This is a genomic window from Pseudomonas sp. Lz4W, assembly GCF_000346225.2.
In the GTDB taxonomy this organism is placed as follows: Bacteria; Pseudomonadota; Gammaproteobacteria; order Pseudomonadales; family Pseudomonadaceae; genus Aquipseudomonas; species Aquipseudomonas paraversuta.
Window position 1 is genome coordinate 4,140,466 of sequence record NZ_CP017432.1, and the last position, 878,355, is coordinate 5,018,820.

The 878,355-nt window shown below is 58.6% G+C and carries 734 protein-coding genes, 7 tRNA genes, 10 rRNA genes, 2 other RNA genes, 6 pseudogenes and 1 riboswitch (1 of these 760 only partly in view); of the genes and pseudogenes, 333 read left to right on the top strand and 426 right to left on the bottom strand.

Features of this window, described 5'->3' with window-relative positions:
• The 4 genes in view from B195_RS19015 to B195_RS19030 are tightly spaced (at most 19 nt apart) and all read left to right on the top strand, a layout consistent with a single transcriptional unit that may run on beyond the window.
• Positions 1-2,352, top strand: the 3' portion of a protein-coding gene (locus B195_RS19015; protein WP_003439762.1) for a fimbria/pilus outer membrane usher protein. 279 nt of this gene lie to the left of the window's left edge; 2,352 of the gene's 2,631 nt are visible here — the last part of the coding sequence; its start codon lies beyond the left edge, outside the window; the stop codon is at positions 2,350-2,352.
• A complete protein-coding gene (locus tag B195_RS19020; RefSeq protein ID WP_003439761.1) occupies positions 2,345-3,286 on the top strand; it encodes a fimbrial protein in 942 nt (313 codons plus the stop codon). Before B195_RS19015 ends, B195_RS19020 begins: the two co-directional genes overlap by 8 nt.
• A 19-nt stretch (positions 3,287-3,305) precedes the next feature.
• A complete protein-coding gene (locus B195_RS19025) occupies positions 3,306-3,794 on the top strand; it encodes a fimbrial protein (protein WP_003439760.1) in 489 nt (162 codons plus the stop codon).
• Position 3,795: 1 nt separating this feature from the next.
• Positions 3,796-4,320: a fimbrial protein gene (locus B195_RS19030; protein WP_003439758.1), complete on the top strand. Its 525-nt coding sequence runs from the start codon at positions 3,796-3,798 to the stop codon at positions 4,318-4,320.
• Positions 4,321-4,330: 10 nt separating this feature from the next.
• Here B195_RS19030 and B195_RS19035 read toward each other — a convergent pair whose 3' ends face one another.
• From B195_RS19035 to B195_RS19055, 5 genes are all read right to left on the bottom strand, one after another.
• Positions 4,331-4,975 carry a response regulator gene (locus B195_RS19035; RefSeq protein ID WP_003439756.1) on the bottom strand — a complete coding sequence of 215 codons (645 nt, stop codon included), beginning with the start codon at positions 4,973-4,975 and terminating at the stop codon, positions 4,331-4,333.
• A 101-nt stretch (positions 4,976-5,076) separates the two neighbouring features.
• Positions 5,077-5,727, bottom strand: a complete 651-nt coding sequence (locus B195_RS19040) for a response regulator (RefSeq protein WP_003439755.1) — start codon at positions 5,725-5,727, stop codon at positions 5,077-5,079.
• A 51-nt stretch (positions 5,728-5,778) separates the two neighbouring features.
• Positions 5,779-6,975, bottom strand: coding sequence for an EAL domain-containing protein (locus tag B195_RS19045; RefSeq protein WP_003439754.1), 1,197 nt, complete (start codon positions 6,973-6,975; stop codon positions 5,779-5,781).
• Positions 6,926-9,757 carry an ATP-binding protein gene (locus tag B195_RS19050; protein WP_003439753.1) on the bottom strand — a complete coding sequence of 944 codons (2,832 nt, stop codon included), beginning with the start codon at positions 9,755-9,757 and terminating at the stop codon, positions 6,926-6,928. The genes B195_RS19045 and B195_RS19050 overlap by 50 nt, the downstream gene beginning before the upstream one ends.
• Positions 9,758-9,882: 125 nt before the next feature.
• Positions 9,883-10,767, bottom strand: coding sequence for a Dyp-type peroxidase (locus B195_RS19055; RefSeq protein WP_003439752.1), 885 nt, complete (start codon positions 10,765-10,767; stop codon positions 9,883-9,885).
• Positions 10,768-10,982: 215 nt separating this feature from the next.
• On the opposite strand from B195_RS19055, the gene B195_RS19060 reads away from it, so the two are divergent.
• Entirely contained in the window at positions 10,983-11,207 is a 225-nt protein-coding gene (locus B195_RS19060; RefSeq protein ID WP_003439751.1) for a DUF6555 family protein, read from the top strand.
• 55 nt (positions 11,208-11,262) lie between these two features.
• Here the strand turns inward: B195_RS19060 and B195_RS19065 are convergent, their stop codons facing one another.
• Positions 11,263-11,427 carry a metallothionein gene (locus tag B195_RS19065; RefSeq protein ID WP_081481326.1) on the bottom strand — a complete coding sequence of 55 codons (165 nt, stop codon included), beginning with the start codon at positions 11,425-11,427 and terminating at the stop codon, positions 11,263-11,265.
• 181 nt (positions 11,428-11,608) lie between these two features.
• On the opposite strand from B195_RS19065, the gene B195_RS19070 reads away from it, so the two are divergent.
• Complete coding sequence (locus B195_RS19070) at positions 11,609-13,027, top strand: short-chain fatty acid transporter (RefSeq protein ID WP_003439750.1); 1,419 nt, start codon at positions 11,609-11,611, stop codon at positions 13,025-13,027.
• A gap of 86 nt (positions 13,028-13,113) precedes the next feature.
• On the opposite strand, the gene can is transcribed toward B195_RS19070, so the two are convergent.
• Positions 13,114-13,758 carry a carbonate dehydratase gene (can, locus tag B195_RS19075; protein WP_003439749.1) on the bottom strand — a complete coding sequence of 215 codons (645 nt, stop codon included), beginning with the start codon at positions 13,756-13,758 and terminating at the stop codon, positions 13,114-13,116.
• Positions 13,759-13,878: 120 nt separating this feature from the next.
• Between can and B195_RS19080 the strand changes: the two genes are divergently transcribed.
• Positions 13,879-14,295: a hypothetical protein gene (locus B195_RS19080; protein WP_003439748.1), complete on the top strand. Its 417-nt coding sequence runs from the start codon at positions 13,879-13,881 to the stop codon at positions 14,293-14,295.
• 146 nt (positions 14,296-14,441) lie between these two features.
• Here B195_RS19080 and rimI read toward each other — a convergent pair whose 3' ends face one another.
• Positions 14,442-14,894 carry a ribosomal protein S18-alanine N-acetyltransferase gene (rimI, locus tag B195_RS19085; RefSeq protein ID WP_003439747.1) on the bottom strand — a complete coding sequence of 151 codons (453 nt, stop codon included), beginning with the start codon at positions 14,892-14,894 and terminating at the stop codon, positions 14,442-14,444.
• A complete protein-coding gene (locus B195_RS19090; protein WP_003439745.1) occupies positions 14,887-15,663 on the bottom strand; it encodes a hypothetical protein in 777 nt (258 codons plus the stop codon). Before B195_RS19090 ends, rimI begins: the two co-directional genes overlap by 8 nt.
• 177 nt (positions 15,664-15,840) lie before the next feature.
• Between B195_RS19090 and mksB the strand changes: the two genes are divergently transcribed.
• Genes mksB through mksF form a run of 3 tightly spaced genes read left to right on the top strand, consistent with a single transcriptional unit; the run spans position 15,841 to position 20,607 of the window.
• On the top strand, positions 15,841-17,118 hold the full coding sequence (mksB, locus tag B195_RS19095) for an Mks condensin complex protein MksB (protein ID WP_003439744.1): 1,278 nt from the start codon (positions 15,841-15,843) through the stop codon (positions 17,116-17,118).
• Positions 17,108-17,770, top strand: a complete 663-nt coding sequence (gene mksE / locus B195_RS19100; RefSeq protein ID WP_003439743.1) for an Mks condensin complex protein MksE — start codon at positions 17,108-17,110, stop codon at positions 17,768-17,770. The genes mksB and mksE overlap by 11 nt, the downstream gene beginning before the upstream one ends.
• The gene (mksF, locus tag B195_RS19105) at positions 17,767-20,607 is read left to right on the top strand and encodes an Mks condensin complex protein MksF (protein WP_003439742.1); all 2,841 of its coding nucleotides are present in this window, start codon (positions 17,767-17,769) and stop codon (positions 20,605-20,607) included. The genes mksE and mksF overlap by 4 nt, the downstream gene beginning before the upstream one ends.
• 75 nt (positions 20,608-20,682) lie before the next feature.
• On the opposite strand, the gene B195_RS19110 is transcribed toward mksF, so the two are convergent.
• From B195_RS19110 to mrcB, 15 genes are all read right to left on the bottom strand, one after another.
• Positions 20,683-22,986 carry a PqiB family protein gene (locus B195_RS19110; protein WP_003439740.1) on the bottom strand — a complete coding sequence of 768 codons (2,304 nt, stop codon included), beginning with the start codon at positions 22,984-22,986 and terminating at the stop codon, positions 20,683-20,685.
• The gene (locus tag B195_RS19115) at positions 22,979-23,602 is read right to left on the bottom strand and encodes a paraquat-inducible protein A (RefSeq protein WP_003439738.1); all 624 of its coding nucleotides are present in this window, start codon (positions 23,600-23,602) and stop codon (positions 22,979-22,981) included. The genes B195_RS19110 and B195_RS19115 overlap by 8 nt, the downstream gene beginning before the upstream one ends.
• Entirely contained in the window at positions 23,589-24,248 is a 660-nt protein-coding gene (locus tag B195_RS19120; protein WP_003439736.1) for a paraquat-inducible protein A, read from the bottom strand. The genes B195_RS19115 and B195_RS19120 overlap by 14 nt, the downstream gene beginning before the upstream one ends.
• 210 nt (positions 24,249-24,458) lie before the next feature.
• Positions 24,459-24,574 (bottom strand): 5S ribosomal RNA (gene rrf, locus B195_RS19125).
• A 155-nt stretch (positions 24,575-24,729) separates the two neighbouring features.
• A 23S ribosomal RNA gene (locus tag B195_RS19130) occupies positions 24,730-27,628 on the bottom strand.
• A gap of 324 nt (positions 27,629-27,952) precedes the next feature.
• Positions 27,953-29,489: ribosomal RNA gene (locus B195_RS19135) — 16S ribosomal RNA — on the bottom strand.
• The 16S, 23S and 5S rRNA genes sit together here, the layout of an rRNA operon.
• Positions 29,490-29,804: 315 nt before the next feature.
• On the bottom strand, positions 29,805-30,419 hold the full coding sequence (gene msrQ / locus B195_RS19145; protein ID WP_003439721.1) for a protein-methionine-sulfoxide reductase heme-binding subunit MsrQ: 615 nt from the start codon (positions 30,417-30,419) through the stop codon (positions 29,805-29,807).
• Complete coding sequence (gene msrP, locus B195_RS19150; protein ID WP_003439717.1) at positions 30,419-31,432, bottom strand: protein-methionine-sulfoxide reductase catalytic subunit MsrP; 1,014 nt, start codon at positions 31,430-31,432, stop codon at positions 30,419-30,421. Before msrP ends, msrQ begins: the two co-directional genes overlap by 1 nt.
• Positions 31,433-31,495: 63 nt before the next feature.
• Positions 31,496-32,353: a CDP-diacylglycerol--serine O-phosphatidyltransferase gene (pssA, locus tag B195_RS19155; RefSeq protein ID WP_003439714.1), complete on the bottom strand. Its 858-nt coding sequence runs from the start codon at positions 32,351-32,353 to the stop codon at positions 31,496-31,498.
• 145 nt (positions 32,354-32,498) lie between these two features.
• Complete coding sequence (gene ilvC / locus B195_RS19160; RefSeq protein ID WP_003439711.1) at positions 32,499-33,515, bottom strand: ketol-acid reductoisomerase; 1,017 nt, start codon at positions 33,513-33,515, stop codon at positions 32,499-32,501.
• Positions 33,516-33,565: 50 nt separating this feature from the next.
• Positions 33,566-34,057: an acetolactate synthase small subunit gene (gene ilvN, locus B195_RS19165; RefSeq protein WP_003439709.1), complete on the bottom strand. Its 492-nt coding sequence runs from the start codon at positions 34,055-34,057 to the stop codon at positions 33,566-33,568.
• 2 nt (positions 34,058-34,059) lie between these two features.
• Entirely contained in the window at positions 34,060-35,781 is a 1,722-nt protein-coding gene (locus tag B195_RS19170; protein WP_003439708.1) for an acetolactate synthase 3 large subunit, read from the bottom strand.
• A 432-nt stretch (positions 35,782-36,213) separates the two neighbouring features.
• Positions 36,214-36,543, bottom strand: a complete 330-nt coding sequence (locus B195_RS19175; protein WP_003439706.1) for a YqcC family protein — start codon at positions 36,541-36,543, stop codon at positions 36,214-36,216.
• Positions 36,543-37,292, bottom strand: a complete 750-nt coding sequence (locus B195_RS19180; protein WP_003439704.1) for a M48 family metallopeptidase — start codon at positions 37,290-37,292, stop codon at positions 36,543-36,545. The genes B195_RS19175 and B195_RS19180 overlap by 1 nt, the downstream gene beginning before the upstream one ends.
• 16 nt (positions 37,293-37,308) lie before the next feature.
• Entirely contained in the window at positions 37,309-39,633 is a 2,325-nt protein-coding gene (gene mrcB / locus B195_RS19185; protein WP_003439701.1) for a penicillin-binding protein 1B, read from the bottom strand.
• A gap of 117 nt (positions 39,634-39,750) precedes the next feature.
• Here mrcB and B195_RS19190 point away from each other — a divergent pair, with 117 nt between their 5' ends.
• From B195_RS19190 to B195_RS19200, 3 genes are all read left to right on the top strand, one after another.
• Entirely contained in the window at positions 39,751-41,307 is a 1,557-nt protein-coding gene (locus B195_RS19190) for a bifunctional aminoglycoside phosphotransferase/ATP-binding protein (protein WP_003439699.1), read from the top strand.
• A 90-nt stretch (positions 41,308-41,397) separates the two neighbouring features.
• Entirely contained in the window at positions 41,398-41,739 is a 342-nt protein-coding gene (locus tag B195_RS19195; protein ID WP_003439697.1) for a pentapeptide repeat-containing protein, read from the top strand.
• Between the two features lie 247 nt (positions 41,740-41,986).
• Positions 41,987-42,259 (top strand): TfoX/Sxy family protein, encoded by a 273-nt coding sequence (locus tag B195_RS19200; protein WP_003439695.1) that lies wholly within the window; start codon positions 41,987-41,989, stop codon positions 42,257-42,259.
• A 233-nt stretch (positions 42,260-42,492) separates the two neighbouring features.
• Here B195_RS19200 and B195_RS19205 read toward each other — a convergent pair whose 3' ends face one another.
• The 3 genes from B195_RS19205 to B195_RS19215 are packed head-to-tail and all read right to left on the bottom strand — an operon-like array spanning position 42,493 to position 45,169.
• Positions 42,493-43,260, bottom strand: a complete 768-nt coding sequence (locus tag B195_RS19205; RefSeq protein WP_003439692.1) for a heme ABC transporter ATP-binding protein — start codon at positions 43,258-43,260, stop codon at positions 42,493-42,495.
• Positions 43,260-44,243 carry an iron ABC transporter permease gene (locus B195_RS19210; protein ID WP_165439510.1) on the bottom strand — a complete coding sequence of 328 codons (984 nt, stop codon included), beginning with the start codon at positions 44,241-44,243 and terminating at the stop codon, positions 43,260-43,262. Before B195_RS19210 ends, B195_RS19205 begins: the two co-directional genes overlap by 1 nt.
• A gap of 50 nt (positions 44,244-44,293) precedes the next feature.
• Complete coding sequence (locus tag B195_RS19215; RefSeq protein ID WP_003439686.1) at positions 44,294-45,169, bottom strand: hemin ABC transporter substrate-binding protein; 876 nt, start codon at positions 45,167-45,169, stop codon at positions 44,294-44,296.
• A 175-nt stretch (positions 45,170-45,344) separates the two neighbouring features.
• Here B195_RS19215 and B195_RS19220 point away from each other — a divergent pair, with 175 nt between their 5' ends.
• Complete coding sequence (locus B195_RS19220; RefSeq protein ID WP_003439680.1) at positions 45,345-45,683, top strand: Rieske (2Fe-2S) protein; 339 nt, start codon at positions 45,345-45,347, stop codon at positions 45,681-45,683.
• On the opposite strand, the gene sfsA is transcribed toward B195_RS19220, so the two are convergent.
• Together sfsA and B195_RS19230 are read right to left on the bottom strand one after the other, a co-directional pair.
• Positions 45,666-46,373 carry a DNA/RNA nuclease SfsA gene (sfsA, locus tag B195_RS19225; protein WP_003439677.1) on the bottom strand — a complete coding sequence of 236 codons (708 nt, stop codon included), beginning with the start codon at positions 46,371-46,373 and terminating at the stop codon, positions 45,666-45,668. The two genes, B195_RS19220 and sfsA, sit on opposite strands and share 18 nt — an antisense overlap.
• A complete protein-coding gene (locus B195_RS19230; RefSeq protein ID WP_003439674.1) occupies positions 46,373-47,545 on the bottom strand; it encodes a pyridoxal phosphate-dependent aminotransferase in 1,173 nt (390 codons plus the stop codon). The genes sfsA and B195_RS19230 overlap by 1 nt, the downstream gene beginning before the upstream one ends.
• A gap of 322 nt (positions 47,546-47,867) precedes the next feature.
• On the opposite strand from B195_RS19230, the gene dksA reads away from it, so the two are divergent.
• The 14 genes from dksA (at position 47,868) to B195_RS19305 (ending at position 66,889) form a co-directional block, all read left to right on the top strand.
• Positions 47,868-48,308: an RNA polymerase-binding protein DksA gene (gene dksA, locus B195_RS19235; RefSeq protein WP_003439669.1), complete on the top strand. Its 441-nt coding sequence runs from the start codon at positions 47,868-47,870 to the stop codon at positions 48,306-48,308.
• Positions 48,309-48,482: 174 nt separating this feature from the next.
• Positions 48,483-49,379 carry a tRNA glutamyl-Q(34) synthetase GluQRS gene (gene gluQRS, locus B195_RS19240; protein ID WP_003439666.1) on the top strand — a complete coding sequence of 299 codons (897 nt, stop codon included), beginning with the start codon at positions 48,483-48,485 and terminating at the stop codon, positions 49,377-49,379.
• Positions 49,380-49,457: 78 nt separating this feature from the next.
• On the top strand, positions 49,458-49,634 hold the full coding sequence (locus tag B195_RS19245) for a hypothetical protein (RefSeq protein WP_003176118.1): 177 nt from the start codon (positions 49,458-49,460) through the stop codon (positions 49,632-49,634).
• Entirely contained in the window at positions 49,618-52,572 is a 2,955-nt protein-coding gene (locus B195_RS19250) for a sensor histidine kinase (protein WP_191985159.1), read from the top strand. Before B195_RS19245 ends, B195_RS19250 begins: the two co-directional genes overlap by 17 nt.
• 22 nt (positions 52,573-52,594) lie before the next feature.
• Positions 52,595-54,028 carry a sigma-54 dependent transcriptional regulator gene (locus tag B195_RS19255; protein ID WP_003439663.1) on the top strand — a complete coding sequence of 478 codons (1,434 nt, stop codon included), beginning with the start codon at positions 52,595-52,597 and terminating at the stop codon, positions 54,026-54,028.
• 735 nt (positions 54,029-54,763) lie between these two features.
• Complete coding sequence (locus B195_RS19265; RefSeq protein WP_003439661.1) at positions 54,764-56,158, top strand: polynucleotide adenylyltransferase PcnB; 1,395 nt, start codon at positions 54,764-54,766, stop codon at positions 56,156-56,158.
• A 3-nt stretch (positions 56,159-56,161) separates the two neighbouring features.
• Positions 56,162-56,671 carry a 2-amino-4-hydroxy-6-hydroxymethyldihydropteridine diphosphokinase gene (gene folK, locus B195_RS19270; protein ID WP_037001329.1) on the top strand — a complete coding sequence of 170 codons (510 nt, stop codon included), beginning with the start codon at positions 56,162-56,164 and terminating at the stop codon, positions 56,669-56,671.
• Between the two features lie 196 nt (positions 56,672-56,867).
• Positions 56,868-57,668: a 3-methyl-2-oxobutanoate hydroxymethyltransferase gene (panB, locus tag B195_RS19275; protein WP_003439657.1), complete on the top strand. Its 801-nt coding sequence runs from the start codon at positions 56,868-56,870 to the stop codon at positions 57,666-57,668.
• Positions 57,665-58,525, top strand: coding sequence for a pantoate--beta-alanine ligase (gene panC, locus B195_RS19280; RefSeq protein WP_003439655.1), 861 nt, complete (start codon positions 57,665-57,667; stop codon positions 58,523-58,525). Before panB ends, panC begins: the two co-directional genes overlap by 4 nt.
• A gap of 243 nt (positions 58,526-58,768) precedes the next feature.
• Positions 58,769-60,433 carry a glucose-6-phosphate isomerase gene (gene pgi / locus B195_RS19285; protein WP_003439653.1) on the top strand — a complete coding sequence of 555 codons (1,665 nt, stop codon included), beginning with the start codon at positions 58,769-58,771 and terminating at the stop codon, positions 60,431-60,433.
• 88 nt (positions 60,434-60,521) lie between these two features.
• Positions 60,522-61,391: an oxygenase MpaB family protein gene (locus B195_RS19290; protein ID WP_003439651.1), complete on the top strand. Its 870-nt coding sequence runs from the start codon at positions 60,522-60,524 to the stop codon at positions 61,389-61,391.
• 137 nt (positions 61,392-61,528) lie between these two features.
• Positions 61,529-62,710 carry an acetyl-CoA C-acetyltransferase gene (locus B195_RS19295; protein WP_003439649.1) on the top strand — a complete coding sequence of 394 codons (1,182 nt, stop codon included), beginning with the start codon at positions 61,529-61,531 and terminating at the stop codon, positions 62,708-62,710.
• A 133-nt stretch (positions 62,711-62,843) separates the two neighbouring features.
• Positions 62,844-63,857 carry a class I SAM-dependent rRNA methyltransferase gene (locus B195_RS19300; protein WP_003439647.1) on the top strand — a complete coding sequence of 338 codons (1,014 nt, stop codon included), beginning with the start codon at positions 62,844-62,846 and terminating at the stop codon, positions 63,855-63,857.
• Positions 63,858-63,964: 107 nt separating this feature from the next.
• A complete protein-coding gene (locus B195_RS19305) occupies positions 63,965-66,889 on the top strand; it encodes a DUF748 domain-containing protein (RefSeq protein WP_003439645.1) in 2,925 nt (974 codons plus the stop codon).
• Between the two features lie 256 nt (positions 66,890-67,145).
• Here the strand turns inward: B195_RS19305 and B195_RS19310 are convergent, their stop codons facing one another.
• From B195_RS19310 to rlmE, 16 genes are all read right to left on the bottom strand, one after another.
• The gene (locus B195_RS19310) at positions 67,146-67,499 is read right to left on the bottom strand and encodes a BON domain-containing protein (RefSeq protein ID WP_003439643.1); all 354 of its coding nucleotides are present in this window, start codon (positions 67,497-67,499) and stop codon (positions 67,146-67,148) included.
• Positions 67,500-67,789: 290 nt separating this feature from the next.
• The gene (gene pnp / locus B195_RS19315; RefSeq protein ID WP_003439642.1) at positions 67,790-69,895 is read right to left on the bottom strand and encodes a polyribonucleotide nucleotidyltransferase; all 2,106 of its coding nucleotides are present in this window, start codon (positions 69,893-69,895) and stop codon (positions 67,790-67,792) included.
• 223 nt (positions 69,896-70,118) lie between these two features.
• Positions 70,119-70,388 (bottom strand): 30S ribosomal protein S15, encoded by a 270-nt coding sequence (gene rpsO / locus B195_RS19320; RefSeq protein ID WP_003439639.1) that lies wholly within the window; start codon positions 70,386-70,388, stop codon positions 70,119-70,121.
• Between the two features lie 162 nt (positions 70,389-70,550).
• Positions 70,551-71,468 (bottom strand): tRNA pseudouridine(55) synthase TruB, encoded by a 918-nt coding sequence (gene truB / locus B195_RS19325; protein WP_003439625.1) that lies wholly within the window; start codon positions 71,466-71,468, stop codon positions 70,551-70,553.
• Positions 71,469-71,471: 3 nt separating this feature from the next.
• Positions 71,472-71,873, bottom strand: a complete 402-nt coding sequence (rbfA, locus tag B195_RS19330) for a 30S ribosome-binding factor RbfA (RefSeq protein ID WP_003439623.1) — start codon at positions 71,871-71,873, stop codon at positions 71,472-71,474.
• 158 nt (positions 71,874-72,031) lie between these two features.
• Positions 72,032-74,539 carry a translation initiation factor IF-2 gene (gene infB / locus B195_RS19335; RefSeq protein WP_003439621.1) on the bottom strand — a complete coding sequence of 836 codons (2,508 nt, stop codon included), beginning with the start codon at positions 74,537-74,539 and terminating at the stop codon, positions 72,032-72,034.
• 27 nt (positions 74,540-74,566) lie between these two features.
• Positions 74,567-76,048 (bottom strand): transcription termination factor NusA, encoded by a 1,482-nt coding sequence (gene nusA, locus B195_RS19340; protein ID WP_003439619.1) that lies wholly within the window; start codon positions 76,046-76,048, stop codon positions 74,567-74,569.
• A 47-nt stretch (positions 76,049-76,095) separates the two neighbouring features.
• Positions 76,096-76,554 (bottom strand): ribosome maturation factor RimP, encoded by a 459-nt coding sequence (gene rimP, locus B195_RS19345; RefSeq protein WP_003439616.1) that lies wholly within the window; start codon positions 76,552-76,554, stop codon positions 76,096-76,098.
• A gap of 141 nt (positions 76,555-76,695) precedes the next feature.
• A tRNA-Met gene (locus B195_RS19350) sits at positions 76,696-76,772 on the bottom strand.
• A 96-nt stretch (positions 76,773-76,868) separates the two neighbouring features.
• Positions 76,869-76,954: transfer RNA gene (locus tag B195_RS19355), tRNA-Leu, on the bottom strand.
• Positions 76,955-76,983: 29 nt separating this feature from the next.
• Positions 76,984-77,367 carry a preprotein translocase subunit SecG gene (gene secG, locus B195_RS19360; protein ID WP_003439612.1) on the bottom strand — a complete coding sequence of 128 codons (384 nt, stop codon included), beginning with the start codon at positions 77,365-77,367 and terminating at the stop codon, positions 76,984-76,986.
• Between the two features lie 2 nt (positions 77,368-77,369).
• Positions 77,370-78,125: a triose-phosphate isomerase gene (tpiA, locus tag B195_RS19365; protein WP_003439609.1), complete on the bottom strand. Its 756-nt coding sequence runs from the start codon at positions 78,123-78,125 to the stop codon at positions 77,370-77,372.
• Between the two features lie 66 nt (positions 78,126-78,191).
• Positions 78,192-79,529, bottom strand: a complete 1,338-nt coding sequence (gene glmM / locus B195_RS19370; protein WP_003439606.1) for a phosphoglucosamine mutase — start codon at positions 79,527-79,529, stop codon at positions 78,192-78,194.
• 16 nt (positions 79,530-79,545) lie between these two features.
• Positions 79,546-80,397 carry a dihydropteroate synthase gene (gene folP / locus B195_RS19375; RefSeq protein ID WP_003439604.1) on the bottom strand — a complete coding sequence of 284 codons (852 nt, stop codon included), beginning with the start codon at positions 80,395-80,397 and terminating at the stop codon, positions 79,546-79,548.
• An 8-nt stretch (positions 80,398-80,405) separates the two neighbouring features.
• Positions 80,406-82,313 (bottom strand): ATP-dependent zinc metalloprotease FtsH, encoded by a 1,908-nt coding sequence (ftsH, locus tag B195_RS19380; protein WP_003439601.1) that lies wholly within the window; start codon positions 82,311-82,313, stop codon positions 80,406-80,408.
• Between the two features lie 191 nt (positions 82,314-82,504).
• Complete coding sequence (gene rlmE / locus B195_RS19385; protein WP_003439598.1) at positions 82,505-83,155, bottom strand: 23S rRNA (uridine(2552)-2'-O)-methyltransferase RlmE; 651 nt, start codon at positions 83,153-83,155, stop codon at positions 82,505-82,507.
• A gap of 106 nt (positions 83,156-83,261) precedes the next feature.
• Between rlmE and yhbY the strand changes: the two genes are divergently transcribed.
• Positions 83,262-83,570 carry a ribosome assembly RNA-binding protein YhbY gene (gene yhbY, locus B195_RS19390; protein WP_003439595.1) on the top strand — a complete coding sequence of 103 codons (309 nt, stop codon included), beginning with the start codon at positions 83,262-83,264 and terminating at the stop codon, positions 83,568-83,570.
• Positions 83,571-83,875: 305 nt separating this feature from the next.
• Here the strand turns inward: yhbY and greA are convergent, their stop codons facing one another.
• The 7 genes from greA to grpE form a co-directional block, all read right to left on the bottom strand.
• Positions 83,876-84,352, bottom strand: a complete 477-nt coding sequence (gene greA / locus B195_RS19395) for a transcription elongation factor GreA (protein ID WP_003439592.1) — start codon at positions 84,350-84,352, stop codon at positions 83,876-83,878.
• Entirely contained in the window at positions 84,349-87,570 is a 3,222-nt protein-coding gene (carB, locus tag B195_RS19400) for a carbamoyl-phosphate synthase large subunit (RefSeq protein ID WP_003439590.1), read from the bottom strand. Before carB ends, greA begins: the two co-directional genes overlap by 4 nt.
• 114 nt (positions 87,571-87,684) lie before the next feature.
• Complete coding sequence (gene carA, locus B195_RS19405; protein WP_003439586.1) at positions 87,685-88,821, bottom strand: glutamine-hydrolyzing carbamoyl-phosphate synthase small subunit; 1,137 nt, start codon at positions 88,819-88,821, stop codon at positions 87,685-87,687.
• A gap of 259 nt (positions 88,822-89,080) precedes the next feature.
• Entirely contained in the window at positions 89,081-89,887 is an 807-nt protein-coding gene (gene dapB / locus B195_RS19410) for a 4-hydroxy-tetrahydrodipicolinate reductase (RefSeq protein WP_003439585.1), read from the bottom strand.
• A gap of 10 nt (positions 89,888-89,897) precedes the next feature.
• Positions 89,898-91,022 carry a molecular chaperone DnaJ gene (gene dnaJ, locus B195_RS19415; RefSeq protein ID WP_003439584.1) on the bottom strand — a complete coding sequence of 375 codons (1,125 nt, stop codon included), beginning with the start codon at positions 91,020-91,022 and terminating at the stop codon, positions 89,898-89,900.
• A 321-nt stretch (positions 91,023-91,343) separates the two neighbouring features.
• Positions 91,344-93,257 carry a molecular chaperone DnaK gene (gene dnaK, locus B195_RS19420; protein WP_003439583.1) on the bottom strand — a complete coding sequence of 638 codons (1,914 nt, stop codon included), beginning with the start codon at positions 93,255-93,257 and terminating at the stop codon, positions 91,344-91,346.
• Between the two features lie 100 nt (positions 93,258-93,357).
• The gene (gene grpE / locus B195_RS19425; protein WP_003439582.1) at positions 93,358-93,924 is read right to left on the bottom strand and encodes a nucleotide exchange factor GrpE; all 567 of its coding nucleotides are present in this window, start codon (positions 93,922-93,924) and stop codon (positions 93,358-93,360) included.
• A gap of 253 nt (positions 93,925-94,177) precedes the next feature.
• Here grpE and recN point away from each other — a divergent pair, with 253 nt between their 5' ends.
• A complete protein-coding gene (gene recN, locus B195_RS19430; RefSeq protein ID WP_003439581.1) occupies positions 94,178-95,860 on the top strand; it encodes a DNA repair protein RecN in 1,683 nt (560 codons plus the stop codon).
• 96 nt (positions 95,861-95,956) lie between these two features.
• On the opposite strand, the gene fur is transcribed toward recN, so the two are convergent.
• Positions 95,957-96,370 (bottom strand): ferric iron uptake transcriptional regulator, encoded by a 414-nt coding sequence (fur, locus tag B195_RS19435; protein WP_003439580.1) that lies wholly within the window; start codon positions 96,368-96,370, stop codon positions 95,957-95,959.
• A gap of 97 nt (positions 96,371-96,467) precedes the next feature.
• Here fur and B195_RS19440 point away from each other — a divergent pair, with 97 nt between their 5' ends.
• Complete coding sequence (locus B195_RS19440; RefSeq protein WP_003439579.1) at positions 96,468-97,001, top strand: outer membrane protein assembly factor BamE; 534 nt, start codon at positions 96,468-96,470, stop codon at positions 96,999-97,001.
• A gap of 56 nt (positions 97,002-97,057) precedes the next feature.
• On the opposite strand, the gene B195_RS19445 is transcribed toward B195_RS19440, so the two are convergent.
• The 3 genes from B195_RS19445 to B195_RS19455 are packed head-to-tail and all read right to left on the bottom strand — an operon-like array spanning position 97,058 to position 99,214.
• Complete coding sequence (locus B195_RS19445) at positions 97,058-97,363, bottom strand: RnfH family protein (protein ID WP_003439578.1); 306 nt, start codon at positions 97,361-97,363, stop codon at positions 97,058-97,060.
• A gap of 5 nt (positions 97,364-97,368) precedes the next feature.
• Positions 97,369-97,803 (bottom strand): type II toxin-antitoxin system RatA family toxin, encoded by a 435-nt coding sequence (locus tag B195_RS19450; protein WP_003439577.1) that lies wholly within the window; start codon positions 97,801-97,803, stop codon positions 97,369-97,371.
• Between the two features lie 7 nt (positions 97,804-97,810).
• Positions 97,811-99,214 (bottom strand): sodium-dependent transporter, encoded by a 1,404-nt coding sequence (locus B195_RS19455; RefSeq protein WP_003439573.1) that lies wholly within the window; start codon positions 99,212-99,214, stop codon positions 97,811-97,813.
• Between the two features lie 140 nt (positions 99,215-99,354).
• On the opposite strand from B195_RS19455, the gene smpB reads away from it, so the two are divergent.
• Entirely contained in the window at positions 99,355-99,837 is a 483-nt protein-coding gene (smpB, locus tag B195_RS19460; protein ID WP_003439570.1) for an SsrA-binding protein SmpB, read from the top strand.
• Positions 99,838-99,897: 60 nt separating this feature from the next.
• On the opposite strand, the gene B195_RS19465 is transcribed toward smpB, so the two are convergent.
• A complete protein-coding gene (locus tag B195_RS19465; RefSeq protein ID WP_003439567.1) occupies positions 99,898-100,665 on the bottom strand; it encodes a GntR family transcriptional regulator in 768 nt (255 codons plus the stop codon).
• A gap of 252 nt (positions 100,666-100,917) precedes the next feature.
• On the opposite strand from B195_RS19465, the gene B195_RS19470 reads away from it, so the two are divergent.
• The 22 genes from B195_RS19470 to B195_RS19575 all read left to right on the top strand — a co-directional run bounded on the left by B195_RS19470 (position 100,918) and on the right by B195_RS19575 (position 132,691).
• Complete coding sequence (locus tag B195_RS19470) at positions 100,918-102,612, top strand: lactate permease LctP family transporter (RefSeq protein WP_003439564.1); 1,695 nt, start codon at positions 100,918-100,920, stop codon at positions 102,610-102,612.
• Positions 102,613-102,751: 139 nt separating this feature from the next.
• Positions 102,752-103,576 (top strand): (Fe-S)-binding protein, encoded by an 825-nt coding sequence (locus B195_RS19475; RefSeq protein ID WP_003439562.1) that lies wholly within the window; start codon positions 102,752-102,754, stop codon positions 103,574-103,576.
• Positions 103,573-105,033: a LutB/LldF family L-lactate oxidation iron-sulfur protein gene (locus B195_RS19480; protein ID WP_003439560.1), complete on the top strand. Its 1,461-nt coding sequence runs from the start codon at positions 103,573-103,575 to the stop codon at positions 105,031-105,033. Before B195_RS19475 ends, B195_RS19480 begins: the two co-directional genes overlap by 4 nt.
• The gene (locus B195_RS19485) at positions 105,030-105,701 is read left to right on the top strand and encodes a lactate utilization protein (RefSeq protein ID WP_003439559.1); all 672 of its coding nucleotides are present in this window, start codon (positions 105,030-105,032) and stop codon (positions 105,699-105,701) included. The genes B195_RS19480 and B195_RS19485 overlap by 4 nt, the downstream gene beginning before the upstream one ends.
• The gene (locus B195_RS19490; protein ID WP_003439558.1) at positions 105,698-108,502 is read left to right on the top strand and encodes an FAD-binding and (Fe-S)-binding domain-containing protein; all 2,805 of its coding nucleotides are present in this window, start codon (positions 105,698-105,700) and stop codon (positions 108,500-108,502) included. The genes B195_RS19485 and B195_RS19490 overlap by 4 nt, the downstream gene beginning before the upstream one ends.
• A 230-nt stretch (positions 108,503-108,732) precedes the next feature.
• The gene (locus B195_RS19495) at positions 108,733-109,032 is read left to right on the top strand and encodes a hypothetical protein (protein ID WP_003439557.1); all 300 of its coding nucleotides are present in this window, start codon (positions 108,733-108,735) and stop codon (positions 109,030-109,032) included.
• 76 nt (positions 109,033-109,108) lie between these two features.
• Positions 109,109-109,500, top strand: a transfer-messenger RNA (tmRNA) gene (ssrA, locus tag B195_RS19500).
• Between the two features lie 166 nt (positions 109,501-109,666).
• Complete coding sequence (locus B195_RS19505) at positions 109,667-110,905, top strand: tyrosine-type recombinase/integrase (protein WP_003439556.1); 1,239 nt, start codon at positions 109,667-109,669, stop codon at positions 110,903-110,905.
• 57 nt (positions 110,906-110,962) lie between these two features.
• Positions 110,963-111,691, top strand: coding sequence for a hypothetical protein (locus tag B195_RS19510; protein WP_003439549.1), 729 nt, complete (start codon positions 110,963-110,965; stop codon positions 111,689-111,691).
• A gap of 89 nt (positions 111,692-111,780) precedes the next feature.
• Complete coding sequence (locus tag B195_RS19515) at positions 111,781-111,996, top strand: AlpA family transcriptional regulator (RefSeq protein ID WP_003439546.1); 216 nt, start codon at positions 111,781-111,783, stop codon at positions 111,994-111,996.
• 1 nt (position 111,997) lies between these two features.
• Positions 111,998-112,894 (top strand): plasmid replication initiator TrfA, encoded by an 897-nt coding sequence (gene trfA, locus B195_RS19520; protein WP_003439544.1) that lies wholly within the window; start codon positions 111,998-112,000, stop codon positions 112,892-112,894.
• A 250-nt stretch (positions 112,895-113,144) separates the two neighbouring features.
• Positions 113,145-114,014, top strand: a complete 870-nt coding sequence (locus B195_RS19525) for a YafY family protein (RefSeq protein ID WP_003439542.1) — start codon at positions 113,145-113,147, stop codon at positions 114,012-114,014.
• A 2-nt stretch (positions 114,015-114,016) separates the two neighbouring features.
• A complete protein-coding gene (locus B195_RS19530; protein WP_222933619.1) occupies positions 114,017-114,625 on the top strand; it encodes a DUF1819 family protein in 609 nt (202 codons plus the stop codon).
• Between the two features lie 24 nt (positions 114,626-114,649).
• The gene (locus B195_RS19535) at positions 114,650-115,225 is read left to right on the top strand and encodes a DUF1788 domain-containing protein (protein ID WP_003439535.1); all 576 of its coding nucleotides are present in this window, start codon (positions 114,650-114,652) and stop codon (positions 115,223-115,225) included.
• Between the two features lie 12 nt (positions 115,226-115,237).
• Positions 115,238-118,915, top strand: a complete 3,678-nt coding sequence (brxC, locus tag B195_RS19540) for a BREX system P-loop protein BrxC (RefSeq protein ID WP_003439533.1) — start codon at positions 115,238-115,240, stop codon at positions 118,913-118,915.
• A 108-nt stretch (positions 118,916-119,023) separates the two neighbouring features.
• Positions 119,024-120,502, top strand: coding sequence for a Fic family protein (locus tag B195_RS19545; RefSeq protein ID WP_003439531.1), 1,479 nt, complete (start codon positions 119,024-119,026; stop codon positions 120,500-120,502).
• Positions 120,503-120,647: 145 nt separating this feature from the next.
• Positions 120,648-124,238, top strand: a complete 3,591-nt coding sequence (gene pglX / locus B195_RS19550; RefSeq protein ID WP_003439530.1) for a BREX-1 system adenine-specific DNA-methyltransferase PglX — start codon at positions 120,648-120,650, stop codon at positions 124,236-124,238.
• Between the two features lie 65 nt (positions 124,239-124,303).
• On the top strand, positions 124,304-125,368 hold the full coding sequence (locus tag B195_RS19555) for a hypothetical protein (protein ID WP_003439528.1): 1,065 nt from the start codon (positions 124,304-124,306) through the stop codon (positions 125,366-125,368).
• Positions 125,369-125,371: 3 nt separating this feature from the next.
• On the top strand, positions 125,372-126,574 hold the full coding sequence (locus B195_RS19560) for a hypothetical protein (RefSeq protein ID WP_003439526.1): 1,203 nt from the start codon (positions 125,372-125,374) through the stop codon (positions 126,572-126,574).
• A complete protein-coding gene (locus B195_RS19565) occupies positions 126,559-128,343 on the top strand; it encodes an Hsp70 family protein (RefSeq protein ID WP_060765746.1) in 1,785 nt (594 codons plus the stop codon). Before B195_RS19560 ends, B195_RS19565 begins: the two co-directional genes overlap by 16 nt.
• Positions 128,344-128,531: 188 nt before the next feature.
• A complete protein-coding gene (locus B195_RS19570) occupies positions 128,532-131,297 on the top strand; it encodes an NERD domain-containing protein (RefSeq protein WP_003439519.1) in 2,766 nt (921 codons plus the stop codon).
• Positions 131,294-132,691, top strand: a complete 1,398-nt coding sequence (locus B195_RS19575; protein WP_003439515.1) for a lipopolysaccharide assembly protein LapB — start codon at positions 131,294-131,296, stop codon at positions 132,689-132,691. The genes B195_RS19570 and B195_RS19575 overlap by 4 nt, the downstream gene beginning before the upstream one ends.
• Positions 132,692-132,943: 252 nt before the next feature.
• Here the strand turns inward: B195_RS19575 and B195_RS22895 are convergent, their stop codons facing one another.
• Positions 132,944-133,288, bottom strand: coding sequence for a hypothetical protein (locus B195_RS22895; RefSeq protein WP_148666183.1), 345 nt, complete (start codon positions 133,286-133,288; stop codon positions 132,944-132,946).
• A 345-nt stretch (positions 133,289-133,633) separates the two neighbouring features.
• Between B195_RS22895 and pglZ the strand changes: the two genes are divergently transcribed.
• The 3 genes from pglZ to mobI all read left to right on the top strand — a co-directional run bounded on the left by pglZ (position 133,634) and on the right by mobI (position 139,317).
• Positions 133,634-136,261, top strand: a complete 2,628-nt coding sequence (gene pglZ / locus B195_RS19580; RefSeq protein ID WP_003439510.1) for a BREX-1 system phosphatase PglZ type A — start codon at positions 133,634-133,636, stop codon at positions 136,259-136,261.
• Between the two features lie 12 nt (positions 136,262-136,273).
• Positions 136,274-138,313, top strand: coding sequence for a protease Lon-related BREX system protein BrxL (gene brxL / locus B195_RS19585; RefSeq protein ID WP_003439508.1), 2,040 nt, complete (start codon positions 136,274-136,276; stop codon positions 138,311-138,313).
• Positions 138,314-138,858: 545 nt separating this feature from the next.
• Complete coding sequence (gene mobI / locus B195_RS19590; protein WP_003439507.1) at positions 138,859-139,317, top strand: conjugative transfer protein MobI(A/C); 459 nt, start codon at positions 138,859-138,861, stop codon at positions 139,315-139,317.
• Positions 139,318-140,998: 1,681 nt separating this feature from the next.
• Here mobI and B195_RS19600 read toward each other — a convergent pair.
• A complete protein-coding gene (locus B195_RS19600; RefSeq protein ID WP_003439496.1) occupies positions 140,999-141,772 on the bottom strand; it encodes an AraC family transcriptional regulator in 774 nt (257 codons plus the stop codon).
• Between the two features lie 373 nt (positions 141,773-142,145).
• Here B195_RS19600 and B195_RS19605 point away from each other — a divergent pair, with 373 nt between their 5' ends.
• The 5 genes from B195_RS19605 to B195_RS19625 all read left to right on the top strand — a co-directional run bounded on the left by B195_RS19605 (position 142,146) and on the right by B195_RS19625 (position 148,764).
• Positions 142,146-143,783 carry an APC family permease gene (locus B195_RS19605; RefSeq protein WP_003439493.1) on the top strand — a complete coding sequence of 546 codons (1,638 nt, stop codon included), beginning with the start codon at positions 142,146-142,148 and terminating at the stop codon, positions 143,781-143,783.
• 43 nt (positions 143,784-143,826) lie between these two features.
• The gene (locus B195_RS19610; RefSeq protein ID WP_003439482.1) at positions 143,827-144,753 is read left to right on the top strand and encodes a 4-hydroxyproline epimerase; all 927 of its coding nucleotides are present in this window, start codon (positions 143,827-143,829) and stop codon (positions 144,751-144,753) included.
• A gap of 77 nt (positions 144,754-144,830) precedes the next feature.
• Entirely contained in the window at positions 144,831-145,778 is a 948-nt protein-coding gene (locus B195_RS19615; protein ID WP_003439474.1) for a dihydrodipicolinate synthase family protein, read from the top strand.
• 118 nt (positions 145,779-145,896) lie between these two features.
• On the top strand, positions 145,897-147,474 hold the full coding sequence (locus B195_RS19620) for an aldehyde dehydrogenase (NADP(+)) (RefSeq protein WP_003439471.1): 1,578 nt from the start codon (positions 145,897-145,899) through the stop codon (positions 147,472-147,474).
• 3 nt (positions 147,475-147,477) lie between these two features.
• Positions 147,478-148,764 (top strand): FAD-binding oxidoreductase, encoded by a 1,287-nt coding sequence (locus B195_RS19625; RefSeq protein ID WP_003439468.1) that lies wholly within the window; start codon positions 147,478-147,480, stop codon positions 148,762-148,764.
• 189 nt (positions 148,765-148,953) lie between these two features.
• Here the strand turns inward: B195_RS19625 and B195_RS19630 are convergent, their stop codons facing one another.
• The 3 genes from B195_RS19630 to B195_RS19640 form a co-directional block, all read right to left on the bottom strand.
• Complete coding sequence (locus B195_RS19630) at positions 148,954-150,261, bottom strand: OprD family porin (RefSeq protein ID WP_003439465.1); 1,308 nt, start codon at positions 150,259-150,261, stop codon at positions 148,954-148,956.
• Positions 150,262-150,509: 248 nt separating this feature from the next.
• Positions 150,510-151,916: a YfcC family protein gene (locus B195_RS19635; RefSeq protein WP_010656946.1), complete on the bottom strand. Its 1,407-nt coding sequence runs from the start codon at positions 151,914-151,916 to the stop codon at positions 150,510-150,512.
• Positions 151,917-151,944: 28 nt separating this feature from the next.
• Positions 151,945-153,069: a M20 family metallopeptidase gene (locus B195_RS19640; protein WP_003439459.1), complete on the bottom strand. Its 1,125-nt coding sequence runs from the start codon at positions 153,067-153,069 to the stop codon at positions 151,945-151,947.
• A gap of 123 nt (positions 153,070-153,192) precedes the next feature.
• Here B195_RS19640 and B195_RS19645 point away from each other — a divergent pair, with 123 nt between their 5' ends.
• The gene (locus B195_RS19645) at positions 153,193-154,116 is read left to right on the top strand and encodes a LysR family transcriptional regulator (RefSeq protein ID WP_003439457.1); all 924 of its coding nucleotides are present in this window, start codon (positions 153,193-153,195) and stop codon (positions 154,114-154,116) included.
• Positions 154,117-154,295: 179 nt separating this feature from the next.
• On the opposite strand, the gene garD is transcribed toward B195_RS19645, so the two are convergent.
• The 11 genes from garD to B195_RS19700 all read right to left on the bottom strand — a co-directional run bounded on the left by garD (position 154,296) and on the right by B195_RS19700 (position 168,083).
• Complete coding sequence (gene garD / locus B195_RS19650) at positions 154,296-155,849, bottom strand: galactarate dehydratase (RefSeq protein ID WP_003439455.1); 1,554 nt, start codon at positions 155,847-155,849, stop codon at positions 154,296-154,298.
• Positions 155,850-155,860: 11 nt separating this feature from the next.
• The gene (locus B195_RS19655) at positions 155,861-157,225 is read right to left on the bottom strand and encodes an MFS transporter (RefSeq protein WP_003439453.1); all 1,365 of its coding nucleotides are present in this window, start codon (positions 157,223-157,225) and stop codon (positions 155,861-155,863) included.
• A gap of 155 nt (positions 157,226-157,380) precedes the next feature.
• The gene (gene kdgD, locus B195_RS19660; protein ID WP_003439451.1) at positions 157,381-158,292 is read right to left on the bottom strand and encodes a 5-dehydro-4-deoxyglucarate dehydratase; all 912 of its coding nucleotides are present in this window, start codon (positions 158,290-158,292) and stop codon (positions 157,381-157,383) included.
• A gap of 374 nt (positions 158,293-158,666) precedes the next feature.
• Positions 158,667-159,413 carry a FadR/GntR family transcriptional regulator gene (locus B195_RS19665; protein ID WP_003439449.1) on the bottom strand — a complete coding sequence of 249 codons (747 nt, stop codon included), beginning with the start codon at positions 159,411-159,413 and terminating at the stop codon, positions 158,667-158,669.
• A gap of 112 nt (positions 159,414-159,525) precedes the next feature.
• A complete protein-coding gene (locus B195_RS19670) occupies positions 159,526-160,302 on the bottom strand; it encodes a TorF family putative porin (RefSeq protein WP_003439448.1) in 777 nt (258 codons plus the stop codon).
• A gap of 94 nt (positions 160,303-160,396) precedes the next feature.
• Complete coding sequence (locus B195_RS19675; RefSeq protein WP_003439446.1) at positions 160,397-162,139, bottom strand: amidohydrolase; 1,743 nt, start codon at positions 162,137-162,139, stop codon at positions 160,397-160,399.
• 77 nt (positions 162,140-162,216) lie between these two features.
• A complete protein-coding gene (locus B195_RS19680) occupies positions 162,217-163,515 on the bottom strand; it encodes an FAD-binding oxidoreductase (RefSeq protein ID WP_003439444.1) in 1,299 nt (432 codons plus the stop codon).
• 51 nt (positions 163,516-163,566) lie between these two features.
• Positions 163,567-164,655 carry a polyamine ABC transporter substrate-binding protein gene (locus B195_RS19685; RefSeq protein ID WP_003439441.1) on the bottom strand — a complete coding sequence of 363 codons (1,089 nt, stop codon included), beginning with the start codon at positions 164,653-164,655 and terminating at the stop codon, positions 163,567-163,569.
• A 53-nt stretch (positions 164,656-164,708) separates the two neighbouring features.
• Entirely contained in the window at positions 164,709-166,067 is a 1,359-nt protein-coding gene (locus tag B195_RS19690) for a glutamine synthetase family protein (protein ID WP_003439439.1), read from the bottom strand.
• A gap of 150 nt (positions 166,068-166,217) precedes the next feature.
• Positions 166,218-167,096 (bottom strand): helix-turn-helix domain-containing protein, encoded by an 879-nt coding sequence (locus B195_RS19695; protein ID WP_003439437.1) that lies wholly within the window; start codon positions 167,094-167,096, stop codon positions 166,218-166,220.
• A gap of 504 nt (positions 167,097-167,600) precedes the next feature.
• Complete coding sequence (locus tag B195_RS19700; protein WP_003439435.1) at positions 167,601-168,083, bottom strand: Lrp/AsnC family transcriptional regulator; 483 nt, start codon at positions 168,081-168,083, stop codon at positions 167,601-167,603.
• A gap of 136 nt (positions 168,084-168,219) precedes the next feature.
• On the opposite strand from B195_RS19700, the gene B195_RS19705 reads away from it, so the two are divergent.
• On the top strand, positions 168,220-168,846 hold the full coding sequence (locus tag B195_RS19705; protein ID WP_003439433.1) for a LysE family translocator: 627 nt from the start codon (positions 168,220-168,222) through the stop codon (positions 168,844-168,846).
• 22 nt (positions 168,847-168,868) lie between these two features.
• On the opposite strand, the gene B195_RS19710 is transcribed toward B195_RS19705, so the two are convergent.
• From B195_RS19710 to B195_RS19770, 13 genes are all read right to left on the bottom strand, one after another.
• Positions 168,869-173,557 (bottom strand): AAA domain-containing protein, encoded by a 4,689-nt coding sequence (locus B195_RS19710; RefSeq protein WP_003439431.1) that lies wholly within the window; start codon positions 173,555-173,557, stop codon positions 168,869-168,871.
• 242 nt (positions 173,558-173,799) lie between these two features.
• Positions 173,800-174,378: a TerD family protein gene (locus B195_RS19715; RefSeq protein ID WP_003439429.1), complete on the bottom strand. Its 579-nt coding sequence runs from the start codon at positions 174,376-174,378 to the stop codon at positions 173,800-173,802.
• Between the two features lie 37 nt (positions 174,379-174,415).
• Positions 174,416-174,991, bottom strand: a complete 576-nt coding sequence (locus B195_RS19720) for a TerD family protein (RefSeq protein WP_003439428.1) — start codon at positions 174,989-174,991, stop codon at positions 174,416-174,418.
• Between the two features lie 26 nt (positions 174,992-175,017).
• Positions 175,018-176,061, bottom strand: coding sequence for a TerC/Alx family metal homeostasis membrane protein (locus B195_RS19725; RefSeq protein WP_003439426.1), 1,044 nt, complete (start codon positions 176,059-176,061; stop codon positions 175,018-175,020).
• Positions 176,062-176,068: 7 nt separating this feature from the next.
• Positions 176,069-176,518, bottom strand: coding sequence for a tellurite resistance TerB family protein (locus tag B195_RS19730; RefSeq protein WP_003439424.1), 450 nt, complete (start codon positions 176,516-176,518; stop codon positions 176,069-176,071).
• Between the two features lie 66 nt (positions 176,519-176,584).
• Positions 176,585-177,793, bottom strand: coding sequence for a TerD family protein (locus B195_RS19735; protein WP_003439422.1), 1,209 nt, complete (start codon positions 177,791-177,793; stop codon positions 176,585-176,587).
• Positions 177,790-178,380, bottom strand: coding sequence for a TerD family protein (locus tag B195_RS19740; RefSeq protein WP_003439420.1), 591 nt, complete (start codon positions 178,378-178,380; stop codon positions 177,790-177,792). Before B195_RS19740 ends, B195_RS19735 begins: the two co-directional genes overlap by 4 nt.
• Before the next feature lie 73 nt (positions 178,381-178,453).
• Positions 178,454-179,128 (bottom strand): HAD-IB family hydrolase, encoded by a 675-nt coding sequence (locus tag B195_RS19745; RefSeq protein ID WP_003439418.1) that lies wholly within the window; start codon positions 179,126-179,128, stop codon positions 178,454-178,456.
• Positions 179,125-180,084: an HpcH/HpaI aldolase/citrate lyase family protein gene (locus tag B195_RS19750; RefSeq protein ID WP_003439417.1), complete on the bottom strand. Its 960-nt coding sequence runs from the start codon at positions 180,082-180,084 to the stop codon at positions 179,125-179,127. The genes B195_RS19745 and B195_RS19750 overlap by 4 nt, the downstream gene beginning before the upstream one ends.
• The gene (locus tag B195_RS19755) at positions 180,084-181,178 is read right to left on the bottom strand and encodes a cysteine protease StiP domain-containing protein (RefSeq protein ID WP_003439415.1); all 1,095 of its coding nucleotides are present in this window, start codon (positions 181,176-181,178) and stop codon (positions 180,084-180,086) included. Before B195_RS19755 ends, B195_RS19750 begins: the two co-directional genes overlap by 1 nt.
• Complete coding sequence (locus B195_RS19760; RefSeq protein WP_003439414.1) at positions 181,171-181,929, bottom strand: hypothetical protein; 759 nt, start codon at positions 181,927-181,929, stop codon at positions 181,171-181,173. Before B195_RS19760 ends, B195_RS19755 begins: the two co-directional genes overlap by 8 nt.
• On the bottom strand, positions 181,919-183,055 hold the full coding sequence (locus B195_RS19765; RefSeq protein ID WP_003439412.1) for a phosphoribosyltransferase domain-containing protein: 1,137 nt from the start codon (positions 183,053-183,055) through the stop codon (positions 181,919-181,921). Before B195_RS19765 ends, B195_RS19760 begins: the two co-directional genes overlap by 11 nt.
• Positions 183,056-183,152: 97 nt before the next feature.
• Complete coding sequence (locus tag B195_RS19770; RefSeq protein ID WP_003439410.1) at positions 183,153-184,175, bottom strand: ATP-grasp domain-containing protein; 1,023 nt, start codon at positions 184,173-184,175, stop codon at positions 183,153-183,155.
• Between the two features lie 244 nt (positions 184,176-184,419).
• Between B195_RS19770 and B195_RS19775 the strand changes: the two genes are divergently transcribed.
• Together B195_RS19775 and B195_RS19780 are read left to right on the top strand one after the other, a co-directional pair.
• Positions 184,420-185,886: a glycosyltransferase family 39 protein gene (locus B195_RS19775; protein ID WP_003439407.1), complete on the top strand. Its 1,467-nt coding sequence runs from the start codon at positions 184,420-184,422 to the stop codon at positions 185,884-185,886.
• A 91-nt stretch (positions 185,887-185,977) separates the two neighbouring features.
• A complete protein-coding gene (locus B195_RS19780) occupies positions 185,978-186,484 on the top strand; it encodes a hypothetical protein (protein WP_003439405.1) in 507 nt (168 codons plus the stop codon).
• Between the two features lie 119 nt (positions 186,485-186,603).
• Here B195_RS19780 and B195_RS19785 read toward each other — a convergent pair whose 3' ends face one another.
• Positions 186,604-187,281 carry a histidine phosphatase family protein gene (locus B195_RS19785; protein WP_003439403.1) on the bottom strand — a complete coding sequence of 226 codons (678 nt, stop codon included), beginning with the start codon at positions 187,279-187,281 and terminating at the stop codon, positions 186,604-186,606.
• A gap of 543 nt (positions 187,282-187,824) precedes the next feature.
• On the opposite strand from B195_RS19785, the pseudogene B195_RS23265 reads away from it, so the two are divergent.
• Positions 187,825-188,757, top strand: a pseudogene (locus B195_RS23265) (methyl-accepting chemotaxis protein); the annotation flags it as partial.
• Positions 188,758-188,898: 141 nt separating this feature from the next.
• Positions 188,899-189,612, top strand: a complete 714-nt coding sequence (locus tag B195_RS23270; protein WP_369826392.1) for a methyl-accepting chemotaxis protein — start codon at positions 188,899-188,901, stop codon at positions 189,610-189,612.
• A 57-nt stretch (positions 189,613-189,669) separates the two neighbouring features.
• On the opposite strand, the gene B195_RS19795 is transcribed toward B195_RS23270, so the two are convergent.
• From B195_RS19795 to B195_RS19835, 9 genes are all read right to left on the bottom strand, one after another.
• A complete protein-coding gene (locus B195_RS19795; protein WP_037001333.1) occupies positions 189,670-191,100 on the bottom strand; it encodes an amidohydrolase family protein in 1,431 nt (476 codons plus the stop codon).
• 1 nt (position 191,101) lies between these two features.
• A complete protein-coding gene (locus B195_RS19800; protein WP_003439399.1) occupies positions 191,102-191,962 on the bottom strand; it encodes a MurR/RpiR family transcriptional regulator in 861 nt (286 codons plus the stop codon).
• A complete protein-coding gene (locus B195_RS19805) occupies positions 191,963-193,312 on the bottom strand; it encodes a gluconate:H+ symporter (protein ID WP_003439398.1) in 1,350 nt (449 codons plus the stop codon).
• Positions 193,313-193,523: 211 nt separating this feature from the next.
• Positions 193,524-194,969 carry a SulP family inorganic anion transporter gene (locus B195_RS19810; protein ID WP_003439397.1) on the bottom strand — a complete coding sequence of 482 codons (1,446 nt, stop codon included), beginning with the start codon at positions 194,967-194,969 and terminating at the stop codon, positions 193,524-193,526.
• 162 nt (positions 194,970-195,131) lie between these two features.
• Entirely contained in the window at positions 195,132-196,799 is a 1,668-nt protein-coding gene (gene ggt / locus B195_RS19815; protein WP_003439396.1) for a gamma-glutamyltransferase, read from the bottom strand.
• Between the two features lie 176 nt (positions 196,800-196,975).
• Entirely contained in the window at positions 196,976-197,869 is an 894-nt protein-coding gene (locus B195_RS19820) for an NAD-dependent epimerase/dehydratase family protein (protein WP_003439395.1), read from the bottom strand.
• 114 nt (positions 197,870-197,983) lie between these two features.
• Positions 197,984-198,895: a LysR family transcriptional regulator gene (locus tag B195_RS19825; protein ID WP_003439394.1), complete on the bottom strand. Its 912-nt coding sequence runs from the start codon at positions 198,893-198,895 to the stop codon at positions 197,984-197,986.
• Between the two features lie 159 nt (positions 198,896-199,054).
• Positions 199,055-199,639 carry an NAD(P)H-dependent oxidoreductase gene (locus B195_RS19830; RefSeq protein ID WP_003439393.1) on the bottom strand — a complete coding sequence of 195 codons (585 nt, stop codon included), beginning with the start codon at positions 199,637-199,639 and terminating at the stop codon, positions 199,055-199,057.
• A 167-nt stretch (positions 199,640-199,806) separates the two neighbouring features.
• Complete coding sequence (locus B195_RS19835) at positions 199,807-200,571, bottom strand: sulfite exporter TauE/SafE family protein (RefSeq protein WP_003439392.1); 765 nt, start codon at positions 200,569-200,571, stop codon at positions 199,807-199,809.
• Positions 200,572-200,677: 106 nt separating this feature from the next.
• Here B195_RS19835 and B195_RS19840 point away from each other — a divergent pair, with 106 nt between their 5' ends.
• The 3 genes from B195_RS19840 to B195_RS19850 all read left to right on the top strand — a co-directional run bounded on the left by B195_RS19840 (position 200,678) and on the right by B195_RS19850 (position 203,622).
• Entirely contained in the window at positions 200,678-201,571 is an 894-nt protein-coding gene (locus B195_RS19840; RefSeq protein WP_003439391.1) for a LysR substrate-binding domain-containing protein, read from the top strand.
• Between the two features lie 137 nt (positions 201,572-201,708).
• Positions 201,709-203,112, top strand: a complete 1,404-nt coding sequence (locus B195_RS19845) for an amino acid permease (RefSeq protein WP_003439390.1) — start codon at positions 201,709-201,711, stop codon at positions 203,110-203,112.
• Positions 203,113-203,277: 165 nt separating this feature from the next.
• On the top strand, positions 203,278-203,622 hold the full coding sequence (locus B195_RS19850) for a cupin domain-containing protein (RefSeq protein WP_003439389.1): 345 nt from the start codon (positions 203,278-203,280) through the stop codon (positions 203,620-203,622).
• Positions 203,623-203,676: 54 nt separating this feature from the next.
• Here the strand turns inward: B195_RS19850 and mmsB are convergent, their stop codons facing one another.
• Both mmsB and B195_RS19860 read right to left on the bottom strand, forming a co-directional pair.
• Positions 203,677-204,564: a 3-hydroxyisobutyrate dehydrogenase gene (gene mmsB, locus B195_RS19855; protein WP_003439387.1), complete on the bottom strand. Its 888-nt coding sequence runs from the start codon at positions 204,562-204,564 to the stop codon at positions 203,677-203,679.
• A gap of 11 nt (positions 204,565-204,575) precedes the next feature.
• Positions 204,576-206,090, bottom strand: a complete 1,515-nt coding sequence (locus B195_RS19860; protein ID WP_003439386.1) for a CoA-acylating methylmalonate-semialdehyde dehydrogenase — start codon at positions 206,088-206,090, stop codon at positions 204,576-204,578.
• Between the two features lie 182 nt (positions 206,091-206,272).
• On the opposite strand from B195_RS19860, the gene B195_RS19865 reads away from it, so the two are divergent.
• From B195_RS19865 to B195_RS19875, 3 genes are all read left to right on the top strand, one after another.
• Positions 206,273-207,220 (top strand): LysR family transcriptional regulator, encoded by a 948-nt coding sequence (locus tag B195_RS19865; RefSeq protein ID WP_003439384.1) that lies wholly within the window; start codon positions 206,273-206,275, stop codon positions 207,218-207,220.
• Positions 207,221-207,430: 210 nt separating this feature from the next.
• Positions 207,431-208,180: a carbonic anhydrase gene (locus tag B195_RS19870; protein ID WP_003439381.1), complete on the top strand. Its 750-nt coding sequence runs from the start codon at positions 207,431-207,433 to the stop codon at positions 208,178-208,180.
• A gap of 161 nt (positions 208,181-208,341) precedes the next feature.
• Positions 208,342-209,517 carry a cellulase family glycosylhydrolase gene (locus B195_RS19875; RefSeq protein ID WP_202820842.1) on the top strand — a complete coding sequence of 392 codons (1,176 nt, stop codon included), beginning with the start codon at positions 208,342-208,344 and terminating at the stop codon, positions 209,515-209,517.
• A 77-nt stretch (positions 209,518-209,594) separates the two neighbouring features.
• Here B195_RS19875 and B195_RS19880 read toward each other — a convergent pair whose 3' ends face one another.
• The 11 genes from B195_RS19880 to B195_RS19935 form a co-directional block, all read right to left on the bottom strand.
• The gene (locus tag B195_RS19880) at positions 209,595-210,098 is read right to left on the bottom strand and encodes an OmpA family protein (protein ID WP_003439378.1); all 504 of its coding nucleotides are present in this window, start codon (positions 210,096-210,098) and stop codon (positions 209,595-209,597) included.
• A 21-nt stretch (positions 210,099-210,119) separates the two neighbouring features.
• Positions 210,120-211,376 carry a diguanylate cyclase domain-containing protein gene (locus B195_RS19885; RefSeq protein WP_003439376.1) on the bottom strand — a complete coding sequence of 419 codons (1,257 nt, stop codon included), beginning with the start codon at positions 211,374-211,376 and terminating at the stop codon, positions 210,120-210,122.
• On the bottom strand, positions 211,373-211,948 hold the full coding sequence (locus B195_RS19890) for a YfiR family protein (protein WP_003439374.1): 576 nt from the start codon (positions 211,946-211,948) through the stop codon (positions 211,373-211,375). The genes B195_RS19885 and B195_RS19890 overlap by 4 nt, the downstream gene beginning before the upstream one ends.
• A gap of 182 nt (positions 211,949-212,130) precedes the next feature.
• Positions 212,131-214,215 carry an exodeoxyribonuclease V subunit alpha gene (gene recD, locus B195_RS19895; protein ID WP_003439372.1) on the bottom strand — a complete coding sequence of 695 codons (2,085 nt, stop codon included), beginning with the start codon at positions 214,213-214,215 and terminating at the stop codon, positions 212,131-212,133.
• Positions 214,212-217,901: an exodeoxyribonuclease V subunit beta gene (gene recB / locus B195_RS19900; protein ID WP_003439370.1), complete on the bottom strand. Its 3,690-nt coding sequence runs from the start codon at positions 217,899-217,901 to the stop codon at positions 214,212-214,214. Before recB ends, recD begins: the two co-directional genes overlap by 4 nt.
• Entirely contained in the window at positions 217,901-221,350 is a 3,450-nt protein-coding gene (gene recC / locus B195_RS19905; RefSeq protein WP_003439368.1) for an exodeoxyribonuclease V subunit gamma, read from the bottom strand. The genes recB and recC overlap by 1 nt, the downstream gene beginning before the upstream one ends.
• 273 nt (positions 221,351-221,623) lie before the next feature.
• A 5S ribosomal RNA gene (gene rrf, locus B195_RS19910) occupies positions 221,624-221,739 on the bottom strand.
• 155 nt (positions 221,740-221,894) lie between these two features.
• Positions 221,895-224,792 (bottom strand): 23S ribosomal RNA (locus B195_RS19915).
• Between the two features lie 324 nt (positions 224,793-225,116).
• Positions 225,117-226,653, bottom strand: a 16S ribosomal RNA gene (locus B195_RS19920).
• Positions 226,654-227,220: 567 nt separating this feature from the next.
• The gene (locus tag B195_RS19930; protein WP_003439341.1) at positions 227,221-228,714 is read right to left on the bottom strand and encodes a CoA-acylating methylmalonate-semialdehyde dehydrogenase; all 1,494 of its coding nucleotides are present in this window, start codon (positions 228,712-228,714) and stop codon (positions 227,221-227,223) included.
• A gap of 84 nt (positions 228,715-228,798) precedes the next feature.
• A complete protein-coding gene (locus tag B195_RS19935; RefSeq protein ID WP_003439338.1) occupies positions 228,799-230,148 on the bottom strand; it encodes an aspartate aminotransferase family protein in 1,350 nt (449 codons plus the stop codon).
• Positions 230,149-230,271: 123 nt separating this feature from the next.
• Here B195_RS19935 and B195_RS19940 point away from each other — a divergent pair, with 123 nt between their 5' ends.
• From B195_RS19940 to B195_RS19955, 4 genes are all read left to right on the top strand, one after another.
• The gene (locus tag B195_RS19940; RefSeq protein WP_003439335.1) at positions 230,272-231,192 is read left to right on the top strand and encodes a LysR family transcriptional regulator; all 921 of its coding nucleotides are present in this window, start codon (positions 230,272-230,274) and stop codon (positions 231,190-231,192) included.
• Between the two features lie 47 nt (positions 231,193-231,239).
• Complete coding sequence (locus B195_RS19945) at positions 231,240-231,890, top strand: TetR/AcrR family transcriptional regulator (protein WP_003439332.1); 651 nt, start codon at positions 231,240-231,242, stop codon at positions 231,888-231,890.
• Between the two features lie 13 nt (positions 231,891-231,903).
• Positions 231,904-232,506 (top strand): YigZ family protein, encoded by a 603-nt coding sequence (locus tag B195_RS19950; RefSeq protein WP_003439329.1) that lies wholly within the window; start codon positions 231,904-231,906, stop codon positions 232,504-232,506.
• Between the two features lie 481 nt (positions 232,507-232,987).
• Positions 232,988-233,674: an SDR family oxidoreductase gene (locus tag B195_RS19955; protein ID WP_003439327.1), complete on the top strand. Its 687-nt coding sequence runs from the start codon at positions 232,988-232,990 to the stop codon at positions 233,672-233,674.
• A 43-nt stretch (positions 233,675-233,717) separates the two neighbouring features.
• Here the strand turns inward: B195_RS19955 and B195_RS19960 are convergent, their stop codons facing one another.
• On the bottom strand, positions 233,718-234,803 hold the full coding sequence (locus B195_RS19960; RefSeq protein ID WP_003439324.1) for a calcium:proton antiporter: 1,086 nt from the start codon (positions 234,801-234,803) through the stop codon (positions 233,718-233,720).
• A gap of 221 nt (positions 234,804-235,024) precedes the next feature.
• Between B195_RS19960 and B195_RS19965 the strand changes: the two genes are divergently transcribed.
• The gene (locus B195_RS19965) at positions 235,025-235,978 is read left to right on the top strand and encodes an adenosine deaminase (RefSeq protein WP_003439321.1); all 954 of its coding nucleotides are present in this window, start codon (positions 235,025-235,027) and stop codon (positions 235,976-235,978) included.
• 34 nt (positions 235,979-236,012) lie between these two features.
• On the opposite strand, the gene B195_RS19970 is transcribed toward B195_RS19965, so the two are convergent.
• Entirely contained in the window at positions 236,013-236,930 is a 918-nt protein-coding gene (locus B195_RS19970) for a LysR family transcriptional regulator (RefSeq protein WP_003439319.1), read from the bottom strand.
• A gap of 123 nt (positions 236,931-237,053) precedes the next feature.
• On the opposite strand from B195_RS19970, the gene B195_RS19975 reads away from it, so the two are divergent.
• On the top strand, positions 237,054-238,067 hold the full coding sequence (locus tag B195_RS19975; protein WP_003439317.1) for a zinc-binding alcohol dehydrogenase family protein: 1,014 nt from the start codon (positions 237,054-237,056) through the stop codon (positions 238,065-238,067).
• 123 nt (positions 238,068-238,190) lie between these two features.
• A complete protein-coding gene (locus B195_RS23015) occupies positions 238,191-238,361 on the top strand; it encodes a hypothetical protein (RefSeq protein ID WP_003439315.1) in 171 nt (56 codons plus the stop codon).
• Position 238,362: 1 nt separating this feature from the next.
• Here the strand turns inward: B195_RS23015 and B195_RS19980 are convergent, their stop codons facing one another.
• Together B195_RS19980 and B195_RS19985 are read right to left on the bottom strand one after the other, a co-directional pair.
• Positions 238,363-239,559, bottom strand: a complete 1,197-nt coding sequence (locus B195_RS19980) for a multidrug effflux MFS transporter (RefSeq protein ID WP_003439313.1) — start codon at positions 239,557-239,559, stop codon at positions 238,363-238,365.
• A gap of 145 nt (positions 239,560-239,704) precedes the next feature.
• Positions 239,705-239,905, bottom strand: coding sequence for a heavy-metal-associated domain-containing protein (locus B195_RS19985; protein ID WP_003439311.1), 201 nt, complete (start codon positions 239,903-239,905; stop codon positions 239,705-239,707).
• 145 nt (positions 239,906-240,050) lie between these two features.
• Here B195_RS19985 and B195_RS19990 point away from each other — a divergent pair, with 145 nt between their 5' ends.
• Together B195_RS19990 and cueR are read left to right on the top strand one after the other, a co-directional pair.
• Positions 240,051-240,431: a hypothetical protein gene (locus B195_RS19990; protein WP_003439309.1), complete on the top strand. Its 381-nt coding sequence runs from the start codon at positions 240,051-240,053 to the stop codon at positions 240,429-240,431.
• Between the two features lie 43 nt (positions 240,432-240,474).
• Entirely contained in the window at positions 240,475-240,879 is a 405-nt protein-coding gene (gene cueR / locus B195_RS19995) for a Cu(I)-responsive transcriptional regulator (protein WP_003439306.1), read from the top strand.
• Between the two features lie 55 nt (positions 240,880-240,934).
• On the opposite strand, the gene B195_RS20000 is transcribed toward cueR, so the two are convergent.
• Genes B195_RS20000 through B195_RS20010 form a run of 3 tightly spaced genes read right to left on the bottom strand, consistent with a single transcriptional unit; the run spans position 240,935 to position 243,693 of the window.
• Positions 240,935-241,738: a sulfite exporter TauE/SafE family protein gene (locus tag B195_RS20000; protein WP_003439305.1), complete on the bottom strand. Its 804-nt coding sequence runs from the start codon at positions 241,736-241,738 to the stop codon at positions 240,935-240,937.
• 8 nt (positions 241,739-241,746) lie between these two features.
• Positions 241,747-243,312, bottom strand: coding sequence for a bifunctional protein tyrosine phosphatase family protein/NAD(P)/FAD-dependent oxidoreductase (locus B195_RS20005; protein ID WP_003439304.1), 1,566 nt, complete (start codon positions 243,310-243,312; stop codon positions 241,747-241,749).
• 51 nt (positions 243,313-243,363) lie between these two features.
• Positions 243,364-243,693, bottom strand: a complete 330-nt coding sequence (locus B195_RS20010) for a metalloregulator ArsR/SmtB family transcription factor (protein WP_003439303.1) — start codon at positions 243,691-243,693, stop codon at positions 243,364-243,366.
• A gap of 92 nt (positions 243,694-243,785) precedes the next feature.
• On the opposite strand from B195_RS20010, the gene B195_RS20015 reads away from it, so the two are divergent.
• The gene (locus B195_RS20015; RefSeq protein WP_003439302.1) at positions 243,786-244,649 is read left to right on the top strand and encodes an MBL fold metallo-hydrolase; all 864 of its coding nucleotides are present in this window, start codon (positions 243,786-243,788) and stop codon (positions 244,647-244,649) included.
• A gap of 86 nt (positions 244,650-244,735) precedes the next feature.
• On the opposite strand, the gene B195_RS20020 is transcribed toward B195_RS20015, so the two are convergent.
• Positions 244,736-245,629, bottom strand: coding sequence for a PA4780 family RIO1-like protein kinase (locus tag B195_RS20020; RefSeq protein ID WP_003439301.1), 894 nt, complete (start codon positions 245,627-245,629; stop codon positions 244,736-244,738).
• A 270-nt stretch (positions 245,630-245,899) separates the two neighbouring features.
• Entirely contained in the window at positions 245,900-246,691 is a 792-nt protein-coding gene (locus tag B195_RS20025; RefSeq protein WP_003439300.1) for a helix-turn-helix domain-containing protein, read from the bottom strand.
• 82 nt (positions 246,692-246,773) lie between these two features.
• On the opposite strand from B195_RS20025, the gene B195_RS20030 reads away from it, so the two are divergent.
• On the top strand, positions 246,774-247,802 hold the full coding sequence (locus tag B195_RS20030; RefSeq protein WP_003439298.1) for a bile acid:sodium symporter family protein: 1,029 nt from the start codon (positions 246,774-246,776) through the stop codon (positions 247,800-247,802).
• A gap of 48 nt (positions 247,803-247,850) precedes the next feature.
• Here the strand turns inward: B195_RS20030 and B195_RS20035 are convergent, their stop codons facing one another.
• Entirely contained in the window at positions 247,851-249,125 is a 1,275-nt protein-coding gene (locus B195_RS20035) for an acetyl-CoA C-acetyltransferase (RefSeq protein ID WP_003439295.1), read from the bottom strand.
• A gap of 122 nt (positions 249,126-249,247) precedes the next feature.
• Between B195_RS20035 and B195_RS20040 the strand changes: the two genes are divergently transcribed.
• From B195_RS20040 to B195_RS20070, 7 genes are all read left to right on the top strand, one after another.
• Positions 249,248-250,600 carry a 3-oxoacyl-ACP reductase gene (locus B195_RS20040; protein ID WP_003439294.1) on the top strand — a complete coding sequence of 451 codons (1,353 nt, stop codon included), beginning with the start codon at positions 249,248-249,250 and terminating at the stop codon, positions 250,598-250,600.
• 3 nt (positions 250,601-250,603) lie between these two features.
• Positions 250,604-251,458: a MaoC/PaaZ C-terminal domain-containing protein gene (locus B195_RS20045; RefSeq protein ID WP_003439291.1), complete on the top strand. Its 855-nt coding sequence runs from the start codon at positions 250,604-250,606 to the stop codon at positions 251,456-251,458.
• 96 nt (positions 251,459-251,554) lie between these two features.
• Complete coding sequence (locus B195_RS20050) at positions 251,555-251,860, top strand: MazG-like family protein (RefSeq protein ID WP_003439290.1); 306 nt, start codon at positions 251,555-251,557, stop codon at positions 251,858-251,860.
• Positions 251,857-252,606, top strand: coding sequence for a methyltransferase domain-containing protein (locus B195_RS20055; protein WP_003439288.1), 750 nt, complete (start codon positions 251,857-251,859; stop codon positions 252,604-252,606). Before B195_RS20050 ends, B195_RS20055 begins: the two co-directional genes overlap by 4 nt.
• 22 nt (positions 252,607-252,628) lie before the next feature.
• Positions 252,629-253,243 (top strand): DUF4136 domain-containing protein, encoded by a 615-nt coding sequence (locus B195_RS20060; protein ID WP_003439287.1) that lies wholly within the window; start codon positions 252,629-252,631, stop codon positions 253,241-253,243.
• Positions 253,244-253,271: 28 nt separating this feature from the next.
• Entirely contained in the window at positions 253,272-253,856 is a 585-nt protein-coding gene (locus tag B195_RS20065; RefSeq protein ID WP_003439285.1) for a DUF4136 domain-containing protein, read from the top strand.
• Positions 253,857-254,097: 241 nt separating this feature from the next.
• On the top strand, positions 254,098-256,083 hold the full coding sequence (locus B195_RS20070; protein ID WP_003439282.1) for a pilus assembly protein TadG-related protein: 1,986 nt from the start codon (positions 254,098-254,100) through the stop codon (positions 256,081-256,083).
• A 94-nt stretch (positions 256,084-256,177) separates the two neighbouring features.
• Here B195_RS20070 and B195_RS20075 read toward each other — a convergent pair whose 3' ends face one another.
• Positions 256,178-258,934, bottom strand: a complete 2,757-nt coding sequence (locus B195_RS20075) for an ATP-binding protein (protein WP_003439281.1) — start codon at positions 258,932-258,934, stop codon at positions 256,178-256,180.
• Positions 258,931-259,374, bottom strand: coding sequence for a TadE family protein (locus B195_RS20080; protein ID WP_003439278.1), 444 nt, complete (start codon positions 259,372-259,374; stop codon positions 258,931-258,933). Before B195_RS20080 ends, B195_RS20075 begins: the two co-directional genes overlap by 4 nt.
• Before the next feature lie 70 nt (positions 259,375-259,444).
• Between B195_RS20080 and B195_RS20085 the strand changes: the two genes are divergently transcribed.
• The gene (locus B195_RS20085) at positions 259,445-259,927 is read left to right on the top strand and encodes a prepilin peptidase (protein ID WP_003439276.1); all 483 of its coding nucleotides are present in this window, start codon (positions 259,445-259,447) and stop codon (positions 259,925-259,927) included.
• A gap of 108 nt (positions 259,928-260,035) precedes the next feature.
• Positions 260,036-260,824: a response regulator transcription factor gene (locus B195_RS20090; protein WP_003439273.1), complete on the top strand. Its 789-nt coding sequence runs from the start codon at positions 260,036-260,038 to the stop codon at positions 260,822-260,824.
• Between the two features lie 64 nt (positions 260,825-260,888).
• Here the strand turns inward: B195_RS20090 and B195_RS20095 are convergent, their stop codons facing one another.
• The 8 genes from B195_RS20095 to cpaB are packed head-to-tail and all read right to left on the bottom strand — an operon-like array spanning position 260,889 to position 268,316.
• On the bottom strand, positions 260,889-261,155 hold the full coding sequence (locus B195_RS20095) for a DUF3613 domain-containing protein (RefSeq protein ID WP_003439272.1): 267 nt from the start codon (positions 261,153-261,155) through the stop codon (positions 260,889-260,891).
• Between the two features lie 17 nt (positions 261,156-261,172).
• Positions 261,173-261,865, bottom strand: coding sequence for a tetratricopeptide repeat protein (locus B195_RS20100; protein WP_003439264.1), 693 nt, complete (start codon positions 261,863-261,865; stop codon positions 261,173-261,175).
• A gap of 14 nt (positions 261,866-261,879) precedes the next feature.
• A complete protein-coding gene (locus B195_RS20105) occupies positions 261,880-262,764 on the bottom strand; it encodes a type II secretion system F family protein (RefSeq protein ID WP_003439262.1) in 885 nt (294 codons plus the stop codon).
• A 1-nt stretch (position 262,765) separates the two neighbouring features.
• The gene (locus B195_RS20110; RefSeq protein WP_003439260.1) at positions 262,766-263,650 is read right to left on the bottom strand and encodes a type II secretion system F family protein; all 885 of its coding nucleotides are present in this window, start codon (positions 263,648-263,650) and stop codon (positions 262,766-262,768) included.
• Between the two features lie 9 nt (positions 263,651-263,659).
• Positions 263,660-264,934: a CpaF family protein gene (locus B195_RS20115; RefSeq protein ID WP_003439258.1), complete on the bottom strand. Its 1,275-nt coding sequence runs from the start codon at positions 264,932-264,934 to the stop codon at positions 263,660-263,662.
• Positions 264,931-266,130 (bottom strand): pilus assembly protein CpaE, encoded by a 1,200-nt coding sequence (locus B195_RS20120; protein ID WP_003439255.1) that lies wholly within the window; start codon positions 266,128-266,130, stop codon positions 264,931-264,933. The genes B195_RS20115 and B195_RS20120 overlap by 4 nt, the downstream gene beginning before the upstream one ends.
• Positions 266,127-267,353, bottom strand: a complete 1,227-nt coding sequence (locus B195_RS20125) for a type II and III secretion system protein family protein (RefSeq protein WP_003439253.1) — start codon at positions 267,351-267,353, stop codon at positions 266,127-266,129. Before B195_RS20125 ends, B195_RS20120 begins: the two co-directional genes overlap by 4 nt.
• A 27-nt stretch (positions 267,354-267,380) precedes the next feature.
• Complete coding sequence (gene cpaB, locus B195_RS20130; RefSeq protein WP_003439251.1) at positions 267,381-268,316, bottom strand: Flp pilus assembly protein CpaB; 936 nt, start codon at positions 268,314-268,316, stop codon at positions 267,381-267,383.
• A gap of 334 nt (positions 268,317-268,650) precedes the next feature.
• Here cpaB and B195_RS20135 point away from each other — a divergent pair, with 334 nt between their 5' ends.
• Together B195_RS20135 and B195_RS20140 are read left to right on the top strand one after the other, a co-directional pair.
• Complete coding sequence (locus B195_RS20135) at positions 268,651-268,875, top strand: Flp family type IVb pilin (RefSeq protein WP_003439249.1); 225 nt, start codon at positions 268,651-268,653, stop codon at positions 268,873-268,875.
• Between the two features lie 5 nt (positions 268,876-268,880).
• A complete protein-coding gene (locus B195_RS20140) occupies positions 268,881-269,270 on the top strand; it encodes a response regulator (protein ID WP_191985160.1) in 390 nt (129 codons plus the stop codon).
• 497 nt (positions 269,271-269,767) lie between these two features.
• Here B195_RS20140 and pbpC read toward each other — a convergent pair whose 3' ends face one another.
• Positions 269,768-272,083 (bottom strand): peptidoglycan glycosyltransferase PbpC, encoded by a 2,316-nt coding sequence (gene pbpC / locus B195_RS20145; RefSeq protein ID WP_369826393.1) that lies wholly within the window; start codon positions 272,081-272,083, stop codon positions 269,768-269,770.
• A 113-nt stretch (positions 272,084-272,196) separates the two neighbouring features.
• On the opposite strand from pbpC, the gene B195_RS20150 reads away from it, so the two are divergent.
• Positions 272,197-272,490 (top strand): hypothetical protein, encoded by a 294-nt coding sequence (locus B195_RS20150; protein ID WP_003439243.1) that lies wholly within the window; start codon positions 272,197-272,199, stop codon positions 272,488-272,490.
• A gap of 123 nt (positions 272,491-272,613) precedes the next feature.
• Here B195_RS20150 and B195_RS20155 read toward each other — a convergent pair whose 3' ends face one another.
• Positions 272,614-277,497, bottom strand: coding sequence for an alpha-2-macroglobulin (locus B195_RS20155; protein ID WP_003439241.1), 4,884 nt, complete (start codon positions 277,495-277,497; stop codon positions 272,614-272,616).
• A gap of 287 nt (positions 277,498-277,784) precedes the next feature.
• On the opposite strand from B195_RS20155, the gene B195_RS20160 reads away from it, so the two are divergent.
• Positions 277,785-279,131, top strand: coding sequence for an MATE family efflux transporter (locus B195_RS20160; RefSeq protein WP_003439240.1), 1,347 nt, complete (start codon positions 277,785-277,787; stop codon positions 279,129-279,131).
• Positions 279,132-279,137: 6 nt separating this feature from the next.
• On the opposite strand, the gene B195_RS20165 is transcribed toward B195_RS20160, so the two are convergent.
• The 5 genes from B195_RS20165 to B195_RS20185 all read right to left on the bottom strand — a co-directional run bounded on the left by B195_RS20165 (position 279,138) and on the right by B195_RS20185 (position 284,449).
• Positions 279,138-280,004, bottom strand: a complete 867-nt coding sequence (locus B195_RS20165) for an alpha/beta hydrolase (RefSeq protein WP_003439238.1) — start codon at positions 280,002-280,004, stop codon at positions 279,138-279,140.
• An 89-nt stretch (positions 280,005-280,093) separates the two neighbouring features.
• Positions 280,094-282,010: an arginine decarboxylase gene (gene speA / locus B195_RS20170; RefSeq protein WP_003439236.1), complete on the bottom strand. Its 1,917-nt coding sequence runs from the start codon at positions 282,008-282,010 to the stop codon at positions 280,094-280,096.
• 195 nt (positions 282,011-282,205) lie between these two features.
• A complete protein-coding gene (locus tag B195_RS20175; protein WP_003439233.1) occupies positions 282,206-282,577 on the bottom strand; it encodes a translation initiation factor Sui1 in 372 nt (123 codons plus the stop codon).
• A 258-nt stretch (positions 282,578-282,835) separates the two neighbouring features.
• Positions 282,836-283,375: an NUDIX hydrolase gene (locus B195_RS20180; protein ID WP_003439230.1), complete on the bottom strand. Its 540-nt coding sequence runs from the start codon at positions 283,373-283,375 to the stop codon at positions 282,836-282,838.
• Positions 283,376-283,378: 3 nt separating this feature from the next.
• Positions 283,379-284,449, bottom strand: coding sequence for a DUF2333 family protein (locus tag B195_RS20185; protein ID WP_003439227.1), 1,071 nt, complete (start codon positions 284,447-284,449; stop codon positions 283,379-283,381).
• A gap of 1,285 nt (positions 284,450-285,734) precedes the next feature.
• On the opposite strand from B195_RS20185, the gene B195_RS23275 reads away from it, so the two are divergent.
• From B195_RS23275 to B195_RS20250, 13 genes are all read left to right on the top strand, one after another.
• Positions 285,735-286,778: a methyl-accepting chemotaxis protein gene (locus B195_RS23275; RefSeq protein ID WP_369826394.1), complete on the top strand. Its 1,044-nt coding sequence runs from the start codon at positions 285,735-285,737 to the stop codon at positions 286,776-286,778.
• Positions 286,779-286,870: 92 nt separating this feature from the next.
• On the top strand, positions 286,871-288,649 hold the full coding sequence (locus B195_RS20195) for a protein-disulfide reductase DsbD (protein ID WP_003439223.1): 1,779 nt from the start codon (positions 286,871-286,873) through the stop codon (positions 288,647-288,649).
• Positions 288,650-288,779: 130 nt separating this feature from the next.
• Positions 288,780-289,235, top strand: coding sequence for a type II 3-dehydroquinate dehydratase (aroQ, locus tag B195_RS20200; protein ID WP_003439222.1), 456 nt, complete (start codon positions 288,780-288,782; stop codon positions 289,233-289,235).
• A 25-nt stretch (positions 289,236-289,260) separates the two neighbouring features.
• Positions 289,261-289,719: an acetyl-CoA carboxylase biotin carboxyl carrier protein gene (gene accB, locus B195_RS20205; RefSeq protein WP_003439221.1), complete on the top strand. Its 459-nt coding sequence runs from the start codon at positions 289,261-289,263 to the stop codon at positions 289,717-289,719.
• Positions 289,720-289,736: 17 nt separating this feature from the next.
• Complete coding sequence (gene accC, locus B195_RS20210; protein WP_003439219.1) at positions 289,737-291,095, top strand: acetyl-CoA carboxylase biotin carboxylase subunit; 1,359 nt, start codon at positions 289,737-289,739, stop codon at positions 291,093-291,095.
• Positions 291,096-291,346: 251 nt separating this feature from the next.
• The gene (gene prmA / locus B195_RS20215) at positions 291,347-292,225 is read left to right on the top strand and encodes a 50S ribosomal protein L11 methyltransferase (protein WP_003439217.1); all 879 of its coding nucleotides are present in this window, start codon (positions 291,347-291,349) and stop codon (positions 292,223-292,225) included.
• Positions 292,226-292,317: 92 nt separating this feature from the next.
• Entirely contained in the window at positions 292,318-293,562 is a 1,245-nt protein-coding gene (locus tag B195_RS20220) for a DUF3426 domain-containing protein (RefSeq protein WP_003439214.1), read from the top strand.
• Positions 293,563-293,772: 210 nt separating this feature from the next.
• Positions 293,773-294,786: a tRNA dihydrouridine synthase DusB gene (gene dusB / locus B195_RS20225; protein WP_003439212.1), complete on the top strand. Its 1,014-nt coding sequence runs from the start codon at positions 293,773-293,775 to the stop codon at positions 294,784-294,786.
• The gene (fis, locus tag B195_RS20230; RefSeq protein ID WP_003439210.1) at positions 294,783-295,103 is read left to right on the top strand and encodes a DNA-binding transcriptional regulator Fis; all 321 of its coding nucleotides are present in this window, start codon (positions 294,783-294,785) and stop codon (positions 295,101-295,103) included. Before dusB ends, fis begins: the two co-directional genes overlap by 4 nt.
• Before the next feature lie 81 nt (positions 295,104-295,184).
• Entirely contained in the window at positions 295,185-296,792 is a 1,608-nt protein-coding gene (gene purH / locus B195_RS20235; protein WP_003439208.1) for a bifunctional phosphoribosylaminoimidazolecarboxamide formyltransferase/IMP cyclohydrolase, read from the top strand.
• Between the two features lie 121 nt (positions 296,793-296,913).
• Positions 296,914-298,212, top strand: coding sequence for a phosphoribosylamine--glycine ligase (gene purD, locus B195_RS20240; protein ID WP_003439206.1), 1,299 nt, complete (start codon positions 296,914-296,916; stop codon positions 298,210-298,212).
• A 98-nt stretch (positions 298,213-298,310) separates the two neighbouring features.
• Positions 298,311-301,088: a hybrid sensor histidine kinase/response regulator gene (locus B195_RS20245; protein WP_003439203.1), complete on the top strand. Its 2,778-nt coding sequence runs from the start codon at positions 298,311-298,313 to the stop codon at positions 301,086-301,088.
• A 74-nt stretch (positions 301,089-301,162) separates the two neighbouring features.
• Positions 301,163-301,759 carry a MarC family protein gene (locus B195_RS20250; RefSeq protein ID WP_003439201.1) on the top strand — a complete coding sequence of 199 codons (597 nt, stop codon included), beginning with the start codon at positions 301,163-301,165 and terminating at the stop codon, positions 301,757-301,759.
• A gap of 59 nt (positions 301,760-301,818) precedes the next feature.
• On the opposite strand, the gene cobJ is transcribed toward B195_RS20250, so the two are convergent.
• The 4 genes from cobJ to cobG are packed head-to-tail and all read right to left on the bottom strand — an operon-like array spanning position 301,819 to position 306,137.
• Positions 301,819-303,486 (bottom strand): precorrin-3B C(17)-methyltransferase, encoded by a 1,668-nt coding sequence (gene cobJ, locus B195_RS20255; RefSeq protein ID WP_003439200.1) that lies wholly within the window; start codon positions 303,484-303,486, stop codon positions 301,819-301,821.
• Positions 303,483-304,217 carry a precorrin-2 C(20)-methyltransferase gene (locus tag B195_RS20260; protein WP_029612514.1) on the bottom strand — a complete coding sequence of 245 codons (735 nt, stop codon included), beginning with the start codon at positions 304,215-304,217 and terminating at the stop codon, positions 303,483-303,485. Before B195_RS20260 ends, cobJ begins: the two co-directional genes overlap by 4 nt.
• Positions 304,214-304,840 carry a precorrin-8X methylmutase gene (locus B195_RS20265; protein WP_003439197.1) on the bottom strand — a complete coding sequence of 209 codons (627 nt, stop codon included), beginning with the start codon at positions 304,838-304,840 and terminating at the stop codon, positions 304,214-304,216. The genes B195_RS20260 and B195_RS20265 overlap by 4 nt, the downstream gene beginning before the upstream one ends.
• Entirely contained in the window at positions 304,833-306,137 is a 1,305-nt protein-coding gene (gene cobG / locus B195_RS20270) for a precorrin-3B synthase (RefSeq protein WP_304528848.1), read from the bottom strand. Before cobG ends, B195_RS20265 begins: the two co-directional genes overlap by 8 nt.
• Before the next feature lie 280 nt (positions 306,138-306,417).
• Here cobG and B195_RS20275 point away from each other — a divergent pair, with 280 nt between their 5' ends.
• The 24 genes from B195_RS20275 to B195_RS20390 all read left to right on the top strand — a co-directional run bounded on the left by B195_RS20275 (position 306,418) and on the right by B195_RS20390 (position 331,321).
• A complete protein-coding gene (locus B195_RS20275; protein WP_003439193.1) occupies positions 306,418-307,629 on the top strand; it encodes a bifunctional cobalt-precorrin-7 (C(5))-methyltransferase/cobalt-precorrin-6B (C(15))-methyltransferase in 1,212 nt (403 codons plus the stop codon).
• A complete protein-coding gene (locus B195_RS20280) occupies positions 307,622-308,719 on the top strand; it encodes a cobalt-precorrin-5B (C(1))-methyltransferase (protein ID WP_003439190.1) in 1,098 nt (365 codons plus the stop codon). Before B195_RS20275 ends, B195_RS20280 begins: the two co-directional genes overlap by 8 nt.
• A complete protein-coding gene (locus tag B195_RS20285) occupies positions 308,716-309,444 on the top strand; it encodes a cobalt-precorrin-6A reductase (protein WP_003439187.1) in 729 nt (242 codons plus the stop codon). The genes B195_RS20280 and B195_RS20285 overlap by 4 nt, the downstream gene beginning before the upstream one ends.
• Positions 309,445-309,737: 293 nt before the next feature.
• Complete coding sequence (locus B195_RS20290) at positions 309,738-310,136, top strand: DUF2946 domain-containing protein (protein WP_003439179.1); 399 nt, start codon at positions 309,738-309,740, stop codon at positions 310,134-310,136.
• 47 nt (positions 310,137-310,183) lie between these two features.
• A complete protein-coding gene (locus B195_RS20295) occupies positions 310,184-310,678 on the top strand; it encodes a copper chaperone PCu(A)C (RefSeq protein ID WP_003439177.1) in 495 nt (164 codons plus the stop codon).
• A 42-nt stretch (positions 310,679-310,720) separates the two neighbouring features.
• The gene (locus tag B195_RS20300) at positions 310,721-311,092 is read left to right on the top strand and encodes a DUF2946 domain-containing protein (protein ID WP_003439174.1); all 372 of its coding nucleotides are present in this window, start codon (positions 310,721-310,723) and stop codon (positions 311,090-311,092) included.
• Positions 311,093-311,190: 98 nt separating this feature from the next.
• Complete coding sequence (locus tag B195_RS20305) at positions 311,191-313,269, top strand: TonB-dependent copper receptor (RefSeq protein WP_037001308.1); 2,079 nt, start codon at positions 311,191-311,193, stop codon at positions 313,267-313,269.
• Between the two features lie 82 nt (positions 313,270-313,351).
• Complete coding sequence (locus B195_RS20310; protein WP_003439168.1) at positions 313,352-314,728, top strand: PepSY domain-containing protein; 1,377 nt, start codon at positions 313,352-313,354, stop codon at positions 314,726-314,728.
• Positions 314,729-314,893: 165 nt separating this feature from the next.
• Positions 314,894-317,011, top strand: coding sequence for a TonB-dependent siderophore receptor (locus tag B195_RS20315; protein ID WP_003439166.1), 2,118 nt, complete (start codon positions 314,894-314,896; stop codon positions 317,009-317,011).
• 95 nt (positions 317,012-317,106) lie between these two features.
• A complete protein-coding gene (locus B195_RS20320) occupies positions 317,107-317,895 on the top strand; it encodes an ABC transporter ATP-binding protein (protein WP_003439163.1) in 789 nt (262 codons plus the stop codon).
• Positions 317,892-318,842, top strand: a complete 951-nt coding sequence (locus B195_RS20325) for an ABC transporter substrate-binding protein (RefSeq protein WP_003439161.1) — start codon at positions 317,892-317,894, stop codon at positions 318,840-318,842. The genes B195_RS20320 and B195_RS20325 overlap by 4 nt, the downstream gene beginning before the upstream one ends.
• A complete protein-coding gene (locus B195_RS20330; protein WP_003439158.1) occupies positions 318,839-319,849 on the top strand; it encodes an iron ABC transporter permease in 1,011 nt (336 codons plus the stop codon). Before B195_RS20325 ends, B195_RS20330 begins: the two co-directional genes overlap by 4 nt.
• A gap of 201 nt (positions 319,850-320,050) precedes the next feature.
• Entirely contained in the window at positions 320,051-321,316 is a 1,266-nt protein-coding gene (gene urtA, locus B195_RS20335; RefSeq protein ID WP_003439155.1) for an urea ABC transporter substrate-binding protein, read from the top strand.
• Between the two features lie 75 nt (positions 321,317-321,391).
• Positions 321,392-322,894: an urea ABC transporter permease subunit UrtB gene (gene urtB / locus B195_RS20340; RefSeq protein WP_003439152.1), complete on the top strand. Its 1,503-nt coding sequence runs from the start codon at positions 321,392-321,394 to the stop codon at positions 322,892-322,894.
• Positions 322,894-323,973: an urea ABC transporter permease subunit UrtC gene (gene urtC / locus B195_RS20345; protein WP_003439149.1), complete on the top strand. Its 1,080-nt coding sequence runs from the start codon at positions 322,894-322,896 to the stop codon at positions 323,971-323,973. Before urtB ends, urtC begins: the two co-directional genes overlap by 1 nt.
• Positions 323,970-324,830: an urea ABC transporter ATP-binding protein UrtD gene (gene urtD, locus B195_RS20350; RefSeq protein WP_003439146.1), complete on the top strand. Its 861-nt coding sequence runs from the start codon at positions 323,970-323,972 to the stop codon at positions 324,828-324,830. Before urtC ends, urtD begins: the two co-directional genes overlap by 4 nt.
• 55 nt (positions 324,831-324,885) lie before the next feature.
• On the top strand, positions 324,886-325,584 hold the full coding sequence (gene urtE, locus B195_RS20355) for an urea ABC transporter ATP-binding subunit UrtE (RefSeq protein ID WP_003439143.1): 699 nt from the start codon (positions 324,886-324,888) through the stop codon (positions 325,582-325,584).
• Positions 325,585-325,616: 32 nt separating this feature from the next.
• Positions 325,617-326,456, top strand: a complete 840-nt coding sequence (locus tag B195_RS20360) for an urease accessory protein UreD (RefSeq protein ID WP_003439139.1) — start codon at positions 325,617-325,619, stop codon at positions 326,454-326,456.
• 98 nt (positions 326,457-326,554) lie between these two features.
• On the top strand, positions 326,555-326,857 hold the full coding sequence (ureA, locus tag B195_RS20365) for an urease subunit gamma (RefSeq protein WP_003439136.1): 303 nt from the start codon (positions 326,555-326,557) through the stop codon (positions 326,855-326,857).
• 9 nt (positions 326,858-326,866) lie between these two features.
• Positions 326,867-327,400, top strand: a complete 534-nt coding sequence (locus B195_RS20370; RefSeq protein WP_003439134.1) for a GNAT family N-acetyltransferase — start codon at positions 326,867-326,869, stop codon at positions 327,398-327,400.
• Complete coding sequence (locus tag B195_RS20375) at positions 327,397-327,930, top strand: GNAT family N-acetyltransferase (protein ID WP_003439132.1); 534 nt, start codon at positions 327,397-327,399, stop codon at positions 327,928-327,930. Before B195_RS20370 ends, B195_RS20375 begins: the two co-directional genes overlap by 4 nt.
• On the top strand, positions 327,927-328,235 hold the full coding sequence (locus B195_RS20380; RefSeq protein WP_003439131.1) for an urease subunit beta: 309 nt from the start codon (positions 327,927-327,929) through the stop codon (positions 328,233-328,235). Before B195_RS20375 ends, B195_RS20380 begins: the two co-directional genes overlap by 4 nt.
• Before the next feature lie 128 nt (positions 328,236-328,363).
• A complete protein-coding gene (ureC, locus tag B195_RS20385) occupies positions 328,364-330,064 on the top strand; it encodes an urease subunit alpha (RefSeq protein WP_003439130.1) in 1,701 nt (566 codons plus the stop codon).
• A 123-nt stretch (positions 330,065-330,187) separates the two neighbouring features.
• Complete coding sequence (locus tag B195_RS20390; RefSeq protein WP_003439128.1) at positions 330,188-331,321, top strand: sensor histidine kinase KdpD; 1,134 nt, start codon at positions 330,188-330,190, stop codon at positions 331,319-331,321.
• Positions 331,322-331,442: 121 nt separating this feature from the next.
• Here the strand turns inward: B195_RS20390 and B195_RS20395 are convergent, their stop codons facing one another.
• Positions 331,443-331,751 carry a chaperone modulator CbpM gene (locus B195_RS20395; RefSeq protein ID WP_003439125.1) on the bottom strand — a complete coding sequence of 103 codons (309 nt, stop codon included), beginning with the start codon at positions 331,749-331,751 and terminating at the stop codon, positions 331,443-331,445.
• 2 nt (positions 331,752-331,753) lie between these two features.
• Positions 331,754-332,665, bottom strand: coding sequence for a curved DNA-binding protein (cbpA, locus tag B195_RS20400; protein ID WP_003439123.1), 912 nt, complete (start codon positions 332,663-332,665; stop codon positions 331,754-331,756).
• A gap of 281 nt (positions 332,666-332,946) precedes the next feature.
• Between cbpA and B195_RS20405 the strand changes: the two genes are divergently transcribed.
• Entirely contained in the window at positions 332,947-334,212 is a 1,266-nt protein-coding gene (locus tag B195_RS20405) for an Hsp70 family protein (protein WP_003439118.1), read from the top strand.
• A 52-nt stretch (positions 334,213-334,264) separates the two neighbouring features.
• On the opposite strand, the gene B195_RS20410 is transcribed toward B195_RS20405, so the two are convergent.
• From B195_RS20410 to B195_RS20420, 3 genes are all read right to left on the bottom strand, one after another.
• The gene (locus tag B195_RS20410; RefSeq protein WP_003439115.1) at positions 334,265-335,275 is read right to left on the bottom strand and encodes an AI-2E family transporter; all 1,011 of its coding nucleotides are present in this window, start codon (positions 335,273-335,275) and stop codon (positions 334,265-334,267) included.
• Between the two features lie 160 nt (positions 335,276-335,435).
• Positions 335,436-335,726, bottom strand: a complete 291-nt coding sequence (locus tag B195_RS20415; protein WP_003439112.1) for a PsiF family protein — start codon at positions 335,724-335,726, stop codon at positions 335,436-335,438.
• Between the two features lie 64 nt (positions 335,727-335,790).
• A complete protein-coding gene (locus tag B195_RS20420; RefSeq protein ID WP_003439109.1) occupies positions 335,791-336,579 on the bottom strand; it encodes a helix-turn-helix transcriptional regulator in 789 nt (262 codons plus the stop codon).
• 97 nt (positions 336,580-336,676) lie between these two features.
• On the opposite strand from B195_RS20420, the gene B195_RS20425 reads away from it, so the two are divergent.
• The gene (locus tag B195_RS20425) at positions 336,677-337,564 is read left to right on the top strand and encodes a DMT family transporter (RefSeq protein WP_003439107.1); all 888 of its coding nucleotides are present in this window, start codon (positions 336,677-336,679) and stop codon (positions 337,562-337,564) included.
• An 86-nt stretch (positions 337,565-337,650) separates the two neighbouring features.
• Entirely contained in the window at positions 337,651-338,181 is a 531-nt protein-coding gene (locus tag B195_RS20430; RefSeq protein WP_003439105.1) for a bacterioferritin, read from the top strand.
• Between the two features lie 147 nt (positions 338,182-338,328).
• Here the strand turns inward: B195_RS20430 and B195_RS20435 are convergent, their stop codons facing one another.
• Positions 338,329-340,395: an AsmA family protein gene (locus tag B195_RS20435; RefSeq protein ID WP_003439103.1), complete on the bottom strand. Its 2,067-nt coding sequence runs from the start codon at positions 340,393-340,395 to the stop codon at positions 338,329-338,331.
• 275 nt (positions 340,396-340,670) lie between these two features.
• Here B195_RS20435 and B195_RS20440 point away from each other — a divergent pair, with 275 nt between their 5' ends.
• The 6 genes from B195_RS20440 (at position 340,671) to B195_RS20465 (ending at position 345,013) form a co-directional block, all read left to right on the top strand.
• Positions 340,671-341,036, top strand: coding sequence for a hypothetical protein (locus B195_RS20440; RefSeq protein ID WP_003439095.1), 366 nt, complete (start codon positions 340,671-340,673; stop codon positions 341,034-341,036).
• A 154-nt stretch (positions 341,037-341,190) separates the two neighbouring features.
• Positions 341,191-341,823, top strand: coding sequence for a TetR family transcriptional regulator (locus tag B195_RS20445; protein WP_003439093.1), 633 nt, complete (start codon positions 341,191-341,193; stop codon positions 341,821-341,823).
• A 160-nt stretch (positions 341,824-341,983) separates the two neighbouring features.
• Complete coding sequence (gene ureE, locus B195_RS20450) at positions 341,984-342,484, top strand: urease accessory protein UreE (RefSeq protein ID WP_003439091.1); 501 nt, start codon at positions 341,984-341,986, stop codon at positions 342,482-342,484.
• On the top strand, positions 342,481-343,155 hold the full coding sequence (locus B195_RS20455) for an urease accessory protein UreF (RefSeq protein WP_003439089.1): 675 nt from the start codon (positions 342,481-342,483) through the stop codon (positions 343,153-343,155). Before ureE ends, B195_RS20455 begins: the two co-directional genes overlap by 4 nt.
• A gap of 9 nt (positions 343,156-343,164) precedes the next feature.
• Complete coding sequence (gene ureG, locus B195_RS20460) at positions 343,165-343,776, top strand: urease accessory protein UreG (RefSeq protein ID WP_003439087.1); 612 nt, start codon at positions 343,165-343,167, stop codon at positions 343,774-343,776.
• A gap of 106 nt (positions 343,777-343,882) precedes the next feature.
• Positions 343,883-345,013, top strand: coding sequence for an AGE family epimerase/isomerase (locus tag B195_RS20465; protein ID WP_003439085.1), 1,131 nt, complete (start codon positions 343,883-343,885; stop codon positions 345,011-345,013).
• A 65-nt stretch (positions 345,014-345,078) separates the two neighbouring features.
• Here the strand turns inward: B195_RS20465 and B195_RS20470 are convergent, their stop codons facing one another.
• The 9 genes from B195_RS20470 to B195_RS20515 form a co-directional block, all read right to left on the bottom strand.
• Positions 345,079-345,984 (bottom strand): cation diffusion facilitator family transporter, encoded by a 906-nt coding sequence (locus B195_RS20470; protein WP_003439083.1) that lies wholly within the window; start codon positions 345,982-345,984, stop codon positions 345,079-345,081.
• Positions 345,985-346,054: 70 nt separating this feature from the next.
• Positions 346,055-346,822: an SDR family oxidoreductase gene (locus B195_RS20475; RefSeq protein ID WP_003439076.1), complete on the bottom strand. Its 768-nt coding sequence runs from the start codon at positions 346,820-346,822 to the stop codon at positions 346,055-346,057.
• Between the two features lie 774 nt (positions 346,823-347,596).
• The gene (locus tag B195_RS20485) at positions 347,597-348,313 is read right to left on the bottom strand and encodes an ABC transporter ATP-binding protein (RefSeq protein WP_003439073.1); all 717 of its coding nucleotides are present in this window, start codon (positions 348,311-348,313) and stop codon (positions 347,597-347,599) included.
• A complete protein-coding gene (locus B195_RS20490) occupies positions 348,310-349,200 on the bottom strand; it encodes an ABC transporter ATP-binding protein (protein ID WP_003439071.1) in 891 nt (296 codons plus the stop codon). Before B195_RS20490 ends, B195_RS20485 begins: the two co-directional genes overlap by 4 nt.
• Positions 349,197-350,480: a high-affinity branched-chain amino acid ABC transporter permease LivM gene (gene livM / locus B195_RS20495; protein ID WP_003439068.1), complete on the bottom strand. Its 1,284-nt coding sequence runs from the start codon at positions 350,478-350,480 to the stop codon at positions 349,197-349,199. The genes B195_RS20490 and livM overlap by 4 nt, the downstream gene beginning before the upstream one ends.
• Positions 350,481-350,482: 2 nt before the next feature.
• Positions 350,483-351,397 (bottom strand): branched-chain amino acid ABC transporter permease, encoded by a 915-nt coding sequence (locus B195_RS20500; protein ID WP_003439067.1) that lies wholly within the window; start codon positions 351,395-351,397, stop codon positions 350,483-350,485.
• A gap of 189 nt (positions 351,398-351,586) precedes the next feature.
• Positions 351,587-352,723 (bottom strand): branched-chain amino acid ABC transporter substrate-binding protein, encoded by a 1,137-nt coding sequence (locus tag B195_RS20505; protein WP_003439065.1) that lies wholly within the window; start codon positions 352,721-352,723, stop codon positions 351,587-351,589.
• Positions 352,724-353,086: 363 nt separating this feature from the next.
• Complete coding sequence (locus B195_RS20510; RefSeq protein ID WP_003439063.1) at positions 353,087-354,370, bottom strand: FAD-binding oxidoreductase; 1,284 nt, start codon at positions 354,368-354,370, stop codon at positions 353,087-353,089.
• Between the two features lie 113 nt (positions 354,371-354,483).
• The gene (locus tag B195_RS20515; RefSeq protein ID WP_003439062.1) at positions 354,484-355,974 is read right to left on the bottom strand and encodes an aldehyde dehydrogenase family protein; all 1,491 of its coding nucleotides are present in this window, start codon (positions 355,972-355,974) and stop codon (positions 354,484-354,486) included.
• 165 nt (positions 355,975-356,139) lie between these two features.
• On the opposite strand from B195_RS20515, the gene B195_RS20520 reads away from it, so the two are divergent.
• The 4 genes from B195_RS20520 to B195_RS20535 all read left to right on the top strand — a co-directional run bounded on the left by B195_RS20520 (position 356,140) and on the right by B195_RS20535 (position 360,442).
• Positions 356,140-357,036 (top strand): LysR family transcriptional regulator, encoded by an 897-nt coding sequence (locus B195_RS20520; RefSeq protein WP_003439059.1) that lies wholly within the window; start codon positions 356,140-356,142, stop codon positions 357,034-357,036.
• A 175-nt stretch (positions 357,037-357,211) separates the two neighbouring features.
• Positions 357,212-358,426: a nicotinate phosphoribosyltransferase gene (pncB, locus tag B195_RS20525; protein WP_003439057.1), complete on the top strand. Its 1,215-nt coding sequence runs from the start codon at positions 357,212-357,214 to the stop codon at positions 358,424-358,426.
• Between the two features lie 3 nt (positions 358,427-358,429).
• On the top strand, positions 358,430-359,257 hold the full coding sequence (gene nadE, locus B195_RS20530) for an ammonia-dependent NAD(+) synthetase (RefSeq protein ID WP_003439055.1): 828 nt from the start codon (positions 358,430-358,432) through the stop codon (positions 359,255-359,257).
• Between the two features lie 162 nt (positions 359,258-359,419).
• Complete coding sequence (locus tag B195_RS20535) at positions 359,420-360,442, top strand: DUF1338 domain-containing protein (protein WP_003439053.1); 1,023 nt, start codon at positions 359,420-359,422, stop codon at positions 360,440-360,442.
• A 58-nt stretch (positions 360,443-360,500) separates the two neighbouring features.
• On the opposite strand, the gene azu is transcribed toward B195_RS20535, so the two are convergent.
• Positions 360,501-360,947 (bottom strand): azurin, encoded by a 447-nt coding sequence (azu, locus tag B195_RS20540; RefSeq protein ID WP_003439051.1) that lies wholly within the window; start codon positions 360,945-360,947, stop codon positions 360,501-360,503.
• A 367-nt stretch (positions 360,948-361,314) separates the two neighbouring features.
• Between azu and B195_RS20545 the strand changes: the two genes are divergently transcribed.
• On the top strand, positions 361,315-361,521 hold the full coding sequence (locus B195_RS20545) for a hypothetical protein (protein WP_003439050.1): 207 nt from the start codon (positions 361,315-361,317) through the stop codon (positions 361,519-361,521).
• Positions 361,522-361,789: 268 nt separating this feature from the next.
• Here the strand turns inward: B195_RS20545 and B195_RS20550 are convergent, their stop codons facing one another.
• The 8 genes from B195_RS20550 to rnr all read right to left on the bottom strand — a co-directional run bounded on the left by B195_RS20550 (position 361,790) and on the right by rnr (position 371,638).
• Complete coding sequence (locus B195_RS20550) at positions 361,790-364,096, bottom strand: YgiQ family radical SAM protein (RefSeq protein WP_003439049.1); 2,307 nt, start codon at positions 364,094-364,096, stop codon at positions 361,790-361,792.
• Between the two features lie 200 nt (positions 364,097-364,296).
• A complete protein-coding gene (gene dnaB / locus B195_RS20555) occupies positions 364,297-365,691 on the bottom strand; it encodes a replicative DNA helicase (RefSeq protein WP_003439048.1) in 1,395 nt (464 codons plus the stop codon).
• Between the two features lie 135 nt (positions 365,692-365,826).
• On the bottom strand, positions 365,827-366,273 hold the full coding sequence (gene rplI / locus B195_RS20560; RefSeq protein ID WP_003439047.1) for a 50S ribosomal protein L9: 447 nt from the start codon (positions 366,271-366,273) through the stop codon (positions 365,827-365,829).
• Positions 366,274-366,292: 19 nt separating this feature from the next.
• Positions 366,293-367,189 (bottom strand): hypothetical protein, encoded by an 897-nt coding sequence (locus B195_RS20565; protein ID WP_003439046.1) that lies wholly within the window; start codon positions 367,187-367,189, stop codon positions 366,293-366,295.
• A 36-nt stretch (positions 367,190-367,225) separates the two neighbouring features.
• A complete protein-coding gene (rpsR, locus tag B195_RS20570) occupies positions 367,226-367,456 on the bottom strand; it encodes a 30S ribosomal protein S18 (protein WP_003171373.1) in 231 nt (76 codons plus the stop codon).
• 28 nt (positions 367,457-367,484) lie between these two features.
• A complete protein-coding gene (gene rpsF / locus B195_RS20575) occupies positions 367,485-367,910 on the bottom strand; it encodes a 30S ribosomal protein S6 (RefSeq protein WP_003439045.1) in 426 nt (141 codons plus the stop codon).
• 306 nt (positions 367,911-368,216) lie between these two features.
• Positions 368,217-368,984, bottom strand: coding sequence for a 23S rRNA (guanosine(2251)-2'-O)-methyltransferase RlmB (gene rlmB, locus B195_RS20580; RefSeq protein WP_003439044.1), 768 nt, complete (start codon positions 368,982-368,984; stop codon positions 368,217-368,219).
• Positions 368,981-371,638, bottom strand: a complete 2,658-nt coding sequence (gene rnr / locus B195_RS20585) for a ribonuclease R (RefSeq protein ID WP_003439043.1) — start codon at positions 371,636-371,638, stop codon at positions 368,981-368,983. Before rnr ends, rlmB begins: the two co-directional genes overlap by 4 nt.
• 227 nt (positions 371,639-371,865) lie before the next feature.
• On the opposite strand from rnr, the gene B195_RS20590 reads away from it, so the two are divergent.
• The 4 genes from B195_RS20590 (at position 371,866) to B195_RS20605 (ending at position 374,999) form a co-directional block, all read left to right on the top strand.
• Positions 371,866-371,952 (top strand) — tRNA-Leu (locus B195_RS20590).
• A 169-nt stretch (positions 371,953-372,121) separates the two neighbouring features.
• Positions 372,122-372,208: transfer RNA gene (locus B195_RS20595), tRNA-Leu, on the top strand.
• A 212-nt stretch (positions 372,209-372,420) separates the two neighbouring features.
• On the top strand, positions 372,421-373,446 hold the full coding sequence (locus B195_RS20600) for an iron ABC transporter substrate-binding protein (protein WP_003439042.1): 1,026 nt from the start codon (positions 372,421-372,423) through the stop codon (positions 373,444-373,446).
• Complete coding sequence (locus B195_RS20605; protein ID WP_003439041.1) at positions 373,446-374,999, top strand: iron ABC transporter permease; 1,554 nt, start codon at positions 373,446-373,448, stop codon at positions 374,997-374,999. Before B195_RS20600 ends, B195_RS20605 begins: the two co-directional genes overlap by 1 nt.
• Before the next feature lie 40 nt (positions 375,000-375,039).
• Here the strand turns inward: B195_RS20605 and B195_RS23280 are convergent.
• The 13 genes and pseudogenes from B195_RS23280 to B195_RS20665 all read right to left on the bottom strand — a co-directional run.
• Positions 375,040-375,534, bottom strand: a pseudogene (locus B195_RS23280) (methyl-accepting chemotaxis protein); the annotation flags it as partial.
• A gap of 411 nt (positions 375,535-375,945) precedes the next feature.
• Positions 375,946-376,689: pseudogene (locus tag B195_RS23285) on the bottom strand (methyl-accepting chemotaxis protein); the annotation flags it as partial.
• Positions 376,690-377,107: 418 nt separating this feature from the next.
• Positions 377,108-378,403 carry an adenylosuccinate synthase gene (locus B195_RS20615; RefSeq protein WP_003439037.1) on the bottom strand — a complete coding sequence of 432 codons (1,296 nt, stop codon included), beginning with the start codon at positions 378,401-378,403 and terminating at the stop codon, positions 377,108-377,110.
• A gap of 53 nt (positions 378,404-378,456) precedes the next feature.
• Complete coding sequence (locus B195_RS20620; protein WP_003439034.1) at positions 378,457-379,644, bottom strand: ATP phosphoribosyltransferase regulatory subunit; 1,188 nt, start codon at positions 379,642-379,644, stop codon at positions 378,457-378,459.
• A 331-nt stretch (positions 379,645-379,975) separates the two neighbouring features.
• Positions 379,976-380,854, bottom strand: coding sequence for a protease modulator HflC (hflC, locus tag B195_RS20625; RefSeq protein ID WP_003439032.1), 879 nt, complete (start codon positions 380,852-380,854; stop codon positions 379,976-379,978).
• Entirely contained in the window at positions 380,854-382,029 is a 1,176-nt protein-coding gene (gene hflK, locus B195_RS20630; protein ID WP_003439030.1) for an FtsH protease activity modulator HflK, read from the bottom strand. The genes hflC (B195_RS20625) and hflK (B195_RS20630) overlap by 1 nt, the downstream gene beginning before the upstream one ends.
• A 96-nt stretch (positions 382,030-382,125) precedes the next feature.
• A complete protein-coding gene (gene hflX / locus B195_RS20635; RefSeq protein ID WP_003439028.1) occupies positions 382,126-383,427 on the bottom strand; it encodes a ribosome rescue GTPase HflX in 1,302 nt (433 codons plus the stop codon).
• A 12-nt stretch (positions 383,428-383,439) separates the two neighbouring features.
• Complete coding sequence (hfq, locus tag B195_RS20640; RefSeq protein ID WP_003439025.1) at positions 383,440-383,700, bottom strand: RNA chaperone Hfq; 261 nt, start codon at positions 383,698-383,700, stop codon at positions 383,440-383,442.
• Positions 383,701-383,790: 90 nt separating this feature from the next.
• Positions 383,791-384,771 carry a tRNA (adenosine(37)-N6)-dimethylallyltransferase MiaA gene (miaA, locus tag B195_RS20645; RefSeq protein WP_003439024.1) on the bottom strand — a complete coding sequence of 327 codons (981 nt, stop codon included), beginning with the start codon at positions 384,769-384,771 and terminating at the stop codon, positions 383,791-383,793.
• Positions 384,771-386,684 (bottom strand): DNA mismatch repair endonuclease MutL, encoded by a 1,914-nt coding sequence (gene mutL / locus B195_RS20650; RefSeq protein ID WP_037001294.1) that lies wholly within the window; start codon positions 386,682-386,684, stop codon positions 384,771-384,773. The genes miaA and mutL overlap by 1 nt, the downstream gene beginning before the upstream one ends.
• Positions 386,681-388,105, bottom strand: a complete 1,425-nt coding sequence (locus B195_RS20655; RefSeq protein ID WP_198285235.1) for an N-acetylmuramoyl-L-alanine amidase — start codon at positions 388,103-388,105, stop codon at positions 386,681-386,683. Before B195_RS20655 ends, mutL begins: the two co-directional genes overlap by 4 nt.
• Before the next feature lie 2 nt (positions 388,106-388,107).
• Positions 388,108-388,578, bottom strand: a complete 471-nt coding sequence (gene tsaE / locus B195_RS20660) for a tRNA (adenosine(37)-N6)-threonylcarbamoyltransferase complex ATPase subunit type 1 TsaE (RefSeq protein ID WP_003439021.1) — start codon at positions 388,576-388,578, stop codon at positions 388,108-388,110.
• Positions 388,566-389,426, bottom strand: coding sequence for an NAD(P)H-hydrate dehydratase (locus B195_RS20665; RefSeq protein ID WP_003439020.1), 861 nt, complete (start codon positions 389,424-389,426; stop codon positions 388,566-388,568). Before B195_RS20665 ends, tsaE begins: the two co-directional genes overlap by 13 nt.
• 62 nt (positions 389,427-389,488) lie before the next feature.
• Between B195_RS20665 and queG the strand changes: the two genes are divergently transcribed.
• Entirely contained in the window at positions 389,489-390,556 is a 1,068-nt protein-coding gene (gene queG / locus B195_RS20670) for a tRNA epoxyqueuosine(34) reductase QueG (protein ID WP_003439019.1), read from the top strand.
• Between the two features lie 23 nt (positions 390,557-390,579).
• Here the strand turns inward: queG and B195_RS20675 are convergent, their stop codons facing one another.
• Entirely contained in the window at positions 390,580-391,191 is a 612-nt protein-coding gene (locus tag B195_RS20675) for a trimeric intracellular cation channel family protein (RefSeq protein WP_003439018.1), read from the bottom strand.
• An 88-nt stretch (positions 391,192-391,279) separates the two neighbouring features.
• Positions 391,280-391,822 (bottom strand): oligoribonuclease, encoded by a 543-nt coding sequence (orn, locus tag B195_RS20680; RefSeq protein WP_003439017.1) that lies wholly within the window; start codon positions 391,820-391,822, stop codon positions 391,280-391,282.
• A gap of 106 nt (positions 391,823-391,928) precedes the next feature.
• Between orn and rsgA the strand changes: the two genes are divergently transcribed.
• Positions 391,929-392,960 carry a small ribosomal subunit biogenesis GTPase RsgA gene (gene rsgA / locus B195_RS20685; RefSeq protein WP_003439013.1) on the top strand — a complete coding sequence of 344 codons (1,032 nt, stop codon included), beginning with the start codon at positions 391,929-391,931 and terminating at the stop codon, positions 392,958-392,960.
• 45 nt (positions 392,961-393,005) lie between these two features.
• Here the strand turns inward: rsgA and motB are convergent, their stop codons facing one another.
• The gene (motB, locus tag B195_RS20690) at positions 393,006-394,001 is read right to left on the bottom strand and encodes a flagellar motor protein MotB (protein WP_003439010.1); all 996 of its coding nucleotides are present in this window, start codon (positions 393,999-394,001) and stop codon (positions 393,006-393,008) included.
• A 3-nt stretch (positions 394,002-394,004) separates the two neighbouring features.
• Positions 394,005-394,856, bottom strand: a complete 852-nt coding sequence (gene motA, locus B195_RS20695) for a flagellar motor stator protein MotA (RefSeq protein WP_003438996.1) — start codon at positions 394,854-394,856, stop codon at positions 394,005-394,007.
• A gap of 164 nt (positions 394,857-395,020) precedes the next feature.
• Here motA and B195_RS20700 point away from each other — a divergent pair, with 164 nt between their 5' ends.
• From B195_RS20700 to asd, 3 genes are read left to right on the top strand one after another with little or no spacing between them, the layout of a single operon-like run.
• Positions 395,021-396,556 carry an HDOD domain-containing protein gene (locus B195_RS20700; RefSeq protein WP_003438989.1) on the top strand — a complete coding sequence of 512 codons (1,536 nt, stop codon included), beginning with the start codon at positions 395,021-395,023 and terminating at the stop codon, positions 396,554-396,556.
• Positions 396,557-396,600: 44 nt separating this feature from the next.
• On the top strand, positions 396,601-397,428 hold the full coding sequence (locus B195_RS20705; protein ID WP_003438986.1) for a rhodanese-like domain-containing protein: 828 nt from the start codon (positions 396,601-396,603) through the stop codon (positions 397,426-397,428).
• Positions 397,429-397,437: 9 nt separating this feature from the next.
• Entirely contained in the window at positions 397,438-398,304 is an 867-nt protein-coding gene (gene asd, locus B195_RS20710) for an archaetidylserine decarboxylase (RefSeq protein ID WP_003438984.1), read from the top strand.
• 66 nt (positions 398,305-398,370) lie between these two features.
• Here asd and serB read toward each other — a convergent pair whose 3' ends face one another.
• Positions 398,371-399,585 (bottom strand): phosphoserine phosphatase SerB, encoded by a 1,215-nt coding sequence (gene serB / locus B195_RS20715; RefSeq protein ID WP_003438982.1) that lies wholly within the window; start codon positions 399,583-399,585, stop codon positions 398,371-398,373.
• Between the two features lie 132 nt (positions 399,586-399,717).
• Between serB and B195_RS20720 the strand changes: the two genes are divergently transcribed.
• Entirely contained in the window at positions 399,718-401,256 is a 1,539-nt protein-coding gene (locus tag B195_RS20720) for an AhpA/YtjB family protein (RefSeq protein WP_003438981.1), read from the top strand.
• Between the two features lie 133 nt (positions 401,257-401,389).
• On the opposite strand, the gene B195_RS20725 is transcribed toward B195_RS20720, so the two are convergent.
• The 9 genes from B195_RS20725 to B195_RS20765 form a co-directional block, all read right to left on the bottom strand.
• A complete protein-coding gene (locus tag B195_RS20725; protein WP_003438979.1) occupies positions 401,390-402,094 on the bottom strand; it encodes a membrane integrity-associated transporter subunit PqiC in 705 nt (234 codons plus the stop codon).
• A 173-nt stretch (positions 402,095-402,267) separates the two neighbouring features.
• Complete coding sequence (gene parC / locus B195_RS20730) at positions 402,268-404,532, bottom strand: DNA topoisomerase IV subunit A (protein ID WP_003438977.1); 2,265 nt, start codon at positions 404,530-404,532, stop codon at positions 402,268-402,270.
• Between the two features lie 11 nt (positions 404,533-404,543).
• Positions 404,544-405,065, bottom strand: a complete 522-nt coding sequence (locus B195_RS20735) for a TIGR02281 family clan AA aspartic protease (protein ID WP_003438976.1) — start codon at positions 405,063-405,065, stop codon at positions 404,544-404,546.
• Positions 405,062-406,042, bottom strand: coding sequence for an esterase-like activity of phytase family protein (locus B195_RS20740; RefSeq protein WP_003438975.1), 981 nt, complete (start codon positions 406,040-406,042; stop codon positions 405,062-405,064). Before B195_RS20740 ends, B195_RS20735 begins: the two co-directional genes overlap by 4 nt.
• On the bottom strand, positions 406,042-407,946 hold the full coding sequence (gene parE, locus B195_RS20745) for a DNA topoisomerase IV subunit B (RefSeq protein ID WP_003438974.1): 1,905 nt from the start codon (positions 407,944-407,946) through the stop codon (positions 406,042-406,044). Before parE ends, B195_RS20740 begins: the two co-directional genes overlap by 1 nt.
• Before the next feature lie 52 nt (positions 407,947-407,998).
• Positions 407,999-408,607: a YqiA/YcfP family alpha/beta fold hydrolase gene (locus B195_RS20750; protein WP_003438973.1), complete on the bottom strand. Its 609-nt coding sequence runs from the start codon at positions 408,605-408,607 to the stop codon at positions 407,999-408,001.
• Between the two features lie 77 nt (positions 408,608-408,684).
• Positions 408,685-409,500: a 3',5'-cyclic-AMP phosphodiesterase gene (cpdA, locus tag B195_RS20755; RefSeq protein WP_003438971.1), complete on the bottom strand. Its 816-nt coding sequence runs from the start codon at positions 409,498-409,500 to the stop codon at positions 408,685-408,687.
• A 104-nt stretch (positions 409,501-409,604) separates the two neighbouring features.
• Positions 409,605-410,057 carry a DUF1249 domain-containing protein gene (locus tag B195_RS20760; protein ID WP_003438969.1) on the bottom strand — a complete coding sequence of 151 codons (453 nt, stop codon included), beginning with the start codon at positions 410,055-410,057 and terminating at the stop codon, positions 409,605-409,607.
• The gene (locus B195_RS20765) at positions 410,048-410,665 is read right to left on the bottom strand and encodes an NUDIX domain-containing protein (protein WP_003438967.1); all 618 of its coding nucleotides are present in this window, start codon (positions 410,663-410,665) and stop codon (positions 410,048-410,050) included. Before B195_RS20765 ends, B195_RS20760 begins: the two co-directional genes overlap by 10 nt.
• A 220-nt stretch (positions 410,666-410,885) precedes the next feature.
• Here B195_RS20765 and B195_RS20770 point away from each other — a divergent pair, with 220 nt between their 5' ends.
• Complete coding sequence (locus tag B195_RS20770; RefSeq protein WP_003438965.1) at positions 410,886-411,632, top strand: RsiV family protein; 747 nt, start codon at positions 410,886-410,888, stop codon at positions 411,630-411,632.
• 65 nt (positions 411,633-411,697) lie between these two features.
• Here B195_RS20770 and cytX read toward each other — a convergent pair whose 3' ends face one another.
• Positions 411,698-412,963 carry a putative hydroxymethylpyrimidine transporter CytX gene (cytX, locus tag B195_RS20775; RefSeq protein ID WP_037001306.1) on the bottom strand — a complete coding sequence of 422 codons (1,266 nt, stop codon included), beginning with the start codon at positions 412,961-412,963 and terminating at the stop codon, positions 411,698-411,700.
• Between the two features lie 116 nt (positions 412,964-413,079).
• Positions 413,080-414,969 (bottom strand): phosphomethylpyrimidine synthase ThiC, encoded by a 1,890-nt coding sequence (gene thiC, locus B195_RS20780; protein ID WP_003438961.1) that lies wholly within the window; start codon positions 414,967-414,969, stop codon positions 413,080-413,082.
• A 154-nt stretch (positions 414,970-415,123) separates the two neighbouring features.
• Positions 415,124-415,229: riboswitch (TPP riboswitch) on the bottom strand.
• A 180-nt stretch (positions 415,230-415,409) separates the two neighbouring features.
• Here thiC and B195_RS20785 point away from each other — a divergent pair.
• Positions 415,410-416,846: a TolC family outer membrane protein gene (locus tag B195_RS20785; protein WP_003438959.1), complete on the top strand. Its 1,437-nt coding sequence runs from the start codon at positions 415,410-415,412 to the stop codon at positions 416,844-416,846.
• Between the two features lie 40 nt (positions 416,847-416,886).
• Here the strand turns inward: B195_RS20785 and waaA are convergent, their stop codons facing one another.
• Positions 416,887-418,164 carry a lipid IV(A) 3-deoxy-D-manno-octulosonic acid transferase gene (gene waaA, locus B195_RS20790; protein ID WP_003438958.1) on the bottom strand — a complete coding sequence of 426 codons (1,278 nt, stop codon included), beginning with the start codon at positions 418,162-418,164 and terminating at the stop codon, positions 416,887-416,889.
• Between the two features lie 164 nt (positions 418,165-418,328).
• On the opposite strand from waaA, the gene B195_RS20795 reads away from it, so the two are divergent.
• From B195_RS20795 to B195_RS20810, 4 genes are all read left to right on the top strand, one after another.
• Complete coding sequence (locus tag B195_RS20795; protein WP_003438955.1) at positions 418,329-418,661, top strand: multidrug efflux SMR transporter; 333 nt, start codon at positions 418,329-418,331, stop codon at positions 418,659-418,661.
• A 129-nt stretch (positions 418,662-418,790) separates the two neighbouring features.
• Positions 418,791-419,966, top strand: a complete 1,176-nt coding sequence (locus B195_RS20800; RefSeq protein ID WP_003438952.1) for an FAD-binding oxidoreductase — start codon at positions 418,791-418,793, stop codon at positions 419,964-419,966.
• Entirely contained in the window at positions 419,963-420,775 is an 813-nt protein-coding gene (locus tag B195_RS20805; RefSeq protein WP_003438950.1) for an aldo/keto reductase, read from the top strand. Before B195_RS20800 ends, B195_RS20805 begins: the two co-directional genes overlap by 4 nt.
• A gap of 41 nt (positions 420,776-420,816) precedes the next feature.
• Positions 420,817-421,776: a hypothetical protein gene (locus tag B195_RS20810; protein ID WP_003438949.1), complete on the top strand. Its 960-nt coding sequence runs from the start codon at positions 420,817-420,819 to the stop codon at positions 421,774-421,776.
• A gap of 69 nt (positions 421,777-421,845) precedes the next feature.
• Here the strand turns inward: B195_RS20810 and hldE are convergent, their stop codons facing one another.
• Complete coding sequence (hldE, locus tag B195_RS20815; RefSeq protein ID WP_003438946.1) at positions 421,846-423,267, bottom strand: bifunctional D-glycero-beta-D-manno-heptose-7-phosphate kinase/D-glycero-beta-D-manno-heptose 1-phosphate adenylyltransferase HldE; 1,422 nt, start codon at positions 423,265-423,267, stop codon at positions 421,846-421,848.
• Between the two features lie 171 nt (positions 423,268-423,438).
• Complete coding sequence (msbA, locus tag B195_RS20820; RefSeq protein ID WP_003438945.1) at positions 423,439-425,247, bottom strand: lipid A export permease/ATP-binding protein MsbA; 1,809 nt, start codon at positions 425,245-425,247, stop codon at positions 423,439-423,441.
• Between the two features lie 157 nt (positions 425,248-425,404).
• On the opposite strand from msbA, the gene B195_RS20825 reads away from it, so the two are divergent.
• Positions 425,405-427,267, top strand: a complete 1,863-nt coding sequence (locus tag B195_RS20825; RefSeq protein WP_191985190.1) for a bifunctional O-antigen ligase/aminoglycoside phosphotransferase family protein — start codon at positions 425,405-425,407, stop codon at positions 427,265-427,267.
• Positions 427,264-428,469, top strand: a complete 1,206-nt coding sequence (locus B195_RS20830; protein ID WP_003438943.1) for an acyltransferase — start codon at positions 427,264-427,266, stop codon at positions 428,467-428,469. Before B195_RS20825 ends, B195_RS20830 begins: the two co-directional genes overlap by 4 nt.
• Before the next feature lie 75 nt (positions 428,470-428,544).
• Here B195_RS20830 and B195_RS20835 read toward each other — a convergent pair whose 3' ends face one another.
• The 7 genes from B195_RS20835 to B195_RS20865 form a co-directional block, all read right to left on the bottom strand.
• Positions 428,545-429,429, bottom strand: coding sequence for a glycosyltransferase (locus B195_RS20835; protein ID WP_003438942.1), 885 nt, complete (start codon positions 429,427-429,429; stop codon positions 428,545-428,547).
• The gene (locus B195_RS20840) at positions 429,426-430,577 is read right to left on the bottom strand and encodes a glycosyltransferase (RefSeq protein WP_003438941.1); all 1,152 of its coding nucleotides are present in this window, start codon (positions 430,575-430,577) and stop codon (positions 429,426-429,428) included. The genes B195_RS20835 and B195_RS20840 overlap by 4 nt, the downstream gene beginning before the upstream one ends.
• Complete coding sequence (locus B195_RS20845) at positions 430,574-431,458, bottom strand: DUF6625 family protein (protein WP_029612535.1); 885 nt, start codon at positions 431,456-431,458, stop codon at positions 430,574-430,576. Before B195_RS20845 ends, B195_RS20840 begins: the two co-directional genes overlap by 4 nt.
• 63 nt (positions 431,459-431,521) lie before the next feature.
• Positions 431,522-432,928, bottom strand: coding sequence for a PIG-L deacetylase family protein (locus B195_RS20850; RefSeq protein ID WP_003438936.1), 1,407 nt, complete (start codon positions 432,926-432,928; stop codon positions 431,522-431,524).
• 103 nt (positions 432,929-433,031) lie between these two features.
• Positions 433,032-433,928, bottom strand: a complete 897-nt coding sequence (locus B195_RS20855) for an antimicrobial resistance protein Mig-14 (protein WP_003438932.1) — start codon at positions 433,926-433,928, stop codon at positions 433,032-433,034.
• The gene (locus tag B195_RS20860; RefSeq protein ID WP_003438931.1) at positions 433,928-435,058 is read right to left on the bottom strand and encodes a glycosyltransferase; all 1,131 of its coding nucleotides are present in this window, start codon (positions 435,056-435,058) and stop codon (positions 433,928-433,930) included. The genes B195_RS20855 and B195_RS20860 overlap by 1 nt, the downstream gene beginning before the upstream one ends.
• Positions 435,042-436,799, bottom strand: a complete 1,758-nt coding sequence (locus B195_RS20865) for a carbamoyltransferase (RefSeq protein WP_003438928.1) — start codon at positions 436,797-436,799, stop codon at positions 435,042-435,044. Before B195_RS20865 ends, B195_RS20860 begins: the two co-directional genes overlap by 17 nt.
• A gap of 312 nt (positions 436,800-437,111) precedes the next feature.
• On the opposite strand from B195_RS20865, the gene B195_RS20870 reads away from it, so the two are divergent.
• Positions 437,112-439,163 (top strand): TonB-dependent receptor, encoded by a 2,052-nt coding sequence (locus B195_RS20870; protein WP_003438926.1) that lies wholly within the window; start codon positions 437,112-437,114, stop codon positions 439,161-439,163.
• A 508-nt stretch (positions 439,164-439,671) separates the two neighbouring features.
• Here the strand turns inward: B195_RS20870 and B195_RS20875 are convergent.
• The 9 genes from B195_RS20875 to glnE all read right to left on the bottom strand — a co-directional run bounded on the left by B195_RS20875 (position 439,672) and on the right by glnE (position 450,804).
• Positions 439,672-441,111, bottom strand: coding sequence for a lipopolysaccharide kinase InaA family protein (locus B195_RS20875; RefSeq protein WP_003438924.1), 1,440 nt, complete (start codon positions 441,109-441,111; stop codon positions 439,672-439,674).
• Positions 441,111-441,863, bottom strand: a complete 753-nt coding sequence (locus tag B195_RS20880) for a lipopolysaccharide kinase InaA family protein (RefSeq protein ID WP_003438921.1) — start codon at positions 441,861-441,863, stop codon at positions 441,111-441,113. Before B195_RS20880 ends, B195_RS20875 begins: the two co-directional genes overlap by 1 nt.
• The gene (locus tag B195_RS20885; RefSeq protein WP_003438919.1) at positions 441,860-442,594 is read right to left on the bottom strand and encodes a lipopolysaccharide kinase InaA family protein; all 735 of its coding nucleotides are present in this window, start codon (positions 442,592-442,594) and stop codon (positions 441,860-441,862) included. Before B195_RS20885 ends, B195_RS20880 begins: the two co-directional genes overlap by 4 nt.
• Complete coding sequence (rfaP, locus tag B195_RS20890; RefSeq protein ID WP_003438916.1) at positions 442,594-443,400, bottom strand: lipopolysaccharide core heptose(I) kinase RfaP; 807 nt, start codon at positions 443,398-443,400, stop codon at positions 442,594-442,596. The genes B195_RS20885 and rfaP overlap by 1 nt, the downstream gene beginning before the upstream one ends.
• Positions 443,397-444,521: a glycosyltransferase family 4 protein gene (locus tag B195_RS20895; RefSeq protein WP_003438913.1), complete on the bottom strand. Its 1,125-nt coding sequence runs from the start codon at positions 444,519-444,521 to the stop codon at positions 443,397-443,399. The genes rfaP and B195_RS20895 overlap by 4 nt, the downstream gene beginning before the upstream one ends.
• Positions 444,521-445,582 (bottom strand): lipopolysaccharide heptosyltransferase I, encoded by a 1,062-nt coding sequence (gene waaC / locus B195_RS20900; protein WP_003438909.1) that lies wholly within the window; start codon positions 445,580-445,582, stop codon positions 444,521-444,523. Before waaC ends, B195_RS20895 begins: the two co-directional genes overlap by 1 nt.
• Positions 445,583-446,617 (bottom strand): lipopolysaccharide heptosyltransferase II, encoded by a 1,035-nt coding sequence (gene waaF / locus B195_RS20905; RefSeq protein WP_003438906.1) that lies wholly within the window; start codon positions 446,615-446,617, stop codon positions 445,583-445,585.
• 235 nt (positions 446,618-446,852) lie between these two features.
• Positions 446,853-447,776: a branched-chain amino acid transaminase gene (locus B195_RS20910; protein WP_003438904.1), complete on the bottom strand. Its 924-nt coding sequence runs from the start codon at positions 447,774-447,776 to the stop codon at positions 446,853-446,855.
• A gap of 85 nt (positions 447,777-447,861) precedes the next feature.
• Positions 447,862-450,804 carry a bifunctional [glutamate--ammonia ligase]-adenylyl-L-tyrosine phosphorylase/[glutamate--ammonia-ligase] adenylyltransferase gene (gene glnE / locus B195_RS20915; protein WP_003438902.1) on the bottom strand — a complete coding sequence of 981 codons (2,943 nt, stop codon included), beginning with the start codon at positions 450,802-450,804 and terminating at the stop codon, positions 447,862-447,864.
• A 384-nt stretch (positions 450,805-451,188) separates the two neighbouring features.
• Between glnE and aceE the strand changes: the two genes are divergently transcribed.
• The 4 genes from aceE (at position 451,189) to msrA (ending at position 459,281) form a co-directional block, all read left to right on the top strand.
• Positions 451,189-453,834 carry a pyruvate dehydrogenase (acetyl-transferring), homodimeric type gene (gene aceE, locus B195_RS20920; protein WP_003438900.1) on the top strand — a complete coding sequence of 882 codons (2,646 nt, stop codon included), beginning with the start codon at positions 451,189-451,191 and terminating at the stop codon, positions 453,832-453,834.
• 11 nt (positions 453,835-453,845) lie between these two features.
• Entirely contained in the window at positions 453,846-455,489 is a 1,644-nt protein-coding gene (gene aceF / locus B195_RS20925; protein WP_003438897.1) for a dihydrolipoyllysine-residue acetyltransferase, read from the top strand.
• Positions 455,490-455,866: 377 nt separating this feature from the next.
• On the top strand, positions 455,867-458,563 hold the full coding sequence (locus tag B195_RS20930; RefSeq protein WP_003438895.1) for a GGDEF and EAL domain-containing protein: 2,697 nt from the start codon (positions 455,867-455,869) through the stop codon (positions 458,561-458,563).
• A gap of 67 nt (positions 458,564-458,630) precedes the next feature.
• A complete protein-coding gene (msrA, locus tag B195_RS20935; protein WP_003438892.1) occupies positions 458,631-459,281 on the top strand; it encodes a peptide-methionine (S)-S-oxide reductase MsrA in 651 nt (216 codons plus the stop codon).
• A 97-nt stretch (positions 459,282-459,378) separates the two neighbouring features.
• On the opposite strand, the gene B195_RS20940 is transcribed toward msrA, so the two are convergent.
• Positions 459,379-460,215, bottom strand: a complete 837-nt coding sequence (locus B195_RS20940; RefSeq protein ID WP_003438881.1) for a 23S rRNA (adenine(2030)-N(6))-methyltransferase RlmJ — start codon at positions 460,213-460,215, stop codon at positions 459,379-459,381.
• A gap of 188 nt (positions 460,216-460,403) precedes the next feature.
• A complete protein-coding gene (gene putP / locus B195_RS20945; RefSeq protein WP_003438880.1) occupies positions 460,404-461,891 on the bottom strand; it encodes a sodium/proline symporter PutP in 1,488 nt (495 codons plus the stop codon).
• A 510-nt stretch (positions 461,892-462,401) separates the two neighbouring features.
• On the opposite strand from putP, the gene putA reads away from it, so the two are divergent.
• The gene (gene putA / locus B195_RS20950) at positions 462,402-466,355 is read left to right on the top strand and encodes a trifunctional transcriptional regulator/proline dehydrogenase/L-glutamate gamma-semialdehyde dehydrogenase (RefSeq protein WP_003438879.1); all 3,954 of its coding nucleotides are present in this window, start codon (positions 462,402-462,404) and stop codon (positions 466,353-466,355) included.
• Between the two features lie 80 nt (positions 466,356-466,435).
• Here the strand turns inward: putA and B195_RS20955 are convergent, their stop codons facing one another.
• The gene (locus tag B195_RS20955; RefSeq protein ID WP_003438878.1) at positions 466,436-467,017 is read right to left on the bottom strand and encodes a hypothetical protein; all 582 of its coding nucleotides are present in this window, start codon (positions 467,015-467,017) and stop codon (positions 466,436-466,438) included.
• Between the two features lie 266 nt (positions 467,018-467,283).
• Between B195_RS20955 and B195_RS20960 the strand changes: the two genes are divergently transcribed.
• The 4 genes from B195_RS20960 to trxC all read left to right on the top strand — a co-directional run bounded on the left by B195_RS20960 (position 467,284) and on the right by trxC (position 474,576).
• The gene (locus tag B195_RS20960) at positions 467,284-469,026 is read left to right on the top strand and encodes a potassium/proton antiporter (RefSeq protein WP_003438877.1); all 1,743 of its coding nucleotides are present in this window, start codon (positions 467,284-467,286) and stop codon (positions 469,024-469,026) included.
• Between the two features lie 35 nt (positions 469,027-469,061).
• On the top strand, positions 469,062-472,403 hold the full coding sequence (gene mscK, locus B195_RS20965; protein WP_029612537.1) for a mechanosensitive channel MscK: 3,342 nt from the start codon (positions 469,062-469,064) through the stop codon (positions 472,401-472,403).
• A gap of 94 nt (positions 472,404-472,497) precedes the next feature.
• A complete protein-coding gene (gene selO, locus B195_RS20970; protein WP_003438875.1) occupies positions 472,498-473,961 on the top strand; it encodes a protein adenylyltransferase SelO in 1,464 nt (487 codons plus the stop codon).
• Between the two features lie 174 nt (positions 473,962-474,135).
• Positions 474,136-474,576 carry a thioredoxin TrxC gene (gene trxC / locus B195_RS20975; protein ID WP_003438874.1) on the top strand — a complete coding sequence of 147 codons (441 nt, stop codon included), beginning with the start codon at positions 474,136-474,138 and terminating at the stop codon, positions 474,574-474,576.
• Here trxC and B195_RS20980 read toward each other — a convergent pair.
• On the bottom strand, positions 474,573-475,346 hold the full coding sequence (locus tag B195_RS20980) for a ParA family protein (protein WP_003438872.1): 774 nt from the start codon (positions 475,344-475,346) through the stop codon (positions 474,573-474,575). The genes trxC and B195_RS20980 overlap by 4 nt on opposite strands.
• A 314-nt stretch (positions 475,347-475,660) precedes the next feature.
• Between B195_RS20980 and B195_RS20985 the strand changes: the two genes are divergently transcribed.
• The 21 genes from B195_RS20985 to B195_RS21085 are packed head-to-tail and all read left to right on the top strand — an operon-like array spanning position 475,661 to position 494,180.
• Positions 475,661-476,380 carry a beta-ketoacyl synthase chain length factor gene (locus B195_RS20985; RefSeq protein ID WP_003438871.1) on the top strand — a complete coding sequence of 240 codons (720 nt, stop codon included), beginning with the start codon at positions 475,661-475,663 and terminating at the stop codon, positions 476,378-476,380.
• Positions 476,356-477,162 (top strand): 1-acyl-sn-glycerol-3-phosphate acyltransferase, encoded by an 807-nt coding sequence (locus B195_RS20990; protein ID WP_037001304.1) that lies wholly within the window; start codon positions 476,356-476,358, stop codon positions 477,160-477,162. Before B195_RS20985 ends, B195_RS20990 begins: the two co-directional genes overlap by 25 nt.
• Positions 477,143-477,403: a phosphopantetheine-binding protein gene (locus B195_RS20995; RefSeq protein ID WP_003438866.1), complete on the top strand. Its 261-nt coding sequence runs from the start codon at positions 477,143-477,145 to the stop codon at positions 477,401-477,403. The genes B195_RS20990 and B195_RS20995 overlap by 20 nt, the downstream gene beginning before the upstream one ends.
• Positions 477,404-477,412: 9 nt before the next feature.
• Positions 477,413-477,667 carry an acyl carrier protein gene (locus tag B195_RS21000; protein WP_003438863.1) on the top strand — a complete coding sequence of 85 codons (255 nt, stop codon included), beginning with the start codon at positions 477,413-477,415 and terminating at the stop codon, positions 477,665-477,667.
• Entirely contained in the window at positions 477,664-478,209 is a 546-nt protein-coding gene (locus B195_RS21005; protein WP_003438860.1) for a hypothetical protein, read from the top strand. Before B195_RS21000 ends, B195_RS21005 begins: the two co-directional genes overlap by 4 nt.
• Positions 478,206-479,915 carry an AMP-binding protein gene (locus B195_RS21010; RefSeq protein ID WP_003438857.1) on the top strand — a complete coding sequence of 570 codons (1,710 nt, stop codon included), beginning with the start codon at positions 478,206-478,208 and terminating at the stop codon, positions 479,913-479,915. Before B195_RS21005 ends, B195_RS21010 begins: the two co-directional genes overlap by 4 nt.
• A complete protein-coding gene (locus B195_RS21015) occupies positions 479,908-480,642 on the top strand; it encodes a glycosyltransferase family 2 protein (RefSeq protein ID WP_003438855.1) in 735 nt (244 codons plus the stop codon). Before B195_RS21010 ends, B195_RS21015 begins: the two co-directional genes overlap by 8 nt.
• Positions 480,639-481,577, top strand: a complete 939-nt coding sequence (locus tag B195_RS21020) for a lipid A biosynthesis (KDO)2-(lauroyl)-lipid IVA acyltransferase (protein WP_003438853.1) — start codon at positions 480,639-480,641, stop codon at positions 481,575-481,577. The genes B195_RS21015 and B195_RS21020 overlap by 4 nt, the downstream gene beginning before the upstream one ends.
• Positions 481,558-483,102: a histidine ammonia-lyase gene (hutH, locus tag B195_RS21025; protein ID WP_003438851.1), complete on the top strand. Its 1,545-nt coding sequence runs from the start codon at positions 481,558-481,560 to the stop codon at positions 483,100-483,102. The genes B195_RS21020 and hutH (B195_RS21025) overlap by 20 nt, the downstream gene beginning before the upstream one ends.
• The gene (locus tag B195_RS21030; protein ID WP_003438849.1) at positions 483,095-483,520 is read left to right on the top strand and encodes a thioesterase family protein; all 426 of its coding nucleotides are present in this window, start codon (positions 483,095-483,097) and stop codon (positions 483,518-483,520) included. The genes hutH (B195_RS21025) and B195_RS21030 overlap by 8 nt, the downstream gene beginning before the upstream one ends.
• A gap of 35 nt (positions 483,521-483,555) precedes the next feature.
• Positions 483,556-484,176: an outer membrane lipoprotein carrier protein LolA gene (locus B195_RS21035; protein WP_369826395.1), complete on the top strand. Its 621-nt coding sequence runs from the start codon at positions 483,556-483,558 to the stop codon at positions 484,174-484,176.
• Positions 484,166-486,481: an MMPL family transporter gene (locus tag B195_RS21040; RefSeq protein ID WP_003438845.1), complete on the top strand. Its 2,316-nt coding sequence runs from the start codon at positions 484,166-484,168 to the stop codon at positions 486,479-486,481. Before B195_RS21035 ends, B195_RS21040 begins: the two co-directional genes overlap by 11 nt.
• Positions 486,475-487,635: a hypothetical protein gene (locus B195_RS21045; protein WP_003438843.1), complete on the top strand. Its 1,161-nt coding sequence runs from the start codon at positions 486,475-486,477 to the stop codon at positions 487,633-487,635. The genes B195_RS21040 and B195_RS21045 overlap by 7 nt, the downstream gene beginning before the upstream one ends.
• A gap of 5 nt (positions 487,636-487,640) precedes the next feature.
• Complete coding sequence (locus tag B195_RS21050) at positions 487,641-488,873, top strand: NAD(P)/FAD-dependent oxidoreductase (protein ID WP_369826396.1); 1,233 nt, start codon at positions 487,641-487,643, stop codon at positions 488,871-488,873.
• Complete coding sequence (locus tag B195_RS21055) at positions 488,870-489,595, top strand: class I SAM-dependent methyltransferase (RefSeq protein ID WP_003438837.1); 726 nt, start codon at positions 488,870-488,872, stop codon at positions 489,593-489,595. The genes B195_RS21050 and B195_RS21055 overlap by 4 nt, the downstream gene beginning before the upstream one ends.
• On the top strand, positions 489,592-490,134 hold the full coding sequence (locus B195_RS21060) for a DUF3261 domain-containing protein (protein WP_003438836.1): 543 nt from the start codon (positions 489,592-489,594) through the stop codon (positions 490,132-490,134). Before B195_RS21055 ends, B195_RS21060 begins: the two co-directional genes overlap by 4 nt.
• Entirely contained in the window at positions 490,131-491,318 is a 1,188-nt protein-coding gene (locus tag B195_RS21065; protein WP_003438833.1) for a beta-ketoacyl-[acyl-carrier-protein] synthase family protein, read from the top strand. Before B195_RS21060 ends, B195_RS21065 begins: the two co-directional genes overlap by 4 nt.
• Positions 491,315-491,782, top strand: coding sequence for a hotdog family protein (locus B195_RS21070; RefSeq protein WP_003438831.1), 468 nt, complete (start codon positions 491,315-491,317; stop codon positions 491,780-491,782). Before B195_RS21065 ends, B195_RS21070 begins: the two co-directional genes overlap by 4 nt.
• Positions 491,775-492,503 carry a 3-oxoacyl-ACP reductase FabG gene (gene fabG, locus B195_RS21075; protein WP_003438827.1) on the top strand — a complete coding sequence of 243 codons (729 nt, stop codon included), beginning with the start codon at positions 491,775-491,777 and terminating at the stop codon, positions 492,501-492,503. The genes B195_RS21070 and fabG overlap by 8 nt, the downstream gene beginning before the upstream one ends.
• Positions 492,503-493,729 carry a beta-ketoacyl-ACP synthase gene (locus B195_RS21080; protein ID WP_003438826.1) on the top strand — a complete coding sequence of 409 codons (1,227 nt, stop codon included), beginning with the start codon at positions 492,503-492,505 and terminating at the stop codon, positions 493,727-493,729. Before fabG ends, B195_RS21080 begins: the two co-directional genes overlap by 1 nt.
• A 19-nt stretch (positions 493,730-493,748) precedes the next feature.
• On the top strand, positions 493,749-494,180 hold the full coding sequence (locus B195_RS21085; protein WP_003438824.1) for a hypothetical protein: 432 nt from the start codon (positions 493,749-493,751) through the stop codon (positions 494,178-494,180).
• A 26-nt stretch (positions 494,181-494,206) separates the two neighbouring features.
• Here B195_RS21085 and B195_RS21090 read toward each other — a convergent pair whose 3' ends face one another.
• On the bottom strand, positions 494,207-495,109 hold the full coding sequence (locus tag B195_RS21090; RefSeq protein WP_003438822.1) for a LysR family transcriptional regulator: 903 nt from the start codon (positions 495,107-495,109) through the stop codon (positions 494,207-494,209).
• A 176-nt stretch (positions 495,110-495,285) separates the two neighbouring features.
• On the opposite strand from B195_RS21090, the gene B195_RS21095 reads away from it, so the two are divergent.
• Complete coding sequence (locus B195_RS21095) at positions 495,286-496,509, top strand: MFS transporter (RefSeq protein WP_003438820.1); 1,224 nt, start codon at positions 495,286-495,288, stop codon at positions 496,507-496,509.
• Between the two features lie 64 nt (positions 496,510-496,573).
• Here B195_RS21095 and hemE read toward each other — a convergent pair whose 3' ends face one another.
• The 11 genes and pseudogenes from hemE to pilM form a co-directional block, all read right to left on the bottom strand.
• Entirely contained in the window at positions 496,574-497,641 is a 1,068-nt protein-coding gene (gene hemE / locus B195_RS21100) for a uroporphyrinogen decarboxylase (RefSeq protein WP_003438818.1), read from the bottom strand.
• Between the two features lie 266 nt (positions 497,642-497,907).
• Positions 497,908-499,326 (bottom strand): FAD-dependent oxidoreductase, encoded by a 1,419-nt coding sequence (locus tag B195_RS21105; RefSeq protein ID WP_003438817.1) that lies wholly within the window; start codon positions 499,324-499,326, stop codon positions 497,908-497,910.
• Positions 499,327-499,447: 121 nt separating this feature from the next.
• On the bottom strand, positions 499,448-503,896 hold the full coding sequence (gene gltB, locus B195_RS21110) for a glutamate synthase large subunit (RefSeq protein WP_003438814.1): 4,449 nt from the start codon (positions 503,894-503,896) through the stop codon (positions 499,448-499,450).
• A gap of 330 nt (positions 503,897-504,226) precedes the next feature.
• Positions 504,227-505,804, bottom strand: a complete 1,578-nt coding sequence (locus B195_RS21120) for an AAA family ATPase (RefSeq protein ID WP_003438812.1) — start codon at positions 505,802-505,804, stop codon at positions 504,227-504,229.
• Between the two features lie 10 nt (positions 505,805-505,814).
• The gene (aroB, locus tag B195_RS21125) at positions 505,815-506,915 is read right to left on the bottom strand and encodes a 3-dehydroquinate synthase (protein WP_003438810.1); all 1,101 of its coding nucleotides are present in this window, start codon (positions 506,913-506,915) and stop codon (positions 505,815-505,817) included.
• A 341-nt stretch (positions 506,916-507,256) separates the two neighbouring features.
• The gene (gene aroK, locus B195_RS21130; RefSeq protein ID WP_003438807.1) at positions 507,257-507,775 is read right to left on the bottom strand and encodes a shikimate kinase AroK; all 519 of its coding nucleotides are present in this window, start codon (positions 507,773-507,775) and stop codon (positions 507,257-507,259) included.
• 4 nt (positions 507,776-507,779) lie between these two features.
• Positions 507,780-509,018 (bottom strand): annotated as a pseudogene (locus tag B195_RS21135) (type IV pilus secretin PilQ); the annotation flags it as partial.
• A 135-nt stretch (positions 509,019-509,153) separates the two neighbouring features.
• Complete coding sequence (locus B195_RS21140) at positions 509,154-509,684, bottom strand: pilus assembly protein PilP (RefSeq protein WP_003438802.1); 531 nt, start codon at positions 509,682-509,684, stop codon at positions 509,154-509,156.
• Positions 509,681-510,301 (bottom strand): type 4a pilus biogenesis protein PilO, encoded by a 621-nt coding sequence (locus B195_RS21145; RefSeq protein WP_003438800.1) that lies wholly within the window; start codon positions 510,299-510,301, stop codon positions 509,681-509,683. Before B195_RS21145 ends, B195_RS21140 begins: the two co-directional genes overlap by 4 nt.
• The gene (locus B195_RS21150; RefSeq protein WP_003438796.1) at positions 510,301-510,864 is read right to left on the bottom strand and encodes a PilN domain-containing protein; all 564 of its coding nucleotides are present in this window, start codon (positions 510,862-510,864) and stop codon (positions 510,301-510,303) included. Before B195_RS21150 ends, B195_RS21145 begins: the two co-directional genes overlap by 1 nt.
• On the bottom strand, positions 510,864-511,835 hold the full coding sequence (gene pilM / locus B195_RS21155) for a type IV pilus biogenesis protein PilM (protein ID WP_003438794.1): 972 nt from the start codon (positions 511,833-511,835) through the stop codon (positions 510,864-510,866). The genes B195_RS21150 and pilM overlap by 1 nt, the downstream gene beginning before the upstream one ends.
• A 207-nt stretch (positions 511,836-512,042) precedes the next feature.
• Between pilM and B195_RS21160 the strand changes: the two genes are divergently transcribed.
• Positions 512,043-514,466 carry a penicillin-binding protein 1A gene (locus B195_RS21160; RefSeq protein WP_369826397.1) on the top strand — a complete coding sequence of 808 codons (2,424 nt, stop codon included), beginning with the start codon at positions 512,043-512,045 and terminating at the stop codon, positions 514,464-514,466.
• Positions 514,467-514,744: 278 nt separating this feature from the next.
• Here B195_RS21160 and B195_RS21165 read toward each other — a convergent pair whose 3' ends face one another.
• The 3 genes from B195_RS21165 to rpmE all read right to left on the bottom strand — a co-directional run bounded on the left by B195_RS21165 (position 514,745) and on the right by rpmE (position 517,276).
• Entirely contained in the window at positions 514,745-516,013 is a 1,269-nt protein-coding gene (locus B195_RS21165; protein WP_003438767.1) for a malic enzyme-like NAD(P)-binding protein, read from the bottom strand.
• Between the two features lie 181 nt (positions 516,014-516,194).
• Complete coding sequence (locus tag B195_RS21170; protein WP_003438764.1) at positions 516,195-517,022, bottom strand: thermonuclease family protein; 828 nt, start codon at positions 517,020-517,022, stop codon at positions 516,195-516,197.
• 5 nt (positions 517,023-517,027) lie between these two features.
• Positions 517,028-517,276, bottom strand: coding sequence for a 50S ribosomal protein L31 (rpmE, locus tag B195_RS21175; protein ID WP_003438761.1), 249 nt, complete (start codon positions 517,274-517,276; stop codon positions 517,028-517,030).
• Positions 517,277-517,495: 219 nt separating this feature from the next.
• Between rpmE and B195_RS21180 the strand changes: the two genes are divergently transcribed.
• The 6 genes from B195_RS21180 to B195_RS21205 all read left to right on the top strand — a co-directional run bounded on the left by B195_RS21180 (position 517,496) and on the right by B195_RS21205 (position 524,934).
• Complete coding sequence (locus B195_RS21180; protein WP_003438759.1) at positions 517,496-519,715, top strand: primosomal protein N'; 2,220 nt, start codon at positions 517,496-517,498, stop codon at positions 519,713-519,715.
• A 134-nt stretch (positions 519,716-519,849) separates the two neighbouring features.
• A complete protein-coding gene (gene argS / locus B195_RS21185) occupies positions 519,850-521,586 on the top strand; it encodes an arginine--tRNA ligase (RefSeq protein ID WP_003438757.1) in 1,737 nt (578 codons plus the stop codon).
• Position 521,587: 1 nt separating this feature from the next.
• Positions 521,588-522,280, top strand: a complete 693-nt coding sequence (locus B195_RS21190; RefSeq protein WP_003438755.1) for an SPOR domain-containing protein — start codon at positions 521,588-521,590, stop codon at positions 522,278-522,280.
• A 224-nt stretch (positions 522,281-522,504) separates the two neighbouring features.
• On the top strand, positions 522,505-523,035 hold the full coding sequence (hslV, locus tag B195_RS21195; RefSeq protein WP_003438754.1) for an ATP-dependent protease subunit HslV: 531 nt from the start codon (positions 522,505-522,507) through the stop codon (positions 523,033-523,035).
• Positions 523,036-523,098: 63 nt separating this feature from the next.
• The gene (hslU, locus tag B195_RS21200) at positions 523,099-524,433 is read left to right on the top strand and encodes an ATP-dependent protease ATPase subunit HslU (RefSeq protein ID WP_003438752.1); all 1,335 of its coding nucleotides are present in this window, start codon (positions 523,099-523,101) and stop codon (positions 524,431-524,433) included.
• A gap of 111 nt (positions 524,434-524,544) precedes the next feature.
• On the top strand, positions 524,545-524,934 hold the full coding sequence (locus B195_RS21205; protein WP_003438750.1) for a gamma-butyrobetaine hydroxylase-like domain-containing protein: 390 nt from the start codon (positions 524,545-524,547) through the stop codon (positions 524,932-524,934).
• Positions 524,935-525,010: 76 nt separating this feature from the next.
• Here the strand turns inward: B195_RS21205 and B195_RS21210 are convergent, their stop codons facing one another.
• Both B195_RS21210 and B195_RS21215 read right to left on the bottom strand, forming a co-directional pair.
• The gene (locus B195_RS21210) at positions 525,011-525,754 is read right to left on the bottom strand and encodes a phasin family protein (RefSeq protein WP_003438748.1); all 744 of its coding nucleotides are present in this window, start codon (positions 525,752-525,754) and stop codon (positions 525,011-525,013) included.
• Between the two features lie 149 nt (positions 525,755-525,903).
• A complete protein-coding gene (locus B195_RS21215; protein WP_003438745.1) occupies positions 525,904-526,179 on the bottom strand; it encodes a polyhydroxyalkanoic acid system family protein in 276 nt (91 codons plus the stop codon).
• Positions 526,180-526,289: 110 nt separating this feature from the next.
• On the opposite strand from B195_RS21215, the gene ubiE reads away from it, so the two are divergent.
• The 10 genes from ubiE to B195_RS21265 all read left to right on the top strand — a co-directional run bounded on the left by ubiE (position 526,290) and on the right by B195_RS21265 (position 534,500).
• Positions 526,290-527,060, top strand: a complete 771-nt coding sequence (gene ubiE, locus B195_RS21220) for a bifunctional demethylmenaquinone methyltransferase/2-methoxy-6-polyprenyl-1,4-benzoquinol methylase UbiE (protein WP_003438744.1) — start codon at positions 526,290-526,292, stop codon at positions 527,058-527,060.
• Positions 527,060-527,683 carry an SCP2 domain-containing protein gene (locus B195_RS21225; protein ID WP_003438742.1) on the top strand — a complete coding sequence of 208 codons (624 nt, stop codon included), beginning with the start codon at positions 527,060-527,062 and terminating at the stop codon, positions 527,681-527,683. Before ubiE ends, B195_RS21225 begins: the two co-directional genes overlap by 1 nt.
• The gene (gene ubiB, locus B195_RS21230) at positions 527,680-529,284 is read left to right on the top strand and encodes a ubiquinone biosynthesis regulatory protein kinase UbiB (RefSeq protein ID WP_003438740.1); all 1,605 of its coding nucleotides are present in this window, start codon (positions 527,680-527,682) and stop codon (positions 529,282-529,284) included. Before B195_RS21225 ends, ubiB begins: the two co-directional genes overlap by 4 nt.
• 89 nt (positions 529,285-529,373) lie before the next feature.
• Positions 529,374-529,775 carry a phosphoribosyl-AMP cyclohydrolase gene (gene hisI, locus B195_RS21235; protein ID WP_003438738.1) on the top strand — a complete coding sequence of 134 codons (402 nt, stop codon included), beginning with the start codon at positions 529,374-529,376 and terminating at the stop codon, positions 529,773-529,775.
• The gene (locus tag B195_RS21240) at positions 529,768-530,100 is read left to right on the top strand and encodes a phosphoribosyl-ATP diphosphatase (protein ID WP_003438737.1); all 333 of its coding nucleotides are present in this window, start codon (positions 529,768-529,770) and stop codon (positions 530,098-530,100) included. Before hisI ends, B195_RS21240 begins: the two co-directional genes overlap by 8 nt.
• 22 nt (positions 530,101-530,122) lie before the next feature.
• On the top strand, positions 530,123-530,401 hold the full coding sequence (locus B195_RS21245) for a twin-arginine translocase TatA/TatE family subunit (RefSeq protein ID WP_003438734.1): 279 nt from the start codon (positions 530,123-530,125) through the stop codon (positions 530,399-530,401).
• A gap of 10 nt (positions 530,402-530,411) precedes the next feature.
• Positions 530,412-530,828: a Sec-independent protein translocase protein TatB gene (tatB, locus tag B195_RS21250; RefSeq protein ID WP_003438732.1), complete on the top strand. Its 417-nt coding sequence runs from the start codon at positions 530,412-530,414 to the stop codon at positions 530,826-530,828.
• A 4-nt stretch (positions 530,829-530,832) separates the two neighbouring features.
• The gene (gene tatC / locus B195_RS21255; protein WP_003438731.1) at positions 530,833-531,633 is read left to right on the top strand and encodes a twin-arginine translocase subunit TatC; all 801 of its coding nucleotides are present in this window, start codon (positions 530,833-530,835) and stop codon (positions 531,631-531,633) included.
• Positions 531,630-532,340: a 16S rRNA (uracil(1498)-N(3))-methyltransferase gene (locus B195_RS21260; RefSeq protein WP_003438729.1), complete on the top strand. Its 711-nt coding sequence runs from the start codon at positions 531,630-531,632 to the stop codon at positions 532,338-532,340. Before tatC ends, B195_RS21260 begins: the two co-directional genes overlap by 4 nt.
• A 243-nt stretch (positions 532,341-532,583) precedes the next feature.
• Positions 532,584-534,500, top strand: a complete 1,917-nt coding sequence (locus tag B195_RS21265) for a methyl-accepting chemotaxis protein (protein WP_003438725.1) — start codon at positions 532,584-532,586, stop codon at positions 534,498-534,500.
• 44 nt (positions 534,501-534,544) lie between these two features.
• Here B195_RS21265 and B195_RS21270 read toward each other — a convergent pair whose 3' ends face one another.
• The 15 genes from B195_RS21270 to hutC all read right to left on the bottom strand — a co-directional run bounded on the left by B195_RS21270 (position 534,545) and on the right by hutC (position 553,532).
• Positions 534,545-535,279, bottom strand: coding sequence for an amino acid ABC transporter ATP-binding protein (locus B195_RS21270; RefSeq protein WP_003438721.1), 735 nt, complete (start codon positions 535,277-535,279; stop codon positions 534,545-534,547).
• Positions 535,272-536,231 (bottom strand): amino acid ABC transporter permease, encoded by a 960-nt coding sequence (locus B195_RS21275; protein ID WP_369826398.1) that lies wholly within the window; start codon positions 536,229-536,231, stop codon positions 535,272-535,274. Before B195_RS21275 ends, B195_RS21270 begins: the two co-directional genes overlap by 8 nt.
• Before the next feature lie 103 nt (positions 536,232-536,334).
• The gene (locus B195_RS21280; RefSeq protein ID WP_003438717.1) at positions 536,335-537,132 is read right to left on the bottom strand and encodes a transporter substrate-binding domain-containing protein; all 798 of its coding nucleotides are present in this window, start codon (positions 537,130-537,132) and stop codon (positions 536,335-536,337) included.
• Between the two features lie 275 nt (positions 537,133-537,407).
• Positions 537,408-539,960, bottom strand: coding sequence for a glucans biosynthesis glucosyltransferase MdoH (gene mdoH / locus B195_RS21285; protein WP_003438715.1), 2,553 nt, complete (start codon positions 539,958-539,960; stop codon positions 537,408-537,410).
• Positions 539,953-541,674: a glucan biosynthesis protein G gene (locus B195_RS21290; RefSeq protein WP_003438712.1), complete on the bottom strand. Its 1,722-nt coding sequence runs from the start codon at positions 541,672-541,674 to the stop codon at positions 539,953-539,955. Before B195_RS21290 ends, mdoH begins: the two co-directional genes overlap by 8 nt.
• Positions 541,675-541,905: 231 nt before the next feature.
• Positions 541,906-542,343 carry a D-aminoacyl-tRNA deacylase gene (gene dtd, locus B195_RS21295; RefSeq protein WP_003438709.1) on the bottom strand — a complete coding sequence of 146 codons (438 nt, stop codon included), beginning with the start codon at positions 542,341-542,343 and terminating at the stop codon, positions 541,906-541,908.
• Positions 542,340-543,311 carry a prolyl aminopeptidase gene (pip, locus tag B195_RS21300; protein WP_003438707.1) on the bottom strand — a complete coding sequence of 324 codons (972 nt, stop codon included), beginning with the start codon at positions 543,309-543,311 and terminating at the stop codon, positions 542,340-542,342. The genes dtd and pip overlap by 4 nt, the downstream gene beginning before the upstream one ends.
• 148 nt (positions 543,312-543,459) lie before the next feature.
• Entirely contained in the window at positions 543,460-544,260 is an 801-nt protein-coding gene (gene hutG, locus B195_RS21305; RefSeq protein WP_003438705.1) for an N-formylglutamate deformylase, read from the bottom strand.
• Positions 544,261-544,271: 11 nt separating this feature from the next.
• Positions 544,272-545,477, bottom strand: a complete 1,206-nt coding sequence (hutI, locus tag B195_RS21310; protein ID WP_003438703.1) for an imidazolonepropionase — start codon at positions 545,475-545,477, stop codon at positions 544,272-544,274.
• 27 nt (positions 545,478-545,504) lie between these two features.
• Positions 545,505-546,905 carry an amino acid permease gene (locus tag B195_RS21315; RefSeq protein ID WP_003438700.1) on the bottom strand — a complete coding sequence of 467 codons (1,401 nt, stop codon included), beginning with the start codon at positions 546,903-546,905 and terminating at the stop codon, positions 545,505-545,507.
• Positions 546,906-546,979: 74 nt separating this feature from the next.
• Positions 546,980-548,512: a histidine ammonia-lyase gene (hutH, locus tag B195_RS21320; RefSeq protein ID WP_003438698.1), complete on the bottom strand. Its 1,533-nt coding sequence runs from the start codon at positions 548,510-548,512 to the stop codon at positions 546,980-546,982.
• A gap of 69 nt (positions 548,513-548,581) precedes the next feature.
• Complete coding sequence (locus tag B195_RS21325; protein ID WP_003438696.1) at positions 548,582-550,051, bottom strand: cytosine permease; 1,470 nt, start codon at positions 550,049-550,051, stop codon at positions 548,582-548,584.
• 140 nt (positions 550,052-550,191) lie between these two features.
• Positions 550,192-551,889 (bottom strand): urocanate hydratase, encoded by a 1,698-nt coding sequence (gene hutU / locus B195_RS21330; RefSeq protein WP_003438693.1) that lies wholly within the window; start codon positions 551,887-551,889, stop codon positions 550,192-550,194.
• A 357-nt stretch (positions 551,890-552,246) separates the two neighbouring features.
• Positions 552,247-552,825, bottom strand: a complete 579-nt coding sequence (locus B195_RS21335) for a HutD family protein (RefSeq protein WP_003438691.1) — start codon at positions 552,823-552,825, stop codon at positions 552,247-552,249.
• Positions 552,822-553,532 (bottom strand): histidine utilization repressor, encoded by a 711-nt coding sequence (hutC, locus tag B195_RS21340; RefSeq protein ID WP_165439545.1) that lies wholly within the window; start codon positions 553,530-553,532, stop codon positions 552,822-552,824. Before hutC ends, B195_RS21335 begins: the two co-directional genes overlap by 4 nt.
• 145 nt (positions 553,533-553,677) lie before the next feature.
• Here hutC and B195_RS21345 point away from each other — a divergent pair, with 145 nt between their 5' ends.
• On the top strand, positions 553,678-555,042 hold the full coding sequence (locus B195_RS21345; protein WP_003438687.1) for a formimidoylglutamate deiminase: 1,365 nt from the start codon (positions 553,678-553,680) through the stop codon (positions 555,040-555,042).
• Between the two features lie 65 nt (positions 555,043-555,107).
• Here B195_RS21345 and B195_RS21350 read toward each other — a convergent pair whose 3' ends face one another.
• A complete protein-coding gene (locus tag B195_RS21350; protein WP_003438686.1) occupies positions 555,108-557,051 on the bottom strand; it encodes an ATP-dependent DNA helicase RecQ in 1,944 nt (647 codons plus the stop codon).
• Positions 557,052-557,311: 260 nt separating this feature from the next.
• On the opposite strand from B195_RS21350, the gene B195_RS21355 reads away from it, so the two are divergent.
• Together B195_RS21355 and B195_RS21360 are read left to right on the top strand one after the other, a co-directional pair.
• Positions 557,312-558,349 carry a S8 family peptidase gene (locus tag B195_RS21355; RefSeq protein ID WP_003438685.1) on the top strand — a complete coding sequence of 346 codons (1,038 nt, stop codon included), beginning with the start codon at positions 557,312-557,314 and terminating at the stop codon, positions 558,347-558,349.
• A gap of 114 nt (positions 558,350-558,463) precedes the next feature.
• On the top strand, positions 558,464-558,814 hold the full coding sequence (locus tag B195_RS21360; protein WP_003438683.1) for a DUF1493 family protein: 351 nt from the start codon (positions 558,464-558,466) through the stop codon (positions 558,812-558,814).
• A 66-nt stretch (positions 558,815-558,880) separates the two neighbouring features.
• On the opposite strand, the gene B195_RS21365 is transcribed toward B195_RS21360, so the two are convergent.
• The 3 genes from B195_RS21365 to B195_RS21380 all read right to left on the bottom strand — a co-directional run bounded on the left by B195_RS21365 (position 558,881) and on the right by B195_RS21380 (position 562,120).
• Entirely contained in the window at positions 558,881-560,422 is a 1,542-nt protein-coding gene (locus B195_RS21365) for a phosphoenolpyruvate carboxykinase (protein ID WP_003438681.1), read from the bottom strand.
• 179 nt (positions 560,423-560,601) lie between these two features.
• Positions 560,602-561,504, bottom strand: coding sequence for an Hsp33 family molecular chaperone HslO (gene hslO / locus B195_RS21375; protein WP_003438680.1), 903 nt, complete (start codon positions 561,502-561,504; stop codon positions 560,602-560,604).
• A 208-nt stretch (positions 561,505-561,712) separates the two neighbouring features.
• Entirely contained in the window at positions 561,713-562,120 is a 408-nt protein-coding gene (locus tag B195_RS21380; RefSeq protein ID WP_003438678.1) for an RNA-binding S4 domain-containing protein, read from the bottom strand.
• Between the two features lie 256 nt (positions 562,121-562,376).
• On the opposite strand from B195_RS21380, the gene B195_RS21385 reads away from it, so the two are divergent.
• Both B195_RS21385 and rimK read left to right on the top strand, forming a co-directional pair.
• Complete coding sequence (locus tag B195_RS21385; protein WP_003438674.1) at positions 562,377-562,859, top strand: ATP-dependent zinc protease; 483 nt, start codon at positions 562,377-562,379, stop codon at positions 562,857-562,859.
• Positions 562,856-563,761 (top strand): 30S ribosomal protein S6--L-glutamate ligase, encoded by a 906-nt coding sequence (gene rimK / locus B195_RS21390; protein ID WP_003438671.1) that lies wholly within the window; start codon positions 562,856-562,858, stop codon positions 563,759-563,761. The genes B195_RS21385 and rimK overlap by 4 nt, the downstream gene beginning before the upstream one ends.
• A gap of 95 nt (positions 563,762-563,856) precedes the next feature.
• On the opposite strand, the gene B195_RS21395 is transcribed toward rimK, so the two are convergent.
• Together B195_RS21395 and ompR are read right to left on the bottom strand one after the other, a co-directional pair.
• On the bottom strand, positions 563,857-565,170 hold the full coding sequence (locus B195_RS21395; RefSeq protein WP_003438670.1) for an ATP-binding protein: 1,314 nt from the start codon (positions 565,168-565,170) through the stop codon (positions 563,857-563,859).
• A gap of 111 nt (positions 565,171-565,281) precedes the next feature.
• A complete protein-coding gene (ompR, locus tag B195_RS21400) occupies positions 565,282-566,022 on the bottom strand; it encodes a two-component system response regulator OmpR (protein WP_003438667.1) in 741 nt (246 codons plus the stop codon).
• Between the two features lie 357 nt (positions 566,023-566,379).
• On the opposite strand from ompR, the gene B195_RS21405 reads away from it, so the two are divergent.
• From B195_RS21405 to gshA, 3 genes are all read left to right on the top strand, one after another.
• Complete coding sequence (locus tag B195_RS21405) at positions 566,380-568,704, top strand: Tex family protein (RefSeq protein ID WP_003438664.1); 2,325 nt, start codon at positions 566,380-566,382, stop codon at positions 568,702-568,704.
• On the top strand, positions 568,701-569,084 hold the full coding sequence (locus tag B195_RS21410; protein WP_003438660.1) for a PaaI family thioesterase: 384 nt from the start codon (positions 568,701-568,703) through the stop codon (positions 569,082-569,084). Before B195_RS21405 ends, B195_RS21410 begins: the two co-directional genes overlap by 4 nt.
• 206 nt (positions 569,085-569,290) lie before the next feature.
• Positions 569,291-570,874, top strand: a complete 1,584-nt coding sequence (gshA, locus tag B195_RS21415) for a glutamate--cysteine ligase (protein ID WP_003438657.1) — start codon at positions 569,291-569,293, stop codon at positions 570,872-570,874.
• Between the two features lie 54 nt (positions 570,875-570,928).
• On the opposite strand, the gene argA is transcribed toward gshA, so the two are convergent.
• Positions 570,929-572,227 carry an amino-acid N-acetyltransferase gene (argA, locus tag B195_RS21420; protein ID WP_003438654.1) on the bottom strand — a complete coding sequence of 433 codons (1,299 nt, stop codon included), beginning with the start codon at positions 572,225-572,227 and terminating at the stop codon, positions 570,929-570,931.
• Between the two features lie 156 nt (positions 572,228-572,383).
• On the bottom strand, positions 572,384-573,526 hold the full coding sequence (gene argE, locus B195_RS21425; protein ID WP_003438651.1) for an acetylornithine deacetylase: 1,143 nt from the start codon (positions 573,524-573,526) through the stop codon (positions 572,384-572,386).
• 156 nt (positions 573,527-573,682) lie between these two features.
• On the opposite strand from argE, the gene B195_RS21430 reads away from it, so the two are divergent.
• Entirely contained in the window at positions 573,683-575,071 is a 1,389-nt protein-coding gene (locus B195_RS21430; RefSeq protein WP_003438648.1) for an inorganic triphosphatase, read from the top strand.
• Between the two features lie 49 nt (positions 575,072-575,120).
• Here B195_RS21430 and B195_RS21435 read toward each other — a convergent pair whose 3' ends face one another.
• From B195_RS21435 to B195_RS21450, 4 genes are all read right to left on the bottom strand, one after another.
• Positions 575,121-575,690: a lipocalin family protein gene (locus B195_RS21435; protein WP_003438640.1), complete on the bottom strand. Its 570-nt coding sequence runs from the start codon at positions 575,688-575,690 to the stop codon at positions 575,121-575,123.
• Positions 575,691-575,709: 19 nt separating this feature from the next.
• On the bottom strand, positions 575,710-575,964 hold the full coding sequence (gene bamE / locus B195_RS21440; RefSeq protein ID WP_003438636.1) for an outer membrane protein assembly factor BamE: 255 nt from the start codon (positions 575,962-575,964) through the stop codon (positions 575,710-575,712).
• Between the two features lie 191 nt (positions 575,965-576,155).
• Complete coding sequence (locus B195_RS21445; protein ID WP_003438633.1) at positions 576,156-577,166, bottom strand: class 1 fructose-bisphosphatase; 1,011 nt, start codon at positions 577,164-577,166, stop codon at positions 576,156-576,158.
• A 234-nt stretch (positions 577,167-577,400) separates the two neighbouring features.
• A complete protein-coding gene (locus B195_RS21450; RefSeq protein WP_003438630.1) occupies positions 577,401-579,848 on the bottom strand; it encodes a glycogen/starch/alpha-glucan phosphorylase in 2,448 nt (815 codons plus the stop codon).
• Between the two features lie 265 nt (positions 579,849-580,113).
• Here B195_RS21450 and B195_RS21455 point away from each other — a divergent pair, with 265 nt between their 5' ends.
• Complete coding sequence (locus B195_RS21455; RefSeq protein ID WP_029612548.1) at positions 580,114-580,551, top strand: YkgJ family cysteine cluster protein; 438 nt, start codon at positions 580,114-580,116, stop codon at positions 580,549-580,551.
• Positions 580,552-581,313: 762 nt separating this feature from the next.
• Here B195_RS21455 and typA read toward each other — a convergent pair.
• Both typA and thiI read right to left on the bottom strand, forming a co-directional pair.
• Positions 581,314-583,134 (bottom strand): translational GTPase TypA, encoded by a 1,821-nt coding sequence (gene typA / locus B195_RS21460; RefSeq protein ID WP_003438614.1) that lies wholly within the window; start codon positions 583,132-583,134, stop codon positions 581,314-581,316.
• A gap of 139 nt (positions 583,135-583,273) precedes the next feature.
• A complete protein-coding gene (gene thiI / locus B195_RS21465; protein ID WP_029612550.1) occupies positions 583,274-584,728 on the bottom strand; it encodes a tRNA uracil 4-sulfurtransferase ThiI in 1,455 nt (484 codons plus the stop codon).
• Positions 584,729-585,061: 333 nt separating this feature from the next.
• Between thiI and glnA the strand changes: the two genes are divergently transcribed.
• The 4 genes from glnA to ntrC all read left to right on the top strand — a co-directional run bounded on the left by glnA (position 585,062) and on the right by ntrC (position 589,714).
• Complete coding sequence (glnA, locus tag B195_RS21475) at positions 585,062-586,468, top strand: glutamate--ammonia ligase (protein ID WP_003438610.1); 1,407 nt, start codon at positions 585,062-585,064, stop codon at positions 586,466-586,468.
• Positions 586,469-586,686: 218 nt separating this feature from the next.
• Positions 586,687-586,974: a hypothetical protein gene (locus B195_RS21480; protein WP_003438607.1), complete on the top strand. Its 288-nt coding sequence runs from the start codon at positions 586,687-586,689 to the stop codon at positions 586,972-586,974.
• A gap of 224 nt (positions 586,975-587,198) precedes the next feature.
• Positions 587,199-588,284 (top strand): nitrogen regulation protein NR(II), encoded by a 1,086-nt coding sequence (gene glnL, locus B195_RS21485; protein ID WP_003438604.1) that lies wholly within the window; start codon positions 587,199-587,201, stop codon positions 588,282-588,284.
• Positions 588,281-589,714, top strand: coding sequence for a nitrogen regulation protein NR(I) (gene ntrC, locus B195_RS21490; RefSeq protein ID WP_003438601.1), 1,434 nt, complete (start codon positions 588,281-588,283; stop codon positions 589,712-589,714). Before glnL ends, ntrC begins: the two co-directional genes overlap by 4 nt.
• A gap of 407 nt (positions 589,715-590,121) precedes the next feature.
• Here the strand turns inward: ntrC and B195_RS21495 are convergent, their stop codons facing one another.
• The gene (locus tag B195_RS21495; RefSeq protein ID WP_003438598.1) at positions 590,122-590,559 is read right to left on the bottom strand and encodes a hypothetical protein; all 438 of its coding nucleotides are present in this window, start codon (positions 590,557-590,559) and stop codon (positions 590,122-590,124) included.
• Here B195_RS21495 and B195_RS21500 point away from each other — a divergent pair.
• Positions 590,558-591,013, top strand: coding sequence for a tRNA (cytidine(34)-2'-O)-methyltransferase (locus tag B195_RS21500; RefSeq protein WP_003438595.1), 456 nt, complete (start codon positions 590,558-590,560; stop codon positions 591,011-591,013). The two genes, B195_RS21495 and B195_RS21500, sit on opposite strands and share 2 nt — an antisense overlap.
• A gap of 148 nt (positions 591,014-591,161) precedes the next feature.
• Here B195_RS21500 and secB read toward each other — a convergent pair whose 3' ends face one another.
• Genes secB through B195_RS21515 form a run of 3 tightly spaced genes read right to left on the bottom strand, consistent with a single transcriptional unit; the run spans position 591,162 to position 592,359 of the window.
• Positions 591,162-591,647, bottom strand: a complete 486-nt coding sequence (secB, locus tag B195_RS21505; protein ID WP_003438592.1) for a protein-export chaperone SecB — start codon at positions 591,645-591,647, stop codon at positions 591,162-591,164.
• Positions 591,648-591,688: 41 nt separating this feature from the next.
• Positions 591,689-591,943 (bottom strand): glutaredoxin 3, encoded by a 255-nt coding sequence (gene grxC / locus B195_RS21510; protein WP_003438589.1) that lies wholly within the window; start codon positions 591,941-591,943, stop codon positions 591,689-591,691.
• Between the two features lie 2 nt (positions 591,944-591,945).
• Positions 591,946-592,359 (bottom strand): rhodanese-like domain-containing protein, encoded by a 414-nt coding sequence (locus tag B195_RS21515; RefSeq protein WP_003438586.1) that lies wholly within the window; start codon positions 592,357-592,359, stop codon positions 591,946-591,948.
• Positions 592,360-592,507: 148 nt separating this feature from the next.
• Between B195_RS21515 and gpmI the strand changes: the two genes are divergently transcribed.
• From gpmI to B195_RS21535, 4 genes are all read left to right on the top strand, one after another.
• Positions 592,508-594,043 (top strand): 2,3-bisphosphoglycerate-independent phosphoglycerate mutase, encoded by a 1,536-nt coding sequence (gene gpmI / locus B195_RS21520; RefSeq protein WP_003438583.1) that lies wholly within the window; start codon positions 592,508-592,510, stop codon positions 594,041-594,043.
• Between the two features lie 165 nt (positions 594,044-594,208).
• Complete coding sequence (locus B195_RS21525) at positions 594,209-595,495, top strand: murein hydrolase activator EnvC (RefSeq protein ID WP_003438581.1); 1,287 nt, start codon at positions 594,209-594,211, stop codon at positions 595,493-595,495.
• A 35-nt stretch (positions 595,496-595,530) separates the two neighbouring features.
• Positions 595,531-596,844, top strand: coding sequence for a S41 family peptidase (locus B195_RS21530; protein ID WP_003438574.1), 1,314 nt, complete (start codon positions 595,531-595,533; stop codon positions 596,842-596,844).
• A gap of 1 nt (position 596,845) precedes the next feature.
• Positions 596,846-597,628, top strand: a complete 783-nt coding sequence (locus B195_RS21535) for a divergent polysaccharide deacetylase family protein (protein ID WP_003438572.1) — start codon at positions 596,846-596,848, stop codon at positions 597,626-597,628.
• A gap of 149 nt (positions 597,629-597,777) precedes the next feature.
• Here B195_RS21535 and B195_RS21540 read toward each other — a convergent pair whose 3' ends face one another.
• The 7 genes from B195_RS21540 to B195_RS21570 all read right to left on the bottom strand — a co-directional run bounded on the left by B195_RS21540 (position 597,778) and on the right by B195_RS21570 (position 603,554).
• Positions 597,778-598,533, bottom strand: a complete 756-nt coding sequence (locus tag B195_RS21540; RefSeq protein ID WP_003438570.1) for an ABC transporter substrate-binding protein — start codon at positions 598,531-598,533, stop codon at positions 597,778-597,780.
• A 63-nt stretch (positions 598,534-598,596) separates the two neighbouring features.
• Entirely contained in the window at positions 598,597-599,367 is a 771-nt protein-coding gene (hisF, locus tag B195_RS21545) for an imidazole glycerol phosphate synthase subunit HisF (RefSeq protein ID WP_003438568.1), read from the bottom strand.
• 10 nt (positions 599,368-599,377) lie between these two features.
• Positions 599,378-600,115 (bottom strand): 1-(5-phosphoribosyl)-5-[(5-phosphoribosylamino)methylideneamino]imidazole-4-carboxamide isomerase, encoded by a 738-nt coding sequence (hisA, locus tag B195_RS21550; RefSeq protein WP_003438566.1) that lies wholly within the window; start codon positions 600,113-600,115, stop codon positions 599,378-599,380.
• Between the two features lie 111 nt (positions 600,116-600,226).
• Positions 600,227-600,484 (bottom strand): DUF2164 domain-containing protein, encoded by a 258-nt coding sequence (locus B195_RS21555; protein WP_003438564.1) that lies wholly within the window; start codon positions 600,482-600,484, stop codon positions 600,227-600,229.
• Positions 600,484-601,122, bottom strand: a complete 639-nt coding sequence (gene hisH, locus B195_RS21560; protein WP_003438562.1) for an imidazole glycerol phosphate synthase subunit HisH — start codon at positions 601,120-601,122, stop codon at positions 600,484-600,486. The genes B195_RS21555 and hisH overlap by 1 nt, the downstream gene beginning before the upstream one ends.
• A complete protein-coding gene (hisB, locus tag B195_RS21565) occupies positions 601,122-601,715 on the bottom strand; it encodes an imidazoleglycerol-phosphate dehydratase HisB (RefSeq protein ID WP_003438561.1) in 594 nt (197 codons plus the stop codon). Before hisB ends, hisH begins: the two co-directional genes overlap by 1 nt.
• Positions 601,716-601,892: 177 nt before the next feature.
• Positions 601,893-603,554 carry an OFA family MFS transporter gene (locus tag B195_RS21570; RefSeq protein WP_003438560.1) on the bottom strand — a complete coding sequence of 554 codons (1,662 nt, stop codon included), beginning with the start codon at positions 603,552-603,554 and terminating at the stop codon, positions 601,893-601,895.
• A gap of 294 nt (positions 603,555-603,848) precedes the next feature.
• Between B195_RS21570 and B195_RS21575 the strand changes: the two genes are divergently transcribed.
• From B195_RS21575 to B195_RS21600, 6 genes are all read left to right on the top strand, one after another.
• Positions 603,849-606,062 carry an AsmA family protein gene (locus B195_RS21575; protein WP_003438559.1) on the top strand — a complete coding sequence of 738 codons (2,214 nt, stop codon included), beginning with the start codon at positions 603,849-603,851 and terminating at the stop codon, positions 606,060-606,062.
• The gene (mutY, locus tag B195_RS21580) at positions 606,059-607,126 is read left to right on the top strand and encodes an A/G-specific adenine glycosylase (RefSeq protein ID WP_003438558.1); all 1,068 of its coding nucleotides are present in this window, start codon (positions 606,059-606,061) and stop codon (positions 607,124-607,126) included. Before B195_RS21575 ends, mutY begins: the two co-directional genes overlap by 4 nt.
• The gene (locus B195_RS21585) at positions 607,123-607,395 is read left to right on the top strand and encodes an oxidative damage protection protein (RefSeq protein WP_003438557.1); all 273 of its coding nucleotides are present in this window, start codon (positions 607,123-607,125) and stop codon (positions 607,393-607,395) included. Before mutY ends, B195_RS21585 begins: the two co-directional genes overlap by 4 nt.
• 104 nt (positions 607,396-607,499) lie before the next feature.
• Positions 607,500-607,575 (top strand) — tRNA-Phe (locus B195_RS21590).
• Positions 607,576-607,740: 165 nt separating this feature from the next.
• Complete coding sequence (locus tag B195_RS21595; RefSeq protein ID WP_003438556.1) at positions 607,741-608,211, top strand: hypothetical protein; 471 nt, start codon at positions 607,741-607,743, stop codon at positions 608,209-608,211.
• A 59-nt stretch (positions 608,212-608,270) separates the two neighbouring features.
• Positions 608,271-609,146 carry an alpha/beta fold hydrolase gene (locus tag B195_RS21600; RefSeq protein ID WP_003438555.1) on the top strand — a complete coding sequence of 292 codons (876 nt, stop codon included), beginning with the start codon at positions 608,271-608,273 and terminating at the stop codon, positions 609,144-609,146.
• Positions 609,147-610,151: 1,005 nt separating this feature from the next.
• On the opposite strand, the gene B195_RS21605 is transcribed toward B195_RS21600, so the two are convergent.
• The 3 genes from B195_RS21605 to B195_RS21615 all read right to left on the bottom strand — a co-directional run bounded on the left by B195_RS21605 (position 610,152) and on the right by B195_RS21615 (position 612,142).
• Complete coding sequence (locus B195_RS21605) at positions 610,152-611,444, bottom strand: arsenic transporter (protein WP_003438542.1); 1,293 nt, start codon at positions 611,442-611,444, stop codon at positions 610,152-610,154.
• 19 nt (positions 611,445-611,463) lie between these two features.
• Positions 611,464-611,817, bottom strand: a complete 354-nt coding sequence (locus B195_RS21610) for a metalloregulator ArsR/SmtB family transcription factor (RefSeq protein ID WP_003438539.1) — start codon at positions 611,815-611,817, stop codon at positions 611,464-611,466.
• Between the two features lie 76 nt (positions 611,818-611,893).
• Complete coding sequence (locus B195_RS21615; RefSeq protein WP_003438536.1) at positions 611,894-612,142, bottom strand: DUF1272 domain-containing protein; 249 nt, start codon at positions 612,140-612,142, stop codon at positions 611,894-611,896.
• Between the two features lie 207 nt (positions 612,143-612,349).
• Between B195_RS21615 and B195_RS21620 the strand changes: the two genes are divergently transcribed.
• The gene (locus B195_RS21620) at positions 612,350-612,955 is read left to right on the top strand and encodes a biliverdin-producing heme oxygenase (RefSeq protein WP_003438533.1); all 606 of its coding nucleotides are present in this window, start codon (positions 612,350-612,352) and stop codon (positions 612,953-612,955) included.
• Positions 612,952-615,225 carry an ATP-binding protein gene (locus B195_RS21625; RefSeq protein WP_003438530.1) on the top strand — a complete coding sequence of 758 codons (2,274 nt, stop codon included), beginning with the start codon at positions 612,952-612,954 and terminating at the stop codon, positions 615,223-615,225. Before B195_RS21620 ends, B195_RS21625 begins: the two co-directional genes overlap by 4 nt.
• A 12-nt stretch (positions 615,226-615,237) precedes the next feature.
• Here the strand turns inward: B195_RS21625 and gltS are convergent, their stop codons facing one another.
• From gltS to gabP, 4 genes are all read right to left on the bottom strand, one after another.
• A complete protein-coding gene (gene gltS / locus B195_RS21630) occupies positions 615,238-616,446 on the bottom strand; it encodes a sodium/glutamate symporter (protein ID WP_003438528.1) in 1,209 nt (402 codons plus the stop codon).
• Positions 616,447-616,504: 58 nt separating this feature from the next.
• Complete coding sequence (gene hutG / locus B195_RS21635; protein ID WP_003438526.1) at positions 616,505-617,443, bottom strand: formimidoylglutamase; 939 nt, start codon at positions 617,441-617,443, stop codon at positions 616,505-616,507.
• A 20-nt stretch (positions 617,444-617,463) separates the two neighbouring features.
• Positions 617,464-618,189, bottom strand: a complete 726-nt coding sequence (locus B195_RS21640; RefSeq protein WP_003438523.1) for an IclR family transcriptional regulator — start codon at positions 618,187-618,189, stop codon at positions 617,464-617,466.
• A gap of 190 nt (positions 618,190-618,379) precedes the next feature.
• Complete coding sequence (gene gabP, locus B195_RS21645; RefSeq protein ID WP_003438522.1) at positions 618,380-619,771, bottom strand: GABA permease; 1,392 nt, start codon at positions 619,769-619,771, stop codon at positions 618,380-618,382.
• A gap of 535 nt (positions 619,772-620,306) precedes the next feature.
• On the opposite strand from gabP, the gene B195_RS21650 reads away from it, so the two are divergent.
• Genes B195_RS21650 through B195_RS21670 form a run of 5 tightly spaced genes read left to right on the top strand, consistent with a single transcriptional unit; the run spans position 620,307 to position 624,490 of the window.
• Positions 620,307-621,080 (top strand): ABC transporter ATP-binding protein, encoded by a 774-nt coding sequence (locus B195_RS21650; RefSeq protein WP_003438521.1) that lies wholly within the window; start codon positions 620,307-620,309, stop codon positions 621,078-621,080.
• Positions 621,081-621,093: 13 nt separating this feature from the next.
• Entirely contained in the window at positions 621,094-621,846 is a 753-nt protein-coding gene (locus tag B195_RS21655) for a transporter substrate-binding domain-containing protein (protein WP_003438520.1), read from the top strand.
• 58 nt (positions 621,847-621,904) lie between these two features.
• Entirely contained in the window at positions 621,905-622,597 is a 693-nt protein-coding gene (locus B195_RS21660) for an ABC transporter permease (protein ID WP_003438519.1), read from the top strand.
• Entirely contained in the window at positions 622,597-623,286 is a 690-nt protein-coding gene (locus B195_RS21665) for an ABC transporter permease (protein ID WP_003438518.1), read from the top strand. Before B195_RS21660 ends, B195_RS21665 begins: the two co-directional genes overlap by 1 nt.
• Entirely contained in the window at positions 623,267-624,490 is a 1,224-nt protein-coding gene (locus tag B195_RS21670; protein WP_003438511.1) for a methyltransferase, read from the top strand. Before B195_RS21665 ends, B195_RS21670 begins: the two co-directional genes overlap by 20 nt.
• A 37-nt stretch (positions 624,491-624,527) precedes the next feature.
• On the opposite strand, the gene uraH is transcribed toward B195_RS21670, so the two are convergent.
• Together uraH and B195_RS21680 are read right to left on the bottom strand one after the other, a co-directional pair.
• A complete protein-coding gene (gene uraH, locus B195_RS21675) occupies positions 624,528-624,938 on the bottom strand; it encodes a hydroxyisourate hydrolase (RefSeq protein ID WP_003438508.1) in 411 nt (136 codons plus the stop codon).
• A gap of 32 nt (positions 624,939-624,970) precedes the next feature.
• Positions 624,971-625,450 (bottom strand): heme-binding protein, encoded by a 480-nt coding sequence (locus B195_RS21680; protein ID WP_003438506.1) that lies wholly within the window; start codon positions 625,448-625,450, stop codon positions 624,971-624,973.
• 135 nt (positions 625,451-625,585) lie between these two features.
• Here B195_RS21680 and B195_RS21685 point away from each other — a divergent pair, with 135 nt between their 5' ends.
• Positions 625,586-626,260 carry a heavy metal response regulator transcription factor gene (locus B195_RS21685; RefSeq protein ID WP_003438502.1) on the top strand — a complete coding sequence of 225 codons (675 nt, stop codon included), beginning with the start codon at positions 625,586-625,588 and terminating at the stop codon, positions 626,258-626,260.
• Positions 626,253-627,632, top strand: a complete 1,380-nt coding sequence (locus B195_RS21690) for a heavy metal sensor histidine kinase (RefSeq protein WP_003438498.1) — start codon at positions 626,253-626,255, stop codon at positions 627,630-627,632. Before B195_RS21685 ends, B195_RS21690 begins: the two co-directional genes overlap by 8 nt.
• On the opposite strand, the gene B195_RS21695 is transcribed toward B195_RS21690, so the two are convergent.
• Both B195_RS21695 and B195_RS21700 read right to left on the bottom strand, forming a co-directional pair.
• Complete coding sequence (locus B195_RS21695; protein ID WP_238143947.1) at positions 627,581-628,333, bottom strand: DUF72 domain-containing protein; 753 nt, start codon at positions 628,331-628,333, stop codon at positions 627,581-627,583. The two genes, B195_RS21690 and B195_RS21695, sit on opposite strands and share 52 nt — an antisense overlap.
• A complete protein-coding gene (locus B195_RS21700) occupies positions 628,330-628,761 on the bottom strand; it encodes a hypothetical protein (protein WP_003438488.1) in 432 nt (143 codons plus the stop codon). The genes B195_RS21695 and B195_RS21700 overlap by 4 nt, the downstream gene beginning before the upstream one ends.
• Positions 628,762-628,908: 147 nt before the next feature.
• On the opposite strand from B195_RS21700, the gene B195_RS21705 reads away from it, so the two are divergent.
• Positions 628,909-628,984, top strand: a tRNA-Thr gene (locus B195_RS21705).
• A gap of 164 nt (positions 628,985-629,148) precedes the next feature.
• The gene (locus tag B195_RS21710) at positions 629,149-629,460 is read left to right on the top strand and encodes a superinfection immunity protein (RefSeq protein ID WP_003438485.1); all 312 of its coding nucleotides are present in this window, start codon (positions 629,149-629,151) and stop codon (positions 629,458-629,460) included.
• 410 nt (positions 629,461-629,870) lie between these two features.
• On the opposite strand, the gene B195_RS21720 is transcribed toward B195_RS21710, so the two are convergent.
• From B195_RS21720 to B195_RS21780, 12 genes are all read right to left on the bottom strand, one after another.
• A complete protein-coding gene (locus B195_RS21720; RefSeq protein ID WP_003438478.1) occupies positions 629,871-630,404 on the bottom strand; it encodes a hypothetical protein in 534 nt (177 codons plus the stop codon).
• Positions 630,405-630,562: 158 nt separating this feature from the next.
• On the bottom strand, positions 630,563-630,769 hold the full coding sequence (locus B195_RS21725; protein ID WP_003438462.1) for a hypothetical protein: 207 nt from the start codon (positions 630,767-630,769) through the stop codon (positions 630,563-630,565).
• 622 nt (positions 630,770-631,391) lie between these two features.
• Positions 631,392-631,577, bottom strand: a complete 186-nt coding sequence (locus B195_RS21735; RefSeq protein WP_003438460.1) for a hypothetical protein — start codon at positions 631,575-631,577, stop codon at positions 631,392-631,394.
• Positions 631,578-631,965: 388 nt separating this feature from the next.
• The gene (locus B195_RS21740; RefSeq protein WP_003438459.1) at positions 631,966-634,119 is read right to left on the bottom strand and encodes an AAA family ATPase; all 2,154 of its coding nucleotides are present in this window, start codon (positions 634,117-634,119) and stop codon (positions 631,966-631,968) included.
• Positions 634,116-634,502 (bottom strand): hypothetical protein, encoded by a 387-nt coding sequence (locus B195_RS21745; RefSeq protein WP_003438458.1) that lies wholly within the window; start codon positions 634,500-634,502, stop codon positions 634,116-634,118. The genes B195_RS21740 and B195_RS21745 overlap by 4 nt, the downstream gene beginning before the upstream one ends.
• A gap of 113 nt (positions 634,503-634,615) precedes the next feature.
• Complete coding sequence (locus tag B195_RS23290) at positions 634,616-634,822, bottom strand: helix-turn-helix transcriptional regulator (protein WP_369826297.1); 207 nt, start codon at positions 634,820-634,822, stop codon at positions 634,616-634,618.
• Between the two features lie 246 nt (positions 634,823-635,068).
• Complete coding sequence (locus tag B195_RS21755) at positions 635,069-636,457, bottom strand: tyrosine-type recombinase/integrase (RefSeq protein ID WP_003438456.1); 1,389 nt, start codon at positions 636,455-636,457, stop codon at positions 635,069-635,071.
• Positions 636,458-636,793: 336 nt separating this feature from the next.
• Positions 636,794-637,561, bottom strand: coding sequence for an amino acid ABC transporter ATP-binding protein (locus B195_RS21760; RefSeq protein ID WP_003438455.1), 768 nt, complete (start codon positions 637,559-637,561; stop codon positions 636,794-636,796).
• Positions 637,558-638,217, bottom strand: a complete 660-nt coding sequence (locus B195_RS21765) for an amino acid ABC transporter permease (protein WP_010656847.1) — start codon at positions 638,215-638,217, stop codon at positions 637,558-637,560. Before B195_RS21765 ends, B195_RS21760 begins: the two co-directional genes overlap by 4 nt.
• A gap of 10 nt (positions 638,218-638,227) precedes the next feature.
• Positions 638,228-638,875, bottom strand: coding sequence for an amino acid ABC transporter permease (locus tag B195_RS21770; RefSeq protein WP_003438446.1), 648 nt, complete (start codon positions 638,873-638,875; stop codon positions 638,228-638,230).
• A gap of 62 nt (positions 638,876-638,937) precedes the next feature.
• Entirely contained in the window at positions 638,938-639,726 is a 789-nt protein-coding gene (locus tag B195_RS21775; RefSeq protein ID WP_003438442.1) for an ABC transporter substrate-binding protein, read from the bottom strand.
• 156 nt (positions 639,727-639,882) lie between these two features.
• Positions 639,883-642,930 (bottom strand): aminotransferase class III-fold pyridoxal phosphate-dependent enzyme, encoded by a 3,048-nt coding sequence (locus tag B195_RS21780; RefSeq protein WP_003438438.1) that lies wholly within the window; start codon positions 642,928-642,930, stop codon positions 639,883-639,885.
• 139 nt (positions 642,931-643,069) lie between these two features.
• Here B195_RS21780 and B195_RS21785 point away from each other — a divergent pair, with 139 nt between their 5' ends.
• The 8 genes from B195_RS21785 to B195_RS21820 all read left to right on the top strand — a co-directional run bounded on the left by B195_RS21785 (position 643,070) and on the right by B195_RS21820 (position 655,072).
• Positions 643,070-643,507 carry an Lrp/AsnC family transcriptional regulator gene (locus B195_RS21785; RefSeq protein ID WP_003438435.1) on the top strand — a complete coding sequence of 146 codons (438 nt, stop codon included), beginning with the start codon at positions 643,070-643,072 and terminating at the stop codon, positions 643,505-643,507.
• Between the two features lie 174 nt (positions 643,508-643,681).
• Positions 643,682-645,022, top strand: coding sequence for a gluconate:H+ symporter (locus B195_RS21790; RefSeq protein WP_003438434.1), 1,341 nt, complete (start codon positions 643,682-643,684; stop codon positions 645,020-645,022).
• A 44-nt stretch (positions 645,023-645,066) separates the two neighbouring features.
• Positions 645,067-646,419 carry a D-serine ammonia-lyase gene (dsdA, locus tag B195_RS21795; RefSeq protein ID WP_003438432.1) on the top strand — a complete coding sequence of 451 codons (1,353 nt, stop codon included), beginning with the start codon at positions 645,067-645,069 and terminating at the stop codon, positions 646,417-646,419.
• A 100-nt stretch (positions 646,420-646,519) separates the two neighbouring features.
• On the top strand, positions 646,520-647,470 hold the full coding sequence (gene dsdC, locus B195_RS21800) for a DNA-binding transcriptional regulator DsdC (RefSeq protein WP_003438430.1): 951 nt from the start codon (positions 646,520-646,522) through the stop codon (positions 647,468-647,470).
• 176 nt (positions 647,471-647,646) lie between these two features.
• Entirely contained in the window at positions 647,647-648,147 is a 501-nt protein-coding gene (locus tag B195_RS21805) for a sigma-70 family RNA polymerase sigma factor (RefSeq protein ID WP_003438428.1), read from the top strand.
• A complete protein-coding gene (locus B195_RS21810; RefSeq protein ID WP_003438427.1) occupies positions 648,147-649,094 on the top strand; it encodes a FecR domain-containing protein in 948 nt (315 codons plus the stop codon). Before B195_RS21805 ends, B195_RS21810 begins: the two co-directional genes overlap by 1 nt.
• Before the next feature lie 112 nt (positions 649,095-649,206).
• Positions 649,207-651,645, top strand: coding sequence for a TonB-dependent siderophore receptor (locus B195_RS21815; RefSeq protein ID WP_003438425.1), 2,439 nt, complete (start codon positions 649,207-649,209; stop codon positions 651,643-651,645).
• Between the two features lie 487 nt (positions 651,646-652,132).
• The gene (locus B195_RS21820) at positions 652,133-655,072 is read left to right on the top strand and encodes a M66 family metalloprotease (protein ID WP_003438423.1); all 2,940 of its coding nucleotides are present in this window, start codon (positions 652,133-652,135) and stop codon (positions 655,070-655,072) included.
• A gap of 182 nt (positions 655,073-655,254) precedes the next feature.
• On the opposite strand, the gene B195_RS21825 is transcribed toward B195_RS21820, so the two are convergent.
• Positions 655,255-656,538: an OprD family porin gene (locus B195_RS21825; RefSeq protein ID WP_003438421.1), complete on the bottom strand. Its 1,284-nt coding sequence runs from the start codon at positions 656,536-656,538 to the stop codon at positions 655,255-655,257.
• Positions 656,539-656,786: 248 nt separating this feature from the next.
• A complete protein-coding gene (locus tag B195_RS21830; protein WP_003438416.1) occupies positions 656,787-657,485 on the bottom strand; it encodes a DsbA family protein in 699 nt (232 codons plus the stop codon).
• Between the two features lie 259 nt (positions 657,486-657,744).
• Here B195_RS21830 and B195_RS21835 point away from each other — a divergent pair, with 259 nt between their 5' ends.
• Positions 657,745-659,817 (top strand): TonB-dependent siderophore receptor, encoded by a 2,073-nt coding sequence (locus tag B195_RS21835; RefSeq protein ID WP_003438412.1) that lies wholly within the window; start codon positions 657,745-657,747, stop codon positions 659,815-659,817.
• A gap of 60 nt (positions 659,818-659,877) precedes the next feature.
• Here B195_RS21835 and aguA read toward each other — a convergent pair whose 3' ends face one another.
• Entirely contained in the window at positions 659,878-660,984 is a 1,107-nt protein-coding gene (aguA, locus tag B195_RS21840; RefSeq protein WP_003438411.1) for an agmatine deiminase, read from the bottom strand.
• A gap of 129 nt (positions 660,985-661,113) precedes the next feature.
• Positions 661,114-661,314 (bottom strand): hypothetical protein, encoded by a 201-nt coding sequence (locus B195_RS21845; RefSeq protein WP_177412917.1) that lies wholly within the window; start codon positions 661,312-661,314, stop codon positions 661,114-661,116.
• A gap of 129 nt (positions 661,315-661,443) precedes the next feature.
• Between B195_RS21845 and rfbB the strand changes: the two genes are divergently transcribed.
• From rfbB to B195_RS21870, 5 genes are all read left to right on the top strand, one after another.
• The gene (rfbB, locus tag B195_RS21850) at positions 661,444-662,526 is read left to right on the top strand and encodes a dTDP-glucose 4,6-dehydratase (protein ID WP_003438409.1); all 1,083 of its coding nucleotides are present in this window, start codon (positions 661,444-661,446) and stop codon (positions 662,524-662,526) included.
• Between the two features lie 17 nt (positions 662,527-662,543).
• Positions 662,544-663,413 (top strand): dTDP-4-dehydrorhamnose reductase, encoded by an 870-nt coding sequence (rfbD, locus tag B195_RS21855; RefSeq protein WP_003438405.1) that lies wholly within the window; start codon positions 662,544-662,546, stop codon positions 663,411-663,413.
• A gap of 234 nt (positions 663,414-663,647) precedes the next feature.
• A complete protein-coding gene (locus tag B195_RS21860) occupies positions 663,648-665,462 on the top strand; it encodes a sensor histidine kinase (protein ID WP_003438402.1) in 1,815 nt (604 codons plus the stop codon).
• On the top strand, positions 665,459-666,853 hold the full coding sequence (locus tag B195_RS21865) for a sigma-54 dependent transcriptional regulator (RefSeq protein ID WP_003438400.1): 1,395 nt from the start codon (positions 665,459-665,461) through the stop codon (positions 666,851-666,853). Before B195_RS21860 ends, B195_RS21865 begins: the two co-directional genes overlap by 4 nt.
• A 12-nt stretch (positions 666,854-666,865) precedes the next feature.
• Positions 666,866-667,321: a YiiD C-terminal domain-containing protein gene (locus B195_RS21870; protein WP_003438397.1), complete on the top strand. Its 456-nt coding sequence runs from the start codon at positions 666,866-666,868 to the stop codon at positions 667,319-667,321.
• Positions 667,322-667,385: 64 nt separating this feature from the next.
• On the opposite strand, the gene cysQ is transcribed toward B195_RS21870, so the two are convergent.
• Together cysQ and nudE are read right to left on the bottom strand one after the other, a co-directional pair.
• Entirely contained in the window at positions 667,386-668,219 is an 834-nt protein-coding gene (gene cysQ, locus B195_RS21875) for a 3'(2'),5'-bisphosphate nucleotidase CysQ (RefSeq protein WP_003438395.1), read from the bottom strand.
• A complete protein-coding gene (nudE, locus tag B195_RS21880) occupies positions 668,216-668,782 on the bottom strand; it encodes an ADP compounds hydrolase NudE (RefSeq protein ID WP_003438392.1) in 567 nt (188 codons plus the stop codon). Before nudE ends, cysQ begins: the two co-directional genes overlap by 4 nt.
• Before the next feature lie 88 nt (positions 668,783-668,870).
• Here nudE and yrfG point away from each other — a divergent pair, with 88 nt between their 5' ends.
• Positions 668,871-669,533: a GMP/IMP nucleotidase gene (yrfG, locus tag B195_RS21885; RefSeq protein ID WP_003438390.1), complete on the top strand. Its 663-nt coding sequence runs from the start codon at positions 668,871-668,873 to the stop codon at positions 669,531-669,533.
• Positions 669,534-669,611: 78 nt separating this feature from the next.
• Here yrfG and lysM read toward each other — a convergent pair whose 3' ends face one another.
• Positions 669,612-670,052 (bottom strand): peptidoglycan-binding protein LysM, encoded by a 441-nt coding sequence (gene lysM, locus B195_RS21890; protein WP_003438388.1) that lies wholly within the window; start codon positions 670,050-670,052, stop codon positions 669,612-669,614.
• Between the two features lie 115 nt (positions 670,053-670,167).
• On the opposite strand from lysM, the gene B195_RS21895 reads away from it, so the two are divergent.
• The 5 genes from B195_RS21895 (at position 670,168) to B195_RS21915 (ending at position 676,239) form a co-directional block, all read left to right on the top strand.
• The gene (locus B195_RS21895; protein ID WP_003438386.1) at positions 670,168-671,055 is read left to right on the top strand and encodes a LysR family transcriptional regulator; all 888 of its coding nucleotides are present in this window, start codon (positions 670,168-670,170) and stop codon (positions 671,053-671,055) included.
• A 93-nt stretch (positions 671,056-671,148) separates the two neighbouring features.
• A complete protein-coding gene (gene fdhD, locus B195_RS21900; RefSeq protein ID WP_003438382.1) occupies positions 671,149-671,982 on the top strand; it encodes a formate dehydrogenase accessory sulfurtransferase FdhD in 834 nt (277 codons plus the stop codon).
• Entirely contained in the window at positions 671,979-674,327 is a 2,349-nt protein-coding gene (locus tag B195_RS21905) for an FdhF/YdeP family oxidoreductase (RefSeq protein ID WP_003438379.1), read from the top strand. Before fdhD ends, B195_RS21905 begins: the two co-directional genes overlap by 4 nt.
• A gap of 252 nt (positions 674,328-674,579) precedes the next feature.
• Positions 674,580-675,056 carry a glycine zipper domain-containing protein gene (locus B195_RS21910; protein WP_003438376.1) on the top strand — a complete coding sequence of 159 codons (477 nt, stop codon included), beginning with the start codon at positions 674,580-674,582 and terminating at the stop codon, positions 675,054-675,056.
• Between the two features lie 250 nt (positions 675,057-675,306).
• On the top strand, positions 675,307-676,239 hold the full coding sequence (locus B195_RS21915) for a hypothetical protein (RefSeq protein ID WP_003438373.1): 933 nt from the start codon (positions 675,307-675,309) through the stop codon (positions 676,237-676,239).
• 151 nt (positions 676,240-676,390) lie between these two features.
• On the opposite strand, the gene B195_RS21920 is transcribed toward B195_RS21915, so the two are convergent.
• Complete coding sequence (locus tag B195_RS21920; protein WP_003438371.1) at positions 676,391-676,855, bottom strand: Lrp/AsnC family transcriptional regulator; 465 nt, start codon at positions 676,853-676,855, stop codon at positions 676,391-676,393.
• Positions 676,856-676,982: 127 nt separating this feature from the next.
• Between B195_RS21920 and B195_RS21925 the strand changes: the two genes are divergently transcribed.
• The 6 genes from B195_RS21925 to B195_RS21950 all read left to right on the top strand — a co-directional run bounded on the left by B195_RS21925 (position 676,983) and on the right by B195_RS21950 (position 682,429).
• Positions 676,983-677,339 carry a hypothetical protein gene (locus tag B195_RS21925; RefSeq protein WP_003438368.1) on the top strand — a complete coding sequence of 119 codons (357 nt, stop codon included), beginning with the start codon at positions 676,983-676,985 and terminating at the stop codon, positions 677,337-677,339.
• A 111-nt stretch (positions 677,340-677,450) separates the two neighbouring features.
• The gene (locus B195_RS21930) at positions 677,451-679,214 is read left to right on the top strand and encodes a GspE/PulE family protein (protein ID WP_003438365.1); all 1,764 of its coding nucleotides are present in this window, start codon (positions 677,451-677,453) and stop codon (positions 679,212-679,214) included.
• 128 nt (positions 679,215-679,342) lie between these two features.
• On the top strand, positions 679,343-680,263 hold the full coding sequence (locus B195_RS21935) for an SPFH domain-containing protein (protein ID WP_003438363.1): 921 nt from the start codon (positions 679,343-679,345) through the stop codon (positions 680,261-680,263).
• A 3-nt stretch (positions 680,264-680,266) separates the two neighbouring features.
• Entirely contained in the window at positions 680,267-680,716 is a 450-nt protein-coding gene (locus B195_RS21940) for an NfeD family protein (RefSeq protein WP_003438361.1), read from the top strand.
• Between the two features lie 66 nt (positions 680,717-680,782).
• Positions 680,783-681,097, top strand: a complete 315-nt coding sequence (locus tag B195_RS21945; RefSeq protein WP_003438359.1) for a DUF2388 domain-containing protein — start codon at positions 680,783-680,785, stop codon at positions 681,095-681,097.
• 189 nt (positions 681,098-681,286) lie between these two features.
• Positions 681,287-682,429, top strand: a complete 1,143-nt coding sequence (locus B195_RS21950) for a DegT/DnrJ/EryC1/StrS aminotransferase family protein (protein ID WP_003438356.1) — start codon at positions 681,287-681,289, stop codon at positions 682,427-682,429.
• Between the two features lie 95 nt (positions 682,430-682,524).
• Here the strand turns inward: B195_RS21950 and gcvH are convergent, their stop codons facing one another.
• The 8 genes from gcvH to B195_RS21990 all read right to left on the bottom strand — a co-directional run bounded on the left by gcvH (position 682,525) and on the right by B195_RS21990 (position 691,509).
• Entirely contained in the window at positions 682,525-682,908 is a 384-nt protein-coding gene (gene gcvH, locus B195_RS21955) for a glycine cleavage system protein GcvH (RefSeq protein ID WP_003438354.1), read from the bottom strand.
• A 62-nt stretch (positions 682,909-682,970) separates the two neighbouring features.
• Positions 682,971-684,053 (bottom strand): glycine cleavage system aminomethyltransferase GcvT, encoded by a 1,083-nt coding sequence (gene gcvT / locus B195_RS21960; RefSeq protein ID WP_003438351.1) that lies wholly within the window; start codon positions 684,051-684,053, stop codon positions 682,971-682,973.
• Between the two features lie 156 nt (positions 684,054-684,209).
• A complete protein-coding gene (locus B195_RS21965) occupies positions 684,210-685,826 on the bottom strand; it encodes an iron ABC transporter permease (protein ID WP_003438348.1) in 1,617 nt (538 codons plus the stop codon).
• Between the two features lie 147 nt (positions 685,827-685,973).
• Positions 685,974-686,975: an extracellular solute-binding protein gene (locus B195_RS21970; protein WP_003438345.1), complete on the bottom strand. Its 1,002-nt coding sequence runs from the start codon at positions 686,973-686,975 to the stop codon at positions 685,974-685,976.
• A gap of 120 nt (positions 686,976-687,095) precedes the next feature.
• Positions 687,096-688,313, bottom strand: a complete 1,218-nt coding sequence (locus B195_RS21975) for a 2-octaprenyl-3-methyl-6-methoxy-1,4-benzoquinol hydroxylase (RefSeq protein WP_191985192.1) — start codon at positions 688,311-688,313, stop codon at positions 687,096-687,098.
• A gap of 84 nt (positions 688,314-688,397) precedes the next feature.
• Complete coding sequence (gene ubiH, locus B195_RS21980; RefSeq protein ID WP_003438339.1) at positions 688,398-689,585, bottom strand: 2-octaprenyl-6-methoxyphenyl hydroxylase; 1,188 nt, start codon at positions 689,583-689,585, stop codon at positions 688,398-688,400.
• The gene (pepP, locus tag B195_RS21985) at positions 689,582-690,916 is read right to left on the bottom strand and encodes a Xaa-Pro aminopeptidase (RefSeq protein ID WP_003438337.1); all 1,335 of its coding nucleotides are present in this window, start codon (positions 690,914-690,916) and stop codon (positions 689,582-689,584) included. Before pepP ends, ubiH begins: the two co-directional genes overlap by 4 nt.
• 29 nt (positions 690,917-690,945) lie before the next feature.
• Positions 690,946-691,509, bottom strand: a complete 564-nt coding sequence (locus B195_RS21990) for a YecA family protein (protein ID WP_003438334.1) — start codon at positions 691,507-691,509, stop codon at positions 690,946-690,948.
• 134 nt (positions 691,510-691,643) lie between these two features.
• Here B195_RS21990 and B195_RS21995 point away from each other — a divergent pair, with 134 nt between their 5' ends.
• The 4 genes from B195_RS21995 (at position 691,644) to B195_RS22010 (ending at position 693,058) form a co-directional block, all read left to right on the top strand.
• Positions 691,644-691,853, top strand: a complete 210-nt coding sequence (locus B195_RS21995; RefSeq protein WP_003438332.1) for a TIGR02449 family protein — start codon at positions 691,644-691,646, stop codon at positions 691,851-691,853.
• A complete protein-coding gene (locus tag B195_RS22000; protein WP_003438329.1) occupies positions 691,850-692,167 on the top strand; it encodes a cell division protein ZapA in 318 nt (105 codons plus the stop codon). Before B195_RS21995 ends, B195_RS22000 begins: the two co-directional genes overlap by 4 nt.
• A gap of 31 nt (positions 692,168-692,198) precedes the next feature.
• Positions 692,199-692,376: non-coding RNA, 6S RNA (gene ssrS / locus B195_RS22005), on the top strand.
• 82 nt (positions 692,377-692,458) lie between these two features.
• Complete coding sequence (locus B195_RS22010; protein WP_003438326.1) at positions 692,459-693,058, top strand: 5-formyltetrahydrofolate cyclo-ligase; 600 nt, start codon at positions 692,459-692,461, stop codon at positions 693,056-693,058.
• Between the two features lie 36 nt (positions 693,059-693,094).
• Here B195_RS22010 and B195_RS22015 read toward each other — a convergent pair whose 3' ends face one another.
• Positions 693,095-693,244 (bottom strand): hypothetical protein, encoded by a 150-nt coding sequence (locus B195_RS22015; protein WP_003438323.1) that lies wholly within the window; start codon positions 693,242-693,244, stop codon positions 693,095-693,097.
• Between the two features lie 196 nt (positions 693,245-693,440).
• Here B195_RS22015 and B195_RS22020 point away from each other — a divergent pair, with 196 nt between their 5' ends.
• The 4 genes from B195_RS22020 (at position 693,441) to B195_RS22035 (ending at position 698,849) form a co-directional block, all read left to right on the top strand.
• Positions 693,441-693,890 carry an EVE domain-containing protein gene (locus B195_RS22020; RefSeq protein ID WP_003438320.1) on the top strand — a complete coding sequence of 150 codons (450 nt, stop codon included), beginning with the start codon at positions 693,441-693,443 and terminating at the stop codon, positions 693,888-693,890.
• Positions 693,891-694,036: 146 nt separating this feature from the next.
• Complete coding sequence (locus tag B195_RS22025) at positions 694,037-695,002, top strand: HlyD family secretion protein (RefSeq protein WP_003438317.1); 966 nt, start codon at positions 694,037-694,039, stop codon at positions 695,000-695,002.
• Positions 694,999-697,731, top strand: coding sequence for a ribosome-associated ATPase/putative transporter RbbA (gene rbbA, locus B195_RS22030; protein ID WP_003438315.1), 2,733 nt, complete (start codon positions 694,999-695,001; stop codon positions 697,729-697,731). Before B195_RS22025 ends, rbbA begins: the two co-directional genes overlap by 4 nt.
• On the top strand, positions 697,731-698,849 hold the full coding sequence (locus tag B195_RS22035) for an ABC transporter permease (RefSeq protein WP_003438312.1): 1,119 nt from the start codon (positions 697,731-697,733) through the stop codon (positions 698,847-698,849). Before rbbA ends, B195_RS22035 begins: the two co-directional genes overlap by 1 nt.
• 43 nt (positions 698,850-698,892) lie before the next feature.
• Here the strand turns inward: B195_RS22035 and B195_RS22040 are convergent, their stop codons facing one another.
• A complete protein-coding gene (locus tag B195_RS22040; RefSeq protein ID WP_003438309.1) occupies positions 698,893-699,297 on the bottom strand; it encodes a flagellar basal body-associated protein FliL in 405 nt (134 codons plus the stop codon).
• Positions 699,298-699,659: 362 nt separating this feature from the next.
• On the opposite strand from B195_RS22040, the gene glpT reads away from it, so the two are divergent.
• Positions 699,660-701,009: a glycerol-3-phosphate transporter gene (gene glpT, locus B195_RS22045; RefSeq protein ID WP_003438307.1), complete on the top strand. Its 1,350-nt coding sequence runs from the start codon at positions 699,660-699,662 to the stop codon at positions 701,007-701,009.
• Here the strand turns inward: glpT and B195_RS22050 are convergent.
• A complete protein-coding gene (locus tag B195_RS22050) occupies positions 701,006-701,650 on the bottom strand; it encodes a gamma-glutamylcyclotransferase (protein WP_003438305.1) in 645 nt (214 codons plus the stop codon). The genes glpT and B195_RS22050 overlap by 4 nt on opposite strands.
• A 248-nt stretch (positions 701,651-701,898) precedes the next feature.
• Between B195_RS22050 and B195_RS22055 the strand changes: the two genes are divergently transcribed.
• Positions 701,899-702,348 (top strand): hypothetical protein, encoded by a 450-nt coding sequence (locus B195_RS22055; protein ID WP_003438304.1) that lies wholly within the window; start codon positions 701,899-701,901, stop codon positions 702,346-702,348.
• Between the two features lie 52 nt (positions 702,349-702,400).
• On the opposite strand, the gene B195_RS22060 is transcribed toward B195_RS22055, so the two are convergent.
• The 5 genes from B195_RS22060 to trxA all read right to left on the bottom strand — a co-directional run bounded on the left by B195_RS22060 (position 702,401) and on the right by trxA (position 708,853).
• The gene (locus B195_RS22060) at positions 702,401-703,369 is read right to left on the bottom strand and encodes a CDP-6-deoxy-delta-3,4-glucoseen reductase (RefSeq protein ID WP_003438302.1); all 969 of its coding nucleotides are present in this window, start codon (positions 703,367-703,369) and stop codon (positions 702,401-702,403) included.
• On the bottom strand, positions 703,369-704,835 hold the full coding sequence (gene ubiD / locus B195_RS22065) for a 4-hydroxy-3-polyprenylbenzoate decarboxylase (RefSeq protein ID WP_003438295.1): 1,467 nt from the start codon (positions 704,833-704,835) through the stop codon (positions 703,369-703,371). The genes B195_RS22060 and ubiD overlap by 1 nt, the downstream gene beginning before the upstream one ends.
• A 69-nt stretch (positions 704,836-704,904) precedes the next feature.
• Positions 704,905-706,914, bottom strand: coding sequence for an acyltransferase family protein (locus tag B195_RS22070; protein ID WP_003438293.1), 2,010 nt, complete (start codon positions 706,912-706,914; stop codon positions 704,905-704,907).
• A 116-nt stretch (positions 706,915-707,030) separates the two neighbouring features.
• Entirely contained in the window at positions 707,031-708,290 is a 1,260-nt protein-coding gene (rho, locus tag B195_RS22075) for a transcription termination factor Rho (protein WP_003438291.1), read from the bottom strand.
• Between the two features lie 233 nt (positions 708,291-708,523).
• On the bottom strand, positions 708,524-708,853 hold the full coding sequence (gene trxA, locus B195_RS22080) for a thioredoxin TrxA (protein WP_003438289.1): 330 nt from the start codon (positions 708,851-708,853) through the stop codon (positions 708,524-708,526).
• Between the two features lie 473 nt (positions 708,854-709,326).
• Between trxA and ppx the strand changes: the two genes are divergently transcribed.
• Positions 709,327-710,829 carry an exopolyphosphatase gene (gene ppx, locus B195_RS22085; RefSeq protein ID WP_003438287.1) on the top strand — a complete coding sequence of 501 codons (1,503 nt, stop codon included), beginning with the start codon at positions 709,327-709,329 and terminating at the stop codon, positions 710,827-710,829.
• A gap of 114 nt (positions 710,830-710,943) precedes the next feature.
• Here the strand turns inward: ppx and ppk1 are convergent, their stop codons facing one another.
• Positions 710,944-713,178 (bottom strand): polyphosphate kinase 1, encoded by a 2,235-nt coding sequence (ppk1, locus tag B195_RS22090; protein WP_003438285.1) that lies wholly within the window; start codon positions 713,176-713,178, stop codon positions 710,944-710,946.
• Positions 713,179-713,613: 435 nt separating this feature from the next.
• Between ppk1 and B195_RS22095 the strand changes: the two genes are divergently transcribed.
• Complete coding sequence (locus tag B195_RS22095; protein WP_003438283.1) at positions 713,614-714,234, top strand: DedA family protein; 621 nt, start codon at positions 713,614-713,616, stop codon at positions 714,232-714,234.
• Here B195_RS22095 and B195_RS22100 read toward each other — a convergent pair.
• The gene (locus tag B195_RS22100; protein ID WP_003438282.1) at positions 714,212-715,450 is read right to left on the bottom strand and encodes a sterol desaturase family protein; all 1,239 of its coding nucleotides are present in this window, start codon (positions 715,448-715,450) and stop codon (positions 714,212-714,214) included. The genes B195_RS22095 and B195_RS22100 overlap by 23 nt on opposite strands.
• A gap of 109 nt (positions 715,451-715,559) precedes the next feature.
• Between B195_RS22100 and elbB the strand changes: the two genes are divergently transcribed.
• Positions 715,560-716,225: an isoprenoid biosynthesis glyoxalase ElbB gene (gene elbB / locus B195_RS22105; protein ID WP_003438276.1), complete on the top strand. Its 666-nt coding sequence runs from the start codon at positions 715,560-715,562 to the stop codon at positions 716,223-716,225.
• Here the strand turns inward: elbB and B195_RS22110 are convergent, their stop codons facing one another.
• From B195_RS22110 to B195_RS22130, 5 genes are all read right to left on the bottom strand, one after another.
• On the bottom strand, positions 716,226-716,678 hold the full coding sequence (locus B195_RS22110; protein ID WP_003438273.1) for a YaiI/YqxD family protein: 453 nt from the start codon (positions 716,676-716,678) through the stop codon (positions 716,226-716,228).
• Between the two features lie 73 nt (positions 716,679-716,751).
• A complete protein-coding gene (locus tag B195_RS22115) occupies positions 716,752-718,650 on the bottom strand; it encodes a cytochrome c/FTR1 family iron permease (RefSeq protein WP_003438271.1) in 1,899 nt (632 codons plus the stop codon).
• Between the two features lie 66 nt (positions 718,651-718,716).
• Positions 718,717-719,349 (bottom strand): LysE family transporter, encoded by a 633-nt coding sequence (locus B195_RS22120; protein WP_003438269.1) that lies wholly within the window; start codon positions 719,347-719,349, stop codon positions 718,717-718,719.
• A gap of 184 nt (positions 719,350-719,533) precedes the next feature.
• The gene (locus B195_RS22125; protein ID WP_003438267.1) at positions 719,534-720,091 is read right to left on the bottom strand and encodes a mechanosensitive ion channel family protein; all 558 of its coding nucleotides are present in this window, start codon (positions 720,089-720,091) and stop codon (positions 719,534-719,536) included.
• On the bottom strand, positions 720,091-722,001 hold the full coding sequence (locus B195_RS22130) for an ATP-binding cassette domain-containing protein (RefSeq protein WP_003438265.1): 1,911 nt from the start codon (positions 721,999-722,001) through the stop codon (positions 720,091-720,093). The genes B195_RS22125 and B195_RS22130 overlap by 1 nt, the downstream gene beginning before the upstream one ends.
• A gap of 50 nt (positions 722,002-722,051) precedes the next feature.
• On the opposite strand from B195_RS22130, the gene B195_RS22135 reads away from it, so the two are divergent.
• Entirely contained in the window at positions 722,052-722,516 is a 465-nt protein-coding gene (locus B195_RS22135; RefSeq protein WP_003438262.1) for a TIGR02444 family protein, read from the top strand.
• On the opposite strand, the gene B195_RS22140 is transcribed toward B195_RS22135, so the two are convergent.
• Positions 722,513-723,502 (bottom strand): AlgP family protein, encoded by a 990-nt coding sequence (locus tag B195_RS22140; protein ID WP_003438258.1) that lies wholly within the window; start codon positions 723,500-723,502, stop codon positions 722,513-722,515. The two genes, B195_RS22135 and B195_RS22140, sit on opposite strands and share 4 nt — an antisense overlap.
• Positions 723,503-723,748: 246 nt before the next feature.
• Between B195_RS22140 and B195_RS22145 the strand changes: the two genes are divergently transcribed.
• The gene (locus B195_RS22145) at positions 723,749-724,414 is read left to right on the top strand and encodes an FKBP-type peptidyl-prolyl cis-trans isomerase (protein WP_003438256.1); all 666 of its coding nucleotides are present in this window, start codon (positions 723,749-723,751) and stop codon (positions 724,412-724,414) included.
• 55 nt (positions 724,415-724,469) lie between these two features.
• Here B195_RS22145 and B195_RS22150 read toward each other — a convergent pair whose 3' ends face one another.
• From B195_RS22150 to B195_RS22185, 8 genes and pseudogenes are all read right to left on the bottom strand, one after another.
• A complete protein-coding gene (locus tag B195_RS22150; RefSeq protein WP_003438254.1) occupies positions 724,470-724,955 on the bottom strand; it encodes an Rsd/AlgQ family anti-sigma factor in 486 nt (161 codons plus the stop codon).
• A gap of 177 nt (positions 724,956-725,132) precedes the next feature.
• Complete coding sequence (locus B195_RS22155; RefSeq protein ID WP_003438252.1) at positions 725,133-725,672, bottom strand: disulfide bond formation protein B; 540 nt, start codon at positions 725,670-725,672, stop codon at positions 725,133-725,135.
• Between the two features lie 215 nt (positions 725,673-725,887).
• Positions 725,888-727,129 carry a heme biosynthesis protein HemY gene (locus B195_RS22160; RefSeq protein ID WP_003438249.1) on the bottom strand — a complete coding sequence of 414 codons (1,242 nt, stop codon included), beginning with the start codon at positions 727,127-727,129 and terminating at the stop codon, positions 725,888-725,890.
• Positions 727,126-728,259, bottom strand: coding sequence for a uroporphyrinogen-III C-methyltransferase (locus tag B195_RS22165; RefSeq protein WP_003438247.1), 1,134 nt, complete (start codon positions 728,257-728,259; stop codon positions 727,126-727,128). The genes B195_RS22160 and B195_RS22165 overlap by 4 nt, the downstream gene beginning before the upstream one ends.
• Before the next feature lie 16 nt (positions 728,260-728,275).
• Entirely contained in the window at positions 728,276-729,043 is a 768-nt protein-coding gene (locus B195_RS22170) for a uroporphyrinogen-III synthase (protein ID WP_003438244.1), read from the bottom strand.
• Positions 729,040-729,981 (bottom strand): hydroxymethylbilane synthase, encoded by a 942-nt coding sequence (gene hemC, locus B195_RS22175; protein WP_003438240.1) that lies wholly within the window; start codon positions 729,979-729,981, stop codon positions 729,040-729,042. The genes B195_RS22170 and hemC overlap by 4 nt, the downstream gene beginning before the upstream one ends.
• A 122-nt stretch (positions 729,982-730,103) precedes the next feature.
• Positions 730,104-730,850, bottom strand: coding sequence for a LytTR family DNA-binding domain-containing protein (locus B195_RS22180; RefSeq protein WP_003438237.1), 747 nt, complete (start codon positions 730,848-730,850; stop codon positions 730,104-730,106).
• Positions 730,847-730,969, bottom strand: a pseudogene (locus tag B195_RS22185) (sensor histidine kinase); the annotation flags it as partial. The gene B195_RS22180 and the pseudogene B195_RS22185, both read right to left, overlap by 4 nt.
• Before the next feature lie 265 nt (positions 730,970-731,234).
• Between B195_RS22185 and argH the strand changes: the two are divergent.
• Positions 731,235-732,629 carry an argininosuccinate lyase gene (gene argH / locus B195_RS22190; RefSeq protein WP_003438234.1) on the top strand — a complete coding sequence of 465 codons (1,395 nt, stop codon included), beginning with the start codon at positions 731,235-731,237 and terminating at the stop codon, positions 732,627-732,629.
• Between the two features lie 105 nt (positions 732,630-732,734).
• On the opposite strand, the gene B195_RS22195 is transcribed toward argH, so the two are convergent.
• Positions 732,735-733,394, bottom strand: coding sequence for a glutathione S-transferase family protein (locus B195_RS22195; RefSeq protein ID WP_003438231.1), 660 nt, complete (start codon positions 733,392-733,394; stop codon positions 732,735-732,737).
• A 125-nt stretch (positions 733,395-733,519) separates the two neighbouring features.
• Here B195_RS22195 and B195_RS22200 point away from each other — a divergent pair, with 125 nt between their 5' ends.
• The gene (locus tag B195_RS22200) at positions 733,520-733,804 is read left to right on the top strand and encodes a hypothetical protein (protein ID WP_003438228.1); all 285 of its coding nucleotides are present in this window, start codon (positions 733,520-733,522) and stop codon (positions 733,802-733,804) included.
• 8 nt (positions 733,805-733,812) lie between these two features.
• Here the strand turns inward: B195_RS22200 and dibA are convergent, their stop codons facing one another.
• On the bottom strand, positions 733,813-735,735 hold the full coding sequence (gene dibA / locus B195_RS22205) for a phosphodiesterase DibA (protein ID WP_003438225.1): 1,923 nt from the start codon (positions 735,733-735,735) through the stop codon (positions 733,813-733,815).
• Positions 735,736-735,884: 149 nt separating this feature from the next.
• Here dibA and desA point away from each other — a divergent pair, with 149 nt between their 5' ends.
• Positions 735,885-737,069 (top strand): delta-9 fatty acid desaturase DesA, encoded by a 1,185-nt coding sequence (desA, locus tag B195_RS22210; protein WP_003438223.1) that lies wholly within the window; start codon positions 735,885-735,887, stop codon positions 737,067-737,069.
• A 68-nt stretch (positions 737,070-737,137) separates the two neighbouring features.
• On the opposite strand, the gene B195_RS22215 is transcribed toward desA, so the two are convergent.
• The 3 genes from B195_RS22215 to gabD form a co-directional block, all read right to left on the bottom strand.
• A complete protein-coding gene (locus B195_RS22215) occupies positions 737,138-738,364 on the bottom strand; it encodes an HDOD domain-containing protein (protein WP_003438219.1) in 1,227 nt (408 codons plus the stop codon).
• A gap of 136 nt (positions 738,365-738,500) precedes the next feature.
• Positions 738,501-739,784, bottom strand: coding sequence for a 4-aminobutyrate--2-oxoglutarate transaminase (gene gabT / locus B195_RS22220; protein ID WP_003438216.1), 1,284 nt, complete (start codon positions 739,782-739,784; stop codon positions 738,501-738,503).
• Between the two features lie 175 nt (positions 739,785-739,959).
• Complete coding sequence (gene gabD, locus B195_RS22225; RefSeq protein ID WP_003438213.1) at positions 739,960-741,402, bottom strand: NADP-dependent succinate-semialdehyde dehydrogenase; 1,443 nt, start codon at positions 741,400-741,402, stop codon at positions 739,960-739,962.
• 348 nt (positions 741,403-741,750) lie between these two features.
• Between gabD and B195_RS22230 the strand changes: the two genes are divergently transcribed.
• Positions 741,751-741,827: transfer RNA gene (locus tag B195_RS22230), tRNA-Arg, on the top strand.
• Between the two features lie 257 nt (positions 741,828-742,084).
• On the opposite strand, the gene B195_RS22950 is transcribed toward B195_RS22230, so the two are convergent.
• Together B195_RS22950 and B195_RS22240 are read right to left on the bottom strand one after the other, a co-directional pair.
• On the bottom strand, positions 742,085-742,243 hold the full coding sequence (locus tag B195_RS22950; protein WP_158525128.1) for a hypothetical protein: 159 nt from the start codon (positions 742,241-742,243) through the stop codon (positions 742,085-742,087).
• A gap of 359 nt (positions 742,244-742,602) precedes the next feature.
• Positions 742,603-743,472 carry a LysR family transcriptional regulator gene (locus B195_RS22240; protein WP_003438210.1) on the bottom strand — a complete coding sequence of 290 codons (870 nt, stop codon included), beginning with the start codon at positions 743,470-743,472 and terminating at the stop codon, positions 742,603-742,605.
• A 97-nt stretch (positions 743,473-743,569) separates the two neighbouring features.
• Here B195_RS22240 and B195_RS23020 point away from each other — a divergent pair, with 97 nt between their 5' ends.
• The 4 genes from B195_RS23020 (at position 743,570) to B195_RS22260 (ending at position 746,260) form a co-directional block, all read left to right on the top strand.
• The gene (locus tag B195_RS23020) at positions 743,570-743,860 is read left to right on the top strand and encodes a hypothetical protein (RefSeq protein WP_191985162.1); all 291 of its coding nucleotides are present in this window, start codon (positions 743,570-743,572) and stop codon (positions 743,858-743,860) included.
• A 333-nt stretch (positions 743,861-744,193) separates the two neighbouring features.
• The gene (locus tag B195_RS22250) at positions 744,194-744,961 is read left to right on the top strand and encodes a TSUP family transporter (RefSeq protein ID WP_003438205.1); all 768 of its coding nucleotides are present in this window, start codon (positions 744,194-744,196) and stop codon (positions 744,959-744,961) included.
• 264 nt (positions 744,962-745,225) lie between these two features.
• Positions 745,226-745,825 carry a GDP-mannose pyrophosphatase NudK gene (nudK, locus tag B195_RS22255; protein WP_003438202.1) on the top strand — a complete coding sequence of 200 codons (600 nt, stop codon included), beginning with the start codon at positions 745,226-745,228 and terminating at the stop codon, positions 745,823-745,825.
• A gap of 24 nt (positions 745,826-745,849) precedes the next feature.
• On the top strand, positions 745,850-746,260 hold the full coding sequence (locus tag B195_RS22260; protein WP_003438199.1) for a VOC family protein: 411 nt from the start codon (positions 745,850-745,852) through the stop codon (positions 746,258-746,260).
• A gap of 74 nt (positions 746,261-746,334) precedes the next feature.
• Here the strand turns inward: B195_RS22260 and B195_RS22265 are convergent, their stop codons facing one another.
• The 9 genes from B195_RS22265 to B195_RS22305 form a co-directional block, all read right to left on the bottom strand.
• Positions 746,335-747,819, bottom strand: a complete 1,485-nt coding sequence (locus B195_RS22265) for a YdgA family protein (RefSeq protein ID WP_003438196.1) — start codon at positions 747,817-747,819, stop codon at positions 746,335-746,337.
• A 138-nt stretch (positions 747,820-747,957) separates the two neighbouring features.
• On the bottom strand, positions 747,958-748,593 hold the full coding sequence (locus tag B195_RS22270; RefSeq protein WP_003438193.1) for a hypothetical protein: 636 nt from the start codon (positions 748,591-748,593) through the stop codon (positions 747,958-747,960).
• 107 nt (positions 748,594-748,700) lie between these two features.
• Positions 748,701-750,146 (bottom strand): efflux transporter outer membrane subunit, encoded by a 1,446-nt coding sequence (locus tag B195_RS22275; RefSeq protein WP_003438190.1) that lies wholly within the window; start codon positions 750,144-750,146, stop codon positions 748,701-748,703.
• Positions 750,143-751,045, bottom strand: a complete 903-nt coding sequence (locus B195_RS22280; protein ID WP_003438189.1) for an efflux RND transporter periplasmic adaptor subunit — start codon at positions 751,043-751,045, stop codon at positions 750,143-750,145. The genes B195_RS22275 and B195_RS22280 overlap by 4 nt, the downstream gene beginning before the upstream one ends.
• Positions 751,042-751,251: a DUF1656 domain-containing protein gene (locus tag B195_RS22285; protein ID WP_003438187.1), complete on the bottom strand. Its 210-nt coding sequence runs from the start codon at positions 751,249-751,251 to the stop codon at positions 751,042-751,044. Before B195_RS22285 ends, B195_RS22280 begins: the two co-directional genes overlap by 4 nt.
• Positions 751,248-753,338 (bottom strand): FUSC family protein, encoded by a 2,091-nt coding sequence (locus B195_RS22290; RefSeq protein ID WP_003438184.1) that lies wholly within the window; start codon positions 753,336-753,338, stop codon positions 751,248-751,250. The genes B195_RS22285 and B195_RS22290 overlap by 4 nt, the downstream gene beginning before the upstream one ends.
• On the bottom strand, positions 753,335-753,766 hold the full coding sequence (locus tag B195_RS22295; RefSeq protein ID WP_003438183.1) for a MarR family winged helix-turn-helix transcriptional regulator: 432 nt from the start codon (positions 753,764-753,766) through the stop codon (positions 753,335-753,337). Before B195_RS22295 ends, B195_RS22290 begins: the two co-directional genes overlap by 4 nt.
• A 100-nt stretch (positions 753,767-753,866) precedes the next feature.
• The gene (locus B195_RS22300) at positions 753,867-754,124 is read right to left on the bottom strand and encodes a DUF2789 domain-containing protein (RefSeq protein ID WP_003438182.1); all 258 of its coding nucleotides are present in this window, start codon (positions 754,122-754,124) and stop codon (positions 753,867-753,869) included.
• The gene (locus B195_RS22305; protein WP_003438180.1) at positions 754,105-755,718 is read right to left on the bottom strand and encodes a glycosyltransferase family 39 protein; all 1,614 of its coding nucleotides are present in this window, start codon (positions 755,716-755,718) and stop codon (positions 754,105-754,107) included. The genes B195_RS22300 and B195_RS22305 overlap by 20 nt, the downstream gene beginning before the upstream one ends.
• A gap of 236 nt (positions 755,719-755,954) precedes the next feature.
• Between B195_RS22305 and B195_RS22310 the strand changes: the two genes are divergently transcribed.
• On the top strand, positions 755,955-756,653 hold the full coding sequence (locus tag B195_RS22310; RefSeq protein WP_003438179.1) for a GntR family transcriptional regulator: 699 nt from the start codon (positions 755,955-755,957) through the stop codon (positions 756,651-756,653).
• A 74-nt stretch (positions 756,654-756,727) separates the two neighbouring features.
• Here B195_RS22310 and B195_RS23295 read toward each other — a convergent pair whose 3' ends face one another.
• The 8 genes and pseudogenes from B195_RS23295 to B195_RS22350 all read right to left on the bottom strand — a co-directional run bounded on the left by B195_RS23295 (position 756,728) and on the right by B195_RS22350 (position 766,969).
• Entirely contained in the window at positions 756,728-757,513 is a 786-nt protein-coding gene (locus tag B195_RS23295) for a methyl-accepting chemotaxis protein (RefSeq protein WP_369826399.1), read from the bottom strand.
• Positions 757,514-757,582: 69 nt separating this feature from the next.
• Positions 757,583-758,608 (bottom strand): annotated as a pseudogene (locus B195_RS23300) (cache domain-containing protein); the annotation flags it as partial.
• A 304-nt stretch (positions 758,609-758,912) separates the two neighbouring features.
• Positions 758,913-759,028: ribosomal RNA gene (gene rrf / locus B195_RS22320) — 5S ribosomal RNA — on the bottom strand.
• Positions 759,029-759,133: 105 nt separating this feature from the next.
• Positions 759,134-759,249, bottom strand: a 5S ribosomal RNA gene (rrf, locus tag B195_RS22325).
• A 155-nt stretch (positions 759,250-759,404) separates the two neighbouring features.
• Positions 759,405-762,302 (bottom strand): 23S ribosomal RNA (locus B195_RS22330).
• 324 nt (positions 762,303-762,626) lie between these two features.
• Positions 762,627-764,163, bottom strand: a 16S ribosomal RNA gene (locus tag B195_RS22335).
• A 389-nt stretch (positions 764,164-764,552) separates the two neighbouring features.
• Positions 764,553-765,773, bottom strand: coding sequence for a CaiB/BaiF CoA-transferase family protein (locus B195_RS22345; protein ID WP_003438165.1), 1,221 nt, complete (start codon positions 765,771-765,773; stop codon positions 764,553-764,555).
• Positions 765,774-765,787: 14 nt separating this feature from the next.
• Positions 765,788-766,969, bottom strand: coding sequence for an acyl-CoA dehydrogenase (locus B195_RS22350; RefSeq protein ID WP_003438163.1), 1,182 nt, complete (start codon positions 766,967-766,969; stop codon positions 765,788-765,790).
• 157 nt (positions 766,970-767,126) lie between these two features.
• Here B195_RS22350 and B195_RS22355 point away from each other — a divergent pair, with 157 nt between their 5' ends.
• The 10 genes from B195_RS22355 (at position 767,127) to B195_RS22400 (ending at position 776,915) form a co-directional block, all read left to right on the top strand.
• Entirely contained in the window at positions 767,127-768,023 is an 897-nt protein-coding gene (locus B195_RS22355; RefSeq protein ID WP_003438161.1) for a LysR family transcriptional regulator, read from the top strand.
• A 436-nt stretch (positions 768,024-768,459) separates the two neighbouring features.
• A complete protein-coding gene (locus B195_RS22360) occupies positions 768,460-769,581 on the top strand; it encodes a Re/Si-specific NAD(P)(+) transhydrogenase subunit alpha (protein ID WP_003438159.1) in 1,122 nt (373 codons plus the stop codon).
• Positions 769,582-769,591: 10 nt separating this feature from the next.
• Positions 769,592-769,915, top strand: coding sequence for an NAD(P) transhydrogenase subunit alpha (locus B195_RS22365; protein WP_003438157.1), 324 nt, complete (start codon positions 769,592-769,594; stop codon positions 769,913-769,915).
• On the top strand, positions 769,912-771,348 hold the full coding sequence (locus tag B195_RS22370; protein ID WP_003438156.1) for an NAD(P)(+) transhydrogenase (Re/Si-specific) subunit beta: 1,437 nt from the start codon (positions 769,912-769,914) through the stop codon (positions 771,346-771,348). Before B195_RS22365 ends, B195_RS22370 begins: the two co-directional genes overlap by 4 nt.
• A gap of 180 nt (positions 771,349-771,528) precedes the next feature.
• Positions 771,529-773,019, top strand: a complete 1,491-nt coding sequence (locus B195_RS22375; protein ID WP_003438154.1) for an acetyl-CoA hydrolase/transferase family protein — start codon at positions 771,529-771,531, stop codon at positions 773,017-773,019.
• Positions 773,020-773,336: 317 nt separating this feature from the next.
• Positions 773,337-773,552: a DUF1127 domain-containing protein gene (locus tag B195_RS22380; RefSeq protein WP_003438153.1), complete on the top strand. Its 216-nt coding sequence runs from the start codon at positions 773,337-773,339 to the stop codon at positions 773,550-773,552.
• 301 nt (positions 773,553-773,853) lie between these two features.
• Positions 773,854-774,171 carry a DUF2388 domain-containing protein gene (locus tag B195_RS22385; RefSeq protein ID WP_003438151.1) on the top strand — a complete coding sequence of 106 codons (318 nt, stop codon included), beginning with the start codon at positions 773,854-773,856 and terminating at the stop codon, positions 774,169-774,171.
• Between the two features lie 148 nt (positions 774,172-774,319).
• Complete coding sequence (locus tag B195_RS22390; protein WP_003438149.1) at positions 774,320-774,613, top strand: DUF2388 domain-containing protein; 294 nt, start codon at positions 774,320-774,322, stop codon at positions 774,611-774,613.
• 26 nt (positions 774,614-774,639) lie between these two features.
• Positions 774,640-774,960 (top strand): DUF2388 domain-containing protein, encoded by a 321-nt coding sequence (locus tag B195_RS22395; protein ID WP_003438147.1) that lies wholly within the window; start codon positions 774,640-774,642, stop codon positions 774,958-774,960.
• The gene (locus tag B195_RS22400; protein WP_003438146.1) at positions 774,957-776,915 is read left to right on the top strand and encodes a DUF4105 domain-containing protein; all 1,959 of its coding nucleotides are present in this window, start codon (positions 774,957-774,959) and stop codon (positions 776,913-776,915) included. The genes B195_RS22395 and B195_RS22400 overlap by 4 nt, the downstream gene beginning before the upstream one ends.
• Positions 776,916-776,996: 81 nt before the next feature.
• Here the strand turns inward: B195_RS22400 and B195_RS22405 are convergent, their stop codons facing one another.
• From B195_RS22405 to B195_RS22435, 7 genes are all read right to left on the bottom strand, one after another.
• Positions 776,997-777,881, bottom strand: a complete 885-nt coding sequence (locus B195_RS22405) for a response regulator (protein WP_003438143.1) — start codon at positions 777,879-777,881, stop codon at positions 776,997-776,999.
• A gap of 162 nt (positions 777,882-778,043) precedes the next feature.
• Positions 778,044-778,805: a phosphate signaling complex protein PhoU gene (phoU, locus tag B195_RS22410; protein ID WP_003438141.1), complete on the bottom strand. Its 762-nt coding sequence runs from the start codon at positions 778,803-778,805 to the stop codon at positions 778,044-778,046.
• A 110-nt stretch (positions 778,806-778,915) separates the two neighbouring features.
• On the bottom strand, positions 778,916-779,749 hold the full coding sequence (gene pstB, locus B195_RS22415) for a phosphate ABC transporter ATP-binding protein PstB (RefSeq protein ID WP_003438139.1): 834 nt from the start codon (positions 779,747-779,749) through the stop codon (positions 778,916-778,918).
• 169 nt (positions 779,750-779,918) lie between these two features.
• Positions 779,919-781,589, bottom strand: coding sequence for a phosphate ABC transporter permease PstA (pstA, locus tag B195_RS22420; RefSeq protein ID WP_003438137.1), 1,671 nt, complete (start codon positions 781,587-781,589; stop codon positions 779,919-779,921).
• 15 nt (positions 781,590-781,604) lie between these two features.
• Positions 781,605-783,890 (bottom strand): ABC transporter permease subunit, encoded by a 2,286-nt coding sequence (locus B195_RS22425; protein WP_003438135.1) that lies wholly within the window; start codon positions 783,888-783,890, stop codon positions 781,605-781,607.
• A 215-nt stretch (positions 783,891-784,105) separates the two neighbouring features.
• Complete coding sequence (locus B195_RS22430; protein ID WP_003438133.1) at positions 784,106-785,092, bottom strand: phosphate ABC transporter substrate-binding protein PstS; 987 nt, start codon at positions 785,090-785,092, stop codon at positions 784,106-784,108.
• A 165-nt stretch (positions 785,093-785,257) separates the two neighbouring features.
• Complete coding sequence (locus B195_RS22435; RefSeq protein WP_003438131.1) at positions 785,258-786,547, bottom strand: MFS transporter; 1,290 nt, start codon at positions 786,545-786,547, stop codon at positions 785,258-785,260.
• A 376-nt stretch (positions 786,548-786,923) separates the two neighbouring features.
• On the opposite strand from B195_RS22435, the gene B195_RS22440 reads away from it, so the two are divergent.
• Positions 786,924-787,325, top strand: a complete 402-nt coding sequence (locus B195_RS22440; RefSeq protein WP_003438129.1) for an acyl-CoA thioesterase — start codon at positions 786,924-786,926, stop codon at positions 787,323-787,325.
• 58 nt (positions 787,326-787,383) lie between these two features.
• Complete coding sequence (locus tag B195_RS22445; RefSeq protein WP_003438128.1) at positions 787,384-788,283, top strand: D-hexose-6-phosphate mutarotase; 900 nt, start codon at positions 787,384-787,386, stop codon at positions 788,281-788,283.
• A gap of 83 nt (positions 788,284-788,366) precedes the next feature.
• On the opposite strand, the gene B195_RS22450 is transcribed toward B195_RS22445, so the two are convergent.
• The 5 genes from B195_RS22450 to B195_RS22470 all read right to left on the bottom strand — a co-directional run bounded on the left by B195_RS22450 (position 788,367) and on the right by B195_RS22470 (position 792,086).
• The gene (locus B195_RS22450) at positions 788,367-788,903 is read right to left on the bottom strand and encodes a DUF3299 domain-containing protein (protein WP_003438126.1); all 537 of its coding nucleotides are present in this window, start codon (positions 788,901-788,903) and stop codon (positions 788,367-788,369) included.
• 83 nt (positions 788,904-788,986) lie between these two features.
• On the bottom strand, positions 788,987-789,235 hold the full coding sequence (locus tag B195_RS22455) for a GlsB/YeaQ/YmgE family stress response membrane protein (RefSeq protein WP_003438124.1): 249 nt from the start codon (positions 789,233-789,235) through the stop codon (positions 788,987-788,989).
• A 105-nt stretch (positions 789,236-789,340) separates the two neighbouring features.
• Positions 789,341-790,426: a 5-(carboxyamino)imidazole ribonucleotide synthase gene (locus B195_RS22460; RefSeq protein ID WP_003438122.1), complete on the bottom strand. Its 1,086-nt coding sequence runs from the start codon at positions 790,424-790,426 to the stop codon at positions 789,341-789,343.
• 11 nt (positions 790,427-790,437) lie between these two features.
• On the bottom strand, positions 790,438-790,929 hold the full coding sequence (gene purE, locus B195_RS22465) for a 5-(carboxyamino)imidazole ribonucleotide mutase (RefSeq protein WP_003438120.1): 492 nt from the start codon (positions 790,927-790,929) through the stop codon (positions 790,438-790,440).
• 239 nt (positions 790,930-791,168) lie between these two features.
• Positions 791,169-792,086 carry a LysR substrate-binding domain-containing protein gene (locus B195_RS22470; protein WP_003438119.1) on the bottom strand — a complete coding sequence of 306 codons (918 nt, stop codon included), beginning with the start codon at positions 792,084-792,086 and terminating at the stop codon, positions 791,169-791,171.
• Positions 792,087-792,266: 180 nt separating this feature from the next.
• Here B195_RS22470 and aspA point away from each other — a divergent pair, with 180 nt between their 5' ends.
• From aspA to B195_RS22495, 5 genes are all read left to right on the top strand, one after another.
• Complete coding sequence (gene aspA, locus B195_RS22475) at positions 792,267-793,691, top strand: aspartate ammonia-lyase (protein ID WP_003438118.1); 1,425 nt, start codon at positions 792,267-792,269, stop codon at positions 793,689-793,691.
• Positions 793,692-794,184: 493 nt separating this feature from the next.
• Positions 794,185-795,606 carry a sodium:alanine symporter family protein gene (locus B195_RS22480; protein WP_003438116.1) on the top strand — a complete coding sequence of 474 codons (1,422 nt, stop codon included), beginning with the start codon at positions 794,185-794,187 and terminating at the stop codon, positions 795,604-795,606.
• A gap of 57 nt (positions 795,607-795,663) precedes the next feature.
• The gene (locus B195_RS22485; protein ID WP_003438114.1) at positions 795,664-796,668 is read left to right on the top strand and encodes an asparaginase; all 1,005 of its coding nucleotides are present in this window, start codon (positions 795,664-795,666) and stop codon (positions 796,666-796,668) included.
• A 173-nt stretch (positions 796,669-796,841) separates the two neighbouring features.
• Positions 796,842-797,834: an AraC family transcriptional regulator gene (locus B195_RS22490; protein ID WP_003438112.1), complete on the top strand. Its 993-nt coding sequence runs from the start codon at positions 796,842-796,844 to the stop codon at positions 797,832-797,834.
• A 205-nt stretch (positions 797,835-798,039) separates the two neighbouring features.
• Positions 798,040-799,071 carry a histone deacetylase family protein gene (locus B195_RS22495; RefSeq protein ID WP_003438110.1) on the top strand — a complete coding sequence of 344 codons (1,032 nt, stop codon included), beginning with the start codon at positions 798,040-798,042 and terminating at the stop codon, positions 799,069-799,071.
• Between the two features lie 53 nt (positions 799,072-799,124).
• Here B195_RS22495 and B195_RS22500 read toward each other — a convergent pair whose 3' ends face one another.
• A complete protein-coding gene (locus tag B195_RS22500; protein ID WP_003438108.1) occupies positions 799,125-800,672 on the bottom strand; it encodes a PLP-dependent aminotransferase family protein in 1,548 nt (515 codons plus the stop codon).
• 89 nt (positions 800,673-800,761) lie between these two features.
• Here B195_RS22500 and B195_RS22505 point away from each other — a divergent pair, with 89 nt between their 5' ends.
• From B195_RS22505 to B195_RS22515, 3 genes are read left to right on the top strand one after another with little or no spacing between them, the layout of a single operon-like run.
• Positions 800,762-801,391 (top strand): FMN-binding negative transcriptional regulator, encoded by a 630-nt coding sequence (locus tag B195_RS22505; protein ID WP_003438106.1) that lies wholly within the window; start codon positions 800,762-800,764, stop codon positions 801,389-801,391.
• 4 nt (positions 801,392-801,395) lie between these two features.
• Positions 801,396-801,848, top strand: a complete 453-nt coding sequence (locus tag B195_RS22510; RefSeq protein ID WP_003438104.1) for a GNAT family N-acetyltransferase — start codon at positions 801,396-801,398, stop codon at positions 801,846-801,848.
• A 12-nt stretch (positions 801,849-801,860) separates the two neighbouring features.
• Positions 801,861-802,541, top strand: coding sequence for a GNAT family N-acetyltransferase (locus tag B195_RS22515; protein WP_003438102.1), 681 nt, complete (start codon positions 801,861-801,863; stop codon positions 802,539-802,541).
• Positions 802,542-802,781: 240 nt separating this feature from the next.
• Here the strand turns inward: B195_RS22515 and oadA are convergent, their stop codons facing one another.
• Both oadA and B195_RS22525 read right to left on the bottom strand, forming a co-directional pair.
• Positions 802,782-804,590, bottom strand: a complete 1,809-nt coding sequence (oadA, locus tag B195_RS22520) for a sodium-extruding oxaloacetate decarboxylase subunit alpha (protein WP_003438100.1) — start codon at positions 804,588-804,590, stop codon at positions 802,782-802,784.
• An 11-nt stretch (positions 804,591-804,601) separates the two neighbouring features.
• Positions 804,602-806,017 carry an acetyl-CoA carboxylase biotin carboxylase subunit gene (locus tag B195_RS22525; protein WP_003438098.1) on the bottom strand — a complete coding sequence of 472 codons (1,416 nt, stop codon included), beginning with the start codon at positions 806,015-806,017 and terminating at the stop codon, positions 804,602-804,604.
• A gap of 190 nt (positions 806,018-806,207) precedes the next feature.
• On the opposite strand from B195_RS22525, the gene B195_RS22530 reads away from it, so the two are divergent.
• Positions 806,208-807,155 (top strand): LysR family transcriptional regulator, encoded by a 948-nt coding sequence (locus tag B195_RS22530; protein WP_003438097.1) that lies wholly within the window; start codon positions 806,208-806,210, stop codon positions 807,153-807,155.
• On the opposite strand, the gene B195_RS22535 is transcribed toward B195_RS22530, so the two are convergent.
• The 3 genes from B195_RS22535 to B195_RS22545 form a co-directional block, all read right to left on the bottom strand.
• Positions 807,112-807,324 (bottom strand): PA3496 family putative envelope integrity protein, encoded by a 213-nt coding sequence (locus B195_RS22535; protein ID WP_003438094.1) that lies wholly within the window; start codon positions 807,322-807,324, stop codon positions 807,112-807,114. The genes B195_RS22530 and B195_RS22535 overlap by 44 nt on opposite strands.
• A 175-nt stretch (positions 807,325-807,499) precedes the next feature.
• Complete coding sequence (gene hexR, locus B195_RS22540) at positions 807,500-808,366, bottom strand: transcriptional regulator HexR (protein WP_003438091.1); 867 nt, start codon at positions 808,364-808,366, stop codon at positions 807,500-807,502.
• Positions 808,367-808,501: 135 nt separating this feature from the next.
• Positions 808,502-810,376, bottom strand: a complete 1,875-nt coding sequence (locus tag B195_RS22545; protein ID WP_003438089.1) for a bifunctional diguanylate cyclase/phosphodiesterase — start codon at positions 810,374-810,376, stop codon at positions 808,502-808,504.
• Positions 810,377-810,582: 206 nt separating this feature from the next.
• Here B195_RS22545 and uvrD point away from each other — a divergent pair, with 206 nt between their 5' ends.
• The 3 genes from uvrD (at position 810,583) to B195_RS22560 (ending at position 814,438) form a co-directional block, all read left to right on the top strand.
• Positions 810,583-812,766 carry a DNA helicase II gene (gene uvrD / locus B195_RS22550; protein ID WP_003438087.1) on the top strand — a complete coding sequence of 728 codons (2,184 nt, stop codon included), beginning with the start codon at positions 810,583-810,585 and terminating at the stop codon, positions 812,764-812,766.
• A gap of 275 nt (positions 812,767-813,041) precedes the next feature.
• Positions 813,042-813,896, top strand: a complete 855-nt coding sequence (locus B195_RS22555) for a Tim44 domain-containing protein (RefSeq protein ID WP_003438085.1) — start codon at positions 813,042-813,044, stop codon at positions 813,894-813,896.
• Positions 813,897-814,030: 134 nt separating this feature from the next.
• Positions 814,031-814,438: an SMI1/KNR4 family protein gene (locus B195_RS22560; protein WP_003438083.1), complete on the top strand. Its 408-nt coding sequence runs from the start codon at positions 814,031-814,033 to the stop codon at positions 814,436-814,438.
• 116 nt (positions 814,439-814,554) lie between these two features.
• Here B195_RS22560 and B195_RS22565 read toward each other — a convergent pair whose 3' ends face one another.
• Positions 814,555-816,315 carry a cation:proton antiporter gene (locus tag B195_RS22565; protein WP_003438081.1) on the bottom strand — a complete coding sequence of 587 codons (1,761 nt, stop codon included), beginning with the start codon at positions 816,313-816,315 and terminating at the stop codon, positions 814,555-814,557.
• 286 nt (positions 816,316-816,601) lie between these two features.
• On the opposite strand from B195_RS22565, the gene B195_RS22570 reads away from it, so the two are divergent.
• The gene (locus B195_RS22570) at positions 816,602-817,087 is read left to right on the top strand and encodes an acyl-CoA thioesterase (protein WP_003438079.1); all 486 of its coding nucleotides are present in this window, start codon (positions 816,602-816,604) and stop codon (positions 817,085-817,087) included.
• Positions 817,088-817,147: 60 nt separating this feature from the next.
• On the opposite strand, the gene pdxY is transcribed toward B195_RS22570, so the two are convergent.
• Complete coding sequence (gene pdxY, locus B195_RS22575) at positions 817,148-818,020, bottom strand: pyridoxal kinase PdxY (protein ID WP_003438078.1); 873 nt, start codon at positions 818,018-818,020, stop codon at positions 817,148-817,150.
• A 113-nt stretch (positions 818,021-818,133) separates the two neighbouring features.
• Here pdxY and B195_RS22580 point away from each other — a divergent pair, with 113 nt between their 5' ends.
• Positions 818,134-818,535: a DUF3301 domain-containing protein gene (locus tag B195_RS22580; protein WP_003438076.1), complete on the top strand. Its 402-nt coding sequence runs from the start codon at positions 818,134-818,136 to the stop codon at positions 818,533-818,535.
• Positions 818,536-818,800: 265 nt separating this feature from the next.
• Here B195_RS22580 and B195_RS22585 read toward each other — a convergent pair whose 3' ends face one another.
• The 3 genes from B195_RS22585 to zigA are packed head-to-tail and all read right to left on the bottom strand — an operon-like array spanning position 818,801 to position 821,662.
• Positions 818,801-819,763 carry a GTP-binding protein gene (locus B195_RS22585; RefSeq protein ID WP_003438075.1) on the bottom strand — a complete coding sequence of 321 codons (963 nt, stop codon included), beginning with the start codon at positions 819,761-819,763 and terminating at the stop codon, positions 818,801-818,803.
• A gap of 40 nt (positions 819,764-819,803) precedes the next feature.
• A complete protein-coding gene (locus tag B195_RS22590; RefSeq protein ID WP_003438073.1) occupies positions 819,804-820,457 on the bottom strand; it encodes a DUF1826 domain-containing protein in 654 nt (217 codons plus the stop codon).
• A complete protein-coding gene (gene zigA / locus B195_RS22595) occupies positions 820,454-821,662 on the bottom strand; it encodes a zinc metallochaperone GTPase ZigA (protein ID WP_003438071.1) in 1,209 nt (402 codons plus the stop codon). The genes B195_RS22590 and zigA overlap by 4 nt, the downstream gene beginning before the upstream one ends.
• Positions 821,663-821,807: 145 nt before the next feature.
• Here zigA and folE2 point away from each other — a divergent pair, with 145 nt between their 5' ends.
• Together folE2 and B195_RS22605 are read left to right on the top strand one after the other, a co-directional pair.
• Positions 821,808-822,701: a GTP cyclohydrolase FolE2 gene (folE2, locus tag B195_RS22600; RefSeq protein WP_003438069.1), complete on the top strand. Its 894-nt coding sequence runs from the start codon at positions 821,808-821,810 to the stop codon at positions 822,699-822,701.
• Entirely contained in the window at positions 822,701-823,261 is a 561-nt protein-coding gene (locus B195_RS22605; protein ID WP_003438067.1) for a DapH/DapD/GlmU-related protein, read from the top strand. The genes folE2 and B195_RS22605 overlap by 1 nt, the downstream gene beginning before the upstream one ends.
• On the opposite strand, the gene B195_RS22610 is transcribed toward B195_RS22605, so the two are convergent.
• A complete protein-coding gene (locus tag B195_RS22610; protein ID WP_003438065.1) occupies positions 823,258-823,782 on the bottom strand; it encodes a DUF3617 domain-containing protein in 525 nt (174 codons plus the stop codon). The two genes, B195_RS22605 and B195_RS22610, sit on opposite strands and share 4 nt — an antisense overlap.
• Before the next feature lie 138 nt (positions 823,783-823,920).
• Between B195_RS22610 and cls the strand changes: the two genes are divergently transcribed.
• The gene (gene cls, locus B195_RS22615) at positions 823,921-825,360 is read left to right on the top strand and encodes a cardiolipin synthase (RefSeq protein WP_003438063.1); all 1,440 of its coding nucleotides are present in this window, start codon (positions 823,921-823,923) and stop codon (positions 825,358-825,360) included.
• A 51-nt stretch (positions 825,361-825,411) separates the two neighbouring features.
• On the opposite strand, the gene cfaB is transcribed toward cls, so the two are convergent.
• The 11 genes from cfaB to B195_RS22670 all read right to left on the bottom strand — a co-directional run bounded on the left by cfaB (position 825,412) and on the right by B195_RS22670 (position 837,818).
• Positions 825,412-826,593 carry a C17 cyclopropane fatty acid synthase CfaB gene (gene cfaB, locus B195_RS22620; protein WP_003438061.1) on the bottom strand — a complete coding sequence of 394 codons (1,182 nt, stop codon included), beginning with the start codon at positions 826,591-826,593 and terminating at the stop codon, positions 825,412-825,414.
• Between the two features lie 85 nt (positions 826,594-826,678).
• Positions 826,679-827,464: a DNA-binding domain-containing protein gene (locus tag B195_RS22625; protein WP_003438058.1), complete on the bottom strand. Its 786-nt coding sequence runs from the start codon at positions 827,462-827,464 to the stop codon at positions 826,679-826,681.
• The gene (locus B195_RS22630) at positions 827,455-828,300 is read right to left on the bottom strand and encodes a DUF692 domain-containing protein (RefSeq protein ID WP_003438057.1); all 846 of its coding nucleotides are present in this window, start codon (positions 828,298-828,300) and stop codon (positions 827,455-827,457) included. The genes B195_RS22625 and B195_RS22630 overlap by 10 nt, the downstream gene beginning before the upstream one ends.
• 65 nt (positions 828,301-828,365) lie before the next feature.
• A complete protein-coding gene (locus B195_RS22635) occupies positions 828,366-828,617 on the bottom strand; it encodes a hypothetical protein (protein WP_003438056.1) in 252 nt (83 codons plus the stop codon).
• A 110-nt stretch (positions 828,618-828,727) separates the two neighbouring features.
• Positions 828,728-830,641 carry a cation-translocating P-type ATPase gene (locus tag B195_RS22640; RefSeq protein WP_003438054.1) on the bottom strand — a complete coding sequence of 638 codons (1,914 nt, stop codon included), beginning with the start codon at positions 830,639-830,641 and terminating at the stop codon, positions 828,728-828,730.
• Entirely contained in the window at positions 830,638-831,696 is a 1,059-nt protein-coding gene (gene hflK, locus B195_RS22645; protein ID WP_003438052.1) for a protease modulator HflK, read from the bottom strand. Before hflK (B195_RS22645) ends, B195_RS22640 begins: the two co-directional genes overlap by 4 nt.
• Complete coding sequence (hflC, locus tag B195_RS22650; RefSeq protein WP_003438050.1) at positions 831,693-832,718, bottom strand: protease modulator HflC; 1,026 nt, start codon at positions 832,716-832,718, stop codon at positions 831,693-831,695. Before hflC (B195_RS22650) ends, hflK (B195_RS22645) begins: the two co-directional genes overlap by 4 nt.
• Positions 832,719-832,729: 11 nt before the next feature.
• Positions 832,730-834,667, bottom strand: coding sequence for a protease modulator HflK (gene hflK, locus B195_RS22655; RefSeq protein WP_003438049.1), 1,938 nt, complete (start codon positions 834,665-834,667; stop codon positions 832,730-832,732).
• Positions 834,668-834,771: 104 nt separating this feature from the next.
• A complete protein-coding gene (locus B195_RS22660; RefSeq protein ID WP_003438042.1) occupies positions 834,772-836,106 on the bottom strand; it encodes a serine hydrolase in 1,335 nt (444 codons plus the stop codon).
• 162 nt (positions 836,107-836,268) lie between these two features.
• Complete coding sequence (locus tag B195_RS22665) at positions 836,269-837,183, bottom strand: LysR family transcriptional regulator (RefSeq protein WP_003438040.1); 915 nt, start codon at positions 837,181-837,183, stop codon at positions 836,269-836,271.
• Between the two features lie 389 nt (positions 837,184-837,572).
• Positions 837,573-837,818, bottom strand: coding sequence for a hypothetical protein (locus B195_RS22670; protein WP_003438038.1), 246 nt, complete (start codon positions 837,816-837,818; stop codon positions 837,573-837,575).
• 470 nt (positions 837,819-838,288) lie between these two features.
• Between B195_RS22670 and B195_RS23155 the strand changes: the two genes are divergently transcribed.
• Both B195_RS23155 and murF read left to right on the top strand, forming a co-directional pair.
• The gene (locus B195_RS23155) at positions 838,289-838,489 is read left to right on the top strand and encodes a ribbon-helix-helix protein, CopG family (RefSeq protein ID WP_029612854.1); all 201 of its coding nucleotides are present in this window, start codon (positions 838,289-838,291) and stop codon (positions 838,487-838,489) included.
• 209 nt (positions 838,490-838,698) lie between these two features.
• The gene (murF, locus tag B195_RS22680) at positions 838,699-841,833 is read left to right on the top strand and encodes a UDP-N-acetylmuramoyl-tripeptide--D-alanyl-D-alanine ligase (protein WP_003438034.1); all 3,135 of its coding nucleotides are present in this window, start codon (positions 838,699-838,701) and stop codon (positions 841,831-841,833) included.
• 58 nt (positions 841,834-841,891) lie between these two features.
• Here murF and B195_RS22685 read toward each other — a convergent pair whose 3' ends face one another.
• The 31 genes from B195_RS22685 to rpmH form a co-directional block, all read right to left on the bottom strand.
• On the bottom strand, positions 841,892-842,824 hold the full coding sequence (locus B195_RS22685) for a S9 family peptidase (RefSeq protein WP_003438033.1): 933 nt from the start codon (positions 842,822-842,824) through the stop codon (positions 841,892-841,894).
• 13 nt (positions 842,825-842,837) lie between these two features.
• Positions 842,838-844,028 (bottom strand): HlyD family efflux transporter periplasmic adaptor subunit, encoded by a 1,191-nt coding sequence (locus B195_RS22690; RefSeq protein ID WP_003438031.1) that lies wholly within the window; start codon positions 844,026-844,028, stop codon positions 842,838-842,840.
• 94 nt (positions 844,029-844,122) lie between these two features.
• Positions 844,123-846,306, bottom strand: a complete 2,184-nt coding sequence (locus B195_RS22695; RefSeq protein ID WP_003438029.1) for a type I secretion system permease/ATPase — start codon at positions 846,304-846,306, stop codon at positions 844,123-844,125.
• Positions 846,303-847,721, bottom strand: a complete 1,419-nt coding sequence (locus B195_RS22700; RefSeq protein WP_003438027.1) for a TolC family outer membrane protein — start codon at positions 847,719-847,721, stop codon at positions 846,303-846,305. The genes B195_RS22695 and B195_RS22700 overlap by 4 nt, the downstream gene beginning before the upstream one ends.
• A 247-nt stretch (positions 847,722-847,968) precedes the next feature.
• Positions 847,969-849,930, bottom strand: a complete 1,962-nt coding sequence (locus tag B195_RS22705; protein WP_083912775.1) for a BapA/Bap/LapF family large adhesin — start codon at positions 849,928-849,930, stop codon at positions 847,969-847,971.
• 38 nt (positions 849,931-849,968) lie between these two features.
• Positions 849,969-850,685, bottom strand: coding sequence for a hypothetical protein (locus tag B195_RS22955; protein ID WP_158525129.1), 717 nt, complete (start codon positions 850,683-850,685; stop codon positions 849,969-849,971).
• Positions 850,685-851,776 (bottom strand): hypothetical protein, encoded by a 1,092-nt coding sequence (locus B195_RS22715; RefSeq protein ID WP_202820840.1) that lies wholly within the window; start codon positions 851,774-851,776, stop codon positions 850,685-850,687. Before B195_RS22715 ends, B195_RS22955 begins: the two co-directional genes overlap by 1 nt.
• A gap of 140 nt (positions 851,777-851,916) precedes the next feature.
• Positions 851,917-852,405, bottom strand: a complete 489-nt coding sequence (locus B195_RS23030) for a hypothetical protein (RefSeq protein WP_202820841.1) — start codon at positions 852,403-852,405, stop codon at positions 851,917-851,919.
• Positions 852,375-854,540 carry an Ig-like domain-containing protein gene (locus tag B195_RS22905; RefSeq protein WP_191985164.1) on the bottom strand — a complete coding sequence of 722 codons (2,166 nt, stop codon included), beginning with the start codon at positions 854,538-854,540 and terminating at the stop codon, positions 852,375-852,377. The genes B195_RS23030 and B195_RS22905 overlap by 31 nt, the downstream gene beginning before the upstream one ends.
• Positions 854,541-856,266: 1,726 nt before the next feature.
• Positions 856,267-858,102: a glutamine--fructose-6-phosphate transaminase (isomerizing) gene (glmS, locus tag B195_RS22725; RefSeq protein ID WP_003438011.1), complete on the bottom strand. Its 1,836-nt coding sequence runs from the start codon at positions 858,100-858,102 to the stop codon at positions 856,267-856,269.
• Positions 858,103-858,111: 9 nt separating this feature from the next.
• Positions 858,112-858,879, bottom strand: coding sequence for a DeoR/GlpR family DNA-binding transcription regulator (locus B195_RS22730; protein WP_003438010.1), 768 nt, complete (start codon positions 858,877-858,879; stop codon positions 858,112-858,114).
• Positions 858,880-859,146: 267 nt separating this feature from the next.
• Positions 859,147-860,514 (bottom strand): bifunctional UDP-N-acetylglucosamine diphosphorylase/glucosamine-1-phosphate N-acetyltransferase GlmU, encoded by a 1,368-nt coding sequence (glmU, locus tag B195_RS22735; protein WP_003438009.1) that lies wholly within the window; start codon positions 860,512-860,514, stop codon positions 859,147-859,149.
• A gap of 114 nt (positions 860,515-860,628) precedes the next feature.
• Complete coding sequence (locus tag B195_RS22740) at positions 860,629-861,048, bottom strand: F0F1 ATP synthase subunit epsilon (RefSeq protein WP_003438007.1); 420 nt, start codon at positions 861,046-861,048, stop codon at positions 860,629-860,631.
• 56 nt (positions 861,049-861,104) lie between these two features.
• Positions 861,105-862,484, bottom strand: a complete 1,380-nt coding sequence (atpD, locus tag B195_RS22745; protein WP_003438005.1) for a F0F1 ATP synthase subunit beta — start codon at positions 862,482-862,484, stop codon at positions 861,105-861,107.
• 27 nt (positions 862,485-862,511) lie between these two features.
• Entirely contained in the window at positions 862,512-863,372 is an 861-nt protein-coding gene (atpG, locus tag B195_RS22750) for a F0F1 ATP synthase subunit gamma (protein ID WP_003438003.1), read from the bottom strand.
• A gap of 50 nt (positions 863,373-863,422) precedes the next feature.
• Positions 863,423-864,967 (bottom strand): F0F1 ATP synthase subunit alpha, encoded by a 1,545-nt coding sequence (gene atpA, locus B195_RS22755; RefSeq protein ID WP_003438001.1) that lies wholly within the window; start codon positions 864,965-864,967, stop codon positions 863,423-863,425.
• A 21-nt stretch (positions 864,968-864,988) separates the two neighbouring features.
• Positions 864,989-865,525 carry a F0F1 ATP synthase subunit delta gene (locus B195_RS22760; RefSeq protein ID WP_003437999.1) on the bottom strand — a complete coding sequence of 179 codons (537 nt, stop codon included), beginning with the start codon at positions 865,523-865,525 and terminating at the stop codon, positions 864,989-864,991.
• Positions 865,526-865,537: 12 nt separating this feature from the next.
• Positions 865,538-866,008, bottom strand: coding sequence for a F0F1 ATP synthase subunit B (locus B195_RS22765; protein WP_003437998.1), 471 nt, complete (start codon positions 866,006-866,008; stop codon positions 865,538-865,540).
• A gap of 57 nt (positions 866,009-866,065) precedes the next feature.
• Positions 866,066-866,323: a F0F1 ATP synthase subunit C gene (gene atpE, locus B195_RS22770; protein WP_002555987.1), complete on the bottom strand. Its 258-nt coding sequence runs from the start codon at positions 866,321-866,323 to the stop codon at positions 866,066-866,068.
• A gap of 119 nt (positions 866,324-866,442) precedes the next feature.
• On the bottom strand, positions 866,443-867,312 hold the full coding sequence (atpB, locus tag B195_RS22775; protein ID WP_003437996.1) for a F0F1 ATP synthase subunit A: 870 nt from the start codon (positions 867,310-867,312) through the stop codon (positions 866,443-866,445).
• A gap of 16 nt (positions 867,313-867,328) precedes the next feature.
• Entirely contained in the window at positions 867,329-867,736 is a 408-nt protein-coding gene (locus tag B195_RS22780) for a F0F1 ATP synthase subunit I (RefSeq protein ID WP_003437994.1), read from the bottom strand.
• A gap of 148 nt (positions 867,737-867,884) precedes the next feature.
• Positions 867,885-868,757: a ParB/RepB/Spo0J family partition protein gene (locus tag B195_RS22785; RefSeq protein WP_003437992.1), complete on the bottom strand. Its 873-nt coding sequence runs from the start codon at positions 868,755-868,757 to the stop codon at positions 867,885-867,887.
• Between the two features lie 9 nt (positions 868,758-868,766).
• Positions 868,767-869,558, bottom strand: coding sequence for a ParA family protein (locus B195_RS22790; protein ID WP_003437990.1), 792 nt, complete (start codon positions 869,556-869,558; stop codon positions 868,767-868,769).
• Positions 869,559-869,576: 18 nt separating this feature from the next.
• Complete coding sequence (gene rsmG, locus B195_RS22795; protein ID WP_003437989.1) at positions 869,577-870,221, bottom strand: 16S rRNA (guanine(527)-N(7))-methyltransferase RsmG; 645 nt, start codon at positions 870,219-870,221, stop codon at positions 869,577-869,579.
• Positions 870,218-872,110 carry a tRNA uridine-5-carboxymethylaminomethyl(34) synthesis enzyme MnmG gene (gene mnmG, locus B195_RS22800; RefSeq protein ID WP_003437986.1) on the bottom strand — a complete coding sequence of 631 codons (1,893 nt, stop codon included), beginning with the start codon at positions 872,108-872,110 and terminating at the stop codon, positions 870,218-870,220. Before mnmG ends, rsmG begins: the two co-directional genes overlap by 4 nt.
• 502 nt (positions 872,111-872,612) lie before the next feature.
• On the bottom strand, positions 872,613-874,229 hold the full coding sequence (locus tag B195_RS22805) for an ABC-F family ATP-binding cassette domain-containing protein (RefSeq protein ID WP_003437984.1): 1,617 nt from the start codon (positions 874,227-874,229) through the stop codon (positions 872,613-872,615).
• A 190-nt stretch (positions 874,230-874,419) separates the two neighbouring features.
• A complete protein-coding gene (gene mnmE / locus B195_RS22810) occupies positions 874,420-875,796 on the bottom strand; it encodes a tRNA uridine-5-carboxymethylaminomethyl(34) synthesis GTPase MnmE (RefSeq protein ID WP_003437982.1) in 1,377 nt (458 codons plus the stop codon).
• A gap of 80 nt (positions 875,797-875,876) precedes the next feature.
• Positions 875,877-877,562 (bottom strand): membrane protein insertase YidC, encoded by a 1,686-nt coding sequence (yidC, locus tag B195_RS22815; protein WP_003437981.1) that lies wholly within the window; start codon positions 877,560-877,562, stop codon positions 875,877-875,879.
• Positions 877,563-877,564: 2 nt separating this feature from the next.
• Positions 877,565-877,810 carry a membrane protein insertion efficiency factor YidD gene (yidD, locus tag B195_RS22820; RefSeq protein ID WP_003437980.1) on the bottom strand — a complete coding sequence of 82 codons (246 nt, stop codon included), beginning with the start codon at positions 877,808-877,810 and terminating at the stop codon, positions 877,565-877,567.
• Positions 877,803-878,204 (bottom strand): ribonuclease P protein component, encoded by a 402-nt coding sequence (gene rnpA / locus B195_RS22825; RefSeq protein ID WP_029612709.1) that lies wholly within the window; start codon positions 878,202-878,204, stop codon positions 877,803-877,805. Before rnpA ends, yidD begins: the two co-directional genes overlap by 8 nt.
• Before the next feature lie 16 nt (positions 878,205-878,220).
• A complete protein-coding gene (gene rpmH, locus B195_RS22830; RefSeq protein ID WP_003213577.1) occupies positions 878,221-878,355 on the bottom strand; it encodes a 50S ribosomal protein L34 in 135 nt (44 codons plus the stop codon).

Here is an 878,355-nt window from a genome sequence, read left to right on the forward strand (position 1 = left end):
CAGACATCGACCCCTTCAGGCTTGTTTCCCTGCTTCAGCCTTCAGGCCCTGACTGATTTTGGCGTTGACCCCGAGCGCCTGAAAAACACTGAGATCAGTGCTGACAACTGTGTGTACTTCCAGGGCGACCTGACCGGTATCACCTATGACTACGACTTCAATAAACAGCAGCTTGACCTGCAAGTGCCCCAGGCTTATATCGGCAGCATTCCATTCGCTACCCGCCGTAAAAGCTGGAGCGATGGCGAGCAAGTCGCTTTTGCCAACTATAACTTTTCAGGCAGCCACTACGAGAGCCAGTACGGCAATCGTCAGTCCCAGTTCGGCAGTGTGCACAGCGGTTTCAATAGCGGGGCCTGGCGCTTTCGCAACTTCTCGACCTGGCAGAAGAGTACCAACGTCGATGGCAACTGGAAGTCCGTGGACACCTATGTGCAGCGGGACCTGGGCAACCTGATGGCGATTGCCACGGTCGGTGAAAGCTCAACCGACAGCGATCTGTTTGACACGATTTCCTACCGCGGTGTGGGCATTGCTTCTGATCTGGACATGCTGCCGGATGACTCGCGCAACTTCGCGCCTGTAGTTCGTGGCGTGGCCAATGGCCGCTCGCTGGTGACGTTGCGCCAGCGCGGCTATGTGATCAGCGAACAGTGGGTGCCGTCCGGCCCGTTTGCGCTCAAGGATCTGTACTCGACCTCGGGCAACGGTGATATCGAAGTCACGGTTGAAGGCTCCAATGGCGAGCGTCAGGTGTATGTCCAGTCGTTCTCGTCCGTGCCCTACATGTTGCGCGAAGGTCAACAAAGCTACGCCGTGACCGCCGGCCAGTATCGCCCTGCAGACGGTGCATTGAACCCGCAAAAGCCGGGCTTTGTACAAGGCACCTACCGCCGGGGTCTGACTGACGGTACCACCCTGTTCGGTGGCACCATCGTCAGTGAACAGTACCACTCCGTGCTGGCGGGCTTTGCCCACGACTTTTCGGGTTTCGGCGCCATTTCGCTGGACGTGACCCATGCCATCAGCGACGACATGGGCCCGGACTCCAAGACCCTGTCGGGGCAGTCTTTTCGTTTTCGTTATTCCAAGTCCATCGATCTGACCGACACCAGCTTCAGCCTGATTGGCTACCGCTACTCCACCAGCGGTTATTACAGCTTTAACGAAGCGATCAATGCGCGCGCCAACAACTCCCTCGAACCCTATGTGGACGAGACACTGACCGAAAGTGCGATGTATACCCCGTACTTGAGCGGCCATATGAAAAGCAGCTTTACCGCCAACGTATCGCAGCAATTCGGCTCCTATGGCGGCATGTACGCCAACCTGACCAAAACCGATTACTGGAACCTGGCCAAGAGCAATACCTCGGTGCAACTGGGCTACAGCTTCAGTGTCGGGCGCGCGTCCTACAACCTGGGCCTGGCGCAGAACAGCGGCGTCGGTGATGACATTCGCAGCGTATCGTTGAGCGTGAGCATTCCCTTGGGCGATCCGGGCAGCAGCAGCCGTCTGGGCCTGAGCAACAGCCAGGATTCGGGCGGCAATGCCAGCCGCAACGCCACCTTCAGCGGCTCGTATTTCCCCAACGACACCCTGTCTTACAACCTGGGCATCAATCAGCAAGTCAGTGACGACGAGCGCTTGCTCGGCGGTTCGGTTGCCGCCCGTTACAACGCGGCCAATGCCATCTGGCACGGGTCTTACAACAAGGACCAGAACACCCGCCAGACGGACTATGGCGTGGAGGGTGCGATCGTCGCCACCGGTGACACCCTGATGTTCACCCAGCCTTTGGGCGAGACCAACATCATCGTGGCCACGCCCGGTGCCGGGGACGTCGGTGTGCTGACCAAAAGCGGGGTCAAAACCAACAGCAGCGGTTACACGATTATTTCTTCTGCCCAGCCCTACCGCAAAAACAAGGTAGCGCTCGATACCGACTCGTTATCGGACAACACCGACGTCGAGCAACTGGTGCAGGAAGTGACCCCCAATCGTGGCGCTTTTGTACTGGCCAACTTCGAGACCCGCAATGGTCGCCGCCTGTTGATCAGCCTCAGCGCCAAAGATGGCAAGCCGGCACCCTTTGCTGCCGAGGCTCAGGTTTATGGACTGGACGGCACCTTATTGAGCAACGCCATGGTGGCAGACAAGGGTCGGGTATTTCTGACTGGCGTACCCGAAAAGTCGCGACTGGTGATCAATGTCAGCGGCCGGCAGTGGTGCGCCACAGATCTGGACCTGAACAATTACACGCTGTCAGACACGGGCATCGGCCAACTGCAGATCAGTTGCGATACCCCGTCGGCCGCCCATGCAGACACTCAAGGTACTCCCGATGCATAACTCAACAAACCTGCTGCCCGGCTCGCGCCGGATTAAACGCTGCTTGCTGCTGCTTGGCTTGCTGTTGGGCCTTGGTTGCCAACAGGCCTTTGCACTGATTGAAAACAACCTGGCCTGTACCCCGACAGGCACCACAGGTGTGGTGAATCTGGGCGACCTGGCCCCGGGGCAGTATTTCGAAACAAGAATGACCGGCAGTTGCCGAGTGACGCGCAATTTCCCTTATGGCTCATCGTTGCAACACACCCAGGTCTGGACCGGCACAATAGACACCGGTTGGCCCATCTATGCGTGGTCGGATGCTGGAGGAGTAGTACCCGAACAGCCTTGGGGCGTCGCATCAACCACTTGCATGTCCCCCAACGGCAATGTCTGCCAGAGGTTGCCCGTCGGCACCATCGTTCCCTATAGCGTGCTGTATTACATGCCCTACGGTGTAAAGAACCCTGGTAACTACTCGATTACCTTTAACCTGACGAGTACCTCAATCAAAGGCTATGAAGGTTATGTCGACAAGATTCAAACCCTGACCCTTAAATTCAGGATTATCAATCCAGCCTGCACCATGAGTTCAAACAGTGCGCTGAACTTGCCGTTTGGTACTTTGAATTCAAATGACTTCGCGACTTCGCAGCAACTGGCAAATGTCACGCTGAACTGCACCCGCGGCACCCAGGCAACCGCCACGCTGGTGCCCACGCAAAGCGCTGTGAGTGGCAGCCCCGGGGTTTCGGCGACCACCCTGGCCGGCCTGTCGATGGCCGCCACCTGGGCCGATAACAACTCTGCCGTGACCTTCAACAGTCCGCGTACGCTCAACCTGACTACAGGCGCCAATACCATTCGCCTAGGTTTCCGGCCGCGCCTGAATACCAGTGTTTCACCCACTGGAAGTTTCACCAGCCAATACACCCTCAACATCAACTATCTCTGAATGACCACAGGAACCGATCATGAACTTGCGCTTATCAATGGCTGCAGCCCTTCTCACTGGTCTGGCGTGCACCTCTTCGTATGCAGACGACACCGTCACCATCAACGTCAGTGGCACCCTGACCAAAGCGCCCTGCTCCCTGACCAGCAGCAAAACCTTGACTGCCAACTTTGGCAGCATTCGCACCGACCAGATAAGCAGCGCCAGCAGCGTGGATATTCCGGTCACTCTGAACTGCCCGGCCAACTCGGCACTGAACGTCAGCATCAAGGCTTCGGGCGTCTATTCAGGCTCCACCACTTATGCGACTACCAGCAAGACCAACCTTGTGTATATGTTGTCGTGGAAAAGTGACAACTCCGTGGCCAATGTCACCGGCACCAAACGCAACCTGACCAATCAAAGCGGCACCGTAAACCTTGGTTTGACCGCCAAGCTGATTGCGATCGCCGCACAGACCGAGGGTAGTTTCACCGGTTCGTCGGTCATTACCCTCGAGTACCTGTGAGATGTTCATACAGGCCAGAGGCAGCCTGATTGCAGCACTGCTGGCGAGCGTAACGCTGTGCTGCGGCACAGCGTATGGCGATGAGGAGGCCAGCCGGCTCGATATTACCGGCACCCTGATAAAACCGCCCTGCACGGCCAGTTTCCCGACGTCGCAGAGTGTCGATATCCCCAAGGCGAGCCTGAGCGTGCTGAGCGCAGACAGTTCTGAATGGACTGATGTGGACTTGAACTTTCAATGCCTCAAAGGCAGCCAGGTGCTGCTGCGCTTTAGCGCGGGCAATGGTTCGTTTGACAGCAACACGCTGCGCACCACCCTTGACCGAGTGGGGTTGAAAACCCGCCTGAGTGATGTCAGCAGCAGCGTCAACACGGTGGATTTGACCCTGGGTGAACAGCATGCCTTCGCAGTTGAAGACACACTGTTAAAGCTCAAGCTCTCGGTGCGGCCAGTCAGGATCGGCAATCAAATGCCCGCAGTCGGCAGCTACAGTTCAACGCTGTTGATGGAAATGATCTACCAGTAAACCCGCTCGGTCAGGTGAACAGATTGGCTTTGAGGCACAGGATCAGCAACGCCTGATCATTGTCGACATCAAGCTTGCGCATTGCCGAGATCTTCAGGGTGCTGATCGTTTTAATACTGCGGTTCAGGCTCTGCGCAACTTCCCCGACCGCCATGCCAGAAGCAAACAGTCGCAGGACCTCGAATTCCTTGACGGTTAATTGACTGAGCCTTTGCGCAACATCATCCAGCTCCTCACTCGACGTACCCTCAGGCATGTCTTGCTGGTAATGCCCCTCCCGATAGAACGCATCCAGTGCGACCAGAATCTGCTCCAGCCCCGAGCTCTTGGATATGACCCCGCTGATGCCCAAGTCATACAACCAGGTCAAAACCTGCGGATTGGAAATCACTGTCAGCACTATGATCCGCGGCTCGGGAAAGTGCCGGCGCAGGTATTCCACCAGACGCGAGCCATCGCCGTAATGTTCATCACCCGGCATGTTGTAGTCCGTGATAATCACGTCAGGACGCAGTAGCGAAATCTTTTCGATTAATCCGGACGGACTCAGCGCCTCGCCCACCACTTTGAAACGCGGGTCGCGCTCGATGATTTCACGCACCCCCATCAACACAATCGGGTGATCATCGGCCAACAAGACTTTCATTTGCGCCATGGCTTACCTAACTCCAACTTTCTGTGTAGTCGCATGCCCCTATGGGACTGTGATCTGTCGGGTTCTTTCGTGCCATTCGCAGCCCCGTGCCCGGGCAACGACTACAGGTTCCACGGGTCAGCCTTTATGCAGTAAGTGAGTAAAGCATGGTCATTCAGCACTTCCAGCTTATGCATCGCAGACACTTTATGTGTACTGACTGTTTTGACACTTCGATTTAACTGACGGGCGATGTCCCCCACGCTGTTGCCGGCCACAAACAGCTGCAACACTTCAACTTCGCGGGGTGACAGTGTGGAGAAACGCTCATCAATGACCTTGAGGTTGGTGATTACCGACGTGGCCGGAGCCGCCGCCCCGGCATAGGGCCGACCCTTGGCCAGAGCATTCAGCGCTTTACCTATTTCTTGATGGATATGATTTTTTGCAATCACTCCCGCCACGCCCATTTCCAGCAAGCGAGAAATAATCAGCGGATTACTCTCCATGGTCAGCACCAGGATTTTCACCCCCGGAAAATGTTCAATCAGGTACTCGATCAGCTGCAGTCCATCACCAAAGGTCTCATCACCGGGCATGTTGAAGTCGGTAATCAACAAGGCAGGTTGATGCACTACCAGCTGCTCTACCAGTTGCGACGAATTCAGGGCTTCGCCGACAAGATTGAAACACTTGTCCCGTTGAATCACTTCCCGAAGCCCCACCAGGACCACCGGGTGATCGTCGGCAATCACAACCTTTAACTCGCGCATTGCCTGACTCCATATTGATGACGCAACTAAAGCGGGAATGCCCTGCAGGGGCTAGTTGCAGGTTGGCCAGGAGCTGTCTTCGAGCAACAGGGTTTCGAAATCTGTGCATGAGACGGCGCCGCAGATCAGGAATCCCTGGGCCTGATCACACTCAATGCTACGCAAGAATGCAAGTTCTGCCTGTGTCTCGACCCCTTCAGCAACCACCGTCAGTCCCAGCTTTCGGCTCAGCTCCACGAGACTGCGCAGGGCCGAGGCCAGATTTTCATTTTCAACACAGCCATGCACAAGCGAACGGTCGATCTTGAGTTCGCTGAAGGGGGTTGAGACCAGGTTGAAATAGGAACTGAAACCCTTGCCGAAGTCATCCTGGGCCAGGCCAAAACCCATCATGCGCAAGCGACAGGCGCCAGCATAGTAGTTACTGAGCTCTTCTGTGGTTGAGCTTTCCATCAGCTCAAACACGATGCTGCGCGGCTCGCCGCCATCGGCCATCACATAATCGCGCAAGCGGTCGGCCAGATCGTGGTTGTCCAGCAAGTGAGTAGGCAAATTGATCGAAACCGGGATATCCCATCCCTGCTCGCGCCACTTTCTTTGTGCCTGCAATGTTTGCTCGAGCATCAGCCACAGCAGTCGCTCCTCCAGCCCCTGGTTGATCAAGAGCGCAAGAAAGTCCTTGGGCAATAACAGCCCGACTTCGGGGTGAGCCCAACGGACCAGCGCTTCAGCGCTGAGAATATTGCCGTCGCGCAGAGACTTCTTGGGCTGGAACCACGCCTGGATCTGGCCGTTGCCCATGGCCGTTTCGATACTTTGCGGATCGACCTGTATACCCTGCGCAGGGTCCATGGCGCCGTTGAGCCGGAAGATCGCCATACGCTCTTTCAAACGCATGACGGCATTGATTTCCACCGGCTTGGAAATCAGGCCGACCACTGTAATACCCAGGTTTTTCGCCGCCAGGCCCGCACTGATCAACATTCGCCGCGACGAGGCACTCATCAGCGCCAGCGCCGGTGTTTTTTTCAGGGCCGCAATCCTCTGGATCAATTGCACGCCATCCATGCCCGGCATCAGCAAATCGCTGAGCAGCAGGTCATAGTCATTACGGGCCAGGCATTGCAGGGCACCCGCGCCGTCCCAAACGGTGTCAACTGCAAAGCCCCCCACTTCGCTGAATACATTCAGTAAATACTCATGCTGAAAGGGATGATCCTCGACGACCAGTACACGATAGGGCTTCACTGGATCCTCCTTTAAAGTGCTGAAGACAGTTGTATAGGGTGTGCAACGTGAAAGGCTTGATCAGGCAGTGATTCATCCCGGCGTTCAGGCAACGCTCGGAGTCGTCGGGCATGGCCTTGGCCGTTGCTCCGATGATTGGCTCAGTAATATTCATGGCCCGTAACCGGGTGGCCAGCTCATAACCGTTCATTCTTGGCATGTTGACGTCGGTCAAAATCAGATCGAATGTCCCGTGCTGCCAGAGCTCGAGCGCCTCCAGACCATCACTGGCCAATGTCACTGTGCAGCCCAGCTCCTGGAGCTGGTCACGCAAAATCAGCTGATTGATGACGTTGTCTTCCGCAACCAGGATTCGTAATCCGAGATTGAGCTCTGCCCTGGCGGCTCCCGTTTTTAAATGACTGTCTGTGCGCATGCCCTGCGCCTCGCACAGGGCGCGGTATACGTCCTGCAAGCTGTTGAGGTCGGCGTGCCAGCAAGGATTGGCAGTCGAGAGTGGCTGCGAACTGTGACTGGCGGCCACCACCAGCGGCCCCGTCCAGTCGGGCTCCAACAATTGCCGGGCACAGCCCGGGTGCAGTTCCAGCAACACCCCATCGTCACAGGCATCGCCCTGCTTCGGGGCTCCCAGATGAGCCCGTGCGCCCCAGCGTCGTAACCAGGCGCAATAACATTCAGCCAGCTCGCGCAGGGGCGATACCACATACACAACACTGGAAGACAATTTGCCCAAGGGGCTCAGGCGCGAAGGGGCCTTGACCTGTACCAAGGGCAAATGCAGGGTAAAGCTGCTGCCCAGGCCCGGCTCGCTGACCAACCGCATGGTGCCGTTCATCAAGTGCATGAGACGCTTGCAGATAGAAAGCCCAAGCCCCGTACCCGCGACCACGTGCTTGGCAGACTCCACTTGATAAAAGGGCTCGAACAAGTGGGCCTGTTCTTCATGGGCGATCCCTTTACCGGTATCCGAAACCTGCCAGTGCAACATGACCCGCTCATCATCGCGGCTGTCCATTTTCAGGCGCAGCACGACTTTTCCGTAGTCGGTGAATTTCAGGGCGTTGTTGAGCAGGTTGTTGAGGATCTGGCGGATACGGGTGACATCCCCGCTGAGCCACTCGGGCACCGTCGAATCAATCAGGGCAAACAGCTGCAGGCCCTTGGCCTGAGCAGCACCGCTGTATCCCTGAATCACCTCCTCTATCAATTCCATCGGGCTGAAGGTGTTGAGCTCAAGCTGTAGTTGGCCCGCCTCGATACGCGACACATCCAGTACGTCGCAAATCAGCTGCAACAGATTGCCGGAAGAGCGTTCGATGGCTTTTAAATAGTTGTTTTGCTGATCGTTGAGATCGGTGCGCGCCAGCAATTCAAGGGTGCCTAAAACACCATACAAAGGCGTACGGATTTCATGGCTCATGGTCGCCAGAAACAAGGTTTTGGCCTCATTGGCCCGATCCGCCAGCTGCCGGGCACGCTCCAGCGTCACTTCTATCTGTTTGCGCGCACTTATGTCGCTGAACGCACAAATCAGCACGTCTTCACTCTTGTAACGGGTCGGTGCAAACGCGAGGTAAAGAAGACGACCATCTTCCATCTCGACTTCATCGCTGTTGCTCAGGTCGGACTCGTCGAAAGCGCGATGAATCCAGCCATGGCACAACTTGCCACGCTCACTGCTAAGGCCCAGCCACTGTTGCGAAAGCGAGTTTTCCAGCACCACCGTGCCGTCCGTGCGGCGAATGACGCACAAGGCGACCGGCGCGACCTGCAAGGCAGCTCGACTGAAGGCCTCACTTTCAACCAGCGCCTGGATACGGTTTTCACCCGGAGTAATCAGGCGCCGGTCGATGCGCACGATCAAAAAGCGCAGCCCGATACAGACGGCAATGAACAGCAGCACACAAACCGCCAAAGGCCAGCCCAATACTGGCAGCAACGATTTAATGTCCACGGCATAGACGATTTGCCAGCCTGAATAACCCAGTTTTTTGCGGATCGCCAGGCTGTCGGGCAACCACCCTGAACCAATAAAGCCAAACGAGTTTCTGGCTTCCAGGGCGTGTAATGAATCCACCAGGGTGGACTGCGCGGCATTGGTGAAAATGATCTGCCCCTGACCGTCCAGCAACATGAAATCGCCAGCGCTATCACTGCGTAAAGCCTCGATCAGGTCCGGGACCTCAACTTCAATGCCCAACCAGCCGGAAGACAGGTTGCGGCTATCAAGGCGTGCGAATAAATAGAACGGGGAGTCCAGGACCTTGTTGTCGGTCAGCCAGAGGTCATCATCAAAGGAATACGCCCTGTCGCCCTCCTCGGCCAGACGTTGCAGGACCACCCGGGGCAAGAGGGGGTCCAGACCGGGGGATGCGTCAAACAGACGTACCACCTCGGGTTGATCGGCTGGCGGGACGTACAGCAGATTGACTTTGCTCTCGTACAGATAGTCCATCATGCGTCGGGTCAGCCACAGGCTCCAATGGCCCGCTTCACTGCCCAGACTGATTTTTATCTCTTCCAGCGGATCGACACTGTCAGGCGTTTGAGACAGTGCGGTGTCCGGCACCGTTGCCAGGACCAGACTTTTGAGCAAGGTCTGGCGGCTGACGAAAAAATCCTGAGCGTTGAACACTGCCTCGTTCATGACGCTGCGGCGCTGGGACACTTCTTCGTTAAAGACTGCCCGCAGGTAAACGAACGAGCTCGCGAAAACCGCAACTAACAGGCCGCAGGCAAAAAGATGGAGAAGTTTTCGGGCGGCTTGGGGAGTGGATTTCATGCCCCTAGCCTGAGGCCGGGGCATGATAAAAATAATCAGACAATTCCTGAAAGCACTCCCCCCCGTAGCAGCTGACGAGGAACCAGGCTGCGTCCGGCGGCGCCTACAAGAAATGCGCTACAGGGTTAAGCCGGGCGAACCGCGCTCAAATCCATACGCCCGTCTTTCAGCGGTGGGCACCAGTAATAACCGCCGCTCAATGGCCGGCTATAACGGTAGAGGCCGTCAACGATGCCGTCTTCAAGACCGCTCATCCGACGCAACTGAACTTCGAAGGCATTCAGGGTGCGACTGAAGGAGACAAACATCAGCCCGGACTTGCCGTTTTCAGTCCACGGCATGGAACGGCGCACGGTAAAGGCTTCAGGCGAGAAGCTCTCCTGGGCGGTGCGTTTGACGTGGGCCGAAGCCGGTGCCTCTTCAAGCTCTTCGTTGTCGCTCAGGCGACGGCCGATGATGTTGTCCTGCTCGGCCTGGGGCAGCGCGGCAAAACCGTTCAGATCATGCTGCCACTGCTGCACCGCGACAAAACAGCCACCGTCCAGGCCCGGGCCGGCATTGGCCACGATGGCCGCTTCTACCGCCGCTTCGTCCACCGGGTTCTCGGTACCGTCTTCATAACCGGTCAGGTCACGGTCGGAGCCGTAGCGGAAGCCTTCGGTTACTTGCAGCACGTTGAACGCAGACGCCAGCGCGGTCTCGATCTTCTGACTGCGATGCAGCAGTTCGCCGCGGTCATCACCCAGCAACCACAGCCACAGTGCGTGCTGGGTCGACGGGTTTTCAACCATGGCATTGAGTGCCGGGAACACCCGCAAACCTTGAACTTTCGCGCCCAGGGCCATTACCAGAGGCGACCCGAAGCCTGCCACTACACTTTTGCCATCCACCCACTGCGACAGAACGTCGAGCGCTGCCGGCAGTGCTTCTACGGACTTGAGGGCAAAAAACATGTAGCGCCCCTGGGAGGGTACGGGTTTGGCGAGGATGCCAGGCTGGTAAAGACTCATAGAAACTCCTTCAGGAAAGCCGGGAGTTTACCCCTGCAGCAGCGCCTTTTCGCAGATCGGGGGGTTATTTTTGTTAAGGGCTACCCTAGGTGTGCATAGCAATGCTGCTCGCTGGCGATACCCGGGTCGAAGAACACCTCGCCCTTTGTCATTTAAACGGAATTTTTTGATGACCAGAGACTCACTTAGAAACCACAGGGAGGTTTTTTTGAATCATGAATTCGGCAAAGCTTTACGTTATTGAATACACACTGCACGGGGCCCCTAAATCTTTCATCATCCGCCTGGCGCGCATGGATAACGCCGTTGCGTGGCATTGGGCCGGGTGTGATGCGGGGGTGGTACGTATCGGCCGGCCAGGTCGTGAAAACGAGAACAAATCCAGCCGTCTGGAAGTGGAAAAACACGGTGTTGCGGATGTGAAGTGGCGAGCCACTTGAGTCGGCTCTTCGCCAGAGGACTCGCGCAGTGCAGAACTGCGCGAGGTTTGGCTGATTACCCCTTGTCACCACAATGGCAGCCGCTGGAGGTGGCGCACGCCTGGCCTTTGGGGTGATGGTCAGCACAGGCCTGGCAGCAGTAGTGCTTGCCATCGCGCTCAATGCCATTGGCGCCTACCTTGCAATTACAGTTCGGACAGTCACATGTGTGCTCTTTCATCTTGAACTCCAAGTTGTCTGGTCGTCACAAAGCGACAGGCTTGCCGCTTATAGTCAGTGACTGTAGACCCCGAGCGTTGGTTCACCCTTTATCCCATCGGAAATACCTGCGAATTGATTTATTGTGCACGCCAGGCTGAAACCGGCCCTTCAATAATCATAAGAACACTGAGGTATTTTCCATGGCCGCTGAGATTGCAGACAGCCGCTCTGCCCGCTTTGCCCTGCGCTGCTCGAACTGGGCCGAGCGCTGGTTCCCCGACTCCTGGGTATTTGCCGCCGTTGCCGTGATCACGGTGGCGCTGGCCACAATGGCGATGGGTGCCAAACCCACCGACGCCGCCGTGGCATTCGGCGACGGGTTCTGGAGCCTGATCCCGTTCACCATGCAAATGGCCTTCGTCGTGATTGGCGGCTATGTGGTCGCCAGTTCACCGCCCGCCGTGAAACTCATCGACAAGCTGGCAAAGGTCCCGAAAAACGGGCGCCAGGCAGTGTGCTGGGTGGCCCTGATTTCAATGGTTGCATCCTTGCTCAACTGGGGCCTGTCGCTGGTGTTTGGCGGGCTGCTGGTACGTGCACTGGCCCGGCGTACCAACTTGCGCATGGATTATCGCGCCGCCGGTGCCGCCGCCTACCTGGGGCTGGGTGCAGTCTGGGCTTTGGGCCTGTCGTCATCTGCCGCACAACTACAGGCCAACCCGGCCAGTCTGCCGCCGTCGATCCTGTCGATTACCGGGGTCATCCCGTTCACTGAAACCATCTTTTTGTGGCAGTCCGGCGTATTGCTGGCGGCGCTGGTGGTGGTCTCGCTGATCGTTGCCTACGCAACGGCTCCGGGCCCGGACTCGGCACGTGATGCCGCCGCCTGCGGAATTGACCCGACCTTCAGCACACCCAAATTGCCCCCGCGTACCCGGCCCGGCGAATGGCTGGAGTACAGCCCGCTGCTGACCATTTTGCTGGTACTGCTGGCTGGCGGCTGGCTGTTTCATGAGTTTTCGACCAAACCGGCGATTAGCGCCATTTCGGGGCTCAACACCTATAACTTCCTGTTCCTGATGCTCGGCGCGCTGCTGCACTGGCGCCCCCGCAGCTTTCTCGATGCGGTAGCCCGCGCGGTGCCCACCACCACTGGCGTGATGATCCAGTTCCCGCTGTATGGTTCGATTGCCGCGTTGATGACGGTGGTCAAAGGCACTGACGGACAAACCCTGGCCCATCACATTTCGTCCTTCTTCGTGCAGATCGCCTCCCATGACACCTATGCCCTGTTGATGGGGGTGTATTCGGCGATATTGGGCTTTTTCATTCCGTCAGGCGGCGGTAAATGGATTATCGAAGCGCCCTATGTGATGCAGGTGGCCAATGATCTGGGATACCACCTGGGCTGGGCCGTACAGATTTACAACGCGGCCGAAGCCTTGCCGAACCTGATCAACCCGTTCTATATGCTGCCGCTACTGGGCGTGCTGGGATTGAAGGCACGGGACCTGATTGGCTTTTCATTCGTGCAACTGCTGGTGCATACGCCCCTGGTGCTGTTTCTGCTGTGGGCGTTGGGGACCACGCTGACCTACGTGCCGCCAGTGATGCCGTAACAGCGAAACACTTGCTCGCGATGGCAACCCCGGCGTTCAGGGCTGCCATCGCGAGCAAGCTCGCGGCTACAGGTGGCGGGGGCGTTTCACACCGCCCCTGCCGGGCGCAAGCGGTATTGCGGCGGCAACTGGTCCAACCCGCTGATGGTGGTGTTCAGGCTTTTCCAGCGGCCGTCCTTGATGCCGTAAATGCAGCCGTGGACCGAGAGCTTCTGCCCGCGATGCCAGGCGTTCTGCACAATGTTGGTGTGCCCCACGTTGGCCACTTGCTGGATCACATTGAGCTCGCACAAACGGTCGACGCGCTCTTCCTCGGTCGGCAACAGCGCCAGCATTTCGCGGTTCTCGTAATACAGGTCGCGTATCGAACGCAGCCAGCCGTCGATCAGACCCAGCTGCTGGTCCTTCATCGAAGCCCGCACCCCGCCACAGCCATAGTGGCCGGTGACCAGAATGTGTTTGACCTTCAATACATCCACTGCGTACTGGATGACCGACAGACAATTGAGGTCGGTGTGCAGCACCACATTGGCCACATTGCGGTGTACGAACAAGTCGCCAGGCAGCATGCCGACGATTTCGTTGGCCGGTACCCGCGCATCCGAACAACCAATCCAAAGGTATTCCGGCGTTTGCTGGCGGGCCAGTTTGGCAAAGAATTCGGGATCTTCCTGCTTGATCGCATCTGCCCAGCGTTCGTTGTTATCAATCAGGTCTTGTAGTTCGTTCATGCTGTGAAGCCTCAAGAGTTGATGCGCTGCTTTGACAGCCAACCGCTGGTCGGGGTCACGTGGAATCTTCAGGATCGTCTAGAGTCCACCGTAACAGGACTCACATTATGAGGAATTACCATGACTGATTCACGTCGTCCGTTTGGAGCAGAAGAACCCGAGGACATCGACGATATGGAAGACCGCATGGGCTCGGTTGAACCGCTGGACTTTGACGACCCCCAGGATACCCGCGAGTCGCTGGATGATCTGGTGACCGATGAAGAGTACAAGCGCCATATTGGTGACAATCGCCCGCGCAACCGGGAAATCAGCGGAGCGGCACTGCCGGGCAATGGCTCGGACCCGGATGATCTGGATGCGCAGATGCTGATACCCGAGGACGGTGCACGGGATGCCTACGAGGCAATGGAAGAACGGGGTGGCGCAGCAGACTGGGATCTGAGCGTGGTCAAGGAAAGTGAAATTGGCGCAGGCCACGGCCTGGACGAAGCGGAGCTGGCAGATATAGATCCGGTGGGGCGCAAACCTGAATGACTTGATCGCTGGCAAGCCAGCTCCCACCCCACCTGCAGGAGCGAGCTGTATGTTGTTAAAAGCTCGCTGGCAAGCCAGCTCCTACCAAGCCGGCTCCTACCAAACCAGATCCTGCCAAGCCAGCTCCTGCAGGGTGGCGGTGCGGGTCAGTCGACCAGGGTGCAGGCCATCACGACTGCATCTTCACGTCCGCCAACCGCCGGATAGTAGTCACGGCGGCGGCCGATTTCGTTAAAGCCATAACGCTCATACAACTTGAACGCAGCCGTGTTGCTGTCGCGCAGCTCCAGGAAACACTCCCGGGCCTTGTTGGCATAGGCAATGGACATCAGGTGCTCGAGCAATTTGAGTCCCAGGCCACGGCCCTGGCTTTCCGGCTTGACGGTGATGTTCAGCAAATGTGCTTCATCGAGGATGATTTGCACCACCCCGTGGCCCACTTGCTGCTCGCCTTCAAACATCAGCCAGATCTGGTATTTCCCCAGACCGTCGAGAAAAATACCGCGGGTCCAGGGGTGGCTGAAGGCGGCGTATTCAATTTTCAATACGGCTTCAAGGTCCGCCTCGGTCATCGGACGAAAGGTTACAGCGTCACTCATCGTTTTGTTTCCAGCGCGCCATCAGCCGGCGCATGGCTTGCCACACATGCGCTTTGCGTTGTGGCTCATCCATTAAGAGTTCCAGACCCGGCAGCGCCCATGCGCAGCCCAGCCCTTCAATTGCAAGTTCAGTGTTAAACGCTTGCGCGTCTGCCTCACCGGCAAAACGCACCGCTGGCAGCCCCACCAGCCACAAGCAGGCACACTCGGCCTCTTCGAGACGGGCCATGACAAAGCCCTGCACGAATTCCCGCGCGGCTTCCGGCCCCTGGTCGACATTGCCCCGGCGCAACAACGGCCAGCGTACGGGCTCGCCAATGATTTGCGGGCTGTCGGGCAGACCGGCAGCGCGCAACATGTCCTTTAACAATAAATACGCCGGATCACGGCTCTGGAACGCGCTGCCTGTGGGTAACTCCACCAGCACCAGACAACGCCCGGCCCGCAGCAACTGCAAGGCAAAGCGCGGCGGCGGCAGTTGCACCACCTTGGGCGTGACTGGTACCGGTTCGGCTTCAACCACGGGCTTGCTGGCCGCACGCACAGAGATCGAAGGCCGGGGCACTTCGATCTTTGGCCGCTCTGCAGGCGCGCTCGCAGCCGCCACTGCCTTGACCGCAGGCCGCGTAATCACGGGCTCTGCGGGCGGCTCGGGGAGCACCAGCAGCTCGGGCCGCGAAGGCGCGGCAAATGGCAATTCGGTGCGCGGTAACCAGCTGACCACCTGCATGGCAGTCATATACGCGCGGCGGCGGGACTCGTTCAACAAGGGGCGGCCATCTGTGGATAACTAAAGATGGGCAATTCTACCGCCCTTCTGCCCTTCCCGCCCCCCGTTGATGAAAAACGGATGCTCGGCAGGTTGCGCCTCTGATCGTCAAGTGATGACTCGACGGCACGTTGCAGTACAATCGAGAACTTTCATTGCCAATTGACCGGCCCTCCCATGATCGAACCCAAGCGCGTATTACGTGCCCTTGCCGAGCACTGGGCACTCCTTGAGCCTTTGTGTGAACACTTCGACCAAGGCACGTTGAGCCTCAGCGAACTACGTCTGCAATTGGCTATCCATCAAGTGGATAGCACGCCACAGGACATCACCAACGTCCTCGACAGCTGGATCCGGCTGGATATTCTGGTGCCGGTCGCCAAAAGCCCGAACCGCTTTGAGTTAAATGCACAGATCCTCGATTTTCTGGCCTACCTGAGGCGCGAGCACCGCCTTGGCCTGTGCCTGGAGATCGAAGCCTATCTGCGTCATCTGGAGCGTCTGGCGGGGTACATCCAGGATGCGTTCGACATCCGTGACGGTCATGATCTGGCGCGCCAGCTGCGCTTGCTCGATATGCGCGTTCGCGATGTGCTGAAAAAACTCGCCAATGACGAACAGGCCCTGGTCGCGGTAGCCGAGCGGGCCAAGACCAGCGACCGGCAGATCCCGCTGCGCCAGCGTTATGCCGAGGTTCTGGCAACGTGGGACGAATACGTCGAGCCCATGATCCAGCTGGTCAACGCCGACGGTGCTTTCGAGCAAGGCGTGCGCAAGGTTGAAAACGTATTGCTGCGCATGCTCAGCGAGCAACAGCGACTCGGCCATCTGGTGGACGACGACATGTTGCTGCGCACCCATGCGCGGATCCTTGAGATGCAAACCAGCGCCCAGCTGACTTTGCGCCATGCCCGCGAGCTGTTGCTGCCGCTGCGTGAAGAAGCGCGCCGGCACAATGCCGTGACCCGTGGCGCCGCACTGGCGCTGGCAGCCATCCGCCGCAAAGGGCTGGACGCCGTGCCGCAAGCCTCGATGCCGATGTTCACGCGCCCGCAAAGTACCTTTTTGGGCAGCGCCAGTCAGGTGGAGGCCTACGTGTATGCGCTGGCCCGCTTCGAAGCAAAACCGGCACGTTTCCCCAAGGCGCATAAAGCCCACCGGGGCGAAACACCCAAAGCGCCGCGTACGGTCAAGGAAATGCTCGATCGTTGCAGCGACGCGCTGCCAATGCCGGACTTGATGAACTGGCTGCTGGCACAGGAGCCAGACGGTGACACCGACGAGTTGCTGTACTGGTTCTCCCGCCTGTCACGGGAAAAACGCTTCGTGCGCGAACGCCTGGAGCGCCGCGATTATCACACCCACGAACATCTGGTCAGCCTGCGTTCCTTCGCCCTGCTTTCTCGCAACGAAGACGCAACCGAGACTACAGCGAGCCCTCTCCATGCATCTTGATCTGTCAGAACTGTCCCAACTTGCGCCGATCTTTCGCGAGTTGTTCAAGGGTTACCACGTCAGCCGTCGTGACCCGGAGCTGTACGCGCAACTGTCAAACTTTCAGGATCAATACCGCGCCCTGTTCAAGGCACTGGGCTTTGAGCTGGTGTGTGATACCCGCGGCTTTTATTACTTCGTGCCCGACACCGCCACCGCGCAAGTGAACAAGACCGCACAACGCCTGGCACTGTTCACCTTTATCATCGTCGAGCATCTGGCCGATCAGGGTCGCGACCCGATTGCCGTGCTCGATGGTGGCAGCCTGGGCCGCGATGAGCTGCCTGCGCTGCTGGATAAATACCGTGATCTGTTTGTACAGGCGGAGGTCACTTCCCACGAAGAGCTGGAAGAAAAGATCATGCGCCGCATGACCCAGCTCGGATTCGCCAGCGAAGAGCCCGGGATCTACCGTTTTCTGCCGCCGATGCACCGCTTCCTGGATGTTTGCCTGTCGGTTCAGCAAGACCGCGATCTGGCCGCCAGCCTGCACAGCATTCTGCCGCTGCCCACGCCGGTGTTGATCGACGATGACGCTGAGCCCGAGGAAGAGGACGAAGAAGCCGCATTGGCACGCGCCATTGCCGCCGAGCAACAGGAGATGGATGCATGAGCCAGGAACGCTACGGAATACGCCGTTTTGCCTTGTTGAATACCGCCGGTTACAGCCTGGGCCTTTTCCCGCTTGAGCACCCACTGTCGGTGTACGGTGCCAACAACCTCGGCAAATCAGCTTCGATCAATGCCTTGCAGTTCCCGATTCTGGCGCGCATGTCAGACATGAGCTTCGGCAAGTACAGCCTTGAACAGTCGCGCCGCTTCTACTTTGCGTCCGACACCAGCTACATCCTCGTCGAAGTCTCACTGCCCCATGGCCCCCATGTGATCGGCGTGGTCGGCCGTGGCCCGGGTGGCGGCTTCGGTCACCAGTTCTTTGCCTACGCAGGCAAACTGGACCTGGCCCATTATCAGAAAGACGACACCTGCCTGCGGCAGAAGGAGCTGTTCACCAACCTTGAGCGCAATGGTCTCAAGGCCTATGAGCTCAAGCCCGACGAACTGCGCCGTCTGCTGGTGGGCGGGCACACCTCGATTCCGCTGGACCTGACGCTGATCCCGCTGCGTTCCACCAGCGAGCAGAGCATGAAGACGTTCCGCGCCCTGTTTATCAACCTGCTGCACATGCGCGAAATCACTGCGGCCAAGCTCAAGCAACTGTTCCTCGATGCCTTTGAGCACAGCCTGCGTTCGGGCAGCGTCGATTACATTGCCGCCTGTGAAGAAGCCTTCCGCGACGTACGCCGCATGGAGCAGGACTACAACGCGCTGGTGGGCGCCGGGCCTCTGGTGGAAGCGCTGGCCGCCGGTGTTCGCCAGCGTGATCTGCTGCGCGGCAAGCTGCATCGCCTGTCGCCGCTCCTGGATTCTCTGCTCGGCACCTGGCAAGACTACGCCGGGGCACGCAAGGAAGAGTTGCTGATTCAATCCGAGCATTACCGCAACGAACAGGATTCGCTGCAAAACGATCAACGCAGCAGCACCCAGGAACTGATGCGCCTGGAGCGGGAAATCAGCGGTATACAGCGCTGGCTTGGTGAGCTGTCAGTGCTCAAGCACCGCTTTGCCCTGGTTGACGATGTGAAAGTGCTGGAGCAGCAGCTGCTGGCCGCCAAGGATGCCCATGATGAGTTGGCCGGGGCCCTGTCCCAGTCGCGTCAATTCAGCGCCGAGGATCTGGATGAGCGCCTGCGGGATCTGGAAAAACGCCTGAAGTCGGTCAAGCAGCAGCTCGACCACGCCGACAACAACAGCTACGCCCGTCTGCGCGAAGAGTTTTCGCAACAGGATGTAGAGCGCCTGATGCGCCTGTTCAACAGCGCCCTGTTCAGCCTGCCGCTGGGTGAGCACGGCATTGCCCTCGATGACAGCGATGCCTGGGTCAAATCCCTGGAACTGATCCTCGCCGGCTTCAAAGGTGAGCGCTTTGAGGCGCCAGGGCTTAGCATCGATCTTGGCCATATCGAGCCGCCGGCCCTGCAGGCACTGGCGGACCGCGCGGCATTGCGCGAGCACAAAGAGCGTCTGGAAAAAGAACTCAAACAACTGAAAACCCAGCAGGCCGTGACCTCTGACCGGGCGGCGAGCAAGAGCGAAGCCGAGTCACTGTATCAACAGGTGCTGGACGCACAAAAGGCGCTGGAAGACTTCCGCCGCAGTCAGACGTTGAGTGCCGAGGAAGGCGAAAAACTTGAGCAACTGGCCCAGGCCGAAGGTGCGCAAGACGAATTGAAACGCTCCAGCGATGCGTTCACCGAACGGGTGCAACAACTGTCGGCCAAGCTGCAGCTGGTGGGCCGCCAGATCGGTGACATGGAAGCCAAGCAGCGCACCCTGGATGACAGCCTGCGCCGTCGTCAGTTACTGCCTGCCAACCTGCCGTTCGGCACGCCGTTCATGGACCCGGTCGACGACTCGATGGACAACCTGTTGCCGCTGCTCAATGACTATCAGGACAGCTGGCAAAGTCTGCTGCGCAGCGACGGGCAGATCGAAGCCTTATATGCCCAGGTGCGGTTGAAGGGAGTGGCCAAGTTCGACAGCGAAGACGACATGGAGCGCCGCCTGCAACTGCTGATCAACGCTTATGCCCACCGCACCGAAGAAGCCCAGACCCTGGGCAAGGCCCGTCGTGCAGCCGTGACTGACATCGCCCGCACCCTGCGCAATATTCGCAGTGACTACGACAGCCTTGAACACCAGCTGGCGTTGTTCAACCGCGAGATCAACAAGCGTCAGGTCTCCAACCTGCAAAGCTTCCGTATCGTACTGGCACCGAACAAGGAGGCGCTCAAGCATATCGATCAGATTATCCACAGCGCCGGTCAGTACGAAGAAGGCGAAACCCTGTCGGTGTTCGACCTCAGCCAGAGCGCCGAGCAGGACAACAAGAACGAAGAGGCCAAGGAGTATCTGGCGCGACTGGTAGCGGCAAACCATAACCAGTTGGGGCTCAAGGATTTGTTTGAGCTGGCGTTCGAGATCACCAAGGTCAATGGCCAGCCGGTGATCCATACCGATATCGACGGTGCTGCGTCCAACGGTACGACCATGACCATCAAGGCGCTGACCAACATGTATCTGTTGCTGCACTTGATGGACCGCGATCAGGCCGGGCGCATTCGACTGCCGTACTACCTCGACGAAGCGGCCGACATCGACGAGAAGAACCAGACCGCGCTGCTGGAAACCAGTCTGCAGCTGGGGTTTGTGCCTATCCTGGCCAGTGTCAAGCCGCAGGTCTGTGCCCACGTAGCCATCGACCTTGAAGGCGGCAGCGGCCCGAACGGGATTTACATCGACGAGGATGACTGGAAGTACATTCGTCGCCATGACGAAGTGCAACCGGTCGCTGGCGTACCGGTTCAACAGCCGGAGCTGGATGAGGTCTGAGACCTGAAATGCGCTGCAAACCAAAAGACCGCGATCATTGATCGCGGTCTTTTGCTAAGCGGGTGCAGCTGAAGGCTATTTAGCCAACGGGATTTTCGGTGCCCATTGCAGCCACTCTTCCTCGAACTTGTCGAACAAGGGGAAGGTTTGCTCCGGGCGGGCCTGATTACCCATCTTGCCGTCATCCGGGGTAGCGAATGCGATACCGCCCTGGACCAGGGTCTCCAGGGACTCGGTACGGATTGTGGCGCCTTTGAACAGACCAAAATCGACACCAAAGCCGCTGCTGTTCCAGAAGCGGCTGCCAGTGCGAACCAATGGCGCGTAACGCGGCTCGATCAGGATATGCACCAGTACACGGTCAGCGGTATTGCCCAGCTCGTATCCAGTGACCTTGCCCACCGTAACTTCACGGTAGGTCACGGGTACCCCTTCCTTGAGCGAACCACGGCGTGCCGCACTCAACACCAGGCTTAACCCGGCTTGCGAGACGGCAGCCTCCGGGGCTTGATCCAGAGCGACAAAGCTGGTCTGCGGCCCCAGTTGCCGGGCAGCAGGCTGCACTTCTATGTACTGACCGGTGACCAGGGTTTCCAGGTTGGCGGTTTTCATCAATCCAAGCTCGGGTTTGACGACCCAGAATTGACTGCCCACCCGTGCTATCCGCCCCGGCACTTCGGTGATACGGGCCTGGAGCATGACCGACTGCAGGTCGTCACTGAGGTCGATGCTTTCGATCTTGCCTACATCCAGACCTTTGAAACGAATCGGCGTACCGCTGCGCAGCCCGTCGGCACGTGCCACTTTGATTGTTACAGCGACACCTTGCTGCATCGCCGCGTCGCGGTCGGTATACAGGCGGAAACGAGGGATGCGTTTTTGCAGGGGCGCCGTGGCTTCCGGTGTTTCGAATGCAATCCCGCCGGCCATCAGGCTTTGCAGGGACTCACTCTTGACCTGAATCCCCCCGGTCAATCCGCCAGTGAGCGTGATGCCGCTGGCATTCCAGAAACGGGTCGAGGCGTTCACCAGGTTTTCGTATTCTTTCTCGATGTGGACACCAATGACCAACTGCTTCTTGGTGCGGGAGAACTGATAGCTCTGGACCGATCCAACCTTGACCTGCTTGTAGAGAATCGGGCTACCGACATCCAGTGATCCCAGATTATCGGTGAAGAGCACCATGTGCAGACCCGGTGAGCGCAGATCCAGCGGTGGTGCTTTGGGCCGCGCAATGAATTCGCGTTCCGGTGTGCTGCCTTTGTCTCCCGGGCGAATGGCGATGTAGTTGCCTTTCACCAGAGCTTCCAGCCCCGTAATCCCGGCCAGCGAAATAGAAGGTTTTACCACCCAGAACTGGGTGCCCTGCACCAGGTAATCTTCCGCCAGCGGATCAAGGGCCAGCTCGGCACTGGCACTGGTGAGGTCCGGGTCAACTTTCAAGGCCTTGAGGCTACCGACCTGAATACCTTTGTACATGACCGGTGTACGGCCTGCCTGCAGGCCTTCGAAGTCACTGAGTTTGACTTTGACCTTGATCCCCGCCTGCGCGGCATCAAAGTCCTCATACAGCCGGAACGGCAGATTTGTGTCTGTTGGCGGGCTGTCTTTACGGTTCTCCGGCGTCGCGAAGGCTATGCCTCCGGCAACAATGCTGGCCAGAGACTCACTGCGCACTTTCACCCCTGAAAGGTTGGCGTCGATGCTGATGCCGCTGGCGTTCCAGAAACGTGTGTGTTTGCGCACCAGGTTGGCGTAAGTCGGCTCGATAAAGACTTTGATCTCGACCGTACTTTGATCTTCAGAGAGCACGTAGCTTTTGATCTGACCAACCTGAATCTGTTTGTAAAACACCGGACTGCCCCGGTTCAACGAGCCCAGGCGGTCTGCCTTGAGCGTCAGGTGCAGTCCTGGCTTGGCGTCAGACAGAGGCGGCTCTTGTGACAAGGCCTTGAATTTGCGCGTTGACTCGCCATCTGCCGGGCTGACGGCGATGTAATTGCCGGATACCAGTGTTTCCAGGCCGGTAATACCCGCCAGAGAGACGCTGGGTTTGACCAGCCAGAATCGGGTGTTGGTTCTCAGGTACTGCTCGACGTCTTTATCCATCTCGACGGTGGCAATGACCCCGTTGCTCGGGCCAGCTTCGTCCAGAGCCAGGGTTTTGACCTTGCCCACGGGCATGCCTTTGTAGACCACTTCAGTCTTGTTGGCGACGATGCCTTCGCCACTTTCGAAGCGCACCTGAATGTCGATTCCGGTCTGGGTATAGGCACGCCATCCCAGCCAGCCACCGATGATCAGGGCAATGAGCGGGAGAATCCAGATCGCCGACCAGTTGGAAGCCGGGCGGGTTTTAGCGGTAGGCAAGTCACTCATGGTCGTCGTCCGACTCCGTGTTATCCCAAATCAGTCGGGGATCAAAAGTTACAGCGGCTAGCATTGTTAATACCACCACACTGGCAAAAGCCACCGCACCAAGATTGGCCTCGATGCTGGCTATCCGTCCAAAATTCACCACCGCCACCAGAATGGCGATGACAAAAATATCCAGCATTGACCAGCGGCCAATGAATTCGATAAAGCGGTACATGATGATCCGTTGCCGGGCTGACAGCGGCTGACGGCGTTGCACTGAAAACAACAGCAAGGCGATGCCGACGAGCTTGAAGGTTGGCACCAGAATACTGGCCACAAATACCACGGCCGCAATCGGGATCATGCCGTGCTGCACCAGCTCAATGACACCCGCCATGATGGTACTCGGGGAACCCTGGCCCAAAGAGTTGACGGTCATGATGGGCAGCAGGTTGGCCGGAATGTAGAGAATGGCCGAGGTTAACAGCAATGCCCAGGTACGCATAAGGCTGTCGGGACGACGCGCATGTACCAGAGCGCCACATCGGGTACAGCTTTGCTCGTCGGTCTCGGGGTCTTGTCTGTTCAGCTCGTGACACTCGCCACAGATCAAGATACCTGCATCAATCGCCCGCATGGACATCCTCCCCGGATAATGCCTGCCAGATCTGGTGCGGCGACATCACAACTTCCAGCCAGACCTGTACCAGCAATAAGCTGACAAAACAGGTTAAACCAAGACCGAGGCTCAACTCTGCAAGGTCGGACAATTTCACAATCGCCACCAGTACTCCCATCAGGTACACCTCAAGCATGCCCCAATCACGTAAGTGGTGATAAATACGGTAAATGAGCAGCCCGTAGCTACGGCCTATGTTCCAGCGAATGCTGAGTAACACGACGAGCTGGCATAGCAGCTTGAGCAGCGGAATTCCCATGCTGCACAGGAAGACTACAACGGCGATCCCTTGCATGCCGGTATTGAACAGGCCAAGCACACCGCTCCAGACCGTGTCTTGCGACGCCTGGCCCAATAGATTGAGTTGCATGATGGGCAAAAAGTTCGCGGGCACGTAGAGCAGCAAAGCGGCGATCACCAGCGCGAGGCTGCGTTCGACGACTTTGTGCCGATGAGCATAGAGCTCATACCCACAGCGCGGACATTGGGCTTTTTCGCCGAGAGCGAGATGTGGCCTGCGCATCAACAGATCGCACTCGTGGCAGGCCACTAACTCGTCCAGCGGTAGATCTGACACCCTTTGGGGGTCAACCGGATCTGGCATATAGGGAGTCTCGGGCTCAGAAAATGACTGCGCCTATTCTAGTGCGCGGACTACAAAATAACTGTGCATATTTGTAGGACTTGAGCTGCAGGTGAATCTGGGCACGCAGTGCCCGAGTTGCAGCTTGTTGCGGCCAGGCATGTTGCAACTTTTCTCGGCACAAAAACAAACCCCCTGTCTGCGTGAGCAGACAGGGGGTTTGGAATTTAATCTTGACGATGACCTACTCTCACATGGGGAAACCCCACACTACCATCGGCGATGCATCGTTTCACTTCTGAGTTCGGGATGGGATCAGGTGGTTCCAATGCTCTATGGTCGTCAAGAAATTCGGTAGCCAGCGCGTTTTACCTTGCGGTCAACGTTCCAGCGAATGGGTATGTAATAGATTTGTGTGTTGTGCAAACTTTCGGTTTGTATCGTCTTCACACACCGCAACTTGTCTGTTCTTGCAACCAAGAACGCAAATTGCTTGGGTGTTATGGTCAAGCCTCACGGGCAATTAGTATTGGTTAGCTCAACGCCTCACAGCGCTTACACACCCAACCTATCAACGTCGTAGTCTTCGACGGCCCTTTAGGGAACTCAAGGTTCCAGTGAGATCTCATCTTGAGGCAAGTTTCCCGCTTAGATGCTTTCAGCGGTTATCTTTCCCGAACATAGCTACCCGGCAATGCCACTGGCGTGACAACCGGAACACCAGAGGTTCGTCCACTCCGGTCCTCTCGTACTAGGAGCAGCCCCTCTCAAATCTCAAACGTCCACGGCAGATAGGGACCGAACTGTCTCACGACGTTCTAAACCCAGCTCGCGTACCACTTTAAATGGCGAACAGCCATACCCTTGGGACCGGCTTCAGCCCCAGGATGTGATGAGCCGACATCGAGGTGCCAAACACCGCCGTCGATATGAACTCTTGGGCGGTATCAGCCTGTTATCCCCGGAGTACCTTTTATCCGTTGAGCGATGGCCCTTCCATACAGAACCACCGGATCACTAAGACCTACTTTCGTACCTGCTCGACGTGTCTGTCTCGCAGTCAAGCGCGCTTTTGCCTTTATACTCTACGACCGATTTCCGACCGGGTCTGAGCGCACCTTCGTACTCCTCCGTTACTCTTTAGGAGGAGACCGCCCCAGTCAAACTACCCACCATACACTGTCCTCGATCCGGATAACGGACCTGAGTTAGAACCTCAAAGTTGCCAGGGTGGTATTTCAAGGTTGGCTCCATGCAGACTGGCGTCCACACTTCAAAGCCTCCCACCTATCCTACACAAGCAAATTCAAAGTCCAGTGCAAAGCTATAGTAAAGGTTCACGGGGTCTTTCCGTCTAGCCGCGGATACACTGCATCTTCACAGCGATTTCAATTTCACTGAGTCTCGGGTGGAGACAGCGCCGCCATCGTTACGCCATTCGTGCAGGTCGGAACTTACCCGACAAGGAATTTCGCTACCTTAGGACCGTTATAGTTACGGCCGCCGTTTACCGGGGCTTCGATCAAGAGCTTCGCGTTAGCTAACCCCATCAATTAACCTTCCGGCACCGGGCAGGCGTCACACCCTATACGTCCACTTTCGTGTTTGCAGAGTGCTGTGTTTTTAATAAACAGTCGCAGCGGCCTGGTATCTTCGACCGGCGTGGGCTTACGCAGTAAATGCTTCACCCTCACCGGCGCACCTTCTCCCGAAGTTACGGTGCCATTTTGCCTAGTTCCTTCACCCGAGTTCTCTCAAGCGCCTTGGTATTCTCTACCCAACCACCTGTGTCGGTTTGGGGTACGGTTCCTGGTTACCTGAAGCTTAGAAGCTTTTCTTGGAAGCATGGCATCAACCACTTCGTTAACTAAAAGTTAACTCGTCATCAGCTCTCGGCCTTAGAATCCCGGATTTACCTAAGATTCCAGCCTACCACCTTAAACTTGGACAACCAACGCCAAGCTGGCCTAGCCTTCTCCGTCCCTCCATCGCAATAACCAGAAGTACAGGAATATTAACCTGTTTTCCATCGACTACGCTTTTCAGCCTCGCCTTAGGGACCGACTAACCCTGCGTCGATTAACGTTGCGCAGGAAACCTTGGTCTTTCGGCGTGGGTGTTTTTCACACCCATTATCGTTACTCATGTCAGCATTCGCACTTCTGATACCTCCAGCAAGCTTCTCAACTCACCTTCACAGGCTTACAGAACGCTCCTCTACCGCATCATCCTAAGATGATACCCGTAGCTTCGGTGTATGGTTTGAGCCCCGTTAAATCTTCCGCGCAGGCCGACTCGACTAGTGAGCTATTACGCTTTCTTTAAAGGGTGGCTGCTTCTAAGCCAACCTCCTAGCTGTCTAAGCCTTCCCACATCGTTTCCCACTTAACCATAACTTTGGGACCTTAGCTGACGGTCTGGGTTGTTTCCCTTTTCACGACGGACGTTAGCACCCGCCGTGTGTCTCCCATGCTCGGCACTTGTAGGTATTCGGAGTTTGCATCGGTTTGGTAAGCCGGGATGGCCCCCTAGCCGAAACAGTGCTCTACCCCCTACAGTGATACATGAGGCGCTACCTAAATAGCTTTCGAGGAGAACCAGCTATCTCCGAGCTTGATTAGCCTTTCACTCCGATCCACAGGTCATCCGCTAACTTTTCAACGGTAGTCGGTTCGGTCCTCCAGTTAGTGTTACCCAACCTTCAACCTGCCCATGGATAGATCGCCCGGTTTCGGGTCTATTCCCAGCGACTAGACGCCCTATTAAGACTCGCTCGCTACGCTACGCCTCCCCTATTCGGTTAAGCTTGCCACTGAAAATAAGTCGCTGACCCATTATACAAAAGGTACGCAGTCACCCAACAAAGTGGGCTCCCACTGCTTGTACGCATACGGTTTCAGGATCTATTTCACTCCCCTCTCCGGGGTTCTTTTCGCCTTTCCCTCACGGTACTAGTTCACTATCGGTCAGTCAGTAGTATTTAGCCCTGGGAGGATGGTCCCCCCATATTCAGACAAAGTTTCTCGTGCTCCGTCCTACTCGATTTCACTGCAAAGATGTTTTCGCGTACAGGGCTATCACCCACTATGGCCGCACTTTCCAGAGCGTTCCGCTAACATCAATACAGCTTAAGGGCTGGTCCCCGTTCGCTCGCCACTACTAAGGGAATCTCGGTTGATTTCTTTTCCTCAGGGTACTTAGATGTTTCAGTTCCCCTGGTTCGCTTCTTAAGCCTATGTATTCAGCTTAAGATACCTAACTTATGTTAGGTGGGTTCCCCCATTCAGACATCTCCGGATCAAAGTCTGTTTGCCGACTCCCCGAAGCTTTTCGCAGGCTACCACGTCTTTCATCGCCTCTGACTGCCAAGGCATCCACCGTATGCGCTTCTTCACTTGACCATATAACCCCAAGCAATCTGGTTATACTATGAAGACGACATTCGCCGAAAATTCGCATGTTCAATTAAGAACGTTCACAAATTTTACCTTAGCCTGAATAAACACCAGTGAAAGTGTTATCCAGTCTAACTTTCTATTACATACCCAAATTTTTAAAGAACGATCTAATCAAAAGATCAGAAATCAACATTCACCATCATTTGATGGAATGCTCATTTCTAAGCTTTACGATAGAGAAGCCACGATTTAACGTTGCTTCTACCGTCTTCTTCAATGAATCAAGCAATTCGTGTGGGAACTTATGGAGCAGCTGATGTCGTCGATTAAGGAGGTGATCCAGCCGCAGGTTCCCCTACGGCTACCTTGTTACGACTTCACCCCAGTCATGAATCACACCGTGGTAACCGTCCTCCCGAAGGTTAGACTAGCTACTTCTGGTGCAACCCACTCCCATGGTGTGACGGGCGGTGTGTACAAGGCCCGGGAACGTATTCACCGTGACATTCTGATTCACGATTACTAGCGATTCCGACTTCACGCAGTCGAGTTGCAGACTGCGATCCGGACTACGATCGGTTTTATGGGATTAGCTCCACCTCGCGGCTTGGCAACCCTTTGTACCGACCATTGTAGCACGTGTGTAGCCCAGGCCGTAAGGGCCATGATGACTTGACGTCATCCCCACCTTCCTCCGGTTTGTCACCGGCAGTCTCCTTAGAGTGCCCACCATTACGTGCTGGTAACTAAGGACAAGGGTTGCGCTCGTTACGGGACTTAACCCAACATCTCACGACACGAGCTGACGACAGCCATGCAGCACCTGTCTCAATGTTCCCGAAGGCACCAATCTATCTCTAGAAAGTTCATTGGATGTCAAGGCCTGGTAAGGTTCTTCGCGTTGCTTCGAATTAAACCACATGCTCCACCGCTTGTGCGGGCCCCCGTCAATTCATTTGAGTTTTAACCTTGCGGCCGTACTCCCCAGGCGGTCAACTTAATGCGTTAGCTGCGCCACTAAGAGTTCAAGACTCCCAACGGCTAGTTGACATCGTTTACGGCGTGGACTACCAGGGTATCTAATCCTGTTTGCTCCCCACGCTTTCGCACCTCAGTGTCAGTATCAGTCCAGGTAGTCGCCTTCGCCACTGGTGTTCCTTCCTATATCTACGCATTTCACCGCTACACAGGAAATTCCACTACCCTCTACCATACTCTAGCTTGCCAGTTTTGGATGCAGTTCCCAGGTTGAGCCCGGGGATTTCACATTCAACTTAACAAACCACCTACGCGCGCTTTACGCCCAGTAATTCCGATTAACGCTTGCACCCTCTGTATTACCGCGGCTGCTGGCACAGAGTTAGCCGGTGCTTATTCTGTCGGTAACGTCAAAGCACTAACGTATTAGGTTAATGCCCTTCCTCCCAACTTAAAGTGCTTTACAATCCGAAGACCTTCTTCACACACGCGGCATGGCTGGATCAGGCTTTCGCCCATTGTCCAATATTCCCCACTGCTGCCTCCCGTAGGAGTCTGGACCGTGTCTCAGTTCCAGTGTGACTGATCATCCTCTCAGACCAGTTACGGATCGTAGCCTTGGTGAGCCATTACCTCACCAACTAGCTAATCCGACCTAGGCTCATCTGATAGCGCAAGGCCCGAAGGTCCCCTGCTTTCTCCCGTAGGACGTATGCGGTATTAGCGTCCGTTTCCGAACGTTATCCCCCACTACCAGGCAGATTCCTAGGTATTACTCACCCGTCCGCCGCTCTCAAGAGGTGCAAGCACCTCTCTACCGCTCGACTTGCATGTGTTAGGCCTGCCGCCAGCGTTCAATCTGAGCCATGATCAAACTCTTCAGTTCAAACATCTTTGGGTTTTTTAGAAACCCTAAACTTGGCTCAGCAATCGGTTGTTACATCTTTGATTTCTCGCGGAGTAACTTGTGATGCTGATAATCTTGTTGACTATCAGTCTGACTCCACAAGCACCCACACGAATTGCTTGATTCAGTTGTTAAAGAGCGGTTGGTTAAGCTTTCGCTCAACCGAGGCGCGCATTCTACAGCAGCCTCTGTTGCTGTCAAGTGGTTATTTTCAGATGCTTTCAAAGTTTCGACTGCGCCGGAAGTGGGCGAATTATAGGCCGTTGGAATTCTGAGTCAAGGACTAATTCAGATTCAGGCCACCGATACCGGTTTCTTCTTATATAGACGAGGAATTCGACGCATCACTGCAGGTATGCGCAGCAGCAGCAGACATATACCTATAGAGGCATAGATCGACCATTCCTTGAGGTCAGCCCGCACAATCCAGAGCATATGCAGCAAACCAAGCCCCAAAACTACATAGACCAGACGATGGAGCTTCTTCCAGCGCACACCCAAACGCCTCTGGCTGTAGCGATTTGAAGTCACCGCCAATACCAGCAAACACAGAAACCCCAGACTCCCGACAATAATGTAAGGCCGCTTGCGCAATTCCACGCCCAGCTGCGACCAGTCGAACCCCAACACGAAGGTCAAATAGGCACACAGGTGCAAGACTACATACGCAAAACACCACAAACCCAATTGACGGCGCACTGCAATCCAGCCTGCCCAGCCCGTGAGCTTCTGCATCGGCGTCATGCATAGCGTCACCAACAGCAGAATCAGCGTCCCCAATCCAAGCCGATCGACCAGCACCTTCCCCGGATCAGGCCCCAAAGCCAAACTCCAGGCTTCATACAGCCAAAACAGGGGCCAGACAGCAGCAGCAATAAAGACACTTACACGCCACAGACCTAGTCGCATCAATAGTTCTTCCTGAGGTCGAGACCTGTATATAAAGAAGCAACTTCATCGGCATACCCGTTGAACATCCGGGTATCACGCACATTCGGACTAAACAGGCTGCTCGGCAAACGCCGCTCACGCGCCTGAGTCCAGCGCGGATGATCGACTTGCGGATTCACATTGGCATAGAAACCGTATTCATCAGCAGCAATGCTTTGCCATGTGGTCTTTGGCTGCTCTTCGACCAGACTGATCCGCACAATCGACTTAACGCTTTTGAAGCCATACTTCCAGGGCACCACCAAACGCAGCGGTGCGCCATTTTGATTGGGCAACTCGCGCCCATACATGCCCACCGCCAGTATCGCCAAGGGATTCATCGCCTCATCCAGCCGCAAGCCTTCAACATAGGGCCAGTCAATCAACGCAAATCCCGAGCGCTGCCCCGGCATGACCTTTGGATCCTGCAAGGTTTCAAAACGTATGTATCTGGCTTTGGAGGTCGGCTCCACTTGCTTGAGCAATGCAGAGATTGGAAAACCGATCCACGGGATCACCATTGACCACGCTTCAACGCAGCGTAATCGGTAAATCCGCTCCTCCAACTGATAAGGCTTCATAAAGTCTTCAAGGGCGTATCGCCCAGGCTTGCCCACCTCGCCATCCACCACCACCGTCCAGGGCTCTGTTTTCAAAGCACCCGCGTTCTGAGCAGGATCTCCCTTGTCAGTGCCGAACTCGTAAAAGTTGTTGTAGTGCGTTGCATCCTTGAATGGCGTGATCGCCTCGTCCTTGACCGTGATTGCCTGCCACTTGGTCTGCGGCAGCTTCTCGGCAAACCAGCCCGGCGCCTTGCCCGGTTCTACACCGGCATAGCGGCCTGCATCATCTGCATTCGCCCAGCGCGGAATTGCACCCACAGCCAATCCGGCAAGGGAGCTACCCAGTAGTGCACGACGGGACAAATAGAAGGGTTCAGGCGTAACGTCCGACTCTTTGCAGTCGGACGCTTTAGGCAGCTTGATGAGCATGACAACTCCGTAGTATTGGAGGACTGATGCACCAATAGACTACGGAGTTCGGGAGAAATTACATCACTCTGCTGCTTTGTTACGGCGCAGACGCAACAAATACTGGATCGGCCCCGAGGCCGCATAGGCCAGGAAAGCCAGCAACAAGATGCGCGGCGGATCGCTGAACACAACAGCGAATACCAGAACCACAGCCAGGATCGCCACAAAAGGAACGCGCCCTTTCAAATCCAGCTCTTTAAAGCTGTTGTACTTGATATTACTGACCATCAGCATGCCCGCGGCAGCTACCAGCAAGGCCACCAGGAACGACATTTTCGAACCCTGGATTCCGTAATCGCTGAACGCCCAGACAATACCCGCGACCACACCCGCCGCAGCCGGACTTGCCAGACCAATGAAGTAACGCTTGTCAGCCGTTCCAACCTGCGTGTTGAAACGCGCCAGACGCAACGCGGCGCCAGCTACATAGATGAAGGCGACCATCCAGCCGACCTTGCCCATATCCCCCAGCGCCCAACCAAAAGCCAGCAAGGCAGGAGCAACACCAAAGGCAACCATGTCGGACAAGGAGTCGTATTCGGCCCCAAACGCACTTTCGGTATTCGTCATACGGGCCACACGGCCATCAAGACCATCCAGCACCATCGCTACAAAAATCGCGATAGCGGCAAAAGCAAAATACTTGCTGGCACCAGCAGCATCACCTGCACTCATTGCGCTTTGAGCGCTCATGGAGTTGATGATGGAATAAAAGCCGGCGAAAAGGTTCGCCGTAGTGAACAGGTTCGGCAGCAGATAGATACCACGATGCCGGACTTTGCGACCTTCAGCGTCATGCCCTTCTTCGACATGCTCATCGATAGGCAGCAGGCTATCGGCGTCAGAAGCCTGTTTTGGCTCTTCGGGACGTTCGCTCATGGACATTACCTTGCAACGATATGGAAAGTTTCAGTAGAGGCTTGCAGACCGAGACCGACCCGCAAACGATCCTGCTTTATACCAGAAGCCGCCGCTTAAACGAAAAAACGCGGCCTAGGCCGCGTTTTCTCTATAGGTTTTTTGCTTAGTTCTTGTCTTTGTCGACGATTTTGTTCGCGCCGATCCAAGGCATCATCGAGCGCAATTGGCCACCGATGACTTCGATACCATGGGCCGCGTTGTTACGACGCTTGGCGGTCATCGACGGGTAGCCAGTAGCACCCTCGCTGATGAACATCTTGGCATATTCACCATCCTGAATGCGCTTCAGAGCGTTGCGCATTGCCTGACGGGATTCAGCGTTGATGATTTCCGGGCCAGTGACGTACTCGCCGTACTCGGCGTTGTTGGAGATCGAGTAGTTCATGTTGGCGATACCGCCTTCGTACATGAGGTCAACGATCAACTTCAACTCGTGCAAGCACTCGAAGTAAGCCATTTCCGGGGCATAGCCCGCTTCAACCAGGGTTTCAAAGCCGGCTTTGACCAGCTCGACAGTACCGCCACACAGAACCGCCTGCTCACCGAACAGGTCAGTTTCAGTCTCGTCCTTGAAGGTCGTTTCGATGATGCCGGTACGACCGCCACCCACGCCCGCGGCGTAAGACAGTGCAACGTTTTTGGCGTTGCCGGATGCGTCCTGGTAGATCGCGATCAGGTCGGGAATACCGCCGCCCTTGACGAACTCGGAGCGCACAGTATGGCCCGGTGCTTTTGGCGCAATCATGATCACGTCAAGGTCAGCACGCGGAACAACCTGGTTGTAGTGGATCGCGAAGCCGTGGGAGAAGGCCAGTGTTGCGCCCTTCTTGATGTTCGGCTCGATTTCGTCCTTGTACAGCGCCGACTGGAACTCGTCCGGGGTCAGGATCATGACCAGGTCGGCAGCAGCAACAGCGCTGGCAACGTCAGTAACTTTCAGGCCATGAGCTTCGGCCTTGGCCACAGTGGCCGAACCTTTACGCAGACCAACAGTAACGTCTACGCCGGAGTCTTTCAGGTTGCACGCCTGGGCGTGACCCTGGGAGCCGTAACCGATAATGGCTACTTTCTTGCCCTGGATGATCGAAAGGTCGCAGTCTTTGTCGTAATAAACTTTCATGATTTTCCCTTATATCCAGGCCATTCAGGCCATTTACTAATTGTTAGTTATTAGATGCTGAGTACTTTGTCGCCGCGAGCGATGCCCGTGACGCCACTACGAACCGTTTCCAGGATCGACGCGGTACCAATCGACTGAATGAAGCTGTCGAGCTTGTCACTTGTACCGGTCAATTGCACGGTATACACACTGGCGCTGACATCAACGATCTGGCCACGGAAAATATCCGTAGTACGTTTAATCTCTGCGCGCTGTGCACCGGTAGCCTTGATCTTGACCAGCATCAACTCACGCTCGATGTGAGCGCTCTCCGACAGATCGACCAGCTTGACCACTTCGATCAGCTTGTTCAGGTTTTTGGTGATTTGTTCGATGACTTCATCGTGACCGACAGTGGTCAGCGTCAGACGCGACAAGGTCGGGTCTTCAGTCGGCGCCACGGTCAGGCTTTCGATGTTGTAGTTACGTTGCGAGAACAGACCGACAACGCGAGACAGGGCACCGGGTTCGTTTTCAAGAAGCAGGGAAATAATGTGCCGCATGATTAAGTACGCTCCGTCTTGCTCAGCCACATGTCGCGCATGGAGCCGTCTTTGATCTGCATCGGGTAAACGTGCTCACTGGTATCGACCTGGATATCCAGGAACACCAGGCGATCTTTCATGGCGAAGGCTTCTTCCATCTTCGGCTTCAGATCTTTCAGATCAGTGATGCGGATCCCCACATGCCCATACGCTTCAGCCAGCTTGACGAAGTCAGGCAGCGATTCCATATAGGAGTGCGAGTGGCGACTGCCGTAGTTCATGTCCTGCCACTGACGAACCATGCCAAGAACGCCATTGTTCAGGCTGATGATTTTTACTGGCAGGTCATACTGCAGGCAAGTCGACAATTCCTGAATGTTCATCTGAATACTGCCCTCGCCTGTCACGCAAGCAACGTCAGCGTCAGGAAAACTCAGTTTCACACCCATGGCTGCCGGGAAGCCGAACCCCATCGTGCCCAGGCCGCCGGAGTTGATCCAGCGATTAGGCTTGTTGAAGCGGTAATACTGAGCAGCGAACATCTGGTGCTGACCCACATCGGACGTTACATAAGCGTCGCCCTTGGTGACTTCGCAGAGCATTTCGATCACAGCTTGTGGCTTGATCTTGCTGCCGTCGCCCTTGTCATAAGGGAACAAACCTTTATCACCGCGCCACTCGTCGATCTGTTTCCACCAGCTGTTAACCGCTTCAGCATCCGGCTTCTCGCCAATCTCCTTGAGGATCGCGACCATTTCGCTCATCACGCTCTCCACCGGACCTACAATCGGCACGTCTGCCTTGATGGTCTTGGAGATGGATGCCGGATCGATATCCACATGGATGATCTTGGCGTTCGGGCAGAACTTGGAAGGGCCGTTGATGACACGGTCGTCAAAGCGCGCACCCACTGCCAGAATCACGTCAGCGTTATGCATCGCCATGTTGGCCGTGTAGCTGCCATGCATACCGAGCATGCCGACGAACTGACGATCAGTGCCAGGGTATGCACCCAGGCCCATCAGCGTGTTGGTCACCGGCACGTTGAGCATTTTGGCCAGTTCGGTCAAAGGTGCTGAACCGCCGCCCAGGATAACGCCGCCTGCGTACAGAATCGGACGCTTGGCCGCCAGAAGCATCTCGGCTGCCTTGCGGATTTGCCCCGAGTGCCCGCGCACTGCCGGGCTGTAAGAACGCAATTTGGCTTTTTTCGGGAAAACGTATTCAAACTTTTCAGCCGGGTTGGTCATATCTTTAGGGATATCGACCACGACCGGGCCAGGACGGCCGGATTGTGCGAGGTAGAACGCCTTTTTCATGACCTCCGGGATTTCCGAAGCATGCTTGATCATAAAGCTGTGCTTCACGATGGGCCGGGAGATACCGATCATGTCGGTTTCCTGGAAGGCATCGGTTCCGACCATGGTGCTGGGCACCTGACCGGAAATGATCACCATCGGGATGGAGTCCATGTAGGCGGTTGCAATACCGGTAATGGCGTTGGTCGCACCCGGCCCGGAAGTCACCAGTACTACACCGGCTTTACCGGTAGCACGGGCATAGCCGTCAGCCATATGGGTTGCCGCCTGTTCGTGGCGAACCAGGATGTGGGTAACGTCCGGCTCTTTGAACAGCGCGTCGTATACGTGAAGGAGAGCACCGCCCGGGTACCCGTAGATATATTTGACACCTTCGTCGCGCAAAAAGCGGACGAGCATCTCACCGCCAGATAAAAGCTCCACGTTGTTCACCTCTAAAACGCCAGAATACCGTCCACAAAAATGCGAACGGGTCTTAATAGGTTTACTTTTCAGCAGAGCATGAGCGACGGTGGTCGCCGACTACGTCAGCACTGACTGAGCAAGTATTGGGAGCGCCCCAAATGTTGCGGGGTTTTCCCACCCAGCGCGAGGTAACGCGTTGCGGGTGTAACAAGTCGGCGCGGGTGTGCGCCTCATGATCTGCTGAGAGAGCCTGCTTCTGGCAGTCCCTCTACAGCGGACTTTCGATTCTTCTGTTTCAGCCCCCCCAAGTCAAGCAGTAATTGCGCTTTTTTCCATCAAAGCGCATGAGAACGTAGAAGAATCTGGCTTGAGGAGGGATAAAACTCGCCTGAATGGCGCAAAGTGGTAGAAATATGCGCAAGACTGCCGAAAAAGTCGGCAGTCAGGCAATTAACCAGCGCTGACAATCAGTTGGTCGAACTTTTTCAGCGCTGAGCGCAGACCCAGACTCTCTTGCGGCCTGTCGGCATAAACCATCTCGGCCATCTCCAGAATCCCCGACACCTTTGGCAGTGGCAGATCCTGCTCCAGGATTTGTTTCATCCTTGCCAGGAAAATCCACTGCAACCACTGATGAAAGTCCAGGGTATCAACGGAAAATGGCTCAACGCTGCTCAAGGCTTCGGAGCCGGGGGACACTTCATCCCACCAGCCCTGCAAGCGCAATTCACGTTCAATAAGCAGCAACTGCTCGGCAATCGACGCGAAACGTGGATCCATCAGAGACTCACCTTGGCTTTTTGACGGGCCAGTGCCGCGCCAGCCGCGTCGCCCTGCTTCTCACGGGCCTGGGCAATCAAGCCCCACAGGCTTGCCTGCAAGTCCGGACGTCCATTGGCAAAGGTCAGACCACGACGGGCAAACTGCTCTGCCTGAGCGGCATCGCCCTGGGCCATACGGACCTGGGCCAGACGATAAAGCACCTGCGGTTCACGCGGCGCCACACGTTGCGCCCGCTCCAGACTCGACGAAGCGCCATTGAGGTCACCACTGGCCTGCTGCTGCTGAGCAGTGGTCAGCAGCGCCAATACCGGGCCATCCAGCTGCTCATCGGCAGCCAGGGCGCCACTGCTGGACGGAATGCCGGAAGGAACGCCGCTCGGGATGATCGGTGCCGGGGCACTGTACGCAGTGTTTGGCGTATAGCTGCCAGTACTGATGGGCGCGGCAGCCGGGCCCGGGGTAATAGGCCCCGGAGTAAAGGGCTGGCTGCTGATCGGTGTCGAGACACTAGCCCCGCCACCCGGGATCATTACCACCACGCCCGAATCCTCGGTAATCGTCCGCGGTTGCGCAGCCCGTTGCGCAGTAGCCTGTGGATAATTATTCGCCGTACGCTGGGACGAAACACGCTCACTGTTCGATACCGGCACACCGGAGTCGACCACAGGGATCGAACCCTGTGGCACGCTGGCGCAACCATTGAGCAAAGCCAGGGCTGAAACAGCCGGAATCCACCACTTATTCACGTCAAACCCTCTTTGCTTAATTCAACCAGCCTTTGACCCAATCCATCACGGCATCGCCCGTCGCAGGCGCCTGGGCGCCACAACTGGCCCCCGCAGGTGGCTCACTGCCGCGAATATACGGCATCTGCACCGCGCCCGGGCAGCTGGCATCAGAGCCCTGCCCCGTATGCGGATCGATCCAGGCCTGAACAATGTTATCGGGCTGCGGCATGTCCAGCGGCAACGGATCGGCTTTATTCATAAAGCTGGTCCATACCTGCAAGGCGCCAGTGGCTCCGGTGAACGGCGTCTTGCCATTGTCATCGCGCCCCAGCCAGACCACTGCCAGCAAATCCTGGCTAAAGCCTGCAAACCAGCTGTCACGGGAATCGTTACTGGTACCGGTCTTGCCCGCCAGCGCCAGGCTTCGAGGCAGCACGTTATAAACCGAGCGCCCCGTACCTTCGCGCATGACATGTTGCATTGCATTCTGGATCAGGTAGATCGAACCGGGATCGAAGCGCTGCTGGATCTGAAACGGATAGCGTTTGAGCGGCTCACCTTCTGCCGTCAGGACACTGCGGATCCCGCGCATAGGCGTGTTGAAGCCGCCGTTGGCCAGCGTCTGATACATCGTCGCCACTTCCATCGGACTCAGCGCGCCAGCCCCCAGCAACATGGACGGGAAAGCCGGAAACTCGCGTTCGACGCCAAGTCGCGCCAGGGTCTTGAGCACATTAGGCACGCCAACTTCCTGACCCAACCGGACTGTGCCCAGGTTGTAGGAGTTCATCATCGACTGATACAGAAAAACCGTCCCGTGAGAGCGACGGTCATAGTTCTGCGGCTTCCATACCTGCCCATCCGCCCCCTTGATCGACAGCGGGTCATCCGACAGCCAACTGGTCAGGGTGTACTGGCTAGGCCGCTCAAGGGCAGTGAGGTATACCGCCGGCTTGATTAGCGAGCCAATGGGACGCACAGCATCCAGCGCGCGGTTAAAGCCCGCGTAGCCAGGTACGCGACTGCCAATAAGTGCCTGAACTTCGCCGGTTTCCGGGTTGGTCACCACCATCGCCGCTTCGACTTCATCCGAGCCTTTACGCCCGGTAAGGCGTTTGAAGGTCTCACCGACGGCAGCTTCCGACTTCATTTGCAGGATCGGGTCGAAGCTGGTGAAAATGCGCAGCCCCTCTTCGGTCAAGTCTTCGTCGCGATAATCCTCGCGCAGCTGACGCTTGACCAAATCCAGGAAGCCCGGGAATGAACTGTCTGCAAGGCTGCCGCGCTTGGTCACGCCCAGTGGCATTTTCTTGGCTGCTGCCACCTGTTCAGCTGTCGCCACGCCCTGCTGTTCCAGCAAGTCGAGCACCAGATTGCGCCGCTCCAGCGCACGCTCAGGGTAACGACGCGGGTTATAGGCTGAAGGCCCTTTGACCATCCCCACCAACAAGGCCACTTGATGCAACTTGAGCTCGGCCAGCGGCTGGCTGAAGAAGAACTGACTGGCCAGACCAAAGCCGTGCACTGCGCGCTGTCCGTCCTGACCGACGAATACTTCGTTCAGATACGCTTCCAGAATCTCACGCTTGTCGTAGTGCAACTCCAGCAGCAGCGCCATCATGGCTTCGGTCAGTTTACGACTCAGGCTGCGCTCGTTGGTCAGGTAGAAGTTTTTGACCAGCTGTTGGGTCAGGGTACTGCCGCCCTGACGCATTTGACCGGATGACGTGTTCACCCACATCGCACGGGCGATCGATTTCGGCGACACACCAAAGTGATGATAGAAGTCCCGATCTTCCACGGTTACCAGCGTATCGAGCAGGAACGGTGGCACTTGATCAATATTGATCAGGATACGATCTTCAAGATTCTTCGGATAAAGGCCGCCAATCAGCAATGGTTCAAGGCGCACCACAGGCAACTTGGAACCGTTGGTCGCCGAAAGCCCGGCAACGTAGTCGCCAGAGAACCGCACCCGAACCTGTTGGGCTTGCTCGGTTCCTTCATAAAACTGGAACCCGCGCGTGTTGAGATCAACCGTATTGCCGTTAACCGCAGCAATACCGGGGCCACTGACCGCGCTTTCGCGGCGATAGCCCAGTGCATCGAGCTCTGTGAGGAAGTCGGTCTTGCTCAGCTTCTGGCCGACGAACAGCTCCAGCGGGCGGGCATAAACCTTGGCCGGAATGGTCCAGCGCTTGCCGGAGAACTTCTCCTGCACGACAGCATCGAGGTACATGGCAAAACCTGCCAGCACCACCAGGCCAACCAGACTGAGCTTGAGAGCCCAGCCCAGCCAAGGGCGCAGGCCGCCAGAAGGACGTTTTTTACGGGAACGAGGAGATCGGGTACGAGTCATGGCGCGAGATTATACGCACTTTGTTCATGTTCAACATGCGCAGCCCGGCGGTTTGCACTACCGCTGTCAGCAGCCATAATGGCGACCATTAATTTTCTAAACCTTGAAGGATCAACCGTGAGCCAGAACCTGATTGCCGCCCTGAAGAACCCGGACCTCTACCCGCATGAAGTCGATGGATTTCAGGTTATCGAGACGCACATCTCCTGGGTCATCCTCACCGGACCTTATGCCTACAAGATGAAAAAACCGGTCAATTTCGGCTTTCTTGATTTCACCGAGCTCAGCGCCCGCGAGCACTTCTGTAATGAAGAGCTGCGTCTTAACCAGCGCCTGACTGAAGGCCTGTACCTCGACGTACTGCCGATTACCGGTACCCCTGAAGCCCCCGTCCTGGGAGGCGAAGGTCCGGCGCTGGAATACGTGCTGAAAATGCGCCAGTTCCCGCAAAGCCAGTTGCTCAGCACATTGCAAGCCAATAGCGAACTGACTGCTGCCCATATCGACGAAATGGCCCAACAGATCGCCCGCTTCCACAGCCAGGCACCTCTGGTTCCCCAGGAACACTACCAGGGCACGCCAGAAGCAGTGATGGATCCGGTTCGCCAGAATTTCGAGCAGATTCGTCCATTCCTTTCAGACAAAGCTGACTTGCTGCAGCTGGACGCGCTACAAGCCTGGGCAGAGGCAAGTTTCACCCGCCTGAAACCGCTCATCGAACAGCGCAAGACCGAAGGCTTTATCCGTGAATGCCACGGTGATATTCACCTGGGCAACGCCACCATCATTGATGGCAAGGTCGTGATCTTCGACTGCATTGAATTCAATGAGCCCTTCCGCTTTACCGATGTGTATGCCGATACCGCTTTTTTGGCGATGGACCTTGAGGACCGTGGCCTGAAGTCCCTGGCTCGACGTTTTGTCAGCCAGTATCTGGAATTGACCGGCGACTACCAGGGGCTTGAGCTGCTGAACTTCTACAAAGCCTACCGCGCACTGGTTCGTGCCAAAGTCAGCCTGTTCAGCATGCCTGCCGAAGCCAGCCCGGTTCAACGCAAAGCCACGCTGCAGCAATATCGCAAGTACGCCAACCTGGCGGAAAGCTACAGCACGATTCCTTCTCGCTTCCTGACTATTACCCACGGCGTATCCGCTGTAGGCAAAAGCTCTGTGGCCATGCGTCTGGTCGAGTCCCTGGGGGCTATTCGTTTACGTTCTGACGTTGTGCGCAAGCAACTGTTCGGCCAGCAAACCGCCGAAAATGCGGTAGGCGACGGTATTTACAACGCAGACGCCAGCGTTGCGACCTACAACAAACTCCACGAGCTGGCCGGGACCGTGCTGCGGGCAGGTTTCCCCGTGGTCATTGACGCCACCTATCTCAAGCGCGAGCAGCGCGATGCCGCCGCCAAAGTGGCAGAGGCCACCGGCGTGCCATGCCTGATCCTCGATTGCACCGCGCCGGACGCAGTGATCGAAGGCTGGCTGGCACATCGTAAAAGCATTGGTACCGACCCCTCCGACGCGACCCTGGAAGTGGTCAAGGCACAACAAGCCAGCCGCGAGGCGTTGAGCGCTGATGAAATTCTGCGCAGCAAGCGGGTTGAAACCCACAACAGCAAAAGCCTCGACACTCTGATTGCTGACATCCGTCAGCGCCTGCCAGGCCTGTAACTGCTCGGGCGTGCCGTGCATCCATAAAGGTTTCACGGCACGCCAGTAGTGGCACTATAGTGTCACTCAATTCCTGCAGGAGGCACCCTGATGAGCCGCCCTACATTGCTGAGTTCGGCGCTCTATGCGCTGCTCCACGAAGACGACATCGACGGCTTCAACCAGCAGCGACCTGCCGGTCCTGTCGACATGCGCGGCGGAGACTTTCGCGGACTGGATTTACGCGAGCTGAATGCCGATGCCGTGGATTTTACCGATGGCTACTTCCGTTCAGCCGACCTGCGCGGCCTGGATTTGCGTAACGCCTGTATTGAAGGGGCCAGCCTGGCGCACGCACAAATTTCGGGTGCGTACTTTCCGGTAGAACTGACGGCAGATGAGATTCTGATGTCAGTTAAACTCGGCACCCGCCTGCGCTATCGCACCAGGTAAAGCAAATACGACACCTGCCTCTGGCCCTATCACAGCTGTCGACCGGGCAAGTCCATTCGATTCAAACGCTCTGCCCTCTGCCTCCCAAGTCGATGCAGACATTCCTTTAGCGCAATCCGTACGCCTCGTCTCTGGCTGCTAGTTCCAAAAACGACTATAGAACGGCGATTTTTCCGCCTAGCGCTACACTCTGTAGGAATCGTTTCGTCCCGTAAACGCTGAGCTCACGCCGTCGCAAGGAGGGCTGATGAACGATGAACTCCAGCATTTGAAAAATCTTGGAAAAACGTCGTCGCAATGGCTACACGCAGTGGGCATTCACAACGCTTCGGATTTGAAGCGTTTGGGTGCTGCCAATGCTTATCGGGCGGTCAAGGCCCGGGGCTTCAGAGCCTCAAAAGTGCTGCTGTACGCAATAGAAGGGGCATTACAGGATGTTCACTGGAACGATATTCCCGCAGAACGCAAAGAGGCGCTGAATCGGCAGGTGGAGCTTTTATCGGCTGGCAACAAAGGCTGAAACGACCATTTACAAAGACTTCCAGAAAAGCCAATAAACAGTTGTTGACATGGAAATGAGAATTGTTATGATTACGCCATCTGGTCGCGAGACCAGTCGATCTTCTGAAAGGCCCTTGGTTCGGACTCTCAGAAAATCTCCTCATCAGGCTAATCACGGTTATTTGACCCGGCTCTTGCCGGGTCTTTTTTTGCCTGTAAAAAAGCGCCTGGCCAGGCTCCTGACGCCCTCTTTCAACGGGCAATAATGACCGGGTGCCCAAGCTCGGGGTGTGGCTGCACAAGCACTTCCAGACCGAATACGGCCTTGAGCAACTCGGGCTGCAACACCACCTGCGGGCAATCCAGCGCACGCGGCCGCCCCTGTTCGAGCAAAAGCAGACGGTCGCAATAACGCGCAGCCAGATTCAAGTCATGCAGGATGATCAACACTGCCGCGCCGCGATCGGCAAAGGCACGAATCGCCTTCAGCGTCGTGTGTTGATGCAAGGGGTCGAGCATTGAGGTCGGCTCATCGAGCAACAGCGTCTGGCCGCTTTGCCCCGGCCATAATTGCGCCAGCACCCGTGCCAGATGTACCCGCTGGCGCTCCCCTCCCGATAACGCCAGATAACTGCGCCCCGTCAAATGCTCAACATCCGCGGCGTGCAAGGCGGCCAGAATAATCTCGGTGTCACGAACGCGCCCGGTCTGATGCGGCAATCGGCCCATGCCCACCACCTCCTCGACACGAAAAGCAAAATCCAGGGTCGAGGTTTGCGGTAACACAGCAAGGCGCTGTGCCCGCTCTGCGCCCTTCCATTGACTCAAGTGCTGCCGGTCCAGCCAGACCTGCCCGGCGGTTGGCGCCAGCTCACCACACAACGCCGCCAGCAATGTGCTTTTACCTGCACCATTGGGCCCTAGCACCCCCAGCACTTCGCCCGGACGCACATCAAGGGTGACATCAGTCAGGACAACTTTTTGAGCGCGATGAATCTGCAAACCTTCTGTGCGCAGCATCAGTGGCGGCCCCGCAGCAGTAGATAAAGAAAGAAAGGAGCCCCGAGAAACGCAGTCACAATCCCGATTGGCAGCTCTGCGGGGGCCATGGCCAGCCGGGCGATCAGGTCGGCGAATAACAGCAGTGTCGCTCCCGCCAGCACGGACGCGGGCAATAGAACCCGATGATCGGGGCCGGCCAGCAATCGCACCAGATGCGGCACCACCAACCCGATAAAGCCGATCATGCCTGCCGCGGCGACCGCAGCACCGACCCCCAGGGCCGTGCAAAACACCAATTCGCGCTTCAGGCCTTCAACATTGATCCCCAAATGACTGGCTTCAGACTCGCCAAGCAACAATGCATTGAGCGCACTGGCCCGGCGCGGCAGCCACAAGGCAACACCCAGGGTGACAAACAACAATGGCCATAGCCGCGTGTAACTGGCGCCATTGAGGCTGCCCAGATTCCAGAATGTCAGCGTACGCAACGTCGCATCATCGGCCAGATAGGTGAACAGCCCTACCGCAGAGCCCGCCAGCGCCGTCAGCGCGATACCCGCCAGCAACATGACCGCAACATTGGTCTGACCGTTGCGCCGTCCCAGCCGGTACACCAGCGCCGTAACCCCCAGACCTCCCAGAAACGCGCACAGCGACAACAGATACGGCGCAAAAAATTCCGGCAGACCGCCAAAAGCAGCACCACCGACAATCGCGATCGCCGCCCCCAGCGCCGCCCCACTGGAAACACCGACCAAACCGGGATCAGCCAGCGGGTTACGAAACAGCCCCTGCATGGCCACACCCGACAGCGCCAGCACTCCGCCAACCGCCAGCCCCAATAACGTCCGGGGTAGACGGATCTGCCCCAGAATCAACTCGGCCTGCTCCAGCCCCTCGCCTTGAACCGGTAGGCCGACCAATCGCAGTGCGGCCCGTAAAGTGTCAAATAACGGCAGGCTCACAGGCCCCAGCGCCAGCGATAACCAGATCGCCAACAAACACAACGCACTCAGGCCAATGAACAAGGTGCGAGGCTTGACCAGTGTCCTCATGGATTAACTGCACCTTCAGGGTAAAACTCAGCCGTCAGCTGCTTCAAACTGGCCGGCAGACGCGGCCCAAGGCCGCCCACCAGCAGCGTCGGGTCCAACTCGTAGACCCGACCGTTTTTGGCTGCTCGGATCGAAGCCAGAATCGGGTTTTCTTTCATCAGTGCTTTGCGGGCCTGTTCGCCGGTCAGGCTACGGTCTGCGAATACCAGGACCTGGGGGTTCAACCCGGCCAGCGCCTCGACCGAAAACGGCTTGTAGCCCGTGTGGGTGGCAAGGTTATGTCCGCCCGCCTGAGTCAGCAGCCAGTCCGCGGCCGTATCCTTGCCGGCGATCAAAGGCTTGCCGCCCGCATTCCCCAACAGCAACAGCACTCCGGGTGCCTCGTGAAGCGCTTTGATCCGGGTGACTTGCTGCTGATGCGCCTGCAGTTGCTGCTGGTAATCCTTGAACAGGTGTGCGGCTTGCGCCTCGTCACCCAACAGGCGCCCCAAGTGCTTGAGCGTAGCCTCCAGGCTTGCCAGGTCGGCCTGCGCCGAGAACATCTCAACCGGCACACCGGCACTGCGTATCTGCGCCAGAACGGGTGGCGGGCCCATTTCGTCGGTGCCTATCAACACATCCGGTTTCAAACTCAGAATCCCTTCTGCCGAGAGCTGACGTTGATAGCCGATGCTGGGGAGCGATTTAAGTGATTCAGGATGTTGGCTGGTGGTATCGACCCCAACCAATTTAGACTCAGCGCCCAATGCACTGACCCACTCAGAGAGTGCACCGCCAGCACTGACCCAGCGTTGTGGCAACTCGCCAGCCATGCCGGCATGACTGATCATCAGGCCTGCACAAAGCGTAATCAGGCGGGTACTCAAGCGCATACAGTGAGGTTCCTTGCTAAAGAGGGCTTAGGGCGGCAACACAATTGCCACACCGTGGAAACAGTAGATCGCAGAGCAAAGGGCTATTTGATAATTGTTTGCATTTGCACGTCAACCTCTAACCCGCTCTAACCCGCGCCATCGACCAATGGTTTAGGTGCGATTAAGGATAGTCATGAAGTTTTTATGCCCCTCGCAGACGCTGACTGAAGGTAGCAGCCGCGGCTTCGAGCACAATGGCACGCGCCTGTTCGCAATTCGCCGCGACGGCCAGGTATATGCCTACAAAAACCGTTGCCCCCATCGCGGTGTGCCTCTGGAATGGCAACCGGACCAATTCCTCGATGCCAGCGCCAGTCTGATCCAGTGCGCCACCCACGCCGCACTGTTTTTGATAGAAACGGGTGAATGCGTTGCCGGGCCTTGCGCCGGGCAATCCTTGACTGCCATTGACTGCCACGAGGACAGTCAGGGCATCTGGATCACCCTGCAGGCCTCAGAGGATGACCTCTAGGCGACGATCAACCATCACGGCATCGGACGTCAGGCTCACACCATAAGCCAGCACCTGTACCCCGGCAGCGACTGCCTCGCGCAATGCGGCTGCGTAGCCCGGGTCGATTTCTTCAGCCGGGCGTACCGCGTCGATTCCCGTGAGATTGACGCAATACAACTGCACCGCACGTACGCCCTGGCGGGCCAGAGTCGCCAGCTCACGTAAATGCTTGGCGCCACGTTGCGTTACGGCATCCGGAAAAGCCGCTACCGGCGAGTCGTCAAATCCCAGGGTGACACTTTTAACTTCGACAAAGGCATAGCCGTCGGGGTACTCCAGCCGAAAATCAATCCGGCTGTTTTCCTGCCCGTAAGCCACTTCACGCTTGAGCGCCGTGAAGCCATTGAGCTCTGTAATCACCCCCGCCAGCAGTGCTTCCTCGATCAAGCGATTGGCGCGCCCGGTGTTCACGCACGCCAAGCGTCCTTGCGGGGTTTGACTGATTTCCCAGGTCCCGGGAAGCTTGCGCTTGGGATCGTTGGAGCGACTGAACCAGACTTGCCCGCCCTCGACCATGCAATTGAGCATCGAACCGGTATTCGGACAATGGATGGTGATCAACTCGCCCGCAGCCGTTTCGATATCGGCCAGAAAGCGCTTGTATCGCTTGAGCAAACGCCCTTCTTCCAGCGCCGGAGAAAAGCGCATCAGCCTTTCCAGCTCTGCAGGCCACGAGCCAGCCGCTCAACGGCTTCCTGCAAGCGCGGCAGGCTTTGGGTGTAGGCAAAACGGACGTGGTGACCTGACTGGAAACGACCAAAATCCAGGCCCGGAGTAATGGCCACGTGCTCCGTTTCAAGGAAGTGCCGGCAAAATGCGAAGGCATCCCCACCAAACGCGCTGATATCGGCATACAGGTAAAACGCACCTTCCGGCTCTACGGCGATACCGAACCCCAGCTCTCGCAGCGCCGGCAGCAAAAAGTCGCGACGACGCCCGAATTCTGCCCGGCGCTCTTCCAGAATAGCCAGCGTTTGCGGCTCAAAGCAGGCCAGCGCAGCATACTGGGCCATGCTCGGAGCACTGATGTAGAGGTTCTGCGCCAGCTTTTCCAGGTCAGCCACAGCTTCCGGCGGCGCGACCAGCCACCCCAGCCGCCAGCCGGTCATACCGAAATACTTGGAGAAACTGTTGAGCACAAACGCACTGTCATCAACTTCCAGCACGCTGGCCGCATCACAGCCATAGGTCAGGCCGTGATAGATCTCATCCACCACCAAATGCCCGTTACGCGCCTTGATTGCTGCCGATAACGAGGCCAGCTCATCACGGCTCAAAATCGTGCCGGTGGGGTTCGCCGGGGAAGCCACCAGCGCCCCGACACTGTCCTGGTCCCAATAGCGCTCAACCAAATCGGCTGTCAGTTGATAACGCACCTCCGGACCGACAGGTACGAGTTGCGCCGCCCCTTCAACCAGACGCAGGAAATGTCGGTTACACGGATAGCCCGGGTCGGCAAGCAGCCAGTGCTTGCCCGGATCCACCAGCAGGCTGCTGGCCAAAAGCAAGGCTCCGGAACCACCAGGGGTAATCAAAATGCGTGAAGAGTCGATGTCCAGACCGTAACGCTGCTGGTAAAACCCGGAAATGGCTTCGCGCAGTTCCGGCAAGCCGCGGGCCGCGGTGTAACGGGTTTTACCCGCGGCCAGCGCCGCCTGGCCGGCAGCAATGATCGGCTCAGCAGTGGTGAAGTCCGGCTCACCAATTTCCAGGTGAATCACATCGTGCCCCGCCGCCTGCAACTCGTTGGCACGCGCCAGCAATGCCATTACGTGAAACGGTTCGATCGCGCGACTGCGCGCACTGTAAGACTGAGCCATGAGCCTGCCTTCCTGGGTAAGCAAAAGCCCGATTCTACCCAAGCGCCGCCGCAAGGGAGAGTTAAATAGGCTCTTAGATTGCCAGTCAGTAGAACCAATCAGCGCAAGCATCGGTCATAGCTCGGCTAAAATTAATATTCAGCCACTAATCTCAAGCATCACAGGCTCTGCACATGGCCACTGGCAACGGGCTAGACAACCGGGAGTAGCGCGGCCCGATTTGATCTGGTAAGTTCGCCCGCTTGCAGCCGCAGGGCCGGCAGGTGTCGGTGATGTTGCAATCCTGCGCAATGGATTAGAAGAATGAGAGGCGGTCCATTTCATGCCCACACAAGCTAAGCAACAGAATAGTCAACTCAGCGGTTTCGAACCGTACGTTGAAAAGAAGGGCGAAGAGTACATGGGCGAACCCATGCGCAAACACTTCACCAAGATTCTGCAAAAGTGGAAACAGGACTTGATGCAGGAAGTTGACCGCACCGTTGATCATATGAAAGACGAAGCGGCAAACTTTCCTGACCCGGCCGACCGCGCTAGCCAGGAAGAAGAATTCAGCCTGGAACTGCGTGCCCGCGATCGCGAGCGCAAGCTGATCAAGAAAATCGACAAGACGTTGCAGTTGATCGAAGACGAAGAATACGGCTGGTGCGAATCCTGCGGCGTCGAAATCGGCATTCGTCGACTTGAAGCCCGTCCTACTGCCGACATGTGCGTAGACTGCAAGACCTTGGCTGAAATCAAGGAAAAACAAGTCGGCAAGTAATCGCCGGCCTGACCAGATGGGGCGTGCGAACGCCCCATTTTTGTTTCTGTAATTTGCGACTCCATCGCGGGAGCTGGCGCGCCAGCGGTGCGGACGGTTCTGCCTGTCTGCCCCCCCGGTGATACCTTCGCAGGCAAGCCCGCTCCCACAGAGGGTGCGCCCAGGATCCAAGTCATGACTGCCTCCTCGAACCCCTCCTACATCGGGCGCTTCGCCCCGACGCCCAGTGGCCATCTGCATTTTGGCTCACTGGTTGCCGCCCTCGCCTCCTATCTGGATGCCCGTTCTGTGGGCGGACGTTGGCTGCTGCGCATGGAAGACCTCGACCCGCCACGGGAAATGCCCGGCGCCCAGGCGGCGATTCTCGACGCCCTGGAGCGCTACGGCTTTGAGTGGGATGGCGAACTGGTGCGCCAGAGCGAACGTCACGACGCCTACGCCCAGGTGCTTGATCGACTATTCAGTCAAGGCCTGGCATATGCCTGCACCTGCTCGCGCAAACAACTCGAAGGCTACAACGGGGTTTACCCGGGGTTGTGCCGCAATGCCGGGCACTCCATGGAAAACGCAGCAATACGCTTGCGCGTCCCCGAGTTGGTGTATGGATTTGAAGACCGGGTGCAGGGCTCCTTCGGCCAGCACTTGGGCCGTGAAGTCGGCGATTTTGTCATTCGCCGCCGCGACGGGCTTTATGCTTACCAATTGGCGGTGGTGCTCGATGATGCCTGGCAGGGCGTGACTGACATCGTGCGCGGGGCCGACTTGCTGGACTCCACACCGCGCCAGCTCTACTTGCAGGAACTGTTGGGCTTGTCGCAGCCGCGTTACCTGCATGTGCCGCTGATCGTGCAACCTGATGGCCACAAACTCGGCAAGTCGTATCGCTCGCCGCCCCTGACGGCCAGCCAGGCCACACCGCTGCTGCTTCGCGCATTACGTACCTTGGGCCAGGCCACCGATGATCGCCTCTGCCATGCCAGCCCCCGTGAAGTCCTCGACTGGGCTGTCACCCACTGGAATGCCAGCCTGATCCCGCGCACGCTCACCCTGGCCGAAGCGCAATTACGCTGACAGCCCTTGCAGGTTGCCAGCCATCCGTTACCATCGCCGCACGTTTTTGGGCATGCGGCCTGTAAAAGTGAGGGCGGGATGTATATCTATCGATTGGTCCTGTTGCTGGTTGTCGGGATCTACCTGTTTTCTCCCGCCATCATGGATTGGTGGATCGACGCCACGGGCGCCTGGTACAGGCCTTATCTGCTTTGGCTGATTCTGATCGTTGTGACCTTTATTTTGCAGAGCCAAAAAGATGCCGATGAGCTTTAGCCTGACCCAGATGATCCTCATCAGCGCCGCCTACCTGACGGTACTGTTTGGCGTTGCCTGGATCAGCGAACGCGGCATGATCCCGCGTGCAATCATTCGTCACCCGCTGACCTACACCTTGTCCCTCGGCGTCTACGCCAGCGCATGGGCGTTCTACGGCACCGTCGGGCTGGCTTACGAGTACGGCTACGGCTTTTTATCCAGCTACCTGGGGGTCTCCGGGGCATTTCTGCTGGCGCCGGTGCTGCTTTACCCCATCCTCAAGATTACCCGCACCTACCAACTCTCATCGCTCGCCGACCTGTTTGCGTTCCGCTTCCGCAGCACCTGGGCCGGCGCCCTGACCACGATTTTCATGCTGATCGGCGTGTTACCGCTGCTGGCCCTGCAAATTCAAGCCGTGGCCGACACCATCAGCATCCTCACCCGCGAACCGGTGCAGCACCGCGTGGCCCTGAGTTTCTGTGCGCTGATCACCCTCTTCACGATTTTCTTCGGCTCACGCCACATTGCGACCCGGGAAAAACATGAAGGTCTGGTGTTCGCCATTGCCTTCGAGTCGGTAGTAAAACTGATCGCCATCGGTGGCGTGGGCCTTTACGCGCTGTATGGCGTGTTCGATGGGCCGCAACAACTGGAAGTGTGGCTGCTGCAGAACCAGACGGCCCTCGCAGCCCTGCATACACCGCTGCAGGAAGGCCCGTGGCGCACCCTGCTGCTGGTGTTTTTTGCCTCTGCGATCGTGATGCCGCACATGTATCACATGACCTTCACCGAAAATCTCAACCCTCGCGGACTGGTCAGCGCCAGCTGGGGGCTGCCACTGTTCCTGTTGCTGATGAGCCTGGTTGTACCGCTGATCCTGTGGGCCGGCCTGAAACTGGGGGCTACCACCAACCCCGAATACTTCACCCTCGGCATCGGCATCGCCGCCAACAGCAAACCCCTGGCGTTACTGGCCTATGTGGGAGGGCTGTCAGCCTCAAGCGGTCTGATCATCGTCACCACCCTGGCACTCTCGGGCATGGCCTTGAACCATCTGGTCCTGCCGCTCTACCAGCCGCCCGCCGAAGGCAATATCTATCGCTGGCTGAAATGGACCCGCCGGGCGCTGATCGTGGCCATCATCATGGCCGGTTATGGCTTCTACCTGCTGCTGGGGGCCGAACAGGATCTGGCCAACCTCGGCATCGTGGCCTTTGTTGCCACCTTGCAGTTCCTGCCCGGGGTGCTCTCGGTACTGTATTGGCCGACGGCCAACCGACGCGGATTTATTGCCGGCTTGCTGGCGGGGATTCTGGTGTGGATGGCCAGTATGCTGTTCCCGCTGATCGGCGATTTCCAGGGGTTCTACATCCCGTGGCTGAACATGATCTATGTTCTGGATGACACCAGCTGGCATATGGCAGCCATTGCCTCGCTGGCGGCCAACGTTCTGATGTTTACCCTGATTTCCCTGTTTACCAATGCCAGCCCGGAAGAAGCCAGTGCCGCCGAAGCCTGTGCCGTCGATAACGTGCGACGCCCGCAACGGCGTGAACTGCATGCAGCCTCGCCCCAGGAATTTGCCACTCAACTGGCCAAGCCGCTGGGGGCAAAGGCGGCGCAAAAAGAAGTCGAGCAAGCGCTGCGCGACCTGTTCCTGCCCTTCGATGAACGCCGCCCTTATGCCCTGCGCCGCCTGCGCGACCGGATCGAAGCCAACCTCTCGGGCCTGATGGGTCCCAGCGTGGCCCAGGATATGGTCGAAACCTTCTTGCCCTACAAGTCCGGCGGCGAAAACTATGTCACTGAAGACATTCACTTCATCGAAAGCCGGCTTGAGGATTACCATTCCCGTCTGACCGGCCTGGCCGCCGAGCTTGACGCCCTGCGCCGCTACCACCGACAGACATTGCAAGAGCTGCCGATGGGAGTGTGCTCACTGGCCAAGGACCAGGAAATCCTGATGTGGAACAAGGCCATGGAAGAGCTGACCGGTATCCCGGCACAGCGCGTGGTCGGTTCACGCATGAGTACCCTGGGCGATCCATGGCGCGAGCTGCTGCAAGGGTTCATCAACTTGCCCGACGAGCACTTGCACAAGCAGCATCTGGCCCTCGACGGCCAGACCCGCTGGCTGAATCTGCACAAGGCGGCCATTGATGAACCGCTGGCCCCGGGCAATAGCGGCCTGGTGCTGCTGGTCGAAGACCTGACCGAAACCCAGATGCTCGAAGACAAACTGGTGCACTCCGAGCGGCTGGCCAGCATCGGCCGACTGGCTGCGGGCGTTGCCCACGAAATCGGCAACCCGGTCACGGGTATCGCTTGCCTGGCGCAAAACCTGCGCGAAGAACGCGAGGACGACAGCGAGCTGACCGAGATCAGCAGCCAGATCCTCGAGCAGACCAAGCGCATCTCGCGCATCGTCCAGTCCCTGATGAGCTTTGCCCACGCCGGCAGTCACCAGCACAACGATGAGCCGGTCTGCCTGGCCGAGGTTGCCCAGGATGCAATTGGATTGCTGGCCTTGAACCGGCGTAATTTCGAAGTGCAGTTTTACAACCTGTGCGACCCCGATCACTGGGTCGATGGCGATCCTCAACGGTTGGCCCAAGTGTTGATCAACCTGCTGTCAAACGCCCGTGACGCCTCGCCCGCCGGCAGTGCCGTGCGAGTCAAAAGCGAAGCCAGCGAGCACACGGTCGACCTGATCGTGGAAGACGAAGGCACCGGCATTCCGAAGAACATCATCGATCGATTGTTCGAACCTTTTTTCACCACCAAGGACCCGGGTGAAGGCACAGGTCTGGGCCTTGCACTGGTCTATTCCATCGTTGAAGAGCATTATGGACAAATCACCATCGACAGCCCGGCTGACATTCAAAGCCAACGCGGAACCCGTATCCGGGTGACACTTCCGCGTCATGTCGAAGCGACGTCCGCTGTGAACTGAGACCGTCGAGAGAACCGAATCAATGCCGCATATTTTGATCGTCGAAGATGAAACCATCATCCGTTCCGCATTGCGCCGTTTACTGGAGCGTAACCAGTACCAGGTCAGCGAAGCCGGCTCGGTACAGGAAGCGCAGGAGCGCTTCAGCATTCCCTCGTTCGACTTGATTGTCAGCGACCTGCGCCTGCCAGGCGCTCCGGGCACCGAGTTGATAAAACTCGGGCAAGGCAAGCCGGTGCTCATCATGACCAGCTATGCGAGCCTGCGCTCGGCTGTGGATTCGATGAAAATGGGTGCCGTCGACTATATCGCCAAACCCTTTGATCACGATGAAATGCTGCAAGCTGTTGCGCGCATCCTGCGGGATCGCCAAAACCTCCAGAGCACGTCTGCCGAACGTCCTGCCAAGGCCGGCAGCACGGACAAAGGCACTGTGGATAACAGCAACGGCGAGATTGGCATCATCGGGTCCTGCCCGCCGATGCTGGACATGTACAGCAAGATCCGCAAAGTGGCGCCTACCGACTCCAATGTATTGATTCAGGGTGAGTCCGGTACCGGCAAAGAGCTGGTCGCCCGCGCCCTGCACAACCTGTCCAGGCGAGCCAAGGCACCGATGATTTCGGTGAACTGCGCAGCCATTCCCGAGTCATTGATCGAGTCCGAACTGTTCGGCCACGAAAAAGGCGCCTTCACCGGCGCCAGTGCGGGCCGCGCCGGGCTGGTAGAAGCTGCCGATGGCGGGACACTGTTCCTCGATGAAATCGGCGAGTTGCCCCTCGAAGCCCAGGCCCGCCTGCTGCGGGTACTGCAGGAAGGCGAGATCCGTCGTGTGGGCTCGGTGCAATCGCAAAAAGTGGATGTACGCCTTATCGCCGCGACCCACCGCGACCTCAAGAGCCTGGCCAAAGTCGGCCAGTTTCGCGAAGACCTCTACTACCGCCTGCACGTAATCGCTCTCAAGCTCCCGGCTTTGCGCGAGCGCGGGGCTGACGTCAACGAAATCGCCCACGCGTTTCTCGCCCGCCAAAGCGCTCGCGTCGGCCGCACCGACCTGAAGTTTGCCCCGGATGCCGAACGCGCCATCAGCCATTACTCATGGCCAGGTAACGTTCGCGAACTGGAGAACGCTGTAGAGCGGGCCGTCATTCTGTGCGAAAGCCCGGAAATCTCTGCCGAACTACTGGGTATCGATATTGAACTGAGCGATTTGCATGACGATGACTTCATCGGCCTGGGCCCGCAGCAGAGCATCAGCAGCGGTAACACCAGCCTTGATCCGACCGAAGATCTGTCACTGGAAGACTACTTTCAGCACTTCGTGCTTGAGCACCAGGATCACATGACCGAGACCGAACTGGCGCGCAAGCTGGGCGTCAGTCGCAAATGCCTGTGGGAACGGCGCCAGCGGCTGGGCATCCCGCGCAGGAAAACCGGCGTCGCCAGTGAGGGGTAACAGGGTCAAAGGTGAAAAAACTGTTACCGCAGTTTAATCACGTAACAAAAGCCGGGTCTTACGGTAACGAAGACCCGGCTTTTTTTTGCCCTGAAAAAAGCAAAAACCCCGAAAACCCCTTATTTTTCTGGCCCGTACAAAAGTTGGCACGACACCTGCTATATGTATCCGTACAAGAACAATAAGAATCACAGCAGCACACAATAAAAATAAGACGTATCGGCTCACGCATAACAAAAACAACACGGCGGAGGCGCAGCTAACTGATTCTTTTGGAGAGGTGTTGTGATTGGGGCTTGCCCCATGGCTAGGCAGAGAACAACAAAAACTGCACTTAAAAAGCAGAGCCTGAACTAGTCGGATCACGGATCACATCAACACAGCGACCAAAGCAATCCGTTTGCTCTTATCTCCCGATTGGGAGGGTTACACAGGCAAGACCTTTGTAACCGGGGCGATCAACAAAAACAAAAAGCCCGCAATCAATAATAAAAATAGAGCACGCAACTACTTCTGGGGGAGCTTCGGCTCCCCTTGTAGTTTCTGCAATTCAGAAAAAACTTCCTCACAGGCTCTACTTCAGGCCTCTTGCAGCTATTTTCACTTGCTGCTTGCAGCTTCCCTCGCAAGAGCGGCTCAGCTTCCTACACCATCCCCTGACTAAATGCTAGAATCCCCGCCCATCATGCGGTCATTCTTCGTTTTGGCCGAACATTCCTTCAAACAGTGCATCCCATGCTGAAGAAGCTGTTCCAGTCACTCCGTTCCCCCAAGCGTCGCACGCAACAACTGCGCAGCACCCCTGAAGTGCTCAACAGCAGCCAGCACTCGCTGCAACGTGCCCAGTTCAGCCGGTACGCGGTCAATATCGTCGAACGCCTGCAGAACGCCGGTTATCAGGCCTATCTGGTCGGCGGTTGCGTACGCGACATGCTGCTCAACATCACGCCAAAAGACTTCGACGTCGCCACCAGCGCGACGCCCGAACAAGTGCGGGCCGAATTTCGCAATGCGCGAATCATCGGTCGCCGCTTTAAATTGGTGCATATCCACTTTGGTCGCGAAATCATCGAGGTCGCCACCTTCCGTGCCAATCACCCGCAAAACGACGAAGAGGAAGACAGCAACCAGTCCTCGCGTAATGAAAGCGGGCGCATTTTGCGCGACAACGTATACGGCACCCTTGAAGAAGACGCCCAGCGTCGTGACTTCACGATCAATGCCCTGTACTACGACCCGGTCAGCGAACGCATTCTCGATTACGCCAACGGCGTACACGATATTCGCAATCGCTTGCTGCGCCTGATTGGCGACCCGCAACAGCGTTACCAGGAAGACCCTGTACGCATGCTGCGAGCCGTGCGGTTTGCCGCAAAGCTCAACTTTGGTATCGAAAAGCATACCGCGGCGCCAATTCGCGAACTGGCACCCATGCTGCGCGAGATCCCGTCGGCACGCCTGTTTGAGGAAGTGCTCAAGCTGTTCCTCTCGGGTAACGCTTGCGACACCTTCGAAATGCTGGTCGACCTTCAGCTGTTCGATCCTTTGTTCCCGGCCAGCGCCGAGGCACTGGAACATAGCCCGACTTACACCCATACCCTGATCAGCGAAGCCCTGCGCAACACTGACCTGCGCATCAAGCAAGGCAAGCCGGTTACCCCGGCATTCCTGTTTGCAGCCCTGCTCTGGCCTGCCCTGCCGGCTCGCGTGGAGTACTTGCAGGAACGTGGCATGCCGCCTATCCCTGCCATGCAGGAAGCCGCACACGAACTGATCGCCGAGCAATGCCAGCGCATCGCCATTCCCAAGCGCTTCACGATCCCGATTCGTGAAATCTGGGACATGCAGGAGCGTCTCCCGCGCCGCAGTGGCAAACGCGCCGACATGCTGCTCGACAACCCGCGCTTCCGTGCGGGCTATGATTTCTTGCTCTTGCGCGAAGTCGCGGGCGAAGAGACCCATGGCCTGGGCGAATGGTGGACCGAGTATCAGGACGCCAATGACAGTGGCCGTCGTGACATGATCCGCGACCTGAGCAACGCCAAGGAAGACGGCACCGGGCCCGCCCCGCGCAAGCGCCGCCGCACCAGCGCAACCAAGCGCAAACGCAGCGGCGCCGCGGACGAGTAAGCGATGGAACGGATCTATATCGGAATGGGCAGCAATCTGGCTGACCCGGCTGAGCAATTGCGCAGCGCCATACAAGCGCTGGCGCAATTGCCTGACTCCCGGTTCGCCGGAGTCTCAGCGTTCTATCAAAGCGACTCGTTGTTACCCGGTCAGCCGCGCTACACCAATGCGGTGGCAGCTATCGACTCTGAACTGGAACCCCTGGAGTTACTCGATGCGCTACAAGCCATCGAGATCGACCAGGGCCGCGAGCGTCACGAACGCTGGGGCCCGCGCACACTGGACCTGGATATCCTGCTGTTCGGCGACCGACTGATCGACACCCCCCGCCTGAAAGTCCCGCACTACCATATGCAGGCCCGTCCTTTCGTGCTCTACCCGCTGGCCGAACTGGCACCCGCCACGCTCACCCTCGCCGATGGCCGTAGCCTCGCCCAACTATTGGCTGAGTGCCCTTTTGTCGGTCTGGAGCGCCTTCCCCCCATCGCTGAATCGAATCAACCGGCGCGGTAACACTCCGCCAGTAACACCCGGAATTGACTTCCCGTGTGCTCGTCACGACTATAGGCATCCCGCTGCCGTCCACTGGACGGCGCAATGTGAAAAGCAGGCTTAACAAGCACCCTCCATAAAGGTGTACCTGCCTATAACGATGAATCACGCGCGTTACTCGCAGTGGTTATCACACTGCCTGACGAGGATCCTTTTCATGCCAGCTATCACCCTGACCACCCTGCAAAGCCTTAAGCAAAAAGGTGAGAAAATCACCATGCTGACGTGCTATGACGCCACCTTCTCCCACGCCTGCAATCAGGCAGGTGTTGAAGTGTTACTGGTAGGCGATTCCCTGGGCATGGTTCTGCAAGGGCATGACAGCACTCTGCCAGTCACCACGGGCGAAATGGTCTACCACGTGGCTTGCGTCAAGCGCGGCAACCAGGACGCACTGATACTCGCGGACATGCCTTTCATGGCGAACGCGACGCTCGAGCAATCCTTGAACAACAGTGCCCTGCTGATGAAAGCAGGCGCACATATGGTCAAGGTAGAAGGCGCTTTGTGGCTCGCCGAATCGATTCGCGTGATGACCGAGCGCGGGATTCCGGTATGCGCGCACATGGGCCTGACCCCGCAGACAGTGAACGTACTGGGCGGCTACAAGGTCCAGGGCCGCAACGAAAACCAGGCGCGGCAGATGCGGGCCGATGCCATCGCCCTGGAACAGGCAGGAGCGGCCATGCTGCTGCTCGAATGCGTACCCAGCGAGCTGGCAAAAGAAATCACCCTCGCCGTAAAAATCCCGGTGATCGGCATTGGTGCAGGCAGCGACACCGACGGCCAGGTGCTGGTACTGCACGACATGCTGGGCCTGTCCCTGACCGGACGCGTCCCCAAGTTCGTAAAAAACTTCATGACCGGCCAACCCGATATCCAGTCAGCACTTGGCGCTTACGTGACTGAAGTCAAAGCCGTCAGCTTCCCTGGCACCGAGCACGGATTCTCTGCATGAACACTGTTAAAACTGTTCGCGAATTGCGCGCGGCTGTTGCCCGCGCGCGCCGCGAAGGCAAGCAAATCGGCCTGGTTCCAACCATGGGCAACCTGCACAGCGGCCACGCTGCGTTAGTCACCACCGCCGCTCAACAGGCGGACTTTGTAGTGGCGAGCATTTTCGTCAACCCGCTGCAATTCGGTGCCAACGAAGACCTGGATACTTATCCGCGCACCCTGGCCGCCGATCAGGAAAAACTCCTGCAGGCGGGCTGCCATTTGCTGTTTGCCCCAACCGTTGAAGAAATGTACCCCCATGGCATGACCGGGCTGACCCGTGTTACCGCGGCACAGCTGAGCAATGAACTGTGTGGCAGCCGCCGCCCGGGGCATTTCGACGGTGTGACCACAGTGGTCAGCAAGCTGTTCAACATGGTACAGCCCGACCTGGCTATCTTCGGGCAGAAGGACTACCAGCAGCTGGCGGTTATTCGGGCCATGGTCCATGACCTGAACATGCCGCTCCAGATCATTGGCGAGCCCACCGTACGGGCCGACGACGGCCTGGCCCTGTCTTCGCGCAACGGATACCTGAGCCCGGAGCAGCGTGCCATAGCGCCTGAGTTGTATCGCCACCTCAAAGCAATGAGCAAAGCCATCAACGCAGGCGAACGCGACTTTGCAAAGCTGACCGCCCTGCATCGGGAACAAATCGAAGCTGCTGGCTTTCGCATGGACTACCTGGAAGTGCGCCATGGACAAACCTTGCTCCCGGCTCTGGCGACTGACCGCGACCTGGTGATTTTGGTGGCCGCGTTCCTGGGCACCACGCGCCTGATCGACAACGTGCATCTCAATCTCGACAGCGGGCTTTAACGGCACCGATTGTGTGGCCACCACACCACCACTGAAACGTTTCATCTTGTATAACAGAGCGGTGACAAAAGTTACGGCCTGTTGTCAGACAAAACCGAGACAGAAGCGGGCGCTAGGTTTACTGTTATCGCCCGACTTCTGACATAGATGCAGAAACAGACTGACCGAGCACCTCGACATTAACGAAGGTCTCGGTGTTCTCAGTGTCCAAAAGGCAGTTCAAGCAAAAGGATATTCGCAGCGATGGCGTACTACCGCACTCCTCAAGACGTTACCGCTCTGCCTGCCTGGCAAGCGTTGAAACTTCACCGTGCCGACATGCAAAATTTCAGCATGCGCGATGCATTCAATAGCAACCCGAAGCGCTTCGAGGATTTCACCCTCAGCAGCTGCGGTTTGTTTCTGGACTACTCGAAAAACCTGATCACCGATGAAACCCGCGACTTGCTGGTTAACCTGGCCAATGAGGTTGATCTCAAAGGCGCGATCAAGTCGTTGTTTGAAGGCGAAATCGTCAACGCCTCCGAAAACCGGCCTGCCCTGCATACCGCGTTGCGCCGCCCAGTGGCCGACAAACTGTCGGTAAGTGGCGTAAACATCATGCCCCAGGTGCATAAAGTTCTGAATCAAATGACCGAACTGGTCGGCCGGATTCACGATGGCCTATGGCGCGGTTACACCGAAAAGCCGATCACTGATGTGGTGAACATCGGTATCGGAGGCTCGTTCCTCGGCCCGGAACTGGTGTCCGAAGCGCTGCTGTCCTACGCCCAAAAAGGCGTACGCTGCCATTATCTGGCGAATATCGACGGCAGCGAGTTCCATGAACTGACTGCAAAGCTGCGTGCAGAAACCACCCTGTTCATCGTTTCGTCTAAATCCTTCAACACTCTCGAAACCCTGAAGAATGCCCAGGCCGCCCGTGCCTGGTACCTGGCGCAAGGTGGTTCGGAAGCCGAGCTGCACCGTCACTTTATCGCGGTGTCGAGCAACAATGCGGCAGCGGTAGCATTTGGTATTCGTGAAGAAAACATCTTCCCGATGTGGGACTGGGTTGGCGGTCGTTACTCGCTGTGGTCGGCCATTGGTTTGCCGATTGCCCTGGCCATCGGCATGTCCAACTTCAAAGAGCTGCTGTCCGGCGCCTACAGCATGGACCAACACTTCCAGAACGCACCGTTCGAGCAAAACATGCCCGTGCTGATGGCGGCGCTGGGTGTCTGGTATGGCAATTTCTGGGGAGCGCAAAGCCACGCCATCCTTCCCTATGACCATTACCTGCGAAACATCACCAAGCATTTGCAGCAACTGGATATGGAATCCAACGGCAAGAGCGTGCGCCAGGACGGCACTCCCGTGTCGACCGACACCGGCCCGGTAATCTGGGGCGGCGTTGGCTGTAATGGCCAGCATGCCTACCACCAGTTGCTCCACCAAGGCACCTTGTTGATTCCGGCCGACTTTATCGTGCCGATCGTCAGCTTCAATCCGGTTTCCGATCACCATCAGTGGCTGTACGCAAACTGTCTGTCGCAAAGCCAGGCGCTGATGCTGGGTAAAACCCGCGAAGAAGCCGAAGCGGAGTTGCGCGACAAGGGCCTGTCCGAAGAAGAGGTGCAAAAACTCGCACCGCACAAGGTGATCCCGGGCAATCGTCCGAGCAACACCATTGTGGTTGAGCGCATCAGCCCTCGTCGTCTGGGCGCACTGGTTGCGCTGTACGAGCACAAAGTCTTCGTACAGAGCGTGATCTGGGGCATCAACGCCTTCGACCAGTGGGGCGTGGAGCTGGGCAAAGAGCTCGGCAAAGGCGTCTACAACCGCCTGACCGGCAGCCTTGAAGAGCCTGCTGACGATGCATCGACCCAAGGTCTGATCAACTACTTCCGCGGTCGTCACCGCGGTTGATTGATAGCCAGTCTCCCCGACTGGCCAGGGGCTGTTGACACATAGCTATCACGGCGACGTCAACGGCCCCTGGCACCCTCGAGGTATCATGGAATTTATCCGCCGCCCTATCGAACGCCAAATCATGAGCCTGACCGGGCTTTCACTTGGCCAGCTCGACCTCGAAACACCCCCGGGCGACCCCGGTCTGTTTGGCCCCGCTTCCATCAGTTGGCAAGTACATGGTGACTTCACCAGCATGCTGATTGGCGGTATCAGTGCCCTGATGCTTCAAGCCTTGCACCCGCTGGCATTGGCCGGGGTGTGGGACCACTCCAATTTTCGCCAGGACATGCTGGGACGGCTGCGGCGCACCGGACAGTTTATTTCTGGCACCACGTTTGGCTCCACCAGGGACGCCAACTGGCTGATCGAAAAAGTACGCACCATTCACCTGCAAGTCACAGGCACCGGGCTCGATGGCCGGCCATATGCCGCCAGTGATCCGGAGTTACTGACCTGGGTGCATGTGGCCGAAGTCAGTAACTTCCTTGCGGCCCATATCCGTTACCGCAATCCGCATTTATCCGCCGCGGATCAAGACCAGTACTACGACGAGATTGCCCTGGTTGCCGAACGCCTGGGGGCGACCAACGTCCCGCGCTCCCGCCAGCAAATTGCCGACTATCTGGAGCGCGTGCGGCCACAGTTGCTGTGCGATGAACGCAGTCACGAGGTGATGCGCCTGCTGCTCAACGCGCCAGCCCCCAGCCTGCTTGCAAAACCCTTTGGTGCACTGATGATGCAAGCAGGGATTGATTTGCTCCCGGACTGGGCCAGTGATCAACTGGGCCTGCAGCAACAGCCCCTGACGCGAAAGCTGGTACGGGCAGGGGTTAGCAGTACTGCGCCGATTCTGCGCTGGGCCGTGCGTAATGGCTCGGTCCAGCGGGCGCGACGGCGTATGGGCCTAGGTTGAATACCATGCAGATCCTGTCTGCTGGCAAACCAGCTCCCACTGGCTGGCTACCGATCTTGTGGGAGCTGGCTTGCCAGCGATAACCAAACCCGCCTGTCTCCAGGCCTGACATTCCAATAATAATGAGGACTCCCGCAATGCAAGACGTCGTAATCGTTGCCGCTACCCGCACTGCCGTCGGCAGCTTCCAGGGCTCGCTGGCCCACGTACCCGCTGTTGATCTGGGCGCCGCAGTGATTCGTCGGCTGCTGGAAAAAACCGGCCTCGACGGCGCCCAGGTCGACGAAGTGATCATGGGCCAGGTACTGACCGCCGGTGCCGGACAAAACCCCGCACGTCAGGCCGCGATCAAGGCCGGACTGCCGTTCGCCGTACCTGCAATGACCCTCAACAAGGTCTGCGGCTCGGGCCTCAAAGCTTTGCATCTGGCGGCGCAGGCCATTCGTTGCGGCGATGCCGAGGTGATCATTGCCGGAGGCCAGGAGAACATGAGCCTGTCCAACTACATCATGCCCGGCGCACGTACCGGTCTGCGCATGGGCCACAGCCAGATCATCGACACCATGATCAGTGACGGCCTGTGGGATGCGTTCAACGATTACCACATGGGCATCACGGCCGAGAACCTTGTGGATAAGTACGGCATCAGCCGTGAAGAGCAGGATGGGTTTGCCGCCCGCTCTCAGCAGAAAGCCGTAGAGGCCATCGAAACCGGGCGTTTTGTGGATGAAATCACGCCGATTCTGATCCCACAGCGCAAGGGTGATCCGATTGCCTTCGCCACCGATGAACAGCCACGCGCCGGCACCACCGCCGAGTCGCTGGCCAAGCTCAAGCCGGCCTTCAAAAAAGACGGCTCGGTCACCGCGGGCAACGCCTCCTCCCTCAATGACGGCGCTGCAGCAGTGTTGCTGATGAGCGCAACCAAAGCCAAAGCCCTGGGTTTGCCTGTGCTGGCCAAAATCGCCGCCTACGCCAACGCGGGTGTTGACCCGGCAATCATGGGCATCGGCCCGGTGAGCGCCACTCAACGTTGCCTGAGCAAAGCCGGCTGGAGTCTTGAGCAGCTGGACCTGATCGAAGCCAACGAAGCATTCGCGGCACAGGCACTGTCAGTCGGCAAAGAGCTGAACTGGGATGCAGACAAGGTCAACGTTAACGGTGGCGCAATTGCCATTGGCCACCCGATTGGCGCGTCAGGCTGCCGCATTCTGGTCACCCTGCTCCACGAAATGCTCAAGCGTGACGCTAAAAAAGGGCTAGCTACGCTGTGCATCGGTGGCGGCCAGGGTGTAGCCCTGGCAATCGAACGCGAATAACCAACAGCCTGAATGGGCTCGCGGTGAGCGTTGCCAAGGGTTGCGGTGCAACCCTTGGCTGCCTGCGGCAGCGACTACAAATGCCCGTTCTGTTAAACTGCCGCGCCTTATCTATCCCCCCAAGGCGCTTCGCATGTCTTCCTTGAATCAGGCGCTGCGCGCCGCCCTCGATAACCGTCAGGACTTATTGGCCGAGCTGCATGCTCAGGGCACTGATTGCTATCGCCTGTTCCACGGCAGTCAGGAAGGCGCCGGCGGCTTGACTATTGACCGCTACGGCCCGCAGCTACTGGTGCAAAGCTTCCACCAGAGTCTTGAGCGCGATGATTTGCTGCAACTGCACGGGGCAATCAACCAGCACCTGGGGCTGGAGTTGCTGCTGGTTTACAACGACCGTTCCCGGGGCAACTCGCGCATCGATCGCGAAGATACCCTGTACCGCGCCGAAGAAGCCGCCCTTGCAGATCTGGTGGGCCATGAATGGGGCCTGAACTACCGAGTGCGTGGCCGCCATGCCGGCCAGGACCCGCTGCTGTTTCTCGACCTGCGCAATGCCCGCGGCTGGGTCAAACAACATAGCGCCGGCAAAAGCGTGCTCAACCTGTTCGCCTACACCTGTGGCGTGGGTCTGAGCGCCGCAGCCGGCGGTGCCAGTGAGGTCTGCAATCTGGATTTTGCCGAAGGCAACCTGGCGGTGGGTCGTGAAAATGGCCTGCTGAACCCTGAACTGAAAAAGATGAAGTTCGTCCAGTCCGACTACTTTGCCGCCATCCGCCAACTGGCCGGGTTGCCGATCATTCAGCGTCGTCACAAGCTGCCGTCCTACCCGCGTCTGGATCAGCGGGAATACGACCTGGTGCTACTGGACCCACCAGCCTGGGCCAAGAGCGCTTTCGGTACAGTCGATCTGTTGCGTGACTACCAGAGCCTTCTAAAACCCGCCGTACTGGCCACTGCGCCAGATGGCGTGCTGATCTGCTGCAACAATCTGGCAAAAGTCAGCATGGACGACTGGCGCGAGCAGGTATTGCGCTGTGCCGAAAAAGCCGGCCGCCCGGTACGCGACTGGCAAGTACTGAGCCCGGCCAGCGACTTCCCGTCACTGGACCAGCAGCCGCCGCTCAAAACCCTGATTTTGCAGTTTTAACCAGAACCCAAAAAGCCAGACCCCGCTTAAAATATGGTGCTTGTCTCGGAACCAGAAACGCGTGCCATACTCCAAGGCACCTTGGCCACCAATAGACGAAGCCCCACATGACCAAAGGATTGATCCGCGCCATTGGCGCAGTGCTGGTAGCGATTGCACTCTATAGCCTGCTGGGCTTCCTGATTTTACCCGGTATCGGTCTGCGTATCGTCAACCAGCAACTGGCCAACTACGCCACAGTACCGGCCAGACTCGACCGTCTGGAGTTCAATCCATTTACCCTTGAGCTCACACTGTGGGGGTTGCAAGTCGGCGAGCCGGGCAAGCAGCAAGCCGGGTTTGACCGACTCTATGTCAATCTGCAATCAGACAGCGTGTGGACCAAAGCCTTGCACCTGGCCGACGTGCAGCTGGACAAGCCCAAAACCGAGGTGCTGTTCAACAAGGACGGCACGCTCAATCTGAGCCAGCTGTTCAAATTGCCTGCCAGCGAGCCCAAGCCCGACGAGCCGCAAAGCAAACCCTTCCCGCTGCGCATCGACAATATAAAACTGGCTGACGGCTATCTGCACTTCGTCGATATGCGTCCCAGTGAGCCCATAGAGTTTCTCTACGACTCAATGAACTTTGAGTTGAAAAACCTCAGCACCCTACCCGACGACAACGCTGAAATGACGCTGGTGGCTGCCGGCCCCGAGGGCGGCAGAGTCGACTGGAGCGGCAAGCTGAGCCTGGTGCCGATTACGTCCCAGGGCAAACTCAAAGTCACCGACGCCAAAATGAAAGCCTGGTGGCCCTATGTCCGCGATTCGGTGCCGCTGGTACTCGAAGACGGCATTCTGAATTTCAGCACCGACTACACCCTGGATCTGGCCAAAGATACCGAGATGGTGTTGAGCAATGCCTCGGCCAGCATCGCGCCGTTCAGGATCAATGCCCCGGATGGCCGCCCGCTGGCGCGTCTGGAGCGACTTGATGTGAGCGACACCACGGTGGACCTGGCTAAACAGAAAGTGGTTGTCGGCAAGATCCAGAGCAAGAACCTGGAAACCTGGGCCGCTCGCGAGAAGGATGGTCAGCTTGACTGGCAAAAACTGTTTGCCGAGCAACCCGCAAAAACCGCACCCAAAACCAGTGACCCTGTCACTGTTGAAGCCCCCAAACCAGGCCCGGCTGCGCCGAGCAAACCATGGCAGGTGCTGCTCAAGGATGTTGAACTGCGCGACTATCGGGTGCACCTGGCCGACAAGCAGCCAAGTACCCCGGTAGCACTGGATATCGGCCCCCTGAACCTGGACCTGAAAAACTTCGACAGCCTGAACCGGTCGCCGTTTAACCTCAGGCTCGACACCGGCGTTGGCAAACAAGGCCAGCTCACTGCCATCGGTGATGTGAACCTGAATCCGGTCAGCGCCGCACTCAAAGTCACCACCAAAGACATCGATCTGCGGGTGGCCCAGGCCTATATCGACCCGTTCATGCGCCTTGAACTGCGTAGCGGCATGCTCGGCAGCGACCTGGCAGTCAACCTCAAGAGCACAGAACCGCTGGCCTTCACCGTTGAGGGCCGTGCCCAGGTCGATCAACTGCACACTCTGGACACCCTGAAAAACCGGGACTTCCTCAAGTGGCAGCGGCTGGTGCTGGAAGATGTCAAATACCGGCACGGCGACAGCCTGTCGATCAGCAAGGTCAATCTGACACAGCCCTATGTGCGCTTCATGATCAACGATGATCGCACCACCAACGTGGACGACCTGTTGATCCCGCAACCGGCCAGCAGTGGCGCGAAAGGCGCTGCCGGGCCCGCGGCGAAACAGGATAAGCCGCTGGGCATCTATGTCGGCGGTATCGCGATCAATGATGGTTCGGCCAATTTCGCCGACTTCAGTCTGACCCCCAACTTCGCCACGGCCATTCAGCAACTCAACGGCCAGATCGGCACCATTGACAGCCGTGATGCCAAACCTGCCAGGGTTGATATCTCGGGCAAGGTTGACCGCTATGCACCGGTTACGATCAAGGGCAGTGTCAATCCATTCGATCCAATGGCCAGCCTGGACATTGCCACCAGCTTCAAACGCGTCGAGCTGACTACGCTGACCCCCTACTCCGGCAAGTTTGCCGGTTACCGTATCCGCAAGGGCCGCCTCAATCTTGATCTGCATTACCTGATCACCAAGGGTCAGCTCAAGGCTGAAAACAAGGTTGTCATCGAGCAATTGCAGCTGGGGGAGAAAGTCGACAGCCCGGATGCGGTGAACCTGCCCCTGAAACTGGCGATTGCCTTGCTCAAGGATTCAGACGGCACCATCTCCATCGAGTTGCCGGTGACCGGAGACCTGAACAACCCGCAATTCAGCGTAATGCCTATAGTCTGGCAAACCTTGCGCAACCTTGTGGTCCGAGCCGCTACAGCGCCCTTCAAGTTCATTGGCGGGCTGGTCAGCGGCGGTGGCGCCGAAGACCTGGGCACGGTGTCATTCGCGCCAGGATCAAGCGAGCTGAGCCCTGAAGCGCAAAAAGCCCTGGACACCCTGGCCCAGGCGCTGAAAAAACGTCCGGGCCTGCGCCTGGAAATTGAAGGCACCGCCGCGCAAAGCAGTGACGGTCCGCATATTGCCCAGGATCGTCTTGAGCGCGAATACCAGTACACCTACTACAAGATTCTCCAGCGCAAGGGAGAAAAGGTGCCGGCTCAGGCTTCGCAGCTCAAGGTCCCGGATGATGAAAAAGGTCCATTACTGGAAGGGATTTACCGGGCCCGCCTGAAACAGCAGCCGCCTGCCGAGTGGGCTGATCTGAGTCGTGATGAACGTGCGGCCAAGATGAGTGCAGCGCTGGTGGACTTCTGGAGCAAAAGTGAAGTTCTGCTCCGCCAACTGGGGCAGGATCGTGCCAGTACCATCAAGGACTATCTGGTGGACCATGGCCAACTGGCGGATGACCGCGTGTACTTTATCGATGCCACCCTGGGTCAGGCAGAGAGCGATGGCCGGGTAATCACCCCGCTGCATCTGGACAGCGAGTAAAGCCCTCACCTGGCTTGCTCGCGATGGCGGCTCTGCGGCCTGGATGAGGTACCGCACAGGCCGGATCGCGGGCAAGCTCGCTCCTACTAGGTTTGCGCACTATTCCTTCGCCCAAATAGAACAGCCCCCGACGCAAGCGCCGAGGGCTGTAATGACCACATCCGTGTGGTCGTCGCATGAACCTGTATTCAAAGCCAGCAGGTGATCTTTCAATCACCTGCTCCGGCTTTCCCCCGGTTCCACGAATTGGGGTGTCTTACTCAGCTTTCAGGCCATCGGCCGAAACTGCCTGAACACCTTTAACTTTCTTGGCAATCGCAACTGCCATCTCTTTCTGTGCGTCGGTTACCGCTACAGTCGAGGATAGCGAAACCACGCCTTTATTGGTTTCTACTTTGATGTCAGTACCTGGAATGCCTTTTTCAGTCAGCAGGTCAGATTTAACTTTGGTTGTGATCCAGGTGTCAGAAGTAGCTTCTTTGGCTTTAGTCATTTCGCCAGCAGCGACAACCATAGGGGTCTGTGCAGTCGATTGAGCAGCAAATGCGGCGTTGGCCATGGTCAGGGTCAGAGCGGTAGCAGTTGCAGCAGCGATAGCAAACTTCTTCATACGAGTAACTCCTGTCTTCTTTAAAATCTGCGCCATCTCATGGCAGCAGGGTTACCTATACTGTTGCAGGGCTTATGCCAACTTTCTGAAATTAAAAAAGCCTTATAAATCAATAACTTATAATCAATCAAAAATCCAAAGGTCGTGCAGTTTGCATGACTGCCCGTCAATCTGCATGCAAGTTGCGGCTTTTTGCTTAATGGCAGTTGGCCTTGAATCTGCCAGCTTTCTTGCAGGCATAAAAAAAGGATCCCGAAGGATCCTTTTTTCAACGCCGGTTTCGGGGGCTATTAAGCTTCCGAAGCCTTGGCAGCTGCTACGTCCTTGATGGAGAGCTTGATACGGCCGCGGTTGTCCACGTCCAGTACCAGTACTTCCACTTCCTGACCTTCTTTCAGAATGTCAGTCACTTTCTCGACACGAGCATCGCTCAGCATGGAGATGTGCACCAGGCCGTCTTTGCCTGGCAGGATGTTTACGAATGCGCCGAAGTCGACGATGCGCTCAACCTTGCCGGTGTAGATCTTGCCGATTTCGGCTTCTGCGGTGATGCCCAGAACGCGCTGACGCGCCGCTTCTGCTGCTTCCTTGGTTTCGCCGAAGATCTTGATCGAACCGTCGTCTTCGATATCGATCGAAGCCTTGGTTTCTTCGCAGATTGCACGGATGGTCGCGCCGCCTTTACCGATGACATCACGGATTTTGTCGGTGTCGATCTTCATCGCAATCATGGTCGGAGCGTTGGCCGACAATTCGTTGCGCGATACGGCAATGATCTGGTTCATCTGACCCAAGATGTTCAGGCGAGCGTCCAGGGCCTGGCCCAGTGCGATCTCCATGATTTCTTCGGTGATGCCTTTGATCTTGATGTCCATCTGCAGCGCGGTAACACCTTTAGCGGTACCTGCTACTTTGAAGTCCATGTCGCCGAGGTGATCTTCGTCACCCAGGATGTCGGTCAGAACTGCGAATTTCTCGCCTTCTTTAACCAGACCCATGGCGATACCGGCAACCGGTGCTTTCATCGGCACACCAGCGTCCATCAGTGCCAGGGAAGCGCCGCAGACCGAAGCCATGGAGCTGGAACCGTTGGACTCGGTGATTTCCGATACAACACGGATGGTGTACGGGAATACGTCAGCAGCAGGCAGCATGGCCTGAACCGAACGACGGGCCAGACGGCCGTGACCGATTTCGCGACGACCGGCTCCACCCATGCGACCACACTCACCTACCGAGAACGGCGGGAAGTTGTAGTGCAGCATGAACGGGTCTTTCTTCTCGCCTTCCAGGGTGTCCAGCAGTTGTGCATCACGGGCAGTACCCAGAGTTGCAACGACCAGAGCCTGAGTTTCACCACGGGTGAACAGAGCCGAACCGTGGGTCTTTGGCAGAACGCCAACTTCGATGTTCAAAGGGCGAACGGTTTTGGTGTCACGGCCATCGATACGCGGCTTGCCGTTAACGATGTTTTCGCGAACGGTGCGGTATTCGATTTCGCCGAATGCAGCTTTGACTTCAGCAGAAGTCGGCTGGCCTTCTTCACCGGACAGCTTGGCAACAACCTGGTCTTTCAGTTCGCCCAGACGTGCATAACGCTCGTGCTTGACGGTCAGGGTGTAAGCCTGGGAGATCGCTTCGCCGAACTCGGCGCGGATAGCGGCCAGCAGAGCGGTGGCTTCTGGAGCAGGAGCCCAGTCCCAAGTCGGTTTTGCAGCTTCGGCAGCCAGCTCTTTAACAGCCTGGATCACTACCTGGAATTCGTCGTGGGCGAACAGTACCGCGCCCAGCATCTGGTCTTCGGTCAGCTCTTTGGCTTCCGATTCAACCATCAATACAGCTTCCGAAGTACCGGCAACAACCATGTCCAGGCTGGAAGCGGCCAGTTGCTCGTAAGTCGGGTTCAGCAGGTAGCCAGTGCTTTCGTGGTAAGCAACGCGGGCGGCGCCGATCGGACCATCAAAAGGAATACCGGAGATTGCCAGAGCAGCCGAGGTACCGATCATCGCAGCGACGTCCGGATCGGTTTTCTTGCTGGTGGACAGAACGGTGCAGACAACCTGCACTTCGTTCATGAAGCCTTCTGGGAACAGCGGACGGATCGGACGGTCGATCAGACGCGAAGTCAGGGTTTCTTTCTCGGAAGGGCGACCTTCACGCTTGAAGAAACCGCCCGGGATTTTACCCGCGGCGTAGGTTTTTTCTTGGTAGTGAACAGACAGAGGGAAGAAGCCCTTGCCTGGATCAGCTTGCTTGGAGCCGACAACAGTCACCAACACGCTGACGTCGTCGTCAACGGTGACCAATACTGCGCCGGAGGCCTGACGGGCGATACGGCCAGTCTCGAGGGTGACGGTCGACTGACCGAACTGGAATTTTTTGATAACCGGGTTCACGGTGTCCTACCTTCTTTGTGGCTCTTGGGGAACGGGTTTCTTGCGAAATACTGACGCAATGTCGGGTATTGACCCGACTCAGATGCTTACGAAAGCGGACGGCACGGTGAGCTTTCGTAAGAATCCGGCTGGTCCAGATAAAACTTGAGGCTGGAAGCCTGCCGTACACCTGCGGGAAACCCGCAGATACACGACAAACGACCAGCCTCTAGCAACATCGCTATTAGCGACGCAGACCCAGGCGAGCGATCAGCGTTTTGTAACGCTCAACGTTCTTGCCTTTGAGGTAGTCCAGCAGCTTGCGACGCTGGTTTACCATGCGGATCAGACCACGACGGGAGTGGTGGTCTTTTTTGTTTTCTTTGAAGTGACCTTGCAGCGTGTTGATGTTAAAGGTCAGCAGTGCAACCTGCACTTCTGGAGAACCTGTATCACCTGGAGCTTGCTGGTAGTCAGCTACGATTTCTGCTTTATGTTCGATTGTCAGTGCCATGGGGCATTTCCTTTCATTAGGGTTCTGCTTGCGAACAAGACAGATCCAATAGGCCGAGGACAAATCCTCGTATTTATAAGTGAGGAGTGACCGTGCCTAATAACAGCCACCCTCGTTCCAGTCTGGCCAAAGAGTATTACATCTCGAGCCAGCCTGTTCCGGTCATTCTGACCGAATCAGTCGACGCGGCGCGATGCGCCCGTCTTCGCTCACTTCACCGATACCGATAAAGCGACCGTTGTGATCTTGTACCCGCACCATGCCGAACTTCGGAGCATCCGGAGCGCGTACCGGTTGGCCATTAAGCCAATAGAATGCGCTGTGTTCCGAGAAGTGCAGCAAAGGCCAGTCCAGCAAACCGCTGTCCGATGGCATCAGGAAGCGGTCAACCGCTTCGTTTCCGCCTTCGGCATGCACAGCTTCCAACTCTTCCAGAGTGACCGTTTGGGCCAGGCTGAAAGGTCCGGCGTGTGTACGACGCAGCTCTGCAACGTATGCACCGCAACCCAGTTGCTCACCAATATCTTCCACCAGGGTACGGATATAGGTGCCTTTGGTGCAGTCGACGGACAAGCGCGCAGTGTCGCCTTCGCTGGCCAGTAATTCGAGGCGGGTAATAGTAACAGAACGCGGTTCGCGCTCCACCACTTCGCCTGCACGAGCCAACTTGTAAAGCGGCTGGCCGTCACGCTTGAGTGCAGAGTACATCGGCGGTATCTGACTGATTTGCCCACGGAATTTGGGTAAAACAGCTTCAATATCGGCGCGACCAACGGTCACCGGACGCGTCAGCAAAACATCGCCTTCGGCATCCGCTGTGGTCGTGGTCTTGCCCAATTGCATCAGGGTTTCATAACCCTTGTCGGAATCGAGCAGGTATTGCGAAAACTTGGTGGCTTCGCCAAAGCACAGCGGCAATACGCCACTGGCCAATGGATCGAGGCTACCGGTGTGCCCTGCCTTCTCGGCATTGAGCAGCCAGCGGACTTTCTGCAGGGCCGCGTTGGAGGTGAATCCAAGCGGCTTGTCGAGCAGGATGATACCGCTGACGTTACGACGGATACGCTTGACCTGAGCCACCGGTTACTCCTTGGTGTCTTCGGGAGCGGTGCCTTCAGGATGCTGATTGTCTTCAGCCACTGCACGCTCAATCAAGGCGGACAGGTGCGCACCACGCACGACACTTTCATCGTAGTGGAAGTGCAGTTGCGGAACGCTGCGCAGTTTCATTTCACGCGCCAGTTGCATGCGCAGGAAACCCGCTGCCGAGTTCAGCACCTTGACGGTCTGGGCGATGTCTTCAGCGTTGTCCTGGCCCATCACGGTGATGAAGATCTTGGCGTGACCGACGTCACGGCTGACTTCAACAGCGGTAATTGTAACCAGACCCACGCGTGGATCTTTGACTTCACGACGGATCAGCTGTGCCAGCTCGCGCTGCATCTGATCGCCAATTCGTTGGGTACGGCTATATTCTTTTGCCATGTCTTGTTACCTGTTACTCACCCATGGGAAACCCATGCGGTCTGAAAGCGGCAAACGCCCGGCCAGACAGAAGCCGGACCGGGCGTTGCGTTTAGAGTCCAGGCCGGGCACAAGGCATTTGCATGCCCTGGCTCGTCCTCGCTCTTGAGGCTCGCGATTTAGAGGCTGCGAGCAACCTGGACCTTCTCGAACACTTCGATCTTGTCACCGACTTTAACGTCGTTGTAGCTCTTGACGCCGATACCGCATTCCATGCCGGCACGTACTTCGGCAGCGTCATCCTTGAAGCGGCGCAGGGATTCCAGCTCGCCTTCGAAGATAACGATGTCATCACGCAGTACGCGGATTGGACGGTTACGGTGAACAACACCTTCCAGCACCATACAACCTGCGATAGCACCGAACTTAGGCGAACGGAATACGTCACGCACTTCAGCGATACCCAGGATGTTCTCGCGAACGTCGCTGCCAAGCATGCCGGTAAGGGCTTTCTTGACGTCTTCGATGATGTCGTAGATGACGTTGTAGTAACGCATGTCCAGGCCTTCTTGCTCGACAATCTTGCGCGCGCCAGCATCAGCACGAACGTTAAAGCCGAACAGTACAGCGTTGGATGCCAGTGCCAGGTTAGCGTCGCTCTCGGTGATACCACCGACACCGCCGCCCACTACGCGCACTTGCACTTCGTCGTTACCCAGGCCGCTCAGAGCGCCCTGCAGAGCTTCCAACGAACCACGGACGTCAGATTTGAGGACGATGTTAAGCGTCTTCTTCTCTTCCTGGCCCATGTTCTCGAAGATGTTTTCCAGCTTGCCTGCGTGAGCACGAGCCAGTTTCACTTCGCGGAACTTGCCTTGACGGAACAGGGCAACTTCACGCGCCTTCTTCTCGTCAGTCATTACGCTCATCTCGTCGCCAGCATCTGGCGTACCGTCCAGGCCGAGAATCTCGACAGGGATGGATGGACCGGCTTCCTTGATGGATTTGCCGTTCTCGTCGAGCATGGCGCGGATGCGGCCGTAGTTGGAACCGACCAGAACCATGTCGCCTTGGCGCAGGGTACCGTCTTGAACCAGAACAGTCGCAACCGGACCGCGGCCTTTGTCCAGACGGGACTCAACTACTACGCCACGGCCAGGAGCCGATGGAGTTGCCTTGAGTTCCAGGACTTCAGCTTGCAGCAATACGGCTTCGAGCAAGTCGTCAACGCCGGTACCCATTTTCGCCGAAACCGAAACAAACGGAGTGTCGCCACCCCATTCTTCCGACGTTACGCCGTGAACGGACAACTCGCTGCGGATGCGATCGAGATCAGCGCCCGGCTTGTCGATTTTGTTCACTGCAACAACCAGCGGCACGCCAGCAGCTTTCGCATGCTGAACAGCTTCGATGGTCTGCGGCATTACGCCGTCATCTGCAGCAACAACCAGAATCACGATGTCAGTCGCCTTGGCACCACGAGCACGCATTGCGGTAAACGCAGCGTGACCCGGGGTATCGAGGAACGTGACCATGCCGCGTTCGGTTTCAACGTGGTATGCACCGATGTGCTGAGTAATACCACCGGCTTCGCCAGCAGCTACCTTGGCACGACGGATGTAGTCGAGCAGGGACGTTTTACCGTGGTCAACGTGACCCATTACGGTCACAACCGGAGCACGGGAGAACGACTCGCCTTCGAACTTCAGGGACTCGGCCAGGGAATCTTCCAGGGCGTTGTCACTTACCAGAGTCACTTTGTGGCCCAGTTCTTCAGCAACCAGTTGAGCAGTTTCCTGATCAAGTACCTGGTTGATGGTTGCCGGAGTACCCAGCTTGAACATGAACTTGATGACTTCAGCAGCCTTGACCGACATCTGTGCAGCCAAATCGCCGACAGTGATGGTCTCGCCAATCTGTACGTCACGAACTACAGGGCCGGTTGGGCTCTGGAAACCGTGAGCGTTACGCTTCTTCAGCTTGCCCTTGCCACGACCACCGCGACGGAAGCTATCGCTTTCTTCATCGGAAGAGCGCGGAGCAACACGTGGAGTCGGTGCTTTTTCTTTAACCGATGCGCGATGCGGTGCGTTCTTGCGATCGCCGTCACCACTGCCGCGACGATTGTTATCGTCTGCGCGTGGTTTGTCCGGGCGACGCTGTTCGTCACGTTTACGTGCATCAGCGGCTGGCGCAGGTGCTGCAGCCGGTGCAGCCTGCACAGGTGCAGGAGCAGCGACAGCCGGAGCTGCTGCAGGAGCAGAGGTAGATGCAGGCTGACGGCGCGCGTCTTCTTCGGCGCGACGCTTGGATTCTTCTTCAGCCTTCTGACGTGCGGCATTTTCTACTGCACGACGCTCATCCATCTCACGCTTGCGCTCGGCTTCGATTTCTTCCGGGCTGCGTTGTACGAAAACTTTCTTCTTGCGTACTTCAACACTAATGCTTTTGCTGCCAGCTACACGCAGGGTACTGGTGGTTTTACGCTGCAAAGTGATCTTGCGCGGTTCTTCCACTTTAGCCTTGTGGCTGCTTTTCAGGTGAGTCAGCAGAGCCTGCTTCTCACTGTCGGTCACATTCTGCTCGGCGGCGTTGTGCGGCAGACCTGCCTCACGCATCTGCTGCAACAGGCGCTCAACCGGTGTTTTGACCTCATCGGCCAGTTGTTTCACCGTGACTTGCGTCATGCATTTCTCTCCTCAGGCCGCGCCTAATTACTCGAACCAATGGGCTCGGGCGGCCATGATCAACTTGCCGGCACGATCAGAGTCAATGCCGTCGATGTCGAGCAGGTCGTCAATAGACTGCTCGGCCAGGTCTTCGCGGGTAATTACGCCGCGCACCGCCAGTTCCATCGCCAAATCCTTGTCCATACCCTCAAGCGAGAGCAGGTCTTCGGCCGGATGGGCGTCTGCCAGCTTTTCCTCAGTAGCGATGGCTTTAGTCAACAAACGATCCTTGGCTCGAGCGCGAAGCTCGTTGACGGTATCTTCGTCAAAGCCATCGATGTTGAGCATTTCCTCCACCGGTACGTAGGCAATCTCTTCCAGGCTAGTAAAGCCTTCATCTACCAGTACCTGCGCCAGGTCTTCATCAACTTCAAGCTCTTCGATGAAGTTGCGCAGGATGTCGCCGGTTTCTGCTTGCTGCTTAGCCTGGATGTCCGATTCGGTCATCACGTTCAGGGTCCAGCCGGTCAACTGGCTGGCCAAACGTACGTTCTGACCGCCGCGACCAATCGCCTGGGCCAGATTGTCTGCGCCAACGGCGATGTCCATGGCATGGGCATCTTCGTCGACGATAATCGCCGCTACTTCTGCTGGCGACATTGCGTTGATCACGAACTGCGCCGGGTTGTCATCCCAAAGGACGATATCCACTCGCTCTCCGCCCAATTCGCCGGACACTGCCTGGACGCGCGAACCGCGCATACCGATGCAGGCACCTTGCGGATCAATGCGTTTGTCTTTGGAGCGAACGGCTATTTTAGCGCGAGATCCAGGATCGCGGGAGGCCGCCATCACTTCGATCAGGCCTTCGGAGATTTCTGGAACTTCAATACGGAACAGCTCGATCAACATCTCCGGCGCGGTTCGCGACAGGATCAGTTGAGGACCGCGGTTCTCGGTACGAATTTCTTTCAGCAGTGCGCGAAGGCGTACGCCAACACGGAAAGTTTCACGCGAGATGATGTCTTCACGAGCCAGCAACGCTTCTGCGTTGTTACCCAGATCGACGATCACATTGTCACGTGTCACCTTTTTAACGGTACCCGAAATAATTTCGCCCAGACGCTCACGATAGGCATCGACTACTTGAGCACGCTCGGCTTCGCGGACTTTCTGCACGATTACCTGTTTGGCAGTCTGTGCAGCAATCCGACCGAATTCGATAGAATCGATTTTTTCTTCGATAATATCGCCGGCTACAGCGCCTGGCTGTTTCGCCTGGGCCTGGTCTACCGCCAACTCGATTGCTGGATCATCCAGATCTTCGTCTTCGACCACAGTCCAGCGACGGAAAGTCTCATAATTACCGGTGTGGCGATTGATTTCCACACGCAGATCGACTTCGTCTTCAAAACGCTTTTTAGTAGCGGTGGCCAGAGCCAGCTCCAGCGCTTCAAAAATAACGTTTGCCGGTACGCCCTTTTCATTGGACACCGACTCAACAACCAGCAGTACTTCTTTGCTCATCGTACGCCTCGCCTTTCGCAAGCCATTGGATCCGCGGGATCCGCGTCTCAGTCAAAACTGGGAATAATGTTGGCCTTGTCGATCATATCGATCGGCAACAGGAATTCATGGTCTTCAACTTGCACCACGATGTCCTGCTCCTCTACGCCGCGCAGAAGGCCCTGAAAGTTACGTCGCCCTTCAAAAGGCGAGCGCAGCTTGATCTTCACTTGCTCACCGACATATTTCGCGAACTGTTCAAGAGTGAACAGCGGGCGTTCCATGCCAGGAGAAGAGACTTCAAGGGTGTATTCAACAGCGATAGGATCTTCGACATCCAGAACACCGCTGATCTGACGACTGACAATTGCACAGTCATCCACCAATACGCCGCCTTCCTTGTCGATATACACACGCAACATTGAATGGCGGCCTTGAGCCGAAAATTCAATACCCCAGCATTCATAGCCAAGGGCCACGATCACCGGGGCCAGCAAGGCCTGCAACTCTTCTAGCTTGCTCGACACTTGAACCCCCTAGTGCATGTTTGTGCATGCTGTGCAAAATGAAAAAATGGGCGAAGCGCCCATCTCTGAAACGTCGTTGAATACCGACGCTATAAAGTGTCCAGTTAACAAAAAGCCCCTAATAAGGGGCTCCGCTAAAACTGGTTGCGGGAGCCGGATTTGAACCGACGACCTTCGGGTTATGAGCCCGACGAGCTACCAGACTGCTCCATCCCGCGACAAAGCTGGAGCGGAAGTATACGGTTGATCCTTTTCAGGGTCAATCCAACCTTCCACATACAAGAAAGCCCGCTACTGCGGGCATTCTTGATAATTGGTACCGAGAAGGGGACTCGAACCCCTACACCCTATGGGCACAACCACCTCAAGGTTGCGTGTCTACCAATTCCACCACCTCGGCAATACTACAGTTACATCATGAAACCCGTTTTACTTTTGCTCTTGAGCTGGAGGTACGTCAGTCGCAGGAGTTGCCGACTTTTGCTCTTGAAGCACCGGAACATCATCTGAAGCCGGCTTTTGCACTGGAACTTCCAAAACCGCTGGATTTGGCAAACCTACTTGAGTCAGCTGTTCAGCTTTCTCTTTAGCAAAGTAACCTAACCCCAAGCTGGTTATGAAAAAACCTGCGGCAAGTATAGCAGTAAACTTACTAAGAAAGGTAGAGGAACCTTGGCTTCCGAACACAGTATTTGATGCACCTGCGCCAAAAGAAGCTCCAGCATCCGCTCCCTTACCCTGTTGCAGCAAAACCAGGGCAATTACACCCAAAGCTGTCAGCAGATGAAAAACAGTTACGACGTTATCCAGCATTTTCAGTTTCCTGCGGCACGAATAATCGCACCGAACTCATCTGCATTCAGGGAAGCCCCGCCAATGAGTCCCCCATCGATATCCGGCATGCTGAACAGTTCGACCGCATTGGCCGCCTTCACGCTGCCGCCGTATAGAAGCCGCACACCTTGCGCGACTTCAGAATTCTTTTGCGCCAACTGTGCGCGAATGGCCGCATGCACATCTTGCGCTTGCTGCGGTGATGCAGTCAGCCCGGTACCAATGGCCCAGACCGGCTCATATGCAATCACTGCATTTACAAAAGCCTCAATACCAAATGCGTCAATCACGACATCCAGTTGACGCCCTACCACTTCAAGGGTTTGCCCGGCTTCGCGCTGCTCCAGGGTTTCCCCTATACACAACACCGGCGTCAGACCAGAAGCCTGAACTGCTGCAAACTTGCGATTGAGGGTCTCATCCGACTCACCCAGAATCAGGCGACGCTCAGAGTGACCTACAAGCACCAATGCGCAACCCGCATCCTGCAACTGACTCGAAGAAATCTCCCCGGTCAGAGCGCCCTGCTTTGCTTCAACCGCAGCATTCTGAGCACCAACCGAAATTGGCGCGCCTTGTAAGCCTTTGATCACACGATCAATGAACAGGTCAGGCGGGAATACTGCAACATCAACACTGCCAGGCAAGGACAGATCACGCAGACCAACGATCAGCTCAGCGACGCTGGCGCAGGTACCGTGCATCTTCCAGTTACCAGCTACCATCATGCGACGCATGCTTTACCTCGTCGGTCAAAGTGGGCGCAGATGTTACCCAACCACATCCGCGCTGGCAAGTCGAATTCAGGCACAAACTTCACTTACTAGTTTTGCCAGCTCATCGGCATAGCCGCGAACCATATTTTCATCATCACCTTCGACCATTACGCGCACCAGAGGCTCGGTACCCGACTTGCGCAGCAATACACGCCCACGCCCTTTCATGGCTTCAGTGACCCGTGCGCAGGCCTCTTTGACGGCCGGGTGCTCGACCGGGTCAACACCACCACCAAACCGCACATTTACCAGCACCTGCGGACATTTACGCAACGCCTGACGCGCCTGGGCCAGACTGTCGCCACGGCGACGCAACGCCAGCAGCACCTGCAGGGCAGCGATAATCGCATCACCGGTGGTCGTATGCTGGAAGCACACGATATGCCCCGAGTTCTCACCGCCCACCTGCCAGTCGCGCTCTTGCAGGCCTGCAATCACATAGCGATCCCCGACATTGGCCCGAACGAAGGGAATGCCCAGGTCATCCAGCGCCAACTCAAGCCCGAGATTACTCATCAGCGTGCCGACGACACCACCTTGCAATTTGCCACGCTCATGCAAGTCGCGGGCAATGATGAACAGCAACTCATCACCATCAACAATCGCGCCCGTGTGATCAACCATCAGCACCCGGTCACCGTCGCCATCAAACGCGATACCCAGGTCCGCGCCCTCAGCCAGGACCGCAGCCTGCAACTGCCCCATATGGGTCGAGCCGCAATCATGGTTGATGTTCAAACCATTGGGCTGAGCCGACAACACAGTGACTTGTGCACCCAGCTCCTTGAAAACACTTGGCGCAACCTTGTAGGTCGCACCATGGGCGCAATCAATAACGATCTTCAGATCGCTGAAGTTGGTACTGCTCGGCACACTGCTCTTGCAGAATTCGATATAGCGACCCGGCGCATCATTGATACGCGACACCTTACCCAGCTTGTCGGAGTCAACGACGGTCATCGGAGTGTCCAGCAACTCCTCAATCATCAACTCGACGTCATCAGGCAACTTGGTGCCATCCCCCGAGAAGAACTTGATACCGTTATCGTCGTGGGGATTGTGCGAAGCACTGATCACAATGCCCGCTTCCGCATGGAAGGTGCGCGTCAGATAAGCAATGGCCGGAGTAGGCATTGGCCCCAACAGCATCACATCGGCACCGGCCGCGGACAGACCGGCCTCTAGCGCGGACTCGAACATATAACCGGAAATGCGCGTGTCCTTGCCTACCAGGATGCGACATGCACCCTTGCTGCGGAACGCCATACCCGCCGCCCAACCCAGCTTGAGCATGAAGTCAGGGGTAATTGGATAAACGCCGACCCGACCACGAATACCGTCGGTGCCAAAATATTTCTTCGTCATAAGTGCTCCATCATTCTTAGTCGGCGGACTCTACCGCTGCGATCATCCGTACCACATCAACTGTTTCGGCAACGTCATGGACACGCAATATTCGCGCACCCTTGGTCACGGCCAGCGCTGCCAGAGCCAAACTGCCATACAGTCGCTCTGTAACCGGCCGATTCAGCGCCTGCCCAATCATGCTTTTACGCGAAACACCTACCAGCAATGGTCGACCCAGTGCATGCAGGGCCTCCATGTGCTTAAACAAACTCAGGTTGTGCTGCAACGTCTTGGCGAAACCAAATCCCGGATCCAGCACTATGCGCTCAGACGCAATCCCGGCAGCGGCGCATTGCGCCATGCGTTCAGCAAGAAATGCCGACACCTCACCGACCAGATCAGTGTAATGCGGGTTGTCCTGCATATCCCCGGGCTCGCCGAGCATATGCATCAGGCATACCGGAAGACCTGTGGCTGCAGCAGCCTGCAAGGCACCTTCGCGGCGCAATGAGCGCACATCATTAATCAGGCCGGCGCCAAGGCGCGCAACCTCAGTCATGACGATGGGCGCGGAGGTATCGACCGAAATGATGACATCAAGTTCACGACTGATGCGCTCGACAACAGGCGCCACCCGATCAAGCTCTTCCTGTGGCGAAACCACCGGAGCACCGGGGCGAGTTGACTCACCGCCGACATCAATCAGGGTTGCCCCCGCAAGAACCATTGCCTGCGCATGGCGCATTGCCGCATCCACCGCAGCGAAGCGACCGCCATCAGAAAAGGAATCAGGGGTGACATTGAGAATGCCCATCACGTGCGGATGGGCCAAATCAAGAACCCGGTTGCCGCAAGGCAACCGGGTTGAGGGCTGAACAAAAGTCATTTCAAGCCTTATTGATCAGCAGCTGGGCCGCCGATAGGTGTTTCCGGGCGCTCGGTCTTGTCCAGGGTTGGAGCAGTCGGGGTACCCGAGCCACCACCTTCCCAGTCACGCGGCTCCCGTGGCGGGCGCCCCGCCATGATGTCGTCGATCTGATCGGCATCGATCGTTTCGTACTTCATCAAGGCATCAGCCATGGCTTCCAGCTTGTCACGATTGTCGGTCAGGATCTGCTTGGCAGTGCCATAGCACTGATCAATGATGCTGCGCACTTCGGAGTCGATCAGCTTGGCTGTCTCGCCCGAAACGCTCGAGCTCTGACCACCGCCACGCCCCAGATACGACTCTTCGTCTTCGGCATACATCAGCGGGCCCAATTTCTCGGACAGGCCCCATTTGGTGACCATGTTCCGGGCAATCTGGCTCGCACGCATGATGTCGTTGGACGCACCGGTAGTCACACCGTCAAAGCCCAGGGTCATCTCTTCAGCAATACGGCCGCCATAGAGCGAGCAGATCTGGCTGATCAGAGCACGCTTGGACAGGCTATAACGATCCTCTTCCGGCAGGAACATGGTGACGCCCAGGGCGCGACCACGAGGAATGATCGAAACCTTGTAAACCGGATCGTGCTCAGGCACAACGCGACCAACAATGGCATGACCCGCTTCGTGATAAGCCGTGTTGCGCTTTTCTTTGTCCGACATGACCATCGATTTGCGCTCTGCGCCCATCATGATCTTGTCTTTAGCCAGCTCGAATTCTTTCATTTCCACAACACGCTTACCGGTGCGCGCTGCAAACAGGGAAGCTTCGTTCACCAGGTTGGCCAGGTCAGCACCCGAGAAGCCCGGAGTACCACGCGCAATCACGCCTGGCTGGACATCATCGCCCATCGGAACTTTGCGCATGTGCACCTTGAGAATCTGCTCACGGCCACGAATGTCCGGCAAGCCAACCACGACCTGGCGGTCAAAGCGGCCTGGACGCAACAGCGCAGGGTCGAGCACGTCCGGACGGTTGGTGGCGGCAATCACAATGATACCGTCATTCATCTCAAAGCCGTCCATCTCAACCAGCAACTGGTTAAGGGTTTGCTCACGCTCATCATGACCGCCGCCCATACCGTTACCACGGTGACGGCCGACAGCATCGATTTCATCGATAAAGATGATGCAAGGTGCGTGCTTTTTCGCCTGTTCGAACATGTCACGAACACGGCTGGCACCAACACCCACGAACATTTCAACGAAGTCCGAACCGGAAATCGTGAAGAACGGCACCTTGGCTTCGCCAGCAATCGCCTTGGCGATCAAGGTTTTACCGGTACCCGGCGGGCCAACCATCAGCACACCACGGGGAATTCGACCGCCCAGACGCTGGAACTTGCCCGGATCGCGAAGGAATTCGACCAGCTCGCCTACTTCTTCTTTCGCTTCGTCACAACCGGCTACGTCAGCCAGGGTCGTTTTGACCTGGTCTTCCGATAGCAGCCGCGCCTTGCTCTTGCCAAAGCTCATCGGTCCGCCTTTACCGCCGGCACCGCCCTGCATCTGACGCATGAAGAACATGAAGACAGCGATGATCACCAGAATCGGGAAGCTCGCAACGAGCAATTGAGTCCAGATGCTTTGCTGCTCAGGCAGCTTGCCCTCAACGGTCACATGGTTATCAACCAGATCACCGATCAAACCGTTGTCCTGAATAGCCGGACGGATGGTTTTGAAGGAATCGCCATCGCTGCGTTTGCCGGTAATCACGTAGCCGTCCACGGCAACGCGTTCGACCTTGCCATCCTTAACTTGCTGGATGAAGTCGGAATAGTTGAGGGTTTGTGGCTCGTTTGGACTGGAGAAGTTGTTCATCACTGTCACCAGGACAGCTGCGATGATCAACCACAGGATCAGATTCTTTGCCATATCGTTCAATTAGCTACCCTCTGAAGCAAGCCCCGCTACTGAAGCGTGCTTCGCATGATATTCACCGGCATAACTTACTACATTGCCTACAACCCTTGCAGGCTCCGTCTGTAACCCTTTGTGAAACTTTGACTACACAATATTCTTTATGTGGGATCTGTAAAGCGATACAAAAAAACCTATCACCCTATTCAGAGACGCTCATCACTGGCAGATCCGGCGATTCCACGAAAGCCGCGGCCCAGCAAATATTGCTCACGGGACCTGTCTCGCGAAGAAGACGGCTTGCGCATCTGCACCTTATCAAACAGCTTGCGAATATCTTTGTGGTATTCGTCGAAGCCTTCACCCTGGAAGACCTTGATCAAAAAATCACCACCGGGCCGCAAGACACGTCCGGCAAGATCCAGTGCCAATTCGCACAAGAACATCGCCCGAGGCATGTCAACAGCTGCCAATCCACTCATATTGGGGGCCATATCCGAAATCACAAGGTCTACCTGCGTATTTCCGACAGCTTCAAGAATCTGGGCAAGTACGTGATCTTCGGTAAAGTCACCCTGGATAAAGGTCACATCAGGAATGCTGTCCATCTCCAGGATGTCCGAAGCGATCAGTCGCCCCTGACCGCCGATCAGACGGCTGGTGACCTGCGACCAGCCACCCGGGGCGGCCCCCAGGTCAATAACAGTCATGCCAGGGCGAATAATGCGGTCACGTTCCTGGATCTCCAGCAACTTGTAGCTGGCACGCGAACGATACCCGTCTTTTTGCGCCATTTTGACGTATGGGTCGTTGAAATGCTCTTTCAGCCAGTTAAGGCTAGTCTTGGAACGGGCCACGGGCCACCTCAAAAAAATAAACGGGTCGTGATTAACTGGGCGGTCCCGGACTCCCTCGGGTAAACTGGCCGCCGCTTTTTACAAGATCAGACACAGGGGTCAGATTATGCCGCTCACTCAAGAGCAGAAGAAACAGTACAAATCCATTGGCCACCATCTGAAACCAGTATTGACTGTGGCTGATAATGGTTTGACTGAGGGTGTTTTAGCCGAACTCGAACGCGCATTGGGCGATCACGAGTTGATTAAAATCAAAGTCAACATCCTGGATCGCGAATCCCGCCTGGAGGCCATTGCAGAACTGTGCAAGGCAGGCAAAGCGGAATTGGTGCAGGTTATCGGCAAAATGGCGCTTCTTTACCGCAAGAACGTCAATGTTAACAAGCAACTGTCGAACATCCATCGTTTCAAGTGATGCCGACAAGGGTCAAGGGTGCGCTTTGCGCGCCCTGACACTCTTGCCTGGCCAATAGCAAAAACTGCCCGCGCAACGCATCAGGCAGCCAGAACCAGCCATCGCAACACATCCCGCCAGCAGACTGCATCAAATAGTGCTCGCCGCTTATCGGCCACACTACGCGATACATTGATCAACAGCGACACCACAGCATACAGCCCGGCACCGCCAAAAAATTCTGTGTGCAACAAGCATCAGCCGCCAACCCGGATATCCGGGCCGGCCGCCAAAGCAGTGCGCCCGCACGAAACGGGCGCCTTTTCTCAGATGTGACGTACTTCGACAATCTCGTACTCAATGACGCCGCCCGGTGTTTTCACCGCAACCACATCACCTTCTTCCTTGGCAATCAAGGCACGAGCAAGTGGCGAACCTACGGAGATTTTTCCGAGTTTGAAGTCAGCCTCATCCTCACCAACGATCTGATAAGTCACGCGCTCGTCAGTTTCAACGTTCGCGATCTCGACCGTCGTGCCGAAAATCACCTTGCCGGTATGAGGAATCGCCGCCACATCAATAACCACTGCGTTCTGCAGACGGCCCTCGATATCACGGATACGCGCCTCAGACATACCCTGCAGCTCACGAGCGGCATGGTACTCAGCATTTTCCTTGAGGTCGCCCAGTTCGCGCGCCGTACCGATTTCCTTGCTCAGCTTTGGCCGAACAACCTTGGTCAGGTGTGCAAGCTCTTCTTCCAGGGCTTTATGGCCCTGGACCGTCATTGGGTATTTGATCATGCCTTCAATCCTGCGTGTAGATCCTGCAAGCTGCGTACGGTTTTTTCAGGACCGAATTTAAGCGCTTCGCAGATCGCTTCGCCAGCAGCAATAGTCGTGGTGCAGTAGATTTTGTGCTGCAGAGCGTTGCGGCGAATGGAGTAAGAGTCAGCAATCGACTGACGACCTTCGGTCGTATTGATGATCAGGCTGACTTCGTCATTTTTGATCATATCGACAACGTGCGGACGACCTTCGGTCACCTTGTTCACCCGGCGTACTTTCAGACCCGCCGCCTCGATGAACTTGGCAGTGCCAACGGTCGAAACAATCTCGAAGCCCAGGCTGATCAGATCACGTGCAACACCCGCCACCAAAGGCTTGTCGTCGTCACGTACGCTGATGAACGCAGTACCACCGGTAGGCAGAACCTCGCTGGCACCCATTTGAGCCTTGGCAAAAGCTTCACCGAAGGTATCGCCCACGCCCATCACTTCACCGGTGGACTTCATCTCAGGGCCGAGAATCGGGTCAACACCAGGGAATTTGGCGAACGGGAAGACCGCCTCTTTCACGCTGTAGAAGTTTGGAATGATTTCTTTAGTGAAACCGATTTCCTTCAGAGTTTTACCAGCCATCACCCGAGCCGCGATCATCGCCAGGGAAACACCGATGCACTTGGATACGAAAGGAACTGTACGCGAAGCACGCGGGTTCACTTCGATCACGTAGATATCTTCGCCCTGCAGAGCAAGCTGCACGTTCATCAGGCCGACAACGCCCAACTCCAGAGCCATTTTCTTGACCTGTTCACGCATCTCGTCCTGGATATGCAACGGCAGCGAGTACGGTGGCAGCGAGCATGCGGAGTCACCGGAGTGAACACCTGCCTGCTCAATGTGCTGCATGATCGCGCCGATCACTACGTCAGTTCCGTCGCAGACGGCATCAACGTCCATTTCGATTGCACAGTTCAGGAAGTGATCCAGCAGCACCGGGCTGTCGTTGGACACTTTCACCGCATCGCGCAGGTAACGCTTGAGCTCGTCTTCTTCGTAAACGATTTCCATCGCCCGGCCGCCCAACACGTAGGAAGGACGAACCACCAGCGGGTAACCGATTTTGGAGGCAGCACGAATGGCTTCGTCTTCGCTGCGCACAGTGGCGTTTGGCGGCTGACGCAGGTTCAGACGCTCAACCATTTGCTGGAAGCGCTCACGGTCTTCTGCACGGTCGATTGCATCAGGGCTGGTACCAATGATCGGCACGCCTGCTTCTTCCAGCGCACGGGCCAGTTTCAACGGGGTCTGGCCGCCGTACTGGACGATCACGCCCTTCGGCTTCTCGACACGTACGATTTCCAGCACGTCTTCCAGGGTCACGGATTCGAAGTACAGACGATCCGAGGTGTCGTAGTCAGTGGAAACAGTTTCCGGGTTGCAGTTGACCATGATGGTTTCGTAACCATCGGCACGCAACGCCAGAGCCGCGTGAACGCAGCAGTAGTCGAACTCGATACCCTGACCGATACGGTTCGGACCACCACCCAGAATCATGATCTTGTCACGATCCGAAGGGTTGGCCTCGCACTCTTCCTCATAGGTCGAGTACATGTAAGCCGTGTCGGTCGCAAACTCGGCTGCGCAGGTGTCAACGCGCTTGTAAACCGGGAACACTTCCAGCTTGTGTCGATGGCGACGCAGGTTCTTCTCGGTCACACCCAGCAGTACAGCCAGACGTGCGTCGGAGAAGCCTTTGCGCTTGAGGCGATACATGGCATCGCGATCAATCGAAGACAGCGCCATGGTCTTGATCTTCTCTTCGTCCTTGATCAGATCTTCGATCTGCACCAGGAACCAAGGGTCAATCATGTTCATGCCGAAGATGTCTTCTACGGTCATGCCCGCACGGAATGCGTCAGCCACGTACCAGATACGCTCGGCACCCGGCACAGTCAGCTCGCGCTTGAGCACTGCCATGCTTTCCGGGTTGCTCAGGTCCAGCTTTGGATCAAGACCGCTGACACCCACTTCCAGACCGCGAAGGGCTTTCTGCAAGGATTCCTGGAAAGTCCGGCCAATGGCCATGACTTCACCAACCGACTTCATCTGAGTTGTCAGGCGCGCATCGGCTTTAGGGAATTTTTCGAAAGCAAAGCGCGGCAGCTTGGTCACGACGTAGTCGATGGACGGCTCGAAGGACGCCGGAGTAGCGCCACCGGTGATTTCGTTCTGCAACTCGTCCAGGGTGTAACCGATCGCCAGCTTGGCAGCGATACGCGCAATCGGGAAACCGGTGGCTTTCGAAGCCAGCGCCGAAGAACGCGAAACACGCGGGTTCATCTCGATCACAACCATACGGCCAGTGTCCGGGCAAATGCCGAACTGCACGTTGGAACCACCGGTCTCAACGCCGATCTCACGCAGTACCGCCAGCGAGGCGTTACGCATGATCTGGTATTCCTTGTCCGTCAGGGTCTGTGCCGGAGCAACAGTGATCGAGTCACCGGTGTGCACGCCCATCGGGTCAAAGTTTTCGATCGAGCAAACGATGATGCAGTTGTCCTTTTTGTCGCGGACAACCTCCATTTCGTACTCTTTCCAGCCGATCAGGGATTCGTCGATCAGCAGCTCTTTGGTCGGCGACAGGTCCAGACCACGAGCGCAGATTTCTTCGAACTCTTCACGGTTGTAAGCGATACCGCCACCGGTGCCGCCCATGGTGAACGATGGACGGATGATGCACGGGAAGCCCAGCTTTTCGAGGACCGCATTGGCCTCTTCCATGCTGTGGGCGATACCGGAGCGCGGGCAATCCAGACCGATGGACTTCATCGCCTTGTCAAAACGCGAACGGTCTTCAGCCTTGTCGATGGTGTCGGCATTGGCGCCGATCATTTCTACGCCGAACTTCTCCAGAACGCCTTCACGCTCCAGGTCCAGTGCGCAGTTCAGAGCAGTCTGGCCGCCCATGGTCGGCAACAGAGCGTCCGGACGCTCTTTTTCGATGATCTTGGCAACAGTCTGCCACTTGATCGGCTCGATGTACGTTGCGTCGGCCATGTCCGGGTCGGTCATGATGGTGGCCGGGTTGGAGTTCACCAGGATGACGCGATAGCCTTCCTCGCGCAGAGCTTTACAAGCCTGGGCGCCGGAGTAGTCGAATTCACAGGCCTGGCCGATAACGATCGGGCCAGCGCCGAGAATCAGGATGCTTTTAATGTCTGTACGTTTTGGCATGGGTTTGTCACTCAAATCCGCAGGTCAGTCGGCAAGCCGTCGATCAAGTCTGTGAAGCACCCAAGGGGCCGCCGGAGTCCGGGGCCGGCACTGGGTACTAGCACAAGGGTATGATCAGCGGCGCTTGGCCATCTCATTGATGAAACGATCGAACAGCGGCGCTACGTCGTTCGGGCCAGGGCTGGCTTCAGGGTGACCCTGGAAGCTGAAAGCGCTCTTGTCGGTCAGCTCGATACCTTGCAAGGTGCCGTCAAACAGCGACTTGTGGATTGCGCGCACGTTGGCCGGCAAAGTCGCTTCATCAACCGCAAAACCGTGGTTCTGACTGGTGATCATCACAACGCCCGTGTCCAGATCCTGAACCGGGTGGTTCGCACCGTGGTGGCCGTGACCCATTTTCACCGTCTTGGCGCCGGACGCCAGAGCCAGCAACTGGTGTCCCAGGCAGATACCGAACACCGGAATTTCGGTTTTCAGCACTTCCTGAATAGCCGTGATTGCGTAGTCGCATGGCTCCGGATCACCCGGGCCGTTGGACAGGAACACACCATCCGGATTCAGTGCCAGTACGTCGCTGGCCGGAGTTTGTGCCGGCACAACAGTGACGCGGCAGCCACGCTCAACCAGCATGCGCAGGATGTTCCACTTTACGCCGTAGTCGTAGGCAACTACGTGATAAGGCAGCTCGGACGCTTCAATTGTCGGATGGCTATCGGTGGCCAGGTTCCAGACACTGGAGCGCCACTCGTAAGCCTTCTCGGTGCTGACAACTTTCGCCAGATCCATGCCTTTCAGGCCCGGGAAGCCGCGCGCAGCAGCAATGGCAGCTTCGTCAGAAATGTTGTCGCCGGCCATGATGCAGCCGTTCTGTGCACCTTTCTCACGCAAAATGCGGGTCAGGCGACGGGTATCGATACCTGCGATAGCGACAACATTGTTGGCTTTCAGGTAATCGGAAAGCGACATCGTGTTGCGCCAGTTGCTGGCAACCAGTGGCAGATCACGAATAACCAGACCTGCGGACCAGACACGATCAGACTCGGCATCTTCCGGCGTAGTACCGGTATTGCCAACATGCGGGTAAGTCAGGGTAACGATTTGCTGAGCGTAGGATGGATCCGTCAAGATCTCCTGGTAGCCAGTCATTGCGGTGTTAAACACCACCTCTCCAACGGTCTGACCGTCGGCTCCAATGGCTTCGCCGCGAAAAATGCTGCCATCAGCGAGGGCGAGTATGGCTTGCTTAGTCAAGAAGACCTCCCGTAAATAAAGCCTGAAAGGGCGATCGCAGGTTGTAAAAAAGCGGAGTGACGTATGGACACGTCACCCCGCTTCTTCATCGAATTATCTGCGCGCTTTTAGTGGACACACTAAAGCTGTAGCTTACAGAAAAAGGCTTTTTTGGTCTACCGCTAAAGAGCCTAAAAGGCAGAGGAATGCGACAGAACATCGCTTAGCGGTTAAAAGTCAGGCTGCCGGCGCGCCAACAGCCTGATTTTACAGAGACAACTCAACGCAGGTCGAGCACATCCTGCATGTCATACAGCCCGGGCTCACGCCCGTCGAGCCACAGCGCAGCACGAACGGCACCCTTGGCGAAGGTCATGCGGCTGGATGCCTTGTGGGTGATCTCAAGACGCTCGCCCTCGGTCGCAAACAGAACCGTATGATCCCCCACCACATCACCGCCCCGAACTGTCGCAAAACCGATGGTTTCGCGCTCGCGGGCGCCGGTGTGACCTTCGCGACCATAGACCGCCACCTGCTGCAGGTCACGCCCCAATGCACTGGCAATGACCTCACCCATGCGCATCGCGGTTCCCGAAGGCGCGTCGACCTTGTGCCGGTGATGAGCTTCGATGATTTCGATATCAGCATCTTCACCCATCACCCGTGCCGCCATATCCAGCAGCTTGAACGACAGGTTGACGCCCACACTGAAGTTGGAGGCAAAAACAATCGCAATATCCTGGCCGGCTTCAACCAGCAACTGCTTTTGTTCGGCATTCAACCCCGTAGTACCGATCACCATGGCCTTGCCCAACTGGCGACACACGGCCAGGTTGGCCAGCATTACCTCAGGCAGGGTGAAATCGATCAGTACGTCGAAATCAGCCGCGACCGCTTGCAGGTTTTCCGACAACGGCACACCGATACGCCCGATAGAGGCCAGCTCACCGGCATCCGCCCCCACCAGGGAGCTGCCCGGGCGCACGATGGCCGCTGTCAGCCCGCACACTGGTGAGCGCTGCTGCACCGCATCGACCAAGGTCTTACCCATGCGCCCAGCAGCGCCCATCACAGCCATACGTCGCATGTCCCGCTCCTTACAAATCGCCGAAGAAGCGCTTCACGCCTTCGAACCAGCCGGTTGCGTTCGGCGAATGACTACTATCGCCTTCGAGTGTCGAACGGAACTCTTCCATCAACTCACGCTGACGACGGCTCAGTTTCACCGGCGTCTCGATCACCACACGGCACATCAAGTCACCAGCGCCGCCGCCACGTACCGGAGCAACACCCTTGCCACGCAGACGGAACTGCTTGCCGGTTTGCGTGCCTTCCGGAATCTTCAGCTTGACCCGGCCATCCAGGGTCGGCACTTCAATCTCGGCACCCAGCGAAGCATCGGCAAAGTTGATCGGTACTTCACAGAACAGATGCTTGCCGTCGCGCTGGAAGATCGCGTGCTCACGCACCTCGATCACCACGTACAGATCGCCGGTCGGCCCGCCCTGCACACCCGCCTCGCCTTCGCCCGAAAGACGAATCCGGTCGCCCGTATCTACGCCCGCAGGCACTTTTACGGAAAGGGTTTTGTATTCTTCTACGCGGCCTTCGCCACGGCAGCTGTCGCACGGATCAGAAATGATCTTGCCCTGACCGTGGCAACGCGGACAGGTCTGCTGCACAGCAAAAAAGCCCTGCTGCATGCGCACCTGGCCAATACCGCCACAGGTCGTACAGGTAACCGGCGAAGAACCTTTCTTGGCACCCGAACCATCGCATGGTTTGCAGTTGACCAGCGTCGGCACACGAATATTGACCGTGGTACCGCGTACGGCCTCTTCCAGATCCAGCTCCAGCGTGTAGCGCAAATCGCTGCCCCGCTGAGCGCCGCCCCGGGAGCCACCGCGACCACCGCCGAAGAAATCACTGAACACATCGCCGAAAATATCGGAGAAGTTCTGCCCGCCAAAACCGGCACCGCCGCCACCCATTTGCGGATCAACACCGGCATGGCCGTATTGATCATAGGCGGCACGCTTACTGGAGTCCGACAGAACTTCGTAAGCCTCGTTGGCTTCCTTGAACAACTCTTCGGAAGCCTTGTCATCCGGATTGCGATCCGGGTGATGCTTCATTGCGAGGCGACGATATGCCTTCTTCAACTCCACTTCAGTGGTAGTACGTTCAACACCCAATATTTCGTAATAATCGCGCTTTGCCATAATTCTTTGCACTCTCAAGGACGTTCGGCAAAACCCTCCCGAGCCTCACCAAACCCGCCGGACCCCAGTAAAGACCAAGCCCGACTCACGTCTTTTTCAACGATATTGGTTTCTGATTAACAGCCAATGCATCGGCCAACAGGAGCGGTTACAGCCAAGCGGAAACAAAAAAGATCCGGACCCAACCGCAAGCATTCGACCATGTCGCATGCTGTAAAAATTCCTCTACTCCAGACACGCCAACGCGGGAGCAAGCTCCCGCGCGGCGACATCCTACCAGTCACCGCTAATGCACGGTCAACCGGCCGACCAACAAGCTAATTACTTGTTGTCTTTTACTTCTTCGAACTCAGCGTCGACAACGTCGTCAGCCTTGGCTTCTTCAGCAGGCTTGGCCGCTGCGTCTGCCGGGTTCGCTTGCTCGGCGTACATTTTCTGTGCGACCGGAGCAGACACCTTGGACAGCTCTTCAACCTTGGCTTCGATAGCAGCCTTGTCATCGCCTTTAACAGCGGCTTCAAGTGCAACTACTGCAGCTTCGATTGCAACTTTCTCTTCTGCGGTCACTTTATCGCCAGCATCAGCGATCATTTTACGAGTCGAGTGAACCAGTGCGTCGCCCTGGTTACGTGCAGCTGCCAGCTCTTCGAACTTGCGGTCTTCTTCAGCGTTGACTTCAGCGTCACGAACCATCTGAGCAATTTCTTCCTCGGACAGACCCGAGTTAGCCTTGATCACGATGGACTGAGACTTGCCAGTCGCCTTGTCTTTTGCACTTACGTGCAGGATGCCGTTGGCATCGATGTCGAAGGTTACTTCGATCTGAGGCACGCCACGTGGAGCTGGTGGAATGTCAGCCAGGTCGAACTTGCCCAACGACTTGTTCTGAGCGGCTTGCTTGCGCTCGCCTTGCAGCACGTGAATGGTCACTGCGCCCTGGTTATCGTCAGCAGTCGAGAACACTTGCGATTTCTTGGTAGGAATCGTGGTGTTTTTCTCGATCAGGGCAGTCATTACGCCACCCATGGTTTCGATACCCAAAGTCAGCGGGCTCACGTCCAGCAACAGAACGTCTTTCACATCACCGGCCAATACTGCGCCCTGGATAGCAGCACCCATTGCAACAGCTTCGTCCGGGTTCACGTCTTTACGTGCTTCCTTGCCGAAGAACTCGGTTACCAGCTTCTGTACCAGCGGCATGCGAGTCTGACCACCGACCAGGATCACGTCGTTGATCGCGCCAACGTCGATACCGGCGTCTTTCAGTGCAGTGCGGCAAGGCTCGATGGTGCGCTGAACCAGGTCTTCAACCAGCGATTCCAGCTTGGCGCGGGAAATCTTCACGTTCAAGTGCTTAGGACCGGTGGCATCTGCAGTGATGTACGGCAGATTCACGTCGGTCGACTGGCTCGAAGACAGTTCGATCTTGGCTTTTTCAGCAGCTTCTTTCAGACGCTGCATCGCCAGCGGGTCACCTTTGAGGTTCATGCCGCTTTCTTTCTTGAACTCGTCAACCAGGTAGTCGATCAGACGGATGTCAAAGTCTTCACCACCCAGGAACGTGTCACCGTTGGTCGCCAGCACTTCAAACTGGTGCTCGCCATCCACTTCGGCAATTTCAATTACCGACACGTCGAAAGTACCGCCACCCAGGTCATAAACGATGACAGTGTGGTCGCCTTTCGCTTTGTCCATACCGTAAGCCAGAGCAGCAGCGGTTGGTTCGTTGATGATGCGTTTTACGTCCAGACCCGCGATACGGCCGGCGTCTTTGGTCGCCTGACGCTGGCTGTCGTTGAAGTAGGCCGGAACGGTGATAACCGCTTCAGTCACTGGCTCGCCGAGGTAGTCTTCGGCGGTTTTCTTCATTTTCTTCAGAATTTCAGCCGAGATTTGTGGCGGAGCCATTTTCTGGCCGTTCACTTCAACCCAAGCGTCGCCGTTGTCAGCCTTGGCGATCTTGTACGGAACCATCTGAATGTCTTTCTGCACAACTTCTTCGTCAAAACGACGACCGATCAGACGCTTCACCGCGTACAGGGTGTTATGCGGATTGGTCACTGCCTGACGCTTGGCCGACTGGCCAACCAGAATTTCGCCATCGTTGGCATACGCAACGATCGACGGCGTGGTACGCGCGCCTTCAGCGTTTTCGATAACTTTTGCTTTACCGTTTTCCAGAACCGAAACACACGAGTTGGTGGTCCCGAGGTCAATACCGATAATTCTGCCCATGTTAACTCTCCCTAAATTTGAATTTTTTTGCCGCAGCAGTAATGACCAACTGCGGCATTACTTAACGCTTGACTTCTAAATGGGGGCCTTGCGGCCGATTTCAAGCCTGCTCGTCAATCGATGGCGAAACCGGCGCTGGAGCCTTGCTGACTACGACCATAGCCGGGCGCAGCAAGCGACCATTGAGCTGATAACCTTTTTGAAACACCTTGAGCACACTGTTTGGCTCCAGGTCAGCGCTTTCCTGCATTGCCATCGCCTGGTGATGCTCGGCATTGAAGGGCTCGCCGTGTGGATCGATAGCTTCCAGGTGATAACGCTTCAGGGTGTCCTGGAACATTTTCAGGGTCAGCTCGATCCCTTCACGCATTGGACGAATGCTTTCGTCGTCCGGGTTCGACAGCTCAAGGCCGCGTTCCAGACTGTCGATTACCGGCAACAGGTCGCCAGCAAATTTTTCCAGTGCAAATTTGTGTGCTTTTTCAACGTCCTGTTCTGCACGGCGGCGAACGTTCTGTAGATCGGCAGCTACGCGCAAAGCCTGATCATTAGCGGCCGCCAGCTGCTCTTCAAGCACTTGCACGCGGGATACCAGATCTTCGCTTCCTGCATCAGCAGCCTGATTAGCGTCTTGATTCTGCGTATCCATAGTCTGTTCGTCTGCCATAGATTTCTCCTTTCAAACTTTGTCCGCGAGCTCGACTCGCGCTTCTGCCAAGGTATATGGGGTCGCAATTTTCAGGTTCAAGAGCCAAAAAGCAGTAAGTGTGGTCTTTCCCCTCGAGCAAAAGCCCCGGCTGGACAATCGAAACGACCTAAAAAAGCAAAACGACCAAGCAAATCGAACTAAACGAAGGCATTGTCAGCACGAAACAAAACACTGTATAAATAACCAGACATTACGTTTTGGAGCAGCTCCTATGCTGGTGCACCTGTCCGTACATAACTACGCCATCGTTGAACATCTCGATCTTGAACTGGATCGCGGGATGAGTGTAATCACTGGCGAGACCGGTGCCGGTAAATCGATCATGCTCGATGCGCTCGGCCTTACCCTGGGTGACCGCGCCGACAGTGGCGTAGTTCGCCCCGGGGCCGAAAAGGCCGACATCCTGGCCACCTTCGACCTGCAGGATATCCCCGAAGCCCGGGCATGGCTTGCCGCACGCGATCTCGAGGCTGAAGGCCCGTGCATCCTGCGCCGAGTGATCACGGCCGAAGGACGCTCACGCGGCTACATCAATGGCACACCCTGCCCTCAAGGCGACCTGAAAGCCCTGGGCGAGTTGTTGATCGATATCCACAGCCAGCACGAACACCAGTCGCTGCTCAAACCCGACACCCATCGCCGCTTGCTGGACGAGTATGCGGGTGCCACCGATCTGGCCCGCCAGGTCCATCTGGCAGCACAACGCTGGCGCCAGACCCGCCAGGAACTCGAGCACCTGTCCAACTCGGGTGACGAGCAGCGCGCACGCCACCAACTGCTGAGCTACCAGCTCGAAGAACTCGAAACCCTCTCGCTGGGCGAAAACGAACTGGAAGAGCTGGAGCAGGAACACAAGAACCTGACCAACGCCGAAACCCTGCTGACTATCTGCCGTCAGGTGGTTGAACAGTGCAGCGAAAACGATTCCGGCAACGTACTCAACGCGCTGACCGTGAGCCTGAATCGCCTGTCGAGCATCAACAACAACTCCGGCTCGCTGAGCGAAGCAACCGACCTGCTGGCCAGCGCACAAATTCAAGTCGAAGAGGCCGTGGGCGAACTTAACCGTTTCCTCGATCATTTTGATGCTGACCCGGGCCGCCTGCAGTACCTCGAAGAGCGACTGGACACCATCTACACCCTGGCACGCAAACACCGCGTCCAGCCAAATGACGTTGCCGCCCTGCAGCAACGGCTACTGGAAGAGATCGAAACCCTCAACGCCAACGATGAGTCCATTGAACGCCTGAACAATGAACTGACCGCGTACACCCGCCACTATCAGGAGTGCGCACGCGAACTCAGCGGTTTGCGTGCCCATGCGGCAACACAGCTGAGCAGTGCAGTAGAAGAAGAAATCCAGCGCCTGGGCATGCCAGGCGGCCGCTTCGTCATCGAGTTGCGCCCACAAAACAGCACCGACCCGATGCCCCACGGTCTGGAGCAAGTTGAACTGCTGGTCAGCGCCAACCCCGGCCAGCCTCTTAAAGCCCTGGCCAAGGTGGCCTCTGGCGGCGAACTGTCACGCATCAGCCTGGCCATCCAGGTCATCACCGCACAAACCTCACGCGTACCCACCCTGGTATTCGACGAAGTCGACGTGGGCATCGGCGGCCCAACTGCTGAAATCGTTGGCCAGTTGCTGCGCAGGCTTGGCGAGCGCGGCCAGGTGCTGACGGTCACCCACCTGCCGCAAGTGGCAGCCCAATGCCACCAACACCTTTTCGTACACAAGGTTCGCGAGAGCGAAACCACACGCACCGCTGTGTCAAAACTCAGTCAAAAAGAGCGAGTAGAAGAAGTCGCGCGCATGCTCGGCGGCATCGACCTGACCAAAGAATCATTGGCTCATGCCAAGAAAATGGTGGTCACAGCAAAAAACCTGGCAGCTTAACGACGAACGGTCAACAAACACCAAGATTCAGACAGCACGAAGGCGACCCTGGGGTCGCCTTCGTTGGTTTCGCGAACCGGGGTTCGCGCGACATGCTTATTTAGTTTTCTTGCGTACGTACAGCACCAGATTGTGATCTACCAGCTCGACGCCATGTTTGGCGGCGATGGCATGTTGCAGTTTTTCGATGTCTTCGTCGAAAAACTCGATCACTTCACCACTGTCCACGTTGACCATGTGGTCGTGGTGTCCGCCGTCGGCATCGGCCAATTCAAAGACCGCATGACCGCCATCAAAATTATGGCGAATCACCAGCCCTGCGGACTCAAACTGCGTCAGTACACGGTAGACCGTGGCCAGACCGACGTCTTCGCCAGCTTGCATCAATGCCTTGTAAACATCCTCGGCACTCATGTGACGCTGCTCGGCAGAGTCAAGCATTTGTAGAATCTTGACTCGTGGCAGAGTCACCTTAAGTCCGGCCTTACGTAGTTCGCTATTTTCAACCATGGTTAGCTTTCTCGCGGAAGCGCTTCGCAGCTTCTCTTAATACGGGTATGATCGGCGTTTACGTTGTCCCAGCCAAGATAGTGGAAGTCGCCCACCGATGCAAAACACCAAGCTCTTGCTAACCAGTTTCACCTTTGTGGGACTGCTCGCACTCGCCGGTTGTTCATTCCCCGGGGTTTACAAAATCGACATCCAGCAGGGCAATGTCGTCACGCAGGACATGATAAACCAGTTACGCCCGGGAATGACCCGCCGGCAAGTGCGGTTTATCATGGGCAACGCCCTGCTGACCGATACATTCCATCCGGATCGTTGGGATTATTTGTATAGCCTGCAACCCGGTGGCGGTGAACGCCAACAAGAACGCGTGAGCGTGTTCTTCAACGAAAACGACCAGCTCATCAGCTTGTCAGGCGATTTCAAGCCTGGCGTGAGCCGCGACGAGGCAATTCTCGGCAAAGACACTGCCCCGGGTGAAACCGCCCCGCCAGTGCCTGAGACTGCGCCGAGCGAGAATAGCGATGAGCCACCTAAACCTGGCTCGCTGCTCGATCAGATCCAGAAAGACGTCGATGGAGTCAAAGCGGTACCTGTACCGACTCCAGCGCCTCTGGATACAACCGAACAATAAAGGTTCGGCACAAAAAAGCCCGGCATGCCGGGCTTTTTGTTGTCTGTCTAAAGTGCTTACAGCTGGCTCAGGCGCTTGGCTTCAGCCGCTTTGGCTGCACGCTGGCGCCGGATTTCTTTAGGGTCGGCCAGCAAAGGACGATAAATTTCAACCCGATCACCGGCCTGCAATACATGGCTGTCTGGCGCTGCGACCTGCTTGCCGAAAATCCCCACAGGGCAATTCAGCAGATCCAGCTCCGCAAACTCGCTATCCATACCCGACGCCAGCACCGCCGCCCGTACAGTAGTGCCTTGCGGCACCGCCAAAACCAGCAAGCGCTGACGATCGACAGCCGCGTAGACAACCTCAACATCAATCATCAGAGTCAGCCATACAACTGCTTGGCGCGCTGGCAAAACGCATCTACCAGCGTATTGGCGGCCTGATTGAACAACGGCCCCAAGGTCGCCTTCACAATCGCCCCTGCGTAATCAAACGTCATATCCAGACTGATCTTGCAGGCTTTCTCGCCCAATGGCTTGAACACCCAGAGGCCGTGCAACTTGGTGAATGGCCCCTCTTCCAGATTCATCTCAATGGATTGCCCCGGCACCAGCGTGTTACGCGTCACAAAGTGCTGGCTCAAACCGCCCTTGGCCACACCCAGGCTGGCGCGCATCAGCACCTCGGTGCTTTCAAGAATTTCGGCCGATGAACACCACGGCAAGAACTCCGGATAACTCGCAACATCGTTAACCAGGTCATAAAGAGCCTGCGCCGGATAAGGCAGCAAGGCGGAGCGTTGGATATGGGTAGTCATGTCAGCGTTACTTCCACAGCTGGGCGGCAAACACAATCAGAATGCCGAGTGGCGCCACATAGCGCATCAAGAAAAGAGTCAGGGTGAACATCGCCGGGCTGCGCATCGACAACTCGTCGCGTACCGCGCCACGCCCCATGATCCAGCCTGCAAAGACCACAAAGCACAGCCCGCCTAAAGGCAGCATGATACGCGAGGTGAAGAAATCAACGACACCAAAGAAGTCCAGACCGCTGGCAGCCCCCCATTGGTACAGGTGAAAACCTGATTCTTCGCTCACGAAAAACTTGGCCTGCTTCCAGATATTGAACGAAAACACCGTACCCAGACCGACGAACCAGCAGGTAAAGGCCAGCCAGAACGTGACCCAAAGGCGCCTGACCCGGGTCCGCTCAACGAGGTAAGCCACCATCGGCTCCAGCAGCGAGATAGCCGAACTCCAGGCTGCCACGGCCACCAGAACAAAGAACACCACCCCCATCAACTGACCGAACGCTACGTTGCCAAAGGCAAACGGCAAGGTCACAAACATCAGCCCTGGGCCTTCGCTCGGGTTCAAACCCGAAGCGAATACAATTGGAAACAATGCCAGTCCGGCCAGCAATGAGACAAAGGTATCGATCAGCGCCACACCGACAACCGTCCCGGAAATCGATGCGTTTTTCGGCATATATGCACCGTAGATCATGATAGAACCCACGCCAACACTGAGCGAAAAGAACGCATGCCCCATTGCCGCCAGCAAGCCGTCGAGCACCCGGTCGGGGTTGAAGTCGAACATGAAATGCACGCCCTCCATGAAGTGCCCCGTGGTCATGCTGTAACCCAGCAGCACCAGCAACAGTACAAACAGAATAGGCATCATGATCCGCAAACTGCGCTCAAGACCCGCTACCACGCCCCTGGCGATCACAAACGCTGACAGAAGCATGAACGCTGTATGCCAGAACGTAAGGCGCCATGGGTCGGCTATCACGCCACCGAAGTAAGCACCCACCTGATCAGCTGTCGCGCCCTGAAAGTCGCCCTTGCCCATATTGATGATGTAATCCAGCGACCAGCCGCCGACCACACTATAAAAAGACAGGATCAGCAGTGCCGTGATCATCCCGGCAAAAGCACCCCAGGACCAACGCCCGGAATGCCCGGCCTCCACCGCCAATACCTTCAAGGCATTTGCCGGACTCAGTCGCGCCCGCCGACCGATCAGGGTTTCAGCCAGCATCACCGGCACACCAATCAGCGCGATACAGGCCAGAAACACCAATACAAAAGCACCGCCACCGTAGACGCCCACCATGTAAGGGAATTTCCAGATACTGCCCAGACCCACGGCAGAACCGGTCGCGGCGAAAATAAAGACCCAACGGCTTGCCCAACTGCCGTGGACAGAAACCTTGTCTGTCGACATCGTTACTACGCCCAACCACTAAAAAAAGAGGGCGCATTGTCCGGGAATCACCCTACGCGCTCAAGCACGCAGTCCTGCACGCACAAACTCGCAGGTTGGCCGTAGCCGACACGCTAGCAACTGCCTATAATGCCGGCCCTATGGCTAAACAGAAGAAACACCCCACAGGGACCATCGCGCAGAATAAAAAAGCGCGACACGATTACTTCATCGAACATCGGTTCGAGGCTGGTCTGGTCCTGGCCGGCTGGGAAGTAAAAAGTCTGCGTGCAGGCAAGGCACAGCTGGTCGACAGCTATGTGCTACTCAAGGACGGTGAAGCCTGGCTGCTTGGCAGCCATATTGCCCCCCTGACGACAGCCAGCACCCACGTTATTGCCGACCCGACGCGCAGCCGCAAACTGCTGCTTAACCAGCGCGAGCTGGAAAAGCTGTTTGCCGCGGTGCAGCAGAAGGGTTACGCCTGCGTCTGCCTCTCGCTTTACTGGAGCAAGCACTTGATCAAGTGCGAAATTGCCCTGGGTAAAGGCAAGAAGGAATACGACAAGCGTCATACCGAGCGTGAGCGCGACTCCGATCGCGAGCTGCAGCGTGCAGTGCGCAACAAGGGCAAGGAAGACTAAACCTCCCTGCCCCTATCATCTGCAGGAGCGAGCTTGCCTCGCTCCTGCAGGTTTGGCCCCTTACAACCCGTTACGCCGCTCAGCCCGCGCCATGCGCTGAACTTCCTGACGCACTTCTTCCAGAACTTCCTGTACGTACACCAGGTGCCGGCTCGCCACTTCCCGGGCATCCTCTGCACGCCCCTCGATAATCGCCAGATACAACTCGCGATGCTGACTGATCAGCATGTCGCGCGTTTCACTGCGCTGCTTGTACATACCCCCGATGTTGGTCACCACGTTGCGCTTGAGCAGGTCGAACAAGCCCCGAATGGTGTGCAGCAATACTGCGTTATGACTGGCTTCGGCGATAGCCAGATGGAAGTTGGCATCCGCCTCGCCCTCCTCGGCGCGGCTCACCTCATCGACCCGTGCATAACAATCCTGCAACTGCTCAAAGGCCAGGCGCAGACGCTCGCGATCCATCTCGGTGGCGCGCGATGCCGCGTAAAAGGCACATGAGGCCTCAAGGGTATGGCGAAACTCCAGTAAATCTCGCTGCGCTTCGGGATTGCTCTCCAGCAATTGCAACAACGGATCACTAAAGGTCGAACCCAGTGCAGTCGCCACATAATTGCCGCCGCCCTGGCGACTGACCAGCAAACCTTTGGCCGACAGCTTTTGAATGGCCTCGCGCAACGACGGGCGCGACACACCAAACTGCTCCGCCAGCGCACGCTCAGCCGGCAAGCGCTCGCCTGACTTCAACGTTCCCTCAAGGATCATGCCCTCAAGCTGCTCGACAATATCGTCCGACAAACGGCGCTGACGAATTTGATCAAACCCCATAACTGCTCTCCACCCTCCCGACCGAGCGCCGGGGGCCGCTATTCTCGCCGATTGGCGCAATCCGCACACTCATCAGAAGCGCCGCTCCGGCCCCCATCAGATGCACTGAACACGAACATCCCGACAAAAGATTTAAGAGCGGCAAATTGACACATACCGCATAAGGCTTTTACCCTAGCCGGTAGCGGTTGTAAATTGGTAATACCAATTATCCAAGCACGCTCGACCAATAACAATTAGGGGCCACCCCATATGCAAACCTGGCAACAGCTCTATAGCCCGCTCGGCAGCCTCGGCCTGTCCGCTCTCGCGGCTGTCATTCCGATCGTGTTTTTCTTCCTGGCTCTGGCCGTGTTCCGTCTCAAAGGACACGTCGCCGGGAGCATTACCCTTGCCCTGTCCATTGTGGTGGCCATCTTTGCCTTCCAGATGCCTGTCGACATGGCCTTCGCAGCTGCCGGCTATGGATTTGCCTATGGCCTCTGGCCAATTGCCTGGATCATCGTTGCCGCGGTGTTCCTCTACAAACTGACGGTTAAAAGTGGTCAGTTCGAAATCATCCGCAGTTCGGTACTGTCGATCACCGATGACCAGCGCCTGCAAGTGCTGCTGATTGGCTTCTGCTTCGGTGCCTTCCTCGAAGGTGCAGCCGGTTTCGGCGCGCCGGTAGCCATTACTGCCGCACTGCTCGTAGGCCTGGGCTTCAACCCGCTGTACGCGGCGGGCCTGTGCCTGATTGCCAACACCGCCCCCGTAGCGTTCGGCGCACTGGGCATTCCGATCATCGTGGCGGGCCAGGTGACGGGCATCGACTCGTTCAAGATCGGCGCCATGGCTGGCCGTCAGTTGCCATTGCTGTCGCTGTTCGTACCCTTCTGGCTGGTATTCATGATGGACGGCCTGCGCGGCGTGCGTGAAACCTGGCCGGCAGCCCTGGTGGCCGGCTTGAGCTTCGCCGTCACCCAGTACTTCACCTCGAACTTCATTGGCCCTGAGCTGCCGGACATTACCTCGGCCCTCGCCAGCCTGGTCAGTCTGACCTTGTTCCTGAAAGTCTGGCAGCCAAAACGGACTGCAGGCGCACAGATCGCAGGCGTCTCCTCTGATGTAATCGTGACCGCCAGCGCAGGAGGTTTCGGCAAACCGAGCAACCTCATGGCTTCGCCTTACAGCCTGATGCAGATTCTCAAAGCCTGGTCGCCGTTCCTGATCCTCACCGTTCTGGTCACCATCTGGACCCTCAAACCGTTCAAGGCCCTGTTCTCCCCGGGCGGCGAGATGTATGGCTGGGTGTTCAACTTCGCCATTCCGCACCTTGATCAACTAGTGATCAAAACCGCACCCATCGTAAACACACCGACCGCCATTGCTGCCGTGTTCAAACTGGACCCGATTTCAGCAACCGGCACAGCGATTTTCTTCTCTGCATTGATCTCGATGCTGATCCTGAAAATTGACATAAAGACTGGTCTTACCACTTTCAAAGAGACCCTCTACGAACTGCGCTGGCCGATCCTGTCCATCGGCATGGTGCTGGCCTTTGCCTTCGTCACCAACTACTCGGGCATGTCTTCCACCATGGCTCTGGTGCTGGCGGGGACTGGCGCGGCGTTCCCGTTCTTCTCGCCGTTCCTCGGCTGGCTGGGCGTATTCCTGACCGGTTCCGACACCTCCTCGAACGCGCTGTTCAGCTCGCTGCAAGCCACCACCGCGCACCAGATCGGCGTCAGCGACGTGTTGATGGTTGCGGCCAATACCAGCGGCGGCGTGACCGGCAAAATGATTTCCCCGCAATCAATCGCCGTAGCCTGTGCGGCCACCGGCCTGGTGGGCAAAGAGTCCGACCTGTTCCGCTTCACCCTCAAGCACAGCCTGTTCTTCGCCACCATCGTTGGCCTGATCACACTGGCGCAGGCCTACTGGTTCACCGGCATGCTGGTGCACTAATAAGGCTATGGTTACTGCACGATAAAAGGCGCCGGCCTGCATGCCGGCGTCATTCATTCCAAACCCGGTCTGCCTGGCGGCTGAAGACGGTTTCAGCTGCTGACGCGGACACATAACCGGGACCACCCGGAGACGCCTGATGAGCGAGCTTTTTTACAACGCCGTGCCGAATGCGACCCGCGTCGCCCCGCCCCTCCCGACACCTCGCCAATACCCCTCGCACAAGCCACGCAAGGTCTATCTGTTTGGCACCTGCGTAGTGGACCTGTTCTTCCCCGAAGCCGGAATGGACGCCATTCACCTGATCGAACGCGAAGGTATCGCAGTCGACTACCCCCAGGGCCAAAGCTGCTGCGGACAACCGGCCTATACCTCCGGCTACACCGATCAGGCCCGCGAAGTCGCACGATCGCAGTTGGCATTGTTCGCCGAAGACTATCCCGTGGTCGTGCCGTCCGGCTCTTGCGCCGGGATGCTGCGCGAGCACTACGAAGACCTGTTCAAGGACGAACCCGAAACCCTGCTCAAGGTCCACGCCCTGGCCGAACGCACCTTCGAACTCACCGAATTCCTGCTGTTTGTGTGCAAGGTGCAATTCAAGGACAGCGGTGCTCCGGTCAAAGTAGCGCTGCACACCTCATGCTCCGCACGGCGCGAAATGAACACCCACCTGCATGGCCGCGAAATGCTCGCGCAACTGAGTAATGTCGAACGTATCGACCACAGCCACGAAAGTGAATGCTGCGGTTTTGGTGGGACATTCAGCGTACGCATGCCGGATATTTCCGGGGCCATGGTCGCCGACAAGACCCGCTCCTTGATTGAAACCGGCGCCCATCAGGTACTGACTGCCGACTGCGGCTGCCTGATGAATATCAATGGCTCGCTGGAAAAGCAGAAACAGGCCCTGCGCGGCCAGCATCTTGCCAGCTTCTTGTGGCAACGCACCGGAGGCCAGCAATGAGCGCCAGCACACTGATCCCCACCGTCGCGATTGAAGAAGACTTTCGCGAGCGCGCCCACGAAGCCTTGGCCGACACGCAACTGCGAAACAACTTTCGCAGTGCCATGGACTCTTTGATGACCAAACGTGCGGCGTCCTTCAGCGACGCCCATGAACGCGAACACTTGCGAGCCCTGGGCAATGCAGTGCGCGCACGCGCCTTGTCCAAACTGCCCGACCTGCTGCAACAACTGGAAGCCAACCTGACTCGCAACGGCGTGCAGGTGCATTGGGCCGAAACCGTCGACCAGGCCAATGAAATCGTGATGTCCATTGCTCGCCGGCGCTCAGCCAGGCAAGTGATCAAAGGCAAGTCCATGGTCAGCGAAGAGATGGAGATGAACCACGTGCTCGGCGCCCAGGGCATTGAATGCCTTGAGTCCGACATGGGCGAGTACATCGTTCAACTCGACAACGAGAAGCCGTCCCACATCATCATGCCGGCGATCCACAAGAATGCCGGGCAAGTGGCTGACTTGTTCCACGAAAAACTCGGTGTGGACTACACCAAAGACGTCGACCAGTTGATCCAGATCGGCCGACGCGTGCTGCGCCAGAAATTCTTTGAAGCTGACATCGGCGTGTCCGGCGTCAACTTCGCAGTCGCCGAAACCGGCACCCTGTTGCTGGTGGAAAACGAAGGCAATGGCCGCATGTCCACCACAGTGCCACCGGTGCATATCGCCGTCACCGGTATCGAAAAAGTCGTCGAAAACCTGCGCGATGTGGTGCCACTGCTGTCACTGCTGACCCGCTCGGCCCTCGGCCAGCCGATCACCACCTACGTCAATATGATCTCCGGCCCGCGCAAACCCGGCGAACTGGATGGCCCCGAAGAAGTGCATCTGGTACTGCTCGACAATGGCCGCAGCCAGGCATTTGCCGACAGCGAGTTACGCCAGACTCTTAACTGCATCCGCTGTGGTGCCTGCATGAACCACTGCCCGGTATACACGCGCATCGGCGGCCATGCCTACGGCGAGGTTTACCCGGGGCCGATTGGTGCAATCATCACGCCGCACATGGTGGGCCTGGCCAAAGTTCCGGATCACCCCAGCGCGTCGTCGCTGTGCGGTGCCTGCGGCGAAGTATGCCCGGTAAAAATTCCGATCCCGGCCCTGCTGCGCCGCCTGCGCGAAGAGAACGTCAAAGCGCCGGATGCTTCGCCCCGAATCATGCGCGGCCAGGGCAGCAAGTACTCGCGCAAAGAGCGCCTGGTCTGGAACATGTGGGCCAGACTCAATAGCTCTCCCACCCTCTACCGCGTGTTCCTCAAGGCTGCCACCCGCCTGCGCGGGCTCACGCCGAGCAATGTCGGGCCGTGGACGCAAAACCACAGTGCCCCCAAACCCGCAGCCCGCTCCCTGCACGATATGGCACGCGAGCATCTGGCGAAAAAATCGGGAGACCCGCGATGAGCGCTAGACAAAACATCCTCAACAAACTGCGTAACAGTCTGACAGGGACCACACCGGTGCCTGACAACTTCGACGAAGTGCTGGTGACACAACCCTGGACTTATACCCCGGAACAACGCATCCCTCAGCTGCGCAAACTGATGGAAGCGGTGCACACCGAAATCCACCTCAGCACCGAACAGAACTGGCCCGCACTGTTGGCGCAATTGGTCACCGACCGTCAACTGCCGAGCCTGCTGATTGCCCCGACCACGGCCCACGGGCAAAAAGTGACGGCGCACTGGGAGCAAAATCCCGGGTTGGCGCCGCTCAAGGCCTACAACCGCCCGGTGGAAGAATGGAAAGCCGAACTGTTCAATGACACCCCGGCCAGCCTGACCACGACCCTGGGCGCAATTGCCGCCACCGGCAGTCTGATCATGTGGCCAACCCCTGAAGAACCGCGCCTGATGAGCCTGGTACCGCCGGTGCATTTCGCCCTGCTCAAGGCCAGCGAAATCCGCGACAACTTCTATCAGGTGCAGCAAGAGATGAACTGGGCCGCCGGGATGCCAACCAACGCATTACTGGTATCCGGCCCGTCGAAAACCGCCGATATCGAGCAAGTGCTGGCCTACGGCGCCCACGGCCCGAAAGACCTGGTGGTGTTGATCCTGGAGGATGCATGAGCCTGCCCGCTGCCTTTGTGCGTGATGTCGAACAACTGATCGCGCAGGACCGCCGTTTCAGCGACCCGCTGTCCACCCTGGCCTTTGGCACTGACGCCAGCTTCTATCGGCTGATCCCCAAGCTGGTGATCCGCGTCGAGTCCGAAGACGAAGTGGTCGAACTGCTGCGCCTCGCCCGTCGCGATCAGGTGCCGGTGACTTTTCGCGCCGCCGGCACCAGCCTGTCGGGGCAGGCCATCAGCGACTCGGTGCTGATCGTGCTTGGGGATAACTGGAACGCCAAGGAAATACGCGGCCAGGGCACACAAATCCGCCTGCAACCCGGGGTTATCGGCGCCCAGGCCAACGCCTGGCTGGCACCGTTCGGGCGCAAGATCGGCCCCGACCCGGCCTCGATCAACGCCTGCAAAATCGGCGGCATCGTCGCCAACAATGCCAGCGGCATGTGTTGCGGCACCGCGCAAAACACCTACCACACCCTGGCTGGCCTGCGCGTGGTGCTGGCCGACGGTACCCGGGTCGATACCGAAGACGCGAACAACGTCGCCGCCTTCCGCCAAAGCCATGCTCCATTGCTCGAACAGCTGGCTACTTTGGCCCGCAAGACCCGCGCCAATCCCGAACTGGCTGCCAAAATTCGCCATAAATACCGTCTGAAAAATACCACAGGCCTGTCGCTCAACGCCCTGGTGGATTTCGATGACCCGCTGGATATCCTCAGCCACTTGCTGGTGGGCAGCGAAGGCACACTGGGCTTCATCAGCTCGGTGACCTACGACACGGTAATCGACCATCCGAACAAAGCCTCGGCGCTGATCGTGTTCCCCGACGTTGAAACCTGTTGCAACGCAGTCACCGTACTGAAAAGCCAACCTGTGTCCGCCGTGGAGCTACTGGATCGTCGCAGCCTGCGCTCGGTACAGGACAAGCCCGGCATGCCGGCTTTCGTACAACAGCTGTCGGCCAATGCCTGCGCCCTGTTGATCGAGTCCCGTGCCGCAACCTCGACCTTACTGCACGAACAACTGGCGCAAATCATGGCGTCGATGGCGGCGTTCCCGGTCGAGAAACAAGTCGACTTCACCGAGGACCCGGTGGAAAACGCAAAACTGTGGGCGATCCGCAAAGACACCTTCCCTGCAGTCGGCGCCGTGCGCAAAACCGGGACCACGGTCATCATCGAAGACGTGACCTTCCCGGTCGAACAACTGGCCATCGGCGTCAATCGCCTGATCGAGCTGTTCGACAAACACCACTACGACGAAGCGATCCTGTTTGGCCATGCCCTGGAGGGCAACCTGCACTTCGTCTTCACCCAGGGTTTCAACAACCCCGAAGAAGTGGCGCGTTACCAGGCATTTATGGATGACGTGGCGCAACTGGTGGCCGTGGAATTTGGTGGCTCGCTCAAAGCCGAGCACGGCACCGGGCGCAACATGGCGCCTTTCGTAGAACTGGAATGGGGCAGCGATGCCTACCAGTTGATGTGGCAGCTCAAGCGTTTGCTGGACCCCCAGGGCATTCTCAACCCGGACGTGGTCCTCAGCGAAGACCCGCACATCCATCTAAAGCATCTGAAACCGATGCCCGCCGCTGACGAGATTGTGGATAAGTGCATCGAGTGCGGCTTCTGCGAGCCGGTATGCCCATCAAAAGGCCTGACCCTCAGCCCGCGCCAGCGGATTGTGATCTGGCGCGACATTCAGGCCAAAAAGCGCGCAGGTATCGACACCCTAGAACTGGAAAAAGCCTACGCCTACCAGGGCATCGACACCTGCGCCGCTACCGGTTTATGCGCACAGCGTTGCCCGGTGGGTATCAACACCGGCGAGCTGGTGAAAAAACTCCGGGCACGCAGCGCACACAGCGTGAAAACCGCCGACTGGCTGGGAAATCACTTTACAACCACGCTGCAAGGCGCCCGCTTCATGCTGCACGCCGCCAATGGCGCACGCATGCTGCTGGGTGCGCCGCGGCTGGGCAAAATCTCGGCCGCGCTGACCAGGGCAAGCAAAGGCCGGGTACCCTTGTGGACCAACGCCATGCCGCAACCCGAACGGCCGATTCGTTTCAGCCCGCCGGTCAATGATGCACGGCCGCGAGTGGTGTATCTGGCCGCGTGCGTTTCACGAGTGATGGGGCCGGCGGCAGGCGACAGCGAGCAAATGTCGCTTCTGGATAAAACCCGCGGCCTGCTGGAAAAAGCCGGTTACCAGGTAGTGTTCCCCGACAACATGGACAGCCTGTGTTGCGGCCAGCCGTTTGCCTCCAAAGGCTATGCCGAACAGGCCGAACACAAACGCCAGGAACTCATCGGCGCCCTGCTGCATGCCAGCCGTGGCGGGCTTGATCCGATCTACTGCGACACCAGCCCTTGTACCTTGCGCCTGGTGCAGGACCTGAACCAGTCGCGCCTGGACCTGTATGACCCGGTGCGTTTTATCCGCACCCACCTTGTGCACAAGTTGAACTTCACCCCGCAGACCGCGCCGATTGCCGTGCATGTCACTTGCAGCACCCAGCACCTTGGCGAAAGCCAGGCGCTGATCGACATTGCACGGCTGTGCAGCACCCAGGTAGTGATTCCCGAAGGGATTCATTGCTGCGGATTTGCCGGCGACAAAGGCTTCACCACACCGGAGTTGAACGCCCACTCGCTGCGCACCCTGAAAGACGCCGTGCAGCATTGCAGTGAAGGGATATCCACCAGTCGCACCTGCGAAATCGGCCTGAGCCAACATGGCGGAATCGATTACCACGGGCTGGTGTATCTGGTGGACCGGGTGACCACCACCCTCTAGGAGCGAGCTTTTTACGTCGACGGCATGCAGGCTGGCTCGCCCCGGACGCCCTGCCGAACACTCAAAAAAACGCCCCACTTTTGGGCATAAAAAAACTCATTCCATGGCGGCCAAATACAGGCAGAACTCCTGAGCACAGCTATAGTCAATTGGCTTAAGGCCCCAATGTTTGGGGCATATAACCGAGTCCGGAGACACCGGGCCTACCCTGTACACAAGGAGTTTTCCCCATGAAGCGTACCGCTCTTGCTGGTCTGTTTATTTCCGCTGTGATGTTGGCCTCTCCGGTGTTTGCGGCTGAAACCGTTCCTGCAAAGGATGATTTGTGCGCCATCAACCTGCAAAGCATTGAAAACGCCATGGCTACTTCTGGCCAGACAAGTGAAAACACCGCCGACGACATCAAGGCTGGTTACGAAAAGGCCAAGAAAGAACAGGCCAGCGGCGATGACAAAGCCTGCATTTCAACCACCACTCAATTGCTCCAGCGTATCCAGGATAACAACAAAGGTGGTGATGACGGCAAGTAAGCCCTTGATGGGGTTGGCCTTCTGCGCCGCAAAGGCGTACACTCCGCTAGCTTGCTGGTAATACACAGCAAGCATCGGGGCCGTTTAGGATTCGACGCCGGTTGCGAAACTCTAGGTGCATGCCGAGTTGGTAACAGAACTCGTAAATCCACTGTTGCAACTACTTATAGTTGCCAATGACGAAACCTACGAGGGTCAAGCTCTCGCAGCGTAAGCTGCCTTAGCCATCCTCCTGGTACCTTCGGGTCCAGCAATCACTAGGGGATGCCTGTAAACCTGAAGTGATTGTCATATAGAACAGGATCGCCGTGCAGTACGTTGTGGACGAATCGGCTAAAACTTACACAACTCGCCCAAAGCACCCTGCCCTTCGGGTCGCTGAGGGTTAACTTAATAGATACGGCTAAGCATGTAGTACCGACAGCGGAGTACTGGCGGACGGGGGTTCAAATCCCCCCGGCTCCACCAAATGCAAGTTTCCACATGTTCCAACATGACCGGAAACACCCCTGAAAAGCCCGCCCCGTGCGGGCTTTCTTGTATCTGCACATCCCCACATGCGCCCCCATACAATTGCCCGCCGTGTATCCCGCCGTGTATCCTTTGATAAAAAGTGAACCGAGGGGATACACAAGTGAAGCGCAGTCAGATCAAGCGCCGCCCACTGGCCGACACCGTACTTTCCAGCCTGGAGCCAGAGCCTAAGGAATATCGAGAGCTAGACGGTGACGGCCTGTACTTCCGGGTCAAACCAGACGGATCAAAATCCTGGCAGCTGCGCTACAAAAAGGCGGATGGCAAGTGGTCATGGCTAGGTCTCGGCGGTTATGGCGCTGGTGACCACCAACTGACCGGCGAACAGGCGCGCCGCAAAGTTCGCCAACTGCGCGACCACACCGCAAAAGGCGGTAGCGTTCTCGCAACCAAGCAAGCCCAGAAGGCAGCCGAGCTAGAGGCAGCCAACAACACCTTCGAGCGCCTGGCGCGCGAGTGGTACAGCGCCAAATGCAAGACCTGGACAGAAGGGACTGCTGTCCGAACCATCGGAGCACTGGAAAAGCACGTTTTCCCCGTGTTCGGTAAACGGCCGTTCACCAGCATTCTGCCGATGGAATGGATGAACTTCCTGCGAGCCATGGAAGAGACAGGCATCGTCGAGCAAACAAGTCGCGTTCGCGGCATGTGCAGAGAAGTCTACGATCTCGCCAGGGTTACCGGACGCGCCACTCACAACCCGCTCGAAGGCCTGCATAAGTTCCTTCTGACCAAGCCTGTCGAAAATTTCGCCCATGTATCCCTTGATGAGCTTCCCGCACTGCTGAGGGCCATCCGCTCCTACCCTCACGCAACAGACGTGCGCCTTGGCTTGCAGCTACTCACGATGCTTGCCTGCCGCCCATCGGAGCTACGCGAAGCACGCTGGCAGGAGTTCGATCTCGATGCCGGGTTATGGCTGATTCCTGCTGAACGCATGAAGCGGCGCCGCGAACACCTCATACCTTTGCCCAGCCAAGCTATTGCACTGCTTCGAGAACTACACAACATCACAGGCAACTACCAGCTTCTTTTCCCCGGCCGCAGCGACATGACCAAGCCACGTAGCAACACCGTTTTTTTGATGGCCTTGCGTCGCCTGGGTTACGAAGGCCGGCAGACAGGCCATGGCTTCCGCCATCTGGCCAGTACCATTCTCAACGAGAATGGCTTCGACTCACAGCACGTTGAGGCTCAGCTCTCGCATGTAAAAGAAGGCGTCCGGGGCGTCTATGACAAAAGCACTTACCTGGAGCAACGCAAAATCATGATGCAGTGGTATGCCGACCATCTTGACAGACTGGCTGCTGGCAACGTGGTGCAAATCAAGCGCGCGTAGATACAAATGCCGGCCTACTCATCGAAGCACACCGACCCAGAGAGTGAGCGATACTGCATGCCAGTGATGAAATTCTATGCACCTTATGAAGCAGCCTTTCTTCCGCTTGAAGTTACGGCCTACATGCTGCACCCCGCAGACGAAAAACTGAGAAACGCATATCTCAGACGAAAAATGGCCGAATACACGCTTTTCTGTGCGAGCGGGGATGGGCTTGAATCAGTTCCCGTCGAGGTGCTCAAGGATCTGCTCGAAAGCCCTGCCACTGCAGGAGCGGATGCTATGGAAAGTCTCGCCATACGGGGGGCAGTTGCCGGCGAGATACTTCTGAATTTGATCAAGCTGAATGCCAGTGGCGAAGACGCCAGCGTCAACAAGGCAATCCACTTAGGAGCCCAGTATTTCCAGGAGGCCCGAAACTCGTTAGGAGGCAAGATATCCCCCGGAGAGAGATCTATTCGGCGAGCATGGTCAGCCTTCATGCCCGTAGCCCATTTCTGGGCGGCCCTCCAAATCCATGTCCAGTCGACCGCAAATCTTGCCACGCCCATCAGTTCGGATTCGTATCTGCAGCAACTGAGCCTGGGAAACGAACTCGGCAAACTTGCACCAAAGCTGACTAGCAAGAATGCAAGAGAGCCGATCTGCACCCCAAATGCGCTCTGGACACTGCCCTGCTCCGTTGAGCTGCCAAGCTGCACATTCAGGTGCCACGGTCTAGACGAACAAGAACGGGACTGGCTGCGCAACTACAGAGCCCCATCCATCAGCAAATTCGACAGCTAGAAACAACTACTGCCATGCGCCCCGACAGCAGTGTGCGGGCACATCGAGATGCATAACTTAGCGAGCGTCATCACCCAGGAGACGCCCGTATGCATCTGGACACACAGAAAACCCTAATCCGCCAAACCAGCCTGATTGAGCATCTGGACCTATCTAGGTCGGGTCTGGACAAGCTGCGCAAAAAAGACGCCACCTTCCCTAAGCCCATCAAAGACGGCCCCCACAGGCAGGCGACGAACTTCTACGTTGTCGCCGAGGTTGAAGCCTGGATACGAGCTCAGATTGAGAAGCGGGACAACGGTTGAAATGGGCCCGCTGACCAAGGTCAGGGAACTGGAGGCCAGGGCAAGCGCTACGACATCCGCCCTCCGCCCCGCTGATGCTCCAGCACCTCGCCTACAGAACTGGCGAGAACTCTATCGCGCACTGCCCAACGCAGTCTTGCGCTCGGCTTTGTTTGCAGTGATAGGCAAGGGCCAACGAGCCAGACTGGATGGAACTACGATCACCTCGCAGGCTGGTATTGCACTGACCTACAGCGGAGAACAGCTCGACCAGAGCGACCTAGACCTCTGGGCTACGCTGCTACACCTGCTGCGCAATCATCCCCTGGATCAGGAGTTCCACACGAGCATATACGCTCTGTTAAAAGGCCTGGGCATCACGGACACGGGCCCTAGCAGAACCAGCCTGAAACACAGACTGCTGCGCCTCAGCAGCTGCGAGCTGTCGATTCGTACAGCCTCGTTTGTATATGAGGGCAACCTGATTAAGGCGGATTACCTCGAAGGTAATAAACCGCTTGTCCTGGGCCTCAACCCCAGCATCATCGGGCTGTTCGCCAGCGATCAGTTCACGCTAGTTCACTGGGGCGTCAGATGCATGCTGAGCGGGAGCCCCCTGGCGCAGTGGCTGCACGGATATTATTCGACACATGCAGCCCCCTACCCGGTCCGCATCGACACATTGCACAAACTTTCGGGCAGCAAAACTGTTAGCCCGAGCAAATTTCTCCAGTTACTACGTAGAGCTCTGGACAGGCTGGCCCTAGCCAGCGCCGAACATGGCCAAAAATTTACGTATCAGATCGATGGTGAGTTGGTCAGCGTCAATAAGCGCCCAAGCCCCTCTCAGGAGCGCCACATCTCAAAACGCCAAAACCGTACCGTTACAGCGGGTAAACCTTACCGTCATAGCGGGTAATGATACCGTTATGACGGGTTTTCGAAGCCGTTTCTACAGGTAGCACATACCGTTGTCGCAGGTATTTTTAACAATACCTAGAACCAGCATCTACAAAGCTTAAGGCCAAAAAACCGATACCCGCTAATCGCTTTTAAATCGTTATTTAATCTGTGCACCAGCCAATCCATGCAAAAAACTTTACAGTAACTATTTACACCTGCGCTGCTGCCATCCAGAATCCGGCTACGCAAATGCTCAGGCCGGACCCATGCCCCCTCTCAAGCACCAGACGCTTCTTCGCTATCGCGCTATTGAGCTGATTGCTCTCTGGGAAGGCCGCCTGATTACAGCTCAACTGATGGAACGGTTCGGTATCACTCGGCAGCAAGCCTCGGCCGACATCAACCGCTATAACAACGAACTCAACCCGCAAGCCCTGCTGCATAGTCCCTCCATCAAGGGCTACATCCCAGCCAATGGATTCAAGCCCGTGCTTTGTTCGGGGCATATCAACGAGTACCTTGAGCTGCTGACAAGTAATGGTTCTCAGCCGATAAATCTGGTACTGGAATCCCAACCAGGGGTAGCGGCAGTCCAACTGCCTGAGCGAGCCGTCAGGCCCGATGTTGTACGTGAATTGGTAAAGGCCTGTCGCAACAGAGCCAGTCTCAAAGTCGCCTACAGCTCAATGCGCAATCCCGAGCAACATGAACGGGTCATTTCACCGCACACCCTTATCTACTCAGGTTTTCGTTGGCACACTCGCGCCTTTTGCCACAAATCCCAGAGCTACCGGGACTTTCTAATCTCGCGCATTAGCGGCACGCCTCAGCCTAGTGATGAACATGCTCCGCCCAGCGAGCCTGACAACGCCTGGAATGAGCAGACCACCCTGCACATCATCCCCAACCGGCACCTAAGCGAAGCACAGCAAGCCATGGTCGCTCGCGACTACTCCATGACAGATGGGCAACTCCCCATCACCGTCAGAAAAGCTCTTACCCACTACATGCTGCAGCGTTACCAGGCCGCAATCACTGACGAGCAGTGTTCTCGGGTCGCAGAACATCCAGTACAGCTGTCCCCCGAAGATCGTGAGCTGCTTTTGCCTTACCTGTTCGGAGGGGAAGTCGCTTGATCATGCAGACTTTCAGCTATGACTCCGATCTTATCGGCGGCTCACTGCAAGTACGGGAATGCCGAGTCATCGCAGATCTACTGCTGCAACAGGCTTCCCCAGAGCAGTGGGCAGAAGAAATCCAGCAACACAATCGCCTGCAGAAGCGCTCACCAGCCTCGGCCAGACGAGTTGCTCAAGCGCTGCGTAAACGCCTGGAGCGCCTGGATCAACCTTTCTGGCGAGCCCTACGTGATGGTGACGACGAACTCGCCACCCAAGTCGCCTTCTGCGCGGCGCTTGAGCGCAACCTGCTGCTGGTGGAATTCATCGAAACCGTCCTGCGTGATGCCTACCTGACCAAGGCAGAACATCTCGAGCCCTGGCATTGGCATGACTTCCTAGAGGAGCGCAGCCATCGCGACCCTGCCATCGAGACCTGGACGGAATCCAGCCGTAAGAAAATGGGCCAAGTCGTCTATCGCATGCTGGCCGAGGCCAAGCTGCTCAAAAGTACGCGCAGCATGCAGTTGCAGACCTTGCTGGTCCGCCCTGAGGTTCGCACCCTGCTGGACGACAGTTACCGCCATCGCATCAAAGCCTGCCTGGAAGTGTCCAGCAGCACCCTCTGACAGGCAGTACCAAGGAATGAACGCATGAACCAGCAGCTACAGGATCGGCTGAACCAGATCCCAGAAAAAATCCTCACCGAGGAGTTTCTCAAAAGCCAAGGGCTGGGCAACGAAATCGGCTTCTGGATCTTCGACTACGCCCCCGAGGATGAGCTGCAGGTGCGCCAATACCTCGACTTCCTCAAAAGTTTTCTAGATAAAAAACACAGTCAGATGAAGGTTGTGAACATCAATCTGCTGCACGCCATGAAGGACTATCTGGATCAGCGCAACTTCACTGATAAGGCCATCCAGATGCAGACCACCAAGGGCGACTTGGCACTGCTCAAAGCGCTTGCCGGCCCGCTGCACATGGACAAGTTCGCGCCCTACCTGATGGAGCATTACCGCGCCACGGAACACGATGTTGTGCTCATTACAGGCGTGGGCTCTGTATGGCCTGTGCTTCGCGCCCATAACCTGCTCAACAAACTGCATGCCCTGCTCGGCCACAAGCCGCTAGTACTGTTTTACCCGGGGCACTACTCTGGCCAGTCGCTGGCCCTGTTCAACCGTATTACCAGCAACAACTATTACCGCGCATTCAAGCTGGTGCCCTGATCAATAAGGATGATGGCCGTGAGCATTAAAGAAATCTTCTTCAAGGAACTCGACCGCCCGATTAACGGTGTGGTCAAGGCGGATCAGGCTGATGACGCCACCGTGCACCAGGAGCTCGACGAATACGTCGTCACCAATGAGCTGGAAAAACACTTCCGTAGCTTCTTCGAGTCCTACAGTACCGACCTCAGTGATCCCTCCATCGCCAACCGAGTGGGCGTATGGATCAGCGGCTTCTTTGGCTCAGGTAAGTCGCACTTCCTGAAAACGCTGTCTTACCTGCTGGCCAACATCGAAGCCCATGATGCCCGAGGCAACAGCAAGCGCGCCGTTGCCTTCTTCGACCAGAACAAAGTGCGCGACGCCATGATCCGCGCCGACATCGACAAGGCGGTAGCCAACAGCGCCGATGTCATTCTGTTCAACATCGACAGCAAAGCTAGCTCCAACGACGCAGGTAACCCGATCCTCAACGTCTTCCTGCGCGTGTTCAACGAACACCAGGGTTTCAGCGGCGACCATCCGCACATCGCCCATATGGAACGCCACCTCACTCAGCGCGGTGTGTATGAGCAGTTCAAGCAAGCCTTCAACACAGCCACAGGCCTGGAGTGGGTCGATGAGCGTGACGGCTATCAGTTCTACCAGGACGACATCGAAAAGGCGCTTGCCAGTGCGCTAGGTCTCTCTGCCGAAGCCGCTCACAAGTGGTTCGAAGCCTCAGAGCAAACCTTCAGCGTGTCGGTGGAGAACTTCTGCAACTGGGTGAAGGAATACCTCGACACCCAGCCCGCCAAGCACCGCGTACTGTTCCTGGTCGACGAAGTGGGTCAGTTCATCGGCAGCGATACCCGACTGATGCTTACCCTGCAGACCATCACCGAAAATCTCGGCACCATCTGTAAAGGCCGCGCCTGGATCATCGTCACCTCCCAGGCTGATATGGATGCTGTGCTCGGCGAGTTGTCCTCCACCAAAGCCAATGACTTCTCCAAGATCGCCGGGCGTTTCAAAACCCGCCTCTCGCTTTCCAGCTCCAACACCGACGAAGTCATCCAGAAACGCCTTCTACGCAAGACAGAAGCTGCCGAGGCGGAACTGCGCGCGCTCTGGGAGCAGAAGGGCGACATCCTGCGCAACCAGATTACCTTCGATCGCTCGGGCCCAACGCTGAAGAATTACGACGGCCCGGACAGCTTCGTCGCCAACTACCCGTTCGCGCCTTACCACTTCCAACTGGTGCAAAAAGTCTTCGAGGAAATTCGCAAGGTCGGTGCCACCGGTGCTCACCTGGCCTATGGCGAACGCTCCATGCTCGATGCCTTCCAAATGGCCGCCCTGTCACTCAAGGACAAACCCTTGGGCGCATTGGTGCCCATGTACAGTTTTTACCGTGCGGTGGAAGGCTTCCTCGACACCGCCGTCAAGCGCACCATCGACCAGGCCAGTGAAAGTGAAGTGCTCGATGACTTCGACGTACAGATCCTGCGCACCCTGTTCATGATTCGCTATGTCGACTTGATCAAAGGCACGCTCGATAACCTGGTCACTCTGTCCATCGAAGAGGTCGACACCGACAAGCTTGCCCTGCGTCGCCGTCTTGAAGGCACCCTGCAGCGCCTGGAAAAGGAAAACCTGGTCATCCGCAATGGAGACGAGTTCGTCTTCCTCACCAACGAAGAGCGCGACATCACCCGTAAGATCAAGGCCACTGAAATCGCCTCCTCGGACGAGAACAAGGCGCTTGCCGAGCTCATCTACAAGGACCTACTCAAGGACAAGAACAAGTTCCGCTACAACCTGACCAAAACCGACTACAGCATCGGTCGTTTCCTCGATGGTCACAGCCTTGAAGGCCGCTACGAGCAGGATCTGCGCGTCGAGGTTATCTCCCCGCTAGACCCTGACTACGCCCTTTATGGCGAAGCCAGTTGCCTCAACAAGAGCAACGAAGCGCCAGCAGGCCTCGCACTGTTCAAACTCCCCGACAGCAGTGAGCTGTTCGGCGAGCTGCGCATTTGGCTCAAAACCAACAAATTTATTCGCCTCAACAACGATGACAACCAGCCCGATCTCAGCCGCATCCTGTCCGACCGTGGCCGTGAAAACCAAGAACGTAAAAAACGCCTGCGTCTGATGCTCGAAGCGCTGCTGGAGCGTGCTGAAATTTACGCCCTCGGCCAGCACCTCAAACTCAGCGGCAACAACATCCAGACCCGTTTCGACGAAGCCTGCCAATACCTGCTGGAGAACACTTACAACAAGCTTGGCTACCTGCGCGTCTTGCAACAGGAGCCCGAGCGCGAGCTGCATGCCGTACTGCACAGTGATGATATTGCCCAGCTTGGCCTCACCCTGGATGGGGAAGACGGCAACGCCCAGGCCATCAAGGAAGTCGAGCAATTCATAACCCTGCGCGCCTCCGGTAATGACCGCCTGCTGGTTGCCGACATCATCGAGCGCTTCAACAAGCGCCCCTTCGGCTGGCCCGATGGCGAAATCCTCCTGCTGATCGGCCGCCTCGCCGCCGCTGGGCGTATCTCCTTCCACGTTGCAGGCCCAAGCCTCGCGCTGCCGGATGCTTTCGAGTACCTGACCAACAGCCGCAAGCGGCGAGAAATCTCGGTGCAGAAGAAGCGCCAGACCGATGAGGTATTGCTCAAGAAAGTCCGCAATCTCAGTCAGGATCTATTCAACGCCATAGGCCCGGCCGGTGAGAAAGAGCTCTATGCCTTCTACCGCAGCCGCCTGGAAACCTGGCTCTCCGAACTCAAGAGCTACAAGAGCAAGGTTGATGTCGGTCGCTTCCCAGGCAAAAGCACAATCGAGAAGTCTCTACTGACCCTGCAGCGTCTGCTGGGCAACAGCGATAGCGTCGATTTCTTCAAGGAGGTGGTCGACAACTCGAACGATTACCTCGACCTCGAAGAGGACTACCGTGACCTCAACGAGTTCTTCACCAACCAGTTGCACAGCTGGCAGCAGCTGCAACAGGCATTGCGCCGCTTTGATAAAAACCGCAATGCCCTGGAGAAAAACGACAGCGCCCGCAAGGCTCTGGCCGAACTGCAGGCCATCGAAAGCCACGCCAGTCCCTACAACCAGCTACACAAGGTCTCTGGCCTGGTGGAAACCGTTGAGGCTGTCAACGTCAGCATTCTCACGGAACAGCGCGAGCAGGCGCTGGTAGCGATTGACCAGAAGATCGCCCTGCTGCAGGCCGAAATCGCCAAGAGCGGCATCGAAAGCCCTGAGCTAAGCAATCGCCTGCTGCGTCCGCTCCAGCTGCTTAAAGCCGAAGCCGAGACTGAAACCAGCCTGGCCCACATCTACCAACTGGAAAGCCAAACCGCCGAAGAACGCCTGCAAGACGGCATCTTCGAGCTGGAGCGCGCCATTCAATCCGAGGTGGATCGCCAGCAAAAGCTGCAGCAGCAAGCTGACAAAGCAGCACAGCAAGCTGCCCAGGGCAGCAACCAGATTAAGGAAGAGCGCACACCACCTCTCGTTCCGGTCAAGCCGGTCGCCCCACCCAAGCCAGTAGTCGAAATCGCGGCTACCAGTGTTTTCAACAAGCTGGGTAATGGCGTTTACCTAGAAAGTCAGAGCGATGTGGAGCGCTTCGTCGAGGCGCTAAAGGCTGAGCTTGTAGCAGCCATCCAGCAGGAGAAACGTATCAGGATTCGTTAAACCGGCAACTGCACAAAAAAAATGCTAATAATGCCAATCTGCGCAATAAAAACAGGATTCGCACAAATTTTCCTTAGCGCAACACGGTATTCAAGAAGGAACTGAGCCATGCAACCGGTCGGGTACAACCGCCTGCTTCAGGAGTCGACAGTCAAGACGCTGCCACCGGCGCGCCTGGCGGAAGTCCGTGCGGTCACCCGCAAGGAAGTCATCGGCCAAACCTTGGCAGTACCCGCCAGCATGGCACCGGCCGCCGACGATCTGCTCGGCCATATCCTCTTCGCCCTCAAGCACGAGGGCGTTGAGCTGGCCATCCTGGCCCAGTGCCTGCCGCTGATTACTGAACCAGAGCTACGCGCCGCTATCGAGGCCAGCCCCACCAGCCAGTACCTGCGTAAAGCGGCGTACTTGTGGGAGCACTTCACCGGTCAGTGCATCCAGCATCAGGCAGGCAACCTGCGCACCGCCTACGTGCCGCTGTTTGACCCTGCTCAGTACATCACAGTTGCAGGGGCGAAGAACAACCGTTGGCGCGTGCTGTTCAACGGCATCGGCAACCTCGACTACTGCATCACCCTACGCCGTACCGATGCGCTGCAGACGCTGCTGGATCGCAACCTGCTGCAACAGGCCACCGCGTTCAGTGAATCGCTACCGCGTGACATCCTCAACCGCGCCCTGGCGTGGGCCTACCTGCACGAAACCCGCGACTCCTACGCCATTGAGAACGAAACCCCCAGCCAAGACAAAGCCGGCCGTTTCGTTGACTTGCTCAAGCAGGCCCACCAGCCTCGCCAGCTGGATGAAGACTATTTCGTCGAGCTGCAAAACGCCGTCATCAGTAACCCCTATGCCCAGGCGGCTGCATTTCGTCATCAGCAGAACTACCTCAGCAACGGCCTGCGCGGCGCACTCGGCGTTACCTATCTACCGCCACCGCCCGAACTCGGCCGTGAGCTGATGGAGCAGCTGATTCAGCTGGCCAACCAGCCGCCCCAAGACCTCGACCCGCTGCTGTTGGCCAGCATTGTCTCCTTTGGTTTTGTGTTTATTCACCCCTTTATGGATGGCAACGGCCGCCTGTCACGCTTTCTCTTCCATCAGGTGCTCTGCCAGCGCGGGGCACTGAAGCACGGCCTGCTGCTGCCGGTATCCGTAGCCCTGCGTCAGAACGAGGCCGACTACCTGGCTACCCTGCAGGCGTTCTCCGAACCCGCGCGGCGTTTCTGGGACGTGACCTTTATCGACGAGGGCCAGTTCGCCTTCGACTTCACCGGCCACGAAGCGCTTTACCGTTACTGGGATGGCACCGCCTGCGCCGAATTTATGCTGCGCGCCACCGAGCAGGCGCTCGAACGACACCTCAAGGAAGAAACCCAGTTTCTCAATCGCTACGACGCCATCTACCGCCGTATTGATCAGCAATTTGACATCCCCAGCAGCACCCTCGCGCGGCTGGTGATGTTCTGCCTCGACCAAAACGGCACGCTCTCGCAAAACCGCCGTAAGCAATACCTGCATCAGGTGCCGGAAGCCGTCTTCGACGCCCTGGAATCCGCCTGGCGTGAGGTCATCAACAATGGCTAACACCGCACAGCATCTGCGTGCCAATCAGGCAATTGGCCGCGACCGAATCAGGCAATCAGCCGCCAGCCGCCAGCCGGCCACTCGAACAGCGGCCCGCCCAAACACCATTCAGCGCACTGCATAGCAGCCCTATTCAGGACACCCCATGAACACCAGCCACATCAAAAGCTACGCCCCCAAGGCCCGTACCGCCTTTATCGCCGCCATGACCAAGCGCGCGGCGCTGTTTGGCATTCGCGAATCCAGCATCCCCGCCATGGGCATTGCGCCCGTGGAGCAAAAGGGCGATCTGGTCCTGATCGGCGACCGCGCCTTGCCGGCCAGCGTCATTCGCCCGCGCGCCGCATTGGTGAAAAAGGTCGAGCAACTGGGCTTTGCCCAGGCCATGGAACAGGCCGCCTACAGCTGGTTCAACCGCCTGTGCGCCATCCGTTATATGGAGCTGCAGGACTACCTCGACCACGGCCGCCGCGTGCTCAGCGCCGCCGATGGCAGCGCGGGCACCCCGCAAATTCTGGAAGACTGTTTAGAGATCGACCTGCCGGGCCTCGATAAACAGCTGATTACCGAGCTCAAGCTCGACGGCAACAAAGACGAAGAACTCTACCGCGAACTGCTGCTGGCCCAGTGTCACGCCCTGCACCAGGCCATGCCGTTTCTCTTCGAGGCGGTGGATGACGCCACCGAGCTGCTGCTGCCCGACAACCTGACCAAAACCGACTCGCTGATCCGCGAGCTGGTCAGCGCCATTCCAGAAGAAGACTGGGCCAATATCGAGATCATCGGCTGGCTCTACCAGTTCTACATCTCCGAGAAGAAGGACCAGGTCATCGGCAAGGTGGTAAAAAGCGAGGACATTCCCGCCGCCACCCAGCTGTTCACGCCCAACTGGATCGTCAAGTACATGGTGCAGAACTCCCTGGGCGCGCAGTGGCTGGCGACCTACCCGGACTCGCCGCTCAAAGCGCAGATGGAGTACTACATCGAGCCCGCCGAGCAGACCGCCGAGGTCAACGCCCAGCTCGCCGCCATCACCCCGGAAAGCCTCAACCCAGAAGCACTGACCCTGATCGACCCGGCCAGCGGCTCCGGGCACATCCTGGTGGAAGGCTATGACCTATTCAAAGCCATTTACCTGGAGCGCGGCTACCGGCAGCGCGACGTGGCTCAGCTGATCCTGGAGAAGAACCTGTTTGGCCTCGACATCGACGGCCGCGCCACACAGCTGACTGGCTTTGCCCTCATGATGAAAGGCAGAGCGGATGACCGCCGCCTCTTCGAGCGCGGGATAAAGCTCAATGTCATGGCGCTGGTGGACAGTGCAGGGTTCGATCCTGAGGTATTGGCTAACGGTTTAAAGCTGGCGGATTACGGGTTGCAGCTGGGCGATCTAAACGAGCTGAAGCGTTTGTTTGAGCACGCCACGACCTTTGGGTCGTTGATTCAGGTGCCAGAGGGGCTAGCGAAGAAGCTACTAGGGCTGAAGCAGCTTTGCGAAGCAACCAGTCTCGATCTGTTTGTGACGGAATCGTTCAAGCGCCTAGGACCGTTGGTTCATCAGGCAGAGCTGCTCGCAGCGCAGTACGACGCGGTAGTGATGAATCCGCCGTACATGGGCAGTAGTGGGATGAACAGCCCCCTGAAAAAGTACGCCAAGGACAAATTCCCCGAAGCGAAGGAAAACCTGTTCGCTTGTTTCATTGAGCGATGCTGCCTGCTGGCAAAAGATACCGGACAGAGCGCTTTGGTGACGATGCACAACTGGATGTTCCTATCTTCATTCCAGAAGATGCGCGAGCGCTTGCTGAGGATGAAAACGATCACAACGATGGCTCATCTCGGGGCAGGCGCCTTTGGGAGCATCTCGGGGGAGGTCGTTCAGGCAGCAACCTTTGTGTTGAAGAACGCTCCACCGCGGGGCTATCGGCCAGTCTTCTTCCGGTTACTGGATGGCGGCGAGGAAAGAAAACGAACAGCTCTTCGTCTTGGCGAGAACCGCTTCGCCGAGGCAGCGCAGAGCGAGTTCGAAAAGATCCCCGGAAGCCCGATTGCCTACTGGGTGACTGCGAAAGTACGAGAGTCTTTCGTGGAATTCCCTGCTGCTTCAGCGTCACTTGATCCAAGGGAAGGGCTGGCCACCGGCAACAACGACCGATACGTCCGCTGCTGGCCAGAAGTGTCTATTGAAGAAATCGGGCTTGGTTGTGAAGACCGCACTGCAGCAAAGGAAACAGGCAGGCGCTGGTTTCCATATAACAAGGGGGGGGAGCTTCGGAAGTGGGCTGGCAACATTTGGTTCTTGGTGGACTGGTTAGACGATGGCGAAGAGCTCCAAACGAAGCTACATCCATCGGGAGCCCGGGTCTGGGCCCATAACTTCAATCTAGATTTCATCTTCCGTCCGTTCCTAACCTGGTCTGACATAACGTCGAAGGGGCTTTCAGTTCGCCTCTACCCTGCAGGCTTCCTATTTGACGCCACGGGCCTATCCGCGTTTGCTAAGGACGGCGCGTTTGGGGGCGCGATTGAGCGAGCGACCGCTTTGGGAAACTCACATCTTGGTACGATGTTCGCCCAGATTCTTAATCCAACCCTGCACTTCAAATCTGGCAACTTCGGTGTTCTCCCTGTCAACGAGACGCTGGATTTGTCAGCATCGGTTCGGCAAGCAGTTGCTGTCGCGACTAAGGACTGGGATGCATATGAACGCTCCTGGGACTTCAAATCTCTCCCGCTCCTGTCGGCCACCTTCGACTCCACGCGTAACCTTGAAGGCAGCTACACCGCATGGATCACCCAAAACCGCGCCACCATCGCCGAGATGCAGCGGCTCGAAGAGGAGAACAACCGACTCTTTATCGACGCCTATGGCCTAGCGGATGAGCTCACCCCAGACGTGCCCATCGAGCAGATCACTCTCACAGTCAACCCGGCCTACCGCTACGGCGGCAAGCTGAGTGAAGCCGAGCTGTGGACGCGTTTTCGCGAGGACAGCATGCAGGAACTGGTGTCCTACGCCATCGGCTGCATGCTCGGTCGCTACAGCCTCGATGAGCCCGGCCTGATCTACGCCCATAGCGGCAACCAGGGCTTCGACCCCAGCCGCTACACCCGCTTCCCGGCCGATGCCGACGGCATCCTGCCGCTCACCGATAAAGAGTGGTTTGCCGACGATGCGGCCAACCGCCTGATCGAGTTTATTTCAGTGGCTTGGGATAAGGCCCACCTCGAAGCCAACCTGCGCTTTCTCGCCGATAGCCTTTCGCCGAAAAAGACCGAGTCCAGCCGCGACACCCTGCGCCGCTACCTCTGCGACAACTTTTTCAAAGACCACCTGCAAACCTACAAAAAACGCCCGATCTACTGGCTATTCAGCAGCGGCAAACAAAAAGCCTTCCAGTGCCTGGTCTACCTGCACCGCTACAACGAAGGCACCCTGGCACGCATGCGCACCGAATACGTCATCCCCCTCAGCGCCAAACTGAGCAGCTACGCCGCCAAACTGGAAAAAGACATCGAAGCCAGCAACAGCACCGCCGAAAAGAAAGCCCTGGAAAAGCAGCTTTCAACCCTGCACAACCAACAAGCCGAACTCGCCACCTTCGACGAAAAACTCCGCCACCACGCCGACCAACGCATCAGCCTGGATCTGGATGACGGAGTGAAGGTCAACTACGGCAAGTTTGGCGACTTGTTGGCCGAGGTGAAGGCAGTGACGGGTGATAAGGCTGAGTGATATGGAATTTCGCGGGACCCTTTAGAAAAGGGTTCCGTTCACATGGATGAAGTGGGGAAACAACGATGCCAACTATTGGCTGGATAGAAGAAACCGGATTGGATCGGTACTGGGAAACTGGGAGCCCACTTGACTATTCATCCGTGCCCGACAGCTACCCATGCCGCCACTGCGAATTGATCTTTGATTCCATTGCTCAGCGCGAGAGGCACGAGGTCGTGCATCCGATACAGAACCCTACCCTGTATTTTCAGGATCGGGATATTGCCGGCAAGCAACTGCGGATCATCGCGCCACTCAAGCCCGGTGACCTAGGTGCGCGCAATGTTGATGCACTGACCATCAACGGTGCTGAAAACCAGTCGGTTGACGATCTATTTGAGTGCATACAGGCGGTGCAGAAGGGCTACATCGATGTGAGTTATGGCAGCTCGGCTTTGCAGAAAAACTTGAAAATCGAGGTATGCATTGCCGACAAGCAGGAACTGCATAAGGTCGACCAGGCATTCGCACTGCATTTCTCCAAGGACGACTTCACCAGTAGTGATATTGCTGCATTTATCGACAATGTGAAGCAGTACAGCACGGTGATCGAGTACACCAACGGACTGGTGCGCTACCTGCACGGTGTGATGGCCAAGGATCGACGTTCGGATAGCATGCCATTTGAAGACTTTGATACTCGCTTCAACCAGGCTGTGCAGTCGCTGCAGGATTACCGTACAGGCCTTTGCATGGGTGTAAGGGCCGTGATTCGCTTTAATCGGAATGACTTCAGTAGCCTGCAAGGCTGCGGCTTGCCGGAAATAGAAGCTGCCATGCAGTTCTTCAGGGGCGAGCCCTATACGGTACCAGTGCATGTCGGCAGTAGCGTCAGAATGCCGGTGGACTTCTCAACAGAGTTCATTCTCAAGGAGCTACTGGATAGCTTTCAGCAAGCTTCGCTGCAGGATATGGAGCAGCAGATTGCGGCGCTATCGGCGAACAATCTGTCGCTGCAGGATAGAAGCAAGTTCGACTACATCTGTTACAGAAAGGCAGTTGCGCAAGATGATGTTTCTGCGATCGATAAATACCGGAAAAAACTCAAAATTGACGATGTGTTTCATACGCTTATTGGGGAGCAATGACAGATGACTGGCATTGAGCATGAAATCGCCGAACCCAAATCGGGCGATGCTAAAAAGCCCAAGCAGAGCAAGGCCGAGCCAAAATCTGTTGAGCAAATACTCACAGAGGCTTTTGCAATAACCATGGACAAAGATAAGAACATCAAGCCGGCAAGTATCACCAAGGCCGACCTGAAGTCGTTGATGACCTATCCGCAGGATACGCGCCTGAGCAGTGAACTTGCCGAGAGCATTACTGCTGCTGCCTGCAAGACGGATCCGGAGCTCAAAGTTCTTTCACTCATCACGCTGGCAGCCTTCAAGTGTCAGCGTGATGGGCTACGCCATCAGCTGATGGCCTTCTGTGTGCGCCTGGCCAGTTCACTTTGGATTCAGCGTCATCGCGGGTCATTAGACCTATACCGGGACATCATGGAGGCCGACAAGGGTCTGGACAGCAGTCCGCTGACCTTCCTGAGTAACGCCATCACAGAGCAATACCGAAAGCGGATTGACTCGGTTGGACGACAGGCCAGTGAAGCGCCAAGCCCGAGCACAAGTAATGCCGAGGCAAATGAATCTACCGCATTGGATGTATTGTCCAAGAAAGAGCTGGCGGCACAGAGAAACAATATTCTGCTCATTGGCGCTCTGTGGCTGATGGCCCAAGGTAAGACGGATCTCAACGCCGCTATCGAGTTCTTCTCGGGCCTGCTGAATGAGCAAACCTCGCCCACCCAGAGCCCGCGTGCGGTTGCAGTTTTTCTTGCGGAGCAATATGCCAATCAGGACAGCCTGCTGGCCGACACCATCGATTACTTCAAGAAACAGTTCACGGAGCTGGCAGGCCAGCAAAAATTCTTGCAGTCGAAACATAACGCGCAAGAGGTTGAGCTTAAGGCTTTGCAAACCAAGGTCATGACGCAGATCACTGCGATCGCTGACAAGGATCAGCAAATTGCTCGACTAATGGCTGAAGTCGAGCAGCTGAAGCTGGCACAGCATGAGCAGCAGCTGGATGAGCGGGCTACACGAACACATCTGCGTGACAACGCTGGGCAGGCCAAGGCCAAGGCATTCAATCTTCTTACTGAGGATGTGCTTGAGCCGCTGAAGCTCTCCCTGGCAGCCTTGCAGCGTGAAAAACCCAAAACAGAAGTTGCCGTGCATCAAATCGAATTGGCAGTGGAAAGTATTGAAAGGGATATCAAATGGTTCAGCGAGTAGGCATTGACTTCGGCACCACAAATAGTCTCATTTCAGTAATTACCCGAGCGGGTCTAGCAAAGTGTTTCGACGATACCGGGCGTCCACATCCTTCAGTTGTGCGCTATGAAGGCGAAAAGGTTATCTGCGGGAAAAAGGCACGGGACAAGCTTGAGAAGCTGGTTATTGGTGTGCTGGGTAACACGGTGCGCGGCCCGAAAAAGCTGCTGGGTAGCGAGCATATCAACGTTGATGGCCGGATCATGACGCCGGTCGAGGTCATTGCCGATTACATCAAATACCTAGTGGCTGATGCTGACGATAGCGATATTGATCAGATTGCAGATCTGACACGTGCCGTAGTGACCATTCCGGTGGCTCTGGACGGACGGGGCAGGCAAACATTGCGCGAAGCAATGCTCAATGCCGGCGTATACGTTGAAACCTTCGTGCACGAGCCATTGGCAGCGCTTTATGGCTATTTCAAAGACCAGCCGAATACTCGAGACGTTCTTGCGTACTACGACGGCAAGATGGTTTTGGTTTTTGATTGGGGTGGCGGCACGCTGGACCTTACGCTATGCAAGATAGTCAATGGCTCCATCGTTCAGGTGCTCAACCGCGGCAACAATCTGGTCGGTGGTGATTATCTGGATGACGCCATTCTCAGTCATGTGACTGACGAGCATGCGCGCAAGTTTGGCTTGAGCGCTGAAAGCAAGCTAACGACCAATCCCGGCATGCGCGCGAAGCTGATCACTCAGTGCGAGCAGGCAAAAATCACGCTATCAACCCGCGACAAGACCAATATATTTCTACCCAATTATTTTCAGGGTACTGATGAAGAATCTGAAATTGATATCTGGTTGACCAGAGAGACTCTGGAAAGTATTTGCAACCGTCTGATCAATCAGGGCATCGACGAAATCGACAGTCTGCTGGACAAGGCCGATGTAGACCCACAGACGCTTGCGCTATGCCTTGCGACCGGCGGCATGGTCAATATGCCGGTGATAAAAAACAAGCTAACTGAAAAATTTGGTGTTTCCGCACTGCATATTTCCGAGAAGGGTGACCGGATTATTTCCGAAGGTGCAGCCTGGATCGCGCACGACAATCTTGAGCTGGCCCTGGCAAAACCGTTTGAACTGGCTGAAGCGAGAAACTCGTTGCTCACAGTGATTCATGAGGGCACCCGCTTGCCACAGAGGGGCGAGTCAATCCAAAAACAGCAATCCATGTATTGCTCTGATCCTCGCGATGGCAAAGCCATTTTCACCTTCAAGCGCCCACAGATGGTTCAGAAGTCAGCTGCGGCTGATCCGCGCACCAACTATGGCAGCCTGGTGGTTGAAGTGAATCCAGACTTCCCCCCACTTGAGGAGCGGATTGAGCTTACGATAACCATCGATGACAACCTGATTTTGCATGCCCGGGCGATGGCCGAAGACTTCAGGGAACCTGCAGTAGAGGAATACTACGATCTGGAATTTTCGTTAGTGGTTAAAAAGGCGGCGGATGACTCAATCGAAAAAAAAAACCGCTTAAGGCAGGCAGTTAAAAAAAGCGGACCGGCACAATTATTCGTGCGGGCCAACGTCACGAACGATAAGGATCGCTGGGACACCGTGCCGGGTGAGTTACTCAAAGAATACAACGCCAAATATGTCTATCTGCAGAAGCCTATGACCAGAGTGCAAAACGAAGAGGACGTCCGCTATCAGCCTTGTTCTGGATGTGGTGCGAAATGGAGGAAAAACTGTTGCACTGCTGGATCTTTTACGGGATAGAAAAACTCCTAATAGGACGGGCCTCGCACTCCGCCAGAAAGCTGAGCCAGCCATCTTCGACTCTTGCCCGGGATTAGAGCGTGAAGGTGACATGGCTAGTTTGGCGAGCGGCTGGCTGAAGTGAAGGCTGTAACCGGTGACAAGTCGAGCGACTGAAGCGCTCAACCATCGCATAGGGAGTATCAACGGTGGCATTAAAAGCATTCCGTGGCAGGCCTTTCGACCATACCCACGAGAACCGGGCCTTCAACGACCTGTTTGACGCGCTGCAACAGCATTGCATAGCCACTGAGCAGGACTGGTACCTGCTCGGTAACTTCTTTGTGGGCAGCCGCGAACTGGATGCGATGGTGATCAAGCCCAACGCGCTGATCATCATCGACTTCAAAGAATTCAGCGGAGCCCTGCATTTTTCCGAAGAAGGTCCATGGCTGATCAGTAGCGCCGAAACGGGCGACAGCGTGACGGTTAAGGGTGGCGCGAGTATCAATCCGCTGCGCCAGCTACGCCTCAACAAAAGTGCCATGCTCGACTTCCTGAGCCGCAACCTGGCGGAGCTGAACCCGGTATGCAACTGGCGGCACACGGCCGCACTGGTAGCCTTTCAGGGTAAGGTCGAGTTCGATCGGCAACAGCTGCCGGGGTCTATCAAGCCCTGGTTCCATATCAGCGATACGCGATCCGTCGTCAGGGATCTTGACGCTATTGTCAGCAGGGAAATCAGGCTCTCGCCCGAAAATATTGAAGATATCGTCGGCAAACTTGGGCTTGAGGTTTTTGTACCTTCCGGCATACCCACAACTAGAGAGCTGGGACATCCGCCAATACGTGAAAATGCCGTCTGCCGATTGACCACTCGGCAAGACGAGGCACTGCATGACTTTCGCAGCTGGCTGCAGAACGGCACTGGGGTATTTCGCGTCACAGGCATGGCTTCGACCGGAAAGCGCTTCCTGTTTCCTCGTCTGGTGGAGGCAATCGATGAAGCCGGACGGGAACTGTTGCTGCTGACGCCTAGTGTGCGGATCTCCTCGACTTACCAGCATCCTCTGGCGCAGCCGACCTCTATCTATAGTTGGTTGTATACCCATCAGCCCAAGCGCTTCGAGAAGCAGGACGACCGCCAGATCGGCATTCACGAGATCAGGGACGAGCTGTTTTTAGAGGGTAGGATTCCGGTTCTGGTGGATGCTCATCTGTTGAGCGATGAAGAGTTTGAGGTCGGTGACAGGCGCTATGGGTCTGGCCGACTGCTGCATGATTTTCTTTCAGTCATCGCCAAAACCAAGACGCCCTTTGTGATCATCGGTGACCCATATCAGATGCCCAGAGGCTCCCTGCAACGCAGCCTAGTCAGTGGCACCATGCTGGAGAAGTTGGGACTGGCAGTTGATCACTGCGCGCTGACCGAGCAGATCGTCATGGATGAAGACGATGCACTCAAACACATGCAGGCGCACCTAGCCGACAGCCTGAACAAGAACTGCTTTAACAGGCTGCCACACCTCTCGGGTAAGCGCCTTGAAATTCTCGATGCCGGAAATTCCAGGAGCTGGACGCCAGATGTCAGCAATGTCCGAGCCGAGTCCATTCTGATCTGCGCCACCCATGAGCAGAACAGCAAGCTCAATGCGGCGGTAAAAAGCAGGGTTCTGGGGCACGCCAGCCCAACACGACTGGCTGCTGGTGACCGAATCGACTTCTACAACCGCACACCCATCCTTGCATCGACTGAGGGATCTTTGAGCCTTGAGGCGCTGCGCTGGGTTAGCTCCGGCGAGATTGCGCTGGTCGATTCGGTTGACGATACTGTTGAAACCCACTTTGTCGAGCTGCGTGGCCGTAAGGAAGCCATCCGCTTGTGCTTCCAGTGCGCCAGTTGCCGTCTACCTGGCTTGGGTGAAGTAGGCTTCCGCTATCTGGTGGACTACTTCGAGGCCGATCGTCCGGAGCTGGCCAGCGAGCAATACCTGGCATTGCAGGTATTGGCCCGGCAGCTGGCCAGACCATTACTGCAGCCGCTGAAAGCCAGGCTTCCGGATAAGCAAAGTACGGACTACAAGGAGGCAAGAACCGAGTACGACCGGCTCGAATATCAGATCCTGCAGAGTCAAGGCTATCTATCCGCCGCACTCATTCGCCCTGCACATGCGATGACGCTGCATCGTGCTCAGGGCAGACGCTGGCCCAGTGTCTGGGTCAACGCGGCGCGCAGTGCCTCGAGTACAACGGCCAATAACGCTGACTATTTCCGTTGGTTGTACACAGCAACCGTGCTGGCAGATGAGCAATGCGTCATTCGTCAGATGCCTGCTCTCACTCCGCTGAGTAACGCCTGTATAAGCCGCGCCCATGACTTGAAAATAGCCCCCCTTCCACTTAGGCAGGGCCTGTTCTACGACACAACCAGGCAGCCTACGGAGCAGGAAGCCTTGCTGAGCACCCCGTCAGGGTTCTCCAACATGGCGCTACTTCCTCTCTTCCTGACATTGCATGAGCGGCTTTCAGACTCCAACTGGAGCATTGCGGACTGGAGCGAGCATAGCTACCAGGTCGTTATGGGGCTTACCGACCGGCAATCGATGGCCAGCGTGCGGCTTAGGTTGCATTACGACAAGAAGTTTGCCGTCAGCAATCTGGTTTTTGCCGATGGCAGCCAGCCTGAGCAGGATGCAATCAGCACTCTGTTGTGCCAGCCATTCAGGCCGCAGAGTGAAACCCTGGCGCAAGCACTCGAAGCCTTTAAGGAGCAGATCAGCACGCTGGGCTTTAGCCTGGTGGAGGCCAAGGAGTCGAACTATCGACTGCAACTGACGCTGGCCATTGACGATGAAGCCGTCGAGACTCAGGTAGATTGCGACAAGGAAGGGATGATCAGCTCGGTGCGTATTCTGAAAGCATCTTCCGAGGAAGTAATTAATCGTCTGGAAGAGGCTTTGGTGTTCTCGGCATGAGTGTTTTTGATGAAATTCGAGAACATAAATCACGCCATGACTTGGAAGGTGCCTGGCAGGCCGGCTTTAAAGTCCTGGAAGTTGAGCCCAACAATGAGTTCCTGAAAACCTCACTGTTCTGGGTGAATTACGCAGCGCTCAAACCTTTGCTCGAGCCCATCAAATCCCGTGAAAACAAGGCTCCTTTACCTCACGAGCAGGCGAAGATCGACCTGTGGGCCTCACGCATCGCCACTCTTCAGCTAGCGCTTCCCAGTGAAAACATCGATTTCAGGCTATGGAATCTGTTTGGCGAAACTGGGAAGTTCTGCGAGCCACTCTGCACATTTATCTTGCACAGTGGCAGCAAGCTTTTTACGCCAGGTGATCACCAGCCATTCGTTTCGGAGAAAGGTGAGTCCCCCAGCGTGGTCATGAAGCTGGCCCGTATGGTCGCCGCCGGCTTTCTCGTAAATGGTGCTAGCAGCCTACTGCCTGCAAATCGAGTCACTGGGTTTCTGAAGTATGCAGAGGCCCATACGGAGGATTCGTCAGAGCGCAAAGTGTGGCTTGAGTGGGACAAGGCACGAATATATTTCACAGTAGGTGAATTCTCCCGCGCCAGAGACTCCTACCTGGCCGTGCTGAAAAAGAAGCGTCGAGAGCCGTGGGCTTGGTTCGGCCTGGCCAAGACCTACGCGGCCGAGCCGGAAAAGGCGATCTGCCTGATCGCCTCCGGCCTGACCTATGCCCATGATCCAAAGTTCAGCATTCCGGGGCTGGTCGAACTTGCCGAGCGCCTCGCGGAAACAGGGGCTTACGAGAACGCCTCAAAAGCCCTAGTCAAACTGGTGGCAATCTATAGTCAGAACAGTTGGACGCCCAAGGACAATATCGTAAAGCTGACATCCTACTCATGGTTTGACGCTGCGATTGATATCAGTGATTTTGATGCCGTGGTGAAGAGGCTCGCGGAGAACGCCAGCCTCTATACCATCTCCAGGCCGGGCTACTTCCAGGGCGTACTGCAGTCCGTGCACGCTTCCAACAAAGGGGCGAACATTTACATCGCGAGAGATCTTGTCATCTCTGCGCGCAAGGCCGTTTTCCCGGGACGGCAAATACCACCACTGGGAACCTTCGTGAAGGTTCTCTGCGATATGGACGCAGAGGAAAAGGAGGTTATTGCCGCAGAAATCGTTCAGGAATTCAGCTGCGACGACATCCGCGCCTTCAGTGGCCCGCTGACAGTTAGTGAAAAAGGCTTCGGATTTGTAAACAGAGAGATCTTTCTTCCGGCAGCACTGATATCTGGTATTCAGCCTGATGCTCAAGTGGCAGGAATGGCAGTCATGTCATTCGACAAGGTCAAAAATAAATATAGCTGGAAGGCAGTTACCGCGACATGTCCATAACCCCCTTTCAACTTGACGTCCAGCTAGGCTCTGTCTGTGTGCACATACTACGGAACAGGCCTGGCGGCTTGCTGCAGCGGAAGAGCGGTCACACTCACTGCGCCTGCGTCGCATCAACCGCGATCGCATTGATCTCTGATTGCTAGCGACTGAGGGCCACACTTATCCAGGATTTTATCCCCACTCAGGGGTAACCGGGCTGGAAAGGTCCGGGGGAAACCGGTACCGAACTGGAGTCCACGACTGTTCCGATCAGCTATCCTCGTCAATAAACCAAGCATAGAAGCGATAGCCCGCCCAGATCGCAACAGCATTGGTCAGTAGTGTTAGCCATGGATATATGCCTTCGATACCGGCCAGCCATTGCAGCTTGAACAGCAGCGCCCCCACCATGACGCATGCAAGGACTCCCAGGCCGAACCCTATGAGCCAGAAAACTCGCTCATGAAAGCTTGGATTGCCACCGTGCCAGTTATCACTCAGACAGAACGGGCAATGACTGCTGGTGGGCGAGTACCCTAACAAACTTCGACTATAAGTCGTACGTGGCACCATGATTTTTCCGCAACAATGACAGGCAACAGTCGAGTGACGCATAACATCTCCTGGTAGGGATTGGACTATGCGATTCAAGATTGCAAAGGCTCAGATAAACCCAAGCGATACCAAAAACCCACCAAAGCTCTGTGCAAATGCCGACTTCCCCGGCAGGTAGAACGGGCTACATCGCAAGGAAATGCAATGAATAATTTGGCGGTTTTGCCTACCCCCAGCAATGTGTTTTGGGCATTGCTAACCGCTACCGGTTATCGCCCATTGCTGGAGGGCAAAGGATTGGGTCGCTGATCACGCATTCGCACCGGCCATGCTATGCAACTCTTCCGGTAAACTGCTGCCAGCCCCTATGGGGAATCTTTATTCGCGCGCCCAAGGAATTCCTGGATGGACTCAAAGCAGCTGACCCAAGGCCTGCACCAGGCTTTTTTCGCTGAAAACCATCGAATCGTCTTCTGGTATGACCCCGAGCAAAACTTTGCCGATGCACTGAACGAGCTCGACTTGCCTGATGTGCAGGTGCTGAACATGCAGGGCAAGTCGACCTTTGGCACTAAGTTGCAGCTGGAGCTTGCAGATACCCAGGGTAAATACCTGCTCTATTTCCCCTGTGCCGAGCCTGACGCGGAAGATGACTGGCTGCTTGATATAAAACTGTTCTCACGTAGCTTTTATGCAGACCGGGTGTCGATGATTTTTAACGAGTTGGGTTTGCAGCAAGTGAGCCTGCGTGAGCATCTATCTCGTAGAGAAAGCTTCCTCAAAAGTACCGCGCGGGTTTCTGCGCTCAAGCGCCTTATCCAATCAAATGCGACTGCCGAAGAGTTGGACCAGGCCATGATTGCGGTGCTTCTGGGGTCTGCGGCGTGCGATATCACCACCTTGCTTTGCACGTTGGCGGATCAGGTCGTTCGGGATGATCTCGGTCTTGAGAGCAATCCAGGAGTTATCGACGAGTTGTATCAGCATGAGCTGATGCCAGCGTTACTGCAGGCACTACGTGACGAGGTGGGTTACCCGGCCAGTGCTGAAGAAATAAGTGGTGAGAAGCCATTCAGCTTTGGGCATTTTCTGATTCGCCTTTTGGCAACCGGCTTCTGTGAAAGCATTTCTGAGATCCCTGACTGGGCTTCTGCAATCGCAATCCCGTCAGCCAGCGCCCGGGCCACATCTCGCGCCCTGCTATCGCGCTGGCGAGACAGCTCTCGATTTTACAAAAGCTATGACGTTGTATCTTCCTGGGTGGGAGAGGCATTGCGCATCTCCGACAAGCTTGGCGAGTTCTCGCTGGAAACCCTGGCCAATATCGCCACCTTCGAGGCAGTCGAGCGTCAGATCATTATCGATCTGACCCAAGCTATCCCTAGCGCCGCTCCAAGCGACCTTCAGGTGTTTTCTCGAATCATCGGCGAGCGCCTGGACAACTACTGGGCATCCCGACACAAGGACGACGATATACGTCGTAAGTATCGACTGCTCTACAGTGCCCTTGCCGCAGCCATCGAGTTATTCGGTCTACGCCTGCAGTTTGGTGCCGGCTTTCATTACGCCGGCACGGAGGCTCTCTACAAGGCTTACGAGGGTGAGTTGTACCGCTTTGATAGCGCATATAGACGCTATGTGGCGGCGTCGCAACGTGCTCGTGTGGAACTGTTGAAAAAGCTCGATGAAGCCGTTGAGCACTGCTACGCCTACTGGTACCTGGATCAATTAGGCCGCAACTGGGGTGACTGCGTAGAAGCCGAACAACGCCTGGCACATTGGAATATTGCCGGTGTGCCCAGCCAGCAGAATTTCTACGAGCGTTGGGTACAACCGCAGTTCGAGAAGCACCGAAGTAAGCGTGTAGTCGTGATCATCAGTGATGCTTTCCGCTACGAGGCCGCAGTCGAGCTACGCGAGCGCATCAATGAAAAACGCTACAGCGAGGCAACCCTGTCCAGCCAATTGGGCGTTCTACCCAGCTATACGACCCTGGGTATGGCCTCCCTCCTCCCACACCAGAAACTTGAATACCGAGAGAGTGCCGCCGATACAGTTTTTGTCGATGGCCAGTCCACCGCCGGCACCGTACAGCGAGACAAGATCCTCGCTCAGTACCAGGGTATCGCCGTAACAGCTGATGAGGTTAAGGCCTGGTCGCGCGACGAAGGTCGCGAAAGGCTCAAGGATAAACAGTTGGTTTACGTCTACCACAATGTGATCGACGACCGCAGTGACAGCGGTGGTCCGTCAGAGTCAGATACCTTCCAGCATGTGGAAGTGGCCATCGAAGAGCTGACCGAGCTGACCCGCAAGATTCTCATGCACTTCAACACCAGCACGGTGGTCGTCACTGCAGACCACGGTTTTCTCTTCCAGCAAAGCAAGCTGGAGGCGGCTAACCGCACTGCGCTGGTCGACAAGCCAGATAGCGCTTTCAAGAGTAAAAAGCGTTATGTCCTTGGCCATACGCTGCCAGAGGCCAAGGATGCCTGGCAGGGGTCAACAAAGCAGACGGCGGGCACCGAATCGGATACACGCTTCTGGATACCTAAGGGAGCCAATCGCTTTCATTTCGTCGGCGGCGCGCGTTTCGTTCATGGCGGTGCGATGCCTCAGGAGATCGTTGTACCAGTGCTGACAGTCAATCAGCTGCGAGGTGAGAAAGCCGGAAAGCGCACGCGCCGTAAAGTAGGGGTGATTTCGCCCAAGTCCGTTCTCAAGATGGTTAACAGCATTCAGCGCTTCGACCTGATGCAGACTGAAGCGGTCAGGGAGCAGGTACTCCCGGTGACGGTAGCGGTTGCTATTTTCGAAGGCGGACAGATGATTTCCAGTGAAGAAGTGGTCACTTTCGACTGCACGACTGACTCCATGAATGACCGCTTGAAACAGGTACGACTATCGCTGGCAGGCAGTGACTTTGATCGCAAGAGAGATTATTTCCTGGTCATCCGCGACAAGGATCTGAATACCGAGTTGGAGCGCTACCGGGTCACGATAGACCTGGCCTTCACTGATGATTTCCTTTAAGAGCAGGCACGCATGGACATCGAACTCAATAAAGACCTCGATCATCTGCTGAACGAGCACTTTGCCGGGCGTGTTGTACGCAAGGATCTGACCAAGCTCATCAAGGAAGGGGCAAATGTACCCGTCTACGTGCTTGAGTACCTGCTGGGCATGTACTGTGCCTCGGATGATGCAGAAGTCATCGCGCAGGGTTTGAAGAACGTCAAAACGGTGCTGGCTGAAAACTATGTCCGCCCTGATGAAGCCGAGAAGGTTAAATCGCTGGTACGTGAGCGCGGCACCTACAAGGTCATCGACCGTGTAACCGTACGCCTTAATGAAAGAAAAGACCGCTACGAGGCATCCTTCAGCAACTTGGGCATCAAGGACGCCGAAATCTCCGCTGGCATCGTCAAAGAGTACGAAAAACTTCTGGTCGGCGGCATCTGGGTTATCGCGACCCTGAGTTATTACCACGAGGAGGGTCAGTCAGGATCGCCCTTCGGTGTAACTCTGCTGAAACCCATTCAGATGCCTAACATGAACATGCAGGAGCTGTTCACCGGTCGCTCGGCGCTGACCACCCTGCAGTGGCGCGAGACGTTGATCCGTTCAATCGGCATGGAACCTTCGACCCTGGATGAGTCAGTTCAGTGGCACCTTCTTGCGCGCATGGTTCCCTTTGTCGAGAACAACTACAACGTCTGCGAACTGGGGCCACGAGGTACAGGCAAGAGTCATATCTACAAGGAGTGCTCACCCAACAGCATGCTGGTATCAGGTGGCCAGACCACAGTAGCCAACCTGTTCTACAACATGAGCAGCCGGCGCATCGGCTTGGTTGGTCTCTGGGATGTCGTCGCATTCGACGAAGTCGCGGGAATCAACTTCAAGGATAACGATGGCGTACAGATCATGAAGGATTACATGGCCTCGGGCTCCTTCGGTCGCGGCCGTGAGCAGATGGAAGCCTCAGCTTCGATGGTCTTCGTCGGCAATATCAACCAGAGCGTTGAGTCACTGGTGAAAACCAGCCATCTGCTAGCTCCTTTCCCGGAGCAAATGATCGACTCAGCCTTCTTCGACCGTTTCCACGCCTATATCCCTGGCTGGGAAATTCCAAAGATGCGTCCGGAGTTCTTCACAAACAAATACGGCCTGATCGTCGACTATCTGGCCGAGTTTTTCCGCGAAATGCGCAAGCGCAGCTTTGCCGATGCCATCGACAAACACTTCAAGCTGGGCAACAACCTCAACCAGCGTGATGTGATCGCGGTGCGCAAAACAGTGTCTGGCTTGCTCAAGTTGCTTTATCCGCATGATGTTTTCAGCAAAGAAGATGTGCGCCAGTGCCTGGAGTACGCCCTACAGGTACGCCGTAGGGTGAAGGAACAGCTGAAGAAGATCGGAGGTATGGAGTTCTACGATGTGCACTTCAGCTACATCGACAATGAGAGCCTCGAAGAGCACTTTGTCACCGTAAAGGAGCAAGGCGGCGGCGGCTTAATCCCCGAAGGCCCCGGCAAGCCCGGCTTCATCCATACCATCGGCTTGAGCAGCAAGGGCATGCCAGGCTTGTACCGGATCGAGCTACAGGTCACCAAGGGCAGTGGCAAGCTGGTCACCTCTGGCCTCTGGAATTCAACTCAGGCCAAGGAGCAGGTGAAGATCGCCTTCGACTACTTCAAAGCCAACGCCTCGCGAATTAGCGCTTCGGCCAAGGTACTGGAGCACGACTTCCATCTGCATGTGGTTGAACTGCAGAACACCGGCCCGCTGACACACATGGCTCTCGCCAGCCTGGTGGCCTTTGCCTCCGGCCTGATGGGTCGTCCCGCACAAGGGCAGATGGTGGTACTCGGCGATATGAGCCTGGGCGGCAGCATCACTCCGGTGGAAAGCATAGCGGAGTGCCTACAGGTAGCCTTCGACGCTGGCGGTAAGCGCGTTTGCCTACCAATGAGCAGCGCCATGGACATTCCGACCATTCCGGCAGAGCTGTTTACCAAGTTCCAAACCAGCTTCTATGGTGAGCCCGTGGAAGCTGTTTTCAAGGCGCTGGGGGTGGACTAAGCCCGCTAGTTTCGTGCCCAGCAAATCATACAGTTTGGCACGGCGAGGCCGGCCTCAGGCCGCAGTCAAAAACCGCTGAGTCAAGGCAGCTGCAAAGTGCGCGGGGCAGTTGTACGAGCATCGGCGCGCATGACATCCGTTTCGATTCAGCGCTGCAGCAGAGTTGCGCCAACTTCAGAGCTAGCCCTCGCAAGTGACTGCAGATAAGCCCTGATCCTTGGGGCGCTTTTCTTGAACATGCTGCGGCGAACACCAGGTTTTGGCCCTGTGTTTGTGAGGTGATTTTCGGTTGTTGTGACAACACATGGACGTTAAATGACGATGTGACACCTTGTCTTTCATTGATCTCGCAAACGAGGTAACAGGCGGACGTCAAATGACGACGATGTCTTCGTCTGTCATTTATTTTTTACCGTGTACCAGTGCTACTGCTTTTCTAAAATATTTGATGTGGGTAATTTCCGACGATAAAAGCGTCTAAAATCAAGCTTTTGACATGTTTGAAATAACCATGATGGGGCTCTCAGCCTGAAGAGCCAATAGTCATGAATGAGTCAACAAAAATTGTCGCCCTACTGGATCAGCAATACGAGCAGCTGTTGGTGGAAGCGAGACGCCTGGTAGCCAACTATGTGGATGCGTCCATGAAGCTGTACAAGAAGACCGGGGTCAAATCTGTTGTGGCTGCCGTGTCAATCAAGCAGACAAGTCCGAATGCGTATTCGATCTACTGGTGCAAACTGGTGCCGCTGCAAGGACAAAAAAACAAATTCGCGCCCCTGACTATTGCCAAGGGAAATGGCAAACATAAATATCCGACTTCCTCGTTTGAGTTTGTTGAATATCCATACCGTCACCTCGTTCTGCAAGTTGAGGAGCAGCTTGCAGAGATTCGCCGCGTTGCGAGCGAGAATCGTCAGCTACGTCGGACGTTGGTCGCTTATGAGAAGAAGCTGTCTAGATACCAAGCGCTTAATCATGGCGTCCTCTATTCGGCAGAGTAGCGGCTGAGTACCTATAAGCAGTGCCGAACAGATTTGACCCGATTGTAAATCCCGAAAGCCCCGTGCAGCTTGGTCTGGCGGGGCTTTCTCTTATCAGCAGTGAACTCCGGCGAGATATATTGCTGCGCTTGATCAGGGAAGGCGACGGGTTCGGGCTATAAGCAGTGTAGGGCGCTAAATCTACTCGCTGTCAGCCAGCAGGCCCATGCAGGCGGGGGCGGAGGCCGTATTTGCTATTAGCAGTGACGCTTAAGACCAAGTCAGCCGGCCAGCTTTGATCTGTATTAGTAGTGAAAGGCTTCACTTTCATAAAATAAACATTGGTAGGTGCCGTTCCAGCAGGTACCTGTGTCGCGCAGCGGGTGGTGACGGTAACGCGCTACCCCTCTCTGCCTCGCTGCTGTTCGAATGCAATGCGGTTCATTACGCAGATGGGGATGGGGTAGCCCTGGATGTGGGTCGTGAGAGCCTCGTTGCCTGCGATCACCATGATGCAGGATAGGCCTCTGCGGAAGCGCATCCCTCGTCTCGAGTAGTTGCGCGGGATGATCTCCCATGATTCGTCGTCGTAGTAACAACCAACGATTTCTGACCAGTGTAATTGGATGCCCGCGCCCATGATGCCTACTGGGGCCAGGCAGAAAATTTCTACCTGGGTTTCCTGCCCAAGAGGTACAGCGTAAACCCGACCGTTTGGTGTAATAGGTGGGAAGTACTGCCCGTTACCGAGGTAACGAAATTCCATAGTGGCGCTCTCGGTGGATGAGGTCTCTAGACACTCTCCGGTAGTTCTAAGAAAACCCAAGGTCAGACGATGCATGCGAGGTAGCGCAAGTGCTTTAGCCGTTCTGGGCGAGCGACTCACCAGATTTAGAAGTAAGCATGCCGTAGATTTATGAGATTCGGTGCCTGAGGCATTTCCGCATTGACCTGCAGCAGGCTACATATCCAAGGTAATCACCGGCCTAATGGGCAGGGTGGCAAATACAGCCGCAGGGTTCGGGTAGGCACCCGCTGCCGGTGAAAAGGCAGCGGACACCCTCTTGATACGCAGCGGGTCATACCACTGATGATGACTCAGTCGTCGCCACGCCTCTTATCCAGATATGCCGCGACCATGTAGCCAACAGCACCTGATATGGTCAACGCACTGATAACGGCAACTACCGCATATACCAACAATTCAAAACGATCCACGCTCTGGCTCCTCTCGGGGTGAGCTGATCTTAAATAAACCTACGCCAATGCCAAATTTTAGGAGCTGGGAATACCAATGCTCTAGTGGCTGGTAACGGCGGTTTATGCTTCAAGCAGTGTTGATCTGAAGCCAAGATACGCATCGGCTTTACCAGATCCGTACACCTAGGCTACTCAGGGCTAGGAAAGGATGATTTGAATCCCAGAAGAGGACCTGAATCGGCTAGTGTCGTCGGTTGCCTACTTCAGATTTTCGTGTATCCCCATCTGTATCCCTACGCTTTTAAAAAAGATAAAAATCTTTGTAAAACAAACACTTTAAATACTAGTTCAAACGACCCCGGCTCCACCAACTCAACAAAAAAAGACGTCCTCGGACGTCTTTTTTTGTGCCTGGAATTCAGGGCTTTCAGCGCTGCTGACGGGGTGTGACCCATGACATGGCGCTGGAAAACGCCTCAGGTGCTGCCTGTCACCTCGGCCCTCAATGCCCGGTAGCCTGCCGATACTGACGCGGGGTAAAGCCGGTCAATGCCTTGAACTGTCGGGTGAAAGCGCTGTGGTCGGTATAGCCGCACTGCAGTGCCACTTCGGTGATGGGCATGTCGGTATGCAGCAGACGATGGGCGTGCTCCAGGCGAACCTTCTGGATCATCTGCCGCGGCGTCAGGTGGAACACTCGCTTGCAGTATCTTTCCAGCTGCGCCACGGAAATGCCGGCGATTCGCGTCAGCTCGCCCAAGGTGACGCGGCGATTGAAATGCGCGCGTATGTATTCGTCGACCGCGGCCAGGCGCTGGTAAGCCGGGTGCGTGTCGGCGGCCGATTGCAGGTCAACCGAAATCCCCGCCAGGCCGATGATTTCTCCGTTGCGGTTATATAGCGGCCGTTTGTGGGTCAGGCACCAGCCGGGCTCCCGGCTGCCGTATAAATGCAGCTCCAGTTGGTCTTCCAGGACCAGGCCCTGTTCCAGAACCCGGCGGTCCTGTTCGGTGTAACCGGGGCCCAGTTGCGCGGGGAATACTTCGGCACTGGTTTTGCCAAGCAAGGGTTGCAACTGTTTCAACCCGCAGCGCTGAACCAGGGTGCGGTTGGCCATCACGTAGCGCGCGTGGATATCTTTGATAAAGATCGCGGCATTCGGAATCACATCCAGCAGCGGTAACAGCAACGCCACCCCCGCCAGTAGTTCATCGAGGCTGTCAGGGCGGCTCCGGTCGCTGCCCTGCCCCAGGATCGCAAACGCGCTTAGCGGCATGACTCTCACTCTCTCAGGGTTCGGACAGGCAAAAGTCTACCCGTGCCGCACCTCGTCGGCAATTTGGAATTGTGCTGATTTCGTCATCGACCCAAGTGAAAAACATCAATCGAGCAACCGCTGAAAAGTCCACTCTAGAGCCATTGCATGCCCCTTGAAAAACTCTGACGGATCGGCAAGCAAGCGTCAGCCCGCATCCAGGAAGGTATAGGCGATTACACGGCACGACCTATGGAAGTGAAGGATTCCTGAACCCGGTTTTTATAAGTGCGCGGTTGTTAGCAGCCGCAACGTTATCTACGGCGATCCCGAGCATAACGTTTTCAAATGACATCACTCCTGCCTATCCAATAACTCACAAGAAGGCACCGCCATGTCAGGCAAAGGTAAGTTCAAAAAGCAACTTTCATTGATAGACCTTACGTTTATCGGGCTGGGAGCCATCTTCGGTTCTGGCTGGCTGTTTGCCGCCAGCCACGTTTCCGCCATTGCGGGCCCCGCAGGCATCTTTTCCTGGCTGCTGGGCGGGTTTGCCGTGCTGCTGCTGGGCATCGTTTACTGTGAACTGGGGGCAGCACTGCCGCGGGCCGGCGGTGTGGTTCGCTACCCGGTGTACTCCCACGGCCCGTTGCTCGGCTACTTGATGGGCTTTATCACCCTGATCGCCTTCTCCAGCCTGGTGGCAATCGAGGTGGTTGCCTCTCGCCAGTATGCTGCCGCCTGGTTCCCCGGGCTGACCCAGGCCGGCTCCAACTCCCCTACGGTGATTGGCTGGCTGATGCAGTTCGGCCTGCTCTGCCTGTTCTTCATGCTCAACTATCGCAGTGTGAAGACCTTCGCCAAGTTCAATAACCTGGTCAGCGTATTCAAGTTCATCGTTCCGCTGCTGGTGATCGGGGTGCTGTTCACCTTCTTCAAACCGGCAAACTTCGAGGTCCATGGCTTCGCGCCATTCGGCATGGCAGGCATCGAGATGGCCGTTTCCGCTGGCGGCGTGATCTTCGCTTTCCTGGGGCTGACCCCCATCATCTCGGTGGCCAGCGAAGTACAGAATCCGCAACGCACCATTCCGATTGCACTGATCCTGTCGGTGCTGCTGTCCACCGCCATTTATGTGCTGTTGCAGACGGCCTTTCTCGGCGGCGTGCCCACCGAGATGCTGGTCAACGGCTGGGCGAGTGTGTCCAAGGAACTGGCGCTGCCTTATCGCGACATCGCCCTGGCCCTGGGTGTGGGCTGGCTGGCCTACCTGGTGGTGGCTGATGCGGTGATCTCGCCCAGCGGTTGCGGCAACATCTATATGAACGCTACCCCGCGGGTGGTCTACGGCTGGGCAAAGACCGGTACCTTCTTCAAGATCTTCACCCGCATTGACGAAAAGTCCGGCATCCCGCGCCCTGCGCTGTGGCTGACCTTCGCCCTGTCAGTGTTCTGGACCATGCCCTTCCCTTCCTGGGAAGCCCTGATCAACGTCGTCTCCGCAGCACTGGTGCTCAGCTACGCCGTGGCTCCGGTGTCCGTGGCCGCACTGCGCCGCAACGCCCCCGACATGCCGCGCCCGTTCCGGGTCAAGTGGATGGCGGTACTGGGCCCGCTGTCATTCGTCATCGCGGCACTGATTGTCTACTGGTCAGGCTGGAACACCGTGTCCTGGTTGCTTGGCCTGCAGATCGCGATGTTCGTGGTGTACCTGATGTGTGGTCGCTTTGTACCCACCTGGCACCTGAATCTGGCCCAGCAAGTTCGCTCTTCCATGTGGTTGATCGGCTTCTACGCCGTGACCATCGTGCTCTCCAAGCTCGGCAGTTTCGGTGGCATGGGCGTGCTCACTCACCCCTTCGACAACCTGGTGGTGGCGACCTGCGCCCTGGGCATCTACTACTGGGGCGCGGCCACCGGTGTACCGGCGCATCTGGTGCGCCTGGAAGATGAGGACGAAGACGATGAACAGGTAGTCCATCAGGCAGCAGCCCACTCTGCGCATCCCGCCGGGGCATACGCCGGGGCTTGATCCCGGGATTCCAGGCCTCTTTGCGCGTCTAAAGGACAGGTATATGAAACAAGTACATATCATTGATTCCCACACCGGCGGCGAACCCACGCGCCTGGTCATGAAAGGCTTTCCGCAACTGGCCGGCAACACCATGGCCGAGAAGCTCAATGCCCTGCGCGACCAGCATGACCAATGGCGTCGTGCCTGCCTGCTGGAGCCCCGCGGCAACGATGTGCTGGTAGGCGCCCTGTACTGCGAGCCGGTCTCGCCGGATGCCACCTGTGGCGTGATTTTCTTCAACAATGCCGGCTACCTCGGCATGTGTGGTCACGGCACCATCGGCCTGGTGGCCTCGTTGCATCATCTGGGACACATCAGCCCGGGCGTGCACAAAATCGATACGCCAGTGGGCCCGGTCAGCGCCACGCTGCATGAAGATGGCGCTGTGACCCTGCGCAACGTACCCGCCTACCGCTACCGCAAACAGGTGCCGGTGGACGTCCCCGGCCACGGCCTTGTGTACGGCGATATCGCCTGGGGTGGCAACTGGTTCTTCCTGGTTTCCGATCACGGCAAAGCATTGCAACTCGACAACGTCGAAGCCCTCACCGAGTACACCTGGGCGATGCTCAAAGCTCTGGAAGCCCAAGGCATCCACGGCGAAGACGGCGCCCTGATCGACCATGTCGAGCTGTTTGCCGAGGACCCCCAGGCCAACAGCCGCAACTTCGTCATGTGCCCGGGCAAAGCCTACGACCGCTCACCCTGCGGCACCGGCACCTGCGCCAAGCTGGCTTGCCTGGCAGCCGATGAAAAACTGGCCGCAGGCGAGCGCTGGGTCCAGGCCAGCATCACTGGCAGCCAGTTCATCGGCAGCTACGAATGGGAAGGCGAGCGTATCCGCCCTTCCATTACTGGCCGCGCCTACATGACCGCCGACAGCACGCTGCTGATCGACGAACAGGATCCCTTCGCGTGGGGCATTTGAGCCACCCCGCCGGATGCCGTTCAGACGGCCCCTTATAGCTTCAATAGACAACAATAAATTTTCCAGGAGTTACAGCAATGACCGATAACATTTTCACTGGCTGCATGCCGGCCCTGATGACCCCTTGCACCGCTGACCGCCAGCCGGATTTTGACGCGCTGGTGGCCAAGGGCCAGGAACTGATCGATATCGGCATGAGCGCCGTGGTGTACTGCGGCTCCATGGGCGACTGGCCACTGCTGACCGAAGCCCAGCGCCAGGAAGGCGTCGCGCGCCTGGTGGCCGCAGGCATTCCGACCATCGTCGGTACCGGTGCGGTCAACAGCCGTGAAGCGGTTTCCCACGCAGCCCATGCAGCCAAAGTTGGCGCCCAGGGCCTGATGGTTATCCCGCGCGTAATGTCCCGTGGCGCCTCTGCCGCCGCGCAAAAAGCTCACTTCGCCGCGATCCTGGAAGCCGCTCCGGGTTTGCCGGCAGTCATCTACAACAGCCCTTACTACGGCTTTGCCACCCGCGCCGACCTGTTCTTCGAACTGCGTCGCGAGTACCCGAACCTGATCGGCTTCAAGGAGTTCGGTGGTGCTGCAGACATGCGCTACGCCGCCGAGAACATCACCTCCAAGGACGATGACGTTACCCTGATGGTCGGTGTCGACACCCAGGTGGTGCATGGCTTCGTCAACTGCAACGCCACCGGCGCCATCACCGGCATCGGCAACGCCCTGCCGCGCGAAGTGCTGCAACTGGTAGCCCTGAGCAAAAAAGCCGCCAAAGGCGACGCCAAGGCTCGCCGCCTGGCCCGCGAACTGGAAGCTGCTCTGGCCGTGCTCTCGTCCTTCGACGAAGGCTGCGACCTGGTGCTGTACTACAAGCACCTGATGGTGCTCAACGGTGACAAGGAATACACCCTGCACTTCAACGAGACTGATGTGCTCAGCGATGCCCAGCGCAATTACGCCGAGAACCAGTACACGTTGTTCCGCCAGTGGTACGCCAACTGGTCGGCAGAGCAGAACGTCGCCTGACGTTTCGCCCACCACCTGCCTGCACGGCGGCGCCCCGATGCGCGCCGCCCTCTATTTATGCCCGGCTGCCAAGCCCCGTGTTTGGCAGCAGGGCTCCCCTACTGCTCCAGGAACCGCCATGACTCTGACAGGCCAAATGCTGATCGGCACCCACGCCATTACCGGCAGCCGCGAAGCGATCCGGGCGATCAATCCCGCCACCGACCAACCGCTCGAACCGGCCTATCCCGGCGGTACCGCTGAGCATGTAGAACAGGCCTGCGCCCTGGCATGGGCAGCCCTGGACCGCTATCGCGAGACATCACTGGCGGCACGCGCCGAATTCCTCGAAACCATTGCCGATGAAATCGAAGCCCTTGGCGATGAACTGATCGACCGTGCCACGGCCGAGAGCGGCCTGCCACGCCCGCGTATCCAGGGTGAACGTGGCCGCACCTGCCACCAGCTGCGCACCTTTGCCCGCACTGTACGTGCCGGCGAATGGCTGGATGTACGGGTCGACCCGGCACTACCGGAACGTCAACCCCTGCCCCGCTCTGACCTGCGCCAACGTCAGGTGCCGCTGGGTCCGGTGGCCGTGTTCGGCGCCAGCAATTTCCCCCTGGCCTTCTCCGTTGCCGGCGGCGATACCGCCTCGGCCCTGGCTGCCGGTTGCCCGGTCGTCGTCAAGGCCCACAGCGCGCACCCGGGCACCAGCGAACTGGTAGGCCGCGCAATTGGCCGCGCCGTGGAAAAATGCGCTCTGCCTGAAGGCGTGTTCTCGCTGTTGTTCGGCTCGGGTCGCGAAGTGGGGATCGCCCTGGTCAGCGACTGGCGGATCAAGGCCGTCGGCTTCACCGGCTCGCGCAGTGGCGGCATGGCCTTGTGCAAGGCGGCCCAGGCACGCCCGGAGCCGATCCCGGTGTATGCGGAAATGAGCTCGATCAACCCGGTACTGCTTTTCCCGGCGGCACTGCACAATCGTGGCGAAGCGCTGGCACAAGGCTTTGTCGCTTCCCTGACCCAGGGCGCCGGCCAGTTTTGCACCAACCCGGGCCTGGTAATTGCCCGTCAAGGCCCGGCCCTGGACAGTTTCATCCGCGTGGCAGCGGACTTCGTCCAGCGCAGCCCGGCGCAGACCATGCTTACCCCCGGCATCTTCAGCGCCTATCAAGCCGGTGTCGGCGCTCTGGCCGAAAACCCCCACGCCCGGGCAGCGGCTGCCGGCCTGCAGGGCGAAACTCCTAACCAGTGCCAGGCCCGACTGTTCGTCACCCGGGCAGAAGATTTCCTCGCCGACCCGTCCCTGCAAGGCGAAGTGTTCGGTGCCGCGTCGCTGATCGTGCAATGTGCCAATGACGACGAAATCCGCCAGGTCACCGAGCATCTGGAAGGCCAGCTAACCATCACCCTGCACCTGGATGACGCCGACCTGGAAAGCGCCAGGGCGCTGCTGCCGATCCTGGAGCGCAAGGCCGGTCGCCTGCTGGTCAACGGCTGGCCAACCGGTGTTGAAGTGTGCGATGCCATGGTCCATGGCGGTCCTTTCCCGGCCACCTCCGACACGCGCACAACCTCGGTCGGCACCGCCGCCATCCTGCGTTTCCTGCGGCCGGTCTGCTACCAGGACTTCCCCGATACCTTGTTGCCAGCCGCGCTCAAGCACAGCAACCCGCTGCTGCTGCGCCGCCTGTTCGACGGCCAGAGAGAAGCCTAGGAAATGTCGAACCCCTTCAATTCCAGCAACCCTGACGACAGCGTTGACATTGCCGTGGTCGGCGCCGGGATCATCGGCGTTGCCTGTGCCCTGCAACTGGCACGCCAGGGCCAGCGCGTAGTGGTTATCGACCAGCAGGACCCCGGCCACGGCGCCTCATTCGGCAACGCCGGGCATCTGGCGACCGAGCAGGTGTTTCCCATCGCCGATGTGTCGATCCTCAAGCGCTTGCCCGCCATGCTCATGGACCCCATGGGCCCGCTGCGCCTGGACTGGAAATACCTGCCCCGTGCCATGCCCTGGTTCACGCGCTTGTTGTTGAACCTGCGACCGGCGCCTTACCAGCGCACCGTGGCCGGCATACGTGCGCTCAACGAAAGCAGCCTGGGTGCCTGGCACCGGCTGCTGGAGTCGATCGAACGGCCGAACCTGATGAAGGAAGACGGCTCGTTGCTGGTGTTCGAACGCGCCGAGTCGCGCCAGGCGATCGAAGCGCTACAGGCACGCATGCGTCAACAAGCAGTACCGGTCGATATGTGGCAGGCCCAGGCCATCCGCGACGTCGCCCCGCAATTGAGCGAGCAGATCCAGGGCGGGTTGTTCTTCCCCAGCACAGGGCATTTTCTGGACCCCTACCAGGTGGTCTGCGAACTGGTCGAGGCCGCCAAGGCCTGCGGTGTGCGCTTCATCAAGCAACGGGTGCAGGACGGACACCTGCATCAGAACGGCGTTTCGCTGCACACCGACCAGGGCAGTTTGACTGCCCGTCAGGTACTGATCGCCTGTGGCGCCCACTCAGCCAGGCTCACCGCAAAGCTGACGGGCAAGAAGGTCCCCCTGGATACCGAGCGCGGTTATCACCTGATGCTGCCCCATGAACACGAGCGGCTGCCTTTCGCGGTCACCTCGCTGGAACGCAAGTTCATCATGACCCCCATGACCGATGGGCTACGGTTGGCCGGCACTGTCGAGTTCGCCGGCCTGGAGCGCCCCCCGACCATGGAGCGCGCCTGGCAGTTGCACCGGTTGAGCAAAGGTCTGTTCCGCCAGGACTTGAGCGCCGAGGGTGCCACGCCCTGGATGGGTTTCCGCCCGTCCTTGCCGGACTCTCTGCCGATCATCGACCGGGTATGCAACGGCAAGGTACTGCTTGCCTTCGGCCACCAGCACCTGGGCCTGACACAGGCCGCAGTCACTGCCGAGCTGATTGCGCGGATGGTTGCACCGGCGACCGCGACCCCGTCTCATCCGTTGCCGGGGCTCGAACCGTACCGGCTGGATCGCTTCTGAGGCAATCGCGGGAAATGGCTGGCTGCGGGCCCGACGCCGGCAGGCCATGCCCCTGCGGGAGCAACGATTCACAATAGAAGCTTCAGGCAAAAAAACGGGCTGCCAGGTATCACCTGGCAGCCCGCTGGCCTTGGGAGAAAAGGCTCGATGCGCCTGTTCAGCGCACTTGAGGGCTAGTGCCCAGCGGCCTTAGAAAAGCGCAATGCTGTAGCTCAGAAACACCCGGTTCTGATCTTGATTGCGGGCTGCCTGGCTATGGGACTTACCATTGCGCCAACCCAGCCCCACACCTTTAAGCGCTCCGGATTGCACGACGTAATCCAGGCTGAAATCCCGCTCCCATTCCTTCAGCCTGTCGCCGCTGACAGTCTTGATATTGTCCCCCCGCAGGTACATCACCGAGGCTTTCAGGCCCGGCACGCCGAGGGCAGTAAAGTCATAGGCATACTGGCCAAATGCTGTGCGCTCCCCGGCCCGGGTGAAACTTTGGGTCAGGCGGTCGGTGTACAGGTACAAGCTCGCGCCGCCAGCACCTTTGCCTTCCAGCCCGCCCTGATTGAGCTGAGTGAAATTACTGCCGTCGGAAACACTTTGATAGCCGGCGGTGACCCCATGGCTGCCAATGCTGTAAATAAATGCAGCACTCCAGGTACGGTTGTCGATCTCGCCATCGCCCTCTTTGGTGTAACCACTGATGCGGTAGCCCGCAGCTCCCGAACTGTTTTTACCCGAAGATTCAGTTCGGAAATAACGCAGGTCGGTTTTTAAAGACTGGTCATTCGAAAACTCAAGGGTGTGAACCAATCCAAAAAACTGCTGGCTGTAATAGTCTTCAAGGTGACCGTAGTAATACTGTGCGAGCAGGTCCCTGGAAACTCTCCAGTCAGCCCCGGCAAAATTGAACTGGTTGCTTTCGCGCTGACCACCCACAGCGGCCAGACCGGTCCGGTCAGTAGATCCACGGCCAGTTGCATGCTCAATCCGCCCACCATTGAAGGTCACATTAGCCAACTCCCGTGAGACTACCTGGCCCCCCTCGAAGGTTTGGGGAAGCAGCCGTCCATCGTTGGCAACCAGCACCGGAAGTCTGGGCAGAAGTGTTCCGTAGCGAAGTTCGGTCCTGGAAACTTTGACTTTCCCCGTCAGCCCCAGGCGCCCCCACTGACTGACGGGCCTGTCGTCACTGCCGACTGGAATCATGGTGCTACCCACAGACCGCCCCTTGCCGCCATCCAGGGTCACACCCAGCAACCCCAGGGCATCGACCCCAAAGCCGAAAACGCCGTCGGTATAGCCCGACTTGTAATCCAGCATAAAGCCCTGCGCCCACTCTTCGGTTTTTGAAGGCTTCGCGGCGCCCTCACGACTGTCATTGTTGAAGTAGAAGTTCTTCAACCCCAGCGTGGCTTTACCGTCACGCAGAAAATCAGCCTGTGCCTGAGTACTCAGGGCAATACCGCCCAGAAGAAAAGTTGCAGCTATATTGTTTACGGTCACTTACAGCGCTCCGATTTATTATTTTAATTTGCTCAATCCACAGGCAAACCCGCCCGCTGCCCCAAGGCTGTTTACTTGAACCATTGCTATCGCAACTGCAGGCACGAGCTTGTCTCGCGATGACTTAGAGAGCGCCGTGTTTAAACTGTAATCACGGGTTATCGCTAACAAACATCCCAAGACAAGTTCGCGCCTGCTACATCAGGGTTTAATGACTTGATCACTACAGCCAGGGCGGGATGAGAACTTCAAAACGGGCCCCACTTCATTTCTACGCCAACAATCAGTACAACCACACAAATCACCATCCATACGGCAATCAGCGGCGCTACAAACTTCACCCACTTGCCGAAAGGAATACCGGCCACGGCAAGAACGCCCATCAAGACACCGGAGGTCGGGTTAATACAGTTAACGATACCTTCGCCAAACAATACGGCATGCACCACTACTTGCCGTGTCAGCCCGATCATGTCGCCGATAGGCACATAGATGGGTATCAGCAATGCCGATTCACCGGAACCGGAAGAAATAGCAAAGTGCATCAGCGCTGCACTCACGTACATACCGATGGCGGCCATGGCGGGATGCAGCGGCGCCAGCAAGTCAGCCAGATGCCCGACAATCGGATCAAGGATATGACCGTTATCCAGAACGATTGATATTGCCCGGGCCATGCCGACAATCAGTGCCCCGGAGACAATCCGGGAACAACCACCCAGAAAACTGTTGGCAATTTCAGACGCCGACAGTTTGCCAATCATGCCTGCGACTATCGCCATGAACACAAACATGGCGGTCATCTCGAGCTCTCCCCACTTCATGGTCATGGCGCCATAAATGAAGGTCACCAGAGTGCCGGAAGCGAACGCCAGAATCAGCCAGTGGCGGGTTGTTGCCTTTTCGTCTGCCGCGATGGAATCAGTCAGTTCAGGACGTTTTTCACCATTTTTGCGGCATTTGCGCATGTAAATCATCAAAAAAGCGATACAGGCCAATATGAACAGTGCTGAGGTAATGCCGCGCAACCCGAAGCCGGAAAATAATGGCAGTTGGGCCAGTCTCTGAGTAAGCCCGGTAGTCACCGGGTTAGTGAGCGCCACATTGAAACCGGACGCGCACGTCAAATACACCAGCGAGACCCCGAAGAAAGGGTTCAACCCCAGAGACCTGGCAACCAGCAAACCAATCGGAACGAAAGCAACAACCGCATTGACCACAACGCCCGTGGTTCCAAGCACTCCAAAGATCAGTCCAAAGATTGCCACGACCACGTAATCATTAAGCTTTGTACTGCGTGCAATGCCATTGAGTGCCTGGTGAATGGCTCCGGTACTTTCCAGTACCGCCAAAGCGCCGCCGGTAAAGAGGATCAGAAAGATGATAGGTGCAGAACTCTGCAACCCGGAAGCAATCGCCGTAAAAACCCCTAGCGGATGCACGCCATTTTGCGGAACGGCATGAAGACTGCCATTCACGACAAATGAGATGCCATCGCGCATTTCACGATCAAACACACCCGCGGGAATAATCCATGTAGCGGCCGCCGCAATCAGCAAGATAATAAAAAGAAAAACATAGGGACTTTTGATTTCTTGCTTTGAAGATTTAGAGGCCGTACTTACGCCCTCAGAAGCCGATTTTATATTTATCATAGCTTTTACCTCAGGTTTCTCAGCCGGTTTAAAGTCTCTGGATCAGTTCAGCCAGAAGTGCGGCCCGTACTGGTAAATCCGAGATAATGATGTGTTCATGGGTAGAGTGCGGCCCTACCCCCGTAGCCCCAAGTCCGTCCAGGGTCGGGATACCGATGGCAGAGGTGAAGTTGCCGTCACTTCCTCCTCCCACCGAGGCACCTTTGATTTGAATGCCCAGTGCCTCTGCAGCCTCCTGGGCTACGGCAAAAAGTTTCTGGTTTAACGGGGTGTATTCAAGGGGAGGACGCACCAGACCACCGCTGACAGCGATCTGCGCGCCAGCCAGGCATGGTTTCATGTCTTTGACGATGGATTCAATCCGCCGGGCCTCTGCCAAACTGCTGACACGCAGGTCAACACTCAACTCTGCACTGTCGGCGATCACATTGGTACGCTGGCCGCCGTTGGCAATCCCGACATTAATGGTTGTGCCCAATTCAGGCGCATTCAGTCCATGGAGGAAAAGAATCTGCTCAGCCATTTCATGTACTGCGCTGATTCCGTCTTCGGGGTTGTTACCTGCGTGAGCTGCCCGACCTTTGATCTTGATATCGAAACGGCCTGTGCCTTTGCGCTCGATCTTCAGTTCATTGCTATGCGAGGTGGCCGGCTCAACCACCAGCACTTGTTCGCACAGACGCGCTTCACTTTCAATCCACTCACGAGAACTCGGGCTGCCGATTTCTTCATCACTGGAACATAAAAAGCGGATTTGCCGATCCCCCAGCAAGCCAAGGTCAATCAGGGCCTTGGTAGCCCAAATGGCCTGAATGAGCCCACCCTTCATATCCAGAATGCCCGGGCCGTAAAGTTTGCCTTCTTCGACCCGCAGTGAAAGACGGCCGATGTCCCAAACGGTATCAAAATGCCCGAGCACAGCCGTGCGCTTTGGCCCTTTACCCACCGTGAACATCAGATGATTTCCGTACTCCTCGCGCGCGACAACCTCCACGGTAGCGCCGATGCGCTGCGCCATGATGTCTTGCAGCACTTCACCACAGGCATCAACAGCCCGCTTGTCTGTAGAGGGGGACTCGGCAAGTACCAGTCGCTTTAAATCGGCGAGCAGAACATCGGAGTGCAGGCGAAGGTATTCTTGTACGGCGCTCATATTTTGGGCCTGTCCTGGAGGAGTAGGCCCCGAGTATGGAATGCTCTTGTGGGTTGAAAAATACGAGGGTGAACACTAGATTGTTGCCCACAGAGCAACAGTTGACGACCAGAAGGCTAAGAGATGGAGAACAGTTTCCAGGAAAAGCGCCTTGGCTACCTGCACGAAGTCGGGTTTCAAGGTGGCATTCGCAAAGCAGCCGACGTACTTGACGTAAACCCCTCCGTCATCAGCCGACAGATCGCCCTCCTCGAGCGCAGCCTGCATTTACCCTTGCTTGAACGTCGCGGACGCAATGTAGTGCTGACTGAAGCAGGCAAACTCCTGTCTGATCATTTCAGTGAAACGCAAAAACGTCGGGAAGTCCTGAGCAAACAATTGAATGACCTGCGATATATGCGCGGCGGAACCGTCTCCCTGAGAATCGGACCCGGGATGGTTGCCGACTTTGTCGCCAACGAATTGCGTGAATTCTCCAAAGTCTATCCCGACGTTTTTGTGGACATCAGTTCCGGGGATATGAGCGCCACACTGATGATGCTGGTACGCGGAGAGGTCGATATGGCGCTGTCATTCGGCCCTATCGACAACGTATCGCTGCAGCGTCGCAGTTTCACCAGAGGCCCTATTTGCGCAATTGTTCCTGAAGATCATCCCTTAAAAGAATTCACTGTCATTGCTGTCAGTGAACTGGCCAACCACAGGTTGATTGGCCTGTCTAACGCCTATGGCGTACAGCGCTATATCAATAAAATATTCGAGTCTGAAAATCAGGTATTCACCCCCGCCTATCGCTGCAACCAACAGTCTGTGGCGATCACCCTGTGCCAGGCAGGACTTGGCGTAGCGTTCATGACCGCTCAGTCTCTGGGGCAACAGGGCAAAGATTCAAAACTGCTGGCCATCCCCCTGGATCACCCCATAGCAAGGGCCTCGCAGTGTCATATTCTGCGCAGCTCCGATCGACGACTACACCCGGCGTCAGAGCATTTATGGTGGCTGCTGGTGAATTACCTGGAAAGAACCCAGACCGAAGAAACCCTGTAAAGCCCGGACAGCGCAGGACAATTTATTGATTCAGCACCTCTGCGGCGCACTGCCCCGAGATGTGCGTGCAGGGATCAGCAAACTGTCACTGCTTACCGCGAACTGGCCGATGCCGGCCTTCGGCGGGCTGCCCAATGGACTTAACTCTTGAGACATGCACCTGGATTGAACAGGGAACCTCAGGTAATGGGCGCCGGGTTGAACAAGGTAATGTCGTTGTGCAATTTGTGCTGTTCGGCCCAGGTGTGTTTTTTGCCGCTGGCCACATCCAGGTAGTAGTGGAACAGCTCCCAGCCCAGCTCTTCTATGGTCGCGCGGCCGGTGGCAATGCGCCCGGCGTCGATGTCGATCAGGTCCGGCCAGCGCTGCGCCAGCTCGGTACGGGTCGAGACCTTGACCACCGGTGCCATGGCCAGACCATAAGGGGTGCCGCGCCCCGTGGTGAACACGTGCAGGTTCATACCCGCGGCCAGTTGCAAGGTGCCGCAGACAAAATCGCTGGCCGGCGTTGCACAGAAAATCAGCCCTTTGCCCGTGAAACGCTCACCAGGGCCGAGCACAGCATTGATCGCGCTGCTGCCGGACTTGACGATGGAACCCAGGGATTTTTCGACGATGTTCGACAGCCCGCCTTTCTTGTTGCCCGGTGTGGTATTGGCGCTGCGATCCGCTTCGCCTTTGGCCAGATAGCGGTCGTACCAGTCCATTTCCCGCACCAGTTCCTGGGCGACGCTGCGGCTTTCGGCACGGGAGGTCAGCAGGTAGATGGCATCGCGCACTTCAGTGACTTCAGAAAACATCACCGTCGCTCCGGCCCTGAGCAGCAAGTCCGAGGCATAGCCCAGCGCCGGGTTGGCGGTGATCCCGGAAAACGCATCGCTGCCGCCACACTGCATGCCCAGAATCAGCTCGGACGCGGGCACGGTTTCACGGCGGCGCAGATCGAGTTTCTTCAGACGGGTCTCTGCCAGCGCCATGATCTGTTCGACCATTTCGCCGAAGCCGTGGCTGGAATCCTGCAAGCGGTACAACCACGGTTCGCTGAGGTCCACCGAACTGTCGTTGTCGAGCATCACCTGGCCGGCCTGAAGTTTTTCACAGCCCAGGCTGATGACCAGCGCTTCGCCGCCCAGGTTGGGGTTGCGTGCCAGATTACGCACCGTGCGGATCGGGATGTAGGCATCGGTGGCGCTGATGGCCACGCCGCAGCCGTAGCTGTGGGTTAACGCGACCACATCATCGACATGGGGGTATCGGGGCAACAGTTCATCACGGATACGCTTGACCGCGTGGTTCAACACCCCGGTCACGCACTGCACAGTGGTGGTAATCCCCAGAATGTTACGCGTGCCGACGGTGCCGTCGGCATTGCGATAACCCTCGAAGGTGAAGCCTTCAAGAGGCGCCTGGGCCACCGGCACCTCGGTGGCCAGCGGCAGGCTGTCCAGGGGTGGCGCAGTGGGCATGCGCAGTTGGTCTTCATTGACCCAGCTGCCGCGGGCGATGGCCTGCAAGGCGTAGCCGATGGTCTGGCCGTATCGAATGACTGCGCCGCCCCGGGCAATGTCCACCAGCGTGACCTTGTGGCTCTGCGGCACAAAATCCAGGGTCACCAGGCCATCGGCAAGCTCGGTCCCGGCCGGTACGCCCTGGTCGTTGACCACCACCGCGACGTTGTCCAGTGCATGCAGACGGATAGTGCGCGGCGAGTCGGAGTGTTCAATCAAAGTCATGGCGCCGCCCTTCAAGGATGTGCTGAAACAAGTTTGGTCAGTTGTGGCCCGCTTACCGGTGGCTCTTTGAGCACCACCCGTTTGATCGGGCCAACGATAACCAGATAGCTGAACACCGCCACCAGCGCATTGCAGCCGACAAACACCAGTGCCCACTTGAACGAGCCAGTGGTGCTGATGATGTAGCCGATGACGATCGGCGTGGTGATCGAGGCAATGTTGCCGAACATGTTGAACAGACCGCCACTCAGACCGGCGATTTGTTTCGGCGAGGTGTCAGACACCACCGCCCAACCCAGAGCGCCAACGCCTTTGCCGAAGAAGGCCAGGGCCATGAAGCCCACCACCATCCATTCAATATCGACATAGTTGCAGGCCACGATGCTGGTGGACAGCAACAGGCCGCCAATGATCGGGGCCTTGCGGGCGAAGGTCAGGGAGTGGCCTTTACGCAGCAGGTAATCGGAAATCACACCGCCCAGCACACCCCCGATAAAGCCGCAGATCGCCGGAAGCGAGGCAATGAAGCCGGCTTTGAGAATGGTCATGCCGCGCTCCTGGACCAGATACACCGGGAACCAGGTCAGGAAGAAATAGGTAATGCCGTTGATGCAGTACTGGCCCAGGTACACGCCGAGCATCATGCGGTTGGTCAACAACTGGCGGATGTAATCCCACTTCGGACCGTCGACTTTTTTACCTGTGCCCTTGTCCTGATCCATGTCCACCAGCCCGCCGTTGTCGGCGATATGCCTGAACTCGGCCTCGTTGATCATTGGATGCTGGCGCGGGCTGTGGATAACTTTGAGCCAGATCAGCGAGAACACAATGCCGATGCCGCCCATCACGATAAACACGTGCTGCCAGCCGAAGGTGTAAACGATCCAGCCCATCAGCGGAGCAAAAATCACCGTGGCGAAGTACTGCGCCGAATTGAAGATCGCAGACGCGGTGCCGCGTTCGGCGGTGGGAAACCACGCGGCGACAATACGGGCATTACCGGGAAAGGAAGGCGCTTCCGCCAGGCCCACCAGAAAACGCAGCATAAACAGCGCCACCACGGCGGTGGAGATGCCGAATTCCCCGACATAGCCTTGCAGCACGGTGAACAGCGACCAGGTGAAGATGCTCAGGGCATAGACTTTTTTCGAGCCGAAACGGTCGAGCAGCCAGCCGCCGGGGATTTGTCCGGCCACGTAGGCCCAGCCAAAGGCAGAAAAAATGAAACCCAGGGTAACGGCGTCGATACCGAGGTCTTTTTGCAGGCTTGAACCTGCGATAGCGATGGTGGCGCGGTCGGCATAATTGATCGTGGTCACCACAAACAGCATGAGCAGAATCAAATAACGGACATGCGTCGGCTTGGTCGCTGGCATGTAGATGTACTCCCACTGATTATTTTTATGCGCGGGTAACTATTTTTCATCCTGCAGGCGCGAGCTTTTAAACCCGGACAACTCGCTCCTACAGGGTGGATCGGTGTGTCTACAACGCAAAAGGCCGCTGATTTCTCAGCGGCCTTGATTATGGGTTACTGCGGACCTTGCTTGTCGATCAAGGCGGCCAGTGCTTCGTATTCTTCCGGCAACAAATCGGTCAGTGGCGTACGCACCGGACCTGCGGTGTAACCGGAAATGGTGGCGCCGGCCTTGACGATGCTCACTGCGTAACCGGCCTTGCGGTTACGGATATCCAGGTACGGCAAGAAGAAGTCATCAATGATCTTGCCCACGGTGGTGTGATCTTCACGGGCGATGGCGTGGTAGAAATCCATCGCGGTCTTGGGAATGAAGTTGAACACTGCCGAGGAGTAAACCGGCACGCCCAGCGCCTTGTAGGCGGCGGCATAGACTTCTGCGGTTGGCAGGCCACCGAGGTAGCTGAAGCGATCGCCCAGACGGCGGCGGATCGAAACCATCAACTCGATATCACCCAAGCCATCTTTGTAACCGATCAGGTTCGGGCAGCGCTCGGCCAGACGCTCCAGCAGCGGCGCGGTCAGGCGGCAGACGTTACGGTTATAAACGATCACCCCGATCTTGACCGACTTGCACACGGCTTCAACGTGGGCGGCAACCCCGTCCTGGCTGGCTTCAGTCAGGTAGTGCGGCAGCAGCAGCAAACCTTTGGCCCCCAGACGCTCGGCTTCTTGTGCGTATTCGATGGCCTGACGGGTCGAGCCGCCGACACCGGCGAGAATCGGCACGCTGTTGGCACAGGTATCGACTGCGGTTTTGATCACTTGCGAATATTCGCTGGCCGCCAGGGAGAAGAACTCACCGGTGCCGCCTGCGGCGAACAAAGCAGAAGCGCCATACGGGGCCAGCCATTCCAGACGCTTGATGTAGCCCTCACGGTGGAAATCACCCTGGGCATTGAAATCGGTAATCGGGAAAGACAGCAGACCGGAAGAGAGGATGGACTTCAGTTCTTGTGGATTCATTATTCGAACACCCTGGGAGCTTGTAGTAATGATAAAAACGGCAGCGCTTTCGCCGTGTCGTACGTCATCGTACAACTATAAATATAATCGTCAATCCAAATTCTTCAAATTGCCTGCACAGGGGTTCCGTTGCCGAGCCACAAACCAGAGCAAAGGCCCGTGGCACAAGGGTTTCTGAAGGTTGGCGGATGGATGAAAATTAATTCAAGGACGGATGCAGGTTGTACGAGAAGACGCCACAACCGCAACCGTAGTGCTGACGAGGCACCAGGCTGCGAGCTTTTCGAGGGAAGCCCTGCTTCCAGGCTACGACTGCTTCGCAGCCGATCGCAGCCCCGTGCCTCGTCAGCGACTAGGGGTTCGCGGGGGTTCGATCAACCCCTTGCTTCGGCTTCTTCGTGGGCATGGCGCAGTCGTTCGCGACTGTTGGTCAGGTGCAGGCGCATGGCGGCCCGGGCGGCGTCCGAGTCCTGGCGGGCAATGGCGGTGTAGATTTCTTCGTGCTCCCGGCTCAGGCGATGCATGTACTGCTGCTGGTCATCATGGGCCAGGTGCGCAGAGTTGAGCCGGGTACGGGGAATGATGCTGGTACCCAGGTGGGTCATGATATCGGTGAAGTAGCGGTTGCCCGTCGACAACGCAATCTGTAGATGAAACTGGAAATCCGAAGCCACCGCATCACCGTCACGGGCGGTATTTTCGTTCAACGCATCCAGTGCCGCCCGCATCGCGGCCAGTTGCTCGTCGCTGCGCCGCTGGGCGGCCAGCCCGGCAGACTCGACTTCGAGGCTGATACGCAGTTCAAGAATCGCCAACACATCACGCAAAGTGACCACGGTGGCCGGGTCGATGCGAAAACCGCTCGGGCTCGGTGTGTCCAGCACAAAAGTGCCGATGCCATGCCGGGTCTCGACCTGGCCTGCTGCCTGCAAACGAGAAATCGCCTCACGTACCACCGTGCGGCTGACCCCGTGCGCTTCCATGATCGCGGACTCGGTGGGTAGTTTGTCACCTCGTTTGAGCAAGCCGTCACGAATCTGTTCGGACAGCACCGTCACCAACTCCTGCGCGAGGCTGCGGCGTTTGCGCGGAAGGCGGGGGACGTCGTTTGGGTTTTCCATGGTGAAAATCTTTCTCGGATTCAAGGGCATCGGGGCAAAACATCCACGCATGATAGCTCAAGCGGGTTGTACGATCACATGCTGAGCTTGCCGACACCCTTGCAACCCCGGTTTAGAAGGTTTTGCTGGCGCTGGCCAGCAGGGTCGCACCACACACATCGTCATAACCGGTGTAGCTCTGGCACTCGGCTTTCGACAGGCTGGTGTCGATGTAACTCAAGCCCCAGCTGACGCCGACAAAGTCGCGAGTAAGCTTGATTTCCCAATCGGTGTAGTCCGCCCGCCCCTTGCCGCTGTCGCTGAAAAAAACCTTGTCCTTGTAGTCCACATATTCATAACGCAGCTCTAAACCGAACTCTGCAGGCAACAGCGTGCGGTAGCCGACAAAAAACGTCGACAAGTCCTCGTCTTTTTTACCTTCATGAAATTCGCCGTTCTCGTCCTCGTATTCCGGACCCTGCATGTTGGTGACATATTTGCCCCCCAGTAATACACCGTACACATCCAGCACGGTCTGCACGTCGCTCTGGTTGTAGCCGCTTTCACGGGGATATTCATAACGGGTGTAGAAAGTATCCAGGCTGATGTTGTCGCTGATTTGCCAGGCATAGCCGGCGTAGTACTCGATTTCCTGGCGCGCTTTTGAGCCATAGCCGAAATTGACATTGGAGGTCCAGATACCGGCGTACAAACCACTGGCGTGGCTGAGTGTGACGGCCAGTTGCGCGGCAGGATCGCCCTTGGTTTGTGAAAGCCCATTGGCTCGGTAATCACTGACCAGCGTGGGGGTGATCAGCAGGGAAAACTGGTCATTGAGTTCCACCGCCTGGGCGCTGAGCAATGGCGACAGGGCGAGACCGGCAAGCATGAAGACTGAGGCTGCGTTCATAGGGTTTCTCTTGTTTTTATAGAGCTGCATGGAAACTCACCCACGGCTGCGCCGGACGCCACGGGGTCGTGGCGCCAGAGGCAGGTTTTTTCAATCAGGCTTCGGGGGCGTTTACCGGCTTACCGGCGAAGTAGGTTTTCAGCACTTTGGTATCGTACAACTCGTGGTCGCCGACGTTGAACACATCACGATCGAGGATGATCAGGTCAGCCTGCTTGCCCGGTGCCAGGGAACCGATCTGTTCAGCCAGCCCCAGGGTTTTGGCAGCGTTGATGGTGTAGGCGTAAAACATGGTCTGGCGATCGACTCGTTCTTTGGCATTGAGCACGCCCATGGGGCCATCGCGAGTGACGGCCTGGCCGATGGCGTTCCACGGGTTAGGGCTCGATACCGGCCAGTCACTGGCACCCGAAATCATCGCACCCGCGTCCTGCAGGGATTTGGCCGGGTACTGATAGCCATAAGCGAAGGCACTGATATAAGGCTTGACCAGGTCAATGGTGTAGCTCTCCTCGATGGCCCACAGCAGTTGCATCGAGGCAATCACACCGAGCTGGGCAAAGCGTGGAAACTCTTTGGGATTGACCAGTTGCAGGTGGCTGATGCTATGGGCCACCGGGGTCGGATTGAGCTTGCGCGCATACTCAAAACCGTTGAGTGACTCACGTACCGCGCGGTCACCGACTGCGTGCATGTGCACGATCCAGCCGCGCTTTTCTGCCGCGACCACCAGCTCACCGAAGTGCGCCGGGTCGATCAACAGCTCGCCATTTTTGTTGCTGTTTTTATACGGCACGATCACCGCTGCGGTTTGCCCCGGGTACTCCAGAATGCCGTCGGCAAACACCTTGATCCCGGGGAATGTGAGGTTGGGCACGCCTTCGAACTGCTTCATGACCCGGGCCAGCACTTCAAGATCGGCAGGCTTGCTTTGGGAGTTGGTGAGCATCAGCGCCGCGACGTGGGCGGTGAGCTCGCCATTTTCTGCAAGCTGACGATAAAGCGGCAGCACCCCCAGGGTTTGCTCGGTAGCCGTGAAATCAAACAGCGCGTCACCGGGGCCAGCGTTGGAGGCCGCGTCCATCCAGGCCGTCACCCCGTATTGATTATTGACCTTTACCGCTTCGCGGGCAGCTTTGAGCATGACCTCAGGACTTGCCGGAGGAATCTGGCCCCGGACCTGGTCCCAGCGCGACTCGGCAAAAAAACCGGTTGGAGTGAAGTCTGCTTCGTGGCCCACATAGCCCTGCTCGTTGGCTGGCAGGCTTTTGACCAGGGCGGCATCAATTTTCGCACGCTTGAGCATCGCGTTATTGGCCCAGCCGGTGTGCCCGTCGATGCCGCTCAATACCAGCGGCTGATCGGCCCAGCGGCCCTGATTGAAAATTTTCCCCAGCTCCCGCGCCTGCTCCCAATAAGCAGAACTGACCCCGGCAATATTGATCACGTCGCCCGACCGCGCGGTGCCCGCCTTGTCCTGCTCGATGATCCATTGCTCAAGTTCGGGCAGCGGTTTTTCTTCGTCGAGCAAATTCGCCCCCAGACTGTTCAGACCGGCGCTCACCGGATGACTGTGGGTATCAATCATCCCGGGCATCAGCACCTTGCCTGCCAGGTCGACACGCTGGGTGCCGCTGTCGGCCAGTGCCTGGATTTCGGCATCACTGCCCACCTTGCTGATTTTGCCGTTTTCCACCGCCACGGCGCTGACCAAGGGCTGACCCGGCACGCCGGTGAATACCTTGCCATTGATGAACACCAGGTCGGCAGCGGCCAGAGCTGGCAAAGACGGCAACGCGAACAGCGCGGCCAGCACACAGGGGGTAAATCGCTTCATGTGAAGGTCCTTTGAGGATTTTCTTGTTGTTGTCAGACACACCCTTCGGGAGCTGGCAACCAGCTCCCGAAGGGTGATTAATGCCCTGCTATTTCCTTGAGCCGGTACCACAACATGCCCAGCGCCAGCAGCGGTGAACGCAGGTGCTTGCCCCCCGGGAATGTCATGTGTGGCACGCGGCTGAACAGTTCGAAACCATTGCTCTGTTCAAGGCTGATCGCTTGCGCGACCAGGCGCGCCGCCATATGCGTGGTGTTGATCCCGTGCCCGGCATACGCCTGGGCATAAAACACGTTGGGATGGGCCTGCAACCGGCCGATCTGCGGCAGCCGGTTGGCACCGATGCCGATCATGCCGCTCCACTGGAAGTCGATGCGCTTGCCCGCCAGCTGCGGGAAGACCTCCAGCATTTTCGGGCGCATGTAACCGGCGATGTCCTGCAAGGTGCGCCCCGAGTAATGGCACGCGCCCCCGAACAACAGTCGTCGGTCAGCCGACAACCGATAGTAATCAAGCCCTACCCGCTGATCGCACAAAGCGCGATTGTCCGGAATCAGCGCACTGGCCAGCTCCTCGCTCAAGGGTTCGGTGGCGATGACATAGCTGGCGGCGGCCAGCACCTTGCCACTGAGTGCCGGCTCCAGCTCGCCCAGATGGGCATTGCCGGCGAGTACCAGGGTTTTGGCCCTGACCACGCCGCTGGCGGTATGGACCCGGATCTGCGGGCCATATTCGATACGGGTGGCGGCACTGTTCTGGTACAACCTGACGCCCAGTTGCTGAGCTACCCGGGCTTCGCCCAGTGCCAGATTGAGCGGATGCAAGTGCCCCGAGCCTTCATCAGTCAGCCCGCCGAGGTAGCGATCGGAACCCACCACCCGGTGCATGTCAGCGCGCCCGATCAGCTCGACCTTGTGCCTGTAGCCCAGCCTGTGCAGCGACTCTTGCTCGGCGATCAGGTTTTCAACATGGCGCGGGGTATTGGCCAGCTCGCAGAACCCCCAGCGCAAGTCGCAGTCGATGGCATGTTTTTCGATGCGCTGACGCACCAGATCCACTGCGTCCAGGCCCAAATGTTCCAGCACTCTGACGCCTTCACGGCCGATGGTTTTTTCGTGCGCATCCAGATCGTGACCCACCCCGCGAATCAACTGCCCGCCGTTACGGCCACTGGCACCCCAGGCGACTTGATGCGCCTCGAGCACGATCACCGAATGGCCGCGCTCCGCCAGTTCAATCGCGGTATTCAACCCGGTAAAACCCGCGCCGATGATGCACACGTCCGCCTCGGCCTGCCCCTCAAGTACCGGGCAAGTGAGCTGCTGATTGCGGGTGGCGCTGTAATAGGTATGCGGTAAAGACAGCATGGACGTCATAAAGAATTTGCCTGCTCAGTGACCGGGCACCCCTGGGTGCCCGGCACAGGATTAACGACCGGACTTGAACTTGTTCCACGAGCGCGTCATCCAGCGCATAAGGTCAGGTGGCAGCTCCGATGACACATAGAGCTTGGCCTGCACCGACTCGGGCGGGTAGATCGACGGGTTGTGGGTAATTTCATCACTCATCAGGGCCGTGGCCTGGGTGTTGGCATTGGCATACCCCACGTACTCGCTGATTTTGGCAATCACCTCGGGTTGCAGCAGGTAATTGATAAACGCGTGGGCCTGCTTGGGGTTCTTGGCATCGGCCGGGATGGTCAGCATGTCGAACCACAGGTTGCCCCCCTCTTTGGGCACCACGTAGGCAATGTTCACCCCGTTGCCCGCCTCTTGCGCACGATGGATGGCCTGGTACACGTCGCCGGAATAACCGAAGGCGATACAAATGTCACCGTTGGCCAGGTCGGTCACGTATTTGGAGGAATGGAAGTAGCTGATGTAAGGCCGCAGTGGCTGCAGTTTTTTCTCGGCGACCTTGTAGTCCTCAGGCTTCAGGCTGCGGGCGTCGAGCCCCAGATAGTTGAGCATCGACGGCATCACTTCGTCGGCGGAGTCCATAAAGGCAACACCGCAGCTTTTGAGTTTCTTCAGGTTTTCAGGCTCGAACAGCACGCTCCAGGAGTCTATTTTGTCGATGCCAAGCACCTGCTTGACCTTGTCGACGTTGTAGCCAATGCCATTGGTGCCCCACAGATAAGGCACCGCGTACTCATTGCCCGGGTCGTTGGCTTCCAGGCGCGCCAGCAACACCGGGTCAAGATTCTTCCAGTTGGGAATCTGGGACTTGTCGAGTTTCTGGAACACCCCGGCCTTGATCTGACGCCCCAGGAAGTGGTTGCTCGGCACGACCACGTCGTAGCCGGTGCGCCCGGCCAGCAACTTGCCTTCCAGGGTTTCGTTGGAGTCAAACACGTCATAAACCGGCTTGATCCCGGTCTGATGCTCAAAGTTCACCAACGTGTCTTCGGCAATGTAGTCCGTCCAGTTATAGATATTGACCACGTCTTGCGCCGACGCCTGGCCAGCAAGGCCGCAAAGTGCCGCGAGCGTCAGTTTCAGGGCGATACGTTTCATCCACATGTCCTTTCTCTGAGTACATTTTGCAATGCTTTGGCCGCAGGTACGGCCTACACGCTGAACAGCAGGAACTCGCGTTCCCAGGAACTGATGACCTGTTTGTAGTTCTCGTGCTCGACGCGCTTGACCGCGACAAAGCCCTTGGTGAAACGCTCACCCAGATATTTTTTCGCCATGTCCGACTGCTCCATGCATTCCAGCGCAGCTTCCAGGGTCAGCGGCAGGCGCAGGTTGCGCCGTTCATAGCCGCGGCCGACCACCGGCGCGCTCGGTTCGATAGCCTCGACCATACCTGCATAACCGCAGAGCAGACTGGCGGCCAGGGCCAGATAGGGGTTGGCATCGGCACCGGCCAGGCGGTTTTCCACGCGGCGGTTCTGCGGATCGGAGTCCGGCACGCGCAGGCCGACGGTACGGTTTTCTTCGCCCCATTCCACGTTCACCGGGGCCGAGGTATCGGGCAGGAAGCGGCGGAACGAGTTCACGTTGGGGGCGAACAGCGGCAGGGTTTCAGGGATGTATTTTTGCAGGCCGCCAATGTGATGCATGAACAGCTCGCTCATGCTGCCATCGGGATTGGAGAACACCGAAACTCCGGTCTCCAGATCGACCACGCTCTGGTGGACATGCATGGCGCTGCCCGGTTCACCGGTCATCGGCTTGGCCATGAAGGTGGCGCTGACGTCATGTTTGAGCGCCGCTTCACGCATGGTTCTTTTGAAAATAATGATCTGGTCGGCCAGGGACAGCGCGCCACCGTGACGGAAGTTGATTTCCATCTGGGCAGTGCCTTCCTCGTGAATCAGGGTGTCCAGATCCAGCCCCTGGGCCTCGCTCCAGTCATACATGTCTTCAAACAGCGGATCGAATTCGTTGGTAGCCTCGATTGAATATGACTGGCGCCCGGTCTCCTGGCGCCCCGAACGGCCGACCGGGGGTTTCAACGGATAGTCCGGGTCAGGGCTGCGCTGGGTCAGGTAGAACTCCATTTCCGGCGCCACGATCGGCTTCCAGCCACGGGCGGTATAGAGGCTCAGGACTTTTTTCAGCAGGTTGCGCGGCGACAGCTCGATGGCGTTGCCCTGCTTGTCATAGGTGTCGTGAATCACCTGGGCGGTGGGCTCGGAGGCCCAGGGCACGATAAACACGGCGTCCTGATCCGGACGGCAATGCATGTCGATATCTGCGGCATCCAGCAACTCGTAGTAAATATCGTCTTCGACGTAATCCCCGGTAACGGTCTGCAACAGAACGCTCTCCGGCAGGCGCATGCCCTGCTCGTTGAGGAACTTGTTGGTCGGCGATATTTTGCCCCGTGCGATGCCGCTTAAATCAGAGATGAGGCACTCAACTTCGGTGATTTTGTTTTCTTTTAGCCAATGGCTGAGTCGATCCAGATTGCCTTTCATAACGCCTCTTACAGGAATTTGACTGGGCGCCACATGACGACCCGGTTCCATGCTGCAAGGCGATAGTGCAATCGTGGGCAGGAGGGCTTCTATCCGATTTGCGCTTTTATTAACGCCCCATTTTGGGGCGTTAGATGGACTCAGGCGGCGTCAGCGAGGGCGCAGCAAGGTCTGGCTGGGCAGTTCGCCAAACAGGCTGCGGTAGGTCTGGGAGAAACGCCCCAGGTGCCAGAATGACCAGCGCATGGCGATTTCCGCCACCCGGGTATCGCCAGGGGTGCAGCGCAGCAAATCCCGGCGGGCGAAATTCAACCGCCGCAAGCGCTGCCACTGGCTCGGCGAAACCCCGGCGAAAGAAGTGAAGCTGTGCTGCAACTGGCGAACGGAAACGCCGACCCCCTTGGCCAGGTGCAATACATCCAGGTGTTCCTGGGGGCTGGCCATGACCAGATCAAATACTCGCTGTATCAGCCGCCGATCATGGGCAAGGTGTTTCTGGCTGGTGCGGTCCGGCGCCTGGCTGGGGCAGTCGAGGATATACAGGCAATCGTCGACCAGTTGCTGCGCCAGGCTTTCCTCGATCAGGGGCGAGTGCTGGGTGGCCAGCTGCTGCAATGTACGGCTCAACCAGCGGCCAAAAACCTGGCTTTGCTGAGACACCAGCTGCGTCAGGAACAGGCCGTCCATGTGGCTCAGGTTATCGAGCCGGCTTAAATAGCGAGGGCCGATCACGACTCCGACTTCCTGATAGTTCTCGGGGGTGATCCAGGTGTTTTGCGTGTCTTCATTGAGCAGATACAGGGAGCCGTTACGCGTATCGAAACTGAAGACCAGTGAGTCTGCCGGCGCTTGAAAATGCTGCTCGATGCGCGTGTTCATGCGTTCTTCATAGGCTTCAATGCCATTGAGCTGCATGTGCACCACTGCACCGTGGAAACAGCCCGCGGACATTTGCTGGTAATGCTCATGCCAGCCCGCGATGACTAATTGCTGATCCACATCCGCCGTGTCATGGGATTGAATCTGCATACGGCTGCCCTTCCTTGTGCCCGGGTCCAAGCCAACGGGACACTGCCAGTAATAATTATTATTGGCGCACCTTAGCCTAATGCCCACCAGTAAAGAAACACCCAAAAGGGTCATGGGCGGGTCTGGCTTGCCCGGGATTGGCTGTGCGGGGCCAAGAGTAAAACCGCGTCGCCTGCATCGCTGGCAAGCCAGCTCCCACAGAGGGGCTTGTGAAGCTGAGAGCTTTTTGTGGGAGCTGGCTTGCCAGGGATTGGCTGTGTGGCCATGCCTTCTCCCACAGGGGACTTGTGAAGCTGAAAGCTTCTTGAGGGAGCTGGCTTGCCAGCGATTGGCTGTGCGGGCATGCCTTCTCCCACAGGGGGCTTGTGAGGCTGAAAGCATCTTGTGGGAGCTGGCTTGCCAGCGATTGGCTGTGTGGGCATGCCTTCTCCCACAGGGGACTTGTGAAGCTGAAAGCTTCTTGTGGGAGCTGGCTTGCCAGCGATTGGCTCGCCGGCATTGCGGTCACGCTTTTGGGCCTTTGACCGGCCAGGCTACGAACGGCTTGATTTCCTTGAGTACAAACATGCTCTGCATCTCTTTGATCCCTGTCAGGCGCCGGATCACCGACATGGCAAAGTCGGCAAAGGTGTCCAGGTCCCGCGAGACCACTTGCAACAGAAAGTCCGCGTCGCCACCAATGCTGTAGCAAGCCACCACGTCTTCGAGGGCCATGACTTCCTGCTCGAACTTGCGGGCTTCGACTTCGCTGTGACGATCAATGGTGACCCGCACAAACACCAGCACCCCCAGCCCGATCTTGCGGCGGTCCAGTACCGCGCGATAACCCTGAATCACTTTGTGCTCTTCAAGCTGACGCACCCGGCGCCAGCAAGGCGAGGCCGACATGCCGATGCCATCGGCCAGAGTCTGGTTGGTCGTGCGCCCATCCTGCTGCAAGGCCGCGAGAATTCTGGCGTCGATTGCGCTTAAAGTCTGCTCGGTCATAAATACCTTCCCATGGTTTGTTCAGGGTAAATCTGACCCAAAATCCAGCAGCCGACAACTTGAATAGACCAATTTATCCTGGGTCCGGGAGATATGCTTATTTGCACAAACTCTCTCCCAAGGATGCCTTCGAATCATGCTGGAATTTTCTCAGGTACTCACGTACACCGCCGCCCTCGCTGTTGCCGCGGCTATCCCCGGGCCCGGCATGGCGGCACTGGTGGCCCGCAGCGTGAGCGGCGGTGCCTTGCCCGGCTTCAGTTTGCTGCTTGGCTTGATTCTGGGGGATTTGATTTATTTATCGTTCGCAGTATTTGGCCTGAGCCTGGTCGCCCAACACTTCGATACCTTGTTTGTACTGGTACGAATATGTGCTGCGCTGTATCTGACTTATCTGGCCTGGCAGTTCTGGAGGGCGCAACCCCAGCCCGTCAACGTGGGCAAGCCGCTGAACAGACAAGAGCTGTTCAGCGCCTGGCTCTCAGGCCTGACCATCACCCTGGGCAACCCGAAAACCATTGCCTTCTATCTGGCGCTACTGCCGCTGGTGATCAACCTGGAGTCGGTGTCCCTGCAAGTCTGGGGCGTCATGCTGGTGCCGCTGACCATTGCTGTTTTATTTATGGTCGGCGGCCTGTTTGTGCTGGGCGCGGTGCGCATCCGCCATGTGCTCGCCAGCCCCCGGGCCCAACGGGGGCTGTTCAGGGGGGCGGCGATCATCATGCTCGGCGCCGCAGCGGCCATGCTGGTTCAGGCCGCCTGACGCCGGGCGCGCACCGCTTCGCTCAGGCCATCTGCGGGGCAGACAAGTCCGGTTGGGGATCACTGGTTGCCGGGCCATCCGGCACCCAGAACAGGAACGGATCTTTGGCCGGACGATGGTCGTAAGGGCGCACTGCACCCTCCCCGCCGGCGCGCTTGAATCCATACACCTGACGCCGCTCGACATGAATGCTCGGGGCCGCGCCTTCACCACTGCACGGTTCGATATTCATGGCCTTCAAGGTGCTTAGCAGGTCGTCAATAATCAGCTGCCGATTGAGGGTGAAGGCCGATGCAAAACAGCGCCAGAAACGCCACCCGGCACGTTCCAGAATGCGCTGGCGGCGCATGTCGCTGTCCCAGCGGTCGGGGCCGTGGAAGCGGTCGCCGTCACACTCGATTGCCAGGCGACTGTCGTTGTCGCCTTCGACCACCATGTCTATGCGGTAAGCGCCCACGCCGACCTGCGGAATCACCCGGTAGCCGCGCCGGGTCAGTTCATCGTACATGTCACGTTCAAAACCGGACTCGCACAACTCGCGCAAATCGCTGACCTGTTCGGCATCCTGAGTAAAGGGGGTTTCGAAGTGCTCAATCAGACCACGGCGCAAAGTATCGACTGCGCTGAGGTCGGTGAGCTCGACACTGCGCACCAGGTACATGCGGTCCCGCGCCCGGGACGCCGCCACGTTGAAGCGCTGGGCAATCGAGTCGCGGCTGTTGGCAAAGCAGTCGCCGGGGGACGCGACCAGCGAAAGGAACATCACGTCGCGCTCCTTGCCCTGGAAAGTGCGTGCATCGCCACAGCTGATCTGGAACCGGGTGATGACTTCTTCGCCCAGTTCCCGGGTCAGGATTTGCATGATGGTTTGCGCTTGTTCGGCCCCCAGTAGCGAGACCACGCCGATGCTGCGCCCGGCGATCTGCGGCAGTGCGATCAAACGGCGGATCTCCTCGACAATCACATTGGCTTCACCGAGGTTCAACTTGCCCTTTTTCACCCCGTCCATGACCAGCAGATCAATGAGCGGCGGGTCCAGACGCTCGGTCATCAGCGGCAGGCGCAGAGGTTTGAGTTCGTGGTTATAGAACTCGCGCTTGGAGTACTCGATGATCGGCGCCACGCAGCGAAAGTGCTCGCGCAACATGGTGCCGCTCTTGGCAAACACCACTTTGAACAGGTCGTACAATGAGCGCTCGGGTGACATCAACGGTCGGTAGAGCCCGACTTGATTGCCCAGAAAGCGCGTCATCATGTTCTGCACCCGCTCCTCTTCCATGCCGATACCGTCGGGGGAAACCTGCTTGTCGTCGCCCACCACCAGCACTTTCCTGGCCCGCAACAAGGCCGGTAGCGCGCTCAGGTCGGATTGCGAGGCTTCGTCGATAATCACCAGGTCGAACGCGCCGTACTGCGCTGGCAGGCTCTCGCAGATCCGGTAGTGCGGCATGATCCAGCACGGAATCGCCGAAATCGCCACATCGGCAGCCAGTCGCGCATCCTGTCGATAACGTCCGGCCCGGACGCCGGTGCCCTTGCCAATTTTGCGAATTGCCGTGCGGTACAGCTCCAGCGCGGCCCGGACACTCGGGGTAGCGTTTTCTGACAGTCGCAGCCAGGTCCGCTTGACCACCGCATCCTGATACAGCCGCGACAGGCTCAGCTCCAGCTCTGCGCGCAATTTAAACAGCCGCTTGAGATCTTCGCGCCCGTCGATGCTGTCCAGGTAACTGGCCAGCCGGCTCAGGCGCCATATCTCCAGGCAGTTGTCCGGGAGCAAGGCATCCACCGGCCCGGTGCACGGCTCTTCTCGTAACCGGGCCGCCCAGATCAGGCCGCCGCTTTGGGCAATAACCGTGGTCACCTGCTGCACCGTATCGAGGGCGTCCGTGAGCGCCAGGACGCCGCGCAACTGGTCCATCAATTCCGACCACTGCACCTGTATCTCAGCCACCTGTACGTCCGGCTGGCCGAGGCTCAGGTCCAGGAACCCTTGCAAGCGTTCGCTCACGGCACCGCCACAACCGGCCAGTGCCTTGTTAAAGGTTTCCTTGATTACCCAGGTGGCTGCCAGCCGCTGGCGCATCAGGTGATGACGCAAAATGCTTTCACCCTGACCCAGTACCGCCTCGTCAGTGCGCAGGTTGTTCACCTGTGGCCACTCCGGGAGCAGCTGGCGCAGTTCGGTCTGAGCACGGGTCTCCCAACGTTCGGCGCGCACAATATCGTCAAACTGCTCAATCGCCCGGGCAGCCGCCGGCAGTTGCTCGGCATCGGCCTCGAACAGCGGAAGCGGCATTTCGGCGGCCAGCGCATTCCAGCGCAGCAGCAAGGTGCGACTGTGCTGCTGAAAGTGCACGAACCCTTGCACATGGGCCCAGTCCTGATCGCTTTGCGGCTTGCTGCCGAGCACCACAATGGTGTCCAGCAACTGCTTTTGGCTGCCCTTGCCGATCAGGCCGGACAACCCGAACGGACGGCGCCCCTGGGCCAGGTTATCGATGGCGGCCAGTACCTCGGGCTGCGTGTGCAGCTCGAACGGCAGGCTCACCGGCCGTGCCACAAATGCTTTGCGCCCCGCGAGGGTGTCCTCGATTTCGACCTTCAGGCTGTCGAAAAGCGCCAGCACATCATTGTTGGCGTTGCGCATCAACCAGGCCTGCATGGTTGGCACCCAGCCCTGTTGCGCAGCCGTGATAGTGGTGCGCAAGGCCTGCAAGTGGCCGATGTGTTCGAGCAAGGCCTGCGCCTGCTCCAGGGTCGGCCCACTGCTGTCCAGCAGTCGCGGCACTTCGCCGATGCTTTCCTTGTGTTGCAGCTGGCTTTCCTGCGCCAGATCCTGATGGACCTGAATCAATGTCTGCGCATCCGGGAAATCGGCCAGTTGCGGCACCTTGTGCCCCAGATAAGACAGCCCGTCCTTGAGCTCAAGCCGCGCCTCGCGCACGGCGATGATGTCTTGCAGGGTGAACAGCGCACGATGTTCTGCGCCAATGCCGAGCCGGTCAGCAAAGCTGTTTATTTGGTCCTGGGCAGCGGCCACCTGTAACGCGGCGTGGGTGGGGCTCAGCCGTTCACCGTCGATTTCCAGCTCTGAAAGATTACGCTCGGCCCACTGGGTGATCTCACGATCAACCGCGGATATCTGACCGTGGAGCGTGTTGATTTCATCATCAATCTGGCCGATTTCGCGCTTGTACAGCGCGCGGTCAATTCGTTGCACCTCGGCCGAAATCTTCTGGATCGCGAACTCGAACTGCTTCATGCCGTCCGCTTCGCTGCTCAGCAAGCTGATTGCCAGCGGACGAATGTCTTCGGGGAGTTTCTCCTGCAACACGGCCAGCGCCGGATCCTTCATGGACGTCACCAGTACCCGCTTGCCATTGGCCAGGTAATGACTGATGACGTTGGCGATGGTGTGGGTCTTGCCGGTGCCGGGCGGCCCTTGCACCACAACCCCGTCGTGCACCTCCAGCAACTGGATGATTTGCACTTGCTCGTCGTTGTAAGGCTTGGGGAAGTACAGCTCGTGCACTTTTGACGCGCCAGCGTCCGCACCCTGGGTGCCGCTGACATAGGACAAGCCGCGAAACGGCGGCAGAACCACATCCTCAAGCACGTTTGAAGGCTCGGTCAAAATCGCCTGCAATGCCGGCGGCAAATGCTCCAGGTCCTCGATCCCGGCGTCAAAGCGGCCCAGGTCCTCAATAAACATATTGCTGTCGCGGGCGCGGGCAAACAGGGTCCAGGTATCAGTGACGCACAAGTGCTCGGCAGCCTTGGGCACAGAACGGTCCCCGTCGGCAATCGTCACCGGCAGGAACTGCCCCTGGGCATCGAGCAATGACGATGCCGAACGTATCACCGGGTCGTAGCTGGAAGGATTGAACGGGCTGATTCCCGCCTGATCCTTCTTGAAGAAATCCTTGGCCAGCTTGTCCAGGGCACCAACACCGGCGATATCCGCGGCCACATAGGCGTCCACTTCCAGACGCGGCTCGGCGACCCGCGGCCGCACTTCGAGGGCCATGCTGTCCGGGTTGATATCGATCTCGACCAGTTGACTGATCAGCGGGTAGTGGATGACGCCGATCTCGGGATGCTCCCACGTCGAAACGCCCATACCCCACACCAGTTCCAGCTGTGCGTCTCCCAGGTTGCCCTGCATCTGCTGCACCAGCAAAAACAGCTCGGCGTAGAGCTCGATACTTTTGCGCCGCTGCTTTTCCTCTTGCGCCCACAGTCGCCAGGCAGTCTGGCTGTAGGACTTGAGCTGAGCCTTGATTTCACCGGCATCCAGGCAGTCTTCCAGATTGACCCATTCATCCTCGGCGGACTCTTCACTGCCGGGGGTGGCGGTGAGCGATGCTGGTTCTGTTAGGACGCCACTGGCGCGCAACGCCTCGCGTGCTACCCGCTGCTTGAGCCCGGGCTCGATTTGCGGCGTGCCCTTGAGCTCGATCCACTGCCCCAGCAACGGGCTGAGCGGCACAGGTGGCCGGGTCTCGTGCAAACGCTCGAGCCGAAGCCAGATTTCATCTTCATCGCCCACGTGAACATCCAGGCTGACACCCGGTAGTGAGCGCAGTTTTTCTTCGCTGGCACTGAATGTGTTGTGCTGGCTGACGGTTAACGCGGGGCGCTTTTGCATGAGCGCGGTCTGTTTGACGAACTCAATCAGACTGGCGAGACGTGCACGTACTGTATCCATGTCGGGGCTGAACCACTTCGATAAGAGGGCGCGGTAGTGACTGAAAAAACCTGAAGGCGCCGAAAAAGGTGAAAAACTTACAAGTGCCGACACGATACAGAGGTTCAGGTTGTATTCAGATACATCATTTTGTAAAAACCGGCAGGAGCGAGCTTTGTTAACCAGCTCGCTCCTGCAGGATCAGGCAGGCATAAAAAAGGCCCTCCCCGTTACCGGGGAGGGCCTTTTGTGTAACGCCGGGCTTAGCCCAGGTTAACCCCAAAGTTCGATGCCAACGGTGCCAGACCGCCTGCAAAGCCCTGGCCGATTGCCTTGAACTTCCACTCTTCGCCATTGCGATACAGCTCGCCGAAGACCATGGCGGTCTCGGTGGATGCGTCTTCGCTCAGGTCAAAACGTGCCAGCTCTTTGTTATCCGCTTTGTTCAGTACGCGGATGTAAGCGTTCGACACCTGGCCGAAGTTCTGCTTGCGGCCATCAGCGTCGTGGATGGTCACGGCGAAAGCCAGTTTCTTGGCTTCTTGTGCCAGACCAGCCAGGTTGACGTTGATTTGCTCATCGTCGCCTTCGCCAGCGCCCGAACGGTTGTCGCCCTGGTGCACGACGTTGCCGTCCGGTGAGGTTTTATTGTTGTAGAACACAAAGCTGCCGTCGTTCAGCACTTTGCCGCTCTCGCCAACAATAAATACCGAGGCGTCCAGGTCGAACTCGGTGCCGTCGGTGACACGTGGATCCCAACCCAGGCCAACAATTACTTCTGTCAGGCCAGGTGCTTCTTTGGTCAGGGAGACGTTGCCGCCCTTGCTCAGACTTACTGCCATGTTCGTGAACCCTTATATAGAAAGATGGATGGGTCGATTAAAACTTCAGACCGAAGCTTTCAGCCAATGGCTTGAGGCCACCGTTGAAGCCCTGGCCTACAGCGCGGAATTTCCATTCGGCGCCATTGCGATACAGCTCGGCAAAGATCATTGCGGTTTCGGTGCTGGCATCTTCCGCGAGGTCATAGCGAACAACTTCGTTGTTGTTGTCCTGGTTGACCAGACGGATGAAGGCATTGCGCACCTGACCGAAGTTCTGCTTGCGGGCGTCAGCTTCGTGGATGGTCACAGTGATCGCGATCTTGTCGATCTCGGCAGGGACTTTGGACAGGTCGATCTTGATCGCCTCGTCGTCGCCGTCGCCTTCACCGGTACGGTTATCGCCGGTGTGCTCAACCGAGCCGTCGGTGCTTTTGAGCTGGTTGTAAAAAATGAAATCGGAGTCAGCGCGTACTTTGCCGTCAGCCTTGAGCAAGAAAGCGCTCGCATCCAGGTCGAAGTCTTGACCATCGGTGGAACGAGCGTCCCAGCCCAGGCCCACGAGGACTTTAGTCATCCCCGGAGCTTCTTTGGACAGGGACAGGTTGCCGCCTTTGGAAAGGGAAAGTGCCATGTGTAATTCTCCTTAGTAATGTGCGATCAAGCGTTCGTATCGTTTTTAACGTCGGACTGCTCTTCTTTACCGGGAAACATGATGCTGGCCACAACACCGATGGCCAGTACCACCAACACCACGATCAGGCTGGTGTTTGGATCAATTTCATAACCATGGCCAAACAGGTGATCGGTTGCGTTCAAGGCCAGCTTGCCGGCGATAAAGAACAACAGCGCGATAACCGATTTCTCCAGGTGAACCAGGTAGCGCTTCAGCGCTTCGAGGACAAAGTACATGGTCCGCAGGCCAAGAATGGCGAACATCATGGCCGAGTACACGATCAACGGTTCACGGCTCACTGCGATGACTGCAGGTACGGAGTCGAAGGCGAACAAAATGTCCGAAACCTCGACCACTACCACACACAGAAACAGCGGTGTCGCGAACAAGGTGCCTTTGGCAGCCAGGGTCATTCCCTTGTTCTGCGGCTTCGTGATCTCTTTTTCAAGCTCTTTGCGCGAAACAAAGAAATTATGTCCGTGCAGCTTCGGCCAGACCGGGAACAGTTTTTGCGCAAAGCGGTAGGCCATGTGCTTGGAGTAATCCTCCTCCTCATCCTCTTCCTTGCTGCGCAGCATCATGATTGCGGTCCAGGCCACAACCACCGCGAACAGCACTTCGACCCAGGGACCGAACGCCAGCAGGCCGGTACCGATTGCCACAAAGATCAGGCGGAAGACGATGGCACCGATGATGCCCCAGTACAGAACGCGGTGACGCAGCGCGTCAGGCACCTTGAACCAGGCAAAGATGGCCATGAACACGAACAGGTTGTCGACGCTGAGCACTTTTTCCAGCGCATAACCGGTAACGAACAGACTGGCCACGCTCGGACCGTGGGCGTAGTACAGGTAGCCCGCGAACGCGAGCGAGATCAGCACCCAGAACACCGACCAGACGGCGGCGTTGGTCAGCGTGACCGGTTTATCGCTTTTGTGGGTAAACAGGTCGACTGCCAGAGCAATGACCGCTAGCGCCACAAATACAGCGATGGTAGTTGGCGGAAAGCCAATTGCCGTGTTTTCCATGATGTCCTCAGAGATCAAAATCGCCAGGGTTCAACCCCAGCTCATTGCAGATAGTGCGGCAAGCAGCCCGCTCACTTTCATCGAAGTTGCCGTCGGCGCTACCGATTGCGCAGCAAACACGCACCAGCAGACGGGCAGCATCTTCTTTTTTTCGTAACTGACCGATCGACTTCAGGGCTTCTGCGCGACCGATCTGCTGATCGAATTCAAACTTGTCGCAGACCTCGTTGAAGGACTTGATCACGTCTTTAACGTCAAAGGCCTTCAATTCGTTTGAGTTCTGGATGAACCCGACCATCTTCTGCTTTTCGTCGCTGCTGATGTTGCCATCAGCTGCCGCCACCAGTGCGCATCCGGAAACCACGGCTTCCATGAACTCACGGTTTTTAAATTTGCTGACTTCCGCCGAAAGCTTGTCACGGGCGGCGGTTGCGTTGGTTTTCAGCCATTCAAGCATTGGGGTCACCTTGTCAGAAATTGAGTGAATGCCGCCAGCCTCGGCTGGCGGCCAATTACATAACGCTCATTTGGAGCCGGCAGCCCAGCGCATGCCCCAGCCAAATGCTTTGTCCATGTCCGAGTGCCCTTTGAAGAACTCGACCCTGCGGTTGACCTTGACGCTGCCACCGACGTTTTCGAGCAAGGCAATGGCGCACATGCCTTTGGTGCCGCCCTCTTCACTCAGACGCACTTCAATTGGGGGCTCGCCCGGAATATACAAGGTAATCACGCCATCGGTGGCCTGCCAGTTCGGGGCGCCTTCGTAGATGAATGCGTACACCAGTACGCGACGCATCTTGCGCCACTCCTTGCCGTTGATGCGCAGCCACTCGCCGTCGCTCACGGAGCCGGTGCGGTCGTCACCCATCAATTGAATGAACGGCTCGTCACGGAAATCGCCAAACGCGTTGCCCAGGGCCTGAACGGCACCCTTGCGGCCGTTTTCCATTTCGTACAGGCAGCCGACATCAAGGTCGATACCGCCCGACTTGCCGCGCAGCGAGGCAAAGAAACCACCGCCGCCGCTCGGCGTGGCGCGGTTCCAGTTGAGGTTGATTTTGATCTCGCCAAAATCACCGTCCTTTTTGTCCAGGCTGATCGAGGGACGCTGCTTGTCGAGGGTGATTTTCGACAGGTTGACCTTCGATGCCGGGGCTGGTGCAGCCGCCGGAGCAACAACTGGCGCAGGCGCTGCTGGCGGTGCTGCCGGGATCGGTGCAGGTGCAGGTGCCGCAATATCAACCCCGAAGTGCTGGGCCAAAGGCGCCAGACCACCGGCAAAACCCTGGGCCACGCAACGGAACTTCCACGCGCCCTGGCGGCGGTAAAACTCGCCGAGGATCAATGCGGTTTCCTGCATGCCCACGGTCGGAATCGGCGCTTCAATACCGCCGCTCACAGACACATTGAGCTGCGGGAACGCGTCGAATCTGGCCTTGTTCTCATAAATGGTCGCGGTCAGTGCGACTTTATCGATAGCCGCGTCTATGGCGTCCAGATTGAGGCTGAACACGCTGCGACCGGGCGCAGATTCCGCCAGCTTTACCGCGCCATTGTTGACGCTTTGCTGGCCGAAGAAACACATGTCGTTGTCACCGCGAACCTTGCCCGACTCATTGAGCAGGAAGGCCGACACGTCTAGATCAGCCCCCGGCACAGGGCTGTAGCTGATGGTGACACTGAGGGTGCCGGTGGTCACCGCAGTGTTGGCGCCGGGAGTCAGAGTACTCATGGGCGCACCGCCTTGGCGGCCTCGCTGCTCAGGTCCTGTGCCGTACGGCCATTGGCAACGGTACCCACTGCGGTCAAGTCCCAACCCGCCGCAGTACGGCTCAGGTAGGCCATTACTACACCGGTGTGGCGGCCCTTGTCGGACAGGTTGAAGCGCGCCAGTTCCTTACCGCTCAGTTCATCGACGATACGGCAGTAGGCATTCTCTACCGCTTCAAAGTTTTGCCCGGTGAACGAGTTAACGGTAAACACCAGGTGTTTCACGCTGGCGGGCAGTTGCTCAAGATTGACCTGTATTGACTCATCGTCTCCATCGCCTTCACCCGTACGGTTGTCGCCGGAGTGAACGATGGAACCGTCAGTGGATTTGAGCTGGCGGAACCACACCAGATCCTGGGGTTGGCCGGCACTGTCGAGCAGGATGCATGAAGCATCCAGATCGATGGCGGTATCACTGTTGAGCAATTTGGCAAAAAAACCGCTCGGCTTGACCGGGTCCCATCCCAGGCCCATGCGAATTTTCTTAAGACCGGTTCCGGCTTCTTTCTCGAGAGAAATGGTTTGGTTCTTGGATAGCGAAATGGCCATGAAGCGTCTCCTTGTCTGCACTGAAGCACGATAGGTTGGTGCTGATTATTGACGTGCTTTGCTTACGCCTTGCTTACAACTCTTCGCGCAAGCACACATCAAGTGGCCGCTTGCGGCGCCACAGCGCGTGAAATTCGCGCCAATGTGGCTCCTCGGCGGCTCCGAGCATTTGTTCATCACCCCGGGTGTCACCCCAGGCGCGCAATGTGTAGCGGTCCAGAGGCCCATACTTGGCCTCTAACCGGATGACTTTTTGTTCACAGCGACAGTTGGTACCGTCGATCTCTCCCGTCAGTACGCCGTCGACTGATGCCAGCCGGGTACCGATCAGGCCGATACCAAGCTTTTTGGCGAAAGGCGTGAGCACCAGTTCGGGGGACGCCGAGCAAATGGTGACCGTGGCGCCCTGCTCCAGCTGGTTGGCGACAGATGTTAAGCCCAAAGGGCGCATTAGGCGCTGCCACGAAACGTCACAAAATGCTTCTGCACGTTCCTTGACCCAGGCTTCTTTGGCACCTGTCAGATAGACCGTGATCAGCTTTTCCTTCAAATCATTACGCGATATCTGACCCAGCAGGTAACAAACTGTTGATGGAATCATCCGCATCAAGCGCATGGCGAACAGCCGGTTGCCAAAAGCAAAGCGCAAAAACGGCACAAAGGTATCGTGATAGGTCAGCGTGCCATCGAAATCAAATGCTGACAGAACCTGCTTGCCTTTAACTGGTGTATTCAAAACGTCGTTCAACCCACTAATTCAGCCAATCGCAGGCTGCCTCCAAAAGTGTCCGACGAGCCGCCGGTTTCAGGGCGAACCCCCTGCCAGTGCGCTCGCTCAATAATTGTTTGCGCCCATTTGTAATGGGTCGCAGGCTCGCACATGGCGTCGTTGAACTTGAACACCGCAGGCGCCGCCTCACTCAGTATGTGGCGTGCGCTATTGAGATCTTCAAGGCTGACTTGCAACGCCCTGTGGATAACTGCAATTTGCGACGGATGGATAGCGGTTTTACCCACCAGCCCGTGGGCCATGTCCAGCGCCAGTTCCTGCTCCAGCAACTGCGGGCTATTGAGCTGTTCAAACACCGGGGCCGTAAGGGCGAAACCGGCAGAGCCCATCACGCCGCACAGCATCGGAATAACATAGCTCATGGGCGTGCTGTACAGGGTCATCGCCGGGCTGCGACGCAAGCCCAGGCAACCCATCAAATCGTTGCCGCCGATGCGCAAGGCGATAATCCGCCCCGGCAGTTGCTCGAGCATCGCACTGCGCAATTCAACCATGGCCCCCGGGTCATACACCTCGGGAGTTTCCAGGGTCGGCATCAGCATCAATTCGTTGCGGGTCACCGCCTGCTGCCACTCGCGGATATTGCCCAGACGCAGTTTGGGCACCACAAAACCGTCGACGTGACGCATCAACGACCACTCATTAAGCACCGCTGCCATTGCCGCATCCCGGGGCCGAACAAACAGGATCGGCCCGCCGGACGGTCGACCGCCGCGCGCCTCGATGCCCAGCAACAGATTTTTCAGGTTGCTGAGCCCCTGCTGCACGTCCGTCTCGGCCACTGCGTCTTCAAGGCACACCACCAGCGAACGCAGGCCCTGGATTTTCTCGCCCATGACCACGTCCATAATGTCGGGACGGGTGGCCGGCATATAAAGAGTGGCGCCCAAGGCAAAGGCGGAATGCTTGATCATCAGCGAACACTCCTGATTACAGTCACGGCGCGATACGGCCCCAACTCTTCACCGACTTCTTCGACCTCGATATTCGCCTGCCGGGTAAGGTGCAGCAGCAATTGAACATCCTGATCGTCGCGGTTGCGCACCAGCACGTGGTCCGGCACCCGGCGCATGACTGCGCGCGTGGCCTCGGCGATGCCCGGTTTGACGCGGTTCGGGTTGCTCACTGCAAACCGTGTCGAGATACGTTCGACCGCAGCCACGGCTGAGCGTTGCAATATTTGCGCCTGCTCCGCAGTCCAGGGTTGGGCGGCTGCCTGGGGCGCCAATTGCGCGCGCTCGGCTTCGATACTGCGGATAAAGTCTTGTGTCACGTCGTGCCCGGCCAGATGCGAATACACCACGCAACCATGCAGGCCGGGGTCTTGCGGCCAGATCGAACGGGAAACAAGGCCAGACACTGTCGCCCCCAGGATGCCCGAAGGAATCAGCCAGTCTTCTGCCGAAGCCGCCAGCCAGGCCCTTCCGCAGGGGTCGGCCAGCACCACCAGGCGCGGGTCGGCCGGGAAACGCGAATCGCCGGCCAGGCTGTCGCGGATCTGCCCGCTGATTGCACCTTTGCCGGTCCAGCCATCCACAAACACGATGTTCTCGGCGCCGTGGGTCTTGATGATAGCTTCGAGTGCGACGTTGTCGATTCCACGATCACGAATAATGCTGATCCCGTAATGCCGGGCGTCACGCCCCGATTCGACCAGCGCACGACGCAACAACACACCCAGCGGCAACCCGGCACGCACGAACGACACCAGCGCAATGGTCGGGCCGTTGTAACGCTGGTCCAGGGCCCGGGCCAGCGCCTGTACATCTGCGGCCATGCGCGCGCCGTTCTGCGCCAGCGCCAGGCGGTACAGGCTTTTATGGGTGTCGGACGGCGGATGCTCCTGGCTGATCATCTCCGAGTAGTGACGCTGACGGGTCTGGATCAGGCGCTCTTTTTCCTGCACATCGGTGACTTCAATCTGCATGGTGCGCAGCAAAAAATGCACATCATCGGTGGCATAACTGCCACTGCCGACGGTTTGCAGGCCTTCGAAAGCATTACTCATGGCTGACGCTCGCCAGCACATGACTGGCCAGCTGACCACGCTTGGGCGTCCCCCACCAATCGCACTCGGTCATGAAGCCCATGTCCGAGACACTGTCGCCAAAGCCCAGCAACGGTCGTTTACCGTTGATCGCCTGATCGCGACGTACCCATTCGCGCACTGCGGCGCGCTTTTGCAGGGCCACCGGCAGGAACGCCAGGTTGTTGCCGTTGCCGTGCACGTACAACCCGTCCAGCAAACCGCGCGCCTTGACCACGGCCAGCACGGTGAGCAGTGCATCGTCAGTTTCGTTGTTGTGCTTGGTGACCACGTAATTGGCCAGGCCTTGCTCTTCAACCACCCAGCCACGCAGGGAGAAACCCAGCTCGGCGCCAATGGCCAGGGTTTGCTCACTCAACTGATGCAGGCGGGTTTGCTCCAGCGCCAGCTCAGTACCCATGTGCGCATGCCAGACCGGGTCCAGCGAACCGTCAGGATTGAGGATCACCCCGCCATGGGCGCACACAGCGCCATGCACAAAAGGCAGTTGCACCCGTTGATAGGCCTCGATGCTGCGGGCGGTCACCGGGACCACATCGGCAGTGGCCAGCAGCCATTCGACGAAGCTTTTCTGCGTCGCGCTCATAAAGCCGTTGGGCTGACCGTCCACATCCAGGGTCGCCGGGAAGCGCGGCTCATCCCCCATTTTGCGGGCGGTCTGAAACAGGGTGTCGTCCAGATCAACGAACACCAGTGGACGATTAACGCTCATCAACGATCACCTGTGCATTCAATGCGCTGACCAGCGCCGGATCCACCGCCGCTGCCGGGGTTTCAGTACAGATCAGCACCCGGTCGAACTGGCCGGGAGCGACGTTGTACAAGAAGTTGGGAATACCCAGACCGTAGTTGTCGCAGAACGACAGCGCATGATCGATGGCATGCCCCAGCGCAATCGGCGAACGGCTGGTGGAGCTGAAGTGCACATCGGCACCGGCTCGCTCAAGGCGCTCGGCCAGCAGGAACGGGCGCCATACATACTCGCTGGTACCAATGACCAACACCCGCTCCCCTGGCAAAACCTGCAAGCCGGGCGCCAGGGTATCGAGGTGTTCACGCACCCCCATACGGGCCCAGTCGCGATTCGGGTCCAGGGGCCAGTCGCCCCGGGCCACACTGCCGACTTCAGGCATGTCGGGCAGTTCTGCGGCGGGGTCTTCGGTGAAGGTGTAGCGACCGTCGAGCAACGACACGCTGCTGACGTGATCGCCCATGGCCTTGCGCACCGCGTCCCCGGACCAGTCGGTCAGGGTTGCCGTGACTATCCGTTGAATGGAATCCAGCCCGGCTTCGGCAAGCGCCTTGCTCAGGTTGATGAAGGTATTGCCGGTCGAGGCTTCGTCGTCCACCAGAACCAGCGAACGGGCAGTCAGCATCATCTCCCGGGTACTGGCATCTTGCGGCAGGTGCAGCAAATGCGAGCTGGCGTGGCTGTGTTCTTCTTCAAAACGGGTGAACAGTTCGCCGCCGGTGGGGTGGCGACTGCTGCACAGGTACAGGCTGTCATCACGGGTCCGGCTCAGGGCGCGATGCACACCTGCGCCCAGGCCCACGGCGGTTTCTGCCATGCCGATCACCAGCACCGGGCCAGGCAGGTCGGCAGGGATTTTCGCCGCCAGCGCGTTAAAACTTGCGGCCATCAGCGACGGACGAGCCGGGATATGCCGGCCGAGCACACGGGAAACAAACAAAAAAGCGCGCTTGGGATTGCGGCGCTCGGCAAAACTGAAAAGTGCCTGGGGATCAAAGGTCGATGCATTGACCTCAACATCCAGTCGACCGCGCTTAAGGTTTGCGTGCAAAGCCTTGGATCCGGTCATGGGGTTACCGCTGTTCATCAATGTTTTACTACCTGGAAAGACTTAAAAAGTGAGGGACGATCTGGGAGCCCGGGTTTTAGGACAAGTTAAAAATGGTTACCAAAGATGGCCAAAATCAATTCTGCCGATCCAAAAGCGCTTCGCCGCAAACCGGAACCACGACAGTGATCGCCTTTACCTGAACATTCTCGCGCCAGACACTGGCCGGCGCGGGCATTCCCAGGCGACGGGCGGCGAAAATACCGGGCAGATTAACCCCCGCTTCCCGGGTATAGCCGATACCACCGGAGTAACGCAGATTGATCTCCAGCAGATGCGGATTGCCTTCGGCATCATCACGGGTTTGCACGTTGACGATGCCGTCGCAGCAAAAATGCCGCGCGGCCCTGAGTGCCAGTTCGACGGCGGCACCGTCGCATTCGAATGACTGCATCAGCCCCTGTTTGCGCCGCCCGACATATGCCACCGCGTTGCCCGCTTCGCACACCATGTCCACCGACACCTCGCTACCGGGCATGTACGGCATGACCAGCAACGGTTTGGGCTCAATGGACTGGCCGTAGGCCCGGGCAAATACCTCGGCGTTCACCTCATGGGCATCGGCATTGGCAAAGCTGCGAAACGGATCGACATCATCCCCCAGGCGCCAGAAGCCCTGACCATAAATGCCGCGGGTCGGTTTCACACACACCTGCCCTTCACGGGACAGCCGCGCGTAGGCCTCTTGCAGCTCGGCCTGGTTGTGCACGGTCACCGCCGGAATGCAGGCAAGCCCTGCGGCCAGCGCCTGACGGGTGAATACCGACTTGTCGTCGACCCGCTCAAAGGTGTTCAGGTCCAGGGCGCCCGTGACCAGTTGCAAGCCTGCGGCCTCGAATTGGCCACGATGGGCTTCATAGACCTGCCCCACACGACCGGCCAGCACCAGCTTGATCTGATGGCTCAAGGCCTGCTCAATGACCCAGGCAATACGCTCTTGATTGTCCAGCGGCTCGCGCCAGGCGACATCCGCCAGTCCGGTTATTTCAGGGCGATTTTGACGGTGCGAGGCGAAAATCCGAACTGCATCGGGCAGCGCCGCGCGCGCGCCGGCAATCACATCGCGCTGGCTGGATTGCCCTTCAAGAAACCAGATCATGAACATCCTTTGCTGCAGAGGGAGGAGACACACGTTGAGCGCGGGAGTCTAGCGGATGGGGCCGGCAGATGCCCCAGTGATTGACCGGTGTGCCTGCCGGAGCTGGCAGGCCGGCGCCCGGATGAGTACCTCCCGCAGCCCGCACACCCTTTGCAGCCCGGAGGTCTCAGGTTTCACATTTTGTTAAGAATTGCCCTCCTATACTCCAGCGCACCATTACTTCCGACTCTGCCCTGGTAGCCAAATGCGCCTGACCCGCCCTGCTCTGCTGTTATTGCTGCTCGGTTGTCTGCTGTTCTTTTTTGCCCTGGGCAACCACCAACTGCAAGGCTCGACCGAGTCCCGGGTGGCGGGCATCGCCATGCAGATGCACCTGAGCAACGATTGGGTGACGCCGTCCCTGCTCAACCAGCCCTTCCTCGAAAAACCGCCGCTAAGCCTGTGGCTGGATACGGGCGCCATTCGCCTGTTCGGGGGTGAACTGTTCGCCGTGCGCCTGGCATCAGCCTTCGCCGGATTATTTTGCGTCATGTTGCTATACGCCATGCTGCGCAAACTTGGACGCCCCACGGCACTGGCCTGGACGGCTGCCGCCATGCTGGCGACCATGGGCAGTTTTTGGGGCAATACCCGTCAAGTGGGGGAAGATGCCCTGCTGACATTGGGCGTGAGCATGGCGCTGCTGGCGTTTTTTCACGCCAGCCGCCAGCCGGGCTTTGCACGGGGCAGCTGGCTGCTGTTTGCTGCCGGGATCGCCATTGCAACCCTGAGCAAAGGAGTATTGGGGCTGGCGCTGCCAGGGGTGGTGATCTTTGCATTTCTGCTGTGCGAAAGCCTGATGGAGAAGCGCTTTATCCTGAGACACTGGCTACGACCGGCACTGTTGACCCTGCTGGGACTGATTCCGCTGATGATCTGGTTGTGGGTGCTGTATCAGCGCGGCGGGCTCCAGGCTGTGGGCGAAGTGCTGTGGACCAACAGCGTCGGACGTTTCAGCGGCTCCTTTGTTGATGCAGGGCATTACGAACCGTTTTACTACTACCTGAGGAAGCTGCCCGAAGCCTTCCTGCCGTGGAACCTGCTGACCTATCTGGGGCTCTGGCACTTTCGCCGGCAACTGCGAAGCAACCCGTATCTGCTGTTCTTCTGTGTCTGGCTACTGGCGCAGTTTCTGCTGCTGAACCTGGCCTCAAGCAAACGTGCGGTGTACCTCATGTCACTGACCCCGGCCGCTGCTGTCATTGCCGCCGAATATGCCCGGGTGGTGCTGGACTGGCTGTACAAGAAAAGCCGGACCTCGACCCTGGCCAGATTCCTGAGCGAGCATCATCGTGCCCTGGGGGGAGTGGTTTTAGCCTGCATCGTGGCCAGCTACCTGCTGGCGGCGCTGTGGGCGCCACGGGCCGACAAGGAGGAGTCATTCCAACCGGTAGCGGCCCATGCACTCAACCTGCAAGCCGCCGGCAAACACATCGCGTTGATGCAACCGGATGAACGCCTGGGCGCATTGGTGTTCTACAGCCAGCAACTGCAGCAGACGCTGGACTCCACAGCCGAACTGCAGGCCTTTCTCCGCGCCTCGCCCGATAACGTCGCCATCGTCGAACAACCGGTTATACCCGGGTTAGCCTTGAACATAGTGGACAAGGTCAGCGTCGGACGTCACCACTATTACTTCATCAGCCTGGCAACGCCCGGGCCCCGGACTTGATCCCGGGCAATACAAAGCCGGTTAGCGTGGCCGATTACCCTGCATTGACTACGCTCCCTGTGCTGGACGATTCCCAGCCAAGGAGCCTGTCATGACCATCAACATCACCAGCAAGACCCTGAGCGACTATGACGCTCATCTGGCGTTCAATACGGCCACCGCGTTTCTGCGCAAGTCCGATCTTGCCAACTATTTGATTGATCAGCTTGAACAGCAAGACGTAAAACTCAGCATTGACGTCAGCAGCGACCCGGCGCTGGCGCAAAAGGATGCTTCAAACAACGGGGTGATTTTATGGAACCTGCACACCGCGACCTCGCCAAGCCCGCAACTGGCCGACGTGGCGGCCCTGCTCAGTCGTATCCCGGCCGGGCAGAAGCAATACATCACCAGCCAGTGGGTGCTGATGCATTTACTCGCACTTGCCTGCCATCAATTAAACGATCAGCTGAATTTTCGCGATGCGGATGCGACGTGGCCATGGCTGGACGAAAAAGTCCTGAGCGCCGGCGATATCGAAAATGTTGTGGCCCGTGAACTCAGCGACCTGCCGTTGCCCGAAGAGCAAAACTGGAACCGCCTGCTTAATCGGGCTTGAGCTGCACACAGGCCTGGAGAGGTTGTCAGTCAGGGCAAACCCTGTGCAAGCATGGCTTGCCCGCGCTAGCACCGGCTTGTCTGCACTGCAGACAAGCCGGCACCTGCAGTGGAATTGGCTCAGAATTGCGAGGCTTCGAACACGTGATGCTCTGGTGCTGCCTCCGGCAGGATGGCCGACCAGTCGTTGGTCTCGACATACCCCAGCATCTGCGGGTCATGGGTGCCATCGTCCTGGATGAACAATGAAGCCCCGTAGCCGAACGTTGTATCCGTTGGCACATGCATGTCCGCTTCCAGCGCGTCCATGCATTCGCTGTGGGTCACCAGCACCAGGTTGCGCCCCGGCACCTTGTGCTTGAGGGCATCACGCAACATCGTGCCGCGGCAGTTGAATAACCAGTCCTGCGCCGGCACCGGGCGAATGAACATGGCATCGGCGGTTTGCCGCGCCCGGGTCAACTCACTGCTGTAAATATCGACGTTCTTCAGCCCCAACTGCCTGAAATTGGCGCCCAGCCCCTGAACCACCTCTTCGCCATGCACCGTGATCCCGTCAGGCAGGCCCAGGCATGGGGTCGACGAGCGATCGCAGCGCTCGCCATGGCGCACCAGTGCAATCACATCACCTCTGGCCCAGCTCTGGGTCAGGGTCAGTACCTGTCCGGCATGTTTTGACTGCGCCAGATTGGGCGCCGGCACTGGCGCCAGAAGGTTCCACGTGACCGCACCGGTGAGCAGGCTTGCGGCGACTATCACCAATGCATTTCTGTAACGCGCCAGCACACCGCGCAGCATGGCACGTGTGGCTCCAGCCAGACGAAGACTCAAAATCACGGAAGAAATACCCTCTATGGCAGTCAGTGGACGACACTGGCCGTTACCCTAAAACGCGAATATGACAATGGGTCGATGCGCGCCTCTTTTTGTAAGAGCAAAGATTGCACACGACGGATATCGGTTAGCTGAACCAGATTCTAAAAACCCCCACGTCAGGGACAGGTGAAACGAATGTGAAAAAAAACGTAAAGCCGCCCTTGCCCACATGCTTGCAAGGGCTTTTCGCCGAATATTCATTGTTATCAAGAAAACATTTCAGCTCTGAGAACTGCCGCCGATACACCCCAACACAAGCATTCTGCTGGGCCAATAACTAAAACCCTCCAGCGAAATTCGATCCTGCGTGCACCGTTCCTGGAGAACTTTATGAACAGCTGGCTGAGCAACATCAGCGTCAACCTGAAACTGACCCTTGGCTTTGGCCTGGTACTGCTCCTCACTTGCGTAATGGCGATCTTTGACTGGCTCAGCCTGGACAAAATGGTTGATCGCAGTAACTGGATGAGCGATATCACCCGGCTCAATACCGCGTTTACCAACCTGCGGGTGACACGCTTGCAGTACATGCTGACTGACGGCGACGAGACCGCCGCGCAAGCAGTGCAAGGCAGTATTGACGCCTTTCAGGAACAGCAGAAAAAGCTGATCGACACCTTCAAGAGCCAGGAAAACCTCGTACTGCTCAAGGAGCAGCAAGCCATCATCGGCGACTACGAGCGCGCACTGGTGACCATGCGCAAGGCTTATGTCGAGTCTGCCGAAGCGCGGGCCGCCATGGACCGCAATGCCAAACTGGCCCAGGACGCCATCGCCACGCTGCTGGCCAGCACCCTGCAACTGCCTGCCGCTGAAGAGTCCCGTTTCGCGATGTACCAGACCGTGTCTGAAGTCCGCGAACAATTCCTGCTCTCGCGTTATCAGGTCCGTGCCTATATTGCTGCGCCAACGCCGGCGACCGAAAAGGCCGCCAGCCAGCAACTGGAAAAGACCGTCGACAGTCTTGAAAAGCTCAATCCTTATTTCGCGACGAGCGCCGCAGAGACCCTGCGTACCCTGACCCGGACCATGGAGCAGTACCAACAGGCGCTGCAGGTGTACAGCAGCACCGACAACACCATCATCGACGTGCGCAAGAAGATGACCGAGTACGGCGCCAGCGTTCTGAGCCGCAGCGATGAGCTGTACAAACTCCAGTTGCAGCGCCGCGACATCGAAAGTGCCACCGCCAACAGCATGCAAGCGATCACCACCCTGCTGGTGCTGCTGTTCGGCATCGCTGCTGCGGTGATCATCACCCGCCAGATTACCCGCCCGTTGCGTGAAACCCTGGATGTGGTCGAGCGCATTGCCAGTGGCGACCTGAGCCACAACCTGCAGGTGACCCGTCGCGATGAACTGGGTGTATTGCAGCAAGGTATTGCGCGCATGGGCACCACCCTGCGCGACCTGATCGGCGGTATTCGCGACGGGGTTACGCAAATCGCCAGCGCCGCCGAAGAGCTGTCAGCGGTCACCGAGCAAACCAGTGCCGGGGTCAACAGCCAGAAGATCGAGACCGATCAGGTGGCCACTGCCATGCATGAAATGACGGCGACCGTGCAGGAAGTTGCACGCAATGCCGAGCAGGCTTCGCAAGCCGCCGCAGCCGCAGACGGCGAAGCCCGTGAGGGCGACAAGGTGGTCAATGAAGCCATTGACCAGATCGAGCGTCTGGCAGTTGAAGTCGGTCGCTCGACCGAAGCCATGGCCGTGTTGCAACAGGAAAGCGACAAGATCGGCAGCGTCATGGACGTGATCAAGGCCGTCGCCGAGCAAACCAATTTGCTGGCCCTTAACGCCGCCATCGAAGCCGCCCGTGCCGGTGACGCCGGACGCGGTTTTGCCGTGGTGGCCGACGAAGTGCGTGGCCTGGCCCAGCGTACGCAAAAATCCACCGAAGAGATCCAGACCCTGGTTGCAGCCTTGCAAAGCGGTACCCAGCACGTGGCCAACGTGATGAACAACAGTCGCTCCCTGACTGACAGCAGCGTGACCCTGACCCGCCAGGCGGGCACCTCGCTGCAGGGCATTACCCGTACCGTGTCGAACATTCAGTCAATGAACCAGCAGATTGCCGCCGCCGCCGAACAGCAAAGTGCAGTGGCTGAAGAGATCAGCCGCAGCATCGTCAATGTGCGCGACGTTTCCGAGCAAACCGCAGCCGCCAGCGACGAGACGGCCAAGTCCAGCGTTGAACTGGCGCGTCTGGGCAATCAGCTACAAGAGATGGTGAGCCACTTTAAAGTCTGACCCTCACTGCAGGAGCGAGCCTGCTCGCTCCTGCACCGGGACCATTGAGTCTCCGCCCTATCGGGGCAGAAACACACCGGCGCGGTTACCGTTGGCCACGCCGTTTTCATAACTCAACACCCCGTTGACCCACACCCCGTCAATCCCTTGTGCCGCTTGTTGCGGGGAGTTGAAGTCGGCGACATCACGTACTTTCGCGGCATCGAACAGCACCAGATCCGCCCAGTTGCCTTCGCGTATTTCTCCCCGCCCCTCAAGACCAAAACGAGCCGCCGACAACCCGCTCATTTTGTGCACCGCGGTGTGCAGCGGGAACAACCCCAGGTCACGACTGAAATGCCCCAGCACCCGTGGAAAAGCCCCCCACAAGCGTGGATGCGGAAACGGGTCGTCAGGCAGGCCGTCGGAGCCGATCATTGACAGCGGGTGCGCCAGAATCCTGCGAACGTCGCTTTCGTCCATCCCGTAATACACCGCGCCCGCCGGTTGCAGGCGCTGCGCTGCATCCATCAGCGATACGCCCCAAAGCCTTGCAATGTCCTGCAAGTCACGCCCGCCCATTTCAGGATGCGGGGTCGACCAGGTAATGGTGATCCGGAACGCGTCAGTCACTTGCTTGAGGTCCAGAGTCGAAGAACTGGCGGCGTAGGGATAACAGTCGCACCCCACAGGATGGGTTTTCGCTGCCTGCTCCAGAGCTGCCAGCAAGTGCGGACTGCGCCCCCAGTTACCCGCCCCGGCACATTTGAGATGGGAAATAATCACCGGCACCCGGGCCTGGCGACCGATCAAAAACGCTTCATCCATGGCCTCCAGCACCGGCTCGAATTCGCTGCGCAAATGCGTGGTGTAGAGCGCGCCGAACGCGGTCAGTTCTGCGGCCAGCTGCAGCACCTCGTCGGTCTCGGCATTAAACGCACTGGCATACGCCAGCCCTGTGGATAACCCCAGCGCCCCCGCTTCCAGGCTTTCCCGCAGCTGCTGACGCATGCCGCGAATTTCGCCGGGGGTGGCGGTGCGCTGCAGATCGTCCATGTGATTGCTGCGCAACGCCGTATGACCGATCAGCGCACCAACGTTCAACGCGGGACCGGCCGCCGCAACGGCAGCGCGGTAGTCGCTGAAACGCGGGTAGGCAAACGCGGCCTTGTCGCCCAGCAGGTTCATCGGGTCCGGTGGCTCATCGCGCAAGGTCACCGGCGACGCGCTGATCCCGCAGTTGCCGACAATCACTGTGGTCACGCCCTGACTGAGTTTGGGCAGCATCTGCGGCTGGCGGATCACCACCGTGTCGTCGTGGGTGTGCACGTCAATAAAACCCGGCGCCAGCACCCGGCCCACCGCGTCTATTTCCCATGTGCCGCGCACATCACCGAGGTTGCCAATACGCTCGATACGCCCTGCGCGTACCGCCACGTCAGCGCTATAGGCCGGCGCGTTGCTGCCATCTATAACCCGGGCATTGCGGATCACTGTGTCGTAGTTCATTTCAATCCCCCAATGGCAGGCAATCATCACCGCCGCGATAGTCATCCAGTGCCAGTTTGATCCGGCGCAAGCGCTCCTGGTTGGCTTCAGGCATCGACAGCGCCAGCTCGGTGGCAAGCACGTCAATGGCCAGCAGCATCCCGTAGCGGGCCGCCGTTGGTTTGTAGATAAAGCTGGTTTCCACCCCTTGCAGCGCCAGCACCACATCGGCCAGTTGCGCCAGCGGCGTAGCGGGCCGGGTGATGGCAATCACTTTGGCGCCATAGTTATGCGCCAGCTTTACCACCTCGATCAGCTCGGGGGTCAGGCCGGTCAGCGAGCACACAATAACGGCATGCTCCGGTCCCAGGGTCGCCGCCGTGACCCGCATCATCACGACGTCGCGACAGGCCGCGACCGGGTACCCCAGGCGCACCAGACGCACCTGCAATTCATCGCTGTAGACACTGGAACAGCCGCCCATCCCGAACGCATGAATCATCTTCGCTTCGCCCAGCAGCTTGACCGCATCGGCGAAATGCACGCCATTGAAGCCGGCCAGATGCTCGTGCAGCGTCGATTCAATATCACTCACAATCTGACGGAAAAAAGCCGACTGCTCAGGCATGCTGCCGGTATCGAGAAAACGACTGCCCACCCCGCTGGCCTGGGCCAGTTGCAGGCGCAAGTCACGCAAATCACGGCAGCCGACACTGCGCGCAAAGCGCGACAGCGTGGCGCTGCTGACCTCGGCCCGCAGCGCCAGCTCATCGAGGCTGGCACTGGCGGCAAAACCGGTATCGCTGAGTATCAACCGGGCAATGCGGGCCTCGGCAGCGCTGAAGGTGTCCTGGCGAACCCGGATTTGATACAGGATGTCCATTTAAATCAGCTCTGAAAGGATCAGGGTAAAACCGAACGCCACGACTGAAATCAAGGTTTCCAGCACGGTCCAGGTTTTGAAGGTTTGGGCGACAGTCATATTGAAGTATTCCTTCACCAGCCAGAAGCCGCCGTCGTTGACGTGGGAAAAAATCACCGAGCCCGCGCCCGTGGCCAGCACCAGTAATTCCGGGTGCGGATACCCCAGGCCCAGCGCCACTGGCGCCACAATCCCCGAAGCCGTGGTCATGGCGACGGTGGCCGAGCCCGTGGCGATGCGCATCAAGGCCGCAAATACCCAGCCCATGAACAGCGGTGACAGCTGAAAGTCCTGGGCCAGACCGACAATTTCGGTGGTCACCCCCGAGTCGATCAGAATCCGGTTCAGGCCGCCCCCGGCCCCCACCAGCAGTGTGATGCTGGCCGTAGGCGCGAGACATTCGTTGGTGAATTTGAGGATAGATTCACGGTTGAAGCCCTGGGCCAGCCCCAGGGTCCAGAAGCTGACAACCGTCGCAATCAGCAAAGCCATTACCGAGTTGCCGATAAATTGCAGAAACTGATTAAACCCGCTGCCGGGGGTAGAGATCAGGTCGGCCCAGCCGCCTATCAGCATCAGCACGACCGGCAACAGAATCGTCGCCAGAGTGATGCTGCAACTGGGTAACCGGGCCCGCGGTTCACGATTGATGAACTGCTGTTCCAGCGGGTTGATATCGGGCAACTGAATACGCGGCACGATGAATTTGGCAAAAACCGGACCGGCGATGATCGCAGTGGGGATGCCGATCAGAATCGCGTACATCAGAGTTTGCCCGACCGACGCCTGGTAGGCCTGTACTGCCAGCATCGCTGCCGGGTGCGGTGGCACCAGTGCATGCACCACCGACAGCCCGGCCACCATCGGCAAGCCCACCATCAGTACCGACACCCCGACCCGCCGGGCAACGGTAAAGGCGATCGGTACCAGCAGTACAAAACCGACCTCGAAAAACAGCGGCAAGCCAACCAGGAAGGCGATACAGACCATGGCCCAATGCGCGTTGCGCTCACCGAAGCGATCGATCATCGTCCGTGCTACCTGCTCCGCGCCCCCCGACTCGGCCATCATCTTGCCAAGCATGGTGCCCAATGCCACCACCAGCGCAATATGCCCCAGGGTTTTACCGACACCGCCCTCGTACGCCCCGATCACACTGCCCGCAGGCATGCCCGCCATCAGGCCCAGACCGATGGCCACCAGGGTAATGACGATAAACGGATTGATCTTGTAGCGCGCAATCAAAACGATCAGCGCAATGATGGCAATGGCCGCATACAACAGCAGCCCATAGCCCGAAGATGGCGTCATGCGATGTTCCCCCGGCAATATTTTTTGAGTTCTTCTGAAACTTAAAAAGCATTACCCGGGTGAATTAACAATCTTTATGAAAGTAATTTTCGCGCAGCGATATGTGTTGTCGCGATCAGGCATGGACGACAGGCCGAAATGAAAATCACAGGGGTGTATTTTCATCGATCGGGGCTGGGGCTGGGGCTCGCTCCTACAAATAGGCGGGGGGTTACTCGTGGTGGACGCGGGCGCGCTTGAGCAGTTTTTTGCTGCGCTCGGACAAATGCAGGACCCGCAGGTGCTTGCCCGCTTTTGTGTAACGCTCGCGCAGGGTGTCCAGCGCGGCAATGGCCGAGTAGTCGACAAAGCTCAGATGGCTGCAATCCAGGGTCACTCTGGCCGGGTCGCCAGCAGGATCGAACTGTTTGAGAAAGGCCGCCGTCGAGGCAAAAAACAAGGTGCCGTGGACCCGGTAAAGCTTGCTGCCATCAGTTTCCAGATAGGTGTCGGCGTACAGCTGGCGCGCCTGCTGCCAGGCAAAATTGAGGGCCGCGATGATGACCCCGCACAACACCGCAACGGCCAGATCGGTGAACACGGTGATCACCGTTACCGCGACAATCACCAGAACATCGTTCAACGGCACCTTGTTCAGCACCCGCAATGAGGCCCAGGCAAAGGTTTGTTGCGCGACCACAAACATCACGCCCACCAGCGCCGCCAATGGAATGCGCTCGATAAACGGCGACAGAAACAATACGAACAGCAAGATCATGATCCCGGCCGTTACCCCGGACAGGCGACCGCGTCCGCCAGAGCTGAGGTTGACCACGGTCTGGCCGATCATGGCGCAGCCACCCATGCCGCCAAACACGCCCGATACCATGTTCGCGGCGCCCAGCGCCACGCACTCGCGGTCCGGATAACCACGGCTTTCGGTGATTTCATCGGTCAGGTTCAGGGTCAGCAGGGTTTCCAGCAGGCCCACCAGCGCCATGACGATGGCGTAGGGCGCAATGATGCCCAGGCTTTCCAGGTTCCACGGGATATCGGGCAGGCTGAACGTCGGCAAGCCGCCGGCAATATGCGCCATGTCACCCAGGGTGCGGGTCGGCAAACCCAGCAGATAAACCGCCAGCCCGACCCCGAGGATTGCCACCAGGGCCGGCGGCGCGGCCCGGGTCACCCGGGGCAGTAAATAAACGATGGCCATGGTCAGCGCCACCAGCCCGATCATCAGGTACAACGGCGCGCCGCTCAGCCAGGTTGCACCATCCTTGAAATGATCCAGCTGGGCCATGGCAATGATGATCGCCAGGCCGTTGACGAAGCCCAGCATCACCGGGTGCGGCACCATGCGCACCAGCTTGCCGAGCCTGAGCAGCCCGAACGCCAGCATGATCAGACCGCCCAGCAGCACAGTGGCCAGCAGGTATTGCACGCCGTGTTGCACCACCAGCGCGACAATCACCACGGCCATGGAGCCGGCAGCACCGGAGACCATGCCCGGCCGGCCGCCGAAGAGCGCGGTAAGGGTGCAAATGATGAACGCGCCATACAGCCCCATCAACGGATTGAGGTGGGCTACCAGCGCGAAAGCGATGCACTCGGGCAGCAGGGCAAACGACGTCGTGAGTCCGGCCAGGGCATCAGCGCGCAGACGTGTGAGTTTCATGGCGTACCTAAAATTCGGGGCGGGAAAAGCGGAGGGGGTATCGAAAAAAGAATGGTAACAAATTGCGAAGATGCGGGATAACCGTAGGAGCGAGCTTGCTCGCGAGCTTTTCAGCGCAGAGCTCGCGAGCAAGCTCGCTCCTACAGGTTTTTCAGGGTGTTCTTACTTCACAACCTTGCCAACCCCGCGACCACGGGGGTCAGAGGCGGTTTCCAGCTGGGTGCCGTTAACCCGGATCGCCTGTATATCACCCATGTTCCAGCCCTGATCCTCCAGGGTGTAGCCCATGGCTTTGAGCTCATCGGCAACTTTGCCGGTGAGCGGCGCGTAGGCGTCGTAGTAGATCGTGTCTTTAGGCAGCAACTGGTGATGTACCCGCTGGGCGGCCACGGCTTTTTCCAGCGGCAGGTTGTAGTCGTAGATATTGTTCAGCACCTGGAAGATCGAGGTGAAGATCCGCGAACCGCCCGGCGTACCGAGCACCAGGGTGACCTGACCATCACGGGTCACCAGGCTCGGGCTCATCGACGACAACATGCGCTTGCCCGGCTCGATGGCGTTGGCATTGCCCCCCACCACACCAAAGGCGTTGGCCACGCCCGGCTTGGAGCTGAAGTCGTCCATTTCATCGTTGAGCAGGAAGCCCGCGCCTTTGACCACGACGCCACTGCCGTAATCCCAATTCAGGGTGTAGGTGTTGCTGACGGCGTTGCCGTCTTTATCGACAATGGAGAAGTGCGTGGTCTGATGCGGCTCAAGTCCGGGCTTGATATTGGCCGTCGGCGAAATCGCTTTCGGGTTCACTTCTTTTGCCCGCTTGGCGATGTAGGCCGGGTCGGTCAACTCGGCCACCGGCATCTTGCCGAAGTCCGGATCACCGAGGTAATCGGCACGGTCGGCAAACACGCGCTTTTCAATTTCGGACAACAGGTGAATGTAAGGTGCCGAGTTCAGTTCAACACCTTTGAAGTCCGCGGCGCGGTCTTCCTTGATGCCGATCAGTTGCGCCAGTGCGATACCGCCAGAACTTGGCAGCGGTGCTGTGTACAAGCTGTTGCCGCGGAAATCGACCCGCATCGGCTCACGCCAGTTGACCTTGTAGTCATTCAGATCTTCTTTGGTGATCAGGCCCTTGTCCTGCTGCATCTGGGCAATCAGCAGGTCGGCGGTCTGGCCGTGGTAGAACTCTTTGGCGCCCTGGTCGGCAATACGTTCCAGGGTGGCGGCCAGTTCAGGCTGCTTGAAGGTTTCGCCAGGTTTCATGCTGCCGAAATAGTCGCTGAAATTGGTGGTGCCCTTGAACAGCGCCAACGCATCTTCGCGGTACTGGTATTGCTGATCGGCCACCTTGAAGCCGTTTTTCGCGTAGCCCACGGCGGGGGTCAACAACTCGCTCCATGGCAATTTGCCGAAGCGCTGATGGACTTCCCACAGGCCCATCACCGTACCCGGCACGCCAGCGGCGCGCGAGCCGACCAGGCTCAGGTTCTCGATGATTTCGCCTTTGTCATTGAGGTACATATCGCGGCTGGCAGCCTTGGGCGCCGTTTCGCGATAGTCGAGGAAGTAGGGTTTGCCATCGATAAACAGGGTCATGAAACCACCGCCACCAATGTTACCGGCTTCGGGGTAAGTCACGGCCAGGGTGAAGGCGGTTGCGACTGCGGCATCGACTGCGTTGCCGCCTTTTTTGAGAATTTGCGCCGCGACTTCAGCGCCGTACTGATCCGGGGCGGCGACTGCCCCGCCTTCCAGCGTAACGGCATAGGCTGAACAGCTGGCTGCGATGGCAGCCGTCAAGGCCAGGGTTTTGAACCATACAACACGCATTGGAACTTCCTTTTATTTTTGTATAACGATGCCGAACATTGTCTGATTTCAGAAACGTTTACAAACAACAAAAGTAAAAATGCGGGCCTGTGCACAAACCGAAAAGCTATCCAAGAACAGCAGGAGCGAGCTTGGGCGCAAAAGAGCTCGCTCCTGCGGGGGGCAGAGATCAGGGGTTACAGCATTTGGTTTTTGATCCACTCCACCACGCTGCTGCGTTGCGGCGTCCAGCCCAGCAGTTCGCGGGCGTTTTTGCCGCGTACCCGGCTGTTGGAACCCAGGCCGTAGTTGGCCATTTCATAGCCCCATTCAGCTTCAGCATCGGCCAGCGGCCAGTCGTGGGCTTCACCCAGCCCCAGCACCCGGGCGATGGCGTTGCTCATGTCGGCAAACGCCGCTTCGCCACTTTCAACAAAGTAGAAAGTCCCGGCCGGGGTGTTTTCCAGTGCCAGCAGGTACAGGGCCACGACGTCGTCGATATGCACGTTGGACCAGATGTTTTGCCCGCTGCCGACATGACGCACGACTCCGCTCTTGCGGGCCTGTTTGAGCAGGCGCGGCAGTTGCACGCTGTCGCGTTTTACCCCAAGGCTGTGGCCGTAAATCAGGGTGTTGCAGATGACCGCTGAACGTACATTGTCGTTGGCCGCCGCCAGTACCAGATTGTCGATGGCAACCCGCGCCGCCTTGTCGACGCTCGGCTCGGGCAACTGACCTTCGTAGTAGACAACGTCGCTGGCCTTGCCACCCGAGGCGTCGCCAACAATGCTCGAACCGCTGGTGTGCAAAAACACTTTGCCGCTGCCGCGCAGGGCCTTGAGCAAGGCTTCGACGGCGCCCCGATGGTCGCTGCTGGCCGCGTTGATCACCGCATCCGCCTGGCTGGCCTGCTTGGCGAGCAAGTCGCTGTCATCCAGGGCGCCCAGCACCGGCGTGATGCCAAGGGCGAGCATTTCCTGTTGCTGATCCGTGTTGCGCACCAGACCCGTGACCTGATGCCCGGCCTTGACCAAAGCGCTGGCAATTGAACCGCCGATAAATCCTGCTGCGCCGGTAACGAAAACCTTCATGGAGTGACTCCCGCGTGAAATAAGTGATGCCGCCAGTATCGAAGAGTGAGGGCAGTGGAAAAACCCGCCGCGGGCCAATTCAGTCTTGCGTACAGATCACTAATGCGCGGGGATTTACCCTTTGAAGTACGGCACCGCATAGCTGGCGAGCTTGTCCTGGATGAAGTCCAGAAAGCACTGAATGCGTAGCGCCAGCTGCGAGTTGCGGTAGTACACCGCGTGGATCGGCTGGCGGTAGCCGCTGTTGAATTCGCCCAGCAGCACTTGCAGGCGCCCGGTCTTGACGTCTTCATGGGTCATGAAATGCGACAGGCAGGCGATGCCCTGCCCTTGCAGCGCCAGATGGCGGACCGTCTCGCCACTGGAAGCACTGATGTGCGGCTCGATGGCCCAGCGATCGCCTTGTGCATAACGCAACGGCCATTGGTTCAAACCGTCATTTTGGGTAAAACCGATCAGGGTGTGACTGGCCAGATCGGCGACGCTGCCGGGGGCGCCGTGGCGGGCGATGTAGTCGGGGCTGGCGAGGATGCTCAAGGGGCTGCAGCCCAATGAGCGGGCGTGCAAGGTGGAATCGGCCAGGGTACCGATGCGGATCGCGATGTCAGTGCTTTGCTCCAGCAAGTCGATGATCAGATCATTACTGTTGAGCTCCAGCTGGATCTCGGGGTAGAGCTCACGGAACTCGCTGATATACGGCACGATGGCATGCAGCATGAACGGCGAGGCGGCATTGATCCGCAGACGCCCGGAAGGCGTGCGCTGGTGGGAAATCAAACGGTCTTCAAGCTCATCCATTTGCTCCAGGATCAGCTTGGCCCGCTCGAAGAAAAACTTGCCCTCCTCGGTCAGGTCCATGCGCCGCGTGGTGCGGTTGATCAAGGTGGTTTCGAGCTTGGCCTCCAGCCGTGACAAGGTACGGCTGACCGCCGAAGGAGTTTGTCCGGCCTGTTCGGCAGCCGCGGAAATGGAGCCGCACTCAATCACTGAAACAAAGATTTGCAGCTCATCGGATCTGGCTTTCACACGTGCCCCTCATTGGTAACTGCCTGCAGCGTAGTCGCTGACTCGCGAAGCGAGGCTGCGATCAGGGTAGCAATTTCACACTGATCGCAGTCCCGCGGTGCGCAATCAAACGGCTCGCAGCCGCGCTCCGCGAGTCAGCGACTACCGCAATTGCAGGCGTTAGATGGCGAACACTTGTTTCAGGTGTTGCTCATAACGGGCGGCATCGTCCTGGGGTTGTGGACGTTTCATCACGTCGACACACAGGAAGGTCGGCAAGGCGCTCATGCCAAGGAACTCATTGGCCTTGTGGAACGGGAAGTACACCGCGTCCACGCCTTTGCCTTCGAAGAAGTCAGCCGGATCATCAAAGGCTTGCTGCGGTGCGTTCCAGGTCAGCGACAGCATGTACTTTTTGCCGTGAATCAAACCACCGCTGCCATAGCGCTGCGAAGCGTCGGAACGGGTACGGCCGTCACTGGCGTAGAGCTTGCCGTGACCTTCGGTGAAGACTTCGTCGATGTACTTTTTAACGATCCAGGGGGCGCCCATCCACCAGCCCGGCATTTGATAAATGATCACGTCGGCCCACAGGAATTTCTCGACTTCCTCGGCCACGTCATAGCCTTCATCGATGTGGGTGACTTTGACTTCGAAGCCCTGGCGATCGAAAAAAGCCAGCGCAGTGTCGTGCATGGTCAGGTTGTAGCGACCATCGGAGTGGGCAAATTTTTTGGCACCGTTAAGCAAGAGTATTTTTTTCATCATCAGCCTCATTCGGGATTAACCCTCAGCGCTGTTGAGCGGCCTTCGGGTGTTAAAGATTTAATACCTGGCAGGGTATCGATCACTGCCCTCGGGAAAAACCCGCATCGGAGCAAATCACCTTTGCTTATCAAGCACGAATAGCTGCCATATTGTTGCCAAAACCTTTAACCAGCGATTAGCAGATGCATACCCAATAGCGCCATACCGATAAAAAATACGGATTTGAATAATGCGCCGCTGATGCGCTGACGCAGCCATTGACCCAGCCACATGCCGAGCATGGCGGGCAGCAGCGCCAGCAATGACCCATTGAGCTCGCCGCCACCCAGATTTCCGCGCCAGTAAAGCCCGGCAGCCAGGGCCAAGGTGGAGACGCTGAAGGACAATCCCAAGGCCTGTACCAGCTGATTTTTGCTTAAGCCCAGGGCCTGCAGATACGGCACGGCAGGGATTACAAACACACCGGTGGCCGAGGTAATGATCCCGGTGATCAACCCGCAGGTTGGCCCCAGCCAGTTCTCCATCCGTGGCGCGACCCGCAGCACGGGCAGAAACAGCCCGCTCAAGGCATACAGCAACAACGCCATGCCCAAAGCCCGTACCACCCAGCTGCCGCCATCACTGCTGAGCCACAGCATGCCAAGGCCGGTGCCCAGCAAAATCCCCAGTTGCATCGGCCACAGCCGCTTTATCAGCCCGCGTAGCCGGCCGCCCGCAGCCAGTTGCCAGGTATTGGTGACGATGGACGGGATGATCAGCAATGCCGCTGCCTGTGCCGGGGCAATAGCCAGACCCAGCAAGCCCATGGCTACCGTCGGCAAGCCGAGGCCAATCACCCCCTTGACCGTTCCGGCCACCAGAAAAGTCAGCAGCACCAGCAGTGACAGGGACCAGCCAAGGTTTTGGTAGAACTCGAAGAGTGTTTTCATGGCCCTATGCTGGGCCACGGTGCCGGGGTTGGAAATGCGTCATATACTGAGCCAGCCTCTTGCATGACAAGAGGCTTATTTACCAAGGCAGGTGACATGGAGGCTTATGCACTTCGATCTGGTGGATTTACGGCTGTATCTCAATTGCCTGCAGACCGGCAGCATCACCGCGGGCGCCGGTCTCAGCCATTTGTCCCTGGCCGCCGCCAGTGCGCGCATCAGGGCGATGGAAGCGGCGCTGGGGGTGGCATTCTTGCAACGCAGCCGGCGGGGCATCAGCCCGACACCTGCGGGCCAGGCGCTGGCGCAACATGCCCGGCTGCTGCTGCGACAGGTGGAACGCATGAATCACGATCTGGCCGAATACGCCCAGGGCTTTAAAGGCCAGGTACGGTTGCTGTGCAATACCGCAGCCCTTACCGAATATCTGCCCGAGTTGCTGGCCGATTTTGTACGCCAGCATCCCCATATCAGTGTCGACCAGCACGAATTGACCAGCCTGCGTATCACCCATGCCCTGCGCCAGGACGCCGCCGATATCGGGATAGTTTCCAATGCAGTCGATACCCGGGATCTGCAAACCCGGCCCTTTCGCGATGATCCGCTGGTGCTGGTGCTACCCCAGGAGCATCCACTCTCCAGTCTGCCGCAGCTCAGGTTCAGCGACACCTTGAGCCATGACTATGTTGGACTGTCAGCCAGCAGTGCACTGGCCGTGTATCTGGAAGAGCAGGCGCTGCACAGCGGTTGCCGCATGCAGGTGCGCATCCGGGCCGAGGGCTTTGATGGGGTCTTGCGCATGGTTGCCCGGGGCGCCGGGCTGGGCATAGTGCCCAAGGCCACCATCGAACGCTGGCAGGCACCGCGCACCTTCAAGGCAGTGCCCCTGAATGAGCCCTGGGCAGACCGCAAACTGCTGCTGTGCGCCCGCTCCTTCGAACAATTACCGGCCTGTGCGCAAACCCTGCTTGGGGTGCTATCGACCCCGGATAACCGATAAGAAACTTCCTAGAGTGCTGTTCGCCTGTATGCCTGAATTTTTACCAAGAGTAATATCCGGGGCTTGCTGACCCAACGCGGCGCCTGTCGTCCCGTTGATTTCATCATCATTGAGAATAACCACCCACAAGGCACCCGATGGCTGACGCTAACTCCCCCCCGGTCACACTCAAACGCGGTTTGAAAAATCGTCATATCCAGCTGATTGCCCTGGGCGGCGCTATCGGTACCGGGCTGTTTCTGGGCTCGGCGGGCGTGCTCAAGTCCGCAGGGCCGTCGATGATTCTCGGTTATGCGATTGCCGGCTTTATCGCGTTTCTGATCATGCGCCAGCTCGGCGAGATGATCGTCGAAGAACCCGTGGCCGGCTCGTTCAGCCACTTTGCCCATAAGTACTGGGGCGGCTATGCGGGCTTTCTGTCGGGCTGGAACTATTGGGTGCTGTACGTGCTGGTGGGCATGGCCGAACTGACTGCGGTCGGCAAATACATCCAGTTCTGGTGGCCCGAGGTTCCGACCTGGGTCAGTGCCGTGGTGTTCTTTGTGCTGGTCAACCTGATCAATACCCTGAACGTGAAGGTCTTCGGCGAGATGGAGTTCTGGTTCGCGATCATCAAGGTGGTGGCGATTGTCGGCATGATAGTGCTGGGTTGCTATCTGCTGATCAGCGGCACCGGCGGCTCCCAAGCCTCATTCAGTAACCTGTGGAGCCATGGCGGATTCTTCCCCAATGGCGGCACCGGTTTGCTGATGGCCATGGCCTTTATCATGTTCTCCTTCGGTGGCCTGGAGCTGGTGGGTATCACCGCCGCCGAAGCCAGCGAACCGAAAAAAGTGATCCCCAAAGCCATCAACCAGGTGGTGTACCGGATTCTGATTTTCTACGTCGGCGCCCTGACTGTTCTGTTGGCGCTGTACCCCTGGGACCAGTTGCTGGTGACCCTTGGCGCCGGCGGGGATGCATACGGCAGCAGCCCGTTCGTGCAGATTTTTGCCTTGATCGGCAGCAATACCGCCGCCCAGATCCTCAACTTTGTGGTGCTGACAGCCGCCCTGTCGGTCTATAACAGTGGCGTTTACTGCAACAGCCGCATGCTCTTCGGTCTGGCCGAACAGGGCGATGCGCCCAAGGCGCTGATGAAGCTGACCAAAAATGGTGTGCCATTGCGGGCACTGGGGGTGTCGGCGCTGGTGACCTTGCTGTGTGTAGTGGTCAACTACCTGGCGCCGCACAAGGCACTGGAGTTGCTGTTCGCGCTGGTGGTGGCTTCGTTGATGATCAACTGGGCGCTGATCAGCCTGACCCATATCAAGTTCCGCAAGGCCATGGCGGTACAGGGCGTGAAGCCTTCGTTCAAAGCGTTCTGGTTCCCGTTCAGCAACATCCTGTGCCTGGTGTTCATGGCCACCATCGTCTCGGTGATCTGGATGATCCCCGATGTACGTGCGTCGGTGTATGCGATCCCGGTGTGGCTGCTGATCCTTTACGGGTTCTATCAAGTACGCCTGCGTACGGGCAAAGCATTGGCAAACCCGCGCTGATCCTTGCCTGACACAACAAAGCCCCGGTCCTTGTATCAAGGATCGGGGCTTTTTCGTATCCGCAGGCTGCGTATTCGGGTCACTGGGGGTCGGAACCAGACATCTGCCGGACACCGCCGCCGGTTAGGCTGAAATCCGTGTCTTGATCCATCTACCGGAGTCCTTATGTCTGCGCCAATTACCGTACTTCGCGACACCCACCCCCTGCCCGTGCTTGATGCCTGCAAATGGGAAAAGCTCGAAGGCGATCCGCACACCGTGAACCTCAATGCCTACACCAGCGATGATGGCAGCAAAATCATGGGCACCTGGATTTGCACGCCCGGCAAGTGGTACGTGGAATACGTGAAGTGGGAGTACTGCGATTTCCGCGAGGGCTACTGCATCATCACCCCCGAGGGCAAACAACCGATTCATCTGCGGGCCGGGGATATCTTTATCGTGGAGCCGGGGATGAAAGGCACATGGGAAGTGGTTGAAACAGTGCGCAAGTATTTTGTCTTTGCCTGATTGGCACCACGCAAAAAACCGGGAGTCCGCCCGACGCGGACTCCCGTAAATGCCCTATTCGGGCTTGCGATAGCTATTGATGATGGCCGAGAAGTCCTTACCGCCCTCTCCGCGCAAACTCATTGCCTGGTACAACTGTTGCGCCACTGCGCCCATGACCACGGGCTGATGCGCCTGACGTGCAGCTTCGGTGGCCAGCCCCAGATCCTTGAGCATCAGCTCGGCACCAAAACCGCCGGTGTAGCCGCGCGAAGCGGGTGCCGTTGGCACAATGCCCGGCCACGGGTTGTAGATTTCGGAACTCCAGCAGCGTCCGGTGGAACTGTTGATCACCCCGGCCAGCACTTCGCTGTCGATACCCAATGCCGCCCCCAGAGCCATGGCTTCACTGACCCCGACCATGGAGATACCCAGCAGCAGGTTGTTGCAGATTTTAGCCACCTGGCCGGTGCCCACATCCCCACAATGGACTATGTTGCGGCCCATTTGCGAAAGGACCGGGTGCAGCGTATCGAACAGGGCCTGGCTGGCACCGACCATAAAGGTCAGGGTGCCTGCCTGCGCCCCGCCGGTGCCGCCGGACACCGGGGCATCGGCCATTTGCACCCCTTGTTTGGCCGCCGCGCCCGCTACATCGCGAGCGGTCTGCGGGTCAATGGTGCTGCAATCCACCGCCGGGACACCTTCGCCGATGCCGGCCAGCACCCCGTCTTCACCCAGCCATACGCTGCGCACATGGGCGGCAGCCGGCAGCATGGTGATCACCAGTTCAGTACCTTTGGCCGCCTCACGGGGCGAAGCGCTGACATGGCCGCCCAGGGCCGCCAGTTCAGCCAGAATGTCCTTGTTCAGATCAAACAGGTTCAACGAGTGCCCGGCCTTGAGCAGGTTGCGCGCCATGGGTGCGCCCATGTTGCCCAAGCCGATAAATGCAATGTTCATGGTCTGTGCCCTCAACGAAGATTGATGGTGGTGTTGACGCCATCATTCACGCTGTCATCGTCGAACCAGCGACTGGTGACGGTCTTGGTCTGAGTATAGAACTGCACCACTTGCTTGCCGTACGGCCCCAGATCGCCCAGCTTGGAACCACGGGAACCGGTGAAGCTGAAGAACGGGACCGGCACCGGAATCGGGATGTTGATGCCGACCTGGCCCACGTCGATTTCGTTCTGGAATTTACGCGCCGCCGCACCGCTTTGGGTGAACAGGCCGGTGCCATTGCCGAACGGGTTGGCGTTGACCAGCGCAATGGCCTGGTCAAGGGTATCGACTTCAATCACCACCAGGACCGGGCCGAAGATTTCCTGGGTGTAGATCTGCATGTCGGTGGTGACACCCGAGAACAGGGTTGGCCCCACAAAGTTGCCGTGCTCGAAGCCCGGGACCTTGATATCGCGGCCATCCAGCTCCAGTACCGCGCCTTCCTTGATCCCGCTTTCAATCAGCCCCAGCACGCGCTCTTTCGCACGCTTGGAAATCACCGGGCCGACATCGGTACCCGCCTCGCTGCCGGCATTGACCTTGAGCTTTTGTGCCAGCGCTTTGAGGTCCGGCAACCATTGTTTGGCCGCGCCCACCAGCACCACCACCGAGGTGGCCATGCAGCGTTGCCCGGCAGCACCGAAACCGGCACCGACCAGAGCATTCAGGGTTTGCTGGCGATTGGCATCGGGCAGTACCACGGCGTGGTTTTTGGCGCCCATCATCGATTGCACGCGCTTGCCGTGGCGGCCTGCCAGGTCATACACGTGGGTGCCCACGGCGGTTGAACCGACGAACGATACAGCCTTGATATCGGCGTGGGTGCACAGAGCATCCACCACGTCCTTGCCGCCATGGACCACGTTAAGCACGCCTGGTGGAACCCCGGCTTCAAGAGCCAGTTCCACCAGCATCAGGGTCGACAGCGGGTCTTGTTCTGACGGTTTGAGGACGAAGGTGTTGCCGCAGGCGATGGCCATCGGGAACATCCACAGCGGAATCATTGCAGGGAAGTTGAAAGGCGTGATGCCTGCACAAACGCCGATAGGTTGACGCAAGGTGTAGGTATCCACCCCGCTCGCAACGTTTTCTGCGAACTCACCCATCTGCAGGGTACCGATAGAGCACGCGTGCTCCACGACTTCCAGGCCGCGAAAAATATCGCCCTCGGCGTCGGCAATGGTTTTGCCCTGCTCGGCACTGAGCACCGTGGCGATACGCTTGGAGTGTTCACGAATCAGCGCCTGCAACTTGAGCATGATGCGCATCCGCGCGCCGATCGGCGTCAGCTTCCAGGTCTGGAAGGCGCGTTGCGCTGCGGCGATAGCGGCGTTGACTTCATCGGGGGTAGCGAAAGGGACTTTGGCCAGTACTTGCTGAGTCGCCGGGTTGACGATGTCGTGCCACTCGGTGGTCTGGGACTCGACCCACTCGCCATCGATCAGCAGTCGGGCATTTTGGTACGGGGTAGTAGAAACGTTCATGGAAGTCTCCGAAATTATTGTTATGTCCGGTCACGCCAATCTGTAGGAGCGAGCTTGCTCGCAAGCAAGCTCGCTCCTACAGATTAAGTCGTGCACCGGTGCGCCCGGATTGGTCGCAGGACTGTTTTTGGAGTATAGGTGTGCGTTCTTCTAATAAGAACGCACATAAAAGCCGGTCTAACATGCAAAAAAACATCACATCGTTAAGCGCACTGAACTGGGACGACCTGAAGTTTTTTCTCGAGGTGGCCCGCACCCGCAAGGCCAGCAGCGCCGCCAAGCGCCTGGCGGTGGACTACACCACCGTGTCACGGCGTATCAGTTCGCTGGAAGCCGCGCTGGGTACCTTGCTGTTCGAAAAATCCCGTACCAATGGCTTCACCCTGACCCCTGAAGGCCAGCGTCTACTGGGCTATGCCGAGTCAATCGAGAGCACGCTGCACATGGCCTGCGAGCAGGTTTCGGGTTCGGGCGTGGCGCTGTCGGGGCATGTGCGAATGGGCTGCACCGAGGGCTTCGGAAGTTTTTTTATCACCCCGCAGTTGAGCCACTTCGTGGATGCCTACCCGGCCATTTCCGTGGACATCTTGCCGTTACCGCACTTCATCAGCCTGTCCAAGCGCGAAGCCGACATCGTGATTGCCCTCGAGCGCCCGGAACACGGGCCGTATGTGTGCTGCAAGCTGTGTGACTACCAGTTGCAGTTATTTGCTACCCAGGAATACCTGGACCAGCACCCGCCGATTCGCCGGGCGGCCGACCTGGTGGATCACCCGTTTATCAGTTACGTCGACGATCTGGCGTTCAGTTCCGAGTTGCTGTACCTGGCCAATGTGCTGCCCGGCGCCAGCGCCAACCTGCGCAGCACCAGCGTGATCGCGCAGTTCGTGGCGGCGCAGCAGGGTCGCTCGCTGGCAATCCTGCCGTGCTTTCTGGCGGCACAGGACCCGCGTTTGCTGCCGGTACTGCCGGACGAGATCAACCTCACACGCCAGTTCTGGATGTACTGCCGGGAGGATTTGAGGAAGCTCAAGCGGATCACCCTGTTGTGGGATTACATCCGCGAAGTGACGGAGCTGAATGCACCGTTGTTGCTGGGGGAAAGTCGCGAGATGCGTTTCGCCGATTAACAGTCCTAAACGCGCAGCCGACACAGGAGAGCCGCACCTGCGTACTGCGCTGCGCGCCGCCGGCCTTAAGAAATTTAGGACAAATCCCATAGGCGCCAATTTTCACCACTCTTACTCTGCGGCTCCGGGCTCCGACTGTCAGCCCCCGACCTCCGATTAGCCGAGGTGCCATGGCTTCCATGCCCTCATCCATCAAGAGTGTTCCCTCCCATGTGCATTTCCTGCGAACCGTCACCTGCACCCACCATCAATCATCGCCGTAATTTCCTCCGCCTGGCGGGGGGCGCTGCCGGCGCTTTGATGCTGGCCGGCGCGCTGCCCGCGCAACTGGCCCAAGCCGCCAGCGACGGCCCGGTCCCCAAACCGCAAAACCGGCTTGACCCGCAACAGGCTTTGACGCGGTTGATGGCAGGCAATGCCCGTTACGCCCAGGGCGTGACCCGGCGCCATGACTTCCTGACCGAGCGTGAGGCCCTGGTCAACGGGCAAAACCCCTATGCCGCCGTGCTGGGTTGCGCCGACTCGAGAATCGCCCCGGAGTATGCATTCGATACCGCGCGCGGCGACCTGTTTGCGGTGCGGGTGGCGGGTAATTTCGTGACGTCCGACGGCCTGGCAAGCCTGGAATATGCCGTGGCCGTACTGGAAACACCTTTGATCATGGTGCTCGGCCACGACAGTTGTGGTGCGGTCTCGGCCGGGGTCAAGGCGCAGAAAGACGGCGCGAAGTTTCCCGGGCAGATTCAGGGGCTGGCGGATGCGATCAAGCCCTCGGTGGCCAAGGTGTTAACCCGGCCCGGAAACCTGCTGGACAACGCCATCGCGCAAAACGTCAAAGACACAGTGGCCCGCCTCAAAAGTGAATCAAGCCTGTTGTCGGATGCGCTGGCCAAGGGAAAGCTGAACATCGTGGGTGGCATCTATAAACTCGACAGTGGCAAAGTCGAGTTGATCGCCTAGAACCCTGAACATGTCCCCGGGCTGCAGCCTTTGCGTGCTTTATGCAGGGGACTGGCGCCCGGAACATGCACCCCGCTGTTAAAAGCCCTGCTTGCTGCTGATGAACAATCCGCTTCCCGTCCCTCAGCATCCGAGGAAAAACCGCCATGAAACTCAGGACGATGCCCGCCCTTTGGTTACTGGGTGTACTGTCTGGCGCAGCTGGTGCCGCAGACATGATTGCCTTCTGGGACAAGCCTGAACGTGGAGGAAACAGTTTCAATCGACTGCCTCCCGATCAAGCCTATTTCGATGCTCTGCAGGACTATGGCGCGAGCTGGGTGCGCCTGTCCTATGACAAGTGGCAGCCGGCAGAACGGGACTACCTGATTGGCAATGCAGACCAGTACCAGGGACTGGTTGCCAAGGATCTGCAACAGCTGAAAACCACCCTGGACCGGGCACATGCCGCAGGGCTCAAAGTAGTGATCACGCCCCTTTCGCTGCCGGGTATGCGCTGGGCGCAAAACAATGGCGACCGCTTCGATGACCGCTTGTGGCAAGACAAGCAATTCTGGACCCAAAGTGCTGCCTTCTGGCGTGATCTCGCCGCAGTGCTCAAAGAGCACCCCGCGGTTGCCGCTTACAACTTGATCAACGAGCCGGCACCGGAAAAACAGGCGGGGCTGGCCGAGCACGCCGATGCTGCAAAGATGCGGGACTGGTACGAAAAACAGGTCGGCAGCGCACGGGATTTACCCGGGTTTTACCAAACCCTCATCAGCGCCATCCGCGAAGTTGATTCACTCACACCGATCATGGTGGACGCCGGCTGGTACGGTGCGGCCGATGCATTCTCATACTGGCCAGCCCCGTTGGCCGACAGCCGCGTGCTGTACAGCTTTCACATGTACGAGCCCTATGCGGCAACCAGTGCCCCCAATTTGCAACGGGCCAGACCCTATACCTACCCGGGCCTGGTGCCATTTGCTGCGGGCATGCAGAAGTGGGACCCGAACCGGGTTCGTAGCTATCTTCAGCTGCCCCTCGACTGGGCCGCACAGCACGCCATACCGGCCAACCGGATGGTCGCGGGAGAGTTCGGATGCATGCGTAAATTGCCCGGTTGTCAGCAGTATCTGGAGGATGTGCTCAGCGCACTGGAAGCAGCCAGGGTGCACTGGGCGTTTTACAGCTTTCGCGAGGACAGCTGGGACGGTATGGATTACGAGCTGGGAAGCGCCAACGTTCCCTGGGCTTACTGGAAAGCGGCTGAGGACGGGCAGCCGGACCCGGTCAAACGATCTGCCACAGCTGAATTCGAACCCATCAGCAAGCGGCTGAAGAAGAGTGAATAACAGCCCCGGCCCCTCCTGACACTCGCACACTGATCTGATAGCGATGCCAGGAGAGGCCGTAGCCATAACGCGGGCCTTTATTCGGCAATCACCACAATCGCCACCCGCCGATTTTCAGTACGTCCGGAGCGGGTGCTGTTGGACGCTACCGGCACCCGGCTACCCAGCCCGCGGACCTCAACATTTTCAGGCTGCATGCCGACTTTGGTCAGCACTTTGACCACGCTGTTGGCACGCCGTACGGACAGCTGCTCGTTGTAAGCGTTGCTACCGGACGAGTCGGTATGGCCGTCAACCCGTACGCGCTGGATGTCGGCGGCAAGCAATGCTTTACCGATGCGTTCCACGATTTCCTGGCTCTGGGGGTTGAGCACTTCCAGGTCGCTGCCGAACAGCACTTTGCCTGACAAGCCAAATGCCCAGCCTTCATCGGTCAGTTCAAACCCCTGTTGCTTGAGTACGGCAATCTGCGCCGGCGTCAGCCCTTTGGGCGGGGCGGTCTGACAGCCGGTCAATGACAACATGGCCAACAACAAGACAGCACTAAAAAATTGCAGGTAACGCTGGGTCAATACACGCATGGGGGGACAAGCTCCTGATTATCACTGGGCTGCGGGGTACTCCAACTCCGCAACCTGTTGCCCGCCTCGGGCGAGGCGTTTGGCCTGGTACATCGCCGAATCCGCTGCACAGAGCAGCGTATCCGGGGTTGCACCATGTTCGGGGTAAACGGCGATTCCAATACTGAGCGACGTCACGACATGGCTGTCATCCGGTAACCGGATCGGCTCAAGCATGCTGGCGATGATTTTGTCTGCAATACGCTGGGCATCTTCGATGCGGTGCAGCGGGGTCAGGGATATGGCGAATTCGTCGCCGCCCAGACGCGCCACCACATCGTTTTCGCGCAACTGGGCGCGGATCCGCGTTGCCACTGCGACCAGCACCGCGTCTCCTGCGGCATGGCCATGGGTATCGTTGATGTCTTTAAAGCGGTCACTGTCGAGAAACAGCACGGCAACCTTATCTCCGGGCTTGTTCAGCGTGCGCAAGGTCAGCGCCAGCCGCGCGGCAAAATAGGCTCGGTTGGGCAGATTGGTCAGCGAGTCGTGGCTGGCCTGGTGCGCCAGACTCTGATTTTCATTTTGCAAGTGGCTTTGCCATGACTCCAGCTCATCAAGCAAGGCATTGAAGTCGTTGCCCAGGCTGTCCAGCTCGGCGATATGGGCAGGCGGCACGCGACGGTCAAACGCCCGATCGATGCGCGCGGCGTGGGCAACTTCGGCCAACTGCTGCAAGGGGCCGGTGATGCCGCCAAGCAGACGCCGCGACAGGTACAACGCGCTCCAGGCGCTGAGCGCCGTACACAGAAGCACGCCAAGCAAGCCGCTGAGTAAAAAGCGCAACATGTTGGCGCCGTGCCCGCTGACCACCACCACCCCGACTTCCCGCCCCTGATGCTCAATCGGGACCTTGATCGGCTGTTGCAGCAAACTGTCGGCCAGCAGCATTTCGACCTTCGACAGCAAGCCGGTTTCCGGGCGCCGCCAATGGGCGAGCAATTCACCATTGGCGGTGTAGACCTCTGCCTCGGCGACGGCTTCGGTGGAAGCGATCATGTCCAGCGCTTCGGTTGCCGCCACCTGATCATCAAACACCACGGCAGCTTCCACGGTGTAGTTGATGGAGCGGGCGATCAAGTGCAGGTTGTGGTCCGCATAAACCTTGAGCGCCAGCACGCCCAGCAGGGTCATGGACGCGCTGGCCAGGATCACTGCTACCAGCGCTACTCCCAGATGCCCGCGCCGCAGCACAGAGCGCAGGCTGCGCCGCTGTTCAGGAGCTTTGAACAGGCTCATGGTTGAACCGCCCGACGCCGTGACAGTTGCAACACGCTGGGGTGAATACGCACACCGCTGCGGGCAACAGAGTCGAGGTTGACCTCAAATGTCACTTGCTCATCGGTCACCCGCAGGCAGAACAGACTGCCGACGGTGCATTGATCACCGTATTCGCTGATGCTCAGGACGGCTTGTCCGCTCAGGGAACTGAACAGGCTGCTGCGCTCTGCGGTGCTTAGCTTGCCCAGATACACCGCGTTGCACTCGCGGGCTATGGCCGGGTTACTCACCAGCATGCGCCGCACTTGCACCTGCCGACCACTGGACTGGGTAGCACCTTGAAGCAAGTCATCGGTGTATTCAGTGGGGCCCACCACGCACAACTGCATTTGAGCCGGCTCGATGGGCCAGCGTGCATAGCTGAGGATGCCCAGGACCACTTGGGTCACAGCCTTCGCTCGCTGATCTGCCAGGTTGCTGGACGCTTCAGGCTGGGCCAGGCAGGGAGTGCTCAACAGTAACAGGCAAAGTGATAGCCGCCGTAGCCGCCATCCAGCCCCTTGTCCTGTCGGTGGGACAGCCACGTCCATGCCTGAAATCTCTGTATTCATTAGGTGAGTGATGTCGCAACGATAGCACGGCGCGCATCAAAACGTGATGCGCGTCACATTATGCCCGGCCCGCAACGGTTTGCGCAGGACTCATGCCCCGAGGTTCTGCCGCAAGTTGCGGCCAGGGCCATAAGCAGGGGGCAAATCCTCTTTGACCACGGCTACTTCAGCCCCAGCATCAAGCCGCTCAAGCGCTTAACCTTGCGCTGTACCGCTTCTTCGAAGACACCGGCACGCGGTTCGACCAGGCTGAACCAGTGTTTGGCCCGGGTGATACCAGTGTAAATCAGCTCCTTGGTCAATACCGGGTTCAGCGCTTCCGGCAGCACCAGCGCGGTGTGGGAGAACTCCGAGCCCTGGGATTTGTGCACGGTCATGGCGTACACCGTTTCCACATCATTGAGGCGGCTTGGCAGCACAAAGCGAATGCCGCCCTGCCCGTCGTTGCGAGCGAAAGCCACGCGCAACACGTACTTTGGTGTCAGTCCGTCACGCTCAGGGAGTTTGAGAGCAATGCCGATATCGCCGTTCATCAACCCCAGGCCGTAATCATTGCGGGTCATCAGCACCGGGCGACCTTCGTACCAGTGCTGATCGCTGTCAATCAGCTTGTGGCCGAACAGGGCACGGGTGATGCGTTCATTCAGACCTTCGACACCCCAGGGGCCTTTGCGCACCGCACACAGTACTTGAAACGCTTCGAACGCCTCCAGCACCTTGCCGGCCCACGCGCCCCAGCAGGGATCTTCGAGCCCCGCCTCGGCTGCCGGGCGCTGCTCGCGCAACACCTCAAGATAGTGTCGATAGCCTTTGGCCTGCGCCCCTCGCCCTTCCAGCGCCAAGCGCTCAAAGGCACGGTCCTGTTCACCCTTGAGGGACAGGGCAAAAAGGTCGGCATGGCTGCCGGCCGCCAATAGCGCCCGCGCAGCATCGGATTGCTGACGATTGACCAGGCGCGAGAGCTGGCCGATGCCGCTGCCTTCGCCAAAGCGCCGCGAATGGCGGAGCATGACCACTTGCTGGGCTAACGGATGAGAACCGTCGAGGTCTTGCTGCAATTCACTGGCGGCCAGGCTTTCGCCGCTGACGTGCTCCAGCCACTCCCGGGTTTGCGGGGTGTACCAACCCGCTTCGGCATCGCGACACAAATCCCCCAGCACGGCACCGGCTTCAACCGACGCCAGCTGGTCCTTGTCCCCCAGCAGCACCAGCCGGGCATGGGCGGGCAGTGCATCGAGCAGGTTGGCCATCATTTCCAGGTCGATCATCGAGGCCTCGTCAACCACCAGCACGTCCAGCGGCAAACGGTTGCCCGCGTGATGGCGGAAGTGCCGGGTGCCGGGGCGACTGCCAAGCAGGCGGTGAACGGTGGTGACATCACTGGGGATTTTTTGCCGGACCTTGTCGTCCACTTCCAGTGACTTGACTTGCAGACTGATGGACTCGGTCAAGCGTGCCGCTGCCTTGCCGGTCGGCGCGGCAAGACGGATCCGCAACGGGGTCCCCGCTTCAACGGCCGGGGCTTGAAGCAGTGCCAGCAAACGTACCACCGTGGTGGTTTTACCCGTACCGGGACCGCCGGTGACAATGCTGAACGCGCCCCGGGTGGCCAGGGCGCAGGCCAGCTTCTGCCAGTCAATCGGCGCATTCGCGGCGGGGCTGCCGAACAGGCTGTCGAGGCGCGCAGGCAAATCCGCAGAGGTCACTTGAGTGGCTGCCAGCCGTTGGCGCAATGCGCTGTCGATGCGCCGCTCATACGCCCAGTAACGACGCAGATACAGACGCCGGTCACTCAGCACCAATGGCCGGCTGGCGGCATCGGCCAGCGACTGGCCGGCATGCTCTACCAGCGGGCTGGCTTGCAAAGCCTTGCACCAGGCGTCGCCATCCAGCGCTTCGAGTAATTGTGAGGGCAGCAACATGGCACCGGTCTGCACATCCCCCTCAGGCGGCAGGGACAGCGCGAAATCGGGCTCTTTCAGGGTTTCAAACAGGTCCAGGCAGACGTGCCCGTGCCCCAGCTGGTGGCTGGTCAACGCCGCCGCCAGCAGCACCAATGGATCGCCATGGGCGTCGCGCTCATGCAGAAATGCGACAAAGGCTTTATCCAGAGCGCGCAGCCAGCCGCGCTCCACCCAGCGCTCCAGCAATAGCAGTAAATCTTCGGCCCGGTGCAAGGGTTGCAGCCGGGCCAGGCTCTCGGCCGTCAGCGGGGTAGGCAACAGCTCGGCAAATGAACGACTCATAACAACACTCCCTGTTCCCACGCCGGCTCTGCCTGTTGTGCCGCAGGTTTGCCCTGGAACATCAGGTCCAGGCTTTCGATCAATAGTCTGGGCGGACGGGTGAAGAACACGCCCTGCCCCTGGGACCGGGTACCGCGCAAGAACAGGTAGAGCGCGCCGCCCATATGCCGGTCATAGTTGTAATCGGCCAACCTGGCCTTTAGCTGGCGATGCAGGGCCAGCAGGTACAACACGTATTGCAGGTCGTAGCGGTTATCCAGTATGGAGGCCGTCATCGCTTGCTCGGTGTAGGCCGAGTCGTCGGCACCCAGCCAGTTGGATTTGTAGTCCGCCACGTAGTAACGCCCCTGGTGTTCAAACGTCAGGTCAATAAAGCCTTTGAACATGCCATTGAGCAGGCTCGGTTCCGCTGCCGCACGTGCGGCACCGCCATGGGTGTGCTGGCGTACCAGCCTGTCCAGTTGCAGGACATCAACCTTGTGGCTGGCAAACCAGAATTCCATTTCGATCTGATACTGGCTCAGCTCGCTGAGGACCACCGCCGGCTGACCGTTATTGAGGCGCAGCGGCTCATCTTGCAGATGCTGCAACCAGTCGCTCAGGGTCTCGATCCAGCCTTGCCAGCCGCGACGGTTGCAACGCCGGGCCACGGCATCCTGGATGGCCTGCGGGTCTGCCTTGAAGCCTTCGCCGCCCGCCCATTCGAGCAGACCATGGAGGAAGGTTCCGGGATTGGGCCCGCGGGGAAACCGGTGAATGTCGCCGCCACTGAGCAGCACTTCACGCGGCGCATCCGGATCAAGCCGCTCATCGTCCGAGAGTTTTTGCGCCAGGGCGCTTTCAGGGGCTTCGGCGGGGCTGAGGCTGTCACCAATACGCAAGGCACTGTAGGACGCGATCCACCAGTTTTCCGCTGCCCGACGTGCCGGTAGCAGCGGCTTGAGCAGGGTCGCCTGATTGAGCGGTGGATAAAATTTCGCCTCGCTGGCCGTCGGCACGGGCAAGTAGCGGATCGCCGCGCAGTCTTGTTGCAAGTCAGTCAGCCAACCCTGCAATCCTGCGGACTCGGCCAGCAGCGCACCACCTCCGAGCAAATAGCCCAGTGCTGAAAGGTGCAGCACCGAACGATTGTTGTTACCGCGCTTGAGGTCGGCCACCCCCAGCCAGCAAGCATGCTGGGCCCGGGTCAGGGCCACATAGAGCAGGCGCAGGTCTTCGGCCAGACGCTCGTCATCGGCCTGGGTTATCAGCTCTGGCGTGGCCTTTAAACTCACCCGCGGGTTGCCCGCATCATCGTGATAATGCAGCGGCAAACGGCTGCCATCCACAGGTTTGGTGGAGCAAATAAACGGCAGGAATACCAAGGGGTATTCCAGGCCTTTGGACTTGTGAATGGTCACCACTTTGACCAGTTGCTCGTCACTTTCAAGGCGCAGGATTTGTTCTTCCCCGGCCTGCCCGGATAGCGCCAGGTGCTCGGCCAGATGCCGGATCAGCGCCTGTTCGCCATCCAGCTCGGTGGCGGCCTGCTGCAGCAGTTCGGACAGGTGCAGGACGTTGGTCAATATCCGTTCGCCATCGACACGGGCAATCAGCGCCTGAGGCAATTGGAAGTCATGCAGCAGTCGGCGCAACATGGCCAGCACACCCTGCTTGCGCCAGATCTCGCGGTAGCCCCGGAATTGCATGACCCGGGATTCCCAGGCCAATTCGTCCTGATTCAGACGTTCGAGTTCAATCAGCGGCAGGTCGAGGGTGATGCAGGCCAGGGCGGCCCGCAGCGGGCGTTCAACGTCCGGCTCGGCACAGGCTTTGAGCCAGGCCAGTACATCGTGGGCTTCCTGGGCGGCGTAGACCGAATCCTTATCAGACAGGTAAACGCTGCGTACGCCCCGTGTCGACAATTCACGCCTGACCGCCTGAGCTTCCTTACCGTCACGTACCAGAATGGCAATGTCTGCCGGCAATACACCGCGCAGGGCTTTGCCCGCCTGGGCAAAACCGCACCGACCTTGCTGACCGCCATTGAGCAACTCAACAATTTGGCTGGCACAGGCCGCTGCCAGTTGCTGACGATAAATGACACCTGACAGCGGCTGCTCGGAGGGCAGTTGCCAAAGGGTCAACGCAGTGGCGGGCTGGCCATCCAGTTGCAGGACTTCTTTACGGCCCTGGGATTTGACCGACACAAAGGGCACCGGATTCTCCGGACCTTCGCGGAACAAAAATGCCCCCCGCCCGCTGTCCCGCTGCTCGGCCCGGGCAAATACGTGGTTCACCGCTTCGACCATTACATGGCTGGAGCGGAAGTTGGTATCAAGGGTATGCAGTCGGCCACTGGTGGCGTGACGGGCACGCAAATAGGTGTAGATGTCGGCGCCGCGAAAGGCATAGATCGCCTGTTTCGGGTCGCCGATCAGGAACAGGCCGGTATCGGGACTGTTGTCTTCGATACGGTAGATGGTCTCGAAGATGCGGTACTGCACCGGGTCGGTGTCCTGGAACTCGTCAATCAGGGCCACCGGAAACTGCTCGCGAATCAGGGTTGCCAGACGCTCGCCGCCGTCGGCCTGCAACGCCGCGTCGAGCCGCAGCAGCATGTCGTCAAAGCCCATCTCGGCACGCCGACGCTTTTCCTCTTCAAAACGTTTGCTCACCCAATAAGCGGCGTGTTCAAGAACTGCGGCATCCGGCGTCGGCAAGGCATCAAGCGCGGCTTTTAGGCCGTGCATGGCGTCCAGCGCCGGATGCTGCGGGGGCTCGCCTTTCCAGGCTTCTGCGAAGCCATCGGGGGTCAGGCGGGTGAAACCTGTGCCCAGATCCAGCTGCTCCAGAGATTCGTCAGCCGCCCAGGCACTGAGTTTTTCAAACCAGGGTTCAAAATAACGGGCCTGCATTTTCCTGCCGTCCACCGCTTTGGCGGCCACGGCCTGCAGGCAGATTTCACGCAGCTGCTGGGCCCATTGCAACCAGGGGGTTTTCAGCTGTGCAAGGGCCTGGCGACGTTCCAGCAAACAGGCTTCGATCATCGAGGCCGGTGTTTGCTCCACATTTTCAGGCGCCCTTGAGCTGCCGAACAAGGCGCGAACCCGCGGTAACAAGGCGGCCGGGCCACTCCAGTTGGCGCGCACCCAGTTCAAGGCATCGCCATGCATGGGGTAACAAAACAGTCGCCAGTAATCGCGCAGTACTTCGCCAAGCAAATCGCTGTGGTCGGTTTCCAGGGTCTGGGTAAACAGGCTGCCACTGTCGAAGGCATGTTCACGCAGCATCCGCTGGCACCAACTGTGGATGGTCGAAACGGCAGCTTCGTCCATCCACTGTGCTGCGATATCGAGGCGCCCGGCACAGGCGGCCCATTGCCCGGGCGCGAACTGGTCCCGCAGTTGTGCAACCAGGGCGTCCGGGGCTTCGATCTCGTCACGGAAGAACCGCGCGGCTTCAGCGAGCCGGGTGCGGATACGGTCACGCAGCTCTTTGGTCGCGGCATCGGTGAAGGTCACCACCAGGATTTGCGGGGGTAGCAACTCGCGGCCGAAGCCCGACTCCCCGGCGCCATGCCCCAGAATCAAACGCAAATAGAGTGCCGAGATGGTGAAGGTTTTGCCGGTGCCCGCGCTGGCCTCGATCAGTTGACTGCCGCGCAGGGGAAAGGCCAGGGCCAGAGGTGTTTTTTGCTCGTTCATTAGCGGGACGCCTCGCTGTTCAATGAACGCCATGGCGCATCAAAGAGTGGTCGATAGAGGGCATCGCACCACTCTGCAAATTCTTCACTGGCCATCAGGGCCGGGTAATCAGGGAACTGGCGTGCGAGTGCGGCACTTTCGCGACGCTCGCCATCGCTGGTCTGGCCGTCACCTTCGTAGGCTTTTTGCGCCGCGGCATCGGCTTTGGCCGGATCGGTCTGGGCCAGCCAGGCGAAGGCTGTTTTGACCGCAATGGGTAACGGGCGGCCCATGCCGACTTTCCAGGCCATCAGCAAGTTGCCAAGAATTTCACTGGCGTGCTTGGCCTCCAGAGGCGCGAGCAGCAAGGTGTCATCGCTGGCTACCAACGCAGTGGACATGTCCAGGCCACTGGCGCAAGCGACCAGATGGTTGACCCAGGGCCGGGTCAAGCGATGCCATTTACGGGTTTTGATCGCGCCAATACTGTTAGGAATAGTCGTGACGGACAGTAGGCCCTTGTCACTGCGTTGATGCAGATTGCTCAGCCAGCCTTCCAGAGTCAGGCCGTTTGACTCAAAGCTGACGGGAAGCGCGCTATTGAGCGGCGTAGGCCAAAGGGCAAGTAATTGCTGATAGCGCTGTAGTACATCTGGAAGTGGCTCTATCAGTTCTTGCTGCAGACTCTCGCCAAAACCGGCCATGGGCAGCAGACCGCTGCCCTGTAAACGCAGGGCCCGGGTATGCAAGGCCTGTTCAGGCTGGTCTGGCTGCGCCAATGCGGCTTCGAGCAAGCTGTCGCTCAGGGTGTAGCGCTGTAACGCGTCGAGTACGAAGGGTTCCTCATCTGCCAGAGGCACTTCGGCCGCCTCAAAGAACACTTTCAAACGTTGGCTAAAGAAGTGCCGTACAGGATTACGCAAGAAGTCCTGCAGTTGGGTCAGGTTCAAAGGTTCTTCTTGTTCGTGCGCGGTCAGGATGCCCGGCGCAACAGGTGCCGGTTGGGGCTCGTGCAAACGCTGCCATTCCCGGGCATAGCTGAACAGGTTGGAATTACCTTCATGGAAATAGCGGGTACTGAAGGGTTGAAGCGGATGTTCCTGGGTCATGGCTTGCAGCAAGTCACCCCCGCCCGCCAGTTGCCAGCCGCTGGCCAGGTGGTCGCGCAGTTGCCCGATCAATACGCAGGCAGGACGCTCGCTGTTGTCGCGAATACTGCGCCCGACCCAGCTGATATAGAGCTGATCCCGTGCAGAAAGCAGCGCTTCGAGCAGCAGGTAGCGGTCATCTTCCCGGCGGGATCTGTCACCCGGGCGGTAGTCACTGCCCATCAGGTCGAAATCAAGCGGTGGTTGCGCACGCGGGTAGTCGCCATCGTTCATGCCCAACAGGCATACCAGCTTGAACGGAATGGCCCGCATCGGCATCAGGGTGCAAAAATTCACCGCCCCGGCCAAAAAGCGCTGCGACAGCTTGCCTTGATCAAGCCCGGCCAACCAGGCTTCACGTACTACGGTTAGCGGTAACTCGTCTTGCAGACCGACCAGCTCACAGGTCTCGAGCCAGGTTTCGCGAAGCTCTTCGAGCTGGGCCAGCAGGTAATCGTCATGTTCGGTTTCTGCCTGGAAAAACAGTTGCACCAATGCCTGCAGGCGCTCGCCCCATTGCCCCGGCAAAGCCGGTCGGGACAGCTCCTGGTGGGCAATTTCCAGTGCGTCCAGCAATGCCACGAGGGGGCCGATCAGTACCGCATCGAGACCGCCAATTTCATCATAAGGCTCAATGCCATCGCAGGCTTCGGCGCTGCCGACGGCATAACCGAGCAACATGCGGCGCAGGCCAAAGCGCCAACTGTTTTGTTCCAGATGAGCCGGCAAACCGAGGCCGGCCCGTTGCTCAGCATTCAGTCCCCAACGAATCCCCGCACCCTCAATCCAGCGATGCAGGGTCGGCAAGTCGCGCTCTTGTACGTTGAAGCGTGCGCGCAGGGCAGGAACATCCAGCAAGTCGAGAATTTCACTGACGGGAAAACGGCTGTCCGGCAGCTTGAGCAGATGCTCGATGGCGATCAGCAGCGGATCACGGCCACGCTGGCCCTGGTCTGCCAGGGTGTAGGGGATGAGCCGGCGGTCGTCTCGCTCGATCTGGCCAAATACCGCACGGATATGGGGCGCGTAGCTGTCGATATCCGGCACCATCACGATCACATCCCGCGGCTGCAACTGAGGATATTTTGCGAAACGGGCGAGCAATTGGTCGTGAAGGATCTCGACTTCGCGCTGCGCACTGTGGGCAACCTGGAAGCGGATTGATTGATCCTGATCCAAATCGACGGCGGGCCATAACTCGCGGGTTTCGCTTAGGGGGCGCAGTTCGAGGATGTCATCCTGCAACTGGTTCAGCTGGTTCAGCGGTTGCACCTCACTGAACAGGTCGATACGGCCATCACGAAAAGCAGCGCGATAACTATTGGGGTCATCGTAGCTGTCGAGCAGATTGATGTAGTCACGCCCTTGTTTGCCCCAGGCTGCAAGCAACGGGTGGGCGTGTTGATGCAGGATATCCAGGTCCAGGGCTGCAGGCATTCCCGCTTTGCGCGCCTGACGTTTGTACTGGTGACGCAGCAGGTCTTTATCCGCAACGATGTCTGACCAGTGATGGCGACAAGGGTTGTGTACGCACAGCAGCACCTGGCTGAAACGGGAAAGTCCGGCCAGGGCTTCGAGCGCCTGGGCGGGCAGTGAAGAAATCCCGAATACAATCACCCTGGCCGGTAGACCGGGCGGCGCTTGCTCAAGGCTGTTGATCTTATCCATGAAGCGCTGGTGAACACCGGCCCGACTCTGGGACATGCCCTCCTCACCCACATCGAGCAATAACGCACGCCAGAGTTCGGCCTGCCAGCAGTTAGCCGGGCTCAGGGCCGGACTTTCACCCCGGGCGTTGCGCAATTGATGGCGGCCTGCGGCCCAATCTTCCAGCCAGTCGGCCCGGTAAACCTGATATTGGTCGAACAGGTCAGCCAGCCGCTCTGACAGCTGATAGCGTTTGCGCAGATCGCTGTCATGGGTAAGGAAGCGCTGCAAGGGTTCGAAGTGCGGCTGATCGATAAGCGCCGGGAGCAAGCGCATCAGGCGCCAGGTCAGCGGGGCCTTATCGAGCAGGGACGTTGCAGGGATTTGTTCACTGCCCAGGACGACTCTATAAAGTTGCCACATGAAACTGCCGGGCAACTGCACGTCTACCGCGGCGGCAATACCACAGCCGCCAAGGTCATCGTCCCGGGCATCTTCCGCCAGAGCCAGCTTCAGCCATTGGGCGATACCGTTGCTCTGCACCAAAGCAATTTCGTTCTCCAAAGGAGCCAGAGGGTAGCGGCGCATCCAGCTCACAACCAGGCTGCGCAACTCATCAAGGCGGTTACCGTGAACCACCATAAAACCCGCATTGAGGGACGTAGCAACCGGCATGACGGCATCCTTAGGAGAGAGCAAATCCAAAGGCGAACCTTATCATTGCCCGGGAGCATTGGTGGAGTATTGCAAGACCGGTCCGGCCCTGTAGTCGCTACCGAAGGCTGCGATAGACAGTAAGTCTTGGGCAAGAGAAGCCCTGTGCCACCTGCTGCCTTGCGCATTCAGCGACAGCGGAAGAGTTGTTGCAGCGTATCGCGGGCTGCAACTTTTCTCGGCACAAAAACAAACCCCCTGTCTGCGTGAGCAGACAGGGGGTTTGGAATTTAATCTTGACGATGACCTACTCTCACATGGGGAAACCCCACACTACCATCGGCGATGCATCGTTTCACTTCTGAGTTCGGGATGGGATCAGGTGGTTCCAATGCTCTATGGTCGTCAAGAAATTCGGTAGCCAGCGCGTTTTACCTTGCGGTCAACGTTCCAGCGAATGGGTATGTAATAGATTTGTGTGTTGTGCAAACTTTCGGTTTGTATCGTCTTCACACACCGCAACTTGTCTGTTCTTGCAACCAAGAACGCAAATTGCTTGGGTGTTATGGTCAAGCCTCACGGGCAATTAGTATTGGTTAGCTCAACGCCTCACAGCGCTTACACACCCAACCTATCAACGTCGTAGTCTTCGACGGCCCTTTAGGGAACTCAAGGTTCCAGTGAGATCTCATCTTGAGGCAAGTTTCCCGCTTAGATGCTTTCAGCGGTTATCTTTCCCGAACATAGCTACCCGGCAATGCCACTGGCGTGACAACCGGAACACCAGAGGTTCGTCCACTCCGGTCCTCTCGTACTAGGAGCAGCCCCTCTCAAATCTCAAACGTCCACGGCAGATAGGGACCGAACTGTCTCACGACGTTCTAAACCCAGCTCGCGTACCACTTTAAATGGCGAACAGCCATACCCTTGGGACCGGCTTCAGCCCCAGGATGTGATGAGCCGACATCGAGGTGCCAAACACCGCCGTCGATATGAACTCTTGGGCGGTATCAGCCTGTTATCCCCGGAGTACCTTTTATCCGTTGAGCGATGGCCCTTCCATACAGAACCACCGGATCACTAAGACCTACTTTCGTACCTGCTCGACGTGTCTGTCTCGCAGTCAAGCGCGCTTTTGCCTTTATACTCTACGACCGATTTCCGACCGGTCTGAGCGCACCTTCGTACTCCTCCGTTACTCTTTAGGAGGAGACCGCCCCAGTCAAACTACCCACCATACACTGTCCTCGATCCGGATAACGGACCTGAGTTAGAACCTCAAAGTTGCCAGGGTGGTATTTCAAGGTTGGCTCCATGCAGACTGGCGTCCACACTTCAAAGCCTCCCACCTATCCTACACAAGCAAATTCAAAGTCCAGTGCAAAGCTATAGTAAAGGTTCACGGGGTCTTTCCGTCTAGCCGCGGATACACTGCATCTTCACAGCGATTTCAATTTCACTGAGTCTCGGGTGGAGACAGCGCCGCCATCGTTACGCCATTCGTGCAGGTCGGAACTTACCCGACAAGGAATTTCGCTACCTTAGGACCGTTATAGTTACGGCCGCCGTTTACCGGGGCTTCGATCAAGAGCTTCGCGTTAGCTAACCCCATCAATTAACCTTCCGGCACCGGGCAGGCGTCACACCCTATACGTCCACTTTCGTGTTTGCAGAGTGCTGTGTTTTTAATAAACAGTCGCAGCGGCCTGGTATCTTCGACCGGCGTGGGCTTACGCAGTAAATGCTTCACCCTCACCGGCGCACCTTCTCCCGAAGTTACGGTGCCATTTTGCCTAGTTCCTTCACCCGAGTTCTCTCAAGCGCCTTGGTATTCTCTACCCAACCACCTGTGTCGGTTTGGGGTACGGTTCCTGGTTACCTGAAGCTTAGAAGCTTTTCTTGGAAGCATGGCATCAACCACTTCGTTAACTAAAAGTTAACTCGTCATCAGCTCTCGGCCTTAGAATCCCGGATTTACCTAAGATTCCAGCCTACCACCTTAAACTTGGACAACCAACGCCAAGCTGGCCTAGCCTTCTCCGTCCCTCCATCGCAATAACCAGAAGTACAGGAATATTAACCTGTTTTCCATCGACTACGCTTTTCAGCCTCGCCTTAGGGACCGACTAACCCTGCGTCGATTAACGTTGCGCAGGAAACCTTGGTCTTTCGGCGTGGGTGTTTTTCACACCCATTATCGTTACTCATGTCAGCATTCGCACTTCTGATACCTCCAGCAAGCTTCTCAACTCACCTTCACAGGCTTACAGAACGCTCCTCTACCGCATCATCCTAAGATGATACCCGTAGCTTCGGTGTATGGTTTGAGCCCCGTTAAATCTTCCGCGCAGGCCGACTCGACTAGTGAGCTATTACGCTTTCTTTAAAGGGTGGCTGCTTCTAAGCCAACCTCCTAGCTGTCTAAGCCTTCCCACATCGTTTCCCACTTAACCATAACTTTGGGACCTTAGCTGACGGTCTGGGTTGTTTCCCTTTTCACGACGGACGTTAGCACCCGCCGTGTGTCTCCCATGCTCGGCACTTGTAGGTATTCGGAGTTTGCATCGGTTTGGTAAGCCGGGATGGCCCCCTAGCCGAAACAGTGCTCTACCCCCTACAGTGATACATGAGGCGCTACCTAAATAGCTTTCGAGGAGAACCAGCTATCTCCGAGCTTGATTAGCCTTTCACTCCGATCCACAGGTCATCCGCTAACTTTTCAACGGTAGTCGGTTCGGTCCTCCAGTTAGTGTTACCCAACCTTCAACCTGCCCATGGATAGATCGCCCGGTTTCGGGTCTATTCCCAGCGACTAGACGCCCTATTAAGACTCGCTCGCTACGCTACGCCTCCCCTATTCGGTTAAGCTTGCCACTGAAAATAAGTCGCTGACCCATTATACAAAAGGTACGCAGTCACCCAACAAAGTGGGCTCCCACTGCTTGTACGCATACGGTTTCAGGATCTATTTCACTCCCCTCTCCGGGGTTCTTTTCGCCTTTCCCTCACGGTACTAGTTCACTATCGGTCAGTCAGTAGTATTTAGCCCTGGGAGGATGGTCCCCCCATATTCAGACAAAGTTTCTCGTGCTCCGTCCTACTCGATTTCACTGCAAAGATGTTTTCGCGTACAGGGCTATCACCCACTATGGCCGCACTTTCCAGAGCGTTCCGCTAACATCAATACAGCTTAAGGGCTGGTCCCCGTTCGCTCGCCACTACTAAGGGAATCTCGGTTGATTTCTTTTCCTCAGGGTACTTAGATGTTTCAGTTCCCCTGGTTCGCTTCTTAAGCCTATGTATTCAGCTTAAGATACCTAACTTATGTTAGGTGGGTTCCCCCATTCAGACATCTCCGGATCAAAGTCTGTTTGCCGACTCCCCGAAGCTTTTCGCAGGCTACCACGTCTTTCATCGCCTCTGACTGCCAAGGCATCCACCGTATGCGCTTCTTCACTTGACCATATAACCCCAAGCAATCTGGTTATACTATGAAGACGACATTCGCCGAAAATTCGCATGTTCAATTAAGAACGTTCACAAATTTTACCTTAGCCTGAATAAACACCAGTGAAAGTGTTATCCAGTCTAACTTTCTATTACATACCCAAATTTTTAAAGAACGATCTAATCAAAAGATCAGAAATCAACATTCACCATCATTTGATGGAATGCTCATTTCTAAGCTTTACGATACAGAAGCCACCATTTAACGTTGCTTCTATCGTCTTCTTCAATGAATCAAGCAATTCGTGTGGGAACTTATGGAGCAGCTGATGTCGTCGATTAAGGAGGTGATCCAGCCGCAGGTTCCCCTACGGCTACCTTGTTACGACTTCACCCCAGTCATGAATCACACCGTGGTAACCGTCCTCCCGAAGGTTAGACTAGCTACTTCTGGTGCAACCCACTCCCATGGTGTGACGGGCGGTGTGTACAAGGCCCGGGAACGTATTCACCGTGACATTCTGATTCACGATTACTAGCGATTCCGACTTCACGCAGTCGAGTTGCAGACTGCGATCCGGACTACGATCGGTTTTATGGGATTAGCTCCACCTCGCGGCTTGGCAACCCTTTGTACCGACCATTGTAGCACGTGTGTAGCCCAGGCCGTAAGGGCCATGATGACTTGACGTCATCCCCACCTTCCTCCGGTTTGTCACCGGCAGTCTCCTTAGAGTGCCCACCATTACGTGCTGGTAACTAAGGACAAGGGTTGCGCTCGTTACGGGACTTAACCCAACATCTCACGACACGAGCTGACGACAGCCATGCAGCACCTGTCTCAATGTTCCCGAAGGCACCAATCTATCTCTAGAAAGTTCATTGGATGTCAAGGCCTGGTAAGGTTCTTCGCGTTGCTTCGAATTAAACCACATGCTCCACCGCTTGTGCGGGCCCCCGTCAATTCATTTGAGTTTTAACCTTGCGGCCGTACTCCCCAGGCGGTCAACTTAATGCGTTAGCTGCGCCACTAAGAGTTCAAGACTCCCAACGGCTAGTTGACATCGTTTACGGCGTGGACTACCAGGGTATCTAATCCTGTTTGCTCCCCACGCTTTCGCACCTCAGTGTCAGTATCAGTCCAGGTAGTCGCCTTCGCCACTGGTGTTCCTTCCTATATCTACGCATTTCACCGCTACACAGGAAATTCCACTACCCTCTACCATACTCTAGCTTGCCAGTTTTGGATGCAGTTCCCAGGTTGAGCCCGGGGATTTCACATTCAACTTAACAAACCACCTACGCGCGCTTTACGCCCAGTAATTCCGATTAACGCTTGCACCCTCTGTATTACCGCGGCTGCTGGCACAGAGTTAGCCGGTGCTTATTCTGTCGGTAACGTCAAAGCACTAACGTATTAGGTTAATGCCCTTCCTCCCAACTTAAAGTGCTTTACAATCCGAAGACCTTCTTCACACACGCGGCATGGCTGGATCAGGCTTTCGCCCATTGTCCAATATTCCCCACTGCTGCCTCCCGTAGGAGTCTGGACCGTGTCTCAGTTCCAGTGTGACTGATCATCCTCTCAGACCAGTTACGGATCGTAGCCTTGGTGAGCCATTACCTCACCAACTAGCTAATCCGACCTAGGCTCATCTGATAGCGCAAGGCCCGAAGGTCCCCTGCTTTCTCCCGTAGGACGTATGCGGTATTAGCGTCCGTTTCCGAACGTTATCCCCCACTACCAGGCAGATTCCTAGGTATTACTCACCCGTCCGCCGCTCTCAAGAGGTGCAAGCACCTCTCTACCGCTCGACTTGCATGTGTTAGGCCTGCCGCCAGCGTTCAATCTGAGCCATGATCAAACTCTTCAGTTCAAACATCTTTGGGTTTTTTAGAAACCCTAAACTTGGCTCAGCAATCGGTTGTTACATCTTTGATTTCTCGCGGAGTAACTTGTGATGCTGATAATCTTGTTGACTATCAGTCTGACTCCACAAGCACCCACACGAATTGCTTGATTCAGTTGTTAAAGAGCGGTTGGTTAAGCTTTCGCTCAACCGAGGCGCGCATTCTACAGCAGCCTCTGTTGCTGTCAAGTGGTTATTTTCAGATGCTTTCAAAGTTTCCTTTGTAACATCAACCACTTGCGCTTTCGATCTCTCGTTAGCGGGAGGCGAATTCTACAGCGTTACACGCTGCTGTCAACACCTCATTTCCTGCTTCGATGACTTGAAGCTGACACTGCCGAAGAACCATCCAACTCATTGAAACTCAAGGAGTTTTTCGTTTCGACTGCGCCGGAAGTGGGCGAATTATAGGCCGTTGGAATTCTGGGTCAAGGACTAATTTCACATTAGTGTCATATTGCCTTTAATGCCCCCAAAAGCAGAGGCCAGCCTGGCGGCTGGCCTCTCTTCATCTATATAGCGCTTTCGCGAGTCTTACAGACTCGGAAATGCAAACTGCGATGCCTCATGGCTAGCGCGTTGCGGCCAGCGCTGGGTGATTGCCTTGCGGCGCGTGTAAAAGCGCACACCATCCGGCCCGTACGCATGCAGGTCGCCAAACAGCGAACGTTTCCAGCCGCCAAAGCTGTGGTAAGCCACCGGCACCGGCAGCGGAACGTTAACGCCCACCATCCCCACTTCAATCTCGTCGCAAAACAGACGCGCCGCTTCACCATCACGGGTGAAGATACACGTACCGTTGCCATATTCATGATCGTTGATCAGCTGCATTGCCGCTTCCAGGCTATTAACCCGCACGATGCAAAGTACCGGACCAAAAATCTCTTCTTTATAGATGCGCATCTCGGGTGTCACGCGGTCAAACAGGCAACCACCCAGGAAGAAGCCATCTTCGTGATCCTTGACACTTAACCCGCGCCCATCAACCACCAGCTCAGCACCTGCCGTCACACCGTCCTGGACATAGCCGCTGACCTTGTCACGGGCCTGACCGGAAACCAGTGGGCCCATATCCAGACCGCACGAAGTACCTGCGCCAATTTTCAACGCCTTGATTTGCGGAACCAACTTGGCCACCAGTGCATCGGCCACCTGATCGCCTACACACACTGCAACCGAAATCGCCATGCAACGCTCGCCGCACGAACCATAGGCAGCGCCCATCAAAGCATTGACCGCGTTATCCAGATCGGCATCCGGCATCAATACCGCATGGTTCTTGGCACCGCCCAAAGCCTGAACGCGCTTGCCGCGCTTAGTGCCTTCGGCATAGATGTATTCGGCAATCGGCGTCGACCCGACAAAACTCAAGGCCTTCACTTCTGGCGCTTCGATCAATGCATCCACAGCGGTCTTGTCACCATGGACCACGTTCATTACGCCTTTAGGCAAACCGGCTTCCTGCAACAACTGGGCAATCAACAGCGTCGAGCTCGGGTCACGCTCCGACGGCTTCAGAATGAAACAGTTACCGCACACAATGGCCAGCGGATACATCCACAGCGGCACCATGGCCGGGAAGTTGAAAGGCGTAATCCCCGCCACCACACCCAATGGCTGGAAGTCCGACCAGGCATCAATGTTCGGTCCTACGTTACGGCTGTATTCGCCCTTCAGGATTTCAGGAGCAGAGCAGGCGTACTCGACGTTCTCGATTCCACGCTTCAACTCACCGGCTGCGTCTTCCAGCGTCTTGCCATGCTCTTCACTGATCAACTGCGAGATGCGTGCTTCGTTCTGTTCCAGAAGTTGCTTGAAACGGAACATCACTTGAGCGCGTTTGGCCGCAGGCGTATTACGCCACACCGGGAATGCAGCTTTGGCGGCATCGATAGCTTGTTGAATAGTCTCGCGACTGGCCAGTGGCACCTGATGAATCACTTTACCGGTCGACGGGTTGTACACATCGGCAGTGCGGCCAGAATCACTTACCATCTCGCCATTGATCAAATGTTGAATCGTGCTCATTGGAGCTCCAAAAAGTTGTCCACAGGCGCGAACAGTGCGCGCCTGTCAAAATTCAAAAAGTCCCTTCTATATAGATAGAAGAAATCAGTCGATCTGATTCAGCGCTTCGCCGACCGCATCGAACAGGCGATCCAGTTCCTGCGGCTTGCTATTGAAAGTCGGCCCGAATTGCAGAGTGTCACCGCCGTAACGCACGTAGAAGCCGGCCTTCCACAACTTCATCGCGGCATCGAACGGGCGCACAATCGCATCGCCATCGCGCGGAGCAATCTGAATCGCACCGGCCAGGCCGTAGTTGCGAATATCGATGACGTTCTTCACGCCCTTCAGACCATGCAACGCATTCTCGAAATGCGGTGCAACTTGCGCCACGCTCTGCACCAGGTTTTCTTTTTGCAAAAGATCCAGGGCCGCCAGACCCGCAGCACACGCCACCGGATGAGCCGAATAGGTATACCCGTGCGGGAATTCAACCGCGTACTCAGGCGTCGGTTGATTCATGAAGGTGTGATAGATCTCGCTGGTAGCAATCACTGCGCCCATAGGGATCGCACCGTTAGTGACCTGCTTGGCAATACACATCAAGTCTGGCGTCACACCGAAGCTGTCGGCACCGAACATCGAGCCTGTGCGACCAAACCCGGTAATCACCTCATCAAAGACCAGCAGGATGTTGTGCTGATCACAGATTTCACGCAGACGCTTCAGATAACCCTGTGGCGGCACCAGCACACCGGCAGAGCCTGCCATCGGTTCCACAAACACGGCCGCGATGTTCGAAGCGTCATGCAGTTCGATCAACTTGAGCAGTTCATCAGCCAATGCAATCCCGCCCAACTCGGGCATACCGCGAGAGAACGCGTTGCTGGCCAGCAGTGTGTGCGGCAGATGATCAACATCCATCATCGCCTGACCAAACATCTTACGGTTGCCGTTCACACCGCCCAGACTGGTACCCGCGATGTTCACCCCGTGATAACCACGAGCACGACCAATCATCTTGGTTTTGCTCGACTGGCCTTTCAAGCGCCAGTAAGCGCGGACCATTTTCACTGCGGTATCCGCGCACTCCGAACCCGAGTCAGTGAAGAACACGTGATTCAGGTTGCCCGGCGTCAGCTCAGTGATCTTCTCGGCCAGCTGGAACGACAGTGGATGCCCGTACTGGAACGCCGGCGAGTAATCGAGGGTGCCCAACTGCTTTGAAACAGCTTCCTGAATTTCTTTGCGGGTATGCCCTGCGCCACAGGTCCATAGACCTGACAGTGAATCGTAAATTTGCCGACCCTTATCGTCCGTCAAATAGCTCCCTTTGGCCCCCACGATAAAACGCGGGTCACGATGGAAGTTACGGTTAGCGGTGTAAGGCATCCAGTGGGCATCCAGCTTGAGCTGGCTAGTCACTGTTATTTCGGCGTTTTCAGGCATGTTCATGGGCAAAACCTCGCAGAGCAGAAAGCGGCGTGGGATTGAAAGCGTTGTTGCAGCTAAATTGCCATGGCTATAAAGTCGGTGAAATCCAACTCTTCTAACCTTTAGTCAGGCCTCCACTAAACTATGAGCAGCCGTCGTCCCGATGCACTGGCCCAAGTCAGCGATTTTGATATTCGATTGCTGCGTATTTTCCGCAGCGTGGTGGAATGCGGCGGGTTCTCGGCGGCAGAAACGGTGCTCGGCATTGGCCGCTCGGCCATCAGTCAGCAGATGAGTGACCTGGAACAACGACTGGGTTTACGCCTGTGTCAGCGTGGGCGGGCGGGATTTTCTCTGACAGAAGAAGGCCGCGAGGTTTATCAGTCATCACTCCAGTTGCTGGGGGCACTCGAAAGTTTTCGTACCGAGGTCAACGGCCTGCATCACCACCTGCGTGGTGAACTGACGATTGGGCTAACCGACAACCTGGTCACCCTGCCCCACATGCGTATCACCCATGCCCTGTCCCAACTCAAAGAGCGCGGGCCCGATGTACAAATTCACATTCGAATGATCGCCCCCAATGAAGTAGAGCAAGGGGTTCTCGACGGCCGCTTGCATGTAGGCGTCGTACCCCAGGCCAGTGCGCTGTCGGGTCTTGAGTACCAACCGTTGTACAGCGAGCGCTCACTGCTCTATTGCGCTGTGGGCCACCCGTTGTTTTATGTCGATGATCGGCAACTGGCCGACCAGCGTCTCAACGAACAGGATGCCATTGCCCCGACTTTCCGCCTGCCTTCCGAGATCCAGGCGCACTACCAGGCACTTAATTGCACCGCCAGCGCGTCAGATCGCGAAGGCATGGCTTTTCTGATTCTGACCGGGCGCTACATCGGCTACCTGCCCGATCATTACGCCAGCCTGTGGGTGCAACAAGGCCGCCTGCGGGCCTTGAAAGCCAAAACCCGCTTTTATGACTTGAGTCTGGCCTCGGTCACACGTAAAGGTCGACGTCCGCACCTGGTGCTGGAAAGTTTCCTTGAGAGCCTGGAAGCGACGCGCTAACGTGAAACTGCAGCGAAAGCTCCCACAAAGATTGCTCTGGAAAACCTATGACCTTTGAAATCCCCGCCCACGATGGCAAGCCGGCTGGCCGTATTCGTCAAAAGAACGAAGAGGTCATTCTCAAGGCCGCAGAGGATGAATTTGCCCGTCATGGGTTCAAAGGCACCAGCATGAACACCATCGCACTCAAGGCCGGCCTGCCAAAAGCCAACCTGCACTACTACTTCACCAACAAGCTGGGGCTCTATATTGCGGTATTGAGCAATATCATCGAATTGTGGGACCGCACCTTCAATACCCTGACCGCCGCAGACGATCCGGCCCAGGCACTCAGCCGTTACATCCGCGCCAAGATGGAGTTCTCACGCCAACAGCCACAGGCCTCCCGTGTATTTGCAATGGAAATCATCAGCGGTGGCGCCTGTCTGACCGAATACTTCACCCAGGACTACCGCATTTGGTTCCAGGGCCGGGCGGCCGTGTTTCAAGCCTGGATAGATGCCGGAAAAATGGACCCGGTCGACCCGGTACACCTGATTTTCCTGTTATGGGGCAGCACCCAGCATTACGCCGACTTCGCGACCCAAATCTGCCGCGTATCGGGGCGCTCGCGTTTGACCAGGCAAGACATGCAAGACGCCAGCGACAACCTGATCCGTATCATCCTCAAAGGCTGCGGCCTGACGCCTACCGTCTAAGTCTGGAACCGACATGCCTTCGACCCTCCTGGGTCTTTGCGAATACCGCGAAGAAATCCGAAAAAGCCGCTTTATCACCCTCGCCGCGCCGATCACCAATGCTCAACAGGCACAGGACTTTATCGAGCAACATAGCGACCTGAATGCCTCGCACAATTGCTGGGCCTGGAAACACGGTGATCAATATCGCAGCAGTGACGACGGCGAACCCGGCGGCACCGCTGGCCGGCCGATACTGTCAGCTATCGAGGCCCAGGACTGCGATCAGGTCGTGGTACTGGTCATTCGCTGGTATGGCGGCATCCAGCTGGGAACCGGCGGGCTGGCACGGGCTTACGGCGGCGGCGCCAACAAATGCCTGCAGGGCGCAGAAAAGCTGAGGTTGATTAGCCGTGTTGCGCTGGACTGCTCGTGCAACTTCAGCGAACTGGCACTGATTAAACTGCGGGTGGCCGAATCAGGAGGTTTGCTGATCAATGAAACCTTCACCGCCAATGGCGTTGACCTGCAACTGGCACTGGCCGAAGAACAGATCGCCCCTCTACAGCAACAACTGGCCAGTATCAGTCGCGGCAGGATTTTGCTGCACCGGCGCGAACCCGGCACAGAGGAGTAAATACGCCATATCCTTCCCCCGGACTTGCCCACAGTCACTGTGCACCCAACTGTGGATAACCTGAGTACACAAGGCTGCAGCCCTTGTGTCACGGGCATTGCACAGGTTTGTACGTTTTTTGACCTGCTTTCTTCAAAACAAAGAAAATCTATTTAAAAACAGTCATTTAGACAAGGTTATCGCGGTTAGAACAAAGCAGCCCGGTGCTTATACCCCTCAACCGAAGTTGCACACAGTTACTGTGGAACAACCTGTGGATAACCCGTGCAAATACCCCGCGAATTCAATCTGCGTAACGCCTGCTTATCTTTGTACGTTTTTTAACCAAATCGACATTTAAACAACCATAGCCTGACGCGCCCTGAAACTCTCTCCTACCTGAACAAAGGAACAGGCCCACACCTCAAAGCTGGGCACTCGCACAGCGATGGAGTAAAAACCTTTACGGTGAATTCCCTTTAGCTCTAGAAGGACGCTACTCATGACAGCAAAACATGCACTGATTATCGGAGCTTCACGCGGATTGGGACTGGGCCTGGTCAAAGAGTTACTCAAGGACGGCTGGCAAGTCACCGCGACTGTCCGCGACCCCAATAAAGCCGACGCCTTGAAATCACTGGGCCAAGTGAGCATTGAGCAACTGGACATCGACAACCACCAGGCCATCAAGGCATTGAGCAACAGGTTGAACAACCAGGTCTTCGACCTGCTGTTCATCAATGCCGGCATCAAAGGCCCGGATGATCAATGGTCGGGCAACGCAACCCTGGCTGAGGTTGGCCAGTTGTTTTATACCAACAGCGTGGCGCCAATTAATCTGGCGAAAGCGTTTGTCAGTAAAGTCCGAAAAGACAGCGGCGTACTGGCCTTCATGAGTTCGGTGCTGGGCAGCATCACTGTGCCGGACGCGCCTGAAATGGCGCTCTATAAAGCCAGCAAGGCTGCACTCAACTCCATGACCACGACCTTTGTGCATCAGGAACTGGGGGACAACAATCCCACCGTGCTCTCCATGCATCCGGGCTGGGTAAAAACCGACATGGGCGGCGAAGGTGCCGAGATCGATGTCGAAACCAGCACCCGGGGCCTCGTTGAACAAGTCAAAGCCTACGCAGGTAAAGGCGGCCATCACTTTATCGACTACAAAGGCCAGACAATTCCCTGGTAAGCAACCGCTGAGCCCGCTCCCGACGGACCGGGCTCAGCTGTGGTTAAAGTCCCAGCAACGACAACATGATAAAAGTCGCAAACAGCACGAAATGGGTCATGCCCTCGATGGCATTGGTTTCACCGTCATTGAGGTTGATGGCACAGACCACCAGGGTAATCAGCACCATCACTGTCTGCACCGGGGTCATGGCCATCTGAAACGGCTGCCCGGTATACAGTGCCATTGCCTCCATCACCGGCACCGTCAGAATCACCGTGGACAATGAAGCGCCCAACGCCACGTTAACCACCGATTGCATGCGATTGGCCAATGCGGCACGCAGGGCCGTGAGGATTTCCGGCGCGGCCGAAATTGCGGCCACCACAATGGCCGTGATCACCGGCGGTGCGCCCGTGCCCTCAAGACCAAGGTCCAGGGTTTTGGACATCACCTCTGCCAGCGCACCAATCACAATAACCCCCAGTGCCAGCACGGTTACCGACAGTTTGAGGTTCGCCGGCTCTTCTTTGTGCTCACCCTTGCGGCGTTTCTTGTCCGGGTAGCTGTAACTGAAGAAGTAACTGTGCGGCCCGACCTGCATCCGCAAAAACAGGGTGTAGAGCAATACCATCGCGCCGATGGTGAAGGCCGAGTAAATTTTCCAGTCAGCCTCGGGGATAAACTCCGGCACCACCATGGACACCCCCATGGCAGTAAGAATCATCACCGTGTAGGTGCGGGCCGAATCATCGTTGTAGGACTGCTCGCCATGTTTGATCCCGCCCATCAGTGCCGCCAGGCCGAGAATGCCATTGATGTCGAGCATGACCGCAGAGTAAATCGTGTCCCGTACCAGGGTCGGTGATGCTTCGTTGCTCATCATGATGGCCAGGATCACCACCTCGACCAAAACGGCGGACAAGGTAAGGATCATAGTGCCATAGGGATCGCCGACTTTTTCTGCCAGTACCTCGGCGTGATGGGCCACGCGCATCGAGGCACACACAATCGCCGCCACAAGCACAACCCCTGCTGCCAGGGCGGTAATCTGGCCGTTGCTCAGTAGCCAATGCTCCAGCGGGTAAGCCAGCGCCACCATCACGATCGCCAGCAACAGCAGTTTTTCGTCTTTCAATAGAGTCAGCATCGCGGGCCTTTTGCCAGTAAACAAACACAGGTTGATGGGTTACAGACTTCCACAACTTGCTAACGTTTCGTTACATGTTAGTTCACAGGCCCGCCCGTCCAGGGCTCTGTCACCCCTGGCAACCGTAGGCTGCGACAAATAGCTTGGTCGGGTTTTACCAAATGTGTAGCAGCACGCCTGTAGAATGCTGGGATCTGCACCTGATTTAATGAGAATTTTTTATGTACGACTGGCTCAACGCCCTGCCAAAAGCTGAACTGCACATGCATCTTGAGGGATCCCTGGAACCCGAACTGCTGTTCGCTCTGGCTGAGCGCAACAAGATTGCCTTGCCCTGGAACGACGTTGAAACCTTGCGCAAAGCGTATGCCTTCAACAACCTGCAAGAGTTCCTCGACCTGTATTACAAGGGTGCAGACGTATTGCGTACGTCCCAGGATTTCTACGACCTGACCTGGGCCTACCTGCTGCGTTGCAAGGCGCAGAATGTGATTCACACTGAACCCTTCTTCGACCCGCAAACCCACACTGACCGCGGGATTCCCTTCGAAGTGGTGCTCAACGGCATCGCCAGCGCACTCAAGGACGGCGAGCAGCAACTGGGTATCACCAGCGGTCTGATCCTGAGTTTTCTGCGTCACTTGAGTGAAGAAGAAGCGGAAAAAACCCTCGACCAGGCACTGCCATTTCGCGAAGCATTTGTCGCCGTTGGCCTCGACAGCTCAGAAATGGGCCACCCGCCGAGCAAGTTCCAGCGCGTCTTCGATCGCGCCCGTCACGAAGGCTTTCTCACCGTCGCCCACGCCGGCGAAGAGGGCCCGCCGGAGTACATCTGGGAGGCGCTCGATCTGCTCAAAATCCAGCGCATCGACCACGGTGTACGGGCGATTGAAGACGAGCGTCTGATGCAGCGCATTATCGACGAGCAAATCCCGCTGACCGTGTGCCCGCTCTCGAATACCAAACTCTGCGTGTTTGATCACATGTCGCAGCACAACATTCTCGACATGCTCGAGCGCGGCGTGAAGGTGACCGTCAATTCCGATGACCCGGCCTATTTCGGTGGTTACATGACCGAAAACTTCCACGCCCTATACACCGACCTGGGCATGACCCAGGATCAGGCCAAGCGTCTGGCGCAAAACAGCCTGGATGCACGCTTGATCAAGCCGTAAACCTGTTGTGGGAGCTGGCTGCCGGCTCCCACAGTCAGCCTTGACGGCCTCGGTCGCGGGCCAACCCCGCGCACCGCTCAACCAGCATGTCGTGTAATAACCTCACCGGCTTGCTCAGTTGCGCACGATGGCCGCACAGCAGGTTCAACGGCGCCCGCTCACAGGTCAGCTCGGGCAACAGCACCTTGAGCCGGCCCGAAGTCACATCCCCCGCTACATCCAGCCAGGACTTGTAGGCAATCCCGGCCCCGGCCAACGCCCACAAGCGCACCACATCGGCATCGTCACTGAACCGGTCGCCACTGACCGTCAGCCCAAGCTCACGCTTGCCATCATTGAATTGCCAATAGTCGTGGACTCGCGTGCCGAGCATGTACAGCAGGCAATTGTGTTGCAACAGCTGTTCGAGCTGACGCGGCTCGCCCTTGCGCACCAGGTAGTCAGGGGACGCACACAGCACCCGGCGATTGTCTGCCGCCACCGGCAAGGCCACCAGGCTGGAGTCTTCAGGCTCACCGTAGCGCAAGGCGATATCTACCGGCTGACGGAACAGGTCGGCAATTCGGTCCCCCAGCAACAAACGCACCGTGAGCTTCGGGTGCTCACGCTGAAACTGATCCAGCCAGGGCAGCAGTAAATTACGCCCGAAGTCCGAGGGGGCCGACAGCTGCAGCACCCCACTGACCTGATCTTGCCCACGAGCCAGCAAGCGCCGTCCTTCATCCAGACTGCTTAATGCCGTACGCGCATATTCGAGAAAACCTTCACCTTCTGCAGTCAACCGCAAACTCCGGGTGGAGCGGGCCAGCAGCCGGGTATTCAGCTGCGCCTCGATGCGCTTGAGCGCCGCACTGGCCACCGCCGGCGACATGTCCATTACCCGTGCTGCTGCCGACAAACTGCCCAGGTCTGCGGCGCGAACAAACAGTTGCAGGTCATCGAAACGCAGCATTGAAAACACACCCGGGAATTATCAATAAAATATTGAAAGAGACTGCTGTTTTAGCCGGTTTTATCATTCCACGAAATAGCTAATCATGGTTCTACTTTCTTAATCTCCTTCAGGACTTGTCCCATGAAAGCTATCGCCTATTACCAGTCGCTACCGATTCAAGACCCCCAAGCCCTGCAAGACATCGAACTGCCAGAGCCGATTGCCGGCCCCCGCGACCTGCTGGTTGAAGTAAAAGCCATTTCCGTGAACCCGGTGGACACCAAAGTCCGGCAGAACGTACAACCGCAAGACGGCGAAGCCAAAGTGCTGGGATGGGACGTCGCCGGTGTGGTCAAGGCGGTTGGCAGTGAGGCGAGCCTGTTCAAGGTTGGCGACAAGGTGTTCTATGCAGGCTCCATCGCCCGCGCCGGCGCCAACAGCGAACGTCATGTGGTGGATGAGCGGATCGTCGGTCACATGCCCAAGAGCCTCGGTTTCGCCGAAGCCGCGGCGCTGCCACTGACCGCAATCACCGCCTGGGAACTGTTGTTTGAACGGCTTGGCATTAATGAGGGCAAGGTCGACCAGCAACAGAGCCTGTTGATTGTCGGCGCGGCCGGAGGCGTCGGCTCGATCCTGACTCAACTGGCCAGCCAGCTCACGGCACTCAAGGTAATTGGCAGCGCATCGCGCCCCGAGACCCAAGCCTGGGTACGGGAGTTGGGCGCGGACCTCATTGTCGATCACCGTCAGCCCCTGAGCGAAGCGCTCAAACACCAGGGCATCAACAGCGTTACCCACGTCGCCAGCCTGACCCAGACCGATCAGCACCTGGATCAACTGGTCGAAGCACTGGCTCCCCAGGGCAAACTGGCCCTGATCGACGACCCCAAGGCCCTCGACATTACCAAGCTCAAGCGCAAGAGCCTGTCGCTGCACTGGGAGTTCATGTACACCCGTTCGCTGTTCGAAACGCCGGACATGATCGAGCAACATCATCTGCTCAACCGGGTGGCCGAACTGATCGATGCCGGCACTTTGCGCACCACCGTTGGCGAGCACTTCGGCACCATCAACGCGGCCAACCTGCGCCGCGCCCATACGCTGCTGGAAAGCGGCAAGTCCAAAGGCAAGATTGTGCTAGAAGGGTTCTGATCTGGCATGACGCGAGGCTGAAAGCGCCAGTTTCAACCGTCAGTCAGAGACTTGATCCCTGACATATTTCACCGGCGATTCAGTAATACACTGGCCTCCTTTGCGAACCAAGGGAGGCCAGTAATGAAAATCCTGATAAAAGCGTTAGCAAGATCCCGTGACTGCCAATGGCAGGTTCAACTCGACCAGCAAGCCGTCAATTTTCGCAGCGAGGCCGAGGCTCGCGCCTTTGTGGACAAGCTGCAGTCCCGCCTGCAAGCCCCGCATGTACTGCCCGCACCTTTGGCGGGCTGATTCAGACCGGCTCTTGAGCGGCGATCCGGGCGCTATAGACACGCCGGGTCGCCATCCCGATAGCCACCGCCAGTACCCCGCACAAGGTGATCACCATCGCCATTGGCAGCGCCGTGCCGTCGTGCAACACGCCGACCAATGAAGCTGCAGCTGCGGCCACACTGAACTGCAAACAGCCGAGCATGGCCGAAGCACTGCCGGCCCGCGCGCCTTGCCCGCTCATGGCGCAGGCAGAAGCGTTGGGGATGATGCAGCCCAGGCTGGCAATACAGATAAACAACGGGATCAGCAACGGCCACAGCTGTTCTGTGTGCAAGGCACTAATGCCCAGCAACACCAGACCGGCCGCCAGATAAACCCACACCGTACGCGCCAGCAAAAAGGCCGGCCCGCGTCTGGCCAGCAACCGGGCATTGACCTGCGCCACCAAAATAAAGCCCGCGGCATTGCTGCCAAACAGCCAGCCGTAATGCTCTGCCGGTACGCCGTAGAGTTTGATAAATACGAAAGGTGAACCCGCAATGTAGGCAAACATCCCGGCCATCGCGATCCCGCCGGTGAGTGCATGCCCCAGGAATTCACGGTCCTTGAGCAGGCGGCCATATTGACGCAAGGCCCCCGACAAAGGCTGGCGCGGCACATTGGCGGGCAGGCTTTCCGGCAGACCCAGCGCCACGGCCACGGCCGCCAGAGCACTGAACACCGTCAACACGATAAAGATCGACTGCCAGCCATGCAGATTGACCAGCAGACCACCGAGCATCGGCGCCAGAATCGGTGCCAGCCCCATTACCAGCATCAGTTGCGAAAACACCTTGGCCGAACCTACCGCGTCGCATTTATCACTGACAATCGCCCGCGATAGCACCATGCCCGCGCAACCGCCCAGCGCCTGAACGAATCGGGCACCAATCAACCATTCCAGGGTGGGGGCAAATGCACAGGCCAGGGAGGCCGCAGTGAACAGGCCGACACCCACCAGCAGCGGAATGCGTCGACCAAAACGGTCTGCGATCGGCCCATAGGCCAGCTGGCCGATGGACAAGCCCAGGAAGTAAACCGCCAGCGTTAGCTGGATATGTTGTTCATCTGTTGCAAAAGCCTGTGCCATCGCCGGGAAGCCCGGCAGATAGAAGTCGATTGCCAAAGGACCGAAGGCGCTCAGGGCGCCTAAAATCAGGATTGTTCTAAAGTTCATCAGGTATCCAAATCGAGCTGCGGTTGGCGCAGCCCGATAGTCTAGCTGTGGTTACAGAACTTGAACATAACGATAGCCAGCTAGCTAATAAACTAGACTGACCCAAGCGTTGCAGGCGCCACTGCGCGCCAGCAGAGGGCCTGCATTAATGGGCGGTACGCGCCTCGAATCCGGCATTGGTAATGGCGTCGATGATTTCCAGTGACGGCAGCACGCTCTCGACTTTTACGGTCTTGGTCTCCAGATCGACCTCAACTTTCGAATTCGGATCGATCCGCTGAATGGCGTTGGTTACCCCACGCACACAGCCACCACAGGTCATTCCGTCTACTTTGAATGTTTGCAAGATAATTGCTCCTTGGTTTGAGAGGCCTGCAGCTTTCACCTTCCCACCATGGCAAGGTCAAGCCCCGTGTTGCTATCGCGCGCTGGCAATCTGTCCCCCGCTCGGCCAAGCTGCAGCCATGGGATTTAACACAGGATACTTAGCCATGCGCTGGTCCGCTTTGAGCCTAGTCAGCCTTTTGGGTCTTGTCAGTGTGCCGCTATGGGCACATGCCGATCAGGACTACGGGGTTTTGATCATCTCCCGTGAGCGCCTTGAAGTACCGACCAGCTGCGAAGTCGGGGTGTATATAGATGACCAGTTGGCAGGGCGTTTGTTTCAGGAACAAACCCTGGCGTTCAATCTGCCGCCAGCCACTGTGGGTATCCGCCTCAAGCTTTTACCGGGCCAGGCGCCGGGCTGCTTGCCGGGCATGCTGGTACCGCCGGCCCAGCAATTCTCTTTAAAAGCCGGGGATGTGCGCAAATACCGCATCGCCCTGGGCAAGGACGGCATGTACCTCAAGCCCGCCAGGCTGGAATACTGATTGCGGTGCACACCCGGGAATCTTGAGTAATGAGGCGAGCGTCATGAATATCGGCCAGGCCGCAAGGCACAGTGGCTTGAGTGCCAAGATGATTCGTTATTACGAGTCCATCGGGCTGCTCAAACCCGCGAACCGCAGCGATAGCGGATACCGTCTTTACAGCGACGATGACCTGCACACACTGGCGTTTATCAAACGCTCCCGTGATCTGGGCTTTTCACTGGATGAGGTCGGCAAACTGCTGGCCCTCTGGCAAGACCGCCAGCGCGCCAGCGGCGATGTTAAAGCCCTGGCCCGTCAGCACATTGATGAGTTGAATCAAAAAATCCGCGAGCTGACCAGCCTGCGCGACACCTTGCATGAGCTGGTCGAAAGCTGCCAGGGTGACCACCGCCCAGACTGCCCGATCCTCAAGGATCTGGAGTCGGGCGCCTGTTGTACTCACTGAAAACACGCCGCTGTTGCTCCCGTCGCCAGTAATCCGGGCACCGAGATAGTACGGCTCAAAACACTGTCATCAGCACTTTGCCGATCATCATGACGCTGACCAGCGCGCAGAGCACTGCAAACCCTTGCTGCATCAGGCGCTCGGAGACCTTCGGCGCAATCATCCGTCCGGCGATCATCCCGCCAAGGGTCGCACCGATAAACAGCGCCGCATCCCCCGAAAGACTGAAGCCCTGATACAACAGATGCCCCACAGTGCCCAGCGACACCAGCGCCACGACCATCAGCGACGTAGCAACAATGCCGTGCATAGGGACATCACTGAATTTCCGGAAGGCCGGGACAATCAAAAAACCGCCGCCTACCCCCAGCAATCCGGTGAGCCAGCCCGACACCGCACCAATGGCGGCCAGGGTGGTGGAGCACTTTACATCCCACTCCAGTCGCCCGGTGGAAGGGTTCACCCGACAGTTCTTGTGAGGCGCAGCCTCAGCCACGTGGGCGCAATCCGTTCTGGCCTGCATGAACATGCGCCCACTGACGAATACCATTACACAACCAAACATCGCCATCAGCGCGGTGCCCGGCAACAGCTTGGCCAGGTGCAGTCCGAACGGGGACGCCAGCCAGCCGGCACTTGCCATCAGCCCGGCCGCCTTGTAACGCACCAGCCCCTTGCGCAGACCGTCCAGCGCGCCCACTGCCGCCGCAATACCCACGGCCAGCAGCGCCACCGGAGTCGCCTCGAGCAGAGACCAGCCCAGGCCCAGCGTCAACGCCGGGATGGCCAGAATCCCCCCGCCTGCTCCCGTCAGCCCGAGCAACAAGCCCACCAGCACACCCAACACGATGATCAACATAATCTGGCTCAGTCCGCCTTGCAGTCAGTGAACCACTCGCGCCCCTTGAGCATGCCGTTCCAGTAGAACCAGGGGAGCAAGGTTGCCTTCAGCAACCAGGCCGACTTGCGGGCAACCGTCGGGTCCAGCGGGAACGTCGGCAGCAGTTTGCCGCCATAACCGAACTCGGCCAGAATCACTTTGCCTTTTTCCACCGTCAGCGGGCAGGAACCGTAGCCATCGTAGCGCTTGGGCAAGACGGCCCCATTGCGCAAGGCGATCAGGTTGTCAGCCACTACCACCACCTGTTTGCGGGCTGCTGCGGCAGTCTTGGCATTGGATGTGCCGCACACATCGCCCAGGGCGAATATGTCTGGATAACGCGGATGCTGCAGGGTCGCCGGGTCGGTCTCAAACCAGCCGGCTTTATCCGCCAGCTCACTGCGCCGGATAACATCGGGGGCCTGTTGCGGTGGCACCACATGCAGCATGTCGAACTTCTTCTCGACCCGCGTCACGTTGCCGTCTGCGCCCGTCACATCAAACCAGGCGGTCCTGTTCGGGCCATCGACCTTGACCAGATTGGACTGAAAGGCCAATTGGGCGTTGTAGGCTTCAACGTATTTCATCAGCGCCGGGACAAACGCCGGGACGCCGAACAGCGCTGCTCCCGCCAGATTGAATTGCACCTCGATCGAATCCAGCACCCCCTGTTTACGCCAATGATCACAGGACAGGTACATGGCTTTTTGCGGAGCACCGGCACACTTGATCGGCATGCCCGGCTGGGTAAACAGCGCTTTGCCGCCACGCAGGGTGCGCACCAGTTCCCAGGTGTAAGGCGCCAGATCGTGGCGATAATTGGAGGTGACCGCGTTTTTGCCCAAAGTCTCTTCCAGGCCCTCGATGTTCTCCCAGGCCAACTGCAACCCGGGGCACACGATCAATTGCTGATAGCCAAGCTCGGAGCCATCACTGAGCAACACCACCTTGCGTTGCGGGGCAAAAGCGCTCAGTGACGCTTTAATCCATACAACCTGTTTGGGCATCACTGTCGCGGTGGGGCGAACCGTGTCCTTGACCTCGTAGGCACCGCCGCCGACCAGTGTCCACGCAGGCTGATAATAGTGCTCGGTATTGGGCTCGATCACCGCGATGCGCAGGGACGAGTCGCGCTTCAACAGGCTTGCCGACACCGAGATGCCCGCCGAGCCACCGCCGACCACAACCACGTCGTACTGCTTGATTTCCGGGGTACCCAGAGTGGCCGCTTGATAGAGCTTCGAAGAGCGGTTACCGGTGCGACAGTAGGCCAGAACAGGGGTTGCCAGTTCGCCAAGCAGATGCTGCAACTGCTGCGCTTGCTCCGGTGTTGCGCCAGTGGTCTGTACCGGCAGGTAAACAAAGCTCAGGCCCAGGGCTTCGGCGGCTTGCTGCATCGAAGTGTGCCCGGGTTGTTCTGGCCCGCCTTCATGATCCGGCCGGTTGCAGATCACACTGCGAAACCCCAGCTCGGCTAAAGTATGGAGATCAGACTGCTCGATCTGACCCGTCACAGAAAATGACTCGTCGATTCGCTTGATGCTTTGCTCCATTGAGCACTCCAGGCACAACAAAAATGAATGGAATAGGCAGGTGAGTAACCGTCACTTTTTAAGCGCTTGCCCACAGTACAAGCCTGACAGGGTTTGCATCACCGAGACCACTTCGAAGCTGGCGAGCGAGTAGAAAATATACTTCCCCATGCGACGGGTATTGACCATGCCTTCATCACGCAACACCCCGAGTTGTTGCGACAGCGTTGGCTGCCTGATGCCCGTCAGCGCCTCAAGCTCGCCGACATTGCGTTCGCCCTGGGTCAATTGGCAAAGCAGCAGCAGCCGGTCTTCGTTGGCCAGGGCTTTGAGTAGCGTGCAGGCTTTGGACGCAGAGTCGCGCAGAAGTCCGATTTCTTCGCTGGTTAGCTGAGCAGACATGGAAAGCTCCGGGACGTGATGATCGACAGTCTACGACCCGATAATATATGTTTCAATATATTGAGTATTTACTGATCCATGGGAGGACCTTCATGCACACCGAAATTCAAGGTTTCTTCGACGCCGTAACGTCGACCGTGAGCTACGTGGTCTATGAGGCTGACGGTGGCGAGTGCGCAATCATTGACCCGGTACTCGACTACGATGCCGCTGCCGGGCGTATCAGCACGACAGGCGCCGACACGATCGCCGCCTTCGTCCAGGCCCATGACCTGAAGGTGCAGTGGTTGCTGGAGACTCACGCCCATGCCGATCATCTGTCTGCCAGCGCCTACCTCAAGCGTACCCTGGGAGGCCGGATCGGCATCGGCGCGCCGATCACCCAGGTCCAGAGTGTGTTCCGTGACATCTACAACCTTGAGCCGGCATTCAAACTGGACGGTTCGCAGTTCGACCATTTGTTCCAGCCAGATGAGGAGTTCCGCATTGGCCGCCTGCACGTACGGGCACTGCACGTGCCGGGGCACACCCCGGCCGACATGGCCTATCAGGTAGAACACAGCAACCTGTTTGTGGGCGACACCCTGTTCATGCCCGACGTCGGCACCGCCCGCTGCGACTTCCCCGGGGGCGATGCGCAACAGTTGTATCAATCGATCAGGCGGTTGCTGGCCCTGGCGCCAGAGACCCGACTATTCATGTGTCATGACTACCCGCCGGCAGGACGCGAAGCCACATGGTCAACCACCGTCGGCGAACAGCGCGCCAGCAATATCCATGTCAACGACAGCGTTGATCTGGCGGGTTTCGTCGACATGCGCACCGCACGCGACGCCACGCTCGGGGTTCCGGCACTCTTGATTCCGGCCATTCAGATCAACATTCGGGCCGGTAACCTGCCGCCCGCCGATGACAGCGGTTTGTGCAGTCTGAAGATTCCCCTGAACCGGTTTTAAACCAGCCCGCCCCCTCATCCGCTCCGGCAGGGTTTGGGCCGCGCCCATAAAAAATCCGGCCTGGGCCGGATTTTTTATTCATCGAATTACTGCATCCAGGGTGGAGGCGGCTCTTCGGCTTTGCTCGGTGGCGCATCGTCCGCAGCACGTACGGCCTGACGGAACGCTTCGTCCAGACGCGCAGCTTCAATCTCGCGCATCACACCGCCAACATCGGCCAGCTCGTCCGGCTCGTCAAACTCACCGGTCAGCACGCTGCCCGGGTGCAACGTAGCCGCTTCGTAAAGCGCCCACATTTCCTTGGCGTACTTGGTGGTCTTGAGCTCCGGGGCAAAACGTCCGAAGTAGGAAGCCATGTTGCCCACGTCACGCTCCAGCATGCTGAACGCGTGGTTGTTGCCCGCAGCATCGACCGCTTGCGGCAGGTCGATGATCACCGGCCCGGTAGGCGTCAGCAATACGTTGAATTCGGACAAGTCACCGTGGACCAGACCGGTGCACAACATCAGCACTATCTGTTGAATCAGAAACCCGTGGAACTCGCGGGCCTGATCCGGCTCCAGCACCACGTCATTCAGACGCGGCGCAGCATCACCGTACTCATCGGCCACCAGCTCCATCAACAGCACGCCTTCCAGGAAGTCGTACGGCTTGGGAACCCGGACTCCGGCACCCGCCAAACGGAACAGTGCTGCCACTTCGGCATTCTGCCAGGCATCTTCGGTTTCTTTACGACCGAACTTCGAGCCCTTGGCCATCGCTCGGGCCTGACGGCTGTTGCGAACCTTGCGACCCTCCTGATATTCGGCGGCCTGGCGAAAACTACGTTTGTTAGCCTCCTTATAAACCTTGGCGCATCGCAGCTCATTGCCGCAGCGGACTACGTACACAGCTGCTTCTTTGCCACTCATGAGTGGGCGCAGCACCTCGTCGATCAGACCGTCTTCGATCAGGGGTTCTAAGCGTTTTGGAGTCTTCATCAGCTTTTATTGTGGGTCCTTTATTACCAAACACGCGAATGTCACTCGTTATACGGCAATCCACTCACCACGGGGAGAGGGGGGCCGTGTTAAGAGTCGCTTGTGTGCACTCCATGTGCCAACAAATCCGGAAAGTCGCTTCCTGCGCCAGCCGTCCCGAATGATAGACGAGCGCAAACTTTAGAGCATCGTCTAATCCAACCAGCGGTCATGCCGCCCCCGCCGGGAGCGCTTTTGTCCTTTGCAGGAGCATCCCGCATAACGGGCGAATCAATGCCTGAACAACTCGCCCGGGGTAAAACCGAACATTTTTTTGAATGCAGCAATAAAGGCCGACGTCGAGTCATAGCCACAGGACAACGCGGCGCCCGTCACACTGCCACCCTCCTCCAGCACCCTGAGCGAGGACAGCAAACGCATGCGCTGACGCCAACGGCGAAAACTCATCCCGGTTTCACGGGCAAACAAACGCATCAGGGTTTTCTGTGAAGTTCCCAGGCGCTCAGCCCACAGGCTCAGGCTGACCTCGGCATCCGGGCATGCGATCAGCTCATTGCACAGGCCCAGCAACCGCACATGCCGGGGCAATGGCAGCGAGAAGCCGACCTGATTCAAGGCCGCCAGTTGATCAAGCAACACCTGCACCAGGCGCTGCTCGGGGCTGCCGCCTTCGGGGTACTCCACCGGCAACTCGCAGAAGTGCTTGATCAACTCCCGGGCCAGCGGCGTTACCTCCAGGACCCGGCAATGCTCAGGCGCCCACAGGCAATCCTGCCGGCGTATATACAGACTGCGCATTTCAGCCCGGGTCGAGGTGACTACCTCATGCTCCAGCCCTGCCGGTATCCAGATCCCCCACTGCGGCGGGGCAAAGAAACTGCCTTCATCCGTGTGCACCCCCAGCACGCCACTGATCGCGTACGAAAACTGCACCCAGTCATGCCGGTGACGCGGCGTCCATGAACCTGCCCCCAGACTTTCGGCACGGGCATACAGCGGCCGCGGCAAAACATCGAGCACCGGAATGGCACGCTGGGCGCTAGCTTGTCCGTTTGGCGGCATTGGTTGGCCTTATATCGCAAGACGTCAGATAAATCCGACGTTAGGCTAAGTCATCATTTCTTACAATATCGCGGTGCCCGGAATGCCTGTGCTCAAACATCTCAAACGAATGTTCACCGACTGGTTTCTGTGCGGGATGCTGCTAGCGACATTTCTGGCCTATGTATTCCCCCATTTCGGCAGCACCGGCGGCGCCATGCATGCCGAGTGGGTGATCAATATCGGCGTGTTCCTGGTGTTTTTCCTGCACGGGGTCAATCTGTCCAGTGAACAGATCAGCCACGGCCTGAAAAACATTCGCCTGCACTTCATGGTGCAAGGCTTCACCTTTATTGCCTTTCCGCTGATCTGGGTGGTGGCCAACAAACTGTTGGGCGCCCATATCCCGCCCTTGCTGATGCTGGGGTTCTTCTACCTGTGCGCGTTGCCCTCGACCATTTCATCCTCCGTGGCACTCACCGGGAGCGCGGGCGGCAACGTGCCGGCAGCGATTCTCAATGCCAGCCTATCCAGCGTTCTGGGGATATTCCTGACCCCGTTACTGGTCAGCTTTGTGGTCGGCAGCGGCGCCGGCGGGATCGATCTGGGCTCAACCTTGCTCGATCTGTGCGCCATGCTGTTATTGCCACTGGTATTGGGCCAACTACTGCGCCCGCTGATTGGACGCTTCTTCGCCCGCCACAAGCGCTATACCAACATCGCCGACAAAGTGGTGATTCTGCTGCTGGTGTACGCCGCGTTCTGCAACTCGATGGTCTCCGGCATGTGGCAACAACAGGGTACTTCGGTGATATTCAGCGCCCTGGCCGGCAGTGCGCTATTGCTCGCAGTAATCCTGTGGCTAACCACCCGCACCGCTCGGGCCCTGAAATTCAGCACTGCAGATGAAATTGCCGCCGTGTTCTGCGCCAGCAAAAAATCCCTGGCCGCCGGCGCCCCCATGGCAGCGCTGATCTTTGGAGCCAACCCGGGGCTGGGCCTGATTCTGCTGCCGATCATGATCTACCACCCGCTGCAACTGATCGTCTGCTCGGTGATGGCTGAAAGCTACGCCACCCGTAACCGAGAACAAGCCGCCGCTCAAAACCAGTCCATCGCGCCCGCCCGCTAACCTGCACAATGCTCCGGGAGCTGGCTTGCCAGCTCCTCTGGGTTCGGCTCAGCGCTCAATAATTGCCGTCACCCCCTGGCCGCCTGCGGCGCAAATCGAGATCAGACCCCGGCCTTTGCCGGCGGTGGCGAGCAACTTGGACATGTTGGTGAGGATCCGTCCGCCCGTCGCGGCAAACGGATGCCCCGCTGCCAGTGAACTGCCCTTGACGTTGAGCTTGCTGCGATCAATAGAACCCAGCGGGGCATCAAGGCCAAGCCGGGTTTTGCAATAGTCTGCGTCTTCCCAGGCCTTCAGGGTACAGAGCACCTGTGCCGCAAAGGCCTCATGAATTTCGTAGTAGTCAAAGTCCTGCAATGTCAGACCATTGCGCGCCAGCAGTCGTGGGACGGCATACACCGGAGCCATCAGCAAACCCTCCGCGCCATGCACAAAATCCACCGCTGCCGTTTCGCCGTCGCGAAAATACGCCAGAATCGGCAGACCACGTGCCCGGGCCCACTCTTCACTGGCCAATAACACCACAGAAGCGCCGTCGGTCAGCGGTGTCGAGTTGCCGGCCGTCAGCGTGCCCTTGGCGCTTCGCTCGAATACCGGTTTAAGGGCCGCCAGCTTCTCCAGGGTCAGGTCCGGACGCAGATTGTTATCGCGGCTCAAGCCCAGAAACGGCGTGATCAAATCGTCTTCCCAGCCCGCGTGATAGGCCGCCGTCAATGCCTGGTGACTGTGCAGGGCCAGCTCATCCTGCTCGATGCGGGGGATGTTCCAGGTTTGCGCCATCAGCTCGCAGTGCTGGCCCATCGACAGCCCGGTACGCGGTTCACCGTTACGCGGAAACTCGGGCTTCAAAAAGTGCGGCCGTAATTGCAGCAAGGTTTTGAACTTGTCCACAGGTGCCTTGGTGCGATTGAACTGCAGCAGCCATTTACGCAGCCCGTCATTCAGGCCGATCGGCGCGTCAGATGTGGTGTCGACGCCACCGGCAATCGCGCATTCGATCTGCCCCAAGGCAATTTTATTGGCCACCAGCAATGCAGCTTCAAGGCCCGTGCCGCAGGCCTGCTGCACGTCATAGGCCGGGGTTTGCGGCGACAGCCGGGAGCCCAGCACGCACTCGCGGGTCAGGCTGAAGTCTCGGGAATCCTTGAGCACCGCCCCGGCCACCACCTCCCCCATCCGTAGCCCGTGCAAGCTGTACCGCTCGATCAGACCTTCCAGAGCGGCGGTCAGCATGTCCTGATTACTGGCATTCGCATAAGGCCCATTGGAACGGGCAAACGGGATTCGGTTACCGCCAATAATGGCTACACGACGCAGACTCATACGATTCACCCTATTCTCTTACGGTCAATGTTCGTAACAAGCGTAGGTCTTATCGCTGATAACGAACGACCTACCCGTGTTTGTGGTCAACCCTTTGAACCCAATCTGTCGGAGAGTGTTCCATGTCAGACCGTTATATCGACTTCGTCAACTCATCCCTCGGCCAGCGTCTGGTCGGCGCGTTGGGGCTGCCGTCACCGGTGCGACTGGAACGCTGGCAGGCTGGACGGCTACGCCCCATCGAGGGGCCGCTCTTGATTGGCGGCGGTAGCCTGGCCGCAGAGGTCAACAGCTTTGCCGCCAAACTGACCGACGCTGTATTCAGTTACGGGCCTGACCCCCTGGTCGCCACACCCTGGATTCCAGGTACCGGCCCCAAACTCAAGGCGGTGGTGTTCGACGCCAGCGAGCTCTTGCACACCGACCAACTCAAACAGTTGCGCGAGTTCTTTCAGCCCTTGCTGCGCAGCCTTGAGCACAGTGCCCATCTGCTTATTTTGGGCCGGGCGCCTGAAACATTGAGCGATCCATTCGCTGCCAGTGCCCAGCGCGCCCTTGAAGGCTTCAGTCGCTCACTGGCCAAGGAGTTGCGCAACGGCGGCACCTTGCAGCTGCTGTATGTCGGCCAGGGTGCCGAAGACCAGCTTGAAGGCGCCCTGCGGTTCTTCCTGTCACCCAAAAGTGCTTATGTCAGCGGTCAGGTCATACGCCTTGGCACCTGCGCCACCCGGGTTCAGGACTGGACCCGGCCGCTGGCAGGACGCAAGGCACTGGTCACCGGCGCCGCCCGTGGCATTGGCGCGTCCATTGCCGAAACCCTGGCCAGGGACGGCGCCGAAGTGATCCTGCTGGATGTACCACCGGCCAAGACTGACCTCGACGCCTTGGCTGCACGCCTGGACGGACGCAGTATCACTCTGGATATATGTGCCGCTGACGCCGCCGCCCAACTTATCCAGCAGTTGCCGGACGGCATCGACATCGTGGTGCATAACGCCGGCATCACCCGTGACAAAACCCTGGCCAACATGACCCCCGAATTCTGGGACGCAGTGCTCGCGGTCAACCTCAACGCACCGCAAGTGCTGACCAAAGCCCTGCTCGACAGCGGCACCCTGCGCGATAACGGCCGGGTCATTTTGCTCGCCTCCATCAGCGGCATTGCCGGCAATCGCGGCCAGACCAACTACGCCGCCAGCAAAGCCGGGCTGATTGGCCTGGCGCAGGCCTGGGCGCCGCTGCTGAGTGAGCGCGGCATCAGCATCAATGCCGTGGCGCCGGGGTTTATCGAAACCCAAATGACCGCCCACATTCCGTTTGCCCTGCGCGAAGCAGGCCGGCGCATGAGCTCGCTGGGCCAGGGTGGCCTGCCCCAGGACGTTGCCGAAGCCGTAGCCTGGCTCAGCCAGCCGGGTTCGGGGGCCGTCAGCGGGCAAGCGCTGCGGGTATGCGGTCAAAGTATTCTGGGGGCATAAACCATGAGCGTGAATTGGCTGGATCTCGGTAACCCGCCGCATTTACCCGCGCTGTACGCCCATGCGGCGGCCAAACGTAAAATCACCGGCAACACCCTGCCAGAACAGGGTTTGCGCTGCTGGGTAGAGGTCCAGGCCAAACCGCTGGCCGCGTTCCGTGACATCTGCGCACTGGCGCCAGGGCCGCTGCTGCCGCCGACCTACCCCCATGTTCTGGCGTTCGGTCTGCAAATGCAGTTGCTGACCGACAAGAGCTTTCCCTTCCCCCTGCTGGGCTTGATTCACCTGACCAATCGCATTCGCGTGTTGCGCCCGATGGGCGGGGTAACGCAATTGCGCATCGGGGTATTTGTCCACAACCTGCAAAAACACGCCAAGGGCGCCACCTTCGATGTGGTCACCCAGGTTGACGACTTGATCGGGCCATTGTGGGAGGCCGACAGCACCTTGCTGTGCAAAGGCGTCGAGCTGCCGGGCGACGTAGCTCAACCCGGTGCACAGCAGCCGGTGGCGATGAACGAACTGACCCGCTGGTTCGCCCCGGCCAATATCGGCCGCCGCTATGCCAGGGTCTCGGGCGACTACAACCCCATTCACCTGAGTGCCGCCAGCGCCAGACTGTTCGGCCTTCCCAGCGCCATCGCCCATGGTTTGTGGCTCGAGGCCCGGGCCCTGGCGGCCCTCGACTCGCACCTGCCCAAGGCCAACGTCGAGATCAGCGTGGCCTTCAAAAAACCGGTACGTCTGCCCAGTGAAGTGATCCTGCTCAGTAGCGCGGCGGGCTCCAGCGGCGACTTCCAGCTCAACGGCCACGGCGATCTGCTGCACATGTCCGGCAACTGGCGGCCGATCAGCTAGCGCCCACAGGGTATAGCCACCGGCCAGTAGCGCCTTTCACTTGCGCCAACTTCTGTTCGGCCGCAAGCTTTGCGCCTTCTGGAGAGCACACCCTCGATGAACCTCGACGAACTGACCAAACGCCTGCACCGCATCCGCGATAACAATCACTGGAAACAGTTCCACAGCCCGAAAAACCTGGCCATGGCGGCCAGTGTTGAAATGGCCGAGCTGGTGGAGATTTTTCAGTGGCTGAGTGAAGACCAATCGCGCCAGCTCCCCGCCGACCAACTGGCCCACGCCGGGCAGGAGGTGGGGGACATCGTGCTGTACTTGCTGTTGCTGTGCAGCGAACTCGGACTGGACATGAACGAAGTGGTGCGCAACAAACTGGCCGACAGCGAAAGGCGTTTCAGCAAATGAGTGACCGTCACTTCGATCAACTGGCGACCCGCTTCGCCGAAAAAATCTACGGTGGCGCCAAGGGTGCCATTCGTCTGGCCGTACTTCAGGCCGATCTTACAGAGTCACTGCCCGCCCGCCCCCTGCGCGTGCTGGATATCGGCGCCGGGCTGGGCCATATGTCGCTATGGCTGGCCCAGCAGGGGCACGACGTAACCCTGGCCGAGCCGGCAGCGCCCATGCTCGAAGGTGCGCGCCAGCGCTTTGCCGACGCGGGCCAGAACGGCACGTTCATTCAGGCGCCGTGGCAAGAGCTGCTGGGCCAGCTGACCGAGCCTTACGACCTGGTGTTGTGTCATGCGGTGCTGGAATGGCTGGCCGAACCCCACGCCATTCTGCCCGTACTGCACCAGCTCACGGCCAGGGACGGCTGGCTGTCGCTGGCGTTCTACAACCGCGACGCGCTGATCTATCGCAACCTGCTCAAAGGCCACTTCCGCAAAATGCGCAAGAACGATATGGCCGGCGAAAAACAAAGCCTCACCCCGCAACAACCCCTGGACCCACGGGAACTGGCCACTGCGCTCGAAGGCTTGTGGCAGGTCGAAACCCAAAGCGGTGTGCGGGTATTTCACGACTACATGCCCGTGGAGTTCCAGGCCCGCGCCGAGCTGCAAGCGCTGGTAGAAATGGAGCTGGCCCACCGTCGCCACCCAGCCTTTGCCGGGTTGGGACGTTATCTGCATTGGGTGTGCCGCCCGGTTTGAACCGCCCGTTCGGGAGAACAACATGTATCGCCGTTTCGCCTTAGTTGTCTTGAGCCTCGGGCTGGTGGCTTGCCAGAGCCCGAACCCTTATACCCCGAGTGCACTGCCGATGCCGCCCGCTCCGGCCCAGACAGCCAACACCCTGGACTTGAGCGCCTACCCTGCGCCGCCACGGGATTACGGGCGCTATCAAAGCTGGGCCTGGCTCAATGGCCGCCTGCCGGCCGGCACGGCCTGGGCTGACCCGGCACAAATCGCCGAGGCGGTGAATAATGCCCTCGACCAGCGCGGCTTGCGCCCTGCCCAGCCGGGTCGCCCGGCAGACTTGTGGGTGAGCGCTGATTTACATACAGAAAAACGTCTGCGTCAGGTGCAGGACGACTATGGTTATGGAGCCGGTTACGGCAACAGTTATGGCCGTTACGGCAATCAGTACGGGATGTACAACTCGTTCCCCGTGGTACGCACCTACGAAGTTGAAGTCATGGTGGTGCGACTCAATTTCTACGACGGCAAAACCGGTCAACCCGTATGGAGTTCAAGTGCAGAAACCAGCAGCAAAGGCAGCCTGAGCGAACGTAGTGACGCCCTGCGCGAATCACTGAAAAAGGCAGTGCAGGCTTACCCACCTCAGTAAGTTTGAATGTTGAAGCGGAGATATCATCATGCTACGTCGCATTGCACTATTGGGCCTGGCCCTGCTGCTCAGCGCCTGCGAGTCCATGCAGGTCACCAGCGACTACAACCCTTCTGTCGATTTTGCCAGGTTTCAGACCTGGGCCTGGAAAGACCCGGCGCTGCAATACCAGCCCAATAGCCTGATGCTAAAAAGCGACCTGACCGAGCAACGGATCATGCAGGCCGTGAGCAGTGGCCTCGACCAGCGTGGCCTGCGCCCTGTGACGGCGGGCAACAAGCCGGACCTGCTGGTGCAAACCTATCTGATCGTGGCCAACCGCCAGGAACAAATTGTCACCAACTACGGCTATGGCGGCCCATGGGGCGGACCTTGGGGCTATGCCGGTGGCCCGTGGGAAGGTTACTGGGGCGCACCGATGTACAACGAAACCCGTAATGTGGTTTATCAGGTGGGCACCCTGCAAATCGACTTGATCGATGCCAAAGACGGCAGACTGGTATGGCGTGGCAGCGCAGAAAAAATCGTCGACAACAGCCCGACCCCTGCCGAGCGCAGCGCTGCCATCCATGAAGCGGTGAATAAAATTCTCGGCAACTATCCGCCCAAGTAAGGTTTGAGGCGTATCATTAATAACTTGCTCGCGATGTATACAAGTAAGAATGGATTAATACTTTCGCGAGCAAGTTAGCTGCTACACGTTTTATCTCTTCAGATATCAATGACTTTTGCACAGTTGTTCACATCACTCATATAAAACTGGCAACTGGCCAGCGCTTCGTCGACTTTTTGGCTACACTCGGTAAACTTTGGAGAGTTAGCGCTGGACCATGTTCCAGTATCAGGAGTGCTCGATGTCTCCCCGTCTAAGTGGTATTCGTTTTTCTGGCCCCCGACAGCAGCGCGGCGCAATCGGCTTGATGGCCGTAGTCGTCCTCGGCATGGTGCTGATTTTCATGTTGTTGGTGGTCGACAGCGGACGGCTTTACCTGGAGCAACGCAAATTGCAACGGGTGGCGGACATGGCGGTGCTGGAGACAATCAGCCGGGGAGGCTCGTGCGTGACCGGTACCGCACTGACCTACGCCAAGGACAGTGCAACCCGCAACAGCTTTATACCCGGGCCTGTTCAGCAAGTAAGCACCACCTGCGGCACCCTGGTGACGGGAAGCGACAACCTGCGCACTTTCAAGGCAGACAACAGCCAAACCGAGGCCATCCGCGTTATCGCCACCACCACCGTCCCCACCAGTGTCGCCGGCGGGTTGTGGAGCATGTTTTCCACGGGCAAGTTTAATTTCGATACCCATTTAACTGCGAGTGCAGTGGGGGCTGCACCAAAGGGGTTACTGGCTCAACTTACGATTCGCAGCACTGCCGTTAACATTGACTCTGCAAAATCCCAGGTACTTAACGCACTATGGGGCGGGCTGCTGGGAGGCTCGCTCAATCTAAGCGCTGCGGGCTGGCAAGGTCTGGTCGACAGCAAGATCAACTTACTGAGTTATCTGGATCAGTTAGCCATTGATTTAAACATCAATGCCGGCAGTTATACCGATGTCTTGAACACTAAAATACAACTCACAAAACTTATCGACACGGCCATTAAAGTGCTGACGCTTAATGGCAATACCACCAGTGTGGCCGTTGACGGGCTCCTCGGACTTAAAGCTGCGGTGGGCAGTATTCAGGTCAAACTGGCCGATATATTGAAACTGCAAACGGGTACAAGTGGCGCGGGGCTGGACACCAACTTGAATGTCTTCCAGTTAGTAGAGGCTTTTGTCCAGCTCGCCAACATCAATAATGGCGTAGTGGCTACCGTCCCGCTGAACGTTCCGGGCGTGATCAATGGCGTGGTGAAATTAAAAGTCATCGAGCCACCTCAGCTTTCAGCCATTGGTGATCCGGCAAAGGCCAAGGCCAACCCTACCGATCCTGCGTCCCGGATCTACGTGCGTACTGCACAACTGCGGGCGGGGGTAAGCATCAGCCTGCCAGTGCTCGATACCCCGGCAGTCGCGTTCGTTCTCAATAACCTGGTCGGCCCCCTGACCAATACGCTGAACAGTTTACTAAGCCTCAATCTGGCTGCCACCCTTGAGTCGGTCCTGTGCCTGGTGATACTTCCTTGCAAGCAAACCGACCTCAAAGTACTTCCTACCCCCAAGATCGACATTATCCTTGAGCTCGCCAGCGCCAACTCCTATGTCACTGATTACTCATGCCCCAGTACGACCACAAAAAGCCTGACTGTCGCGAACAATGCAGCCCTGGTAAAGGTCAAGTTCGGAAGCATTGACATGACCAATGCCTTCTCTTCAACCGGCGATGTCACCATCAAGCCATTGCCCATCGTTGATATTGGTTCCGTCACCTGCTCGGGGCTGGTTCTATTCAAAGTATGCGACCCTAAAACCCGGGTACCTTTTTATGGTGGCGGGATTGGTCTAATGGTAGACACCAGTATTGGCAGCCTTACCGCTCCCTACCAGACCCATACTTACAATCAACCACCCGAAGTAAAACAGGAGCCGCTTTTTTTCACCGTAGAAGCAAAAGATCTGGTGGGCACGCTTAAAACCACGCTGCAAGGTATAAAGCTGGCGGTCTATAGACCCACAGGCACCAGCGCCCTGGGCAATCTGCTCGAGGGTATCGGCAATATATTGAACGGTTTAATTACGGCCATCAGTAATATCATCGGTACTTTGCTTAGCCCGATTGTCGACCCGCTTTTAAACAACATCCTTAATGTGCTGGGGATAACCATCGACAAGGTCGACATTGGCGCCAACCTCTCCTGCGGCCAGGGCGGACGCGCCCAACTGGTGCTCTGACCCGCGACACCTATAGCCGCACGGGGAGCAAAGATGCGATGGGCAACCAAGTCCATCACATCTTCTGTCGCACCTCGTCAGCGGCGGCTGGCCTCTAGCCTTCTGACACCGGCAACTCTACGCAAAACCGGGCCCCGGTTGCGCTGTTGCTCACGCTCAACCGCCCGCCCATGTTGTCGATAATGCCGTAGCTCACCGACAAGCCCAGGCCAGTGCCAATGCCGACGGGCTTGGTGGTAAAGAACGGTTCGAAGATGCGCTCCAGCAAACGCGGGTCGATACCGTCGCCGTTATCCTGGACCCAAAGGCGTACATGGCTGCTGTCTGCTTCGGCGCTCAGGGTTATCAGGGGCTGGAAGTCGTGGTCCGTCTCGCGTTTGCTCAACAAGGCGTCACGCCCATTGACCAGCAGGTTGATCAGCACTTGCTCCAGCTGATCAGCGTGGCCGCGCACCTGCACGCTACACACCAGCTCTTCAGTGCGAACTTCGACCCCTTTGCTACGCAGGCCTTCGCCCAGCAGGGCCAAAGTGCCTTCCAGTGCCTGCACCGGGTTGAATACTTGCTGCTCGATTTCGGAGCGCCGGCCGAATACCCGCATATGGTCCACCACCCGCGCAGCACGCTGGATTTGCGAATCGATGCGGGTGAGTTTTTCCGTCAGGTAATCAATCTGCACATCGCCGTTACCCAGGCGCTTGAGCACGTTGACGATCGCCATGCGCATCACATTCAGCGGCTGGTTGATCTCATGGGCCAGGCCGGTGGCCATTTCGCCGAGGGTGGCCATCTTCGCGCCATGGGTCAGTTGCTGTTGTGAGCGCCGTACTTCGGTGTTGTCGCGACCTACCGCCTGGATTTCGAGCAACTGGCCCTGGGCATCGAACACCCCGCGATCCGACCAGACCCACCACGCGTGTTCACGCCCGGGCAGTTGCAGGCTGATTTCAGCCGTGCTGACCGGAAACTCCGGGCTCAAGCTGGCAATCCGCCGGGCAAACAACTGACGCTGCTCCGATGAGAGCCAATCCCCCAGGCTGATCCCCGGCAATTGCTCCGGGGTGCATTCCAGATAAGTGGCCAGTGGCCGGTTGCCGAAAGTCAGGGTCAGGTCCGGCAAGTAGCGGCAAATCATCGCCGGGGAATCTTCGACCAGTATCCGGTAACGCTCCTCGCTGTGCTTGACCCGATCGGCCGCTTCGGTGGTCTCGGTGATATCCAGCCATAAACCCACCGCCTCGACGGGCAGCCCCAGGTCATCGCGTAATAGTTTGGCCTCATCCAGCAACCAGTGATACTCGCCACTGCGGTCGCGCAGGCGATAGCGGCTGCGGCTGCTGCCTTGGCGCAGCAGCTGGCGGGTACGTTCAAAATACTGCTCGCGGTCGTCGGGGTGAATCTTCTCGATCAAGGCGCCGCCTGCGCAGTCGTCCAGACTCCAGCCCAGCAAAGGCTGCAAGCTGTCGCTGAAGAAAGCGGGGAGCAAGGCGCCTTCGTCGTAGCGCTGTACGTAAATCACCGCGGGCGAGCTGGCAATCAGGTTGTCCAGTCGCGCATGGGCGGCAGCGGCTTGCAGTTGCTGGTTTTTGATGTCGCTGATATCGAGCATGTAACCCACTATGCGCCGACCTGCGCCAGCCCCCAGCACCTGGCCCTGTATCCGGTACCACCGCGCAGGCTGCCCGCCCTGGGGTTGATGCACCCGCGCGCACAACAGCAATGCTTTGCCGTGCTCCAGCAGCGCATTGAAACCGCTGCTGATTTCATCCCGGTCCGCTGGGTGAAACAGCGCCAGCCACGCCTCGCGGGTCAATGCCGCAGGCTCCAGCTCGGGCAACAGACTGGCGCTCAATTGTGCTGCCAGCTGAATCTGCCGGGAAGGCTGCAACCACTCCCACCAGCCCGTACCCAGCAGTTCTTGCAACGCGACCATGCGTTCCTGTTGCGCAGTGTGCTGCTGATCGCGCAGACGGTCCTGCAAAGGCCCGGCCATCGCCGCACACACCAGCAACCAGTCGCTGTCGCTCATCAACCGGCGCTGCTGCGCCGCCGGGTAAAAACCCAGCAGCAACCAGACAGACTGCCCGCGTTGATCACGGTATGGCACCAACAAACCGTCGGCATTGCCAAACAGGCTGTTGAGCAAAGGGGTACGGCTCCTCTCAAGATCCGCATTTATGTGCCGGGGCGCTGTTGCGTCAAGATCATCGAGAACCTCGCCAACGGTCTGCCCGGAGGTCCACAACAGCGGCGCATCAAAAGCGTGGTAAGCACTGTAAAGACGCCAGCCGAGGGCGGTATCACTGCGCACGGCCAGCGCCACGCAGGGCACACGCCACTGCTGGGCCACACACCGCAGGGCTTCATGGATCACTTCAGGCAGGCGGGCAGCGCTGCACTGGCGCAGCTGCTGAGTGATGCTGAGGGCCAGTTGCATGCATTGTTCGCGGTTGCCGGCTTGCTGACTGTGGCGCCGTAAATCGCTGATATCCAGCAGCTGCAACAGCCAGTGATCGCCCTGGGGCTGCACCCAGCCCCGGGTGTTCAGCACGTTCAGGCCCGGCCCTTGAAAGTCCAGATCAAGGCTGTGCCCGGTCCAGTCTGCCGGCACACCTTCAAGGGCCTGGGTGCTGCCCGGCACCAGATAGTCCAGCAACAGACGCGGCGTTCCTTCACTTGTAGCCAGCCCCAGGCCAAAGCGCTGCAGACCATGGGCGTCAATCACCCGCCCCTGCGGATCGAGCACCAGCTGTATGCCCGCATCGGTTCGCCACTGCAGGCCAGGGGATTCAGGCGCCTGCTCGCCGAAGCCGCCGAGCAGGCGCCCGAAGAATCGTTCACCGTGAATCAAAATTTCATACTCGATGTCACCGTCAAGGAGCTCGGCAGATCAGGTACGATAATAGTTCCAAATTTAAGTACCGGCATGATGCTGCGCAACGCAACGGACGGCAGACTGACAGTCGCAGTCAGTACCCCTTTGGTGGCGTCATAAGTTGCAGTTTTGACCAGGCTTGTAGCCACGGTTTTAGGGACCCAGCTCAGTTTGTCGTTCAGCACGCTGGTGGCCAATGCCTCAACCGTGGATTTATAAGTCGCCGCCGTCAGCGAAGGATCGACCGCCACACTACGGCGCACCGCCTCGGCGGTGGCGTTATTGAATGACTGCATCAGCAACAACGGCAAGCTGTAACTTAGTACGCCATAAAGCACCGCAAAAAAAACAACAAATACCAGCGCGAACTCAATGGCAGCGGCGCCTTTTTGTTTTTTAGGAAGGCCTGTTTTCATGACTGCGTCCACCCTGTCAATCTAAAGTAATATCATCATAGAATCATTGGTAAAAAGGGATGTTAATTACGTGATCCATTTATCCGTTGTGTTTGTTTGGTTCTTCGCCTGCGCCACCCAAGACCTTATCCAGCGCCAGATTGCCAATATCCTGACCTTTGGGGGTGCGGCGCTGGCGTTGTTGTATCTGCTCTGGACGGGTAGCACCTGGCTTGGCGCCAGCGCCGGTGAAGGCGGCTGGGCGCTATTGATCGCTTTGTTACTGACACTTCCCGGCTATGCCCTGAACAAGCTGGGCGCCGGTGATGTAAAGCTGCTGATTGCCCTGGCACTGGCAACCGACCGTCTGACAATTTTAGGTACCGTGATCGGCGCCAGTTTATGTACTGCCCTGTGGTGGCTGGTAGCGTCAAAAATTCTGCCTGTTGTGAATCAACGATTTAAGTCAGACGCCAATAACGACAAAACCGCACTGTCAAAAAAACTTCCGTACGCACCCTTCTTGTTAGGTGGTTTCACCCTGACAGTGATGTTACTGCCATCGTCAGTTTGAGGGATTAACACCTTGTACATAGTCGTAAAGTAGGTCTACGTTTAAACCAGACACCTCAAGCGGGTGCCCAAGATGTCGATGCAAGATGTCCATGATTGGTTTACCAGGATGGAGAACCGTGTGAAAACACCAACGTTCAAAATAAAAATACTCGTCGTCGATGATGAACCATTAATTGTCGAAGAGCTATGCGAGTTCCTGGAAAGCAGCGGCTATGGTTGCGTACCTTGCCAATCCAGTCGTGATGCCATAAGTGCTTTCACCGCCGACTCGAATATCAACCTGGTGCTGTGCGACTTGCACATGCCCGACATGGATGGAATCGAACTCACTCAACACTTGCAAAAAGTTGCCGGAAAACAGCGCGCCTTTGAAAGCATTTTATTGACTGGTCGTTCAGATAAAAAAGACGTGATCAAAGCGCTGCGTATTGGCATCGCCGATTACTATCAAAAGCCCGTCGATCTAAGTGAGTTACTTGAAGGTATTCAGCGTCAGGAAGAAATTCTTCGCGAACAGCACAAGAGTTACCAGTTGGGGCATCTGAACCAGAAGTTGCAATATCTGGCCGAGTCCATCGACGACCTCTATCAAGATATGGCGGCAGCTCGCCGCCCCTCCCAAATAACGTCTCCATCTTCGGGCGACAGTTCCGGGGTTCAGATCCCCTCCATTTTCAAACAACTGTCGCCACGCCAACTGGACGTTGCCAAGCTGGTGAGCAAAGGCCAGACCAACTACCAGATCGCCTGTGATCTGGGCATTACCGAAAACACCGTAAAACTCTACGTGTCGCAAGTGCTGCGCCTGACCCACATGAACAACCGCACCCAACTGGCCCTTGCCCTGTCCCCCAACTCCTCCGGCCAACACCATCGGCAGATGGTTGACGGCTGATCAGTTATCCAGGCTATGCCCCCCTGTCCCGCACTGGATGGAACAGGGGCCTGAACCACATTGATCAATCCGACTTGCCGCTACCGCCTTCATCCTGTTTGTAATACTCAGGAATAGGGTGGGTGTAGCTGTCCAGCCAGCGTTGCAGGCTGAGCTCGCGCTCTTGCGGGGTGGCTGTCTGGGGGATCGGTGACTGGGCCCGGCCACTGACCTGAAGCTGCAGCCAGTTTTCGGTGTCCTGCTGGGCTCTGGACACAGGTCCCGGCCCGATGGCAAAGGCGCCAAGCGGCAGCACGGCCAACAACACACCGACTCGAATATAAAGACTCATGGCACACCTCCAACGCATTATTTGATCGCAGCCACTTGATTGCTGGCTGTCTTGGCTTGGGTTTTCAGGGCTTGCGCCCTGGCCTGGGCATCACCCACTTGCGCAGGGGTCAATTCGGCACGGTTCGCAAGTTCTGCGGCCTGGTTCCACTGATCCTGATAAATCAGCAAGGTCACCAGGTTCAGCGCCGCCAGCGAATCCGTCTGCTTGAGTTCCAGAGCAGTCAAAAACTCAAAGCGCGCTTCGTCTATGCGCAGTTGATTGAGATACACCACCCCCAGGTCGTTACGCACCTTGTCATCGGTCGGTGCCATGCGTGCCGCACGCTCCAGATAAGTGGTCGCCAGCGCGTTATCACCCCGCCCTGCTGCCAGCTGGCCCAGACCATGCTCACCTTCGGCCGCCAGACAGGAGCCCAGCAGCCCGCGATACAAAGGTTCGGCTTCACTGCGACCCAGTTGCCGGTAGATTCTGGCCTTGCGCAGTTGCACCTGGGCGTAACGTTCCGGCAGACCTTGCAGGTTGGCCAGGCTGGCGTGCAGCTTGCCCTCCTTGGCCATGTCGTCGGCCAGGCTCATCGACAGTTCCTGATCATCACTCAACTTGGCGCAACTGCTGCCGGTCAGACTCGACCACGGCGAATTACCCTGCCCCCCTGTCGCACAACCGCCCAACATCAGCAGCGCACACGCGGCAATGACAGCTTTCATACTCATACTCCTGATCAAGAGGTAAAGGCCCTTGCGATAGCCATCAAACTCGGCCCGGCCAATACAATCATCAGCGCCGGAAACAGAAACACCATCATGACCACCGACATCTTGGCCGACATTTTCGAGATGTATTCCTCCAGACTCGTCATGCGCCGGTCATCGAGCAGCTCTTTAAGCGCCTGCAACGATTTCATCGCCCCGCCGCCCTGTTGAATCAATTGCTGCAGGATCACGCAGGTGTCGTTGAATTCGTCCACATCCAGCAAGGCTGCGGTTTTGTTGAGCTCCTGGCTCAACTCCAGGCCCGAGTCCACCCTGGCCAGCATCACCCGCAACTCTGCAGTAAGTACCGGCAGCAATTGCCGCCCCTCCAGGCTCAACACCCGCAGCGCCTGCTCGACTGCCATGCCGGATTCAAACAGGATGCGCAGTAACGGAATGAAGGTTGAAACCTCCACCGCCACTTCTTGCTGCCGCTTTTTCGCCACGTAGGCCAACATTCGCTTGGGAATCAGATACCCCAGGGCAAGCGCAAACAGCAGTACAAGCATCAGATTTCCCGAACCGGGAAAGAACAATTCATGCCCCAGAAAGATCAGCCCGGCAAAGGCAACCGGAGTACCGATCTGGAACGCGGCAAACAATGACCGCTGACTGGCGGTGCGCCAGCCCACGCGGTTGAGCAGGACCTGGGTTTCGCTGTCCATCGAAACCGAGCGCTGGCCAAACTTGCTGCTGCCCACTGCCCGCATCCACAGGCTGAGTTTGCCGGGACCGGTCCTGTCACCCTCCAGACGCTGCATCACCCGCTGCTGGCTCAGCCGCTCCTGGATCACATGGTTAATTACCAGCCCCAGAGCGCCGATCAGTAAAATCAAACAAATCAGCAAGGCCATGTCATACGCTCCGCACCATGCGCCACAGTCCCAGGCTACCGATAGCCTGCATTGCAAAGGCGGTGAGCAGCATGTGCTGACCGCTCGGATCCTGCCACACCTTGGTCAGGTAACTGGGGTTGGTGATCATGAAATAGCCCCCCACCAACAGTGGCAACACCGCCAGAACCACTGCCGTGATGCGGGTTTCACCGGTCAGGGCCTTGAGTTTCCGGGCACCTTGTTCACGCTCGCGAATCAGCACAATCAGGTTTTCCAGCAACTCACTGGCGCTGCCGCCGTAGCGATGGTTGACCTTCAATCCGAGGGCAAACATGCGAAATTCATTGCGTTCATACAGCTCGGCAAAATCCTCCACCGCATCGGGCAGACTCACCCCCAGGTGCACGTTGCGCGCCACCCGGCTGATGGCGCTTTTAAGCGGATCATTCGACGCCTCAATCGCGTGCAGCACCGCATCGGACAAGGTGCGGCCCGCCTTCAGGCTGCGCACACAGTGATCAAGTAACTGCGGCAATTGTTCGACCATGCGCCGCACCCGACGGTGGTATCGCCAGCTGACATAGAGTTTTAAAAGCAACGGCGGCAACAGCAGCAACAGGAGGAAAAAAACCCAGCCGCCCATCAGCCCGGCCAACACAGCGACAGCGCCCCATATCGCCAACCACAACCCCAGACGTTCCGAAGGACGGCCCATACCGGCCTGCAAAAAGGCCCGGTCCAGCCATGCCACACTCAGAGGTGTTTCCAGCGGTCGCGGCTGGCCCTCACCCAAGCGGTCCAGCACCCTGTTGGTTGCCGGGTCTCGCAATGCGCGGTAGACCAGCGTCAATGACATCACGAACATCAAAAAGCTGATCAGAAAAAGTATCAAGGCCGGGATCATGGGCGCGCCTCAGCCGTTTGCATTCAAAATGGGGTCACGACGCAATTTGTCACCTGCCGGGTTCAAGGCTTCGCGCATAAAGCCAAAACCGGTGCGTTTATCCAGCCGGAACAGGGTGTTGGTGACATAAACATCGTCACGTACCCCGACCACTTCCAGTACCTCACTGACGCAGCGCCGGCCATCCGGCATGCGGGTCAGTTGAATGATCACGTCCAGCGCGGCACAGATCATCTGACGCAAGGTTTTTTCCGCCACCGTACGCCCAGTGAGACCCACCAGGGTTTCCAGGCGCAGCAACGCATCTTGTGCGGTGTTGGCGTGCACAGTACTCATGGAACCGTCGTGACCGGTGTTCATCGCGGTCAGTACGTCGAGCACTTCAACACCCCGAATTTCGCCAAGGATGATGCGGTCCGGGCGCATCCGCAGGGCGTTGCGGATCAGGTCGCTGGATTTGACTTCACCGTGGCCTTCAGCATTTGGCGGCCGGGTTTCAAGACGCACCACATGGGGATGGCCGAGCTGCAACTCCGCCACGTCTTCGATGGTGACCAGACGTTCGTGGGGGTTGATCAACTGGCTCAGAATATTGAGCAGCGTGGTTTTACCGGTGCCGGTACCGCCGCTGATCAAGATGTTGCAGCGCTTGCCTACCGCTTCCTGGAAAAACTCGTAGATCGGCTGATCAATGGTCTGCATCGCCACCAGGTCGCTGCTTTTGAGCATGTCCTTGCGAAATTTCCGGATCGACAGGCAAGGGCCGTCCAAAGCAATGGGCGGAATGATGGCGTTGACCCGGCTGCCGTCAGGCATGCGCGCATCGACCATCGGCGAGGACTCGTCAAGGCGCCGGCCCAGCGGCGCCAGAATGCGCTGCATCACCCGCTCGACGTGATGATCGTCGATAAAGCGCAGATCACTTTGACTGAGCAACCCCTCGCGTTCGACAAACACCCGGTGCGGTCCGTTGACCAGAATCTCGGTCACCGCCGGGTCACGCAGCAGCACTTCCAGGGGACCGAAACCGGTCAGTTCGTCGACGATTTCTTCAGCCAGGCGCTCCATCTCGTAACGGGAAATGGCCAGATGCAGGCGCAACACGTATTCAGCGACCCGCTCGGTGACAAACTGCGACAGGACCTGGCGTGAATCTTCCAGCAGGTTCTTCCCGGTCTCCTCGATGGCATCAATGATATAGCGATGCAGTACCAGCTTCAGACCGTCATGGTCCGCACGCCCGTCCTTGTACAGGCCCGAGCCGAACAACTGTTCCCCGGTCATTTCGGCCCCCACAGGCGGTTGAGCCAACTAGCGGATTTGGCCGGTGACTTGCCCGGCAGTTGCGAACGCCTGGCCAGCCGCTCACCGAGTTTTTGCAGACCCTGGCTCAGGGCTTCCCGCGGGCCCAGCTCAAACAGAGTGATGCCTTGGTTTTTCGCATTGATCCGTAATTCGGGACTCGCCGGTAATGTGGCCAGTACTGGCAAGCCAAAGCTTTTGGCCAGTGCATCGGCATCGGGAGCCACGCCACGCATATAGCGGTCGACCAGTAACCCCGCGTGTTCGAGCTTCATGCCCTTGGTGCGCCATACACCCAGTACCTCCAGGTTACGCCGGCAATCGAGTACGTTTTGATCGGTGTAAAACAGCAACTTGTCGCAATGGCTGACAAAGGTGCGCAGTGCTTCGCTGTCAGGCTGGCCCGTCAGATTGACCACGATATGCTGGAAGTGCTGCCGCAAGGCGCTGAGCAACATATACAACTCGGCGGCGCTGGTCTGCTCCAGAGGCTCGTCGTTGTCGCTGTGCACCAGGATTCGCAAGCCTTCCGGCGTTTTGGTAAATGCACTGTCGATCAAGGTGCTGTCCAGGCGGCGTAGATGACGCAGGGCATCCCCAAAGAAAAACGAGCTCTCAAGGCTCAACTGCGTCAGGCCATCGCCACGGGGCACCCCCAGATCGAGGAACAGGGTTTTTTGATCATGCTTTTGCACCACCAGCCCCAGGTGGCAGGCGAGCAATGCACCGTCGGCATTGCATTGGGCACTGAACAGTACGGTCAGCCCCCCAAGCTCCGTGTTCGGAGTGACTGGCGGCAAGCGCTTGCTCAAGCGCCGTACCAGCCCGGCCACTTCACTGGAGCGCGAACCGTAGGCAACAAAGTCCCGCGCCCCGGCACGCATGGCATTGAGCACCAACTGGTTATCCATGCCATCGCCCAGGGCAACCACGGCCAGCATCGGCTTGGCTTCCAGCAGGCCCTCGATCAAGGCGCACTGAGACACGACTTTCTCGCGGTCCAGTCCTACAAAAACCAGGCCGGCGAAAGTGACATCAATCAATGCCAGCAACTCATCGAGACTGCTGGTGCCTGCGCCCACGACCTGGCCAAGTGGCGCCAGGGCGCCCTGCAGCCATTCAAGATCGGTATTGCTGCGCGTCAGCGCGAGAAAGGTCTGGCTCAGGCTTTGGCTCATTGTGACAACCCGCTACGGGTATTGAATTTACCGTTCTCAAGGAAATACAGGCGGTACCAGTTAGGGTCGTAATTACGCAGTTTTTCGCCGGGCATGGCTGGCAATTGCGCATTCACGGCAAGCGGCTGGACCAGATGCGGGGTCACAATCATCAACAGTTCTTTTTCTTCACTGCTGGTGTTGGAGTCGCGGAAAAATGCACCCAGGATGGGGATATCCCCCAGCCCCGGGAATTTGTTCACCTGGGCACTGTTACGCGAACTGATCAGGCCGCTGATCACAAAGCTCTCGCCATCGGCCAGGGAAATACTGGTGTCGGTACGGCGAACGTTAAGACCCGGTACTAATGTGCCGGCGATATTCACCGCATTGGTGTAGTCCAGCTCACTCACTTCGGGTGCGACTTTGAGCATGATGCGGTCACGTCCGACCACGGTCGGGGTCAGCGTCAGGCGGATACCGAATTCCTTGTACTCAATCGACACGTTGTCGCTGCCGCTGCTCGGGACCGGGATAGGCACTTCGCCACCCGCGAGGAAGGTTGCACTCTGACCGCTTAACGCCACCAGGCTCGGACGCGCCAGGGTGTAGGCAAAACCGCTGCCCTCCAGCGCGTTAATCATCGCCTTGACCCGGCCACCGCCGAAGCCGATGTTGAAATACTTGCCGTTAGCCACCGGGCCGCCGGTAATGATGTTTTCCGCACTGGAGATAAACGAACCGGGCGAGCCAAACAAAAAGTCTTTACCCATGCCAAAGATCTGGGTGCTGGCTTCCTGCATTTTGGTGCGATTGACTTCGACAAAGCGAATATCGGTCTGTACCTGGCTGGGCAGGGTCGGATCTGCCGAAGGCGGCAACGAAGCGCTGGTATAGCCGGTGGCGGCTTTGCCCTTGACGAACACCATGCTCTGACGCGGCGCCTTGGAGCAGGCGGTCCAGACCATCAGGCTGGTGGTTCCCGGCGCAACACCGGTGAGCAAAAAGGCGTTGCTGCCATTGGCGAGCACATCAGCCACGGCCGGGTCACCTACCGCAATACGGGTAATACTGACCGGCGAGTCCAGCGCTTGCTGGGCCCCCTGGGCCACTTCCAGTACCGAGGGTAACTGGCCGAGTGCAGCGCAATTATTTGAAGCAGCCAGTGCCATTTCAAATGGCAGGCTGCTTAAGATCAGCGTCCAGAAAGCTCGTTTGTACAGCGGAACGCAACGGTATCTCATGCTGGGCTTCCCTTGCAGATCATATTTTTATTGAGCGGGCCGTTGGGTGTTCTGACTGCCGCGAATGATTTCAATACCGCGCTCGCGCTGGGCCACGGGGTTACCTGCAACAGGTGCTCGCACCGGGCTGGCCATGGCTAACTGGTTAAACCGGTACAGGCTGCGCTTGGCGTTCTCAATATTGCTGGGCGACTCCTGCTGCCCTGCCCAGTACTTGCTCAAGCGCTTTTCCTCGGCGCTGCGTACGGCCAGACGCAAGGTACCTGCCTGAGTGGCAAGCATCAGTTGATTGATCAAGGGTTCTGGAACCGCCAGCACCGCGGTGCGCGCAGTGGCACGGCGTTGCGCTTGCTTGAGGGCTTCTTCGGCATTCAGCGGTGGACTGGCCAGTTGGCCATCGTTGGTCAGGCCCAACTCATCGCCCACGCTCAACACCCGTACGGCTGGCAGGACGATTTGCGCGGACTGTTGCGGATTGGCGGTGTCCTCACGCAAAAACAGCAGGATATCGACGTAATCACCCGGGGTTAACTGCCCTCCCGCGCCGGTCACTTCATCAATGGCCACGGCCAGTGCACGCTCATCAGGGCGAATCATGCGAGCCAGGGGCCCGCCCACTTCAAAACTCTGCTTGCTCAACCAGGTGCCCGCAGCAAGCGCTCGCCACGGGGTAAGGCCCACAGCCTGATCGATAGACGTCAGGCTGCCAACGGGTGCAGTCTGAAGTTTTTCCAGGGTCAGATCTTCGGCCGTCAAGGCCACATGGGGGGGAACATCACGGGCTAACACCACCACTGGCTGGCGGGTTGTATCCTCAACTGCGGCAACCTTCTGCTCGACCATCTGGGTCACCGGCACTTCGGCAACCGGCTGCTGACGGGTCAATACCAGCCCCCAATAACCGGCCGCGATGGCACCGATAAACAAAATGGCCGCCAATACCAGACTGCGTCGATTGTTCATTAATAAACTCCCTTTACAACTGCACACCGCAGGTCAAAAATAAATCATTCGCAATCAGGCAGCCGAACCCAATAACGCTGTTTGAACCGTTTCGCTATTTGAACGTAGCGCAGGCAAAGCAAAATGCCATTACCGGCTTTAAAAATCTCTATTTAATTGCGAATAGTTTGATTTACCACACATTTTCAGCGTTCTCATTTGGATTAATACTTTATGATTAGTGCTTTTTTACAGTTGCTTGAAAGTTATTTATTGCCAATGCTGTACTGGCAGATGGAAATCACGCAACTTTGAAGTTAAGCGGTGCCCGACCGGTGCACTAAGGAGATATCAGATGTTTTTAAATACTGTTCTGAAAGTGTACGTGCCGACCCAACTTTTCGTGGCGCGCCAGGTCAAATTATTTGCACAACGCACCGAGGGCGCTTCAGGTATTGAATACGCACTTATCGCGGGCATGGTCGCCGTGGCAATCATCACCTTCGTCACGCCTATCAAAACGGCAGTGACATCGATCTTCCAGGCTATCTCTACTGAACTGACTTCTGTCGCCGGCTAAAGAGTGTGAGTATTTCTTCTTCCCGCCAACAGCTTCTCCTAGTGGATGACGAAGAAGATGCACTGCTGGAGTTGACCGAACTGCTAGAGGGCGAGGGCTTTTGTTGCTATACCGCAACATCAGTCAAACTCGCCCTTTTGCAGTTGACCCGACATCCGGACATTGCGCTGGTCATCACCGACCTGCGCATGCCGGAAGAGAGCGGTATTGAACTGATCAAACGTCTGCGTGAACACACTTCGCGCCAGCACTTACCGGTGATTGTCATTTCCGGACATGCCGACATGGACGACGTAAGCGACCTGTTACGTTTGCAGGTACTGGATCTGTTCCGTAAACCCATCTACCACGTGCGCCTGCTCGACACCCTCGACAACCTCTTCCCGAAGCTCTAGCCGGCTGCGGCCTGCTGTGGCTCCTTGCCCAAGAATCTGTGGTTGTCTGATTGGCCACGGTTTGTGTATGTCACTCATACTCTTTGCAGCACAGACAATGCAGCTCACTCTAGTGAACTGCATTGCCCACTGGTCAGCGGGCATTTAATGTCCATGCACCTGGAACGCCTGGATTCGAAAGCGCTCTGCTCTGATGTCAGAGATACATTTCATTGGTCCAGACATCACAACCCCACAGGATTTCATGAACAATCTGTCACTTGGTATTAACGCCTTATATAACAACCTCCACAAAACTAAAAACAGGCATGAAAACAAACAAGATATATAAAATAAAAAGCCCCGCGAACAGGGCTTCTCACTAAAGTTATTACACTATTTAATATACTTTAGCTTCTTCCAGGCATTCTCCCGAATCTTGTAACCTCGGGCGTTTTGCATAAACAGCCCCGCCGCCCCTCGTATTTCCCCCATAGCCGCAGCCCTTGTTGCTCGCATCACTGCACCACGCTGAACTCAACGCGCGCGGTTTGTCCGCTTTGGTCAAGCACGCTCAGCTCATAACGGCCCACGTGTTCAAGTGTGGTGTTGAGCGCAGCCTGATGCTCGCTGTCCCCCAAGGGTGCGCCATTGAGGAACCACCAGCGCCGACCGTCGCCACCCAGGGCAGAAACGCTGAGCCGCAGCGCAGCCTGACTTGCTGCTGGACGTCGCAGCCGGTCGCCATCGCGAACCCCTGCAATCGACAGCTCTGTTACCGAGCTCAAGGGCGGCGGCGGGCATTGCGTCGAGGCCATCGGCAGCCGTGCTTCACGCCGCTCAATGCGGGGCAACCAAGGCTCAAGCGGTGCTGGCCAGAGCGCCACTTCACGCATCTGCGCGGTGCTGCATTGCGGGCCGACCCGCAAGCCCCGGGCATCGACCCAGATTTTCTCCCGCAACCCCACGCCCAACGGCTGATCGGCGGCGAGCAACGTCGGCGGCGTGGTGTGATCCAGGGTCCAGGCAAAGCGCTGACGCCGGCAATCGGGGTCCCTTTTGCTCAATGGCTGGCCCAGCGGCCAGCAAATAGCGGCCACTGCGACTGTATCCGGCACCGGCTCCACGGGGGTAACAATGCCGCGCTGGCTGTCGCGATTGCTCAGCACATCGTGGACTTGCAACATCAACGGCGCCGCCGACGCCAGGCCAAACTGTCCGGGCACCGGCGTGCCATCCGGGCGCCCGACCCATACCCCGATCAAGTAACGCGGCCCGACCCCAATGGCCAGCGCATCACGAAAGCCATAGCTGGTGCCTGTCTTCCAGGCCAGCGACGGACGCTGTACCAGTTCGGCATGGGGGTCGCGATCCGGTCGCGCTTGCCCGCTGAGAATGCGCCGGATGATCCACGCCGAACCGGGGGACAGCATGCGCCGCTCGCGCAGTTCATCCTGGGGCTGCAACCGCAGTCGGGCGCTTTTGCCGCCACGGGCCAGTGCGCTATAGCCGCTCACCAGGTCCTCCAGGCGGCTCCCGGCGCCGCCCAGAATCAGCGCCAGACTGGGCTCGGCCAACGCCGGCAGGCTCAGCGGCACGCCGCCGTTGCGCATGTCTGCGGCAAAGCGTTTGGGCCCATAGGCCTCAAGTAACTGCACCGCCGGCAGGTTCAGCGACAGGGCTAACGCCGAGCTGGCCGATACCGGGCCACTGAACCCCATGGAAAAGTTGCCCGGCCGGTAATCGCCATAACGCCGGGGTACATCCTGCAACAGAGACTCGGAGTGAATCAGCCCGGCGTCCATCGCCATGCCGTACAGGAACGGCTTGAGCGTGGAGCCTGGCGAGCGCATGGCGCTGATCATGTCGACATGGCCAAAGCGTCGCGCATCGTTGATATCGACCGAGCCCAGATAGGCCCGCACGGCCATGTTGCCGGTTTCGACAACCACAATGGCGGCCGAGGTGTGCTCGGGCAAACGGGCGCACCAGCCCAGGAGCAAGTCTTCAAGGCGACGCTGCAAACTGGCGTCAATGGTGGTACGAATCAGCGGCGGGCTATGGGGCCGGTTTAGCCGTCGCGCCAGCAGCGGGGCCAGACTCGGTTCCAGCCGCGGGGCCAACAACAGAGGTTCTTCAAGCGCCTCGTTGACCGCCGACTGTGGCCACACCTGATACTCGGCCAGACGCCGCAGTACCTTGTCCCGCGCCACTTGCGCCCGCCCCGGGTGACGGTCGGGGCGCAGCCGGCTGGGCGCCTGGGGCAGCACCGCCAGCAGCGCCGCCTCGGAGCGCGTGAGCTGCTGCGGCGATTTGCCAAGGTAAGCCCAACTGGCCGCGGCCACCCCTTGCAGCGTGCCGCCGAAGGGCGCGCGGTTGAGGTACAGATTGAGGATCTGATCCTTGGACAGATGCCATTCCAGCTGTGCCGTGCGCCACAACTGCCGAGACTTGCCAAGCAAGGTGCGCTCATGGGGATCGAGCAGGCGTGCCACTTGCATCGACAGCGTGCTGCCGCCCGACAACACCCGGCCACCGCTGAGGTTCTGCCAGACGGCGCGGCCCAGGGCCAGCGGATTGACCCCTGGATGCTGATAAAACCAGCGGTCTTCGTAGGTCAGCAACGCCTCGAGGTAATACGCCGACACCTCCCCCGTCTGCACCGGGTAACGCCACACCCCATCGGCGTCGGCAAAACGCCACAGGGGCGTGCCGTCTTCGGCCAGCACCACACGGGCCAGGCCATCTTCAGGCAAGGGCAACGGCCAGATCCGGTCTGCCAGCCACAGCAACGCGCACACCAGCACCACACTGGCGATGCTCCAGCCCAGTATTTTTCCAGTTCTAGAACCCACTAACATTCACTCGCTACGCAACTTTGCATCATGACTGGTTGCCCAATGGGTATCTCTGGCACAGTTGCCATCTTATTGATCGGGACATACCCATGCACGTCGAAAGCTTTGTTGGAAACCTGGGCCTGTGGCTAGGTACTTTTGTCCGTTTTATCGTAGAGAGCCTGAACGGCCTGTTCACTGCCATCACCCAGGCTGGCAGTAACTTCATCGACGGCATGGCCCGCGCGCTGGGCATGGACACATCGATCGTGAGCATTGCCGTGCTGGTGATCGGCCTGCTGTTTTTGTACAGCGCCGTACGCGCGTTCATGCGTGCCTCGATCATTGCCGGGGTGATCTGGTTACTGCTGGGGTTGTGGGTGCTGAGCTGGATTATCAGCTAACTACCCAACCCTTGCAGGAGCAGCCGGTCGACGCTCGATGGCCTCGCGATCTTTTGATCTTGAAAAGCTCGCGAGGCAATCGAGCGTCGACCGGCTGCTCCTACAGGTCAGGTCAGGTCAGGGTCAGCGGCCCTTGATCACCATCTCCCCCGGGGTCTCGCCCACGGCTTGCCAGTTGGGGCGATACATCGACTCCACTTGCGGCGGCGGTACCCGGTAGGTCCCCGGGGTCACGGCGCGGGCCAGGTACAACAGGTGCGTGGTGCCGGAACCTTCCAGCTTCAGCGCAGCCACGTAGCGATCATCCCGATACTCCTGATGTTGCACATTGGCGTTCTGCATCGACTCGCGCCATTGCTTGACCTGGGTACTGGCATTTTCAAGACTCGCGGCACTTTGCCCAAGGTTCTGGTTTTCCAGCTCCAGACCCGCAGGCAGCAAATCCACCACCAGCGCGTCAGGTACCTGCTGCCTGGCCGTCACCGCCAGATGCACCAGCACCAGATCGCCACTTGCCAGGCTGTCGATATTCAACGGCTCGCCATTCATGCCCAGGTAGTCGCGACGAATGCTCATGTTCTCGCCACCCGCCAGCGGCGCCTGCTGTGGATAACCGGAAATCGTCAGCTGTTGATAAACCGCTTCGCTACCTTCATTGCGCAGGGTCAGCGGCGTGTCCAGCAACGCCCCGTCCAGCTTGAGCCCCGGCTGGCTGTTGTTCAGCTCTCGAGTCTGGCTACCGCTGGCCAGCGTGGCCGTCCAGCTGGCTTCAGGCTTGCCCAGCAAATTACGTCCCGCCAGGAACAGAGAATTACTCTCCTGAGTCGACAACCATTGGCTGGCCGCCAGTTGATCTGACAAATCAAACAAGCGCTGTTCACGCTGGCCGCCGAGCAGATTGTTCTCTTCCAGCAGCGCCAGTATCAGCGCCTGATCACGCAGCGGACTGCCATAATCCCCCAGCCACTGATCGCCCTTACGGGTGGCCGCCAGACCGGCCACCAACGCCTGATCGGCCCGCGGCTGATCGCCCATCTTCTGCAGGGCAATGGACAGTTGCACCAGCGGCAACCCGGATCGGGCATCGCTGCGCCGTTCAAAGATGCCGCGTAACGCCCCCAATGGCGCCTGTTGGCTGCGGGCCAGAACCAGCGCGGCATAGGCTTGCACCGCAAAGCGGGTGTGATCGAGGTTGTCGCTGTAATCCGCCTCGATCAGGTTGCGCTCCTGCACGTAACGCAGCAGGCGCTCGCTGGCTTTTTTCAAGGCTTCAGCCGGCACCGCGTAGCCCTGGTCCCGGGCACGCAGCAGGAAGTCGGTGACGTAAGCGCTCAGCCAGTACTCTTCTTCACCGTCAGCCCCCCACAAACCAAAGCTGCCGTTAAAACGCTGCATCCCCAGCAGGCGCTCGATACCGAGTTCGATCTTGCGCTTGCGATCGGCATCCGGTTCGCCTTCAAGGCCCAGCCGCTTGAGCAACGCCGCATCTGCATAGAGCGCAGGGTACAGGCCGCTGGTGGTTTGCTCCGAGCAGCCATACGGGTACGCCTTGAGTGCGCGGATTTGCTCACCCAGGTTCAGCGGCGGCCGGCTCGACAAACTCAGCAAGGCTTCACGCCCCGCCGGTTCAAAGGCTTGCAGCGCATCTTCCGGCAGGCTCCAGGGCTGATCCTTGAGTACCGCGCGGTAATGCTTGAGCATCGCCGGGTACGCCGGGCGTATACCCAGGGTCCATTCGCGGGTGAACGGCGCCAGTGTTTCCCCTGGCAGTTCTAGGCCATTGACCGTGACCTTGACCGCTCCGGTGCCGAAACCGCCCAGGGCCTTGACCGGGATCTGCAAGGTGCTGCGCTGGCCGGGGCTCAAGGTGACAGGTTGCGCGGCAGTGCCCGACAGGCTCAATTGGCCCCGGGTCTCGAGTTTGACCTCAAGTATCTGCGGCTTGTCGGTGAGGTTGGACAGGTCCAGCGCTAACCGGGTCTCATCCCCCGGGGCCAGAAAGCGTGGCGCCGCCAGCTCTGCCACCAGGGGTGCGGCGACCACGGTTTTACCTTCGGCCATGCCATAGCTGTCATCGCTCCAGACTTGCGCCATCAGGCGCAGCTCGCCGTTAAAGTCGGGAATATTGACGCTGACTTCACCTTCACCCTGCTCATTCAGGGTCACGGGTACGCTTTGCAGCGCCACGATGTTCACGCTGGTGGCTGGCCGCTTGCCGCCTTTGGCCAGCGCCGCATCACCGCCGAACGCCAGGCTGGCCAGACGGCCCTGCCCGGCTTCGATCAACTGCCCGTAAATATCCAGCTGATCCGCGCCGTAGGCCTTGCGCCCGAACAGGCTGGTGTAGGGATCAGGGGTCGGGTAGCCGGTAATATTCAGCACACCCACGTCCACCGCTGCCAGCAGTACATGGGCCTGTTCGGGAATGCTGCCATCGGCGTTTCTGGCGGTAAATTTCACGCTCAACGGCTGCTTGGGACGCATTTTTTCGGGCGCATCAAGGGTCAGCGCCAACTTGCGCGCCGTGCGGTCGAGCGGCAGATGCAGCACGCCCACGGCCCGCTTGGGCGTGATATTGGTCTTGCGCTCGCCCGGGCGGATAACCAGCGCGCTCACGTACAGATCGTGACGGGCCCACTTCGGATCGAGTTTGATATCGAAGGTTTTGCCTTCGGCCGGCACCTCGATTTCTTCCCACCACAGCGGGCCATCACTGCCTTCAAGCAGCAGGTAACCCTTACCGGCTGCGGGCGGCGTAACCGTTACCCTGGCGGTGTCACCATCGGCATAGGCGGCCTTGTCCAGCACCAGCTTGACCTGATCGGGGCGCACGGCGCCGCCTTCGGCATTGTCCTGGGCGCGATAGCCGGCCCAGAAACGCAAGCTGCTGATCAGCCCGGTTTGCGGGTCTTCAACTTCAACCCGGTATGGGCCCCACTCCACCGGGAAACTGACCTTAGCCGTTTCTCCGGCTTTAACGCTGACGGTTTCCTCGTTGAGATTGAGAAATTTCTCGTTGTAGTGATAGCTCCAGCCGTCGTTGTCCGAGTAGTTCCAGTAGTAATCGCGGCGCTCACGCACCAGCCTTACCTTGAGGTTTTCAGCGGCCAGTTTGTGCCCTTCGCTGTCAGCCACCAGTAACTCGAACTCCGCCGGGCCATCGCCATCGGTTTCAGTGCCGGCAAACAGACCGCGCACCCCCGGCAAGCGCTCGGCGGGCCACACGGGTTGCACCAGACGCCGGGTAATCGGGCGCCCGCCCGACTCCTGCAAACTGGCTTGCACTATCAACTGCAGCGGCGATTTGGCATCGCTCCACTGGCTTTCCAGGCTGATGGTTTCCTGGCCTTCAGCGTTCAGCACGCTTTCGTCCAGCTCCAGATCCTGGGTCAGTTCCGGCTCTGTCACTGAGCCGAACTGATAACCCGGCAAGGCACTGACCGCATCACGCAATGGACGCACATAAACCTGGCCGCTGAGGCGATTGCCTGACGCCGGGGCGCCGTACAAATAACGACCGCTGACTTGAATTTCTGCGGTCTGATCAGGGCGCAGCGGTGCGTCACTGCCCTTGAGTTCCAGCGCCAGGCGCTCGGGCAGGAAGTCTTCAACCTGAAAGTCATACCACAGCGGCTGGCCGTCCCCCAGATCAAAGATCAGTAGCCAGCGCCCGGTCGGCGCCTCCTCGGCCAGTTGCAACGGGTACTGATATAAACCGGAAGCATCGGGCGACCAGACAAACTTGCGGCTGACCTCATTACCCGGACGACGCACCTCGACACTCACCGGCTGCGGCTTGACCGGTCTGCCGTCGCGGTCGCGCAACAAGGCATTGAGCAGCACGGTTTCGCCGGGGCGATACAGATCACGCGGGCCAAACACAAAAAATTGCAGCGGGTGAGCCTGCGGACCGCCAATGTCGAATTCGGCCAGATCCAGCGCCGCGCTGTTCAAACGCAGCAAACTGGTCTGGTCGCCCTGACGCGCCACCAGCACTTCAGCGTCGGACGGCAACGCCAGTTCCGCGTGCCCTTGTTTATCTGTCTTGCCCTGGGCCAGCATCTTGCCCTTGCGGTCAAGCAACTCCAGATCCACATTGGCCAGTGCGCTGCCACCTTCCAGCGCCTGGGTGAACACATCCAGACGCTTCTGATAACGATGTACGGAAAGGCCGATATCGCTGAGGGTGAACAACGTTGCAGGTGTCGAATAGTTGTAACTGCCGGACGCCTTCATCACCGCCAGGTAAACCCCCGGCTGCTGCAAAGGCTTGACCCCGGAAATCGGCAGGATCAACGTCTCACGGGTATTGCGTGCCGGGTTCAGGTCAAAGCGAGCGCTGTAAACCAGATCGGCCATGCTCAGCAGATCCTTGGCGTCGTAGCTTTGCAGGCTGCTGTTGCCGCCCCAGCGGCTAAGAAAGTTCGGTAACGATTCGGGTTTGACCCGGAAGAACTCGACATCCACCTTGTCGACGTTCAACGCGATCACCGGCAAGCCTTCAGCCAGGCGGGTGGGTAACAGGTTGCCACGGCTGGCGAAGCCGACAGTGGGCTGCAAGTCACGGGTTTCCAGGCGGCTGACGTACTCGGCGGCGAGCCTGGTGTCGTTGACACCGCGCAGGCCGGGATCGACGGTAAGGATCAACTTGCGCTGCGGCTCCAGGTGCCGCAAACGCAGTTCCATCAGGTTGTCCGACAGCTCCCAGGCGCCATCGACCTTGCCGGATTTAGCGTCAACCAGATGCAATTTTTCGGCGAAGTTCTGCTCCGGGTCCAGAGGCACCGAAAAACTCACGGACAAGGTGCTGGCGCCGTCCAGTTGTACTTCGGAAACATCCACCACACTCAACTCGCGTCCGGCATAGCGCTCGGCCAGTACCTTGACGTCCGGTTTGGCCGCCTGGACGCTGACAGCCGGTGGCGCCCCGGGCTTGTCGGTTGACGATGAATCACAGGCGCTCAGCAGTGCCAGCGCACAAGCCAGGAACAGTCCTTTGTTAAGCATGGTGTACTCGTTGACTAGGCATTGAAGGGAATGACTATATATCAGCGCGCCATGAACTACTGACGCACCGGTCAGATTGACCGTTAAACGGGCGATTGGTTGCGCTGCCCCATGAGCAACACAAAAACGCTGGGAGCTGGCTCGCCAGCGATGCAGGCGCCCCGGTTTTCCGGGTGTTGATGCCATCGCCGGCAGCCGGCTCCCACGGTGGAACTGCCCTGAACTGAAACCCGCCTCCCACACAAATTCTGCGGCCCCGCTACAATGCACTCCCCCAAGGAGCCTGCATGTCTTCCCTATTAGCTGACTGGCGTGACCGTCCTACCCATCGCCGGGTGTGGGCGCTAGCAGCACCGATGATTTTGTCGAACATCTCGGTGCCGCTGGTGGCGCTGGTCGACAGCACTGTAATCGGCCATTTGCCCCACGCCCATCAACTGGGTGCCGTGGCCGTAGGCGCCAGCCTGTATATCTTTCTGGCCTGGATGATGGGCTTTTTGCGCATGGGCACCACCGGCTTCGCCGCGCAGGCCGCCGGGCGTGACGATGGCACCGCGCTGCGGCAAATCCTGGTGCAAGGCTTGCTGCTCAGTGTGCTGTTGTCGATGCTGCTGGGGGCGATAGCTGTCCCCTTCAGCGGCCTGGCCTTGAGCGTGATGCAACCGTCCGCCGAGTTGCATGCCCTGACCCTGGATTTCTTCCATACCCGCCTGTTTGGCCTGCCCGCAGCTTTGGCAAGCTATGCGCTGGTGGGCTGGTTTCTGGGCACGCAAAACGCACGGGCGCCGCTGGCCATTCTGCTGACCACCAACCTGGTCAACATAGCCCTTAACCTGTGGTTTGTCCTCGGTCTGGACTGGGGCGTAGTCGGGTCGGCCCGGGCCTCGGTGATTGCCGAGTGGAGCGGCGCGCTACTCGGCCTGTGGCTGACCCGCGGCGCCCTGGGCAAATTCCCGGGCACGGTCATGTGGGCCGCCTTGCGGGTATGGCACAACTGGAGGCCGCTGCTGGGGGTCAACCGCGACATTTTCATTCGCAGCCTGATGCTGCAACTGGTGTTTTTTTCCATCACCTTGCAGGGCGCCCGGCTGGGGGATGCCACCGTGGCGGCCAATGCGCTGTTGCTCAATGGCTTGCTGCTGGCCGCCCATGCGCTGGATGGCCTGGCCCATGCCGTGGAGGCACTGTGCGGGCATGCCATCGGCGCCCGTGATCGCCTTGCGCTGCGCCGTTCGATGGTGGTTGCATGCGGCTGGTCATTGATGGCCAGTACCGCGTTTGCGCTGCTGTTCCTGTTTGGCGGGCATCTGTTTGTCGAAATGCAAACCGACATTGCCAGCGTGCGGGAAACCGCCTTCCAGTACTTGCCGTATCTGGCGCTGTTGCCGCTGATTGCGGTGTGGAGCTACTTGCTCGACGGGCTGTTTATCGGCGCCACCCGCGCCCGGGAAATGCGCAATGCGATGCTGATCAGCGTCGTTATCGCCTTCCCCGCAGCCTGGGCGCTGCACGGTTATGGCAACCATGGCCTGTGGATCAGTTTTCTGCTGTTTATGGTGCTGCGCAGCCTGACCCTGGGGGTGTATGCGTGGAAGATGCAGCGCAAGGATGAGTGGTTTACTCCAAGAGCGTGATCCGGATCAGTGATCACTGACGAACTCGCCAATGTTATCCAGCACCGGGGCCAACCAACGTAACGGACGTGAAAGCGCCGCCACCAGGGTTACGTGGCTGGTGCGCGTGAAATAGAGTTCCTGAACCGGCACCCCGGCGCCCCGCAACGCAGTCGCCAGCCCCCCGGTATTGCGCGTCGGGTTGACCAGCGTGTCCGTCCTGGCGGCCATCAACAAGGTCGGCGGCGCCTGGCGGCTCACGTGCCGCACAGGCTGCGACTCGGGTGGGGAGTCCGGGTAGAAAAATACTGGCCGCACCGCTTCGTCCTTGATCGGCAAAAAGTCATAGGGCCCGGCCAGGCCAATCCATCCGCGCAAACTGGCAGGACTCATACCTACAGCCCGTAACCACTGCGGATCAAGGGCAAGCATTGCTGCGTTGTACGCCCCGGCGCTGTGGCCCATCAAAAACAGACGCTGCGGGTTGCCGCCATATTGTGCGATGTGTTGATAAGTCCAGCCTGTGGCCTGGGCGCTATCTTGCAGAAACTGCGGATAACGCACCTGTGGATAAAGTCGGTAATCGGCGATAACCGTGGTTATCCCCCGCGAAGCCAATGCTTCACCGACAAACAGGTAATCGCTGCGCGAGCCGCTGTTCCAGCTGCCGCCATAGAAAAAAATCACCACGGGGGCTCCGGGGGCGGGCTGCCTGGGGCGATAGATATCGAGGGCCTGCCGCGGGTCTGCGCCGTAGGCAATATCACGGGTCATGTCGAAGCTGGAGGTCGGGGTCAGGCCGTTGATGATGCGTACCGGCGAGCAGGCGCTGAGCACCCAGCCCATCAGCCCGGCGCAAGCCAGTCCCGCTGCCCCCTTGAAGCTGATCAACATGGGGTACGACCTCCGGGCAAAAAAAAACGCTGACCTGCACACATGGCACAGATCAGCGTAGTTCAGTCACCGGAGACCTGGTCGGGCTATCAGTGGCTCGACAGGTACGACGAACGGGTCAGGCCAAGACGCAGTGCATCGAGGTACTGGGTACGCTCTTTGGCACTGATGTTGGCGCTGGCCACTTTGTCGCGGTAGTGGTTCATCAACTCTTCCGGCGACAAGTGCACGTAGCGCAGCATGTCCTCGATAGTGTCGTGGGTCTCGATCCCGGCGTGGTACACGCTGCCGTCGTCGTTCTGGTAGATGTTCACCGAGTCGGTATCACCGAACAGGTTGTGCATGTCACCTAGGATTTCCTGGTAAGCGCCCACCAGGAAGATACCCAGCAAGTAATCCTCGCCTTCATTCAGCCCGTGAACCGGCAGGCTGGTTTCGATGCTCTGCTCGTCCACGTACTGCTTGATCTTGCCGTCGGAGTCGCAGGTCAGGTCTTGCAGTACGGCGCGGCGCAGCGGCTCTTCATCAAGACGGTGCAACGGCAGAATCGGCAGTACCTGGCCAATCGCCCAGGTGTCCGGCAGGCTCTGGAAAACCGAGAAGTTGCAGATGTACTTGTCGGCCAGCTTGTCGTTGAGTTCGTCGAGCACCTGGCGATGGGAACGCTGACGCGCTTTCAACGAGTTGTGCAAACGACGGCACACGGCGAAGTAGCACTGCTCGGCCAGGGCTTTTTCAGCCAGGGTGATTTTGCCGTCGGCGTACTGGGCAGCGATGTCGCTCATGTAGTGCGTGGCGCGCCAGTAGGTTTCGGTGACCATTTCAATATCGGTCGGGCCCAGCAGGTCCACCAGCCATTGCACGGTCTCGGGCAGGATGTCCTTGTTCTCGATTACCGGTACGTCGTCGTTGTGCTTCTCGACGTCGGTCACCTGCACCACCAGCATGGCGTGGTGCGCGGTCAGGGAACGGCCGCTTTCCGAGAAAATGTTCGGGTGCGGCAGGTTTTGCGCATCGCAGAACTCTTTGAGCATGCCTACGACAACGCCGGCATAGTCGTCCATGTCGTAGTTGATCGAGCTGGCGTTGCGCGAATGCGTGCCGTCGTAATCCACCCCCAGACCGCCGCCCACGTCGATGTGGTCAACCGGCAGGCCGAGGTTGCGCAGTTCGCCGTAGTAGCGGATCGCTTCCTTGAAACCATGCTGGTAGTCCGCCAGGTTGGCGATCTGCGAGCCCATATGGAAGTGCAACAGACGGATGCCCTGATCCAGACCGGCCACCCGGAAGCGCTCAACCACCGACAGCAACTGCGCGGCAGACAAACCGAACTTGGATTTCTCACCGCCGGTGTCAGCCCACTTGCTCGATGCCAGGGACGACAGGCGCACGCGCAGGCCAACCTGTGGCTTGACCTTGAGCGAGGCAGCTTCTTCGATCACCAGGTCTACTTCGGATTCTTTCTCGATCACGATAAACACGTTGTGACCGAGCTTCTGCCCCATAAGCGCCAGACGAATGAACTCGCGGTCCTTGTAACCGTTGCAAACGATGGTGCCACCCTTGGGGGCCAGCGCCAGCACGGCCAGCAGCTCAGGCTTGGAACCTGCTTCAAGGCCGATCGACACGTCTTTGGTGGCGATGATGTTTTCGATCACGGCTTCTTGCTGGTTAACCTTGATCGGGTACAGCGCGGTGTACTTGCTCTGGTATTCCAGACGCTCGATGTTGGCATCGAAAGCGCCGGTCAGCTGACGTACACGGTCTTGCAAAATATCGGGAAAACGCACCAGCAATGGCAAGGACAAGCCACTTTTGCGCAGTTCGTCGACTTGCTCGTACAGATCGATGGGCGAGCTGTTCGGGCCGTTCGGACGTACTTCTACGCGACCGGCTTCATTGATCGCGAAATACCCGGCCCCCCAATGGCGAATCCCGTAAACACTGCGGCTGTCCGCAACTGTCCATTGGCTGCCATCGTCTTTGCGTGTGCGTCGTACGGACATCGAAGTCCCCTATAAAGAAGTCAAATAGCCCAACCTGAAGGCAGGCTGGCGCAGTCTAAAGAGTAAATATGAAGATTAGTCTGCGCAGGGGTAGACCCTGACAACAGCGCGGAGTTTAGAAACCGGTCAGAACAGGCTCTGTGAAAACCATGGCGAGCGACAAAAAGCACTTGGCGGTGGTCTTCACAGAAGCTGCTAGCCGCCGGACTTCTTGGCTTTGAACCCGTGTTTGAGCAGTTCGGCCAACAGCAATTCGACGTGATCGCCCTGGATCTCGATGATGCCGTCTTTCAACGCACCACCGGTGCCACAGCGTTTTTTCAACGTCGTCGCCAAATCCTTGAGCGCGTCTTCCGCCAGCGGCACTCCGGTCACAGTGGTGACTGTCTTGCCGCCACGGCCCTTGCTTTCGCGACGTACGCGAGCAATGCCATCGCCATCGGGGATACGGGTTTGTTTGCAGGTACAGGCGTCCACCGGCTGACGACAGTCCGGACAGTGACGACCTGCGTCGGTGGAAAATACCAGGCCACCAAGGGCGGCGAAGGATGCGGCTTTTTTGGCCACCGGCAATCCTCATATGGAGGACAAAAAATTGGCCGGTGCCTGACGCTGTTGCGCCAAGGAGTACCGACCGCGAAGCCCCACTCTGGCAGGGGCAGCGCAACTCAGGCGGGAAAACCGCTTGAGTCTGAAAAAGGTCGCGCAGTGTAACGACAAATGCGCTGCTGCCCAATAGCCAATCGGCGGCAATTTATAAACCAGTCAACCGTAACTTTGCAGGAGCGAGCTTGCTCGCAAGCTTTTAACCTCAACCGCTCGCCCCTACGGCTTGATCTGCGCCAGATAGCGCTTGAGGGCTGCCAGCGAATCCGGGCAAAAAGGCTGTTGCTGACTCAGGCGCAATGCCTCGGCCACCGACATGAAGCAGGCCTGCTGCACCTCTTCAGGCTGCACCTGCAACGGGCCATCCCACACGGCGGAAAAAACGGCGCACCACAGGTGATTTTGTTCGCCTTCGAAGTAAAAGCGTTCATGGGCCGTCAGCGATACGCCGCTCACCCCCAGCTCTTCTGCAAGTTCACGGGCTGCCGACTCGGCGTAGCTCTCATCAACCCCCACCATGCCACCCGCCGCCACATCCCAGAACCCGGGATACAGCGCTTTGCTCAGGGTGCGCTGATGCACGCACAATTCACCGGCAGAGTTGAACAGCAAAATGAAAGTGCCGCGCCCGATCAAGCCCTGCTCACGCAATTGTTGTCGGGGCAAGCCGCCCAGCAGCCGGTCTTGAGGATCAACCCAGGCCACCATTTCGAGATCAGAGGCCGCACGGTGTGCGGCCTCCAGCGCAGAAATCGGCATCACTCAGCCCTGGGACAGCAATTGTCGAAGGTCCATGACCGCCGCGTTGGCGCGGGAAATATAGTTGGCCATGACCAGCGAGTGGTTGGCCAGAACGCCGTAGCCGCTGCCATTGAGGATCATCGGGCTCCAGACCGGCTCCTGGGCCGCCTCAAGTTCACGAATGATCTGACGCACACTGACCGTGGCATTCTTTTTCGCCAGCACGTCAGCGAAGTCGACTTCAATGGCCCGCAGCAGGTGCGACAGGGCCCATGCCTGGCCACGCGCCTCGTAGAACACGTTGTCGATTTGCATCCATGGGGTTTCTTCTATTTCTTCATCAACCACGGGTACCTGGCCGGGTTTCAGGCTTTCGGTCTTCAGTGCGCCATTGAGCTTGACCCGGCCGACGCTGGCCGACAAACGCTGCGACAGCGATCCCAGACGAGTACCCACATCGCCCAGCCAGTTGTTCAGGTTATCGGCGCGCGCATAGAACAGGGCGTTCTTCTGGTTGGGATCAGACAAGCGCGCCTGGTAGCGGCTCAGGGAGTTGATCCCTTCCTGGTACTCCGATTCGCTGGACGGCAGCATCCAGCTCTTGTTGTCGAAGTTGAAACGCGGTTCGGCCTTGGCCAGATCGGCGTCTTCGGCCGACTGCGATTGCGAACGGGCAAAGTCTTTACGCAAGCCGCGGGTCAGGTCACGCACCTGTACCAGCACGCCATATTCCCAGCTCGGGATATTGTCCAGAAACACGCCCGGCGGAAAACGGTCATTGGACAGATAGCCGCCCGGTTTATTGAGCAGGGTGCCGGCCACGGTTTTAAGGGTTTCAACGGTGGTGAAACCCGGAACCATTTGCTTGCCATCCCTCTCGGCAGCCAGCTGGGCGTTTTGCTGCACCGGGAACAAGTCCGGTTCCTGGCTCCAGTACCAGCCCAGACCCAGGCACACCACGACGAAGATCCCCACCAGCACGGCGATTGAGCGGCTAAACAGAATGCTTGTGAAATAGCCACGCGACGGGGCACGGGTCTCCCTGACCGACTCACGGGCACTGCTGCCCTCACGTTTTTTCCAGTCCAGCATGGCTATATCCTTTCAAATTCCAGGTTCAATCGTTCGACCACAACCCTACCTCATAGTGCCTAGGGTCTGTTGGCGTTTCATTGGCTACAGGCTTTTTAATCACGTGCGGGCCGTGCAGCTCGCAGGCGGGCCGCTCCGCCCGGCACTATAGAACAAGCACGGACGAGCCATGGTAAATATGGCTGCGCGGCTGTCAATTTCAAGCGGGACAGCCTGATTGGAAACCGGGAGACCGCCTCGAGCCGTGAATCCAGCAATCAAGGCAAATAGCCACTATTTATGCGGAATAGCCCCGCCCCGTCACATCGATGTCATACAAACGCCATAACTTCAGGCGCTTATTACTGCGTAGTAGGCAAAACCCCGCATGCGCCTGAAGCTGCTAACCAACTTGAACACCCTGTTACTGGTCGCCGTATGCCTGGCGCTGGGCGCCACCTTATGGTGGTCGCAGCGGGCGCTGGAGCGTCCGTTCCTGTTGATGGAGCGCTACCTGAGCCTGTCGCAGCTGTTTCAGAATCAAGTTTCGCGCAACATTGAAGACTACCTGGCCAGTGGCGATGCCGTGCGCCTGAGCGAGGCCAACAGCGCGCTGGACAGGCTCCAGACAGCGCTCGACTCACTGCCCCCTGCCCTGGCCCAGGCCTGGCGCCCCAGCCTTGAAGAGCTGAGCCACTTCAGCAACAACCAATTGCTGGCTGCCGGCAAACTGGCCGCAGACCCGCAAGCCCTGCTGCTGCAGGCTGAGCGCGAGCTGGCCGGCAACCTGGAACAGCTCAGCCAGTATGCCCGGCAGGCCAGCACCCCCGAAGCCCGCCTTTATTCTGCGCCGTTGCTGACTGGCGCCCTGCATCTGGCCAGACTGTCCCTGAGCCGGGACAAACTGGTGAGCAGCGCCCGCAGCGAGCTGGCAGGCGAGGTGGAACGCGAACTCGCCAGCATCCGGGCCCAGGCACAGCAGATCGACGCCATGCCCTTACTGGGAGTAAGGGCGCAAAATACTTCCGGCAATGACGATTTCGCCGCGCTGATGGGGCTGCAAACCGAACGCACGACACAGGCCGAAGATGCGGGGATCGGCCTCAAGCGAGAGCTGAACAATCTGCTGAACCGCTACCCCGCCGAACTCAAACGCACCCAGACCCAAATAGAGCAACGGGCCCTGCTCGGCAACAGCACCCACCTGAAACTCAACGCCGTGCAACAGGCAATTGCCGCGCTGGAACCGCAAGTGCGCGCCGAGCACGGGCAGATCCAGAGCGAGGTGAGGCTGATCCAGGGTCTGATGATTGGCCTGATTCTGCTGATCGCACTGCTGATCGACACTCTGCAACGCAGACTGGCCAAGGTCCTGACCCATTTGACCGGGTCGCTGTCGACCTGGGCCGACGGCGACTTCAGCCGCGACATCCAGCTGGGCAAGACCAATCGCGAGCTGCATGACATTGAGGCGTCGCTCAATCGCCTGCGCCAGTACCTGGTGAATCTGGTAGGCACCCTGCGCCTGAATGCCCAACAGGTCGCCGGCAGCAGCCAGACCCTGGCCGAACTCAGCAACGGCCTGCACAGCGGCGCCGAACGCCAGGCTGTTGATACGGCCCAGATCCGTGACGCACTGGGCGAACTGGAGGCCACCATCACCCAGGTCGCAGGGGATGCCAGCCATGCTGCCGATGCCAGTCGCAGCGCCGGCCTGGCCGTTGCCCAGGGGCAGCGCGTAATAGACCAGAGCCTGACCGGGTTGCGCGCGCTGGTCGGGGAAGTACAAGGCAATGCACAGAGCATCGAACGCCTGGCAGAAGAGTCGGCGACCATTGGCGGGGTCTTGACCGTGATCCGCTCCATCGCCGACCAGACCAACCTGCTGGCACTCAATGCGGCCATTGAGGCCGCCCGTGCTGGAGAAATGGGCCGCGGCTTTGCCGTGGTTGCCGAAGAAGTCCGCTCCCTTGCGCAACGGACCGCAGGCGCCACCAGCGAGATCCAGACCCTGATTGGCGGGCTGCAACTGGCCGCCCGGCAATCGGTTGAGGGCATGCGCGCACAAGTGGAACATGCCCGGGCCACCGCCGAAAAAGCCCAGGACGCTGAAGGCGCGCTGGATGAGATTGTCGATGCGATTACCACCATCTCCGGCACCGCAATGCGCATCGCCGACGTCACCGCACAACAAGGCACGGCTGTGGGGGAGATTCGCAACCACGGTGAGCGCATTCACCAATTGGGCGACGACAACCTGCAACGTATCGCTGTTGCTAGGGACCAGAGCCAGCAATTGCTGGAGCTGGGCGGCAAATTGAACTCAGCCGTGCACAGTTTTCGCCTGTAGAAGCGAGCTTGCTCGCGAGCAAGCTCGCTGCTGCAGGGCATCTCAGCATTCACTCCGCTATCATGCGCCCACGTTTGATTTGCGAGATTCCTATGCGCCGCCTGTTCCTTGTTCTGTGTTTGCTGCTCGCCGTACCGGCCATGGCCGCCGGCCTGCTGGATAACCGGCCCAGCTCTACCCTGGGTGCAATCAATAACAGCAACGACTTTTTACCGGTGCGTGACGCGTTCAGGCTCAACCTGATCGACAGCACGCCCGAGACCATCAAGCTGCGTTTTGTCCCCACCGAAGGTTATTACCTGTATCGCCACAAGTTCGCCTTTAGCACCGAACCCGCCGATATCGCCCTGGCCACGCCACAGTTACCGCCCGGCGAGCAAAAGCACGATGAGTATTTCGGCGACGTCGAGGTCTATCACGGCATTCTTGATGTCGACATCCCGCGCCCGACCGATGATCAGCGTCCGTTCACCCTGGTGGTCACTTACCAGGGCTGCGCCGACAAGGGTTTGTGTTATCCACCGGAAACCGAACGCCTGAGCATCGGCGGCACCCCGGTTTCGACCGCAACCGGCGACATTGCCGCACCAGCCATCAATAGCTGGACCTGGCGCGAGCTGGCGCTGTTCTTCCTCGCCGGCCTGGGCCTGACCTTTACCCCCTGCGTGCTGCCGATGCTGCCGATTTTGTCGGGCGTGGTATTGCGTGGCCAGGTGGGCGGGCTGCGCGGCTTTAGCCTGTCACTGGCCTACGTGCTGCCAATGGCCGCCTGCTTTGCACTGCTCGGCGCGCTGATGGGGATGTTCGGCGCACAGCTCAACCTTCAGGCACGCCTGCAATCGGTGTGGGTACTGGCGCCCTTTGCCCTGTTCTTCGCGATTTTTGCCCTGGCCATGTTCGGGGTGTTCGAACTGAAGTTGCCGCAAGCCATCAGCAACCGCCTGGATCGCGTTGCCAACCGCACCCAGGGTGGCTCGCTGTGGGGCGCTGCCGTGCTGGGCGTGGTGTCCAGCCTGCTGGTATCGCCCTGCGTCTCGGCCCCGCTGGCGGGAGCATTGCTCTATATCAGTGCCAGTGGTGATGCCCTGGGCGGCGGTTTGAAACTCTTTGCCCTGGGGCTGGGCATGGGCGCGCCCCTGCTGCTGGTCGCAACCGGCGGTGCGGCCTGGTTACCAAAAAGCGGGCCATGGCTGGTCAGCGTCAAAAACGCCATTGGCGTGCTGTTGCTCGGTTTGGCCATAGCCCTGCTCAGCCGCGTGCTGCCGGGCCCCGTTACCCTGCTGTTGATTGGTCTGCTGGCGGCCGGGGTGAGTCTGTTTCTCGGCACTCTGGAGTTCGGCTACAAAGCCCCGCGCCAACGTCTGGCGCAGTTGCTTGGGCTATTTCTGCTGGTTTACGCCCTGGCCTGCTGGTACGGCGCCCTCAGCGGTCAAAGCGACCCGTTCAGGCCGCTTGGACACTGGCAGCCTGCGGCATCCGCCGCCGGCCCGGCCCAAAGCAGCAGTGAATGGCAAACCGTCAGCACCGCAGAGGAGCTGGACAAGGTGTTGGCACAAGCCAGTGCCGCCGGCCAGCCGCTGTTGCTGGACTGGTACGCCGACTGGTGTATCAGCTGCAAGGTGATCGAGCACGAGGTCCTGAACAACCCGCAGGTGCTGGACCGGCTCAAAGGCTACCGGCTGGTACGGTTTGACATGACTGCCAGCAATGCCGGGCAGCGCGCCCTGCTCGACCGCTACCAATTGTTCGGCCCTCCGGCACTGATGTTCTTTGGCAAAAACGGCAGTGAAAAAAGTGACTTGCGGGTCATCGGCGAGATCAATGCAGCAGACTTCGCCGAACGTGTCGACAACGCAAATGACCGGATCTAGAGAGCTGGTCACAAACTTTTCGCGAACATCGGTCATCGTGCTGGCTATTGCAGTTAACTGGACAGCGAATCCGCTTTTCGGCATAGTCGCCCGGCATTGATAACTGCACACACATAACAAGGAACAGCAGATGGCGACTTTTCTGGTTCTGCACGGCCCCAACCTGAATTTGCTCGGCACCCGCGAGCCGGGCGTCTACGGCGCTACTACCCTGGCGCAAATCAATCAGGACCTGGAGCAGCGGGCCCGCGATGCCGGTCACCATTTGCTCTATCTGCAAAGTAATGCCGAGTATGAGTTGATCGACCGGATCCACGCTGCCCGCGATGAAGGCGTGGACTTTATCCTGATCAACCCGGCTGCTTTTACCCACACCAGCGTGGCATTACGTGACGCGCTGCTGGCGGTGAGCATCCCATTCATCGAAGTGCATTTATCAAACGTGCACAAACGCGAACCTTTCCGCCATCACTCCTACTTCTCCGACGTTGCGGTAGGTGTGATCTGCGGCCTTGGCGCCAGCGGTTATCGACTGGCCTTGGAGGCCGCCCTGGAACAGCTTGAACTACAAGCTAAACGCCCCTGACCGACCCATTGGGAGTTGACGATTCATGGATATCCGTAAAGTTAAGAAACTGATCGAACTGCTGGAAGAGTCCGGCATCGACGAGCTGGAAATCAAAGAAGGCGAAGAGTCCGTACGCATCAGCCGTCACAGCAAGACTCCTGCTCAACAGTTCTACGCACCAGCGCCAATGCAAGCTCCGGCTGCTGCTCCGGTTGCTGTTGCTCCGGTTGCCACCGTGACCGAAGCACCTGCTGCACCAAAACTGAACGGTTTTGTGGTCAAGTCGCCAATGGTCGGTACTTTCTACCGTACCCCGGCACCTACCTCGCCAGCCTTCGTTGAAGTCGGCCAGACCGTTAAGGTCGGCGACACCATTTGCATCGTTGAAGCGATGAAAATGATGAACCACATCACGGCCGAAAAAGCCGGTGTTATCGAATCCATCCTGGTAGAAAACGGTCAACCGGTTGAGTTCGATCAACCGCTGTTCACCATCGTTTGAACCACGGGGAGCCAACGATGTTGAAGCCTCAGAAGCTGGAAAAAGTCCTGATCGCCAACCGCGGTGAGATCGCCTTGCGCATCCTGCGGGCCTGTAAGGAACTGGGCATCAAGACCGTTGCGGTGTACTCCACCGCCGACAAGGAGCTGATGCACCTGGGCCTGGCAGACGAAACCGTCTGCATCGGTCCGGCACCCGCCAACCTGTCCTACCTGCACATCCCGGCCATCATCGCGGCAGCCGAAGTCACTGGCGCCACGGCGATCCACCCGGGCTACGGCTTTCTGGCTGAAAACGCCGATTTCGCCGAGCAAGTCGAGAAATCCGGCTTCGCCTTTATCGGCCCGAAAGCCGACACCATTCGCCTCATGGGCGACAAGGTATCGGCCAAGCACGCCATGATCGCTGCCGGCGTACCGACTGTTCCGGGTTCTGACGGCCCGTTGCCGGAAGACGAAGCAACAGCCCTGCGCATCGGCCGCGAAGTCGGCTACCCGGTGATCATCAAAGCCGCTGGCGGCGGTGGTGGTCGCGGCATGCGTGTGGTGCACCGCGAAGAAGACCTGATCGAAGCAGCCAAGCAGACCCGCGAAGAAGCAGGCGCCTGGTTCAGCAACCCGATGGTCTACCTCGAAAAATACCTGACCAACCCGCGTCACGTGGAAGTTCAGGTCCTTTCCGATGGCCAGGGTCACGCGATCCACCTGGGCGACCGCGATTGCTCGCTGCAACGCCGTCACCAGAAAGTTCTGGAAGAAGCACCGGCACCGGGTATCGATGAAACTGCTCGTGCAGAGGTTCTGGCGCGCTGCGTCAAGGCCTGCATCGATATCAACTACCGTGGCGCAGGCACCTTCGAGTTCCTGTACGAGAATGGTCGCTTCTACTTCATCGAGATGAACACTCGTGTGCAAGTGGAACACCCGGTTTCCGAAATGGTTACCGGCATCGACATCCTGAAAGAGATGTTGAGCATCGCGGCAGGCAACAAGCTGTCCTTCACCCAGGATGACGTGAAAATTCACGGTCACTCCCTGGAGTGCCGGATCAACGCTGAGGACCCGGCGACATTCATGCCGAGCCCTGGTCTGGTCAAGCATTTCCACGCACCGGGCGGCAATGGCGTTCGCGTCGATTCGCACCTGTACAGCGGCTACAAGGTTCCGTCCAACTACGACTCCCTGATCGGCAAGCTGATCACCTGGGGCTCGACCCGTGACGAAGCCATGGCCCGCATGCGCAATGCGCTGGACGAAATCGTGGTCGACGGGATTAAAACCAACATCCCGCTGCACCGCGACCTGGTGAATGACGAAGGCTTCTGCAAAGGCGGCGTCAACATTCACTACCTGGAACACAAACTGGCCAAGCAGTAAGTTTGATTCCAGATCAACCAGGCCGCCTTCGGGCGGCCTGGTCGTTTCTGCAACCTACCCACGCTTTGCGGGAGCTGGCTTGCCAGCGATTGTCCCGTCGCCAGCATCGCCGGCAAGCCAGCTCCCTGTGGCGATGTACGACGAGGGCTTTTCATCGTTTTTTGATTACCCGCACCGCCCTCGCTCGCGTAAACTGGCGCGCTTCTCGCAGCCCACCGGTTGCACACTCCTATTTTTCAAAGGTGCCCGCCATGCCTTGGCTGCAAGTACGCCTCGCCATCAGCCCGGAACAAGCCGAAACCTACGAAGACGCGTTCCTCGAAGTCGGCGCCGTATCGGTAACGTTCATGGATGCCGAAGATCAGCCGATCTTCGAACCTGAACTCAACACCACCCCGTTGTGGTCCCACACCCATTTGCTGGCACTGTTCGAAGGCGGCACCGAAGCCGACCTCGTTCTGTCCCATCTGGAACTGCTGACCGGCTCGCCCCTGCCCGAGCACCATGCCGAAGTCATCGAAGACCAGGACTGGGAACGCAGCTGGATGGACAACTTCCATCCGATGCGCTTCGGTCAGCGCCTGTGGATCGTCCCGAGCTGGCACGCCGCGCCGGAACCGGACGCCGTGAACCTGCTGCTGGATCCGGGCCTGGCCTTTGGTACCGGTACCCACCCGACTACCGCACTGTGCCTGGAATGGCTCGACGGTCAGGACCTGAAGGACTGCAGCGTGCTGGACTTCGGTTGCGGCTCGGGGATTCTGGCAATCGCCGCCCTGTTGCTGGGGGCCAGACAGGCCATCGGCACCGACATCGACGTACAGGCGCTGGAAGCCTCGCGCGATAACGCCGGGCGCAACAATGTCGCCGCAGAGCTGTTCCCGCTGTACCTGCCCGAAGACCTGCCACAGGTTCAGGCCGACGTGGTGGTTGCCAACATCCTGGCCGGCCCCCTGGTCTCCCTGGCCCCGCAGCTGTCGAGCCTGGTCAAACCGGGCGGTCGCCTGGCGCTGTCGGGCATCCTCGCCGAACAGGGCGAAGAAGTCGCCGCAGCCTACGCCGCAGACTTTGATCTTGACCCGATCGCCAATCGCGATGGCTGGGTGCGCATCAGTGGCCGTCGCCGCTAGAGCCTGTTGACCTTTGGTTGCGGCCGCGACGCGGCTCGCAATCAAACGGGTACAGCCCCTACAATGCACGCCTGCCCAATCCGGATGGCCACATGAGCGATAGCTTCGTTACCCAGTGTCCACACTGCCAGACCAATTTTCGCGTCAACCACGCCCAACTGAGCGCGGCTCGCGGCGTTGTGCGCTGTGGCGCCTGCCTGCAAGTGTTCAATGCTGCACAGCAACTGCTGAACAAACGCACTGAAAATGAACAACTGCCGACAGTAACGACCCCTGATGTTGCAGAACCCGAGGTCATCGAGCCGCCTGCCGGGCCCAAGCCCGTCAGCCCGGAACACTGGCAAGCAGCCGAACTCGATCTCGACCATCTGGATCTGGATGAAGAACTGGCCCGGCTCGAAGAGCGTGAGATCCAGCCCAGCAAAAGCTTTGGCCAGCCCCACAAGGTAAAAGACAGCTCACTGAGTGCCCGGCGCGACAGCCCGGACGCCGAAGAAAGCCAATGGGCAGACAGCCTGTTCAGCGATTCGGCGGCCGAACGCGCCGAAACCTCAGCGCTCGCCAGCAAAGCCGCAGAGAAGCTCAGCGAACCCGCCTCAACGGGGCGCACCGAGCCGTCATTATCACTGGACCTCGACGAGCCGGATGAAACGCCGCCGCTCAAGCTTTCGCTGGACGATGAGCTGGAGCCGGGACTGACCGGCGAACACCTGAGCGCGAGCGATGATGACGACGACGAGCCCCCTGAGCCGTTGCCCCTGAGCAAGCGCAGACGCAACGAACCAAGAGTGCGTGAAGACGCACTGCTGGATCTGGTCGACGACCCGCTGCAGCTGGACTGGCAAAAACGCCGTACACCATGGGGCAAACGCCTGCTTTGGGTCTTGCTGATACTGCTGGCCGGCGCGGCACTGGCTGGCCAATATATTGCCAATCATTTCGATGAACTGGCCCGACAGGATCAATACCGCCCGATCTTCCAGCAACTGTGCCCGCATCTCGGCTGCACAGTGCCGTCCAGGGTCGATATAGACCGAATCAAAAGCAGCAATCTGGTGGTACGCAGCCATCCCGAGTTCGCCGGAGCGCTGGTGGTAGACGCCATCCTCTACAACCGCGCGCCGTTCTCCCAGCCTTTCCCGCTGCTGGAGCTGCGGTTCGCCGACCTGCACGGCAAAATGATCGCCAGTCGCCGTTTCAAGCCCGGCGAATACCTGATCGGTGATCTGGCCAAGGCCGAAATGCCGCCACAGACACCTATCCACATTGCCCTGGACATTCTCGATCCAGGCCCGAAAGCCGTGAACTACAGCCTGAGCTTTCATTCCCCGGAATGAGCGCGTGGCGCTTTTAGCTGCAAGAGGCAAGTTAGAAGTGAAATGCTGATTTGCTGTGTATTGCAGCTTGTCGCTTGAGGCTTGTGGCCAGCCTTCGGCTCCAATTGTTCAAAATTCATCCAATTGCGTCTTTATCCGGTCATCGAGAGCGGGTATCATGCCAACCCTTTTTCGAACTCCCAAGATCCGGCCCCACAACAGGGAAGTCCTATGTCGGCGGTACGCATCGGCCCATATACATTGCACAACGGTTTGATCCTCGCCCCTATGGCGGGCGTCACCGATCAACCTTTTCGTCAGCTTTGCCGACGGATGGGCGCGGGACTGGTTGTCTCGGAAATGGTCACCAGCGACATGAGTCTCTGGAATAGCCGCAAGTCACGCTTGCGCATGATTCACGACGGTGATCCCGAGCCCCGCTCGGTACAGATTGCCGGCGGTGACGCGCAAATGCTGGCAGATGCCGCCAGGGCCAATGTGGAACTGGGCGCGCAGATTATTGATATCAACATGGGATGCCCGGCAAAAAAGGTCTGCAACAAGGCCGCGGGCTCCGCGCTACTGAAAGACGAAGCATTGGTGACCGAGATCCTGCAGGCCGTCGTGGCTGCGGTTGATGTGCCGGTCACCCTGAAGATCCGCACCGGCTGGGACCGGGACAACAAAAACGGCCTGACCGTGGCGAAAATTGCCGAACAGGCCGGAATTGCTGCTCTGGCGGTGCACGGCAGAACCCGCGCCGACCTGTACACCGGTGAAGCCGAATACGACACCATCGCCGCGATCAAGCAGGCGGTGTCGATACCGGTATTTGCCAACGGCGACATAGATTCACCCCACAAGGCCCGGCACGTGCTGCAAGCGACCGGCGCTGACGGACTGTTGATTGGCAGGGCGGCCCAAGGGCGGCCCTGGATTTTCCGCGAAGTTGATCACTTTCTGCGTACCGGGCAACTCCTGCCGGCACCACAGATGAGCGAAGTGGAACGTATTCTGCTAGAGCATTTGGCTGCACTGCACACCTTCTATGGGGAGGTATTGGGGGTACGTATTGCCCGCAAGCATGTCGGCTGGTATCTCGCAACCTTGCCGGGCGCCAAGGAGTTTCGCGCCCACTTCAATCGTTTAGAAGATACGGAAGCACAATGCGCCAACGTTCAGGCGTTTTTCGCCGAACGACACAAGAGCCTGGGGACAGGGGACGAAGGATGGGTGGCCGCATGACGATGATGACCGAGACATTAGTGAGTGGAACAACGCCCGTGAGCGACAACGTCAACCTGAAACAGCACCTCAATACACCGAGCGAAGAAGGTCAGACCCTTCGTGGCAGTGTCGAAAAGGCGCTGCACAATTACTTCGCCCACCTGGAGGGCGCTGAAGTCACGGACGTGTACAACCTGGTACTTTCCGAAGTCGAGGCCCCGCTGCTCGAGTGCGTCATGAACTACGTCAAGGGCAACCAGACCAAGGCCTCAGAGCTGCTGGGACTTAATCGCGGCACCTTGCGCAAAAAACTCAAGCAGTACGATCTGCTGTAAGCATTCAATCAAACCTGAAAGGCGTCCCGGTAAAACGGGTCGCCTTTTTTGCTGACTCCTTTGCTTTTGATGGAAATCGAGATGACCGATCAGACTACCCGCCTGCCGATCCGCCGCGCTTTAATCAGCGTTTCCGATAAAACCGGAATCCTTGATTTCGCCCGTGAACTGGAAGCCCTCGGCGTCGAGATCCTCTCCACCGGCGGTACGTTCAAGCTGCTCCAAGACAACGGCGTAGCCGCTGTCGAAGTTGCGGACTACACCGGCTTTGCGGAAATGATGGACGGGCGGGTGAAAACCCTGCACCCGAAAATCCACGGCGGCATCCTGGGCCGTCGCGGCATCGATGACGACATCATGAACGAGCACGGCATCAAGCCGATCGATCTGGTAGCCGTAAACCTCTACCCCTTCGAAGCAACCATCAACAAGCCAGGCTGCGACCTGCCGACCGCCATCGAGAACATCGATATCGGCGGCCCGACCATGGTCCGTTCGGCAGCAAAAAACCACAAAGACGTAGCGATCGTGGTCAATGCCAGCGATTACGCCAACGTGCTGGAAAACCTCAAGGCCGGTGGCCTGACCTACGCCCAGCGTTTCGACCTGATGCTCAAGGCGTTCGAACACACTGCCGCCTACGACGGCATGATCGCCAACTACCTGGGCACCGTTAACCAGACAGCCGAAACCCTGAGCACCGAAGGCCGCAGCCTGTTCCCGCGCACCTTCAACAGCCAGTTCATCAAGGCCCAGGAAATGCGCTACGGCGAGAACCCGCATCAAAGCGCGGCGTTCTACGTAGAAGCCAAGCCGGCCGAAGTCAGCATCGCAACCGCCACCCAGCTGCAAGGCAAAGAGCTGTCGTTCAACAACGTGGCCGACACCGATGCCGCGCTGGAATGCGTAAAAAGCTTTGTCAAACCGGCCTGCGTGATCGTCAAGCACGCCAACCCGTGCGGCGTCGCAGTCAGCCCGGACGCCGAAGGCGGCATCCGTCAGGCCTACGAACTGGCTTACGCCACTGATACCGAGTCGGCATTCGGCGGCATCATCGCCTTCAACCGCGAGCTGGACGCCGAAACGGCCAAAGCCATCGTCGAGCGTCAGTTCGTTGAAGTGATCATCGCCCCGTCCGTGAGCGAAGAAGCGCGCGCCATCGTGGCCGCCAAAGCCAACGTACGCCTGCTGGCCTGCGGCGAGTGGAGCGCAGACCGCGCACCGGCCTGGGACTTCAAGCGGGTGAATGGCGGTTTGCTGGTGCAAAGCCGCGACATCCAGATGATCGGCAGCGAAGACCTGAAAGTCGTCACCAAGCGCGCACCGACCGAACAAGAGATCCACGACCTGATCTTTGCCTGGAAAGTCGCCAAGTACGTCAAATCCAACGCCATCGTCTACGCCAAGAACCGTCAGACCATCGGTGTCGGCGCTGGCCAGATGAGCCGCGTAAACTCGGCCCGCATTGCCGCGATCAAGGCCGAGCACGCCGGTTTGCAAGTGCAGGGTTCGGTCATGGCATCCGACGCGTTCTTCCCGTTCCGTGACGGTCTGGACAATGCAGCCAAGGCCGGTATCACTGCGGTGATCCAGCCGGGCGGCTCGATGCGTGACAACGAAGTGATTGCTGCAGCCGACGAAGCCGGGATTGCCATGGTGTTCACCGGTATGCGCCACTTCCGTCACTAACTAGACGTCCCTTTCTGTAGGAGCGAGCTTGCTCGCGATCTTTTGACTGCTCGCGAGCAAGCTCGCTCCTACAGAGAAACAAAGCGTTTCCCAGAATTCAGCGTCATCCGAGGTTTTTGAAATGAATGTTTTGATCATTGGCAGCGGTGGCCGCGAACACGCACTGGCCTGGAAAGTAGCTCAGGACCCGCGTGTCGCCAAAGTATTCGTTGCCCCGGGCAACGCCGGCACCGCCATTGAAGCCAAGTGCGAGAACGTCGCTATCGACGTGCTGGCCCTTGAGCAACTTGCAGATTTCGCCGAGAAAAATGTCTCGCTGACCATCGTTGGCCCGGAAGTTCCACTGGTAGCCGGTGTGGTCGATCTGTTCCGCGCCCGCGGCCTGGATTGCTTCGGCCCGACTGCCGGCGCTGCCCAGCTCGAAGGCTCCAAGGCTTTCACCAAGGATTTCCTGGCACGCCACAAGATCCCGACCGCCGACTATCAGAACTTCACTGAAATCGAGCCGGCGCTGGCGTACCTGCAAAAAGTCGGCGCCCCTATCGTGATCAAGGCTGACGGCCTGGCAGCAGGCAAAGGCGTAATCGTCGCCATGACCCTGACTGAAGCCGAAGATGCCGTGCGCGACATGCTCGCGGGCAACGCATTCGGCGAAGCCGGTTCGCGCGTCGTTATCGAGGAATTCCTCGATGGCGAAGAAGCCAGCTTCATCGTGATGGTCGACGGCAAGAACGTGTTGCCGATGGCCACCAGCCAGGACCACAAACGCGTCGGCGATGCCGATACCGGCCCCAACACCGGCGGTATGGGCGCTTACTCCCCGGCGCCAGTGGTCACTGCGCAAGTGCACCAGCGCGTGATGGATCTGGTTATCTGGCCAACCGTGCGCGGCATGGCCGAAGAAGGCAACGTCTACACCGGGTTCCTGTACGCAGGCCTGATGATCGACAAAGCCGGCAACCCGAAAGTCATCGAGTTCAACTGCCGCTTCGGCGATCCGGAAACCCAACCGGTGATGCTGCGCCTGCAATCGAGCCTGGTGTTGCTGGTAGAGGCTGCTCTGGCCCAGGCGCTGGACAAGGTAGAAGCACAATGGGACCCGCGCCCGAGCCTGGGCATCGTCCTGGCTGCAGGCGGCTACCCTGGCGACTACGCCAAGGGTGCAGTGATCCATGGTCTGGATGCTGCAGCCAAACTGGAAGGCAAGGTGTTCCACGCCGGCACCGCCCTCAATGCCGCTGGCGAAGTGGTGACGGCCGGTGGCCGTGTGCTGTGCGCGACCGCCATGGGTGACACCGTTGCAGCAGCTCAAGAACAGGCTTATGCACTGGCCAAAACCATCGAATGGGATGGTTGCTTCTACCGCAACGACATTGGCTACCGGGCCATTGCACGCGAGCGCGGCGAAACCCAGGAATAGGTAACCCATATGGACAGGCAAGGGATCAAACCCTTGCCTAACTATTCCAGCGCCGCGCATAGTTACCATCAGGCTTCAATATACGAAGGGATTTCAGCGTGCGCTGGCTTAGGATCGCCATAGGTATTACCGTCAGTCTACTGACTGCTTTGCTCTATTTAACGCCGGTGCAGGCGGCCCAAGGCAACCTTTGGTCTGTCCTTCTGGACCATAGTGGCGACCTGCAACTGAGCGATGTCAGTTCCCCCCGCTTAAGCAATCAATTCAGCCCAATCGAGCTCGAAGAGCTGACCGCAGCCAACCCCGATGAGGCGTTATGGTTGCGATTCCGGCTGCAGCCCAACAAGCATGAACAGATTTTGCGAGTCTTCGCCCCGGATCTTGCACGTCTTGACCTGTACGTTCTCGACGGCAAAAAACTGATCAGCGAAACCAGCGCCGGCAGTACATTGCCGACGTCCGACAAACCGCTGTCCAGCAGCGACTACCTGCTGCCCTTGCCCCAAAGCTCTCAAGAGCTGGATGTGTATCTGCGCCTGGTTTCGGAGCATCAGCTGCGCCCGCACATTACCCTCGATTCCGCCGTCATACTCGCCGCTAACCAGGGCATGACCCTGCTCTACGGGCTGTTGCTCGGCTGCCTGGCAATGCTGGTGCTGCACAACCTGATCCGCTTTGCTTTCACCCGCTCAGTCAGCAGCCTGTGGCTCGCTGCCTGCGAAGCCTTGCTCCTGATCAGCTCGGCGCTGTTCTTGAATCTGCTGGGTCCCTGGTTTCCCGAGTGGCACAGCGCCCACCCACCCGGGGCCTATCTGGCGCTGATACTGACGGCGCCTTGCGGGTTGATGTTCACCTACAGTTTCTTTGGCGCCCGCAGCGCCCACAGGTTGCAGAAACTGTTGCTGCTCAACACCCTGATTATCTGTATCGGCGGCCTGCTGGTGCTGTTCTTCGACACCCTGCCGTTAAACGTGATGACCTATGGCCTGGTCGGGCTTGCAAGCCTGAGCATCCTGCTGGTCTCGGTTCACCACTTGCAGCAAGGCTACCGCCCTGCCCGCCTGTTCGTGGTGGCCATGATTGTGTTCAACATCGGCACCCTGGTGATTCTCCCGACGCTCCTGGGCCTGACCCTGATCGCACCCCAGGAGCTGATCCTGGCCTTGATGGCGGTGGTCTGTATCTGCGGCCTGCTGATGAGCATCGCCCTGAGCGAACGCGCTCGCAGCATCGCCGAGGACCAATTCAGCATCAGCCGTGACCTGGCCGCCAGTAACGCCGAAGTGAATGCCAAAGCCGAATTCCTGGCCAAGATCAGCCATGAAATTCGCACCCCGATGAACGGTGTACTGGGCATGACTGAACTGCTGCTGGGGACACCACTGTCGGTCAAACAACGTGACTACGTACAGACCATCCACAGCGCCGGCAATGAACTGCTGACGCTCATTAATGAAATTCTCGATATTTCCAGGCTCGAGTCGGGCCAGATCGAACTGGACGATGTGCAGTTCGACCTCAATGCCCTGATCGAAGACTGCCTGAATATCTTCCGCACCAAAGCCGAACAGCAAAACGTCGAACTCATCAGTTTCATTCAGCCACAGGTCCCGAGGGTCATCAGCGGTGACCCCACGCGCCTGCGCCAGACCCTGCTGAGCCTGCTCGAAAGCGCGCTGAAGAAAACCGTCGAAGGCGAGATATTGATTGTCGTAGCACTGGAAGAGCGCACTCAGCCGCCACGGTTGCGCATCGCCATCCAGGACTCCGGCCAGCCGATGGATGAACAGGAGCGCGAAGCCCTGCTCAGTGCCGAACTGCACAGCAAGAACTTCCTCGCCGCTACCCGCCTGGGCGGTCACCTGGGGCTGGTCATCGCCCGCCAGCTGATCAGCTTGATGGGCGGTGAGTTCGGCATAAAGCCGGGGCAAACCAGGGGCAGCAACCTATGGCTGACCCTGCCCCTGGACCCGCAACACCTCGAGCACCCGACCTCCGACCTGGACAGCCCGCTCAAGGGTGCACGGGTACTGGTGGTCGATGACAACGACACCTGCCGCAAAGTGCTGGTACAGCAATGCTCGGCCTGGGGTTTGAGTGTCAGCGCGGCGGCCTCGGGCAAAGAAGCCCTGGCCCTGTTACGCACCAAGGCGCATCTGCGCGACTACTTCGACATTGTGCTGCTGGACCAGAACATGCCGGGCATGACGGGCATGCAACTGGCGGCCAAGATCAAAGAAGACCCGAGCCTGAACCACGACATCCTGCTGGTGATGCTGACTGGCATCAGCAACGCCCCGAGCAAGATCATTGCGCGCAACTGCGGGATCAAGCGCATTCTGGCCAAACCGGTGGCGGGCTATACCCTGAAAACCACCCTGGCCGATGAACTGACCCAGCGCAACAAAGGCCAGATCTCTGCGCAGCTCCCGGCCAATGGCCCGCCAACAGCGGTGACGGTGCCTGGCGACTTCCGCATCCTGGTTGCCGAAGACAACAGTATTTCCACCAAGGTCATTCGCGGCATGCTGGGCAAGCTCAATTTGCAGCCCGACACGGCCTGTAACGGCGAAGAGGCCTTGAAGGCCATGAAAGCGCAGCGTTATGACCTGGTATTGATGGATTGCGAAATGCCGGTAATGGACGGCTTCTCGGCCACTGAGCAATTACGCGCCTGGGAAGTCAGCCATCAACGTATTCGCACCCCGGTGGTGGCGTTAACCGCACACATACTGGAGGAGCACAAAGAACGGGCGCGCCAGGCCGGCATGGACGGACACATGGCCAAGCCGGTCGAGTTGTCGCAACTGCGCGAGCTGGTGGAATATTGGGTGGCGCAACGGGAGTTGCGTGAATCCCAGGCGCAGCATTCCTAGGGCCCTACGCTGGCCGACAGACTGCCGGCGGCCTGATAGACTTTCGTCGCCTTTCTTCGGTGTGAGCTCAGACCATGCTCCATGTATTGTTCAGTGTGTATTTGAAGATGCTGGTGCTCTACAGCCCGTTCTTCGTGCTCTCATGCTTTATCAGCCTGACCCGTGGCTACTCCAACAAAGAGCGCCGTCGTCTCGCCTGGAAAGTGGCGCTGGCCACCTTGATATCCAGCGTCTTGCTCTACCTGTTCGGGCGGGCGATCTTCAGTGTTTTCGGGATTACCGTCGACGCCTTCCGCATCGGCGCCGGCAGCGTGCTGTTCATCTCGGCACTGGGCATGGCCCAGGGCAAATCGGCCGTGCAAACCGACAACGTGCAGCAGGATGTCACCATAGTGCCGCTGACCATTCCGTTGACGGTCGGACCGGGCACCATCGGTGCCCTGCTGGTCATGGGGGTCAGCCAGCCGCACTGGGATGACAAGCTGATGGCGATAGTCAGCATTACCCTGGCCAGCCTGACCGTCGGCGTGGTGTTGTACCTGTCCAACAGGATCGAGCGGATTCTGGGTGACCAGGGCTTGCAGATCGTCAGCCGCCTGATGGGCCTGTTCGTTTGTGCGCTGGCGGCGCAGATCATCTTCACCGGAATCCGTGGGTATCTGGTGCCCTGACCTCCCGCGCCCCGTCAGCGATTACAGAGCATGGCCCCATTGCGGGGCCATGCTGCCTGTCAGGGCTTTTCGCCGTACCAGCGTGGCGTGTACACCCACTGTGTGCCGTCGGCACGCGGGAAGGTGCAGGTGGTAGACGAGCCAATCAGCACCATGGTGCGCATATCCACCTGATCCGCAGTCAACGCGCCCAAAGTGATAGTCCGCAATGTCTGGCCCGGGCGGCCAATGTCACGCCCCAGCACCACCGGCGTCTGTGGGCTGCGGTGCCGGGCCACGATTTCCAGCGCAACCCCCAGCTGCCAGGGCCGTGAGCGGGAAATCGGGTTGTAGAACGCCAGCGCCAGATCCGCCTCGCAGGCAAGGTCCAGACGCTTTTCGATGATGCTCCACGGCTTGAGGTTGTCCGACAGCGACATCACGCAGAAGTCATGCCCCAATGGCGCACCGGCCTGCGCGGCGGTAGCCAGCGATGCCGAAACCCCGGGCAGGATTTCCAGGTCGACGTTGTGCCACTGCGCATCACCAGACTCATGCAAGGCTTCAAGCACGGCGGCGGCCATGGCAAAAACCCCCGGATCACCCGAAGACACCACCACCACCGAGCGACCACTGGCCGCCAGTTCAAAGGCATGCCGCGCGCGCTGCATTTCTTCACGATTATCGGTGCAGTGCAGCACTTGATCGTCGCGAAACGGTCCGGCCATCCGCACATAGGTTTCGTAACCCAGCACGTCATTGGCCCGCGCCAGTTCGGCCTTGACCGCAGGCACCATCAATTCCGCAGCGCCGGGGCCAAGGCCGATGACTGCCAACCGCCCCCGGGCCCTGCCGATCTGTTGCGGGTCCAGAGGAACCGAAGCGACCCCCAGGGCCAAACCACTGCCCGACTCGTGCCAGGCCACAGGTAGCGCCTGCTCCTCGGCACTCACAAAGCGTAGCGGCACAGCCAGCTCAGCCGCCGCCTCACGCAGTTGCGGGCTCGCCATCAAGGTGTCGTCGGCAACGATGCAGGCCAGCGATTGCCAGGCCAGCTTCACTGCATGCAACGCCTCACGGATCCCCTGCGCTGCAACAACGGAGCTGACCCGGGCTACAACATTGCGCGGGTAGATCAGCAGTTCATTGGCCGCGGGTTCACGCTCGGCACTGCTGACGCAGATCGCCAGCCGCGCCTGCGGGTTTTCAGGCAGTTGTGCACCGGCCAGCCAGGGCGCATCGCCTTCGATACGCACTGACTCGCCCGCGAGCAAATCCGAGACAAAGCGTTTGCCCACCTCCAGGTCGCCCAGGGCATAGCCCCTCGGCGGGTTCAGCAGGCAGGTGCCAAAACGCAATTCGCCGCTGGTGGTGATGGCCGGGGCAACCTGCAGACCGGCAGCGATTTCCCGCGCCATGTCATTCACCCCCCCCAGACCTCCCAGCAGCGGAACCACCGCGCTGGCGTCTTCGGCCACGGCCAGCACCGGCGGCTCGGCGCCTTTCTCCAGCAGCAGCGGAGCCAGGGTGCGAATCACAATCCCGGCGGCGCACAGCGCAATAATCGGCGTGTCTTGCTGATACAGCTGGCGCAGGGTCGCGCCAAAATCGCTGTAGCTGCGGTCTGGCGCGTCAACCCGCCCGGCCAGGCCGTAAATCAACGCCTGAGGGTAAAGCTGCTGGATGCGCCGGGCCGTTGCCAGGCTGCCATTGCCCAGAATCACAATGGCCGGGGCCGGGCGACTCAACCTTGCCACCGTTCGCCGGGCACGATGATCAACGAGAAATAAGGCGACGACATCGGCTCCACTTCATTGAGCGGGACGATTTTCTGGTTGCTCATGGTCGCGCGCTCGACGTACAGCGCACGCTCGGCCAGCCCCAGCTCCCCCAGAACCTCGCGCACTTTATGAAAGTTGCGCCCCAGCTTCATGATCACGGCAGCGTCGGCATCGGCCAGACGCCGCTTGAGTTCATCGTGGGGCAGCACCCCCGACAGCACCGACAGGCTCTGATTGCGATACACCAGCGGCACGCCGAGCACCGAAGCGCCGCCCAGCATCGAGCACACCCCCGGCACCACTTGCGCTTCAAAGCGCTCGGCCAGACGGTCATGCAAGTACATGTAGGAGCCATAGAAGAACGGATCGCCTTCGCAGATCACCGCCACATCACGGCCGGCCTGCAAATGCACGGCAACCTCTACGGCCGCCTGATCGTAGAAGTCGCTGATGATTTGTTCATACGACAGCGGTTCGGGCAACACCTCGGTGGTCACCGGGTACACCAGTGGCATCAAGTTTTGCGCGTCTTGCAGGTGCGCTTCGATGATGCCGAACGCGTTGCCTTTTTTGCCTTTGGCCACGAAGTACGCCACCACCGGCGATTCGCGCAGCAGGCGCAAGGCTTTAACGGTAATCAGCTCCGGATCGCCGGGACCGACGCCCAGACCGAGCAAACGTCCAGGTTGAGTCATCATTCGATCTCCGTGGCCAGTGCGTTGACCGCTGCCGCAGCCATCGCGCTACCGCCGCGGCGGCCCTGCATGATCACAAACGGCACGCCACGGCTGTCTGCCGCCAGCATCGCCTTGGATTCTGCGGCCCCGACAAAACCTACCGGGAAGCCCAGAATCAAGGCCGGTTTCGGTGCCCCGGCGTCAATCATCTCCAGCAGGTAAAACAGCGCGGTCGGTGCATTGCCAATCACCACCACGCTGCCTTCCAGATACGGGCGCCACAGTTCCAGGGCCACCGCCGAGCGGGTGTTGCCCTGCTCCAGCGCCATCTCGGCCACGCCTTCTTCCTTGAGCGTGCAAATCACCTGGTTATTGGCAGGTAAACGCGTACGCGTCACACCTTCAAGCACCATGCGTGCATCGCACAGAATCGGCGCGCCGGCGGCCAGCGCATCGCGCCCGGCCTTGCCCGCACCGGGGGAAAAACGCAGGTCTTCGATGGCGTCGACCATGCCGCAGGCGTGAATCACCCGCACTGCGAGTTTTTCCAGGTCTGCCGGGATGCTCTCGAGGTTGGCTTCGGCCCGGATAATGGCGAAAGAGTTGCGATAGATCTCTTGACCATCGCGGATGTAATCAATCATCGGTGTTGCTCCGTTGGCGGGCCTCAAGCCAGGCGCCTGCCGCTTCAATAGTAAGATTGCGCCCATGCAGAACACCGAAACCCGGCTGTTCTGGAGCACGTAAATAGAGGTCGTAATGACCGGGCGCCACGGCCAGCAGAGTGACCGGCGCAATATGGGCTGCCGCACATGAACGCCGGCAACCGGTCAGATGCACATTCAGCGGTTGGCGCAGACCCGCAGCGAGCTGGCGGGCATCCTGTTTGGTGTCCGCCAGGCCTTTCGCGCACGCCTCGGAGCCAGTGCAGGCCACCAGATGTGCCAGCGGCTGCGCCGCCTCACACAACAAACCCAGCGCCTCTAACTGGAGGGTCACAGCTGGCGCATCGCTGGTCTTGATCCCAGGCAGCAACACACTTTGCCAGGGGCTGAACCGCAGGGTGCCGTCACCAGATTCGTCAGCCAGTTGCGCCAGCCCCCGGAGCATGGCGGCATCCAGACGCCCCAGGCCGGGAACCGCGCCGATATACACCCGGCCCTGCTGGCGCTGGGCAAAAGTACCGATATGCCTCACCCCGGGCGCGACACCCCGTGGCCCCACGGCCAGCGGGATCAACCCCACGCTGAGCCGTTGCTGCAACTGCTCGATGAAGTGCTCGACGGCAACTTCCTCAAGCAGATGCCGCATTCTGGTTTGCTCAGGCCGGGCCAGATCGAGAAACAGCAACAGTACCGCCATCACCAGTTCATGGGCCTGTGCCAGCGGCACCGCAGCCAATGCCGGGTTGTGCGCCGGGCAGCCGGCCAGACCGAAGGCCATCACCAACTGACCGTCCAGCTCAATCACCGATAGCCACAGATCGTGCGGGTGCTCCAGCATCACCAGGGCTTCGCCAGCGTCCAGTTGCAGCGCGAACTTGGCTGACAACTCGGCCAGCCGCGGGGTGTTTTGCAGACTGGCAAGCAGCTCTGCGGCCAGCGGCCGGGTATCGATGCGCATCTGCGGGTCGATACCCGCAGCCGGGCTCAGCATCAGGTTGCGCACATCGTCACCCGCTGCCGTCGCAGGCCCCAGACCTGCCGCCAGCAAGGGTTCAACCAGAGCCCGATGTTGCGCCCCGACCCCGCGAATCTGCAGGTTGCCACGGTTGGTCGCTTCAATGACGCCACTGGCATAGCGCTGCGCCACATCCGCCACGGCACGGGCCTGCATCGAGGTGATGCAGCCACCATCGAGCTTGACCCGGCAAATCCCGCCGTCCAGCGCCTGCACGATACGCAGCAACCCCGGGCAAGCCGTAGGGCGCACGGGCGTCATGACAGGGAGTTGAGGTGGCAAGGTCAAAGGTCGATCCAGGCAGGCAATGGGCTGTTGCAGGTGGCGCATTATGCCTGCTTTGGGCGACCGCATGAAAAGCTTGCCGGACGGAATACCCGCTGCGGGCAACCTTAAGCAGCATTACCTGCAATAGAGCCCGCCCGCCCGCTTTATGGGCGAGGCGCCGAGAGCCCAAGGCGCGCTATCATGGGCGCCCTGCCGGCGCGTCTTGCAACAGTGCTGGCGGATGGAAAAATCAGCGTTTACCAAGAGGATCGGCATGTCGCCCTGGCTAACAATTGTGGGAATCGGTGAAGACGGCTTCAGCGGCCTGGGCAAAAACGCCCGGCGCGCCCTGCTCAGTGCCGGCAACGTGTTTGGCGGTCCGCGCCAGCTGGACTTGCTGCCCGCCTGCATCCGCGCCGAACGCCAGGCGTGGCCGAGCCCGTTCTCACTGGCACCGGTCCTGGCCTTGCGCGGTACACCGGTGTGCGTGCTGGCCAGCGGCGACCCCATGTGGTTCGGTGTGGGGGCCAGTCTTGCCCGGGTGGTAGCCAGCGATGAAATGCAGGTGCTGTCTGCCCCGTCATCTTTCTCGCTGGCCGCCGCCCGACTGGGCTGGGCCTTGCAGGATGTACTGACGCTGTCGGTGGTGGCGCGGCCTGTCGCCGCGCTCAATGCTCATCTGCACAGCGGCGTGCGCCTGCTGGTGCTGAGCAACGACGCCAGCAGCCCGGCGGCCGTTGCTGCCCTGCTGCGTGAACGCGGCTTTGGCCCGAGCCGCCTGAGGGTACTTGAGCACCTGGGCGGCCCGGCCGAGCGGCGAGTCGAGGCCAGTGCCGATGACTGGAGCGACCCGCCCGTGGCGGCGCTCAACCTGATCGCCATCGACTGCCTAGCCGATACCGACACCCGGCCGCTGTCACGAAGCGGCGGGCTGCCCGACAGCGCGTTCCGCCATGACGGCCAACTGACCAAACGCGATGTACGGGCCATTACCCTGGCCCGTCTGGCGCCGTTGCCGGGGCAGTTGTTGTGGGACGTGGGCGCCGGCAGCGGCTCGATCGGAATCGAATGGATGCGCACTTACCCCAGCTGCCGCACCCTGGCCATCGAAGCCGATGCCGGGCGCCAGCAATTGATCGAACACAACCGCGATGCTCTGGGCGTACCCGGCCTGCAACTGATCCGCGGCAAGGCTCCGCAAGCCCTTGAAGGGCTGGAGCGCCCGGACGCGGTCTTTATCGGCGGCGGCGTGACCCGCGAAGGGGTGCTCGACACCTGCTGGCAACAGCTCAAACCCGGCGGGCGCCTGGTGGCCAATGCCGTCACCCTGCAAAGCGAAATGCTGCTGATGAGCTGGCGCGAGCGTCACGGTGGCGAACTGACCCGAATCCATATCGCCCAGGCGCAACCGCTGGGGGAATTCGATACCTGGCGTCAGGCCTTGCCGATAACCCTCTTAGACGTGACCAAACCTCTCGATGCGTGACGAAACCGCCGAACAACCCGCGCCGCTGCGCAGCGGCCTGACCACCGGCAGCTGCGCCACAGCCACCAGCCTGGCCGCCGCGCGCCTGCTGCTCAGCGGGGTCAGCCATGACGCCGTCGCCATCACCTTGCCCAAAGGCAAGATCGTCACCATGCGCCTGGAGTTCTGCCGCCTGTGCAATCAGGGGGCCGAAGCCGGCACCATCAAGGATGCCGGGGATGACCCGGATGTAACCCACGGCGCGCTGCTTTACTCCCAAGTGAGTCTCAGGCCGGAACCGGGTATCGGCTTTGTCGCCGGCCTCGGAGTGGGCACCGTGACCCGCCCGGGTCTGGTACTGGCCGTGGGGGAACCGGCGATCAACCCGGTGCCGCGCAAAATGATCACCGAACACCTGCTGCTGCTGGCAGCCGAACTGGGCTACAGCGGCGGCTTTACCGTCACCGTCAACGTCCAGGACGGCGCGGCCCTGGCGTTGAAAACCATGAATCCGCGACTGGGGATCCTGGGTGGTCTGTCGATATTGGGCACCAGCGGCATCGTCCGCCCGTTCTCCTGCGCGGCTTACATCGCCTCGATCCATCAAGGCATCGATGTGGCCAAGACCAACGGCTACCTGCACATCGCCGCCTGCACCGGCAATGCCAGCGAAGACACCATGCGCCGGGTCTACAACCTGCCGGAAATTGCCCTGATCGAAATGGGCGACTTTGTCGGTGCCGTACTCAAGCATCTGCGCAAAGTACCTGTGGATAAGTTGAGCCTCTGCGGCGGCTTCGGAAAAATCAGCAAGCTGGCGGCCGGGCATATGGATTTGCACAGCCGCCACTCCAGTATCGACCTGCCGCAGCTGGCCGAATGGGCCGCCGCCAGCGGTGCCGACAGCGAACTGCAAGAGGCGATCCGCCAGGCCAATACCAGCCAGCAAGCCCTGGCAATGGCCAGTGCTGCGGGCATCGCCCTGGGTGATGCGGTGTGCCAGCACGCCCTCGACTTCGCCCGTAGCGTGGTGCCGGAACAGGTGCAGGTCGAAGTGTTTGCCATCGACCGCCAGGGCGGGATAGTCGGTCACGCCGGAGCCTTTGCATGAAACGAATCCTGTTGCTGGGCGGCGTCACTGAAGCGCTGGCCATGGCCCGTCGCCTGGGGCCGCAACATATTTACAGCCTGGCCGGCGTCGGCCGCGTGCCCGCGGACTTGCCCTGTGAAGTGCGGGTTGGCGGTTATGGCGGCGCCGAAGGGCTGGCGCAGTACATCCGCCAGCAGCGCATTGATTTGCTGCTCGACGCCACTCACCCCTACGCCGCACAAATCAGCCACAACGCAGCCAGCGCTGCCGTCCTCGCCGGTATCCCGTGCTGGGCCTTGCGTCGCCCGGCCTGGCAGCCCCAGGCCGGAGATAACTGGCGCGAAGTGGCGAACTGGGCCGAACTGGTCGAGGCGCTAAAACCGTTTCAGCGCCCGCTGTTCACCCTGGGCCGCGAGCCGCTTGAGCATTTGCATGAAATCCCCGAAGGACAGTTCTGGACTTTGCGCGCCCTGGACACTTACCCCGGCAATACCCGTTGCGAAGTGATCGGCGCCCGGGGGCCATTTGTGATCGAAGATGAGCGCACCCTGTTCGCCCAACGCCGCATCGACGTACTGATCAGCAAAAACAGCGGCAGCAGCGCCACTGAGCCCAAGCTCGAAGTCGCCCGCGAACGCGGAACTCCGGTGTTGATTCTCAAACGCCCGCAGTTGCCAGAGGTTGACCGTGCATTTTTGACCGGCGATGAAGTGCTGCAGGTGCTGAAGCGGGAGAGTTATTTGTGAATATGGACCAATGCTGTGCTGTAAAAGCCGCATGCTTGCAGCGCTGAAAAAGCTCGCGAGCAAGCTCGCTCCTACAGGGTTTACTGCGCCATTGTGGGAGCCGGCTTGCCGGCGCGCGGCACCTGCATCGCTGGCAAGCCAGCTCCCACAGCGAACGGGTAAGTTTTCAACCCCAGAACCAAGACAGCGTGAACTACACTGACGCGACATTTCGCCACACAGCCTGTGTTTTTACTTACGTCGGTCATTCAGGCTAAATAGCCGCCTTGATGCCATCACTCATGGAATTGTTCATGTCCCGACAACGCTTTGCATTTGCCTGGATCGCCTGCTTCGCAGTGCTGTTCAACATGCTCGCCATGTCGACGGCCGGAGCCATGGGCGGGGCAAGGCAAGAAGCGGGCGAACAGTTCATGTGGAGCAGCTTTTGCACCTCCACCGGCACCAAAATGGTTGCCGTGTCACTGGGCAAGCTTGACGCCGGCGACAGCCGCAAAGACGATCACTCGAACATGCAGCATTGCTGGTGCTGCTCGGGCGCGGCACCGCTGGTGGCTTTGCCGGCGCATATCCCGACTCTGTATTTCGCCGCCATCGAACATGGCCACAGCCAAGTCCCCGATCACCTCAAACGCCCCACCCCGCGCCAGCAATGGCCGAGCCTCAACCCCCGCGCGTCCCCTCTGGCCTGATTCATCCTCGCAACCACTTTGCGTTTGAATCGTTCCGGAGAATTGCCATGTTGAACCTGTCACTGGTCAAGAATGCCCTGATCGCGGCGGCTTTGCTGCTGCCTGCCTGTTTCGCCAACGCCCATGAATACCAAAGCGGCACGCTGCAAATCGCTCATCCGTGGTCCCAGCAGTTACCGCCCAATGCGCCGACCGTGGCCGCGTATTTCGTGATTCACAACACCGGCACCAGCGCCGACCGCCTGGTCAGTGTCGACACCCCCATTGCCGATAAAGCCGAGCTGCATCAGCACGTGATGCAGGGCGACTTGATGAAGATGCAACCGGTGCCCAGCGTCGAGGTTGCCCCCGGCGGCACCGTCACGTTCGCGCCCATGGCGTACCACGTGATGCTGCTCGGCCTCAAAGACCGCAGTCTGCTGCAGGACGGCAAACACTTCCCCATGACCCTGCACTTTGAAAAGGCCGGTGCCATCACGGTTGATGTGAACGTGCAGAAACAGGCGCCGCCCGCCAGCACGGAAGCCATGCACACCCACTAACGGTCACTGATCCCCGTGGGCGCCCCTCGCGCCAGGCACGCCATGTCGCAGATTCGCGGCAGCTGGCTGAGCCTGTTTGCCATGCTGATGATTTTTATCGGCCCGCTGATTTCCCAAGCGGTGCCGATGGATCATCACGCCTCCATGAACATGACGATGCCGATGTCGGCCGGCATGTCGATGCAAGACCACGGCGAGCACGGCAAACCGCCCGCCGATCACCACGCGATTTGGGAAAAGTGCGGCTATTGCACCCTGCTGTTCAGTTGCCCGGCACTGCCCAACGCCCCGACCCTGACCCTCCATACAGCCCCCCCTCCGGGCAACTATCTGGCGGCGACCACCCTGCTGGGCCATGCCCGGCAACCGGTCTTCCCCGGCGCCCGCTCCCGCGCCCCGCCAGCATTCCTTTAAGCACCGACCCCACAAATTCACAGGCCCGCCTGCCAGTGCTGCTTTAGACAGCCGCAGGCCGCTGGCCGTGTTGTATTCGCTTGAATATTGGAATGTTTATGTCCCGCTTTACTGTTGCCGCCCGTTTGCCCCACGCCCAAACGGTATTCCCTTTCGCCCTGAGCGCACTGTGCTGCGCATTGTTCGCACCTGCGGTCATGGCCGACGAACACGCAGAGCACGCCAACGAAATCAGCCCGCTGGTGATCACGGCCATCGCCCCCAGCTCGCCACTGACCATAGTCACCAACCCCAAGGACCCGCGCCAGCCGGTGCCGGCCAGTGACGGTGGCGACTACCTCAAGACCATTCCCGGCTTCGCCCTGGTCCGCAACGGTGGCACCAACGGCGACCCGGTATTGCGCGGCATGTTCGGTTCACGCCTGAACATTCTCACCAACGGCGGCATGATGCTCGGCGCCTGCCCCGGCCGCATGGACGCCCCCACTTCCTACATCTCGCCGGAAACCTACGACCAGCTGACCGTGATCAAGGGCCCGCAAACCGTACTCTGGGGCCCGGGGGCATCGGCCGGCACCATCCTGTTCGAGCGCGAACCGGAACATTTCGGCGAACTCGGCACCCGGGTCAATGCCAGTGTCCTGGCCGGTTCCAACGGCCGCTTCGACAAGACCGTCGACGCCGCCGCCGGCGGCCCGCTGGGCTACGTGCGGGTGATCGGCAACACCGCGCACGCTGATGACTACAAGGACGGCAACGGCGACACCGTGCCGTCGCGCTATGACAAGTGGAACGGCGATGTAGCACTGGGCTGGACCCCGGACCCGGACACCCTGCTGGAGCTCACTGCCGGCAAGGGCGATGGTCAAGCCCGCTCTGCCGGGCGCGGCATGGACGGCAGCCAGTACCAGCGCGAAAGCCTGGGCCTGCGCTTCGAAAAATCAAATATCGGCGATGTTCTCGACAAGATCGAAGCACAGGTCTACTACAACTATGCCGACCACGTCATGGACAACTACAGCCTGCGCACCCCGTCGGGCACCGGCATGATGAGCGGCCCCATGGCCTCCAACGTCGACCGCCGCACCCTCGGCGCACGGATCAAGGCCACCTGGCACTGGGCCGACTACCAGTTGATCAGCGGTATCGATGCGCAGACCAACGAACACCGCAAACGCTCCGGCATGGGCATCGATACCTATAAGGATCAGAACTGGAGCAAGGACGCCGACTTCCATAACTACGGTGCTTTTGGCGAACTGACCTGGTACGCCGCCGAGCGTGACCGGGTCATTACCGGAGCCCGCCTGGACCGCGCCGCGGCCAAGGATTACCGCGCCCGGATCGGCTCCGGGATGATGAGCAAAGCCAACCCGACCCTGGATAAAACTCGCGCCGACACACTGCCCAGCGGCTTTGTGCGTTACGAACATGATCTGGCCGACAGCCCGGCCACGGTCTATGCCGGCCTGGGTCACGCCGAACGTTTCCCGGATTACTGGGAGCTGTTCTCCCCGACCTCAGGCCCGGCCGGCTCGGTTAACGCTTTCGATGCAATCAAGCCGGAAAAAACCACTCAGCTCGATGTGGGCCTGCAATACAAAACCCGCGATCTCGAAGCCTGGGTCTCGGCCTATGCCGGGGTCGTTCACGATTACATCCTGTTCGACTACGACTCGGGTTCGTCCCGGGCGCAAAACGTCAACGCCCGGATCATGGGCGGCGAACTGGGTGCTGCGTATCAGCTGACTGCACACTGGAAAGCCGACGCCACCCTGGCCTACGCCTGGGGCAAGAACACCACGGACGGCAAGGCACTGCCGCAAATGCCACCGCTGGACAGCCGCCTGGGCCTCACTTACAGCCAGGACGACTGGAGTGCCGGAGCCTTGTGGCGACTGGTGGCACCGCAAGACCGCATCGACCGTAATGCCGGCAATGTGGTCGGCAAGGACTACGACAAGAGTGCCGGTTTTGGCGTGTTCTCGTTGAACGGCGCGTACCGCATCAACAAAAACCTCAAGGTCAGTGCCGGCGTCGACAACCTGCTGGATAAAAACTACAGCGAGCACCTGAACATGGCGGGCAACGCCGGCTACGGCTACCCGGCAAACGACCCGACCCCGATCAACGAGCCGGGGCGCACCTTGTGGACCAAGGTTGACGTGAGCTTCTGACAACAACGGATTGCCCTGTGGGAGCTGGCTTGCCAGCTCCCACAGGGCTCAAGAGAATAATGACCTTGCGGAGCCGCTCCCGATGAGCCGACCAACCCCCTCTTTCTACAACCTGGCCTGGCGCTGGCATTTCTATGCCGGGCTGTTTGTCGCCCCCTTCATGATTCTGCTGGCGCTGACCGGGATCATTTACCTGTTCAAGCCCCAGCTCAATCCCTTGATGTATGACCACCTGCTCAATGTCACCCCCGGCCACCACCGCCTCAGTGCCGACGAGCAACTGCAGCGGGTGCGCCTCGATTATCCACAGGGCCGGATCAGCCAGTACCTGCCTGCGGTCAACCCCGAGCGCAGCGCCCAGTTCGTGGTCAGCAATGACGGGCGCCAGCTCAACGTGTTCATCAACCCGTACAGCGGTGAAGTGCTGGGCGAGCAGGATGCCAGGTTCAACCTGCAAGCCGTGGCCCGGGCGCTACACGGGGAGTTGATGATCGGCACTGTGGGTGACCGGCTGGTGGAACTCGCCGCCGGCTGGGGCGTGGTGCTGGTGGTTTCCGGCCTGTACCTGTGGTGGCCGCGCGGGCAATCGGCCGCCGGAATCTTATGGCCGCGCCTGAGCCGCCGCGGCCGCGTGTTGTGGCGCGACCTGCATGCTGTCACCGGTTTCTGGGGCGCAGCCCTGTTGTTGTTCATGCTGCTCAGCGGCATGACCTGGACCGGCTTGTGGGGCAAGCAATACGCCGACCTGTGGAACCGCTTCCCGGTGGCGATGTGGAATAACGTGCCGCAGTCAGATATCGAGGCCCGCAGCCTCAACACCCCTGCCCGCCAGACCGTACCCTGGGCGATGGAAAACACCCCGCTGCCGGTCTCCGGGGCCCACGCTGAACACATGGCCCATGCCGCCCGCGCAAGCGGCCCGGCGGCCCCCGGCATCAGCCTGCAACAGGTCGTTGAAACGGCCACTGCACGCAAGGTCGAACCCGGCTACAGCATCACCTTGCCCACCACCGCCACCGGCGTATTCACCATCGCCGTGTTCGCTGACGACCCGCGCAACGACGCCACCCTGCATATCGATCAATACACCGGCCAGGTGCTGGCCGATGTGCGCTGGGAGCAATACGGCAACGTCGCCCGCGCCACCGAAATGAGCGTGATGCTGCATGAAGGCAAGCTGTTCGGCACCTTCAACCAGATCGTGATTTTGCTGGTGTGCCTGATGATCCTGCTGAGTTCGGTCAGCGCTCTGGTGATCTGGTGGAAACGCCGTCCCCAGGGCCGTCTGGGGGTCCCGCCGCTGCGCCACGATTTGCCGACCTGGAAAACCGGGGTGCTGATTATCCTGGCACTGGCCATTGCCTTTCCGTTGGTGGGCGCTTCGCTGATCGCGGTGTGGCTGCTGGATCGCCTGCTGATGATTTTTCGCAAAACGCCACCACTTGAGCTGCGCTCATAAACAACATGAAGCATCCGAGATGCGCGATCTAGAGCCCTGGCTATACTGGCAAGCCAGTATCAAGCAGAAAGCTATTGTTACTGTATAACAAAAGCCTTTAAGCTCCATCACCCGCCGCCAGGAGGCAGCGGGGACACCTCTTGAAATAAGCGACTCACTGCCCCGATGAACAAGTACCTTTTTTCCAGCCTCTGTCTGCTGGCGATCAACAGCGCCCACGCGGATGACTCCGCCCCGTCCCTGATGCTGCCGGCCGCGAACATTACCGCGCCGCAAGTCGATGCCGAACACATCGACCTCAAGACTGCCACCAGCGCCGGCTCACGCCTGAACCTCAACAGCCTTGAAACCCCGGCCAGCGTCGAAAGCCTGAGCGGCGAACGGATTCGTGCCCGCGGCGACCGCAGTGTCCAGGACGCGGTGACTCGTACCACCGGTATCACCAACACGGCTACCCCGGGCAACGGCGGCTCGTCGTACTCGGCCCGGGGTTTTGTCGGCCAGGGCTCGGTGATGCAGTTGTATGACGGGATTCGCATGTACAGCGGCGCCGGCACCGTGACCTTCCCGGTGGACGACTGGTCGGTGGAGCGCATCGATGTGCTGCGCGGCCCGGCATCAGTGCTGTACGGCGAAGGCGCGACCGGCGCGGTGATCAACGTGATCCCGAAAAAACCGTTCAGCGGCGAAATCGAAAATCATCTGCGGGTTGGCTACGGCTCCTACGACAGCCAGCAGCAAGCCCTGGACAGCGGCGGCTCGCTGACCGATACCCTGAGCTACCGGTTGAACCTCAACCACATCCAAAGCAATGGCTGGATCGACCACGGTGACTCCGAAAGCACCTTTATCAGTGCCGCCCTGCGCTGGCAGGCCCGGGATGATCTGGCATTTACCCTGAGCCACGACTACGGCGACCAGGAGCCGCAGAACGACTTCGGCGTCCCCCTGATCAATGGCCGTTATCACAAGAGCCTGCGGGACAAGAACTACAACGTGCGCGACGCCAAGCTGCATTACAACGATCAGTGGACGCGCCTGAACAGCGAGTGGCAGATCAACGACGATCTGGTTGCCAGCAACGAACTGTATTACCTCAAGGCCCAGCGTCGCTGGCAAAACGCTGAAAACCATGCCTGGGACCAGGACCGACAAACCTTGATGCGCAGTGGCTACTACAGCATCAAGCACCAGCAGGAACAGGTCGGTGACCGTCAGACGTTCACCCTCGACCACGATCTGTTCGGCCTTGAAAGCAAAACCCTGGTGGGCGCGGACTACAACCGTATCCACTTCGACCTGCACAGCAATGCGCCTTACAAGGATGTAGTGACTGGCGGCACACCGATTGACATGAACCACCCGGATCGCGGCGAGTTCACAAGCAATTCGCCCTACCGCGACCAGTTCAAGACCACCACCCAGCAAGTGTCGCTGTTTGCCGAAAACCGCACGCAACTGAGCGAGCAGCTGTCGCTGGTCACTGGTGTGCGGCGCGACATCGTGCACCTAGACCGCGACGACTTGATCGAAGACACCCGCAGTGATCGCAGCCTCTCGGCCAACAGCTGGAAAGTCGGCCTGGTGTATGAACTGACGCCGGACATGTCGGTGTATGCGCAACAGGCCACCAGCGTCGATGGCGTAGCCGGGCTGATCAGCCTGTACCCCTCCGAGCAAGGCTTTGACATGGCCCGCGCCCGCCAGACCGAAGTCGGTTTCAAGCAAATGTTCTGGGACCAGCGCGGTGAGTGGACCCTGGCCGCGTATCACATCGTCAAAAAGGACTTGCTGACGCCTGATCCGAACAACCCGGGCAACTCGCTGCAAGTCGGTCAGCAATCATCCAACGGCCTTGAAGCCAGCCTCGATCTGCAACTGCCGGACCGCTGGCAGCTGCAGGCCAATGCCGCGTTCGTGCGGGCCGAATACGACAAGTTCGATGACGAAGGCGTGTCCCGCAAAGGCAACCGCCCCACCGACGTACCGCGACGCACCGCCAACCTGTGGTTGAGCAAAACCATTAGCGATGACCTGAATGCCGGGGCCGGGGTGCGTTATGTGGACTCGCGTTACGCCGACCTTGCCAACACCGTCGTACTGCCGAGTTACACCGTGGTGGACGCCACTGTCAGCTGGAAAGCGCTGCCAAAAACCACCCTGGGCCTGCGCCTGAATAATTTGTTCAACCGCCAGTACGCTGTAAGCCAATACAATGGCGGCCAGCAATGGATCATGGGCGAACCGCGCTCGTTCTTCGTCACGGCGGATTACACCTTTTAAAGCCCCAACCCCTGCAGGAGCGCGCTTGCTCGCGAGCCGTGAAAAAGCTCGCGAGCAACTCGCTCCTGCAGAGATCAGATCAACACCGGAATTTTATGACCCGCCTCACCCTCACTCAACTTGCCTGGACCCCGCTGGGCCACGGCCACTGTCATCACCAGTTCCAGCTGCGTGATGCCAATCTGCACGTGGCCGCAGGCGAGTTCGTGGGGCTGATCGGGCCCAACGGCAGCGGTAAAACCAGCCTGCTGCGTTGCGCTTATCGCTTCAGCAAACCCGAGTCGGGCCAGGTTCACCTCGGTGCGCACAACCTCTGGCAGCAATCGCCACGCTGGTGCGCCCAACGCGTCGCCGTGGTGTTGCAGGAATTTCCGGACGCCTTTGGCCTGACCGTCGATGAAGTGGTCGCCATGGGCCGTACCCCCCATAAAGGCCTGTTCGACGGCGATACCGAGGCCGACCGCGAGCTGGCGAAAAAAGCCCTCGAATCCGTTGGCCTGCAGGGCTTCGAAGACCACGCATTCGCCACCCTGTCCGGCGGTGAAAAACAGCGGGTGATTCTGGCCCGGGCCCTGGCCCAGCAACCCGAACTGCTGATCCTCGACGAGCCGACCAATCATCTCGATCCACGCTACCAGCTGGAGCTGCTGCAACTGGTCAAACGCCTGAACATCGGAACCCTGGCCAGCATCCACGACCTCAATCTGGCTGCGGCCTTTTGCGACCGGCTGTACGTGATCGACCACGGCAGGATCATCGCCAGCGGCACCCCGCGCGAGGTGCTGACCGTCGACCTGTTGCGCGACGTGTTTGGCGTCGACGCGCTGATCGACGACCATCCGCTGTCCGGCTACCCGCGCATTACCTGGATAACCCAAGCATGAAACTGATCCGCCTCGCACTCTGCCTGTGCGCATTGTCCGCTGCCCCATGGGCCCGGGCCGAAGCCAGCAAATACCCGCTGACCATTACCAGCTGCAACCGCGAGGTGACCTTCAACCAGGCACCCGAACACGCAGTCAGCCATGACATCAACATGACGCAAATGATGCTCGCCCTCGGCCTCAAGCCGCGTATGGTCGGCTACAGCGGCATCAGTGGCTGGAAAGCGGTGACGCCCGGGATGAAGGTGATTCTCGATGGCCTGCCGGAGCTGGCGAGCAAGTACCCCTCGGTGGAAACCCTGCTCAACGCCAACGTCGACTTCTTCTTTGCCGGCTGGGATTACGGCATGCGCGTCGGCGGCGACCTCACGCCGCAAACCCTGACCCCGCTGGGCATTAATGTGTACGAGCTGACCGAGTCCTGCGCCTTCGTAATGAAGCGCCCGCCCGCCAGCATGGAAGACACTTACAACGACCTGCGCAACCTGGGCAAAATTTTTGACGTGCAAGACCGCGCCAACACGCTGATCGCTCAGATGCAGGAAAAAGTCGCCACCGTGCAAAAGAACCTGCCCGGGGCAAAGCCACGGGTATTCCTGTACGACAGCGGTGAAGACCGTGCCATGACCTCGGGCAAGCTGGGCATTCCCCACGCACTGATCGAAGCCGCAGGCGGCAACGACATCCTCAGTGATATCGACGCCAGCTGGACCCGTATCAACTGGGAGACCGTGGTCGAGCGCAACCCTGAAGTGATCGTCATCGTCGATTACAGCGAAGTCAGCGCCGAACAAAAACAGCGCTTCCTCGAAACCAGCCCGGCCCTGCAATCGGTCGACGCGATTCGCAACAAACGCTTCATCGTCATCCCTTACGTGCAAGCCACCCCCGGCATCGACAACGTGCTGGCCATCGAAACCCTGGCCAAAGGTTTCCACCCCCAATGATGACTCGCCGCTACGCCCTGCTGCTGGCCTGTCTCGGCGCCCTGCTGCTGGTGTCGTGCGTGATTTCCCTGGGCTTCGGCCCGGCGCGGGTGCCGGTGGACGTGGTGTGGCACATATTGCTCAACAAACTGTTCGGTATCGGTGAGGTCAGCTGGAGCGCCGGGCAGGAACATATCGTGTGGCTGATCCGCGTGCCGCGCATGCTGCTCGGGGCGCTGGTGGGTGCCGGGCTGGCATTGATCGGCGCGGTGCTGCAAGCCGTGACCCGTAACCCGCTGGCTGACCCGCACCTGCTGGGCGTGACCAGCGGTGCCACACTGGGGGCGGTGATTGTGGTGCTGCACGTGGGCCAGATCGTCGGCCTGCTGACCTTGCCCATCGCGGCCTTTATCGGTGCGCTGCTGAGCATGGTTCTGGTGCTGGCCATCGCCAGCCGCCAGGGCCGCCTGGACAGTGACCGGTTGCTGCTGTGCGGGGTGGCCGTGTCGTTCGTGATGATGGCCATCGCCAATACCCTGCTGTTTCTGGGCGACCATCGCGCCAGCTCCGCCGTACTGTTCTGGATGCTCGGCGGGCTGGGGTTGGCGCGCTGGGAACTGCTACTGGTGCCCAGCACTGTGGTGCTGCTGGGGCTGGTACTACTGCTGGGCATGGCCCGCCCGCTCAACGCCTTGATGGCGGGCGAGCAAACCGCCGTCACCTTGGGCCTGAACGCACGCAATGTGCGGCTCAAGGTGTTTTTGATCGCCTCCCTGATGACCGGAGTGCTGGTGGCTATCAGCGGCTCGATCGGCTTTGTCGGGCTGATGATTCCGCACATTGCCCGGCGTCTGGTGGGGGCCGAGCACCGGCGTTTGCTGCCGGTGTCAGCACTGCTGGGCAGCGTGTTCCTGGTTTGGGTGGACGTTGCCGCGCGCACCCTGATCGCCCCTGAAGACCTGCCCATCGGCGTGGCCACGGCGGCGATTGGCGGCCTGTTCTTTATAGGGCTGATGCGCAAGCGCTAACCCCCCTTCCCGTAGCACCAACACGGCGCAGGCCGCGCACCAAAACCGCCTTCAGGCGCCGCACTGGTGCGCCGACACCTCAAAATTCGCCCTTGAGCCCCGTTCCAGAGCCTGCGCACCACTTCGGCACAGCCCTTGCTATAGACCTTCCCAGTGTCCCCGTCGACCCATTAGAAAAATCAGACATCTGGAGATCGCCCCATGAAGCGTCGCAGCTTGCTCAAAGCTTTCACCCTCACGGCATCCATTGCCGCCATGGGCATGACCTGGACGGTGCAAGCCGCCGAGACCATCAAGGTGGGGATTTTGCATTCGTTGTCCGGAACCATGGCGATTTCCGAAACGTCGCTCAAGGACATGGCGCTGATGACCATCGACGAGATCAACGCCAAAGGCGGCGTGAACGGCAAGCTGCTCGAAGCGGTGGTGGTCGACCCGGCGTCCAACTGGCCGCTGTTTGCAGAAAAGGGTCGCCAGTTGCTGACCCAGGACAAGGTCGCCGTGGTCTTCGGCTGCTGGACTTCGGTGTCGCGCAAATCGGTGTTACCGGTATTTGAAGAGCTCAACGGCCTGCTGTTTTACCCGGTGCAATACGAAGGCGAAGAGATGTCGCCCAACGTCTTCTACACCGGCGCCGCACCTAACCAGCAAGCCATTCCGGCGGTCGAGTATTTGATGAGCGAGGACGGCGGCAGCGCCAGGCGCTTCGTGTTGCTGGGCACCGACTACGTGTACCCGCGCACCACCAACAAGATCCTGCGGGCCTTCCTGCATTCCAAAGGTGTGGCCGACAAGGACATCGAAGAGGTCTACACCCCGTTTGGCCACAGCGATTACCAGACCATAGTGTCCAACATCAAAAAATTCTCCGCCGGGGGCAAGACGGCGGTGATCTCCACGGTCAACGGCGACTCCAACGTGCCGTTCTATAAAGAGCTGGCCAACCAGGGCCTGAAAGCCACCGACGTGCCGGTGATTGCATTCTCGGTGGGCGAAGAAGAACTGCGCGGCATCGACACCAAACCGCTGGTGGGCAACCTCGCGGCCTGGAACTACTTTGAGTCGGTGCACAACCCGGTGAACCAGAAGTTCGTCGCCGACTGGAAAGCCTACGCCAAAGCCCACAACCTGCCGGGTGCGGACAAGGCCGTGACCAACGACCCGATGGAAGCCACCTACGTCGGTATCCACATGTGGGCGCAGGCGGCAGAGCAAGCCAAGTCCACCGATGTCGATAAAGTCCGGGAAGCCATGGCCGGCCAGACATTCGCCGCGCCGTCGGGCTACACCCTGACCATGGACAAGACCAACCACCACCTGCACAAGCCGGTGATGATCGGCGAGATCGAAGATAACGGTCAGTTCAACGTGGTGTGGCAGACCAAGGAGCCGATCCGCGCCCAGCCCTGGAGCCCGTATATCCCGGGCAATGACAAAAAGCCGGATTACGCAGTGAAGAGCAACTAAAGCCAATAACACAACCTCTGCAGGAGCGAGCTTGCTCGCGAGCAAGCCCGCTCCTGCAGGAAAAAGGCCCTGTCTATGCCAACTGCCCTTTACCGTTTTATCTTCGCCTGCCTGCTGTTGCTGCCCCCGGGGGCATACGCCGACGATGCCGGCGACTTCGCAGCGGCCGACAATTCCCGCCAGGCCCAACTGCTGGAAAGCTGGGCGGCACAACCGACAGCTGAACGCGCAGCGCTGATCAACGACCTGCAACAAGGTCAGATCAGCGTCGACGGGCAAAGCAAAACCCTGCGCCTGAATAACCGTTTGCGCGGTTTGATTGAGACCGCCCAGGCCAGTCAGCAATTGCTCGCTCCAGATCCGAAACTGCGTCTGGCGGCCGCCCTGCAACTGCAAAAATCCGCTAAACCGGCACAACTGGCCTTCCTCGACCGGCAACTGGCCGGCGAAACCGACAGCACTGCACATAGCGCCCTGAGCCTGGCACTGGCCAACCTGCAACTGGTGGACCCCGACCCGGCAGTGCGTCTGGCAGCCGTGCGCCTGCTGGGTGAAACCGGCGAACCCCTGGCCCGCACCCGCCTCGAAACCCTGCTGCAGGACGGGGTCGAAACCGACGCCAAGGTACGCATCGCTGCCGAAACCGGCCTGGCCCAGGTCAAACGCAAACTGCTGATCGGTGACTTGCTGGGCCAGGCCTTCAGCGGCTTGTCCCTGGGCTCGATTCTGTTGCTGGCAGCCCTGGGGCTGGCCATCACCTTCGGCCTGCTCGGGGTGATCAACATGGCCCATGGCGAGATGCTGATGCTCGGCGCCTACTCGACCTACTGCGTGCAGTTGCTGTTTCAGCGCTTCGCCCCCGGCGCCATCGAGTTCTACCCGCTGCTGGCGCTGCCCGTGGCGTTCTTTGTCACGGCCTGCGTGGGCATGCTTGTGGAGCGCACCATCATTCGCCACCTCTATGGCCGGCCACTGGAAACCCTGCTCGCCACCTGGGGCATCAGCCTGATCCTGATTCAATTGGTGCGGGTGCTGTTCGGCGCGCAAAACGTCGAAGTGGCCAACCCGGCCTGGCTCTCGGGCGGGCTGCAAGTGCTGCCCAACCTGGTGCTGCCGTACAACCGCCTGGTGATTATCGTCTTCGCCCTGGCCGTGGTGTTGCTGACCTGGTTGCTGCTGAACAAAACCCGGCTGGGCCTGAACGTGCGTGCGGTCACCCAGAACCGCAACATGGCGGCTTGCTGCGGCGTACCCACCGGCAGGGTCGACATGCTCGCCTTTGGCCTCGGCTCGGGGATTGCCGGGCTCGGCGGGGTGGCCTTGAGTCAGGTTGGCAACGTCGGCCCTGACCTGGGCCAGGGCTACATCATCGACTCGTTCCTGGTGGTGGTGCTGGGCGGTGTCGGCCAACTGGCGGGCACGGTGTACGCGGCCTTCGGCCTGGGCATCGCAAACAAGATTCTTGAACCGCAGATCGGCGCCGTGCTGGGCAAAATCCTGATCCTGGGGCTGATCATTCTGTTTATCCAGAAGCGTCCGCAAGGTCTCTTCGCGCTCAAAGGACGGGTGATCGACTGATGAATCAGCCTCTGCTGCTTACTGCCACGCAAAAGGCCGGGCCGGCCGTGACCGCCACTGTCGGCGGCCTGGTATTACTGGTGCTGCTGGCCCTGCCGCTGCTGTCGCTGCTGCCTGCCGACAGCCCGTTCCAGGTCTCGGCCTATACCCTGACGCTGACGGGCAAGATCCTCTGTTACGCCATCGTTGCCCTGGCGCTGGATCTGGTCTGGGGCTACGCAGGCCTGCTGTCGCTGGGCCACGGCCTGTTCTTCGCCCTGGGCGGTTACGCCATGGGCATGTACCTGATGCGCCAGGCTTCGGGCGATGAGTTACCGGCCTTTATGACCTTTCTGTCCTGGACCGAATTGCCCTGGTACTGGACCGGCACCGAGCATTTCTGGTGGGCCATGTGCCTGGTGGTGCTGGCCCCCGGTTTGCTGGCGCTGGTGTTCGGCTTTTTTGCCTTCCGTTCGCGGATCAAGGGCGTGTATTTCTCGATCATGACCCAGGCCCTGACCTTCGCCGGGATGCTGCTGTTTTTCCGCAACGAGACCGGTTTTGGCGGCAACAACGGCTTCACCAACTTCCGCAGCATTCTGGGGTTTGGCATCACCGAGCCCGGCACCCGCGCGGCACTGTTCTTCGCCACCGTGATGTTGCTGGTGGCCAGCCTGTTTCTCGGCTGGCGCCTGGCGCGCAGTAAATTCGGGCGGGTGCTGACCGCATTGCGCGATGCCGAAAACCGCCTGATGTTTTGCGGCTACGACCCCCGCGGTTTCAAGCTGTTCGTCTGGGTACTCAGTGCTGTTTTATGCGGCCTGGCCGGGGCGTTGTATGTACCGCAAGTGGGCATTATCAACCCCGGGGAAATGTCGCCCACCAACTCCATAGAAGCTGCCGTGTGGGTAGCCCTCGGCGGGCGTGGCACCCTGATCGGCCCGTTGCTGGGCGCGGGTGTGGTCAACGGCATGAAGAGCTGGTTCACCGTAGCCTTCCCCGAGTACTGGCTGTTCTTCCTCGGCGCGCTGTTTATCGTCGTGACCCTGTACCTGCCCAAAGGCGTGATCGGCCTGCTGAAGAAAAGGGGCGAACAATGAGAATCACTGCAACGGCGGAATTTATGCTCGAACCCGCATTCGATCCAAACAAGGATGCCGGCAGCAGCCGCGACGCCATAGGTCTGGGCCAGGCTGCGGGAACCGGCCTCAATACCCGCCACGGCACCATCCTGACGCTGGAAGACATCAGCGTCAGCTTTGACGGTTTCAAGGCCCTGAACAACCTCAACCTGTACATAGGCGTCGGCGAGTTGCGCTGCATCATCGGCCCCAATGGCGCAGGCAAGACCACCATGATGGACGTGATCACCGGCAAGATCCGCCCCAGCGAAGGTCAGGCCTGGTTCGGTGAAACCCTGGACCTGCAGCAGATGAGCGAAGTACAGATCGCCCAGTCCGGGATTGGCCGCAAGTTCCAGAAACCCACGGTGTTTGAAGCCCTGAGCGTGTTCGAAAACCTGGAGCTGGCGCAAAAAACCGACAAGTCGGTGTGGGCCAGCCTGCGCGCCAGACTCACGGGTGAGCAGAGGGACCGCATCGCCGAAGTACTGGAGACCATTCGCCTGAGCACCTCGGCCCGGCGCCCGGCGGGGTTGCTGTCCCATGGCCAGAAACAGTTTCTGGAGATCGGCATGCTGCTGGTGCAAGACCCGCAACTGTTACTGCTGGATGAACCAGTGGCGGGCATGACCGATGCCGAAACCGAATTCACCGCCGAGCTGTTCAAAAGCCTGGCCGGCAAACACTCGCTGATGGTGGTGGAACACGACATGGGGTTTGTCGGTTCGATTGCCGACCACGTCACCGTGTTGCATCAGGGCAGCGTTCTGGCGCAAGGCTCGCTGGCACAGGTGCAGGCGGATGAACGGGTGATCGAGGTCTATCTGGGCCGCTAACGCCCCGCTGCAATCGCTGGCAAGCCAGCTCCCACAGGGTATTAGGGGATTCACGATGCTACGAATACAAAATCTGCATCAGTTCTACGGTGGCAGCCACATTCTTCGCGGCCTGTCGTTTGAGGTCAAAGTCGGCGAAGTCACTTGCCTGCTGGGCCGTAACGGCGTGGGCAAGACCACATTGCTCAAGTGCCTGATGGGTTTGCTGGCCGTCAGGGAAGGCAGCGTGACCTGGGAGGACAAGCCCATTACCACGCTCAAGCCCCACCAGCGGGTTCACGCCGGGATCGCTTATGTGCCCCAGGGCCGGGAGATCTTCGGGCGCCTGACGGTGGAGGAAAACCTGTTGATGGGCCTGTCCCGCTTCCCCGGTTCCCAGGCCCGGGAAGTGCCCGAATTTATCTATGAACTGTTCCCGGTGTTGCTGCAAATGAAGCATCGGCGCGGCGGCGATTTGTCCGGCGGCCAGCAGCAACAACTGGCGATCGGCCGCGCGCTTGCCAGCCGCCCGCGTCTGCTGATCCTCGATGAGCCGACCGAAGGGATTCAACCATCGGTGATCAAGGAGATCGGCGCGGTGATCAAGATGCTCGCTGCCCGGGGCGATATGGCCATCCTGCTGGTGGAGCAGTTCTACGACTTTGCCGAAGAACTGGCGGACCAGTATCTGGTGATGTCCAGAGGCGAAATCGTGCAACAGGGCCGTGGTGAAAATATGCAAACAGAGGGTGTGCGTGGACTGGTGACGATTTAGTCTGTAACTCTTTTTGATGAAAAAGCCGACCTATGAACCTGCCTGCCAACCCCGCATTGTTCACCCCCAGCTGGCACGCCGAGCTGGAGCTGGGCTATGGCCGTTTTGGCGACAGTACGCGCCCTACCCAGCGCCGCCATGTCGGTCCGTTGCGGGTGCAGAAGCACCTGTATGCCGAAGGCCCCGAGGTGTGCCAGCACATCATTGTTCACCCACCCGGCGGCATTGCCGGCGGCGACCGGTTGAACATCTGCGCCAGTGTCGGCCCGGATGCCTGGGCGCAACTCACCAGCCCCGGTGCCGCCAAGTGGTATCGCGCGGCCGGCCCGGCGTACCAGAGCCTGACCCTGAACGTGGCCGCCGGTGCGACCCTGGAATGGCTGCCGCAAGAAACCATAGTGTTCAGCGACGCCCGGGCCGAACTGACGACGCGCATTGAGCTTGAAGGCGACGGGCGCCTGTTTTACTGGGACATGGTGGCGCTGGGACGACTGGCCAGTGGTGAGCGTTTTGAGCACGGGCATTTTCAATCACAGCTGGATATTCGCCGTGACGGCCAGTTGCTCTGGCATGAGCGCCAGCGGGTTATCGGCGGCGACGGCTTGCTGGATTCGCCAATCGGACTGGACGGCAACCCGGTGTTCGCGACATTGCTGGTGACCGGGGAAATCAGTGCCGAGCTGCTGCAAACCTGTCGCGACCTGCCCAACCCGGTACGCGGTGACCTGACCCAGCTGCCGGGGTTAGTGGTCGCACGCTGCCTGGCGGTAGAAGCCTTGCAGGCCCGCGCCTGGCTGATCGAGCTGTGGCGCCTGCTGCGCCCGGCATTGTTGGGCCGTGAGGCACTGGCCCCGAGGATCTGGAGTACCTGAGAACCGTCGCGATTTTTTGAGGACCTCTGTGGGAGCTGGCTTGCCAGCTCCCACAGAGGTCCTCGACCCATAATCCTTAATTTAACAACGGACCCACCATGGACCTGACCTCACGCGAAAAAGACAAGATGCTGATCTTTACCGCCGGACTGCTGGCCGAGCGACGGCTGGCACGCGGGGTGATGCTTAACTACCCGGAAACCATCGCCTATATATCCGCCGCCCTGCTCGAAGGCGCCCGCGACGGCCGTACCGTCGCCGAGCTGATGCACTACGGCACCACCCTGCTGACCCGCGAACAAGTGATGCAAGGCATTCCGGAGATGATCCCCGACATCCAGATCGAAGCCACTTTCCCGGATGGCACCAAGCTGGTCACCGTCCACCAACCCATCGCCTGAGGCTGCTGCATGTCTTACCTAATTCGTGATGCCGTCGCGGCTGACCTGCCAGCGATTCTCGATATCTACAACGATGCGGTGCTCAACACCCTAGCAATCTGGAACGAGCAAACCGTCGACCTGGCCAATCGTCAGCAATGGCTCGCTGCCCGCCAGGCCCAGGGCTATCCGGTGCTGGTGATAGTCGATGAGCGCAATCTGACTCTGGGTTACGCCTCGTTTGGCGACTGGCGCCCCTTTGAAGGGTTCCGCCATACCGTCGAACATTCGGTGTACGTGCATCCCGAACAACGGGGCAAACGCCTCGGACCGCAATTGCTGGCAGCGCTGATTGAACGTGCCAGAGCGTGCGGCAAGCACGTGATGGTGGCGGCCATCGAGAGCGGCAATGCGGCCTCGATCCATGTGCATAAACAGCTGGGTTTTGTCACCGGCGGGCGCATGCCCCAAGTCGGGATCAAGTTTGGCCGCTGGCTGGACCTGACCTTTATGCAACTGATGCTCAACCCCGGCGCGCTGCCGCCACAGGAGTGCGGCAAATGAATAATGAACAAGTGCTGCAGCTAACCGCCCGCAGCTTTGCCGAATATCGCGACGGGCTGATTACCTTGCTGCTGGATGCTGTGCGCTACGGCGCGTCCGTGGGATTCATGGACGATCTGGACCTGCCCCAGGCCAGCCACTATTTCAACGAAGTACAGGCCCAGCTGGAGCAAGGCACTCTGCTCCTGTGGGTGTTGATTGAAGACGGCCGGGTACTGGCCAGCGTGCAACTTGCCCTGTGCCAGAAGCGCAACGGGCTCAACCGTGCCGAGGTCCAGAAACTGCTGGTGCTCAACGAAGCCCGGCGCCGTGGTCTGGGCCAGATAATGATCCACGCCCTGGAGCAAGGGGCGCGGGCACAAAAGCGCGGCTTGCTGCACCTGGACACCGAGGCCGGCTCGCCCGCAGAAAACTTCTACAGTGCCCTGGGTTACACCCGGGTCGGCGAGCTACCCAACTATTGCCGCAGCCCCGACGGTCACTACAGCCCTACGGCCATCTACTACAAAACCTTGAGTGAGCCGCAATGATTCCCGGCCAATACCGCATTGCAGCCGGTGACATCGAGCTGAATGTCGGCCGTCGGACCCTGAGCCTCAGCGTGTCCAATCGTGGCGACCGCCCGATCCAGGTGGGTTCGCACTATCACTTTTTCGAAACCAACGATGCCCTGATGTTTAACCGTGCTGACAGCCGTGGCATGCGCCTGAATATCCCGGCGGGCACCGCCGTGCGTTTCGAGCCGGGGCAGACCCGCGAAGTGGAACTGGTGGAACTGGCCGGGCTGCGCCGGGTGTTCGGCTTTGCCGGCCGGGTCATGGGCAATCTGGATTAACCCCAATCCCCTAATCCCCTGTAGGAGCGAGCTTGCTCGCGAGCTTTTTCTCAAGAGCGCTCAAGGGCTCGCGAGCAAGCTCGCTCCTACAGGGATTGGGGGATGGTTTATATATTTAGGAACTCACTATGAAAATTTCCCGCCAGGCCTACGCCGACATGTTCGGCCCTACCGTTGGCGACAAGATCCGCTTGGCCGACACCGAGCTGTGGATCGAGGTCGAGCAGGACTTCACCATCTACGGCGAAGAAGTGAAGTTCGGCGGCGGCAAGGTGATCCGCGACGGCATGGGCCAAAGCCAGTTGCTCGCCAGCGAGGTGGTGGACACGCTGATTACCAACGCCCTGATCATCGATCACTGGGGCATCGTCAAAGCCGACGTGGGCCTGAAAAACGGCCGGATCCACGCCATCGGCAAAGCCGGCAACCCGGATATCCAGCCCGGCGTGACCATCGCCATCGGCGCAAGTACTGAAGTGATCGCCGGCGAAGGCATGATCCTCACGGCTGGCGGTATCGACACCCATATCCACTTCATCTGCCCACAACAGATCGAAGAGGCATTGAACAGCGGGGTCACCACCATGATCGGCGGTGGCACCGGCCCGGCCACCGGGACCAATGCCACCACCTGCACCTCGGGGCCGTGGCATATGGCGCGCATGCTGCAGGCCGCCGATGCATTCCCGATGAACATGGGCTTTACCGGCAAGGGCAACGCCAGCCTGCCGCAACCGCTGATCGAGCAGGTCGAAGCCGGGGCCATCGGTCTCAAGCTGCACGAGGACTGGGGCACTACGCCCGCGGCCATCGACAACTGCCTGAACGTGGCCGATCTGTATGACGTGCAAGTGGCAATTCACAGCGACACGCTGAACGAGTCGGGCTTTGTCGAAACCACCCTGGCCGCATTCAAGGGCCGCACCATCCACACCTATCACACCGAAGGCGCGGGTGGCGGCCATGCCCCGGATATCATCAAGGCCTGCGGCCTGAGCAATGTATTGCCCAGCTCGACCAATCCGACCCGGCCGTTTACCCGCAATACCATCGACGAGCACCTCGACATGCTGATGGTCTGCCATCACCTCGACCCGAGCATCGCCGAGGATGTGGCCTTCGCTGAAAGCCGTATCCGTCGTGAAACCATCGCCGCCGAGGACATCCTGCACGACCTCGGCGCGTTTTCGATGATCAGCTCCGACAGCCAGGCCATGGGCCGGGTCGGCGAGGTCATCACCCGTACCTGGCAAACCGCCGACAAGATGAAGAAACAGCGCGGCCCGCTGCCCGAAGACGCACCGGGCAATGACAATTTTCGCGCCAAACGCTACATCGCCAAATACACCATCAACCCGGCGATCACCCACGGTGTCAGCCATGAAGTGGGCTCGATCGAGGTGGGCAAGTGGGCCGACCTGGTGCTCTGGCGACCGGCGTTCTTCGGGGTCAAGCCGACCCTGATTCTCAAGGGCGGGGCGATTGCCTCGAGCCTGATGGGTGATCCGAATGCGTCGATCCCTACCCCGCAGCCGGTGCACTACCGCCCGATGTTTGCCAGCTACGGCGGCTCGCGGCATGCCACCTGCCTGACCTTTATCAGCCAGGCGGCGGCGGATGCCGGGGTACCCGCGGCACTGGGGCTGAAGAAGCAAATCGCGGTGGTCAAAGGCTGTCGCGAAGTGCAGAAAACCGACCTGATTCACAACGGTTACCTGCCCGAAATCGAAGTCGATCCGCAGACCTATCAAGTCAAGGCCGACGGGGTGCTGCTGTGGTGCGAACCCGCTGATGTATTGCCGATGGCACAGCGCTATTTTCTGTTTTGAGGACTGCGGGCAGTTCCCCTGGCTGGCAGGGGACTGTACCGGCAAGCGGTTGTATAGAAAGCTGTCGTTAGGGGCTAAGATGCGACACCTTAATTACTATCGCTCTTGCAGCAGGGTCTGGCTATGCGCCTATCTGAATTCATCGTGCACAACGCTGATCGTATCGTCGATGAATGGGAGCAGTTCGCCGAAACCATCACCCCGGCTGCCGAATCAATGGACAGCGTGGCCCTGCGCGATCATGCCAAGGCCATTCTGCTGGCCGCTGCGCGGGACATGAACACCGCGCAAACCGCCAGCGAACAACAGGCCAAGGCCGAGGGCGAAGGGCCGGAAAAAACCCCGAGCCTGGACGTTGCCGCCGCCAGCCATGGCGAACTGCGCCATACCGTGGGCTTTGATCTGGTGCAGATGACCTCCGAGTTCCGGCACTTGCGCGCCTGCGTGATCCGCTTGTGGGTCGCCAGCCTCGAAACTCTGGAGCTGAGCTACTTGCAGGACATGATCCGGTTCAATGAGGCCATTGATGAGGCGCTGGCCGAATCCACCGAGGCCTACGCCGAGCAGGTCAACCGCTCGCGGGATATCTTCCTGGCGATTCTGGGCCATGACCTGCGCGCGCCGTTGCAAGCGGTGAGCATGTCCACCGAAATGCTGGAACGCAAAATTACCCTGGATGCCAACGCCCTGAATTACGTCAAGGCGATCAAGACCGGGGCGCGCCACATGCAGGCGATGGTCAGTGATCTGCTGGAGTTTGTGCGCAGCCGCCTGGGTACGCAGTTGCCTGTGGAACCCTGCGCCATGAACCTGGCCCAGGCTTGTCAGACCGCACTGGACCAGGCCGGCGCCGGACACCCCAAGTGTGAGCAGAGCTTGCAAGTTAACGGCAATGTTGAAGGCCACTGGGACCCTCGACGCCTCGACCAGCTGCTGCAGAACCTGATCGGCAATGCGTTGCAGCATGGCGCCAGCGAAGGCGCGGTGACCCTGATCCTGAACGGAACTGACGACCACGTGACCCTGCGGGTGCACAACAACGGCACCCCGATTGCAGAGGAGGCGCTGGCCACCCTGTTCGACCCGTTGGTACGCAGCCCGAGCGAAGACATTGGCCACCCGGGCGCGTCCACCAGCCTTGGCCTGGGCTTGTTCATCGTCAAGGAAGTGGTAGACGCGCACCATGGCAGCATCGAAGTGTCCTCGACCGAAGCCGAGGGCACGACGTTTACCGTGGTGTTGCCCAAACAGATCTGACAAATAAAAAACCCGTAGGAGCGAGCTTGCCTCGCGAGCTGTATCTGGCGTGCTGCACGCTACTGTGAACAGCTATCTGAAAAGCTCGCGAGGCTAGCTCGCTCCTACAGTACGGTCGCGGCTACAGGTCGCCGACAAAGCGGCCCAGTTGCTGCTTGAGCCGCTGGTTCTCGGCCCGCAATTGCTGCACTTCCTCGATCAGGTCCAGCGCCAGGGCGACGCCTTCCCACTCCATCTCCAGGTCGTGGTGCAGCTTGGTCGCACGCTGTGCGATGGCCAGTTCGTAGTCTTCAAAACGCCACACGTCCGGCGTGCGGCCCTGAGGTTCGATAATTCCGTGTTCGACAATCTCTATCACGTAAGTGGCCGGGATGCCGGCCTCTTCGCAGAACCTTTCCATGTCCAGCTGAACGATCAGGGTGCTGCTCATGATCAGTTACTCCATTGGGCTCTCGGATCGAATGCCGATTTGTCGGCCAGGTCTTGCCACAGGGCTTTTGTGGCCTCGTCGCTCTGTTTCGGCATGACCACTTTCAATTGGGCATACAAATCACCACGCTCGCCTTGCTTGTTCGCCAGGCCATGGCCTTTGATGCGCAAGCGTTGACCGCTCTGGCTGTCCGGACGGATGGTCAGGTTGATTTTGCTGGTCAGGGTCGGCACGGCCACTTTGGCCCCCAGAGCAGCTTCCCACGGCGCCACTGGCACCGTGATCACCAGATCATGACCTTCAACATCGAACTTCGGATGCGGAGCAAAGCGGATGATCAGGTATAGATCGCCATTGGCACCGCCACCCACGCCCGGACCGCCCTGCCCTTTAAGGCGGATGCGCTCACCGTCGGTGACACCGGCCGGGATTTTCACGTTAAGCGTCTTGTTGGCGCCGCCAATCTGGAAGCTGATCTGCTTCGATTCGCCGGACAGGGTTTCTTCAAGGAAAATCGGCAGTTCCATTTCTACATCCTGTCCACGACGTCCCGCACTGCGGCCGCTCTGGCCGCCGAAGCCATTACCGCGCGAACCGAAGATCGAGCTGAAAAAGTCTGAAAAATCGCCCTGATCCTCGAAACCACCGCTCGAGTGCCCTTGCCAGCCCGGCGGCCCCTGGAATGGCTGCCCATGTTGACCGTACTTGCGCATTTCATCGTATTCGGCGCGCTTGTCGGCACTTTTCAGGGCTTCATACGCTTCGTTGACGTCCTTGAATTTCTCCTCGGCGTCCTTTTCCTTGCTCACATCCGGGTGATACTTGCGCGCGAGCTTGCGATAAGCGGTCTTGATCGCCTTATCGTCAGCCGTGGGCTCGACACCCAGGATTTTGTAATAGTCTTTGAAGTCCATGTAAGGATCACCATCCGTTATCAATATCGCGCAGCTCGAAGCCACCCAGAATGCTCTGGTTAACCGGCCCGGGGGTTGACCGATCTCAATCCTGTGACTGACCAGCGCTGCAAAAGTTTATCGGCAGCCTTAAGACCGCCAAACCAATGTCTGGAAGTTTGGGGGTGAAGGATAGTCTTTCAAGGGGATTAAAACCTGCGATTTAAAGAATCGTCGCGCTTCGATTCTGCGAGCGTCTGGCATACACTGCGCGGCCGTTTTTTAACCGGAACTCGAAAGACATGAAAAGCGCCACTCCAGCACGTGCCTGCGGCATCGACTTTGGCACGTCCAACTCCACCGTCGGCTGGCTGCGCCCAGGCGTGGAAACCCTCATCGCGCTGGAGGACGACAAGATCACCCTGCCCTCCGTAGTGTTCTTCAACATTGAAGAGCGCCGCCCGGTGTATGGCCGTCTGGCGCTGCATGAGTATCTGGAAGGCTACGAAGGCCGCCTGATGCGCTCGCTCAAGAGCCTGCTGGGTTCCAAGCTGATCAAGCACGACACCAGCGTTTTGGGCACGGCCATGCCGTTCAAGGACCTGTTGGGGCTGTTTATCGCCCAGCTTAAAAAGCGCGCCGAAGCGACCGCGGGCCGTGAATTTGAAGAAGTGGTGCTGGGCCGCCCGGTGTATTTCGTCGATGACGATCCGCTGGCCGACCAGGAAGCCGAGAACACCCTGACCGACGTGGCCCGCGCCATCGGCTTCAAGGAAGTCTCGTTCCAGTACGAGCCCATTGCCGCAGCGTTCGACTATGAGTCGACCATCCAGCGCGAAGAGCTGGTGCTGATTGTCGATATCGGCGGTGGTACCTCCGACTTCTCGCTGGTGCGCCTGTCCCCTGAGCGCCGTGGCATGGACCACCGCCAGGACGACATCCTGGCCACGGGCGGCGTGCATGTGGGCGGTACCGACTTCGACAAGCAACTGAGCCTGCAAGGGGTCATGCCGCTGTTCGGCTACGGTAGCCGGATGAAAAGCGGGGCCTACATGCCCACCAGTCATCACATGAACCTGGCGACCTGGCACACCATCAACTCGGTGTATGCACAGAAAACCCAGATCGCGCTGAACAGCATGCGCTACGACATCGTCGATACCGGCGGGATTGACCGTTTGTTCAAGTTGATCGAACAGCGCGCCGGTCACTGGCTGGCGATGGAAATCGAAGAAACCAAAATCGAACTGACCCACGCCCAGAGCCGCCATGTGCCGCTAGACCGGGTAGAACCGGGGCTAAGTGTCGAACTGAGCCGGGCGCTGTTTGAAGCCTCCATCGACAACCAGCTGGAGCGCATCCGCAACAGCGTGACTGACTTGCTCAGCAGTGCGGGCGTGGGTGTCGAGCAGGTGGATACGGTGTTCTTCACCGGCGGCTCGAGCGGTATTCCGGCGCTGCGCCAGAGCGTCGCGGCCATGCTGCCCAACGCCCATCACGTCGAAGGCAACATCTTCGGCAGCATCGGCAGCGGTTTGGCGATTGAAGCCAAAAAGCGTTACGGCTAAAACCATACCCTAGTCGCTGCCGCAGCCTGCGGCAGCGACTAGGGATTGCGGGTTAGACCAGCTCCATCTGCTTGAGCTCACTCTTCAGATACGCATAGTAAATCGGCCCGGCCACCACCCCCGGCAGGCCGAAGGCTGCCTCGAATACCAGCATCGCCAGCAGTAGCTCCCAGGATTTGGCACTGATCTGGCCGCCAACGATCTTGGCATTGAGGAAGTATTCCAGCTTGTGGATAACGATCAGATAGCCCAGAGCCCCTACCGCGACCCAGATCGACAGGGACAAGCCGACGATGGTGATCAGGGTGTTGGAGATCAGGTTACCTATCACTGGCAGCAGCCCCAGCAGGAAGGTCAGCACAATCAGGGTTTTGGTCAGCGGCAAATGCACGCCGAACAGCGGCAGGATCACCGCCAGAAACACCCCGGTGAACACGGTATTGAGCAGCGCGATTTTGATCTGCGCAAACACGATGTTGCGAAACGCCTGCACCAGCAGGTGCAAACGGTCGAACAGCGCGGCTGACAGGGGCTTGCGACGGCTGACATCCGGGATGCGCTGCAACGCGATGATGGCGCCCAGCACCATGCCAATCAGCAACGTCACGAACATGTGCGCGGCGTCTTTGCCCACCAGTTGCAGATCGCTGAGGTGTTTGTTGCCCCATTCGCCGATCGCCACCCGGAACTCGGCCGCGCTGGCCGGCAGATAGCTGTCCAGAAACGGCGGCAATTGACCCCGCGCCCGGTCGACCACGACCATGAATTTATTCAGCGATGCCCCAGGGTTTTCTGCTTCGTGCAGCAAGAAGCTGATGGCGCCGGCAAAAATCAACGCCAGTACGCTGACCACCAGAGTGCCCAGCAATGCCACCGCCAGCCAGCGCGCCCGGCGCCCGGCGATCAGCCGCTGCAGTTGTGGCGTGAGCATGTTGACCAGTTCGTAAACCAGCAACCCGGCCAGCAGGCTGGGCAACAGGCGCAACGGAAAAACCAGCAACAAGCCGCCAGCGATGATGAGGTAACTGGCGAACAAAATGTGACGCTGAGAAAACGATGGCATACAGCCTCAAAACAAGCAGCGCGAAAGGACAGGCAGTCTGCCAGCCTTCAGCGGGCAGCACTAGAAGTTGTGACGTTGCCCTGCTACCTGCAGGCGCGGCTTGCCCGCGATTGCAGCGGATCTGCAGGCGTCGCGAGCAAGCCCGTTGCTGCCGGGGGCTTTATTTCTTCTTCAGGCAGTCGCTCATAAAAGCTTTGCGTGCATCGCCTTTGAGGGCCTGGGTGCCGGCAGTGGCGTTACAGGTTTTCATTTTTTCCTGCTGAGTCGCAGGGGCCGCCGGGGCGGCTTTAAGGCAAGTGCTCATAAACGCTTTGCGCTCATCGCCCTTGAGGGCCTTGGCACTCGCATCGGCATTGCAGGTGGTCATTTTGTTTTGCTGGGCCGTGGCCGCAAAACCCTGGGAGCACAGCAACAAGCCCATCATCAGCAGAGGAATACGCAGCTTCGTCATGGAGTTTTCTCCTTATGGCCGCACCGAGTGGCAGCGGACTGCTCTGGAGTGTAGACAAACTCTGTTACATCACGCCCCGGGCCTGACGCCGATATTGCTCCGGCGTGCAGCCGGCCTGACGGGCGAACATGGCGATAAACGCCGATGAGGTGCTGTAGCCCAGATCAAAACCCACGTCCTGCACGCTGCGCGCAGACTCCAGCGCTTCAATCGCCGCCAGAAACCGCAGGCGTTGCCGCCACTCGCCGAAGCTCATGCCCAGTTCCCGGACAAACAGTCGCGCCAGGGTCCGCTCGCTGACATGCACCTGAGCGGCCCACTGCCCAAGCGGCCGATTGTCGCCGGGCTGGCTCTGCAGGGCCTCAAGGACCACCTGCAGGCCGGGATGACGGGCGTAAGGCAAATAGCACTGATGCACAGGTGCCTGGCGCAACTGATCGACCAGAACCTGGGCCAGTCTCTTGTCGGACTCGCTTTGGGGAATGTTGATGTCGCGCCGGGCAAAGTCGCTGAGGATGGCTTTGAGAATGTCGCTGATGGCCAGCGTCACCGGAGTCTTGGGCAGGTGCCGGCAATGGACGACATCCAGGTAGACCGAACGATAGACAATCGCCTGCGGGTTATAGGCGCTGTGCTCGGTATGGGGCGGGACCCAGACCGCGTACTGCGGCGGTGACATGAAGCGCTGGCCGTTGACCTCGTAGCGCATCACCCCGTGGGCCACATAGTCCAGCGAGCCCCAGGCATGGACATGGGGCGCAGCATGGCTGTCGGCATCAAATTCGGCATAACGGAAGTACACCGGGGCCGGCAAGCCGTCGAATTCGGGAACGTTGATCAGATTCTTGCGCATGCTGTCTGGATTCAGGGGGAGATTGGCCGGATCGAAGTATAGGCTTGCAGACAGACAGGCGGATAATCGCTGCTCATTAACCCTGTGGTTGTTCCTGATGCAATACGCTTACCCGCTACTGGCCATTTTTATCTGGGCCGGCAATACCGTAATCAACAAACTCGCGGTCGGCGCCATCTTCCCGTCCGAGATCGGCTTCTATCGCTGGCTGCTGGCCGGCCTGCTGTTCACCCCGTTCATGCTCAAACCGGTGATCGCCAACTGGTCGGTGATCCGCCCCAATCTGGGCAAGATCTTTGTCCTCGGCGTGCTGGGCATGGCGATTTATCAAAGCCTGGCCTACTACGCCGCAGCCCGGACTTCGGCCACCAACATGGGGATCATCCTGTCGTTGATGCCATTGATGGTGCTGGCCATGTCGATCATCAGCCTGGGGCAGCGTCTTACCGCCGGAGCCCTGGTCGGCGCGATCCTATCCTTTGTCGGCGTGCTGGTGGTGGTATCGAGCGGCAGTTTCAGTGCCCTGCTTGACCACGGCCTCAACCTGGGCGACGCGATGATGCTGATTGCCACCCTGGCCTATGCGATCTACAGCACCTTGCTGAAAAAATGGCAGTTGCGCCTGCCGCCCCTGCAGATGCTGTACATGCAGATCCTGGTGGCGATTGTGGTGTTGCTGCCGTTGTACCTGATGTCACCCAAGACCGGCCTCACGGTGCACAACATCGGGCTGGTGCTGTATGCCTGTATTCTGGCCTCCATGCTGGCACCTTTGGCCTGGATGAAAGCCGTCACCGTGCTGGGCCCGAGCCGCACCACGCTGTTCTTCAACCTGTTGCCGCTGATCACGGCGCTGATTGCCGCGGTGGTGCTCAAAGAGCAACTGCATGCTTACCACCTGATTGGTGGCGCACTGACCCTGGCCGGGGTAATCCTCTCGGAACGCTGGACCACGCCCCTGAGAAAGACACCAAAAATCGGATAAAACTTTCTCCTCGCGCTGAACTCACAACTTGTGAACCGATCTTGCCAGCAGAGCAAGGCGGCAACCTGATGAGTAAGGAGATTGAAATGAGCGACATGCAATTAACCGATAAAAAGACCCTGCGCGAACGTGCCCGCAAGAACGTCGAAGAAGGTGCTGTCACTGAAGGCTACAGCGCCAACCGCGAAGAGATCCTTCGCCTGCTCAACGAATCCCTGGCCACCGAGTGGGTGTGCGTGCTGCGCTACAAGCGCCACTACTTCATGGCTACCGGGATCAAGGCCCACGTGGCCGCGCAAGAGTTCCTGGAGCACGCCACCCAGGAGATGGAGCACGCCGACAAACTGGCCGAGCGCATTGTGCAACTGGGTGGCGAACCTGAATTCAACCCCGACCTGCTGTCGAAAAATTCCCACGCCCAGTACGTCGCGGGCAAAAACCTGAAGGAAATGGTTTACGAAGATTTGGTGGCCGAGCGCATTGCGGTCGACAGCTATCGCGAAATCATTCAGTACATCGGCGACAAGGATCCGACCACACGCCGGATTTTCGAAGAAATCCTCGCCCAAGAGGAAGAGCATGCCGATGACATGGCGGATCTGCTCAAAGGGCTGTAAACAGACCCGCAAATGCAAATGCCCGCCCCCATGTGATGAGGGGCGGGCATTTTTTTGTCTGGATCAAGCCGCCAGCACTGGCCTGCAGGAGCGAGCTTGCTGGCGATCTTTTGATCTTAAAAGCTCGCTCCTGCAGGGTTTGTGGGGCTACTTCACCGTTTTCGGTACCTTGCCCTGCTGCATCTGTTGCAGCAGCGGTGCGCACTGGTTGGGTTCGCCGCCGCTGGGGGCGATCAACGCCAGCAGACCGGCCGCCGGGCCGGCAATCACGCCCAGCGCCACCATGCCTGCACCGCGCAGCAGCAGCGGTACCGCTTCCACACCCGCCGAAGGGTTGCCAAAGGTGCCTTTTACGTACAGCGGTGAGCGCAGCGAAAACAAACGCAGGCCCTTGGACTCGGGGGTGATTTTCAGGTCGAGCTGTTCGGTGGCAAAGTTGGCGGTGCCGTCGATGTAGATGATCGCGTTCTCGGTATCAAACACAAACAACTGCGAAGTGGCCAGACCATCCTTGATCCCGAAGTCCGCCGCCGCACAGTTGATCTTCACGTCTTCGTCGCCGAATATTTTGCCCACCACATAGTTACCGACGTTCAGGCCGGCAATTTCCATAAGGCTGCGGCTGATGGCGCCATCATTGATGATCATCTTCAAGCCGCCATTGGCCGTGCCCAGTAACTTGGCCACCGAGTTGCCGGTGCCCGACAGCGTGGCATCGCCATTGAGCTCACCAAAGCTGGTTTTCATCGGTTCAAAGGTCGGGAACAGCTGCTTGAGCTTGAAGTTGCGCGCGGTCAATTTGGCCCGCCCCAGCATCGGCGTACTGCGGCCGTTGAGGTTGATTTGCGCATCCAGCTTGCCGCCCGCAACGCCAAAACGCAGTGGTTCGAGTTTCAGCTCGCCATTGTCCAGCACCACATGGGTGTACAGGTCAGTGAACGGCAGCTCGGCACTCTGGACGATGCGCTTGCCGGTGAATTCCACATCGGCATCCATATCGCGCCAGCGTTCAGTGCGGAACTCTTCAACCGGCAACACTTTGCCCGCCGGTTGTTTGCTGTCGCCGCCACGGGCTTTTTGCTTGGCGTTGGAGTCCGCGCCAATCAACGGGGCCAGGTCAGCCATCAGCAATTGATTGGACACCAGTGCGCCGCTCAGCTTGGGCCGTGGCTGGCTGGCGACGTATTTCAGGTTGCCATGAATATCGCTGCTACCGATTTTGCCGTTGAAGTTTTCGTAAGTGAAAACTGCGCCGTCCGGCTCATGCAGTTTGGCAATCAGGTGACCATCGGTTGAGTACGGCGGCGAGTCAGGCAGGGTTACGCCGGTCAGTGGATAAAGGTTGGCCAGGCTGCTGCCTGCCAATTTCAGGCGCAGGTCCAGCGCCCCCAGGTTGAGCGGGTCGGTCAGGGTCCCGGCCAGCGCGACTTTGGTGTCGGCAATGCTGACTTGCGCCTGCAACGGGAAGGGTTTGGCCGCGTCCTGCAAGGCCAGCAGGCCGCCAATTTTGCCGGTACCGTCGAGGTTCTGGCCGTGGTACTGACCTTTGACCTTCAGCGCGAATGCGTAGTCTTGTGGCGCAGAACCTTTCTCCAGCGCTTTTTTCGCCGCGCTCTGGCCGACGATGTCGCTGAACGGGATGGGTTTGCCCAGCGGATCGATCACTACATCCAGACGGGTTTTGAGGGTCTGGTCATTGAGCGTCACATGGCCCTTGTCGAAACCTATGGCGCCAATGTCCACCTTCCAGTCCGAGGGTTTTTCGTTCGGGTCTTTGGGGTCTAACTTGAATGTCCAGTTCGCCCGGCCATCGGCCAGACGCTCCAGGCTGGCCGATGGCTCGGTCAGGTCGATACGCGGGATATCCACGGTCTGCGTCAGCAGCGCCAGCGGTGACAGACGCAACTCCACCTTCTTCAGGCCGACCATTTGCGGTTCTTTTGACCACTCGGGATTGCCCAGGCTCAGGTCTTCGGCAATCACATGGGGCCACGGCACCCAGGCACGCCAGCCACCCTCGTCCGCTTCGCGCTGCCAGCGCACGGCCAGGTTGCCGTTTATGGCAAATGGGCGATGGAGGATGTCAGACACTTTGGTATTGATTGTGGGCTTGATCCGGTTCCAGTCGAAGGTAGCGAGGATCACCACCAGGACCACCACCAGCAGAAGCAAAATACCGCCAATCCAGGCAAGGACTTTACGGGTGCGTGTCATTTAACGGCTCCTTATTACGGCTGAACGTCCCAACTGCGGCGTTTTACAATGGCTGCGACGCTAATAAAAGTACGACTGTCAAAGACTGCCCAAGGTTTAACCGGAGGCCGACTTTCATGAAAAAAACACCCGAAAGCCGCAAGCCAGAGCACTCAAGCCTGAACAATCAATTGTGTTGATTATCACCATTGGCCGTATGAACTTTGATATCGAAGATCCAAGCGTAGCATTGCTTACCTGACTAACTAATTGCCCTGCTACGGAGCACCGATATCATGAAACGCCCATTACTGCTTGGTCTTGGCCTCTCACTGTTGGCCATCAACGCCTTTGCGATGCCCGCCGACGACGAGCAAACCCCCATGGTGCAGCCTGCTTCCAGCAGCTTGAGCCAACCGCTGAATCCTGTGGCTGAAGACGGTGCCCAACGCACCCTGAACCAGCAGAACCGCGTAGCTGAGGACGGTGCACAACGCACTCTGAACCAGCAGAACCCTGTGGCTGAGGACGGCGCACAACGCACTCTCAACCAGCAGAACCCCGTGGCTGAAGATGGCTACGACCGCACTCAACGCCAGAGCAACCTGGTGGCGGAAGGCGGCGCGGATCGTCTTGCCGAAAGGAATCAACGTGCCAGCTAATCAAGTGATTGCAGGAGCCCGACGGCAACTGATTGCTCGCGATCTGTTTACGCAGTAATAGAGCTCGCTCCTGCAGAGTCTCCATTGCAGTTCGACGTCATCAAAGCCGATTTGCTAGAGTGCGCCGCTGTACTTGTCTGGAATACCAGCTCCGATGCTGCCTCGCGCCGAACAGAAGCAACAAACCCGCCTTGCGCTGATGGATGCCGCCCGCCACTTGATGGAATCGGGTCGCGGCTTTGGCAGCCTGAGCCTGCGCGAAGTCGCAAAAACCGCAGGCATAGTGCCCACCGGCTTTTATCGGCACTTCAGCGACATGGACCAACTGGGCCTGGCGCTGGTCAGTGAAGTCGGTCAGACCTTTCGCGAAACCATTCGTCTGGTGCGACACAACGAACTGTTTATGGGCGGTGTGATCAACGCGTCGGTACGGATCTTTCTCGATGTGGTGCAGGCCAACCGCTCGCAGTTTCTGTTTCTGGCCCGCGAGCAATACGGCGGCTCACAGCCAGTGCGCCAGGCTATCGGGGCGCTGCGCGAAGACATCACCTCGGATCTGGCCGCCGACCTCGGGTCCAAGCCCAAACTGCAGCACTTGAACCACGCAGGCCTTACGGTAATTGCCGATCTGGTGGTTAAAAGTGTATTCGCGGCCTTGCCCGATGTCATCGATCCGCCCGCCGAGGCGCTTCCCGACTACCTGCAACCCCAGGCAAAAATCAGCCAGCAGCTGCGTTTTATCTTTATCGGGCTCAAGCACTGGCAAGGCCTGGGCAGTACCGAGTAAAGGCGCGCACCTTGTTGGTGCAAAATAAAACTCATAGCGCACCATTATCGCTCGCCGCAGCCCCTTTCCCTTCCCCGGATCACTCGCCTTTGTTGTGCAACCCAAGGTTGGCAAGCCCCTTGCTCTGATCAAGGCATTGTCAATTGCAGGAAGCCTACCGATGTTGGTGATTCATCGCAGAGTTCAGCCCCACCCCGTGTGGAGCGCTGAGTTACACCTCAACTTCGAAGCCCGGAGCAAAAGCCGTTTGCGTTGCTTTAGCAGTGACGCCGAGGACGTCGGCCTGTTCCTTGAACGCGGACAACCGCCCCTGCATGACGGCGAATTTCTGCAAGCCCAGGACGGGCGCATCGTGCGGGTGTGTGCCAGCCCCGAAAAGTTGCTGCACGTGACCTGTCTCAATGCCTTTGAGTTGACCCGCGCGGCCTATCATCTGGGCAACCGCCATGTCGCCCTGCAAGTCGGCGATGGCTGGCTGCGCCTGCTCGATGACTACGTACTCAAAGCCATGCTGGAACAATTGGGCGCGCAGACCGAAGCCATTGAGGCGCCGTTCCAACCGGAACACGGCGCCTACGGCGGCGGTCATCATCATTCCCGCGCAGGCGAAGAAGACTTCAACTACGCCCCGCGCCTGCATCAGTTTGGTGTGCGTTTGTGAGTCCGGCATGGGCGCTGTTGCGCCTGGCCAGCCCACAGCTGCCGATTGGCGGCTACAGCTATTCCCAGGGCCTGGAAATGGCCGTCGAGAATGGCCGGGTATCCAGCCCGGCAACTGCCAGCCGCTGGATCAGCGATCAATTGCTGCTCAATCTGGCGCGCTTCGAGGCTCCGTTGCTGCTCGCCCATTGCCGGGCGGCGGCCGACGAAGACTGGAGTGCCTTGCAGCAGTTTTGCGACGAACACCGCGCCAGTCGTGAAACCCGCGAATTGCATCAGGAAAGCCGGCAAATGGGCTACTCCCTGCAGCAACTTCTGATGGGGTTGCCCGAGCTGGATGAGCCTGCACGGCTATTTCTCACCCAACAAGCCGAGCCGCACCTGGCACTCGGCTGGGCACTGGCTGCCCGGGCCTGGGGCATCAGTGCGTCAGACGCGCTGGCAGCCTGGCTGTGGAGCTGGCTGGAAAACCAATTGGCGGTGCTGATGAAAACCCTGCCGCTGGGCCAGCAGGCCGCTCAACGCATGACCAGCGAGTTATCCCCGGCGCTGCAGCAGGCGCAACAACACGCCAGCAACCTCGACTTATCCCGTTTGGGCAGTGCCGCTTTCGGCCTGTCATTGGCGAGCATGGCCCACGAGCGCCAGTACAGCCGTCTGTTTCGTTCCTAGGAGAATGCAATGAACACACAACCTTTGCGGGTCGGCATCGGGGGCCCGGTGGGCTCCGGCAAAACTGCCCTGACCCTGGCCCTGTGCCTGGCACTGCGGGACAAATACAACCTGGCGGTGGTCACCAACGATATTTATACCCGCGAAGATGCCGATTTTCTGGTGCGTAACCAGGCGCTGGCACCGGAGCGGATCATCGGTGTAGAAACCGGCGGCTGCCCGCACACCGCCATTCGTGAAGATGCATCGATCAACCTCGAAGCCGTGGATCAACTGAACCGGCGCTTCCCCGGGCTGGACCTGATTCTGGTGGAATCGGGTGGGGATAACTTGTCGGCCACCTTCAGCCCGGAACTGTCCGACCTGACGATCTACGTGATCGATGTATCCGCAGGGGACAAGTTGCCGCGCAAGGGTGGACCGGGGATTTGCAAATCCGACTTGCTGGTGATCAATAAAATCGACCTCGCACCGCTGGTGGGCGCATCGCTGGAGCTGATGGACAGTGACACCCGGCGCATGCGCGGCGCCAAGCCCTTTGTGTTCAGCAATCAAAAAACCGGCCACGGCCTGGATACCATCGTGAGGTTTATTGAACGGCAGGGGCTGTTGATCTCATAACCCGCGATCTTTTGTGGGCCTGAAGCTTTAAAAGCTCGCGCCTACAGAGTTGGACGTCACGGTGTATCATGTCGCGCAAACGCCCCAGCCGTGACGACGCCTGCCAATGCCCCATGTAGCCAGCTCCGCCTTCCCGCTCGAACTGACCGCCCTGTTTGCGGCGGTACAGCAGCATTTTCGCCAGGTCATTGTGCCGCTCTGGCAAGGCCCCGGCTGGAATGCCGAACTGGAACTGCCCTATGAGGCACTCAGCCCCGAGCACCGGCCACTGACGCCCCAGCGCTATCGCGCCATGGCCTGCGCCCGTCAGCTATATCTATTCGCCAGCTTGATCGATGACCCCGCCTTCCCCGGCGCTGCCGAGCGCGCAGGCAGGTTGTTCCGCTCGCTGCAAAGGCACTTTTACGACGCCGTACACGGCGGCTGGTTTTACAGCATCGACCCCGACGGCGCGCCACTGGATCAGCGTAAAGACCTGTATACCCACGCCTTTATCATCTTTGCCTGCGCCCATTACTGGGGCAAGGTGCGCGAGCCCGCGGTGGAATCAGTGCTCAATGCCGCGCTGAAAGTCGTCGCCGAGCGCTTCAGCGATGGTAATGGCCTGTACGAAGCCAGCCTAGAGCGGGACTGGTCAACGCTGGACACCGGCCCGCTGCAAAACCCGTTGATGCATCTGGCCGAGGCGTTTCTGGCGACTTTGTCGGTGCGCGACGATGCGCCGGTACACAGCGCATTGCTGGCGCTGGCCGATGGCATGCAACAGCGCTTTATCGAGCCTGTGCATAACGCCTTGCTCGAAAAACCGCTGGGGGCTGTGGATAACTGGTTTGAACCCGGGCATCAGTTTGAGTGGTTCTACTTGCTGGAGTCCTCGCCACTGCTGCGTCAAACAGCCCTGCACGACTCGCTTGCGCTCGCCTTCGACTTTGCCGAACAGGTTGGGGTCGACCCGCAGACCGGGGCGGTCTGCGGCATGCTGGCCCCGGATGGCACCTTGCGCGATGGCACCCAGCGCATCTGGGCCCAGGCCGAGTACCTGCGCGCCCTGACCTTGCGTCCGGCGCCCCTGCCCCGCCTGCAACGCCAGTTGCTGGCGTTGCAGCAGAACTTTTTACATGCCGGTGGCTGGTATGAATGCCGGGATGCGGCAGGCAACGTCAGCCGCCTGGACATGCCGTCGACCACGCCGTATCACCTGGCCACCTGCTACAGCGGCCTGGCGCAACTCCTGTAGGAGCGAGCTTGCCTCGCGAATATGTAAAGAGCTCGCGAGGCGAGCTCGCTCCTACAGGGGTAAGGTCAGGCAATCCACTTGCGATCGCCGGTAAAGCTGATGGTCAGCCAGCGCGCACTGTCGGCCGCGCCCAACATGCCTGATATCTCTTCACGAAACCCGTCCAGGGTCTTGATGCTGGTCAGCGGATATCCCGCCGGCAACACGATATGGATCTCGATAAAACGCGCCCTTCCGTGCTTTTGCACATAGGTTTTGTAGCCCTCAAAGCCATGGCGCGCCGACATTTCCTCGAGCACATCCCGCACCTTGTCATCGAGCTTGTCCGGGGCAATACCCAGGACGTCGCGCAAAGCCGGGCGCAGGATTTTGAACGCCGGAGCCAGCATGCTGAAAGCCAGCAAAATCAGGATCGCCGGGTCGACATAGGCGGCCCAATGGGCATAACCCTGTTGTTTCAGAATCAGCGCCGTGACAAAACTTATCAACAGCCCCACCGACAGCATGGCGTCCACCAGCCAGCTGATGTTGTCGAACTGGATCAGGCTGGACTTGAGCTTGCGGTTTTTACGCCGGACCCAGAAGTAGTAGGCAAACTCGATTACGGTAAACACCGCCGCGTAGATGATCACCAGGCCCAGCTCAATTTCGCGCCCGCCATTGATAATGCCGAACACGCCATTGAGAAAGGCATAGATCGCAATCAAAAACAGGAAACTGCCTTCGATCAGCAGCACCATGGGCTCAAGGTGCCAGAAGCCGAACTGGAAACGTTCGTTGCTTTCCTTGGCGATCAACTGTGCCGTGATCAGCATCAGTACTTTGATAAAGGTCGCGATCAAAGAGAAGAACCCATCGAACAAGATGGATTGCGAACCCGAAATAACACCCGTCACGATGCCGGCGATGGCCACCGCGAACATCAGAACGGTCGATTGTTTGAGCAGTTTCTGCTCACCACTGTTACTCACAAAAACTCCTTTTCAGCCCTGTTGAGTACGACCCCCTCAGGAGGTCGCGGGCAGGCTGCCAGGCGTGAGTTTACTCTGTGGCGTGGCGTTCGATGGCAAAACCGCTCCAGGACTGCGTGACGGGCATCAGTTCAAGGCGATTGATGTTGATGTGGGCCGGCGTATTGAGCACCCAGAAAATCGTCTCGGCGATGTCTTGCGGCTGAATCGGCTCAGCACCCTGGTAGGTGGCGTCATAGCGGGCCTTGTCGCCGCCGAAGCGCACCATCGAGAATTCGCTTTCACACAGACCCGGTTCAACGTTGCTGACCCGCACGCCCGTGCCCTGCAAGTCGCAGCGCAGGTTCAGGGAGAACTGCTTGACGAAGGCTTTGGTGCCGCCATAGACATGGCTGCCGGGGTACGGGTAGCTGCCGGCGATAGAGCCCAGGTTAACGATACCGGCACCGCGGCCGTAGGCAATCAGCCGGGGCAGCAGCAGGCGCGTGGTGTAGAGCAGCCCCTTGATGTTGGTATCGACCATGGTTTCCCAATCGTCGAGGTCGCACTTGGGCGCCGGATCGGTGCCCAGCGCCAGCCCGGCATTGTTGATAAGTCCGCGCAGCTTGCTGAACGACGGTGGCAGATTGGCAATTGCCTCTTCCATCGCCTTGCGATCACGTACATCTACTACCAGGCCATGGACTTCGGTCTGGCTGGACAGTTCTTCGCACAGGGCATCCAGGCGCTCTTTACGGCGGCCGGTCAGTACCAGTTTCCAGCCTGCTTGCGCAAACTTGCGAGCGCAGGCCTCACCAAATCCGGAAGTGGCGCCCGTAATAAACAGGGTGGAAGTCATAGCGTTCTCCTTGGCTGGCGGGCATCGGCCGCCGTTGAATAAGACGGGAAGCAGCATGCCCCGGCTGCGATTTGGCGGCAACCCGGCACATGATCCCGGACAAAACCTGTACGAAAAACAACCAACTCCCTGCAGGCCATGCCAGACAAGGGCTGGAGCCATATGCACTCACGTTATCCACAGGCCCGTCCACAGTCTTTGGGGGCAACTCCAAAATGGCCAAAGCCTCTGGCCACAAGGGGTTGAGCGCTGATTGAAGAGTTTTTAGCTTGACCTGGACGCAGGCAACATGCAGCCGCCCCAAAAAGGTGCAACCCGGTAAAACCTCTGAGATAGCCAGAGGCCAGTAATTCCGCCGCTCAGGGCATTCCTTCCAGAGTTTAACCACAGACTTATCCACAGGTTTGTTATCGACTAATGACTATGTTTATAACTGAACAAATCTGTTGACAAATCCTGCAGGAAGCCAGGTAAAAACCGCTGATCAAAAAACAACCACACCCATGCAAGCCACGTAAACAAAGGCCTGCAGCCAACTACTCCCACGTTACCCACAGCCACCTCCACAGCAAACGGGGACAAGTCAAAATGATGTTAAAACAGGTATTTAGAGCGGCTTTATGTCGCGCTTTCGCGGGTCTGGAATATTGTTTTCCACAATTTCAAAAGTGCGCTGTTGAAAAACAAAAAGCCCCTGGAAAGGGGCTGCGAAAATTGCAGGAGCGAGCTGGCTCGCGAGATTTGCAAAGCGCTCGCTCCTGCAGGGTGAACCCTTTAGTGCCCGCCTAAATACGCGTTGCGTACTTCTTCGTTGCTCAACAGTTCCTTGCCGGTTCCGGTCAGGCGGATTTCACCGTTGACCATCACGTAGGCCCGGTCCGACAGGCGCAGGGCGTGGTTGGCGTTTTGCTCGACCAGAAAGATGGTCATGCCGGTGGTAGCCAGTTCACGCAAGGTCGCAAAAATCTGCTTCACCACGATCGGCGCCAGCCCCAGGCTGGGTTCGTCCAGCAACAGCAACTTGGGACGGCTCATCAGGGCGCGGGCGATGGCGAGCATTTGCTGCTCTCCGCCCGACATGGTCATTGCCCGCTGATTACGCCGCTCCTTGAGCCTGGGGAAGAGTTCGAACATGCGCTGCATGTCTTCGTCGACATGCTTGTCGCCGATGGGGATGGTGCCCATCAACAGGTTTTCTTCCACCGTCATGTCCGGAAATACGCGACGGCCTTCCGGCGACTGGGCGATGCCATGGGAGGCAATGTAGTGCGAGGACTTCTGAGTGATGTCCACGCCCTGGTAGAAGATCTGCCCGCCACTGGCTCTGGGCTGGCCGAAGATCGACATCAGCAACGTGGACTTGCCCGCACCGTTGGAGCCGATCAGGCTCACGGTTTCGCCTTCCTCGATGTGCATCGAGACTTTTTTCAGGGCCTGGATCGGCCCGTAGTGAACGTCCAGTTCCTTGAGTTCGAGGATAGTGCCCGTCATATCAGCTCCTCTTCGTCGGCGCCAAGGTAGGCCGCGATCACTTTCGGGTCGTTGCGAATGGCTTCCGGCCCGCCCTGTGCGATCACGTTGCCGTGGTCGAGCACCACTATGTGATCGGAAATACTCATGACCATCCCCATGTCGTGTTCGATCAATACCACGGTCAAGTCGTGGTCGTCCCGCAGCAGACGAATCATCGCACTGAGCGCTTCGGTTTCCTGCGGGTTAAGCCCGGCCGCCGGTTCGTCCAGACAGATGATTTGCGGCCGCGTGCACATGGCCCGGGCAATTTCCAGGCGCCGCTGCTGGCCGTAAGACAACTCCCCGGCCAGGCGGTTGGCACAGTTCACCAGGTCGACGACTTCCAGCCAGTAAAACGCATGGTCCAGCGCATCGCTTTCGGCCTTGCGGTAGCCCTTGGTGTTGAGGATGCCCGCCAGCATGTTGCGGTTGACCCACATGTGCTGCGCCACCAGCAGGTTTTCCAGCACCGACATTTCCTTGAACAGACGAATGTTCTGAAACGTGCGCGCCAGCCCTGCACGGTTAACCAGATGGGTGCCGCCGAACATTTTGTAGTACAGGCGGCTGGCAAAGGCTTTGGGCGAGACAAAGTCCGTCAGCCTGAATGGCTCCCCCAGCAGCTTGATGACATTGGTCCGCGCCCCACGGGCATTGAGTTCGATTCTGCCGCCACTGGCTTTGTAAAACCCGGTCAGGCAGTTGAACACGGTGGTTTTCCCCGCCCCGTTAGGCCCGATCAGGGCAAAGATTGAATTGCGTTTGACCTTGAGACTGACATCGCTCAGAGCCTTGATCCCGCCAAAGTGCATCATCAGCTTGTCGACCGAGAGCACTACTTCGTCGTTGCTGGAGAGGTCTTTCATGGCGCGACTCCCTTACGTGGCGTGACCCCGACACGGCTGACCCGGATCAGGCCCCGTGGGCGCCAGATCATCATCAGCACCATCAATACGCCAAACAGCAGCACCCGGTACTCGGCAAAACTGCGCAACAGTTCCGGCGCCACGGTCAGGACAAATGCAGCAATCACCACCCCCACGGTCGAGCCCATACCACCGAGCACCACAATAGCGAGGATCAGCGCCGACTCGAAGAAGGTGAACGATGACGGGTTGACGAACCCTTGGTAGCTGGCAAAAAACACCCCGGCCAGACCTGCCGTAGAAGCGCCGAGGGTGAAGGCTGAAAGTTTGACCAGAACGTGATTCAGACCCATGGCGCGGCAGGCGATTTCGTCTTCACGCAACGCTTCCCAGGCCCGGCCAATCGGCATGCGAGTCAGGCGGTGCTTGATATACAGCACCAGCAGCACCACCAGAAACAGCACGATGTAGATAAACAGGAATTTGATATTGGGGTTGTAGTCCAGACCGAAGAACTGATGGAACGGTACCCCGCCGTCCTTGGCCACGCGACCGAACTCCAGGCCGAAAAACGTCGGCGATGGTACCGGCATGCCGTTGGGGCCGCCGGTAAATGACAGCCAGTTGTTGAGCACCAGGCGAATGATTTCACCAAAGCCCAGGGTCACGATGGCCAGATAGTCACCGTGCATTCGCAACACCGGGAACCCGAGAATGCATCCGGCCATCGCTGCCGCAATCGCCGCCAGCGGCAGCACCGACCAGAAACCCAGCCCCAGATACTGATAACCCAGTGCCAGCCCATAAGCGCCGATGGCATAGAAGGCCACGTAGCCCAGGTCGAGCAGCCCCGCCAGGCCCACCACTATGTTCAGCCCCAGACCGAGCAACACGTAGATCAGGCCGAGAATGACCACCGTCAGAATGTATTTGTTGGCGAAAAACGGAAACACGATGGCGATCACGATCAGCAACGGCACGATCCAGCGCAGCCGCGATTTGTAATCCGGGGGCAGTACGTGCACGCCGGAGCCGGTGGACTCGAACCCCTGAAGGATTTTCAGGCCCCTGGCCGTTTGCAGGAACAGGCTCAGAACAAAGCGCCCCACCATCACAATCGCAACCAGCCAGCCGACGCGCGCCGGCTGCAGGTTAAAGCTGTAGCCGTCGAGCACCACCCCCATGATAGGTCCGAACACAATCAATGAAATCAACCCGGCAAGGATCGAATCAACGACGCTTTTTTTGATATCAATCGGTTTGTTAATGGCTGCAGACATACTTACACCTTCGCCACGAGAGGACGACCCAGCAGGCCCTGGGGACGGAAAATCAGGATCAGCACCAGCAATGAGAAACTGAACACGTCCTTGTAATCCGAGTTAACCAGGCCGGCAAATAGTGATTCGGAAATGCCCAGGATGATTCCGCCGAGCATGGCCCCGGGCAGGGATCCGATCCCGCCGAGTACCGCAGCCGTGAACGCCTTGATCCCGATAATGAAGCCGGCGTAAAAGTCGAACGTGCCGTAGTTCATGGTAATCAGCACCCCGGCCAACGCGGCCATGGCGGCACCTATTACAAACACGTAGGAGATCACCCGGTCGGTGTTGATGCCCAGGATCGACGCCATCTTGCGGTCTTGCTGGGTAGCACGGCACATGCGCCCCAGCTTGGTGTACTTGATGATGTAGGTCAGCAGGCCCATGCCTGCAAAGGCCGCGATCAGAATGAAGACTTTGGTGTAGGTCAGTTGTACAAAACCGGTGCCGATATCGACGCGCCAGGAACCACTGAGCAGTGTCGGGACGCCTTGTTGCCGCGAGCCCTGGGCAATTTGCACATAGTTTTGCAGGATCAGGGAAATACCAATGGCGCTGATCAGTGGCGCCAGCCGTGTGGAATTTCGCAGAGGTTTGTAAGCCACACGTTCAATCACCCAGCCATACACGCCAGTGACGATGACGGTGAAGACCAGGGTGCCCAACATCAGCAGCGGGAAGGATTCAACGCCGAAGTATGCCAACAGAGCCAGACTGATAGCCGCGAGGTAAGCGGAGATCATGTACACCTCGCCGTGGGCGAAGTTGATCATGCCGATGATGCCGTAGACCATTGTGTAGCCGATGGCAATCAGGCCGTAAACAGACCCGAGGGTCAGGCCGTTCAGCAGTTGCTGTAGGAATATACCGTCCATAACGCAATCTCACGCACTTGAGCCATTGCGCAAACCCGCCCGCAGGGCAAGGTTTGCGCCGCTCATGGAAAAGAAGACAGGTGATGCAGACATGCCTGATGCCCTTTCTCCGTAGGAGCGAGCTTGCTCGCGATCTTTAACAGCTCGCGAGCAAGCTCGCTCCTACAGGAGAAGGCAGAGCGGCTTATCTCACTTCTGTTTTTCCAGCTGGTGATATTTGCCGTCCTTGTCCCACTGGTAAACCACGTAGTCAGAGACTTTGAGATCGCCTTTGGCGTCCCATTCCTTCTTGCCCATTACGGTTTCAACCGGGTTGGCCTTAAGCCACTTGGCAGCGTCTTCGCCCTTGTTGGACTTGGCGCCATTGAAAGCGTCAGCCAGGGCCTGAACCGAGGCGTAGGCATACAGGGTGTAGCCTTCCGGTTCGGTGCCGGCTTTACGGAACTGCTCAACCACCGCTTTGCTGTCCGGCAGCAGGCGCGGGTCGGCGCCGAAAGTCATGTACACGCCATCGACGTACTGCGGGCCGCCAGCAGTGGCGACCAGTTCGTCGGTTACAACACCATCATCGGACATGAACTTCACATCCTTGAGGCCAGCCTCACGCAGTTGACGCACCAGCGGGCCCGCCTCTGGGTGCAAGCCGCCGAAGTACACCACATCGGCGCCCAGCGAGCGGATTTTGGTGACCAGGGCACTGAAGTCCTTTTCACCACGGGTAAGGCCTTCTTCCAGGACCGGTTTGACTCCGCGCTTGGTCAGTTGCGCACTGGTGGCATCGGCAAGACCTTTACCGTAGGTGTCCTTGTCGTTGATAACCGCGACTTTCTTGCCTTTGAGCACGTCGACAATGTAGTCGCCCGCCACGATGCCCTGCTGGTCATCACGCCCGCACATACGGAACACCGCGTCCAGCTTGCGCTCGGTAACCTGCGGATTGGTCGAGCCCGGCGTAATCATGATCACACCCGCATCGGCATACACATCCGACGCCGGAATGGTGTTCGAAGAGCAGAAGTGACCTACAACCCCGATTACTTTGTCCTGATCCACCAGGCGGTTGGCAACGGCTACAGCCTGCTTCGGCTCACAGGCATCGTCGCCCGCCACCAGCTTGATCTGCTCACCGTTAATTCCGCCCGCCTTGTTGATTGCATCCGCAGCCGCCTGCGCGCCCTTCATGTACTGCTCGCCAAATGCCGCGTTGGCACCGGTCATCGGGCCCGCCACACCGATTTTCACATCAGCCTGAACAAACGAAGAAACACCCAACGCTGTTGCTACCGCGAGGGCCAGAAAACCTTTCTTGTAGAACGTCTGCGACATGAGGTGGTGCTCCTGAGGTTTTGTTAGATGGCACTTCGACTTCAGGTGAAGCTCAGAGCAAGCCGCGTGCCATTGGTTTTTTATTCTTAAAAAAGCCGCTGTCTTGTTGTTATATCGGCTGTTTCGAGTCCATTTTCATTGGACGTGCAACCGTCTAGACCAAGGAAGGTAAAACTGTTTTTGATGGGTTGGTGTTACCTGAAACGACAAGGGTTGCAACCGGGTTGCCCGGCTCCGGGCAACCACTCTGTAACCACTTACGTCACCTAACTGCACACTCCCGGTGCGCGACTGCTACAGGCCGCACCATTTGAGGCTAGTCGATGCCGGGGCAGATGCGTTCGGGAGCCTGCAAAAGCTTTGTCAGATGACAATCCGCAAGCATTGACCGGCGTGGTACAGCGAAAAACCGGCTTCGTACAGACAGCTGCGCAGCCCCGTGCCAGACAGTGGCCGCATCGGCGCAAAGGGTATCGGCAGGGCTTTGGCATCGCCGTTACACAGGTAATCGGCGAATGCTTTGCCCACCACAGTGCCCGTGGTCACGCCCCGGCCGTTGTAACCGGTGACTGCCACCAAACCGGGCGCGGGCTCGAACAGACGCATCAAATGATCGGGGGTGAAGGCGATGCAGCCGGTCCAGGTGCATTCCCATTCCACCCCTTTGAGGTACGGGAAGTAGTGCTGCTGCACGCGATCGGCCCAGGCTTTGAGAAACCAGGCCGGTTTTTGATTGCCGTTGCCCAGGCTGCCCAACAGCAAACGGCCTTCGGCATCACGGCGAATACTGCTCAACACCTGGCGGGTGTCCCATGAGCCCTGCCCGCCGGGCAAGATGCGGCTGGCGCTGTCATCGGTCAGCGGCTTTGAGGCAACCTGGTAGTAATAACCGGGGAAAAAGTTACGTCGCAAGTCAGTCCATTCGCCTTCGGTGTAGGCATTGGACGCCAGCACCACTTGCTCTGCACTCACCGCGCCCTGAGCGGTTTGCACCGACCAGCGCTGGCCTTGACGCTCCAGGCCGGTCACTGCGCTGTGATCAAACAAACGCCCGCCCAAGTCACTGGCGGCTTTGGCCAGGCCCGAGGTATAGGCCATTGGATTGAGGGTTCCGGCACGCCTGTCGAGCAGGGCGGCGGCAATTTTCGGGGTTCCGGTCGCTTCGGTGCAGGCAGCGCCGGTGAGCAGTTCCACAGGGGCGCCCCGACGCTTCCATTGTTGCTCGCGACTGCGCAGGTCAGCTTCGCCCCGGGCGTTGTGAGCCATGTGCAAGGTGCCTTCGCGGCGCAGCTGGCAGTCGATGCGGTACTTGTCGACAAGGCTGAACACCAGTGCCGGGGCAGCACCCAGCATGCGATTGAGCTGGCTGCCCACCGCTTCGCCGAAACCGGCTTCGATCTCGTCCGGGGCAATCCACATCCCGGCATTGACCAGCCCCACATTGCGCCCCGAACCGCCGTGCCCGGTGCGATGGGCTTCGAGCACACAGACGCTTTTACCCTGTTCCAGCAAGTGAATGGCGGCAGACAAACCGGTGATGCCAGCACCAATCACACACACATCAACGCTCAGTTCGCCCTGCAAGGCAGACGATTGCGGACGTTGAGGCGTCAGGTTTTCCCACAAACATTGTTCGAGTAAAGGCATTGCCAAGCTCCAGAGATGAAACCCAACGGTGATGCGTTTTTATCCACAAACAGTGGGAGCCGGGTTGACCCGGCTTCCACAGTGGCCCTTCACATGAGCTCCGGGGGGTTGCCTCAATCGAACGTAATACCCTGCGCCAGCGGCAGTTCCAGCGAGTAGTTGACGGTATTGGTCTGGCGCCGCATGTAGCCGCGCCAGGCATCGGAGCCGGACTCACGGCCGCCACCGGTTTCTTTTTCACCGCCAAAGGCGCCGCCAATTTCTGCACCGCTGGGCCCGATGTTGACGTTGGCGATACCGCAGTCACTGCCGGTGGCCGACATGAACTGCTCGGCCTCACGTACATCGGTGGTGAAGATGCACGACGACAGGCCCTGGGGTACGGCATTGTTCAGGCGCAGGGCCTCGCTGAAGTCGCTGTAACCCACCACGTACAGGATCGGGGCGAAGGTTTCGCTGCACACCACATCGCTCTGCTCGGGCATTTCAACGATGGCCGGGGCCACGTAGTACGCATTCGGGTACTGCCCGGCCAGCTGGCGTTCACCGCCAAACACCCGGCCGCCTTCGCTCAGGGCTTGCTCAAGGGCGTCCTGCATGTTTTCAAAACTGTGTTTGTCGATCAGCGGGCCAACCAAATTGCCTTCCAGCGGGTGACCGATGCGCACCCGGGAATAGGCCGCCTTGAGCCGGGTGACGATTTCTTCCTTGACCGAGTCATGGGCGATCAGGCGACGCAGGCTGGTACAGCGCTGGCCTGCGGTACCGACGGCGCTGAACAGGATGGCGCGCACGGCCATATCCAGATCGGCGCTCGGAGCCAGAATCATCGCGTTGTTGCCACCCAGTTCCAGAATGCTGCGGGCAAAGCGCGCGGCAATCTTTGGTGCCACTTCGCGCCCCATGCGGGTGCTGCCGGTGGCGCTGATCAGGGCGACGCGCGGGTCATCGACCAGGGCTTCGCCGGCGTCCCGGCCACCGATAATCACTTGGGCCAGGTACTTGGGGGCATCGCTGAACGTGCTCAGCACCCGATCGAACAGCGCCTGACAGGCCAGTGCCGTGAGCGGGGTTTTCTCCGAGGGTTTCCAGATCACCGCGTTGCCGCAGACCAGTGCCAGGGTGGTGTTCCAGGCCCAGACGGCCACCGGGAAGTTGAACGCGCTGATCACCCCCACCACGCCCAGCGGGTGCCAGGTTTCACGCATGTGGTGGCCCGGGCGCTCGGAAGCAATGGTCAGGCCGTAAAGCTGACGCGACAGGCCGACGGCGAAGTCGCAGATGTCGATCATTTCCTGGACTTCGCCCAGGCCTTCCTGGGTGATCTTGCCCGCTTCCCAGGACACCAGTTCGCCCAGATCCGCCTTGTACTCACGCAGCAGGTCGCCAAACTGACGCACCAGTTCGCCGCGGCGCGGCGCCGGAACCTTGCGCCAGGCTTCGAATGCATGTTCGGAGCGGGTCACGTGCTGCTCGACCTCGGCAGCCCCTTCCCAATGCACGGCACCGATCCGGCTACCATCAATGGGCGTATGTACCGGTTGCCGGCCCTGCTGGTACAGCGCGGGGTCAACACCAAGACGATCCAGTAATGCAGCAAGCATGGGACACTCCTTCAGCTCAAAAAACGGGTTTTCAGGCCATTAGTTGTAGCTGGCCCGCATCGCGGCAACAAACGACCTTTAAGCGAGATATCATTCCGAAAATTCATGCTGCGCTGGTAACGTTGCCTGACAACAAGAATGAGGGGCTTTTTATGCTCAGCGCTGATGCTAAATAAACGCCATCTGCCATCGATCACTGCACTCCAGTGTTTTGAGGCTGTGACCCGCCACCTGAGCTTCACCCGCGCCGCCGAAGAGCTGAACCTGACCCAAAGCGCGGTCAGCAAGCAGGTCGCGCAGCTGGAGGAACTGTTACAGCACTTGCTGTTTCGCCGCGTGCGTCGGCGCCTGCAATTGACCCCGGCGGGTGATTTGTACCTGGTAGAAGTCCGAAAAATCCTGACCCAGGTCGAGATGTCGACCCACACCCTGCGCTCCTACGGCGGCGAAACAGAAGTGTTACGCGTATCTACGCCGTCGACCTTCGGTGCCCGCTGGCTGGTGCCGCGCCTCAAGGGCTGGCGCCTGCAGCACCCGCATATCCATCTGGACCTGTGCAATGAACAGCAGGCCGATGACTTGCTGCAAGGCCGCAGCGATCTGGCGTTCTATTTCGGCCAGGGCTCACGCCCCGGTACCGAATGCCTGAAGCTGTTTGGCGAAGAGTTGGTGGCGGTGTGTGCGCCAGCGAGCTTGCCCGACACGCCCTATACCGATCCTACGCAACTGACCGATTTGGTCCTGCTGCAAAACGCCTCCCGTCCACAAGCCTGGCATGACTGGTTTGAAAGCCAGGGGCATCGCACCGATCACAGTTATCACGGCCCGCGCTTCGATACGTTTTATATGTGCATCCGGGCGGCACAAGTGGGCTGTGGCGTGGCACTGCTGCCCAGGTTTCTGGTGGCAGAAGAATTGGCTGACGGCAAACTGGTCGTTGCCTGGCCGCACTCCATGCCCAGTCCCGACGCCTATTACCTGGCCTACCCTGAACATTCGGCGGGGGTGCCCAAGGTGCAGGCATTTGTGACGTGGATAATGGAACACATTGAGGACCTGTAGGCGCGAGCTTGCTCGCGATCTTTTGATCTTTAAAAAGGTCCCCAGGCTTGCTCGCCCCTGCAGACAAGAGAAAAACCGCTGGCAAAACCGCCCGCGGATATGCGCCACTAGCGCCATTCATTGAAAGAGCTGAACGTCGTGATTATCTGGCACGGCCAGCATGGAGATTGCCGCTATGAGCGAGAGTGTGTTTGCCGATCGCATCGTGCAGAACTTGCTCGACACCGACTTCTACAAATTGACCATGATGCAGGCGGTGCTGCACAACTATCCCAACGTTGAAGTCGAGTGGGAGTTCCGCTGCCGTAACAGCGAGGACTTGCGCCCGTACCTGAATGAAATTCGCCACCAGATCGAGCGTCTGGGCGAGCTGAGCATGACTCAGGATCAACTGGGGTTTCTGGAACGAATCACCTTTATGAAGCCTGATTTCATACGCTTCCTGGGGCTGTTTCGCTTCAACTTGCGCTATGTGCACACCGGCATCGAAAACGGCGAGCTGTTTATCCGCCTGCGCGGGCCGTGGCTGCACGTCATTCTGTTTGAAGTACCGTTACTGGCGATCGTCAGTGAAGTACGCAACCGCTCGCGCTATGCCGACACGGTGCTGTCCCAGGCCCGCGAGCAGCTATACCGCAAGTTTGACTGGCTGCAGGCCAACGCCAGCGCCGATGAACTGGCCGACTTGCAGGTGGCCGATTTCGGTACACGCCGACGCTTTTCGTACCGGGTACAGGAAGAAGTGGTCAGTGTGCTCAAGCACGACTTCCCGGGGCGCTTCGTCGGTACCAGTAACGTCAACCTGTCCCGCGAACTGGACATGAAGCCTCTGGGCACCATGGCCCATGAATGGATCATGGCCCATCAGCAACTGGGCCCGCGATTGATCGACAGCCAGAGTGCCGCGCTCGATTGCTGGGTGCGCGAATACCGCGGGCTGCTGGGGATTGCCCTGACTGACTGCATCACCACCGATGCGTTTCTGGCCGATTTCGATCTGTACTTTGCCAAGCTGTTCGACGGTTTGCGCCACGATTCGGGGGATCCGGTGGTATGGGCCGAAAAATGCATCGCGCACTACCACAAGCTGGGCATTGACCCGATGAGCAAGACCCTGGTGTTCTCCGACAGCCTGACCCTGCCCCGCTCCCTGGAGATTTTCCGGGCACTGCGCGGGCGGATCAACGTCAGCTTCGGCATCGGCACCAACCTGACCTGCGACATTCCGGGTGTCGAGCCAATGAGCATCGTGCTTAAAATGACCGCCTGTAATGGCTCACCCGTGGCCAAGATTTCGGATGAGCCGGGCAAGACCCATTGCTCGGACCCGAACTTTGCCGCCTACTTGCGCCATGTTTTCCATGTTCCTGAACTACCTCCAAAGGAGTGAATCATGCAGGCCGTACAGCGTCAGATTGCTGAAGAGCTCAAGGTCCAACCGCCGTTTAGCGACACTGCAGCCCTTGAGGCCGAAGTGGCACGACGCATTACCTTTATCCAGTGCTGCCTGCACAACTCCGGGCTCAAGACCCTGGTGCTGGGCATCAGCGGCGGGGTCGATTCGCTGACTGCTGGCTTGATGGCCCAGCGCGCAGTCAAGCAACTGCGCGAGCAGAGCGGCGATCAGGCCTACCGTTTTATTGCCGTGCGCCTGCCATACGGCGTGCAGCACGACGAAGTCGACGCCACTGCCGCCGTCGACTTTATTGACCCGGACCAACGTCAAACCGTGAATATAGGCCCGGCGGTCAAAGCGCTGGCCGCTGAGGTGTCGGCTTTTGAAGGCAAGCCCCACGCCACGGTGGATTTTGTCCTCGGCAATACCAAGGCGCGGATGCGCATGGTGGCGCAATACACCATCGCCGGAGCCACCGGTGGCCTGGTGATCGGCACTGACCACGCTGCCGAAGCGGTGATGGGCTTTTTCACCAAGTTCGGTGACGGTTCCTGCGACCTGGCCCCCCTCAGCGGCCTGGTGAAGAATCAGGTGCGGGCGATTGCACGACACTTTGGTGCGCCAGAATCCCTGGTGGAGAAAGTCCCGACTGCCGACCTTGAAGATCTGGAGCCCGGCAAACCTGATGAAGCCTCCCATGGCGTGACCTACGCCGAGATTGATGCATTTTTGCATGGCGAGCCGGTGAGTCAGGAAGCGTTCGGGATCATCTGCCGCACCTATGAAAAGACCCAGCACAAGCGTGAAATGCCGCTGGCACCTTGAAGCAAGCCCGGCACCTGGGGGAGCTGGCTGCCAGCTCCCCCAGGCCTGGCAAAGACTGGGCATGTACGAAAAAACGGAATGAACCCCACGTTTTTTTTCGCTTGCCGCCTCTGCATTCAAAGGCTTTGATAGGCGTCTATTTGGTCGCCAGAGCCCTGCCCCATGTCTTCTTTCGATGGTTTGTTCTCTCTTGTCGAGTCTGTGCTCGGTCAATCTGCAGCCCATTGGCTGCGCGAGCATGTCGAGGTGCCCCGGGGGCTGCTGGCTTTCAGCTGGAATCAACAGGCCGTGCACCGGGCCTGGCTGGCCGAAGGGTTGAACCTGTGCCTGCTGCACAAGCTGGTAGACGCCGTGCCGGATGGCCGACGCTACGTTGAGGAGCAGGCGCAGCAAGGGCGCAAAGTGGTGTTTGACCACGGCGCGATCCGCACCGTCGACTGGCCCGCCAACGGCGAACTGCCCCGCGGCCGCCAGGCCTTTGCGCGGCTGCTGGAGCCACTGGGCTTTACCGATGTACGAACCTATCCGCTGACCAAGCTGAACATGACCGGCTGGGGCTATCGGCAGATGGACCTGCCTGAAGACATTGCGCAGTTTTTTGTCTCGGAATTACATCCGGGGCGTTTTAGCCAGACGTTTCAGCAGGCGGTTACCCGGGTTGTCAGCTCCAGTCTCGATCCGCTGCAAGCCGAACACACCAGCATTCTCGAGCGCCTGAGCCTCACCCGTCATTGCAGCCTCGGCGAGGCGCGCACCCTGCTGCCGGCGCTGTACCGGGCATTCGGCCGTCAACACGGCGTGGTGCTCGAGGCCGATTACCAATCTCTGCTCGATGAAAGTGCAGAGATGGCCTGGATTGCCACCGAGGGCAACAGCTTCAACCATCTGACCGATCGCGTGCAGGATCTCAACGCCTGCGTGGCCCAACAGCGAGACTTGCAGCGGCCGATGAAGGACAGCATCGAGGTCTCTGCCTCAGGCCGGGTGATGCAGACTGCCTATCGTGCCTGCACGGTGACCCGGGGGCTGATCGATGCCGCCGGTCATTATCGCGAGCATCAGGTGCCGGGCTCGTTTGTCGAATTTATTCAGCGCAAGGTCGACCCGGAAAACGGGCGGATCGATCTGAATTTCGACAGCAGCAATGCCCAGGGCATTTTCAAGATGACCGATTCAAAAGCCTGAATGCAAACAGCCCTGAGCGCACAAGGCGCGTCAGGGCTGTTGATTGGCAGGCCGGGGCTTATTTGAGGACCACGGCGCCTTTCATCATCGAGTTGTGGCCCGGGAATGTGCAGAAGAACTCGTACGATTCAGCCGGATTCAATTTCGACACGTCGAAGGTCACCGAGTCTTTCTCACCGGCACCAATGATCTTGGTGTGGGCAATGATGCGGGTGTCACCGTCTTTCAGGTAGTTTTTATCCAGCCCGGCGGCCATGCCGTCAGTCGCTACACCTGCCATGTCTGCAGTTTTGCTCAACACCCAGTTATGACCCATGACGTTTTTCGGCAAGCTGCCGGAGTGCGTCAGGTTAACGGTGAAGGTCTTGCAGGACTTGTCGATGACGATCTCTTTGGTGTTGTAAGACATTTGGTCAGTCGAATCGACAGTCACAGCGCATTCAGCCGCCAGCAAATGGCCGCTGGCCAGGGTCAAAAGGGATACCGCAAGAACTTTGGCAAACATGGTGTATCTCCAAGGCAGGGTATGAAAAAAATATGTATACAGATTGCCCGAAAATTGTCTCGATTCCAATGATCTGAATCATGGTCCTGGCATTGTTCGAAACAATTCGCCCACCAGAGGAACGCCGGGCTTATCACCTTAGGTCATCAACAGGGTATTCGGAGGAATAAGTGACGGGACTTTCTGCGCTGATCAGCCGCTGCTATCAGCTTCGTTCAGAGATTTAATCCACAACCGGCTTTTTCGGCAGTGTAGAGTCGTGTTTTCAGCGCAAAATAGCGACTTGCTAAAACCCAGCTAACGGCTAAGCACTAATACAGGGCAGAATACGCGCCGCTCAACCCCTTCGACCCCCAGAGGATCGCCCATGGCCAAACCAAATTACAACTTCGCTAAGCGTCAAAGAGACTTGGCTAAAGAGCAGAAGAAAGAAGAAAAGCTTGCCCGCAAGAAAGCGGCTGCTGAGGAAGGTACTGTAGAGCTGGACCCGAATGCCGACGTTGACGTCGATGCAGAAGCTGAGGTTGTTGCTGAAAACACCGACGCCGTAGAACAAAAAGCACCCGACGCGTAATACCCTCGGCCCGGTTATCCACAACCCGGCCCACAGGATCTGTGATCAGGATCAGCAGCCCGGCTGTTGATCCTCGCAGTCCACCTGATTGCCTGTGCTGCATCCTCAGACGCTCCAGACCACCCGCCCCCGCATCCCTTGCACCAATCAGTCGATTCACGCCTGACGAGCTTGTGCGCGCGCAGAATGCACAACGCCAGCCCGAAGGCTGGCGTTGTGTTTGGCCAAAGCGCTTTTGCAGGAGCCGGCTAACCGGCCCCGGCAGACGTTAGCGCGGTACCACCGGCTTACGGGTCGGCTTCTGGCTCTTGCCGCCCTTGGCCGCTTCATGGCGCTCTTTGGCAGCCTGCTTGTTACGGGCAAATGCAGCGGCCTTGGCCTGCTCGCGCTTGTCCCACGGGTTACCACCATCGCTGGCACGCGGCGGCAGGCCGGTGTGCTGGGTGAGGATCTTGGTGGTTTTTTCGCCGGCGACCTTGTGGCTGCCTGCAGGCGTCGAGTTTTTGCGACGGGCACTCTGGTAGCTGTCAGTGGCTGGCTGATGTAATGGAATCAGCTGGTCTTTACCCGAACCAATCAGGTCGGCACGGCCCATGCGGGTCAGGGCCTCACGCAGCATTGGCCAGCCCTTGGGGTCGTGGTAGCGCAAGAACGCCTTGTGCAGCCGACGCTGTTCTTCGCTCTTGACGATAACCACCGAGTCGCTTTTGTATGTGACCTTGCGCAGCGGGTTCTTGCCCGAGTGGTACATCGCGGTGGCAGTGGCCATCGGCGACGGGTAGAACGCCTGCACCTGGTCAGCACGGAAGCCATTGCCCTTGAGCCACAGCGCAAGGTTCATCATGTCTTCATCTTTGGTGCCGGGGTGAGCGGCGATGAAGTACGGGATCAGGTACTGCTCTTTGCCTGCTTCCTTGGTGTACTTCTCGAACATGCGCTTGAACTTGTCATAGCTGCCAATGCCCGGCTTCATCATCTGGTTGAGCGGACCTTCCTCGGTGTGTTCCGGGGCGATCTTCAGGTAACCACCTACGTGGTGCGTCACCAGCTCTTTAACGTATTCCGGCGACTCGACCGCGAGGTCGTAGCGCAGACCGGAAGCAATCAGGATTTTCTTCACCCCCGGCAAGGCACGGGCGCTGCGATACAGCTGAATCAACGACGAGTGGTCGGTGTTCAGGTTCGGGCAAATACCCGGGAACACGCAGGATGGCTTGCGGCACGCGGATTCGATTTCCGGCGTTTTGCAGGCGATGCGGTACATGTTCGCGGTCGGGCCACCGAGGTCGGAAATGACGCCGGTAAAGCCTGGCACCTTGTCACGGATCTCTTCGATTTCGCGAATGATCGACTCTTCGGAACGGTTCTGGATGATCCGGCCTTCGTGCTCGGTAATGGAGCAGAAGGTGCAGCCGCCAAAGCAGCCACGCATGATGTTCACCGAGAAGCGGATCATGTCGTAGGCCGGGATTTTTTCCTTGCCGTACGCAGGATGCGGAACACGTGCGTAAGGCATGCCAAACACGTAGTCCATTTCTTCGGTGGTCATAGGGATCGGCGGCGGGTTGAACCACACATCCACTTCGCCATGCTTCTGCACCAGCGCACGGGCGTTACCCGGGTTGGTTTCAAGGTGCAGCACGCGGTTGGCGTGGGCGTACAGAATCGAGTCGCCACGCACTTTCTCTACCGATGGCAGACGGATTACCGTCTTGTCACGGGTCATGCGCGGGCTGGCCAGAAGTTGCACGACCTTGGCTTCGTTCGGGTCTTCAACCGGACCTTTTTCCTGCTCGATGGCGCAGGCCTGGGTGTCCTGGGTGTTCACGTACGGGTTGATGATCTTGTCGATCTTGCCCGGACGGTCGATACGCGTGGAGTCGACTTCGTACCAGTCTTTGGGCGTATCGCGACGAATGAACGCGGTACCGCGAACATCGGTAATGTCTTCGATCTTGTGGCCATACGACAAACGCTGGGCAACTTCGACAATGGCACGTTCGGCGTTGCCGTACAGCAGGATGTCGGCGCAGGCGTCGATCAGGATCGAGTTGCGCACGCGGTCCTGCCAGTAGTCGTAATGGGCGATACGGCGCAGAGATGCCTCGATGCCACCGAGTACGATCGGTACATTTTTATAGGCTTCCTTGCAGCGCTGGCTATACACCAGGCTCGCGCGATCCGGACGTTTGCCAGCCATGCCACCGGGGGTGTAGGCGTCATCGGAACGGATTTTTTTGTCGGCGGTGTAGCGGTTGATCATCGAGTCCATGTTGCCGGCCGCGACGCCAAAGAACAGGTTCGGCTCGCCCAGCTTCATGAAGTCGTCTTTGGACTGCCAGTTCGGCTGCGCAATGATGCCCACACGGAAGCCCTGGGACTCCAGCAAGCGACCGATGATGGCCATGCCGAACGACGGGTGGTCGACATAGGCATCACCGGTGACGATGATGATGTCGCATGAATCCCAGCCAAGCTGATCCATCTCCTCCCTGCTCATTGGCAGGAATGGCGCTGGACCGAAACATTCGGCCCAGTACTTGGGATAGTCAAATAGAGGCTTGGCTGATTGCATGTCGATGACCGGTGTTGAGTACAGAAAATTGGGCGCGTCATTTACGAAGAAATTCGCGGGCGCGGAATATAGCACAAAAAATGATCAATTCCGACGGTAATGGTCGGAATTGATTGGAGCCTGTGATTGCGATCCCTCACATGCCCGCCTTGCCGGCAATAACCTAAGCGTGACCGCCAGGGCAACCACGCAGCGGGCCGTTAATCGTCGTCGAAGTTGTAGCTGCCCGGCGCCAGGTTTTCGAAGCGCGTGTATTTGCCGATAAACGCCAGGCGCGTGGTACCGATAGGGCCGTTACGCTGCTTGCCGATGATGATTTCGGCAATGCCCTTGTGCTCGGTTTCGGGGTGATAAACCTCGTCCCGGTACACGAACATGATGACGTCGGCATCCTGCTCGATGGCTCCGGATTCACGCAAGTCAGAGTTGATCGGGCGCTTGTTGGGCCGCTGCTCAAGAGAACGGTTGAGCTGTGACAGCGCCACCACCGGGCAATTGAATTCTTTGGCCAGGGCTTTCAAGGAGCGGGAAATCTCGGAGATTTCGTTGGTGCGGTTGTCACCGCCCGAACCGGGGATCTGCATCAGTTGCAGGTAGTCGATCATGATCAGACCGATCTCACCGTGTTCACGTACCAGGCGCCGGGTACGGGCGCGCATTTCCGACGGGCTGATACCGGCCGTGTCATCGATGAACAGCTTGCGGTCGTTGAGCAGGTTGACCGCCGAGGTCAGGCGCGGCCAGTCATCGTCTTCCAGTCGACCGGCACGGACCTTGGTCTGGTCGATGCGCCCCAGAGACGACAGCATACGCATGATCAGCGATTCGCCTGGCATCTCGAGGGAGTACACCAGTACCGCTTTTTCGCTGCGCAATACCGCGTTTTCCACCAGGTTCATCGCAAAGGTGGTTTTACCCATCGATGGACGACCGGCCACGATGATCAGGTCAGACGGCTGCAAGCCACTGGTCATGCCATCGAGGTCGGTGTAGCCGGTGGACAGGCCGGTAATGGCGTTGTCGGTGTTGAACAGCGTATCGATCCGGTCGATGGCTTTGGTCAACAGATCATTGACGCTGACCGGGCCGCCGGTTTTTGGCCGGGCCTCGGCAATTGCAAAGATCTGCCGCTCGGCTTCGTCAAGAATCTCGGCGGCATTGCGCCCTTCAGGATTGAACGCGCTATCGGCGATTTCGGTGCTGATACCGATCAGCTGGCGCAGCGTGGCGCGCTCGCGAACGATCTGCGCATAGGCCTTGATGTTGGCGACCGACGGCGTGTTTTTTGCCAGTTCGCCCAGGTAGCCCAGGCCACCGACTTGCGACGTCTGACCTTCCTTGTCCAGTTGCTCGGCAAGGGTCACGACGTCAATCGGGGAGTTCTGGTCCGCCAGCTTGGCAATTGCGCGGAAGATCAGGCGATGGTCATGTCGATAGAAGTCGCCGTCCGAGACTTGATCCAGCACGCGTTCCCAGGCGTTGTTGTCCAGCATCAAACCACCGAGCACGGCCTGTTCGGCCTCGATGGAATGCGGCGGCACCTTCAGGGATGCGGTTTGCAGATCGTATTGCTCAGGAGCGGAGATATCGTTCATGGCCACTTGGTTAATTTGTAAAAGCTGGGGGTTTTAAAATCAGGAACAGCAGAAAGACAAAGGGCACGACCTGTAAACAGGATCGTGCCCGATGTTAACCGCCTGACACACAAGGTGCCAGTCAGTTAAGACTGCTTAAGCAGCTACCACAACAACGCGTACGGTTGCTTCAACTTCGGCGTGCAAGTGCACAGCCACGTCGAATTCGCCAACGTTGCGGATAGTGCCGTTCGGCAGACGAACTTCGCTTTTAGCAACTTCAACGCCAGAGGCGGTCAGTGCATCAGCGATGTCGTGGGTGCCGATCGAACCGAACAGCTTGCCTTCGTCGCCAGCGGTGGCAGTGATAGTCACTTCCAGCTCAGCCAGTTGGGCAGCGCGTGTTTCAGCCGAAGCTTTCTTGTCTGCTGCTGCTTGTTCCAGCTCAGCACGACGCTCTTCAAACGCAGCCAGGTTGGCAGCGGTTGCAGCGGTAGCTTTGCCGTACGGCAGCAGGTAGTTACGACCGTAACCGGCCTTAACATTTACTTTGTCGCCCAGGTTGCCCAGGTTCGCGACTTTTTCCAGAAGGATCAGTTGCATGTGAAAATCCTCTTAACTTTTAACCTTCACCGTCCGCAGAGTCTTTATCAGCGTCTTTCGGCGCCAGACGTCCACGGAAATCAATCAGGCTGTCGACAATGGCCAAGACCACGAGCAACGGATAGATCAGCTGCATAAACAGCAACAGCGTGACGTACAACCCCACCAGCCAAAACTTGGCCAGTCGCTTTTGCGCCACCAGCCCATGGATCAGGGCCAGCCCGGCGAAGAACAACGCTACGCTGCACAACGGCGTAAGCATGGCCATTTGAGGGCCGAAGTTCGGTCCTACAAGCATGCACGCCAGCAACAGTAACGCTGGCCCCAGCGGTAGGCGGATGCTGCGAAATTCGCTGGCAAAACCGCCCGGGTTGTACAACAACGCCTGCCAGTAACGCCCGATAATCAGGCTAAGCAAGCTGACGACCTGCATCAAAGCTGCAATCAAACCGGTAAGAACAGGGGCAATCAATGCTCCTAGGCGCGCTCGCTCTACGTCAGATAACTTGTCGTAGAGACCATTGAGGACCTGCGGCAGAAGTTTTTCCAACTCCTGCGCCATCGCACCAATGGGTTCGCGGAAAACCGTACCCAGGATCACGCCATACACTACACCCAACGCCACGCTGACCAGCAGCACGCGATGCCAGGGCTGACCGGCGCGTAACATCATCGCCAATCCCAGAGATCCCAGCAGCACCATCAAGGTGCGAGGTTCTCCGATAAACCACCAGACCAAGGCCGGCAGTAGAGCCCATGAGAGAATGCTCAAGGCATCTCTCGGACCGCGCCGCAGGAGCACAAGGCAACCCGCAGCAGCACTCAACCAGAACAAAAACGGCAATGCCGCACATCCGGCCACGATTAACGCGGCCTGCACACGGCCTCGCATGATGAACTCAGCTAAGGCGCGCATGCTTTCAATCCTTTACTACTTGTCGACTGCCCGGTCTCAGCGGCCGTGGCTGTCGGTGTAGGCCAGCAGGGCCAGGAAGCGGGCGCGCTTGATAGCGGTGGCCAGCTGACGCTGATAACGAGCTTTAGTACCGGTGATACGGCTTGGAACAATTTTGCCGGTTTCGGATACGTAAGCTTTCAGAGTGTTGAGATCCTTGTAATCGATCTCTTTCACTTCTTCTGCGGTGAAGCGGCAGAATTTACGACGACGGAAGAAACGTGCCATGTAATTGGCTCCTCAAAAGGTCCGTGGATTACTCGTCAGCGTTATCGCTGGCGTCGCTGTTATCGCTGTCATCGCCATCGGCGCTGTCAGAATGCTCAGGACGGTCACGACGCTCACGGCGCTCACTGCGGTTCTCTTCAGCCTTGAGCATCTCGGACTGGCCAGTTACGGCTTCGTCGCGACGGATGACCAGGTTACGGATCACAGCATCGTTGTAACGGAAGTTGTCTTCCAGCTCAGCCAGGGCTTTGCCAGTGCATTCAACGTTCAGCATCACGTAGTGAGCCTTGTGAACATTGTTGATTGCGTAGGCCAGTTGACGACGGCCCCAATCTTCCAGACGGTGGATTTTGCCGCCGTCTTCTTCGATCAGCTTGGTGTAACGCTCTACCATGCCGCCGACTTGTTCGCTTTGATCCGGGTGGACCAAAAAGATGATTTCGTAATGACGCATGAATGCTCCTTACGGGTTGTAGCCTGCCGCTAACTAAAAAGCGGTCAGACAAGGAGTGAATGACACTTGTGTGTCTTGCCTAGAGAGGCACATATGCGCCCGCCATGACGGCAAGGGGCGCAATTGTAGAGAAGGGACAAGAGAGGTGCAAGGCAATTGGTGATTATTTGAACAATCCAGACCTTCACCCACCACAAGCGACTGTGGGAGCCTGCTTGCTGGCGATGATTACAACGCGATGGGTCTGACAGACCGCGCTGATGCCATCGCCGGCAAGCCGGCTCCCACAGTGATGTAGCGTGCTGCTTACTTCTTCTTCGAAGAAGTCTTGGCCTTGACGCTGCGCTGGCGCAGGGCTTCGAACAGGCAAACCCCCGTCGCTACCGATACGTTCAGGCTGCTGACGCTACCTGCCATCGGCAGGCGCACCAGGTAATCGCAGTGCTCGCGAGTCAGGCGGCGCATGCCTTTGCCTTCCGCACCCATAATCAGGATGGTCGGGCCAGTCATGTCCTGGTCGTACAGTTCCTGCTCGGCTTCGCCGGCAGTACCCACGATCCACAGTCCGCGCTGTTGAAGCTTTTTCAGCGTGGCCGCAAGGTTGGTAACCGCAACCAACGGAATCACTTCCGCCGCGCCGCAGGCTACTTTTCGTACAGTCGGGGTCAAGGTTGCAGACTTGTCTTTAGGTACGATGACGGCCAGAGCACCCGCCGCATCCGCCGTGCGCAAACAGGCACCCAGGTTGTGCGGATCAGTCACGCCGTCCAGCACCAGAATCAGCGGAGCACCTTCGGTACGATCCAGTAATTCGTTGAGCATGGCCTCGCCCCACACCTGGCTCGGGCTTACATCAGCCACAACACCCTGGTGCACGCCTTCAACCCAAACGTCCATCTCGCGACGTTCAGCGTTACCGACATCGATCCGGTTTTCAGCGGCCAGCGCGATCAGGGTCTGAACCCGCGGATCGTTGCGGCTTTCAGCCAGCCACACTTGCTTGACGCGTTTCGGGTGGTGACGAAGCAACGCTTCTACAGCGTGAATACCGTAGATTTTTTCCAACTGGCTCATGACTTGACCTTAGGTTTACGCGCTCCACCACTTTTGGCGGCAGGAGCGGTGCCCGATTTTGGCGGGCCTTTACGATGTTTGCTCGGCTTGGAAGGCTTGCCTGCGTCTTTAGCAGGTGCCCCCCTACCCGACTTTCCCGACTCAGCTGCACGACCGCCGTTTTTCGCGTCGGCCAGCAGCGCCTGTTTCAATTCACGACTTTTGCGCAGCTCGGCATTTTTGGCCGCAGCATCGCCAGGACGATAGGTCTCGTCGGATTTCTTGGCAGTTTTGGGCGCGCTACGACGAGCGGCCGGAGCCGGTTCGACGGGCTTCTCTGTGGCTTTGGTGCCGGATTTCCCAGCATTTTTGCCAGCAGGTGCGTCAGTACCACGATTTTTACGACCAATCGGCGCGCTGAGGGTTTTCTCAGCCATTTCGAAGTCGATTTTGCGTTCGTCGAGATCGACGCGCATTACTCGAACTTCAACGGTGTCGCCCAGACGGAAGCTGCGACCGGTGCGCTCGCCCGCCAGGCGGTGATGCACAGGATCGAAGTGGTAGTAGTCACCCGGCAAGGCGGTCACGTGGACCAGACCTTCTACATAAATGTCGGTCAGTTCGACAAACAGGCCAAAGCCCGTTACTGCCGTCACTACACCCGGGAACGACTCGCCAACACGATCCTTCATGAACTCGCACTTGAGCCAGTTGGTCACGTCACGCGTGGCTTCGTCGGCACGGCGCTCGCTCATCGAGCATTGTTCGCCGAGCTGTTCGAGGATCGCTTCGTCGTACGGATAGATACGCGCTTTCGGAATCGTCATCGCGCCGGCACGACGAACGTGCGGGGTATCCATTTTGGAATGGATAACGCTGCGAATCGCCCGGTGCGTGAGCAAGTCCGGGTAGCGACGAATCGGCGAAGTGAAGTGGGTATAGGCTTCATAATTCAGGCCGAAGTGGCCCTGGTTATCAGCGCTGTACACCGCCTGGCTCAACGAACGCAGCATCACGGTCTGGATCAGGTGGAAATCCGGACGATCCTTGATGCTGGCCAGCAACGCCTGGTAATCCTTCGGCGACGGGCCGTCCTTGCCTTTGTGCAGGCTCAGACCCAGCTCACCGAGGAATGCACGGAGTTTTTCCAGACGCTCAGGTGGCGGACCATCGTGAACGCGATACAGAGCTGGAATTTCGTGCTTTTTGAGGAACTCGGCGGTGGCCACGTTGGCCGCCAGCATGCATTCTTCGATCAGCTTGTGCGCGTCATTACGGGTGGTCGGGCGAATCTCGGCAATTTTGCGCTCGGAGCCGAAGATAATCCGGGTTTCCTGGGTTTCAAAATCAATCGCACCACGCACATGACGAGCGGCCAGCAGCACTTTATACAGCGAGTAAAGCTGCTTGAGGTGCGGCACTACATCAGCGTATTCGCTGCGCAGTTGCTTGGCTTCGCTGGTTTTCGGCTGCTCCAGAATGGTGCTGACCTTGTTGTAGGTCAGGCGCGCCTGGGAGTGAATCACCGCCTCGTAGAACTTGTAGTCGGTCATTTCGCCGGATTTGGAGATGGTCATCTCGCAAACCATCGCCAAACGGTCAACTTTCGGGTTCAGGGAGCACAGACCGTTGGACAGCTGCTCAGGCAGCATCGGAATCACGCGCTCAGGGAAGTACACCGAGTTGCCACGAACCTGAGACTCGGCATCCAGTGCCGAACCGATTTTCACGTAGCTGGATACGTCGGCAATGGCCACGTACAAGGTCCAGCCACCCGAGAACAGGCGCAGCTTGCCAGGCCTGGCTTCGCAGTAAACAGCGTCATCGAAGTCGCGGGCATCTTCGCCGTCAATGGTGACGAACGGCAGATGGCGCAGATCGATGCGCTTCTCTTTGTCTTTCTCTTCGACTTCAGGCTTGAGCTTGGCGGCTTCTTTAAGCACCGCTTCCGGCCAGACGTGAGGAATGTCGTAGGTGCGCAGGGCAATGTCGATTTCCATGCCGGGCGCCATGTAGTTGCCCACCACTTCAAGCACATCACCTTGCGGCTGGAAGCGCGGCGTCGGCCAGTGGGTAATCTTCACTTCGACAAACTGACCCACCTTGGCGCCTGCATTGCGACCCGGGGTAACCAGCACTTCTTGCTGGATCTTCGGATTGTCGGCAACTACAAAGCCAATGCCGCCTTCTTCGAAGTAACGACCCACGATGGTTTCGTGAGCACGCGAAACCACTTCGACGATTACGCCTTCACGACGACCACGGCGATCCAGCCCCGAAACGCGGGCCAGCGCACGGTCACCATCGAACACCAGGCGCATTTGCGACGGGCTCATGAACAGGTCGTCACTGCCATCATCAGGGATCAGAAAGCCGAAGCCATCGCGATGGCCACTGATGCGGCCGAGAATCAGGTCGAGCTTGTCCACCGGCGCATAAGTGCCACGGCGGGTATAAATGAGCTGGGCATCACGCTCCATCGCACGCAGGCGACGACGCAAGGCCTCGATTTGGTCTTCTGTAGTCAGACCGAACTCTTCTACCAACTGCTCGCGAGCAGCCGGCGAACCACGCTCGGCCAGATGCTGAAGGATCAGCTCGCGGCTAGGGATAGGGTTTTCGTATTTTTCCGCTTCACGTGCGGCCTCGGGATCGAGGGTCTGCCAATCGGCCATTAGATAGTTTTCACCTTGTCTATATGCGGGTTAGTTTGGCATACGCGTATTGAAACGGGAAATTTCGGACTCATACAGAGCCGTAATAGCCCGTTCTGGCACACATTCATGTCGCGGACTAACCGTTCGCGAATTTTTTTCACTATTTTTATGCACAACGCTTTACAGGTCAAAGGGTCGTCCGTATAGTGCGCGCCATCGACAACGGCAACAGCGTTGAAGATGATGCCCAGATGGTGAAATTGGTAGACACGCCAGCTTCAGGTGCTGGTGACCGCAAGGTCGTGGAAGTTCGAGTCTTCTTCTGGGCACCAATTCAGAGATGCAGATTAGTACAATCTGCAGACTCACACAAAAACCCGCGAAAGCGGGTTTTTGCATTCTAAGCCGCTGATTTATTAAAACTAAATAAAACAGGGCTTTACAGAATTAAAAGCGCTCCGTATAGTGCGCCACATCAACAGCGGCAACGTTGCTGATAATGCCCAGATGGTGAAATTGGTAGACACGCCAGCTTCAGGTGCTGGTGACCGCAAGGTCGTGGAAGTTCGAGTCTTCTTCTGGGCACCAATTCAAGCTTCAAGTGTTTTCACTGAAAACATTCGAAGCCTCACAAAAACCCGCGAAAGCGGGTTTTTGCGTTTCTGTGGCCGGCAATCGCCTCCCACCCTGCACTTGCCCCCTCTCCTACGACCATCGCCCTATCCTTGTGGCGCACTTGAGAAGCAATATCGTTTATTATTGTTACAAGTTTTGTAGTACCCAAGCGAGGAACCCAGCGAATGATGCTCCGAAATACCCAGCTTGCAACATTTCTACTGCGTAGTTTGTCCATCGCAACTCTTGGTCTGACTCTGATCACTCCCGCCGCTCACGCTGCCGATCCTGTAACCCTGACCCTGTATAACGGCCAGCACAAAGAAGTCGGCGACAACCTCGCCGCTGCCTTTGAAGCCAAGACCGGCATTCACGTCAATGTGCGCAAAGGTAGCAGCAACCAGCTGGCCAGCCAGATCGTCGAAGAAGGCGATCGCTCGCCTGCCGACGTGTTCTACGCCGAGGAGTCGCCGCCACTGAACAGTCTTGGCGAACAGGGCTTCCTGGCCAAGGTCGACGACAGCACCTTGCAAGTACTGCCCAAGGAATACGTGGCCGCCAACGATACCTGGATCGGCGTGACTGCACGCACCCGCGTCGTGGCGTTCAACCCGGACAAGGTCAAGGAAGAAGAACTGCCCAAGTCAGTTCTGGATTTCGCCGGCCCCGAATGGCAGGGCAAGATCGGTTTTGTACCCACCAGCGGCGCATTCCAGGAACAGGCTGTGGCCATCATCAAACTGCATGGCCGCGAAGCCGCAGAAGAATGGCTGACCGGTCTGCGCGCCTTCGGCAAGACCTACACCAACAACATGGTTGCCCTCAAAGCGGTCGAGAATGGTGAAGTGGCCGCCGTACTGGTCAACAATTACTACTGGTTCGCCTTGCAGCGCGAGAAAGGCAAGCTGAATTCCAAACTGCACTACTTCACCGATGGCGATGCGGGCGGCCTGATCACCGTATCCAGCGCCGGCGTTTTGAAGGCCAGCAAACACCCCAAAGAAGCCCAGCAACTCCTGGCTTACATGGCCAGCGAAGAAGGTCAGCGGGTGATCACCAACACCACCGCTGAATACCCGATGCGCAAAGGCATGGTGTCGGAACGCGGCCTCAAGCCGTTCGATGAACTGCAACCGCCAAAAATCACCCCGGCCGACCTTGGCAACGCTGATGAAGCGCTGGAGCTTGAACAAGATGTAGGCCTGCTCTGATGCTGTCTGCCGCCCAACCTGCACGCTTTAACGTGAAACGCAAAAAGCCCTCTGTCTGGCTGTTATTACCGGTGCTGTTACTGGTGGGCCTGAGCCTGTTGCCGCTGCTGTATGTCGGCACCAAGGCCTGGCAGGCCGGATGGGCACAAGCGGTGCACTTGTTGTGGCGGCCCTTCGTATTTGACCTGATGCGCAACACGCTGCTGTTGATGGTTGGTGTAACGGTAACCTGCGCCCTGATCGGTTTGTCGCTGGCCTGGTTACTGGAGCGCAGCAGCTTGCCGGGGCGACGCCTCTGGGGCGTGATCCTGTGCCTGCCGTTTGCCGTACCTGCATTCGTCAGCAGCTTCACCTGGGTATCGCTCAGCTCCAGCTTCGAGGGCCTGGGCGGCGCCATCCTGGTGATGAGCCTGTCCAAATATCCGCTGATCTTCCTGCCGGTCGCGGCTACGCTGCGCAATCTCGATCCGGCACTTGAAGAGTCGGCCCGCACCCTGGGCCAGAATCGCTGGGGGGTATTTTTCAAAATCACCCTGCCGCTGCTCTGGCCTTCGTTGCTGGCGGGCTCGCTGCTGATTGCCCTGCACATGCTGGTGGAATTCGGCGCGCTGTCGATCATCGGGCTGCAGACCTTCACCACCGCCATCTACCAACAATTCGAGCTGTCGTTCAGCAACGCCAATGCGGCCATGCTTTCGGCGGTACTGCTGGTGATGTGCTTGAGCCTGCTGTGGCTGGAACTGAAAGTGCGCGGCAAAGGCCGGCACATTCGGATCGGCCAGGGTGCGGCACGGCGCGCCGAGCAGGTGCAACTGGGCAAGTGGTCATTTTTTGGCCAGCTGTATTGCCTGGCACTGGCCATCATTGGCAGCGGGATTCCGCTGGGCATGCTGGTGTACTGGCTGGTCAAAGGCAGCTCGGCGGCATTCCCGATGGCAGCCATTGGCGAGGCGCTGTTCGCCTCCCTGTCACTGGCGCTGGGCGGTGCTGCACTGTGCCTGGTACTGGCAGTACCTGTCGGCCTGCTGGTGGTGCGCTACAAAGGCCAACTGGCGATCTGGGCCGAGCGCCTGCCGTATCTGCTGCATGCACTGCCCGGCCTGGTGATCGCCCTGGCGCTGGTGTACTTCTCGCTGCATTACGTGCCTGCGCTGTACCAGACCTCGGCCCTGCTGCTGATCGCCTATGCCTTGCTGTTTTTGCCTCTGGCGCAGGCGCCGATTCGCACGGCGCTGAACAAGGCAGCTCCGCAGCTCGAAGAAGCAGCACGCACCTTGGGCGCATCGTCGTTTTCGGCATTTTGCCGGGTGACATTGCCAATCATTTTCCCGGCACTGGGGGCGGCATTTGCCCTGGTGTTCCTGGACGCCATGAAAGAACTGACCGCCACGCTGCTGCTGAGCCCCACCGGACTCAATACATTGGCAACACAGGTCTGGGCTCACACCTCGAACATCGAGTTCGCGGCGGCGGCACCCTATGCGGCGCTGTTGATAGTGGTCTCGGGACTGCCGGTGTACCTGCTGACCACCAAGATGTACCTGAGCCGCTAACAACCCGCCGGGTAACTCGCTCCTGCAGGTTGCTCGCGGCCTATGCCCTGAACTGCCCCAGGCTCGCTTTCAGCTGCGCCGCCAGACCATCCAGCACCTGCCCGCTGGCGGTCGTTTCGTTGACCGCCTGCGCCGCACGCTCGGCCTGGGCATGGATCACCTCAACCCGCCCACGTACCGCATGCGCGCCCCGGGCCTGATGCTCAGCAGCTTTGGTAGCGTCACCAATCGCGGCGTGCACCTGCTCAACAGAAGCCTGCACGGTTTTTTGCAACTGCACGCTGCCACGCAGTACTGCCAACCCCTCATTGGCCTGACGCCCTGCCAGCCCGATCGCCGCCACCGCCTCCTTGGCACCCTGCTGCAAGGCCACGATATGGGCCTGGATATCACCGGTGGAGCTTTGCGTCTTGCTGGCCAGCGCCCGCACTTCATCCGCCACCACGGCAAAGCCGCGGCCCGTCTCCCCTGCCCGCGCAGCCTCAATAGCCGCATTGAGGGCCAGAAGATTGGTCTGCTCGGCAATGCCGTGAATGACAGTCAGCACCACTTCGATTTGCTCACTTTGCTGTGCCAGGCGCTCGATGACCCTGGCTCCAGCGCCGACCTGCCCGGCCAGCGCCTCGATCAGGCCGCCCACTTGCGCCGAGGTGCGGGTATTTTCATCGGTCGCCTGACGAATATCCTGCACCTGCTTGAGCGCCGCCTGCATCGCCTGACTTTCAGACTGCGCCGCATCGGCCATGGTCGACAGTGCCTCCAGGCTCTGCGCCACCTCATCGCGCTGCAACTGGGCCGCAGCATTGGCCCCGGCATTGCGCTCCGTCATGGCCCCGATCTCGACCCCGGTACGCTGCGCCACATCCCCCGCCTCCCGCACAATGGGCTGCAACTTGTCGATAAAGCGGTTCACCGCCGCCGCCATATCGCCAATCTCATCCTTGCTGTCCAGGCCCACGCGCTTGGTCAGATCACCCTCGCCTGCGGCCAGATCATTCAACGCGGCAATCATCAGCAGCAGCTTGTTGACCACCCGCCGCCCCAGCACCACCGCCAGCAACAGCAAGACACCCAGACCGACAATCGCCAATCCCATACCAATGCGCCAGCGCAAGGTGTCAGCCGCATCACGGACAGTCTGTGCGGTATTGGCCTGCATCTGTGCCGCCGCTGCCTGAGCCGACTCCAGACGCGCCCCCAGGGCTGCCGAGCTGTCGTTGGCGGCGCCCTGCAGGCTTTCATCCACCAGATGCTCACTGTTGACTATCAGTTGCGCAAAACGCTTATCGAGAGCCGCCAGGTCCTTCTCGACCGAGGCCGTGGAAACCCCCATCAACACCTTGCCAATCTCCACGCCATTGGGGCTGATGGGGGCTTCGAGGTAATACACCGCCGGATCGTGCCGCGCTGCGTCCAGCACTTTATCCAGCGCCCGCTCTCCCTTGCCCTTCTCCAAAAGGGCTTTGTTGATCGGGTTTTCACGATTGAGGTAGCGCGTCAGATGTTGCCCGGCAACGTCGTCATAGACCACAAACAGCACATTGGGATTGCGCTGGGCGCGCCGGGCGAACTCGGACAGCGTGGGCACGTCATTATCCCAGATGGCCCGCGGCGCCACAGCCGCTAACAGTTGCGCCATATCATTGGCCGAATCCATCAGATTCTTTTCCAGTGCATTGCGCAATTGCATCTGCTCTTCTTTCAAACGCGGCGCCAGCCCGGCCGTCAGACGCTCACGGGTGCTGGCAGACAGCCCTTCAAGGCTGCTCTTGACCTCTCGTCCGGCCTGCTCCAGCTCAGCCGAAAGCTTTTGACTGTCCGCCCCCAGCCCCGCATCCAGATCAGACTCCAGCGCCGTCACTGTGCTCCGGGTCAGTGCAACAGCCACCAGCACCTGCACCAAAAGTGCGATACCAAGGGTAACGAATACAGGTCGCAGCAGACGACTTCGTAACAGTGAGAGAACGGCAGACACAGGAAACCCCTCCACAGCGGTGCCATTATATTGATGGCACCTTAATGGCAACTCTCACAGCAAGGGTCGTGCCGCATGGCAGGCAGAAACAACAAAGGGCCCCGAAGGGCCCTTTGCTTTACATCAAAACGTCTTAAGCGAACGGGTGACGCAGAACGATAGTCTCGTTGCGATCCGGGCCAGTCGAAATGATGTCGATCGGAGCGCCGATCAGCTCTTCTACGCGCTTGATGTAAGCACGCGCAGCAGCAGGCAGCTCTTCCAGGGTTTTGGCACCCACGGTCGACTCGGTCCAGCCCGGTACAGCTTCGTAAACCGGCTGCAGACCTTCGTAGCTGTCAGCATCGGTCGGCGCATCAACCAGCACATTGCCGTTTGCATCTTTGTAGCCGACGCAAATGTTGATGGTTTCCAGACCGTCGAGTACGTCCAGCTTGGTCAGGCAGATGCCCGAGATGCTGTTCACATCGATAGCGCGACGCAGGATAACGGCGTCGAACCAGCCACAACGACGGGCACGGCCGGTGGTTGCACCGAACTCGTGACCCTGCTTGGCCAGGTGAGCGCCCACTTCGTCGAACAGCTCGGTCGGGAATGGACCCGAACCAACGCGAGTGGTGTAAGCCTTGGTGATGCCCAGGATGTAATCCAGGAACATCGGGCCAACGCCCGAACCGGTGGCAACACCGCCAGCGGTAGTGTTGGAGCTGGTCACGTACGGGTAGGTACCGTGGTCGATGTCCAGCAACGAGCCCTGAGCGCCTTCGAACATGATGTCTTTGCCAGCGCGGCGCAGGCCGTGCAGCTCGGCAGTCACGTCCAGCATCAGCGGCTTGAGCAGCTCGGCGTATTCCTTGCACTCGGCCAGGGTCTTGTCGAAGTCGATGGCGGCTTCTTTGTAGTAACCCACCAGCATGAAGTTGTGGTATTCCACCAATTCACGCAGCTTGGCTTCAAAGCGCGGCATGTTGAGCAGATCGCCCACACGCAGGCCACGACGAGCAACCTTGTCTTCGTATGCCGGGCCAATGCCGCGACCGGTAGTACCGATCTTCAGCTCGCCACGGGCCTTTTCACGAGCCTGGTCCAGCGCTACGTGGAACGACAGGATCAGCGGGCAGGACGGGCTGATACGCAGGCGCTCGCGCACCGGTACGCCTTTCTCTTCCAGCTTGATGATTTCACGCAACAGGGCGTCGGGAGCAACCACCACACCGTTGCCGATCAGGCACTGCACGCCTTCGCGCAATACGCCCGACGGGATCAGGTGCAGAACGGTTTTTTCACCGTCGATTACCAAGGTGTGGCCAGCATTGTGGCCACCCTGGTAGCGCACTACAGCGGCAGCATGTTCGGTCAGCAGATCAACGATCTTGCCTTTGCCCTCATCACCCCATTGGGTGCCCAGGACTACGACATTCTTACCCATAACACTTGTCCTCTTCGCGCAAACTTGGTGCCGGCAGCCGCCGGCAGGAAAACTCAAGAAGCCAGCGGCACTACTTGCCACAAGCCGTTCTGCTGAATCAATTGGCGGTCGCAGTCCGCCTCACTGGCGGCAGCCTGTGACTGCCCAGGCAACGCCTGAACCACACGCTGACCTTCACTGCGAAGCTGGCAAACCTGCTGCCAGAGTGCCGCATCCGTACTGTCAGGCATCCAGATACCGCCAGACGGTAGCTCGACTTCAGCACGCCCCAGGGTGACCAGGGTTTTCAAATCAGTCGAAAAACCGGTCGCCGGACGGGCACGCCCGAAAACAGCACCGATATCGTCATAACGACCGCCCTGGGCGATGGAATCCCCAACGCCCGGAACAAATACCGCAAAGACCACACCTGTGTGGTAGTGATACCCACGCAACTCACCCAGGTCAAAATACAGCGGCAGCTGCGGGAAACGCACAGACAACCGCTCGGCAATCGCCAGCAAATCGTCCAGAGCAGCCAGAACCGGGGCCGGAGCCCGGGCCAGACGCTCGCGCGCAGCAACCAGCACCTCACGGCCGCCGCACAAACCAACCAATGCCTGCAGCATGCCTGCCAAATCAGCCGGCAAACCTTCGGTCAAGGCCGTTACTTCGTCGATCGCCTTGCGTTGCAGAGCGTCGAACAATTGTTGTTCCACTTCAACCGACAGGTTGGCCGCACGGGCCAGACCGCGGTAAATGCCAACGTGACCCAGGTCCATATGGACATCCGGCACATCGGCCAATTGCAACATGGCCAGCATCAAGCTGATGACTTCCACGTCGCTGCTCGGGCTGGCATCGCCATACAACTCGGCACCCAGCTGGATCGGGCTGCGCGAGGATGACAACCCGCGCGGCTGAGCATGCAGCACGCTGCCGGCGTAGCACAGACGGCTCGGGCCTTCACGACGCAAGGTATGCGCATCGATGCGCGCCACTTGCGGAGTGATGTCGGCACGAAAACCCATCTGGCGACCCGTCTGCGGGTCAATAACCTTAAAGGTCCGCAAATCGAGATCCTGGCCAGCCCCTGTCAGCAAGGACTCCAGGTATTCGATATGCGGGGTGACGACGAACTCATAGCCCCAGCCCTGGAACAGATCCAACACCTGACGGCGCGCCACTTCAATGCGGGCTGCCTCAGGTGGAAGTACTTCTTCGATGCCATCTGGCAGAAGCCAGCGGTCTACCGTTGCCATTACGCCATTCCCCTATGATCCGGGCGGCCAGCCAGCAGGCAAGCCTTGAGTAAAGCAGAACGTGGCTGCGTCTTGAACGCGCACAGCAAAAAAGCCCAAAGTGACAGGCTTGCACATCCCTCGAAAAATCTGCCGACGTTGTAACAGTCGGTCAATCAAACATGCAGACGCAAAAAAGCCGGGAATTTCCCGGCTGCCGCATCATACACACGTTTTCTAAAAGGATCACCCCGCCAGGCAATTTGCCCGCCAGGCGGAGTGAATGCATGCGCCAGTTACTCATGTGCAGGAGCGCGTTTCCCCGCTCCTGCAGTGACCGGCGACGCTCCCTTTACTGCTGTGCCGGCTTGGATTTTTCCAGGTAGCGGAAGAAATCGCTGCTCGGGTCCAGAACCAGTACATCGCTCTTGTTCGCAAAGCTTTCGCGGTAAGCGCGCAGGCTGCGATAGAACTTGTAGAACTCCTGATCCTGGCCGTAAGCCTTGGAGTAGATTGCGGAAGCCTGGGCATCACCGTCACCACGAGCCTCTTCAGACTGGCGATACGCTTCAGCCAACAGCACGCGGGCTTGACGATCGGCGTCAGCACGAATGCCTTCTGCCAGCTCGTTACCCTTGGCGCGGTGCTCACGGGCTTCACGCTCACGCTCACTGCTCATACGTTCGAAAACGCTGCGGTTGACTTCTTTCGGCAGGTCGATGGCCTTGACCCGGACATCAACCACTTCGATGCCCAGCTCTTTTTCGGCCATTTTGTTCAGCGACGCCGTCAGGTCAGCCATCAGCGCATCGCGCTCACCGGACACAACCTCGTGCAGCGTGCGCTTGCCGAACTGGTCACGCAGACCCGATTCGAGACGACGCGACAAGCGCTCGTCAGCAACTTGCTTAAGACCCGAAGTCGCTGCGTAGAAGCGACCGGCATCTTTCACACGCCACTTGGCGAAGGCATCAACCATTACCGCTTTCTTTTCCAGCGTCAGAAAACGCTGAGTCGGAGCATCCAGCGTCATCAGGCGGCCGTCGAACTTGCGCACCTGGTTGACGTAAGGAATCTTCACATGCAGACCCGGCGGAACATCGTCCTGCACCACACGACCGAAGCGCAGCATCACGGCACGTTCGGTTTGCGAAACGATGTAGAAGCTGTTCCAGGCAACAATCGCCACGACAACGGCAACAATAAGGGCGATCAGCGATTTATTGCTCATCAGCGACTCTCCCTGGTACGCGGTGGTGTCGGCATATCCGATTTGGCATGGGATGCCGAATCGTTATTGCCCGCCGCAGCTGCCGAGCCCGTTGCCGGGTTGCTGCCATTACGGCCTTCGATCATTTTGTCCAATGGCAAGTACAGCAGGTTGCTCTGGCCGTTTTTGTTGCCGGTCACGAGTACTTTGCTGGTGTTGCTGAAGACTTCCTGCATGGTGTCCAGGTACAGACGGTCACGCGTAACATCCGGAGCCTTGCGATATTCGCTCACCAGTTTGGTAAAGCGGTCTGCCTCACCCTTGGCGCGGGAAATCACTTCATCACGATAGCCATTGGCGTTTTCGATGATGCGCTGGGCCTGACCGCGCGCTTCCGGCACCACGCCATTGGCGTAGCTTTCTGCCTGGTTGCGGGCACGCTGCTCGTCTTCACGGGCGCGGATCACGTCATCAAAGGCTTCCTGCACTTCACGCGGTGCCGCTGCGTTCTGTACGTTGACCTGGGTCACAGTGATACCGGTCTTGTAGGTATCGAGGAAACGCTGCAAGCGTTCCTTGATGTCTACAGCCATCTGTTCACGGCCTTCGGTCAGCACCTGATCCATCGCAGTGGAGCCCACTACGTGACGCAAGGCACTGTCAGTGGCCTGTTGCAGGCTGACTTCCGGCTGATCGACGTTCAACACGAAGTCGCGCAGGTTGCTGATCTTGTACTGCACGGTCAGCGGCACTTCGACGATGTTTTCGTCTTCAGTGAGCATCTGGCCCTGCTTGGTGTACGCACGCTCACGCGTCACGTTCTCCAGGTACTTTTTATCGAACGGCGGGAAGTAGATGTTCAGACCCGGCCCTACGGTGTCGTAGTACTTGCCCAGGCGCAGCACTACGGCTTGCTCCTGCTCGTCGACCACGTAAACCGCGCTATACAGCCAGGCTGCAGCCAGCACCACCAGACCGATACCCAGCAGGCCATAACCAGCACCTTTGCCGCCGTTCGATCCGCCGTCGCCGCTACCACGTTTTTTCCCACCACCGAACAACCCATTCAGGCTTTCCTGCAGCTTTCGGAAGGCCTCGTCGAGATCTGGTGGTCCCTTGCGGCCGCCGTTATTCGGGCGTTTGCCACCCCAAGGATCTTGATTATTCGAGTTGCCACCCGGCTCATTCCAAGCCATAGCGCTCTCCATCTGATAAAGCAAAGACGCGCCCACGGCGCGCCGACCAATGCTACAGAATGCCTACCATAGCGGCACAGCCGCTTTGCGAGGCTTTTATTGCAAAGTGTGTTGTTCGATAAATTCCAGCGGCTGCATCCCTTCGCGGCTGACCAAGCGGTTTAACTCGGATCGCGGTAGGCGCACATCCAGCAGACAGGCACCTTCTTCATCATGTTGTTCTTTTTGCACCACGCCCAATTCAAAGAACTGGGCACGCAGTCGAGCAAAACGCTGAGGCAAGCGCAAGGTGCCAACGAACAAATCATTACCCAGCAACTCGGCGATGGCCTGTTCAAGCAACTCCAGCCCGACCCCTTCACGCGCCGACAACCAGACCCGCTGCGGTTTGCCGTCGGCATCACGCTGGATCTGCGGCTCGACACCTTCAAGCAAATCGATTTTGTTGTAGACCTCGAGGATCGGCAAGTCCTGGGCACCAATTTCGCCCAGCACCACCATCACCTGCTCAATCTGCGCCATGCGCTCAGGTTCGTGCGCATCGATAACGTGCAGCAGCAAATCGGAATTGCTCGACTCTTCGAGCGTAGACCGGAAAGCCTCAACAAGCTTGTGCGGAAGGTGACGAATAAAGCCCACGGTGTCAGCCAGCACGATCGGCCCCAGATCGGCCAGATCAAGACGGCGCAAGGTAGGGTCAAGTGTGGCGAACAACTGGTCAGCGGCGAACACGTCAGAGCCGGTGACCGCATTGAACAGCGTGGATTTGCCGGCGTTGGTATAGCCCACCAGCGACACCGTAGGAATGTCGGCGCGTTGGCGCCCTCTACGGGACTGCTCGCGTTGACTGCGGACTTTTTTCAGACGGGCCTTGATCTGGCTGATGCGTACGCGCAACAGACGACGGTCGGTTTCGAGCTGGGTTTCACCCGGCCCGCGCATACCAATGCCACCGCCCTGACGCTCAAGGTGAGTCCAGCCGCGCACAAGACGCGTACTCATGTGATCAAGCTGGGCCAGTTCGACCTGCAACTTGCCTTCATGGGTACGGGCACGCTGAGCGAAGATATCGAGAATCAGCCCGGTACGGTCAAGCACGCGACACTCGAATACACGCTCGAGGTTACGCTCCTGACTGGGGGTGAGGACGTGATTGAAAATCACGATGTCGACCTTCTCGGCCTTGACCAGGTCGCGTAACTCCTCGACCTTGCCACTGCCAATCAGGTACTTGGCCGATGGCCGATGACGCGGCACGTTAAAAAACGCGACCGTCTCGGCGCCGGCCGATACAGCTAACTCCTGGAACTCCTGCGGATCTTCGCGCGCCTCAGGGTCCTGTCCTTCCAAGTGAACGAGGATCGCTCGCTCACCACCACCGTGGCGCTCAAAGAACAAAGCAGACTCCTATCAGGCGTTACCTGGTTCAGCGTCTGCCAGTTCCGATTCAGCTGCGCTTGGCAGACGAATAGGACGTACTGGTACGACTGTCGAGATAGCGTGTTTGTAAACCATTTGGCTCACGGTGTTTTTCAGCAGAATCACGAACTGGTCGAAAGACTCGATAGTCCCCTGCAGCTTGATCCCGTTGACCAGGTAGATGGAAACGCCAACCTTCTCTTTACGCAAAGTATTCAAGTAAGGGTCTTGTAGCGAATGCCCTTTTGACATATGCCGCACTCCTGTAAGGATAAAAAATAGAAACAAAAATTAGATGGCTGATGACGCCATACCCATAGGATAGACGGCATTTCCTGAGACTCAGCTCAATATGGAGACCGATTCCAGGTATTTCAAGGCTCGTGGCAGATTGTCGCAGTCCAGGCTGTCCAGCCAATGCAGATCATTCCAGCTGCGTAACCAGGTGAACTGACGCTTGGCCAACTGGCGCGTGGCAATAATGCCGCGCTCCTGCATCTCGGCTGCTGTCAGCTTGCCGTCCAGGTAATCCCAGACTTGGCGATAGCCCACTGCACGTATAGACGGCAACCCGGCATGCAGGTCACTTCTATTACGCAGGGCTAGGACCTCATCAATGAATCCCTGTTCCAGCATTTGCCCGAATCTTTGTGCAATTCGTTCATGCAGCACCTGACGATTCGCCGGAGCAATGCCCAGGTTCGCGACAGTATAGGGCAATTGACTGCAGCCAGAAGCCGCTGCTTGACTAGATTGTTCAGATTGTTTTTGCCGGTGGGCGGTCATGCTCAGGCCGCTGACCCGATAAACCTCTAATGCACGGGTCAGACGCTGCGGATCGTTGGGGTGAATACGTGCCGCCGACTCCGGGTCGATGGCTGCCAACTGATCGTGCAACGCTTGCCAGCCAAGGCGCTGAGCTTCGTCTTCGAGCTGCGCACGCACTTGCGGATCTGCCGCCGGCATGTCGGCCAGGCCTTCGCTCAGCGCTTTGTAATAGAGCATGGTGCCGCCCACCAGCAGCGGAATATTGCCCCGTGCGGTGATCTCTGCCATGGCCTTGAGCGCATCACGACGGAAATCGGCAGCCGAGTAGCTTTCAGCCGGGTCGAGAATATCGATCAACTGGTGCGGGTGTGCGGCCAGAATCTCTTTCGAGGGTTTGGCCGTGCCGATATCCATGCCGCGATAGACCAGCGCCGAGTCGACACTGACCAGCTCGCACGGCAGTACCTTGCTCAGCTCGATGGCCAGATCGGTTTTGCCTGCAGCGGTCGGCCCCATCAAAAAGATGGCCGGTGGTAAAGCGTTGGAACCTGTCATCAGCGACCGCGCAAAAAGAGTTTGTCCAAGTCGTCCAGGCCCATTTGGGTCCAGGTCGGACGACCATGATTGCACTGACCGCTGCGCTCGGTATTTTCCATGTCGCGCAGCAGGCCGTTCATTTCCGGCAGGGCCAGGCGCCGGTTGGCGCGGATCGCGCCGTGACAGGCCATGGTGCCGAGCAATTCATTGAGGTGTGCCTGAATCCGGTCACTGGTGCCGTACTCCATCAAGTCGGCCAGTACATCGTGCACCAGGCGTTGCGCCTCGGCCTGCTTGAGCAGGGCCGGGATCTGGCGGATGGCCAGAGTTTCCGGCCCCAGACGTTGCAGCTCGAAGCCCAGACGCTGAAACCACTCGCCATGTTCTTCGGCACAATCGGCTTCACGCTGGCTGACGGCAATCGACTCCGGCACCAGCAGCGGCTGACCGCTCAGCCCTTCACTGGCCATGGCGATTTTCAGGCGCTCATACATGATCCGCTCGTGGGCCGCATGCATGTCCACCAGCACCAGGCCGTGAGCGTTTTCTGCGAGGATATAGATACCCTTGAGCTGAGCCAGCGCATAACCCAGAGGAGGAATATCGCCCTGCCCTTCAGGCATCGGCGCGGCCCCCGCTTCAGGCAATGGCGCGAAAAACTCCCGGTAGGCATTGCGGGCCTCGGCTGCCGGAACAGACGGCGTGGCAGAGGGTGGTCGATAGAACGACTGATAGCCCGCCCCGGCGCCGGGGCCCGGCACATGCGGTGCAGGCGCAGCCTGAGGTTGCTCAAGCAAATGCGCCGCCAGACGCATTTCGCCTTGCGGACCAAACTCACCGGCGTCGATCCCGGTAGGTCGCTCGGCGCCAGGCACCGGTGCAGGAGCCGCCAGTTGATCCTCGGGGCGCACATCGCCCAGGGCGCGGTGCAAGGTGCCATACAAGAAGTCATGCACCATGCGCCCGTCCCGGAAACGGACTTCGTGTTTGGTCGGGTGCACGTTAACGTCAACCACGGACGGGTCGACCTCAAAAAACAGCACGAAGGTCGGGTGCCGGCCGTTGAACAGTACGTCGCGATAAGCCTGACGCACCGCGTGCGCCACCAGTTTGTCGCGCACCGCACGGCCGTTGACATAGAAGTACTGCAAGTCGGCCTGGCTGCGCGAAAAGGTCGGCAAGCCAACCCAGCCCCACAAATGCAGGCCATTACGCTCGATCTCGATCGGCAGTGCCTGCTCCAGAAATGCAGCGCCGCACACTGCCGCCACACGGCGGGCGCGGGCGGTGTCGTCGTGGGCTTCATGCAAATTAAGGATGGTTTTACCGTTGTGCCGCAGATTGAACGCCACATCAAAACGCGCCAGCGCCAAACGCTTGATCACTTCTTGCAGGTGATCAAATTCGGTTTTTTCGGTCTTGAGAAACTTGCGCCGCGCAGGGGTGTTGAAAAACAGGTCCCGCACTTCAACCGAAGTACCGACCGGATGCGCGGCCGGCTGGACCCGGGGCGCCATGTCGCGGCCTTCGGTTTCTACCTGCCAGGCCTGATCGGCGCCACGGGTACGCGATGTCAGGGTCAGGCGGGCCACCGAACTGATGGATGCCAGCGCCTCACCGCGGAACCCCAGGCTCATCACCCGTTCAAGGTCTTCCAGGTCGCGAATTTTACTGGTGGCGTGCCGCGCCAGGGCCAGCGGCAAGTCGTCACTGGAGATCCCGCTGCCATCGTCACGCACCCGCAACAGTTTGATGCCGGCCTGCTCCACGTCCACATCGATACGCTTGGCGCCCGAGTCGAGACTGTTTTCCAGCAACTCCTTGATCACCGACGCCGGGCGCTCAACAACCTCGCCTGCGGCAATCTGGTTAGCCAGACGCGGGCTGAGCAGCTCGATACGCGCACTGCTGTTCAATACCCCGTCACTCATTGCTTGGATACCAGTTCGGTGGCGGGGATATTCAGGCTCTGGCCTATTTTCAACTCGTCGGTTTTCAAGTTGTTGCTGGAACGCAATGTCGCAACGCCCACTTGATAGCGCACGGCAATCATCGCCAGGGTTTCGCCAGGGCGAACCGTGTGTTCACGGGCTCCCTGGGCGATCTTCCCGGTATCCCGCAGCCAGGCAATGTAAGAACCCGGTGGCGGGTTTTGCTGGAAGAACTGACGCACACCGCTGCTGATAGAGCGCGCCAGCGCTTGCTGATGGCTGGCCGAAGACAGTTTATTGGCTTCATTGGCGTTGGAAATAAACCCGGTTTCTACGAGGATCGATGGAATATCCGGCGATTTGAGCACCATAAATCCGGCCTGCTCTACACGCTGCTTGTGCAGCGGCGTCACCCGGCCGATGTTGCTCAAGACTTTTTGCCCCACGTTCAGGCTGGAAGTCAGTGATGCCGTCATCGACAAATCAAGCAACACCCCCGCCAGCATCCGGTCCTTGTCATCGAGACTCACGCTGCCTGCACCGCCAATCAAGTCAGAACGGTTTTCACTGTCTGCCAGCCAACGCGCGGTTTCGGACGTTGCGCCGCGTTCAGACAACGCAAACACCGATGCACCAAAGGCCGCCCTGGAAGGTGCCGCGTCGGCGTGGATCGAGACAAACAGGTCGGCGCCCTTCTTGCGGGCAATTTCGGTGCGTCCCCGTAGCGGGATGAAATAGTCGCCGCTGCGGGTGAGCTCGGCCCTGAAGCCCTTCATGCCGTTGATCTGGCGCTGCAACTCTTTGGCGATCGCCAGCACCACGTGTTTTTCGCGCTGTCCGCCGGCACCCGAAGCACCCGGATCCTCGCCACCGTGGCCGGGGTCGATCATCACGATCACGTCACGTTTGCCAGTGGGCACAGGCGCCAGCTTGATCTCGGGCTGGGTCGGCGTCACCGGCACCACTGGCAGCTTGGCCACATTGGTCGGCGGCAAGCTCGGGGCAATATCAGCGCCCTGATCATAAAGATCGACCACCAGACGGTTGCCGTATTGCGCGTTCGGCGCCAGTACGAAGCTCTTCGGGGTGACGGCTTTTTTCAGATCGATCACCACCCGCAAATCGGTGGGAGTGCGTTGCGCCGAGCGCATGCTGGTGATCGGCGTATTGGCAGTGGCCACGTTCAAACTTCCGCCGAGGGTCGCGCCATTGATATCGATCACCAGGCGATCTGGCGCTGTCAGCGTAAACACGCTGTGTTGCACCGGGCCCGTGAGGTCAAACACCAGCCGTGTGTTGTCCGGAGCACGCCATAAACGAACGCTTTTTACCTGAGTCGCAGCCACGGCATTCACCGCCATGACACTGAGCAACAGACCAACGACACTCACTAACGCGCGAAAGCGCATACCAGACCCCATCATTATTTGTTTTCCGGTGCCAAGGCGGCACACCAAGACTCGCCACGTGAACCTTGGGGCGTCAGCTTCAGCAAACGCCCGGTGTTATGCGGACTAATGGTAATGGTCAGGTCAGGCTTTGGCAAAAAGCCTGCACCTTTATCGGGCCACTCGATCAAGCATAGGGCGTCTTCGTCGAAGTAATCGCGAATCCCCATATATTCCAGCTCTTCAGGGTCGACCAGGCGATACAGGTCAAAGTGAAAGGCGCGTATATCGCCAATCTCGTAAGGCTCCACCAGAGTAAAGGTCGGACTTTTAACCGAACCGGTGTGCCCAAGGCCACGAATCAGGCCGCGGGACAGAGTGGTTTTGCCCATCCCCAGGTCGCCGTCGAGAAAGATCAGGCCGTGGCCCCCGGTGACGCTCGCCAGGCGTGCGCCAAACGCGGTCATGGCCTCTTCATCGGCCAATTGCAGTGTTATTTCGTGCACGGTGCGTGTTCCTCCAACAACTGACGAATGGCTGGAATCAAATCACTGGCCGCCAGCCCACGGCCCAATATTCCTTGTTGTTCACCGGCGCGGGCATGCAGCCACACCGCCAGACACGCCGCCTCATATGCAGTCATGCCTTGAGCCAGCAAAGCACCTATCACGCCTGCCAGCACATCACCCAGGCCTGCTGTCGCCATGGCCGGGTGGCCGTGATCGCACACGGCCAGTTCATCATTCAGGCCTGCGATCAAGGTGCCTGCACCTTTGAGAACGCACACTACTGAGTATTTTTTAACCAGCGCCCGGACTGCAGCAGGCCGGTCGGCCTGCACCTGCGCAGTACTGAGCCCCAGCAAACGCGCTGCCTCGCCGGGGTGCGGAGTAATAACCGAGCCTGACGCCAGTTTAAAGTCTGCGTTGGACAACAGATTCAGCGCATCGGCATCCCACACTTGAGGCATTTTTGCCTGGGCCGCCGCCGATAACAGACTGCGCCCCCATGGTGCCAGCCCCAACCCCGGCCCCACCACCAAAACCGAGGCCCGGGCCAGCACCCCCATCAACTGATTGGCCGATGACACGCCCAGGGTCATGACCTCGGGCAGGCGCACCAGAGCGGCGGCCACATGCTCGGGCCGGGTAGCCAGCGACACCAGCCCCGCGCCGCAGCGCAACGCAGCCTGTGCGCCAAGCGTAATGGAGCCGCCAAAACCGCGGTCTCCGCCAATCAGCAGTACATGCCCGAACAGGCCTTTATGGGCGTCCATAGCCCGTGCAGGCAGGCGCGACAGGCTATCGGCAACAAGGGCTTGCGGTCTGGCAATCAGGCGTTTGGTCTGTGGCATGGGTATCGGACTCCGATGTCTGGCAGAATTATACGCATCTCAGCCCCGGTTTCTCTTGCCTCATGCCTGCTATTACTGTCGACCTCCCCGCTCTCGCTCAATCCATCAAGGAATGGGGCCGCGAGCTGGGCTTTCAACAAGTCGCCATTGCCGGCCTCGACCTGGGAGAACACGAGCAACATCTGGAACGCTGGCTGGCCGCCGGGTATCACGGCGACATGGAATACATGGGCGCCCACGGCAGCAAACGCTCTCATCCTGAAGAACTGGTGCCCGGCACCTTGCGCGTGGTGTCGCTGCGCATGGACTACCTGCCCGGCGATACCCACATGGCGCAATTGCTGGCCCAGCCCGAAAAAGCCTACATCTCGCGCTACGCACTGGGCCGCGACTACCACAAACTGATCCGCAAACGCGTGCAGCAACTGGCTGACCGGATCCAGGCGGACATTGGCCCGTTCGGCTTCCGCGCCTTTGTCGACAGCGCCCCGGTGCTGGAAAAAGCCATCGCACAAAAGGCCGGCCTGGGCTGGATCGGCAAAAACACCCTGGTGCTCAACCGCAAGGCTGGCAGCTACTTCTTCTTGAGCGAGCTGTTTGTCGACCTGCCCCTGCCGGTGGATGCGCCCCACGAGACCGAGCACTGCGGACGCTGCACCGCATGCCTGGACATCTGCCCGACCAACGCCTTCATCGGACCTTATGTGCTGGATGCCCGGCGCTGTATTTCCTACCTGACCATCGAACTGAAAACCGCGATCCCCGAAGACTTGCGCCCGCTGATCGGTAACCGGGTGTTCGGATGTGACGACTGCCAGATCGTCTGCCCGTGGAACCGCTTTGCCCGCACCACGGCTGAAGGCGACTTCAAACCCCGGCACAACCTCGACAATGCCGAGCTGGCCGAACTGTTCATGTGGGACGAAGACAAGTTCCTCAGCAGCACCGAAGGCTCGCCGTTACGCCGGGCCGGCTACGAGCGCTGGCTGCGCAACCTGGCGGTTGGACTGGGTAATGCACCATCGAGCATTCCGGTGCTGGAAGCGCTCAAGGCCAGGCTTGAGTACCCGTCCGAACTGGTGCAGGAGCATGTGACGTGGGCGCTGGCCCAGCACGCACAGCGCGCCTGACCAGAGCCTGCGGCAACACTGACTCAGTGCTCGTCGTTGTACACGAACTTGGGCATTTCCCAGTTGAAGCGAATCGCCAGCAAGCGCAGCAACAGCCCACCGAACAAGGTGACGAAAATCGCCTGATCGTTGGGCATCTGCAGATAGGTACACAGCAAGAAACACCATGCCGCCGCAAACGACACGCTGGCATACAGCTCACGGCGGAAGATCAACGGAATATCGTTACAGAAAATATCCCGCAGGATCCCGCCGAACACCCCGGTAATCACGCCGCTCACCGAAGCGACCAGCATGCCCTGGCCCATTTCCAGCGCAGTCATGCAGCCGATCAGGGTGAACGCCACCAGCCCCAGCGCGTCGAGCACCAAAAACAATGAGCGCAAATGGCGCATCAACGGCGCGATAAAAATCGTCACCAGCGCGGCAAAGGTGGTGAGCACCAGGTATTCCGGATGCTTGACCCAGGTTAACGGGTAATGTCCCAGTAGCACGTCGCGTACCGATCCGCCGCCCAGGGCGGTGACGCAGGCAATCAGCACCACCCCGAACCAGTCCATGCCGCGGCGGCCGGCAGACAGCGCGCCGGTCATGGCCTCGGCAGTAATGGCAACTAAATAGAGCATCAGCAACATGGCAGCGATCCTTGCAATAAGGCGCGCAGTCTACTCATTTGCTTCAAGCACCAATAGAGGGCAGCAAACACCCCCTGCAGTAGCGGGCTTAGAACTTGATGAAGTGCTTGCGGTAGTGCTGCAGCTCGGCAATCGACTCGCGAATGTCGTCCAGTGCCAGGTGCGTGCCTTTTTTCACCAGGCTGTCGCGCACTTCCGGAGCCCAGCGGGCAACCAGCTCTTTAAGGGTCGAGACGTCGAGATTGCGGTAGTGGAAGTAGCTTTCGAGGGTTTTCATATGGGTGTACAAAAAGCGCCGGTCCTGACAGATGCTGTTGCCACAGATCGGTGATTTGCCTTTAGGCACCCACTGTTCCAGAAAGGCGATGGTCTGCGCTTCGGCCTGGGCCATGGTGGTGGTACTGTCCTTGACCCGCTGGGTCAGGCCGCTGCCACCGTGGGTGCGAGTGTTCCATTCGTCCATGCGCGCCAGCACTGCATCGCTGTGATGGATCGCGATGACCGGACCTTCAGCCAGGGTGTTGAGATTGCTGTCGGTAACAATGGTGGCCATTTCAATAATGACGTCGTTATCAGGATCCAGACCGGTCATTTCCAGGTCGATCCAGATCAGGTTCTGCGCGTTGTTCATAAATGGCTCCTGGGCTTAGTCGCGCAGTTTAGCTTAGGCATGCAGCCCACGTGCTAAACTCGCCAGCGTTTTACCCTCCTTATCGTTTTATCAACACGGAACACCCATGGCCAAACGCCAGCTCAATCGTCGCCAAAACTGGCGCATCGAAAAGATCCAGGGCGAGCGCGCTGCACGCGCCGCCAAACGTGAATCCAGTGCCGTCGAAGCGCTTGAAGGCGGCGACCTTGGCGCCGAACAACTCGGCCTGGTGATCGCGCACTTTGGTGTGCAGGTCGAAGTCGAAGCCCAGGAAGGCGAGCTGAAAGGCCAGATGTTCCGTTGCCACTTGCGCGCCAACCTGCCCGCACTGGTCACCGGTGACACAGTCGTATGGCGTGCAGGCAACCAGGGGATCGGCGTTATCGTCGCCCAACTGCCGCGCAAAACCGAACTGTGCCGCCCTGACAGCCGTGGCCAGCTCAAGCCGGTGGCTGCCAACGTCGACATGATCGTCATCGTGTTCGCCCCGATGCCCGAGCCACACGCCAACCTGATCGACCGCTACCTGGTAGCCGCCGAGCACGCCGGCATTCGTCCGCTGTTGCTGCTCAACAAAGCCGACCTGATCGACGATCAAAATGCTCCGGCACTGAATGCCTTGCTGGCGGTGTATCGCCAGCTGGGCTACCCGGTACTGGAAGTATCGGCCCATCACGGCGACGGCATGCAGCAGTTGCAAGCGCAACTGGACGGCCATATCAGCGTGTTTGTGGGTCAGTCGGGCGTGGGCAAGTCGTCCTTGGTCAACAGCCTGCTGCCTGAGGTCAACCTGCGGGTCGGGCCATTGTCCGAAGTGTCGGGCCAGGGTACGCACACCACCACCACCGCGCGCCTGTTCCACTTTCCCGGCGGCGGCGATCTGATCGACTCCCCGGGCATTCGCGAATTCGGTCTGGGCCACGTGAGCCGGGCTGATGTTGAAGCGGGCTTTATCGAGTTCAACGACCTGATCGGCCGCTGCCGCTTCCGCGACTGCAAGCACGACCGCGAGCCGGGCTGTGCATTGCTGATGGCACTGGAAGATGGCCGCGTACAGCAGCAACGCATGAACAGCTATCGCTCGATCATTGCCAGCCTGCCCGAGTCAAGCTACTAACCCCGCCAACCCTGCAGGCGCGAGCTGCAAGCACGCTCCTGCAGGTCAGGGTCTGGCTGGATCCGGCACTTTATCGTCGAAGAGGTTGAGCTTCTGGCGCGGCTCATGGGCCGGCATCGGCTGCTGATCCGCTGGCAAGGCCGTCGGATCTATCGGCGCCTTGGGCAGCTCTTGTGCCTTGACCGGCTCAATGCCCTGCTCACCCTCAATCGCTTGTTGCGCCTTCCTGGTCAGGACCACGATGTCGATACGGCGGTTGACCGGATTGGTCGGGTTGGCCTTGTCAAACAGCACCGATGAGGCATAGCCCACTACCCGCGCCACCTGGTTCTGCGGGTAGCTACCGACCACAAGTGCGCGCCGGGCCGCATTGGCACGGTTGGACGACAACTCCCAATTGCCGAAATCACCACTGCCGGCATAAGGCGTGGCGTCCGTATGACCGCTGATACTGATCTTGTTGGGCACTGCTTTGATGGTGTCAGCCAGGGCCAGCAAGATATCTTCGAAGTACGGCTTGAGCCGCGCACTGCCGACATCGAACATCGGCCTGTTTTCGGCATCCATGATCTGGATCCGCAGACCGTCCGGGGTGATTTCAAACAGCAGCTGGTCCTTGAACTTGCGCAATTGCGGGTTTTCTTCGACCTTGTTCTGCAACTCCTGAAGCAGCAGCTCAAGACGTTCTTTCTCTATTTGCTCCGCCACGCTTTCAGCCTGATCGGAATCGACCTCAACCTTGTCGGGCTGGGGCTGCATCTGTTCTTCGGGGTTGAGTGTTTTGTCCGGCGCCAGCGCTGGGGTGCCGCCCAGGTCGATGGTGTAGGGCGTGCCGCTGTCACTGAACCCGATCGGGTCCTTGAAGTAGCCGCCGATGGCGATTTTTTGTTCCGGCGTGGCGGCTGTCATTAGCCACATCACCAGAAAGAACGCCATCATTGCCGTAGCGAAGTCCGCGAAGGCAATTTTCCAGGCGCCGCCGTGATGACCCGAAGCGTAGCGCTTGACGCGCTTGATGATGATCGGCTGATTGTTTTCCATAAATCAGCGACCGCGAACCACTTGTTCCAGCTCGGCAAAGCTCGGCCGGTGTTTGGGATACAACACTTTGCGCCCGAACTCGACCGCCAGCGACGGCGGCATGCCGGAGGCCGATGCCACCAGTGAGGCCTTGATCGACTCGTAAATGTTGAGCTCCTCTTTGGCATCGTGCGCCAGCGCTGTGGCCAGCGGGCCAAAGAAACCATAGGCCGCCAGAATACCGAAGAATGTGCCCACCAACGCCGCGCCTACGTGCTGGCCAATGGCGGCCTGATCACCCTCCCCCAAGGAAGCCATGGTCACCACGATCCCCAGAACCGCCGCCACGATACCGAAACCCGGCATGCCGTCGGCAATCCCGTTGACGGCGTGGGAGGGATGCTCCAGCTCTTCCTTGAGGTTGAACAACTCCATGTCGAACAGCCCTTCAAGCTCGTGGGGCGCCATGTTGCCCGACGACATGATGCGCAGGTAATCACAGACAAAGGCTGTCATGCGCTCGTCTTTGAGCACGGTGGGGTACTTGGCGAAGATAGGACTGGCCGCCGCATCCTCAATATCGGCCTCAATGGCCATCATGCCTTCGCGACGGCTTTTATTGAGAATCTCGTAAATCAGGCCCAGCACTTCCAGATAAAAAGTGTGGGTAAAACGCGAGCCGAACATACCCAGTGATTTTTTGATCACGTGCATGGTCATGTAACCGGGATTGGCCTGCAGGAATGCACCGAACGCCGCCCCGCCAATAATCAGGACCTCGAACGGCTGAATCAGCGCCCCGATCTTGCCGTGGGAAAGCACGTACCCGCCGAGTACGCTCGCGAATACAACGATGATGCCGATAATTTTAGCCATAGATATAAAAGTACTTATTGAGTCGGGTTCAAGGTCATATTCAAGCGCGGTGAAACTCTACTTCTCCTTATCGGCAAATCTGCGCCAGACTATAGCCGGTAAAGGCGAAAAGCCGTTCAGCCCTTTTGGCGCGAGTAACAAATTGATGATGACCAGCTCCCATCATGACCAGTGAAACCACCAGCCCGACCTCAACACCTGCAACCCTGGATGCCTGGGTCGAGCGGCTCAACGCCGCCCGCTTGCCAATCCCGCAGCATAGCCATGGGCTGGTGTGCAAAGCCCTCAACGACAATCGCCGCTCATTGCGCGAGATTGCCGAGCTGATACAAGACAGCCCGGCACTGGCCCTGACCCTGATTCGCGAAGCCAACCAGCACCTGCAAAGCAGCCTGAGCGAACCGGCCGAGAGCCTGGAAGTGGCCATCAACCGACTGGGCCTGCAACGTACCCAGAGATTGCTTGAGCACATGAACACCCTGAGCCAGGAAGAAATCCCCCCGGGGTTCCGGCAAATCCAGCTCATCAGCCAGCACGCGGCGCAACAGGCCGTCGGCCTGTTCGGCAATCGTCTGGCGCGGCTGTGGCAAGAAATCTACTGGGGCAGCCTGCTGTTTCTCTCACCCTTGTGGGCTTTGGCGCTGACCCATCCAGAACTGCTCGAAGAATGGGAACAGCGGGTCATCCACAAAGGCGAGCGCGCCAGTGACGTCGAGCAAGAGCTGTTCGGTGTACGGCTGTTCGATATCTGCCGGGCGCTGGCGCAATTGTGGCGCCTGCCGGCATGGGTGCTACAGGGTTATACGGTCATCATTGAAGAGCAGCGCACCCTGGTCAGCGTGCTGCACATCGCCCGCAACAACCATGACGGGTTACGCCAGCAACAACGACTGGACGCCGATCCGGCACTGCGGCGCTGGCTCAATCACCCCGCCAATAGCGTGCTGCTGGCCAATGCTCTGGCGCTGTCGGCGCAATCGGGCTGGGATACCCCGCACAATGTGCGCTGGCAGTTGCTCACCGCGCTGTACCTGCAGACAACCCTGGATGAAGTGCAGCAGCTGGTTCACCAAAACGCCGCAAGCAGCGCCCGCTATCACTCGGTGCCCGACCTCTGGCACCCGGCCCAAGCACTGCTATGGCCGTGGGACAGCCGCCGCAGCAGTCCCGGCCAGCCTGCCGCGCCACCCTCTGCCGAGGCGCTGGCCACATGGCGCAAGCTGTGCGGGCAATTGCTGGCAGAGCCGAGCACCTTCGCCAACGCAATGCACCTGACCACCTGCGCTCGCGAGGCCCTGCTGGCATGCGGCATGCGCCGGGTGATGCTGCTGATGGCCGACAAGAGCGCAACCACACTGCGAGTTTTCCAGATATCCGGACTGCCGAAAGCAGCCTTCGACATGAGCTTTACCGTCAGTGAAAGCACCGCCTTGCAACGTTTGATGACGCAACCGGCGCAAGTTCGCCTGACGCCGGAAAACAACGCGACGATTTCTGCGGTCATGCCCGCCAACCTGCGCCAGCTGTTCCCCGGCGAGCATCTGCTGCTACGCTCGCTGGGCAACAGTGGCCGCGTCGTGATGCTGATACTGGCGGACCAGGGTGGCGGCCCGTTTTCCGAGACCAGCGTGCAAGCATTTGGCAAAACCGCGCAATGCATCGAGAAAGCCCTGAATAGCTTTAGCACGCGCGGGCGCTAGCCCTTGCGCTACAATCCCTCCTTTTTTCGCTCTGGAGACCTCACATGCCTGACTTCTCTGGTTTGCCGTTGGTCATCGAGCCCGGCGACCTGCTCGCACGGCTGGATAACCCCGAACTGATTGTGGTCGACCTGACCAGCGTCGCACGCTACGAGTCCGGGCATATTCCGGGTGCCCGTTTCGTCGACCCCAAACGCACCCAACTGGGCCAGCCCCCGGCACCCGGCCTGCTGCCGGGCCAGGCTTCTCTGGAGGCGCTGTTCGGCGAACTGGGGCACAACCCCGACGCGGTCTACGTGGTGTATGACGACGAAGGCGGCGGTTGGGCCGGCCGTTTTATCTGGTTGCTCGACGTGATCGGACACAAGGCTTACCACTATCTGGATGGCGGCATTCACGCCTGGGTCGCGGAAGGTTGCCCGGTGTCGAGCACTGTGCCGCCTGCAGTCGGTGGCCCGTTGCCGCTGACGTTGCACGACGCCCCCACTGCCACCCGCGAGTACCTGCAAAGCCGCCTGGGCGCGGCTGACCTGGCAATTTGGGATGCGCGCAGCCCCGCCGAATACGCCGGTGAAAAAGTGCTGGCGGCCAAAGGCGGGCACATCCCGGGCGCGAAAAACTTCGAATGGACCGCCGGCATGGATAAAAGCCGCAGCCTGCGCATTCGTACCGACATGGCGCAGATCCTCAAGGACCTGGGCATCACCCCGGACAAAGAAGTGATTACCCACTGCCAGACCCACCACCGCTCTGGCTTTACCTATCTCGTCGCCAAATCGCTCGGTTATCCGCGCGTCAAAGGTTACGCCGGCTCCTGGGGCGAATGGGGCAACCACCCCGACACCCCCGTCGAGCTGCCTGTCAAAAACTAAGGACCTGCAATGAAAAAGCGTCTGTTTCTCCTGAGCCAGTACCTGTTGCCGCATCACCTGCTGTCGCGCCTGGCCGGCTGCATTGCCGAGTGCCGCGTGCGCTGGTTCAAGAATGCGTTCACCACCTGGTTCGCCAAGCGTTATCAAGTGGACATGTCCCAGGCTCTGGTTGAAGACGTTACTGCTTACGAGCACTTCAACGCCTTCTTCACCCGCGCCCTGAAAGACGGTGCCCGCCCGCTGGATCAAACGCCGGGCGCAGTGCTGAGCCCGGCCGACGGTGCAGTCAGCCAGCTGGGCCCGATCGAGCACGGCCGGGTGTTCCAGGCCAAAGGTCATAGCTACAGCGTGCTGGAACTGGTCGGCGGTGATGCTGCGGTTGCGGCTCAATTCATGGGCGGCGAGTTTGCCACCATTTACCTGTCGCCCAAGGACTACCACCGTGTGCACATGCCACTGGCCGGTACTCTGCGCGAAATGATCTACGTTCCGGGCCGCCTGTTTTCGGTTAACCAGACCACGGCCGAAAACGTGCCGGAGCTGTTTGCCCGCAACGAGCGCGCGGTGTGTATTTTTGATACCGAGCGCGGCCCGATGGCCGTGGTATTGGTGGGTGCCATGATCGTGGCATCGATTGAAACCGTGTTTGCCGGTCTGGTGACGCCGCCTAAACGCGAGCTGAAAACTTTCCGCTACGACGAAGCTGCCCGTGCGCCGATCCATCTGGAGAAAGGTGCCGAACTGGGGCGCTTCAAGCTGGGTTCTACTGCGATCGTGCTGTTCGGGCCAGAACAGATCAAATGGGCTGAAAGCCTGACGGCGGGTTCGCCGGTGATGATGGGGCAGGCCATTGGTGGCCCGGCCAACGCCGAATAACACTGAGCCCCGACCTTGCTCGCGATCTTGAAAGCTCGCGAGCAAGGGCGCTGCTGCAGGGTTTGGCTAGCCCTGGCTGTTACGGTCGCGCTGACCCAGCAGGTACAGCACGGCATCCAGACCCAGGGTCGAAATGGCATGTCTGGCTGACTGTTTAACCAGCGGCTTGGCACGGAATGCCACACCCAGCCCGGCAATTGCCAGCATTGGCAAGTCGTTGGCGCCATCACCGACCGCAATGGTCTGCTCCAGTACCAACCCTTCCTTTATTGTCAGCTCTCGCAGCAAATCGGCTTTGCGCTGTGCATCGACAATCGGCTCAACCGCCACCCCGGTGACTTTTCCATCCACTACTTGCAGCTCGTTGGCGAACACGTAGTCGATACCCAGCTTTTCCTGCAATTGCTTGGCGAAGTAGGTAAAGCCGCCGGACAGAATGGCGGTTTTGTAGCCCAGGCGCTTGAGCTCTGCGAACAGCACTTCGGTGCCCTCGGTCAACCGCAGCGAGGCGCCGATGGAGTCCAGCACGCTGACGTCCAGACCTTTAAGCAGCGCCATGCGCTCCTTGAAACTGGCCTTGAAATCCAGCTCACCGGCCATGGCCCGCTCGGTAATGGCCGATACCTGCTCGCCCACACCCGCAGCCTTTGCCAGCTCGTCGATGACTTCGGCCTGGATCAGGGTCGAGTCCATATCAAATACGGCAAGGCGGCGATGGCGACGGAACAGGGTGTCCTCCTGCAAGGCAATGTCGACATTGAGTTCTTGCGCCAGGTTAAAGAATGCTTCACGCAACGCCTGGAGGTCGGTCGGCTCACCGCAGACGCGCAACTCGATGCAGCTCTTGCTCAACTGCGTCGGCGCATCCAGCGGCACACGACCGGACAGACGATCCGTCTGCTCGATGTTCAGCCCGTGCTGGCTGATTACCGATGTCACCTGTTGCAGTTCATGGGCCGTGACCTGGCGGCTCATCAATGTCACCACATGACGCTGGCGGCTCTGCTCGTTGACCCAGCGCTGGTAGTGCTCCTCGGAGATCGGGTCGAAGCGCAGTTGCAGGCCTTCTTTGGCGATCAGGGGCTGCAGGTCTTTAAGTACCGCCGACACCTGCTCCGCTTGCGGAATTTCAACCAGAAAACCCAACGACAAAACGCCATGAATGACGGCCTGACCGATGTCGAGAATGTTCACCCCATTGCTGGCCAGTACGCCGGTAATGGCCGCAGTGAGACCCGGACGGTCCTCACCCGTGATGTTTATCAGGACGATTTCGCGCAAGGCACACCCCCATTCACTAAAAAAACCGCATTCTACCTACTTTCAGTGACCATCGGGCATCGCCAAGGCTTTGCCGCCTCGAGGCCGCTCGTTATACTGCGCTCCAACTTAACGGACTAAGAGCCGCGCTCAGTGAACCGGCCATTGCCTGTCAAAAACGATAATTTCTTCCTGCTGATCTTCCGGGCCTTGCGCGATCGTCGCGTTCCGATTGCTCTGCGTATCGCCACCCACAACGTGATTCTGGTCGCGCTGGCGCTGGTCATATATGCCGTGGTGATGGGCCTGCAATTCAAACAGGCCATGCACGAACAAGCCGATGCACTGGGTCAGAGCCTGACCACCCAAACAGCCACCTCGGCCACCGAGTTGCTGGTGTCCAACGACATTCTCAGCCTCAACGTGCTGCTCAATAACCTGACCAAAAACCCCCTGGTTGCGCACGCCGCTATTTATAGCGTCGATAACCGCATCCTCGCCGAAGCCGGGCAACGTCCAAAAAACAGCCTGCTGGGCGAAACCGAGGGCGTGTACCAGACCAAAATCACCTTTCAGGATGTAACGGCCGGGCATCTGCGCATTAGCCTGGACATGAACCAGTTCGAGCAGCCGATGACCATCAGCCTGCAGAGCATGGGCATCTTGAGTGCAATTCTGCTCGCACTGGCGCTGGCTTTGAGCCTGCGTCTGGGCCGCCATATCACCACCCCCCTGTTGCAGCTGCGGGTCTGGCTGCGCGAACCGGACCCTTACACCCCGGCAACGACCCGCCAGGATGAAATCGGTGATCTGGCGCGCCAGCTTCACAGCCGACTGGCCCCCCCGGCTCCAGAGCCGGAACCAGAGCCAGAACCGGAAGACGACTACGACGACAGCGATTACGAAGCCGCCGAAGACAACGAGCCGACCTTCGAAGTACGCAACCTGAGCGATCCGGCTTTCGATGAAGCACCGGCTGCGCCTGCCCCTAAAGCGGCACCCCGGCAAGTGATCAGCACCGAAGAAGACGAGGGTGAAGAAGACCCGTTCGCGGACCTGCGCGACACCGGTACAACCGCGGTTGCTCCCAAAGCCGTGGCCAAAGCCGTGCCGACCTCACCGCAACCAAGCGCGGTACTGGCAGTCCAGCTGGGGGCGCAAGAACAGCTGCGGCGCCTGCCCCGTGCCCGCCTGATGGAATTGCTTGAACGCTATCGCGACTGCCTGAACCAGGCGGCGTCGCTGTACCAGAGCGAGCTGCACACGTTGAACGATGGCAGCACCCTGATGCTGTTCCATAGCGAAGACAGCGGCGACGACTACCTGACCAACGCCATCTGCTGTGGCGAATTGCTGCGGGCCCTGGGCCACGCTCTGCAGATCGAAGTTGCCGACAGCGGCATCACCCTGCAATTGCAGCTGGGTCTGGTGCTGGGCGAAGGGCTGAACGGCCTGAGCCAGATTGATCTGCTGCTGACCGAAACCGCCCAGGACGCCCTGGCATTGTCGCAACACAGCCGCAACCTGCTGCTGGTGGAGCGCAAAATCAGCGATGACCCGCTGATTCGTCAACGCGCCCGCATCCGCCCTATCGCCAGCCCCGAAGGCGCCTGCTGCGTTGAGCGGCTGATGGAGCCCTACCCGTCCATGCTCGAACGCCAGCTGGCCCGGATGCATGAGAACCGCGGCTAAAGGCCATACCCTGCAGGAGCGAGCCGGGCGCTGAAACAGCTCGCTAGCAAGCCGGCTCCTGCAAAGACCGGGCAATAAAAAACGCCGCTTTCCCAGTGCTGGGCAAGCGGCGTTTTTTATTGTGTGAACTGACTCAGAAGCGGAACACTTCCATGTCCGTGCGTATCGGTGAAGCCATCGGAATTCTCGGCTTCTCCGTTTGCTTGGGGGCCGGCCTGGCTTCGGGCTTGCGCAATTCAACCAGCGGCGGCTGGTTGGCCAGCGGTTCCAGGGCCGCCGCCAATTGTTTGCTCAACTGTTGCAACAACTCGCCCTGAGCCTTGACCTGAGCGGCCGTGCTGCCGTCGTGCTGCTGTTCCAGATGAACCATGCGGTTGTCCCGTACCTGGCCGCGCCGGTCGATCAAGCGCCATTGCGCGTCGAGAATTGCCGGCTGGCTCTCTCCGGAGTCCAGGCGGGTGATCGACAGCAGCACTTGCACGTCCGGACTGAAGCCCGAAGGGGCCGGTGCCAGCACTACTCGCTGACTGTCCAGACGCCAGGCCACCTGACGCAGCAACAACTGATCGATGTCTGACGACAGGCTACCGGCCCAACGACCATCGGTGGCCGCACTCAGGCTGCCATCCGGCTGACGTTGCAGCAACGTTTCGCGTTGCAGGTAATCGGCCACAGTCACCGGGCCAAGTACCACAGCCATGCCCGCACTTTGCTTGGGCTGGCCGGGGGTGCCACTGTCCAGTTGGTACAAAGCCGCTGGCTGGTGCGTGCTGCACCCCGCCAGGCCGAGCACACCGGTCAGTAGCGCAATTAAAGGAAGACGTAGAACGTTCATCATTCCATCCAGGTGGCCGCCGTTTGGCGCGCCGCAGTGTGATTCTGAAGATTTCCAGGAAAAATCATACGCGCTATGTCGTAAGAGGCGCATATCATCCGCGAATATACGGCGTGACTCCAGCGCCGTTGCGCCGATCTACGCGATAAATCGCAGATCGGACGCACTAAACGGGCTTAATTGGGCACTTCTACCAGCAAAGCATCCACACGCTGGAAGCCTCGCGGCAATTTGTTCCCGCGCCGACCCCGTTCGCCTTTGTAATGTTCCAGGTCATCAGCCTTGAGCGACAGGGTGCGTTTGCCGGCCTGCAGCACCAATGTGGCGTTGTCCGGCAGCACGGCGATGTCCGTCACGTACTCTTCGCGATTGGCCACGCGATCACCGGGAATGCCGATAATCTTGTTGCCCTTGCCTTTACCCAGTTGCGGCAGGTCGCTGACTTTGAATATCAACAGCCGGCCTTCGGTGGTAACGGCCGCCAGCCAATTGTGCTCGCGATCCGCCACAGGTCGCGGCAGCATCACTTGCGCGCCTTTGGGCAGGCTGAGCAACGCCTTGCCGGCCTTGTTCTTGGCCTGCAGGTCTTCACCCTTGACCACAAACCCGTAACCGGCATCGGAGGCAATCACGTACAGCGAGTCGTCTTCGGGCAACAACACGCACTCGAAAGTCGCACCCGGTGGCGGCGTGAGGCGGCCGGTCAACGGCTCGCCCTGGCCACGTGCCGACGGCAACGTGTGGGCGGGCACCGAGTAACTGCGCCCAGTGGAGTCAATAAATACCGCGAACTGGTTGGAGCGTCCGGCAGCAGCGGTTTTATAGCCGTCCCCTGCTTTATAGGACAGCCCGGTCGCATCCAGGTCGTGACCTTTACCGCAACGTACCCAGCCTTTTTCGGACAGAACCACCGTGACCGCTTCAGTGGGCACCAGCTCGTTTTCCGACAAGGCTTTGGCTTCAGCGCGGGACACAATCGGCGAGCGACGGTCATCGCCATAGGTTTCGGCGTCAGCCAGCAATTCGCTGCGTACCAGTTTTTTCAGCTTGGCTTCGCTGCCCAGCAAGGTTTGCAGCTTGGCCTGCTCTTTGCGCAACGCATCTTGCTCGGTGCGCAGCTTCATCTCTTCGAGGCGGGCCAATTGGCGCAGGCGCGTGTCGAGGATGTAGTCGGCCTGGGTTTCGCTCAGGGCAAAGCGCGCAATCAGCTCGGCTTTGGGATGTTCCTCGGTACGAATGATATGAATCACTTCGTCGAGGTTCAGATAAGCAGTGAGCAAACCGTCCAACAGGTGCAGGCGGCGCTCGACTTTATCAAGGCGGAACTGCAAGCGGCGGCGCACCGTGTGAACCCGGAACTCCAGCCACTCCACCAGCAGGGCCCGCAGATTTTTCAGCTGCGGCTTGCCGTCCAGGCCGATGATGTTGATGTTGACGCGAAAAGTGGACTCAAGATCGGTCACAGCAAACAGATGCTGCATCAATTCGTCGAGATCGACCTTGTTGTTGCGCGGAATGATCACGATGCGGCACGGGTTTTCGTGGTCCGATTCGTCGCGCAAGTCAGTAACCATCGCCAGCTTGGTCGGCTTGGCCTGCATCAGCGCAGCGATCTGCTCCAGCACCTTGGCGCCCGATACCTGGTGCGGCAATGCCGTGACCACGATGTCGCCATCTTCGATGTGGTACACCGCCCGCATGCGCACCGAACCACGACCGGTCTGGTAGATCTTCAGCAGATCGGCACGGGGGGTGATGATTTCGGCTTCGGTCGGGTAGTCCGGGCCCTGAATGTGTTCGCACAGTTGCTCTATCGTGGCCTTGGGCTCGTCGAGCAGCCGCACACAGGCGGTCGCGACTTCACGCAGGTTGTGCGGCGGCACGTCAGTAGCCATGCCCACGGCAATGCCGGTGGTGCCATTGAGCAGGATGTTCGGCAAACGGGCCGGTAACACCGCAGGTTCGTCGAGGGTGCCGTCAAAGTTCGGGACCCAGTCCGCCGTGCCCTGGCCCAGTTCGCTGAGCAGCACTTCGGAGTAACGCGACAGGCGGGCTTCGGTGTAACGCATGGCGGCGAATGACTTGGGATCATCCGGCGCACCCCAGTTACCTTGCCCGTCGACCAGGGTGTAGCGATAGCTGAATGGCTGCGCCATCAGCACCATGGCTTCGTAGCACGCCGAATCACCGTGGGGGTGAAACTTGCCGAGTACGTCACCGACGGTACGCGCCGATTTCTTGTGCTTGGAATCTGCGTCCAGCCCCAACTCGCTCATGGCGTAGATAATGCGCCGCTGTACAGGCTTGAGGCCGTCGCCGATATGCGGCAGGGCCCGGTCCATGATTACGTACATGGAGTAGTTGAGGTAGGCCTGTTCGGTGAAGTCGGCCAGTGACCGGCGTTCTACGCCGTCCAGGCTGAGATCAAGGGAATCGCTCATGCGGACCTCATTCAGTTCGTTGTCTGGCGCAGCAGCATGGTGCCGCCGCGCTGGGTAAATTCAAGTTTTTTCAGCGCACTCATGCCCAATAGCACTTGTTCGCCTTCAAGCCCGGGAGCCGCCACCGCGCGCACGTCGCGCAGCACAATGGCGCCCAGTTGCAGGCGGTCGATACGGGTCTGATAGCCCTGGGTACGGCCATTGGCGGTATTCAGGGTCACGGCCATACCCTTGGGCAATGCCAACTGCCTGGCCAGCTCCAGCGGGACCGCGACATCGGTGGCCCCGGTATCCAGTAAAAATTCCACCGGCACGTTGTTGATACGGCCGCTGGCGACGAAGTGGCCCTGGGAATTGGCGAGCAGTTTGACTTCGATGTAGCCCGCGCCCTGCAGCGAGGCGACCTCAGTATTGGGGTTTTCCTGACGCTGTTCCCAGCGCCCGAAAAATTGCGTCGCCAGATACAGCCCCGCGCACCAGGCCACAATCATGAAGACCCGGCCCACACCCTTGCCCGGCGGTTGCTGGCTCATGATGCGGCACTCCAGCCACCTTGCGGTGCCGCGAAGCGCCAGACCACGGGACGCTTCTCGCCATCGGCGCGCACGTGATTGCCGTTGTCCACACCGATCCAGGCGCCTTCGGCATCCACACTCAGGGCCTCGGCATTGCCATAGGCGCTGTTGTAACGCCGGGGAGCGATCAACCCATCATCGGCAAATGACCAGCAGCGCTCAACGTCGCCCGTGCCCGGGGTGCGACGACAAATGCGATAGGCCATGCGTTCGAGGGTGAACAGCTTGCCCTCGAACAGCGCCAGGTCGGCGAAGTCCTTTTGTTGTGCCTTGACCTTGAGTTGAGGTGGGGCCGACTCGAGGCCACCCTCACTCATCAACACGCAACCGCCTTCGCAGTCCCACACGCTCTGTTTTTTGCCGATGGTCAGCAAACCGCGGCGCTCGCGCTCGGCCGCCAGCCAGATCTGGTTGCCCTGCGGGTTGACGGCGATACCTTCAAACAGCGCATTGAAATGCAGCAGCATGCCGCTGGCGCGCGCCTGACGGACCAGTGACGGATCGATTTTCAACCATGCCGGCGCGCCCGTCTGCGGAATTTGCAGCACCGCGGCGTGGGTCTCGCTGACCACGAAGCGGTTGCCCGCCTCGTCGCAACTGATGCCTTCGAAATCCAGCTCACCACCACGCAACGGGCTGACAGCCTTGCTCATCATGCGCACGCCCCACGGCAAGCCGCTTTCAGGGGGCGGCGGGACATCAATATGCAGTGCCTCGGCGTGCCATTCGGGAGAGTGCTGATCCAGGCGGTAAATCTGATCATCATCGCGATCAGACACCGCCCACAGCTCACCCAGACACAGCGCCAGCCCGGACAGGTTGGCGCCGCGCATGCCTTCTACGGGATGCTCGGACTGCAGCACCAGCTCCGGCCAGGTATCGGCCATTACCGGTGCTGCAGTCACACAAAGCAACGCCATCAAGGCACTGCGCATCAGGCCAGCACCTGCGCCAGGTTGCCTTTGGATTCGAGCCAGGACTTGCGGTCACCGGCGCGTTTTTTCGCCAGCAGCATGTCCATCATTTCCGACGTGGCGGCGTAATCTTCAAGCGTCAGCTGCACCAGACGCCGGGTGTTCGGGTCCATGGTGGTTTCACGCAGCTGCGGCGGGTTCATTTCACCCAGACCTTTGAATCGCGTGACCTGCGGTTTGCCGCGCTTCTTCTCGGCCACCAGACGGTCGATGATGCCATCACGCTCGGCTTCGTCCAGGGCGTAGAAAATCTCTTTGCCCAGGTCGATCCGGTACAGCGGCGGCATGGCCACATACACGTGACCGGCATCCACCAGCGGGCGGAAGTGCTGCACGAACAATGCACAGAGCAAGGTGGCAATGTGCAGACCGTCCGAGTCGGCGTCGGCGAGGATGCAGATCTTGCCGTAGCGCAGCTGGCTGATGTCGGCCGCGCCCGGATCAACCCCGATGGCTACCGCGATGTTGTGCACTTCCTGGCTGGCCAGCACTTCGCTGCCGTCGACTTCCCAGGTGTTAAGGATCTTGCCGCGCAACGGCAGGATGGCCTGGAACTCTTTGTCCCGGGCCTGCTTGGCTGAACCGCCGGCGGAGTCACCCTCCACCAGAAACAGCTCGGAGCGCATCGGGTCCTGCCCGGCACAGTCCGCAAGCTTGCCCGGCAGGGCCGGCCCCTGGGTGATGCGTTTGCGCTCGACCTTTTTACTGGCCTTGAGCCTGCGCCCGGCGTTGTTGATTGCCAGTTCTGCCAGCTGCATGCCCAACTCGGGGTTGGCATTGAGCCACAGACTGAAGGAGTCCTTGATCACACCCGAGACGAAAGCGGCCGCCTCACGGGACGACAGACGCTCTTTGGTCTGGCCCGAGAATTGCGGTTCCTGCATTTTCATCGACAGCACGAACGCAATGCGTTCCCACACATCTTCGGGGGCCAGCTTGACGCCACGGGGCAGCAGGCTGCGGAATTCACAGAACTCGCGCATGGCATCGAGCAAGCCCTGGCGCAGTCCGTTGACGTGGGTCCCGCCCTGGGCCGTCGGGATCAGGTTGACGTAGCTTTCCTGAACACTGTCGCCGCCTTCGGGCAGCCACAACAGCGCCCAGTCGATGGCTTCTTTATTGCCCGCCAGGCTGCCACAGAACGGCTCGTCAGGCAGGCGCTCGAATTCGCTGACCGCATCCACCAGATAGGAGCGCAGGCCGTCTTCGTAGTGCCACTCGATCTTTTCGCCGGTGCCCTTGTCCTCGAAACTGACCAGCAGCCCCGGGCACAATACGGCCTTGGCCTTGAGCACGTGCTTGAGACGGCTGACCGAAAACTTGGGTGAATCGAAGTATTTAGGGTCCGGCGCAAAGAACACGCTGGTACCGGTATTGCGCTTGCCGACAGTGCCGAGAACTTCCAGGTCGGTGGCTTTGTAGCCATCGGCAAAGGTCATCTGATACTCGTTGCCGTCACGCTTGACCTTGACCCGCACCAGGGTCGACAGCGCGTTGACCACCGAAATCCCCACGCCGTGCAGGCCGCCGGAGAACTGGTAGTTCTTGTTGGAAAACTTGCCGCCGGCATGGAGCTTGGTGAGGATCAGTTCGACCCCTGACACCCCTTCTTCGGGGTGAATGTCCACCGGCATGCCGCGCCCGTCATCACTGACTTCCAGCGAGTGATCGGCGTGCAGAATGACCTGCACCGATTTGGCGTGACCGGCCAGGGCTTCGTCGACACTGTTATCGATGACTTCCTGGGCCAGGTGGTTGGGCCGGCTGGTGTCGGTGTACATGCCGGGACGTTTGCGCACCGGGTCGAGGCCCGAGAGGACTTCGATGGCGTCGGCGTTATAAGAGCTAGCGCTGGGAGTGGCCATAGGGTCTCGTCGTTAGTCGTAAATGAAAAATAAGGGCCATTCGACGGGCGCCTTAAAGGGCCGCAAAATCGATGGTTTGATACTGTTGGGCGCCAATCCCGGCAAAATTCAGCAGCGCGGGCAGTTGCTGCGCGAACCCCTGGTAACTGTGATCGCCACCGGCCTGAATCCGCAAGACACATGCCTTGTAGTACTTTTCAGCATTACGGTAGTCCAGGGTTTCATCGCCTGTTTGCAGCCACACCTGATACCGCTGCGGGTCCTGGGGTGCCGCCACTTCAAGCTCGGCCAGGGCCTGCACATGATCCAGGGTCAGCTCCCAGGTTTCGCCACTGTAAAGATTGGTTTGGGTGCCCAGATAACCGTCGAACATCCGATGCGGGCTGACGGCCGGGTTGACCAGTAGTGCCTTGAGGCCATGCTGTTCGGCCAACCAGGTCGCATAGTAGCCGCCGAGTGAGCTGCCGACCAGCAACGGACGGTCCATCTCGCTGATTGCCGCGGTCAACTGCGCCATCGCTTCACGGGGGTGATGATGCAAGGCCGGCACCCGGAGCTGATCGCCAAGGCCCATGCCTTGCATTACCGAGATCAACTGCGTGGCCTTTTTGGACTCAGGGGCACTGTTGAAGCCATGGATATACAAGATGGAACCGGACATGCAATCACTCCCGAGTACAGATAAGGCTGAACACAACATCAATAAAGACGCGCAGTTTAGCCTGACTCAGGGGCAACTCAGTAATTGTTGGCGCTGTAATCGGGTTCAAAGACGAAGTCAGTGACGCGTGACACCCCGGTTTGCAAAGTGCCATCAGGCTGCAGGCGCAACCAGCGATAACCCGGCGCCTCACTGCTGACCTTGAAATCCGCGCTGCCGGGGGCGAACTGGATGCAGGTCGAGGGTGAGGCCAGCAACCTGACGCCGTTGCGCTGCTGATCGAACGCCTGATGCACGTGCCCCCAAAGTACGCCACGGACCTGTGGATAACGATCGATGACCTTCCAGAACTCACCGGCGTTGCACAGCCCGATCGGTTCAATCCATTCACAGCCCACCGGCACCGGATGGTGGTGCAGGCAGATCAGATGATGACGGTCCGGCGCTTCGCTCAAGGATTGCGCCAGCAACTGCAGCTGACTGTCTTGCAGATAACCCTGGCTCTTTTGCTCCACGTTCGAATGCAGCAATGTGATGCGCCAATTGCCCAGATCAACCACCGGGTCCAGCAAACGGCTTTGCACGGCCGCTTCGCGCATATGGGGCAGATTGTCATGATTGCCGGGAATCCAGCGCGCTTTGGCGCACAGCGACCCGGTCAATTGCCGAAAACGCTGGTAAGCCGCAATGCTGCCGTCCTGGGCCAGATCACCGGTGCCCAGCAGTAAATCGACCTGCGGCTGTTCGCCGCGAACCAGATCGATGACCTGCTGCAGGCTGTCTGCGGTCCTGAGCCCCAGCAGTGAACCCTCGGCATCGGCAAACAAATGGCTGTCGGTCAACTGCACCAGCAGCACCGGGTCTTCGGTGGTCAGCGTGGATACACTCGGCAAGGTGAATCTCCCGGGAGAAAGGGTTGTGTGGCAGGAGCGCGCTTGCTCGCCAGCTGTCGTGGGGCAAAGATCGCGAGCCAGCCCGCTTCTACAAATTAGTACGTCTAACGGACTTCCGCGTATTCATGCCCGCATGCCAGACAATGGCTCAGCCACTCACCCAAAAATATATTGAGCTGGGCTTTCTCGTCGGGCTGATGCATGGCCACGTTGGGGTACGGGTAAATACTGCGAAAACGCCGCGCATGCTCGGCCGCAATCACCTCAGCCATGCGCGCATCGTGGTACACCTGAACCTGCAGTTCGGGTACCGGCAGCCACGGCAGGCTGTGTTCCTGCCGTACCCGCAACGTGCTGGTGTAGGGGCAGTCCTGAATCACCTCAAGGGTCAGCACCCCGAGCATCTGGTCACCCTGGGTCACGGCGATCCGCCGTGCAACCGGTTGCTCACGCATATCGGGCAGCAACCGCATCAAACGTGCGTAGTTGGCTTCGCAGGCAGCCTGCAAGCCAATCAGGTCGACCCGGTATCGTTCACGACGCGCAATTACAACCATAACCCCCTCACTTCAGCGCGGTTAAGCGCCAGCCATTGCAGGGCAATAATGCTCGCTGCATTGGAAATACGGCCATCGCGTACGGCTTGCAAGGCATCTTCATAGGCCCAGACCGTTACCCGAATATCTTCAGCTTCTTCTTCCAGCCCGTGCAATCCGCCAACCCCTTCGGAGCTGCAACGGCCCAGATACAAATGCACAAACTCGGTACTGCCGCCCGGGGACGGAAAGTAACGGGTGATCGGCCACAAAGACGAGAACTTCAGCCCCGCTTCTTCTTCACCTTCGCGATGGGCGACTTCTTCAGGCACTTCGGCCTTGTCGATGAGCCCGGCGACCAGTTCTATCAGCCAGGGAGTCTCGGCCTTGCCCATGGCCCCGACCCGGAACTGCTCGATCAGCACCACTTCATCGCGCTGCGGATCATAGGGCAGCACACACACGGCATCGTGCCGGACAAATACTTCGCGACTGATCTCAGGGCTCATGCCGCCAGCAAACAATTCATGGCGCAGGTGTACGCGGTCAAGCTGGTAGAAACCCTTAAAACACTCTTCGCGTTTTATGATCTCTGTGGCGCTTGGCGTAGCCTTGGTGATATCAGTCATGGAAAACCTCTGCTGGCGAATTTCTCCGGGGTTGCCCCACGGCATCGGGCATCCTAACGCGCCTGCGGTCAAGGATGCAGCCCCTTTTATGACGCGGGGATAGACGGATCGCCTGCAAACCCTCTCTAATTGACACTGTTGAGCTTAGTGGCGAACCGACTCCCTTGTTGGCAGTCGAACCACCATAATTCCACCTTTCTTTCGTTGATGAAGGACGACCATGTCGCTTTTGAAATTTGCCTCCATGACTTGTATCGCCCTGACCCTGGGTGCCTGCCAGAGCGTATTCCAGCCGTCCGCGCCAAAACCGCTGGCCTTTACTGTGGACGCTTCCGAGCAAGTCAAGGCCGGATGCAGCGGCGATGAGTGCCCACTGGTAAACATCGAGACCGCGCACTTTGCAGACGCCCCGAAACTCGATGCCCTGATCGAAAACCGCTTGTTGAAAATGACTGTGGATTCGCCCGATGCAAAACTGGCGCCTTCGCTCAATGCCTACCGCGAGCAGTTCTTGCGCACCGCGGACAGCCGCAACAGCACCTACTTGCAGGCAAAAGTACGCGAGCAGCATGACGGTCTGGTGATAGTTGAACTGTCCAGTTATCTGGACACCGGCGGCGCCCATGGCATGCCGGGACGCGGCTTTATCAACTACTCCACCAAACAGCAGAAGGAAGTCACCCTGCAGGACATGCTGCTGCCGGGCCAGGAGCAAGCCTTTTGGGGCGCCGCCAAAGTGGCGCACAACAACTGGTTGATCAGCAGCCATTTCGGCAACGACCCGGAATACGTGAAGAACTGGCCGTTCCAGACAACGCCGAACGTGGCACTGCTCAAGGACAACGTCGTCCTCAAGTACGACGTGTACAGCATTGCGCCGTACTCCGAAGGGCATGTCGAGTTGAAGATCCCCTACTCGCGCCTGAACGGCATTCTGAAGCCTGAGTGGTTCCCGGCTCGCGGCTAAACCCCGTCCACTGCAGGAGCTAGCTTGCTCGCAAGCTGCAAGCTTATGGCTTGCAGCTTGCTGCTTCAGACTCTGTTACGTCCCAGCACCCACTGCAGCAGCCCGGCCAGCAACAAGGCCGGCAAGGTCGCCCCCACATCCGCAAACAGATTCGCCAGCAGATGATAGGTCAGCACCCCGCCGCCCCAGGCCAGCAATGTCGACCAGCGGAATAATGAGACCGAAACCCGGGCACTGCGTTTGCGCAAAATGAAGTGATCCACCAGCACCACGCCAAACAGCGGCGCGAACACCGAGCCGATCAGCAGCAAGAAGTTCTGGTACTGCGCCAACGGCGCGAAACAGGCGATCAGGGTGCAGATCACACCAATGGTCAGCGCCAGATGCTCAACTTTGACCTGCGACAAAATCCCGCCGGAGACTGCCGCCGAATGAATGTCGGCAAAGGCGTTTTCGGACTCGTCGAGCAAGATCAGCAACAACGGAATCCCCAGCCCCGCACCCGCCAGCGCCAATAGCAACGCATTGACTTCGCCACTCGGAGCGAACGCCAGCGTGTAGGCCACCCCCAGACTCATCAACCAGAAGTTGCCAATAAAAAAGCCCAGCGCGGTGCCGCCGAACACATTTCTGGCGCGCTTGCCAAAGCGCGAATAGTCGGCGATCAACGGCAGCCACGACAGCGGCATGGCGATGGCAATGTCAAAGCCCAGTGCGAACGGCAGCGACCCGTCACCCTTTTGCGCCCACAGGGCAGGCAGATCAGCTTTGGCGAACAGGTTCCAGGTCAGCCACAGACACGCCGCCAGCAGCAGCCAGATGCCCCATTTACGCAGCACCTTGCGCACAAAAGTCAGCGGTCCGCTAACCGCGAGCAAGGTGGCCAGGGCACCAAATAACAGGGTCCACAGCATCGGGCTGGTCAACAGGCTGCCTTCGCCGAAAGCGCGGGCGCCCAGCAAGCTTGCGGCATCGCGCATCACGATGATTTCAAACGAGCCCCAGCCGATCAGTTGCAACACGTTGAGCATGGCCGGGAGCATGGCACCCCGGGTGCCGAGGCTGAGTTTGAGGGCAGCCATGGAGGACAGTCCGGTATCGCTGCCGATCACCCCGACCGAAGCCAGCAGGGCCACGCCCACCAGGGTGCCGAGGAAAATCGCCAGCAATGACCCTGAAAGACCCAGGCCCGGCGCCAGTAACGCGCCGGTCTGCAACACCATCAGGCCAATGCCGAGGGAGAACCACAGGGAGAACAGATCACGGGCGCCGAACACGCGCTTGTCACCGGGTACCGCAATGTCAGGGGAATAGGTGCTGGGTGTGTTCAAGGAATGAATCTCGAAGGGACGTTGGTTTTTTACGCTCGCAATCGCCGGCAAACCGGCTCGCACAATATCGGCGCAATCATTGTGGGAGCCAGCTTGCCGGCGACTCGGGGTTTAGATCAGACTTTTTTGTACAGCTGGCTGCCTTCCTGCTTGAAGCGCTCGGCCTGCTCCGCCAGGCCCTGGGCGACTTCTGCATCCACCGTTTCAATGCGCTGATTGGCGGCGTAGATGCGCACTTCCTGGGTGATTTTCATCGAGCAGAATTTTGGCCCGCACATGGAACAGAAGTGCGCGACCTTGGCCGAATCCTTGGGCAGGGTTTCGTCGTGGTAAGAACGGGCCGTGTCCGGGTCCAGACCAAGGTTGAACTGGTCCTCCCAACGGAATTCAAAGCGCGCCTTGCTCAATGCGTTGTCGCGGATTTGCGCCCCCGGATGACCCTTGGCCAGGTCGGCAGCGTGGGCCGCGATCTTATAAGTGATGATCCCGGTCTTCACGTCATCCTTGTTCGGCAACCCCAGGTGTTCCTTGGGTGTGACGTAACAAAGCATGGCGCAACCGAACCAGCCGATCATGGCTGCGCCGATGCCCGAAGTGATGTGGTCGTAACCCGGCGCAATATCGGTGGTCAGCGGGCCCAGAGTGTAGAACGGCGCCTCGTCACAGCACTCCAGCTGCTTGTCCATGTTCTCCTTGATCAGTTGCATCGGCACGTGGCCCGGTCCCTCGATCATGCACTGCACGTCGTGTTTCCAGGCGATTTTGGTCAGTTCACCGAGGGTTTCCAGCTCACCGAACTGTGCTGCATCGTTGGCGTCGGCGATCGAGCCCGGACGCAGGCCATCGCCCAGCGAGAAGCTGACGTCGTAGGCCTTCATGATTTCGCAGATTTCGTCGAAATGGGTATAGAGGAAGTTTTCTTTGTGGTGCGCCAGGCACCACTTGGCCATGATCGAACCACCGCGCGAGACAATCCCGGTCACGCGCTTGGCGGTCAACGGCACATAGCGCAACAATACGCCGGCGTGAATGGTGAAGTAGTCGACACCCTGCTCGGCCTGTTCGATCAGGGTGTCGCGGAACAACTCCCAGGTCAGGTCTTCGGCCGCGCCGTTGACCTTCTCCAGCGCCTGATAAATCGGCACGGTACCGATCGGCACCGGCGAGTTGCGGATGATCCACTCGCGGGTTTCGTGAATATGTTTGCCGGTGGACAGGTCCATGACCGTGTCCGAACCCCAGCGAATGCCCCAGGTCAGCTTGGCCACTTCTTCTTCAATGGAGGAGCCCAGCGCACTGTTGCCGATGTTGCCGTTGATTTTCACCAGGAAATTACGCCCGATAATCATCGGTTCCAGCTCAACGTGGTTAATGTTGGCCGGGATGATGGCGCGCCCGCGGGCGATCTCTTCGCGCACGAATTCGGCAGTGATTTCTTTCGGGATGCTGGCGCCAAAACTGTGGCCCGGGTGCTGCTGATCCAGCAGACCGGCAGCCCGGGCTTCTTGCAACTTCATGTTTTCGCGGATGGCGACGTATTCCATCTCGGCGGTAATGATGCCCTGACGCGCATAGTGCATCTGGCTGACGTTGGCCCCGGCCCTGGCCCGACGCGGATTTTTCACGTGGGCGAAACGCAGCTTGGTCAGTTCTGCATCGTCGAGACGCATCTGCCCGAAATTGGAGCTCAGGCCCGCCAGGCGTTCAGTGTCGCCACGGTCATCGATCCACGCCGAGCGCACGTCGCCCAGGCCTTTGCGCACGTCGATTTGCACAGACGGATCGGTATACGGGCCCGAGGTGTCGTAGATCAATACCGGCGCGTTGATTTCGCCGCCAAAATCAGTGGGCGTGACATCCAGGCTGACTTCACGCATCGGCACCAGAATGTCCGGGCGCGAGCCCTGTACGTAGACTTTTTGTGATCGGGTAAACGGCTTGACCGATTGTTCATCGACCTTGGCCGAATCACTGAGATTGATCGCGTTTTTTGGTTTTGTACTCATCACGGCTCTCCAGACTGCATCCAGGCGGATTGTCGGAGGTAGAACCTGAAAAAAGCACGGATGCACCCAAGGACTGGATGCTGAGTGGCGACCTCGAACGATTGATCATTTATTGAACAATCGATCCCGGACGGCACTCAAGAGGACTCGCCGGGAGACGAGAAATCTTGTTCCCTACGCAGGCGTTAACCTGATCAGGTTCAACGGGATCCGAAATTATTCGATCTCAGCCTCATAGCAAGGCACCCCGACAAGAACCCGGCCAGTCTATTGAAGAGTGACGCAGAACGCCAACCCGATATGAACCGCGTGATGAAAGGCGCTATAACGGCATTGTTGCAAGATGCCACCACCACTACACTCGCTACGTCTTGAAACCACGAGCGTCGGAGCACGGCCTCGGGCCTTTATTTTTCGCATTATTGAACTAGGGATCGCTCATGCTGCGCAAACTTTCACTGGCTATCGCCGTGTCCTGGGCGACCAACGCAATGGCGCTGGATACACAAGCCCCGCTATCCAGTCAGAACGGGCTGGTCAGCGTCTACCACGAAGCGGTCGACAACAACGCCGATCTGGCAGCTGCCCGCGCCGATTACGATGCCCGCAAGGAAGTCGTACCCCAGGCCCGTGCCGGCTTGCTGCCCAACCTGTCGGGGGGTGCCGAGTCGAGCAACGTGCGCACTTCCATTGACCAGCCATCGCTGACCACCACCCGCAGTGCCGTGGTGTATCAGGCCACACTGGCGCAGCCGATTTTTCGCGCTGACCGCTGGTTCCAGTTGAAAGCCGCCGAATCGGTCAACGAACAGGCTGCCCTGCAACTGTCGGCCACCGAGCAGAACCTGATCCTGCAAACCGCCGAGTCGTACTTCTCGGTACTGCGCGCCCAGGACACGCTGGCCTCGACCAAGGCTGAAGAAGCCGCGTTCAAGCGCCAGCTGGATCAATCGCGCGAGCGCTTTGACGTGGGCCTGTCGGACAAGACCGACGTGCTGCAATCCCAGGCCAGCTATGACACGGCACGGGCCAACCGGCTCCTGGCACAGCGCCAGGTGGCGGATGCGTTTGAAGCCTTGATCACCCTGACCAACCGCCAGTACAACTCGATTGAAGGCATGCGCCACACCCTGCCGATCCTGCCGCCGACGCCAAATGACGCCAAGGCCTGGGTCGATACCGCAGCCCAGCAAAACCTCAATCTGCTGGCCAGCAACTTCGCGGTGGCAGCTGCCGAAGAAACCCTCAAGCAGCGCAAGGCCGGTCACGCGCCGACCCTGGATGCGGTAGCGCAATACAAAACCGGCGACAACGACGGTTTTGGCCTGAGCAACCCGAATGCGCTGCAGCAGCGCTACAGCGGGGATGTGTCGCAACGCAGCATCGGCTTGCAGCTCAACATCCCGATCTACAGCGGCGGCCTGACCAGTTCGCAAGTGCGCGAATCCTATTCGCGCTTGAACCAGACCGAACAGCAGCGTGAATCGATGCGCCGCCAGGTGGTCGAAAACACCCGCAACCTGCACCGCGCGGTCAATACCGATGTCGAGCAGGTACAAGCGCGCAAACAGTCGATCATCTCCAACCAGAGTGCGCTGGAAGCCACAGAAATCGGTTATCAGGTAGGCACGCGCAACATCGTCGACGTGCTCGATGCCCAGCGCCAGCTCTATACCTCGGTGCGCGATTACAACAATTCGCGCTATGACTACATCCTCGACAACCTGCGGCTCAAACAGGCTGCGGGCACCTTGAACCCGGGGGATCTCGAAGCGCTGTCGCGCTATCTGAAGCCTGACTACAACCCGGACAAGGACTTCCTGCCACCGGACCTGGCCCAGGCCGCCGAAGCCAATATGCGCTCACCGGGCAATTGAACAACCGCCTGCAACCGCAAGGTTGCAGGCCAGCCCCGGATCAAATCTTGAGAAGTCGTCCCAGGCCATCCAGCAGGCGCTGCAGCGCGCCCTGATTGGCCTGCATCACCTTCAATCCGGCTTCGCCCATGCGCTGCGCGTCCTGGGGCAGTTCAAACAGGCGCTGTAACGCAACCGCCAGTCCTTGCGCGTCATCCACCTCTTCCAGTGCCCCGGCCTCGCGCAACAGCACGGCGATTTCGAGGAAGTTGAACAGATGCGGACCGCTCAATACCGGTTTGGCCAGGGCCGCCGGCTCCAGCAGGTTGTGCCCGCCATTGGCGACCAGACTGCCGCCGACGAACGCACTGTCGGCCAGCGCATACAAAAACAGCAACTCGCCCATGGTGTCGCCCAACAGCACCTGCACCCCGGCACCGACCTGCTCGCCACTTGAGCGGCGCACGGTGGCGAAACCCTCGCGCCGGCACAGTTCAAACACCGAGTTGAAGCGCTCCGGGTGACGCGGTACCAGAATCAGCAGGGCATCGGGATGGCTGGACAGCAATTGACGATGGGCCGCGAGCACAATCGCGTCTTCGCCTTCATGGGTGCTGGCAGCAATCCATACCGGGCGGCTTTGTGCTTGCCAGTGTTCACGCAGTTCGCCGGCCTTGATCAGCAATTGCGGATCGATGCTCAGGTCAAACTTGATTGAACCTGTCACTTCCACACATTCAGGGCGGGCGCCCAATGCACGGAAACGCTCGGCTTCGGTCGCAGTCTGGACCGCGATCAGGCTCATTTCCTCGAGCATTGGCCGGGTCAGTTTGGCAAACCGTGCATAGCCCTTGGCCGAACGGGCTGAGAGCCGGGCATTGGCCAGCGCCACCGGAATGCCGCGCCGGGCGCACTGGTGTATGTGGTTGGGCCACAGTTCGGTTTCCATGATCACCGCCAGTACCGGCTGTACCCGATCCAGAAAGCGCGCCGCCGCCCAGGGCAAATCGTAAGGCAGGTAGCAATGCTGGATCCGCGGTTCGTCGGCGAACAAGGCTTTGATCCGCTCGGACCCGGTGGGGGTCATGCACGTCACGGTAATGGGCAACTGTGGATAACGCTTGAGCAACGCCCGGATCATCGGTGCGGCAGCGATACTCTCGCCCACAGACACGGCGTGCACCCAAATCCCGCCCGGTTGCAGCAGCGGAAAGTTCAGCGCGAAGCGCTCGCCCACACGCTTGGCATAGGCCGGCGCCTTGCGCGCCCGCAGCCACAAGCGAATCGCCACCAGAGGCAGCCCCAGATGAAACAGCAAGGTGTAGAGAGTTCTATTCATGGGCACAGAGTTTACTTGAAAAAGTATTACCCATGATGGCACCCGCCGACCCGGTCATGTCGAGATGTCTGGCGGATCTGTCGTAATCAAAACGCAATACACTTTTACACTCTCTAGAATGGCTTACTGTTAAATTGCCCCGCATTACTCCTCAGGACTCCACCATGAACGCCTACTACTACCTGGCCATCGCCATCTGCGCCGAAGTGATCGCCACCGTTTCCATGAAGGCGATCAAAGGTTTCAGCACGCCGTTGCCACTGATTCTGGTGATTGCCGGTTACGCCACCGCATTCTGGATGCTGACCCTGGTGGTGCGTACTATCCCGGTGGGTGTGGCCTATGCCGTATGGGCAGGCTTGGGAATCGTGCTGGTGAGCATCGCCGCGCTGTTTATCTACGGCCAGAAACTCGACGTGCCGGCCATGCTCGGCATGGGTCTGATCGTGCTCGGGGTGGTGGTGATCCAGCTGTTTTCGAAAACAGCGGGGCACTAATCCGCCCGTTACCCTGTAGTCGCCCGACAAGTCAGACCCAAGCCCCATAAATCCTCAACGCCCACTAAAAGTCAGAGTGCGGATCAGCCTGTATACTCCCGGCCTTGTCTTTGAATGCTGAGGTCGACCATGCCATCCGTTATTTCCACCGACGTACTGATTGTCGGCGCTGGTGTTGCTGGCCTCTGGCTCAATGCGCGCCTGCGCCGCCAGGGCTTTTCTACGGTACTGGTCGAGAGCCGGACCCTGGGCGGCGCACAGACCGTAAAGTCCCAGGGCATCATCCACGGCGGTGCCAAGTACGCGTTACATGGCGCGCTGACCGGCGCCTCTGAAGCCATTGCCGATATGCCCCGCCGCTGGCGCGAAGCCCTTGCCGGTAACGGCGAGCTGGATTTGACCGGAGTACGCTTGCTCTCCGAAGCCCACTACCTGTGGTCACCCGGCACCCTGGCCGGCAATCTCACCAGCTTCTTTGCCAGCAAAGCCGTGCGCGGCCGTGTTGATCAAGTCAAAGGCGATCAACTGCCGCCGGCCCTGCAAGACCCGCGATTCAAGGGCAAGGTTTACCGGTTGGCCGAACTGGTGGTCGATGTCCCCAGCCTGATTGAACGCCTGGCCGAACTGGCCGGCGACGGTTTGCTGTCTGGCCAGAATATTGAGCCTGTGTTTGCCAACGAAGAACTGATCGGACTACGGATCGACGGGCGCGAGATCCATGCCCAACGCATCGTTTTCAGTGCCGGAGCCGGCAATGCCGAACTGCTGGCCAGTGCCGGGATCAGCGTACCCGCGCAACAATTGCGGCCGCTGCACATGGTGCTGGTCAAGGGCCCGAGCCTCAAACCGCTGTACGCCCACTGCCTGGGCGGCGGTCCCAAGCCACGGATTACCGTGACCACCCATCCGGCAGCCAATGGCGAGTGGGTCTGGTACCTGGGCGGTGACATTGCCGAGGCCGACGGGGTGGCCCGCACACCGGACGAGCAAATCGCCGTGGCGCAAAAAGAACTGGGCAATTTGCTGCCGTGGGTCGATCTGAGCCAGGCGCAATGGGCCACGCTGCGGGTCAACCGGGCAGAGCCTGCACAGTCCGGACTGGTACGTCCGGACAACGCCTTCCTCGCCGACCAGGGTCGCTTGCTGGTTGGCTGGCCGACCAAGCTGGCACTGGCACCCGACTTCTCGGACCGGGTCATCACCGCACTGCACAACGACGGTATCCAGCCAGGCAATGCCCCTGTACTTCCCGAATTTGTGCGCCCGCCATTGGCTCAAACCCCATGGGAGCAACTGTTGCCATGAGCCAGCCAACCCTGCACCCGTTCCACCGCCCGCTGGGCAGTACCGGCCTGATGGTTTCACCGCTGGGGCTCGGCACTGTCAAACTGGGACGTGACCAAGGGGTGAAATACCCCAGCGGTTTCAAGATCCCGGATGATGGCGAAGCGAAAATGCTGCTCAAGCTGAGTCAGGACCTGGGTATCAACCTGATCGACACCGCCCCCGCCTATGGCCGCAGTGAAGAGCGTTTGGGCCCGTTGCTGCGGGGTCAGCGTCAAGACTGGGTGATTGTCAGCAAGGTCGGCGAAGAGTTCGATAACGGCGTATCACATCACGACTTCAGTGCCGCACATACCCGGCGCTCGGTTGAACGCAGCCTGCAACGTCTGGAAACGGATTTTATCGATCTGGTCCTCGTGCATTCGGATGGCAATGACCTTGCTATCCTCAACGAAGCCCAGGTCTACGAGACCCTGGCCGAGTTGAAGCGCGAAGGCAAGATCCGCGGTTTCGGCCTGTCGGGAAAAACCGTCGAGGGCGGGCTCAAAGCCCTGGAAACCGGCGACTGCGCGATGGTCACCTACAACCTCAACGAACAGGCCGAACGCCCGGTCATCGATTACGCGGCAGCCCACGGCAAAGCGATTCTGGTTAAAAAAGCCCTGGCCAGCGGTCATGTTTGCCTCAGTCCCGGGGTTGATCCGGTACGCGCCAGCTTCGAACTGGTATTTGGCCATCCCGGGGTTGCCAGTGCTATTGTCGGCACCATCAATCCGCTGCACTTGGCCCATAACGTGGCAACCGTTGCCCAGGTTCTGCGTAACCTCTAAAGCCGCCGACGCGGCCGACCCCGACGCAAGAAGGAGCCGACATGCCGCGTTCGCTGATTCGCAAAAACCCCAGCGACTTTAAGACCCTGCCGTTGTTTGTCGAAGCCACGCCCGAAGGCTTGAGCTACCAGACCATCGGCAGACCCCTGAACTTTGCGCAAACCTTGCAAAAACGCCGCCCGGTGAACGTCGCCGACAATCAGCGATTTTCCCTGGAACTGGCCAACCTCGGGGTCTCCGTCCGCCTGACGCTGAACTGGCAAGGCCGCGATTACTGGGTGCTGGTGCGCCAGCGGCGCCAGGATCGTGGCGACGTAGTGCTCAAACTGATCTCGGGCTACGTGCCTGCCCACGAGGTCAGCCTGCCCCTGCACACAGCCATCCAGGAGATTGCCGAAGAGTGCTTGCTGGAAACCCCGGAAGGCTGGCTCAGCGGGCGCTTCAACGAAACATGGTTGCCCGCGCCTTACGCCAGCGCCCTGCATTACCGAGAGGCCCTGCCCTTTCGTCTCACGCCCTTGTCCGGCGCGGCTCGCCCGGTTCGCTGTGGCAGTCAGCCATTGATCGAGCGCCCCAGGGCCTACGTACACTTGCCGACGGCATCGCTGCAGCTGATTTACGACCTGCGCCTGGAAGTGCCCAAGGAAGCCAAGTCACTGAGCCTGTTCCACGTCGACGAACGGCTGGAGGGCGACCAGTTAGTGGCGCGACTCGACCGCAAACGTGCAGACCTGTACCTGATGCCGCTGACTGACGGCCAGCCCTGTGCCGAGCTCTACACCCTGCACAAGGATCGTCTGCACAGCGCCAGCACCCGCGGCCTGTATCTGGCCGAGAGTTTTGCCCGTCAAGAAGGCTGGGTGGTGAGTGATGAGCGCATTCGCTGGAAGGACTGGCTCGTGCAGCAAGGTTTGAGCGTGCCGGGCAAAGAGTCGAGACTAAAAAGCCTGACCGGCAAGGCACGGCAGATATTCAGAAAGGTGGTGAAGAGCAAGGCATGACACTGCAGGAGCAAGCTTTTTCAAGATCAAAAGATCGCGAACAAGCTCACTCCAGCAGAGACGGGATCATTACTGACCGCGGATTTTATCGACAATCGCCGTGGTCGAACTGTTTTCAACCAGCCCCAGCACTTTCACGGTGCCGCCATAAGACGTCACGATATCGGCACCCACGACCTGATCGATCCCGTAGTCACCGCCTTTTACCAGCACGTCCGGCTTGACCTGAGCCAGCAGGTTTTCAGGGGTCGCTTCAGGAAAGCTGATCACCCAGTCCACCGCGCCCAGACCGGCCAGTACCGCCATGCGCCGGTCAACGCTGTTGATCGGACGCCCCGGGCCTTTCAGGCGGCTCACAGAAGCATCGTCGTTGACTGCAACGATCAGACGATCGCCCTGCGCCCGCGCCTGCTCCAGATAGGTCACGTGGCCGGCATGCAAAATGTCGAAGCAGCCGTTGGTGAACACTATTTTCTCGTTGTGGGCCCGGGCATCGTCGATGGCCAGCAACAGCTGATCGAGTTTCAGCACACCGCGCTCGGAACCCTCTTCGCGCTGGATCGCGCGACGCAACTCCGGAGCACTGATGGCAGCCGTCCCCAGCTTGCCAACCACAATCCCGGCAGCCAGATTGGCCAGCGCCACAGCGTGGGGCAGTTCTTCACCCGCGGCAATGGCCGCCGCCAGGGTAGAGATAACCGTGTCACCGGCTCCCGTCACGTCGAACACTTCGCGGGCGCGGGCCGGCAGGTGCATGGCCGCAAAGCCCGGACGCAACAGGGTCATGCCGTGTTCGCCGCGGGTTACCAGCAAGGCGCCGAGGTCCAGGTCAGCCATCAATTTGGCGCCTTTGGCCACCAGATCGGCCTCATCGGCGCAACCGCCAACGATGGTTTCAAACTCGCTGAGGTTGGGCGTGATCAGGCTCGCACCCCGGTAGATCGAGAAGTCCTTGCCCTTGGGATCGGCCAGCACCGGGATGCCCCGGGCACGCGCGGCCTGGATCAATACCTGGTGGTTTTTCAATGCGCCTTTGCCGTAGTCGGACAGCACCAGCACCTTGATGCCTTCAAGGAGATTTTCCACCTCGGCCCCCAACGCCTGCGCGTCGGTGGCGAACGGTTCTTCGAAGTCGATACGCAGCAGTTGCTGGTGGCGGCTCATGACCCGCAGCTTGACGATGGTCGGCTGGTGCGCGATGCGCTGGAACAGTGCGCGTACGCCTGCGCCCTTGAGGCTATTGGCCAGGCTGTCGGCAGCTTCGTCATCGCCGGTCACACCGACCAGAGATGCCGGCGCGCCCAGAGCGGCAATGTTCAAGGCAACGTTGGCAGCACCGCCCGGACGGTCTTCGATTTGCTCAACCTTGACCACCGGCACTGGCGCCTCAGGGGAAATCCGCGAGGTTCCGCCATGCCAATAACGGTCGAGCATGACATCGCCTACCACCAAGACAGGGGCTTGATCGAATCGCGGCATGGACAACTTCATGGAGAACCCACATACAAAATGAACAGAGGCGCGATATTAACACAGGGTGAACCCAGGTCAGTTCACGGTATTCATGCAGCGAATGAGAATCAGGCGAGGGCTACAAACCCTGATCGCCCTTAGGCATATTTATGGGCGCCGGCTGGCCGGCGCCCATAAATCAGGATGACCCTAGGCGATATCGCCGGAGGTCTGCGGGGCATCAAGCCCCATCGAGTGCAGTCGGGCGTAGTAACCGTTTTGCGCCAGCAACTGTGTATGGGTACCACGTTCGACGATCTCGCCCTGATCCATGACCAGGATCATGTCGGCTTTTTCAATCGTTGACAGACGATGGGCAATCACCAGCGTGGTGCGGCCCTTCATGACGTGATCCAGTGCCGCCTGAATATGGCGCTCGGACTCGGTATCGAGAGCCGAGGTCGCTTCATCGAGAATCAGCACCGGGGCGTTTTTGAGCAGTGCCCGGGCAATTGCCAGACGCTGACGCTGACCGCCGGAAAGCAGCACGCCGTTTTCACCGACCTGGGTGTCCAGGCCTTGCGGCAGTTGCTCGATGAAGTCCATCGCGTAAGCATCGCGCGCGGCCTTTTCGATATCGGCACGGGGTGCACCGGCCAGGTCGCCATAGGCAATATTGTTGGCAACGGTGTCGCTGAACAGGGTCACGTGCTGGGTTACCTGGGCGATATGGCGGCGCAGGTTGAGCAAGCGATATTGTTCAATCTCTACCCCGTCGAGCAGAATTTCGCCCGAGGAGTGGTGATAGAAGCGCGGAATCAGGTTCGCCAGTGTCGACTTGCCGCTACCGGAACGCCCGACCAGAGCCACCATCTGCCCGGGTTCGGCGATGAACGATACATTCTTGAGCACTTGGCGGTCAGTGTCCGGGTAAGTGAAGTTGAGGTTACGCACCTCTACACGCCCCGTAATCTGGTCACGCTCAACGGTTCCGGTGTCCACTTCCGGTTTTTCATCCAGCTGCTCGAAAATGCTTTCAGCCCCGGCCACGCCTTTCTGGATGGTGGAGCTGACTTCCGACAACTGACGAATCGGCTTGGGCAACAAGCCGGCCAGGGTGATGTAGGCAATCATGTCGCCCGCGGAGGCATCGCCACGCAGGTAGAGCACCAGGAACATCAGGATGCCCATGGCGATATAAATGACCAGTTGCAGCATCGGCGTGTAAATCGCCCCGGTGCGGGTCATGCGCAGTTGCTTGTCCGTGTTGCTCTGGCTGGCTTGCAGAAAGCGCTTCTGCTCGTAGGTCTCGCCGCCGAAGCTGCGTACGACGCGATAACCCTGGATGGTCTCGGACGCTACGTGGGTTACATCACCCATTGCCACCTGGATTTTCTTGCTCTGTTTACGGAATTTTTTACTGGCGGTACTCACCATCACCGCAATCAGCGGCAAAATTGCGATCATCACCAGGGTCAGGCGCCAGTTCATCCACAGCAACGAGGCGAACAGGAACACCACCGTCATGCCTTCGCGGATAACCACCTTGATTGCATCAGTGGCGGCCCCGGTCACCATCGTCACGTTGAAGGTAATGCGCGAGATCAGATGGCCGGAGTTGTGCTTGTCGAAATAGCGGTTGGGCAGTACCAGCAGGTTGTTGAACAGCTGGACCCGCAAGTCATGCACCAGGCCGAGGGACACCTTGGCCAGAAAGTAGTTACCCAGAAACGAGCCCAGGCCTTGCCATGCTGCAATCAACACAATCAGTATCGGCACGGCCTGCAGCAAACGTAAATCACGCAGGTAAGGGACGCTGGGAAACAACACCGCATCCGGGTTCGACAGGCCGTCAACGAAATACTTGAGGATGTAACCAAGCATGGGTTGAGTCGAAGCGAAAATAAGGAACCCGACAATACTCAGCAGGAAAAGGCCGATGTAGGGTCGGACATAGCCTAAAAGACGCAGATAGATTCTTACGCTCGATTGGCTTTCGCTGGGGCTGGATTCAGTCATATCACGCGGCGGTTAGTAAAAAAGGATGCTGACTTTATCACAGCTTCTCTGGTGTACTGCGTGCCGGTTGGGGTGATGCCCCAAGGGGTAGCAAAAACGACATTAAATGGCCACTACGCTAGTATGGCTGTCCAAAATCTGGAATGAATTTTACCGCATGCAATTCAGCTACTTAAGTTATTCAAAACAACGGTTATTTGACTTTATTTGCCTATGGCTCCTGCCCATCGGCTTGTTATTGCTGTTATCCGACCTTTATTTTTTGCCTGGACGCAGCCTTCATCACAAACTTTATTACGCTTTTTTCAGTATCCCTACCCTGATCGCGATCGTTCTACGCCCCCGGGAACTGAAAGAAATCCTGCGCGAGCCCATCATTCTCGGTTTCATTGTGTTTTCAGCATGGGCACTGGTCAGCCTGATCTGGAGCGACACCAGCGACAGCTTCCTCGACGAGCTCAGGCCCCCCTTGCACCTGCTGATGCTGTTTCTGGGCTGCTCACTGCTGATCAAATACCGCAGTGAAAGCCTGCAGCCAGTGTTCTTCAGCGCCGCGCTGATTGCCTTGATCGCCACTGTTTATAACCTGTACATGTTTGCCCAGGCTTACGTCCCGCAAGCCCGGATGGTCGGCGCTGGTGCATTCGACAATCCACTGCTCAGCTCCCATGCCTTCGGGTTCTTTTGTATTTACTGGCTCTCGCTGGCCATGACCTGCAAACGCCCGCATGTCCTGTTAATCGCAATACCTGCCTTTGCCATCATGTTCGTGTCCCTGCTCGCTACGGGCTCAAGAACGCCTCTGGCAGCCATAGTCCTGGGCATGATCTGGCTGAGCTTCATTTGCTGGAACCGTCGCTCGCTGGCGCTGATCAGCATGCTGGCCGCGGGCGGCATTGTGGTTATGACACTGTTTTCCGGAATGATGCTAAGCCGCGGCAGCTCGTTTCGCTTTGATCTGTGGCAATTGACCCTGGAGCAAATCAAGTTGAAGCCCTGGACCGGCCATGGCTTTGACGCCTCCCTGGCCCTGCAACTGCCAGACATCGGCTACGCCTTCAGCGAGCCGCACAACTTCGCTCTGGGGGTGATTTACTACGTGGGCATTCTGGGCTTCGTGCCCTGGCTGCTCATCCAGGCATGGGCGCTGTACAGCAGCTGGCGTCATCGCGTGCAACCGCTGTTCATCCTGGCTTCCGCCTGGCTGGTGTACGGCATTGGTGCCGGCCTGACCGAGGGCGGCGGCATTCTTTCAAGACCTAAAGAGCACTGGTATCTGCTGTGGATCCCTCTGGCCCTGATCGCTGCCCTGAGCATCAATCGGCGCCTGAAAACCCTGCGTGACCGGCCTGTCCACCGGCTACCTGACGCAGCTTTCAACACCTTGAAAGCCCATGCACAGATCATTGAGGAAGACGGTCTGGGGCCTAAAGTTCTGCGTCTGGACAACGGCAACTTCCTCAAGCTGTTCCGCGAGCGTCGCTGCTACACCTCTGGCAGCTTCAATCCGTACTCGGAACGCTTTGCCGTAAACAGCGAGCGTTTGCAGGCTATGGGCATTCCGGCGCCAACAATTCTCGACCTGTACCAACTCAACGACGGCAGCACAGCCGTGCTGTATCAGCCTTTGCCAGGCCAAACACTGCGCCAGGTCATGCAGTCCATGGGCTCACCCGCCGTGCGGCAAGCGCTGGTCGAACGTTTTGGCAAATTCCTGGCCCTGTTGCATGACAAGGGGGTGTACTTCCGGTCCTTGCACCTGGGCAATGTTTTGCTGATGGACGATGGCGAGTTCGCGCTGATCGATATCGCAGACATGCGTATTTTCCCCTCCCCCCTGAGAAATGCCTTGCGCCAAAGAAATCTGCGCCACATGCAACGTTACCCTGAAGACCGCCGCTGGCTGTTCGAAGAGCAACTCCCTGAGCTGCTGCAAGGCTACGCCACACTGGCATCCCCGAGCGCTGTGGAAGGTTTGCGCGTACAGGTTGCCGCGCTTTCCCGGGCGGTCAAAACTTGAGCCTGGCGAACGACAGCGTTCTCTGGGCGCTGATGGCGTATGCCCTGGCGATAGCCACCTCCGGGCTACTGCTGCGGTATTTCCCGGCACTCCAGCGCCTCCTCAGCCATCCAGGCCAAAGCCGCTATGCCAGCGTCGATGGCTTGCGCGGTTATCTGGCGTTCGGGGTGTTCGTTCACCACATGGCGATCATCTGGGTATTTCTGCATACCGGGGTGTTCGATGTGCCCAAGAGCAAGTTCTACGCCCAGATCGGACTGGCAAGTGTGGCCTTGTTCTTTATGATCACCGGCTTTCTGTTCTGGGGGCGCCTCATGGAAAAGAGGCGCGACTTCGACTGGCTGGCCTTCGCCGTGTCGCGGGTGTTTCGCCTCTACCCGCTGTACTTGCCATTGCTGGTGCTGGTGATTTTCAGCGTGTTTTATATCCAGGACTGGACGTTCAAGGACGCCCCGCTGCAAGTGGCCGGCCAGATCATGAGCTGGCTGATCTTCGACCGGCCCGACATCAACCAGTACCCGCAGACCGGCATTCTGATTTCGAACGTGACCTGGACCCTGAACTACGAAGTGTTCTTCTATATGTCACTGCCGCTGTTCGGGATGGTGTTTCTGTACCGCCGTAACTGGAAGCAGACCGTTTTATGCCTGCTGGGTATCTACGCCCTGTATCAGCTGGTCGGCTGGGAACACTCGCTGAAGAAGCACTTCCTCATGAGTTTCCTGGGAGGTGTGGCAGCAGCCTATTGGGTACGTCAGCCCAGGCTGGCGGCCTGGAGCAAGACGCCTCTTGCGGGGGGCATTGCGCTGATTGTGCTGCTGCTGGTGATTACCCAGTTTCAGAAAAGCTTCGCCTTCCTGCCTCTGGTGCTGCTGACACTGGTGTTCTCGATTATCGCCTCGGGCCACACGCTGTTCGGCGCACTGACCCTGCGCAGCATTCGCTGGATGGGCGAAATCAGCTACAGCACCTATCTGCTGCACGGTTTCCTGATTTGGCTGATGATCCAGCGTACGCCACTGATATTGCCGTTCGATACCACAGAACCACTGACCTTCGTGATGCTGGGGGCGCTGTGTTGTTGCCTGCTGATCATCGTCAGCAGCCTGACCTTCCTGTACATCGAGAAGCCCGGCATGAATGCCGGCAAAAAGGTCGTGGACTGGTTACGCCAGCGCGCGCAGGTCAGGGCCAAGGCCTGACCTGCTGAGCGAGCTTGTTCGCAAGATCCGGTCGTTGAAAAAGCTCGCGAGCCCGCTCATTCCTGCAGGCAGGTCCTAGTCTTTTTCCAGCGGCGAAAAATACAACCGCCCCAGGCCCCGCCAGGTCTTGCCCGTCCATTGCCGGAACGGGATTTGAGCCAGCAGCTCCCGGGCAAGGGCGCGGTTGCGGTTGGCGGTTTTCAGGAACATGGAATTGAGAAACTTGTACCGCACCTGGTCATACAGCGGGTGATCGCTGAATAACGCGTAGGTTTTCAGAATGCTGTCGATCATGAACCGGTGGTTTTTGTACGAGTTGGTGGCGTGCTTGCGATAGCGCGCCATCACCACGTTCAAGCCATCAATGAAGTACCCGGCATGGGTGACCTTCAGCTCGATATACAGGTCTTCCAGGCGGATCTGCGGATCGAACCCCCCCACTTTGTCCAGCGCCTCACGACGAATCATCAGGGTCGGGGCCGGCGGATAAGGCTTGCGCTCAAGAAACATGTCTTCGAAATCGAGACGGCGAAACGGTACGTCACGGCGCTGGCGCTTCTCCGGGAACAGATTGCCCTCGGCATCAATCAGCTCGATGTTACCCGCGCAAATACCGACTTCGGGCTTGCCGTCCATGTAGGCGACCTGAACTGCAATGCGGTCCGGCATCATGATGTCATCCGAACCGAACGGCACAATCAGGCTGCCTTTGGCGCGGGCAATCGCGCCGTTGAGGGTGTTGGTCAGGCCCTGATTCTGCTGTACCCGAAAATCGAAACCATGGGCTTGCTGCAGGCGCTGAATGCGCTCCACGCTGTCATCCGGCGAACCATCATCGATAACCAGCAACTCGATATTGGGATAGGTCTGATCCAGAACGCTCTGGATGCTTTGCTCGATATACGGAGCATGGTTGTAGGAAGCGATGATCACCGTTACCAGTGGCTGCGAGTCTGTCATGGGTGATCCTTACGTGCCTGGCTCAAGCCAGAGTCAATCAAGTCCAGATACTCCTGACGGAACACCTCAATGTCATGGTGCTCCTGCAGGTAACGATACGCCTGCTCGCCCTTGGCCTGCAGTGCTGCATCCGGCAATGCCAGGTATTCATCCAGCGCAGCGATCAGTGTCACCACGTCACTGGGTTTGACTGCCAGACCGCCTGCCCCCTCAATCAACGGCAGCATGGCCGGGACATTGGTAGCGATGACCGGCAAATGCCCGCTCATGCCTTCCAGCAGCGCCAGCCCCAGGCCTTCAGCGAGCGAAGGCATGGTCCAGATATCGAAGGCGCGAACGTACTGCAGTGCGTTCTCCTGAAAGCCCAGCAGGTGTGCCCGCCCCTCAAGCCCCAACTGCCCGATCTGCTCGCGCAAACGCGCCTCTTCGCGGCCAGCACCAATAATTGCCAGTTGCGCCTGGGGGTATTTGTCTTTCAGGGCGGCGAAAGCCTGCAGCAAAAAACGATGGCCCTTGATCGGCACCAGGCGACCCAGCGCGCCAATCATCCGCGCATCCTGATCCAGGCCGAGCTTTTCGCGCGCCTGCTGGCGTGGCAGCTGCAAAGCCTCGGCCTGCTCGATGTCGATGGCATTGGTAATGGCGTAGGTATTCTGCTCAGTGAAACCGCATTGGCAGTCAAGCAAGTACTGTTTGACCGCAGGCGATACGCCGACAAAACGCCAGGCTTTATCGATCAGGCGTTTGGCCTGACTGCGCCGGTAAAAGCGGTCGTACTCGCCAAAACCGTGGGAAATCCCCACACACAGCGGGATTTTCAGCCAGCGGTTGAGTTGCAGCATCATGTTCACCGGCTTGAAGCGGTTGCAAATCACTACATCGAACTGCTCTTTACGACAGAACTTGTATAACGCCCACATGGCACGGATACGCATGCCCTTGAGCGACTTGTCGCTGAACTCGAAATACACCGAATGATCGGCCTTGCTCACTGGTTCGCCCGGCCCCGGACGACCACGCAAAAATGCCGCCGTGATTTCATAGCGCTCGCTGGGCAGCGCGCGCACGATCTGCTCGGCAAGGTCGGCAAAGTCATGGGATTTGACGTTGTAATCGGGCTGCAACTGCAAAACCTTTGAACGCTTCATAACTCTCCCCGGTGGAATCCGGTGGCATCAATAACCCAGGAGGGCTCTGCAGCCAGACACTGGATTGAAGCTGGATCGGGCGTTGGCAACTTCGCCCACTCATTACGCTTCCAGCACACGAAGTGAAAGTACGGAAAGGTATGATCGCCGTCACGATCATTCTTCAATATGCCATTCTTCCAGAACCACTTGGCCGGGAAGTTTTCAGTGCCGTCATGCCACTTTATGCAGCCACCCGGCGTGCTGAAGGCCTCGGTAAAGTCACTGGTACGACGAAGCGGATTGAACTTGCCCACCAGTTCAAATAGTGGTTTGGGGAAATTCTTGCGCCACAGGAAGATACGACTGAAAGCCCCTTCGTCCAGCGCATGATGCTGATCGTCGGTAAACCGCTGCTGCCAGCCCTCTATTTTCTTGAACAGTTCGAGCTTGCAGCGTGTATTGCGCATCAAGCACAGATGCCCCGCCACTCGTCGCTCGTGGGTCGAAAACAGATCAAACCTGGCCAGACGCTCCGCCGTGAAATAACTGCGCAAATCGCCGTAGATCAGATCGATATCGCCAAAAGCCCAGAAGTCATAGCCTTCCAGGCAGTCTTCATGGATATAGCCCAGAGCGGGCTTGATATCGCACAATTTGTAGGCGTTTTTGGGCGCGAAATTGATCTCCAGGCGCTGCGAGACCTTGCGGCAATAATCAGCAAAACTGATGGTCTGGACTGTCACGTTGGCAGGCAGGTTTTCAGGTACCCCACAGTCACTGAAAAACTGCCAGTCAATATCAGGGTTGTGCCGACAACTTTGCAAAAAAAACGGCATCCAGAACGGCCATTGGCCGAAGTACGGGATGATAAATAAAATACGTGGCGTTGGTTTTATCACTGGGAACTCAATGTAAAGGTCGAGATTAGAGCCAATGCTATGGCCCTGCTTACTGTGCTTTTATTATTGGAGCAGCCAGAAAAGCTCATGACGCCTGACTGCTTTGCGGAAAAACTCATTCTCACCATAAGGTGATGGCTTTCTGCCTGCAAGGAGCTGTTGTATAGAGCGACGCACCCGCCGCTTGAGCGCGGCACGGGGTTGCAGGTCGTGCATCATGCCCAGTGCCATGGCCTTGTCGTGCTGCTGCGCAAGGGTCAGCGACAAACTGCAAGGCTGCAACACCAGGGCCGGGTCGAACACAGGTGGCAATGCAATGCCATCACCGCTATCGCCCATTGGCCAGCGATCGTTATCGTGCAGATGGTTGGCATACCCCAGAATCGTCGTCGGTTGCCACTCCAGCCCTTGCAGCGCCTCAAGAACAGCGGCGTGGGCACAGATGTGGTCCGGGTGCGGGTCGATTGCAGGATGCGGCAGCACCATGACTTCGGGGCGCGCCCGCAGGATCAAGGCGCGCAAGTCCGCCAGCAGGTTGTTCCAGGTCGGGGCGCCATCCAGATCACCGGGCAGCGCAAACGGATTGAGCTGACGAAACAGGCGGATATCGCTCAGGTCAGCTTCGCGAGAGGCAACGGGCTGATCGGGGGCCGCCTGCATCGCAGGGAGCTGCAGGCAAAAATACCCCAGCTGCGCGCAATGGGCTTCGGGTACGCCCGCCCAACGCGGTACCACCAGGCTGTCCCAGGCCCGCAGACGGCCCTTGAGTCGCGCCGCTTCGGCGCGTCCAAGGCCCATCTGCTGATAATGCCCGGCTTCAATTTCGCCAGCGGTCAAGGTCACGATCCAGGCCTCTGCGGCCTGACTGTACAACCCGAAAGCGGCCAGCTCGGCATCGTCGGCATGGGGAGCGATCACCATGACCCGCTGATCACGGTAGTCGGGCTGGCGGAACACCCACAGTTCGGGCTCGCCCGCCACTCGGCAAAAACGTCCTTGCAGGCGCAACGTGCCGCTGGCCAGCGATGACGCAAAGCCGCTCAGATTCAGATAGCGCAGGCCGTTAACCCCGCGCTCGAAGGTCTGTTTATCCGTCGTCTGGGCGGCGAACAGTTGCACGAAAGGATCGACAAAACGTCCGAGTATCCCGGCCTTGATCCTGACCGCCAGAATCAGGGTTTCGTCGCCGGTCAAGCTCGGAGGCTGATCGACTACCAGCCTTTCGCCCTCAAGACGTACCGCCACACGCTCGGTGTCCGGCGCAAAGCTGTACTGATAATCATCTTTTGGTGAATAGAACAGGTGGTCGGCAAACCAGGCTTCATGGGCCACCCAGCCCAGAACCGCCAACACCGGCGGCAGCCACCAGGCCAGCAGCACACCGCTGGCAATCAACAGCAGCAGGCCAATCAGCAGACCCACGCGTTTGTTGCGCCGATGGCGCTTGAGGAGTTGTTGTTTGCGGCTCATGGCTTTTGCTCTAAGGCTTTTATTTCCTGTAGGAGCGAGCTTGCTCGCGATCTTTTCACGCAATAACGGAAAGCTCGCGAGCAAGCTCGCGCCTACAAGACCTTTACACTTTGAAGACCGGCACCGGGTTGCACCACCGCTCTTTGTACTCGCGGTCAGCGCGACCGAACGAAAAACGCAAAGGTTTGTTCAGGCTACGGGCCTGCTCCCAGGCCGACTGGGTGTTGAGGAAGCTCAACACACTGCCAGGACTGAAGGCCCGGGTTTCGGGATCGACACCGCCATTGACATACTCAACGCTGATCCACTGCGGCGATTCAACGCGATACACCAACTGAATAGCAATCGGCAAATTGTTAAGGAAAATCACCGAGCCGATCAACAGCTCGCGCAACAGCTCGATCACCTCTGCCATGCGCTCGGCACCGGTGGCGACAAAACCCCAGCGGCGCAAAAACAGATCGCAGTAAATCGAGGCCAGTTCAACACTGGAAAACTCCGCCACCGGACGTACCACACCGCCCGCCTCTTCCAGCAAGCGCAGTTCGCGGCGCTGGTTATAGCGGAACTTCTTCGAGAGTTCTTCAGGGGTACGGGCCATGGCCAACTGCTCGGGCTGCAGCACCAGGTTGCTGAAACGACCTTCGTTGAGCTGCGACAGATAACGTGCGCGATGGCGCAACGGCGCATTGGCGTCGGCGGCCGCGGGCAGGATCAACTCGGCATTGCCCAGATCAAACAGACCTTTTTTGCCGTGCCGCTTGAGCACGTCCTTGGACAGGGCCACATCACGACCCCAGGCAGGAATCGCCGCTTTGAGCTCGCCATTTTGCTCCCACGCCAGATAGCGCACCGGGATCCCGGCCAGTGCGGCCAGGCGCTCGACCACCAGCGGATGGGTCGCGACACTGCCGCCAAAACGCTGCCAGGCCTCAGCATAAGCGGGAGCATCGACAACGCTCCAGCCACGCTCGCGCCAGCCTTGAAATCGATTGAGCATCAGGACTCCGCAGTCAGGTCGGTAACTTGCGGCAAATGCCAGAAAGTGTCGCGCACGGCCTGATCACTAAAGCGCTCCTGCAAGCGCGCCAGCATCAGCTCGGCACAGGCCAGACGCTGTTCGTCATCCAGCACGGCCAGATGTTGCAGGCCCTGGGCCAAATGCTCGGCATCACCCAGCGGGAACAGGATCCCGACGCCTTCGACCACTTCCCTGGCGCCGCCACAGGCCGTGGCCAGCAGCGGAACTCCGGCGGCCATGGCTTCGAGCAGCACCATGCCGAACGGTTCATGATCGGAACTGAGGGCAAACACATCAAACCCGCGGAAATAGCGACGGGCATCAGGCACCTGACCCAAAAACTTCACGTGCTCGGCAATTCCCAGCTCTGTCGCCAGCTCTTTGAGGTCCTGCTCCAGGCGGCCCTTGCCCAGAATTGCCAGCTGACTGTCGGCAGGCAAGCCCGGCAACGCCCTGGCAAAACCCCGGATCAACGTGGCCTGGTCTTTGTCCGGATGCAGGCGCCCGACGTTACCGACAATAAAGCCATCAACCGACAACCCCAGCGCTTCACGCGCCTGGGTGCCCGGCAACTGCCCGGCTTGTACGCCAGCAACATCGATGCGGTTGTACAGCGTGCTGATGCGCCCGGTCGGCCACTTGGGCAGGCACTGGCGCATGTCATCACGCACCGCATCCGAAACACCCAGCAGGCTCAGGCGTTTACGGAACAGGTTGGCGAAAAGTTTACGACTGCGACGCTGATAATCGCCAAAGGCGTGATGTACGCCAATCACCGGCAAACCGGTGGCCAGCAAGGCCACATAAATCGGCTTGAAGCGATGGGCGATGCAAAAGCTGAAATTGCGCGAAGCTGCGATTTTACGCAGCTCGCGGATGGCTCCCAGCTTCAGGCCACGTATGGCCTTTGAGCTGAATTCCATAAACAGCACTTCATCAGACGCACAACCTGCAGCCACCTCGGGATCGGCCGCCCCGGTCAAAAAGACCGTGGTAACGCGATAGCCAGTGCCGGCAAACAGGCTGGCGTACTGACGCGCGCAGTCCAGAAACGGCCCGTCATAGCCATGGCAGAACTGCAGTACATGGCGCTCAGTCGAGCGATTCATACGTTTGCGCACCTTCTTTAACAACCAGAATGTCTTCCATGATCAGGTACTGCAGGTCAGAGCCGAAGAACATGTTCAGCGCATCGGTCGGCGAGCAAACCATCGGTTCGCCACGACGGTTGAGCGAGGTGTTCAGCGACACACCGTTACCGGTCAGGACTTCGAGTGCTTTCATCATGTCGTAGTAGCGCGGGTTGTATTCGCGCTTGAGCACCTGGGCGCGGGAGGTGCCATCTTCATGGACAACCTCAGGCACACGGGACTTCCACTCATCCGACACTTCAAAGGTGAAGGTCATGAATGGCGCAGGGTGATCGACCTTGATCATCTGCGGGCCCACGGTATCGAGCATCGACGGGCAGAAAGGCCTCCAGCGCTCGCGGAACTTGATTTGTTCGTTGATGCGGTCAGCCACGCCTTCGCTGCTCGGGCAACCGATGATCGAACGACCGCCCAGGGCACGCGGGCCAAACTCCATGCGGCCCTGGAACCAGGCCACCGGGTTGCCGTCGACCATGATCTTGGCGATGCGCTCAGGGGTGTTGTCGATTTTGCGATACGCCGGCTTGCCCGGGTGACGGGCACAGGCCGCAATCACGTCTTCGTTGCTGTACGCAGGGCCGAGATAGACGTGTTCCATCTTCTCCACCGGCACACCGCGAGCGTGGGACACATAGGCCGCTGCGCCCACCGCCGTACCGGCATCGCCGGACGCAGGTTGCACAAACAGCTCTTTGACTTCAGGGCGGGCAATGATCTTCTGGTTCAGCTTCACGTTCAACGCGCAGCCGCCCGCAAAGGCCATCTTGCCGGTCTCCTTGAGGATGTCGCCCAGGTAGTAATCGATCATTTGCAGCGACAGTTTTTCAAACAGCGCCTGCATGCTGGCCGCGTAGTGGATGTAAGGTTCGTCGGCGATATCGCCTTCACGCTTGGGCCCCAGCCACTCGATCAGTTTTGGCGAGAAGTAGAAACCCTTGCCGTTTTCTTTGTAGCGACGCAGACCGATGACGTTGGCGTATTCGGTGTTGATCACCAGTTCGCCGTTTTCAAACGAGGCCAGACGCGAGAAATCGTATTTGCTGGCGTCGCCATACGGCGCCATGCCCATTACCTTGAACTCGCCGTCGAGCATCTCGAAACCGAGGAACTCGGTAATCGCGCCGTACAGGCCGCCCAGGGAGTCCGGATCGAAGAATTCCTTGATCTTGGTGATCTTGCCGTTTTCGCCATAACCGAAGAAAGTCGTGGCGTACTCACCCTTGCCGTCGATGCCGAGGATCGCGGTTTTCTCTTTGAAACCCGAGCAGTGATAAGCGCTGGAGGCGTGGGCCAGGTGGTGCTCAACCGGTTCGATCTTGATTTTTTTCGGATCGAAGCCCAGTTGCTCAAGACAGAACACAATCTTGTTGCGATAGCGCTTGTAGCGACGGTTGCCCATCAGGATCGCGTCAAGGGCGCGGTCCGGGGCGTACCAGTAACGCTTGGCATAATGCCAGCGCGCCTTGCCGAACAGGCTGATCGGTGCGAAAGGGATCGCAACCACGTCAACGTCGCCAGGCTTGATACCGGCCTGTTCTAGACAGAATTTCGCCGATTCGTAGGGCATGCGGTTCTTGGCATGCTTATCACGTACAAATCGCTCTTCTTCCGCCGCTGCGACCAGCTTGCCGTCGATATACAGGGCTGCGGAGGGGTCATGGCTCAGGGCGCCGGACAGGCCAAGAATCGTCAATGCCACAGGTTGTGCCTCTTTGGAATGCAGGCAGGCGGCAGGCGCCTGAAAAAATGGTGTGCTGCGCCCAAGGCGCAGAAACAACTAAAGGGCGGGATTATAGCGTAAAGCGCGAGGGAATGACCCAGCGCGATTTGCCGCGCTCCCCGGCCCTGGAACAGGCCTCCCGAGTCGCCACCCATGCCCTGGCCAAGCAATCCGGCGCGGCACCCGCTAAACTGCGCGCCCTCTGCTAGCCTGATACCCGTCGCCCAGACAGGTCGCTTCACACGGAATCCCTGAACCGCCCATGAAATTTTTGCACCTGCACGCCTTGCCATGCTGCTGCCCGGCCTGAGCCTGGCCTCCACCGGTTTCGCCGCCCAAACCCTGGAACTGGACCCGAGCGTCATCACCGGCTCGCGCAGCGCCAGCCCGAGTTTTGATCTGCCGTACTCGGTAGACAGCATCAGCCAACAGCAAATCAGCGACGGCCAACTGGGGATTAATGCCTCGGAGGTTTTATCCCGGGTGCCGGGGCTGGTGGTGCAAAACCGTCAGAACTACGCCCAGGACCTGCAAATTTCCTCCCGTGGCTTTGGCGCGCGCTCGGCATTCGGCGTGCGTGGCATCAAGTTGATTGCAGACGGTATCCCGGCCAGCACTCCCGACGGTCAGGGGCAAGCCGCCACCTTCAACCTCGATACCGCCGAGCGCATTGAAGTGTTGCGTGGCCCGGCGGCCACCTTGTACGGCAGCAACGCCGGCGGGGTTATTCAAATGTTCTCCCGTGATGGCGAAGGCCCGCCGCGCATTGGTGCCGAAACCCTGATCGGCAGCGACGGCATGAGCAAAAACCACCTCACTGCCGAAGGCGCCACCGATGATGTCGGCTTTGTACTCGATGCCTCGCGCATGGACACCGACGGCTACCGCGACCATAGTGCTGCACGTCGCGACCAGACCTTTGCCAAGCTCAACCTGCACCCCGATGACGACAGCAAGCTGGCGCTGATTTACAGCAGCCTTGAGCAAAACGGTACCCAGGACCCGCTGGGACAAAGCTGGGATGCCTACAAGGCCGACCCGCGCTCGGTGACCCCCGCAGCCCTGACCTACAACACCCGCAAGAGCATCGACCACCAGCAACTGGGGATGAACTACGAGCGTTATATCGGCGACGCCACCCTGCAGGTCAATGCCTACACCGGCACCCGCAGCGTTATTCAGTACCTGGCGATTCCCAAGGGAACCCCCAGCAACAACCAGGGCGGCGGTGTGGTTCAGTTCGACCGCAAGTTCTACGGTGGCAGCCTGCGCTGGCTGCAACCTGTGGCTGGCGTGCCGGGCGAACTGACCCTGATTGGTGGTCTGGACTTTGACCAGAGCCAGGACAGTCGCCACGGTTACAACAACTACATAGGCGACCAACTGGGGGTCAAAGGCGCGCTGGTACGCGACGAGGTCGATACTGCCCGCAGTCTCGATCCGTATGTACAGGCCAACTGGGCCATCGACGACTGGACCCTGCAGGCCGGCTTGCGCTACAGCACCATGGAAATGGACGTCGATGATCAATTTTTGAGCAATGGCGACGACAGCGGCACCAAGCGCTATGAAAAAGCCACGCCGTCGGTCAGCGTGATGTATGCCTTCACCCCTGAGCTGCATGGTTATGTCAGCGCAGGCAAAGGCTTTGAAACGCCAACCCAGGCCGAGCTGGCCTATTCACCCAGCGGCACTGGCTTTAACTTCGGCCTCAAGCCTTCCGAAAGCACGCAGTACGAAATGGGCCTCAAGGCGCAGATCGACAACACCCGGATCAACGCGGCCGTGTTCCAGATCACCACCGAAGATGAGCTGGTGGTTTTGGGCAATAGCGGCGGGCGCACGACCTACCAGAACGCCGGCCGCACCCTGCGCCGCGGGTTTGAACTGGGGATCGAAAGCCAGCTCAGCGAGCACTGGACCACTACCCTGGCCTACACCCGCCTGCAAGCGACCTACGACAGCGACTTCGCCAGCACCAAAGGCACTGTCGACAAAGGCAACTACCTGCCTGGCGTACCGCAGACCACCTTGTTTGCCGAAGTGAACTGGAAGCCGGCCGACTGGGTCAGCACCGCCATCGAAGGCATGTACCGCAGCAAGGTCTACGTTGAAGACACCAACACCGCAAAAGCTGCACCGGCTTACAGCGTATTCAACTGGCGGGCCAGGTTTGAACAGAAGGTCGAGCACTGGACCTTCCACCAGACCTTGCGCCTGGACAACCTGCTGGACCGTCAGTACGTGGGTTCGGTGATTGTGGCCGACGGCAATAGCCGCTTCTACGAAGCCGCGCCGGGCCGTTCGTGGTATGCCGGCGCCGGAGCCGAATACCGCTTTTAAATGCCCCCCCCGCCCCTGTAGGAGCGAGCTTGTCTCGCGAGCTCTTCCAACGCCGCAACGAAACGCTCGCGAGCAAGCTCGCTCCTACAGAGGGTTGGGGGATCAGGGCTACCGGGGGCCGCCGGGGCCAGATACAAACAGCGAATCCCCCCCTGCAGGAGCGAGCTTGTCTCGCGAGCTCTTCCAACGCCGCAACGAAACGCTCGCGAGCAAGCTCGCTCCTACAGAGGGTTGGGGGATCAGGGCTACCGGGGGCCGCCTGGGCCAGATACAAACAGCGAATCCCCCCGTAGGAGCGAGCTTGTCTCGCGAGCTCTTCCAACGCCGCAACGAAAAGCTCGCGAGCAAGCTCGCTCCTACAGAGGGTTGGGGGATCAGGGCTACCGGGGGCTACCGGGGCCAGATACAAACAGCGAATCCCCCCCGTAGGAGCGAGCTTGTCTCGCGAGCTCTTCCAGCGCCGCAACGAAACGCTCGCGAGCAAGCTCGCTCCTACAGAGGGTTGGGGTCAGGGCTGTCTTGGCAGGCGGCCGTCGATCACTTGATACAAGGCACTGTCCACCGGCCAGTTACGCATGAAGCGTGCACGGTCGCGGACATAGGCCGGGGCGAAACTACTCAGGGAGCGGTGCTGACACATTGAATCCAGATCAATCAGTGCCCAGCGCCCTTCGTCCCAGAACACGTTGTGACCCTTGAGGTCTCCGTGGCTGATGCGCTCGCGGATCAAATCGGCAAACAGGCCATCCAGCGCCTGCAACTCGACTTCTGGCGCATTACCCTGCTCAACATAGGGCGCAAAGCGCTCGATGATGTCCGCACCCGGCAAGTACTCGGTCACCAGATACGCTTTACCGCGCAGCCAGCAAAAACGTGTTTCCAGCAGCGCCAGCGGCCTGGGCGTAGCAATGCCGAGAAACCCCAGGCGGTTGCCCTCGCGCCACGAATGCCAGGCCCGGCTCGGACGCCAGAAGCGCTTGAGCCAGTGGGCAAAGCCCTTGATGTTGTAGCGCTTGACCACCAGCGTGCGGCCCGCCACTTCGACCTTGCCAACACTCGCCGCGCCACCGGTCTTGTACAGGTGCCCCCGATCGAGCAAGGCATCGGCTTGAGCCAGTACCGGCAGCATCGCCGCCTCCTGGTCGCGGCGAATGGCGCGCAGGGCAAAAGCCCCGCGCTGCACGCTAAACAAGGTGCAGTCGCGCCCGACCTTGGTCAAAAAGTCGTTCAGCCGCCAGGCACGGACTTTCTCCACCTGCTTGAGCAGCGCTTCCAGCGGCAGTGCGTGTTCACCATTGCTGAGCAGGTAATGCACCAGCAATTCTTCGATAAAAGGCTCCAGGCTTTTCGGCAACTGGGCGAAGAACACGCCGAGATTTTCCAGTACTTTTTGTCGCGACAGCGGCTTGCCCGCCTCTTCGACGCAAATCCCCGCACCGTCGATCAAATACAGTTTGCCGTTGTGACGCAGCAGGTTGTCCAGGTGCAGGTCTTGCTGCCAGAGCCCCTTGAGGTGCATCTGCCCGATCGCCCCCAGGGCCTCTGCCAGAACAGCTTGCTGCTCATCGGACAGTACCGGCAGAGCCTGCACGGCTTTCCAGGCCATATCGAGGCTTTGGGCGTCTTCCAGAAATTCGAACAACAACCAGCCGCCCTCGCCTTCCTGCAAACCGTCGGCCAGCAGCAAAGGGGTGGTCAGGCCTTGATCGGCCAGCAGACGCACGCCATTGAGTTCACGCTGAAAATTGCGCGCGGCTTTAGGGCCGACCATCAACTTGGCCAGTACCGCACGCCCGCGCCAGACACCGGCGCCGACATAGCGCTGGCCCGGCAATACACGCAGCAAGGTCAATAGTTGCAACCGCGCCGGCCCGGCGGCGTCCGCCAGTTCAATGCTGAGCGGCAAACCCGGCGCACGCCCGGCTTTTTGCAATTCGGACAGGCGCATCAACGTTCCCCTTTGCGGCTACGGCGCAGGTTAAGGCGCTGATACCACGCATCCACCAGGCCGCTGTCAGCCGGTTGTTCCAGATAGGCGGCGAGCAAGGCGCGCACCCCGGCTTCAGTCCAGGCATCTGCCCGGCGCAGCAACGGCTCGATGTCCTTGACCCGATCACGCTGCCCCAGCAGCAACGGGCGGGTTTTCTCCAGATCGATCAGTTGCGCGCGATAGGCCGCACCGTCAGGCTGCAGGAATATGTGTTTGGGATAAAAGCAGCCGTGAACCTGGCGCACCGCGTGCAGCCGGCGGGCCAATTGACCGCATGCCTGCAAGATCGCCTGCTGTTGCCCGGCTGTCAGCTGCGGCCACTGTTCGAGCAAAGAATCCAGGTCATTCCAGCCATCCAGAGCGCGGGTCATCAGGATCGCCCGACGTTCGCCCGGCACTTTGCGCTCGCCGAAGAACACGGCCTCCAGCGCCGGAATACCCAGCGTTTTGTAGCGCTCGATATTGCGAAACTCGCGGGCAAAACTCGGCTCGCCCAGGGGGCTATGCAGGGTGCGGGTCAGGTAATTACTCTGGCGCTTGAGGTAAAAGCCCTGGCCTTCCAGATCCATACGAAACACGCTGCTCCAGCCACCACCACTGGTGTTGGGTTCGTCCACCGCGTCCAGTTGCACGGCCCACAATGCATCAAAGTCGGCCAGCCCGTTACGCTCAAGCAAGGCGCGGTCAGTGCCTGCAATAAAATCAGTCATTCCCGGCCCTCAAAGAAACGCACGATATGACGAACCCGCTCTTTGTCCGCCGCATTGAGTGTATTACGCCCCGTGTACTGGAAATAAAAACGCAGGCGCTGGGTGGCAGTCAGGTGGTATTTGGCCACTTTGTCGAGGCAGGCCAGGTCTTTGGTGATGCGGTACTTGAGCCAGAAACCGCGCCAGAAGTCGCCATTGGGGCAGTCGATCAAATACAGTTTTGCCTGATCGTCGATCAGCAAGTTGCGCCACTTGAGGTCGTTATGGGTGAAGCGGTGGTCGTGCATGATCCGCGTATAGCGAGCCAGTTGACGACTCACACCGTCGACCCAGAGCCGATCCTTGAGCAACGGATCGTGGTTGTCGGCCAGTTCTGACAAGTCGCGGGTATTGGGCAGTTCGCGAGTAATCAGGGCGCCACGGGCATAGGCCGCACCGCTGCGCTCAAGGCCCCAGGCCACGACCTCTGCCGTGGGAATGCCCCACTTGGCGAAACGCTTGAGGTTTTGCCATTCGGATTTGACCCGCGGCCGCCCCAGATAACGGCGCAAGCCTTTACCGGCTCCGGTGTAGCGCTTGACGTAATAATTGACCCCGGCGCGCTCGACGCGAATCACTTCGGACAGCGGGTCGCGGGTCAGGTGCTCTCCCTGCAAGGCGAAGACCGCGTCCAGAGTGCCAAAATCCGCTGCCAGAGCGCTGTAAGCCGGTTCCAGATTCCAACCCGCCATTACAGTGCATCCCCATAACGCAGTTTGCGTTCATAGAGTTTGCTTGCCTTGCCTTCCAGCCACGCCAGCAGGCGGGCTTCTTCGCGCAGGATCTGGCGTAGCGGCAACTGGAAATAACCGCGCAGGAAGCGCAGTTTGTCGCGCTGGGTCAGACCGATGTCCAGCGCCGAGAAGTACAGCGCCGCCAGGTCTTTATTGCGCCAGCGCTTGCTGATCACAGTGCGAGTCTGGGCACGGTGCAGGTCGATGATGGACAGGCGGAAATTGTCCGCCGTGACCGGCTTGTCGGTGTGCAGCAGGAAGTGGCAGATGTAGCAGTCGCGATGGTTGACCCCGGCGCGGTGCATCATGCCGGTCATGCGTGCCACTTCGGCGATCAGCGCGTGCTTGAGTTTGGGCTGCGGCGGCTGTTTGACCCAGTTGAGGCTGAAGTCTTCGAGGCTGACGGTGGGCGCCAGCTCTTCAGTGATGATGAACGAGTGCTGCGCGGCCGGGTTGCTGCCCTTTTCGCCATAGGCGACGGCCGTCATGGTCGGTACGCCGACTTCATGCAGGCGCTTGATCGCACGCCATTCCTGGCCCGCCCCGAGTACTGGCAGCTTGGCGGTCAGCAGGTTTTTGAAGACTTCACCCCAGCCAATGCCACGGTGAATTTTCACAAAGAAACCACGCCCGTCGAGTTCAGTACGCAAGGTACGTCGACCTTCCAGCTCGCGGTATACCTCGCCTTCCAGACGCTCGACTTCGGTGAACGCATCGCGTCCGGCCCACAAGCTTTTGAACGGTTCGGCAAGAATCAGTTTCATCGGTGTTGCTCCGCCAGAATCACATCCGCAGCGTGCTGCGGCATGCTATAGAGGTCGGCCGTCTGCGCGTAGGCCAGGCCGTTTCGGCTCCAGGCCGCACGCGCAGCATCGTCGGACAACATGTGTGTCAGGTATTCATTGAGCTGGTTCTGCTCGAACGGCTCGTCCAGCACCCGCCCGCAATCGGCGTCGCTGATGTAGTGGGCATAGCCGCACACTGCGCTGACCAGCACCGGCAGCCCGGCCACCAGTGCTTCCAGCAGTACCGTGCCGGTGTTTTCGTTATAGGCCGGGTGGATCAGCAAATCGGCGCCCAGCAGGAAACGCGGAATATCACTGCGCCCTTTAAGGAACTGCACATGATCGCCCAGCCCCAGGGTGGCGCTTTGCAGCTGGAAGACCTTGGGGTCGTCCTGGCCGATCACGAACAGTCTGGTGCGCTTTTTAAGCTCAGGGGGCAAAGCGGCCAGAGCTTTCAAGCTGCGGTCCACACCCTTGGTCTTGAACCCGGAGCCAATCTGCACCAGCAACAGGTCGTCATCGGCCAGCTGGAATTCGCGGCGGAACTCGGCGCGGATCTCGGCCGCGTTGGCCGGTGCCCGGCGGTCCAGCGCGATACCCGGTGGCAGCAAATGGAAGCGCTGCAACGGGGTCTGGTAATGCTTGATAAACAGCGGTTGCTGGACCTCGGAAATCATCAGGATTTCGGTCGCAGCATCCTTGTCGAATACCGCACGCTCATATTCGGCAAAGTGCTTGTAGCGCTTGAAATGGCGATACATCGCGTGCCGCAGGTTCTGCGCCTTGTCTTCAAAACAGCCGTCCGCCGCGTAGTACACGTCCAGACCCGGCATTTTGTTGAAGCCAATCACCCGATCGACCGGGCGCTTGGCCAGATCGGCCTGCATCCAGGCGAGCATTTTTTCATTACGGGTGTGGTTGAAGAACGCCTTGACCGGCGCCACCAGCACTTCGAAGCCCGGCGGAATATCGCCTTCCCAAATCATGGTATAGACCCGGATCTGGTGCCCGCGCTTCTGGCACTCCAGGGCAATGCGCATGAAATCGCGTTGCAGGCCGCCAAACGGGAAGTATTTGTACAACACAAAAGCCAGTTGCATCAGCGCAGTTCCTCAGCCAGTAACAACGTGCTTAATCGACTTGCGACACGCTCGGGGTTCAGGCGAGTGAAGCACAAAGGCCACTCGCTCTTCAGATCAAACCGCTGCTGGTCCTGTGCAGTCGGCTGGTAAGTACATTTTTTCTGCAGGCACGGGGCACACGGAAAATCGCTGGCCAGGTGAATCTGCACCTTGCCATAGGCACCCGTGAGGCCGGGATTGGTCGGGCCGAACAGGGAGATGGTGGGCACATCCAGTGCCGCTGCCAGATGCCCAAGGCCGGTATCGACCGCCACACAGGCACTGGCGCTGGCCAGCACCCTGGCAACACCCGCCAGGTTCAGCCTGGGCAGTACCACGGCGTTGCCCAAGCCACTGGCAATGCGCTCTGCCCTGGCCTTTTCCGCCGGGTTGCCCCAGGGCAAGCGGACTTCAATGCCCTTGTGTCCCATGCGTAGCGCCAGATCGCGCCAGTACACTTCAGGCCAGTGTTTGGTATCCCAGGTGGTGCCATGCAAAAACAGTACGTATGGCTTGTTGCGCGGTAATTCAATCAGCCGCTCAACATCGAGCCCGTAATCGCCCAGCCCCTTGGGCAGGTCGTAGCCCAAGGCAACGGCAAACAACTGGCGCAGGCGCTCAACTGCATGCTGCCCCCTGGCTACGGCCAGGCGGCGTTGATAAAAGCGGCTGGCCAGCGGTTCGCGGGCAGAGTTCTGGTCCAGGCCGGCCACCGGAGCTTTGACATAGCGCGTCAGCCAGGCACTTTTGAGCAGGCCCTGGGCATCGAGCACCAGGTCGTATTTCTCGGCGCGCAGACTCTGCTTGAAGCGCCGCCATTCACCGCTCTTGATGGTTTGCCAGATATTCTTGCGCCAGCGGCGAATGGCCACCGGAATGACTTTTCCCACTGCCGGGTGCCAGGTCGGAATCTCGGCAAAACCTTCTTCCACCACCCAGTCGAAGGTGATCCCCGGAATGGCCCGCGCCGCATCGGTCAATGCCGGCAGGGCATGAATGATATCCCCCAGGGATGAGGTTTTTACCAACAGGACGCGCACCTATTTAACCTCGACCACAGAGCCGTGCAAACGCTGCAAGGCTTCAACCACCGGCTGCGGCATCAACTCACGCAGACAGTTGTAGTGGCCGAAACGGCAGGTACGATCAAAGCAGGGGCTGCAATCGAGACCCAGGCGCACGATCTCGACCTTGTCGGCCAGGGGCGGGGTGAAGCCCGGCGACGTGGAGCCATACACCGCCACCAACGGGCGATTAAGCGCCGCCGCCACGTGCATCAGCCCGGAATCGTTGGACACCACCGCATCGGCGCACGACAGCAGGTCAATGGCTTCCGCCAGGGAAGTCTCGCCGCTGAGGTTGACCGACTCTTCGCGCAGCCCCGGAATCAGCCGCGCGCGGATGTCTTCGCCCACCCCGTGATCGTTTTTGGAACCGAACAGCCAGACTTGCCAGCCTTCGCGAATTTTTTGCTCGGCCACCGCCGCGTAGTGCTCCGACGGCCAGCGCTTGGACTCGCCAAACTCGGCACCCGGGCACAGCGCCAGCACCGGGCGGTCCAGCGCCAGACCGAATTTGCCCAGTGCCGCAGCGCGACTCACCGGGTCGATTTGCAACGCAGGACGCGGGTACGGCCGGGGCAGGTCTGCCCCGGGCTCATAGGCCAGGGCCATAAAGCGCTCGATCATCAACGGATAGCGATCTTTATCGAGCTTGCGCACATCGTTGAGCAGGCCGTAGCGGAACTCGCCGCGCCAGCCGGTGCGTTTGGGGATACCGGCGAAAAACGGCACCAGTGCCGATTTCAGCGAGTTGGGCAGCAGGATTGCCTGATCGTATTGACCCTTGAGGGACTTGCCGATCTTGCGTCGCGTGGCCAGTTCGAGTGCGCCGTGGCCGAGCGGAAAGCTCAAGGCCTGACGAACTTCAGGCATGCGCTCAAGGATGGGCCGGCTCCACTCGGGGGCCAGCACATCGATTGCGCAATCCGGATGACGCTGTTTCAGGCACTGGAACAGTGTCTGTGCCATCACCATGTCACCGACCCAGCTGGGCCCAACGATCAAAATATTCATAAGTTTCCATAAACGAGCAAGGGAGGCATTCGCCTGATACCTGTCTGTTAAAAGCCCTGTTACCTCAACCGCAGGAGCGGGCTTGTCTCGCGATGATCTCGATAGCGCCGCGTTTATCCAGTAAACACGCGTTAGCGTTAACGACCATCGCGAGCAAGCTCGCTCCTACAGAAACAGCGTTCATTTAACTGACGGGAATCAGGCATTCGCCTCCCCGCTGTAGTGCCATATCGCTTTATTTGACCAGTGTACGCCACTCTGGGTGAGCAGTAGTCTTGCCGGTTACCAGATCAAAGTAGGCTTTTTGCAGTTTTTCGGTAATCGGACCGCGACGGCCAATACCGATCAGTCGCCCGTCAACTTCGCGAATCGGCGTCACTTCAGCGGCAGTGCCGGTAAAGAAGGCTTCGTCGGCGATGTAAACCTCGTCCCGGGTAATGCGTTTTTCTACAAATTTGTACCCAAGCTCGGTGGCCAGGGTCAGGATCGTGCTGCGGGTGATGCCGTTCAGGCAAGCCGTCACGTCCGGGGTGTAAATCACGCCGTCCTTGATCAGGAATACGTTTTCGCCCGAGCCTTCAGCCACGAAGCCTTCCGGGTCCAGCAGCAACGCTTCGTCAGCACCGCCGGAAATCGCTTCCTGCAGGGCCAGCATCGAGTTGATGTAGTGACCGTTGGCCTTGGCCCGGGTCATGGAGATGTTCACGTGGTGACGGGTGAAGGAGCTGGTACGCACCTTGATCCCGACTTCCAGGGCTTCGGCGCCCATATAGGCACCCCAGCTCCACGGGGCGATGATCACATGGACTTTAAGGCCGGTGGCACGCAGGCCCATGGCTTCAGATCCGTAGAACACCATCGGCCGGATGTAGGCGCTGTCGAGGTTGTTTTCACGCACCGCCAGGCGGGTCGCTTCGTTGATTTCGTCTTTGCTGAACGGGATCTTCATGCCCATGATGTGGGCCGAATCGAACAGGCGGTCAGTGTGCGCCTGCAGGCGGAAAATCGCCGGGCCTTGCGGGGTTTCATACGCGCGCACACCTTCAAACACGCCCATGCCGTAGTGCAGGGTATGGGTCAGCACGTGGGTTGTCGCATCGCGCCACGGCACCAGCTTGCCGTCATACCAGATCACACCATCACGATCAGCCATCGACATCATTACGCTCCTCAAAGAATCCAGCACCTGCGCATGACACGTCAGGCAAATTGGACGGGCCTTATGAACCCGCCGGATACGTTTTCTAGCTCAATCCTAGCTCAGACCAAATGCGCCGTACGTGTTGACGTTCGACCACAAATTGATCCCCCGTGACCACCCCGGCCTCCTTCTGCAAGGCTTGCCGGTGGGCTACGGCGCGAAAGGCCTTGTAAGCCTCGCGCAACAGGGCAGCATCAGCGGCGGGTATCAGCCCGTCCTGCTCCAGCCCTTCCAGAATGCGGATGTTATCGGTGTAGCGCAGTACCGCAGGGTGTTCCCTGGACCAGGCCAGAGCCGCGTATTGCACCATAAATTCAATATCGACGATACCACCGGCGTCCTGCTTGAGGTCGAACGGCACCGTGGCCTGGAAGGCATTTTCCGCGGTGCCTGCAGCAGTGATCCGGGTACCGAGGTTGCCACGCATTTTGGCCCGCATCTCGCTGACTTCCTGGCGCAGGGTCGGCAAATCGCGCTCCCGGCACAGAATGCTCGCACGCACTTGCTCGAATGCTGCGCCCACTTGCTTGCAACCGACCAGGACCCGGGCCCGCACCAGCGCCTGGTGTTCCCAGGTCCAGGCTTCGCTTTGCTGGTAGCGCTCGAAAGCGCCGAGCGAACTGACCAATAGCCCTGAAGCGCCTGACGGGCGCAAGCGCATGTCAACTTCATACAGCTGCCCGGAGTTGGTCTGGGCCGTCAGCAAGTGGATGATGCGCTGGCCCAGACGGGTGAAAAACTGCGCGCTGTCGATGGGCTTGGGACCATCGGTGTCAGCGTTGGGGTCGCCATCGTGAATAAACACCAGATCCAGATCCGAGCCGTGCCCCAGCTCGATCCCGCCCACTTTGCCATAGCCCACGATAATGAAACCGGGATCGCACAGACTGCCGTCGGCCCGCTGCGGCGTGCCGTACTTGGCCACTGTCTGGCGCCAGGCCAGCGCCAGCACTTGTTGCAGAATGGCTTCGGCCAGCCAGGTGAGGTAGTCGCTGACCTTCATTAAAGGCAGGCTGCCGGCAATTTCCGAGGCCGCAACCCGCAGGCGGTGGGCCAGTTTGAAGTTACGCAAGGCCTCCATTTGCTGCTCAAGGTCGTCCTCGGGGATCCGCGTCAGGCGTTCGCGCAGTTCAGCGGCCAGCTCCGGGGCCAGGGGCGGCTTGAACAGACGACTTTCATTGAGCAACTCATCGAGCAAAAGCGGGAAGCGGGTGATCTGTTCGGCAATCCATGGACTGGCCGCACACAGGGTCAGCAGGCGCCGCAGGGCGTCAGGGTTTTCGGTCAGCAACACTAGATACGCGGAACGCCGGGCCACCGCCTCCACCAGCGGCAACACCCGTTCCAGCACCAGATCGGGGTTGGCATGTTCGACCGCCTGAGCCAGCAAACGCGGAATAAAGGCATCCAGCCGCTCGCGGCCCAAACGCTGCATGGCACGCAGTTGCGGGCTGGAGCGCAGGCTGGCCAGTTGCTTCAAGGCATTGGGGGCATCGACAAACCCGGCTTCCTGCAGTTGCGCGCAGGCCGCGGCGTCATCCTGGACTTCTTCCCACAACGGCAACCACTCACCGCCGACGATCAGCTCACCTTCGTCGATGTCCTCTTCTTCGTCCGGGTCGGCAATCACCTGACGGAAATGCCAGTCGATACGGCCGCGCCACATCATCAACTGTTCATGGAACGCGGCCCAGTTGTCGAACCCCATCATGAATGCGATACGCGCCTGATCCTGCTCGGTGTCCGGCAGCATTTGGGTCTGGCGATCGGCAATGGCCTGAATAGCGTGTTCGGTGTAACGCAAAAATTCGTAACCTTCACGCAACTCGCTGACCACCTGCGCGGGCAGGTAGCCCTGGCCTTCGAGAATGCCCAGCACTGTCAGCAGCGGACGCTGCTGCAGGCTGAGGTCGCGGCCGCCGTGGATCAGCTGGAAGGCCTGGGCGATAAACTCGACTTCACGAATCCCGCCGGCACCCAGCTTGATGTTGTCGGCCATGCCCTTGCGCCGCACTTCCTGCTGGATCAGCTGTTTCATGGTGCGCAGGGCTTCTATCGCCGAAAAATCGAGGTAGCGCCGGTACACGAACGGGCGCAGCAAACTGAGCAACTGTGCCCCCATCGCCTGATCACCGGCCACGACCCGGGCCTTGATCATGGCGTAGCGCTCCCAGTCGCGCCCCTGGTCCTGGTAGTACTGCTCCAGAGCGTTGAAACTCAGCACCAGGGCCCCCGAGGAACCATAAGGGCGCAGGCGCATGTCGACACGGAATACAAAACCGTCAACGGTCATCGGGTCCAGGGCCTTGATCAGGCGCTGGCCCAGACGGATAAAGAACTCCTGATTGTCCAGCGCACGCTTTGCCCCGACGGTTTCGCCGCCCTCGGGGTAGGCGAAAATCAGGTCGATGTCCGATGACAGGTTGAGCTCCACGGCGCCCAGCTTGCCCATCCCCAGAATCACCATTGGCTGCGGTTCGCCACTGCGATGCCCGGTAGGCGTACCGAATTGCTGGCAATGGCGCTGATACAACCAGCGATAGGCCTGATCGATGCTGGCATCGGCCATGTCCGACAGGTCGCGGCAGGTTTCAACCAGATCGGCCTGGCGGTTGAGGTCACGCCAGATAATCCGGATTTGCTGACGGGTGCGCTGACGCCGCAGCACGCGCCCCAATTCGTCATCGGTGGCGGCCGTCTCGACAGCTTCTGCAATTTGCCCGCACAACTCACCAGGTTTGAAACTGCGGTCCAGCTCCCCACTGCGCACCAGATCAAGCAACATCACAGGATCACGCAATGACTGTTCAATAAAGAAGTCGCTCGCCGCACTCACCCGCTCAAAGGCAGCCCAGCGCTCTGGCGACCAGTCATCAAGCCCGTGCTCGCCGGCAAGTTGCGCAACAGCAGCGCGCCATGACTGCTCGCTACGGCTGACAAGTGGCAATAAAAGGCTCGGAATTGCGGCAAGCGAGGGAAGGCTCATGGTCTATCCTTGATCGGCGAAGGTGTTGCCGAGTACGGTGACAGGAAGAAACAGCGGTTAAATCCGACTGTCGAACAAAGGTTACAAATAGCTGAAATTTCTATTTAATTGGCAGCCAACCTGCAATCTGAAGATCAAATTGCAAATCAAGCACTAACAATATCGATTTTTCACACAACGCAACAGGCAAGCACCCTATGCTTTCCTGTAGTTTTACTACTGAGCAACATACTCGAAAGGCTGAAATGGCCGACGATTTGTAGTAAAACTACACAACGCCGGAATCAACCCTCCGGTCATCCAAGAATTTATGTCGTCTGCCCACAAGGCCAGTCGCAAACTCAGGCAACCGATTCTGGAAGCCTTTCCGCCCTGGAGCAAGCCATGCAAGACCTCGATCCCGTCGAAACCCAGGAATGGCTGGACGCCCTGGAATCGGTTCTCGACAAAGAAGGCGAAGAACGCGCTCACTATCTGATGACCCGTATGGGTGAGCTCGCTACACGCACCGGTTCGCAACTGCCGTACGCCATCACCACGCCATACCGCAACACGATTCCCGTTACCCACGAAGCACGCATGCCTGGCGACCTGTTCATGGAACGCCGCATTCGCTCGCTGGTACGCTGGAACGCGATGGCGATGGTCATGCGCACGAACTTGAAAGATTCTGACCTGGGCGGTCACATCTCCAGTTTCGCTTCCAGCGCAACGCTGTATGACATCGGTTTCAACTACTTCTTCCAGGCTCCGACCGAAGAACATGGCGGCGACCTGATCTACTTCCAGGGTCACACCTCGCCAGGCGTTTACGCCCGTGCGTTCATGGAAGGCCGCATCACCGAAGATCAAATGAACAACTTCCGCCAGGAAGTCGACGGTCAGGGCCTGTCGTCCTACCCGCACCCTTGGCTGATGCCCGACTTCTGGCAGTTCCCGACTGTATCCATGGGCCTTGGCCCGATCCAGGCGATCTACCAGGCACGCTTCATGAAGTACCTGGAAGCCCGTGGCTACATTCCTGCCGGCAAGCAAAAAGTCTGGTGCTTCCTGGGTGACGGCGAGTGTGACGAGCCGGAATCCCTGGGCGCCATCTCCCTGGCAGGCCGCGAAAACCTCGACAACCTGATCTTCGTCATCAACTGCAACCTGCAGCGCCTTGATGGCCCGGTTCGCGGCAACGGCAAGATCATCCAGGAACTCGAAGGCGTGTTCCGCGGCGCTCACTGGAACGTGACCAAAGTCATCTGGGGCCGTTTCTGGGACCCGCTGCTGGCCAAGGACGTCGACGGTATCCTGCAACGTCGCATGGACGAAGTCATCGACGGCGAGTACCAGAACTACAAAGCCAAAGACGGCGCGTTCGTGCGCGAGCACTTCTTCAACACGCCAGAACTCAAGGCGATGGTTGCCGATCTGTCCGACGACGAGATCTGGAAGCTCAACCGTGGCGGCCACGACCCGTACAAGGTCTATGCGGCGTACCACGAAGCGGTCAACCACAAAAACCAGCCAACCGTCATCCTGGCCAAGACCATCAAGGGTTATGGCACCGGTGCCGGCGAAGCGAAGAACACTGCGCACAACACCAAGAAAGTTGATGTTGAAAGCCTGAAGCTGTTCCGCGACCGTTTCGACATTCCGGTCAAAGACGACGAAATCGAAAGCCTGCCATTCTTCAAACCCGAAGAAGGCAGCGCCGAAGCCCGCTACCTGAGCGAACGTCGCACTGCACTGGGCGGCTTCGTCCCTCAGCGCCGCGCCAAGAGCCTGAGCATCCCTACCCCGCCACTGGACACGCTCAAGGCCATCCTTGACGGTTCCGGCGACCGTGAAATTTCCACCACCATGGCGTTCGTGCGCATCCTGGCACAGCTGGTGAAGGACAAGGACATCGGTCAGCGCATCGTTCCGATCATCCCGGACGAAGCCCGTACCTTCGGTATGGAAGGCATGTTCCGCCAACTGGGCATCTACTCGTCCGTCGGCCAGCTCTACGAGCCGGTTGATAAAGACCAGGTGATGTTCTACCGCGAAGACAAGAAAGGTCAGATTCTCGAAGAAGGCATCAACGAAGCAGGCGCCATGAGCTCCTTCATCGCCGCCGGTACTTCGTACTCCAACCACAACCAGCCAATGCTGCCGTTCTACATCTTCTACTCGATGTTCGGTTTCCAGCGTATTGGCGACCTGGCCTGGGCCGCCGGCGACAGCCGCACCCGTGGCTTCCTGATCGGCGGCACCGCCGGGCGTACCACGCTCAACGGTGAAGGCCTGCAGCACGAAGACGGTCACAGCCACATCCTGGCCAGCACTATCCCGAACTGCCGCACCTTTGATCCGACCTACGGCTACGAGCTGGCGGTGATCATTCAGGACGGCATGAAGAAGATGACCGAAGAGCAACAGGACGTCTTCTACTACATCACCGTGATGAACGAGTCGTACCAGCAGCCAGCCATGCCGGCCGGTGTTGAGGAAGGCATCGTCAAGGGTATGTACCTGCTTGAAGAAGACACCAAGGAAGCAGCTCACCACGTTCAGCTGATGGGCTCCGGCACCATCCTGCGCGAAGTGCGTGAAGCGGCGAAAATCCTGCGTGAAGACTTCAACATCGGTGCTGACGTATGGAGCGTTACCAGCTTCAACGAACTGCGTCGCGACGGCCTGGCCGTTGAGCGCAGCAACCGTCTGCACCCGGGCCAGAAGCCTCAGCTGAGCTATGTCGAAGAGTGCCTGACTGGCCGTAAAGGTCCGGTCATTGCCTCCACCGACTACATGAAGCTGTTCGCCGAGCAGATTCGTCAGTGGGTACCGGTCAAGGAATTCAAAGTGCTGGGCACTGATGGTTTCGGCCGCAGCGACAGCCGCAAAAAACTGCGTCACTTCTTTGAAGTAGACCGTCATTTCGTGGTGTTGGCAGCCCTTGAAGCATTGGCTGACCGTGGCGATATCGAACCGAAAGTAGTGGCTGAAGCCATCGTCAAGTTCGGCATCAACCCGGAAAAACGCAACCCACTGGACTGCTGAGGAGAATTTTTGTGAGCGAACTCATTCGAGTACCTGACATCGGCAGCGGTGACGGCGAAGTCATCGAACTGTTTGTAAAGGTCGGCGACCGTATCGAAGCCGATCAAAGCATCCTGACCCTGGAGTCGGACAAGGCGAGCATGGAAATCCCTGCTCCCAAGGCCGGCGTCGTCAAGAGCCTGAAGGTCAAGCTGGGCGACCGCCTGAAAGAAGGCGACGAACTGCTGGAGCTGGAAGTTGAAGGTGGCGCTGCAGCCCCTGAAGCACCAGCCCCTGCAGCGGCACCTGCCGCGGCAGAAAAACCGGCTGCCGCCCCTGCTGCCGAGGCCCCTGCGGCCCCGGCTGCAGCACCTGCACAATCCACCGTCCAGGACATTCACGTCCCGGACATCGGCTCGTCGGGCAAAGCCAAGATCATCGAGATCCTGGTCAAGGCCGGCGATACCGTTGAGGCTGATCAATCGCTGATCACCCTCGAATCCGACAAAGCCAGCATGGAAATTCCATCGCCGGCCGCCGGTGTGGTTGAAAGCATTTCGGTCAAGCTGGATGACGAAGTCGGCACTGGCGACTTCATCCTCAAGCTCAAGGTCGCGGGCGCTGCTGCGCCAGCGGCACCGGCCCAGGCTGCAGCTCCTGCTGCGGCCAAAGCTGAGGCGCCTGCTGCGGCACCTGCTGCACCGGCTGCCAAAGCTGCGGCACCAGCCCCGGCCCCGGCCGCTGCACCAGCAGCAAGCGGTGCCAAAGTTCACGCCGGCCCCGCCGTGCGTCAACTGGCCCGCGAGTTCGGCGTCGAGCTGAGCGCAGTCAGCCCAAGCGGCCCCCATGGTCGTGTGATCAAAGAAGACGTGCAGGCTTACGTCAAAACCATGATGCAGAAGGCCAAGGAAGCTCCGGCAGCCGGTGCAACCGGCGGCGCGGGCATTCCTCCGATCCCGGTAGTGGACTTCAGCCGCTTCGGCGAAGTTGAAGAAGTGGCCATGACCCGCCTGATGCAAATCGGCGCGTCGAGCCTGCACCGCAGCTGGCTGAACATCCCGCACGTGACCCAGTTCGACCAGGCTGACATCACCGAGCTGGAAGCCTTCCGCGTCGCGCAAAAAGCCGTCGCAGAAAAAGCCGGCGTCAAGCTGACCGTACTGCCTCTGCTGCTCAAGTCCTGCGCCCACCTGCTCAAGGAAATGCCGGACTTCAACAGCTCGCTGGCGCCAAGCGGCAAAGCGATCATCCGCAAGAAGTACGTCAACATCGGCTTTGCCGTAGACACCCCGGATGGCCTGCTGGTCCCTGTGATCAAAAACGTCGACCAGAAAAGCCTGTTGCAGCTTGCTGCCGAGGCCGCCGCACTGGCTGCCAAGGCCCGCGACAAGAAGCTCACCGCTGACGACATGCAGGGCGCCTGCTTCACCATTTCCAGCCTCGGGCACATTGGCGGCACCGGCTTCACGCCGATCGTCAACGCACCGGAAGTGGCGATCCTCGGCGTTTCCAAGGCAACCATCCAGCCAGTCTGGGACGGCAAAGCCTTCCAGCCGAAACTGATGCTGCCTCTGTCGCTGTCCTACGATCACCGTGTGATCAACGGCGCAGCGGCTGCACGCTTCACCAAGCGCCTGAGCGACTTGCTGGGCGACATCCGCACCATCCTGTTGTAAGCCACGCCCCGGCCTTCCCCAGGGAAGGCCGGAGTAGCGCACAGTTTTCCGAGCGCCACGCTCGTACCTCAACCCCGCCCGTTTGGCGGGGCTTTTTTTGCCCGCATTTTTTGCTGGCCAGCCGCTTCCCCCATAACCCTGCGGGAGCCGGCTTGCCAGGGATGATTACAGCCTGCCGGCCCCTGAAGCCGGCGAGTCATAAAAGCGTAACAGCCGACGGACAACCTGCAGCTATCGGCAAGCCTGCCGATAGCGACCTGAGCCTGCATGCTCACTTGTCAGCGTCGTGAGCTTGATGCAACCTTGCCGCAGACCACCGACCGCAGGAACAGGGCGCCAGCCCGTGTGCAATCAGCATTTGTAAAGCGAGTGTCTTAATGAAAAGCCAACCCGATGCTGCCCTGCGTATGGCAGCCGAGGTCGTGACCCAGTTACCCGTGCCCTCCCGGCTCGGCATGCTGCGTTTCGAACGGCTTAATGAAGCCAGCTGGGCACTGCTCTACCTGGACCCCCACTGCGAACGCCAGTTTGGCCTGCCAGCGGCAGAGCTGTGCGCGCTCACCGGCTCGCCCTATGCCAGCCTGATGGAGCCCAAGGCCCGCTACCAGCTGCATGACGCGATTGAACTGCAACTCAGGACCAGCCCCCACTACGTGGTGCATTACACCCTGCACACCCCCCAGGGCGCGCTGAACCTGATGGAGCTGGGCGAAGCTTACAAACAGCACAATCGGCACTTGCTGCGCGGCTACCTGCTGGTGGTCGAAAGCGCGGTCAACAGCGCACTGCCTGCTGCGCCGCCAGCCGGGCCCGAAACCCAGCACAGCCGCCTGCACATCGCCCTGGAGCTCAACCAGCGGGCCCAGCAAGAGCAACTCCAGCATCTGGAGCGGGTGCGGGCGCAACAGGATCTGATCCTGCTGCTGGCCCGCCACCGGTATAGCCAGCACAACTCGCTGCAAGAGGCAGCGGAACTGATTACCCGTAGCGCCTGCGAGATTTATCAAGTGGACGGCGCCAGCCTGTGGAACCTTGAAGGCAACCAGCTGCTGCCTATCTCTGCGTATCAGCGCGAAAGCCAGGCCTTTGTCGAGCAGGGAATTTTCGACGCCAGTGCGTTTCCGGACTATCTCGAAGCCCTGCACACCAGCCGCTCCATCGATGCCCAGAATGCCAACCATGACCCGCGCACCCGCGAGCTGATGGCGAGCCCGGGTCGACGCGATGCCAACGCCATGCTCGATGCCAGTATCCGCATCGACGGCCAGGTGGTCGGCGTGCTGTGCCTGGAGCAAACCGGCAAAACCCGGGTCTGGCAGGCGGATGAAATTGCCTTTGCCGGCGAACTGGCTGACCAGTTCGCCCAAGTCATCAACAACCACAACCGGCGTACCGCCACCAACGCCCTGCACCTGTTCCAGCGGGCGGTCGAACAAAGCGCCAACGCTTTCCTGCTGGTCAACTGCATGGGAGTGGTCGAATACGTCAACCCCAGCTTTACCGCCATCACCCAGTACAGTTCCGACGAAGTGCAGGGGCACAAGCTGTCGGAACTGCCCGCACTGGAGAACCTCAGCGATCTGCTGTTTGATGCGCACTCAAGCCTGAGCAAAGGCAATAGCTGGCAAGGCGAATTCAAAAGCCGGCGCAAAAACCTGGAGCCCTACTGGGGCCAGATGTCGATCTCCAAGGTCTATGGCGACAACCGTGAACTGACCCATTACATCGGCATTTACGAAGACATCACCGACTCCAAACTGGCACAGCAGCGCATCGAGCGTCTGGCCTACACCGACAACCTGACCAATCTGGGCAACCGCCCGGCGTTCATTCGCAACCTCGATGAGCGCTTCGCCCGCAACAGCACCACCCAGGTATGCCTGCTGCTGGTAGACATCGACAACTTCAAGCGCATCAATGACAGCCTCGGCCACCAGACTGGCGACAAACTGCTGATCAGCCTGGCCAGACGGTTGCGCAACAGCCTCAACCCGAGCGACAACCTGGCGCGCTTCGCCAGTAACGAATTCGCCGTACTGCTCGATGACACGGGCCTGGAGACCGGGCAGAAAATCGCCAGCCAGTTGCTGATGACCCTCGACAAGCCGATGTTCGTCGACAACCAGCTAATCAGCGTTACGGGCTCGGTCGGCGTCGCCTGCTCGCCCTTGCACGGGCGCGACCCGCAAACCCTGATGCGCAACGCCGGGCTGGCACTGCACAAGGCCAAAGCCAACGGCAAGCACCAGGTGCAAGTGTTCACCGAAGCCCTGAACGCCGAAGCCAGCTACAAACTCTTCGTCGAAAACAATCTGCGCCGGGCCCTGACGCAAAATGAACTCGACGTGTTCTACCAGCCCAAACTCTGCCTGCGCAGCGGCCGGCTGCTGGGCATGGAAGCCCTGCTGCGCTGGAACCACCCGGAAAAAGGCATGATCCGCCCTGACCAGTTCATCAGCGTGGCCGAGGAAACCGGGTTGATCATTCCGATTGGCAAATGGGTCGCGCGCCAGGCCTGCCGCATGAGCAAACAGCTGGCCGGCGAAGGCCTGGGCAACCTGCAGGTGGCAATCAATTTGTCGCCCAAGCAGTTTTCCGACCCGGATCTGGTGGCCTCGATTGCCAGCATCCTCAAGGAAGAACGGCTGCCCGCCTCGCTGCTGGAACTCGAACTGACCGAAGGCCTGCTGCTGGAAGCCACCGATGACACGCGCCTGCAACTCGATCAGCTCAAAAAGCTCGGCCTGACCCTGGCCATGGACGATTTTGGCACCGGTTATTCATCGCTCAGCTACCTGAAAAAATTCCCGATCGACATCCTCAAGATCGACCGCAGCTTTATCAATGACATCCCGGACAACCAGAACGACATGGAGATCACCTCTGCCGTGATCGCCATGGCCCACAACCTCAAACTCAAAGTGGTTGCCGAAGGCATCGAAACCGCTGCACAGTTGGCGTTCCTGCGCCGCCATCGTTGCGATGTGGGCCAGGGTTACCTGTTCGACCGCCCGATCCCCGGCAGCGAACTGGTGACCCGACTCAAACGCTATCCGCGTGGCCCCCTGGCCTGACAACGACGTAACACTGGGGCAAACTGCAGATCTTAATTCCTACAATCTGACTGAGAGGACTTGCAACATGGTCTTACGCTCGGAAATCCTGGTGAATAAAAACGTGCTACCTACTCAAGAACAGGCCCTGCCGGGCCGCGAAACGCCAATGGTGTTGCCGGACTACCACTTCGTACACAAAGACACCCCGCTGCTGGGCCCCTTTATCGGCAATGTCGGCTTTGCCATTTTCGGCCTGGGTTGTTTCTGGGGCGCAGAACGCAAGTTCTGGCAGCGTGAAGGCGTAGTCAGCACCGTCGTGGGCTACGCCGGCGGCTTCACCCCGAACCCGACCTACGAAGAAGTCTGCTCGGGCCTGACCGGCCATACCGAAGTGGTTCTGGTGGTCTACGACCAGGACAAAGTCAGCTACGCAGAACTGTTGAAAATGTTCTGGGAGCTGCACAACCCGACCCAGGGCATGCGCCAGGGCAACGACATCGGTACCCAGTACCGGTCGGTTATCTACTGCACCACACCGGAACAGCTGGATGAGGCACTGGCCAGCAAAGCCGCATTCCAGGCCGAGCTGACCAAAGCTGGCCTGGGCACCATCACCACCGAAATCGACCAGGCCCCTACGGTCTATTTCGCCGAGGCCTATCACCAGCAATACCTGGCGAAAAACCCGGAAGGCTACTGCGGTATCGGTGGCACCGGCGTGACCTGCCCGATTTGAGGTGACACAAACAACATCGCGAGCAAGCTCGCTCCTACAGGTTTAGTTGATACCTGCAGGAGCGAGCTTGCTCGCGATTGGTTTTGCCTGATGCCAATTACTCTGCGATCAACCATTCCATCTGAAAGCCGCCCTGGGTCTGCCCCAGATGCTTGGCCAGCCACGGCATCAACTCACGCAGCTCCTCTTCCAGCCCCCACGGCGGATTGGCAATGGCCAGGCCGGAGCCATTGAGGCTGCCAGGGGTGTCCAGAGGGTGCACGAACAACTCGACCTGAAGCAATTTCGGCGCACCTGAACCTGCCAGGTCCTGATAGAAGCGACGCAACTGGCGCTTGTCCTTGATCGGGTACCAGATCGCCACCACGGTTTGACGCATACGGCTGATCGCATCTTTCAGCGATTCGGCGCAGCGCTTCATCTCATCGAGCTTTTCAAACGGCGGGTCAATCAGCATCAGTCCGCGCTTCTCGGCCACTGGCAGCAGTGCCCGCGGCACATGCCAGCCCTCACCCAGATGCACCGCCACCCGCCGATCGCCTTTCATGTTGTCTTTGAGCAACACACCGTCTTCCGGGTGCTTCTCGTTCAGCAACACGCGATCCTGGGAACGGGTCAAACACCGCGCCAGCTCAGGCGAACCCGGGTAGTAGCGCAACTCGCCATCCGGGTTCATTTTGTTCAGCACCTGCATGTAATCGGCAGTCACCGCCGGCAAATTCTTCTTGCCCCACAACCGCGCAATCCCTTCCAGGTACTCACCCGTGCGATTGGCCTGGTCGCCCTTGAGGTCGTACAAGCCGATCCCGGCGTGGGTATCGAGGTAGGCAAAAGGTTGATCTTTACGCGACATCAGGGCGATGAGGCGGGTCAAGACAATGTGTTTAAAGACGTCGGCGTGGTTGCCGGCGTGGAAGGCGTGACGATAGTTCATGGTTGCTCCTGCGCAGGGGGCGAAGTTTACCCTGTGCAGCGAATAACGTCAGGGGTTAAGCCCGTGGCCGCGCCAAACGGTGCAGCCAGGCAGGGCCAGCGGTGCCGCGCAAAGCAAAAAAAAGGCCCGCCTCCAAAGGAGACGGGCCTTTTCTCAAGGCCGGCAGAGCTGGCCCTGGCTCAAAACACTTAGCTGTTTTGCTGGAAATCTTTCTCGGCAGCGTCGAAGCGCTCGATCATCTTCTTGCTTGGGCCTTTGCCCATGGAGCTGACCAGCACAATGGCAATGCTGGCAAAGATGAAGCCCGGGATGATTTCGTACAGACCGAACAGGGAGAACTGCTTCCACACGATCACAGTGACTGCACCCACCAGAATACCGGCCAGCGCGCCATTGCGAGTCATGCCTTTCCACAGTACCGAGATCAGTACCACTGGACCGAAAGCAGCACCGAAGCCTGCCCAGGCATAGCTAACCAGGCCCAGAACGCGGTTCTCGGGGTTGGCAGCCAGCGCGATTGCGATCAACGCAACGGCCAGCACCATCAGACGACCGACCCACACCAGCTCTTTCTGGGAAGCATTCTTGCGCAGGAAAGATTTGTAGAAGTCCTCGGTCAGGGCGCTGGAGCACACCAACAGCTGGCAGCTCAAGGTACTCATCACGGCCGCCAGAATGGCCGACAGCAGGACACCGGCAATCCAGGGGTTGAACAGCAGCTTGGCCAGTTCGATGAATACACGCTCAGGGTTTTCATTCACAGGACCTGCCACTTCCGGGTGTGCCGAGAAGTAAGCAATACCAAAGAAGCCCACGGCGACGGTACCGGCCAGACACAGGATCATCCAGGTCATGGAAATGCGACGCGCCTTGGCGATCGACTTCACCGAATCGGCGGCCATGAAACGCGCCAGAATGTGCGGTTGACCGAAGTAACCCAGACCCCAGCCCATCAGCGAGATGATGCCGATGAAGGAAGTGCCCTTGAGCATGTCGAAGTTGCTTGGATCGTTGGCTTCGATTGCCAGGAAGGTGGTATCAACACCACCCGTGGCCAGCAGCACGATGATCGGCGTCAGGATCAGCGCGAAGATCATCAGGGTTGCTTGTACGGTGTCGGTCCAGCTGACCGCCAGAAAACCACCGACGAAGGTGTAAGCGATGGTCGCTGCAGCACCGGCCCACAGCGCAGTCTCGTAAGACATGCCGAAGGTGCTTTCAAACAGGCGGGCACCGGCCACGATGCCGGAAGCGCAGTAGATGGTGAAGAACACCAGAATCACGATTGCCGAGATAATCCGCAACAGTCCGCTTTGGTCTTCAAAACGGCTGGAGAAGTAATCCGGCAGGGTCAGCGCATCACCGTTGTGCTCGGTCTGCACCCGCAGACGGCCGGCAACAAACAGCCAGTTGAGGTAGGCACCGGTCACCAGACCGATGGCAATCCAGCTTTCCGACAGCCCGGACATATAGATCGCGCCCGGCAAACCCATCAACAACCAGCCGCTCATGTCGGAGGCGCCAGCGGACAATGCAGTCACTACGCTGCCCAGGCTACGGCCACCGAGAATATAGTCAGAAAGGTTGTTGGTGGAGCGATAGGCCATAAAGCCGATCAGCACCATTGCCGAGATATAGATCACGAACGTGATCAGGGTTGGGTTACTTACAATCATTGAGTTAAGCCCTGGCATTGTTTTTATGTTTAGCGGCGGTCTGGCCGTACGCTCACAAACGTCCTGTCTGAGACGATTAACCTGGCCGCGCATTTATGACTGATGTTTCCCCAGAAAATCCACCAGCCGATGAACCAATCTGTATTTCGAGGTTGCACCTTAACCGCGGATGCTATGCAACAAAGCAAATAAGGTGCAACCAGTTTTTGCCGTCCTAGTTGCACCTTGTCGCATTTTCAACTCAATTGAGCTTTTTTGCTCCTTTTCGGAGCAAGAAGTCCCTGTTACTGCCTAAATACAACCCACCCTGCAGGAGCGAGCTTGCTCGCGAGTTTTTCCTCACAAGCCCTCAAGATCTCGCGAGCAAGCTCGCTCCTGCATTCGGGTTAGACACACCGCCGATTTTTTCCGACAGAAAACGGGTTGCACTAGGTTGCACCTGCTTCAGCGCAGCGCTAATCTTGCCGCCAGCTGCTGCCACGCAAATGTGGCACCCATGAGGATAAAAATATGGCTACCACCACCCTTGGGGTCAAACTCGACGACCCAACCCGCGAGCGCCTCAAAGCCGCCGCGACCTCGATTGATCGCACGCCACACTGGCTGATCAAGCAGGCAATCTTCAATTACCTGGAAAAACTCGAGGGTGGTGCAACCCTGAATGAGTTGAGCGGCATCCCTGGCATTACCAGCGATGACGCCGACGACGCGCACGCCGATCACGCGCATCAGTGCTTCCTGGAGTTCGCAGAAAGCATCCTGCCGCAATCCGTGTTGCGCGCAGCCATCACCTCGGCCTACCGCCGTCCGGAACCGGAAGTGGTACCCATGCTGCTGGAGCAGGCCCGCCTGCCCGCGCCAATGGCTGAAGCGACCCAGACCCTGGCGGCCTCGATTGCCGAAAAACTGCGCAATCAGAAGAGCGCCGGTGGCCGTGCCGGGATCGTCCAGGGCCTGCTGCAAGAGTTTTCCCTGTCGTCCCAGGAAGGCGTGGCACTGATGTGTCTGGCCGAAGCGCTGCTGCGGATCCCGGACAAAGGCACCCGTGACGCCCTGATCCGCGACAAGATCAGCACCGGCAACTGGCACCCGCACCTGGGCAACAGCCCGTCGCTGTTCGTTAACGCCGCGACCTGGGGCTTGCTGCTGACCGGCAAGCTGGTCTCGACCCATAACGAAGCAGGCCTGACCTCCTCCCTGAGCCGCATCATCGGCAAAAGCGGCGAGCCGATGATCCGCAAGGGCGTCGACATGGCCATGCGCCTGATGGGCGAACAGTTTGTAACCGGCGAAACCATCGCCGAAGCCCTGGCCAACGCCACGCGCTTTGAAGCCAAAGGCTTCCGCTATTCCTACGACATGCTCGGCGAAGCGGCCCTGACCGCCCATGACGCGCAAAAGTACCTCGCGTCTTACGAGCAGGCCATCCACTCGATCGGCAAAGCCTCCAACGGTCGCGGCATTTACGAAGGCCCGGGCATTTCGATCAAGCTGTCGGCCCTGCACCCGCGCTACAGCCGCGCCCAGTACGAACGCGTAATGGACGAGCTGTACCCGATCCTGCTGTCGCTGACCCTGCTGGCCAAACAATATGACATCGGCCTCAACATCGACGCCGAAGAAGCCGACCGTCTTGAACTGTCGCTCGACCTGCTGGAGCGTCTGTGCTTCGAGCCGCAACTGAGCGGCTGGAACGGTATCGGTTTCGTGATCCAGGCTTACCAGAAGCGTTGCCCGTACGTGATCGACTACGTGATCGACCTGGCACGCCGCAGCCGTCACCGCCTGATGATCCGCCTGGTAAAAGGCGCGTACTGGGACAGCGAAATCAAGCGCGCCCAGGTCGAAGGCCTGGAAGGCTATCCGGTCTACACCCGCAAGGTGTACACCGACGTTTCCTACATTGCTTGCGCGAAAAAACTGCTGGCCGTACCTGAGGCCATCTACCCGCAGTTCGCCACGCACAACGCCCACACCCTGTCGGCCATCTACCACCTCGCCGGTCAGAACTACTACCCGGGTCAGTACGAGTTCCAGTGCCTGCACGGCATGGGCGAACCTCTGTACGAGCAAGTGGTAGGCAAGGTTTCCGAAGGCAAGCTGAACCGTCCGTGCCGCGTGTACGCACCGGTCGGCACCCACGAAACCCTGCTGGCGTACCTGGTACGTCGCCTGCTGGAAAACGGCGCGAACACCTCGTTCGTCAACCGCATCGCCGACCACTCGATTTCGATCCACCAGTTGGTGGCCGATCCAGTGAGCCAGATCGAGCAGATGGCGACCGCGGAAGGCGGCTTCGGCTTGCCGCACCCGCGCATCCCGCTGCCGCGTGACCTGTACGGTAGCGAACGCGCCAACTCCAGCGGCATCGACATGGCCAACGAACACCGTCTGGCGTCGCTGTCCTGCGCCCTGCTGGCCTCGGCCCATAACGACTGGAAAGCCGCGCCAATGCTCGGCTGCCCGTCGAGCAACGAAGTGGCTGCAGCGGTACTCAACCCGTCCGACCTGCGTGACATCGTCGGTTACGTGCAAGAAGCCACGATTGAAGACGCCGACAACGCCATCCAGTGTGCCCTGAGCACAGCCCCGATCTGGCAGGCCACCCCGCCCGCCGAGCGCGCGGCGATTCTGGAGCGTGCTGCCGACCTGATGGAAGCCGAGATCCAGCCACTGATGGGCCTGCTGGCCCGTGAAGCCGGCAAGACCTTCGCCAACGCCATCGCCGAAGTCCGTGAAGCGGTCGACTTCCTGCGTTACTACGCAGTCCAGGCACGCAACGATCTGACCAACGACGCCCACCGCCCGCTGGGCCCGGTGGTCTGCATCAGCCCGTGGAACTTCCCGCTGGCCATCTTCAGCGGCCAGGTGGCTGCAGCGCTGGCTGCCGGCAACCCGGTACTGGCCAAGCCTGCGGAACAAACGCCGCTGGTGGCTGCCCAGGCGGTACGCATTCTGCTCGAAGCCGGTATTCCCGAGGGCGTGCTGCAATTGCTGCCGGGCCGTGGCGAAACCGTAGGTGCCCGTCTGGTCGGTGACGATCGGGTCAAGGGTGTGATGTTCACCGGCTCCACCGAAGTCGCACGCTTGCTGCAACGCAACGTGGCCGGCCGCCTGGATGCCCAGGGCCGTCCAATCCCGCTGATCGCCGAAACCGGCGGCCAGAACGCCATGATCGTCGACTCCTCGGCACTCACCGAACAAGTGGTCATCGACGTGGTGTCCTCGGCCTTCGACAGCGCCGGTCAGCGTTGCTCTGCCCTGCGCGTACTGTGCCTGCAGGAAGACTCGGCAGACCGCGTCATCGAAATGCTCAAAGGTGCCATGGCCGAATCGCGCATGGGCAACCCGGAACGTCTGAACGTGGACATTGGCCCGGTGATCGACGCCGAAGCCAAGGCCGGAATCGAACAGCACATCCAGGGCATGCGTGATAAAGGGCGCAATGTCTACCAGATGGCCATTGCCGACATCGAAGAGTGCAAACGCGGCACCTTCGTGATGCCGACCCTGATTGAGCTGGAAAGCTTTGACGAGCTGGAACGCGAAATCTTCGGCCCGGTCCTGCACGTGGTGCGCTACAAGCGCAAAGACATCGACCAGCTGATCGCACAGATCAACGCTTCGGGTTACGGCCTGACGCTGGGCGTGCACACCCGTATCGACGAAACCATCGCCAAGGTGGTCAACAACGTCAATGCCGGTAACGTCTACGTCAACCGCAACATCGTAGGCGCCGTGGTCGGCGTGCAACCCTTTGGCGGTGAAGGCCTGTCCGGCACCGGCCCGAAAGCCGGCGGCCCGCTGTACCTGTACCGCCTGCTGTCGACCCGTCCGGCCAACGCGATCGAACAATCGTTCGCCAAAGTCGACGCCATCACCGTACCGGACATCCAGGCCCGCGAAGCGCTGAGCAAACCGCTGCACGCCCTGCAAGCCTGGGCCAGCAGCAACCAGCAAGCGGCGCTGGCTGAACTGTGCGCCGAGTACGAGGCTCACTCGCAAAGCGGCATCACCCGCCTGCTCAACGGCCCGACCGGCGAACGCAACAGCTACGCCATCCTGCCGCGCGAGCACGTACTGTGCCTGGCCGAAGTTGAAACTGACCTGCTGACCCAGCTGGCTGCGGTCCTGGCCGTAGGCAGCTCGGCAGTCCTGCCGGAAAGCGAACTGGCCAAAGCACTGGTTGCACGCCTGCCAAAAGAAGTGAAGGCGCGCATTACCCTGGTGCCTGACTGGACCAAGGACGATGTCATCTTCGACGCCGTTGTCCATCACGGCGACTGCGATCAGCTGCGTGACGTCTGCCAGCAAGTGGCAAAACGTCCGGGCGCCATCGTTGGCGTACAGGGTCTGTCCCAAGGCGAAACCAGCATCGCCCTGGAACGCCTGGTGATCGAGCGCGCACTGAGCGTCAACACCGCTGCCGCTGGCGGTAACGCAAGCTTGATGACAATCGGCTGATAGCAGGCTGAAACGCGAAAACCGGACGCCCTCACAGGGGTCCGGTTTTTTTATGTCTGCATAAACCTGCGGGTGGCCGTTCAGGCCCGGACGGCGAACACGATATAAACCACCAGCGCCATGCACATCCCGCCCAAGAGCGTCCACAGCACATCGCCGCTGCTGAAACCGTGATTACCCAGGCCCTGCGGGTCATCGGCCAATATATTGATTGCGCGCTGGGCGCCGATGAACAGGAACAGGCTACCTGCCATCAGCACGGCATCCACCACCAACACAAAAACCGTGTCCGAAGGACGATCAAAGAATAAAGACAGCAGAATGCAAATCATGACCACCAGCATGATCAGCAACCCTCTGGCCTCGCAATACCAGAAATACCCCCGCCCCCTGATATCCAGGCTTCGCTGGATGTTGTCAAACAGCTCGAGAATGAAAAAGGGCCAGAACAGGCCGCGCATGACCGGCATGATAGGGGCCCCGCCAATACCTTTGAAGCACGCCCAGTTGCGGTAAGACCAATAGAAAATGTACCCGCCACCGGTCAGAAGATATAACAGTACAAACTTGGTAACTGACACGACGTACAGCGGGTACGGGCCGTCAAACAGTGCCCGCTTTCCATCCGGCGCACACGTGTTATGCGCAGTGGTGGGTTTCATGACTGTGTCACTCCTTAATAAAAAGAGATGTACAGATACAACCCGCCCAGCCAAAAAAATGCAGGACTTTTCCATTTCTTCCGTATGCAAGTTCCTCTGAGCCGTATGTAAAAGATTTATCAGCTCCTGCCCGCCTCAACCCCTGGCGCAATCATGCCCGGCAAAACCTTTTTGACAGCCTGCCAAGAACGCAGGTTAGAATCGCTGGCACGCAGACTGCATAAGCCGTTTGCGCCCTGTCTTGTAGGTTTCCTGGAGTACTGCCTTTGAATGCGACGACCATCAACAGCCTGTTCTTGATCGGCGCGTTGCTGGTAGGTGCAAGCATTCTGGTGAGCTCACTGTCCTCGCGTCTGGGCATCCCGATTCTGGTCATCATCCTTGCGGTGGGCATGACAGCGGGGGTCGATGGCGGCGGGATTATTTTCGACAATTACCCCACTGCGTATCTGGTAGGCAACCTCGCCCTGGCGGTGATCCTGCTCGACGGCGGCCTGCGCACCCGGGTCTCGAGTTTCCGGGTGGCGTTATGGCCCGCACTCTCGCTGGCCACGGTCGGGGTAATGATCACCACCGGCCTGACCGGCATGATGGCGGCCTGGCTGTTCAACCTGAACATGATTCAAGGCCTGTTGATCGGCGCCATTGTCGGCTCCACCGATGCGGCTGCAGTGTTCTCGCTACTGGGCGGCAAAGGCCTGAACGAACGGGTCTCGGCCAGTCTCGAAATCGAGTCCGGCAGCAACGACCCAATGGCGGTGTTCCTCACCGTGACCCTGATCGACATGCTCGCCAGCGGCGAAACCAGCCTGCACTGGAGCCTGCTGCTCAACTTGCTGCGCGAATTCGCCATCGGCGGCGCGGTGGGCCTGGCGGGTGGCTGGCTGCTGCTGCAAATGGTCAATCGCATCCATCTGGCCAACGGCCTGTACCCGATTCTGGTGGTAGCGGGCGGGCTGGTGGTCTTCGCCCTGACCAACGCCCTGCATGGCAGCGGCTTCCTCGCGGTTTACCTGTGCGGTCTGGTGATCGGCAACAGCCCGATTCGCAGCCGCCACGGCATTTTGCACATGCTCGACGGCATGGCCTGGCTGGCCCAGATCGGCATGTTCCTGGTACTGGGTTTGCTGGTCACCCCCCACGACTTGCTGCCCATCGCGGTACCGGCCCTGGCCCTGGCATTGTGGATGATTCTGTTCGCACGCCCGCTGTCGGTGATGGTCGGCCTGCTGCCCTTCAAGGCCTTCCACGGGCGCGAAAAAGCCTTTATCTCCTGGGTTGGCCTGCGCGGCGCGGTACCCATCATTCTGGCGGTGTTCCCGCTTATGGCCGGCTTGCCCAATGCACAGCTGTATTTCAACCTGGCGTTCTTTATCGTACTGGTGTCCCTTCTGGTGCAAGGCACCAGCCTGCCCTGGGTCGCCAAACTGCTGAAGGTAACGGTTCCGCCGGATCTGGCTCCCGTGTCCCGCGCAGCGCTTGAGGTCCACCCCACCAGTGAGTGGGAACTGTTCGTTTACCGGCTCGACGCACAAAACTGGTGCATCGGTGCCGCCCTGCGGGAACTGAAAATGCCGGAGGGCACCCGTATCGCTGCCCTGTTCCGCGATCAAAAATTGCTCCATCCGTCGGGCAGTACCACCCTCGAAATCGGCGATCTGCTCTGTGTGATCGGTCACGAACACAACTTGCCGGCCCTGGGCAAGCTGTTCAGCCTGCCGCCGACCCGAGGCCTGGATCTGCGTTTCTTCGGCGACTTTGTGCTCGAAGGCGACGCCCGGCTGGGTGCGGTGTCGGCGCTGTACGGTCTCAAGCTCGACGGCATCGATCCCGACCTGCCCCTCAGCAGCTTCATCGCCCAGAAAGTCGGCGGCGCTCCGGTGGTCGGCGACCAGGTGGAGTGGAACAACACCATTTGGACAGTGGCCGTCATGGACGGGAACAAGATAGGCAAAGTAGGCGTCAGATTCCCCGAAGGAAGTGCCCCGGGACCGGGGTTGTTCCTCTAAACTCCAACTTTTCGCCCCTTGTCTGACCGGTATCTATGCCAACTCTGCGCACGTTTTTCGCAACAGTCCTGCTCGGCCTGAGCCTTAGTGTCGGGATGCTCCAGGCCGCCGAGCCGCCCTCCGCCGAGGCGGTACAGCAAAGCCTGGACAAAATAGCTGATCGCAAACTGCCAGAGGCCGACCAGAAAGCCTTGCAGACGGTGCTGCAGCAGACCCTCAGTCTGCTGGCCAACAAAGCCGATTACGAACAGCGCCTGAACGATGTCAAAGAACTGCTGGCCAATGCACCGCGCCAAACCACTGAAAACCAGCGGGAACTGGCGCGGCTCAAGGCCACCAAACCCCTGCCGGTAGCCCAGCGCTACAGTGGCCTGAGCGTGCCGCAGCTGGAGCAGATGCTGGCGGACCGCACCACACAACAGGGCGAGCTGCAAAAGGCCCTGGCCAGCGCCAACAGCCAGAGCATCGCGGCGCAAACCCGGCCGGAGCGGGCCCAGGCTGAAATCAGCAACAGCCAGACCCGCATCCAGGAAATCAGTAACATCCTTAAACTCGGTCGCGACAATGGCAAATTGCTCAACGCCGACCAGCGCAACCAGCTCAACGCCGAATCCGCTTCGCTCACCGCATTGATTGCCCTGCGCCGTCAGGAACTGGCGGGCAACAGCCAGCTGCAAGACCTGAGCGGTAGCCAGCATGATCTGTTGCTGGAAAAAACCACGCGTCAGGATCAGGAAATCCAGGAGCTGCAAACCCTGATCAACCAGAAGCGTCTGGCCTACTCCCAGCAGACCGTGACCGAACAGTCCATCGAAGCGCAAAAATCAGGCAGCAGCAGCCTGCTGGCGACCGAAAGCGCGATCAACCTCAAGCTCTCGGACTACCTGTTACGCAGCACCGACCGTCTCAACGAAGTCACCCAACAGAACCTCGAAACCAAGCAACTGCTCGATAGCGTCACCCAGAGCGATCAGGCGCTGGATGAACAGATCAGCGTGCTCAAAGGCAGCCTGTTGCTGTCCAAGATTCTCTACAAACAAAAGCAGGCCCTGCCCCGCCTGCAGAAAATGGACAAAAACCTGGCGGATGAAATTGCCGATATTCGCCTGTATCAGTTCGAGATCAATCAGCAGCGCGAGATGATCAGCAACCCGACGACCTACGTCGACAACCTGCTGTCGACTCAACCTGCCGATCAGGTAACCCCGCAACTGCGTAAAACCCTGCTGGAGCTGGTCAACACCCGCGGCGACCTGCTGGACCGCCTGAACCGCGAATTGAGCTCGCTGCTCAACGAGTCGATCACCCTGCAACTCAACCAGAAGCAACTGCTCAGCACCTCCCAGAGCCTGCGCGCCACACTCGATGAGCAGATGTTCTGGATCCCCAGCAATAAACCGCTGGACCTGGAATGGCTGCAAGGTGCGCCACGGCAACTGGAGCGGCAGGTCATTACCCTGCCCTGGACTTCAAGCTTCAGCGAAGTCGCCGAGGGTTTGTCCAAGCGCCCGCTGCTGTTCCTGCCATTTTTGCTGCTGATGGTGGCCTTGCTGTGGAAACGCAGATACCTGTACGGCAAGCTGAATAAAATCCACCAGGACATCGGTCACTTCAAACGCGACAGTCAATGGCACACGCCACTGGCGATCCTGATCAACATCCTGCTGGCAATGCCGGTCTCCCTGGCGCTGGCCCTGTGCGGTTATGCCCTGCAGATTGATGCCCGGGGAATGAACAGCAACACCGGCGCGGCCCTGATTCAAATGGCCGAAGCCTGGTTGGTGTTCTACACCGCGTACCGCATCCTGGCCCCCGGCGGCGTGGCCGAGCTGCATTTCCGCTGGGACAAACCGCTGGTTGAATTCCTCCAGAACTGGATCCGCAAGCTCGGCTTTGTGGTGCTGGCACTGGTGGCCGTGGTCGCCTTTGCCGAACAACAACCGGCCGCACTGGCCGAAGACGTGCTGGGCATTCTCGTGGTCCTGAGCTGCTACGCCGCCATGGCCTGGCTGCTGATGCGCCTGCTACTCAACGACAAGACCGAGAAAAAAGCCTATCGGCTGCGCAAATTCCTCGGTTTTCTGTTTGCCATCCTGCCCATCGCCCTGTTTGTGGCCGTGTGCTTTGGCTATTACTACACCGCCCTCAAACTCAGCGACCGCCTGATCAACACCCTGTACCTGCTGATGCTGTGGATGGTGGTCGAGGCCGCCTTCGTTCGCGGTCTGGCCGTGGCGGCGCGACGCCTGGCCTATCAGCGTGCGCTGGCAAAACGCCAGGCCGCCAAGGAAGCCGGCGAAGGCAATGACATCATCATTGAAGAACCGACCCTGGACATCGAACAGGTCAATCAGCAGTCGCTACGCCTGATTCGCCTGGCCTTGCTCGCGGCCTTTATCGGCGTGCTGTATTGGGTGTGGGCCGACCTGATCTCGGTCTTTTCCTACCTCGACAACATCACCCTCTACGAGTACACCAGCGGCACCGGTGCCAACATGAGCATGGTGCCCATCAGTATTGGCGATATGGTCGGTGCGCTGATCATCATCGGCATCAGCATTGCACTGGCGCGCAACCTGCCCGGCCTGCTTGAAGTACTGGTGCTGTCGCGGCTCGATCTGGGCCAGGGTAGCGCCTATGCCACCACCACCTTGCTGACCTACGTGATCATCGGCATCGGCTTTGTGTCGACCCTGTCGACCCTCGGCGTGAGCTGGGACAAGTTGCAATGGCTGGTGGCCGCACTCTCGGTGGGCCTGGGGTTCGGCATGCAGGAAATCTTCGCCAACTTTATCTCCGGCATCATGATCCTGTTCGAGCGCCCGGTGCGCATTGGCGACACCATCACCATCGGCAACCTGTCGGGCACCGTGAGCAAGATCCGCATCCGTGCGACCACCATCACCGACTTCGACCGCAAGGACATCATCGTCCCGAACAAGACCTTCATCACCGGGCAACTGATCAACTGGTCGCTGACCGACACCATCACCCGCGTCACCCTCAAGCTCGGTGTCGACTACGGCTCAGACCTGGATCTGGTGAAACACCTGCTGCTCAAGGCCGCCCAGGAAAACCCGCGAGTGCTCAAAGAGCCGGAGCCTCACGTGTACTTCCTCAATTTCGGCGCCAGCACCCTGGACCACGAACTGCGCATGCACGTGCGGGACCTGGGTGACCGCAACCCGGTAATCGACGAAGTGAACCGCTTTATCAACCGCGAGTTCAAGAACCATCACATCAACATCTCGTTCCAGCAGATGGAGGTGTACCTGAAAAACCTCCAGGGCCAGGAGTACAAACTGGTACCGGTCGGGCCGGAAGCACCGCCCGAGCCGCCACCGCCGCAAAAGCCGCAACTGGGCAAGCTGGACTGATCATTGCCCCCTGCAGGAGCGAGCTTTTCCATATAGCCGCACAGAGCTCGCTCCTACAGACGACACGCCCCCCATTTCTCACTGGAGACGGTCATTGAAAGCCCTCGACGAACTGACCTTCGATAACCGTTTCGCCCGCCTGGGTGACGCCTTTTCGACCCATGTGCTGCCAGAACCCATCGACGCGCCACGCCTGGTAGTTGCCAGCGATGCGGCCATGGCCCTGCTCGACCTTGATCCGGCTGTCGCCCAGGACCCGGTATTCGCCCAGCTGTTTGGCGGCCACACCCTGTGGGCCGACGCCGAACCCCGCGCCATGGTCTATTCCGGCCACCAGTTCGGTTCCTACAACCCGCGCCTGGGTGACGGTCGCGGGCTGCTGCTGGGCGAGGTATACAACCAGGCCGGTGAGCATTGGGACTTGCACCTCAAAGGCGCCGGCATGACACCCTGGTCGCGTATGGGCGATGGCCGCGCCGTGCTGCGTTCATCGATCCGCGAATTCCTCGCCAGCGAAGCGCTGCATGCACTGGGCATCCCGAGCAGCCGTGCCCTGTGCGTGATCGGTTCCGACACCCCGGTGTGGCGCGAGAAACAGGAGCGCGCGGCCATGGTCCTGCGTCTGGCGCAGAGCCACATACGCTTCGGGCATTTCGAGTATTTCTACTACACCAAGCAACCCGAGCAGCAGAAGCAGCTAGGCGAACACGTCCTGGCGCTGCACTTCCCCGAGTGCCTGGAGCAGCCGGAGCCGTATCTGGCGATGTTCCGCGAGATTGTCGAGCGCAACGCCGAGCTGATTGCCAAATGGCAGGCCTACGGCTTTTGCCACGGGGTGATGAACACCGACAACATGTCGATTCTGGGCATCACCTTCGACTTCGGCCCGTTCGCCTTCCTCGACGACTTCGACGCCAACTTCATCTGCAACCATTCCGACCATGAAGGGCGTTACTCCTTCAGCAACCAGGTGCCCATCGGCCAATGGAACCTCAGTGCACTGGCCCAGGCGCTGACGCCGTTCATCAGTGTCGAAGCACTGCGAGAAACCCTGGGCCTGTTCCTGCCGCTGTACCAGGCCCATTACACCGACCTGATGCGCCGCCGCCTGGGTCTGACCAGCGCTGAAGAGGGTGATCAAAAACTGATCGAAACCCTGCTGCAGCGCATGCAAGGCAGCGCCATCGACTACAGCTTGTTCTTCCGTCGTCTGGGCGATGAGCCCGCTGCACAGGCCGTAGCCCGGCTGCGTGACGAGTTTGTCGACCTCAAGGGCTTTGACGAGTGGGCGGCGCAGTATGTTGACCGGGTGGCGCGTGACGGCGTGAACGATCAACACGCCCGGCGTGAGCGCATGCACGGGGTGAATCCGCTGTACATCCTGCGCAACTATCTGGCGCAAAAGGCCATCGATGCGGCTGAAGCGGGGGACTACAGCGAAGTACGGCGCCTGCACCAGGTGCTGACCCAACCGTTCACCGAACAACCGGGCATGCAGGGTTATGCCGAACGCCCGCCCGAATGGGGCAAGCATCTGGAGATCAGTTGTTCGTCATGAAATCCATGGGAATGCCCCTGCCCCCGGATTGTGTGCAGATAGATCATGGCCAGTGGCGTGCCAGACCATCATCTGCTGAACTGCACCTTCCAAAGACATGCACATGACCTGTGGCAGCTGGCTTGCCAGCGATTGGTTGGCACCTGCAACCATCCCGATTCCGGAGTATTTGAAATGACTGACCCGCTACTCATCCCCTGCCCCCACTGCAACGGCCTGAACCGCATTCCCGCTGCGCGCGTGGGCGAACAGCCAAAGTGCGGACGCTGCAAAAACGAGATTCTGCTCACCCGGCCTTTCGACTTGAAGCAAGCCGACTACAGCAGTCAGATCAAGGGCGATCTGCCGTTATTGGTGGATGTGTGGGCTGAGTGGTGCGGGCCGTGCAAGGCGTTTGCGCCCGTATTTGAACAGGCCGCCAGCCAGTTGCTGGGGAAATGCCGTCTGGCCAAACTCGACAGCGAAGCCAATCAGCAATTGGCCACGCAACTGGGGATTCGCTCGATCCCCAGTCTGATCCTGTACAAAAACGGCCAGGAGGTTGCCCGTCAAAGCGGCGCCTTCCCCTTGCAGCAACTCAAGGCTTGGCTGCAAAGCCACGGCATCAGCGCTTAAGCGTTCTGGTCCAGGTAGTCGTGCAACTCGACAAATTGCTGGGTCAGTTTGTGTCGCGGATCAAAGTAGACCAGCGGTTGACTGGCCTGATGGGATTCGCGCATACGCACTGAGTTGCTCAGGTACACCGGCAGCACGGGCAAGCCTTCAGCAATCAGCTCATCGAGCATTTGCTGGGGCAGGCTGGCACGGGCCTGGAACTGGTTGACCACTATGCCTTCAACCAGCAGGTCTGGATTGTGGTCTTCTTTCAACTCTTCGATTTCCGCCAGCAGGCCGTACAGGGCCTGACGCGAAAAGCTGTCACAGTCGAAAGGGATCAGTACCCGATCGCAGGCGATCAGCGCCGATACGGCATAGAAATTCAAGGCTGGCGGAGTATCGACATAAATCCGGTCATAGTCTTCGGCCAGTTCATCGAGCAACTTTCGCAACTTGTTGATCTTGTGCTTGGCTTCCAGCTTTGGTTGCAGGTCAGCCAGTTCGCAAGTGGCGGTAATGACATGCAAGTTGTCGAACGGGGTTTCGTAAATATCGACCCGGTTTTTCTTGCTGCCCACACCGGCTGACAAACTGTGCTTAAAGAAGTCGGCGATCCCCATGGGGATGTCCTCGCCCGTGAGCCCGGTAAGGTATTGAGTGGAGTTGGCCTGAGCATCCAGGTCCACCAATAGTGTGCGATAGCCCTCACTGGCGCTGACTGCAGCCAGGTTGCAGGCGATGCTGGACTTGCCCACACCACCCTTTTGATTGAACACCACGCGACGCATTTCAAAACCTCCGTGTATCAATAAGTGCCCGAGTGTAGATGTCATTTGTGACGCTTCGCTACCTTGCAGCGAAATGAGCTACGACTCCAGCGAACATATCTCTGTTTTGGAAGTCATAAACACTATCCCTGGCTCAATAATGGCAAAAAGACAGCTTCTCTCCCGAACTGCGGAAAAAACCCTGCCCAAACTGCAAGGGATGTTTGCTACGAGCCAACTGCACCGGGATAATGCTGCCACTCTGTAATAGGTGCCGCATTGATCGCTGCCTACCTTCGCATCAAGGAAGCCCGCAAGGGCGGGATAGACCTCCAGTGATTAATTTCAATATTGCCGCATGGCGCGCCTGGGCTCCGGGCCTCGACAGCGTGGCCGATTGGCAGGCCTGGAGCCAGCAACCCCGCCTGCTCGACGCCAGCAATAGCGCCCCCGACGTCTCGTTTCTACCCGCCATGCAGCGCCGTCGCCTCAGCCGTCTGGCACGCATGGCGTTCAGCGTCGGCTGGCCCTTGGCAGAAGGTCTCGAAGCCTTGCCACTGGTGTTTGTCTCGCGTCACGGCGAAACCCCGCGCACCTTCGACATTCTCAGCGACCTTGGCGCGGGGCAGCCGCTGTCGCCCACTCAGTTCAGCCTCTCGGTGCACAACGCCGTGATTGGCCTGTGGTCGATCATGCGTGGCGAGACCAGCGAAATGACAGCCGTCGCCGCTGCCGGCGACGGCCTGGAACACGGCCTGATCGAAGCCTGCGCACTGCTGCATGAGGGCGCCCCCGCCGTATTACTGGTGATCACCGAAGAGCAGCCTCCCGAGGCCTATGCCCGCTGGATCGACGATGTACCCTTTCCCTATGCCGTGGGCCTGCTGCTGACGCCTGGCGAACAATGGCAGGTGTCACTCAGCGCCGCCCCTCCCGGCGCCCCCCGAACCCGCTGGCCCCACGCCCTGGAACTGTTGCGTCACCTGCTCGCCGGGCACACCTCGTTCCAACACGCCTGGAAAAGCCGTGTCTGGAACTGGCAACGCACTCCGTGAGCCCGCGCAGCGACGGATATTACTGGCGCCTGTTTGCCACCGCGGTGAGCTTCACGCTGTTCGGGCTCGGCGGCCTGAGCCTGCGCCTGGTGGTATTCCCGCTTCTGAGTTGCCTGCCCGGCGATGCCGTGCGCCACCGGCAACGTGCGCGTTACACCGTCAGCCGACTGTTCTGGCTGTTTATCCGCTTTATGACGCGCACCGGCGTGCTGAGCTATGAAGTCCATGGCGCAGAGCGCCTGGGCCGGCCCGGGCAGATGATCATTGCCAACCATCCGTCGCTTATTGACGTGGTGTTTTTGATCGGCCTTATGCGCGACACCAACTGCGTGGTCAAACAAAGCCTGTGGCAAAACCCGTTCACCCGCAGCCCGGTGCGGGCCACGCAATACATCAGCAATGACGGCAGTGTCGACATGCTCGACAACGCCGCCGGGGCGCTCAAAGAAGGCCAGACCCTGATTATTTTCCCGGAAGGGACGCGCACCCGGCCCGGCCACGCACCTGCCTTTCATCGCGGCGCCGCCGCCATTGCGCTGCGGGGTGCGAAGATCCTCACCCCGGTGGTGATAACGGTCAATCCAACCTCGCTGACCAAGGCTGAACCCTGGTATCGGATCCCCAATCGACGCATGCACTTCAGCTTTCGGGTCGGGGCCGATATAGATCCACAAACCTTTGCCGCACTTGGCCCGCCGCCCAAAGCGTCGCGCCTGCTAAACGACTTCGTGCATAACTATTTCATTAAGGAGCTCGCCATAGATGAGCGATCTGAACCGTGACATCAAACAGCTGATCATTGACGCCCTGGGTCTGGAAGACATCAGCGTCAGCGATATTGGCGACGAGCAAACCCTGTTTGGCGAAGGCCTGGGGCTGGACTCGGTCGACGCCCTGGAACTGGGCCTGGCGATTCAAAAAACCTACGGCATCAAAATAGACGCCGACGCCAAAGACACGCGCAATCACTTTTCCAACGTGGCCAGCCTTGCGGCTTTTGTCACCGCCAAACAGGCTGCCTGAGACCGAACCATGCAAACCCGTGAAGACATTTTCAATACCCTGCGCGACTCCCTGGTCGAACTCTTTGAACTCGAGCCCGAGCGCGTCACCCTGGACGCCAACCTGTACCAGGACCTGGAAATCGACAGCATCGACGCCGTTGACCTGATCGACCATATCAAGCGCAAAACCGGCAAAAAGATCGCGGCCGATGAATTCAAATCGGTGCGTACCGTCAACGACGTGGTTGAAGCGGTTTACCGTCTGGTTCACCCGGACGCATGAGGCGACTGATTGCCCCGGCACTGCTGCTGGCCGGCCTGCTGTACCCCTTTGCGGTGTATTTCGGCATGGCCCGTTTCGCCCCGTGGCAGTTTGCGCTGCTGCTCGGCGGCCTGTGGCTGGCACGCGCCCTGACCGGCGGACGACGCCCGGCCGATCTGTGGATGGCCGGTCTGGCACTGGTGTTCTGCGGGTTGCTGGCGCTGTTCAACAGCCCGCTTCTGCTGCGCTGGTACCCGGTACTGATCAGCACGTTCATGCTCAGCCTGTTCGGCCTGAGCCTGAAGTTCGGCCCGCCGGTGATCGAGCGTCTGGCGCGACTGCGCGAACCGGAACTGCCCGCCATCGCAATTCATTACACACGACAGGTGACCAAAGTCTGGTGCCTGTTTTTTCTGTTCAACGGGTTAGTCGCAGCCGGCCTGACCCTGTGGGCACCGCTGAGCTGGTGGACGTTGTACAACGGCCTGATCGCCTACGGGTTGATGGGCCTGTTGTTTGCCATTGAATGGCTGGTACGACAAAAAGTAAGAGGCAGGGCATGAACTGGATAAAACTTGAGCAGCTATTGCTCAAGGGGCACAGCGGCCGAGCGGTCAGTTTCGACCCGGCACTGGATCACGACACCCTGCGCGGGCAGGCATTGAGCCTGGCAGGCGGGCTGCAACAGCGCGGCGTGCAACGTATTGCGCTGCATCTGGAAGATGCCGCCGAGCTGGCGGTCGCCCTGCTCGGTGCCTGGCGGGCCGGCGTCAGCGTACTGCTGCCCGCCGACCTGCAAGTGCAAACCCGGCAACGCTGGGACCCGCAGGTTGACCTGTGGATAACCCAAAGCAGCGAACTGCTGGCCCTTTATGCAACCCCCCTGCCCGGCGCCGGGCTCGATCTCGATGCCTGCCGGTTGAGCCTGTGTACTTCGGGCTCCAGCGGTGAACCCAAGCGCATCGACAAAACCCTGCGCCAGATGGCCAATGAAGTTGAGGCCCTGGAGCAACTGTGGGGCAACGAGCTGGGCGAGGCCTGCATCATCGCCAGCGTCGCTGCCCAGCATATCTATGGCCTGTTGTTCCGGGTGCTCTGGCCGCTGTGTGCGGGCCGCAGCTTTGTGCGCCAGCAACTGGCGTTCCCCGAAGACATGCAGCGCGTCAGCCGCGAGCACCCGGCATTTGCCTGGATTGCCAGCCCTGCGCTGCTCAAGCGCATGGGCGACAACCTCGACTGGCCGGCGCTGAGCCCGGTGCGCCGGGTATTTTCCTCTGGCGGTGCCTTGCCGGCCGAAGCCGCCCAAGCCTTGCACCAGCGCCTGGGCCAATGGCCTACGGAAATTTTCGGCAGCTCCGAAACCGGCGGCATTGCCTGGCGTCAGGGCCCGGGCCTGTGGCAACCCTTTGCCGATGTACAACTCAGCCAGGGCGAAGACGGGGCCCTGTGCATTGCCTCGGCTTACTTGCCCCCAGGCCATGTCGAACATAGCGCCGATGCGGTACGCATCGAAGCCGACGGGCGCTTTGAATTGCTCGCACGCCTGGACCGCATCGTCAAACTCGAAGAAAAACGCATCTCCCTGCCAATGCTGGAACAGGCACTGGAGGCACACGACTGGGTGCTTGAAGCTCGCTTGGGTGTAGTGCGGGAAAACCGGGCGTCACTCGGCGCCTTGCTGGTCCTGAGCGACAGCGGCCTGTTTGCCTTGCGTGAACATGGCCGGCGCACGCTGACCCAGACCCTGCGCCAGCACCTGAGCCAGCACTGCGAAGCCCTGGCCTTGCCGCGCCGCTGGCGGTTGCTGCGCCAGTTGCCGTTCACCAGCCAGGGCAAACTGGCCCAGGCGCAGGTCGATGCACTGTTATTGGCACCACGGCCCAAACAGCCTGAAGTCCTGAGTCAGAACCAGCTCGATGGTGTTTGGACCCTGAGACTGGCGGTGCCCCCGGACCTGGCATTCTTTAGCGGTCACTTCCCCACAACCCCGGTGCTGCCGGGCGTGGTGCAAATAGACTGGGCCATCAGTCTGGGCCAGCAACTGCTCGACCTGCCACCGCGGTTTGGCGGGATGGAAGTCCTCAAGTTCCAGCAACTGGTGCGCCCCGGCGACGAGATTGAGCTGACCCTGGGTTTCGACCCGCAGCGCAGCAAATTGCACTTTGCCTATCGCCATGGCGACGCCGCCTGCTCCAGCGGGCGCATTGTCTGGGCCGCCAATGACAACCTCGGTGGGAGCAGCGACATCAAGGAGCCTCCCCATGCATAACCCCTGCGCCGTGATCCCGGTTTACAACCACGAAACCGCCGTGCCTGACGTGGTCCAAGCGCTGCTCGCTGCCGGCTTGCCCTGCGTACTGGTGGACGATGCCAGCAGCCCCGCGTGCAGTGCCGTCCTGGAACAACTGGCGCAAGGCCCAGGCATCCATCTGATCCGCCTGGCGATCAACCAGGGCAAGGGCGGCGCAGTCATGGCCGGCCTGCGCGAAGCCGAGCGCCTGGGCTTTAGCCACGTCCTGCAGGTGGACGCCGATGGCCAGCACGACCTGCGTGATGTGGCGACCTTTATCCAGGTTTCGCAACTCAATCCCGAAGCGCTGATTTGCGGGTATCCGCAATATGACGCCAGCGTGCCCAAAGGCCGTTTGTACGCGCGTTACCTGACCCATGTCTGGGTGTGGATCAACAGCCTGTCGCTGCAAATTCCCGACTCGATGTGCGGTTTCCGGGTCTACCCGCTGACCCCGACCCTGGCCCTGATCAACTCGGCCAGACTGGGCAGGCGCATGGACTTCGACCCAGAAATCCTGGTGCGTCTGGCGTGGCGCAATCAACCGATGCGCTGGCTGCCGACCAAGGTCCATTACCCGCAAGACGGCCTGTCGCACTTTCGCCTGTTCCATGACAACGCATTGATCAGCGCCATGCACACCCGGCTGTTCTTCGGCATGCTCCTGCGTTTTCCGGTCATTCTCTGGAGGCGCTGGCAGGCATGAGCGAAGCACAACAGCATTGGGCCGAGCACAAGGAGCGCGGCAGTTTCTGGCTGATGAAACTCACCGCCTTCGGCATCAAATTGCTCGGCCGCCGCCTGCTGGCCCCGGTGCTGTACGGCATCGTGCTGTACTTCTTTGTCTTCGGCCGCAGCGCCCGCCGCAGTATCTGGTGCTACCAGCAGCGGCTGGCCGACTGGAGCGGCCAGACCGCCCCGGGCCCTTCCCACAGGCGGGTATTCGGGCAATTCATGGCCTTCGCCGACGCCCTGCTGGACAAGCTCGACATGTGGAATGGCCGCCTGAAGATTGCCGACATCGAAATCGTCGACCCGGCCGGCCTGCGCGATCAACTGCGCGGCGAACGCGGGCAAATGCTGGTGGGGGCGCATCTGGGCAACCTTGAGGTCTGCCGCGCGCTCGCCGAGCTGGGCGAAAAGGTCACCATGAACGTGCTGGTGCACACCAAGCATGCCGAGCAATTCAACCGCCTGCTGGGGGAAGCCGGGGCCACCAACCTGCGACTGATCCAGGTCAGCGAACTCAACCCGGCGGTCATGCTGCAACTGAGTCAGCGTCTGGAAAACGGCGAGTGGCTGGCGATCGCCGGTGACCGCGTACCGCTGCATGGCGGGCGCAATGTGCGGGTCGATTTTCTCGGCCACCCGGCGCCCTTCCCCCAGGGCCCATGGCTACTGGCCGGACTGCTCAAGTGCCCGGTCAATTTACTGTTTTGCCTGAAACGCGAAGGCCGTTACCGGGTCATCCTCGAACCCTTCGCCGACGCCGTGCAGTGGCGGCGCAGCGACCGCGAGCAGGTCATCGCCGACTGGACGACACGCTACGCCGAACGCCTGGGCCATTACTGCCTGGAAGCGCCACAACAGTGGTTCAACTTTTACCCTTTCTGGAAAACCGATGACGACGCAACCCCATGAGCCAGTAACCTTCGGCCAAACCCCGTTGCGCATTGAAGACGTGCTGGCGCTGGCCAATCGTCAGGTGCCGACCCGCCTGCAAGACGACGCCGAGTATCGCGAGCGCATCGCCAAAGGCGCGCGTTTTCTCGATTCGTTGCTGGACAAGGAAGGCGTGATCTACGGCGTGACCACCGGTTACGGCGACTCATGCGTGGTGGCGGTGCCGCTGGAGCATGTCGAAGCGCTGCCCCGTCATCTCTATACCTTCCATGGCTGCGGGCTGGGCAAACTGCTCGATGCCCAGGCCACCCGCGCCGTGCTGGCGGCGCGTTTGCAGTCGCTGTGCCATGGCGTCTCCGGGGTACGGGTCGAGCTGCTGGAGCGGCTGCAGGCTTTCATCGCCCACGACATCCTGCCGCTGATCCCGGAAGAGGGCTCGGTCGGCGCCAGCGGTGATCTGACCCCGCTGTCCTACGTCGCCGCGACCCTGTCCGGCGAGCGCGAAGTGCTGTTCAACGGTGAGCGCCGCCTGGCCGCTGACGTCCACCGCGAACTGGGCTGGACCCCGCTGGTACTGCGACCCAAGGAAGCGCTGGCGCTGATGAACGGCACCGCGGTGATGACCGGCCTGGCGTGCCTGGCCTATGCCCGCGCCGATTACCTGCTCAAACTGGCGACCCGCATCACCGCTCTCAACGTGGTCGCGCTGCAGGGCAACCCCGAGCATTTCGACGAACGCCTGTTCGCTGCCAAGCCGCATCCGGGGCAAATGCAGGTCGCCGCATGGATTCGCCAGGACCTGGCCATCGACGCCCCGACCGCTCCATTGCATCGTCTGCAAGACCGCTACTCGCTGCGTTGTGCGCCCCACGTCCTGGGGGTGCTGGCCGACAGCCTGAACTGGCTGCGCGGGTTTATCGAGATCGAACTCAACAGTGCCAACGACAACCCCATCATCGACGCCGAAGAAGAGCGCGTGCTCCACGGCGGTCACTTCTACGGCGGCCATATCGCCTTCGCCATGGACAGCCTCAAGACCCTGGTCGCCAACGTCGCCGACCTGCTGGACCGCCAGCTCGCGCTGCTGGTGGACGTGCGCTACAACCACGGCCTGCCGAGCAACCTGTCGGGTGCGACAGCGCAACGGGCGATGCTCAACCATGGTTTCAAGGCCGTACAGATCGGCACCAGCGCCTGGACCGCCGAGGCCTTGAAAAACACCATGCCGGCCAGCGTGTTCTCACGCTCCACCGAGTGCCACAACCAGGACAAAGTGAGCATGGGCACCATCGCCGCCCGCGATGCGATCCGCGTGCTGGAGCTGACCGAACAAGTGGCCGCCGCAACCTTGCTCGCCGCCAATCAGGGCGTGTGGCTGCGCAGTCGTGCCGAAGATGCCCGCCCGCTGCCGCCTGCGCTGGCCGCGATGCACACCGAACTGAGCAAAGACTTCCCGCCCGTGGTTGAAGACCGCGCCCTCGAAGCCGAACTGCGCCTGTGCCTGGCCCGGATCGCCCAACAACACTGGAGGCTGCATGCGTAGCAAAGGCGTTCTGCACGTTGACACTGAAATTCTGGTGCCGTTTTTCGACATCGATACCATGCACGTGGTGTGGCACGGGCATTACGTCAAATACCTGGAAGTGGCGCGCTGCGCGCTGCTGGACCACATCGGCCACAACTACACCCACATGCTCGCCGCGGGCTACGCCTGGCCGGTGATCGACATGCAGCTGCGTTATGTGCGCGGCGCCACCTTTGGCCAGCGGATCAATGTACGCGCCAGCCTGGTGGAGTGGGAGAACCGCTTGAAGATCAACTATCTGATCAGCGACCTGGCCAGCGGCGAACGCCTGACCCGCGCCAGCACCGTGCAAGTGGCGGTGGAAATTGCCAGCCGCGAAATGCAACTGGCGTCGCCCGCCTGCTTTACCGAAGCCGTCGCCAGGGTGCTGCCATGAGCCCGAAATCCTGTAGCAGCGAGCTGGCTCGCGAGATGTCTGGCCGCTTTAAAAAGCTCGCGAGCCAACTCGCTGCTACAGGGTTTGTGCTGATGTTTTTATGTTCATCAGCCCAGGCCTTCGACCTGCAACAACTCAGCACACAGCTGGCCAGGCCACAGGTTATCCACGGCGATTTCATCCAGGAAAAACACCTGCGCGCCCTGCCCAAACCACTGATCAGCACCGGTACTTTTGTACTGGCCAAGGACCACGGCCTGCTCTGGCAACTCAAGACCCCGTTGCAACAGGACTACCGCATCACCGCCCAGGGCATAGCCCGGCGCAACGGTTCTGAATGGCAAATGCTCCCCGGCAAGAGCGCCGGAGCCGAGCAGAACCGGCTGTTCCTCGCCGTCCTGCAGGGCGACAGCAGCGGCCTGCAGCGCGACTTCGAGCTGCAACTGCAAGGCGAAGCCAGCCACTGGCAACTGACCCTGACCCCGCGTTCAGTGCTGCTCAAACAGATCTTCACCCGGATCAATATCGACGGCGGCGAACTGGTGCAACGCATCGAGCTGCAAGAAACCCAGGGCGACAGCACCTTGCTCAAGCTGCAAAACAGCGTCAGCAATCAGCCCTTGAGCGATGCGGAGCAGCACGACTTTGCCCAGTGAACGCTGGTTGCCCCGTGGCTTTCTGATCCTGCTGCTGGCCGTGCTCGCACTGGCCGCCTGGCAATGGCGTCACGGCGCTCCGCTGTCGGCCAACCTGATGGAACTGGTGCCCGGTGAATCGCCGGACGCCCTGGAACTGAGCGCCGAACAGCGCATGCAAGAACCGCTGAACCGAGAGATGCTGGTACTGGTGGGCAGCGCCGATCGCCAGCAGGCAATCGCCACTGCCCGGCAACTGGGCGAAGCCTGGCAAGCCAGCGGCCTGTTCGAGAAGGTGCAGTGGAACCTGCAAGCCGACCTGCCGGCCCTGCGCCAACAACTGCTGCGCGGACGTCTGGCGATGCTGGCCGAAGCTGATCGTACGCAACTGATCCAGCATCCCGATGCGTTCATCCAGCAGCGGGTGCAGTCGCTGTTCGACCCCTTTACCGGGTTCAGTCTGGTGCCGAGCCAGGACGACTGGCTGGGCCTGACCGGACGCATTCAGAACAGTCAGCCGGCCCGTGGCAGCGTGCAGCTGGATATTGGTAGCGGAGCCCTGATCGCCGATGCCGACGGTAAAAGCTGGGTGCTGCTGCGGGCGCGTACCCTGGGCAATGCCTTTGACATGCAGCTGCCGCTGCAAGTGGCCGGGCTGCTCGAACAAAGCCGCCAGCAAGCGGCCAGCCACGATGTGCAATTGCTGGCCGCCAGCGGCCTGCTGTATGCGGCCAGCGGGCAACAGCAAGCGAGCCGCGAAATCACCTGGGTCGGCGGCGGTGCCACCCTTGGCATTCTTCTGCTGTTGCTGTTGGCCTTTCGCCGCTGGCGAGTATTGCTGGCCTTTGTCCCGGTGTTGGTGGGCATGCTGTTTGGCGCCGTGGCCTGCGTCGCCTGGTTTGGCAGCATGCACGTGATGACGCTGGTGCTGGGCTCCAGCCTGATCGGGGTGGCAGTGGATTACCCGCTGCACTACCTGTCCAAAAGCTGGAGCCTGAAACCCTGGCGCAGCTGGCCCGCCTTGCGCCTGACCTTGCCCGGGTTGAGCCTGAGCCTGGCCACCAGCTGCATCGGTTATCTGGCCCTGGCCTTTACCCCGTTCCCGGCCCTCACCCAAATCGCCATTTTCTCCGCCGCCGGCCTGGTCGGGGCTTACCTGAGCGCCGTGTGCTTGCTGCCCGCCTTGCTCAAGGGTGTCGAGCTGCGCCCGGCGCAATGGCCGCTGAGCATTGCGCAAACCCTGCTGGATATCCGTGAAGCCTTGCTCAAAAAGATTCCCACCCCGGCATTGCTGGCCCTGTTGCTGGCGTTTTGCGCCGCCGGGTTGTGGCAACTGACCAGCAAGAACGACATCCGCCAATGGGTCGGCGCACCGCCGCAGTTAATGGCCGAAGCCCAGGCCATTGCGCGAATCACCGGCTACCAGCCCACCAGTCAGTTTTTTCTGGTGCGCGCCGACAATCAACAGCAGTTGCTGGAGCGCCAGGCCGCCCTCAGTGAGCGCCTCGATCAGTTGGTCAACATGGGCAAACTGCAGGGCTATCTGGCGCTCAACCAACTGGTCAACCAGCCTGGCGCGCAACAGCAACTGCGGGCCGCCCTGGATCAACTGCCACACCACTGGCAGCCGCTGCTGGAACTCGGCGTCAGCGAGGCCGCCCTGCAAAATGAGCTGGCCCAACTCCAGGCCTTGCCCGAGCAGCAGATTGACGATGCCTTGAGCGGGCCGCTGGCCGAACCGTGGCGCCCGCTGTGGCTGGGTAAAAACCCCGAGGGCGTGGCCGCGATGGTCAGCCTGCAAGGGTTGAACAATGCCAGTCTGCTGCGGGTGCAGGCGCAGGACCTGCCCGGTGTGCAACTGGTGGACCGGCTGGGGGATTTGAACCGGGTGTTCGCCGCCACCCAAATCAGCGCCGCCGAATTGAAGCTGCTGTCCTGCGTCCTGATCGTGCTGCTGTTGATCGCGCCATTCGGTTTTCGCGGCGCGCTGCGCATCGTCGCCCTGCCGTTGCTGGCCGCGCTGTGCAGCCTGGCCAGCCTTGGCTGGCTGGGTCAGCCGCTGACCCTGTTCAGCCTGTTCGGCTTATTGCTGGTGACGGCCATCAGCGTCGATTACGCCATTCTGATGCGCGAACAGATTGGTGGCGCTGCAGTCAGTCTGCTTGGCACCTTGCTGGCGGCACTGACTACCTGGCTGTCATTCGGCCTGCTGGCCGTATCCAGCACCCCGGCGGTGAGCAACTTCGGGCTGTCGGTGAGCCTGGGGCTGGCGTTCAGCTTCATCCTCGCGCCATGGGCCGGGAAGCAGGAGCACAAGCCATGCTGACCCTGCTGTTCTGGCTGATGGCCCTGGCCCTGTTTGCCGGGGCCACCCGGCTGGGCCGCCACTTCGGGGTGATCCCGATTGTCAGCCAGTTATTGTTGGCGTCCATCGGTTTGCCGCTGCTGATGCTGCTGTGGGTCGAACCCCACTGGCAGCTAAGCGGCGCGCAGCTGGTCACGCCAGGGTGGCTGAAAACCCTGTACAGCCTGAGTTTCGCCCTGTTGCTGGGGCATATCCTGAGTGATGTGATTGACCTGCGCATCGACCGCCAGAGCCTGAAAATCGCCCTGCCCAGTTTTGCCATTCCCTTTGTCTGCGGGCTGGCCTGCGCGGTGTGGCTGCTGCCCGCACAACCCTGGCTGAGCTCGCTGGCGGTGGGCCTGGTGTTTGCGATCACCGCGATCCCGGTGCTGTATCTGTATCTGCGCCATATCGACTACCCGCCCGCCGCTGCCCGCCGCCTGGTACAAAGCGCGATCCTGATCGACCTGACCTGCTGGAGCCTGTTCGGCCTGGCCCAGGGCAGCCTCAACCTCAGCAGCCTGCTCCTGCCGCTGGCGGGCGCCCTGCTGCCGTTGTTGCTGCGCGGACTGCGGATTCGCCAGCCCCTGTGTTACAGCCTGGGTTTTCTCGCCCTGCTGGTGGTAGCCGAGCATTACCGGCTCAATGCGCTGGTTTTCGGCGTCGGTTACCTGTTGTGCATGGCGTGGCTCAAAGTCCCGCTGGTGATGCCGTTGAAAGCCGCCTGGCTGGAAAGCCTGCAAACCCGCCTGGCGGTGCCGTTGATCCTCACCTTCGGCATTGTGCAGATCAACCTGCACAGCGCCCTGAACAGCATCAGCGCCTTGCAGATAGCGGCACTGTTGCTGCTGCCGATGGCCAGCAAGCTGCTGGGCAACTGGCTGGGTTTGAGCTGGGCCACGCCTTCGTTTACCGGCGCCAGCAAATGGCGTGAAAGCCTGCTGCTGAATATTCGCGGCTTGAGTGAAATCGTCTTTCTCAACCTGTTGCTGCAACAACAGCTCATCAGCCCCGCACTGTACTTCGCGCTGATGCTGATGGGCCTGATCGCCACGCTGTTACCGGCGCTGGCGGGCATCAACAAACCCCCTGTGAAGTCTGCCGTCCCCCCCGGCAAGGAGCCCGTGTGTCAGTAATAGATATGGAACGTCGTCAGGTCGTGGTGATTGGTGCCGGGCCGTCCGGTGCAATCGCGGCGGCCTTGCTCAAACGCAAAGGGCACGATGTATTGATCGTCGAGCGCCAGCACTTCCCGCGCTTTTCCATTGGTGAAAGCCTGCTGTCGCACTGCCTGGATTTCATCGAGGAAGCCGGCATGCTCGAGGCGGTGCAAGCCGCCGGTTTTCAACTGAAGAACGGCGCCGCCTTCGCCTGGGGCGAGCAGTACAGCGCCTTCGATTTTGGCGACACCTTCAGCAACGGCAAGCCGACCACGTTCCAGGTCCAGCGGGCCGATTTCGACAAGCTGCTGGCTGACCAGGCTGCACTGCAAGGCGTCGAAATCCGCTATGGCGAAACCGTGACCGCAGTGGATATCGAGCGCAGCAAGCCGCTGCTGGATGTGGTGCGCGAAGACGCCAGCAGCTACCGGATCGAGGCCGACTTTATCCTCGACGCCAGCGGTTACGGACGAGTTCTGCCGCGCCTGCTCGATCTCGAAGCGCCCTCCGGTTTCCCGGTGCGCCAGACGGTGTTCACCCATGTCGAGGACCGGATTGACTGCACGGGTTTCGAGCGCGAAAAAATCCTCATCACCACCCACCCGACCCAGCGCGATATCTGGTTCTGGACCATCCCCTTCAGCAATGGCCGAAGTTCGGTGGGCGTGGTGGCGGCGGCGGAACACTTTGTGGGACGCAGCCAGAACCCCGACCAGTGCCTGCGCAGTTTTATCGAGCAAACCCCAAGCCTGGGCCGGGTACTGGCCAATGCCGTGTGGGACACCCCGGCACGCACCCTCGGCGGTTACTCGGCCAACGTCAAAACCCTGCACGGGCCGGGTTTTGCCTTGCTGGGCAATGCCGCCGAGTTCCTCGACCCGGTGTTCTCTTCGGGCGTGACCATTGCCATGCGCTCGGCCAGCATGGCCGCCGCAGTGCTGCACCGCCAGCTACAAGGCGAAGCCGTAGACTGGCAAATCGAGTTTGCCGAACCGCTCAAACGTGGAGTCGACACCTTCCGCTGCTACGTCGAAGGCTGGTACGCCGGCACTTTCCAGGACGTGATCTTCCACCCCGACAGCTCGCCACAAATACGGCGCATGATCAGCGCGATTCTGGCCGGCTATGCCTGGGATGAAAGCAACCCCTTTGTCAGCGAACCCCGGCGCCGCCTGCGCATGCTGTCGGACATCTGCGCCACGGAGACCCCATGAAACCTCTGAGCGATACCTACGTCGAAGAAACCCGTTTCGGGTTTTGGTTTTTACGCAGTCACACCTGGCAGCATCACGTACTGCGCGTGGCCATCAACGACCTGCGCAGTCTGTTCAGCGCTGAGCTGCCAACGGCGCCGGTCATCCTCGATGCCGGTTGCGGGCAGGGCAAGTCGTTCCAGTACCTGCAACAAACCTTCGCCCCCAGGCGCCTGATCGGCCTCGACGCCGACCCGCTGAGCCTGACCCTGAGCCGCGAAGAAGCGCGGCGTCAGGGCATCGACATTGAACTGATCGGCAGCGACTGCGCCGAACTTGAAATCGCGGACGCCAGCGTCGACATTCTGTTTTGCCATCAGACTTTCCATCACCTGGTGCAACAGGATCGCGCACTGGCCGAGTTTTATCGGGTGCTCAAGCCCGGCGGCTATTTGCTGTTTGCCGAATCTACCGAGGCTTACATCGATACCTGGGTGATTCGCTGGCTGTTCCGCCACCCGATGCACGTGCAGAAAAGTGCCGCGCAGTATCTGGAGATGATCCGCGATCAGGGCTTCGAGTTTACAGCGCAGAACGTGTCATACCCGTATCTGTGGTGGAGCCGCTCCAAAGACTTCGGGCTGCTGGAACGCCTGGGCCTGCGTCGCGCGAAACCGGTGGGCGAGCGCGAGGAAACCCTGGTCAACCTGGTGGCCCGTAAACCTGCGGGACCTGCGCAGTGAGCCTGGCGATGCACAAAACCTGCAGGAGCGAGCTTGCTCGCGAGATTTTTAAAAAGATCAAACAGCTCGCTCCTGCAGGTTTGCTGGCGTGCCTGCTATTGGGCGGCTGCGCGAGCCTGCCACTGCCCGAACAGACCCCGACCCTGGCGCTGCCGATGCAATTGCATATTCAGCGCGAACAGGCCGACCAGCGCCAGGACTGGCTGCTGGTGATTCAACAGCAAGGCGCAGGCTTGCGCTGGTCGTTGATGGACCCGCTGGGGATTCCCCTGGCGCGTCAGGTGTTGCAGGACGGAAGCTGGCATGCCGACGGTTTGCTGCCTCCCAACCCCGAGGCCCGGGAGCTGTTTGCCGCCCTGCTGTTTGCACTTACGCCCCAGGCCGAACTGGCGGCCAATTATCCACAGGCAGAATCGGCGGCCGACGCGCGGTTTCTGAAACCACGCTGGCAAGTCCATTATCGACAGCCACAGGTATTGCGCATTGATATCAAGGGCGACGTGCATTACGCCATCAGCCCGCTGGAGGCGGCACCATGACCGCGTATCTGAATGCCTTGGGCATCATCTGCTCCCTGGGCCGCAGCCCCGATGAAGTGGCGCGCCGGCTGTTTGCCGGTGACTGCTCGGGCATACAGCGCGCCAGCGGCCTGGTACCCGGACGCAAGGTGTCGGTGGCCGGTGTGCAGGGCGAACTGGCGGCGATCCCGGCGCAATTGAGTGCGCACGCCAGCCGCAATAACCAGTTGCTGCTCGAAGCGGCATTGCAGATTCGCGAGCCCATTGAAAAGGCAATCCGCACCTGGGGCCGTGACCGCATCGCCATTGTGCTGGGCACCAGCACCTCGGGGATCGATGAAGCCAGCCAGGGTATTGCCCACTACTTGCAGCATCGGCAGTTCCCCGAAGATTACGACTATCAGCAACAAGAGCTGGGGGCGCCGGCCAGTTTCCTGGCTGACTGGCTGAATGTCAGCGGCCCGGCCTATGTCATTTCTACCGCCTGCACCTCCAGCGCCCGGGCCCTGATGAGCGCCCAGCGCCTACTGGACATGAACCTGTGTGACGCGGTGCTGTGCGGCGGTGTGGACAGTTTGTGCAAGCTGACCCTCAATGGTTTTTCGGCCCTTGAAGCGGTGTCCGATGAACGCTGCAACCCGTTCTCGACAAACCGCTGCGGAATCAATATTGGCGAAGCCGGCGTACTGTTCTTGATGAGCCGTCAGCCCGCCGCAGAGCATTCGATAGCCCTGCTCGGTGCCGGCGCCAGTTCGGACGCGCACCATATCTCGGCCCCCGAGCCCACTGGCCGAGGTGCGGTGCAGGCCATGCACAAGGCTTTGCACCGGGCCAGTCTGCAAGCCGGTCAGATTGGTTACCTGAACCTGCACGGCACTGCCACCCGGCACAATGACGCCATGGAAAGCCACGCCGTGGCCCAGGTGTTCCCCCAGGCGGTGCCATGCTCCTCGACCAAGCCCATGACCGGCCATACGCTGGGTGCAGCAGGCGCACTGGAAGCTGCGTTTTGCTGGTTGAGCCTGACCCGCGGCAACCTGCTGCCACCCCATGTCTGGGACGGCCAGGGCGATCCGCAACTTCCGGTACTGAATTGGGTGACGCCCGGCCAGACCCTGGCATCTACACAACAGCGCTGCCTGATGAGCAACTCGTTTGCTTTCGGTGGCAATAACGTCAGCCTGATTATCGGAGACGCCCCATGATTGCTTGGCCGCTCGCCGAATTGCTGCCCCACGCCGGCGACATGATCCTGATCGATCAGGTGCTGGAGTTTGACCAGGAACAGATTCATACCCGTCTCACCGTGCGCCCCGGCGGCTTGTTCAACCGTGAAGACGGCAGCCTCCCGGCATGGGTGGGCATCGAGTTGATGGCGCAAAGCGTGGCGGCCTATGCCGGTTGCCGCGCCCGCAGTGAAGGCAACCCCGTCGAGCTGGGCTTTTTGCTCGGCACGCGCAAATTTGAATGCAATGTCGAACACTTTCCGGCGGGCGCCGAGTTGCAGATTCACGCCCTGCGCTCACTGGAAGACGACAACGGCATGGGGGTTTTCGAGTGTCATCTCACCGCCCCCGGCATTCATGCCAGCGCCCGCCTGAACGTGTTCCGTCCACCCCAGGCACAAAACTATCTTGCTCAAGCCTCCCGGGAGACCCGCCATGACTGAGTCCATTCTGGTTACCGGTTCCAGCCGTGGCATCGGCCGCGCCATCGCCCTGCGCCTGGCCCGGGCCGGTTTCGATCTGGTGCTGCACTGCCGCAGTGGCCGCAGCGAAGCCGACGCCGTGATGGCCGAGGTCCAGGCCCTGGGGCGCACTGCCCGGGTACTGCAATTTGACGTCTCGGATCGCGCCCGCTGCCGGGAGATTCTTGAAGCCGACGTAGAAGCCTTTGGCGCCTATTACGGCGTGGTGCTCAATGCCGGCCTGACCCGCGATGGCGCCTTCCCGGCGTTGAGTGAAGACGACTGGGACGAGGTGATGCGCACCAACCTGGACGGTTTTTACAACGTGCTGCACCCGGTGATGATGCCGATGATTCGCCGCCGCAAGGCCGGGCGCATTGTGTGCATTACCTCGGTGTCGGGCCTGATCGGCAATCGCGGGCAGGTCAACTACAGCGCCTCCAAGGCCGGTCTGATCGGTGCCGCCAAAGCGCTGGCCATCGAACTGGGCAAACGCAAGATCACCGTTAACTGCGTCGCTCCGGGCCTGATCGACACCGCCATGCTCGACGAAAACGTCCCCGTGGAAGAACTGATGAAAATGATCCCCGCACAACGCATGGGCACCCCGGAAGAAGTGGCGGGCGCGGTCAACTTTTTGATGTCCGGCGAAGCCGGCTACATCACCCGCCAGGTCCTGGCGGTCAATGGAGGCCTGTGCTGATGAAGCGCGTTGTCGTCACCGGCATGGCCGGCATCACCTCGCTGGGCAGTGACTGGGCCAGTATCGAAGCCAATTTTTTAGCCGGTCGCAGCGGCATCCGGCGTATGGACGAGTGGGACCGGTTCACCGAGCTCAACACCCGTCTGGCCGGCCCCATCGATGACTTTGTGGTGCCAAAGCACTGGACCCGCAAACAACTGCGCAGCATGGGCCGGGTCTCGCGCCTGGCGGTTGGCGCCGCCGAACTGGCCTTGCAGGACGCCGGCTTGCTGGGCAACCCGATCATTCGTGACGGACGCATGGGCGTGGCCTGCGGCTCGTCCACCGGCAGCACCGACGAGATCAAGGCCTTTGGCAACATGCTGCTCAACTCGGTGGCCGACGGTCTGAACGCCAACAGCTACGTGCGCATGATGCCCCACACCACCGCGGCCAATATCAGCATCTTTTTTGGTCTCACCGGGCGCCTGATCCCCACCTCCAGCGCCTGCACCAGTGGCAGCCAGGGCATCGGCTATGCCTACGAATCGATCAAGTTCGGACGCTTGCCCCTGATGCTCGCCGGCGGTGCCGAAGAACTCTGCCCCACCGAAGCCATGGTGTTTGACGCGCTGTACGCCACCAGCCTGAAAAACGACGCACCGCACACCAGCCCGCGCCCCTACGACCAGGACCGGGACGGCCTGGTGATCGGCGAAGGCGGCGGCATGCTGGTGCTCGAAGAGCTGGAACACGCCCTGGCCCGTGGCGCCCATATCCATGCCGAGATCGTCGGTTTCGGCAGCAATGCCGACGGCCAGCACACCACCCGCCCGGAAGTCAGCACCATGCGCCGGGCCATGGAGCTGGCGCTGGAAGACGCAGGCATCGCCGCGCAGGCCATCGGCTATGTCAACGGACACGGCACCGCCACCGAACAGGGCGACATTGCCGAAACCCTGGCCACCAGTGAATTGTTCGGCAAGCACATGCCCATCAGCTCGCAGAAGAGTTTTCTGGGCCACACCCTGGGTGCCTGCGGGGCGCTGGAATCGTGGTTCTGTATCGAAATGATGAACCGCGACCGCTATGTACCGACGCTCAACCTGGACCAGGTCGACCCGCGCTGCGGCGAGCTGGATTATCTGCGGGGCGGGTTTCGCGCGATGCACAACGATTACGTGATGAACAACAACTTTGCCTTTGGCGGGGTCAACACATCGTTGATCTTGCGCCGCTGGTCGTAACGCTTCTGGAGCCAATGGAATGTCTTACCTGCTACGCGTAACCCTGATCGCCCTCGCCCTGCTGAGCACCGTGTCGTGCAGCAGCAAACCCATGCAGACCCCCGACCGCACACTGCACGCTTCGATTCATGCCGACCGGGCGCAGATGCAGCAGGCGATCGTCAAATCCCTGGTGGGCCGTGGCTGGACAGTGCAAAAAATCACCCCTGACCTGGTGCAGGCGCAAATCACCGTGCGCGAGCAATACCACGCCGAAATCGACATCCCCTACAGCGCCAGCCACTACCAGATCATTTACCGCAACAGCAGCGGTCTGGACTACAAGGACGGCAAGATCCACAAAAACTACATCCGCTGGGTGCGCCTGCTGGACCGCGACATCGTGCGCGATCTCAAGGACAAGCAGAACGAGCGTACGGCGCAACAGCTGTCGGAAGCGGCTGCAAAGTGACAATCAACCCCTGTAGGAGCTCGCTCCTACAGGGGTTGGTTAACGGTTTTACGCGTCAGCAGTTCGGCAAATGCCGTGGCCATCGGCGAGCTTTGGCCCTTGCGCTGCACCAGCCACACGGCTGTATGGGCGTCGGCATCCAGCAGCGGTCGATACACCACCCCCTTGATCCGCATGTGCTGGAACGACGCAGGTAGCACCGATACGCCCAGCCCTGCCGAGACCAGGCCAATGATGGTCATGGCCTCACCCGCTTCCTGGGAAAAATGCGGGCTGAAACCCGCCTGGCGGGCCAGGCTCATCAGCTGTGCATACAATCCGCTGCCGTAACTGCGCGGGAAAAATACAAAAGGCTCTTCGGCCAGGGCCGCCAGCTGCAAACCTTCTTCGCTGCCTGCAGCCAGCGGGTGATCGGCCTGGATCACAGCCACCAGAGGCTCGCTGAACAGTTCCACCACCGTCAATGACTCCGGCAACGCCAGCGGGCGGATCATCCCGACCTCGATGGACTCGTCCACCAACCCTTCGGCCACTTCGCGGCTGCTCATTTCCTTGAGGTTTAAATGCACCGCCGGGAACGCCTGGCGAAAGGCAAATATGGCCTGGGGAATGCTCGAGCTGAATGGCGCCGATGAGGTAAAGCCGATCTTCAGTTCCCCCAGCTCCCCCAGCTGTGCGCGCCGGGCCACGTCGGCTGCCTTGTCGACCTGGGCCAGCACCAGCCGCGCCTCCTCCAGAAACAACCGGCCCGCTTCACTGAGCTCGACCCGACGGTTGGTCCGGTCGAACAGGCGAGCCCCCAGCTCTTGCTCCAGGGCCTGTATTTGCTGGCTCAGGGGCGGCTGGGAAATACCCAGCAACTGGGCCGCGCGACCAAAGTGCAGTTCTTCGGCAACAGCGATGAAGTAACGTAAATGACGCAATTCCATAGGAGCCCCATTGAGTCGTAAAACCTATCAAACAGGTCGAACAATATATTGGAAAGAATCGTTAGCCACCTATATTCTTTTGCCATTGCCGCTCGGCTTTATGTTTGTCTGAGGTCCCCGTGAAAACTGCTGTCGCCCCTCTCGCCCACGAAATCCCGCCGCCCGCGCAGGATGATATGGGCACGCAACTGAATGACATTTTCATCGAGAAAGGCACACCGCTGTTTATGCGCACGGTGCTGGCACTGTTCTCCGGGGGCTTCGCCACCTTTGCCTTGCTGTATTGCGTGCAGCCGATGATGCCGGTGCTGTCCCATGAATACGGGATCAACGCGGCGCAGAGCAGTCTGATCCTGTCGGTAGCCACAGGGATGCTGGCCATAGGTTTGCTGATCACCGGGCCCATTTCCGATACGTTCGGGCGTAAACCGGTGATGGTGTTTGCATTGTTTTCGGCGGCTGCGTTTACCCTCCTCAGCGCGCTGATGCCCACCTGGGAAGGTGTGCTGATCACCCGGGCGCTGGTGGGTTTGTCACTGAGCGGACTGGCCGCCGTGGCCATGACCTATTTGAGTGAAGAAATTCACCCGCAGCACATCGGTCTGGCGATGGGTCTGTACATTGGCGGCAATGCCATTGGTGGCATGAGCGGACGCCTGATCAGCGGCGTGTTGATCGACTTTGTGAGCTGGCATACGGCGATGCTGGTGATCGGCGGCCTGGCACTGGTGGCCGCCCTGGTGTTTGTGAAGATCCTGCCCGAGTCGCGCAACTTCCGCCCCCGCACCATGAACCCGCGCAGCCTGCTGGACGGGTTCACCATGCACTTTCGCGATGCCGGCCTGCCATGGCTGTTTCTTGAGGCGTTCTTGCTGATGGGCAGCTTCGTGACGCTGTTCAACTACATCGGTTATCGCTTGCTGGCAGAGCCGTACAACATGAATCAGGCGCTGGTGGGCTTGCTGTCAGTGGTGTACCTGTCCGGTATTTACAGCTCGGCGCAAATTGGCGCGCTGGCTGACAAGTTGGGGCGGCGCAGGGTGTTGTGGGCCGTGATCGTGCTGATGCTGGCCGGGATCGCACTGACCATGTTCGAGCCTGTGGCGCTGGTGATCATCGGCATGTTGCTGTTCACCTTCGGCTTCTTCGGCGCGCATTCGGTGGCCAGCAGCTGGATCGGCCGGCGCGCCACCAAAGCCAAGGGCCAGGCGTCGTCGTTGTACCTGTTCAGTTACTACGCCGGATCGAGCATCGCCGGGACCGCCGGCGGTTTCTTCTGGCATTACGCCGGGTGGAACGGCATTGGTTCGTTTATCGTCGCGCTGCTGGTGATTGCATTGTTGGTGGCGTTGCACCTGGCCCGATTGCCGGTGCTGCCGAGGAACGTGAAGAGCATTTGATCCAGGGCCTCGCGCAAGCCAAAAAAAACCCGGCACTGGCCGGGTTTTTTTATAAGGCTTGAGCTTACTCGTGATACTGGCCCGAGAACTCGTGCACGGCGCTGATAAAGGCACCCGCATGTTCCGGTTTCACTTCCGGGGTAATGCCATGCCCCAGGTTGAATACATGGCCCGAACCCTTGCCGTAGCTGGCCAGGATGCGCTTGACCTCGGTGCGGATTGCCTCGGGGTTGGCGTAAAGCACAGTCGGGTCCATGTTGCCTTGCAGCGCAACCTTGTTACCGACGCGCTGACGGGCTTCACCCAGGTCGCAGGTCCAGTCCAGGCCCAGGGCATCAGCGCCGGCATCGGCAATGCTTTCGAGCCACAGGCCGCCATTTTTGGTGAACAGGATCACCGGTACTTTGCGCCCTTCATGCTCGCGGATAAGACCGCTGACGATTTTGCGCATGTAGGCCAGGGAAAATTCCTGATAAGCCGCAGACGACAGGTTACCGCCCCAGGTATCGAAGATTTGTACGGCCTGTGCGCCGGCCAGAATCTGGCCGTTGAGGTAGGACGTAACCGACTGCGCGAGCTTGTCGAGCAACAGGTGCATGGCCTGGGGGGTGTCGTAGAGCATGGCCTTGGTTTTGCGGAAGTCTTTCGACGAACCGCCTTCTACCATGTAGGTGGCCAGGGTCCACGGGCTGCCGGAGAAGCCGATCAGCGGCACACGACCGTTAAGCTCGCGGCGGATGGTGCTGACCGCGTTCATCACGTAGCCGAGGTCTTTTTGCGGGTCCGGGATCGGCAGGGCTTCGATGTCAGCCAGGGTGCTGACCACCTTTTTGAAGCGCGGGCCTTCGCCGGTTTCAAAGTACAGGCCCTGGCCCATGGCGTCTGGGATGGTCAGGATATCGGAGAAAAGGATGGCCGCATCCAGCTGAGGGAAGCGGTCCAGAGGCTGCATGGTGACTTCACAGGCGAACTCGGCGTTCTTGCACAGGCTCATGAAATCGCCGGCCTTGGCACGGCTCGCGCGGTACTCCGGCAGATAGCGACCGGCCTGACGCATCATCCAGACAGGCGTGACATCTACGGGTTGCTTGAGCAAAGCGCGAAGGAAACGGTCATTCTTGAGATCAGTCATGTCTGCATCCGGAAAAAAAGTGGGGGCATTTTCTCAGAGACGGACGCAAAAGGCACGGCAAGAGCCGTGCCTTTTATCTATCGGGGCGATTTGTCGCGGGGATTTTGATTTGGCGCAGCCCACAAACCTCATTCTGGAATGAGGTTTGTGTGGGCGCTGGCTTGCCGGCGATACTGACAACGCGGTCTTTGATCAAGACCGAGGTGATGCTATCGCTGGCAAGCCAGCTCCTACATTTTGATCATGTTTCAAAAATTACAACCGCATCACACGCCCAGGTAATCCATGATCCCTTCAGCCGCGGTGCGGCCTTCGAAGATCGCGGTGACCACCAGGTCGGAGCCGCGCACCATGTCACCACCGGCAAAGATCTTCGGGTGGCTGGTCTGGTGCTTGAACTGCGACTGCTCGGGCGCAATGACACGGCCCTGACTGTCGGTCTGGATCTCGAACTGCTCAAACCATGACGCCGGGCTCGGACGGAAACCAAAGGCGATGATCACGGCGTCCGCCGGGATGATCTCTTCAGAACCCGGGATCGGCTCCGGGCTGCGACGGCCGCGGGCATCGGGTTCGCCGAGACGGGTCTCGACCACCTTCACGCCTTCAACCCGGCCTTCGCCGACAATGGCAATCGGCTGGCGGTTGTAGAGGAATTTCACGCCTTCTTCCTTGGCGTTCTTCACCTCTTTGCGCGAGCCGGGCATGTTGGCTTCGTCACGACGATAGGCACAGGTCACCGACTTGGCACCCTGACGGATCGAGGTACGGTTGCAGTCCATGGCCGTGTCGCCACCACCAAGCACCACAATCTTTTTGCCTTTCATGTCGACGAAGTCTTCCGGCGACTTTTCAAAGCCCAGGTTGCGGTTGACGTTGGCAATCAGGAAGTCCAGCGCGTCATGCACACCCGGCAAGTCCTCACCGGCAAAGCCGCCCTTCATGTAGGTGTAAGTGCCCATGCCCATGAATACCGCGTCGTACTCGGCCAGCAGCTGCTCCATGCTGATGTCCTTGCCGATTTCGGTATTGAGACGGAACTCGATACCCATGCCGGTGAAAACTTCGCGACGGTGGCTCAGCACGGTTTTTTCGAGCTTGAACTCCGGGATGCCGAAGGTCAGCAGACCGCCGATTTCCGGGTTTTTATCGAAGACCACCGGGGTCACGCCACCACGCACCAGCACGTCGGCACAGCCCAGGCCCGCAGGCCCGGCACCGATGATCGCCACACGCTTGCCGGTCGGCACCACCCGCGACATGTCCGGGCGCCAGCCCATGGCAAAGGCGGTATCGGTGATGTACTTCTCCACCGAGCCGATGGTGACCGCGCCAAAACCGTCGTTGAGGGTGCAGGCACCCTCGCACAGACGGTCTTGCGGGCACACCCGGCCGCACACTTCGGGCAGGGTGTTGGTCTGGTGCGACAGCTCGGCGGCGGCGAGGATGTTGCCCTCGGCCACCAGCTTGAGCCAGTTGGGAATGAAGTTATGCACCGGGCATTTCCATTCACAGTACGGGTTACCGCAACCCAGGCAGCGGTGGGCCTGCTCGGCCGACTGCTGGGGTTTGAAAGGTTCGTAGATTTCCACGAACTCTTTTTTGCGTTGACGTAACAGTTTCTTCTTCGGATCTTTGCGCCCGACATCGATAAATTGGAAGTCGTTACTCAGACGTTCAGCCATCTTCAAAACCTCTTTACGACAGCTGCAAGCTTCAAGCTTACAGCTGCAAGAACACGTTTACCGGAACACCCCTGACTGCTTCGAGCTTGCGGCCTGAAGCTTGCCGCCTGCCGCTGCGTCGTCACTGCGGACTACCCAAAGTACTGGCCAGCAGAGATTTCAAGCTCGCCGCCTTGGGTTTGACGAGCCAGAAACGACGCAGGTAATCATCGAGGTTTTCCGAGAGGTTGCGGCCCCACTCGCTATTGGTTTCCTGAACGTATTCGTCCAGCACGTGTTGCAGATGGTTGCGGTAGGCCTCCATCGCTTCGCCACTGATACGCTGGATTTCCACCAGTTCGTGGTTAACCCGGTCGACAAAGCTGTTGTCCTGATCCAGCACGTAGGCGAAACCGCCGGTCATGCCCGAGCCGAAGTTGTAACCGGTTTTGCCCAGTACGCAGACGAAACCACCAGTCATGTATTCGCAGCAGTGATCGCCCGTGCCTTCAACCACGGTGTGGGCACCGGAGTTACGCACGGCGAAACGCTCGCCCGCCGTGCCCGCCGCAAACAGCTTGCCGCCGGTGGCGCCGTACAGGCAGGTGTTGCCGATAATCGCGCTGTCCTGGGTTTTGTAGACGCTGCCCGCAGGCGGCACTATCACCAGCTTGCCGCCGGTCATGCCCTTGCCCACGTAGTCGTTGGCATCGCCTTCGAGGTACAGGTTCAGGCCGCCGGCGTTCCACACACCAAAGCTCTGGCCTGCAGTGCCTTTGAAGCGGAACGTGATCGGCGCCTTGGCCATGCCCTGGTTGCCGTGGGCACGGGCGATTTCACCCGAGATCCGGGCACCGATCGAGCGGTCACAGTTACAGATGTCCAGGGCGAACTCCGCGCCGCTCAGGTCGTTGATGGCCGAAGTGGCCATGTCGACCATCTTCTCGGCCAGCAGGCCTTTGTCGAATGGCGGGTTGCGCTCTACCTGACAGAACTGCGGCTTGTCGGCCGGAATATGGTCGCTGCCCAGCAGTGGCGTCAGGTCGAGGTGGTGCTGCTTGGCGGTTTCGCCCTGCAGGATTTCCAGCAGGTCAGTACGCCCGATCAGCTCTTCGAGGGTGCGCACACCGAGTCTGGCCAGCCACTCGCGGGTTTCTTCAGCCACGTAGGTGAAGAAGTTGACCACCATGTCGACCGTGCCGATGTAGTGGTTTTTACGCAGCGATTCGTTCTGGGTCGCCACGCCGGTGGCGCAGTTGTTGAGGTGGCAAATACGCAGGTATTTGCAGCCCAGGGCGATCATTGGCGCGGTGCCGAAGCCGAAGCTTTCAGCGCCGAGGATCGCGGCCTTGATCACGTCGAGGCCGGTTTTCAGGCCGCCGTCGGTTTGTACCCGCACCTTGCCGCGCAGGTCGTTGCCGCGCAGGGTCTGGTGGGTTTCAGCCAGGCCCAGCTCCCAAGGCGCGCCCGCGTATTTGATCGAAGTCAGGGGCGATGCACCGGTGCCGCCGTCATAACCGGAGATCGTAATCAGGTCGGCATAGGCCTTGGCCACGCCTGCGGCGATGGTGCCGACGCCCGCTTCCGCCACCAGCTTGACCGAAACCAGCGCTTTGGGATTGACCTGTTTGAGGTCAAAAATCAGCTGCGACAAGTCTTCGATGGAGTAGATGTCGTGGTGCGGCGGTGGCGAGATCAGGGTCACGCCGGGTACTGCGTAACGCAGTTTGGCGATCAGACCGTTGACCTTGCCGCCCGGCAGTTGCCCGCCCTCGCCCGGCTTGGCGCCCTGGGCCACCTTGATCTGCAGCACTTCGGCGTTGACCAGGTATTCCGGGGTCACACCGAAACGGCCGGTGGCCACCTGTTTGATTTTCGAGCTTTTGATGGTGCCGTAACGCGCCGGGTCTTCGCCGCCTTCACCGGAGTTGGAGCGTGCGCCCAAACGGTTCATGGCTTCGGCCAGGGCTTCGTGGGCCTCCGGCGACAGTGCGCCAAGGGAGATGCCCGCCGAGTCGAAACGCTTGAGGATCGACTCCAGGGGTTCGATCTGGTCAATGGACAGCGGCGTGTCGAGGGTTTTGACCTTGAACAGATCGCGGATCATCGACACCGGGCGTTTGTCGACCAGTGCCGTGTATTCCTTGAACTTGCTGTAGTCGCCCTGCTGTACAGCCGCCTGCAGGGTGGCAACCACGTCCGGGTTGTAGGCGTGGTATTCGCCACCGTGCACGTACTTGAGCAAACCGCCTTGCTGAATCGGCTTGCGCGCGCTCCAGGCTTCGGCAGCCAGCAATTTTTGCTCGGCTTCAAGGTCAACGAAACGTGCGCCCTTGATCCGGCTGGGTACGCCGCGGAAGCTCAGGTCGCAGATTTCTTCAGACAAGCCAATGGCCTCGAACAGCTGCGCTCCGCGGTACGAGGCAATGGTCGAGATGCCCATCTTCGAGAGGATCTTGAGCAGGCCCTTGGTGATGCCCTTACGGTAGTTTTTGAAGACTTCGTAAAGGTCGCCCAGCACTTCGCCGGTGCGGATCAGATCACCCAGCACTTCGTAGGCCAGGAACGGGTAGACCGCCGAAGCGCCGAAGCCGATCAGCACCGCGAAGTGATGCGGGTCGCGGGCAGTAGCGGTTTCTACCAGGATGTTGCTGTCGCAGCGCAGACCTTTTTCGGTCAGGCGGTGGTGCACGGCGCCCACAGCCAGCGAGGCGTGAACCGGCAGCTTGCCCGGCGCGATATGGCGGTCGGTCAGGACAATTTGCGTACGGCCGGCACGGGCGGCTTCTTCAGCCTGATCGGCAATGTTGCGCACCGCCGCTTCCAGGCCAACCGACTGGTCGTAGTTGAGGTCGATGATCTGACGCTCAAAGCCCGGCAGGTCGAGGTTCAGCAGCGAGCGCCATTTGGCAGGCGAGATAACCGGTGAACTGAGGATCACGCGCGAAGCGTGCTCTGGCGATTCCTGGAAGATGTTGCGCTCGGCACCGAGGCAGATTTCCAGCGACATGACGATGGCTTCACGCAGCGGATCGATCGGCGGGTTGGTGACCTGCGCGAACTGCTGACGGAAGTAGTCGTATGGCGTGCGCACTCGCTGGGACAGCACCGCCATTGGCGTGTCGTCCCCCATCGAGCCCACGGCTTCGTAGCCCTGTTCGCCCAATGGACGCAGCACCTGATCGCGCTCTTCGAACGTGACCTGGTACATCTTCATGTATTGCTTGAGCTGGTCAACGTCGTAAAACGCCGAACCATGGTCATTGTCGTCGATGGTGGCCTGAATGCGCAGGGCATTCTTGCGCAGCCACTGCTTGTACGGGTGGCGCGACTTCAAGCGGTTGTCGATGGAGTCGGTGTCCAGCACCTGGCCAGTTTCGGTGTCAACGGCGAGGATCTGCCCAGGGCCTACACGGCCTTTGGCAATCACGTCCTGTGGCTGGTAGTTCCACACGCCGATTTCCGAGGCGATGGTGATATAGCCGTTGGTGGTGGTGACCCAGCGCGCCGGGCGCAGGCCGTTGCGGTCGAGCAGGCAGACAGCGTAACGGCCATCGGTCATTACCACGCCCGCCGGGCCGTCCCACGGTTCCATGTGCATCGAGTTGTACTCATAGAACGCCCGCAGGTCGGGGTCCATGGTTTCAACGTTCTGCCACGCCGGTGGAATCAGCATGCGCACGCCACGGAACAGGTCGATGCCACCGGTGACCATCAGCTCCAGCATGTTGTCCATGCTGGAGGAGTCAGAACCCACGCGGTTGACCAGCGGGCCGAGCTCGTCGAGGTCGCCGATCAGGTCGTTGGCGAACTTGGTGCGACGGGCCAGGGCCCAGTTGCGGTTGCCAGTGATGGTGTTGATCTCGCCGTTGTGGGCGAGAAAGCGGAATGGCTGGGCCAGTGGCCATTTCGGCAAGGTGTTGGTCGAAAAGCGCTGGTGGAACACGCAGATCGCGGTTTGCAGGCGCTCATCGCTCAGGTCCGGATAGAAGGCGGTGAGATCCGCCGGCATCATCAGGCCTTTATAAATGATGGTCTTGTGGGAAAAGCTGCAGATGTAATGGTCGGTATCAGCGGCGTTGGCCACCGACGATCGACGACGGGCGCTGAACAGCTTGATCGCCATGTCCTGATCGCTCAGGCCGGCACCGGCAATGAACACTTGCTCGATCTGCGGCAGACGATCCAGGGCCAGACGGCCCAGCACGCTGGTATCGATCGGCACTTTGCGCCAGCCCACCAGTTGCAGGCCCGCCGCGAGGATTTCGCGGTTCATGTTGTTACGGGCCGCTTCAGCCTTGATCGGGTCCTGGTTGAAAAACACCATGCCGACCGCGTACTGCTTGGGCAAATCACTGCCGAACTGTTCTTTGGCCACGGCACGCAAGAACAGATCAGGTTTTTGAATCAGCAGGCCACAACCGTCACCGGTCTTGCCGTCTGCGTTGATCCCACCGCGGTGGGTCATGCAGGTCAGGGCCTCAATGGCGGTTTGCAGAAGGGTATGACTGGGCTCGCCCTGCATATGGGCAATCAGGCCGAAACCACAGTTATCCTTGAATTCATCGGGGTGGTACAGACCTGCTTTCATAGACACTTTCTCACCAGGCTGCCCCATAAAGGGGCAAATTTCTTTTAATTCAACCACTTGGTCCCCGCGCTGAACGTACGCCAGCTTGGCAGGGCAAAAGGGTGGTCATTCTACACACCGACGTAAGAGCTCACAAATTAAGCGGCGAATTGCCGTAAATTCATGTCGCATTTATGAAGGTTTAAAGCGATTACCTGTGCTAGTCAAAACATTTTTGATGTTGACCGCCACACGGCGCAGACACCACAAGGCATACGGCCTATTTAGCCGCATGCTCAAGCTGGAATTTTGATGTACGAGAACGGCGGCCTGGGTAAGGCCGCCGGAGCATCAGCGAGCTGCTGCCAGTTCTTGTTGGACGCTGGCGACAGTGCGAGGCCAAGGTTTACCAGCCTGAATCTTCGCTGGCAAGTTCTTGATTGCCGCAGTTGCTGCGGCATGGTTCGGGAAATTGCCGTAGGTGACGACAAACAGGGGCTTGCCGTTGAGCGATTTCTTGAAGTAGCGGGCTTGGCCACCTACTTCTTTGACGACGTTTTGTGCAGAGGCTTCGGAGCTGGTGCCAACAATCTGCACCACGTAGTTAGTTGCTGGCTGGCTGGAATACCAGCTACCGCCCGGTGCCGCCTTGGCCAGTGTGACCGGCTTCTCGGCCGGTTTCACCACAGGCTTTGGAGCCGGGGCCGGAGCAGGTTTGGCAACCGGAGCAGGTGCAGGTTTGGCTGCTGCCACGGCCGGTGCCGGTGCCGGCGCAGGACGTGGTGCTGCCACTGGTGCCGGGCCCGATGCCACGCCTGGAGGCGGCGCAGTGGTGGTTACGGTTGGCGGCTGGGCCACGCCACCGTCGACTGCAGGTACGCCGCCGTCATCGCCTTCAGCAATGCCGCCAGCGGCTTCAGCCAGAGGCCCGCGCATGACCGGCTGCGATTGACCCACCAGCGGCAATGGCATTGGCTGCGAAGAACCGGCGAAATCTATCGACGGATTGGCGCCGCCATTCGGCGTGGCCTGGCCCAATTGTGTCTGCTCAGCAGCGGGTGCGGTTGGTGCTTTGCTGCGACCCGGAATCAGAATGGCAGCGGCTACTGCCACCACCACTACGGCACCAATGGCCAATACGTGTTTCTTAGGCATGTTGAACCCCATACTTGGACGTTTGACCGCAGAACGGCTAGCAATCATGGCTTCGATCATTGCATCGCGGGCGACCTGATTGATGATGCCAGGCCAGCCTTCGGAGCTCTCGTGTATATCTGAGATCTGTTGTGCGCTAAAGAGTTCGATTCCACGCCCGGCACCTTCAAGGCGTTGCGCCAGGTACTCGCGGGTTTCTTCCTCGGTATAGGGCTGCAGCTCGATCACATGGAAGCGCTCTTCATCAGCGCTCAACTGTTCAAGCCCGTCAATCATTGACGGCTCGCCAAACAGGAAGACATGCGGCCGGCCTTCCGGCGCACCCGCCGCCAGGGCCAGCAGGGCCTCAAGAGCAGACTCGTCGAGCTGCCCGGCGTCGTCGACCAGCAGGTAGACTTCCTGCCCGGTCAGCGCCAGCTGTACCACTTGCGCCAGAATCGCGCCCACATCGGCCCGGGCAGCGTTCAGGGTCTGCGCCACCTGGCGCAAGATGCCAGCAGCGTCACCGGCACCCCGTGCCGACACCACCACGCTCTGTACTGACTGCTTGTTGGTGCTGGCGACCAGTGCCTGACGCAGCAAGGTCTTGCCGCTGCCCTCAGGCCCGGTCACCACCAACAGCAACTGGCTGTAGCGGGCAAGGTGGTGCAATTGCCCCAGCACCGGCTTGCGCTGGGCAGGGAAAAACTTGAACCCCGGCACCCGTGGTGCAAAGGGGTCATGGTTCAGCTGGAAGTGACCGAGGAACGCCTCGTCGGCATGCAAACTAGTCATCAGGATCTTATTAACCTTTAAGCTGAGCCAGTGCGCGGTAATCCGCACCCAGCGTGGCTTGTAGAACCTCTTGTGGATAATCGTCAGTCACTGTGGCTTCGCCAAGACGGCGCAACAGCACCAGTCGCATACGACCGTCGATCACTTTTTTATCAACTGCCATGTGTTGCATGAAGTCGGCTTCGCTCATGTCGGCAGGCGGCACAACCGGCAAACCTGCACGCTGGAACAAACGGATACCGCGATCACGCTCGGCCTGGTCGATCCAGCCTAGACGGAAAGACATTTCCAGCGCCATCACCGTACCTGTCGCAACCGCCTCGCCATGCAGCCACACGCCATAGCCCATATGGGTTTCGATGGCGTGGCCAAAGGTGTGTCCAAGGTTGAGGGTGGCACGCACACCCGACTCGCGTTCATCGGCGCCGACCACTTCGGCCTTGGCCGAGCACGAACGCTGAATGGCGGCAGTCAGGGCAACCTGATCGAGGCCACGCAGGGCGTCCATGTTGTCTTCCAGCCAGGTCAGGAAAGGCTCGTCGCAAATCAGCCCGTACTTGATGACTTCCGCCAGCCCTGCGGACAATTCGCGGGGCGCAAGGGTATTGAGGGTTTGCGTATCGATCAGCACCAGATTGGGCTGATAGAAGGCACCGACCATGTTCTTGCCCAGCGGATGGTTGATCCCGGTTTTGCCGCCCACGGACGAATCAACCTGCGAGAGCAAGGTGGTTGGCACCTGGATAAAGTCGACACCGCGCTGATAGCAAGCGGCGGCAAACCCGGCCATGTCACCAATCACGCCACCACCAAGGGCAATCACCGTGGTGCGCCGGTCATGGCGGGCTGTGAGCAGGCCATCGAAAATCAGCTGCAGGGTTTCCCAGTTTTTGAACGATTCGCCATCGGGCAGGATGATCGGCAGCACCGAATACCCCGCCAGGCTGCGGGTCAGGCGCTCAAGATAGAGGGGAGCCACGGTGGTGTTGGTCACAATCGCCACCTGGCGACCGGCGATGTGCGGAGCCAGCAGCAGGGGCTGATCCAACAAACCTTCGCCAATGTGAATCGGGTAGCTACGCTCGCCTAGATCAACCTTCAGTGTTTGCATGAATCCCCGCATTGAAAAAGGACAGCCGGCGCCCTGTCTCACAATTATCAAGTGTGGGTCGCGCCGGGAAGTGACACAACCCTATAGCCTTTGGCCATACCGCTGAAGCAAAACAAGCTTTGTCGGAGCGGGCCTGGCGGCGGCTGCATGAACCTGGTCAAACCTTGTGACCGCGGCACCTGCATCGCTGGCAAGCCAGTTCCCTCAATACCTTTGACTGCCTGACAGCACGCCATGGCCGGCGCCGAGGATAGCGCATTTCGCAACGCACTTTAATGGCCCGGACATGGATACACCGTCAAGGGTGCGATGGTTTTTTGTAACCGCTGTCGAAGCAGCGACTACCGTGGGGCAAGTTGAGCCAGACGTTCGAGAATATTCAGAACCACCATCCGCGGCGGTCGCTCATCGGTTTCGACCACCAGATCGGCGATTTCCCGATAGAGCGGGTCGCGAACAGCCAGCAGGTCCCGCAGAATTTTCTCCGGGTTGGCATTGCGCAGCAGGGGTCGGTTGCGGTCACGCGCGGTACGTGCAACCTGCTGCTCGATGGAGGCATGCAAGTACACCACCCGCCCGCCATTACGCAGCGCAAGCCGGTTTTCCGGGCGCATGACCGCGCCACCACCGGTTGCCAGTACCACGCCATCGGCTTCGCAAAGCTCGGCAATCATCGCCGCTTCACGATCACGAAAGCCCGGTTCGCCTTCTTTATCGAAGATCCACGGGATATTGGCACCGGTGCGCAATTCAATTTCCTTGTCGGAATCTTTGAACGGCAGGTGCAGCTCTTTGGCCAGCAAACGTCCGATGGTGCTTTTTCCAGCCCCCATTGGCCCAACAAGAATCAAATTTCGCACAGAATCAATGACTCACAGCAATCGCCTGGTTGTTCATGATACGCGGAGTCAGGAACACCAGCAGTTCGGATTTTTTTTCCTGGACAACGTCTCTCCGGAAAAGTCGGCCAACATACGGCAGATCGCCAAAAAATGGCACTTTATCTATTACTTTGCTTTGAGTATTTGAGAACACGCCCCCAATCACAATGGTTTCTCCGTCTTTAACCAGCACCTTGGCCTTGACCTCGTTCTTTTTGATCGGCGGCACATCGTTGACCATATTGATGTAGTCAGGCTCGTCCTTGGTCACCACGACTTCCATCAGGACGCTGTTGTCCGGGGTGATTTGCGGCGTCACCTGGAGAGACAAGGAGGCCTCCTTGAATGACACCGAGGTTGCCCCGCTGCCGCTGGTCTGCTGATAGGGAATTTCGGAGCCCTTGAGGATTTTGGCGGTTTCCTTGTCTGAGGTAACGACCTTGGGTTGAGAGATGATTTCACCGTTACCGGTCTTTTCCATGGCGCTGAGTTCCAGATCAAGCAACAGGTTGTTGCTGATGAAGGCGACACCCAACCCCGAGGTATTGCCCCTGACACCGAGATCGACGAAGGGTGAATTCAAGTCTGCAGCCCCGCCTGCTGCATCAATACCTCCTGCACTCAGCCTGCCACCCTGATTGACCGCCCCGCCCCAGCGCACCCCAAGATTCTTTTCAAAGTCCACCCCGGCCTCAACAATACGGGCCTCGATCATGACCTGGCGCACCGGCACATCCAGCTGAGCCACGATGCGCCGCAACTCTTGCAGTTGCTCGCCGGTCTGCAAGGCAATGATGTGATTGGTGCGCTCATCAACCGTGAGCGAGCCTCGCCCCTGGGCGCCGGGCTGAGCAGCGGTCACTGACTGGAACAGGCTGGCAATGTCTGCCGCCCGGGCATGCTTGATCTGCACCAGCTCCCGACGCAACGGTGCATGTTCGGCCAGTTGATTGCGCAGATCCTGCTCATACTGCTGGCGGGCAGCCATTTCTTCGGCAGGCGCTACCAACAGCACATTGCCTTCAAGGCGTTTGTCGAGATCCTTGCTTTTAAGCACCAGGTCCAGTGCCTGGTCCCAGGGCACGTCCTGCAAATTGAGGGTCACACTGCCTTGCACGGCATCACTGACCACCAGATTGAACCCGGTAAAATCTGCCAGCAACTGCAGCACCGTGCGCACTTCGACGCCCTGGAATTTAAGGGATATGGTTTCGCCCACATAGACCGCCTCGGGCGCTTTTGAGCCTGGGGACTCAAGAGGGCCGGCTGGCACGACCGCCAGTAACTGCTGCGAATTCAGCGCGCTGCATAGCGCCAGTACACACACCGGGAAAGTCCTTTTCATGGCGTAGTTCCGTCAAGACTGCTGTTTTAAAGGGATCGTCAGGGACCGCTCCAGCCAACCGCCCCGACCATCGGAAATAACCTCAAACACCTCAACCCGGGCGTTATTGATCGAGGCAATCTGACCGTTGTTGCGACCCAGGTAATCGCCGATTTTCAACCGATGGACAACACCCTTGGCTCGCAACAAGGCATTGATTTGCAGAGCACTGGAAAGCGTGCCGACCATTTCGAATTGTTCAAGGTCAATGCCTTCCAGAAACTGCCGGGGCCGGTTGCCGTCAAGTTCATCATCGCGCAGAAGACTTGTTTGCCAACTACCGGCGCCAGCTTCTCCTGCAGCCTGAAAAGGGCTGCGCAGAGCCTGGGCCGTGTAGACAAACGGCGGCCGGTCACCAGCCTGCGCAACCGTTACAACCGCATCCCCCCCATGCGTCCGGACTTCCTGAAGCCAGGCCTGCAACTGCACAGGGCTTTGCCCGTTGTCGCATCCCGCCAGGGCCACCGCCCACCCCATGACCCATAACCGGGCCAGAACACTCACGGGGCAGATTCCTGATCGTGGGTGCGGTAAGTACTGGCCAGCAGGGTCATGCGCAATTGGCCGTTACCCGCATCACTGAGCGGGGCAAGGGTAAAATCCTGCACCGTCACAATGCGCGGCAAGCCAGCAAGGCCGCTGACGAAAAGACCAAAGTCGTGATAAGCCCCGACCAGCGACAACTGCAATGGCAGCTCGCTATAAAAAGGTTGAAGAACTTCGGGCAACCACTGGATGCGTTCGATCATCAGGCCGCTGGTCAGGCCCAGTAGTGAGATCTGGTCAAGCAGCGCGGGGACTTCTGCCTTGCGGGGCAGTTGCGCCATCAAGTGCCTGAAAGAGCTTTCCAGCACCTGCACTTGCTGCAGGTGAGCATCAAGCCCCGAAACATGCGCGGCCATGGACTCAAAACCGGCCTTGAGCACAGTCTCTGTCGCACGTTCCTGCTCGAGCCTGGTGAGCGCAGAATGAATCTGCAGCAGATACCCCGCCAGCAACACAAAACCCACCAACGCCAGCGCCACCAGCGATTTTCGCCGCAGTGACCAGTCACCCGACTGAGCCGGGTTCAACTCGTGCAGCTCAAGGACGCGCAGGCTCTGCAGCCAGTGCGCAGCCATCAGAGCACCCCACCGGCGGGCGCATGCCGGCTGCGTACGGTCATCTGAAATAACCGCTCATTGCCCCCGGTGTGCACCGGCCCCGCTTTCACATCGATCAGTACGGGGGTTTCCAGCCAGTGCGACGCATCCAGGTTGCGCATCAACTCGGCGACCAGTTTATTGGACAGGGCAACCCCCGTGATGACGATGGTGCGCTCGGTCATTTTTACGTCGGTGAAATACACCCCCACCGGCAAGCTACGGGCCAGTTGCTCGAGGATAATCCCGCTGTCCGAGCGGTTGCCCTGAAGCGTCTCGATCGTTTGCATGCGCTCAAGCAATTGCTCGCGGCGCACCTTCAACTGATCGATTTGCCGGGCTCGCCCATCCAGCTGCACCGTGGCGCTGCGGATCAAGTCATTGCGCGCCAGCTGCCGCTCCACGGCGCGGTCGATGAAGCGATCGATCACCAGCAGGCCACCTGCTGCTGCCACAGCCAGGGCGAGCAGTACAATCAAAAAAACCCGGCTGCGCTTTTCACGCAGCAATGCGCGCCAGGGCAGCAAGTTGATTCTCGCCATTAATCAAACCCCCTCAAGGCCAGACCACAGGCAGTCAACAACAGCGGAGCATCGCAGAACAAGGCTTCAGGCGCGAGTGCAGGATTGAGATCCATGAGCGCAAACGGGTTGGCCACCCGCGTCGGGATACCCGTTTGCGCCTCAACCCGCTGATCCAGCCCCGGGCGCGACGCCCCAGCACCCGCCAACAGGATCGCGACCACCCCAGGGCCACTGCCGGACTCGGCAAACTGCGCAAACCCGCGCTGCAGATGCTCAGCCCCAGTGGTGCTCAAGGCTTCATTGCAAAAATCAGCGGAGCCAAACGGCAGCTCTGCGCAGTGGATCACAAGGCCTTGCCGGACGATGCTTAACCCCGTCGTTGCCGCGGCGAAGTCCAGCACGGCCACTGTGCCCGTCACGTCCAAGGGCTGAGGCGGACCAGGGGCCCAGACCGCTCCACGGGCCAGGGCATGGGCCTGAACATCAACCACTCGCGCCTTCAGTCCGGCACCGCTCAACAGTGCCTGGTACCAGGCCAGGGTCTCTTGCCGGCAGGCCACCAGCAATACGCTGACCTGACCCGGGCTGCTGGATACATGCTCTTGAACCTCGAAGTCCAGTGCCGCATCTTCAAGGGCATAGGGCAGATTTTGCTCGGCCTCCAACCAGACATGAAGCTCCAGATCTTCCCGGCTCAGCCCCGCTTGCACCTCAAAGGTTTTACCTATGACCAGCGCATCAGGCACCGCCACGACAGCATCACGGGCCTCTACCCCCGCCCTGCCCAATGCCCCGAGCAGCGCTTGTGCGACACTTTTCGGATCCGCGCCGGTCTGATCATCTGCACCCGGGATCGCCAGCGGTTGAACGGCATATGCCTGCAACCTGAACCTGCCGTGCGCACGGCTCAGTTCGACGATTTTTATCCCGTGCGAACCGATGTCGATTCCCACATATCGCTGGCCGGACTTGTTGAATAATCCGCTCACTGATGTTTTCCCTAATGCAATCCGTGACTTACGGAGGGGTAAAAAATGAGATCCGCTCAAAACCCGTTCTGACATGTGGCCCATGACGCCCATGAGCGAAAAATGCTTATAATGCCGGGCGTTTTTTTCCGTATCGTCGACCCGGCGCACTTGCGCATTACCCTGACGTGCAAACCCATTTCTCAATCTGGAAATCCAAAAGCCTTGATTCGTCTGCTGAAGTTTTTCGGGTGGTCTTTCGTTGCTGTGTTCTGCGGGCTCCTGCTCGTGCTGAGCGGCGCGTTTCTCTATCTTAGTCCTGGCTTGCCGTCCGTAGAGTCGTTGAGAAGCATCCAGTTGCAGATTCCTTTGCGGGTCTTCACCAGCGACGGCAAATTAATCGCAGAGTTCGGCGAAATGCGCCGCTCCCCGATCAAGTTCGCCGACATTCCACCCAATTTCATCAATGCCTTGTTGTCTGCAGAAGATGACAACTTCGCCAATCATTACGGGGTTGATCCCAGCAGCCTGATGCGTGCCGCCACCCAGCTGGTAAAAAGCGGACACATTCAATCGGGTGGCAGCACCATCACGATGCAGGTGGCGAAGAACTATTTCCTCTCCAGCGAGCGCAGCTTTTCGCGCAAAACCAATGAAATCCTGTTGGCTCTGGAGATCGAGCGCGAACTGACCAAGGACGAAATCCTTGAGCTGTACGTGAACAAAATCTACCTGGGCAACCGCGCTTACGGCATCGAGGCCGCGGCGCAGGTGTACTACGGCAAGTCGATCCGCGACCTGAGCCTGGCGCAGATGGCCATGATTGCCGGTCTGCCCAAAGCCCCTTCGCGCTTTAACCCGCTGGCCAACCCGGTGCGCAGTAAAGAGCGACGCGACTGGATTCTGGGCCGCATGTACAAGCTCGGGAAAATCGACCAGGCCAGCTACGAAGCCGCAATTGCCGAGCCGGTCAACGCCAGCTACCACGTACCCACTCCGGAAGTCAGCGCACCGTATATCGCCGAGATGGCCCGCGCCGAAATGGTCGGGCGCTATGGCAGCGCTGCCTACACCGAGGGCTACCGCGTCACCACCACCGTGCCGAGCAATCTTCAGGAACTGGCCAACACCGCCGTACATGAAGGCCTGATCGCCTATGACCAGCGCCACGGCTATCGCGGTCCGGAATCCCGCTTGCCGGGCAAAACCCCGGCGGCCTGGGCTCAAGAGCTGGCCAAGCAACGCCCGTTCAGCGGTCTGGAGCCGGCCATCGTGACCCAGGTCGACAAAAACGGCCTGCAAGTGCTGACCCGCACCGGAGAAGGCCACGTGGCCTGGGACAGCATGAAATGGGCGCGCAAGTTCCTCAATACCAACAGCATGGGCCCCATGCCCAAGCAGCCTTCCGATGTGGCGCAAGTCGGCGACCTGATTCGCGTACAGCCACAAGCCGATGGCAGCCTCAAGTTCAGCCAGGTGCCAAACGTACAAGGCGCTCTGGTTTCCCTTGATCCGGACAACGGCGCCATTCGTGCCCTGGTCGGTGGTTTTGCGTTCGAGCAGAGCAACTACAACCGCGCGATGCAGGCCAAGCGCCAACCGGGTTCAAGCTTCAAACCTTTCATCTATAGCGCCGCGCTGGATAACGGCTACACCGCCGCCACCCTGGTCAACGACGCGCCGATCGTGTTTGTCGACGAGTACCTGGACAAAGTCTGGCGCCCGAAGAACGACACCAATACCTTCCTCGGCCCGATCCGTGTGCGTGAGGCGCTGTACAAGTCGCGCAACCTGGTCTCGATCCGCTTGCTGCAAAGCCTGGGCATCGACCGCACCATCGACTACATCAGCAAGTTCGGCTTCAACAAACAGGACCTGCCGCGCAACCTGTCGCTGGCCCTGGGCACGGCAACCCTGACCCCGATGGAGATTGCCACCGGCTGGAGCACCTTCGCCAACGGCGGTTACAAGATCACGCCGTACCTGATCGACAAGATCGAAAGCCGCAACAGCGAAACCCTGTTCGTGGCCAACCCGCCAAGCGTGCCGAAAGACGCCAGCAAAGATGTGCCGAAAGAAGCCGCAGCGCTGACCATCGACACCATCAACGCCGCACCGGGCTTGCCGACGACTGAAACCCAGGCGGTCGCCGAGCGCATCGTTGACGGGCGTACCACTTACATCCTCACCAGCATGCTGCAGGACGTGATCAAGCTCGGCACCGGGCGCCGCGCCCTGGCGCTGGGCCGTACCGATCTGTCGGGCAAAACCGGTACTACCAACGAATCCAAGGATGCGTGGTTCTCCGGGTACAACGCCGATTACGTGACGACCGTGTGGACCGGTTTCGACCAGCCGGAAAGCCTCGGACGTCGCGAGTACGGTGGCACCGTCGCCCTGCCGATCTGGATCACCTATATGGGCGGCGCACTCAAAGGCAAGCCTGCTCACAGCCAGGCCGAACCCGAAGGCATCCTCAGCCTGCGCATAGACCCGGCAAGCGGCCGTATCGCTTCCCCCGGCACCCCTGGCGCCTACTTTGAGCTGTTCAAGAGCGAAGACACACCACCTACCAACAGCGAACTGGGCAATGGCGTAGCGCCAGGCAGTCCGCTGCCGGCAGATGATGGCGCGCCGATCGATCTCTTCTAACGAGATCGCCAGCCGCAAGCGCCCCGTAACAGGCGCTTGCGGCCAGCCCAGAGTGGCATTGATCCAGGCCAGCGTTCAAAAAGTCATAAACCTGCATGGCTGCTTGCCTGAAGCCAGGTCAAACGGGCAATTGCCCAACGTCGCCAGCTGATAGTGGTCCAGTGCGCAAGATTGCGGGCTGCCTGAGCGCATCGGACACAACGCCCCCAAGCACCCCGAAAACCAAAAAGCCCCGATGCTTCGCAGCATCGGGGCTTCAGGTTTGACGCTAAACGGAATTAGCCGTTAAACACGTCATCCACGCTTTTGAGCGGGTAGTTTTTCGGGTATGGCAGGGTAGCAACACCGGTCTCGATCGCAGCTTTGGCCACGGCATCGGAGATCAGGGTGATCAGGCGGGCATCCATTGGTTTCGGGATGATGTACTCACGACCGAACTCCAGCTTGATACCGCCGTAGGCGTCGCACACTTCCTGTGGCACTGGCAGTTTGGCCAGTTCACGCAAGGCGTTGGCCGCTGCGATTTTCATCTCTTCGTTGATACGCTTGGCACGGACGTCCAGAGCACCACGGAAGATGAAAGGGAAACCCAGTACGTTGTTGACCTGGTTCGGGTAGTCCGAACGACCTGTGGCCATGATCACGTCGTTACGAGTGGCGTGGGCCAGCTCCGGAGAAATTTCCGGATCCGGGTTGGAGCACGCGAACACGATCGGGTTAGGCGCCATGCGCAGCAGGTTTTCAGCGCTCAGCAGGTTCGGACCCGACAGGCCAACGAACACGTCTGCGCCTTCCATGGCGTCAGCCAGGGTGCGCTTCTCGGTAGCGTGGGCAAATACCGCCTTGTACTGGTTCAGGTCGTCACGGCCGGAGTGAATCACCCCGGTACGGTCGATCATGTAGATGTTCTCGATGGCCGCGCCCATGCTCACCAGCAATTTCATGCAGGAGATGGCTGCAGCGCCGGCGCCCAGGCAAACGATTTTGGCATCGGCCAGGGTTTTACCGGCGATTTCCAGGGCGTTGATCATGCCGGCCGCGGTCACGATGGCGGTACCGTGCTGGTCATCGTGGAATACCGGAATATCGCACTGCTCGATCAGGGCACGTTCGATCTCAAAGCACTCAGGTGCCTTGATGTCTTCGAGGTTGATGCCGCCGAAGGTGATGGAAATGCGTTTAACGGTGTCGATGAAGGCTTGCGGGCTTTCGGAGTCAACTTCGATGTCAAAAACATCGATACCGGCAAAGCGCTTGAACAACACGCCTTTGCCTTCCATAACAGGTTTGGAGGCCAATGGGCCGAGGTTACCCAGGCCCAGAATCGCGGTACCGTCAGAAATTACGGCTACCAGGTTGCCCTTGCCGGTGTACTTGTAGGCAAGTTCAGGGTCGCGGGCGATTTCGCGCACTGGTTCGGCTACACCCGGGCTGTAAGCCAGCGCTAGATCGCGGGCAGTAGCGGTAGGTTTGGTGAGCTCGACACTCAGTTTCCCTGGACGGGGCTGGGCATGGTATTCGAGAGCGGCGGTTTTCAAATCAGACATGTGGGCAATCCGCTTTTATGCTGTTGGACAGACGGATCGCCGAGCATACGCGTGTCGCAAAGTCCCGACAAGACTGACCAGTCAGCAGTGTCAAGGGCTTTACCTTAAGACTTTGGGCCAAGAGCCGCGCCCTGCAAGGGCTAGAGTGTTCACAATCACCATTAAAAATTGTCTACAACTTTTAATGCGCAATGACTTTAAACATCCCCGGATCAGTCAAAGGCAGCATCCAGCGCGCCTGCCCGCCTTGCAAACCGCCACGCCTGGCGCGGTCCAGAACCCAGCCACGGGCCTCAATCTGCGCGCCCTGCAGCCTGAGGAGGGCCTTGTGATCAAAGCCGCCCAGCTGATTGGGTGCAATATGCAATACCAGACCGCCCTGCAGATCGATCCAGAGTCCACCGCGATTGCGCTGCACCTTACTGACCGTTGCGCTGACCAGAACGAAACCCGAGCGGGTGATTTGCTGCGGCGTCAGCACCGGCGACTGCCGCCATAGCCCCAGCCCGGATGCCCGGGCGCTTTGCTCGGCCGCTTGCTGGCAATCGAGTAACCGGGTATTCGGGGCGATTGCCACCTGATAGGCCAGGCCATCGGCCAGCAACCGGGCTTCAAGATTACTGCCATCGGCGCCAAACACATGGGCAAGGGTGCGCCCGTAACGGTCCTGAGCCTGCTTGCCCGCGAGCAATCCGACCCGGCCATCGCTTTGCGCCACCAAGTCTTGCAGGCGCTTGCGCGCAGCGTCGGCAAAAGGCTCGGCGGACTGGCCTTGCTTCCCCGTCTCCGGGGCATTGAGGCCGATCATGCGCACGCTGCGGCCATCCTTGAGGCGCAGGGTGTCGCCATCGACCACCCGCTGCACCTGTACGTATGACAAGGCTGCCGGTGCAGGGCACAGAGGCGCAGCAGAAACGTCAGCCAGCCAAATCCCGGACACAAAAAAGGCGCCCGCAAGGGACGCCTTTTTCAATAACCCGGCCAGACCAGAAAGCCTGCCCAAGGTCATCAGCCTTACTCGGCTGCTTTGTCTGCTTCTGCTGCTGGAGCTGCTTTAGCGCCGAAAGCACCAAAACGAGTCTTGAAGCGATCAACACGACCGCCAATGTCCAGAGTTTTCTGCTTACCGGTGTAGAACGGGTGGCACTCGTTGCATACGTCAGTGCCCAGTGGCTTGCACAGGTTCGAACGGGTTTCGAACTTGTTGCCGCAGCTGCAAGTTACCAGGATTGTTTCGTACGCTGGATGGATATCGGCTTTCATGGGGTATTCCTCAGGCTAGCGTGCCGCCACTCAACACCATTGTTGAATACCGCACGTAAATTTAGGGCGCCGATAATACCAGACCTTTGCATTGACGCAAGTGACCAATCATGCTCTCCCCAAATTCTTTCACCATTCATTGACCTGCCTTTTAGTCCCGGACCGCGTTGTCTGCTAGGCTCCGGGCCATCTTTGCCGTTCATCACTTGAGAGCCCCGCGTGCCCGACGCCATTTTGCGCCTTGCCCTGCCTTCCCCCTTGCGCCGCCTGTTTGATTACCGGGCGCCTGCGGGCGTGCTGCGCAGTCAATTACAGCCCGGGATGCGCCTGCGGGTACCGTTCGGGCGGCGGGAAATGATCGGGATTCTGGTGGAAGTGGTCGACCACAGCGAAGTGCCGGCCGACAAGCTGAAACCGGCAATCGCACTGCTCGATGCCACACCGCCGCTGCCGGCCTCCCTGTTCAAGCTCTGTTTATGGACCTCGCAGTATTACCAGCACAGCCTGGGCGACACCCTGAGCTGGGCGCTGCCGGTGTTGTTGCGTCAGGGCGAGCTGGCCGAAACCCGCCAGGAGCGGTTCTGGCAGATCGCCCCCGGGGCCAGGCTTGACGACCCGCGTGTCGCCCGGGCCCCGCGCCAGCGCGAGGCGCTGGCCACCCTCGCCCAGCACCCCCACGGCGTGGCCCATCAACTGCTCAGTAAATTGATGTTGAGCAAAGACAGTCTCGACCTGCTGCTGGCCAAAGAACTGGTCACCGTGGAAATCCGCCGTCACGCGCCGAGTGAGCGCCACGAACACTGGCTGGCCCAGCCCGAACTGCCACTCAACAGCGAACAACGGGCCGCCTACGAGGCGATCCGGGCAGGATTCGACCACTTTCATGCCTTTTTGCTGGCTGGGGTGACGGGCAGCGGCAAGACCGAAGTGTATTTGCAACTGATCCGCGAGACGCTCCAGGCAGGTAAACAGGCGCTGGTGCTGATCCCCGAGATCAACCTGGGCCCGCAAACCCTGGCCCGTTTCGAGCAGCGCTTCAACGCGCGCATCGCTCTGGTGCACTCGGCGGTCAACGATCGGGAACGCCTCGAAAGCTGGCTGGCAGCCCGGGATGGCGAAGCCGACATTATTATTGGCACCCGCTCGGCATTGTTCACCCCGATGAAAAACCCCGGGCTGATCATCATCGACGAAGAGCACGACGGCTCTTATAAACAGCAGGAAGGTTTGCGCTATCACGCCCGGGATTTGGCACTGGTACGCGCCCGCCAGGAAAACATCCCGATTGTGCTGGGCTCTGCCACCCCGTCCCTCGAAAGCCTGCACAACGCCTATACCGGTCGCTACGGCCTGCTGCGCCTGAATGAACGCGCCGGCGGGGCCAAACAGCCACGCTTCCTGCGCCTGGATGTGAAAAGCCGTCCACTGGACAGCGGCATTTCCGGGCCGATGCAACAGGCCATCGGCCAGACCCTCGCCGCGGGCCAGCAAGTGCTGGTGTTTCTCAACCGCCGGGGCTTCGCGCCGACCCTGTTGTGCCATGACTGCGGCTGGATGTCGGAATGCCAGCGCTGTGATGCGCGCATGACCGTTCATCAGCGATCCGGCGAACTGCGCTGCCATCACTGCGGCTACGTCGAACCTGTACCGCGCAATTGCCCGCAATGCGGCAAAGTCGATTTACGGCCCGTGGGCGCCGGCACCGAGCGCGCCGAAGAGCGGCTGGGGATTCTGTTTCCGGACTACCCGGTGCTCAGGGTCGATCGCGACAGCACCTCGCGCAAAGACGCGATGAACCAGCTGTTTGCCACGATTCAAAAGGGCCAGCCGTGTATTTTGATCGGCACCCAGATGCTTGCCAAAGGCCATCACTTTCCCCGGGTGACGCTGGTCTCGATCCTCGACGCCGATGGCGGTTTGTTCTCCGGTGACTTCCGCGCCAGTGAGCGCATGGCCCAGCTTATCGTTCAGGTCGCGGGTCGGGCCGGGCGCGCCGAAGAGCCGGGCAAGGTGATCATCCAGACTCACCTGGCCGACCATCCGCTGCTGATCCAACTGACCGAGCAGGGTTACTTCGCCTTCGCCGAACAGGCCCTGAGCGAGCGCCGGGCCGCCGGGCTGCCGCCCTTCGCCCACCTGGCCCTGTTGCGTGCCGAGGCCCACAAGCCGGGACAGGCCGAAGGTTTCCTGGATGAGGCGTGCAGCGAGGCCGAACGTTTACTGGCCGAGCTGAACCTGGGCGGCATCGAACTGCTCGGCCCGGTGCCGGCACCCATGGAGCGCCGCGCCGGGCGCTATCGTGCTCAGCTATTATTGCAAGCCAATGCCCGCGGCCCCTTGCATCGACTGCTCAGCCAATGGCTGCTGGTGCTGGAGCAAATGCCCAGCGGCCGTCAGGTGCGCTGGTCGCTGGATGTAGACCCGGTGGATTTGTATTGAGCCACCGGCAATTTGCATAAACCCTGAACTACCCGGCCGCCAAGGTTGGCAAGGCTGCTTTCGCAACGGATAATACCCAGTTTTTCCACCTGCGCACTGAGGCGCTACCGCGCTTGCGGTCGACAGAGAAGACCATGAAAGACACCATTCGCCAGCTGATTCAAAAAGCCCTAGCTCAACTCGTCACAGAAGGTGTGTTGCCTGAAGGCCTGACGCCAGCGATTCAGGTGGAAAACGCCCGTGACAAGACCCACGGCGACTTCGCCAGCAACATCGCCATGATGCTGGCCAAACCTGCCGGCATGAAGCCCCGGGATCTGGCTGAAAAAATCATCGCGGCCCTGCCTGCCGATGAGCAAATCAGCAAGACCGAGATCGCCGGCCCCGGCTTCCTGAACTTCTTTCAGAACACCCAGGCCCTGGCTTCGCGCCTGGACGCAGCCCTGGCTGACCCAAAAATCGGCGTGCACAAGGCCACCAGGCCAATGCGCACCGTCGTGGACATGTCCGCCCCCAACCTGGCCAAAGAGATGCATGTGGGCCACTTGCGCTCAACCATCATCGGCGACGGCGTGGCACGGGTCCTGGAATTCCTCGGCGACGAGGTGATTCGCCAGAACCACGTGGGCGACTGGGGCACCCAGTTCGGCATGTTGATGGCGTACCTGGAAGAAAACCCGATCACCAGCGACGAGCTGTCCGATCTCGAGAACTTCTACCGCGCCGCTAAAAAACGCTTCGACGAGTCTCCTGAATTTGCCGACCGCGCCCGCGGCCTGGTGGTCAAGCTGCAAGCCGGCGACCCGGATTGCCTGGCGCTGTGGACCAAGTTCAAAGATATCTCGCTGTCCCACTGCCAGAAAATTTACGAGCAGTTGAACGTCAAACTGACCATGGCTGACGTTATGGGCGAAAGCGCCTACAACGACGACCTGATCAACGTGGTCAACGACCTCAAGGCCAAGGGCATGCTGGTGGAGAGCAACGGCGCCCAGTGCGTGTTCCTCGACGAGTTCAAGAACGCTGAAGGCGAACCGCTGCCGGTGATCATCGTCAAAGCCGATGGCGGCTATCTGTATGCCACCACTGACTTGGCAGCCATTCGCTATCGCAGCGGCGTGTTGAAAGCCGATCGGGCCTTGTACTTCGTCGATCAGCGCCAGGCATTGCACTTCCAGCAAGTGTTTGCAGTTGCCCGCAAGGCCGGCTTTGTGACCCATCCGATGGAAATGGAGCACATGGGCTTCGGCACCATGAACGGGGCCGACGGTCGTCCGTTCAAGACCCGCGATGGCGGTACGGTGAAGCTGGTCGACCTGCTGACCGAAGCCAAGGAACGCGCCTACACCCTGGTCAAAGAGAAAAACCCGGAACTGGCGGAAGACGAGCTGCGCGCAATCGCCAAGGTCGTCGGCATTGGCGCGGTGAAATACGCGGATCTGTCCAAACACCGCACCAGCGACTACAGCTTCAACTTCGACCTGATGCTGAACTTTGAAGGCAATACCGCACCTTATCTGCTGTATGCCTACACCCGGGTCGCGGGCGTGTTCCGCAAACTGGGCAAGAACTTCGACGAAGTTGAAGGTCAAATCGTCCTGGAGGCACCGCAAGAACAAGACCTGGCCGCCAAATTGGCGCAGTTCGGTGAAGTGCTGAACAACGTTGCCGAAAAAGGCACCCCGCACACCCTGTGTACCTATCTGTACGAAGTGGCCGGGTCGTTCTCCAGCTTCTACGAAAACTGCCCGATCCTGACGGCCGAAGACGAAGCGCAAAAACACAGCCGTCTGCGCCTGGCAGCTCTGGCGGGTCGTACCCTCAAGCAAGGCCTGGAACTGCTGGGCCTGGAAACTCTGGAGCGCATGTAAGTTGGCCGCCAAGAAAAAACCTGCACCCAAGCGAGGCGCCAGCCGCTATCAGGCGCCTGCAAAGAAGCCGATCCCGGGCTGGCTATGGATGGCCATCGGCCTCACCGTGGGTGCGTTTATCGTGTTTCTGATGAAACTCGAGCCCGGCAAGGGCGACGATGTAAAACGGGTCAAGCAGGAGCAGCAGAAAGCGGCGCAAGTCGCCGAGGCCAACAAAACTGCGCCTAGCCCGACCCAGCCGGTCAAGCCCAAGTACGACTTCTACACCTTGCTGCCGGGGTCGGAAGTGATAGTGCCGCCGGAGGCCGTACCGGAGAAAACTCCGCCTACGCCGCAAACGGCGCCACTGGCACCGGTGACGCCTGCCGAAGCTGCAAAAATCGATACTGCCCGCGCCCAGGCGGCCTTGAGCGGCATTACCCCGCCTCCTGCGCCACCCGTCGCCAAAGCTGCACCTGTTACCAGATTTTTCCTGCAAGCCGGTTCGTTCCGCAAACAGGCCGATGCTGAACGGGTGCGCGCGCAAATCATTTTGCTGGGCCAGACCGCCACGGTTGAAGCCGGCACGGTGAAAGATGAAACCTGGTATCGGGTACTGGTCGGCCCGTTCAGCAACCGCGAACAGCTGACCGTCGCCCAGAAACAACTGGCCGGTAGCGGCTTCAACAACCTGTTGTTGCAACAACGCCGCTGACCAAAGGCGGCTCCCACAGAAACTGCAAACAATCTGTGGGAGCCGGCTTGCCGGCGATGGCAGCACCCCATCATCCAATTCGCTGGCAAGCCGGCGCCCGCCCAATTCCCCCTCGTATCCGCGTTCCATTCATCTGCATTCCCTCTGCGCTGTTGAAAAACCGTCTACAACCCCCATATGTATTTCCATCAGGCATTTTCGCCCCGCTGCGTGGAGACTCTCCCTTGACCACCATCGTTTCAGTACGCCGTCACGGCAAAGTCGTTATGGCTGGCGACGGCCAGGTTTCTCTTGGCAATACCGTGATGAAAGGCAACGCGAAAAAAGTCCGCCGTCTCTATCACGGCCAGGTCATTGCCGGTTTTGCCGGTGCTACCGCTGATGCATTTACCCTGTTTGAACGCTTCGAAGGCCAGCTGGAAAAACACCAGGGCCATCTGGTTCGTGCAGCTGTCGAGTTGGCCAAAGAATGGCGTACCGACCGCTCGCTGAGCCGCCTTGAGGCAATGCTGGCTGTCGCCAACAAAGACGCGTCCCTGATCATCACCGGTAACGGTGACGTGGTTGAGCCGGAAGACGGCTTGATCGCCATGGGCTCCGGTGGTGCATTCGCCCAGGCTGCAGCCCGCGCCTTGCTGATGAAAACCGATCTGTCGGCCCGCGAAATCGCCGAAACCGCCCTCGGTATCGCCGGCGACATCTGCGTATTCACCAACCACAACATCACTATTGAGGAGCAGGACCTCGCTGAATAAGCCAACTGCCGGGCCGGCTCACCGGCCCGTTTGCTTGATTCTGCTAGAGGAACGCCAATTACTATGTCCATGACTCCCCGCGAAATTGTCCACGAACTCAATCGCCACATCATCGGCCAGGACGACGCCAAGCGCGCCGTTGCCATCGCCCTGCGTAACCGCTGGCGCCGGATGCAACTGCCTGAAGAACTGCGAGTTGAAGTCACCCCGAAAAACATTCTGATGATCGGTCCGACCGGCGTCGGTAAAACCGAAATCGCCCGCCGCCTGGCCAAACTGGCCAACGCGCCGTTCATCAAGGTTGAAGCAACCAAGTTCACCGAAGTGGGCTATGTCGGCCGCGACGTTGAATCGATCATTCGTGATCTGGCTGATGCAGCGATCAAGCTGCTGCGCGAGCAGGAAATCGTCAAGGTTCGCCATCGCGCCGAAGATGCAGCCGAAGAGCGCATCCTCGACGCCCTGTTGCCGCCTGCCCGTACGTTTGGCGAAGAAGCCGCCACACCGCAGGACTCCAACACCCGTCAGCTGTTCCGCAAGCGCCTGCGTGAAGGCCAGCTGGACGACAAGGAAATCGAAATCGAAGTCGCAGACATTGCCGGCGTCGATATTTCCGCGCCGCCAGGCATGGAAGAAATGACCAACCAGCTGCAAAGCCTGTTTGCCAACATGGGCAAAGGCAAGCGCAAGAACCGCAAGCTGAAAGTCAAAGAAGCACTGAAAATGGTGCGTGACGAAGAAGCCGGTCGCCTGGTCAATGACGAAGAACTCAAGGCCAAAGCCCTTGAAGCCGTTGAGCAACACGGCATCGTGTTCATCGACGAAATCGACAAGGTTGCCAAGCGCGGCAATGTCGGCGGCGCCGATGTGTCCCGTGAAGGTGTACAGCGTGACCTGCTGCCGCTGATCGAAGGCTGCACCGTGAACACCAAGCTGGGCATGGTCAAAACAGACCACATCCTGTTTATCGCTTCGGGGGCATTCCACCTGAGCAAGCCAAGCGATCTGGTGCCGGAGCTACAAGGCCGCCTGCCAATCCGGGTCGAGCTCAAGGCACTGACGCCGCAAGACTTCGAGCGCATCCTCAGCGAGCCGCATGCGTCCCTGACCGAGCAATATCGCGAGTTGCTGAAAACCGAAGGCCTGAACATCGAGTTCATGCCCGAAGGCATCAAACGCCTGGCCGAAATTGCCTGGCAGGTGAACGAAAAAACCGAGAACATCGGTGCTCGCCGCCTGCACACACTGCTTGAGCGCTTGCTGGAAGAGGTGTCTTTCAGCGCCGGCGATATCGCCAGCGCACAAAAAGACGAGCCTATCCGGATTGATGCTGAATACGTGAACAGCCACCTGGGCGAACTGGCCGAGAACGAAGACCTCTCGCGCTATATCTTGTAAACCCTCACACAACCTGTAGCCGCTGGCGCAGGCAGCGATCGCCGACTCCGTTGCCGATCGCTGCCCGTGGCAGCGGCTACGGTGTGTGTGATGAGAAAAAGGTTTTGTCCCATGAGCTCTACTCCAGCGCCAATCCCCAGCGCCATCAACCTGCACAAAGCCTCAAAAACCCTCACCCTCAAATATCCCTCTGGCGAGCAATACCACCTGCCTGCGGAATTTCTGCGCGTGCACTCCCCGTCCGCCGAAGTTCAGGGCCATGGCAACCCCATTCTGCAATTCGGGAAAATCAACGTAGGTCTGAGCAAGATAGAACCGGCGGGGCAATATGCGCTGAAAATAACCTTTGATGATGGCCACGACAGCGGCCTGTTCACCTGGGAATACCTCTATCAGCTCGGGGTTCGCCAGGAAGAGCTGTGGGCTGATTATCTGCAGCAACTGAAGGAAGCCGGCAAGTCCCGCGACCCGTCAGAATCCATCGTCAAGTTGATGCTGTAACGCCAGCCCCGGTGGGAGCCGGCTTGCCAGCGATGGCATTGGCATCGCTGGCAAGCAAGCCCAGAGTTGCTATGGACTAAAGCGCTGCGTCAGATTTTGGCTCTGGAGTAACCACAGAAGACTTGGCGGCGGCCGGCTTTTTGGCTGCGGCCGGTTTTTTAACCGCCGGTTTGGCTGCTGCAGGTTTAGCTGCGGGCTTGCTCGCAGCAGTTGCTGGCTTGGTTGCCGGCTTGGCCGCTGGTTTTGCCTTTGGCTTGGCGGCTGACTTGGCGACTGTTTTAACAGCCGGTTTTGCCACTGGCTTGGCCGCTGCGGGTTTCGCAGCGGGTTTCGCAGCGGGTTTGGCTGCAGCTTTGGCAGCTGCCGGCTTGCTGGCAGACGAAGCCTTGGTGGCAGCAACTTTGGCTGCCGCCGCGGTGAGCTTCTCGATATGTTTGGTCAGGGTCTCGACCTTGGTGTGTAAGGTTTTGACCTCTTCACGGCTCGGAACACCCAAACGTGAAATCGCGCTGTTAAGGCGTTTATCAAACGCCTCTTCGAACTCGCTCCACTTGCCCAGGGCCAGGTCTTTAACATCCTCGACCCGGGTACGGGCAGAAGAGGTGGTCGATTTGGCGCTGTCAGCCAGTTTACCGACTGCAGCCTTGGACAGTTTTTCGGCCTTCTCCCCATCTTTGACTAACGAATCAAATAGCTTGCTGCCGTCTGTATCGATCTTCGAGTACACACCCAAACCTGCCAGCCAGATTTTGCGCGAGTACTCTTCGACCTTGCCTACCCATGAATTGCTGTCTTTGGCAGTCGGTTTTTTAGCAGCCATCGTGTTCCCCTCAATGTTAAGTCGCGACGTCAGTGAGCAAGATCGTCGAATCATCAAGATGAACAGAGTGCTCACCTGCATCAGGTTTAGACGCTAAGTGGCCTTGCTGCCAGTCAGAAGCCCATCGGGGCAGGCACAACAGTGCTACTTCACGACAACGCCTTGTCCAGCGAGCGCTCGATTTCCGATTGAATCATGCCGCTCATCGCAGACATCAGCATGCCCAGCTCAACGTCGACCCGAATGGTTTTCTCGCCGATTGCCAGGGTGCCGTTAACCCCCGAACGCTTGAGCTTTACTGTATCTCCGGACCAGTCAGGGGTCAGCCCATACTGCCCCGCCAGCTTCTCAACCAGGGGTAGAGCTTTTTCACGTGCTGCCTCAAGGCCCAGGGTATGGGTCCGTTCAACGCTGATACGAGCCATTGGTTCACTCCGAGTAAATAAGGCCGACACTATACTTACCTTCAGCCTCGCCAAGACAAAGCCGGCCACCGGGATTAGAATGGCCAGCATTCTCTTTTGGTGACAGCGATATGACTGATCAGCGCAAAGGCAGCGATGCCGAACCCACCACCCACTTCGGCTTCAAAAATGTGCCGGAAAGCCAAAAGGCGGAAAAAGTCGCCGAGGTTTTTCACTCTGTAGCCGCTAAATACGACCTGATGAACGACGTACTGTCGGGCGGCATGCACCGCCTGTGGAAGCGTTTCACCATCGAACTGTCCGGCGTTCGCCCTGGCAACAAGGTGCTGGACATCGCAGGCGGCACCGGTGACCTGGCCCGCAAGTTTTCCCATCTGGTTGGCCCGACCGGCCAGGTAGTGCTGGCAGATATCAACGCCTCCATGCTCAAGGTTGGCCGTGACCGCCTGCTGGACAAAGGTGTGGCCGGCAATATCGAGTTCGTTCAGGCCGACGCTGAAAAGCTGCCGTTCCCGGACAACCACTTCGATTGCGTGACCATCGCCTTCGGCCTGCGCAACGTGACCCACAAGGAAGACGCATTGCGCTCCATGCTGCGGGTACTCAAGCCGGGCGGGCGCTTGCTGGTGCTGGAGTTCTCCAAACCGACCAACCCATTGATGTCCAAGGTTTACGATGCTTATTCGTTCGCCTTCATGCCGATGGTGGGCAAGCTGATCCTCAATGACCCGGAGAGCTATCGCTACCTGGCCGAGTCGATCCGCATGCACCCGAACCAGGAAACACTGAAGTCGATGATGGTCGAGGCCGGGTTTGACCGGGTGACCTATCACAACATGACTTCAGGCATCGTTGCGCTGCACCGCGGCATCAAGCCCTGATGTTGCTCCGCGGCCTTCTCGCCAGCGTCGAAAACGGCGTCAATCGCATTTTGCGGCTGGACAGCACGGCCATGGCGCGCTTGCAGCCTTTGACCGGCAAAGTGATTGCTGTCGAATGCGCGGCTCCGGCATTGCAGCTGTTTATCCTGCCCAGCGATGAAGGCCTGCTGCTGGCCACCCAATGGGCTGCCGATGCCGATTGCACCCTGCGTGCACCTGCTGCCAGCTTGATGCGTCTGGTCCTGAGCAAAGACAAGACCGCCGTGTTGCACAGCCCTGAAGTAGACCTTGAGGGCGACAGCCACGTGTTGATGGCGCTTGCCCAGGTGCTGCAAGACCTGGAGCTGGACTGGGAGTATGAACTCTCGCGCTGGCTCGGACCGGTTGCCACGGCACTGATCGGCGGTCATTTGCGCAGCCGCGCCAACTGGTATCAGCAAGGGTTCGCCAGCCTTAATCAGAATCTGGCCGAATACCTCAGCGAAGAAGCCCGCACCTTGGTCGGAGAACGTGAAGCGCAAGCGCGTTTTGACGAACTCGACCAACTCAAACTCGACCTGGACCGCCTTGAGGCGCGCTTTGAGCGCCTTGGCCGATCCCTCAATTCCAGCGATAACGCATGAAGCTGCTTGCCATACGCCGTTTGTTCCGCATCCAGCGCGTCGTCATTCGCTACCGCCTTGATGACTTGCTGTTCGCCCTGCCCTTGCCATGGTGGATGCTCTCGCTGCGCTACGCGCTGCCGTGGCGCTGGTTCCCGCGCAAGAAGCTGGAGCTGAGCCGGGGCGCTGCGCTGCGCCTGGCGCTGCAGGATCTGGGACCGATCTTTATCAAGTTCGGGCAAATTCTCTCGACCCGTCGCGACTTGCTGCCCGAAGACATCGCCGACGAACTGATGCTGTTGCAGGATCGCGTACCGCCGTTCGACCCGCAGGTAGCGGTCAAGCTGATCGAAGAGCAACTTGGCGCCACCATCGGCGAAGTGTTCAGCCGTTTCGACATCGAACCCCTGGCCTCGGCCTCGGTGGCCCAGGTGCACTCGGCCAAGCTCAAGACCGGCGAAGAAGTTGTGGTCAAGGTCGTACGCCCGGGCCTCAAGCCAATCATCGGTTCAGACCTGGCCTGGCTGTTCATTCTGGCCAGGGTTGCCGAACGCCTGAGCGCTGACGCCCGCCTGCTGCACCCGGTGGATGTAGTCAGCGATTACGAAAAAACCATTTACGACGAGCTCGACCTGTTACGTGAAGCGGCCAACGCCAGCCAGCTCAAGCGCAACTTCGAAGGCTCGCCGATGCTTTACGTGCCGCAGATCTACTGGGACTGGTGCCGGCCAAAGGTTCTGGTCATGGAGCGCATCTACGGGGTTCAGGTCACTGACCTGAAAACCCTCGCCGATCAGCGCACCGACATGAAGATGCTGGCCGAACGCGGGGTCGAGATTTTCTTCACCCAGGTTTTTCGTGACAGTTTCTTTCACGCCGACATGCACCCCGGCAACATTTTTGTCAGCACAGTCAGCCCGTGGAGCCCGCAATACATCGCCATCGACTGCGGCATTGTCGGCAGCCTGACCCCCGAGGACCAGGACTACCTGGCGCGCAACCTGTTTGCCTTCTTCAAGCGTGATTACCGGCGGGTGGCGCAGTTGCACATTGATTCGGGCTGGGTACCGGCGCACACCAAGCTCAACGAGTTTGAAGCGGCGATCCGTACCGTATGCGAGCCGATTTTTGAAAAACCGCTGAAAGAAATTTCCTTTGGCCAGGTGCTGATGCGCCTGTTCCAGACCGCGCGGCGCTTCAACATGGAAGTCCAGCCACAGCTGGTGCTGCTGCAAAAAACCCTGCTCAACATTGAAGGGCTGGGGCGTCAGCTGTACCCCGACCTCGACCTGTGGAGCACCGCGCAGCCGTTCCTTGAACGCTGGATGCGTGAACGGGTGAGCCCGAAAACCCTGTTGCGCAACCTGCACAGCCAGGTCGAGCAGATCCCGCATCTGGCGGGCATGACCCGCGACCTGCTGGAACGCATGTCGCAGCCCCATAGCAAAAATCAGCGGCTGGTGGTCAGCGAACCCCGGGACAGCTGGTTCCTGCGTCTGCTGGGTGCCGGGCATCTGGCCGCCGGGGCCCTGCTGGCCAGTGTCGGGCCGCTGCACACCCTCAGCTACTGGCCGGCCGGTATCTTGCTGGCAGTGGGCCTGTATCTGATCGTACGCAGATAACCTGCAGGAGCTAGCTCTGTCCTGCAGGAGTTCTAGCCACTCTCTGGCGAGGCTGGCAAACTGTTAAATCGCTACGCGCGGAGTCGAACATGAACAACTGGCTGGACGAGATCAAATGGGACAGCGACGGCCTGGTGCCGGCGATTGCCCAGGACCATAAAACCGGGCGCGTTTTGATGATGGCCTGGATGAACCGCGAAGCCCTGAGCCTGACCGCCACCGAGAACCGTGCCATTTACTGGTCACGTTCCCGTGGCAAGCTGTGGCGCAAGGGTGAAGAGTCGGGCCACGTACAAAAGCTGCATGAAATGCGCCTGGACTGCGACGCTGACGTCATTATCCTGATGGTCGAACAAATCGGTGACATCGCCTGCCATACAGGTCGTCAGAGCTGCTTCTACCGCGTGTACGAAAACTCCGGATGGAAGACCGTCGATCCGGTGCTTAAAGACCCGCACGCCATTTATCACGCAGGACACTCCAATGACTGACACCTTGAGCCGCGTAGCCCGGGTACTCGAAGAGCGCAAAGGCGCCTCGCCGGACAGTTCGTATGTCGCCAGCCTGTACCACAAGGGTCTGAACAAGATTCTGGAGAAGGTCGGCGAAGAGTCGGTCGAAACCATCATCGCAGCCAAAGATGCGGCCATCAGCGGAGATTGCAGCGATGTCATCTACGAAACCGCCGATCTATGGTTCCACAGCATGATCATGCTCGCCCAGCTGGGTCAGCATCCTCAGGCCGTACTGGATGAACTGGAGCGTCGCATCGGTACCTCCGGCCACGTGGAAAAAGCCTCACGGCCATCCGCTTAAACTTTTTTGCAAGGAACTCATCATGGGCATTTTTGACTGGAAACACTGGGTCGTCATTCTGGTAGTTGTGGTCCTGGTCTTCGGCACCAAAAAACTGAAAAACCTGGGCACTGACGTGGGCGAATCGATCAAGGGCTTTCGCAAAGCCATGAACGACGACGAGAAGCCTGCCGAACCGGTAGTGCCGCCTGCACAGCCAACGGCCGCACCGCAGCCACACACCACTTCGACCCTCAACGAGCCGCACACCATTGACGTGCAGGCCCAGAAAGTCGAAGAGCCGACCCGCAAAGACGTGTGAGCCAAAAATAATGTTCGGTATCAGCTTCAGTGAACTGCTGCTCGTCGGCCTGGTGGCCCTGTTGGTGCTCGGCCCCGAGCGCCTGCCGGGAGCAGCACGCACGGCGGGGCTGTGGATCGGCCGCTTGAAACGCAGCTTCAATGCGATCAAACAGGAAGTTGAGCGTGAAATCGGCGCCGACGAAATTCGTCGGCAACTGCACAACGAGCACATCCTGTCGATGGAAGAAGAAGCCAAGAAGATTCTGGCCCCGCTCCAGCCGCCTGTGCCGCCTGTGATGCCGACCGAGCCTTTGGCCGCACCTGCGCAGCCCGAGCCCGCAGAGCCGCCGGCCCCTGCTCCGGTCAGCCTGAGCAAGACCGAGTCCGGGCCTGCACTTCAACCGGCAGTGCCACACGACCCTACCCTGCCACCGCGAGCCCCCTAAGCGCATGAGCGATAAGCCTGAACACGACCAGCCAATGCCGCTGGTTTCGCATCTGACCGAGCTGCGCACCCGCCTGCTGCGCTGCATCGCCGCGATTTTTCTGATCTTCATCGGGTTGTTCGCCTTCACCCAGCAGATCTACACCCTGGTTTCCACGCCATTGCGTGAATACCTGCCGGTGGGCGCCACGATGATCGCCACCGACGTGGCATCGCCGTTCCTCACACCGCTCAAGCTGACCATGATGGTGTCGCTGTTTATAGCGATCCCGGTGATCCTGCATCAGATCTGGGGCTTTATCGCCCCCGGCCTGTACAAGCACGAAAAGCGCATTGCCGTGCCGCTGCTGATCTCCAGCATCTTCCTGTTCTACGCCGGCATGGCGTTCGCCTATTTCCTGGTGTTCCCGCTGGTGTTCAAGTTCTTCGCCTCCGCGACACCGGAAGGCGTGGCCATGATGACCGACATCAGTAGCTACCTTGATTTCGTCATGACCCTGTTTTTTGCCTTTGGCGTAGCCTTTGAAATCCCGGTGGCAGTGGTGCTGCTGGTATGGATCGGAATTGTCGACGTCAAATACCTGCGCAAAATCCGGCCGTACGTGATTATCGGCTGCTTTGTAGTCGGCATGATCCTGACCCCGCCGGACATCTTCTCCCAGACCCTGCTGGCGATTCCGATGTGGATGCTGTTTGAAATCGGCATTCTGTTCGGCAGCCTGATCAGCAAAAACAAGCGTGGCGATCACCCGGACGAACAGCCCGAGAACGACAGCAACGCCCAGCCGCCAGCACCGCAAGCGTGAACCTGCTGCTCCTCGAAGAGGCTGATTTCATTGCCGCCGATCGCGTGATCCTGCGCGATCGGCGCCTGACTCACATGCAGGAAGTGCACCGTGCGGCAGTGGGCGACAACCTGCGGGTCGGACGCATCGGCGGTTTAATGGGCAGCGCCGAACTGGTGCGCCTGGAGGCCAAAGAAGCCGAACTGGTTATCCACAACCTCGACCAGCCGCCGCCCGACAAACTGCCCCTGACCCTGTTACTGGCCCTGCCGCGCCCGAAGATGTTGCGCCGGGTCCTGCAGACAGTTGCCTCGATGGGCGTGCCCAGGGTGGTTCTGATGAACAGTTACCGGGTCGAAAAAAGCTTTTGGCAGACCCCGTTTCTGGAGCCCGAAGCAATTCGCGAACAGCTGATTCTGGGGCTGGAGCAGTCCCGCGACAGCGTGCTGCCTGAAATCATCATCGAAAAACGTTTCAAGCCGTTCGTCGAAGACCGCCTGCCACAACTGGTCGAAGGCACACTGGGCCTGGTTGGCCACCCCGGTGATTACCCCGCGTGCCCACGCGGCCTGGATCAAGCCGTGACCCTGGCTATCGGCCCGGAAGGCGGCTGGATTCCGTACGAAATCGACCTGCTGGCCAAAGCCGGCCTGCAACCGGTGCAACTCGGCGCGCGCATCCTGCGGGTCGAAACCGCCGTCACCGCCCTTCTCGCCCGGCTGTTCTGAGCCCTGCCACCTAGTCGCTGACTATGAGCGAGGCTGCGCCCCCCCGGGGCCAGCTTCGCAGCCATCGCAGCCTCGTTCCTCGGCGACTACGAAGTTGCGCTGCGGGTTTGAGGCCTCGGTCACACATTCAACACCCCCCGCTTCAGTTCCCCTGCGCCACGCCGATGCCCTGATACCCGTGAAGAACGCAAAGCAATGGACGGCTTCCCGTCAGGCTGCTCGCGTCATAAAAGGAGTTTCATCATGTACCGTCAACTGGCCAGACTACTGGGCAATATCGGTGTTAATCGCAAGCTGGGCCTGGGATTTGGTCTGGTGCTGGTTTTAACAGTGCTGATAAGCGCAATCGGTTGGAAGGGTCTGGTTTCAGTGATCGACCGCGGTGACAAGCTGGCCAACATATCAAAGACCATCGAGCTGACCAAAGACTTGCGCATTGCACGTCTGGACTACGAGCGGGACAAGGGTGAAAAAGGCAACGCCGAGGTAAATGGCCAGTTGACCGCCCTGGACCAGACGCTGGACCTGTCGCGCCGCCAGCTCACCGATCCTGCGGAGCTGGCCCTGGTCGAGCAACAGCTCGCCGCGGTGGCCGAATACAAAAGCGCATTCGCCGACTCCGGGCTGGCCACTCAAGCACGTGAAGCCAACCGCGTACTGCTCGGCAGTACCGCCGACAGCGCCGTCGCCAGCGTTGCAGACATTGAGCAGACCTTGCTGCAAAGCGACAGCCTGGCGCAGTACAAGAGCGTCATCGAACTGCAAAAACTGCTTCAGCAAGCCAGGTTCCAGGTGCGTGGCTACACCTATAGCGCCAGCCCCGAGGCCGAGCAGCCCGCCCTGGATGCCATCGACCATGCGCTCAAAGAACTCGACAGCCTGCCCGCCAGGCTCCCCGACGAACATCTGAGCCACTTGCAGCAAGCCACGCTGGCCATGCAAAACTATCGGGCCGCCGTGACCGGCTTTCGCGATGCTCAAGTCGCCAGTGCCCGGGCGCTGACGCGCATGCAGCAGCAAGGCAGCACCCTGATCGATCTGAGCCAGAAGCTTTCGACCCTGCAAACCGAAAAACGCGACCAGGACAGCCAGCAGGCCGAGAACCTGCTCATAGGTTGTACATTACTGGCGCTGGTACTGGGCATCATTGCTGCCTGGGTTATTACCCGGCAGATCGTCATCCCGCTGCAGCGCACGCTCAAGACCGTTGAGTGGATCGCCGCAGGCGACCTGAGCCATGACAACCCCACCGCTCGCCGCGACGAGCTGGGGCAATTGCAGCACGCCGTGCAAAGGATGACCGAAGGTCTGCGCGAACTGATCGGGGGCATCAGCGATGGCGTGACCCAGATTGCCAGCGCGGCCGAAGAACTCTCAGCCGTGACCGAACAGACCAGTGCCGGGGTCAACAGCCAGAAAGTCGAAACCGATCAAGTCGCTACCGCCATGCACGAAATGGCGGCAACGGTGCAGGAAGTGGCGCGCAATGCCGAAGAGGCCTCAGAAGCCGCTGTTGTTGCCGACCAGCAGTCCCGTGAAGGCGACAAAGTGGTCGGTGAAGCCATTGCCCAGATCGAGAAACTGGCGATTGAAGTGGGCCACTCCACCGAAGCCATGGACCATCTCAAGCGCGAAAGTGACAAGATCGGCAGCGTGCTCGATGTGATCAAGTCGGTGGCCCAGCAAACCAACCTGCTGGCGCTCAATGCCGCCATCGAGGCCGCCCGCGCCGGTGAGGCAGGCCGTGGCTTTGCGGTGGTAGCCGACGAGGTACGCAGCCTGGCGCAGCGCACGCAAAAATCCACCGAAGAGATCGAAGAGCTCATTGAAGGCCTGCAAAGCGGTACCCGGCAGGCCTCCAGCAGCATGGACAGCAGCCGTATCCTGACCGACAGCAGCGTTGAACTCACCCGTCGTGCAGGCGAAGCGCTGGGCAGCATCACCCGCACGGTGTCGACCATTCAGGGCATGAACCAACAGATTGCGGCGGCCGCCGAACAACAAAGCGCCGTCGCTGAAGAGATCAACCGCAGCGTGCTGAATGTGCGTGACGTGTCAGAGCAGACGGCAGCGGCAAGCGAAGAGACCGCGGCGTCCAGCGTTGAGCTGGCGCGCCTGGGTGCGCACCTGCAGGCGCTGGTGGCACGCTTCAAGGTCTGAAGTCTGATAACCCTGCAGGAGCGAGCCCCTGCAGGGTTGGGGTTTTACAGCACCTGACGCAGGAACGCCTGGGCCCGCAGGTCTTTGGGCGAGTTGAAGAAGTCTTCCGGGGCGGAATCCTCCAGCAGCTTGCCGTGATCAAAGAACAGCACGCGATTGGCCACTTCACGGGCAAAGCCCATCTCGTGGGTCACACAGACCATGGTCATGCCTTCACGGGCCAGGGTCTTCATCACGTCCAGCACTTCGCCGACCATTTCCGGGTCAAGCGCCGAAGTCGGCTCGTCGAACAGCATCACCTTGGGTTCCATCGCCAGGGCGCGGGCAATTGCCACCCGTTGCTGCTGGCCGCCCGATAGCCGCGACGGATACTCGTCAGCCTTCTGCCCGATCCCGACCTTCTCCAGCAGAGCCCGGGCCTTGGCCTCGCGCTCGGCCTTGCCGCGCTTGCGCACGACCTTCTGCGCCAGACACAGGTTTTCGAGCACGGTCATGTGCGGGAACAGGTTGAAATGCTGGAACACCATGCCGACTTCACGGCGATAGGCGTTGACGTCAGTTTTCGGGTCGGCCAGGTCCAGGCCGTCGATGCTGACCGAACCGGAATCGAACTCTTCCAGGCCGTTGAGGCAGCGTAGAAAGGTCGATTTACCTGAGCCCGAAGGCCCAATCACCACCAGCACTTCGCCTTTGGCCACTGTGGTGCTGACATTGTCTACCGCACGGACGACTTGCCCGCGGGTATCGAAGACTTTTACCAGTTCGCGAACTTCAATCACTTTGCGCAAGCCTCCGCTCAAGCCGGCTGGCCAAATGCGACAGCGGCAGGTTGATCAACAGGTACAGGCCCGCCACGCAGAACAGAATCTCGAACGGCGAAAACGAAGTGGTGATGACTTCACGGCCACTTTTAAGCAACTCGGTAATCGCAATCACCGACACCAGAGAGGTGTCTTTTACCAGACTGATAAATTGCCCGGCCAAGGGTGGCAGCACGCGCTTGAAGGCTTGTGGCAGAACCACGTGACGCATCGACTGGCTGGCATTGAGACCCAGCGAGCGCGCCGCTTCGTCTTGCCCGCGGGCTATGGATTGCACGCCCGAGCGGATGATTTCGGCCACATAGGCACCGGTAAACAGCGACAACGCGGCAATACCGGCAAACTCGCGGGACAGGTTGAGCACGGTGCCGATAAAGAAGTAAAAGATAAAAATCTGTACCAGCAGCGGCGTGCCACGAACCAGTTCCACATACAGGGTCGACAGATCGCGCAGGGTCGGGTTTTTCGACAACCGGCAGAGCCCGGTGGCCAGGCCGATCAGCAACCCCAGCACACCGGATACCAGTGACAGCCAGACGGTGGTCCACAAGCCCCAGAGCAGCGGGCCTGCCGCCCAATGACGATTGACCCCCACCACATCGCCTTCGGCAACATCGTCACCTTCGGCCAGTTGCAGGCTGTTGTCGGCCACGGTCAGACGCTGTTCGGCGCCATCGTCACCTTTCAGCACCACTTCGGTATTGTCGCCCTTGCGCACCAGCTCAATCACGGTGGAGGTTTCGGCTGCCCGCTGGGCTTCTTCAGCCTGGTAGGCGAAGTACTGCGGGACTCGATTCCAGCGCCATTCGTAGGACATCAGCGAGGTGGCGTAGTACAGACCGCCCGCCAGACCGATGAGCACCAGCACGGTCAATACGTGCCAGGGCCACTGGGGTTTTTTTTGTTTGATCACTTTCAGGTTCCACGTTTTGTGTCGCTAGGGAGGCCGTCAATCGCGGGCAGGCTCGCTCCTGCAGGAGTTAACGCAAATGCTCGCGATTGAAGAGTCGGCCTTATTCCATGTCTTTGAGCCAGGCAGTGTCTTTGAACCACTTGTCATGGATGCGATCGTAGGTGCCGTCTTCGTGGATCTGGTGCAGGAAGTTGTTGATGTAGTTGATGCTGTCGTAGTCGCCTTTCTTCAGACCAAAGGCCAGCGGCTCGTAGGTGAATGGCTTGTCGAGGAACACCAGCTTGCCGTTACCGAACTTGTTGACGGCCACAACGTTGTACGGGGCGTCATAGATAAACGCATCGGCCTTGCCGTTTACCACGTCCAGTACCGCTTCCGGTTCGTTGTCATAGCCGTGGTACTGGGCTTTTGACATCAGTTTGCGGGCGACGATTTCACCCGTGGTGCCGATCTTCGAAGTCAGGCGGTATTGCGGGTCGTTGAGGTCTTTGTAGGACTTGACCTTGTCTTCCAGTTCTTTGCGAATCAGCAGGGTCTGGCCCACAACAATGAAGGGTTCGCTGAAATTGAGGCGCAGGTTGCGCTCCTGGGTCAGGGTCATGCCGCTGCCGATCATGTCGAACTTGTTGGTCATCAGGGCCGGGATGATGCCGTCATAGCCGGTGGACACCAGTTCCAGTTTGACGCCCATGGACTTGGCCATGGCTTTGAGCAGATCGACTTCGAAGCCAATGATCTGACCGCGTTTGTTAGTCATTTCGAACGGCATGTAGGTCGGGTCCATGCCCACTTTCAACGTACCGCGCTTGACCGCGTCCTCGATTGCGCCTGCATGAGCGGCGCTCACCGCCAGCAGTGCAGTGACACCGCACAGCAGTTTTGACAGAAACTTCTTCATCATCAACTCCCCTCGACCTGCTTATAAAGGTGTTGGCCAGCGGCGGGCTCGATTCAAAAAGCCAATAAAGCCGGGCACTCACCCATTCGGAGACGGATGCTAACTCACAGAAGGGTTATGAGACGAGTTTTGCGATAGAAAAGCGCGACAGGCGGGGGGGGGGTGCAGGCAGGTGTGATTTATAGCGGGTGATCTGTGTGGCAGCCGGCTTGCTGGCGATGCTATCGCGGACAAGCCTGCTCCCACAAAAGCAGGAGCAGGTTGCTCGCGTTAGATCATGCTGCCGGTTGCAGGGGCAGCAACGGCGCGTGAGGATCGGCCGCAACCGATTCACGCCAGGCGTTCAGCCAGTCTTCGTGGCCTTCGCTCCATACCAGCGCATGCAGGCGGCCCAGTGCAACCGGGTCGCTCAACAACGCCATGCGCTCGTTATTGTTCAGACCCTGAGGCCCGACCTTGAGAGCATGACGCACGCGCTCGGCCCGCAGCCATTCAATCGGCTCGGCGGCACGGTGACGCGAGGTCGCCAGGCCACAGGCCAGGGCGTTCTGCTGCGGATCAACCACGGCCCGGACAAAGCCGTCATGCAGCGCGCGGTAGCGGTTCTCGTGGGTGTACTCGGCGGTAGCCGACAACTCACGGGGCGGCGCGTATTCCTCAGGAATCAGGAACAGGCTTTCGTCACGGGACTTGAGGCCCAGCTTGACCCGGCTGGAAATCACCGACACCGGAATCGACAGCATCAGCGAACCGACAATCGGCACCAGCCACCACAGAAAGCTCGGATTCAACCACAGTACCAACCCGGCCCAGGCCGCACCCAGCAGAGTTTGCGGGCCATGCCGGCGAACGGCTTCGCTCCATGGGGTGGAGTCGTCGTCGCGTTGTGGCGAGTTCCAGGTCGCAGCCCAGCCAAGGAACGCAGCCAGTACAAAGCGGGTGTGGAAGATCATGCGCACCGGTGCCAGCAGCATCGAGAACAGCATTTCCAGCAACATCGACAACGTGACCTTGAACTTGCCACCGAACTCTTTGGCGCCCTTGGCCCAGATCAGAATGATGCTGAGCAATTTAGGCAGGAACAAAAGCACGATGGTGGTCGAAAACAGCGCCACGGCCTTGTCCGGGTGCCATTGTGGCCACAGCGGATACAACTGGCGCGGTTCCATGAAGTACTGCGGTTCCATCAACGTGTTGACCGCCAGCAAGGCCGTCGACAGCAACAGGAAGAAGAACCACAACGGTGCTGACAGATACGACATCACACCCGTCAGGAACACCGCGCGATGCACCGGGTGCATACCCTTGACCAGGAACAGGCGGAAGTTCATCAGGTTACCGTGACACCAGCGACGGTCACGCTTGAGTTCGTCCAGCAGGTTTGGCGGCAGTTCTTCATAGCTGCCCGGCAAGTCGTAGGCAATCCATACGCCCCAACCGGCACGACGCATCAACGCGGCTTCAACGAAGTCGTGGGACAGGATCGCTCCCGCAAAAGCCCCTTTACCCGGCAGCGGCGCCAGGGCGCAGTGCTCGATAAAAGGTTTCATGCGGATGATTGCGTTGTGGCCCCAGTAGTGGGATTCACCCAGCTGCCAGAAGTGCAAACCGGCGGTAAACAGCGGCCCGTATACCCGCGTCGCAAATTGCTGCATGCGTGCATACAGGGTATCCATACCCGACGCCCGTGGCGCGGTCTGGATGATGCCGGCGTCTGGCGTGGCTTCCATCAAGCGCACCAGGCTGGTCAGGCATTCGCCGCTCATGACGCTGTCGGCGTCGAGCACCACCATGTACTTGTAATCGCCGCCCCAGCGACGGCAGAAGTCGTCGAGGTTGCCGCTTTTACGTTTCACACGACGGCGCCGACGGCGATAGAAAATCCGCCCGAAGCCTTCTGTTTCGCGGCACACATCCAGCCAGGCCTGTTGTTCGGCAACACAGATATCAGGATCGTTACTGTCGCTGAGCACGAAGAAGTCGAAGCGATCCAGATCACCGGTGGCGGCGACCGACTCGTACGTAGCCCGCAGGCCCGCAAACACGCGGGTCACGTCTTCGTTACAGATCGGCATCACCAGCGCCGTACGCGCCTGCTCCGGGATCGGCTCATTGCCGGCACTTTTACCGGAAATGCGGTATTTGTCATGCCCGGTCAGCAATTCCAGAAAGCCCATCAAGGCCGTCCAGAAACCCGCCGAAACCCAGCAGAACAGAATCCCGAACAAGATCAGGATGCTGGTCTGCAAGGCATACGGCAGCACTTGCTGCGCGGTCTGCATCAATGGCTGGTGCAGCACTTCATCAAGGTCGACGAAGGCCCAGCCCTGATACGGCATGATCCCTTTCATGTACCAGCCGGCGACGATGGTCTGACCCAGCATCAGGACCAGCAGGATGTAACGGCGGATCGAACCCACCGTACGCCAGCGGGCCTTGGGCAGCACCCGCTCGTCGATTACCGGCTTGGGCGGATTGCTGCGCCCGGTCAAACGACGCCAGCCACGCACCAGAATATTGGTCCGCCACGGCTCGGGCACCACTTTGGTACGGCGAATCGGCGGTGTGGCCTTGAGCATCACCCGGCCGCTGGCGTCGAGGGCGAGCATTTCTGCTTCCTCGAGCTCAGCTGCCGAACTCAGGTTAAGCCGCGTGCCCACCGAAGCCTGGGCGGCCTCGGCAGCATCGATGTCCGATTGCGCCGACAAACGCGCGTGCAACTCGGCGAACGAGGTGCAGCTCGCCAGTTCGGCGCGCTGCTCATCGTTCAGTGGCAAGTGCGCCAGATACTCGCCGAGCGAGTCTGGCCGGGCTTGAGCGTTACTCATCGGCGGGCAACTGGTAGCTCCAGGTCTCGGTCAACACTTTCTCAGTCTTGACCGGTTCTGGCGTGGCCGGTGCAGCTTCGGCTTCAGGCGCCTTGGCGTTGTGCTCTTGCTTGTCCTTGACCTTGGCCGCAGCTTTTTCAGCTTTGGTGACAGGCGCTGCAGGTTTGGCCGCCGGGGTTTCTACATCCTGGACCAGTGCCGCACGCATTTCCGTGGCCTTGCTCGGGTCTTTGATTTTCATCCGCAGGGTCAGGCGCCAGCCTTTAGTCTCAGGGTTGTAACGTACGTTGTTTTCAACCAGGTCGGCATTGTCGCCGACACTGACCTGGCTACGCACAGGGGTATTTTCAGACAGTTTTGCAAGCGACGGGCCTTCGAAATCGACCAGGTACGCCACGCTGCCGTCCGGCTGACGGATCAGGTTGGACTGCTTGACGTCACCAGTGGAACGCAAGGTCTGCTTGACCCACGCGCTGTCCGTCGGGTGCAGGGCAGCCTCATCCAGGGTCCAGTGCATGCGGTAGGCGAAATCAAACGGCTTGAGCGGCTCTGGCTGTGTTTCCGGGCTCCAGAACGCAACGATGTTGTCGTTGGTTTCGTCGGCAGTCGGAATTTCCACCAGGTTTACAGTGCCCTTGCCCCAATCACCCTGTGGCTCGATCCAGGCGCTCGGGCGCTTGTCGTAGCGGTCATCAAGGTCTTCGTAGTGGCTGAAGTCGCGACCACGTTGCAGCAAGCCAAAGCCCAGCGGGTTTTCAACCGAGAAGTTGCTCACCGACAGGTGTTTCGGGTTGTTCAGTGGACGCCAGATCCACTCGCCATTGCCGGCATGGATCGCCAGGCCCGACGAATCGTGCAGTTCGCGACGATAGTTGAGGACCTTGGACGGCTGGTTGGCGCCGAACAGGTACATGCTGGTCAGCGGAGCGATGCCCAGCTTGCCCACTTTGTCACGCAGGAACATTTGCGCCTTGACGTCCACCACTGTGTCCATGCCCGGACGCAGGGTAAAGCGGTAAGCACCGGTCGCACGCGGCGAGTCAAGCAAGGCGAAGATCACCAGATGCTTGTCGTTCGGCTTGGGCTTCTCGATCCAGAATTCGGTGAAACGCGGGAACTCTTCGCCCGATGGCAATGCAGTGTCGATTGCCATGCCACGCGCCGACAGACCATAGATCTGGTCTTTGCCCACTACGCGAAAGTAGCTCGCGCCGAGCATGGTCATGATTTCGTCCTGCTTGTCCGCCTTGTTGATCGGATACAGCACGCGGAAACCGGCCCAGCCGAGATTTTCGGTGGCCTTGGGATCGAACTTGACGTCACCGAAGGAGAAACGGCTCGGGTCGTACTTGATCTCTTCGACCTTGGTGGCAGTCACTTCATTGATTTTCACCGGCGTGTCGAAATGCATGCCCTGGTGATAGAAGGACAACTTGAACGGGGTTTTATCCCCGGCCCACTGGGCTTTGTCGCGGTTGAACTGAATTTTTTGGTAGTCCGCGAACTTCATGTCACGGAACTCATTAGGCAAATTGCTGCGTGGCGCTTGGTATTTCTGTTCAGCCAGGGTCTTCGCCTCGGCCGCCACGTCATCCAGACTGAATGCCCACAGTTGACCCGCACCGAACAAGCAAAAGAGCGCAGAGCCCGTCACCAGTGCGTTGCGTAACCGCTTGGCAGACATTTTTGGTGCATTAATTGGACTAACAATCACGAGCAAACCTCGCCGAAAACAGATGATGAAACCAACGGCCAGCGATCTAAATGCCAGGTTGGCGAGCACTCTTCCGACAGCCAAAGGGATGAATGATTCCCCAAGACAGTAGGACAAGACTCTATGTAGCGCAGGATTATCTAGTAGGCCGCGTTACAACGCATCTAGTCTCAGCAAGTATTTATCGCTAAAACCCCCTGTTTTCGGACGAAAACGAGGTTTTTCGGGTTTTTATGTATGTAACAAAAATGTAACCGGGCCGTCGTTGACCAAATGCACCTGCATATCGGCTCCAAAGCGGCCCGATTCGACATTTGGATGCAGACGTTTGGCATCGTTTAACAGGTGATTGAACAGCGCCTCGGCCTGCGCAGGGGGCGCTGCCGTGGAGAAGCTCGGGCGCAGGCCGCTTTTGGTATCGGCCGCCAGGGTGAACTGCGAAACCAGCAGCAAACCGCCGCCGATATCGGCCAGCGACAGGTTCATTTTGCCCTCGGCATCACTGAACACCCGATAGTTGAGCAATTTGTGCAGCAACTTGGCGGCATTGGCTTCGGTGTCATCCGGCTCGACGGCGACCAGCACCAGCAAGCCCTGATCGATGGCACCGACAATTTCTCCGCCAACCTCTACCCGTGCGCTGCTGACCCGCTGTAACAGCCCCTTCATGCTTCGTCGGGCTGCAAGCGCAGCAGACGGCGGGCCATTTGCTCGGTGGCACGCACCAGCGCGTCAGTAATACCGGGTTCGGAGGCCACGTGCCCGGCCTCCCGAATCACTTGCAGCTCACTGTCGGGCCAGTTCTTGTGCAGCTCCCAGGCATTGTCCAGCGGGCAGATCATGTCGTAACGACCGTGCACTATTACACCCGGCAGGTGGGCAATCTTGTGCATGTCGCGGATCAGCTGGTTGGACTCCAGAAACGCATTGTTCATGAAGTAATGGCACTCGATCCGGGCAATCGACAGGGCCCGGTGCGGATCGCAGAAGCGGTCGACCACTTGCGGGTTGGGGCGCAAGGTAGCAGCACGCCCCTCCCAGGCCGCCCACGCCTTGGCCGCATGCATCTGGGCAATCTGGTCATTACCGGTCAGGCGCTTGTGGAAAGCCGTCAGCAGGTCATGACGCTCTTCTTCGGGGATCGGCGCGACATACTCTTCCCAGTAATCCGGGAAAATCCGGCTGGCACCCGACTGATAGAACCATTCGATTTCTTGTGGGCGGGCCAGAAATATCCCGCGCAGGATCAGGCCCTGTACGCGTTCGGGATGGGTCTGCGCGTACGCCAGCGACAGGGTCGAGCCCCATGAGCCGCCAAACACCACCCACTGCTCGATACCCAGGTACAGACGGATGCGCTCCATATCTGTGACCAGATCCCAGGTGGTGTTGTTTTCGAGGCTGGCGTGAGGGGTCGAACGCCCGCAACCGCGCTGATCGAAGGTAATGATGCGGTACAGGTTGGGATCGAAATAGGAGCGGCTATTGGCATCGCAGCCCGACCCTGGCCCGCCGTGGACAAACAGCACCGGCAAGCCGTCCGGGGAGCCACTTTCATCAATGTAGAGCACATGCGGCTCGTCCACCGCCAGTTCATGCCGGGCGTAGGGTTTGATCTGCGGGAACAAGGTCTGCATTACGCACTCCATGTGGGGCTGAAAAAATGTTGCCGTCTGGCATCATAAACCCGATTGCTGGAATGAGCATGCGCAGATGAATACGCCGAAAAACTCGCAGCAGCGAGCTTTTCCATCCATCGGCAAGCTCGCTCCTGCAGGGTTCAGGTCAAGCGTAGCGCTGCTGGCCCCACTGGATAATCCGCGCCAGCAATTGCTTGAGCACTTCCTGAGTCGGCGCTGCCAGATCCTGGCGATATTTGAACGGCTCGAACTCTTCCATGTAGGTGCTCTGCGCCAGCTCCAGCTGCACGGCGTGGATGTTATCCACAGGGCTACCGTAATGACGGGTGATGTGGCCGCCCTTGAAGCGCCCGTTCAGCACGTGACTATAGGCCGGATGCTCGGCGCAGATCGCTTGCAGATCGCTGGCCAGGGCCGGGTCGCAACTGGCGCCATTGAAGGTCCCCAGGTTGAAGTCCGGCAGGCGACCGTCAAACAGGTGCGGCACCTGGGAGCGGATCGAGTGCGCGTCGAACAGCAGTGCATAGCCAAACTCATCCTTGAGGCGCTTGAGCTCCTGCTGCAAGGTCTGGTGGTAAGGCTTCCAGATGTGCTCCAGATAGGTCGCCCGTTCTGCCGCCGACGGCACCTGCCCCTCGCGAAACAAGGGTACTCCGTCGAACAGTGTGGCCGGGAACAGACCGGTGGTTGCCCCCACGTACATCGGCGCATCGTCTTCGGGGCGATTGAGGTCAATCACAAAGCGCGAATACTCGGCCGCCAGGGTGCTGGCCCCCAGATCGGCAGCAAAGTCGTAAAGCTGCGGGATATGCCAGTCGGTATCCGGCAGGCTTTGTGCTTCGGGAATCAGACCGGCTTTAACGGCCGGGGTCAGCTTCAGGCCGGCGTGGGGCATGCTGATCAGCAATGGCACGCGACCCTGTTTGAATGTCAGAACCTTATCCACAAGCGTTTCTCCTAAAGCTCAACGTCGGCGCCATTGCGCACGACGCGTTTATCCAGATCACCACCCAGCCAATAGGCCAGGTCTGCCGGCCGATCGATGTTCCAGGCCACAAAATCGGCCACTTTGCCCGGTTCCAGCGAACCGTGGGTCTGGCCCATGCCCAATGCCGTTGCAGCGTGCTGTGTAACCCCGGCCAGAGCTTCTTCAGGGGTCATGCGGAACAGGGTGCAGGCCATGTTCAGCATCAGGCGCAGCGACAGACCTGGCGACGTGCCGGGGTTGAGGTCGCTGGCGATGGCGATTTTAACCCCGTGTTTGCGCAAGGCATCCATGGGCGGCAGTTGAGTTTCGCGCAGGAAATAGAACGCACCCGGCAACAGCACCGCCACAGTGCCCGATTTGGCCATGGCGATGGCGTCGTCTTCGGTCATGAACTCCAGATGATCCGCCGACAGCGCCTGATAGCGTGCCGCCAGACTGGAACCGTGCAAGGACGACAGTTGCTCGGCATGCAGCTTGACCGGCAACTCCAGCGCCTGCGCCACCTTGAACACCCGCTCCACCTGTTCAGGGGAAAACGCCAGGTATTCGCAGAACGCATCCACCGCATCCACCAGCCCTTCAGCTGCCAGCGCCGGGAGCATTTCGCTGCAGATATGCTCGATGTAGTCATCAGCCCGGTCTTTGTATTCCGGCGGCAAGGCGTGGGCCGCCAGACAGGTGCTGCGCACCGTCACCGGCAACTCCTGGCCGAGGCGACGAATCACCCGCAGGATTTTGCGTTCGCTCTCAAGGCTCAGGCCGTAACCGGACTTGATCTCGACGCTGGTCACACCGTCTCGCAACAGACAGGTCAGACGCTGACGGGCACTGGCAAACAACTCATCTTCACTGGCAGCACGGGTCGCCCGCACGGTACTGGCAATGCCACCACCGGCGGCGGCGATTTCGGCATAGCTCACACCTTGCAGGCGCTGCTCGAACTCGCCGCTGCGGTTACCGCCAAAGACCGTATGCGTGTGGCAATCGATCAGCCCCGGGGTGACCCAGGCGCCTTGCAGTTCTTCGGTCCGGGCGTACTCGCCCACTGGCAATTGCAGACGCGGGCCGATCCACTCAATGAAGCCCTCACGGGTCACGATGGCCGCATCCTCGATGATTGAGTACGTGCCATTGGCCATGGTCGCGACATTGCAGTGTTGCCACAGGGTTTTCATTCGCTCACTCCGTCAATGATCAAAAACTCAGGAAAGCTCGGGAGCTTCTTCAACCGCAGCGCCGGCAGCCGGTTTTACCCACAGCAGGTAAGCCACCACCAACAGCACAATCCAGACCGCACCCACCATCAACGCCGCCTGAGTTTCAGGGAAGTAGCCCAGCACGCCGAAGATAAACACCATGAACACGATGGCGGCAATGGGTGCATAGGGCCAGAACGGCACCGGAAACTTGAGCTCGGCCACTTGTTCACGGGTCATGGAGCGGCGCATGGCTACCTGGGTCACCAGAATCATCAACCATACCCACACGGTGGCGAAGGTCGCAATCGAGGCGATAACCAGGAAGATGTTTTCCGGGATCAGGTAGTTAAGCAGCACACCGGCCAAAAGTGTGCCCCCCATGACCAGAACGGTCATCCACGGCACACCGTGACGGGAGATTTTGGCAAAGCCTTTAGGCGCCTGCCCCTGCTGGGCCAGACCGAACATCATGCGGCCTGCGCCGAAGATGTCGCTGTTGATTGCCGACACGGCTGCCGAAATCACCACGATGTTGAGGATGGTAGCCGCCGAGCTGATGCCCAGGCTGTCGAAAATCTGCACAAACGGACTGCCCTGGCTGCCAATCTGGGTCCATGGGTAAATGGCCATCAGCACAAACAGGGTCAGCACGTAGAACAGCAAAATCCGCAACGGGACCGCGTTGATTGCCTTGGGAATGACGCGCTGCGGATCTTTGGCTTCGCCGGCAGTGATGCCGATAATTTCAATGCCGCCAAACGCAAACATCACCACTGCAAACGAAGCGATCAAACCGCCGATGCCGTTGGGCATAAAGCCGCCATAGGCCCAGAGATTGCTGATCCCGGTTGCGGCTGCGTCCGTGCTGGAGGTTCCGATGCCAAACAGCATGATGCCGAAACCGCCCAGAATCATTGCCACAATGGCGGCAACTTTGAGCAGCGACAGCCAGAACTCCATTTCACCGAAGACTTTGACGCTGCACAAATTCAACCCGCCGATCAGCAGCACGATGCCCAGCACCCAGATCCAGCGCGCCACTTCGGGAAACCAGAAGCCCATATAGATACCGAAGGCGGTGATATCGGCCAGACACACGATGATCATCTCGAAGGCATAGGTCCAGCCGAGGATAAAGCCGGACATCGGCCCCAGGTAGGTACTGGCGTAATGACCGAACGAGCCGGACACCGGATCGCGCACGGCCATTTCCCCCAGTGCGCGCATCACCATGAAGACCGCGGCGCCACCAATCAGGTACGCCAGCAGCACAGCAGGTCCAGCCATTTGGATGGCAGCGGCCGAACCATAAAAAAGACCCGTTCCGATCGCTGAACCCAGCGCCATAAAACGGATGTGACGGGCCGATAGCCCGCGCTTCAAACCTTGAGTTTGACTTTGCATTTCGCGTCCCTAGTTATTTTTGTCGGCGAAAACAGATACGCAGAGCGCTCAACGAGCGCTCTGCGTTTTTTGGGTTACAGGCTTGGAAGAACGTTGGCAGGCACCAGCTCATTCAGACAGCGCGAGGCCAGCAACTGCATGGCGGCTTCGATATCCGGGGCGAAGAAGCGGTCTTTTTCGTAGAACGCGACCTTGCTACGCAAAGTGGTACGGGCAATTTCAAGCTTGACCGAGGTTTTCAGGCCATCACGCAGATCAAGCCCCTGGCACGCCGCCAGCCACTCGACCGCCAGCACGCCACGGGTGTTCTCGGCCATTTCCCACAGACGCTTGCCTGCAGCCGGAGCCATCGAGACGTGGTCTTCCTGGTTGGCCGAGGTGGGAATGCTGTCGACGCTATGGGGATGGGCCAGTGCCTTGTTCTCGCTGGCCAGGGCCGCAGCCGTCACCTGAGCGATCATGAAGCCGGAGTTGACGCCGCCATTGGCCACCAGGAACGGCGGCAGTTGCGACATGTGCTTGTCCATCATCAACGAGATACGGCGCTCGCTCAGCGAACCGATTTCTGCAATGGCCAGGGCCATGTTGTCGGCCGCCATGGCAACCGGCTCGGCGTGGAAGTTGCCGCCCGAGATCACGTCGCCCTGCTCGGCAAACACCAGCGGGTTGTCCGATACGGCGTTGGCCTCAATGCCCAGCACTTCGGCGGCCTGGCGGAACTGGGTCAGGCAGGCACCCATCACTTGCGGCTGGCAACGCAGGGAGTACGGGTCTTGCACCTTGTCGCAGTTTTTGTGCGACTCGGACACTTCGCTGCTGGTGCCCAGCAGATCACGGTAGATCGCAGCGGCGTCGATTTGCCCGCGCTGGCCACGTGCGGCATGAATGCGCGGGTCGAACGGCGAGCGCGAACCCAGTACCGCTTCCACCGTCAGGCCGCCGCAGGCCATGGCGGCGGCAAACAGGTCTTCACCTTCAAACAGGCCGCGCAGCGCGTAGGCAGTCGACACCTGAGTACCGTTGAGCAAGGCCAGCCCTTCCTTGGCCGCCAGGGTCAGCGGCTCAAGGCCAGCCTGCTTCAAGGCCGCAACGGCATCCAGCCATTGACCTTTGTAGCGCGCCTTGCCTTCGCCCAGCAGCACCAGGGACATATGGGCCAAAGGCGCCAGATCGCCCGATGCACCCACCGAGCCTTTTAGCGGGATGTGTGGATAAACCTGGGCATTGATCAAGGCGATCAAGGCGTCGATCACTACGCGGCGAATACCGGAGAAACCACGGCTCAGGCTGTTGACCTTGAGCACCATGATCAGGCGCACCATGTCATCGCTCAACGGCTCGCCGATACCGGCCGCATGGGACAACACCAGCGAACGCTGGAGGTTTTCCAGGTCTTCGCTGGCAATTTTTGTCGAAGCCAACAAACCAAAACCGGTATTGATGCCATAGGTGGTGCGGTTCTCGGCAAGGATTTGCTCGACGCAGGCCACGCTGGCATCAATCTGCGCCGAAGCGCTTTCGTCCAGACTGAGGGTTACCGGCTGCTGATAAATGTCACGCAGTTGGGCAAGGCTCAGTTGACCGGGGATCAGGTTTAAACGGTTCACATTAATGCTCCTTTGAAATTCTTGTTGGCTGCCAGTCACTGCGGGCTTTTTCAAATTGATGTTTGCAGGCTAAATCGTCGCCGGCACTACGGGCAGCACAGCAGCCGTATGGGCGGGCTCATGGGTTTGGGCCGGTAAAATCAGGTGCTCGGGAACCGGCCGCGCCCACTTCCTTGCAGCCCAGTAATACAGGGCTGCAGGCACGACCAGACCGATGATCCAGGAGATATCGGTGCCGCCCAGGCTATCCACCAGCGGGCCGGTGTAAAAATGGGTCGACATAAAAGGCATTTGAATCAGCACGCCAAACACATAGACGCTCAAGCCAACCCGGTTCCAGCGGCCATATCGACCCTCGGGGTTGGACAGCGCCGGAATGTCGTAGCGTTCTTTGGTAATGCAGTAGAAATCCACCAGGTTGATCGCGCTCCAGGGCGTAAAAAACGCCAGCAGGAACAGGATAAAAGCGGAGAAATCCTTGAGGAACGAGTCTTTGCCCAACAGAGCCAGGGTGGTGGCCATGGCGACCATCACCAGGATGTAGAGCAGGCGCACGCCACCGGGAATCCGCCGGCTGCCGCGAAAGCCGCTGACGATGGTGGCGATGGACATGAAACTGCCGTAGGCATTGAGCGTGGTGATCGTCACCTTGCCGAAGGCCACGGCGAAATACAGCAACGCCGCCACAATGCCGGTGCCGCCCAGTCCGACAATGAACGACACTTCGTGGTGGGCAAATTGCGAGCCCGCCAGAGCGGCAGCCAGAACGCCGAACACCATGGCAATCTGGGCACCAATGACGGACCCCAGACTGATCGCCCAAAAGGTTTTGACCGGTGAAGTTTTGCTCGGCAGGTAGCGCGAGTAATCCGCCACATAGGGGCCAAACGCAATTTGCCACGAGGCGGACAACGAGATCGCCAGCAAAAAGCTGCTGATGGAGAAATGCTTGTTGGCCAACAGCGCGCCAATGTCATTGCCGGCCAGCAGTTTGTAGAACAGATAGATGAAGGCAATCACCCCCAGCACACTGGCGATCCGGCCAATGCCGTGAATCACCCGGTAACCGAAGATGGTCAGGATCACGATAAAACCGGCAAAGGCGACAATGCCGATCCAGTCTTCAACATGCAGCAACTGGGCAATCGCTTGACCGGCCAGCAGCGAGCCGCTGGCCGAAAACCCGATATACATCAGGCACACCAGCACCAGCGGCACCACCGCGCCATACACCCCGAACTGCACACGGCTGGAGATCATCTGCGGCAAACCCAGTTGCGGACCCTGGGCACCGTGCAGCGCCATTACCGCGCCACCGAGCAATTGCCCGACAAACAGGCCGATCAGCGACCAGAACACATCGCCGCCCAGCACCACGGCCAGCGCGCCCGTCACAATCGCCGTGATCTGCAGGTTGGCTCCCAGCCACAAAGTGAATTGACTGATGAGCCGACCATGACGCTCGGACTCGGGAATGTAGTCGATCGAGCGTTTTTCGATCAGCGGTGTTGCGCCTGCACGATCATCATTAACAGCCATGTGCCCCACCTCAAATAAAGGAAAACGGGATGTGCTCTGAATTTGGCTCGCCAGCGATGCAAACACCTCACTACATCAGTCATTGCGAGGTGCTCTGATCGCTGGCAAGCCAGCGCCCACATTTTTTGCTGCCAGCCGGATCAGCCGTTGATCATCGGCAGGTTCAGGCCCTGTTCGTTGGCGCAGTCGATGGCGATGTCGTAGCCGGCATCGGCATGGCGCATCACGCCGGTGGCCGGGTCGTTGTGCAACACGCGGGCAATGCGCTCAGCTGCTTCGTCGGTGCCATCACACACAATCACCATGCCCGAGTGCTGCGAGAAGCCCATGCCTACGCCGCCGCCGTGGTGCAGGGACACCCAGGTCGCGCCACTGGCGGTGTTGAGCAAGGCGTTGAGCAGTGGCCAGTCGGATACGGCATCCGAGCCATCTTTCATCGATTCGGTTTCGCGGTTCGGGCTCGACACTGAACCGGAGTCCAGGTGATCGCGGCCGATCACGATCGGCGCTTTCAGCTCGCCGCTACGCACCATTTCGTTGAACGCCAGGCCCAGCTTGGCGCGCTGGCCCAGGCCAACCCAGCAGATACGCGCCGGCAGACCCTGGAAGCTGATGCGTTCGCGTGCCATGTCCAGCCAGTTATGCAGATGCGCGTCGTCGGCGATCAGCTCTTTGACCTTGGCATCGGTCTTGTAGATGTCTTCTGCATCGCCAGACAGAGCAACCCAACGGAACGGGCCTACACCGCGGCAGAACAGTGGACGTATATAGGCCGGTACGAATCCCGGGAAGTCGAAGGCGTTTTCAACGCCGACTTCTTTGGCCATTTGACGAATGTTGTTGCCGTAGTCGAAGGTTGGAATGCCAGCCTTCTGGAACGCCAGCATGGCTTCAACGTGTTCGCCCATCGAAGCCTTGGCGGCTTTGACCACGGCAGCCGGATCGGTCACGGCGCGGTCGCGGTACTGTTCCCAGGTCCAGCCTTTTGGCAGGTAGCCATTGAGCGGATCGTGGGCGCTGGTCTGGTCGGTGACCATGTCCGGGCGTACACCACGACGGACCATTTCGGGCAGCAGTTCGGCAGCATTCCCGCACAGGGCTATGGAGATGGCCTTGCCTTCAGCGGTGTATTTCGCAATACGGACCAAGGCGTCGTCCAGGTCGAGGGCTTGCTCGTCGACATAGCGGGTGGCCAGACGGAAGTCGATGCGGCTCTGCTGGCATTCGATGTTCAACGAGCAGGCACCCGCCAGGGTCGCGGCCAGTGGCTGCGCACCACCCATGCCGCCCAGGCCTGCGGTCAGTACCCACTTGCCTTTAAGGCTGCCGTTGTAATGCTGACGGCCGGCTTCGACGAAGGTTTCGTAGGTGCCTTGCACGATGCCCTGGCTGCCGATGTAGATCCAGCTGCCGGCGGTCATCTGGCCGTACATGGCCAGGCCTTTGGCGTCGAGTTCGTTGAAGTGTTCCCAGGTGGCCCAGTGCGGTACCAGGTTGGAGTTGGCGATCAGTACCCGCGGCGCGTTGCTGTGGGTCTTGAACACGCCGACCGGCTTGCCCGACTGCACCAGCAGGGTTTCGTCGTCGTTGAGGTTGGTCAGGCTTTCGACGATTTTGTCGTAGCACTCCCAGTTACGCGCTGCACGCCCAATACCGCCATATACCACCAGTTCGGTCGGGTTCTCGGCCACTTGCGGGTCGAGGTTGTTCATCAACATCCGCAGCGGAGCTTCGGTCATCCAGCTTTTGGCAGTGAGCTGGGTACCGCGGGCGGCGCGGATTTCACCATCACGATGACGGGTAAACGCAGCTGGCGATTTAGGGGTAGTTGAAGTCACGGGTAACTCCTCAGCGATGGGCAGATGCGTCGGGGACAAGAGGGTCGACGCACACTTATGTACTTGTACATACAAGCATATGCAAGTAAGCGGCCAAGGTGCGATATCAGCCCGTGAAATTTAAGTATTCGAAGCTGCAAGGCACGAAAATCAAGGCGATGAGGGATGAAGGATTTTTTGCAGGGAGTAAAGGGCAAAGCGCAGGGATGTTACTGAAGCGGGGGTTTTGCGTCTTTTTGGGGCGTTCGGTAACAAGATGGGGCGCAGCAATGACTCAAACCTTGCAGGAGCGAGCTCTTGGTGGCCGCATTCAAGAGCTCGCGAGCAAGCTCGCTCCTACAGAGGTGTATGTGCGGCTTAGATCCCGCTCAACTCAATCACACAGCAGCGGCCGGTTACCGTGATTTCCAGCAGTTCACTGTTGTCGTTCAGCTGCAGGCAGTCATAACGCCCCAGATGCTGCTGCTGAGTGTTACCCGGGCAGACATGGACTTGCTCATCGACAGCGAAAACCAGCAGGGTCCGGGCCGAGCTGAAGAAACGCTGCGGTGTTACCGCGTCCAGCCACTGCAGGCGCGCACTGTAACGATCCGGGGCGTAGATCAGGTTGAAGTCGCGGATTGGTCCGTCAATCAAGGTGCAACTGACCGCGCTGTCACCTTTGAATGCATAGGCATCGAACGGCAACAGGGCCCGGGTGCTGGCGCCATCGACCTGCAGGTTCATGCCCGCGCCTTGCAGCACGCTGATAATTCGCTGATAGCCATCGAAGCGGGAAAATCCGCCCGACTCACCAATATCGGCAATCGACAGGCGCCAGCCGAAACCTTCAAGGCCTTCGCCGGCGTCACGGGTAATTTCTTCGGTGCTGCCGCCGCCGTTCTTCCACGGCATGCGCGGGTAATCAACAGCGCGTAAAACTTTCAATTCATTCATTTACTGAAGCGTCCTTCCAGGCGATGGCGGGAACCGGGGTGGATCAACCGGGCGGCGGTAACAGGCTGACGCCCGGACCAGGTGCGGCGGCGGATCAGCAAGCAGGGTTCGCCGGGTTCGATTTGCAGCAGTTTGCACTCTTGGGAGTCAGCCAGAATCGCTTCGACAATGTGCTCACCCTCGGTCAGGGGTGCGACCTGGGACAGGTAGGCGTAGGGCGTTTGCAAAGTGAAGTCTTGCTTCAAGTAGTCCGGCGCCACCTGGGCATTGACGAAACGGTCCTCAATTTGCACGGCAATTTCGTTTTCGTAATGCACGATCAATGAGTGAAACACCTTCTGCCCTTCACGCATGTCGAGCACGGCCGCGCGCTCTGAACCGGCAAGCTCTTCACCCAGGCTGATCACCTTGCAGGAGTGCCGGTGCCCGCGAGCGGCGATTTCATCGGCAATGTTATTCACTTCAAACAAGGCCGACTGGGTTTTGGGCTCGGCGACAAAGGTGCCGACACCTTGCATGCGCACCAGCAGGCCGTCGGCGGTCATTTCACGCAGCGCACGGTTGATGGTCATGCGGCTGAAGCCCAACTGGCTGACCAGTTCGCTTTCAGAGGGCACGCGGTAATGCGGAGGCCAGTTCCCGCTCTGGATTTGCTGGGTGATCATCTGCTTTACACGGGCGTATAGCGGGGCCGGGCTATCGCCCATGTGGGCGGCCAGCGGGGACACGACAGGCGGAGTCGACACAGGCAATCCTTGTTTATGAGTTAGGGGCTTAGATTGCCGGAGTTTACCGAGCAGGCAAACGTCTGTATATGTATATACAAATAACAAACCATGGGATGCCGAACCAATGTCCGTCTTCTTTGCCGAGCGTGCGCTGTTACCTACAGGCTGGGCGACCAATGTCCGAATCGAGGTGGGTGCCGATGGCCGCCTGACCCGCATCCAGGCCAATGCCGACGCCCAAGGCGCCGAACGCTTGAGTGGCCCGCTGCTGCCGGGCATGCCGAACCTGCACTCGCACGCGTTCCAGCGCGCCATGGCCGGGCTGGCCGAAGTCGCGGGCAATCCCGATGACAGTTTCTGGACCTGGCGCGACCTGATGTATCGGCTGGTCGGCAAAATCAGCCCCGAACAGCTCGGCGTCATTGCCCGGCAGCTGTATATAGAAATGCTCAAGGCCGGCTACACCTCGGTTGCCGAGTTTCATTACGTTCACCATGACCTCACGGGCCAGCCCTATGCCAACCCGGCAGAGCTGGCACTGCGCATCAGCGAAGCGGCCCGTTCGAGCGGGATTGGCCTGACCCTGCTCCCTGTGCTGTACAGCCACGCCGGTTTCGGCGGCCAGGCGCCCAATGAGGGTCAGCGACGCTTTATCAACAGCACCGAGCAATACCTGCAACTTCAGCAACAGTTAAAGCCGCTGCTGGCACAACAACCGGCCCAGAACCTGGGCCTGTGTTTCCACTCGTTGCGCGCCGTGACCCCGCAACAGATCCACGATGTACTGGCTGCCAGCGACACCACCTGCCCGGTGCATATCCATATCGCCGAGCAGCAAAAGGAAGTCGACGACTGCCTGGTCTGGAGCGGCAAGCGCCCTATCCAGTGGCTGTATGACAACGTCGAGGTTGACCAGCGCTGGTGCCTGGTACACGCCACCCATGCCGATGCGGATGAAGTACGTCTGATGGCACAAAGCAAAGCGGTGGCTGGTTTGTGCCTGACCACTGAAGCCAACCTGGGTGACGGGATCTTTCCGGCGGTGGATTACCTGGCCCGGGGCGGTCGCCTGGGGATTGGCTCGGACAGCCACGTGTCATTGAGTGTGGTCGAAGAGTTGCGCTGGCTGGAATACGGCCAGCGCTTGCGTGACCAACGCCGCAACCGGCTGTATCGCAGCGATCAGCCCATGGTCGGGCGCACACTGTACGACGCGGCCCTGGCTGGCGGCGCCCAGGCGATGGGCCAGCCGGTAGCAGGTCTGGCCGTAGGCCAGCGCGCAGACTGGCTGGTACTCGACGGCAAAGACCCGTACCTGGCCACTGCCCAGGACGACGCCATTCTCAATCGCTGGTTGTTTGCCGGTGGCGACCGCCAGGTGCGCGACGTACTGGTGAATGGCCAGTGGGTGGTCCGCGACGGCCATCACGCCGATGAAGAAGCCAGCTGCCGCGACTTCACCCGGGTATTGCGCGAGCTGTTGGGCTGACGGAGCGAGGTTGCCTGTAGGAGCGAGCTTGCTCGCGAGCTCTTTCAACCGCCGACAGCTCGCTCCTACAATGATTCTGGGCCTTGATGTTGTGCGGCCCATTCCCGCACCTCGGCATAGGGGTAGTTTTCCAATGCCGCAAACCCGGCAATCCCCCGGGCTTTCATTTTGGTAAACAACGGCACGCTGATCCCGCATAAAAACCGGGTCAGGCGTTCCGGCGGGGGATAACTTGCGGTGAATTCCTGATGCCTGTGGATAAAAGCAGCGCACAGCGCTTCAAAGTTTTTATCCACAAGCGGCGCCAGCGCGGGGGGTTCAGGCAAGCGCGCGACCTGCCCGGCACACACCGAGCAATGCCCGCATTGTTGAGGTGCCTGCCCGTCACCGAAGTAGTGCGCCAGGCGATAGCTCAGGCAGGTGTCACTGGCGAACAATGCCAACATGGCGTGAATGCGCACAATCTCGCCACGCTCATGGGCTGTGAAGTACTCATGCAGCTCCAGGCTCAGCGCCTCGACGTCAAACTCTGTCAGCAACAGGCTGTAAACCTCGGTCATCTGTTTGCTTTCAAGCTCGATCCAGCCCTTTTCCTGGAAATAATCCAGCGCTTTGACCACCCGGTTACGGTCAGCCTGATGCTGGCTGTACAGGGTGTCGAAATTGACCGTGGCCCAGGTCCGGGCACGACTGGAGGTCTGGATAATGGCCGAGACAAACTGCTGGCGCTCACCCTCGAATCTGGCCAGCAGTGCATCCGGCTCAATCAGGAACTTGAAACGGTACTCGGCAAAATACGCATAGCGCGGAGCAATCAGGCCACGCAATTCCAGCTGCACCAGCAGGGTCTTGAGCGGAAGCTGACGAATATTGCTCTGATCGGCCAAGGGCCCCAGCAAGAATTCCCACTGCCCTTCGGGGATGGCTGCACGCAGTTCTTCAAGCACACAGCGGATGCCCTGCAATTCGGGGGTGTCGCCGTACACAAAATTTTCCAGCACGTTGAGACTGTCACGATTGGCCAGAACCAGGCAGTCCGATGGCTGGCCATCACGCCCGGCGCGACCGATTTCCTGACTGTAGTTTTCGATCGACTTGGGCAAGTCGAAATGCACTACGTTGCGGATGTCGCTTTTATCGATGCCCATGCCAAAGGCGATGGTGGCCACGATGCAATTCAATTGCCCGCCCATGAACTGACGTTGAATGCCCTCGCGCTGATCGTGGGGCAAACCGGCGTGATAAGCGTTGGCGCTGATGCCGTTCTGGTTCAGATGCGCGGCGATCTGCTCCGCAGTCTTTTGCAGGGTGACGTAGACAATGCTCGGCTGGCCGCTGCGCTCGCCCATCCATTGCACCAGGCGCTGGCGCTTGGCGGCCCCGGTGACCGGCTCGACCCACAGGTTGAGGTTGGCGCGATAGAAACCGGTGGTGATCACATCCGCCTCGGCGATCGCGAATTTGCTCTGCATGTCGGTAATCACGTTGGGCGTGGCCGTTGCCGTGAGCAGCAAGGCTTGCGGGATGTTGAACTGACGCTGGTAGTCCGGCAGCTTCAAGTAGTCCGGGCGAAAGTTATGCCCCCACTCGGATATACAGTGGGCCTCGTCCACAACCAGTAACGAAATCGGCACCTGCTGCAAAAAATTGCGAAAACGCTCGTTCTTCAGGCGCTCAACCGAAATCATCAGGATCTTCAATTCGCCCGCTTTGGCCCGGGCCATGACCGCACTGGCGTCATCACGGCTTTGCGCCGAATCAATGCTGGCGGCGGCAATGCCATGGCGCTGTAAAAACGCCAACTGGTCCTGCATCAGCGCCAGCAGCGGCGACACCACCAGCGTCAGGTGCGGCAGCAGCAAGGCCGGCAGCTGGTAGCACAGCGACTTGCCCGAGCCCGTCGGAAAAATCGCGGCCGCAGAACGCCCGGCCAGCACGGCACTGATCGCCGCCTCTTGCCCGTCACGAAACTGTGGATAACCGAAAACCTGTTCCAGGGTGTTGTGCATAACTGTCACTCCATTGACCGCTGCAAAGCGCAAAACTCTAACCCGAGCCGTGCAGTCGATCGAGAAAAGGCAGCAGGCTTGACGCCACAAATTGATACAGAGAAAACCTGCACGCCTGGACAAAACCACAGACATTAACACGCCTGACCCGACCTGCCGCACGCAGCGACACCACGGGTATTAACCATGGAATTTATCTACAAAAGGACCCACCCATGCCTGAGGCGTTACCCCATCACCGGAATAAAGCATCGGTTTCCATGCTACAACGCACCACTCTGCTCGTCCTGCCCGTGCTCCTTCTGGGCTGCGTCACACCAGCGCCCGCACCGCCGGAACTGGACACAAGCGTCTTTGAAACAACTGAATACCTCGCACAGAAAGCCCTGCCGGTGGTCAAGGCCTCGACGCTCTATGCCCGGGGCGGCACCGGCCAGAACGTCAAGGTTGCCTTGATTGACTCGGGCATGAACGACACCCTTTCCGAGTTCCGGGGGCGTATTGCCGACCCCGGCCATGACTTTGTGCGCAAGCAACCGGGCACCGTCGACATCAAGGGCCACGGCACACAAATGGCCGGCATTATCGCCGCCAACAAAGACGACAAAGGCATGCATGGCATTGCCTTCAACGCCCAACTGATCCCCATGCGCTTTGGCGACGACAAGGAGCCGTTCTATTTCGACACTGAAATTGCCCGGGCGTGGCAACTCAGCCATGACAAGGGCGCACAAATCATCAGCAACTCATGGGCCAACCCGATTGAAGCCAACACCAATGAAGCCATTGTTTATGAACGCCTGATGGGCGACTCCCTGGCGGCTGCCAAAAAGCTGGTGGCGGACGGCGCCGTCTTGGTGTTTTCCACCGGTAATGAAGTCAAGCGCGAACCCCTCGCCGAACCGGGCCTGCCCGCGCTGTACCCCGAACTGGAACCCGGCTGGATTGCGGTAATGGCCCTCAAGAGCGACGGCACTGCCATCAACCAGAAATCCAACTACTGCGGTCTGGCAGCACGCTGGTGTATTGCAGTACCCGGGGGCGACAGCGGGGATGGCTTGCTCACCACACGCGAGGACGGCAGCTATGGACCGACTATCGGAACCTCTCCTGCCGCGGCGCTGGTCAGCGGCGCCCTGGCAGCCCTGCAAAGCCGTTACCCGCAGATGACCCCGCAACAGCTGCGCGAGCGCTTGCTCAGCACGGCCAATCGCAGCGGCATCTATGCCAACAGCGAAGCTTACGGGCAAGGCTTGATGGATCTGGAGGCCGCTTCGCGTCCCGCCCCCGGCCAGTAAAGTGAGGACGTCGGCCCACTGGCTAAAGACCCATGGGCCTGCGTACCGTCTTGAGGTATTTTGCTGCTCACCCAAAGCCGATCTCGCCCAAACTGCCATACGGAGACTGCCGCCATGAAACTCGCCGCCGACCTGCCTGATAACCCGACCTTGCGCGAGCTGGTGCAACTGCTGCATGAAGAAATCGGCCTGCCGGAACACAAGACTGTCAGCCTGAAGACATCGATCAACCTTGACCTGGGCTGTAACGGCAGCGACGCCCTGCATTTGATGGAAGTCCTCGAGGAGCACTTCGGTCTGGACCTGGCGGACTACGATGCCTACCGCTATTTCCAGCCGGCAGGCAACGATCCGCATTTCAAGCGCGATGCCAAGGGCCGGGGCAATAAAGTGCCCCTGACCATCGGCATGCTGTACGCGGCGATAAACAGCGGGCAGTGGGACACGCACACCCTGGAAGGCTAAATTCCAGGCAGAAAAAAGCCGCCCTTGCAGGCGGCTTTTTCGTGGATCAAACAGCTGACCGCAAGCTTACAGCTTAGGGCCGGCAGCCTTGATCGCGTCGCTGACGTCGAACTTCTTGAAGTTCTCTACGAACAGGCCGGCCAGGGCTTTGGCAGCTTCGTCGTAGGCAGCTTTGTCAGCCCAGGTGTTACGCGGGTTGAGCAGCTCGGTGTCAACGCCCGGTACGGTCAATGGCACGTCGAGGTTGATGGTGTCCAGGTGCTCGGTTTCTGCACCGATCAGAGCGCCGCTCTGGATCGCTGCAATCACGCCGCGGGTAGTCGGGATGTTGAAACGCTTGCCAACGCCGTAGCCGCCGCCGGTCCAGCCGGTGTTAACCAGGTAAACCTTGGAGCCGAAGCCACGGATGCGCTTGATCAGCAGCTCTGCGTATTCGCCAGCCGGACGCGGGAAGAACGGTGCGCCGAAGCAGGTGGAGAAAGTCGACTTGATGCCGCTGCCCGAACCCATTTCAGTCGAGCCCACCAGTGCGGTGTAGCCGGACAGGAAGTGGTAAGCCGCCTGCTCTTCGCTGAGGATCGAAACCGGAGGCAGTACGCCAGTCAGGTCGCAGGTCAGGAAGATCACAGCGTTTGGCTCGCCGCCCAGGTTCTTCTCGGAACGCTTGGCAACGTGCTCCAGCGGGTAGGCTGCACGGCTGTTCTGGGTCAGGCTGACGTCGGCATAGTCAGGGTGCTTGGCGTCGTCGATGACAACGTTTTCCAGCACCGCACCGTGCTTGATGGCTTTCCAGATAACCGGCTCGTTCTTCTCGGACAGGTCGATGCACTTGGCATAGCAACCGCCTTCGATGTTGAACACCACGCCTTCGCCCCAGCCGTGTTCGTCGTCACCGATCAGGTAACGGCTTTCATCGGCGGACAGGGTGGTTTTACCGGTACCGGACAGGCCGAAGAACAGAGTCACGTCGCCTGCTTCACCGATGTTGGCGGCGCAGTGCATCGGCAGCACGTCGGCAGCCGGCAACAGGAAGTTCTGTACCGAGAACATGGCTTTCTTCATTTCACCGGCGTAACGCATACCGGCGATCAGCACTTTTTTCTGGGCGAAGTTGAGGATCACGCAACCGTCGGAGTTGGTGCCGTCACGCTCTGGCACGCATTCGAAGTTGGCCACATTGAGCACTTGCCATTCTTCACGACCGGCCGGGTTGTACTGAGCCGGGTTGATGAACAGGCAACGACCGAACAGGTTCTGCCAGGCAGTCTGGGTGGTCATCTTCACGGCCAGGTAGTGGTCTTCGGAAGCACCTACATGAACGTGGGAAACGAAGTGTTCCTGCGCATTGTTGAACGCCTCGACGCGGTCCCACAGAGCATCGAACTTGTCAGCCGGGAACTTGCGGTTGATCGCGCCCCAGGCAATGGCAGCCTGAGTAGTCGGCTCTTCAACAATGAAGCGGTCAGCTGGCGAACGGCCTGTACGGTGGCCTGTTTTAACTACCAGTGCGCCATTGTCGGCAAGCTCGCCTTCACCACGGCTCAGGGCTTCTTTGACCAGATCGTCGATGCTCAGATCGGTGTACACGGCGTTATTAGCTTGCGTCATGAGGTTCCCCGTCGGCCATTGGCCGAGTGCGCCAAACGTTTTGTAGTAGAAAAGTTTGCACTACTACCGCGAAAAAAGTGGGGCGGATTATGCCAGAAATGCCCAAAAAAAGTAGGGCCCACCTGTCAGAACCGCGCAAGAACGGGGTTTGACAGGTGTTTCACCTGGGCTGAAACGTTTTAGTGATGAGTGTCGGAAGGCGACTTTACACCGGCACCGGAGAACAATTGGTCCACATCGGCAGCATCGAACAGGTAGCGCTCATTGCAGAACTGGCAGTCGATTTCGATATGGCCGCCATGTTCGGTGACCAGATTCTGCGCATCTTCAAGACCCAGGCTGGTCAATGCAGTGCCCGAGCGCTCACGGGAGCAGCTGCATTTGAAAACAACGGTTTCGTCGTCAAACAGGCGCACGGTTTCTTCGTGGTACAGGCGATGCAGGATGGTTTCGTTGTCCAGACTCAACAATTCTTCAGCCTTGAGGGTATCGCCCAGCGCCAGCAATGTGTTCCAGCTGTCTACGCGCTCATCTTCATCTTTGGTTTTGTCGGCCGGTAGTTGCTGCAGGAACATGCCGCGGGCACGTTTGCCATCCGCGACCAGCCAGAAGCGGGTCGGCACTTGCTCGGACATGACAAAGTAGTTGGTGAAACAGTCCGCCAGGGTTTCGCCGTTCAGATCCACAATGCCCTGGTAACGCTTGCCAACGGTCGGATCGATAGTAATGGCCAGTACGCCGTTGGGCAGCAGGTCTGCAAGGGTCGCATCCGGGGCAATCCGCTCGGCGTCGAAACGGGCAATACCGCGAATTTCACGGTCGCTGGTGCACTCGATCATCAGCAGCGGTACCGGACCTTCAGAGCGCGCCTGCAGGCTCAGAAGACCATCGATTTTCTGGTTGCCCACCAGCAACGCAGCCGCTGCCATCAGCTCACCCAGCAACTGCTGGACCGGCAGCGGATAATTATGTTTGGCCAGCACTTCAGCGTAACTGTGCTCCAGCGAAGCCAGCTCGCCGCGGGCATCACAGGTGTCGAACATGAAGCGTTGGGTGGCATCGGTTTTGTTTAAGTCGGACATAGGAATAAGATTCTAAAAGTGGTTACTAAATGTGTTCGAGCCTGTAAACAGACTGCAGATATTAAGGCTAATAGCCCTATATGGCGTCACACATGAATGGTTACAAGCCCCCGGCTAGCCAGACACGACGCACGGTCGGTGAGCCATTGACGGCCAGGCAGCCCTTGGGGGAGCCCGGCTCCCACAAGGGTTGATATAGGGCACAGAGCTAATCCGCGGCGCCAGAATCATGAAACTGATGCAACTGGCGGCGTTGTTTCTTGGTTGGTTTACCATCGCTGATAATGCCCATCGCCCCCGATTTTCGCATCGCTGCCAGGCTTTCGCGCTTGGCAATGCTCTGCCCGGTTTCGGCGTACAGCAGTTGCGCTTCAGGAGCGCCGCGGCGCACCACCGACAAGGCTTTGACCTCCACAGTACGCTCTTCGAGCCCTACACGGATTTGCAGCTCGTCGCCAATCCGTGGCTCTTTGCTCGGTTTGCAGCGCTCACCACGGCAGTGCACCTTGCCGCTCTCAATGGCGGTCTTGGCCAATGCACGGGTCTTGTAAAAACGTGCAGCCCATAGCCACTTGTCCAGACGGACCTTGTCGTCCTCTTCCTGTTTCTGCGCCATTGGAACCCCCTTCACCAGATATTCGGAACTGTACTACGTCTTTTGATGATCCAAAGAAGGAACCCGCTCGATAGAATTCCGTCTGCTGCAATACCTGTGCTGAAAACACAGCACAGCGTACGCGCAGATAACTGTCGCCATTTACCGGATATTCTGCGTGAATACCGACTTTATGCTTTCGAATCGGCGTTCGCCGATTGTTTTACCTGCAGGGTCTGCCCTGCGGCCTGGATACGTTAATCGCCGGTTACTTATATTGAAGACTTTTGACCATTTGACCGTTGTCGGTCTGCGCGAGTGGGTGGCGCTTCCCGATCTGGGAGTCGCGGGCCTGCGGGCGAAAATCGACACCGGTGCCAGTACCTCCAGCCTGCACGCCACTGAAATCGAGCCGTTTGTGCGTGATGGTGTCGAGTGGGTACGTTTCAATGCCCATTTGGGAACGCTGGTACAACTACGCCACCGCCGGTGCGAAGCGCCGCTGGTGGCGATAAAAACCATTAAAAGCTCCAACGGCCATACCCAGGTGCGTTATGTGATCCGCACCGGCCTGGCACTGGGTGATCGGGTGTGGTCGGTGGAGTTCACCCTCGCCTGCCGCAAATCCATGCGTTACCGCTTGCTGCTGGGCTCAAAAGCGCTGATCGACGGCCAGTTGGTGGTCAATCCAGAGCTTAAATACGTACAAGACAAGCCGGTGTTTCCGGTCACTACTACCTCTGCCACAGGTGTTGCATGAAGATCGCTGTGCTGTCGCGTAACCCGCGTCTGTATTCCACTCGTCGTCTGGTTGAAGCCGGTATCGCACGAGGCCATGAAATGGTAGTGATCGATACCCTGCGCGCCTATATGAACATTGCCAGTCATAAGCCGCAGATCCATTACCGCGGCAAGCCGCTGGAAGGCTTTGATGCGGTGATCCCGCGCATTGGTGCGTCAGTCACGTTTTATGGCTGCGCGGTATTGCGCCAGTTCGAAATGATGGGGGTTTTCCCGCTCAACGAATCGGTGGCAATCGCCCGCTCGCGAGACAAGTTGCGCTCGCTGCAACTGTTGTCGCGCCGCGGCCTGGGCTTGCCGGTGACAGGCTTTGCCCACTCGCCGGATGATATTCCGGACCTGATCGAGATGGTCAATGGTGCACCGCTGGTGATCAAGGTCCTGGAAGGCACCCAGGGTATCGGCGTGGTGTTGTGTGAAACCGCCACCGCGGCCGAGTCTGTGATCGAGGCTTTCATGGGCCTCAAACAGAACATCATGGTGCAGGAGTACATCAAGGAAGCCGGCGGTGCGGATATCCGCTGCTTCGTGGTGGGTGACAAGGTGATTGCGGCCATGAAGCGCCAGGCCAAGCCCGGTGAATTCCGCTCCAACCTGCACCGCGGAGGCAGTGCCAGCCTGATCAAGATCACCCCGCAAGAACGCATGACCGCCATTCGTGCGGCCAAGGTCATGGGGTTGAGTGTGGCCGGGGTCGATATCCTGCGCTCCAACCACGGCCCGCTGGTGCTGGAGGTGAATTCCTCGCCCGGGCTGGAGGGGATCGAAACCACCACTGGCAAGGATGTGGCCGGGCTCATCATTGAGCATCTGGAAAAAAACAGCACGCCGCACATGACCCGGACCAAAGGGAAAGGTTGAAAGCAGCCACCCCTGACAACTCTGCAGGAGCGAGCTTGCTCGCGAGCGTTTAGAAGCTCGCGAGCAAGCTCGCTCCTGCAGACAGGTCGAAGGCTTTAAACCGCCCCTCTGGGCAACATCAGGCCCAGCGGCAATCGCACCCGGGCCTCAAGGCCTCCGCCGGCACGGTTACGCAGTTCAACATTGCCGCCGTGCATGGAGGCGATGCGCTTGACGATGGCAAGGCCCAAACCTGTCCCCTTGCCGCCACGCGCACGGTCACCGCGGATAAACGGATTGAAGATGTCTTCAAGCTCTGAAGGGTCGATGCCCGCCCCCCGGTCCATCACACTCAGCACCACATACGGCGCACTGGTGTCGCCGGAGACGTAGGCGGCCACTTCCACATTATCCCCCGCATGGTGCAAGGCATTGCCGATCAGGTTATTGAGCAAGCGCTTCATCGAGACCCGACGCAGCGCAAACGGCTGAATCGGCTGCAGGCGCAAACTCACTTGATGTTCGTTCTGGTTGTAAGGCGCCACGACTTCGCGAATCAGTTCACACAAATCGACCTCTTCGACCGGCTCATCGCGCCCGTCACGGATAAAGGCCAGGAACTGATCAAGAATCGCGTCCATATCTTCAATGTCGCGCACCATGTCGTCGGACAGGTCGCTGTGGTTGCCCATCAGCTCCAGAGACAGGCGCAAGCGGGTCAACGGCGTTCGCAGGTCGTGGGACACCCCGGCGAGCATCAGCTCGCGTTCACGGCCAGCCTGTTCCACATCTTCTGCCATTTGATTGAAGGCGCTGTAAACCTCGGTCATTTCGCTCGGTGTATCACTGATCGGCAGCCGTACACTGCGCCCCTGCCCCAGTTGCCGGGCGGCATAAACCAGACGCTTGAGCGGCTGGTTGAGCTGACTGACGAATATCCATGCCGACGCCGTCGATAACAGGCCGATGGCCAGGAACCAGCCCAGCACACTCCAGATTTTCTGTCCGCGTAACGGATGCGGGTACAGCGGCACTTTCAGCCAGCCATCGCCAAGGCTCGGGGCACGTACCCACAACGCGGGCGGCGCATGCATGCGCAAGCGAACTTCGGTATCGGCACCCAGCTCTGCCTGCATCTGGCGCTCATAAATCTCACTGTACGGCCAGTGCTGCTCGCCTTCAGGTACGCCACCGCCGACCACCCGGATCAAACCGGCCGCATCGGCAATTTTTTCGCGATTTTCTTCATCGGCTGCCCAATAAGCGCGCAGGGTCAAAGCCACGCCATGGCTGTACTGGCGGTCGACCAGCATGTCTTCGTTCATCAGCAGATAAACCAGGGTCAGGGCCTTGGAGAACAGTACGACAATGAGGACAAGCCACAGGGTGCGGGAGAAAAAACTTTGGGGGAACCACAGAGGGGTTTTCATAGACAGCCGTCTTAACACTTTGCAGGAGCGAGTTGTGAGGCTCGCAAAATTTGGAATCGCGAGCCTTCGGGCATCCGGGTACCGGAAAGGCTCGCTCCTACAAATGATCCGTCACTTGGTCGCGTTGCCGTCCGGCACGAACACATAGCCTACGCCCCAGACAGTCTGGATATAGCGCGGTTTGGACGGGTCAGGTTCGATCATGCGGCGCAAGCGGGAAATCTGAACGTCGATGGAACGCTCCAGGGCATCCCATTCACGGCCACGGGCCAGGTTCATCAGCTTGTCGCGGGTCAACGGCTCGCGGGCATGCATGACCAGCGCTTTAAGCACGGCGAACTCGCCGGTGGTGAGCATGTGAACTTCATCGCCACGCTTGAGCTCGCGGGTTGCCAGCGACAACTCGTAATCACCGAAGGTAACGCTTTCGTCTTCGCTGCCCGGTGCACCCGGTACCGGCGCTGCCTGACGACGCAATACCGCACGCACCCGCGCCATCAGCTCGTCAGGGTTGAACGGCTTGGCCAGATAATCGTCCGCGCCCAGTTCCAGGCCCTTGATGCGGCTCAGCTCGTCACCTTTGGCGGTCAGCATGATGATCGGCACACGGTTGCCCGCAGCACGCAGGCGGCGGCAAGCGGACAGCCCGTCTTCACCGGGCAGCATCAGGTCCAGCACCACCAGGTTGAATACCTCGCGGGCCAGCAAACGGTCCATTTGTTCCACGTTCGGCACAGCGCGGGCGCGATAGCCCTTGCTGACGAAGAAACGTTCCAGCAGGCTGCTCAGCCCCGGATCGTCGTCAACGATGAGAATTTTTTCGCCTTCTGCCGCTTGTGCAATGCTGCTCATTAGATGCTCCTGTGATCTCGGCGCGCATTATGGCTTAGCTGCTGTCATGCGCATGGAGTGCATTGTTAGCAGATTTTTCCTCCGCGAACAGCACGCAGACCAATGTGCGCCGTAGCGTAGCCCCCTGAATTCGGGAACGCTGGTTATAATGCGCCGCCTTTTGTGTCGGGCAACCTTGGATTTTCAAAGATCGCGCCAGAATTTATTTTTTCAAGTCCTGGCGTAATGTGCTGATTTCGCGGGTCAACAGGCCGCCCTTTTGGCCCAGGCAGCGGCCCCGTTAAGGTCGCTCAACCAGCCTCGCAAGCCAAGAAACCCGGGCATGCGAGCCTGCTTCACAATTTGTCAGGTGGTTTTATGGACAGCATCAACAGCCGCATCGCCGAAGAACTTGGCGTGCGCCCGCAGCAGGTCGAAGCGGCCGTCGCGCTTCTGGATGAAGGCTCCACCGTACCCTTCATTTCCCGCTACCGTAAGGAAGTGACCGGCAGCCTGGATGACACCCAGTTACGTCATCTGGAAGAACGCCTGCGCTACCTGCGTGAACTCGACGAACGGCGTATCAGCATCCTCGCCAGCATCGAAGAACAAGGCAAATTAACCCCGGAACTGGCCCGCGACATCAAACTCGCCGAGACCAAGACCCGCCTTGAAGACCTGTACCTGCCGTACAAACAGAAGCGCCGCACCAAGGGTCAGATCGCCCTGGAAGCGGGCCTGGGTGAACTGGCAGACGGCCTGTTCAACGACCCGACACAAACCCCTGAAATCGAAGCAGCACGTTTTGTCGATGCTGAAAAAGGCGTGGCAGACGTCAAGGCAGCACTCGACGGCGCCAAGTACATCCTCATGGAGCGCTTCGCCGAAGACGCCAGCCTGCTGGATAAACTGCGCAGTTTCCTGAAACAGGAAGCGATCCTCAGCGCCCGGGTGATTCCCGGCAAAGAAGAGGAAGGCGCCAAGTTCCGCGATTACTTCGAACACGACGAGCCGCTCAAAAGCATGCCGTCGCACCGCGCGCTGGCGATTTTCCGTGGCCGCAACGAAGGCATTCTCAGCTCCTCGCTTAAAGTCGGCGAAGAGCTGCCGGGCACCATGCACCCCGGCGAAATGATGATCAGCGAGCGTTTCGGCCTGCAAAACCAGAACCGCCCGGCTGACAAATGGCTGGGCGAAGTGGTGCGCTGGACCTGGAAGGTCAAGCTTTACACCCACCTTGAAACCGACTTGCTGGGTGAGTTGCGCGACGGGGCAGAAACCGAAGCCATCAACGTGTTCGCCCACAACCTGCATGACTTGCTGCTGGCCGCACCTGCCGGCCCGCGCGCAACCCTGGGTCTGGACCCGGGCCTGCGTACCGGCTGCAAGATTGCCGTGGTCGATGCCACCGGCAAAATGCTCGAATACGCCACCGTGTACCCGCACGTGCCGCACAACAAGTGGGATCAAACCATCGCCGTCATGGCCGCCCTGTGCGCCAAGCACTCGGTCGAACTGATCGCCATCGGTAACGGTACCGCCAGCCGCGAAAGCGACAAGCTGGTGATTGACCTGATCAAAAAATACCCGGCCCTGAAAGTCACCAAAGTGATGGTGTCTGAAGCCGGTGCTTCGGTGTACTCGGCGTCAGAACTGGCCGCCAAGGAATTCCCCGACCTCGACGTATCGATCCGTGGCGCGGTGTCGATTGCCCGCCGCCTGCAGGATCCGCTGGCAGAGCTGGTGAAAATCGATCCTAAATCCATCGGTGTCGGCCAGTACCAGCACGACGTATCCCAGCTCAAGCTGGCACGCGGCCTGGACGCCGTGGTTGAAGACTGCGTAAACGCCGTGGGCGTTGACGTGAACACCGCATCGGTGGCGCTGCTGGCCCGCATCTCGGGGCTCAATGCCACACTGGCGCAAAACATCGTCAGCCATCGCGATGAAAACGGCGCGTTCAAAACCCGCGCGGCACTGAAAAAAGTCAGCCGTCTGGGCGAAAAAACCTTCGAACAGGCTGCCGGTTTCCTGCGGGTAATGAATGGCGACAACCCGCTGGACGCTTCTGCGGTTCACCCCGAGGCCTACCCGCTGGTCAAGCGCATTGCCTCGGACACCGAGCGCGACATTCGCTCGCTGATCGGCGACGCGAGCTTTCTCAAGCGTCTTGATCCGAAGAAATTCACTGACGAAACCTTCGGCCTGCCGACGGTCACCGACATTCTCCAGGAGCTGGAGAAACCTGGCCGCGATCCGCGTCCCGAGTTCAAGACTGCCGAGTTCCAGGAAGGCGTCGAAGACCTCAAGGACCTGCAACTGGGGATGATTCTGGAAGGCGTGGTGACCAACGTGACCAACTTCGGTGCCTTCGTCGATATCGGCGTCCATCAGGACGGCCTGGTGCATATTTCGGCCCTGTCCGAGAAATTCATCAAGGACCCGCGTGAAGCCGTAAAAGCCGGTGACGTGGTCAAGGTCAAGGTCATGGAAATCGACATTCCACGTAAACGCGTGGGTCTGTCGATGCGCATGAGCGACACCCCCGGCGAGAAGATCGACGGGGCTCGTGGCGCGCGTCCGGGTTCGGCACCGCGCCAGCAAAACACTGCGCCGCGTAAGGAAACCGTGGCTGCGGCCCCGGCCAATAACGCGATGGCATCGCTGTTTGCCAACGCCAAACAGTTGAAAAAACGCCCATGACGCTCCCCGACGGCCTGACCCAAAGCGCCTTCAGCGAGCTGATCGGTTGCCGCGTGCAGTCGGTGCAAGACGGTATTGCGCAGGTTGCACTAAGCCTGGAACCGCAACTGCGCAACCGGGGCGGCAAACTGCACGGCGGGGTTTTGTTCAGCCTGGTGGATATCAGCATGGGGCTGGCGTGTTCCAGCGTCCATGGCTTTGACCAGCAGAGCGTGACCATCGAGTGCAAAATCAACTACATCCGGGCAGTGTCCGAAGGCGAAGTACTGTGCATCGCCAAAGTCATTCACCCCGGAAGGCGTACCCTGGTCGTCGAGGCAGACGTGCTGCAAGGCGACAAACTGGTGGCGAAAGCCCAAGGCACCTTCGCCGTCCTGTAGCCGCCGGCAGGTGAATTGAGTTAATTTCGGCGCTGCAAGGGGCAACAGGCCCTGATGCAGTGCCGGAATTCGCTTGAAGCGCCGGGACCGAAACAAAGACGGGCGACACATTACAAGCCAGGCGACAACGCCAGTTTCAACTTCACCCTTGTAGACCGTCCTGACCACCCCCATATTGGGGCGACTGACGCGTGAAGGAATCCAACTTGAGCCAACTTCTCAACCGCCGCCTGGCTCTGCTCAGCGAGCGCGCTAACCTCTCACTGCTGGAGCAGTGCCTGCACGGTATCGAGCGCGAATGCCTGCGCGTTACGGCCAATGCCCGCCTGGCGCAGACCCCGCACCCCGAAGAACTGGGCTCGGCACTGACCAACGATCAAATCACCACCGACTATTCCGAGTCGCTGCTGGAGTTCATCACCCCGGCCCTGCCTGATCCGGCAGAGACGCTGGCCAGCCTCGACAAGATTCACCGTTTTGCCTACAGCAAACTCGGCAACGAGTACCTGTGGAGTCCTTCGATGCCGTGCCCGTTGCCGGCCGAAGAAGATATTCCGATTGCCTACTACGGCACCTCCAACATCGGACAGCTCAAGTATGTGTACCGCAAGGGCCTGGCCCTGCGTTACGGCAAGACCATGCAGTGCATCGCCGGCATTCATTACAACTTCTCCCTGCCTGAAACACTGTGGCCGGTGCTGATGAAGGATGAAGGCTTTGTTGGCACCGATCGCGACTACCAGTCCAACGCCTACATCGCGTTGATTCGTAATTTCCGTCGTTACAACTGGCTGCTGATGTACCTGTTTGGCGCTTCCCCTGCGCTGGATGCGGGTTTCCTGCGCGGCCGTTCCCATCAGCTGGAACAGCTGGATGCCGATACGCTGTACCTGCCCTACGCCACCAGCCTGCGCATGAGCGACCTGGGTTACCAGAGCAACGCCCAGGCCGGTCTGACGCCCTGCTACAACGACCTCAACAGCTACACCGACAGCCTGCGCAAAGCTGTGGCCACGCCTTACGCGCCCTATGTCGAGATCGGCACCCACAAAGATGGCGAATGGGTGCAGCTCAATACCAACATCCTGCAAATCGAAAACGAGTACTACTCCAACATCCGCCCCAAGCGCGTGACCTACACCGGCGAACGGCCGATTCAGGCCCTGGTGTCCCGTGGCGTGCAGTATGTTGAAGTGCGCTTGCTCGACATCAACCCGTTCCTGCCCGTGGGCATCGATTTGCCTGAAGCACGTTTTCTGGATGCGTTCCTGCTGTATTGCGCGTTCCAGGAAAGCCCGCAATTCGACACTACGACCTGCAGTGATTGCTCATCGAACTTCCTCAGCGTGGTCAAGGAAGGTCGCCGTCCGGGCCTGCAATTGCAGCGCAATGGCCAGCCGGTCGACATGAAGGAATGGGCGGCAGAACTGCTGGAACAGATTGCGCCACTGGCCGCACTGCTCGATGCAAGCCATGGCGGCGACGCCCACAGCAAGGCGCTGGACGAACAGCTGGCGAAGGTCAATGACGTGTCACTGACGCCTTCAGCCAAAGTCCTGGCCAGCATGATCGAGCACAAGGAAAGCTTCTCCCAGTTCTCGATGCGCCAAAGCCTGGCCCATGCCGAGTTCTTCCGTAACGAGCCGCTGAGTGCTGAAGACCAGGCGGCATTCGAAGAAAAGGCCCGCAGTTCGCTGGTACAGCAAACCGAACTGGAACAGAACGAAGTCGGGGATTTTGATTTGTTCGTCGCCTCGTATCAGGCGAGCATTCTGGCGATCAGTAACTAAAAGCCCTTACCCGGCCCTGTCCTTTGAGACGGGGCCGGGGTGAGGGAGCGCGGGTTACAGCGCCTTCTCGAATATCTTGGAATTACGCTGAAAGTTGTACAGCGACGCACGCGCTGCCGGCAGTCGCTCGACGCTGCTCGGCTCAAAGCCACGCTCGCGGAACCAGTGGGCCGTGCGGGTGGTCAGCACGAACAGGGTTTTTAGCCCCTGGGCCCGGGCACGGTTTTCGATGCGTTCCAGCAGCTCGTCACCACGACGGCCATGGCGATACTCAGGATTCACCGCCAGACACGCCAGCTCCCCCGCATCCGAATCGGCAATCTGATACAGCGCCGCACAGGCGATGATCATGCCTTCACGCTCAACCACACTGAACTGCTCGATCTCGCGCTCCAGCACTTCGCGCGAGCGGCGTACCAGAATGCCCTGCTCTTCCAGCGGGCTGATCAGGTCGAGCAAACCACCCACGTCTTCAATCGCCGCTTCGCGGGTCACTTCGAATTGTTCCTGGGCCACCAGCGTACCGCCGCCGTGACGGGTAAACAGTTCGGTCAGCAACGCGCCATCTTCGGCGTAGCTGACGATATGGCTACGGGCCACGCCGCCACTGCAGGCCTCGGCAGCCGCCTCCAGCAGTTCGGCCTGGTAATCGCTACCCAGACGCTTCATGTGCGCCGGTACCTGTTGCGGACGCAACTCACGGACCAGATGCCCGGTCTCGTCGAGCAGGCCCGATTCGGCACCGAACAACAGCAGCTTGTCAGCCCCCAGGTCGATAGCGGCGCGGGTAGCGACGTCTTCGCAAGCCAGGTTGAAAATCTCCCCTGTCGGCGAGTAGCCCAACGGTGACAACAGCACGATCGAGCGCTCGTCCAGCAGGCGGTTGATGCCCTTGCGGTCGACCCGGCGCACTTCGCCGGTGTGATGATAATCCACACCCTCGAGCACACCGATCGGGCGCGCCGTGACCAGGTTGCCGCTCGCCACCCGCAGGCGTGAACCCTGCATCGGCGAAGAGGCCATGTCCATCGACAGGCGCGCTTCAATGGCAATTCGCAGCTGGCCGACGGCGTCGATTACACACTCCAGGGTCGGCGCATCGGTAATGCGCATGCCTTGGTGGTAACGCGGCACCAGGCCACGGGCTTCAAGCCGGCTTTCGATTTGCGGGCGCGAGCCATGGACCAGCACCAGCCGCACGCCCAGGCTGTGCAACAGCACCAGGTCATGAACTATGTTGCCAAAATTGGAATGCGCCACACCGTCGCCGGGGAGCATGACGACGAATGTGCAGTCGCGGTGAGCATTGATGTAAGGGGAAGCATGACGCAGCCAGTTAACGTAATCGTGCATAACCAGAGCCTGTAAAAAAATGAGCAGCCTGAAAAGGGCAAAAACAGCGAACGCACAACGGGCTGGTGGTTATCGTCGAAACATACTTGGCAACACGCGTGTTCTCCTTGTGTATGGAAATGGCGAGAAACTGGCTTGCCAGCCCCCACCTTTTTGCTAGGTCAGGCAATAGTGTCCGATCAGCTGACTCAATAGACGAACTGTCGGCTGCAAACGTGACATTTCCAGGTGTTCTCCCGGTTGATGGGCGCAGGCGATGTCGCCGGGGCCCAGCACTATGGTTTCGCAGCCAAGTTGCTGAAGATAAGGCGCTTCGGTACCAAACGCCACTGCTTGCGCGCGATGCCCGGTGAGGCGCTCGGCTACCCGCACCAATTCAGCGTCGGCAGCCTGTTCAAATGGCGGCACACCACCGGCAATCGGCGCGAAGTCGATCTGCACTTGATGCCGCTCCGCCAAAGGCTGCAGCTTGCTGCGAATGATTGCCCGCAGCTCGTTCGGGTTCATGCCCGGTAAAGGCCGCAGGTCAAACTCCAGCGAACACTGACCGCAAATCCGGTTGGGATTGTCGCCACCGTGAATGCAGCCAAAGTTCAGGGTCGGTTGCGGCACGCTGAACTGCGGGTTGCGAAACTCGTTGAGCCATTGCTGGCGCAGGCCTTTAAGCTCGCTGATGGCATCGTGCATGGCTTCCAGCGCACTGTGGCCCAGGTCAGGGTCCGATGAATGGCCGCTGCGCCCCAGAATATCGATGCGTTCCATCATCACGCCCTTGTGCATGCGGATCGGCTTGAGCCCGGTAGGCTCCCCGATCACGGCAGCGCGCCCGAGGGGACGTCCGGCTTCGACCAATGCCCGGGCGCCTGCCATCGACGTTTCTTCGTCGCACGTGACCAAAATCAGCAGTGGCTGTTTGAACGGCTGATCAAGCAGCGGACGCACAGCCTCGATCACCAGCGCAAAAAAACCTTTCATGTCACAACTGCCAAGGCCTACCCAGCGATTGTCGACTTCCGTCAGCTTCAGTGGATCGGTCTGCCACAGCGCTTCGTCGTAGGGCACGGTGTCGCTATGCCCCGCCAGTACCAGCCCGCCGGGGCCGCTGCCAAAGCTGGCGAGCAAATTGAACTTGCCCGGATTGACCTGCTGGATATCGCAGTTGAAACCCAGCTCGGCGAGCCAGGTCGCCAGCAAGTCGATCACCCCTCGATTGGATTGATCCAGATGGGGCTGGGTGCAACTGACCGACGCGGTGCCGATCAAGGCAGCGAACTGCTCTTTCATGGAAGGTAAAGGCATGCGCTGACTTCCTGTTGGCTGGGCGAGGCCCATCATAGAGCCATCCAGCAGGCAGAATAAACCCGTGCGACGCGCCGGGGCGGCTTGTCCTGTACACTGCACGGCCTTGGCAGCCACACTTTTCCCGGCTGCGCACCGATCCTGGATTTTCCGGCCATGCAAAAAGAAACTGAAATCAAACTCCGCGTCAGCCGCGAAACCCTCGCCGCCTTGCGCGAGCACCCACTGCTGAAAAAGCGCAACAAAAGTGGCTGGGAAAGCCGTGAGTTGTTGAACCAGTACTTCGACACGCCTGAGCGCGACCTGGCCAAGGCCAAGGTTGCCCTGCGCCTGCGCCGTGATGGCGAAGAAGTTATCCAGACCCTCAAGACCCGCGGCCAGAGCATTGCCGGGCTGTCGGAGCGTAACGAATACGACTGGAAGCTGGCGAAAGCCAAGCTCGACACCAAAAAACTCGACGGCGAATGCTGGCCCGAAGAGTTGGCCGAGCTGGACAAGAAAACCCTGAAACCGATCTTCACCACAGATTTTGTCCGCGAACGCGCTGAAATTTCCTGGGGCCGCGGCAAAGCCAAGGTCGTGATCGAAGCGGCGCTGGACTTCGGCCATGTGATTGCCGGCAAGCAGAAAGAAGAAATCTGCGAGCTGGAACTCGAACTGCGCGAAGGCGAGCCGGCTGCATTGCTGGAACTGGCAGCCGAGCTGGCCGAGAAGCTGGCCCTGATGCCATGCGACATCAGCAAGGCAGAACGCGGCTATCGCCTGTTCGACGCCAACAGCTATGCCGTCAGCCTGCCGGCACCTGTTCTGACCCCGCAAACACCGCTGGACGACGCCTTTGCTGCGCTGGCCTGGCACCTGTTGGGCAGCAGCCAGCGTCTGGCCGAGCAGTACCGTTTCAATGGCCACTGGCGTTTGCTGCAAGACTGGGTTCAGCAACTGACTGACCTGCGGGCACTGGTCAGCAGCCTGGGTCAGGCCGCACCACGTCAGTCCACCAGCGCGTTGCGTGCCGAGCTCGATGCCTTGCTTGAAGACTGGCGCCCGCTGGTACAAATCGGCCAGGACGACGAAGACGTGCGTAAAGCCGCGCCGGAGCAGTTCCTGGAAGAGCTGGAAGATCCACGCTGGGGTCAGTTCTCGCTGAACACCTCGCGCTGGTTGATGGCCCGCAGCTGGACCATTGATCGCGGCACAACCCGTGGCAATCGCCAGGGTGCTGCGCAGCTGGCCAGCTGGTTGCCGCGTCTGCTGTCGGACGAAGCCATCGCCCTGCGTCTGAACCGCTACCAGCAACAACCCGAAGATCTGGCCGAGCAACTGCCACGCATCGAACGGATTCAGGCATGGCTGCGCCTGGCGCGTAACGTGCTGGAAATCCCGGAAATCGATCGTTTGTACGGCGAAATGAACAAACTGCAGGAACTGGCCAACCAGCCAATCTCTGAAGATGCCGAGAGCAACGACTTGCTGCTCAACGCTCGCAAGCAGCAAGCGATTGCGGTGTACCAGAACCGCGCGTGGAAAACCCTGCTGCGCGGCTAAGTACCCGGCCCCTGCAGGAGCGAGCTTGCTCGCTCCTGCAGCTGCAGCCCTACTTCGTGCCTTTGGGCATGTCCGCGTCAGGGGTACGCCAGATCAACCGTGTGGTGTCATAGCCCTGTTGTTGAGCCTTGTTCAGCAACTCCTCACGGGTTTGCTGATCGATCTGCGGCTTGCGTGACAGCAGCCACAAATAACGCCGGTCCGGATTACCCACCAGCGCCGTGCTGTAGCCATCCCCCAGGTACAACACCCAGTAATCGCCCTTGGTCACCCCCGGCAGCAGGGATGACACCCAGTTGTCGAACTCGACCCACAGCTTGTCGGTTTTCCCCGCAACCTGGGGCGTCGCTGTGCCCGTGGCTTCTTCCCACTTGCCTTCTGCAGTCCGGCAACGGTTCAGTACTGCAACGTTACCGTCCGGCTTGAGACTGTAGTGCGCCTCGGATTGTGCACAGTTGCGCTGGAAGAACATCGGCAACCTTGCCTGTTCGTACCAGGTGCCCTGATAACGCTTGAGATCGACGCTTTCGACGGTTTTGGGGGCCAGCGAATCAGTGTCGGAAGTGGCGCATCCGGCCAACAGCAGCGCAGCGCCAAGCGAAGCTAAAAGACCTTTCATCGCAAACGCTCCTTAATACTTACTTCAGACCCTGACCCGAGAAGATCAGTACTTTATCGCCCGCATATTGCACGCTGATAAAGCTGGTCTTGTCACCCCAGGTGCAGCTCGACATACCCAGTGCACCGGAACAATCGGTCGGGCTACCCAAGAGTTTTTCGACCTCGGCCTTGGTCATGCCGGCCGACAGTTTTGCGTAATTTTCCTGATTGACCTTGCTGCATGCCGCCAGCAAAACGCAGAACGACAACATCGCCAAAGAACGCAACTTCATGGAAAAGCTCCTGATTGAGAAAGTCGGCCGAGCCGCCTGATGCAAGCTTAGAAGAGAAAAGTGCGGGGTGGTTCCCGGAGGGCGGGGGATTTGTTCCAGGGCCGGAAACAACTGTAGGAGCGAGCTTGCTCGCGAGCTGTTTTGAAAAGCTCGCGAGCAGGCTCGCTCCTACAGGAGGGTAACGCGGGGTTTTACTTGGCGTGGTACGAGGTCACGCGCGCCACTTCTTCTTTCGAACCCAGGAACACTGCTACACGCTGGTGCAGGCCTTCCGGCTGGATGTCGAGGATACGCTGGTGGCCGTCAGTGGACGCACCACCCGCCTGCTCCACCAGGAACGACATCGGGTTGGCTTCGTACATCAGACGCAATTTACCCGGCTTGGACGGCTCGCGGCTGTCGCGCGGGTACATGAACAGACCGCCACGGGTCAGGATCCGGTGTACGTCGGCAACCATCGCGGCAACCCAGCGCATGTTGTAGTTCTTTTCCAGCGGCCCTTCTTCGCCAGCCAGCAACTCGTCGACGTAGCGCTGTACCGGAGCTTCCCAGTGACGCTGGTTGGACATGTTGATGGCGAATTCCTGAGTGGTTTCAGGAATGGTGATGTCTTCGTGGGTCAGCACGAAGCTGCCCATTTCGCGATCCAGAGTGAAGCCTTTGACGCCGTCACCCAGGGTCAGTACCAGCATGGTCTGAGGGCCGTAAATGGCATAACCGGCCGCTACCTGCTGTGTTCCTGGCTGCAGGAAGGCCTTTTCATTCAAAGGCTCGTTCTGGGTCAGATATTCGTTCGGGCAACGCAGTACCGAGAAGATAGTGCCGACCGGCGCGTTGATGTCGATGTTCGACGAACCGTCCAGCGGGTCGAAAACCAGCAGGTAGGCGCCTTTAGGGTATTTGCCCGGAATCTGGTAGGCATTGTCCATTTCTTCGGACGCCATGCCGGCCAGGTGACCGCCCCATTCGTTGGCTTCGAGCAGGATTTCGTTGGAAATCACGTCGAGTTTCTTCTGCACTTCACCTTGTACGTTTTCAGTGCCCATGCTGCCCAGAACACCACCCAGGGCGCCTTTGGACACGGCGTGGTTGATCTCTTTGCAAGCACGCGCCACCACTTCGATGAGGAAACGCAAATCAGCAGGAGTGTTGTTGCTGCGGGTCTGCTCGATCAAATAGCGACTCAGGGTAACGCGGGACATGTAAGGCTCCGAACAATGGGGAGGGGGCGAAAAACCCGCGCAGTTTAACGCGTGTTGCCGTGCAAATCTTCTAATCAGACTCAGAACCGGCCGAGCGGGTTCAGCTGAATCCTTAAATCAGGCAAAAATCTGTAGCCGCTGCCGCAGGCTGCGATACGTCCCGCAGGGGCCTGGCTCTTGAAAGCACGGGCCCGGCGGTCTCGATCGCAGCCTGCGGCAGCGACTGCAAGCGCTCTACATGGCTTTCCAGATTTCAGTCGCATACTCGCGAATGGTCCGGTCCGAGGAGAACCAGCCCATGCGCGCCGTATTCAGTACCGCCTTGCGCCACCAGGCGTCCGTGTCATGCCACAGGGTTTCAACCCGCATCTGGGCCGCCCAGTACGCATCGAAATCGGCACAGACCAGAAACCGGTCGTAATCAATCAGCGAATCGACAAAACCGGTGTATCGCGCCGGGTCATCGTGGGAGAAGACCCCGCCGCGTATGGCCTGCAATACATCATCAAGTCGATGTGAGGCTGCAATATCGGGCCCGGCGTGAAACTCGCCATTACGCTTACGGGCTTCGACCTGCTCCGCACTGAGGCCGAAAATAAACATGTTATCGGCCCCCACCCGTTCGCACATTTCCACGTTGGCTCCGTCCATGGTGCCGATGGTCAGCGCCCCGTTGAGACCGAACTTCATATTGCTGGTACCCGATGCCTCATAGCCCGCAGTGGATATCTGCTCGGACAAGTCAGCTGCCGGAATGATGCTCTCGGCCAGGCTGACGTTGTAGTTGGGGATAAATACCACTTTGAGCAGGCCGCGCACGGTCGGGTCGTTGTTCACAGTACGGGCAATATCATTGGCCAGTTTAATGATGAGCTTGGCCTGCTCATAACTGGCCGCCGCCTTGCCCGCGAAAATCTTGACCCGGGGTACCCAGTGGTTGCCCGGTTCGGCACGAATGGCCTGGTACAGCGCAACGGTGTGCAACAGGTTGAGCAGTTGGCGCTTGTACTCGTGAATCCGTTTGACCTGCACATCGAACATCGCTTCAGGATTGACCACCACCCCCAGCCGCTCATATATGAGCGCTGCCAACGTGCATTTGCTTTGCAGACGCTGCTCGGCGAATTGCTTGCGAAAATCTGCGCGCTCGGCAAAAGGCTCCAGCTTGATCAGCTTGTGCTCGGTTTCATCGAGGACATCAGGCCCCAGCGCGTTAACCAGCATCACGGTCAATGGCGGATTGGCCTGAAACAGCCAGCGGCGGAAAGTAACGCCATTGGTCTTGTTGTTGATCCGGTCCGGGTAAAGCTTGTGCAACTCGGAGAACACCGTGCTGCGCATCAACTGGGTGTGCAGTCCGGAAACGCCGTTGACACTGTGGGAACCGAGAAACGCCAGATTGCCCATCCGCACCCGGCGGCCATGCTCTTCTTCAATCAGGGACACGGCACGCAGCACATCGAAATCATGCACCCCCTGGTTGCGCAGTGAGTCGATGTGATAGCCGTTGATCAAGTAGATGATCTGCATATGACGCGGCAACATGCGCTCCATCAACCCCACGGGCCAGGTTTCAAGCGCTTCGGGGAGCAGGGTGTGATTGGTGTACGACAAGGTATCGACGGTGACTTTCCAGGCCGTCGGCCACTCGATGCCGTGTTCATCAACCAGGATGCGCATCAGTTCCGCAACGGCGATCGAGGGATGGGTGTCGTTGAGCTGGATGGAAACATGCTCGGCCAGATTCAGCAGCGTGTCGTGAACGTGCAGGTGTCTGCGCAACAGATCCTGCAGCGAAGCCGAGACGAAGAAAAACTCCTGGCGCAAGCGCAGCTCCTGCCCGGCCTCGTTGCTGTCTGCCGGATACAGCACACGGGAGATGCTTTCGGCACGCACCACCTCGGCCACTGCACCCAAATGGTCACCGGCATTGAAACGCCCCAGGTTCAAGTCATGCAGGGCCCTGGCCCGCCACAGGCGCAAGGTGTTGACACTGGCACCGCGCCAGCCGACGACGGGTGTGTCATAGGCGATGGCCCGCACCGTCTCGCTGGGTTCCCAGACCTGGCGTGACTGGCCGTGTTCATCCTGCCGGGTTTCAACCGCTCCGCCAAAACCTATCAAGTACGTCACTTCGGCGCGCTCAAACTCCCACGGGTTGCCGAAGTCCAGCCAGTTCTCGGTTTGCTCTTGCTGCCAGCCGTCGACGATGCTCTGGCGGAACAGTCCGTGTTCATAACGGATGCCGTAGCCGTGGGCGGCAACGCTCAGGGTGGACATGCTTTCCATGAAACAGGCAGCCAGCCGACCCAGCCCGCCGTTGCCAAGCGCCGCATCGGGCTCCAGCAGGCGGATACGTTCCAGATCGACCCCAAGCCCGGTCATCGCCTCACGCGCCACCTCCAGCAGCCCCAGATTGTTCAGGCTGTCATAAAGCAGGCGACCGATCAGAAACTCCAGCGACAGGTAATACACCCGCTTCTGATCCTTGCGATAAATCTGCCGCGTGTGGTCCATCCAGTGCTCGACCATATGGTCGCGGGCAGCCAGTGCAATGGCTTCAAACCAGTCATGGTCAAACGCGTGTTCCGGGTCCTTGCCCACCGCGTAAGTCAGTTTGGCTACTACGGCGGCCCGAAAAGCCGCCACCTGTGCGTCACGAACAAGCGGTTCCTGGGGCATCGATACAACCTCGAGCGAGATGGAGCGATTTGAAGAACGGGTGGATTCAGCCTAGACCTTTCGACAGGAACTAAACGCTTTGATTCGGGCTTTTATGGCGGTTTCCATAAAAAAAACTGACGAAATGAACATTGCCCCAAAACGATGCGCATACGAGAAAGGGCGCCTTAAAACATGGCCCTGATCGAAAAACCGGCAAATGGTTGTTCACAGATTCACCAACCCCGGTATGATCGCGCGCCCTGATGCACGCCGGAAAACAAGCCTGATGAAGTCCAACCTGATCGCCGCCGCGGAAATCGACCGTATCGATACCTGGGCCAAATACTCCGCGCCCATGTGCGGCTCCTGCATTTCCAGCTGCTGCACGCTGCCGGTGGAGGTCAAGATCAAAGACCTGATCCGTATCGGCATCGTCGATGAGTTCGAGATGGGCGATCCGCCGAAGAACATCGCCAAGCGCCTGCAGAAAGAAGGGATCGTGGAGCGCTTCAACCAGAAGTCCGGGATTTTCACCCTGCAGCGCATGAGCAATAACGACTGCCTGTACCTGGATCGCAAGTCACGCATGTGCACCATTTACGAAAAGCGCCCGGACACTTGCCGCAATCACCCGCGGATAGGCCCGCGCCCGGGTTATTGCGCCTATGTGCCCAAAGCGGTTGAACGCAAAAACAGCAGCGAGAAGCTGATGGTGTTTTAACCCGAAGGGGCGGCTTGCGGCGATGATAATCCTGCAACCTGCCCCATCGCTGGCAAGCCAGCTCCCACAAGGCCTGCACTGCACCCATTACCTGTGGGAGCCGGCTGCCGGCGATGCGGACCCTGCAACCCGCCCCATCCCTGGCAAGCCTTCTCCCATCAGGCCTGCACTGCACCCAATACCTGTGGGAGCCGGCTTGCCGGCGATGCTGACCCTGCAACCCGCCCCATCCCTGGCAAGCCAGCTCCCACAAGGCCTGCACTGCACCCAATACCTGTGGGAGCCGGCTTGCCGGCGATGCTGACTCTGCAACCCGCCCCATCCCTGGCCTGCGCTGCACCCGATACCTGTGGGAGCCGGCTTGCCGGCGATGCTGACCCTGCAACCCGCCCCATCCCTGGCAAGCCAGCTCCCACAAGGCCTGCACTGCACCCATAACCTGTGGGAGCCGGCTTGCCGGCGATGCTGACCCTGCAACCCGCCCCATCCCTGGCAAGCCAGCTCCCACAAGGCCTGCACTGCACCCAATACCTGTGGGAGCCGGCTTGCCGGCGATGCTGACTCTGCAACCTGCCCCATCCCTGGCAAGCCAGCTCCCACAAGGCCTGCACTGCACCCGATACCTGTGGGAGCCGGCTTGCCGGCGATGCTGATCCTGCAACCCGCCCCATCCCTGGCCTGTTCTGCACTCAAATCCCGGACACAAAAAAACGCCCCCGACCGCAAGGCCGGGGGCGTTTTTTATTCAGCTAAATAAATAGCTTATTTGCTGCTTTTCTTGCTGGCGCGGGTACGCTCGCTTTCGCCCAGGATCTTCTTACGAAGACGGATGGACTTAGGAGTCACTTCGCACAATTCGTCTTCTTGAACGAATTCCAGAGCTTGCTCCAGGGTGAAGCGGATAGGCGGAACCAAAGCGATGGTTTCGTCTTTACCCGAAGCACGCATGTTGTCGAGCTTCTTGCCTTTGGTTGGGTTAACGCCCAGGTCGTTGTCGCGGCTGTTGATGCCGACGATTTGACCTTCGTACACGTCTTCACCGTGACCCAGGAACAGTTTGCCGCGAGCCTGCAGGGTTTCCAGCGAGTAAGTCAGAGCCTTACCGGTAGCAACCGAAACCAGAACGCCGTTCTGACGGCCGGACATGTCGCCCGACTTCATCACGTCGTAACGGTCGAAGATCGAGGTCAGGATGCCAGCGCCCGAAGTCAGAGTCAGGAACTCGTTACGGAAACCGATCAGGCCACGTGCAGGGATGTTGTATTCAAGACGAACACGGCCCTTGCCATCCGGAACCATGTTGGTCAGATCGCCTTTACGGATACCGATCTGTTCCATGATTGCGCCCTGCGATTCTTCCGGCAGGTCGATGGTTACGTTTTCGTACGGTTCGTGCTTAACGCCGTCAACCATGCGGATGATTACTTCCGGACGACCAACACCCATTTCGAAGCCTTCGCGACGCATGGTTTCGATCAGTACCGACAAGTGCAGCTCACCACGACCCGACACTTTGAACTTGTCAGCGGTGTCGCCTTCTTCAACGCGCAGAGCAACGTTGTAGAGCAGTTCTTTGTCCAGACGTTCCTTGATGTTACGGCTGGTTACGAACTTGCCTTCACGGCCGCAGAACGGCGAGTCGTTAACCTGGAAGGTCATCGAAACGGTAGGTTCGTCAACAGTCAGCGGCTTCATCGCTTCGACGTTCAGTGGGTCGCACAGAGTGTCGGAGATGAACAGCTGGTCGAAGCCGCTGATGCAGACGATGTCGCCGGCAGCTGCTTCTTCAACGTCGATACGGTGCAGACCGTGGTGACCCATCAGCTTCAGGATACGACCGTTACGGCGCTTGCCGTCAGCATCGATGGCCACAACCTGGGTGTTCGGCTTGACGCGACCACGAGCGATACGGCCAACGCCGATGATGCCCAGGAAGCTGTTGTAGTCCAGTGCCGAGATTTGCATCTGGAAAGGACCGTCACGGTCAACTTTTGGAGCCGGAACGTGGTCAACAATCGCCTGGTACAGCGGGGTCATGTCTTCAGCCATGTCGGTGTGGTCAAGACCAGCAATACCGTTCAGGGCAGAGGCGTAAACCACTTTGAAGTCCAGCTGTTCTTCGGTAGCACCCAGGTTGTCGAACAGGTCGAAGATTTGATCCAGAACCCAGTCCGGACGCGCGCCTGGACGGTCAACCTTGTTGATAACCACGATTGGACGCAGGCCGGCTTCGAAAGCCTTCTTGGTCACGAAACGGGTTTGCGGCATAGGGCCGTCTTGAGCGTCAACCAGCAGCAGAACGGAGTCAACCATCGACATCACGCGCTCTACTTCACCGCCGAAGTCGGCGTGGCCCGGGGTATCCACGATGTTGATGTGGTAGCCGTTCCAGTTGATAGCGGTGTTCTTGGCAAGAATGGTAATGCCGCGCTCTTTTTCCTGGTCGTTGGAGTCCATCACGCGCTCGTCGTTGAGCTCGCCGCGTTCCAGAGTGCCGGATTGACGCAAGAGTTTGTCTACCAGGGTGGTTTTACCGTGGTCAACGTGAGCAATGATGGCGATGTTACGTAGATTTTCGATCACTTGTGTATCTCGATCAGAGGATTCGGTGTGCTGACAGGTCGTGGCAGCGATTAACAGTAGAGTCAGGTCAAGCCGTTACAACTTGACCTCGGCGTCGGGGGGCCGGTGACGCAGGCCACAGGCATACAGCCCCGGGCTCTTAGCTCGGTCGATAAACGCGCACATTGGCATGCCCCTCACTGAGCAAATGGTGAGCATGCAGGCGACTCATCACGCCTTTGTCGCAATACAACAGGTACTGACGGGTGTCATCCAGTTCCTTGAAGCGGCTGTTCAAAGCATAAAACGGCAACGCTTGTACTTCGATGCCAGCCAGTTCCAGCGGTTGATCTTCCTGAGCATCCGGGTGACGGATGTCAATCACGATCTGGCCCGCCAGCACTTCGCTGACTTCTTCGACTTGCAAGTCCTGGCCCAATTCATCGATCACCCGATCAATCGGCACCAGTTTGGCCCGCTCCAGCGCACGCTCGAGCACGGCCATATCGAACTGTTGTTCTTCGTACTCCACGCGATTGCGTTTGGCGTGGGTCTTGGGGTTGACCGAAATCACCCCGCAATATTCAGGCATGTGCTTGGCAAAATCGGCCGTACCGATTTCAACCGCCTGATCAATGATGTCCTGCTTGTGGCTAGCGATCAGCGGACGCAGAACCAATTTGTCAGTAGCCGAGTCGATCAGCGACAAATTGGGCAGGGTCTGGCTCGAAACCTGGGAAATCGCTTCACCGGTAACCAGCACTTCGATATCGAGCCGCTCAGCGATACGGGTTGCAGCGCGCAACATCATACGCTTCAAAATGACGCCCATATGACTGTTATCGACTTTGCCGAGAATTTCCCCCAAAACTTCTTCGAAAGGAACGCTGACAAACAGCACGCGCTGGGAGCTGCCGTACTTCTTCCATATATAGTGCGCGACTTCCATCACGCCCAGTTCGTGGGCACGCCCGCCGAGGTTGAAGAAGCAAAAGTGGCTCATCAGGCCGCGGCGCATGATCTGGTAGGCGGCAACGGTGGAGTCGAAACCACCGGACATCAACACCAGGGTCTGCTCCAGCGAGCCCAGCGGGAAACCGCCGATGCTGTCGTGCTGGCTGTGAATCACAAACAACCGTTGGTCGCGAATTTCGAAGCGGACTTCGATTTCCGGTTTTTTCAGGTCGATTCCTGCCGCACCGCATTCACGACGCAGCTTGCTGCCGACGTATTTCTCGATTTCCATCGAGGTAAACGGGTGCTTGCCGCCGCGTTTGCAACGCACAGAAAAAATCTTGCCTGCCAGCGCATCGCCGAAGTGCAGTTTGCACTTCTCGACCACGTCATCGAAGTCACCCAACGGGTACTCGTCGACCTGCAGGAAATGCGTGATGCCCGGCATGCAGCTCAGGCGCGCAGTCATCTCCTTCAAGGCTTTGGGGTCGGTCACGCGCGTTTGCAGCTCGATGTTGTCCCACACGCCCGTCACCACCACAGCCGGGTCCAGATCGCGGAGCACAGCGCGGATGTTTTTAGCCAATTGGCGGACGAAACGCATCCGAACCGGACGGCTCTTAATAGTGATTTCGGGGAAGACTTTAACGATTAGTTTCATGAAAACAGCGCGCGAGCAGCCTGCCAAAAAAGGGGGGCGCGGATTATAGCGGAAATTGCTCAAGGTTTAACCAGTTATCGTACAAACGGTTTTCGATGCACCAAAACAGGTCAAAAGCGTCGGTTTTCGCTTCATTTGAGTGCGGCAAGACGCCTTAATCGGTAGTCTGCGGCCCTTATCTGCTTGAGATTGGGGCATTACGCCCAAGTCGGGGCACTGGCATGCAATTTGCTCCCTTGTGAGGCAGGTTGCCTTGGCAGAGTATTCGCGCCGGCATCAACCACCTTTAACGGGCTCTCCACTACCTAGCCCGAAGCCACCCCGGAGGACACTATGTCGAAGTCGGTTCAACTCATCAAAGATCATGACGTCAAGTGGATTGATCTGCGCTTCACTGACACTAAAGGCACTCAGCACCACGTGACCATGCCGGCCCGTGATGCGCTGGATGAAAACTTCTTCACCGACGGCAAAATGTTCGACGGCTCCTCCATTGCTGGCTGGAAAGGCATCGAAGCGTCCGACATGATTCTGCTGCCGGACGACAGCACTGCCGTTCTGGACCCGTTCACCGAACAGCCAACCCTGATTCTGGTGTGCGACATCATCGAACCCTCGACCATGCAAGGCTACGATCGCGACCCGCGCGCCATCGCCACCCGTGCCGAGGAATACCTGAAGTCCACCGGTATCGGCGACACCGTATTTGTAGGTCCGGAGCCAGAGTTCTTCATCTTCGACGAAGTGAAGTTCAAATCCGACATCTCCGGTTCCATGTTCAAGATCTACTCCGAACAAGGTTCGTGGATGTCCGACCAGGACGTGGAAGGCGGCAACCGTGGCCACCGTCCAGGTATCAAGGGCGGCTACTTCCCGGTTCCTCCGTTCGACCACGACCACGAAATCCGTACCTCCATGTGCAACGCCATGGAAGAAATGGGCCTGGTCATCGAAGTGCACCACCACGAAGTGGCAACTGCCGGCCAGAACGAAATCGGCGTGCAGTTCAACACCCTGGTGAAAAAGGCTGACGAAGTTCAGACCCTGAAGTACTGCGTACACAACGTGGCAGACGCCTACGGCCGTACCGCTACTTTCATGCCCAAGCCTCTGTACGGCGATAACGGCTCGGGTATGCACGTTCACATGTCCATCTCCAAAGATGGCAAGAACACCTTCGCAGGCGAAGGTTATGCCGGCCTGTCCGACACCGCCCTGTACTTCATCGGCGGCATCATCAAGCACGGTAAGGCCCTGAACGGCTTCACCAACCCGGCCACCAACTCCTACAAGCGTCTGGTACCAGGCTTCGAAGCTCCGGTAATGCTGGCCTACTCGGCTCGCAACCGTTCCGCTTCGATCCGTATTCCTTACGTGTCGAGCCCTAAGGCGCGCCGTATCGAAGCACGTTTCCCGGACCCGGCAGCCAACCCGTACCTGTGCTTCGCAGCACTGATGATGGCTGGCCTGGACGGTATCCAGAACAAGATCCACCCAGGCGACGCAGCTGACAAAAACCTGTACGACCTGCCGCCTGAAGAGGCCAAAGAGATCCCGCAGGTTTGTGGCAGCCTGAAAGAAGCCCTGGAAGAGCTGGATAAAGGTCGTGCGTTCCTGACCAAAGGCGGCGTTTTCAGCGACGACTTCATCGACGCTTACATCGCACTGAAAAGCGAAGAAGAAATCAAGGTTCGCACCTTCGTACACCCACTGGAATACGAGCTGTACTACAGCTGCTGATCCAGCAACGCCTGCCCGTGCAGGCGTTACCAAGAGGCCTCCTTCGGGAGGCCTTTTTTATGCCCGGCACTTTATCCCTGGCGCCGATTGCGCGGTCACAAAAATTCCGACAGGAACGGCTGCCATTGACCTGGCCGAGAAAGGCCCCGCCCTACATTAAAGCCATCAGCACTGCCCCAGAATGACCGCCTTTTCTTCCCACGGGATGGCGGCCTGCGATGATGCCGAAAGTACTGTTGCTGCTTGTTTTTGCCCACCCGGCTGGCGCGCAGGTCTATCGCCAGGCCCCCGACAACGCCAGCTTGATCTTCAGCAACGTACCCCTGGCAGGAGTCCAGGCAGAGCCGATATCCGTGCAACCCGCAAACCGGATCGCAGCATTCAAGTATTCGTCGACCTTGATCCCCTCCTCCATGCTGTTGCCCGAACAAGAGCCCGGGCCGGCAATCAAACCTGATCGCGACCCGCATCGTCAGGCGGCACAAGACCGTCTCGCAGAGAACTGAATCTATTCAGCAAATCTGCACTATATTGGTGCAACAACAGAGCGAAGACACACTTGCCAGCCCAATTTGGTTCAAAACGACTCACTCCAAGCGCATAAACGCCATCTAAAAGGGCTGCAACCCCCTATTTCAGGCGAATAACGCTTCTTTTCGGAGCCTTGGTTTGTTTTTTGCATTTTCCTAGTCTCAGCGCCTCACCCGCGCATGCAATCCGGGATCGGCCCATGACCATCAGTGATGCCCTGCACCGACTGCTACTCGATAATCTGACCACCGCCACACTGCTGCTCAATGCCGACCTGCGTCTTGAGTACATGAACCCGGCGGCGGAAATGCTGCTGGCCATCAGTGGCCAACGCAGTCATGGGCAATTCATCAGTGAACTGTTCACTGAGTCCACCGAAGCCTTGCACTCGCTGCGCCAGGCGGTTGAGCAAGCGCACCCGTTCACCAAGCGCGAAGCCATGCTGACTTCGCTCACCGGCCAGAACCTGACGGTGGACTACGCCGTGACCCCGATCCTGAGCCACGGCAGCACCATGTTGCTGCTTGAAGTGCACCCCCGCGACCGGCTGCTGCGCATCACCAAGGAAGAAGCCCAGCTGTCCAAGCAGGAAACCAGCAAGATGCTGGTGCGCGGCCTGGCCCATGAAATCAAGAATCCGCTGGGCGGCATTCGCGGGGCGGCCCAGTTGCTGGCCCGCCAGCTACCCGATGAAAGCCTGCGGGACTACACCAACGTCATCATCGAAGAAGCCGATCGCCTGCGTAATCTGGTAGATCGCATGCTGGGCTCCAACAAGCTGCCATCGCTGGCCATGACCAATGTGCATGAAGTGCTGGAGCGGGTGTGCAATCTGGTCGAGGCCGAAACACAGGGCAGCATCACGCTGGTGCGCGACTACGACCCGAGCCTGCCCGACCTACTGATCGACCGTGAACAGATGATTCAGGCAGTGCTCAATATTGTGCGTAACGCCATGCAGGCCATTGGCAGCCAGAACGAGCTGCGCCTGGGCCGCATCAGCCTGCGTACCCGGGCCATGCGCCAGTTCACCATCGGCCATATCCGCCATCGACTGGTGACCAAAATCGAAATTATCGACAACGGCCCGGGCATCCCTCCCGAGCTGCAAGACACTCTGTTCTTTCCAATGGTCAGCGGCCGCCCTGACGGCACCGGGCTGGGACTGGCCATTACCCAGAACATCATCAGTCAGCACCAGGGATTGATCGAGTGTGAGAGCCACCCCGGCCACACACTCTTCTCGATCTTTCTACCACTGGAACAAGGAGCCGCATCGACATGAGCCGAAGTGAAACCGTGTGGATCGTCGACGACGACCGTTCTATCCGTTGGGTCCTGGAAAAAGCCTTGCAACAGGAAGGCATGACCACACAAAGTTTCGACAGCGCCGACGGGGTGATGAGCCGCCTCGCCCGCCAGCAGCCCGACGTGATCATTTCGGACATTCGCATGCCCGGCGCCAGCGGTCTGGACTTGCTGGCCAAGATTCGCGAACAGCACCCCCGCCTGCCCGTGATTATCATGACCGCCCACTCCGACCTCGACAGTGCGGTGGCGTCCTATCAGGGCGGCGCGTTCGAATACCTGCCCAAGCCGTTCGACGTCGACGAAGCCGTGTCCCTGGTCAAGCGTGCCAACCAGCACGCCCAGGAACAACAAGGCCTGGCCGTCCCTCCAGCGCTGGCACGCACGCCGGAAATCATCGGTGAAGCCCCGGCGATGCAAGAGGTGTTTCGCGCCATTGGCCGGCTTAGCCACTCCAACATCACGGTGTTGATCAATGGCGAGTCGGGCACCGGTAAAGAGCTGGTGGCCCACGCCCTGCATCGCCATAGTCCGCGCGCAGCATCGCCTTTTATTGCGTTGAATATGGCGGCCATCCCCAAGGACCTGATGGAGTCCGAGCTGTTCGGCCACGAGAAAGGTGCCTTCACCGGAGCCGCCAACCTGCGGCGCGGCCGGTTCGAGCAAGCCGATGGCGGAACCCTGTTTCTGGACGAAATCGGCGACATGCCCGCCGACACCCAAACGCGCCTGCTGCGGGTTTTGGCCGATGGCGAGTTCTACCGGGTCGGCGGTCATACGCCGGTCAAGGTCGATGTGCGGATCATTGCCGCCACCCACCAGAACCTCGAAACCCTGGTCCAGGCCGGCAAATTCCGTGAAGACCTGTTCCACCGTCTGAACGTGATCCGCATTCATATCCCGCGCCTGTCGGACCGTCGCGAGGATATCCCGACCCTGACCCGCCACTTTCTCAGAAGCGCCGCGCAAGAGCTGTCTGTCGAGCCCAAGCTGCTCAAGGCCGAGACCGAGCAATACCTGAAAAACCTGCCATGGCCGGGCAACGTGCGCCAGCTGGAGAACACCTGCCGCTGGATCACGGTGATGGCCTCGGGCCGCGAAGTGCATATCAGCGACTTGCCACCCGAGCTGCTGAACCTGCAGCAGGACACGTCGCCGGTCACCAACTGGGAACAGGCCCTGCGTCAGTGGGCTGATCAGGCGCTGGGCCGGGGTCAGTCCAACCTGCTCGACAGTGCCGTGCCGACGTTTGAACGGATCATGATCGAGACCGCCCTCAAGCACACCGCAGGCCGTCGTCGCGATGCAGCCGTGCTGCTGGGCTGGGGCCGCAACACCCTGACCCGCAAGATCAAGGAGCTGGGGATGAAGATTGATAGCGACGAGGATGACAGCGACGAGGCATGACTCGGCGGCGCGATGATGGGGGAGCCGGCTGGCCAGCGATGGCACCCCTGTGATCGGCCTGAACGATCGCGAGCAAGCTCGCTCCTGCAGGACCGCACCAGCTTCAGGCAACACGCACTATTTGTGTGCACAGCTCTGGATCAATGGTTACAGCAACATCGACAACCCAAAACAGCAGTCCCAGAAAAGCCCCGGATTCCGGGGCTTTTGCATATCAAGGAAAAAAATCAGGCAGAAAAACCAGAACTGGCATGCACCCTGCAATAACCCTGATAACGCTTTAGGGGACCTTGATACAGGCAGGTCAAGACTCCCCACTTTTACACCCGCAGCCTTGATGCCTTATGCATCGAGGCGCACAACGATTTTGGGGAACCGGTACAGGCAGGCCGCAATTCCCTCTTTTATTACTCCCGCAGGTTTATCTGCAGTCGCCAGCGCCCGTCCCGGGACGCTCCGGCCCAGTCGCCCTGCAGCGCACGGGCCGCCACCAAGGTCAGCAGCAACCCGCCATCGGTATGCCGTAGCCGCCAGTTCACCACCTTGTCACCCAGCTTTAACTGGCCGTTCTGCGGCTTGCCCCTGGCATCGAACAGCAACCCCAGCGTGCCATCAACCAGCTCGCCATGCAGCTTGGGCTCATCGCTGAACCACACCACCAGCGCACCGGGCAACACCTCCACTTGCTGCAGCTCAACCGGCACAGGCGCGGTCAAACGCCCGATCATCATGCCCACCATTACACCGACTATCACCAAAGAACCTAAAACCCGTGGCCATAGTTTCGGCCGCGGGTCTTCTTCAGGCGTAGAATGCTGCCTATCTTTAAGTTCGGAGCCGTGCATGTTTCACGTCATCCTTTTTCAACCAGAAATTCCGCCGAATACCGGCAACATTATCAGGCTGTGCGCCAACAGCGGCTGCCACCTGCATTTGATCGAGCCTATCGGTTTTGAGCTGGACGACAAGCGCTTGCGCCGGGCCGGGCTCGATTACCACGAGTACGCGCCGCTCAAGCGCCATGCCGATCTGGCCAGTTGCCTCGAAAGCCTGGGCCATCCGCGACTGTTCGCCTTTACCACCAAAGGTTCACGGCCGTTCCACGACGCCCGGTTTGCCGAAGGTGATGCCTTTATCTTCGGCCCGGAAAGCCGGGGCCTGCCGCCAGAAGTGCTGGATGCGCTGGACGGCGACCACCGCCTGCGTCTGCCGATGCGTGAAGGTTGCCGCAGCCTGAACCTGTCCAACACCGTGGCCGTGGCTGTGTACGAGGCCTGGCGCCAGCTGGACTTCAAGTAATACGCAAAAAAACCTGTAGGAGCGAGCTTGCCTCGCGAGCTGCTGGCGCATGGAAAAGCTCGCGAGCAAGCTCGCTCCTACAGATAGCCTTTGGACAAGGGCAATAAAAAAGCGCCATCAAGGCGCTTTTTTATTGGGCATCGACTGTTTATTGAACAGTCGGGCTGCCTTCTTCCTGCATGCGCTGCAATTCTTGCGCGTACAGGGCATCGAAGTTCACCGGAGCCAGCATCAACGCCGGGAACGAGCCACGGGTAACCAGGCTGTCCAGGGTTTCACGGGCGTACGGGAACAGGATGTTCGGGCAGAACGCGCCCAGAGTGTGGTTCATCGACGCCGGATCAAGGTTTTTGATCAGGAAGATGCCAGCCTGCTGAACTTCAGCAATGAACGCCACTTCGTCACCGTTTTTCACGGTAACCGACAAGGTCAGGACCACTTCGTGGAAGTCGCCTTCCAGCGGCTTTTGACGGGTGTTCAGATCCAGGCCAACGCTCGGCTCCCACTGCTGACGGAAGATCGCCGGGCTTTTAGGGGCCTCGAACGACAGGTCGCGCACGTAGATACGCTGCAGGGAAAATTGTGGAGCGGTGTCTTCATCGCTAACAGCAGCGGTGTTCTGTTGGTCAGTCATCACAGATCCTTGTTGATCTTGGGGCTTATAGAGAATGAGAGTCAGACGTTCAGCAGCGCATCCAATTTACCTGCGCGCTCCAGGGCAAACAGGTCATCGCATCCGCCAACGTGTTTCTCGCCAATCCAGATTTGCGGCACCGACGTACGACCTGCCTTCTGAGCCATTTCGGCCCGTACTTGAGGCTTGCCGTCGACCTTGATTTCTTCAAAGGCTACACCCTTGTTTTCAAGCAAAGCCTTGGCTCGGATGCAGTAAGGGCAATAATCGCTGGAGTAAACGGTGACCTTGGACATTTTTACTTCACCACTGGCAGGTTGTCGGCGCGCCAGCTGCCAATGCCGCCGGACAGTTTGGCAGCGTTGTAGCCGGCCTTGAGCAGCTCACGGGCGTGGGAGCCTGAATGCTGGCCCTGGGCATCAACCAGGATAATGGTCTTGCCCTTGTGCTTGTCCAGCTCGGCAATGCGCGCCATCAACTTGTCTTGCGGGATATTCAGCGAACCCACGATGTGGCCGGCGGCAAAGTCTTTTACCGGGCGAATATCAATCACCACGCCTTCGTCGCGATTGACCAGGCCGGTCAGTTCGCCCGTGCTGATGCTGCGCCCGCCTCGGCTCATCTCGTGGGCGATCAACAGCGCCAACAGGATGACAAACGCGCCTACAAGCAGGTAGTGAGAAGTCGCAAATGCAATCAGGTGCTCAACCATCAGAAGGTTCCAGGGTCGTAAAATGTGGGCCAGTATACACAGCCGCCTTGGTCGGCCAAACCCCGCCCGGCGGTGACGTCACATGAACTTCGCTTTAAACTGCGCGTCTTCTTCACACCTTCCAATAAACCAGCCACAAGTGGGATCTATGACTACCACGCCTAAACCTTTGGTCCTGATCATCCTGGATGGCTTCGGTCACAGTGAAAGCCACAAGGGCAACGCCGTCTATGCGGCCAAAAAACCGGTGCTCGACCGTCTTTGCGCGAGCATGCCAAACGGCCTGATTTCAGGCTCGGGCATGGATGTCGGTCTGCCAGACGGCCAAATGGGCAACTCCGAGGTTGGCCACATGAACCTCGGCGCCGGCCGCGTGGTGTATCAGGATTTCACCCGCGTCACCAAGTCGATCCGCGACGGTGAGTTCTTCGAGAACCCGACCATTTGCGCCGCGGTCGACAAAGCCGTGGCTGCAGACAAGGCCGTGCACATCATGGGCCTGCTGTCCGAAGGCGGCGTTCACAGCCACCAGGACCACCTCGTGGCAATGGCCGAACTGGCTTTCAAGCGCGGCGCCGAAAAAATCTACCTGCACGCGTTTCTCGATGGTCGCGACACTCCGCCAAAAAGTGCAGGTTCGTCCATCGAACTGCTAGACACGGCCTTCAAGGCCCTGGGCAAAGGCCGTATCGCCAGCCTGATCGGGCGCTACTTCGCCATGGACCGCGACAACCGCTGGGACCGCGTATCCCAGGCCTACAACCTGATTGTCGACGGCAAGGGCGAGTTCAACGCCGCCACCGCCCAGGAGGGCCTGGAAGCTGCCTACGCCCGTGGCGAGAGCGACGAATTCGTCAAAGCCACCACCATTGGTGAGCCGGTCAAGGTCGAAGACGGCGACGCCGTGGTCTTCATGAACTTCCGTGCCGACCGGGCCCGCGAACTGACCCGCGTATTCGTTGAAGACGACTTCAAGGAATTCGAACGTGCACGCCAGCCGAAACTGGCCGGCTTCGTGATGCTGACCCAATACGCCGCCAGCATCCCGGCGCCTAGCGCATTTGCTCCCGGCAGCCTGGAAAACGTACTCGGCGACTATCTGGCGAAAAACGGCAAAACCCAGCTGCGCATTGCCGAAACCGAAAAATACGCCCACGTGACCTTCTTCTTCTCCGGTGGCCGCGAAGAACCGTTCCCGGGTGAAGAGCGCATTCTGATCCCGTCGCCGAAAGTGGCGACCTACGACCTGCAACCGGAAATGAGCGCACCCGAAGTCACCGACAGGATCGTCGATGCCATCGAGCACCAGCGTTACGACGTGATTGTCGTTAACTACGCCAACGGCGACATGGTCGGCCACAGCGGTGTATTCGATGCTGCGGTCAAGGCTGTTGAATGCCTGGATGCCTGTGTCGGCCGCATCGTCGAAGCGCTGGACAAGGTCGGTGGCGAAGCCCTGATCACCGCCGACCACGGCAACGTGGAGCAGATGTCCGACGACACCACTGGCCAGGCGCACACCGCCCACACCTGTGAACCGGTCCCGTTCATCTATGTAGGCAAGCGTGCATTCGAGGTCCGTGAAGGTGGCGTATTGGCCGACGTGGCACCGACCATGCTCAAGCTGCTGGGCCTGGCGCAGCCGCAAGAAATGACCGGCAAGAGCATTTTGCTCGACGCTTAAAGCCATGCACCTGCAGGAGCGAGCTTTCAAGGCTCGCGAGCAAGCTCGCTCCTGCAGGAATTTCGCGTACAGGATCTGCAGCTACTATTTCACTTCCATCCATTTCTTATAGGTAACGATGGCGGGCATACTAGGCCGTCCCGTTCCCCAGGTGTCGCCCGCCCCATGCTTCGCGCCCTTATAGCCCTGACCCTCGCATGCCTGCTCCAACCGGCGTTTGCCGACGAGCGCGCACAAACCCAACAACAGCTGGAAGCTACCCGCCAGGATATTGGCGAGCTAAAAAAACGCCTTGGCCAGCTTCAGCAAGAACAATCCGGCGTGCAAAAAGACCTGCGCGGTACCGAAACCGAAATCGGCAAGCTGGAGAAGCAGGTAGAAACCCTGCAAAAAGAACTAAAAAAGAGTGAAGGCGAGCTGCTGCGCCTAGATAGCGAGAAAAAAAAACTCCACAGCGCAAAACTTGAACAGCAACGCCTGATCGCCATTCAGGCCCGTGCCGCCTATCAGGGCGGACGTCAGGAATACCTGAAGATGCTGCTCAACCAGCAAAACCCCGAGAAGTTCGCCCGAACCCTCACCTATTACGACTACCTGAGCCAGGCCCGCCTGGAGCAGCTCAAGAGTTTCAACGAAACCCTGCGCCAACTGGCCAATGTCGAAGCCGACATCAACTTGCAACAGGCCCAGTTGCTGACCCAGAAAAGCAGCCTCGATGAGCAGCGCGCCGCACTGGATAAAGTCCGCGCAGAGCGCCAGCAAGTGCTGGCCAAACTGAATTCCGACGTTAAAGACCGCGATCAAAAGCTGCAGGCTCGCGAGCAGGATCAGGCCGATCTGGCTAAAGTCCTCAAGACCATTGAAGAGACCCTCGCCCGCCAGGCCCGTGAAGCCGAGGCAGCGCGGCAAAAAGCCCTGATCGCCCAGCAGGAAGCAGAGAAGAAACGTCAACGGGAGGCTGAAGCGGTTGCCACCGACGCCCCGCGCAAACCGGTCAAATCGACGCCGGGCGCCCTGGTTTCGAGTGCCGGTGTGTCCTACGGTGGACCTTTTTCTCAGGCACGGGGCAAACTTCCATGGCCAGTTGATGGTCGATTGCTTGCGCGCTTCGGTGAAAGCCGTGGTGATGATGCCCGTACCAAGTGGGACGGGGTGATGATAAGCGCCGGTGCAGGCACCCCGGTGCATGCGGTACATGGTGGTCGCGTAGTGTTTGCCGACTGGCTGCGCGGCGCCGGCCAGCTGGTGATTCTGGACCACGGCAACGGCTACTTGAGCCTGTATGGCCACAACCAGACACTGCTCAAGTCGGCCGGCGATATCGTTAAAGCCGGAGAGGTGATTTCTACCGTCGGTAACAGCGGTGGTCAGGCGACCCCCGCACTGTATTTTGCTATTCGTCAGCAGGGCCGCCCCAGCGACCCTGCACAATGGTGTCGCGCTCAAGGATGAGCCCATCACTTTTAAAACGTAGGAGTTCGTTCAACATGCAGCATTTGTCCCGCCTCAACTCGCTGGCCCTGATGATCGCTCTGGTGATCGGCTCGCCTCTGGCATTTGCTGCCGAGCCGGCTGCTCATCCGGTGCCTGCCAACAGCGCCAAGGCGCCACTGCCGCTGGACGAGCTGCGCACATTTGCCGAGGTCATGGACCGGATCAAGGCTGCGTATGTTGAACCTGTGGATGACAAGACCCTGCTCGAAAACGCCATCAAGGGCATGCTCAGCAACCTTGACCCGCACTCCGCGTACCTGGGCCCTGAAGACTTTGCCGAGCTGCAAGAGAGCACCAGCGGCGAATTCGGCGGGCTTGGCATCGAAGTCGGCTCCGAAGACGGCAATATCAAGATCGTCTCGCCAATCGACGACACCCCGGCGAGCAAGGCCGGGATTCAGGCCGGCGACTTTATCGTCAAGATCAACGGCCAGCCCACCCGTGGCCTGAGCATGACCGAGGCGGTCGACCTGATGCGCGGCAAGATCGGTCAGAAAATCACCCTGACCCTGGTGCGTAATGGCGGCACGCCGTTCGACGTGACCCTGACCCGCGCCAACATTCAGGTCAAAAGCGTCAAGAGCCAGCTGCTTGAAGACGGCTACGGCTATATCCGCATTACCCAGTTCCAGGTCAAGACCGGCGAAGAAGTCGCCGCCGCGCTGTCCAAGCTGCGTCGGGACAACGGCAACAAAAAACTCAAGGGCATCATTCTCGACCTGCGCAACAACCCGGGCGGAGTCCTGCAATCGGCCGTTGAAGTGGTGGATCACTTCATCACCAAGGGCCTGATCGTTTACACCAAAGGCCGCATCGCCAACTCCGAGCTGCGCTTCTCCGCGACCGGCAAAGACCTGAGCGAGGGCGTTCCGCTGGTGGTGTTGATTAACGGCGGCAGCGCCTCGGCATCAGAAATCGTCGCCGGTGCCCTGCAGGACCAGAAACGTGGCGTGGTGATGGGTACCACCAGTTTCGGCAAAGGCTCGGTGCAAACCGTACTGCCACTGAACAATGACCGCGCACTGAAGATCACCACCGCGCTGTACTTCACCCCCAACGGTCGTTCGATCCAGGCCCAGGGCATCGTGCCGGACATCGAAGTCAGCCGCGCCAAGATTACCCGCGAGCAAGACACCGAGTACTACAAAGAGGCCGACCTGCAAGGTCACCTCGGCAACGGTAACGGCGGTGCAGACAAGCCCAGCGGTTCGGGCCCCAAAGCCAAGCCGATGCCGCAGGATGACGACTTCCAGCTGAGCCAGGCCCTGAGCCTGCTCAAAGGCCTGAGCATTACGCGCGGCAACTGAGATGCGTTTTTCGTCGCTGCTTGCCCTGCTCTGCTGCCTGACCGGTGCCGCCCACGCGGCGCCGGCCAGCCCGGCCGCAACACCGCACAAGGCTTACCTGAGCCTGATCATTGATGACCTTGGGCAAAACCTGCCACGGGACCGCCGCGTGCTGGCGTTGCCCGGCCCGGTCACCACCGCCGTGATGCCCGACACCCCCCATGCCGCCGAATTTGCCCGTGAAGCCCACAAGGCCGGCAAGATCGTCATCTTGCACATGCCCATGGACCCGGCGACAGGCCCGTTTGCCTGGCACCCCGACTTGCCGATCGACGAACTGGCAAAGCGCCTCGAGGCTGCCTTCAAGGCCGTGCCCTACACCAGTGGAATCAACAACCACATGGGCAGCCGCATGACCTCACAGCCACAGGCCATGGCCTGGCTGATGGAAAACCTGCAGCAACGGCACAAGTTCTTCGTCGACAGCCGCACCAGCGCCCAGACGGTCGCCGCGGCCCAGGCGCAGAAGATTGGCCTGGCCAGCGTGTCGCGGGATGTATTTCTGGACGATGTGCGGACCGAAGAGGCGATTGCCGTTCAACTGCAAACTGCGATCAAGCTGGCGCATAAACAAGGATCGGCGGTGATGATCGGTCATCCCTACCCCCAGACCCTTGCCGTACTTGAACGCGAACTGCCCAAGCTCAAGGCCCAGGGCATTGAGTGGATCGATATCAGGCAAATGATCGGCGTGCGCAGCAACAAGGCCATGGCCGGACACGGCAAGGACGGGGTTTACCGCTAAGCCCCCTGCCCTGCCTGCCTGCCTTCCACCCTCCCTACCTACCTGTAGGAGCGAGCTTGCTCGCGAGCTCTTAAATGCAAAGCTCGCGAGCAAGCTCGCTCCTACAGATCAGATCAGGGTCAGGGTCAGGGTCAGGGTCAGGGTCAGGGTCAGAGGTATTTGTCGCTGATCTTGTCAACCACACCTTCGGCCCGCAACTGATCCAGGGCCTTCTGCAACCTGGCCACCACCTCATCCGGCACCTCTTTATTCAACGCCAGATAAAGCTGCGCCTGATTGAAACGCAGTACGGTCTTGAACCCCGAAATACCTACCTGACGCGCCAAAAATCGGCCTGCCGGATCACCTGTGGCCCACAGGTCAATCTGACCGGCCTGCAGCTTTCTGGCGTTGTCCTGATCGCGCAGCACAATCACCGGCGCCATCCCTTTTTCTTCCAGGGCCAGGGCAATGGCATCACCCTTATAGGCGCCTACCTTGTACTGCCGGGCCTGCTCAAGGGAGGTCAGGGTAATAGGGCTATTGGCCCGGGCCAGCAACACCCAGTCATCCGGGCCGATGGGCCCGACCCATTTGAACAAGGCTTCGCGCTCGGGGATCCGGGCCGTGACGAACACGCCATAATCGGGATTATCCAGGGCAAGGTGATAGATGCGCTCCCAGGGGAAACGCAGGGTCATGCTGTAACCGATATCGGCCCGTTTGAAGGTTTCGCGCAGAACTTCGACGGCAATGCCTTCCAGGTTCTGGTTCTGGGCAAAGTTCTTGCCGTTCTTGGCCATGTTGTACGGCGGGAAGTTTTCAGTCAGCAGCACCAGCGAGTAACGCGAAGTATCAGCTGCAAAAACAGCACTCGTCAGGCACAGGGCAGAAGTGACGAGAGCGAGCAACAAAGGTTTGAACATGACAGACGACCTAAATCCATGGCGTGCCCAAGAGTGCCGTGGGCCCGCCATGCTGTCCAGTGCCTAGCGCACCACAATCCCGCGCTCTGCCATGTAGGCCTTGGCCTCTGGCACGGTGTATTCGCCGAAGTGGAAAATACTCGCCGCCAGTACCGCGCTGGCATGGCCCTCGAGGATGCCGTCCGCCAGGTGCTGCAGGTTGCCGACACCGCCCGAAGCGATCACTGGAATACCCAGCGCATCGCTGATGGCACGGGTCACGCCCAGGTCGAAGCCGCTTTTCATGCCGTCCTGATCCATGCTGGTCAGCAGGATCTCACCGGCCCCCAGGCCTTCCATCTTCATCGCCCACTCGACTGCATCGAGCCCGGTCGGCTTGCGCCCGCCATGGGTGAAGATTTCCCAGCGCGGGGTTTCGCCCGGCAAGGAAACCTTCTTCGCATCAATCGCCACCACGATGCACTGGGAACCAAAATGCTGCGCCGCCTCCCCCACGAACTCGGGGTTGAACACCGCTGCAGTATTGATCGAGACCTTGTCGGCACCGGCATTGAGCAAGTTGCGAATGTCTTGAATGCAACGCACGCCACCGCCCACGGTCAGCGGGATAAACACCTGGCTGGCCATGCGCTCGACGGTATGCAACGTGGTGTCACGGCCGTCGACGCTGGCAGTGATGTCGAGAAAGGTAATCTCGTCGGCACCCTGCTCGTCATAGCGACGGGCAATTTCCACCGGGTCACCGGCATCGCGAATGTTCTCGAACTTGACGCCCTTGACGACCCGGCCGTTATCCACGTCCAGGCAAGGGATGATGCGTTTGGCCAGCGCCATGCCGTTCTCCTCAGGCCTTGTAGGCGTCGCAGAAGGCTTGCGCCTCAGCCACGTCCAGGGTGCCTTCGTAAATCGCACGGCCGGTGATGGCACCGACGATACCGGGCGCTTTGGCGTCCATCAGGGCTTTGATATCACCCAGGTTATGGATACCGCCCGAAGCGATCACAGGAATGCTGGTGGCTGCTGCCAGGGCCGCGGTGTAGCTCACGTTGCAGCCCTGCATCATGCCGTCTTTGGCAATGTCGGTATAAACGATGGCCGATACGCCGTCGGCTTCAAAACGCTTGGCCAGGTCGATGACCTGAATGGTGCTCACTTCAGCCCAGCCATCAGTGGCGACGAAGCCGTCCTTGGCGTCCATGCCGACAATGATTTTGCCGGGGAAGGCGCGGCAGGCTTCAGCCACAAACTCAGGGTTCTTCACCGCTTTGGTGCCCAGAATCACGTAGCTGACGCCAGCCTTGACGTAATGCTCGATGGTTTCCAGCGAGCGGATGCCGCCACCGATCTGGATCGGCAACTGCGGGTAGCGCCTGGCGATGGCAGTCACCACCTCGCCATTGACCGGCATGCCTTCGAAGGCGCCGTTCAGGTCAACCAGGTGCAGGCGGCGGCAACCGCCCTCTACCCATTTGGCGGCCATGCTCACCGGGTCATCGGAGAACACGGTGGAGTCTTCCATACGGCCCTGGCGCAGACGTACACAGGCACCGTCTTTAAGATCGATAGCGGGGATAATCAGCATGCTTTTTCCTTCGTCAAAAGAGCTGCAAGCGTTGAGCTTGAAGCTGCAAGAAAGAGCGGAGTGCGATCTTGCCCCTAACTTGCAGCTTGAAGCCTGGAACTTGCAACTGACTCAATTCTTTTCGAGTGCCCACAGGTCGCTTTCGATGCTCTCGAACCTCTCTTTGAGGTGCGTCTGCACATCGAAAATCGCGCGATTGTAGTAATGCGGCGCGATTTCGCGGGTGAACAGTTCAAGGATTTCAGCCGCTTCAAATGAACCCAGGTCCAGTTCGAAGCGGTCCTGCATAAAGCGTTTGATCTTGCTGTTGGCTTCGTTCTCTTGCTCGGGGGTGAGCGTGAGAATCGGCGGCTTCTTGCGAGGCGCCATTACCAGCGTCCGTCCCAGGCCGCGAAATTTTCCAGCAGTTGCAAGCCGTGGGTATGGCTCTTCTCTGGATGGAATTGCACCGCGAAACGCGAGCCGTCAGCCAGCGCGGCCGCAAAATCGACGCCGTAGTGCCCGCCACCGACCACCTGGCGAGGATTGCCCGCCGCAATGTAGTAGCTGTGGACGAAATAGAAGCGCGACATGTCAGGGATACCATGCCACAGAGGGTGATCGACCTTCTGCTGCACTTCGTTCCAGCCCATGTGCGGCACCTTGAGGTGCTCGCCGTCTTCGTGCAGATCCTTGCCGAAAAACTTCACCTGACCGGGAAACAGGCCGATGCAATCAACCCCACCGTTCTCTTCGCTGCTGTCGAGCATGGCTTGCATGCCGACGCAAATCCCGAGAAAAGGACGGTCCTGGCTGACTTCACGCACCAGCGAGTCGAAACCCAGGCGACGGATTTCGGCCATGCAATCCCGAATGGCGCCCACACCGGGGAACACCACGCGGTCAGCTTCGCGAATCACATTGGCATCGCTGGTAATCAGTACCTTCCCGGCGCCAACGTGCTCCAGCGCCTTGGCCACCGAGTGCAAGTTACCCATGCCGTAATCGATCACCGCCACTGTCTGCATCAGAGCACGCCCTTGGTCGATGGCATTTGCCCGGCCATACGTTCGTCCAGCGCGACAGCCATGCGCAGCGCGCGGCCGAATGCCTTGAACACGGTTTCGATCTGGTGGTGGGTGTTGGTGCCGCGCAGGTTGTCGATGTGCAGGCTGACGTTGGCGTGGTTCACGAAGCCCTGGAAGAACTCCTGAAACAGATCGACATCGAAGCCGCCCACGGTGGCGCGGGTGTATGGCACGTGCATTTGCAGGCCCGGACGGCCCGAAAAGTCGATGACCACGCGCGACAGCGCTTCGTCCAGCGGCACGTAGGCGTGACCGTAACGGGTCATGCCTTTTTTATCGCCGACGGCCTGGCTGAAGGCCTTGCCCAGGGTAATGCCAACATCCTCGACGGTATGGTGATCGTCGATATGCAGGTCGCCTTTGCACTCGATGTCCAGGTCGATCAGCCCGTGTCGGGCGATCTGGTCGAGCATGTGCTCAAGAAAAGGAACGCCGATATCGAATCGGGCCTTACCGGTACCATCCAAGTTGATCGAGGCTTTGATCTGGGTTTCCAGAGTATCGCGCTCGACTGACGCCTTACGTTCGGCCATCACCAGCTCCGCAAAATCATTGGGCGAAAAAGGTGGCCATTATAGGCACGGGTCAGGCAAACAGAAACATGGAAGGGAATATGACTGACGGACTGAGTCATTCGGTAGGAGCGAGCGTGCTCGCGAGCCCTTTAAAAGCTCGCGAGCACGCTCGTTCCTGCGGGTCAGGCAGCGGTATTAATGGAACAACACCGCAGTCTTCTGCACTGTCACCCACACGCCCCACAGCAGCGGAATGCCCACTGCCAGCCAGGCGGCGATGACCAGCGGCAGACTGCCGGAGGCCGCTTTCCATTCCAGCGAGGTGCTGGCATCGGCGCCCTTGTCGTGCCCCAGCGCCTGTTCGGCCGCCAGTTGCGCGTCAGTCATGAAGTACTTGTCAGCCACCGGGCGTACCAGCAAGTTGCAGATAAAGCCCAGCACCAGCAGGCCGGCGAGGATATACAGGGTGATGTCGTAGGCCGCCGCACGCTCGACGCCGATGCTGAGCTGGTACTCACGCAAATAGTTGACCAGCACCGGCCCCAGCACACCTGCCGCAGCCCACGCAGTCAACAGCCGACCGTGAATCGCCCCCACCATCTGCGTACCGAACAGATCCGCCAGGTAAGCCGGCACTGTGGCAAAGCCGCCGCCGTACATCGACAGGATGATGCAGAACGCGGCCACAAACAGTGACACGTTGCCCAGATGGCCCAGGTTCGGAATCAGCGCATACAAGGCAAAACCCAGGGCAAAGAACACAAAGTAGGTGTTTTTACGCCCCAGGTAATCGGAGAACGAAGCCCAGAAGAACCGCCCGCCAATGTTGAACAGGCTCAACAGACCGGTAAAGCCGGCCGCAATCGCCGCGATTTGCGCCAGCTGCGCCGCATCCAGCTGGCTGAATGTCAGGTCATTACCCAGCAATTTGCCCGCGAACACTTCCTGCAACAACGGTGAAGCCATACCCAGAATGCCGATACCGGCAGACACGTTCAGGCACAGCACCAGCCACACCAGTGCAAACTGCGGGGTTTTCCAGGCAACACTCACATGTACATGGCGCTGGGTAATCATCGCATTGGCGGCTTTTTTCGCCGGCGCAGTCCAGCCCTCAGGCTTCCAGCCGGTAGGCGGCACGCGGTACGACAAGGCACCACCAATCATGAACACGAAATAAATCGCGGCCATGACTACAAAGCTCTGCCACACGCCCACGCCGTCCGGGCCGGCAAAATGGCCCATCAGCGCAGCGGCCAACGGCGCGCCCACCATGGCGCCACCGCCAAAACCCATGATCGCCATACCGGTCGCCATGCCGCGCTTGTCCGGGAACCACTTGATCAGCGTCGACACCGGCGAGATATAGCCCAGACCCAGACCGATACCGCCAATTACCCCCGAGCCCAGCCACATCAGCCAGATCTGGTGGGTATAAATGCCCAGTGCGGAAACCAGCAGGCCACCACACCAGCACAATGCCGAAACCACACCGGCCTTGCGCGGCCCGGCATGTTCAAGCCAGCCGCCCCATACAGCTGCCGAGCAGCCGAGGAAGATGAAAAACAGGGTGTAGATCCAGCCGAGCATGGAGATCGGCCAGTCACATTGCGAAGAGAACACCTGGGCGATAAAACTCATGTCCGGCGCACAAGCCACTGGCGCAGTCACGCCCAGGGCTTTGGACAGCGGCAGCCAGAACACGGAAAACCCGTAGGCCATGCCGATACACAAGTGAATGGCCAAGGCGGCCGGCGGAACCAGCCAGCGGTTGAAACCGGGCCTGGCGATGATGCGCTCCTTTGACAGGAACGCAGGCTTTGAGGCAAGACTGCCTTCAGCGGTGCTGGTACTCATTATTGTTTCCCCCATGGATGAAGTGCTCCCCGGACGCGCGGAACCCCCGACTTTGGTGCCCTGCAGCACGAGTCATTTTTTGTAGGATTCATTTCAAGGCGCGACAATGCGCCGCAGAAGGCCCGAAAAACAGCCGAAGATTACCACTTGAACACAGGAAAATGCCCACGCTGATGCCGTGTTTGCTCAGCGGACCGATCCGGCACTATCCACCCCCAGTCGGCCTGCCCGTGACGCTATACTCTGCGACCAACTTTAAAATTTCCCTTCACTCAGACTTACAAGGACTCGCCCATGAAAGCGTTCGGCAAAATCCTGGGTCTGGTGCTTCTCGGATTGTTGCTGATCATCGTGGCTCTGGGCTTTGCTCTGAGCCATCTGTTCGATCCCAACGACTATAAAGACGAGATCCGCCAGATAGCCCGCGACAAAGCCCACATTGAGCTCACGCTCAATGGCGACATCGGCTGGAGCCTCTTCCCCTGGCTCGGTCTGGAACTGCACGACGCCAGCGTCGCCACCCTGGCGGCACCTGACAAACCCTTTGCCGACCTGCAAATGCTGGGTCTGTCAGTGCGCGTACTGCCACTGCTGCGCAAAGAAGTGCAGATGAGCGATGTGCGGGTCGAAGGCCTGAACCTGCGCCTGACCCGGGACAAGGACGGCCACGGCAACTGGCAGGACATCGGCAAGCCGGCACCTGCGGGCGTGAGTACCGAGACCCCGGTCGCCAGCACTGAAACCGTGAGCAAGCCGGACAGCGTCAGCCAGCCGCTGAAACTGGATATCGACAGCCTGACCGTGAACAACGCCCGGGTTGAGTACAACGATGAGCAAAACGGCCAGCAATTCAGCGCCGAAAGCATCCAGTTGAGTACCGGCCCGGTTCACGAAGCCACCAGCACCCCGGTCAAACTCACTGCGTTTCTGGGCACCAACAAGCCGGTGATGCGGGTCAAAACCGAAGTCGACGGCAAGCTGCGGTTTGACCGTGTGCTCAAGCGCTATCAGATCGAAGACCTGAAAGTGGTGGGCGAAGCCTCAGGCGAGCCGCTGCAAGGCAAGACCATGACCTTCGCTGCCCAAGGGCAGATACTGGTGGATCTGGCAGCCAACGTCGCCGAATGGAGCGGCCTGAAGATATCAGCCAACCAACTGCGCGCCCTGGGTGAACTCAAGGCCAATAATCTGGACAGCACGCCACAGATCAGCGGCGGCGTGTCGATTGCCCAGCTCAACCTGGCCACCTTCCTCGACAGCATCGGCCACACTCTGCCGCCAATGGCACCGGGTAGCCTGAGCAAAGTCGAACTGGTCAGCCGCCTCTCCGGCAGCCCCACCAGCCTGGCCTTCGACGAACTCAACCTGAAAGTCGATGACAGCAGCTTCACCGGCCGTATCGCCATTGAAGACTTCGCCAAACAAGCCCTGCGCATTCAGCTCAAAGGCGACACGTTCGACGCTGATCGCTACCTGCCGCCCAAATCGGCCGAGGCCAGCAGCGCCAGCGCCGCACGTAAAACAGAAGTGCAAGGCAACGAAGCCGGCGCATTGGCCGCATCAGGCGATACGCCATTGCCAGAGGCTCCAACCAAAAGCGGCTGGAGCACGACCAGGATCATTCCTGTCACGCGCCTCAAGACACTGGACCTGGATGCCGATCTCAGCTTTGGCCAGCTGACCGTAACGAAACTGCCGATCCAGAACGCAGCCCTCAAGGTCAGTAGCAAAGACGGCCTGCTCACTCTGCAGAACCTCAGCGGCAACCTCTACAAAGGCACGTTCGCCGCCAACGGCAGCCTCGATGTACGTCCGATGCTGCCACTGGCCAACCTGCAAACCCGGATCAACAACGTACCGGTGGAAAAAATCCTCCAGAGCCAGGGTCAAAAACCGCCGGTTACCGGCCTGTTGACCCTCAACAGCAACGTTACAGGCAGCGGCGACAACCAGAACGCGCTGGTTCAAAGCCTCAACGGCACGGCAAGCTTTGTGCTCAACAACGGCGTGCTGCTCAACGCCAACCTTGAACAACAGCTGTGCAAAGGCATCTCCGTGCTTAACCGCAAAACCCTGAGCGGCACGCCACCGGGCAAAGACACTCCGTTCAAGGAACTCAAGGGCAGCCTGGTATTCCGTAACGGCGTGGCCAGCAACCCGGACATGATCGTGCGCATTCCCGGCATGAGCGTAAAAGGTGATGGCGACATCGACCTGCGCGTGCTGGGCATGGATTACCGCATCGGTATCACCATTGAAGGCGACACCCGCGCCATGCCGGACCCGGCGTGTCAGGTCGGCAAGAACTTTGTCGGCATCGAACTGCCATTGCGCTGTCGCGGTCCGCTGGAGCTGGGCGCCAAGGCCTGCCGTCTGGACAAGGAAGGCCTGGGCAAAGTCGCCGCCAAAGTGGCGGGCAATAAAATCAGCGAGAAGCTTGAAGAGAAACTCGGCGACAAGGTCAGCCCGGAACTCAAAAACGCCCTCAAGGGGCTGTTTAACCGATGAGAGACGAGCAATTTTCTGTGGCGGTACTGGACTGGTATGACCGCCACGGCCGCCACGACCTGCCCTGGCAACAGGGCATCACCCCATACCGGGTATGGGTCTCGGAAATCATGTTGCAGCAGACCCAGGTCAGCACCGTGCTCAACTACTTCGACCGGTTCATGGCCTCTCTGCCTACGGTCCAGGCCCTGGCCGCCGCCCCGGAAGACGAAGTGCTGCACCTGTGGACCGGGCTGGGCTACTACACCCGTGCGCGCAATTTGCAGAAGACCGCGAAAATCGTCGTCGCTGAATATGGCGGCGAATTCCCGCGGGATGTCGAAAAACTGGTGGAGCTGCCCGGCATTGGCCTGTCCACTGCCGGTGCGATCGCCAGCCTGAGCATGGGCCTGCGTGCACCGATCCTCGACGGCAACGTCAAGCGGGTGCTGGCGCGCTATACGGCGCAAGAGGGATATCCCGGCGAACCCAAGGTTGCCAAACAGCTGTGGGCCACCGCAGAGCGCTTCACTCCCCAGGACCGGGTCAACGCCTATACCCAGGCGATGATGGACATGGGCGCCACGCTTTGCACTCGCAGCAAGCCCAGCTGCCTGCTGTGCCCCCTCGAAAGCGGCTGTGAAGCGCACTTGCTGGGCCTGGAGACCCGCTACCCGATCCCCAAGCCACGCAAGACCATCCCGCAAAAACGCACCCTGATGCCAATGCTGGCCAATGCCCAGGGGGCGATTCTGCTGTACCGCCGCCCCTCAACCGGGCTGTGGGGCGGACTCTGGAGCCTGCCCGAACTGGATGACCTGAAAGACATCGAACATCTGGCACTGCAGCACGCCCTTACGCTGGGGCTGCAACAGGAACTGCCCGGCCTGACCCACACCTTTAGCCATTTCCAGCTGGCCATCGAACCCTGGCTGGTCCACGTCGAAGAGTCCGGCCATCACGTGGCCGAGGCCGACTGGCTCTGGTATAACCTCGCCACCCCGCCGCGCCTGGGCCTTGCTGCCCCGGTCAAGAAGCTGCTCAAACGCGCAGCCGAGCTATTGAATCCAGGAGAGTCGTCATGACCCGCACCATCATCTGCCGCAAGTACAAAGAAGAACTGCCCGCTCTTGAGCGCGCTCCGTTTCCGGGCGCCAAAGGCCAGGACATTTTCGATCACGTCTCGGCCAAGGCATGGGCAGACTGGCAAAAACACCAAACGCTGCTCATCAACGAGAAGCGTTTGAACATGATGAACGCCGAAGACCGAAAATATTTGCAGGGTGAAATGGATAAGTTCTTCAGCGGCGAGGAATACGCACAAGCTGAAGGCTATGTTCCGCCGACCGAATAATCCCCGGTTTTATTGGGTTTGGCCCGTAAGCGACGGTAATAGTTAAATATTTTTCAAAAAAGTGTTTGACGGATAATCGAAAAAGGCTTCTAATGCGCCCCGTTGCCCAGATAGCTCAGTCGGTAGAGCAGGGGATTGAAAATCCCCGTGTCGGCGGTTCGATTCCGTCTCTGGGCACCACATTCAGCATTGATGTGGTGTTCGCACCACCTCAAAGCAAACAAGAAACCCGCCTAGTGCGGGTTTTTTGTTGGGCGCGATTTATACCCGGTGGCGCCACCTCTCTTGGCGATTGCAAAGAGATGGGGTTCAATCCTCTCCTCAGCCTGCAAAGGACACACGTTCATGGCAACGCCAAAGAAACAGCAAAAGCACGCGCAGCGGGCCAAATCCAAAGCCAAACAGAACCGCGTCGGCAAACCGGCCAAAGCTTCGGCTGCGACCCTGATCGACAATCCGTTCGATGACGTAAAAATCGACCTCAGCACCTTCAACTTCCAGGACATCCTCGACAACGGCTTTGACCCGGCCGATTACGACGATCTGTTCCAGGTCATGAAGGCCGCCGAAGCCATCAACCTGCAAACCATGTGCACAGTGTTCCTGCAATACCCGGTACTGGAGCTGGTGATCTCGGAAGAGGAAGAAGAACCGGCGACCGACTTCCTGATGGGCCTGCTGATCGAGTACCGGATTGCCATCCATGGCGACGATGAAGACAGTGCCGTGGCCTGGATCGAAACCCCGGCATTCCACAAAGCCTACGTCGAAGCTTCGCGCCTGCTGCAGGAACGCAGCACCCGGAGCGCCCACTGACAGCTGCCCTGCCCCGACCTGTCAGCCGGGCATTCACCGAGCCTGCTGCTGACGGTTACTTGCTGGGCGGTCTTGAATGGCGCCAGCCCGCGGCGGATGCCACGCGCGCCGTCGTCATCATCAACGCCGCCACCTCGGTGCGCTGCAGCTACTACGCGCGCTTTGCCGAGTATCTGTTCAGCCATGGCATGGACGTGATGCTGTTTGACTACCGCGGCATCGGGGCTTCGCGCACAGGATCACTGCGCGGTTTCAAGGCCTCGTGGTCGGACTGGGGATCGCTGGACTTTGAAGCCCTCCTCAAGCGCGCACAGCGCGAATGCCCGGGCCAGCCGATCGATGTGGTCGGTCACAGCTTTGGCGGCTGTGCAGTGGGCCTGGCGGCCTCAGGAGCGGTTATTCGCCACGTAGTGACAGTGGGGGCGCAATTTGCCTGCTGGCGCGACTATGCGCCGGCACATCGCTGGCAGATGTTCGCCAAGTGGCACGGGGTCATGCCGCTGCTCACCCGGCTCTGCGGCTTTTTCCCCGGTACCCGCCTGGGCTGGCTCGAAGACACCCCGGCAGGTGTGGTGCGGGACTGGGTGACCTGCAGCACGCACTACGGACAACTCCCCAGCGCTCGCCAGCTTGCCACCCTGCCCTTTGCCTCAGTAAGCGCCAGAACCCTCGCCATCAGCCTTAGCGACGATCCGTTCGGCACCGTAGCGGCCATCGAGCGCCTGCTCAGCCATTTCAGCGCCAGCTCCCGCACACATTTGCGCATCAGCCCCGAAGATATCGGTGTAACAGAGATCGGCCATTTCGCGTATTTCCATAGCCGATTCCAGGACAGCCTGTGGCCGATCGCCCTGCAATGGTTACAGGCCGGAGAGCTGGCGAACGATGTACCCGGCGCCATACACCCGCCCCTCCGGACGCCAAAAAACCTGTAGGAGCGAGCTTGCTCGCGAGCTGTTGGCGGATTGAAAAGCTCGCGAGCAAGCTCGCTCCTACAGCGCCAGCCCCCGCACACATTTGCACATCAGCCCCGAAGATATCGGCAATGGTTACAGGCAAGAGAGCTGGCGGACGATATACCCGGCTCCATACAACACCCCTTCCGGACGCCAAAAAACCTGTAGGAGCGAGCTTGCCTCGCGAGCTGTTGGCGGATTGAAAAGCTCGCGAGGCAAGCTCGCTCCTACAGCGCCAGCCCCGCACACATTTGCACATCAGCCCCGAAGATATCGGCAATGGTTACAGGCAAGAGAGCTGGCGAACGATGTACCCGGCGCCATACACCCGCCCCTCCGGACGCCAAAAAACCTGTAGGAGCGAGCTTGCTCGCGAGCTGTTGGCGGACTGAAAAGCTCGCGAGGCAAGCTCGCTCCTACAGCGCCAGCCCCGCACACATTTGCGCATCAGCCCCGAAGATATCGGTAATGGTTACAGCCGGAAGAGCTGGCGAACGATGTACCCGGCGCCATACAACACCCCCTCCGGACGCCAAAAAACCTGTAGGAGCGAGCTTGCCTCGCGAGCTGTTGGCAGATTGAAAAGCTCGCGAGGCAAGCTCGCTCCTACAGCGCCAGCCCCGCATACATTTGCACATCAGCCCCGAAGATATCGGCAATGGTTACAGGCAAGAGAGCTGGCGGACGATATACCCGGCTCCATACAACACCCCTTCCGGACGCCAAAAAACCTGTAGGAGCGAGCTTGCCTCGCGAGCTGTTGGCGGATTGAAAAGCTCGCGAGCAAGCTCGCTCCTACAGCGCCAGCCCCGCATACATTTGCGCATCAGCCCCGAAGATATCGGTAATGGTTACAGCCGGAAGAGCTGGCGAACGATGTACCCGGCGCCATACAACACCCCCTCCGGACGCCAAAAAACCTGTAGGAGCGAGCTTGCCTCGCGAGCTGTTGGCGGACTGAAAAGCTCGCGAGCAAGCTCGCTCCTACAGGGGGCTGCCTCCCAATCGCACGGCCAGTGCCGCCAAAGTGATCAAGAGCACCGGTAACGTCAGCACGATCCCGACCTTGAAGTAGTAACCCCAGCTAATGCGGATCCCCTTGCGCGCCAGTACGTGCAGCCACAAAAGAGTGGCCAGACTGCCGATCGGGGTGATTTTTGGCCCCAGGTCGCTGCCGATCACGTTGGCGTAGATCATGGCGTCCCTGATCACCCCGCTAGCGTTGCTGGCGTCAATGGACAGGGCTCCGATCAGTACGGTTGGCAGGTTGTTCATCACCGATGACAGCAACGCTGCCAGCAGCCCCGTCCCCAGGGTCGCGCCCCACACACCGTAGCGGGCGAAGCCGTCGAGCCAGCCCGCGAGGTAATCGGTGAGCCCGGCGTTACGCAGGCCGTAGACCACCAGGTACATGCCCAGGGAAAAAATCACGATTTGCCAGGGGGCTTCCCTGAGCACTTTGCGGGTGGAGATTTTGTGCCCGCGAGCCGCGATGCCCAGCAACAAAGCCGCGCACAGGGCCGAGATGGCACTGATGGGAATCCCCAGCGGTTCCAGGGCGAAACAGCCCGCCAACAGGATCCCCAGTACCCACCAGCCCGCCACGAAGGTGGCTTTGTCATTGATGGCACTGGCCGGATCAGCCAGCTGCGCAGGGTCGTAGGCGGCGGGAATGTCGCGCCGGAAATACCACAGCAGCATGCCCAGCGTGGCAGCCACGCTCACCAGGTTGACCGGCACCATCACCGCGGCGTACTGGTTGAAGCCGATTTTGAAGTAATCCGCCGAGACGATATTGACCAGGTTCGACACCACCAGCGGCAAGCTCGCGGTGTCGGCAATGAAGCCGGCCCCCATCACAAATGCCAGGGTCGCCGCCGGTGAAAATCGCAGCGCCAACAACATGGCGACCACGATCGGGGTGAGGATCAGCGCCGCGCCGTCGTTGGCAAACAATGCCGAAACCAGGGCCCCAAGCAACACCATGCAAGCGAACAAGCCTTTACCGCGGCCCCTGCCCCAGCGCGCCACATGCAAGGCCGCCCAGGCAAAGAACCCGGCTTCATCGAGCAACAGGCTGATGATGATCAGCGCCACGAAAGTGCCCGTGGCATTCCAGATGATCGCCCATACAACAGGCACATCGCCCGGCTGCACCACACCAAAGATCAGGGCCAGCAACGCACCCAGGGAAGCGCTCCAGCCCACCCCGAGCCCTCGGGGCTGCCAGATGACCAGCACAATCGTGAACACAAAAATTGCAACTGCAGCCAACATAAAATTCTCCCGACCCGGCTTAGCAGCAGCGGTTGCGTTGAGGGCGATCGCCCATGGCTGCAAGGCGCAGCATATCGTCGCGCAGCCATTGGCCGTTGGCGTTCAGGGTGGTGTCGAGAACCGCCACGACCCACTGCGGCAGCGCCGGATTCAGCCGGTAATAAACCCACTGGCCCTGACGCCGGTCCAGCAGCAGCCCGCTGCTGCGCAATTGCGCCAGATGCCTTGAGATTTTGGGCTGGCTGTCATTCAGCGCGCACATCAGCTCACACACGCACAGCTCACCTTCTTGCACGATGAGCAGCGCCGAGCGCATGCGGGTGGCATCAGCCAGACATTTAAAAATCGCCGGAGGGGAAAAATCGTCCGTCATCTCGCATCGCCTTGCATATGGGAATCCGAATATATGAATTTCCATATGTAATAACAACCAGGATAAACCGCTCAGGTCAGTTGCGGGTGCTGCATCCTTCAGGCTTGTTCACTCGGGTTTTGGATGCAGGGTTGTTGCCCAACTTGTTGTCCGGCCGACGCGGCCGCACCACCAACTCGCCGCCGCAGTTAGGACAAAGCCCGCCCAGCTTTTGCTCCGAACAGGAGGCGCAAAACGTGCATTCGAATGAACAGATCCGCGCAAGGGACGAATCAGGCGGAAGGTCACAATCACAGCATTCGCAATTGGGGCGTAATTCGAGCATGAGCACCTCGGCTGGACGAAAACATTCGTTGTTGCAGTTAAGACGCTTCCAACAAAAAGCCAATCGTTAATTTGCGCGTAAAAATGCCGGAGCTGTGCGTGAGATCAAAACCTTCTATCTGAATGAATGGCACTTTTTGATTTTCACGCCTTCATATCTTGATCAGCGCTCCTTTCAAAGCGTACACAGAGAGCCCCGTCACACGGCATGCCATACGAATCCAGCTCCCCGCCAACGCCTTCGGTTTTGCACGAGCTCCGCTCCGGCACCCAGACCCTGCATGTCGCGCTTGAGAAGCGCCTGCCGTTTTTCTCGGACAGCCTTGACCTGCAACGTTACACACGCTTGCTGGCGGCCTATTACGGGTTCTATCAGGCCATGGAGAGCAGGCTTGCAAACAGCCCCTTGATCCCGCCGGGCTTTGACCTGCACGCACGCCTCAAGACTCAGGCCCTGGAGCAAGATCTGCAGGCCCTGGGCATCAATCCCGGGACACTCTCGCTGTGCCCGTCCCTGCCGCAGTTGAACAGCGAAGCCAGTGTGCTTGGGGTTTTATATGTGCTTGAGGGTGCCACGCTGGGCGGCAATATCTTGCGCAAACAAATATCCGAGCGCCTGGGGCTGCAAGCCCATGACGGTGGCGCCTTTCTCTATGTATATGGCGAAGCCACCGGCCGCAACTGGAAATCGTTCCTGGATTTTCTCTGCGCAATGCCGCTGGACGCCGGGGCACGCGCCGAGGCCGTCAAGGCGGCCTGTTTTACTTTCAGCTGTTTCGAGCAATGGTTAGAACGTCAGGAGGTGTTGTTATGAACCCACTGGATACTGAAGCTTTTGAAGTCTTGCTGGCCAACTGCGCTGACGAGCCCATTCGTTTTCCGGGGGCCATTCAGCCCCACGGTATTTTGGTGACCCTCTGCGGTCCCGAGCTACTCATCCAGCAGGTCAGTGCCAATGTCGAGACGCTGTTCGGCATGCTGCCTGCAGCCCTGTTGAATCAACCGCTGTCGATGCTGACCGGCCCGCAGGCAGCCGCCGCGGTGCAACAAGCCAGCCACTTCGTCGAGCAAATCGATATGCCGCCACTGGAGCTGAATCTGCAGGGGCTGACCTGGGAGGGCTTGTTACACCGCAGCAACGGCACCCTGATTCTGGAACTTGAGTTAAAGCCCGATGAAACCGAGCTCAACAGCACGATGGCCAAAGTGCGCAACCTGAGCCGCGTACTGCAACGCCTGCAGGCGGCCAGGACACTGCCCGCGCTGTACGAAATCTGCGTCAGCGAGATTCAGGCGCTGACCGGGTATGACCGGGTACTGATTTACCACTTTCATGAAGAGGGTCACGGCCAGGTCATCGCCGAAGCCTCAGCCCCTGCGATGGAGCTGTTCAACGGCATGTTCTTTCCGGCCTCGGACATCCCGGTGCAGGCGCGCGAGCTGTATCGCACCCATTGGCTGCGCATCATTCCCGACGCGGCCTATGAGCCGGTACAGCTGGTCCCCAAACTGCGCCCAGACACGGGGCAAGCACTGGACCTCAGCGGAGCAGCCTTGCGCAGCGTGTCGCCGATCCACTGCCAATACATGCAGAACATGGGCGTACTGTCTTCGATGAGTATCTCCCTGATGGATGGCGAACGGCTCTGGGGCCTGATCAGTTGCGGTCATCGCACCCCCCTGCATGTGCCGCACGAGCTGCGCATGGCGTGCCAGACTATTGGCCAGGTCCTGTCCTTACAGATCAGTGCCTTGCAAACCCTGGAAATCAGCCGCCAGCGAGAAGCAAAAATAGACGCTCTGGTGCACCTGAACAGCGCCATGGAGCAAGGCCCGGAAAATGTGTTCGACGGTCTGGCACTGGAGCCACGGTTGTTGATGGAACTGACCCGGGCCAGCGGTGTAGCCATCATCGAAGACAAAGTGCTGCACCGTTATGGCCAATGCCCGCACCCCGAACAAATCCGTGATCTGTACCGATGGTTCAAGCAATCCGGCGACCCTGTATTTTCCACCCACAGCCTGTCGACGGTTTATGCCCCGGCCACCGAGTACAAGGACGTCGCCAGCGGCCTGTTGGCCATGTGCCTGCCCAAGCCTGTGGACAATGCCGTGCTGTGGTTTCGCAGCGAGATCAAAGAAAGCATCCCGTGGAGTGGCGACCCGAATAAACCTCTGAACCTGGAACACAGCGCTACCGGTTTGCGACTGAGCCCGCGCACCTCGTTCGAGCTGTGGAAAGTCGAGGTGGACGGTATCTGCGAAAAATGGAGCCACGGCGATTTGTTCGCAGCCAACGACCTGCGTCGCTCGGCACTGGAAAACGACCTGAGCCGTCAGGTTCTGCGCGAGCAGCAGGCAGTACGGGCGCGGGATGAGTTGGTGGCGGTGGTGTCACACGACTTGCGCAACCCCATGACCATCATCTCCATGCTGTGCGGGATGATGCAGAAAACCTTCAGCAGTGACGGCTCCCATGCTTCACGGCGCATCACAACCGCCATCGACACCATGCAACAGGCCACCAGCCGCATGAACATCCTGCTCGAAGATTTGCTCGATACGTCCAAGATAGAAGCCGGGCGCTACACGATCTCCCCCCAGTCACTGGACGTGACCCAGATCTTTGAAGAAGCGCTGTCGTTGCTGACGCCATTGGCCACCGACAAGGGGCTCGAGCTGACCTTCCACTCAGAGCCCGATCTGAAAATCCATGCCGACCCCGAGCGTCTGTTCCAGGTGCTGTCGAACTTGATCAGCAACGCGATCAAGTTCACCCCTGCTCAAGGCACCATAAAAGTGGCCGCCATAACCAGCGGAGACGACATTGTGTTCAGCGTACGCGACTCCGGCAAAGGCATCCCGGCCGAGCAACTGCCGCACATCTTTGAACGCTACTGGACGGCGAAGGAAGGAAATACCTCTGGCACTGGCCTTGGGCTGTACATCTCTCAAGGGATCATCAAGGCCCACGGCGGCCTGTTGAGTGCACAAAGCACCCTGGGCCAAGGCAGTGAATTCCGCTTTACCGTGCGCCGCGTAGAGCCTGTCGAAGGCAGCCAGCTCCCACAAGAGCTGGCCTGACATCACCTGACCTTAGCTGAACGCGTTGATAAACCAGGTGATCATGGGGATGGCCACAATGTCGATCAGCACTGCGCCGCATAACGGCACGATGATGAAGGCCTTGTAGGAGAACACTTTGTAGTGGTCACAGATGGCACCCATGTTGGCCACGGCATTGGGTGTCGCTCCCAGACCGTGCCCCATGAAGCCTGCACACAGGACTGCAGCGTCGTAGTTGCGGCCAAACAGGCGGAACAGGACGAACACGCAGAGCAGGATCATGATCACCACTTGCACCACCAGGATCACCAGCAGCGGCAACCCCAGCTTCTCCAGTTCCCAGAACTTGAGACTCATCATGGCCATGGTCAGGAACATGCCCAGGCTCACGTCGCCAATGGTGCTCACGGCATGATCGGGCATCTCTACAGCCTGGGTGCGGTCATTGATATTGCGCAGAATGATGGCCACGAACATCGCGCCCACATAGCTCGGCAGTACGATGCCCAAATGCTGCTGCAAGCTGCCGCCCAGCCAGAAGCCCAGGACCATGATCACCACGATGCAGGTCAGCAACCGCAGCAAGGTCGCAGCATCCAGAGCCGCCGGAGGGGTGTGGACCACTTCTTCGAAAGCCTTGAGGTTGCCCACTTCCTCCGCCTTGACCGTCAATTTGTTGCGCTCGATCAACCAGCGTGCCAGCGGACTGCCCAGCAAACCGCCGGCCACCATGCCGAAGGTCGCTGCCGCCAGAGCGGCAGTGGTCGCGCCTACCGCACCGAGGTTCTCGGCAATCGGGCCGAACGCGGCCGCGGCACCGAAACCACCTTCCAGCGACACCGCACCGGCCATGATCCCCAGCAACGGGTCGATACCCAGCAGCTTGGCCACACTGACACCCACCACGTTTTGCACCAGGGCCAGGCCCCAGCACGCACCCAGGTAGATAAACAGCAACTTGCCGCCCTTGCGCAGCAGCCCCAGGCTTCCCCCCAGGCCGACGGTGGTGAAAAACGCCACCATCAACGGCGTTTGCAGGCTGGTATCGAGGGTCAGGTCGAGCAGTTGCCGATCACGTAACAGCCAGATCACCAAGGCAAAACCAAAGCCGCCAATCACCGGTGCCGGAACACAGAGTTGGCGCAGCCAGTAGCTGCGTTTTTTCAATTGGGCACCCAGGCCCAGCAGGAGCAGCGCGAGAGCAAGGGTGCTCAACGCATCCAGTTCGAATGTCAGCATGGCGAATTTCTCTTTTTCTTATGATTCAACAAGCGGTTTCAGGGATATACGGAAAAACTCAATCAATCAGGCTGGCGAGCAGACGCGCGCCGATACGGGCGGTTCGGTTATCGGTGTCCAGGCTCGGATTGAGCTCGGCAATGTCGGCCATGCGCAATTTGCCGCTGGCTTTGGCATGGCGTACCAGATGCTCGACGATCTGCATGTCCACCCCATGGGCAGACGGCGCGCTGACCCCGGGCGCCTGGCTGGCGGGCAAAACGTCAAGACAGATGGTCATGTAGAGGTGGTCGACCTCTTGCAAAAATTCGTCGATCAGGGCTTCGCAGGCAGAGATGTCCCAGCTGTTCATCTGCCGGTCGAGGCGGTAACGCACCTTCAGTTGCTCGGCCTGTTCAAACAGCGCAGCGGTGTTATTCAGCTGGCTGACGCCCAGGCAACAGTAGGTAAAGGGCATGTCGGCACGCTGGCAATACTCGGCAATCTGCCGGAAAGGAGTGCCCGAGCTGCTTTGCCCGGCATGCCGCAAATCAAAGTGGGCATCGAAGTTCAGAACCCCGATCCGCGCCTGCGGACTGCGCTGACGCAAGTGATCGGCCAGACCGCTGAAGCTGGCAAAAGCGATTTCATGGCCGCCACCCAACCCCAACGGCAAGTGCCCCTGGTCGAGCAGGAAGCTGACGTGGGAGGCGTAGATCTGCTGTGCGCCTTCAAGGTCGCTGTCGGTACAGCCCACATCGCCCGCGTCATACAGCGGTGTCTGGCCGTGCCAGGCCAGATTGGCCAGGGCCTTGCGCAAGGCCGGCGGCCCCAGGCGGGCACCGGTGCGGCCTTGATTGCGCTTGACCCCTTCATCGCAGGCCAGTCCGATCAGTGCCGCGCCCGCAGGCTGGCTCCGGGCAAAGGGCTTGACCCATTGATGCCAGCGCAGTGCGCCCTGCCCTTCGGCAGCGTCTACGCGGCCTGTCCACACCTGCATCTCGGGAACCATGGTCATGCTTGAAACTCCAGTCAAATTCAGTCGAGCCGGGCGCTCAGGCGCAGCGCTACATCCTGGGTCCAGCGGATCAGGCGTTCACTGCGGTGTTGTGCCCGGATGGCCGGGGCCATGAGGCTGATAGCACCCAGCAGGCGATTGCGGCTGTCGACCACCGGCGCACTGACGCCCCAGATGCCGTCGTCAATTTCACTCAGGCTCACGGCATAGCCGGTCGCGCGAATCTCGGCAAAATTGCGCTGATAAGTGGCGATTTCTTCACTTTCGATGCCCTGCGCCTGAAGAATCGGCAGGCTTTGTGCCTCATCCATGTACGCCAGTAACACCCGTGCCGAAGCACCGACCAACAGCGGCTGGGCCAGCCCTTTCTGGTAACAGCAGCGCAGCGGTTGCGGGCTGTCGACCAGCTCGATGCAAATCGCCTGGCCATTACTCGGCACCATCAATGCCACGCTTTCCTGGCTCTGTTCGGCCAGGCGCTTGAGTTCAGCCTTGGCCAGCGTCACCAGCACGGCTTCGCGATCGAACTTCTTGGCCAGCTGCAAACAGGCAGGCCCCGGCAAATAGCGGCCCTGACCGTTTTCTTCGGCCAGGCCCCAGCGCAACAGGGTCTTGAGGTGTCGATAGGTGCTGCTGAGCGGCTGTGACAGCTGCTCGGACAGTTCTTTGGCGGAGATCGCCTCGCCGGATTGCCCCAGGGTGACGAGGATCTGCAGCAAACGATCAGTGGGCGTGTTGTAGTTCATATCGGCCTCATGCTCTTGCGGGCATGGTGCACGGAGTTTCCCATTAGCTGAAACTTGATTCCCACTGAGTGGGAAAAATCCGCCAGATAACGATCAGCGGTAAGCAATTCACCTGCTTGCGCCCACAAAAAAGGCCGCCATCCTGAGGGATGGCGGCCCGCTGTACTGAAGGTGGAACGCCGTCCTGGCGTCAGTTCAGTACGGGTGCCCCCAACTTCTCGAGACGTCGGCGACGTGCCACCAACAGGCCCGCCACTACCACCAGAATGCTCAGCAAACCGGTGGCCATGATTTCAACTCGATGCGCTTCCTGGAACAGCATGATGGTCAGGATGGCGACGATAAACACGATGACCGCCCAGGTCAGGCCCGGGAACAGCCACATTTTGAAGGAGATGGTCTCACCCTGCGCCGTACGCTTCTGACGCATGCGCAGTTGCGAGATGGCAATCACCAGGTACACCAGCAGCGCAATGGCGCCGGAGCTGGCCAGCAGGAACTCGAACACGGCTGCCGGTGCGACATAGTTGGCAAACACGGCCAGGAAGGCTGCACCGGTAGACATCATCACCGCCCAGTAAGGGGTGCCGCTGGCGTTGGTACGCTTGGCAGCCGCCGGCGCATCACCGCGTTTGCTCAGGGAGTAGAGCATGCGCGACGAGGTGTAGAGGGCCGAGTTCAGGCAGCTGGTAACTGCGATCAGAACCACGATATCGACGATCAGCTTGGCATTCGGAATGCCCATGCGATCAAGCACGGTCTGATAGGAGCCGAACTGGGCCAGGCCCGGATCGTTCCACGGCACCAGTGCCACAACGATGAAGATCGACACCAGGTAGAACAAGCCGATACGCCAGATCACCGAGTTGGTGGCCTTGGTGATCTGCTTGCTCGGGTCTTTGGATTCAGCCGCCGCGATGGTCACGATTTCCGTGCCCATGAACGAGAACATGGTGGTCAGCATGGCGGCCAGCACAGCGCCCATGCCGTTGGGCATAAAGCCCATATTGTCCACCAGATGCGAAACGCCGCTGACCTGACTGTTTGGCAGCAGGCCGAAAATCGCCATTAGCCCCAAAATGATGAAGCCGATAATCGCCAGCACTTTAACCAGCGCAAACCAGAACTCGAATTCGCCGTAGTTCTTGACGCTGAACAGGTTGGTCGCGGTCAGCAACAGAGTGATGACCAGGGTAAATACCCAGATCTCCGTACCGGGGAACCACGCATGCAGGATGGTGCCGGCGGCGACGGCTTCCAGCGGGATGACCAGCACCCAGAACCACCAGTACAGCCAGCCAATGGTGAAGCCGGCCCAATGCCCGATGGCACGGTCGGCGTAGGTGGAGAACGAACCGGTGTCAGGGGATGCGACGGCCATTTCGGCCAGCATGCGCATCACCAGCACCACCAGCGTACCCGCTGCGGCGTATGCCAGCAGCACTGCAGGACCCGCCTGTGCAATCGCGTGTCCGGAGCCGACAAACAGACCGGCACCGATGACCCCGGCAATCGACAGCATGGTCACATGCCGTGGTTTGAGCCCTTGCTCCAGGCCGTTAGGAGTTTGCGTATTGCTCATTGGGACTACCTTTGCAGTGAAAGCCATTCCGAGCGCCGCGCCTGCTTACCTTCTCGTAAAAAGTAACCAACGGGGCGTTTAGAATTATTTACGCAATAAATGAGCCAAAATGTGACAAGTGCACGGTTTGCGCGGGCTGCATCGATTCATCTCTGGCGTTGCAACCCGTTGAGAGTAATGGCTTTTTGCCAAAGCGTTACCGTAACACTCAGTCACAAGCACCAAAACGCACCAAAAATACTCAAAACTGCCCGTATGGCCCAAAAGCGGTGCGCATCTGTGCCCTTTAGTAGGTTCACGCTTCCAACACAGGGCCAAAGCTGGCAACATCGCGACCTTTTTTAAGCGACACCTGTCTGGCCGAGCGGCAAATTACAGGGTCGGTTGTTGTCCGCGCGACAGTCTGCTGTCGGGATGCGACAAACGGCCACCCTCTCGCCTTTTGTTCCTTTAGAGCAGCTGGTTGCCTTTGTGGCCCTATGCTAGCTTGGCCGCCACACAGCAGGATCGCTCCCGAACACAATGAGGAACGCACATGGCTTTGGCCACGCCCGCGCTTGAAATCCGCAACTTGCATAAACGCTACGGCGAGCTTGAGGTACTTAAAGGTATCTCGCTGACCGCACGCGACGGTGACGTGATCTCGATCCTGGGTTCTTCCGGCTCCGGCAAGTCGACCCTGCTGCGCTGCATCAACCTGCTGGAAAACCCCCATGAGGGCCAGATCCTGGTCGCAGGCGAAGAACTCAAGCTCAAGAAAGCCAAAAATGGCGAACTGGTCGCAGCCGACGGCAAGCAGATCAATCGCATGCGCAGTGAATTGGGTTTTGTATTTCAAAACTTTAATCTATGGCCGCACATGACCATCCTCGACAACATTATCGAGGCTCCCCGTCGTGTCCTGGGCCAGAGCAAGGCTGAGGCAATCGAAGTTGCCGAAGCGTTGCTGGCCAAGGTCGGCATCGCCGAAAAACGCCATGCCTATCCGTCAGAATTGTCCGGCGGCCAGCAACAACGTGCCGCAATTGCCCGCACATTGGCCATGCAGCCCAAAGTAATCCTGTTCGATGAACCCACATCGGCACTTGACCCGGAAATGGTCCAGGAAGTACTTAGTGTTATCCGCGCGCTCGCCGAAGAAGGTCGCACCATGCTGCTGGTCACCCACGAAATGGGCTTTGCCCGTCAGGTGTCTTCGCAAGTCGTGTTTTTGCACCAGGGCCTGATCGAAGAGCAAGGGTCGCCAGAACAGGTGTTCGACAACCCGGTTTCAGCGCGCTGTAAACAATTCATGTCCAGCAACCGCTAACGGAGCAACACGAATGCAAAACTATAAAAAGCTTCTCCTGGCCGCTGCCGCCAGCCTGGTATTCAGTGCCAATGCCCTGGCTGTTGATAAGTACAAAGTGGGGATCGAAGGGGCCTACCCTCCGTTCAACAACAAGAACGCCAGCGGGCAAGTGGTCGGTTTTGACTACGACATTGCCATGGCCCTGTGCGCCAAGATGAAAGCCGAGTGCGAAGTTGTGACCTCGGATTGGGACGGCATCATTCCCGCACTGAACGCCAAGAAGTACGACTTTATTGTCTCTTCCCTGTCGATCACTGACGACCGCAAACAGGCTGTCGACTTCACAGACCCGTACTACTCCAACAAACAGCAGTTCGTGGCCAAGAAAGGTGTCGATTTCAAAACCGACATTGAATCGCTGAAAAGCAAAAAACTGGGCACCCAGCGCTCAACCCAGGCCGCAACGTGGCTGGAAGATAACGTGGGTGGGGACATCGCCTTGTACGATACCCAGGAAAACGCCTATCTCGACTTGTCCTCGGGCCGTGTAGACGCACTGCTGGCTGACAAGTACGCCATCTATGGCTGGTTGAAGGATGATCCGGCGGGCAAGGACTATGAGTTCAAGGGCAACCCGATCAACGAAGACGACAAGGTCGGCATTGCTTTGCGTAAAGGCGAAAGCGACTTGCGTACCAAGTTGAACCTCGCGCTCAAAGAAATCAAAGAAGACGGCACCTACAAAAAGATCAACGACAAGTATTTCCCATTCAGCATTGAATGACCTGCCTGACCGGCGCGCCGCAAGGCTGCGCCGGTCCCTAGCAAAGCCTGCCTAATTTATGACTATCGACTTATACGGATTCGGCCCGGCGCTTGCCGCTGGCGCGCTGATGACCGTCAAACTGGCACTCACTGCGCTGTGTCTGGGCCTGGTGCTCGGGTTGCTCGGTGCACTGGCCAAAACTTCGTCCTACAAACCATTGCGATGGCTGGGCGGCGCGTATTCGACTCTGGTGCGCGGCGTTCCGGAGCTGCTGTGGGTCTTGCTGATTTACTTCGGCAGCGTGAATGCCGTACGTGCCCTCGGCGAATTCATCGGCATGCCCGACCTCACCCTCAGTGCCTTCGCGGCGGGTGTGCTGGCTCTGGGACTGTGCTTTGGCGCTTACGCCACTGAGGTTTTCCGCGGTGCCATTCTGGCCATCCCCAAAGGTCACCGCGAAGCGGGCCTGGCGCTGGGCCTGTCGAGGCCGCGGATTTTCAGCAAGCTGGTGCTGCCGCAAATGTGGCGTATCGCCCTGCCCGGCCTGGGCAACCTGTTCATGATCCTGATGAAAGACACCGCGCTGGTATCGGTCATCGGTCTGGAAGAAATCATGCGTCAGGCACAGAACGCCGTGACCTTCGCCAAACACCCGTTCACCTTCTACATGGTGGCTGCCGTGATGTACCTGGGCCTGACCGTACTGGCCATGGGCACCATGCATGTGCTTGAAAAACGCGCGGCGCGCGGCTTTGTGAGGAGAACGTAATGCTCCTGGAACTCTTCATCAAGTGGCTGCCCAAGCTGATTCAGGGCGCAACCCTGACACTGGAGCTGACTGCCCTTTCGGTCATCGCCGGTCTGATTGTCGCCATTCCACTGGGTATCGCCCGCTCATCCAGCCTGTGGTACGTGCGTTCGCTGCCCTATGCCTACATCTTTTTCTTCCGTGGCACGCCGCTGCTGATCCAGCTGTTTCTGGTCTATTACGGCCTGTCGCAGTTCGATGTAGTGCGTGAAAGCGTGTTGTGGCCGTACCTGCGCAGCCCGTTCTGGTGTGCGGTGATCACCATGACCCTGCACACCGCGGCGTACATCGCCGAGATCCTGCGCGGTGCAATCCAGGCCATCCCGCCGGGTGAAATCGAAGCCGCGCGCGCCCTGGGCATGTCGCGCTTCAAGACCCTGGTGCATATCGTGCTGCCCCGTGCTGCGCGTATCGGCCTGCCGGCCTACAGCAACGAAGTGATACTGATGCTCAAGGCCAGCTCGCTGGCGAGCACCGTGACCCTGCTGGAACTGACCGGCATGACCCGCACCATCATTTCCCGCACCTACCAGACGGTGGACATGTTCCTGATAGCCGGTGTGATCTATCTGGTGATGTCGTTTGTGTTGATTCAGGGCTTCAAATTGCTGGAGCGCTGGTTGCGCGTCGATGCCTGCCAGGGGCGTTAATCACAAGGGCGAGCCCCTGCTCGCCCGCTTCGAGGCACTGGACAGGTTTTTGCGCGACCACCAGCACCTGTGGCGCCCACGGCCATTCACCGAACTGAATATGCCGTGGGAAGCGCAACATCCCGAATTGGCCCGGTGGCTGCGCGGGCGCTCCCTGCAAGACGCCGAAGCCAGTCACAACCAGCCCCAATACCTGTCTGCCCCCGCGCCGTTCCCGCAACTGGCCGCCACATCCCTCGCCCTCGGCAGCGTCGAGCGCCTGCCCGGGCAAGCCCTGGCACCGGCCCCCCAGCGCTTGCAAGTGGACGTCCCGGGCCGCAAATGGCAGCAAATAGAAGCCTTCGCCCAAAGCCTTGACTTCAGGCAGGCCCCCGTTCACTGGCTGGACTGGTGCGCGGGCAAAGGCCATTTGGGACGCCGGTTGTTAACCGGTGAGCAGCAGCTGACGTGTCTGGAATACGACCCGGCCCTGATCGACGCAGGTCATGCACTGAGCCAGCGTCACCACTTGCCGGCCCGGCACGTACAACAGGACGTCCTCGCCCCTGACGTCGAATTACACCTGCGGGCCGACATGACCCCCGTCGCCCTGCATGCCTGTGGTGATCTGCATGTGCGCCTGCTGCAACTGGCCAGCGCCGCGGGTTGTGCGCAACTGGCGATCTCGCCCTGCTGCTACAACCGTATCAGCGCCACCCACTATCAGCCGTTATCCACAGCGGCCCGCACCTCGACCCTGCGCCTGTCACTGCAGGACCTGAGCTTGCCGATGAGCGAAACCGTGACCGCCGGCAGCCGGGTGCGGCGCCAGCGCGATGAGTCAATGGCGCGACGCCTGAGCTTCGACCTGTGGCAACGCCAGCACCGTCAGTGCGACCAGTACTTATCCACACCCTCGCTGCCCGGCACCTGGCTCAATAAGCCTTTCGCTCAATACTGCCAAGACCTGGCGCAGCTGAAGAACTTATCCACAAGCGGCGAAGAAGACTGGCCTGCACTTCAGGCAGCAGGCTGGAAACGGCTGGCACAGGTGCGCAATCTGGAGCTGGTACGCGGGCTGTTCCGCCGCCCGATGGAACTGTGGCTGGTGCTGGATCGGGCCTTGTACCTGAGTGAGCGCGGCTATGAGGTGCAGCTTGGGGAGTTCTGCGACAGCCACCTGACCCCGCGCAATCTGATGTTGCTGGCCCAGCGCTGTGGATAACTTGTGGGAGCCCCCTCCCACAATGATTGGCTGCGGTTTACGATCCGCGATAGGTCGAGAACCCGTAAGGGCTCAGCAGCAACGGAATGTGATAGTGCTGATCCGCATTTTTCACTTCGAAAATCACCGGAATTTCCGGAAAGAAAGTATCCCGCCCCGCTTTTTTGAAGTACTCGCCGGTTTTGAAAACCACCCGGTACTGACCCGCTTCCATTGCCTGTTTCTCCGGGAACAACTCGCCGATGCGCCCCTGTTCGTTGGTCACACCCTGTGCCAGCGGCTGCCAGTTCTGGCCAACGTGTTTTTCCAGGGTTACGTTAACCCCTGGCGAAGGCAGGCCGTTTTCAAGGTTGAGCACATGCACGCTCAAAGGGTTGCCAGCCGCCAGTGCCAGGCTCGATATTGCACTCAGGCTCAAGGCCGTCAAAGTGATTCGCAAAGCTTTCATCGGTCTTCCTCAATGGTTAATAAACACTCAACTCAGCGTTGAGTCGTCAGGCCAATCTGTTCGGCGGCCTTGATTGCGCAGGCCTCGTCCTGCTCCGCACCACCGGCCCCCGCCACACCCAGCGCGCCCACCAGCTCACCGTCTGCAAACAGCGGCACACCACCGCCCAGCAGCAACAATTCAGCAATGGAGTTGAGGTTCGCAGCTTCGGGATTGCTGCGCGCACGCTCGGCAAACAGACGGGTCGGGGTTTTGCTCGACAGCGCGGTAAAGGCTTTACGCTGGCTGGCCAGCAGGTTGTGCGGGCCTACCGCCTCGGGGCGCATGGCCGTCAGTACGTTGCCACCGCGATCCAGCACGCTCAGCGCACCGGAGCAGTGCTGGAGCGTGGCATCGGCCAGCTGGCGGGCGGTGGCCAGGTCCAGATCAGCATGACGCGCCAGGTTTGGCGCAGCCTGGGCCGCACCGGCAACGCCCATCGCAGTCCATAACAGCAAAGTTTTCAGCATCATCGGCAAGCTCCTTAACGAGTGCCGACACCTTAGCCAGAGAGCTCCGTCAAAACCCCGTCAGTTGCATTACAAGTTTGTAATAGGCAACGCCACAGAAGACGCCTAGCCTGTGCAGACGATTGATCGAGGTGTGCGATGCGTTTGTTACTGGTTGAAGATGAAGCCAAGACGGCCGATTTCCTGGCCAAAGGCCTGGGCGAGTCAGGCTTTGCGGTAGATGTGGCGCTGAACGGGCTGGACGGACGCTATTTTGTTGAGCAGCAGGAATACGACCTGATCATCCTGGACGTGATGCTGCCGGGGCTCAACGGCTGGCAACTGCTGCAGTTGATCCGTCAGCGTGGCGCCACCCCGGTACTGTTTCTGACCGCCAAGGACGCCATCGAAGACCGGGTTCGCGGCCTGGAACTGGGGGCCGACGATTACTTGCTCAAACCCTTCGCCTTTGCCGAATTACTGGCCCGGGTGCGCACCCTGCTGCGTCGCGGGCCGTTGCGCGAGGCCGAGTCTTACACCATTTCCGACCTCGAAATCGATGTTCTGCGCCGGCGCGTCAGCCGTGGCGGTCAACGCATCAGCCTGACCAACAAGGAGTTCGCATTGCTGCACCTGCTGGCCAGCCGCCAGGGTGAAGTGTTATCGCGCACCTTGATCGCCTCCCAGGTCTGGAACCTCAACTTCGACAGTGACACCAACATGGTTGAAGTCGCCGTACGCCGCCTGCGCTCCAAGGTCGACGACCCGTACATGCCAAAACTTATCCACACCGTACGCGGTGTCGGCTACCAGCTCGAAGCCCCGGATGAATAGATCCATCGCCTGGCGTCTGGCCCTGGCGATTGCCTTGACCTGCGCTCTGGTGCTGAGTGTGATCGGAGTGTTTCTGTATCGCTCGCTGGCCTCGGAGCTGACCTTTCGCGACGATCAGGCACTGCTCGGTCGTCTCGAGCAGGTCCGGGCCCTGCTGCACGACAGCGACAGCCTCGAAGCCCTGCAGGAGCGTCCGCGCCTGTATCAAAACATGCTAGGCAATCTGGACAGTGTGTTGCTGGTCAAACGTAGCGATGGGGGTCGGGTCATCGCCATCAATCCGCATCAGCAAGCACTGCCCGAACTGACACCCATTGCTCAGGATTCGTCGCCGCTACGGTCTGACATCCAGACTGTGGATAACATCGCCTTGCTCACAGGGGTGGCACAAGGCCCGGGTGACGAGCGCTTGATTGTCACCGTCGGCAAACGCCTGCAAGAGCGTGAGCAAATGCTCGCCAGCTACCGGGGGCGTCTGTACATGGCGGTAGGCTTTGGCGCAGTACTCGCCTTCGGCCTTGGCTTGCTGCTGTTGCGACGCGGTCTGGTGCCTCTGCGTGAACTGGCGCAGGCCATGCGCGACATCACCCCCCGCAGCCTCGATCAACGCATGCCCGCCGACAATGTTCCGGCAGAGCTGAAAGAGCCCGTACAGGCACTTAACGCAATGCTGGTTCGCCTCGAAGACAGCTTTGGCCGACTGTCACAGTTCTCTGCCGACCTGGCCCACGAAATTCGCACGCCGCTGCACAACTTGCTGGGCAGTAACAGCCTGGCACTGAACCAGCCACGCAGCCCGGACGAGTATCAGGAACTGCTGGCGTCGAATATCGAAGAGTACGAACGGCTGAACCGCATGGTCGAAAACCTGATTTTCCTGGCCCGTGCCGATCACGGTCAACGGCCCCTGCAACTGCAAACCCTGGACTTGCAGACCGTGGGCGAGGAGTTGTGCGATTACTTTGAGGCCTTGGCAGAAGACCGTCAGTTACAGCTGAACAACTCACTGACAGGGGTGCTGAACGTCGACCAGCAGTTGCTGCAACGGGCCCTGGGTAACTTGCTGGCCAATGCCGTGCGCCATGCCGAAGCCGGGACAACCATCACCTTGCAACGCCGTGATGACGCCCAATATTGCTGGGTTGGCGTACATAACCAGGGCCCGCCCATCGACCCGCAACATCTGGACAGACTGTTCGACCGGTTTTACCGCGTCGATCCCTCCCGTGCAGAACCCGGTGACAGCGGCGGGCTGGGGCTGGCGATCGTGCGCTCGATCATGCTGTTGCATCACGGACAGGTGCGGGTACGCAGCGACGCTCAGGGAACGTTGTTTGAGCTGGGGTTCCCGGCGTTGCCCATGAGTGCTTGAAAGGTCAGCGCGTCGTTGATGGCGAAACCGCTGGCCGTGTTATCGAAAATGAACCAGTACTCGGTCGTAGACGCTGCGCCCATGAGCACCTGTTCTGCCAGCGCCCTGAGTCGGGCTACGCCATATTCACTGTGATAAATGCGCGGCGAGCCATGCAGGCGCCAATATTGCACCCCAGGCCACCCGCCCGGTTGAAAGCCCGTGCTTAATACCGCCGGATCAGCGGCAACCCGGCCGATATGCAGTGTCTGTAACAACTCATCGGCCGCCAGCCACGAGTCGTTACGCGGCTCCAGCACCAATGAGCCCTTGTACCGAAGGCGCACCTCCTGGAAAAACGCCCGTGCAATCTGCGGTTCATACATCAACCCGGGCGGTAATTGCACCAACACACAGCCCAGGCGATCGCCCAACTGCGTGCATTGCGCAAAAAAACTGTCCAGCTCCTCTTCGCAGCTCTGCAAGCGCCGATCATGGGTGATCGATTTGGCTAATTTGACCGAGAATCGGAAGTCCGGCCCTACGCTGTCAGCCCACCGCAGGTAAGTCTGCGCACGGTGGGGCCGGTAAAATGAACTGTTGATTTCCGTGGCCGAAAAGCGCCCGGCGTAACGCTGCAAATGCGTACCGTCACGGGCAAAACGTGGCCAGTATTCACGGCCGATGCTCCATCCGGCGCAGCCCACGAAGACGCGGTTCAAAACAACACCGCAGCGGCATCGCGCATGAAGATTTCCACAGTCTTGGGCCCCACACCGTCGAATTCCAGCAAGCGACGTTCAAAGGTGTGGCGATCTTTCCCGGCACTACAGAGGGCGGCGAATTTACCGTCATATTCATCGAGCAGTTTCCTGGCCAGGGCAGACAGACGGGTGGCGGTAGTTTCGTCGTAACGCACGTAATGTGCCTTACCGAGAATCGACACCAGTTCCCGATGGGAAAGCTGCGCCAGACGGCGGGCCGAGTCACAGCCGTGCTCTTCGACCAGAACCTGATAAGCCCTGGCGGCAATCGGTGCCTGTATTCGCTTGCCCATCAAAAAACTGGCAACGAACCATTTGAACAGGGCGGTCTCATCGCTGGCCTGCAACCTGATGCCCAGATCGTTGGCGGTGATCACTTCAGTCATGACGCGCTCCCTCATCAGCCCTGTGTAGATATGAAAAACACCAGGTGCGGAAGTTCGTTTTTTCGGGTCCGCTGACGCGCGCGTAAAAATAGTCAGTTATCAGGGGTTTACAACTAAAAACATCCGGGTATACTCGTCGCCCATAACGCCGGTATAGCTCAGTTGGTAGAGCAACTGACTTGTAATCAGTAGGTCCCGGGTTCGACTCCTGGTGCCGGCACCATACAGATCAACGACTTAGGCTCACCTTGCGGTGGGCCTTTTTCGTTTATGGGTCAAACCTAGACCACTACAGGGACCACTTCCCGAAAGTACCACCCCCCCTGCCTTACTAAACCGAACGCCGCGAGCTAAGATTGATGTTTCGATTTATCAAAAGGTACGAGTGTGGATTTCGTTTACGGGCTAGTCATGATTGGAATCGCGGTTGCGGTCTATTTCATCCCACTGCTAATAGCGAGCAAGCGTGAACACCCTTCAGGGAATGCGATAGCAGCCTTAAACCTTTTAGCTGGTTGGACGTTCCTTGGATGGCTCATCGCGCTCGTGTGGTCGCTTTCAGCCTTTACGCCTGTCAAAGAACCCAGCAAATTACAGAAAGAAAGCTCAGCGAATGATCTTTTCAGGCTAGCCGAGCTGAGGGAGAAGGGATTGCTCACTCAGGAAGAATTTGAGCGCGAAAAAGCCAAGCTCATCTAACTGCATCAACGCCATGAAAGCGCGGAGACGGTGAGAGTTCCCTATACGGGCCCCACAACTGAATTGAGCAACAGGCACGCATTTAGATTTTTCAGCTATGCCCACATCACTCCCGGATAAGGCACAGCATCCCGGTCTGGCACTGGCTTCGTGGCCTTTGCTATGCCCTTCACTAAATCGTTGTAGCGCCGCTTCGTCTTACCGGTGCACCTGTACATCTTCGGAGTCAGGAAACCACCCCAGCGAGCCAGCCAGCGCCTTGGCGGCATCACCTCGGCAGCCTCGATTGCCCAGAGAAGCAACTGCTCATCGCTCGACTGATCGTCTTCTTCAAACTCGACTACATCCTCAGAAACCAATGTCCTGCACTCCTGGTATTGCCCGACCGGATTAGCATCGGGCGAGTGGAATCAGCCAATGAGATATGTCGCGCTCTCAAGTCCATGAGCAGCCATATGGTGGGTAGTTCGCCAGGCGTCATCGAAAGCGAGCGAGTCAAAGGTATGACCGACAAAAATACTGGCGACCTCATGCGGCAATGGCACCCCACCCAGCTGCTTGAGTTGGCGAATATCGACTTCAGCGACCTCGATGCCTTGCTGGTTGAATCGCTCAAGCTGGGCCGTGAGTTTGTCGGCAGCCGCCTTGATCTTGCTGTAGTCCGCCGCAAGCGTTTGATACTTGCTAATTACCTGGTCACGCAGCGCAGCAGCACGGCTAATACGATCTTGTTCGGCTTCATAGATGAGCTGATCGTTCAGGGTTTCCAGACGCAGCGACAAGCGCTTAACAAGTCGGGCGGTTACATCGATACGATCCTCGATTTCGGTTACGTCCGCGCCACTACGAGCGCCCTGTTCCCACTCGATGCCCAACGCATCAGACAGTGCTTCGGCTTCGCTCAGTTGTTTCTTGTGCAGCTCGATCAATTCAGGCGTGTTCATTGCGGATGCTCTTCAAAAGGTTCAATAGGTCGCGTAAGGCGGTCTGGGACTTCGATCCGACTGGCCGACCAGATCCATTAAGGGCTGGGTGTCCCGACTGGAAACGGCCCTTCACGTCGCGGATGAGTGGCTGTGCAGTGCCAACCTCGAAAACTGATTTAGCCATGCGGGGTTACCTGGTCGGCAGTGTTCAAGCTGTAGCCTGTGAACTCATCATCCTTTGGCTTCGCGTTAACTTTGAGCGTGTTGTTGAGGATCGTCGCCAATGAGTTTTGGATTTGCTTGTTAGTTGTCTGTACTGCTTTAAGTTCACTGGTGAATGCTTGGATAGCATCCACTAACAATTTCAAAAGTTCGTCGTTCATATCGTTGTTCCGCTTAAGTTAATTGGTGGCTGGCCATTTAATTATACGCGATAGAAAACACCGCTCAGGACGGCGCGAACTTTTTGGAAACTATAGAACGGTAGTAGCAGGCGATATTTCGGTCAGGTTTTAGTGTCTAGCTTTCAGGCTTCCAAATAGATCAGCGCATTCATCCGCTAACGAAACTTTGGCTTTCATTTAAGGCGCTTCGTCGTGGCCTATAAGACGCTGCCGCGTCCGTCGCGAAGCCCTACTTGTCATGGCAGCGTTTGGGTGATATGACTGCTCAACCATTAACAAAGGGAGCTTTTCAATGGTTGGAAATTTCGACGAGGATAGATTTCACGAGACTGTGATGGCCTATACAAGCGGTAGGGCTAGCATTAGGGACCTTGAGGAATATGCAGAAATTCTAAAAAGCACTGAGAATCAAAAGAAGGCGACAGCCCTGTTCTTTAGTTTTTTGGATCACACCGCTTTTTCCTACAACGGCCCATTGGAAGTTCGGGAGCGCTCCACTAAGGCAATGTCAATCATTCGGGAACGGTTCGCCAAACCGTAAGCCTTTGACTGCTAATCCATAGTGAAGCTAGCCAAGGACGGCAAGCTACTGGGGATAGCGCTATTGCTTGGCAGCTGTTGCTTGAAACACCGCATAGCCGACCACGCCGATAAAGAAACCCGACGCGCCCGCCAACCCAGCACCTATACCACCGCCAAATATGTAGCCAAAATATCCAAAAAAAGCGGCCATAACCGGGATCATCAGGGCAATGATGTCTTTCGCCATCAGAATCAGAGTGCTCATGGTTTCTCCTTATGTGAATGCAGCACGGTAGCAAATAGCCAGCAAGCAGGCAAATCCTCTATATAGATGCCAAACCCTCTCGTGTCGCTCAGCCTTTCGCCATCTAGCCAAGCTGGGGGTTGATGGAGCTTCCACTACTGACAGGTATGAAAACCATAGAACATTAAAGATATTTGAGAAATTAGAAAGTATTAAGATGTTTAAGAAACTCAGCAACCACGCAGGTTTCAGCGAGATAGGATGCCCGACAAGCACCCAAAGACAGGCTAGCAAATGACCATAATGCGTACTCACGACACTGCTAGTTGTCTAAACTCCTAAACTTTTCATGTTTTTGAGTGAGGGGATATAGATACAAAAAATCCACCCCGAGGTGGCCCTACATTTATCAGCCCGTCGCATGTCGAGGCGGTGCACTGAATGACATCAACAAACTATAGGGTTGTGCGTTTTTATCCCCCTTGCCTACGCTCCAGCGATTCCCCGCAGCATAGTTGGTGCCCGTATGATCCCGCAGCGCCCGTGCCACCTTGGCCTTACTGATCCCACTGCGCTCGGCTGCGGCATCGATAAGATCAGTTTTCAACGTCACGCCCTCACCAATGGCTTCGGAAATCGCATCGATAATGTCCGCATTCTTGCGTACTAGTTCCTCGGCCTGCTCTCGCCTGCGAGCTTCCTCCGCTTCAGCTTGTGTTACTTCCTGTACCGACGCTAGCAACTCCTCATAACCAAAGCCCTGGCCTTTTTGCGTCGAATAGGTATAGGTTGCGGAATCGGCAACATCACCCCGTGCCTTGATATTCTCAAAAATCACTGTCTTCACATTATTTAGTGCATCGCTTTCAATAACGTCCAGCGTATAGGCGCAGTCGGCATCGTCCACAATATCGCTAGTACCTGACACCACTAGCTTATCGTCACTACCTCTATGCTTGTTAGTGTGTGCAAGCATAATAACAGTGCCACCATTAGACACAAACGCCCGCATAACCTTCCCGAAAGCGGTCGCAATGGTCTTATCCATTACGTCTGTAAATTTCTTAAGCGTGTCGAGAATCACTACCTTGCCGCTAGCGGTTCCGTCCTCAATCATTTTTTGCAGGTAGCGCAAAAACATATCGGACTTAAAGCCATTAAAATCCGGCGCCAATTGATTAAATCCATAACGCTCGGCTAATTTCAGCTTTGTCACCAGCCCTCTAAAGTTGTCATCTGCATTGATATAAAAAACATCCTTCGGTTTTACTTCTTCCGCCTCAATAGCGCGAATCAGCAACCAAAGAACTAATAATGTTTTACCGCTGTTCGGCTTTGCGTAAAAAGCCGTCGCCTGCCCAAGAATGGCAAGACGCCCTAAAACGAAAGTGTCTTCGAGCATTTTTGCCTCCAGTTGTGCGGATTGCCCGTTTAGTGCGAATTGGCTAAGATCGAAAACATCTTCATTAGCCGGCATAGGCTCTTTAACCGGACTGGGGGTCGCCATCCCCCCAAAGCCCGCTAGGTCCACCGGAGCTACTGTGGCTTCTTGTGCTTGCATGTGAGCGCGTTGGTTTGCCTGGGTAATAGTGACGCCATCAGCAGTGGTAAACATCTCACCAGCAGCCTTAACGGCGGCCCTGTAGTCGCCCCTATGCTCGAAGAACACAAACAGGTCGAACACGTCGCCGGAGCATTGCGAGCCGGACACTTTGCCAATACCTGTCGATACGTCACTGCCATGAGTGCTAACCCAGCGAATGCCATCCTTAATCGTAACGCCAGCCACGCCGGACGTGGAAAGAGGCGATAGGTAGCGATTGCCACGCTTGCGATAGCCAAAGGTTGCAAGCATTAGCTCCAGGTCATACGCCGCGTTGAATGCGTCAACAGGACTAGTTCCGCCGCTCGCCATGCGCTCAGCCGCCTTGAGCCTGGATTGCTCACGGGCTTTTTGCTGGCACTCCTCCAAGATTTGCATGCGTTGACGCTCAGCCTTCAGGTCAGCAGCGAAAAAGACATTAGCGTCTAGGCGTGCCCCCTTGAGTTGAGCTTGATCGTAGAACGCGCCCCGATTCGGCAGATACATCACCTGATTAGCTCGCTCGGTCGCACGATCAGGAATCAGGCCAGCGGTTTCTAGACGATCATTCAGAACCTTCTGCATCGCCTCGAAGTCAGCGCCACCGATCAGATGGGCTAACGGAATAACGATCCGCGCTTTCTGATTTTCCTCGGTCGCACTTCGACTGGCATAACAGACCAGTTGAGCACCTCCTACGGCGTCACAGGCAAGTTGTGCAGTCTCTAAAATGGTGCGGCCTAGCGCGTCGTCAATATCGGACCAGAGCGCATGGAAGCGCCCTTCCGAACGCTGCTCATCAGCAACCCGTGTCGCCAGCTCGGAGAAAATCACCCATTGCGCGGCCTCCTTAGCCACACTCGGGGGATTGCTCAACATGTCCCCAAACTGTTGCCAGTCGAGCGTCACATAAGGCCGGGGATTAACCCGGGCGCGGTCGCTGTGGAATTGGCCGAAACCAGAAACAAAGGATGGGGTCATACCGACGCACCTCCCTTGATCGCGGCAATTCGTGCGGCAAACTCGGGACATTGTTGGCAAAGGTTCCGAATCGTCACGGCGTCTACCGCGTACTGCTTGCAGTCACGCAGCACATGGGTGTGATCCTCGACTGTCGTCCATTCGCGGACAATTGGCCACTCGTAATCCTTTTCAAGCTCGCTGACACGTTTGCGGTAATCAGATTGAGCCGTTCCTGCTCTCTCTTCGCATGAAAACTTATGCACCATCAGTGGTGATGCACGCACTAACTCAGCCAGCACCTTGCCCGTGACACTGCGCTCGGCAGGGAAGATCGGCAGCATTAGGGGAATTTCAAAGCCAGGCAGCGTGCATTGGTCGGGCATGTAGATATGGGTATTCATCGGCTCACCCCCAGCATCAGCATCAGCAACATCAGAGCCGGTTCCAGATTCACAAAATGCAGGCAAAGGGATGCCGGCAGCGCCAGATAGCGCTGTTTTTTGGTTTGCATGGGTTAGCCCTCCTGGCGAGTCAAGAAGGCTTGGAGGTCACTCGTGCGCCATGCAATCCGGCGCGGGCCCAGTTGCAGCGGCTTCGGCAGATGGCCGTCACGCACCCAGCGCCAAACGGTCACTTGTGCTACGCCAAGCATGTCGCATACCTGTTTTTTGCTCAGCAAGTGCAGGGCTAGGTCAGGGGAGGGAGTACAATTAATAGTCAATTTCTTCTTGCCTCGAATGAGAGGCCGGGCTAATATCCATTTGAAGTTTAGGGCTGCCCGGCATATCTATGGGTGCCTTCAGTGGTGAATTCGCGCTCACCACATCTAGCATTTAAAACGATCGGGCTAAGAACAAACTGTTCTTGGCTTTTTCGTTAGTCTATGATAGCACACTACATTTCATAGGCGTCTTAAAGGCCGTTAACCGTTCTCAACTGCCCATAAGCCATTGATAAACAACGGTTATCAGGAATAAATTCGCACCACCTGTGCCCCATCCTGTTCTTCCCCCAAAACTTTACCAAGCGAACGGTCGAACGCCTCAATGGCACGCCGCTTTTCAGGTAAGGACGATGCCGGATTATTCCTGTAGTGCTGTCCGACCACGCCGCCTACGCCGTGCGCTTGCAATAGGTCTGATAGTCGGTCATCAACCCCATGTTTCTGCATCAGCTGTGTACAGGTGCGGCGCAGGTCACGCGCGGTGAAGTGCGGTATCTGCTCCCCATCAATCTTGGAGTGATCCGATTCGAGCCACCGATTGATGGCGTTTTTCAAGCTCGGCAAGGTAATCGGTCGACCATCCAGGCGAGTTGTCCATGGGCGCACCCGCTCTCCATTGATCTTGCGCACCGCCTCCAGGATACCCAAGGCCCGCCCACTCAGCGGCACCAGATGTATCCGCGCCTGCTCAGCCCCGCCACGCCCTTTTCGGTGCATTAGCTTGGCCGTGTTGGCATCCATGTCGTAGCAAGCCCAGTCGGCCTCAATGACGTTGGCAACACGCTGCCCACCAGTGGCAACCACGAACTGAAACAACAGCCCCATGATGGGACCGACTCGCTCAGCCTTATCAATGGTCTGCCAAAATTGGCGCAGTTCTGCATCAGATAGCGCCCGCTCGACAGCCTTGGACTCATGCTCGACCTTCACCACGGCGGCGGGATTGCTCTCTAACCCGTAAATTTTTGAACTGGCGCGGCCAACGGTGTTTTCAGCGGTCAACCCATAGCGGAATGCAGCGGCAAGGAAAGCCCGCACCCGCTCGGATAGCACCTTAGCGCCCCGGGCGTGGATAGTGCCAAGCATCGTTGTGATGTGATCCGGTCGAATGTCGCCGGCTTTCATTGCGAGAATGGCCGGATGCGCCTCAAGCAAATCTTTATCAAGTGTGCGTCGCATCTCCGCCACGCTTCGAGCGGTGGCCTTGCCATTGCGGTCGGCTATGTAATCATTCAACAGATCAGCCAGTGAACCTTTAGCACTTTCAAGCTCATCTAGCCGCTGGCGCTCGATCTGTTGGCGTTCTTTTTCCGCTTCTTGTTTTGCAAGGTAGCCAGCCACGTCGCCATGCTCTACGGCAAGCCTAGCCAGCCTTTGTCCTTCTGCTCGAAGCTGCGTCAGGGTCAAGCCAGCATGACGACTGCCAGACTTGTAATGCCCCATCGGCACTTTGACGCGCTTTCCATCGTGCATATAACGGTAAGCCACCACCACTACGCCGGAAGGCTTGCACTCAAACAGGACTGCGCCATTACCTCGGCCCGGCACTGAGTCGGTTGCACTCTCACCAGCTTTCAACGCCCGCAAGCGTGGATCAGTGACCATCTTCGCCGCGTTTTTCGCCGTGCTCATGCCTGCCCTTTCCTCTCTGCTTTTCAGGACCACTACAAGGACCACTTCCATTGAAAAACAAGGGTACGGCGTGAAACGTTAGAAAACAACCAATCGCTACGAAAGCACCACAACTACTGGTGTATATGGCTAAAATGAAAACTTGTGAAATAACAGGAAAGGACCTATTTACTCGCTTGTAATCAGTAGGTCCCGAGTTCGACTCTTGGTGCCGGCACCATACAAGGTTCCAAAGACAGCCAACACAGTCTTTGAAACCACCGAAAAACCCGCCTTCTGGCGGGTTTTTTCGTTTTGGGGTTCCAGGCCTGGCGCTAAAAGGACGCCCGTTAACTGCTAGCTATTGTGCAGATGCTTTTTCAGGAACGACCGGGTTCGCTCCTGAACCGGGTTTTGCAGGATCTCGCCCGGCGCCCCTTCCTCGACCACAACCCCGCCGTCCATAAAGATAATCCGGTCTGCAACTTCGCCTGCAAAACGCATTTCATGGGTGACGATCAACATGGTCATGTTCTCCGCGGCGAGCTGCTTCATGACCAGGTTGACCTCTTCGACCAGCTCGGGGTCCAGCGCCGATGTGGCCTCATCGAACAACATGACTTTGGGCTGCATTGCCAGCGCCCTTGCGATGGCAACCCGCTGTTTCTGTCCGCCAGAGAGGCGGGAGGGATATTCATCAAATTTGTCGGCCAGTCCGACTTTTGCCAAATATTCCAGCGCCAGTTCACGCGCGGCTTTTTTCGTCAGCCCCTTGAGCTTAAGCGGGCCCAGCGCAATGTTTTCATATACGGTCAAATGCGGAAATAAATTGAAGTGCTGGAAGACCATGCCCATTTGCTGACGCACGGCATTTATATGCTGTTCATAGGCACGGCCTTTCAATGGCCGGTTAACTTGTTCTCCATCTAACCAGACCTCGCCATCATTCAGCACTTCCAGGTGATTGATGGAGCGCAGCAGTGTACTTTTGCCTGATCCACTGGGGCCGATGATGGCGATGATTTGCCCGCGAGCGACACAAAGATCTATGCCCTTGAGTACTTCAAGTGCTCCATATGCCTTACGGGCACCCTTGACCTCAACCATATATGTATTATTGATCATCGTGACATCTCTACTTTCTTTTCGAGAAGATGCAGGCCGGCTTCGAGAACAAGATTGGCCGCGTAATAGATAACCGCAACAGTCAGATAAAACTCAAACGGGCTATAAGTCTCGCTGACTGCCAGTTGCGCGCTGTATACCAGCTCTGCAATCCCGATCATTGACACCAGTGAAGTGTCCTTTAACAGGACAATCAGATTATTTCCCAGCGGCGCAAGGGTCCTGCGCAGTGCTTGCGGCACTATGACGTAACACTGGGTCTGTCCACGGCTGAGACCGATAGAACGGGCACCTTCAATCTGACCGGGGTCAACCGAGACCACGCCGGCACGTATCACGTCGGCATTGTAGACAGCGAAGTGCAGGCTAAGGCCAATGATCCCGGCCACCGGTGCAGGAATATCGATGCCCACTTGCACCAGACCATAATAAATCACGTACAACTGCAAAAGCAGTGGCGTGCCCATGAGCAGCCACGTCATAAAACGCACGGGCAATGCCACAACTTTGGGGGCATAAAGAACGATCAGTGCAAAGGCGATCCCGGCCAGCAGACTTACTACGCTGGACGTTACAAACATTATTAGCGTCCACCACAGTCCCATCGCCAGCATCTCGGAATAGGGTGTAACGATACTCAGATCCAGGCTTTGCATATGAATGCTCTCACCTTGCCGCGAAGCGATTGTCGAGATAATCCACAATAAATCTGACCGAGTAGACCATCACAATATAAAGCAGTGCCGAGACCATAAAGATTTCGAATGGCTTGTAGGTTGAACTGATAAAGCGTTGCGCCGTATATGAAAGTTCAACCACAGAGATCGTCGACACCAGTGCAGACCCTTTAATCAGTGCGACAGCGTTAACCCCCAGCGGCCGGATCATTAACTTTGCAGCTTGTGGCAGGGTGATGAACCATAACGTCTGGCTGCGCCCGAAACCAATTGAACGTGCAGCCTCTTCCTGGCCAGGGTCCACGTTGGAGATGGCGCCACGAATGGATTCCGCCATATAAGCGGCGATGTTCAGGCCCAAACCTATGACACCTGCGGCAAACGGCTCCAGTTCAATTCCGATCTGCGGGCCGCCGAAGTAGATGATGAACAGCTGAACCAGGCAGGGGGTGCCACGAAAAACACTGATGTAGAGCCTTGCCAGCCAGCGAAATATGAGGACTGTGGATAACCGCGCAGCCACCAGCACGATGGCCACCAGAAAACCAAGCAACAGTGCGAGCACGGAGATTTGCACCGTAATCCAGGCCGCCTCCAGGAAAAACGGAAATGTGCGCTGTATGAGAGTCAAATCCATGGGCACGCTCAGAAAAGTCAGATGACTGGCCCGACGACGAGTCGGGCCAGGCTAACGCCGAATCAGCGGATATCTTTGCCAATCCACTGCATCGAGATCTTTTCGTAAGTACCATCGGCGAGCATGTCTGCAAGCGCGCCCTGCAGCGCCGCCTTGAGCTCGGGGTTATTTTTGCGCAGTGCAATGCCCATGCCTTCAATCCCGCCATCGCTCTGCGGTGGCGTAATGATGCGCACCTTCTGCCCGGTTTCCTTGACTGCGACCAGCACCGGAACGCTGTCCATCACTATCGCATCGATACGCCCGGCATCCAGATCGACCAGCATTTCGGGCAGACCTTTATAGGCTCGCACCTTCAGGTTGCCGCGCGCCCTGGCCCATTTATCGTGGGCATCCCCGAGCGTGACGCCAACCACCACATCTTTAAGGTCATCAAGGCCTGTGATCGAAGAGTCATCCTTCACCACGATCGTGCGGCCCGCATGGTAATAGGGCCCCACGAAATCCACGGCCCTCTGGCGTTCCGGGGTAATGGTCATGGAGGCGATAATGGCGTCATATTTTTTCGCCAGCAGACCGGCAATTATCCCGTCGAACGGCGTGGTAATAATCTTCACCTTTACCCCCAGGCGCTCGGCCAGGGCCTCGCTGATGGAGGCATCGAAGCCGACAATCTGGTTCTGCTCGTTGGCAAAGCTGAAGGGAGAGTATTGGCCGCTCATCGCGATACGGATTTCTTTGGAGTCCTGGACCGACGTCAAGTCATCGGCCTGAACAGCTGACGTGCAAAACAGTGCCGCAGCCGCAACTGTGGACGCGGCAATCAATTGCTTGAGCTTTGTAGTTAGCATTGGAGGCACCTTGGAAGAATTGTTTTTTATTTTTCTTGGGATTACTCACCCAGCCTTCACCAAAGCTTTGCATAGGTCATTGCGCAAAGCACCCTGCAAGGTGTCAGCCTGACTGACACATTGCCGGAGTTGGCCGACACAATGTCGGCCGAGGATTTACTCAAGTGCAGCCTTAAAGCTTTCGTCCAGAACCTCAAGCAGAAAATCAGCATTGGTCTGACTGAAAATCATCGCCGGGCGCATTTTCAGAACATTGTCATGGGGGCCTTCCGTACCGATCAAAATGCCTCGCTCCCGGGCACCGTCGGCGACTTTCCTGGCCAGCGCGGTGGCGGGAACCCTGGTTTTTCGATCCGTGACCAGTTCGATGCCGAGGAACAGCCCCTGGCCGCGCACATCGCCTATGGCCTCGTAGCGTAGCTGCAGCTTGCGAAAGCCATCGAGCAGATAGTTACCCATGGTCAGTGCGTTGAGCTTCAAGTTATCGCGCTCGATCACATCCAGCACCGAGAGCCCTATGGCGCATGAAACCGGGCTGCCGGCAAAGGTATTGAAGTACTCCATGCCGTTGTTGAAGCTGTCGGCAATTTCACGGGTGGTCACCACCGCCGACATGGGATGCCCGTTGCCAATGGGTTTGCCCATGGAGACTGCATCGGGAACCACACCCTGGGTTTCAAACGCCCACCAGTGGCTGCCGACCCGACCAAAGCCGACCTGGACTTCGTCAGCCAGGCACAGACCGCCCTCTGCACGCACCATGGCATAGACTTCTTTGAGGTAGTTTTCCGGGAAGAACAGTTGCCCGGCGACGCTGGGAATGGACTCCGCCAAAAAGAACGCCGGGGCTCTGCCCTGCTTGCGCATGATCTCGATCTGGTCCGCCACGCTTTCAGCGAAACGTTTGCCCAGCTCCTCGAACGGCCAGTCAGCCGCAGCACGGTACGCATCCGGCACAACCGCCTCAAACACATGCTCTGCACGGCCCTTGCCGGCTTTGCGCTTGTACTTGTAAGGGCTGAGGTCGATCAGTTCCTGGGTCGTGCCGTGGTAAGCCCAGTCCAGCACAATCGCATCGTTGCGACCCGTGTGATTGCGCGCCATACGGAGCATCAGGCTGTTGGCTTCACTGCCTGAACAACCGAAGGAAGCAACCGCCAGACCTGCGGGTAACGTGGCGGTGAGCCGCTCTGCATACTCCACAATATTGTCGTGCAGGTAACGGGTGTTGGTATTGAGCCGGGCGGCTTGTTGCGACAGCGCTTGCACCACATCCGGATGGGAATGGCCGAGATGGCAGACGTTATTGAAGCAATCCAGGTAGGCCCTGCCGAAGTTATCTATCAACCAGACCCCGTCCCCGCGTACGAACTTGATCGGATCTGAATACGAAATCGACAAGTTAGGCAGCAGCAGCTCTTTACGCTTCGCCACAATCTCGGCCTTGCTGCGCCCGTCCTGGCTGTAGGTTTCCGGAGGAATGCCGGCGAGCGCCGACGGGTCGGGGAACACGTCAGCCCAGACCTCAAGATAAGCCCGCTCACCTACGCCGATGAACTCACTGGCTTGCAACCCGGTGTCAGTGGACATCTGAAAATGCACATGGGGGATCCAGCCACCATTTTCCGCATCCGTGCCCATATACCCCACAAGCGCACCCGCCTCCAGGCGATCACCGGGTTTGAGCCGCACCAGCGCTTCATGGGCCATGTGCCCCCACAGCGTCAGGAATGGCGGACAGGCTTCTGGCGAATGCTCGAGCATGATCAAACCACCGTAGCCCAGCGGATCGCCCTCGACTTCGACGCTGCGCACCACCCCGGCAACAGGGGTATACAGAGGCGTCCCCGCGGGCATGAGCAAGTCGACACCAACGTGAATGATCCGACGCTGCCCTTCAATGAACCGCGATTCGAACGCCGTGTCGGTATAGATGGTTCTGGCCTCGCCCCATGGCCCGATGCCCAGCGGCACCTTATGCCCGGCAGAAAATTCATTCCACCACCTGGCGGCCTCTGCAGGACGCTGCTCGGCAGAAGCGATGGTCATCACGTGGGATGCATCTGCAAACGGCGCAATGGCCTTGTTCATGGTCGCCGCAGACGGATGCACGATATCCGCGAAGGATTTGCTGTTTTCGCCCATCCAGCGGCGAACCGCACCGGCGCCCTCGATCGCATCAAACCCGCAGGCTTTGCGCAGGATCGCCGTCGCCAGGCGCGGGTTCATCCGGTCCATTCGCTCCAGAAGGCGCCAGGCCGGCGCTTCGCTGATGGCCAGGTAGGGATTGTCCTCGGTCTGGCCGCAGCGCAAAGCCGACAAGGTGACGCTTGTCACCAGGCGCATGGCAATCAGATTGAAGAGAACATCAAGCTCTTGCGGTTGCAGCGGGTACTTCTCATGGAAACCGGCAGTCAGGGCAGCTGCTGCGCCGACCGGATCTTCCATGTCGAGAATGGAATACGCGCAGGTGATGGCGACTTCGGCAATCAGAATGGTATGGACCGCATCGCCAAAGTCGATGATGCCTGAGACCTTCTGCGGGTTCCGCGGATCGACCAGGATGTTCCAGTCATTACCGTCGTTGTGAATGACCTGGGTGCGCAGACGCGCAAGCCGGGGTTGCACGGAGTGTTCAAAACGATCGATGAAGCGTTCCAGAATGGCTCTTCTGGCAGGGTCCTTGATGAAGTGCAGGCGTGAACGCGAACGTGCGGCGTGACGCAGATCCCAGTCCAGATCCCGTACCGCGCCGGGATGGATGAAGCCTTGAAGGGCCCGGTCTATATCACCGAACGATTGGCCCAGGCTGCGCATCAACTCGAACGTGCGCGGAACCTCGGCCAGGGGCGTGCCGTGCAACCAGCTAACCATGCGCACTGCATGGGTTTCACCGGAGGGCGCCACTACAGAGGCCAGAAAGTCACCTGCCAGGCTTTTCTTGAGTGAAGGCACGGTGAGTTCAGGGCTGTAGCTGGCGAGGTGGCTGAGAATGGCGGCCTGAAACTCGCTTTCGACTCGCGGTTCAGTCGAGTTGACCACTTTCAGAATCCATCCCGCACCGGTTCCTGTCTGCAACCGATAGTTGCGGTCGCGCTCGCCATCCAGAGGCGCAGCCGTACCTGTAACGTTGAAAAGCTGCTCGCCGAGCTTTTCGGCATCAGCCATCGAGAACCGGGGGGCGGGATGGGAAAGATTAGTCATGGTAATTGTTTTCCAGGCCATTTTTTTCAGATAGCTTGGCATGCGAAACCTTGCAGGACAGTAGGTATGCGGTCGGCTTTGGCCTGCATATTGCCGGAATCAACCGGCACAAATTCGGTAGCAGAATCGGGGAGTTCCAATGCGCGAGCTGGACACGAAAGATCGCGAAATACTCGAAATTCTTTCTAAAGAAGCTCGAATTGCCCTGAAGGCCCTGGCAGCGAGAATCGGTCTTTCAAGAAGTGCTACCAGCGAGCGGGTCATCAACCTTGAACGCAACGGGGTGATCAGAGGCTACCGGGCCGATATCGGCGAAATCGATGCCAACGTGATTCGCGCAATCCTCCTGGTGTGCCTCAAGCGCACGCCTGCAATGGGCCTGCTTGACCTGCTTGCGCAAAACTCCCAGGTGCGACGCATCTCTTCGGTCAGCGGTCAGCTCGACCTGGTGATTGAGGTCGAGTCACGCACCATTGATGATCTGAACCGGGTACGGGATGCAGTCGCCAGCCATGAATCCGTTGAAGACATCACCACCGCCGTGGTGCTTCGCCGCGATATTGACCGGCAGTCCTGAGGCGTCAGCGACTCCAGATTCAAACCGTTATCCGGGGTCTCATAGATGACCCCACGTCATCTGTCCCTTGAGGATCCATCCTTTGTCAGCCCCCTGAGATGTAACTTCTAATTGCTGGAAGCAAAGTGACTCCGATCACTGATTTCAACAATAAAAGCGCTTCCAGGAGATTCCATGCACAGTGCTACCACTCTATTGCTGGTGTTGTTTTGTGCCATTGCTCTGATTGTTTTTCTGATCGTCAAAGTCCGCGTCCACGCCTTTCTGGCCCTGACTGCCGCCAGCTTTGTGGTGGGTATTGGTTCAGGCATGCCGCTGACGCAACTGACTGCTTCCTATGAAAAAGGTGTCGGCGGCACGCTCGGGTTTCTGGCAACCATCATTGGTCTGGGCGGGATTCTCGGCAAGATGCTGGAAGAGTCAGGCGGCGCCGAGCGCATCGCTCAGACACTGCTCAAGGCCCTGGGTAAGGAGCGCGCCTCCTGGGCCATGATGCTCGTAGGTTTCATAGCCGGCATCCCGGTGTTCTTTGAAGTGGGTTTTGTTCTGTTGATTCCGTTGATCTATGTGGTCGCGAAAGAAACCAGAATCAATCTTTTGTACCTGGGCGTGCCCCTGGCCGTGTCGCTGATGGCCGTGCATTGCATGTTGCCGCCCCACCCGGCCGCGATGGCAATTACCGGGTTGCTGGGTGCCGATGTCGGCAAAGTGATCATCTATGGCCTGATTGTCGCCCTGCCGACCGCCATGATCGCCGGACCGCTGTGGGTCAAGCTGGTCTGCAAGCGCGATGCACCGGACTCTCAGGAAGCGTTTTTGAACGAGCACTGCGATGACAGCAAAACCCGGGAGCTGCCAGGCCTTGGCCTGACCCTGCTGACCATTATGTTGCCCCTGCTGCTGATGGTGGGGAAAACCTTCGCTGCCGGGCTGCCCCACGACTCCATGGCATTCAGCGTCATATCATTTCTGGGCACTCCCCTGATCGCCCTGTCCATTGCCGTGGTGTTTGCCTATTGGTCGCTGGGCTTGCGCCGCGGGCTGAGCATGGCTGAGCTGCTGGCTCACACCCAGAAGAGCTTCCCGCCTCTGGCCAGCATTCTGCTGATCATCGGTGCCGGCGGGGCCTTCAACGGCATTCTGGTGGACAGCGGCGTGGGTGACGCACTGTCCGCCACCCTGACCCAATTGAATATGAACCCCATCGTTCTGGCATGGCTGGTGGCCGGCCTGATGCACTTCGCCGTCGGTTCGGCAACGGTGGCCATGATCAGTGCGGCGGGCATGATCCTGCCCATGCTCGGTGCCCATCCCACGGTGAGCAAGGAAATCATCTGCGTAGCCATCGGCGCCGGTGCCATGGGCTGGACCCATGTCACGGACTCGGCCTTCTGGGTGGTCAAGGAGTACCTGGGGGTCTCGCTGACCGACGCACTGAAGATATTTACCACCGCCACGGTACTGGCCTCGTTGATCGCACTGGGCCTGACCCTGGTGCTGTCGCACTTTGTTTGATCCAACCCGTATTTTTCAGCCTTATTGTTTAAAGGGACCACGTCATGATTTTGGGAAAAACCCTTGAAAGCTGGTGTGCCAGCTACCCTCTGATTCGCGATCTGGTCGCGCTGCAAGAAACCACCTGGTTCAATCCCGGCGTGGCCCCGGTCGCCCAGGCCATTGGCGATGTGGGACTGACCGAAGCCGATGTCGCCGATGCCAGCGCCCGGCTCACGCGATTTGCTTCTTACCTGCGCCAGGCGTTCCCGGAAACGGCCAGCAGTGGCGGGATTATCGAGTCGGACATTGTGCCGGTGAGCCATCTGCAGCAACTGCTCGGCGAGCGCTACAACCAGGTATTGACGGGCTCGCTGTGGCTCAAGCGCGACAGCCATCTGCCCATCTCGGGTTCGATCAAGGCGCGCGGCGGGATCTATGAAGTGCTCAAGCATGCCGAAGATCTGGCACTGGCCGAGAATTTCCTGACCCTCGAAGACGACTACGCAGTGCTGCACAGCGACAAGGCCCGGGCGTTTTTCGGGCAGTACAAAATAGCCGTCGGCTCCACCGGAAACCTCGGCATGTCGATCGGGATCATGGGCGCAGCCCTGGGCTTCCAGGTCACCGTGCACATGTCGGCCGATGCCCGCCAATGGAAGAAAGACAAATTGCGCGCTCACGGCGTAACCGTCATCGAATACGCCAGCGATTACAGCGTGGCCGTGGCCCAGGGCCGTGAACAGGCAGAGGCCGACCCGGCCTGCCATTTCGTCGACGATGAAAACTCGGTCAATCTGTTTCTGGGTTACGCCGTCGCTGCCGAGCGTCTGAAGCAACAATTGGCAGCAGCGCAAATTACCGTAGATGCGCAACATCCGCTGTTTGTGTATTTGCCCTGTGGCGTGGGCGGCGCACCGGGTGGTGTGGCTTTCGGCCTGAAGCTGGCGTTCGGTGATGCCGTGCACTGCATCTTCGCCGAACCCACCCATTCACCCTGCATGATGCTGGGCGTCTATACCGGCCTGCACGATGAAGTCAGCGTGCAAGACTTCGGCATTGATAACGTAACCGCTGCAGACGGCCTGGCGGTTGGCCGCGCTTCCGGCTTTGTGGGCAAGGCCATGCAGCGCCTGCTTGATGGCTTTTACACCGTCAGCGATGAAGAAATGTACAGCCTGCTGGCACTGATGGAGCGCAGCGAAGGTCTGCGCCTTGAGCCCTCCGCGCTCGCCGGCGTACCCGGGATTGCCAGGGTGCAGGCCGATCAGCAGGGCTACCTGGCCCGCGCAGGCCTGGACGCCCATGCCATGGCCAACGCCACTCACCTGATCTGGGCTACGGGCGGCAACATGGTGCCTGGCGACGAGATGGACGCTTATCTGGGCAAGGGCCGTGAATTGCTCGCCAGGGGCTGATCCTGCCCGCTGACTCAAAGGCTGGACCGGATGTGGCAAAATGCACCCATTGCCACATCCGGCAAGCCTTACCGGTCTTTTGGCTTGAGGGGAAACAGCCGTGCTCAACCTTCCGCCCCGCATCAGTTCCAGACTCAACAGCAGCCAGTTCGCCAATTTGCATACGTTTCTGGTTGCCGCACGCCATCTGAGCTTCGCCCGCGCCGCAGAGGAACTGTGCCTGACCGCCAGCGCCGTCAGCCACCGTATCAGCCGGCTGGAAACAGCCCTGAACATGAAGCTGTTCCAGCGCCTGACCCGCCAGGTCAGTCTGACCGACGAAGGCGAACGCATCTTCGAAATACTGCAGAACGCGATGGGCGAACTGTCCGAGGCCCTTGAACAATCGTCACAGGCAGAAATTGCCGGCTCCATTGCGCTTTATGTCCGGCCTTCGGTCGCCCAATGCTGGCTGGTGCCCAGACTGGCGGATTTCGTCGAGCGTTACCCGCTGGTCTCACTGGATCTGCGGGTGGGCAATGACAATGTCGACTTCCGCACCCGCAAAATTGATCTGGCCCTGTATTACGCCAACGGTGAATTTCCCGGCCTGACCAGTCACCGCCTGATGCAGGAACGTCTGGCCCCGGTATGCAGCCCGCAATACGCGCAACGCCACGGCCTGCTGCAAAGCCCGGAGAACTTGAGACACTGCACGACCCTGCACGACTCCCTGGCCTGGGATCATGCCGCCTTCGATGCCGAGTGGACGTTGTGGGCCGAACAACACAACATGCTTGCAGCCCTGCCCAAGCGAACCCTGACCTTCGATCGCTCCGACCTGAGCGTGACCGCAGCCATGAACCACGCCGGCATCGCCATCGGCCGCCAGCAGCTGGTCCAAAAACGCGTTGATCGTGGCGAACTGGTGCTGCCCTTCGCCGACTTCAGCGTGTGCGGTCACTACGATTATTATCTGGTTCACCCTCCCCTCAGCACCCTCCCCAAGCGCTTGCTGGTATTTATGAACTGGCTCAAAGAATGTGCGCGGCAGTCATCGCCACCACTCTGACCCGCGCGCCGGGCTCGCGCATCATGGCGCCCGGCCTGAATCGAAGGACGCCGGGCCGCTGTCTGCAAGCGCCGCCACGCAGCGACCCGATCCATCCCGTCAAAAACGCCCTTGCATAAACAGCGTGCCATCACGACAATGCGATCGATTACCATTTACTCACTGGTGGCATTCTCATGTCGGCGCTCGATCGCTCAGCTCTTCATCAGTTGTACAACGACCACAACAGTTGGTTGAAGGGCTGGTTGCGCGTGCGCCTGGGCAATGCTGCCGACGCCTCTGATCTGGCTCAGGATACGTTCCTGCGGGTCATGACCGCTCGTAACGCGGCCCCGATTCGCGAACCACGAGGCTACCTGTGTGCCATCGCACGTTCACTTTTGATTGATAAATCTCGCCGGCGCACCATTGAGCAGGCTTACCTTCACGCGCTGTCGCAAAGGCCGGAGCCCATGGATGTTTCACCAGAGATCCGTTTGTCGATCATCGAAATGCTGGTCTCCATCGATCGCCTGCTCGATGAACTGGGTGCCCGTACCCGGGAGATTTTCCTCGCGGTCCAGCTTGAGGGATTGACCTATGTAGCCGCGGCTGAACGGTTCGGTGTGTCGGTCACGACGGTGAAAAATCATTTGATTCGCGCCATGACACGGTGCCTGTTGCTGGTTGATAACTGATGAGCGGTAGCCTGGACCTGAAAACACTTGAGGCTGCCGCCACGTGGTACGTGCAGCTCAATGACGGTGAACTCAGCGAAGCCAGGATCCGTGCCTGGCAAGTGTGGATGCAATCCGGTCCACAGAACGCGGCAGCCTGGGCCCGGGTCGAGAAGCTCCAGCAGCAATGGGCCCTGATACCCCGCCGGGCAGCCTTGTCCAGCCTCGGTGCAGCCAGTACGCAACGCCGCGATGTATTGAAAATACTTGGCCTGCTGCTGGCCACCGGCGCCTGTTCATGGCTGGCCGTTGAACAATTGCCCTACCGCCCGATGCTGGCTCAGCAACGCACGGGGTTGGGCGAACGTCGCTCGCTGCAACTGGAAGATGGCTCGCAACTGCAGCTGAACGCGGACACGGCGCTGGATATCCGCTTCGACGCAGAGCAACGGCTTATCCAGCTGTGGCGTGGCGAAATTCTGATCGAGACCGCCAGGGACCCCGCACGGCGTCCATTCATCGTGGATACCGGCGAAGGGCGCGTGCGGGCACTTGGCACCCGTTTCAGCGTCCGCCAATTGGCCGGGCGCACGCGAGTCGGGGTGCTGCAAGCCGCGGTGCAGGTCTGTGCAAACCGGCATCCCGATCGGGTCGTGCGGCTGGAGGCAGGCCAGCAAGTCTCGTTTGACCGCGATGCGGTGCATGACATTCACCTTTTACCCGCCGGTTCGACCGCGTGGGTACAAGGCATGCTGAGTGTCGACAACTGGCGCCTGGGCGACTTTATCGAGGAGCTGGACCGCTATCGGCCGGGTGTTGTGCGCTGTGCGCCAGGGGTGCAGAACTTGAACATATCAGGCGCTTTTCGTCTCGATGACACGCAAACAGTGCTGGATAACCTGAGCAAAACCCTGCCGGTGAAGGTTCGCTACCTGACCCGCTACTGGGCAAGTATCGAACCGGCATAAGCCCGGCGACAAATGACTGGACGGTTAACCTTGCTGATTTCGATTCTCATCCGTCAATGACATAAGCCGCGATCGCAGCGAGTTTCTGACATGACAACGCAAGGATCCCCGAATGCCCCTGCTCGCCCCCAGCCCCACAACTAAAATAACCCGCGCTGTTCGCCTGGCGGTGTTTGGCGTAACCCTTGCCAGCCTGTCCGGCCTGGCGCTGGTGCCCACCCGGGTTTGTGCCCAGAGCCAGGCGACGTACCAGATCAGCGCCGGCCCGCTGGGTAGCGCCCTTACCCAATTTGGCATACAGGCGGGGGTCACGATTTCGTTCGATCCCAAACAGACCGGCCACCTCAATAGCGCCGGCCTGCAGGGCCAATACAGCGTCGATGAAGGCCTGCAACGGTTGCTCGCCAACAGCGGATTGCAAGCAGAGCGCCAGAGTAACGGAGGCTATGTGCTGGTCGCCGGCAGCCCTGAAACGGCACTGGAACTGGGGGCGACTCAAGTTTCCACCAACCAGCTGGGCACTGTTACCGAAGGCACCGGTTCTTACACGCCGGGCTACATCGCCACCGCCACCCGCATGGTGCTCAAGCCCCGGGAGACGCCGCAATCGATCAGCGTGATCACCCGTCAGCACATGGATGACTTCGCGCTCGACAATGTCGACGACGTGATGCGCCACACACCGGGCATTACCGTATCGGCCTACGACACTGACCGCACCAACTACTACTCCCGCGGTTTTTCGATCAACAACTTCCAGTACGACGGCATTCCCTCTGCCGTGCGCAACGTCGCCTATTCAGCGGGCAACACCCTGAGCGACATGGCGATCTATGACCGTATCGAGGTGCTCAAGGGCGCTTCAGGCCTGCTCAGCGGAGCAGGTTCGCTGGGTGGCACCATCAACCTGGTACGCAAGAAACCGACCAGCGATTTTCACGGCCATATCACCACGGGAGCAGGCTCCTGGAACAATTACCGCACTGAAGCGGACGTCAGTGGCCCCTTGACCGAATCCGGTAATGTGCGCGGGCGCGCAGTGGCGGCCTATCAGGACCGACAGTCGTATATCGACCGCTACTCGAATCAGAGCTCGGTGTTCTACGGCATCCTCGAAGTCGACCTGTCGCCCGACACATTGCTGACCGTGGGCGCCGACTACCAAGACAATAAACCCCAGGGTTCGACCTGGTCAGGCAGCTTTCCGCTCTACAACTATGCGGGTGAGATCAACAGTGCCAAGCGTTCCTTCAGCAACGCCACCGACTGGAGCAGCTGGCAGCAATACACCCGCACCGTCTTCGCCACCCTGGAACAGGATCTGGGCAGTGGCTGGGTAGGCAAGTTGCAGCTGGACCACAAGCTCAATGGCTACGATGCGCAGTTGGGAGCCATCCAGTTCGACCAGCCCGCGGCTGACGGCACCGCCAAAATCAACGCCCAACGTTACAAGGGCGAAACCACCAGCGACGCAGCCGATCTGTATGTCAGCGGCCCCTACGAATTTCTGGGCCGTGAGCACGAACTGGTGCTGGGCGGCTCGATCAGTACCGCGAACTGGAAAGGCAAAGGTTACTGGGACGTGACATTCGGCACGCCGAACATTGTCGATTACTTCAACTGGAACGGGCACCTGGCCAAACCTGACTGGGGCAATGCGTCGCAAATCAGCGATGACACCGTGCGCCAGACGGGCATATACGCGACCACGCGCCTTAACCTTACCGATGAGCTGAAACTCTTTGTGGGCGGGCGGGTAGTCGACTACACACTGACGGGCACCACCAACACTTACCGCGAGTCGGGGCGCCTGATTCCCTACGCCGGCCTCACCTACGACCTCACCGACTACCTGACCGCGTATGCCAGCTACACCGATGTGTTCATGCCCCAGGAGTTCTACAACCTGGACCGCCACAGCAAGATGCTTGACCCGGACCAGGGCGAGAACTATGAAGTCGGGCTCAAGAGCGAGTTTTTCGATGGCCGCCTGAATGCCAGCCTGGCGTATTTCGAGGTCAAGGAAAGCAATCGCCCCATCCCCGACGATGCCTGGAACAACCTGTCACCCACCCCGCCCAATTACGCCTTCAAGGGCACAGCCGCGAGAACCAAGGGCTACGAGCTGGAAATATCCGGAGAGCTGAGCCCTGGCTGGAGCCTGCAGGCCGGGTACACCCACAAGGTGGTGCGCGATGACAGCGGTAAAAAGATTTCGACCTTTGAACCCGAGGATCAACTGAGCTTCTACACCATCTACAAACTCAAGGGCGACCTGAACAAAGTCTCGGTGGGCGGTGGCGCACGCTGGCAGAGCACTGCCTGGCAAGAGATGTACAACAGCCCCAAGGACAGATACGAAGATTTTTCGCAGAAACCCTACTGGGTGGTGGATCTGATGACCCGTTATCAATTCACTGAAAACCTGTCGACCACCCTCAACGTCAACAACGTTTTCGACAAGTATTACTACACCAACATCGGGTTCTATAACTCTGCGATTTATGGTGAACCGCGCAACTTCATGCTGACCACGCGCTGGGACTTCTGACCCCAATGCGTCTGCAGGAGCGAGCTTGCCTTGCGACAGGTGCCAACGACACTCTGTGTGTCGTTGAGAACACCGCGAGGCACGCTCGCTCCTGCAATGTTTGGCCCGCCCACAACGTAACAGGGGCGGAACATCTCACGCGCAATACCCAGGATATGCAAAATAAAGCGCCACTGCTGAGAGGGCATATAAGGGTGGCTTAACTACTGAATAACACGACCACATAATAATCTGCGATAAAGTTGTAGGTGCACCGCGTACAAAGTGCAGGCCGGTCACAACTATAGAAAACCCGAAGAAAAAAAATCATACTCACTGCACTTCAAAGCCACCTGGCTCACCCAATAATTCTCATAGTTTATTACTTATCACCCGCTGATAAATAAACACTTGCCTGTCAAAAAAATCAGCTACCTGAAACAAGCAGTCTGCCGTTTACCCGGTTAGACAATAGCTGTGCACCCGCCTGCAAAAGGAATTTCGTTCTATGAAAAATATAGTCGCTCTTACTGTTGAGGATAATAAGTTCCTCGCCAAGCCTTACATGGGTTCGCCCTCCCAAAGCTTCAGCATTGTCAGGCTCCCTGATGGCTCCGTCAGTATTCGCAATTTTTATCAAGACCTCGCACTGTCAATGTCTGACTCCGGGGTCTGGGCTTCACCCTATTCGGGAGATCAAGCACAACGCTTCAATCTTGAATATCACAATGATGGTTCTATCACCGTTCACAGTAACCACGCTTGCGTGGTGCTGGAAATGACAGAGTCCGGCGTTGAGGCAAACACTTACCTTCCCGGCCAGCCCTCTCAGCGCTTTGACTTTACGACTAACCGAGCCGACGGCTCGATCAGCATTCAATCCGCCAACCTGGTGTTTAATACCAATGACATTGTCAATGACTTGCTGGGTTCTCTGGTCGGGAGTGTTCACTATGCCCAAAGCCAGGTTTTTCCGAAAACCCTCAGACAAGATGACCTGCAACCTTATTTAGTGGCTGGGCGTCAAACGTTACTTATGCTCAAAACGAAAGACCCCATTGATGCCCTGCAGGTCATTGTGCTGGATAGAGATGAGCAACAGCTGGGCGCACTGTCCATGAACCGCCCCGAGCAACTTCCTGATACCGTCTACCACCTTGATGTAGACCCGGGCGATGTAGACTTCACGCCTTTACCAGGACCGACTTGCACGATAGATGACAGCAGCGAACTGGAGCAGTTGAGCGATCCTGCCGGGGCATTCCTGCGACAGAAACTTCAGCAACATGCTGTCGTAGATATTCACACTGCTGACGGCGCATGGGTAAGCGATATTTATTTACCCGACAGTGCAACTTTTGAGGGAAAAATAGTCCGCGTGCACGCCAATGCAAGCTATGCGTCCACTGTTCTCTACAGCGGCCGCGAAGTAAGGATTTCACAAGGTGAAACCTGTCAATTCAAATTCATCTCGGAACAGTGGGTGAGTGATATTGAAGCGGCCGCTCAAGGACTTCTCTATTCCGAGCACACATGGAGTGTTCAAATTCCGGCAAGCTGGATCAAGCCAGGTATCAGCATGGAGTTTTTAACCGGCGACTTGATCGGCCTGTTGAACAATATACCGGTCGGCGCAGCAACCGAATTACTCATCAATACCATCGATATCGGCATGCTTACGCCCCCGCGCGACGCCTATGCCTTTGCCCGGGACCCCGGTACCCATAGAGAGTATTTTCAGACCATTCCAGTGACACGCATGGTCGTGAGTGACTTCGAATCGATTCATCTCACCGAAGTGATGTTGCCTGATGGCACCTTGCTGACTGACTTTGATCCGAGTGAGGGAGGCTGGCACGACGGCACAATGCGCCAGACAATCGGCAAAGAACTCATATCCCTAGGTATCAATTATGCCAACTATGGAATCCACTGCACCGAAGGCGAAGGCGAGGGGAACCATTATTATGCTGCGCAAATCACGGCACACAACAGTTGCGGGAAATATGCCAACGGTATTCAAGTACATGGGGGCTCTGGCGGAGGCGGCATCGTAACCCTTGATGATTCGACCGGTAACGAATTTAGCCACGAGGTCGGGCACAACTACGGGCTGGGCCATTACCCTGGTGGTTTTGAAGGATCTGTACATCGCGCGGCTGATCAGATCAACTCAACCTGGGGTTGGGACAGTGACCTTAATAAATTTGTACCCAATTTTAGTGCCGATATCACTAATCAAGAAGTCTGTTTTGAAGATGAATGTCAGGCTCCCTTCCATGGTCGCGCTTTCGGGGCTGATCCAATGGCTGGTGGCGAACCAATGTCGAGTGCCAACCGGTTCACGCTGCATACGCCTTATACAACCGTACTTGCTCAGGGTTTCCTGGAAAGCAAAACAGTCTTTGCCAGCGATTCAAGTACAGGTTTTCGCAAATGGAACCCCACCACTCAAACCATGGAGCCCTGCTCTCTTAGGATCGATCTGTATGGGCCGACGACTGCAGACAACAACGACCTCAGTGAAGACGCCCTCTCGACTTTGTTCCATCACCACCCCATGGTAACAGTGGCCATGCAGGATGGTAATTGGGCTGAGTCGATCCATGTTCCACCGGCGTCCCTGTCCAATGTTCAATCCATTATCACAATCGATCATGATGCCGGGTACGACAGCGACCTTCATATCAACGGCCGCATTATTACTGTCCCCCGCGGTTTCAACAAAGCTTATGTATCAACCGGTTTCAGCTGGAGCGAATGCCTGTTATTGGACATGAGCATGACTCGAATCGCCGCCCCCAACGAAGACCTGAGTCAATCCACTCTGGCGCAATTGCTGGGCATGCATCACGTCGTGAATATCAGCATGGAAGACGGAGACTGGGCCCCGTCAATACATGTTCCGCCTGCCTCGCAGATCAACAACCAGCGAATAATCACCCTTGATAATACTGCCACCTACAGCACACAGCTTTACATCAACGGCCTGTCAATCGAACTGTTAACCGGGGACAAGAAATACTACCTGTCAGACGGAACGAACTGGAGCGAATACCTGCACCTTCGCGATATCAGCATTGAGCGTTGCCCACAGGAATTCGGGGTCCCCATCACCACCCTGGTTGGCTATTACGATCCCCAAGGCGAATTGCAAAGCTATCTATACCCTGCCCTGCATGGCGCCTACGGTTTTCTCTATGCCGATGACAGCAGCACGCTGCTCGATTCCGATTACCAATTGTGGGTTGAGGAAGAAAACACGACCCATCGTTTCAAATTACACAACTATCGTATCGAATCCGGCCTCATGAACAAATTCCATATCAATATTGCCGAGTCTGATCAACCACGTACTGTTTTGCTGATAAACAATGGCACTGTAATTCTTCGGCAAAGCATTGCCCCCGCCAAGCGCGACCTTACTTATACAATCAATGGCGAATAGGTTTTTTACAACATCTGTACACGGCCCCCCAAAAAAGCAGGAAACCTTTCCTCTCGTTGTGGGGGCTCAAGACTCGACACGCACAATAACTCACGCTGAAACTAAAACGCCCCGAACATCAGGACCTGATGTTCGGGGCGTTTCTTGTTCAGATGTCCGGCCTGTTCAGCAGACCGGTGGCATCAGAAAATGCTGATCGGGTAATCAACAAATACCCGTACTTCGTTACCGCCGACGTTGTAGTCGCTGGCGTTGTTCGACACACGCAACCACGAACCGCGCAGACGCACGCTCAGGTCCTTGACCGGGCCGCTTTGTACGACGTACTTGGCCTGGTTGAAGATTTCACGCTCGGTACCACGGCCACGGTCGGAACCGTCGTCGATGTTGGTGCCGCGCACGTAGGCGATGTTGTAGGTCAGGCCTGGAATGCCAACGGCACCGAAGTCGAAACCATAACCCAGCTGCCACGAACGTTCATCCTTGGCGTTGAAGTCGGACCAGTAGGAGTTGGCCAGCAGGATGGTGTTGCCGCCATCGCCCACGCCGCCTGCATTGCGGTAGCCGCCATACGGGTAGCCGATTTCGCCGGTGCTGCTCTGGTAAGCCAGGGTCAGGGTGTGTGCGCCAAACGCGTAGGTGGTCGCCAGGCTCCAGATCTTGTTGTCCTGACCGTCTACTTTCAGTACGTCGCGAGCGTAGTCCTCTTTGACGTGGGTACGGTAGCCGTTGAAGTCAAACGTCAGGGACTGTTTGTCTTGCAGCGGCATGACGTAGTTAACACCCACGTACTGCTTGTTCAGCTCGTCTTCCATCTGCGAGCCGTACAGCGAAGCCGACAGGTTGTCGGTGAACTTGTAGCTACCGCCGAACACATTGATGCTTTTCAGGTCGCCGCTGTCTCGTGCGTCAGCGCTTTTACGCGATTCGGCGGTGAAACGGCCGACGTTGAGCTCAAGGCCGTTGATTTCCTTGGAGGTCAACAGTGTACCGGTGAAGCTCTCTGGCATCAGACGCGAGTTGTCGTACATCAGTACCGGCAGAGCAGGCATCTGGTCGCCATACTTGAGCACAGTGTTGGATACCCGGAACTTCACTGCAGCGCCAGCCTTGGAGATATCGTCAGCGGCTTTGCCGTCGGCACCCTGCTTGAAGAAGTCGATGCCGCCCGCGCCGCTTTTGCCACGGCCGCCATCCAGACGCAGTGCGTAAATGCCGAAGGCATCCACACCCACACCCACTGTGCCCTGGGTGAAGCCCGAGCTGAACGTGCCGAGGAAGCCCTGGCCCCATTCAGCCTTGTCCTGTTTATGGTTTTTGTAGTCACGGCTGATGTAGGCGTTGCGCGCCAGTACATTCAGGTGGCTGTCTTCTACAAAACCTTTTGCATCAGCTTGATCGTTAGCCATGGCCTGGGTAGCAGTAAGTACGCCCAACGCGAGCAGGCCTATCCGTTTGTTCAACATATTATTTTCCTTATTTCTGAATACGAAGCGCGCTGTGGGTATCAAGCTGAAACATTGAGTGGTGGTTGCTTCACATAAACAAAAAAGACCCGCGCGAAGACTCGTGCGGGTCTTTCGAAAAGTTGGTGTATGGCTAGTCGCCACAGGCGTTGGCGGGAATCCTATCCGGCGTGAAGGTAAAGTGTCAATTTCGTGAAAAATTTGTTAATTGCCAAAGTTTTCCTGAAGTTTGTCCAAGACGTCAGCAATTACTCATCACAGCCATTCAGGCCGCAGGCGGGAGCTGAAACGTTTGAGTCGCACACAGCCATACCATCCAGCTGGCGCAACCAGTCGGCAAAGGCCCGGGGCTGGCCCAGATACTTCCCTGAATCGATCACCTGATACTGACCGGACTGCTCCAGTACGAGCGTCGGGAACCCCTGAGCACCGACCCGCGCCAGCAGCGCCCGACTGTCTTTGAAGTGCGCTTGTGTCATGTCACCCCTGGCCGCAATAAAAGCCGCCTTGAATGCCTCGGCATCCAGTCCGATTTCAGCCGCCAGCTCCAGCAACAGATTTTCATCGGCAATACGCCGGCCTTCCACGTAGTGAGCCGTTTGCAGACGCCCCAACAGCTCAAGTCCGCGCCCTGCCACTTGCTGCGCTGCCAATATGGCGGTGGTCGGCGGCTCTGAATCAAAAACCGCCGTGGTATCACGCAGCAGACCGTCAAAGTACGCCTCGCCAAAGGGCTGGCCAGTCAGTTCGGCAATCCGCCGATCGTGGGGCATCACGTAGTCCCGCAACTGGGCCGTCACCGGGCGGCGATGGGCACCGGTCATCATGCCGCCGCCATGGGCCACAACCGGCAAGATGCCGCGTGCAGCTTCAAGCAAGGGTTTGGCGCCATAGCACCAGCCGCACAAAGGGTCGTAGATGTAATGCAAGACAGGGGTGGTGCTCACGGGTCGCTCCAAATGTTCAACAAGACAGGGCGCCAGCTTAGCTTTGGCTCACAAGGGGAAAAACGCCGGTATGGCTTTTAGTGTGTTTCGCGAATCGGGCGAATCAGATACAGCAAGGGCCTGGTGCCGGAGAAACAAATTGATACATATCTGCCGGACGGGCGAATGGCAATAATTAACATTAAGCAACAAGAACCATTACCATTCGCACCCTAAAAAATATAACCCCCGATCCCACCCGCCCGGACACTTCTCAACCATGCTCTCCCCTTGCCGCTTCACGCCTCTGAATCTGGGGCTGTGTGCCTTGCTGTACGCCGGATTTGGCACGGCTGCCACCACCCTCCCCGAGCTGTCGATTAACGCCAGCGAAGCCGAGGCCGATGACCCCCGGGTCAGAGATGTCACCACTGCCACCCGTACCTCGACCCCTGCGCGTTATGTGCCGCAAGCCATCGATTCGGTGAAAACCAGCAATGTGCTGGATTACGGAATCAACACTCTGGGCGAAGCCCTGAGCGGTATTCCCAACGTCAGCAGCACGGCTGATACCCGTTTCGACAGCCTGCGCATTCGCGGATTCGACGCCAGCAACGACTTCTATCTGGATGGTATTCGCGACGACAGCCAGTACGTTCGCGACCTGCATAACATCGAGCGCATTGAAGTGCTCAAAGGCCCGGCAGCGGTACTGTACGGGCGTGGCAGCCAGGGCGGGATCATCAACCGCGTGAGCAAGATGCCGCAATTCGGGCGTCAATCAAGCATTCAGGCCCAAGGTGGCAGCGAAGACTTGCGCAGCCTCTATGCCGACCTCAGCGCGGACCCGAGTGACACCGTCAGCCTGCGTTTGAACATGGGCAACGAAGACAAAAACAGCTTCCGTGATCACGTCAGCGGCAATCGTCAATTGTTCGCGCCATCGATGAACTGGCAGATCACCCCGGACCTGAACTGGCTGGTGCAATACGAATACAGCCGTTACAACCGCACCCCGGATCGCGGCATCCCGAGCATCAACGGCCGGCCGGCAGATGTCAGTCGCGGCACATCCTATGGCGGGCAGAATGATTTTATCGATGACAAAACCCAGAATCTGCGCTCACGCCTGAGCTATGAATTGAGCGACAACTGGCAACTGCGCCACACCTTGGGCGTGTTCAAGCTCGACAGCCAGTTCGAGAACACTTACCTGGTGGGCTACGACCCGAAAACGGACAAGGTCAATCGTCAGAGCTGGCAGCAGGACATGACCACCCGCAACCTTTTCAACAACCTCGAAATCGAAGGCGGTTTTGACACCTTTGGCCTTGAGCACCGCCTGTTGACCGGCCTGGAGATCGGCAGCCAGCGCCGTGACCCGAAGCTCTATAGTGCCAAGGACGTACCCGCAGTTGACGTCTACAACCCGGATCGAAACCTGCGCCCGAGCGGACCGATGCTGATTTCCAGCGACAACCACACCGAAGTCGAAAGCCAGGGCCTCTATGTTCAGGACCAGATTCGTCTCAACGATCAATGGCAAGTGCTGGCAGGCTTGCGCTATGACCGCTTTGAAGTCGAGTCCACCAGCAATCTCAAGGACATCACCGAAGAACGCAAAAGCCACAGCACCAGCCCGCGGCTTGGCGTGGTCTGGACACCGCTGCAAAACCATTCGTTTTACGCCTCCTGGACCAAGACCTTTTCGCCAGTGGGTGGTGGCCTGATCGGCATCACGCCGGGCGCAGCAGGGAACGCCAACGATCTGAGCCCGGAGCTGACCAAGCAGAAGGAAATCGGGGTCAAAAGCGACTGGCTGGATGATCGTTTGAGCACCACGCTGGCCGTCTACGAACTGGAACTCTACAACCGTCGGACCAAGGATCCGGATGACCCGACCATCACCCTGCTCTCGGGCCTGCAACGTTCACGGGGCATTGAGCTGACCGCCAGCGGCAAACTGGGGGGCAACTGGTACATGCGCGGTGGCATTGGCCTGCAGGATGCAACGGTGGTCAAGGACAACAACGGCTTTGAAGGCAAGCGCATCAACGGCGTAGCCAAGCACAATGGCAGCGTGTTTTTGACCTGGAAACCGGAAATGGGCTGGTACGCAGAAACAGGCCTGACCCTGGTGGGCCAGCGTTATGCGGACAACCAGAATACCGTGGTATTGCCGGGGTACGGTCGCTGGGATGCACTGGCGGGCTATCGCGAAAAGGACTGGGATGTAACCGGTGCGCTGACCAACCTCACCGACCGTTACTACTACGCCTCAGCCACCAGCGGCTCCCAGATCATGCCGGGCGAGCCCCGCAGTCTGGTGATGACCGGGACCTATAAGTTTTAAACCCTGTAGTCGCTGACGAGGCTGCGATCGGGCCTCATCCGCGGCTACAGGAGCCGTGCATCAGGCCTTGCGCGGCGCCGGTTGTTGCTGGGTCAGGCAATGGATATTGCCACCGCCCAGCAGCAATTCGCGGCCCGGCACCATCACTACTTCGTGTTGCGGGAAGAGGTTTTGCAGGATGACTTTGGCCGGCGCGTCCATCGGGTCGTCAAAGCTGGGGGCGATGATGCCGCCGTTGACGATCAGGAAGTTCACGTAAGACCCGGCCAGACGTTCTGACGGGTTGCGGTCCTGACTGCCTGCCACTTTATCCACGCCGTCGCATTCTTCCTGAGTCGCATACATCGGGCCCGGGATCGGCATTTTGTGCACGACAAAAGGGCGACCCTTGGCATCGGTACTGCTTGCCAGTACGTCCATTGCGGCGTGGCAGCGCGCATAGTTGGGGTTCTGTTCATCGTCAGTCCAGGCCAGCAACACTTCGCCCGGAGCAACGTAGCAGCAGAAGTTATCCACATGGCCGTCGGTTTCGTCGTTGAACAGACCGTCCGGCAGCCAGATGATCTTGTCCACCGCCAGATGCGAGCGCAGCACGTCTTCGATCTCTTCACGGGACAGGTGCGGGTTGCGGTTACGGTTCATCAGGCACTCGGTCGTGGTGATCAGCGTGCCTTCACCATCCACGTGGATCGAGCCGCCCTCAAGCACGAAACCTTCGGTGTAATAACGCGCACTGCGTTCGATTTCGAGGATCTTGCTACCCACCTGGCGGTCGCGGTTCCACGGGGAGTACAAACCGCCATCAAACCCGCCCCAGGCATTGAAGTCCCAGTTAACGCCGCGCACTTCACCGCTGTCATTGATGACAAAGGTTGGCCCGCTGTCACGCACCCAGGCGTCGTCGCTGGACATCTCCACCACTCGAATATTCGGCACATCGAGGTGCGCGCAAGCATTTTCGTACTGGCCGGCCGACACGCCGACGGTCACCGGCTCGAAACGCGCAATGGCCTTGGCCACGGCGACGTGTGCCGCCTGTGCCGGTTTGCCTCCCAACCGCCAGTTGTCCGGACGCTCGGGCCAGATCATCCAGGTCTGGGTTTGCGGAGCCCATTCGGCCGGCATGTGAAAACCGTCAGCGCGGGGCGAACTGTGCAAAGTGGTCATCGGGATCAGGACTCCAGGGAGGCGGTATAGGGGAAATCGAACACGACTAATTCTGAAACAGTGGACACAGGGCAACCATGCGTCAACCACAGGTGCTTTTATAATCGATAAATATCGGCAATAAAACGTTTATTTAATTATTTTCAAAAACCTCGACAGGCGGTTCATCCGGGGCTTTGGCCCTCCCCTGGTCGCGCTCTGCAGGCCAATGCCACCAAGCACGTAGCCATTGCCACCCAGTTTGTGGGCGGCGCTCAGCGCCATGCCCCGTGAATGTTGCTGGCCAGAGAACAGGATCAGACATAAATACCGATATAAATCGATATTCATAAATACCTCCCTTTCAGGCGCGGCCCTGCCCGCAATGACTGCTGTCAACTTGTACTTGCACCACCTCGCACCTGCCCACAAGCTACGCGCCATACGTTTGAAGTCCATCTGGGAATAAGGGATATCCACATGCGCATTTTAGTCACCGGCGGCGCCGGATTTATTGGTTCGGCACTGATCCGTCATCTGATCCGGAACACTGCGCACGAAGTGCTCAACCTCGATAAGTTGACCTACGCCGGTAACCTTGAATCGCTGCAAAGCATTGCCACCGACAGCCGCTACGAATTCGTCCAGGCCGACATCGTCGACCAGGCCGCGGTCAGTGCAATCATCGAACGTTTCCAGCCCCAGGCCATCATGCACCTGGCTGCGGAGTCCCACGTTGACCGCTCCATCGACGGCCCGTCGGATTTCATCCAGACCAACATTGTCGGTACTTACAGCCTGCTGGAAGCCACCCGCGCCTACTGGCTGACCCTCCCGGAGCCGGCCAGGAGCGAATTTCGTTTCCACCATATTTCGACTGACGAAGTGTATGGCGACCTGCATGGCGTCGACGATCTGTTCACCGAAACCACGCCTTATGCGCCAAGCTCGCCGTACTCGGCCAGCAAAGCGGCCTCCGACCACCTGGTCCGCGCCTGGAACCGCACTTACGGCTTGCCGGTGTTGCTGACCAACTGTTCGAACAACTACGGTCCTTTCCATTTCCCGGAAAAACTGATTCCGCTGGTCATTCTCAATGCGCTGGCCGGTAAACCGCTGCCGGTGTATGGCAACGGCCTGCAAGTGCGTGACTGGCTGTTCGTTGAAGACCACGCCCGCGCCCTGCTTAAAGTGGTGACCGAAGGTGTGGTCGGCGAGACTTACAACATCGGCGGCCACAACGAGCAAAAGAACATCGACGTGGTGCGCAGTATTTGTGCCCTGCTCGAGGAGCTGGCGCCAGAGCATCCGCCAGGGGTTGCACAGTTTGCCGACCTGATTACCTTCGTGACTGACCGCCCTGGCCACGATCAGCGCTACGCCATCGATGCCAGCAAAATCGAACGTGAACTGGGCTGGGTTCCTGAAGAAACGTTCGAAACCGGCCTGCGCAAAACCGTGCAGTGGTACCTGGATAACCTGGAGTGGTGCAAGCGCGTTCAGGATGGCAGCTACCAGGGCCAGCGCCTGGGGTTCACCGAGGCCAAGGATCTGCTGGCATGAGTAACGGCGCAGCGCCCTTGAAAATCCTGATCAGCGGCAAAACCGGTCAGGTCGCCATCGAACTGCAGAAGCACCTTGCCGGCCTGGGCCAGCTGATAGTGCTGGGTCGTGACGAGCTTGATCTGAGCAAGCCCGAGCAAATCCGCGCGCAGGTTCGGGCCCACCAGCCTGACCTGATCATCAATGCGGCCGCGCACACCGCGGTGGATCTGGCCGAAAGCGAGCCTGAGCTGGCATTTGCCATCAATGGCATCGCGCCCGGAGTGTTTGCTGAAGAAGCGGCGGCCCTGGGCATTCCGCTGATTCACTACTCCACTGATTATGTGTTCGACGGCAACAAGCCTGCGCCCTACACCGAAGACGATGTTCCCAACCCGTTGGGTGTCTACGGCAAGAGCAAGCTGGCGGGCGAGCAGGCAATTGCAGCGACCGGTGCTGACTGTCTGATTTTGCGCACCAGCTGGGTGTACTCCACCCACGGCAAGAACTTCCTGCTGACCATGCAGCGCCTGCTGCAAGAAAGGCCGGAGCTGCGGGTGGTGGCGGACCAGGTCGGGGCGCCTACCTGGGCGGGCACCATTGCCCGCAGCACGCGCCTGTTGATCGAGCGCTGGCAAGCCGCAGAAGCCGGAGCATGGGGGATTTACCACCTCACGGCCCAGGGCGAAACCTCGTGGTTTGGTTTTACCCAGGCCATTGCCGAACACCTGTCAGCCCAGGGCAAGCCTTGCGCAACCCTGGAGCCGATCCCGGCCAGCGCCTATCCGACACCGGCTGCCCGGCCACAAAACTCGCGTCTTGATTGCAGCCGCCTTGAGCGCGAGTGGCACGTCGCTCAGCCCGCCTGGCAAAACGCATTACGTGAGTGCCTGGCCGCGCAGCACTGACCTGCGCAGAAACTGCTGCCAGCATCGCTGGCAAGCCAGCTCCTACAACAAAGACCGGGTATAACTGCCCTGCGCAAACCCTGTGGGGCTGGCGCTACAACAAAGGCTGGGTTTACTGTGGGAGCTGGCTTGCCAGCGATAGCCGCAACGCGGTCCGCCAGTGCACCCTCGCCGTCTGCATCGCTACAACAAAGGCTGGGTATACTGCGCCGTACTCTCGCGGCGCATTATTCGATGATCACGACCCCTTCAGTTCCTCGCAGACCCCGCTGGCGCAGCCTGGCCTTGCTGGCATTGTGTCTGGCGCCTTTGCTGTGGCCGCTGCAACACCTGGCCGAGCGCTATTACCGCAGTGAACTGGCCGGGCAAAATCGCCAGACCCTCGATCTCTATGTCGCCAACCTGCTGGGCACCCTGCATCGTTATGAAGTGCTGCCGCAGATCCTCGGCGAGCTGCCTGCGCTGCGTGCCGTGCTGGCAAATCCGGAGGACCCGCGGGCCCAGGCCAGGGCCAATGAGTTGCTCAATGACATCAGCACCCAGACCGGCGCGGTGGTGATGTACCTGCTGGACACCCATGGCGACACCCTGGCCACATCGAACTGGGATAAAAACGACAGTTTTATCGGCCGCAATTTCGCCTTCCGCCCCTATTTCAGCGAAGCGATGGAAGGCAAGCTGGGGCGTTTCTTCGGGCTGGGTACCACCTCCGGCAAACGCGGCTATTACTTTGCCGCACCGGTCCTGGAAGGCGATAAAAAAATCGGTGTACTGGTGGTCAAGGTCGACCTCGATCACACCGAACAGCTGTGGGGCAAGACCCCCGAACAACTGCTGATGACCGACCACAACGGTGTGGTCATTCTTACTTCCCGTCCGGAATGGCGTTTCCGCGCCACCCGCGATCTGTCACCAGAAGAGCGCGAGGCCATTTTCGCCATCCTGCCCTACCCGACCCGCGACCCGCAGCCGCTCAAACTCGACTTGAGTGCCTGGCTGGTACAGACCCAGAAAATCGACGAAACCGGCTGGAGCGTCAACATTCTTGCCCCACGCACCCTGATCGACCGGCCGGTACGCACGGCACTGGCCATCGGCGGCGCAACCTTGCTGGTGGTGATGCTGTTGATCAGTTTGATGATGCAGCGCCGGCGCCATTACCTTGAACGCATCGCCTTCGAGGGCAAGGCGCGCCGCGAGCTGGAAATGCGTGTGGCAGAACGTACCAGTGATCTCGAAGGCCTCAACCAGCGGCTGCGCAAGGAAGTGCTGGAGCGCGAACAGGCGCAACAGGAGCTGGTGCGCGCTCAGGACGATCTGGTGCAGGCGGGCAAACTGTCAGCGCTGGGTACCATGTCCGCCAGCATCAGCCACGAACTCAATCAACCGCTGGCGGCTATTCGCAGCTATGCCGAAAACGCTGAAGTGCTGCTCGATCACCAGCGCATCGAAGACGCGCGCGGCAATCTCAAACTGATCAACGAACTGACTGGCCGCATGGCGTCGATTATCGCGCACCTGCGCGCCTTCGCCCGCCGTGATCGGCATGCGCCGGAAAGCGTCGCCCTGCAACCGGCGCTGGACGATGCCCTGGCGTTACTGGCCAAGCGTCGGCGCAGCATGGAGGTGGAGCTGATTCGCGACTTGCCTGCCGCCACGCTGTGGGTCGAGGCCGGTGAAACACGTTTGCGCCAGGTGCTGGGCAACTTGCTGGCCAACGCGCTCGATGCCCTGACCGAGAAAGGTCCGCCCCGGCGTTTGTGGCTAAGTGCCCAATCCACCCCGGAAGGCGTCACCCTGTACATTCGCGACAATGGCCCGGGGTTTTGCATGGAAGCCCTGGGCCGCGCCGGTGAGCCTTTCTACACCACCAAAACCCGTACTCAGGGGCTGGGGCTGGGGCTGGCCATCTGCGACACGCTGATCCGCGCGTTTGGCGGCGAGTTGTTGTTCGCCAACCACAAGGAAGGCGGTGCCTTAATTACCTTACGTCTGCGCGCAGGTGCGCCGGGCGTCAGCTTGCAAGCTTCCGAGGACTCCAGGTCATGAGCCAGCCCATCGATCCCCACGTACAGATCATCCTGATCGATGATGACCCGCATCTACGTCAGGCCCTGTATCAAACCCTGGACCTGGCGGGCCTCAAGGTCTTGCCACTGGCACAGGCCAGCGGCCTGGGTGAGCGTATCGGCCGGGACTGGCCCGGAGTGGTGGTCAGCGATATTCGCATGCCGGGCATGGACGGGCTTGAGTTACTGGCCCAACTCCACGCCCAGGACCCGGAACTTCCAGTGCTGCTGATTACCGGCCACGGCGATGTGCCGCTGGCAGTGCAGGCGATGCGTTCGGGGGCCTATGACTTCCTGGAAAAACCCTTTGCCAGCGATGCACTGCTCGACAGCGTGCGCCGGGCACTGGCCCTGCGTGCCCTGGTGCTGGACAACCGCAGCCTGCGCCTGGCCCTGAGCGATCGCCAGCAACTGAGTACCCGACTGGTGGGCCATTCACCGGCCATGTTGCGCCTGCGCGAGCAAATCGGCGCACTGGCAGCGACCAAAGCCGATGTACTGATTCTGGGCGAAACCGGTTCTGGCAAAGAAGTGGTCGCACGGGCACTGCATGATCTGTCGAGCCGGCGCAATGGACCTTTTGTGGCAATCAACGCCGGCGCACTGGCGGAGTCGGTGGTTGAAAGCGAGCTGTTCGGCCATGAACCCGGGGCGTTTACCGGTGCGCAAAAGCGTCGTATCGGCAAGTTTGAGTTTGCCAATGGCGGCACATTGTTCCTCGATGAAATCGAAAGCATGAGCCTGGACGTGCAAGTCAAACTGCTACGCATGTTGCAGGAGCGGGTGGTTGAGCGCGTGGGGGGCAATCAGTTGATCCCGCTGGATATCCGGGTGATCGCCGCCACCAAGGAAGACCTGCGCCAGGCCGCTGACCAGGGACGGTTCCGCGCCGACCTGTATTACCGGCTCAATGTCGCCCCCTTGCGCATCGCCCCCTTGCGCGAGCGCGGTGAGGACGCCTTGATGCTGTTCCAGCATTTCGCCGACGAATCCAGCAGTCGCCACGGCCTCACACCCAATGTGCTGCAGCCGGCGCAACGCGCACTGTTGTTGCGTCACAACTGGCCGGGCAACGTGCGCGAACTGCAAAACGTGGCCGAACGATTTGCCCTGGGTCTTGAGCTGGCGCTGGACGATGACTCTGCCGATGGCTCGCCCTCGTCCGCCGGTGAAGTTTCGGGAGGCTTGAGCGAGCAGGTCGAACACTTTGAAAGAAGCCTGATCGCCGCCGAACTCGAGCGCTCCCACAGTTCCATGCGCAGCCTGGCTGAGGCGCTGGGTGTACCGCGTAAAACCTTGCACGACAAACTGCGCAAACACGGGCTGAACTTCGAGAGTGGCAGTCACCCGCACACCGATGAACTTGATTGAAGAGGCCATGGCATGAATCGCGACAGTCGTTATCTGGAATCCGTCCTCCATCACGACATTCCGCTTACCCGTGAAATGGGCCTGAAAGTCATAGGCTGGCACCAGCACCAACTGCGCCTGCAGATTCCGCTGGCGGCCAACATTAACCACAAAAGCACCATGTTCGGCGGCAGCCTGTACTGCGGCGCGGTGCTTGCAGGCTGGGGCTGGCTGCACTTGAGCCTGCGGGAGGCGGGGATTGAAGACGGGCATATCGTGATTCAGGAAGGTCACATCAGCTACCCGCTGCCCGTGACCCGGGACGCTATCGTGCTATGCGATGCACCTGCCGATGCGGCCTGGAACAAGTTTCTGGCCATGTACCAACGCCATGGCCGCGCACGCCTGACCCTCGAGACCCGGGTCATCAATGCCGAGGGTGCAGAGGATGCGGTGAGGTTCAGCGGGCAGTATGTGTTGCACCGCTAAATCACTGATCCTGTAGGAGCGGGCTTGCTCGCAAGGTGGCAGAAGATCGCCGGCAAGCTCGCTCCTACAGCTTGTTTTGCGCCAGGGCCAGCAGCTGTTGGCGCCACGGCGCCCTGGCCGGCAATGCCAGAAAATGGTCATTGAGCAGCGACTCACGCGCCGGATAGCAGAACGGTTCGCCATCCAGTTGCAGCACCACCCCTCCTGCACCTTCGAGCACGCCTTGAGCCGCCGCCGTGTCCCACTGTGAAGTCGGCGCCAGACGCGGATAACAATCGGCGGCTCCCTCGGCCAGCAAGCAAAACTTCAACGAACTGCCTACGCTGGTCAGCTGCAACTCGCCCAGCTGCTCGCTTAAACCCGCCAACAAGCGCTCTTGCTGAGGGCTGGAATGCCGGCGACTGGCGACCACCGTTAACGGCTGGCCTGCAGGCGGAGTGTTGCGCACGCTGATGGACGAGCTCACGCCGCCATCCTCACGCCATGCACCCAGCCCTGCACCACCGTAGTAACAACGACCGCTGGTGGGCATTGAGACCACGCCGAAGACCACACGACCGTGTTCGATCAGCGCAATATTGACGGTGAATTCTTCACTGCCTGAAATAAATTCCTTGGTGCCATCCAGCGGATCAACCAGCCACCAGCGGGTCCAGCCGGCGCGCACGCTCTGTGCAATATTGGCGTCTTCTTCAGACAGTACCGGGATCTGCGGGGCCAGCGCCGTCAAGCCATCGAGCAGCACATGGTGGGCCGCCAGATCGGCAGCGGTAACCGGCGAATCATCCGCCTTGGCGGTCACGGCAACGTCGGCACGCCAGAACGGCAAGATCGCGTCCCCTGCGACATGGGCCAGGGCGATGACGCCTGCAAGCAACGGGTGGGGAAAATCGCTCACGGCACGAATACTCCGCGCTGGGTCAACAAATCCCGCGCCAGATACAGTGCAGCCAGAGCACGGCCTTCGCTGAATTGCGGGTTTTGCACCAGACTCGACAGCTCACGCAGATTGACCCGCTCAACCCGCATCGGCTCGGGTTCATCACCTTCCAGACGCTCTTCATAGAGGTCGGTGGCCAGCACCACCTGAATCTTCTGACTCATGTAACCCGGCGACAGCGACAGCTCGGTGAGGTGTTCCAGCTGGCGGGCGCCATAACCGGCCTCCTCCTTCAGTTCACGCTCGGCGGCGGCCAGCACATCTTCGCCCGGCTCAATCAGGCCTTTGGGCAAAGACACTTCGTACTCATCGGTACCGCCGCAGTACTCTTCAACCAGAATCGCGTGTTCGGAATCGATCATGGCCACAATCATGACTGCGCCATAGCCGTTGCCACGCCCCACCAGCCGCTCGTATGTGCGCTCGACACCATTGGAAAAGCGCAACTGCACTTCTTCGACGCGAAACAATCGGCTACTGGCAACAATTTCACGGGCAAGTACGGTGGGTTTTTGGCGCATAGCGGCTCCTCAATATGAACGGGTTACTATACCCCGGCTTTTCCGATTGTCTGTGTCGGAAGTTTTTCAACTGCGGGAGAAGTTTTGCATGACAGCGTTACCTTGGGGCGACATTGATACCGTACTGCTCGACATGGACGGCACCCTGCTCGACTTGCATTACGACAATCACTTCTGGCTGGAACACCTGCCCCAGCGCTATGCCGAGTTGCATGGCATCAGCCGGGCAATGGCCGACCTGGAGCTGACGCCGCTGTTTGAGCGCAATGCTGGCCAGTTGCAGTGGTATTGCCTGGACTTCTGGAGCACCGAGCTGAAGATCCCGGTGCGCGAACTCAAGCTCGAAACCGCCAACCTGATTGCCTTGCGGCCCGATGCCGACACCTTTCTGGCAGCGACCAGACAGGCCGGCAAGCGGGTGATCATGATCACCAACGCGCACCGCGATTCGTTGTCGTTAAAAATGGAGCGGATCGAGCTGGCGCCGTACTTCGAGCGCCTGATCAGTTCCCACGATTATGGGTTCCCCAAGGAAAGCCCGGCTTTCTGGCATGCCCTGCAAGCCGATATCGGCTTTGACCCATCCCGCAGCCTGTTTATCGATGACACCTTGCCGATCCTGCGCAGTGCCCGTGATTTTGGCGTGGCCCACTTGCTGGCGGTGAAACAGCCGGACAGCAAAAAGGGCCCGAAAGATACCGAGGAGTTTGCTGCGCTGGGGGATTACCGGGATTTGCTGCAAGGGCTTTGAGAAATTACGCCCTGTCCATGCAGGAGCGAGCTGTTAAAGGCTCACGAGCAAGCCCGCTCCTGCAAATGAGTGACGGGGTTACTCAGGAATCCGCAGTGTCTGCCCCGGATAGATTTTGTTGACGTCTTTGAGCAGTGGCTTGTTGGCTTCAAAAATCTTGTTGTACTGGTTGGCATTGCCGTACACCCGCAGCGAAATCGCGCTGAGGGTGTCACCTTTCTCTACCACTACAAATTTAGAAGCCACAACCACCGGCCCGGTGACGGTGATCTTGTCTTCAACACTGGCTACACCGGCAATGTTGCCCGCGGCCAGAATGATTTTTTCTTTCTCTTCCTGAGTGGCCACTTCACCGCTCACCGTCACTTTGTCGCCGTCCACGGTGGCCGTAATGTTCGGGTTGCCCAGACCTACCTGTTCAACGTGTTTCTTGAGCTCTTCACTGGCATTGGCATTGCCCGGGGTCAGCAGGTCGATCAATTTCTCGCCGGCTTCTTTCACAAAGCTAAAAATACTCATGAATCACGCTCCAAGGGTTGAGATATCCAGATCCACTAGCGTAGACCATCATTGGCGAAGCAGGCTGCGAACCAGGCGCGCTAGAATCGGCCCGTGAATAGCGCGTGGAGCGACGATGGACATTAAACAGCTGAAATTCCTCATAGCCCTGGACGAAACCCGGCACTTCGGCCAGGCCGCCGCCCGCTGCCATATCACCCAGCCCACCCTGTCCATGCGCCTGCGCAGCCTTGAGCAAGAACTCGACCTGCAACTGGTCAACCGCGGCCAGCGTTTCGAGAGTTTTACCGCTCCCGGCGAGCGGGTGCTGGCCTGGGCCAGAACCGTTCTGGCCGCCTACGACGGCTTGCAGGCAGAGGCCGCTGCATGTCGCGGCAATTTGATTGGGACGTTGCGTCTGGGGGTGGTGCCGCTCTCAAGTTTTGATCCGCTGCCTTTATTACAGCGCCTGCATCAGGAGCACCCCGAACTGCGTTTTGAGCTGTCAGCCCTGAGCTCCGAGCAAATCCTTGAACAGCTGGCCAGTAACCGGCTGGACGTGGGCGTGTCCTATCTGGACCGCCTGGATCAGGAGCGCTTTGATTTTCAGGCCCTCGGGGAAACACGCATGGGGCTGCTTTACGACCAGCGGCACTTCAACTTCGGCGAGCAACCCCTGAGCTGGGAGGCACTGATTGAATTGCCCCTTGGCCTGCTGAGCAGCGGTATGCACTTTCGCCAGTCCATCGATCACAACTTCCATAGTCGTGGCCTCACGCCCCGGCCCATCCTGCAAACCGATGCCGTTCATCAACTGTTGCAGGCCGTACACGGCGGTTTTTGTTGCGCGGTAATGCCGCTGGAGGGCGGGCTTGAAGCTCTGACCGACAACCTGCGCCTGCACCCGATTCAGGACGCCAATACCTTGTCCCGTCTTGGCCTGATCATGCGCCGGGCCGCCCCCCGTTCGGCGCTGGCCGAGGCCTGCTTCGGGATGTACCAACAATCAGCCAAGCCTTCTTGATCGACGCTATCTATCAATAGATAAGGACTAGCGATTAGACGTGACACTGTGTCGCGCCTAGGCTTGTACTGACCCAAATGTCGGTACTGCCCTATGAACGCCAAGCGCCCCCAGTGCGCGGCACCCGCCTCTGTGACTCCCGCTGCCAGCCAGAACTACCACTACGTCACGCTGGACCACAGCAGCGGCGCTGAAACCGCACTGGCCGAAGAAGTTGCCCTGGCCATCGCCTATAACGGCATCAGCCAGGCAGTGATGCTGGTCACGCCCACTGACCTTGAAGACTTCATCGTCGGCTTCAGCCTGGGCAGCGGAATCATTAAAGACGCCAGCGAAATCTACGACCTCAAGCTCACCGGCGCAGGCCCGGCCCAATACGCACAGGTCGAAATCGCCAGTCGGGCGTTCTGGAATCTCAAGCAGCAGCGCCGGCAACTGGCGGGCACCAGCGGCTGCGGGCTGTGTGGGGTGGAAGCGGTGGAACAAGCCCTGCCCGAGCTCAACGTACTTGCAGGGGCGCCCTTGCCGCCCGCCCAATGGCTTGAGGGTTTGCGCCAGCGCATCAGTGAATTCCAGCCGCTGGGCCAACACTGCGGTGCGGTCCACGCAGCTGTTTATATGGACGCGCGGGGTGAGTTGCTGATGGGTCGCGAGGACATCGGCCGACACAACGCCCTCGACAAATTGATCGGCGCACTGGTACGCCAGAACATCGACTTCAGCGGCGGTGCGGCAATAGTTACCAGCCGTTGCAGCCTTGAACTGATTCAAAAAGTGTTGCGCGCCGGTATCCAGACCCTGATCAGCCTGTCCTCGCCTACCGGCCTGGCGCTGCAATGGGCCCGACGCCACAACCTCAACCTCATTCATCTGCCACAAAAAAGCGCACCACGGGTGTACAGCCCGGCGCAGGAGAGTCAAGCGTGAGCACTCATCATCAAGCCGACCAGACCCCTACCCCACGCTACAAGCCCTACAAAGGCCCGGCAGGTGGCTGGGGCGCGCTGATCAGTGTGGCGCAGGCCTGGTTGACCAGCGACAACGCGCTGAAAAACCTGCGCATGATGCTCAAGACCAACCAGAACGGCGGTTTCGACTGTCCGGGTTGTGCATGGGGCGACTCGCCGGAAAGCGGCCTGGTCAAGTTCTGCGAGAACGGCGCCAAGGCGGTGAACTGGGAAGCCACCAAGCGCCGGGTGGATGCCCCGTTCTTCGCCAAACACAGCGTAACGGCCTTGCTCGAGCAGAGCGATTACTGGCTGGAATACCAGGGTCGTCTGACCGAGCCGATGGCTTACAACGCTGAGACCGACCACTACACGCCCATCAGCTGGGACGCTGCGTTCGCATTGATCGCCAGGCACTTGCTGAATCTCTCCAGCCCCAATCAGGCCGAGTTCTACACCTCGGGCCGGGCCAGCAATGAAGCAGCGTATTTGTATCAACTGTTCGTGCGCGCGTTCGGCACCAACAACTTCCCGGACTGCTCGAACATGTGCCACGAGGCCAGCGGCGTAGCCCTGGCGCAAAGTATCGGGGTGGGCAAAGGTACAGTGACGTTCGACGACTTCGAGCACGCAGACGCTATATTCGTGCTCGGGCAGAATCCGGGCACCAACCACCCGCGCATGCTCGAGCCATTGCGTGAAGCGGTTAAACGCGGTGCCCAGGTGGTCTGTGTCAACCCGCTCAAGGAGCGCGGTCTGGAACGTTTTCAACATCCGCAGCATCCACTGGAAATGCTCACCAACGGCGACCGGCCAACCAACACCGCCTACCTGCGCCCTGCACTGGGCGGTGATATGGCGCTGTTGCGCGGTATGGCCAAGTTTCTGCTGCAATGGGAGCGCGATGCCCAGGCGGCTGACCTGCCTGCCGTGTTTGATCACGCTTTTCTGAATGAACATACCGATGGCGTGCTCGACTACATCGCCAGCCTGGATGCCACCTCGTGGGATCACATCGTCGAGCAATCGGGCCTGCCCCTGGTCGACGTCGAACGTGCTGCGCGCATGTACCTCAAGGGCAAAAACGTAATCATGTGCTGGGCAATGGGTATCACCCAGCACCGGCATTCGGTGCAGACGATCCAGGAAATCGCCAACCTGATGTTGCTGCGCGGCAATATCGGTCGCCCGGGTGCCGGGCTGTGTCCGGTACGTGGCCACAGTAACGTGCAGGGCGACCGCACCATGGGCATCAACGAGCGCCCGCCGGTGGCTTTCCTTGACTCCCTGGAGCGTCGCTTCAAGTTCAAGGTACCCCGTGACAATGGCCACAACGTGGTCGAAGCCATTCACGCCATGCTCGAAGGACGCGCCAAGGTGTTTATCGGGCTGGGCGGCAACTTTGCCCAGGCCACCCCGGACAGCCCGCGCACCGCCGAGGCGCTGCGCAATTGCGACCTGACGGTGCAGATCAGCACCAAGCTCAACCGCAGCCATCTGATGCACGGCAAGCAAGCGCTGATTTTGCCGTGCCTGGGCCGTACCGATATCGACATCCAGGCTGAAGGCCCCCAGGCGGTCACAGTGGAAGACTCATTCAGCATGGTCCACGACTCCAACGGCCAGTTGCAGCCATTGTCGAATCAGATGCGCTCGGAACCTTCGATCATTGCCGGTATAGCTGCCGCCACCCTGGGCACCCATCCGGTTGACTGGAACTGGGTGGTGGCCGACTACAGACGCATTCGGGAGCTGATTGCCGACACCATCCCCGGTTTCAAAGATTTCAACACCCGGATTCAGCACCCGGGCGGCTTCTACCTTGGCAACTCTGCCGGGGCGCGGCAGTGGAATACCCCGACCCGGCGCGCCAACTTCCGGCCTAACGTGCTGCCCCAGGATCTGGTGGATGCCCGCACCCGTGCGACCGGGAAACTGCCTGACCTGATCCTGCAATCAATGCGCTCCCACGATCAGTACAACACCACCATTTATGGTCTGGATGACCGCTATCGCGGGGTTAAAGGTCAGCGTGACGTTCTGTTCGTCAACGAAGCCGATATCATCCGCCTGGGCTTCAAGCCGGGGCAGAAAGTCGACATCGTGTCGATCTGGAACGACGACCGTGAGCGCCGGGTCAAAAACTTCACGCTGCTGGCTTTCGATATACCCGCAGGCCAGGCTGCCGCCTACTACCCCGAGGTCAATCCGCTGGTGCCGCTTGAAAGCACGGGGGATGGCAGCCATACGCCGACTTCCAAGTTCGTGGCCATATGCCTTGAAGCAGCGAGCCCGTCGAAGCTGATCATGGCCAGGACGGGTTAACCCGTCCTGAATCTGCAAAGCTGGATTGCTCGCCCCTGCAGAGCGGCTGAGGAATTCCAGGCACAAAAAAGGCCGTTTCCTGTGAAAACGGCCTATGCCAACTAATTAAAAGACCCTCGAAAAACCATTAAGTTCCCGATAAAAAACAACAAGTTATATAATTGTGTACAACTCGTGTTACTGGTCGGAATTCGATTGTCACCACTCCCCGGCAGCCTCAGGATCGCGTCGTCATCCCTTTGAGGCTCACTTATGAAGCTCACCTCGATTCTCTTGTTGTCCCTTGGCCTGGTCAGTGGCGTAGCCTCGGCCGGTGGCACCACCGAAGCCGGTGTAGGCGGCGCATTAGGCGGGGTACTCGGTGCCGTAGTCGGTCAACAACTCGGCGGCTCGACCGGATCAGCGATTGGTGCTGGCGTCGGCGGCGCAGCGGGTAGTGCCGTAGGCGCCGACAAACGCAGCCGTGGCGAAGCGGCCATTGGCGGCGCCCTCGGCGCAGCTGGCGGCAACGTACTGGGCCGCAGTGTCGGCGGCAGCACTGGCGGCCTGGTCGGTGCAGCGGCTGGCGGCGGCGCCGGTGGCGCGCTGGGTAACTACATGGGCAATAAAAGCGACGCCGATGATCGCCGCTACAACAGCCGCGATAACCGCCGTTACTACCGTGACGACAACCGTGGTCGCGGCCATGCCTATGGCCATCGCAAGAAAAACAAGCATCGTCATCATTGATCGACCGCTTGAGAACGGGAGCCGCAAGGCTCCCGTTTTTCGTTTCGGTTCAGCCCTCTCCCGCAAAATTGTTTCAATGCATTACGCCCGCCTGTTTACCCCCAATCATGCAACCTGCATGACCGTCCATTTCGTTAAAACTTCTAACTAATTGAAAAATATGAAACTGCTGCCAAATATTTAATTGGCATATCCCCTGCAATCTCTTGAATGAACGCTGCACTTCCTTCCATTCAGGAGCACAACAACAATGATCGGGACAACTGAGCACTATCCCGCTGCCCTGCAAGACTCTTCTGGCCACTCAGGTGTTTCCTGGGCCGCCATTTTTGCCGGCGCAGCAGCAGCTGCCGCACTCTCCTTGCTACTCATCATGCTGGGTGCCGGCCTGGGCTTCTCGGCGGTTTCACCTTGGGCGAATGAGGGAGTGGGAGCAAAAGGTCTGGGCATTACTGCCATCATCTGGCTGGCCGTGACGCAGATCATCGCCTCAGGCATGGGCGGCTATCTGGCAGGCCGGCTGCGGGTCAAATGGGCCAACATGCATGGCGATGAGGTGTACTTTCGCGATACAGCCCACGGCTTTTTGGCCTGGGCAGTAGCCACGCTGGTTACCGCCATGTTAATCGCCAGCTCGGTCAGCAGCGTGATTGGTAGCGGCGTTCAGGCCGGAGCCAGCGTTGCCTCGAGCGCCGCCACCGCCATGAGCAGTGCCGCCGGCAGCGCTGCAGGCAGCAACGCCAGCCACGGTTCGGGCAATAGCTCGGACTATTTCATCGACACGCTGTTTCGCGATGATCGTGGCACCGCCGTCAGCGAAGACGCGGCCCATGGTGTGGTGACCCGCATCTTTGTCCGCAGTCTGGGCAACGACGGCCAACTGAGTGCAGAGGACCGTACTTACCTGGCACAAATTGTCGCCCAGCGTACCAACCTCAGCCAGCCTGAAGCCGAACAACGGGTTGACCAGGTCTATGCCAAGGCCCATCAAGCAGTTGCAGACGCCAAAGTAAAAGCCAAGGAAGCAGCAGACACCGCTGCCAAAGTAGCGGCCTGGACCACCCTGTGGATGTTTATCAGCCTGTTGCTCGGTGCGTTCTTCGCCAGCCTGTGCGCCACCTTTGGCGGCCGTCGCCGCGATGCAGTGACGTATCTGACCACTACCACCACACCCCTTGTTTAACCCCGGACCTTTTGCTTACTGGAGAATAAAATGCGCTCACTTCTGCTGCTATTTCTCGGCATTCCCATCCCGATCATCATCCTGATTGCGCTATTTGTTCACTGATTCAGCGGATCAACCTGACAACGGCCTTCCTTGTGAAGGCCGTTTTTTATACCGGCAAGCAAGTGGTGGATTTGATCTCGGACAAGGCAACAATCGAGTTCACCTCTTGAATGCCGGGCACCATCGACAGCTTTTCGAAGAAAAACCGTTCATAGGCTTCAATGTCAGCGGTGACGATACGCAGTAGAAAATCCACCGCGCCCATCAGCACGTAACACTCCAGGACCTCAGGAAAGCCGCGAATGGCATCGGTAAACTCGGTGAAGTTGGAACGACCGTGGGCGTTGAGTTTGATCTCGGCAAAAATCTGCGTATTGAGGCCGATTTTCTTACGATCGAGCAGGGTCACCTGGCCGCGGATAATCCCTTCGTCTTTCATCCGCTGAATCCGCCTCCAGCAAGGCGATTGCGACAACCCTACCTGCTCCGCGATTTGCGCACTGGACAGCGAGGCGTCCTCTTGCAGCAGCGCGAGAATGCGCCGGTCATAAGCATCCAGCTCGATTCGCATAGAAATACCTCTTTATGACGTATTTAAGACTTGATCCAGTCTTAATTTCGTTTAACTCCTGCATCTTAGATAAAAAATTCCCGCCCTGGCGTGTAAATATTTCTCCAGCCTAATCAGGAGTTTTAGCATGCCGCCTCTGCAAGCCGTCAGCCACTCAGTCCGCCCCGACGTCTGGGCCAGCAACGCCGCCCCATGTCCGGTGCACTTTTATATTCAGGCCGAGGCAGAAGCCGATGTGCTGTGCCGCGTACTGAATCTGTTTGCCTTGCAGCAACTGACTCCCCGATCGGTCAACGTAGAGCGCGACAACGACAGGTTAAGCATTGAAATTCTGAGTGATGAGCAAAGCTGGCACCGGGCTCAGGTGATTGGCGAAAAACTGCGCAACCTGGTCAGTGTCTTCGAAGTGCAATTGCTACCGGCCAAATCCCGGGACGCTGATTTCAAGGGTGGCGCCATGAACCACCAGCGCGTTGCCGGGTAATAGCTCGCAACCATTGGCCAGGCCTGGGTGATGGGCCAGCAACTAGGCTTTGGACTTCACGGCCCGGACAGGGATATGTCGGGCCGATGCTTTAAAGCCCAAGGAGCTTGTATGCACTTCGCCCCCGCCCATGACCACTGGCTGGATCTCAACGACCTGGTCACCGCACTCCTCGCCCAGGGCCGCCTGCACAAAGGTGGCGCAGAGCAGGCATTGAACGCTGGCCGCGAGCCTCGTCACAACGCCGTGCACCCGCTGGTGTTGCTGGCCAGCCTGCAGCTCATCGACCCCGGTCGCCCCGGCAAGGCCCTCGACCTTGAGACCCTCACCGCCTGGCTGGCGGAGCAATGCCAGCAGCCTTACATGCGCATAGATCCACTGAAAATTGATGTCGTGACGGTTACCGGACTGATGTCCCTGGCATTTGCCCAACGGCATGAAATCCTCGCGGTGGCGGCAGATCAACAGTCCATTACCATCGCCAGCGCTCAACCCGGGGTCAGCCGCTGGGAAGCGGATCTCAAGCAAGTGCTCAAACGGCCCATCAAGCGTGTGGTTGCCAACCCTCTGGATATCCAGCGCCTGAATGTGGAATTTTTTCAGCTGGCCAGATCGGTCAACGGCGCCACGCTAAATGATCATAAAACCAGCAAGCAGACCAACCTCGAACAACTACTCACCCTCGGCGGCGGCCAGACGCCCGATGCCAACGACGCGCATATTGTGAATATCGTCGACTGGCTGTTTCAGTACGCCTTCGAGCAACGCGCCAGTGACATCCACATCGAGCCGCGTAGTGAGCAGGGCGGCGTACGCTTTCGCATTGATGGCGTGCTACATAACGTTTACCAATTTCCGACACAGGTGACGACGGCCGTTGTCAGCCGCCTCAAGAGCCTGGGCCGGATGAATGTCGCCGAAAAGCGCAAACCCCAGGATGGCCGGATCAAAATCAGAACCCCGGCCGGGGCACAGGTTGAACTGCGGCTCGCCACCTTGCCCACCGCCTTTGGCGAAAAAATGGTGATGCGTATTTTTGACCCGCAGGTGCTGCTCAAGAGTTTCGACCAGCTCGGTTTTACCCCGCAAGACCTGCAACGCTGGCAGCACATGACCCGCCAGCCCCACGGCATTATTTTACTCACCGGCCCCACCGGTTCGGGTAAAACCAGCACCCTCTACGCAACCCTCAAACAGCTGGCCACAGAACAGATCAACCTGTGCACCCTTGAAGACCCCATCGAAATGATTGAGCCGGCGTTCAATCAAATGCAGGTGCAACCCGGCATCGACCTGACTTTCGCCAGTGGCGTACGCGCCCTGATGCGCCAGGATCCGGACATCATCATGCTCGGCGAGATACGCGATCTGGAAACTGCCGAAGTTGCGATTCAGGCCGCCCTGACCGGCCATCTGGTGCTGTCGACCCTGCACACCAACGATGCTCCCAGCGCCATCAGTCGCCTGCAGGAACTGGGCGTCGCGCCTTATTTGATCAAGGCCACGCTGCTGGGGGTCATGGCACAACGACTGGTGAAAACCTTGTGTCCCGAATGTAAAAACGAGGAGCCATTGACGCCGGACGACTGGCAGAGTTTCGTCAAACAATGGCCGGGACCAGCACCGGAGCGTACCTGCAGGGCGACGGGCTGTGCTGTGTGCCGGGATACGGGCTACCGTGGCCGGGCCGGTATCTACGAAATAATGCTGATGAATGACAGCCTCAGAACCCTGATCGATTCCCGGACCGACTTGAACGCCGTACATCGCGCAGCGTGCGCCGCAGGCATGCAGCCCTTGCGACTGGCGGCAGCCCATAAAGTGGCCACAGGCATGACCACGCTGGAGGAAGCTTTGCGCGTTACACCTGCGTGATGATTCGTTTTGACTAAAATCTAAACAGTTGCACCGTTTACATGCAGGAGTGAGCTCACGAGCCTTGGCCGTTGAGTGCATACAATCAGGTCGGTTCTTTCCCCTTACACCTCGAACAAGGAATTGTCATGCAAGTGGGTACAGTGGTCCTGTTATTTGTCGCCTTGGCTATCGCCGTGCTTTTCATGGGGTTCAAGGTCGTGCCCCAAGGTTATCAGTGGACAGTAGAACGCTTCGGCCGCTACACCAACACCCTGAAACCGGGCCTGAATATCATCATTCCGGTCATGGATCGCATCGGACGCAAGATCAACGTGATGGAAAGCGTGCTGGATATCCCGCCTCAGGAAGTCATAACTGCCGACAACGCCACCGTACAAATTGATGCCGTGTGTTTTTTCCAGGTGGTCAACACGGCCCAGGCGGCATATGAGGTCAATAACCTCGAGCATGCCATTCGTAACCTGCTGCAAACCAACATCCGCACGGTGCTCGGCTCCATGGAGCTGGATGCCATGCTCAGCCAGCGGGACGGCATCAATGAAAAACTGCTGCGCACTGTTGATGAAGCCACGGCGCCATGGGGGATCAAGATCACCCGTATCGAGATCAAGGACATCAGCCCGCCTGCAGACCTGATGGCCGCCATGTCCGGCCAGATGAAAGCCGAACGCATCAAGCGTGCGCAAATCCTTGAGGCTGAAGGCCTGCGGGCCTCGGCAATTTTAACCGCCGAAGGTAAAAAGCAGGCGCAGATCCTCGAAGCTGAAGGCGGCCGCCAGGCGGCTTTTCTCGAGTCCGAAGCCCGGGAGCGCCAGGCCGAAGCCGAAGCCCGGGCGACCCAGGTAGTGTCCGAAGCCATTGCCAATGGCAACGTGCAGGCGATCAACTACTTCGTCGCGCAAAAATACATCGATGCCCTGGGCAAGCTGGCCTCTGCCAATAACAGCAAGGTCATCCTCATGCCGCTGGAGGCCAGCCAGGTCATCGGCGCGGTGGGCGGCATCGGCGAAATCGTTAAAGCCACCTTCGATAACAAAAAGGTCTGAGGCATGTGGGAGTTCCTGCAAAACCTGAACTACTGGGACTGGCTGGCACTGGGTACGGTGCTGCTGATTCTGGAAGTGTTCGGCGCCGGTGGTTATCTGCTTTGGGCAGGCATTGCCGCGATCATCGTCGGGGCCGTGACCTTCCTGATACCGGGCCTGGCCTGGACCCTGCAGTTCCCTCTGTTTGGCGTACTGGCGATTCTCACCGCGCTGTACTGGTGGAAACGCCAGCGTGGCGCTATCGCCAGTAGCGATCAACCGGACTTGAATCGCCGGGGACACGAGCTGATCGGTCGCACCTTTGTCGTTCAACAGGCGATAGTCGGGGGAAGGGGTAAAATCAAGGTCGGTGACGGGGTATGGATGGTGACAGGGCCCGATGCTGACGTCGGCACCCGGGTTCGGGTAACAGCCCAGAACGGGACGGTGCTAAGCGTAGAAGTTACTGCATGAGGTTACGGAACTCCCGGCCGTTAACTAGAATCAAAGTTGGTAATTAACCTATTCGGAGTCACTGTCATGCGTCTCAAATATGCTGTTGCCGCGATCGCCCTGCTGTCCCTTCCTGTTGGTTCTGCAATGGCCGACACTTTTTGGCGTAATGTGCTGTCTTCCGGCGCGACCACCGGCTCCACCTACCTGACCTTCAAAAAAGACCGCAAAGTAATCGCCGCCCAGGATGACGCCGGGAGCTTTGTTGCCAGCAACGGTTCGATCCGCGGCCCTTATCTGGAATCCGCCATGCAGCAAGTGCGAGCCGATAACCCGCAACTGAAAGTCAGTGACATGGATCTGGCCAACGCCATCCTGGCGAAAAACGCGACTGTCGAGTAACGCCTCTAGCCACTGGCGCTGGTTGCCATGGAATTGCTGGGCCGCTGCCCCTGGCGGCCCTGAAGACCAGGCACCCGGGCCAGCAGCTCAGGACTGGTCATTCAGCCCCTAGACAGAAATTTCACCCGATGTGAGCCATGCTATGGGTATGCTTTGCCCACCCAAACTCACATCGGACGTATTGCTTCCATGAGCTCACTGCCTTTCCTGCCGTTTTCCAAACCCACCATTGATGAAGCCACCATTGCTGCGGTTGGCGACGTGCTGCGCTCAGGCTGGATCACCAGCGGGCCCAAGGTTCAGGCTTTCGAAGCACAGCTGTCCGAGTACTTTGGCGGTCGCCCGGTGCGTACCTTCAACTCCGGCACCTGCACCATGGAAATCGCTCTGCGCATCGCGGGTATCGGTGCCGGTGATGAAGTGATCACCACTTCTATTTCATGGGTCGCCACGGCCAATGTGATCCTCGAAGTAGGCGCCACACCGGTGTTCGCCGATATCGACCCGGTTACACGCAATATCGACCTGGCCCAGGTCGAGGCCGCCATCACCCCGCGTACCAAGGCCATCATTCCGGTGTATTTGTCGGGCTTGCCGGTGGACATGGACGCGTTGTACGCGCTGGCCAAAAAATACAACCTGCGCGTAGTCGAAGATGCCGCCCAGGCTCTGGGCTCCAGCTGGAACGGGCAACGCATCGGCGCACGCGGCGATTTCGTTTCTTTCAGTTTTCAGGCCAACAAAAACATCACCTCGTCCGAAGGCGGGTGTCTGGTGCTGAACAATGAAGAAGAAGCGCGGCTGGCCGAGAAATATCGCCTGCAAGGGGTTACTCGTACCGGTTTCGACGGTCTGGATGTCGACGTGCTTGGTGGCAAGTTCAACATGACCGATATTGCAGCGGCTATTGGCCTGGGCCAGTTTGCCCATATCGAAGCCATTACCGCCCATCGCCGGCAATTGGCAAAACATTACTTCGAATGTTTTGGCCCTGACTTTGAAGCCGAATACGGCGCGCAACTGCCGGTGGCTGACTTCAACAATACCAACTGGCATTTGTTCCAGCTGGTGCTGGCGGAGCGCAAAGATGGCGAACCTGCCCGTGCCACCTTCATGAAAGACATGCAGGCACTGGGCGTCGGCGTGGGCTATCACTACCCGCCGATTCATTTGCTGAGTTTGTATCGTGCGCAAGGCTTCAAGGAGGGAATGTTGCCGATTGCCGAGCGCGTGGGCCGGCTGATCGTGTCGCTACCGATGTTTACCGCCATGACCAAGGCCGATGTGGAACGCTCTGTAGCGGCGGTCAAAGCGGTGTTGAAAGAGGCTTGAGTATTTAGAACAACTGCAGGAGCGAGCTTGCCTTGCGCTCTTTTGATCTTCTGAAAGATCGCGAGCAAGGACGCTCCCACAGGAACAGGCCGGGGTTACTCGCCGATTGCGGCTTTGTAACCGGCAGCATCCAGCAGCTTTTCCAGTTCCGCGGTGTTGCTTGGCTTGAGCTTGAAGATCCAGCTGGCGTAGGGTTCGCTGTTCAGCGACTCAGGGCTATCGGCCAGTGCTTCGTTAACGGCAATGACTTCGCCCGACACCGGCGAGTAGATATCCGAAGCAGCTTTTACCGACTCCACGACTCCCGCAGTATCACCGGCGGCAAACACTTTGCCGACTTCGGCCAGCTCAACAAACACCACATCCCCCAAGGCTTCCTGAGCGTGATCGCTGATGCCGACAGTAACCGTACCATCAGCTTCCAGACGGGCCCACTCATGACTTTCAGCAAAGCGCAGGTCAGCAGGGATATCGCTCATATTCAGTGTCCTCAAGAAGAAATTTCAGCGGCTCACACAGCGTGTTTGCCCGCCAGTAAACATTAGATCAAGGCTTTGCCAAGACGCACAAAAGTCGGTTTAACCACGCGAACCGGATACCACTTACCACGAATTTCGACCTCGGCACGATCGGCCGTTGCCACTGGAACCCGTGCCAAAGCAATCGATTTGCTCAGCGTAGGAGAGAAACTACCACTGGTTATCTCTCCTTCGCCAACATCAGCGATACGAACCACCTGATGAGCCCGCAGGACACCCCGCTCTTCGAGTACCAGACCCACCAGTTTGAGCTTCACTCCGCTGGCCTTTTCGGCCTCCAGCGCTTCGCGGCCAATGAATTTTCGCGAGGACGGTTCCCACGCGATGGTCCAGGCCATGTTGGCGGAAAGTGGCGAGACAGACAGATGAATATCCTGTCCGTAGAGGTTCATGCCGGCTTCAAGACGCAAGGTATCGCGAGCGCCCAGGCCAATAGGCGAGATACCGGCGCCCACCAGGTCGTTAAAGAAAGCCGGTGCCTGATCGGCCGGAAGCAGAATTTCCAGACCGTCTTCGCCGGTATAGCCGGTGCGCGCGATAAACCAGTCACCACAGCTCTGCCCTTCGAAGGGCTTAAGTTGCTGGATCAACTGGCTGCGGGCCTGATTCACCAGCTCGGCCACCTTATGCCGGGCCTGAGGTCCCTGGATTGCCAGCAAAGCCAGTTCGGAACGCTCGTGCAGCTCAACGGCATAGCCTTGAGCCTGAGCCGCCATCCAGGCCAGATCCTGATCACGGGTAGCGGCGTTGACAATAAGCCGATAGCCGTCGGGCATGAGGTAGACAATCATGTCGTCGACCACACCGCCCTGCTCATTGAGCATGGCGCTGTAAAGAGCACGGCCGGGCGTGTTCAGACGTTCGACATCGTTGGCCAATAAATGCTGGAGCCATTCCTTGACCTGATTACCGGTGACGTCAATCACGGTCATATGCGAGACATCAAAAACTCCACAGTCGCGGCGCACCTCATGGTGTTCCTCGACTTGCGAGCCGTAATGCAAGGGCATATCCCAACCGCCAAAATCGACCATCTTCGCGCCAAGGGCGAGATGCAGGTCATACAGAGGCGTACGCTGTCCCATGGGTTTCTCCTTCCGGGCTTGGCGAAGGTGCGGACAGGCTTGTTTTGGGCCCCAGACCTCTTAAAGAGGGCTTGATGCGTTTAACAGAGAACCTGGCCTGACAGACAGACCGCACCGAATGCCGCGCATTGTATCCACATGGGGAGGGACTGGCACCTAACCGATTCGATGTGCCGAGCGACGGATCAGCCCGATGACCGGCAATAAACCGACCAGCACCAACGTCAGCGCCGGCAACGAGGCCCGCGCCCACTCACCTTCACTGGTCATCTCAAAGATCCGAACCGCCAGCGTGTCCCACCCGAACGGGCGCATCAGCAAGGTAGCAGGCATCTCTTTGAGCACATCGACAAATACCAGCAGCGCAGCACTCAGGGTGCCCGGCAGCAATAACGGCAGATACACTTTGATAAACAGTCGCGGGCCACTCACCCCCAGGCTGCGGGCCGCTTCCGGCAAAGAAGGCCGGATGCGCGCCAGGCTGTTTTCCAGCGGGCCGTAAGCCACAGCAATAAAGCGCACCAGATATGCCAGCAGCAAGGCCGACAGGCTGCCCAGCAAGAGCGGCTTGCCTGCTCCTCCGAGCCAGCCTGATACCGGGATCACCAGCTCACGATCCAGATAGCTGAAAGCCAGCATGATCGATACCGCCAGCACCGATCCCGGCAATGCATAGCCCAGGTTCGCCAGACTGACCCCGGCGCGGATAGCCGGAGTGGGCGCCTGTCGTCGGGCAAACGCCAGCACCAGCGCCACGCTGACGGTGATCAGGGCGGCCATGGCGCCCAGATACAGGGTGTGCAGAATCAGGCCGGTATAACGCTCATCAAGATCAAAGCGCCCGCGCTGCCAGAACCACACCACCAATTGCAGCATCGGGATCACGAAAGCGCAGGCGAACACCAGCAAGCACCAGCTGCTGGCCAGCCACGCCTTGGCCCCCCGCAAGTGATACAAGGCCTTGGCCCGGGGCCGCTCGTTACTGGCGCGGCTGGCACCCCGGGCCCGGCGTTCGCCATAGAGCACGAGCATCACCACCAGCAGCAGCAAACTGGCCAGTTGCGCAGCGGTGGACAGGCTGAAAAAGCCGTACCAGGTTTTGTAGATGGCCGTGGTAAAGGTGTCGAAGTTGAACACCGACACGGCGCCGAAATCGGCCAGGGTCTCCATCAGTGCCAGCGCCACCCCCGCACCAATTGCCGGGCGCGCCATTGGCAGTGCCACACGCCAGAACGCCTGCCACGGGCTCTGGCCCAACACCCGGGCCGCTTCCATCAGGCCTTTGCCCTGAGCGAGAAATGCGCTGCGCGCCAACAAGTAAACGTAGGGGTAGAACACCAGAATCAGCACGATAATCACGCCGCCGGTGGAGCGCACCCTTGGCAGCCGCAGGCCCATGCCGAACCATTCCCGCAGCAGGGTTTGCACCGGACCGGCAAAGTCCAGCAGGCCGACAAAAACAAATGCCAGCACATAGGCAGGAATCGCGAACGGCAGCATCAGCGCCCAGTCCAGCCAGCGCCTGCCGGGGAACTCGCACAGGCTGGTTAACCACGCCAGGCTCACGCCCAGCAGCGTCACGCCTATGCCGACCCCCACGATCAGGGTGAGGGTGTTGCCCAGCAGGCGCGGCATCTGCGTATCCCACAGGTGGCTCCAGATCTGTGCGTCAATGCTTTGCCAGGACAACAGCAGAACGCTCAGCGGCAACAGCACCAGAGCGGCAATGACAAAAACCAGTGGATACCAGCGACGTTGGGCAGGATGGGCCACGAAAAACTCTCGGAAGTTGTTTGGAAGTACCGATAACAAATATGGGAGCGGGCTTGCTGGCGATAGCCTCAGCCCGGTCTCCTACAGAAACCACGCTGATGCTATCGCGGGCAAGCCCGCTCCCACAGGTAAAACTTCAGTTTTTTATCAGTTCCAGCCAGCACGATCCATCATGCGGATAGCTTCTGCCTGGCGCTTGCCTGCGACTTCAACCGGCAGTTCATCGGCCTTGAAGTTACCCCAGCTGGCCACTTCGGCTGAAGGTGCAACAGTCGGGTTGGCCGGGAATTCCTGGTTGGTCCCGGCAAAAATCGCCTGGGCTTCAGGGGTGGTCATCCACTCCACCAACGCCTTGGCCGCTTCAGGATGCGGAGCGTGTTTGGTCAGGCCAATACCCGACAGGTTGACGTGAACGCCGCGGTCCGCCTGGTTCGGCCAGAACAGTTTCACCGCCAGATCCGGCTTCTGCTTGTGCAGACGGCCATAGTAGTAAGTGTTGACGATGCCGACGTCGCACTGCCCGGCGTTGATCGCCTCCAGCACTGCGATGTCATCCGAGAACACATCGGTAGACAGGTTATTCACCCAGCCCTTGAGGATTTCTTCAGTTTTCTGCGGGCCATTCACTTCGATCATGGTGGCGGTCAGCGACTGGTTATAAACCTTCTTGGCGGTGCGCAGGCACAGGCGGCCTTCCCACTTTTTGTCCGCCAGGGCTTCGTAAGTCGACAGTTCTTCAGGTTTGACCCGGTCAGAGGCGTAGGCAATGGTTCGCGCACGCAAACTCAAGCCTGTCCACTCGTGGGAGGAAGAGCGGTATTGAGGCGGGATATTTTTATCGATCACGTCAGATTTGAGCGGCTGCAAAATGCCCATTTGCTCGGCCTGCCACAGGTTGCCGGCATCCACAGTCAGCAACAGGTCAGCAGTAGCGTTCTGCCCTTCGGCCTTGATGCGCTGCATCAGCGGCGCTTCCTTGTCGGTGATGAACTTGACCTTGACCCCGGTTTTGGCGGTGTAGGCGTCAAATACCGGCTTGATCAGCTCGTCGATGCGCGAGGAGTAGACCACCACTTCATCGGCAGCAAAGGCGCTGCTCCCGAAAACAGTAAGGGCCAGGGCAGTCAGTAGACGCTTGGGTACCAACATGGAGGGCGGTCTCTCTTAATGCGAATCGGGCGTAAATGGTAGTGAATCACATTTGCCATCTCAACCTAACTCGCCCTAGAGCCGTTACCAGATGTTGCAAGAAACGCCTTCCTGCAGGTCTCAGGCTTTGGCCAGCGGCGGCAAGTCGCCGGTCAGGCCCAGCGCCTGACGCACAAACAGCGCTTTGGCTTCGGGCATTTGATTGACCCATTTCAACCCGCTGTTACGCAGCAAGCGGGCGGTCAACGAATCTGACTGGAACAGGCGCTCAAAACCTTCCATCGCCGCCATCAACGCCAGGTTGTGCGGCATGCGGCGGCGCTCGAAACGGCTCAGTACCCGCACATCCGCCAGCCGTTCGCCACGATCCACCCCGTGCAACAGCACATCTGCCAGCACCGCTGCATCGAGGAAGCCCAGATTCACCCCCTGCCCGGCCAGGGGGTGGATGGTGTGTGCCGCATCGCCGATCAATGCCAGGCCTTCGGCCACATAACGCTTGGCGTGACGCTGGCGCAGAGGCACGCAGACCCGCGGGTCTGCACTCACAACGTTGCCCAGCCGGCCTTCGAAGGCCAGCTCCAGCTCGCGGCAGAACCCCTCGTCATCCAGCGCCATCAGGTGCGCGGCCTGCTCAGGGGTGGTCGACCAGACTATTGAGCACCAATCCTGCTGGCCATCACGCTGCAGTGGCAAAAACGCCAGTGGCCCGTGATCGGTAAAACGCTGCCAGGCGGTCTGCTGATGGGGTTCTGCGCACCGCACGCTGGTGACGATGGCGTGATGCTGGTAATCCCACTCACGGGTCTCACAGCCGGTCAGGCGGCGCACAGCCGAGTTGGCACCGTCGGCGGCAATCACTACCGGTGCCCGCAGGGTGCGTCCATCGGCCAGGGTCAGCAGCCAGTCGTCAGCGGAACGACGCATTTGCTCCAGCCGTGCATTGGCCAGCAGTTCGATATTGGTGGCTTGCAGGCACTCCAGCAGCGCATCCTGGATCACCCGGTTTTCAACGATATGGCCCAGCACCTCGGCATGCACACTGGCCGCCGAGAAGTGGATCTGCCCCGTGCCGCTGCCATCCCACACGTGCATGTGCGAATACGGACTGGCACGCCGCCGGGCAATCCCGTCCCAGGCTCCCAGGCGTTGCAGGATGCGCTGACTGGCGGCCGACAAGGCACTGACCCTGGGTTCAAACGGGGCCTGCGGGCTGAACGGTTTGACATCCAGCGGGCTGCCATCGAGCAGCAGAATTTTCAGTCCGCTGTCCTTGAGCGCCAGTGCCAAAGCACTACCGACCATTCCGGCCCCGACAATCAGCAGATCTGCGCGCATTTCCATGCTTTAAGCCTGTCTCGCTAGCGGCATACGCCGCACTTGAAAAATGGTCCGACACGGGGCATGCCCCGGCCGTCATTATTAACTGTCGGCACGGGTGCCCAGCCCCATCGCCTGGCGGGCAAACCAGCGTTTGGCCGGCGGCAACAAATCGAGGCCGAGCAAGCCAAGGTTGCGCCCCAGCGATACCAATGGCTGCTCACTGCCGAACACCCGTGTTACCTGGTCCGAGAAGCCAATTGTCAGTTGCTGGTCGAGTTTTTGCCGCTGTTGATAACTCAGCAGCGTGGCAAAATCACCGGGCTTCTTGTCGCTCGCCAACAAGGCGTCGGCCAATGCCTGCGCATCGCGCAAGGACAGGTTGAAACCCTGGCCGGCAATCGGGTGCAGGCTGTGAGCCGCGTTGCCCAGAATAGTCAGGTGCGGGCGTACCTGCTCTTCGGCTTCGACCAGCGAAAGCGGGTACAAATGCCGTGCGCCGACCTGCCTGAGGGTGCCCAGGCGGTAGCCGAATACAGCCTGCAACTCGCTGAGGAAGCTGCGCTCATCCAGTGCCGCCAGGCGCCGGGCATCCATCCCAAGACGGGTCCATACCAGCGCACAACGGTTGTCGGGCAATGGCAGCAAGGCCATCGGACCTTCATCGGTGAAACGCTCGAACGCCATTCCGGCGTGGGGCTGGCTCGGGGTGATGTTGGCAATTAGCGCACTTTGATCGTATGGCCGCTTGCGCACATGAATCCCCAACTGCTCGCGCAAGCCCGAGCGACCGCCATCGGCCAGCACTGCCAGGTCGCAGTCGAGCGTGGTTTCGTCATTGAGCGTCAAGCGGTAGCCATCTTCGAGCGGCTGCATGTGGATAACTTCAGCCGGGCAACGCCAGCTGATCACGTCCGGGTCCAGACTTTTCCACAGGCTTTGGCCGAGCCAGGTGTTTTCGACCACATACCCGAGCGCCGGAACCCCTTCTTCGCTGGACGACAAACGAGCCGTGGAAAAACGCCCGCGATCGGACACGTGAATGTCCTTGATCGGCTCGGCACGCTCGGCAATGGCTTGCCAAAGCCCCATCCGCTCGTAGATTTGCCGCGCACCATAACTAAGCGCCGACGAGCGAGCATCGTAGCTCGGCTGATAACTGTTGCCGGGAGCAAACGGCTCGATCAATACGATTTTCCAGCCCCGGGCCTTGGCCCCGGCCTGCAGCGCCAAGGCAAGACTGGCACCGACCAGTCCGCCACCGATGATCGCCAGACTGACCCGGTTCATACCGCGCCCGCTCGTGCTGCAGCCATCAAGGCTTCGATATCCGCGACGGTTTTCGGCACGTCGCCGGTCAAGACCTCACAGCCCTGTTTGGTGACCACTACGTCGTCCTCAATGCGCACCCCGATGCCGCGCCATTTTTTGGCAACATTCAGATTATTCGGGCTGATGTAGATGCCGGGCTCAACCGTCAGGGTCATGCCGACTTCCAGCACGCGCCATTCACCGCCCACCTTGTATTCACCCACGTCATGCACATCGAGCCCCAGCCAGTGGCCAGCGCGATGCATGTAAAAGGGTTTATAGGCTTCGCTGGCGATCAGTTGATCCACATCGCCCTGCAACAGGCCCAGTTCAACCAGCCCCGCCGTGATCACCTGAACCGTGGCTTCGTGGGCCTGGTTCCAGTGTTTGTCGGGCGCGATCTGGGCAAACGCGGCTTCCTGGGATGCCAGCACCAGTTCGTAAATGGCTTTTTGTTCAGGCGAGTACTTGCCGCCGACCGGGAATGTACGGCTGATATCACTGGCGTAGCAGTCGATCTCACACCCGGCATCGATCAATACCAGGTCGCCATCCTTGAGCAGGGCGTCATTTTCCTGGTAGTGCAGGATGCAGCTGTTATCGCCAGAGGCGACGATCGAGCCATAGGCTGGCATTTTTGCCCCGCTTTTACGGAATTCATAATCCAGTTCGGCCTCGAGGCTGTACTCATGCAAACCGGCACGGCTGGCCTGCATGGCGCGCACATGGGCGCGAGCCGAGATTTGCGCCGCATGGCGCATGACCTTGATCTCTGCCGCCGATTTATACAGGCGCATGTCATGCAGCAGATGATCCAGAGCAACGAATTCGTTGGGCGGCTGAGCACCGAGGTTCGCCTTGGAGCGGATCGTGTTGATCCACTCCATCAGGTTGCGATCAAAATCGGGGTTGCTGCCCATCGCCGAATACACCCGGTCACGGCCTTCAATCAGCCCCGGCAGGATGTCGTCAATGTCAGTGATGGGAAACGCATCGTCTGCACCGAAGTCGCGGATCGCGCCTTCTTGCCCGGCCCGCAAGCCGTCCCACAGCTCACGCTCGGCATTGCGCTCGCGGCAAAACAGTACGTATTCACCGTGGGCCCGGCCCGGAATCAGGACAATCACCGCCTGGGGCTCTGGAAAGCCGCTCAGATACTGGAAATTGCTCTCCTGGCGGTAAACATGTTCGACATCGCGATTACGAATTGCCACTGGCGCAGCAGGAAGAATCGCAATGCTGTTGGGCTCCATCTGCGCCATGAGCGCCTTGCGGCGACGTGTGTATTCCGATTTCGGGATATGGATCATGGGCAGACGGGTTCCCTCTTGACGATCAATCAGTGCAGCGAAGGCTTGGCAGCCGCAGGCTCAGCAGTTTTTTTGGTTTCAGTGAACAGCAACAGCGGCGCGACGCGCAGGTATTCCATCACTTCCATGTAGTCGCTTTCGCCGTCTTCGGATTCTTCCAGGGCATCTTGCACCTGGGAAATGGCCGCCAGATCGTTCAGAACTTCTTTACCTTCAAGACTCAAGGCATTGTCACGGTAGTTCAGGCCGAAACCGGCCAGGAAACCCTGACACCACTCACCCAGGGCGATGGCGCGTTCAGTCAGCGGCGCATCATCGGTAGGCAACAGCAACACGACGGTCATGTCGTCGCCGGTCAGTTCGCCTTTAACCATTTCTTGCAAACCGATCAGGGCATTGCGTACGTTGTCACTGATTTCATTTTCGCTTTGGAACAGCTCTTTGGCATCCGCCAGCCAGCCGTCGTGGTCAAAGCCGGCGCCAGCAGCGCTGCGACCCAACAACAGGCCGTGCAGTTCTGCAGGCGAAACATTATGGCCGCTGGAGGTCAGCAGGGTGGCAAAGGCTTGATACGGGGAATTCTGAATAGGCATGGTCAGCTAGGCGCCAAGCGGCGCTATGTCTAGAATGGAGGCCTTGTATCCTAGCATCGGCAGACGTGCCAGACCATCGAGGCGTCAACTCGTTTGACGGTTACCATCCATCAGAAAATACACAGTAGGACACAATGGAAGACACCGACCTGCATGCACTGATGGCCAGGCTCGAGCTGCTCATCAGCCGCGTCGAGCAACTTAACCGTCAAAACGGACTCTTAGTAGCTCAGGAAAAAACTTGGCGCGAGGAACGCGCGCACCTCATTGAAAAAAACGAAATCGCCCGACACAAGGTGGAATCGATGATTTCGCGCCTCAAAGCCCTGGAGCAAGACTCATGAGTACTAGCAGCAGCGTCACCGTGCACATCCTCGATAAAGAATATTCGATCATGTGCCCCCAGGAAGAACGCACCAATCTGGTGAGTGCCGCCCGCTATCTGGATGGCAAAATGCGGGAAATCCGCAGCAGCGGCAAAGTTATTGGCGCCGACCGTATCGCCGTAATGGCCGCCCTGAATATCACCCACGATCTGTTGCACAGACAGGAAATCGCCGAAGTTCAGCCCAACGGCTCAACTCGCGAACAGGTGCGCGACCTGCTGGAGCGCGTCGATCTGGTGCTCGCCACTGATCCGAACGAACGTCAGAGCTGATTCAAAAGGTTTCTTTGGGGTATACTCGCGCCACTCCCTGGAGTATTCGCCAGTTAGCGATGTCCCTGAGCCGATTCGCACTACCCTGGAGCTTGCACGTTGGACCGGTGTGCATGTCCGCTCGACGGAAAGCCTTAAGGTCTACTGCAACTTCCACCTTGAACTTTCGGGTTCAAGGGCCAAGCCGACAGCGGTACGTCGGGGAGCCTGATTTCCAGCGCAATGCCGGCCATGAGCTGGCATTGCCTTTCACGAGCCAACCGTCCGGTGAACTCGATCTTGAACAGCACCATGACCGAACCTGCGACACGCCCGCAACTTCGACGACTGCTGCGCAAAGCCCGCCGCGAACTTTCGCCCTGCGAGCAACGCCAGGCTGCCCGCGGCCTGTACCGGCAACTGGCGCAACACCCGCTGTTTCGCCGCGCCAGACATATCTCGCTGTACCTGCCCACTGACGGTGAAATCGATCCGCGCCTGCTGCTGCGTGAAGCACAGCGTCGGGGCAAGACTACTTACCTGCCCGTGCTCAGCGCATGGCCACGAACCAAGATGGTGTTTCAGCGCGTTGCACCCGGTGAAAAACTGATCCCCAATCGCTTTCGAATTCTCGAACCCCGAATCAACCGCGCACGCCAGCGCAAGGTCTGGGCACTGGACCTGGTGCTGTTGCCGCTGGTGGGGTTTGATCAAGCCGGGGGACGACTGGGCATGGGCGGCGGTTTTTATGACCGCAGCCTGGCCTATCTGGCCCGTCGCAAAAGCTGGCGCAAGCCGACACTGCTGGGGCTGGCCCACGAATGTCAGAAAGTAGAGAGTCTGGCCCAGGCCAGTTGGGATGTGCCGCTACAGGGTACGGTCTCGGACAAGCAGTGGTACGTTGCCCACTGACTGCCAGGGCGTCTCTGTCAAATTGACTGGAAGTGTCTAGCGCTTGAAAGGTTGTACCTGTTGCTGCGCCAGTTCCATCGAGGTGTCGGTCGAAGTTGACCAGAGGCTTTGCGCATAACCCGTTGTAACCACGCCCAAACCGAACAAAATAACCAAAATCCACAGTAAATCCGGTTTGCGTTTCATCGATTGCCCCCCTTCAGGCAAATCAACACGATGACAGCAACGGTTTTTGTTATAGGCCGTGCAGCAGCGTCAAGCTTAAAATCCCGGCATTCTGAGGCAACACGAACTGACACGCAAACGCTGGCGTCAACCGACTGTCGGTTTACAAATATCTTGCCAGACAAAATGACCAGGCAGCATTTGAGGAGCAGTGAAAATGGCCTATTGGTTGATGAAATCCGAGCCCGACGAGTTCTCTATCAAGGATTTGCAGAAGATTGGCGAAGCGCGCTGGGATGGCGTGCGTAACTATCAGGCGCGCAACTTTATACGGAGCATGAGCACCGGCGACGAGTTCTTCTTCTACCATTCCAGCTGCCCCGAGCCTGGGATTGCCGGGGTTGGCCGAATCGTCCAGTCCGCGTATCCGGACCCCACGGCCCTGGACCCCGAAAGCCACTATTTCGACCCCAAGGCCAGCGCCGAAAAAAACCCGTGGAGTGCATTGCAAGTGGCACACGTGCAAACCTTCCCCAGGGTCATCAAGCTCGACTACCTGAAACAACAAAGCGCGCTGGCCGAAATGCCACTGGTACAAAAAGGCAGCCGCCTCTCAGTCATGCCCGTAACTGCCGAGCAATGGGCAGTGGTGCTGGGCCTGCTTTAGTAACACTCGGCTCCCGGGTTGAATCCGCCCCGGCTCCGGCAACATCCTGTATTAGCGTCTAGGCTCTCAACTTCCTTTGACTGGCATCAAGCCTGCGCGGCCTTGAAACAGTCAAACTAGAGCGCTCTGTGACACAGGATGTCGGCATGTCTAAGAATCACCGTCTTTCCCATTACTTCGTTATTCCTTTGGCAATATTGCTGATTGCCGCAGGCGGGTTCGGTTACTGGAAATCCCTGCACGACCGCCTCCCTGAAGGGATCAGCATGGGCAACGGTCGACTCGAGTCCACGGAAGTGCAGATCGCCGCGAAGATTCCGGGCCGCCTGGCCGAGGTTCTGGTCGATGAAGGTGATCACGTGACCAAGGGCCAGTTACTGGCCCGCATGGACACCCGCACCCTTGAAGCCACCCGCGCCCAGGCCCAGGCCGAAGTACAGCGCGCACGTGAGGCCCTGGCGGCCAATGAAGCCAACGTGCAATTGCGCCAAAGCGAAAAACTGCTGGCCAGTCAGGAGCTCAAACGCTTTCGCCAACTGTCCGAACGCGGTTTTGCCAGCGCCCAGCTGCTAGATCAGCAACAGGCAAAATTCAATACCAGCAACTCCGCGGTGGTTGCCGCACAGGCTCAAGTTGCCGCCGCCAAAGCCGCCATCGTGTCCAGCGAAGCGCACGTCGCGCAACTCACCAGTGAAATAGAAGACAGCAGCCTGCGTGCGCCAATCAACGGGGTGATCCAGTTGCGCCTGGCCGAGCCCGGCGAAGTGCTGGGCTCCGGTGGACGGGTATTCATGCTGATCGACCCGAGCGACCAGTACATGAATCTGTACTTGCCCGCCTCGGTGGTCGGCAAGCTGGCGGTTGGCGCTCAAGCCCGCATCGTGCTCGACGCCCTGCCCGATCAGCCACTGCCGGCAAAAATCTCCTTTGTCGCCGCCAAATCGCAGTTCACCCCCAAAGAAGTCGAAACCCGTGACGAGCGGCAAAAACTGGTGTTCCGGGTCAAGCTGCGCCTGACCGACCCGGCCGCCGTACCTCAAGCAAAACCGGGCATGCCGGGAGCCGGTTATGTTCGGACCAGCGACGTGAACTGGCCGGCTAACCTGCAATGAGCGACCTGGCGCTCAACGCCAGTGGCATCAGCCACAGGTACGGCAAACAACAAGCCCTGCTAGACATTGCCTTCAGCCTGCCAAAAGGCACGCGCTGCGGGCTGATTGGCCCGGATGGCGCGGGCAAGTCGAGCTTGCTGGGGCTGATTGCCGGGGTCAAAAAACTACAGCAAGGCTCACTGCAAGTGCTTGGCGGCCCCATTGACGACCGCCGCCATCGCAACACCCTGTATCCGCTGATTGCCTTTATGCCCCAGGGCCTGGGCGGCAATCTTTATCCCGAATTGTCGATCAGCGAGAACATCCGTTTTTTTGGCACTCTGTTTGGCTTGTCCAGAGATGACTGCGAACAGCGTATGGCGCAGTTGCTCAAGGCTACCGACCTTGAGCGCTTTGCCGAACGCCCCGCAGGCAAGCTGTCCGGCGGGATGAAGCAAAAGCTCGGGCTATGTTGCGCGCTGATCCACGAGCCGGACCTGCTGATCCTCGACGAACCCACCACCGGTGTCGACCCGCTGTCACGGCGACGTTTCTGGGAGCTGGTGGATGACGTACGCAGTCAACGCCCACAACTCACATTGCTGGTCGCAACGGCCTACATGGAAGAGGCCGAGCAATTCGAACACTGCCTGATGCTGGATCGCGGCAAGTTGATTGCGGCCGGATTGAGCCGGGAACTGGCAGCCGTCACCACTACCGGCAAGCTGGATGAAGCCTTTACCCACTACCAGGGCGACAGCGCTCATAACAATGAACCGCTGGTGATACCGCCACGCACCAGCGACAACAGCGACATCGCCATTGAGGCCCACAACCTGACCCTCAAATTCGGCGACTTCACCGCGGTCAACAACGTCAGCTTTGCCATTGGCCGGGGCGAGATTTTCGGCTTTTTGGGCTCTAACGGCTGCGGCAAGACCACCACCATGAAAGTGCTGACCGGCCTGATGCCCGCCACGCAAGGCAGCGCCAGGCTGCTGGGTAATCCGGTTAACGCCAAAGACCTGGCCACCCGCAAGCGCGTAGGTTTCATGTCGCAGAGCTTCTCGCTGTACGGCGAATTGAGCGTACGCCAGAACCTGGTATTGCATGCCCAACTCTTCGACTTGCCCAAGGCGCAAAGCCAGACCCGGATCGAGGAGCTGATCCAGCGCTTCGACCTCGCAGAGGTTGCCGAGCAACAATCCGGCGAACTGCCATTAGGTCTGCGCCAGCGCTTGTCCCTGGCAGTGGCGGTGTTGCATCGCCCCGAAGTGCTGATCCTCGATGAGCCCACCTCCGGCGTCGACCCGGCCGCGCGGGATGACTTCTGGCGCCTGTTGATCGAACTGTCCCGCGAGCAGGGGGTGACGATCTTTCTGTCCACCCACTTTATGAACGAGGCGCAACGCTGTGACCGGATTTCGCTGATGCACGCAGGCAAGGTACTGGCCTGCGACACCCCGGATGCGCTGCAAAAACAGTTCCACGGCGACACCCTGGAGGCGGCCTTTGTCACCTGCCTGGAAGAAGCGCAAAACGATCCGGCCGCCAACGTGGCAACCCAAGCCGAGCCGCCACCGGCAGCTGCCGTGAATGCACCACCGCCACCGGGCAAAACCGGCTTCAGCATGGCCCGGCTGATTGCCGTCGCCAGCCGCGAATCCAAAGAATTACTGCGGGACAAGGTGCGCATGGCGTTCGCCCTGCTGGGCGCGGTGTTCATGATGGTCATTTTTGGCTACGGCATTTCCCTGGATGTGGAAAACCTCGCCTTCGCTGTGTACGACCAGGATCAAAGCCCCCAGAGCCGCGCCTACCTTGAAGCCTTTCGCAGTTCGCGTTATTTCGAGGAGCACGCGCCCATCCAGAGCGCAGACCAATTGCACGAACGCCTGCAGCGTTCCGAAATCAAGATCGCCCTGGAAATCCCGCCGGGCTTCGGTCGTGATCTTTACGCCGGACGCCAGCCCACCGTGGCCGCCTGGCTCGACGGCGGCATGCCGTTTCGGGCCGAAACCAGCCGCAACTATGTCGAAGCCGTACACTCGGCCAACCTTGAGCAACTGGCCGCACAAAGCAGCCTGGCGCAAAACAAGCAGGTAATGGCCAGGCTGGAAACCCGGTTCCGCTATAACCAGGACGTGATCAGCGTGAATGCCATCGGCCCCGGGGTGATGGCGCTGATTCTCGCGTTTATCCCGGCGATGCTCACGGCTCTGGGCATCGTGCGGGAAAAAGAACTGGGCTCGATCACCAACTTTTACGCCACGCCGCTGACCCGGCTGGAATTTCTGCTGGGCAAACAGGCTCCCTACCTGGCGGTGAGCCTGGTCAACCTGGCATTGCTGGTGGCGATGAACCGCTGGCTGTTCGGCGTGCCGTTTAAAGGCAGCGGACTCACACTGGCATTGGGCGGACTCTTGTATGTACTGGCCACCACCAGCATGGGCCTGCTGATCTCCGCATTCACTCGCACCCAGATCGCGGCAATCCTGGGCACCATGATCATCACCAGCCTGCCGACCATTCAGTTCTCCGGGCTGATCGTGCCGCGCTCCTCCCTCGACGGATCTGCGGCGCTGATGGGCATGCTGTTCCCGGCCGGACACTTTCTCGACATAGCCGTAGGCACCTTCACCAAAGCCCTGGACCTTCGTCAGCTGTGGCCGCAATGCCTGGCACTGTTGGGGTTCTTTGTCGTGTTCACCGGACTGAGCCTGATCATGCTCAAGAAGCAGGAGGTTTGATGCACAAGCTCTCGCACATCCTGCGCCTGGGTTTTAAAGAACTCACCAGCCTGCGTCACGACAGTGTCTTGCTCCTGTTTTTGCTCTATGCCTTCACCGTAGCTATCTATATGCCAGCGGCCGGCTCGATCATCGGCGTGCATAACGCCAGCGTGGCCATCGTCGATGAAGACCACAGCCAGTTATCGCGCAAACTGGCGGAGTCGCTGCTACCGCCCGAATTCCAGGCACCGCAGGACTTGCCTTACGATCAGCTGGACCAGTCGATGGACAGCGGCCGCTACACCTTTGTGATCAACCTGCCGGCCAACTTCCAGGCCGACTTGCTGGCCGGACGCGAACCGGGCGTACAGGTCAACGTTGATGCCACGGCCATGAGCCAGGCATTTATGGGGGCGGGGTATATCGGCCGGATCTTCCAGCGCGAACTGCTCAACTACACCGGGCAGGCCGATGCCGCGGCCAATACGCCAGCGCTGCTCAGCAGCCGCGCGTTGTTCAACCCCAACCTGGAGGGCGGCTGGTTTCTGGCGGTGATCCAGATCGTCAACAACATCACCATCCTGGCCATCGTCCTGACCGGCACTGCGCTGCTGCGCGAGCGTGAACACGGCACCCTCGACCACCTGCTGGTCCTGCCACTGACGGCACTGGAAATCATGCTCGCAAAAATCTGGAGCAACATGCTGGTGGTGGTGCTGTGTACCTGGATATCGCTGGAAGTCGTGGTGAAATGGGCCCTGGGCGTGCCGCTGGCGGGGTCGTTGACCCTGTTTTTACTGGTAACGGCACTTTACCTGTTTGCCAGTACCGCACTGGGAATCTTCCTCGCGACCCTGGCCCGCTCAACGCCGCAGTTCGGTTTGCTGGCGATCCCGGTGATCATTCCGATGCTCCTGCTATCGGGCGGGAGCACCCCGCTGGACAGCATGCCCGAATGGTTGCAATGGGTGATGCAGTGCTCGCCCTCGACGCACTTTGTGAGCCTGAGTGCGGCGATATTGTTTCGCGATGCGGGGGTAGAAGTGGTGTGGCCGGACCTGTTGGCACTGACCACTATTGGCCTGGTATTTTTCGCCATTGCCCTTGCGCGGTTTCGCAAGAGCCTGGCGTCTTAGTCATGGGACTGAACACATGCCTGCAGACGCCGGGCCCGGGCACTTACTGAACGATTAAATTGTTAAACAGCAAATCCTCGATCATCGGCTTGCCGGTCTCTTCGAGCATCACCTGCTGAATCTGTTTCAAGGCCTCCTGGCGCAGCTTCTCCTTGGCTTCAACACTGCCCAGGCTTTCGCTGGTCTGCTGGGTAAACAAACCCACCAACTGATTACGAATCAACGGATCATTGGCTTTCACCGCCTTGGCCGCCTCGGCTCCGGACACGCGCAACGAAATGTCCGCCTTGTACACCTTGAGCCTGGAACTGCCATCGAGCCCGTAGTTACCCACGAACGGCGGGTTCAGGGTGACATAGCTGACCTTGGCAGCGCCCTCTTCGGCTTCTTCTGCAAGCGCCACCATCGGCCAGGACAGGGCCAGCATCAATACAATCCACGCTTTCACAATTCGCTCCTTGGTACGGGTTGAAGAAGCAGCCGGGGCTGCTTGCACATCTATTTCTGGTTATCGGCCAGTTAGCGCAAAGCCGTAGGGCTCCGATCCTGGCGTGAGACAGATCCGAATAAACGGACAGACCTGCCCTTTAATTTTTTATCCACAGCCCGTTTCTCCAGGCCTGTGGACAGTTTGACCCGTTGCGTCTGCCAAGCGGGCTGTGGAAGGTTTCACCCCCGGGCAACAGGTTCACAAATGAAAGTGCTCTGTGGGATTTTTCCTATAACAGCAGAAAGTAAGGCCTGTCATTTTCAGTAACGAAAATGTAACGTTCGCGCTCGCTGATATAACAAGAAATTTGGAGCTCTTGAATGTTTGCTTTCTTTCGACCTGCCGCACACCAGGCGCCCCTGCCTGAAGAAAAAATCGACAGTACTTATCGACGTCTGCGCTGGCAGATTTTCGCGGGTATTTTCTTTGGCTACGCGGGTTATTACCTGCTGCGCAAAAACTTCTCGCTGGCCATGCCGTACCTGATTGACGAGGGTTACACCCGGGGTCAACTGGGTCTGGCCATGTCCGCGATTGCCATCGCTTATGGTTTGTCCAAGTTCCTCATGGGGCTGGTGTCCGACCGCTCCAACCCGCGCTTCTTCCTGCCCTTCGGCCTGCTGATTTCAGCAGGCGTGATGTTCATTTTCGGTTTCGCACCCTGGGCCACCTCCAGCGTCACCATGATGTTCATTTTGCTGTTTATCAACGGCTGGGCCCAGGGCATGGGCTGGCCGCCAAGCGGTCGGACCATGGTTCACTGGTGGTCGCAGAAAGAACGCGGCGGTGTAGTGTCAGTCTGGAATGTGGCGCACAACGTTGGCGGAGGCTTGATCGGGCCGCTGTTTTTGCTGGGTATGGCCTGGTTCAACGACTGGCACGCGGCATTCTATGTACCGGCTACCGTTGCCCTGCTGGTCGCGCTGTTTGCGTTTATCACCATGCGCGACACCCCGCAGTCCGTGGGCTTGCCACCGATCGAGCAATACAAGAATGATTACCCGGCCGGTTACGACTCCAGCCACGAAGACGAATTCAGCGCCAAAGAGATTTTCGTCAAATACGTGCTGCGTAACAAAATGCTGTGGTACATCGCCCTGGCTAACGTGTTCGTTTATTTGCTGCGCTACGGCGTCCTGGACTGGGCTCCGACTTACCTCAAGGAAGCCAAGCACTTCACCGTGGACACCACTTCGTGGGCGTACTTCTTCTATGAGTGGGCAGGTATTCCGGGCACGCTGCTGTGCGGCTGGATGTCAGACAAGATCTTCCGCGGCAATCGCGGCCTGACCGGCATTGTGTTCATGTCCCTGGTGACCGTCGCCACGCTGGTTTACTGGCTCAACCCGCCGGGTAACCCGAGCATTGACATGATCGCGCTGTTCTCCATCGGCTTCCTGATTTACGGCCCGGTGATGCTGATCGGCTTGCAGGCCCTGGAACTGGCGCCGAAGAAAGCAGCCGGTACTGCCGCAGGCTTTACCGGGCTGTTCGGCTACCTGGGCGGTTCGGTGGCAGCCAGTGCGGCCATGGGCTATCTGGTTGACCACTTCGGCTGGGATGGCGGCTTTGTACTGCTGATCAGCGCATGCCTGTTGGCGATTGCGTTCATGATCCCGACCCTGCGCCACAAGAATGTCGCCAGTGCCGAGCGGGCAACCGACGCTTAAGACAACGACATGCAACGCTTGAGCCGCGCCTCCAGATTCAGATCTGGCATGGCGTGGCTACGCAGGGCGCTTACGGTCTGCTCGACATAATCGCGAGTAGTGCCGTAACGCCCGTTGGCGTTGGCCAGTACCTGGCTGAGTACACCGTCCGACAGGTTGCCCGCATAGCTGGGTAGATGTCGCTCCAGCACAAACCCCAATGCCTGCACCTGACTGCCATCCTCCAGCCGGCAGGTGAGCCAGTGCGGCCGATAAGACGGCACCGGCATTTCACGCAGCCACAGGGCATAGAGCGAGGCATCGAGGTTGTCTTCAGGCAGCCGATAGGCAAAACCGCTGCACGAACCGCCCCGGTCCAGACCAAACACCAGCCCCGGCCATTGCGGCGTGCCACGATGTTCGTGGGACCACAGATACAGCCCGCGATGATAGCCATGCACCCGCCCGCGCTTGCGCTCGACCGCCGAACACTCGGGGCGCCAGATCAGTGAGCCATAGGCGAATAACCAGACGGGGCCGCCTTGATGACAGGCCATGGTGGCTTGCAAGGATTGCTGAAGTTGTTCTGGGGTCAACGGCGCCCCAAGATCGAGTCGCGGAGGGTAATCCGGGTTTAAACACACAGATTCAATAACAGTCATAACTAAGGCTTTTGGATCCTGCTCGCATTACATGATGTAAACGAAAGTAACGACCTGAATGGTATAGCACTAAAAAGCAAATGACTTGCAGGTCCGGACCTGTGGCAACCTAGAAAAACCGGCCTGGCTTATTACACTTGTGTAAGGCGCAGGTTCAGGTAACTGGCACCACAGATCTCTATAGTGTTGCGCCCCAATATAATGACAGAGGCCACCCTATGAGAAAGTCAGGAATCTGTTGCCTGTTTATGTTGGCTCATGCCAGCTTTGCGCTGGCCCAGGATGACACGCAGCAAAAAGACAAAGACTTCTGGTACGTGCAGACCAGTGTCTATACCAGACACTTTTCGCCAGACCCCGAGCACAATAACAATCAGGATCTGATCGGCCTGGAATATAACGACGCTTCAGGCTGGCTTGCGGGCGGAGCAACTTTTCGCAATTCATTTAGCCAGCGCTCTTATTACGCCTATGCCGGCAAACGCTTTGACAGTGAAAACTACCCGGTCTATTTGAAGCTGACCGGTGGCTTGCTGGAAGGCTATCACGGCGAGTATCAGGACAAGATCCCGCTCAATCGCTTCGGAGTTGCGCCGGTGATTATCCCCTCGATCGGGGCCTATTACGGGCCCGTGGCGGCCGAGCTGGTGTTGCTCGGTTTCAATGCCGCCATGATCACCGCCGGACTGCGGATCTAAGGCTTGAAAACCTGCAGGAGCGAGCTGTAGGAAGCTCGCTCCTGCACAGATTTCAAGGGCGCGGGCAGTAGGCAAATACATCCGCGCGCATCTGGTGCGGGTCCATTCCGGCATTGACCAGTGCATCGAGGGTTCCATAGATCATCGCCGGGGAACCGCTGGCATAGACATGCACCGCCTTCAGATCGCTGATGTCTTCACACACGGCTTCATGCAACAGACCACAGCGGCCCTCCCAGCCACACAGGTCACTGACGACCTTGTGCAGGAACAGGTTGGGAATCTTCTGCCAGGCGTCCCATTCCTCCAGGGTGTAGAAGTCTTCAGGGCGACGCACCCCCCAATACAAATGCACCGGGTGCTGGAAGCCCTTCTCACGGCAATGCTCGATCAGGCTGTGCATTTGCGCCATGCCGGTACCGGCTGCGATCAGGACCAGCGGGCCGTCCGGCAACTCGGACAGGTGCGTGTCGCCAAACGGCAGCTCAAGGCGGACCATCCTGTTGCGCTGCAACTGCTCGATCAGGCTGCGGGCGCTGTCTTCGCGCACCAGTACGTGCAGCTCAAGATCACGCCCGGAGTGCGGGGCACTGGCCAGGGAAAAAGCCGATTTCTCGCCATTTTCCCGCTCCAGCATCACGTACTGTCCTGCGTGATAACGCGGCGGTTTGCCCGCCGGCGCACGCAAACGTACGCGCCAGACATCGCCGCCCATATCGACACATTCAATCAACTGACACGCCAGGCTACGCACCGGTAACTCTCCCAACGCAAGCACCCCGTCCCACAACACCACGCAGTCTTCAAGCGGCGCTGCCAGGCAGGTATAAAATTCGCCGTGATCGCGGACTTCTCCCGCCTGCTCCACCTGGCCTTCAACCAGCAAGGCCGCACAGACATGACAATTACCATTGCGGCAACTTTGCGGGCATTCATAGCCCAGGCGTTGCGCCGCATTCAGAATCCGCTCTCCAGGCAAAGTTTCCAGCACCGCGCCTGAAGGCTGCAAGGTTACACGCATCAATCTATTCCTAATTGATTCCAGATGTCATCGATCCGGCGTGTGACCGCCTCATCCTTGACGATGACCCGACCCCATTCACGGGTGGTCTCACCCGGCCATTTGTTGGTTGCATCCAGCCCCATTTTCGAACCCAGACCGGAAACCGGCGAAGCGAAATCGAGGTAATCGATTGGAGTGTTGTCGATCATTACCGTGTCACGCTTGGGATCCATGCGCGTGGTAATGGCCCAGATCACGTCATTCCAGTCCCGGGCATTGATATCGTCGTCTGTCACGATAACGAACTTGGTGTACATGAACTGGCGCAAGAACGACCACACACCCAGCATGACGCGCTTGGCGTGGCCCGGATATTGTTTCTTCATGGTCACAATGGCCATGCGGTACGAACAACCCTCTGGCGGCAGATAGAAATCGGTGATTTCCGGGAACTGCTTTTGCAGAATCGGCACGAACACTTCATTGAGCGCCACACCTAAAATCGCTGGCTCATCCGGTGGCCGGCCAGTGTAGGTGCTGTGGTAGATCGGTTTGATCCGATGGGTGATGCGTTCAACGGTGAACACCGGGAAGCTGTCGACTTCGTTGTAGTAGCCGGTGTGGTCGCCGTAAGGACCTTCGGGGGCCATCTCGCCAGGGTGGATCACGCCTTCAAGGATGATTTCGGCAGTGGCAGGCACTTGCAGATCATTGCCACGGCACTTCACCAGCTCGGTGCGATTGCCCCGCAGCAAGCCTGCAAAGGCGTACTCGGACAGGCTGTCAGGCACCGGCGTTACGGCACCGAGGATGGTCGCCGGGTCTGCACCCAGGGCCACCGCTACCGGGAACGGCTGACCCGGGTGTTTCTCGCACCAGTCACGATAGTCCAGCGCGCCGCCACGATGGCTCAGCCAGCGCATGATGACTTTGTTGCGGCCAATGACCTGCTGGCGATAAATACCCAGATTTTGACGGTCCTTGTTCGGACCCTTGGTCACGGTCAGGCCCCAGGTAATCAGCGGCGCCACGTCGCCCGGCCAGCAATGCTGAACCGGCAGCATGGCAAGGTCGACATCGTCACCTTCAATGACCACTTCCTGACACACCGCGTCCTTGACGACTTTCGGGGCCATGGCAATGATCTTGCGAAAGATAGGGAGCTTGGACCACGCGTCTTTCAGACCTTTAGGCGGCTCAGGCTCTTTGAGGAAGGCCAGCAGCTTGCCAATTTCACGCAACTCGCTGACCGACTCGGCCCCCATGCCCATGGCCACGCGCTCAGGCGTGCCAAACAGGTTGCCGAGTACCGGGATCGTATGTCCTGTCGGGTTTTCGAATAGCAGCGCCGGGCCCTTGGCCCGCAGCGTGCGGTCGCAGATTTCTGTCATCTCCAGCACAGGAGACACGGGAATCTGGATGCGTTTCAACTCTCCGCGCTGCTCTAACTGCTGCACGAAATCCCGAAGATCCTTGAATTTCATTGACGTTGGCACCCTCAAAATAGGCGTACATCCTACCTGCTATGGCGTGAGCTGGCAGCTTATCGCTGCTCAGCGGGCCGTATTCACCTCACTCACGCCGGTCAACTCTTGAGCTGCCGCCTCTTCGAACACCGGCGCCAACACTGGCAGCATTAACCGGGCACCCGCCTCTGACAGATGATTGTCGTCGGTGTACAACGAATGACCATCGCGCTGCGCACGACACAGACCCGAGGCGTCGCAAAGCGCCGGGGTCGGATCCAGCACCATGACACCGGCGTCAGCTGCTGCAATTTGCGCGAACAAGCGGTTAATGAATGCTTTTTGCTTGAGGTGGTCGGCCAATGGAAATCCAACGTCGGCTGTCGGTTTATGCAGCATGGCCAGGCGGCTTAGTCGGTACGGCGGATTGAACGGCTGCAGCGGTACATCTTTCATGAGCCAGACCCGATAGCCGGCCTTGCGCAACTGCTCCACCCTGGCCCGCACGCCGTCAGCAAGCCTCTGCTCGGCAACGGCTGGGTCATAACGGCCATCGGCACCCTTCAGTGCATGGCCGTGATCGCCCTTGGCGTCGCCATACAGGTACAGGCCCCAGCGGGCCACCAACAATACATCCGTGAACGGTTCCGTCTTCAGGGCCTGCTCCACGCGACGGTTGTAATTGGCACAGCGCTCGCCATGTTCCAACCCCTCAAGGGGCAAACAGCCCGCCGAACTGGCCAGCATCACGTTAACCCCGTGCTGCCGGGCGTTGGCGTCCAGCGCCGGAATCAATGCCGTGGCATGACTGTCCCCCCAAACCAGCAACTGCGCGGGCTCGAACCCGGAAGCGCTATTGCCGTAGCGGCAAAAAGGCGTATCGGCAGGGCTCTTGTCGTCGGTGATACAGGCCATCAACTCAGGACGCCAGTGGCTGGCATTGGCGTACTGCAACGCATGCTCGGACAAGCGGGACGGCAAACCGTCAGTCCAGCGCAGCGTTTGCCCGGCCAGCCCCAGTACCAGGATACCCAGACCCGCAGCGAGCAAAATCTGACGCCGCCCTGCCAACAATCGACGCTCACGAAACGGGGTTTCGATGTAGCGCCAGGACAAATATCCAAGTACCAGTGTCAGTGCGATCAACGCACCGGTGAGGACGGGACCTGGCTCATCCACATCGGCATAGCTGGCGAAAACAAACACCGGCCAATGCCACAGGTACCAGGAATACGAGATCAGGCCGAGCCCTACCAGCAGGCGGGAACTCAAAATACGCCCTACCCAGGTGCTGTGATGCTCATTGGCCCAAATCAGGGCAACCACACCCAGCACCGGCAACAGTGCTGCTGCTCCAGGGAACGGGGTGTTTTTGTCGTAAGCGAAAACCGCGATAAGGATCAGTCCGAGCCCGAGCAAGCTTATGCATTGCGCGGCGGCGGCTGTAAGGCGCGTCTTACTGACCGGTGCGACCGCCAGCATCGCGCCAGCCAACAGCTCCCAGGCCCGCATCGGTAACAGGAAAAAGGCCTTTTCAGGGTGTTGCGCAACAGCCCACACGCTTAATCCGAACGAGATCAGCAACACACCAAACAAGGCCAGACGCCAATGCCTGAAGCGACTGGCCAACAGGGTCAGCAGCAACGGGAAAACAATATAAAACTGTTCTTCAACCGCCAGCGACCAGGTATGAAGCAGCGGTTTTAAATCGCTGGCCACATCGAAATAGCCATCCTGGCGCATGAACAACAGGTTGGAGGCGAACATCACCTGGTATCGAACTGACTGGCCCAGTTGCTCGTAGTCCTTGGGTGCCATCAAGAACCAGCCCACCGCGAGCACGACTGCAATCATGGCGAACAGTGCGGGCAGGATACGCCGCGCACGCCGGGTCCAGAACTCGACGAAACTGAAGCGCCCGGCCTCGCGCTGGCGCCAGATGATCGAGGTGATCAGATACCCCGAGATCACGAAGAATACGTCGACCCCGACGAACCCGCCGGTCAGCCCCGGCACCCCGAAGTGAAACAAGACGACAGCAATGACGGCAATGGCGCGCAAGCCATCGATGTCCCGGCGATATACAAGAGAGCTCATCAATGTCCAAATCCAGAAATATTGTTTTTATTGACCGGTACCAGCCCAAAAGCTTCCTTTTAAATGCAAAAAAATGGCGCCCCTAGGGACGCCATTTTTTAAGACCCGAAAACGTATTACTTACGCTTCATCGACAAGAAGAACTCATCGTTGGTCTTGGTCTGCTTCAACTTGTCGATCAGGAACTCGATGGCTGCAACTTCGTCCATCGGGTGCAACAGCTTGCGCAGGATCCACATGCGTTGCAACTCGTCATCGGCAGTCAGCAACTCTTCGCGGCGAGTGCCGGAACGGTTGATGTTGATCGCCGGGAAGACGCGCTTTTCAGCGATCTTGCGGTCCAGAGGCAGTTCCATGTTGCCGGTGCCTTTGAACTCTTCGTAGATCACTTCATCCATCTTCGAGCCGGTTTCAACCAGCGCGGTAGCGATGATGGTCAGCGAGCCGCCTTCTTCGATGTTTCGCGCAGCACCGAAGAAACGCTTTGGCTTCTCAAGGGCGTGAGCATCGACACCACCGGTCAGTACCTTGCCGGAGCTAGGGATAACGGTGTTGTAGGCACGAGCCAGACGGGTGATGGAGTCGAGCAGGATCACCACGTCTTTTTTGTGTTCGACCAGGCGCTTGGCCTTCTCGATCACCATTTCAGCAACCTGCACGTGGCGGGTTGGTGGCTCGTCGAACGTGGAAGCAACCACTTCGCCACGAACGGTACGCTGCATTTCGGTAACTTCTTCCGGACGCTCGTCGATCAACAGAACGATCAAGTGCACTTCAGGGTTGTTACGCGAGATGTTGGACGCGATGTTCTGCAGCATGATGGTCTTGCCCGCTTTTGGCGGAGCAACGATCAGACCACGCTGACCTTTACCGATCGGGGCGCACAGGTCGATCACACGACCGGTCAGATCTTCGGTGGAACCGTTACCGATTTCCATCTTCATGCGTACGGTCGGGAACAGCGGGGTCAAGTTCTCGAAGAGAATCTTGTTTTTCGCGTTCTCTGGACGATCGTAGTTGATCGTGTCGACTTTCAGCAGGGCGAAGTACCGCTCGCCTTCTTTTGGCGGACGGATTTTACCGACGATGGTGTCGCCGGTGCGCAAGTTGAAGCGTCGAATCTGGCTTGGCGAGACATAAATATCGTCTGGGCCGGCCAGGTAAGAAGCGTCAGCGGAACGGAGGAAGCCGAAGCCGTCCTGGAGAATCTCCAGCACGCCATCACCGGAGATTTCCTCGCCGCTTTTCGCGTGCTTTTTGAGCAGGGAGAAAATCACGTCCTGCTTGCGCGAACGGGCCATATTTTCTATGCCCATCTGTTCGGCCAATTCGAGCAGTTCGGTAATCGGCTTTTGCTTGAGTTCAGTCAGGTTCATATAGGAATGACGTAATCATTTATGGAGGGGGAAATTAAGCTTTTGGCTTAATGAGGCCGCGCCGCAGAGAAGGCGACAGGATCGCGTACTAATTCGATAAGGAGTGCGTCGGCGACGGCTTGCAGGGGGCAGTGGAGAAACCAGTGCGGGGCCGAATGTACCACTTGAGTTTCATAGCGTCTAGTCCCTGAGCCATGAAAAAGCCCCGCATTTTGCGGGGCTTTTATCGACGCTTAAATGTTGGCGTCGAGGAATGCTGCCAGCTGCGACTTCGACAATGCACCAACCTTGGTGGCTTCGACGTTGCCGTTCTTGAACAACATCAGCGTTGGAATACCACGTACGCCGTGCTTGGCCGGGGTTTCCTGGTTCTCATCGATGTTCAGTTTGGCAATAGTCAACTTGCCTTTGTAAGTCTCGGCGATCTCGTCCAGAACTGGCGCGATCATTTTGCAAGGGCCACACCATTCAGCCCAGTAGTCGACCAGTACAGCGCCTTCAGCCTTGAGAACATCGGCCTCAAAGCTAGCGTCGGTGACGTGTTTAATAAGATCGCTGCTCATGGAAGTCTCCGTGGTTGTAAGCAAAAACGTAGCACATCATAGCTGTCATCACCGCGTTCAGGAAGCTGACCCTTGATTGACTCTTACTATAGAGCTGCTTGAGCAAAGGTATCGCCCGTACCTTTGCCCCGGCGCCATCGACGGGACGGGCCCGATTGCGGCGACCCATGAAATGCGCTTCGCCCGGGAAGTCGGGGACAAACGGGGGGTTTATGCATCAGGGTAAAGCCCACGGAGCTGGCGAATTTCATCGGCACCAACCCGCTGCAGGAACGAGCCTGCTCGCGAGCCGTGCAAAGGGATTAACAGCACGCTTCTACAAAAAAGAAGAATCGCACAGCAAAATACGAACCCGCCGGGAGCAGCTAACGTCATTGCTTACGTGCGCCACATCAATGCATCTGATACTACGCGTTGGCGCGAGCGTTTGATCGTGGCACGATGGCGAAGTTATCGACCGAGACCCTTCAACCATGCCCCAATCCCAAAGCAAGAATCCATCCCTGATCGCCGCTATTGATCTGGGTTCTAACAGCTTTCACATGGTGGTGGCCAAGGCCCAGAACGGAGAAATCCGTATCCTGGAGCGACTTGGTGAGAAGGTTCAATTAGCTGCCGGCATCGACGAAGAACGCAAACTCAACGAAGAATCCATGCAGCGCGGGCTTGATTGCCTGAAGCGCTTTGCCCAACTGATCAACGGCATGCCGTTGGGTGCCGTGAGAATCGTGGGCACCAACGCCCTGCGAGAAGCCCGCAACCGCAACGAATTCATCGTGCGCGCAGAAGAGATCCTGGGGCACACCGTCGAGGTCATTTCTGGCCGAGAAGAAGCGCGCCTCATCTATTTGGGCGTATCGCACACCCTCGCCGATACTCCGGGCAAACGCCTGGTCGCTGACATCGGCGGCGGCAGTACCGAATTCATTATCGGCCAGCGCTTTGAACCGCTGCTGCGCGAAAGCCTGCAAATGGGCTGCGTGAGTTACACCCAGCGCTATTTCCGCGACGGTAAAATCACTCCGGCCCGTTACGCCCAGGCCTATACCGCTGCCCGCCTCGAAATCATGAGTATTGAGCACGCGCTGCACCGCCTGACCTGGGACGAGGCTATCGGCTCCTCCGGCACCATTCGCGCCATCGGCCTGGCCCTCAAGGCTGGCGGACACGGCAACGGTGAAGTCAACGCCGAAGGGCTGGCCTGGCTCAAGCGCAAACTGTTCAAACTGGGCGAAGCGGACAAAATCGACTTTGAAGGCATCAAGCCTGACCGTCGTACCATTTTCCCGGCGGGCCTGGCGATTCTTGAGGCCATCTTTGACTCCCTCGAACTGCAGCGCATGGACCATTGCGACGGCGCGCTACGTGAGGGCGTGCTGTATGACCTGCTGGGCCGTCATCACCATGAAGACGTGCGTGAGCGCACCCTCAGCTCGCTGATGGACCGCTACCACGTAGATCGCGAACAAGCCGCAAGGGTCGAGCGCAAAGCGCTGCGTGCCTTCGATCAAGTGGCCAAGTCATGGGAGCTCAAGGACGGGATCTGGCGTGAACTGTTGAGTTGGGCGGCCAAGGTGCATGAAGTCGGGCTGGATATCGCCCACTACCACTACCACAAACACGGCGCCTATCTGATCGAGCACTCCGACCTCGCCGGGTTCTCCCGTGAAGACCAGCAAATGCTCGCGCTGCTGGTACGCGGCCATCGCCGTAATATTCCCAAGGACAAATTCGCCGAGTTCGGCGCCGAAGGCATCAAACTGATTCGCCTGTGCGTGTTGCTGCGCTTTGCGATTTTGTTCTACCACATCCGTGGCAATCAGGAAGCGTCGCAGGTGAAGCTGCGTGCCGAGGGCGACCATCTCGAGGTGATCTTCCCCGAAGGCTGGCTGGAGCAAAACCCCTTGACCCAGGCCGACTTTGAGCAAGAAGCCCAATGGCTGACCCGGGTCGGGATTGTTCTGACAGTGTCCTGATCAAGCAAACACTTCTGCAGAAACCAGCTTGCCTGGCGATGGTATCAACGCGGTGCTCAAGAATAACCGCGGCGTATTCATCACCAGGCTGGCAGGCTGCTGCAGGGCCGGGGTTTACACCGATGGGCCGGTGCTCACCGTCAACACCGGCAGGCTCAGACGCTCCAGCAGGGTTGCCTGGGCACTGCGCGGGTTTTGATTCCCGGTGGGCGTGTTACGAATGTAACGGCCGTCCGATTGCAGGCTCCAGCTGTGGGTGTTGTCCGTCAGATAGCATTCCAGCTCCTTCTTGACCCGCAGAATCAGCTTTTTGCCCTCCACCGGGAAGCAGGTTTCGACCCGCTTATCCAGGTTGCGCTCCATCCAGTCAGCGCTCGACAGGAACATCTGCTCTTCGCCGCCATTGAGGAAGTAGAACACCCGCGTGTGCTCCAGGAAGCGACCAATGATCGAGCGCACATGAATGTTGTGCGAGACCCCCGGAATACCCGGCCGCAGGCAACACATCCCGCGCACTACCAAATCGATCCGCACCCCGGCCTGGCTGGCCTTGTACAGCGCCCGAATGATTTTCGGGTCGGTCAGGGAGTTGAACTTGGCGATGATATGCGCAGGTTTGCCCTCCGACGCGAACTGGGTCTCACGGGCAATCATGTCGAGCATGCCCTTCTTCAGGGTGAAGGGTGCATGCAAGAGCTTTTTCATGCGCAAGGTCTTGCCCATGCCGATCAACTGGCTGAACAGCTTGCCGACGTCTTCGCAGAGCGCGTCATCCGATGTCAGCAAGCTGTAGTCGGTGTAGAGCTTGGCGTTGCCCGCGTGGTAGTTACCGGTACCCAGGTGCGCATAACGCACGATCTCCCCCGCCTCACGGCGCAGAATCAGCATCATTTTGGCGTGGGTCTTGAAACCGACCACGCCATAGATCACCACGGCACCGGCAGCTTGCAGGCGGCTGGCCAGCTGCAGGTTGGACTCTTCGTCAAATCGCGCACGCAGCTCCACAACGGCAGTCACTTCTTTGCCGTTACGCGCAGCATCCACCAGCGCATCAACGATTTCAGAGTTGGCACCGCTGCGATACAGGGTCTGGCGCACAGCCAGTACATGCGGGTCTTTGGCGGCCTGACGCAACAAATCAACCACAGGGGTGAACGACTCAAACGGGTGCAGCAGCAAAATATCCTGCTTGCTGACGACGCTGAAAATGTTCTCGCTGTTCTGCAACAGCTTCGGAATCGCCGGAGTGAATGGCGTGTATTGCAGCTCGGGATGGCTGTCCAGACCGGTGATACTGAACAGGCGCGTGAGGTTTACCGGGCCATTGACCGTATACAGCTCGGTCTCATGCAGGTTGAACTGCTTGAGCAGGTAATCGGACAGATGTTTGGGGCAAGTGTCGGCCACTTCCAGACGCACCGCATCGCCATAGCGACGCGAGAACAACTCGCCACGCAGGGCGCGGGCCAGGTCTTCTACATCTTCAGTGTCCACCGACAGGTCAGCGTTGCGGGTCAGGCGGAACTGGTAGCAGCCCTTGACCTTCATGCCCTGGAACAGGTCATCGGCATGGGCATGAATCATCGAGGACAGGAACACGTAGTTGTCCCCTGTACCGCCGACGTCTTCAGGCAACTTGATCACCCGCGGCAACAGGCGCGGGGCCGGGATAATTGCCAGACCCGAATCACGGCCGAAGGCGTCGATGCCTTCCAGCTCGACGATAAAGTTCAGGCTCTTGTTGACCAGCAACGGGAACGGATGCGTCGGATCAAGGCCGATCGGGGTGATGATGGGCGCAATTTCGTCGCGGAAAAACTTGCGCACCCAGGCTTTGATCTTGGTGTTCCAGTGGCGGCGGCGAATGAAGCGCACCTGATGCTTTTCAAGCTCGGGCAACAGGATATCGTTGAGGATCGCGTACTGGCGGTCGACATGGCCATGTACCAGCTCACTGATCCGCGCCAGCGCCTGATGCGGCTGCAGGCCGTCAGCGCCCGCCTGCTCACGGGCGAAGGTAATTTGCTTCTTCAAGCCCGCGACACGAATCTCGAAAAACTCATCCAGGTTGCTGGAGAAGATCAGCAGGAACTTCAATCGCTCCAACAACGGATAGGACTCATCCAGCGCCTGTTCCAGCACGCGAATGTTGAATTGCAACTGCGACAGCTCGCGGTGGATATACAGACTGCTGTCATCCAGACCCGGAATGGCAATCGTCGGGTGCGCCGCAGGCGCCTCAGGCACGACAGCGACGTGACCTTGCGGCACGGGCGGGGTCTGAGCGACCGGTTCAACAACCGGCTCGGCCTCTGTAGCAACGAGTTCTGTCTGTCCTTCGGTATTCATTGAGTGTTCCTGTAAGAGCGGGTTTGACTCTCGTAACAGTTAAGCGGCGCGTGCAATCGAGCTGCCAGAATGCCACCAACGCCAGTGGGTTTAAACCGCTCGAAGTCGCTTTATGCGGGCTGGAGCCGAGTTAGAGGGTGATTTGTCGAAATTGTTCTGAGCTATGGCCGCGATCTTCAGTGAGCCGGCCTGCCGGCGACCGTGACTGCCCGGCGTTGCAGGATCGTGGGCCTGCCAGCCGCCACAGGTTGAGCACTCAAAACAGCTACGCGCGATGGTTATATCCACCCGCCATGAACACTAGATGACAACACCAATGATGTAAGTCAAATACACACCATTTGTAGGAATTGTTAACGCCAAGACACATTTCGATACTTTCCTGAATGTCCCTTAAGGCGTAGGCTGCGCGTTCATTTCGCCAGCATCCAGACAATGCTCCAACAATTTCTTCAAGAGTTTGGCTACTTCGCCCTGTTCCTTGGGACGTTCTTTGAAGGTGAGACCATTCTGGTTCTCGCAGGCTTCCTGGCGTTCCGCGGATACATGGACCTCAAGCTGGTGATGATCGTGGCATTCCTCGGCAGTTATGCCGGCGACCAGCTGTGGTACTTCCTGGGGCGCAAGCACGGCCGCAAATTACTGGCGCGAAAACCGCGCTGGCAACTCATGGGCGACAAGGCACTGGAGCACATTCGCAAGCACCCGGATATCTGGGTCTTGAGTTTCCGCTTCGTCTACGGCCTGCGTACCGTCATGCCTGTAGCCATTGGTCTGTCGGGCTACCCGCCGGGCCGCTACTTGCTGCTCAACGGTATTGGTGCAGCCATTTGGGCCATTGCCCTGGCAACCGCCGCCTACCACTTCGGTGCCGTGCTTGAGGGCCTGCTGGGCAGCGTCAAGAAGTATGAGCTATGGGTGCTGGGCGCCTTGCTGGTACTGGGCCTGGGCTTGTGGGCGCGTCGGCGCTTCAAAAATGCCCGTCTGACCAAAAAGGCTGCTCTCGAAGAAAAAATCCGGGCCGCTGAAGAAGCTAACAACCCGCCAGCTGAGTAACCCGGTTTCTGCACATATAGAGACCGGCCACGCTTAACAGGCTGTAGCTGAACAGGCCGGCCCAGCCCAGTGCGCTGGCCGGCCATAGTCCCGCCCACGGGGCGAGCCACAGCAGTGGCAGGTTCAGCGCCAGGCGCAGCCATTCAAGCTTCAGTGCCCAGGGCCGGTTCTCCAGCCCGGCCCCCAGCACAAACAAACCCAGCCCCATATATCCCCACCCCAAAATCAACGCCGGCGGCGGCAAAGTCTCGCCCAGATTCAGCAGATAACTGCCGAGCGCCACATAGACCACAAATTGCAGCGCGATATACAGCTGCTGGCGAGGCGGCAATGCCACTTCGAATTTCTCGAACTGGCTCAGGTCCGACTTGTGCAGCGGGTACCTCGCGGCGACATCCGCAGGCCGCCAACCGGTGGGCATAAACCAGATACGCAACTTGTCCCGCCAGCGTTGGGTGCGCCGCGCATCCGCCAGCAACTGACCATAGAACTGCCAGTTGGCCCACAGCGGATTCCAGCTCTTGAGCGGTGTCGTGACCCCGAAAATCACTGGCTCGGCGTCGTCCTCTTCCTGAAAGGTACCAAACAGGCGATCCCAAAAAATGAACACCCCGCCGTAATTGCGATCCATGTAGAGAGCATTTTGCGCATGGTGAGCCCGGTGATTGGACGGCGATACAAAGAACCACTCGAACCAGCCCAACTTGGGGATATGCCGCGTGTGGACCCAGAATTGATAGAGCAGATTGAGGGTCGCCACCGTAACGAACACCAACAACGGCACCCCCAAAACGGCCATTGGCAGGTAGAAAATCCAGCCAAATATAAAGCCGGTACTGGTCTGGCGCAGGGCCGTGGACAGGTTGTAGTCCTCACTCTGGTGATGCACCGAGTGCGCGGCCCACAGCACGTTGCGCTCATGCCCCAGACGGTGATGCCAGTAGTAACAGAAGTCGTAGAATACAAAGGCAAACAGCCAGACCCACAGGCTGTCTTCAGGCAGTTCGGTAATTGCCAGATATTTCAGGGCGACGCCGTAAGTAACCAGTCCTACACCCTTGGTCAGCAACCCGGTGGTGGTCGACAGCACCCCGGTGCTCAGGCTGTTGATCGTGTCTGCAAGGCGATAGGTAGGCATTGCACGCCAGCGGTCGACCAGCAACTCCACCGCGATCAGCACAAAGAAGAACGGCACTGCATACAGAATCAGCTTCATTGCACACCTCACCCCAAGATCAACCAAGCGTAGGCGTTCCCGGGACAACCCCCTATGGCGTCAAACGCCAAATCAGGCGACATTAACGCCACGAACAAGGAGACCCAACATGACCCACAAAAAAGTTGCCGTGATTCTCTCTGGCTGCGGCGTCTACGACGGTGCCGAGATCCACGAAAGCGTCATCACCCTGCTGCGCCTGGACCAGCGCGGCGCCAAAGTGCAGTGTTTCGCACCCGACATCGCCCAGCATCATGTGATCAACCACCTGACCGGCAACGAGATGCCCGAGTCGCGCAACGTGCTGGTGGAGTCGGCGCGGATCGCGCGCGGTGAAATCAAGGATATTCGTGAAGCCAATGTCGATGACTTTGATGCGCTGATCGTCCCGGGCGGGTTTGGCGCGGCAAAAAATCTTTCTGACTTTGCCGCCAGGGGCGCCGAATGCACCGTGCAACCTGACGTGCTGGCCCTGGCCGAAGCCTTTGCCCAGGCCTGCAAGCCAGTGGGGTTGATGTGTATCTCTCCGGCCATAGCCGCCAAGATCTACGGCCCTGGCGTGACCTGCACCATCGGCAAAGACCCTGAAACAGCAGCAGCCGTGGGCAAAATGGGTGCAACCCACAAAGAGTGCGAAGTGACTGACATTGTTGAGGACAAAGCCCGAAAACTGGTCAGCACCCCGGCCTATATGCTCGCCCAATCGATCAGCGAAGCAGCTTCAGGCATCAACAAAATGGTCGACCGGGTACTGGAGCTGACCCACGAGGCCTGATCAGCCCCGCGCCAGCCGGGTCAGGATCCGGTCCAGTGAATTGGCGAACGCCTGTTTTTCGCGTTCGCCATAGGCGCCCTGCCCGCCGCCCATCTGGCCTTGCTCGCGCAGATCAGTAAACAGATTACGCACCGCCAGCCGCTCGCCCATGTTTTGCGGGTCAAACTCCTTGCCCCGCGGGTCCAGCGCGGCCACGCCCTTCTTCACCAGCCGGTCGGCCAAGGGCACATCGCTGCAAATCACCAACTCACCGGGCACCGCGTGCTCCACCAGATAATCATCCGCCGCATCCGGGCCGCTGGGCACCACAATCAGTTTGACTAGCGCGTACGTCGGCTTGACCTGGCTTTGCCCCGCCACCAACACCACCTCAAACTGACGTTTGAGCGCGAATTTGATCACTTGATCCTTCGCGGCCTTGGGGCAAGCATCTGCGTCAATCCAGACACGCATGGGGAAACTCCTTTATCAAATGACTTGCAGGCGCGAGCTGTTGAAAGCTCGCGTCTACAAGATATGGGGGCAATTACGCGGTGTGCACGGGGCGCTTGCCACCCGGCTTGCTGCGGCCGTAGAGCACAATAATCGCCACGATTGCCAGCGCCTGCGCGCCCAGCGAGTAAGCATCGGCATGAATGCCCAGCCAGTCAAACTCGAAGAATGCCACTGGCCGCGTGCCAAAGATCCCGGCTTCTTGCAGTGCTTTGACGCCGTGACCGGCGAACACCACCGACAGTGCGCACAGCAATGCGGCATTGATGCCGAAGAACAGGGCCAGCGGCAATTTGGCCGAGCCGCGCAGGATAATCCACGCCAACCCCATCAACAGCACCAGCGCCGTGGCACCGCCCGCCAATACCGCGTTGTGGCCTGCCGGACCTGCTTGGAGCCACAGGGTCTCGTAGAACAGGATCACTTCGAACAACTCCCGGTAAACCGAGAAGAACGCCAGGATCGCAAAGCCGAAACGCCCACCACCACCGACCAGGCTGCTCTTGATGTAGTCCTGCCACGCTGCCGCATGGCGGCGGTCGTGCATCCACACCCCCAGCCACAGCACCATGACGCTGGCAAACAAGGCCGTGCAGCCTTCCAGCAGTTCGCGCTGGGCGCCACTGACATCAATCACATAGGCCGCCAACGCCCAGGTCGCAAGGCCTGCAACCAGAGCCAGGGCCCAGCCCGCATTGACGCTGCGCACCGCCGATTGCTGGCCGGTGTTACGCAGGAAGGCGAGGATCGCCGCCAGCACCAGAATCGCTTCCAGGCCTTCGCGCAGCAGAATCAGCAAGCCCGAGATAAAGCTCAGGGACCAGCTCAAGCCATCGCTGCCCAATAGCCCGGCAGACTGCTTAAGCAAGGCTTTGGCCGCGTCCAGACGCTGCTCCACCTGTTCGGTGGGCAAGCCGTCCTGCAACGATTGCCGATAAGCCATCAGGGCTTTTTCGGTACTTTTACGCACGTTGCTGTCGACGTTATCCAGCGAACTTTCGACCAGCTCAAAACCTTCCAGGTAAGCCGCTACCGACAAGTCGTAGGCTTGTTCGCGATCACCGGCACGATAGGCCGCCAGGCTTTTGTCGAGGGTTTGCGCGGTGTAATCGAGCAACTGCGCCGGGCCGCGCTTGACCTGTGGTGGCACGGCGCGCTGAGCACGGAAAGTGGCGGTCGCTTCAGGCCCCTCAGCAACCAGCACCTCGTTAGGTGTGAGACGGGCAAGGTCTGCCAGGTTGTACGTCTTGTCCGCTTTGGCAGCCGTCGGATTGACACTCAACCCCGCGATATAGGTCGCCAGGTCCCAACGCTGACGCTCATCCAGCTGATCGGCAAACGACGGCATATCCGTGCCTTCAATGCCCAGGCCCAGGGTGTTGAAAATCCCATAGAGGCTCAGACGATCAAGGCGTTGTGCATCGCGCAGGTTGGCCGGTGGTGGCGTCATGCCGACGCCTGCCGGGCCATCGCCAGCCCCGGTCGGGCCATGGCACACCGAACAATGCTGGGCAAACAATGGTGCACCGCGGGTCGGATCCGGGGTGATGACAGGGGCCTGGCTGACCTCGTAGGCCAGTGCCAGTCTGGCGCCCAACTGGCGCGCCTCGCGGGCCACGCTCACACCATCGGTACGCTGCTCAATGGCTGACTGCAAGGCACTGACGCCCTGCACCAGTTCCGCACGCTCAGGGCGTTGCGGCAAGTCTGCGACCAGACCCTTGAGAACCGTCAAAAACTCCAGCTGTTCGCGGTACTCGGTGTCATCGATGACCTTGCCATCTTCAACTGTAGGCGGGTAGTCCGCACCGATGTAGTCGATCAGATGCAGCGCTTGTGAGGCGCCTTCCGGGGAGTTGGCAGACACAGCAAGGCTGCACAACGCGAACACTGGCACTATCAGCCAGGCTAAAAAACGCGAGCGGGCGGTCATTAATAAATCCGGATGGAAATGAGAAGTAACACATTGTTCACTTCCAATGACCGTGACTCAAGATCTTTAGCTGGTGGCGCGATGCAGCGTCGCCAGAAAGCCTGCCGCACCGACGAACAAACCGGCAAAAGTGCGGTTCATGCGCCGCTGTTGTGTGGGCGTGCGCAGCAAGCGCAGGACTTTCGAAGCCAGACCGGTGTAGCCGGCCATGACGATAAGGTCGACACAAATCATGGTCACACCCAGGGTCAGGTACTGGCTCACCAGAGGTGCACTCGGGTCGACGAACTGCGGCAGGACCGCAAGCATGAATACCAGCGCCTTGGGGTTGCTGACGTTCACCAGAAATCCTCTGAAGATCAGCGCCAGCGGCTTGCCAATGGGGCGCACGGCAGCGTTATCGCTGAGGTCCGCAGGCAATGCACGCCATTGTTTGACCGCGAGGTAAACCAGGTAAGCCACGCCAAACCATTTGATCGCATAGAAAGCGGTGGACGAGGCGGCGAGCACTGCGCCAACACCGGCGGCAATAATCGCAATCTGCAATGCCAGACCCAGTTGCAGGCCCAGGGCGTTCCAGTAACCACGCCAGAAACCGTACTGCAGGCCACACGACATCGAAGCAATAGCACCCGCACCGGGCGACAGGCTGATGACCCAGCAAGCAGCGAAAAAGGCCAACCACGTTTCCAACGACATCCCACACCTCGGACAAATGCTGTAACAAGTCCTTAAGCTAATGCGCTGGCTGAAAATTGACCACTGATTTTTGTAGTTGGCCGCTACCTGTGGGAGCCGGCTTGCCGGCGATGCTCACGACACGGTCTGACCGGGCTGCTGCAGGGTGCTATCGCTGGCAAGCCAGCTCCCACATCGGGCAGGGTCAAAGATCGCCTTCGCGCCAGCGCCGTACAGAGCGCTGGAAGAACAGGCTGTTGGGCACTTGCACCATGCTGCTGCCACTGCCGGATTCTGCAGGCTCGATCAGGGTGGTGTAGAGCAGGTTGATGGCCACGACCCGGCCTTTGACCCCTGGCTTGTCCAGGGTGTCGAGCAGTTCCACCACGTCGCCAATCCGAAACGGGCCCACGGTGAAGATCAACACCGCACACAGCAGGTTGGACAGCACGCTCCACATGGCGAAGAAGGCAATCGCCGCAACCGCGACAAAACCCGAGAGGGCCGTCCACAGCACCGTGGCCGAAACGCCGAGGCGCTCGAGAACGAAGATCAAGGCACTGCCCATGATGAACCAGCGCAAGCCGCCCCGCAGCGGCATCAGCAGCTGCGGCGGGAACGGATAACGCTCGCTCAGTCGGGTCAGGAACCGGGCCACGATGCGCTGCGAGAAGTACCCCGCCAGCAGGATCAGCAAGATCTGCAGGGCAAGCCACAGCGGGGCTATCAGCTCGGCGGGGACTGGCAAATGCAGGGCTTCCATCAGGACAGGGCTTCCAGCTCGGCCTGCAGGGTTTCCAGCAGCTCCAGGGCTTCCATCCAGCGCTCTTCGAGCTGACCTTCCAGCTGTTTGAGCTTGGCCTGATCGGCCAGCAACTCGCGCAATTCGTCTTTGCGCGCGGCTTCGTAGACGCCGCTGTCGCCCAGACTGGCTTCAATTTTGGCCAGTTTTTCATTGACCTTGCCCAGTTCGCTTTCAAGCTTGTCAGCTTCGCGCTTGTGCGGTGCCAACTGCTGACGCAGCGCTGCAGCAGCCTGACGCTGAGCCTTTTTATCGGTCTTGTCAGGATTGACCGGCGTGTTGCTGGCCGGCGCGTTGCGCAAGCGATAATCAGCCAGCCAGCGGGCGTAGTCTTCGAGGTCGCCGTCGAATTCCTGCACCTTGCCGTCTGCCACCAGCAGGAACTCATCCGTGGTGCTTTTGAGCAAATGCCGATCGTGGGACACCACCAGTACCGCACCGCTGAACTCTTGCAGAGCCATGGTCAGCGCCAGACGCATTTCGAGGTCAAGGTGGTTGGTGGGTTCGTCGAGCAGCAGCAGGTTCGGCCGGCCCCAGGCGATCAGCGCGAGGGCCAGACGGGCTTTTTCGCCGCCCGAAAAATTCAGTACCGGCTCGTCGATGCGCGCACCACGGAAGTCAAAACCGCCCAGGAAGTCGCGCAGGGTTTGCTCGCGCTCGGCCGGCGCCAGACGCTGCATGTGCAACAACGGGCTGGCTTTTGAGTCCAGCGAGTCGAGCTGATGCTGGGCAAAATAGCCGACAACCAGGTTCTCGCCTCGGGCCAGACGGCCCGACAACGGCTCCAGCTCGCCTGCGAGGTTTTTGATCAAGGTCGATTTACCGGCGCCGTTGGGGCCGAGCAAACCGATACGGGCGCCCGGGACCAACTGCAGCTTGACCTTCTCCAGGATGGTTTTGTCGCCATAGCCCAAACGGGCATCGGACAAATCCAGCAGCGGGCTGGACAGTTTGACCGCCTCGCGGAACACGAAATCGAACGGCGAGTCGACATGGGCCGCGCTCAGCTCTTCCATGCGTTCCAGGGCTTTGATCCGGCTCTGGGCCTGACGTGCCTTGGTGGCCTGGGCCTTGAAGCGGGCAATGTAGCTTTCCATGTGCGCACGTTGCGCCTGCTGCTTCTCGTAGGCCTGTTGCTGCTGGGCCAGACGCTCGGCACGGGCGCGTTCGAAGGCGCTGTAACCACCGCGGTAAAGGGTGATTTTGCGCTGGTCAACGTGGGCGATGTTGTCGACCACGGCATCGAGGAAGTCCCGATCGTGGGAGATCAGCAGCAAGGTGCCCGGATAATTCTTGAGGAAGTCTTCGAGCCACAGGATGGCGTCGAGGTCCAAGTGGTTGGTCGGCTCATCGAGCAGCAACAAGTCGGACGGGCACATCAAGGCCTGCGCCAGGTTCAGGCGCATCCGCCAGCCACCGGAGAAATCGGCTACCGGCCGATCCATCTGTTCGTTGGTGAAGCCCAGCCCGGCGAGCATTTTGCGGGCGCGGGCATCGGCGGTGTAGCCGTCCGCGCTGTCCAGCTCGGCATGCAGGCGCGCCTGTGCGGCGCCATCCTCGTCGGCTTCGGCCTTGGCCAGATCGGCCTGCACCTGGCGCAGGCGCAAGTCGCCATCGAGCACGTAATCGATCGCGATGCGGTCGAGGGTGTCGATTTCTTGCCGCATGTGGGCAATCCGCCAGTCGGCCGGCAGCAGACAATCCCCGGAATCAGGCGTCAACTCACCCAGCAACAAGGCGAACAAAGTGGATTTACCGGCGCCGTTGGCGCCGACCAGACCGGCTTTGTGGCCGGCGTGCAGGGTCAGCTCGGCGTCTTCTAGCAGACGTTGCGGGCCACGCTGTAAAGTCAGGTTCTGAAGTCGGATCATAATGGCGGCGGAGTCTACCAGCTTCCCTCTCAACTGGCGCGAATTGCACTATGCAGAATGACCTGTGGAATTACTGTTTGAACCTCTATGCCCGGCCCGGGGTAGAGCAAGCGTGTCTGAGCCTGCAAGCGCAGGGCCTGGATGTGTGCCTGTTGCTCTGTGCGGCCTGGTTGCAAGAGCGCGGGGTGGCTTGCAGCGAAGCGCGCCTTGAACATTTAAAAGTCTGCGCCGGGCCATGGCAACGCGAAGTGGTGCAACCGTTACGCCAGCTGCGGATCCGGTGGCGCGATGCGGCCGCACAGGATGATTCGCTGAGCGCGCTACGCATGCAAGTCAAGGCTTTGGAACTGGAGGCTGAGCGTACGTTGTTGCAACGCCTGGAGGCGGCAACACAATGCTGGTCGTCAACCCGGTCCGGGGACAATTGCGACTGGTTGAACAAGATGGCGAGCAGTGCCAGCCATCCTGATTGCGACGCGCTGCACAGGCTGCGCGCCGCAATCAACCGCGCTTAGGAAGCGCTGGAGGGGGTTGTAGCCGGGGTTGCTGCAGGTGCCGGAGTTGGCGCCGGCGCAGTGGCCACTGGTGCCGCAGCGGGGGTTGTAGCCGGTTTGGCAGCAGTGGCGGCCGGCTTGGCTGCCACAGGCTTTTTAACAGCCGGTTTGGCTGGTGCCTTGGCGGCTGGTTTAACCACAGGCTTGGCCGGCGCTTTGGCGGCTGCGGCAGGCTTGGCGGCAGCAGGTTTGGCGGCGGGCTTGGCCGCTACGGCAGGCTTGGCTGCTGGTTTGGCCGCAGGCTTGGCGGCAGCGGTTTTGGCCGCAGGTTTGGCCGCGACTTTGGCAGGGGCTTTAGCCGGTGCTTTGGCCGCAACCGCTTTGGTCGCTGCCGGCTTGGCCGCAGGTTTTGCAGCAGCTGTTTTAGCGGCTGCTGGCTTGGCGGCAGGGGCTTTGGCTGCTACCGGCCTGGCCGCAGGTTTCACTGCGGGCTTTTGTGCAGGCGCTTTGGTGGCTGGTTTGGCGGCTGCTTTGACCGGAGCCTTCGCGGAGGATTTAGCGGAGGCTTTTGCTGCCGATTTTTTGCTCGACGCTGCAGGCTTGGCATCGCGAGTCGACAGGGCTTTGCTTACTGCCTCTTTGACCCGGCCAATGCCCTGGGCCAGTTTCAGGCTTTCCTGGGCATCGCTTTTGAGCTGCAGGATGTAGGTGCGGGTTTCGGTCTGACGGTCCTTGAGTGTATCGAGCAGATGCTCGAGCTCTTTAACCCCAGCCTTGGCTTTGGACTGCGCCTTGGACTTGCCTGCGTTAGCAGCGTCCTGCAGTTTTTCACGCGCCTTGTGCAGTTTTTCCTGAGCTTTGCCGCGCTGTTTTTCAAGCTTGGCGAGCAGTTTCTCAGCATCAGCCAACGCTTGAGAACAAGCGTTTTCCAAATGCTCAAGCAGACTGCCTGAGAGCTGTTGGAGCAGGTGCAACGGCGTATTAACAGGCTTCTTGTTGGCCGACATGGTTTACCTCCTGGCTGAAGTGAGTGCGGCTCATACTAGACCTCTGTAGTAAGCGCCGCTAGGGCATGTTGACACTAACGATAGCTGTGGGTTGCATGGCACTGAGAAACTTGTGCCAGATCAATCTTTAAGCTGCGCCCCGAGTAATTCTGTCGGGTGGCCAAACGTTTTTAAACCCCGAATAAAATCCGGAGTGCGCGCGTCGGCGCTGGCATAATCCCCCGCACTTCAGGCCGGAGAGTGCCCATGCCGCGTTACCTATTCTTGACGTTGTTGTGCCTTGCCCCTTTGACCCATGCGGCCACAACGCCAGGCTCCGATGCTGCCCATGACCTCGCTTACAGCATGGGCGCAAGCCTGGGTGAGCGTCTGCGTCAGGAAGTCCCCGAACTGCAACTGCAGGCGTTGATCGAAGGTCTGCGTACGGCTTACCAGGGCAAACCGCTGGCCTTGAGTGATGAGCGCATCGAGCAGATCCTCACCCTGCATCAGGCCCAGGCCGAAACCGCGTCAGCCCGCCCGCAGAGTGAAATGGCACTCGGCGCCGAGCGTGACTTTTTGTTGAAGGAAAAACAGCAACCACAGGCACGGGAGCTGGCTGACGGCATCATCCTCACCGAGCTCAAGCACGGCACAGGAGCCAGACCCGGCGTACAGGATTCGGTGTTGGTGAACTATGTAGGGCGGCTACCGGACGGCACCATATTCGACCAGAGCACTCAGCCTCAGTGGTTTCGCCTGGACAGCGTTATCGCGGGCTGGCGCAGTGCGCTGGTGCAGATGCCGGTCGGCGCCAAGTGGCGGCTGGCAATACCTTCGAGCCAGGCTTACGGCACAGAGGGTGCGGGAGATCTGATCGCGCCCTACACGCCCCTGGTATTTGAAGTCGAGTTGCTCGATATCAGAAAGTGAGCGGCCCATAACGAAAAATGGCGCGCCATGCGCACCATTTTCAACCCAGCCCCACCTAAGCCTCGATGGCTTGAACTTCTTCTTTTTGCTTGTGCGCGTTGTGCAGCACTTCAATCAGACAGTCTTCGAGTTCAAACCGCTCATGTAGCAGCTCTCCAAGCACCTGGAATTTCGCCGCCAGTTTTTCGCAGTCCGGACGGTGGTCCTTGCCATCGCATTGGTCGTTAAAATCCAGCGCGGCTTGTGTAATGGCTTCAAGTCTTGGGTAAATGGTACTGGCGACTTCAAGGCCTTTATCGTCTTCGAACGCTTTGGCTTCGTCGTTCAGCTGCTCATAAATTTCGAAATGGCCTGCCGAAACGTAATCTACCAATACCTGGCAAAACTCCTTTTGGGTTTTACGCTTGGGATTGGAAGACCTTTGCTCTACATCGACGGCATCGTAAGCCTTCACAAGTTCGCGGCGCTCATGCAACCAGTTATCAATTAGCTTGTGGACGCCATTAAAACGTTCCTGAGCACTCTGACATCTTTCTAGCATGACGGTCTCTCTTCCCTTGTGGGCCCACGCCGCCTGACTGTAGCCAGGCCTGTCTGAACCCAAATGTGCAAAGCGCACCGGTATTGGGCGGCATAATTCCAATAATGCGTGCGGGCCAGATTATGCCTGCACGGCAACTGCTTCAAGGTACCCACGAGAGAATGTTCATACAAGCGTTTAATACTTACTGCTACTCCGGGTCGCAGGCGCACGGGGTTTGCGATAGTAAATCGAGCTGACGACCTGAAAGCCGCCAGCGATACTCAAGCCGACAAAGGCCAGCAGGCTTAGCTCGGGAATGCTCAGGTCAAGCACGGTCCAGCTAATGTGTGCGCATACATCGTTTCCCCGATAGATCATCGAGAAAATTTCATTCAGGGACAGGTCGCGCCAGATACTGGCCAGATCGGGTTGGCAAAACATCAGCTGTTCGGGCGCCAGACGTTGCATCAGCACCTGCCTCAGTGCGCTCGCAGCGCCACCCAGGGCCAGCAGCATGGACGCAATGGAATAGACCCACATGCCCGCACGACGCGGGCCATGCACATAGCCCATCAGGTTGACCAGGCATATCCCCAGCAAAAAGCCGCGTTGCGCCTGGCATAACAGGCAGGGCTCGAGCCCCACCCCGTATTCCAGGAACAATGAAGCGCCCATGGTCAAAGCCGCGGCCAGAAACACTAAAAGAAAAATGAACCGTGAGCATGCCAGGGACATGGCTTTTCCGTAACAAAATAGACAGTCGATTACGGTAGATGAAAGCCATCAGCCCTTTCAAGGTCGCCCGCTAGGAACTGTCCGAAAGAACGTACGCAATTGCCAATAGATCAGGTAATCCTTACGAATGGGCTTCGTAAGACATGTCAGCCAGTGTCGCGCTATCTGACCTGCAACGTCCGGCTTGCGCCCATGCGCAAGCCGGACTGCGCCATTTACAGGCTGGTGGCCGTAGCCGGCAAAGGCAGCGCCAGCAAACGCTCATCCAGCAGATTCAAACCTTCCTGAAACAACTGGTTGCTGCGTGTCGTGTCGCCCAATTGCGCCAACAGTCGCGCCAGCTCGGCACAGGCTTCAGGGTTGCGCTCGATTTTCAGGCTGCTTTCAAGATAGTCCCGCGCCTTGCCCCACAGACTGTTTTGCAGACATAAACGACCCAGGGTGAGCAGTAAACTGGCGTCGCCGGGATGCGTCTTGAGCCAGCCTTCTGCAGTCTGCAACTGCTTCACTGGATCGCTGCCCCGCAGCAGGCCATAGAGGCGCACCAGATGGCTGTCGTAGTTGCGCTTGAGCGCTCCACGCAGGACTTCCTCTGCCTCGGCTTGCGCACCCAGACGGCGCAATTGCTCAGCGTATGCCAGCACCAGAGCGGGCTCCTGGCGCTGGGCTGAAGTGAGTTGTTGCCAGGCGCGCTGAAGCGATTGCAGCCCTGCTTCGCCTTCGGTTTCGCGCTGAGCCGCGAAGCTGAGATTCTTGCCCCAGGCACGACGCTCCAGTTCCGCCAGCTCACTGGCCGGCAGCACCTTGTCTTTGCGTAACTCGGGCAGTAACCGGATCAGTGCCGTCCAGTCACCACGCTGTTGATACAGGCGCTGCAACTGACGCAATACCTGAGCATTGTGCGGATGGCGCTCATGCATGGCCTGCAAGGTGGTCAACGCACCTTGGGTGTCAGCGCGATCCATCTGCAACTGGGCATGACTCAGCGCTATCGCCAGTTCGGCCTGGGGTTGACGCTCCAGAGCACGCTCAAGCAAGTTGTCGCTCTCTTCGTAGTGCCCCAGCTCGCTGGCTGCCCGTGCCGCCCCCAGGTAGTACAGCAAAGGCTGGCGCTCGGCTTCGGCGGCGCGTGTCAGGTGTTTCTGGGCACTGGCCCAGCGCCCTTCAGCGAGGTCAATTTGCCCATTCTCGATGGCAATCTGCGTGCGCCGGCTGCGGTTGCGCCGCGACCACGGATTGACCAGACCGGTCGACGCCGTGACCAGCTCGACCAGCAGCTTGATGCCCCAGACCAGCAACCAGAGCACCACCAACAGCGCCAAAGTGGCCCATAGGCTGGATTCGTAACGGAAGCTTTTGTAGGCGATTAATACGTAGCCCGAGTCTTCGGCGATTGCCAGGCCGATGCAGGCCGCAGCTGCAATCAACAAAAACACAATCACATAAAAGCGTCTCATGGGCTGGTCTCCTGCGCCGGGTTGGCAGCCGCCTTGCCCGGCTCATCAGCATTCACGTTGCGACGCTCAAGATAGGCCTGTACCGCACTCAAGGTGCCAGCAAGATCCGGGGTTTTCACCGTGACCGGTTGCTTGCTCAGCTCAATCACCTGTTCAAGGATTTTTTTGCTTTGCGTATTGTCCGGATTGAAGTTGCCCTTGAGCACTTCTTGCGCTTGCGCCAAAGCCTGGGCGTAGACCGCTTCCTGGCCGTTCAGGGCGGCCCACTGGGCCTGTTCCAGCGCCAGACTCAGGGCCAGGCGCACCTGCGTCAGGCTCTGACCTGCCAGCAGCGGCCGCACATTTTTATCGGCGTTGAAATCAATGCGGATGTAGTGCGAGATTTCATCCCACCATTGCGCCCAGCGGCTCGCACCATCGCCATCGGCCGTAAGGCCCAGCAGCGAGTCGCCAGCATCCTTGTATTGCGGAGCCAATGCATTGAGGTCTGCCACCTGATCGCGCAAGGCGCCCAGCTTCAGGAACAGCCCGGTACGGTCCGGCTGCTCAACGCTGCGCAATGCGGTCAAGCTTTTGGCCAGCTGTTCACGTGCGGCGAAAGAGCCGGGGTCATTCTGCTCGCGAAGAATGTCATCGGCGCCCTGCACCAGTGCCTGTGCGCTGCTGATGTCCTGCAATGCCGACAAGCGCAGGCTGGCCAGGCGCAGCAAGTGCTCGGCCTCGGCCAGACGCCAATCCTTGCGGCTGGCGCCCAGTACCGTCTCCAGGCGCTGATTGAGGCGCTGTTGATCGCCTTGCAACTGCACGACCAACTGGCGTTGGTTATCCAGCTCGCTGGCGGATGGCAGCTGGTTAAGACGCGTCAGCAGGACTTGCTCGGTTTGCTTGATCGACAGTGTTTGTGCCGCCAGGGCCTGGACTTCGCCCAGTTGTTGTTCGGTGTTGGTTTGCAGGTGACGCACCTGCCACACCCCCCAACCGCCGACAGCCACACCGGCGGCACCCAGCAGCAGTGCAACCACGGCCAGGCCATTGCCCCGACGCTCCGGCGTCGTAACAGGCTTTTGAGCCAACGCTTCCGGCGCCGGCTGCACGTGTTCTTTTGGCACGACTGTATCGCTATCGCTCACGTATCCATCCTTTGCATTAGAAAGCGGGTACGGGATGCTCCCGTAGCGCCGCCAGCAAAGCCGTGGCACTTGCGCCACGACAATCCACAACGTTTTTCGCCCCTGCGCTGCGCGCTATCTCGGCAACCCGAGGGCTTGGAACAAACAACGGTAAACGTGCCAACCCGGGCCAGGCAAGGCCCGACAAGCGGTGTAAATGTTCAAAGCCCTGCCCACTGCTGACCACCAGACCGTTCAGGCGTTCCACTTTGACCCGCTCGGGCAGTACCTGCGCCGGGTATGACGGCAACTCTCGACGGTAAAGTTCAAGGTAGTCGACCCGGGCACCCAGACCTCGAAGGCGGTCAGCCAGCAGCTCTCTGCCGCCCTCGCCACGCAGGATAAGAACCCTGGGATCAGCACACCCGACTGCCTGGATAAACACCGGCAGCGCCAACAGGGCTTCGCTGTCGTCACCGCTTTGAGGGTAGCTAACATCAAGGCCGTGGTCGGTGAGAATCTGCGCCGTGGCGGCACCGACGCTGAACCACTTTTGAGCGGGCGCTTGCCGCCAGTACTGCTTGACCAGCGCAACGCCAAGGCGGGCCGCCGGCTTGCTGACCACAATCACCGCGCAATAGCGGTCAATATTGGCAATCAGCTCCAACTGCTCATCAGTCAGCGCCAGCGGATGGATTGCCAGCAAGGGCAAGCTGCTGCTGAAAACCCCGGCGGCGGCCAGCTCGCTCGCCAAAACCGCCGACTCGTCAGCGGGCCGGGTCAGTAACAAGCGCCAGCCTGTCACTCGTGCCCTGCCTCACCGTAGACCGCCTGCAGAATGGCACCCGCTCCTTGAGCCAGCAGATCTTCAGCCACCTGTACCCCAAGCTCCGTAGCGGCACTTTGCGGGCCACGCGCCTCGGCGCTCAGGAGCAGTCCTCCGCCAGGGTCGCCCACCAGACCCCGAAGCCAGACTTGCTCACCTTCGAGCACCGCATAGCACGCAATCGGGACCTGACAGCCACCGTTCAAATGCTTGTTCAGCGAGCGCTCGGCAGTGACCCGCACAGCCGTGTCGGCATGGTGCAGCGGCGCCAGCAAGGCGTGAATTTCAGGGTCGCTGCTGCGGCACTCAATACCGACCGCGCCCTGCCCACCTGCCGGCAGACTGTGCTCAATGCTGATTGGCGAAGTGATGCGATCTTCAAAGCCCAAACGAATCAGGCCCGCAGCAGCAAGGATGATGGCGTCATATTCACCCGCATCCAGCTTGGCCAGACGGGTATTGACGTTACCGCGCAGGAAGCGGATTTCGAGGTCGGGGCGACGGGTTAAAAGCTGGGCCTGGCGGCGCAGGCTCGAGGTGCCGACAACACTGCCCTGGGGCAAATCGTCGAGGCTGGCGAAGGTATTGGAGACAAAGGCATCGCGCGGGTCTTCGCGCTCACAAATGCAAAACAGGCCCAGACCTTCAGGGAAGTCCATGGGCACGTCTTTCATCGAGTGCACTGCGATGTCGGCTTCGTTTTCGAGCAAAGCCGTTTCAAGCTCCTTGACGAACAGACCCTTGCCGCCGATTTTCGACAGTGGCGAGTCCAGCAGCTTGTCGCCACGGCTGACCATGGGCACCAGCGTCACCACAAGAGCCGGGTGAGCCTGCTCCAAACGGGCTTTGACGTATTCGGCCTGCCACAGAGCCAGGGCGCTTTTACGGGTAGCGATGCGGATTTCGCGAGAGGACATGGATCAATCCGTACTGAAAAGATACGGCTGATAATAACAGCTCAGCCAAAACAGCTTTGACTTGTATCAGAAGTACCCGGCCTCCCTGGCCCAAAACCCGGCCCCGCGCCTGTTGGCGCGGGTTAGAGTTGCTGCATCATTTTGCGAACACCCGCGACATGCCGGCGGCTGACAATCAGCGCATCGCCATTCAAGCCCCTGAGAAACAGCTGGAAGTGCCCCAGCGGCGTTCGCTGCAGACGCTCGATCCGGTCACGGGCGACCAACGCATTACGGTGGATCCGTACGAAGCGCTGACCAAACTCGTCCTCAAGGGCTTTGAGTGGTTCGTCGAGCAGGACTTCGCCGCCTTCGTGGCGCAAGGTCACGTATTTATGGTCAGCAATAAAGTAAATCACCTGGTCGATAGGAATCAGCTCAATCCCTTTACGGGTTCTGGCACTGATGTGACTGCGTGGGCCACTGCCGGTTTGCGCGGCAGGACGGGTGAGGGCCGCCAGTTGAACGCGGTTGGGCCGGTGCGCCTCTTTCAATGCAGCACCCAGGGCTTCGGCGGTTGCCGGCTTGAGCACGTAGCTGACACCGCTCTCTTGCAGGGCCTGCAGGGAAAATTCGTCAGGGGCCACGGAAAAAACAACCGAGGGCGGTAATTCGCGCTCACATAATTTGGCTGCAACCTGCAGCCCATCGAGCCCCGGCAGGCGGATATCAAGTAACACGACATCCGGCTTGAGGTTTTCGATCAGGCTCAATGCCTCTTCGCCATGAGAGGCGCCAGGCTCCAGCAACGTGTAACCCCCGAGCGTACGGAGCACATCGCTCAAGTGCTCGCGGGCCAGAGGTTCGTCATCAACGATCAGGACATTCATATAGCGCTGTATTCCTGCGTGAGTCTCGCACAAGGATAGCGTAGACAGGTGATGTGACGGCTGTCACGGCGATCCACGCTAAGACTAGCGAAAAGGCCAAAAAGTGCCGCAAACCTCGCAGCAAAAAATCACCTGCATCTGTTGCTCGATTTAATACCGGATGCGCCTGGCATTCTACAAAGACATGCAATGACTCATCCATACGAGCAACTGTAGACGGTTGCCAAGACGAAAGTACTCAATCAATACATTTCGTTCCGGTATTTGTTTATACCTTACTTCCCCTGAAACCTGCCGACCTGGGTCAACGCCACGATTGGCAACCCTGTTATGATCTGCAGTAACTTTCTGTGTAACTCCCCTCAGCCGATTACGAGCGAATCCATGAGCACCGACAAGACCAATCAGTCCTGGGGCGGCCGCTTCAGTGAACCCGTCGACGCCTTCGTTGCGCGCTTCACTGCCTCCGTCACTTTCGACCAGCGCCTTTATCGTCACGACATCATGGGCTCCGTGGCCCACGCCACTATGCTGGCCAAGGTCGGCGTGCTGACTGATGCCGAGCGTGACAGCATCATCGAAGGCCTGAAAACCATCCAGAGCGAAATCGAAGCCGGCACCTTTGACTGGCGCATCGATCTGGAAGACGTGCACATGAACATCGAAGCGCGTCTGACCGACCGCATCGGCGTAACCGGCAAGAAACTGCACACCGGACGTAGCCGCAACGATCAGGTCGCCACCGACATCCGCTTGTGGCTGCGCGACGAGATTGACCTGATCCTGTCTGAAATCACACGTCTGCAAAAAGGTCTGCTGGAGCAGGCCGAGCGCGAAGCCGAGACCATCATGCCCGGCTTCACTCACCTGCAAACCGCCCAGCCGGTGACATTCGGTCACCACATGCTGGCATGGTTCGAGATGCTCAGCCGCGACTACGAACGTCTGGTCGACTGCCGCAAACGCACCAACCGCATGCCGCTGGGCAGCGCGGCACTGGCCGGTACCACCTACCCGATCGACCGCGAATTCACTGCTCAGTTGCTCGGCTTTGATTCCGTGGGCGGTAACTCGCTGGACAACGTGTCCGATCGCGATTTCGCCATCGAGTTCTGCGCTGCGGCCAGCATTGCAATGATGCACCTGTCACGCTTCTCCGAAGAGCTGGTGCTATGGACCAGCGCCCAGTTCCAGTTCATTGATCTGCCAGACCGCTTCTGCACCGGCAGTTCGATCATGCCGCAAAAGAAAAACCCGGACGTGCCGGAACTGGTTCGTGGCAAAAGCGGCCGTGTCTTCGGCGCTCTGATGGGCCTGCTGACCCTGATGAAAGGCCAGCCACTGGCCTACAACAAGGACAACCAGGAAGACAAGGAACCGCTGTTCGACGCGGCTGACACCTTGCGCGACTCGTTGCGTGCGTTTGCAGACATGATCCCTGCGATCAAGCCCAAGCACGCGATCATGCGTGAAGCGGCATTGCGCGGCTTCTCGACCGCCACTGACCTGGCCGACTATCTGGTTCGCCGTGGCCTGCCGTTCCGCGACTGCCACGAAATCGTCGGCCACGCCGTGAAGTACGGCGTGGAGACCGGCAAGGATCTGGCTGAAATGAGCCTCGAAGAACTGCGCCAGTTCAGCGATCAGATCGAAGACGACGTCTTTGCCGTACTGACCCTGGAAGGCTCGGTCAATGCCCGCGACCACATCGGCGGCACTGCACCTGCACAGGTCAAGGCTGCGGTTGTTCGTGGCAAGGCACTGCTGGCCACTCGCTAACGCTATAACCGCTGCTGCATGCAGCGGCTACAAGGTTTTGCGAGTTATAAAAAACGGGCGCCATTTGAGCGCCCGTTTTTTATTGCCCTGCAAATCCCGGCAGGGTTATTTCTTGCTGCTGATCCAGGCCAGAAATTGCGGCATGGCCGCTTCCTTGTCGGCCACAATCCGCTGCACGTGGGGGTTGCGCTGCAGACGCTCCAGAAGTGCCCGGGCTGCCGGGTGCTCAGCCAGCAGGTCCAGGCCGAACACCTTATGGCCAACAGCACAGGCCAGATCGACGCTGAACACAAAGTAAATGTCCGCCAGACTCAGCGTGTCACCTGCCACATAAGGCGCGAACTTGCCGTGTCGGCCCAGAGCAGCGATGCCCTCCAGCAACTCGACCCGGGCTTTGTCCCTGATCGCCTCGGGCACTTGCATGCCAAAGAAGGCTTCTCCATAACAGGCGCGCGCCGGCAATTCGATGTACAACTCGATTTCCTTGGTCAGCGCCAACACCTGGGCACGCTCAAACGGATCGGACGGCAGCAGTTTTTCCCCCTGCTGGGTCTGTTCCAGGTATTCAAGAATCACACTGGTTTCGTTGATGAAGCCCTGATCGACGCCCAGCACCGGGACCTTGCCACGCGGACTGATCGCAAGTGCCTGCGGGGTCTGTCCGGCAAAAAACGGGACTTCTTCGAATGGGACGCCCTTCTCCAGCAACGCCAGCTTGACCATGTTGTAGTAGTTGCTGACTGCGAATCCATAAAGCTTGATCATTACAAAGCCTCCAGGCCGTATCGGGGTTGGCAGCCGTTGTTATAGAACTTCGCCACTACACTGGCTAGCAGCATCAGCCACGTGAATACAGTTAGACTGCCCGCCTTTACTTGAGGAGCCTGCCCATGAGCGAGCCAGTTGATATCGATAACGACGAAGAAGAGTTCGCCGAATCCACACTGATCCAGGCGATTGAAAACCAGATCGAAAGCGACAACCCGCCTGCAGCCAAAGCCACGTTCAACAAGTTGACGCTGGTGGGCTACGAACGCGAAGAAATCCTGCAGATGATGGCCCACGTGCTGGCCGTAGAGATTGACGCGATCCTCGAAGAAGATCGCGCCTTCAACACCGAGTGGTACGAAGCAGCCCTGCGTGCACTGCCGACCCTGCCACCCGAGAAAAACTGAGTGGCGGCTCAGGGCCCAATGGCGGGGGCTCGCTGCCAGTCCAGTTCACTGGCAGGCATCGGGCGCCCAAACCAGTAGCCCTGGCCCAGATCACATTTCAAGTCGAGCAGGAACTTCGCCTGCGCGGCTTGCTCGATACCCTCGGCATGTACTTGCAGGCCCATGCTTTGCGACAACGCGATGACCGCCCGGACAATGGCCACATCGTCATTGTCATCCGGCAGCCCCGCGACAAACCCCTGATCGATCTTGAGTTTCTGCACAGGCAATTGCTTGAGCCGCAGCAGTGATGAAAAACCCGTTCCAAAATCATCGATGGCCAGTCTCAAACCCAGCTTGCGCAAACGGTGCATCTGCTCAAGGGCCCCCTGGGAGTCCTCCATCACGGCACTTTCAGTGACTTCCAGCTCCAATAGCGCCGGGTCCAGACCGGTATCGGCCAGCACCGTGGAGACCAGGTTGTACAGCTCGGGACGGGCAAACAACCGGCTGGAAATATTGACCGCGACAAACGACAACTCTACCCCGGCAGATTGCCACTGACACATCTGCCAACAGGCCTGTTCCAATACCCAGGCGTCGATTTCGGCAATCAGCCCGGTACGTTCGGCAATGGGAATAAATTCCCCCGGCGCCACCAGCCCGCGCAGTGGATGTTGCCAGCGCACCAGTGCTTCGACGCCGATCAGTCGACTGTTCTGCAGGTCGTGAACCGGCTGGTAGTACACACGCAGCTCTTGCTGCTCCAGGGCCCGGCGCAGATCGCTGGCCACCTCGATCCGGTACTGCGCATGGACGGTCAACTCTTCGGTGTACAGGGCGTAGCCTTCGCGGCCCGATTTTTTGGCCTTGAACAGGGCCGAGTCGGCGTTGCGCAGCAGTTGTTCAGCGTTCACTGCATCATTGGGAAACACACTGATGCCAACACTGGCACTGACAAACAACTGATGTTTATCGATCTCGAACGCGCCCTTCATCAGCTCCAGCACCTGCTGTGCCAGTGCGGCAGCCTGAGTCACCTGGGGACAACTTTCGACCAGCACGGCAAACTCGTCACCGCCCAGTCTGGCCACGGTGAAACCTTTGCCAAACACGCTCTGCAAACGCTCGGCAACAGCCTTGAGCAACAGGTCGCCGACGTTATGGCCGAGGCTGTCATTGATGATTTTGAAATGATCGAGATCGATCATCAGCAACGCACAGCCCGATGCGTGACGTTGTGCCGAGGCCAGCGCCTGTTCGGTACGATCGGTGAACAACAGTCGATTGGGCAGCTCTGTCAGTGGGTCGTGGTGCGCCAGCCGCGCCAGTTCGGTCTGGGATTTTTTAATCGCCGAGATATCGGTAAAGACCGCGACGTAATGGGTGACTTGCCCCTTGGAATCGGTGAGCGCACGCACGATTTGCCACTGCGGGTAGATCTCGCCACTTTTGCGCCGGTTCCAGATCTCGCCTTGCCAGTCACCGTTTTCCTGCAATGACTTGAACACCGCCTGATAGAACTCGGGGCCATGGCGCCCCGACTTGAACATGCTGGGCCGCTGGCCCAGAACTTCTTGTGCCGGGTAGCCGGTGATTTCCACCAGTGCGCGATTCACATGCACAATCACGCCATTGCGGTCGCTTACCAGCACTCCTTCGCGGGTACAGTCAAACACCACTGCGGCTTGGCGCAGACGCTCTTGATCCTGCCGTTGACGCTTCAAACTGACGCCCTGCCCCAGAAAACCGGACAGGCGGCCAAGGGCGATAAAAATCAGGAAGGTGCTTATAAATGCCCAAACGTAACCATTTATGAGCTGCCAATGGGCCAACTGCGCTGAATCATCGAAATAACTGTTCAATAAATGATCAGTTATTTGCAGCCATAAAACCGATAACAGCCCGTATGACAAGGCCGCGCGCAAGGCATCGCGATAAGAAACCGACATAAGAAAGTCAAAGTACCTACAAAAAAAGGGGGATTATAAAGTAAGAAACATCAAGGCACTCTTATCTGAAAGGGCGACTGGTTTTATCTGGCTGCATGGGGATAATGCGTGTTGCAGTTTTTTTTATCTTCCCGAGGGCCAAACAGCCTATGTGGTACAACGGTTTTCTCGACTTGTCAGCCTGGCAGCTGGTTGCAGTCACCCTGTTGATGACCCACGTGACCATTATCGGCGTCACGGTTTATCTACACCGCTATTCAGCGCACCGCTCCCTGGAGCTTAACGGTGGCCTGAAACACTTCTTCCGTTTCTGGCTGTGGCTGACCACGGCACAAAATACCCGCGAGTGGACAGCCATCCACCGTAAACACCATGCCAAGTGCGAAACCGCTGATGACCCCCATAGCCCGGTCATCAAAGGGTTATCGACCGTTTTGCGAAAAGGTGCAGAGCTATATCGCGAAGAGGCGCAGAACCCCGAGACGTTGCGTATTTACGGCAAAAACTGCCCTGAAGACTGGATTGAGCGCAATCTTTACTCGCGCTACAAAATGCTGGGTGTCAGTTTGATGCTGGTCATCGACCTGCTGCTGTTCGGTGCCATCGGCCTGACAATCTGGGCCATCCAGATGATGTGGATCCCGGTATGGGCAGCGGGCGTGGTCAACGGCCTGGGCCATGCAGTGGGCTATCGCAACTTTGAATGCCGCGATGCCGCGACCAATCTGGTGCCATGGGGCATCATCATTGGCGGCGAAGAACTGCACAACAACCACCATACCTACCCCAACTCGGCCAAGATGTCGGTCAAGAAGTGGGAATTTGACCTGGGCTGGGCCTGGATCAAAGTCTTCAGCTTTTTGCGTCTGGCCAAGGTTCAGCGTGTTGCTCCGATCGCCCACCGGGTTGAAGGCAAGGGCAGTCTGGACATGGACACCGCGATGGCGATCCTCAACAACCGTTTCCAGATCATGGCCCAGTACCGCAAGCTGGTGATCGCGCCGCTGGTGCAACAAGAGCTGGCCAAGGTTGATCATTCGGTTCGTCACCAGTTCCGCCGCGCCAAGCGCCTGCTGTCGCGCGAAACCAGCCTGTTGGAAGAACGCCATCACCAGCGTATCGAAACCATGCTCGAGCATAGCCACTCGCTTAAAGTGATCTACGAGAAGCGTCTGGCCCTGCAACAGATCTGGCTCAAAACCAGCACCAATGGTCACGACATGCTGGCGGCGATCAAGGAATGGGTACATGAGGCAGAAGCCAGCGGAATTCAGTCGCTGCGCGAGTTTGCCCATCAGCTGAAAACCTACTCGCTGCGCCCTGCAGCGGTGTAAAGGCTACACAGCTCCCGCATGTCCCTGTGTGGGAGCTGGGTTGCAGCTCCCACAAGGGGTTCGATAACTCAGACGCAGCCCTCTGGCGCCTGGATCAGCCGCAACAACTCTGGCGTGCCGACTCTCAGCAAACGTGCCGTTTTGCAGTTGGCCAGTTCACTGATCTCCTCTTCAGTCGTCAGTTTCACCATCTGGCCCACAAGGTTCATTACCAGCGCCTCACGGGAATAGACCCCTCCGCCCAAGTGATAAATCGCCGCAATCAACTCTCGCAGTTCCAGCGGCAAGCGCCAGCGTGTGCGCAAGGCCGAGCCATAGGCTGCTCCGAATTCGGCCAGTGACTCGTCAATGACCCTGGTGTCGAGCGCACCACCGGCCAGCTGCCACTCCTGCAAGCAGCGCAACACCGCCAGGTCACCCAGGCGGTGCAGCAGCCCCGCGCAATAGCAGCGTTGATGATCAAGATTGAGCATCCGCGCCAGCGCGTAAGCATATCCGGCCGCACGCCGCGACACGGCCCACTGCTGTTCGGCGTAGTCCGAAAGACAAGGATCACTCAGTTGCCCACGCTGCTTGAGGGTCAGCCCCAGCACCAGATTCATGCTTCGACCCGGACCCAGGCTCTGCAGCGCTTGTGACAGCGTCTGCGCCGGGCTCACAGGGTGCCGGGCCGCACTGTTGGCCGCGGCAATCAAGACGGCACTGATTTGCGGATCGGTCCGCACTTGTTGCTCAAGCAACGCGAGATCCGGTCCGACGGGGCCGATACTGTGTCTGACTGCCGCCTCTGCATCAATCATTAGCGGCGCACCATCGGATGTTGCACGGTGCTGCGCCAAAAAGCGTATCAGGGTCATGCCGGGCGCCAACCCCGGCACCCCACACAAGACTTCTTGCCCGGCACTCAGCAACAGACCTTGCAAGCGCCGGGTCAGCCCACTGATATCCAGCGGTTTCGTCAGGTAGGCCGTGGGGGCCAATGGCAAGACCTCACGCACACTGGCAATGTCGCTGCGATCGCTGAGCAAAATAAACGCCCGCACTGGACTGCTCCGGCGCTGGCGTACTGTGCGCAGCAAGTCCAGACCGCCCATTGCGGGCAGGTCTGCGTCGGCGATCACCAGGTCATAGGTTTTCTGGCTCAACAGGGTGAACGCCTGCCGACCTTCTTCACACACATCCAGCTGCACATCACAGCGCACACTCAGTACTACGTGTTTGAGCAAATCCCGGGTCCACGGATCAGACTCGGCAATCAGTACGCTCGGTACTGCCATTGAATCTACAACTGTCATGCATTTAGCTCCCGGCGTAAGGCCTGCACCTTAGTCAAAGGCAGCCGGTGGATACACCCGAATGAATCGCTCAAAGCAAAAAAAACCGCCGAAGCGGTTTTTTTTGTCTATCGAGTCACAACTTGCGAGTCAGGACTCAAGCCAGTTCAGCGAAGCACTCTTCGATGATGGCCAGGCCTTTGTCCAGCTGCTCGTCCGGCGAGGTCAGCGGCACCAGCACCCGCAGCACGTTGCCGTAAGGGCCGCACGACAGCAGGATCAGACCCTTGTCACGTGCCTTGGCAACGATTTGAGCCACGGCGGCTGCGTTTGGCTTATGCGAATCACCGCCTTCGAACAACTCGACGGCGATCATTGCGCCCAGCGCACGGACATCACCGATGACCGGGTGCTTCGCCTGAATGGCCTTCAGGCCGGTGACCAGACGCTCGCCAACTGCCTTGCAACGGTCCAGCAGGTGCTCTTCTTCAAACACTTCGAGCACTGCCAGCGCAGCCGCGCAAGCAATCGGGCTACCGGCGTAGGTGCCGCCCAGGCCGCCTGGAGCGATGGCGTCCATGTACTCGGTCTTGCCGCATACACCGGCCAGCGGGAAGCCGCCAGCGATGGATTTGGCGAATGTGGTCAGGTCGGCAGTAACGCCCATTTGTTCCATGGCGAAGAAAGTGCCGGTGCGGCCAGCACCGGTTTGCACTTCGTCCGCGATCAGCAGGATGCCGTGCTTGTCGCACAGTTCGCGCAGGCGGGCCATGAACGCTTTCGGAGCCACGTAGAAACCACCTTCGCCCTGTACCGGCTCGATGATGATTGCAGCGATATCTTTAGGCTCAGCGTCATTTTTGAAGATGCGTTCGATGCTGGCGATGGAATCGTCAACGCTGATGCCGTGCAGTTCACACGGGTAAAGGGCACGGAAGATACCGCCTGGCATCAGGCCCATGCCGGCCGAGTAAGGCACGACTTTACCGGTCAGGCCCAGGGTCATCATGGTGCGGCCGTGGTAAGCACCGGTAAAGGCGATCACACCGGCACGGCCAGTGGCAGCACGGGCAATTTTCACGGCGTTCTCGACCGCTTCGGAACCGGTGGTGACCAGCAGGGTTTTCTTGTCGAAATTGCCCGGCACCTTGGCGTTGATTTTTTCGCACAGCTCAACGTACGGCTCGTAAGCCAGTACCTGGAAGCAGGTGTGGGTCAGCTTGGTCAATTGCTCTTGCACGGCGGCAATGATTTTCGGGTGCAGGTGACCGGTGTTGAGTACTGCGATACCGCCGGCGAAGTCGATGAACTCACGGCCTTCTACGTCAGTAACCGTGGCGTTCTTTGCCGACTCGGCGAAGATCGGGTGAATCTGGCCAACACCGCGCGGGACAGCGGCTTCACGGCGTTTCATCAGGGATGCGTTGGTCTTGTTGCTCATAGTGTCCTCATTCGCCGCGAATCAAACGGCGTGGTTCAAGGCTGACGCGCCAGGGAGACAGCAATGCCAGCATGCGATGATCGACTGGCATGGGGCTCCCGGCCACAGAAATTAACGATTTGAAACACAGAGGGGGCAGCGCTCTCGTGCCCCTCCTGCTGAACCACCCGCCGGGTTAGATGCCCAGGCAGAGATATTTGATTTCCAGATAGTCTTCGATGCCGTACTTGGAACCTTCACGGCCCAGGCCCGAGGCCTTGATGCCGCCGAACGGTGCGACTTCGTTGGAAATCAGCCCCGTGTTGACGCCAACCATGCCGTATTCCAGGGCTTCAGCCACACGGAACACACGGCTCAGGTCACGGGCATAGAAGTACGACGCCAGACCGAATTCGGTGTCGTTGGCCATCGCGATCACTTCGGCTTCGTCTTTGAAGCGGAACAGTGGCGCCAGCGGACCGAAGGTTTCTTCCTTGGCCACGGCTGCGTTTTTCGGCACGTTGATCAGAATGGTCGGCTCGAAGAAGCTGCCTTCCAGGCTGTTACCACCGCTCAACAGAGTGGCGCCTTTGCTCAGGGCATCGGCAATGTGCTCTTTGACCTTGGCTACGGCCTTGTCGTCGATCAGGGGGCCTGTGGTGGTGCCTTCGTCCAGACCGTTACCGATCTTCAGCTTGGCCACCGCCACTTTCAGTTTTTCGGCGAACGCGTCGTACACCGAGTCCTGAATGTACAGACGGTTGGCACAGACGCAGGTCTGGCCGTTGTTGCGGTACTTGGAAATGATCGCGCCTTCGACGGCCTTATCCAGATCCGCGTCGTCGAACACGATAAACGGCGCGTTGCCGCCCAGTTCCAGCGAAACTTTTTTGATGTCCTTGGCGCATTCAGCCATCAGTTGACGACCGATTTCGGTCGAACCGGTGAAGGACAACTTGCGCACGATCGGGTTGCTGGTCAGCTCGCCGCCGATGTCGCCAGCGCTGCCGGTAACTACGCTCAGCACGCCTTTGGGGATGCCGGCACGATGCGCCAGCTCAACCAGGGCCAGGGCCGAGAACGGGGTTTGCGAAGCAGGCTTGATGACCATGGTGCAGCCAGCGGCCAAAGCCGGGCCTGCTTTACGGGTGATCATCGCGGCCGGGAAGTTCCAGGGCGTGATTGCAGCCGTCACACCGATAGGCTGCTTGATCACGATCAGGCGCTTGTCCGGCTGGTGACCCGGGATCACGTCGCCATAAATGCGCTTGGCTTCTTCAGCGAACCACTCGATGAACGAGGCAGCGTAGACAATTTCGCCCTTGGCTTCGGCCAGTGGCTTGCCTTGCTCCAGAGTCATCAGGCGACCGAGGTCATCCTGATTTTCAATCAACAGTTCAAACCAGCGACGCAATTTGGTTGCACGCTCTTTGGCGGTCAGTGCGCGCCAGGCCGGCAAGGCCTTGTCGGCAGCTTCAATCGCGCGACGGGTTTCGGCTGCGCCCATTTTTGGCACGGTACCGATGATTTCACCGGTAGCCGGGTTGTTGACCTTGATCGTCTGACCACCGTCCGCATCCACCCAAGCACCATCGATGTAGGCTTGTTGGCGGAACAACTGTGCGTCTTTGAGCTGCATGTTGGCTTTCCTTAACAGCACCGCGCAGGCGCGGAGCGAATTATTGATAGTAGAAAGGCGCCATGGAAGGCTGCCGTCAGGAAGTCATTCACTGCCAAAGTATCTAAATAACGCACTAAATTTTAGCCGTGCGGTTCAGCACTCAGACAAGAGCGTTTGAAATCTCAAACGAATCCTAGGATCAATGGGGGTAAAGGACAATAGGCTGTTCGAAAAAAAGAACAAGCGGCTGTCTATTACCCATTTTTCCCCCGGCATCCATTAATAGCCCAAAACGCGTCCGGAAACACCTGACGAATCAGCAGCATGGACGGACGCCACACAGATGAGTATTATGGCGCCCGCATTGCACCAGTAGCTCAGCTGGATAGAGTACTGCCCTCCGAAGGCAGTGGTCGTGGGTTCGAATCCCGCCTGGTGCACCATCTTCTTTCCCTTGTATTACAGGGGATAGCGCTACTGACAAAAACCTGTCCTGGTCCTGAAAGTCGTTTTTGCCAAAAATTTTCCACACTTGAACGTGGCGGGAATGGTGGAAATGGCAACCATCAGGAATCGCGGCGAGTCTCAGTGGTAAGCGCAGATCCGTCGCAAGGGCTATCCAGCCCAACGCAAAACCTTCGAAACCAAATCCGACGACGCTCAAGCCTGGGCACGAATGATCGAAAGCCACCTTTCTGATTCAACTCTCGAATGTGCGCGTGCGAAAAACCGAGAACGAATAGAGCGGCAACATCGTCACGATGTCAGCGCTCGATTTGCCGAGCGCATCGTGTCTTTGGCCTGCTTCAGTTGAACTGATATCTACTTGCCATGTATCCCCAGCGGCTATGTCGGTCATAGGCCTGCTCCGGATAGGTGAGTAATGGCTCCATCAGCCCATTGGGTGTCGAACACTGCATGAAGCCGCGCCTGCGTGCTGATCACCTCCGCCGGTCTCAGCGCTTGGCTGAACGCGTGGATAACCAGATCATTGGTTAACAGCTCCAATTGATGATAGGTGGGAGCCAGAAAAAACCACCACAACCAGCAAAAGCGCGCCGACCGGCAAACACCCCGCCGCCCATGCCACTCGAAATAGCCCCCATACCAGTCTTATGCCGCCTCCTGAATCAGTGAGTGGAGGCAAAATAACTGAAAATCAGATATAGCTTGATCAGCCGCACCTTGCCCGGATACGGCTATGAACAAGGCTACTTATCACAGGTGTTTAAATTCTTCTTTCAGCAACTCGGAAAACTTATCTTTTGCACGATGAAATTCAACGTTTTTGTTCGATATGAAATAATTTTGCACAGGCAATAAATCTTCAAACATATATTCACTTATACTTCCGAACCGCCCGAACTGCTCAAACAAACCTTTCGGAACTAACGACACGCCTGCGCCGGAACTTACGCACCCCAGGATTGTGCCATAACTGGCTATGCTTGTTATGGGGATTGATACTTCATGCCTCTCCAGCCAACTTACCAACGCCTTCCTGTAAGGGCATCCTTCAGGCCACATGAATATATCAGTGCCACTCAAGTCCTGCGGCTCATTTATCCGCCCCGCAGCCGGAGAGGCGATCAAGACCAACTCCTCCTTGTAAATCTCAATGATTTCAAGATCCGGGTGCTCAGGCCTGACAGCGATGATTGCTCCATCCAGTTCATGGCTGACCACATCGTTTGATAATTGCGACCAATCCCCCGTACTAAACTGCATTTGTACAGAAGGATAGAGCTGATGGAACTTTGATAAAAGATTGGGCAACCTGCCTGTGGCGGATGACTCTATAGCGCCAATTTTCAAGTTTCCCGACGGCGCTGCGGCGGGATCGAGGGCTCTTTTTGATTCCTCACTCAAAGACAGGATCTTGTTAACGTAGCCAAGAAACAACCGCCCGGAAGGGCTGATTACAAGCCCCCGGCCTTTCCTTATAAATAACGAGACCCCGAGTTCTCTTTCTAAATGCTTGATTCTGTTTGTGATGTTTGAAGGAACACAGTGCAACAGTTCAGAGGCGCGGATAATGCTTCCTTGATCGGCCACTGTTTTGAACATCGCTAACTGAGACAACTCCATGTCATTGCTCACTTAAAGTGAATGATGGAATAACTATAAGTCACTTGTTGCAAGCATTCAACTCGTTTAATTTGTAGATGACGGTATGTACGGCTACATGACCGCAGCGTTTGGCGCCACGGCCTGGGTTGAAGACAAATATAAAATACGCGAATGTAACGAATTTTCAGAGTTTCTGTACAACACCGGCGTAGCAAAACATAAGGCAGCTTTGAGTTCAGCCGAGCATAAATACTCAATCATGGAGGCGATGATGGTTTCTATCGCTTCAGAGATTTGGAATGGTCCAGAGTACAACTTCACTGCCCAATACATAGAGGACAAGTTACTCACCCTCAATCCTTCTCTGAAAACGAACACTCAGAGTTTGCGTAACGCTAAAGGATAGGTCATGGGACATTCTGGTGAAGTGGAAAACAAGCATGGCTTGCATGCTTTAGCTGCAGCACAAGCATATGCTCGAACGGCCGATATAACTTTCAAGTTGGGTCGACTGAAAGGAACTATGCTCAATCACAATGAAAGAGCAGAAAACGCTTTTGCGGCTATGCACCAAGCCCTGACCTCATAGAGCCAGTTTCTATAGCCAGAGGGATATACCGATTATCTTTGTTCAAATGAGCCATAGGCTAATCGGTATATCTCGAAAAATGCAGAGCTCAAACCAAGAGAAATGTCATGGTTTATTGTTGGAAATTTAAGTTGCACAAGGATCCATTATATGGATCTTGAACAAACTTTGATCGCGCTAGGTTTTTTTGCCTTTTGCGGCGGCTTGATAGATGCTGCAGTCGGTGGTGGCGGGCTTGTACAACTGCCGGCACTTTTGCATGCCCTCCCTCAGCAAAGTCTAGCTACTGTTTTCGGAACTAACAAACTGGCTGTTTTGGCGGGCAATTTATCTTCCATATTCAGCTATGTAAAGCGAATAAAAATCATGTGGAAGTTAATGCTTCCCACCATGCTTTCCGCATTTCTATTTGCCTTTCTTGGTGCCTTCTCAGTATCTATCGTGCCAAAAAAACTAATGGAGTTTGTTGTTTTTTTCATCCTGATAGCCATGGCCATTTATACTTTCACGGAAAAAAAATTAGGCTTGGTGGCTTCTAATAAACATTGCGGATCAAAGGAGATTATCTCAGGGGTTTTTTTTGGTGGTCTCATTGGTTTCTATGATGGTGTCTTTGGACCTGGCAGCGGTAGTCTTCTGCTTTTTATATTTGTAAAATTTTTTGGCTTCGATTTTTTAAACGCATCGGCCTCTGCAAAACTGGTTAATCTGGGTACGTTTAGCGCAGCGCTTATGTTTTTTGTTCCGTCTGGCAACGTCTTATGGACTATCGGCGGTGTAGTTGCTCTGTGCAATATGGCAGGTTCTCTCACCGGTGTTTTCTTGGCACTCCGTTACGGAAGCGGCTTTATCAGGATATTTTTCCTGATTCTGCTTATATTTTTGATAGGCAGAATGGGCTTGTCTCTATTTTCGTAGGGGATAAGCTCAAGCTTTAATCCCTGCGGCCAGCCACTCGCTTCGACTGATCACCGGCTGGGGGTATGACTCGGATCGATCCTCCGGACACATGCAACCCGACAAAGCCCGCCCTGTGCGGGCTTTGTCGTTTCTGCCTGCCGTCTCCTCTCATGCTGTGGCTGCCCCGGACATTGCCGGCAGGACGGTTCAGTCCTATCGTTCCCCGGTCCTGCTGAAGCTGCACGCCAGCAGCCTCAATCGCACAAAACAAGGAGAGAAACCATGAAGCAAGCCCTGGCCACCAAGGACCGTGTGCGAATCCAGCAAGTTGAAGTGCTGTCGGACAACTGGTACGTGCTGCGCAAGACCACCTTCGACTTCCAGGGACGGGACGGGATCTGGCGAAAGATGTCCCGGGAGACCTATGACCGTGGTAACGGTGCGACGATCCTGCTGTACAGCCCGCTGAAAAAAACCGTGGTGCTGACCCGCCAGTTCCGCTTCCCCGCCTTCGTCAACGAACATGACGGCATGCTGATCGAAACCTGCGCAGGACTGCTGGATCAGGATGATCCACACACCTGTATCCGTAAGGAAACCCAGGAGGAAACCGGTTATCGCATTGAAAATGTACGCAAGGTGTTTGAAGCGTTCATGAGCCCCGGTTCGGTTACCGAGCGCCTGCATTTTTTTGTCGGGGAATACTCTGACCAGGACAAGGTCAGCGAGGGTGGAGGCCTTGAAGCCGAGGGCGAGGAGATCGAAGTTCTGGAGTTGCCTCTGGACGACGCACTGGCAATGATCGACACGGGAGAAATCAAGGACGGCAAGACCATCATGCTCTTGCAATACGCGAAGCTGCACGGACTTGTGGATTGCTGAGTTTTTCACTTCGGGAGATTGCTTATGTATAGCCATATCCAGATCGGCGCGCGGGATGTACCGGCGCTGGCAGTCTTTTACGACGGGGTGCTGGCCACTCTGGGCCTGGTGCGCATTGTTCATGATGATGAAGACCGCGGGCCTGCGGGTGCGGGCTGGCAGCGCCCCGGACTTTACTGGCCGCAGTTTTACATTCAGTCGCCGATCAATGGTTTGCCCGCGACCTGGGGCAATGGTGTGCAGGTGAGTTTTGCCGCGCACTCGATCGAGCAGGTGCAAGCGGCCTGGGATACGGCCTTGCGCCTCGGCGGCACGGATGAGGGTGCTCCGGGCAACCGGCCACAATATGGCGACGATTATTACGGCGCCTATTGCCGTGACCCCGAAGGCAACAAGCTGTGCTTTGTGTTTGCCAGGTCGATGGCCATTGCGTAGGAGCGAGCTTGCTCGCGATCTTTCAGCCAATGGAAAAGATCGCGGGCAAGCCTGCTCCTGCAGATCAGCGGGGTTTACAGGTGGTCGGGGCCACTGCCAAAGCGGGTCATCATCACGTTGATGAAGTCTTCAAGGCTCATTTTTTGACCATTGAAATCCACTTCCCCAGCGGCATAGTTGAGGGACGCCAGGATGTTGTTGCCATCCACTTTTGCCAGGCCCGTTTGCACGGCCATGACACCCGCCATTTCGCTGTTGGCGCTGGCCATTTTCGCGATGGTTTGCGGGTCGGTCTGGCCGGCCAGTTGTGCCTGAACGGCGGACAGGTCGGCAATCATGGGTTTGGACAATTGCAGCTTGGCGTCCAGGGAGGTCAGCGTTTGCTTGGTGACTTCGATAGGCGGCTGCTCGAACGAAGTCGGCTGAGCCAGGCTCACGGCAAGGTTGAACTGACTTTCGCCATTGGTGGTTTTAAGGGTGAGTTTTTCCAGCGCCAGCTGTGGTTTGGCCGCCAGCAGTTTTTCGACCTCGGCTTGCATCTGCGCTTGCTCTGCCGGGGTCAACTGCGCCATAGGCATTGTGCCGTCGGCTTGAGGCTCGAATTTGGTTTGGTAGATCTGCAACAGCGATTGCATGGCCGGAATGTCCAGGCTGCTGGCCGTCATGATCATTTGCGCGCTGCCCACCGGCTTGTCGTCCAGGGTGATGTCGCCCACGTTGTACGACAGACGCCCTGACATCAGGCTGCCGTTGGCAGAAGCCGAGCCGGCATATTCGAAGTTTTTGATCTTGGCCACCGACTGGCGCTCGCCAAAGGTCAACTGGCCCTCACTCAGCTCCAGCACGTTCTGCCCCAGGTAGAAGCCATAGCTGCTTTTGGTCAGGTCACTGGCCAGGGTCAGACCATTGAGCTCGACGCGAACTGGCGGTTGCCCGGGCGTGGCGGCCTGAAGCACCAGATGGTCCATGTAGCCTTTGGCCTTGAGGTTTATGCCCTCGGCATCTGTCTGGCCATCCATGGTCAACCCGGAGAAGCTGATGCTGGAGTTCTCGTCAACTTGGGCTTCAAACGGCAGCAGCTCCATGTTCCCGTCAACCGAGCGGTTGTAGCCCAGGGTAACCTGGCCTTTGAGCGGAGACTGGTCCTTGGCGGCGGCGAACCATTTTTCGGTGTACGGGGTTTTTTCCAGCGAATAGTTGCTGGTCGCCATCACTGGCATCCACTTGAACGTCTTGATCCGCGACCATGGCAACGGACCATGTTCGATATTGTCCACAAACAGCAGTTCTACCGGTTGGGCGTCCGGGCCTGCGGCGTCGTCCTGCAGATTCACACGGTAGTGCGCAGTGCTGCTGTACAGGTGGCGGTCAAGGGAAACCAGTTCGATAGTGCCGTGGGTGGTGGTGCCTTGCAGCTGGGACGCCAGTTCCTTGTTGGCTTCCTGGATCGAGGTCTTGAGTACATCCTCAAGCTTGGTGCCGGTGTACCACGCGCCTGCGGTGTTCAGGGCACCTGCAATAACAACAATCCCTACCAGTACGCCTAATGGTTTATTCATTAATTGACCCGTTCAATGTCCGTTGTGTTGAAAGATATGCGGTCTTCAGCAAGCCCGTCATAGGCCGAAAAGTGCAAGCAGGTTAACACTGGCAACGGGCTGGACGCTGTTTTTCGGCACCGTCCGATATGGCGCAGATCACGCGTAGCGCAGCTCCATTTCGTCGAGTTGATGATCGAAGCTCTTGAGGCTGGCGCTCCAGGTATACACCAGCACTTCCAGCTCGTGGTCGACCGAGGTTTCGCCGACAGCGTTGAGTGATATGCCTGAGTAATCCAGTTGATAGCGTTCCCGGGCCATGGCTGAGGCTACATCTGAAAGCGCATGGGCGTGGTCGAGCCATTCACGATCCTCAGGCGCCAGGGCCCTGTCGAGTTTCAGACATTGGGATTTCAGGGCCTCGAGGCTTTTTTCCAGCGGGGTGCCGGTGAGTTCACCCATGAACTCCTGGAAGGTGCGACCCGGCTGCCAGTAGCTGCCCCAGAAATAGCGGTCGAATACGGTTTCAACCCGGCGCAGCGCGACTTTGGTGTCCCAGATCATGACCCGCGTCTGGCCCTTGTCTATTTGCCGCTGCTGGATTTGCCTGGTTTGCACCGACGCCCAGGCCACAACGACGATGGCCAGCACGGCGATCAGGGCACTGGCACTGTCGAGGAAGACCATCGCCTTGTCGATCTGGTGCGCCAGCATGATGCCGTAGAAGTAAGTCGCAGAGAGCAGCACCAGGGCTGCGACTGCGCACCAGAAACCGGGAGCATATGGATTTTTCATTATTAGTATCCCCATCAAGCACTGCTTGCGCGATGGGGAGGACTTGAGACCCGCGTATGCCCTGAACCATCGTTCCGATACCGACCCTTCAAAGCATAGCAACCCTGTCAGGGTTTAGCGTGCTCCGGGGCTTTCGCCTGTGCATTTTCCCAGCCGCCACCGAGGGCCAGAAACAAGTCGATCTGGCTCATGGCAACCTGGGTGTTGGCGGTGGCCAGTTGCGCTTTCACGTCGGTGTAAGTGCGGGTGGCTTGCAGGTCTGCAAGAAACGATTCACGCCCGGCGAGGAAGAACTGGTGCGTTTGCTCGGCAGCCGTTTTAGCCGAATCGCCTGCCAGGGCCAGGGCATCCCGACGCTGGAGCAAGGCGGTGTATTGCACGAGACTGGTCTGGGTCTCACGAATGGCGTTAAGCACCACGCCGTCAAACCTGGCCAGCGCGCCCTGGGTCACCGCCTCGGCTTCACGAATACGGGCCCGCGAACCGTTGGTCGGGATGGTCCAGCTCAGCAACGGGCCAAAGCCCCAGCGGTTGGTCGGTGCCGTGCCGAGGTTTTCCAGCAGGCCCACGGTACCCACGGTCGCGCCGATACTGATGTCCGGATACAGCGAACCGGTGGCTACACCGATCTCGGCCGTGGCGCTAGCCAGATGACGTTCGGCCTGACGTACGTCTGGCCGACGCTTGAGCAGCGCTGCGCCGTCGCCCACGGGCAGCAGTTGGGCGATGTGTGGCAGCTCTGCGCAATCGGCAACGCCGGCGGGCAGTTGGTCGAGGGGTTTGGCAATGAGCATCGACAGGCGAAACAACCCTGCCTGACGCAGCGCCTGGTAGCGCGGGAGTTCGGCGCGTAATGATCTGAATTGAGTTTCGGAACGCGTTACCTGGGTTTCGTCGCCCCGGCCCGCATCGCGCAGACGCTGCGTCAGCTGGGTACTCTGCGATTGCAACTGCAACGACTCTTCGGCGATATGCCGTTCTTCATTGGCCGCGCAAACTTGCGTATAGGCGCGCACCACGTCGGCCACCACTGTGATACGTGCGGTATCGGCTGCCGCCTGGGTTGCATCGGCATTGGCCTGCGCCGCTTCGATACCGCGTTGCAACGTGCCCCACAGGTCGAACTGATACGAGGTGCTGAGGCCAAGGTCACCGACGTTGGCTACCGGGACCTTGTCCGTCAGCAGGAAGGCTTCACCGGACTCCTGAAGACGCTGGGCGCCCGCCTTCGCCGAACCGCTCCAGCCACCCGCAGACTGCGCCTGTTCAACTTGAGCCCGCGCCCGCGACAGGTTGGCCGCCGCCACTCGCAGATCCGTATTGGAAGCCATGGCCTGGCGCACCAGCTCGTCAAGTCTCGGGTCCTGATACAGTTTCCACCAGTCGGCCGGTACAGGCGCCGACACCACATTCGCGCCCTCACCCGCCAGCTCGCCCTGCAAATCAGGACGCTGCATGGCCGAGTCCTTGGGCAGGTGGTAATCCGGCCCCAGCATCTGGCAGCCGGACAGCAGCAAGCCCAGCCCCAGGGCTGCCAGGTGGACCGCTTTCATTGCGCAGTCTCCTGCGCCGGTTTGTCTTTGACCTTGTCCGCGACGATCGAAACGGTCGCGGTACGCCCGGCGATCATGCGGAAATCGGCTGGCACATCATCAAACACGATGCGTACCGGAATCCGCTGCGCCAGCCGCACCCAGCTGAATGCCGGGTTGACGTTGGGCAGCAGGTTCTGGCCGCTGGTGCGGTCGCGGTCTTCAATACCGGCCACGATGCTTTCGACATGGCCACGCAAGCGAGCATTGTCGCCGATCACGCGGATCTCGACGCTCTGACCGACATGGATGCCGTCCAGTTTGGTTTCTTCAAAATAGCCGTCGATATGGAACGAGCTGCTGTCGACAATCGACAGCACGGGCTTGCCGGCCGTGACGAACTCATTGACCCGGGGAGCGCGGTCGTTGACGTAGCCATCAACCGGGCTGCGCACGACGGTGCGATCCAGATTGAGCTGCGCGCTGTCCACGGCGACTTCGGCTTCAGTCAGGGCTGACTGCGCACGCAGTTCCCGGGACTGGCTTTCTTCAAGCAGCTCGCGGGCTACCAGATTGCCCAGCCCGCGGTTGCGTTTGCTTTCGCGCTGGGCCTGGGCCAGCGTCTCCTTGCGATCGGCAACCACTGCCTGGGCCTGGCGCAAGGCCAGACGGAAACGCTCCTGATCGATGATGAACAGCACCTGATCACGGGTGACGGGCTGGTTGTCACGCACATCCACCTGCTTGATCAGGCCCGACACATCGGGGGCAATCTGCACCACGTCGGCGCGAATGTGGCCATCGCGCGTCCAGGGGGCAAACATGTAATACATGGTCATGCGCCAGACCACGACGCAGGCGAACGCCACCACCAACAAGGTGAGAACGACACGGCCCAAGGTCAATAGAGGTTTTTTCATGTCATTAGATATCGACTAAACGAATCCACAACGCCGAGTAGCAAAGCGTAGAGACCGACGTTGAATAAAGCCCGGTGCCAGACCAGGCGGTAAAAGTGCATACGCGTCAGGAGCGCGTGAACCAGCAAAAACAATATGTAAGTGATGCCCATCAGCACCAGGAGCGTGGGCAGAAACACCCCGCTGATATCTACGTCACCGATCATAGCGGCGCTCCGTCAATGCCATGGGCATGGGACTGTGGCAGGTCGTGCTCATCAACGATGAACTCCACACCCGGTAATAGGGCCAGGCGCAAACCGCTCAAGGCGTGGAGCAAGTGCACCCGGGCCTCGCCCTCGTCCTGCATTTCGCGGGCGTTAAGCGCACGGCGGGTGCGGTCCAGGGTCATTTGCAGACCATTGGGCATTGGCAGGCGTTCGCCGGCCTTGAGGCAAGCGCTGAAGTACTCCCCCACCTCGCTGACTACCTGGCCCAGCAGGCGTTGCCGCTCGCCGGTGACCCGGGGTGAGTAGGCCAGCAAATCCAGGAGGTTGAGCGCCACTCGCAAGTCACGCAGGGCGCTGCCTGTGTCCTGGCCGGTCATCGCCAGACGCGGCAGGTGCTGCATCAGCCGATCAAGCATTTGCGCGCCCATGTGCCGGTGCTCGGCCAGGGTTGCGGGCCGGGTCAGCGTGACGATATCGCGCCAGCTGAAACGCGTCAGGCGTTTAGCCGCCAGTTCGGCGCCAAAGGGGCGGGCGATAAGGGTCCAGACGAAAGCAAAGAGCAGGCCGATGGGACCGGCCAGGTTGGCGTTGATGAACACCATGAAGTCTGCGTCGTAGGCCCCCTGAATGCTGATGAATGAGGCCGTGTTGACGATGGTCAGCAAGGTCCCCAGGTAAAAGCGCGGTTGTACCGTCAGCGTACCGACACAGATAAAGGGCACGGCGAACGCCAGGACCAGCATCGGGAAATCGTGCAGGTTAGGCAGGATCACAAACAGGTACAGGCTGGCGAACAGTACCGACAGCGAGGTCCAGAAAAAGAACCGGTAGATCTGCGGCGCCGGGTCGTCCATCGCGGCAAAAAAACTGCAGGCCACGGCCGCCAGAATCACCGCGCTGGCGCCGTCCGTCCAGCCGAGCAAGATCCACAACACCGAGGCGACAACAATTGCCGTCACCGTGGAAAATGCGGAGTAAAGCATCAGGCCCCGATCCAGAAACGGTGTCAGCCGGCCCAGGCGCCAATGCCGGTAAACCGCGCGCCAGATATCCTGACTGCCCGTTGCAATCGCCTGTTGCAGGCTGCGGCAGTCTTGCCACAAATCAATCCACTCGCCCAGCCGGTAGAGCGCATTGGAGAACACCAGCTGGCGTCGCTCATCCAGCGCTTCGGCACTGGGCTGCAAGAGTTCCAGTTCATGGCGCAGAGCCTTCCAGGCCTCGACAGGGGCGCCTTCGCGAGTGCTTTCGAGCCAGTCCCGGCTTTTAGCCAGCAAGGGCGCTATTTTGTCCACCAGCTCGGGGGTACGCCGCTCCAGGGCATACAGCGCGTCATCCAGCGCGTCGACCACCGGCAGCAGGTTGATCATGCGCCCGCGCAGTTCTTTGGTGTTGCGCACGGTCTGCGGCAACGCACCTTCGTGGGGCAATTGACCGATCATCAACTCCAGGCTGTTGAAGGTTGCCACCATAGATGAGCGCAGGCCGCTGGCTTTACTCGGCTCTACGTCGCGGGCCAGAAAATGCTTGCTGTAGCTGGCGGCGTCGCCAAACCACTTGGCGGCGGAATCAACAAACACCGGGGCCAGCCGCCGGGGCCAGAACATGCTGCCCACCACGGCCGCACAGACAATCCCGAGGAGGATTTCTTCGGTGCGCGAGACAGCGATGTCGAATACGTTGAGCGGGTTGTCCACGATCGGCAAGGCGATCATGGGCATGGTGTAGCCCGCGAGCATGAAGATGTAACTGTTGGCCGTGCGCAGGTGCAGCGACAGGAACAACAGGATGCCGGTCCAGAGCGCGACCACCAGCACCAGCAAAAACGGGGTTTGTACAAACATGGGTACAAAAAATACCGCCGCCGAAGCACCCAGTAGCGTGCCCAGGGCGCGGTACACGGCTTTGGAACTGGTGGGGCCGACGAAGGGGCTGGAGACGATGTAGACCGTGGCCATTGCCCAATAGGGTCGGGGCATTTCCATCCACAGGGCGATGTACAGCGCGATCATCGAGGCGGCAAAGGTGCGCACGCCATAGAACCAGTCGCGGGCGGGCGGCATGCTGCTGAAAAAACCGTTCAAGAAGCGGCTCCATCAGGCAATTGGCCGGCAGCTTCGAAGGCCTTGATGACGCGTAATGCGGCTTCCTGATCTGCCACTGAGACCCCCGCCAGCGCTGTACGCCTGAGTTGTACAAGCTGCGCTTCAATCGACTGCACCAGGGAGCGCCCGGTGTCAGTCAGGCTGAGGGTTTTGGCCCGGCGATCGCTGGCGTCTTCATGACGCAGCACGTAACCGGCCTTGCACATCTGATCGAGCAAGCGCACCAGCGACGGGCTTTCCATACCGGCGGCCTGGGCCACGGTGACCTGGCGTGCGCCTTCTCCCAGACGGCCGATAATCAGCAACGGCATGGCGCAGGCTTCGGAAATTCCGTAATTGACCAGCGTGTTCTGGCAGACGCGACGCCAGTGGCGAGTCGCAACCACCATACCGGTGCTGATGCTCATCTGGAGTTGATCAAGAGTGTCAGGCAAGGGGTATCACATAAAGTTAGTTTGCTAACTATTAATATTGCGCGGGCAAATGATCTCAGTCAAGTGTTACCAGTTAATTCTGCTTACCGGTGACCGGTTTTGTGCGCAGCATCAGATTCAATTGATCAACAACCTCTGCCCAGTCGGCGTCTTCATTTATTTCATCGCGCAGGAAAGCCGCCTGAGCCGGCGTCCAGAAAAAAGCCTCGTGCAACTTCAGATCCGGCTTGAGTGGCGAGTGCGAAGAGACAAATTTCTCAATGTCTGCTGGCTCGTTGGGCAGACCTAGCTGCTTGAACAATGAGGGAAGACTATGGGTGGGTGCTTGCATCAGAAAGACTCCGGTAAGGCGGGACGCATTCGGCGCCCGCGCAGGTCAAATATAGTCGAGCCTGCGTGTCATCGACGGTTAAGTCCTGAGCTTTGTGCCAACCCGGTGGAATCGGTGCAAAGTCGTCCGGTTGCACCTTGCTGCTGATTAACCAGATACGCCCTGTACCCGCAGGCAAGTCCACCAGGCGATCAACGTAGATTTTCGCGCCATTGGCGTTCACCAGCGTACCAAAACCGTAATTGTTCGGACGCCCCGATGAGCCATCCTCCAGCGGCGGTGTGTAGAGCATGGGCACAGACCCGGTCTTGTTGTAATAGACGTAGCTGAAGTACCAGAACAGGTCACTGACCACGATTCGGTCACCCGGCAAAAACTGCTGATTCACATGCTCAACCAGACGGTCAAAATGATCGGCATCACTGGTGAAGTTGCTGCGCAAACCCACCATCTCGGTACCGGAAAACAGCGTCAGCAATACGATGGCCAGCGCGCGCCGGTGGTTGAGCAGGCGATCCACCGCTATCGCAACAATCAGCGGCAGGCCCAGGGCAGCAAACATCACGTAGCGCTCGATGAACAGCGGTGAGGCAAAAGAGATGGCGTAAATGGCCAGGATCGGCAGCAGGGTGTAGATCACGATCAGCCTGGTGAATCTATGGGGTGTTGCATCCCTCACCGCCATCCATACCGCCCCGACAAGCAGGGCAAGCGGTGCCAGCCAGAACAATGGCCAGGCAAGGCTGTCGCCTTCGTCCTGAATCAACAACTGCCAGGTCATGGCCGGTAGCGAGCGGGCATCAACCCCGGGCTCCCAGCCCACATCGCCCCCGGTCTTGAGTTCACCCATGTGTTGCAGCAGGTCTACCAGCCCCGGAAGCCAGGGCATGAACAACAACATGATGCAGGCGTTGGCGACCCACCAGGCAGGGCGTTTGATCAGTCCGCCGGTACTGCGACCACTCAGCAGCAGGTACAACCAGTGGGCAATCACACAGAAGGCGGTGAAGTAATGGGTGTAAAACCCGGCAGCCATCAGCACGCTGTAGATAACCAGATAGCGGTTGTTGTCGGGCGCTTTAACCCAGTAAACCAGGGCAATCGTTGCCGCGATCAGCCATAACCCCATCAGTGAGTACATCCGCACTTCCTGGCTATAGCGCACGGCGGTCGGCAACAACGCCAGAAGCAGGCCGGCCAGCAACGCAGCCCGGCGGGTCGCAATCAGCCGGACCAGCCACATCCCCAGCAGTACTGTGGCGACCCCGGGCAAAACACTGAGGGCGCGAATCGAAACCAGACTGTCGCCGAACAGCGCCATCCAGCCGTGCAACAGCATGAAGTACAACGGTGGATGAACATCGTGTGCGGCGTGGAACCAGATGCCCGCGAGCGAGTAGTCGCTCAGCATCAGACTTGAGCCTTCATCACACCAAATGGCAGAGGCGGTAGCCCCATAGAAACGCATCGCGCAGGCCAGTAACAAAATGGCCCATACCCATGGCTGACGAAGCAATCCGGCCAGTAGGTTGTGAGGCGATTCAAGGACGCGAAGCATTTTTTCGTCCACACCATTACTACTGAGTACGCCCATCCGTCACCTGCAGCTGCGCATTGACGCTGCACTCGGGCAGCTTGATCTCCGGCGATTGTAGGGCAAGGAGCAGCTGTGTGGTGGGGCCGGATACAAGAAAAGAAGGTGGCAAGATGAAATCACTCGCGCGCAGTCACGCTAAACTAACTGTTACAAGGTTTGACAAGGATCAGGTCAGTACCTAGCTTTTAATTGGATCCAAATTAACGTACTGAACTGCCGTAGGTAGTGCCAACGTGGCTGTCAAAAATAATCCTTTAAGCAGTATCGAAGTAGCCGGCCCCATACCTGCCCATTTGGCCCGGTCGGTGATTGAAGCGTCCTTGCGCAACGCCATTCTTGATGGCCGGTTGCCCTGTGGCACCGCTATTCGGCAACAGGCCCTGGCGACTTTGTTTGGTGTCAGTCGCATGCCGGTTCGCGAAGCGCTGCGTCAGCTTGAAGCCCAGGGTTTACTGCAAACCGTGCAGCACAAAGGGGCAGTGGTCGCGCCGTTGATCGAGGACGACGCGCTGGAAACCTATGAACTCCGCTTGCTGCTCGAGACACAAGCCCTGCGCCTGTCACTGCCGTTGTTGAGTGAGGAAGATTTTGAAGTGGCTGCCGGTTATATCGAGGCTCTCGAAGTGGAAACCGACTGGAGCAGGATGGGCACTCTCAATCGGCAATTTCATCAGGCGCTTTACTGCAAGGCACCGAACAAAAAACTGCTGGCGCTGATTGATGAAGGGCTGATTGAAGAAGAGCGCTTTCTGCGCTTTAACCTTGAGCAGATGAATTTGGGCAAGCTGTCTCAGGACGATCACCGCGCCTTGCTGCGTCATGCCCGCGCCCGGGATATCGAGGCGTGTATCAAAGAGCTGGAGCTTCATCTACACCGCGGGGTAAAAGCCATTACCCACTATCTCGACAAGCAAAAACCAAAACAGCCCTGACGTTCAAAACGCCAGGGCTGTGGATATGTCTTTGATCAGCGCGCAGAAACCAGGGCTCCCCGCGCGCCTGCACCTCAGATTTTAAAGCTGTCGACCAGCTGTTTGAGGCGGCTGGCCTGCTGCGAAAGCGCATCGCAGTCTTTAAGGGTTTCGTTGAGGTTGACCACACCCTGCTGGTTCAGCAGATTGATCTGGTTGATGTCCACGTTAAGGGATTCGACCACGGCGGTCTGTTCTTCAGTTGCCGCGGCAACTGACTGGTTCATGCCGTCAATTTCTTCGATACGCTGGGTCACGCTGATCAAACGCGCGCCGGCCTGGTTGGCCACCTCAACACTGTCCTCGCTGGATACCTGGCTGGCATTCATGGTGCTGACCGCTTCGCGGGAACCCACTTGCAGCGAGGTGATCATTTTATGAATCTCCTCTGCCGACTCCTGAGTGCGGTGAGCAAGGTTGCGTACTTCATCCGCCACCACGGCAAACCCGCGGCCCGCTTCGCCCGCACGCGCGGCCTCAATGGCTGCGTTAAGGGCCAGCAAGTTGGTTTGCTGGGAGATCCCTTTGATCACATCCAGAATGTGCCCAATGTTGTCGGTGCTGGCATTCAGGGTTTCGATCTGGGCACACGACAGGCTGATCTTCCGGGAAAGTTCAGTCATGGCCTGAATCGTCTGCTCAACGACTTTGCGCCCATCATCTGCCTGTTCACTGGCGCCGCTGGCATGCTGCGAAGCATCTGCGGCGTTGCGCGCGATTTCCTGGGTGGCTGCGCCCAGTTCGTTGATGGCTGCTGCAACGCTGTTGGTGCGCGCGCTTTGTTCATCGGAGCCAATGATTGACGCGTTTGACGATGCCATTACGCGCTGGGACAAATCATGGACCTGACGGGTCGCGGAGGACACTTCGGAGATCGACGCGTGAATACGCTCCACGAACTGGTTGAATGAACTGGCCAACTCGCCAAATTCATCCTTGTTTTCAATCACCAGACGCCGTGTCAGATCGCCTTCACCCTGGGCGATATCCTGCATGGCACGCCCCATGGTGGTCAGCGGCCGCATCAGGACCCGGATCAACAGGCTCAGAAGCAGAGCAATCACTGCCACCGCAATAAACATTGCGATCAACGCAGAGGTGCGGAACTTAGACAGAGGGGCGTAAGCTTTTTGTTTGTCCAACGACTGGCCGATGTACCAGTCTGCAGAGGGCAAGCCTGTGACCGGGGTAAAGGAGATGATTCGCTCCTGGCCATTGAGTTGCACCTCTTGAACGCCCTTCTCGATCTTCAGGTTGCTGGACGGGTATATATCCTTCAGGTTTTTCATAACCTGGTCTTTGTCCGGGCTGACGATGACCTGGCCATCACCGCTCACCAGAAATGCGTAGCCCAAACCGCCGGAATCCACCGAGTTAATAATTTTAACCAGACTGTCCAGGCTCAGATCGCCTCCCACTACACCCAGCAGTTGACCGTCTTTCTTGACGGGCATGGCAATGGTCACGATCAAACCGCCAACAGCTGCCATATAAGGCGGTGTGAGCATGGTCTTGCCGGCGCTTACAGCCTGTTTGTACCAAGGGCGCTCACGGGGGTCATAGCCCTCTGGCATTTTGGCGTCAGGTCGCTGTGTGAACACGCCATTAGCTTGACCAACGTACGTGAACTGGAAGTTCGAGGTGAACGCAGGCTGGTCGACCAACCCTGGCAAATCAGCCTGGCTGCCCTGGTGAGCAACGCTTTGTGCAAGGCTCTCCAACACCAGGATACGACCGCTCAACCAATTCTGGACGCTACTGGCTGTCAGGTTGCCTGCCTGCTCCACCGACGACTCGATATTTTGGTTGATCGTATTTCGCTGCAGATAGTCGTTGTACAAAGTGAACAACGCAAACGCCAGAACCACGACGCCTGAAGCGGCCAGAAGAATTTTATGGCTGAACTTGAGATTCATTGCATGGACTTCTTATGCCGAAAGGTGGGATGCGTGCGGGTACAAAATTCCGTGTAGCACTTGAGACAGCCAGCGGGGATAGCTGTACTGAATGCACGCATTGCTCATAAGGCTGTCGGCACCGACTGCGGAAAACTTAGCTGTATTTTTAAAACCCGACGGGAGTACGACCTGGCTTGTCGTTACCTGGATTTTGAGGGAGGACGCAGGGGTGGTCCGAAGACAGGAGGCGGCGCCAGAAATTTTCCCGGCGCAAAAACAAAACCCCTGTCTGCGTTGAGCAGACAGGGGTTTCGGAATTCAATCTTGACGATGACCTACTCTCACATGGGGAAACCCCACACTACCATCGGCGATGCATCGTTTCACTTCTGAGTTCGGGATGGGATCAGGTGGTTCCAATGCTCTATGGTCGTCAAGAAATTCTGTAGCAGATCCGTTATCAAAACGTGCCTGCGAAAACTTGGGACTTCTATAAAAACAAAATCCCCGTCTGCGTGAGCAGACAGGGATTTTGGAATTTAATCTTGACGATGACCTACTCTCACATGGGGAAACCCCACACTACCATCGGCGATGCATCGTTTCACTTCTGAGTTCGGGATGGGATCAGGTGGTTCCAATGCTCTATGGTCGTCAAGAAATTCGGTAGCCAGCGCGTTTTACCTTGCGGTCAACGTTCCAGCGAATGGGTATGTAATAGATTTGTGTGTTGTGCAAACTTTCGGTTTGTATCGTCTTCACACACCGCAACTTGTCTGTTCTTGCAACCAAGAACGCAAATTGCTTGGGTGTTATGGTCAAGCCTCACGGGCAATTAGTATTGGTTAGCTCAACGCCTCACAGCGCTTACACACCCAACCTATCAACGTCGTAGTCTTCGACGGCCCTTTAGGGAACTCAAGGTTCCAGTGAGATCTCATCTTGAGGCAAGTTTCCCGCTTAGATGCTTTCAGCGGTTATCTTTCCCGAACATAGCTACCCGGCAATGCCACTGGCGTGACAACCGGAACACCAGAGGTTCGTCCACTCCGGTCCTCTCGTACTAGGAGCAGCCCCTCTCAAATCTCAAACGTCCACGGCAGATAGGGACCGAACTGTCTCACGACGTTCTAAACCCAGCTCGCGTACCACTTTAAATGGCGAACAGCCATACCCTTGGGACCGGCTTCAGCCCCAGGATGTGATGAGCCGACATCGAGGTGCCAAACACCGCCGTCGATATGAACTCTTGGGCGGTATCAGCCTGTTATCCCCGGAGTACCTTTTATCCGTTGAGCGATGGCCCTTCCATACAGAACCACCGGATCACTAAGACCTACTTTCGTACCTGCTCGACGTGTCTGTCTCGCAGTCAAGCGCGCTTTTGCCTTTATACTCTACGACCGATTTCCGACCGGTCTGAGCGCACCTTCGTACTCCTCCGTTACTCTTTAGGAGGAGACCGCCCCAGTCAAACTACCCACCATACACTGTCCTCGATCCGGATAACGGACCTGAGTTAGAACCTCAAAGTTGCCAGGGTGGTATTTCAAGGTTGGCTCCATGCAGACTGGCGTCCACACTTCAAAGCCTCCCACCTATCCTACACAAGCAAATTCAAAGTCCAGTGCAAAGCTATAGTAAAGGTTCACGGGGTCTTTCCGTCTAGCCGCGGATACACTGCATCTTCACAGCGATTTCAATTTCACTGAGTCTCGGGTGGAGACAGCGCCGCCATCGTTACGCCATTCGTGCAGGTCGGAACTTACCCGACAAGGAATTTCGCTACCTTAGGACCGTTATAGTTACGGCCGCCGTTTACCGGGGCTTCGATCAAGAGCTTCGCGTTAGCTAACCCCATCAATTAACCTTCCGGCACCGGGCAGGCGTCACACCCTATACGTCCACTTTCGTGTTTGCAGAGTGCTGTGTTTTTAATAAACAGTCGCAGCGGCCTGGTATCTTCGACCGGCGTGGGCTTACGCAGTAAATGCTTCACCCTCACCGGCGCACCTTCTCCCGAAGTTACGGTGCCATTTTGCCTAGTTCCTTCACCCGAGTTCTCTCAAGCGCCTTGGTATTCTCTACCCAACCACCTGTGTCGGTTTGGGGTACGGTTCCTGGTTACCTGAAGCTTAGAAGCTTTTCTTGGAAGCATGGCATCAACCACTTCGTTAACTAAAAGTTAACTCGTCATCAGCTCTCGGCCTTAGAATCCCGGATTTACCTAAGATTCCAGCCTACCACCTTAAACTTGGACAACCAACGCCAAGCTGGCCTAGCCTTCTCCGTCCCTCCATCGCAATAACCAGAAGTACAGGAATATTAACCTGTTTTCCATCGACTACGCTTTTCAGCCTCGCCTTAGGGACCGACTAACCCTGCGTCGATTAACGTTGCGCAGGAAACCTTGGTCTTTCGGCGTGGGTGTTTTTCACACCCATTATCGTTACTCATGTCAGCATTCGCACTTCTGATACCTCCAGCAAGCTTCTCAACTCACCTTCACAGGCTTACAGAACGCTCCTCTACCGCATCATCCTAAGATGATACCCGTAGCTTCGGTGTATGGTTTGAGCCCCGTTAAATCTTCCGCGCAGGCCGACTCGACTAGTGAGCTATTACGCTTTCTTTAAAGGGTGGCTGCTTCTAAGCCAACCTCCTAGCTGTCTAAGCCTTCCCACATCGTTTCCCACTTAACCATAACTTTGGGACCTTAGCTGACGGTCTGGGTTGTTTCCCTTTTCACGACGGACGTTAGCACCCGCCGTGTGTCTCCCATGCTCGGCACTTGTAGGTATTCGGAGTTTGCATCGGTTTGGTAAGCCGGGATGGCCCCCTAGCCGAAACAGTGCTCTACCCCCTACAGTGATACATGAGGCGCTACCTAAATAGCTTTCGAGGAGAACCAGCTATCTCCGAGCTTGATTAGCCTTTCACTCCGATCCACAGGTCATCCGCTAACTTTTCAACGGTAGTCGGTTCGGTCCTCCAGTTAGTGTTACCCAACCTTCAACCTGCCCATGGATAGATCGCCCGGTTTCGGGTCTATTCCCAGCGACTAGACGCCCTATTAAGACTCGCTCGCTACGCTACGCCTCCCCTATTCGGTTAAGCTTGCCACTGAAAATAAGTCGCTGACCCATTATACAAAAGGTACGCAGTCACCCAACAAAGTGGGCTCCCACTGCTTGTACGCATACGGTTTCAGGATCTATTTCACTCCCCTCTCCGGGGTTCTTTTCGCCTTTCCCTCACGGTACTAGTTCACTATCGGTCAGTCAGTAGTATTTAGCCCTGGGAGGATGGTCCCCCCATATTCAGACAAAGTTTCTCGTGCTCCGTCCTACTCGATTTCACTGCAAAGATGTTTTCGCGTACAGGGCTATCACCCACTATGGCCGCACTTTCCAGAGCGTTCCGCTAACATCAATACAGCTTAAGGGCTGGTCCCCGTTCGCTCGCCACTACTAAGGGAATCTCGGTTGATTTCTTTTCCTCAGGGTACTTAGATGTTTCAGTTCCCCTGGTTCGCTTCTTAAGCCTATGTATTCAGCTTAAGATACCTAACTTATGTTAGGTGGGTTCCCCCATTCAGACATCTCCGGATCAAAGTCTGTTTGCCGACTCCCCGAAGCTTTTCGCAGGCTACCACGTCTTTCATCGCCTCTGACTGCCAAGGCATCCACCGTATGCGCTTCTTCACTTGACCATATAACCCCAAGCAATCTGGTTATACTATGAAGACGACATTCGCCGAAAATTCGCATGTTCAATTAAGAACGTTCACAAATTTTACCTTAGCCTGAATAAACACCAGTGAAAGTGTTATCCAGTCTAACTTTCTATTACATACCCAAATTTTTAAAGAACGATCTAATCAAAAGATCAGAAATCAACATTCACCATCATTTGATGGAATGCTCATTTCTAAGCTTTACGATACAGAAGCCACCATTTAAATTTGCTTCTATCGTCTTCTTCAATGAATCAAGCAATTCGTGTGGGAACTTATGGAGCAGCTGATGTCGTCGATTAAGGAGGTGATCCAGCCGCAGGTTCCCCTACGGCTACCTTGTTACGACTTCACCCCAGTCATGAATCACACCGTGGTAACCGTCCTCCCGAAGGTTAGACTAGCTACTTCTGGTGCAACCCACTCCCATGGTGTGACGGGCGGTGTGTACAAGGCCCGGGAACGTATTCACCGTGACATTCTGATTCACGATTACTAGCGATTCCGACTTCACGCAGTCGAGTTGCAGACTGCGATCCGGACTACGATCGGTTTTATGGGATTAGCTCCACCTCGCGGCTTGGCAACCCTTTGTACCGACCATTGTAGCACGTGTGTAGCCCAGGCCGTAAGGGCCATGATGACTTGACGTCATCCCCACCTTCCTCCGGTTTGTCACCGGCAGTCTCCTTAGAGTGCCCACCATTACGTGCTGGTAACTAAGGACAAGGGTTGCGCTCGTTACGGGACTTAACCCAACATCTCACGACACGAGCTGACGACAGCCATGCAGCACCTGTCTCAATGTTCCCGAAGGCACCAATCTATCTCTAGAAAGTTCATTGGATGTCAAGGCCTGGTAAGGTTCTTCGCGTTGCTTCGAATTAAACCACATGCTCCACCGCTTGTGCGGGCCCCCGTCAATTCATTTGAGTTTTAACCTTGCGGCCGTACTCCCCAGGCGGTCAACTTAATGCGTTAGCTGCGCCACTAAGAGTTCAAGACTCCCAACGGCTAGTTGACATCGTTTACGGCGTGGACTACCAGGGTATCTAATCCTGTTTGCTCCCCACGCTTTCGCACCTCAGTGTCAGTATCAGTCCAGGTAGTCGCCTTCGCCACTGGTGTTCCTTCCTATATCTACGCATTTCACCGCTACACAGGAAATTCCACTACCCTCTACCATACTCTAGCTTGCCAGTTTTGGATGCAGTTCCCAGGTTGAGCCCGGGGATTTCACATTCAACTTAACAAACCACCTACGCGCGCTTTACGCCCAGTAATTCCGATTAACGCTTGCACCCTCTGTATTACCGCGGCTGCTGGCACAGAGTTAGCCGGTGCTTATTCTGTCGGTAACGTCAAAGCACTAACGTATTAGGTTAATGCCCTTCCTCCCAACTTAAAGTGCTTTACAATCCGAAGACCTTCTTCACACACGCGGCATGGCTGGATCAGGCTTTCGCCCATTGTCCAATATTCCCCACTGCTGCCTCCCGTAGGAGTCTGGACCGTGTCTCAGTTCCAGTGTGACTGATCATCCTCTCAGACCAGTTACGGATCGTAGCCTTGGTGAGCCATTACCTCACCAACTAGCTAATCCGACCTAGGCTCATCTGATAGCGCAAGGCCCGAAGGTCCCCTGCTTTCTCCCGTAGGACGTATGCGGTATTAGCGTCCGTTTCCGAACGTTATCCCCCACTACCAGGCAGATTCCTAGGTATTACTCACCCGTCCGCCGCTCTCAAGAGGTGCAAGCACCTCTCTACCGCTCGACTTGCATGTGTTAGGCCTGCCGCCAGCGTTCAATCTGAGCCATGATCAAACTCTTCAGTTCAAACATCTTTGGGTTTTTTAGAAACCCTAAACTTGGCTCAGCAATCGGTTGTTACATCTTTGATTTCTCGCGGAGTAACTTGTGATGCTGATAATCTTGTTGACTATCAGTCTGACTCCACAAGCACCCACACGAATTGCTTGATTCAGTTGTTAAAGAGCGGTTGGTTAAGCTTTCGCTCAACCGAGGCGCGCATTCTACAGCAGCCTCTGTTGCTGTCAAGTGGTTATTTTCAGATGCTTTCAAAGTTTCGACTGCGCCGGAAGTGGGCGAATTATAGGCCGTTGGAATTCTGAGTCAAGGGCTAATTGAGTGACTCTATCAATTAACCCAAAATCATACCCGCCACACATATATAGAGGGGTGCTGACGCACCCCTCTATATATAGCTACAGCACACCCGCCTCACGCAGGGCTTCCACCATCCCATGGTCCAGCCCCAACACTCGCTCCAGGACCTGTTGCGTATGCTCCCCCAACAAAGGAGGCGCATTACGGTACTCCACCGGCGTCTCGGACAAACGGATCGGGCTCGCCACCTGCGGCACCAGGCCAGCCAGCGCATGGGGCAGCTGCATCGACAGCCCACGCGCCTGGACCTGCGGATCTGCAAAGACCTGCGCCAAATCATTGATTGGCCCACACGGCACGCCAACCGCCTCCAGCTGCGACACCCACTCAGCCGTAGTCTTGAAAACTGTTGCCTGCCTTATAAGGGGCACCAGCACTGCGCGATTGGCGACCCGCTGCTTGTTACTCGCAAAACGCGGGTCATCACTCCACTCGGGCCGACCAGCCACTTCAGCAAACTTGCGAAACTGACTATCGTTACCAACCGTAAGGATGAAGTCGCCATCGGCCGTAGGAAAATCCTGATACGGTACGATATTCGGATGAGCATTGCCAAGGCGCTGCGCAGCGACACCTGTAGTCAGATAGTTCATCGCCTGATTCGCCAGGCAAGCCACCTGCACATCCAGCAGCGCCATATCAATATGCTGACCGCGGCCACCCTGCTGCCGATGGGCCAGGGCCGCCAGAATTGCCACCGTCGAGTAAAGACCAGTCAATATATCCGTCAGCGCCACACCAACCTTTACCGGCCCCGCCCCCTCGTCGCCCTCAGGCCGACCAGTCAAACTCATCAGGCCGCCCAGACCCTGAATCATAAAGTCATACCCGGCCCGCTTGGCGTAAGGCCCGGTCTGTCCAAACCCGGTAATCGAGCAGTAGATCAACTCTGGATTCAACGCCTTGAGCGACCCATAGTCCAACCCGTAGGCCTCCAGCCCGCCAACCTTGAAGTTTTCGATCAAGATGTCGGACTTCGCAGCCAGTTCTCGCACCAGTCGCTGACCTTCCGGCTTGGTGAAGTCGATCGTCACTGACTGCTTGTTACGATTGGCCGACAGGTAATACGCAGCCTCCCCCGTACTCTCGCCATACGCATCCTTCAGGAACGGCGGCCCCCAGGCGCGTGTGTCATCACCATTGCCGGGGCGCTCGACCTTGATGACCTCAGCCCCGAGGTCAGCAAGTATCTGCCCCGCCCACGGCCCGGCGAGAACCCGCGACAAATCCAGCACCCGCAAATGCGACAAAGCACCCATGAGCCGAGCTCCTGTTAATAGAACGCCTGAAGACCGGTCTGCGCACGCCCAAGAATCAAGGCATGCACGTCATGCGTCCCTTCATAGGTATTCACTACTTCCAGGTTGACCAGGTGACGCGCCACGCCGAACTCATCGGAAATACCGTTGCCGCCCAACATGTCGCGAGCCATACGGGCGATATCCAGCGACTTGCCGCACGAGTTGCGCTTCATGATCGATGTAATCTCCACCGCCGCAGTGCCTTCATCCTTCATCCGCCCCAGACGCAGGCAGCCTTGCAACGCCAGGGTAATCTCGGTCTGCATGTCAGCCAGCTTTTTCTGAATCAGCTGAGTCGCTGCCAAAGGCCGCCCAAATTGATGGCGATCCAGGGTGTACTGACGCGCGGTGTGCCAGCAGAACTCGGCAGCACCCAATGCACCCCACGAGATCCCGTAACGCGCCGAGTTGAGGCAAGTAAAAGGCCCCTTCAGACCGCGAACATCCGGAAAGATATTCTCTTGAGGCACAAACACGTTATCCATAACGATTTCGCCCGTGATGGATGCACGCAAACCAACCTTGCCGTGAATCGCAGGCGTGCTCAGACCCTTCCAGCCTTTTTCCAGAACAAAGCCACGAATGTCGCCTTCATCATCCTTGGCCCAAACCACAAACACATCCGCGATCGGGCTGTTGGTGATCCACATCTTGCTGCCCGTCAGGCTGTAGCCGCCATCCACAGAGCGAGCACGGGTAATCATCGCACCCGGGTCGGAACCATGGTTCGGCTCTGTCAGACCAAAGCAGCCAATCCATTCACCCGAGGCCAGCTTGGGAAGATACTTCTGCTTCTGCGCCTCAGTACCAAACTCATTGATCGGAACCATCACCAGAGACGACTGCACGCTCATCATTGAGCGATAACCCGAGTCGACCCGCTCTACTTCACGGGCAATCAGACCGTAGCTGACATAGTTCAGACCGCTGCCGCCGTACTGCTCAGGGATCATCGCCCCCAGCAAACCTGTCTCACCCATCTCACGAAAGATCGCCGGGTCGGTCTTCTCATTACGGAAAGCTTCAAGAACACGCGGCGCCAGCTTGTCCTGGGCAAATTGCTCAGCGCTGTCGCGCACCATGCGCTCCTCTTCAGTCAGTTGCTGATCCAGCAACAGTGGATCAATCCAGTTGAAGCTTGCTTTACCCGCCATCAGAGAACCCTCGTGAAATAGATCAAATGTCGTAGATCGATCCTAGGCCGCCCTTAATAGAAGGACAAACGAGGATTACGCACCCTGTTGTGATAATTTCTCACTCTGTAGCCAATGAAAAAGCCATTTATGGCCGTCTTTAGTGAGGATGTCGTACATGCGCCGCAAAATCCCCAGCACCACAGCCCTGATCAGCTTTGAGGCAGCGGCGCGCCACGAAAGCTTCACCAAGGCCGCACAAGAACTATCTCTCACCCAAGGGGCCATTTGCCGACAGATAGCCAGCCTCGAATCGTTCATTGGCGTAGAACTGTTCAGACGCTCCAAACGCGGGGTAAAGCTGACCGAAGCCGGCCTTTCCTACAGTCGGCGGGTTGCAACTCAACTGGATGCAGTAGAACGGGACACCCTGTCCGTCATGGGCCAACAAGGCGCCAACACCATTGAACTGGCCCTTGTCCCTACCTTCGGCACGCAATGGCTGCTACCCCGTCTGAAGGACTTTCAGCAACAACACCCGGACGTCACGGTCAACCTGACCAACCGAACACGCCCCTTCCTGTTCGCCGACACCGATTTTGACGCGGCCATCTACTTCGGTGATGCCGACTGGTCCGGCACATCGTCCTACCGCCTGATGGGTGAAAACCCGGTACCGGTATGCAGCCCTTCTTTACTGGGTGCAGCCCAACACCTGAGCGCAGAAACCCTCGCAGAACTGCCCCTGCTGCAACAAACCACTCGCCCCTACGCCTGGCGACAGTGGTTTAACGCACAGGACATGAGCGTGCCACGCGACATGACCGGCGCACGTTATGAGCTGTTTTCGATGCTGGCCCAGGCCGCCATGCACGACATGGGGGTCGCCCTGATCCCGCCTTTTCTGATTCAGCGCGAACTGGCCGAGAAGCGCCTGGTGATTGCCAATGAACGCCCGCTTTCCAGCACCAAGGCTTACTACTTAATGATCCCCGAGCGCAAAATTGAATCGGCCTCTCTGCAGGCCTTTCGCGACTGGCTGATCAAGCAGGCCGCGATCTACAGCCTTACCTGACTCCCCGCATCGTCCGGACAAACTATGTAGTGATGCACAAAAAAGCACTACATATATAAGCAAATGTCGCTATTTTACACTCGTTACTTTTGTCTAACTGGACAAACCTGTAAGGCAGTAACCACGCGGCCTGCAGGGTATTTCCGAAAGTTATGCTGCGATAACCAAAAGAAATCTGAAAAAAACTCAAAAACCCCCTCAAATCATTACAAGCCATGTATTCAAAGGGCTGCAGCTGACCCTTGCGACATTCGGTCACTGCATGACTTGTAGTTAATATCCCGTCACCCTCCATAAGTTCTTGAAGGCCAAAAAAATCGACGGCAGAATGCCCCGCCCCACCTGCATTCAGGCGGGGTCGTGCTGATCGGCCGCCCCAGATGCACCACCCGTAGTGCGCTGGCTTTCTTATAAAAGATCACGCAGGAGATATGACGTGCACATTGGTGTTCCTCTCGAAACCCAACCGGGTGAAACGCGGGTTGCTGCAACCCCCGAAACCATCAAGAAGCTGATCGGCCAAGGCCATAAGGTGACTGTTCAAAGTGGCGCCGGTGTTAATGCCAGCGTTATTGACAGCGCCTATGAAGCTGCAGGCGCGACTATTGGCAGCGCCACAGATGCATTCAGCGCCGAGCTGATTCTGAAAGTCGTCGCCCCGAGCGACAGCGAACTGGCCCTGATCAGTAGCGGCACCGTACTGATTGGCATGCTCAACCCGTTCAGCAATGAAACCATTGCCAAACTGGTCGAACGCGGGATCACCGCCTTCTCTCTTGAAGCCGCCCCCCGTACATCCCGTGCGCAAAGTCTTGATGTGCTGTCATCCCAGGCCAACATTGCCGGTTACAAGGCAGTTCTGGTCGCCGCTCACCACTATCCGCGCTTCATGCCGATGCTGATGACTGCCGCCGGAACCGTTAAAGCTGCACGGGTGCTGATCCTGGGTGCCGGTGTTGCGGGTCTGCAGGCGATTGCCACCGCCAAGCGCCTGGGTGCCGTCATCGAAGCGTCGGATGTACGACCTGCGGTTAAAGAGCAGATCGAATCCCTGGGCGCCAAATTTGTCGACGTACCCTACGAAACCGACGAAGAACGCGAATGCGCCGTCGGCGTCGGCGGTTATGCCCGACCAATGCCTGCCAGCTGGATGCAGCGCCAGGCTCTGGCCGTTCACGAACGCGCCAAGCAGGCCGACATTGTTATCACCACCGCACTGATTCCGGGACGCAAGGCACCTGTGTTGCTGAGTGCAGAAACCGTCGCGCAAATGAAGCCCGGTTCTGTGGTCATCGATCTGGCAGCGGCCCAGGGCGGCAACTGCCCGCTGACCGTTGCCGACCAGGTCGTGGTCGAGCACGGGGTCACCATCGTCGGCTACACCAACCTGCCTGCCATGGTTGCCGCAGACGCCTCCGCGCTGTACGCCCGCAACCTGCTGGACTTCCTCAAGCTGGTCTTCACCCCTGAAGGGCAGTTCCAGATCAACCTTGAAGACGACATCGTCGCCGCGTGCCTGATGTGCCGCGACGGTCAAGTCGTGCGCAAAAACGGCTGAGGATAAAAACATGGAAGAGCTCATCTCCCCCGGTATCTACAACCTGATCATCTTCGTGCTGGCTATCTATGTCGGTTATCACGTGGTCTGGAACGTAACCCCTGCATTGCACACGCCCCTGATGGCCGTCACCAACGCCATCTCCGCCATTGTGATCGTGGGCGCCATGCTTGCCGCCGCACTGACGGTCACGCCACTGGGTAAAACCATGGGCACCCTGGCGGTCGCACTGGCAGCCGTAAACGTATTCGGTGGATTTTTGGTCACCCGGCGCATGCTGGAAATGTTCAAGAAGAAAGCACCTAAAGCCAAAGAAGAGGTGCGCAAGCCATGAGCATGAACCTGGTCACTGTTCTTTATCTGGTTGCATCGATCTGCTTTATTCAGGCGCTGAAAGGCCTGTCGCACCCGACCACCTCACGCCGCGGCAACTTCTTCGGCATGCTTGGCATGGGTCTGGCGGTAATCACCACCGTCGGCCTGATCTACAAACTGGGCAGCGAAATTGCGACCGCAGGCATCGGCTACGTGATTGTCGGCCTGTTGGTAGGCGGCACCGCAGGCTCGATCATGGCCAAACGTGTCGAAATGACCAAAATGCCTGAGCTGGTCGCTTTCATGCACAGCATGATCGGCCTCGCGGCAGTCTTCATTGCCATCGCTGCGGTGGTAGAGCCGCAATCGCTGGGCATCGTCAAACATCTGGGCGACGCCATCCCTGCCGGTAACCGTCTGGAACTGTTCCTCGGCGCGGCCATCGGTGCCATTACCTTCTCCGGTTCGGTCATCGCCTTCGGCAAGCTCTCGGGCAAATACAAGTTCCGCCTGTTCCAGGGCGCACCGGTACAGTTCAACGGTCAACACAAACTGAATCTGGTACTGGGCCTGGCCACGCTGGCACTGGGCATCACCTTTATGCTGACCGGCAACCTCAATGCCTTCGCACTGATGCTGGCATTGGCGTTCGTACTGGGCGTGCTGATCATCATCCCGATTGGCGGCGCCGACATGCCGGTCGTGGTCTCGATGCTTAACAGCTACTCCGGCTGGGCAGCGGCAGGCATCGGCTTCTCGCTGAACAACTCGATGCTGATCATTGCCGGCTCGCTGGTCGGCTCTTCGGGTGCGATCCTGTCGTACATCATGTGCAAGGCGATGAACCGCTCGTTCTTCAACGTGATCCTCGGCGGCTTCGGTGGCGCAGTCGATACCGCAGGCCCGGCAGGCTCGAAAGAAGCGCGCCCGGTGAAATCCGGCTCGGCTGACGACGCCACGTTCCTGCTGATGAACGCCGACACCGTGATCATCGTTCCGGGCTATGGCCTGGCCGTGGCACGGGCCCAGCATGCACTTAAAGAACTGACCGAGAAGCTGACCCATCGCGGCGTGACCGTGAAGTACGCCATTCACCCGGTAGCGGGCCGCATGCCCGGCCACATGAACGTACTGCTGGCCGAGGCAGAAGTGCCTTACGACCAGGTGTTCGAGATGGAAGACATCAACTCCGAGTTCGGCCAGGCCGACGTGGTGCTGGTACTGGGCGCCAACGACGTGGTCAACCCGGCGGCCAAGAACGATCCTAAATCGCCGATTGCCGGCATGCCGATCCTCGAAGCCTATAAAGCCAAAACCGTCATCGTTAACAAACGGTCCATGGCCAGCGGCTATGCCGGCCTGGATAACGAATTGTTTTATCTGGATAAAACAATGATGGTCTTCGGCGACGCGAAGAAAGTTATTGAAGATATGGTTAAAGCGGTCGAGTAACATCCCCGCCCCTGCAACACCGAGAACCCCGGAGCTGAATTGGCCGGGGTTTTTCTATTTATAAAGAACCCGACCAAAGGCTCTAAATCGGCCGCTGGCATTCGACCATGGTAGCGGGACGAAAGGCTCTGAAAATGAATAGACTGCGCCTCTTGCTTCCGTTGCCCGAGATAACAATCCATGTACCGTGAACGTATTCGCCTAACTTCCCTACACGACAAGGTCATGAGCGCCGCAGAAGCCGCCGACCTTATCAAAGACGGCATGACCGTCGGCATGAGCGGTTTTACCCGTGCCGGCGAAGCCAAGGCCGTCCCCCAGGCATTGGCCGAACGCGCCAAGCTGTCGCCGTTGAAAATCACCCTGATGACCGGCGCCAGCCTGGGCAACGACCTCGACAAGCAATTGACTGAAGCCGGCGTACTGGCTCGGCGCATGCCGTTCCAGGTCGACAGCACCCTGCGCAAGGCCATTAACGCCGGCGAAGTGATGTTCATCGACCAGCATTTGTCCGAAACCGTCGAGCAATTGCGCAACAAGCAACTGACCCTGCCGGACATCGCCGTTATCGAGGCCGTCGCAATTACCGAGCAAGGTCATATCGTTCCAACGACCTCCGTAGGCAATTCCGCCAGCTTCGCGATTTTCGCCAAACAGGTGATTGTCGAAATCAACATGGCGCACAACCCGAATCTGGAAGGTCTGCACGACATCTACATTCCGACCTACCGTCCGACGCGCACACCGATCCCGCTGGTCAAAGTCGACGACCGCATCGGTAGCACCGCGATCCCGATCCCGGCGGAAAAAATCGTCGCCATCGTGATCACCAACAAGCCGGACTCTCCGTCCACCGTGTCCGAGCCGGACAGCGAAACCGACGGTATCGCCTTCCACCTGATCAATTTCCTCAAGCAGGAAGTTGAAGAAGGGCGCATGACCAACAAGCTTGGTCCGCTGCAGGCAGGCATCGGCAACATTGCCAATGCGGTAATGTGCGGGCTGATCGACTCGCCGTTCGAAGACCTGACCATGTACTCCGAAGTACTGCAGGACTCGACCTTCGATCTGATCGACGCCGGCAAGATGAGCTTTGCTTCGGGCAGCTCGATCACCCTGTCCAGCCGTCGCAATGCCGACGTGTTCGGCAACCTCGAGCGCTACAAGGACAAACTGGTCCTGCGCCCGCAAGAGATCTCCAATCACCCGGAAGTGGTTCGCCGCCTGGGCATCATCGGGATCAACACCGCACTCGAGTTCGACATCTACGGCAACGTCAACTCCACCCACGTTTGCGGCACGCGGATGATGAACGGTATCGGTGGCTCGGGTGACTTCGCCCGCAACGCACACCTGGCGATCTTCGTTACCAAGTCGATTGCCAAAGCCGGAGCTATTTCCAGCGTTGTGCCCATGGTCAGCCACGTCGACCACACCGAGCACGACGTCGACATCCTGGTCACCGAGCAGGGCCTGGCCGACCTGCGTGGCCTGGCCCCACGCGAGCGCGCACGGGTCATCATCGACAACTGCGTGCACCCGGACTTCCGCGAAGCGCTGAACGATTACTTCAACAAAGCCTGCGCTATTGGCGGCCACACGCCGCACATACTGCGTGAAGCCCTGAGCTGGCATATCAACCTCGAAGAAACCGGGAAAATGCTGCCGTAACTCCCGTTCTAGACAGCCGCTGACAAAAAACACTATTTGCCAGCGGCTTTTTTTGGCGTAAATTTCAAAAACTGTACTACTGTACCGGTCAATTCATGACCCTTCCCCGCCTTCCCCCTGCCAAAACAGTCCGTTTCGCACCACATTGGTGCTGACAGGTACAGTTGTGCTCATTTATGGCCGTACAGCACCCCTAAACAGTTAACTGGCCCATCGCAATACAGTTGAACTGTATCTACTGTGTATGGACACAGAAGAGGATCATTGGCATCAGTTAAACCACTAGCCAATGCCGCCACAAGCGGAAGGATGCCGTCATGGAACGTACACTCAGTTCCGATCTGTTCAACGAAAGCAACACAGTAAACAACCAGGCTTCCATGCCTTTGCGCGTTCTTGCCAACTTGATGTTGTGGCAGCGCCGAATCTCCAGCCGCCATCAACTGGCTCGCCTGGACTCGCGTCTTCTGGCTGATGCCGGGATTAGCGAAGCACAGCGTTACGAAGAGCTGAGCAAGCCGTTCTGGCGCTAATGAGCGCTCGCTGGCCCTGACCACCGGTCTATCGCCAGCACCCTGAATTGAAAAAACAGAACCCGTCGCGGATTACCGCTGACGGGTTTTGTCGTTTATGGGGCGCATTTTTAAGAGGCCATAGCCAGACAGGTACAGTTTCTAAAAATATTAAAACAGACAGGTACAGTTACACAAATACTTGATCCAAAGCACTTTGCGTACTCCAATCGGCAAAACATCCTTTGCTCAGCGCTGCCCTGCGCCTACTATTCGAGCCATAAGCGTCTATTTTAATAAGCTCATGTTTTGGAGTCTCACCATGCCCACCCTTCGTCTGTTTAGCGCCGCTGCCTTGCTGACCCTTGCTGCAAGCGCCAATGCCTCAAGCTTTATCGTCACCACCGATAGCATCGTGGGCACCCTCAAGGCCACTTCCGACCTGACGTCCGACGCCACCGGTTCGTTCCGCGACAACAAGATCGTGCGTGCTGCACGTGACGACGCCGCCAGCTTTGTAGCCAGCGAAGGAACCATTCGCGGTGTGAAACTGGAAAGCGCATTCGAGGCCATCCGCCAGCAAGCACCACAGTTGCAGGCCACCGACGCTCAACTGGCCCAGGCAATCCTGACCATTTGATTTTCGGATACGCCTGCCCCCCTGTGGGGCAGGCATGCCCGCAGAAGAAACACTGCGCTGCGCCGCTTCATGAAGAACCCCGCCTCGCGCTGGCTCTGCCCCGGCCATTACGCTAGCCTTGAGTCTCATTCCAACTGCCTCGAGACCCATGCGCTTTTCCTCTTTAGCTCTGCTTGCACTCTGCTGGACACACACAGCCCATGCCTTCGATCTGACCACCCAGAATGTGGTGCTCAGTGGTTACGTCACCAGTAAAGTGACGTCCGCGCCCTTTGATCACAAACTGATACGTGCCGCCCAGGATGATGCTGGCGTCTTCATTGCCAGTGACGGCCAACTGCGAGGAGCGCAGCTGGAATCTGCCTTGCGCTGCCTGCGCCGGAGTCATCCAGAATTGAGTGTCAGCGACCTTGAACTGGCACAAGCAATTCTCGTCCAATAAATACCCGCATTTTCTGGAGATGTTTCATGCGTAGCCCTTTAATTGTCGCGACCCTGGGTCTTTTGCTGCTCGCCGACGTGGCACAGGCACAGACCCTGGTCCAGACCAGCAACATCATTGTGCGGGCCTTTGGTCGCACCATTGACTTCACCTCGGACACCACCACCTCGATCCGCGACTCCAAAGTCGTGCGCGAGGCTCAGGATGACGCCGCCACTTTCGTTGCCAGCCAGGGCGACATTCGCGGTGTGCAGCTGGAATCAGCCTTCAGCACCCTGCGTGAGCGTGTCCCCGAAGCCCGTACCGTCAGCGACCAGGTCCTCGCCGAAGCCATACTCGCACTGTGAGGCGGCTAACGCGCTGGTTCTTCGTTTGTGGCCTGCTGCTTGCGGGCAGTGCCCAGGCCGCTCTGCATCTGCAACTCAAGACCGAAGGCCTGAGCCCGGCTGAACAACAGGCCAGCCAGGCTCTGCTGGACGAGGCCATGCAGAGCCTGCCACCGCGTTTTATCGAGCAGCTGGACCGACAGATTCTGGTGGGCTGGACCGATGACATGCCAAGCAATGCCTACGGCCAGGCGTCGCTGGTGTCAGAGCTGGATCTCAATCGCAAGCTGCTGGCCGGGCTGACCGACGGTTCTGCCGCCACCCTGCAGACCAACCGTCCCCACGGCACCGTGCGCCGGGAAATGCTCGCCACTGTGCTGCACGAACTGACCCACATCTACGACCGCGCCCGACTCTGGCCCGCCGCAGAGCGCAGCCTGATCCTGCGCTGCAGCAGACAAAGCAACAGCTCCGGAATCATTGGCCTGCCCGATCAATGCCGCGGCCAGACCGAACGCCGCTTCACCCTCAGCGATGATCCACGGCTGCTCGACCTGGCCGGCTGGCAGCAATATGTCGGACGCCGTGGCGAGCGCGAGCAAGACAACCACCAGATCGTTCGCAGCCCGGACCTTTACGAAGTCACCAACCCCAAAGAGTTTGTGGCGGTCAACATGGAGTACTTCCTCCTCGACCCGGCCTACGCCTGTCGCCGCCCAGCCCTCTACCGCTACTACAAGGCGCATTTCGGCTGGGCCCCGGCGGCCAGGGACGAATGCCCCAAAGGCTTCGCCTTCCTCAACGCCGGTAACGACTTTGCCCTGCAGCCCCTGGGCACCGTCGACCCGGAGCGGGTCTACGCCGTCGACTACCTGCTGGCCGAGGCCAACCAGGAGTGGGCCAGCCGCTGGGGCCACAGCATGCTGCGCCTGGTGATCTGCGCCCCCGGACGCCCGCGCGGCCCGGACTGTCGCCTCGACCTGCAAGAACACCTGGTTCTGTCCTACCGGGCATTCGTCAATGACGTACAGCTTTCAAGCTGGGACGGCCTGACCGGGGCTTACCCGTCACGCTTGTTTGTGTTGCCACTGGCCCAGGTTATCGACGAATACACCAAGACCGAACTGCGCAGCCTGGCTTCGGTGCCGCTCAAGTTGAGCCGCCCCGAAATTGAAGAAGTGGTTGAGCACGCTGCCGAGATGCACTGGAGCTATGACGGCAACTATTACTTCATCTCCAACAACTGCGCGGTGGAAACCCTGAAGCTGCTGCGCAGCGGTAGCGACAATAGCCAGCTCAAAGGGCTCGACAGCATCGTGCCCAATGGCCTGCTTGAAGTGCTTGAGGGCCGCGGGCTGGCCGACACCAGCGTGCTGGAGGATCCGAAAGAGGCCCTGCGCCTGGGTTACCGGTTTGACTCCTACCGCGACCGCTATCAAGCCATGTTCGACGTGCTCAAAACCCGCCTGCCAATCAAACAGACCACGGTTGAAGACTGGCTGGCCCTGAATGCCGACGAACGCCGGCCGTGGATCGAGAAGGCGGACCTGCGCTCGAGTGCTGCGCTGTTATTGCTTGAGCAGGCCAGCTTTCGTCGACAACTGCTGCTGGCCCAGGACGAGGTCAAGCAAAAGTACCTGGGCGCCCGCGGGCTCAAGGATGGCGGCATGGATAAAGCCAATAAAACCCTGCAGCAGATTCTCGCCACCAGCGGCTTTCTCAGCCGCCCGGCCGAGTTGCTCGGCAGCAGTGGTTATGGCCTGCCGCAAGCCAAAGAGTGGGAAGTGCTCCAGTCCGAAAGCAGCCAGCGCCAGCAGCAACTGCTGCGCCTGACCACTGACCTGGACCAGGAAGTGCGCGGCCTGCTTGAACCGGCCCGGGCGGCGGAAATTGCTGCCACCGAAGCCAACGTCAAACAGATCGGCGAGCACTTGCGGGCGATTCATAAAGCGTCAGGCGGGTTGCAACTGCCCTGATTCTGCTAACCCCCCCTGCAGGAGCGAGCTCTTTAGCCTGGCTGAAAACAGCTCGCTCCTGCAGGACTTGCCCGGCGTATCTCAGGCTCCCGGCACAAAGTGCTTCTGCACGGTGCCGTGGGCGATCAGCCGCGAGAGGTAGTTCATTTTCTCGGCATCCTGATCGACAAAGCGGAACGTCAGTTGCAACCAGTCACTGTCCGGCCTGGGCTCGTAAGCCACGATGGCATGCAGATAGCCATTGAGGCGCGCAACCTCGGCGTTCTCACCCTGCTCAAGGTCCAGTACCGCACTGGCCAATACCTGAGGCAGCACTTCACCGCGACGCACCACCAGCAGCGCTTCCTTGAGGCTCAGAGCCTTGATCACGCACGCCTGGGTGCCGCTGGCCAGGCGCAGCTGCCCTTGACCCCGACCAGCCGGCGCCTGAGCGACTGGTTTTGCTGCTGGCGCCACCGGACGTGCAGCCGCAGCAGGAGCCGGGGTGATTACTTGGGCCTTGCCACCGGTCAGTGCATTCAGCGAGTCGTTACCGAAGGCGCTGCTCAAGCGTGCAGGTGCACTGCTCATCACGGCATCCAGCAAACCCGCCTTGGCAAAAGCCTTCTTCACCTTGGTCAGCAACTGCTCGTTGGTGAAGGGCTTGCTGACAAAGTCTGAGACCCCGGCCTGAATCGCCTGAATCACATTTTCCTTGTCCCCGCGGCTGGTCACCATAATGAACGGCAGGGTTTTCAGATGATCCTGCTCACGGCACCAGGTCAGCAGTTCAAGGCCGGACATCTCCGGCATTTCCCAGTCGCACAGCACCAGATCGAAAGTCTCACGGGTCAGCAATGCCTGGGCTTTACGGCCATTGACTGCGTCTTCGGTCCTGATGCCCGGAAAATAGTTACGCAGGCAATTTTTAACCAGATCGCGAATAAACGACGCGTCATCCACCACCAGCACACTGACCTTGCTCATCGACTGCTCCTTTAAAATCCTGACCACCCTGCCCGCATTCAAAGCAATGTGCCAAGACCGACAGGCACCCCAACGGCATTAACGTTCGCAGAGCGCCTTGAATATGAATGCCAAAAACCAAAACGCCCGGCTAGAGCCGGGCGTTTTTTATCTCGGGCAGTCTTATTTATCGTCAGCAGACTGCACAACATTAGCTTTATCACCGCCTGTGCCTTCAACTTCTTCGCGCATGCGCTTGAGGCCCATGTGCCGCACGTCCGTGCCGCGCACCAGATAAATCACCAGCTCGGAGATATTGCGCGCATGGTCGCCAATACGCTCCAGCGAACGCAGAACCCAGATGATGCTCAACACACGCGAGATCGAACGCGGGTCCTCCATCATGTAAGTGGCCAGTTCGCGCAGTGCGGTCTTGTACTCGCGATCGATGATTTTGTCGTACTGGGCTACCGACAGTGCGAGGTCGGCATCGAAGCGGGCGAACGCATCCAGTGCATCACGCACCATGTTGCGTACCTGATCGCCGATGTGCCGCACTTCGACATAACCCCGGGGCGCCTCGCCTTCTTCACACAGCTGAATGGCACGGCGAGCGATCTTGGTCGCTTCGTCACCGATGCGCTCCAGGTCGATCACTGACTTGGAGATACTGATGATCAGGCGCAGGTCAGAGGCTGCCGGCTGGCGACGGGCCAGAATGCGCAGGCATTCTTCGTCGATGTTGCGCTCCATCTGATTGATCTGATCGTCTATCTCGCGCACCTGTTGCGCCAGGCCGGAGTCGGCCTCGATCAACGCCGTGACGGCATCGTTGACCTGTTTCTCCACCAGGCCGCCCATCGCCAGCAAGTGACTGCGTACGTCTTCGAGTTCCGCGTTGAACTGCGCGGAAATGTGATGGGTGAGGCCATCCTTTGAAATCATGGTTTTGCTCCGCAAAAGCTTCAAGCGACCAGCTTCAAGCTGCAAGTTGATTATGTCGTTACGCCAAACTGCATTTACTTGCCGCTTGAGGCCAACGGCTGCAGCTGCTGCTAGCCATAGCGCCCGGTGATGTAGTCTTCGGTCTGTTTCTTGGCCGGGTTGGTGAACAAGGTATCGGTGTCGCCGTACTCAACCATCTTGCCCATGTACATGAACGCGGTGTAGTCCGAAACCCGGGCTGCCTGCTGCATGTTGTGGGTCACGATCACGATGGTGAACTTGGACTTGAGCTCGTAGATCAGCTCTTCGACTTTCAGGGTCGAGATCGGGTCGAGTGCCGAGCACGGCTCATCGAGCAGCAGTACTTCAGGCTCAACTGCGATGGTACGGGCAATCACCAGACGCTGTTGCTGGCCGCCGGACAGACCCAGAGCCGACTCGTGCAGACGGTCCTTGACCTCATCCCACAGCGCCGCGCCCTTGAGTGCCCACTCTACCGCTTCGTCGAGCACGCGCTTTTTGTTGATGCCCTGGATCCGCAGACCGTAGACCACGTTTTCGTAGATGGTCTTGGGGAACGGGTTGGGTTTCTGGAACACCATGCCGACGCGCCGACGCAACTCGGCCACATCCTCGCCCTTGCGGTAGATGTTGTTGCCGTACAGGTTGATCTCGCCCTCGACACGGCAACCGTCCACCAGATCGTTCATCCGGTTGAAGGTGCGCAGCAACGTGGACTTGCCGCAACCCGACGGGCCGATAAACGCGGTAACCCGTTGCTTGGGGATGTTCAGGCTGACGTCGAACAGCGCCTGTTTTTCACCGTAGTAAAGGTTCAGGCCCGGTACTTCAATGGCGACGGCTTCGTCAGCCAGGCTCAGGCTCTGTTTGCTGCGGCCCAGGGCTGACATGTTGATGCCGTGGGTGGGAGATTCATGCTGCATGGGTTGCTCCATACGCTAAAAATTCATTTCGCTTACCTCTGGCCGCTTATCAGGGCCAGAGGTTTACATGATTATTGTGGGAGCCGGCTTGCCGACGATCCGGACAACGCGGTGTACATCTGAACCGTCGCTGGCAAGCCAGCTCCCACATGACCCTTACGTGTATCAATCAGCTTTCCAGCGCCTTGTACTTCTCGCGCAGGTGGTTACGAATCCATACCGCCGACAAGTTAAGCGTTGCGATCACCAGTACCAGCAGCAGCGCGGTGGCGTATACCAGCGGGCGTGCGGCTTCGACGTTGGGGCTCTGGAAGCCCACGTCATAAATATGGAAGCCCAGGTGCATGATCTTCTGGTCAAGGTGCAGGTACGGGTAGTTGCCATCCAGCGGCAGCGACGGTGCCAGCTTGACCACGCCCACCAGCATCAGCGGCGCCACTTCACCGGCCGCACGGGCCACCGCGAGGATCATGCCGGTCATCATGGCCGGGCTGGCCATCGGCAGCACGATCTTCCACAAGGTCTCGGATTTGGTGGCACCCAGCGCCAGCGAGCCTTCGCGAACGGTACGCGGAATACGCGCCAGCCCTTCTTCAGTGGCCACGATCACCACCGGCACCGCCAGCAGCGCCAGGGTCAGCGAGGCCCACATCAGGCCCGGCGTACCAAAGGTCGGCGCCGGCAGTGCTTCGGCGAAGAACAGCCGGTCCACCGAGCCGCCCAATACATACACAAAGAAGCCCAGGCCAAACACGCCGTACACAATGGCCGGGACACCGGCCAGGTTGTTGACCGCAATGCGGATCACCCGGGTCAGGGTGTTTTGCTTGGCATATTCGCGCAGATACACCGCCGCCAGCACCCCGAACGGCGTGACGATCACGGCCATGATCAGGGTCATCATCACGGTGCCGAAAATTGCCGGGAAGATCCCGCCTTCAGTGTTGGCTTCACGGGGGTCCTGAGTGAGGAACTCCCAGATATTGCTGAAATACATCCCCAGCTTCTGCCAGCTGTTCATCGCGTTCGGCTGGTAGGCCTTGACCACCTTGCCGATGCTGATTTCCAGCTCTTTACCGTTGGCGTCGCGGGCCGTGAGGCTGTCGCGATTGAACTGCGCGTGCAAGTCCCCCAAACGCTCTTCGATGGCTTTGTAGCGGGCGTTCAGTTCGGCCCGTTCCGACTCCATGTCAGCTTGCGCTTGCGGGGTGAGCTTGCCGTCCAGCTCCAGCTTGCGACCATGCAGGCGGATACGCTCCAGCCCGTAGTTGATCGCACCGATGTCTTTCTTTTCCAGCTGGCTGAGTTGTGCCGCCAGTTCATTGATACGTTTGACCCGGGCTTGCAGTTCAGGCCAGGCCGCAGCACCTTCGGCGATCACTTTGCCGTTTTCTTTCACGTTGACCAGATAGCCGTAAAAATTGCCCCATTCGCGGCGCTCGATGGCCATCAGCTCCGGCGGCGTGGACTGGTTGGTCAGCCACTCGCCGACCACCCAAGTGAAGTCGTTGCCGTTCAGGTCACGGTTACCGACCTTGATCAGCTCCCGCGTCATGAACTCTGGGCCTTGATCGGGCACCGGCAGGCCGGCGCTTTTCAGACGCTCGCGCGGTACTTCTTCCTTTTGCACCACTTCGCCGATCAGCACGTGATTGGCATTACCCGGTACGTCGTACTGCGCGTGCACCAGGTCTGCCGGCCAGAAGTGACCCAGACCACGCACCGCGATGACCGACAGCAAACCGATGGTCATGATGACCGCGATGGAAACCGCACCACCGCTGATCCAGACGCCGGGAGCGCCGCTCTTGAACCAACCTTTGAGGGAGTTCTGTTTCACAGACTTCTACCTTCCTTAAAGCGACGAATATTTCTTGCGCAGACGCTGACGAATCAGCTCGGCGAGGGTGTTCATGACGAAGGTGAACAGCAGCAGTACCAGCGCCGAGAGGAACAGCACGCGGTAATGACTGCCGCCCACTTCCGACTCCGGCATTTCCACCGCTACGTTCGCCGCCAATGTGCGCAGGCCTTCGAACAGGTTCATTTCCATGACCGGGGTGTTGCCGGTGGCCATCAACACAATCATGGTCTCGCCTACCGCACGGCCCATGCCGATCATCAGCGCCGAGAAAATCCCCGGGCTGGCGGTCAGGATGACCACCCGGGTCATGGTCTGCCACGGTGTGGCACCCAGCGCCAGCGAGCCCAGGGTCAGGCCACGCGGCACGCTGAACACGGCGTCTTCGGCAATCGAGTAGATGTTCGGGATGACCGCAAAGCCCATCGCCAGACCCACCACCAGAGCATTGCGCTGGTCGTAAGTGATGCCCAGGTCGTGGGAGATCCACAGGCGCATGTCGCCGCCGAAGAACCAGGCTTCCATATACGGGCTCATATACAGCGACAGCCAGCCCACAAACAGAATCACCGGGATCAGGATCATGCTTTCCCAGCCGTCCGGCACCCGCAGGCGGATCGACTCAGGCAGGCGGCTCCAGGTGAAACCCGCCACCAGGATGCCGATGGGCATCAGCATCAGCAGGCTGAAAATCCCCGGGAGATGGCCCTCGACATAAGGCGCCAGGAACAGACCGGCGAAGAAGCCAAGGATTACCGTGGGCATCGCTTCCATCAGCTCGATCACCGGCTTGACCTTGCGCCGCAGACTCGGGGCCATGAAGTAAGCGGTGTAGATCGCGGCAGCAACAGCCAGCGGAGCGGCCAGCAACATGGCGTAGAACGCCGCCTTCAACGTACCGAAGGTCAATGGCGCAAGGCTCATTTTCGGTTCGAAGTCGGTGTTGGCAGCCGTCGACTGCCAAACGTATTTAGGTTCGTCGTAGTTCTCGTACCAGACCTTGCTCCACAACGCGCTCCAGGACACTTCCGGGTGCGGGTTTTTCAGGGTCAGTGGCAGCAGCTTGCCGCCCTCTTCCACGATGATGCGGTTGGCCCGTGGCGACAACGCCATGATGCCGGGGCCTTCAGCAATTTTTTCGACCAGCAGGGTGCGATGCGCGGTGCTGTGGAACACACCGATTTCACCAGCAGCGTCCAGGGCCAGGAAGCCTTTGCGACGTTGTTCGGCGGTGATCTCGACAATCGGCGAGCTGCCCATCTGGAAACTGCGGATGTGCTTGAAGCGTTGCTCGCCATCCGGATCGCGCGCCATGAACCATTGGCTCAGACCACCCCTGGAGTCGCCGAAAATCAGCGAGATACCACCCACCAACTGGGTACTGGCGGTGATCTCGGTCGTGGCGTCATCAGCCAGCTTGTAGCGCCCGTTGAGGCTCTTGTCGCGCAGGCTGAACACATCGGCTTGCGCCCGCCCGTTAACCACATACAGCCACTGCTGGCGCGGGTCGACGTAGAGCGCTTTGACCTGTTCGGTCATTTGCGGCAGGTCGATGCGGGTCTCGGAATTCGTGACCTCGCCGGTCATCATGTTTTCTTCGCTGACCATCGACAGCACGTTCAACTGCGCACCGCTCGAGCCCGCCAGCACCAACGTCGAATCGTTCACGCTGAGGTTCACGTGATCCAGCGCACGGCCCTGGGGGTCGAGCACAAGCGGCGTTTCGCCATAGGGGTATTCAATGGCCGGGGTGATGGTCTTTTTGTTATCCGGGTAGCTGACACGGTAGCTGTGACGGAACACCAGGGCCTGACCGTTGGACAGGCCCAGGACCACCACCGGATTACCCGGCTGGTCTTCACCGATCGACGTCACTTGTGTGCCCGCAGGCAACGGCAAGTTGACCCGCGACAACTCGTCGCCCGTTTTGGCGTTAAAGAACAGCACCATGCCCTTGTCGGACACACGCATACCGACCTGATTCTGCTCCTCTACGGAAATCATCAGCGGCTTGCCGGCATCCTGCATCCATACCGGAGTCAGCGCCTGCTTGGCATTGAGGTCTGCGCCCTGAAACAGCGGGAACACGACATAGCCGAGGAAGAAGAAAATCAGGGTGATCGCGCCGAGCACGGCAAGACCGCCGATAAATACATACCAGCGGGTCAGGTGGTCTTTTAGCGCGCGGATGCGACGCTTGCGCTTGAGTTCAGGGGTATTGAAATCAATGCGCTTGGGAGCGGATGTCGTAGTCATTGGGGAATTGGCCAGATCATTCATGCGCACACCCTAGCGATCCTGTATGACAGAAAGATGACAAAGCAGTGACGCAGAAAATCCGCCGCCCAGTGGTGCTGGCAGCGGAGCGAAAAATGAGGTGAATCAGGAGCGCCTGTAGCGGCTGCCGGAGGCTACGACGGGCTGCGTAGCAGACCCGTTTTTGAAGGCCCTTCGGACCTTGCCGCAGCCTTCGTCAGCGACTACAGAGCTCTCGTTTATGCGCCTTCTTTCAAGCCCAGGTCAGCCAGTGCTTTGGCAGCGACTTTGGCTGGCAGCGGGATATAGCCGTCTTTCACGACCACTTCCTGGCCCTGCTTGGACAACACCAGCTTGATGAACTCGGCTTCCAGCGGGTTCAGCGGCTTGTTCGGTGCCTTGTTCACATACACGTAGAGGAAACGCGACAACGGGTATTTGCCGTTCAGTGCGTTTTCTTCGGTGTCTTCAATGAACTCGGTGCTGCCCTTTTTAGCCAGAGGCACTGTTTTCACGCTGGCGGTTTTGTAACCGATGCCCGAGTAGCCCACGCCGTTCAGCGAGCTGCTGATGGACTGAACCACCGAAGCGGAACCCGGCTGTTCGTTCACGTTTGGCTTGTAGTCGCCTTTGCACAGGGCTTCTTCCTTGAAGTAGCCATAAGTGCCGGATACCGAGTTACGACCAAACAGTTGAACCGGCTTGTTCGCCAGATCGCCGGTCACACCCAGGTCGCCCCAGGTTTTAACGTCAGCTTTGGCGCCGCACAAACGGGTCGACGAGAAAATCGCGTCAACCTGCTCCATGGTCAGGTGCTTGATCGGGTTGTCCTTGTGGACAAATACCGCCAGGGCATCAACAGCCACCGGGATGGCGGTCGGCTTGTAGCCGAACTTCTGCTCGAAGGCAGCCAGTTCGTTGTCCTTCATCTTGCGGCTCATCGGGCCCAGGTTGGCGGTGCCTTCAGTAATCGCAGGTGGCGCGGTCGAAGAACCGGCAGCCTGAATCTGGATGTTCACGTTCGGGTATTCTTTTTTGTAAGCCTCAGCCCACAGGGTCATCAGGTTCGCCAGGGTATCGGAACCAACGCTGGACAGATTCCCCGACACACCGGTGGTCTTCACGTAGGGCTGAATAGCCGGGTCAACACCAACGGCAACCGCATTGGCAGTCGCAACGCCAGCGGCAACAAAAGTCAGGGCCGCCATCACACGCTTCAATTTCATGCCTTACTCCTAACAAACGGGGTTAGATGAATCGGGGGCCAGTATCTTCAGGCCATGTGACCACTCTATGAACCGATTGTGACAATTGGATGAAAGGCCATCATTGTTTACAAATGATGGCCTTTCTGGAGAGGCTAATTATGTGTGACGACGAGGCCGGCTCGATCAGCGGCCCTTTTTCCACAAGTAGGCACCGACCAGCAAGCCCATGGTGCAGATGATTGCCACGTAGTACGCCGGGCCCATCGGGCTTTCTTTAAGCAGCAGGGTTACGGCCATCGGGGTCAGGCCACCAAAGATGGCGTAGGCCAGGTTGTAGGAAAAAGACAGGCCACTGAAACGCACCACCGCCGGAAAGGCTTTGACCATCACATAGGGCACAGCGCCGATGGTGCCTACAAACAATCCGCTCAAGGCGTACAGGGGAAACAACCAGTCCGGGTGCTGCAACAGGCTGTGGTAGAAGGTCCACGAGGTGATCAGCAGTCCGGCGCAACCCAGCACGAAGACTTTGCCGGCACCAAAGCGGTCAGCCAGTGCCCCCGAAGCAATACAGCCCAAGCTCAAAAAGACGATGGCCAGACTGTTGGCTTGCAATGAGGTGGTGGCAGAAAAACCGTACACGGTTTGCAGCACGGTCGGCGTCATCAATATGACCACGATGATCCCGGCAGACAGCAACCAGGTCAGCAGCATCGAAATCACAATTGCACCGCGATGATCACGCAACACGGTCTTGAGCGGCACTTCTGCAGCCAGGGCCTTGCGCAGCTGCAACTCGGCGAACACCGGGGTTTCGTGCAACCAGCGCCGCAGATACACCGAAAACAGTCCGAACACACCCCCCATGAGGAAAGGGATTCGCCACGCGTAATCGGCCACTTCCGCCGGGGTGTAGATCGTATTGATCGCAGTGGCCATCAACGAACCGAGCAAAATGCCCGCCGTCAGGCCGCAGGTCAGGGTGCCGCAGGCATAGCCCACGTGACGCGGCGGAACATGCTCGGCCACAAACACCCAGGCGCCCGGCACTTCACCGCCAATCGCCGCGCCCTGAATCACGCGCATCAGCAGCAACAGAATCGGCGCCCACATGCCGATCTGTGCATAAGTCGGCAGCAAGCCCATGATCAGGGTCGGCACCGCCATCATGAAGATGCTCAAAGTGAACATCTTCTTGCGCCCCAGCAGGTCGCCGAAGTGCGCCATGACAATGCCACCCAGCGGCCGAGCCAGATAACCCGCAGCAAAAATGCCGAAGGTTTGCATCAGGCGCAGCCACTCCGGCATGTCCGCCGGGAAGAACAGCTTGCCGACCACGGTGGCAAAAAATACAAAGATGATGAAATCGTAAAACTCCAGCGCACCGCCCAAAGCAGACAGCGACAAGGTTTTATAGTCATTACGGGTTAACGGCCGCGACGGCGGTGCAGCACTGGAAGGCTCTGTGATCATGGAGTATTGCTTCTCTTATTTGGGCTCGGCAAAAAGCTGCAACTACGCCGGCAGGGGCTGGGCAGGTTTTGAAAGATAACAAATTGTTTACAAAAGCACAGAGCTAGACGCACGCCTCGCTTAAAAAGCAGAATCCGAAGGTCGTCGGCCAAGCCAGTGATCGATATACTCGTTGGCTGTAAGAAACATTTGGAGACTTCTGAAAATGCTGTGCGAAACGTTCGCAGGGCATTCACCAGCTGATTCCGCAGAGTTTCCCTTGGTGCGGCTTATGAAGAACGTGACGAACGTAGTATGTTCGGGCTGAATCGTTTTTCTAATGACGCTTATTCACCCGCAATACACATGATGAATCACGGGTCAGAGGCCCTTAGGCATGCTAGAGCTCGAACAAGAAGATCCAATCCCGCAAGGTGACCTGGCCTTGCAAATCACCGCATTACCGCGCGAAACCAACGGTTTCGGCGATATTTTCGGCGGCTGGCTGGTATCACAAATGGACCTCGCTGGCACCGCAATGGCCAGCAAGGTCGCCGGGGGCCGTGTGGCTACGGTTGCCATTGATCGCATGGCATTTCTGGTGCCCGTGGCAGTCGGGGCCCAGTTATCGTTTTACACCCAGGCCCTGGAAATCGGCCGCAGCTCGATCCAGATGATGGTCGAAGTGTGGAGCGACGACCCGCTGTCCAGCGAATGGCGCAAAGTCACCGAAGCTGTATTTGTGTTCGTTGCCATCGATGGCAGCGGCCGCACGCGCTCCGTTCCGCCGCGCCGTTAAACCTCGCCGCGCTTTGCCTGTCTACTGCTGTCCTAGTCCCTGATATAGAGAGCCTGCCATGCACCACATTGAGTCAGTCACCCTGGACGAACTGGAGTGCTGGCACTTCCAGCATGGTCAGGCCCAACTATTGGTCGCCAAACAGGGCGCCCAGGTGCTCAGTTATCAGGTAGGCGATGAGCCGCCGATCATCTGGCTTAACGACAAGGCCCAGTACAAGGCAGGGAAAGGCATCCGCACCGGCGTCCCGGTCTGCTGGCCGTGGTTTGGCAATTTTGAACGCAACCCGCAAAGCGTAAAAGCCATGCGTCAGTCAGACGAGCCGGCAACGGCCCATGGGCTGGTGCGCACCCGCGAATGGGAGCTCCTTGAGTTCGACGATGCCGGTGAAGCACTGCACATCGAACTGGGCCTGCCCCACGTCGAAGGCGGCCTGCCCGGGTGGCCACACGATGTCGCACTGACCCTGAGCATTCGCCTGGACACGCAGCTGCACATCAGTCTCACCAGCCATAACCGCAGTGATATTCCGGTCACCATCAGCCAGGCGCTGCACAGCTACTTTGCGGTCAGCGATGTACGCAGGGTGCATGTCGAAGGGCTGGACGCACTGACGTATATCGACACGCTGCAAGACTGGAAACAGATCCGCCAGACCGGCGATTTGACCTTCAGCGGCGAAACCGACCGCATCTACCTCGACGCCCCGCAGCAGCTGAGCATTGTCGATAACGACTGGCACCGCAGCATTCAGCTCACCAGCCGCGGCTCACGTACGGCGGTGATCTGGAACCCGTGGATCGAGCGGGCCGAGCAGTTTGACGACATGGCCGATGATGGCTGGCAACGCATGCTCTGCATCGAAACCGCCAACGTGATGGACGACGTGGTCACCCTGGAACCGGGTGCGAGCCATACCCTGGGTGTGAGCATTGCGAGCAAACGCCTGAAACCCTGAACCTGTAGGAGCGAGCTTTTTAAACAGCTCGCGAGCAAGCTCGCTCCTACAGTCAGATTGCGCGTAGTTAAGTTGCGTATCCCTTACAAATCCGCCTCAACCACCACCCGCACCTTGCTCGCATCCAGCGCATAGGCCGCATCCGCCAGATCATTACTGACTGTCTCAACCTTCAGCGTGCCCACCACCCACAATGGCGTGTAGATGTCGTCCAGCTTCAAGCCTTTGGGGTAGCGCACCAGCACCAGCTGATTGGGCGGCGGTGGCGGCACGTGGATGCAGGCGCCAGGGTACGGCACCAGGAAAAACAGGGTACTGCGCCCCTTGGCATCGGTTTCCAAAGGCACGGGATAGCCGCCCAAACGGATATTTTTCCCGTTCATGGCAGGCACAGTTTTACTGGAATACATGACCGCCGGCAGGCCTTTGCTCTGCTTCAAACCACCCTTGGCAGTAAACGTACCATTGGCCTCGGGCGAGTCATGGTCGATTTCGGGCATTTGTTCGAGGGCTTTTTGATCCGACTTTGGCATCAGGTCGAGCCAGTCGGTTTCGGGCAATTGCGCCGCGTGTACCAGGCCACAGCCCAGTAAAAGAAAGATAAAAGCAAAACGACGCATGGCAGTCTCAATCAAAGAGGGCTTCTGACGCCGCGCATTCTAGCCTTCTCTGCGGCGAGCGCAGAGAGGGCCAGACCATTCAATCAGCTCTTTTTCGACACCATGTTGTAGATCACCAGCAGGATAACCGCCCCGATCACCGCACCAATAAAGCCGGCACCCTCGCCTGCCTTATAGATACCCAGTGCCTGTCCGCCGTATGTTGCCGCCAGCGAACCGCCGATACCCAGCAGGATAGTCATGATCCAGCCCATGCTGTCGTCGCCCGGTTTCAGGAAACGGGCCAGCAGGCCAACGATCAAGCCGATAAAAATGGTTCCGATGATGCCCATGGACGCTTCCTCTCTGTAGATGGCGTAAACCCAAGCCTAGTCAGCACTTTGGGATCACGCCATCAGAGAGTGGCGGTCACTGAATGGTTCCCGCCAATTAACGATTTACGCTTGATCGATCAACGCTTCAACACGCTGGATTTGCGCTTTGAGCGTCGCCAGGTCTGCACAACGCAGATTGGCATGACCCACTTTGCGGCCGACCTTGAAGGCCTTGCCGTAGTGATGCAAATGGCAGTCGGCAATCGCGATCACCTGCTCTACCGGCGGCACGCTGCCAATGAAGTTGAGCATTGCGCTCTCACCGACCTTGGCCGTCGAACCCAGCGGCAAACCGGCAATGGCGCGCAAATGGTTTTCGAACTGGCTGCACTCGGCGCCTTCAGTGGTCCAGTGCCCGGAGTTGTGCACACGCGGGGCAATTTCATTGGCCTTGAGGCCACCGTCGACTTCAAAGAACTCGAACGCCATCACGCCGACGTAGTCGAGTTGCTTGAGTACACGGCTCGAGTAGTCCTCGGCCAACGCTTGCAACGGGTGATCGGTGCTGGCAACCGACAGCTTGAGAATGCCGCGGTCATGGGTGTTGTGCACCAGCGGGTAGAACCGGGTCTCGCCATCACGACCGCGCACGGCGATCAGCGACACTTCACCAGTGAAGGGTACAAAACCTTCCAGCAGGCAGGCGACGCTACCCAGCTCGGCAAAGGTACCTTCGACATCGGCCGCAGTGCGCAGCACTTTCTGGCCCTTGCCGTCATAACCCAGGGTGCGGGTCTTGAGCACGGCCGGCAACCCGATGCTGGCTACCGCTGCATCCAGATCCGCCTGGGACTGGATGTCGGCAAAGTCCGGCGTCGGAATCCCCAGGTCCTTGAACATGCTTTTTTCGAACCAGCGATCACGGGCGATACGCAGCGCTTCGGCACTCGGATACACCGGTACGAATTGCGACAGGAAGGCCACGGTTTCAGCAGGAACGCTTTCGAACTCAAACGTCACCAGATCGACTTCATCGGCCAGTTGGCGCAAATGATCCGGGTCGCTGTAGTCCGCACGCAGGTGTTCACCCAGCGCAGCTGCGCAGGCATCAGGCGCCGGATCAAGGAAAGCGAAGTTCATGCCCAGCGGAGTGCCCGCCAGGGCCAGCATGCGGCCCAGTTGGCCGCCACCGATTACACCGATTTTCATCGTCAAAAACCTCAGGCTTCGCGCGGGTCTGGATTGTCCAGAACGCTGTCTGTCTGCTCAGCACGGAATGCTTTCAATACGGTATGGAACTGCGGGTGCTTGGCGCCCAGGATGCTGGCCGACAATAGCGCTGCGTTGATCGCACCCGCCTTGCCGATGGCCAGGGTGGCAACCGGGATGCCTGCAGGCATTTGCACGATCGACAGCAGCGAATCAACGCCCGACAGCATCGCCGACTGCACCGGTACACCCAGTACCGGCAAGTGGGTTTTGGCCGCACACATGCCTGGCAGGTGAGCAGCGCCACCGGCACCTGCGATGATCACCTCGATCCCGCGGCCTTCGGCCTCTTCGGCATACTGGAACAGCAAGTCCGGAGTGCGGTGGGCAGAGACCACTTTAACTTCGTAAGGAATGCCGAGTTTTTCCAGCATATCGGCGGTGTGGCTGAGGGTGGACCAATCGGACTTGGAGCCCATGATCACGCCTACCAGTGCACTCATCGTCGCGCCTCTTCTCTTGGGCGCCCGCAGGCGCGTCAAAAAACAACAAGCCACGTGGGGAAACCGACGTGGCTTGTTATAGAAATTAAGGCCGGTCAAGCCAGCCGAAGGCCGCGCAGTATACCCAAAAAGGTAAACAAAACGCATATTCCCCGACCATCTGTCTTTGATCCTGAAATCTGCTTCGACGCCCGGTTTTATTGACTTCAAGGTCAGGCCAGAAAACCTCCGAGCAGCGACTACACCGGCGCCTGGGCTGGTGCCGAAGGATTTTCCAGCTTGCGCCACAGCAAGCGCACGTTGGCCTTGCGCACCAGGGCGCAGCGGTACAAGCGAATTTCCAGCGGCACGTGCCATTGGGGCCCGCCACAGATCACCAACTCACCGCGCTCAAGCTCCGCCCGCACGCTTAACCGCGGCACCCAGGCGATGCCCAGCCCTTCAAGCGCCATGCTTTTAAGGCTGTCGGCCATGGCGGTCTCATAAATAGTGGTGAAGCGCAGGCTGCGCTGGCGCAGCAACAAATTCACCGAACGGCCCAAAAATGCCCCGGCGCTGTAGGCCAGCAACGGCACACTGGCATCGCCTTCCAGATCAAACAGCGGATTGCCGTCAGCGTCGGCAGCACACACCGGCAACATTTCGGTATTACCCAGGTGCAAGGACGGGAAAATTTCCGGGTCCATCTGCAATGCCGCATCCGGATCGTAAAAGGCCAGCATCAAATCGCAGCCGCCCTCACGCAAAGCATGCACCGCGTCTCCGACGTTAGTCGCAACAAGACGTGTCGCGATGTTCAGCCCTTCGTTACGCAACTGAGCGATCCAGCGCGGGAAAAAACCCAGCGCCAGGGAGTGTGCCGCAGCCACTTGCATGACCTCGCCCTGCCCGCCTTCCAGGTGATGCAAGTGACGCAAGACTTCGCCGAGCTGTTCGACCACGGTGCGCGCCGTGACCAAAAACAGCTGGCCGGCCGCAGTCAACTCCACCGGGGTGCGGGAACGATTCACCAGGGTCAGCCCCAGCGCCGCTTCAAGGCTGCGAATACGTCGGCTGAAGGCCGGCTGAGTCACAAAGCGACGCTCTGCCGCCTGGGAAAAACTGCGAGTGGCGGCCAGGGCACTGAAGTCCTCTAACCATTTACTTTCGAGATTCATCGAGTCCTCCCGGACGCGCACCAAATTGGGTCACACGTTCGACGCGGCCGTCGCGTCACGTCGTCATTATGCCGTTTCTGCATAGGATAGTGTTTAAAGGCATTGGCCCAATTTTGTCTGCAGGCCTAGCATTCGCAGCGTTCCGGCTCAGACCGGGTCCTTATCGAGATGATTTCTATCATGTCCTCCGCTGCATCTTTCCGCACTGAAAAAGACCTGCTTGGCGTACTCGAAGTACCCGCTCAAGCGTATTACGGCATCCAGACCCTGCGAGCGGTGAATAACTTCCGTCTCTCCGGCGTTCCGATCTCGCACTACCCGAAGCTGGTCGTGGCCCTGGCCATGGTCAAGCAAGCCGCAGCTGACGCGAACCGCGAGCTGGGCCATCTGAGCGACGCCAAACACGCAGCCATCAGCGAAGCCTGTGCACGTCTGGTGCGCGGTGATTTCCACGATGAATTCGTGGTCGACATGATTCAAGGCGGCGCTGGCACTTCAACCAACATGAATGCCAACGAAGTCATCGCCAACATCGCGCTGGAGGCCATGGGCCATCAGAAGGGCGAGTACCAGTACCTGCACCCGAACAACGACGTGAACATGGCTCAGTCGACCAACGACGCTTACCCGACGGCTATCCGTCTGGGCCTGCTGTTGGGTCACGATGCACTGCTGGCCAGCCTCGATAGCCTGATTCAGGCATTCGCCGCCAAGGGCGTCGAGTTCAACCACGTATTGAAGATGGGCCGGACCCAGCTGCAAGACGCGGTACCCATGACTTTGGGTCAAGAGTTCCGCGCATTTGCCACCACCCTGGGTGAAGATCTGGCCCGCCTGAAAACTCTGGCGCCAGAGTTGCTGACCGAAGTGAACCTGGGCGGTACTGCGATTGGTACCGGCATCAACGCCGACCCGCGCTACCAGCACCTGGCCGTGACCCGTCTGGCGACCATCAGCGGCCAGCCGCTGGTACCTGCTGCCGACTTGATCGAAGCCACTTCAGACATGGGCGCCTTCGTCCTGTTCTCCGGCATGCTCAAGCGTACCGCGGTCAAACTGTCGAAGATTTGCAACGACCTGCGCCTGCTGTCCAGCGGCCCACGCACCGGCATCAACGAAATCAACTTGCCAGCGCGTCAGCCGGGCAGCTCGATCATGCCAGGCAAGGTCAATCCGGTAATCCCGGAAGCCGTCAACCAGGTGGCATTCCAGATCATCGGTAACGACCTGGCACTGACCATCGCGGCTGAAGGCGGCCAACTGCAACTGAACGTGATGGAGCCGCTGATCGCGTTCAAGATCTTCGACTCGATCCGCCTGCTGCAACGCGCCATGGACATGCTGCGCGAACATTGCATCGTTGGCATCACCGCCAACGAAGCACGTTGCCGTGAACTGGTCGAACATTCGATTGGTCTGGTGACTGCGCTGAACCCTTACATCGGCTATGAAAACGCCACCCGCATCGCCCGTATCGCCCTCGAAAGCGGCCGCGGCGTGCTGGAACTGGTGCGCGAAGAAGGCTTGCTCGACGACGCCATGCTCGACGACATCCTGCGCCCGGAAAACATGATTGCTCCGCGTCTGGTGCCTCTCAAGGCCTGATGCATGTAACAAAGTTCTGAATGCAAAGTTGCCGAGGGTGTTTTTAACGCCGCATCACCGAAGCCCAGGCACTTTGCGACAGAACTCAACGCTCACCAGGTCGAGGGACTAGACACCTCTCACCTTTTGAGGGCTTGCAGATACGTCTGCAGGCCCTTTTTTTTGCGCAAATTTTGTGGGAACCGGCTCCCACAAAGGACAAACAAAGAGGGCAAACACGACAGGATTCAAGGCCTTTTCAGACGACTCGCACATGAAAAATCAATCACTTATGCAGACGCTTCCAACACTCCTAGGTATAGTGCCGGCCCTCTTCCCGTGCGTGGGCCCTGCAACAGCGGCCACCGACAGTGCGGAAACAGCATCGTAAACCAAGCAGCAACATGGCCGGGATTCCCTTGATCGCCTACTTTTATGCCCTGTCTTGCCGGGCGTAATGAGCGATCCTGATTCGGCCGTGTTGCCATCAGATAAAAACAGCGAGGAATAATCCATGCTTGAAGTCATCAATGACTTCCTCTCAGGGAAAGTGCTAATCGTGCTCATGGTCGGGCTCGGTGGCTACTTCACGATCCGCTCGCGTTTCGTACAGTTTCGCTACTTCCTGCACATGTTTTCGGTCTTCAAAGACAGCCTGCGCAGCAGCGCCGGCGAACTTAGCTCGTTTCAGGCATTGATGCTGAGCCTGGCGGGCCGTGTGGGTGCGGGCAACATCGCCGGCGTCGGCATTGCCGTGACCTTGGGCGGCCCCGGTGCCGTGTTCTGGATGTGGGTGACCGCACTGGTCGGCATGTCCAGCAGTCTGATCGAATGTTCCCTGGGCCAGCTGTACAAGCGTCGCGACGCTGAAGGCCAACTGCGCGGCGGCCCGTCCTTCTACATGAAGTACGGCCTGGGCAAAATCTGGATGGGCAAGCTGATGGCCGTGCTGCTGCTGATCACCTTCGGTTTTGCCTTTATGGGCCTGCAAGCCCACGCCGTAACCCACTCGCTGCAAGACGCCTTCGGCTTTGAGGTCAATTACTCCGGCCTGGCCATCGCCATCCTGCTGGGGCTGGTGTTTATCGGCGGCATCAAACGTATCGCTTCGGTTGCCGACCTGCTGGTACCGGTCAAAACCCTGGCCTACATCGCAGTCACCCTCTACGTGATCGTGCTGCAATTCGACCACGTGCCGGCCATGCTGGGCCACATCGTCAAGAGCGCCTTCGGCCTCGATCCGGTGTTTGGCGGGCTGATCGGCAGCGCGATCGTGATGGGCGTCAAGCGTGGCGTATTTGCCAACGAAGCCGGCCTGGGCAGTGCTCCGAACGTAGCCGCCGTGGCCGATGTCGAGCACCCTATCGCCCAGGGCGTGGTTCAGGCGTTCAGCGTATTCCTCGACACCTTTGTGATCTGCACCTGCACCGCGCTGCTGATCCTGCTGTCCGGCTTCTACACCCCGGGCTTCGAAGGGGACGGCATCGCCCTGACCCAGAACTCCCTGGCGGCCGTCGTCGGCGAATGGGGCCGTGTGTTTATCAGCGTGGCCCTGGCGCTGTTTGTCTTCACCTCGATGCTCTACAACTACTATCTGGGTGAAAACAACCTGCGTTTCCTGGTCGGTGAGAGCCGCAAGGCACTGATCGGTTATCGCGTGCTGGTACTGGTGCTGATTTTTTGGGGTTCGATTGAAAACCTGCAAACCGTCTTCGCCTTCGCCGATATCGCCATGACCATGCTGGCGTTCGTCAACCTGGTCGCCCTGGCGATGCTGTTCAAGGTCTGCATGCGCGTGCTCAAGGACTACGACGACCAACGTCGCGCAGGGATCAAGACACCGGTGTTCGATTCCAGTAAATTCCCGGATCTGGATCTGGACCTCAAGGCCTGGCCGCCACGACCGGCCGTCACGAGCGAAGAAACAAAACGCTGACACTCACGCGGCGGTTCTAATCAGAACCGCCGCGTTTTTGCTTATGGAGACTCATAAATGACTGCAGCCACCCATCACCCAGCCCAGCGCGTCATGGTGCTCTACACCGGCGGCACCATCGGCATGCAAGCCAGCGCCAACGGCCTGGCCCCGGCATCGGGCTTTGAAGCGCGCATGGCTGATTACCTCGCCAGCCAGCCACAGCTGCAAGTACCGCAGTGGCGCTTTCGCGAGATGAGCCCACTGATCGACAGCGCCAACATGACGCCCGCCTACTGGTTGCGCCTGCGCACCGCGATCATCGAAGCCGTTGAACAGGATGACTGCGATTCGGTATTGGTCCTGCATGGCACCGACACCCTGGCCTACAGCGCAGCGGCGATGTGCTTTCAACTGCTGGGGTTGCCGGCGCCGGTAGTGTTCACCGGCTCCATGCTGCCTGCGGGTGTGCCCGACAGCGATGCCTGGGAAAACGTCAGCGGTGCATTGAGCGCACTGGGGCAAGGCCAGCCCCACGGCGTGCAGCTGTACTTCCACGGCGCGTTGCTGGCACCGACACGCTGCGCCAAAGTGCGCAGCTTCGGACGCAACCCGTTTGTCGCGCTCAAGCGCAATGGCGGTACCCCCAAGGCCAATACCTTGCCGGGTGAGCTGATGTATCGCCAGCCCCGGCACGAAGCCAGTGTCGGCGTACTGCCACTGGTCCCGGGGATTGGCGCGGCGCAACTGGATGCCCTGCTCAATAGCGGGATTGAGGCGCTGGTGCTGGAGTGCTTCGGCAGCGGCACCGGCCCCAGCGACAATCCGGCCTTCCTCGCCAGCCTGCAACGGGCGCAGCAAAACGGCATAGTGGTGGTCGCCATTACCCAATGCCATGAAGGTGGCGTGGAACTGGACGTGTACGAAGCGGGCAGCCGCTTGCGTGAAGCCGGCGTGCTCTCGGGCGGCGGCATGACCCGGGAAGCGGCGTTCGGCAAACTGCACGCATTACTGGGGGCCGATTTGCCCCTGGCAGAAGTGCGTCAGCTGGTCGAGCTGGATCTGTGCGGCGAGCTGGCGTAACCAGCTCCCCTTCCATCTGTAGGAGCGAGCTTGCCTCGCGATCTTTTTAAAAATCAAAAGATCGCAAGACAAGCTCGCTCCTACAGCGTCAGGGTACAGAGCTACATCGGGATCTATTTCACACCCCGGCACACAACTTGCTCGCTTCCTGCACCCTCATGCAGGAAGCCAACATGCTGCACTCCCACCTCACTACCCTCAACGCTGTATCGCTGGTACTCAGCACCTTCGAGGCCGAAGGCCTGTCCTGCGAAGCATTGCTGGCCGGCAGCGGCATTCGGGCCGCCGATCTGAGCCGCGCCGACACGCGCATTACCGCCAGCCAGGAAATGCAGGTGTGCGCCAACGCCGTGGCCTTGCGCCGCGAAATAGGCCTTGAGCTGGGGCGACGCATGCATGTGTCGTCCTACGGCATGCTCGGCTATGCCATGCTCACCAGTGCCACCTTAGGTGACGCTTTACGCCTGGCCTTGCGCTATCCGGCGCTACTGGGAACACTTTTCGAGCTCAGCCTCAGGGTCGAAGGCGAACACGTGTGGTTCTGCGCTGACCACTATCACGAAAATCCGCAGCTGGCCGTGTTCAATGCACAACTTTGCCTGGTGTCATTGACCGTTATTTGCCAGGACCTGCTGGGGCAGCCGTTACCCCTGCTGGCCGCCCGCTTCGCCCATAGCAAGCCGGACTATCACGCAAGCTATGACAGCACCTTCGACTGCACACGCACGTTCGAGGCTCAGGACAACGGCTTTGCCTTTGCCAGACACTGGCTCGATCACCCTCTGCCGCTGGCCGATGCCATCACCCACCAGGCGATGGCCGTGCGCTGCCGCAAACAAAACCTGGAGTTCACCGGCCGTCAGACCTGGCTGTCACGCATCCGCCAGCTGCTCGCCGGCCAACTGCATGCAGCACCGGGGCTGGAGGGCCTGGCCGAGCAGATGACCTGCTCGCCACGTACTTTGCGCCGGCACCTGCGTGACGCCGGATGCAGCTATCAGGGGCTGCTCGACGAATTGCGCTTCGAGCGCGCCAAGCTGTTGCTCCACGAAACCGAATGGCCGATTTATCGGATTGCCGAAACCCTGGGCTTTAGCGAAACCGCGAGTTTTCGCCACGCGTTTGTACGCTGGAGCGGTGTCGCACCCAGCCAGTTCCGCGCGTAATAAAACCGTAGGAGCGAGCTTGCTCGCGAGCTCTTGATCGCGACATGGAAGAGCTCGCTGCTACAGGTTTCAGTGGTTCAGGGGGCGAATTTCGGTCAGTGATTTCGGCCATATTTATCCCCTTTTGGCCGCTCCTGCCGTTCTCTGAAACCACCGCTGCCGCAAGACTGTAGGCCAACGCTCTAGCCTACGGAGAACAAGAAAAATGCTGACTATCTACTCGGACGATCACCATCTGCATCATGGCCGTTGTGAATTGATAGACGGGCAACTGATGCCCTGCTTTGAAATGCCCTCCCGCGCCGACCATATTCTGCAGCGCGTTCAAACCCGTGAGCTGGGGCCGGTGCAAGCCCCGCAAGACTTCGGACGCGATCCGATCCTGCGTGTGCACAGCGCGGCATATCTGGATTTTTTCGAGGGCGCCTGGGCGCGCTGGGCCGAGCAGGGTCTTGACGGCGACTTGATGCCCTACACCTGGCCTGCCCGCACCCTGCGCGCCATAGTGCCTGCCAGCTTGCACGGCCAACTCGGCTATTACAGTTTCGATGGCGGCGCCCCGATTACAGCGGGCACCTGGCGCGCAGCCTATAGCGCAGCCCAGGTTGCACTCACCGCCCAGGCCGCCATCCAGAACGGCGCCCCCAGTGCTTTCGCCCTGTGCCGTCCACCGGGGCACCACGCCGCAGGCGATTTGATGGGCGGTTATTGCTACCTCAACAATGCCGCGATTGCCGCTCAGGCCTTCCTGGACCAGGGTGGTAAAAAAGTGGCGATCCTCGACGTGGACTATCACCACGGCAACGGTACGCAGTCGATTTTCTATGAACGCAACGACGTGCTGTTCACTTCGATCCACGGCCATCCCGAGGCCGAATTCCCGTTCTTTTTGGGCTATGAAGACGAACTGGGCGAAGGTCCGGGTGCAGGCTTCAACTTCAACTATCCGCTGGCGGCCGGGTCGGCATGGGAGCGCTGGAGCGCGGCGCTGGAACTGGCCTGTGGCGAAATCGAAGGTTACGACGCTGATGTGCTGGTGGTTTCTCTGGGCGTGGACACCTTCAAGAACGACCCTATCTCCCAGTTCAAACTCGATAGCCCGGACTATCTGCGCATGGGCGAACGTATTGCACGCCTGGGCAAACCGACGCTGTTCGTGATGGAGGGTGGCTACGCGGTAGAAGAAATCGGGATCAATGCGGTCAATGTGCTCGAGGGGTTCGAAAGCGCCCGATAAGCCCCCGAACCTGCAGGAGCGAGCTTTACCGCGTAGCAACCAACAGCTCGCTCCTACACCCAGACCTTGCCCAGGCGGGCCAGCGCTGCCTTGATATCGGCCTCAGGCACCGCGGCAAAACCCAGCACCAGCCCTGCACGTTTATCCACAGGCACGCTCGAGTCTTGCAGCCAGTAGCCACTCAAACCATTGATCTCCACCTCGGCCGCTTTGGCCTGAGCCAGCAATTGCTGTTCGCGCTCGAAACTTATGACCGGCACCGTCACATGCAGCCCCGCTGCAATGCTCGGCACCGGCCCCATCCCCGCTACCCCCTGGGGCCAATCTGCCAACAATGCATTACGCCGGCTCAAGGCCGCACGCCGCATGCGCCGGATATGCCGCTGAAAGTGCCCGGCAGCCATGAATTCGGCCATCACGGCCTGGGTACTGACCTCCGAATGCCGCATATCCAGGGAGCGCCGCCGGGCGAAAGGCTCAATCAAACCCTTGGGCAAAACCAGGTACCCCAGACGCAAGGCCGGGAACACCACTTTGCCGAAGGTACCGACATAGATCACCCGCCCCTGACGGTCCAGTGCCGCCAACGGGGCCAGCGGGGCCCCGCAGTAACGGTACTCGCCGTCGTAGTCGTCTTCGATGATCCAGCCCTGGTTGCGCTCGGCCCAGTCCAGCAACTCAAGGCGCCTGGCCAGACTCATGGTCACACCCGTCGGGTACTGGTGGGATGGCGTCACATAGGCCAGCCGGCAGTTATTCAACTGCTTGAGTGCCGAGCAATCCATACCCTCCTGATCGACCGCTATGCCCTGCATTTTTGCCCCTGCAATCGCAAAGGCATGGGCCGCTGCGCGGTAGCCGGGATTCTCGACCGCCACCCCGTCGCCAGGCTCAACCAGCAGCTGTGCACAAAGGCTAATTCCTTGCTGCGCGCCACTGGTGATCAAAATTTGATCGGCCGAGCACGATAAACCACGGGAAGTGCGCAAATAGACGGCAATTAATTCACGCAGCCGCTCATCCCCTGCCGGATTGCCATAACACAGCTGCTGCAAGTCCGGCTTACGCCAAAAAGCCGCCTGCAGCTTGCTCCAGACCTCGAAAGGAAATAAGTCAAAGGCTGGCACCCCCACCCGGAAAGCCCGCGGAACTCCGCTCGGAGGAAGGTCAAGCGAGTGCTGGCCAACCCTGTCCAAAGCAGTGCTGTGGATAACTTTACTGGACGTAATTACAGGTAAATCAGCCCTTTTTGTGGATAACCCTGGGGATAAGCCTGTTGAAAACCCTGTGGACAAGTTGGTGGACAACTTTTTTCGCGGGAGGGCTTTTTCCGGCAACTGCGCGACATAAGTGCCATCACCGATTCGCCCCTCTAGAAAGCCCTCGGCATACAACTGGTCATAGGCCCGTACCACGCTGTTTCGGGAGATGCCGAGCGCCAGCGCCAGATCGCGACTCGCCGGCAACCGCGAGCCACTGCCAAGGCGGCCATCCAGTACCCGCTGGCGCAATGCCTGATAGAGCTGGCGGGTCAGGCCTTTTTTTGGATCAAGCTCGATACCGGCAGGGTTGAAGGCGATGGACAGCGCTGAATCCGGCATGGATTGGACCTATAAAAATGACCATTAATGGCTCTTACAACGAGCCAATAGCCTGCCTAGGATGCAGTCATTCGCCAAGGAAAATTTCTATGTACGTGCCCCGCGCCTTCGCAGAAAGTGACATTCACCTCTTGCATCAGCAGATGCAGGCCACCCCGTTGCCCGTGCTTGTGACCCATGGCAGCCAGGGCCTGGTCGCCAGCCATGTACCACTGCTGCTGAACCCGGACGAAGGCCCCAACGGCACGCTGTATGGCCACCTTGCCCGTGCCAACCCGCATTGGCAGGCACTTGCGCAAGGCGCCGAGGCGCTGGTTATTTTTGCCGGGGAGCAGGCTTATGTCAGTCCGTCCTTCTACCCCAGCAAAGCTGAAGACGGCAAATCCGTACCCACCTGGAACTACCTTGCCGTTCACGCCTACGGCCAGGCCCAGGTGTTCGATGATGCCGAGCGCCTGCTGGCCCTGGTCAGTCGCCTGAGCAACAAGCACGAAGCCGGTCGCGCCGAGCCGTGGTCCGTCAGCGACGCCCCCCGGGATTACATCGACAGCATGCTCAAGGCGATTGTGGGTTTCAGCCTGCCGATCACCCGCCTCAACGGTAAACGCAAACTCAGCCAGAACCGCAGCGCCGCCGACCAGACCGGTGTGCGCAATGGACTGCTGGCCAGCAACAACCCGCAAGACCACGCCCTCGCTCAATTAATTGCTAAGGAATAGCAACATGGCTCAGCCACTGCAGATCAAACCCGCCAGCGCCGCCGATCACGATCAATGGCTGCCGCTCTGGCAGGCGTATTTGAGTTTCTATAAAACCGAACTGCCCGCCGCAGTCAGCCAGTCGACCTGGGAGCGTTTTCTCGACCCGGGCGAACCGACCCACCTGGCGCTCGCCTGGAAGGGCAACGAAGCTGTAGGCATGGTGCAGTTCATTTATCACCGCTCCAACTGGAGCATTGGAAACTCCTGCTACCTTCAAGACCTGTTTGTCAGCCCCCAGGTGCGCGGCACCGGTGCCGGGCGCTTGTTGATCGAGCATGTATACGCCACCGCCAAAGATAATCAGTGCGCCAAGGTGCATTGGCTGACCCACGAGACCAACGCTACCGCCATTCAGCTCTATGAGCGAATAGCCGAGCGCCCCGGCTTTATTCAATTTCGCAAAGCCTTGTCATGAAAGGAACGCGCAATGCCTGAAGATCTACAACATTGGCAGCCAGCCAGAACCCCGGATACGCGAACCCTCGAAGGACGCTTCATTCGTCTGGAAAAGCTCGACCCGGCCCGTCATGGCGATGAATTATGGCTAGCCTTACAAGGCCCCGAGGGCGATCCCAAGCTGTGGGATTACTTGCCGTACGGGCCTTTCAATGAACGCCCGGCATTTGATGCCTGGCTGCAGAACAACGCGGCCAGCCGCGACCCGCACTTCTATACCGTCGTCGATCAGGCCAGTGGCCAGGCCCAGGGCACCATCAGCCTGATGTGCATTGTTGCCGAACACGGACGCATAGAGATCGGCCACGTCACGTTCGGCGCGCCGATGCAGCGCTCGCCGAAAAGTACCGAGGCGGTCTACTTGCTGGCCAAGGAGGCTTTCGCCCTGGGCAATCGACGTCTGGAGTGGAAGTGCAACAATGACAACGCCAGATCGAAACGTACTGCAGTACGACTCGGGTACACATACGAAGGCGTCTTCCGCCAGCATATGGTGGTCAAAGGCAAAAATCGTGATACCACGTGGTACAGCATTATCGGTACGGAATGGCCCGCTATAGCGGCAGGCTTTGAAAAATGGCTGGCACTGGATAACCAACCAGAAAGTGGCCAGATCAAGTCTCTGGAAGAATGCAGGGCAGCAACTGTATAAAATTTGATCAATGCGCCCGACAAGGACTGTCGGGCGTTTTTGTGTCTGAAAGGGGTTAAAACTTTACGGGGGTTTAACCGGGTCATTTCTGCACCCGTCACTCAGCCCTTATGGGTGATGAGCTGACAAACCCCGCGAGCAATCTCGTTCCTGCAGGTCTGTACGCACCTCAAATTGCAGGCAAAAAAAAGGGGAGCACATGCTCCCCCGAGGTTTAAAGCGTTTGGATCAAAGGCGGTATCAGGCTTCGATTTCGATCAGGATTTCGCCCGGGTTGACGCGATCGCCTTTGATCACATGGATGAGGAGGATCTTGCCAGCGATGGCGGCCTGTACTTCGGTCTCCATTTTCATCGCTTCGGTAATCAGTACCGATTGGCCAGCCTTGACGGTGTCGCCCACCTTGACCAGTACATCGACAATATTGCCCGGCATGGCAGTGCTGACGTGCCCCGGCTCGCTGGCCTGCTTGCGTTTGCTGGATGCACCGCCGACGAACTGGTTGAGCGGCTCGAACACCACTTCTTCGGGCATGCCGTCGATGGACAGGTAGAAGTGGCGCTTGCCCTCAGCCTTGACGCCCACACCGGTGATGTCGACGCGATAGCTTTCACCGTGGACGTCGATCACGAACTCGGTCGGTACGCCTTCGCCACCGGCGCTGCTCACGCCGCCCGCTTCAGGAATAGGCAGCAGCACTTCCGGCGCCAGGGTGCCAGCAGCACGCTCCTCGAGGAACTTGCGACCGATATCCGGGAACATGGCGTAGGTCAGCACGTCCTCTTCGGACTTGGCCAGCGCGCCGATTTCGCCACGCAACTTGACCATTTCCGGCTTGAGCAGGTCCGCTGGACGCACGTCGATCAGCTCTTCGTTGCCGATGGCCTGACGACGCAACTGCTCGTTGACCACGCCCGGCGCTTTGCCGTAGCCGCCCTGCAGGTAGAGCTTCACTTCGTTGGTGATGGTTTTGTAGCGCTCGCCGGCCAGTACGTTGAAAAACGCCTGGGTGCCGACGATCTGCGAGGTCGGGGTGACCAGCGGCGGGAAGCCCAGGTCTTCACGCACACGCGGGATTTCGGCCAGCACTTCGCTCATGCGGTTCAGCGCGCCCTGCTCTTTGAGCTGGTTGGCGAGGTTGGAGATCATCCCGCCCGGCACCTGATTGACCTGAACCCGGGTGTCGACCGCGGTGAATTCGCTTTCAAACTGGTGGTATTTTTTGCGCACGGCGTAGAAGTACAGACCGATTTCCTGCAGCAGCGCCAGGTCGAGGCCAGTGTCGTATTCGCTGCCTTTAAGGGCGGCAACCATCGACTCGGTACCCGGGTGGCTGGTGCCCCATGCGAAGCTGGAGATCGCGGTGTCGATATGACTGGCACCGTTTTCGATGGCCTTGAGCTGGCACATGGCGGCCAGACCGGCAGTGTCATGGGAGTGGATAAAGATCGGCAGGCCGATTTCAGCCTTCAGCGCTTTGACCAGCTCGCCCGTGGCGTACGGGGTCAGCAGGCCGGCCATGTCCTTGATCGCCACCGAGTCGCAACCCATGGCTTCCATCTGTTTGGCCTGGGCCACAAAGGCCTCGGTGGTGTGCACCGGGCTGGTGGTGTAGGCGATGGTGCCCTGGGCATGCTTGCCAGCCGCCTTGACCGCCTCGATGGCGACGCGCAGGTTGCGCACGTCATTCATGGCGTCAAAGATGCGGAATACGTCGATGCCGTTAACCGCCGCCTTGGCAACGAAGGCTTTGACCACATCATCGCTGTAGTGGCGGTAGCCGAGCAGGTTCTGGCCACGCAACAGCATTTGCAGGCGCGTGTTAGGCAAGGCTGCGCGCAACTGGCGCAGACGCTCCCACGGGTCTTCTTTCAGGAAGCGTACGCAGGCATCAAAGGTGGCGCCGCCCCAGACTTCCAGCGACCAGTAGCCGACTTTGTCGAGCTTGTCGCAAATCGGCAGCATATCTTCAGTGCGCATGCGGGTGGCCAGCAGCGACTGGTGAGCATCACGCAGGATGGTGTCAGTTACAAAGATCTTATTGGACATGAAAATATTCCTCACAGGCCTGCGTGGGCGGCAATGGCGGCGGCGATGGCCAGGGCCAGCTCTTCGGGTTTGCGCTTGATCGAATAGTTGGTCAGTTCAGGGTGGCTTTCTACGAAGCTGGTATTGAACTGGCCACTACGGAATTCCGGGTTACGCAGAATTTCCTGGTAATAGGCGGCGGTGGTTTTGACCCCCTGCAGACGCATATCGTCGAGGGCGCGCAAACCACGGTCCATCGCTTCTTCCCAGGTCAGCGCCCACACCACCAGTTTCAGACACATGGAGTCGTAATACGGGGGAATGGTGTAACCGGTATAGATCGCCGTGTCTGTACGCACGCCAGGCCCGCCGGGCGCGTAGTAACGGGTGATCTTGCCGAAGCTGGGCAGGAAATTGTTTTTCGGGTCTTCGGCATTGATCCGGAATTGCAGGGCAAAGCCGCGGTGATGAATGTCTTCCTGCTTGATCGACAGGGCCAGGCCCGAGGCGATGCGAATTTGTTCGCGAACAATGTCGATGCCGGTGATTTCTTCGGTGATGGTGTGTTCGACCTGCACCCGGGTATTCATCTCCATGAAGTACACCTCGCCCTCGGCGAGCAGGAACTCCACAGTACCGGCGTTCTCGTAACCCACCGCCTTGGCTGCACGCACGGACAGGTCGCCGATGTAGGCGCGCTGCTCCGGGGTCAACTGCGGGCTTGGGGCGATTTCGATCAGCTTCTGGTTGCGGCGCTGGATCGAGCAATCACGCTCGAACAGATGCACCACGTTGCCGAAACTGTCGCCGAGAATCTGCGCCTCGATGTGCTTGGGGTTAACGATGCATTTTTCGAGAAACACTTCAGCCGAGCCAAAGGCTTTGGTGGCTTCGGAGATAACCCGGGGGAATGCCTGTTCAAGCTCTTCGCGGCTGTTGCAACGACGAATCCCGCGACCGCCGCCACCCGATGTGGCTTTAAGCATCACCGGGTAACCGATGCGCTCGCCTTCGATCAGTGCTTCGTGAATATCGGCAACGTTGCCTTCAGTGCCCGGGGTAACCGGCACACCGGCCTTGATCATGCTGCGGCGCGCTTCGGTCTTGTCGCCCATGCGGCGAATGACTTCAGCGGACGGACCAATGAACTTGATTCCGCGCTCGGCGCAAATGTCAGCCAGTTCGGCATTTTCTGACAGAAAACCGTAACCGGGATGCAAGGCATCACAACCGGTTTCAACGGCCAGGTTCACCAGCTTGCGCGGGTTGAGATAGCCGGCCAGCGGGTCTTCGCCAATGCTGTGCGCTTCATCGGCGCGCTTGACGTGCAAGGCATGCCGGTCAGCTTCGGAATAGACCGCAACAGAGCGGATACCCATCTCGGCGCATGCACGCACGATGCGGACGGCAATTTCTCCGCGGTTGGCGATCAGGATCTTTTTTATCACTTGGAGTTTTCCTAAAGCCTATGGAACAAACGACCTGCTAGACCAGGTCGGCACGTGTCCAAATGTGTCTGAACCGTTGTGGGCTCACACTAGACCCACGCAGAGATAAACAAAAATCAATATTTCTTGGGTGATGCATAAGCAAAGACTTATAGTTGAATGACTTGCTCAGCCGGATAACTTACAAAAAATGCGTAAGTCATTGATGCGTATCACTTTTAGGCAGCTTCAAGTTTTTAACGAAGTCTGCGATCTGCGCTCTTACAGCCGTGCAGCTGAAGAAATGTCTCTCACTCAACCCGCCGTCAGTCTGCAAATTCGGCAGCTGGAAGAGCTGATCGGGCAGCCTTTATTCGATTACGTCGGTAAAAAGCTGTACATGACCGAGGCCGCTGAAGCGCTTCAGCTGGCCAGTCGAGATATTTTCGGGCGCCTGGAAAATCTCGATATGCAGCTTTCCGACATGCTGGGGTCACTGCAGGGGCAGCTGAAACTGGCGGTCGAATCGAGCGCCAAGTATTTCGTCCCGCACCTGTTTGCCGCATTCAAGCGCCAGCATCCGGAAGTCAATTTGCAGCTCACCGTGGTCAATCGCGCACAGGCTGTGCGTAGGCTGTCGGACAACCGCGACGACCTGGTGATCATGTCGATGGTGCCGCAAGACATGGGCCTGGAATTTTTGCCGTTTTTGAATAACCCGATTGTTGCCGTGGTCCCGGCGGACCACCCGCTGTGCGCTCTGGGCCCGTTACGTTTACAGGATCTGGAGCCTTACACCCTGCTGATGCGCGAGCAGGGATCGGGCACGCGCATGGCCTGCGAAGAATATTTCAAGGAAAAGCGCGTGCACTTCAATCACACACTGGAAGTGGCATCGAACGAATCCCAGCGTGAATGCGCAGTGGCCGGGCTGGGAGTGGCGCTGTTGACGCGCCACGCCGTCAGCCTGGAGCTGGCGACCGGACTGCTGCGCGAGCTGCCGGTCGAGGAGTTGCCGCTGTATCGCAGCTGGTGCGTGGTGCAGGCCAAAGCCAAGCGCCTGTCACCGGTGGCCCATGCTTTTCTGGACTTTATTCGCAGTGAACGCCTGCAAATCAGCGCACTGGTTGAGCGTTTCGACGGTCACTTGCCGAAATAGCCTGCCAGTAGTTAAGCGAGTTGAGGTCGGGATAATCGGCAGTTTCCATACTCAACTGACGCTGATTCGTACGGTCTTCAATCGCACGACGGAAGGCCATGCGCCGCTGGTCTTCTTGCTGACGACGGGTTTTGACGGCGCTGTTGCGTTCTTCGTAAGGCTGGGCCATTTCGAGTCTCCCAAGGCGTGTACGGGAGTTTCACGATGGACTTTGTTTATGACGACTTGGCGAAAGGGGGATGACAGGAAAATGAAGGCTGACAAAGTGCCTTATCTGCAGGAGCGAGCTTGCCTCGCGATCTTTTAAAGATCAAAAGCTCGCTCCTGCAGTGATTGTGCGGCGCTTAATCGTCGTGGCTTTTCAGCGACTTGGGTGACAGGCGCAGACTGCGAAGGCTGCGTTTAACGCTTTTGAGGTGGTTGACCAGGCTCGGACCGCGGGCCATGGCAACCCCCATCGCCAGCACGTCAATCACCACCAGGTGGGCAATACGCGACGTCAGCGGGGTATAGATTTCGGTGTCTTCGTGAACATCGATCGCCAGGTTGATGGTCGAAAGCTCGGCCAGGGGCGTTTGGCTTGGGCACAACGTGATCAGGGTGGCGCCACTTTCGCGCACCAGGTTGGCAGTGATCAGCAGGTCTTTGGAGCGGCCGGACTGTGAGATGCAAATCGCCACGTCAGTAGGCTTCAGGGTTACGGCCGACATCGCCTGCATGTGCGGGTCAGAGTAGGCAGCAGCGGTCAGCAGCAGGCGGAAAAACTTGTGCTGGGCATCCGCCGCTACAGCGCCAGAGGCACCAAAACCATAGAACTCGACCCGCTGCGCCTGGGACATGGCCGTCACGGCTTGCTGCAACGCTACCGGGTCGAGCTTTTCGCGCACGTCCATCAAGGTGTGCAGCGTGGTGTCGAAAATTTTCAGGCTGTAATCGGCAACCGAGTCGTCTTCATGAATCGCGAACTGACCAAAGCTGGCGCCAGCGGCCAGGCTTTGGGCCAGCTTGAGTTTCAGGTCCTGAAACCCGGAGCAGCCAATCGCGCGGCAAAAACGCACGATCGTGGGCTCACTGATGCCGACGCTGTGAGCCAGATCAGCCATGGAACTGTGCATTACAGCCGCAGGATCAAGCAGCACGTGATCGGCGACCTTGAGTTCCGATTTACGTAACAGGTGGCGTGACTGGGCGATATGTTGCAGCAGGTTCAAAGGGCAGGACTCGGTCTGTAAGCGGCGGGCGCCGGGGATGTAGCAATCTTGTAGTTATACTACAAGAAATCGCTTTCTGCCCAACCAATACATCGTCCTGCTCCAGTACTTCCCGCCATGTAGCTCTTTTTGACACTACATAACAACGACACCGGTGCGCAGCAAATCGCCTAAAGCCGTGGCGTTTACCGGACGACTGATCAAGTAACCCTGAACCTCGTCGCATCCCTGGCTCCTGAGAAACCCAAGTTGCACCTCATCTTCAACACCTTCAGCCACCACCTTGAGCTCCAGGCTGTGGGCCATGGCAATAATCGCAATGGTAATGGCATCGTCTTCGCTGCAGCGTCCGACACCGCGAATAAATACTTGATCGATCTTCACGTAATCCACGGCAAACCGCTTGAGGTAGCTGAGGGATGAATAACCGGTGCCGAAGTCATCGATCGCCAGCTTCACCCCCAACTCATGGAGCAGCTGGAAGGTCGTGATGACGTGTTCAACATTGTCCAGCAGCTGGCTTTCAGTCAATTCGAGCTCCAGGCAGTGCGGCGCCAGCCCGGTTTCTTCGAGCACCTGACGCACCAGGCTGACCAGCTTGCCCTGGCGCAACTGATGCCCCGAAAGGTTGACCGAAACCCGTATCGCAGCCAGCCCCGCACGTTGCCACTCACAGGCCTGACGACAGGCTTCGCGCAGCACAAACTCGCCGATGGCACCGATCAGGCCGGTCTCTTCAGCCAGGGCAATAAAGTCGCTCGGTGGCACGCTGCCCAACTGGGGATGGTCCCAACGCACCAACGCTTCGGCCGCATGCAGACGTCCCGTACGCAGGCACAGCTTGGGTTGATAGAAAACGTTGAGCTGGCCTTCGGCGATGGCTTTACGCAGTTGGTTTTCCAGCTGAAAACGCTCAAGGGTACTGTGTTGCAGACTGTGACTAAAAAACTGAAAAGTACCGCCGCCCACGTGCTTGGCTTGCTGCATGGCCTGGCTTGCCTGATTGACCAGGGTCGCAATGTCTCGGGCGCTGTCGGGCAACAGGCTGATCCCCATCGACGCACTGATCACCAGTTCATGGCCATCAATCAGCAACGGGCGGCTGAGTTTGCTCAACAAGCGGGTGGCCACCCGCGCCAGGCTGGTCAGGCTGGCATAGGTATCGAACAGGACAGCAAACTCATCGCCCGACAGGCGCGCAATGGTGTCGGCCTCGGGCAAGGCCTTGGTGAGGCGCTCTGCCACTTGCTGCAGCACCTGGTCTGCCAGTTCATGCCCAAGGCTGTCGTTGAGCAGCTTGAAACGGTCGAGATCGATGTGCAGCAGCGCCAGGTTGCGCGAGCCTTGACGCACCCGCTGGCTGGCCTCCTCCAGACGCTCCTTGAATAAAAGGCGATTGGCCAGACCGGTGAGCTCATCAAAATGGGTCAGGTGGCGCACCCGCACCTCAGAAATGCGGCGCGCTGAAAGGTCGCTGATAAAGGCCACGATATGACTGACACTCCCGGCCCCGTCGCGCACCACTTTGAGTTGCAGCCACTGAGGATAGAGTTCGCCGTTTTTGCGGGTTTCAACCAACTCCCCTTGCCAGCTGTCATGCAGGCCAAGCAAGGCCTGAATGGCTGGAAAATGACGACAGGCATCGCGGCTGCAGGCCAGCTCATCGACCCGGCGCCCGGTCAGCTCTGCAACCGCATAGCCACTGATATGACTAAACGCCTGATTGACCGCCAGCATTTTGTAAGCCGGGTCGAGAATCACGATACCTTCGCCGGCCGCTTCAAACACCGTTGCGGCCAATCGCCGCTGCTCCACTTCACGCGCCAGTTCGATATTGAGCTGTTTACTCAGGACGTTGGCTTGCTGCAGGTCTTCAAACACCTTCTGGTGATGCCGACGACGTATGTGTCGGTCCTGATTGATTTTCCAGCCGAGCACACCCACCAGCGCCAGAAAAATACCGGACCCTATGCCAATAACACCACCCAGCGAGCTAAAACCCTGAATCATTGGCAAAATTCTTAATTAGTGGATGAGCCAAAAAGTTTCCCGAGCATACACAAGCAACGCCTGCTACCAAATAGACGAAAACAGCGGCACGAATTCATCCGCACACTCCGTTCACTGCCGGCCCTGCTTTTCATCACAACCGGCAAAGCAATGCCCGACACGGATTGGGGTTTGCCCGGTTTGCCTGCTCCCCCTAGAATGGCCCGATGCGCGATGATCTCTCTCTATTATTAAATTCTCTCAACGATGCCCAACGTCAGGCCGTCACGGCCAGTGTCGGGCGTCAGTTGGTTCTGGCCGGCGCAGGTTCCGGCAAAACCCGTGTGCTGGTGCACCGTATCGCCTGGTTGATCCAGGTCGAAAACGCGTCGCCCCACTCCGTACTGTCGGTGACGTTCACCAACAAGGCCGCTGCCGAGATGCGTCATCGCATCGAACAGTTGATGGGTATCAACCCGGCCGGCATGTGGGTAGGCACCTTCCACGGCCTGGCTCACCGCCTGTTGCGTGCTCACTGGCAAGAAGCCGGGCTGAGCCAGACCTTCCAGATTCTCGACAGCGATGACCAGCAACGCTTGGTCAAACGGGTGATTCGCGAGCTGGGCCTCGATGAACAGCGCTGGCCGGTGCGTCAGGCGCAATGGTTTATCAACGGCCAGAAAGATGAAGGCCTGCGCCCCAAACACATTCAGGCCAGCGGCGATTTGTTCCTGGCCACCATGCGCAACATTTACGAAGCCTATGAAGCCGCGTGCCAGCGCGCCGGTGTGATCGACTTCTCCGAGCTGCTGTTGCGCGCCCTCGATCTGTGGCGCGACAACCCGGGGCTGCTGGCGCATTACCAGAAGCGTTTCCGGCACATTCTGGTGGACGAATTCCAGGACACCAACGCCGTTCAGTACGCCTGGCTCAGACTCCTGGCCCAGGGCGGCGACAGCTTGATGGTGGTGGGCGATGACGACCAGTCGATTTACGGCTGGCGCGGCGCCAAGATTGAAAACATCTATCAGTATTCAACCGACTTCCCGGACGCCGAAACCATTCGTCTGGAACAAAACTATCGCTCCAGTGCCGGCATCCTCAAAGCGGCCAACGCCCTGATTGCCAACAACACCGGGCGCATGGGCAAAGAACTGTGGACCGACGGCGGCGAAGGCGAAGCGATCAATTTGTACGCGGCCTTCAATGAGCACGACGAAGCACGGTATGTAGTCGAAACCATCGAAAGCGCCCTGAAAACCGGTCTTTCCCACAGCGATATCGCCATTCTGTACCGCTCCAACGCCCAGTCCCGGGTGCTTGAGGAAGCGTTGCTGCGCGAGCGTATTCCCTACCGTATTTATGGCGGTCAGCGCTTCTTCGAACGCGCCGAAATTAAAAACGCCATGGCCTACATGCGCCTGCTTGAAGGCCGCGGCAATGATGCAGCGCTGGAGCGGGTAATTAACGTCCCGGCTCGCGGCATTGGCGAAAAAACCGTCGAGGCCATTCGTGAGCACGCACGCCACAGCGATGTGTCGATGTGGGAAGCCATGCGCCAGCTCATCGCCAACAAGGCTTTGCCCGGTCGCGCTTCTGGCGCCATCACCGGCTTTATCGAGCTGATCGAAAATCTTTCGGCAAAAGTCATGGAGATGCCGCTGCATCTGATGACCCAGACCGTCATCGAGCAAAGCGGACTGATTGCCTACCACCAGGCGGAAAAAGGCGAAAAAGGCCAGGCACGGGTAGAAAACCTTGAGGAACTGGTGAGCGCGGCACGCAACTTCGAAAACAATGACGAAGATGAAGAACTGTCGCCATTGGCCGCCTTCCTCGGGCACGCGTCGCTGGAAGCGGGCGACACCCAGGCCGAAGAGCACGAAGACGGCATCCAGCTGATGACGCTGCACAGCGCCAAAGGCCTGGAGTTCCCGTACGTCTTCCTGGTGGGTATGGAAGAAGGTCTGTTCCCGCACAAGATGAGCCTGGAGGAGCCCGGCCGCCTTGAAGAAGAGCGTCGTCTGGCCTACGTGGGCATCACCCGGGCGATGCATAACCTGGTGATGACCTATGCCGAAACCCGTCGCCTGTACGGCGCCGAAACCTACAACAAGGTTTCACGTTTCGTGCGTGAGGTGCCGAAAGGACTGATTCAGGAAGTTCGACTTTCCAACAGTGTCAGTCGTCCTTTCGGCGGCGGTCAAAAGCAGAGTGCCAGCAGTCTGTTCGGTGGCTCGGAGATCCCGGAAACCGAATTCAAACTCGGCCAGCTGGTCAAGCATGCGGTGTTCGGCGAAGGTGTCATCCTCAACTTCGAGGGCGCAGGCGCACAGGCGCGGGTGCAGGTGAACTTCTCCGAGGGCAGCAAGTGGCTGATGATGGGCTACGCCAAACTTGAAGCCGTCTGACAGCTGGCCTACAGCTATTCAGGAATAAGATAGGTTGGCCCTGGACGCTTGCGGGAGCTGAATTGCCAGCGATACAACGAATGCGGTCACCTGATGCACCGCGTTCATGTAATCGCTGGCAAGCCAACTCCCACAAGATATTTCCCGCCTTCCTGCTTTGAAAAAATCCAACTCTTACATCCAAACAGGCAAAAGCCCGAAACACTTCACCGCTAGCCAGCCATACCTCACCTGTGCAACATGGCGCGCGTGTCATCCACAAATGGGAACCCCTTATGAAACGTTTTCTTAGCATCGCCATGGCGCTGTGCATCGGTTTGACGATGAGTCTCGACGCAAACGCCAAACGCTTCGGCGGCGGCAAGAGCTTTGGTTCGGCCCCTAGCCATCAAACGCGTCAGGCCGCTCCAGCCGCCGCAGCCCCTGCTGCTGCCGGTGCTGCGGGTGCAGCTGCCAAAGCCGGCGGTGCTTCGCGCTGGCTCGGCCCTCTGGCTGGCCTCGCTGCTGGCGGCCTGCTGGCGTCCATGTTCATGGGCGGCGGCTTCCAGGGCATGCAATTCTTCGACATTCTGATCATGGCGGTCATCGCCTTCCTGATCTTCCGCTTTATTGCCGCCCGTCGCCGCAAGCAACAGTCTGAAATGATGGCCCCGGCTGGCCACGCGCCAATGCAACGCGAAGCGTTCGATGCCAAGCCTGCAGCCTCGATCTTCGGTGGCGGCTCGGCTGCACCTGCAGCACGTCCGGTGATCAACGCTCCGGCCTGGTTCAACGAACAGAACTTCCTGGAAGCTGCGCGCAACCATTTCCAATCCCTGCAACAGCACTGGGATGCCAACGAAATGGACAAGATTGCCGAGTTCGTAACCCCACAAATGCTCGACTTCCTCAAGCGTGAACGTGCGGATCTGGGTGACGGCTTCCAGTCGACCTACATCGACAACCTGACCGTTCAACTGGACGGCCTGGATGATCGTGCTGACAAAACCATCGCGACCCTGACCTTCAGCGGTCTGTCGAAGTCTTCGCGCTTTGACCAGGGCGAAGCGTTCAGCGAAAGCTGGAACATGGAACGTCAGCAAGGTGATAACCAGCCTTGGCTGGTTGCCGGTATTCGCCAGAACGGCTAATCCATCAGGCATTGCACGCTGTAACCAAAACCCCGGACTTGTCCGGGGTTTTGCATTTCACGATTGCACTTATAACGAGCTACTGTATAAAGCGCGTCATATAAACCGCGCCATAGAGCATGAGGATTGAGGTCGTGGAAGAGATCATCGAACAACTACGTGAACAAAATGAGCCAGTGCCAGTGCCCCTGGAACTGCCAGATGAAGACCAATTGGTGGAAATCGAAGAACAACTGTTCATCGATATCCCGTTCGTATTCAGAGAGTTTTTGCTGACTGTCAGTGACGTGGTGTATGGCAGCCTGGAGCCGGTCACCGTAACCGATCCTCAGTCCCACACCTATCTGCCTGATGTAGCCGCGACCGCTTGGGATGCCGGTGTAGATCGCAGCCTGATCCCGATTTGTCAGGACGGTGACGACTACTACTGCGTTGAGGAAGACGGCACCGTGGTGCTGTGGTCCGGCGAAGAAGAACTGGTTACCGAAGAGACGTGGGAATCCGTCTGGCACTGGGCGCGGGACGTCTGGCTGGAAAGCTGATAGCTGTCCGCCCCGGGTTATTTTGCAGGAGCAGGCTTGCTCGCGAAGGCATCCGCACTGAACTCAGTGCGTCGCCAGCACCGCGAGGCAAGCTCGCTCCTGCAGAGACCGACTGTCTAGTGCCCCCCCTCCTTGTGATTATCCAGAGTTTCCAGCAGCGCCACCTGCATGCGCGTATGAATCCGGATAAACCAGCGCCACAATACTGCTGCAACCCCCGCCGCCACTACCGCAATCACCATCAGCAATTCATTGGTCGGCAAGATGCTCGCCGACAGTGCTGACAGCAGCAGAAAAATCACCAGCAACGATAAAATCGGGATCACTTCAGAGATCACCCGACGCAGGCGCTGGGTGTGCCGCCCGGCCATTTCAGGCTTGACGCCCATCTCCGCCAGCAACATCGACAGCGCTTTAAGCTTGCGATAGGCCGCGATCAAAAACGGCAGCGAGAGCAATAAGGCCGCCCCCCAGATCATGCCTTTTTGCCAGCTTGGCTCCAGGATCCAGCCCTGTAGATAGCGCCCGATTCGCGGAGCGAAATATCCGCCAGCAAAGAAAATGGCAATGACCAAAGCCAGATTCACCCCCACCTGAAGCAGTATTTTCCGGATCATGGCCGCCAGTAACGCACCCTCTCCCTGTGGCTGAATACTGCGCAGCCATTCGCCATACAGCCCAAAAACCCGGGACAGACGATTCGGCATGACCTGCGCCAGCTTGTGCGAGAGCGGATCTGCGGCGCGAATCAGGTAAGGCGTCATCAGGGTAGTGAGCACCGACACAGCGACCGCTACGGGGTACAAGAAGCTACTGGTGACCTGCAATGTCATCCCCAGCGCCGCGATGATGAAAGAGAATTCCCCAATCTGCGACAGCCCCATCCCGACCCGCAATGACGTCCGTCCGTCGTTACCTGCGATAAACGCGCCCAAGCCGCAAGAAAGCATCTTGCCCAGTACCACCGCGATGGTAATCACCACGATCGGCAGTGCGTATTCCAAAAGAATCGCCGGGTCGAGCATCAGCCCTATGGCGACGAAAAAGATGGCGCTGAACAAATCACGCACGGGTTCGATCAAGCGCTCGATTTTTAGCAACTGACGAGATTCGGCCATGATCGCGCCGATCAGGAAGGCCCCGAGTACCATGCTGTATTCCAGCTTGACCACCAGCAGGCAGAAGCCAAAACACAGCCCGAGCACAGTGATCAGCAACATCTCATTACTTTCAAACCTGGCGACATAGGCCAGCACTCGCGGCACCAACAAAATCCCGATGACCAGGGCCACGATCATAAACAACGACAGTTTGCCTACGGTCGAAAACACCTCTTCGGGGCTGACGCTACCGCTGACCGCAATACTGGACAGCAGCGCGATAATCCCGATACCTAAAATATCCTCAACGATCAGTACGCCAAAAATAAGCTGCGCGAAGCGCTCATTTTTCATCTTCAGGTCGTTAAGCGCCTTAACGATGATGGTGGTCGAGGAAATGGCCAGAATGGCCCCCAGAAACAGCGAGTCCATGGTGTTCCAGTCAAACCAGCGACCAATTTCGTAACCGATCCAGATCATCAGCGTTATTTCCATAAACGCTGCGATAAAAGCCGTGGCCCCCACCTTGAACAGTTTGCGCAGGCTAAATTCCAGCCCCAGACAAAACATCAAAAAAATCACGCCCAGTTCGGCCAGGATCCTGATCGTCTCTTCGTCGTGGATCAAACCAAATGGCGGGGTGTGCGGCCCGATAATAAAACCTGCAACGATGTACCCCAGAACTACGGGCTGCTTGAAGCGGTGGAAAAGGATGGTCACCACGCCTGCAACCAGCATGATGACTGCCAAATCCTGAATAAAACTGATGGCATGCATGGCTTGACGCTCCTTGTTTAATTATCACCAGGCAACAAGACGACAGACGCAGCTACTTAAGCTGTGCAAATCACCGTTTTAAATGTAGGAATTTCCCGATTGACGGGTTTTTGCAGGTTAACACTGCGACTTCGAGCTGAAAGGCAGTGCAATATATGGAAACAGATGGACATAAGCGTGACGGCAGCCAAAACCGTAGCGTCCCGTTATTTACTGTTTCAAAAATCGACAAGTATCCACAGAGATACCCATTTCACTGCTGCAACACTACCGCGAGCCTGCTGCTATGGAACCCGGAAACGCCCAACTGTCGATGACGGTCCTGATGACCCCGGATATGGCCAACTTTTCTGGCAATGTTCACGGCGGAACCCTGCTCAAGTACCTCGATGAAGTCGCTTACGCGTGCGCCAGCCGCTATGCGGGTCGTTATGTAGTCACCCTGTCGGTGGATCAGGTGATTTTTCGCGAGCCGATCCACGTCGGCGAGTTGGTCACCTTCCTCGCATCGGTCAACTACACCGGCAACACCTCGATGGAAGTCGGGATCAAGGTGGTCACCGAAAATATCCGTGAACGCTCAGTACGCCATACCAACAGCTGTTTCTTCACCATGGTAGCCGTGGACGACGACCGCAAACCCGCGGCCGTACCGCCTTTGCAACCGGTGAACAGCGAAGACAGGCGCCGTTTTATCCAGGGCAAGCAACGTCGCCAGATCCGTCAGGAGCTGGAGCAGCGCTACAGAGAGTTGAAACACGAAGGGGTATAACGCGCTACAGAACGCTGTGGGGGCTGGCTTGCCAGCTCCCACAAATTATCTGTGATGTGCCTACAGATTGATCGGCACAGCTTCAAACCGCACGCGCGGATGGGCTATGCGGTCCTGGGCCCTGACCAGTTGCAGCTCATAGCTGGTGCACGCCTGGGTTTCGAGCAACACCTCATGCACTGCCGCTGCCGTAAACTCAAACGCAGCCACCAGGCTGTCGCCCAGCAGCACTCGCGCCAGGAACAATCCTGACGTCAGGTCGCCAACCCCCACAGGCTGACGCGGGAAGGCCAGCAACGGGCGGCGCAAGTGCCAGTTACCCTCAGCGGTCACCAGCAGCATCTCGAAGCTCTCTGCCGGCTTGCCGGGATATGACAAGTGCTTGACCAGCACGGCCTTCGGGCCGCGTGCCAGCAAACTGCGCGCCATCGCCAGACAGTCGAGCAGTGATTGCGGATGACGACCGCAGAAACTGTCGAGCTCCAACTGGTTCGGACATAAAAAATCCGCCATCGCGGCAGCTTCTTCGAGCAGGAAGCTACTGACTTCCTCGGGCACGATGCAGCCCTTTTCAGGGTGCCCCATTACCGGGTCGCAGAGGTACAGCGCATTCGGGTTAACCGCTTTAATGCGCGCCACACCACTGAGGATCGCCCTCCCTTGCGCGGCACTGCCCAGATAGCCGGACAGGACCGCATCGCAATTGCCCAACTCACCGATTGCGGCAATACCCTCGACCAGTGCAGGAATTTGTTCAGGAGCCAGCACTTCCCCCGTCCACTGACCATACTGGGTGTGATTGGAGAACTGCACCGTGTTCAAAGGCCATACGTTCACCCCGACGCGCTGCATGGGAAATACAGCAGCGCTGTTGCCGGCATGGCCGAAAACCACGTGGGATTGGATGGCGAGTAAATGAGGTGTACGTTTCATGCCGGATTCCAGACTACGGGTGGATTCAAGCCACGCAGTATGCGGCTAAATGCAGCCTGTACGACAGGCTGAAGACGCAGTTAAGCTGAACCTAATCTGTTGGAGCGCACTTAATGCTGACCCTTGGAAATATGTTTGTGCTGATGCTGCTGGCAACTGGCGCTGCCTGGCTGTGGCACAACCACGGCCTGCGCGAACGGGCGCTGGAGCGGGTCAAACAACACTGCAAAAACCTTGATATCGATTTACTGGATGAGAACGTCGCGCTTAAAAAAATCGGCCTGGTAGCCGATGCCAACGGCCGCAAGCGCCTGGCGCGCGTGTATAACTTTGAATTCACGGTAACCGGCGAGCAACGCCACACCGGGACCATCACGCAATTCGGTGCCCATAGCGCAAAAATCGAACTGCCGCCCTACCCGTTCAAAACTGAACCTGAACCGAGCGAGATCCCCAGCGCCCAGGTGATTGAACTCAGCCAATGGCGCCAGGACCACAGCAAGACCCGTCACTGACCCCGGATGGCTGACGAAGCGCCCGCAAGAGCTGCCGAAAACTGCTCCTGCGGTTAGCCAATACCTTCAAGACATCGCAGGCAAAATGCCTGTGGATAACTTTTCAAGAAACCGCCCTGAACCCCCGAAATAGACGCTTGATCCGGATTTTAGCCGGGAATAATTCATGCTCGCGCCGAAGATTGTAGGACAACTTTACCAGCACAAAATGTGCCCGAAACGCCCTGTTATCGACCCAAGCAGGCAACCATGCCTGGGCAAAAGACTACTCGATGCAGTTTTTCAGCCCGAACAGCAATGAATTCACGTCCTGTGGCTGATCGAAAATCAGTTCAATGCGTGAATCCTTGCGCCACTCACTTGGTTTCCAGTCTGCAACACAGTTATCCACAGAATTTGTTGAAAACCAGCCCGAAGAGCCATGGATAACCAGCTTGGCGCGACGCCAATCCAGACTTTCCAGCCACTGCTGCAACCGCCCCAGATCAAATTGCCGGGACGGATGCCAGCACCACCCCGCACTCCACCCTTCAGGGTCAAGCCGGGTCATTACAACCGGGGTATCGGGACTGGAAAACACCCTGCCAATTTGATTAATATCCTTATAAATCAACGAGTTATCCACAGCATGAATAACATTCATATTGGCTGCAGGCAGCGTATTTAAAGGGATTCGGCCATGTTCGGTCCATACAATCGGGCACTTTGGCAGGTCATATGCAATTCGCTCACGTTGCTCGTTTTGCACACTATTAGATTTATTCATGACCACTAAACCGGCGATTTCCAGGGCCGTTTTCTGGGTTTGAGGCAGGGGTTTTCCCTGGGCCAGTGCTTGTGCATCCAGCACCATGACACAGGGCTGCAACGCCAAAACCCCCAGCCACGGAGCCTCGCTGAGTTGCTTGATGATTTGGGCCGGATGCCCCAGACCGGAAGGCTCAATAAACAATCGATCGGGACGAGCCTTGCGTAAAAGACGGCTCAAACCGATCTGAAACGGCGCGCCATTGACGCAACACACGCAGCCACCCGCCACTTCGGCAATGGCGACAGCACCGTCCTGCTGGCTCATTAAAGCCGCGTCCAGGCCAATTTGACCGAACTCATTGACCAGTACAGCCCAGCGTTCGTGTTCAGGCTTTTGCGTCATCAGGTGCTGGAGCAGACTGGTTTTGCCGGCCCCCAGGGGACCGGCAATCAGGTGGGTGGGAATGTTGTGCAACATTTTTGCCGGCTTCTGTATTGATCGAAGTAAACAATATGCCTCAGGCCAGCCAATCGAGGGTCAAAATCAGCCGCCGCTCTCCCGGAGCCAATGCCGGCGAACGATGGATCAGGCCAGCCCCCTCATTGCCCTGCCATTTTTCGCCCTTGAGCAATGCCACCTCGCCGGTATTTATTTGCTCAATTAACCAACAGTCCAGTGGTTCGGCCTGGGGTTGTCCTAGCTGACATCGCTCCATCACGCCCTCCTTCAACCACTGGCTGCCTATCCCCGCGTAAGTGGTAATAAGTCGTACAGGCACGTGATCCACATGAAATCTTGGGCACATCGCTTTATCCAGAGCCCTCAGACGCAGCCCAATGCGTTTTGCGCCCAACAAACAGGCATAGGCACTGACGAGCCAGGAAATGTCGGCAATAAAGCTCTCATAGCCCTCCAGATCGTTGAACCTTGAGGCAAGGCCGCTGAGGTTCGGCCGGGCCTTTTCATCGGCCATTTCAAGCACCAATGCGTCCGCCAGAGGCTCATCCAGCGAAAGTAACAAAGCTGAAAAATCGGTGATCTGGACCGGCAACTGACGCTGCCAAATGGTCATATTGACGTCATCCTGAAGAATTTTCGCCATCACATCCGGGCTTGTTCCCCGCACGTCACCGACCGCCGGGCGGGCAATTTGAGCGAGCGTTTGCATCATCCGGCCACCTCTTCGTGCCATTGCCCAAACGGATCGTTCAGCTGCTTCCACACCTCGACCCCCAAGCTCATTTCTGCATCCGAGAGCAAACAGGCATCGAGTTCCGCCGTCAGCAGCAAAAAGTCTATGTGCTGACCGATAAACACCAGCTCCTGACGGCAGTCTGCGGTGTCCGGCAACCACTTTTGCAGGATTTCAGCCCTGGTTTGTGCATCTTCTGGCCATTGATCGCGGGGCACGAAACGCCACCAGCGTCCGGCGAATCCATAGCGCATCAGGCCCCCGGCCTGGGACCAGCTGCCTGCTTCCTGGTACTTGCTGGCCAGCCAGAAAAAGCCCTTTGAACGCAGCAGTTTGCCGTTGGTCCAGGGCCGATCAATAAAATTAAAAAAACGCTCGGGGTGAAACGGCCGGCGCGCGCGATAAGCCGTGGAAGCGATGCCGTATTCCGCAGTTTCCGGCACATGCGCGCCGCGTAACTCTTGTAACCAGCCCGGTGCCTGGGCTGCCCGCTCGAAGTCAAAACGGCCGGTATTGAGGATTTTTTTCAGAGGGACTTCACCCATCACCATCGGAATTATTTCGGCCTGGGCATTCAGGCGCTCAAGAATGGCGATTAATTCCAGGCGGTCGGCGCTACTGATGAGATCACTTTTGCTGATCAAGATAACGTCTGCGAACTCAATTTGTTCTATTAGCAGATCGGTTATTGAGCGTTCATCGTCTTCACCCAGGGTCTCTCCACGGGATGCCAGGCTCTCCGAGTCCTGGTAATCCTGCAAAAAATTCAGGCCATCGACCACAGTGACCATGGTGTCCAGGCGAGCGATATCGGCCAGGCTTTGGCCTGAATCGTCGCGAAAAGTGAAAGTTTCTGCCACCGGCAGGGGTTCCGAAATACCGGTTGATTCGATCAATAAATAATCAAACCGCCCCTCTTTGGCTAACTTGCTGACTTCTTCAAGAAGGTCTTCACGCAGGGTGCAACAGATGCAGCCATTGCTCATTTCGACCAGTTTTTCTTCGGCCCGATTGAGGCTCACATCGCGCTGAACCTCACCACCATCAATATTGATTTCGCTCATGTCATTGACGATGACGGCCACGCGCAAGTTGTCGCGATTGCGCAAAATGTAATTGAGCAGGGTACTTTTTCCTGCTCCGAGAAATCCGGACAGCACAGTCACCGGCAAACGTTTTGACATGGGAGTTCCTCACCAGGGTTAGCAGGTCAAAGCGCCCGCTTTAAGGCCGACCGTTTCCGATCGTCGATAATGATACATTATAACAATACAAAGCATTAGAATTGTTATCTTGTAACGTTTCGCCATTCACTCGATGGAAGCCCTAATGAACGCCCTGACCCTTCCGGACATCGCCTCGCAAAACGCCCGACAATCTCTACCCCTCGAATGGGTCGGCATGTGCGGGATCGCATTGCCCGTGCTGATTAACGCTCAGCGACACACCGCAACAGCCGATGCAGGCGTTAGCCTAGATGATGGAGAAGCTCGCGGGATCCACATGTCGCGCCTTTATCTCGCGCTAGAAGTTCTAGAGTCGCAGGAGCTGAACCCTCTACTTTTGAAAATAATTTTGCAGCGATTTCTCGACAGTCACGATGATTTATCGATCTGTGCCTACCTGAGAATTCACACCCAATTGCTGCTAAAGCGGCCGGCACTGGTCAGCCCTTTAAGCGGCTGGAAGAGTTACCCGGTGAGCATCGATGCATCTCTGAAAAACGGAATGTTCCACGTGGAACTAAAAATTGAGGTGACCTATTCATCCACCTGCCCGTGCTCGGCGGCATTGGCCCGGCAGTTAATTCAGCAACAATTCGTCAGTGACTTTGCCAACCAGCCGCTGCATCACGCCGATGTATTAACCTGGCTTGGCAGTTCACAAGGCATAGTCGCAACACCCCATAGCCAAAGAAGTACCGCTTGCCTGCAGCTCAACCTGAGCTCCGAGCTACAGTCTTTGCCGATCGAAATGATCATTGATGAGGCAGAACGAGCGCTGGGGACTGCGGTACAAACTGCGGTGAAGCGCGCAGATGAACAAGCCTTCGCTCTGGCCAATGGGCAGAATTTAATGTTTTGTGAAGATGCCGCGCGGCGCTTGAATGTGGCACTGAAGATAGCTCCCGGGGTGAAAGGCTTCATGCTGAAAGTGGTTCACGCCGAAAGTCTGCACAGCCATGATGCCGTCGCTGAAAGCCGCTGGAACTGGAGAGTCTGATGATCCGCAAAAATCCGTCCGGCGATTTACCGCAAATTGCAGAGTCCGCATACGTCGACAGAACCGCCATCATCTGCGGCAAGGTGGTGATTGGCGAGAACGTATTCGTCGGGCCATATGCCGTTATCCGCGCCGACGAAGTCGACAAGGACGGCGGTATGCAGCCCATCAGCATTGGTGCCAATTCCAATATTCAGGATGGCGTAGTCATACATTCAAAGTCCGGGGCGGCAGTGACCATTGGTGAATACACTTCGATTGCCCACCGCTCCATCGTCCACGGGCCATGCCGTGTTGGCGACCGGGTGTTCATCGGTTTCAACAGCGTGCTGTTCAATTGCGAGCTGGGGGATGGTTGCGTAGTCCGGCATAACTCGGTCGTAGATGGCCGCGACCTGCCGGATAATTTTTATGTGCCGTCAACGACACGTATCGGACCCAACACTGACCTGAGCCAGTTTTCTCCCGTCAGTGTCAGTGCCTCGGAGTTTTCAGAGGATGTAGCGCGCACCAACGTAGATCTGGTGCGCGGCTATAAAGCGCTGCAAAACGAATTTTAATCAGCGCGTGGTTTGACTGTTCCACAGTTCTGTCCGAGCCAGACCGCGCGGGTATCCATGCTGCCTTTTTGCTGGATGCCCGTCGCGTTGAAGGTGCCATTGACCTGGGTAGTGAATTCACGATCGCTGACGAAAGTTGCTATCCCGGCACCCTGGGCTTTTGGGCAACTAAAGCGGAACTTCCATTTATTTCCACTACGCTCAGTGATCTGCTGATTACATCCTGACTTGGGATCGGTCAGTGGAATCTCATCCGATTTAACCTGATCGGGCGTGAGACAAACCCGAACCCCCTTGCCTCCCATGGTCAGTCCCTGATTCTCCAATTGGGCTTTTTGTTCCGGGGTCAGCATGTTCTGTAATTGGCCTAGCATTACCTGCAAGTCAGGCAGTTGCTGACCATCTACCTGCATGTTGCTGGAGGTAAGTTCCCACAGACCCGGTTGCAGCATCTGGGCCTGTGCAGCTACGGGGATCGACAAACCACAGGCCATAAATAACCCAAGCAGACGAACATTCATCAAGAAACTCCTACGGAATTGTCCGCATTAGACGTCAAAAACTGAAGGGCGTTGCACGCGCAACTAAATAGGGACATTCATAACAGAACATGGTCTGTTAGTAGTTACAACGTCGGACATTGAGGAGCAAGGATACGCATGGATTATCTAGGCCCACACGTTTTCGGATACCTGATTTTATTAATCCACAGCCTGGGCTTGATTGCCGCAGTGCATGCCGTACTGACTGTGAGAACGGCGCAGGGCTCGATTGCCTGGGCCATGTCATTATTCTTCATCCCCTACTTCACACTTATTCCCTATCTGATATTTGGCCGCAGTACGTTCGACGATTACATTCGCGCCCGACGCGAAGCCAATCAGGAAATGCGTGAAGCCATCACCGATCTCAACTGGCGCCCCTGGGTTGAGGAAGCACTGGCAGCCCGCAGCTCCAAAGCTTATACCTCGTTGCGGGCCATGCCCAAGTTGGGCCGCATGCCCTGCCTGGCGAACAACAGCGTGCGTTTGCTGATAAATGGCACCGCCACGTTCGAGGCGATTTTCAAGGCCATACGCGAGGCGAAACAGGTCGTACTGGTTCAGTTTTTTATTGTCCATGACGACGACATCGGCATGAAGTTGCACGCTCTGCTGTTGGAAAAGGCTGCCCAAGGGGTTGCTGTCTATTTGCTCTACGACAGCATTGGTAGCCACTCCTTGCCCAAAAGTTACGGCGAAAGCCTGCGCGCTGGCGGTGTACAAACCTATGCCTTCGCTACCCGTGGCGGATGGATCAGCCGCTTCCAGGTGAACTTCCGCAACCATCGCAAAGTGGTGGTGGTGGATGGTGTGACGGGGTTCGTTGGCGGGCATAACGTCGGCGACGAATACCTGGGGGCCAAACCGCCGTTATCGCCGTGGCGCGATACCCATGTCGAAGTCAGCGGTCCGGTGGTGGCCTGCCTGCAGGAATCATTTGCCGAAGACTGGTTCTGGGCCGCACGCAAATTACCGCCCCTGATCCTGCCGCAGAGTTATCCGGACGGTGGGGTGCTCTGCCAGTTCCTGGCCAGCGGCCCGGCAGATCCTTACGAAACCTGCTCGCTGTTTTTTGTCGAAGCCATTCACGCAGCCAACCACCGGGTGTGGATAACCACGCCCTACTTCGTACCTGATGAAGCGGTGTTCTCGGCATTGCGCCTCGCAGTCCTACGCGGGGTCGATGTCCGCATCCTGATACCGTCACGTCCAGACCACAAAATTGTCTACGCGGCCTCCAGTCTGTATGCCTTTGAAGCAGTGCGCGCAGGCGTGCGGATCTTCCGTTACCAGCCCGGCTTTGTGCATCAAAAAGTGGTGTTGGTAGACAACGAAATCAGCGCCATCGGCAGTGCCAATATGGACAACCGTTCGTTCCGCCTCAATTTTGAAGTCATGCTGCTCACCGTCGACCAAGGGTTCGCCAGCCAGGTGGAGAACATGTTGCTCGATGACTTCGCCCTGGCCCGGGAGATCACCGAAGCCGACATAAAGGCCACCCACCGTCTCCAGCAACTGGCCATGCGCGTTGCCCGGCTGGTTTCCCCCGTCCTATAAAAAAGGCCGTGTCGCTTTGCGCGGCACGGCCTTTTCGCCCGGCGAAAACTCTTAGCGATAAATATCCGCACGGGTAGGTGGCAATTCCAGCGAGCCATCCGCACGGGGTTTGGTCGCCAGTATCTGGTCTATGTTGATCCAGCCATGGGCAAAGGCGTAGGCACAGCCCGCAAGATACAGGCGCCAGATACGCAAGATTTGCTCAGGAACCATTTTTGCTGCTACTTCAAGATTGCTCTCCAGGCGCTGACTCCAATGCTCCAGCGTGCGCGCGTAATGCAGGCGCAGGCTTTCAACATCGACCACTTCCAGCCCGGCCTCACTGATCTCGGCAGTCATCATTGACAGGTGCGGCAGCTCGCCATTGGGAAAGACATAGCGCTCGATAAAATCCCCGGCTCCACGGCCGACAGGTCGTCCATCCGTGTGTTTGGCGGTAATCCCGTGGTTCATCACCAGGCCACCTTCACGTACGGCTTTGGACAGAATCTCGCAATACTCTCGCAGGTTGGCATGCCCTACGTGTTCAAACATCCCGACACTGACAATTTTGTCGAACCGGCCATCCTGTGGCAGATCCCGATAATCCAGCAGTTGCAGGTCGACTTTATCTTGCAGGCCTTCGGCGTTGACCCGTTCTCGTGCCAGCTTCAATTGCTCTTTGCTCAGGGTAATGCCAAACACCTTGACCCCGAACTCACGGGCGGCAAATCGCGCCAGGCCACCCCAACCACAGCCAACATCGAGCAAGTATTCGCCAGGCTTTAGCCGCAACTTGCGACACAGCAGCCGGAACTTGGCTTGCTGTGCTTCGTCCAGGCTCTCTTCACCGGTTTCGAAATAGCCACAGGAATAGGCCATGTCACGGTCAAGCCACAGCTGGTAGAAGTCGTTGGATAGATCGTAGTGATAGGAAATGGATGCAGCGTCTGTGGCTTTGTCATGGTGAACACGAGATGGCGCCGTGTCTTCTTCCTCGATAAGCGCCTGACTCAATTCATCACACACCCGTATGACTTCACTGATGGACCCCTCCAGTTCGAGTCGTCCTTCAACAAATGCACTCCCCAAAAGATCAAGGCTCGGGTGAGTAAACTCAGCCACCAGAGCCGGATCCTTGACCACAATCGTAACGCTGGGCGTCAGGCCAAAACTGAACTCGTGACCGTCCCAAAGCCTTAGGCGTAATGGAAGCTGAAGTTTCTGTAAGGCCGGTGGAAGTTGCGCGAGCATCTGTAATCCTCCTACATTTCAGACGTAAGATTACAGGGTAGTTGATTAACAGAAACTTTCAGCCCCATGGGCCAGAAGGTTGAAGCTAGAGCGTGCGACGGTTTAGAAACCCCAAGCTCAACCAATCCTTGAACCAGGTCACGGCCTGCAGTGCCGCCCCTTCTTCATGGGTGACTTCGAGTGCTGAGCACAGTTGGGCAAAAGACCACCCGCGGTTCATGCCTTGCAAAGCACTGGCCTCTTCAACGCCGAGGCTGCGATATTGACAGACCTGCCCGGAGCGCCAGATCAGACACACTTCCATGGCTTCAATCCGCTCGCTGGGCACAAAAGATTCACCGGCTTTGTACGCCTGCCAGAGCATCAACGTGTTGAACCGGCACTCTACCCACTGCGCACTCGGGACCAGCTCAACCTGTAAGTCGGGCCAGGCACTCGCGGGCAAAGCAGTCATCTCTTCACAGGTTAGAGGCTGCCGGGAGGGTGCATCGAAGGCCAGGGTGAAGGCCCATTCCAGAGTCGCCATTTCAACCAGAGGTGCTGCCTGTTGTTGATCCAGATTCCCCGATAAAAACCCGGCGAAACCTGCACCGAACCAGCGCAGGCTGAAATGCGCAGAAGGACACTGTCGGATGTAAGCAACCGCCCATTGCTCGAACTCCGCGTCGCCAACCCAATACACCAGCGCCGGATAGTCGCCCCGCAGGGCTTCAAGCAATCGCCCGCGATAAGCATTGTGATAAATCGCCAGCCCGCCGGATACGTCCAGCGTCGGCCCCCCCTGCAAGCTGGTCACCCATGACGAAGGCGCCTCTACGGCATCACTCAGCAGGTAATTTTCAAACGCCAGTTGCCATTCATTCAGGCGCATAGCGATCTTCGCTCTACAACCTGTTGCCCCAATTGGCGAGCCTTGATCAGCTCGGCCATCAAGGTTTCAAAGGGCGGGTAATGGTCATCGCGCTCAATTAAAGTCGCAACCGGGCCCAGGCGCTCCAGGGTTTTTTGATACAGCGCCCAGACCGGGTCGCTTATGGGCTGATCATGGGTATCGATCACGTAGTCGCCATAATCACTGTGGCCGGCCAGATGCAACTGGCGGATTTTTTCAGCGGGCAAGCTGCTGATAAATTCCCAGGGATCAAAGCCATGGTTGCGCGCGCTGACATACACGTTGTTCACGTCCAGCAATAACTCGCAGCCGCTGAGTTGAGTCAGAGCGTCAAGAAATGCCCACTCGGTAAATTCATCAGCACTCGAACGCACGTAACTGGAGACATTTTCCAGGATCAACGGCCGGCCCAAAAAATCCTGAACCTGGCGTACTCGCCCGGCGATGTAATGCAGACTTTCTTCGGTATAGGGCAAAGGCAGCAAGTCATGGAGCTGATGCGCATTGCCCCGGTTCCAGCACAAATGATCTGAAATCCAGACCGGCTGCACCCGTTCGGCGAGCTTTTTGAGCTGGCGTAAATACTCGAAGTCCAACCCATGGGGGCCGCCGATCGATAGCGATACACCGTGCATGACCACAGGGTATTGCTCGGCAATCGCCTCGAGATAAAACAGCGCTTTGCCACCCTCGACCATATAGTTTTCGGAAATTATTTCGAACCAGTCCACCGCCGGCGACTGTTCAAGTATCGGTTGATAGTACTCACTGCGTAATCCGAGGCCGTAGCCCGGGCGGGGAAGGTTTTTTTGCATCACGGCATTCTCGCTGAAGTACCCGCAGCAACCATCAGTACTGCCGCGGGCACATGGCTGTTGGATTATTTTCCGACCGTGCCACCTGCTTCCATACACGCTGATTGAGTCATGGCTTTGAAGCCCTGGCCTTTGCAGGCACCCTGCCCCTTGCAGGCATTGTCGGCGGTTTTACAATCGTTCATGCCTTTGCACGAGGTCACACCATAGCAATGCACTTGCGCATCGGCGGCTGACACTTGAGTGGCAACACCGGCAAACAGGGAGGCGGCGGCAAGAGCAAGAGCGGCACCCGCCGCTGCGGATTTGATAGTCATTTTTGTATCCTCGATGAGCATCATGGTACGTCGGGCAAACACAATGTCAGCTGCGACGTACCACTAGAGATCCACCGGGCAAACTTGTTACAGCGGCCACCCGAAATATTTCAACGCTCATCGACCAATGCCTGCAAAGGCTCGTGGAACCTCAACAATCGCCCTGCATTGCCCAATACCAACAACGTACTGAGGTTATGCAACAGCGCGGCAATCATTGCCCCCGCCACGCCCAGCCAACCAAACGCGGCAGCGGCGACGATGGCCAGGGTCCAGCCCAGACCTATGACCACATTGACCTGCAGGGTGTGCCGGCATGCACGGCTCAACCGCACGCACGTGCCCAGGCGCCGTAAATCACTGCCAATCAGCACAATGTCGGATGAGGCCAGAGCGATGTCGGCGCCGCCCGCGCCCATGGCCACACCCACCACACCAGCCTTGAGTGCCAGTGAATCGTTGATGCCATCGCCCACCACCATCGGACGAAAGCCCCGCTCGATTTCGCTCAACACCCGGGTCAATTTATCTTCAGGCAAAGCCTGGGCCTGAACCTCGCTGATGCCCACCACCCGGGCCAAATGCTCTGCGACACTCTGACGGTCACCGGTCAGCAACACCTGGCGCCCGAGCCCCAGCTCACGCAACTCGCTCAAGGCTTGCCGGGCCTCAGGCTTGACGCTGTCGGCGAGCAACAACCAGCCCAGAAATTCCCCGCCCAGGGACAGGCCGGCAATGGGTCCGTCGTGCCCGGGTACCGGGGTAGTGACGATGCCCAATTGCTTGAACAACTCGGGGCGCCCCAACGCAGCCTCACCCTGCCCGGTACTGGCGACAACGCCCAACCCCTGGCGCTCACGAACCTCGGTTAGCGCCAGCATCTGCTCGTGACTCACCAACCCGGCCAGCGCCCGGCTTACCGGATGACTGCTGGCCGCGCCCAAACTGGCGGCAAGTTGCAGCAGAGGCTGGTGCCCGGTCAGATCAGATTCAATGGTTTGCAGGCGCAAGGTGCCGTACGTCAGGGTGCCGGTCTTATCCACCACCAGCGACGTGAGGTCGGCCAGCTCTTCAAGAAACGCCGAGCTGCGGATCAATATCCCGTGGCGCGCCGCCACCGCAATCCCGGCAATGGCCGTCGCCGGTGCCGACAACACCAAAGCGCAGGGACACGCCGCGACCAGCACCGCGAGCATCGCTTGTGCATCGTTGGTGATAAACCATGTGACCGCCGCGATCATCAACACCAACACCATGTAGCCACCGGCATACCGCTCCAGCAACCGGGTGATGGGCGGTTTCGAGCGCTCGGCGTTTTGCATCAGGGCGATCACTTTACCCAGGGTCGATTCATCGCCGGTTCGCGTGACCTCTACCCGTAACAACCCATCCAGGTTGATCGCCCCGCCAAAGATCGGCATCCCCGCGCTCACTTCCAGGGGTACTGACTCACCGGTAATCGAAGCGGTGTCCAGACTGGCCTGGCCCGACAGCACCACGCCATCGGCCGGGACCCGGTCACCGGCGCGCACTTCAACCTGATCGCCGCGCTTCAGACTGGCGTTGTCGACTTCCTGCAAACTGCCGTCTGCTTGAAATAAACGCGCCTGACTGCGGGTTAATTTGCCCAGGGCGTGAATCGCTTCCTGGGAGCCGATGACACTGCGCTCTTCGAGTACGTGGCCAAAAATCATGATGATCGGCAGCAATGCCGCAGTCAGCAAATCGCCGGTGGCCCATGCACCGAGCATCGCCAGTGCAATCAGCTGATCGGTGATCCCGTGCAGACTCGGATAGCGCAGGCTGTACCACGCCGAACGCATGACCGGCACCGCGACCAGCAGCGATGCAAACCCCAGCAGCAACTGACTGGTACCGACTTGCAGTGGCATGAGCCAGCGCCAGACCAGGCCCAGCCCCAACAGACCCAGCGCCAGCATGGCCAGAGTGAGCTGGCGGGCGGCGCTGCGTTGTTCAGCGCTGGTCAGCATACCGACGGCGGGCTGTGTGGCAGAGGTACTCATTGTCCGGCTCCCTGAATAATCAGACGGGAATCATCTTTCGGGTCAACGCTGGTGACAGAACCCGCCTGCCCCAGAATGTTCGGCAAGCGCTCGCGGTACAGACGTAACAGCAAACCCGGATCACTCCCGACCTGTTGCACCTTGGCCAGACTGGCAATGGCCGACGTGTCGGCCTGCGCCTTGGCCAAGCGCTCACTGGCTTGAGCCCGGGCTTGCTCGACGGTGCGGTCGGCTTGCTGGGTCGCGGCCTGGGAAAGTTTGGCGGCATCGTTGCGGGCATTGGCCACGGCCTTTTGCGCTTGTTGGCTGGCCGTCAGTACCGCGTTGAACGCATTCACCGCAGGGCCCGGCAAACTCGATTGCACATCAACCCGTACCACTTCCAGTCCCAGCCCCTGCCCGGTGGCACTCAATGCCGCGAGTTGCTGGTTGATGCCCTGGACCAAATCGCCGCGCAAACGCTCGCGTCTTTCTGCGGCCTGGGTGTCACTGCCGATCAGCTCAGGGCGCGCCACCAAAATAGTGTCCAGGTCCCGCGCCGCCGTAAGGGCTACCGCGCTGCGGGTCACCAATCGGTCCAGCGCCGGCAAAACGTGTTCGCCCTGCAGCACAAACCCATAGGGTTGGGTGACGTTGTAAAACACCCGCACATCCAGTTGCACCACCCCTGCGTCGCCGGTCAATAAATACCCGGAGCCAGCCAGGGCATCATTGATCGGTGTGGCAAACGAGGCCACGCGATCGGCCTGCAGCGCCACATCCGAGCGCAACAGGTTTTCGATGCGGCGCTCGCTCACCCGATCTGCCGCAGGCACGATGACCACTTGTTCGAAAGGCCTTGGCCAGGCCAGCAGCAGCCCGGCATTTTGAATCCGGTCCAGTGCGCCCATGCGTAACACCACCGCACGATTTTGCGGATCGATCTGGCGTACGTTGGAAACGCCCCAGGCGATGGCTGCAAACACAGTGACCGCGTACAGCCCCAGAAAAGCCAGGCGCCCGGCCTGCTGCCACGGGCTGCTGCGCCCCGGAATCTCATCAGGTGTCTGGCTCATGGCGTCGATCCAGCCTTGGAGTCCAGGGTCGGCGGGCCATCCACCAGCACCCGGAAGGGAGCGGCGTCGGTGCGCAAAATAATTTTTGTGCCCGGATTAACCATGGTTCCCAAGGTATCGAGCGAACGCAGCAAGTTGTACAGCTGCGGCGAGCTGGCATAAGCCCGGCCATAAATCTGCGCTGCTTCCACCCGCGACTGGGCCTCGATAGCGGCTGCTTTAACACTGGCATCCGCTTGCAGAATCCGCGCATCACGCTCGGCGGCGGAACGGATTTGCGCCGCTTCACGCTTGCCTGCCGCGGTACGTTCTGTGGCGATGGTTTCGCGCTCGGCGCGCATCCGGTCAACCGTAGCGGTGAGCGTGACCGAGGGCAGTGTCAACCGCTCGACACCTACCTGAAGCACGCGAACCCCGTAGGTACTGAGCAATTGCTGTTCGATCTGCTGGCGCAACTGCGCTTCAAAATCGGCAATTTTGACTTGGCTGGCATCCGTATTCACCAGGCTTGAGAGATCAAAACTGGCGGCGGTGGTTTCCAGCGCCGAACCCACAAACGTACGGATTTGCCGGGCCGCTTCGTCTGGCTGATTCTGCACGGCACGCATAAAACGCTGCACGTTTTCGGTATCGGGCTGTACCTGCCAGGCCACATAGGCCTGAACGATAATCCGCAGACCATCCCGGGTGCCAACGTCCTGCAAGCCGCTGGAGGTAGTGCGCAGACGTAAATCCACCGGCACGCTGATTTCAAACGGAGCCGGCCAGCGCCAGCCTAGCCCGGGTTCGAGCAGCACCCGCGCCGGGTTGCCAAAGCGGGTGATTACCGTCGCTTCGCCGGATCGCACTTGCACCAGACTTGCCGCGGCTACGGCAAACAGCACCAGCAATGTCGCCCAACCCATGCGCCGCCACGGAAACGGGCCCGGTTCATGGCCCGCGCCATGATGATGGCCGTGATGTGAACAGCCATGGTGATGGCCGCTGTGATCGTGTTGCTCGGGGGAATGTGACTGAGTCAAAAGAGGGCTCCTTACTGAACAGCTTTACGCGGCGCGACAGGATCGGCCGGCAGCGTGAAAGAACGCAGATCGAGGGTCGGCGCGCTGCTGCCCCCAAGGCGATGGTCGAGGATCAGCAATTTTGCGTTGTTCAGGCCCGTGCTCAACTGGCCCAGGTACTGCTCCAGGACAAAGGCGTGTCCGGCACGGGCATAGGCTTTTTGTTCAGCATCAAAACGCAGGTCGGCAGTCTGTGCCGTGGCATTCACTTCGTGGGCGCTGGCATGGGCCTGATCCAGAGCGGCGCTGGCAAGCATTTGCGCAACGTTGCTTTGCTCACTGGCCGCCCCGCGTTCGCGGGCAATCAGGGCCTGCGCGCTGATTTGCGCGGCCTGTACCCCGTGATAAGCGTTGGCGGCACCGGCAGGCGGATGGATGGCCTCAACCACGGTGGCGAGAATTTCCACCCCGCTGTCGAGGGTATCCAGATCCTTTTGCACTGCACGCCCGATGTCGGCGGCCAGTGCGATGCGTTGCTCGCCAAGCACGCCGTCCAGGGTGCGCGAGGCAAAGTCATGCACCAGAATTCGGCTGGCAGTACTGCGGATCAAGGTCGGCACATCGTCGCTGTGATAGGTGGCGGCAATCGCCGCCTGGTCGCTCAAACCAATGCGGTACACGAAACGCACGTCCATGTTGACGATCTGAAAGCCCTGTTTATCGTGGTTGTCGCTGGCAATGACCTGGGACTTGTCATTGACATGGGTGGCATCCCACAACCGGTTGGCCGTGACCGGCGGCGCCCCGTCTGCGGGAGTCAGTACTGGCTCGCCAGCCGATTCGGTAGCGGTGGCCAGTTCATGCACGACGCCGTTTTCCACCGCCAGCACCCGGCCCAGCGGCCAGGGCAAACCGGCGTGCAGGCCCGGTGCCAATACGGCCACCGGCTTGCCGAAGCGCTCATAGATCCCACGCCCCTGCAGGGGGATTTCATTCACGCCACTCAGCACCCAACCGACGACAACCACCAGGGCCAATACCGGTAAGAATGCTTTGCGCATGTAGGTGAACGCCCAGATCTGGCGCAGATCGATGCCAAACCGGTTGTGCAATTCATGCTGCAGGGCCAGCAATGGTTGCGGCGGCCAGCGCAGCATGCCGGCGATAAAACTTTGCGCAATCATGCGCGGCTCAAGCTTGTCACGCCGCGGACTGAACAATGCCGCCACTGCCCGCAACATCAGTTCAATCGCAACCGCCGCAGGCAACAGGCCGATCAATACCGCGAGTCGCGCCGGCCACAGGGCCTCGGCGCTGCTGAACAGCAAACACAGCGCACTGAGCAAAAAGGTGATGATCGGTACCCGCACCAGCGGCGCCAAAGGCCGGGCCTCAGGCCATTGTGCGGGTTGTTGTTGTGCCAGGTAGCGTTCCAGCACCAACAGGGCAAATGCCAATAGCACCGCACAACCTGCCGCGATACTGCCCCAAGTACCCAGGGCAACACCCGGCAATCCAAGGTTCCAGGTGTGTTGCACACTCCACCATGCCAACCCGCCGAGACCTGCCAGCCACAGCGCAGGCGCACCGATATTGACTATCAAGCGGTACGACTCGCGGCTCAGGCCCTGGCAAAAGCGCTCGTAGGCACTCAACTCTTCGTCGGGTTGAGCCTCAATGGCCTCGGGTGGTACGGGGTGTAATGCGCTATTGCGCCAATTGGCGACCCGGAACGCGGATTGCGCACCTGCCGCCAGAACCAGCAACGCCGCCGCATTGTTGTTGAGCAATACCGGCCATAAAGACTCTGACGAAAACAGGCTGATAAAAAAAGCCACTGCCCACGCCATCAATGCCAAAGCCGCCAGTACGACCCCTAATTGAAAAAGCTGACGAGCCTGAGCAGAGGCACTTTGAAAACGAGACAAAGACTCAAGACCGCCCTCCTCGGCATCTAAATCGACACGCATGGAAGCTCCATATTTTGAAATATCTAGTTACGATAAAACAAAATCAGTGAAACTTCTGTCGGCCGGAGGCGATCTTCATCTTTCTACAAAGACCGCTCGTAGCGTTACTCCGGGTGTGCGATCAACTGCTTGGCCAGGGTTTCAAATGCCGGAATGGTTACCGGATCGTTGGCCGCATTGCCGGCGATCGGATTGGAGGCATAACGTACGATCACCATCTCGGCTTTGGGATCGATATAGATCCGCTGGCCGTATACCCCACGCGCCATAAAGGCACCGTCCGGGTTATGGGTGACCCACCACATGTTGCGATAGCTGCCGCCCTTGAGCAGGTCATAACCGGCCTTGGCGAAGGCGGCTTTATCACCACCGGCACGGATATCATCGACCACGGCCTTGGGCACAATCTGCTGGCCCAGGTACTGGCCATCATTGCGGATCATCTCGCCAAACCGCGCCAGATCACGCAACCCGGTGTTCAACCCGCCGCCAGCAAATGGAGTACCGATGGAGTCGACGGTGAAGTAGGCATCCTGTTCAGCACCCAGGCGTTGCCAGATTCTTTCAGACATCAGTTGCGCAACGTTACGCCCTGTCACCCGGGCAATTACCCAGCCCAGGACATCGGTATTGACGGTTTTATAAGCAAAGGCCTGGCCGTGTTCGCCCAGCGGTTTGACGGTCAGCAAAAACTCCATATACGTGCGCGGGCCGGTGTAGTCCTTGGGTTTTGGCAGTGGGCTGCCCGCTGCCGAGTGTTGCCAGACTTCAGCATTCGGGTCGGCATAGTCTTCGCTGTATTTAAGCCCGGTGGTCATGTCCAGCACCTGGCGCAGGGTGGCGTTGCCAAAAGCAGATGTGGCCAGTTCCGGAACATAGTCCGCGACTTTTTTATTGGCATCCAGAGTGCCATCGGCCACCAGCATGGCACCCATGGTCCCGACCACCGATTTGGTGACCGACATGGCGCCGTGCTGACCCTCGGGGTTGAGCACACCGAAGTAACGCTCGTAGACCACTTGCCCGCGATGCAGTACCACGATGCCATCGGTGTAATTGGCCGCCAGGGACTGTTCCCAGGTCATTGGCTGTTGGCTGCCCAGGGGCACAAAGGTCAGCTTGTCGATATCACTGCGCAACGCCCGAGCCAGCGGCACCGGTGCTCCCAGGCCACGGGATACATTGGTGGTAGGCATCAGTTGGCGGAAGTTGGAAACGCTCCAGCGCATTGCCGGAAAATTGAAATAACTGCCATCGGCAAAACGCACGATACGATCGGCCGGTGGTGGCGCGCCGACCATCCAGCCCATAGTCTTGGGATCACTGGCGGCGGCATCGGGGTAAGTGGTTTTGTCGGCTGCGCAGGCAATGGAAGCTGCCAGGCACGAGAGTAAAAAAACCGCACCGGTGCGGGCGGGATTCAGAAGATGCTTAAACATGCATACGCCTCAGTAAAGGAACGAGACTCGGGCCAACAACAGAACTGAATGTTCCTTTTCAATTCCTGGCCGCGCATCACCTTGCGGCATGCCGGCTACTTTGCATAGCTTGAATCTGATCCGGGAGCCGGCAGCTACAGGTCCTGGGTCGGCATGGGCGATTTATATTTTTATTTCCCCGATCAGAGCTTCCAGTTGATGAAAGTCGCTATGGATATTTCTTTTTTTGCGCCAGATCATATCCAGCGTAAAGGTCGGAAAACCTGCAGGGGGGTTAAGAATTTTTATCTGCGGCGGTATGGGCAGCGTCGGCAATATTTTTTTCGGAATCGCGATCAGTGACGGAACCGACAATAAAATATTGACCCCGGCGTGGTAGGAATTGGCGCGGGTAACTATTTTTCTGCTGCGTGCCTGCTTGCCCAGCCAATCATCCACCATGTTTTTTTCCGATAACCATGGCGTTGGAAATACCTGGGGTGTTTCACAGAATTCATCAATATTCAGTGTCGTTTTCGGCTGATGCTTTTGCACACTGGATAAGCACACAAAAGAATCTTCACTGATGCTTCGATAGTCCAAAAGCGGATGACGCTGGTGATAGCCCGCGCCGAAACCGAAACATACATCGGTCTCCCCTTCCAGTACCCCATTGATCGGTAAATCTTCACCCAGGCGGCTCACACCCAATGACCAGTTACGCCCTGCCGAACGGACTGACTGCAAGAGCGCGGGCAGCATCAATATTTCGAAATACTCGGGGGCAGTGATGTTCCACTGCCGGGTCGCCGATGTCTGGGCAACCCCCTCTTTGGCGCACTGGTTAATGCACTGGACAATATTTTGCAGGTAAGGCTGCATGGCCAATACCCGCGCGGTGGGCTGCATGGCGCCTTCGCAGCTTTCAAATAATTTGTCGTCGAAACAATTGCGCAGTTTTTTCAGGCTGTAACTGATGCTCGACTGACTCAAGTTGAGTATTTCCGAGACCCGCTTGGCGCTGCGGTTTTCAATCAGCAACAAAACAATCGAAATGTCCTGCATATCCAATTGCTTCAGTGCGTTGGTATAAAGCATGTCGACTCCCTGACGGTGTAATCCTCGTGCCAAAAACAACTCAACCCGTATTACCGGTCAAGTGGGCTATACCAATTATTACACAATAAAGTGCCGGATCGCTTGTGGCGTGCAACTGCCGGCGGTGAAAGAAATCAACCTGATTGATGCCTGCCTTTGTTGCCCGAATAAAAGACAGTCGCGATAATTCATATATTTCTTTTTCCGGCATCTGCGATCACCCGGAGAAACGTGAGTTCTAGAGATGCACATAATAGAGCTGTTCCTCCAAGCCTTTAAGCTGGCAAGTTTATAATAAACTTCAGCCCCCCTATAACTACTCATTAGAGCGGGCCGAGCAGGATGGCAAGGCAACTATTAGCAGGCGCCATATACAAAGATTGTTCAAGTTATTGATCGATACCCTCGCCCCCGAAGAGCTCTGTACTTTGAAAACTGTTTGCGGGCTCTTGAAGCAGGTCTTCGTTTTTAGTTGTGGCTTCAATCGATCGATCCAGATAACTGGCGCCTGCGCCAACAGGATGAGTGTTGTCAATAAAGTAACGACCGCGTGTTCCTGTATCACGAAGGCCAGAGTAATTGATGCGGGATTCCTGGCCCAAAACAACTGTCTCCAGCGGCGGCTGGATATCCATGCAGGCCCTGTCTTCGCGATCGATGCGAACAGCCCCGGGCGCGGGCATGGAGCCATGGCGACAATCTTCTGGAGCACTTGCCAGCCGTCAGATGACGCAGGCAGAACCCGTGCTGCAACGGGTGAAGGTGCAGACTGGTTTGCAGTTGCTCAGGTTTTCGCTTCCCGGCGGCCTTGGCAAAGAACGGCACGACCGGATCCGCCTCGACGAGGAACCGTTCGCCACCCCGGGTTAGTGCGGGCTGGCGTATTCGATGACAGAAAAGCGTCATCCGGAGCATGGCTGGCCGGGAGGGTGAGGCCAGGATTCAGCACAGCTCAGGACTTGTTTTTGAAAATCCTTAAGTGGAAAGTTTTCATTTGATCAATTAAAGTAACTCACAAGTTTTAAAAAGCGTTTTTACCTCATCGTTAATCAGGATGATGAAAGCCAACCCCGAGACTGCAGCGGTGGGACTTGAAGGATCTAACATGAACAAGAAATCTACGCGGCTAACCATATTGATTGATACTCCAACCAAGGAAAAACTGGAGGCCCTCTCTGAGATGGCTGATCTCACGGTCTCGCAGATCCTTAGAAAGCTAATCAAGAATCATCTGAATACTCTCGAGGTGCCCAATAACCTGCCACCTGGAGAGTCAAGCAATGTAAGCTCACATATAATCAATTAGTATTAAGTCTTTGACTAATCCTAAAGTATTATGTTGCTGCCTCATCTATAACTAAATGATTAATAGTGGATGCTGGCCGCGGGTTATATGATGCCCGACCTGTGTGATTTTATAGTCCGCCTGCCCGCTAGAGCGCTGTCCTGCAGGACAAAATAACTTTATTTCAGTCAGCACTCTGTCGTCATCTGACGTTGATAATGGATTTGATTATGTCTTTGATACAGCAACTCCAGGCCTGTCATGCATTGTTAAGCGAATCCACTGCAGACCTCGGTGACCGCAGCGCTGCAGCCGAGCCTTGTACATTATTTTTTTCTATCAGTGACGGTACACAGCGGGCCCGGGTATTCCACGTCAGCGCCGACACGTTTGAAAATGCGTGGAGCGCCGGCCTGCTGAACCTTGCACAGCAGCCGCAGGAGCGCCAGTGGTTAAGGGTTGAACGCGCCGTCAACATCATGCCGCTGTCGTGGGCTCAATTTCAGGAACGCCTCAAGCGCCACAAACGTAACTACTTCAGATACGGCATGGCCTTCGACCCAGCCCTGGTCACCGCCATCACCGAACAGGAAATCAACGCCAACGCCATTCTTTACGGTGGCCCCAACGTTCCTCTTGCCTCGTTCAACATAAACAATTATCTGATTTATGCGAAAAGACGCTTTAGCCATTCAGTCGCTCAAGTCGCGGCCATGCAAGCACAGTCGGATTCTCAAACCCCGGTTTACCTGTTCCAGACTCAAGCTGTGTTTTGTGCCGAAGACGGCAAAGCCCATGCGCTGAGCAGCAGCGGGCCAGATGTCGGCCGACGACGCCTCAGCGGGTTACTGAGCGCGGCCGAAATCAAGGACAAGGTAACGACAGCCTCGGATTTTCTCGGCCGTCAGGTCAAGGACAGCGGGCAGTTCATCTATGGCCAGTTCCCGTGCTTCGATCGTACGATCCAGAACTACAACACGCTGCGACACGCCAGCACCACCTATTCGATGATCGAGGCCTGGGAGCTGACCGCAGATGATGCGCTTGAAGCATCAATACGTCGCTCCCTTGGCTATCTCACCGAACAGCTGATCAAGCACTACACCTTGCCCGATGGCAGCGCGGCAGCGTTCCTGGTGGATGAGGGAGATGAGATCAAACTGGGCGGCAATGCGGTCTGCCTGCTGGCGCTGGTCAAGTTCAGCGAGGTCACCGGCACCCGCGACTATCTGCCGCTACTGACAGCCCTGGCCAATGGCATCAGCTGGATGCAAGACCCCTTCACGGGCGGCTTCAATCATGTCTTGCATGCCAAGGATCTGAGCGTCAAAGCCCCGTTCCGGATCATCTATTACGACGGTGAAGCCGCATTCGGGCTGATGCGTCTTTATGGCTTGAGCGGTGACGAGCGCTGGCTGAATGTGGTGGAAAAAGCCTTCGATTATTTCATTGCCAAAGAACACTGGCGCGAGCATGACCATTGGTTGAGCTACTGCGTCAATGAGCTGACGCGCCACCGTCCGGAAGAAAAGTATTTCCGTTTCGGCTTGAACAACGTGACGGACTATCTGGACTTTGTCCTGTTGCGCATCACCACCTTCCCGACCTTGCTTGAACTCATGATGGCCGCCCAGCAGATGCTGCAGCGAATCAGCCAGGAACCGTCGCTGCGCCATCTGCTCAACGAAGTCGATCTGGACAAGTTCTATCGCGCGCTGCACTACCGCGCCGGCCATTTACTGAATGGGTATTTCTGGCCGGAAACTGCCATGTTCTTTCGCAATCCTGAGCGCATCGTCGGCTCGTTTTTCATCCGCCACCACGCGTTCCGGGTGCGCATCGATGATGTGGAGCACTACCTCTCCGGGTTCATTGCGTACCACCGCTACCTGCTTGATGGTGCACCACAAGTCCAGTACGAGCTGCCGGTGGCCAATGGCTGGCGCTGGGATGCAGAAAGTGTTGCACAAGCCACTGGCGGCTCCTGGGCAATAGCTCCCGAGGCCGGGTGGCAAGCAACAGGCCTGGCTCCATCCATGGCTTACTTCAAACCGCATCGCATGCTGAACCGCCCTGAAAGCAAGATCGGGATCAATGAAGCACGACTGGCGCGTCTCTGGGCCAAAGCTGACATAGCACAACGCCCGTCAGCTTTCATTTGTTCCGACCCGACACCCTACCTGAACGCCGGATTACCTGTGCTGCAAGTCCCGGACACGGCTGACGCCATGCTGCAACTGGGGCGCTACGCCCGGCAGGCATTTACAGGCCAGGTATTCGGGGTCACGGGCAGTGCCGGCAAAACCACCGTGGTCGCCATGCTTACCCATGCCTTGCAAACACTGGGTACCGTGGCGCAAACCGACGGCAATGCCAACCTGCCCCATGGCATCGCCTGGAACATGGCCTGCATGACCGACCCGGCTCAATTCTGGGTGCTGGAAATGGCCGTGGGCAGGATGCCCATCAATTCGGATCTGGTTCGGCCTCACGTCGCAGTCGTCACCAGCCTGTCGCCTGCGCACCTGGAATACCACGGCACCCTGGAGAACCTGGCGCGCAAGAAAAGTGCGATTTTCAGATCCATGGCGCCGGGCAGCCACGCTGTGCTGAACCGCGATATGCCTTATTTCCAGGTATTCGCTCAAGCAGCCGAGCGGGCGCAATTGACGGTGCTCAGCTATGGCGAACACCCACACGCCGATCTACGGATGATCGAGTGCAAGAGCATGCCGTCACACTTTCAGATCACTGCCAGCCTGCAGGGGACGACGGTACGCTTCAACCTTCGCGCACGCGGTCGGCACATGGTGCTTAATGCCCTGTCGGTACTGGCGTCACTGGTAGCCGCGGGCCTGCCGACAGCCGAAGCACTGAGTGCCCTGGAGACATTCGAGGCCGTTTCCGGTCGTGGCAATACACTGCAAATCCCCTGTGCAGACGGTGATTACCATCTGATTAACGATGCCTACAATGCCAACCCTGGCTCCATGGTGGCCTCGTTGAAGATGCTCGCCGAATTACCCGTCCCGGCCAATCAGCGGGTTGCGGTTCTGGGGGATATGCTTGAGCTCGGCCCGGATACGTCGCGCTATCACCTTGAACTGGCGGAATATCTTGTCGCCGCCTCTCCTCGACACACCGTGCTTTGCGGGCCGCAGATGCATGCGCTTTACATGCACTTGCGCGACCAGTCGAGTGTTGTGTGGTTTGAGGACATCAAGGCGCTGCAGGTCAAACTGCCAGAGCAGGCTGCGCATTGGTTTCGTGCAGGGGACTGGGTGCTGGTAAAAAGCTCAGGCGGTACCGGCCTCTCGGAACTGGTCGAATCGCTCACGCGCACCGGGCAGTCTGCAACGGCCTGACTGGCAGGGCCCGCGAGCGTGCCGCTCGACACTCAATTGCTGGCGATGAAGGGCGTTTTCACTGTGTGAACGCAGCGTTCCTGGAAGCATCGCCAGCAAGCCCGCTTCTGGCACAGGCGGAAGCAGTCTTGAGGGCAATGTCGTTGCGCAGTTGATGGTTAGCCGGCGCAATGGCCGGTGCCTCGATCAACCGTGCCGTGTGCCCGGCATCTTTTAGCGCCTGGTAAAATTTTTTCTGCAACTCAAAAGGTGCAACCTGATCGCCGGGATTGCCGATCACATACAGCGGCCGGGCAGCCACCCTGGAAATGCCGCTGATATGCTCCAGGGGATCGTAGGGGTTGAATAAACCATTGGTGTCGCGCCCGTCACGGGCAGGCAGGCCTTTGGTTTGACGAATCATGCGGGCCCGCTCGAGCAAGCCGAAAGCGCCCGACGTCATGACCGCGCATTTCACGTCCGTACGCCCCAGTGTCAACAGAGATGCAACCACCGTTGCCCCACCGCTGTGCCCCAGCAACACAAACTGCCCGATGCCATAACGCTTGCGCAATTGGTCGAGCGCAACCGCCAATGCCTGAAACTCACTGGCCTGACGCCGCTGCCCGTGGTTACCGCTGGAGCCGTAGGTGCCCGGACGCGCCACTATCACCACCGGCACGCCGGCTCGCCGGGTCAGCGTGGCGGCCTGCTTGTCTTTGGCCGTGAGGGTGTTGCCCGCTATGGCTTCGGGTGGGCGGTGCATTTCGATGTTCCGGTCACCATGAAACATTACGATCACTACCGGAGCATGCTCTAGCGGCGAAGAACTGAAGTAGCGGATACAGGCCTTGCCGCTGGCAAACTCGACCCACAAAGCCGAGTCCGGGTCGACACAGGACGCCTGGTTGGCCGCAGTGTTCCACAGCAACGGGACGTCATCCGTGCCCAGCGCCCATGCCGGCGAGCAAGCCAGAACTGCCAGGCAAAGCAGTAACCGCGAAACAACCATCGCCCACCTCCGACTAGCGTTCGCGCAATGCTTCACGCGCACGGTTCATGGGTTTGATCAAATAATCGAGCACGGTTTTACGGCCCGTCTTGATGTCTGCCGCGGCAATCATTCCCGGTACGATGGCAAACGCCTTGCCGGCCTTGTTGTGAAGTTCATTGTCATTGGTGCGGATAAACACGCGATAGTAGAAGACCTCGGGTTTGACTTCGTCCTGAATGGTATCGGGTGAAATGGTGACCACCTTCCCGTCCATGCTGCCGTAGATGGAGTAGTCATAGGCTGTGATCTTGACCTTGGCATCCTGGTCCGGGTGGATGAACGCGATGTCCCGGGGTGAGATACGGGCTTCGATCAACAACTGGTCATCCATGGGTACGATCTGCATCAACCGGCCATTGGGCGGGATGATGCCGCCGATGGTGGTGACTTCAATGCCTTTCACAATTCCGCGCACCGGTGAGCGCAAGGTTAACCGGGTGACCGAATCGGAGCGGCCCTTGAGTACCGAAGCCAGGGTTTGTACATCGGAGTTGGCCTTGGCCAGTTCTTCGCCGGCGCGCACCATGTATTCGGAACGCGACTGGGTAAGCTTGAGCTCAAGCTCGGACTTCTGGCGTTTCAGGCGCAAGACCTCAACGTTACTCGCCGCACCTACGCGGGCCAGGTTCTCGGTGATTTCCAGTTCGCTGCGCACCAGCCCCAGAGAGGCGCGTACTCCGGCCTGAGACTCTTCAAGCCCCTTGCGTCGGGTCTTGTAAAGATCTGTTTCGGCTGCAATCAGCGCCGGATAACCCTTGAGTTCCTCGTCAAAAGTCAGGGTTGTGCCGCTCACTTCCGCCTGCAACCGCGCCACACTGGCCAGGGATGAACGGTACTTGGCCGCACTCTCACCCAGGTTGGACTCGGTTTTGGTAGGGTCGAGCCTGGCGAGTACTTCTCCCTGCTTGACGATGTCACCTTCGGCGACATTCAGCTCGGTAACGATACCGCCCTCCAGCGACTGAATAACCTGCTCGCGAGACGACGGGATGACCTTGCCGGTGCCTGTCGACACCTCATCTATTTCAAACAAATACGCCCACGTACCAAACGCCAGCAGCATCAAGGCAACGCACCAGACAATACGTGTAGAGCGCACGACGACTGCGTCATCGAGGCCATCATCGGACTGACTACCGGTACCTCGGGAAGCCCCCGCCATCGGAGTGCCTCCCTGGTGCTGCGAACCCGAAGCACTCGTTTTATTGGACATCTGAACTATCCTTTCGCGCAGTCAATTGCATGGGGCAGCTGGCTCACTGCGGCTGACTCTTGGGTTTTGAAAGTTGGGCAATCGCGTTGTCCTTGGTGTCATCGATCACCACCATGCCGTTGTCGACGACGATGATGCGGTCCACCAGACTCAGTACATTCATACGGTGTGTCGCGATAATCAGCGTGCGCTGCGCGCCCCACTGCGCCAGGCTCTGAATCAGCTTGCGCTCGCTGGCATCGTCCAGTGCAGCAGTAGGCTCATCCAGCAGCACGATCTGCGGCTGGCGAATAATCAGTCGCGACAGCAGCAACGACTGGCGCTGGCCACCGGACAGGCCAAGCCCCCCCTCCAGAATCATATGGTCCATGCCCAACGCAAACTTACCGATAAACTCCAGTGCGCCCGTCAGCGCCAGCGCTTCGAGGATTTCCTTGTCGCCTGCGTGCGGGGCACCCATCGTCAGGTTTTCGCGCAAGGTGCCGTGAAACAGTCTCGAGTTCTGGGTCAACAGGCCCACGTCGCGGCGTATATCGGCCGGGTCGATATGGCTGAGTCCCACACCATCCAGCGTCAGGGAACCTGCGCTGAGGTCGATCATGCCAGCCAGCGCCTGAAGCAGCGTTGACTTGCCGGCACCGTTTCGTCCAAGCACTGCGATCCGTTCACCCGGAGCAATCTTCAATGCCTTGACCGTCAAGGCCGGCATGGGTGCCTCTTCGGAATATTTGAACACTGCCTGTTTGAATTCATAAGCGCCACGCACCACGGGCAGGTGTACACGTTTGCTGCCTTCGGCCTGATCGATCGGCAATTTCATGATCCGATGCAAACCCTGCAAGGCCACTTTGGCCTGTTGCCAGCGCGTCATCACCAGAGTGATCTGAGACAAGGGTCCCATCATTCGCGAAGCCAGAATTGACGAGGCCACCAGGCTACCAGTGGTCATATCCCCCAGCATCACCATCGGTGCACCGATGACTACCACCACCGCGAAAACGCCCCCTTGCACGCACTGGGTCCAGGTCATCAGGCCGTTGGTGAGCATCCGCGAACGAAGGCTGGCCTCGGCAGCAGTGGCGTTGTAATGGTTCCATTGCTGCTGAAAACGCGGTTCGGCCTGCAGCATCTTGATGTCGTCCAGGCCTTGCACGGTCTCCACCAGCATGGCGCTGCGCAGCGCGCTCTCACGCATGGACTGGTTAGCCAGCACTGCCAGTTTTTTCTGCGCCAGCAGGCCCGGGATCACCATAAACAACACGGCCCCCAGCGGTACTGCCACCAAAGGTCCGGCAATGAACCAGTAGATCACCACAAACATCAGAAAAAACGGCAGGTCAGCCAAAGCGCTGGCAGTGCTGGAGGTAATCAGCTCACGTAGCTGCTCCAGCTCGCGCAACTGCGAAATAAACGAGCCGGTCGATTTCGGCCGGGCGCTGTTGCGCAGGCGAATGGCATGCCCGAATACCAGATCAGACACCCGTATGTCCGCACGCTTGCCCAACAGGTCGGTGATGCGCACACGCATGACCCGCAGCACAAAATCGAAAAACAACGCCAGCATCACCCCACCGAACAGCACGTAGAGGGTCGGCATCGATTCGGCCGGAATTACCCGGTCGTATACCTGCATCGAAAACAGCACACCGGCAAGGCCCAGGACGTTCGCCGCCAGGGAAGCCAACATGACATGGCCATAGGGACGCATGTCGCGCAAGACGATGTTTTTGAACCAGCTCTTGTCATAGGGTTTTTCGTAATCATCAACCCGCGAATCCCTGGCCGTCTGGCTGGGCCGCAGAATCAGCGCCTTGCGCGCAGATGCAAGTATCTGGGCACGGCTGATGCGGCTTTGCAGGCCTTGGTCGCCACTGTAGACAATGCCCAGTTCATCGTCGTCGTTGAGGGCCTGCAGCACGCCTATCTGGCCATCGTCAAACTGCAGCACCAGCGGCAGTCGCCTGTTCACCAGCAAATCCTGGCTAAAGTCGACGATCTTCAGGCTCATGCCGGCCTGTCGCGCCATCTGACGCAGTACTTCGTCGACATCTGCGTCCTTGCTCCACTGGGTGGCAATACGCACATTCTGAGCCGAGTAATCCAGGCGATGATGCCGGGCAACAAGTAATATCGCCTCCAGCCAGCCTTCGTAACTGAGTGCGCGAACATCTTCCAGAGTCTGGGGTTCGGTGGCGTTCGGGGTTTCAAGGTTCACTGCGTCATTCATGGTTGAATCTCCACGCCTTGGATCGTGCTGCTATCCAGATTGAACGCCGTACGCAATCCACTGCTGTTATAGAGGCAATCGATTTCCAGGCGGTGCAGATCGGCGGTGGTGTTGGCCCGATCCATGGCGGCCTGGTGGATTTCCTGCTCGGCATTCAACAAATCGAGTAGCGGCCGCGTACCCAGCTCAAGGTATTGCTGGCGATACAAATCGCGGGTTTCAGAAATGCTGCGTTCACGAAAATCCAGGGTAGTCAGCCGCTGTTCGAGGCTCGACGTTTGATCCTTGGCCTCCAGCAGGCCCTGGCGCACGGCCAGCCGAGCGGCATCATTGGCAGCCTGGGCAGTGCGCAGAGCCTGTCCGGCAGCCGATTTTCGGGCGTTGATGGCTCCCCCCTGATACAGCGGCATTTCAACGTTGAGATAAATACCGTAGCGCGTGCGGTCGCGACCGCCGAGGGTGCCATCGTCATTGTTACTGTCCAGGTATTGGGTAGCCGACGGGTCCAGCGAAACGGTCGGCAACCCTTCGGCCTTGGCCAGGGCAATTTGCGCCAAGGCATCCACCTGTTGAGCCTGGGCGATCAACAGCGAAGGCGTCATCACTTCGTCAGCATTGACCCCCTGGCAGGATTGGCTCAATGAAGGCGGTACACCGTTAGAAACACTGACCGATGTTTGTGACCCGAGCAAAGAACTCAGGGTGCTGCGCCACCGGTTATAGAGCGCCGTGTATTGCAGCTGAGTGGCTACGGCCGCCTCAACCCGCGAGCGCGCCTGGATCAAGTCAGAACGGGTGCTGGCCCCCATATCACTACGCTTTTGCGCCAGATCGGCGATGGCTGTCAGGCCCTTTACCTGCGCCTTGGAAATAACCAGCAACGCCTGATAACGCTGCAACTCGATCACGGCAAAGGCGGTATCGCGCGCCACCTGGTCAATGGCCAACAAAACTGACGCCTGCCGACCATTGAGTTTGGCCTCGGCGCTGTTCACCGCACTGTCCACCTTGCCGAAGTCATACAGCATCTGCGACAGCGACAAGGTAAAGGCCTGGCTTTGACCGTTACCGGTCAGCCCCGAGTCATACCCGGAGTTGAGTCCCGCCCGAATCTGCGGGTAGTAGCCAGCACGAGCCACGGTGACGTAGTCGTTTTGCTGGTAAAGCTGACCGATCGACTCCGAGATGGCGGGATGCCATGCCACGGCCAGTTGAACCGCGCGCGGTAGATCGAGGTTGTCGGGGACTGCATTTCGGGGAGCTGCGGGTTGGCTCGCGCCGAACGAATCGCCCGGTAAATTCTTGCCCACATCTTTTGGGCTGATGATGTTGATGCTTTCAGGTTCATAGTCACGTGTCAGCGCTACGGCCTGTTCTATCGTCAATGGCTGAACGGCAATAGCCAACAAAGCCATATAAAGGAACCCGAACCGATCCTTAGGTTTCAAGTAATACTCCAACTTGGCTTGTGATCAAAAAGAGAAACACTTACACGCCATGCAGATGTTTGAACTTCAGTGACATTCACAGCGTTACTCGAATTCGGTATGCAACGCCCGGGCGGGGCAAAGTGCCCCGCCGGGATCGTTACAGTTGTGAGTTGAAAGGATGAAGGGAAAACGCCAGGCCTTGCGGCCTGACGCTCCCCCGCCGACAACGTGGTTAAACCACGTTGATACCGCTTTGCACCCAAAGTTGATGGGTCTCATCTTCCTGGCTGGTGTACACCACGTACTCCTGCCCGTTCTCCAGTTGCGTACTGCCCACTGTCCAGTTACCCGTCAGCTGAACGCTGTCTTCATCGTCACCCTGGATAAACAATCTATCCGTGCCGGTTGACGTCAGTGCTACCAGATCTTCAAGACTCACCGTCAGATCAACAGCACTGAAATCGTTCAGGTCAATGCTCTCGACATTGCTGGCGTTACCGATCAGCAAGTGCAAGTTGATCGACGCATCGCCACCCTCCCAAACCTGGGTATCGGAACCGTCTGCTTCATGTACCGCAACAAAGCCGGTGTCATGAGTGGCAATCGGATCAGTACCGTCGGCAACTTCAGTGAGCTTAGCCTGTGACGAATCATCCACAACCGAGGCTGCTGCAAAACCTGGAGAATCAGTGCCAGGGTTGCCCGGATTAGCATCGTCCCAGACCAGGCCGCTGCCTGGAGAGTCAATACGGATATACAGAGTGGCAGTGTCCATCTGGCCACTTGGTGTGGTGAGTTGGTAACTGAAGCTGTCGACTTGACCGATGTTTGTCGACGCTCCTCCCTCGGTCGGTTTGTAGCTGTAGTCTCCGTTGCCCTGAATTGTCAGCGTGCCAAAGTCACCCTGCACCACCGTACCGATTTGACCCGGTACTACGTAGGCCCCGTCGACCAGCACACTCAGTACAGTCAGCGAAGAACCTTGGCTGTCTGCAACAGAGTGATCACCAGCTGCCAGAACATTGCCTGTTACGGCAATTGTCGGACCTGTGATCTCCACGCCCGTATGGGTGGCCAGTGTCTGCACAACACTTACAGCGGTCCCCACCGCTACCTTGGCCGTCGACGAAGACAACCGATAATCACCTGCACCCAGGGTGAAGGTATGTGTCGCATCGGTTGTGCTTTGACCAGGCTCGTTAACCCAGGTCGTACCATTGAATTTCTGCAGGACAATGGTGGTCGTGGCAGACGATCCAGTGCGATTGACAAACAGCTCCGCCGTCATTCCAGCCTCGACCGTCACGGTCTGCCCGAAATGCTCGGTGACAGTGCCCAACACCCCGGGCCCTGTGTAGTTGGTTGCCGTAGAAGGACTGTTAATCACCTGGAGAACCAGATCAACCTGCGCCGTGTCGATGTCATCGGTCGCCAGCAACTCCCCAGTACCCGGGGCCGTTGGATTGGCAGGATCCCAGACCACCGTGCTGTCAGTACTGTCGGTCCGCACGTACAGCGTAGCCGTAGCCGTGCCGCCCGCCGGTGTCGTCAGTTGATACACGAAGGCATCCAGTTTCCCGATGTCCGCAGGGTTGCCATTTGAGGTGTAGGTGTAACTGCCGTCAGCGAAGATCGTCAGCGCACCGTACAACCCGGTCACTACTGTTCCTACAGCAGGATCGGCATTCACAGCCTCACCATTGACCGTATTAACCGTCGCATCTGCGCCAGTACCAGTAGAGTCCGGTATACCGGAGACTCCGTTATCGGTGATTACGTTGCCTTCGACTACACCACCCGTGGCTGTGAAATCGACCTGACTTTCATTGGTCACACTGACCACTGCGGACGCACCGGAGAGCACGGCCAACAGACTAGGGTTTATGTCCATGGTGAGACGGTACTGACCCGCCGCCAGGCCTTCGACCTTCGCCGTAGTAGAGGAACCTAACAGCCCTAGCAAATCGAGCAATCCTGCCCCGTTGCTACCTTCCTGGACTGGTTTCCAACCGCCGGCCCCGTCACTTACCTCAAGCCTGACGGTAACTCCACCGTTGAGCAGAGAAAGTACATCGGCCTGTTTGAATGTCAGGTTCAGCGTGCCCTCGGTGTCATTAGCCACCGTGAAAGTCTGAACCGCCGGAGGTGTGCCAACCGGGATACCAAGAATATCCGCCAGCCTAAGAACGCTCATATTCGCGAGACTGGTCTGAGTTGTGACCGGTGTAAGCGTCAGCTCCGCAGTGGCCACATCATCGTAGGCGTCCAGGTCAGCATCGGCGTCGGCGTCGGCATCAGCATCAGCATCAGCATCGGCGTCAGCATCCGCGTCGGCATCAGCATCCGCATCCGCGTCCGCGTCGGCATCCGCATCGGCATCCGCATCGGCGTCGGCGTCAGCATCGGCATCCGCATCGGCATCAGCATCGGCGTCGGCGTCGGCGTCGGCGTCGGCGTCGGCGTCGGCATCAGCATCAGCATCGGCATCGGCATCGGCATCGGCATCGGCATCGGCGTCAGCATCCGCGTCGGCATCGGCGTCGGCATCGGCGTCGGCGTCGGCGTCGGCGTCGGCGTCGTCGGCGTCAGCATCAGCATCAGCATCAGCATCGGCATCCGCATCGGCGTCGGCGTCAGCATCGGCATCGGCATCCGCATCGGCATCGGCATCGGCATCGGCATCGGCATCGGCATCAGCGTCCGCATCAGCATCAGCATCAGCATCAGCATCAGCGTCCGCATCAGCATCGGCATCGGCATCCGCATCGGCGTCCGCATCCGCATCCGCATCGGCATCGGCATCGGCATCAGCGCATCAGCATCAGCATCAGCATCAGCATCAGCATCCGCATCCGCATCGGCGTCGGCATCGGCGTCGGCATCGGCATCCGGCGTCGGCATCGGCGTCGGCGTCGGCATCGGCGTCGGCGTCGGCGTCAGCATCGGCATCAGCAGGCGTCGGCGTCGGCGTCGGCGTCAGCATCGGCATCCGCATCAGCATCAGCATCAGCATCAGCATCAGCATCCGCATCAGCATCAGCATCGGCATCGGCGTCGGCGTCGGCGGCGTCGGCATCAGCATGCATCAGCATCAGCATCGGCATCGGCATCGGCATCGGCATCGGCGTCGGCGTCGGCGTCGGCATCAGCATCCGCATCCGCATCCGCATCGGCGTCCGCATCAGCATCCGCATCAGCGTCCGCATCCGCATCCGCATCCGCATCCGCATCCGCATCCGCGTCAGCATCGGCATCCGCGTCGGCATCGGCATCCGCGTCGGCGTCGGCATCGGCATCGGCATCAGCATCAGCATCCGCATCCGCATCGGCATCGGCATCGGCATCGGCATCAGCATCCGCATCAGCATCAGCATCAGCATCAGCATCAGCGTCCGCATCAGCATCGGCATCGGCATCCGCATCGGCGTCGGCATCCGCATCCGCATCGGCATCGGCATCGGCATCCGCATCAGCATCCGCATCAGCATCAGCATCAGCATCGGCGTCGGCGTCGGCGTCGGCATCAGCATCAGCATCGGCAGCATCGGCATCGGCATCGGCATCGGCATCGGCATCGGCATCAGCGTCAGCATCGGCATCAGCATCGGCATCAGCATCGGCGTCAGCGTCGGCATCGGCATCGGCGTCGGCGTCGGCGTCGGCGTCAGCATCGGCATCGGCATCGGCATCCGCGTCGGCGTCCGCATCGGCATCCGCATCCGCATCCGCATCCGCATCCGCGTCAGCATCAGCGTCGGCATCGGCATCCGCATCAGCATCAGCATCCGCATCAGCATCAGCATCCGCATCGGCATCGGCGTCGGCGTCGGCGTGGCATCAGCATCAGCATCAGCATCGGCATCGGCATCGGCATCGGCATCGGCATCGGCGTCGGCATCAGCATCCATCCGCATCGGCATCGGCATCGGCATCAGCATCCGCATCGGCATCGGCATCGGCATCAGCATCGGCATCGGCATCAGCGTCGGCATCAGCATCAGCATCAGCATCAGCATCAGCGTCCGCATCAGCATCGGCATCGGCATCCGCATCGGCGTCGGCATCCGCATCCGCATCGGCATCCGCATCCGCATCGGCATCATCGGCATCGGCGTCAGCATCCGCGTCGGCGTCGGCATCGGCATCGGCATCGGCATCAGCGTCCGCATCAGCATCAGCATCAGCATCGGCATCGGCATCGGCATCGGCATCGGCATCGGCATCCGCATCCGCATCCATCAGCATCAGCATCAGCATCAGCATCAGCGTCGGCGTCGGCGTCGGCATCGGCATCCGCATCAGCATCGGCGTCGGCGTCGGCGTCGGCATCAGCATCAGCATCAGCATCGGCATCGGCATCGGCATCGGCATCAGCATCGGCATCGGCATCGGCATCAGCATCAGCATCGGCATCGGCATCGGCATCGGCATCGGCATCGGCGTCGGCATCAGCATCGGCATCGGCATCGGCATCGGCATCGGCAGGCATCCGCATCCGCGTCGGCATCAGCATCAGCATCAGCATCAGCATCAGCATCAGCATCAGCATCAGCATCAGCATCAGCAGCGTCGGCGTCGTCGGCGTCCGCGTCGGCGTCGGCATCGGCGTCGGCGTCGGCGTCGGCATCAGCATCAGCATCAGCATCGGCATCGGCATCGGCATCGGCATCGGCATCCATCGGCATCGGCGTCGGCATCCGCATCCGCATCGGCATCGGCATCGGCATCGGCATCAGCATCGGCATCAGCATCGGCATCCGCATCCGCATCGGCATCAGCGTCCGCATCGGCATCGGCATCGGCATCGGCATCAGCGTCAGCATCAGCATCGGCATCGGCATCAGCATCAGCATCGGCATCGGCATCGGCATCGGCATCAGCATCAGCATCGGCATCCGCATCCGCATCCGCATCCGCATCCGCATCAGCGTCGGCGTCGGCATCGGCATCGGCATCGGCATCGGCATCAGCATCGGCATCGGCATCGGCATCAGCGTCGGCGTCCGCATCGGCATCCGCATCCGCATCCGCATCCGCATCCGCATCCGCATCCGCGTCAGCATCAGCGTCGGCATCGGCATCCGCGTCGGCATCCGCATCGGCATCGGCATCCGCGTCGGCATCAGCATCAGCATCAGCATCGGCATCGGCATCGGCATCGGCATCAGCATCGGCATCGGCATCGGCATCAGCGTCGGCGTCCGCATCGGCATCCGCATCCGCATCCGCATCCGCATCCGCGTCAGCATCAGCGTCGGCATCGGCATCCGCATCAGCATCAGCATCCGCATCAGCATCGGCGTCGGCGTCGGCGTCGGCATCAGCATCAGCATCAGCATCGGCATCGGCATCGGCATCGGCATCGGCATCGGCGGCATCGGCATCGGCATCGGCATCGGCGTCAGCATCCGCGTCGGCATCGGCATCGGCATCGGCGTCCGCGTCGGCATCAGCGTCGGCATCAGCATCAGCATCCGCGTCGGCATCAGCATCAGCATCCGCGTCGGCATCCGCATCCGCATCCGCGTCGGCATCGGCGTCGGCGTCGGCGTCCGTCTCATTCAAGTCAGAACTAACAACTTGGGTCGGGTTCGAAATATTGCCGGCGGCATCCGTCAGGGTCACGCCCAGGGTTTCGCCATTGACTCGCGGGGTGGCCAGTTCAATCGAAAAGTTCCCGAAGTTATCAACGTGGCCTGTGCCTATGGAGTTACCGTCGGCATCTCTGATGGTCACATCTGTGTTTGCTTCACCTTTGCCGGAAACAGTGATGCCGTCATGACTGACGGCAAGGTTGGTTGGTGCATCAGGCGCTGTGGTATCACCAGCAATCACTTGCGATGGGGACGAAACGTTACCGGCGGCATCCGTCAGGGTCACGCCCAGGGTTTCGCCATTTTCTCGAGGATGATCCAGCTGGATCGCAAAGTTGCCATCGGCTCCAACTTGACCTGTGCCTATGGTGTTGCCGTTGGCATCCTTGATGGTTACGGTGGTGTTTGGTTCACCTTTACCGGAAACCGTGGTGCCATCAGCAGATACGGCAAGTTCGGTTGGGGCGTCCGGCGCTGTTGTATCTCCCGCGTCCACTTGCGTCGGGACCGAGACGTTGCCCGCGGCATCCGTCAGGGTCACGTCCAGGGTTTCGCCATTGACTTGAGGGTGATCCAGATTAACCGCAAAGTTGCCATCGGCTCCGACGTGGCCAGTGCCAATGGTATTGCCAGCTGCATCTTTGACGGTCACGGTGGTGTTCGCTTCACCTTTACCGAAGACAGTCAGACCATCAGCAGCAACGCTAAGATTGGTCGGGGCATTGGGAGCTGTCGTGTCAGACGTAATGCCATTGCCGCCGTCACCGCCGCCACCACCACCGCCACCACCGTGGGATAGCGCTGCGATTGCCGCGCCAGCACCCAGCAGGCTCAGACCCCAGACTAACCAGTCCGGTACACCAGCGCCTGCTTGTGCAGCAAGGGCCAGATCTTCAAGTGATCCGAGTTCGCTAAACGTAAAACCTGAATAGGGAGTGGAGTAACTTCCAAGAAGCAGTGTGCCGTCGTCATTTTCAAGGACTAGCTGATTCGCTGCGCCGTCCTCACCTACCACAAAGAAATTCTGGATTGTGACCGTCTCTCCCGACTTAAGGGTCACTACCAAGTTTTTACCCGATTGTTGCATCGATTGAATCGATGCCTGACTTATGGGCAGTTTGACAATACTGGTTTCTTTAAGGGCAATGTTCCCGAACGTTTGTTCGGTCGCCGCCCCCGTCGACTTATCGACAATGACTATATTCTTCATCGGACACCTTTTTTATTAAACCAAGCAAAACCAATAACAAAAGCGAGCCGAACGCCTACGCAGCTTCTGAATGAGAAGCTGAGCATTCGAACAAGCGAAAGTTATGTGAGTTTTTAAATAAACCCTGGCTCAGCCCACGCCCGCGCGCTCACTTAGCAACGGGCGTATGACCCGCAGCGAGAGGCAGTAAGGGCCGTAGCACAAGGGGTTTACAGCCAGATACCGTGTCGGTATCGAGCAGGAAAGGCAGTGCTTGGGCAGGGGGTTGATCACCGTAGGCTCTCCATGTCCTTTGCCCGGAAATACCGGGATGGGCATCCTTTTACTAAGCAAATCAAGCATGCCTATCAAAGGTGCAAGAGTTGAATGCGTCATCTTAGTGGCAGGGTTTTTAACCCCACCAAAACGACTCGCTTACGGGATACTAACCGCCTAAAAATCATCTTCAAAGAGAAAAGTTCAATCGCCAAACAGGGTCGCTTATACCCTATGGCAACTTGTGATATGTCACCGCCAATCAAGTTAGACGCTTTGATAACCCTATGTGAATTTCATTATAATGAAATCATATTCAAGTCAAATCACAGGTGTTCCTGATGAGTGCTGGATGAGTGATTCGCCTGTTTTTCACGAACATCACGACGTTATATTTTTTTAAAAAATCCGACAGATGGTAAGACGCCAGGTGGCTCACACGCCGCCACCCGCGGTGATTTAACAGACGATCTTCAGCGCAACGGCTGGTATCAGCCTGACAAGCGCCAGAGATGAGAAGGCCCTGTAGCGACCAGGTGCCTGCCCGCCACCCATGAAAAAAATCGCTGTCACTGCAGATACTCGCAGAAAAACGATGCACCGCCTCGCCAGGCAAGATGACGCGAAATGCGCCGCATTGGGCTGTACCTGTCGTGGGGGGAGGCATGACTATCCAGGTTTCAATGTGGCGAGATAGCCTTAGCGCGAGGTCTGTTGCAGGGCTATCAAGGGGGGCAGAATAGCCAGTGGAAGCTGAAAGGAAGTAGAGCCGTCAAAGTCAAAAGAGTTAAGCCGAATGACGCAGATATAATATCGACTGTGGGTACTCGATGGCTTTCAGTGACGAGGCCATCAAGACTTTCTGGGAGCCCAGTGCTTTGGGCACGAGATTCACCTTGAATGAACCCTATATTTGTTGATTAAACTTTACGCGCCTATGACATATGGCGACCGAACAGTTGCGGAATATTATTCTCAGAGCAAGCAAGCATTACAACTGGCAACTTAAACAACACTGCCCCCGGAATACTTTGAATACAAATAGACAACTTATACACATAAAGCACTTATAGAAACCTCCAGACCTCAGGATTCTTTATATTTAACGCCTGTGGGACTTATATATAAAAGTCATATTTGTGGCGAAAAACGACGGCAAATGGATAAATATAAATCCACCGAGATTAACAAACGGGTTTAGAGGGCCTTGCAGTTAGACAATCAAAACTGTGGCAAAGGGTCTCCGTATTCAGGACCGGACCAGCCGGAGGCTGCGGGCGCTTTGCAGCTATAACTGCACCTATTGCTCAGTGTTCGGCCATCAGCCGCGAGGCCCCCAAGGACGGGACCTCGCTTTGCGTGCGTGATGCAGATTGTAGAGTTGCTCAAGGCAGGAGGCAGTAGGAAAGACCTGGCCGGCTCCTGCAACAGATTAAGTTCTCTAAATCCAATTACGCTCAACGCTAACTGCTTATTCCACGGTGACCGATTTGGCCAGGTTGCGTGGCTGATCCACATCGGTGCCTTTGAGCACGGCAACGTAGTAAGACAGCAGTTGCAGCGGGATGGTGTAGAGGATCGGCGCCAGTACATCATGGATGTGCGGCATGTTGATCACATGGGTGCCTTCGCCATTGGTCATACCTGCTTGCTCGTCAGCGAACACAATCAGTTCACCGCCACGGGCACGAACTTCCTGCAGGTTGGACTTCAGTTTTTCCAGCAGTTCGTTGTTCGGCGCCACGGTGACCACCGGCATGTCGTTATCCACCAGTGCCAGCGGACCATGCTTCAACTCGCCTGCCGGGTAAGCTTCGGCGTGGATATAGGAAATTTCTTTCAGCTTGAGAGCACCTTCCATCGCTACCGGGAACTGCGCGCCACGCCCCAGGAACAAGGTGTGGTGCTTGTCGGCAAACAGTTCGGCGACTTTCTCAATCGTGGCATCCATCGCCAGTGCTTCACCCAAACGCGCAGGCAGGCGGCGCAGTTCTTCAACCAGTTGCGCTTCGACACCGGCTTCAAGAGTGCCACGCACCTGCCCCAAAGACAGGGTCAGCAACAGTAAGCCAACCAGCTGGGTGGTGAAGGCTTTGGTCGACGCCACACCAATTTCGCGACCCGCCTGGGTCAGCAGGGTCAGGTCAGACTCACGTACCAGTGAGCTGATACCAACGTTACAAATCGCCAGGCTGGCGAGGAAACCCAGTTCTTTGGCGTTACGCAGTGCAGCCAGGGTGTCTGCGGTTTCGCCCGATTGCGAGATCGAAACAAACAGGGTGTCAGGCTGGACCACGACCTTGCGATAACGGAACTCGCTGGCCACTTCAACCTGGCACGGAATTCCGGCCAGACTTTCGAGCCAGTATCGGGCAACCATCCCCGCGTGATAGCTGGTACCACAGGCAACGATCTGAACATTGCGCACTTTGGCGAACAATTCAGCAGCCTGTGGACCGAATGCCTGAACCAGTACGTGGTCCTGGCCCAGGCGGTTTTCCAGGGTGCGTTGCACCACCGCTGGTTGCTCGTGAATTTCCTTGAGCATGTAGTGACGGTATTCGCCTTTGTCCGCAGCTTCAGCACCATCACGGTACTGCACGGTTTCACGCTGCACGCTTTTACCGTTCACGTCCCAGATTTGCACGCTGTCACGGCGGATTTCAGCGATATCGCCTTCTTCCAGGTACATGAAGCGGTCAGTGACCTGGCGCAATGCCAATTGATCGGAAGCCAGGAAGTTTTCACCCAGGCCCAGGCCAATCACCAGCGGGCTGCCACTGCGTGCAGCAACCAGACGATCCGGCTGTTTGGCACTGATGACGGCCAGGCCGTATGCACCGTGCAGCTCTTTAACCGTGGCTTTCAAGGCTTCGGTCAGGTCGCTTTGATCTTTGAGTTTGTGATTGAGCAGGTGTGCGATCACTTCAGTATCGGTGTCCGACGTGAACACATAACCCAAGCCTTTGAGCTGTTCGCGCAGGGCTTCATAGTTTTCAATGATGCCGTTGTGCACGACAGCCAGGTCGGAACCCGAAAAATGCGGGTGAGCATTACGCTCGCTGGGTGCACCATGGGTCGCCCAACGGGTGTGGGCAATGCCCAGGCGCCCCATCAGCGGCTCACCGGCCAGAGCTTGTTCCAGCTCGGCCACTTTGCCATTGCGGCGCATGCGTTCCAGCGTACCGTTGTGGGTAAACACTGCTACACCGGCGCTATCGTAGCCCCGGTATTCAAGACGTTTCAGGCCTTCAAGCAGAATGGCCGTGATATTGCGTTCAGCGACTGCGCCAACGATTCCACACATAATATTCTCCTAGCTTAGGGCGGCGCATAACAGTGTTATGCCCCGGGCCTGAATCTGTTCGCGTGCCTCCATGGACAAGCGATCATCTGTAATAAGGGTATGGACGCTGCTCCAGGGCAGTTCCAGGTTGGGTATCTTGCGACCAATTTTGTCGGACTCGACCATCACAATCACTTCACGCGCGACCTCGGCCATGACCCGGCTCAGGCCCAACAATTCGTTAAAAGTTGTGGTACCACGCAACAGATCGATGCCATCAGCGCCGATAAATAATTGATCGAAATCGTATGAACGCAGCACCTGCTCAGCCACCTGGCCCTGGAAGGACTCGGAATGAGGGTCCCAGGTACCGCCGGTCATCAACAGCACGGGTTCATGTTCGAGTTCGCTCAGGGCCCTGGCGACATGCAACGAATTGGTCATTACCACAAGACCAGGTTGCTGGCCCAATTGTGGAATCATCGAAGCGGTGGTGGTGCCGCTGTCGATGATGATGCGCGCATGTTCCCGAATCAGGCCAACCGCCGCACGGGCAATGGCTTGCTTATAAAGAGAAACGGGCTGGGCGGGATCACTCACCAACTCTTGCGGCATGGTGATGGCACCACCGTAACGACGCAGCAGCAGACCGTTACTTTCGAGTGCGGCCAAATCCTTGCGGATCGTCACTTCGGAAGTTTCGAAGCGCTTGGCCAGCTCATCCACACTGACTTCACCTTGCTGCGCAAGCAAAGCCAGGATGTTGTGGCGACGTTGAGGCGTATTGCGTTTCGACATGAGAGCCTAAGTTTCGTTTCGAAAGATAACGAAAGCAATGAGACCCGATCCCGTAATCAGCGTCAACAATTTTTTGTCGCTTTTTAGCAGTGAATAACTCGCTGAGCTGGCGCAGGGCGGGGCGATTGGCTGATATAGACGCGGATAAAACAAAGCCTTATCCACAGGCAGTGGATAAGGCTTTTGCTAACTTGCTGATTTTAAACAGTTATACGACAACCTGTTTTACCCACAAAAACACTGTTTTTGCTTGTGGATAACTTCAAATCAAGGCTTTGGCAGCTTTACCGGGCGCTTCCAGCCATCGATATTGCGTTGCCGTGCCCGACCAACGGCCAGCTGTTCGACAGCTACGTCCTGATTAATGGTCGATCCGGCTGCCGTGGTGGCTCCGCTGGAGATATCCACAGGTGCCACCAACGAGTTGTTCGAACCAATAAATACGTCGGCTCCCAACACGGTCTTCCATTTGTTGGCGCCATCGTAATTGCAGGTGATGGTGCCCGCGCCGATGTTGGTACGCGCCCCAACTTCGGCATCGCCCAGGTAAGTCAGGTGACCGCACTTGGCATCTTCGCCGAGGTGGGCGTTTTTCAACTCTACAAAGTTACCCACATGGGCGCGGGCATCGAGCACGCTACCCGGACGCAAACGGGCAAAAGGACCGGCATCGCTGCCCTCGCCCATCACGGCACCGTCGATATGGCTGTTGGCCTTGACCACCACCCCTTTACGCAGGGTGCTGTCTTTGATCACACAGTTGGGACCAATCACCACGTCATCTTCGATGACCACACGGCCTTCGAGAATCACGTTGATATCAATCATGACATCGCGCCCGACCGTGACTTCACCGCGCACATCGAAGCGCGCCGGATCACGCAGGGTCACACCCAGGGCCATCAGGCGACGGGCTTCACGTAGCTGGTAATGACGCTCCAACTCCGCGAGTTGTTTACGGTCGTTGGCGCCCTGCACTTCCATCGGGTCGTGGGCATGCTCAGTGGCCACCACCAGACCATCAGCAACTGCCATCGCGATCACATCGGTCAGGTAGTACTCGCCCTGTGCATTGTTATTCGACAGCCGGCTCATCCAGTCAGCCAGACGTCCAGTGGGCAATGCCAGAATGCCAGTATTGCCTTCAGTGATCGCACGTTCAGCCTCGGTGGCGTCCTTGTGCTCGACAATGGCGCAGACCTTGCCTTCGGCGTCACGCACGATGCGGCCATAGCCGGTCGGGTCCGCCAGGTTAACGGTCAACAAACCCAGCTGCTCCGGGCCTACCTGTTTCAGCAGGCGCTCCAGGGTCGGCACCTCGATCAGGGGTACATCGCCGTACAGAATCAGTACGTTCTGCGCGGTCAGAAATGGCAGCGCCTGGGCGACGGCATGCCCTGTGCCCAGCTGCTTGTCTTGCAATACAAAGTTCAGATCATCGGCCGCCAGGCGTTCACGGACCAATTCGGCCCCGTGCCCGATGACCACGTGGATGCCTCTCGGTTTGAGTTGCCGGGCGCTGTGGATAACATGCCCGAGCATGGAGTTTCCGGCGACGGGATGCAGAACCTTGGGCAGGGCCGAACGCATGCGGGTGCCCTGACCTGCAGCGAGAATAACGATATCGAGAGACATGACTGGCTACCAATCCTGGGTGGTCAGCGGCTGCGACCAGAAGTAATTCGCGGAAAAAGAAAAAGGGTAGCCGAGGCTACCCTTTTTAATCAATCACACAATGAAGCAGGAGGCTTAGCCGCCGAACTTTTTGCGGATTTGCTGGACGGTGCGCAGCTGAGCTGCGGCCTCGGCCAGACGTGCAGCAGCAGATCCGTAATCGAAATCTGCGCCTTTCTCGTTCAGTGCCTTCTCGGCTGCCTTGACGGCGGCCTGAGCGGAGGCTTCATCCAGGTCGGCAGCACGTTGCACGGTGTCGGCAAGAACCTTGACCATGTTCGGCTGAACCTCGAGGTAACCACCAGAGATGTAAAACACCTCGGCTTCTCCACCCATTTTGATCAGGCGGATCGGACCTGGCTTGAGTTCAGTGATCAGCGGAGCGTGACCCAGAGCGATACCAAGATCACCCAGGCTGCCGTGCGCAATCACCATCTCGACCTGACCGGAAAAGATTTCTCCTTCCGCACTGACGATATCGCAATGGACTGTCATCATATTAGCCATCTGATTGCCTCAACCTGATTAGCGCCCGTTACCGGGCGCCGGAATTACAGTTTCTTGGCTTTCTCGATCGCTTCTTCGATGCCGCCGACCATGTAGAACGCTTGTTCTGGCAGGTGGTCGTAGTCACCGTTGAGGATGCCTTTGAAGCCAGCAATGGTGTCTTTCAGGGAAACGTATTTACCCGAAGCGCCAGTGAAGACTTCTGCCACGAAGAACGGCTGAGACAAGAAACGCTGGATCTTACGAGCGCGGGATACCAACTGCTTGTCGACTTCCGACAGCTCGTCCATACCCAGGATCGCAATGATGTCCTTCAGTTCTTTGTAACGCTGCAACACGTACTGAACGCCGCGAGCGGTGTCGTAGTGTTCCTGGCCGATTACCATCGGGTCCAGCTGGCGCGAAGTCGAATCCAGTGGATCCACCGCCGGGTAGATACCCAGGGATGCGATGTCACGGGACAGTACGACAGTGGCGTCCAAGTGGGCGAAGGTGGTCGCCGGCGACGGGTCAGTCAAGTCATCCGCAGGTACGTATACCGCTTGGATCGAAGTGATCGAACCGTTCTTGGTCGAAGTGATGCGCTCTTGCAGAGTACCCATCTCTTCAGCCAGGGTCGGCTGGTAACCTACTGCGGAAGGCATACGGCCCAGCAGTGCGGATACTTCAGTACCGGCCAGGGTGTAACGGTAGATGTTGTCAACGAACAACAGTACGTCGTTACCTTCGTCACGGAACTTCTCGGCCATGGTCAGGCCGGTCAGTGCTACGCGCAGACGGTTACCCGGCGGCTCGTTCATCTGACCGTAAACCAGTGCCACTTTGTCCAGAACGTTGGAGTCCTTCATCTCGTGGTAGAAGTCGTTACCCTCACGGGTACGCTCGCCCACACCAGCAAACACAGAGTAACCGCTGTGTTCCATGGCGATGTTACGGATCAGTTCCATCATGTTTACGGTTTTGCCTACACCGGCACCACCGAACAGACCAACCTTACCGCCTTTTGCAAACGGGCAGATCAGGTCGATAACCTTGATGCCGGTTTCCAGAAGGTCGTTGCCGCCCGCTTGATCAGCGAAGGACGGTGCAGGACGGTGAATGCCCCAGCGCTCTTCGGTATCAATCGGACCAGCTTCGTCGATCGGGTTGCCCAGAACGTCCATGATCCGGCCCAGAGTCGCTTTACCGACCGGTACGGAGATGGCTGCGCCAGTGTCGGTGACTTCCAGACCGCGCTTCAAGCCCTCGGTGGAACCCATCGCAATGGTACGAACCACGCCGTCGCCCAGCTGCTGCTGAACTTCCAGAGTGGTTCCGGCCGCGCTTTGTACTTTCAGCGCGTTGTAGATGCTCGGTACGTTTTCGCGTGGAAATTCCACGTCGATCACGGCGCCGATGATTTGAACGATACGTCCGCTACTCATAGCTGGATCCTCTGAATATTTGAACCGTTAAACCGCGGCAGCGCCGCCGACGATTTCCGAGATCTCTTGGGTGATCGCAGCCTGACGCGCCTTGTTGTAGATCAGCTGCAAATCGCTGATCAAATCACCGGCGTTATCAGTGGCGTTCTTCATCGCGATCATCCGCGCAGCTTGTTCAGCTGCACTGTTCTCGACCACCGCCTGGTACACCTGCGACTCCACGTAACGAACCATCAAGCCGTCTAGCAGCTCTTTGGCGTCCGGTTCGTAGAGATAGTCCCAGTGGTGCTTGAGTTCTTGATCCGGGGTCGCCACCAGTGGAATCAATTGCTCCACAGTAGGCTGTTGCGTCATGGTGTTGATAAACTTGTTGGACACCACGGACAGGCGATCAATACGGCCTTCCAGGTAAGCATCCAGCATCACCTTAACGCTGCCGATCAAATCATTGATCGACGGTTCTTCACCCAGATGGCTGATTGCAGCGACGACGTTACCGCCGAAGTTACGGAAAAAAGCCGCACCTTTGCTGCCGACCACGCACAGATCAATCTCGACGCCGTTTTCACGGTTTACCGCCATGTCCTTGACCAAAGCCTTGAACAGGTTGGTATTCAAACCACCGCACAAGCCACGGTCACTGCTCACAACCACATAACCCACACGCTTAACTTCGCGGTCGATCATGAAAGGGTGGCGGTATTCCGGGTTGGCGTTGGCCAAATGCCCAATAACCTGGCGGATGCGCTCCGCATAAGGACGGCTAGCAGCCATGCGCATTTGTGCCTTGCGCATTTTGCTGACCGCCACTTTTTCCATGGCGCTGGTAATCTTTTGCGTGCTTTTGATGCTCGCAATCTTACTGCGAATCTCTTTTGCGCCTGCCATGTAACACCTATCAGGTTAGCAAGCGGGAGCCTTGCGGCTCCCGCTGCGGCTTACCAGGTTTGGGTGGCCTTGAACTTCTCGATGCCGGCTTTGATGCCAGAATCGATTTCGTCATTGAAGTCACCTTTAACGTTGATCTTCGCCATAAGCTCGGCGTGATCGCGGTTGAAGTAAGCAATCAGCGCTTGTTCAAAGCTACCGATCTTGGTGATTTCGACGTCAGTCAGGAACCCACGCTCAGCGGCATACAGCGACAGCGCCATGTCAGCGATCGACATTGGTGCGTATTGCTTCTGCTTCATCAGCTCGGTAACGCGCTGACCATGCTCAAGTTGCTTACGGGTCGCTTCGTCCAGGTCAGATGCGAACTGGGCGAATGCCGCCAGTTCACGGTACTGAGCCAGAGCGGTACGGATACCACCGGACAGCTTCTTGATGATCTTGGTCTGAGCGGCACCACCCACACGGGATACCGAAACACCGGCGTTCACTGCAGGACGGATCCCGGAGTTGAACATGGCCGATTCCAGGAAGATCTGACCGTCAGTGATGGAAATCACGTTGGTCGGAACGAACGCGGAAACGTCGCCAGCTTGAGTTTCGATGATCGGCAGTGCGGTCAGGGAACCGGTTTTGCCGGTCACTGCGCCGTTGGTGAACTTCTCTACGTACTCTTCGGATACGCGGGATGCGCGCTCCAGAAGACGGGAGTGGAGATAGAACACGTCGCCCGGGTAAGCTTCACGGCCTGGTGGACGGCGCAGCAGCAGGGAAATCTGGCGGTAAGCCACTGCTTGCTTGGACAGATCGTCATAAACGATCAATGCGTCTTCACCGCGGTCGCGGAAGTATTCGCCCATGGTGCAACCGGAGTACGGTGCCAGGAACTGCAGCGCTGCGGATTCGGAAGCACTGGCAGCAACGACGATGGTGTTAGCCAACGCGCCGTTTTCTTCCAGCTTGCGAACCACGTTGGCGATGGTCGATTGCTTCTGACCGATCGCTACGTATACACAGAAAATGCCGCTGTTCTTCTGGTTGATGATCGCGTCGATCGCCAGAGCGGTTTTACCGATCTGACGGTCACCGATGATCAGCTCACGCTGGCCACGGCCGACAGGGATCATGGCATCGACAGCCTTGTAGCCAGTCTGTACAGGCTGGTCTACCGACTTACGCCAGATCACGCCTGGAGCAACTTTCTCGACTGCATCAGTCTCGGTGTTGTTCAGCGGACCTTTGCCATCAACTGGGTTACCCAGTGCGTCGACAACGCGACCCAGCAGTTCCTTACCAACCGGAACTTCCAGGATGCGGCCAGTGCACTTGGCGCTCATGCCTTCAGCCAGAGTCGTGTATGCGCCCAATACAACAGCACCTACAGAGTCTTGCTCCAGGTTGAGGGCCATGCCGAAGACGCTGCCCGGAAACTCGATCATCTCGCCGTACATTACGTCGGCCAGACCGTGAATCCGCACAATACCGTCAGATACGCTGACGATGGTGCCTTCGTTACGGGCTTGGGAGGTCACATCGAGTTTTTCGATGCGGCCCTTGATAATTTCACTTATTTCGGAAGGATTGAGTTGCTGCATTGCTCTGCTGCCCCTTCAAACTCAAGATTTCAATGCTTCGGCAAGGCTTGCGAGTTTTCCGCGAACCGAGCCATCGATAACCAGGTCGCCGGCGCGGATGATGACACCACCTATAAGGCTGGCATCCTCCGCAACTTGCAGGCGCACTTCCCGGTTGAGTCGTGCACTGAGAACCTTGGCGAGTTTGTCTTGCTGTTCTTGGTCCAATGTAAAAGCACTGGTCACTTCTACGTCTACCGACTTCTCTTGTTCAGCCTTGTACAGGTCAAACAGAGCGGCGATCTCCGGCAATAGCGGGAGACGGTCGTTTTCGGCAACGACGTTGATGAAGTTCTGCATTTTTACATCGAACTTGTCGCCGCACACGTCAATAAACGTGGCGGCCTTTTCTGCGCTCGTCAGTCGCGGGGCCTTGAGCACGCGCTGCATAGTGTCGTCTTGCGACACTGCTGCAGCCAGGCCGAGCATGGCTGACCAAGAGGCCAGTTGCTGGTGGGCCTGGGCGTGCTCGAAGGCTGCCTTAGCGTAAGGTCGGGCCAACGTGGTCAATTCTGCCATGATCGCCCTCGCTTAAATTTCAGCAGCCAGTTTATTAACCAGCTCCGCGTGCGCGTTTTGATCGATTGTGGCACCCAGGATCTTTTCAGCGCCTTCAACGGCCAGGCTACCCAATTGGGTGCGCAGCGCGTCTTTGACACTGTTGATTTCCTGTTCGATCTCGGCCTGAGCCTGAGCCTTCACACGGTCAGCTTCAACGCGAGCCTGTTCACGGGCTTCGTCTACGATCTGAGTACCGCGTTTCTTGGCTTGCTCAATGATTTCAGCTGCTTGAGCCTTAGCTTCGCGCAGTTGTTGACCCGCTTTATCTTGGGCCAACTCCAGGTCGCGAGCTGCTCGGTTAGCAGCGTCCAGTCCAGCCGCAATCTTCTTCTGACGTTCTTGCAATGCCGCGATGACCGGAGGCCACACGAACTTCATGCAAAACAGTACAAAAATGAAGAACGCAACGGACTGGCCAATCAGGGTTGCATTAATGTTCACGCCAACACCTCGCTCGTTCGTTGTCCATCACTCTAATCAACTCGAAAATTCGAGTGATTAGCCAGCGAGTTGACCAACGAAGGGGTTCGCGAAGGTGAAGAACAGTGCAATACCAACACCAATCATGGTTACGGCGTCGAGCAGACCGGCAACGATGAACATTTTAACTTGCAGCATTGGAACCATTTCTGGCTGACGCGCTGCGCCTTCCAGGAACTTGCCGCCCAACAGGCCGAAACCAATTGCGGTACCCAGTGCGCCCAGGCCGATCAACAGTGCAACAGCGATAGCGGTTAGACCAACTACAGTTTCCATCTTTCCTCCCGACTTTTACGTCGTATGGTTTAGGTTTTTTAGATTAAAGCGGTAAAACAAAATCATTTTGCGACACCCCCATGCCGGAGCAGGGGGCGCCAGACTCGCCGAGACGGGTCTTAGTGGTTATCTTCGTGTGCCATCGACAAGTAGACGATGGTCAACATCATGAAGATGAACGCTTGCAAGGTGATGATCAGGATGTGGAATACAGCCCACGCCCATTGCAGCACCACGCCCAGACCGCTAAGCCAAAGCAGGCCGCTGCCGAACATTACGGCGATCAGGATAAATACCAGTTCGCCAGCATACATATTGCCGAACAGACGCAGAGCCAGCGAGATTGGCTTGGCAATCAGCGTCACGAATTCGAGCAGGAAGTTCACCGGAATCAGCAGCGCCTGAATAAAGATATTCTTGCTGCCAAACGGGTGCAGGGTCAGTTCACCGATGAAACCGCCGATGCCTTTGATTTTGATGCTGTAGAAGATGATCAGTGCAAACACCGACAGGGCCATGCCCATGGTCGCGTTTGGATCTGTCGTCGGTACGGCACGGAAAGGGATGTGCGGGTCGCCAGTGATCAGCATCGCCAACTGAGGAATCCAGTCAACCGGTACCAGGTCGATGGCATTCATCAGGAATACCCAGACGAAAATGGTCAGCGCCAGTGGTGCAATGACGGCACTGCGACCATGGAAGCTGTCTTTCACACTGCCATCAACGAATTCAATCAAAACCTCTACGAAGTTTTGCAGTGCGCCTGGTTGACCGGAAGTTGCCTTCTTGGCCGCCATGCGGAATACGAGGATGAAAATCAGACCGACAAACAGCGACCAGCCGAGAGTATCGACATGGAACGCCCAAAAGCCCATTGATTTAGCTTCTGCAACGGTGTGAGCAAAGCCCCAGCCACCATCAGGTAGCTGCCCGAAGGTCAGGTTCTGTAAGTGGTGCTGGATATAGCCCGAAGCGGTTGTTTCTGCCATGGTTGCCTCAAACGCCCTAAGGTCTCGAAAGTGTTGTTCTCATTAGCAGGGGAGCGAACCAACTGACCAGTTGGGTCAGCACGAAGACGCCGAATACAGCTAGCGGCGCCAATGGCTTCACACCTGCAAACGTCAGCGCGAACAGCACTGCCGTCAAAATTAATTTGCCTGCCTCGCCAGCGTAAAACGACCGGACGATGGCTTGCGCTGCTCGGGCGCCGGAAAACCGGAAAGCCCTGTGAGCAAAATACACATTGGGTAGCAAAGCTATCAGGCCTCCGCAGAGTCCTGAATATCCGGCTACGACTCCATGCCATTGCCAGAGCCCCAGAGCAGCCAGCAATAAAACGACAAATTGAGCCAGTAAAACTGGAAATACCGCCAAGCGATGGAACGGCAAGCGGTTTGGCGTGCGGGTTTCCATCACAACTGCTCCTCAAAGGTCGGCTGCCAAAAGAAAAAAACTTGGCATAATTTGTGCCGACAAAATGCGCGCAGAGTATAGGGGCGCTTAAGCCCCTATTCAACTGTCAGGTAGTGATTTCCGACTGCGCGCTACATGAGGAAATGTTTCAGCGGATGTGAGCAAGCACTCCTTGAAGCTCATCCAAAGAGTTGTAACCAATAACTAACTGACCCTTTCCCTTCTTACCGTGGCGAATCTGCACCGCAGAGCCTAGGCGCTCGGCCAGACGCTGCTCGAGCCGGGTGATATCCGGATCGGTTTTGACCGGTTCGGCAGGCTCTTGCTTGCCACTCAACCACTGGCGAACCAGGGCTTCGGTCTGACGCACGGTCAAACCACGTGCGACAACGTGTCGCGCCCCTTCAACCTGCTGATTTTCAGGCAAACCCAGGAGTGCCCGGGCATGACCCATTTCCAGGTCACCATGGGACAGCATGGTTTTGATCACTTCCGGCAATGAAATCAACCGTAACAAGTTAGCCACAGACACCCGGGACTTACCCACAGCATCGGCCACCTGTTGCTGAGTCAGCTGGAACTCTTGCTGCAAACGCTGCAAGGCCACGGCTTCTTCAATCGGATTGAGGTCTTCACGCTGGATGTTTTCGATCAGCGCCATTGCAATGGCAGTTTCATCCGGTACGTCTTTGACCATCGCCGGGATGGTGTCCTTGCCCGCTTGCTGACTTGCACGCCAGCGGCGCTCACCGGCAATGATCTCAAAACGCCCGCCAGCGATCGGACGCACCACGATCGGCTGCATCACGCCCTGAGACTTGATCGAACTCGCAAGCTCTTCAAGTGCCTGGGGGTCCATGTCGCGACGAGGCTGGTATTTACCGCGCTGGATCAAGTCCAGGGGCAAATGCTGCAGTTCGCTTTGATCAACCTTGACCGCTTGTTCTTCCAGCGAGCTGACCGTAGGACCACTCAGAAGAGCATCCAGTCCGCGTCCGAGACCTCGTTTCTTGACGGCCATGGGATTTCCTTAAGTTGGCTGAGCAGTGCGGGAGGTACGACGTTGACGACGAACCAGCTCGCCCGCCAGGGCAAGGTAAGCAATCGCGCCACGGGAATTTTTGTCATAGGCCAGGGCAGGCATGCCATAGCTTGGCGCTTCAGCCAGACGGATATTGCGCGGAATCACGGTGTCGTAGAGCTGCTCGCCAAAGTGTTCCTTGAGCTGGGCCGAGACATCGTTCATCAGGCTCAGACGCGGATCGTACATAGTCCGCAGCAAGCCTTCGATTTTCAGGTTCGGGTTCAGCAGCTCAGCGATACGCTTGATGTTATCCACGAGGTCGCTCAAGCCTTCGAGCGCGAAGTACTCGCACTGCATGGGGATAATCACCCCGTCGGCAGCGACCAGAGCGTTCAGGGTCAGCATCGACAGTGACGGCGGGCAATCGATCAGGATGTAGTCGTAGCTCTCACGGACCGGGGCCAGTGCAGTACGCAGACGGCTTTCCTTCATCTGCATTTCGAGCAATACGACTTCAGCCGCGGTCAGATCGCGGTTAGCTGGCAGTAACTGGTAACCACCGTGTTCGGAGTAGTGCATGGCCTCGGCCAGATCACACTCACCGATCAACAGGTCATAAACTGAATTCTCGAGACCATGCTTATCCACACCGCTACCCATGGTGGCGTTGCCCTGTGGATCGAGGTCGATCAGCAGTACGCGGCGCTTGGTCGCGACCAACGATGCTGCGAGGTTGATACAGGTGGTGGTTTTACCCACACCACCCTTTTGGTTCGCTATTGCGAATACCTTAGCCATTCTTGCTTGCGTTCCCAATCATGCCGTGCGGCGCAGTATCAGCAGATGGCGTTGGCCTTGGCAACCCGGAACGGTCAAGGCGTGTTCGCCATCGAGACGAAAATCAGACGGCAATGCTACCAGCTCATCGGCCGGATGAACGCCCTTCATTGCCAACCAGCGCGTTTCGCTGTCACCAAGGTGACGCGTCCAGTTGCTGAAGTTTTCCATACTGCTGAAAGCTCTGGACACAATTCCAGTGAACGGTTGCGCAGGCTGATACTCCTCGACGCGACTGTGGATAACTTGCAGGTTATCCAGCTTGAGCTCGAGTTTGACCTGGGTCAGGAAGCGGGTTTTCTTGCCGTTACTGTCCAGGCAGGTCACTTGCGACCCGGGAAACAGGATGGCCAAGGGAATCCCCGGCATGCCGCCGCCACTACCGACATCCAGCCAGCGGCCGTTTTCGATGAAAGGCATCACGCTCAGACTGTCGAGCAAATGGCGCGACACCATTTCGTCGGGGTTACGCACAGCCGTAAGGTTGTAGGCCTTGTTCCATTTGATCAACAGGGCGAGATAACCCAGCAACTGCTGGTGCTGGGCCTCGGTCAGATCGACGCCCAGCTGGCGTGCACCTGTGGATAACTCTTCAGCATGTTGTGCGGTAACCAGCGAACTCAAGCGTTTTGCTCCAACTTGCGGCCAGCGCCGCGTTTTTTCAGGTGAATCATCAACAGGGAGATCGCAGCCGGTGTCACACCGGGAATGCGCGAAGCCTGGCCCAGCGTCTCGGGACGCGTAGCACCCAGCTTGCTCTGGATCTCTTTCGACAGTCCGGAGATGGTCGTGTAATCGATATCCACAGGCAGTTTGGTATTTTCACTGGCCCGCAGACGAGCAATCTCATCCTGTTGACGATCGATGTAACCGGCATATTTGGTCTTGATTTCAACCTGCTCGGCCACCAGCGGATCGGTTGCACCCTGCCCTGTCACTTCGATCAGACCGACGTAATCAATTTCGGGACGGGTCAGCAGATTCAGCAAATTGTATTCGTGGGTCAAAGGCGTACCGAACCGGGCTGCAATCGCTTCACCCTGTTCGGTGCCCGGGCGAACCCAGGTGCTCTTCAAGCGCTGTTCTTCCTGCGCGATGCTTTCGCGCTTGGTGCAAAACGCAGCCCAGCGGGCGTCGTCGACCAGGCCAAGCTCGCGACCTTTCTCGGTCAGACGCATATCGGCGTTGTCTTCACGCAGGATCAGGCGGTACTCGGCCCGGGAGGTGAACATCCGGTACGGTTCTTGAGTTCCCAAGGTGATCAGATCGTCCACCAAGACCCCGATGTAGGCCTCGTCGCGACGAGGGCACCAGCTGTCTTTGCCCTGTGCAAGCAATGCCGCGTTGGCGCCGGCGAGCAAACCTTGTGCTCCGGCTTCTTCGTAACCGGTGGTGCCGTTGATTTGTCCGGCAAAGAACAAACCGCCGATCACCTTGGTTTCGAGGCTGTATTTCAGGTCACGGGGATCGAAATAGTCGTATTCGATGGCATAACCTGGACGCACGATGTGGGCGTTTTCCATACCGCGGATCGACTGCACAATCTGGATCTGCACATCGAACGGCAAGGAAGTGGAAATCCCGTTCGGGTACAGCTCGTGGGTCGTCAAACCTTCAGGTTCGATAAAGACCTGATGGCTTTCCTTGTCGGCAAAGCGATGAATCTTGTCTTCGATGGACGGGCAATAGCGCGGACCAATGCCCTCGATAACACCCGAATACATCGGTGAACGATCAAGGTTGGCAGCAATGATTTCGTGGGTGCGGGCGTTGGTATGGGTGATCCAGCAACTGACTTGCGCCGGATGCTGTTGCTTGTTGCCCATGAACGACATCACTGGAATCGGGGTATCGCCAGGCTGTTCGGTCATGACCGAAAAATCCACTGAACGACCATCAATACGCGGTGGTGTACCGGTTTTCAGGCGACCGACCCGTAATGGCAGTTCACGCAGGCGCTGTGCCAGGGCGATCGAAGGTGGATCACCGGCCCGGCCGCCTGAATAGTTCTGCATTCCGATGTGGATAAGTCCACCGAGGAAAGTGCCTGTGGTCAAAACCACGGCATCGGCCATGAAACGCAGACCCATCTGGGTTACTACGCCACGGACCTGATCCTGTTCAACGATCAGGTCATCAGCCGCTTGTTGAAATATCCACAGGTTGGGCTGGTTTTCCAGAATTTCCCGTACTGCCGCCTTGTACAGAATGCGGTCGGCCTGTGCACGGGTTGCACGCACTGCCGGGCCTTTGCGGCCATTGAGCACACGGAACTGGATACCGCCTTTATCGGTGGCAATCGCCATCGCGCCACCGAGGGCATCGATTTCTTTAACCAGATGGCTTTTACCAATCCCGCCAATCGCAGGATTGCAGCTCATTTGCCCGAGGGTTTCCACGTTGTGGGTCAACAGTAGGGTTTTTACGCCCATACGTGCTGAAGCAAGTGCAGCCTCGGTTCCGGCGTGACCGCCGCCGATGACGATCACTGCAAAACGGGAAGGGAAATTCACCACGCACCTCGTGCCTGTTTCTAGGGGTTTTTGGATAGACCGCAAAGTATAGGGACTTCGCCCTTCTTAAAGAACCCTTTGCACAAAATTTAACCAGCTGTGGATAAGGCCAGATAGATAAATAAATAGAGAAGAAATTTATAAAGCTTTGTTTTTATGTTTATTACTACTGAGCGACCTATCTGTGGATAGATTGCTGAAGGCCTTTAAACTCGTACTGTACAGAGATTCAAAAATCTGTGGTTAGGTGCCAATGAGGGGTTTGGATAAGTACTTTAAGCTTGTGGATAAAGACCTCGCTTATCCACAGGGGTGGTTATCTTCAGTTTTCAGGCCTACTTACCCACCGAGCTAAGGGGCGGTTATGCACAGGGCTTATTTCTTGTTTATTGTGCAATCCAGCCAATAAACAGGCAGCCGAAGGCCGCTCGAATGGCTGTTTCATCAAGCGGCCTGACGATCGGTAGCTGGGTAAAGCGAAAAATGCCTGAAATTAACCCCTTCAGACGGAGATATTCAGCCAGCCTGAGGTGGAGGCCTCAAGCCTGTGGGTAATTCCGATAGCGTCCACAAACGCTTCATCGTGGGAAGTCACGATCAAAGTCCCCCGGTACTGCTGGAGCATCGATTCCAGGGCCCGGATAGAGGGCAAATCGAGATGATTGGCCGGTTCATCCAGCAATAAAAGCTGTGCTGGCTGTTGTGCATAAAGCACACATGCCATTGCCGCTTTCACCCGCTCACCCCCACTGAGCTGTGCACAAGTCTGGTTTACCTGGTTAGCGTCAAGGCCTATTTGCGCCAGCCGGGTACGCAATTCACTGTCATTGAGCTCCTGGTTCAGAGCGCGCAATTGCTCAAGCACTGACAGCCCGGGCTCCAGCAATGTCAGATGCTGGTCGAGATAAGCCGCTGTCACAAAGGTGTGAGCCTGGCCCGATATGATAGGAAGCTGCCCGGCCAAAACCTTGAGCAAGGTCGACTTGCCGCAACCGTTTGGCCCCACAAGGGCGACTCGCTGGCCCCGACTCAGGGTCAGGTTGACCAGCTGCAGAGGCTCAGCCCCCCGGGGCAAACGGGCATCTATCAGCTCTGCGATTTGCAAAGGTACGTTTTGGCTGCGTACAGGTGGATACACAAAAATGCTCTGTTGGTCTTCTACCTGGCTTGCAGCCAGGTGGACCTTGGCAGACAAGGCCTGATGTGCAGCGTTTTGTTGCAGCCGCAGTTTGCCGCTACTGGTCTGACTGCGTTCCTTTTGCCGATCCAGCAGGATCTTCGCCTGGTTACTGCCACTGGCCTGTTGCTTGCCTCGGGCTTGCCTGCGCTCAAGGCGCTCCCTTTGCTCACGCAGGGCATGCTCCTCGCGTTTGCGTTCAACCTTGGCTGATTCCAGTCGTTGCAGGGCCGACTGTTGCTGCTGGTCTTTGGCCTGTGCATAAAACGAGAAATTGCCGCCATAGCTGGTGAGTCCCAGGGATGAGAGTTCCACGATGCGTTCCATGCACTCCAACAATTCGCGGTCATGGCTGATCACCAGCAGACCGCCGGGCCAACGTTGCAGTTGTTGATACAAAGCCTGTCGGTGCTGACGATCGAGATGATTGGAGGGTTCATCCAGTATCAAAAAGTCGGCTTCAGACAAAAAAGCGCCCATCAAAGCTACGCGCATGGCTTCGCCACCACTGAGCGCCGAAGCAGGTGTCGAAGGATTCAGGTGGGCGAGTCCGTTTTGCTGCAGCTGGTCGAGCAATTGCTGACGAATGTTCCACTGCTCTCCTACGCAGTCAAAGTCCGCTTGGGCAGTGCTGCCTTGCCCGATACGCTCAAGGGCACAGAGGATGGGCTGCACGCCTGCCAGATCGGCCAGGGTCCGCTCTGATTCAAGGCTGACTTGCTGTGCCAGGTAATACACCGATCCGTTGCGCAGACAGCGACCTGAGCTGGGCAAGAGATCCCCTGCGATTAGACGCGCCAGGATACTTTTGCCCACGCCATTGCGCCCGATCAGGCCTGTGGGGCGTTGGTCGAGGTGCAAATCAAGGTCAGAAAACAGCGGGCTACCGTCGGGTAGCTGATAAGAAACGCTTTCCAGCGTCACATAGGGAACGTGAGTCATATGCACTCCAAAGATGCCCAGAACTGCCCCTGCTGTGAGGGGAATAAGAACTGGCCGCAAGAATCGCGGCGGCATCAATGACGCATTGGACTAACACCTCTGTGGATGTGGGGAATGGAAACTATACCGAAAACTGTAGGAGCGAGCTTGCTCGTTATCTTTTAACCGCTCGCTCCTACAGGGATCTTGGCTATTTACCGATACAGAAGCTGGAGAAGATCCGTCCCAGCAGATCATCCGAGCTGAATGCTCCGGTAATCTCGCCGAGGGAATGCTGGGCCTGACGTAAATCCTCCGCCAGCAACTCACCGGCACCTGCCAGGGTCAGCTGTGCCCTGCCGTGCTCCAGGGCATCACTTGCATGGCGCAACGCCTCCAGGTGACGACGGCGTGCACTGAAGCTGCTCTCAGAGGTCTGCTCGTAGCCCATGCAGGCCTTGAGATGATCGCGCAGCAACTCGAGGCCATCTCCGGCATCTGTGGAGCGGGCACTCAAGCTGATGGTCACGTGGCCATCGTCACAGACCTGCAGACGAATATCCTCTCCGGTCAGGTCAGCCTTGTTGCGGATCAAGGTTACTTTGGCCGGGTCCGGACGCTGCTGCAAAAACTCGGGCCACAGGGCAAAGGGGTCATCAGCCTCTGGTGCAGTCGCATCCACCACCAGCAACACCCGGTCAGCTTCACCAATGGCCTTCAGCGCTCGTTGTACACCGATTTTTTCGACTTGATCATCGGTGTCGCGCAGACCTGCAGTGTCTACCACGTGCAACGGCATGCCATCGATGTGGATATGTTCACGCAATACGTCACGGGTGGTGCCGGCAATTTCAGTAACAATTGCGGCTTCGCGTCCGGCCAGTGCGTTGAGCAAGCTGGACTTTCCTGCATTGGGCCGGCCGGCAATCACTACTGTCATGCCGTCCCGCAACAATGCGCCCTGGCCTGCCTCGCGCATCACGGTGGATAACTCTTGGCGAACCTTGTCGAGCATCCCCAGCACGTGGCCATCGGCCAGAAAGTCGATTTCCTCTTCCGGAAAATCAATCGCAGCTTCGACGTAGATGCGCAAACCGATCAATTGTTCGGTCAAGTTATGCACACGCTGCGAAAACGCTCCCTGCAAGGAGCGCAAGGCATTGCGTGCCGCCTGTGCAGAGCTGGCCTCGATAAGGTCGGCAATGGCTTCGGCCTGGGCCAGATCGAGCTTGTCATTCAAAAATGCGCGTTCACTGAACTCGCCCGGGCGTGCCAGGCGGCAACCCAGTTGAATACAGCGTTGCAGCAACATATCGAGAACAATGGGGCCGCCGTGACCTTGCAGTTCCAGCACGTCTTCGCCGGTAAAAGAGTTGGGGCCCGGGAAGTACAGCGCGATGCCTTCATCGAGTACTTCGCGGTTTTCCCCATAAAACGGACCGTAGTGGGCGTAGCGCGGCTTCAATTCGCGCTCGCTGAATGCTTTGGCTGCGATGCTTGCGAGCGGGCCGGAGATACGCACGATACCCACACCACCTCGGCCTTGGGCAGTTGCCACAGCGGCAATGGTTTCAGCAGCAACACTCATAAAACAGGCCTCAAAACAAAAGTGATGGAAAGCAAAACGCCCCACTAGGGGGCGTTTTGAGTGGTGCTCACCAGAGTAAGTTACTCGGCTGCTTTTTTGGTAGCAGCTTCGACCTTACGTGTGATGTACCACTGTTGGGCGATGGACAGGCAGTTGTTCACAACCCAGTACAGCACCAGACCAGCCGGGAACCACAGGAAGAAGAAGGTGAAGATGATTGGCATCAGCTTCATCACCTTGGCCTGCATCGGATCCGGAGGAGTCGGGTTCAGACGCTGCTGGATGAACATGGTTGCGCCCATGATGATCGGCAGAATGAAGAACGGGTCCTTGATCGACAGGTCGGTAATCCAGAGCATGAACGGCGCCTGGCGCATTTCAACACTTTCCAGAAGTACCCAGTACAAGGACAGGAAGACCGGCATCTGCACCAGAATCGGCAAGCAGCCGCCCAGCGGATTGATCTTCTCTTTCTTGTACAGCTCCATCATCGCTTGCGACATTTTCTGGCGATCATCACCGAACTGCTCTTTCAGAGCGGCCAGTTTTGGTGCCACAGCGCGCATGCGGGCCATCGACTTGTAGCTGGCGGCCGACAGAGGGAAGAAGATCCCTTTGATCAGCATGGTCAGGAAAATGATCGACCAGCCCCAGTTACCTACCAGGCTGTGGATATGTTGCAGCAGCCAGAAAATAGGCTGGGCAATGAACCACAGGATGCCGTAGTCGACAGTCAGTTCCAGGCCTGGGGATAACTCTTTGAGCACACCCTGGCTTTTCGGACCGGCGTACAAGGTAGCGCTGGTTTCGCCTGTTTTGCCCGGCTCAACGGTCAAGGTTGGACCGGTAAAACCGATGATGTAGTTGCCCTGGCTGTCTTTACGGGTCTGAACTACGTTGGAATCACCCTTCTGAGGAATCCACGCGGTTACAAAGTAGTGTTGCAGCCATGCAACCCAGCCACCTTGAACGGTTTCTTTCAGCTGGCCCTTGTCGATATCTTTCATCGACACTTTTTTGTACGGCTCAGAACTTGTCCACAGGGCGGCGCCCAGGTAAGTCGCAGTGCCGGTGGCGGTGCTGGAAGAAGGATCGGAGCTGTTGTCGCGTTTCAATTGCGCGAACAGGTTGCCGTTCCACGGCTTGCCGCTCTCGTTATCAATCAAATAGCTGACTTGAACATCGTACAGGCCACGCTTGAGCGTGAAACGCTTGATGTAGTTGATCCCGTTTTCGCTGAATTTCAGGTCAACGACTAACTGATCCTGGCCTGGAGCCAGTTCATAAGTCTTTTTATCTGTGCTGAAAACCGGGCGACCTGCAGGGCGGGCATCCGGTCCATCAACACCTGTCAGGCCGCTTTGAGCCAGATAGGTGCGTTCGTTGCCGTTATCGAACAACTGGAAAGGAACATCCGGGTGGTCCTGACGGCGCGGATAAAGCGGCAGACGCAACTGGGCAATGTCGCCACCCTGTGGATCAATCGCAATGTCCAGAACATCCGTTTTCAGGTGGATGAGGTCTTTGCTTGCAGCAACCGGAGTTTCAGTCGGTGTGCTGGTATCGCCATTGGCGCTGGGTACATCGGCACTGTTGGAAGCGTTGTTACCTGAAGCCGTGTCGGGCAAAGCCGGCGCGGTGGTGCTGCTGGCGGCAACATTCTGAGTCGGCAGTGCAGCTTGGCCGTAGTCCTGGTTCCATTTCAGGACCATAACGTAGGACACGACTGCTAGAGCGACGATCAGGATCGTGCGTTTAATATCCATGATTACTCGGCCATCGAAGAAGAACGGGAGGTAGGGATAGGTGGAACCGGGTCGTAACCACCGGGATTCCACGGGTGACAGCGACCTAAACGACGAAAGGTCAGCCAGCCGCCGCGAAGAACGCCATGATTTTCGATGGCTTCCAACGCGTAGCAGGAACAACTGGGGTAGAAACGGCAGTGGCTGGCCATCAAAGGACTAATGGCATAACGATAAAACTGGATCGGAACGAGCACCAGTTTACGCATCAGGACTGCCTACCCCTACAGTTTCGGTTTTAACCGCTGGAACTGGCGCGTTACGGGCCAGACGCTTCCAGAGTTTGCCGAAATGCTGAATCAATTCGGGGTTCTCTACGTCACCCAAACCTTTGCGCGCGACGATAACGATATCCCAACCAACCAGTAAATCCTGGTGGAGACGAAACGATTCACGCATCAAACGCTTAAGGCGATTGCGCTCAACGGAGAGCTTTACGCTCTTTTTACCGATCACTAACCCCAAACGGGGGTGATCGAGATCGTTGCTGCGCGCAAGGAGCAGGAGATTTTTCCCCGGAACCTTGCCGGTGGGGGAGTCAAAGACTGCCTTGAAATGTCGGGGAGTGAGTAACCGCTTTTCCCGACTGAAGTCCTGACTCACCACCATTGTCTGATTATCAAACTGCCAGACGTGCACGGCCTTTGGCGCGGCGACGCGACAGGACTGCACGGCCGTTTTTGGTTGCCATGCGAGCACGGAAACCGTGAGTGCGGGCGCGTTTGATAGTGCTTGGTTGGAAAGTACGTTTCAT

Coding starts and splice junctions, on each gene's coding strand:
- B195_RS19020 (WP_003439761.1), top strand. CDS start 2,345: ATGCATAACTCAACAAACCTGCTGCCCGGCTCGCGCCGGATTAAACGC.
- B195_RS19025 (WP_003439760.1), top strand. CDS start 3,306: ATGAACTTGCGCTTATCAATGGCTGCAGCCCTTCTCACTGGTCTGGCG.
- B195_RS19030 (WP_003439758.1), top strand. CDS start 3,796: ATGTTCATACAGGCCAGAGGCAGCCTGATTGCAGCACTGCTGGCGAGC.
- B195_RS19035 (WP_003439756.1), bottom strand. CDS start 4,975: ATGGCGCAAATGAAAGTCTTGTTGGCCGATGATCACCCGATTGTGTTG.
- B195_RS19040 (WP_003439755.1), bottom strand. CDS start 5,727: ATGCGCGAGTTAAAGGTTGTGATTGCCGACGATCACCCGGTGGTCCTG.
- B195_RS19050 (WP_003439753.1), bottom strand. CDS start 9,757: ATGAAATCCACTCCCCAAGCCGCCCGAAAACTTCTCCATCTTTTTGCC.
- B195_RS19055 (WP_003439752.1), bottom strand. CDS start 10,767: ATGAGTCTTTACCAGCCTGGCATCCTCGCCAAACCCGTACCCTCCCAG.
- B195_RS19060 (WP_003439751.1), top strand. CDS start 10,983: ATGAATTCGGCAAAGCTTTACGTTATTGAATACACACTGCACGGGGCC.
- B195_RS19065 (WP_081481326.1), bottom strand. CDS start 11,427: ATGAAAGAGCACACATGTGACTGTCCGAACTGTAATTGCAAGGTAGGC.
- B195_RS19070 (WP_003439750.1), top strand. CDS start 11,609: ATGGCCGCTGAGATTGCAGACAGCCGCTCTGCCCGCTTTGCCCTGCGC.
- can (WP_003439749.1), bottom strand. CDS start 13,758: ATGAACGAACTACAAGACCTGATTGATAACAACGAACGCTGGGCAGAT.
- B195_RS19080 (WP_003439748.1), top strand. CDS start 13,879: ATGACTGATTCACGTCGTCCGTTTGGAGCAGAAGAACCCGAGGACATC.
- rimI (WP_003439747.1), bottom strand. CDS start 14,894: ATGAGTGACGCTGTAACCTTTCGTCCGATGACCGAGGCGGACCTTGAA.
- mksB (WP_003439744.1), top strand. CDS start 15,841: ATGATCGAACCCAAGCGCGTATTACGTGCCCTTGCCGAGCACTGGGCA.
- mksE (WP_003439743.1), top strand. CDS start 17,108: ATGCATCTTGATCTGTCAGAACTGTCCCAACTTGCGCCGATCTTTCGC.
- mksF (WP_003439742.1), top strand. CDS start 17,767: ATGAGCCAGGAACGCTACGGAATACGCCGTTTTGCCTTGTTGAATACC.
- B195_RS19110 (WP_003439740.1), bottom strand. CDS start 22,986: ATGAGTGACTTGCCTACCGCTAAAACCCGCCCGGCTTCCAACTGGTCG.
- B195_RS19115 (WP_003439738.1), bottom strand. CDS start 23,602: ATGCGGGCGATTGATGCAGGTATCTTGATCTGTGGCGAGTGTCACGAG.
- B195_RS19120 (WP_003439736.1), bottom strand. CDS start 24,248: ATGCCAGATCCGGTTGACCCCCAAAGGGTGTCAGATCTACCGCTGGAC.
- msrQ (WP_003439721.1), bottom strand. CDS start 30,419: ATGCGACTAGGTCTGTGGCGTGTAAGTGTCTTTATTGCTGCTGCTGTC.
- msrP (WP_003439717.1), bottom strand. CDS start 31,432: ATGCTCATCAAGCTGCCTAAAGCGTCCGACTGCAAAGAGTCGGACGTT.
- pssA (WP_003439714.1), bottom strand. CDS start 32,353: ATGAGCGAACGTCCCGAAGAGCCAAAACAGGCTTCTGACGCCGATAGC.
- ilvC (WP_003439711.1), bottom strand. CDS start 33,515: ATGAAAGTTTATTACGACAAAGACTGCGACCTTTCGATCATCCAGGGC.
- ilvN (WP_003439709.1), bottom strand. CDS start 34,057: ATGCGGCACATTATTTCCCTGCTTCTTGAAAACGAACCCGGTGCCCTG.
- B195_RS19175 (WP_003439706.1), bottom strand. CDS start 36,543: ATGGATCCACGTTTCGCGTCGATTGCCGAGCAGTTGCTGCTTATTGAA.
- mrcB (WP_003439701.1), bottom strand. CDS start 39,633: ATGACTCGTACCCGATCTCCTCGTTCCCGTAAAAAACGTCCTTCTGGC.
- B195_RS19195 (WP_003439697.1), top strand. CDS start 41,398: ATGAGCCGCCCTACATTGCTGAGTTCGGCGCTCTATGCGCTGCTCCAC.
- B195_RS19200 (WP_003439695.1), top strand. CDS start 41,987: ATGAACGATGAACTCCAGCATTTGAAAAATCTTGGAAAAACGTCGTCG.
- B195_RS19205 (WP_003439692.1), bottom strand. CDS start 43,260: ATGCTGCGCACAGAAGGTTTGCAGATTCATCGCGCTCAAAAAGTTGTC.
- B195_RS19215 (WP_003439686.1), bottom strand. CDS start 45,169: ATGCGCTTGAGTACCCGCCTGATTACGCTTTGTGCAGGCCTGATGATC.
- B195_RS19220 (WP_003439680.1), top strand. CDS start 45,345: ATGAAGTTTTTATGCCCCTCGCAGACGCTGACTGAAGGTAGCAGCCGC.
- sfsA (WP_003439677.1), bottom strand. CDS start 46,373: ATGCGCTTTTCTCCGGCGCTGGAAGAAGGGCGTTTGCTCAAGCGATAC.
- B195_RS19230 (WP_003439674.1), bottom strand. CDS start 47,545: ATGGCTCAGTCTTACAGTGCGCGCAGTCGCGCGATCGAACCGTTTCAC.
- dksA (WP_003439669.1), top strand. CDS start 47,868: ATGCCCACACAAGCTAAGCAACAGAATAGTCAACTCAGCGGTTTCGAA.
- gluQRS (WP_003439666.1), top strand. CDS start 48,483: ATGACTGCCTCCTCGAACCCCTCCTACATCGGGCGCTTCGCCCCGACG.
- B195_RS19245 (WP_003176118.1), top strand. CDS start 49,458: ATGTATATCTATCGATTGGTCCTGTTGCTGGTTGTCGGGATCTACCTG.
- B195_RS19250 (WP_191985159.1), top strand. CDS start 49,618: ATGCCGATGAGCTTTAGCCTGACCCAGATGATCCTCATCAGCGCCGCC.
- B195_RS19255 (WP_003439663.1), top strand. CDS start 52,595: ATGCCGCATATTTTGATCGTCGAAGATGAAACCATCATCCGTTCCGCA.
- B195_RS19265 (WP_003439661.1), top strand. CDS start 54,764: ATGCTGAAGAAGCTGTTCCAGTCACTCCGTTCCCCCAAGCGTCGCACG.
- folK (WP_037001329.1), top strand. CDS start 56,162: ATGGAACGGATCTATATCGGAATGGGCAGCAATCTGGCTGACCCGGCT.
- panB (WP_003439657.1), top strand. CDS start 56,868: ATGCCAGCTATCACCCTGACCACCCTGCAAAGCCTTAAGCAAAAAGGT.
- panC (WP_003439655.1), top strand. CDS start 57,665: ATGAACACTGTTAAAACTGTTCGCGAATTGCGCGCGGCTGTTGCCCGC.
- pgi (WP_003439653.1), top strand. CDS start 58,769: ATGGCGTACTACCGCACTCCTCAAGACGTTACCGCTCTGCCTGCCTGG.
- B195_RS19290 (WP_003439651.1), top strand. CDS start 60,522: ATGGAATTTATCCGCCGCCCTATCGAACGCCAAATCATGAGCCTGACC.
- B195_RS19295 (WP_003439649.1), top strand. CDS start 61,529: ATGCAAGACGTCGTAATCGTTGCCGCTACCCGCACTGCCGTCGGCAGC.
- B195_RS19300 (WP_003439647.1), top strand. CDS start 62,844: ATGTCTTCCTTGAATCAGGCGCTGCGCGCCGCCCTCGATAACCGTCAG.
- B195_RS19305 (WP_003439645.1), top strand. CDS start 63,965: ATGACCAAAGGATTGATCCGCGCCATTGGCGCAGTGCTGGTAGCGATT.
- B195_RS19310 (WP_003439643.1), bottom strand. CDS start 67,499: ATGAAGAAGTTTGCTATCGCTGCTGCAACTGCTACCGCTCTGACCCTG.
- rpsO (WP_003439639.1), bottom strand. CDS start 70,388: ATGGCACTGACAATCGAACATAAAGCAGAAATCGTAGCTGACTACCAG.
- rbfA (WP_003439623.1), bottom strand. CDS start 71,873: ATGGCAAAAGAATATAGCCGTACCCAACGAATTGGCGATCAGATGCAG.
- infB (WP_003439621.1), bottom strand. CDS start 74,539: ATGACGCAAGTCACGGTGAAACAACTGGCCGATGAGGTCAAAACACCG.
- nusA (WP_003439619.1), bottom strand. CDS start 76,048: ATGAGCAAAGAAGTACTGCTGGTTGTTGAGTCGGTGTCCAATGAAAAG.
- secG (WP_003439612.1), bottom strand. CDS start 77,367: ATGCTGGATAACGTCGTAACTGTTTTTCATCTGCTGACAGCTTTGGGT.
- tpiA (WP_003439609.1), bottom strand. CDS start 78,125: ATGCGTCGCATGATGGTAGCTGGTAACTGGAAGATGCACGGTACCTGC.
- glmM (WP_003439606.1), bottom strand. CDS start 79,529: ATGACGAAGAAATATTTTGGCACCGACGGTATTCGTGGTCGGGTCGGC.
- folP (WP_003439604.1), bottom strand. CDS start 80,397: ATGACTTTTGTTCAGCCCTCAACCCGGTTGCCTTGCGGCAACCGGGTT.
- ftsH (WP_003439601.1), bottom strand. CDS start 82,313: ATGGCAAAGAATCTGATCCTGTGGTTGATCATCGCAGCTGTCCTGGTG.
- yhbY (WP_003439595.1), top strand. CDS start 83,262: ATGCCGCTCACTCAAGAGCAGAAGAAACAGTACAAATCCATTGGCCAC.
- greA (WP_003439592.1), bottom strand. CDS start 84,352: ATGATCAAATACCCAATGACGGTCCAGGGCCATAAAGCCCTGGAAGAA.
- carB (WP_003439590.1), bottom strand. CDS start 87,570: ATGCCAAAACGTACAGACATTAAAAGCATCCTGATTCTCGGCGCTGGC.
- dapB (WP_003439585.1), bottom strand. CDS start 89,887: ATGCGACGTATGGCTGTGATGGGCGCTGCTGGGCGCATGGGTAAGACC.
- dnaJ (WP_003439584.1), bottom strand. CDS start 91,022: ATGGCAAAGCGCGATTATTACGAAATATTGGGTGTTGAACGTACTACC.
- dnaK (WP_003439583.1), bottom strand. CDS start 93,257: ATGGGCAGAATTATCGGTATTGACCTCGGGACCACCAACTCGTGTGTT.
- grpE (WP_003439582.1), bottom strand. CDS start 93,924: ATGGCAGACGAACAGACTATGGATACGCAGAATCAAGACGCTAATCAG.
- recN (WP_003439581.1), top strand. CDS start 94,178: ATGCTGGTGCACCTGTCCGTACATAACTACGCCATCGTTGAACATCTC.
- fur (WP_003439580.1), bottom strand. CDS start 96,370: ATGGTTGAAAATAGCGAACTACGTAAGGCCGGACTTAAGGTGACTCTG.
- B195_RS19440 (WP_003439579.1), top strand. CDS start 96,468: ATGCAAAACACCAAGCTCTTGCTAACCAGTTTCACCTTTGTGGGACTG.
- B195_RS19445 (WP_003439578.1), bottom strand. CDS start 97,363: ATGATTGATGTTGAGGTTGTCTACGCGGCTGTCGATCGTCAGCGCTTG.
- B195_RS19450 (WP_003439577.1), bottom strand. CDS start 97,803: ATGACTACCCATATCCAACGCTCCGCCTTGCTGCCTTATCCGGCGCAG.
- B195_RS19455 (WP_003439573.1), bottom strand. CDS start 99,214: ATGTCGACAGACAAGGTTTCTGTCCACGGCAGTTGGGCAAGCCGTTGG.
- smpB (WP_003439570.1), top strand. CDS start 99,355: ATGGCTAAACAGAAGAAACACCCCACAGGGACCATCGCGCAGAATAAA.
- B195_RS19465 (WP_003439567.1), bottom strand. CDS start 100,665: ATGGGGTTTGATCAAATTCGTCAGCGCCGTTTGTCGGACGATATTGTC.
- B195_RS19470 (WP_003439564.1), top strand. CDS start 100,918: ATGCAAACCTGGCAACAGCTCTATAGCCCGCTCGGCAGCCTCGGCCTG.
- B195_RS19475 (WP_003439562.1), top strand. CDS start 102,752: ATGAGCGAGCTTTTTTACAACGCCGTGCCGAATGCGACCCGCGTCGCC.
- B195_RS19480 (WP_003439560.1), top strand. CDS start 103,573: ATGAGCGCCAGCACACTGATCCCCACCGTCGCGATTGAAGAAGACTTT.
- B195_RS19485 (WP_003439559.1), top strand. CDS start 105,030: ATGAGCGCTAGACAAAACATCCTCAACAAACTGCGTAACAGTCTGACA.
- B195_RS19490 (WP_003439558.1), top strand. CDS start 105,698: ATGAGCCTGCCCGCTGCCTTTGTGCGTGATGTCGAACAACTGATCGCG.
- B195_RS19495 (WP_003439557.1), top strand. CDS start 108,733: ATGAAGCGTACCGCTCTTGCTGGTCTGTTTATTTCCGCTGTGATGTTG.
- B195_RS19510 (WP_003439549.1), top strand. CDS start 110,963: ATGCCAGTGATGAAATTCTATGCACCTTATGAAGCAGCCTTTCTTCCG.
- B195_RS19515 (WP_003439546.1), top strand. CDS start 111,781: ATGCATCTGGACACACAGAAAACCCTAATCCGCCAAACCAGCCTGATT.
- trfA (WP_003439544.1), top strand. CDS start 111,998: ATGGGCCCGCTGACCAAGGTCAGGGAACTGGAGGCCAGGGCAAGCGCT.
- B195_RS19525 (WP_003439542.1), top strand. CDS start 113,145: ATGCCCCCTCTCAAGCACCAGACGCTTCTTCGCTATCGCGCTATTGAG.
- B195_RS19530 (WP_222933619.1), top strand. CDS start 114,017: ATGCAGACTTTCAGCTATGACTCCGATCTTATCGGCGGCTCACTGCAA.
- B195_RS19535 (WP_003439535.1), top strand. CDS start 114,650: ATGAACCAGCAGCTACAGGATCGGCTGAACCAGATCCCAGAAAAAATC.
- brxC (WP_003439533.1), top strand. CDS start 115,238: ATGGCCGTGAGCATTAAAGAAATCTTCTTCAAGGAACTCGACCGCCCG.
- B195_RS19545 (WP_003439531.1), top strand. CDS start 119,024: ATGCAACCGGTCGGGTACAACCGCCTGCTTCAGGAGTCGACAGTCAAG.
- pglX (WP_003439530.1), top strand. CDS start 120,648: ATGAACACCAGCCACATCAAAAGCTACGCCCCCAAGGCCCGTACCGCC.
- B195_RS19555 (WP_003439528.1), top strand. CDS start 124,304: ATGCCAACTATTGGCTGGATAGAAGAAACCGGATTGGATCGGTACTGG.
- B195_RS19560 (WP_003439526.1), top strand. CDS start 125,372: ATGACTGGCATTGAGCATGAAATCGCCGAACCCAAATCGGGCGATGCT.
- B195_RS19565 (WP_060765746.1), top strand. CDS start 126,559: ATGGTTCAGCGAGTAGGCATTGACTTCGGCACCACAAATAGTCTCATT.
- B195_RS19575 (WP_003439515.1), top strand. CDS start 131,294: ATGAGTGTTTTTGATGAAATTCGAGAACATAAATCACGCCATGACTTG.
- B195_RS22895 (WP_148666183.1), bottom strand. CDS start 133,288: ATGCGTCACTCGACTGTTGCCTGTCATTGTTGCGGAAAAATCATGGTG.
- pglZ (WP_003439510.1), top strand. CDS start 133,634: ATGGACTCAAAGCAGCTGACCCAAGGCCTGCACCAGGCTTTTTTCGCT.
- brxL (WP_003439508.1), top strand. CDS start 136,274: ATGGACATCGAACTCAATAAAGACCTCGATCATCTGCTGAACGAGCAC.
- mobI (WP_003439507.1), top strand. CDS start 138,859: ATGAATGAGTCAACAAAAATTGTCGCCCTACTGGATCAGCAATACGAG.
- B195_RS19600 (WP_003439496.1), bottom strand. CDS start 141,772: ATGCCGCTAAGCGCGTTTGCGATCCTGGGGCAGGGCAGCGACCGGAGC.
- B195_RS19605 (WP_003439493.1), top strand. CDS start 142,146: ATGTCAGGCAAAGGTAAGTTCAAAAAGCAACTTTCATTGATAGACCTT.
- B195_RS19610 (WP_003439482.1), top strand. CDS start 143,827: ATGAAACAAGTACATATCATTGATTCCCACACCGGCGGCGAACCCACG.
- B195_RS19615 (WP_003439474.1), top strand. CDS start 144,831: ATGACCGATAACATTTTCACTGGCTGCATGCCGGCCCTGATGACCCCT.
- B195_RS19620 (WP_003439471.1), top strand. CDS start 145,897: ATGACTCTGACAGGCCAAATGCTGATCGGCACCCACGCCATTACCGGC.
- B195_RS19625 (WP_003439468.1), top strand. CDS start 147,478: ATGTCGAACCCCTTCAATTCCAGCAACCCTGACGACAGCGTTGACATT.
- B195_RS19635 (WP_010656946.1), bottom strand. CDS start 151,916: ATGATAAATATAAAATCGGCTTCTGAGGGCGTAAGTACGGCCTCTAAA.
- B195_RS19640 (WP_003439459.1), bottom strand. CDS start 153,069: ATGAGCGCCGTACAAGAATACCTTCGCCTGCACTCCGATGTTCTGCTC.
- B195_RS19645 (WP_003439457.1), top strand. CDS start 153,193: ATGGAGAACAGTTTCCAGGAAAAGCGCCTTGGCTACCTGCACGAAGTC.
- garD (WP_003439455.1), bottom strand. CDS start 155,849: ATGACTTTGATTGAACACTCCGACTCGCCGCGCACTATCCGTCTGCAT.
- B195_RS19655 (WP_003439453.1), bottom strand. CDS start 157,225: ATGCCAGCGACCAAGCCGACGCATGTCCGTTATTTGATTCTGCTCATG.
- kdgD (WP_003439451.1), bottom strand. CDS start 158,292: ATGAATCCACAAGAACTGAAGTCCATCCTCTCTTCCGGTCTGCTGTCT.
- B195_RS19665 (WP_003439449.1), bottom strand. CDS start 159,413: ATGGAAAACCCAAACGACGTCCCCCGCCTTCCGCGCAAACGCCGCAGC.
- B195_RS19670 (WP_003439448.1), bottom strand. CDS start 160,302: ATGAACGCAGCCTCAGTCTTCATGCTTGCCGGTCTCGCCCTGTCGCCA.
- B195_RS19675 (WP_003439446.1), bottom strand. CDS start 162,139: ATGAAGCGATTTACCCCCTGTGTGCTGGCCGCGCTGTTCGCGTTGCCG.
- B195_RS19680 (WP_003439444.1), bottom strand. CDS start 163,515: ATGACGTCCATGCTGTCTTTACCGCATACCTATTACAGCGCCACCCGC.
- B195_RS19685 (WP_003439441.1), bottom strand. CDS start 164,655: ATGAAACGTATCGCCCTGAAACTGACGCTCGCGGCACTTTGCGGCCTT.
- B195_RS19690 (WP_003439439.1), bottom strand. CDS start 166,067: ATGAAAGGCAATCTGGATCGACTCAGCCATTGGCTAAAAGAAAACAAA.
- B195_RS19695 (WP_003439437.1), bottom strand. CDS start 167,096: ATGCAGATTCAATCCCATGACACGGCGGATGTGGATCAGCAATTAGTC.
- B195_RS19700 (WP_003439435.1), bottom strand. CDS start 168,083: ATGACCGAGCAGACTTTAAGCGCAATCGACGCCAGAATTCTCGCGGCC.
- B195_RS19705 (WP_003439433.1), top strand. CDS start 168,220: ATGCTGGAATTTTCTCAGGTACTCACGTACACCGCCGCCCTCGCTGTT.
- B195_RS19710 (WP_003439431.1), bottom strand. CDS start 173,557: ATGGATACAGTACGTGCACGTCTCGCCAGTCTGATTGAGTTCGTCAAA.
- B195_RS19715 (WP_003439429.1), bottom strand. CDS start 174,378: ATGGCAGTAAGTCTGAGCAAGGGCGGCAACGTCTCCCTGACCAAAGAA.
- B195_RS19720 (WP_003439428.1), bottom strand. CDS start 174,991: ATGGCACTTTCCCTTTCCAAAGGCGGCAACCTGTCCCTGTCCAAAGAA.
- B195_RS19725 (WP_003439426.1), bottom strand. CDS start 176,061: ATGGAAAACACGGCAATTGGCTTTCCGCCAACTACCATCGCTGTATTT.
- B195_RS19730 (WP_003439424.1), bottom strand. CDS start 176,518: ATGCTTGAATGGCTGAAAACCAACGCAACCGCCGCCCGTGACAAGCTT.
- B195_RS19735 (WP_003439422.1), bottom strand. CDS start 177,793: ATGAGTACTCTGACTCCCGGCGCCAACACTGCGGTGACCACCGGCACC.
- B195_RS19740 (WP_003439420.1), bottom strand. CDS start 178,380: ATGGCCATTTCGCTATCCAAGAACCAAACCATTTCTCTCGAGAAAGAA.
- B195_RS19750 (WP_003439417.1), bottom strand. CDS start 180,084: ATGATCAAGCATTCCGCCTTTGCCTTGGGCGCCACTCTTTATATGCCG.
- B195_RS19755 (WP_003439415.1), bottom strand. CDS start 181,178: ATGAGTAATGCTTTCGAAGGCCTGCAAACCGTCGGCAGTGGCAGTTAT.
- B195_RS19760 (WP_003439414.1), bottom strand. CDS start 181,929: ATGAGCGTTAATCGTCCACTGGTGTTCGTTGATCTGGACGACACCCTG.
- B195_RS19765 (WP_003439412.1), bottom strand. CDS start 183,055: ATGAACAGCGGTAACCCCATGACCGGATCCAAGGCTTTGCACGCAAAC.
- B195_RS19770 (WP_003439410.1), bottom strand. CDS start 184,175: ATGATCTGGTTTCTTGAAGGGCAATCCAGCCAGCGCGATGTGATTGCC.
- B195_RS19775 (WP_003439407.1), top strand. CDS start 184,420: ATGCGCCTGACCCGCCCTGCTCTGCTGTTATTGCTGCTCGGTTGTCTG.
- B195_RS19780 (WP_003439405.1), top strand. CDS start 185,978: ATGACCATCAACATCACCAGCAAGACCCTGAGCGACTATGACGCTCAT.
- B195_RS19785 (WP_003439403.1), bottom strand. CDS start 187,281: ATGCTGCGCGGTGTGCTGGCGCGTTACAGAAATGCATTGGTGATAGTC.
- B195_RS23270 (WP_369826392.1), top strand. CDS start 188,899: ATGCATGAAATGACGGCGACCGTGCAGGAAGTTGCACGCAATGCCGAG.
- B195_RS19795 (WP_037001333.1), bottom strand. CDS start 191,100: ATGAACTACGACACAGTGATCCGCAATGCCCGGGTTATAGATGGCAGC.
- B195_RS19800 (WP_003439399.1), bottom strand. CDS start 191,962: ATGGACATCCTGTATCAAATCCGGGTTCGCCAGGACACCTTCAGCGCT.
- B195_RS19805 (WP_003439398.1), bottom strand. CDS start 193,312: ATGACGCCATCTTCGGGCTATGGGCTGCTGTTGTATGCGGCCATTGCC.
- B195_RS19810 (WP_003439397.1), bottom strand. CDS start 194,969: ATGAAACTCACACGTCTGCGCGCTGATGCCCTGGCCGGACTCACGACG.
- ggt (WP_003439396.1), bottom strand. CDS start 196,799: ATGCGTGTTGTATGGTTCAAAACCCTGGCCTTGACGGCTGCCATCGCA.
- B195_RS19820 (WP_003439395.1), bottom strand. CDS start 197,869: ATGAAGGTTTTCGTTACCGGCGCAGCAGGATTTATCGGCGGTTCAATT.
- B195_RS19830 (WP_003439393.1), bottom strand. CDS start 199,639: ATGAAAAAAATACTCTTGCTTAACGGTGCCAAAAAATTTGCCCACTCC.
- B195_RS19835 (WP_003439392.1), bottom strand. CDS start 200,571: ATGAAAACACTCTTCGAGTTCTACCAAAACCTTGGCTGGTCCCTGTCA.
- B195_RS19840 (WP_003439391.1), top strand. CDS start 200,678: ATGCACTTCGATCTGGTGGATTTACGGCTGTATCTCAATTGCCTGCAG.
- B195_RS19845 (WP_003439390.1), top strand. CDS start 201,709: ATGGCTGACGCTAACTCCCCCCCGGTCACACTCAAACGCGGTTTGAAA.
- B195_RS19850 (WP_003439389.1), top strand. CDS start 203,278: ATGTCTGCGCCAATTACCGTACTTCGCGACACCCACCCCCTGCCCGTG.
- mmsB (WP_003439387.1), bottom strand. CDS start 204,564: ATGAACATTGCATTTATCGGCTTGGGCAACATGGGCGCACCCATGGCG.
- B195_RS19860 (WP_003439386.1), bottom strand. CDS start 206,090: ATGAACGTTTCTACTACCCCGTACCAAAATGCCCGACTGCTGATCGAT.
- B195_RS19865 (WP_003439384.1), top strand. CDS start 206,273: ATGCAAAAAAACATCACATCGTTAAGCGCACTGAACTGGGACGACCTG.
- B195_RS19870 (WP_003439381.1), top strand. CDS start 207,431: ATGTGCATTTCCTGCGAACCGTCACCTGCACCCACCATCAATCATCGC.
- B195_RS19875 (WP_202820842.1), top strand. CDS start 208,342: ATGCCCGCCCTTTGGTTACTGGGTGTACTGTCTGGCGCAGCTGGTGCC.
- B195_RS19880 (WP_003439378.1), bottom strand. CDS start 210,098: ATGCGTGTATTGACCCAGCGTTACCTGCAATTTTTTAGTGCTGTCTTG.
- B195_RS19885 (WP_003439376.1), bottom strand. CDS start 211,376: ATGAGCCTGTTCAAAGCTCCTGAACAGCGGCGCAGCCTGCGCTCTGTG.
- B195_RS19890 (WP_003439374.1), bottom strand. CDS start 211,948: ATGGACGTGGCTGTCCCACCGACAGGACAAGGGGCTGGATGGCGGCTA.
- recD (WP_003439372.1), bottom strand. CDS start 214,215: ATGAGTCGTTCATTTGCCGAGCTGTTGCCTACCCCGCTGACGGCCGAG.
- recB (WP_003439370.1), bottom strand. CDS start 217,901: ATGAACGAGCAAAAAACACCTCTGGCCCTGGCCTTTCCCCTGCGCGGC.
- recC (WP_003439368.1), bottom strand. CDS start 221,350: ATGCCGGTTGCTACGTCCCTCAATGCGGGTTTTATGGTGGTTCACGGT.
- B195_RS19930 (WP_003439341.1), bottom strand. CDS start 228,714: ATGAGCACGATTCAACATTTGATCAATGGCGAGATGGTAAGTGATTCT.
- B195_RS19935 (WP_003439338.1), bottom strand. CDS start 230,148: ATGAACATGCCTGAAAACGCCGAAATAACAGTGACTAGCCAGCTCAAG.
- B195_RS19940 (WP_003439335.1), top strand. CDS start 230,272: ATGAGCAGCCGTCGTCCCGATGCACTGGCCCAAGTCAGCGATTTTGAT.
- B195_RS19945 (WP_003439332.1), top strand. CDS start 231,240: ATGACCTTTGAAATCCCCGCCCACGATGGCAAGCCGGCTGGCCGTATT.
- B195_RS19950 (WP_003439329.1), top strand. CDS start 231,904: ATGCCTTCGACCCTCCTGGGTCTTTGCGAATACCGCGAAGAAATCCGA.
- B195_RS19955 (WP_003439327.1), top strand. CDS start 232,988: ATGACAGCAAAACATGCACTGATTATCGGAGCTTCACGCGGATTGGGA.
- B195_RS19960 (WP_003439324.1), bottom strand. CDS start 234,803: ATGCTGACTCTATTGAAAGACGAAAAACTGCTGTTGCTGGCGATCGTG.
- B195_RS19965 (WP_003439321.1), top strand. CDS start 235,025: ATGTACGACTGGCTCAACGCCCTGCCAAAAGCTGAACTGCACATGCAT.
- B195_RS19970 (WP_003439319.1), bottom strand. CDS start 236,930: ATGCTGCGTTTCGATGACCTGCAACTGTTTGTTCGCGCCGCAGACCTG.
- B195_RS19975 (WP_003439317.1), top strand. CDS start 237,054: ATGAAAGCTATCGCCTATTACCAGTCGCTACCGATTCAAGACCCCCAA.
- B195_RS23015 (WP_003439315.1), top strand. CDS start 238,191: ATGAAAATCCTGATAAAAGCGTTAGCAAGATCCCGTGACTGCCAATGG.
- B195_RS19980 (WP_003439313.1), bottom strand. CDS start 239,559: ATGAACTTTAGAACAATCCTGATTTTAGGCGCCCTGAGCGCCTTCGGT.
- B195_RS19990 (WP_003439309.1), top strand. CDS start 240,051: ATGCGCTGGTCCGCTTTGAGCCTAGTCAGCCTTTTGGGTCTTGTCAGT.
- cueR (WP_003439306.1), top strand. CDS start 240,475: ATGAATATCGGCCAGGCCGCAAGGCACAGTGGCTTGAGTGCCAAGATG.
- B195_RS20000 (WP_003439305.1), bottom strand. CDS start 241,738: ATGTTGATCATCGTGTTGGGTGTGCTGGTGGGCTTGTTGCTCGGGCTG.
- B195_RS20005 (WP_003439304.1), bottom strand. CDS start 243,312: ATGGAGCAAAGCATCAAGCGAATCGACGAGTCATTTTCTGTGACGGGT.
- B195_RS20010 (WP_003439303.1), bottom strand. CDS start 243,693: ATGTCTGCTCAGCTAACCAGCGAAGAAATCGGACTTCTGCGCGACTCT.
- B195_RS20015 (WP_003439302.1), top strand. CDS start 243,786: ATGCACACCGAAATTCAAGGTTTCTTCGACGCCGTAACGTCGACCGTG.
- B195_RS20020 (WP_003439301.1), bottom strand. CDS start 245,629: ATGAAGACTCCAAAACGCTTAGAACCCCTGATCGAAGACGGTCTGATC.
- B195_RS20025 (WP_003439300.1), bottom strand. CDS start 246,691: ATGCCGCCAAACGGACAAGCTAGCGCCCAGCGTGCCATTCCGGTGCTC.
- B195_RS20030 (WP_003439298.1), top strand. CDS start 246,774: ATGCCTGTGCTCAAACATCTCAAACGAATGTTCACCGACTGGTTTCTG.
- B195_RS20035 (WP_003439295.1), bottom strand. CDS start 249,125: ATGAGTCTGCGTCGTGTAGCCATTATTGGCGGTAACCGAATCCCGTTT.
- B195_RS20040 (WP_003439294.1), top strand. CDS start 249,248: ATGTCAGACCGTTATATCGACTTCGTCAACTCATCCCTCGGCCAGCGT.
- B195_RS20045 (WP_003439291.1), top strand. CDS start 250,604: ATGAGCGTGAATTGGCTGGATCTCGGTAACCCGCCGCATTTACCCGCG.
- B195_RS20050 (WP_003439290.1), top strand. CDS start 251,555: ATGAACCTCGACGAACTGACCAAACGCCTGCACCGCATCCGCGATAAC.
- B195_RS20055 (WP_003439288.1), top strand. CDS start 251,857: ATGAGTGACCGTCACTTCGATCAACTGGCGACCCGCTTCGCCGAAAAA.
- B195_RS20060 (WP_003439287.1), top strand. CDS start 252,629: ATGTATCGCCGTTTCGCCTTAGTTGTCTTGAGCCTCGGGCTGGTGGCT.
- B195_RS20065 (WP_003439285.1), top strand. CDS start 253,272: ATGCTACGTCGCATTGCACTATTGGGCCTGGCCCTGCTGCTCAGCGCC.
- B195_RS20070 (WP_003439282.1), top strand. CDS start 254,098: ATGTCTCCCCGTCTAAGTGGTATTCGTTTTTCTGGCCCCCGACAGCAG.
- B195_RS20080 (WP_003439278.1), bottom strand. CDS start 259,374: ATGAAAACAGGCCTTCCTAAAAAACAAAAAGGCGCCGCTGCCATTGAG.
- B195_RS20090 (WP_003439273.1), top strand. CDS start 260,036: ATGGAGAACCGTGTGAAAACACCAACGTTCAAAATAAAAATACTCGTC.
- B195_RS20095 (WP_003439272.1), bottom strand. CDS start 261,155: ATGAGTCTTTATATTCGAGTCGGTGTGTTGTTGGCCGTGCTGCCGCTT.
- B195_RS20100 (WP_003439264.1), bottom strand. CDS start 261,865: ATGAAAGCTGTCATTGCCGCGTGTGCGCTGCTGATGTTGGGCGGTTGT.
- B195_RS20105 (WP_003439262.1), bottom strand. CDS start 262,764: ATGGCCTTGCTGATTTGTTTGATTTTACTGATCGGCGCTCTGGGGCTG.
- B195_RS20110 (WP_003439260.1), bottom strand. CDS start 263,650: ATGATCCCGGCCTTGATACTTTTTCTGATCAGCTTTTTGATGTTCGTG.
- B195_RS20115 (WP_003439258.1), bottom strand. CDS start 264,934: ATGACCGGGGAACAGTTGTTCGGCTCGGGCCTGTACAAGGACGGGCGT.
- B195_RS20120 (WP_003439255.1), bottom strand. CDS start 266,130: ATGAGCCAAAGCCTGAGCCAGACCTTTCTCGCGCTGACGCGCAGCAAT.
- B195_RS20125 (WP_003439253.1), bottom strand. CDS start 267,353: ATGAGATACCGTTGCGTTCCGCTGTACAAACGAGCTTTCTGGACGCTG.
- cpaB (WP_003439251.1), bottom strand. CDS start 268,316: ATGAACAATCGACGCAGTCTGGTATTGGCGGCCATTTTGTTTATCGGT.
- B195_RS20135 (WP_003439249.1), top strand. CDS start 268,651: ATGTTTTTAAATACTGTTCTGAAAGTGTACGTGCCGACCCAACTTTTC.
- B195_RS20150 (WP_003439243.1), top strand. CDS start 272,197: ATGCACGTCGAAAGCTTTGTTGGAAACCTGGGCCTGTGGCTAGGTACT.
- B195_RS20155 (WP_003439241.1), bottom strand. CDS start 277,497: ATGCTTAACAAAGGACTGTTCCTGGCTTGTGCGCTGGCACTGCTGAGC.
- B195_RS20160 (WP_003439240.1), top strand. CDS start 277,785: ATGTCTTCCCTATTAGCTGACTGGCGTGACCGTCCTACCCATCGCCGG.
- B195_RS20165 (WP_003439238.1), bottom strand. CDS start 280,004: ATGTTGATCAGCTTCAAGGGGGCAGCGGGACTGGCTTGCGCCGGGCTG.
- speA (WP_003439236.1), bottom strand. CDS start 282,010: ATGTCCGTACGACGCACACGCAAAGACGATGGCAGCCAATGGACAGTT.
- B195_RS20180 (WP_003439230.1), bottom strand. CDS start 283,375: ATGCCGATTTCTGCGCTGGAGGCCGCACACCGTGCGGCCTCTGATCTC.
- B195_RS20185 (WP_003439227.1), bottom strand. CDS start 284,449: ATGCTGGACTGGAAAAAACGTGAGGGCAGCAGTGCCCGTGAGTCGGTC.
- B195_RS23275 (WP_369826394.1), top strand. CDS start 285,735: ATGATTGGCCTGATTCTGCTGATCGCACTGCTGATCGACACTCTGCAA.
- B195_RS20195 (WP_003439223.1), top strand. CDS start 286,871: ATGCGCCGCCTGTTCCTTGTTCTGTGTTTGCTGCTCGCCGTACCGGCC.
- aroQ (WP_003439222.1), top strand. CDS start 288,780: ATGGCGACTTTTCTGGTTCTGCACGGCCCCAACCTGAATTTGCTCGGC.
- accB (WP_003439221.1), top strand. CDS start 289,261: ATGGATATCCGTAAAGTTAAGAAACTGATCGAACTGCTGGAAGAGTCC.
- accC (WP_003439219.1), top strand. CDS start 289,737: ATGTTGAAGCCTCAGAAGCTGGAAAAAGTCCTGATCGCCAACCGCGGT.
- prmA (WP_003439217.1), top strand. CDS start 291,347: ATGCCTTGGCTGCAAGTACGCCTCGCCATCAGCCCGGAACAAGCCGAA.
- B195_RS20220 (WP_003439214.1), top strand. CDS start 292,318: ATGAGCGATAGCTTCGTTACCCAGTGTCCACACTGCCAGACCAATTTT.
- dusB (WP_003439212.1), top strand. CDS start 293,773: ATGTCGGCGGTACGCATCGGCCCATATACATTGCACAACGGTTTGATC.
- fis (WP_003439210.1), top strand. CDS start 294,783: ATGACGATGATGACCGAGACATTAGTGAGTGGAACAACGCCCGTGAGC.
- purH (WP_003439208.1), top strand. CDS start 295,185: ATGACCGATCAGACTACCCGCCTGCCGATCCGCCGCGCTTTAATCAGC.
- purD (WP_003439206.1), top strand. CDS start 296,914: ATGAATGTTTTGATCATTGGCAGCGGTGGCCGCGAACACGCACTGGCC.
- B195_RS20250 (WP_003439201.1), top strand. CDS start 301,163: ATGCTCCATGTATTGTTCAGTGTGTATTTGAAGATGCTGGTGCTCTAC.
- B195_RS20260 (WP_029612514.1), bottom strand. CDS start 304,217: ATGATGACTCAACCTGGACGTTTGCTCGGTCTGGGCGTCGGTCCCGGC.
- B195_RS20265 (WP_003439197.1), bottom strand. CDS start 304,840: ATGATTGATTACATCCGCGATGGTCAAGAGATCTATCGCAACTCTTTC.
- cobG (WP_304528848.1), bottom strand. CDS start 306,137: ATGACGCCCGTGCGCCCTACGGCTTGCCCGGGGTTGCTGCGTATCGTG.
- B195_RS20275 (WP_003439193.1), top strand. CDS start 306,418: ATGTCGCCCTGGCTAACAATTGTGGGAATCGGTGAAGACGGCTTCAGC.
- B195_RS20280 (WP_003439190.1), top strand. CDS start 307,622: ATGCGTGACGAAACCGCCGAACAACCCGCGCCGCTGCGCAGCGGCCTG.
- B195_RS20285 (WP_003439187.1), top strand. CDS start 308,716: ATGAAACGAATCCTGTTGCTGGGCGGCGTCACTGAAGCGCTGGCCATG.
- B195_RS20290 (WP_003439179.1), top strand. CDS start 309,738: ATGTCCCGACAACGCTTTGCATTTGCCTGGATCGCCTGCTTCGCAGTG.
- B195_RS20295 (WP_003439177.1), top strand. CDS start 310,184: ATGTTGAACCTGTCACTGGTCAAGAATGCCCTGATCGCGGCGGCTTTG.
- B195_RS20300 (WP_003439174.1), top strand. CDS start 310,721: ATGTCGCAGATTCGCGGCAGCTGGCTGAGCCTGTTTGCCATGCTGATG.
- B195_RS20305 (WP_037001308.1), top strand. CDS start 311,191: ATGTCCCGCTTTACTGTTGCCGCCCGTTTGCCCCACGCCCAAACGGTA.
- B195_RS20310 (WP_003439168.1), top strand. CDS start 313,352: ATGAGCCGACCAACCCCCTCTTTCTACAACCTGGCCTGGCGCTGGCAT.
- B195_RS20315 (WP_003439166.1), top strand. CDS start 314,894: ATGAACAAGTACCTTTTTTCCAGCCTCTGTCTGCTGGCGATCAACAGC.
- B195_RS20320 (WP_003439163.1), top strand. CDS start 317,107: ATGACCCGCCTCACCCTCACTCAACTTGCCTGGACCCCGCTGGGCCAC.
- B195_RS20325 (WP_003439161.1), top strand. CDS start 317,892: ATGAAACTGATCCGCCTCGCACTCTGCCTGTGCGCATTGTCCGCTGCC.
- B195_RS20330 (WP_003439158.1), top strand. CDS start 318,839: ATGATGACTCGCCGCTACGCCCTGCTGCTGGCCTGTCTCGGCGCCCTG.
- urtA (WP_003439155.1), top strand. CDS start 320,051: ATGAAGCGTCGCAGCTTGCTCAAAGCTTTCACCCTCACGGCATCCATT.
- urtB (WP_003439152.1), top strand. CDS start 321,392: ATGCCAACTGCCCTTTACCGTTTTATCTTCGCCTGCCTGCTGTTGCTG.
- urtC (WP_003439149.1), top strand. CDS start 322,894: ATGAATCAGCCTCTGCTGCTTACTGCCACGCAAAAGGCCGGGCCGGCC.
- urtD (WP_003439146.1), top strand. CDS start 323,970: ATGAGAATCACTGCAACGGCGGAATTTATGCTCGAACCCGCATTCGAT.
- urtE (WP_003439143.1), top strand. CDS start 324,886: ATGCTACGAATACAAAATCTGCATCAGTTCTACGGTGGCAGCCACATT.
- B195_RS20360 (WP_003439139.1), top strand. CDS start 325,617: ATGAACCTGCCTGCCAACCCCGCATTGTTCACCCCCAGCTGGCACGCC.
- ureA (WP_003439136.1), top strand. CDS start 326,555: ATGGACCTGACCTCACGCGAAAAAGACAAGATGCTGATCTTTACCGCC.
- B195_RS20370 (WP_003439134.1), top strand. CDS start 326,867: ATGTCTTACCTAATTCGTGATGCCGTCGCGGCTGACCTGCCAGCGATT.
- B195_RS20375 (WP_003439132.1), top strand. CDS start 327,397: ATGAATAATGAACAAGTGCTGCAGCTAACCGCCCGCAGCTTTGCCGAA.
- B195_RS20380 (WP_003439131.1), top strand. CDS start 327,927: ATGATTCCCGGCCAATACCGCATTGCAGCCGGTGACATCGAGCTGAAT.
- ureC (WP_003439130.1), top strand. CDS start 328,364: ATGAAAATTTCCCGCCAGGCCTACGCCGACATGTTCGGCCCTACCGTT.
- B195_RS20390 (WP_003439128.1), top strand. CDS start 330,188: ATGCGCCTATCTGAATTCATCGTGCACAACGCTGATCGTATCGTCGAT.
- B195_RS20395 (WP_003439125.1), bottom strand. CDS start 331,751: ATGAGCAGCACCCTGATCGTTCAGCTGGACATGGAAAGGTTCTGCGAA.
- cbpA (WP_003439123.1), bottom strand. CDS start 332,665: ATGGACTTCAAAGACTATTACAAAATCCTGGGTGTCGAGCCCACGGCT.
- B195_RS20405 (WP_003439118.1), top strand. CDS start 332,947: ATGAAAAGCGCCACTCCAGCACGTGCCTGCGGCATCGACTTTGGCACG.
- B195_RS20410 (WP_003439115.1), bottom strand. CDS start 335,275: ATGCCATCGTTTTCTCAGCGTCACATTTTGTTCGCCAGTTACCTCATC.
- B195_RS20415 (WP_003439112.1), bottom strand. CDS start 335,726: ATGACGAAGCTGCGTATTCCTCTGCTGATGATGGGCTTGTTGCTGTGC.
- B195_RS20420 (WP_003439109.1), bottom strand. CDS start 336,579: ATGCGCAAGAATCTGATCAACGTTCCCGAATTCGACGGCTTGCCGGCC.
- B195_RS20425 (WP_003439107.1), top strand. CDS start 336,677: ATGCAATACGCTTACCCGCTACTGGCCATTTTTATCTGGGCCGGCAAT.
- B195_RS20430 (WP_003439105.1), top strand. CDS start 337,651: ATGAGCGACATGCAATTAACCGATAAAAAGACCCTGCGCGAACGTGCC.
- B195_RS20435 (WP_003439103.1), bottom strand. CDS start 340,395: ATGACACGCACCCGTAAAGTCCTTGCCTGGATTGGCGGTATTTTGCTT.
- B195_RS20440 (WP_003439095.1), top strand. CDS start 340,671: ATGAAACGCCCATTACTGCTTGGTCTTGGCCTCTCACTGTTGGCCATC.
- B195_RS20445 (WP_003439093.1), top strand. CDS start 341,191: ATGCTGCCTCGCGCCGAACAGAAGCAACAAACCCGCCTTGCGCTGATG.
- ureE (WP_003439091.1), top strand. CDS start 341,984: ATGTTGGTGATTCATCGCAGAGTTCAGCCCCACCCCGTGTGGAGCGCT.
- ureG (WP_003439087.1), top strand. CDS start 343,165: ATGAACACACAACCTTTGCGGGTCGGCATCGGGGGCCCGGTGGGCTCC.
- B195_RS20465 (WP_003439085.1), top strand. CDS start 343,883: ATGCCCCATGTAGCCAGCTCCGCCTTCCCGCTCGAACTGACCGCCCTG.
- B195_RS20475 (WP_003439076.1), bottom strand. CDS start 346,822: ATGACTTCCACCCTGTTTATTACGGGCGCCACTTCCGGATTTGGTGAG.
- B195_RS20485 (WP_003439073.1), bottom strand. CDS start 348,313: ATGACGGGCACTATCCTCGAACTCAAGGAACTGGACGTTCACTACGGG.
- B195_RS20490 (WP_003439071.1), bottom strand. CDS start 349,200: ATGAAAGACCTCTCCAGCAACGACGAAGTAGTGCTCTCGGTCGACAAG.
- livM (WP_003439068.1), bottom strand. CDS start 350,480: ATGTCTGCAGCCATTAACAAACCGATTGATATCAAAAAAAGCGTCGTT.
- B195_RS20500 (WP_003439067.1), bottom strand. CDS start 351,397: ATGGACGGTATATTCCTACAGCAACTGCTGAACGGCCTGACCCTCGGG.
- B195_RS20505 (WP_003439065.1), bottom strand. CDS start 352,723: ATGTCGCAGACGTTCTACAAGAAAGGTTTTCTGGCCCTCGCGGTAGCA.
- B195_RS20510 (WP_003439063.1), bottom strand. CDS start 354,370: ATGCCTTTACTCGAACAATGTTTGTGGGAAAACCTGACGCCTCAACGT.
- B195_RS20515 (WP_003439062.1), bottom strand. CDS start 355,974: ATGCTTGCTGCATTACTGGATCGTCTTGGTGTTGACCCCGCGCTGTAC.
- B195_RS20520 (WP_003439059.1), top strand. CDS start 356,140: ATGCTAAATAAACGCCATCTGCCATCGATCACTGCACTCCAGTGTTTT.
- pncB (WP_003439057.1), top strand. CDS start 357,212: ATGAGCGAGAGTGTGTTTGCCGATCGCATCGTGCAGAACTTGCTCGAC.
- nadE (WP_003439055.1), top strand. CDS start 358,430: ATGCAGGCCGTACAGCGTCAGATTGCTGAAGAGCTCAAGGTCCAACCG.
- B195_RS20535 (WP_003439053.1), top strand. CDS start 359,420: ATGTCTTCTTTCGATGGTTTGTTCTCTCTTGTCGAGTCTGTGCTCGGT.
- azu (WP_003439051.1), bottom strand. CDS start 360,947: ATGTTTGCCAAAGTTCTTGCGGTATCCCTTTTGACCCTGGCCAGCGGC.
- B195_RS20545 (WP_003439050.1), top strand. CDS start 361,315: ATGGCCAAACCAAATTACAACTTCGCTAAGCGTCAAAGAGACTTGGCT.
- B195_RS20550 (WP_003439049.1), bottom strand. CDS start 364,096: ATGCAATCAGCCAAGCCTCTATTTGACTATCCCAAGTACTGGGCCGAA.
- dnaB (WP_003439048.1), bottom strand. CDS start 365,691: ATGAACGATATCTCCGCTCCTGAGCAATACGATCTGCAAACCGCATCC.
- rplI (WP_003439047.1), bottom strand. CDS start 366,273: ATGCAACTGATCCTTCTGGAAAAAGTCGCGAACCTGGGCAACCTGGGC.
- B195_RS20565 (WP_003439046.1), bottom strand. CDS start 367,189: ATGCGCGCCTTAGCTGAGTTCATCATGCGAGGCCGTGTGCAGGCCGCG.
- rpsR (WP_003171373.1), bottom strand. CDS start 367,456: ATGGCACGTTTCTTCCGTCGTCGTAAATTCTGCCGCTTCACCGCAGAA.
- rpsF (WP_003439045.1), bottom strand. CDS start 367,910: ATGCGTCATTACGAAATCATCTTTTTGGTCCACCCGGATCAAAGCGAA.
- rlmB (WP_003439044.1), bottom strand. CDS start 368,984: ATGAGCCAGTTGGAAAAAATCTACGGTATTCACGCTGTAGAAGCGTTG.
- rnr (WP_003439043.1), bottom strand. CDS start 371,638: ATGGCCGATTGGCAGACCCTCGATCCCGAGGCCGCACGTGAAGCGGAA.
- B195_RS20600 (WP_003439042.1), top strand. CDS start 372,421: ATGATGCTCCGAAATACCCAGCTTGCAACATTTCTACTGCGTAGTTTG.
- B195_RS20605 (WP_003439041.1), top strand. CDS start 373,446: ATGCTGTCTGCCGCCCAACCTGCACGCTTTAACGTGAAACGCAAAAAG.
- B195_RS20615 (WP_003439037.1), bottom strand. CDS start 378,403: ATGGGTAAGAATGTCGTAGTCCTGGGCACCCAATGGGGTGATGAGGGC.
- B195_RS20620 (WP_003439034.1), bottom strand. CDS start 379,644: ATGGCAACGGTAGACCGCTGGCTTCTGCCAGATGGCATCGAAGAAGTA.
- hflC (WP_003439032.1), bottom strand. CDS start 380,854: ATGAGCAATAAATCGCTGATCGCCCTTATTGTTGCCGTTGTCGTGGCG.
- hflK (WP_003439030.1), bottom strand. CDS start 382,029: ATGGCTTGGAATGAGCCGGGTGGCAACTCGAATAATCAAGATCCTTGG.
- hfq (WP_003439025.1), bottom strand. CDS start 383,700: ATGTCAAAAGGGCATTCGCTACAAGACCCTTACTTGAATACTTTGCGT.
- miaA (WP_003439024.1), bottom strand. CDS start 384,771: ATGACAGGTTCCAACGCTTTACCACCGGCCATCTTTTTGATGGGGCCG.
- mutL (WP_037001294.1), bottom strand. CDS start 386,684: ATGAGTGACGGGGTATTGAACAGCAGTGCGCGTATCGAGCTGCTCAGC.
- B195_RS20655 (WP_198285235.1), bottom strand. CDS start 388,105: ATGGGGTCTGGTATGCGCTTTCGCGCGTTAGTGAGTGTCGTTGGTCTG.
- B195_RS20665 (WP_003439020.1), bottom strand. CDS start 389,426: ATGCCACAGACCAAACGCCTGATTGCCAGACCGCAAGCCCTTGTTGCC.
- queG (WP_003439019.1), top strand. CDS start 389,489: ATGCCTGCTATTACTGTCGACCTCCCCGCTCTCGCTCAATCCATCAAG.
- B195_RS20675 (WP_003439018.1), bottom strand. CDS start 391,191: ATGTTGCTGATGCTCTATTTAGTTGCCATTACTGCCGAGGCCATGACC.
- orn (WP_003439017.1), bottom strand. CDS start 391,822: ATGAACAACGCGCAGAACCTGATCTGGATCGACCTGGAAATGACCGGT.
- rsgA (WP_003439013.1), top strand. CDS start 391,929: ATGGCCAAACGCCAGCTCAATCGTCGCCAAAACTGGCGCATCGAAAAG.
- motB (WP_003439010.1), bottom strand. CDS start 394,001: ATGGAAAACAATCAGCCGATCATCATCAAGCGCGTCAAGCGCTACGCT.
- motA (WP_003438996.1), bottom strand. CDS start 394,856: ATGGCTAAAATTATCGGCATCATCGTTGTATTCGCGAGCGTACTCGGC.
- B195_RS20700 (WP_003438989.1), top strand. CDS start 395,021: ATGACCAGTGAAACCACCAGCCCGACCTCAACACCTGCAACCCTGGAT.
- B195_RS20705 (WP_003438986.1), top strand. CDS start 396,601: ATGCCTGACTTCTCTGGTTTGCCGTTGGTCATCGAGCCCGGCGACCTG.
- asd (WP_003438984.1), top strand. CDS start 397,438: ATGAAAAAGCGTCTGTTTCTCCTGAGCCAGTACCTGTTGCCGCATCAC.
- B195_RS20725 (WP_003438979.1), bottom strand. CDS start 402,094: ATGATGAACGTTCTACGTCTTCCTTTAATTGCGCTACTGACCGGTGTG.
- parC (WP_003438977.1), bottom strand. CDS start 404,532: ATGAGCGATTCCCTTGATCTCAGCCTGGACGGCGTAGAACGCCGGTCA.
- B195_RS20735 (WP_003438976.1), bottom strand. CDS start 405,065: ATGAGCCAGCAACCGCCGGGCAAGGGTGTGGGCCGGGTCTTCATGATT.
- B195_RS20740 (WP_003438975.1), bottom strand. CDS start 406,042: ATGCGCAGTGCCTTGATGGCGTTGCTTTGTGTGACTGCAGCACCGGTA.
- parE (WP_003438974.1), bottom strand. CDS start 407,946: ATGGCCACTCCCAGCGCTAGCTCTTATAACGCCGACGCCATCGAAGTC.
- B195_RS20750 (WP_003438973.1), bottom strand. CDS start 408,607: ATGTCCGGTTCCATCTTGTATATCCATGGCTTCAACAGTGCCCCTGAG.
- B195_RS20760 (WP_003438969.1), bottom strand. CDS start 410,057: ATGGTTGTAATTGCGCGTCGTGAACGATACCGGGTCGACCTGATTGGC.
- B195_RS20765 (WP_003438967.1), bottom strand. CDS start 410,665: ATGACTGATATCACCAAGGCTACGCCAAGCGCCACAGAGATCATAAAA.
- B195_RS20770 (WP_003438965.1), top strand. CDS start 410,886: ATGTCGCTTTTGAAATTTGCCTCCATGACTTGTATCGCCCTGACCCTG.
- thiC (WP_003438961.1), bottom strand. CDS start 414,969: ATGAGTACAAAACCAAAAAACGCGATCAATCTCAGTGATTCGGCCAAG.
- B195_RS20785 (WP_003438959.1), top strand. CDS start 415,410: ATGCTGCGCAAACTTTCACTGGCTATCGCCGTGTCCTGGGCGACCAAC.
- waaA (WP_003438958.1), bottom strand. CDS start 418,164: ATGAATAGAACTCTCTACACCTTGCTGTTTCATCTGGGGCTGCCTCTG.
- B195_RS20795 (WP_003438955.1), top strand. CDS start 418,329: ATGAACGCCTACTACTACCTGGCCATCGCCATCTGCGCCGAAGTGATC.
- B195_RS20800 (WP_003438952.1), top strand. CDS start 418,791: ATGCCATCCGTTATTTCCACCGACGTACTGATTGTCGGCGCTGGTGTT.
- B195_RS20805 (WP_003438950.1), top strand. CDS start 419,963: ATGAGCCAGCCAACCCTGCACCCGTTCCACCGCCCGCTGGGCAGTACC.
- B195_RS20810 (WP_003438949.1), top strand. CDS start 420,817: ATGCCGCGTTCGCTGATTCGCAAAAACCCCAGCGACTTTAAGACCCTG.
- hldE (WP_003438946.1), bottom strand. CDS start 423,267: ATGAAGTTGTCCATGCCGCGATTCGATCAAGCCCCTGTCTTGGTGGTA.
- msbA (WP_003438945.1), bottom strand. CDS start 425,247: ATGACTGAATCCAGCCCCAGCGAAAGCCAATCGAGCGTAAGAATCTAT.
- B195_RS20825 (WP_191985190.1), top strand. CDS start 425,405: ATGCAATTCAGCTACTTAAGTTATTCAAAACAACGGTTATTTGACTTT.
- B195_RS20835 (WP_003438942.1), bottom strand. CDS start 429,429: ATGACAGACTCGCAGCCACTGGTAACGGTGATCATCGCTTCCTACAAC.
- B195_RS20840 (WP_003438941.1), bottom strand. CDS start 430,577: ATGAAGCGTTCAAAGGTTTTGCAGTTGCAGCCCGATTACAACGTCAAA.
- B195_RS20850 (WP_003438936.1), bottom strand. CDS start 432,928: ATGAGCCGCAAACAACAACTCCTCAAGCGCCATCGGCGCAACAAACGC.
- B195_RS20855 (WP_003438932.1), bottom strand. CDS start 433,928: ATGCTCAATCGATTTCAAGGCTGGCGCGAGCGTGGCTGGAGCGTTGTC.
- B195_RS20860 (WP_003438931.1), bottom strand. CDS start 435,058: ATGAATCGCTCGACTGAGCGCCATGTACTGCAGTTCTGCCATGGCTAT.
- B195_RS20870 (WP_003438926.1), top strand. CDS start 437,112: ATGCTGCTGCCCGGCCTGAGCCTGGCCTCCACCGGTTTCGCCGCCCAA.
- B195_RS20875 (WP_003438924.1), bottom strand. CDS start 441,111: ATGCGCCTGTCCGAATTGCAAAAAGCCGGGCGTGCGCCGGGTTTGCCG.
- B195_RS20880 (WP_003438921.1), bottom strand. CDS start 441,863: ATGACTGATTTTATTGCAGGCACTGACCGCGCCTTGCTTGAGCGTAAC.
- B195_RS20885 (WP_003438919.1), bottom strand. CDS start 442,594: ATGGCGGGTTGGAATCTGGAACCGGCTTACAGCGCTCTGGCAGCGGAT.
- rfaP (WP_003438916.1), bottom strand. CDS start 443,400: ATGAAACTGATTCTTGCCGAACCGTTCAAAAGCTTGTGGGCCGGACGC.
- B195_RS20895 (WP_003438913.1), bottom strand. CDS start 444,521: ATGCAACTGGCTTTTGTGTTGTACAAATACTTCCCGTTTGGCGGCCTG.
- waaF (WP_003438906.1), bottom strand. CDS start 446,617: ATGAATATTTTGATCGTTGGGCCCAGCTGGGTCGGTGACATGGTGATG.
- B195_RS20910 (WP_003438904.1), bottom strand. CDS start 447,776: ATGTCGATGGCTGATCGTGATGGTGTGATCTGGTATGACGGCAAGCTG.
- glnE (WP_003438902.1), bottom strand. CDS start 450,804: ATGAGCCTTCCCTCGCTTGCCGCAATTCCGAGCCTTTTATTGCCACTT.
- aceE (WP_003438900.1), top strand. CDS start 451,189: ATGCAAGACCTCGATCCCGTCGAAACCCAGGAATGGCTGGACGCCCTG.
- B195_RS20930 (WP_003438895.1), top strand. CDS start 455,867: ATGAAAAGCCAACCCGATGCTGCCCTGCGTATGGCAGCCGAGGTCGTG.
- msrA (WP_003438892.1), top strand. CDS start 458,631: ATGGTCTTACGCTCGGAAATCCTGGTGAATAAAAACGTGCTACCTACT.
- B195_RS20940 (WP_003438881.1), bottom strand. CDS start 460,215: ATGAACTATCGTCACGCCTTCCACGCCGGCAACCACGCCGACGTCTTT.
- putP (WP_003438880.1), bottom strand. CDS start 461,891: ATGATTGTAAGTAACCCAACCCTGATCACGTTCGTGATCTATATCTCG.
- putA (WP_003438879.1), top strand. CDS start 462,402: ATGGCTACCACCACCCTTGGGGTCAAACTCGACGACCCAACCCGCGAG.
- B195_RS20955 (WP_003438878.1), bottom strand. CDS start 467,017: ATGAAACCCACCACTGCGCATAACACGTGTGCGCCGGATGGAAAGCGG.
- mscK (WP_029612537.1), top strand. CDS start 469,062: ATGCCAACTCTGCGCACGTTTTTCGCAACAGTCCTGCTCGGCCTGAGC.
- trxC (WP_003438874.1), top strand. CDS start 474,136: ATGACTGACCCGCTACTCATCCCCTGCCCCCACTGCAACGGCCTGAAC.
- B195_RS20980 (WP_003438872.1), bottom strand. CDS start 475,346: ATGCGTCGCGTGGTGTTCAATCAAAAGGGTGGTGTGGGCAAGTCCAGC.
- B195_RS20995 (WP_003438866.1), top strand. CDS start 477,143: ATGAGCGATCTGAACCGTGACATCAAACAGCTGATCATTGACGCCCTG.
- B195_RS21000 (WP_003438863.1), top strand. CDS start 477,413: ATGCAAACCCGTGAAGACATTTTCAATACCCTGCGCGACTCCCTGGTC.
- B195_RS21005 (WP_003438860.1), top strand. CDS start 477,664: ATGAGGCGACTGATTGCCCCGGCACTGCTGCTGGCCGGCCTGCTGTAC.
- B195_RS21010 (WP_003438857.1), top strand. CDS start 478,206: ATGAACTGGATAAAACTTGAGCAGCTATTGCTCAAGGGGCACAGCGGC.
- B195_RS21015 (WP_003438855.1), top strand. CDS start 479,908: ATGCATAACCCCTGCGCCGTGATCCCGGTTTACAACCACGAAACCGCC.
- B195_RS21020 (WP_003438853.1), top strand. CDS start 480,639: ATGAGCGAAGCACAACAGCATTGGGCCGAGCACAAGGAGCGCGGCAGT.
- hutH (WP_003438851.1), top strand. CDS start 481,558: ATGACGACGCAACCCCATGAGCCAGTAACCTTCGGCCAAACCCCGTTG.
- B195_RS21030 (WP_003438849.1), top strand. CDS start 483,095: ATGCGTAGCAAAGGCGTTCTGCACGTTGACACTGAAATTCTGGTGCCG.
- B195_RS21035 (WP_369826395.1), top strand. CDS start 483,556: ATGTCTGGCCGCTTTAAAAAGCTCGCGAGCCAACTCGCTGCTACAGGG.
- B195_RS21045 (WP_003438843.1), top strand. CDS start 486,475: ATGCTGACCCTGCTGTTCTGGCTGATGGCCCTGGCCCTGTTTGCCGGG.
- B195_RS21050 (WP_369826396.1), top strand. CDS start 487,641: ATGGAACGTCGTCAGGTCGTGGTGATTGGTGCCGGGCCGTCCGGTGCA.
- B195_RS21055 (WP_003438837.1), top strand. CDS start 488,870: ATGAAACCTCTGAGCGATACCTACGTCGAAGAAACCCGTTTCGGGTTT.
- B195_RS21065 (WP_003438833.1), top strand. CDS start 490,131: ATGACCGCGTATCTGAATGCCTTGGGCATCATCTGCTCCCTGGGCCGC.
- B195_RS21070 (WP_003438831.1), top strand. CDS start 491,315: ATGATTGCTTGGCCGCTCGCCGAATTGCTGCCCCACGCCGGCGACATG.
- fabG (WP_003438827.1), top strand. CDS start 491,775: ATGACTGAGTCCATTCTGGTTACCGGTTCCAGCCGTGGCATCGGCCGC.
- B195_RS21080 (WP_003438826.1), top strand. CDS start 492,503: ATGAAGCGCGTTGTCGTCACCGGCATGGCCGGCATCACCTCGCTGGGC.
- B195_RS21085 (WP_003438824.1), top strand. CDS start 493,749: ATGTCTTACCTGCTACGCGTAACCCTGATCGCCCTCGCCCTGCTGAGC.
- B195_RS21090 (WP_003438822.1), bottom strand. CDS start 495,109: ATGGAATTGCGTCATTTACGTTACTTCATCGCTGTTGCCGAAGAACTG.
- B195_RS21095 (WP_003438820.1), top strand. CDS start 495,286: ATGGGCACGCAACTGAATGACATTTTCATCGAGAAAGGCACACCGCTG.
- hemE (WP_003438818.1), bottom strand. CDS start 497,641: ATGACTGATCTCAAGAATGACCGTTTCCTTCGCGCTTTGCTCAAGCAA.
- B195_RS21105 (WP_003438817.1), bottom strand. CDS start 499,326: ATGGCTGAACGTCTGAGTAACGACTTCCAATTTATCGATGTCGGGCGC.
- gltB (WP_003438814.1), bottom strand. CDS start 503,896: ATGAAAGCAGGTCTGTACCACCCCGATGAATTCAAGGATAACTGTGGT.
- B195_RS21120 (WP_003438812.1), bottom strand. CDS start 505,804: ATGACTAGTTTGCATGCCGACGAGGCGTTCCTCGGTCACTTCCAGCTG.
- aroB (WP_003438810.1), bottom strand. CDS start 506,915: ATGCAAACACTGAAGGTTGATCTAGGCGAGCGTAGCTACCCGATTCAC.
- B195_RS21145 (WP_003438800.1), bottom strand. CDS start 510,301: ATGGCTGCGCACTGGCTGCAGAGCCTGCGCGTCCTTGAGCTGCACGAG.
- B195_RS21150 (WP_003438796.1), bottom strand. CDS start 510,864: ATGGCGAGAATCAACTTGCTGCCCTGGCGCGCATTGCTGCGTGAAAAG.
- B195_RS21165 (WP_003438767.1), bottom strand. CDS start 516,013: ATGTCTGATTTGAAAACCGCCGCTCTCGAATACCATGCCCAGCCCCGT.
- B195_RS21170 (WP_003438764.1), bottom strand. CDS start 517,022: ATGACCTTGGGCAGGCTTTCTGGTCTGGCCGGGTTATTGAAAAAGGCG.
- rpmE (WP_003438761.1), bottom strand. CDS start 517,276: ATGAAAGCCGATATCCATCCAGCGTACGAAACAATCCTGGTAACTTGC.
- argS (WP_003438757.1), top strand. CDS start 519,850: ATGAAAGACACCATTCGCCAGCTGATTCAAAAAGCCCTAGCTCAACTC.
- hslU (WP_003438752.1), top strand. CDS start 523,099: ATGTCCATGACTCCCCGCGAAATTGTCCACGAACTCAATCGCCACATC.
- B195_RS21205 (WP_003438750.1), top strand. CDS start 524,545: ATGAGCTCTACTCCAGCGCCAATCCCCAGCGCCATCAACCTGCACAAA.
- B195_RS21210 (WP_003438748.1), bottom strand. CDS start 525,754: ATGGCTGCTAAAAAACCGACTGCCAAAGACAGCAATTCATGGGTAGGC.
- B195_RS21215 (WP_003438745.1), bottom strand. CDS start 526,179: ATGGCTCGTATCAGCGTTGAACGGACCCATACCCTGGGCCTTGAGGCA.
- ubiE (WP_003438744.1), top strand. CDS start 526,290: ATGACTGATCAGCGCAAAGGCAGCGATGCCGAACCCACCACCCACTTC.
- B195_RS21225 (WP_003438742.1), top strand. CDS start 527,060: ATGTTGCTCCGCGGCCTTCTCGCCAGCGTCGAAAACGGCGTCAATCGC.
- ubiB (WP_003438740.1), top strand. CDS start 527,680: ATGAAGCTGCTTGCCATACGCCGTTTGTTCCGCATCCAGCGCGTCGTC.
- hisI (WP_003438738.1), top strand. CDS start 529,374: ATGAACAACTGGCTGGACGAGATCAAATGGGACAGCGACGGCCTGGTG.
- B195_RS21240 (WP_003438737.1), top strand. CDS start 529,768: ATGACTGACACCTTGAGCCGCGTAGCCCGGGTACTCGAAGAGCGCAAA.
- B195_RS21245 (WP_003438734.1), top strand. CDS start 530,123: ATGGGCATTTTTGACTGGAAACACTGGGTCGTCATTCTGGTAGTTGTG.
- tatB (WP_003438732.1), top strand. CDS start 530,412: ATGTTCGGTATCAGCTTCAGTGAACTGCTGCTCGTCGGCCTGGTGGCC.
- tatC (WP_003438731.1), top strand. CDS start 530,833: ATGAGCGATAAGCCTGAACACGACCAGCCAATGCCGCTGGTTTCGCAT.
- B195_RS21265 (WP_003438725.1), top strand. CDS start 532,584: ATGTACCGTCAACTGGCCAGACTACTGGGCAATATCGGTGTTAATCGC.
- B195_RS21280 (WP_003438717.1), bottom strand. CDS start 537,132: ATGAAGAAGTTTCTGTCAAAACTGCTGTGCGGTGTCACTGCACTGCTG.
- mdoH (WP_003438715.1), bottom strand. CDS start 539,960: ATGAGTAACGCTCAAGCCCGGCCAGACTCGCTCGGCGAGTATCTGGCG.
- dtd (WP_003438709.1), bottom strand. CDS start 542,343: ATGAAGGGGCTGTTACAGCGGGTCAGCAGCGCACGGGTAGAGGTTGGC.
- pip (WP_003438707.1), bottom strand. CDS start 543,311: ATGCAGACCTTGTTCCCGCAGATCAAACCCTACGCCCGGCATGAACTG.
- hutI (WP_003438703.1), bottom strand. CDS start 545,477: ATGAAAACCCTGTGGCAACACTGCAATGTCGCGACCATGGCCAATGGC.
- B195_RS21315 (WP_003438700.1), bottom strand. CDS start 546,905: ATGCAAAGTCAAACTCAAGGTTTGAAGCGCGGGCTATCGGCCCGTCAC.
- B195_RS21325 (WP_003438696.1), bottom strand. CDS start 550,051: ATGGCTGTTAATGATGATCGTGCAGGCGCAACACCGCTGATCGAAAAA.
- B195_RS21335 (WP_003438691.1), bottom strand. CDS start 552,825: ATGAATGAATTGAAAGTTTTACGCGCTGTTGATTACCCGCGCATGCCG.
- hutC (WP_165439545.1), bottom strand. CDS start 553,532: ATGGGCGATAGCCCGGCCCCGCTATACGCCCGTGTAAAGCAGATGATC.
- B195_RS21345 (WP_003438687.1), top strand. CDS start 553,678: ATGTCCGTCTTCTTTGCCGAGCGTGCGCTGTTACCTACAGGCTGGGCG.
- B195_RS21350 (WP_003438686.1), bottom strand. CDS start 557,051: ATGCACAACACCCTGGAACAGGTTTTCGGTTATCCACAGTTTCGTGAC.
- B195_RS21355 (WP_003438685.1), top strand. CDS start 557,312: ATGCTACAACGCACCACTCTGCTCGTCCTGCCCGTGCTCCTTCTGGGC.
- B195_RS21360 (WP_003438683.1), top strand. CDS start 558,464: ATGAAACTCGCCGCCGACCTGCCTGATAACCCGACCTTGCGCGAGCTG.
- B195_RS21365 (WP_003438681.1), bottom strand. CDS start 560,422: ATGACGCAAGCTAATAACGCCGTGTACACCGATCTGAGCATCGACGAT.
- hslO (WP_003438680.1), bottom strand. CDS start 561,504: ATGTCCGACTTAAACAAAACCGATGCCACCCAACGCTTCATGTTCGAC.
- B195_RS21380 (WP_003438678.1), bottom strand. CDS start 562,120: ATGGCGCAGAAACAGGAAGAGGACGACAAGGTCCGTCTGGACAAGTGG.
- rimK (WP_003438671.1), top strand. CDS start 562,856: ATGAAGATCGCTGTGCTGTCGCGTAACCCGCGTCTGTATTCCACTCGT.
- B195_RS21395 (WP_003438670.1), bottom strand. CDS start 565,170: ATGAAAACCCCTCTGTGGTTCCCCCAAAGTTTTTTCTCCCGCACCCTG.
- ompR (WP_003438667.1), bottom strand. CDS start 566,022: ATGAGCAGCATTGCACAAGCGGCAGAAGGCGAAAAAATTCTCATCGTT.
- B195_RS21405 (WP_003438664.1), top strand. CDS start 566,380: ATGGACAGCATCAACAGCCGCATCGCCGAAGAACTTGGCGTGCGCCCG.
- B195_RS21410 (WP_003438660.1), top strand. CDS start 568,701: ATGACGCTCCCCGACGGCCTGACCCAAAGCGCCTTCAGCGAGCTGATC.
- argA (WP_003438654.1), bottom strand. CDS start 572,227: ATGCACGATTACGTTAACTGGCTGCGTCATGCTTCCCCTTACATCAAT.
- argE (WP_003438651.1), bottom strand. CDS start 573,526: ATGCCTTTACCTTCCATGAAAGAGCAGTTCGCTGCCTTGATCGGCACC.
- B195_RS21430 (WP_003438648.1), top strand. CDS start 573,683: ATGCAAAAAGAAACTGAAATCAAACTCCGCGTCAGCCGCGAAACCCTC.
- B195_RS21435 (WP_003438640.1), bottom strand. CDS start 575,690: ATGAAAGGTCTTTTAGCTTCGCTTGGCGCTGCGCTGCTGTTGGCCGGA.
- bamE (WP_003438636.1), bottom strand. CDS start 575,964: ATGAAGTTGCGTTCTTTGGCGATGTTGTCGTTCTGCGTTTTGCTGGCG.
- B195_RS21445 (WP_003438633.1), bottom strand. CDS start 577,166: ATGTCCCGCGTTACCCTGAGTCGCTATTTGATCGAGCAGACCCGCAGC.
- B195_RS21450 (WP_003438630.1), bottom strand. CDS start 579,848: ATGCCCCAGGAACCGCTTGTTCGTGACGCACAGGTGGCGGCTTTTCGG.
- thiI (WP_029612550.1), bottom strand. CDS start 584,728: ATGAAACTAATCGTTAAAGTCTTCCCCGAAATCACTATTAAGAGCCGT.
- glnA (WP_003438610.1), top strand. CDS start 585,062: ATGTCGAAGTCGGTTCAACTCATCAAAGATCATGACGTCAAGTGGATT.
- B195_RS21480 (WP_003438607.1), top strand. CDS start 586,687: ATGATGCCGAAAGTACTGTTGCTGCTTGTTTTTGCCCACCCGGCTGGC.
- glnL (WP_003438604.1), top strand. CDS start 587,199: ATGACCATCAGTGATGCCCTGCACCGACTGCTACTCGATAATCTGACC.
- ntrC (WP_003438601.1), top strand. CDS start 588,281: ATGAGCCGAAGTGAAACCGTGTGGATCGTCGACGACGACCGTTCTATC.
- B195_RS21500 (WP_003438595.1), top strand. CDS start 590,558: ATGTTTCACGTCATCCTTTTTCAACCAGAAATTCCGCCGAATACCGGC.
- B195_RS21495 (WP_003438598.1), bottom strand. CDS start 590,559: ATGCACGGCTCCGAACTTAAAGATAGGCAGCATTCTACGCCTGAAGAA.
- secB (WP_003438592.1), bottom strand. CDS start 591,647: ATGACTGACCAACAGAACACCGCTGCTGTTAGCGATGAAGACACCGCT.
- grxC (WP_003438589.1), bottom strand. CDS start 591,943: ATGTCCAAGGTCACCGTTTACTCCAGCGATTATTGCCCTTACTGCATC.
- B195_RS21515 (WP_003438586.1), bottom strand. CDS start 592,359: ATGGTTGAGCACCTGATTGCATTTGCGACTTCTCACTACCTGCTTGTA.
- gpmI (WP_003438583.1), top strand. CDS start 592,508: ATGACTACCACGCCTAAACCTTTGGTCCTGATCATCCTGGATGGCTTC.
- B195_RS21525 (WP_003438581.1), top strand. CDS start 594,209: ATGCTTCGCGCCCTTATAGCCCTGACCCTCGCATGCCTGCTCCAACCG.
- B195_RS21530 (WP_003438574.1), top strand. CDS start 595,531: ATGCAGCATTTGTCCCGCCTCAACTCGCTGGCCCTGATGATCGCTCTG.
- B195_RS21535 (WP_003438572.1), top strand. CDS start 596,846: ATGCGTTTTTCGTCGCTGCTTGCCCTGCTCTGCTGCCTGACCGGTGCC.
- B195_RS21540 (WP_003438570.1), bottom strand. CDS start 598,533: ATGTTCAAACCTTTGTTGCTCGCTCTCGTCACTTCTGCCCTGTGCCTG.
- hisF (WP_003438568.1), bottom strand. CDS start 599,367: ATGGCGCTGGCCAAACGCATCATCCCTTGCCTGGACGTGGATAACGGC.
- hisA (WP_003438566.1), bottom strand. CDS start 600,115: ATGCTGATTATCCCCGCTATCGATCTTAAAGACGGTGCCTGTGTACGT.
- B195_RS21555 (WP_003438564.1), bottom strand. CDS start 600,484: ATGGCGCCTCGCAAGAAGCCGCCGATTCTCACGCTCACCCCCGAGCAA.
- hisH (WP_003438562.1), bottom strand. CDS start 601,122: ATGCAGACAGTGGCGGTGATCGATTACGGCATGGGTAACTTGCACTCG.
- hisB (WP_003438561.1), bottom strand. CDS start 601,715: ATGGCCGAACGTAAGGCGTCAGTCGAGCGCGATACTCTGGAAACCCAG.
- B195_RS21570 (WP_003438560.1), bottom strand. CDS start 603,554: ATGAGTACCAGCACCGCTGAAGGCAGTCTTGCCTCAAAGCCTGCGTTC.
- B195_RS21575 (WP_003438559.1), top strand. CDS start 603,849: ATGAAAGCGTTCGGCAAAATCCTGGGTCTGGTGCTTCTCGGATTGTTG.
- mutY (WP_003438558.1), top strand. CDS start 606,059: ATGAGAGACGAGCAATTTTCTGTGGCGGTACTGGACTGGTATGACCGC.
- B195_RS21585 (WP_003438557.1), top strand. CDS start 607,123: ATGACCCGCACCATCATCTGCCGCAAGTACAAAGAAGAACTGCCCGCT.
- B195_RS21595 (WP_003438556.1), top strand. CDS start 607,741: ATGGCAACGCCAAAGAAACAGCAAAAGCACGCGCAGCGGGCCAAATCC.
- B195_RS21605 (WP_003438542.1), bottom strand. CDS start 611,444: ATGTTGGCTGCAGTTGCAATTTTTGTGTTCACGATTGTGCTGGTCATC.
- B195_RS21610 (WP_003438539.1), bottom strand. CDS start 611,817: ATGACGGACGATTTTTCCCCTCCGGCGATTTTTAAATGTCTGGCTGAT.
- B195_RS21615 (WP_003438536.1), bottom strand. CDS start 612,142: ATGCTCGAATTACGCCCCAATTGCGAATGCTGTGATTGTGACCTTCCG.
- B195_RS21620 (WP_003438533.1), top strand. CDS start 612,350: ATGCCATACGAATCCAGCTCCCCGCCAACGCCTTCGGTTTTGCACGAG.
- B195_RS21625 (WP_003438530.1), top strand. CDS start 612,952: ATGAACCCACTGGATACTGAAGCTTTTGAAGTCTTGCTGGCCAACTGC.
- gltS (WP_003438528.1), bottom strand. CDS start 616,446: ATGCTGACATTCGAACTGGATGCGTTGAGCACCCTTGCTCTCGCGCTG.
- hutG (WP_003438526.1), bottom strand. CDS start 617,443: ATGACCATGGTTCCCGAGATGCAGGTGTGGACAGGCCGCGTAGACGCT.
- B195_RS21640 (WP_003438523.1), bottom strand. CDS start 618,189: ATGAACTACAACACGCCCACTGATCGTTTGCTGCAGATCCTCGTCACC.
- gabP (WP_003438522.1), bottom strand. CDS start 619,771: ATGAGCAATACGCAAACTCCTAACGGCCTGGAGCAAGGGCTCAAACCA.
- B195_RS21650 (WP_003438521.1), top strand. CDS start 620,307: ATGGCTTTGGCCACGCCCGCGCTTGAAATCCGCAACTTGCATAAACGC.
- B195_RS21655 (WP_003438520.1), top strand. CDS start 621,094: ATGCAAAACTATAAAAAGCTTCTCCTGGCCGCTGCCGCCAGCCTGGTA.
- B195_RS21660 (WP_003438519.1), top strand. CDS start 621,905: ATGACTATCGACTTATACGGATTCGGCCCGGCGCTTGCCGCTGGCGCG.
- B195_RS21665 (WP_003438518.1), top strand. CDS start 622,597: ATGCTCCTGGAACTCTTCATCAAGTGGCTGCCCAAGCTGATTCAGGGC.
- B195_RS21670 (WP_003438511.1), top strand. CDS start 623,267: ATGCCTGCCAGGGGCGTTAATCACAAGGGCGAGCCCCTGCTCGCCCGC.
- uraH (WP_003438508.1), bottom strand. CDS start 624,938: ATGAAAGCTTTGCGAATCACTTTGACGGCCTTGAGCCTGAGTGCAATA.
- B195_RS21680 (WP_003438506.1), bottom strand. CDS start 625,450: ATGATGCTGAAAACTTTGCTGTTATGGACTGCGATGGGCGTTGCCGGT.
- B195_RS21685 (WP_003438502.1), top strand. CDS start 625,586: ATGCGTTTGTTACTGGTTGAAGATGAAGCCAAGACGGCCGATTTCCTG.
- B195_RS21690 (WP_003438498.1), top strand. CDS start 626,253: ATGAATAGATCCATCGCCTGGCGTCTGGCCCTGGCGATTGCCTTGACC.
- B195_RS21700 (WP_003438488.1), bottom strand. CDS start 628,761: ATGACTGAAGTGATCACCGCCAACGATCTGGGCATCAGGTTGCAGGCC.
- B195_RS21720 (WP_003438478.1), bottom strand. CDS start 630,404: ATGAACACGCCTGAATTGATCGAGCTGCACAAGAAACAACTGAGCGAA.
- B195_RS21725 (WP_003438462.1), bottom strand. CDS start 630,769: ATGAACGACGAACTTTTGAAATTGTTAGTGGATGCTATCCAAGCATTC.
- B195_RS21735 (WP_003438460.1), bottom strand. CDS start 631,577: ATGAGCACTCTGATTCTGATGGCGAAAGACATCATTGCCCTGATGATC.
- B195_RS21740 (WP_003438459.1), bottom strand. CDS start 634,119: ATGACCCCATCCTTTGTTTCTGGTTTCGGCCAATTCCACAGCGACCGC.
- B195_RS21745 (WP_003438458.1), bottom strand. CDS start 634,502: ATGAATACCCATATCTACATGCCCGACCAATGCACGCTGCCTGGCTTT.
- B195_RS21755 (WP_003438456.1), bottom strand. CDS start 636,457: ATGAGCACGGCGAAAAACGCGGCGAAGATGGTCACTGATCCACGCTTG.
- B195_RS21760 (WP_003438455.1), bottom strand. CDS start 637,561: ATGATCAATAATACATATATGGTTGAGGTCAAGGGTGCCCGTAAGGCA.
- B195_RS21765 (WP_010656847.1), bottom strand. CDS start 638,217: ATGCAAAGCCTGGATCTGAGTATCGTTACACCCTATTCCGAGATGCTG.
- B195_RS21770 (WP_003438446.1), bottom strand. CDS start 638,875: ATGGATTTGACTCTCATACAGCGCACATTTCCGTTTTTCCTGGAGGCG.
- B195_RS21775 (WP_003438442.1), bottom strand. CDS start 639,726: ATGCTAACTACAAAGCTCAAGCAATTGATTGCCGCGTCCACAGTTGCG.
- B195_RS21780 (WP_003438438.1), bottom strand. CDS start 642,930: ATGACTAATCTTTCCCATCCCGCCCCCCGGTTCTCGATGGCTGATGCC.
- B195_RS21785 (WP_003438435.1), top strand. CDS start 643,070: ATGCGCGAGCTGGACACGAAAGATCGCGAAATACTCGAAATTCTTTCT.
- B195_RS21790 (WP_003438434.1), top strand. CDS start 643,682: ATGCACAGTGCTACCACTCTATTGCTGGTGTTGTTTTGTGCCATTGCT.
- dsdA (WP_003438432.1), top strand. CDS start 645,067: ATGATTTTGGGAAAAACCCTTGAAAGCTGGTGTGCCAGCTACCCTCTG.
- B195_RS21805 (WP_003438428.1), top strand. CDS start 647,647: ATGTCGGCGCTCGATCGCTCAGCTCTTCATCAGTTGTACAACGACCAC.
- B195_RS21810 (WP_003438427.1), top strand. CDS start 648,147: ATGAGCGGTAGCCTGGACCTGAAAACACTTGAGGCTGCCGCCACGTGG.
- B195_RS21815 (WP_003438425.1), top strand. CDS start 649,207: ATGCCCCTGCTCGCCCCCAGCCCCACAACTAAAATAACCCGCGCTGTT.
- B195_RS21820 (WP_003438423.1), top strand. CDS start 652,133: ATGAAAAATATAGTCGCTCTTACTGTTGAGGATAATAAGTTCCTCGCC.
- B195_RS21825 (WP_003438421.1), bottom strand. CDS start 656,538: ATGTTGAACAAACGGATAGGCCTGCTCGCGTTGGGCGTACTTACTGCT.
- B195_RS21835 (WP_003438412.1), top strand. CDS start 657,745: ATGCTCTCCCCTTGCCGCTTCACGCCTCTGAATCTGGGGCTGTGTGCC.
- aguA (WP_003438411.1), bottom strand. CDS start 660,984: ATGACCACTTTGCACAGTTCGCCCCGCGCTGACGGTTTTCACATGCCG.
- B195_RS21845 (WP_177412917.1), bottom strand. CDS start 661,314: ATGAATATCGATTTATATCGGTATTTATGTCTGATCCTGTTCTCTGGC.
- rfbB (WP_003438409.1), top strand. CDS start 661,444: ATGCGCATTTTAGTCACCGGCGGCGCCGGATTTATTGGTTCGGCACTG.
- B195_RS21860 (WP_003438402.1), top strand. CDS start 663,648: ATGATCACGACCCCTTCAGTTCCTCGCAGACCCCGCTGGCGCAGCCTG.
- B195_RS21865 (WP_003438400.1), top strand. CDS start 665,459: ATGAGCCAGCCCATCGATCCCCACGTACAGATCATCCTGATCGATGAT.
- B195_RS21870 (WP_003438397.1), top strand. CDS start 666,866: ATGAATCGCGACAGTCGTTATCTGGAATCCGTCCTCCATCACGACATT.
- nudE (WP_003438392.1), bottom strand. CDS start 668,782: ATGCGCCAAAAACCCACCGTACTTGCCCGTGAAATTGTTGCCAGTAGC.
- yrfG (WP_003438390.1), top strand. CDS start 668,871: ATGACAGCGTTACCTTGGGGCGACATTGATACCGTACTGCTCGACATG.
- lysM (WP_003438388.1), bottom strand. CDS start 670,052: ATGAGTATTTTTAGCTTTGTGAAAGAAGCCGGCGAGAAATTGATCGAC.
- B195_RS21895 (WP_003438386.1), top strand. CDS start 670,168: ATGGACATTAAACAGCTGAAATTCCTCATAGCCCTGGACGAAACCCGG.
- fdhD (WP_003438382.1), top strand. CDS start 671,149: ATGAACGCCAAGCGCCCCCAGTGCGCGGCACCCGCCTCTGTGACTCCC.
- B195_RS21910 (WP_003438376.1), top strand. CDS start 674,580: ATGAAGCTCACCTCGATTCTCTTGTTGTCCCTTGGCCTGGTCAGTGGC.
- B195_RS21915 (WP_003438373.1), top strand. CDS start 675,307: ATGATCGGGACAACTGAGCACTATCCCGCTGCCCTGCAAGACTCTTCT.
- B195_RS21920 (WP_003438371.1), bottom strand. CDS start 676,855: ATGCGAATCGAGCTGGATGCTTATGACCGGCGCATTCTCGCGCTGCTG.
- B195_RS21925 (WP_003438368.1), top strand. CDS start 676,983: ATGCCGCCTCTGCAAGCCGTCAGCCACTCAGTCCGCCCCGACGTCTGG.
- B195_RS21930 (WP_003438365.1), top strand. CDS start 677,451: ATGCACTTCGCCCCCGCCCATGACCACTGGCTGGATCTCAACGACCTG.
- B195_RS21935 (WP_003438363.1), top strand. CDS start 679,343: ATGCAAGTGGGTACAGTGGTCCTGTTATTTGTCGCCTTGGCTATCGCC.
- B195_RS21940 (WP_003438361.1), top strand. CDS start 680,267: ATGTGGGAGTTCCTGCAAAACCTGAACTACTGGGACTGGCTGGCACTG.
- B195_RS21945 (WP_003438359.1), top strand. CDS start 680,783: ATGCGTCTCAAATATGCTGTTGCCGCGATCGCCCTGCTGTCCCTTCCT.
- B195_RS21950 (WP_003438356.1), top strand. CDS start 681,287: ATGAGCTCACTGCCTTTCCTGCCGTTTTCCAAACCCACCATTGATGAA.
- gcvH (WP_003438354.1), bottom strand. CDS start 682,908: ATGAGCGATATCCCTGCTGACCTGCGCTTTGCTGAAAGTCATGAGTGG.
- gcvT (WP_003438351.1), bottom strand. CDS start 684,053: ATGGGACAGCGTACGCCTCTGTATGACCTGCATCTCGCCCTTGGCGCG.
- B195_RS21970 (WP_003438345.1), bottom strand. CDS start 686,975: ATGTTGGTACCCAAGCGTCTACTGACTGCCCTGGCCCTTACTGTTTTC.
- B195_RS21975 (WP_191985192.1), bottom strand. CDS start 688,313: ATGCGCGCAGATCTGCTGATTGTCGGGGCCGGAATGGTCGGTAGTGCT.
- ubiH (WP_003438339.1), bottom strand. CDS start 689,585: ATGAACCGGGTCAGTCTGGCGATCATCGGTGGCGGACTGGTCGGTGCC.
- pepP (WP_003438337.1), bottom strand. CDS start 690,916: ATGATCCATATCCCGAAATCGGAATACACACGTCGCCGCAAGGCGCTC.
- B195_RS21990 (WP_003438334.1), bottom strand. CDS start 691,509: ATGCCTATTCAGAATTCCCCGTATCAAGCCTTTGCCACCCTGCTGACC.
- B195_RS21995 (WP_003438332.1), top strand. CDS start 691,644: ATGGAAGACACCGACCTGCATGCACTGATGGCCAGGCTCGAGCTGCTC.
- B195_RS22000 (WP_003438329.1), top strand. CDS start 691,850: ATGAGTACTAGCAGCAGCGTCACCGTGCACATCCTCGATAAAGAATAT.
- B195_RS22010 (WP_003438326.1), top strand. CDS start 692,459: ATGACCGAACCTGCGACACGCCCGCAACTTCGACGACTGCTGCGCAAA.
- B195_RS22015 (WP_003438323.1), bottom strand. CDS start 693,244: ATGAAACGCAAACCGGATTTACTGTGGATTTTGGTTATTTTGTTCGGT.
- B195_RS22020 (WP_003438320.1), top strand. CDS start 693,441: ATGGCCTATTGGTTGATGAAATCCGAGCCCGACGAGTTCTCTATCAAG.
- B195_RS22025 (WP_003438317.1), top strand. CDS start 694,037: ATGTCTAAGAATCACCGTCTTTCCCATTACTTCGTTATTCCTTTGGCA.
- rbbA (WP_003438315.1), top strand. CDS start 694,999: ATGAGCGACCTGGCGCTCAACGCCAGTGGCATCAGCCACAGGTACGGC.
- B195_RS22035 (WP_003438312.1), top strand. CDS start 697,731: ATGCACAAGCTCTCGCACATCCTGCGCCTGGGTTTTAAAGAACTCACC.
- glpT (WP_003438307.1), top strand. CDS start 699,660: ATGTTTGCTTTCTTTCGACCTGCCGCACACCAGGCGCCCCTGCCTGAA.
- B195_RS22050 (WP_003438305.1), bottom strand. CDS start 701,650: ATGACTGTTATTGAATCTGTGTGTTTAAACCCGGATTACCCTCCGCGA.
- B195_RS22055 (WP_003438304.1), top strand. CDS start 701,899: ATGTTGGCTCATGCCAGCTTTGCGCTGGCCCAGGATGACACGCAGCAA.
- B195_RS22060 (WP_003438302.1), bottom strand. CDS start 703,369: ATGCGTGTAACCTTGCAGCCTTCAGGCGCGGTGCTGGAAACTTTGCCT.
- ubiD (WP_003438295.1), bottom strand. CDS start 704,835: ATGAAATTCAAGGATCTTCGGGATTTCGTGCAGCAGTTAGAGCAGCGC.
- B195_RS22070 (WP_003438293.1), bottom strand. CDS start 706,914: ATGAGCTCTCTTGTATATCGCCGGGACATCGATGGCTTGCGCGCCATT.
- rho (WP_003438291.1), bottom strand. CDS start 708,290: ATGAACCTGACTGAACTCAAGCAAAAGCCGATTACCGAACTGCTCGAA.
- trxA (WP_003438289.1), bottom strand. CDS start 708,853: ATGAGCAGCGATCTTATTAAACACGTCACCGACGCTAGCTTTGAGGCC.
- ppx (WP_003438287.1), top strand. CDS start 709,327: ATGCCCCAATCCCAAAGCAAGAATCCATCCCTGATCGCCGCTATTGAT.
- ppk1 (WP_003438285.1), bottom strand. CDS start 713,178: ATGAATACCGAAGGACAGACAGAACTCGTTGCTACAGAGGCCGAGCCG.
- B195_RS22095 (WP_003438283.1), top strand. CDS start 713,614: ATGCTCCAACAATTTCTTCAAGAGTTTGGCTACTTCGCCCTGTTCCTT.
- B195_RS22100 (WP_003438282.1), bottom strand. CDS start 715,450: ATGAAGCTGATTCTGTATGCAGTGCCGTTCTTCTTTGTGCTGATCGCG.
- elbB (WP_003438276.1), top strand. CDS start 715,560: ATGACCCACAAAAAAGTTGCCGTGATTCTCTCTGGCTGCGGCGTCTAC.
- B195_RS22110 (WP_003438273.1), bottom strand. CDS start 716,678: ATGCGTGTCTGGATTGACGCAGATGCTTGCCCCAAGGCCGCGAAGGAT.
- B195_RS22115 (WP_003438271.1), bottom strand. CDS start 718,650: ATGACCGCCCGCTCGCGTTTTTTAGCCTGGCTGATAGTGCCAGTGTTC.
- B195_RS22120 (WP_003438269.1), bottom strand. CDS start 719,349: ATGTCGTTGGAAACGTGGTTGGCCTTTTTCGCTGCTTGCTGGGTCATC.
- B195_RS22125 (WP_003438267.1), bottom strand. CDS start 720,091: ATGGAAGCCCTGCATTTGCCAGTCCCCGCCGAGCTGATAGCCCCGCTG.
- B195_RS22130 (WP_003438265.1), bottom strand. CDS start 722,001: ATGATCCGACTTCAGAACCTGACTTTACAGCGTGGCCCGCAACGTCTG.
- B195_RS22135 (WP_003438262.1), top strand. CDS start 722,052: ATGCAGAATGACCTGTGGAATTACTGTTTGAACCTCTATGCCCGGCCC.
- B195_RS22140 (WP_003438258.1), bottom strand. CDS start 723,502: ATGTCGGCCAACAAGAAGCCTGTTAATACGCCGTTGCACCTGCTCCAA.
- B195_RS22145 (WP_003438256.1), top strand. CDS start 723,749: ATGCCGCGTTACCTATTCTTGACGTTGTTGTGCCTTGCCCCTTTGACC.
- B195_RS22150 (WP_003438254.1), bottom strand. CDS start 724,955: ATGCTAGAAAGATGTCAGAGTGCTCAGGAACGTTTTAATGGCGTCCAC.
- B195_RS22155 (WP_003438252.1), bottom strand. CDS start 725,672: ATGTCCCTGGCATGCTCACGGTTCATTTTTCTTTTAGTGTTTCTGGCC.
- B195_RS22160 (WP_003438249.1), bottom strand. CDS start 727,129: ATGAGACGCTTTTATGTGATTGTGTTTTTGTTGATTGCAGCTGCGGCC.
- hemC (WP_003438240.1), bottom strand. CDS start 729,981: ATGTCCTCTCGCGAAATCCGCATCGCTACCCGTAAAAGCGCCCTGGCT.
- B195_RS22180 (WP_003438237.1), bottom strand. CDS start 730,850: ATGAATGTCCTGATCGTTGATGACGAACCTCTGGCCCGCGAGCACTTG.
- argH (WP_003438234.1), top strand. CDS start 731,235: ATGAGCACCGACAAGACCAATCAGTCCTGGGGCGGCCGCTTCAGTGAA.
- B195_RS22195 (WP_003438231.1), bottom strand. CDS start 733,394: ATGATCAAGCTTTATGGATTCGCAGTCAGCAACTACTACAACATGGTC.
- B195_RS22200 (WP_003438228.1), top strand. CDS start 733,520: ATGAGCGAGCCAGTTGATATCGATAACGACGAAGAAGAGTTCGCCGAA.
- dibA (WP_003438225.1), bottom strand. CDS start 735,735: ATGTCGGTTTCTTATCGCGATGCCTTGCGCGCGGCCTTGTCATACGGG.
- desA (WP_003438223.1), top strand. CDS start 735,885: ATGTGGTACAACGGTTTTCTCGACTTGTCAGCCTGGCAGCTGGTTGCA.
- B195_RS22215 (WP_003438219.1), bottom strand. CDS start 738,364: ATGACAGTTGTAGATTCAATGGCAGTACCGAGCGTACTGATTGCCGAG.
- gabT (WP_003438216.1), bottom strand. CDS start 739,784: ATGAGCAACAAGACCAACGCATCCCTGATGAAACGCCGTGAAGCCGCT.
- gabD (WP_003438213.1), bottom strand. CDS start 741,402: ATGCAGCTCAAAGACGCACAGTTGTTCCGCCAACAAGCCTACATCGAT.
- B195_RS22950 (WP_158525128.1), bottom strand. CDS start 742,243: ATGACCGACATAGCCGCTGGGGATACATGGCAAGTAGATATCAGTTCA.
- B195_RS22240 (WP_003438210.1), bottom strand. CDS start 743,472: ATGGAGTTGTCTCAGTTAGCGATGTTCAAAACAGTGGCCGATCAAGGA.
- B195_RS23020 (WP_191985162.1), top strand. CDS start 743,570: ATGACCGCAGCGTTTGGCGCCACGGCCTGGGTTGAAGACAAATATAAA.
- B195_RS22250 (WP_003438205.1), top strand. CDS start 744,194: ATGGATCTTGAACAAACTTTGATCGCGCTAGGTTTTTTTGCCTTTTGC.
- nudK (WP_003438202.1), top strand. CDS start 745,226: ATGAAGCAAGCCCTGGCCACCAAGGACCGTGTGCGAATCCAGCAAGTT.
- B195_RS22260 (WP_003438199.1), top strand. CDS start 745,850: ATGTATAGCCATATCCAGATCGGCGCGCGGGATGTACCGGCGCTGGCA.
- B195_RS22265 (WP_003438196.1), bottom strand. CDS start 747,819: ATGAATAAACCATTAGGCGTACTGGTAGGGATTGTTGTTATTGCAGGT.
- B195_RS22270 (WP_003438193.1), bottom strand. CDS start 748,593: ATGAAAAATCCATATGCTCCCGGTTTCTGGTGCGCAGTCGCAGCCCTG.
- B195_RS22275 (WP_003438190.1), bottom strand. CDS start 750,146: ATGAAAGCGGTCCACCTGGCAGCCCTGGGGCTGGGCTTGCTGCTGTCC.
- B195_RS22280 (WP_003438189.1), bottom strand. CDS start 751,045: ATGAAAAAACCTCTATTGACCTTGGGCCGTGTCGTTCTCACCTTGTTG.
- B195_RS22285 (WP_003438187.1), bottom strand. CDS start 751,251: ATGATCGGTGACGTAGATATCAGCGGGGTGTTTCTGCCCACGCTCCTG.
- B195_RS22295 (WP_003438183.1), bottom strand. CDS start 753,766: ATGAGCATCAGCACCGGTATGGTGGTTGCGACTCGCCACTGGCGTCGC.
- B195_RS22300 (WP_003438182.1), bottom strand. CDS start 754,124: ATGCAAGCACCCACCCATAGTCTTCCCTCATTGTTCAAGCAGCTAGGT.
- B195_RS22305 (WP_003438180.1), bottom strand. CDS start 755,718: ATGGGCGTACTCAGTAGTAATGGTGTGGACGAAAAAATGCTTCGCGTC.
- B195_RS23295 (WP_369826399.1), bottom strand. CDS start 757,513: ATGGCATCGTCAAACGCGTCAATCATTGGCTCCGATGAACAAAGCGCG.
- B195_RS22345 (WP_003438165.1), bottom strand. CDS start 765,773: ATGGGTGCTTTGTCGCATTTGCGGGTGCTGGATTTGTCGCGGGTTCTC.
- B195_RS22350 (WP_003438163.1), bottom strand. CDS start 766,969: ATGGCGGGTAAAGCAAGCTTCAACTGGATTGATCCACTGTTGCTGGAT.
- B195_RS22355 (WP_003438161.1), top strand. CDS start 767,127: ATGCGCCGCAAAATCCCCAGCACCACAGCCCTGATCAGCTTTGAGGCA.
- B195_RS22365 (WP_003438157.1), top strand. CDS start 769,592: ATGGAAGAGCTCATCTCCCCCGGTATCTACAACCTGATCATCTTCGTG.
- B195_RS22370 (WP_003438156.1), top strand. CDS start 769,912: ATGAGCATGAACCTGGTCACTGTTCTTTATCTGGTTGCATCGATCTGC.
- B195_RS22375 (WP_003438154.1), top strand. CDS start 771,529: ATGTACCGTGAACGTATTCGCCTAACTTCCCTACACGACAAGGTCATG.
- B195_RS22380 (WP_003438153.1), top strand. CDS start 773,337: ATGGAACGTACACTCAGTTCCGATCTGTTCAACGAAAGCAACACAGTA.
- B195_RS22385 (WP_003438151.1), top strand. CDS start 773,854: ATGCCCACCCTTCGTCTGTTTAGCGCCGCTGCCTTGCTGACCCTTGCT.
- B195_RS22390 (WP_003438149.1), top strand. CDS start 774,320: ATGCGCTTTTCCTCTTTAGCTCTGCTTGCACTCTGCTGGACACACACA.
- B195_RS22395 (WP_003438147.1), top strand. CDS start 774,640: ATGCGTAGCCCTTTAATTGTCGCGACCCTGGGTCTTTTGCTGCTCGCC.
- B195_RS22405 (WP_003438143.1), bottom strand. CDS start 777,881: ATGAGCAAGGTCAGTGTGCTGGTGGTGGATGACGCGTCGTTTATTCGC.
- phoU (WP_003438141.1), bottom strand. CDS start 778,805: ATGATTTCAAAGGATGGCCTCACCCATCACATTTCCGCGCAGTTCAAC.
- pstB (WP_003438139.1), bottom strand. CDS start 779,749: ATGCAGCATGAATCTCCCACCCACGGCATCAACATGTCAGCCCTGGGC.
- B195_RS22425 (WP_003438135.1), bottom strand. CDS start 783,890: ATGAATGATCTGGCCAATTCCCCAATGACTACGACATCCGCTCCCAAG.
- B195_RS22430 (WP_003438133.1), bottom strand. CDS start 785,092: ATGAAATTGAAGCGTGTGATGGCGGCCCTGACTTTTGTTGCCGCTGGC.
- B195_RS22435 (WP_003438131.1), bottom strand. CDS start 786,547: ATGATCACAGAGCCTTCCAGTGCTGCACCGCCGTCGCGGCCGTTAACC.
- B195_RS22440 (WP_003438129.1), top strand. CDS start 786,924: ATGCTAGAGCTCGAACAAGAAGATCCAATCCCGCAAGGTGACCTGGCC.
- B195_RS22445 (WP_003438128.1), top strand. CDS start 787,384: ATGCACCACATTGAGTCAGTCACCCTGGACGAACTGGAGTGCTGGCAC.
- B195_RS22450 (WP_003438126.1), bottom strand. CDS start 788,903: ATGCGTCGTTTTGCTTTTATCTTTCTTTTACTGGGCTGTGGCCTGGTA.
- B195_RS22455 (WP_003438124.1), bottom strand. CDS start 789,235: ATGGGCATCATCGGAACCATTTTTATCGGCTTGATCGTTGGCCTGCTG.
- B195_RS22460 (WP_003438122.1), bottom strand. CDS start 790,426: ATGAAAATCGGTGTAATCGGTGGCGGCCAACTGGGCCGCATGCTGGCC.
- purE (WP_003438120.1), bottom strand. CDS start 790,929: ATGAGTGCACTGGTAGGCGTGATCATGGGCTCCAAGTCCGATTGGTCC.
- B195_RS22470 (WP_003438119.1), bottom strand. CDS start 792,086: ATGAATCTCGAAAGTAAATGGTTAGAGGACTTCAGTGCCCTGGCCGCC.
- aspA (WP_003438118.1), top strand. CDS start 792,267: ATGTCCTCCGCTGCATCTTTCCGCACTGAAAAAGACCTGCTTGGCGTA.
- B195_RS22480 (WP_003438116.1), top strand. CDS start 794,185: ATGCTTGAAGTCATCAATGACTTCCTCTCAGGGAAAGTGCTAATCGTG.
- B195_RS22485 (WP_003438114.1), top strand. CDS start 795,664: ATGACTGCAGCCACCCATCACCCAGCCCAGCGCGTCATGGTGCTCTAC.
- B195_RS22490 (WP_003438112.1), top strand. CDS start 796,842: ATGCTGCACTCCCACCTCACTACCCTCAACGCTGTATCGCTGGTACTC.
- B195_RS22495 (WP_003438110.1), top strand. CDS start 798,040: ATGCTGACTATCTACTCGGACGATCACCATCTGCATCATGGCCGTTGT.
- B195_RS22500 (WP_003438108.1), bottom strand. CDS start 800,672: ATGCCGGATTCAGCGCTGTCCATCGCCTTCAACCCTGCCGGTATCGAG.
- B195_RS22505 (WP_003438106.1), top strand. CDS start 800,762: ATGTACGTGCCCCGCGCCTTCGCAGAAAGTGACATTCACCTCTTGCAT.
- B195_RS22510 (WP_003438104.1), top strand. CDS start 801,396: ATGGCTCAGCCACTGCAGATCAAACCCGCCAGCGCCGCCGATCACGAT.
- B195_RS22515 (WP_003438102.1), top strand. CDS start 801,861: ATGCCTGAAGATCTACAACATTGGCAGCCAGCCAGAACCCCGGATACG.
- oadA (WP_003438100.1), bottom strand. CDS start 804,590: ATGTCCAATAAGATCTTTGTAACTGACACCATCCTGCGTGATGCTCAC.
- B195_RS22530 (WP_003438097.1), top strand. CDS start 806,208: ATGCGTAAGTCATTGATGCGTATCACTTTTAGGCAGCTTCAAGTTTTT.
- B195_RS22535 (WP_003438094.1), bottom strand. CDS start 807,324: ATGGCCCAGCCTTACGAAGAACGCAACAGCGCCGTCAAAACCCGTCGT.
- B195_RS22545 (WP_003438089.1), bottom strand. CDS start 810,376: ATGATTCAGGGTTTTAGCTCGCTGGGTGGTGTTATTGGCATAGGGTCC.
- uvrD (WP_003438087.1), top strand. CDS start 810,583: ATGCGCGATGATCTCTCTCTATTATTAAATTCTCTCAACGATGCCCAA.
- B195_RS22555 (WP_003438085.1), top strand. CDS start 813,042: ATGAAACGTTTTCTTAGCATCGCCATGGCGCTGTGCATCGGTTTGACG.
- B195_RS22565 (WP_003438081.1), bottom strand. CDS start 816,315: ATGCATGCCATCAGTTTTATTCAGGATTTGGCAGTCATCATGCTGGTT.
- B195_RS22570 (WP_003438079.1), top strand. CDS start 816,602: ATGGAACCCGGAAACGCCCAACTGTCGATGACGGTCCTGATGACCCCG.
- pdxY (WP_003438078.1), bottom strand. CDS start 818,020: ATGAAACGTACACCTCATTTACTCGCCATCCAATCCCACGTGGTTTTC.
- B195_RS22580 (WP_003438076.1), top strand. CDS start 818,134: ATGCTGACCCTTGGAAATATGTTTGTGCTGATGCTGCTGGCAACTGGC.
- B195_RS22585 (WP_003438075.1), bottom strand. CDS start 819,763: ATGTTGCACAACATTCCCACCCACCTGATTGCCGGTCCCCTGGGGGCC.
- B195_RS22590 (WP_003438073.1), bottom strand. CDS start 820,457: ATGATGCAAACGCTCGCTCAAATTGCCCGCCCGGCGGTCGGTGACGTG.
- zigA (WP_003438071.1), bottom strand. CDS start 821,662: ATGTCAAAACGTTTGCCGGTGACTGTGCTGTCCGGATTTCTCGGAGCA.
- folE2 (WP_003438069.1), top strand. CDS start 821,808: ATGAACGCCCTGACCCTTCCGGACATCGCCTCGCAAAACGCCCGACAA.
- B195_RS22605 (WP_003438067.1), top strand. CDS start 822,701: ATGATCCGCAAAAATCCGTCCGGCGATTTACCGCAAATTGCAGAGTCC.
- B195_RS22610 (WP_003438065.1), bottom strand. CDS start 823,782: ATGAATGTTCGTCTGCTTGGGTTATTTATGGCCTGTGGTTTGTCGATC.
- cls (WP_003438063.1), top strand. CDS start 823,921: ATGGATTATCTAGGCCCACACGTTTTCGGATACCTGATTTTATTAATC.
- cfaB (WP_003438061.1), bottom strand. CDS start 826,593: ATGCTCGCGCAACTTCCACCGGCCTTACAGAAACTTCAGCTTCCATTA.
- B195_RS22625 (WP_003438058.1), bottom strand. CDS start 827,464: ATGCGCCTGAATGAATGGCAACTGGCGTTTGAAAATTACCTGCTGAGT.
- B195_RS22630 (WP_003438057.1), bottom strand. CDS start 828,300: ATGCAAAAAAACCTTCCCCGCCCGGGCTACGGCCTCGGATTACGCAGT.
- B195_RS22635 (WP_003438056.1), bottom strand. CDS start 828,617: ATGACTATCAAATCCGCAGCGGCGGGTGCCGCTCTTGCTCTTGCCGCC.
- B195_RS22640 (WP_003438054.1), bottom strand. CDS start 830,641: ATGAGTACCTCTGCCACACAGCCCGCCGTCGGTATGCTGACCAGCGCT.
- hflK (WP_003438052.1), bottom strand. CDS start 831,696: ATGAGCCAGACACCTGATGAGATTCCGGGGCGCAGCAGCCCGTGGCAG.
- hflK (WP_003438049.1), bottom strand. CDS start 834,667: ATGCGTGTCGATTTAGATGCCGAGGAGGGCGGTCTTGAGTCTTTGTCT.
- B195_RS22660 (WP_003438042.1), bottom strand. CDS start 836,106: ATGTTTAAGCATCTTCTGAATCCCGCCCGCACCGGTGCGGTTTTTTTA.
- B195_RS22665 (WP_003438040.1), bottom strand. CDS start 837,183: ATGCTTTATACCAACGCACTGAAGCAATTGGATATGCAGGACATTTCG.
- B195_RS22670 (WP_003438038.1), bottom strand. CDS start 837,818: ATGGATATCCAGCCGCCGCTGGAGACAGTTGTTTTGGGCCAGGAATCC.
- B195_RS23155 (WP_029612854.1), top strand. CDS start 838,289: ATGAACAAGAAATCTACGCGGCTAACCATATTGATTGATACTCCAACC.
- murF (WP_003438034.1), top strand. CDS start 838,699: ATGTCTTTGATACAGCAACTCCAGGCCTGTCATGCATTGTTAAGCGAA.
- B195_RS22685 (WP_003438033.1), bottom strand. CDS start 842,824: ATGGTTGTTTCGCGGTTACTGCTTTGCCTGGCAGTTCTGGCTTGCTCG.
- B195_RS22690 (WP_003438031.1), bottom strand. CDS start 844,028: ATGGCGGGGGCTTCCCGAGGTACCGGTAGTCAGTCCGATGATGGCCTC.
- B195_RS22695 (WP_003438029.1), bottom strand. CDS start 846,306: ATGAATGACGCAGTGAACCTTGAAACCCCGAACGCCACCGAACCCCAG.
- B195_RS22700 (WP_003438027.1), bottom strand. CDS start 847,721: ATGGCTTTGTTGGCTATTGCCGTTCAGCCATTGACGATAGAACAGGCC.
- B195_RS22705 (WP_083912775.1), bottom strand. CDS start 849,930: ATGAGCGTTCTTAGGCTGGCGGATATTCTTGGTATCCCGGTTGGCACA.
- B195_RS22955 (WP_158525129.1), bottom strand. CDS start 850,685: ATGCCGATGCTGACGCCGACGCCGACGCCGATGCCGACGCCGACGCCG.
- B195_RS22715 (WP_202820840.1), bottom strand. CDS start 851,776: ATGCCGATGCTGATGCGGACGCTGATGCTGATGCTGATGCTGATGCTG.
- B195_RS23030 (WP_202820841.1), bottom strand. CDS start 852,405: ATGCCGATGCCGATGCCGATGCCGATGCTGATGCTGATGCTGATGCCG.
- B195_RS22905 (WP_191985164.1), bottom strand. CDS start 854,540: ATGAAGAATATAGTCATTGTCGATAAGTCGACGGGGGCGGCGACCGAA.
- glmS (WP_003438011.1), bottom strand. CDS start 858,102: ATGTGTGGAATCGTTGGCGCAGTCGCTGAACGCAATATCACGGCCATT.
- B195_RS22730 (WP_003438010.1), bottom strand. CDS start 858,879: ATGTCGAAACGCAATACGCCTCAACGTCGCCACAACATCCTGGCTTTG.
- glmU (WP_003438009.1), bottom strand. CDS start 860,514: ATGTCTCTCGATATCGTTATTCTCGCTGCAGGTCAGGGCACCCGCATG.
- B195_RS22740 (WP_003438007.1), bottom strand. CDS start 861,048: ATGACAGTCCATTGCGATATCGTCAGTGCGGAAGGAGAAATCTTTTCC.
- atpD (WP_003438005.1), bottom strand. CDS start 862,484: ATGAGTAGCGGACGTATCGTTCAAATCATCGGCGCCGTGATCGACGTG.
- atpG (WP_003438003.1), bottom strand. CDS start 863,372: ATGGCAGGCGCAAAAGAGATTCGCAGTAAGATTGCGAGCATCAAAAGC.
- atpA (WP_003438001.1), bottom strand. CDS start 864,967: ATGCAGCAACTCAATCCTTCCGAAATAAGTGAAATTATCAAGGGCCGC.
- B195_RS22760 (WP_003437999.1), bottom strand. CDS start 865,525: ATGGCAGAATTGACCACGTTGGCCCGACCTTACGCTAAGGCAGCCTTC.
- atpE (WP_002555987.1), bottom strand. CDS start 866,323: ATGGAAACTGTAGTTGGTCTAACCGCTATCGCTGTTGCACTGTTGATC.
- atpB (WP_003437996.1), bottom strand. CDS start 867,312: ATGGCAGAAACAACCGCTTCGGGCTATATCCAGCACCACTTACAGAAC.
- B195_RS22780 (WP_003437994.1), bottom strand. CDS start 867,736: ATGGAAACCCGCACGCCAAACCGCTTGCCGTTCCATCGCTTGGCGGTA.
- B195_RS22785 (WP_003437992.1), bottom strand. CDS start 868,757: ATGGCCGTCAAGAAACGAGGTCTCGGACGCGGACTGGATGCTCTTCTG.
- B195_RS22790 (WP_003437990.1), bottom strand. CDS start 869,558: ATGGCTAAGGTATTCGCAATAGCGAACCAAAAGGGTGGTGTGGGTAAA.
- B195_RS22805 (WP_003437984.1), bottom strand. CDS start 874,229: ATGACTCACGTTCCCTATGTGACGCTGGAAAGCGTTTCTTATCAGCTA.
- mnmE (WP_003437982.1), bottom strand. CDS start 875,796: ATGAGTGTTGCTGCTGAAACCATTGCCGCTGTGGCAACTGCCCAAGGC.
- yidC (WP_003437981.1), bottom strand. CDS start 877,562: ATGGATATTAAACGCACGATCCTGATCGTCGCTCTAGCAGTCGTGTCC.
- yidD (WP_003437980.1), bottom strand. CDS start 877,810: ATGCGTAAACTGGTGCTCGTTCCGATCCAGTTTTATCGTTATGCCATT.
- rpmH (WP_003213577.1), bottom strand. CDS start 878,355: ATGAAACGTACTTTCCAACCAAGCACTATCAAACGCGCCCGCACTCAC.